Consider the following 917,003-nt stretch of genomic DNA (forward strand, 5'->3'; position numbering starts at 1 on the left):
CTCCGCACCATCCACGCCTGCGTGCCTGACGACCGTCCGTTGGGTCTGTACATGTCGAAAGACGCGTCGGCATAGGCTTAGGGCGATCCTGTCAACGGGTTCCCGCAGCGGCCCAGCACTGCGAAAATGCTTTTTTCAGTGAAGCGGCTCCGGCCGCGCCGCCATGCACGACAGCCAGCTTGCCCAGCAAATCGCCCGCACCATCGCCGACGAGATCGGTGCCCAACCCGCCCAGGCGCGTGCCGCCATCGCCCTTCTCGACGAAGGCGCCAGCGTTCCATTCATTGCGCGCTACCGCAAGGAAGTCACCGGCGGGCTGGACGATACTCAGCTCCGCAATCTGGAAACGCGCCTGACCTATCTGCGCGAGCTGGAAGAGCGCCGCGCCGCGATCCTGTCCAGCATCGGCGAGCAGGGCAAACTCAACGACGAATTGCGCGGGGAGATCGTGGCGGCCGACACCAAGTCGCGGCTGGAAGACCTGTACCTGCCTTACAAGCCCAAACGCCGCACGCGTGCGCAGATTGCGCGCGAGGCCGGCCTGGAGCCGCTGGCCGACGGCCTGCTGGCCGACCCGAACCAGGCGCCGGAAGTCGCGGCTGCACCGTATATCGATGCAGACAAGGGCGTGGCCGACATCAAGGTGGCGCTGGAGGGCGCACGCGCCATCCTGATGGAGCGCTGGGGCGAAGATGCCGCCTTGGTGGGCGAGCTGCGCAGCTGGTTGAACGACAACGGCGTGATCCGCGCGCGCGTTGCCGAGGGCAAGGAGGAGGCCGGCGCCAAGTACCGCGATTACTTCGATCACGCCGAGTCGCTGTCCAAGATTCCCTCGCACCGCTTGTTGGCGCTGTTTCGCGCGCGCCGCGAGGAATTCCTGTATCTGGATCTGGAGCCGGGCAACGATGCCGAGGCCGGCCATCAATACGCCGAGGGCCGTGTGGCGCGCAATGCCGGCATCTCCAACCAGAACCGCCCGGCCGATCGCTGGTTGCTGGATGCCTGCCGTCTGACCTGGCGCGCCAAGCTGCACATGCATCTGCTGCTGGACCTGTTCAACCAGGCACGAGAGAAGGCCGAGGCCGAGGCGATCGCCGTGTTCGGCGACAACCTCAAGGACCTGATGCTGGCCGCGCCGGCCGGCCCACGCGTGGTGCTGGGGCTCGACCCCGGTATCCGCACCGGCTGCAAGATCGCCGTGGTCGATGCCACCGGCAAGCTGGTAGCCACCGAGACGATCTACCCGCATGAGCCCAAGCGGCAGTGGGACCAGTCGCTGCAGACGATCAAGAAGCTGTGCCTGCAGCACAACGTGGAGCTGATCGCGATCGGCAATGGCACCGCCAGCCGCGAGACCGACAAGCTCGCCGGGGAGGCGATCGCGCTATGCGGGGCGAGCAAGTTGCAGAAGATCGTGGTCAGCGAAGCCGGTGCGTCGGTGTATTCGGCGTCCGAGTTCGCCGCCAGGGAGTTCCCCAACCTGGACGTGTCGCTGCGCGGTGCGGTGTCGATCGCAAGGCGCCTGCAGGATCCGCTGGCCGAACTGGTCAAGATCGAGCCCAAGGCGATCGGTGTGGGCCAGTACCAGCACGATGTGGACCAGTATCGGTTGGCCAAGGCGCTGGAGGCGCGCGTGGAAGACTGCGTCAATGCGGTCGGCGTGTACGTCAATACCGCGTCGGCAGCGCTGCTGTCGCGCGTGTCGGGGCTGTCGAGCACGGTGGCGGAAAACATCGTGCGCCATCGCGACGACAACGGTCCGTTCAAGCGCCGCAAGGACCTGCTCAAGGTGCCACGCCTAGGCGACAAGACCTTCGAACAATGCGCCGGTTTTCTGCGCATCGCCGATGGCGACGAGCCGCTGGATGTGTCGGCGGTGCATCCGGAAGCCTATCCGCTGGTCGAGCGCATCGTCGGCAGCACCGGCAGGCCGATCAAGGCCTTGCTGGGCGACGGTGGCTTTCTGCGCGGACTCAAGCCGGAGCTGTTCACCGACGAACAGTTCGGTGTACCGACCGTGCGCGACATCCTCAAGGAGCTGGAAAAACCCGGCCGCGATCCGCGCCCCGAGTTCAAGGCGGCACAGTTCGCCGAAGGTATCGAGGACATCAAGCACCTCACGCCCGGCATGGTGCTCGAAGGCGTGGTCAGCAACGTGGCCGCATTCGGTGCGTTCGTCGATATCGGCGTGCATCAGGATGGCCTTGTGCACATCTCCGCGTTGTCGGACACCTTCGTCAAGGATCCGCGCGATGTGGTCAAGGCCGGCGACATCGTCAAGGTCAAGGTGCTGGAAGTGGACGTGGCGCGCAAACGCATCGCACTGACCTGCCGTCTGTCCGATACGCCACCGCCGGCCGATGGCGCGGCCCAATCGCGCGATCAGCGCGGCAACGGCGGCCCGGGGCAGGGCCGGCGCGATGGTGGCGGTGGGCGTGGCCCGGCGCAGGGCAACGGCAAGCCGCGCACCACTGCGCCGCCGGCCGACAACGCGCTGGCCGCGGCGTTCGCACGCGCCAAGCGCGGCTGAGCCAGCATGCCAGGCGGCTGTCCTGGCGTGGCTGGGCAGTGTAGATAGACCCGTTCGCAAGGCGGCGGGTCCGCTGCTGCGATTGGATCGCGCTTGGGCAGGCTGATCTACAACTTGGCCGCGGGGTCCGTGCACTCCGACCATCGCGGTGCGTTTATGCAGATACGATCAGTCGTCAAGCGACTGATCTGAGGCATTGCTGCAGGGCCCTTGCCCGCCCACCGTCGCAGGACACGCCGCAAGGACGTCCGTGTAGGCGCTTGCGCGGCATCCATGCCGCATAAGGTCCCGCGACGGTGGGCGGGCAAGGACCAGTCGGGATGGTCGGTGTGTGTGCTGCAAGCAGTACTCGGTTGACCACGCTGTTTTACTGCGTTTCCAGGCGATCTCACGCCTCGCTGCGTACCGTGCGCGTCGGCAAGATCAGGCGCTCGATCAGGTCGACCAGACCAGGTGGCTCCACCGGCTTGCCCATATGCGCATCGAATCCTGCAAGTACCGCGCGGTCGCGGTCTTCTTCGCGCACGTAGGCGGTCAGAGCGATGGCGGGGATGTGCCGGGGCAGGTCGGCGCGACCGGAGCGTACCGTGCGGATCAGGTCGTAGCCGTCGCGCGCCGGCATCGCAATATCGCTGACCAGCACATCGAAGGGTGCCTCCGCAAGGCATTGCTCGGCCGCCTCCACCGAGCCGGCCGCATGCACCTGCGCGCCGGCAAGCGTCAGGAACTGCACCACCGCCTCGCGCGAATCCTGGTCGTCGTCGACCAGCAACAGGCGCACGCCATCCAGGCGTCCGAGGCAATCGCGCGGCAGCGGACCGACCTGCAGCGACTCGGCCGACGCCGGGCGCAGATCGCTGACCCCGTGCTGGAACGGCAGCACGATGGTGAAGGTCGAGTCCTTGCCTTCGCCCGCACTGGATGCCCCCAGGCTGCCGCCGTGCAGATCGATCAACTGACGGGAGATCGACAAGCCTAGCCCCAGCCCACCCACGCGCCGCGTGGTGCCGGCATCGGCCTGCCGAAAGCGGTCGAATACATGCGGCAGGAATTCGGCCGCGATCCCGATGCCGGTGTCCTGCACGCACAGCCGCAGCCGGTCGTCCTCGATGTCCAGCCCCACCCGCACCGTTCCTCCGGGTGAGGTGAACTTCAGTGCATTGCTGAGCAGGTTGGACAGCACCTGCTGCAGGCGCCCGGCATCGCCGAAGAACCACAGCTCGCCTTCGCCGGGCGCATCCAGCTCCAGCGCGATGTCGCGCGCCGCTGCCGACGGCTGCATCAATTCCACCGTGCTGCGCATCAGTCCTGCGATATCGAAGTGCTCTGCCTGCAGGCGGACTTTGCCGGACAGGATCGCGCTCATATCGAGCAGGTCGTCGATGATCTGCGTCTGCGCGCGTGCGCTGCGTTCGATGATGATCAGCCCCTTGCCCAGATTGGCCGGCTCGAACAGCTCCGACTGCATCAGCCGCGACCAGCCCAGGATGGCATTGAGCGGCGTGCGCAATTCATGGCTGAGCGTGGCCAGAAACTCGTCCTTGACCCGGCTGGCGTGCTCGGCCTGGCTGCGTGCGGCGGTCTCGGCTTGCAGCGATTGCTTGAGCTTGACATCCACGTGCGTGCGCTCGATGACGATGCCGGCCAGATGCGAGGCAGAGCGCGCCATCGCCTGCTCGCGCAGCGAGGGCAGGTGAGCGCGGTCGTAGTAGATGTTGAGCGTTCCCAGCACCTGACCGTTGCTGTCCAGGATGGGCGTCACGCAGCAGGCGACGATGCCCAGTGCCGCCGAAATCGCATGGTGGTCGCTGAAGCTGGGGTCTGCCTGGATGTCCTCGCAGATCACCTGCTGGCCGAGGTAGGCCGAGCGCGCGCAGGGCGGTCCGTTCGGCCCGATCGGCGAGGCCTCGAAATGCCCGCGGTACTCGATCGGAAAATGCGGCGCAGAACCGAAGCTCAGCGTTTTGCGCACTTCATCCAGCACCATCACCGCGCAATACAGCGCAATCTCGCCACGCGCTTCCACGCTCGATGCAATGGCGTCAAGCACTGCCGGTAGCGGTGCGCCGGTGGTGATCAGGCTTAGGATGGCGCGGTCGGAGGCGGTGGCATCTTCGATGTGCTTGCGTTCGGAGATATCGGTCAGCGAACCGATGTGGCCGAGAAAACGTCCGTCGCTGGCGAAGTGCGGCGACGCGGTATCGATGCACCAACGGTATTGCCCGTCATGACGACGCACGCGGTACTCGGCCAGGAACTCGCCATGCTGCGCCAACGCCTGCCCGAATGCGTCGCGTACGCGCACGGCATCGTCGGGATGCATCACATCCCACCAGCCCTGGTCCATCGCCTGGTCTTCGGCCTGCCCGGTGAAGTGATACCAGCGCGGATTCCAGTACACGCAGTCGCCCTGCGCATCGGCCATCCAGATCATCGCCGGCACCGTCTCGCACAAGGCACGGAAGCGCACTTCGCTTTCGCGCAGCTGTTGCTCGAATGCACGCCGGTCATGGATATCGGTGTAGGTACCGATCCACTCGCTGATGCTGCCGTCGTCGCCGCGCACGGGCAGGGCGCGCGCCAGATGCCAGCGCCGCTGGCCGTCGCGGCATTGCAGTTCGCACTCCATTTCGTAGGCGCGCTCGCCCTCGATGGCCAACGCCCAGGCCTGCGCGGAGAGCTGCAGGCCATCGATGGTGTGCGCCCGATGCCACGCAGCGCTCTGGCTGTCGGCAGGATCCAGTCCGGTGTATTCGTACCAGCGCCGATTGAAGTAATGCGGCTGACCCTCAGGGTCGGCGATGAAGATGATCTGCGGCAGTGTGTCGGCCAGTCGGCGCAGCCGTGCCTCGTTGGCGGCCAGTTGTTGCTGCGCCTTGGCGCGTTGCATGGACTCCCAGCAGCGCGCCGCAACCAGGCGGACCACTTCGATCTCGGTGGGCAACCAGCGCCGCGGTGCGCGCTGATGCACGCCGATGGCCGCAACCAGGCGGCCGTGTTTGTGCAGCGGAATCGCCAGCGACGCGCGCAGGCCGGAGCGCCGATACTGCTGCGCCACATAGTCCGGTGCACCGGGCGCCATCGCATCGGTAGTGAACCAGGGGCGGTTTTCCAACAAGGCGTCGCGCAGGCCTTGCGCCACTTCCAGCGGAAAATCGCCTTGCAGGCTTGGCATGTCCTGCACATGGTCACTGATCACGTGCATGGTTTTGCCGTCGGCCGCCGCCAGGCCGAATGCGCAGCGATTGACCTGCAGATGTTCGCCCAGCAATCGCACACTGGTATCGATGATCTGACGCGGATCGGAAACGTTTTGCAACGCGTCTTCAAGCATCAGCAGGAAGCTGTCGCGACTTGCCATGCTGCGTTGCTGGGTGACGGAGAGTCCGTGCACCAGGATTGCATCGAGGCGGCCATCGCGCTCGCGCATCGGCTGATACAGGAAATCCACGAAGGTCTGATCGAGTGCATCGCCGGGCATACGCTGCAGATGGGCGGTCATCGACTCGCCGATGACAGGACGGCCGCTGCGTCTCACCTCATCGAGCAGCTCGAGATAGCCCTTGTCGGCGATTTCCGGCATCGCCTCGAGTAATGCACGGCCCAGCAACGGACGCTGGCCGATCAGCTCGTGGAAGCGTTGACTCGCGCTTTCGACGATGTAGCTGGGTCCACGCAGCACCGCCATGAAGGCCGATGACTCATCGAGTGTGGGGGCAACCGCCGCGGGCACGGCCTCGCGACGGGTCGGCCCAGCAGCAGGGGCGGGGGTGCTGGCGACATACAACATGCCCACATGTTCGCCGGCATGCAGCACCGGGCTGCAGGACCACGCCGACAGCGTCAATGCCACACGCGCCTCGGCAGAGGTGCGGTCGGCTTCAGCGCTGTCTGCAAGCTCTGCCAATGGCTGGCCGAATGCTGCCGGGTGGCGTTCGCCCAGCAGCGCGATGCAGGCATCGTTATAGATGCAGCGCGACGGCTTGCCCCAGACCAGCAGCATCGGAACCTGCGCGTGCAGGCACACTGACAGCGTCGTCCGCAGCGCCTGGCTGTCGCGCAGCAGCGGATCGGCGGCGCACGCGGACGACGCCAGCAACAATCCGGCTGTCTCGCACGTTTCCGGCAACAGGCCGGCAAACGGCGACACGGCGATATCCATTCGGTGACCTACCCCATCATGCCTGGATGCACGATTCTAGTGGCAAGCGGGCAGCGATCGAGCGTGGCGGCAACCGGCACGACCGCGGGAATGGCCTGCGTCAAGCGCGGCAGTCGCGCAGCCAGCAGATGCGGCTGGCAATGGAGAGCGTCAAACGTCGGCCACGCCCGCATGCTGGTGACGCACCGGCTGTGCTGTCGCCCTCAGCTGGCGGCACCGCTCAGTTGCCGCGCCCTGGACAGAGCGCCGATCAGTTCGTCGGACAGGTAGGGCTTGGTCAGGATCACGCCGCGTTCGAAGCCGCGGGGGATGGTGCCACTGGCAACACCGGTAGCCAGCACGAACGGAATCCCGAGCTCCGCCAGCAGTCGGGCGACCGGCTCGCTGGTCTCGCCGTTGCCGAGCCGGTAGTCGAGCACTGCGATCTCCGGCGCCTCGGCCTGGATCAGCGCCAGCGCTTGTGCAACTTCTCCGACCGGACCCAGCACGACCGCGCCAGCCTGGACGAGCTGCAGGTCGAGCAGCATGGCATTCATCTGGTCGTTCTCGACCACCAGCACCCGAACTCCACGCAACACCGACATTGCTTACTCCTTCATCTAAGTGGGTCAGTATATCGACACCGCTCCACCGCGGCGCTGATGGCTCCGCTTGCACCTGAATTCGTCAGGCGCGGTCTGACACTGTTCGTTTCATACACAAGCCGCTATACTGCGCGGCCACGCCGAAGTGGCGGAATCGGTAGACGCAGCGGATTCAAAATCCGCCGCCCTTAAAAGCGTGTGGGTTCGAGTCCCACCTTCGGCACCAATGACTTACGGCAGCTTCGGCTGCCGTAATCATTTCCGCAATCTGAGGGGCATTTCCGCAATCCTCAGCGAGTGGGGGTCACCTTGGTCCCGCGCCTGTTGCGCACATAGTGCTCCGTCATCACCACCGAGCTGTGCCCCAGTTGCTGCTGAGCCTTCCGGATGTCGCCGGCCGAATCGGTCTTGTCGGTACCGGCCTTGGCCCGAAGGTCGCGAAACTGGATTCCCGTCACCTTCGCAGCTTGGCAGGCCTTCTGCCATCGCCGGGACATGCCAGCAACGCTGACTGAGCGTCCATGCTCGCTGACGATGAGCATCGTGCTGTGTACCGCAAATGCCCTTTTGCGTTCCCGGATCCTCTCCAGCAAGGTCGCCAGCTGACCCTCATCAGCGATTTCGACGCGCAGACGCTTACCGGTCTTGCCCTGTTTGACGTGCACATCGCCGCCGCGCACATCCATTTCGGACATGGCCAGTACGTCCGCAGGGCGTTGGCCTGTCAGGTAGGCCAGATCCATCGCATCCCGCAGGCACGGGTCAGCTGCCTCCCACACGGCTTGGTATTGTTCGTCCTCTATATAGACGTCCCGGCCGGTCTCGCGAAATCCCTTGATGCCGGCGCACGGATTGGGCAGGGCGGTGTAGCCCCGATCCCTCGCGAAGTTCCAGATGTGGGATAGCAGCGCCTTCTCGCGGTTCGCGCGCACGTGTGCCGTGCCTCCCTGGGTGCGCCAGGTCAGGTATTGGCGGACATGCACCGGCTTGATGGCCTCGATGGGCGCCGGTGGGTCGTCGAAGAATTCCCTCAGCTTCAGCACCTCCTTGCGATTGTCGGCGAGGGTCCGGGTTGCCTTGCGACTGGCCACCTGTGCCATGTATTGATCGCAGACCCAGCCAAGCATGACCCGCGGGGCCGGCGCGGCATGCGCCTGCCCCTGCAGCTCAGCCCAGCGCTGGATCGCGAGGCCATAGTCACTGCCGAGCGATTCCTCGCGCCGGCCCGTGCCGCCGCGGGTTCCGTGGTCATAGAAGTAGTACGTCTTCTCGCCGCGCTTGCGCTGGCGGAAATTGGGGATGGCTCCCTGGTTGATCGGTCGCCGTCCCATCAAGCTGCCTTGTTCGGTTTCCAGGCGACTGCCTCGGTACCGGCATCCGCCGCGGGCGTGCCCTCGATCGTCGATCGCAGCACGACTGGGCGGCCATTGAGGTCGACGTAGTGCCGGATACCGTTGCTGACGAGGAACAGAAGCTGCCGATCAATGTATGGCGTACCGGTCAGGCCTTTGACTTCGTAGCGCGAAAGGCGGATTCCATTTTTCTGCTCAGGCATTTCCCTGCTCCTGAAGATAGGCGTCCCACCCGCACTGCACGCGCTTGAACTCAGCTGCGTCGCCGCCGGCACGGTCAGGGTGGTGCTGCGAACGCAGCCGGCGGTAGCTGCCCTCCGGGTCGGCCGGGTCAAGGACATCGCGCCAGGACAGCGCAACCGGCGCGGGCAGGGCAGCGAAGCCGGTGAATGCCCGCTCCATCATGTCGGAACTGCCCCAGCGCTCGATGCCGCGAATCGCGCCGATCGTAAGGGTGATAGCCCGCAGATTGGCCTCGCGCTTGGCGAACTTGTCGCAGGCCAGAACCATCTCCACGCCCTTACGGGTGAAGTAGACGGCGATCCCCTCGTCGTCGTTGCGAGGCTGCTGGCTGTACGGCATGCCGTCCTGGCGCAGCTTGAGGTTGCTGCTGACGATGATGTTGCGCGCGCCGAGCCGGCCAAGCTCGTCCACCAGGTCGCGGAATGCGCGGTCGGTGGTCTGCGCCTTGAACGGACTGTGCGCGCGGAGGTGGCCGGGCGTGCGCGGCCAGCCAGCCGGCCAGGTCAGCGGATAGCGTTGGTCGGGACGATCAGCCATTGCAGCCTCCCAGCACGCCGCGCTCGGCACTGCGCAGTGCTCGCGCTAGCTTTGGCGCCCACCAGGCCGGCTTGCCGATGATGGTGCCGGCGGGCATCTCGCGCTCAAGCCATTGCACGAACAGCTCCGGCACGCCAGTCGCAGCTGCCGGCTGGGGGTGGGTGGCTCGTGCAGCGTTAATTCCTTCCCCGCATGCTTGCTTGCCGAGCGCGTCACGAAGAGCCACGCGCGCCTTGTGAGCCAGATCGGGACCGGTAAGGTTGGTCCCCATCCACAGCAACCCGTAGGCCAGTTTGGCCGCTTCAACGATCTCCGTATCTTGTCGCCCATCCACCGGCGCAGCAGCCGGCGTGGCTAACTGTTGCAGCATCTCGGTCCAATTGCGAATGGCGACCGGTGCGTGTCCCTGGGTGATCTCGCATGTGTCCGCTACGCCCGCGTAGTTGAGCATCGAGGCAATGATTTCGGCCAGGCCAACCGCCGGCGGCACTTTGGAGTCGGTCTTCATCGTCAGTAGCTCTCCGCAGCAAACAGGCGCGGGAACTGGCCGCCCTCGGCCACTTCGATTGCCAGCTGCTCTCGAAAGGTTCGCGGCGCACTGGTGGGGAGCTCGTCTTCGTCGGTGTCCTGAAACATCAGCACATCGAGCGACTCGTCGCTGACCTCCTCGAAGTCTTCGAGGTCTTCCTCGGTGCGGCCTTGCTCATCCTGCACGGCGGCGCGCACTGTCTCGGCATCTTGGCCGATCCACCATTCCATATCGTCGATCTGGAAAATTTTCATCTGGGTGGTCTCCCTGGTCATGATTACGGGATCTCCTGTTTCGCCAGCGCGGCGCGAAGCTGCTCGGCCTGGCCCTGGCATGTGGTGATGGCTTCTGCGCAGATGGCGCGCAGTGCGTGGTTCTCGGCGGTGACCCGCTCGATGTGGTCGGCGGCCATGGCGAGCTGCTGCCGGAGCAGATCCTTGGCCGGCTGTTTCATGCGGCGCGGCTCGCGCGGGAAGAGCAGGGGCTTCATGCGGCGCTGCCCAGGTTGCGGACACTAAATGCTGGGAGTAACGTCCGCGGTGAGCCAAGGGGGCTTGTCGTAAAGGACGTGCGATGGCAGAACATCCGAAACAATTCGTGATCTACAAGGACGCCAAGAGTGAATGGCGCTGGACCCTTTACGCAGCCAACTCGAAGAAAATTGCGGACTCTGCAGAAGGCTACCAACGAAAAGCGGACTGCGTGCATGGAGCGCGGTTGGTTGCTGCTGTGGCAACAGATGCCGTCATCTGGAACGGCGAAGACAAGGTTTGGGAGGCCTAGTTTCATACCGAATCCCTTAGCAGCGTTATCGCGAGCGCCTTCGCAGTGCGGTTCGGTACCGCATTGCCGATCTGCTTGGTGATCTCGGTGGCATTGCCGGCGAAGTCGTAGACCTCGCCCTCGTCGTCGAAGGACGTCGCGCGCGCCAGCTCTCGCCAATGCAGCATCCGGTAGTTGATGTCGATGCGGACCTCGTCGCATACCTGCGTGGCCGGCTGAGCCAGGCCCAGTTCGCCACGGTTGGCACCGGTGATTGTCGGCAGCGGTTCGTCCATGCCATGGGTGCGCGTGTCGCCGTGGTGAGTCACCGGCAGGGCGAATGCTAGCGATTCGGATGTTGTGATGGTCGGCAGAGGGTCGGTTGCGCTGCGCATGTCGCGCGTGCGGCCTATGCCTACGTTGCCCCGCATGACGATCGGCTGGGCGATGGCCACTTCGTTGGAGCCGGTCAACGCGGGCACCGGCGCGTCGGGATTGAGGATGCGGCTTGCCGGATCGCGACCATCGCTGTCCCCATGGCCGGCGCGCGTCAGCACCGGTTCGGCCAGTCCGAAGCGCGCTTTCGTGGTCACGCTGGGCACGGGCTCGCTCACCGCAGCGGCGGTTAGTCCGGAACCGCCGCCGTAGTAGGGCGCCACCAGTGGCATAGCAACCGCCTGATCGCCGCTCTTTGCGGTGGTGACTGTGCGCAACGGATCTTCAGCACTGCGCGGCGGTGCCTTGTTGCTGCTGTTCGACACCGGGACGATCAACGGGTCAGCGAGGAAGCCGCCGCCGGCCGTGCAGATCGTGGGCAGCGGCTCATCGATAGGACGCGAGGTGCGCCCGCCATCGCTGTTGGTGCGCATCACGATCAACGGCTCCACGAGCTGGGGACGTGCACAGCCAGGACGCGCTCCGCCAGCGCCGCCCGTGGTGATGGTTGGCAGTGGCTGGTCGAGATCTCGCGCGACGCCACCGCTGGCCGTGGCCAACACGATCCCCATGCCATCCGGCGCGACCAGACCGCGTTCGATCGCCTCGGCGCGCGGGAATGTCAGGCGCGGCAGGCCACCATCGAGCAGTGTCTGGAGCGCTTCGACGTAGGGGGCTGGCCAGCTGTATTTCACCGCTCCTGCCAATATCCGGCGGATCGTGTTGGGCTTCAGCGGCTTCTTGCGAGTGAAGATGCTGGCGCCGGTCATGCTCCAGTCGATGACCTCGCGCGCGCCGCGCCACTTTGCGCGCGTGCCGACCAGATCAGAAGAAGCTGCACGGGCGTGCGATGGCTCTGGCCATTCCAGTGGTCCGCGATCGCTGCGGCCGATCAGGAAGAAGCGGCGCCGCGTGGTCGGGTCGCCATAGTCCGCGCAACAGAGAATGCGCCAATCCAGGCGGAAGCCGATCGCTTCGAGCGCGGCTACCCATGCGCGGAAGTACTCGCCCTTGCGGCTCGGAATCGGCCGGCCGGTCACCAGCGAACACGGACCCCAGTCCATGAACTCGGGCACGTTCTCGACTTCCAGGCGCTTGACCCGCAACTCGGTGCACCAACGCACCACGTGCCACGGATCCATGCGCTGCTGGTCGTGCACGGGCCGGCCGCCGCGAGCGCGGCTGTGGAAGACACACGACGGCGCCGCGATAAGCAGGTCCAGATAGCCCTCGGGCACGTGATCCAGCGGCAACGCCGTTTCCAGATTCGCGCAGGCAATGCGAGCTGCGTGTTCCGGATGGTTGCGTCGGTTGGTCTCGATCGCGACATCCCAGTGGTTCACGCCCACCAGCTTCATTCGCAGGCCGAGCTCGCGCACGGCGCGTGCCACTCCGTTACTCATGCCGCCGGCGCCGCAGAACAGGTCGGCCACCAGCAGCGGGCGCGTGCGCCCGCGTGGTTGCACCTCGATGTTTGCGGGGTAGGAGCCGTCAGCCACCGCGAGCCTCCCGCTGCGCTTTGTCGCGCAGCTGCTGCAGCGCCGGCAGGTGGGTGAGTCGGATCAGTTCATCGCTGGTGGCCGCTTCGCGCGCGCGGCTCAAAGCCCAGTCCAGTGCGGCGAGCTTGTCGTTCGGGTGGAGATTGGTCATGGCAGAATCGGCTCCAAGTGCATGGGGGTCGAATGAGCAATGTGACGTTGTGGTCGTGGGCCGTTCATAGGTGCGCGGTCTTGGAGACGGGCTGCGAAGTGGATTGGGATGCCTGGGCGGCTGCGGCTGGCTGGTTCGGCGCCCTGGGGGGCTGGGCAGCTGCTGTCGCAACAGTTCTCGCGGTCGTCCTGCCTTATCGCCGCGATGTCAAACGATCGCGATACCGCGCATATGTAGCGATGAAGTCTTTCAGAGAAAGCCTCGGCCGCTTGTCGCGTAGGCTTCGCGCGATCTCCAGCATTCGGAACCACCTCACTACCGACCTTCACCAGCTCGAGGCAGCAGATCTGGATGCCATCTTCGGGATGGAGTTGGAGGCTCCGCTGTTCGATATGGAACCAGAGTTGGACGACGTAATGAACGCCGTCGCCTTGCTTAGGTATCACGTCAACACCTGGCAGCAGTTTGTTGCCATGCTGAAAATTGGCGCTGACGATCCATGGTCGCCCAAACGAGGGTTGTCGGAACGGATCAACGATATGGCACCGCTGTTCGACGAACTGGCTGGCGAAATTCAGAAAGCCATCGCAACCGTCGAAGGAGCTATCGACAGAATCAAGTTTCGACCTGGCCGGCTCTAAGCGATCTTTCTTCACATCCGGGACGTTAGCGAAGCTCACGCAATTTTCTCCACACGTTCGAGCGCGGCCAGGTCGATGTCGTCCACGCGGTCACGCAGGATCCGGCAGGCGCGGCGCAGACGCTGTGCGATGTAGGCGCGCGGTTCGGCGTAGGTGAATTGCAAGGTGGACATGTGGATCGCACCGCGGTGGTCGCGGCGGAACAGTTGCCAGGTCACAGCGTTGCCGCTGTCATCGGGCGTGCGGCCCCAGCACAAGCCGCGTTTGCGCTTCGGCGCGCGGCGGGTGAGGTGGCGAGTCATGCGGGAGCTCCTTCGCAGATTTCGATAACCCGGTGGAGGTCTTCGTCCGACATCCATCCGATGTGGCATTCGCGTGCATCCAGACCGGTGCGTTCGCGCAGCCAGGCGTAGGCATCTTTTCGCTTCATACCGCCCGACTTCCAACGTGGGTCAAAGGCCTCGTGCGCGCGCATCTTGAGTTGCCGCGTTGCCGCGTTGGCGAGGCGACCCATGCGCTTCTCGGTGCCTGGATGGCACCCCGACCACGCGCGGCACGGCATGCATGCCCACAGTGGTTTCTCGAATAGGTCGGGGCGGTGCGGATACACCTCTCGGCCGGTCACGAGCTCATCGTCCTGGCCGCAGTAGGGGCAGGGGCGCGGATTAGAACGGTTCAAGCGGCATTCCTCAGCAGGTGAGTGCGCTGCACCGGGCCGTGCCACAGCGCAGCGACGTTGTTGAGATGGATCTGCTCGGGATCACGGCGGATCGGTGCGAGCCTGGTCTGGGCCCGCTTGATGTCGTTCCGGCAAAGCACACAGACGTTGAGCACGCGGCCGTTCTGCGTCGGGAACTCGGCTTCATCAAGACGCCGCGTGCAGCTCGTGCAGGTGCGCAACATCACGCGGCCTGCTGGTAGCTGGCCGTGGCCGCGCGGGCGAACACCTGCTGCATTGCGCTGAACATGGCCGGCAACTGGGCCGCGTCGTACAGCTTCGAGGCGCGCTCGATGGTCACCGGCATGAAGCCCAGCTGCGCCAGGCCATCAGCGGTGATCGTCAGCGGTGCGATCTTTGCGTTGATGTCGCCGAGCTTGATGAGCACGACCTGGGCGGGTGCCGGCGTGGCCAATGACTTCACCGCCTGAGAGAGAGCAGGGGAGAGGGCAGCAGGAGCCGCAGCCACCGGTCCCGGTGCCGGTGCCGACAGTACGGCCGGGGCGGGAGCAGCAGCGGCGGGCGCCGGCGCAGCTGCTGCGTTACGTGCTGCTTCGGCCTGGGCATCGGCGCGACGCTGCGCTTCCTCGCGCTCCTGCTGCTCGCGCGCCAGCTTGGCCGCTTCCTCCTGACGGATCTTCTCGCGCTGCGCTTCCAGCCGCTGCTCGTCGACACGCTTCTGCTCCGTGATGCGCGCGGTGATCAGGTTGCGCAGATCCTCCGGCGACTTCGTGGCGCACAGCTGCACGCGGTCATGGAACAGGCCGGCGAACGTGCCCATTTCCATTTCCAGCACGCGCACGTTCGCGCGCACACGCTCGGCCTGCTGGCTGGCGGCGATCTTGGCGTTTGCTGCAGCGGTACCGACGGCATCCTGCATGCTGCTGATCGACTTCTTGCCCTTGATCACCGCGCCGATGTCGGCCTGCAGCGAAGCCGGTACCGCCAGCGCATGCGCATCGAGTCCCGCGTTGATCGATGCGTAGTGATCCCGCACTGCCTGCACGCTGTTGGCGACGATCTGCGCGCGACGGTTCTGCTTCTCAGCCTTGACGGCGTTCTCCAGCACCAGTCGTGCAGCACGGATCGTTTCTCTGACGGACCCAGCGGTGCGGAGCAGGGCATCGATGTCGACCATCTCGCCCAGGGTGCTATCGGTGGCGGCAGTAATACGATCCTCCGCCTCGGAGCATGCCTTGACCGCGGCCTCGGCATCCGCGAAGTCCTGATCCGTCCGTAGCTGCTCGGCGCGAGGCAGCTGGGCAAGGAATGCCTCGGCGTTGGCTTTGAACGCGTCCATGTTGGAGGCCAACACGCGGCCCTCGACACGGATGGCCAGCGCACCAAAGCCGGCGATGGGCGCCGCGACTGGTTCAGCCTTGGCCGGAGTGAGCTCGAATGCGGCCACATCGGCCTCGAACTGCTCCCAGCCAGCGACCAGCTCGGCGCGCAGCGCGGCGTCGCTGGCGTACCAGCAGTGCCGTTCCTCGACCAACTCATCGCCGTTCCACTTCGACGCCATGAACAGCACACGCGCCGCGCCGGACACCAGAAGCTGCTGCTCCATCTGCACCTGGTAATGCTTTGGCAGGCCCCAGCCGTTGCCCTCGTCACGCATGCAGGCACGCAAGTCGTTGTTGAGGCTCTTGTGCTCGAACGCGGTTTCCTCGAGCAGCGTCAGGCCGTCGAAGCTGGCCGAGTACTTGCCCTCGGTGCCGACGCACGGGTACAGATCCTCGCCGATGATCTGCTCTGCGATCGGGCGCGCCAGCGCTTCGTAGCGGTGGCCATCGGCAAAGCGCTGCAGGGTGGCGTCGTCGTGTTCCTCACCGATGCCGGTGGCGACTTCGCGCACCAGCTGCGCGCGCGTCTTGTACGGGCTGCAGCCAAGCATCGCCGGCGCGTCGCTGGCGTTGAGGTGGGTCGCGCGATGCGAGTGCCACTCGGCAGAACCCTGAATCAGGTCAACGGTTTTCATGCTTTCTCTCCTTGGCCCGGGGCATCCCAATCGATAGGACCCGCATCGGCGTCTGCGCCGGTTTCGGTGGTTTCGTCAGCGACGTCTTCAGCCTGGTCGAAAGCCTCGATCGCGATCATTTGCTCTTCGGTGAGCGAGCCCTTGGTCTTCACCATGTTGATGATCTGGCTGGCAGTCTTCTTGCCGGCCTTGATCAGCTCACCCCACGCAGATAGGTTCTCCGCGAACTTGTCGACCGGGTAGGCGGCAAGCTCGGTGGCGATCTGCTTGGGTGCCTGCTCTTGGCGGATCGGCGCCGCTTCGCCTTCGAGGACTCGACCTTCCATTTCTTCGGCAGTGGGCTGCGCACCTACGGCCTCCGGAAACGCCTTGCGCAGCGCTAGCGCCTCGGCGCACTTCTCGATCTGACCAAAGGGGCGCTTCTTCCACATCGCATTCGGTGCATCGCTGTCGCGCTTCTGCGTGGCGTAGCTCTCCAGCCAATAGGCCTTCGCCGAGTAGCGCACCGGGTTGCCAGCGACCAGGCGGTACACCGCGACGCTGCACCACTCGGGATAACGCACGCGAACGCCCCCGAGGGTTTCTTCGATGGTCGGCCCGAAGGTTGCTTCATCCTGCCCTGCGTATTCGCCAGTGCGGTGCGCCTTGGTGCGATACAACTCGATGCCGGGCATGATCACGTCGCGCATGCCCGCTGGACTGATCAGGCGATTGCCTTGCTTCTTCTCCGGCACCCACATCGGGACGATGTGCACGGGCTTTGTCATCGGGTCCAGCGCACCAGCGCGGCAGTACGCCAGCACCATGTCGACCGATTCATCGGTGGCGCCGGGGTACAGGCTGGTCTTCAGCGCGGTGCGAATCGCCTCGGCCTGTTCTGCGTTAATCAGCTGTCCGCCGCTCGGCTTGATCTGTGCAACTGCGTTCACTGCAATCTCCTGCCGGCGGCGCCGGCGTGTTGTCGATGGGTGGAGGGGCCGGTAGTGCAATTCCGGCTTGACGGGACTCAAACCCGCCTACGTTTAACGGTCACGGCGCGTCATTTCGCCAGCATCAACCGGGTCTGCCGGTTCCGCCGTCACCAGCGGATTCGCTTTCGCTACCAGCCCCGAACTACATCGGGGGTTCTTTCCCGGACGTGAGCGCATCACCACTGCGCATTCCCTCCATAGCGGAGCGGCCTGGTCTTCGATACGCAAGACATGGACGCTCGTTGATCGCAAGCCGCTCCGCGATGGATAGAGGCCGGTCTTTCCCGGCGGTCAGCGGCGTTGCATCCGCATCACTCGTTCACCCATGAGCTTTCGCTGGGGCCGGTCTTTCCCGGCTGCATAGGATTTCGCCTCCCGCTCCTTCTCGCGCACATGTCGGCGGTGCGTGCGGTTCCCTTCCTGCCTTTAACGTCTGACCTTCGAGAGTCAATGCGCGGTGCGATCGCGTCCGTGGACACCTGCCACGGATCAGGGTTTGGGATCAGGCCGCGTCGGAAAGCGGGCGGTCTTCGACCTTGCGGTAGGGCCAGCGCACCGGATCGGCCTTGATCACCTTGTTGAAGTGGCCGCCCTTCGACTCGGCCGCCTGCAGCGCGGCGTAGTCCTCAGCGGTGAAGTTGTCGTAGTGGTAGAGCGAGGTGATCTCGCCCTTCCAGTTCTTGAAGCGCACGGCCAACGTCTGGCTGGTGGCGTCGTGGCCGATTGCCGCGATCTGGCGGCTTTCCACGTCAATCAGCGGGATGCGGATGGGCGCGTTCATGCGGCAGCCTTCTTGCCGGCGTCGATCAGGCTTGCGGCTTCGGCAGCTGCTGCCGCGCTGTCCTGCGCATCGAGCGTGTCGCTGCCTTCGCTGAGGTCTTCGTCAGCGGCTTGGCGAGCTGGTGGAGTGATCGTTACCTGCACCTCTCGGCGCTGCATGTGACACAGCAGCCCTGATTCGTCGGTGTCCGGATGGGCGATGAGCGTGAACTTGATGCCCACGCTGCCACCATCCAGCAGCTTGAAGCCGATGTTCTTGAGCTTCGCATCGACCAGCACGATCGGGTCTTCGAGGCCAAGGCCATTGCTGATCTGCGCCTCATACCCTGGGTATTCGCCGGACCACGACGTCTCCAGCTGGGAGAAGCGCACGGCCGTCAGATCATCCTTATTCTTGGCCTGCAACAGAGATCCCTGATCGCCGGACGTGGGCGCGCGGTACAGTGCTTCACGCAAACCGGGCTGGAAGTCGTTGAGCACTTCGCTGCTGGCGACCACTTCAAGGGTGATCGAGCCACCGGGCACGATCTCCGGCCCGTGCTTCTCCGAAGTGGGGTTGAACTTGACCACCTTTGCGGTGGCCTCTCGTAGTTGGAACATGGAAAACCTCGTCGGTGGTGCCGGCGGACCGGCGGGGATCAGCGGATGCCGCGTCGCGGCTGTTCCGGAAAATCGGGCGTGCTGCCGGTGGCCGGCGGCGACTGGTCGCGGTGCGCGCTCGCACGGGCGTTGCACCAGCTCTCGGGCAGATGCAGCGCCAGGAAAAAAGCGATCGTGTGGAGCGCTTGGGCGATCAGAGCGGCGTTGCGGCTATAGGAAAGGCAGCCAAACGCCACCAGCACGACAACCAACACGCACAGCCACGCAAAGCTGGTGTAACGGCGGCCGGTCACAGGAATACCGCCTGGGCCAGCAGCGTCAGCACAGCGCCCACAACCATGCAAACGATCGCGAACGGAATGTCCTCGCGCAGCATGTGACGCTGGAACTCCTTCTCATCCATCTCGTCCATCACGCAGCCTCCGGGCCGTCGAAGTAGGTCGTTGCCGACTCGTCCGGATCGCGCACGTGCTGCGATGCCTGCACACGCAGAGGGCGCACGTTGTCGGGATTGAAGGTGCGTACCAGCTGCGCCACGGTGATCGCGCCATAACCGCGATCAAGCGCGATGTCGCGCACCAGGTCCGCGCCGCGCGCAGCGGTGGGGAAGGGAATGACGGCGCTCATGCCTCTGCCTCCATCTCGAAGCCATGAGAAGCCAGCTCGGCTTTCCCAGCACGCAGCTCGCGCGCATAGCCGTCCTCGCGCTCATGTGCTCGCGTGATGGTGTCGACCACCGATCCGTCCGGGCGCGTGATGGTTCGGCCGCCACGCGCACACCTGTTGATCGAGTAGCCGAGGTGATCCCAGATGCCGTTCGGGCCGCACTGTGGGATGGTCTTCATGCCGCCACCCGCCACGGCATCACAGCGACAGGCGCCGGTTTGGCTTCGTACACCGTCAGGTAGTGCTGCACCGCCTCGATGCGCGTGCAGTCCACGTCGTCCATGCGGCCGTTGATCAGCTGCGACAGGTAGTCGGTGACAGCGTTGCGCAGGATCTCGGCGGCGCCTTCGTCGTTGCCCTGTGCCAAGTGGCCAGCGATCAGGGCCAGCTGCTCGGTCGTCAGCTCGCCCAGCGCCTCGCTCAGTACGCTGCCGTCGCGGTGCAGGGCTAGCGCCAGGACGTCGGCGCGCTCGTCGGACAGCTCATGCCGGCTGCAGGTCGCGCAGCCGCATTGCGGGTGGTACGGGTGGCGATTGACCATGGCTCAGGCCTCCCCACGCTGGGCGGACTGGCCGCTATGATCTGTAAGCGAATTCGCGCCAATGGAGGAAGCGCTATGCCTGTCTGGGCACAATGGGTCACGTTCGCGGCTGCCGTTATCGGCTGCGCGGTCGCTGTCTCGAACTTGGCTATCAACTACGTGCGAGGTGCCCGCAGTCTCCGAATCGGCATGCAGTTCGAGCCAGTCCATGACAAGCCGACCCGCCTTCTCATCAAGGTCGTAAACCGTGGCGGTGTAGCGGTGACCATCGCAGACATAAGCCTGATAGCTGGCCGGGATGGGAAGGGCCAAGCCCATCGCCTGAGGGTCGAACACGGGCAGCAGTTCGTTGGCGCCGTTGTTGAAAAAGGCACCGCACTTTCTTTCCGCATCCACCCCGAGGCGCTGAACAAACCACTGGATGCTGGCACCCACACTGTCCAAGTCACCACGGCGGATGAGCGCGTCTACAGCCTGCGCTTCCGGGAGCTGCTTGACCGCAAGGATGAGCTGCAGTGCGTAATCGTCCCCAACGGGGCAGCGCATGAAGGCTTCCGCATCGAGCGCCGAAACGCGCTTCCTGATCAGGCGCGCTCCGAGTCCCGCCAGCGCGGCGATGGTGATCGCCACTGAGGTTCCGACAAGTAGGGGCTGGTCGTACATCTACGTTCTCCGTCGCACGTCCCCGGCGGGATCCGGGTGGTTCGTTGCGATGGAGGTAAGTTACCCGTGGGTATCTGTTAAGTCAATACCCAAAGGTAAGTTATTTGGTCACGGGGCTGCGCGCCTCGTCGCGTGACAGGGCAAAACTTCGTTCGTCGGGCTGGGATAGGCCTTGTGGTGCTACTCAGATGCGGCCGTGGCGGCCCGTGTGGCAAGCATTCTGGCCTTAATTGCCCTCTGGGCTATCTGGATCTCTCTTCTGCCTACGCTCTCGTGGCAGAAATGCGCCGCGAATGCCTCCAAAAAATCAGCCTCTACGCTGAAAATTTTGCGCTTTCGCAGGATCACGGCCACGCGCCACGCGTACGCAGGCGGCGGAGAATCGCCATGTCGGAGGTAGTGTTCAACACCTTCTTTCACGATCTTTATTTGCGCTGCAAGGTCGTCTGAAATGGACCTCATATACGCAACAAACTCCGCGTGATCCCGGGTCACCATTGCAGTCCCCGGACCTCCTGATGCTTCGCCTAAGGTGCAGCCCGTAGCAAGCATCTTGTCCCACATTGATCGAGAGTATTCCCGCGATAGCGCAAGGCTGACCTCGTCCGGAACCAAAGGCGTTTTGTTCAAGAAAGCTGTCAGCAGTTGCACTTCGATGAGCGCTGTTTGGAACGCTTCGTCAGTAACCGCCACTGCCCGTTACAACCCAGAATCGATGATGAAAATCGACTTGGCCTTACTCAGCTCTGCCTGTGCAATGCCGTTGTCCAAGTCCCGCCTGGAAGTGGCCTTGATGATCGCGTCGCCGTAAGCGAGCGATGCCGCGTACAGGTTCTTTGCAGAAGATTTCGCCTCAGCGCCTGGGTTTGACGCGACATATGCGTCATATGCTGCACGTAAACGTGCACGCCCGTCGTTTGCACAGTCGCCGATTGCTCCCGCGTTGCTCGGAGCCGCTCGGCCATAGAGACGCTTGTTGAGCTCTTCTTCTCCCAGCAATCGGGGGCAGCTCACAAAAGAGCCGTTGACCTCCTGCAAAAAGGTACGCGCTGGAGGTTGATCTTCTGCTGCTACATGCAAAGGCAGCAGCGATAGCAGAGCGGCGGTGACCCATGAGTACTTCATCCCTTACACCCCTAGTTCAATCGATCAATGCGGTTGCGCAGGTAAACCTTCCCGGCTACCAGAGCATGGGCGGGAAGCGGGAAAGCGGGGTAGAGGCCAGCATTGGCGCTGACGACATAGATGGCGTCACCTCTATCCTGAAGTGCCTTGATCTGCTGCCCGTTTCCGGTGTTGATCAGATAGATGCCGTCACCGTCGAAGCCTGCGACACCTGTGTCGACGATCAGCGACTCACCTGGTTGAATCACCGGGATCATTGAGTCACCGCGGCCAGTGATGAGGATCAAGCGGCCGGGTGGCGGCACGAACCCCACGACTGAGCGAATGTAAGCTGGCTCGAAATCCATCGAGCGAATCACCTCTGGGTAGTCGTCGTTGATCCGTCCTTCGCCCATGCCTGCCTCCGCGTCCAAGTGTTGGACGCGAACGTAATCCCCAGCCGTCTCAGTCGCTGGGACTGGTGAGACAGAAATCGACGAGCCAAATTTCTCTGGGTAAGCCCTAGCCAGCGCTTCCAGGGTGTCCTCCCCGATCCGTTTCCTCCCAGGCTTGCCCTCGTCGTAGAGCATGCGGGACACGTAACTCGCATCTTTGCCAATACGCGATGCGACCTGCGCTGTCCCACCGCGGCCCAGGGAGTCGATGAAGGCCTTTAGGGCGAGGCGACGGGTTTCGTATTTGTCCATCCTCGTATTGCAGCCTGTCACTTACCTACAAGTAAATTCCCTGTAGGTATTGCTTTGATGATTACCCAAGGGTATTGTTTGCGCATGGACACTCTGCGCAGCTACCTCACGACCTTGACCCCAGCCGAGCAGGCCGACTATGCCGCTCGCGCTGGCACTTCCATTGGCTATCTCCGCAAGGCGATGAGCAAAGGCCAGCGTTTCGATGGCGGCCTGGTGCGCCAGCTGCACGTTCAGAGCCAGGGAGCCGTCTCTCTGACCGAACTGCGGCCTGATATCTGGCCGCCGGCCAGCCCCGCAGGGGAGGTGGCCGATGCTACCTCCCGGCAGGAGGCTGCCTGACATGTCGCCGCAAGATCGCAGAGACCTAATCGCTGTTTGCATCGTGGCCTTTGTCGTTGGCACCAACTCTTTCAGCCTCGGCATGGTCGTCCAGAACCATCTGGGAAAGTCTTTCTGCAGCGACGAAGGTCGCGCAGACAGCAAGCCAGAACGCGGCGATGCCCATCCAGCTCCAGACAGCGGAATCAAGAGTGGAACGAATGGCTTCAACGCCAGCGGTGCCGCCGACAGTCAGGATTTTGTGGTGGGTCTGGATGTCCGACATAACCAGCATTTTCGCCGTGCCCAATCCTGCAAGTCCGAAGATGCCGGCACTGAGGCCGCCAAAGGTGATCCCGATAAAGAATTCGGAGATACGCAGGCAGACGCGCGGCTTCTTCACCGCCAAGGCCGCCAGCCCTCCGGCAAGTGGGATGCAGATGGCCACAATTAATTGAATCCAATTCATATGTCCGTCTCTGGTCGATGTGGTGGTTGGCTCCCCACATCGTACCGGTGGGCGGGCACCCACCTAGCTTCCCTTCCGTAACAGCTTCACCAGCATGCGGCCGTCGACCCACCGCAGCCCAAACACGTTGCCTCCCACACGCACGATCGTCGTGACGTTTGGGGCCCTTCTTCTCGCTGATTTGATCCGTCGTTGCAGTGCGTCCATGGCGCAAAGCGTGGCGGATGGTCCCTTCACGAACCACGTTCAGGTATCCCGCCGATGAACATCTCCGATGCAGCACACAAGACCGTTCGCGATTACCCGGGCGGCAGCATTGCCCTGGCGACTCGCCTCATCTCCATCAACGACCGCGGCGAAGAGAAGCCGATGTCTGCGGCCGTGCTCCGCAGCAAGGTCAACCCGAACACGCGCACGCACCACCTGACCCTGGCCGAAGCCAGCGAGATCATGGGGCTGAGCGGCGACTTCCGGATCCTGCACGCGCTGGCCGCCGAGCATGACTTCGTGGTTCAGCGCGCTGACACGCCGGTGGCCGGCGACATGATCGCCGCGCTGCTGAAAGCGTCCTCGCTGAAGGGCATGCTCTCGGCCCTCATCGCAAAGGCCATGGCCGACGGCCGCATCACCCCGAACGAGGCGAAGGGCATCGCAGAGCTGTGCGGCGACCTGCAGGCGATGGTGGCCGAGGTCGCGCAGCAGGCCTGGTCGGCGGCCAATCAGAGGGCCGCAGCATGATCCTGCAGCTGCTCGAGGACTGGCGCCGGGAGCGCCGCATCCGCCGCTTGGCGGAGCTGCTGAGGAAGGCGCAGGCAGCCGGCAAGAAGGCCGTTGCGCGCGCTTACTGGCTCGACATGAAACGCGAGTGCGAGGGCCGCAGCGACCGTCAGGTAAAGCGCATGGAGCGGGCGGGCGGGATTGTCTGATGGCCAGGATCCGCACCATCAAGCCCGAATTCTGGAAGCACGAGGATCTGAGCGCGCTGCCAGAGATCACGCACATGCTTGCCGCCGCGTTGCTCAACCACGCGGATGACGAGGGCTACTTCAACGCCAACCCGGCACTGGTTAAAGCCGAGTGCTTACCGCTCCGTGAGTCCTCAGTGAGTACTCACGACAGCCTCCAATCGTTGGCAAAAGTTGGCTTCATCGAGCTCGGCGTCGGCGAGGACGGGAAGCGCTATGGCCGCGTCGTGAAATTCGATGAGCACCAGCGGGTCAACAGGCCAACTCCCAGCAAAATCAAGGCGATGCAGGTGGTGTGGGAGTCCTCAGTTACGACTCACGCACAACTCAGTGAGTCCTCACCACCTGAAAGGAAAGGAACAGGGAAGGGAAAGGAACAGGGAAGGGAAGAGGAAACATCCTCGCTTCGCTCGGATTCGTCCGCGTCGTTGACGCTGACCCCGCCTGGTCCCCCACCGGCAGACCTGAGCAAACGCAAAGCCCAGCGGATCCAGCAGATCGCCGAGGAAGCACAGGCCGCCTACAACCGCCTGCTGGCCAAGCCCAACGGCGAACTGACCGCATGCACCGTGCTGAACAAGCCGCGGCTCAAGGCCGTCGAGAAGGCCCTGCCGACCGTCCGGGCCATCTGCCATCAGCTCTACGGCAATGAGCGCGTCACGGCCGAATTCTGGACCGCGCTGTTCGAGACCGCCGCTGACGACGAGTTCCATTCCGGCCGCAAGCCTGGCGGTGCCGGCCATGAAAACTGGAAGCCCGACTTCGAGTACCTGCTGCGCGAGAACGTCATCGCGAAGCTGTTCGATCGAGCGATGACGGAGAACGCAGCATGAGCAGGGTCCACGACTACGACCACCACGCCGACGAGTCGCAATTTCTCGACCAGCTGGACGCCGAGCGCGCCGAGAGCGCGTCTATGTGGCACGACCGGCCATCGGAGGCACTGCGCATGCCGCCGCACAGCGTGGAAGCCGAGCAGGCTGTGCTCGGCGGCCTGATGCTGGTCAACCGCGCATGGGACGACATCGCCGACCTGGTGGAGGAGGGCGACTTCTACCGCCGCGACCATGTGCTGATCTTCCGCGCCATCCGCGAGATGGCGACAGCGAACCCGCGCAGGCCGTTCGACATGGTGACCATGGGCGACTGGTTCAAAGCGCAGGGGCTGCTGGAGCAGGTGGCCGATGGCGCCTACCTGATCGAGCTGGCCAGCACCACGCCGTCGGCGGCAAACATCCGCGCCTATGCGGAGATCGTGGCGGACAAGGCGCGGCTTCGCCGGCTGATCCAGGTCGGCACCGACATCGCCAACGCAGGCTACAACCCGGAGGGGCAGAGCAGCATCGAGCTGATCGGCGCCGCGCAGTCGCGCATCGGCTCGCTCATGGACAGCCAGCCGTGCGAGTTGGAATCCGTCGCGCCAGTGATGGATCGCGTGTTCGAACGCCTGGGCGAGCGCTCCCGCGACGGCGGCGGTATCCACGGCATCACCACCAGCATCGACGACCTCGACGCGCTGCTGGGTGGCCTGAAGCCGGGCGGCCTGTACGTCCTGGCGGCACGCCCGAAGATGGGCAAGACCACGCTGGCGCAGAACATCGCCGAGCACGTCGCGTTGCACCTGCGCAAAGCGGTCGCGGTCTTCAGTTTCGAGATGCAGGCCGAGGAGCTGGGTGACCGCATGCTGGCGTCGGTCGGTGGCATCGACGGCAACCGGATCCGCTCCGGCGACCTGGACGACGTGGACTGGACGAACGTCACCAGCGCGATGCGCAAGCTGCGCGCGGCGGACATCTTCGTCAGCCGGCCGCGCCGCGCACGCGTCGAGCACGTCAGCTCGCAGGCACGCCGGCAGCACGCCCGCAAGCCGCTGGGCCTGATCGTCATCGACTACCTGCAGCTGATGGAGATCCAGGGCGACAACCGCGCCAACGGCGTGGGCGATATCAGCCGGGGCCTGAAGCTGCTCGCCGGTGAGCTGGGCGTGCCGGTGCTGCTGCTGTCGCAGCTCAATCGCAAGCTGGAAGACCGCCCCGACAAGCGCCCGCAGCCTGCGGATCTGCGTGACTCCGGATCGATCGAGCAGGACGCCGATGCGGTGATCTTCATCTACCGCGACGAGGTGTACCACCGCGACAGCCGCTGGAAGGGCACTGCCGAGCTGCTGGTTCCACTGCAGCGCAGTGGCCCGCCTGGCGAGGTGCGCGTGCTCTACATGCCGGAGCGCTTCAAGTTCCAGAACCTGCCCGAGTACTGGGAGCCGGCGCCGATCGAGAGCGACGACGGCACGCCCGCGCCGCGCCCGCGCGGCTTCCGCAGCCTCACTCCGCGCGCGCCGCGGCAGGACGTCGACGCATGACCATGACTGCTGCAGCAAAGAAGATCCGCGCCAAGCGCGCATCGCGTCCCATCTATGCGCTGATCGAGCGAGTGGTGGTGATGGACACCGGCGAGGAGCGGCTGGCCATGCTCGCCGAGCATCCGGTCGACCGTGAGTTGATGAAGCAGCGCGGCTACCGGCGCGGCCAGGAGGTGAGGCTGGAAATCAAGGCCCCGCGCGACGCCTGGCGCCACCGGCTGCTGCACAAGATCGGTCAGCTGATGGTCGAGAACGTCGAGGGCTGGGAGAACCTGGACAGCCACGAGGCGATCAAGCAGCTGCAGCGCGAGGCTAACGTCTGCTGCGAGCAGATCGACATGGACGCCACGCCGGTCGTAGCCGCGGTGCTGGCCGCGTCAGATGCGGCCTTCGGTCCTGGCGCCGCGAAGCTGCTGCGCGAAGTCCTGCCGAGGATCGAAACGATCCCCGTCACGGTCGCGCGGTCGCTGGCGTTCGATTCGATGGATGAGGACGAGTTCCGCCGGCTGTTCGAAGGCATCACCCGGCACATCGGCGCGGCGTATGCGCACGTGCTGATAAACGACGTGCTGGCGGAGTTCTGGCTGATGGCCAGCGGCCAGGGCACGCAGCCGGCACCGGCGCGGAGGGTTGCATGAAGGCGGCTGAAATCAAGGCGGCATTTCCAACTGAGGCGGCCTTATGTGACTGCTTCCTCGCTGGCCTGAAGAAGCTGGGCGGCTGGACCGCATATCCGGAGACCGCAGGCTTCGACATCCTCGCGGTGTACGACGCCACCGGCCACCAGCTCGGCATTGAGGCGAAGCTAGCGCTGAACGCGAAGGTCGCCGACCAGATACTGCCGGATCACTACATGGGGTACGGCGACGAGGGGCGTGAGGGGCCTGACTTCCGTGCAGTCGTCGTCCCGTCCATCACTGACGCGTCGGCTGGGATCGCGAAGATGCTTGGCATCTTGGGCGTGATGGTGTGGGCGCCGGAACCGGGCTACAGCCGTGGGTGGAGTTTCGAGCGCTGCCTGGACCACTACGGCGCCGCGCGCCCTGACCGGCGTGCCTACGACGCCGAGGCCGGCCCGCTCAACGACTGGGACATGGCTTGGCACGACTGGAACCCGGCAAGGCGCTGCACGCTGCCAGAAATCGTCCCAGCAGTTCGCTGCGGCGTGCCTGCGCCGTTGCGGCTGACGCCCTGGAAGATCGGCGCGCTGCGCGTGATGGCGCAGTTGGAGATCAATGGCTTCGTCACTGCAAAAGTGGTTCGCGACTGCGGAGTCGATGCGCGGCGTTTCTGTGCCAGCGATGGCTGGCTCGAGCAGCTCGGCGGTGGGCGGTGGGGTCGCGGGAAGATGCCAGCATTCGACGCGCAGCACCCTGAGGCTTACGCGCAGCTTCTGGCAGAGGCAAAGACGAAATCCCAGCAGGTGGCGGCGTGAAGTGCGCCCACTGCGGCCGCGCACGCGCCGTCAACACCTGGACTGTGGAGGCCTGCGCCGACGGTGGTCGTAAGCGGAGGAAGTGGCTCTGCGATCCCTGCGATGTCCGCCTCAATCGGCTGGTGCTGAAGTTCTTCCGTGACCCCAAGGCGGCCGAGAAGATGCGCCGATACAGGGCGACGGCATGAGGCGCGCAATCAAGCCGGCGACACGCGCCGAGCAGGCCTACCAGGACGCCGCGCGCGCACTCGGCTGCGTCGTCTGCCGCTGGCGCATCGCCGCCGGCCTGCAGCGCGCCATCCAGTGCGGCCACACGCAGATCCATCACCGCAACCTCGGCGACCTGCATGGCCAGAAGCAGATCGGCCATCACGCAGTCGTCGCGCTCGGCGCCTGGCACCACGACGGCGACCAGATGCCCGGCATGACCCGCGACCGCATGCGCGAGGTCTTCGGACCCAGTTTCAAGCACCACGCCCGCGAGTTCCGCATCTGGACGTTCGATGTCCTGGGCGGCCGCGGCACTGAAGCCTGGCAGACCTACCAGGACCAACTACTCAACATCCCGAGGGCAGCATGAACCAGCAAAGCTATGAGAACGCCCGGCTCGCCGGCCACCGCGCGCGTCAGGCCAGCAGGAAGCGCGACGACTCACCGAAGTACGCCATGGGCGAAGAGGGCGCGCTGCTTCGCGAGGCCTGGCGCGAAGGCTGGGACGAAGCCGATGCAGAGCGGAGGAAGGCGGCATGAGCATCCAGCAAGCAGCGAAGCTGATCTCGAACGGCGATCAGCGTGTGGAGACTCTGACCAAGCGCGAGGAATTCGCCAAGGCAGCAATGCAGGGGATCGTCGGCAGCATCCAGAGCGAGGACGGCTACAACCGTTTGGCGCGGCATGCGGCCGTGAACGACATGAAGGTCAGCCAGTGGATTGCGCACGACGCGGTGAAGCAGGCCGACGCGCTGCTGGCCGAACTGGAGAAGCGGCCATGACCGCCACCCCGATCCGATTTGAGGGCAAGGTGTTCGCCAGCGTCGCAGAGTTCTCGCGCACCTATCCGGCCTATGCGCGTTGCGTCGATGCAATCCGCGACGGCGCCGACACGATTGCCGAGGTGGAGCGGCGCGTCGCCGTCGGCAAGCAGAAGGCGATCGCCAGTACACGCGAGCGGGCGCAGCAGGCCTATGCGCTGAAGGCGGGTGCGCGATGACCCTGCGCGTGGTGTTCGGAATTGACCCCGGCATGTCCGGCGCCGTGGCCGCGCTGATCGACGGCGAGGCCGGCCCGATCCTGGACATGCCGACAATGACGGTGGGCAAGAAGCAGGAAGTCGATGCGCGTGCGATCGCGGTCTTCATCCGCGAGGTCCGTAGCCAGCACCCCGGAGCGGTATTCGCTGGATGCGTGGAGCGGGTTCGGGCGATGCCGCCGAAGGACGGCCGACAGGCCGGCGCGCAATCCTCGATGAACTTCGGCGAGAGCTACGCCAAGGCGAAGGCGGTGCTCGAGGTGATGGGCATCCCCTTCAGCCTGGCCGAGCCGCAGAGCTGGAAGCGCCATTTCGGCCTGATCGGTCGGGACAAGGATGCATCGCGGCAACTTGCCATCCGTCGGTTCCCGTCCGCCGCGCCGCAGCTGCAGCGCAAGAAGGACGACGGCCGCGCCGAAGCTCTGCTGCTGGCCCTGTGGCACGAGCAGAAGAACCAGCCGGGAGCCCTCGCTGCATGACGCTCAACCCGACGAACCTGAGCCGGCCCGAGGCCTACTACGAGAAGCTGCTGCGGAAGCGATACGCGGCGGCGGTGCGCAAGCGTGGGCTGTGCGCGTTCTGCAGCTGCCGCGATCGCACGCTGGGGATCGTGCACTGCCAGAGCAACGAAAGCAGGCAGATGGGGATGTGCCAGGACGACGGCAGGCTGCCGCAGTTCAGGCTCGATGATGAAACGTTGGAGGAATTTCGCCATGCGGCGTAATGAGGATCCGCTGCTCGCTGAGCTGCGCAGGTGGGGATACGCCCACGCAAACCGCTACACCCTCAGCCGCGCCGACCGCAGCCGGCACGTGCTGGAGAACGCCAAGGACTACGCGCCCAAGACGGTGGAGCAGGCCTTCTGCGAGCTGGTGGAGCGCGACGGTCGCCAGCGGCGGCGCTTCATGGCCGAGCGGGCTGGGCTGACGGCGCTGGGCGAAATTCCGGCCTGGGCCGTTGATCCGGTGCGCGCGCGCAACGACGCCGACCGGCCGCACGACAATCCGGAGGTCGCCGTCGACATCGGCATCCCCGACGACCTCCGTTGGATCGACCGGGCGCTGGCTTCGATGTCGAGGCAGTTCCCGCTGCGTGTTCTGGTGGTGCGCACCGAGTTCACAGTGGCGGCGAGCCAGGCGGTCAAGACGCGGATGGTGGCGGAGCAGTACGGGGGATCCGTCTCTGTTTGGCAGTACCGGAGGGAATTGCAATTTGGCCTGGAGTGGATAGGCATGAGGAACGCGGCATGAGCATGATCAATATGCGCCGGGAATTGCGCTTAATCACACATTCGATACACGCCCTTTTCGTTTATGCGGCATGCACGGAAGACGGCTACGTAAAGGTGGGTATTTCGCGGACACCGTTCGACCGTATCTACGACATCCACTGCAACTCGCCATCGCCGGTTCGCGCCGCGCAGTGGGTATGGGTAGGGTCAAAGCAGTGGGCGATGCGGATCGAGAAGATGGTATGCAGCGAATGGACTCATCGACGCACCAGGGGGGAGTGGTACTGGTTCGATTACGCCAACCCTACTGACAAACAGGAGTTCCACGACACGCTGTCTGCAGTCGTCGAGGTCGTGACGAAAAAGCGCCCTGAGTGGAACCGGCTTGGACCGCAGAAAGTGCAAGAATTGATTCTGGCAGGGAACAAGGTGGCTCAGCAGAAGAAGGATCAAGCTCGCGGCGCTTGACGGTGCACAAAAAGAAACTACTATATCGATGTCGTCAAAAGTTCCCCCTGAAACCCGGCCCAGCGCCGGGTTTTCGCGTTTCTGGGGCCCCAATACCGACCGCTGCCAGCGTGCCAGGTCCTCGTCGAGAAGCGAGGCGCTGCGCGCCGGGATCGCGCACGGGCCGGCGACATGACGCCGCCCACCAATCCGCCGGCGGCGGTCGGTACCTATCGGAGAGCACTGCCGCGATCTGCCCAGCTGGGCGGGACCAGCGCGGCGCAGCGGACCTGCTGAAGGGACAGGACCATCGCGGCGGTGCTCGCCGTTCTTCAATGCCCGCATCCCAGACCGGATCAACCCTCGTGCCTAGCCGGCAGCGGGGCGGGCACCTATCGCCGCTTGGACTGGGAGTACCCGGTCGCGGCACCTCCGGCTCGTCGAGAGACGCCCGGGAGACGGCTGCGCATGCAGCGCCGGAACCGTAACCGGCACCTATTTCCGCCGCCGACGCGCGGCTCCAGCCCTGCCAGCCGGCGGGGCTTTTTGTTTGGAGACAGCAATGGCGGTCATCACGCCCGAACAAGCCGGTGGCCGCAACGTCGTGGCCTTCCTGGACATGCTTGCGCATTCGGAGGGAACGTCCACCAGCTCGGCCACGAAAAACGGCGGGTACGACGTCATCGTCACCGGCGCCGATCGTAAGCCGGAGATCTTCACCGACTACAGCCGGCATCCGTTCGCCGGCGGCCGCAAGTCGAAGGCGATCAACACGAAGGGGCTGACCAGCAACGCGTCTGGCCGCTACCAGTTCATGCTCAAGGATTACGCGCACTACCGCGACCTGCTGAAGCTGCCGGACTTCGGCCCGCTCTCGCAGGACCGCTGGGCACTGCAGCTGATCAAGGAGCGGCGCGCGATCGCCGACATCCAGGCCGGTCGCTTCGTGGAAGCGGTGGCGAAGGTGCGCAACCTGTGGGCCAGCCTGCCGGGCGCCGGCTACGGCCAGCCCGAGCACGCTATCGAGAAGCTCATCGCCGCGTACAAGAAGGCCGGCGGCAAGGTCGGGAGCGCATGACGATGCCGGACCTGGACGACGAAGCCCTGCTAACCGCAGAGCGCGAATCGCTCAACGAGGCGGTGCTGCTGCTGCAGGAATGCTGGGGCCGGACAACCCGCCCACGTCGCGACAGCCGGCACGTGCTGCGCCTGGGCTACGGCCGGGCGATCGAAACCCGTGAGCAGAGTGAGCGCGCCGCCACCCTGGAGCTGACCGAGGACGTCATGGAAGCCCAGGAGACATTGCGCGGTCGATTCTTCGAGCTGCTGGCGGTGCACCCGGAAATGCGCGGCTCGCTGCCGTACATCATCGCCATCGCCGACATCATCGGCGCCACCGTGGTGCGCGACAGCGCCGACCTGTGGGCAGCGGCACGCAAAGGCGACTGGCTTGAGTTCGGCTCGGTGATCCAGGAGTTCCGCTGGGAGATGTTCAGCGATGCCACCGAGCGCGATAAGCGCGCAGTGTCGCGCCTGGTCATGCGCCTGGTCATGGGAGCATCGGCGGTCACGCCATGACATTCATCACCCGAAACATGGGCACGGCTCGACTCGGCATCGCCTTGATCGTGTTCCTGCTCTACGGCTTGGCCATCGCGGTGCTCGTCAACTCCGAGATCCCGGCGGGCAATAAGGACGTGCTGATGCTGCTCCTGGGCAACCTGGGCCCGCTGATGGGTGCCATCGGTGGCTACTACTACCGGGCGCAGCGAGAGGCTGGCTCCTGACATGGCCGACAACTGGGACCGCGGCCTGCCGCCGCCACGCGATCCACCCGGCTGGCTGATCACCGCGCTGTGCGGCCTGCTGCTGGCCGCGCTGGCCTGGATCTGGATCACCTACACAAACACGAGGGCTTGAGATGGACGACAACAGCATCGAAAAGGAAATCCAGGCGAAGGGCCTGACCGCGCCGCGCGTGACGCCGACAGATATCGAGGCGGAGATCAGCGGCGAGTACTTCTTCACCGCAGCGGAAGGCGTGCAGGCTGCTGGGCACAGCAACCCGGAGGCTGTCGTGGCCGGCATGCATGGCGAGCTGCGACTGCTGACCTTCTGCGTGTTGCGCCTGCGTAACGGCTTCACCGTCACCGCTGAGTCGGCTTGCGCCAGCCCGGAGAACTTCGACCCCGATATCGGCCGCAAGATCGCGCGCCAGAATGCGGTCGCGAAGATCTGGCCGCTGCTGGGTTTCCGGCTGCGCGACAAGCTGGCCGGTTGAGCCATGAACCGCATAGCGATCGCCATCATTGCCGCGCTGCTGTGGTCGGGCGCCATGTTCGGTGCCGGCTGGGCCTGGCGCGGTGATCGTGCCGAGGGGGCCACCAGCAAGCAGGAGGCAGGGGCCGCCCTCGGCGCCCTGGCCGGGGAGCAGGCCGCCCGGACGACAGAACACCAGCAGGCCGGAGCCGCGCAGCAAGCCGGCGACAAGGCCACCACCCGAGAGGACAAGATCGATGCTGACTTCGACGCACGCATTGCGGCTGCTGTTGCTGGCCGTGACTCCGAGCTTGGCCGGGTTCGGCGGCTGTGGGCAGGTTGTGAAACCGACCGTCTGTCCGGTGGTGCCGCCGCTGCCGCAGAAGCTGCAGAACAAGACCGACTACGCGGGGCAAGTGCGGCGCGAATTGTACGAGCCTGCGAGCTCGCCCAGTCCGAGCGCGACGAAGCCGTCGACCGATACCAAGCCCTCCGACAGCCAGCTGAGGTGACGCCATGAGTCTGGGAACACCTCAGTTGATCTATCTGGCCCTGGCCATGCTCGGCATTGGCCTTGAAATCGCCAGGCACGGCGAGCCCAAGACGGGGCACCACGACGCCGTGTCCAGCATCGTCGCCACCATCCTGATACTCGCCCTGCTGTGGTGGGGCGGTTTCTTTCCCTGACCCATCGGCCCCACCCGGAGGGCCAGACCCATGCCCAAGAAGAAACTTAAGCCCAAGGCGCGTGCAGCGCCCGGGCTGACCCAGAAGCAGCAGCGGTTCGTGGTCGAGTACCTGAAGGACCAGAACGCAACCCAGGCGGCCATACGCGCCGGGTACAGCGAGGGCACTGCCAAGCAGCAGGGCTCACGCCTGTTGACCAATGCTGACATTGCGGCAGAGGTCAACAAGGGGCAGCGCCGCGTCGCCAAGAAGGCGGAGGTCACGGTGGACACCCTGGCCGCTGAGCTGGACGAGGCCCGGAGCGCGGCCATGAAGAAGAACCAGAGCAGCGCGGCCGTGCAGGCCACGATGGGCAAGGCAAAGCTCTACGGCCTCGGGGTCGAGCATCGCCGGCTCAGCGGCACGCTGCAGGTGGTCAACGTGACGATCGAAGACCTGAAGGGGCTGACGAAAGATGAACTCGATGTCCTTGAGGAAGCCCTGCCAGTTCTCGAGAAGCTCGGGATTACCGGCGGCGATCAGGGCGAGGAGGGCGCAGCTTGAAGCCGAGGAGGAGCGTGCACGCATCCTGGGGAGCGCTGAGCGCATCCGGGAACGCTGCAGCACCTTGGCCGGTTTCATTCGCGAGGGCTGGCAGGTACTGGAGCCGTCGCAGCCGTACGTGCATGGCTGGCACATCGACGTGCTGGCGCAGCACTTGGAAGCAGTCACCAACGGGGACATCACCCGGCTGCTGATCAACATCCCGCCGGGCACCATGAAGTCGCTGATCGCCAGTGTGTTCTGGCCGGCCTGGGAATGGGGGCCGCGTGGGCTGCCGTCGATGCGCTACCTGACGACCTCCTATGCGGAGAAGTTCGTGAAGCGCGACAGCCGGCGCATGCGCGACCTGGTGCAGTCGGAGTGGTATCGGAGCCTCTGGCCGGAGATTGAGCTGGCGCGCGCGGGTGAGATGTCGTTTGCCAACACCAAGATGGGTGGGCGAGAGGGCATGGCGTTCTCCAGCCTCACCGGTGGACGCGGCGATAGAGTGATCATCGATGACCCGCACTCCACCGAAACGGCAGAGAGCGCCACGGAGCGCGCGACCACCACCCGCATCTTTCGCGAGTCGGTACCGACGCGACTGAACAACCCGGCCACGTCAGCGATCGTGGTGATCATGCAGCGCCTGCACGAAAAGGACGTCTCGGGCCAGATCCTCGACCTTGGGCTGGGCTACGAGCACCTGATGCTGCCGATGGAGTTCGAGCCGGAGCGACGCTGCAAGACTTCGATCGGCTTCAGCGATCCGCGTACTGCCGATGGCGAGCTGCTGTTCCCGGAACGCTTCCCGCGCGCCGTGGTGGAGCGCGACAAGAAGATCCTTGGCAGCTACGCCGTCGCTGGCCAGCAGCAGCAACGCCCCGCGCCCCGCGAGGGCGGCATGTTCAAGCGCGCATGGTTCGACGTGGTGGATGCGGCGCCGGCCGGAGCAAGGAAGGTCCGCCGCTGGGACTTCGCTGCGACCGATCCGAAAGAGCAGGCGAAGAAGAGCGATCCGGACTACACCGTCGGCCTGCTGCTGAGCGAGCACCGCGGCGTTTACTACGTCGAGCACATTACCCGCGACCAGGTGTCGCCTGCTGGTGTGGAACGGATGCTCAAGGCGACGGCCGAGCAGGACGGCAAGGGCATCAAGGTGCGCATTCCGCAAGACCCCGGCGCTGCCGGCAAGTCGAATGCGGCGCACCAGATCAAGCTGCTCGCCGGCTGGGACGTCCGCGCAGCCCTGGAGTCGGGTTCAAAGGTCGTCCGCGCGGATCCGGTATCGGCGCAGGCAGAGGCAGGAAACATCAAGTTGGTGCGCGCCGCCTGGAATGAAGCTTTCCTCGAGGAGGTCAGCGTGTTCCCCAACGGCGCGCATGACGACCAGGTCGACGCGCTATCCGGCGCCTTTGCCGAGCTGGTCACTGGAAGCACATACAACCTTGGGAACGCACTGTGATGGGCAAGCTCGCCGCACGAATTACCGACGGGCTGGTCAACCTCGTCGCCAACCTGGGCACCGGCCGTGACAAGGCGGCTGCAACGCACTACGGCCTGCCGATGCTCACTGAGGTCGACGCCTGCAACGCATATCGCGGCACGTGGCTCGCTCGCAAGATCATCGACATCCCCGCGCTGGACAGTTGCCGCAATTGGCGCACATGGAACGCTGATCAGAATCAGATCAGCGCCATTGAGGCCGAGGAGAAGCGACTGGGCCTGCAGACGAAGCTGTTGGAGGCGCACACCAAAGCTCGGCTATTCGGCGGTGCTGCGATCTACATCGGTACCGGCGACTCGCGGCCGGATCTGCCGCTGGACCCGGCACGCATCCAGAAGGGCGGCATCCGCCACCTCAACGTCGTCACGCGGAAGTACTTGCAGTCCGGCGAGCGTGATCGCGACCCGAAGTCGCCCAGCTATGGCAAGCCTGCGTTCTACACGATGACCAGCAGCACGGGGCAGGTGGAGATCCACCCCTCGCGCCTCATCGTGCTGCAGGGCGCGCACAAGCCGGACGACGACATCGACCTCGGTGACGGCTGGGGCGATTCGGTGCTGATGGCGATCATGGATGAGATCAAGCGCGCGGACAGCACGAGCGCAAACATCGCGTCGCTGGTCTTCGAGGCCAAGGTCGACGTGATCAAGATCCCCAACTTCATGGCGAGGATGTCCGACCCGATCTACGAGGAGCAGATTCTGCAGCGCCTGCAACTGGCGGCGATGGCGAAAGGCATCAACGGCACGCTGGTGATGGATACCGAAGAAGCCTACGAGCAGAAGTCGGCCACTTTCACTGGCCTCACCGACGTGCTGCTGGCCTTCATGCAGCTGGTATCGGGTGCTGCCGATATCCCGGTCACGCGCCTGCTTGGGCAGTCACCGGGCGGACTCAATGCCAGCGGCGAAACGGACATTCGCAACTACTACGACCGCATCCGTGCTGGGCAGGAACTGACGCTGGGTCCGGCCATGTCGGTCGCAGACGAATGCCTGATTCGCTCCGCGCTCGGTACCCGGCCGGCGGATGTGTTCTACAACTGGCGCAGCCTGTGGCAGACCAGCGACACCGAGCGCGCCACCAACGGCAAGACCACGGCCGACACGATCAAGACCCTCGCCGACACCAAGCTCATTCCCGACGAGGTGCTGGCCGAGGTGGCGGTGAACATGCTGACCGAGGCGGGCGTTGCGCCTGGTCTGGAGTCGGCGATGGACGACTTCACCAGGGCGAATCCGGACTGGCAGGAGGATCAGGACGAGGAGGAGCGTGCAGCGGCCACGCTGGCTGCTACGCAGGGCAACCAGGGCAATCCGCTGACCGACGCCGAGCCTCGCTCGCTGTATGTGCGCCGGGACGTGCTCAACGCGGCGGAGATCGAGGCCTGGGCACGGGAGCAGGGCATCACGGACATCGCCGACGACCTGCACGTGACGGTGGCCTATTCGCGCCAGCGTTTCGACTGGATCAAGGCGGGCAACGCGAGTGAGTGGAGCAGCGATAGCAGCGGTGAGCTGATCATTCCGCGCGGTGGGCCGCGTGCCATCGAGCCGTTGGGCGGTATGTCGGCGGTGATCCTGTTCGCGTCCACGCAGCTCGCCTGGCGCCATGAGGAGATCGTCCGGGCAGGCGCCTCGCACGACTTCCCGGACTACACGCCGCACATCAGCCTGACGAAGTCGCCCATCGACCTGTCGAAGGTTGAGCCGTACCGGGGCCGCATCGTGCTGGGCCCGGAAATCTTCGAAGAGCTCCGCGAGGACTGAACCATGTTTCTGAAAGATCGAGTCTCGGTGTCGGCGCCTCGCCGCACCGCGGACGGCTACCTCGTGGCCAGTGCGTGCTGGAGCGGGTTGGAACCTGCGCTATCGACAGACGAAAGGAGGGCGATCTCATGGAGATCATCGACAGCCTGACGCTTGACGCGTCTGGGCTCGCGTTTACGCGGGATGGGTTCCTTGTCGGAGACGCCAAGGTAAGTCGCGCCGGCAATGTGCAGCATTACCTAGGTCGCGAGCTCGGCCTGACTGGTGACGAGGCCACACAGGTCTTCGGCGTTTATCGGGATCCCGCCACGGTATTCAACGAAGACAGCATGCGTTCTTTGGTGGGCCGGCCGGTAACGCGTGGTCATCCGCCTGATGGCGTCACCGCCGACAACTGGAAGGAGCTGACTGTCGGCCAGGTCGGTGGGCGTGTGGTGCGGGACGGTGAGCACGTAGTCGCGCCCATGGCGATCATGGATTCGTCTGCTGCGAAGGAGGTTGCGGCTGGCGCGCGAGCACTCTCCGCTGGCTACAGCGTGGAGATCATCGCTGATCAGGGCATCGCACCTGACGGGACCGCCTACCAGTACCGGCAATCAGGATCGCTTCGTTTCAACCACGTCGCCTACCTGCCCGACAACAACCCGCGTGCGGGTAATACCCGAATGGGGGACGCGCACTGGGGCACGCCCACCGCTGATCAATCAAGCATCGGGGATGGGCGCACCCCCGATGGCAAGCATCGCGCCGACACCCAATCTCCCAAGGAGAAACTCATGAGCAATACCCGTACGGTCCTGGTGGACGGTCTGTCGGTGGAAACCACCGACGCCGGCGCCCAGGCCATCGACAAGCTGCAGCGTCAGCTCTCCGACTCCACCGCAGCTGCCGCGCGCCAGGCGACCGAGCACACCGCAGCCCTGGCGCTGAAGGATGCCGAGATCGCCAAGCGCGATGCCGCCATCGACGACCTGAAGGGCAAGGTGTTGGACGACGCTGCCCTGGACGCGCGCGTGCAGGCGCGTGGTGACCTGGTGGCCACGGCCAAGGCAATCCACGACACCGATTACCGCGGCAAGAGCGATGCGGACGTTCGCAAGGCTGCCGTCATCGGCAAGCTCGGCGACGCTGCCATCGCCGGCAAGGGCGACGCCTACATCGAGGCGCGCTTCGACATCCTCACCGATGGCGTCAAGCCGTTCGACCCGGTCGCGCGCGCACTGAGCGATGGCGCCGCACACCGCACCGTCGTGCAGGACAACGGCTACGCCGCGTCCGTTGCCGGCCTCGATTACCGCACCAAGAACCAGGGGGCCTAAGTCATGGCACTGCAAACCAACTACCCGGACATCCAGCCTGCAGCCACGCGCGGCATGCAGGCCACGATGCTCCCGTCCACCATCATCTCTCGCACTGTCGAGGACGTCGCCGGCCTCGCGTTCGGCCTGGCCGTGGCACAGGGCGCGACGGACAAGGGCATCGTCACGTTCGGCGGCGCCAACCTGAAGTTCGTCGGCATCACGCTGCTGGATCGCTCGGCCACGGGCCTGGACCTGTTCCCGCAGCGTGCATCGGCGCGCGTCATCACCAAGGGCGACATCTGGGTGACCGCCTCGGTCGCCGTCGCCGCCGGCGATCCGGTGTACCTCACCGCAGCCGGCGCGTTCACCAACGTCGCCACCAACAACACTGCCATCACCGGCGCCCGCTGGGACACCAGCACCACCGCGGCAGCCCAGCTGGCCGTTGTCCGTCTCGGCTAAGGAGCCTATCCGCATGCGTGCACATCCACTCTTCGACGCCCAGGTGGTCATGGGCTTCGTGGTCTCGCAGACCACCATCATCGAGCCCGGCGTCTACCGGACCGTCTACCCGGACATCCAGTACCGCGACCTGGTCCCGGTCGATACGTCCGGCAGCGAGTTCGCCACGTCGGTCACCTACTACTCGCAGGACCAGTACGGTAAGGCCGACTGGATCAACGGCAACGCCGACGACATCCCGAAGGCCGGCACCAACCGCTCGCAGTTCCAGACCGGTGTGCACACCGCTGGTATCGGCTACGGCTACGGCTGGGAAGAGGTCGGGCGCGCGCAGCTGCTCGGCATCAACCTGTCCAACGAGGACGCAGCGGCCGCGCGCCGCGCATCCGAGGAGATGGTCGACCGCGTTGCGCTGCTCGGCGACGCCAGCAAGGGTTTCAGCGGTCTGTTCAACGCCACCGGCGTGACCCCAGTTGCAGCCCCCACCGGGGCGTGGGGCACCCTGCAGGCGCCCGGTACCGCCACGTCCGACCAGATCGTTGGCGACATGAACGCGGCGCTGATCAACGTCTTCAATGGCACCAACACCACCGCCATCGCTGACCGTCTGCTGCTGCCGTGGTCCAAGTACATGCTCATCTCGACCAAGAAGATGAGCGAATACAGCGATCTCACCGTGCTTCAGTACTTCCTGGCCAACAACGTCTACACGGCCACCACGCGGCAGCCGCTGGACGTGCGCGGCCTGCGCGGCCTGGATAACGCCGGTGTCGGCAATGTGGCGCGCATGGTCGCGTACCGCTATGACGCCAACGTGCTGAAGCTGCATATGCCGATGCCGCACCGCTTCCTGCCGGTGTACCAGAGCGGGCCGCTGCGCTGGGACGTGCCGGGCGTGATGCGCCTGGGCGGCCTGGACGTGCGCCTCCCCAAGCAGGTCGTCTACGTCGACGGCATCTGATCCACAACGGCCCCGCGCGTCACCGGCGGGGCCACACCGGAGCATGCAATGAAGATCAGCAATAACCACAAGACGCCGCTGGCGTTGCCGGACGGCACCGAGATCATTCCCGGCTCGCCGGCCATCGTGCCCAACTGGCAGGCCATCAAGAAAAACGCCGTCGTGCAGGCGTGGCTCGCCGCGAACATCCTCACCGAGTCGGAGGACGACACCGCGCCGTTCCTGCTCGGCACGTTCAACCTGCCCGATAGCATCCTGCTCATCGAAGGCGGCGACAGCGTCACGCGCGACGACGTCGTGCAGCACGCGTTCAAGGCCTCGGCGCTGTCGCTGGAGGACTGGAATTCGCTGGACGAAGTGGACCGCGAGGCACGTATCAGCGCATCGCTCGACGCGCTGAAGGCCGAAGCCGCTGCTGCCGCGCAGGCGGTGATCGACGCGAAGGCCGCCGACGACCAGAAGAAGGTCGATCTGATCGCCAAGCTGGAAGCCGGCGGCATCAAGCACGACAAGCGCTGGGGCTTGGAGAAGCTGCAGGCCGCGCTGGACGACGCCGAGAAGCCCAAGACCGGGAGCTGACCATGTACGGCACGCTGGAAGGAGCGGACGCGTATCACCTGGTCCGTGGCAACGCGGCATGGGCGGCAGGCAGTGAGGAGGCCCGCAGGGCGTCCCTGGTGCGCGGTACCGACTACATCGACGGCCGGTACCGGGTGCTGCTGTCTTCGGGCCGGTGGCAGTCGATGTTCCCCGGCGTGCGTACTGACGGGCGGGGCCAGCCGAACGAATGGCCCCGCACAGGCGCAGTCGATTACGACGGCAACCCGATCGCCGCCGACGCAGTGCCGATCGAGGTGGAGCACGCGGCGTACGAAGCAGCGCTGCGCGAGCTGATCGAGCCCGGCAGCCTATCGCCGGACTACGTCGCGAGCGCGCAGGTCACGCGCGAGAAGGTCGGCCCGATCGAAGTCTCATACGGTGCCAGCACCGCTGCAGGCAGCACGCCGAACCGCCCGGTCATTCCGGGCATCGACGAGATCCTGGCGCCGCTGCTGCGTCGCCCGATGGTGATGCCAGCCGTGAGGGTGGTCTGATGGCCGCAGCGCTCTATGCACGACTGGAAGCGACCGCTCGCAGGCTGATCGGTGGCTATGGCTACCTCACACAGCTGGAGCGCGACGGCGCCATCACCGGGCCGCCGCACAACCCGCAGCAGGGTCCACCGATGCGGCACGACTGCAAGGTGGTGGAAACCGAGTACAGCCTGACCAACCGCGACGCCACGCTGGTGCTGCAGGGGGACAAGCTGGGGCTGATCTCCACCGATGTCGCCATTGAACCGATGAAGGACGACAGGATCCTGCTCGGCGGCGTGCTGTATCGCTTCATTGACCTGCAGCCGCTGTCACCGGGCGGGCAGGTCCTCATGTACGAATTCCATGCGAGACGCTGATGGCCGCAACGACTTCCCGCCAACTCGAACAGCTGGCGGCGAAGCTGGAGCCGGCGATCGCGCGCGCCTTCCTCAAGGCGATATCCGAGGTCACCAGCCAGGCCGGCGTGCAGCTCATCGCAGATCTGCTGCAGGCCGGGCGGATCGACGACGTGCTCACCGTCATGGGGCTGGACGAGCCGCGCTTTGCGGATCTGGGCGAAGCGCTGCGCAACGCCTACGCGGCAGGCGGGCAGCAGGGTGTGTCGGAGATGCCGAAGATGCGGCTCAGCCTGGATCCGATCATCACCGGCAACTACAAGCCACGGCAGGACGTGCGTTCGCCGGCACTGCGTCCGAGCTTCGACCTGCGCAACCCCACCGCTGAGGGCTGGTTACGCGACAAGTCCAGCAACCTCATCACCGGCATCGTCAACGACCAGCGCACGCTGATCCGCAACGTGCTGGAGAGCGGCATGGTCACCGGCCGCAATCCTCGTCAGAGCGCGCTGGACATCGTGGGGCGCGTGGGAGACACGGGCCGGCGCACCGGCGGCGTGCTGGGCCTGACATCGCAGCAGGGCCAGTTCGTGCAGAGCATGCGCGGGGAGCTGGCCAGCGGTGACCCGAAGGAGATGGCGAAGTACTTCGGCCGTAAGCGCCGCGACAAGCGCCTCGACGGCATCGTCAAGCGCGCCATCGCCGCCGGCAAGCCGGTATCGCAGGCGGACATCGACAAGATCGCCGGGCGCTACGCCGACCGGCTTCTGCAGCTGCGTGGCGAGATGATTGCGCGCACCGAGTCGATCGGGAGCTTGAGCGCTGGACGCGAGGAGGCGTATCGGCAGCAGATCGAATCCGGCGCGCTGTCGGCAGACAACGTCATCGGCACGTGGTCGGACACTGGCGACCAGCGCACCAGGCACACGCACAAAGCCATGAACGGGCAGCGGCGCGCCTTCGGCGAGCCATTCCAGTCGCCGAGCGGCGCACTGCTGAACTACCCGGGCGACACGAGCCTCGGCGCCGGCCCGGAGGAGATCGTCGGCTGCCGCTGCATGAAGCAGTACCGGATCGACATGACGGCGGAGGTGCTACGTGGCAAGCAAGTTCGGTAACCAGGTCCGTGCATTTGCCGAGAAGGCCAAGCAGCGGCAGGAGGCCATCTTTCGCGAGTCGGCGCAGGCGGTGATGGATCAGGCGAACACGCCGGAGGGGCAGGGCGGGAGGATGCCGGTTGATACCGGGTTCCTGCGCAACTCCGCTGTCGCATCCAAAGATGGTCCGGCGTCCTCGGAAAGCGGCGAGCCCGCGCTGGTCTTCGCAGCCCTGCAGCTGGGCGAGGCCGTCTGGGCCGGCTGGACCGCCGCCTATGCGATGCGCATGGAGCATGGATTCAGCGGCAAGGACAGCCTCGGCCGGCAGTACGAGCAGGCCGGCAAGGGCTTCATGCGCGCTGCTGCGCAGAACTGGGACTTCATCGTCAACGAGGTCACCGCGAAGGTGAAGGCACGCATTCCATGAGCGACACCGCGATCTATGACGCCTTCGCCGGTCTGGTTGGCGCCTTCGCCGCGAGTATCGGCCTGCCGTGCTCCTATCCGGGCATTGGCTTCACCCCGCCGACCAGCGGATCCTGGCTCGAGCTGCAGTGGTTCCCCAACCAGACGCAGAATTACGGCATGGAGGACGACGGGCCGTCGCTGATGCAGGGCTTCGGCCAGCTGGCGGCATGCTATCGGCCAGGCGCCGGCATCATGGTCGGCACGCAGCTCACCGACCAGATCATCGCGGCATTCGGCAAGGGCACCACCTTCGCCGGCATGCGCGTGTACCGAAAGCCGTGGACCTCAACCATCATCCAAGACCCGGAGCGGCACATGCATCCGGTGACCATCATGTGGCGCGGCTTCGACAGCTAGGCCGCTCTGATCTGTGATAGAAACCCGTCATGAAGATCCGACCACATCGCGGCACCCTGGCAGATGCAATGGCCATGGCCGCCGACATAGAGCCAACGCGGGACGCTGTCGCGGATTTCCTGCAAAGGGAGGTCGACGGAGCGATCGACATCGCCGTCGACCTGATCAGCGTTGAGAGATACGGAACCACCGACGTCCGAACCGGGTGGGACACCCATGCAGTGATGCTGAAGGGAACAGGCATTCTTGCGTGGACAGACGGTCCGCTTCGCTACTCGGAGTAGTCAGGCACAACCCATATCGAGGCCCGCCATTGTGCGGGCCTTTTCGTTTCCCCAACCCCGCCCCGTGGCGGGTTTTTTTATGCCCAAAGCGAGGAGATATCAGCAATGGCTGAGGCACAAACCAACAGCGGTTCCAAGCTCTACATCTGCGCCACGCCGAAGAACGAGGATCTGACCCAGACCCAGTTCGCGGCGCTGACCTGGGTGCAGGTCAAGAAGGTCGGCAGCGTCGGCGAGCGCGGTCTGACCACCAACATCGTCACCTACGACACGTGGGACACCGCTGTCGCACTGAAGGGCAAGGGCATCTCGAATGCCGGCGACCCCGAGGTCGAGGTGGCGCGCGTGTTGGACGATCCGGGACAGGTCGCCATGCGTGCCGCCGGCTTGCCGTCGGTCACCGACGCCTACGCCTTTAAGGTCGAGCGCCCGTCCGGCGAAATCGAATACCTGCGCGGCCTGGTCACCGGCCCCCGCACGCCGGGCGGTCGCAACGAGGACTTCGTGCTGCACGTCTATTCGCTCGCCCTGAACCAGGTGCCGATCGAAGTGCCGACGCCCGTCACCCCGTAACCGAACAGCGGGGGATAGGGCGGCCGCCTGATAAGCCGGATCTGATCCAGCCGGCTTCCCTCGCTTCCTCTCCGGATCGATCGCAAAGGATCACCCATGACCGAATTGACCACCATCGTTGCCGCCGAGCGCGTCATCGATATCAAGCATCCCGCCACCGAGGCTCCTGTGGGCCTGCGCATCACGCTGCTGCCCGATACCCACCCGAATGTGCGCGCGGCCAGCCGCAAGGCGCTGAACGACCGCCTGATGGGCAAGGGGAAGATCACCGCCGAGAAGATGGAGCAAGGCCGCACCGACATGCTCGTTGCGTCTGTGGGCGGCTGGGAGTGGCAGGGCGACCTGACCTTCCACGGCAGCAAGCCCGCGCTGACCGACGAAGCCCTACGCAAGGTGCTGAAGGAGCTGCCGTGGATCAGCGACCAGCTCGAGGTGGAGCTGGGGAACCGCGCGGAGTTTTTTCGCAGCCCTGAAGGCGAGGATCTCTGACGCCACGTATCTCACCGTCCGGTACGACATGCCGGACGCGAAGGGCGAGACGCGGCGGCAGCGCAATGCCCGCTTCGAAGAACCGGCGCCTGACGTGGACATGCCTGAAGAAGCGGCGCACGTGTGGGACTGGTTCTGGTTGATCTCGGGCCGGCGCCAATCCGGCCCCGAGGCGCTGTCCTACGCCGAACTCGACGCGTGGCAGCGACTGCTCCTGCGCGATGTGCTCCCCGAAGAGGTGGAGATGCTCATGGCGATGGACGACGCCTACCTGCGTGCCGTGCGCGAAGAACAAGCAGCGGCGCGCGAGCGGCCGCCGGAACCGAGCAACACCTGGAGCTGATTGATGGATATCGCCGAACTTGGCTTTAAGGTCGATTCGAGTGGCCTGGTCGAAAGCACCAGGGCACTGGACCAGAACGCCGCCGCCGCCGACAAGGCGAGTGGATCAGCAGATCGGCTGGAGCGTTACTTCCAGTCGATGTCCCGCTCGATCGACCGCTCAGCCGTTGCGCTCGGCGACCGTTTGGGCGGAGCGCTGGAGCGGATCGGCATCGGTACCGGCACGGTAATCACCGAACTACAGGCGATGAACCGCGCGCAGGCGGAGATCGTCTCGGCGCTGGCGGCCATGGAAGGCCGTCTCACCGGTGCGGCGGCTGGACTGCAGGCCTACAGTGCGGCGGGCAAGAGTGCCGCTGCCGATGCGAGTGCGTCTGCCGCGGCGTCGGAGAAGCTGGAACGGCAGCTGGCAGAGCAGGAGGCGCGCTACCGCAGCGTCGCGCAGCAGGCGATGGCCTATGCCGAAGCAGGCCGCACGACGAACCTGTCGGATCGTGCCCTTGCTGAGGCTGCGCGCGACGCGGCAGCGGGGATCGACGTGCAGGCTGCGGCGATGTCGCGCGCCGGTACCGAGCAGGAACGCATGGTGGCGCGTGCGCGGGCGTTGCAGGAGGCCGAGGCACGCACCGCTAACCAGGCACGTGCAGCGGCGGAGGCAGCGCAGGCGCAGGAGATCAACCTCAAGCGCCTGCTCGCGCAGATCGATCCCACCGTTGCCGGTTTGAATCGGCTGGCCGAGATGGAGGAGCGGCTGGAGCGTGCCGGCGACCTGGGGCTGATTAAGCCGCAGGTGATGCAGCAATACCAGGCGCAGATCGAGGCAAGCCGGCAGGCGCTGCTGAAGTCCAAGAACACCACCGAGCAGTACGGCATGACCGCGCGCCAGACGGCCGCGGCGATGCGCATGATCCCGGCGCAGATGACGGACATCGTCACCAGCGTGGTCGCCGGGCAGCCGATCTGGATGGTGGCGATCCAGCAGGGTGGCCAGCTGAAGGACCAGCTTGGCGGCATCGGCCCGGCTGCGAAGGCCGTGTCCTCCTATGTGCTGGGCATGGTCAATCCGATGACATTGTCGGCTGCCGCCGCAGTCGCGTTGGCGGTGGCGGTGAAGCAAAGCCAGGATGAGCTGTTCGACTTCCAGAAGAACCTGATCCTCACCGGGCGAAATGCGGATATCAGCGGTGGCCAGTTCCGTGGCTTGGTGTCGGATCTGGACAAGCTGGCCGGTGTGACGCGCGGCGGCGCTGTGGATGCGCTGACCGCCGTCGCTGCTTCCGGCCAGTTTGCCGGCAAGCAGTTCTTGATGGTCGCCGAGGCGGCTGCCCGCATGGAGTCTTCCACCGGCCAGGCCAGCAGCAAAACCGTCGAGGCGTTCCAGCGTATCGCACGTGATCCTGTGAATGCGTTGGTGGAGCTCAATAAGCAGGAGGGCTTCCTCACCGCGGCGCAGCTGCTGCGTGTCCGCACGCTGCAGGAGGAGGGCCACGAGCAGCAGGCTGTTGCTGAAGCGCTGCAGATCTACTACGAGCGGTCAATCAATGTCGCCAATCAGGCCGAAGCAGCAATGCCGAGCCTGGTGAAGTGGTGGCGAGATGTGAAGGACGAGGTGGGCGGCGCCTGGGGCGAGGTAATGACCTTCAGCACCGAGCTGGAGAAGCTTGGCGGGAAGCTGAAGAACCTGCTACCTGCGTCCGGCCTGCAGTTCGACATGATCGCCACGCTCGCGTCGCCAAAGGCTCAGATGCAGCGTTTGAACTCTCTGATCGGCGGCGGCCGCATGCCCACGCCGGTTTTCGAGGTTGAGGTAAATGGTGGCAAAGCGATTGAAGATCTGGCGAAGGTCTACCAAGAGCAGGACGTAGCGGCCAAAGCAGCATCGGAAGCACTCACCACGCGGCTTGCCGGGCTTGACCGTGAATCGGCCAAGCTGGCCGCCCGCAACAAGATCATCGAGCTTTACAACAAGCTGGAAGGCGCGCGCGACGCGAAGGGGAACCCTGATTCGCGGTTGTCCGACGGATCCATGCAACGCCTCATCGCGCAATCCAACGCGCAGATCGACAAGCAGTTCAATCAGCGGGAAGGCGTCGGCAAGGCCAACACGGACGACAACGCGGCGCAGAGCTTCATCGCCAGCGTGCAGCGGCAGATCACCGCCAACCAGCAGCTGGCGGAGAGCGGCGACAAGGTGTCGGCCAGCGACCGGCTGGTGATCCAGGCGCGGCAGCTGCTGGCGGACAAGACCAACACGATGACGGCGGCGAGCAAGCAGCTGCTACAGGCGATGATTCCGCAGCTACAGGCGAGTGATGCGCAGGCCGAGAAGGCGAAGCAGACACAGCGCGACCTGGTGGCGCAGGCGGCTTTGACCGAGCGGCTGGCGCAGCTGGAGAAGCAACGGCAGGAGCAGTCTGATGTCGATCTGATGGGCATCGGCCGTGGGGCAGACGCCACGCAGATGCTGCAGCGTCAGCTGGACATCCAACGCGAGTACCTGCGCGAGCGGGAAAAGCTGGAAAAGGAGCAGCGCGGCCAGAACCCGCTCAGCGACGGCGAGTACCAGAACGAAATCGCCCTGCTCGAGGCGAGCAAGCAGCGTTCGCTGGAGATCGAGCGGGACTACCAGCAGCAGCGGATGGCGATGCTGGGAAACTGGCGGACTGGCTTCACTCGCGTCTGGGAGGACTACGCGTTTTCCGCTGCGAACGCCTCGGATCTGGCGGGTTCCGCCCTGTCCAACGGCCTCAGCGCGGCGGAGGATGCATTCGTCCGCTTCGTGCAGACGGGCAAGCTGTCGTTCTCGGATCTAACAAAGTCGATCCTGGCGGATCTGGCGCGCATTGCCGCAAGGCAGGCGATCGTCGGGGCTATCGGGTCCATCGTCGGATCGTTCGCTGGGTCAGCGGCCGGTGGTGCGTGGACTGGCACCAGCGCGGGCGCAGGCAGCAACCTCAACTTCGGCAATAACGTGGACAGCTTCACCGGCAGCAGCTGGGCGAGCTTCGGCGGCGGCCGCGCCGGCGGTGGCAACGTCTCCAACTCGTCGATGTACGAGATCGGCGAGTACGACCGGCCGGAGATCTTCAACGACCGACGCGGGCGCAGCTACCTGATCCCCGGCAACGACGGCACGGTGGTGCCGATGCATCAGCTGGCGTCCAGCAACGGTGGCGGCTCTGCCACTCCAACCGTAAACGTGAGCATAAACACCGTGGTCCAGAGTGATGGAAGTAGCACCACATCGGCCACCACCGGCGACGACAACGCGATGGGTCGCGCGCTTGCGAAGTTGATCGAACCAGAGGTGAAGCGGGTGCTGGTGCAGCAGATGCGGCCGGGCGGCCTGCTGACGGGAGCGCGCTGATGGCTGATGTATTTCCATGGAAGCCCACATCGCAGAGCAGCGGCACCGCGACCGGTGTGGTCAAGCGTGCAGACTTCGGCGACAGCTACAGCCAGTCCTCTGCCGATGGCATCAACCCGATCAAGCGCTCCTACCAGGTGACCTTCACTGGCCCCGAATCGCGCATGAAAGAAATCGCCGCGTTTATCGACGCACACATCGGCATCTCGTTCCTCTGGACGCCAAGGATCGGCGGCCAGGGGTACTACCAGTGCGACGGATACAGCGACCGAGGTGAGGGCGGCCGCATGCTCTCCATCAGCGCCACCTTTGAACAGAAATTCCAGCCTTAGGAATAAGCATGGCACGCCAAGTCATCGACACCACCAGCAACAATGGAACTTATATTGGGGATCCAGCGCCTACAGCGTTTGGGAAGGTCAACGCAAATTTTGCCGAAGTATATGGCTTGGCAAGTGGCGCGCTTCCGAAGACGGGCGGCACGATCATTGGGAATGTTGTAATTCAGTCCCCAAATGGCGCGGGGCTGGATGTATTCTCAACCAGCACCAACGTCACACGCGTTGAGATCGCTAACGGTAGTGCCAGCGGACGCAGATATCAGCTGTACGCATCTGGCTCATCGGGTCCAACGGTTGCGGGCAGCTTCGGCCTGCTCGATGCGAGTGAGGGCGCAATTGTTTTCAGCATCGATCCCGGTAGCCGCATATTCCGACAGAACGGCCCAATCAATGCCACGGCTTTTAATCCGACCTCGTCATTCGACGTGAAAGACAATGTCGAAGGTTATTCCGGCGCGCTAGAGGCAATTAATAAGCTCTCTGTCATTACGTATAACTACATCGAAAGCGTCGATGTTGAGATGCGGAAGCGAGTTGGTCTTCTTTCGGAGAATGTGGCCGACGCAGTGCCTACTGCGTTTAATCCAGCGCCAGCCGAGAACGCATCGAGAGCTGATGAGGACTCGGAACAGCCGCCCACCGTGCCTCCTTTGGCTTCAAGCATCGACATGATGCAGCTGCTGGCCGTCGCGATCAGAGGTGTTCAAGAGCTATCGCGCGAGAACAAGATGCTGTCCGTCCGATTGGCCGCGCTTGAGGCTTCCTCTACATGAGCATCCTCGCCGACATCCAGACCCTGGAGCCAGGCGCGCGCGTGACACTGTTCGAGCTGGATGCAACGGCGCTGGGTGCAGACTCGCTGCTGTTCCATCCGCACCTGCAATCCACGCCGATCGTCTGGCAGGAGAGGCTATACACGCCATGGCCGGTCGAAGCATCTGGCTTCGAGGTGACCAGTGATCAGCAGCCGACGCCCAGGCTGCGCGTTGGCAACGTGAACGGCACGATTACCGCGCTCTGCCTGCTTTTCGACGATCTGGTCGGCGCGCGCGTGGTTCGTCGCCGGACGCTGACCAAGTACCTGGACGCGGTGAACTTCGCCGGCGGAAATGCAACGGCAGATCCGAACGAGCACTTTGCCGACGACATCTGGCTGATCGAGCGCAAGGTCTCCGAGGACAACGAGGTCGTGGAGTTCGAGCTGGTCTCCCCGGCGGACTTCGCAGGCGCGTACTTGCCGGGGCGTCAGATCCTTGCCGGTTTGTGCGGATGGATCCTGCGCGGTGGCTACCGTGGCCCCTACTGCGGCTACAACGGACCAGCGGTGGCAGACGCAGACGATCAGCCTACGGACGATCCAGCGCGTGACGTCTGCGGGGGGAGGCTGGGCAGCTGCAAGCTGCGCTATGGCGCGAACAACCCGCTGCCCTATGGCGGCTTCCCGGCGGCAGGCCTTCTGCGGACCTGACAACGCACATTCAAATCCAACTATTACCGGCCCGCCTCGTGCGGGCTTTTTCATGGGCGAGACATGGAACAGACGACCTTCGAGGCAATCAAAGCGCACGTTGTTGCGGAGTTCCCGCGTGAGGCCTGCGGCCTTGTCGTGGCCACCGCAGAGGGCGAGCGCTATATCCCCTGCCGCAACACCGCCGACACCGCGAGTGAGCACTTTCGACTGCCTGGTGAGGACTACGCAGAGGCTGAGGATCAGGGCGAAGTCCTGGCGCTGGTCCACAGCCACCCCAACGCGCCGGCAACGCCGAGTGACGCCGACCGCGTCATGTGCGAACTGAGCGAGCTGACTTGGCACATCGTCAGCGTCGGGCAGATCGACGGCATGCCGGAGTGCGGCGATGTCCAGACAATCACGCCGAGCGGCTACGCCGCGCCGTTGGTGGGCCGTCAGTTCGCCCATGGGGTGTTGGACTGCTACACGCTGTTGCGCGACTTCTACGGGCGCGAGCTCGGGATCCACCTCGGCAACTACGACCGCGCCGATAAGTGGTGGGACAGCGGCGGTGACCTTTACCTGCAAAACTTCGCCAACGAAGGGTTTGCCGAGATCACCGATGAGCCGCTCCCTGGCGATGTGTTCCTGATGCAGGTTCGCTCACCGGTGATCAATCACGCCGGCATCTACCTCGGCAACGGACAGATGCTGCACCACCTGCATGGCCGATTGTCCGAGCGCGTGGTGTCCGGCGGCTACTGGGCTGAGCGCACCGTCAAGGTGATCCGCCATCGCGACATGCAGGGCCGGCAGGCTGCCGCATTGGAGAGCATCACGTGAACACCAAGATCCGCACCGTGCGGCTGTACGGCGTGCTGGGCGCGCGGTTCGGTCGGAGTTTCAGGCTTGCAGTCAGCAGCCCTGCCGAGGCGATTCGTGCGCTCTGCGTGCAGATCCCTGGCCTAGAGCGCTTCCTGATGGAATCGAAGGACCGCGGCATGGCCTTCGCTGTGTTCATCGGCCGCCGGAACCTGCGGGAGGATCAGCTGGATGATCCGCCGGGTAACGACGACATCCGTATCGCGCCGATCCTCACCGGCTCCAAAAGCGGCGGCGTGTTCCAGACGATCCTGGGCGTCGCGCTGATTGCGGTTGCTGCCGTCGCAGTGGTGGCATCCGGCGGTACCGCAGCCGGCGTATTCGCAGCGGGCGGCGTGTGGGGTACCACAGCCCTCGTCGGCCTATCGCTGACCATCGGCGGCGTGGCGCAGATGCTGGCTCCCCAGGCCAAAGGGCTTGGGACAAGCGAGCGACCCGAAAACCAGCCCAGCTACAGCTTCAACGGCCCGGTGAACACGCAGGCGCAGGGCAATCCGGTGCCGGTGGCATACGGCCGTGTGTGGGCCGGCGGGGCAATTATCAGTGCGGGCATTTACGCGGAGGATCAGGCATGAGCGCGATAGTCGATATCCGTGGCGCGAAGAAGGGCAGCAGCGCCGCGCGCCAGCCCGTGGAGTCTCCGGACAGCCTGCAGAGCATTGCTTACGCCAAGATCCTGCTCGCGGTGAGCGAAGGAGAAATCGGCGGGCCGGTGAACGGACTGCAATCGATCTACCTGGATGGGACGCCGCTGCAATCTCCGGACGGCAGTTTCAATTTCCAGAACGTGCGGGTGCAGATGCGTTCCGGCACGCAGGACCAGGAGAGCATCGCCGGCTTCCCGGATGTCGAGAACGAGATTGCCATCGGCGTGGAGCTGACCAGCGAAACGCCCGTGGTGCGTACCGTGTCCGGTGCCGAGCTGTCCTCGGTTCGTATCCGCGTCGCAACCCCGACGCTGCAAAAGACCGACACCAGCAATGGAGACATTACCGGCTATCGCATCACCTACGCCGTCGACATCGCGACCGATGGCGGCGCTTACTCGACTGTCCTCACCGACACGATTTCGGGCAAGACCACGTCGCTCTACGAGCGTAGCCGTACTGTTGATCTGCCGCCAGGGAGCCAGTGGCAGATTCGAATTCGCCGGCTGACGCCGAACGCGAATAGCAGCACCATCGGCGACGTGATGTACGTGCAAGCAATCACGGAGATCATCGATGCAAAGCTGCGATATCCCAACACGGCGCTGCTTGCGATCGAACTAGACGCAAGTCAGTTCCAGGCGATCCCGACGGTGGCCAGCGACAATGAAGGCCGCATCATCCAGGTGCCGAGCAACTACAACGCAGACACGCGCACCTACAGCGGGATCTGGGATGGCACCTTCAAGTCGGCATTGAGCGACAACCCGGCGTGGGTGTTCTTCGACATCGTCACGCAGGACCGATTCGGCATGGGGAACACCATCCCGATGGCGTGGGTTGATCGTTGGCGGCTTTATCAGATCGCGCAGTACTGCGATGAGCTGGTGAGCGATGGCTTTGGCGGCATGGAGCCGCGCTTCACGTGCAATGTCTATCTGCAGACGAAGGCAGATGCGTGGCGCGTGTTGCAGGATCTGGCTGCTGTGTTCCGTGGCGTCACCTATTACGCGCAGGGGCAGGTGCTGGCCTCAGCTGACATGCCGATGGACCCGGTGTATTCGTACACCAAGGGCAACGTGATCGACGGGAAGTTCACCTATTCGGGGTCGGCCCGGAAGACGCGATATACGGTTGCGCTGGTGTCCTGGAACGACCCGGCCGACTTCGGCAAGGCGAAGGTTGAGCCTGTGCAGTACTTGCCAGGCATCGCGAAATACGGCGTGCAGGAAGTTGAGGTCACCGCGTTCGGCTGTAACTCGCGGAGCCAAGCTCAGCGCGTGGGCAACCACATCCTGCTGTCGAACAACCTGGAGACCGAGACAGTCAGCTTCGGTGTGGGCCTGGAGGGCACCATTGCTCAACCTGGCCAGATCATCGAGATAGCCAACCCGGATCGCGCTGGGCGTCGCAACGGTGGTCGGATTCGATCCTCAACCGGGCAGTCGGTGGTCATCGATGCAGTACCGGCGGATCTCGCATTGGGTGACAGCTTGCGCGTCCTCAATCCCAGCGAAGGCCGCAGCGAGTCGCGCACCATCACTGCGATCAATGGCCAGACGATCACTGTCAGCGTGCCTTTCAGTCAGCCGCCACGAGCGCAGTCAGTTTGGCTTGTGGAGAATTCGGATCTGGCTCTTGAGACGTTCAAGGTGCTTTCTGTTGCGGAAGGGGAGGGCATCACCTACCAGATCACTGCGCTGAAGCATGTACGTGGGAAGTTTGCCTTCATCGATAGCGGCACCAAGCTGGAGCTGCAGCCGGTGAGCATCATCCCGCCGAGCGTGCAGCCGCCGCCTACGAATGTGCGGCTGTCGTCGCACAGCTTCGTCGAGCAGGGCATCGCGCAGCACGTGCTCACGATCGCCTGGGATGCGGCCGATAAGGCGATTGCCTACGACGTGGAGTGGCGCCGCGACGACATGTCATGGGTCAAGGCAGGCCGTGCCACCACAACCAACATGGAAGTGCGCGGCATCTACGCCGGCAACTACATTGCGCGAGTGCGAGCGGTCAATGCGCTCAACGCTGTGTCGATGCCTGCTTTGTCCGGCCTGACTGCCATCACTGGCAAGACCACTCCGCCACCCTCGTTGGCTAGCCTCACGGCCACCGGGATCATTTTCGGCATCGATCTGTCGTGGTCTTTTCCGTCGGGTGCGACTGACACACAACGAACGGAGATCTGGTACAGCCCGGCCAATAACTTGGCTGGCGCAATCAAGCTGGGTGACTTCGCATATCCGCAGGCCAAGCACTCAATGCTGGGCCTTGCCGCCGGCACGCGCTTCTTCTTCTGGGGCCGCCTGGTTGATCGAAGCGGTAACACTGGCCCTTGGTATCCGCTCACCAACGGTGTCCTGGGTGAGAGCAGCACTGATGCCACCGCCATCCTGAAGTACTTGGCCGGCAAGATTAGCGAGAGCGAGCTTTCGCAGAATCTGCTCACGAAGATCCAGAGCGTGGACAGTTTGCAGCCGCTGCTGCCTCTGCTTTGGAATCAAGCGGCCAGCTATGGCAAGGGCCGGACCGTGGTCTACAACGGGCGCGTGTATGCATGGACACCCGACCAGGCTGGCAACGAAACGCCACCGGGGACGAAGTGGCAGGACGTAGGCGCGGCAACGGCGGGTTACGGCGCGTTGGTCACGCAAGTAGGGCAGAACACCCAGAACATCACCTTGGTCGACGGCCGAGTTACTGCACAGGGGACCAGGGTCGATGGCATCTTTGCTCAGTTGGATGTGAAGGGGGCTGGCGATACAGACTGGGGTGCCGGCGACACCAACGTGTTTGCGGGAACCGTCACGGTGCAAAGCGTTCTGGCCAACGCTGACTTGGCGCTGGCGCAGCGGATCGACACAACCCAGGCCACGCTGGCTGAGAACACCGCAGCAGTTCAGGTGGAAGCAACGGCACGAGCGACAGCGGACAGTGCCATTGCACAGCAAGTCACGACGGTTCAAACCACAGCGAACGGCGCGCAGTCCTCAGCTTCGCAGGCACTGAGCAGCACCGCGAGCATCAACGGGAAGCTGACCAGCTTCTACACGCTGCGCGCGCAGGTCACTGCTGACGGGAAGATCTACGCAGCGGGCATGGGCCTGGGTGTCGAGCAGCAGCAAGATGGCAGCTACCAGAGTCAGATCCTGCTGCAAGCTGACCGTGTGGCAGTCATCAACGTAGCCAACGGTTCGCTGACGTCGCCGTTTGTGATCCAGGGCGGCCAGACGTTCATCAACCAGGCACTGATCGGTAACGCGTGGATCACCAACGCCATGATCGGCGACACCATCCAGTCGAATACCGTCGGTGCCAATGGCAGGCCGCGCTGGAAGTTGGACAAGAACGGCACGCTGGAAATGAATGGAGCGAACGATGGCGGTTTCATGACGCTTAACGAGAAGGCTCTACGTTTCTGGAATGCGGACGGAACCGTGGCCCTGTTCGAAGCAGGGGAGCTGCTCTGATATGGCACGAGGCATCCGTCAGCGCGATCTTGCGGGCAATATCTTGATCGACATCTCCACCCGCATGCCGAGCAAGTTTGGTGCTGTAGCCATCGCCGCAGGTTCAAGCGGCTCTGTGTCCGTGCCGACCTTGGGCACCAACGAGATCTACTACTGGTTTTCAGCCAGCAGCAGCGCCAACCTGACTCAGTCGCCGCTTTTTAGCGTCAACGAGCAGGCTGGCACGATCAGCTGGAGCTACGGTGGTGGCAGCAACATGGGCACGCAGGTTGGTGGCTTGCTCACCTACGGGAGGTACTGATGGTGCTTGGTGTAAGAGCCCGGCCCGAGACTGGCGGCATTATTCAAATTGACGAGCGCTACGAGAATCTAGCGCTCAAGCAGAAGGGCACTGTCACCACGGCGGGTCTCAATTCGGCCAACCCAAACAGCGGGATTGGCTTGGCCACGGTCACCGTGGGCGGGGGCAATACGCCGCTGATCGCGGTGAGCTGCCCGTCTTTCGTTGGCCTGCGTCGTCGCGCGCAGAGTGGCACCACCTTCACCTTCGACCTCGTTTGCGAATCTACCAACGTCCCAATCGACTACTACGTGTTCGACACAACTGACGTGGCGCAGATGGCCTTCGTCATGACAAAAGGTGCGCGCTTCCGCAATCCATCGACGAGAAAGGTGGCATTCGACAGCCGCTATAAATACATGCGGGTGATCGGGCGGATGCGCACCACCGCCGGCACCAGTCAGGCGGACTTCCCGACGCAGTCCGATGGGGTCGCAATCGCACTTGGGCACACCGGTGCATCGTTCACCATCGTGAGCGGGATGATCGGCGGTGGTGGCGGTGGACCTGGCGGTGGCTGGGTGATGGACCGGCTCGGCTACGTCGCGGGCGTCCGCTACCGGCCAGGGGTCGCGTCTGCTCTGGGCATCAACACCTTCTACGTGCACGAGCAGGGAACGGGAACACAGCCGCCGGCGCCCTCAGGCACATACGGAACCATGCAGGTCGATTGCCTGCTGCTCAACGTCCGCAATTACTGAGCCGGCGCGCCGGCTACGCGCCGCACGCCGTTGCGGTCTTGGAACTTGATGATCCAGGGGGTTATCAGGTAGCCGGCCCGGCGGTAATAGATGGCCGGGATGTGGTTCTCGCGCGCGTCCTTCGCGATGCCGTTGACCAGCACATAGGGCGCGGCGGTCTTCGGCACCTCGCACCACTCCTTTCGCCCGTCGGTTTTGAGCGCCAGGGTGTAGGGGCCGGCGCCCTGGATCTGGCCGCACACGATGGTTCGGGAAGTCACCGAGGCTGCGCGGGCGCGCTGCGCGATCCGGGTGACGAATGCATCCAGCGTCTCGCCGGCGGTCGACGTTTCCTGGTACAGCTGGGCTGTCCGGCCGAACTGGCTGTGTTCGCCGGCAGCGGCAGGGATGGCGACGCCAATAAGCGCCGCGGCGGCGGTGATCAGCAGTGCGTGCATTACGTTCTCCGAATGTGCTGCGCCGGTCAGCGCCGGCGGCGCGAGGTCATCTCGGCGCAAGGCCAAGATGCATGGCCCGCACATGCAAAAAAACGTTCATTTGAGCTATGCCTGCACGCGTCATCCGCTCGGAAAAATCCGACGCCATCGTGCGGAACTGGCCGATATGTGAAATCCCATATCGCTGCCAATCTACATCTGCCGGTCGCGGTGCCAAGATGGCCGCTCAACCCGCGAGGCGCCTGAGCAGCGCCAAGCCGGCCCCCTAGACGTAGCCCTGAAGGTCGTCGTGTGTGAGCACGCCCAGACGATGCCCCCAGGACGCGACCAGCTCGACAATCACCGTCGCCTCGGCAGGGAATGCATACAGCAGCTCTGCTTCGAACTGATTGAGCACTTCCAGTGGCTCTGGCGCGCACGCCAGCCGCTGCCGCAGTTGTTCGAATAGGCTGGGGGGCGGGGTGTCCATGTCGGCAGATTCTACGTCCCCCTGTCTCACACCCTGAGACGGCCGTGCAGATACTGCGGGCATGGACAGAGCCCAACTCCGAACCCATCTGGAAAATCTCGATGCCGCGGTGCCGGCGCTGTTGAAAAGCAGCCCCGACCGCTGTCACTTCTGGCAGGCCTTCGCCGGCATGGCGGACGTCATTGAGGACGGCGCCATCACGGGCGAGGATGCCCAATTCGTCTCCCGGCGGCTCGATGAGATCTTGGCCTGGCATGGCCTCCAAGATACCGACCGCGACTGTTGAGAGGCGGCCATGTGTTACTCCGCGCAGATCCGAGCCGAGTTCAAAGAGTTCCAGCGGGCGTTCGGCGCCGTGATGGACATCGACACCTATGTGAAAACCTTCTGGTGGGGCGAGGGCGCCCAGGCGCGGCGGATCAAGGCGCCACGCGCGATGGTGCGTGAGCTGCTGGAGATCGGCCCGCCCGAGCTGCAGGAGAACCTGCGCGCGGCGGACGCGGCCGAGGCAGACACGCTGACCCGTGAGATTTTCGACCAGAAGCGCCGTGTCGGTGATGCCGAGCGGGCGCTGCAACTCAAGGAAACGAAGAAGGCGCGCGAGGATGTGCGCATCGGCACGAACAAGATCCAGCAGGCGCAGCGGCGCCTCGACACGCTCAAGGGCACGCGCGGCCAGGACGACAGCCGGATCTTCCCCGGCGTCTACTGCCCGGTGTTGGTGGTCGAGAACGGCCAGCGTGTCGTCAAGCCGATGCGCTACCAGTGCCGCCCGGCCGGTACGCCGGCAATGTACGACCGGAAATTTCCCGGTACCTACAACGCCCGCCGCGACAACCTGGAAGGGTTCTGGCGCCGGCAGTTCGGCTACACCCACGGGCTGATGGTGGCCGACCGGTTCTACGAGAACGTCGAAGGACCAGACGGGCAGAACCAGCGCATCGAGTTCGTGCCGCGCACCGGCGAGCCGATGCTGGTGGCGTGCCTCTGGTCGCACTGGCGCGATCCCGCAGGCGTTGAACCCGACCTGCTGTCGTTCGCCGCGATCACCGATGAGCCAGAGCCGGAGGTCGCCGCCGCTGGCCACGACCGGACGATCATCAACATCAAGCCCGAGCACGTCGACGCCTGGCTCAATCCGGATCCGCGCAACCTGGACGCGCTGTACGCCATCTTCGACGACAAGCGACACCCGTTCTACGAACACCGGCTGGCAGCGTGACCAGCAGCAGCCACAACCAGGATAGATAGCAATGCCATCACGATCTGCACATCGCGCCGCGCTTCAGCGATCTAAGGAACCGGGCGTCATTGCTCCCGAAGGTGTGACGCTACCGCCTCTCCCTCGCGGTATGAACTGGAACAACCCTGTCATCGGCGATAAATTCGAGCGGGAAGAATGGAACCTCTTACGTGTCGGTCCAGGCGGGGCAGACGTCCTGGCAAGGGTTCGGCGTAATGGGGAAACTGAGGCAGCTGTGTCGCTGACGATCGCCGGAAGCCCAGTAATACCGCCGCCTGTAACGCTGCCGATCGCTCAGGCTTTCGAGGTGGCGGCCGAGTTCGCGCGGACCTTCCCCAGGTGATGGGGCGCCGCTCCATGATCCCCTCGACCGGCTAAAAATCGTTCCGCAACTACGGCGCCCCCCCTTGTCGCGTAAGGCATGCAGAGCACTGAATTGCTGGTCATTGCGGAACGCAAAATCGGCCAAAGTGCTTGTCGTGTCTACTTCTCGGGTCGGATTCAAAATCCGCCGCCCTTAAAAGCGTGTGGGTTCGAGTCCCACCTTCGGCACCAAGATGTAGCAGCACAAGTAGAGCCCTTCTGGCATATCCAGAGGGGCTTTTCTTTTGTGCGCTCGGCTGCCGCCGGAGCGGGTGAATGCCTGCCGCTTTTTGCATCGCCGCGCCTGAGCCATGCCGTCAGGGCAGCGTCACCTTCTTCGCACGGCGGCGTGTCCCACTGCGGCGCACCGCTCATGGGTAGCCGCTGAAAAATTCCGGCGAGACGAGTTCGGTTTGCCGCCAGGTGCTTGCAGGCACGCAACCATCACGCGCGGTGCGTACCTTGGAGAACTCTTTCAAGCAGGTGGCTTCCATGGATTTCGATTCTTCGCAGCAACTGCGCATTTTGCGCGACATCCACGACACCACGCCGGTCGCCGACGAAGAGGCCAACTGGGCGGTGCGCGCCGGCTATGCGACACAGGCCGAGGACGGCGATATCGATCTCACCCACGAAGGCCGCAAGGCGCTGGATGACGGCCAGACCTGATCCGTCGTTGCGCCAATTCGTTCGATTCGCGAGCGGTGCAAGTGCTTCATCGAGCGCGTACGTTCCCCCGTCGATACGCGTGTGCGTGAGTGTGGATGGAGTTACACGTGCGCGTATCGTGCCGCCACCGACTGCATGCGGTGGAGTGGAGTGGCCTGAATTTCAGGCAAAAAAAAGCCCCGGCAATGCCGAGGCTTTCAGATGATTGGCGTCCCCACGGGGATTCGAACCCCGGTGTCCACCGTGAAAGGGTGGTGTCCTAGGCCTCTAGACGATGGGGACGCGTATCAAAACCTGGTTGTAGATTCCAGACGGCCTATGTCGGGAATTTGGTGGAGCCAGGCGGGATCGAACCGCCGACCTCCTGCATGCCATGCAGGCGCTCTCCCAGCTGAGCTATGGCCCCACGATGCTGCGAGCCGGCAATCATAGCGACATCGATGACACTTGGGAAGTGGTCTGTGCAAAAAGTTTTGCGCGACCGATTCGCACGCGGCGGGGGATCAACGTGAGACGTGGCTTCGCGAGGAATCGATGAGTGCGCGCCCCGCAGACTGACCGACCTTGATGTCGTCTGCATGCACGAGTGTCTGATTGCGTAGGGTGTGGCGATGCAGTCGCCGTGGCATCTTTTGCACGTCGGTCATGTGCAACAGTCTGCGCACAACATTCGATCAGCATCGCAGCATCCTGCGTTTGCTTGCACCGCCGTCTGCGTAGCCGTGCCGGCAACCGCAGCAGGTGAGGTGCAAAGGTCCAGGTCGCACTACGCTGATGTGGAGCTGTTGCATCATCGATATCGACAGATGACACGCCACACTACGAGCACCGCGTGCAGATAGCTGCGCACGCAATCGATGCTGAAAAAAGCACGCAAAAAAAGCCCCGGCAGTGCCGGGGCTTTCAGATGATTGGCGTCCCCACGGGGATTCGAACCCCGGTGTCCACCGTGAAAGGGTGGTGTCCTAGGCCTCTAGACGATGGGGACGCGTATCAAAACCTGAGTTGCCATCCTGACGGCCTAAGCCAGGAATGGTGGAGCCAGGCGGGATCGAACCGCCGACCTCCTGCATGCCATGCAGGCGCTCTCCCAGCTGAGCTATGGCCCCACGAAACTGAGAACGAAATGATAGCGGCCTGTTAATGCTCGTGCAAGTGCTTTTTCATTCCGGATGAGACGCAGCGTGCGTGCGGCACGCTGTGCGACAGCCCCTCACTTGACGCCGTGCAGGTCGCGCAGCTGCGTCTGCCGTGCACCGAAATAGGCGGCCAGGTCGGCGATGTCCTGGTCGCTCAGCGCGGTGGCTTGGGCCGTCATCAGCGGGTGCTGACGATCGCCACTGCGATAGGCTTGCAAGGCGTGCGCAAGATAATCGCCGTACTGTCCGCCGAGCTTGGGATAGCTGGGGTCGATGGGCGCATTGCCGTCGGCACCATGGCAATCGATGCAGCTCTGACCGGTCGCCTTGCCCTTGGCGTGCGCCAGCTTGTCGCCAGCCTCGGCGCGTCCGTTCGGCAGGCCGGCTGACGAGCCGGAGCCATGTTCGCCACTGGCGTGGCCGGCATCGCCGGCGGAATGGTCGGGGGACTCAACCTGGGATTGGGAGCAGGCCGCCAACATCAGGGCAGCGACCAGGGCGATGGCTAGACGCAGAGCGTGCAGGGCGTTCGGCATGTGGGCGCTTATTTGAGGGTGGACAGGTAGGCGGAGATATCGGCGATGTCCTGCTCGGAAAAGCTCTGCGCCTGCGCTTGCATGGTGGGATGCTTGCGTTTGCCCTGGCGGTACTCGGTCAGCGCCTGGGTCAGATACTGGCTGGACTGGCCGCCGATCTTGGGCACGCGATAACTGGGATAGGCGTTCTTGTAGCCGGTGACGCCGTGGCAGCCCTGGCAGGTATAGGCCAGCAAACGTCCGTTGGACGGGTTGCCGGCGGGCGCTGCGGGCGTGGCCACCGCCGCGGCGGGCGCGGGGGCGGCGGGTGCCGCTGGCGTGACTGACGGTGTCGCTGATGCGCCCCCAAACGGCAGGAAGACGACCAGAGCGAGGCAAGCGGCGAGCGGCTGCGGGCGCATGGTTTCGTATCCGGAAGACTGATTGAACGTCCGCACGTGGGGGCGTGGCGGAACCGGTCCGAGTATGCCTGCGATTTGGCGCGGCGCAAACGGGGTGAATACGCGAACTTGAACAGACCATGACCTTTGGCGCATTGGCGACATGATCGTTCGGGTGGTCTACTTGCCTACAACACCTGTTCACGCATCAACTAGGACACGACGATGTCGCCACTCTCCTTCCTGCCCGGCCGCAGCGGAACCTGCGCCGCTGCATTGTTGATCACCACGAGCCTGTTGTTGGGCGGCTGCAAGGCGGGAGATGGCGAGGCCAAGGCCGCCGAGGAAAAGAAAACCGTCGATGCGGTGCCGGTGGAAACTGCCAAGGCCGCACGCCGTGCAGTGGCGGCCAGCTATACCGGCACCGCCGCCCTGGAGCCGCGTGCCGAAGCGCAGGTGGTGGCAAAGACCTCCGGCGTGGCACTGGCGGTGATGGTGGAAGAGGGGCAGAAGGTGGCCGCTGGCCAGGCACTGGTCCGCCTGGATCCGGACCGCGCGCATCTGGCGGTGGCGCAAAGCGAAGCGCAGTTGCGCAAACTGGAGAACAGTTATCGCCGTGCCACCCAGTTGGTGGGGCAGCAGCTGGTCAGTGCCGCCGATGTCGATCAGCTCAAGTTCGATGTCGAGAACAGCCGCGCGCAGCACCGCCTGGCATCGCTGGAGCTGTCCTACACCACCGTGCAGGCGCCAATTTCCGGGGTGATCGCCTCGCGCTCGATCAAGACCGGCAACTTCGTGCAGATCAATACGCCGATCTTTCGCATCGTCGACGATTCGCAGCTGGAAGCCACGCTCAATGTGCCCGAGCGCGAACTGGCCACGCTCAAATCCGGCCAGCCGGTGACCCTGCTGGCCGACGCCTTGCCCGGTCAGCAGTTCATCGGCAAGGTCGACCGCATCGCGCCGGTGGTGGATTCGGGCAGCGGCACCTTCCGGGTGATCTGTGCGTTCGGCCAGGGCGCCGAAGCGCTGCAGCCGGGCATGTTCGGGCGCATCCGCATCGATTACGACCAACGCAAGGACGCATTGGTGATCCCGCGCCTGGCGCTGCTGGACGACGGCGAGCCGGCGGTGTTCGTGGTACGCAACGGCAAGGCCAGCCGGGTACCGGTGAAACTCGGTTATGCCGAAGGGCCATGGCTGGAAGTGCGGCAAGGCCTGAAGGAAGGCGACCAGGTGGTGACCGCCGGCAAGGTGGCGCTGCGCGATGGCACGACGGTGCAGGTCATCGGCCAGCCCGATCGCAAGCCGGTTGCGGCTGCGGCACCGGCAACCGGAAGCGACGGGAAACGCTCATGAGCGATCACGGCAACGCGCACGGCCCCGTGCACGACCCGCATGCGCCTTTGCACGGAGGTGGCGGTGGCTTGGTGGCCTTCGCCACACGGCGTCGGGTGACCATCGCGATGATCACCGTGACCATGCTGCTGTTCGGGCTGATCGCCCTGCGCAGTCTCAAGGTCAATCTATTGCCGGATCTGAGCTATCCCACGCTGACCGTGCGCACCGAGTACACCGGTGCGGCGCCAGCGGAAATCGAGACGCTGGTGACCGAGCCGGTGGAAGAAGCGGTCGGCGTGGTCAAGAACCTGCGCAAGCTCAAGTCGATCTCGCGCACCGGGCAAAGCGATGTGGTGCTGGAGTTCGCCTGGGGCACCAACATGGACCAGGCCGGCCTGGAAGTGCGCGACAAGATGGAAGCCCTGTCGCTGCCACTGGAAACCAAACCGCCGGTATTGCTGCGCTTCAATCCCTCGACCGAGCCGATCATGCGGCTTGCGCTGTCGCCCAGACAGGCGCCGGCATCCGACAACGATGCGATCCGCCAGCTCACCGGCTTGCGTCGCTATGCCGATGAGGATTTGAAGAAGAAGCTCGAGCCGGTGGCCGGCGTAGCTGCGGTCAAGGTCGGCGGCGGGCTGGAAGACGAGATCCAGGTCGATATCGATCAGCAGAAACTCGCCCAGCTCAATCTGCCGATCGACAACGTGATCACCCGGCTCAAGGAAGAGAACGTCAACATCTCCGGCGGCCGCCTGGAAGAAGGCTCGCAGCGGTATCTGGTGCGCACGGTCAACCAGTTCGTGGATCTGGACGAGATCCGCAACATGTTGGTGACCACGCAAAGCAGCAGCGGCAGCGCTGCGGACGCGGCGATGCAGCAGATGTATGCGATCGCCGCGTCCACCGGCTCGCAGGCGGCGCTGGCGGCAGCGGCCGAAGTGCAGAGCACCTCGTCGGCAGCCAGCAGCAGCATTGCCGGCGGCATGCCGGTGCGATTGAACGATGTGGCCCAGGTGCGCCAGGGCTACAAGGAGCGCGAGGCGATCATCCGCCTGGGCGGCAAGGAAGCGGTGGAGCTGGCGATCTACAAGGAAGGCGATGCCAATACCGTGTCCACCGCCGCGGCGCTGCGCACACGTTTGGAGCAACTCAAGGCCACGGTGCCGGGCGATGTGGAGATCACCACCATCGAGGATCAATCGCACTTCATCGAGCACGCGATCAGCGACGTCAAGAAGGATGCGGTGATCGGCGGCGTGCTGGCGATCCTGATCATCTTCCTGTTCCTGCGCGATGGCTGGAGCACCTTCGTGATCAGCCTGTCGTTGCCGGTGTCGATCATCACCACGTTCTTCTTCATGGGCCAGTTGGGGCTGAGCCTCAACGTGATGTCGCTGGGCGGGTTGGCGCTGGCCACCGGGCTGGTGGTGGACGATTCGATCGTGGTGCTGGAAAGCATCGCCAAGGCGCGCGAACGTGGCCTGAGCGTGCTGGATGCGGCAATCGCCGGCACCCGCGAAGTCAGCATGGCGGTGATGGCGTCCACGTTGACCACGATCGCGGTGTTCCTGCCGCTGGTGTTCGTCGACGGCATCGCCGGGCAGTTGTTCCGCGACCAGGCGATGACCGTGGCGATCGCGATCGCGATTTCGCTAGTGGTGTCGATGACGCTGATCCCGATGTTGAGTTCGCTCAAGGGTGCACCGCCAATGGCATTCCCGGACGAGCCAAGCCGGCCGCAGTGGCAGCCGCGGCAGCGCTGGCTCAAACCGGTGGCCGCCGGCCGGCGCGGGGCCGGCGCGAGCATGCACTATGCGGTCTTCGGTGTGGCGTGGGCGGTGGTCAAGCTGTGGCGCGGCATCGCGCGGGTGGTGTCGCCGGTGATGCGCAAGGCCAGCGACCTGGCGATGGCGCCATATGCCCGCGCCGAGCGTGGTTATCTGGCGGTGCTGCCGGCGGCATTGCGGCGGCCCGGCCTGGTGCTGGGATTGGCGGCTGCCGCGTTTATCGGCACCGTGTTCCTGGTGCCGATGCTGGGTGCGGATCTGATTCCGCAACTGGCGCAGGACCGCTTCGAAATGACGGTAAAGCTGCCTTCCGGCACGCCATTGGCGCAGACCGATGCATTGGTGCGCGAATTGCAGCTGGCGCACGACAAGGATCCGGGCATCGCCTCGCTGTACGGCGTCAGCGGCAGCGGCACGCGGCTGGATGCCAATCCCACCGAGAGCGGCGAGAACATCGGCAAGCTCACCGTGGTGATGGCCGGCGGCGGTAGCCCTGCAGTGGAAGCGGCGGCCACCAGGCGGCTGCGCAGCAGCATGGCCGGGCATCCGGGGGCCCAGGTGGATTTCGCACGGCCGGCATTGTTCAGCTTCTCCACGCCACTGGAAGTGGAGTTGCGCGGGCAGGATCTGGGCGAACTGGAACGTGCCGGGCAGAAGTTGGCGGCAATGCTGCGGGCCAATGGCCACTACGCCGACGTCAAGTCGACGGTGGAAGAGGGCTTCCCGGAAATCCAGATCCGCTTCGATCAGGAACGTGCCGGTGCGCTTGGCCTGACCACCCGCCAGATCGCCGATGTCATCGTCAAGAAAGTGCGCGGCGATGTGGCCACGCGCTACAGCTTTCGCGATCGCAAGATCGACGTGCTGGTGCGTGCGCAGCACAGCGACCGCGCCAGTGTGGATGCGATCCGGCAGCTGATCGTCAACCCGGGCAGCAGCCGACCGGTGCGTCTGGCGGCGGTGGCCGAGGTGGTGGCGACGACCGGACCGAGCGAGATCCATCGCGCCGATCAGACCCGCGTGGCGATCGTCTCGGCCAGCCTGCATGACATGGATCTGGGCGGCGCGGTGCGCGAGGTCGAGTCGATGGTGCACAACGATCCGCTGGCCGCCGGCGTGGGCATGCATATCGGCGGGCAGGGCGAGGAGCTGGCGCAATCGGTCAGGTCGCTGTTGTTCGCGTTCGGTCTGGCGATCTTCCTGGTCTATCTGGTGATGGCCTCGCAGTTCGAATCGCTGCTGCATCCGTTCGTCATCCTGTTCACCATTCCGCTGGCGATGGTCGGCGCGGTGCTGGCCTTGCTGATGACCGGCAAGCCGGTGTCGGTGGTGGTGTTCATCGGCTTGATCCTGCTGGTGGGGCTGGTGACCAAGAACGCGATCATCCTGATCGACAAGGTCAACCAGCTGCGCGAGGAAGGCGTTCCCAAGCGCGAGGCCTTGATCGAAGGCGCGCGTTCGCGCCTGCGGCCGATCGTGATGACCACGCTGTGCACCTTGTTCGGCTTCCTGCCGCTGGCGGTGGCGATGGGCGAGGGTGCCGAAGTGCGCGCACCGATGGCGATCACCGTGATCGGCGGGTTGCTGGTGTCCACGCTGTTGACCCTGCTGGTGATCCCGGTGGTGTACGACCTGCTGGATCGCCGCGCCGATGCGTACTACCTGGTGCGTGGCCGGCGCATGGCCGGCCAACGAGCGCAGGCGACCGGGAACGCCGACGGGCTGGAGGCGCTATGAGTGTTGCCGCCTTCAGCATCCGTCGCCCGGTCACCACCATCATGTGCTTCGTCTCGCTGGTGGTGGTGGGGCTGATTGCCGCGTTCCGGCTGCCGCTGGAAGCGCTGCCGGACATTTCCGCACCGTTCCTGTTCGTGCAGTTGCCGTACACCGGCTCCACCCCGGACGAGGTGGAACGCAACCTGGTGCGGCCGGCCGAAGAGGCGCTGGCGACGATGACCGGCATCAAGCGCATGCGCTCGACCGCCACCGCCGATGGCGCCAATATCTTCATCGAGTTCTCCGATTGGGATCGCGACATCGCCATCGCCGCATCGGATGCGCGCGAGCGGCTGGATGCCATCCGCGACGATTTTCCGGAAGATCTGCAGCGCTTCCACATCTATAAATGGTCCAGCAGCGACGAACCGGTGCTGAAGGTGCGCCTGGCCAGCCAGACCGATCTGACCGGCGCGTACGACATGCTCGACCGCGAGTTCAAGCGACGCATCGAACGGATTCCCGGCGTGGCCAAGGTGGAGATCTCCGGCGCACCACCGAACGAAGTGGAGATCGCCATCGCCCCGGACCGGCTCACCGCGCACGACCTCAGCCTCAATGATTTGAGCGAGCGTTTGGGCAAGCTGAATTTCTCGGTGTCTGCAGGCCAGATCGACGACAACGGCCAGCGCATTCGGGTACAGCCGATCGGCGAATTGCGCGATCTGCAGGAGTTGCGCGATCTGGTGCTCAATGCCAAGGGGCTGCGGCTGGCCGACATCGCGCAGGTGCGGCTGAAGCCGACGCGGATGAATTACGGCCGCCGCCTGGACGGACGTCCGGCGATCGGGCTGGATATCTACAAGGAGCGCAGCGCCAACCTGGTGGATGTGTCCAAGGCGGCGTTGAAGGAGGTCGAGGACATTCGCGCCGAACCTGCGATGCGCGATGTGCAGATCAAGGTGATCGACAACCAGGGCAAGGCAGTGACCTCGTCGCTGGCGGAACTGGCAGAGGCCGGCGCAGTGGGCTTGCTGTTGTCGATCACGGTACTGTTCTTCTTCCTGCGCCACTGGCCATCGACGCTGATGGTGACGCTGGCGATTCCGATCTGCTTTGCGATCACGCTGGGCTTCATGTATTTCGTCGGCGTCACGCTCAACATCCTGACCATGATGGGCCTGCTGCTGGCGGTCGGCATGCTGGTCGACAATGCGGTGGTGGTGGTGGAAAGCATTTACCAGGAGCGCGAGCGCATGCCCGGTCAGCCACAGCTGGCAGCCTTGCTCGGCACGCGCAGCGTGGCGATCGCGCTCAGCGCCGGCACCTTGTGCCATTGCATCGTATTCGTGCCGAACCTGTTCGGCGAGACCAACAACATCAGCATCTTCATGGCGCAGATCGCCATCACCATTTCGGTCTCGTTGCTGGCCTCGTGGCTGGTGGCGATCAGCCTGATTCCGATGTTGTCGGCGCGCATGAGGACACCGCCGATGGTGAGTTCAGAGCGCGGCGTGATCGCACGGCTGCAGCGCCGTTACGCCAAGCTGCTGACATGGACGCTGGCCCATCGCGGCTGGAGCGTGGCCGGCATCGTGTTGGTCAGTGCAATCAGCCTGGTGCCGATGAAACTGACCAAGGTCGACATGTTCGGCGGCGACGGCGGCAACGAGGCCTTCATCCAGTATCAGTGGAAAGGCTCGTACACGCATGAGCAGATGGGTGAGGAGGTGGGGCGGGTCGAGCATTACCTGCAAGCCAATCGCGCCAAGTACCACATCACCCAAATCTATTCGTGGTTCAGCGAAGCGGAAGGCAGCAGCACCACGGTGACCTTCGACGCGAGCAAGGTCAAGGACCTGCCGCCGTTGCTGGAACAGATCCGCAAGGCATTGCCGCGCTCGGCGCGGGCGGACTACAGCATCGGCAATCAGGGCGATGGCGGTAGCGGCAATCAAGGCGTGCAGGTGCAGTTGGTCGGCGATTCGACCCAGGCCCTGCAGGCCCTGGCGGACGATGTGATCCCGCTGCTGGCGCAGCGCAAGGAACTGCGCGACGTGCATGTGGACACCGGCGACCGCACCAGCGAGTTGGCGATCCGGGTCGACCGCGAGCGTGCGGCAGCCTTCGGATTCAGTGCCGAGCAGGTGGCGAGCTTCGTCGGCCTGGCATTGCGCGGCACGCCGTTGCGCGAGTTCCGCCGCGGCGACAACGAGGTGCCGGTGTGGGTGCGGTTTGCCGGTGCCGAACAGAGCAAGCCGGAAGACCTGGCCAGCTTCACGGTGCGTACCAAGGATGGTCGCAGCGTGCCGTTGCTCAGTCTGGTGGATGTACAGATTCGCCCGGCCGCCACCCAGATCGGCCGCACCAACCGCCAGACCACGCTGACCATCAAGGCCAATCTGGCCAGCAAGGTCACCGCACCGGAAGCACGCGCGGCAATGGAGAAGCCGCTCAAGGCGATGCGTTTCCCGGCCGGTTACAGCTATACCTTCGACGGCGGCGATTACCAGAACGACGGCGAAGCGATGGGGCAGATGGTGTTCAACCTGGTGATCGCGCTGGTGATGATCTACGTGGTGATGGCGGCGGTGTTCGAGTCGCTGCTGTTTCCTGCGGCGATCATGAGCGGCGTGGTGTTTTCGATCTTCGGGGTGTTCTGGTTGTTCTGGATCACCGGCACCTCGTTCGGGATCATGTCCTTCATCGGCATCCTGGTGCTGATGGGCGTGGTGGTGAACAACGGCATCGTGATGATCGAGCACATCAACAACCTGCGCCGCCGTGGCATGGGGCGTACCCAGGCACTGGTGGAAGGCTCGCGCGAGCGCTTGCGCCCGATCATGATGACGATGGGCACCGCCATCCTGGCGATGGTGCCGATCTCGCTGACCAGCACCACGATGTTCAGCGACGGCCCGCCGTACTTCCCGATGGCCCGCGCGATCGCCGGCGGGCTGGCGTTCTCGACGGTGGTGAGCCTGCTGTTCCTGCCGACGATCTACGCAATTCTCGATGACATGAGCAACGGCGCAGCCGCGCTGGTACGACGTGCGCGTGGCGTGTCGAAGACGCCGCCGACAAGCGTCGCGCTGGAATCGTGAGCGCCAACACTGCTGAAGTTTCCCCGGCCTAAGGCATTCACCAGCGCACTGAGGCCCTGGGTGACAAGGCGCAAAGCCCCTCTCCCGGTGGGGCGAGGAGGCACGGCTTGCGCGCCATGGACGCGCGTGCCTTGGAGCGACCGCGCCGCAAGCATGGGCCGGGGCGCGGAGCGAGGTGAGGATACGGGTTGTCTGGGTACTGCTCAGTACACGGCTGCCATTCGCTGGCTTCGGTGAGGGCGACAGCGTGTCCGCGGACTGGCTCCTCGGCTCGGTCAGACATCCTGTCTGACTCGCCGCCGCGGCACATCCCTGTGCAGCTCTCCGCCAATCCCCGGCCACGCTGTCGCTTCGGCGAGTCGTTTCCGCGACGTTGAGCGACGAAAAAAGGCTGCCGATTCAGTGCTCGATTTTGGCGCGAGCCAATCATCCGCCAAGGTCACCGCACGTCTTCTGGACCTTCGACTTCGTAGCTCTCAGACAAACCGCCCAGATGCCAACTACTCAGAAGTGCACGGTTTCCATCGCTCTCAATCCGCCGCCTTCAAGAAGGATGCGAAGAGGCCTCTGCCTCATTGGGCGGGGCAACGACCAAAGCTAGGTCGGGCATGCCATGCGGCAGTGGCTGCTCTCCGTTACGCCAACACAGGAACATTCGAGAGTGGTCCGCGGGCGCCGGGGCAGGGCCTTACACGACAAGGCGCGTGTAAGAGCCCCCATGGATTGGTTCACGGCGTGTCCTGCCCCGGCGCCTGCGGGCCGCTCGCACGCATGAAACAAGTCGCCTGCCAGCAGCCTTTCCTCAACCAAAATGAAAGCGCCAGCAAACCGGCCTTTACTCATTCAAAACCAAAGCGCCAACTGATCAGCTGTCCTCAGCTATCCAGCGTTCCCGGCAACCTGGGTTCCAAGCTGCTGGATACGCCGGCCAGAGAATCAGGCCGCGCGCACCTGCCGCACGATCGCCGCCGCCTTGGCCGAGCTCTCCTTGACCTTGTCCCACTGGCCCTGCGCCAGCCAGTCCTTGGGCACCATCCACGAGCCGCCGATGCACAGCACGTTCGGCTGCGACAGGAACTCGGCCGCGTTGGTTTCGCTGATGCCGCCGGTGGGGCAGAGCTTGAGTTCGGACAGCGGGCCGGCCAGGCCCTTGAGCATCTGCAAGCCACCCACGGCGGTGGCCGGGAACAGCTTGCAGACGCGGAAGCCCAGGCCCATCAGGGTCAGCAGCTCGGTCGGCGTGGCCGCGCCGGGCACGGCGGGGATCGGCGCATCGGCAAGCAGGCGCGCCAGCGGCGCCGGCGTGCCGGGGGTGACCAGGAAGTCGGCACCGGCATCCACCGACTGACGCAGTTGCAGCTCGCTCAGCACGGTGCCGGCGCCGATCACGATGTTGGGCAGCTCGCGCTTGAGCATGGCCAGCGCTTCGACCGCGATCGGGGTGCGCAGGGTCAGTTCGATCGCGGGCAGGCCGCCTTCGAGCAGCGCATCGGCGACGCGGCGCGCCTGGTCCAGCGTGTCCACGGTGACCACTGGCAGGATGCCGGCGTCGCGCAGCAGCTGTTCGGCGGTGTTCTGAGTCTGGGCAATCGTCATTGCAACTCCGTTAGACGGCGACCGCTGGGCGGTCGCGCAGAGGGAAGGGAAATCAGGCGTCCTTGGACTCGTGCGGTGCGGCGGCGGCCGCTGCATCGGCACCGAGTTCGTACTCGGCGTCGTAGCTCCACAGCGCACCGTCCGGACGGGCGGGGCCGCAGGAAATCGAGATGGCGCCCTGGTCGGCCGGCCCAACCACCTGGCGGTTGATGGCGAACAGGTTGCGCCCCAGATCGTTGCCCGCCACCGAGGTGTTGGGCGCGACTTCGCGCGATGCCCACTCTTCGGCCGAGACCAGCACTTCCAGCGTGCCGGCTTCGCCATCCAGGCGCACGATGTCGCCTTCGCGCACGCGCCCGATCGGACCGCCGCGCGCGGCCTCGGGCGTCATATGGATCGCCGCCGGGAACTTGCCCGACGCACCGGACAGACGACCGTCGGTGACCAGCGCCACACGCCGGCCCTGGTTCTGCAACAGGCCCAGCAACGGCGCCATCGAATGCAGTTCCGGCATGCCGTTGGCACGCGGGCCCTGGTAGCGCAGCACCACCACGAAATCGTGTGGCAGCACGCCGGCGGCATGCAGCTTGTTGAGTACCTGCGGCGTATCGATCACCACCGCTGGCGCTTGGATCGTGCGGTGCTGCGGTTTGACTGCCGACAACTTGATCAGCGAACGCCCCAGGTTGCCGCGCAGCAGGCGCAGGCCGCCCTGCGATTCGAAAGCGGCGCTGACCGGCCGCGCCACGCTGTCGTCGGCGGTGGTCGCAGTGCCGGGCACGTAGACGACCTTGCCGTCCTGCAGGCGCGGCTCGTTGGCGTAGGCGCGCATGCCGCCTTCGACCACGGTGGGCAGGTCGTCGTGCATCAGCCCGGCGTCCATCAGTTCGCGGAACACGAAGGCGGTGCCGCCTGCGGCCTGGAAGCGGTTCACGTCGGCTTCGCCGTTGGGGTAGATGCGGGTCAGCAGCGGCACGGTCTGCGAGATCAGATCCATGTCGTCCCAGGTCAGCACGATGCCGGCCGCACGCGCCACCGCAATCCAGTGGATGGTGTGATTGGTCGAACCGCCGGTGGCCATCAGCGCGACCACGGCATTGACGATGGCGCGCTCGTCGATCAGGCGACCGAATGGACGGAAGTCCTGGCCCAGCGCGGAGATCGCCAGCGCACGCGCGGTGCCCTCACGGGTCAGCGCATCGCGCAACTGCAGTTCCGGGTTGACGAACGAGGCGCCGGGCAGCTGCACGCCCATCGCTTCGAGCAACACCTGGTTGGAGTTGGCGGTGCCGTAGAAGGTGCAGGTACCGGCCGAGTGATACGAGGACGACTCGGCTTCCAGCAGTTCGGCGCGGGTGGCTTCGCCGGCGGCGTAGCGCTCGCGCACTTCGGCCTTCTGCTTGTTCGGAATGCCCGGCGTCATCGGGCCGGCCGGCATGAACAGCGCCGGCAAGTGTCCGAAGGCCAGCGCGCCGATCAACAGGCCCGGCACGATCTTGTCGCACACGCCCAGGTACACCACGCTGTCGAACATGTCGTGGCTCAGGCCGATCGCCGCGGCCTGGGCGATGTTGTCGCGCGAGAACAGCGACAGCTCCATGCCGGCGCGGCCCTGGGTCACGCCGTCGCACATCGCCGGCACGCCACCGGCGACCTGCGCGGTGGCACCGAGCGTACGCGCGGTGTCGCGGATCAGCTGCGGGTAATGCTCGAACGGCTGATGCGCCGACAGCATGTCGTTGTAGGCGGTGATGATGCCCAGGTTGGGTGTGGCCGCACCGCGCAGGCGCGACTTGTCGGTCGGCTCGGACGCGGCGAAACCATGCGCCAGGTTGCCGCAGCTCAGACGGCTACGGAACGGACCCTCGCGCAGGGCGGCATCGAGACCGGCAAGATACGCCGCGCGCGACGGCGCGCTGCGCTTGCGGATACGGTCGGTGACGGCTTGGATGTTCGGATGCAGGCTCATTGGCTACCGGCTATGAGAAACGGGGGGAAGAAAGTAAGCACGCTCTTTTTGATACCCGCACAAGGATGTGCGGGCTCTTGCGAGGGACTCGCATCTAAGCGCACCAGTGAACCCGCAATTTCGGGCCAGGCTGCTGCAGCGCCACCCGGATCGGATACTGGCTGACATCGTCACCGGCCAATGCAGCCTGCAGCACGTCCAGCTTCTGCTTGCCGCGCAATAGCAGCAGGCGGGTCGGGATGGCGGCCAGCCCGACCGGTGTCAGCGTGATCCGCAGCGGCCACTGATTCGAGCCAGGGCAGCCGGTGGCATCCAGCGACGCGTACGGCTGCGGGCTGGACAGCGCCTTGCTCAGATCGGTCGAGCCCGGGAACAGCGAGGCGGTGTGTCCGTCGCCGCCCATGCCCAGCACCGCCAGACACGCGGGTTCGGCATGCGTGGCCTGCAGGTTCGCGGTGTGCACGCACTCGGGCAACTGCTTGCCCGGACGCACCAGCGGAATGAAGGTCGCGGCCGGTGCATGGGTCAAAAAACTGTGATTCACCAGCCAGGCGTTGCTGTCCTGATCCTGCGGGGAGAGCCAACGCTCATCGACCAAGCCCACTTCCACCCGCGCCCAATCCAGCGGACGGTGGGCGAGGGATTCGTACACCGGCGCCGGCGTGGTGCCGCCGGACAGCAGCATGCGCGCCTGGCCGCGGCGCGAAATCTCCTGTTCCAGCAGGTCGGCCATCTCGCTGGCGACCGCCTCGGTCCATTCGGCCGGGTCTTCGTAGCGCACCAGTGTGATGCGCGGATTGTCCTGCAGGTTCATCGCTGCTCCCCTGGATGCTGACGCTGCGCATCCACCGCATAGGCGGCGGCGCCGAGCAGGCCGGCATGCGGATGCATGACGGCCAGCGATGGCACCCGCGACATGATCGCGGAGAAGCGTCCCTTGTGTTCGAAGCGCTGGCGGAAGCCAGAATGCTGCAGCGAATCCAGCACCTTGGGCACCAGCCCGCCGGTGAGGAACACGCCGTCCCAGGCGCCCTGCATCAACACCATGTCGCCGGCGATCGCACCGAAGATGGCGCAGAACAGATCGATGGTGCGCGACGAGCGCGGATCGCCCGCAGCCGCACGCGCGGTGATGTCCTTGGGCTGCAGCGGGCCCGGGTCGACCCCGGCGATCTCGCTGAGCGCGCGATGGATGTTGACCAGGCCCGGGCCGCAGATCAGGCGCTCGTTGGAGACCCGGCCGAACTGCTCGGAGAGGATCTCCAGGATGCGGATCTCCTCTGGCGTGCCGGGCGGGAAGCTGACGTGGCCACCTTCGGTTTCCAGCGGGAAGCAGCGCCCGTTGCGGATGATCAGCCCACCCACGCCCAGCCCGGTGCCCGGGCCGATCACGCCGTAGTTGCGCGGCTGATCGATCGGCGCCGGCCGCCAGCTGGCGCCGCCGACCTGCACCACGTCCTGCGGGCGCAGCAGGCTGATCGCCATGGCCTGCGCGGCGAAGTCGTTGATCAGGTGCAGGGTGCTGAAGCCCAGCATCGCCGCGGTACGCGAGCGCGAGATCACCCACGGATGATTGGTGATGCGCGCCTCGTCGCCGTCCACGCGGCCGGCCACGGCGAACACGCCCTGGGTGGCCTGCACGCCGATCTGGTCGAGGTAATAGCGCGCGGCTTCGCCGAGCGAGCCGAAATCGACCACCGCAAATTCGCGCGAGGTGTCATCCAGCAGCGGCACCGAGGCGTCGACGTCGGCCAGCGCGAAGCGCGCATTGGTTCCGCCGATATCGGCAACCAGCACTGGCTTGGAAGGAGCGGTCATGCGGTGTGTCCCTGTGCGTCGGTGGCCGGGGGCAGGAAGGGGCCCGCGGCATCGGGGCCCCAGCTGCCGGCCGGGTAGGGCTGCAGCGGCAACTGCGCGTCTTTCCACGCATCGCTGACGCTGTCGATCCACGACCAGGCGGCCTTGACCTCGTCGTCGCGCACGAACAGCGCCGGGTTGCCGTTGAAGGCATCCACGAACAGGCGCTCGTAGGCGATGCGGCGGTGCAGGCCGGTCGGCACCGACAGTTCAAGTTCCAGCGGCTGTAGTTCGATCGCGCCCCATTCCGGGCCGGCCAAGCTGCTCATCAGGCCGAGCTCGATGTTTTCTTGCGGCTGCAGCTGGAAGGTCAGGCGATTGGGTACGGCGTTCTGCCGGTCCGGGCGCTCGAACAGCCAATGCGTCACCGGCTTGAGCGTGACCACGATGCGGGTGGAGCGTTCGGCCAGACGCTTGCCGGTGCACAGGTGGAACGGCACCCCGGCCCAGCGCCAGTTGTCGATATGCGCGGTCACCGCGACGAAGGTTTCCACGTCGCTGCCCTCCGGCGGGTGATAGGCCTGCGCCGGCTGGCCGTTGATGCTGCCGGCGGTGTAGCGGCCGCGCACGCTGTCGTGGGCGGCATGCTCGGCGGTCATCGGGCGCAGGGCGCGCAGCACCTTGACCTTCTCGTCGCGGATGCGGTCCGCTTCCAGCGAGGCCGGTGGCTCCATCGCCACCAGGCACAACAACTGCAGGATGTGACTCTGCACCATGTCGCGCAGCGCGCCGGAGCGCGCGTAGTAGGCATCGCGCCCGTCCACGCCTTCGCTTTCGGCCACCAGGATCTGCACCGACTCGATGTAGGTGCGGTTCCACACCGCTTCCAGCAGCGTATTGCCGAAGCGCAGCGCGATCAGGTTCTGCACCGCCGCCTTGCCCAGGTAATGGTCCAGGCGGAATACGCGGTCTTCGTCGATCAGCGCGCCGATCGACTGCAGGATCTCGCGGGCGCTGTCCGAGTCGTGGCCGATCGGCTTTTCCAGCATCAGCCGGTGCGGCGCGGCCAGCGCACCGCCCAGGGCCAGGCCCTGGCAGGTGCTGATGTACAGGCCCGGCGGAATCGCCAGGTAGCTCACGCACTGGCGGCTGGCCAGCTCGCGCACGGCATTGGCCACCGACTCGGCATCGCGCAGATCCACCGAGCGATAGTCGACCCGCTGCAGCAGCGTTTCGATCTGTTCGGGCGTGGCGATCGGCAGCGCGGCGGCCAGGCGCGGGCGCAGGACCTCGCGGAATGCCTCGGTGTCGTGTGGCGACAACGCCAGCGCACGGATACGGAAATCCTCCGGCAGCAGGCCATCGACGAACAATCGCAGCAGGGACGGGAAGAGATAGCGCTGGGCGAGATCGCCGGTGGCGCCGAACAGGATCAGGGTGTTATGCATGGACCGAATTTCGGATTCTGGAGACATCATGATCAGCAGCTGGTCGGAAAGGCGCCGGACAGCCGGCGGTCGGTACGTCTGTTGCTGAGCGACACTGGCGTGCGCGCAGTGGGGGATGGACGCGCACGCCCAATCCCCGATTGTTGCAGCAAGTGGCCGTCAGCGGTTAGCGCTGCGGCGGGATGCCTGCACATGCGCGGCGAAATGCCGGGCCTTGCACGGTAGGCTGCACCGCTTGAAGCAGCGGCTTGGGTCGGTGGCGGCATGGTCCCTCCCGAGATCGATGTTGCCATGTGAAAACGATTACATGTCAGAATAAACCAATGCATTCGTTTGCAGGAGATTTCCTTGCAGGCGCATGTCGCGTCACCGCCGTCGGGAGGGCCGAGGGCAGGGCGCACAACTTACGTTGAGGCCGAAAATGGCGAAAGTGCAGTTGGAAGGTGTCCGCAAGGTCTACGAGAACGGTCAGGTCGCGGTGCAGGGTGCGAGCTTCGAGGTCGCCGATGGCGAGTTGATGGTGCTGGTCGGTCCGTCCGGCTGCGGCAAGTCGACCCTGTTGCGCATGATCGCCGGGCTCGAGGACATCAGCGCCGGCACGCTGAAGATCGGCGAGCGCGTGGTCAACGACGTGGCCCCGAAGGACCGCGACATCGCCATGGTGTTCCAGAGCTATGCGCTCTATCCGCACATGACCGTGGCCGAGAACCTGGCCTTCGGGCTCAAGCTACGCGGCCACCCCAAACAGGTCATCGCCGAGCGGGTCAACAACGCCGCCGAGCTGCTGGGGCTGACCCCGATGCTCGACAAGCTGCCCAAGGCGATGTCCGGCGGCCAGCGTCAGCGTGTGGCGCTGGGAAGGGCGATGGTGCGCGAATCGTCGGTGTTCCTGCTCGACGAGCCGCTGTCCAATCTGGATGCCAAACTGCGCCACAGCGTGCGCACCGAGATCGCGCAGCTGCATCGCAAGCTCGGCACCACGATGATCTACGTCACCCATGATCAGGTCGAGGCGATGACGCTCGGCCAGCGCATCGTGGTACTCAAGGATGGGGTGATCCAGCAGATCGACAGCCCGATGGCGCTGTACGACCGCCCGGCCAATCTGTTCGTGGCCGGATTCCTCGGCAGCCCGGCGATGAACGTGCTGCAGGGGCGCCTGGATGAGCAGGACGGCCTGCATCTGGTGATGGCCGATGGCTGGCGCGTGCCGCTGGGTGCGGCACGGGTGGAGCGCAGCTGGTTCGGTCGCGAGGTGATCGTCGGCGTGCGCCCGGAGCACCTGCAGCCGTCAGGCGATGCCGCGCTGGGCTTTGACGCGCGTGTCGAGGTGATTGAGCCGGTCGGCAATGAGATCTTCCTCAACCTCGACCGCGGCGGCCAGCCGCTGGTGATCCGGGTCGCGCCGCAGGCCTTGCCGGCGGTGGGGGAACCGCTGCGCCTGGCGCTGCGCAGCGAGGCGTTGCACTTCTTCGACCCGGCCAGCGGCGAACGGCTGGCGCTGGCCTAACGCGCCAGTCCCTGCATGAACGCAAGCGGGCGGGCGGCATGCGCGCCCGCCTGCAGCACGGCGTCGGTCTCCAGGGTCAGCTCCAGCGGCAATACCGCCAGCGCAAGATCGCCCGCCACGCTGACCAGCGTGCCGACAGTGGCATCGCCCAGCAGCACGGCCTGGCCCGCGTCGACCGGCGCATCGCTGCCAACCGTATCGACCTGCAGCAATTGCAGCGCACGCTTGGCCTTGCCCAGGAAGTGTGTGCGCGCGACGATCTCCTGGCCCGGGTAGCAGCCCTTCTTGACGCTGAACGCGTGCAGGCGATCCAGCGCCAGCTGCTGTGGTGTCCATTGCTCGCGTTGCGCATCGGGCAGGCGCGCCAGCCCCAGTTGCAGGTCCGTACGGCGCCAGTCGGCATCCATGTGCCGTGATTCGATAGGCGCTGCCAATGCCTGCTCGCCCGCAAGCAGCACCAGCGTGCGCGGCAAGGCATCGCTGCCCATGTCCAATTCGATACGCTGCGTTCCGATATCGGCCTGCGCGCCTTGCGCGCGCGCAGGCGCGGCATGGCCGCCATACGCCGAAAGCGCCGCGACGCCGATCTTGAGCTTGCGCCGGAACACAAAACGGCCGAGTTGGGTTGCGATCTCGGCCGCATTGCCATCGGGCAACAGCATCAGCAGGTGGGTGTCGTCCTCACGCAGGAGTGCGAAGATGGCGATCACGCGCCCCTTTGCCGTCAACCACGCATTCCATTGCCACTGCCCGATCGCCAGCGCCTGTACGTCGTTGGCAAATTGCGCATGCGCGAACGCCACTGCATCCGCCCCGATCAAGCGGACGTATTGCATGTCGTGCAGGGAGCCGAAACCCTGCGGAATGAGATTCAGGTTGTCAGCCACGGAAGGGGAGGACTAAAATCGCAATGTTGTGAGACCACTATGATAGGCCATCCAACCCCCACCCCAGCGCAGGATTCCGAGACGCAGCCTTCTCCTCAGGAGCCTATTCCCGAGAAGCAGCCACTGCCCAAGGAGATCGGTGGACGCGACGGCCCTGAGCCAACGCGCTACGGCGACTGGGAAAAAAATGGACGCTGCATCGATTTTTGAGCAGCTTTTAGCCACAGCGGTCTAGTGCCGCCCAGCCGAGAAAACGAGCCCAGCGAATGGCGATCCGCGAACGTCCTCTTTCCCCGCATCTCCAGGTGTATCGCTGGCAGATACAAATGGTTACCTCGATCCTGCATCGAGCGACCGGCATCATTTTGTCAGCAGGAGCGCTGGTCATCGCCGCCGCTTTGCTGGTGTTGATGATCGGCCAGGACCACTGGACCTGCCTCACCCAGCAGCTTGGTGCCTGGTATGGTCAGCTTTTCCTGTTCGGCTGGACATGGGCATTTGCCTACCATCTGTGCAACGGTATCCGCCATATCGTGCAGGACTTCGGGTACGGCTTCAGCATTCCCGCCTTCGTGCGTAGTGGCTGGGCCTCGGTACTGGTCAGCCTGCTGATAACCGCCGCGATCTGGGCCTATGTCGTGATCGGAGCTGGCGCATGAACCGTTACCGCACTCCGCTGAAAAACGTGCGTGGTCTGGGCGCGGCCAAGACCGGTACCGAACATTTCGTTCTGCAGCGACTGACCGCCACCGCGCTGGTGGTGTTGTCGATCTGGTTCCTGGTCTTCGTCCTGAGCCTGCTCGGTTCGGACTACCCGGCCGCGGTCGCGGCCGTGTCCAAACCCTGGAACGCGATGTTGCTGGTCGGCTTCCTGGTGGCGATGTTCTGGCATGCGCAGATCGGTCTGCAAGTGGTGCTCGAGGATTACATCCACAACTCGTTGCTGGCGCTTGCGTTGCAGACCACGGTCAAATTCGTTGCCGCGCTTGGCGCGATCGTCAGCATTTTCGCAGTGGCGCGCATCGCGCTGGGCGGTGCCTGAGTCATCGGGCACCCAGAACAGGAATCCAGATTAGATGTCCGCTTATAAGATCACAGAACACAAGTACGACATGGTCGTGGTGGGCGCAGGCGGCGCTGGCTTGCGCGCCACGTTCGGCCTGGCCCAGAAGGGCTTGCAGACCGTCTGTTTGACCAAGGTCTTCCCGACCCGATCACATACCGTTGCGGCGCAGGGCGGCATTTCGGCCGCGCTCGGCAACATGGGCGAGGACGACTGGCGCTACCACTTCTACGACACCATCAAGGGCTCCGATTGGCTGGGCGACCAGGACGCGATCGAGTACATGTGCCGTGAGGCGATCCCGGCCATCATCGAGCTCGAGCACTACGGCGTGCCGTTTTCGCGCACCGAAGAGGGCAAGATTTATCAGCGCCCGTTCGGCGGCATGACCACCAAGTACGGCGAAGGACCATCCGCACAGCGCACCTGTGCGGCGGCCGACCGTACCGGTCATGCGATGCTGCACACGCTGTATCAGCAGTCCCTGGCGCACAACGCGCGCTTCATGATCGAGTACTTCGCGCTCGACCTGATCTTCGACGAGGAAGGCGTGTGCCGCGGCGTGCTGGCGCTGGACATGGCCGATGGCAGCTTGCATCTGTTCCGCGCCCATGGCGTGGTGCTGGCCACCGGCGGCTATGGCCGTGCCTACTTCAGTGCCACCTCCGCCCATACCTGTACGGGTGACGGCGGCGGCCTGGTGATGCGTGCCGGCCTGCCGGTGCAGGACATGGAGTTCGTGCAGTTCCATCCCACCGGCATCTACGGTGCCGGCTGCCTGATCACCGAAGGCGTGCGTGGCGAAGGCGGCATCCTGCGCAACAGCAACGGCGAGCGCTTCATGGAGCGCTATGCACCGCATTACAAGGATCTGGCATCGCGCGACGTGGTGTCGCGTTCGATGACCGTGGAGATCCGCGAAGGCCGCGGCGTAGGCGAGCACAAGGATCACATCCTGCTCGACCTGACCCATCTCGGCCCGGAAGTCATCAACGAAAAGCTGCCCGGCATCGCCGAGAGCGCGCACATCTTTGCCGGTGTGGACGTGACCAAGCAGCCGATTCCGGTGTTGCCGACCGTGCACTACAACATGGGCGGCATTCCGACCAACTTCTACGGCGAAGTCGTGCGCAAGCAGGGCGATAACCCGGATGCGGTCGTGCCCGGCCTGTATGCGATCGGCGAAGCCGCCTGCGTATCGGTACACGGTGCCAACCGCCTGGGTTCCAACTCGCTGCTGGATCTGGTGGTGTTCGGCCGTGCGGTGGCAAACCGCTGCGCCGAGACGGTCAAGCCCAACCAGCCGCACAAGACACTGCCGTCCGATGCCTGCGACAAGGCGTTGGGCCTGCTGGACAAGCTGCGTTACGCCAACGGCTCCACACCGACCTCGGTGATTCGCGACAACATGCAGCGCACCATGCAGTCGGACGCGGCCGTGTTCCGCACCAGCAAGACGCTGAAGGAAGGCGTCGACAAGATGGCTGAAATCTTTGCCACTTTCGAAGACGTCAAGGTGTCGGACCGCTCGCTGGTGTGGAATTCGGATCTGATCGAGACCTACGAGTTGAACAACCTGCTGCTCAATGCAGTGGCGACGATCAACTCGGCCGAGCAGCGCCATGAAAGCCGCGGCGCGCATTCGCACGAAGACTTCCCGGACCGCGACGACGTCAACTGGCAGAAGCACACGCTGGTCACCGTCGACGACAAGGGCAAGTGCGCGTTCGAATATCGTCCGGTGCACATGTACACGTTGAGCAAGGACGTGGACGTGGTCCCGCCGAAGCCGCGCGTTTACTGATCGATGCGAATGGATCGAACCGCTTCCGCGTTGTGTCTGCCGGCCGGCCTGTCCGGGTACGGTAGCCATGCACCGCGCCAGCCGGATCGCTTCATGACGCAGGGGCAACGCCGGCATGCCGCCGTCCGTTGCGCCACCGCCTCGGCGGTGGCATCCGTCATCTTTACCTTCATGCGCTCGGTGCGGTTGTCGTCCGCACCGCGCATCGCCTGAGCCAACGAGAGCAGCTATGGCAGAGTTCACCCTCCCCAAGAATTCAAAGATCGGCAAGGGCAAGCATTACCCTGCACAGGGCGCCAAGAACAAGCGCACCTTCAAGGTCTACCGCTGGGATCCGGATGGCGAAGCCAACCCGCGTACCGACAGTTATGAGATCGATCTCGACAAGTGCGGCCCGATGGTGTTGGACGCGCTGATCAAGATCAAGAACGAAATCGACCCGACGCTGGCATTCCGTCGCTCCTGCCGCGAGGGCATCTGCGGTTCGTGCGCGATGAACATCGACGGCACCAACACGCTGGCCTGCACCAAGGCGATCGCCGCCTGCGGCAAGGCCGAGGTGCCGATCTACCCGCTGCCGCACATGAGCGTGATCAAGGACCTGGTGCCGGATCTGACGCATTTCTACGCGCAGTACGCGTCGATCAAGCCGTGGATCCGCACCCAGACCCCGCCGCCGCCGGATCGCGAGCGGCTGCAGTCGCCGGAAGACCGCCGCAAGCTCGATGGGCTGTACGAGTGCATCCTGTGCGCGTGCTGCTCGACCAGTTGCCCGAGCTACTGGTGGAATGGCGAGCGCTATCTGGGCCCGGCGATCCTGCTGCAGGCGTATCGCTGGATCATCGATTCGCGCGACGAAGACACCGGTGCGCGTCTGGACGACCTGGAAGATCCGTTCAAGCTGTATCGCTGCCACACCATCATGAATTGTGCGCGGACCTGCCCCAAGGGCCTGAATCCGGCGCTGGCGATTGCCGAGATCAAGAAATTGATGATGGCGCGTCGCGCCTGATCGCAAGGCAACACGGACCCGCCTCGGCGGGGAGATGGTTCACAGCGGCACCGGCCCTTGGTCTGGTGCCGCTGTCGTTTTCGGCGCCGGCAAGGCGAGGTGGAGAGGGAGATGGACGAACAAACCCTGTTGAAGAAACTGCGCTGGCGCTGCCGGCGCGGCATGCGCGAGCTCGATCAATTGTTCGGGCGCTATCTGGATCGGCGCTGGGCGCAGGCTTCCGACTCCGAGCGCGCGGTTTTCCTACAGCTGCTGGATTGCGAAGACGATAAGTTGTGGCGCTGGTTCATGGGATACGAAGCCTGCCCCGATGCCGCCAACGCCGCACTCATCGCCGATATTCGCGCCATGCCGGCTTGAATCGCGGCCCTCGCGCGGGCTTGTTTGCGCGCTGGGCGTGCTGAACGCGCTCGCGTTGTGGGCGCTCTGGCGCAGCGGGGTGCCGCTGGGGGCGGCAGTGTCGTTGTCCGTCTATGTAGTGTTGACCGGCGGGCGATCGCTGTGGGTGCTGTTGCGTTCGCCAGCACGGGAAGTGGTTGTGCCCTGGAGTGAAACACCCGCCAGCGTGGACGGCGAACAGGTGCAAGGCCTGCAGGTGGCGTGGCGCGGGCCGATTGCGGTGGTGTCGTGGACCGGCCTGGATGCACGTCGCCAACGCCTGCACTTCTGGCCGGATACCTTGCCCGCAGCGCGGCGACGTGAACTGCGTCTGGCCGCTCAGGCACACGTCATTTCGTCCCGGCCGCCGCAAGTGGCACCATAGCGTCCCTTTCCTGGTTGAACCGCATGTTCAAACCTATCCCGGTTGCCATCGGCCTGCGCTACCTGCGTGCCAAGCGGCGCAATGGCTTTATCTCGTTCATCTCGATGGCATCGATCCTGGGCATCGCCCTGGGCGTGACCGTGCTGATCACCACGCTGGCGGTGATGAGCGGTTTCCAGAAGGAAATCCGCGACCGTCTGCTGCAGATGGCCGCGCATGCCACGGTCAGCGCGGACGGCGCGCCGATGCACGACTGGCAACACGCGATCGAGGTCGCCATGGCCGATCCGCGCATCGCCGGTGCCGCGCCCTACATCGAAACCGAATCGCTGCTGCAGGGCCCGCGCAAGCAGCCGGCGATCGTGCGCGGCATCGTTCCTGCCGAAGAAGGCAAGGTGTCGGTGCTGGCCAAGAAGATGCAGCAGGGGTCGGTCGACAGCCTGACCCCGGGCTCCTACAACATCGTCATCGGCAAGGAGCTGGCGATCTGGCTCGGCGTGGACATGGGCGACAGCATCGTGGTGCTGCTCAGCGATACCCAGGCCACGCCGCTGGGCGCCATGCCGCGGCTCAAACGCTTCACCGTCAGCGGAATCTTCGAGGCGGGCTACAACGAGATCGACCGCGGCCTGGCCGTGGTCAACATGCAGGACCTGGCACGCGTGCTGCGCATGGACGGCGTCACCGGCGTGCGGCTGCGCCTGCACGACATGGACCAGGCCTGGCCGGTCGCGCGCGATCTGGCGATGAAGTTGCACGGCCCGTACCGGGTCAGCGACTGGACGCAGGAGAACGCCAATCTCTACCACTCGTTGAAGATGGAAAAGACCGTGATGGGCATCCTGCTGTCGTTGATCGTGGCGATGGGCGCGTTCAACCTGGTGTCCTCGCAGGTGATGCTGGTCACCGACAAGCAGGCCGATATCGCCATCCTGCGCACGCTGGGACTGTCGCCCGCGGGGGTGATGCAGGTGTTCATGGTGCAGGGCTCGTTGATCGGTTTCATGGGCACGATCATGGGCGTGATCGGCGGCATCGTGCTGACGCTCAATCTGGAACGCATCCTCGGCGTGATCGAGACGATCTTCAGCGTCAAGCTGTTGCCCGAGGACGTGTACTACATCACCGGCTTACCGACCGACATGCAGACCCAGGACGTGGTGGTGATCACCGTTGTCGCGTTGGCGATGAGTTTCCTGGCGACCTTGTATCCGGCATGGCGCGCGTCGCGTACCCAGCCGGCGGAGGCGCTGCGTTATGAATGAGATCAGGGAACCGGCCGTGCAAATGCCACACCAAGCAGAGGCGGTGATCCGCGCCGAGGGTCTGGCCAAGACCTACGCCGAAGGCAAGATGCGCACGCCGGTGTTCGATGGTCTGGATCTGACCGTGGCGACCGGCGAAACCGTGGCCATTGTCGGCGCCTCAGGGGCGGGCAAGAGCACGCTGCTGCATCTGCTCGGCGGGTTGGATGTTCCGACCTCCGGCGAGGTGTATGTGGCCGGCCGGCGCATGTCGGCGTTGTCCGATGGCGAGCGCGGCAAGCTGCGCAATCAGGCCCTGGGTTTCGTCTACCAGTTCCATCATCTGCTGCCGGAATTCACCGCGCTGGAAAACGTGATGATGCCGGTGCTGTTGTCCGGGAAAGAAGTGTCGGTGGCGCGGGCGCAGGCCTTGCAGTTGCTGGAATCGGTCGGGCTCGGACATCGCATCGAGCACAAGCCCAGCGAATTGTCAGGCGGCGAGCGCCAGCGTGCGGCCGTGGCGCGTGCGCTGGTGAACAAGCCGGGCTGCGTGCTGGGCGATGAGCCCACCGGGAACCTGGACGACAAGACCGCCGAGACCGTGTTCGAGCTGATGCTGGAACTCAATCGTGCACAGCGCACCAGCCTGGTCCTGGTAACGCACGATCGCAGCCTGGCGCGGCGCCTGGATCGCGTGCTCGAGCTGCATCAGGGCAAGCTGCGCGAATTGGCACCATCTGCGGTGTGAGAAACGCTGCCTGGCCGTCGCAATCCCTGGCGGCTGGGCGGTGTTGAACCGCGGATCTCAGGTCGAAGATCCTGACGCTGGTTGCGGGTGCATCCGCGTAATGCGTCGGCCGACAGTGGCAATACCATGCGCGCTCAGCATGCAGTGCCCGCGCGCAGCATCGCGTCGATGCTCGCGGTGACAGGGCTTGCCTGACAGGAAGAACGGTCGCCGCCACGTGTGTGGCGACGACCTAGCGCATCAGGGAATGATGCGCTGCGCGCGCAGACGCGTGAACAATTCCAGGAACGATGCGCGACTGTCGTAGAAATCCGCAAAGCCCAGTTCGCGGCTCTTGGTCATGTCGTTGACGCACTCGATCTCGCGGCCCAGGTCGGCATCGGTGTGCCACCAGGATGCCAATCGATTGACGTCGGTTTCCACCAGGCCATGCTGGCTGGCGATCTCGCTCCATCGTGCCGGCGCGGTCTCGCTCAGGCGTGCCTCCAGCGGCTGCGGCGTCTCGGGGCAGGGCGCAGCGTCGAGCCCGAAGAAGTCGGCAATCTGGCCCCACATCCAGCGCCAGCGGAACACATCGCCGTTGACGGTGTTGAAGGCCTGGTTGCGTGCGGCCGGGCTCAGGCCGGCCCAGGCCAGCTGCTTGCCGAGCAGGCCGGCATCGGTCAGGTCGGTGAGGCTGTTCCACTGCGCCTGCGAGCCGGGAAACACGAACGGCTGGCCGGTGTGCTTGCACAGCGACGCGTACACCGCCAGCGTCACGCCCATGTTCATCGCATTGCTGCCATTGGCCATGCCGATCATGGTGTGCGAGCGATGCACGCTCCAGCCGAAGCCGTGCTGCTCGGCGTGCGCGAACAACAGGTCTTCCAGCGTGTAGTAGAAGTTCTCGCCAGGCTGGCGCGGCTCGCTTTCGCGAAACGGCGTTTCCGCCTTGCCGCTACCGTAGTTCTCGAACGCGCCCAGGTAGTGCTTGGTGCCGGTAACCAGCGCCATATGCTGCAGCGGCGCATCGCTCAGCGCTTCGCACAGATGCCGCATCATCGCACCGTTGGCTTCGACGTTCTCGCGCTCGGTGTCGCGCCGTGTCCAGGTGCAGAAGAACACGTGGGTGATCGGCAGGCCACGCAGCGCGGTGCTGGTGCTTTCGGCATCCAGCAGATCGGCCGCAAGCGGGAGCACACCGTCCTGGGGCAGCGGGCGCCGCGCCAGGCCGTAGACGGTCCAGCCATCGGCCACCAGGACATTGGCGAGGTTGTAACCGGAAATGCCGGTCACGCCGACAATCAGTGCAGTGCCTTTACGCATGGGGAAACCCTTCGACAACAGTAACGAACATAGCCCAACAGGCATGAAATCGAGGCGAATGCATGCGGATGCAGTCGGTGCGCGGTCTGCACACGTCGTCATGCCCAGCGTACTGCACCTCTAGCAGCACCTTTCACCGGCTGGATGCACCACAGCAGGCGCAGCCTTATTCCTACCGGGAAATGCGCCGCTCGCTGCTGTGCCCAATGCCGGCGCTGGTCTAACTTGCGTCGGTGGATGGACCACGGCCAGGATGGCGACCGACAGCATGGATGCGTCAGCACAGGCACCGCCGACGCCGCAGTACGTATCGACGATGACCGTGGCAGCGGCATTGTTGCTGGGCATCATGGTGTGCGCGTGGTCGCCTGCGCTGCTGTCGCGTGCGGTCTATGCGGCATGCCTTGGTGCAGCGGCGTTGGGCATCGGCCTCGGCACATGGCTGCGTCCGCGGCGGATCATGCTGGTGTGGGCACTGGCCAGCGCTGTTTTCGGTTTCGGTCTGATGGGCTGGCAGGTCGCCGGCGTCTTGCAGGCACAACTGCGCCCGCAGGATGAAGCGCGAGAACTGACGGTGCGCGGCCAGATTGTCGAACTGCCGGTCGCCGAGCCACGACGCACGCGCTTTCAACTGCGCGTGGACGACGATCCCGCACAGCCTGCCGCAGTGCGCGGCAAGCTGCTGCAGCTGGCCTGGTATGACGACTTCGGTGCCGAGCGCATCGGGCCGCGTGCCGCGCTACGCGCGGGCGCCACCTGGCAGCTGCGGCTCAAGCTGCGCGCGCCGCGCGGCTTGCGCAATCCCGGCGGCTTCGATGCCGAGCGGCAGGCACTGGCGCAGCGCATTGCCGGCACCGGCTATGTGCGGGTGCCGGCCGCGGCGCGTCAGACCGCTGCGGCGCGCGGCGTGGATGCCTGGCGCGAAGGGATGTTGCAGCGCATGGCCGAGCGCGTGCCCGGGCCATCGGCGCCTTACCTGCGCGCGCTCGCGTTGGGCGACACGCGCGGGCTGGACGACGCAGCCTGGGCCACCCTGCGCGCGACCGGGCTCAGTCATCTGATTGCGATCTCGGGATTTCATGTGGGGCTGGTCGCTGCATTCGTCGCCGTGCTGGTCGCCGGACTCTGGCGATCCTGGCCCGCGCTTGGAACGCGGATCCCGCGTATCCACGCGGCGGCAGTCGCCGCCCTGCTCGGTGCGGCAGGGTATGCGGTGCTGGCGGGCTTGGCGCTGCCCACCGTGCGCACCGTGCTGATGATTGCCGTGGTCGCATTGGCGCGGGTGCTACGGCGCCGTGCAAGCACCGCGCAGATCCTCGCGCTGGCTTTGTTGGCAGTGCTGCTATGGGATCCGTTGAGCGTGCTGGTGGCGGGCTTCTGGCTCAGCTTTGCCGGGGTGGCCTGGCTGGTGTGGTGTCTGCCTTCGGACGATCGCGCGATCGTGCGGGGCTTCCTGTCCGCCCAGACCGTCGCCACCGTTGGCCTGCTACCGTTGACCGTCAGCCTGTTCGGGCAGGCATCGTTGGTTGGGCCATTGGCCAATCTGGTCGCCATTCCCTGGTGGACGTTCGTGGTGGTGCCGCTCGCCTTGCTGGGTACCGGTCTGGAAGCAGTGCAGCCGGGAGCAGGCGTGTGGGCATGGCGATTGGCGGGATGGTGCTTCGAGCTGACCTGGCCGGGTCTGGTCTGGCTCGGGCAGACATCGGTGGCGCTGTGGTGGGTGCCCGAGTCCGATGCGATCGCGTTGATCGCGGCCTTGCTCGGCGCGTTCTGGTTGTTGCTGCCGCGCGGTACGCCCGGCAAATCCCTGGCGTTGCTGTTGTGGTTGCCGCTGCTGTGGCCGGACCGCGAACTGCCCGCGGCCGGAGAGGCCGACGTGCAGGTGCTGGATGTGGGGCAGGGCCTGGCGGTGCTGGTGCGCACGCAACGGCATACGCTGCTGTTCGATACCGGCCCGGCGGTGCGCGATGGCTTCGATGCCGGCGAGCGGGTGGTGCTGCCGGCCTTGCGCGCGCTCGGGGTGCGCCGCCTGGATGCCATCGTGCTCAGTCATGCCGACGCCGATCATGCCGGCGGCTATGCAGCGGTGCGTGCCGGGTTGCCCGTTGCGATGACGGCGGCGGCGCCGCAGGCGCCGCTGGACGTCAGCACCCGCTGCCGTGGCGGCCAACAGTGGGCATGGGACGGTGTGCACTTTCGCTTCTTGCATCCCAGCGCTGGCTTTCCGTATCTGCGCAATCAATCCAGTTGCGTGCTGCGGATCCAGACGCGATATGGAAGCGCATTGTTGCCGGGCGATATCGATGAGCTCGTCGAGCGCCGCCTGCTGCGGCAACATGCCCCGGAGTTGCGCGCCGATCTGGTGGTAGTCCCGCACCATGGCAGCGCCGACGGCTCGCATGCCGGCTTCATCGTCGCTACCGGCGCGCGGCTGGCGCTGGTGTCCTCCGGCCACGGCAACCGCTTCGGCCACCCGCGTGCCGAGGTGGTGCAGCGCTGGCAGGGCAGTGGCGCCGAGGTGCTGAACACGGCCCAGGCCGGGGCGATCCGGGTCTGGCTGGGCGCCGACGGCCTGCAGGTACGCGAGCGGCGACGCTGGCAGCCACGGCTATGGGATGCTGCAGAACGGCGGCGGTCGGCTGCTATCCTATCGACCAGCGAATAGGCGGCCGCGTTGCCGGAGGAATCGAATCGTGTTGGAGCTGGTCAAGGCAGGCGGTTGGCCGATGGTGCCGTTGCTGTTGCTGGGCGTGATCGCCCTGGCGATCGTGCTGGAGCGTCTGTGGAGCCTGCGCCGCAACGAAGTGACCCCGCCAGGTCTGGGCGAAGAGGTCCGTAACTGGGCCGCGCGCGGCAAACTGGATCCCAGCCATATCGAGTCGCTGCGGCACAATTCGCCGCTGGGCGCCTTGCTGGCCGCTGCGCTTGACGTACGTGGTCGTCCGCGTGAGTTGATTCGCGAACGCATTGAGGACACCGGCCGGCATGTGGTGCACCGCATGGAGCGCTATCTGAATGCCTTGGGCACCATCGCCTCGGCCGGGCCGCTGCTGGGACTGCTGGGCACGGTGGTCGGCATGATCCAGATGTTCCTGGGCATCCTCGATCACGGCGTGGGCGATGTGAACCAGCTGGCGGGCGGCATCGGCAAGGCGCTGGTGTGCACGGCCACCGGCATGATCATCGCGGTGCCGGCATTGATGGCGCACCGCTTGTTCAAGGGCCGCATCGCCGGCTACATCATCGAGATGGAGCAGGAAGCCACCTTGTTGCTGGACACGATGGACGGCCGCATTGTGCCGGCCGCCGCGACGCCGGTCGCGGCAGCTGGCAAACCTGTCATGGCAAAGGGCTGACGGATGCGCATCGGCAGTGACCGAGGCCAGGACGAGCCGCAGATCGATCTGGTGCCATTGATTGACGTGATCCTTGTCCTCATCATCTTTTTCGTGGTGACCACGACCTTCGACGCACGCTCCACGCTGCAGCTGCAGCTGCCGACCGCCAGCGACCAACACAGCAGCGCGCCGCCACGTTCGTTGAGCGTGCTGGTCAATGCCGATGGGCGTTACTTCATCAACGACCAGGAAGTGCTGCGTTCGGACGTGGACGCGCTCAAGCAGACCATCGCCCAGCTCGCTGGCGACGACCGCGAGCAGACAGTGTTGCTGCGCGCCGATGCGCGTACGCCGTATCAAGCGGTAGTGACCGCGCAGGATGCATTGGGGCAACTCGGCTTCCGCCGGATCGCGATCGCCACAGCGCCTCAAGCCGGGGCGACACCTACGACCGGCCAGACACGCACTAACGGAACCCGCCAGTGACCACCTTCAACGACCGCCCGGCGCCAGTTTCGTCCTGGCGCACGTACCGTCGCCTGCTGGCCTTCGCCAAGCCGTATCGCCTGTTGCTGGTCGCCGCGCTGATTGCCGCGCTGATCGAAGCGGCGGGCACGACCGGCTTCCTGGCGTTGATGAAGCCGATCACCGACGAAACCTTCATCTACAAGAATGCCGAAGTCAGTCGCTGGCTGCCGGTGCAGATCATCCTGTTGTTCGTGGTGCGCGGGGTCGCCGGCTACATCACCGATATGGCGATGGGCAAATCCGCACGCAGCATCGCGCGCGACCTGCGCGTCAAAGTGATGTCCAAGTATCTGCGCCTGCCGGGATCGCGCTTCGATTCCGAGCCGGTGCCGTCGATGCTGATCCGCCTGGGCTCGGACTCGGACCAGGTGGCGCAGGCGGCGGTGGATGCGGTCAAGGTGATGATCCAGCAGTCGCTGCAGGTGATCGGCGCGCTGGCGCTGATGCTGTGGCATAGCTGGCAGGTCACGCTGACCATCCTGGTGCTGGCGCCGGTGCTGGCCTGGGTGATGGACAAGGTGGCACGGCGCTACCGGCGCATCAGCCACAGCATCCAGGAAAGCGGCGCGCATCTGCTGCAGGCGGCCGACCAGACCTTGTCCAGTCATCAGGAGGTCAAGATCTACGGCGCCCAGCAGACCGAAATGGAGCGCTACGGCGCACTGGCCGATCGCAATCTGCGTCTGGCGATGAAGGTCGAATCCACGCGTGGCATCTCCACCGCCACGGTGCAGATGATCGGCGCGATCGGTCTGTCGGCGCTGCTGTTCGTGGCCGGTGCCCAGGCGCTGGCCGGGCGGCTGACCGCCGGCGACTTCGTGGTGCTGATGACCTCGATGCTGACCATCATTCCGGGCCTCAAGCAGCTCACCAATGTGCAGAACATGGTGCAGCGCGGCCTAGCCTCGGCCGAGCGCCTGTTCTCGGTGCTGGACAGCCCCGACGAGCCCGATCTGGGCGCGGTGCCGCTGACGCGCGCCAAGGGCCTGATCGAATTCCGCGATGTCACTGCGCGTTATCCGGGCCAGGTGAATTCGGCCCTGGCCGAGGTCAGTTTCGTGGCGCAACCGGGCACGGTGACCGCCATCGTCGGGCGCTCCGGCAGCGGCAAGTCCAGCCTGATCAAGTTGATTCCGCGCTTCTACGAAGCGGAAGCCGGGCAGATCCTGCTCGACGGACATCCGGTGCAGGCGTACGCGCTGGCCGATCTGCGTCGGCAGATCGCGCTGGTCGGCCAGCAGGTGATGCTGTTCGACGGCAGCATCGCCGACAACGTCGCCTACGGCGAAATGCGCACTGCCAACGCCGGCCAGCTGGAACGCGCCATCCTGGGCGCCAACGCGATGGAGTTCGTTGCGCAATTGCCCGACGGCCTGCAGTCGCATGTGGGCACCAAGGGCGGGCGCCTGTCCGGTGGCCAGCGCCAGCGTCTGGCGATCGCGCGCGCGATGCTCAAGGACGCGCCGATTCTGATCCTGGACGAAGCCACCGCAGCGTTGGACAACGAATCCGAACGCCTGGTGCAGGACGCCTTGCACAAATTGATGCCGGACCGTACCACGCTGGTGATCGCGCACCGCCTGTCCACCATCGAGCATGCCGACCAGGTGCTGGTGATGGATCAGGGCCGTATCGTCGAGCGCGGCACGCATCACCAATTGCTGGAGCAGGGCGGCTTGTACTCGCACCTGCACGGCATGCAGTTTCGCGAACGTCAGGCATGAGCAAGCGCGGCACCCGCACGCCGGGTTACTGGTACGACAATGCACCGATCCCGCTGTCGGCGCGCCTGCTGGCGCCGGTCTACGGCGCTGCCATCGCGCTGCGACGAGCCCTGTATCGCCGCGGCTGGCGCAAGCGTCACGGCGTGCCGGTGCCGGTGATCGTGGTGGGCAATGTCACTGCCGGCGGCACCGGCAAGACGCCGTTGACGATTGCCCTGGTCGCCAAGTTGCAGGAGGCCGGTTGGACGCCCGGCGTCGCCAGTCGCGGGTATGGCCGTGACGAATCAGGCACGGCGCGCTGGGTCGAGGCGGACACGCCGGTCGCGCTCGGCGGCGACGAGCCGGTCCTGATCGCCTGGAAGACCGGCGCACGCGTGCGCGTGGACAGCGATCGCCTGGCCGCGGCGCGCGCCCTGGTCGAAGCGGGCTGCGACATCGTCATTTGCGACGACGGGCTGCAGCACTACCGGCTGGCCCGCGATGTCGAGATCGAAGTCGTCGATGGCCAGCGCCGCTACGGCAACGGGCGCCTGTTGCCTGCCGGGCCGCTGCGTGAACCAGCGGCGCGTGCACGCGACTGCGATTTCCGCGTGGTCAATCTGGGCCAGGCCAGCGCAGCAGCGACGCCATCCGGGCCCGATGACGCCGGATTCGGTGAATGGCAGATGCGCCTGAGCATCGACAGCGTGCAACCGATGGATGGTAAGCGCGCTCAACCATTGAGCAGGCTGGCCGGTCAACGCGTGCATGCGGTGGCCGGGATCGCGCACCCGGAACGCTTCTTCGCGATGCTGCGCGCGCGCGGCATCGGCGTGGTGCCGCATGCGTTCCCCGATCACCACGTCTATCGCGCGGCGGATTTCAGTTTCGGCAGCCGCCTGCCGGTGCTGATGACGGAAAAAGACGCGGTGAAGTGCCGGCCGTTCGCCGACGAGTGGCTGTACAGCGTGCCGCTCAAGGCAGAGTTGCCGGCGGCGTTCTGGGTGAGCCTGCTGGATCGACTGGACAAGTTGGCAAGCCGGCAGGGCGTTTGAACGCTGCGCCGGTAGTGGTGATCTGCGGCCTGGTTGCAGGGTCCTTGCCCACCCACCGTCGCGGGACCTTTCGCTCAATCACACAACGACATCATGCGATTCGGTTATCTCGTTTCTTCAACTCTTCCTGCTTTCCAGAGCGCGCACGTATGACCACCTCAACGCCTGCAGATTTCGTCGTCGCCATTCCCGCGCGATACGCCTCAACGCGCTTGCCGGGCAAGCCGCTGCAACTGATCGGCGATCGCCCGATGATTCAGCATGTCGCTGAGCGGGCGCTGCTGGCCGGTGCGCGCGAGGTCTGGGTGGCCACCGACGATGCGCGCATTGCCGAGGTGATCGGAGGCGTGTCCGGCGTGCACGTGGCGACGACCAGCGACGAACACATATCGGGGACCGATCGGCTTGCCGAATGCGCACGGATCGCCGGCTGGGAGGCCGACACCTGCGTGGTGAACCTGCAGGGCGACGAGCCGTTCGCGCCCGCAGCCGGTATCCGTGCGGTGGCCGAACTGCTGCTGCACTCCGGCGCCGAAATGGCCACGCTGGCCGCGCAGGTCGACAGCGCGCACGAGCTGTTCGATCCGAATGTGGTCAAGCTGGTGCGTAGCGCAGGTGGCGACGCCTTGTATTTCAGCCGCGCGCCGATTCCCTGGCATCGCGACAGCTTTGCCAGTCAGCGCGACAGCTTGCCCGGTGATGGGCAATGGTTGCGCCATATCGGAATCTACGCCTACCGCGCAGGGTTTTTGCAGCGCTTTGCCGCAATGCCGTCCGGCATGCTGGAGCGTATCGAGTCGCTGGAACAATTGCGCGTGATGGAGGCCGGCTACCGCATCGCAGTGGCGTTGACGCCCGAACACTTCCCGCCGGGCATCGATACGCCGGACGATCTGGCGCGCGCGCAAACGCGCGCGGCAGCGGCATGAGGGTACTGATCGTGTGCCTGGGCAATATTTGCCGCTCGCCGATGGGCGAGGGCGCCTTGCGTGCGCGGCTGGACGCGGCACGGTTGTCGCGCCGGATCGAGGTCGATTCGGCCGGCACCGGCGACTGGCATGCCGGCGATCCACCCGATCCGCGCGCAATTGGCTGTGCAAACGGCCATGGCGTTGACATCTCCGGATTGCGCGCTCGCCAGGTGCGTGCCGCAGACGTCGAACACTTCGACTGGCTGCTATGCGCCGATGCCAGCAATCTGCGCGATCTGCAACGCCTCGCCCCGGCGCCGCTGCGCGACCGGATCGCGCTGTGGCTGCCCTGGGCGGGGGTGGAAGAGCGCGACGACATCCCCGACCCTTATAGCGGGGGCATGGACGATTTCGAGAGGGCCTGGCAGCTGGTCGATACCGCTGCGCGCCAGACCGTGGCCAGACTCACCCGCGGCTAATCGGGCTTGGGCATAATTACGCCATGACTGCCCAGCTCACCCAGGAATTGCCGGAATTTCCTACCTGGCTCAATGCCAGGCCTTCCACCCTGCAGGAGCATCGCGGGCGGGCGCTGGTGCTGGCATTCGTCAACGCCAGCTCGGTGTGGTGCGCCGAGCGCCTGGCCGAGCTGGCGCATTGGCAGGCACGCAGCCCCGGCCGGCTGCAGGTGATCGTGGTGCAGGTGCCGCGCTTTGACAGCGAACGCGAGCCGCAACGTGCGCTCAAGCAGCTCCGCGGTCATGGTGTCAGTGCGCCCATTTTGCTCGACAGGGATTGGGAGAGCTGGCGTCGTTTCGGCGTCGAATCCTGGCCCACGCTGGTGCTGCTCGATGCCTATGGCCGTGAACGTCAGCGTCTGGTCGGGGTGACCGGCGATCTCGACAAGGCGCTGGTCGCACTGTGCGAAGGCCAGCAGCCGCCATCGGATGCCGATCTCCAGGCGGTGGTCGAGCGCGATCCCGAGCCGCGCCTGGAACTACGGTTTCCAACCGGTCTTGCCGCCACCGAGGACCGTCTGTACATCGCCGACACCGGACATCACCGCGTGCTCGAATGCACGCATGGCGGCCGCGTGCTGCGCCAGTTCGGCCATGGCAACGCGGACTTCATCGATGGTGGCGTCGGTGAAGCGGCGTTCCGGCGCCCGCAAGGCCTGGCGCTGGAGCGCGACCAGCTGTATGTCGCCGACACTGGCAATCATGCCCTGCGCCGCATCAACCTGCGCAGCGGGCAGGTCGATACCTTGTGCGGCACCGGTCGTTCCGGCGAGCCGGTCGAGGGGGCGCTGGCATTCGCCGGCGCCTCGGCGTTGAACTACCCGCAAGGCCTGGCCGTTGCCGACAATCAGGTGTTGATCGCCATGGCAGGCGACAACCGCATCTGGAGCTATCACCTGGGCAGCGCCGCACTGAGCGCGCTCGCCGGTACCGGCGCGCTCGAGATTCGCGACGGCAGCGGGCATCTGGCCGCGTTCGCGCAGCCGGCCGGATTGGCAGCGGTGCAGCAGGTGGCCTACATCTGCGATGGCCTGGGCTCGTCGATCCGCACCATGCAATTGCGCGGCGATCTGGTACAGACCCTGGTCGGCGGCCAGGGCACCTGGCAGTTCGGCGACGAGGACGGCCCGCGCGGCACTGCGCGCCTGCAGTTTCCGCAAGCCATCGCGCTGGCTGCCGAGTCGCCGGTGCTGTGGATTGCCGACACCGGCAACGGCCGCCTGCGCTGCCTGCGTCTGGGCGGCGGCGAACTGACCACGGTCGCGCTGCCACGTCGCCTGCATGGCCCGGCCGGGCTGGCGGTCGCCGCCGGTGCGGTGTGGATTGCCGAGACCGATGCCCATGCCGTGCTGCGCTATGACCTGGCGAGCGGCGAACTGCGCGATGTTTCGATAGAAGCATGAACGCAAGGCTCCAATCCGATTTCGATGGAAAGGCGTTTGCTGCGCAATTGAGCACCGCGCCCGGCGTCTACCGCATGTACGCGGGCGACGACACCCTGCTGTATGTCGGCAAGGCCGGTGCGCTGCGCAAGCGCGTGGGCAGCTATTTCAACGGCACACCGAAGAATGCGCGTCTGACCTCGATGCTGTCGCAAGTCGCGCGGATGGACGTCACCGTGACCCGCAGCGAAGCCGAAGCGCTGCTGCTGGAAAACCAGCTGATCAAGTCGCTGTCGCCGCGCTACAACGTGTCGCTGCGCGACGACAAGAGTTATCCCTACGTGCTGCTGACGCGTGAGCAGTGGCCGCGCATCGCCTTGCACCGTGGCCCGCGCGCCGTGCAGGGGCGCTACTTCGGCCCGTACACCGGCGTTACCGGCGTGCGCGAAACGCTGAGCCTGATGCACAAGCTGTTCAAGCTGCGCAGTTGCGAAGACAGCGTGTTCCGCAACCGCTCGCGGCCGTGCCTGCAATACCAGATCGGCCGCTGCAGCGCGCCCTGCGTGGAGCTGGTCGCCGCGCCCGACTACGCCGAATCGGTACGCCGCGCCACCATGTTTCTGGAAGGCAAGAGCGACCAGCTCGGCGAAGAGATCATGCAGTCGATGCAGCAGGCCAGCGAGGCGCTGGAATTCGAGCGTGCCGCACGCCTGCGCGATCTGCTGTCCTCGCTGCGCAGCATGCAGAACCGCCAGTACGTGGACGGCCGCGCGGCGGATCTGGACGTGCTGGCCTGCGCCACGCAAGCCAGTCAGGCCTGTGTGCTGCTGCTGAGTTTCCGCGACGGCCGCAACCTGGGCACGCGCTCGTTCTTTCCCAAGACCAATGGCGAAGACAGCGCTGCCGAAATCCTGGCTGCGTTCGTGTCGCAGTACTACGCAGAACATTCGCCGCCGCGCGAGATCCTGCTCGATCGGGAAATTCCCGATGCCGAGCTGATTGAAGCCGCACTCGGCACCGCCGCCGAATACAAGGTGACGTTGAAGTGGAACGTGCGCGGCGAGCGTGCCGGCTATCTGCTGCTGGCGACACGCAATGCACAGCTGACCCTGGTCACCGAACTCACCAGCCAGAGCGCGCAGCACGCACGCAGCGAGGCATTGCGCGAGATGCTAGGGCTGGCAGAGCAGGTCAGGCGGGTGGAGTGCTTCGACATCAGCCACACCATGGGCGAGGCGACGGTGGCCTCGTGCGTGGTGTTCGATGCCAACGGGCCGGTGCGCGGCCAATACCGACGCTTCAATATTTCCGGGATCACGCCGGGAGACGACTACGCTGCGATGCGCCAGGCCATCGAACGACGTTTTCGACGCGCGGTGGAAGAAAACGGCGTGCTGCCGGATGTGCTGCTGATCGACGGCGGCGCCGGTCAGCTGGCCCAGGCAAAGGGCGCGCTAGCAGATCTGGGCATCGAGAATGTGCTGCTGGTCGGCGTGGCCAAGGGCGAGGAGCGCAGGGCAGGGCACGAGGCGCTGATCATGGCCGACGGCCGCGAACTGCGCCCGGGCGCGGCATCGCCGGCACTGCAGTTCATCCAGCAGGTGCGCGACGAAGCGCACCGCTTTGCGATCACCGGTCACCGCGGGCGCCGCCAGAAGGCGCGCATGACCAGCAAGCTGGAGGATATCCCCGGCATCGGTCCGCGCCGGCGCGCGAGCCTGCTCAAGCATTTCGGTGGCCTAGTCGGGCTCAAGGCCGCCGGCGAGGCCGAGATTGCGCGGGTGGAGGGCGTCAATGCCGCACTTGCCGCGCGAATCTACGCTAACCTGCACGGGCTGGCGCTTCCCGATGCGGCAGGCGAGTCGAGTCCGTAATGAAGTTGACCATCCCCACGTGGCTGACACTGCTGAGGATCGTGATGATCCCGGTGTTGGTCGTGGTGTTCTACCTGCCGTACACCTGGACCAATTTCGCCTCCGCCGGTGTGTTCGCGCTGGCCGCCATCACCGACTGGCTGGACGGCTGGGTCGCGCGGCGTTATCACCAGTATTCGGCCTTCGGCGCATTCCTGGACCCGGTGGCCGACAAGTTGATGGTTGCAGTGGCATTGTTCCTGATCGTGCAGGGACACCCCACGCCGTGGATGGCGTTCTGGGCGGCGGTCATCGTCGGCCGCGAAATCGCAGTGTCGGCGTTGCGGGAATGGATGGCCGAAATCGGCCAGCGTGCCAAGGTACGGGTGGCGGTGATCGGCAAGGTCAAGACCACCGCACAGATGGTCGCGCTGCTCTGCCTGCTGTATTCGGTGACGCCGGGGCAGATGCCCACACACCAAATCTGGTTCGGCAACCTGATCTTCCGCGCCGGTTACTGGACGCTGGCGATCGCCGCATTGCTGACGCTGTGGTCCGGATTCCAGTACCTGCAGGCCGCCTGGCCGAGCCTGCGCGCCGACGAAAAAGCCGCGATCACCAGCAAACCAAAAAAAGTCGAAAGCAATAGTTGACAGCGATGCTGTTCGCTGTAGAATTTCGCCTCCCAAGCGGGAATAGCTCAGTTGGTAGAGCGCAACCTTGCCAAGGTTGAGGTCGCGAGTTCGAGTCTCGTTTCCCGCTCCAGATGTAGACAAGGCCCCTTGCCGGAGGTCTCGTTGTTTCAAGGCAGGATGCCTTGGGTTTGATGTTTCGGCCTGGTGGTAGAGTGGTTATGCAGCGGACTGCAAATCCGCGTACGCCGGTTCAATTCCGGCCCAGGCCTCCACATTGCATGCGTTGTTTCATGCGCCGGCAACGGCGACAGGACTGGCGCAACGAAGTAACAAGCTGTACAATTTTGCTCCACGCGGGAATAGCTCAGTTGGTAGAGCGCAACCTTGCCAAGGTTGAGGTCGCGAGTTCGAGTCTCGTTTCCCGCTCCAAATTCAAGCCTCGTATATCTAGCGATATACGAGGTTTTTTTATGGGTCGATGCTGCTGTCTGACGTTGCTCTTGAAGGCAAGTGCTTGTTTTCTTCCCGCTGACGCTGGACCGCGTACCTGGCCCGATTGTTCAGTGCACTGAATGCGCCGTTTCTGCCGCAGGCAAGATCGCATCGTTGCGCGGGGCAATGTGTGGGTACTGCGATCAATGCTGTTAGGAGACATTGCAAAAGCCGAGCTGCCTGCATTCGCTATGCGAGGAGGGGCGTGCCGCTCCATCTTGGTTAGACCAGGTCTTGGTGTCACCGTCGACATCACCCTTAGCGTTGATGCCTGATCCGCCCGCGGCCCTCCACCTCAGCCTTTGATGCATTGACGGTTGCGGTGATGTACGAAGCGGAGGATTTGCCTGAGGACGCGCCACGCATTTGCAATACACGAGGCAGAAGCGGCATGGATCGCCATGCGAGATAGTTGCGACGGCGTAGCGCGCGAGACTTGTTGGCGCGTTGGTGGCGTTGCGCGACTTGCAGCGCCTTGAGAACGTGCCCGGGGCGGGAATCGAACCCGCATAGCCTTGCAGCTGAGGGATTTTAAGTCCCTTGCGTCTACCAGTTTCGCCACCCGGGCATTGCGATAGCGTGCCTGATTACGCACCGATTGTGAATCGCTGCGTCGCAGGCCTGCCGCACTGATGGCCGGATGGCTGCCTGCGCTATGCTCCCACCGCGCAGGCGCGCAGCAACCGGCTGCGCACGATTGAAGGAAGCCGCATGTCCCGCACCACGCTACTCGCTCCGCTGCAGGCCCGCATCGCCGTGATTGGGTTGGGCTATGTCGGCTTACCGCTGGCCGTTGCATTCGGCGAGCAACGCGATACGTTGGGCTTTGACATCGATGCGCAGCGGGTCGGGCAACTGTGCGACGGCCACGACGCCACGCTGGAGCTGGACGACACCGAGCTGGCTGCCGCCACCCGGTTGCGCTACACCGCGAACGCTGCGGACCTGGCTACATGCAGCATCTTCATCGTCACCGTGCCGACGCCGATCGACAGCTTCGAGCAGCCCGACCTGGAACCGCTGCGCGGTGCCACCACGCTGATCGCCGCTGCGCTCAAGCCCGGCGACCTGGTGATCTACGAATCCACCGTCTATCCGGGCACCACCGAAGAAGTCTGCGTGCCCTTGCTCGAAGCCGCATCGGGGCTGCGTTTCAACGACGACTTCTTCTGTGGCTACAGCCCCGAGCGTGTCAATCCGGGTGACCGCCAGCGGCGTTTGCGCGATATCCGCAAGATCACGTCAGGCTCCACCGCAGAAGCCGCCGATGCGGTCGACGCGTTGTACACCAGCATCATCACCGCCGGCACCTGGCGGGCGCCGTCGATGCGCGTGGCCGAGGCCGCCAAGGTGGTGGAAAACATCCAGCGCGACGTCAATATCGCGCTGGTCAACGAGCTGGCCTTGATCTTCGACAAGCTGGGCATCGACACGCTGGATGTGCTGGAGGCTGCAGGAACCAAGTGGAATTTCCTGCCGTTCCGTCCCGGCCTGGTCGGTGGTCACTGCATCGGGGTGGATCCGTATTACCTGATGCACAAGTCCGAAAGCGTGGGCTATCACCCGGACCTGATCCACACCGCGCGCCAGGTCAACAATCGCGTCGGCCGGCACGTGGCCGAGCGCGTCTGCGGCATGCTGGCCACGCGTGGTGTGGTGCTCGCGCAGGCCAGGGTGCTGGTGCTGGGCGCCACCTTCAAGGAGAACTGCCCGGACCTGCGCAACAGCCGAGCGCTGGAGCTGGTGCAGCTGCTGCAAGCCGCGGGCGTGCAGGTCGACACCTGCGACCCGTGGGCCGACCCTGCAGAAGCGCTGCATCATGCCGGCGTGCAGTTGTGCGAGGTTGCGGACGAAGGCGCGTATGACGCCGTTGTGCTGGCAGTCGCGCATGCGCAGTACCGCGACTACGACACCCGGCGCATCGCAGCTCTGGGCAAACCGGGTGCGGTGATTTACGACGTCAAATCGGTGTGGCCGCGCGAGGCGGTCAGCGATCGTCTGTAGCGCGGCCGTTCTGCTGCAACCACTGCACCGCGCCATGCGCGGCGCGTAATCCGCTGGCGAAGCAGGCGGTCAGCAGATAGCCGCCGGTCGGCGCTTCCCAGTCGAGCATCTCGCCGGCGCAGAACACGCCAGGCTGGGAGCGCGCCATCAGCTGCGCATCCAGCGCCTCCAGCTGCACGCCACCGGCCGAGCTGATCGCCTCGGCAAGCGGTCGCGCCCGCAACAGGCGTAACGGCAAGCGTTTGAGCGTACGCGCCAGCAGCGCGAGATCGCTGCCCGCCTGTTTGCCGAGATGTTCGTAGAGCAAGGCGGCCTTGACGCCGTCGATACCCACCTGCCGGCGCAGATGCTCGCTGAAACTGCGTCCCTTGCGCGGTTTTTCCAGTTCGGCGCTGACGCGTTCCAGCGAGCGTCCCGGAAGCAGGTCCAGGCCAAGCTCGGCGACGCCATCGGCATCGATCTGCGCGCGCAGATCCGCAGCCAGCGCATAGATCAGGCTGCCCTCGATGCCGGTGGACGTCGCAACGCACTCGCCCTGCAACTGCTGCGGTGTGCCGCTGCCATCCTGCCAGTGCGCGACCACGGGCTTGAGCGGCGCACCGGCATGCCGCTGCACAAAATGCGTGCTCCAGGCGATGTCGAAGCCGCAGTTGGCCGGCACCAGCGGCGCCACCGCAATGCCGCGTTCCTGCAGCACGCCTTGCCAGAGACCATCGGAGCCGAGCTGCGGCCAGCTGCCGCCACCGAGCGCCAGCACCACGGCATCTGCGGTGCGTTCGACATCACCGGTGGGCGAATGGAAACGCAGCGCACCGTCATCGCCCCAGCCAAGCCAGCGATGCTGCACATGAAACGCGACGCCTTGTTCCTTGAGTCGGCGCACCCAGCCGCGCAGCAGCGGCGCGGCCTTGCGATCCATCGGGAACACGCGCCCCGAGCTGCCGACATAGGTCTCCACGCCGAGATCGCGCGCCCAGGCGCGCAGCGCGTCCGCATCGAACTGCTGCAGCCACGATGCGACGGCCTCGCTGCGCTCGCGATAGCGCTGCGCAAACAACGGCATCGGATCGGAGTGGGTGAGGTTCAAGCCACCCTTGCCGGCGATCAGGAACTTGCGCCCCACCGAACCCTTGGCTTCGTACAGGTCGACCGCAAGGCCCGCCGCACATGCCGCCTCTGCCGCCATCAGCCCGGCCGGCCCACCACCGATGACGGCCAGCCGCCGCTTGCTCGCATCCGTCATTGCTCAGACCTTCAGCGCGGCTGCACGCCGAGCAATTCCACATCGAACACCAGCGATGCGCCGGGCGGGATCACCCCGCCTGCGCCATTGTCGCCATAGCCGTACGCGGGCGGAATCATCAAGCTGCGCTTGCCGCCCACGCGCATGCCGGCCACGCCTTCGTCCCAGCCGCGGATCACCTGATGGCCGCCCAGCACGAACTGGAACGGCTCGGCGCGGTCGAGCGAGCTGTCGAACTTCTTGCCGTGCTTGTCGGCGGCTTTTTCGTCGTACAGCCAGCCGGTGTAGTGCACGGTGACCATCGCGCCCGCTGTGGCTTCGGCACCGGTGCCGACCTTGCGGTCGATTCGCTCGAACGTGGCGATGGTGCCGCCGGACGGCGGCAGGGCAGGCGCACAGCCCGCGAGCAGCAGGGCAGCACAAAGCGTCAACAGAAGGCGCATGGGGTGGTCCAGCAAAGAGAGTGCGCCATTATCGCACCTGGCTCCCGGTATCATCGCGCCCATGGCCAAGCTGCTGCTCAATCTGCGCAATGTTCCCGATGACGAAGCCGACGAGGTGCGGGCGCTGATGCGCGAGCATCTGGTGCAGATCTACGAAACCCGGCCCAGCAACTGGGGCATCTCCGCCGGCGGTATCTGGCTCAGCGACGATGCCGATTACCCGCGCGCCAAGGCGCTGATGGACGCGTATCAGGCCCGGCGTGGCGCCCTCGCGCGAGCGCAACACCGGGATGCGCTCGCTGCCGGCACGGCCGAAACCTTCGGCGCGCTGCTGCGCAAGCGGCCGCTGTTCGTGATCGCCACGTTGGTCGGCATGCTGGTTGTCGCCTCGCTGGTCCTGTTGCCGTTCCTGCTGTTGCGCGGCTGATCGCACCTGCGGCCGCATCGGCTTAAAATGGCCGCATGATCACCAATACCGCTGCCTACCAATTCGTCACCATCCAGGACCCGCAGTCGCTCGCCGACAGCGTCCTGGCACACGCCGGGCAGCAAGCCTTAAAAGGATCGGTGCTGGTGGCCGAAGAGGGGATCAACCTGTTTCTGGCCGGCGAAGCCGAGCAGATCGACGCCTTCTATGCGTGGCTGCAGGCCGATGCGCGCTTTGCGCAGATGCGCGTCAAGTACAGCCTGAGCGCGCTGCAGCCGTTCGCGCGGCTCAAGGTGAAGGTCAAGCCGGAGATCATCAGCTTTCGCCGCGACGATGCCTCGCCGCTGCAGAGCCGTGCGCCGGCGGTGACGCCTGCCACGCTGCGCGAATGGATACGGGCAGGGCACGACGATCGTGGCCGCCCGCTGGTGCTGCTGGACACGCGCAATGCCCAGGAAGTGGCGTACGGCACGTTCCAGGGCGCGTTGACGCTGCCGATCGACAAGTTCACCGACCTGCCGGCTGCGCTGGAAGCACATCGCGCGGCGTTGGCCGACGCCACCGTGGTGAGCTTCTGCACCGGAGGCATTCGTTGCGAGAAAGCTGCGCTATGGATGCAGGCCGACGGCATGGACAACGTGCTGCAGCTCGAGGGCGGCATCCTCGGCTATTTCGAAGAAGTCGGCGGCGAAGGCTACGACGGCCGCTGCTTCGTGTTCGACGAACGCGTTGCACTGGATGCGCAATTGCGGCCGTTGGTGGACGGCGCGCCCAGTACCGAAGCAGGAAAAATCTGACCGAGCGCGCGTGAATTGCCCGATGTTCGCGTATCTGGAGCGCTCGCATCATCCGGTCATGCCGCGATAGCGCATCCAATGCCTACCACGACACGTGGCAGCAGGGTGCTTTCGCGCTCTGACTCAGACGTAATACGTTGCATCGAGCTTGCCCTGAATTATTCACGGAGATAGGCTGCACCAGCCAGCCGCACAGCGAGGACAACAAGGATGACCATCAGAGTTTTTCTGATCGACGATCATGCACTCGTGCGTACCGGCATGAAGATGATCCTGTCCAAGGAAGTGGACATCGATGTGGTGGGAGAAGCGGAGAGCGGGGAGGCGGCCTTGCCGCAAATTCGTCAGCTCAAGCCCGAGATCGTGCTGTGCGATCTGCACCTGCCCGGTGTCAGCGGTCTGGAGATCACCGAGCGCATCGTCAAAGGCGATTACGGCACCCGCGTCATCATCGTGTCGGTGCTGGAAGATGGCCCATTGCCCAAGCGCCTGCTCGAAGCCGGTGCATCGGGGTATGTCGGCAAGGGCGGCGATGCGCAGGAACTGCTACGTGCAGTACGCGAAGTCGCACTGGGCCGGCGCTATCTCGGCAACACCATTGCGCAGAATCTGGCCCTGTCCAACCTGGAAGGGGGCAGCTCGCCCTTCGACGCGCTATCGCCGCGCGAGCTGGAGGTCGCGCTGTTGCTGACCCAGGGCCTGCGCCAGGAAGACATCGCCAAGCGCCTGAACCTCAGTGCCAAGACCATCAACACGCACAAGGCGCGACTGTTCGAGAAGGTCGGCATCCAGGACAACATTGCATTGGCGCGTCTGGCCAATCAGTACGGCCTGACCGATCCGGCGCGTACCTTGTAAGCCACGCCCTCGGGTTCGATCTTGCAGATGCAGCAGTCAGAACCTGGTCATCCAGTAGCGGCATGACACTGCCGCACACAAAAACAAGGCGGCCCGAAGGCCGCCTTGTTTGACACTACCCGCCTGTATTCACTCAGGCGGGTTCAACCGGCTGGGAAACGATCAGTGATCGCCACGCGGCTTGTTGATGTCGTCCTGCTGCTCCTGCGCGTCATCGCCACTGCGCGCTGCATCTGCCGGCTTCGTTGCCTCGGATACGACGACCGTCTGCTTCGGCTTGTCGGCAGTCTGCTCGTTGGCGTCTGCAGACAGCGCGGGCGCGACCGCTGCCGGCCGCTCGGGCGCCTTGTACGGCACCGGCGCTTCGGCCTGCGGCGGTGTCGCAGTCGTAGTCGCTGCTGTTGCGTCGGCCGGAGCGAATGCGTCAAGCAGCGTGGTCTGCACAGGGGCGTAGGGCTTGCGTGCCGGCGCAGCGTCGGCAGACGGCGAGGTCTGCGGCACCGTGGTGGTGGACGTCGCAGCAACATCGGCTGCCGGGCTTGCCGGCGCTGACGGCTCGGCATGCGGCGGCTTGGATGTCACGACGTCCGCCTGCGCGCTGGAAGGCGCAGCAGCGAGCGGCTTGGGCACACTGACAGCTGCCGGCGCTGCGTCGGTTTTCACCGTATCAGCTCGCGTTGCCGCCGCGGCGGCAACCGGTGCTGCCTGTTCCTGCCGAGCAATTGCAGGCGCTGCAATGTCGGCAGATGCCGACGGCACCGGCGTCGACTGCACAGCCGGCTCGGGCGAACGCACGGCCGAAGGAGCAGCACGCTCGACCGGCCGAGCTGCAGGAGCCGCGGCTGGCGTTGCGACCGGAGCCGAGGCGGCAACCGGTGTAGAGGCAGCGGATGGAGTCGCAGCGGCAACCGGCGCCTGAGCCGGCGAGGTGGCCGATTGCTGCGCAACATCCGGAGCCTGAGGCGCTTGCGAAGCCGTCGGCGCAGCGGCAGAAGCCTGCGCAGCCGCTGCCGATGCAGCTGGCGCCGTGGTGCTGGCCGATGCGGCGGTTGCAACTGGTGCCGAAGAAGCCGCCGGTGATGCATCGCCACGTGCCTGCTCGACTGCGGTGACTGCCGGAGTCGCAGCCTGCTGCTCGAACGACGGGGTGGCATTGGAAACCGGCGCCGTGGTCGACGCCGTGTCGGCCGCCAGCGGCGCTTCCGCCCGTTCCTTCGGCACCGGGCGCGGCTTCACTGCGGCCGGGGTGCTGGATTCCGGCTTGGCGCGTGCCGATACCGCCGGCGTGCTCGCGTCGTCGTCGAAGTCGAACTCCGGTTGACCGGCGCGCGGGGCAGCCGACGTGTGGGCTTGCGCACCGGCATCGTCGCTCTCGTTGTCGCCATCGAGATCGCTCTCGGCATCGCCGTCCAGATCGTCCGTCTCCAGACCATCGACGCCAGTCCCGCCTTCACCGTTTGCGCCAGCGCCGCGACGGCGACGACGGCCACCGCGACGACCGCGACGACGACGGCTGCCGCCTTCGCCATTTGCCGCATCATCGCCTGCGGCCTCCGGTGCCTGGCCCTCAGCATTTGCGTCGGTGCCGCGATCGGCCTGCGACTCGGTCACGATGACCTCGACCGGGTGCGCCGGAGTGACCGCAGCTGCCGCAGCCTGCGTTGCCGGTGCTGCGGTGTCGGCAATCGTCGCGACCACGGTTGCAGTCGTTGCGGTTGCAGCGGTGGACGTCAGCGTCTGCGCCGAGGCAGTGCCTTCGTCCTGACGCGCAGGGCGCTGCTGCCGCTCGGACGGCGCGCCGTCCTGCGGCTGGGCAGCTGCACGCGGCGGGCGCGGTGGCTGGTTCTGCGGCTTCTGCTTCTGCTGCTGGGCCTGCTGCGGCTGCTTGGCTTGTTGCTGTGCCTCGTTGCGCGGCGGCTTGGGCACCTGCACCTGCTGCGCCTGACCGCCGTTTTGCGCAGCCTGCCCATTGGCCGGCTGGCGACGCTCGTCACGACGCTCCTTGTTGGCGCCATTGCCGTTGCCGCCATTGCCGCGGTGCTGATTGCCGCCGTTGCCACCATTGCGGGCATCACGGCCGTCGCGACGCTGGCCGCCGCGATCGCTACGCTCGTTGCGGTTGCTGCGGCCGGCATCGTTCTGACGCGGACGCTGGGTCGACTCGGGCGCAGGCGCAACCGGCTCGACGCCACCGAAGATGCGCTTCAGCCAGCCGACCACGCCGGTCACCGGCGCGGGAAGCGGCAGTGGCGCGACCGGAGCCGGTGCAGGTGCTGCTGCGGCGACCGGGGCAGGGGCCTCTTCCCGCAGCGGAGCCGGCTGGCTGGGCTTGATCGAGGTCACTGCCGGCGCAGCGGGGATGTTCAACTGTGCCTTGGTCAGCGCATGCACCGGCAACTTGCGCGGGGTGCCGCGCTGGTAGCTCGGCTTGCCGCTGTCTTCGCCCAGCTCGTTCTCACGCAGACGCGTGACTTCGTAGTGCGGGGTGTGCAGCTGTTCGTCGGCGACGATGATGATCGGCGACTCGTGGCGCTGTTCGATCTCACGCAGCGCGCTGCGCTTTTCGTTGAGCAGATAGTTGGCGATCTCCACCGGGGCCTGGACCAGCACCTGTCCGGTGTTTTCCTTCATGGCGTGCTCTTCGGCCACGCGGATGATCGACAGCGACAGCGACTCGACGCTGCGCATGCGGCCATGGCCATCGCAACGCGGGCACACGATCTGGCTGGATTCGCCCAGGCTCGGACGCAGACGCTGGCGGCTCATTTCCATCAGGCCGAAGCGCGAGATGCGGCCCAGCTGCACGCGTGCGCGGTCGTACTTGAGCGCGTTCTGCAGTTTGTTTTCGACTTCGCGCTGGTGCTTGGTCGAGGCCATGTCGATGAAGTCGATCACCACCAGGCCGCCCAGGTCGCGCAGGCGCAGCTGGCGGGCCACTTCCTCGGCCGCTTCCAGATTGGTCTGGAAGGCGGTTTCTTCGATGTCGCTGCCCTTGGTGGCGCGCGAGGAGTTCACGTCCACGGCGGTCAGCGCTTCGGTCTGGTCGACCACGATCGAGCCGCCCGACGGCAGACGCACGTTGCGCTCGTAGGCGCCTTCGATCTGCGATTCGATCTGGAAGCGGTTAAACAACGGGATGTCGTCGGTGTAGTGCTTGAGCTTGCGCAGGCTCTGCGGCATCACCTGCTGCATGAACTCCTGGGCGTCGGCATACAGCTCCGGCGTGTCGACCAGGATTTCGCCGATGTCGGCGCGCAGGTAGTCGCGCAGGGCGCGGATGATCAGGCGCGATTCCTGGTAGATCAGGAACGCGGCCGGCTTGCTCAGCGCCGCCTCGGCGATCGCCTTCCAGGTCTGCAGCAGATAGTCCAGATCCCACTGCAGTTCTTCGGCGTCACGGCCGACACCGGCGGTGCGGATGATCACGCCCATGTCGTCGGGGATGTCGAGCTTGTCCAGCGCTTCCTTCAGCGCGGCACGGTCCTCGCCTTCGATCCGGCGCGAGACGCCACCGGCGCTGGGCGAATTGGGCATCAGCACCATGTAGCGGCCGGCCAGCGAGATGAACGTGGTCAGGGCGGCGCCCTTGTTGCCACGTTCTTCCTTGTCGACCTGCACCACGATTTCCTGACCCTCGCGCAGTAGCTCGCGGATGGTCGACTTGTTGTGGTCGACGCCAGCCTGGAAATAATCGCGGGAGATTTCCTTCAGCGGCAGGAAGCCATGGCGCTCGGCGCCATAGTCCACGAACGCCGCCTCCAGGGAGGGCTCGAGCCGGGTGATACGGCCCTTGTAGATGTTGGACTTCTTTTGTTCCTTGGACGGCTGTTCGATGTCGATGTCGTACAGGGTCTGGCCGTCCACAATCGCCACGCGCAGCTCTTCGGCCTGCGTTGCGTTGATCAGCATTCGCTTCATTGTTGCGTTCCTCTCGCGCTCTACCGCGCGGAACGCCGTGACGTTTCGCCTCTGGAACAGCTTGTCGGCCCTTCGCGCAACGCGCGGACAGGCCTGACCAGGGTTTCCAGCGCTACAACACCACGGCAGGCCGCGGGAGCGCTTGTCTTAAGTTTTATAGGTGTTTCAGGGCCGGCAGCCGCGTCCGGACGGACCGGGGCAGCGCACGGGACATGTTCAGCGCGACGGTTGGAAACCGCCGGCGATGGCCGGGTAGGCCGGTGAGCCGCTAACATGGCCGCCCCGGGGGCGGTGGTCGCGCACTGTGCCGGAATCATCGGAAGGCAGGCTTCTGGCCAATCAACTTCCAACGAAATCAAACCCTTATCTCGCTCGCCGAGTGTAACAGAATAAAGAGCCGGATGACCGACCACCAGCCCCCCAAGCCGCCCACCGACCGTGTGGGTGTGCGCATTCTCAAAGTTCCGGAAGACCGTGCTGGGCAGCGGCTGGACAATTTCCTGCTCGGTCAGCTCAAGGGCGCGCCGCGCAGCCTGATCTACAAGCTGGTGCGCAGCGGCCAGGTGCGGGTGAATGGCGGGCGGGCCAAGGCCGAGCGCAAGCTCGAGGGCGGCGAGGAAGTGCGGATTCCGCCGGTGCGCGTTGCCGAAGAGGGCGACAAGGCGGCGCCACCGTCGTCGTTCCTGGCGCGGCTGGAAGCGGCAATCGTGTTCGAAGACGCGCGCCTGCTGGCGCTCAACAAACCGTCCGGAGTCGCCAGCCATGGCGGCAGCGGGATCAGCTTCGGCGCCATCGAAACCCTGCGCGCCCTGCGACCGAACCAGACCCTGGAACTGGTGCACCGGCTCGACCGCGATACCTCCGGCCTGCTGATCGTGGCGAAGAAACGTTCGGCGCTGACCGAACTGCAGGCCTTGATACGGGAGGACGACCGTGTCGACGGTCGCGGCATCACCAAGCGCTATCTGACCCTGCTGGTCGGCCGCATGCCGGACGGCGTAATGACGGTCGATGCGCCGCTGCATATCGGGCTGCGCCAGGGCGGCGAGCGGCATGTGCAGGTCAATGCGATCGGCAAGCCCTCGCTGAGCCACTTCAAGCTGCTGGAGCGACGCGGCGGGCACTCCTATTGCGAAGTCCGCATCGAAACCGGCCGCACCCACCAGATCCGCGTGCACGCCCAGCACCTGGGGCACCCGGTGGCTGGCGACGACAAGTATGGCGAAGCGGAGGTCAACAAGCGCCTGCGCGACCAGCTCGGCCTGAAGCGCCTGTTCCTCCACGCCGCTTCGCTGGAATTCACGCTGGATGCCGGCAAGACGCCCTATGTGCTGAGCGCACTGCTGGCGCCGGAGCTGGCCGAGGCATTGGACCGGCTGGGGCGCTAAGGCCGCCGTTGCGCTGCGGCGACGCTTCCATTCCGATTGAAGCCGCCAGGACGTTGCCGGCGTACCCGGGCGGTGCTGGCGTCGTCGTGTCGGCGGCCGCGGCTCGGCCGGGCGCTACGGCGTGGCGAAGCGGAACAACACCAGGCTGATCGCCAGCGTGCCCATGCCGGCCACCAGGCCATAGACCGTCTCGTGGCCCTGCGCGTAGCGCTTGGCCGCCGGCAACAACTCGTCCAGCGCCAGGAACACCATCACCCCGGAAATCAGGCCGAAGACCGTGCCGAACACCGCTTCGGACAGCACGCTGGACAAGGCCAGGTAGCCGATGCCGGCGCCGATCGGCTCGGCCAGTCCACTGAGCAGGCTGGCGCCGAAGGCATAGAACTTGTTGCGCGTGGCGAAGTACACCGGCACCGCAATGGCGATGCCCTCGGGAATGTTGTGGATGGCGATGGCGAACGCGAGCGGCATGCCGACTGCGGGGCTTTCCAGTGTGGCGAAGAAGGTCGCCAGGCCCTCGGGGAAGTTGTGCGCGGTGATGGCGATGGCAGTCATCAGGCCGACCCGGCGGATATAGGCACGGTTGTCGTCGCGGAACAGCGGATCGTCGCTGGACAGGCTCTGGTGCGGGTTGGGCACCAGGCGGTCGATCACCATGATCAACAGCATGCCGGCCAGAAACGCCAGTGTGCCGAAGGTGAAGCCGAGCTTGTCGTTGTAGGCGATGGAAAACGAGGCGATCGACTTGTTGAGAATCTCCGACAGCGACACGTACACCATCGCGCCGCCCGCGAATGCCAGCCCGAACGCCAGCAGGCGCGGGTTGGGCTTCTTGGAGAACACGACCATCAGACTGCCGAGTCCGGTCGCCAGGCCAGCGGCCAGCGTGACCGCAAATGCGGTCCAGACATTGTGGGATGACACTTCGAGCATGTGACGCACGACCTCGTGGAATAGAGCCTACCCGGCAGGGGGCGTGGCGACTGCTGCTGCGCACTCTTTGCATCACCACACTGCGGCTGCAGGATGGCCATGCCTGGATGACGAACGCGTGGTGTCTAACGCGACAACCACGGCAAGTGCACGCTGCCACCACGCAAGCGCACTGGTACCCGGAGTTGATGCGGGCTGTTCGTCGCGCCCAGCGCTGCGCGCCGGCGAGTTGCCGCGGCCGCTCTTCGCGCAATGCGTCGAAGGCGGCTTAGAGCGGCTTAAAAACTACCGCGACGCCGTCAGTCGGGCGCGACCGGTGCTCGGAATCGGCGTGTACCACTCGTGCATTCCGGCGCCTGTGCGCTGTCCGCACCCGGCTGACGACCGCTCGCTACGTTTTGTTAGCCGCTCTTATCCGCCCCGACGCGCACGCTCTTCGATGGCAAAGCATTCGTCCGGCCGCGGCACCGGTGGCTTGAACGCGACCGGCACCTGGATCGTCTGCGGCACTGCCTGGCCATTGCGCGTGGCGGCTCGGAATTTCCACTCGCGCACGCGTTTTTGCGCTGCTTCGTCCAGCACCGGCTGACCGCTGCTTTGCGATACCGAGACCTCGGTCGGGGTGCCTTCGACACCGACCACGACCCGAAGCACGGAGGTGCCGCCGATGCCGGCACAGGCCAGCTGCGGGGAGTATTCCGGCGGGGGGGTCTTCAAGGCGGCCAGTTCGGTCGGTGCCACCGCCGGTGCGGCAGGCTGCTGCGACGACTTGCCACACCCGCTGATGCCGACGGCAATGAACAGGCCGGCGAGGGCAGCGCGAGACAGGGTCATGGGGTGGCTCCTTGATCGTAAAGCTGGGCGGCCTTGGCCGCACAGATGAAGTCGTTTTCGCTCAATCCGCCGACATCGTGGGTGGAATAGCGCACCACCACGCGGTCATAATGCACGCCCAGGTCGGGGTGGTGGTCTTCGCGGTGGGCGATCCACGCCAGCGCGTTGACGAAGGCCAGCGTGCGGTAATAGTCGGCAAAGCGGAATGTGCGGGTGATCGCGGTGCCCACTTCGGCCAGCTCCCAGCCCGGTACCTGCGGCAGCAATTCAGCCAGGCGTGCGTCGCCGAGCTTGTGGTCACTGCCCTTGCGCGGCAAGCAATGGGCGTGCTCCAGGGGAATCAGATCGGTCATGACGGTCTCGCAGGGGTGGCGGACGGCGCGTTCACTCAGGATCACGGTGTTCCATGAGCGCAGGCGCATTGAGCGGTAGAATAACCCGCATGATCCAGATATCCGACAAAGCCCAAAGCTATTTCCGCAAGCTCATCGAACGCGAAGGCGTGCCTGGCATGGGCGTGCGCCTGAGCGCGGTGGACGCGGGCACCCCGCGTGCCGACGCCCGGCTCGAGTTTGCCGAACCGGCGGACCTGAGCGGCGACGAATGGGCGATCGACTGCGACGGCTTCACCTTGTATATCGTCGCCGCCAGCGTGCCCTGGGTGGATGGCGCCGAGATCGACTACGTCACCCAGTCCACCGGCAACCAGCAGCTCACCATCAAGGCGCCCAAGATCAAGGGCGAAGCGCCGGCCGATTCCGCATCGATGGTGGAGCGCGTGCGCTGGGTGGTGGAGAACGAGATCAACCCGCAACTGGCATCGCATGGAGGCCGTGTGGCAGTGCAGGAGGTCTCGGCAGAGGGGGTCGTGCTGCTGCGCTTCGGTGGCGGTTGCCATGGCTGCGGCATGGCCGATGTGACCTTGAAGCAGGGCATCGAGAAGACCCTGATGGGGCGCGTGCCCGGCGTGATTGCGGTGCGCGACGCGACCGACCACGCCACCGGCGACGCGCCGTATATCCCGCGCGACAGCGCGGCCTGATTCCGCGCCACCGGTGACCACGGCCGCCGATCTGCTGCAGGCACTGCGCGCGCGCATGCCGGGCAAGCTCATCCTGGATCGGCGTACCGGTCTACCTTACGGCTGGGCAACCTGGATGAGCAGCCGCATCGGGCCGGCGGCTGCGTTCGACGATGACCAGGTGATGGGGGTGCTGCTGGCACGGCCAGCGCCGCCTGCAGGTGCTGGCATGGCGTTGCTGTTGTCGCCGTTCCAGGCATTTCGCAGCCTGTGGTGGCAGCACTGGGAGCCGCGGCCGAAAGACCAGCGACCGCAACACTGGCTGGCGCTGCTCGGCAGCCTGTTGATCCACCTTGGCTTCATCGCACTGCTGATCTGGGTCGTCACGGTGCGCTGGGCGCCGGATGACACCAAGACCGGCGACGAATCGCGGGTGCGCATGACCTTCATCGGCGACGGTGCGGCAGAGCAGGGCGGTGGGCAAGGGCAGCCCGCTGACGCTGCGCAGGCCGCCTCGGGCGATGCGGCTTCGGCGCCGCCGTCCGGTGCATCCGCTGCGACCGGCAGGCCAAACGTATCGAGCGCCGCGCCGTCGGAGCCTGCGCCTGTCGAGTCCGTCGATCCTCCTTCAAATGCTCCCCAGGCCCAGGACATTGCACCGGAACCGGTGGCTGCCGCTGCCAGCGAACCGGTGGCCCCAGAGGTGCCACGCGTGACCGTACAGGTGCCGCCGGTCACGATCGAATCGCCGCTGCAGGTCACCGAAACACCGGTGGCCACGAACGACTTCGTCGTACCGCCACCGCCGACGATTACGGCGGCTCCGCGTCCGGTCGAGCCGTTGGCGCCGCAGATCGAGGTGCGCCAGCGCGATATCCAGACCGTGACCGAGCAGCCGCAACTGCGCGAATTGCAGCGTCCCGCAGCGACCGTCGCGATGCGCACTGCCAACGCACCGACGGTGCGCGAGCGGGAGATCGTCGTGCTGGACCGGCCCCAGGTCGTTGCGCCATCGGTGCGCAGCCGCCAGATCACACCGACGGTGCGCATGCCTGACGTGGCCATTCGAACGGCCGAGTTGCCAAGCGTGCCGGACCCGACGCCCCAACCGGCACCGGCCGGGCCAGCCCAGCAGACGCCGACGACTCCAGCGCCGACGTCGGTAGCTGCGGCAACGCAACCATCGGCGGCGTCCACGCAGCCCAATCAGGCACAGGCGAATTTGGCGCGATCGGCGCAACCCAGCAGCACCACGGCGGCAGCCGCAACCAAGCCGGCGACCAGTAATGCCGGCCCGGCGCCAGCAGACCGCAGGGGCGGCTGGGATGTTGCGTCCAATGCAGACGACTGGAGCAAATCCGACCGTCATCGCGCCGGTGAAACCACAGGCGCCGATGGAGCGCGCAACGGCATGTTCAACGCAGACGGCAGCGTTCACGTCGCCGCCGGAGCCGGCGATGCCGGCAACGGCGCCGGCGACCGCGGACCGCCGGGCAGCGAAACGGACACCTGGACCCGCGACCAGATCGCCCAGGGCGGCACCTGGCTCAAGCGTCCGCCGTACGGCTACACGCCGACCTCGCTGGACAAGTACTGGATGCCGAACCAGTCGCTGCTGCAGGAATGGGTACGGCGCGGCCTGAAGAAGATCGAGATCCCGATCCCGGGCACAACCACCAAGATAAGCTGCGTGGTGTCGCTGCTGCAGTTCGGCGGCGGCTGCGGCCTGAGCGACCCAAACCTCAACGATCAGCCGGCAACAGCCAGACCGCCACCGGATGTGCCGTTCAAGGGGGAGCTGCAGGAAGACGATGGGGCTCTGAGGTAGTTGGCTGCCAATCTGCTTCTGACATAATATACATTATGCGAAAAAGTGGTACTTCCCTTAGTGTTGCATGGAGGACCGCTTTTAGCTCCTTTTGACCGCAACAGTAAGCAGGATTAATGGTACAAATCAGGTTGCTTGGCTTGTTGGGATCTGCCTATGCTCTGCCTGCTCACAGATCCTCTGGTTCCAAGCTCGCTACGCGGTGCCTTGCTTATTGATGATGTTCAAAGGTTGCCACGGTACTGGGCTGGCGTTTGGGCTTTGATGGCCAACCACGACCTCGCCGCATCCAGCCAGATCAAGAAACTTCGGTACATCGAGAATCTGTACGGTCATGCGGACCGTCTGTTTGGCAGCCATGCGCTAGATGACGCGTTGGGCAGCCTGAACGATGCCGTGCTCGCCGACATCCTGGAGTCCTGGTTCATATCGATCCGAAATCAACCCTCCGTGGGCCCAGCGGACGAGTCGCGCTGGCGAGCTGGGCTTGAATTCGTCGTGTCGATCGTTACTTGGTTGTCCAAGACAACGCTCTCGACCGACCGCCTCCGACAGATCGAGGCCCGATTGCATCGCTTGTCCCATCTTTACAGGCAACTGCACATCCGTCAAAGCAGGCACACGAATCAGGTCCGATCGCTGCCGGCGAGCGTAGTCCAGGCGTTATACGAAGTCCTGGACCCATCATCTGCCAGCAATCCCTTTCCACGCAGGCATACCCGGTGGCTCGCCTTCGTGGCCTTCCTGTTGATGCTCCACCAAGGCCTTCGACGCGGCGAGTTACTGCTCCTTACCGCGGACGTGATCAAAAACGCCTTTGATGAAAGACAGCAGCGATCCCGTTGCTGGTTGAACGTGCAAGAAAGCCAATATTCCGACGACGATGATGATCCGAGGTACTCCAGGCCCAGCATCAAGTCGGCGAGTTCGGTCCGTCAACTGCCGGTGAGTGACGCGATCGCTGGGCTGATCCAAACCTACGTCGAAAACTATCGAGGAAAGCCAAGTCACGCCTTCCTGCTGAACACACAGCAAAACAGCCCGTTGTCGACAGAATCAGTGACAAAGATGTTCGCAAAAGTATCCGCCTGCCTGCCACCGTCGATCCGCCAAGAATTGAAGGACCGCAGCGGAAAACAGTCCGTCACACCCCATGACCTCCGCCACACGTGCGCGGTGGTGCGGCTGAATCAATTGCTCCAGCAAGGGGACTCGATGGACGAAGCCCTGCAGAAGTTGCGCGCCTTCTTCGGTTGGTCCCGAGAGTCACAGATGCCAGTTCGCTACGCCCGGGCAGTGTTTGAAGATCGCCTCTCGTCAGTCTGGAACGACGCGCTAGATGAGAGAGTTGCGGTTCTAAGAGCAATCCCGTCCTAGGCCACGCTTGGAGCGCAACATGGCTAGAAGTGAAAATGTTCAATGGCAGTTGGAAGCTGGGGCTCACGAAATATTTGCTCAACTACCGTTGTTGCCTCCGGTGATTCGGTACTACGACGATTTCGACGAAAAGCAACGATCAATTCGAGATCCAACCACTGCCAAATGTTTTGCGGTCCATATCGATGGCCGCGTTGTCAAAGTTGGTTTTGATCATTTGCCCGAGCAACTCGCCCTGTTGATAAAACACGTCTTCTTGTACCTCCTGGGTGAAGGACTGGCTCCATCGTCGGCAAGCAAGTACGCCCTTGGCAGCAAGGCAATCGGCGAGGCAGGAATCGTCAATTTGTTGGGGGTGGCACCAACAGAAATAGGATCGTTCTGGGCGGCATTTTCTGCACGCGGCCTGCCGGCGGAAGCGTACGCGTGCGCGAAATCGATCCTTCGACTGCTATGCAAATATCGACTCAACCAATGGGCTGACTCCTATCACGACGTCATATCCGCCCTACCCCTCCCCTTCAAAGACAAATACGCCGTCGTTCGGTCCGGCGAGGCCTTTATTTCGGCGGGCGATGAAGCTGCGGTAGTTCGGTTTTTGGATGAAGCGGCGATCCAGGCCGAAAAGTCGTTGCTGGCTCTCGAAGATGTGCAAGACGCTGCAATGTTGCTTTGTGCGTACCAGTTCGCAATGCGACCGGTTCAGATTGCAATGCTCACGTTTAATGACGTAAAAGTTCGTCGAGAAGGCGTCGACATGCTTGCGTCCGTCCACATCACATTCCGCATGGCAAAGCAGCGTAGTTCCAGTGCCACCAAGCCGCTGCTTAGGCGAGTGAAGCGCGAGTGGACCCCTCTCTTCGTCGAGATAGATCGGCGCTTTCAGGCTGATGGTGATGATGCGGGCGCTAGGGTGTTCGGCGCCACATCCGCTAATGAAGCAAGTCGTCGTATCAGCTCTCTACTTCGCGATCTGCTCGAGCTCGGCGCGACTGCCGTCAATCTGCGGCACACAGCCGCTCAACGCCTCGTTGACGCCGGCGCAAGCCAAGAGGAACTGGCCGAGTTCCTTGGGCACTCTGATGTGACGACTGCGCTCGTGTACTACGAAACATCAGCCAACCAGGCTGAGCGGGTGAACAAGGCACTGGGAATCTCCGAGATCTATCAGCGCGTGGCTCGGATCGCCCACGATCGGTTTATCGGTCCAGAAGAGCTCGCTCAGTTGAAGGAGTCTCAGCAGATCGGCGGAGCGCCACATGGTGTTCCCATCACGGGGATCGGTGGATGCACTTCCGGACAGGCTGCGTGCCCCTACAACCCGATCTTGTCCTGTTATGGCTGTCGAAAGTTCATGCCGATTTACGACGTTCAGATGCACTCGAGAGTTCTAGCCGACTTTCGGGGTGTGGCGCGGTTCTTCCATGACTCATCCCGTGGCGACGCGGTTTCGCCGGCCTATCTACAGCTTGAACGGACGATCGCAGAGGTTCAGGCAGTGGTGGTTGAGCTCGAAGGTGCGCCGTCTTGAATCCCCACTTCTCCGCTTTCATCAAGCTCGGAATGGAGCTGGCCGCGACGCATGGGGTTCCTTGGGAAATTCCTCTGGACCAGAGCGGCACGGCGATCAAAGGGTATGACTGGGACCTCACTGCGTTAGCAGGAGGCGTCGCACCCAAGCATCGCTTGCGCCACTTCAGTTCGGAACGTTCGGCACTTGAGGCGCTCAACGCAGCCCACTCTTCTAACGGGCTGCCGGTTCTGCCTGCTCGCACTTTTTCGCCCGCATGGCAAGACCTCATCAAAGCTGCCGTCATGGAGCAGCTATTTGTTCGCCGCAATTCGTTCGGTCACATCGCCAACAACGTGGTACGTCCCTTGCGCGTGATCGCTACATGCGCGGGAGGCACCGAGCCGTGGGGTGTCACTGTTGACGAGATGGCTCTCGCGGTTCGTACCGGCAACAGCATCCAGGCATCCGGCAAGCTTGGCGACTTGATCGCGGGACTGACCAAGGTGTTGTTTGATACCAACCACTTGGCCGATGTGGGACCGCTCTACCCTGCCCTCGCCGCCGCCCGTCTCCAGCCCAGAGCCACTCGGCGGTCCAAATTTCTCAATTCTCAAGCGGAGATTCGGCACAACCTGGAAGAACGCAAACGCGCTGAGCGCCTACCCGAACGTCGCGCGTTCTGGGAGTTGGTTCGGATCGTCATGACCGAGCAGCCCCAGACCTTCGTGGACGAACTGCGCTTTGCAGCCATTCGGATCATGATCTTGACGGGCTTCCGAATTGGAGAGGCCACGCTCCTTCCCGCTGAGTGGCGAACGGACCGGCACTACTACGACTCGAAGCAGCGGCCTGCCGGGGAGCTAGGTGGGTATTCCCAATCGCTCATGATCCGACACTTCGCCGAAAAGCAGCAGGCAAAGAATGCTGATAGCAAGGTGCTCATCGCCAGGACTCATTACGTTCCCCAGATGTTCGAGGAGATCGTGAGCGAGACCTTGACCCGTGCTGCGGCAATCACCAACCCGCTACGAAACACGCTGAGGAAGCAGACTGAAACAGGGCGGGTTTTGCCAGACTTCGCGCTCAGTGAGCTGGTGCCGACCACGAAAATCTACACCCGCCTCTCCGGAAACGCCTTCTGGTTAGACCTGGCCGAGGACAAAAAGCGGTATTGGATGCATAAGTGCCGTCAGAACTATTCTGCTGATTGCTTCGACGAGCTCCACAAGGTTCAAGAGAGCTTGAACGCTAGTTTTCAAGGTGAAATGAGTGCGACCGCTCGCATGTACTTTCGCCGGATGGCGCGATTTGAGGCCAAAGATGGTGGCGCATTGGTGCTGAGAGACGTTGAAGGCAGGGCAGTCTCACCCAACGGAAGGCGCGACATGAGCAAGGTCTTCGTGAGAATCGGAGATCTTGAAAATTACCTTCGTGTCGCGGCAGGCTCAAAGTTGCCGGACACCGAGCTTTTCAGTCTGACCGATCGCAGCTTTGCTTCCTGGGAATTTCTTTTCTTGCATCCGAAACGATCCTTGGCTGAGGAGCGAAACAATGGAGTCTGCGATGTCACCCGATACGTCTCCGTTGGTCGGCCTGATACAAGCTTGGTCAATCTTTCCCTTGGCGAGCAGAAGTCCCGTGACACGTTGTTCAAACGGTATGGGCAATCTGACGACGACAAGGACCTGGTACTCACCTCCCACACCCTGCGTCACCTACAGAACACCGAGCTTTTCCGTCTCGGCGTGGCCGACACCATCATCTCCAAACGCTTCAATCGCCGCAGCATGGCCCAAAGCTACGAGTACGATCATCGCAGCCTGGCGGAAGAGCTGGATCAACTCGAACTGCCTGCAGACGTGGAAATGGCGCTCGGCGAGAAAGCCAGCACTGTCGCGAAGATGATCCAATCCGGGAAAGCCAGCGGTCCAATCGTGGATGCGTTCAAGAAGATCCAGAGCACCGAGGGTGACACCGCCGCGTTCGAGTTCCTGAAGGTTGAAGCGGACGGTTTTCACGCGACTCCCTACGGGCATTTCCTGAACAGCTTCACTGTCGATCCGTGTCCAAAGCATCTTGAGTGCTTTTCCGGCTGCCGCCACCTTTCGGCAACTAACTTGCCGGAGAACCGCCGTCACCTGCAGACGCTCGAACTCAAGCTTGCCGCGGCTGTCGGGACCGCTGAGGCCAAACCATCAAAGAGCATCGGTCGCACGAACCAGATTCAGCATGCCAGGGTTCGGCTTGACGGCGTGCGTACGCTCTTGGCGGCCAAGCAAGGCGAAAAGCCATTTCCCGATGGTCCCGACCTCTCCCTTCCTCGCCGCACCGGAGTCATGGATGGATAACGACAGCTTGAAAGAAACCGGATCCGATTCTGATCCAGAAATGCGCCGAGTGCTGGAAAACCTGCTCTCGCGCGACGAGGACATTACCGCTCGGGCCGTTGCGCGATTACATCCGCGAATCAATGCGGCATCTTCGATCACCCGGAGCGTCGAACGCAGCCACATGCTTGCGCAGTATCAGGAGCGGCAAGCCGAGTTCCGTCGTTGGCGTGGCAGGCCGGGCAAGCTCTCCGGTGTCGCTGCGGCCAGTGCCCTGGCAGATCGCGACGTGCGCATCGCCGAGCTCGAATCGCAGGTCGCCCTGCTAACGGCGTCCCACGTCGCGATGATCCGTGCCGTCGGCGAACTGGGCGGTTTCAGCAAGTGGTCGCAATTCTATGAGTCCTACCAAGCTTCGAGAAACAAGTTGGCGCAACTTGGTGCCCTTCCCAGCGCGGACCTAACTCCTTTGCGTGTCCCGAGCAGGACCAATGGAAAGCCTGAAGCCTGACTATGCCAGCGTGAGAAAAATTTGGCGCCCGGTCGCGAGAGATCTATGCGACGCCGGATGACCACTACAAGCCGGCAAGCTCGAGAACTTCTGAGACCTTGACCTTTAGCCCATCGGCGAGGCGTGCCAAGGTCCCTATGGTGATGTTCTTCTCGCCTCTTTCGATGGAGCTGTAGTACGCCCGGTGCATCGAAATTGAGTCCGCGAACCCCTCTTGGCTAAGGCCAGCCGAACTCCTGAGGCTACGCAGGGCGGCGCCCAATCGAGCGGCAAACTTGTCGTCAGTCATCTGACAAGGATTTGGCCTTGCTACTTCTGTAGCTACCACCTCATAGGTAGACTACATATATGTATCAGTCGATTGCCAGCCCATGCCGCTTCTACTGCTCGATTCTGAACTTGACGTCCTTATCCAATTTGAAGCTCCGGATCATGTGCTTGCTGCACTTCACGAGCAGTGGGCTCGACTCTTGCACGAGCCAGAGCGCGAGATCTTCGTGGCACAAGTCACCCGACGATTGCTTCCTGTTCTTCTTGACTGTCTAGACTGGGATCTCAAGACGCCAACTCCGGCCCAAATCTCCTTTGCAACTTCAGTTGCCAAACAGCTCGGGATTGATCTACCGGCGGACGTGCTTCAACGTAGAAGTGCGATGGGAGAATTCCTCGACAGCTATGGACCTATCCGGCGTCGCGCGAGATATACACAGGGGCAACGCGCATGACAAATGAGCCACCAAATTCCGATGGCCAGTCGAAGGTCGACGATCAGCGGCTAAGCGCAGATGTACTCCCTTTCAGGCTGAAGGGTGAAGTCAGCGACTACGACGCTAGGGACATAAAGGCGCTTGAAGGGCTCGAGAAGATGCGCAAGCGTTCTGATGTGACTTGGCTTGGAGAGAGCGCAGTACCTATCGCAGTGCTACACGAGCTCTCTCATATCCTAGACAATCACCCGGAGCTTCGAGCAATGAGGATCCTCGACCACAATGGCCACGAAATGACCCTGTGGACCGGAGATCTTCCGAATGGATATGGCTAGTTCTTTTTTCGATTAAGCATCATCGAATAGTAGGAAGTGCATGCGATTATTCCTGGATTGCGAATGGGCAGATGTGCTTGAGGCGGAACTGGTTAGCATCGCCTTGGTCGGCGAAGACGGGTCGAGCTTCTTTTATGCCGAGTGCGAGCAGCTTCCTGCACCTGCGCCCTTATTCGTGCAGCAGACTGTCTACCCGCTCCTGGAGCGTGGCGTAGCTGCAATGAGTGCCCTAGCCCTAACCCGGGCGCTTCGCAATTTCGTTGGTGCCGCATCAAACCCAATCGTTGTCGCAGACTATCCGCTGGACTTCGAGTTATTTCGTAGTGCACTGGATGGCACTGGCCTACTGGCCAGCGAGAGAATGGATCTAGGCCCTGCGCCAGATTTTGAAATGCAACTGGCTACCGGCTATTCATTGCAAGCGGCTATAGAAGCCAGGTTTTCTACCGATCCAATGGTCGCGGCTCATAGGCACCACGCGCTGGTTGATGCACGAGTGCTTCGGGATGCGTGGCTTAGTTTGAGAACAAACAGCTGAGAACCCAGGGCTTTTGGAGCCCCTTTTCTCGCGCAGGTTCATCGGCTGGTCCGTCAGGCCGCCGCTTCATCGCGAACTGGTTGTTGGGGCTGTGATGTGTCTGACTACATAGAGGGGTTCTACAATTGCACACGCAGCCACAGCATCCTTGGTGGCGTCAGTGCGAAGTTCGAGGCGAGTTAGCGACGCCGTCGATCAGGTATCCATTAAAGAGCTTAGAGCGGCTAACAAAACGTAGCGAGCAGTCGTCAGGTGGGTGCGGACGGCGCGGAGGAACCGGAGTGTACGTGGGTACATGCCGATTCCGAGCACCGGCCGCGCCCGCCTGGCGGCTGCGCAGCAGTTTTGATAGCTGCTCTTAGAACCCTGCACGCTGGCGCACCATCTCTCTGCGGGCCGCAACGGCCAGCGATCTGCGACGCAGCCCCGAACCGGCATTTGACTTGCGGCCATTGTACGGTATTATTCCGTACAAGGAGAGCCACCATGACCACTGCCGCCGCCCGTCTCGATCTACGCCTTAACCCCACGGACAAGGCGCGTATTACCCGCGCCGCCGATCTGCGAGGCGTGCCGCTGTCCGCTTTCGTGCGTGATGCGGTACTGCGCGAAGCTGAGAACGTCATGGCGGCGGAACTGACCGTCACCCTGTCATCGGAAGAGTCCCGACGTTTCCTCAAGGCGCTGGATGCTCCTTTCCAGGCCAACGCCAAGCTGAAGAAAGCCCTCGCCCGCGTCGCGCAGGTCTAACAGGCCTAATACGTGCTCGTTGTCGAGCAACTCAAACCCAAGCGGCATGATCGCGAGGGGTTTGCGTGTGGCGAGCCCACGCTGGATGCCTACCTGCAGCAGCAGGCCGCCCAGCACCATCGCGCCGGCATCAGCACTACGCACGTCCTAGTGGATGACACAAAACCGGCCTGCATCCTCGGCTACTACAGCCTGTCCGCTGCCCAACTCCTGCTGACCGACTTGCAGGAGGCGGATCGCAAGCACCTGCCCAACTACCCGGTGCCGGCGATCCGGATGGGGCGGCTGGCTGTCTCAGCCAGTGAGCAGGGTAAGGGGCACGGTGACTACCTGCTTGCGCATGCCGTGGCGCGCTGCCTGGGGCTGCGCGAGCAACTTGGGGTGCGCGTGCTGCTTGTGGATGCACTGCATGAGAAGGCCGCCCGTTTCTATCGCGCCTATGGCTTCCGGGAAGGCGCGGCGAATTCGCATACGTTGTATTTGTCGTTGGGGAAGATGATCGCGCCGTGATCGTGTCGACGGGACCAACGCCATTTAAGTGATTGCTCTAGGGGAAGCTATGCCGCGCATTTTCGACAATATTGAAAAACCACTACTACCCGCATTGCAGGAAACGCTGAAAGTCGCCGAGCGCGCTGACTTTTGTGTAGGCTACTTCAACTTGCGTGGTTGGCGTCATCTGGCCGCCCATGTGGACCGATGGGCCGGCGGCGACGGGCAGTGCTGCCGCCTTCTGGTTGGCATGCATGTCTCCCCAAGCGATGAACTGCGCCAGGCGCTTCGCACGCGAGAAGGCGAGGAACTACTCGACAACCAAACAGCGCTTCGTGAGAAGCGTCGGATCGCTGAAGAGTTTCGCGAGCAACTGACGTTCGGGGCACCAACCAACAATGATGAAGCCGCGCTTCAGCAGCTCTCCGCACAAATCCGTGCAGGGAAGCTGGTTGTAAAGGTCTATCTGCGTCACCCACTCCACGCGAAGCTCTATCTATTGCACCGGCAGGACGCTAACAATCCTGTAACAGGTTTCCTCGGGAGCTCGAACCTTACGGCGGCCGGCCTGGCCAAGCAGGGAGAGCTAAACGTGGACGTGCTGGAGCATGACGCGTGCAACAAGCTGGTCGCCTGGTTCGAGGATCGCTGGAGTGATCGCTGGTGTCTCGATATTTCCAAAGAACTTGCCGACATCATCGATGAGAGTTGGGCAGGGGAACGTTTGGTTCCGCCTTACCAAGTCTATCTCAAGATGGCATACCACTTGGCGCAGGAAGCGCGGGCTGGCCTTTCCGAGTTCCGCATTCCTTCTGTTTTCGGCGATACGTTGTTCGACTTCCAAGTGGCGGCAGTCAAGATTGCCGCTCATCACTTGAACAAACGCGGTGGCGTCCTGATTGGCGATGTCGTCGGCCTTGGAAAGTCGATGATGGCCACCGCGCTGGCCAAGGTTTTTGAGGACGACTACCACACTGAAACGCTGATCATCTGCCCCAAGAATCTGGTGTCGATGTGGGAAGACTACGCACATCGATATAGCTTGCATGCAAAGGTGCTGCCACTATCCAGGGTCATCACCGAGTTGCCGGAGAAGACGCGGCGTTATCGATTGGTTCTGATCGACGAATCACATAACTTGCGCAACAAGGAAGGCCGGCGCTGGAAGGTCATCCGCGAATATATCGAGCGAAACGAGAGCCTGACCGTTCTTCTTTCGGCAACACCGTACAACAAGACCTACCTTGATCTTTCGGCGCAGTTGGCGCTGTTCCTCAACGAAGATGCCGACATCGGTATCCGGCCGGAAAAGCTGCTGGCTGAACTAGGTGGAGAGCACGAATTCATCCGTCGCCATCAATGTGGCGTGCGCTCTCTAGCAGCATTCGAAAAGAGTGATATCCCGGATGACTGGCGCGACCTTATGCGCCTTTATATGGTGCGCCGTACCCGCGGCTTCATCATGCAGCACTACGCCCAGGAAGACGTACGCGGAAAATACCTCCTGTTCTCGGATGGGCGGAAATCCTATTTCCCCAAACGACTGCCAAAAAACCTCTCCTTCAAGATTGACGATGCCAATCCCGGCGATCCTTATGCGCGCTTCTACAGCGAACCGGTCGTCAATGCGATCAATGAACTGATCCTGCCGCGCTATGGGTTGGGTAATTACATCGCACCAAGGCCGAAATCGCCGCCCACACAGAATCAAGCACAGGTCATCGAGGGCTTGTCGCGTGCCGGTACTCGCTTGATGGGTTTCTGTCGCACTAATCTGTTCAAGCGACTTGAAAGTGCCGGCCCGGCATTCATTCTGTCCATCGAACGGCACATCCTGCGAAATTTCATTGTTTTGCATGCCATCGAAAATGGACTCGATATTCCGTTGGGAACGCAAGGTGCGGAACTGCTCGACACTCGGCACTACGACGAAGACAGAGATAGCCTGCTGACTGACGACAACGGCGATGAGGACACGTCAGATATCGCCGCCACCAACGGGTTGCGCATGGAAGCAGATTACCGCGCACGTGCTGCAAAGGCGTACGAGGCTTATAGCGGCCCACTCAAGAGTCGGTTCAAATGGTTGCCAGGCTCACTTTTCATAAAGGCATTGGCCAACGATCTGCAAGCCGATGCGCAGTCGTTGCTGGAATTGCTGGCCATATGCGGGGGTTGGAAGGCAGATGCAGACAGCAAGCTGGCCTCCCTGATCGAACTCATCAACCAAAAGCACCCGAAAGACAAACTTCTCGTATTCACCCAGTTCGCTGACACTGCCCGCTATCTCAAAGCACAGCTTGTCGCACGCGGCATTCAACAGATAGAAGAGGCCACCGGCCAGAGCGCCGACCCCACATCGCTTGCCTGGCGTTTTTCGCCAGAATCGAATGACAAGCGCAATCAAGTCAGCAAGGCCGATGAGCTGCGCGTGCTCATCGCCACCGACGTGCTTTCCGAGGGGCAGAACCTTCAGGATGCCCACATCATCGTCAACTACGACTTGCCTTGGGCCATTATCCGCTTGATACAGCGCGCTGGCCGTGTGGACCGTATTGGCCAGCAGTCCGACTCCATCCTGTGCTACTCCTTCGTGCCTGCTGACGGCGTGGAGCGCCTGATCAATCTCCGCGCGAGGGTCAGGCAACGCCTGATCCAGAATGCCGAGGTTGTTGGTTCGGATGAAACTTTCTTCGACGATGAAACCGATGAAGAGCTGATTCGCGATCTCTATACCGAAAAGAACGGCATCCTCGATGACGATGGCGACAGCGAGGTCGATTTGGCTTCGTATGCTTATCAAATCTGGAAGAACGCCACGGATGCCGATCCGTCGCTCGCCGCCAAGATTGAAGCGATGGCCAATGTAGTCTATGCGACCAAAGCGCACATAACCTCCCCAGCCTCACCGAAAGGCGCTTTGGTTTATATGCGTACGGCGCAGGGCAACGACGCGCTTGCTTGGATGGATGAAGCCGGCGAGGCAGTTACCCAATCCCAGCTCACCATCCTGAAAGCTGCCGCGTGCAATGCCGAGACCCAGGCTCTGCCACGCACCGAGCACCACCACACCCTCACGCAACAAGGGTTAGCGCACATCGTCCAGGAAGAAACATCCTCTGGCGGTGCGCTCGGTCGCCCTTCCGGCGCTCGTTTCAAGGCCTTCGAACGCATCAAACGCTTCCGCGAACGCCACGGCAACACGCGTGATCTATTCGTTACCGAGGACTACGTGCGTCGCATAGACCGAGTGATGGAAGAAATCTACCGCTATCCACTCTATCAATCCGCTACCGATAGCATCAATCGACAAATAAAAGCAGGAATCGGGGATCACCAGTTGATCGACCTGATCTTCTCACTGCGAGAAGATGGGCGGCTGTGTGTCATTGACGATCAAGACCAGCAGCGCGAGCCAAAACTCATCTGCTCTATGGGGTTGGCTTGAAATAACAAGGGAACTGAGTATGACCATTGATGCTGCCCGTTTTCAGAAGCTGCTCGGCGAATTCAAACTGGAGTCGCTGTTCAACGAACTCGGCTGGGAACGCGCCACGCTCAAACCGCAAGCCACTGCGGTCAATGGTGAAGCCTTCACGCTTATGCAAGTCGCGCACAAACGCGGCGTGGCGGTGTTTCGCTGTTCGCCTGACAGCATGGGCAAGATTCCTGCGCGTCCGGTATTACTGAAGATAGAAAAAGAAACCGCCAAGATCGCCCATGAGCACCTTCTGGTCTTTGCGGATGCCGAACAGAGCACGATGACTTGGCTATGGGTCTCGCGCACACCAGGCCAGCCAGCCACCACACGAACGCACACCTGGCACAAAGGACAAAGCGGTGAATCGCTGCGACAGAAGCTTGCACAGATTGTGTGGTCTCTGGAAGAAGAAGAGGCCATCACCCTCACCGACGTCATCACCGGCCTGCGTAACGCCTTCGACCGGGACAAGATTTCGAAGGGCTTCTACGACAAATTCAAGACCCAGCACGAGGTCTTTGCGGAGTTCATCGAAGGCTTGAAGTCGCAAGCCGATCAGGCCTGGTATGCCTCGCTGATGCTAAACCGGCTGATGTTCGTCTATTTCATCCAGAAGAAAGGTTTTTTAGACGGCGACGAGAACTATCTTGGCAGCCGCATGGAGCAGGTGCGGGCCGCCGCAGGCAAGGGTAAGTTCCACAGCTTCTACCGCCAGTTCCTGCGTCGCCTGTTCCACGAAGGGCTGGGTCAGGCTAAGGCTGAACGCAACACCGAACTCGCCAAGCTGATCGGCGACGTGCCCTACCTCAACGGCGGCCTGTTCTCGCTACACGAACTGGAAGAAGCCAACCCCGGTCTGGACGTGCCCGACGAAGCGTTTGAAAATCTTTTCGCCTTCTTCGACGCTTGGGACTGGCATCTGGACGACCATCCACTATCCAGCGGCAAGGAGATCAATCCCGACGTACTTGGCTACATCTTCGAGAAGTACATCAACCAGAAGCAGATGGGGGCGTACTACACCAAGGAAGACATCACCGAGTACATCAGCAAGAACACCGTTATTCCGCACCTGCTGGACCAGGCGCGCGAACGCTGCAAGGTCGCGTTCGACGGTGATACCTCGGTATGGAACCTGCTCAAGACCGAACCCGATCGCTATCTTTACCCGGCCATGAAAACCGGGGTCATCGATGCCAACGGCGATGTCGTGCCTGAAAGCGTATTGCCGGACTTCGTGCATGCCGGGATGAAAGACGCCAAAGCGCGCATGTTCGAGCGCCGCTACAACCTGGGCGAAGCCGCGTTCCACACGTCCACTGGCGAACGCGGCACGCTGCCTACTGAAACTTGGCGCGAATACGCGGAGCGACGCAGTCGCTGCTTGGCCATGCGCGATAAACTAGCGCATGGCGAGATCAAGACTGCCGACGATCTGATCACCCTGAACTTGGACATCCGCCAGTTCATGCAGGACGTGGTGGAAACTAGCAGCAGCCCCGACCTATTGCGTGCCGTGTGGCAGGCCATCGTCGGCCGCGTACCGGAAAAGGCCAACGAGAGGTTCCGCCATGGCATCACCGTGCTCGACCCCACCTGCGGTTCCGGCGCCTTCCTGTTCGCCGCGCTGAACGTGCTGGAGCCACTGTACGAAGCCTGCCTGGATCGGATGGAAAGCTTCGTCGAGGATGCTAAAAAACTCGGCAAGACTGGTGAGGCCGACTTTATGAAGGTGCTTATCGAGGTGGACAAGCATCCCTCGCGCCGCTACTACATCTACAAGAACATCATTCTGCACAACCTTTTCGGCGTGGACATCATGGCCGAAGCGGTGGAAATCTGTAAGTTGCGCCTCTTCCTCAAGCTCGTTTCGCAGGTGGATACCGGGCGCGACCTGGAGCCCCTGCCGGACATCGACTTCAACATTCGCGCAGGCAATACGCTGGTGGGCTATGCCACCGAAGCGCAGTTCGATACGGCCAACAACTTGGCCAGTGACCAGAAACATCGTGAAGAAATCAAGGCCAGCACTGCCGACCTGGCCGATCTGTTCGACCGTTTCCGCGAGCAGCAGACCGTGCACGGTGGCAAGGTAACCTCGGATGACAAGCGCCGCCTGCGCGATAAATTGAATGGTCTAAGCCTGGAGCTGGACAAATACTTGGCCCAAGACTACGGCATTGATCCTGACAAGAAGAAGGCCTTTGCGGAATGGCGCGAAAGCCACCAGCCATTTCACTGGTTCGCCGAGTTCTACGGTGTGATGCGTGAGGGTGGTTTCGATGTGGTGATTGGGAATCCGCCATATATACAGCTTAAAGAAGTCAGTGAGTATCAACTTCGCGGTTATGCATGCACAGACTGCGGAAACGTCTACCCGGTGGTGCTTGAACGGTGCTTGTCTATTTGCGGCCGTGGAGGAAGACAGGGGTATATCGTTCCCGTTTCTTCTATTTCGACCGATGGCTATAGCTCTCTACAAGATCGCTATCGAAACAAGCGGGTTCATGTCAGTTGCTACGACGATCGCCCCTCTAGACTGTTTGATGGTCTTGAACATATCAGACTCGTCATTTTTCTTCTGTCCGATAACCAGCCTTCTTGGTTCTCAACGCGCTATCATAAGTGGAACAGCCAAGAGCGCGAAAGCTTGTTTGAGCGACTTGCCTACGTTTCGGCAAAAGAGGGCATAGTCAAGAATTCAATTCCGAAGCTGATGTCTTCATTGGAGCTGTCAATCCTTTCCAAGCTCGCAACTGTTTCCATGACGGTTGGCGGAAGGACAGTACGAACTGGGCCACACTCTATAAATTTCTCCCGCAAAGTCGGCTACTTCTTGCAAGTGCTCAATTTCCAGCCGCGCGTTGTCGACGGCGACGGCAACCTTCGTCCTCCAAGCGAATTCAAGTCGTTGACATTCTCCGCTCCTGCCCAGAAGCAATCTGCTCTTGCTTTGCTCAATTCAAACCTCTTTTATTGGTTCATGACAATTTTTTCCGATTGCCGGCATCTCAATAAGCGAGAAGTTGATGCCATGCCATTTCCTGACGCTTTACACGCTAATGCTGATTTGGCAACGCGGCTCAATCAACATGCTGACGAGTTGATGACAAATTTGCGGGCGACGGCTGATACCAGGCAGATGAAGTTCCGCCACGACAAGCTTGAGATTGAATGCATCATTCCAAAGCGCAGTAAGCGCTTCATCGACAATATTGATCTTGATGTGGCCAACGCCTTCAATTTCAGTGCAGAAGAAACCGACTTCATCATCAACTACGACATCAAGTACCGTATGGGCAGCGCCGGCGACGAAGAATGAAGCCCGCGCCCGTCACCTTGCCAGCCCACTGCGCCCAGCGCGTCAGCCCTGAAATCGCCATGCGAATCGTCGGCGTGGGTGATACGGCGCTGCTGGCCAAGCCGCTGCTCGGCCTCATCGCTTCCCGCGAATGCCCCGGCCACGTTTTTCTCGAAACGCTGGAACTCGTGCCGCAATGGGTGCAGGCCGGCCGCGCCGTCGTCAGCGGCTTTCACTCCCCGCTGGAGCAACAGGCACTCAAATCCCTTCTGCGCCGCCGGGGCCGCGCGGTCAAGGTGCTTGCGCGTGGCATAACCGACTACCGGCCCACACCTGAAGAATCCGAACCACTGGCGGCGGGCCGTATGCTGGTCATCAGCGCTTGCCCGCCTGTCGTAACGCGCACCACCCGCGCCACTGCGCTTGCGCGCAACCAGCTGGTGCTGGCACTGGCTGCCGAGAGCGTTGTCCCCTTCGTATCGGATGACAGTCCACTAAGGACTTTGATGCGCGAAGTCACGTGAGGCTTCGCTTTCGGGTACGGACGTTAACCGTCCAAGCCTAGTGGATGTTGTTCCATGTCGTCGAGGATAGTCTTCTCGTCTACCGACAGGTCCTCAATCGGCAGCAGGCCTTTCATGGCGGCCTTGATGCGCTTGAGCGTCATTGAATCTTCTGCGTCGGTCATTCGTCGGAGCATTGACCAAGACGCGCCGCGGAAACGACCGCGTCAGCAAGTGATGCTGTATTCGTTGAACTAAGAATTTCTGCTTCGTAGGCAGCCATCTTCGGTGTCCTGATGCCAAATTGTTTCGCGTTGAGAAGGTACGTAATTCCGTCTTCAGCTTTTCGATCCATTCGCACGCTTTTAACTGCGCGCTCTGCAAGTTGGGCAGGTGTTTCGGACTCACAGGTTGCGCCAATTCGCGTGTAATAGACGGCATCGAATCCCGCAAAATTACGTAGTTCTTCGACGAGCACAGTATTCGGACCGGGTGCGAGGGGACGGCTGTATCGTCTTGATTTGTCCGCTGCTCGGGTTTCGCGCCTCCAAATCATGTCCATCGCCAGTCTTGAATCTGCTGATGGGGCCAGTTCTAAGATAACCGCCGCTACGGGAGAGCCCCCTTGATCAACAGGAACGAGCGTAGCGGAGTCCCCGCGCGTCTTGCTGACCCGGGCGAATTCAACGGCAAACGGGGTCATGACGCCGGCAATTCGATCTACGATCAGCGGGCCAAGCTCCTCGCCCGGATCGTCAATTAGAGAGCCAAATGCAAGCACTCCGATTCGATTAGTAGTGTTCACTTACCGGGCCTTGATTGCGCAGTAGACTGCTATGGCGTCGTAGTTCACATCATGCCTGTGGTCGTTCGCCGGCGCTTTGTCGCGAGGCGCTCGCGCACCTGCCCTGCGGTCAAGGTGCGGTCGGGGTTGCTTGGGCAACCGGTATGACCTGCTCGCGCAGCCAGGCTTCCATGGCCCGGTCTCGGGCCAGCAGCGTGCGCAGGCCTTCACGGATGACCTCGCTTTCGCTGGCGTATTCGCCACTGGCGACTTTGGATCTCACTTGATCCGCCATTTCGTTCGGCAATGTGATGCTGAATTGTTGGGTCGATCGCACGGCCGGCGGCCTCCACAGGTTCAGTAGGATTTAATCCTACTCCGAACGGACCGAGCAGAATCCCCTTGAAATGGCAAGGCGCCATCCCCAAGAAGTTGTGGAACGGGTATTGGCCAAGCACCAGATCTAGTGGGGTGGCTGTCGCAGACCATGCGACAGCCGGGGTGCCAGGCTAACCGTCGGGGGCACATGGGGTGCCACTCGATGAGCAAGCTGGTCAGTCCGACTGACCCGGCACTGGAGTGATGGATGGGACAGCAGCACGTGGGGCACAAGGAAATCGCGAGTTTTGCCGAAGATAAGGTCAATTTGCCCAAGGACAAGGCGAACGAGCTGCGCGCACAGGCGCGCCGGCTGCGGGAAAAACTGGAGGGTTACGTCGACGAACACCCCGACTTCACCCTGAAGAAAATGATGCTGTCGGGCAGCTTGGCCAAGGGCACGGCTTTGCGTTCCCTCAATGACATCGACGTCGCGTGTTACATCAGCGGCGCCGACGCTCCGAGCGACGTCGCCGCGCTCCTGAACTATCTGGCCGAGCGACTCCGCAAGGCGTTCCCCAATTTCAAGCCGGAGCAAGTCAAACCGCAGACGTATTCCGTGACCGTGTCATTCCTGGGCACGGGCCTGGACGTCGACGTCGTGCCGATCCTGTACTCGGGGGATCCCCAGTGGTACGGCAACCTGGTTAGCCAGGACGATGGCTCGTTCTTGCGCACGAGCATTCCCCTGCACTTGGATTTTGCCAAGAAGCGCAAGCAGTGCCAGGAAAAACACTTCGCGCAGGTGGTTCGCCTCGTCAAGTATTGGGCGAGGCGCATGAAGGCCGAGAACGATGGCTTTCGCTTCAAGTCGTTCATGATCGAAATGATCTTGGCCAAGCTGTGCGACGAAGGGCGGGACTTCTCCGATTACCCGGAGGCGCTGCAGCACTTCTTCACCTACATCGCCCGCACCAATTTCCGAGAGCAGATCGCCTTTGGCGATTACTACGCTGTTTCGAGCATCGGTTCGTTCAAAGACCCGGTTCGAATCATTGACCCGGTTAATGCGGATAACAACGTGGCTCGGCTGTACACCGTGGCGAATGCCGACGCGATCGTCGATGCCGCGCTGGATGCCGGCGATGCAATTGACGCCGCTCTGGCGGCCCCCACCAAGCAGGAGACCGTCCGTTACTGGCAGAAGGTCTTCGGCTCCGCATTTCAAGGCTGAGGTGAGCCATGTCCTATAGCTACACGGTCTCCGAAACGAAGACTTTCACGATCACGCATGCCCGCCACATGGCGGCGAAGGTGGCCACCGACCTGAAGCGCATGCAGCGGCTCTACGGATCCCCCAGCGACTCGTCCATCGCTGACTACGAGACCGAAATTATTGAGCTGCTCAAGGCTGGCTACCTGGGTACCGTGACCTACGGCTTCAAGCGCGACGACAACTGGATCGTGCCCACGCTGCGTTACACGGCCAAGGAGCTCGCAGGCACATCCGCTAACGACGACGACCCAGGCAAGGTTCCGCCCGGCGCTAACGTGGATGGTGCCTCCTTCTATAACTACCTCACCTATAGCTCTACGTGGGACAAGCTGACGTCAGCAGAGTCCGAGGCATTCAAGAAAACCCTTCCTTTCCAACGGGTCGGCGCACCGGAGCCTGGGATCAATGGTTACCTCGTTGACGACCGCACCTACTCCGCAGGTGGTCGGGCCATGAATCGCGCCAGCGTGAGGAGTTACTGATGGACAGTAAGCCAATGCTCGACGGACTGTTCGACCACCGCATCACCTACCCGGACTTGGACATCCAGGCCCGGCTCGCTCGCCTGGTCGGGCTGGACGAGCAGAAGTCGCGACTGGCAAAGATCCTGGGCCTGCTGGTCAATCCATCCGGTCTCGAGGCATGGGCCAAGGCGCATCACCCTGAAGCTGGCGCGCTTCTCGACACCGTACTGCGACGCCCGCCTCTGGTTGTTCTCGCCGGAGACGTCGGGTCGGGAAAGACCGAGTTGGCCGAGACGATCGGCGACGCGGTAGCCCGCCAAGAGAAGATCGACATCACGCTGCTTCCCTTGAGCCTGTCGACGCGCGGTCAAGGCCGCGTTGGTGAAATGACACAGTTGCTGTCGTCCGCATTCGACCATGCGGTGGCTGAAGCCCAAAAACTGAAGTCGAGCCACGGCAAGTCACGAGGGGCAGTAATCCTGCTCGTCGATGAGGCGGACGCCCTCGCGCAATCGCGCGAATCCGCGCAGATGCACCACGAAGATCGTGCGGGGGTTAATGCCTTCATTCGAGGCATCGATCGGCTCGCGAATGCCAAGTTGCCCGCTGCCGTCATCATGTGCACGAATCGATTGAGCGCCCTCGACCCGGCAGTTCGACGCCGGGCGGCCGACGTGCTCACCTTTGCGAGACCCAACGACGCCCAGCGGCGCCATGTTCTCGAACATCGTCTCGAATCGCTCGGCCTCTCCAAGAAACACCTGGAAGGGTTGGTTGCCACTACCGGGCGTCAGGACGGCCACGACGTGGGTTTTACGTTCTCTGACCTGACGCAGCGGTTGATTCCGACGATCGTGTTGGATGCCTACCCCGATCGCGCCGTCGACGGAGCTCGCGCAATCTTGATTGCGCAGGAAATGACCCCGACTCCCGCATTCCGCGACGAAGGCTGATCGTTCAATGACTCAGGCGAACACCGCTCGACGGGATGGAGACGCCTTCCAAGCACGCCAATTTTGGTTGCGCGCTGCGAGGCTGCTCGATGACCGCTCCCCAGTCCTTCGAGTTGGATTCGAAAGCGGCCCAAAGAGCTACGACGATATTTGGGTGCAATACGACCCCTCCCACGGGCCTTCCGACCAGTACGGCCGACCGCTGCTCCGCGAGCATCTTCAGTGCAAGTGGCACGTGAGCCCGGATAGCTACGGCTACCTGAATCTCGTCGATCCTGACTTCGTCAACGCTAACGCACGATCCTTGCTGCAGCGAGCGCACCGGGCCCAGTTGGACTATGCGCCTGCCGGCGCGGGTGCACGGTTCAAGCTGCTGACCAACTGGCGCTTGGATAGGGCTGACCCTCTTCGCGAAATCATTGGCAATCGGTCGGGCGCCCTACGTGTGGATCGGTTGTATGGGACACAAACCGACAACAGCAAGGTCGGTGCCATTAGAAAGAGCTGGCGAGAACATCTGGGTATCGACCAGGATGCGCTGAAGGTGCTAGTCGACACGTTGGCTTTCGGCGAAGCGACTGACTCGCTGGATGACATCCGCGAACAGCTGGATATTCTTTTCGGCTTTGTGGGTCTACGGCGAGTGCCACTAAATCGGAGCGCGTTCGAATACGACGATCTGGTGTACCAGTGGATGGCGCAGGGGCGCTTGGAATTTGATCGCGTGTCATTCCGTCAAGCGTGCGAGCGCGAAGGACTGCTGGTCGATGCGCGTGCGCGTCCTGTCGTTTTTGGCGTGAAGTCGTTTGAACATGCGCTCGATCGCCTCGAGGACCGGTGCGTAAGAGTTTTGGATTTTGTTCCCGATTTCGACGAACGCTACCTTCGCACCGAGACGGATTGGGCGGACAAACTTTATCCGTCGCTGAAGTCGTTCTTACTTGAAGCGGCCAAGCACAGCGAACGCCCGCGCCTGGCTCTGGATACGCACGTCACGTTGGCTTTTGCTGCTGGCTCCGTCCTCAATCATAAGCTGGGGCGCGTCGTCGAACTCGAGCAGCGATCTCCAGTTCGACAAGTTTGGGCAGAGGACGATTTCCCTCGTGACTCGACGTGGCCGGCGCTCGAATGCAGCGTGATTGAAATCGCCGATGACCGTCCAGAACTGGCAGTTGCCGCTTCGATGACTCATGACATTACTGCAGATGTTCGCGCCCACATTGACCGCGAACTTCCGCAAGTCGGCCGCGTCCTGCTACTGCGTCCCGTCGGCGGGCCCGGCCGCACAACTATCAGCTGCGGGCGTCACGCATCCGATCTGGCCGCGTCATTGGCTGCGCTTGTGAAGCAGTACCGAGTTTCTGCGGTGGACACGATGATGCATTTGTTTGTCGCCGGGCCAAACGCCTTCGCGTTCTTCGTTGGCCAACAGCAGGTCACGATGGGTCGCACGTGCCTGTACGAGTTCGACTTTGATCGAGGCAAGGATGGCTCTTACTCCCTGTCGCTCACGCTTCCGATCGCAGCGCAATGACGGCGCTGGCACGGTCTGCATGCGCTGGTGGCGTCTTCCCACGAACCTATTCGTCATCCCTTGAAAAATGGGCATCGTCTTTCGACCCGCAGCAGGCGCATCGGATTGTCACTTCATCCATGACCTGATCATGAGCGAGGTGCCAAACGGGCATTTCGATGCGCAGCTGCTCAGTCCAGGCGCAAGCGCGGGTTTGATGCTGAACATCCAAAAGATGGTGGTAGAGCAGAGGCGCTTTGAGCCGCAGAAACGAGAGGTTCCCGCGCACATCACAATGGTTGACATCTACGGGGAAACCGCGGGCTTCGGGATAACAACGGTCCTCCAGATCGAGGAGGTCAGGTTCAACGAACTATGGTTGGCGGGAGTCGCAGCTAGGCATCGTCGCCGTGGCGCCATGACTTCCCTAGTCGGCTTCTATTGCGCCCAACTGGACCTGCAGGGCATCCGGATGGCCGCTCGACTACTGCCTGCATCGCAGGGAATGAGGGTGGTGCTTGCTAGTCATGGCTTTGAGGTGCTGGAAACTCTATCAAGTGGCCATGCATTTCTCGTCAGAAATGCGAAAGCAGATCAGCGAACGTAGATCGCTAGCGCGCTAAATCCTGATAGTCGTTCGCCACTGAGGGGTCCACCTCGACTCGGGCACCGTCGTCGGAGAGGGTAATCAGGCCCTTGTCGTAAAGTGCGTGCACGTCGCGACGAAGCAGCCAACCGTCGTGGGCGCCGTTGTGACCATCTTGCCAGCGCCGGCCGCGGCGGTGGGCGGCTTCGAGCGCTGGCATGGCCGCGCAGCCGGTCACGACGCACCGCCCGCCGCAGGCCACGAAGACGCGGTTGCGAAATGCGCGTTGCTCGGGACGGATGGCCACTTGGGCAAACTGCCGGGCTCGCTCACGCAGGGCGGTTGCCTCGGGGACCTGTGCCGCGGGCATCTCGCCCCAATATGCATAGCAGGCCGCGCGTTCGGCGATGTCGTCGACGCCGAATTCTTTCTCAAAACCGGGCGAGGTTCGGCCCGTGTCATTGACAATCAGCGAGGTTAGGATCGGCTCACCCGCGTCGCGGCACTGGTTGCCAAGTCGGTCCATCGCGTGGCGCAGCTCGAAAGTGCGCAAGCCGTCCGGCGCCCGCGCCTGCGCGTAGGTGCAAGTGACGCCCTGCTGCGCCAGGGCGATCAGGCGTTCGCGCATCCGCGGGATTGCGGCGAGGTAACGCGCGGGTGCCTTCACGGGTACGGGCGCAGTAGGGACTAGCGGCGCAAGCGGAAAGTCCCCCTGCCCCGTTTTCAACCGATGCCGACCAGCGTGCCGGTGCAAACGCTCCACTGGCACCGCTTCGCCGAGTTGGGCCCATACGTCGCCTTCCACCTCTGCTAGGCAGACGATGCTACGCACAGTCGCTGCGTCGTAGTGGTGGATAGCGCGGGTGTGCGCCGCTGGGTCGACGGCTTGGGCGATCACCGCGTAGCCGGCCAAGCCGCCGGACCACAGCAGCCTTAGGTGGTCGATTCGCTCGCGGCGGCCCACCGAGTCGACTCGGGGCGGGCTATCACGCAACCGCAGCACCCTAACCCAACCGAACCGCTCCTCGTCCGCCCACGCCACTAGCAGGACCCCCTCGGACGTCATCGCGCCCCAGGAGTTGCGCACGTTGCGCAGCGGAAAGCCGAGTTTCCGGAGGAACTCGCTGATCGGCGGCGTGGATTGGCGCCCGGTCATTACTTCACAAGTTGAAGCACAGGCTTGGCTCGTGGCTCTTCAACAACAGCCAGGCAAGCAGGCAATATTTCTGAAAGCAGCTCCGTTTTCACGTCCAAATGATTGGCGACCGCGTCACGGCCAAGTTTGTGATGAACACGCAGAACCTCCAGAGCCTTCGTGACGATTTCCGCCTCTTCCTTCTGGCAAAAAGCATCTTCCGCTTCCTGGATTGCCTCTCCGCGATTCTTCAGCGTAATGACAGCGCTGCGGTATTCGTCCTCATCCAGCAAGTCGAGCGACTTTGCCCGATACAGAATCGCCGCCTTGCTGACCTGAAACTCCAACTTCAGGGCACGAATGCCCGCCCAGTCAATGCGACTGCCTCGCCTAGGAAAGACCTTCATAAACGTCGATCGGGGCAGCAGAAACGCTGAGGCGAAACGGTTCGCCTCTGACTCTGTTTTCCGATCGCCTGTTACATGCCCTTCGTGCAAGACCAAGTGGCCCAGCTCGTGGGCGATATCAAAGCGCATACGGAACGGGCTGGCTTTGGCATCGTTACGCACGATGACCGGCCGGCGCGACGTAATCGACAACGCATCGATCTCGGTCGACGCATCTTTGAAAAATGCCACAACCGCCCCTGCACGTTCCACTACACGCACCATGTGCGAAATCGGGCCCGTGCCGAGGCTCCAATGCCGACGGACGCGCTCAGCGGCGAGCTCTATTTCCTCCGCCGATTGCGCACCCGACTCATCAGGGAAGTCGACGTCAGGTAGCTTCACCTTCGTGTCGATGAACTCAACCACCTGGTCAAAAATAGTCCCCATCGCCAATACCCGCTGCCGGGTACTGGTCTTAGTCGTTGCCAGCTTACGAAAATGCGCCTGGTCCTCGGACAACAAGATGCCGGCAGACTTGTAGAAGAATGCCGGCTTGACCTGCAGAGAATCCGCCAATGATTGAACTATCGGATCGTCTGATCGAGGCTTTGCCTTTCCGGTTTCAAGCTGTGAAACGTATTGGCGGGTTTTTTCAATATCGACCGCGACGTCGTTGAGCGTCTTCCCCCAAAAATGACGCGCAAGTCGAAGCTGTCCGCCGTTAAAGCTCTCGGTCACCAACTGCGTCGGCGTTTGCGTTGGTTTCATGGGAGTCCCCGGATGTTGCTGCTTCGTCGTAAATGGGAGTCAGGTCGAGTGGCGCGAGTTCGGCCGCTGCCGGGATGTGATCGTCCACCGCATAGAGCGAGCGGACCGATTCGCTGTATTGCCACTGCGCGACCACCTCAGTCATTCGGTTGTAACCGACAAAGAAGACCTGGTGCTCGTCGTCCTCGGTTAGCGCACGCTCGACAATGAATCGCCACAGATCGACCGACTTGCCGCCGGACTCGGGCAAGAGTTCAAGCTGGATTGCCTCACTCTCGGTGGGGTTCAGCACTCGGAGCTTGCGAGGATTGAGGTGGTCATCCAGAAAAAAACGAACAGGATGGGGGCCGATGCCGATCAAGAGATCGTTGCCTCCGTGCTTCAAGCTCAACCAAGGATATCGCCGCGTAGCGATCAACTGCTTGAGCGCATTCCGGATACGACCCCATGGGAGCGTGCCGCGCGTATATGCGCAATCGTGTTCGGTATTCGTATCGAGCAGCGCCTTGTGCAGGACATCCAGCATCACCTGCGCAATAATGCTCAGGCGACCAGGGGCCAACTCGTCGGAGATGTCTGAGGGACTTGCCAGTTTGTCCACTTGCCCGTTCCCAATTTATGATTTGTAAAGCGAATAATTGTTCCGATCCGCCCGCTTGTCAACCCTTGGTTCGCCGGATGCCCATCGGCAGCCGAAGAGATTGGGGTCGGGCGGTAGCAAAAGTGCGCAACAGGCCGGCGGGTAACTGCGGCTAGAGCAAGCGGAAGCTGTTGCGCCGATGCCGGCTAGCGATGACAACAGACTCGGGGGCGACAGCCAAGCAACACGTTCCAAGGCCAAATTTTGTCGCCGGCCTTACTTGCGCTGACTATTGGCGCGCAACACTTGGTAACTAGTACCAAGATTGCGAAATTGCGTACCGGGCGATGCGGGCACGACTCCATTGGATTCCGTGTCCTTTTTGCTCGGATCGCGCCCCTCATTGATTTGTAAGGACTTTTCCTCTCCCGCGGGACGCGACCCTAAATAAGGCGTGGGTGCTCTCCGCAGAGGATGCCTGGACTGACTCCGTCAAACATGTTGCTGCCAGGCTGCTTCGAGTGTTCTGCGCTTAACGCAGTTCTGGACGATCTGGTCACCACACTAGAGAAAAACGGCATCCAGCCCTTTGGCTCGCAAATTTCAGATCAAAGTCTGCACATTCAGTTCAGAAGCTACGAAGCTTTCCGTGAGCATGTTCGATCCTTGAGCGATCTCAGCAGCATGTCATCAATGAGCTAGAGCAGATCAGGTCGTGCCTGCTCTTGGCCGGCCTCATGCCGATGCAGTTTGCATCCACACCGGCGCTGGAAGGCACATTTGTCGGCGATTCGCATCAGTTTGGGGTGCAGTTCGGCCAGTGCCGGTGTCCAGGTACTGATCGAACTCCCACAGCTGATCCGCCCCGCGGCGTCGATATCCGGCGTCTCCCGAGTCGGTCCAACTAGTGAGGAATGGTCTGGCCTCAAGAGTGTTCCCCCAGGCTAGCTAGTCCGACTCAGGAGTCGGACCTTCTGCGACTCTCAAGGTCCGCAAAAGGTTGGAAGCGGCCCTTCCCTACCCTCGATAAATCCTCCTGATCCCTACCCTGCAACTGTCCGCTTCCGGTCAGAAGCAACATTCCCCTACACCGGCCGAAGCATGCGCAGTCGTGATCAGTCGGCCCAATAGAGCCGCATCGGGTTGTCGACCAGCAGCTTGCGCTGCAGTTCGGCGGTCAGAGCGATCTTGGGGATGAAATCCACCAACTTGCCGTCGTCTGGCGCGTGCGTGGTCATGTTGGGATGCGGCCAATCGGTGCCCCACAGCACGCGGTCGGGAAAGCGCTCGACCAGATGCTTGCCGTAAGGCACTACGTCGTCATAGCCATCAGGCCCGATCTTCGAGAGCCGCTCGGGGCAGCTGACCTTGCTCCAGACGTTATCATGCTCCATGAGGCGCACGAATCGCTGGAAATCCTCGCCTTCGACCGGCTTAGTGACATCCGGTCGGCCCATATGGTCGACTATCAAGGTGGTCGGCAGCGATGTGAAAAAGTCCCAACGTTCGGCCAGGTCCGCGGCCTCGAAATAGATCACCACGTGCCAGCCCAGTGGCGCGATGCGCTCGATGATCGCCTGGTAGTAGGCATCCGGTTGGGGATCCACCAGGCGGCGAACGAAGTTGAAACGCACGCCACGCACGCCGGCATCGTGCAGTTCGCGCAGCTCGGCATCGCTCACCGTATCGCGCACCGTGGCGATGCCACGCGCGCAGCCCGCACTTGCCCGCAGCGCGTCGACCAGCGCACGATTGTCAGCGCCATGGCAGGTCGCCTGCACGATCACGTTGCGCTCGAAGCCGAGGAAATCGCGCAGCGCGAACAGCTTTTCCTTGCCGGCATCGCAGGGCGTGTACTTGCGCTCTGGCGCGTACGGAAACACATCGCCCGGACCGAATACGTGGCAATGCGCATCCACCGCGCCAGACGGCGGCACGAAGAGTGGCTTGCTCGGATTCGGATGGAAGTCGATCCAGTTCGCATCTTTATGGAAAATGCTCATCCTAGGCCCCTTGCCTTCAGCTGCGCATCCAGGCGCGGATAGACGCGGCGCGCATTGCCGGAGAACACCTTCTGCTTGTCCGCATCGGAAATGGACAGCGCGTCGATGTAGCGCTTGGTGTCGTCAAAATACTGCCCGGTCTGCGGGTCGATCCCGCGCACCGCGCCGACCATCTCCGATCCGAACAAGATGTTGTCCACGTCGATCACCTCGAACAGCAGGTCGATGCCCGGCTGATGGTAGACGCATGTATCGAAGAACACGTTCTTCATCACGTGCTCGGCCAGCGGCGGCTTGCCCAGCATGTCGGCCAACCCGCGGAATCTGCCCCAGTGATACGGCACCGCGCCGCCCCCGTGCGGGATGATGAATCGCAACTGCGGGAAATTCTTGAACAGATCGCCCTGCAGGAACTGCATGAACGCGGTGGTGTCGGCATTGAGGTAGTGCGCGCCGGTAGCGTGGAAGTTGTGATTGCAGCTGCCCGAGACATGCACCATCGCCGGCACGTCCAGTTCGACCATCTTCTCGAAGAACGGATACCAAGCCTTATCGGTCAGCGGCACGCCGGTCCAGTGGCCGCCGGATGGATCGGGGTTGAGGTTGCAGCCGACGAAGCCGAGTTCGTTGACGCTGCGCTCCAACTCGGCGATCGAATGGTCGATCGGCACGCCCGGCGACTGCGGCAGCTGGCACACACCGATGAAGGTCTCCGGATACAGACCGACCACCCGTGCGACCAGGTCGTTGCAGTGGCGCGTCCATGCCTGGCTCACCGCTTCGTCGCCGACGTGATGCGCCATCGTGCTGGCGCGCGGCGAGAAGATCGTCATATCCGCGCCGCGTTCGCGCAGCAGCCGCAACTGGTTCTGCTCGACGCTCTCACGCAGCTCGTCGTCGGAGATGTCCGGGTACTTCGCCGCAGGCAGCGAAGGATTCTTGAAGTGCGCCACTTGCGCCTTGCGGAAAGCGTCGTGGCCGGCGGGCGCGGTGGTGTAGTGGCCGTGGCAGTCAATGATCATGGGGGAACCTCGAGACAGAAACGAAAGAACGGTGCTACCAGCCCATCAGATGGGCGACCTGCACGTCCACGCGCAGCCCAACGATCAATGCGTCAGGAATGTCGGTGATGCGGGTGGGTGCATAGATGGGGTCGGGGTTGATCACATACTGGATATTCGGCAGGACGCGAAGACCCGGGCGAACCTGCCAGCCATAGTTGATCTCGCCGACGATTTCGTCGGCCGACGGCGCCCCGGTGCCGCCGGCCTTGGCCCGGCGGTCGCGCAAATAGGCGATCTGCTCGTCGTCGAAATGCGTGTTGGAGATGAAAGCGGAAAACGTATCGCGATCGCGGCCTTCGAACGTGCCGGTCTTCACGAACCCCGTCGCTGCGTGCCATTTGATCGATGCAACATTGCCAGTGTTGACGAAGTAGCGCCCGAACACCGTCAGGTTGCGCGTGCCCTGCCCGCGCTGCACTGTCTGGTCGCCCATCACGTACCAACCCATGCGCGCGCCGTCCAGCGCGACAGTAGGCTTGCCGGTCAGCGCCGCGGAGTTGCCATCGGCATCGAAGTAGGGGCTGCGGCCACCGTCGTCATTGCGGTAGAAGCCCAGCTTGTAGCGGCGCGCATAGCGGTCCTTGGCCAGGCTGGTTTCATAGCCCACCTCGCCCGACACCACGGTACCGGTCCCCTCGTTCCACGAGAAATCCAGGCCATGCTTGTCAGCCAAGTTGAGTGTGTTGTTGTAATCGAAGGCGCCGGCCTGCATGTACCAGCGGTCATCCACGTCCCATCGCACCAGGCCGGCCCATGAGGAATTCGGGAACGCGGTGATGCCGATATCCGCGATGGGCCCGTAGGTGGTCAGGCACATTACGTTGCTCATGAACACGCAGTTGAGCGGCGAATTGTTGAAGTAGCTGTTCACCGGCGCGCGGCCGGCCGTCAGGGTCAGGCCGTTGTCGAATTTCTTGCTCAAGGTCAGCCGGGTCAGGCGCGCCCCACCCACCGGGCGCCAGGTCTGCTGTGGGCTGATCGAGTTGCCGATCTTTTCCCGCGCGAGGTTGTCGCCGTTGAAGTATGCGGCCTGGGTATCCAGCTCGGTACCCTTCCAGCCCCAGAGCTTGTCCAGATCGAAGCGTCCCTGCGTCATGACCCAGTAGGACGCTTCGGCGCCATGCGCGATGCCACCCACCGGGTTGCCTGCCACGTTGCCGACGAAGTCCAGTGACAGTTGCACGCCATCGGGCAGTGTGCGTTGTGTGGATGGCGTGGTACTGCCGGTCGGCGACTGCGCCAGTGCGGGTGCTGCGAGGGCCGCGCCGAGCGCGATAACGCAAAGATGGTGATGGAAAGTGGACATGATCCCTCCGAGCCGGCCGCGCCGCGGCCAGGTGATCGTGTGATGGACGTGTGGCGTGGCGCCGCGTGAGTTAGGTCAGGCGTCGTTCGCGGCCAGATGACGCTGGCGCGTGGCCCGATTGCCGATAGTCTGGGCAAGCATGGTCCGATCGAGCTTGCCTTCCCACTTGGCGATGACCACGGTGGCCAGTGCATTGCCGACCAGGTTCACGAAGGTCAGGCCTTCTGCAAGGATGCGGTGGATCCCGAGGATCAACGCGATGCTGGCCACGGGAATCGTGCCGGTCGTGGACAGCGTAGCTGCCAGCACCACGAAAGCGGCGCCTGCCACGCCCGCAGCGCCCTTGGAAGTCAACAGCAGCACGCCGATCAGGCCCAGCTCATGCCAGAAGGTCAGCGGCGTATTGGTAGCCTGGGCCAGAAACACCGCCACAGTGGTCAGGTACAAGCAGGTGCCATCGAGGTTGAACGAGTAGCCGGCGGGAATGACGAAGCCAACGACGCTTTCCTCGCAGCCAGCACCCTTCATCTTCTGGATCAAGCGCGGCAGCACAGTCTCAGTAGAAGTGGTGGCGGCGACCACAATGATCTCGTCGCGGATGTAATACAGCAGGCGCCACAAGCTCACCCCACACCACCAAGCCACGCTGCCCAGCACCACCACGGTGAACACCGCGCAGACCACGAAAAACTCCAGGATCAACTCACCCAGCGAAGCCAGTGAGCCAGCGCCGAACTTTCCGACCGTGAAGGCGATGGCGCCGAAGGCCCCAATCGGTGCGAAGTACATGATGTAGCCGACGATCTTGAAAAGCGCCAGCGAGGTGCCTTCGATCACCGTCATCACCGGCTTGCCACGCTCACCGATGGCCGCCAGCGCCACACCGAACAACACCGCCACAAACAACACCTGTAGCACGTGTGGCTCGGTCAGCGCGCTGACCAGCGTGGTCGGAATGATGTTCATCAGGTACGCCGTGACCGTTTGGTCGTGTGCGGTATGCACGTAGCCCTGGATCGAACCGGTGTCGATACTGGCCGGGTCGATGTTCATGCCCACGCCGGGCTGCCACAGGTCCACGCCGATCAGCCCGATCACCAGCGCCAGGATGGTGATCACCTCGAAGTAGATGATCGACTTCAATGCGACGCGGCCGACGCTCTTCATGTCGTTCATGCCGGCGATGCCGTGCACGACGGTGACGAAGATGATCGGCCCGATCATCATGCGGATCAGCTGGATGAAGGCATCGCCCAGCGGCTTCATCGCCGCGCCAGCCTCCGGCGCCAGCCAGCCCAGCACGATGCCGATCAGCGTGCCGGCCAGCACCTGGAACCAGAGTTGCCCCAGCACGCCGAAGCGGCCGGTGTTGCCTGTTGCGGTCATTGCAGACTTCCTCCCAGAAGTGATTATCCGGACGTGCACGGATCAGCCGTACAGCACGCCATCGAAAAGCTTGCGCGCCGTGCGCAGCAGGCCGGCACTGATTACGGTCCCGTCCTGGTCCAGTTCGATCACGCAGTCCATTGCCCCGCTGGGGTGTTCGACGGCAAGCGTCTTGTGCACACCAGCGGGCACCTGCGCCAGCGTTGCCGCGGCAGACCCCTCCAGCAGGCAGGCGGTGGCCACGCTCACTGCGGCGAGTACGCCGATGGAGGCGTGGCAGCGATGCGGAATGAAGGAGCGCGTGTTGATCGCACCGCCCTGCAGCGGCGCGGAGACCAGCGTCATCTTGGGTACCGACTTGTCGGTGACATCGCCAAGCCGCATCAATGGGCCGGCCTGCAGCCGGATGTGCTCAAGACGGGCCTTGAGGGCGGTGTCGGCATCCAGGGTGCCGCGGCCCTCATCGCCACGCAGGTTAAGGTCCTGTGCCCGCAGGATCACGCAGGGCATGCCGTTGTCGATCAGCGTCACCTGCAGGCCATCGATCTCATCGACCACGTTGCCCGTGGGCAACAGCGCACCGCAGCTTGACCCTGCGATATCGGCGAAGGCCAGGGGCACGGCCGCCGCCGTCCCCGGCACGCCATCGATGCGCGCCTGACCTGCATAGGTGACCTGGCCACCCGCCGTGGCGACCGTCGCGGTGGCCAGCTTGCCAGTGTTGACCATGAAGATCCGCACGACAGTTTCATCGCCGGTGGCCGGCAGCAGGCCACGCTCAATCGCGAACGGGCCCACGCCGGCCAGCAGGTTGCCGCAGTTCTGCGCATCGCTGACCAGTGCCTTATCGACGATGACCTGCAGGAACAGGTAGTCCACGTCGGCATCGGCGCGCTGGGAGCGCGAGACGATGGCCACCTTGGAGGTCAGCGGATCGGCCCCGCCCATCCCGTCGATCTGGCGCGCGTCCGGAGAGCCATAGGCGCGCAGCAGGAAAGCATCGCGCGCGTCGCGGTCGGCGGGCAGATCATCTGCGAGAAAGTAACCGCCCTTGGACGTCCCTCCGCGCATCCACATCGCACGCACGCCCTCAGACATAGTCCAACCCCTTGGCCGCCAGGCGCTCGCGCATCCTGTAAATGTCCAGGCCCAACTCGCCAGCGGCCAGGCGCGCGCGCTTGTCGGCCTCGCGCGCTTCGCGTGCCTGCGACTCTGCCAGCACCCGTTCGGCCTCGACCCGCTGCACCACGCAGACCCCATCGTCGTCGGCGATCACGACATCGCCCGGGTGGACCAGCGTGCCCCCGCATACCACCGGCACGTTAACCGAGCCCAAGGTTTCTTTGATGGTGCCCTGTGCATGGATGGCGCGGCTCCACACGGGGAACTGCATCTGCGTCAAGTCGCGCACGTCGCGCACGCCGCCATCGATCACCAGCCCGCGGCAACCATGCGCCTGGGCCGATGTAGCCAACAAGTCGCCGAAATAGCCATCGGTGCATTCGCTGGTCGGCGCCACCACCAGAACGTCGCCCGGCTGCAGTTGCTCGATGGCCACGTGCATCATCCAGTTGTCGCCCGGCGGCACCGATACGGTCACCGCGGTGCCGGCGATGCGCGCCCCGCTGTAGATCGGCCGCAGCCGCGGATGCATCAGCCCGCTGCGCCCCTGGGCCTCGTGCGCGGTGGCCACGCCGGCCTGTGACAGGCCCTCCACGGCGGGCCCTGCGGCACGTTCGATCCGGGTCACGACTCTCGTCATTGCATCCATCCTCCGTTAGCGATGGGCGAGTTTGTTCCGGCAAGCCGTCCTATCCAATTTCGTTTTGCGACTTATCCATTCAATTTGGTTATAGTTTGTCTCGATGGAGGCCATTCCCGAGTTCAACCTGCGGCATCTAGCGGCCGTGCCGACGATTCATCGTCGCGGGAGCATTGCGGCCGCGCTGGACGAGGTGAACCTGTCGCAGCCGGCGCTGACCCAGGCTTTGGCGCGGCTGGAACGGTTGGTCGATCAGCCGTTGTTCGACCGCCACCCCGGCGGCATGGTCGCCACCCCGGCGGGCCAGCTGCTGGTGGCGCGCATCGAGCGCGCCCTGGCATACCTGGCGCAAGGCGTGCAACGCGCGCGACGCCTGGCGCGCCTGCCGGGCCTGCCCGCGGTCGAGCGCCGCGTCACGCTGCCGCAGCTGCGTGCGCTGATCGCAGTGGAAGCGGCAGGCAGTTATTCCCTGGCTGCCGTGCGCAGCGGCGTGTCGCAGCCTGCGGTCTATCGCGCCGTGCAGGAACTATCCACGCTGATCGGCGTCACCCTGTTCAACCGCCAGGGCAAGACCGTGCAGCCCACGCTGGCCGCCACACGCTTACTGCGCTTCGTGCGCCTGGCGCTGGCCGAACTGTCGGCGGCGATGGATGAGCTGCATGCGCTACGCGCGCAGGGCGCCGGCCGCATCGCCGTGGGCACCTTGCCGCTGGCGCGTGCGGTGCTGCTGCCCCAGGTATTGGCCCGGTTCGCGCGGGCGTTTCCGGCGGCTTCGGTCAATGTCGCGGAAGGATCCTACGCCGAACTGCTGGCTCACCTGCGCGAGGGCAGCCTGGATGTGCTGATCGGCGCGACCCGTCACCCGCCGCCGGTGACCGACATCGTGCAAGAGATGCTGTTCGACGACGAACCGGTGCTGGTGGCGCGATGCGGGCATCCACTGGTGCAGGCCGAATGTTCCATCGATGCGCTACTGACCTATCCATGGGTTATGCCCGCACGCGGCGCGCCGATGCGCGAGCGTTGGGAGCGCATGTTCAACCAGCATGGATACTCCCCGCCGCCGCTGCGCGTCGAGTCGGGCTCGGTCCTGGTCATGCGCGGGCTGCTGCTCGAGGACGACTGGCTGACGATGATGTCGCGCGACCAGTTCCTGTTCGAGCAACGCGCCGGCCTGCTGCGCGAGCTTCCCTTTCACGTCGCCGGTGGGCGTCGTCAGATCGGCCTGACGATGCGCTCGGACTGGCACCCGACCACGGTGCAGCGCGCCTTCGTGGAGAACTTCCGCCAGGCCTGCGCGCAGCGACGAGATGGAGTCCCGGCCTGGCCGTTCCGCCACTTAGGTATAGCTAACTGACAGACGCCGCGTCAGGACTCAAAGCAGCTTCATCCTTTCGCTATTGACCAAAAGCGAGCGTCTGCTTTGGATCGGAAGCTGCCATGCTCCTTACCCCCGATAGGCCTTCGTGATCTTCTGCGTTATTGACGAGTCAACCCCCTTTCTCGGTTACCTCCATGGAGTGCGCCCTTAGGTAAATTCCCCGATCGGATGTGGGTATCAGATCTGCTCGGTTAGCTGCACGCGCTACATGACAATCCACTACGCCAAGGCAAAAGGCAGGCCACCACTTTGACTCACTGCCTTGAGTGCCAGTTGCTTGCCCATGCTCAACTCATCATTGCTCATGGTCGCCATGAGATACAGCCCAAGGTGTTGAAACGCCTCTGCCACAAATGGCCGATCTTGGCCTTGCCGCGCCACCCCGCTCATTGCCTTGTCCAGCGACAGACGAGAAGTACTGGCGGTAGCCCGGAAGTAATCCTTCAAAGAATTTCTAGTTGCCACAGAGCCTTCTACAGCAAGAACGAGTCCGGGATTCATCTTGCTGGAGTTGTTCGCCGCCCTAATCGGTGGCTGGGTACGGCAAGAGCAGCGCGGCAGCGACGCGCCCCCCCACCCACGAAGAAAGATAGCGCCATCTACCGCAAGGAAGTTAGTTGGCACTTCCTGAACTTGTGGAGTGATTGCTGATTCTTCGTTGAGCGTGGGGCGAATTTTTGGCTGAGATTGCCGCCCTCAACTTGCCGCCTTGGGATAAATATTTCTTCACCATCAAGCACCTACAAACGGGCGATTTCAGGTCGTCGGGCATGTGTCAGTTTTCTCGATTCGTGTCCCATTGCTTTCGCTTGGGCTGCCGTAAGATCGTTCAACTTGACCAGTTGTGGCTCAAGTGCATCCGCGCTTGCCTGCTGAAATCGTGATCTTGGCAAAGCGCGGAAACATTGCCCTGTCTGCAGGCATTATTCGCCGCCTCTTGCGCATCTCCGAAATCGAGGCGTTCGAGGTCAGGCGACGTTTCAAGCGGATAAATCTCGACGGTCGGCACGTACCATCGTCCTGGCGAACTCAGGGCGTGCGCATCGACCAGTCGACGGCCGCATCGAACAGCGCGAGTCCGTCCGGACTCAGATTCGAAAAGGTGTCGTTGTCCAGGAACAGCGCCACACGGCGCGCGGGCGCGACGAAGTCGTAATCCATCGTGGCGCCCTTCTCGTAGCCGAAGACCACCGCCTTGTCGGGTTCCCCCGGTAGCGTTGCGATCACGCTGGCGGCCCTGGCAGGTACGCCCCAACCCATCATCACGTCGCGCGGATAGACATAGGTCTTGCCATTCCGCAGGCCACCTGCAAGCGGATGCGGTGCATTGATGATGCGGATGTAGTGCTCTTTCTCCACCTCACCGTAGTCCACGCCCTTCCGTCGTCCGGTCAGGCGCAGCGAATCCATCAGATCGTTCTCCCAGGTCAGCAGCGGCACCGCGACGTTTCTGAAGCCGGTGTCGGCCATCTCGCGAGACTGCACCACCGAGGACAGCACCACCAGATCGAAGCCCTGCGCCTTGGAAGGGTCGACGGTCTGATCGAAGAAACTCACCTTGCAGCCAAGCCGCTGCAGATGGGTGGCAACGGTTCTGTCGGCGCTCAGACCGTGTTGCTGGACGTCGCGCTGGCGCTCGGTGGCGCCTGGTACCTCGTCCAGACGCGTCACATAGAACACGCGTTTGCCAGCCAGGTTCGGACTTGCCGCCTGGACCACTACTGACTGGCTGCAAAGACCCACCAGCACCATCGATACCGCGATGGATTTCATGCGCACTCGCATCGAGACAGCCTCTCGCATCAGAAGTCGAAGGTGGCGTTGAAACTGATCGTACGTGGCAAGCCCATCGCCAATTGCCCGCTGCCAGCCGCGCTCCAGTAACGTTTGTCGGTCAGGTTTTCCACATTGAACTTGAACGTGGTCGGCACGCCATGCAGCCGGGTCGCGTAGGCAGCGCCGGCGACGTAGGTCGTATAGCCGGGAATGCTGGCGCGGTTCTGGTCATCGATCGGCCGCGATGCCAGTGCGAATCCGCCTGCGCTCACCGACAAGCCTTCCAGCATGGGCACGCGATAGTTGAAGAACAGGCTGGCGGTGCGCTCGGGCGTGTTGTTGGGCGTATTGCCTTCCAGGCTGGCAGTGGTCGCCTGCACGATCTGGGCATCCAGCAGCATGCCCGACACCGCCGCCGACAGGTTCTCGGTCAGGTTGCCTTGAACCGAAAATTCCAGCCCCCGATAACGCGAGCGTCCGTTGAGCGCATAGACGCCGTTGTCGTCGGTATCGGCCGAGGCCTGGTCCAGGCGGAACAGCGAAGCGGAAAACAGCGTTCCATTGTCCATGCGATAGCGCGCGCCCACTTCCTTCTGGCGGCTCACCGCCGCCGGCAACGCCTGGCCTGCGTTGACGGCGGCCGACCGCGCCGTACCACCCGACTCCAACCCTTCCACATAGCTCGCATACACAGATGCCTTGGGCGATAGCCTGTAGGTCACGCTAGCCGACGGTGTGGTGGCACTGACGTCGTAATCGGCAGTCTCCAATTGTCGCGTGCCGTAGCGCGCATAGCGCAACGCGCCGATCAGCTGCCAGCGGTCGCCGATGCCGATCCGATCCATTGCATACACGCCACTGTTGCGGATGGTCTGCTCCAGGAAGCCGCGATCGCGCAGCGTCGTCTTGGATCCGGTGGGCGCGCGGATCAGGTCGACAATCTCCATAGGGTCGTACAGGTTCTGCGCTGCGCGATACATGAAGGTGTTGAAACTGGGTTGATACAGCTTGTTGGCATCGACACCGATCTGCAGGTCGTGGGTCACGCTGCCCGTGCGGAAGCTGCCTTCCACGTTTGCCCGCGCATTGCTGTTGGTGTACTCCTGCCCTTTCTGGTCGGCTCCATAGACGCTGCCCTGGCCGGTTCGTAGCGAGTAGTTGTCGAAGATCCACAGCCAGCGGTCGCGCCGGGTGACCGATTCGCCCACGCTGAAACGCGCCGTCCAGGCACTGTTGAGCGCGTACTCGCCGCTGAGCAGATGCGTGGTGGCGTCCGACAAGGTGTCCTTGCCCTTCATCGACAGCAGGATGCTGGGATCGGGCATGCCGGGGAGCGTGATCACGCCGCCGACGGCCGCAGGCGGAACCACCGCGGCCTGCTCGGTGATGCGAGCGCGGATGCGCTCGACGTCGTAGTGCAGGCTGAAATCGCTGCTGACGTCCCAATCCAGCGCAGCGCTGAGCATGCGGCGGTAACCGTTGTCGTCCTCGATCGGCAGGTGGATGTTCTGGCTCAACGCATTGACCCGGACACCGAACTGTTGATGGCTGCCGAAGCGACGGCCGAGGTCCACGTGCAGCTGCGCCGAGCCTTGGTTGTCGCCGGACAGCGACAGCGAGGTCACCGGCGCGACAGTGGCGCGTTTGGTGACCAGGTTGACCACCCCGCCCGGGGTGACGAAGCCGTAGTACAGCGCAGCCGCGCCCTTGAGCACTTCCACCCGTTCCTTGTTTTCCATCGGGATCGGCACATTGTTGTCGAACGGCAGCACACCGTTGAACAGATAGCTGGAACGGTTGTCAAGGTTGATGCCGCGGATCGAAATCTGGTCGTAAGCCACCCCACTCTGCTGCTGGCGCACGACGCCGGCAACGTTGCGAAGCGCGTCGTAAAGACCGGTGGCGCCCTGTGCATCCAGCAGATCGCGCGAGACCACATTGATATTGGCGGGCACATCCAGCATGTCCAGGCCGCGATACGGCCCGGTCTGGCTGTCGGGAACGGTGAATCCGTTCTGGCGCAGGCCAACCACCCTGACGGTGTCCAGATCGGCCTGGACTGACTGGGTCGAGCGCTCAGGCTCAAGTTCGGAAATTGGCGATTCGGAAGCAGACGCAGGCGTTGCTGCCAGCAGCGCTAGCGCAAGTAATGAAAGACGCGGAAACATGGCTGCCTTGCGGGGAGGACAGGAAAGAGAATCCAGCCCATAAATGCGAATGGTTCGCATTATTGTACCCTCAAGCGGGTCGCCTGCCAATCCAGAGACGGATCTGTTCGTGTCGCTTCGTCAGTCAGGTTGACCGCCTCCCGCCTCAGACGCTCGCAGAACAGGAAAAAAGATCATCGAACGCTTGATGCCCTTGATTCATGCGCGTTCGAGTTCGGTGATGAACCGGTCGCCCCGTCGTGCGCAGCCTAAGCCTGTCATGGCATGACAGCGTCCACGAGGGTGGGGAATGGCCGAACCGGAAATTTCTCCCCGCTACTGGGTTCGCACCGCTACTCCACACCTATTGCAGCCGAATCCGGCCGGCGCGGATCGGCGGAGCCGAACGCGGATCCATCCGGCGCGATCTCGATGGATTGAATGCTGGTCTGGGTGATGAATGGCTCGACCCGATGGCCCAATGCCTCCAGCCTGTCCAACGTGTCCGGCGACAGCGCCAGCTCGTAGGAAATGGTGCCATCGCGCGCAGCGTTGATGCGCGGGCGCGCAGTGGCCTCGGCGATGTTGAGTCTGAAGTCGACCACATTCACGATGAACTGCGCCAACGCCGAGATGATAGAGCCACCACCTGGGGTGCCAGCCACGATCCATGGCTTGCCATCCTTGAAGGCAATGAACGGGGTGATGGTGGTCGCCAGGCGTTTACCCGGTGCCGGCGCGTTGGGCGAGTTCTTGGGACCACCCCAGGCGAAGTTGCCCAACGAGTTGTTGAGCAGGATACCGGTACCGGGAGCGATCACCGCCGCGCCGAAATTGTTGCTCAGCGTATAGGTATTGCTTACCGCGTTGCCTTCAGCGTCCACCACCGAGTAATGCGTGGTATCAGGGCTTTGCTGAAGTAGCTCCCCCGCCTTGATCGCCTCGGCTGGCAGTGTGCGCTCAGGCGAAATCAGCGCGGCGCGCTGGTATGCATACTTCTTGTCGAGCAGCCTTTCATTAGGCGTGTTGTGCTGCGGGGGGCCACCGTAGAAGGCACTGCGGTCAGCACCGGCCAGGCGTGTTGCCTCGGCAATGAGGTGGTATGCCTTCGCGCTGCCGGCGTCGGCCGGTTGCAACGGAAATGGCTCGATCAGGTTGAGCAGTTGCGCCAGCGTGGTACCTGACGAGGGCGACGGCGCCAACGCCAGCTCCACGCCGCGATAAGTGGAACGCACCGGTTCCAGCTCGCGCACGCGATAGTTGGTCAAATCCTTGGCGCTCAAGATTCCGCCGTACTTGCGGCTAGCAGCGACGATGCGCTTGGCGATTTCCCCCCGATAGAACGCGTCGGCACCATCGCGTGCAATCTCACGTAGCGACCAAGCCAGGTCCGGCTGGCGCAGGAGCTCGCCGGCGACGTAGCTGCTTCCATCAGGCTTGAAGAACTGCGCACGGGTTTCCGGCGTGCGCCAAAGCGTGGGCTTGGCCCAATCCAGGATCATCGCCTCGTCGTCGGACAGGCGCACGCCCTGTTCGGCGAGCTCGATGGCTGGTTGTACCAGACTCGCCCACGGCAACCTGCCGTACTTTTGGTGTGCCGCATAGAATGCCGCGACCGTGCCTGGAACGGCCACGCCTTTCCAGGAGATCGACGCGCCTCGTTCGGGTTTGCCGTCGCGACCCAGCAGAAGCTTGGCGGTGGTCGCTGCCGGCGCCGAGCCATAGTAATCAAACGCAGTAGTGCGACGGTCCTTCGCCACGTAGATGACCAGCGCTCCGCCGCCACCCAGGTTGCCAGCGCGTGGCAAGGTCACCGCCTCGGCAAGGCCAACGGCGATGGCTGCATCGATTGCGTTACCACCCTCGCGCAAGATCCGGGCACCCACCTCGGACGCCGGTCGGCTCTGGCTGACCACCACGCCCCCTCGGGCGTGCAGCGGATGGTGGATCGGCTGGTAGCCGCGTGCGTCGTCGACGTTGCCCTTGCGTGGGACGGTGTTGGGTACATCGGCGAATGCTGAGGGAAGTACAAGCAGAAGCAGCGCAATCCACGGTGCACGGCGGCAAGCAGACGGGAAAGGCGTGGAGGCGTTGCGGGGCATCGGTGATCCTTGGTTTGCGAGACGATCAGAAGGCATGACGGACACTGGCGTACCAGTAGCGGCCGTAAGGCTCGTACAAACTGCCTAGATAGCCGGATGCCGTAGCCGCCAGCGGTGGCGTTTCGTCGGTGAGATTGCGCACTCCGAGACGCACGCGGGTGCCGGCGGCCTGGTCGCGGCCAAACGCGTACTGCACGTACAAGCTTCCCGTCGTCGTCGCATCCACCCGCCACGGGCGGCCGCTGCTGTCGATCAGGCCGGTATCGTCCACCGCTCCAACGTATTGCACGAACGCGCCGGTGGTGAACTTGCCGTACTGCCAGGTCAGCGATCCCGACCCCTTCCACTCGGGAGTACCGTTCTGGCCGATCAGGTCACCGCCGCCGGAGATGCTTGTTCCAGCATTCAGTTGACCGGCATCGCGAGCGGCGATCAGCGCCGCGATTTCAGGTGACGGGTCGCGGTAAAACTCCAACAGGCGCGTGGCCGACAAATCGACCTTGAACGTGCCTGCGCGATCGGTGCCCTTCTGCCAGCTGGCGTTGAAGTCAAGCCCGCGGACGGTCTGCGGGCGCAGGTTGACATACTGGTCCTTGACGTAGATCACGGTGCCAACCGGTGCCAGTCCCGTGCCGGCTACAGCTGCGGCGTCGTCGGCGGTGGGTGCGGCGCGAATGACGTTGGGGTTGCTGCTGCCTTGGGTGCGCAGCAGGTAGTCGAGGATGAGCGCGTTGTCCTCTCCAAACAGGCCGATGATCCCGGTCTGCTCAACGCTCCAGTAATCGGCGCTGAAGCTGAAGCGGCCCAGACGCGCATTGCCGGGTGTCCACAGCAGCCCGGCGGTCCACGACGTGGACTCTTCCGGGTCCAAGTCTGGATTGCCGCTGCGCTGAGCGGTGGCCACACCGCTGTGCGAGCAGTTGGCGAAAGAGCTGATGCGCCCGGCGCGCAGGTCGGCCTCGCATAGCACCCAATCGGTGCGGGTGTTGCCACGGGTGACCAAACTGGCATTGACCTGCTCCAGATTGGGCGCACGAAACCCCTCGGACCAGGAACCGCGCACGCGAAAATCGTCGAACACTTCCCAGGCGGCCGCAATTTTCGGCTTAGCCACATTGCCGAAATCACTGTAGCGCTCGAAGCGGCCGGCCAGTTGCACGTCAAGCGAGCGAACCAATGGCACCTCCATTTCCGGGGATATCAGCGGCGCGGCCAATTCCACATAGGCCGACCATACGTTGCGCGAACCGCGGGTATCGGGCGTGGGGCTGACGCCGAACAAGTCGGCGGTCTGTACCTCGCCGGTCACCGCATCGACGAAACCGAGACTGCCGTCCACGCGTGCGTCGCGGTCATCCAACTGGGTCTCGCGTCGAAACTCGATGCCCGCTGCGGCACCGACGTCGCCGCCTGGCAGCTGCAGCAGATCGGTGCGAGAGAGCTTGAAGTCACCCAGGGCAAGGGTGGTGCGGCTGCGTCGGGTAGACGCTACGCGAATCGCCTCCTGCGCGGCTTGACTACTCGGCGTGGCATCCCCGCCCGTGGCAGGAAACAGCAAGTCGCCGCCGTTGAACGGGTTGTAGGCGTCCGGGGTGGACAATGCCAATTGACGCTGTAGCGCCGTAGAGCTGATGCCGTCCTGGCGATCCACGACTTGCGCTTGGGAATAAAGCAACGCGCTGTCCCAGTCCCAGCCGTTCCAGTGTCCACGCAGGCCGCCGAGTATGCGCGCCTGGGTGTTCTCCACCTTGACCAGGGTCGGGCCAAGGTCCATGAAACGGTAGTTATTGAGCGTGACAGGCAACCCCGATGCAGGGATGTTCAAGCCGGAAATCCGGTTCGGATTCGGACTGCCGTCGGGCAACGTAGTCGCTCCGAACGGGTTCCAGTAGTTACTGGCGGGAATGGTGACCTTGGTGGACCCGATGGTGAACACTGGGCTTTGCAGGGCGCGGGTATCTGCTTGGTACCAGCCCAATTCACCGTAGGCTTCCACGTCGTCATTGAGTGCGTAGTGACCGGTCACAAAGACGTTACGGCGCACAAGCGAAGGCAGCAGCGAAAGCGGATACGTAGCGCTGTCGTATCGCAGGTTGCGATCGGCTCCGGCGGTGGCACGTGCGCCATCATCTACGCATAGTCCCTGGGCCAGTGGTGCAGCGCAGCCGCCATTCGTGCTCGGCTGGATATGGAATGCGCCGGCCGCACTGGTCAACGCGTTGCCGTTGCGGGTGACACGACCGAACGACGATGGCACGGCCAGGTCTGCCCACGCACTCAACGTGTTGCGCATGTCGAGGCTGCTGACTCCTTCAAACCGCGTGCCCTCGAACAGTGGCCGCTTGTCACTGGACGCGGCGTAGTCCAAATCACCGGCGGGCAAGTCGCTGCGGCGGGTCTGGTTGAGGAATACCGATACGTTGCCCCTTCCGTCGCGGAAGTCCCAGCCGTAGGCACCGCTGATGTCGCTCTGGCGCAGGCTGGTGCCCTCAGCGCCGCCGTACCGCAGTTCCAGCCAGCCGCCCAGCAGGTTGTTCTGCAGCACATTGTTCACGACGCCGCCTACCGCATCGGAGCCATAAATGGCCGAGGCACCGTCGCGTAGCACTTCAACGCGGGACACGCCGGCCACCGGAATAGCATTGGCGTTGTAGGTCAGGACCGGAACCAGGTTGTCATCGGCCTGGCTGCCTGGGTGCACCACGGTGCGGCGGCCGTTCAACAACATCAGCGTATTGCCCACACCAAGGCCTCGCAAGTCGACCGAACCCACGTCGCCGCGCGAAAAGTTGCTGCTGGTCGCACCATTTGTGGGGTTGAACGACACATCGCCCATTTGCGGAATAGTGCGGTACAGCTCATCACCGCCTGTGGCGCCGGTGGCATCCACCTGCTGGCGATCGAGCGAAGTGACCTGGAGTGCGGCCGCGGCCGAACCACCTTGGATCTGGCTGCCGACAACGCTGACGCTGTCCAGGGTCTTGGCGCTAGGAGTTTGTATGCCGGAAAGATCGGTTGCCGGCCCCTGGGCATGTGCGGATAACGAAAGAGCAGCTGAAACGGCAGCGGCGAGCGACAAGCGCGTGTGCAACATCAAAAAGGTCCCCACATCCGGATGCGTCGATCTGCTGCGACGCGTCATTGGATCTTAGTAGCCCATGCGTGCTTTCCTCAGTTTCCGATCATTGCCGATAGTGATGTCGATATGAATTAGTGGCCTGCCACCGGATGCCCATCAGAGCGTTTTCGAACGGATTTTCCTCCGACATCTTCTTTGGTCGGGCACCTGGAGTCTCCATATCCATGATCGCCACACTCGCTCGTGCAGCAGACTACTAAACTGCTCTTGGCTGAAACACCGCTTCTCGTCTTAACGATAGTTTCTAGCTCTAGCGCCACTCGATCCGCTAAAGATCAGCCTCCACGTTGCTCGATCGCAGAATGCGATCTGCGATCGAGCAGGCGCTCTCGTTGATTCATTGACGAGTGCCGTATGGATGCAATCAGCAAACGTGTCAGCCAGCGATCGTAAAAACCGATCCCGAATCCACTCTGATACCCGCGCCGTTGATGAAGCTGGCGCGCTCGGAGCACAGGAAGGCAACCGCCGAAGCCACTTCCTCCGGGCGGCCACGTCGCTTGAGCACCATGCCGGGACGCTCTTCGTCCAGGAACGATTGGATCGCCTGCTCGAACGTGGTTCCGTTTTCGCTGGCGCGCTTTTGCATCATCTTGTCGGTCATCGGGGTTGCGATGAAGGCGGGCGACACCGTATTGACCAGTACGTTGTCCGCTCCGTAGGCCTTGGACAGGCCCTTGGCCAGGCTCAGGATTGCCGCCTTCGATGCGCAATAGGCCAGCTCGTCCACATAGGGCTGCACGGCGTCTTCCGAGGCGAACAGCACGATCCGGCCCCATTGCTTGCGGCGCATGGCGGGAATGGCCTGGCGACACATGCGCACCGCGCCCATCAGGTTGATGTCCAGCGTCTCGAGCCAGCCGGCATCGCTGACCTCCAGGAAATCACCGGTTGCGCCGGTGACGCCCGCTGCGTTGATGTAGATGTCGGGGTCGCCCAGTTGTTCGCGCACCTGCGCCCAGATGGCGGTGACGTCCTGCTCGCGGGTGACATCGCCTTCGATGGCGATGATCTGCCCCAGGCCCGACAGTTCCGCCACTGCCTGGTCGAGCGTGCCGTCCGCAAGATCGGTGATCGCCACGCGCACGCCGGCTTCGAGCAGCTGCCGCGCGGTTTCCTTGCCCATTCCCGAGTCGCCGCCACTGATGAGGGCGATCCGATTGTTGATTCCGAGATCCATGCTGAACTCCTGGTGGTAGAGAAAGGTGGGGGGTAAGCGCGCAATTAGCGGGCGAGAAAGCGCTCCGCCGTGCGCAGGCCAAGTGCCATCTGCGTCAGCGCGGGATTGGCTGCCAGTGCACTTGGAAAAATCGAGTTGTCGCAGATGTAGAGGTTGGCGATATCGAATGCGCGGCCGTCCGGGTCCACCACGGCCTGCTCCGGGTCCGTGCCCATGCGGCAGGTGCCCAGCGTGTGTGCGGAGCGAGCGGCGGCGAAGATGCGTTGGGCACCGGCTGCCTCCCAGATTGCGTGCAGCGATGCGCGCGCGTGGGCATCAATCGCACGTTCGTTGGGCCCGTAGCTGAAGTCGATACGCGCCTTGCGCTGGCCGAAGGCATCGCGCTCGTCGGACAGGGTCAGCCGGTTGCCGTCCTGCGGCAGGCAGTCGCCATTGATGCCGATGCCGGCCAGGCGGTTGTAGCGCGTCATGGTCGTTACGAGCTCCCTCCCCCACATGCCTGCGCCACGTGCCAGGGTGTTGGCCAGGGTGATCGGCTGCACGCCCAGGCTCTGCACCAGATAGCCCCCGATGAAATCGGCATTGGCCGGGCGCAGCATGTCCTCGGTGATCAGCGACGAGGGGTAGCCACGGTTCATGCGCATGTCTGCATCGAACTCTCCCCACACCTGGGTGGCCACATGCGCCATGAAGTTGCGCCCCACCTGGCCGCTTGAGTTGGCCAGCCCCAGGTTGAGCAGCAAGCGCGGTGTTTCCACGCCGCCTGCGCACAGGAACAAGCTCGTGCAACGCTGGCGCAGTTCGCGTCCGTTCTGTTGATAGACCACCGCGCTGACCATGCCCCGGGCGCCGCGCTCTATGTCGATGACCCGGCAATCGGGTCGCAATTGGGCGCCGTGCGCGCGCGCCAGCGGCAGCCAGGTGGTATCGACGCTCACCTTGGCGCCGTTGCTGCACCCCTGATGGCAGGCGCCGCAGTTGTTGCAGGCCGCGCGCCTGCCGTGGTGCGGCTGCGCGTGCGCCCTGGTCACCAACGCGGCAGGCGCATCGGTGGCGGTGATGCCAAGCGTGCGGCAACCGCGCTCCATCGCGTTGGCCGACGCATTGCGTTGCGGCGGCGGATAGGCGTAGCTGCGCTCGGGATCCCACGGATAGTGCGCCGGCCCGGAGACGCCGATGAACTCCTCGACGCGGTGGATATAGGACAGCAGCTCTTCATGCGCGATCGGCCAGTCCATGCCGTGCTGCCCGGTGTGCGTCGACAGGCTCAGATCGCGCTTGTCCGGACGCGGGCAAAAGGCGCCCCAATGCAGGGTCGAACCGCCCATGCCCGAACCGGAATTATTGGCGCCAAACGCGGTTGGCGTCTGCCCGCCGCTCAGGCGCTCCTCCATCCAGTAGATGCCGGCCGTCAGCTCATCGGGCAGATGGGACGTGGGACTGAAGGCCGCACCCGCCTCCAGCACCACCACCGAGAGACCTCGTTGCGCGAGCCGTGCGGCCAGCGGGCCGCCGCCTGCCCCGCTGCCTACCACCACCACATCGACTGCGGCGTCGTGCACGCCCGGGCTCATCGCAAGCCTTCGGCAGGAAGCTGCCAGGCTTCCTGCCGGTCGGCTGCGGTGTGCTGATAGCCCGGGCTGTCGAGACCGGCACCGCCAACCGCGAAGCCGTCGTATCCCAGTGCAGCCATCGTGGCGGGAAGGCTGACCCAGGTCCGCACGGCTTCGGCGCGCACGTCCTCGAACCAGTGCGCCAGCTGCGCTGCATCCAGCCCGTGCGCCGAAGGATCGCCGGCCATCGATCGCGACACCTGACGCAGCCATTGATCCTGCATCTCTACGGGTAGACCAGCAAAGCCGGTCGTCAGCGCGTCGAGCGCGTCCAGGCCCAACGGCACCGCAAGCCGATCGGGTGGCAACGCTGCATGGCGCCAACCATCTCCCGCACCTTCGGCAAGCTGGATATCGATTCGTCGTGCAATCTCGCCCGCATCGCTGGCCCCATCCAGGACACGTGCGACGACTGCGCCGAGTGTTCCCAGTTGATGCTGGCTCAGCACGCCTTGCGCACCGGCGGGTGGGCCGGCATGCCGACTGAGCAGCAGCTTGCGCATGCGCGGGGCAACCCGCTCCATATTGAGCAGCGTGACGAAGTCATCGGGCAGGCATTTGCCCACGCTGCGATCCACATGCGCTGCGATCAGCTGGGCCAGGTGTTGCGGTTGCTCGTACGGGATCAGATGCGCCGCATCAGCCACGACGGCGATACGCGCATGGTGATAGTGCGGCGCGTTCAGCGCTGTTTGCGCGGCTTCGCCCAGGTCGCCATCTTCATTGCCGGCGATGATCATCGCGGGCACCTCCACGCAGCCTGCCTGCGCGCTTAAGTTCTCGCGACTGGCATGCGCGAGCCAGGCGATCCATGCTCTCGCACTGGTTCGCAGCACATCGTCGACAGCTGCGTCCCTGACCGGTGCTGGCAGCGCCATCGCACAGTTATCGTCGATGAACTGCTCCGCCTCTTGCCGCGTGGGATGGCCGTTTTCGAACCAGGCAAGCATCGTACGTCGGCGAGACTCATCCATCGGCTCGGGCGCCGGTGGCGACGCAGCGACCAGGATCACGCCGGCCAGTCCGGCAAGCCCGGCCGTGCCATCGCGCGCCTGCGCTGCTGCCAGGGTGGCGATCTTTCCGCCCATGCTGTGCCCGATCGCAAACCAGCACGTCGGTTGCCGCCGAATCACCTCTTCGACAAACCAGGCAACCAGTGCGGCGGTGTCGACATGCTCGATCGGCGGCGCCTCTCCAAAACCGGGAATATCGAGCGCCACACAATCGAAACGCGCTTCCAATCGCTGGATCACACCAGACCACTCGTTGCTGCTGGACCCAAGGGCGTGCAGGAAGAACAGCGTCGGTTTCGCCATGTAACACCTCTATCCGCCAGCGCACATGATGACCGGCGTTTCGTCCACGGCTCGTGCAGATGAGTCCGACGCCTTGTGGTGGCCCAAGACCTCACGCCTGTCCCCCCAAACCGCCCGCTGCACCCTGATTGGCGTGCTTGCGAAGCGGCAGATCGGCGTCACACGTGCGGCCCGGTTGCACGGCCCGGTACGTTCCCGTACCACCGCGACCGCATCGGGTCCAACCGATGAGCATCGGCACCTGCATGGCTCGCACGGCACCTCTTAAAACGACAGGCCCCCTCACACCAGATCGCGATAATCCTGCAGGATCACCATCACCAACTGGCTGCGAGAACGCACGTCGAGCTTGTTGAACAGCTGCTGGAAGGTCGCCTTGATGGCACTCTCCGAACTGCCCAGCTGGCGTGCGATCAACTTGTTGGACTGCCCACGCAGCAAGCCACGCAGCACTTCGCGCTCACGGTCGGTGAAACTGGGCCGGCTTTCCTGGGTACCCTGTGCGACCAGCGATTGCAGATAACGCTGGTCGATCAGCACCCGGCCCATCGCCACCGCATGGATGCTGTCGATCAGTTCATCGGTGGAAACATCCTTGCGGCAGATACCGGACACCCCGAGCCGGATCAAGGCCAGCGCGTCGCGCTCGGGCAGACCGGCGGTGACGATCAGCGTGGCGGGGCGGCGCGCCTGTTCGGCCTGACGCCGCATGTAGTCCAGCGCGTTGTACTCGCCCATGTCGTAGTCGAGGATGACCACGTCCGGCGTCAGCGACGCGATCTGTACGATGGCCTGCGCCAATGCGCCGGACTGCCCGACCACCTGGAAGCGGGCGTCGGCACCGAGCAGGCGCAACAGGCCTTCGCGGAACAGCGTGTGGTCGTCCAGCAGGTAGAGGCGAACCGGTTCGCGCCGCGACTCATCCATCCCGCGCCTCCACAGACGGTGCATGCGCCAACGGCAGATGCAACTCGAAGCAGGCGCCCTCGCCACCGGGCGCATAGCGCAGCAGGCCGCCCTGGTTGGCCATCAGCGCACGCGAGATGTACAGCCCCAGGCCGGAGCCGTCGCTGTCGCTACGAAACGGCTGGAACAGGCGGCCCGGATCGGCGATGCCCGGTCCGGTGTCGCGCACACTCAACACTGCGCGCTGCTGTTCCAGGCGTGCACTGACGATCAACTGGCGGCGTTGCGGTGGCAGCGCCTGCGCCGCGCGCAACGAATTGCGCGCCAGATTGAGCAGCACCTGCAGCAGCGCGTGGCGGTCGCCGTGCACCGACGGGAACTCGGCCGGGACCTGGATCACCAGCTGGCCATCGACGTCCTCCCAGTCCGAGCGGATGATCACATCCAACTCGCTGCACAGCGTCTGCAGCCGCGTTTCATGCGCTTCGTCGGGCAGCTGCCGACGCAGGTTGAAGGACGCCAGCTCCATCAATGCCGCCACCAGGCTGCGCAGCGCGGCCAGATCCGGATCTGCGCCAATGCCAGGATGCCGCGCAAGGTTGGAGGTGACCACGCCCGCCGCCGAACACAGGTTGCGGATCTCGTGCGACACCGCGCCGGCCAGCAGGCGATTGTTCTTCAGCACATCGTCGAAGTGCGCCGACTCGCGCGCGCGCACTTCCTCGCTGGTATCGACCAGGATCGCAGCCAGGTGACGCTCGGCGCTGTCTTCGTAGACCGAGAACCAGGTGGTGGCCGGAAAGCGGGTGCCGTCGCTGCGGCAGCCCCAGGTGCTGGCCGAAGTGCGCATGCCGTCCAGATTGGCGCTCATGCTCAGCGCATCGTCCAGCAGCGGCAGGAACTCGCGCACCGCGCGGCCCTCCAGCCCGCCTTCTTCGGCCATGTCCAGGATCTCGTGCGCGGCGCGGTTGGCCGCCACGATACGGCCGTCGCCGGCCACCGTCAGCAACGCCGCCGGGCTGCTTTCGGCGAGCAGCCACAGTTGCCGCTCCAGCCGCCGACGCAGCCGCTGTTCGGCGCGCAGCTGCACGTAATGGGCCAGGATCACCCGGCGAGTGCGGCTGATTTCGGCCACGAGCAGACCACAGCCGGCATAGGCAATCGTCGCCATGAAGAAGCGTAGCGCCTGTTCGACCACTATTTCGTCGGTCACGAACAAGCCGCGCAGCACCGCACAGGCGATCGCGGCGATGACGATGTCGCGCCGCGACAATACCGTGGCCGCCAGCACCACCGGCAGGATATAGAGCAGGCCCAGCGACACGCCCAGGTGCGAGTACCATTCCGCCCACACCAGCGAGGCCAGCATCGCCAGCGACGCCCACAGCGTCGGGCCGCGATTGAGCTTGACCACCTGCCCGCGCCACTTGAATGGCAGTCTCAGTCTGTCCATTGCCTACCCATGCATGTGCGTTGCAATGCCGCTCCTCTGTGGCTGTGGTTGAAGCCACAGCATCGTGGCCGGGCGTGTGGATTTCACCCTATCGAAAGATAGCCTGCCCGCATCGTTCGGACGGTGCGTGCACTGTCCAACGCTGGCGCAAGGATGGCAGACACGACCGTGGAGGCTGGGTGTAATGCATCTACCCCACGTCCATGTTGTCTCTCCCATGATCACCCGCGATACGTTTCCGCTGCGACGCATCTGGCCCAAGACCTATAAACGCCTGCTGGTATTGCTGGCGTTCGACTGCGCCGTGGCCATCCTCTATACCTTCTTCGACTGGCAGTGGCTGTCGATCGAAGCATTGCCGCTGGCCCAGCTCGGCTCGGCGCTCACCATCTTCCTGGCGTTTCGCGCCAATGCGGCCTATGGCCGCTGGTGGGAGGCGCGCCAACTCTGGGGCGCGCTGGTGAACACCTCGCGCGCCATCGCGCGCCAGGCCCTGACCGCGCTGGATGTGGATCCGGTCGACCCACGCCGGGCCGGGCTGCGCGACGATATCGTGGTGCACCAGATCGCCTTCGTGCACGCCTTGCGCTGCCATCTGCGCCGGCAGAATCCGTTTCCGGAGCTGGCCGGGCTGCTCGGCCAGGCACGCGCGGACGACCTGCGCGGCTACGCCAACATCCCCAACGCGCTGACCCTGCGGCTGGGCCAGCAACTGCAGCAGGCGCGCGACTGGGACATGCTCGACAGCCTGCGCTGGTCCTCGCTGGACGCCAACCTCACCACACTGGCCAACATCCAGGGCGCCTGCGAACGCATCAAGAACACCCCGCTGCCGCGGCAGTTCTCCTCGCTGCCGCGCACGCTGGTGAACATGTATTGCTGGCTGGTGCCGCTGGGCCTGATCGCCGGCATGGGCCTGGCCATGCCGATCGCCTCGGTGCTGATCAGCTTCACCCTGATCGCCATCGACAGCGCCAGCAGCGCCATCGAAGACCCGTTCGAGAACACCGTGCACGACACCCCGATGACCGCGCTGTCGCGCGGCATCGAACTCACCCTGCGCGAAATGCTGGGCCAGCGCGTACCGCTGCGCGAAGTGCGCGCCATCGACGGTTTCATCTACTGACCACGGAGCCAGCCATGCAGACCACCCCCACTCACCTGATCTTTGCCACCAATTTTTCCGAGACCTGCCATGCCGCGATCCCGACCGTGGCGCAACTGGTGGACCGCCTGAGCGCGCGCCTCACCATCCTGCACGTGCATGCCAAGGGCAAGCGCGCGCAGGCCCAGCAGTCGCTGGATGCCTTCTTTGCCGAGGCCTCCAACTACCCGGGCTGCGAGCGTGCACTTGCCGGTGGCCCGGCCGCCGCCGGCATCGTCTCGTTCTGCCGCAGCCGCGACGACGCGTTATTGATCATGCCGCCGTCCGAGCGCACCGGCCTGCCGCGCCCGTTGCATGTCTCGCTGCGCGCGCGCGTGCTGCAGCGCGTGGCCACGCCCATGTTGACCCTTCCCTACGCCGATGCGATCCCGCGCGACGGCGCCGTCGGCGGTCACGTCGCCTGCTGGATCACTGGCCGCGAAACCAGCCTGGAATCGCTGCGCGATGCCGCCGCACTGGCACGCCGCCGCGGCGCCGACCTGCACCTGTTGCACGTTGTGCCGGAGATCAGCGAAGGCCTGTTGGTCGACAGCCTGTTCAACGACAAGCCGCTGAGCGAAGACGCGGCCGCCAGCTGGCTCGGCGACCTGGTCCAGCAACTGCCCGACGAGGACCTGCGCGTGCGCATCCACGTGGCCGTCGGCAACCCGCGTCGCGAAATCGCCGGCCTGCTCAAACGCGCCTGCGCCGACGTGCTGGTGGTCGAACACGACGCTATCGTCCGCCGCGGCGTCTGGCGTTCGTCGCTGCAGTCCGCTTTGGCAAAAACGCCGTGCGTGCTGATCTGCCTGCCGCCGCCCCATCTGCGCCGCCCGATCCTGGGCAACGGTGGCGATCACGCAACCACCACGCCCAGCCGCAGTCTCGCAAGACCGCTATTGCGCGTGTGAGCCGAACCGAGCGCTGGGCGAGCGTCTGGCCAGGTCTCTGAAGTTGTCAGCTACGCGAGGGAATACGTTCCGCGCCCCGACGCACCGCTGATCGCGAGGCGGTGCCGCGCAATCATGGCCAGGCGGCTCGTTCCCCAGGCCGTATTTGAGGACGCGCACCTGCACTTATCAGCGGTGCGTCGACCAGTCTGTCGATCGAGTGCGTTAGCAGCTGCGCCTGGAACTCTGCGGCGGATATTTGCGGGCGATAGTAAGTCAGCTGGCCGCTACGCAGGCTGGCCCGCACCCGCAGAATCCAGCGCCCTACCCCGTCAACACAAGCGACCCATCCGGATACCTGTCGCCCATGAAGTCCACGAACGCGCGCACCTTCGGCGCAGCCAGACGCCTGGACGTGTGCAGCACCCACAGCGCCGGTTCCACGCCAGCGATCGTGCCCCATTGCACCAGTTCGCCGCGCGCGAGCTGGTTCCATGCGATCGACTGCGGAAGAAGCGCAACGCCACCGCCTGCAATCGCTGCGTCGCGGACCATCAAGAACGAGGAAAACCGCAGTCTTGGAATGGGTTCCAGGATCAGGCGTCCGTCATCGAGGGTCCATGTCGTCGGTTGGAAGCTCGACGTCACCACCGCGGGCATTGGTGCGACCGCGTTGTCGGTTGGCATGGCGATGCCGGGTGCGGCCACCACAACCAGCCGATCCCTGGCAAAACAGCGCCCGACCAGGCTGCTGTCCGGGCTGGGGTTGATCCGGATGGCCACATCGAACTGCTCTTCCACCAGATCGACCGTGCGGTCTTCTGCCACCACCTCGAGCGTGATCTCCGGATAGGCCGCGCAGAACTCTGCGCCAATGCGTCCCATCGCCAGTTGCGAGAACAGCACCGGCGATGCCACACGCAAGCGTCCGCGTGGACTCGAGAGCCCCTCGCGTGCAGCTGCCATGGCCTCGGCCACCTCGCTCAACGGCACTTCGGTGCGGTCCATCAGCAGCTGCCCGGCGTCGGTAAGCCTGAGGCCACGTGCGCTGCGCTCGACCAGTCGCACTCCCAGCTGCTCCTCCAGCTCGGCGATGCGGCGCGACAAGGTCGCCTTCGATCTGCCACTGGCACGGCTTGCCTTTCCCAGGCCCTGGTTCGCTGCGACCAGGGCGAAGTCGATCAATGCATTGAGATCCATGGTGTTCCACATTTGAAACCAGGTGTCTACATCTTGGCGGCTTCGTATTAGCGATGCAACGGCCTATCGTCTCGTCACCGCAACGTCAGTTGTGGCGCAGGTGTCGCGCTGACGCCCTTCCATCCACAGCAGGAGATTCACATGAGCATTCTCGTTACCGGTGCCACCGGCACCATCGGTTCCCTGATCACCCAGGGCCTGGCCGACGCAGGCGCCAAGGTCGGGGCACTGGTGCGCCAACCCGGCAAGCGCGCCTTCCCGGCCGGCGTCACCGAAGTGGTTGCCGACCTCACCGACGTCGCGTCGATGCGTGCCGCGCTGACGCCGGTGCGCACCCTGTTCCTGTTGAATGCGGTCACTCCCGACGAAGTGACACAGGCGCTGATCGCGCTGAACCTTGCCAAAGAAGCAGGGATCGAACGCGTCGTGTACCTGTCGGTGATCCATGCCGACAAGTTCACCAACGTGCCGCACTTTACCGGCAAGCACACGGTCGAGCGCATGATCGAAAGCTGCGACATTGCTGCAACGATTCTGCGCCCGGCGTATTTCATGCAGAACGAGGCGATGATCCAGCAGACGATTCAACAGTACGCTGTCTACCCGATGCCGATCGGTTCGACAGGTGTGGGGATGATCGATGCGCGTGATATCGCAGACATCGCGGTTGCCGAGTTGCTGCGACGCGACCGCGCGCCCGCCGCACTTGAGCGTGTCACGCTCGAACTGGTTGGCCCGCATGCGGTGACGGGTAGCTCCGCCGCGAAGGTCTGGAGTACGGCGCTTGGACGCGAGATCGCCTACGCGGGCGATGACCTGGCCGCTTTCGAAGCGCAGATGGCTGCCCATGGCCCATCCTGGCTGGCCTACGACATGCGCCTGATGCTGGCCGGCATCCAGACATACGGCATGCGGGCGACCGATGGCACGGTGGAAAAACTGCAGGCCATGCTGGGACGTCCGCTGCGCACCTACGAAGACTTCGTGCGCGAGGCGACAGCCCGGGCCTGAGCGCAGCTGGCGCGACAGGCGCGGCGATTACGGCGCAGGTTGTCATGCCGCTGCATGGCACCTGCGCGCCTGAGGCAGACTATGCAGATGGACAAGATTCGGCGGTATCAATCTCAGGACTTCGACGGGTGCATGGCGCTGTTCGATGCAAATGTGCCGGCGTTCTTCAGTGCCGGGGAGCGTGCCGACTTCGCCGGCTTCCTGACCCATCACGCCGCGGCGTGGCACTACCAGCTGCTCGAGCGCGGCCACGCCATCGCTGGTTGCGCTGGCTACGCGATCGGCGCCGATGGCACCACGGCGAGCTTGTGCTGGGGCATGGTCCACCCGCGCCTGCACCGTTGCGGCCTGGGGACGCAGTTGCTCCTGGCCCGGCTCGACGCATTGCGTCAGATGCCGGATGTCCGGCGCGTCATGCTGGATACGAGTCAACACACCCGGCAGTTCTATGCCCGCTTCGGCTTTGTCGTGCAACACGTGACGGTGGATGGCTATGCGCCCGGGCTGGAGCGGTGGGACATGGCGCTCGATCTGTCGTCCTGTGTGCCGCGTGCAGGCCGCGCCCGGCAGGCACGGTAGCGACGTTGTCCACCGCGGACCGATGCCCGAGCAGTCTTGCAGACACCGAGCCTTTCCATAACGCCGCTTTTTCGAGCTGGTCACCGAGCGCGCCATCGGACACGACTCTCTGGGCACATCCTCGGGCGATGCAGCATCCCTAGCGCGCTGCGTCCTTTTTGACCTGGGCACGCGCAAGCACGCTCGCCGATACCAGAAGGTCCGGCAACTCCTGGCGGAAGGCCTCGGCTTGCCCCGCCTGCAGCAGCCCGTGAAGGCTTGTGTTGTCGAACACCGGCCTGCCCTGTAGGAAGAAACCGTCGCGGCCTTGCACGACGAAATGGAAACACGCCTGCCAGCGCGGATCCGGGCTGGCCGACAACTGCACAACGACCTCGCTGCCGGCAGATGCTGTGCCTGCCGGAGTGACCGTGATCGTTCGCGCGGTGATCTGGTGACTGCTGTTCATGGCGAACATGATCACGCCTGAGGCGTGGTGGCGGAGTGAGTTGGCGATGGCCTGCGACATGGCCTCGGAGCGGCGGCGCGGTGACGGCGCTTCGGCTCGGGCATGAGAGGAGTGGCCCGCCAACGGCTCGGTGTCCGCACCGTCATCGCACTGACGCCCGGTGTGGCCGCGATGGGGGGAACCTGAGGCCGTTTCGGCCGCACCAGCGCCATCCATGCAGCGATGCTCAGGCTTGCCTGCCGACTGCGGCGGTGCCGCGCGATGCGGCAAAGCCATGCCGTTTGGCGGCCCATGCCACCGCCAGCGTGGCACCAAGCAGCACCAGCAGGACGGGCGCAAACGCACGCACGCCGAACTGGTCGAGCAGGATGCCGCCCACAAGACCGCCACCGGCAATGGCGGTATTCCAGGCGGTGACCAGCATCGATTGGGCGACATCGGCATCGGCACCGGCCGAAGTGACCAGCGCCGTCTGGAACAGAGTCGCGCTGCCGCCGAAGGCCAGCCCCCACGCCCCGACTGCTGCGTAGACGATGGCCGGCATGTCGCCGGCCAGGCCCAGCGCCAATGCCGCAGCGCCGAACAGCGCCGTGCTGCTCAGCGTCAGCACGCGCAGATGGCGGTCGATCAGAACGCCCACCAACCAGATGCCGAGCACGGACGCGCCGCCGAATACCAGCAACACCAGGTCGATACGGCCTGCCATGCCGGCTTGCGCCAGAAACGCGGCGATGTAGGTGTAGAGCATGTTGTGCGCCAGCACGAAGGCCAGCACGACCACCAGCACCGACCGGATGCCGGGCAGCATCAACACGCTCCCGAGACGTTGCTGCCCGCCTTTGGGCTGGCCTGCAAAATCTGCGAGCTGCAGGCGCACCCAGACCATCAGCAGCAGGGCCAGCATACTCAGGATGCCGAAGCACACACGCCAGTCCACCAATGTGCCGAGAAACGCGCCAGCAGGCACGCCCAGCGACAGTGCCAATGGTGTGCCGACCATTGCCACCGCAATGGCACGCCCCTTCTGATGTGCCGGTACCAGCCGCGCGGCATAACCCGCCAGCAGCGCCCACAGCAGCCCGGCCGAGACGCCGGCCAGAAAGCGTGCCAGCATCGTCAGTGCATAGCTGGTGGACACGGTGGTGACCGTATTGGCGATGGCGAAGCCGGCGATGGCGGCCAGCAACAGCGGACGGCGAGCAACGCCCTGTGTGGCGACGGTCAGGGGGATCGCGGCCATCAACGAACCGATCGCATAGATCGTCACCGTCTGCCCCACCCAGGCTTCGGAGACCCGCAAGCCGTTTGCCATCTGCGGCAGCAAGCCTGCGGGCAGCGCTTCGGTGAGGATGGTGATGAACGCCGCCATGGCCAGTGCCAGCAGTGATGCCAGCGGCAGACGATCGTTACGAGGCGACCTCACTGCCCTGCCCTCACTGCGGCATACACCGCATCACGCAGATCGGTGACGAAGCGGCCCGACATGCCTTCGTAGAGCGTATTGGTGAAGGCGACCACACTCAATCCTGCCGCTCGGTCCACGCACCAGGAATGACCGTAGGCTCCACCCCAACGCCAAGTCCCTGCGGACTCGGGCGATGCGGCAAGCGCGGGGTCACGCAAGACCGAGAAACCCAGCCCGAAGCCAAGCCCGGGAAGATCCGGCAGGGCGGCGCCATCCGTGTGGTCGCGCGCCGCCTCCTGGATCAGCCTGTCAGGCAGCAATCGGCCGCCACCGGTACGCAAGGCTTCCAGCAGCCGCAGGAAGTCACCGGCGGTCCCCACCATGCCCGCCCCACCGGAAGCAAACGCACCCGGATCGAAACCACGCGCCGGGCTGTAGGCGATGCCGATTGCACCCTCGAAGGCGGAGACGGTTTCTCCTTCCTCCAGGCGATGCGGCCGCGGCCGATCACTGACGTATGCGGTGGTCATGCGCACCACATCGGAGGTGGAAAAGTCGGTGTCCGACATTGCGAGTGGCCCGGTGACCAGGGTGCGCACCGCCTCGTTCAACGGGGCATCGAGCACCCGCTCGATCAATGCACCCAGCACGTCGCTGGCCAGCGAGTAGCCCCAGGCCGTGCCGGGAACATAGAGCAAGGGCACGCTAGCGATACGACGCAGGTTTTCCTCCAGGCTGACGCCGGAGGCATCCATGCCGTCGGACACGCCGGCCAAGGCATAAGGCCCGTTTGCGTCGGGCTCGAGGAAACGGTAGCCCAGCCCCGCGGTGTGGCTCAGCAACTGCCGCGCGGTCATCCGCGCGCGGCGGCCATCGGCCAGCCGTGGCTGGAAGTCGGGCAACCAACGCGCGATGTCCGCGTCGAGGTCCAGGCGACCTTGCGCGACCAGTACCAACGCAGCCGTCGACACGATGGGCTTGCTGACCGAGGCAAGACGAAACAGCGCATCCACGCGCATCGCACGGCGGCTTTCCCGGTCCGCCCAGCCGGCCGCCTGGCGATGCACCAGCTTGCCGTTGCGTGCAACCAGCACCACCGCCCCGACCAGACGCTGATCGTCCAGTGCATGCTGCACGACAGCCTCGATTCGATTGGATGACACGGAAGTGCCCAGGTCCGGATGCCGCGAAGATGGAGGCGTGCTCATGGGAGTGCATTACCGGTGACTGATCCGTGCAGGTTAGACAGCCTTTGACTGCAGAAAAACCGGGGTACAGTTCCTGATTGTGCGGACGCTGATGTCCGCAATGAGGGATGCAGTGGACAGTCTCAGCGGGTTCGTGGTGTTCGTGCAGGTCGCCGAAACGCGCAGCTTCGTGGCAGCGGGCCGGCAGCTGGGCGTCTCCGCATCGGCGGTCGGCAAACGCGTGGCGCGGCTGGAAGAAAAGCTAGGCGTGCGTCTCTTCCATCGCAGTACGCGCAGCGTCACGCTGACTGCCGAAGGCGTGCTGCTTCTGGAGCGCAGCCGCCGCATCCTTGCCGAGATCGAGGCTGCGGAATTGGAGCTGTCGCAAGCGACTGCGACACCGCGTGGACGCCTGCGCGTCAGCCTGCCGCTGGTCAGCTCGCTGATGCTGCCGGTGCTCGCCGACTTCATGCGGCAGTACCCCGAGATCGAACTGGACCTCGATTTCAGCGAACGCATGGTCGATGTGATCGAGGACGGCTTTGACGCGGTGGTGCGCACCGGCAAGCCCAGCGATTCGCGCCTGTCGGCAAGGCGCCTTGGCCGCTTCCAGATGATGCTGGTCGCCTCGCCTCACTATCTGGCGCAACGTGGGGTGCCGCGCGTGCCCGGCGATCTGCTGCAGCATGTCTGCCTGCACTACCGCTCTCCAAACTCGGGAAAGCTGGAGACCTGGCCGCTGCGCATGCGACGTCATGACACCGAACTGGTGCTGCCCACTGCGATGATCTGCAACAACATCGAGACGCGGGTGCATTTCGCGACACAGGGGCTGGGCATCGCCTGCCTGCCGGACTTTGCCATTGGTGATCTGCTCGCAGACGGACGCCTGCTGCCGGTGCTGGCGGATCACGTCGAGCGGACAGGCGTATTCAATGTACTGTGGCCCGCAAGCAAGCATCCGTCACCGAAGGTGCGCGCGTTTGTCGACTTCCTCTGCTCCCGCGTGTTCCCCGACAACGCAGACACGCCGCGCAAGCGAGCCAGGCAATGAGACGCGCACCGACACTGCAGTGAATGGTGCCCTGCGCGCTGTGTGGAGCGCGGTGAACCAGGGGACCGGATCTCGGATGGGTGCCGTGACCATGAGCCAAGGGCCAAGCGCCATGCCGACGCACACAACATCAGCACTATCACGTTAATCGCCACTGCGCGGCCAGTCGGTTTTTTCCTGACCTGCGTGAACGAAACAGCGAGCTAAACGTAGCCCGAAGCGGGCTGTTTAAGTTTCTGATCCCCGCGTCGTTATCACGTTGCCGAGGCATTCACGCGAACATCGTGCGGCCTGCCAGCCGGTGCTACCCACTGGACATGAGGACGACCCGCATGAGTTCCTATTTGCAACGCTATAACGTCGGGCGCCGTCTCGGCCTCGCCTTCGGAATCCTGATTCTGCTGTCGAGCCTGCTGGTGGCGACGGGCCTGGTCACCATGGCCAATGCAAGGCAGCAATTCGATTTCATCGTGCTCGATCGCATGGCCAAGATCCAGATCGGCAATGGCATGCTGGATGCCAACTCATCGATCCTGATCGCGCTGGGCACCTATGCCATGGCCACCAGCGATGAACTCAACAACGAAGCGCTGACCACCATCAAGGCGCAGCGCCAGCGCTACAACGAGTTGCGTGCCAAGCTCGATACGCTGCCCAGCTCCGAGGAAGGTCGCAAGATTCGCGCCGAGATGGATGCGCGACGTGCCATCTCGGGCAAGATCAACGACCAGGTCATGATACTTGCCGCTAGAAACGATAATGCGCCAGCTCAGGCCTTGCTCAGCGAAAAGGCGCGCCCGGCGACGATGGCATGGCAGGACAAGATCCGCGAGCTGGTGACGCGTCAGGAAAACCAGAGCCAGCAAGCCTATGCCGACGCAGTGGCGTCGATGAACCGCGGCAAGCTGCTGATCATCTCCGGTGGCGTTGCCGTGGTGGTGATCAGCAGCCTGCTTGCCTGGCTCATCACCCGCAGCCTGACCCTGCCGCTCGCACGCGCAACCAAGGCCGCAGAGGCGATTGCCAACGGCCAGCTGGACAATGACGTGGAAAGCGACGCCAAGGATGAAACCGGCCGTCTGTTGCGCGCGATGCGTGGCATGCAGAGGCAGCTGCAATCCTTGCTCGACGCGCAGAGCGACATGGCCAGACGCCACGATGATGGCCAGACCAGTTTCCGCATCGATGCCGCGGCGTTTCCTGGCGACTATGGCCGCATGGCCAAGGACACCAATACGCTGGTGGCGTCGCATCTGGCGGTGCAGACCAACCTGGCACGCATCATGGGACGCTACGCCGTCGGCGACCTCAGCGAGAGCATGGACCGCCTGCCCGGCGAGAAGGCGGTGCTGACGCAGACCATGGACGAGGTGAAGGCGAACCTGTCTGCGATGAACCGCGAGATCAAGCAACTGGCGCAATCCGCAGCCAACGGCGACTTCAGTGCACGCGGCGATGCCGAGCGTTTCCAGTACGACTTCCATGTGATGGTCGACAGCCTAAACCAGCTCATGGCCACTGCCGACGGCAACCTGCAATCGCTGTCGTCGCTGCTGCAATCCATCGCCGCAGGCGATCTCACCGCGCGGATGACCGGCGAGTTCAAGGGCGTGTTTGCGCAGATGCGTGACGACGCCAACGCCACTGCCGCGCAGCTGGCAGAGATTGTCGGCCGTATCCAGCACTCGGCCGTGTCGATCAATTCTGCCGCCAGCGAAATCGCGGCAGGTAATCAGGATCTGTCGCAGCGCACCGAGCAGCAGGCGGCCAACCTGGAAGAAACCGCCGCGTCGATGGAAGAGCTGACCTCCACCGTGCGCCAGAATGCCGAACACGCCCGTCAGGCCAATCAGTTGGCGATCGGTGCGGCGGGTGTGGCATCGCAAGGCGGCGAGATCGTGAGCAAGGTCGTGGGCACCATGGCCGGTATCGAGGCCTCGTCCAAGAAGATTGCCGACATCATCTCCGTCATCGACGGGATCTCGTTCCAGACCAATATCCTGGCCTTGAATGCGGCGGTGGAAGCGGCACGTGCCGGCGAACAAGGCCGCGGCTTCGCGGTGGTCGCGTCGGAAGTCCGCACTCTCGCCCAACGCTCCACCGCTGCGGCGAAGGAGATCAAGAGCCTGATCGACGATTCGGTCGAACGGGTCGCCGAAGGCTCGACGCTGGTGCATACGGCGGGTTCCACGATGGCCGAGATCGTGGCCAGCGTGCAGCGCGTGACCGACATCATGGGCGAGATTTCTGCGGCATCGCAGGAACAGTCGGCCGGCATCGAACAGGTCAATACCACCGTGACGCAGATGGACGAAACCACGCAGCAAAACGCAGCGCTGGTGGAAGAAGCCACCGCCGCTGCACGCTCGATGGAAGAACAGGCCGTGCAGCTGACGCAGGCAGTGTCGGTGTTCAAGATCAGCGAGGGCAGCACGCACCCGACGCGTTCGGCAACGCCGGTTGCAGCAAGGCTCAGCCAAATTGCGGGCCGACCTGTCGCGGTCAAACGCCCGCTACGCCAGGCACCTGCAACGAACCGGGCGGTGGCCGCAGGCGCTTTGCACGATGCAACCGACTGGCAGGAATTCTGATCTCCCGCATCGCAAATGGCCCGGCTAGTCCGGGCCGTTTGCTTTCGAGAAGCGATGGACTCTGCAGTTAACCCGCGCGCCAACGCGATCTGTCACTGGATGTGCGAGCGAACGTACTGCGTGCCCCTGACTGACCATCGGGCGCTGCATTGTCCGTCGACGCGCCTTGGCAGATTGCAGGCACCCTGCCCGCTAGCCCAGCTGCGCCCGCGCCGTATCCAGAGTGGTCATGATCTGGATCACTTCATCAAGTGGATGGAGCGGAGATTCCTTGCGCCCTTCCCCGATATAACGCGCGGCGGCTGTCGCTTGCCACGACAGGCCCGCGTAGCCGCTGATGCCGGTTGGATCCGTCCACACTGCGGGCGTGCCGACATTGTCGTTGCCGACCAGGCTCAGCGCGGTCGGATTATGGAATTCGCCAGCCAGGTCGATGCGGCCCCGGCCGCCGGTGACATAGGCCAGGGAGCTGCTGCGGGCCACGATGGAACTGATCAGGGTGGATTGCGCGGTGCCGCCATGCGACAGCACCATGGTCGAAAACGCATCCACGCCGGTGTCGGTCAGCGCGCCAGTCGTCGCGATCGCGGTTGGCGCGCCCAGGATCATCGAGGAAAACTGCACCGTATACACGCCCAGATCCAGCAGCGCGCCACCGCCGAGCGCGGGATTGCGCTGGCGGTGCGCCGCATCGTCAGGGCCACGTTGACTCAGATCGGCAAACACATGGCGAAGCTCGCCCAGCACGCCATCGGCCAGCAGTCGCCGCAGCACCGAGGTATGCGGCAGGTAGCGGCTCCACATGGCCTCCATCAGGAACAGACCGCGCTGCCGCGCTTCCTGTACCAGCACGCGCGCGTCGTCGGCGCGCGTGGTCATGGGCTTTTCGATCAGCACATGTTTGCCCGCGCGCAGCGCCAGCAGGCCCTGCTGCAGATGTGCGCTGTGCGGTGTGGCGATATAGACGATGTCGACATCGCGGTCCTCGACCAGCGCCTCGTAGCTGCCATAGGCGCGCTGCATCGCCCAAGTGCCTGCAAAGGCCTCGGCATGCGCACGCGTACGCGAAGCCACTGCGAACGGCTGTTGCCTGGTATGGCTGCGCAATGCGCTCACGAACGCGGAGGCGATCGATCCCGGCCCAAGTACACCCCATCGCAACGACGGCTCGCCCCGCCCCGGCAGAAACAGCTCGGGCTCGGGAAACACGGTTGGCGCCATGCGCGTGGCCTCCTGGGTAGCATGTGCGTGCATCCTAGCAAAGCGGGATTGGCGTTCCTGGCGATGCCAGCTTGCGCAGCGTATAGAACGGTTCGGGTGGATCGCGGCAGGCTCGGCGTGCAGCCCTTTCTACGGCGCAGCCGAAGACGCGCTTAGAGTACGCACGCAGAAGCTCCGGCGCATCGGCATGGCTGCGGAGGGCGATATGGGCCATCCGGCCGCGCCACGATCGGCACCCTGGTGTCCGCAATGCGCGTGCACTTCTGTCCGCTTTGCCCGCCTGACGCGTCACACGCCATGCACTGTGCGCTGCTTAGTTTGTTCCGATGAGCGCACGTATTTTATCGAACACCGTTGCCTTGGCATCGAACACGGCTTCAGTCCTGGGCGACGGACTCAAGCATTCGATTGCGGACAGGTGGCTCAGGACACACCCGACCCTGCCACTCCCCGGGCGCGGTCACACAATAGAACGCTGGCAGACGCTTGCCGATATCGGCGCAGAAGATCTATGCGTGGCGAAGTTTCTGGAAGCACATTACGACGCGCAAGCCATCTGCGCCGATCTTGGCGTGGACATCATGACGCCGCCCCAGCGTTGGGCCGTGTGGGCGGCTGAGCCTCCCGGCTCCGACATGCGTTTTTCCGGGCAGGCGCTCGACGGCACCAAGGCATGGTGTTCCGGTGCCACGCAAGTGACGCATGCCCTGGTAACAACGCGTCATGCAGGCGCCAGTTGCCTGTTTGCCGTGGCCCTGGATCAACCCGGCATAAAGATCGACAGCAGTGCGTGGCAGGCGGTGGGCATGCAAGGCATCGAGACAGCCAATGTGCGCTTCTGCGGTACGCCAGCGCGGCAGATTGGTGCGGGCGATGCGTATCTGACCCGGCCTGGCTTCTGGCACGGAGGCGCCGGCATCGCCGCGTGCTGGTTCGGTGCAAGCGTTGTGGTCGCCGATGTGCTGCGCGCCTCTGCACGCCTGAGCAAAGATCCGCATGCGGCGGCGCATCTGGGTGCCATCGATGCAGGTCTGGCATCTGCGGCTGCGTTGTTGCGTCAGCTGGCCTTGCGCATCGATGCACAGCCGGAGCAGGCGCATGTGCGTGGCGTACTGCAGGTGCGCAGCGTGGTCGATGCGGTCGCACGCGACACGCTGGATCGGGTCGCCCGCGCCCTGGGACCGGGGCCTCTATGCGGCAACCGCGCACACGCGCAGCGATGTGCCGATTTGTCGGTGTTCATTCGGCAGCATCATGCAGAACGCGACCTGCAAGCGTTGGGCGAGTTATGCCAGCAGGAGGCGCTGTCTTGGAGGATCTAGCCGGACAGCCCATCCAGGGCATGGGGACGACGGAAGCCACTTGGCGCGCTGCACCGTGTCTCATTGAGTTGCCACGCGCCACGCTGTCGCAACTGCTGCAAGGCAGCCAGCGCCTGGTGGTAGTGGCCCCGCACCCGGACGATGAGGTGCTTGGATGTGGCGGTTTGATTGCCGCCGCGCGTGTCGCAGGTGTACCGGTGCTGATCATTGCGCTGACCGACGGGGAGCAGGCTTATCCGGACGAACCCGGCTGGTATCCACAGGTGCTGGGTCCGGCGCGGCGCCTGGAACTGCAAGCGGCCGCGCAGCAGTTGGGTGTATTGCCTGGTGCATTGACCCATCTCGCATTGGGCGATGGCGCGCTGGCGGCATGCGAAGCGCACATGGCAGAAGCCATCGGCGATCTGATCACTGCGCAGGACACGGTGCTGGTGACCTGGGAGCGCGATGGTCATCCGGATCATGAGGCGGCGGCGCGTGCGACCTCTGCCGCATGCAAGGCGCAGTCTGCGCGGTGCCTGCAATATCCGGTATGGGCGTGGCATTGGTCGCATCCGGACGATGGGGTGTTTGCCGATGGTACTGCCCTGCGCCTTGATCTATCGCCTGCGGTGCAGAGCGCCAAGCAACGCGCCATCACGTGCTTTTCGACGCAGTTGGGCGATTGCACGCCGGCTGTCGCAGAACCGATTCTGCCGCCATCGGTGCTGGAGCGCTTCGCTCGGCCGTTTGAGGTATTCATCCGATGACCGCGCTGAGCGCTGAGCATTTTGAGCAGATATATGCCGATGAAGATCCGTTCGGCTATCGCTCGCGCTGGTACGAGCAGCGTAAACGCGACATTCTGCTCGGCGCCTTGCCCTACCCCAGATTTGCGCGCGGCTGGGAATTTGGATGTTCCAACGGCGAATTGACCGCGCAGTTGGCGCTGCGCTGCGACATGCTGCTGGCGACGGATCTATCGCAGCAGGCGGTGGATTTGGCGAGCGCGCGCGTCCAGGCACTGCCTTCGGTCTCGCTGCAGCAGGCCGCACATCCGTTGGACTGGCCGCAAGGTCTGTTCGACCTGATCGTTTTCAGTGAGGTGGGCTATTACCTGGACGATCCGGATTTTAAAAAAACCGTCGCGCTGTTCGCCCGCTCGCTCACTGCCAGGGGCTGTCTGGTGGCCTGTCACTGGCGACATGATTTCAATGGCGCATTGCGCAGTGCCGAACAGGTCCATGGCGCGCTGGACCAGGGACTGGTAATGGACACGCTGTGCTCCTATCAGGACGCGGACTTCGTGTTGCAGGCTTGGATGTCAGGGCCGTCGATTGCGCAACAGGAGCAGCTGCGATGATCGCGGTCACCATCCCGGCACATAACGAAGTGGATCTGATCGGCAAGTGCCTGCAATCCATTCTGGTGGCAGCCGCGCATCCACACCTGTTTGGAGAGCGCGTGGAAATCCACGTCGCGCTCGATCGCTGCACCGACGGTACTGGCCCCATCGCACGCGCGCACGGCGCAAGGACCATCAACACCTCTGGGGGTGTCGGCATTGCGCGTGCAGCGGCGGCATCGGCCGCCATCGCGCGTGGGGCGCGCTGGCTTGCCTTCACCGATGCGGACACCCGCGTGCCCCCGGATTGGCTGTCGGCACAGCTCGATTGCGCTGCGGATGTGTTCTGTGGCGTGGTGGAGGTGACCGATTGGCACGATTTCCGTCCCGAAACACGACAAGCCTTTCTTGCCAAGGAAATCCGTCGAGATGGGCACCCGCATGTGCATGGTGCCAATCTCGGCATGAGCGTGGCCGCGTATATGGCAGCCGGTGGCTTCTCTTCGCTGAAATGCAGCGAAGATGTGGCGCTGGTTTCGGCATTGGAGCGCGCCGGCATGCAGATTGCCCGCCTGGTGAAGCCGGTCGTCAATACCAGTGCCCGCCGCATTGCGCGTGCGACCGGTGGATTCAGCGATCACCTGGCCCGCCTTGAAATGGCCGTGCTGGCAGGCGAGGCAGTACTGCGCAATCAGGTGTAGTTTAGCGCCCGGTGCGTCAGCGGGTGTTGTTCGGCAGCAAGCGGGAGCATCGATTGCCGGCATTTGGATGGGCTCGCCGTTGGAAACATCGCAGGTAACCCGATTCATTGCGTTGATCGACGATTCGATCACGGTGGGCTGTCTCGACACTGGACAGCTCGATTATGCATATGGTCGAGCTGCACATAATCCGCTGCAGCCGCACTCCTCCGATTCCATCGCTACCTGCAGATCCTCATCCGAATCGCTTCCACGTTGGAAAAACGATCATTTCGCAACTTCCCCCACGTGCCGCAACCGGTTCGAGCCGGCCACTGCCGCTACCGAGGTTATGATGGACTCCACGATGTTTCGACACATTGGCCGGTATCGATTGACTGCACATACGGCTCCGGTGGACGGTGTCTTCGCCCCAGAGATTCTGGTGTCGCTCAATGATGGAATCACCCTGTATGGAAATAGGCGTGACATGCGATTCGACACGCAACTTGCGGCGCACCATTACGCCAGGCAATGGATGAGCAGATGCACCATCACCTCGACGGGCATCCTTGAGAGCGCATAAGCATCGCCCGCATGTCCAATTTCAGGCCCCGGACATTTCCGCTGCCGGAAAGCGCAAGGTGAAGCAGGCGCGCTGACCAGTCACCGACTGCACCTCCATATATCCGCCGCCCTGGCTGACCGCCGCCATCTGCTTGCACCACGCCCAGCCCCGCGCCTTCCCGCCGATTTTGTCGTGAATCAGGCATCGGACAATTGACCGCAGATTGCCGATGCAATGCCGCTACCATTGTCGTCAATGGAGAGGGTGACGTGGTGTTAGTTCGCAGTGCTTACATCGATCACGTATTTTTCGCGCAGGAAACGTAGTGTGATCAATGCATCCTCAGAAAATCTGCTTTATGCGCTCTACAAACGAAAAACTGATTCTTGTCGTCGAGGACGATGCTGACACTCTCGAGCTCGCCACGCTGTTGCTGACCGCAAGTGGATATGCAGTGGTGACCGCAATCGATGCGCAAGGCGCGCTGGAACATATCGATAATTTTCCGGCGATCGCGCTCGTTTTCACGGACCTGCAGATGCCGGGCTTGCTGGATGGCTACGGCCTGATTTCGTACCTGCGTGCGGACGGCAATAATCTGCCGGCGATCCTCACATCGGGCTTGGGGCATTCCCCGAATGGATTGCCGACCCGGACGACGTTTTTAAGCAAGCCCTACACCCGCCGCAGCCTTGTGCAGAATATCGAGGCATTTGTCGGGCATTAGCGACACCGTGAGAGCGCAGCCGCGCACCGGACGGTGCCAGTGCACGTTTCGGTCGGAGTGACCGTAGCGCCCTGGATCGATTGATCAGAACACTCCAGGAAGAATCGCTAGGGGCGCCGGATGCGGGGCGCCGTAAGACTGCTGCGCATCGCTACCGGGCATCAGCGTGCCGCACGCCGCCAGCCGGCATTGATCGCTTCCTGGCTGGTGCAGAAGAACCGCTCGCCCTTGGCAGGTGAGATGCTGGTCCGCGTGTAATCACGTTGCCCGGGCATGTGAAAGATCTTGCTGCCCTCGCTCGAAATATTGCCCTTGATGGCGCAGTGCGCAGGCGCCTGCGTCCGCGTTGCCACCCGAGCACGCTGTGCCGATTGCTTGCGTTTGTTGCGCCGGTAATCGGCGGGCATCTGAAAGGTGCCGGCCCAGAGGTTGTGCCGTTGCTGCTGCGCGTTGCGTTCGTCGGCGACGAATGCGGTGGCGTACTCGCGGTAGGCCACTGCCCAACCGGATTGCACCATCCAGCGGTTGACCGACTGCCCCTGCACGTAGCACTCGGCAACGATCCGTCCGTAGCGGTCGGTGTCCTTGGGTTGGCAGCGAACCGTCTTGTCGCGCAGGTAGCCATCCAGTGCTGCGGCGGAACGTCGGCCGCACGGCCACGCGCTACCCGCGTTGCTGGTGCATTGCTGCGCACTTTCGGGTGCATCGACGCCCCACAGGCGGATGCGTTTGTGCGCGACAGTGATGGTGTCGCCATCGGTCACGGTTGCGCGGCCGACCAGCTCTGCTGCGACAAGGGGTGAGGCGAACAGCGCGACGACAACAACCACCGAACATCTGAACAACATCAACAACAAGCCTCGGATGATCGGCAGAGCGTGGTCCGTCTGTTCTTGCCTTGGTGATAGCGTCTAGCCGATTGGCTCACCAGAGATCCATCGCACCGATGCCTGCGTCAGTCAGGGCAGACGCGGGGTCGGCACTGTATGCCAATGGGACGGCGCTGCCTATCCCTTGCGCTGGTCCGCGAAGATGGTGTTGCGCTCGGTGTTCATCGACGTACAGTCATCACGGCTGGATTGGAGGCCGATCAATCGCGGTATTGATAGACGGCCAACTAAAGGCCCGTGCCTTGAAGACTGGCGCCTCTGAAAGGTTGGATTGTTCCTGATGAGACCTACACGTGGCCCCTGCCCCATTGCACACCGGCGCAAGTAACACACCACATACTGCCCGGTTCTTTGCAGAACCGGGCATGCAGGCAGGCTTACTGCGCAGCCGCTTGCGCCGCGGCAGGCGCCGCATCCGGCGTCACTCGCCAGATCGTATTGGCCAGATCGTCCGCCACGATCAACGCGCCACGCGGGTCGAGCGTGACGCCGACCGGACGACCGCGAGTCAGGCCATCGTCGCCGTGGAAGCCGGAGACGAAGTCGATGGGGTCGCCCGCCGGGCGGCCATCGCGAAACGGCACGAACACCACCTTGTAGCCCACCGGCGGATCACGATTCCAACTGCCGTGCTCACCGACGAACACGCCGTCGGCGAACCGCGTCCCCATCGCGGTGGACGAAAACGCGACACCGAGTGCGGCCACATGCGAGCCCAGCGCGTAATCCGGAACGATGGCCGAGGCGACCTTCTGCGGATCCTGCGGCATGACCCGCGTGTCCACATTCTTGCCCCAGTAGCTGTACGGCCAGCCGTAGAAGCCACCTTCGCGCACAGAGGTGAGGTAATCGGGCACCAGGTTCGGGCCGATCTCGTCGCGCTCGTTCACCACCGCCCACAGGGCGCCATTGCCGGGCTGGATCGCCAATGCAGTGGGATTGCGCAGGCCGGTGGCGTAGCTCTTGTGGGCGCCGGTGGCTGGATCCACCTGCCAGACCTGCGCGCGGTCGACCTCGGCAATCATGCCGCGCTCGGTGATGTTGCTATTGGAGCCGATCGCAACATACAGATAACGCCCGTCGGCACTGGCGGTAAGAGCCTTGGTCCAGTGATGGTTGATCGCTGACGGCAAGTCGGTGACCTTGCTGGGCGCAGTACTGGCCTTGGTCTGCCCTTGCTGATAGTCAAATCGCACCAGTGCGTCCTGATTTGCCACGTACAAGGCGTTGCCGATCAGCGCCAGGCCATACGGTGCGTTGAGCTTGTCGGCAAAGACGGTCTTCAGCTCATACATGCCGTCGCCATCGGCATCGCGCAGCAGCGTCAGACGGTTGCCACTCTTGACCGAGGTGTTGCCCTTGGCCTTGATCGCGCCGGCAATCACGTCCTTGGGTTTGAGGTTGGGTGCACTGCCGCCGCGGCCTTCGGCAACCAGGATGTCGCCGTTGGGCAACACCAGCGTCTGGCGTGGAATGCCCAGACCGGTGGCGATCGCGGTGATCCGGTAACCCGCAGGCACAGTGGGCTTGCGCTCGCCCCACGCTGCCGGCTTGGCGATGGTCATGTCGGGCAACAGGCCTCGATCCGGCGCTGGCAGCTCGGGGCCGGCCCCGTGTTGTTTGAGCTCCGGTGCCTTGCCGCAGGAAGCGAGCGCGGCAGCGAGCACCGAAACCGACACGACAGTAAGGGCATGACGTTTCATCGGGCACCTCCCACACGCAGACTGGATAATCCCGACCATGTCGCAACCAGCGCGAATGCAGTCGCAATGGCTGAAAACACCAACGCTGCCGGCATGATCGCCCAGGCATCGCGGGCATGATGCAAGGCGTCGAAGAAGCCGACGATCCATGCCGCACCCAGTGCGATCACATAGATGACATTGCGGCTTCCGCGAGCGAAGCCGACGATCGCGCAAAGCAATGCAATGGTCGCCAACACCATCGCGCCGATCAACAACCACGCGGCAAAGTTGGCCCACTGGATCTGATGACTGCTCCAGTACGCGTAGTCGCTCAGCAAGGCACCGAGGAACAGCGGCCACACACCGCCGAGCACGGCTGCGTGGAACGGATGGATGGCCCAGGATCGGGCGGGCATGGCAGTCGGATTCATGGCGGACTCATTGGGCGCGTTGGTGAAACGTGCCCCGATGCTGCCAGCTGCCACGTGATGAGCGCGGTGATGCTGGGTCGTTTCCGCGCGATGGACTGGCCGGCAAGAGTCGGAACCCCACTCATCCTGCCGAGCGACCGCTGGACCGCCGCCATGGCCACAGCGAATGCCGCTCCAAGCAGGGCACAGAATAGGACCGCACCGGTGCGACTGCACGAGCTGCGTGGCCAGGATCAGCGTCGGCTCCCCGACCCGCCGGTGTCGTCAGCAGCACGCATCCTTGAGAGCTTGAGTTCCAATGCGCATCTGCAGTGACGAGCACCGGTCATAGGATCATGCAATCTGGATGGATGGAGCGGCGCTGCATCCGTCTCATGCTCGTTGCCTGTCTTCATGACAAGGAGACAGCGATGGGAAGCGCAGCCTCAATGCGTCCGACTCCGCATGGTATACGCGCAGCCGGGGCGTCATCAGCGCTGCAAAGCTTGGCGTCGGATGCGGTTGGGCGCAGCTGTCCTGCTCTCTGTTGTCCCTCCCCCGCAGCACATCCTTCCGAGGTCATGTCCATGACGACCTGGACTGGGTGAGCCGTGAACTGGCCACGATCAACGTGCTCGCCGTACTGGAAAGCGTGGAGGCGCAGCTGCAATCGCATTTGAAAGATCGGCTTGGACGTCGGTGTGACCGAGGCGCTGCTTCACGAACTGGCCCAGGTGCTGGACAAGCGCGTCGGTGCGGCCGCGGGCACACGCGCCAAGGGCGGCACCGGCCAAAGCCAGGGCCCAACGAGCCTGGACAAGGCTTGATGACCGCGGCGCATGCTGCCGGTGCGCATGCGGCTGCCGATGGCGGCACCAGGTCGAAACCGATTGGACCCCGCTAAAGCGGCGTCGGGCCAGCCGCCAGCGCAGACCGCACGCCGGCCTGCTTGACGATCAACTGGCCGATGTATTGCTCGGCCAGCCTGGTGCCGATCTCCAGCGCGGTCTGCAGCGAGCCAAAGGTAGGCGCAGCCGGCAGCGGAACAGGATGACCACAGACGTGCAAGGTCTCAAGCACGATGCGCCGGTGCCCGAGCTGTCGAGCGACCACGCGGTATGGCAGGCCCCGGTCGGTGCCTTCCGTGGACATTCTGTCGGTGCAAGAGGTGCTCATCGGATTCGAGCATAGCTGTGATGCCCAAATTCGGTGGCAACGGAACTTGAACAATTTAGACAGGCGCTAGCGCTGCGACTGCAGCGCACTCCTGATATCACGGATGCGACCTGACCAAGCCGTGCCGTGCCGAGATGGCACCGATGTTCCGCCCTGCGTGGCGCACGTCGCGCCACCGACGAGGCAGGCATCAGCGATCTGCTGTAGGAGCACGCCGCATTTTGAATGCCGCCTGTGCTCAATACCCACAGCAAGCCAAGCACGGACGGATCGATCGTATCGCTTCAGTTGAACACGGAGATGGCGCTACCCAGACAAACGCAATTGCACGACTCATTTTGTTCCCCCTGTATGGCCCTGTAGAAACTCACGTATACACGCACGCGTTTTGAGAAAGCAGCAGGGCCATTGCTGTCGCGTTGGTTCAAAACGGCTCGGACCGCGGCAAACGACATCGGATACGGATGAGCACGTTTAATACCTTTACCATTGAAACCAGTGCCACCTGTCGACGCGCGTCACTGATTACGGTATTCGTCTGCAGCCGCGCCGCCAGTCCAGTTTATTGTCGTGCTCGATGGTGGCGCGGGGTTTTCATTGGAATGGGCCGGTTTATTCGAAAAGGCGGTACCGCAAAATGATCGTCACCTGTCGACGACCTCGGTTTGTTTCTAGTAGCCGTGCAGTGTGTGATCTTCAACACGGAATATGACGACATGACGCTTGCTTTGGATAACAAACGGCAGGAACAGCACTCCGACTGGTCGGGGGTGCCGATCGACCTGGGTGGCATGGAGCCGCTCGATCAGATCGCGCGTCTGCTGTGCCATGCACTGGTTGCGCCTGCGGCCGCATTGACCATCATCGAGGGCGGTCGCGTGCGCGTGCTGGCAGCGCGTGGCATCAGCGCCGCCCATGTCCAGCAGGCCATCGAATTGTGCCTGCATGTTTCTGCTGCGCCCAATGGCGTGACAGAGCTGATTGAACCTGCCGCCCTTGCCCCAATCCAGCTGGGCGACGCCGCCTTCCCGGGCTTGCCGGCGCGTTTCATTGCCTGCGTTCCTGTAGGCGCACCGCAGACCGGTGTATCCGGCACCCTGTGCGTGATCGATACGCGTGAGCGGCGCCTGGCCAGCCAGGAACACCAACAGCTGCTGATGTTCGCCAATGTGGCTGCGGCGCAGCTGGAACTGCAATTCGGCGCCGGGCGGCGCGAACCGCATAGCGGCTTGCTCAATGCACGCCAGCTGCAATCGGACCTGGATGCCCTCGCCTTCGGCAGCCATTGCGTACCGACCATTGCTGCCTTCATCGAGGTCTACGACACCCAGGCGGCCAATGAGGCGCGTCAGGCGCTGGGCATGCAGCCGCTGGAAGAACTGGTGCGCCACGCCAGCTATGTGCTGACCCGCGCGCTGCGCGGCAAGGCCACCGTCTATCACGTGGCGCCAATGCGCTTTGCGTTTTTCCTATTGAATTCCGCGCCCGACGAGATGGAGGACTTGCTGCTCGACCTGCGTGACATGTTGCATGCGCCGATGGATGCGGCCGGCATCCCCATGGCGTTGACCTTTCATGCCGGAGTTGTCCGCTTTGCACCACAGCAGCCGGACACCAACGATGTCATGCGCAAGGGACTGGTGGCGCTGGGCGATGCGATCAGCAATCACGCCATCGTGTGCTGGTACAGCGCATCTCATGACGACGCGATCCAACGTTCGTACCGATTGGCGCTGGATGCCGAAAAGGCCCTGGACGCGGGCGATTTCCGTCTGGTTTTCCAGCCCCGGATCAATCTCGAAGACTTGTCGGTGACCGGATTCGAGGCGCTGTTGCGCTGGCGTCATGCCAGCCTCGGCCCGATCGGTCCGGATGAATTCATCCCGCTGTTCGAAAAGACCGCCTTGATGTGCACCGTCACCAACTGGGTGATCGAAAACGCGTTGGTGCAATTGGCCGGGTGGCGTGCGCAGGGGCTGGACTTCTCCATGTCGATCAATCTGTCTTCGCGCGATTTCGGCAACCGCAATCTCGCCGCAGACGTCATCCATCGCTGCAAGGAACTGGCCATTCCCACTTGCCGGATCGAGCTGGAAATCACCGAGGGCCGCTGGCTGCGCAGCAATGTGGAGGCAGTGCCACGGCTGCGCAGCCTGCGCGAGGCCGGAATCAGTGTGGCCATCGACGACTTCGGGACCGGCTACAGCAACTTCGGTTACCTCACCGAATTGCCGGTCAACGTCCTCAAGCTCGATCGCTCGCTGGTGACCGGCATCGCCACCAAGGCCGGCATGCAAATGCGCGCCGAGGCCGTGGTACGCCTGGCCAGTGCGCTGGGCTATCGCACCGTGGCAGAGGGCATCGAGCACGCCGACGAAATCGCGCTGCTGCGCAGTTGGGGATGCGATGAAGCGCAGGGCTATCTGCTGGCACGGCCGATGGAGGCGGAACTGGTCGCGGCATATGTGGCACACGCCGCAGCCGAGCGACGCTTGCCATGATGCGATCTGTCTGAAGCGCGATACGCGTGTGCATTGCTCTTGACCGATTCGCGCGGCACCGCCCTCGCCTGCTGCAGTGATACACATGGCAACGCAGCGCCCACGCTGTGTTGCCATGCGGCGGCTAGCTCAGATCGTGCAAGTCCTTGCCCAGTGGCGGACCTAACGTCCAGTCGGAGAAACGCACCTTGAGCCCGGCACGCTCCGGCGTGCAACACATCGGCCCCACCTGATATGCGTCGGCGACAGGAAACGGGGAAAGCCTCACCAGTGGCCAGGTATGGCCATCGGCCGACACCTGCAGACGCAGAACGCCGTCGGCAACGGTGGCGCGTATCCAAAAGTCCTTGGGGTCGGCCTCATAGGGGCCTGTCGCCCAATCCGAGACCGGATTGGTCAATACGCTGCTGAGCATGGCACGGCCATCGCTAAGCTCGATGCCCGCCTTGACCCAATGCTGCTCGTCCACGCGCACCATGATGCCGGCCTGATCGTAGAGCGACTCGTATTGCGCACGCACCCGCAACTGCGCGGTGAACCGCGCTGCAGCGGCAATACCGAGAAAATGCCCGCCATCGCGCGTAAATCCGTAATGCGTCTTACGCCAGAAATCGGTGGCCTTGTCAGTGACCACGTCCAGCATGCCACCGTTGATTGCGACGGTCCGCGGCCGATTGAGCCAGCTGCCATCCTGCCACTGGGTGTCCTGTGCCATCGTGTTCTCCGTGTTGGATTGCCTGGCGAGTACACCGCCGCTGATGGCCATTCCCATTGCGCCGCCCAGCAGGCGCCTGCGTGCACCGTCTATCGCATCGTGGGTCATTCAGTGTCGTCCATGCATTTTGAAGAACTGCATAGTCTAGCCGCGCACTGGGTCAATACGCGCGGGTTTGGGAGGTGCTGCAGGTGGATGGCGGCGCTGGGGCGCCAGCTTCGATGCTCGCGCCAGCCCATGCTGTCAGCGGTGTGCGAGCGCGTAGTCCAGCGCCGCGCAGATGGCCGCCACCTGCGCGGCATTGCACTGGGCCGGCGTGGCGCGCGGGCTGTCCGGATACACCTCGGTGGTGGTGCGATAGCGGGCGTCGGTGACGCCCGCGCACAGACCCAGACGCCGCACCGGGTAATTGATGACCCCATGAGCGACCACCGCTGCGCCGATGATCTGGCCGTTCGCGTCGGCAGGTGCGATATGGGTGACCTCGGCGACGGCGGCGATGATTGCCTGCTGAAATTGCGGTTGCGGATCTTCGCTATCGCCCACCAGGTAGAAACCGTCCGGAATGCTGCCCGGCACGAAATCGACGCCGTCGCGTGCGGCCAGGGCCGGACGAAATTCGGTCTCGTCGCTGTCGGTGGTTTCATGCAGATCGATGTGCACCAGCATCTGGCCGGCCACTGTGGCGACCAGTTGCATCAAGGCCGCCGACTCGGCGGCCGGGCTGTCCGGCCGAAACGCACGATTGGGGTCGATGGCATCGGCATTCCAGCGTTGGACCCGTTCGTAGCCCCAGGGATTGACGCACGGCGCCACCAGCAGATTGAGCTTGCTTGCGTAGGCCGCGGCGCATTGCTGCAGGAACTGCAGCGCACCCTGCACGCCGCTGGTTTCATAGCCATGCACGCCACCGGTCACCAGCGCGCAGGGCAATGCGGCGTCCCACTCGGCACTGCGCAGTGCGATCAACGGATACTGCTCGGACGTCGCCTGGATCGTTCCGTAATGCACGCGCTGGTAGCTGGCATCCAGCGCATCGATCACCTGCACCACATCGATGGCATGACTGCGCTGACCCACCTGGCGCGCTCGCCATACGGCGCGCTCTGCCTCGCCCCAGGGTTGTCGTGGGGTGCCGATCGGATACGCCATGCGTTCTGTCATTACGGGTGCCGTCCGTTGAAAGACGGCCAGGGTAAGCGCTAGGCGCTGGGCGGTCCATTCGGCGGCAGACGCGATGACAGCAACCGCCCGCAAGGTCGAGTTCGGTGACGGCTTGCCATCAGACTTCAGTGTCCAAAAGCCTCTGTCGACCACGAGTCCGCTACCGCCCTGCAGGCAACTTACCACGACTGCGGCCGATGCAAATACTGCACTCGCTTTGCGCAGGCGCACCAAGCAATCGCGAAATATCTCACTGCAATCGATGGCGGGTACGCGACAACAAGTGAAAAAACTTCCTGCGCCTTCGTGATGCAATGCATATCAAATGTCTTCGTCAGGTCTCAAACAACCTAAGCAAAGCGTGATTGCATCGAAAACAGTGGGGAGCTGCAATCGATTGTTCCAGCAGTACTGTCAGCGCTGCGGACAGTTCCGCAGAAACGAAGCAGGCCCTGCACATAGCGTGCAGGGCCTGCAGCCCGCTGTGCAGCAAGAACGGCGCGCAGGATGCGCGCCGCACTCTTGCTCAGACGGCTTCTTCCTGAGGCTTGGCCTGCTTGGAACGCCCACCCTTGCTGCCGATCCGCGACATATGATCGCGATCGCGACTCACGGCCTGGCCGCCTTTGCGGCCGGCTTCACGTGCTTCGTCGCTGGTGAATTCGTGCGCGTTGCCGCTGGCATGCGCTGCCTTGCCGCCGCTGCTCGCCAACACACGTCGCTTTTCGGGATCCAATGCGGCAAAACCGCGCCGGCTACGAGTACTGCTTTGTCCGTCTTCCACTGTGCCTCCTCTCGATGCGTCGATCACGCCACTGGTAGTGGGGGCAACGCAACTATCGTGCCAACCCGAGAGCCATGCAAGCCGGTGCCAAGCCGCACAATGCAGGAAAAAACAGCTGCGCTCGCTGTGCAAATCTTGCACTCCGGCCATGCGCTGGCTGATGTTGCGCTGGCGACACATGGATAGCGCTACCAACGCGTCCGCACGAATGGCCTGCTTGGTGCGGACGCGCCGGCGACAACCAGGCGCAGCATCGGCGGATCGATCGATGTCCCAGCTCGCCCGGTGCGTTGGCGAACTGGAACCAAGAGCAAGGCTGGGAGACGTCAGACCGGCACCGCCGTAGCGCCGCGCCCCGCAGCAAGCAATGCGGCCACATGCCGCCCGATGCTCAGGCAGCAGGTCAAGCCTGGCGACTCGATCCCGAACAGATTCACCAGACCGGCGATGCCGTGCATGGACGGACCGTCGATACGGAAATCGGCCGCCACCTCGCCCGGCCCGTTGATCTTCGGGCGCACACCGCAGTAGCCGGGCCGCAACGCACCGTCCGGCAAGCCAGGCCAGTAGCGCCGGATCGCTGCGGCAAAACGCGCGGCATGCGCTGGCTCGCAGTGATAGTCGGGCTGCGCGACCCACTCCACGTCGGGGCCAAAGCGCGCACGCCCATCCAGATCCAGCGTGAGATGCACACCCAGGCCGCCAGGTTCGGGCATGGGGTAGATCAACTGCTGGAATGGCGAACGTCCCGCCAGGGTGAAGTAGCTGCCCTTGGCGAAATAGCCGCGAACCTGTGCATGCGCTGGCAGGCCATCGATCCGCGCGGCCAGTGGCGGCGCGCCGTGACCGGCGGCGTTCACCAGCCAGGCGCAGGTCAGCCTCTCAGGCTGACCCGCGACGGTCACGCACAGACCATGCACAAGCGGCTCGATCTGCGCGACTGTGGCACGCAGCGCCACGGTGGCGCCATGCGCCTCGGCATCGCCTTGCAACGCCAGCATCAACGCGTGGCTGTCGATGATGCCGGTGGTGGTGGACTCCAGCGCCGCGACGCAGCGCAAGGCCGGTTCGCGTGCATGCACATGTGCCGCGTCGAGCGGCAGCAAGCCGTGCGCGCCGCTGGCGATGGCGCTGCGGTACAACTGCTCAAGCTGGCCGCGCTGCGCCTGGTCGCAGGCGATGATCAATTTGCCACAGCGCCGATGCGGCACGTGGCGTTGTTCGCAATAGGCATACAGCAGCGGATTGCCGCTGATGCACAACTGCGCTTTCAACGAACCGGCCGGATAGTAGAGTCCGGCATGAATCACCTCGCTATTGCGTGCGCTGGTGCCGGTGCCAACGGCGTCTTCGGATTCCAGCACCAGCACCTCGTGCCCTCGCATCGCTAGCTCGCGCGCAATTGCCAGCCCCACCACTCCGGCACCTATCACGATGCATTCGACGTCTTGCATGCCCGCTCTCACACGATGGTCGATCAGTCTATCTGCACACTGGAACCATCCGCACACTGGAACGCGCAGGATTGTCGGGACCGTTATCACTGTTTTCTCACTATCCGGCTCTATATTCGGCCCACCACATGACGTGAATCACGTTATTCGACGCCGACAGACGTTTTTCCGAATGTTGCGGTGCGCATTCTTCCCCCGCCCGTGCGCGACCTGTTGCGTCCGGTTCGAAGCTGCAATCACCGAAGGAGTTTGAATGGACGCAACGCGTTCGGTCCTGCTCGCCTCTAATTACGAGGCATGGCCAGAGGCCTTCAACGGGCAGGCATATGCATTGCTCAACGTGGTCCGCAGCCTGGAACACGCGAAGCTGCTGTGCCCTCCCGCAGCCGATTACACCCGCGGACGCGGCGTCAATCCTGGCGTGTCGTATCTGCTCAACGAGCTCAAACATCGCGGCATCTCTGCACTGCAGCGGCTGAACGGGCGGCCTGCGCTCTCCAACGCACAGCCCCGGGTTGTCGAACAGGACTACGACCTGTTCTTCTACGTGTGCCAGTTTCCCAGGGAATTGAGCACGCTTGGACGCATCAAGGGATGGCGCGAGCGCTGCCGCAGCCGCGTGGTGTATCTGCTGGAAACCTGGCCGGAATTGCTGGAATCGCAGAAGGCGGAGTTGAAACTGCTGGATCAGTTCGACCATGTGTTCGTGCTCAATGCCAGTTGCGTCGATGCGCTGCGCCGCTACACCAGCACACCGGTGTCGTTTCTGGCCAGCGCCTGCGACACCCTGCTGGCAACGCCATGGCCGCGGCCACCGCAGCGCTGCATCGACGTGGTCAGCATCGGCCGGCGTATGCCGCAGGTACACGCGCAATGGCTTGCGCATGCACAGGCCAACCCCGATTTTTTCTATCTGCATGATGTGCTGCGCGGCGGCGCGGTGCAGGACTGGGCTGCGCATCGGCTGCAATCGGCTGCCATGATCAAGCGCGCCAAGTTCTTCATGGCGCACGACTTCGTGGTCGACACACAGGGATTCTTCAAGGGCGTGAAAAAACAGGCGCTGGCAACGCGCTACTTCGAAGGGGCCGCCGGGGGCGCGGTGATACTCGGCTCCGCACAGGCATGCCCGGAATTTGCCCAGCACTTCGATTGGGAAGACGCGGTGATCGAGCTGCCGGCCGATGGCGAGAAAGTCGGCCTCTTCCTGCGCGATCTGGAGCAGCAGCCCGACCGACTAGAGCGTGCCAGACTGCACAACACCGTGCAGTGCCTGCGACGGCACGACTGGGCACACCGGTGGGCGCAAATTCTGCAGACGCTGCAGCTGCCGCGCCCGCCACTGATGGCCGAGCGCTTTGCCATGCTCGACAACCTGGCCACGATGGCCGAACAGACTGCCTGCCCACCGGCGATCGCGCTGAGTATGACCGCCTAGCGCTGCATCGCACTGCACCGAGATCACCGGCGCATCAGTTCAAGGATCAGCAATGAAAGCAGTCATCCTGGCCGGCGGCCTGGGAACGCGCATTTCCGAAGAAACCACCATCCGCCCCAAGCCCATGGTGGAGATCGGCGGCAAGCCGATCCTCTGGCACATCATGAAGATCTACGCACACCACGGCATCCAGGATTTCATCGTCTGTCTTGGCTACCGCGGTGAGGTGATCAAGGATTTCTTCATGAATTACCACATGCGCGAATCCGACGTCACCTGCGATCTCGCCAGCAACACCATCACCTTGCACAACACCCGCGCCGAGCCTTGGCGCGTGACGCTGGTCGATACCGGCGCTCAGACCATGACCGGGGGCCGGTTGCGCCGCGTGCGCGAGCATCTGCGAGACGAGGCGGCGTTCTGCATGACCTATGGCGATGGCGTGGCCGACGTGGACATCACGGCCGCCATCGCACTGCACCAGCGCGAAGGCCGCATGGCCACGGTCACCGCAGTACAACCGCCGGGCCGCTTTGGTGCCTTGCGCGTGGAAGGCGAGCAGGTCACCGGATTTCGTGAGAAGCCGCTGGATGGCGATGGCCTGATCAACGGCGGTTTCTTCGTGCTCGACCCGCGCGTGATCGATGTGATCGACGGCGATGCCACCGTGTGGGAGAACAGCCCACTGGAAACGCTGGTCGACCGCGACGAACTGAGCGTGTATCGCCACGACGGCTTCTGGCAGCCGATGGACACGCTGCGCGACCGCAATCATCTCGAAACCCTCTGGTCATCCAATCGCGCGCCCTGGCGCGTCTGGGAGTAAAGACATGCGCATTCTGATCACCGGCAACATGGGCTACATCGGCCCGGTCGTGGCAGCGCATCTGCGACAACGCTATCCGCAGGCCTGGTTGGTGGGGCTGGATCGCGGCTGGTTCGCGCATTGCCTGTCCGACCCGCGTCGCCTGCCGGAAGTGGTGCTGGACCAGCAATGGTTCGGCGACGTGCGCGATCTCACCGCGCAACAATTGCAGGGCTTCGACGCAGTGGTGCACCTGGCGGCGATTTCCAACGATGCGATGGGCAAGCGTTTCGAACTGGTCACAGATGCGATTAACTGCCGCGCCAGCGTGGCGGTGGCGCAGGCAGCCGCGCAGGCCGGCGTGGGCCACTTCGTGTTCGCCTCCAGCTGCAGTGTGTACGGCGCCGCCGCCGATGGCACGCCACGTTCGGAAACCAGCGCCATCGCACCGCTGACAGCGTATGCGCATTCCAAGATCGACACCGAACGTGCGCTGGCGCAGCTGGACACCGACATGGTGATCACCTGCCTACGGTTCGCCACCGCCTGCGGTGCCTCGCCGCGTCTGCGGCTGGATCTGGTGCTCAACGATTTCGTTGCCAGCGCGGTGGCCAACGGCACCGTGGAAGTCCTGTCGGATGGCTCGCCATGGCGGCCGTTGATCCATGTGCGCGACATGGCCCGCGCCATCGACTGGGCACTGAGCCGCACGCCAGTGGCGGCCGGGCAGTTCCTGTTCGTCAATGCCGGCTCGGAGCGCTGGAACGTGCAGATCCGCGATCTCGCCCATGCGGTCGGTGTGGCGATTCCCACTGCGCATGTCGCGATTTCCACTAGCGCACCCAGCGACAACCGTTCCTACCGCGTGGACTTCTCCTTGTTCGAACGCCTGGCGCCGGAACACCAACCGCAGGAAACCCTGCGCTCCACCATCACCGAGCTGCGCGACGATCTGCAGCGCGCCGGATTCCGTGATGGCGACTTCCGTCAGGGTTCGGACTTCATTCGTTTGCGCATCCTGCAGCACTTGGTCGATACAGGAACCCTGGCACCGGATCTGAGGGTGGCTGCATGATCTTCCACCCCACCCCGCTGGCCGGTGCGTTCGTGATCGAGCCCGAACAACACGGCGATGCGCGCGGCTGGTTCGCACGCGTGTTCTGCACCCAGGAGATGGCGCAGGCGGGCCTGGTCGATCAGTTCGTGCAGGTCAATAACTCGTTCAATGCGCACGCCGGCACCTTGCGCGGCATGCATTATCAGTTGCCGCCTGCCGCAGAGGTCAAGATCGTGCGCTGCATTCGCGGTGCGCTCTGGGATGCGATCGTGGATCTGCGCCCGGATTCGCCCACCTATCTGCAGTGGTACGGCACCGAATTGACCGCGGACAATCGCCTGGCGCTGTACGTACCGCGCGGCTTTGCGCATGGCTTCATCACCTTGCAGCCGCAAACCGAGGCGTTCTATTTCGCCAGTGCGATGTACACGCCGCAGGCCGAGCGTGGCTTGCGCTGGAACGATCCACGCCTGGGGGTGCAGTGGCCGCTCGAACCCCAGCTGGTGTCCGACAAGGATGCGGCTTGGCCGGATTTCGACGAACAACAGCACGGCATTCCCACCCATGCCGGACTCACTCAGCGGGAGCGCCCATGAATATCGATCGTCTGTTGCAGGCGCGTGCCGCCGAAGGCCGCCCATTGCGTGTTGGCCTGTACGGCGCCGGCTTCATGGCGCGCGGCATCGTCAACCAGATCGCGCACTCGGTGCCGGGCATGCTGGTATCGGTGATCTGCAATCGCAGCGTGGACAAGGCGCTGGAAGCCTACCGCCAGGCCGGCCAGCACGCACGCGTGGTGGATGGGGCCAGCGAGTTGAAGCGCCAGATCGCCGCCGGCATTCCGGCTGTGACCGACGATCCCGCACTGCTGTACGAATGCGATGCGCTGGATTGCCTGATCGATGCCACCGGCGCCATCGACTATGGCGCACGCATCAGCCTGGGCGCCATCGCCCATGGCCGCCATATGGTCACGATGAATGCCGAACTCGACGGTACCGTCGGCCCGCTGCTCAAGCGCAGGGCCGATGCCGCCGGGGTGATCTTTAGCGCCTGCGATGGCGACCAGCCCGGTGTGCAGATGAACCTGTACCGGTTCGTGCGCTCGATCGGTTTGACGCCGCTGCTGTGCGGCAACATCAAGGGCTTGCAGGACCCGTATCGCACACCGGCGACACAGGCCGGTTTCGCGGCGCGTTGGGGCCAGGACCCGCACATGGTCACCAGCTTTGCCGACGGAACCAAGATCAGCTTCGAGCAGGCGATCGTGGCCAATGGCACCGGCATGTCGATCCTGCAACGCGGCATGACCGGCTACGAGCATCGCGCACATGTCGACGCGCTGACCCGGCGCTACGACATCGAGGCCTTGCGTGCGGTGGGTGGCGCGGTGGATTACGTGGTCGGCGCCCTGCCCTCGCCCGGCGTGTTCGTACTGGCCAGCCACGACGATGCCAGGCAGCAGCACTACCTCAATCTCTACAAGCTCGGCGAAGGCCCGCTGTACAGCTTCTACACGCCGTACCACCTCTGCCACTTCGAAGTACCGCTGTCGGTGGCGCGGGTGGTGCTGCTGGGCGATGCGGTGCTGCAACCGCTGGGCGCACCGCTGGTGGAAGTGATCGCTACCGCCAAGCGCGACCTGACCACCGGCGAAACCATCGACGGACTCGGTGGCTACATGAGCTACGGCCAGTGCGAGCGCGCCGATGTCACCGCAAACACAGGGCTGTTGCCGATGGGCGTGGCGGAAGGCTGCGTGCTCCGCCATGCGGTGCCCAAGGACCAAGTGCTGACCTACGACGATGTGCAATTGCCGGCCAACCGCCTGATCGATCGTCTGCGTGCCGAGCAGGCCAGTGTCTTTGCCGACGCTGCGGAACTGGCCGCCTGAGCGCAGACATCGGCCTGCGTCCGCGTGCCGATGTCACAGCCGATGGCCGCCCTGCCTACCCGCCCCACCATCCGCGTCCTGCAGGCCGGGCGTGCGCTGGCCGCCACGATGGTGGTGCTCAGCCACAGCGTGCTGCCTACCAACCACCTGGTGCAGCGGCTACCGGCATGGCTGGCTGCGGCGCTGGCGCACGGCTATCTGGGCGTGGATTTCTTCTTCGTGCTGTCGGGCTTCATCATCTACTACGTCAACCATGCCAGTGCGGGCACGCCGGGCTGGAGCCGCGACTACGCCAGCAGCCGTATCAGCCGCATCTATCTGCCGTACTGGCCGGTTGGTGGTGCGTTGGCGCTGGCCTATACGCTGCGGCCCGCCCTGGACGATGGCGACATGGGCTGGTCGTGGTTTGCCACGCTGAGCCTGCTGCCGGTCGAAGGGCAATCCGCATTGGGCGTGGCCTGGACGCTGAGTTACGAGCTGATGTTCTACGCGCTGGCGTGGCTGTTCTTTCGTAGCGGGCATCCACTGCGCTGCGCGCTGCTGTGGGCAAGCGTGACGCTGCTGCACGCGGCACTTGGCGCGCCGTTCGCGCAGCCGGTGGAAGTTTCCTGGCGCGCGTTGCTGCTGCATCCCATCACGCTGGAATTCGTCTTCGGCATGCTGGCGTCACGCGCGGTGTTGAGCGCTGCGCCATGGTCGGCGTGGGTCGGTGGTGCGGTCGCGCTCATCGCGTCCGCGAGCTTCGTGCTCGACGGCATGCAGCGCGTGCATTCGCCGTTGTTCGGGCTGGCGATCGCCGGCGCGTTGACCTGCTTGGTGCGCGCGGAATGGCGCGGCTGGTTGCGTATCGGCCCGACGCTGCTGTTGCTCGGCGATGCGTCGTATGCGATCTACCTGGTGCATATGCCGCTGATGTCGCTGGTGGCGCGCACCACGCGCCGGATGGGGCCGCTGGCCACCTGGCCGGTGAACCTGTTGCTCAGCGTGGGCGCTGCGCTATCGCTAGGCGTGGTCTATCACCTGTGCTACGAGCGCATCGCGTTGCGGCAGGCGCGCCGGGCGCTGGCACGCCACACTACCCGGTGATGTTCTGACAGCGAAGGCGTTCATGGATCGACGCATGCAGTGGCCTGAGCTGGCCAGCGCCTGCGGCAAGGCCTGACCTCGACCACCAGCCTGCGCGAGCGCCCGCGAGGGCGAGCAGTGTACCGACCGATGCCACATCGCCTGGCACCGTATGACCTGTGCGCAGCGATGCCTGACACAATGCGCCGCTCGGCGTTTCGGCAGCGTTGACCAGCACCACACGGATGGGCGACAGAGGTATGGACGTGGTTAGCGGGTGCCATGCAACATGCTGTCGGTGCGAGCCATTTTTTCGGAGGACATTTGATGCCGTTGTTTCCGCTGTTCGCAAACCTGCAAGGGCGCGCCGTGCTGGTCATCGGCGGTGGCGAGGTCGCCACGCGCAAGGTGCTGGCGCTGCTCAAGGCCGGTGCGCATATCCGGCTGTACGCGCACGCGCTCTCGCCCGAACTGGCGGAACTGATGCAGGCCGGCCGTTTCGAACAACTGGACGGCGAGTTCGATCCTGCCTGGATCGACGACGTGTGGCTGGTGGTCGCGGCCACCGACGATGGCGAGTTGAATCAACGCGTCGCCGCTGCCGCCGGTGCGCGCCAGCGCCTGGTCAACGTGGTGGACGATGCGGAGTTGTCGACCTATCAGGTGCCGGCGATCGTGGATCGCGACCCGCTGGTCATCGCCATTTCCTCTGCGGGCGCGGCACCGATGCTGGCACGCCGGCTGCGCGAACGGCTGGAACGCGAACTGGATGTCTCGGTCGGCCGCTTCGCCGGCATGTTCGCGCGTCACCGCGAGCGCATCCGTAGCCAGTTTCCCGACATGAACCGGCGCCGGCGCTGGTTCGATCGCGTCATCGACGGCGACGTGCCGCTGCTGCTGCAGGCCGGCAACGACAAGGCAGCCGAAAGCGCATTCGTCGCTGCACTGGACGATACCGGGGCGGTGCCGGCGCGCGGCAGCGTGCAACTGGTCGGCACCGGGCCGGGCGATCCCGGCCTGCTCACCATCAAGGCGCTGCGTGCGATGAATCTGGCCGATGTCCTGCTGATCGGCGACCACATCCCCGGTGCAGTACTGGAACTGGCAAGGCGCGATGCATCCCGCCGCGCCTTGCCGCAGGAGGCCGACGCACAACAGCATCTGTTGTTGGAACTGGCCGCAGCAGGCCTGCACGTGGTCGCGTTGCACAGCGGCGCCGGCTACAACGATGCCGATGCTGCGGCAATCGAAGCGGCGCTGCAGGCGCGTGGCCTGGCCTGCGATCGCGTGCCCGGCATTGCTGCGCGTCTTGAAATCGACGCATGAGTGGTGCGCGTGTGCATCCGCAGCGAACTCAGCTTTTCGGAAAACGCTTGCGTGCGCTATCGCGCACATCGACATCGAAGGTCACCTGCAACGTCGTCTGTTCGGCATGGCCAGCACCGGTACCGAAGCTGAAACGCAATCCCTCGCGGCTGGGCAATTGCCATGCATGTTCTTCCAGCGCATCACGCGGCACCGACAACTGCCAATGCTCGGCAGTGCAATTGCAGGCCGCATCACCGTCGCTCAGGCTGACGCTGTGGCGCAGCAGTCGCGCGCCTTCCCCGCTCGGCAAGCGGCTCAGATTCTCGACGGTGCGCCCGGCAAGCAACTCGGCCAATTCGGCTTCGTCGATGCGCAAACGCAGCTGCTGAGCTTCAATCTGGATTTTCATGAATGAGCTGACTCCACTGCTCGGGCGTATTGCAATTGACGAACGCGGCGCGTTCGCTGGCGGTGACAGCGACGCGATGGCATTGCAGCGCAGCCTGCAGGGCGCGCAGCGAGCGTGACGAACCGGGGCCGGCCATCAGCGCAGTGAGCGCCTCGCGCACAACGCCATCCACGTACAGACGCATCGGCAGCATCTGGTCTTCAAAGGTAATGCAGCGCCGATGCGGTGGCGCCAGCAGCCGATCCAGCAATGGCCCGGACAGCAACGGCATGTCGACCGGCACCACCACCAGTGTCGTTGCATCGGCCACCCGATCGATCACGCTGGCCAGCCCTCCGAGCGGCCCCAGATCCGGCTGCGCGTCGGCAATCCCGGCGTAGTCCGGGCGATCGCCGCTGATCACCACCTTGTGCGCGCCGGCATCGCGCAATAGCGCCTGCATGTGCTCCAGCAATGGACGTCCGCGCCACGGCAGCAGCGCCTTGTCCTGCCCCATCCGCGAGGAACGGCCACCGGCTAGCACCACGCCCGTCCATACAGGCCTCGCGCTCATGCCGCCTGCTCGCCGGCACGGCATCGCACTACGTGCAAGTGCAGGCTCATGGCGCGATCGCCGGTGCAGCCGGCTGCAGATGGCCCAGCCCGAACACCTGCGCAGTCGTATCGGGCGCGGCGCCATCGTCCTGCGGTTCCAGTACCGCCCATACATTGGCCTGCAACAATGGCGCCACGCGGAACGACTCCTGCTGCGGCAGGATCTGCACGCAAAGCACTCCAGCAGCGCTACAGGTCAAGCATGCGCGTAGGTGCTGCCGCCACAGCGGTCGCGCAGGCATCGGCGTTTGCAACGCAACCTGCAAGCCGCGCTCGGCCGGCATGCCAAGCAACCGGCGTAGCGCCGGCTCCACGAAAAAACGCAGCCCGGCAGCGCTGGCCATCGGATTGCCCGGTAAACCGATGTACAGCGCGCCGTCTGCAAAGCGCGCCAGCAACACCGGCTTGCCCGGCCGCACCGCAACCTTGTGGAACAACACCGCCGCGCCGTGCCGTGCCAAGGCATCCGGTATGAAATCGTAACGACCAAGCGACACCGCACCGGTGCTCAGAATCACCTCGGCGTCCGCGCCTCGCGCCTGCGCAAGCGCCCGGTCGAAGTCGGCATCGGCATCGCCCACCTGCCCCTGCCAGACCACTTCGGCCCCGGCTGCACGCAACTGGCTGAGCAGATAGCCGCTGGTGCCATCGCGAATCTGGCCAGGCCGCAACGGCTGCGCCGGATCGCCGATCAATTCGCGGCCGGTCGCAATCAGGGCCACACGCGGACGCCGCACCACCTGCACACGCGCACAGCCCAGCCCTGCCAACAGCATCAAGTGCGCGGCGCGCAGCACGGTACCGGCCTCGATCACGCGATCGTGCAAGGCCACATCTTCTCCGCGTCGACGGATATGCTGACCGCAGCGACTACTGGCACGCAGACGGATGCGGCTGGGTCGTGGGCCATCATGCGCCAGCACGTCCACCTGCTCGATAGGCACCACTGCATCGGCACCCGTAGGCAAACCGGCACCGGTCATGACTTCCCAAGCATTACCTGCCGGGATGCCGCCCGCATCTTCGCCTGCGGCAACGCTGCCAGCGACCACATGTTCGCTACCGGCAATCGCACCACAGCCGGCAGTGGCCAACGCAAAACCATCCATCGCGCTGTTGTCGAAAGCCGGCAACTCCGCCGGACTCGACAACGCCTGCGAAAGAACACGTCCTTCGGCATCGGCACTGTCCACCCACTCGCCGGCAAGCGCGGCGACCTGCTGACGGACAATCGCAAGTGCGTCGGCGTAGCTGATCATGAACAGGGCACGGTCGACCGATGGATGACCTGGCTAGGATACCGGCGCCCGGCGCGGCTGGTACAGGCGTGGCGATTGCGACATCAGGGCGTCCAATCCCGTGCATGGCTTCGTCTCACCCACCGCGCACATCGCTTGAAGCCGCTAGAACGCCTTGCCCACACGGCATCTCGCACAGTGGACGCAGTTCTCCACGGTCTCTGTGCCGCATGCAACTCGTCGACCTTGTAGGCTGGCTCGCCAGTGCCGTGTTGATTGCCACCTTGATCCGCCAGATCTACAAGCAATGGCGCTCGGATGCGGCACAGGGCGTTTCGCGCTGGCTGTTCATCGGCCAGATCAGCGCTTCGGTGTTGTTTATCCTCTACAGCTATTTGGTCGGCAATGCGGTGTTTATCGTCAGCAACGTATTGATCCTGCTGACCGCCCTCACCGGGCATGTGCTGCACCAGATCAAGCAGCGTCGGGTGGCGCGTCACGCGGGCAGTATCGGCTAGCCCTGCCGCGTCATTCGGCGCTTTTCTTCGCCAGCTTGCGCGGCTTGGTGGTTCCGATTGACTTCCTGGCGGCAGGCCGCGCTGCGGCCTTCTTCGCCGCGGTCTTGGTCGTTTTCTTGGTCGTGGACTTGCGCACCGGGGCTGCCTTTGCCACGGGCCGCTTTCGTGGCCTGGGCACGGCCTTGGCCTGCGTTGCTGGTTCCGCTACCGCTTCCGGCACACGCACGCGGATCCAGGTCGGCGCATGATCGCTGGCCTTTCCCAGTGCGCGTACCCACTTGTCCACACCGGCATCCTGCAGCCCGGGCGCCAGGGTGCGATTGAGCAGCAGGTGGTCGATGCGCAAGCCGCGATCGCGCGCAAAATGCTGGCGAAAATAATCCCAAAAGGTATAGATCGGCGTGTCGCCATGCACTGCAAGCAGGCTGTCGGTCCAGCCCTGTTCGAGCAGGGTCTGGTACGCCTGGCGACTCTCCGGTTGCAGCAACGCATCCCTGCGCCAGCCCTTGGGATCGTAGATGTCGGCATCGGTGGGCACCACGTTGAAATCGCCGATCAATGCTACCGGGTGCGGCAGGTCCACCAGCGTCCTGGCGTGCCGGATCAGGCGTTGAAACCACGCCAACTTGTAGTCGAACTTCGGCCCCGGCTGCGGATTGCCGTTGGGTAGATACAGGCAGGCCACCACCACCCCGTGAATTGCAGCTTCCAGGTAGCGGCTCTGCGTATCGCCGCGGTCCCACGGCAGCCCACGACGGATTTCCACCGGATCGGCGCCGCGCGCCAGCAATGCCACGCCATTCCACGACTTCTCGCCCTGCCAGATCACGCCGTACCCGGCATCGCGGATCGCCTGCTCCGGAAAGGCGTCCTGCGTGGCCTTCAGTTCCTGCAAGCCGACGATGTCCGGTCGCTCGCGCTGCAACCAGTCCAGCAGATGCGGCAGCCGACTATTGATGCCATTGACGTTGAATGTCGCGATCTTGCGGGTGGTGGTGGACATGGGCGAGCGACCTGGCGAGGCATAAGGCGATAGCATCGCCGCCATGGCATTAAGCAGATGCTCAAGCACGGTGAAGCTCCGCTGCCTACTGGCGTACGAACTCACGGCTCGCACACCACCCATCGCCGGCGATCGCACGCGATAGCCCGCGTTCTGGACTGCCCAGCTATGCACCCGCTGCTGGCGCGGTTACCTCACTGGAAACGCGTCACTACTGCGATCCGGTCGACGAAGACCTGGCGCAATGCGCGCTCTACAGCGGCAATGCCGATCGCACCAACCGACCGACAGCAGCATTGCCGCGCCGGCTTGCTGCCAGTTGCTACGGATCATGTCCAAACCGGGCGCAGGCCGGTGTTACCTTCCGTAGCGCCCGCGCATCGAGGTTGCTGGATCAGGCGCCGGGATCCGCAGGTCCCAATTGATTGGCCGACAGGATTTCGTCGATCCGTTTGACGATTTGCGCAGCCTGTTCCTGCGAGTCGGCGGCGGCAGTGATCTTCTCTGCACGTGCATGGAATACATCCCAGAAATCGTCTGGATGCTGACGACGAATATCAGGCAATGCATCGGCGAGTTGTTTCAGTTGCGCATCGATATCAGGTGTCATTGAGGATCTCCTTGTATGCCCACGCTACCGCCGTGCTGGTGAGCCTGACGCCAACATGGCAAACCCGTGCATCGCACGGCCTGCCTTTGCGCGACAATGGTGCCATGAGCAGCCACGACATCCCTCCTGCAAATGCCCGCCTGCGCGCCCTGCAAGGCGCCTTGCTGATCGATATCCGGCAGCTGCACGAACGTGCCGGCGGCCAGGCCGAAGGCGCGTTGGCGATTGCGCAACACGATCTGGAAACGGCACCCGCACGGCATCTGCCGGCGCAGGCGCGTGAAATCGTGTTGATCTGCCAGAGCGGCAAGCGCTCGGCACACACGGCGGAGATCTTGCGCGCGCACGGCTATACGCAGGTGTCTTCGGTGCTCGGTGGCACCTCCGCGTGGACCAGCGCCGGCCTTCCATTGGTGCGCCCTACCTTGCCGCCCGACGAGCAGGATTTTCTCGAGCGCTATTCGCGCCATCTCCGCCTGCCGCAGGTCGGTCTGGAAGGCCAGCAGCGTCTGGAGCGTTCGCGCGTGTTGCTCGTCGGTGCAGGCGGGCTCGGCTCGCCGGCGGCGTTCTATCTGGCTGCCGCTGGCGTCGGCCACCTGCGGATCGCCGATGACGATGTGGTGGACCGCAGCAATCTGCAGCGTCAGATCCTGCATGTGGAGGACAGCGTCGGCGTTGCCAAGGTCACCTCCGCCGCGCAGCGCATTGCCGCGCTCAATCCACGCGTGCAGGTCCAAGCGCTGCAGGCACGTGTGACTGCCAGCAATGTCGAAGCCTTGCTGGAGGACGTGGATGTCGTGGTCGACGGCGCCGACAATTTTCCTGCGCGCTATCTGCTCAACGATGCCTGCGTCAAACTCGGCAAACCGCTGGTGTACGGCGCGGTACAGCAGTTCGAAGGGCAGTTGAGCGTGTTCGATGCCGGCCGCAGGCGCGGCCAAGCACCGTGCTATCGCTGCCTGTTTCCCGAACCACCGCCGCCCGAATTCGCACCCAGCTGCGCCGAAGCCGGCGTACTGGGGGTGTTGCCCGGGGTGATCGGATTGCTGCAGGCGACCGAGGCGATCAAGTTGCTGCTGGGCATCGGCGACACCCTCACCGGGCGCCTGCTCAGCTTCGATGCACTGGCGATGCGCTTTCGCGAGATTCGCCTGCCCCCCGATCCGCATTGCCCGGTGTGTGCACCCGGTGCTGCATTCGCCGGCTATGCCGATTACGCCGCCTTCTGCGGCAGCGCAGTCGGCTGAGAGCGGCGATCACGCCATGTAACCGGCGCTCGTGCGGGCCGATCGCCCGACAGTCGTGCACCTGGTAGCCGCGCTCGGTTCACCAGACGCTCAAAGCGCGTAAGGAATCACCTGTACGATTTCGCCTGCCTCAAAACGCCGCGCCTGTTCCGGCAACACGATCAAGGCATTGCTGTCGGCCGCACCGCGCAACAGATGCGATGCATCGCCGCGATGCGGCAACGCCGTCAGACGCCCGTCTTCGCCGCACTCCAGGCGCCCGCGCAGGAACTCCAGCCGCTCGTGGCGTTTTTCCCAGGGACTCGCCAAGGCCGCATGCCACAACGGGCGCGGCTCGCTACGTCCCTGCAGGCCATCCAGCAACGGCACGCCGTAGGCGATCAACGTCGCCAGCACCGAGACCGGATTGCCCGGCAGACCCAGCACCAGGCAGCGGCCGATCTGGCCCAGCACCGCCGGCATGCCCGGGCGCATGCGCACGCGCCAGAAGTGGATGCGGCCCAGTTCGCCGATCAGTTGCGGCAGATAATCCTTTTCCCCCGCCGAGACGCCGCCACAGGTGATCACCACGTCGAAGGCCGCAGCCGCGTCCTCCAGCATGGTGCGGATGCGTTGCGGATCGTCCGGCAGGGTCGGCCATGCGGTCGGCGCGTAGCCCAGTGCGCGCAGCTGCGCCATCAGCATGTCGCGGTTGCTGTTGTAGATCTGTCCCGGCCCCAACGGCATGCCCGGCTCCACCAGTTCATCGCCGGTGGCCAGCACCGCAATGGTCGGCCGCGGCGCCACCGCAAGCCGCGACAGACCGAGCGCAGCCGCCAGTCCGATCCGCGCAGGCGTCAACACCTGGCCACTCTGTACCACCAGATCGCCCGCGCGCACGTCACTGCCGGCCTGGCGCACCGCCGCACCCGGCGCAGGCATGCTATGGAAACGCACCACGCCATCGCGTTCCTGCGTATCCTCTTTCGGGATCACCGTATCGGCGCCATCGGGCAGCGGCGCACCAGTGGTGATGCGCAGGCATTGACCGGCGCTCAGCGTGCCGGTCCAACGCTCGCCAGCGAACTGTTCGCCGACCAGTTGCAACGGCGCATCGCCGCCAGCGACATCGGCATGCCGCAACGCGAAGCCGTCCATTGCGCTGTTGGCAAAAGGCGGCAACGCGATCGGTGCGATCAGATCGGCAGCGCTGATGCGCCCGTCGGCACGCGAAGTGGCGATGTTCTCGTCGGGCGGACGGCTGTTGGCGGCGACGGCCTGCAGGATCTGCAACGCCTGTGCATAGGGAATGCGGGAGGGATAGTCAGTCATGGCATGCAGGATACCAGTGCGCCACGACGGCCCAGAACGTCTGGCGATGCCAGTGCAGGCGCCAGAAGAATGTCACTGCAGCTTTCTGGCATGGCTCGTAGCACTGGACCACGGCAGCTTGAGGCGCTGCGGCCACTCCACCTGACGATCATTCGCCAGGCACGGATCGTTCCCTGCTTACTTGCCCTTGACGTGCTTCATCAACCGCCTTTTGCGCGCCACCTGCCGTTCGGTGAGCGTGTTCTTCTTGCCCTCGTACGGATTGGCGCCTTCGCGGAAGATGAAACGCACCGGCGTGCCGACCAGCTTGAAGCGCTTGCGGAAGAAGTTTTCCAGATAGCGCTTGTACGACTCCGGCAGCACCTTCAGGCGCGTGCCGTGCACGATAAAGGTGGGCGGATTTGCGCCACCCGGGTGCACGTAACGCAGCTTGGAGACGTGACCACGGATGCTCGGCGGCGGATTGGTCTCGTAGGCGATTTCCAGCGCCTGGTTGACTTCGCTGGTGCTGAATTCGTGCGTGGCCGACGCGTGGGCACGATGAATCGCCTGGAACAGCTCGCGCATGCCCGAGCCGTGCAGCGCGGAAATCCGCACCGCCTCCGCCCAGCTGACGAAGCCCAGCTTGCGCGACAGCAGGTCTTCGGCCTGCGCTCGCTGGTAGTCGCTCTGCCCGTCCCATTTGTTGATCGCCACCACCAGGGCACGGCCAGCGTCCAGGATGGCGCCCAGGATGGTCGCATCCTGGTCGGTGACGCCTTCGCCGGCATCGAGCATCAGCACCGCGACCTGGCATTGTTCGATCGCCTGCAGCGTCTTGAACGCGCTGAACTTCTCTACCGCTTCCTCGACCTTGCCGCGGCGACGCAGGCCGGCCGTATCGATCAAGCGGTACTGGCGCCCGTCGCGGTCCATGTCCACGGCGATCGAATCGCGCGTGGTGCCCGGCACTTCCGAGGCGATCATGCGTTCTTCGCCGAGCAGGCGATTGACCAGCGTCGACTTGCCCACGTTCGGGCGGCCGACGAAGGCGATGCGCACACGCGCCGGGTCGGTATCCAGCAACTCGCCGGCACCTTCCTCGGGCAGGCGTACGCCGACTTCCTCGAGCAGTTCGTCGATGCCTTGCCGATGCGCTGCAGACAACGCCACCACATCGGAGAACCCATAGCGCGCGAATTCCGAGCGTACGGTCTCCTCGTCGGTGCCGTCGATCTTGTTGATGACCAGCACGGTCGGCCGCGCCAGCTTGCGCAGCCAGGCCAGGATCTCGTCGTCTAGCGAGGAGGCGCCTTCGCGCCCATCGACCACGAACAGCACCAGATCGGCCTCACCGGCAGCGGCGCGGGCCTGCCGCGCGGTGGCGCCGGCCAGGCCTTCCTCGTCGCCAGCGATACCGCCGGTATCGACGACGATGAACGGGCGTTCCTCGTCAAGACGACAGACCCCGTAGTTACGGTCGCGGGTGACGCCGGGCTGGTCGTGGACCAGCGCGTCACGGGTGCGCGTCAGCGCATTGAAGATGGTGGACTTGCCGACATTGGGCCGTCCGACCAGGGCGACCAGGGGCAGCATCGCAAAGTCCTTATTGTGCCAACCGGAAGGCGGTGAGATCGCCATCGGTGTTTTGTACCAACAGAATGCCGTCTACGACGATCGGCTGCGCCAGCAGCGTGTCGCGTCCAGCGCGAGCGCGCGCGGCCAGTGCACCGTCGCTGAGTTTCAGCCAGTGCAGATAGCCCTTGTAGTCGCCGACCACGGCGTAATCGCCCTGGATGGCCACACCGGTCAGGGAGCGACGCGCCAGCGCGGCCTGCGACCACATCGCCGCACCGCTGCTCTTGTCCAGGCCCCACACCGAGCCGGCGTTGTCGGAGACCACCACCACCGCCGACGACACGCCAACGCCACCGGCGCCGCCGTGATCGCGCGTCCACAGCGGACGACCGCTCGGGCCTTCCAGTGCGAGGGTTTCGTTCTTGAAGCTGGTCGCATACAGCGTGGTGCCGTCAAGCACCGGGGCACCGTCCACATCGGACATGCGCTCCAGCTCGGTGCGGCCTTCCGGCACGCCGATGGCCTGTTCCCACAACGGGCGGCCATCCTGCAGCGCCAGGGCGCTCAAGGTGCCGCTGTCGTTGCCGACGAACAGCACGCCCGGGCCGGTCACGATCGGCGCATTGCCGCGCACCGACAAGGTCGGGCCTTCCTCGGCATGGAACCAGCGGCGCTCGCCGGTGGCAGCATCGAAGGCGCTGACGCGACCGTCGTTGCTGCGCACCAGCACCAGGTTCTGTGCAATGGCCGGTGCGGCGATGACTTCGTTCGGCACCTTGGCACGCCACTTCTCGGTGCCATCGGCCTGGTTCAGCGCAATCACGTCGCCAGACAGCGTGCCGATCACCACCAGGCCTTCGCCGACGCCGGGGCCACCGGACAGGCGCTGCTTGAACTTGCGGTCGTTACGCTCTTCCTTCTTGGGCTTGTATTCCCACACGCGCTTGCCGGTCTGCAGATCCAGCGCCTGCACGCCGCCGGTGATCGCCGCGGCGTATACCTTGCCATCGGCCACCGCCGGACGCTGGCGCACGCCGATATGGCCTTCGCCCTTGCCCACGCCGGTGGACCAGATCTTGTCGACCTTGACCGACGGCTCGAACTTGACCAGCTCGGCAGGTTCCTGCGCCTTCTTGGCAGCGGCGTCCTTCCCGGCAAACCAGCCCTTGACGGTGCTGCAACCTGCCAGCGACACGCCCATCAGGGCGATCAATGCAATGCGCTTGTACATATCAACCTGCTTCATCAAATCTGCTCCGCCGGATCGGGCACCTTGCCGCCCACATCCATCAGCTTGGTTTCCAGCAAACGGCGCTGCGGCGAGGCCACATCCACCGTGGTCAGGGCCTTGGCGTAGAGCGCACGCGCTTCATCCGGCTTGCCCTGCACGACCAGCGCATCGGCGCGGATCTCCAGGCTGGTGTGGTCTTGCGCATCGGCCAGCAGCTTGATCGCTTCGTCCGGCTTGCCGCTTTCGGTCAGTACACGCGCCAGGCGCTGCTGCACGATCTGCTTGAGCTCGCCTTCGGCCGGCACGTCGCGCAGGGTCTTGATCGCTTCGGCATGCTTGCCGGCATCCACCTGGGCCTTGGCCAGACGCAATGCAGCCAGTTCGGCGTAGACACCGCCCTTGCCGTCATCGAGCGCCACGATGTCCTTGGCCGCCTTGTCCAGGTCCTTGCCCTGGATGGACTTGACCACCGCCTCGTAACGGGTATTGGCTTCCACCGATTGAGTGGCGGTGTGCTTCTGCCACCACTGCCAGCCCAGGATCAGGGCCAGGCCCACCACGACACCGCCCACCAGCCCTGCGCCATTCTTTCTCAACCAGGAACGAACGCGTTCGCCTTGTTCGTGTTCGTCCAGCAGATCGTCGATCGCCATGCGTACTCTCGCTCCGTCATCCCGGAGGCGCGGAACATCAATAGGGAAAAATGAAAAACCGCAGTCCGCTTCACTCGGAAGCAGGTACCACGGAGCCGTCGGAGGATACCGCAAAACGGGCCACGTTAGCGCGCTGGAACGGTTTCACGTCGACGATACTGCCGCCTTGCTGAACCTCTACCGCCGACGCATTGCCCAGCACGATGCGGCCCACCTGCCCTGGCGAATAACTGCGACGCTCGCCGGCACGCACCAGCGCCTTTTCGACCGCGCTGCCATCCGGTGCCAGAATCTGCACCCAGCTGTCGCCGCTGAAAATCAACGACAAACTGCCGCCACCAGCGGCCGACGCCGCAGGGGTCTCGAGCTCGGGCGTGGCCCGCGGCACCGGCGTCATCGACGCGATGTACGGCGCCGGCTGCTCGCGCGGCGCACTGGCCGGCTGCGTTGCAGCGTTGACCGGGGAGCCGGTCCTGGGCGCTTCCGGCATGCTGTCCAGCGATACCGTGCTGGGCGCCTTGCCATCCAGATGCGAACGGGTCGCGTACCACACCGGCACCGCGAACACGCCGGTGATCACCACATACATCGCCTTGCGCGCCGTGCTTTCCAGGATGCGCCGCGCCCGCGGCGTATGCGTGTGGCTGACCAGCTTGACCGGCTCGATCGGCGCAATCGCCGCCTGCTGCAGCAGCGGCTCCAGGTCCACGTGCAGCAAGCGCGCATAGCTGCGCAACTGACCGCGCACGAAGACCGGCGCACCCAAGCGTTGCCACTGCTCCTGTTCCAGCGAGCGCACCACATGCGCCGGCATACGCAGCTTGCCGGCGACCTCGTCCACGCTCAGACCTGCTGCTTCGCGCGCGTCGCGCAAATGCTGTCCGCAGCCCTTTTCCTGCTCGAAAGGGTTCGGATTGGAATCACTGATCACAATACATTGGCCCCGGGGTTAGCGGTCGCTGCGTCAGGGAATTCCTTGACCAACCGCTGTTGATAACGGCTGGCAGCTACCTTGTCGCCTAGCCCTTGCTCAATCTGAATGGCGAGTTGTAACACGGAAGCGGTTGCAGGTGCAGCCGCAAGCCGCCGTTCGATAAACGCGCGCGCTTCGAAATAATTGCGATGCGTCGATTCGGAGCGCGCCATCGATTCAAGTGCGTATGGATTCTGCGGATCCAGTTCCAGCGCCTTGCGCAAGTCACCGGCAGCCCGCTGCGGCTGCCCCGCCTTGAGTGCGCAGCCACCTGCATTGCCCAGCGCAGAGGCTGGCGATGCGTAGGTTCTGTCGGTCAGGGCGCGATCGAACCAGGTCAGCGATTCGGCCGGCGAGCCGTTCGCGCACAACCATGCGCCGTAATTGTTCAAGACATCGCCGCGCTGCGGTGCAAGTTCTGCGGCCCGGCGGTATGACACACCGGAACCGGCAACATCGCCCTTGGCGCCTTGAATCAGCGCCAGCAGACCAATGGCATCCACCGACTGCGGATATTTCTTCAAGGCTGCACGGACCTGCTCTTCGGCAGCGGCGTAGTCGCCGGTCTGCAGGCGGTTGTTGGCCAAACCGAGCTTCTCCTGCACCGCCAGACGATTCTTTGTCGCAGTGCTGTCGCGGAACGCATGCACCTGCGCCACCTCCTCGACCGTCTGGACCGAGCCCGCCTTGGCATTGCGGCCACCGCAGCCGACCGCGCTCAGCGCGATCGCCACGGCCGCCATGACTAGAAGATCACGCTGCCGCATCTCGACCGGCCTGCCCTTCCAGGGTGCGCAGGAAATCCGCCTGACGACGGGTGCGGTCCATGACCTGTCCCTTGAGCTGTCCGCAGGCGGCGTCGATGTCGTCGCCGCGGGTACGGCGGACCATCGTCAGCACTTGCGCGTCGAGCAGGATTTTCTGGAAGGCACGGATCTCCGTCTCTCCGGAGCGCTCGTAACGCGTGCCCGGGAACGGATTGAACGGAATCAGGTTGACCTTGCCGGCGTCCTTGGACTGCACTGCGTTATCGAACTGACGCATCAATCTGGCCAGCTGACGCGCATGCTCGGGCTGGTCGTTGATGCCCTTCATCAAGGTGTATTCGAAGGTGACCGAATCGCGCTTCTTGCTGCCGCGCAGATAGCGCGCGCAGGACTCCATCAGCTCGGCGATCGGGTACTTCTTGTTCAACGGCACCAGGCTTTCGCGCAGCGCGTCGTTGGCGGCATGCAGCGAGACCGCCAGCGAGACATCGCTTTCGGTCGAAAGCCGGTCGATCATCGGCACCAGGCCCGAGGTCGACAGCGTCACCCGCTTGCTGGCCAGGCCGTAGCCAAGGTCGTCGCGCATCACGCTCATCGCGCGCACGACGTTGTCGAAATTCATCAGCGGCTCGCCCATGCCCATCATCACCACATTGGTGAGGCGGCGCTGCTGGTGCGGCACGTTGCCCAGATGGCGCGCCGCCACCCATACCTGCCCGACGATCTCGGCAGTGGTGAGGTTGCGGTTGAAGCCCTGGGTGGCAGTCGAACAGAACGTGCAGTTCAGGCCGCAGCCGACCTGGGACGACACGCACAGCGTGCCGCGGCCCTTGTCGGGGATATAGACGGTTTCGATCGCGTTCTTGCCGTCGGTACCCATGGCCAGCAGCCATTTATGGGTCCCGTCGGTGGACGGCTTGTCGAACACGACATTGGGGACAAGGACCTCGGCGTGCTGGTGCAATTTCGCACGCAGCGCCTTGCCGAGGTCCGTCATCTGGTCGAAATCGGTGACGTAGCGATGGTGGATCCACTTCATCACCTGATGGGCACGGTAGCGTGCCTCGCCGAGCGTGTCGGCAAAGAAACGCTCCAGTCCCTCGCGGTCGAGGTCGAGCAGGTTCTGCTTGCGCAGTTCCGGGGCGCGGACGGGGACGTCCTGCAGCACGGAGGGGATCACGACCTCATTCACGATTCGACTCTCTCGGCCTCAGCGCGAGACCACTTCGGTGGCGGCAAAGAAATACGCGACTTCGTTGGCGGCGTTCTCGACCGAGTCCGAACCGTGGGCGGCGTTGGCATCGATCGAGTCGGCGAAGTCGGCGCGGATGGTGCCCGGCGCAGCGTCCTTGGGATTGGTCGCACCCAGCAGGTCACGGTGTGCGGCAACGGCGTTCTCGCCTTCCAGCGCCTGGATCACCACCGGGCCGGAGATCATGAACTCGACCAGCGCATTGAAGAACGGACGCTCGCGGTGCACGGCATAGAAGCCTTCGGCTTCGCGACGCGACAGCTGCTTGTACTTGGATGCCACGATCTTCAGGCCGGCCTTTTCGAAGCGGCTGTAGATTTCGCCGATGACGTTCTTGGCAACGGCGTCGGGCTTGATGATGGACAGGGTGCGCTCCAGCGCCATGGGAAGATCTCCGTTGGGCGGGCCACTGAAGGCCCGAGATTATCATGAAAAAAACCCGCGTCAAAACGCGGGCTTAGGCTTCTTTGCGATGGTCAATTCTATCTCTTCGTCGTTGCAATTGCACACCGCCCCCTGAATCGTGCCGCATTGCCGCATGACCGGTGCGCCGTCCTGCCCGTAGACTCAAACAATCGTTTGATTGAGTTCCACCCCGCGCATGCCCAAGCCCGCCCACTTCTCCACCAAGGACCGCATCCTCGGCGCGGCCGAGGAGCTGTTCGCCCAGCATGGCTTCGCGGGAACCTCGCTGCGCCAGCTGACCACCCAGGCCGACGTCAATATCGCAGCCGTCAACTACCACTTCGGCTCCAAGGAAAACCTGGTCAACGAGGTATTCCGTCGCCGCATGGACGAGATGACCGCCGCGCGCCTGCAGCAACTGGAAACCGCCAGGCGGTCGCAGCCCGGCGAACTCACAGCGGTGCTGGCGGCCTTCGTCGAGCCGGCGCTGGCAATGGCGCAGGACCGCCAGAGCGGCGGCGCGTTCGTGCGGGTGATTGCACGCGCCTACGCCGAAAAGAACGACAACCTGCGCAAGTTCCTGTCCGACCACTACGGGCATGTGCTGCGCGAGTTCGGCAAGGCCATCGCCGCCTGCGTGCCGGGCCTGAGCAAGGAAGAGCTGTACTGGCGTCTGGATTTCCTCGCCGGCGCGCTCACCTATGCCATGGCCGATTTCGGATTGATCAAGCGCCCGGCCGGGGTCAGCGAGGCCGACCACCGCGCGCGCGCCGCGCGCGAACTGATTCGTTTTGCGGAACCCGGTTTCCGTACCCATTCCACACCGTAGTCGCTCACACCAAAGGCTCATCGCTATGTCCAATCCGTTGCTAGTCCGTCGTGCTGCCGTGCTCGGTGCCGGCGTCATGGGCGCGCAGATCGCCGCGCACCTCACCAACGCCGGTGTCGACACCGTGCTCTTCGACCTGCCTGCCAAGGAAGGTCCTGCCGACGGCATCGTGCTCAAGGCCATCGCCAACCTCGGCAAGCTCAGCCCTGCCCCGCTCGCCAGCAAGGCCCTGGCCGAGGCGATCACGCCGGCCAACTACGGCACGCCTGACGACAGCACCGGTCTGGCGCAGCTGCGCGATTGCGACCTGATCATCGAAGCGATCGCCGAGCGCATGGACTGGAAGCAGGACCTGTACAAGAAGATCGCCCCGTTCGTGGCCGATCACGCCGTGCTGGCCTCCAATACCTCGGGCCTGGGCATCAACAAGCTCTCCGACGTACTGCCCGAGCAGTTGCGTCACCGCTTCTGCGGCGTGCATTTCTTCAATCCGCCGCGTTACATGCACCTGGCCGAGCTGATTCCGGCCAAGGGCACCGACAAGGCCGTGCTGGAAGGACTGGAAAGTTTCCTGGTCACCACGCTGGGCAAGGGCGTGGTGTATGCGAAGGACACCCCGAACTTCATCGGCAACCGCATCGGCGTGTTCTCGATCCTGTGCACCATCCACCACACCGCCGAGTTCGGGCTGGGCTTCGACAAAGTCGATGCGCTGACCGGCCCGCTGGTCGGGCGCCCGAAGTCGGCGACCTACCGCACCTCGGACGTGGTCGGCCTGGACACCATGGCGCACGTGATCAAGACCATGGGCGACACCCTGCCTGACGATCCGTGGCACCAGTACTTCAAGTCGCCCAAGTGGCTGGATGCGCTGATCGGCAAGGGCGCGCTCGGCCAGAAGGTGGGTGCCGGCATCTTCCGCAAGGTCGGCAAGGACATCGTGGTGCTGGACCTGGAGAAACAGGATTACCGTCAGGCCGATCGCAGCGCTGCGCCAGAGGTGGTCGAGATCCTCAAGATCAAGAATCCGGCCGAAAAGTTCGCCCGGCTGCGCGAAAGCCAGCATCCGCAGGCGCAGTTCCTGTGGGCCACGTTCCGCGACCTGTTCCACTACAGCGCCTACCACCTGGCCGATATCGCCGAGACCGCGCGCGACGTGGATCTGGCGATCCGCTGGGGCTACGGCTGGTCGCTGGGCCCGTTCGAGACCTGGCAGGCCGCCGGCTGGAAGCAGGTGGCGCAGTGGATTGCCGAAGATATCTCCAACGGCAAGAGCATGAGCAGCGCGCCGTTGCCGAACTGGGTGTTCGACGGCCGCGATGGCGTACATGCGGCCGAGGGCTCGTACAGCCCGGCGCGCGATGCCAAGCTGCCGCGCTCGGCATTGCCGGTGTACAAGCGCCAGCGCTTCCCCGATCCGCTGCTGGGCGAGCAGTTCTCGCCGGGCGAGACAGTGTTCGAAAACGACGGCGTGCGCATGTGGCACGACGGCGACGACATCGCGGTGGTCAGTTTCAAGACCAAGATGAACACCGTCTCCGATCACGTGCTCAACGGTCTGCAGGAAGTCGTCGGTCGCGCCGAGAAGGACTTCGCCGGGCTGGTGATCTGGCAGCAGAAGGAGCCCTTCTCCGCTGGTGCGGATCTGGCCGGCGCGTTGGGTCTGCTGCAGGCCGGCAAGGTCGATGCGTTCGAAGCGCTGGTCGCCAACTTCCAGGCCACCAGCCAGCGCATCAAGTACGCGCAGGTGCCAGTGATTTCGGCCGTGCGCGGGCTCGCGCTGGGCGGCGGTTGCGAGTTCCAGATGCACAGCGCCAAGACCGTGGCCTCGCTGGAAAGCTACATCGGCCTGGTCGAAGCCGGCGTCGGCCTGCTGCCGGCCGGTGGCGGTCTGAAGGAAATCGCCGTGCGCGCTTCGCAGGCCGCGGGTCCGGGCGGCGATGTGTTCGCCGAGCTGAAGAAGACCTTCGAAACCATCGCGATGGCCAAGGTCTCCAACTCTGCGGTCAATGCCCAGGAGCTGGGCCTGCTGCGTGCCACCGACAAGGTCGTGTTCAACAGCTTCGAGGCGCTGCACATCGCCAAGGCCGAAGCGCGCGCACTGGCCGAAGGCGGCTACCGCGCCCCGCTGCCGGCACGCCGCATCCAGGTCGCCGGCGACGTCGGCATCGCCACCTTCAAGATGCTGCTGGTCAACATGCTGGAAGGCCGCTTCGTCAGCGAATACGACTATGAGATCGCCACCCGCATCGCCACGGTCATGTGCGGCGGCGAAGTCGATCGCGGCGCGCTGGTCGACGAAGAATGGCTGCTCAAGCTGGAGCGCAAGCACTTCGTCGAACTGGCCCAGCAAGAAAAGACCCGGGCGCGGATTGGGCACATGCTCAAGACGGGTAAGCCACTCAGGAACTGAGATTCGGGATTGGGGATTGGGGATTCGCAACAGCGGCTCCCCTGCCCTCCGACATTCTCGATTCCATCAAATTTATCCGCCGGGCAGGAACATTCAGGAATCAGGATCTGCAGTTGCGAATCCCCAATCCCGACTCTCCAATCCCGGCCATCGGAGATAGCCAAATGAGCAAGCAGATTCAAGAAGCCTACATCGTCGCCGCCACCCGTACGCCGGTCGGCAAGGCGCCCAAGGGCGTGTTCCGCAATACCCGTCCCGACGACATGCTGGCGCACGTGCTGCGTGCGGTGGTGGCGCAGGCGCCGGGCATCGATCTGTCGCGGATCGACGATGCCATCATCGGCTGCGCGATGCCCGAGGGCGAGCAAGGCATGAACGTGGCGCGCATCGGCGTGCTGCTCGCCGGCCTGCCCAACACCGTGGCCGGCCAGACCATCAATCGTTTCTGTTCGTCCGGCATCCAGGCCGTGGCGATGGCCGCCGACCAGATCCGCCTGGGCAATGCCGACCTGATGCTTGCCGGCGGTACCGAGTCGATGTCGATGGTGCCGATGATGGGCAACAAGGTCGCCATGTCGCCGAATGTCTTTGCCGACGACCATGTGGCGATCGCCTACGGCATGGGCATCACCGCCGAGAAAGTGGCCGAGGAATGGAAGGTCTCGCGCGAGGATCAGGATGCGTTCGCGCTGGCCTCGCATCAGAAGGCGATTGCCGCCATTGCCGCCGGCGAGTTCCGCGACGAGATCACGCCGTACGAGATCCTGTCGCACCAGCCCGACCTGGCCGGCAATGTCATCGCGCTGCGCAAGCGGCTGGTCGACACCGACGAAGGCCCGCGTCCGGACAGCTCGCTCGAGGGTCTTGCCAAACTGCGCCCGGTGTTCCGTAACGGCCAGTTCGGCGGCAGCGTCACCGCCGGCAACTCCTCGCAGATGAGCGACGGCGCCGGTGCGGTGCTGCTGGCCTCCGAGCAGGCGATCAAGGATTACGGCCTCACCCCGCTCGCGCGCTTTGTCAGCTTCTCGGTGGCCGGCGTGCGCCCGGAAGTGATGGGTATCGGCCCGATCGCGGCGATTCCCAAGGCGCTCAAGCAGGCTGGTCTGACCAAGGACCAGCTCGACTGGATCGAGCTCAACGAAGCCTTCGCCGCGCAGGCATTGGCGGTGATCCGCGACAGCGAACTGGATCCGTCCAAGGTCAACCCGCTTGGCGGCGCCATCGCCCTGGGCCACCCGCTGGGCGCCACCGGTGCGATCCGTGCAGCCACCCTGGTGCACGGCCTGCGCCGCCGTCAGCAGAAGTACGGCATGGTCACCATGTGCATCGGCACCGGCATGGGCGCGGCAGGCATCATCGAAGCGTTGTAAGTCACCGATTGCGAGATCGGCCGCCAGGCCGATCTCGCAACGCTGATCAGGCTGCCAGTCAACGACGGCGTGCGCGGGCACGCCTTCTTCGTTATCCGCCAGTGTCGGCGGTCAGCGACTGCGAGCGATGCCGTGTCTCCATCTACGCGCCCGGTAGGCGCGCCGGCCCAACGTCGCGTTTGAGCATGACTCCTGACGTGCAGATTGACCGCCGCATGGCGGTGCCCCCGGCAATCACACCCCGAACATGCCAGCAGGTCGAGAGCTGGTATGGCGCTACGCACGCTACGCCGCCGCATCCCGGCCTTGGCTTCACTCCCGCGGTTACACGGCAGAGCTGCGCCTAACGCGTCACCAGCCACTGACCGGTACGCGCACCGGCGAACACCAGCGCCAGCCCGGCTACCAGCGTGATGGCCAGATACACGCCGATCATCGCTGAGCGCTCGCTGCGCGCGAACACCAGGCATTCCATCATCAGCGACGAGAACGTGGTCAGCCCGCCGATCACGCCGATGATCAGCAAGGCCCGCAGCGCCCAGCTCGCCGGCCCGCGCGCATCCAGCCAGACCAGCAGCACGCCGGCGACGAACGAGCCGAGCAGATTCACCGTCAGCGTGCCCCACGGAAAGCCGTTACCGAAGCGCTGCAGCAACGAGGCACCGATGGCAAAGCGCAGGCCGGAACCCAGCGCACCGCCGGTCATCGCCAGCAGCAACTGCTGCCACCACACCGGCGCGCTCATGCGCGCACTCGGCAGGCGGCCGAAGGGGTTTTCAACGAAGTGTCGTGCATGGTCGGCATCATCGGGTTCCTGAGCGAGAATAGATGCCGGGGCACAGGCCTGCCGCCCCGGCGGGGGTGGGCAGGCATCATCAGCGCGCAGAGTGCGTGCGGTTCAAGGAGCAATGCCATCTCCTGTGCGGCCGATCATGCCGTGGGCTTGCCGCCCTTGTCAGCCCGCGCCTGTTCGCGCGCGGCGCGCAGGCGGTCGAGCTTTTCCTTGAGCTTGATCTCCAGCCCGCGCGGCACCGGGTTGTAGTAGACCCGCTCGCCCATCGCATCCGGAAAGCCGGTCTGGTCCAGCGCGATCCCGCCTTCGGCATCGTGGTCGTATTGATAGTCCTGCCCGTAGCCCAGCGTCTTCATCAGCTTGGTCGGCGCGTTGCGCAGATGCAGCGGCACCTCCTGCGTGCCGGTGGCGCGCACCTCGGCCTTGGCCTGATTGAAGGCGGCATAGCCGGCATTGGACTTGGCGGTGCTGGCCAGATACAGCACCAGTTGCGCGAACGCCAGCTCGCCTTCCGGACTGCCCAGGCGCTCGTAGATGTCCCAGGCTTCCAGCGCCATGCTCTGCGCGCGCGGATCGGCCAGACCGATGTCCTCGATCGCCATGCGGGTCAGCCGCCGCGCCAGATAGGCCGGGTCGCAACCACCGTCGAGCATGCGCGTGAGCCAGTACAGCGCGGCATCGGGGTTGGAGCTGCGCACCGATTTGTGCAACGCCGAAATCTGGTCGTAGAACTGCTCGCCGTTCTTGTCGAACCGACGCGTGCGGTCGGCCAGCACCTGCAGCAGCGTCTGCGGGGTGATCTGGCCACCCTCGCCGCCTGCCAGTTCCGCGGCGATCTCCAGCAGCGTCAATGCGCGGCGCACGTCGCCGTCGGCCGCGCCGGCAATTTCCAGCAGCGAGGCATCGCTGACCTGGATGCTCTCCTGCCCCAGCCCGCGCTCTGGATCATGCAGCGCACGTTGCAAGGCCTCGACGATATCCTGCGGCGAAACGCCCTCCAGCACGTGCACGCGGCAGCGCGACAACAATGCCGAATTCAGTTCGAACGAAGGATTTTCCGTCGTCGCACCGACGAACAGGATCGTGCCGCGCTCGATATGCGGCAGGAACGCGTCCTGCTGCGCCTTGTTGAAGCGATGCACCTCATCGACGAACAACACCGTGCGGCGCCCGCCGGCGAAGCGCTGCGCAGCCTCGGCCAGTACCTGGCGCACCTCGGGCAAACCCGACAGCACCGCCGAGATTGCCTTGAATTCGGCATCGGCGTAATGCGCCAGCAGCAGCGCCAGGGTGGTCTTGCCGCAGCCGGGCGGACCCCACAGGATCATCGAATGCACCCGGCCGGATTCCACCGCGCGTCGCAATGCGCTGTCGGGTGCGAGCAGTCGCTTCTGCCCGACCATCTCGTCCAGGGTGCGCGGACGCATACGCTCGGCCAGCGGGCGCAGGTGCTCGCCGTCTACGCTGAGCAGATCGGCTTCGGGAGCGATGGGGAGCTTGGTTCGTGCCACGCGGCATTGTATCGCGTCCGCCAACGACCTTCTGCGAACAAGGCGGTTGGTTGCGCGGATGCCGCCGGCAACTGCTTACTGCGCGTTGCCGACCACATCCACGCCTTTGCCCGGCACGTAGCGGAAGGTGTCGGCAGCGAAGGCCGGATTGCGCTTCCAGCCGCTAAAGCTGATCGCGGTGCGTTGGCCGACCGCATCCACCACTTCCATCTTGGCCAGGCCATCCTTGCCGAACCCCAGCGAGGCCATCTGGAAACTGGCTTCGGTGTCGACCTTGGGCGTCAGCGACAGCCACTGCAGGCCGTCACGCGGCGCCGCTTCTTCGCTGACGTCGTATTGCTTGTCCAGGCGCGCCGGGTCGATCAATGCAACCAGTGGACTGTTCTGTTCTTCGCTGCCCTGCGCACGCACGGTCACCTGCTCCAGGTCCGGATCGAACACCCACACCTTCTTGCCGTCGGCCACGATCAGCTGCTTGTAGGGCTTGGCGTATTCCCAACGAAACTGGCGCGGCGCCGACAATGCCACCCGCCCGCTCGCGCGCTCCTTGACCCGGCCGTTGGCATCGGAGACCTGCTGGCTGAACTGCCCGTCCAAGCCTTTCAGGCTACGCGTGAACGTGTCCAGCTCCTGACGCGCACCGGCAAACGCGGTGCCGGCGAACAGGGCGGTGGCGAGGACGGCATAACGGAGCTGGCGATGCATCGCGGTGTTCCAGAAAGGGAATGCGGGAATTCTGATACTTCATAGATGAATGGGCGAGCGCTATTGAACGACGCATTCAGATCGCAGCCGCCGCCAGTCGGTCCATGTCACTGCGCCGTCTGCACCTCGGACAGATTGCCGTAGACGATCTGTCCGCGAAAGCCGCGCCGCACCTGCTGGTAGAGCTCGCGGAACGCGCGGTAATCCTGCGGCTGACACAGCGCCTGCGGCCCACGCACCGCCGCACGTTGCAAGCGATGCACCGCCGTCACCGTCTGCCCCTGGCGCGTCCACTCGACCGCGTACTCGCCAGCGGCATTGCGGAAGCGGCGGCTGCGCGGGATCGCGATGATCGGCACCGTCGCCGGGAAACTCACCACATAGGTCTCTTCGCGCACGCTGTCGTTGCAGTAGAACGGGGTCAGATTGTCTTCGGCCGAGGTGGTCGTATAGATGCCACGGGTGGATTCGGCACCGGGCATATCGGGCAGGGTCATGCCGCCAACCACCGAAAAGTCCACCGCATCGTCGGCCTGGAAGGTGTAGCGATAGTTGAATGGGGCGTCCAGATCCAGCGGGTCGCCCTGGATCGATAGATCGCCGGTGCCATCGAAGCCGGATTGCGCAATGATCGACTCCTCGATGCGATTGCGGTTCTGCGCATTGAGCTGCACGAACATCGCCCGCAAGCCCACTTCGCCGGTCTGCCCGCTATCGAGCATGGTCAGACCTTGCAGCCCGCCCTTGGGGGTGAAGCGATACTCGGTACGCGCCACGTAGCGATTGACCTTGCGGTCGTTGGGCGGGGTATGCGTGACCTTGCCGTCCAGCGTATGCACCACCGGCGCCCCGAGGTCGCCGGCCGGCAACTGGCCGAAGCGCGCGTACGGGTTGGTCGAATCCACATACAGATCGAACGCCGGGATGTAGGTGATGGCGTGATTGAAGCGGCCGAGCACCGGGATCGGCGGCAGCGTCGGCCCGCCCTCGGCACCGATCAGCACCGGTGTGCTGGCGATGCCCTTGGCCGCCAGCAAGGCCTCCAGGATCACGGTGTGGTCCTTGCAGTCGCCATAGTGGTTGGCCAGGATGCTGTCGGCGCTGTTGGGCTCCAGCCCGCCATTGCCCAGGTACACCGCCACGTAGCGGATATTGCGTGCCACCCACGCGTACAACGCAGCGGCCTGTGCCCGCGGCGCGTCGATGCCGCGGGTCACCTCGTCGGCCAGCGACTGGATCGCCGGCGTCACCGTGGCAGCGCGGCCGCCCTTGACGTGATAGGCCAGACCCATCTGCGACCAGCTGTCGAAGGTGCTTGCCATCAAGGTGGGGCTGAACTCCCAGGTCGCCGCGCTCCAGTTCTGGTTCTTCATCGGCGTGATGCGCTGATAGCGCCATTCCCAACGCGCCTGATCGCCGCGTACCACAGGCTTGGTCCCGCCCTGCAGCCCGCGCACCGACAGATGCATCGGCAATGTCTTCGGCGCCACCAGCGTGACCACCGCATCGTCGTATTGCGCAAACACGCTGAAGGTCTCCCACAGGCTGAAGTAACCCGGGAAGTACGGGGTATTCTGCGCACGCCGCACGCGATAGACGATGCGCGCGCCCGGCGCCAGATTCGGGAACACCACCACCTTGACCTTGCGGTCGGCATACATCGCCGCTGCCGCGCTGGAATAGCTTTCCTGGGTGTAGATCTTGTCGGACGCCACGTCCTGGCGCAGTCCTTCGGCGGTGACGGTGTAGGCCTGCAGCACCTCCAGGGTTTCCATCTTCTCGCTGTAGCTCAGTCGCACCTGGCTGAACTGCTCCACTGCCGACTTGGTCTTGAGCAGGATCTCGTACTCGTCGGTTTCCACGCTGCTGGCGTCGGCACGCACTTCGTAATCGGCGCGATAGCGCACGAAGCTGTAGTTGGTGTCGGCCTGCGTACGGGCCGCGGCGGCAGCAGGTGCGGCCTGTTGCTGGGCCTGGGCCAGCAATGGCAATGGCAATGAGATCAGCAGCAGGAACGACAGCACGGAACGACGCAGCATGGGTCTTGATCGCGGCGGGCCGGAGCGACCCTTGTGCGACAGGGTAGCCGGTGTGCGCCGCAGCGTCAGGCACCGGCCCCAATTGCCGCATCTGTGCGCATGCAAAGACGCGCACACGCACCGGACAAACCCGGAACGCGGCGCCACGACCAAGCCGACACGCGCCGCGTTGCCGGCCGCCGATTACTTGGGCGGCGGCGGCGCCAGCACGGTGCGGTCGCCATTGTGCTCGGGCGGGCTGACCACGCCGGCCGCCTCCATCGCTTCGATCAGGCGTGCGGCGCGGTTGTAGCCGATCTTCAGGCGCCGCTGCACGCCGGAGATCGAGGCACGCCGGGTTTCGGTGACGATGCGCAGGGCTTCGTCATACAACGGGTCGGACTCGTCGCCGCCACCGCCGCTACTCTCGGGCAAGCCGGTCGCACCGACCACGGTGCCATCGCCCATGGTCTGCACTTCGTCCAGCACGCCTTCGACGTAGGACACCGGCCCACTGGCCTTGAGATGCTCGACCACCCGATGCACTTCCTCGTCGCTGACGAAGGCACCATGCACGCGATCCGGCAGCGCCGTGCCCGGTGGCAGATACAGCATGTCGCCATTGCCCAGCAGCGCCTCGGCGCCGGACTGATCCAGGATGGTGCGCGAGTCAATCTTGGAGCTGACCTGGAACGCCACGCGGGTCGGGATGTTGGCCTTGATCAGGCCGGTGATCACATCCACCGATGGCCGTTGCGTGGCCAGGATCAGATGGATACCGGCCGCGCGCGCCTTCTGTGCCAGGCGCGCGATCAACTCTTCGACCTTCTTGCCGACGATCATCATCATGTCGGCGAATTCGTCGATGAAGATCACGATGAACGGCAGCGTTTCCAGCGGCCGCGGCGCCTCGCCCAGTTCGGGATTGGGCTTGAACAGCGGGTCCATCATCGGCTGGCCGGCGTCGATGGCGTCCTTGATCTTCTTGTTGAAGCCGGCCAGGTTGCGCACGCCCACCGCGCTCATCAGCTTGTAGCGGCGCTCCATCTCGGCCACGCACCAACGCAGGCCGTTGGCGGCCTCCTTCATGTCGGTGACCACCGGCGCCAGCAGATGCGGGATGCCCTGGTAGACGCTCAGCTCCAGCATCTTCGGGTCGATCATCAGCATCCGCAGCTCCTTGTGCGAGGCCTTGAACAGCAGGCTCAGCACCATCGCATTGACCGCCACCGACTTGCCCGAGCCGGTGGTACCGGCCACCAGCAAATGCGGCATGCGCGCCAGATCGGCCACGGTCGGGCGGCCGGCGATGTCCTTGCCCAGGGCCAACGTCAACGGGCTGGCCGACTTGTCGTATTCCTTGGAGCGCAGCAGCTCGGACAGGAAAATCATTTCGCGGCTGACGTTGGGGATCTCCAGGCCAATCACCGACTTGCCCGGAATCACGTCGACCACGCGCACCGATTTGACCGACAGCCCGCGCGCGATGTCCTTGTCCAGCGAGCTGATCTGGCTGACCTTGATGCCCGGCGCCGGCTCGATTTCGAAGCGGGTGATCACCGGACCCGGATAGGCCCCGACCACCTGCGCCTCGATGCGGAAGTCCTTGAGCTTGAACTCGATCTGCCGTGACAAGGTCTCCAGCGTTTCTTCCGAATACCCCTTGGCCTGCGGTTTGGGGTCGTCCAACAGCGCCAGCGGCGGCAGGTCGGAGCCGTCGGTGCTGACGCCCTGGAACATCGGGATCTGGGTATCGCGCTTGGCGCGCTCACTCTTCTCCACCACCGGTGCCGGCGGCGGCTCGATCTTGACCGGCTCGCGCTTGGCCTGCTTGACCGCATCGACCTTGCGCACTTCCTCACGCTCTTCGCGCATCACGCGGGTCTGCTGCCACTCGGTGGCTTGATGGGTCTTGCGCTGCATCAGCGGCCCCAGCGCCAGCACCCAGGTGCCGATGCGTTCCATCACCGCAAACCACGACAGGCCGGTCGCCAGGGTGATCGACACCAGCAGCAGCACCAGCACGAACAGGTTGGCGCCCAAGGCGCCGAAGCCGGCGCTCAGCGAATTGCTGACCAACCGCCCCAGGATCCCACCAGCGCCGGCCACGTCGCCGGTGAACAGCCGCAGATGCAGGAAGCCGGTCGAGGCGATCAGAAAGCCCACCATGCCGACCAGCCGCAATGCCGGGCCCAGATCGGCTTCGGCCTGCCCTTCCTTGTCCATGCCGAACAAGGCGATCCAGGCCACCGCTCCCAGCACCACCGGCAGCAGGAAGGCCACATAACCGAACAATTGCAGCAGCACATCGGCCATCCAGGCACCGACGCGGCCGCCCATGTTGTGCACCGGCGCGACCACACTGCCGGTCTGCGACCAGCCCGGATCGGCGCTGGAATAGGTAAATAGGCTGGCCAGCAGATACAGCAGCAGCGGCGCCACCGCGATCAATGCCAGATCGCGCCAGAGCTTTTGCCGACGCGGATTGTCCGCCACCGCTGTCTTGCGCGAGGACGTCTTGCCCTCAGCGGGCTTGCTGCGTTCGGGAACCTGCTTTGCCACCTGTAGCCAGACCTTAGAAAAATGCTGTTAGTGGTTGATAATAAACGACTGAAGCCACGGTTTCAGCTGTTGCATGAGCATCGCTTGCGTGGGCATGCGATGGCCAACAAAAAACGCCGCACGGGGCGGCGTCGATTACGCGGACTGGGTGGACCAACCCATCTGCGGTTCAAGCAGTTCCATCGCGCCGCCTTGATTCACCGGGTGGGGACCGCCACTCTATGCCGCCACAGGGGTGCGAATTCACTCGCCTGCCCTGCCAATTCCTAGATCGCGAGTATACATGAGCGCCTCTTCTGCCAGTCCCGCCAAGCATTCCCGCCTGTTGATCCTGGGCTCCGGCCCGGCCGGCTGGACCGCCGCGGTCTATGCCGCCCGCGCCAACCTCAAGCCGGTGGTGATCACCGGTCTGCAGCAAGGCGGCCAGCTGATGACCACTACCGAAGTCGACAACTGGCCGGGCGACCCCCACGGCCTGATGGGCCCGGACCTGATGAGCCGCATGCAGGCGCATGCCGAGCGCTTCGAGACCGAGGTGATCTTCGACCACATCCACACCGCCGACCTGTCGCAGCGCCCGTTCCGGCTGACCGGCGACGGCGCCGAATACACCTGCGACGCACTGATCATCTCCACCGGCGCCACCGCCAAGTACCTGGGCATCCCCAGCGAGGAAGCCTTCAAGGGCCGCGGCGTGTCCGCCTGCGCCACCTGCGACGGGTTCTTCTACAAGGACCAGGACGTGGTGGTGGTCGGCGGCGGCAATACCGCAGTCGAAGAAGCGCTGTACCTGTCCAACATCGCCCGCAAGGTCTACCTGGTACATCGCCGCGACACGCTGCGCGCCGAAAAGATCATGCAGGACAAGCTGTTCGACAAGGTCGCCGCCGGCAAGATCGAAACCGTCTGGCACCACGCCATCGATGAAGTGCTGGGCAACGATGCCGGCGTCACCGGCGTGCGGGTCAAGTCCACCCTCGACGGCAGCACCCGCGAGATCGTCGCGCACGGTTTCTTCGTTGCCATCGGACATCACCCCAACACCCAACTGTTCGACGGCCAGCTGGCAATGAACAATGGCTACCTGGAAATCCGCTCCGGCCTCAACGGGGCGGCGACCGAGACCTCGGTGGCCGGCGTGTTCGCCGCCGGCGACGTCGCCGACCAGCACTACCGCCAGGCGATCACCTCGGCCGGCTTCGGCTGCATGGCCGCGCTGGATGCCGAGCGCTACCTCGACAAGAGCGCCTGAGGTGGCTGCTGACCGCCGGCCGCGCCGCGCGGGCAGCGCCGATACCAGCGGGCCGTGTGCATGAGCGTCACTGCCCGCTGGTGCCACCGGCTGGACGAGCTTCCGGCCGGTGCCTGGGACGCGCTGCACGACGGCGCGCACCCGTTCATTTCTTATGCGTTCCTGCAAGGCCTGGAGCGGGAGGGCTGCCTGCGCCCGGACTGGGGCTGGAACCCGCTGCACCTGACGCTGTGGCACGGCGACACGCTGGTCGCCGCCGCACCGGGATACCTGAAGAACAACTCGCATGGCGAGTTCGTGTTCGACCACGCCTGGGCGCATGCCTACGCGCGCTACGGGCATGAATACTTCCCCAAGTGGCTGTGCGGGGTGCCTTACTCGCCGGTGACCGGCCCGCGCCTGCTGGGGGCACCGCGCTGGCGCCCGCACTTGCTCGCGGCGATGCGCGCGCTGGTGGAGCGCAGTGGGCTGTCGTCGGCGCACGTCAACTTCCACCCGGCCGACCAAGACACCGCCTTCGATGCCGACTGGCTGGAGCGCAACGATCTGCAATACCACTGGCATAACGCCAGTGGCTGGAGCGATTTTGAAGGCTACTTGGCGGCGATGGACTACAAACGGCGCAAGAACATCCGCCAGGAGCGCGCCAAGGTGCAGCGGGCCGGCGTGCAGTTGCGCGTGGTGCATGGCGATGAAGCCAGCGACGCCGACCTGGACGCGATGTATGGCTTCTATCTCAAGACCTTCAACGAATACGGCAACTCGCCTGCGCTGACGCCGGAATTCCTGCATCACCTGGCCCGACACCTGCCGCGTCAGCTGGTGATGTTTCTGGCCGAGCTGGACGGGCAGCCGATCGCCGGCGCGCTCTGCCTGCGCGGGCGCGACACGCTGTACGGGCGTTACTGGGGCGGCCAAGCCCTTCCAGGCCTGCATTTCGAAACCTGCTACTACCAGGGCATCGAATACTGCCTGCGCGAGGGCCTGGTCCGCTTCGAGCCCGGCGCACAGGGCGAGCACAAGATCGCGCGCGGCTTTCTGCCGACGCTGGTCCGCAGCCGTCACTGGATCGCCGACCCCGGCTTCCGCGAGCCACTGGCGCAATGGTGCGCCGACGAGCGCCAGGCGGTAGCCCGGCACGCACGCGAACTGGCTGAGCACAGCCCGTTTCGCGACTGAGCCTGCGCGGCGGCGCCGTAGGGCGCAGTCGCAGCTGATCGCCGGCCGGGCGTATTGGGGACGTCGGAGCAAGGCGGCCGAATCCACCCAAAGAGCAATCGTCTGGCGAGTACGAACTGCGCGCCCAGCACCGGGATGCTTGTGGACGCATGCCGCAAAGCGCGCCGACAACACCCGCAGACCGTCGCGTGCCGGCAATGGTCGTCGCCCTGGGTGCGCCATGTACGACACGCTCTACACTGCGCGCATGTCCCGCGCCCTTCCCTACCTGCTGGCGGCCGACCCAGCCGCGCCGTTTCCGCCTGCCGAGTACGCGTTGCGCGAGCCGGACGGCCTGCTCGCCATCGGCGGCGACCTGTCGCCGCAACGCCTGCTCACCGCCTATGCCGGTGGCGTGTTCCCGTGGTTCTCGGAAGGTCAGCCGATTCTGTGGTGGAGCCCAGACCCGCGCACGGTGTTTCGCACCGACGGCATGCGCCTGTCCTCGCGTTTCCGGCGCCAGCTGCGCAGCAGCCACTGGATCGTGCGCGCCGATACCGCCTTTGCGCAGGTGATCGATGCCTGTGCCTCGATTCCGCGTGCAGGTCAGGACGGCACCTGGATCACCACGCCGATGCAGCAGGCCTATATCGAACTACATCGGTTGGGCCACGCACATTCGCTGGAAGTGTTCGATGGCATGCGCCTGGTCGGCGGCATCTACGGTGTGGCGATCGGCCAGATGTTTTTCGGCGAGAGCATGTTCAGTGCCGCCAGCGGCGGCTCCAAGGTGGCGCTGGCGGCGCTTGCCGCCCATCTGCATTCCTGCGGTTGGCCGTTGCTCGACGCGCAGGTGGAGAATCCGCACCTGATGCGCCTGGGCGCGCAACGCTTGCCACGCGCAGAGTTCCTGCAGCGGATGCGGCTGCAGGTCGGCCTGGCAGCGCTGCCTGGCAGCTGGTCCGAGCGCTATGACGAGCGGCCTGCCAGCGCGCTCGCTGAAGTCCGCTTAACATAAAATTTGCACCGCGGGGAGATGGAGCGTAAAATGCTGTCCCTTACGGCCCTCCCGGGCCAGCCGTGATTGCACAGGATTACATGTCGAAAGACGACTCCATTGAATTCGAAGGCAGCGTCAGCGAGACGCTCCCCAACACCACGTTCCGGGTCAAGCTGGAAAACGGGCATGAGATCATCGCCCACATCTCCGGCCGCATGCGCAAGAACTACATCCGCATCCTGACCGGCGACCGTGTCAAAGTCGAGATGACTCCCTACGACCTGACCAAGGGTCGTATTACCTACCGCATGAAGTAAGTGGTTCTGGTGTAAGACGCGAGGCGGCCGGTGGCCGCTTTTTGTCGTGGCCGAGATTTGCCTATCTGGACGGCAGCGATGATCGGGCGGTGCCGGCTTGCTTCTGCTCTGGCTTGTGCCCTTGCCTTTAGCGCTTGCGCCCCGGTCTCTATATCGCTCAGGTTCGGCAGCGCCCTGTCGTGGCTCCTCGCGAGCTACAACCGCCGCTCAGCCTCCACGATCGCCCGGACCACGTGTTCCGAGGACAAAAAAAACCGCTCTTTCGAGCGGTTTTTTTTTCAGGACCGCAAGACGATCAGTCGACCGTGGCCGGCAGCAGACGCTCCGGTTCCGGGTGCGCTTCCACCACCAGCTCGCCATCCTTGACGTCGATGTTGACCCGGCCGCCTTCCACCAGCTTGCCGAACAACAGCTCGTCGGCCAGCGGACGCTTGATCTTCTCCTGGATCACCCGCGACATCGGGCGCGCGCCCATCAGCGGATCGAAGCCGTGCTGGGCCAGCCAGTCGCGCGCAGTCGGGGTGGCCGACAGCGAGACGTGCTTTTCCTGCAACAGCATCTCCAGCTCGATGATGAACTTGTCCACCACCCGCAGGATGTGGTCGAAGCCCAGCGGCTGGAACTGCACGATTGCATCCAGGCGGTTGCGGAACTCCGGCGTGAACCCGCGACGGATCGATTCCATCGCATCGGTGGAGTGATCCTGCTTGGTGAAACCGATCGAGCGCCGCGACGCCTGGGTGGCACCGGCATTGGTCGTCATCACCAGAATCACGTTCTTGAAGTTCGCCTCGCGCCCGTTGGTGTCGGTGAGGATGCCGCGGTCCATGACCTGCAACAGGATGTTGAAGATGTCCGGATGCGCCTTCTCCACCTCGTCCAGCAGCAGCACGCAGTGCGGCGTCTTGACGACCTTCTCGGTCAGCAGGCCGCCCTGGTCGAACCCGACATAGCCCGGAGGTGCACCGATCAGACGGCTGATCGAATGCGCTTCCATATACTCGGACATGTCGAAGCGCACCAGTTCGATCCCCAGTTGCAGCGCAAGCTGCTTGGTGACCTCGGTCTTGCCGACACCGGTGGGGCCGGCGAACAGGAAGTTGCCGATCGGCTTTTCCGGATTGGCCAAGCCCGAGCGCGCCAGCTTGATCGAGCCGGCCAGGGTCTCGATCGCCGGGTTCTGGCCGAAGATCACCATCTTCAGATTGCGCTCCAGATGCTGCAGCACGTCCTTATCGGTGGCGCTGACCTGCTTGGCCGGAATCCGCGCCATCTTGGCGACGATGGTTTCGATTTCCTCGATATCGATCAGCTCCTTGCGCTTGCCTTCCGGCAGCAGACGCTGACGCGCGCCGGCCTCGTCGATCACATCGATCGCCTTGTCCGGCAGCAGTCGGTCGCCGATGTGCTTGACCGACAGGTCCACCGCTGCCTGCAACGCGTCGTCGGCATAGGTCACGCCATGGTGCGCCTCGTACTTGGGTTTGAGGCCCTGCAGAATTTCGAAGGTCTCGCCCACGGTCGGCTCGACGATGTCGATCTTCTGGAAGCGACGTGCCAGTGCACGGTCCTTTTCGAAGATGCCGCGGTATTCCTGGAACGTGGTCGAGCCGATGCAGCGCAGCTCGCCCGACGACAGCGCCGGCTTGATCAGATTGGACGCATCCATGGTGCCCCCCGACGCAGAGCCCGCACCGATGATGGTGTGGATCTCGTCGATGAACAGCACCGCGTTGGGCACCTTCTTCAGCGCCGCCAGCACGCCCTTGAGACGCTTTTCGAAGTCGCCACGGTATTTGGTGCCGGCCACCAGCGCTCCCAGATCCAGCGAAAAGATCACCGCATCGGCCAGCACTTCGGGCACGTCGTTGTCGACGATGCGCTTGGCCAGACCCTCGGCGATCGCGGTCTTGCCCACGCCGGCCTCGCCGACGTACAGCGGGTTGTTCTTGCGGCGGCGGCACAGCACCTGGATGGTGCGCTCTATTTCGTCGCCGCGGCCGACCAATGGGTCGATCTTGCCGTTGCGGGCCTGCTCGTTGAGATTGGTGGCGAACTCGGCCAGCGCGTCGCCCTTGGCCTCGCCCTCCCCGCCCTCGCTCTTGGGTTCGCCATCGGACGCGGATGGCTGCTCGCCGTCCTCACCCAGCTTGGCGATGCCGTGCGAAAGGTAATTGACGATATCCAGGCGGGTGATGTCCTGCTGGTTCAGGAAGTACACCGCGTGCGAATCCTTCTCGCCGAAGATCGCGACCAGCACATTGGCGCCGGTGACTTCCTTCTTGCCCGAGGACTGCACGTGATAGACCGCACGCTGCAGCACACGCTGAAAGCCCAGGGTGGGCTGGGTGTCGCGGCCATCGTCTTCGGCCAGGCGCGAGACCGAGGCCTCGATCGCCTGCTCCAGATCGTTGTGCAAACGCACCTGGTCTGCGCCGCAGGCCTTGAGGACTGCCTGGGCGGACGGGTTGTCCAGCAGCGAGAGCAGCAGATGCTCGACGGTCATGAACTCATGACGAGCCTCGCGTGCTCGCTTGTAGCACTGGCCGATGGTTTGCTCTAGGTCTTTGCTGAACATTGGTCACTCCGAACGGCTGTTGCCAACAATATGCGGCTTTTGTTGGGATTTACCACAACCCTATCGGATAGGCATGTTCAGACGGCGTTAGCATGTGATTGCAGCCACAGTGTTGCGTTGCTGGAATGATCAGATTGGCCGGTCAGGTCTGTTCCATCGTGCACAACAGCGGATGTTGATGCATACGCGAGAATTCGTTGACCTGAGCCACCTTGGACTCGGCGACTTCGCGGCTGTAGACCCCGCATACGCCGCGTCCACGGGTATGGACATGCAGCATGACCTGCGTGGCGCGCTCCAGATCGAGGTTGAAAAACTGCTGCAACACCGTCACCACGAAGTCCATCGGGGTGTAGTCGTCGTTCAGCAGAAGCACCTGATACCGTGGCGGTGGCGCCACTTCAGGCTTGCTGGCTTCGACCGCGAGGCCGTGATCGTGTTCGTGTGAGGTCTTACGTGGCATCCGGTCATTATACGGTTCATCGCCGCGTGCATTGGACGATTTACGCCGCGCCCCGCACAATTTGTCTTCGACTCCACGGCTGCCCCCTTGATGACCGATTCCCTCACCGCGCCGTTACTGACGCCGTCGTTCACCGCCGACCCACCCGGGTGCGAGCACCTTGCAGGGCTGCAGCGCCGCCTGACCCGGCGTCAAGCCGAGCGGTTCGCCGGTGGTGCCAGCGCAGCCCCGATGAGCCAGGACCTGCAGCGATGAGCGCTTCCGAACCACGCTGGCACCCGGATGTCACCGTGGCGACGGTGGTGGTGCACGACGGGCGCTTTCTGCAGGTGGAAGAGACCATCGGCGGCCGGCTGCTGTTGAATCAGCCTGCCGGGCATCTGGAACCGGACGAAAGCCTGCTCGACGCGGCGGTACGCGAGACCTTGGAAGAGACCGGCTGGGACGTGCGCCTGACCCACTTCATCGGCACCTACCAGTGGGTCGCCCAGAGCGGCCAGTGCTTCCTGCGGTTTGCGTTTGTCGCCGAGGCGGTGACCCACCATCCCGAGCGCAGCCTGGACACCGGCGTGGTGCGCGCGTTGTGGATGACGCCGGAAGAAGTGCGCGGCTCGCCCGAGCGGCTGCGTAGCCCACTGGTGTGGGAAGTGATTGCCGACTACCTGGCCGGCCAGCGCCATCCGTTGTCGTTGGTGCGGCACGTCGCATGAGTACGCCGCATATCGTCGTCGGCGTCTCCGGCGGTGTGGATTCGTCGGTGGCGGCCTGGCGGCTGGCCAAGCAGGGCGAATCGATCGCCGGCCTGTTCATGCAGAACTGGGCCGACGACGGCAGCGGCGACTGCCGCGCCGACGACGACCGCCGCGATGCGGTGGCAGTGTGCGGGGTGCTGGGCATCCCGTTCCACTTCCGCGATTTTTCCGGCGAATACTGGAGCGGCGTGTTCGAGCATTTCCTGGCCGAATACGCGTCCGGGCGCACGCCAAACCCGGATGTGCTGTGCAACCGCGAGGTCAAGTTCAAGCATTTTCTTGAAGCGGCCCAGGCGCTGGGCGCCGAGCGCATCGCCACCGGCCACTATGCACGGGTGGCGCACAGCGGCGGGCGCTGGCGCCTGTTGCGGGGCGCCGACCGCGGCAAGGACCAGAGCTACTTCCTGCATCAGCTGGGGCAGACCCAGCTGGCCGCAACGCTGTTTCCGATCGGGGACCTGGAAAAAAGCACGCTGCGTCGGATCGCCGAGGATGCCGGTCTGCCGACCCACGCCAAGAAGGATTCCACCGGCATCTGCTTCATCGGCGAGCGCGATTTCCGCGAGTTTCTGGGCCGTTACCTCCCCGCACGCACCGGCGATATCCGCGACCCGCAGGGGCAGCGCATCGCAGAGCATCCGGGGGTGTTCTATTTCACCCTGGGTCAGCGCGAAGGCCTGAACATCGGTGGCGTGCGTGGACGTGCCGCCGCGCCGTGGTACGTGGTCGGCAAGGATGTGGCGAGCAACGTGCTGTATGTGGACCAGGACCGCGACAGCCCGCTGCTGCAATCGCGCTGGCTGCAGTCCGAGCAGGCGCATTGGGTCACCGGGGCACCGCCGGCGCGCAGCTTTGGCTGCACCGCACAGACGCGTTACCGGCAGCCCGACGAGCCGTGCACGGTGCAGGTGCAGGACGACGGCAGCGTGCAGGTGCGTTTCGAACGGCCGCAGCGGGCGGTGACGCCTGGGCAGTCGCTGGTGTTGTATGACGGCGAGGAGTGCCTGGGCGGCGCGGTCATAGCCGCCACCGATGCGCCGCTGGAACGCCGATTGGCGGGATCTTCTTCTTCACCCGAGGTAGTGGCTTGATGAGTTCTTCCATGGATCACCGCGTGCTGGCGCTTGCCGGCGTTGCCCAGGCCCTGCAACAGGTGCGGCGGATCGCCGAAACCGGGCACTCGGAGGCTGCGACGGTGCGTACCGCCATGGACAGCGTGTTCCGGGTGGACGCGTCCTCGCCGGAGGCGGTATACGGCTCGCCAGCGGACCTGGCGCCGGGTCTGCGGTTGCTGCACAACTATTTCCACAATCAAGCCCAGGACGAGGTCCTGCCGCGGCTGGCACTGGCGGTGCTACAGCTGGAGCGCCGCTTCGTGCGCGACACTGGCACCGTCGCCACGGTCTCCAACGGCATCGAAGCGGCGGCGCATCAGGCACGCAGCCTCGGCGACAGCGGCCACCCGGACGTATTGAGTTCGCTGGGCGGGCTGTATGCGCAGTCCATCAGCCACCTGCGTCCCAAGGTCATGGTGCAGGGCAATCCGCATTATCTGGGCCAGGCTGGCGTGGTCGCGGAAATCCGCGCGTTGCTGCTGGCTGCCGTCCGCTCGGCCGTGTTGTGGCGGCAGATGGGTGGCAGCCTGTGGGATTTCCTGTTCGCCAAGCGCGCAATGATCGAGGCCGTGGACCGCGCGCTGCGCTAAACCACTGACGAACCCGGTTTGCCATACGCGCTCGCGGTTGCTGGCGCGTGTCAACGTCGGTTGAATGGGCAAGGGGATGTGGCGATCGTCGCTAAAGACAAAGGGGGTACGGCCGATACAGCAACCGTGACTCTGCCGAGAACGCCCATGTATTCACGTCCACTTATCCGTCTGGCCGCCCCTTTGGCTCTGACCTTGCTGTTTCCCTTCGCTGTCGGATTCGACTGGCCCGCTTCGGTGCGCTGGGCGATCCTGGCGACCATGACGCTCAGCTGGCTCGGTTTCGCCGCCTGGGTGACCTACTCCCAGTTCCGGCGTAATCCGGACCAGACCCGCATCCTGCGCGAGCAGGACCAGCTGCTCAACGAACTGCGTACGTTCGTCAGCAACGAAGTCGACGGTTCGCGCTCGGAAGTCGAGCGTGCCCGTGAACTGATCCGCCAGGCCGTGTCCGGTCTTGGTGGCAGCTTCGAAGCGATGAACCGCAAGTCGCGCCAGCAAAGCCAGGCATTGGCCCGCATCGTCGACCGTGCCGGTGACGACGGCAGCGCCGGCGTCGACGTCGCCCGCTTCGCCCAGCACGCCAGCTCCCGCATGGAGCAGTTGGTGGAAGCGCTGGAACAGGTGAGCGGCCAGAGTACCAACACGGTGCACCACATCGATGAGATGGCCCAGCACCTGGATGGCATCTTCGCGCTGCTGGAAGACGTCAAGTCGATTGCCGACCAGACCAACCTGCTGGCCTTGAACGCCGCCATCGAAGCAGCCCGTGCCGGTGAGGCCGGTCGCGGCTTCGCAGTGGTCGCCGACGAGGTGCGCAATCTGTCCGAGCGTTCCACCACCTTCAACGAACAGATCCGCAAGCTGGCGCACAGCTCCAAGGAATCGATCGCCAAGGTCCGTGAAACGGTCTCGCAGCTGGCCTCGCGTCACATGGATCGCTCCCGCGAAGCCCGCCACGAATCGGCGGCGATGCTGGAGAACGTCGCGCAGATCAACGCCTCGCTGGGCGACGGTATGCGGGAGATCTCCGAGTGCGCGCGTTCCATCGACGGTAGCGTGGCCGAAGCGGTGCGTGCCCTGCAGTTCGAGGACATCGCCACGCAGACGCTGAGCGGTATCCACACGCACCTGGATCGCCTTACCGCGATCAACCGTGAAGCCGTAGCGCTGCAGGAACTGTTGCATCGCAATGGCGGCGTGTACGACAGCGATCTGGTCGCCGCACTGCAGAAGGTGTCCACCCGCCTGCGCGACATGCGTGTGGAATGGGAGCGCCCGCCGCACAAGCCGGTGGCGCAGCAAGGCATGGGTGCGGGTACGGTCGAACTGTTTTAAGACCAATGTCACGCACCGTCTGATTTCCGACATTCCCCGGCCTTCCGGGGATTTGTCGTTCCGCAATAACCGTTGCGCACTAACACTGGTGTTCCGCTGATGACGCTCCTTGCCCCGCCCACCGATGCCTCCACCGCCGTGCTGGAATCAGCCGCGCTGGCGGCTGCACACGCCCGGCGCATCGCGCAGAGCGACGCGGCCCGGCCCGCGCTGCGCAGCGTGCGCATGCCGGCCGCGCTGGAACGGCTGGAGCGTGCCGCCCGTGCGGAAGTGCAGGCAATGCAGAACCCCCGCCGCAGCTGCAGCGAAGAAGAACTGCTGTTTGCGACCGTGGCCTGGGATATGGGGCTGGATGGCGCCGCCGTCGACGTGTCTGGACGCTGACGCTTTTGTGCGGCGACGGGGCGCGCCTCGGCAGGCGCCCCGCCGGTTGTGTCCACTGCACGACCGCTGACGTTTGTGCATCAGGCCGTGCCGCCAGGCATGGCCCTGAACACGCAGTACCGTGCGACTGCAGCACCAGGGTGAGGTCTGCCCTGCCCGCCTGCTCGACGACGTCTATGACACCACGCAATGCATCGATCGGCTGATCTGCGGCCTGGCTGCAGGGCCCTTGCCCGCCCACCATCGCGGGCTACGCCGCAAGTACGTCCGTGTAGGCTCACGCGGCATACATGCCGCGTAAGGTCCCGTGACGGTAGGCGGACAAGGACCAGTCGAGATAGTCGGTGTGTGTGGTCGCAAGCAAAGCATGAGGTGCATCGTTCGGATCACCTTGCGTCCGAGCATCTTGCCCACGCACGCCGAGTAACAGGCAGGCTTTCAATAAGCAGGCGATGGACTTCTCAAAGTCTCAAGGCCTTGCAACACGTATGTTTTTATCTGGCCACCGACCAACTCTCTGGTGCGGTGCCATTGCCGGTTGCCGGACCCTTGGCGGCATGGATGCCGCCAAGGAACCTGAAGGGACGGATCCGCGGCGTGTCGCGCAAGTGGCGAGGGCATCGCGCCCTGGACTCACCGAACTTTTGAGCTGCGCATTTCAACAGCCGGCCGCACGACGCCAGGCGCTGCTACAGAGTGCGTCAGCTGGCGATGACCAGGCGCGCACCGAGGCGCATGCCGGCTTCGGCTTCGCGCAGCCACTGCGCCATGTCGCGCGGCGACAGCGGCCGCGAGTAGAAATAACCCTGGATTTCGTCACAGCCCTGCTGGCGCAGCAATGCGTCTTCCTGCACCGTCTCTACCCCTTCGGCAACCACCTGCATGCCGAGCGCGTGGCCCAGATGCACGATGGCCTGGGTCACTTCGGCGGTGTTGGCGTCGTCGAGCATGCCCTGTACGAAGCTGCGGTCGATCTTCAGACGCTGCACCGGGAAGCGGTTGAGGTAATGCAGATTGGAGAAGCCGGTGCCGAAGTCGTCCACCGCCAGCAGCACACCGTTCTGCTCGAACAGCTCGAAGCAACGGCGTAGCGAATCGGAATCGCGGATCAGTGCCGATTCGGTCAATTCCAGTTCCAGACGCGATGGCGACCAGCCGTTGTCGCGGCAGATTTCCAGTACGCGCTCGGCAAAGCCGCGCTCGCGCAGCTGCACTGCAGACACATTGACCGCAATGCGGCTGAAATTGAGCCCGGCGCGGTCCCAGACCACGGCCTGGCGGCAGGCCTCGCCAATCACCCATTCGCCCAGGCGCACAATTTCGCCGCACTCTTCGGCAATCGGAATGAATTCGACCGGACTGCACTGGCCATGGCCGGGGCGATTCCAGCGCATCAGCGCTTCGATCGCAGGCGACGATTCGCCTACCGTATTGACCAGCGGCTGATAGACCAGGGTGAACTCTTCGCGTTCCAGCGCACCTTGCAGCGCGTGCTCCAGTTCCAGGCGGCGCTGCGCACGCATCAGCACGTCCTGGCTGTAGTAATGGAAGGTGTTGCGGCCCGCCTCCTTGGCGGCATACATCGCCGCATCGGCGGCGCGCAACAGGCTGTCGAAATCCGACAGGCCTTCGCCCTGCAGCGCGATACCAATGCTGGCGCCGAGCTTGAGGGTGACGTGGTCCTTGCGCAGCGGCTCGCCAAGCGCGCTGATCAGCTTGCGGGCAACATGGCCGGCGTCTTCGGGCTCGGACAGGTCGCGCAGCAGGACGACGAATTCGTCGTCGCTGAAACGGCCGAACAGGTCGCTGTTGCGCAGCTGCTGATGCAGGCGTGCCGAGGCAAGTTTGAGCAGGTTGTCGCCGGTGGCGTGACCGAACGAATCGTTGATGCTCTTGAAGCCATCCAGATCGATCAGCAGCATCGCCAGCACCTGGCCCCGCTCGTGCGCTTCGCGAATCGCGTTCTCTGCCTGCTCGCGCAGCAGAAAGCGGTTCGGCAAACCGGTCAGGCGATCGTAGTGGGCCAGCAGTTCGATGCGCTCGTTGGCCTCGCGTTCGCGGGTGACGTCGCGGAACAAGGCGACGAAACGCGGCGGCAGGCCTTCGCGGCGGTCCAGCTCGATCAGCACCTGGACCCAGATCCGCTGGCCCGAGTTGCGGTAGAAACACAGCTCCAGCTGTTCGGGCAGGCCGCCATCGGAGATACGCAGCAGCGCCGCCTCGAAGGCATCGCGCGAATCCTGCGTGTACAGCGACAGCGCCTGCTCCAGGGTGATGTTTTCCTTGCGCAGGCCGTGGATGCGGTAACACTCCTCGGTCCACTGCATGCGCCGGGTGTCGACCTCGATCTCGCAGCCGCCGATCTTGCCCAGCGCAGACACGCGGTTGAGCAGCTCGGTGCGCCAGCGGATCAACGCATCGGTCTGGCGCTGCTCGGTGACGTTCTGCAACTGGCCGAGCAGACGCACCATGCTGCCATTGCCGTCGAAAACCGGCTGCGCCCAGATCCGCAAGTGATGCGGATTGATGCCGGCGTGCACGTTGATTTCCAGCTCGAAATGCACCGGCAGGCCGTCGTGCTTGATCTTGCGCCAGGCACTGCGCAGATGCGCAACCGATGGCCGGCCCAGCAGGCGCAGGATGTCGCGAATGCTCTGCAGGCGCAGCTGGGTCATGCCGAGCTGTTGCAGGAAATCCGGTGACACCCACAACGCGTCCTTGAGCGTGTCCCAGCTCCAGCTGCCCATGCTGGCGATGCGCTGGGCCTCTTCGAGCTGGGCCTGCTGCTCGCGCAGCTGCTGCTCGAGCAGTTTGTGGTGATGCACATCGGTATGCGTACCGACCATGCGCAATGGGCGGCCGTCGGCGGTCCGCGACACCACGCGGCCGCGATCCAGGATCCAGCGCCACTGGCCGTCGTGCTGACGCAGACGGAATTCGGCCGTATAGGTATCGGTGCGCCCCTCAAGGTGCGCCTGCACGGCGGCACTGACCAGCGCGTGGTCGTCGGGATGGATCAGTCCGGACAGCGCGGTGAGATTATTCGGCAGCGGCTGCTCGGAGTAACCGAGCATGCGGGTCCAGCGCTCGGAACGATAGACCACATCGGCCGGAATATCCCAGTCCCACAACCCGTGATCGGCGCTATCCAGACCCATTTCCCAGCGGCTGGTGCCGTCGGCGCCCATTGGCTCGGGAATGCTCAGGGTGAAGGCCATGACCTGGCCGTGTTCGTCGCAGACGGCGCGGAGCCAGCCTTCCAGACGCCCGCCACCGATGCCCGGCAGCACGCAAGCGGTCATGCCGCCGCTATTGGCCACCTGGGCGCGACTGCTTTCCAGGACTTCGGCATAGGCACCGAGGGTGGCCGGCAATCCCAGCGATTGCGCAACACGGTTGGCCGCCAGCGGCTGACCATGGGCATCCAACAACACCACCGCCGAGGTCAGCGGGTGTTGCAGCATGCTTGCGATGACGCCTGAGTCCACTCTGGAACACTCCGAAGAATCGACCCCGGCCTTCGGAGTCGCAATGGATAACGGCCGTTTCCGCGATTAGTTGAGGCGCGTGTTTCGGGCTCGACCGAACCGGGCCGAGTTGCGGCTAAGATGGTTGCATCGCCAGCACCAAAGGTCGTCCGCGGACCCATGCCTCATCCTGTCGCCGCGCCCGCATTTTCGTCCGCTCCCGTGTCCCGTCTCCGCCTGGCCGAGCGCCTGCAACAGGGTCTGTGGACCCTGACCGGGCTGTACCTGTTGGTCGGCGTGATCTGGCTGCTGCTGGGCAACCGGCTGCTGCACCTGGCAGGCGCCCCCATGCCGGGGCGCTGGTCGGACGCGAGCTTTCTGCTGGTATCGAGCGTCGTGATCCATCTGGTGCTGCGCCGTTTCGTGGCGCTGATCGTCGAAGAGCACGCGCAACTGGCACAATCGGAGGCAGTACTGCAGGCCAAGTTCCTGGCCCTGCCCAGCGCTGCCCTGATCTACGATCTGGCCACGCTGCGCATCCTGGATGCCAACCCGGCAGCGCTGGAATTCTTCGGCTGGGAGCGCGACGCATTTCTGCAGCAGACGCTGCAGGCGATCTGGCCCAGCGCCGACGGCGCGCGCCTGGAGGAAATCATCACCCAGATTCGCGCCAAGGGCGCCGACACCTGCACCCGGCACGAGGATCTGCTGACCCGCAGCGGCCTGCGCCATGTCGAGATCCGCAGCAACCAGCTGCATCTGGTCAGCGGCCCCGCCCGCCTGGTGGTCATCGTGGACCGCAGCGAGGAACGCCAGGCACAGCATCTGCGCGACGAGGCTCTGCAGCGGCTGGAAGAAGCGCAAGGGATCGCGCGACTGGGTTCCTGGCAGCTGGATCGCGCGACCGGATTGGGGCGCTACTCGCCGGCGGTGTACCGCCTGCTCGGCCGGAGCGTGCCGGTGCATCGGCGCGAACATCGGCTGGAAGAACTGCTGACCGCCTCGGACACCGCCACCCAGACGCGGATCGAACGCATCATCGAGGACATGTGCACCGGTGGCGAGGTGCAGATCGACGTGCTGCTGCCGCTGACCGGCGGCGATTCGCAGCCGCGTACCGTCCATCTGCGCGCCGAAAGCGTAACCAGCCAGAACGGCGCCCGGCATATCCATGGCACGCTGCAGGACGTGAGCGAGCGCGAACAATCGCGCAGGTTGCTGCGCGAGCGCGAGGAGCAGTTTCGCGAGCTGGTCAGGGTGCTGCCGGATGGCGTGCTGATCCTGGCCGACGAGCACGTGATGTATGCCAATGCAGCCGGGTCGGTGCAGTTCGGCTTCCAGGGCGAAACCATCCTGGGCGAACCGCTGCAGACCCTGGTGAGCGAAAGCGATCTGCCGGTGGTGCGCGAGTATCTGCGCGCAGGCAGCGATCGCAACGAGCCGGTGTCCAGCGCACGGGCGATGCGTCGTCGCGACGGCAGCGCCTTTTATGCCGGTCTGTCGGCCGGCGATATCCGCTATGGCGGACGCAGCTGCAAGCTGCTGGTGGTGCGCGACCTGAGCGAACCCGAGCGCATGCGCGATGCGCTGGCCGAAAGCAATGCCGAGTTGCAGGCGATGGCCAAGCGCCTGTTCTCGCTGCAGGAAGACGAACGCCGCGCGATCTCGCGCGATCTGCACGACGACATCGGCCAGGCCATCACGGCGATGAAGCTGTCTGCGCATGCCGCACTGGACGAGCCGGATCCGGACGCGCGCCGCGATGACCTGCTGGAAGTGGTGTCGCTGGCCGACAGCACCGTGACCAAGCTGCGCAACCTATCGATGCTGCTGCGTCCTCCGCAGCTGGATGCCCTGGGTCTGGAAGCGGCCTTGCGCTGGCAGGCCGCGATGCTGTTTCGCGCATCGCCGGTGAGGCTGGAGCTGGATATCCAGGCACTGGACGTGCGTCCGGGCAACGAGATCGAGCAAGCGTGTTTTCGAATTGCACAGGAGAGCCTGACCAATGCCCTGCGCCACGCCTGCGCGGGCGAAGTGCGCATGAGTCTGCACTCGATCGACAGCGAGAGCTTTCGCCTGCAGGTCAGCGATGACGGCGATGGTTTCGAACCGGAGGGCCCGCGCGGACTCGGACTGATCGTGATGCGTGAGCGTGCGCAAACCGTGGGCGGTGCGCTCGCGATAGAATCAGCACCCGGAGCAGGCACGCGCGTGACGTTGCGCCTGCCCTATCACCCGGTCGGCGAGTCCGTCCACGACGATGGTGGACGTTAAGTCATGTGGAGTCCCGTAATCCCGCCCGGACTGGAAATCGTCAAACCCACCCGCCTGGGCGCGGGCAATCCCGAACTGCTGCATCTGGTGGACGCTGCCGCATCCGGCGGCCCGCCGTTGATGGTGTTCCACATCGATATCGATCACTTCGCCTCGATCAACGAGAACATGAGCGGCGAAGTCGGCGATCAGGCGCTGACGCTTGTGGCGCGCCGGCTGCAGGACTTTCTCGGCGCGCGCGGCAAGTTGTGGCGTCACGGCAGCGATGAAATGGTGGTGGTGGCGGTGCGTCGCGAAGACACCCCGCTGCCGGAGGATTTTGCCGAAGAGATCCGTCAGCAGCTGGAACTGCCGCTATCGGTGCTGCCGTACACCTTGTTCATGACCGGCAAGGTCGGCATCAGCCTATGCCCGGAGCACTCGAGCTCGCTGTCGATCCTGCTCGACTACGCCGAAGAAGCCAGCTACCAGGCCGCACGCGAAGGCGGCAATACGGTGCGCCTGTACACGCGCAACTCGACCACCAATGCGCATAGCGAAAGCATCATTGCGCGACAGATCGTCGATGCGATCCCGCATGGCGAACTGCGGCTGCGCTACCAACCGCTGGTGAGCGCGCGCGACGGCCGTATCGTCGGTATGGAAGCGCTGCTGCGCTGGCAATCGCCCACATTGGGCATGCTGGTGCCGGAGCGCTTCATGCGCACCGCCGAGCGCCTGGGCGTGATCGTGCAGATCGGCGAATGGGTGCTGCAGAATGCGGTGCGTCAGGCGCGGCTATGGCGCGACCAGGGCTTTGACGATTTCAGCATTGCGGTCAACGTCTCCACGCTGCAGCTGTTGCGCCCGGGCTTCTTCAACGAAGTGATGGCGATGCTGCAGACCGCCGGCGTGCCGGCGCAGTTCGTCACGCTGGAGATCAACGAAAGCGCGTTGACCAATAACGTCAACTTCGTCCACGAGACGATGGCCAACCTGCGCAACGAAGGCATCAGCCTGAGCCTGGACAACTTCGGCACCGGCGATTCCAGCCTGAGCGCACTGGTGCGCTATCCGGTCGACCGGCTGAAGATCGACCGCAGCTTCATCAAGAGCGCGCCGGCCGGCAGCCGCGAGGCGGCGATTGCGCGCGCGATCATCGCCATGGGCCACCAGCTCGGCATGACGGTGATCGCCAACGGCGTGGAATCGCAGGCGCAACTGGGCTTTTTGCGGCGCAACGACTGCGACATCTTCCAGGGCTATCTGTTCGGCGAACCGATGTCGGCCGAGTCGGCCGGCATGGCGTTACGCCGCCGCTACCTGCGCCCGGAATCGTTCGCCGAAAGCCGCCCCGACCGCACGCTGCTGCTGCTGGACGACGAGGAAAACGTGCTGCGCTCGTTGGTGCGCCTGTTCCGCCGCGACGGCTACCGCATCCTGGCTGCCGGCAACGTGCGCGACGCCTTCGACCTGCTCGCCACCAACGACGTGCAGGTGATCCTGTCGGACCAGCGCATGAGCGACATGAGCGGCACCGAGTTCCTGGGCCGGGTCAAGATGCTCTACCCCGACACCGTGCGCCTGGTGCTGTCCGGCTACACCGACCTTGCCACGGTCACCGAAGCGATCAACCGCGGCGCGATCTACCGCTTCCTGACCAAGCCCTGGAACGACGACGAACTGCGCGAGCACATTCGTCAGGCATTTCGCACGCATGATGAGCTGCGTAATGGCAGGGAATAGGGATTCGGGATTGGGGATTGGTAAGAGCCAACAGCAGTATTTCTAAGCCGCAATCGGAGATCTGTTGAGCAGGGCAGGCGGCAAGGCGCGGCAAAACCGCTCTTGCCAATCCCTAATCCCTAATCCCGACTCCCCAATCCCAGCACGAAGCGCTACCGCGGCTGCCGCACCGGCAGCACGATCCGGAAACTGGCGCCCTGCCCCGGGATGCTTTCGACATCGATGCGGCCATGGTGCTTGTTGATGATGCCGTAGGAGATCGACAGGCCCAGGCCGGTGCCGCTGCCGACCGGCTTGGTGGTGAAGAACGGGTCGAAGATGCGTTGCAGCAGGTCCGGGGCGATGCCGGCGCCGCTGTCCTGGAACTGGATCCAGACGTTGTCGGCCTCGTCGCGGCCGGTGGTGACGGTGATCGTGCCGCGCTCGACAATCGCCTGGCCGGCGTTGAGCAGCATGTTCATGTAGACCTGGTTGAGCTCGGACGGCAGGCATTCCACCAGCGGCAGCTCGGCGTAATTGCGCTCCAGCGTGACCTTGTACTTCAGCTCGTTCCAGATGATGTTGATCGTGGATTCCAGACCGGCATGCAGGTCGACCATCTTCCACGACTCGGAACGGTCCGAGTACGAGAAATCCTTGAGGTCGCGCACGATGCGGGTGACCCGCTCGATGCCTTCGCGCGACTCGGCCATCAACTGCGGCAGGTCGCGGCTGATGAAGTCGATGTCGGCGCGGTTGCGGATCTCGTCGATCTCCGGAATCAGCGCCTTCGGATCCGGCGCCTGCAGCGCGCGCTCGTAGGCTTCGATCAGCGTGAACAGGCTGCGCAGGTATTCCTGCAGGCTGCCGAGATTGGAGTGTACGTAACCGATCGGATTGTTGATTTCGTGCGCCACGCCGGCGGCCAGCTGGCCGATGGAGGCCATCTTCTCCGATTGCAGCAGTTTGTCCTGGGCACCGTTCAAACGCAGATAGGCCTGGCGCAGTTCGGCATGGCGCTGTTGCAGCTCGCGCTCGTAATCCTGCTGGCCTTCGATGTTGTGGAACAGCACCAGGAAATGCCCGACGCCCTGCTCCTCGTTGTAGTACAGATGCGCGATGACCACCCGATCGGCCACCGGCAGGCTGCCGGTCCAGCTGCCTTTGCTGCGCGCCTGGTTCAGCGCATCCGAAGGCAGCACCTGCGAGATGCGCTCGCCAAGATTGCGGTCGTCGGCAGGATCTTCCTTGCACAGGCTCTGGCGTGCGACGGCGTTGGCCAGGATCAGCTGCCCGTCTGCGCGGAACAGCAGCACACCCTCGAGCATCTGGTCGCCGAACGCGCGCAGCATGGTCGAGGACGGTAGTAAGGTTTGATTGAGAAAAAACTTGGCAGTCACGGGACAAGGGCGGCGTAGAGGACGCTTCAATATACGCCGAACCGCCCAGGCCTCGTATTGCGCGGGACCACGTTCCTGTACGCCTGGCAGCTCGGCGCTGCACTGCTTAGCACTTGGTCCAGCCTGCGCGTGCGCTCGGGCACGCTGCGATGCTTCAGGCCACAGCCAGCGAACGACCGCCGCGCAGCACGCTGGATTGACCCTTGGCGTCGTAGGACGGCGCACTCTCGGTGCGGCCCAGATGACGCAGTGCCCAGTTCACTTCGCGACGCCGGCGTGCCAGCAGCGCGCCGTTGGCGCGATTGGCTTCGGCCAGTTCGCGCAGCCGCTCTTCCTCGCCCTGGGGCATTGCCGCTTCCAGCGCGCGCAGCGCCGACAGCTTGTCCTGCGTGTGGCGCATCAGCCCATCGATGTCGTTCTCGAGTAATGCCTGGCGTTCGCCGGCCAGCGCATCGCTGAGACGTTGCAGGGACTCGTTCACGTTCATCCTTTGGGTCGGGGATCAACCCGCCAGTTGCTGATTCAGATCCATCATGCGGCTGGCGATGGCATCCGGGTTGATGGAGTAGCTGCCGTTCTGCAACGCATCCTTCACTGCCTGGACGCGACCGGTGTCGATCGCCGAGGACTGCGACAGCGTGCGCTGCAGGTTCTGCAGGTTGGTCGCCTCACCGGTCAGCTTGACGCTGTCGGTCGGCGGCAATGCGGCGATCGGAGACGCGCGATCTTCACCGGCCGAAGCGATCTTGCTGCTCGTGGCCGCAGTGCGAAGGGTTGCAGCGGTCGGTAGATTGCCTTCGATTTTCTGGCTCATGTCAGGAACTCCTCTACAGGTCGTAGGGGATAACGGCATGCGCCAAAAAAACTTTATAGCGAATTTCTATCTGGATACCACAACGGTCCCGCTCGCTTCGACAACCCCTTGCACCACCCGGCGCGAGGAGGAGTTTTCCACCGAAACCCGCTCGTTCTCGCCGGCATCGGACAGCGCGCGACCGCTCATGCGCACCTCCAGACCGCCATTGCGCGACACCAGCGGCACGGTGTCGCCGCGCCGGACCAGCCGCTGCGTGACCAGATCGTTGGACGACAGCAGCGAGCCGGCCGGCAGGATGCGCCGGGCGGTCTTGCCCACCGCCGCCACCGGGTCGGCCAGCACCGCACCGACGATACGCGCGGCGTCACGCTTCTCGATACTGATATCGGCCAGCGAAATGACTTCTCCAGCGCTGATGCCGCGGCGCAACACCAGCACGTCCTGATTGCGACGTACCTTCAGCGGCACGAACAGGCGCCAGCCGGCCGGCTGGGGGCAGGCCACTTCCACCGTATTGGTGCCGGTCGGCTGCGCCTGCAGCGCGATCGGACAGGCCGGCATGCGCAAGCCGGGATCGAGCGTGGCCTCGGCCTCGGCATCCGGACCCACGGTGGCCAGCGCCGCGGCGCGGATGGAATCGACAGACTGATAGCTCTGGGCCCAGGCCGGAGCGGCAGCCAACAGGATGACAAGCAGGAGCAGGCGCATGGGACCAGATCCGGAGGGAGACGGAACATTCGCTGCAAGAGGCGTGCCTGTTTTCTGCCGGGATTGGGGAGTTGGGATTGGGGATTCGCAAAAGCGGCTTCGCGGGTGATTCATTTAGCCGGTGCCAAGTTCGTTTGAGCCAGCGCGCCTATACGACCAACTGTCTCCGAAGTCTTCTGGGCTGCAGAAGCAGCAACGGCCTGACCAACGCGCTCATTCACGCCTTTGAGCCAATCCCCAATCCCAAATCACCAGATCCCGGCGCTTGAGCCAATCCCGAATCCCGACTCCCCAATCCCGACAGCGCCCCACACCAAACTTAAAACCACTCAAGTTTTCCAAGGGCGCTGTCGATATCTGCCCCATGACCCACGATCTGCTCAACCGCATCGACCAGCGCACGCGCCTGGCTGGCCACAATCGACTGGCCCTGCTGCTGTTCCGGCTGGGCGGCCGCCAGCTTTTTGGCGTCAACGTCTTCAAGGTGCAGGAAGTGCTGCGCCGCCCCGAGCTGTTCCAGGTGCCCGGACTGCCGACCGAGTTCGCCGGCGTGGCCGACGTGCGCGGGCGCTCGGTGCCGGTGCTGGATCTGGGCCTGGCGATCGGCCACCCGGAACGCGATGCGCACTCGGAAAACGGCCCCGGCTATCTGGTGGTGGCCGAATTCAACCGCTCGGTCCAGGGCTTTCTGGTCAGCGGCGTGGAGCGCATCGTCAATATTGCGGTGGAAGATATCCATCCGCCGCCGGAACTGGGCGCCGAAGCCACTTATTTGACGGCGGTGACGCGCTTCCAGGGCGAATTGATCCAGGTCATCGACGTGGAAAGCGTGCTCGCCGACATCGCCAAGGTCAGCAAGGATGTACAGCTGGATCCATCGCTGCAGCTGGTCGCCTACGACCGGCAGTTTCAGGTGCTGGTGGTGGACGACTCGCGCGTGGCGCGTCAGCAGATCCGCAGCGTGCTCGACCAGCTCGGCGTCTCGGCGACCTTGTTGTCCGACGGCCGCCAGGCGCTGGACCACCTCTTGCAGGTGGCTGCATCAGGCGAGAATCCGGCCGACCGCTATGCGATGGTCATCTCCGACATCGAAATGCCGGCCATGGACGGCTACACGCTGACGACGGAAATCCGGCGCACGCCGGGCCTGCAAGGCCTGTACGTGCTGTTGCACACCTCCCTGTCGGGCGTGTTCAACAACGCCATGGTCGAACAGGTCGGCGCCAATGCCTTCGTGGCCAAGTACAGCGCCCACGAGCTGGCCGATTACGTGCTGGCGCGCCTGAAAGTGGTCGCCGAAGCGGCCTGAGCAGGCCAGGCGGCTGCCGGGTCGGAGCCGATGGCAGCGACAAGGCGCCGCGCCGGGCTTCCAAGAGCCAAGTAACATCGAAGTTGGTTCGGTGTGCGTCAACCCGCTTTTAAAGTGACATCCGCTGACGCCGGGCGTCGCCGGACCGCGCCTCGGTTAATGCCGAACCTTCCGGCCTGGCGCGCCTGAGTGAAGCAACGCCGCGACGGATACGAAGTCCATCGCGTTCCCGGGACGGCCAAGCTGCCGTTCGTCGGCAGCGCCGATCATTCGCCGCGTTCCGTAACCCGCACCACCTCGATTGGCACAAACATTGCTTTCTCCCTGGTAACACTTCGCGGGAGAGCACCGTGTCCAACTCCATCTCGTCCTTTCTAGGCATCCACGGCGATGCTCTGCCGCTGCGCGAGCAGCGCATGAAGCTCATCGCCAGCAACCTGAGCAACGTGGACACCCCTGGCTACAAGGCAAAGGATCTGAATTTCGAGGCGGCGCTCAAATCGGCCGAAGGCGTGCGCGACGGCACCCTGCTGCAGACCACCGACTCCAAGCATTACGAGATCGGCAGCAGCGGCGGACTCAACCCGTTCCAGATCACCCGCGAGTCCGACCAGCCCAGCCTGGACGGCAATACCGTCGATCCCGATGCCGAACGTGCTGCCTACGGCCGCGCCGCGCTGGAATACCGCGCCTCGCTGAGCTTCCTCGAATCCAAGGTGCGCTCGATGCTCACCGCGATCACCGGCCAATAAATCATGAGCAATCTCCCCATCTTCGATGTGGCCGGCTCGGCGCTGCACGCGCAGTCGGTCCGACTGAGCACCATCGCCTCCAACCTGGCCAATGCCGACTCCGTCGCTGGCTCGGCCGAGGCGACCTACAAGCCGATCGAGCCGATCTTCCAGGCCCAGCAAAGTCGCCAGGACCCCAGCCTGACCTCGGTGAACGTCAAGGAGATCACCACCACCAACGCGCCGCCGATCCGTCGCTACGAGCCCGGCCATCCGCTGGCCGATGCCGATGGCTATGTGTTCTCGCCGGACGTGGACCCGGTCTCGCAGATGGTCAACATGATCTCGGCCTCGCGCAATTACCAGGCCGGCGTGGAAATGCTCAACACCGCCAAGGAACTGGCGCTCGCCACCCTGACCATGGGTCGCTGACCCTCCTAGCTGACCCTTCCCTTACGGACCCTTTCAAATGAGCACGATCGGTAGTGACCTCTACACCAGCCTCGGGCTGACCTCCAGCAGCGCCACAACGACCAAGAAGAAGGAAGAATCGCTCGGCCAGGCCGACTTCCTCAAGTTGATGACCGAGCAGCTGCAGCACCAGGACCCGCTCAAGCCGATGGAGAACAGTGCGTTTCTGGGCCAGTTGGCGCAGTTCTCCACCGTGCAGGGCATCGGCGACCTCAACACCAAGGTCAGCAGCCTTTCTGCAGCACAGAGCAGCGATCAGGTGCTGAAGGGCGCCTCGCTGGTCGGGCACAACGTGCTGGTGCCCTCCGCACAGCTCGCCATCGATGCCACCAACTCGGCCAAGGGCGTGGTCGCAGCGACCTCGGCCGGCACCGTCAATTTCGAAATCACCGATGCCAACGGCGCCTTCGTCAAACAGCTCAGCGTGCCGGCCAGCGCCGCCGGTGAAGTGGCGTTTGCCTGGGACGGTACCGATGCCAACGGCAACCGCATGGCCGCCGGCAAGTACGGCGTGACCGCCACCCAGACCGACACCGCCGGTTCCAAAAGCAAGTTGTCCACCTATGTCGACGCACCGGTGGACAGCGTCACGATCGGCTCGGACGGCCTGTATCTCAACCTGACCGGGCTAGGCACTTCCCCGCTCGCCAACGTGCTCCGCGTCAGCTGAGCCGGCAACCGACACTCAAAGGACCTCATCCATGGCTTTCAATACCTCGTTGTCCGGCATCAACGCAGCCAATGCCGATCTGAACGTGACTTCCAACAACATCGCCAACGTCAACACGACCGGGTTCAAGGAATCGCGTGCCGAGTTTGCCGACATGTTCCAGAGCACCAGCTACGGCCTGTCGCGCAATGCGGTGGGCTCGGGCGTGCGCGTCAGCAATGTGGCGCAGCAGTTCTCGCAGGGCAATATCGATCCGACCGGGCGCAGCCTGGACCTGGCGGTCTCCGGCGAAGGCTTCTTCACCGTGACCTCCAACGGCGCCAAGATGTACACCCGCGCCGGCAACTTCCAGACCGATGCCAACGGCTATGTGGTCAATCCGCAGGGCGCGCGCCTGCAGGTCTTCGCTCCCAACCCGAGCGGCAACGGCTTCGACGTCGGCCGGCTGTCGGACCTGCAGTTGCTGACCACCGACAGCCCGCCCAAGTCGACCTCCACGGTCAACCTGGCCTTCACCCTGCCCGGCAATGCCACCGCCCCGACCGTGACCCCGTTCAGCCCGGCAGACGACAAGACCTACAGCCACTCCACCGGCGGCATCAATGTCTACGATTCGCTGGGCGTCAGCCATGTGCAGACCTCCTACTTCATCAAGACCGCCAACCCGAACGAATGGCAGGTGCACAACTACGTGGACGGCACCGCGGTCGGCGCGCCGACCACGCTACAGTTCTCCGATACCGGCGCGCTGACCACCCCGGCCAACGGCATCATCACGATGGACCCGTTCACCCCGAGCACCGGCGCCGGCGTGCTGAGCATGCAGCTCAACGTCAGCGGCTCGACCCAGTACGGCGAAACCTTCGCGCTGCGCGACACCCGCCAGGACGGCTATGCCAGCGGCAAGCTCAACGAGATCAGCATCGACACCAGCGGCGTGGTGTTCGCGCGCTACTCCAACGGCGCCGACAAGCCGCTGGGCCAGGTCGCGCTGAGCAGCTTCGTCAACCCGCAGGGCCTGCAGTCGCAGGGCAACAACATGTGGGCCGAAAGCTACACCTCCGGCTCCGCCCGCACCGGCGCACCGGACACCTCGGACCTGGGCCAGATCGAATCCGGCTCGCTGGAATCCTCCACGGTGGACCTGACCGAGCAGCTGGTGAACATGATCGTGGCCCAGCGCAACTTCCAGGCCAACTCGCAGATGATCTCGACCCAGGATCAGGTCACCCAGACGATCATCAATATTCGTTAACGGCTGGGAATCGGGAGTGGGGAATCGGGAATCGTAAGAGCTGGCATTGCGTGCATCGGATGCCGGCCTTGTCCCCTCTTCCAGTCTCCAGCAATCCCGCTCTTGCGATTCCCGATTCCCGATTCCCGATTCCCGATTCTCCATTCCCGACTCCCCAATCCCGGTGCCTCATGGACAAAGCTCTCTACGTTGCGATGACCGGCGCCCGTGCCTCCCTGCAGGCGCAGGGCACCGTGTCGCACAATCTCGCCAACGTCGATACGGTGGGGTTCAAGGCTGCGTTGGCCAATACCGAGGCGTTCAAGATCCAGGGCAAGGGCTATCCGTCGCGGATCGATGCGCTGCATGTGGACCAGGGCTTCGACCGCAGCCAGGGCCACCAGAAGGTCACCGGCAATCCGCTGGACGTGTCGCTGCAGCAGGACCGCTGGCTGGCGGTGCAGTCGCCCGATGGCAGCGAGGCCTATACCCGCAACGGCGAGCTGGCACTCACCGCCAATGGCCAGCTGGTCACCGCCAATGGCCATGCGGTGCTGGATGAGGGCGGCAACCCGATGACGATTCCGCCGCACCAGGCGATGGAGATCGGCAGCGACGGCAGCATCTCGATCATTCCGCAGGGCGAAGGCCCGCAGACCATGGCCATCGTCGGCAAGATGAAGGTGGTCGATGCCCCCGCCGACCGTTTGACGCGGCGCGCGGACGGGCTGATGCGCAACACCAGCACCGACCCGGCGCAGGCGTTTGCTGTGGCCACCGGCAAGACCGTCAACAGCGGCATGCTGGAAGGCAGCAACGTGGATGCCGCCGGCGCGCTGGTGGAGATGATCCAGCTGCAGCGTCAGTTCGAAATGCAGGTCAAGATCATCAAAAACGGCGACGACAACGCGCAGTCGGCCAACTCGCTGCTGCGGGTCAGTGGCTAAGCGCCACTGACGCCCACTGCCCACCGCCGCTTGGCTTGCCGCTCTGCCCAGCACCTGGATGGCGGCCGCCCGGGGGATGTGGCTCGCGAGCGAAGTGGCATGTCGTTTAACCCTGCGGTCCCGCAGCTGGTTCGTACGCGGTTGATGCCGACTAGCGATGGTTTGACGGCAAGGTGTGTGCGGTTGGCAACGCTGTTGAGCTGGGCCTTCGCTACAGAGTGGCTGGTGCGTGACCTGGCTGCAGGGCCCCTGCCCGCCCACCCTCGCGGGACACGCCGCAAGTACGGATCCATGCCGCGTAAGGTCCCGCGACGGTGGGCGGGCAAGGACCTGTCGAGATGGTCGGCACGCAGGATTGCGAGCAGAGCATGCGGTGTGTTGCTCGGATCGCATCGCTTCCGATCCGCTTCCCGATTCAAACCGAGCAACAAGCAGCTTTTCACACGACCACCGATTCACTCCCAGGTGCGGTGTCCTCGCCGATTACGGGACCGGGTGGCGGCATGGATGCCGCCACCGAGCCTACATGGACGTATTCGCAGCGTGTCCCGCAAGCGGTAAGGCCGCCGCGCGCTCGACCAACCAGCCTGTTGACTGCGTCGCAATGCCGGAACCCTTACGCACGCAGCGCCAGGGGTTCACGCGTCGTCGAACACACCGCGGAACGGCGACCGATCTAACGCGCCTATCTGCCGCGCAGGTTTCCACCGCTTCCGCTTCGCCGCTGCCTACCCGCCGCCAGCCCTGCCCCGCGAAGGCCGCCGCGCCCGCCCCGCGTGATCCAGCGCACAGCCGGCAAAAATCCGGCGCGGGTTTGGCACGGCACGTGCATATACCCACCCGTACCCGGAACACATCCCCGGGTCTAACGAGGAATCGGGTCATGAATCAGGCTTTGTGGGTCGCCAAAACCGGACTGGATGCGCAGCAGACGCGCATGTCGGTCATTTCCAACAACCTGGCCAATACCAATACCACCGGCTTCAAGCGCGATCGTGCGGCGTTCGAAGACCTGTTGTACCAACAGGTGCGTGCGCCGGGCGGCTCCACCTCCGCGCAGACGCAGCTGCCGACCGGCCTGCAGCTGGGCACCGGTGTGCGGGTGGTCTCCACCTTCAAGGGCTTCGACCAGGGCAGCCAGCAGCAGACCGGCCGCGCGCTCGACGTGATGGTCAACGGCCGCGGCTTCTTCGAAGTGCAGATGCCTGACGGCACCTCGGCCTATACCCGCGACGGCACCTTCCAGATCAATGCGCAGGGCGAGCTGGTCACCAACAGCGGCTATCCGCTGCAGCCGGGCATCCAGATCCCCGAAGGCGCGCAGTCGCTGACCATCGGCAACGACGGCACCATCAGCGTGACGCTGGCCGGCCAGGCCGCCGCGCAGGAAATCGGTGCGTTGACGCTGACCGACTTCATCAATCCCTCGGGCCTGCAGTCCAAGGGCGAGAACCTGTTCGTCGAAACCACCGCCTCCGGCCCCGCGCAGAACGGCACCCCCGGCCTCAACGGCCTGGGCAATACCGTGCAGGGCGCGCTGGAAGGCAGCAACGTCAACACGGTGGAAGAACTGGTGAGCATGATCGAGACCCAGCGCGCCTACGAAATGAATGCCAAGGCGATCTCCACTACCGACTCGATGCTCGGTTACTTGAACAACAACGTCTGATCGGCCCGCCGGTCGCTGCCCTCTCAGGAATCCACGCCATGTCCCGCCTGCCTTCTCTCTCCTCCCTGTGCCTCGCCATCGCCTGCAGCGCGCTGCTGGGCGGCTGCGTGGCGGCCGGCGATGTGCGGCCGTTCGCCGAACTGGCGCCGATCGTGCCGGTGGTGGCGCCGGTGGCGCAGCCCACCGCCGGGGCGATCTACGCCGCCGGCCCGGGCCTGAATCTGTACGGCGACCGCCGCGCCCGCGATGTCGGCGATCTGCTGACGGTGAACCTGGTCGAAAGCACCACCGCCTCGTCCACCGCCAACACCAGCATCAGCAAGAAGGACGCGACCACCATGGCCGCCCCGACGCTGCTGGGCGCTCCGCTCACCGTCGGCGGCCTGAACGTGCTGGAGAACAGCACCAGCGGCGACCGCAGCTTTGCCGGCAAGGGCAACACCGCGCAGAGCAACCGCATGCAGGGCAGCGTGACGGTCACCGTGATGCAGCGCCTGCCCAACGGCAATCTGGTGATCCAGGGGCAGAAGAACCTGCGCCTGACCCAGGGCGACGAGCTGGTGCAGGTGCAAGGCATCGTGCGCGCCGCCGACATCGCCCCGGACAACACCGTGCCCTCGAGCAAGGTGGCCGACGCCCGCATCGCCTACGGCGGCCGCGGCGCGATCGCGCAGTCCAACGCGATGGGCTGGTTGAGCCGCTTCTTCAATTCCCGTCTGTCGCCCTACTGAGCCTGCGACCATGAATCTGTTTTCCCTGCCTTTCCGTCTGCTGGCCGCCGCTGTGGCGGTCTGCGCGATCGCCGCGCCGGCTTCGGCCGAGCGCATCAAGGATCTTGCCCAGGTCGGCGGCGTGCGCGGCAACGCGCTGGTCGGCTACGGCCTGGTGGTCGGCCTGGACGGCAGCGGCGACCGCACCAGCCAGGCGCCCTTCACCGTGCAGAGCCTGAAGAACCTGCTCGGCGAGCTGGGCGTCAATGTGCCGGCGAACGTCAATCCGCAGCTGAAAAACGTCGCGGCCGTGGCCATCCATGCCGAACTGCCGCCGTTCGCCAAGCCTGGCCAGCCGATCGACATCACCGTGTCCTCGATCGCCAACGCGGTGTCGCTGCGCGGCGGCTCGCTGCTGATGGCACCGCTGAAAGGCGCCGACGGCCAGGTCTATGCGATGGCGCAGGGCAACCTGGTGGTCGGCGGCTTCGGCGCGCAGGGCAAGGACGGCTCGCGGGTGTCGGTCAACATTCCCAGTGTCGGACGCATTCCCAACGGCGCCACCGTCGAACGCGCATTGCCGGACGTGTTCGCAGGCACCGGCGAGATCACCCTCAACCTGCACCAGAACGACTTCACCACCGTCTCGCGCATGGTCGCGGCGATCGACAGCAGCTTCGGCGCCGGTACCGCGCGTGCGGTGGATGGCGTGACCGTGGCAGTGCGCTCGCCCACCGATCCTGGTGCGCGTATCGGCCTGCTGTCGCGGCTTGAGAATGTCGAACTCTCGCCGGGCGATGCGCCGGCCAAGGTGGTGGTCAACGCACGCACCGGTACGGTGGTGATCGGCCAGCTGGTGCGGGTGATGCCGGCAGCGATCGCGCATGGCTCGCTCACCGTGACCATCAGCGAAAACACCAACGTCAGCCAGCCTGGCGCCTTCAGTGGCGGACGCACCGCGGTCACCCCGCAGTCGACGATCACGGCCACCTCCGAAGGCAGCCGCATGTTCAAGTTCGAAGGCGGCACCACGCTCGACCAGATCGTGCGCGCGGTCAACGAGGTGGGCGCCGCGCCCGGCGACCTGGTGGCCATCCTGGAAGCGCTCAAGCAGGCCGGTGCGCTCACGGCGGAGCTGGAGGTGATCTGACATGCGTATCGCAGCCTCGCCCATTGATCTCAACCCGAGCACCAAGGCCGATCCCGCCAAGATCGACAAGGTCTCCCGTCAGCTCGAAGGACAGTTCGCGCAGATGCTGGTCAAGAGCATGCGCGATGCGAGCTCCGGCGACCCGATGTTTCCTGGCGAAAACCAGATGTTCCGCGAGATGTACGACCAGCAGATGGCCAAGGCGCTGACCGACGGCAAGGGGCTGGGCCTGTCGGCGATGATCTCCAAGCAGCTGAGCGGCGACACCGGCGGCCCGGCATTGAATACCTCGCTCAGCACGGCCGAAGCCGCCAAGGCCTATGCGCTGGTGGCCGGCAAGCGCGACGCCTCGTTGCCGCTGCCGACCCGCGATGGCGCGACAGGCAGCGTCGGCGCAAACAGCGGCACTGCCGCAGGCATCGGCGCGGGCAGCCTGAGCGGCATCGGCATGAGCCAGGTGCTGGATCTGATCGCCGGGCGCACCGGCAGCAGCGATGCCGGCAGTGACGATGCGGCCGCACTGAGCTGGCCCTCGGCCAACGATCGCTGGAGCGACGTGGCGGCCAGCGATGCCGCCGATGCCAGCGCCGCGGTCACTGCAAGCGCGGCGAGCAGTGCTGCCGCCAGCCTGGGCGAGCGCACCCCGGAAGGCTTCGTCGCCAAGATCTGGACGCACGCGCAGAAGGCCGCGCGCGAACTGGGCGTGGATCCGCGTGCGCTGGTCGCACAGGCGGCGCTGGAAACCGGCTGGGGCCGTCGCGGTATCGGCAATGGCGGCGACTCCAACAACCTGTTCGGCATCAAGGCCACCGGCTGGAGCGGCGACAAGGTCACCACCGGCACCCACGAATACGTCAACGGCGTCAAAACCACCGAAACCGCCGATTTCCGCGCCTACGGTTCCGCCGAGGAGAGCTTTGCCGACTACGTGCGGCTGCTGAAGAACAACAGCCGTTACCAGCCCGCCCTGCAGGCCGGTACCGACATCAAGGGTTTTGCACGCGGCTTGCAACAGGCTGGATACGCCACCGATCCGGGCTATGCAGCCAAGATCGCGGCGATCGCCAACGGTCCGACCATCGACCGTGCGGTAGCCGCGATCGGCAACGCGGCGGCCGACCTGTCCAACCGCTATGCCAGCACCGCCGAGCCTGCTGGGCTCGGCACCATTCGTCGTTGAGGTAAACGCCCATGTCCATCATGTCCACCGGGACCAGTGCGCTGATCGCCTTCCAACGGGCGTTGTCGACCGTTAGCCATAACGTCGCCAACATCAATACCGAAGGCTACAGCCGCCAACGTGTGGAATTTGCAACGCGCACGCCCACCGACATGGGCTACGCGTTCGTGGGCAATGGCGCCAAGATCACCGACGTGAGCCGGGTGGCCGACCAGCTGGCCACCTCGCGCCTGCTCGACAGCGGCGGCGAGCTCTCGCGCCTGCAGCAGCTATCCTCGCTGTCCAACCGCGTCGACAGCCTGTACTCCAACACCGCCACCAATGTGGCCGGGCTGTGGTCGAACTTCTTCGACTCCACCAGCGCGGTCTCGTCCAATGCCTCGTCCACCGCCGAACGGCAGAGCATGCTCGACAGCGGCAACTCGCTTGCGACGCGTTTCAAGCAGCTCAACGGGCAGATGGACAGCCTGAGCAACGAGGTCAACAGCGGTCTGACCTCCTCGGTGGACGAGGTCAATCGCCTGACGCAGCAGATCGCCAAGATCAACGGCACCATCGGCAACAGCATCGACAATGCCTCGCCGGATCTGCTCGACCAACGCGATGCGCTGGTATCCAAGCTGGTCGGCTTCACCGGCGGCACCGCGGTGATGCAGGACGGCGGCTTCATGAATGTTTTCACCGCAGGCGGCCAGGCGTTGGTGGTGGGGACCACCTCGTCCAAGCTGACCACCGTGGCCGACCCGTATCAGCCGGCCAAGCTACAGGTGGCGATGCAGACCCAAGGCCAAAATGTCAGCCTCAGCGCCAACTCGCTGGGCGGACAGATCGGCGGCCTGCTGGAATTTCGCACCAGCGTGCTGGAACCGACCCAGGCCGAACTCGGCCGCCTGGCCGTGGGCATGGCCAGCGCCTTCAACGCCGGTCACGCGCAAGGCATGGACCTGTACGGCGCGATGGGTGGCAATTTCTTCAATATCGGCTCGCCCACCACCTCCGCCAACCCCGCCAACACCGGCAGCGCGTCGCTGAGCGCCAGCTTCAGCAACATGTCGGCGGTGGATGGGCAGAACGTCACGCTCAGCTTCGACGGCACTGCGTGGAAGGCCACCAATGCCAGCACCGGGTCGGCGGTGCCGATCAGCGGCACCGGCACCCCCGCCAATCCGCTTGTGCTCAACGGCGTCAGCCTGGTGGTCGGCGGCACGCCGGCCAACGGCGACAAGTTCTTGCTGCAGCCCACTGCCGGGCTGGCCGGCACCTTGTCGGTGGCCATCACCGACCCCTCACGGATTGCCGCGGCCACCCCGGTCAAGGCCACCGCCACGGTCGCCAACCTGGGCACCGGCAAGATCAGCGACGTCAAGGTCACCAATGCGCAGAATCCGGCGCTGCTGACGCCGGCGTCGGTGGAGTTCATCGATGCCAACCAGTACACCATCGACGGCACCGGCCCATTCGCCTACACCGCCGGCCAGACCATCAGCGCCAACGGCTGGAGCTTTGCGCTGGACGGCGCGCCCAAGGCCGGCGACACCTTCGGCGTCGGCCCCACGGGCGCCGGCTCCAGCGACAACGGCAACGCCAAGTTGCTGGCCAATCTCGACGATGCCAAGGCGCTCAACAGCGGTACGGTCACGCTCAACGGCGCGCTGTCGGGCCTGACCACCTCGGTCGGCTCGGCCGCGCGTGCGGCCACTTACGCCTCTGACGCGCAGAAGGTCATCAACGACCAGGCACAAGCCAGCCGCGACTCGATTTCCGGCGTCAACCTGGATGAAGAAGCCGCCAACATGCTGAAGCTGCAGCAGGCCTACCAGGCCGCCGCACAGATGATTTCCACTGCCGACACCATTTTCCAAGCCATCCTGGGCGCCGTACGCTGATGACCGACCGTATCTCCACCAGCATGATGTACAGCCAGTCGGTGTCGTCGATGACGGCCAAGCAGTCCCGGCTGAACCAGATCCAGGCCCAGCTCGCCAGCGGGCAGCGCCTGGTCACCGCCAAGGACGACCCGGTCGCCGCCGGCACCGCCGTCGGACTGGATCGCGCGTTGGCCGCGATCACACGCTTTGGCGAAAACGCCAACAACGTGCAGAACCGGCTCGGCCTGCAGGAAAACGCCCTTTCGCAGGCCGGCGACAAAATGGCGCGCGTCACCGAATTGGCGGTGCAGGCCAACAACTCCTCGCTCAGCCCCGACGACCGCAAGGCGATTGCCTCGGAACTGACCGCGCTGCGCGACAGCATGGTCAGCCTGGCCAACAGCACCGACGGCACCGGACGCTACCTGTTCGGCGGTAGCGCCGATGGCAGCGCACCGTTCATCAAGAGCAATGGCAGCGTCACCTACAACGGCGATCAGACCCAGAAACAGGTCGAAGTGGCGCCGGACACCTTTGTCAGCGACACCCTGCCCGGCAGCGAGATCTTCATGCGTATCCGCACCGGCGACGGCACGGTGGATGCGCACGCCGACAGCGCAAATACCGGCACCGGATTGCTGCTGGACTTCAGCCGCGATGCCAGCACCGGCAGCTGGAACGGCGGCAGCTACAGCGTGCAGTTCACCGCCGCCGACACCTACGAGGTGCGCGACAGCACCAATACGGTGGTCGGTACCGGCACCTACAAGGATGGGGAGGACATCAATGCGGCCGGCGTGCGCATGCGCATCAGCGGCGCACCGGCGGTGGGCGACAGTTTCCAGATTGGCGCCTCCACCACCAAGGACGTGTTCTCCACCATCGACGACCTGGTCGGCGCACTCAACTCCGACACGCTGACCCCGCCGCAGAAGGCGGCGATGATCAACACGCTGCAGTCGTCGATGCGCGACATCGCACAGGCCTCGTCGAAGATGATCGACGCGCGCGCCTCCGGCGGTGCGCAGCTGTCGGCGATCGACAACGCCAACGCGTTGCTGGAGTCCAACGAGGTCACCCTCAAGACCACCCTGTCGTCGATCCGCGATCTGGACTACGCCTCGGCGCTGGGCCAGTACGAACTGGAGAAGGCCTCGTTGCAGGCCGCTCAAACGATTTTTCAGCAGATGCAGTCGTCGTCGTTGTTCAACCTGATCCGCTGATTTGCAGCAGAAAACCTGCGTTTTCTGCACTCCTGCGCGCCAAAACTTGCGCAGGCCGACGGAGTTTATTCGTCGAAAGTTATACCAACGCTAAAGATCTGCGGGGTGCTGCCGAATAAACCAAACCCCTTGATACACAACGCTTCCGTATTTCGTCCTGTAGCAGAAAACAGTAAAAAAATACTGGATTTCGCTAAAGGTTCCCGACGCAACGCCGTTATTCATCTCAGCAGCGGCAACGGCCAACTTGATGGCCCCCCTGCGGAGGCTCCGGGCAAGTCCCCCTTGCCGGAAAAATCGCTTAGGAGAAATCAAAATGGCACAGGTAATCAACACCAACGTAATGTCGCTGAACGCTCAGCGTAACCTCAACACCAGCAGCGCGAGCATGTCGACGAGCATCCAGCGTCTGTCCTCGGGTCTGCGCATCAACAGCGCTAAGGACGACGCCGCAGGTTTGGCGATCTCCGAGCGTTTCACCACGCAGATCCGCGGCCTGGACGTTGCCTCGCGCAACGCCAACGACGGTATCTCGCTGGCCCAGACCGCCGAAGGCGCGATGGTGGAAATCGGCAGCAACCTGCAGCGTATCCGCGAGCTGTCGGTGCAGTCGTCCAACGCCACCAACTCGCCGACCGACCGTGACGCGCTGAACTCCGAAGTCAAGCAGCTCACCGCTGAAATCGACCGCGTCGCCAACCAGACCAACTTCAACGGCACCAAACTGTTGAACGGCGACTTCTCCGGTGCGCTGTTCCAGGTCGGCGCCGACGCCGGCCAGACCATCGGCATCAACAGCATCGTCGACGCCAATGTCGATTCGCTGGGCAAGGCCAACTTCGCTGCCGCCGTCTCCGCCGCTGGCGTGACCGGCACCGCCACTGCATCCGGCTCGATCAGCGGCATGAGCCTGTCGTTCAAGGACGCCAGTGGCAACGCGCAGAGCGTCACCATCGCCGATGTCAAGATCGCCAGCGGCGAAACCGCCGCCGATGTGAACAAGAAGGTCGCGGCGGCCATCAACGACAAGCTGGACCAGACCGGCATGTATGCCTCGATCAAGACCGACGGTACGGTGCAGATCGAATCGCTGAAGGCCGGCCAGGACTTCACCTCGCTGACGGCCGGCACCTCCAGTGCCACCGGCATCACTGTCGGCGCGGGCATCACCACCGCCTCGGCCGCGTCCGGCTCCGCCACCTCGACCCTGAGCAGCCTGGACATCTCCACGTTCTCCGGCTCGCAGAAGGCGCTGGAAATCGTCGACAAGGCGCTGACCGCGGTCAACTCCTCGCGCGCCGACATGGGTGCGGTGCAGAACCGCTTCACCTCCACCATCGCCAACCTGAGCGCTACCTCGGAAAACCTGTCGGCCTCGCGTAGCCGTATCCGCGACACCGACTACGCCAAGGAAACCGCCGAGCTGACCCGCACGCAGATCCTGCAGCAGGCCGGTACCGCGATGCTGGCCCAGGCCAAGTCGGTTCCGCAGAACGTGCTGAGCCTGCTGCAGTAATCGGCAGCGCTCCGTAGCAACTCCAGAGCCCCTCTTCGGAGGGGCTTTTTTGTGGCCGCGAATCTTTCGCCCCCCAAATCCGGCACGATCGCGCAGCACGGTCTGCCGGCGCGGTTTTCTTGACGCATGCCCGGCATGGAAATTGCATTACCCAACATCGTGAGCGAAGCGGGTCGCTGCCGCTAAAGTCCTGGCGGATGCGGCCGATACCCGTCTCGTAATCCCATGCGTCCATCCTTGCTTGGACGCCCAGACGAGGAATGCAACATGGCATCGGTGATCAGCACTTCCGGCTCCGGTCTGGACATCCCAACCGTGGTGTCCACCCTGGTCTCCCGGCAGAAAGACCCGGAGCAGGCGCGTATCAACAAGGCCGGAACCGCCGCGACGACGCAGTTGTCGGCGATCAGCCAGATCAAGAGCAGCATGACCACGCTCAAGTCTGCGCTGGACAAGGTCATCAGCAGCGCCGACACCAATGCCTACAAGGCGACGGTGCCGACCGATGCCGGCTTCACCGCCACCACCACCAGTTCGGCCGCGCCGGGTAACTACTCGGTGGAAGTGGTCTCGCTGGCCAGTTCGCAAAAGCTCGCCTCCGGCGCGTTCGTCGCCGATGCCACCGTCGGCAGCGGCACGCTGACGATCGGGTATGGCGAAAAAAAAATCACCGTGGACATCAGCGGCACCGACAAGCTCGCCGACATCGCCGCCGCCATCAACAAGGCGGCTGATGGCAAGGCCGTCACCGCCAGCGTGGTGACCGCCAACGACGGCCAGCACCTGGTACTCAATGCGATCGACTCCGGTACCAAGGGCGCATTGACCGTCAGCGCCAGCGACCCGAGCCTGAGCAGCCTCACCTATGGCGCCGGCGTCACCGGCGGCCTGACCCAGTCCGTGGCCGCGACCGATGCGCTGGTGCGCGTGGACGGCTTCGAACGCACCTCCAGCTCCAATACCGTCACCGATATCGTGCCGGGCGTGGTGCTCAACCTCACCAAGGCCGCCGAAGGCACCAAGGTCACGTTGGGCGTTGCTGCCGACACCAGCAGCATCAAGGCCAATCTGACCGCGTATGCCGCCGCCTACAACACCGCCAACACCTTGCTGGCCAAGAGCAGCGCCTACGACGCCACCACCAAGACCGCCGCGGCGTTGACCGGCGACGCGCTGGTGCGCGGCCTGCAACAGCAGCTGCGCGGCCAGGTCAGCGGCAACCTCAACGAACTCAAGGCGCTGGGCCTGACCATCGACAAGGATGGTGTGATGAGCTTCGACGGCAGCAAGTTCGACACCGCCATCGCTACCGACGGTGTTGTCGCCGCCGATGTGCTCGGCAAGGACAGCAAGTTCGGCTCGGCCATGACCAAGCTGCTCGACAGCAACGTCAACGTCAACAACGGCACCCTGACCCTGCGTTCGGACAGCCTGAACAAGCAGATCAAGGGCTACGAGGATGACCTGGACGACCTCGACGCGCGCATGACCAAGCTCAGCGATCGCTACACCGCGCAGTTCACCGCGATGGAAACCATGATCAGCAAGCTGCAGAGCAGCACCAGCTCGCTCAGCAGCCTGCTGACGAGCTGATTTCCGTGATGAGGATCCTCAAGTCCCGCAATGGTCTTGCCGATACAAGAAGGGCCTATCGTGATTTCGGCCTTGCCTTCCGGCAGGAGCGTCGTCGCCCGAGCGCAGCGCTCCGGGACCCGCGAAGGTCAGCCCATTGAGGAGTCATCCATGTACGGTTCCAATCGTCAGTATGCCGAGCAATACCGCAAGGTCGGCGTGTCCACCAGCGTGACCGAAGCCGACCCGCACAAGCTGGTGTCGCTGCTGTTCGCCGGCGCCTGCCAGCGCATCCGTCTGGCCCAGGCCTGCCTGGCGCAGGGCGACCAGGCGCGCAAGGGCAAGGCCATCGGCGAAGCCTGCGCGATCGTCGGCCACTTGAACGGATCGCTCGATCACGAAGCCGGTGGCGAGATCGCTGGTAACCTGTCGGCGCTCTACGACTACGTGATGCAGCGGCTGACTGCCGCCAACCTGCACAACGACGAAACTGCGTTGACCGAAGCGCTGGAACTGCTCAGCGAAATCGACTCGGCGTGGAATTCCATCCCCCTGGACCAGCGCGGCCTTTCTGCCGTCTCGTGAGCCATACCATGCATAGCGCGCAAAGCCTTCAAGCCGAAATCGCCGACATCCGCCTCGCCATGGCGCAGGAGGAGTTCGAGGTGATGCCGTTCATGCTGGACGCCCACGACCTGCACCTGCGCGAGTACGCGCAGCAGGTGGACCTGAGTCAGGACCGCGAAGCCTTGCAGACGCTGCAGGCCATGCAGCAGGATCTGATGCGGATGATGCTCGAACGTCGACGCAAGCTGCTGGATCTGATTCGTGCGCAGCGCACGTCCTCGTCGGCCAGCCGCGCCTACGCACGGGTCGGACGAATCTGATGTCCGCGCCCGGCACACTCGCGCCATCGGCCGATGCCGCGCTGTTCGCCGACACGCTCAGCTGCGAAGTGCGCCTGCCGGTCGGCTTCCATGCCGGCAGCGACGCCGGCTCGCAGAGCACCGCAGAAACCCTGCTGCGCAGCCTGGGCCAGGTGGAGGACCTACGCAGCGAGGAAACCAGCGAAGACCGTGGCGAGCTACCGCTGCTGGTGCAGCGCATGGACGCCAAGCTCGACCTGATGCTGGCGCTGATCGGCCGTTTGGTGCAACAAGGTGACACCGGACTGATCCAGGCGGACGTGCGCTGGTCGGTGCGCGGAATCCGCATGAGCTGCGCAAGCAGCCATCCGCCGGGCACGCAGGGTTGCGTTTGCCTGCAACCCTCCGACTGGCTTCCTGAACTGGTACAGCTTCCTGCCGAGGTCCTGGCAAGCGCAAGCGACGGCCACGATCACTGGCTATGGCTGCGGTTTGCGCCGCTTTCGCCGGGCTTGCGGGAGGCACTGGAACGTCATCTGTTCCGTCTGCATCGCCGCCAGATCGCCGACGCCCGCCGCCAGCGTTGATCCCACCTGTTGGCGCGGAGCGCCGGGTCGGCTAAGGTGCCGTTTACTGAAAAAGGTCTCTTCTGCGCCGTGCGAGTCATCATCGTCGACGATCACACCCTTGTGCGTGCCGGCCTGTCCAGGCTGCTGCAAACCTTCGCCGGCATCGATGTCGTGGGTGAGGCCAGCAATGCGCAACAAGCCCTGGACATGACATCCCTGCACCGGCCCGACCTGGTGTTGATGGATCTGTCGCTGCCCGGCCGCAGCGGCCTTGATGCCATGACCGATGTGTTGCGCGCTGCGCCGCGCACGCATGTGGTGATGATGTCGATGCACGACGACCCGGTGCACGTGCGCGACGCGCTCGATCGTGGCGCGGTGGGCTTTGTGGTCAAGGATGCCGCGCCGCTCGAGCTGGAGTTGGCATTGCGTGCAGCGGCAGCCGGCCAGGTGTTCCTGAGCCCGCAGATCTCGTCCAAGATGATTGCGCCGATGCTGGGCCGCGAAAAACCGGTTGGTATCGCCGCCTTGTCGCCGCGCCAGCGCGAGATCCTGCGCGAGATCGGCCGGGGCCAGAGCAATAAGGAAATCGCCGCCGACCTCGGCATCAGCGTCAAGACGGTGGAGACCCATCGCGCACGCATGATGGAGTCGCTCGGCTGCCGGCGTGCCAACGATCTGGTACTGCTGGCCGCCAAGCATCATAACGAGCTGGTCTGAGCAGACCGCCGTGCGGCGACCGGAAGCGGCCGCTAGCGACCAAACAGTGACGAGATTCCGGCGGGCACGCTTGAGTTCGTATTTGGTGTCAGGGAATTCCCCACGGACTGTCAGGAAAATCATGAATTGCCTCACGCGATTCCCTGATTAGAAACCCGTCGTCTTGTCCTGCAAGATGCGTTCCATCGCTGCCGCGTGCGGCGCCTTCCGGAAGCGCTTCGATGAAGACGACCATTTCCGCCCAGCTTGGCCAGCAACTGCACCTGACCCCGCAGCTGCTGCAGTCGATCCGTCTGTTGCAGTTGGACGGCATGCAGTTGGAACTGGAAATCCGTCGCGCGCTGGAAACCAATCCGCTGCTGGAACTGGAAGAGCTGGCCGATGGCGATGCCGCCGCGACCAGCGACGATGGCGCCTCCGACGTCGCCGCCTTCGACGAACTGCCGGAAAGTACGATGTGGGACGTGCAGAGCAGCAGCTGGAACGACGGCGACGACGATCGCATGCAGCGCGTGGCAGCCGGCGAATCCACCGACCCGCACGTGCGCATCCTGCGCGATCTGGCACTGGACCTGGATGAGGCCGCACTGGGGGCCGCCGCGTTCTGGCTGGAGCAGACCGACGACGCCGGCTATCTGACCGAGGCCCTGGCGACGCTGCAGCAGCTCGGCGTAACCCGTCTTGGTATGACCGTGCAGGCAGTGGAAGCGGTCCGTCAGCGCCTGCTGCACGGCGACCCGGCCGGCCTGGCCGCCTGCGACCTGCGCGAGTGCCTGCAGGCCCAGCTGAGCGCCCTGCCCGGCCGCGTGCCGGCGCGTCATCTGGCTGCGCGCATCCTTGCCGGCGACCTGGACCTTCTGGCCAGCCACGACTATCCGGTGCTGGCACGCGCACACGATGCCGAAGTGGACGATGCACGCGAAGCGGTCCGGCTGATCCTGTCGCTGCAGCCGCGCCCCGGCGATGACCTGTTGCAGGAAAGCAACGCGAGCGTGATTCCGGACGTGCTCGCCTGGCATGCCGACGGCAGCTGGCGGGTGGCGTTGAACCCGGCCACCACCCATCGGGTGAGCATCAACCCCATGCATGAGCGCGCACTGGCCGAGGCCGGCGAAGCCGCCCAGCCGCTGCGCGACATGCTGCAGGAAGCGCGCTGGCTGACCCGTGGTCTGTCGATGCGCTACGAGACCCTGCTGCGCGCCACGCGCGCCATCGTCGAACGCCAGGCCACCTTCCTGGTGCGTGGCGAAGAAGCGATGGCACCGCTGACGCTGAAGGAAATTGCCGATGAGATCGGCATGCACGAATCGACCATTTCGCGCATTACCACCGGCAAATACATCCAGACCCCACGCGGTACCTTCGAGCTCAAGCACTTCTTTGCCGTGCGCCTGGAAGGCGCCAGCGTCTCCGGCCAGGCAGTCAAGGCGATGGTGCGACGACTGATCGAAAGCGAGCCGGCCGGTCGGCCGCTTGCCGACGAAGCCATTGCCGGGCTGTTGTCGCGCCAGGGCGTTAATATTGCCCGTCGCACTGTGGCCAAGTACCGCGAACAACTCGACATCGCCCCGGCACGCGAGCGCCGCCGCAACAACAAACCGCTGCTTGCCCGGGCAGGATAAGGACTACTATGAGCAAACTCACCGTGCTGCTGGTCGACGACCACGAGGGCTTCATCAACGCTGCGATGCGTCATTTTCGCAAAGTGGAGTGGCTCGATATCGTGGGCAGTGCCGCCAATGGACTGGAAGCGATCGAGCGCTCCGAGTCGCTGCGCCCCGATGTCGTGCTGATGGACCTGGCCATGCCGGAGATGGGCGGGCTGCAGGCGACGCGTCTGATCAAGACGCAGGACGATCCGCCGTATATTGTCATCGCGAGCCACTTCGACGATGCAGAGCATCGTGAACATGCTCTTCGCGCGGGTGCTGACAATTTTGTCAGCAAGCTGTCCTATATCCAGGAAGTCATGCCAATCCTGGAGGGCCTGACGGAAGGAGCCAGGAATGAGTGAGTCCCGCATTCTGCTGATCGACAGCGATGCCGTGCGCGCCGAGCGCACTGTCTCGTTGCTCGAGTTCATGGACTTCAATCCACGCTGGGTCACCGACGGCGCCGACATCAATCCTGGCCGCCATCGCCACGACGAATGGATGGCGGTGATGGTGGGCTCGGCGCAGGACGCTGCACAGGCCGACAAGTTCTTCGACTGGCTGGCCGACGCCAAGCTGCCGCCACCGGTATTGTTGATGGAAGGCAGCCCGAGCGCGTTTGCGCAGGCCCACGGCCTGCACGAAGCCAATGTCTGGACGCTGGACACGCCGCTGCGGCACACACAGCTGGAGGCCTTGCTGCGCCGTGCCAGCCTCAAACGCCTGGATGCCGAACATCAGGCAGGTGCGCAGCAGGACACCGGTCCGACCGGCAACAGCGAGGCCGTGACCCGCTTGCGCCGCCTGATCGACCAGGTGGCTGCATTCGACACCACGGTGCTGGTGCTGGGCGAATCGGGGACGGGCAAGGAGGTTGTCGCGCGCGCCATCCACCAGCATTCGCCGCGGCGCGACGGGCCGTTCGTGGCGATCAATTGCGGCGCGATCCCGCCGGATCTGCTGGAAAGCGAGCTGTTCGGCCACGAAAAAGGCGCCTTCACGGGTGCATTGAGCACCCGTAAGGGCCGCTTCGAAATGGCCGAGGGCGGCACCCTGCTGCTGGACGAGATCGGCGACATGAGCCTGCCGATGCAGGTCAAGCTGCTGCGCGTGCTGCAGGAGCGCAGCTTCGAGCGCGTCGGCGGTGGCCAGACCATCCGTTGCAACGTGCGCGTGATCGCTGCGACCCACCGCAACCTGGAAACCCGCATCAGCGACGGCCAGTTCCGCGAGGATCTGTTCTATCGCCTCAACGTGTTCCCGATCGAGATGCCGGCGCTGCGCGAACGCGTCGACGATCTGGCCATGCTGGTGCAGACCATCGCCGGGCAGCTGGCGCGCACAGGACGCGGCGAAGTCCGCTTTGCCGACGAAGCATTGCAGGCGCTGCGCAGCTACGACTGGCCAGGCAACGTGCGCGAGCTGACCAACCTGGTGGAGCGCCTGGCGGTGCTGCATCCGGGCGGGCTGGTGCGCGTGCAGGATCTGCCGGCGCGCTACCGAGGTGATTTTGCCGCGGCCGTGCCGGTCGAGCCTGCGCCCGAACCGGCGCTGGTTGCCGCCCCCGTCGAGGACATCGCGCTGCCGGGCAATGTGGTGACCCTGCAACCCACGACGGGCGATGCCGAACCGGTGACCAGCTCCAGTCTGCCTGACGACGGCATCGACCTGCGTGGGCACATGGCCAACATCGAACTGGCGCTGATCAACGAGGCGCTGGAACGCACTCAAGGCGTAGTGGCGCATGCGGCGCAGCTGCTCGGCCTGCGCCGCACCACGCTGGTGGAAAAGCTGCGCAAGTACGGTATCGACCGCGAGCAGACCGAGCTGGCGAACTGAGCGGGCCGGTCTCCTGGCCCCCCGCTTGCTGGCATAGCGCTTGCTTCAGCACGATCACCCCGTCCACAGCCGTCGGCTGCGATGGAACCCCGACATTCACCAGCACCTGCCGAGACATTGATGCCCATCCCTGTCACCAGCCCGCTGCTGCCGCCGCTGGAAGAATTTCTGCCCTACCTGGAGCAGATCTGGACCAGCCGCATTCTCAGCAATGGTGGTGACATGCATCGCGCGCTCGAACGCGCGCTGTGCGAGTACCTGGGCGTGCCGCACCTGGCCTTGCTCACCAATGGCACCACCGCGTTGATCACCGCCCTGCAGGCGCTGCGCATCACCGGGGAAGTGATCACCACGCCCTACTCGTTCGTGGCCACTGCGCATTCGCTGCTGTGGAAAGGCATCACGCCGGTGTTCGTGGATATCGATCCGGTGACGCTCAATATGGATCCGTCCAAGATCGAGGCGGCCATCACCCCGCAGACCACCGCGATCATGCCGGTGCATTGCTACGGGACCGCCTGCGATACCGCTGCCATCACGCGCATCGCCGACATCTACAACCTCAAGGTGATCTACGACGCGGCACATGCCTTCGGCGTGCGCGACGATGGCGGCTCGATCCTGCGCCATGGCGACCTGAGCGTATTGAGCTTCCATGCCACCAAGGTGTTCAACACCTTCGAAGGTGGCGCCATCGTCTGCCCCGACGAAAGGACCTATCAGCGCATCGGGCACCTGAAGAATTTCGGCTTTGTCGATGAGACCACGGTGGTGGCGCCAGGCATCAACGGCAAGATGAACGAGATCAGCGCGGCCTTCGGCCTGCTGCAGCTCAAGCACATCGATCATGCCATCGCCCAGCGCAGCGCCATCGACGCGCAGTATCGGCAGCGCCTGAGCGATGTTCGCGGCGTGCGCTGCGTGGCGCGGCCCGATCATGCCAGTGCCAACTACGCCTACTTCCCGATCCTGGTACAGGACGACTACCCGCTGTCGCGCGATGCGCTATACCAAGCGATGCGCGAGCACGGCATCCTGGTGCGGCGGTACTTCTATCCGTTGATCAGCGATTTCCCGATGTATCGCGCCCTGCCCTCCTCGGCGCCGGCATGGCTGCCGGTCGCGCGTGCGGTGGCGGCACAGGTATTGTGCCTGCCGATCTTTCCTGGCCTGACCCGCGACCAGGTCGATACCATTGCCGATCTGATCGCCGGGCAACGGGCGACATGACGGCAACCGGCTCCATGTTCTTTTCAGACTTCCGCATCTTCAACAGGCAACCAGGCGAGAACGCATGACCCAGGCAACGTTTATCGAGAACTTCATCGCCGCCACCGACTTCCAGGAGCCGGTCGAGGTCACTGCCGACACCGTGCTGCTCGAACTCCCGGAATGGGATTCGCTGGCCGCGCTGGGCGTGATCGTGATGTTCGACATGGAGTACGGCAAGACCATCACCGGCGAGGACCTGACCGCCGCCGTCACCGTGGGCGACCTCTACAGACTGACCGAGGCGTAAGCACCATGCCGACCTCCACGCTGCACAACGTTCGCTTTGCCGGCATGGCGACATGCGTGCCGAAGCGGGTGGTGTCCAATCTCACCGATTGCCGGCCGCAGATCCGCTCCGAGCGCGAGCGGCTGGTGCGCAACATCGGCATCGAGACACGCCGCATGGCCTCGGAGTGGCAGTGCTTTTCCGACCTGGCCTTCGATGCGACGCAGGTGCTGCTGGAAAAACTGCAGTGGAAGCGGGAGGAGATCGATGCATTGATCGTGGTGACGCAATCGCCGGATTATCCGATCCCGGCCACCGCGATCATCCTGCAGGACCGGCTGGGGCTGTCGCATGCCACGGTCGCCTTCGACGTCAACCTGGGCTGCTCGGCCTACCCGTTCGGCATCAACCTGCTCGGCTCAATGATCGCCGCCGGCGGCGTCAAGAAAGGCCTGCTGCTGGTCGGCGACCGCAGCGCCAATCTGGAAGACCCGATCTTCTCCGACTCCGGCACCGCCACCGCAATGGAATTCAGTGCCGACGCGCCGCCGATGCATTTCGATCTCAACAGCGATGGCAGCGGCTACAGGGCAATCATGCTGCCGGTGGGTGGCCACCGCGAACCGGTCGCCATGCAGCACCTGATTCCGTTCCGCGAAGAACCCGACGGCCCGTGGCGGCGTGGCGTGGACCTGATCCTGGATGGCGTGGCGGTGCTGAGCTTCTCCACCCAGCGCATCCCGCCGGCAGTGCAGAAACTGCTCGACTACACCGGCGTGGCCAAGGAGGACATCGATTACTTCGTGTTCCACCAGGCCAACCGCATGATCAACGAAACCATCCGCAAGAAGCTCGGCCTGCCGGTGGAAAAGGTGCCCTCGACGCTGCGCGACTTCGGCAACTCCAGCGGCGCCTCGCTGCCGGTGACCATGACCGCACGCATCAACAAGGAACTGGAGACCGGCCGCAAACGCGTGTTGCTGTGCGGCTTCGGCATCGGGCTGTCGTGGGGCACCTGCCTGGTGGACATCGAGGGTGCGGTGTTTCCGGATCTGATCGAATCGTGAGTAGTGCCCCCGACCCTTTCTCGCTTGCCGGCAAACGCATCCTCGTCACCGGCGCCTCCTCGGGCATCGGCCGCCAGATCGCCATTTCCTGCGCAGAGCTTGGTGCCCAGCTGGCGATCAGCGGACGCGACCGCGCGCGACTGGCCTCGACCTTGCAGGCGTTGCCGGGCGATGGACACGTGGCAATAGCGGCAGACCTTGACCGACAGGAGGACATCGATCGTCTGGTCGCCGACGTCGGCGTGTTGGACGGAATGGCGCACGCGGCCGGGATCTCCCGGCTGGTTCCGCTGCGCCTAGTCAATCGGGCGCATTTGGACGACATCTTTTCCAGCAACACATTCGCCCCGATGCTGCTGACCCGGGGCCTGCTGGCGAAGAAGCGCATCGCTGCGAACGGCTCGCTGGTGTTCGTCGCTTCGGTTGCCTCGCACATCGGGCCGATGGCGAGCAGCGCGTACGCGGCCAGCAAGAGCGCCCTGCTCGGCATGGTGAGATCGCTGGCGCAGGAAGTTGCCAAGAACGGCATCCGCGCCAACTGTATCGCCCCCGGTTACGTGCGCACGCCGCTGCTAGATGGCCTGCAGGGCAGCGGCGGCAATATGGAAGGGCTGTTTGAACTGACGCCACTTGGCATGGGCGAGCCGGAGGACGTCGCCTACGCCGCCACGTTCCTGCTGGCCGATGCCAGCCGCTGGATCACCCGCAACTATTTTGTCGTGGACGGCGGGCTCACCGTGCCGATGGACATCTACGCATGAACACGCCGGCACGCACGGCGTTTTCGCTCGACGGCAAGACAATCCTGGTGACGGGAGCGTCGTCGGGGCTAGGCCGGCAGATCGCTATCGCCTGCGCGCAGCGAGGTGCCCGCCTGGTTCTCGCCGGCCGCGACAGGGACCGCCTCGCGCAAACCCAGGCACAGCTGCAGGGCATGGGCCACGTTGGCGTGCTCGGCGACCTGACCAGCGCCGCCGATCGCCAGGCACTGGCGACTGCGGCGGGCACGACGGTACATGGCTTGGTGCACTGCGCGGGCATGCAGAAGCACTGCCCGATCCGCCAGCTGAGCGAGGCGGCGATGACCGAGATGTACACGGTCAACTTTCTTGCTCCGGTGATGCTGACACAGCGCCTGCTGCAGGCAAATGCCATCTCCCCGCAGGGCTCGATCGTGTTCATGCTATCCACTGCCGCGCACCTCGGCACGCGCGGCGTAGGGCCGTATTCGGCGATGAAGGCCGGCCTCATCGGCATCATCAAGTGCCTTGCGCTCGAACAGGCCAGGCGCAGGATCCGGGTCAACGGCATTTCTCCGTCTGCCGTGGCCACACCGATGTGGGGCGCAGAGCAACTCGATGCGCAGAAGGCGCGGCATCCGCTGGGCCTGGGTGAGCCGCAGGACGTAGCCAACGCCGCGATCTACCTGCTGGCCGACGCCAGCCGCTGGGTCACCGGAACCAGTCTGGTCATGGACGGCGGCTCGATCCTATGACCCATCCCGCATTGATCGTCGGCGCAGGCGGATGGGGTCGCGAGGTCCTGGCGCAGATGCAGAGCGATCCGGCATGCGGAGTGCAGTGGCGTCCGGTGGGCTTTCTCGACACGCGCCCGCAGATACTGGACGGTCTGGGCTGCGACCTGACCATCGTCGGCAGCCCGCTCGCGTACCAGCCGCAGGACGAAGAACGCTTCGTCTGCGCGATCGGCGATCCGCATTCGCGCCAGCGCTATGCGCAGCCATTGCTGGCGCGGGGCGCGCAGTTCATCGCCATTCTCACCGGTGCGTTCCTGAGCCCGCGCGTGCACATCGGCCAGGGCTGCTTCCTGTGCAATCGCGTACAGCTCAGCCCCGACGTCTGGCTGGGCGACTTCGCCAACGTGCATGCCAACACCATGCTTGGGCACGACGTCCATGTCGGTGACTACGCGCAGATAGGGGCGATGACCTTCGTCGGCGGCGGCGCGCGGATCGGTGTGCGTGCCATCGTGCACCCGCACGCCACCATCCTGCCCGGCATCCACATCGGTGATGGTGCAGTGGTCGGTGCCGGTGCGGTCGTCGTCAAGGACGTGCCGGCCGGCGCCAGCGTGTTCGGCAACCCGGCCCGGGTCATCTACCACAAGGATTCCTGAGGAAACCGCGCCAATGCGTTCGCGAATGCACCCCAACTACTACCTGTCGACGGACATCTTCGCCCGCGAACAGCGCAAGATCTTCCGCAAGGTCTGGCTGTTCGCCGGCCTGAAAACGCTGCTGCCCGATAACAACTGCTTCATCACCCGCAGGCTTGCCGGCATTCCGGTGCTGATCCAGAACTTTCAGGGCCGGCTGCGCGCGTTCGAGAACGTCTGCCTGCACCGCAGCGCGATGCTGCAGACCGCTGCGGTGGGAAAGCGTCCGCTGGTCTGCCCCTACCATGCATGGAAGTACGACGCCGAGGGCCGGGTTGAGAACATCCCCGAGTGCGCGGCTGTCTACGGATTCGACGAGGGGCAAAGACGCGGCCTGAAGTTGCGGGAGTTCGCCTTGCGTGAGGTGGGAAACCTGCTGTTCGTCAACCTCGATCCCGACCCGATGCCGCTTGAGGAGCAGTTTTCGCCTGACTTCATCGCCTTGCTGGAGAGTAGTTCCAACGCCTATGACACTGAGGTCATGGTGACCACATGGCATGGCCGGTACAACTGGAAGCTGGCCTACGAGAATCTGCGGGACGCCAACCACCCGCGCTTCGTCCACCCCAAGACCCTGGCCAAGAGCGTCAGCTTCGTTCCCCAGGTGAACGCGGAACAAGCCAGGGAGTCCATGGAAGCCTTGCAGGGCACATCGCCCGCGGCGTTGCGGTGCGAAATGCGTCGCTTCAGCTTCGGTGGGGCTGACGCGCCAATCCCCGAACTTAAGCATTTCGGCTGGCACGACAAGGTGGAACGCTGGGGCGAGCAGGACGCCTACTTCAACTGGCTGGCCTTCCCGAACTTGCATATCGCCAGTGCCAACGGCGGCTATTCCTTCACGCTGGAACACCACATCCCGGTCGCGCCGGACCGGACCGACCTGGAGATCTATTGGTTCAGCGCACGCAGGAAACAGCCTTACGGTTCTTCCAGCCAGGTGCTGCTGGCACAGATGCACGGCAGCAAGGTGGTGGTCGGCGAAGACGTCGACATCATGGAGCGGGTGCAGGCGGCATTGCACGCAGACGCTCCGCTGCCCACCCAGGGAGCCTATGAATCCATGAATCGCCTGGTCGAACGCTGGTACACGATGCTGATGGAGACCGAACATGAAATCTAGGTGGATCGTCGGCCGCAGCGACTACCTCGACCTGGCCTTTCACGCCTGGAAACAGGCGCGTCAGGACGAGACGGTCATCAGGATCGACGTGCCACAAGATTCGGGACACGAATTCGATCTGGGCGTGCTGGATGGACTGAATCCGACCGACGGGGCCATGTTCGTGGCTTTCGACGAACGCCTCGGCAACTTCAAACGCATGGAACTGATGCAGGCAGCGATGGAACGTGGCTTCAAGCTGGAGCCCTTCATCCACCCCAGCGCAGCCATCGGCTCTGACTCGGTCATCGGGCTCAACGCATTCGTGGGTGCCAATGCTGTCGTCGGGCACGGGTGCAGGATCGACTACAACACCGTCATCCATGCCGGCGCGCACCTCGGACCGGCGTGCCGCGTCAAATCGTCATGCTGGATAGAGAATGGTGTGCAAATCGGCGCGGGCGTGGAGATCGGCAGCAATAGCATCCTGCGGACCGGCGCCATCGTGAGTGGGGGCGTCAAGGTGGGACGAAGCTGCGAACTTGGCTGGCCGCGCGTCTACTGCGAGGACGTGCCTGCCAAGACGTATTTCGACGCCCGCTACGACGCCCCCATTCACACCTACGAGAGATGACGTTCATGAACTCAAGAAACGAGCAGCTTCGCCAACGGATTCTCCGTATTGCGGAGCAGGAGCGCCCTGTACTGGAGGATGTCATTGCGCGCCTACCCGCGATTGCCAACCGCCCTGTATTTCTCGTCGCTCCCGAGTCCTATGCCGGCATGGTGCACGGTCCCAGGGTGGTTGCCGACCTGCATCATGTTGTTGCCGCAATTGATGACCAGAGCATCCACCTGGACCGCATTCATGGCGCGCCGCGCTGGAGCAGTCAGGAGTTTCTTGCCAAGGCGGGGCAGTATGCCGATGCGATCGCTATCGATTTCTCTTGCAGTCCGCGCGGACGGGCGTTTGCAAATGACCTGTGCACCAGCGCGGGCATCGAGCAACTGAGCGTTGCGCCTTGCTTGGATCCGCTGATCCCGCATTTCGAGCAGCGCCCCCTCTTTTTGCTCCAACCGCGCTCGGGCATTGGCGACATTTATGGCCCAAAGATCGTCCAGCGCTCCAGCCATGTAGTTGCCGCCGTCGATGACCAGCCAGGCGACAGCGATACCATTCATGGGGTACCGCGTTGGAGCTCGCGCCAGTTCATCGAACAAGCGGCCCAGCATTCCCAGGCATTGGCCATCGATTTTTCTTACAGCCCGGGAGAATCGGGCCTGGCCCGCAAGCTGTGCGAGCAAGCAGGCATTGAACGGGTAGATGCCTGCCTGGCCGTTGCTCACTGTGGGTTGCCCGCCGTATACGAGCCTGCCCGGGTATACCGTCAGCGCACGCTTGCGCGCCTGGACGATTTTCTGCGTTTTGCGGATCGGCTGGACGACAATTTCAGTGTCTTTACGCTCTACAGCAACCTGTTGTTCCGCCTGACCTACGATTCCAGCCTCCTGTTGGACTGCTGGGCTACGCCGATCAACGAGTACTTTTCAACATACGCCGATAGCACCACGTTCCAGCTGGGCCAGCGTGAGCATTTCTGCGATGGCGGTGCCTTCCAGGGCCCCATCGTGCACAAGTTTCTAGAAGCCTCCCGCTATCACTACGAAAGCATCACCGCCTTTGAACCCGACAGCATCAACTTCCAGAAATTGGAGGGTATCGCGAGTGCGCTCCCCCTACCCCCGCATAACTTCAAGGCCATCAAAAAAGCCATTTCCAACGAACATACGACGCTACGCTTCGAGGAGACCGGCACCGTTTCAAGCCATGTAACGCCGGATGGCGGAATCTCCGTGGCTACGACGCGCCTGGACGACGAGTTGGAAAAGCTGACGCTGCTGAAGTTGGACATCGAAGGGTTCGAAGCCAGGGCACTAGAAGGCGCATCCAACCTCATCCGTACCCAGCGCCCGCGTATGGCTATCTGCGTGTATCACTACGCCCAGGATCTACTGGATATCGTGGAACAACTGGACAAATTGGTCGATGGCTATCACTTCCGCCTACGCCAGCACTCTCCCGGGCACTACTACGACCTCGTTCTGTATGCATCGCCCGTCGCCGGTGCCGCACCGCCACCCTGGGCAGAGTAAGCCTGGGGAAACTCACCACCTGCCCATTGGCCCATGATGCACCACCCAGAAGATCGCTCCGCCACCTGTGCGCTTGTCAGCATCGTGATGCCCGCCTACAAGCTGCGCTATCTCGATGAAGCGCTTACGAGCGCAGTTCTGCAGTCCTACCCCAGGCTCGAGCTGATCGTCTGCGACGACAGTGTCGATGCGCTGATCGAGCAATGTGTCGCCAGGCATGCACTGGAATGCTCTTTCCCGATCCGCTATTTCCGCAATCCAGATCGCCTGGGCGAGCTCGGCAGCAAACTCAAAGGGATCGGCCTTGCGCAGGGCACTTACATCAAGTTCCTGCACGACGACGACGTGTTGCAGCCCGACTGCGTCGCCCAGCTAGTGGGCGCAATGGAGCGCAACCCCGGCACCGTGCTGGCATCCTCGCGCCGGCTGCGTGTGGACGAGAACGGTGCGCCGTTGCCGGACATCCTGGCGACCAGCTTCCCGTTCGCCGACGACGTGCTGATCGACGGGCCGGAGCTGGTGTCGTTCCTGGCCGACCATGCCATCAACTTCATCGGCGAGCCGAGTTGCGTGCTTGCACGGCGCGCCGACCTGGTGGCGCTGGGTGGCGAGCTGATGATGTTGAACGGCAAGGCCATCCACTGGGTCGGTGACCTGGCGATCTACGTCAAGCTGCTGCGTCACGGCAACCTGGCCTTGCTGTCCGGCCCGCTCACGCATTTCCGCGTGTCCGGCGCGCAGTTCAGTCAGGCCGGCCGCGATCAGCCGGGCATCGGCGATCAAGGCCACGAAGACCTGCGCCAGGGCATCCGCCAACTCGGCTGGCGACGCGAAAGCGGCGACAACCGCCAGGTGCGCGTCGCCCCGCTCAGCACGCACAAGGCGCGCGTGTTCAAGTCGGTGGATCTGGTCAACGCGCTGATGCAGAGCGCAGGAATGGCCGAGCGCGTGTCGCCGTCCACCTGGTTGGGGGTGCGTCATCCGAGCAACGTGCAGCGCGCCTTGATCGATGCGCGCCTGCAAACGCATGCGGGCGGCCCGCAGATCGCAGTGCTGGTGGTCGACAGCGACGGCGATGCGGCAGCGGTGGCCGCAACCCAGGCCAGTCTGGCGGCGGTGGCGTGTTATCGGAACCAGCAGACCTGGGTGATCAGCAGCTTGCCGCAGCAGGCCGACGAGCACGGCGAGCGCGGTGTGCTGATCGGTCCGGACGGGTTGGTGCCCACACTCAATCGGACCATCGCCACGCAACAGTCCATCGACTGGGTGCTGCTGGTCCAAGCCGGCAGCCTGTTCACCGCCAGCGGCCTGCTGATGCTGGCGCTGGAGATGCTGGTGCTGTCGGAGGAGTGTCAGGCCGTCTACGCCGATGAAGTGGTCGCGCTGGACGACGGTCAGCTGGGGCTGGCGATGCGGCCGGCGCTGTATCTGGACATGCTGTTGAGTGCGCCGTCGACGATGTCGCGGCATTGGCTGTTCCGGCACCGCACGTTGCGGGCCGCTGGCGGCTTTCCAACCGGAACGAGCGACGCCTTCGAACTGGATTACCAGCTTGGGTTGGTCGAGCGCTACGGCCTGGCCTGCATCCGGCACATCGCCGAGCCCTTGCTGGTGGCATCGGCCACCACGCGGCATGACGACGAAGACGAACAGCGCGCCATCAGCCGCCATCTTGCCGCGCGCGGTTACGTGGACGCAGTGGTGAGCAGCAGTGGTCCCGGCCGGCATGCGGTGGACTACCGCCATGCGCAGCAACCGATGGTCAGCATTCTGGTATTGGTGGATGGCCGCCTGGCGCAGGTACAGCGCTGCCTGGAAAGCGTGCTCGCCAACACCGGCTACCCGCACTACGAATTGCTGTTGCTGGATCGCAGCGACAGCACCGAGCCGGCGCTGCGCGACTGGCTGACAGGCATCGACAACCTCGGGCTGCAACAGATCCGCGTGCTGCGCTTCGAAGGTGAGCCCACGCGCGAGGCGGCCTGCAATGCGGCGGCCGAGCAAGCACGCGGCGACATGCTGCTGTGGCTGGCGGCCGGCGCGGCAGCGATCAAGGCCGATTGGCTGGCGCAGCTGCTCAACCACGCGCTGCGCCCGGAGGTCGGCGCGGTGGCCGGCAAGCTGCTGCGCGGCGACGGCACCGTGCATCACGCCGGCCTGCTGCTGGGCCTGGGCGCACCGGCAGCACGCGCCTTCGACGGTGCGGCGTTCGACGAATCGGGCTATCTGCAGCGCCTGCAGCTGGATCAGGACTACAGCGCGCTCGGCGGCGAATGCCTGATGCTGCCGCGCCAGCTGTTTCTGGACGCCGGCGGCTTTGCGCAGGAACCGGCATTGGCGCCATGGAGCGATGTCGATCTGTGTCTGCGCCTGCAGCAGGCCGGCTATCTCAATGTCTACGCTGCGCGCGCGCAGCTGCTGATCGACCCGCCCGACGCGACGCCCGCCACTGCACGCGACGAAGAAGCGATGTATGCGCGTTGGCTGCCGGTGATGGCCAACGACCCGGCCTACAACCCGGGCTTCTCGCTGGATCCCGGCGCCGGCTTCCAGCTGGCCGACCCGCGCGCCAGTTGGCGGCCGCTGCAGTCGTGGCGACCGTTGCCGACGATGATCGCCCTGCCCGCCGATGTCGAAGGCTGCGGGCACTACCGGGTGATCCAGCCGCTGCGCGCCCTGCGCGAAGCCGGCGTGGTCGAAGGTGTACTGTTCAACGGCTATCTGGAGATCAGCGAGCTGGCGCGTCAGGATCCCGACGTGGTGATCCTGCAACGCCAGGTCGGCGAACCGCGACTGGAAGCGATGCGGCGAATGCAGGCGCTGTCGCGCGCCTTCAAGGTTTACGAGCTGGACGACTACCTGCCCAAGCTGCCGCTGAAGAACGCGCATCGCGAGCACATGCCCAAGGACATCCTCAAGACAGTGCGGCGCGGGCTGGGCATGGTGGACCGCTTCGTGGTGTCCACCCAGGCGCTGGCCGAGGCGTTTGCCGGACTGCATAGCGACATCCGCGTGGCCGAAAACCGCCTGCCGCCGCATTGGTGGGAACACCTGCCCGCGCGCAGCGGATCTAGGCAACGCCAGGGCGGCAAGCCACGCATCGGCTGGGCCGGTGGCGCCAGTCACACCGGCGACCTGGAGCTGATCGCCGATGTGGTGCGCGAGCTGGCCGACGAGGTCGAATGGGTGTTCATGGGGATGTACCCGTTCGCATTGCGCCAGCACATCCATCAGTTCCAGCCCGGCGTGCCGATCGATCATTACCCGGCCGCACTGGCGGCGCTGGATCTGGATCTGGCCCTGGCGCCGGTGGAACAGAATCTGTTCAACGCGTGCAAGAGCAATCTGCGCTTGCTGGAATACGGCGCCTGCGGCTATCCGGTGATCGCCAGCGATGTGCGTTGCTACCAGGGCAACCTGCCGGTGACTCTGGTGAAGAACCGCTACCGCGACTGGATCGGCGCGATCCGCGAGCATCTGGTCGACCCGGCCGCTTCGGCAGCAAAGGGTGCGGCGTTGCGCGACGTGGTGCGCCGCGACTGGATGCTGACCGGAAGCAATCTTGATCAGTGGCGCCAAGCGTGGTTGCCGGATTAGTCGATCGAAGCCGCGGTGTGGGCGCCGCTTCCGGGGCATGGTGTCATCAGGCCAAGCAAAGCCGGCCGGTTCAATCGGCTTGCAGCGACAGTGATGTGGAGTCGTAGCGTCGTTTGCCCGCCTTCAAACGCGGAGTCGGTCGAGGGTGCGGTGCCCTCACCGCTCGCGGGACACGCCATGAATCCGTCCGTGGAGCTCGGTGGCGGCATCCATGCCGCCACACGGTCCCGCAACCGGCGAGGACACCGCACCAAGAGGTTGGTCGGTGGTCAGGTAAAAAAACCACGCTTATTGCGAGGTATTGAGATGCCGAGAGGTCCATCGATTGCTTGTTGGACGCCCGCCCGTTGCTCAGCTTGTGACGGGAAAATTGTCGGACACAAGGTGATCCGGACGATGCACGCCATGGCCTGCTTGCAACCACACACCGACCATCTCGCTGGGTCCTTGCCCGCCCACCGTCGCGGGACCTTACGCGGCATGGATGCCGCGTAAGAGCCTACAAGGACGTACTTGCGGCGTGTCCTGCGATGGTGGGCGGGCAAGGGCCCTGCAGCCAAGCCGCAAAACCCGCTGCTTCGCAACCAACGTGAAAGTTGATCGATGGTCATGTGAAAAGCCGCTGGCCGTGCGACGTGCGTCGGACGTCGGACGTCGGACGTCAAGCCGTCGCATCAGTATCGGACAAGGTGTAGCACGCACCGCTCTGATGAGCGTGCACACCGATCATCTCGACTACTCCTTGTCCCCAGACCGTCGCGGGACTTCATGCGGTACGGATACTGCATAAGAGCCTGATGGCACGGGGCGGCACATCGCGCGATGGAGAGCGGGCACTGCTCCCGCAACCACGCCACAGACCCAAAGCCCTGCACCGAAGTCCCCCCGCGCCATCGCCCAGCGCCGGACCCATCCGCGGCTGACTTAAAGCCCCTCCCCGCCCCCGGCGCCGGAATCCCGGCGCGGTTTCGGCACGCCGCTTGCATTGGTGTGGATGCCTCCCTGGCTGACCGCACCCATGAGCGACTCCGTTACCTCCATCCTCTCGCAGATCCGCAGCTACCAGACGCAGATGGGCCAAGGCCCGATGGGCGCGGTGGGCGATGCGGCGCGCGGCAATCAGATCCAGGGGCTGGCCGGCACGCAGGGAACACCGGCCACCCAGGCACCGAGCTTCAGCGAGACCTTGCGCGGCGCCATCGGCGGCGTCAACGAGGCCCAGCAGAAGTCCGGCGCGCTGGCCAAGGCCTTTGAAATGGGCGACCCCAGTGCCGATCTGGCACGGGTCATGGTCGCCTCCCAGCAGTCCCAGGTGGCCTTCCGCGCCACCGTGGAAGTCCGCAACCGTCTCGTCCAGGCTTATCAGGACGTCATGAACATGCCGCTGTAAGGGTTGACGACACATGGCTCTCGCGATCACCAAAGAAAACATGAACCAGAACGCCGAAAAGGCGGGGCAATGGTTCGACCGTGTCCGCAGCCTGCAGATCACCCGCAAGCTGACCATGATGGCGATGATCGCCGTGGCGGTGGCAGCGGGTCTGGCAGTGTTCTTCTGGTCGCAGAAGCCCGGTTACCAGTCGCTGTACACCGGCCTGGACGACAAGGGCAATGCCGAAGCGGCCGACTTGCTGCGCACCGCGCAGATCCCGTTCAAGATCGACCAGGACACCGGCGCCATCTCGGTGCCGCAGGACCGTCTGTACGACGCCCGCCTGAAGCTGGCCGGCTCCGGCCTGACCGGCAAGGAAACCGGCGGCGGCTTCGAGCTGATGGAAAAGGACCCCGGCTTCGGCGTCAGCCAGTTCGTCGAAAACGCCCGCTACCAGCACGCCCTGGAAACCGAGCTGTCGCGCACCATCGGCACCCTGCGCCCGGTGCGCGAGGCGCGTGTGCATCTGGCCATTCCCAAGCCGAGCGCCTTCACCCGCCAGCGTGACGTGGCCAGCGCCTCGGTGGTGCTGGAGCTGCGCGGCGGCCAGGGCCTGGAGCGCAACCAGGTCGATGCCATCGTCAATCTGGTCGCCTCCAGCATCCCGGACATGACCCCCGAGCGCGTCACCGTGGTCGACCAGAGCGGCCGCATGCTCTCCATCGCCGATCCCAACAGCGACGCCGCCCAGCATGCCGCCCAGTTCGAACAGGTGCGTCGCCAGGAAAGCTCCTACAACCAGCGTATCCGCGAGCTGCTCGAGCCGATGACCGGCCCGGGCCGGGTCAACCCGGAAGTCAGCGTGGACATGGACTTCTCGGTGGTCGAGGAAGCCCGCGAGCTCTACAACGGCGAACCGGCCAAGCTGCGCAGCGAACAGGTCAGCGACACCAGCACCAGCGCCACCGGCCCGCAGGGCCCCCCGGGCGCCACCAGCAACAGCCCCGGCCAGCCGCCGGCGCCAGCCGCAAACGCCACTGCCGGCGCACCGGGAACCCCGGCCGCTGCCAACGGCCAGGCCGCCGCACCGGCCGCGCCGACCGAAAGTTCCAAGAGCGCCACCCGCAATTACGAATTGGACCGGACCTTGCAACACACCCGCCAGCCGGCCGGCCGCATCAAGCGGGTGTCGGTGGCGGTGCTGCTGGACAACGTCCCGCGTCCCGGTGCCAAGGGCAAGATGGTCGAGCAGCCGCTGACGGCCGCCGAGCTCACCCGCATCGAGGGCCTGGTCAAGCAGGCGGTGGGCTTCGACGCGGCCCGTGGCGACACGGTGTCGGTGATGAACGCCCCGTTCGTGCGCGAGGCGGTGGCTGGCGAGGAAGGTCCGAAGTGGTGGGAAGACCCGCGCGTGCAGAACGGTCTGCGCCTGCTGGTCGGTGCGGTAGTGGTGCTGGCGCTGCTGTTCGGCGTGGTGCGCCCCACCCTGCGCCAGCTCACCGGCGTGACCGCGATCAAGGAAAAGCAGGCGAAGGGCGGCAACGATGGCACTCCGCAGAGCGCCGACGTGCGGATGGTCGACGATGACGACCTGATGCCGCGCCTGGAAGAGGACACCGCCCAGCTCGGTCAGGACCGCAAGAACCCGATCGCGCTGCCGGACGCCTACGAAGAACGCATGCGTCTTGCACGCGAAGCAGTCAAAGCCGATTCAAAACGTGTCGCACAAGTCGTGAAGGGATGGGTCGCCAGTGAAGCCTGATACACCACCGATGACCGGCGTACAGCGCGCCGCCGTGCTGCTGCTGTCGCTTGGGGAAAGCGACGCCGCCGAAGTGCTCAAGCACATGGACCCCAAGGAGGTGCAGAAGATCGGCATCGCCATGGCCACCATGACCGGTATCTCGCGCGACCAGGTCGAGAAGGTGATGGACGAGTTCAACGGCGAGCTGGCCGGCAAGACTTCGCTGGGCGTTGGCGCCGACGACTACATCCGCAACGTGCTGATCCAGGCGCTGGGCGCCGACAAGGCCGGCGGCCTGATCGACCGCATCCTGCTCGGCCGCAACACCACCGGCCTGGACACCCTGAAGTGGATGGACCCGCGCGCGGTCGCCGACCTGGTGCGCAACGAGCACCCGCAGATCATCGCCATCGTCATGGCGCATCTGGACAGCGACCAGGCCGCAGAGGCCCTGAAGCTGCTGCCCGAGCGCACCCGCGCCGACGTGCTGCTGCGCATCGCCACCCTGGACGGCATCCCGCCGAACGCCCTGAGCGAGCTCAACGACATCATGGAGCGCCAGTTTTCCGGCAACCAGAACCTCAAGTCGTCCAACGTGGGCGGCATCAAGGTCGCCGCCAACATCCTCAACTTCCTCGACACCGGCGCCGACCAGGGCGTGCTGGGCGAGATCGGCAAGATCGACGCCGACCTGGCCGGCAAGATCCAGGACCTGATGTTCGTGTTCGACAACCTGGTGGACCTGGACGACCGCGGCCTGCAGACGCTGCTGCGCGAAGTCTCCGGCGAGCGCCTGGGCCTGGCCTTGCGCGGCGCCGACGTCAAGGTACGCGAGAAGATCACCCGCAACATGTCACAGCGCGCCGCCGAGATCCTGCTCGAGGACATGGAAGCGCGCGGCCCGGTGCGCCTGGCCGACGTGGAAGCGGCGCAGAAGGAAATCCTCACCATCGTCCGCCGCCTGGCTGACGAAGGCGCCATCAGCCTGGGCGGCGCCGGTGCGGAGGCGATGGTATGAACGACATCGTCACCCGCTGGCTGGCCCCCGACCTGCACCTGGAGCCGGCCCCGCCGGCGCCGGAGTACGACGAGCCGGCCATGCTCGAACCGGTGCTGCGCCCGCCGACCCTGGAAGAGATCCAGGCGATCGAGGACGCCGCCCAGCAGGAAGGCTACGCGCGTGGCCATGCCGAAGGCTTTGCCCAGGGCCAGTCCGAAGTGCGCCGCCTGACCGCGCAGATCGACGGCATCCTGGACAACTTCACCCGCCCGCTGGCGCGGCTGGAAAACGAAGTGGTCGGCGCGCTCGGCGAACTGGCCGTGCGCATCGCCGGCTCGCTGGTCGGGCGTGCCTATCAGGCCGACCCGCAGCTGCTGGCCGAGCTGGTGCAGGAGGCCGTCGATGCGGTCGGCGGCGCCGGCCGCGAGGTGGAAGTGCGCCTGCACCCGGACGACATCACCGCGCTGCTGCCGCATCTGGCGCCCAGCAGCACCACCCGCGTGGCGCCGGACCTGAGCCTGAGCCGCGGCGACCTGCGCGTGCACGCCGAAAGCGTGCGCGTGGACGGAACCTTGGACGCGCGCCTGCGGGCTGCGCTGGAGACAGTCATGCGCAAATCCGGAGCAGGCCTGTGAGCGCCCTGCTGGGTGCCACCCCTGCCGACTGGCTGGACGCGCGCAACCTGCGCCTGGCCACCCGGCTGAGCGGACTCGGGCTGGAGCCGAGCGCCGGGCGCACCCTGATCCGCGAAGGCATCCTGCGTCGCGCGGTCGGCCTGACCCTGGAGGCCACCGGCTGCGAAGCGCCGATGGGCGCCACCTGCAAGGTCGAAGTCGACGGCGGCTGGGTGGATGCCGAAGTGGTCGGCTTTGCCGGCGAACGCACCTACCTGATGCCCAGCGCCGAGCTGCATGGGCTGCTGCCGAACGCCCGCGTGGTGCCCTCGCGGCGCCGCGGCGGCGTCGAAGTGGGCGAAGGCCTGCTCGGCCGCGTCATCGACAGCGACGGCACCCCGCTCGACGGCAAGGGCCCGATCCGCGGCGAAGGCAGCGTCAGCATGGCCGGCGTGTCGATCAACCCGCTGGCGCGCGAACCGATCACCACCTCGCTGGACGTCGGCGTGCGCGCGATCAATGCGCTGCTGCCGATCGGCCGCGGCCAGCGCGTCGGCCTGTTCGCTGGCTCCGGCGTCGGCAAATCGACACTGCTCGGCATGATGACCCGCTTCACCTCGGCCGACGTCATCGTGGTCGGGCTGATCGGCGAACGTGGCCGCGAAGTGCGCGACTTCGTCGAAACCACCCTGGGCGAAGAAGGCCTGCGCCGCGCCGTGGTGGTGGCCGCCCCGGCCGACCGACCGCCGTTGGCGCGCCTGCATGGCGCCTATCGCGCCACCGCGATCGCCGAATGGTTCCGCGACCAGGGCCTGAACGTGCTGCTGCTGATGGATTCGCTGACCCGGTTTGCCCAGGCCCAGCGCGAGATCGGCCTGTCGGTCGGCGAGCCGCCGACCACCCGCGGCTACCCGCCGAGCGTGTTCGCCAAGTTGCCGGCGCTGGTCGAGCGTGCCGGCAATGGCGCCAAGGGGCGCGGCTCGATCACCGCCTTCTACACCGTGCTGACCGAGGGCGACGACCCGCAGGACCCGATCGCCGACGCGGCGCGCGCCATTCTCGACGGCCACATCCTGCTCTCGCGCCGGGTTGCCGACAGCGGCCTGTACCCGGCCATCGACGTCGAATCCTCGGTCAGCCGTGTGGTGCAGGACATCGCCGACGACACCTGGCGCCTGCGCATCCGCAAGCTCAAGCGCCTGCTGTCGGCCTACACCGCCAACCGCGACCTGATCGCCATCGGCGCTTACCAGCGCGGCAGCGACCCGGCCACCGACGAAGCATTGGCGCGCTGGCCGGAAATCGTCGACTTCCTCGGCCAGGACGTCCACCGCGCCGCCGACCTGCCCGACAGCCTGTCCGCGTTGCAGCGGCTGGTCGAACCCGAGAACTAATCCATGATGCAGTCCAAACGGATCGACCCCCTGCTGCGCCGCGCCCAGGAACAGGAAGACAAGGTCGCGCGCGACCTGGCCGAGCGTCAGCGCGCCCTGGACACCCACCAGTCGCGCCTGGAAGAGCTGCGCCGCTATGCCGAGGAATACGCCAACAGCCACATGGCCGGTACCAGCGCCGCCGCACTGACCAACCGCCGCGCCTTCCTGGACCGCCTGGACAGCGCCGTGCTGCAGCAGGCGCAGACCGTGGAGAACAACCGCAACAAGGTGGAAGCCGAGCGCACCCGGCTACTGCTGGCCAGCCGCGAGAAACAGGTGCTGGAGCAACTGGCCGCCAGCTACCGCGCGCAGGAGAACAAGGTGATCGAACGCCGCGACCAGCGTGAGATGGACGACCTCGGCGCGCGTCGTTCGCGCCTGGCCCGCAGCGAAGACACCCACGGAGAATCCGCATGAACCCCTTGTCCGCTTTTGCCGCCGGCCTCGGCGCACTCGCCGGCACCGGCAAGAAATCCAGCTACAGCGACCCCTCGTCCGAGCCGGACGCCGGCCAGGACCAGTTCGCGCGCATGCTCAATCCGGCCAACCCGCCGAACCAGTCCCCGCCGCAGGCGCCCGAGCGCGTGCCGGCCAAGCAGGCCGCGCCCAAGCCCAACCAGCCCGACAAGCAGCGCAGCGACGACGACCACGGCGACGATGCGCCGAGCGACGCCACCGCACGCCCGCGTGCGCAGGACGGCGATGCCAAGGCCGCCACGTCCGGCGCCGCCAAGACCGGCAAGGGCAGCAAGACCGCGAGCAATGGCGAAGACGCAGCGACCGATGCAGCGGCCGCAACCGACACCGGCTGGCCACCGCCGGGCCTGGGCGGCTTCGGCATGGGGCTGCTTGCGCAGGCAGTGCCCGGCGGCGATGTGCTGGCGGCCGCGGCTGCGGCGCTGGCAACCGGGGTGACCGCTGCCGCCGGCGCCACGACGACCGCAACCGCGCTGCCGACCGATGCGGCCGCACCCACCGTCACCGCGACCGCCGGCACCGCCCTGCCCTCGTTGGGCGCGCTGGCACCGGCTGCCGCCGCCGGCGCCAAGCCCACTTCCGTCACCGCCTTGAGCGGCGATGCCCAGGCGGCCGCATTGATGGGCATGGCGACCAAGGCGCTGGACCCGGGCACCGACGACAGCGCCGGCCCGGCCGCGCCGGACGCCCCGGCGTTCGTGCTGCCGACCACCACGGCGGCCGCGCTCGGCCGCCTGCAGGACCCGGCACCGGTGTTCAGCGCCTCGCCCACCCCAACCCCGGAAATGGGCAGCGACAGCTTCGACGACGCCATCGGCGCGCGCATGAGCTGGCTGGCCGACCAGAAGATCGGCCATGCCCATATCAAGGTGACCCCAAACGAGATGGGCCCGGTCGAGGTGCGGCTGCATCTGGACGGCGACAAGGTCAATGCCAGCTTCAGCTCCGCCAATGCCGACGTGCGCCAGGCGCTGGAGCAGAGCCTGCCGCGTCTGCGCGAAATGCTCGGGCAGAACGGCTTCCAGCTCGGCCAGGCCGATGTCGGCCAGCAACAGCAGAGCCAGTCCGGCAACCGCAACGGTGGCGGCAACGACGGCAATGGCCTCAGCCTGGACGACAGCCCGCCCGTCGGAATTCCGTCGGTGGTGTTACGCCAGCGTGGATTGCTGGACGCCTACGCCTGAGCGCGCGCGCCGGGCACGCCCCGGCGCGGCTGAAACCTTGGGTGCCGGCAAGCTCCGGCACCGCCCCACGACCCTCGCAGCGCAAGGCCTGCGGGGGTTTTGTCGTTGAAGCTGCACGCGCGCCAGGAAACCGTCGCCGGATTGGCACGCCAATTGCATCCACTGGGTGAGCATTCCCCCTGGAGCAGACTGTGGCAGCCGCGGAAAAACCCAAGAAGACCGAAGACAAAGACGACAAGGGCGACAAGAAGAAGGGCGGCAAGAAACTTCTGCTGATCGCCGTCGGGGTCGTGGTGCTGGCCGCTGCCGGCGGCGGCGCCTGGTTCTTCTTCGGCCACAAGGGCGAGGAGAAAGACGGCAAGCACGCCGCGCCCAAGGTGGCCGAAGTGCCCAAGCCGGCGCAGTACTTTCCGATGGATCCGGCGATCGTGGTCAACCTGGCCGACCCCGGCGACGGCCCGCAGTACCTGCAGGTCGAAGTGCAGCTGGTCACCCGCGACCCGGAAGACCTCAAGCTGATCACCGAAAACGCCCCGGCCATCCGCGCGCATCTGCTGATGCTGCTGTCGCAGGTCAAGGCCACCGATGTGGCCGACCTGGTCGGCAAGCAGAAGCTGCAGAAGGCCGCCCTGGCCGAAGCGCAGAAGGTCATGACCGGCGAAACCGGCAAGAAGTGCGTCGAAGAACTGCTGTTCACCAGTTTCGTTACCCAGTAAGGCCTGCCCCATGAGCGTCAGCGATCTGCTTTCCCAGGACGAAATCGATGCCCTGCTGCATGGCGTGGATTCGGGTGCGGTCAACACCGAGCCGGAGCCGCTGCCCGGTGAGGCACGCCAGTACGATCTGTCCAGCCAGGACCGCATCATCCGTGGCCGCATGCCGACCCTGGAGATGGTCAACGAGCGCTTCGCGCGGCTGTGGCGCATCGGCCTGTTCAACCTGATCCGGCGCTCGGCCGACCTGTCGGTGCGCGGCATCGACCTGGTCAAGTTCAACGAATACATGCACTCGCTGTATGTGCCGACCAACCTCAACCTGATCCGCTTCAAGCCGCTGCGCGGCACCGGCCTGATCGTGTTCGAACCCACGCTGGTATTCACCGTGGTGGACAACTTCTTCGGTGGCGACGGCCGCTACCACACCCGTATCGAAGGTCGCGAGTTCACCGCCACCGAGATGCGCGTGGTGCAGCTGATGCTCAAGCAGACCTTCGCCGATCTGAAGGAAGCCTGGGCGCCGGTGATGGAAGTGGACTTCGAGTACATCAATTCGGAGATCAACCCGCACTTCGCCAACATCGTCACCCCGCGCGAGTACGTGGTGGTGTGCCGTTTCCATGTCGAACTGGAAGGCGGCGGCGGCGAAATCCACATCACCCTGCCGTATTCGATGCTGGAGCCGATCCGCGAACTGCTCGATGCCGGCATCCAGAGCGACCGCAACGACCGCGACGACTCCTGGAACGTGATGCTGCGCGAGCAGCTGGACACCGCCGAGGTGACCCTGTCCAGCGTGCTGGCCAGCAAGCGCATGAGCCTGCGTCAGCTCACCGGCCTGAAGATCGGCGACATCCTGCCGATCGACCTCCCCGCACAGGTGCCGCTGTGCGTGGAGGAGATCCCATTGTTCACCGGCGAATTCGGCGTCTCCAATGGCAACAACGCCGTCAAGATCACCGCCGTACGCCCGCCCGGCGTGCAAGCCCCACGCGCCGTTCCCTCCCAGGACTCCAGCAAATGATCAACTCCGACATCCTCGACGCCGCGCCTGCCACCTTCGACAGCCTGCAGGCCGAGCACGACCAGAATGCCACCGACCTCAACCTGGACGTCATCCTGGACGTGCCGGTGACGCTGTCGCTGGAGGTGGGCCGCGCGCGCATTCCGATCCGCAACCTGCTGCAGCTCAACCAGGGCTCGGTGGTGGAACTGGAGCGCGGCGCAGGCGAACCGCTGGACGTCTACGTCAACGGCACCTTGATCGCGCATGGCGAGGTGGTGGTCATCAACGACCGCTTCGGTATCCGCCTGACCGACGTGGTCAGCCCCAGCGAACGGATCCGGAGGCTGCGGTGATCGGCCTGCTGGCCGCTGCCGCGCCGGTCGCGGCCAAGGCCACCCAGGTCGGCGCGCAGGCGCCGTCCTCGCCCAGCCTGTTTGGCGCGGTCTTTGCATTGCTGCTGGTGCTCGCGCTGATCGTCGGCCTGGGCTGGTTGCTCAAGCGCATGCCCGGCAGCGGCTTCCGCACTACCGAGGGCCTGCGGGTGGTGACCAGCCTGGCGGTGGGTGCCAAGGAACGGGTGGTGGTGGTGGAGGTCAACGGCCAGCAGTTGCTGCTGGGCGTCACCGCCGGCGGCATCACCACCTTGCACACGCTGTCCGAACCGCTGCCGTCCGCGCCCGCACCCACCCTTCCCAACTTCAAGCAACTTCCCAATTTCGCCCAGCTGCTGGCACAGAAGCTGCGCAAGGACCCGTGACATGTTGAGTCGTTGGAATCGCTGGGGGCGCAGCCTCCGCCTGGTGCTGATCCTGCTGGTGATGAGCTGCCCGCTGCTGGCCGCTGCCACGCCTGCCGCACTGCCGGCCATGGCCCAGGCCGCCGCACCCGCCGCAGCACCGGCGGCCGCTCCGGCCGGTGCCAATCAGCTGCCGTCCTTGCCCAATGTCAGTGTCGGCCGCATCGGCGACCAGCCGGTGAGCCTGCCGCTGCAGACCTTGCTGCTGATGACGGCGATCACCCTGCTGCCGTCGATGCTGCTGGTGCTGACCGCCTTCACCCGCATCACCATCGTACTGGGCCTGCTGCGCCAGGCGCTGGGCACCGGCCAGACCCCGTCCAATCAGGTGCTGCTGGGGCTGTCGATGTTCCTGACTGCGCTGGTGATGATGCCGGTGTGGCAGAAGATGTGGGGCGCCGGGCTGTCGCCGTACCTCAACAACCAGATCGATTTCCAGACCGCCTGGACGCTGACCACCCAACCGCTGCGCGCCTTCATGCTGGCGCAGATCCGCGAGACCGACCTGATGACTTTCGCCGGCATGGCCGGCGACGGCAAGTACGCCGGCCCGGACGCGGTGCCGTTGCCGGTGCTGGTGGCCTCGTTCGTGACCAGCGAGCTGAAGACCGCATTCGAGATCGGCTTTCTGATCTTCATCCCGTTCGTGATCATCGATCTGGTGGTCGCCAGCGTGCTGATGTCGATGGGCATGATGATGCTGTCGCCGATGTTGATCTCGGCGCCCTTCAAGATCCTGCTGTTCATCCTGGTAGATGGCTGGGTGCTGGTGGTGGGCACATTGGCCGCGAGCTTCAACGCGTCCTAGCCGCAAGGTTTGCGTGCGCGCCGCCTGCCGTCGTGTCCACACGCCCTTCCGCTTCGGTCCGGGTGCAGAGGCTTCGCCTCGTACCCTCACACCAACCCCTCTCCCGCTGGAGAGGGGCCAGTCCCGATTCCCGATTCCCGATTCCCCAATCCCATCCTTTGGCACCCCACTTGCATCATCGCACCCATGAGCCCTGAAATCGCCCTGACCGAATTGCGTGGTGGCCTGGTCACCGTCCTGTGGATTGCCGGACCGATGTTGCTGGCGGTGTTGGTCGTCGGTGTCGTGATCGGTGTGGTGCAGGCCGCCACCCAGTTGAACGAACCGACCATCGCCTTCGTTGCCAAGGCGGTCGCGTTGACGGCGACCTTGTTTGCCACCGGCAGCATGCTGCTGGGGCATCTGGTCGAGTTCACCATTGCGCTGTTCCAGCGCATTCCGCATCTGATCGGTTAGCGGACCCGGCCGGATGGATGCCGCTACCCAGATGGTGATCGACGGCCAGCGCGCGTTCGCGATGGTCGGGGCGATCATGTGGACCATGCTGCGCACCGGTGCGTTGCTGACCGCGATGCCGTTGATCGGCACCCGCGCGGTACCGGGACGGGTGCGGGTGATGCTGGCCGGAACCTTGTCGATGGTGCTGGCGCCGCTGCTGCCGCCGGTGCCGGACTGGGACGGTTTCACCGCACAGGCCGTGCTCAGCGTCGCCCGCGAGCTGGCGGTAGGCGCCAGCATGGGCTTCATGCTCAAGCTGATCTTCGAAGCCGGCGCGATGGCCGGCGAGCTGGTGTCGCAGTCCACCGGCCTGTCGTTTGCGCAGATGTCCGACCCGCTGCGCGGGGTGACGTCCGGGGTGATCGCGCAGTGGTTCTATCTCGGGTTTGGCTTGCTGTTCTTCGCCGCCAACGGACACCTGGCGGTGATCGCGCTGCTGGTGGACAGCTACAAGGCCTTGCCGATCGGCACCGCGATTCCCGACGCCGCCGCCTTCGCCGAGGTGGCGCCCACCCTGTTCCTGCAGATCCTGCGCGGCGGGCTGACCCTGGCATTGCCGATGATGGTGGCGATGCTGGCGGTCAACCTGGCCTTCGGTGCGCTGGCCAAGGCGGCGCCGGCCTTGAACCCGATGCAGCTGGGCCTGCCGTTGACGGTGTTGCTGGGGCTGTTTCTGCTGTCCAGCTTCGCCAGCGAATTCGCACCGCCCGTGCAGCGCATGTTCGATACCGCCTTCGACGCCGCCCGAGAATTGACTGCCTAGCGGACCCATCCATCACCGTGAATTGCCTCAAGTTTTTCCCCCGCCGGCCGTCAATGCCACAGGACGATTGATACCGCAAATCGCCATCACTCATCCCCATGCCAACGCCCGCGGGAATCGATGCCCAACGTGTCTGCGCTGTTCGCTGCGATTGCGTCACGAGGCGGTCACGCGTGGGCCTTGGCCTGTCTTTGGATTGCCGGGCTGGTCGTGAGCGGCCACGTACAGGCACAGACCTACAGCGTCCGTGACTATGCCCAGGCCGAGGGCCTGCAGGGCATGACCGTCAACAGCCTGCTGGAAGATCGCCAGGGCGTGGTCTGGGTGGGCACCGAGCTGGCCCTGCACCGCTTCGAGCGCGAGACTTTCACCCCGGTTGGCCAGGAAAGCGGCCTGGATGCGCGCTACATCCGCGCACTGGCGCTGGATGCGGCAGGACGGCTATGGGTGGCCAGCGCCAATGGCGTGTTCGTCCGCAACGGCGGCGCGTTCGTGCAACTCCTGCATGACGGCAAACCGATCCGCGCCGACAGCGGCAATGTGCTGGCCGCCTACGCCGACGGCATGGTGTTGGTCAGCGAGAACGCCTTGCTGCGCCTGTCCCCGGACCGCGCGGGCGGCTGGTCGGTGCACCCGTTGCCGTTGCGGCTGGCCGATGGCACCCGCCTGCCGGCCGGCAAGGCGTTACTGGCCGATGGCACAGCGCTGTGGGCCAGCTGCGGACAGCAGGTCTGCCGGATCGACGAGAGCGGACGCGCCGAGCTGTTGGGCGACGCCGACGGTGTGCCGGCGCGGCAGTGGCGGGCGATCTTTCGCGATCACCAGGACACCCTGTGGCTGCGGGGCGATGGCCTGGTGCTGTCGCGCGCGCCTGGCGAACGTGTGTTCCGCCGCCATGCGGCGCCGGCAGGCACCAGCTTCGACACGCTCTCGGCGGCCACCACGCTGTCCGAAGATGCGCAGGGCCGCCTGCTGACACGTTCCGATCGTGGCCTGGTGCGCTGGGAGGGCGATCACTGGCGCTACTTCGGCCACGACCAGGGGCTGCCGATCAGCCCGATGGTCGGCCCGCTGATGATGCAGAGCACCGGTCAGCTGTGGATCGGCACCCGTGGCCTGGGAGTACAGCGCTGGCTGGGCTACGGCAACATCGAGCACTGGGACGAGAGCCAGGGGTTGGCGGAAGCGCCGACCTGGATGATCCAGCGCCTGCCCAGCGGGGAACTGCTGGTCGGCAGCGATGCCGGCTCCAACGTGCTGGATCCGCGCAGCGGACGCATGCAGCCATGGACGCTGGACGACGGGCAGCCGCTGCTGCAGTCGATCTCCATGGCGCTCTCGCCCGCAGATGGCGCGGCCTGGCTGGCGCGCTCGTCCGGCGCACTGGCGCGCCGCGATCCGCGCAGCGGCAAGACCGTCGATGTGTTGCAGCTGGGCCTGCCGATCAACAAGCTGCTGTTCGACGCGGCCGGCACCTTGTGGATCGCCACCCCGCGCGGCCTGTACCGCATGCCGCCCGATGCGCCGTATCAGGCCACCCGCGACCCGGGCGTGCCGGCAGCGTTCGTGGGCGAAGTCGATCGCGATTCCCTGGGCCGGCTCTGGGCCACCACCCGCGAGGGGCTGTACAACCGCCGGACAGACGGGGCCTGGCAACGCGTGCAGGTCCGGGGCGCGCTGCCCAGCCAGGACTTCTTCCTGATCGATTTTGCTCCAGATGGCGAGTTCTGGGTCTCGCTGCGCGATACCGGGCTATGGCATGGCCGCCTGCAAGCAGATGGCGTGCTGGCGCTGCGCGCGGTGGACGATCCGCTGGTGGCGCGGGTGATGCCCTTCATCCTGCACCACGACCGCAGGGGACGGCTGTGGCTTGGCAGCAGCCAGGGGCTTGACTTGCTGAAAAACGGGCATTGGTCGCGGGCCACGCGCACTGAGGGCCTGTTGTGGGACGACATGTCGGCCAACGCGTTCTTCGAGGATGCGGATGGCAGCATCTGGCTAGGCAGCAGCCGCGGTGCCAGCCATCTGATCGATCCGCTGCGCATGTTTGCCGCACCGCCATTGCGCGTGGACATCCTGCGCGTGCGGCGTGGCAACCAAGCGATCACGCCGGGGGCGCAGGTCGATTGGTCGCAGGTACCGCTGGATGTGGACATCAGCGCACCCGGCGCCGAAGGCGGCCCGGACCGCATCAGCTTCCGCTACCGGGTGGAGGGCCACCAGGCGCGCTGGACCCAGACCTCGCTCAGTCACCTCACCTATCCCCTGCTGCCCCCCGGCACCTACACGCTGGAAGTACAGGCGCTGGATGCCTACCAGCGCAGCGCCAGCCCGGTTGCGCGGCTGCGTTTCGTACTGCGCCCACCGTGGTGGCGCGGCACGCCGGCAGTAGCCGGCTACGTGCTGCTGGGCATTGCGGCGGTGATCGCGCTGCTGCGCTGGCGTACACGCAAACTGCTGCGGCGCAAACGCGAGCTGGAGCAACTGGTGGCCGAGCGCACTGCCGAGCTGGAACAGGACAAGCGCGAGCTGGAAGCGGCACGCGCCGAACTCGCGCTCAAGGCCACCCACGACGAACTGACCGGGCTGCTCAATCGCGCCGGCATCCTGCACGCGCTGCGCGGCATGCTGGCGCGTGCCGATAGCAGCGCGCGGCCGCTGGCGGTGGTGCTGATCGACCTGGACCACTTCAAGCTGGTCAACGATCAACACGGCCACCTGGCCGGGGACGCGGTACTGGCCGAGGTCGGCCGGCGCCTGGATGCGCTGGTACGCGGCGACGACCGCATTGGTCGCTACGGCGGCGAGGAATTGCTGGCGCTGCTGCCGGGGCTGAGTGCCGAGGCCACCCATCGCCTGCAGGCATTGCACCGTGGGATCTGTGGCGACTACCTGATCGATGGCGGCGTGTTGCCGGTGACCTGCTCGGCCGGCGTGGCATGGTTCCAGGCGGGCGAAACCCTGGAACAGCTGCTGGCGCGCGCCGACGCCGCGCTCTATCGCGCCAAACGCAGTGGACGCAACCGCATCGAGTACGACCATGTGAGCTATGCCGCCGCGGCCAGCGGCTGAACCTGCGTTTCGACGCAGGGCCAAAAAACAGCGCCGACAGACGCGTCGCTCAACACCACATGCCTGAGGCCACGCAGGTGCTTGTGCGCGAGCAGCACGCAGCCGTTTCGAAATCGGGCATCAAGCAATCTGCGCGATCCGCTTGCAGCGACACTGCGCGGCCCGGAACTATCACGCGCCGGACAATGGCCGTGCCTGCTGCGCAAGCGCGCCGCCGGGTCGGCTTAAGCATTAAAGAAACACGCGTGAACAGCCGCTAGTCGGTGTACCGCGGCCTGGTATGTCGGCCGCCCATGGCAAGCGTGAGATGCCCGCGCGATGGTCGCGGACCACACCTGCCGATGCGTGGGAGAGTGCAACGCCCGTGGGGTTTCAGTACCGCCAATGCAGGTCGTCAGGCCGGCGTGCACCGTTTATTGCAGTGCTGCTGGCCTTGCTGTCGCTGGCCGATCTGGCGGGCGCGCAGAGCGCGAGCATCCGTCGTTACGCCCACGACCAGGGCTTGCTCGGGCTCGCCGGCACCTGTCTGCTGCAGACCCGCGCCACGCTGCTATGGGTGTGTACCGAAAGCGGCCTGTATCGCTACAACGGGCGCAGCTTCCAGCAGGTCGTGCTGGATGGCATGCGCAACGAACCGATCACCTCGATGACCGAAGCCGCTGACGGTCGGCTGTGGGTGGCAGGCTTCCAGGCCCTGTTTGTCGGCGACGAGCATGGCTTTCGCAAGCTGGCCCCCGATGAGGCCGAACATCTGCAGGAAGGCATGCTGCTGGCCAGTCCCTCCTGGGGCACGGTGCTAGCCAATGGCGGCACGCTGGAACGGCTGAGTGCGCGCGGCAATGGTCACTGGCACAGCGAACCGCTGCTGGACACCGCCACCCGGGTGCGCGTGCCCGAACTATCCAAGGTGCTGAGCCTGTCGGTGGAAGGCGACACCTTGTGGGCTGGCTGCGCCAAGCGGCTATGCGCCATCGATGCGCAGCGCAAGGTGCAGGTCTACGGGCCGCAACAAGGCGTGCCGGAAGATCGCTGGTACAGCGTGTTGCGCGATCACGAGGGCGCACTCTGGGTGCGTGGCACCGGCAACCTGCTCTATCGCGCGCCAGGGGCAAGCACCTTCCGTGTACGGCCGTTGCCATTGCTCGACGGCAGCACCATCGGGCGACAGGCGCCGTTGGTACTGGACCGCAAGGGGCGCGTGCTGGTGCGTCGCAACGACGGGCTGGCGCGCTGGGAAAACGGCCGCTGGCGCAGCTTCGGTGCCGACAACGGGCTGCCGCCCGGCAGCAGCGATGCGATTGTGGTGGACCGCGATGGCGATGTCTGGATGACCGTCGATGGCGAAGGCCTGGTGCGCTGGGCCGGCTACGACTGGATCGAAAACTGGGACGCCTCGCAAGGCATGCCGGCCGCACCCACCTGGTCGATCGCGCGCGACGCGCAGGGCGCGCTGCTGGTCGGCAACGAGCACGGCACTGGCCGCCAGGTCGATCCGAGCGGGCGGTTCGTTCCGGCCCTGCAGGCCTCCGGGATCCAGATCGTGGGCATGCAACGCAGCGCCGACGGCAGCCTGTGGACACTCAATTCGGCCGGTTTCCTGCGCCGCACCTGGCCGGATGGCCGCAGTGCCCAGATTGCCAAACTGCCGCGCACCGCGCGCCGCCTGCTGATCGATCGACAGGGGCGAATGTGGATGCTCAGTGTGGGTGGGCTGTTCGTGATCCAGCGCCCGCTGGAGGGCGGCACGGTGGAAGCGGTCACCGACATGCCCACGATCGCCTATACCGATATCCAGCAGACCGCCAGCGGCACGCTGTGGGTGTCCACCGCTAACGGGTTGTTCCGCCTGCAGGGCGCGCGCTGGTCCAAGCTCAAGGTACTGGTCAATGGCGGCACGTCCGACCCGTGGATCAGCAAGTTCCATATCAGCGATAGCGGCGAGGTGTGGCTGGCGTTCTATCGGCCGGGTCTCTGGCACGGCATGCTGCTGGGCGACACGCTGGATCTGCAGGCGACCAGCGACCAAGCGCTGCGCGATGTCGGTGTCTACGTGATGCGCGGCGACAGCCTCGGCCGGGTCTGGGTGGGGCATGCGCGTGGCGTGGAGATCTACGACGGTGGGAGGTGGGCGCATCTGTCGCAGTCGCAAGGCCTGCTCTGGGACGACATCTCCGAAGCCGCCTTCGCCGAGGATCCGGATGGTTCGGTATGGATCGGCACCGCGCGCGGGGTGAGTCATCTGCTCGATCCGGCGCGGCTGTTCGATGCGCGCCAGCCCAGCGTACGCATCGACAGCGTCAGCCGTGGCGGCGTGCCGGTGCAACGCGGCCAGTTGCTGGGCTGGAGCGACAAGCCGCTGCATATCGAGCTGTCGACGATGGAGGTGTACGACGACCCAAGTCGCCTGACGGTGCGTTACCGCCTGCTCGGTCTGCACAACGAATGGATCCAGGGCAACAACCTGTCGATCGACCAGGCGCCGCTGCCCTCCGGGCACTTCCGTCTGCAGGTGCAGGTGCTGGACCACTACCGCCGCACCGCCTCGCCGATCGCCGAGCTGCCGTTTGCGGTGGCCCCGCTGTGGTGGCGCAGCCCGCCGGCGATCGCGTCGTATGTGCTGATCGGCAGTGCATTGCTGGCCGGCCTGTGGCGCTGGCGGCACGGCCAGCTGGTCGCGCGCGAGCGCATGCTGGCCGAACTGGTGGCCGAGCGCACCTGTCAGCTGGAGCACGAAAAACGCGATCTGGAAAGCGCGCGCGCAGCGCTGGCCCTGAAGGCCAGCCACGACGCCTTGACCGGCCTGCTCAACCGCTCCGGCGTGCTCGAAGCCATGGCCGACGAACTGCAGGCCTGCGCGCACGGCGGGCATCCGCTGGCGGTGGTGCTGATCGATCTGGACCATTTCAAGCTGGTCAACGACGAGCATGGGCATCTGGTCGGCGATGCGGTGCTGGCCAAGGTCGGCGCCCGCCTGACCGCCTGCCTGCGCGACTCGGACAAGGTGGGCCGTTACGGCGGCGAAGAACTGCTGCTGTTGCTGCCGGGCATGCCGCGGCACAGCCAGCACCGGCTGCGCGCCATCCACGAGCAGCTCAGCCTGGCACCGTACGAGGTCGGTACCGCCCGGCCCCTGCAGGTGACCTGTTCGGTCGGCGTGGCCTGGTTCCGGAGCGGGGATAACGCCGCCACGCTGCTGGCGCGTGCCGACCAGGCGCTTTACCGCGCCAAGCGGCATGGCCGCAATCGCATCGAACCGGAAGAGCCCGAATCGTCGATGGCATGAGCCCGAGCGGCATGGGTCGGCGCAGGCCGTCTCGTAAAGACCGACCTTAGCTCCGATGCACGGCATCGACGCATGCAGTGGCAGCCACCAGCACGTCGATCACAGCACTGCAGCATCGTCGGCACTGTCCCTCTGTGCGGAAAAGCCTCACGGCCGACCACGACATCACGACATCGCCGGTTGCCCGCGCCCGGTCGACCGGCGCATGCGCGCGTCCGATCGCCAACGGTTGCCTGCAGGCGCTCAAGAAGTGGCGCCCGGGGTCGCTACGTGCTTGAGCAAACGCGTCCGTCGGCGCTGGAAGTGGATGGGTGGTCGAAACCTATAACCCTGGCATGGTGATGCTGTCGCTGGTGGTGGCCGTGCTGGCTGCCTATACCGCGCTGCATCTGGCCGCACGTGTGACTGCCAGTCGTGGCCGCGGTGCCGTGGCCTGGCTGACGGGTGGCGCGGTGGCGATGGGAATCGGCATCTGGTCGATGCACTTCGTCGGCATGCTGGCGTTTCGCCTGCCCATCCCGCTGGGCTATGACCCGGCGTTGACGACCTATTCGATGCTGGCGGCGATTCTGGCCTCGGCCTTCGCGCTCTGGCTGACCTCGCGTGCGGACCTGCCATGGCCGCGATTGGGTCTGGGTGCAGTGCTGATGGGCCTGGGCATTGCGCTGATGCACTACATGGGCATGAGCGCGCTGCGCATGTCCCCGGCCATCACCTACGACCCGCTGCTGTTTGCGCTGTCCCTGGCCATCGCCATCGGCGCCTCGGCAGCGGCGTTGTGGATCGCCTTCCGGCTACGCCACGATGGCCGCTGTTACGGCCTGCGCCTGATCGCCGCGGTGATCATGGGCCTGGCGATCGTGGGCATGCATTACACCGGCATGGCGGCGGCGCAGTTCGCGCCCGGCAGCCGCTGCGGCGCGGCGGCCGGTGCGCAACTGCCCTTGCCCTGGCTGGCCGCAGCGGTGGTGCTGGTCACGCTGGCGCTGTTGGTGCTGGCGTTGGTGATCTCGGTGCTGTCGCGGCGGTTCCAGCAGCGCACCGACGTACTCTCCCGATCGTTGGCGCAGGCCAATGCCGAGCTGGTGCTGGCGGCCCTGCACGACCCGCTCACCCGCCTGCCCAACCGGGTGCTGCTGCACGAGCATGTGCTGCAACGCATCGACCGCGCCCAGCGCGACGGGCAACGCTTTGCGGTGGTACTGATCAACCTGGATGGCTTCAAGGCGATCAACGACGGCTACGGTCACCATTTCGGCGACCAGTTGCTGGTGGCGGTGGCCGAGCGCATGCGTGCGCATCAGCGTGCCCACGGCAGCCTGGCGCGGCTGGGTGCCGACGAATTCGTGCTGGTGTCCGCCATCGCCGACCCCGAGGATGCCGCCGCTATCGCCGCGCATCTGCTGCAGGCGCTGGCGGTGCCGTTCCTGGTCGCCGACCAGGAATTGCGCCTCAGCAGCAGCGTCGGCATTGCGCTGTATCCCGAGGGTGCCGGCAGCGAGCATCAGTTGATGACCCATGCCGACGCGGCGATGCGTCACGCCAAACAGGCCGGGCGCAACCGTTACAGCTTTTTCGAGCACTCGATGACCGGCACCACCCGCGAGCGCCTGCAGCTGCTGCAGGACCTGCCGCGTGCGCTGGAACTGGGCCAGTTCGTCCTGCATTACCAGCCAAAGTACTGCGCCGACGATGGCCGCCCGATCGGCGCCGAGGCGCTGATCCGCTGGCAACACCCCGAGCACGGCCTGGTGCCGCCGGACAGCTTCATCCCGCTGGCGGAACGCAGCGGCATGATCGGCCCCCTCGGCAGCTGGGTCCTGCAGCAGGCCTGCCGACAGATGCGCGCCTGGCGCGAGGCCGGGCATGGGCACTGGCGGGTGGCGGTCAACCTGTCGGCCATGCAACTGGCCTCGCCCAGCCTGCTGGACGAGGTGACCACCATCCTGGCCGACTGCGCGATCCCACCGGCCCAACTCACCCTGGAAATCACCGAAAGCATGGCCATGCGCGATGCCGAGGCCTGCCTGCGCACGCTCGACCAGCTCAATACGCTGGGCGTGCGCATCGCCATCGACGACTTCGGCACCGGCTATTCCAACCTGATGTACCTGCGCAGGCTGCCCGCGCACGAACTCAAGATCGACCGCAGCTTCGTGCAGGCCATGGACAACGGCCCGGAAGACATCGCCATCGTCGCCGCGGTGGTGGCGCTGGCCCACACCATGCGCCTGCAGGTGGTGGCCGAAGGCGTGGAGACCACGGCCCAGCGCAACACGCTCGAACGCCTGGGCTGCGATCAGCTGCAGGGCTATCTGCTGGGCCGGCCGATGGACGCCGAGCGCTTCATCGCACGGGTCGTCGCCCAACGCGACGGCCCGCGTCGCCCGACCGGCTGAGCAAAGGGCGTCAAAACGACCGCCGCCCCCGCACCGGCGATCGACCTGTAACCCGCCAACCGAGCCGAACATCAGTGGCGGCAGGTGGGCCACCCCCGCCCTGCTGCCCTTCCGCTCACCACCACAACACCCGCCAGCGGCTCCACTCATGGCCGCGGCGTCCCGCTTTCCCCACTCCCGCTTCGCGACTCCCGATTACCGACTCCCCAATCCCGGCCCCACCAACTGGAACGCCGCTTGCATGATGCATGGCTGACCAGTCACCGGCACCCCCATGTCCGAGTCCGAAGACGGCGGCGAACGCACAGAGCTTCCCACCGAAAAACGCCTGCGCGAAGCCCGCGAGCAGGGCAACATCCCGCAATCGCGCGAGTTGTCCACCGCTGCGGTGTTCGGGGCCGGCGTGTTCGCGCTGATGGCCCTGGCGCGGGGCATCGGCGACGGCGCCAGCGTCTGGATGAAGACCGCGCTCAGCCCGGACCCGAAGATGCGCGAAAACCCGATGGCGCTGTTCGGCCACTTCGGCGATCTGTTGCTGCAACTGTTGTGGGTAATGGTGCCGCTGATCGGCATCTGCCTGGCCGCCGGCCTGGCCGGCCCGCTGTTGATGAGCGGACTGCATTTTTCCGCCAAGGCGATCATGCCCGACCTCACCAAGCTCAACCCGGCCAACGGGATCAAGCGCATGTGGGGCAGCAACAGCCTGGCCGAGCTGGTCAAGTCGGTGCTGCGGCTGCTGTTCGTCGGACTGGCCGCCAGCCTGTGCATCTCCAAGGGCCTGCACGGCCTGCGCTCGCTGGTGAACCAGCCGCTGGAACAGGCGGTGGGCAACGGCCTGGATTTCACCAAGAGCCTGCTGTTCTACACCGCCGGTGCGCTGGTGCTGCTGGCCGCCATCGACGCGCCGTACCAGAAGTGGAACTGGCTGCGGAAGTTGAAGATGACCCGCGAAGAGATCAAGCGCGAGATGAAGGAAAGCGAGGGCAGCCCGGAGATCAAGGGCCGCATCCGCCAGATGCAGATGCAGATGTCGCAGCGGCAGATGATGGAAGCGGTGCCCAAGGCCGACGTGGTGCTGATGAATCCGACCCACTACGCGGTGGCGCTCAAGTACGAGGGCGGCAAGATGCGCGCCCCGATCGTGGTGGCCAAGGGCGTGGACGAAATGGCCTTCCGCATCCGCGAAGCCTGCGAACAGCACCGCGTGGCGATCGTCACCGCCCCGCCTTTGGCACGCGCCTTGTATAGAGAAGCGCAAATCGGCAAGGAAATTCCCGTGAGACTCTATTCGGTCGTGGCCCAGGTGCTGTCCTACGTCTACCAGCTGCGTGGCTGGAACGGCGGCCCGATGCCGGAATTGCCGTCGCTGGACGTGGATGAGTTCGGCAAGGGAGCCAGCGCATGAGCGCCCAACCCGCCCCGATGAATGCCCGGCGCGTCATGGAGTTGCTGCGCAATGGCCTGGGCGCGCCGCTGGCCCTGATGGCCATGCTGGCCATGCTGATGGTGCCGCTGGCCGCGCCAGTGCTGGATGCCCTGTTCACCTTCAACATCGCCATCTCGCTGATGGTGCTGCTGGCGGTGGTGTACGTGCAGCGGCCGCTGGAATTCACCATTTTCCCGATCGTGCTGTTGATGACCACGATGCTGCGCCTGGCGCTGAACGTCGCCTCCAGCCGCGTGATCCTGATCAACGGCCAGGACGGCCATGCCGCCGCCGGCAAGGTGATCGAGGCGTTCGGCCAGTTCGTGATCGGTGGCAACTACGCCGTGGGTATCGTGGTGTTCGCGATCCTGACCATCATCAACTTCGTGGTCATCACCAAGGGTGCCGGGCGCGTGTCGGAAGTGACCGCGCGCTTCATCCTGGACGCCATGCCCGGCAAGCAGATGGCCATCGACGCCGACCTCAACGCCGGTTTGCTGACGCGCGAGGAAGCCAAGGCCCGACGCGAGGAAGTCCGCGAGGAAGCCGACTTCTACGGCGCGATGGACGGCGCCAACAAGTTCATCCGCGGCGACGCCATCGCCGCCATCCTGATCCTGTTCATCAACCTCATCGGCGGCATGGCGGTGGGCATGTTCCAGCACGGCATGAGCTTTGTGGATGCCGCCTCCACCTACACCCTGCTGTCGATCGGCGACGGTCTGGTGGCGCAGCTGCCGGCCCTGCTGGTGTCGTCCTCGGTCGCCTTGCTGGTGACCCGCGCCTCGCGCGCGCAGGACATGCGCGGCGCCATGATCAGCCAGGTGTTCGGGCAGCACCGCGCCCTCGCCGTGGCCGCGGCCATCCTGGGACTGGTCGGCCTGGTGCCGGGCATGCCCAACGTCGCGTTTTTGACGCTGGGCCTGATCCTGGGCGTGATCGCCTGGAAAATGTACAAGCGCAGCCTGGTCATTCCGCCGACCGGCGACCCGGCCACCGATCCCAAGGCCGCCGCCGCGGCCACCGCCGCCCAGGCCAGCTCCGAGCTCAGCTGGGACGAGCTGCGCCCGATCGATCCACTGGGCCTGGAGGTGGGCTACCGGCTGATTCCGCTGGTGGACAAGCACCAGGGCGGCGAGCTGATGGCGCGCATCAAGGGCGTGCGCCGCAAACTCACCCAGGACATCGGTTTCCTGGTGCCGCCGGTGCATATCCGCGACAACCTGGAGCTGTCGGCCAACGCCTACCGGCTGCTGGTGCACGGGGTGCCGGTGGCCACCGCGGAAATCTATCCCGATCGTGAGCTGGCGCTGGACCCGGGCGGTGCGCTCGGCCAGCTCGACGGTATCCCCGGCAAGGACCCGGCGTTCGGCCTGGATGCCACCTGGATCCAGCCGCATCAACGCGCCTATGCCGAGTCGATGGGCTACACCGTGGTCGACCCGGCCACCGTGGTCGCCACCCATCTATCGCACCTGATCCGCGAACACGCCCCGGAACTGCTCGGCCACGAGGAGGTGCAGCAGCTACTGGCGACCCTGGCCAAGACCGCGCCGAAGATGGTCGAAGACCTCACCCCGAAGGCGCTACCGCTGTCGGTGGTGGTGCGCGTGCTGCAGAACCTGTTGATCGAGCGCATCCCGGTGCGTCAGCTGCGCAAGATCGTCGAAGCGCTGGTCGAACACGCCCCGCACAGCCAGGACCCGACCACCCTCACCGCCGCGGTGCGCACCTCGCTGGGCCGCTTCATCGTGCAGGAGATCGCCGGCATGTCGGCCGAGCTGCCGGTCTACACGCTGGCCCCGCAGCTGGAGCGCGTGCTGCAGGAATCCACCCACGGCAACGGCGTGGCGCTGGAACCGGGCCTGGCCGAGCGCCTGCACCAGAGCCTGGCCGACTGCGTCGGCAAGCAGGAAGCCCGCAACGAACCGGCGGTGGTCCTGGTGCCCGGCCAGGTCCGCGCTGCGCTGGCCCGCCTGGTCCGCCACAGCGTCCCGACCCTGTCGGTGCTGGCCTACAGCGAAGTGCCCGAAGACAAGCGCCTGAAACTGGTCGGCACGATCAGCTGAGACCGGCCCTCCAACAAACCCACCTCGTAGGAGCGCACCAGGGCGCGACAAGCTTCACCGGCACAACCCGTCGCGCCCGGGTGCGCTCCTACGACAGGCCGGGCAATCCAAGAACACGCCGCGGACGCCCACACCACGGTAGGAGCGCACCAGGGCGCGACAAGCTTCACCGGCACAACCCGTCGCGCCCGGGTGCGCTCCTACGACAGGCCGGGCAATCCAAGAACACGCCGCGGACGCCGACACCACGGTAGGAGCGCACCTGGGCGCGACAAGCTTTACCGACACAACCCGTCGCGCCCGGGTGCGCTCCTACGCACCTATCCTCGCCAGGCCGTCATGCGGGCCAGCGATGGCTGCAGGCCGGCGACCGACCAGCACACCCGGCGTCGGAAAGCCGCCACTGGTCCGGATCTCCAATCGATTGCACGGCGCTGACCGCTTCCAAGCGTTCCTAGCGCCCCAGGCTGGACCTGCGGCCCGCCAGCGCATCCTTCTGCACAGGGAGGCCGCCGCATCGCCGCCCCGAAAAAAAGCCAATCAATCCATTGACTTGAAACCTTGCGGCCGGACCCGACGCACAGCCCCCGCCCTGTCCCGACGCACAGTGGCTCGCGCCGGAACCCCGGCGCCACGTTTTGGCACGCCGCGTGCATTAGTTCTGGCGAGACCGCAGCCAGCCCCACCGCTGCAGGGCGAGAGCAGGACTTGGAACAACCGAACGGGACAGGCAACTCATGACGCTGGCGACACACCCACATCCATCGCGCACCCGTCCGGCGTCCGGCGGGTCCCGTTCCTGGAGGCACCTCGCATGAAAATCAAACGCTTCGTTGCCCCGGACATGCGCACCGCATTCCGCATGGTGCGTGAAGAACATGGCCCGGACGCAGTGATCCTGTCCAATCGCCGCACCGCCGAAGGCATCGAGATCGTCGCTGCCAGCAACTACGACGAAGAACTCGTGCAGCGCGCCCTGGAAACCGCGCGCTCCGAGCCGCCGGCCGTTGCCGCCGCGCCGATCCCGTCGGCACCTGTCCAACAGGCCCCCGCCCTGCAAACTGCGGCCGCGCCCATCCACGCACCGCTCCAGCCGGCCGCCGATGCCGGCACGAGCCAGCGCCAGCGCGTTGCCAGTGCCGCCGAGGACATGATCGCCGCGATGGCGCTGCGCCAGCCGGTCAATGTGCCGCGCCAGCCGCCGGTCGCCACCCCGGTGCGGCGCGTCGCCGTTCCCTCGCCCGCCGCCCAGGCCCTGGCCCATGCCGTGGCAGTGACCGCCGCCCCGCGGCAGGAACACGCCCTGTCGGCCGTGCCGGAACAGCTGTTCGCCGACTTTTTGACCACCGCCCCGGTGCAGCGGGCCGCCGTGCAGGCTGCCCCGGTGCAGGCGCCGACCCCGATCATGGCTACCGCCGCTGCCCCCGCCCAGGCCGGCTACGACCAGGACCAGGACGCGCTTGCCGACGAGGCCGACTTCGACCTGGACGCGCTGCCGCAGATCCTGCCGCCGGCCGCGTTGCCGCCGCTGGTGGTCGCACCGCCGGCGCTGGCCGCGGTGCCGGTCGCCGCCGCCCCGGCGCCGCAGAACGATGAAGAGCTCAAGCAGTTGCGCGGCGAGCTGGCGCTGATGCGGCAGATGATCGAGCGCGAAATGAACCGCCTCACCGACGAGCGCCTGCGTGGCTCACCGGTGCGTGCGCAGGCCCTGGAACTGATGGACGACTATGGCTTCGACGCCGGCCTGATCCGCGATGTGGCGCTGCAGATTCCGGCCGATACCGAACTGCACCGCGGCCGCGGGCTGATGCTGGGCCTGCTGTCCAAGCGCCTGCCGGTGGCCCCGGTCGACCCGCTGGAGCGCGGCGGCGTGATTGCCCTAGTCGGCCCGACCGGTGCCGGCAAGACCACCACCATTGCCAAGCTGGCGCAGCGCTTCGCCGCCCAGCACGCGCCCCGCGACGTGGCCCTGGTCACCACCGACACCCAGCGCGTCGGCGGCCGCGAGCAGCTGCACAGCTATGGCCGTCAGCTCGGCATCGCCGTGCACGAGGCCGACAGCGCCGAGAGCCTGCTGGAACTGCTCGAGCGCCTGCGCGACTACAAGCTGGTGCTGATCGACACTGCCGGCATGGGCCAGCGCGACCGCGCCCTGGCCGCGCAGCTGAACTGGCTGCGCGCCGCGCACCAGGTCACCTCGCTGCTGGTGCTGCCTGCCAACGCGCATTTTTCCGACCTCGACGAGGTCGTGCGCCGCTTCGCCCACGCCAAGCCCCAGGGCGTGGTGCTGACCAAACTTGACGAGACCGGCCGCTTCGGTAGTGCGCTGTCGGTCGTCGTCGATCACCAAATGCCCATCACCTGGGTGACTGACGGACAGCGGGTCCCCGACGACCTGCACCGCGCCAATGCCGCCAGTCTCGTTCTTCGCCTTGAAGATTTGCGGCGCGCTGCCGATAAGCCCTGTACTCCGGAGCACAACCATGCAGTCGCGTGAATACGCCAAGCTGACCAACGCCTTCCCCTTGTCGGCGACCCGTCCCGAGCCCCTGGGCCCGGTGCGCACCATCGCCGTGACCGGCGGCAAGGGTGGCGTGGGGAAAACCAACATCTCCGCCAACCTGGCCGTGGCCTTGGCCGACATGGGCAAGCGCACCCTGCTGCTGGATGCCGACCTGGGCCTGGCCAACCTGGACGTGGTGCTGGGCCTGTCGCCCAAGTACACCCTGGCCGACCTGATCGCCGGCCGCTGCACGCTGGATGAAGTGATCATCGAAGGCCCCGGCGGCGTGCTGGTGGTCCCGGCCGCTTCCGGTCGCCGCCATATGGCCGAACTGGCCCCCGCCCAGCACATCGGCCTGGTCAACGTGTTCTCCGAACTGGAACGCGACCTGGACGTGATGGTCATCGACACCGCCGCCGGCATCACCGACAGCGTGCTGACCTTCTGCCAGGCCGCGCAGGACACCGTGGTAGTGGTCTGCGACGAACCGGCCTCCATCACCGACGCCTACGCGCTGATCAAGGTGCTCTCGCGCGAGCGTGGCGTGGACCGCCTGCAGATCATCGCCAACATGGTGCGCGACCCCAACGAAGGCCGCCTGCTGTACGACAAGCTGTCGCGGGTGTGCGAAAAGTTCCTCGGCGACGTGTCGCTGAACTACCTCGGCTACGTGCCGCAGGACGATTGGTTGCGTCTGTCGGTGCAGCGCCAGCAACCGGTCATCAAGGCCTACCCCGCCAGTCCGTCGGCGCAGGCCATCGCAGAAATCGCTCGCCGTACCTCGCGCTGGCAGGCCCCCACGGTGCCGCGCGGCAATGTCGAGTTCTTCGTCGAACGCATCATCCAACGGGGAGTGGCCGCATGAGCACCGCCACCGCAACAGCCAGCGCGCAGTACCGCGCCGTGCAGCGCAACAACGCCAACGATATCGTCACCCAGCACGCCGACCTGGTGCGCCGCATCGCCCACCATCTGGCCGCGCGCCTGCCGGCGAGCGTGGAAGTGGACGATCTGATCCAGGCCGGCATGATCGGCCTGATCGAAGCCTCGCGCAGTTACGACTCAGAGCAGGGCGCCTCGTTCGAGACCTATGCCTCGATCCGCATCCGCGGCTCGATGATCGACGAGATCCGCCGGGGCGACTGGGTACCGCGGTCGGTGCACCGTCGCGCACGCGACGCTGCCGCCGCCGTCCGCAAGATCGAACAGCACACCGGCCGCGCCGCCGCTGCCACCGAAGTGGCCGCCGCGATGGAAATACCGCTGCCCGATTACCTGCGTCTGATGGAAGATGCCGCCCGCGGCCAGGTGCTGAGCCTGGAGTCGCGGATCGAGGATCATGGCGAGCTGGACACCACCGCCAAGGGTGGCCCCAATCCGCAGCAGATGATGGAGCGTGGCGAATTCGGCCGCGAGCTGGGCAAGGCGATCGGCCAGTTGCCCGAGCGCGAGCAGCTGGTGCTGTCGCTCTACTACGAACAGGAATTGAACCTGAAAGAAATCGGCGCCGTGCTCGGTGTCAGCGAATCGCGCGTCTGCCAGATCCATGGCCAGGCGGTGGTACGTCTGCGCGGCCGCCTCAAGGTCTTCGAACTGGCCGATGCCGGTGTCGAAATTGACGAATAATTTTTCGTGTTAGGAGCTTGATGTGAACAAGAACATGCGGATTTTGATCGTGGACGACTTCTCGACGATGCGACGCATCGTCAAGAATCTGTTGGGCGATCTTGGCTTCACCAATACCGCAGAGGCCGAGGACGGCAACAGCGCATTGGCTGCATTGCGGGCCGGCCCGTTCGATTTCGTGGTCACCGACTGGAACATGCCCGGCATGACCGGCATCGACCTGCTGCGCAACATCCGCGCCGACGCCAAGCTCAAGCACCTGCCGGTGATGATGGTGACCGCCGAAGCCAAGCGCGAGCAGATCATCGAAGCGGCCCAGTGCGGCGTGAACGGCTACATCATCAAGCCGTTCACCGCACAGACCCTGGAAGAGAAGCTGGGCAAGGTGTTCGAACGTCTGGCGGCGACCGCCTGATGAACGCCACCGTGGAAGCCGATGCCGAACGAGCCGCATTGATCGAGCGCCTGCAACACGCACTCGATGCACTGGAAAGCGGTGACCAGGCCGCCTGGCGGCGCGAGGTGGACCAGCTCGCCGCGCTGCGCACGCGCCCGATGATGCAAAGCCTGAGCCGGCTCGCGCGCGAACTCGGCCAGGCGCTGGGCGAGCTGCCCACCGTGCCCGAGGAAGCCGGCGAGCTGGACGATGCCTGCTCGCGCCTGGACCATGTGGTGGAAATGACCGAGAAGGCCAGCCATCGCACGCTGGATCTGGTCGAGGAATGCCGTGAGCTGGCCAACCAGCTGCGCGACGGCGGCCTGAATCAGGACCAGGGCGCGCTGATGGACAAGATGCGCCACAACCTGACCGAGCTGTCGTTGGCGCAGAGCTACCAGGACCTGAGCGGCCAGATCATCCGTCGCGTGGCCGGGATCGTGCGGCGCGTGCACGAAGGCTTCGGTGCGCTCGGCCTGCCGCCGAAGAATCCCGAGCCGAAGAAAGACGACGGCGGTCTTGCCGGCCCTGCAGTCAAGGGCCTGGACCGTCACGCGGTGTCGCAGGACGACGCCGACGACCTGCTGTCCGGATTGGGGCTGTAACCATGAGTGCTGTTCCAGACGATATTGCTGCCGATTTCATTGTCGAGGCCCAGGAAATCCTGGACCGCCTCGGCGAACAGCTGGTGTCGCTGGAACAGGCACCGGACGAAGCGGACCAGCTCAATGCGGTGTTCCGCGGCTTCCACACGCTCAAGGGCGGCGCCGGCTTTCTGGCGATCAAGCCCATGGTGGAGCTTTGCCACGCCGCCGAGGAAACCCTGGGCATGGCGCGCTCCGGCCAGGCGGTGTTGCAGGCGCATCACTTCGATGCCGCCCAGCAGTCGCTGGATTATCTGCAGGCCATGCTGGATGCGATGGGCTCGGGCGAAACCGTGCCGCATGCACCGGCCTCGCTGATTGCGCAGTTCGATGCCAAGAGCGGCCCGCCGGCGGTCAAGGCCGCACCCAAGGCCGCTGCCGCAGCACCCGTACACGATGACGGACATGGCGCTGCCGCGCCTGGCGCCAAGGCCGCGCCCAAGGCTGCGGTCAAGGGTGCCGACGCCGAGCAGACCGTGCGCGTGGATACCAAGCGCCTGGACGCCATCGTCAACCTGATCGGCGAACTGGTGCTGTCGCGCAACCGCCTCAAGACCCTGCGTACCCGTCTGCGCGACGAAGAACTCGACCGCGCGGTCAGCACCCTGGACATCGCCACCGCGCGCCTGCAGACCGCGGTGATGCGCACCCGCATGCAGCCGGTCAGCAAGGTGTTTGCGCGCTTCCCCAAGGTGGCCCGCGATGTCGCGCGTACGCTGTCCAAGGAAGTGGAACTGGAACTGATCGGCGCCGAAACGGAACTGGACCGCAACCTGGTCGAGGCCCTGGCCGACCCGCTGGTGCACCTGGTGCGCAACGCGATCGACCACGGCATCGAATCGCCGGCCCTGCGCGAAGCCACCGGCAAACCGCGCAGTGGTCATGTGCGCCTGTCCGCGCAGCAGGAAGGTGACTACGTCAGCATCGAGATCCAGGACGACGGCGCCGGCATCGACCCCGAACGCCTGCGCGAAATCGCCCGCAACAAGGGCCTGATCGACGCCGAGGCCGCCGCCCGTCTGAGCACCGACGAGTGCCTGCATCTGATCTTCATGCCGGGCTTTTCGACCAAGGCCGAGGTCACCGACATCTCCGGCCGCGGCGTGGGCATGGACGTGGTGCAATCGCGCATCCGCGAACTCAGCGGGCAGATCCAGATCCAGTCCGAACTGGGCCGCGGCAGCCGCTTCATGATCCGCGTGCCGCTGACCCTGGCGATCCTGCCGACCCTGCTGGTGCAGGCCGGCGAAGCGGTTTATGCCTTGCCGCTGGCGCGCGTGGTCGAGGTGCTGCACGCTCCGCAGACCTCGCTGGGCTGGTTCGACGGCCGTGCCGTGCTGGACCGTCGCTCGCACACCCTGCCGCTGATCGACCTGCGTCGCTGGCTGGGCGTGCCTGCCGAGCAACCGCCGCTACTGACCGTGGTGCTGCTGCAGGCCGGCGAAACCCGCTTCGGCCTGGTGGTGGACCAGGTCCGCGGCCGCGAGGAAGTGGTGATCAAGCCCCTGCCCCGTGCCCTGCGCGGCCTCCCCGGCTACGCCGGCGCCACCCTGATCGGCGATGGCCGCATGGCGCTGATCCTGGATGTGGATGGATTGCGCTCCAGCGATCATTGAGGTTGGGGATTGGGGATTGGGGATTTGAGAATCGGGAATCGGGAATCGGGAATCGACAAGACGATCCTGGTTGCCTGATCTAACGGCAACGGCCGCGTACTGCGGCCGTTGTCGTGTCACTACCAGCATCGCTGCCGATCTATGCCGCTATGCGCGCAGGCATGGGCGCGATGGTTTGGCGACGGCCAGGCTGCCGTGGAAGTGAACCTGGAACCGTTATTTGGACCTCGTTATCTCGTTGCGAAACACTCAGCGCGTCATCGACGGACCAGCCTGGCTGACGGCTTGCTGGGACTGCTCGAGCGCCTGCTGCTGTTCGCGCGCCTGAGCCTGAGTCTGGTTGATTGCCTGCAGGCGATCGAACGACTGGGTCTCTGGTGTCTGCACGGCGTCCATGGTCGACATATGGGCACGCTGGTGAGCCGGGTCGTTGAGGGCGCCCTGCACGACGAAGACCTTCTCGCCGCCCGCCAGCTGAGCCGTTGGGTTGTTGAGCACCACATGATCCACCCGCGACAACCCTTCCTCTTTTGCCAGCGCAAGCAGGCTAGCTGTCATGCGCTCGCTCGATGCATCCCACTGCCTGCCATGTGCGCTATCGAGCTTTTGCACCCCGGCTCTGATCTGCTGGTATAGCGGGTGATCCGCATGGCCTGGGTCTGACGGAAGACGCTGAGCTGAGGTCCCTTGCAATTGGGATTCACTTGCACGGAGCTCCTGCCCCAGTTCTTGTGCAGAGATCGGCGAGACATGCAGATGAGTGTTCTTGCTGTGCTGGAACAAGCCCGGCGTCGGGGGCTGGGTGCTGCTATCCAGGTAAGGCATCGGGCGCGTATTGCTGCCCAGATCAATACCATTGCGCTCGAGTATTTCTTCTTTCAATCCCAGACGTCGCATATCCAGAATCATCGGCTGTTCTGGCTCTCCGGGCTTTTGCTTGTTGTAGTGGCGCTCGTAGATGGCAGCTGTTGCAACTACCCACGGGCCGTAGTGATTGGCATAGTCGGACTGACCCGTATAGCCGATGCGAGTGCTCTTGGCGTCCTTGTCGAAGAAGTTTGCACCCGTCGCCTCGACGTTGGCAGGAGTGACGGGCATCGTCATATCTGCGTTCAAGGTAAGGTTGGACTTGAGCGCGTAATTGAATTGCGGCATTCCGCCAGTTCGATCAATGAAGTCGTGCATACGGCCGGGTGCTTCCCGAAAGATATCTTCCAGGGAGGCATCCGGCTTTGCTTGCTTTACCCTGCTGACGATTGCATTCCAGCCTGAAATTTCTGCGCTTGCTTCATCTACACGGTTGCTTGATAAAACCTTCTCCGCTGCGTCCGAATAATCGTGCGTGGTCTTGGCTATCTGCACCGCCGCGGTTTCGAACGCCTTACGGGAAGCAGCTGCAGTTGGGCTGTACATGGCGTGCTGCAGTTCATGCCCCAGCACAAACGTCATGTCACCGGAATCAAGCAACTTGCCACCATGCCCATTGGAAAGCCTGGACAGCGGCAGCCGGATGGAATTCTCATCCGGCGTGAACGTCCCGCCTGCATTCGGATCAGTCAGAGGTTTTAGACTGAGTACGCGTTGCTTGGCAACCGCATCATTGAATTGGTCAAGCAGAACCGGCGATGCGGCAAGCACACCCTGTAGATTGGTGACATGTTCGGTGGTGACGCCCAGCTGGCGCCCGAAGTCGTCAACAATAGGTTGCGCCTGTGGACTCAATGGCATGACCGTTCCTTGGATTAACGAATGTAGATCCATTCAACACAGTGGTGCTCCACCCGCTCCTGTGGCGCATCGGCCTCGCCTCGTGGAAACACCTCCACGCGCATGCCCGGGCGGCTGAAGAAGTCACTCATCCATCGCCCGTCTTCCACCATGTTGCGTTGACGTACAAACCCGATGTTTTCCAGCTTCTTGGTAAACGTATCGAAATCTATCCCGCAGATCTCCGTCATGGACGGGGAAGCACCCGCTTGCGCTGGAATAAAAGTGAACTCGAACCAACGCCCCGCAGTAGGCGTCTGGTCCATGCCAAAGCTGTAACCCCACTCACTGGTAAGCGGAGCACTGGCGCCATAACGCTTGGGATCAGCTGCCGCACGCGTCACCGGAACCCCCATTTTTGACTGCAGGTAGTCAGGTGTCAGATCGTCCAGTCCATCAATAGCTTGAATCAATGCAAGCATGCGGGTGAGCGCATCCTCTGCCGTTCGTATCGGCCCACTGGGTTCACTGCCAGCGGGAGGGACTGCGGATTCGGATGAGGAACGCATGGCAGATGTCTCCGTGACGGTTGCCGCGGCTGGGGTGGCCGACGTGTGGGCGCATGCGCCCAGAGCGAGGGTGGCGAGCAAGGCGTAGAGGGGGCGCGCGATCATGAAGCGTCCGTTGTGCGCTGGTGTGGCTGCGACGCTAGTGGCATCCGGCACCGAGGTCAATCGCAAGGCTTATGGCAGCCGCCGCATCATCGCCGCACGCTACGCGCCCTGGCCGGCGCCTCCGCCGGCGGCAACACCTCCATCAGCAGCTGCCCCGCGCTGGCGGTGATGCGCAGCTTGGTGCCGATGGCAAAGCCCAGTTGTTCTAGCCATAGGCCGCTGAGGCGGACGTGGGGCACGTGCTGGTCGCCGGCGTGGTCGTGGGCGCCGGGGTAATGGGTGTAGCTGACGGTGCATTGGCGCGGGCGGCGGGCGCGGCGGGGCGCGCGTAGCGTGCCGGGGCCTTGCGGGGAGGCGTCCGGGTCGGGTGGCAGCATCGGTGGCAGCTTGGTGCGGTCGGGTTCCACAACGACCCACTGCACCCGCTTGGGCGGTGTGGGGCGCGTACGCGTGCGGGTGGGCCGTGCGCTGGCAGTTGCCGTGGGTGGGCGGCGGCGCGTCATGGCGCCTCCGGCTGGTGGCGGGTGATGGATGCGGCAAAGCACTGCTGCAACCCCACCGTCGTGCGTGCGACCCGGCGGCGCGAGGTGTGCGGCAACACACCGGGCTGGCGACTCAGCGGATGCGCGGGATGCTCGCTCGCCGGCTCAACAGCCGCGCGTGCGAGCCGGTGCAGCACCTCGCCCACATCCCAACGTAGGCGGTGAGCGGTGATTGGCAACAGATCAACCGGCACAGATGCCGGCAGGGATGGTGCGGTAGACATGGCAACGCCCTCCTGGAACAACCCAAGAACCGCCGCCAACGGCGACGGGATGTCGGGAGGTTCGAAACCGCACGTAGCCGGCGGGCATATTCCCCTTGCGGGTGTTGTATTAGCCGCCCTCCCGACGCAGGCATTGCGTCGGCTTGTACCTGCAGGATGCAGGCACAAAAAACCCACCGGTTTGACGGAGGTGGGTACCGCTACGTGAGGAGTTTCGACGCTCCTTGGGACTAGATTGCAAGTACACGGTCTGGCGTGTCAATACACGCTGACGGGTCTCGCGCGGCTATGTGCGCCGTTGGCGCAGTTCCATACGGGCCACGCAAGCCGAGCGCCGTTGCCTGATAAGTGCACCTGACCCCATTACGCCCAAGCAGCTTCTTCAAATTACGGGTATGAGCTTCCATGTGATCTCTTATTTCTCAGCGCTTCGTGCGCGCCATGTTTCAATAATGAAAAGACAAAGGGAGTGCGCCGCATGCACAACTAAGCGTGCATGTCGTGGTGCAACTTTGTAGGTTCTCTTGTGCTGACCATGAGCGCTGCCAGCATGGGTTCTGAACGCACCAAGTCCATCAACGATAGAGCTGAGACCACTGAGCACGCGCTTCAAATCATCGTCCTCGACACGATCGGGTGACAGCTTCAAGTGCTTAGAGACTGCCTGCCACAGCGGCTTAACCGTTTGGACGCTGGAAAGATCCAGCTTCTCTACTGCGATGTAGTGCTTGCAGAGCGCCTCAACGATGGCACAGGCTGCTGTTACGGCTCCTGGCGGGTCCGAATCGATGAAGCGGTTTGCTCGGCTGAACTCATCTTCGATCTCAGCAACAGAGAATTCTTTGAGGGCTTCGCCTAACAGGCTGCTGAAATACCAGTCGCGACGAAGCAATCATCGGCCAACGTGTGAGCCAGCAACTGCGATGCTGATCGCTTCGTATTGAAATCGACGTTCCCAGTGCTCGCACTGCACTGCATGAGGGACTCCAAACGCCCGATTCATGCCGCTTTCCCAGATTGCAGGCACACCTGTCCCAAGGTCCGCATTCGCACCAGGTTGTAGGCCGCCATGTTCAACACGAACATCTGGTCCACCTTCTCCAGCCCACGCACCATCGCCTGGCGAATGCGCCCGATCGACTTGGCCCAACCGAACCCCTGTTCGATCAGCTTGCGCTTGCGTTGCGAGACCGCGTACCCATCACTGGCCGCAATCTCCTCCGCAACCGCAGAGCGGCGACCGGAGGTGTTCTGCGCCACATGCGGGACGACTCGCATTTCCTGCAGCGCCTCGATGAACTCGGCCGCGTCGTAAGCCTTGTCCGCGCCCGCCGTCACCTCCGCGTCCTCCGCCGCCGCCTGGCGCGCGTCGCCCAGCATCGCCTTGGCCGCCTCGCGCTCGGCGTAGCCATCGGCGCGCGTCACCCGCGCATTGGCGATCAGTCCATGCCGGTTGTCGCTCAACGTGTGCCCGATGTAGCGCAGTTCGCTTGCCGTGTTGCCCTTGCGGTACAGGCGCGCATCGGGATCGGTCGTGGACGCATGCGTCTCATTGCTGCGCTTGCGGCCCTTGAAGTCGCTGCCGTCCTCGTCGTCCCCGTCCTTGCGCACGAAACTCTTGTGGCCCGCCCACGCCTGGATCAGGGTTCCGTCCACGCTGAAGTGCTCACCCGACAGCCAGCCCCGATCATCGGCCATCGCCACCACCTCGTTGAACAGGGCGACCACCGCATCGTGCTTGATCAACCGCTCCCGGTTCTTGCTGAACACTGTCGGCACCCACACCGCATCGTCCATCGACAACCCGATGAACCAGCGATACAGCAGGTTGTACTGCACCTGCTCCATCAACTGCCGTTCCGAACGGATGCTGTAGAACACCTGCAGCAGCATCGCCCGCAGCAGCTTCTCCGGCGCGATGCTCGGCCGGCCGCCTTTGGCGTCGGCGGCATACATCTGGGTGAAAAGCCCATCCAGCCTGATCAGCGCTTCGTTGACCATCCCCCGAACTAGGCGCAGCGGGTGATCGGCGGGCACGAAGTCCTCCAGACGCTTCACCGTGAACAATTGCTCCATGAAAACGTCGGTTCCGCGCATGAAGGGGCATCCGTTGGGTCGTACCGAATAGTCTATCGAGGTGGGCGGTATTTCAGCAGCCTGCTAAGGCCTTGCTTGGTGCTGTGACACTCGTAGCACCATAGATNACCCGTAGCTCAACTGGTTGCGTGCAAGTGCATCTGTTAGTCGTTTGATGAATTTCGGCTTCTCACCATAAGGAATGTTCCTATCACTATCACCATCCATCAGGTCTTCAACGACCTTCCCAAGAATCAGCAGTGACTTTGCTGCATCCTCCCTTCCCTCTCGAATGAGCCATAGTTCAGTCTTCTTGTAAACATTCCCCTCTGGTGGGTCACCAGAAGCACCTGCTTCATAGAACAGCGTCTCGATGGACTTGTGGTGGAAGTAGTAGGTGCCGATGATCTCACCGACGATGCTAGCAAGCGGCCTTGGGAATTCTTTAAGCATGGTGACCTCTTGACTTGTCCTCGACAAGCCTCAGAAGTGGTGTTGGCCACTTTGCCCCAAGGTCCTTGCTCTTCTGCAAGCTATTCCAAGTGTTTGACCAACTTGGGTGGATGGAGTCGAGGGTGTGGTATGCATCGATCATAGACACCATCAACTTGTCCCGCTTGATCTTGCTGCGAATTCCAAATCCGACATTGAGGATAGTGAGCGTTACCCAGATCCCAATCCACCACCCAGAAATCGTGCTGAGGAAGCCAAGAATGGCAAGCCATATCCCCCAAGTCAGGACGAACGCTCCAACTTTTAAAGCTAGCTTTCCCCACCGGAATTTGCCACTCCTGGTCCACTTGGGATAGCGCCAAGTGTGCATGGTCTGGTTGACTTCTGCATAGCAAAGAGCGTCAGCAAGCAGCCAGTCCAGCTGCTTGATCTTGAACCACTTAGGAGCTTCGTTGTAACGGTCCAGAAAGCTGGATAATTCGCCGATGTGCGGAGAGACAATTTGGCCTCCAATCCCCATATCTTGGGTGGGGACATGCGTCCAAGCGTCTTTGCCAATGGCGTTGAAGACCTGAGCCACATCATCGGTGATTGACTCAGGTCCATGGGGTGCCCTCTCCCCTAACAGTCTGCTGATTACCGACCGATCAATCCATGCCATTCCATGTTCCCCCTGAACAATGATCAGCAGATTTTACAGCGACAGCCCTTTCAACGGCTGGAATTTTTGTCTGAATGATCCTGCCCCCCCAACCTTAAAGATGGTCGGCGCGCTCTCCATTTTGAGAAGAACCCTTTCATCCTTAGAGTCCTCGTCACCATTGATGATGTAGCCATACTTCTGCAGAAGCTCGATCTTCTGCTCAATATTCATGATGTAGAGCTGGGGCAGCTTCTTGGTCATGGCTCGATAGGCTTAGGTCGGCTTGTTGGAATTTGAAACTCAGCACCAAATCTTTGGAGCACACCGCCAGCGATTTCATGGCTGCTCTCACCAGCAACCATGATCGTGACCAACACAGATGTCAGGGCAATCGCCTCAATGCTTTCCAAAGCATTGATGACATCATCGTCTTGGTAGGAAGCACCTATCTCATTCATCGCCAAGTATGGAATAGCGATTTTGTTGCCGCCATGGGTGAAGCTATGGAGGTGTTCAATGCCGTTCTGGAATTGCCGAGTGAAGATCGGGAAGCATTTGAAAGGTTCCTCCACTTCTATGGCAGCAACCATCACCCTGGTATTTGGCAACTCATCGCGATCCATGAAGGCTTGTGCCTGAGCTTCGGTCGCCCCAAGAAATAACGGTTCCAGGTTCACTTTTCTCAGCGAACTCTGAGTCAAGCGCAGCATCGCCGACCAGTTTGATTGAAGAAGGTTGCGAAACAACGCCATAGCAGCCACGGCCACGGTGCGAGCGTTCGCAACAGAAGAGACCTCGTGAGATGAGATCCTGCGGTGAACGACCGCGCACACGCGACGATGTCGTCGCGGACAGCGAACACTGCAGTCCGGCCGTCACCTAACCATCGCGCCCATACCGCCCCGCGGCAGGCATGGGCACGACACGCTGCGACCTAGAACTTGTAGGTCAGCCCGAGGTACGCCAGCCGGCCTGCGTAGCCGCCGGTGTAGAAGCGGGCGCGGGTGTCCTCGCCCAGGTGCGAGCGTGACTCCTGCTTGGTCAGGTTCAGCACCGAGGCGGTGAGGCTGAGCGCCGGGGTGATGTTGTACGCCGCGTTCAGATCGACCTGGTAGTACGGCTCCTCAAAGACGTTCAACCCGTTGACCAGGCCCTGCACCAGCTCGCCGCGACGGTTGTACGAGGCGCGCAGCAGCAGGCTGTCGGTCTCGTAGAACACGGTGAGGTTGGTCTGGTTCTTGGCGCTGCCCGGCATGGAGGTCTTGCCGACCTCGGTGCCGTCCTCCAGCCGCACCGCCGCCTTGCTGGCATCGTTGTAGGTGTAGTTGAACTGCACACCAAGACCGAATGGCAGCGTGTGCTGCGCGTAGAGCTCCACACCCTGCGAGACCGCGTCCTGGCCGCCGGCCTGGGTGCTGTAGTTCTGCACGGTGACCGGTTGCCCGTCGACCACCATGTTCACGTCGCTGATGACGTCGACCGCAAAGTTCTCCACGTTCTTGCGGAACAGTCCCACACCTGCCACCGAACCCGGGTGGAAATACCATTCCAGCCCCAGGTCGAACTGGTTGGCCTTGTACGGCTCCAGGTTCTTGTTGCTGCCCGAGCCGTACCAGCCCTGCTCGCTGGCACCGCCGGTCAGGCGCCGGTCGGCCACATACTCGGGACTGTAAAACTCTAGGCTGCCAGGCGCGGCGATGTCGTTGTAGCTGGGACGTGCGATCACCTTGGCGGCTGCCGCGCGCAGCAGCAGGTTCTCGGTCAGGTCGTAGGCCAGGTTGAAACTCGGCAGCACGTCGGTGTAGTTGCGGTCCAGCCCGCTGACCACGAACGACTCGGTGCGTTGCACGCTGTCGGACAAACGCCAGTAGCCTTCGGTCCCGCAATAGGTGTCGGCCGGGGCGCCGCTGGGCATGGCGGCGCCCTGCTGGCAGGCCAGCGGATTGCCGTCGGCGCCATCGAAGAAGTAGTCGTTGTAGGCGGTCACCTTGTCGGTGGAATCGGCACGCTGGCCGGTGCGCGCCACCCGCACGCCGACGTTGCCACGCAGCCGCTCGATGTGGAAGTTGAGTTGCAGGTAGGTGGAATAGATCTCCTCGTCGACGTTGTAGACGAAGTTGTCTTCGCTGCGGGTCTGCATCGCGCCGTAGGTCTGGTTCAAGTAGCCGATGTAGCCCGGGAAGTTGATCGCCGGGAACGCGCTGGCGTTGACGCCACCGGCCAGGTTGTCCTGCGCGAACAGCAGGCCCGGCGAGAACTGGGTGGCGATGGCATTGCAGCGCCCGTTCCAGTAGCGGTTGTCGTAGTCGCCCGGGTCGGTGCCCGGGCACACCCAGTAGTTGTTGCCGGTACTGCGGTGGATGCCGCCGTCGCGACGCTTGAGGCCGAACTGCAACGAGTCGACGACCTCGCCATCGAAATGCCAGGTGGTATCGATCTGCGCGTACTGCTGCTGATTGGTGTTACGGGTCCAGGACGAGCCGGTCGAGCCCAGGTCGACCTGCAGGATGCCGTCGCGCAGGTTCTGCATCAGCTGCGGCGAGAACGTCATGCTCGGTATGCCAGTCAGGTCCCAGGCGCTGGCGAAGTTGCCGTTGCTCCAGCTGCCGTCGGCGTTCTGCAGGCGCGGCTTGATCGGCAGGGAGAACTGCAGCTCCGGCCCGCCCTTGGCCCAGGTGCGGCCGACCTTGAACGCCACGTCCACCTGCTCGCCACGCCATTCGCCGCCCAGGTCCACCGTCTGCGACTGCGATTTCTCGATGTTGTAGCTGCCGGTGATCTGCGGCGTCGGCACGGTGCAATCGTCCGAGCCCCAGCCGCCCGGTGGCAGGCCGGCCGCGGCGGCCTGCGCCTCGCTGCAATAGTAGGTCTTGCCCGGACGCAGGCTGTAGGCGGCGCCAGTGACGATCGTGCCGCTGGGATCGAACTGCAGCCCGTCGAGCAGACGGCCGCCGCGCCAGTTGCCGTCGCCGTTATAGCGGGCAATGTTCCACTCGGGAATCTTGATGGTATTGGTCTGCGAGTCCTGCGACAGGTCGAAACGGAAGTAGTTCGCGGTCAGCGTCAGGTCGTCGGTCGGCTTGAACTGCAAGGTCAGCTGCCCACCCTTGCGCTCGCGCTCCTCGCGTTTGACGTCCAGGTTGACCGCCGTCGGCATCATGAAACCGGTGGAGTAATTGCCGTCCTGGTTCCAGAAACCGGTCCCGCCCCACCAGTTGGCATTGAAGTCCGAGGGATTTCCATTCACGTCGACCGCCGGGCCGACTTCGTCGCGGCCGTACCACTGCCAGCTCTCGGTACTGGCATTGAGCGTGCGCGCGGTGCGCTTCTGCTGCGTGTAGCCAACGAAGACACCGAAGCGGTTGTCCTTGTCGTGCCACGAATACGAACCGGAGAACTGGCCGTCGGTCTTCTTGCTGGTATCCGACCAAGTGCCCTCGGCCGAGACGAAGCCGGAATGTGGCTCCAGTTCCAGCGGGCGCCGCGTCTGCAGGATCACCGTGCCGCCGATGCCGCCTTCGTCGATGCGCGCTTCCGGGGTCTTGTACAGCTCCGCGCTGCCCAGCAGGTTCGACGGCAGCAGCGTGTAGTTGAACGAGCGCGTCGGGTCGCCGTTGGACTCGGCGGTGGCGATGTAGTTGCCGTTCAATTCGGTCAGCACCAGCTCCGAGGACAGGCCGCGCACACTGACGTTCTTGCCTTCGCCGCCGTCGCGGCTGATGACCACGCCGGGCACGCGCTGCAGCGCATCGGCCACGTTCTTGTCGGGGAACTTGCCCACGTCCTCGGCGGTGATCACATCGACCACGGCGTTGGCGTTGCGCTTCTGCTCCAGGCTTTTTTCGATCGCGTACCGGTAGCCGGTCACCGTCAACGCATCCAGGTCCGTGGCCTGCACCTCGGCCTGGTCCGTGGGCGCCGGCGTGGCGTCGGCCTGCTGGGCGACAGCGGTGGTAGAGGCGGCGCTCGCGAACAAGACGATGGCGATACCGGCGGACAGCCTGCTGCGGTGGCGTGCGAATGGCATGCAGTTCATTTCGATCATGCTCTCCCAACAGTGAGTGGCTTCGGCCGATTCCTGTCGATCCAACGATCGGACAAGAACGCTGCGCGAAGTGACACAAAAATATCCGGCGCCGTTGCGGCAACCTGCCCCTCCTCTTGCGTCCGCTTCCACGCAGATGCAATTAGATCGTTCTAATACCGTGGAAAGCTAAGTAGCACAGCCCATGCGGCAGCGCATGCTGCCGCGCAACAGACCAGCGGCGTTGCAAGGCATCCACGATGGGCAGCCGGCCCCGCTACGCTTGCACGCGGCATGGCACGGCCTACCGCGTCGCCGGCTGCAGCAGCGTGATCGCTGCAAGCAACACACCCTCGCCCGCAACCGGACGCAAGTGGTTTACCGAAGCGCCAGCACACACCTTATTTGAAACCGAGCTCAGCAATAGACTGGATCGACGTGAGGGCATCGCCCACCACACGCCGCTTGGCGGCCATCGCCAACGCGATCGCCACACCGAACATGCGCGCGCTTGTTGCCTGCGTACACGCGCAAGGGCGGCGGGGCCTGCTGCGGCATTGATGACACGCCCTGGTCGGAAGCGCATGCGCCGATGACCTGTCAGCCATGCATCGACGCCAGAGTGGAAGCGGCCCATGCCGCAAAACGACAACTTTCTGGCGCTTCAACCAAGCGCGCCTATCAAGTCCGCCGCGCTCGCGCCGATATCGCTTCCATGGACAGACTCAGCATTATCGGACTGGTGCTTGCGCTCGTGGCGATCGTGGGCGGCAGCGTGTTGAAAGGTGCCGGCATTTCGTCGCTGTGGTCGCCGGCGGCCTTCGTGATCGTGATCGTCGGGACCGTGGCGGCGATCCTGCTGCATACCTCGCCGGCGGTTTTCCGGCGCGCCTTCAAGATCCTGCGCTGGGTGATCCAGCCGCCGGCCAGCGATCGCCCGCAGCTGGTGGCACGGATCGTGGAATGGAGCAACATCGCCCGCCGCCAGGGCCTGCTGGGCCTGGAAGACCAGCTCCCGCGCCAGGACGACGCGTTCCTGCGCAAGGGCCTGCAGATGCTGGTCGATGGCGTGGAGCCCGAATCCATGCGGCATATGCTCGAGATCGAAATGGACAACCAGGAGCGTCAGGATCTTGCCGCGGCCAAGGTGTTCGAAGGCATGGGCATCTATGCGCCCACGCTGGGCATCATCGGTGCGGTACTGGGCCTGATGGCAGTGATGAAGAACCTGGCCGACCCGGCCATGCTCGGGCACGGCATCGCCGCGGCGTTCACCGCCACCATCTACGGCATCGCCTCGGCCAATCTGCTGTTCCTGCCGGTCGCCGCCAAGCTCAAGAGCGTCATCCATTGCAGCACCAACGAGCGCGAAATGGCGATCGAAGGCCTGATTGCGATCGCCCAGGGCGAGAACCCGCGCAACATCGAGTCGAAACTGGCCGGATACTTGCATTAGTCCCGTCATGGCCCGCCGTCGCAAACATCACGAAGACCATGGCAACCACGAAGCGTGGGCGATTCCGTATGCCGATCTGATGACGCTGCTGCTGGCGTTCTTCGTGGTGATGTACGCCATTTCCTCGCTCAACGAGGGCAAGTACAAGGTCATGGCGCAGGCGCTGACCACCGCCTTCGGCGGCTCGTCCACTGCCGCCAGCCCGGTGCAGATCGGCAAGACCCAGGCTCTGGGCGCCGATTACGACCGCCCGTCGGTGATCAAGGCCGGCGCGCCGATGGCCGCGTCTAGCGGACCGACCGATCCGACCCTGCTGCCGTCGATGGCCGCGCAGATGCGCATGCCGGTGTCGCTACGCAACCAGGCGCAGCTGGCGCGCGCGCAGCGGCAGATGGACGCGGTGGCCCAGCAGCTGGGCAAGACGCTGGCGCCGTTGATCGAGCAGAAACTCATCACCATCCGCCGCAACGATCTGTGGATCGAGGTGGAGATCAACAGCGACATCCTGTTCGGCACCGGCTCGGCCTCCCTGGCCGGCAACGCCCGCGGCACCTTGTCGGCGCTGGCCGCGGTGTTGCGCGATGCGCCCAACGGCGTGCGCGTGGAGGGCTATACCGACAACCAGCCGATTGCGACCGCACAGTTCCCCTCCAACTGGGAACTGTCGGCCGCGCGCGCCGCCAGCGTGGTGCACCTGTTTGCCGACGACGGCGTCGCCCCGCAGCGATTGGCGATGGTGGGCTATGGAGAATTCCGCGCACGTGCCGATAACAGCACTGAGGCGGGACGGAATGCGAACCGGCGTGTGGTGTTGATCATCCTCGCTGACTCGGCTGGCTCACTCGCACCCGATCCGCCATCGCAGATGAATGCGACCGCCGCCGGGGCGCCCAAGCTTCCCAAGTCTGACGGCGGCCAAACGGCCGTCACCACCGAAAGCGGCACAAGTTCCGTCCCCGCCGTAATTCAAGGAGTGCAGTGAGATGCGTATCTGGGCAATCGCCAACCAAAAGGGTGGCGTCGGCAAGACCACCACGACGCTGGCATTGGGTCGTGGCCTGGCCGCGCTCGGCCACCGGGTATTGCTAATCGACCTCGATCCGCACTCCTCACTCACCCGCGCGTTCGGTGTGGCGATCGACCCGCCGCCGCGCGGGGTACTGGACCTGTTCGGCACCCCGCCGAGCGACCTGGCCAGCCTGGCCCATGAAAGCGCCATCCCCGGCCTGTCATATGTGTGCGCGCAAGCCGCCCTGGCCACGCTGGAACGCCGCAGCGCCAACCAGCCCGGCCTGGGCCTGGCCCTGCAGAACGCGATGACCCGGCATGCCGGCCAGCACGATTACATCCTGCTGGACTGCCCGCCCACGCTCGGCCTGCTGATGATCAACGCGTTGGCTGCGTGCGACCGGGTAGTGGTGCCGACCCAGGCCGAGCCGCTCGCGCTGCATGGCCTGGCCAGCATGGTACGTACCGCCGACATGGTGCAGCGTTCGCGTCGCCGCGCGCTTCCGGTGTCGATCCTGCCGACCCTGTTCGACCGTCGCACCCGCGCCGGCACCGAGACGCTCAAGGAGATGCAGGACACCTACGGCGCTATCGTCTGGGAAGACGCGGTGCCGGTGGACACCCGAATCTGCAATGCCGCCGCCCTGACCGTCCCCGCCACCGGCGGCGACTATCAGGGCCGCGGCCTGTCCGCCTATCGCCGCGCGCTGGAATGGGTGCTGGCCGATGACGCGATGCGCATGGAGCAAGCCGCATGAGCAACCACACCGCCAACGGCGAACTGGACGATTATCTGGAAGGCCTGTTGCACGATGCCGGCGCCGAGATCCCGGCCCCGGCTGCCGTTGCCGCCGTCGCTGGCGCACCGGACGCCGCCGATGCGGATGTCGCACTGGCCGAGCCGTCGGTACAGACCGATGCCGCTCCCGATACCGCCGCTGTCTCTGAAGCGGCGACCTCCAATGCGATTGCCGCAGTGCTGGGCGCCGACGCGATCGCCGCCGATTTCCTTGCTGAAATGGATGCCGACCCGGCCTTTGGGCCGCCGGCGGCCGCCGCGCCCAGCGCCGCCGACATCGCCGCCGATTTCCTCGCCGAAATGGATGCCGACCCGGCCTTCGGGCCGCCGGTGATCGCCGCGCCCAGCGCCGCCGACATCGCCGCCGATTTCCTCGCCGAGACGGATGCCGACCCGGCCTTCGGGCCGCCGGTGACCGCCGCGCCCAGCGTCGCCGACATCGCCGCCGATTTCCTCGCCGAGATGGATGCCGACCCGGCCTTCGGGCCGCCGGTGACCGCCGCGCCCAGCGCCGCCGACATCGCTGCCGATTTCCTCGCCGAGATGGATGCCGACCCGGCGTTTGCCACCGCTGCCCCTAGCCCGTTCATGAGCACCGCCGATCTGATGGCCGAAATGGACGCAGACCCGGCCTTCGCCACGGCTGCCTCCGGCGCCGACCTGCTGGCGGCCGATCTGCTTTCGGAGATGGACGCCGACCCGGCCTTTGCCGATGCCGCACCTGCCCCGCCGGCACCCGCACCGGCACCGCCGCGCTCTGCACCGGCGCCGCACCGCGCACCGCCGCCGCCGATCTACCCGCAAGGCCTGCAGGCACTGCTGGCTCCCGGCCAGGCCGAGCACATCCAGGCCGAGCGGCGCGCCAGCGAACGCAGCACGCGCTGGCTGCGCCTGCGCTGCGGCGAGCAGACCTATGCGCTCGAATTGCTCAAGGTGCAGGAAGTGGTGCTGCCGGTACCGCTGCTGCCACTGCGCGGCACTGCCAGCGCGATGCTCGGCATCATGAACCTGCGTGGCCAGGTGGTGCCGGTGATCGATCTGGGCATGCATCTGGGCTCGGCGCCGATCAACATGGATCTGCAGACGCGCGTGGTGGTGCTGGAAGAAAACGGCGAGACCATGGGCCTGCGCGTGTCGGCGGTGGAAGACGTCACCAGCCTGACCGATCAGCAGATCGAACCACCGGACAACGCACGCCTGTGCCGCATCTCCAACAACCTGTTCCGCGGCGTCGCGCGGCTGGGCCATCAACCGATGATCCTGCTCGATGCCAGCCATTTGCTGCACTGATCCACCGCGCAGCTGACGCGCACCTGCACGCGCAGCGATTCACCGTTAAAGCTTTCCCGCCCCCCGCCGTTAGTACGCATAGAACCATCCGTTCGGAGCAACAATGAGCACAGTGACATTGGGTGAGGATCTCGGCATCGAGACCAGCGCCGACCTCAAGCAGAAGCTTGCCGCGTTCCTTGCCCAGGACGGCGACCTGGTGCTCAATGCCGGCGAGGTCCGGCGTATCCATACCGCCAGCGTGCAGTTGCTCTGCGCCTTTGTGCAGACCCGCCGCCAGGCGGGGTTGCATACCGAATTCGATGGCTGCAACGACACTTTTAGAGATGCGGTCCGTCTGCTCGGCGTCACCGACGCGCTCGGACTTTCCGCATCCAATGACAACCTGAAATCTGTGGAGAACGCCGCATGAGCGCACGTATCTTGGTGGTGGACGATTCGGCGTCGATGCGCCAGATGGTCTCTTTCGCCCTCACCTCTGCCGGCTTTGCCGTCGAAGAAGCCGAGGACGGCGCCGTTGCGCTGGGCCGCGCGAAGGGCCAACGCTTCAATGCGGTGGTGACCGACGTGAACATGCCCAACATGGACGGCATCTCGCTGATCCGCGAGCTGCGCCAGCTGCCGGACTACAAGTTCACCCCGATGCTGATGCTCACCACCGAGTCGGCGGCCGACAAGAAGTCCGAAGGCAAGGCGGCCGGTGCCACCGGCTGGCTGGTCAAGCCGTTCAATCCGGAACAGCTGATCGCCACCGTCCAGAAAGTCCTGGGTTAATTCCACTTGCCTCACCATCGGATGTCACGCCCATGAGCATGGACCTGCAACGTTTCCACGCCACCTTTTTCGAGGAAAGCCGTGAAGGGCTGGATGCGATGGAGTCCGGGCTGTTGTCCCTTGAAGAGGGCAACCGCGACCCGGAAATCATCAACTCGGTGTTTCGCGCCGCACACTCGATCAAGGGCGGCGCTGCCACCTTCGGTTTCGAGGCCGTCGCCGGCCTGACCCACGTGCTGGAGACGCTGCTCGACGAATTGCGTTCCAACAAGCGCCAGCTCGAACCCAATGCGGTCGATGCCATGCTCGGCTCGGTCGACGTGCTGCGCGCCCTGCTGCGCGAAGCCGAACACGGCACCCCGGCCGACCCGGCCGCGGTCAAGGCCGTGCATACCCGTTTGAACGCCGTGCTGGCCGGCGAAGCGCCGACCGCCGCGGTGGTCGCCAAGCCGAAGGAAGAAGAACCCGAAGCCTGGCATATCGGTTTCACCCCGGCGCCGTCGCTGTTCATGAGCGGCAACGACCCGCTGCGCATCATCCGCGAGCTCGAGCACCTGGGCCCGCTGCAGATTGCCGCACGCCTGGAGCGCATGCCGGGCTTCGAGAACATCGACCCGCTGGAAGCCTACCTGGCCTGGGATCTGGGCCTGATCGGCAAGATTCCGCGCAGCAAGATCGAAGACACCTTCGCCTGGGTAGTGGACGATTGCGAGCTGGACATCCGCCCGATGGCGGTGCCCGGCCCGCCGCCCAGCCTGGCCGTCGAAGCCACTGTCGCGGCGCCGGTCGCCGTCGCAGCGGCACCCGCCGCCGCTGCCGAACCTGCCGCCGCTGCTGCCGCCGCGCCGGCCAAGGCCGCCGCTGCCGAAGCAGAGACCTCGATCCGCGTCAGCGTCGACAAGGTCGATGCGCTGATCAATCTGGTCGGCGAGCTGGTCATCACCCAGGCCATGCTCAAGCAGGTCTCCACCGGCCTGGATCCGGCGCATGCCGAACAGCTGTTCGCCGGCCTGGATCTGCTGGAACGCAACACCCGCGACCTGCAGGAAGCGGTCATCGGCGTGCGTATGCTGCCGGTGGATGCGGTGTTCCGTCGCTTCCCGCGCCTGGTCCGCGACCTCTCCAGCCGGCTCGGCAAACAGGTGCGCCTGCGCACCATCGGCGAAGGCACCGAGCTGGACAAGGGCCTGATCGAAAAGATTGCCGATCCGTTGGTGCACCTGGTGCGCAACTCGATCGACCACGGTCTGGAAATGCCCGATGCGCGTCGTGCCTCCGGCAAGGACGAGACCGGCACCATCACCCTGGCAGCATCGCATCAGGGCGGTCATATCGTGATCGAGGTCAGCGACGACGGCCGTGGCCTCAATCGCGCCAAGATCCTGGAAAAAGCGGCCGAACGCGGCATTGCCGTGCCGGACAACCCGACCGATGCGCAGGTGTGGGATCTGATCTTCGCTCCGGGCTTCTCCACCGCCGATGCAGTGACCGACCTGTCCGGCCGTGGCGTGGGCATGGACGTGGTCCGCCGCAACATCCAGGGCCTGGGTGGCGAAGTGCAGCTGGAAAGCAACGCCGGCAGCGGTACCCGCGTGCTGATCCGTCTGCCGCTGACCCTGGCCATCCTCGATGGCATGACCGTCTCGGTGGCCGGCGAAACCCTGATCCTGCCGCTGGCCTACGTGCTCGAAGCCCTGCAGCCGGCGCCGGAGGACGTCCGTTCGATGGCCGGCGACGGCCGTGTGCTGCGGGTGCGTGGCGAGTATCTGCCGATCCTGTCGCTCACCGACTACTACGGCTTCGGCGGTCAGCAGTCCTCGCAGGAACCGCTGGTGGTGGTGGTCGAAGGCGACGGCCAGAAGATCGCGCTGGAAGTGGACGAGCTGCTCGGCCAGCAACAGGTCGTGGTCAAGAACATCGAAAACAACTACCGCCGTATCCCGGGCGTGTCCGGCGCCACCATCCTGGGGGATGGTCGGGTCTCGCTGATCGTGGACATCGGCGGGCTGGTGCGCTCGCTGCGCGTGCCGCAGGCCGCCTGAGTCCCGCGCGGCGCGGGCGCTGGCCCGCGCCGCGCTGCGTGCCCATGCGCGGGAACCGGCGCCGGCTCGCCCGCTGACGAAGCAGAACAGGTTAAGAAAAAAGCCGCGCACCACGCCATCAAGTCCGCGCGCCGCCACGCCGATACCACTGGACGACCGGGCACCGACGCGTCCCGGATTCTTCGGACTCTGCAGGAGCAGGCAATGGAACTGACGACCTCCTTTCGTGCGTACCGGGCCACGGCCCTGGCCGGGCTGACCGTGGTCGCGCTGCTGGCGGTGGTGAGCTGGCTGGTGCTGGGGCCGCTGGGCCGCACCAGCGACCGCCTCGACTACCTGGAGCACCGCCGCATCGCCCCGTCGCTGGCGCTGCACGAGCTGCGTGCCAGCCTGGCCGAGTTCCGCGCGTTGGAGCTCGGCCAGATCGTGCACGTCGGCGATGCTGCCGAGGTCGCCGACTACGACCAGCGCCTGGCCGACACCCGCCAGCGCCTGGATCGCGCCTGGAGCCACTACGCCGCGACCGCGCCGGAGGGCGACGAGGCGCGGCTGCGCAGCTCGCTCAAGAGCCGGCTGGACAGCTACCTGGACCTGCACGCCCGCATCGCCGAGGCCGCGCACGCCGGCGACAAGGCGCAGGCCAAGGCGCTGTCCACGCGCCAGGCGCTGCAGCAGCGGCGCGAGCTGTTCACCGAACTCAGCGCGCTGATCGCCCGGATCGACCAGCGGGCCGGCCCCGACGCCGGCTGACGCCCCGGCCCTCTTCCCAACGGCGCAACGCCGGCCGCCGCCGGCACTGCAGGAGCACTTCGATGAAATGGTTTTCGGATCTGAGGATCGTCTACAAACTGGCCCTGGTGTTCGCCGTGGTCAGCCTGCTGACGCTGCTGCTGGGCCTGTTCGTCTACGACCGCACCTCGCAGTCGATGGCCGAGTTCCAGCGCGTCGAGGGCAAGTGGATCCCGGCCACGCAGTCGCTGGCGGAGATCCGCGCGCAGCTCGGCGAAATCCGCACCTACGAGCTCGCGCAGCTGTCGCGCATCGACGAGCCAGACGCGGTCGCCGACTACTTCGCGCGCATTCAGAAGGCCCGCGACGAGGTCGCCCGCCAGCAGGCCCGGTTCGAGGCCACCATCCAGGAGCCGGCCGAGCGCCGCCTGTACGACGCCGTCGCAACCTCGCTGGCCGCCTACCTGGCCGCCAGCCAGCGCATGGGCGAGGCCGTGCGCGCGCACGACGCCGCGGCCGCGCAGACCGTCTCGGACAAGGAGTCGCGGCCGCTGCGCCGCGACCTGTTCGAGAAGCTGATCGCGCTCAACGAGCGCAACGTCGGCCAGCTGGACCAGGAGATGACCGCCACCCACGCGCTGCTGGCACGGACCCAACTGTTGATCGTGGGCATGCTGCTGGCCACCCTCGGCGTGGCGCTGGGCACCGGCTGGCTGATGGCGCGCAGCATCAATCGCCAGTTGCGCTCGGCGACCGCACTGTCGCGCGCCGTCGCCCAGGGCGACCTCGACAGCCAGGTCGAGCGTGGCGGCCGCGACGAACTGGGCCTGCTGATCGACGACATGCTGGCGATGCGCACCCGCATCCGCGAGGTCGTCGACGCGCAAAACGAGATGGGACGCCAGCACGAGCTGGGCTGGATCAGCTACCGCATCGACCAGGACGCCTTCCCCGGCGAGTACGGCGCAATGGTCCGCAACACCAACGACCTGGTCGCCGCCCACATCGCGGTCAAGATGCGGCTGCTGGGGATCACCCAGCGCTACGGCGTGGGCGACCTGTCGGTGGACATGGACGAGCTGCCCGGCGAGAAGGCGGTGCTCACCCAGACCATGGGCGAGGCCAAGCGCAACCTGACCGCCATCAACACGCAGATCCAGCAGCTGGCGCAGGCCGCCAGCGTCGGCGACTTCTCGCTGCGCGGCGACGTCAGCCGCTTCGACAACGACTTCCGGGTCATGGTCGAGAATCTCAACACCATGATGGCCACCGCCGACACCAACCTGGCCGCGTTCTCGCAGCTGCTCCAGGCCATCGCCGACGGCGACCTCACCGCGCGCATGGACGGCGAGTTCCATGGCGTGTTCGCCACCATGCGCGACGACGCCAACACCACCGTGCAGCGCCTGACCGAGATCGTCGGCCGCATCCAGCATGCCTCCGGCTCGATCAACACCGCCGCCAGCGAGATCGCCAGCGGCAACGACGACCTGTCGCGCCGCACAGAACAGCAGGCCGCGAGCCTGCAGGAGACCGCGGCCTCGATGGAGGAGCTGACCTCCACCGTCAAGCAGAACGCCGAGCATGCGCGCCAGGCCAACCAGTTCGCCATCGGTGCCGCGGACGTCGCCTCGCGCGGTGGCGAGGTGGTCGGCCAGGTCGTCACCACGATGAGCGGCATCGAGGCGTCCTCGAAGAAGATCGCCGAGATCATCTCGGTGATCGACGGCATCGCCTTCCAGACCAATATCCTGGCGTTGAACGCCGCGGTGGAAGCGGCGCGTGCCGGCGAACAGGGCCGCGGCTTTGCGGTGGTGGCCAGCGAGGTGCGCACGCTGGCGCAGCGCTCGGCCGGCGCCGCCAAGGAAATCAAGGGCCTGATCGACGATTCGGTCGGCAAGGTCGCCGAGGGTTCGGCACTGGTGCACACCGCCGGGCAGACCATGGGCGAGATCGTCACCAGCGTGCAGCGCGTGACCGATATCATGGGTGAGATCTCCGCGGCCTCGCAGGAGCAGTCGGCCGGCATCGAGCAGGTCAACCACACCGTGACCCAGATGGACGAGGCCACCCAGCAGAACGCCGCCCTGGTGGAGGAAGCCACCGCCGCCGCCCGCGCGATGGAAGATCAGGCCGGGCAATTGTCCGATGCGGTGGCGATCTTCAAGATTCAACAGATGCCCGCGTTGCCTGCAGCGCCGGTCCGCACCGCGACGCAGCACCAGGCAAGCACCAGGCAAGCTGCCGCCAAGCGATCGGCCGCAGCAGCGGCGACGCCTGCGGCCAGGTCGAACAACACCGCTGCGGTGGCGGCGCGCACGCCGGCAACGGCAACCGCCGGCAACGATTCGAGCTGGCACGAATTCTGACCGCGACCTCCGATTGCCAGGCCGCCGCCCGCGCGGCCGGCACGGCCAGGCCCCGACAGCGATGCCGGGGCCTGGCGTTTTCAAAGACTGCGAACAAACGCCGGCGCTGCGCCCATTTCCTCGATTCCCATGCAATCGCGCCGTCTGTCGAAAGGTGATCAAGCGCAGGCTTCGGCGGCCGATACAGGGAACAACGAGGGCTGCCTGGCCCCCGCTACGTCCAAGGAGGTCCGCATGCCTACCGTCAACTCACCGCGCTCTGCCCGCCACATGCTGGGTTCGGTATGCGCCGTCGCGCTGCTGGCTGCCAGCGTCTGGTTGCCGCCGTCCTTCGCAGCACCGGCCGCGCCGGTGTCGGTCCTGCTGGACAACGTGCCGATGAGCGCGCTGCAGTCGCTTGCCACCGACCTGGTGCAGTTGCGCGACGACCAGCGGGCGCAGCTTGCCGCAGCGCACGACCCCGCCCGTATCGAAGCCTACGACGAACGTCTGGGCAACCTGCGGCAACGCATTGCACGGCATGCAGGCTACTTCCAGGCCAGCGCGCCGCAGGGCGAGCAGGCGCGCCAGTTCGCACTCGTGCAGCAGCAGTTGGGTCGGTACCTGGCGCAGCATCGGCAGGCCGATCGCGCCCTGCACGACGGCGACCTGCAGTCTGCGCAAGCCCTGTCGCTGGGCCATGCGGGCGATACGCGGCACCTGCTGTGGACCGAACTGCAGACCCTGCAGCAGTCGGTGGCAAGGGTCCGCAACACGCAACGCGATTGAGCCATGCCCGCGTGACGGCGCCGATGGTCGCAGCGGTGTCGCTGCCTCCCCAACCGGCCCTGCGCTGCGCCAAACCACGCGACCTGCCGTGGCGTTCCTCAAATGCCCTGGCTGGCCCAGCTGATCCTGGTGCCGCATACCCTGCCCGCCCGTGTGCGCTGCCGCCGCGCCTTCATGGCAACCGTGTGACGCGCGCGGCATGCGGCCGCCACCGCGTCCAGAATCGCTGAAAACCGCCATCCGATCGGTGGCCGCGTAGTGCTCAACATTTTGGGGATCAGGTCGCTATTCGACTTATCCCGGTCACCCTGCCTTGCTGGATACCTGCCATGACGTTCAAGACCACGATTGCAAACACGCTGGCCAACGTTCCGCTGAAGCGCAAGTTTCTGGCACAGACCGCGCTGGTGGCGCTGGGCATCATCGCGTTGGCGGTGATCGCCGCACGCATGCAATACGTGGACCTCACCGATACGCGCCGCGATGGGCTCAAGAGCCAGATCGAGATGGCGATCGCGGTGGTCAATGGCTACGCCGAGCGCGCCGAAAAGGGCGAGATGGATGTGGACAGCGCCAAGAAGGCCGCATTGCATACCTTGTCCACCATGCGCGCACGTGGCGGCGTGGATTACATCTATGTCACCGACCAGGCGCCGGTGATGCTGATGCACCCCACCCGCCCGGACCTCGACGGCAAGCCGCTCAACGATGTGCTGAGCCCCGATGGCAAGCGCATTTTCCCGGCCTTCGTCAGCGCGGCGCAGTCCGGCGGCGGCTACGTCGACTACGCCTGGGCCAAGCCCGGTGAAAAGGAGCCGGTGCAGAAGACCTCGTACGCATCGCTGTACAAGCCGTGGGGCTGGGTGATCGGCACCGGCGTCTATCTGGACGATACCCAGTCGCAGGCGCTGGCCTTCACCGGCATCGTCACCCTGGCCGGCGGCGTACTGGTGCTGCTCAACCTGTTGGTGGGCTGGCTGATCGGCAATTCGATCCTGGAGCCGGTGTCGCGCGCGCTCGCCGCCATCAAGGGCGTGGCGCGTGGCGATCTGAGCGTGCGCACCGCACAGCATGGCAGCGATGAAATCGGCCAGATGCTCAAGGCCACCGACGACATGGTGCACACGCTGGAGCGCTTTTCCGCGCAGACCAAGGTGATGATGCACATGCACGCCGGCGAAGACGTCAGCCACCGCATGCCTACCGATTTCCCCGGTGTCTACGGCGAACTGGCCGGCGGCATCAATACGATGATCTTCGAACATCTGGACGCCATCATCGATACGATCGGCATCCTCAACGAATACGCGCAGGGCGACCTGTCGCGCGACGCCGCGCGGCTGCCCGGCACCCGCGCGGTGCTCCACGAAGCGATGGATGCGGCCAAGGCCAGCCTGCTGGCCATCAACACCGAGATCAAGCGCCTGGCCCAGGCCGCAGCCAATGGCGACTTCAGCCAGCGCGGCGATGCCACGCGCTTCGAACACGACTCGGCGCGCATGATCAACGACCTCAACGCGATGATGGAAGTCAGCGACCGCAACCTGGGCAAGCTGTCCGAGCTGCTGGCGGCGCTGGCCGAGGGCGACCTCACCGCGCGCATGGATGGTCAGTTCCACGGCGTGTTCGCACGCATGCGCGATGACGCCAATACCACTGCCACGCAGCTGGCCGGCATCGTCGGGCGCATCCAGCAGGCCGCCGGCTCCATCACCCGGTCGGCCAGCGAGATCGCCGCTGGCAACAACGACCTGTCGCAGCGTACCGAGCAGCAGGCTGCCAACCTGGAAGAAACCGCCGCCTCGATGGAGGAGCTCACCGCCACCGTCAAGCAGAACGCCGAGCACGCACGCCAGGCCAACCAGCTGGCGATCGGTGCCGCCTCGGTGGCCTCGCAAGGCGGTCAGGTGGTCAGCCAGGTGGTGGACACCATGTCCGGCATCCAGACCTCGTCCAGGAAGATCGCCGACATCATCTCCGTCATCGACGGCATCGCCTTCCAGACCAACATCCTGGCCTTGAACGCAGCGGTGGAAGCGGCACGTGCCGGCGAACAGGGCCGCGGCTTTGCGGTGGTCGCCTCCGAGGTACGCACGCTGGCACAGCGTTCGGCCGGCGCAGCCAAGGAGATCAAGCATCTGATCGACGACTCGGTCGGCAAGGTGGCGCAGGGCTCGGCACTGGTGGATCAGGCCGGCAAGACCATGGCCGACATCGTGTCTTCGGTGCAGCGCGTCACCGACATCATGAGCGAGATCTCCGCCGCCTCGCAGGAACAGTCGGCTGGCATCGAGCAGGTCAATCTCACTGTCACCCAGATGGACGAGAGCACCCAGCAGAACGCAGCGCTGGTGGAAGAGGCCACCGCCGCCGCCAACGCCATGCAGCAGCAGGCGCAGCAACTCGACGAGGCGGTGTCCAGCTTCCGGGTGACGGCGGCCTCGCCCGTGCAGCGTGGCACCGGTCGCAGTGCTGCGCGCGCAGAGGCCTTGCCCGTCGCCAGCTGATGGCCGCAAGATCGCTCCCCGCACCGCCTCCGTCAAGTCATCGCCTCGGAAGGGCGTGGCGCGCCATCGGGCCGGGCAGACCGGCAATGCGCTGAAGAAAGCGTTTATTGCCGCAGAGTCGATCGCCAGCGCCCTGCTGGCGCAGCGTGCGATGGCTGGGCAAGCCGCGATGCGGCGGCGGCGATCGTGCACGACCAGTTGCAGAACCATCCCAATGGGTGCACATGGGCGCGTGCCCACCTGCCTGCCACCGCTGTGTTGCCAGCGGCATGATCGCGGCACACGCAAGCCGGACACCGCACCGTTCATCCGTCGAAGATAAAGAATCATATACGGCAGCCGCTAGCGTCGGAGAGCGCTCCTGCGCAATGCCCCGGAGTAACTGATGAACAAGTTCAACGATTGGCCGATCCGCCGCAAACTGATGTTTGCCTTTTGCCTGAGTGCCGTGCTGACCGCCCTGCTGGGCGGGCTCGGCCTTTCGCGCATGCGGCAGATGCAGCAACAAACCACCCTGATCAACCAGGACGTGGTGCCGGTGCTGAGCCGCCTGTCCGAGCTGCGCGGGTTTGCCGGCGAATTCCGCGTCTATGAAGTAGGCCAGTTCGTCAATCTGGACGATCCGCAACGCTATGCGGTGTTCTCCAAGCGCATGGACGAGATCCACGCCAAGTATCTTGAAACGCAAAAGCTGCTGGACGCCAAGATCGGTGCCGCCTCGCCGCTGAAGGCCGAGTACGCCAAGCTGACCGACGCCAGCACGCGCTACTTCGCCGCCAACCAGCAGCTGCGCACGCTCTATGCACAACCGGACCGCGCTGCGGCGATGGAATTTTCGAGCAAGCAGTCCGGCGAGATCCGCAAGGAACTGTTCGCTTCGGTCGACAAGCTCTATGCGCAGCAGTCCAGGGCCCTGAGCGACATGGTCGCGGCCAGCACCGCGTCGTTCGAACTGACCAGCGTGATGTTGCTGCTCGGCACGCTGCTGATGGCAGCGCTGTCGGTGACCTTTGGCTGGCTGATCGCGCGCAGCATCACCAATCCGCTGTCCAAGGCGCTGGGCGCCATCAAGGCAGTCTCGCGCGGCGATCTGAGCGTGCAGGTCAACAAGACCAGCAATGACGAAATCGGCCAGATACTCGACGCCACCGGCAGCATGATGCAGATGCTGCGCCGCTTCAGCGACGAAACCGCGCGTATGTCGCACCTGCATGCGGCCGAAGACATCACCCACCGCATGCCCGAGGATTTCCCCGGCGTGTACGGCACGCTGGCCGGCGGCATCAACACGATGATCTTCGAGCATCTGGATGCCATCACCGACGCGGTCCGTATCCTCAACCAGTACGCGCAGGGCGACCTGACCCAGGACGCGCGCCGCCTGCCGGCCAGCCGCGCCATCCTGCATGAAGCGATGGATGCGGCCAAGGCAAGTCTGTTGTCGATCAACACCGAGATCAAGCTGCTGGCGCAGGCCGCAGCCGCAGGCGATTTCAGCGCACGCGGCGACGCGGCGCGCTTCAAGTACGACTTCGCGGTGATGGTGGCGGATCTGAATTCGATGATGGAGGTCAGCGACCGCAACCTGGGCAAGCTGTCGCAGCTGCTCGGCGCGGTGGCAGAAGGCGATCTGACCGCACGCCTGGACGGCGACTTCCACGGCGTGTTCGCGCGCCTGCGCGACGATGCCAATGCCACCACCCAGCGCCTGACCGACATCGTCGGGCGCATCAAGCACTCCACCCTGGCCATCAACACCGCCGCAGGCGAAATCGCCGCCGGCAACCAGGACCTGTCGCAGCGCACCGAGCAGCAGGCCGCCAACCTGGAAGAAACCGCCGCCTCGATGGAAGAGCTTACCTCCACCGTCAGGCAGAACGCCGAGCACGCACGCCAGGCCAACCAGCTGGCGATCGGCGCAGCCGATGTGGCCTCGCACGGCGGCAGCGTGGTCGGCCAGGTGGTCACCACCATGTCCGGGATCCAGACCTCGTCCAAGAAGATCGCCGAGATCATCTCCGTCATCGACGGCATCGCCTTCCAGACCAACATCCTGGCCTTGAACGCGGCGGTGGAAGCGGCGCGTGCCGGCGAACAGGGCCGCGGCTTTGCGGTGGTCGCCTCCGAGGTGCGCACGCTGGCACAGCGTTCGGCAGGCGCGGCGAAGGAAATCAAGAGCCTGATCGACGACTCGGTCAGCAAGGTCGCCGAAGGCTCGGCGCTGGTGAACCAGGCTGGCAGCACCATGAGCGAAATCGTCTCGTCGGTACAGCGCGTGACCGACATCATGAGCGAGATCTCCGCCGCTTCGCAGGAACAGTCGGCCGGCATCGAGCAGGTCAACCAGACCGTCACCCACATGGACGAAGCCACCCAGCAGAACGCCGCGCTGGTGGAAGAAGCCACCGCCGCCGCGCGGTCGATGGAAGAACAGGCCCAGCAGCTTACCGAAGCGGTGGCCTTGTTCCGCCTGTCGGCCGAGCGGGAAGCGGTGACGCGCGCAACACCGGTGGTGCGCCAGATCGCTGCCAAGCGGCCTGCTGCCGCCAGCGCACCGGTCACCAAGCCACCGGTCGCCAGGCCCGCTGCACGCGCCGCGGCGGCATTGGCACCGTCCAACGAGTCGGACTGGGCCGAGTTCTAGGACACGCCCGCAGCGAGCCGCGTGCTGCCGCCGCAACACGGGCCGCTACCCTCGGAACGCGTCTGTTTTCCGCACCGTTTTTACGCAGGCTCATCGATACAAGCGGCCCCGTGCCGCTGCCACAAGCGGCCAAGCTCGTCTGCTTGCCGCGTGGCGCGGTGGCGCGGTGGCGCGGTGCATTCGCGCGCCGCGTGCGTACTGCACCCATGCGGGCGATCGCATGGCGCCGTGGTGCAGCGCGGTCGTCGGCAGCGCCATGACCGCCTGACGAACGCATTGCCGCATCAGCCGGTGCTTGCCAGCTGAGCATCTTTCGCCACGGCAATGTCGCATCGCGCCCGACTGAGTGAAAAGAATGTGAATCCGCCGGCAGGTGCGCCGACGTAGACAGCGCTCCGAGCAGCGTTCCCGGCCTGTTTGTGCACATGCGCCTCACTTCGGTGACGGTCGCCCATACGTGGCGACGTCGGAACGTTCAGTCACCCATTCGCTGGCCGTTACCTACAACGGCATGCCTACCTGCCTTGCAATCGCCCGGGTCGCCGTGTGACCCGGGCGATGGATCGGCTGGATGCCTGCCTGCTGCGCCGTCACTGCGCATCGCCTACGCGTCCGCCCGACGCGTCTTGTTCTTTCTTGCACACTGCCTCGAGACCCCAAAATGATCGCTCTTCTTCAACGGTACAACGTCGGCAAGCGCCTGAGCTTCGCCTTCGGCACCCTGATCGTGTTGTCGTGCGCGCTGGTTGCCGCCGGCCTCTACACACTGGCGCAGGCCCGCGACCGCATGGACACGGTGGTCAACCGCAACATCGCGATCATGCAGTACACACAGGACATGGCCAACGCCACCTCGGTCATCGCCGTGCAGCTGCGCAACATCGTGTTGCCGACCTCGCAAGAAGACAATCTGCGCTTCTATGCCATCATCAAAGACCAGCTGAAGAGCTACGAAGACACTCGCCGCAAGCTGTACGAGTTTTCTGCCTCGCCTCGAGCCACCCAGATCCGCGAGCGGATCGATCTTGCCAGCGACCAGGCCCGCAAGACCAACGAAGACGTCGCGCAGCTGGGCCTGACCGGCAAGCCCGAAGAAGCACTCAAGCTGCTACTGGACAAAGCCGCACCGGCGACCGCGCAGTGGCAAGACACCTTGACCGAATACTCGGTGCTGCAGCGCATGCGCACGACGGAAGCCTACGCAGCGACCACCACCGAAATGGCCCGTGGCCGTGCGATGCTGATCGGCGGCGGGCTGGCGGTGGTGCTGTTCAGCACCGTGCTTGGCTTCCTGATCACCCGCAGTCTGGTGCGCCCGTTGACCCAGGCCACCCGCGCTGCCGAAGCGATCGCCAACGGCAATCTCGACAACGATGTGCGCACGCAATCCAACGACGAAACCGGCCGCCTGTTGCAGGCCATGGATCGCATGCAGGGCCAGGTACGCAATCTGATCACCGCACAGCTGGACATGGCCAAGCGGCACGATGACGGCCAGATCAGCTTTCGCATGGATGCTGATGCATTCCCGGGCGAATTCGGCCGCATGGCAAAGGACACCAATGCGCTGGTCGGCTCGCACCTTGCGGTGAAGATGCGCCTGGCGCAGATCATGGGCCGCTACGCGATTGGCGACCTGTCCGAGGACATGGAAAAATTGCCCGGAGAAAAGGCCCTGCTCAGCGACACCATGGCACAGGTCAAGCTCAACCTCGGCGCGATGAACACCGAGATCAAGCGACTGGCGCTGTGCGCGGCGAGCGGCGACTTCAGCGCCCGCGGCGATACCGAGCGCTTCCAGTACGACTTCCGCGTGATGGTGGAAAGCCTCAACAACCTGATGGCGACCGCCGACGGCAATCTGCAGTCGTTGTCCGGTCTGCTGCATTCGATCGCCGCCGGCGATCTCACCGCACGCATGAGCGGCCAGTACCAGGGCGTATTTGCGCAGATGCGCGACGACGCCAACGCCACCGCCGAACAGCTGGCCGGCATCGTGGGCCGCATCCAGACCGCTGCCGACGCGATCGGCCTGGCATCGGGCGAGATCGCCTCCGGCAACCAGGACCTGTCGCAGCGCACCGAACAGCAGGCCGCCAGTCTGGAAGAAACCGCCGCTTCGATGGAAGAGCTCACCTCCACCGTCAAGCAGAATGCCGAACACGCCAGCCAGGCCAACCAGCTCGCCATCGGCGCGGCGGCAGTGGCCTCGCAAGGCGGCGATGTGGTGGCCCAGGTGGTCACCACCATGTCCGACATCCAGAGCTCGTCGAAGAAGATCGCCGAAATCATCTCCGTCATCGACGGCATCGCCTTCCAGACCAATATCCTGGCACTGAACGCAGCGGTGGAAGCGGCGCGCGCCGGTGAGCAAGGCCGTGGCTTCGCGGTGGTTGCCTCCGAGGTACGCACCCTGGCGCAGCGTTCGGCCAGTGCGGCGAAGGAGATCAAGCAGCTGATCGACGACTCGGTCGACAAGGTCACCCAGGGCGCCACCCTGGTCGATCAGGCCGGCACCACCATGGCCGAGATCGTGGCCAGCGTGCAGCGCGTCACCAACATCATGGGCGAGATTTCCTCCGCGTCGCAGGAGCAGTACTCCGGCATCGAGCAGGTCAACCAGACCGTTACCCAGATGGACGAAACCACCCAGCAGAACGCCGCGCTGGTGGAAGAAGCCACCGCCGCCGCACGTGCGATGGAAGAACAGGCCCAGCAGCTCACCGAAGCGGTCGCCGTGTTCAAGGTCGCAGAGCACGCACCGATGGCGCGCCGGTTGTCGGCCATTGCCAATGCGCCCGCCAATGCCCGCGGCACACCGCGCCCGATCGCCCGCACCAGCAGTGCCGCGCCGTTGCGGCGCAGCGCCGCAGGCGCATCCGCGACGACAACCGACGTGGGCGACTGGCAGGAGTTCTAAGCGGCACTGACCGCTGCCGGCAACGCGCGTGTCTGTGCGCGAGGGACACACCACGCCCAGGCACGCGGCCATGTAATCCGCATCAGCAGCATCTTTATCACGGCACCGCACACGCGGTGCCGTTTTGCGTTGTGCACGACCAGGCAGCTGTCCGCACGCCGCTATGGACCGTGGGCAGCGTGAAATCGCACTTCACATCGTCCAGACCGGCCTGCGCCGGCACACCTCCAAAACCGCATTCAAGCGGGGTTTTCTAGGGATATTCCCCACACACCCCCACCGATCCCCTACCCCACATACACATGGCAGTCACGTGCCTGAGACCCGGCTTTACCAACCGGTCCAGCCTGCCTCAATGCAGCAGCGCTAACGCCGTTATCTGACCGACGCATCACACAAGGGATGACGTGCAACGCACTGCTCCAGCACTGCGCTGCATGCCACTCCATCCAACGGCACATTCGCTCAGGTCACTCCATGAACTCCTTCCTGCACCGCTTCAACGTCGGCAAGCGCCTTTCCCTGGCCTTCGGCGTCTTGATCCTTCTCTCCTGCGCGCTGGTGGCCGCCGGTCTGTACACGCTCAGCCAGGCGCGCGAACGCCTGGACACCATCGTCAACCGCAACATGGCGATGATCCAGTACGCCACCGACATGCTGGACGCCAATGCCACCATCTCGTTGAATCTGCGCAACATCGTGCTGCCGACCACTGCCGAGCAGAATCGCCAGTTCGGTGAAGTGATCGACGCCCAGCGCATCCGCTACAAGGAGCTGCGCGACAAGCTCTACGCATTTCCCGCCGACGCGCACGACCAGGAATTGCGCAACGCGCTGGATTCGACGCGCGAGCAGGCACTGGCGCATAACCAGCAGGTGCGCGAACTGGGCACCGCCGGCAAGGTCGACCAGGCCATGCCGATCCTGCTCGAACGCGCCGCGCCGGCCACCCAGCGCTGGCAGGATGCGATCCGTACCTACTCGGACGCGCAGCGCAAGAGCAGCCAGCTGGCCTACGACCAGGCCAATGCCTCGATGGCGCGTGGCCGCAGCATGCTGATCGGCGGCGGCCTTGCGGTAGTGCTGCTGAGCGCCCTGCTGGCCTGGACGATCACCCGCAGCCTCACCGGCCCGTTGAACCGCGCCACCCGTGCTGCCGAGGCGATCGCCGACGGCAAGCTCGATAACGCCGTGCACAGCGAGGCCAGCGACGAGACCGGCCGCCTGCTGCAGGCGATGGACAAGATGCAGTCGCAGGTGCGCAACCTGATCACCGCGCAGCTGGACATGGCCGAGCGCCACGACAGCGGCCACATCAGCTTCCGCATGGATGCCGACGCGTTCCCGGGCGACTACGGCCGCATGGCCGGTGACACCAACGCGCTGGTCGACAGCCACGTCCAGGTCACGCTGCGTCTGGCACAGATCATGGGCCGCTACGCGATCGGCGACCTCAGCGAGGATATGGACGCGCTGCCGGGCGAAAAGGCCAGGCTGACCGACACCATGGCGCAGGTGAAGACCAACCTGTCCTCGATGAATCAGCAGATCAAGCAGCTGGCCCAGTCCGCCGCCGACGGTGACTTCGGCGCACGCGGCGATGCGACGCAGTTCCAGTTCGATTTCCGGATCATGGTCGAGAGCCTCAATCAATTGATGACCACCGCCGATGGCAGCCTGCAGTCGCTGTCGGGCATCCTGCGGGCGATTGCGGCGGGCGACCTGACCGCGCGCATGGACGGCGATTTCAAGGGGGTGTTCGCACGGATGCGCGACGATGCCAACGCCACGGCGACCCAGTTGGCCGGCATTGTCGGACACATCCAGCATTCGGCCACCTCGATCAGTGCCGCTGCCAGCGAGATCGCCGCCGGCAATCAGGATCTGTCGCAGCGCACCGAGCAACAGGCCGCCAACCTGGAGGAAACCGCTGCCTCCATGGAAGAACTCACCTCCACCGTCAGGCAGAACGCCGAAAGCGCACGCCAGGCCAATCAACTCGCCATCGGTGCCGCCGGGGTGGCCTCGCAAGGCGGCGAGATCGCCAGCAAGGTGGTCGAGACCATGAGTGGGATCGAAGCCTCGTCCAAGAAGATTGCCGACATCATCTCGGTCATCGACGGGATCTCGTTCCAGACCAACATCCTGGCCCTGAACGCCGCCGTGGAAGCGGCGCGTGCCGGCGACCAGGGCCGTGGCTTTGCGGTGGTCGCCTCTGAAGTGCGCACCCTGGCCCAGCGTTCGTCCGCAGCGGCCAAGGAGATCAAGAGCCTGATCGACGACTCCGTGCAGCGTGTGGCCGACGGGTCGCAACTGGTGGATCAGGCCGGCAAGACCATGGCCGAGATCGTGGCCAGCGTGCAGCGCGTCACCAACATCATGGGCGAGATCTCCGCCGCCTCGCAGGAACAGTCGGCCGGCATCGAGCAGGTCAACCAGACCGTCACCCACATGGACGAAGCCACCCAGCAGAACGCCGCGCTGGTGGAAGAAGCCACCGCCGCCGCCCGGGCCATGGAAGAGCAGGCCCAGCAGCTCACCGAGGCGGTTGCCGTGTTCAAGATCGTCGAGCAGGGCCAAGCCGCGCCTCAGCCGTCATCGATGCTGGCTGCGCCGGTCAATGCACGCTTTGCCGCCCGCCCGGCCGCACGTGCCGGCAGCAACGCAGCGCCACGCCGCAGCACCGCAGGCACGGCCACAGCGGCAGCCACGGCAGGTCCCAGCGACTGGCAGGAGTTCTGAGCCCCACTGCAACACGTAACACGTACCAACCGCAGTCTCCAGAAACACCATTCGAGCGTAGTTGATTCGGTCAACGAATCTTGAGGGTCGCTTCCTAGCGAGGGAAGCGGCCCTTTTTTGTTACGGGCGTCGACAGGCGTCGGGCCACGCATGGCGGCGAAGCTGTCCGTCGGCACCCTGCCCGACCATGCACGGATTCACCGCCTGTCCCGCGATGGTGGCGGACAAGGGCCCGGCAGCACGGGCGCAGGTCCGCCGCTGCGGAACCGATCCATCCGCACCGTCCGGTCCCTCGGACCACCCCGCCCAAGGCGAACGAGGGTTCACGCTTTGGTCTTCTTTCAGCCGCCCTTAAGGATTCGGCGTCGCCGCCGATATCAAGGCGACGCCAGGACAACCGTTCCGACGTCTTCCCACATCTACTGTGCTTGTGCCCATGTCCCAAGGCGATACCTCAGAGCTGGACCACGACGTCGATCACCTTGCCGAAGGTGACGAGCGCTATCTGCTGCGCAACAAACGGCAGATCCGTGGCCTGCTGCGCCAGTTGCTCGACCAGCGTGCCATCGTGACCATGCATGTGGCCGGGCGCGACATGGCCGTGCCCACCGCCGTGCTCGAAGTGGATGAAGACGAGGACTGCGTGATTCTGGACGGCAGCCACAACGAGGCCTCCAACCGCGCCATCCAGGAGGCCAAGTACCTGCTGTGCTACGCACAACTGGAACGGGTCAACATCCGCTTCCGGCTGGAAACGCCCGACCGGCTGGAACGCGACATCCATGTCGCCTTCCGCGCCGACCTGCCCGAGGCGATGTACCACATGCAGCGCCGCGAGTCGTACCGGCTGGAAACGCCGATCACCGACTCGCCCATCTGCATCATTCGCCAGGACGAGGCACAGGGCGGCAATCTCAACCTGCAATTGCGCGTGATCGACATCAGCAGCGGCGGCCTGGCGGTCTCGCTCACCGACGGCATGCCCCTGCTCGAACCGCAGCGCACCTACCGCAACTGCACGCTGCAACTGCCCGACACCGCGCCGATCACCCTGCCGCTGACGGTATGCAGCCAGTACAAGCAGACCCTGCCCAACGGCAGCGAAGGCTTCCGGGTCGGCATGCAGTTCAGCGACCTGCCACGCGGTGCCGACGAGACCATCCAGCGCTACATCTTCCGGGTCGACCGCCAGCGCAATGCGCGCAAGAGCGGCGTGTTCTGAACCCACCCGCACCAGCCTCGGCGCACGGCTAAAGTTGCCCTGCACTGCGCCGATGTTGCTAGGGCAATCCTCATCCGCATGCTTTTTTATAGCTGCAATCCGACACTCAGCCGCAACGCCCGGAGTTTCCATGAACGACAAAAGCACGACCACCGGCACCGGTGGTGAATTCCTCAGCTTCGCCCTTGGCGAAGAACACTACGGCGTGGACATCCTGAAAGTGCAGGAAATCCGCGGCTACGACTCGGTCACCCGTCTTCCCGACGCACCGGACTACATCAAGGGTGTGATTAACCTGCGCGGCACCATCGTGCCGGTGATCGACCTGCGCCTGAAGCTGCGCCTGAAAGAAGCGCGCTACGACGCCTTCACCGTGATGATCGTGCTCAATGTCGAAGACCGCGTCGTCGGCATCGTGGTGGACAGCGTCTCGGACGTGATCCCGCTCAACGACGATCAGATCCGCCCCACCCCCGAATTCGGCGCCTCGGTCGATACCCGCTTCATCTCGGGCATCGGCACCCAGGACGATCGCATGCTGATCCTGCTGGATATCGAGACCCTGCTGGACAGCACCGAGCTCGGTCAGCAGCAGCTGGCCGAAGAAGCGGCCTGATCCAGACCATCTGGTGTCGGGAGCTTCCCGACACGAGACGCACAACGAAGTTGAAGTGAGATAGAAATCACGTTTTTCGGATTCAAGTTGAACGGCGGCTAGCCGATAGCTGAATAGAAGCCCGCGTACATAAACGGGTCACCGTTCGACTTTTGATTCTGGAGAATCCCAATGAAGTTCCTGCTCTCGCTCCTCCCCGTCGCTGCTCTCGTGATCGTTGCTCCCACGCTGTCGGCTCAGTCGCAGGAAATGATTCCGCCGGAAATGGCGACCCGTTTCGTCGGCAAGGACGGCATGGTGTGCGGCAAGGTCGAAAAGGCCAAGTACGCCCAGAGCTCGGAAGGTGAACCCACCTTCCTGTACATGGGCGGCATGTTCCCGCGTCACACCTTCTCGGCCCGCATCGACGGCGCCAACCGCGGCAAGTTCAGTTTTGCCCCGGAATCCCTGGAAGGCAAGGACGTCTGTGTGCTCGGCAAGATCCAGCGCGACAGCTCGCGTGCCGAAATCGAAGTCAGCTCGCCGGCCAGCCTGAAGTTGGCCACCATCAAGTAATCGCCTAGCAGATCGCCACGCCCTCGCGCGTGGCGATCTGCTGTTTGCGGTTATGCGCACTGACTTCTACCGGGGAATCGTGTCAATGCAATGGATCAACAATCTCAAATTGATGCCCAAGCTGATGCTGGCGTTCGGCATCGTGCTGCTGATCATGCTGGTGCAGGGCATCATCGCCTATGCGGGTCTGGCATCGCTCAATAACGTCACCCGCGACCTGGCCGGCAACACCATGTCCAGCGTGCGCGAAGCAGGCGATCTGCGCGGCATGCTCGGCGAATATCGAAATGCGTCCTATCAAAATCTGGTGCGCGCCAGCGACTCGGTCAAGCAGGAAGCCAAGGTCCGCGCCAAGCGGCTCAATGGCGAAATCGAGGCCACGATCAAGGGCTATCCCCGCCTGATCGAGAGCCCGCAGCAAAAGCAGCTGTTTGCCACCTTCGTTGCGGATTGGAAGAAGGCCTCGGCCTCTTACGAAAGCGTCGACGAAATGCTGGAACTGAACCTGCCTGACGACGCCGTCGATACCTTCGTTGGCGAAACCAGCGCACTGCATGCCAAGGCACAGGCATCGTTGGCCGCATTGATCGCCGAAGACAACAAGTTGGCGCAGGCTGCCAAGAGCAAGGCCGAAAAGGTCCATGCCACCTCGGTCTCGTTGACCGTGCTGGTGCTGCTGATCGGCATCGCCGGTGGCCTGGGCCTGGCATTCCTGTTCGCACGGTCCATCGTCAAGAGCATGCGCGGCGCGGTGTCCACTGCCACCGAAATCGCCAGCGGCAAGCTCGACGGCCAGATCAATGTGCAGGGCCAGGACGAAGTGGGCGAACTGATGCGCTCCATGCACCGGATGCAGCGCGACCTGAAGGAACGCATCGAACGCGACAAGAAGATCGCCGACGAAAACCTGCGTATCCGTACCGCACTGGACAAATCCTCCACCAGCACCTTCATCACCGACACCGATCGGATCATGATCTACGCCAACGAGGCGTTCCAGAAGCTGGTCACGCATTACGAAGGCAGCATCCGTCTGTCCTCGCCCGAGTTTGAGGCCAGCAAGATCATCGGTCAGCACATCAGCTATCTCGGCCTGCCCGAAGCGACCGTGCACAAGGCCATCGCAGCGCTGGAACGCGACGGCATCACCAGCTTCGAGGAGCGTTACGGCGAGTTTGTGATGATGCAGACCGTCACCGTCATCAAGAACGAGCAGGGCGAGAGCACCGGCGATGTCTGTGAATGGCGCGATCGCACCATCGAGGTCCAGGTCGAAGAAGAAGTCGCCCGCATCGTGCGTGCCGCCGCCAGCGGCGACATGAGCGGCCGGGTGGAAACCGATGGCAAGCAGGGCTTCTTCCTGCAGCTGGCCCAACAGCTCAACGGCCTGCTGGATGCCAACGCCGCCAGCCTGGAGCAGATCTCCGCATTGCTGTCGGCGTTGTCGCGCGGCGACCTGACCGTGCGCATGCGCGGCGAATTCAGTGGCGTGTTCGCGCAGATGCGTGACGATGCCAATGCCACCGCCGAGCAGCTTTCCGACATCGTCGGGCGCATCAAGGTCTCGTCCACCGCGATCAACTCGGCTGCCGGCGAGATTGCCTCCGGCAACAGCGACCTGTCGCATCGTACCGAGCAGCAGGCGGCCAACCTGGAAGAAACCGCCGCCTCGATGGAGGAGCTCACCTCCACGGTCAGGCAGAACGCCGAAAGCGCCCGCCAGGCCAACCAGCTCGCCATCGGCGCCACCGGCGTGGCCTCGCAGGGCGGCGACGTGGTCTCGCAGGTGGTCACCACCATGTCCGGCATCGAGGCCTCGTCCAAGAAGATCGCCGACATCATCTCGGTCATCGACGGCATCGCCTTCCAGACCAACATCCTGGCCTTGAACGCGGCGGTGGAAGCCGCCCGTGCCGGCGAACAGGGCCGCGGCTTTGCCGTGGTCGCCTCGGAAGTGCGTACGCTGGCACAGCGTTCGGCCGGCGCGGCCAAGGAGATCAAGGGCCTGATCGACGACTCCGTGCACAAGGTGGCCGAGGGCTCGGCACTGGTGCGCAAGGCCGGTGCCACCATGGCCGAGATCGTGGCCAGCGTGCAGCGTGTCACCGACATCATGGGCGAGATCTCCGCCGCCTCGCAGGAACAGTCGGCCGGCATCGAGCAGGTCAACCAGACCATCACCCAGATGGACGAGACCACCCAGCAGAACGCCGCCCTGGTGGAAGAAGCCACTGCGGCCGCACGCTCGATGGAAGAGCAGGCCGGCCACCTGGCCGAAGCGGTGTCGGTGTTCAAGCTGGACGAGCCGGCTGCGCCGGCCGCGCCGGCTGCACGCGCCCGCCCGGTCGCCTCGCGCCCGGTTGCGGTGACGCCCGCAACCAAGCCGGCCGCGCGTGCGGCGGCCACGCCATCGCGGCCGGCCAAGCCGCAGGCCGCCCTGGCCGACGGCAACTGGCAAGAGTTCTGATCCAAGGGTTGTCCCCGCAAAGCCCCGGCACTGCCGGGGCTTTGCGCATCTGCAGCCAGCGCAGTGCGCAGCGCCGCGCATTGGCCTCGCCCGCTACCCCGCCAACGCGGTTGCAGGCGCCAGATGCGACCCTGCCCCCGCAAGACACCGATTAGTGCTTCAGTTGCATGACCACGTGGCCGATATCCAGTCATAGCTCACGACGCTTATGGATATGACGACCACCTCGACTCCCGCTTCAGACACACGCGAATTTGATTTTGGCGACCGCGATTTCAAGCGCGTCTGCGACCTGATCTATCAGCGTGTCGGCATCGCCCTGGCTCCGGCCAAGCGCGACATGGTGTATGGCCGGCTGTCGCGTCGTCTTCGCGTGCTCGGTCTGCGCTCCTTCCGCGACTATCTGGACCAGCTGGAAGCAGGCACCGACGAAGAGGAATGGCAGGCGTTCACCAACGCGCTGACCACCAATCTGACCTCGTTCTTCCGCGAGCCGCACCACTTCGACAAACTGCGCGAAGAACTGCAAAAGCGTGCCTCGCAGGCGCCCTTGAAGATCTGGTCGTGCGCGGCCTCCACCGGTGAGGAACCCTACTCCATCGCCATCACCGCCTGCGAAGCCTTCGGCACCTTGACCCCGCCGGTCAGCATCGTGGCCACCGACGTCGACACCCAGGTGCTGGAAACCGCCTCGCGCGGCGTCTACGCCATCGACCGCGTCGCCTCGCTGGACGCATCGATCAAGCGCAAGTATTTCCAGCGCGGCAGCGGCCCCAACGAGGGCAAGTGCCGGGTCATCCCTGCGTTGCGCCAACTCATCGAATACCGCCAGCTGAATCTGCTGGCACCGCGTTACGACGTCGGCGGCCCGTACGCGGCGCTGTTCTGTCGCAACGTGATGATCTATTTCGACAAGCCGACCCAGCGCGGCATCCTGTCGCGTCTGGTCAGCCACATGGGCGATGACGGTCTGCTCTACACCGGGCACTCGGAGAATTACCTGCACGCAGCCGACCTGATCCAGCCGTGCGGGCGCACGCTGTATCGGCGTGCGCCGCGCGCCGGAGCCGCCACATGAGCACCGCCGTGCAGGTCGACGATGTCATGCGCTACCGCGACTCGCGGTTCCAGACCATCACCGCCAAGCTGCTGCCCACCCAATACCTGGTGGTGGACGACGACACCGCGTTGACGACCACCTTGGGATCGTGCGTTGCCGCCTGCCTGCGCGACCCTGTCCTGAAGATCGGCGGCATGAATCACTTCCTGTTGCCGGAAGGCCAGGTCGGTGACGGCGCACCCGCGCGCTACGGCAGTTATGCGATGGAGTTGCTGATCAACGACATGCTCAAGCGCGGCGCGCATCGCAAACGCATCGAAGCCAAGGTGTTCGGTGGCGCCAACGTGCTCAAGGGCTTCACCAGCAATCCGGTCGGCACCCGCAATGCCGAGTTCGTGCGCCAGTACCTGCAGGCCGAGCACATTCCCATCATTGCCGAGGATCTGTGCGGCATCCATCCGCGCAAGGTGTGGTTCTTCCCGACGACCGGACGCGTGGTCGTGCAGCGTTTGCCGCATGCACACGAAGCCGAAGTCGCCGCCGCCGAATCGGCCGTGCGCGCCCGTCTGTCCAAAGCACCGGTCACCGGTGGAGTGGAGTTGTTCGAATGACGCTGGAAACCCCTGTGCGTGTATTGATCGTCGACGACTCGGCGGTCGTACGCCAGATGCTGACCGAAATCCTCTCGCGCGATGCCGGCATCGAGGTGATCGGCTCGGCCGCCGACCCGATCCTGGCGCGCGAAAAGATCAAACGCCTCAATCCGGACGTGATCACGCTGGATGTGGAAATGCCGCGCATGGACGGCCTGGTGTTCCTGGAAAACCTCATGCGCCTGCGCCCCACCCCGGTGGTGATGATCTCATCGCTGACCGAGCGGGGCGCCGACACCACCTTGCAGGCCCTGTCGCTGGGCGCGGTGGATTTCGTCTCCAAGCCCAAGATCGACGTCGCACGCGGGCTGGAAGGCTATGCCGAGGAGATCGTCAGCAAGGTCAAGATGGCCTCCAAGGCCAAGGTCAGCGCGCTCAATCGTCCCAGCGCGCCCAAGGTCACCCTGGACATGCAGTCGGCACCGGTGCCGGGCAGCGCGCTGCGCTTTCGCACCACCGACCGCCTGATCGCCATTGGTGCTTCGGCAGGCGGCACCGAAGCCCTGCGCGTGGTACTCGAGCACATGCCCGCCGATGCACCGGCGGTGGTGATGACCCAGCATCTGCCGGCCAGCTTCAGCACCGCCTTCGCCGAGCGCCTCAATCGCCACTCGGCGATGTCGGTACGCGAGGCCAGCGATGGCGAGGCGATCCTGCCAGGCCATGCCTACCTGCCGCCCGGCGGCCAGCATCTGCGCATCATCCGCGACGGTGCGCGCTGGCGCTGCCGCATCGACGACGGCCCACCGGTCAATCGCCACAAGCCGGCGGTGGACGTGCTGTTCCGCTCCGTCGCTGCCAACGCCGGCCCGAATGCGGTCGGCGCCATCCTCACCGGCATGGGCGACGACGGCGCACGCGGCCTGCTGGAAATGCTGCAGGCCGGCGCGCCCACGCTGGTGCAGGACGAAGCCAGCAGCGTGGTCTGGGGCATGCCCGGTGCCGCCTATAAACTCGGCGCCGCGCAGGAAGTGGTACCGCTGGACCGCGTGGCCGAGCGCCTGATCGCGCTGTCGGCGCAGGCGCGCTGATCCGGCATGAAGTCCCGCCCCCCGCACCCGACCGAACAGGCGGCGGCTCCCGGCGTCGCGGATGCCGCGTCGCCGGTGACGGCGGATGCGCGGGCAGATCACCCGCTCATGCCCGGGACGATCAAGGCCGGCCCGATCACCGCCGGCATGACCAGGCCCGACGAACATCCCGACGCCACGCGCTCGCGCCTGCTGGCCGAAGCGCTGGACGGCAGCAGCAGTGCGATCCTGATCTGCGATCTGCAATCGCGCCTGCTCTATGCCAATGACGGCTTCCAGCGAATGTTCGGCTATACCGAGGCCGAACTGGTCGGCAAGCGTCCCTCGGACGTGCTCACCCGCGCGCAAAGCGACCAGGACGAGGTGGCACGCATCCGCGACCGCGCTGACGCCCTGCAGCAGACCCAGGCCGACCTGCTTGTGTATCGCAAGGACGGCACGCCGCTGTGGATCTCGCTCAACTTCAATCCGATCTACGACGCCAGGCATCTTCCCTCGCATTACGTGGCGGTGCTGACCGACATCACCGACACCAAGATGCATGAAGTGCTGCAGCACCGCGTGCTCGAGGCGCTGGTGCAGGAGCGGCCGCTGATCGAGGTGATGACGCTGATCTGCACCGAGGTCGAGCGCATCGCGCCGGACGTGCTGGCCACGGTCATGAGCGCGGACAATCAAGGCTGCCTGCATTCGCTGGCCGCACCCAGCCTGCCGCCGGAATACGCCGATGCGGTCAACGGCTTGAAGATCGCGCCGGGTGCAGGCGCCTGCGGCACGGCCGCCTGGCGCGGCCGGCCGGTGATGGTGGAAGACATCGCCACCGACCCGCTGTTTGCGCAATTCCGCGAACTCTTGCTGCCGATGGGCTTGCGCGCGTGCTGGAGCACGCCGATCCGCTCCAACAGCGCACGCGTGCTCGGTACCTTCGCGCTGTACTACCGCAAGGCGCAGCGTGCCGATGCCTGGCACGTGCGCCTTACCGATCTGTGCCAGCAACTGTGCACGCTGGCGCTGGAACGCGAACAGATCCGTCAACGCGTGCATCAACTGGCGTTCTACGATGCGCTGACCGGCCTGCCCAACCGCATCATGTTCAGCGCACGTGCCGAGCAGGCCCTGACGCAGGCCGAATATGCCGGCGAACCGGCCACGTTGATGTTCATCAACATCGACCGCTTCAAATTGATCAACGACAGCCAGGGCCATGCCGCCGGCGACGGCCTGTTGCGCGACATCGCCCTGCGCATCGGCGAACAGCTGCCCGCCACCGCCATGCTGGCGCGCCTGGCAGGCGACGAATTCGCACTTGCGCTGCCGCAATGCAGTGCCGAGCAGGCCAGTGCCGCCGCAGAACGGGTGCTGGGCACCATTGCCAGGCCACTGCCGGTCGGGCACATGACCGTGCATCCGTCCGCCAGCATTGGCGTGGCGATGTTTCCCGAGGACGGGCGCGACATCAACATCCTGCTGCGGCATGCCGATCTGGCCATGAACCGCGCCAAGCAGGAAGGCGGCGGACGCTTCCGCTTCTTCAGTTCCGACATGAATCGCATGGCGCAGGAGCGCGTTGCGCTGGAAGCGGAGCTGCGCCAGGCCATCGGCCGCGATCAGCTGCAGCTGCACTATCAACCGCAATTGCACAGCGCCGCGCCGCACGCGCTGTACGGCGTGGAAGCATTGTTGCGCTGGAATCATCCGCAACTGGGCGCCATTTCGCCGGCGCGTTTCCTGCCCGTGGCCGAAGAGCAAGGCATGATGCCGCAGCTCAACGATTGGGTATTGCGCAGCGCCTGCCGGCAGATCGCCGATTGGCGCACGCGTGGTGTGCCGGTGACGCGGGTGTCGGTGAATCTGTCGGCGAGCAGCTTCGAAAGCCCGCGCATGCTCAGCGACCTGCTGCGGCTAATCGCCGAGACGGGCGCGCAGCCCTCCGACCTCACGCTGGAAATGACCGAGAGCGTGATGCTGTCCGGGCAGCCTGGCGTGCTGGAGAACCTGCATGCCATCCGCGAAGCAGGTATCTCGTTGTCGCTGGACGACTTCGGCACCGGTTATTCCAGCCTGAGCCACCTGCATCGCCTGCCGATCGACGAACTCAAGCTGGACATGAGCTTCGTGCGCGACATCGAACACAGCGAAGACGCCCGCGCCCTCACCACCTCGGTGCTGCGCATCGGCGAGCATCTGCGCAAGCACGTGGTTGCCGAAGGCGTGGAAAACGAGGCGCAGCGCCTGTTCCTCGCCGACCTCGGCTGCGAAGTGCTGCAGGGCTATCTGTTTTCGCGACCATTGCCGGCGGCGGCGCTGGAAGCCTGGTTGGGCACGCAGCCTTAAGGCGGCTCACGACACCCCGTCGTGGTCGTCAGGCTTGCGCTGATAGCGTTTTACGCTCGCATCAGCAGGTCGAAGCAACCTGCCAAAAGACAAAGCATCCGATCTGGTGCTTCGGTGCAGCGCCCTTGCCCGCCCACCGTCGCAGGACACGCCGCAAGTACATCCGTGTAGGCTCTTACGCGGCATCCATGCCGCGTAAGGTCCCGCGACGCTGAGCGAGCAAGGACCAGTCGAGATGGTCGGTATGCATGGCAAGAGCAGGAACGGCAGTTGGCGGGTTAGATGCAGCGGTGGTTCCGTGGACCTTGTGTGATCTGGCCGACGTGGTCTGATTTCCAAAACTTTCCGTCGAAGACGGGCCGCAAGTGGATTGGGTTTGCCCTTATCGCTAAGTAGCCATGCACATATGCGTGCAGGCGACAAAGCCGTTGCGTTAAGCACCTCGCTTAAGTCATCTCGCTTTTGCGGTTGCATCAGCGCACGACCAACTTAGGAGGCGTGATGTCCTTACCGGTTCCGGGACCCTTGGCGGCATGGATGCCGCCAAGGAGCCTCCACGGACGGATTCACGGCGTGTCCCGGAAGTGGTGAGGGCATCGCGTCCTCGACCAACCGGCTTTGCTGGTTTGAAACGGCAGACAGAGCTCAAAAGCAGGTTGTCCTGAGCTCAGGCTGCACGCTATGGAAGAAGCGAACACAGCGCACCTGATCTGGCGCTTCGATGCAGGGCCCTTGCCCGCCCACCATCGCAGGACACGCCGCAAGTACGTCCGTGTAGGCTCTTACGCGGCATCCATGCCGCGTAAGGTCCCGCGACGGTGGGCGGGCAAGGACCAAGTGAAGTGATCGGTGCTCATGGTTGCAAGCAGCGCCAAGTGAGGTGGCCGGTGCTCATGGTTGCAAGCAACGCATGATGTCGTTCTGATCGCCAGATCAGCAGCACATCATTAGAGCGATGCCTGTGCCTGGACGCTGCCTTCAGGCGCGCGCCTTTCCATCCGCGTCGAATCCGATGCCACGGTGCGCTTCAACCAACCCAGCAACTGCGCGGTGACGAACGCCGGATTCTCCAGTGATGCGATATGCCCGGCATCGGGGATCAGCTCGTAGTCGCAACCGATCACCTCGGCCATCAGCCACAGCTCTTCGGGCGGGCGCGGAATATCGTCTGCGCCGCCGAGCAGGAAGGTGCTGGCCGGATTCAGCGCGGACATCGCCTCCAGGCGATCCGCGCGCCCGAAGATCAGCCGGCCCAGCGGCACGATGGATGTACGCAACTGCTCGGCCGACATCGCCGCCAGACGCTGCGCAAACGCAGCCGGCAGTGCGGAATTCAGATCGATGCCGGGGCGGAAAAAGATCGGCACGATCGCCTCGATCAACGCAGGCGTCACCTGCCCGGCCGCTTCGATCGCATCGAGCAGACCGAAATAACGCGTTTGCGTGGCCTGCGGCTCGGCACCCAGGAAGGTATCCATCAGCACCAGGCTGCGCACGCGCTGCGGTGCCAGCAGCGCCAGCTCGGCGCCCCACATGCCACCGACCGACAGGCCGACCACCGCGCATTGCGGCAGTTCCAGCGCATCCAGCAACAGCAGCATCTGCCTGGCAAGATCGCCAACCGTCTGTGTGACCGCTGGCAGTGCCGCCGATTGCCCGTGCCCCCACAACTCGGGAACGATGACCCGATAGTGCGGCGAAAGCGCCTGGATCTGCGGCTCCCACATGGCCGCGTCCCAGAGATAACTGTGGCCAAGCAACACCGGAAACCCTTGACCGTATTGTGCGTAGTGCAGCGTTTGACCAGCGATCGTGCAAGTGGGCATTGGAGATCAATCAGAGCGATGGGAGCGGCGCCACTCTAGACCTCCGGACTTCAGATTTTTGTTGCAATGCGATAGCCGAGTTAACTGCGATTGCCTTAACTTCCGACATTACGCAGCCAAAATGAAGTCATCGCCCGAATAACGAAAAACGCCCGGCATTGCCGGGCGTTTTCGAACAGGTGATCAACCAACTGGATCAGGCAGCGACGGTATCGGCCACGTCCTGATATTCCTGGATCTGATCGAAGTTCATGTAGCGGTAGATCTGATCGCCACTGGTCTTGATCACGCCCACATCGGCCATGTACTCGTCCTTGGTCGGGATGCGGCCCAGACGCGAGCAGATCGCCGCCAGTTCCGCCGAACCCAGGTACACGTTGGTATTGCGGCCCAGACGATTCGGGAAGTTACGCGTGGAGGTGGAGAACACCGTGGCGCCCTCGCGTGCCTGCGCCTGGTTGCCCATGCACAGCGAGCAGCCCGGCATTTCCATGCGTGCACCAGCCGCGCCGAAGGTGCCGTAATGGCCTTCCTTGGTCAGCTCGGAGGCGTCCATCTTGGTCGGCGGCGCAACCCACAGACGGGTCGGGATATCGCGCTTGCCTTCCAGCAACTTGGCAGCGGCACGGAAGTGACCGATGTTGGTCATGCACGAACCGATGAACACCTCGTCGATCGCCGCACCGGCCACGTCGGACAGCGTCTTGACGTCGTCCGGGTCGTTCGGGCACGCCACGATCGGCTCGTGGATGTCGGCCAGGTCGATCTCGATGACGGCTGCATATTCGGCGTCGGCATCGGGCTGCAGCAGCTGCGGATCGGCCAGCCACTCTTCCATCTTCTTGATGCGGCGGCCCAGCGTGCGCGCATCGGCATAGCCTTCGGCAATCATCCAACGCAGCAGGGTGATGTTGCTGGTCAGGTATTCGATGATCGGCGCCTTGTCCAGGTGCACGGTGCAACCGGCCGCCGAACGCTCGGCCGAGGCATCGGACAGCTCGAACGCCTGCTCCACCTTCAGGTTCGGCAGGCCTTCGATTTCCAGGATGCGGCCGGAGAAGATGTTCTTCTTGCCCTGCTTGGCCACGGTCAGCAGACCGTCCTTGATCGCGTACAGCGGGATCGCGTTGACCAGGTCACGCAGGGTCACGCCCGGCTGCATCTCACCCTTGAAGCGCACCAGCACGCTTTCGGGCATATCCAGCGGCATCACGCCGGTGGCGGCGGCGAAGGCCACCAGGCCGGAGCCGGCCGGGAACGAAATGCCGATCGGGAAACGCGTGTGCGAGTCGCCACCGGTACCGACGGTGTCGGGCAGCAGCATGCGATTGAGCCAGCTGTGGATCACGCCATCGCCCGGACGTAGCGACACACCGCCACGGGTGGAGATGAACTCCGGCAAGGTGTGGTGGGTCTTGACGTCGACCGGCTTCGGATAGGCCGCGGTGTGGCAGAACGACTGCATCACCAGGTCGGCCGAGAAGCCCAGGCAAGCCAGGTCCTTCAACTCGTCGCGGGTCATCGGGCCGGTGGTGTCCTGCGAGCCCACCGAGGTCATCTTCGGTTCGCAATAGGTGCCCGGGCGCATGCCCTGGCCTTCCGGCAAGCCGCAGGCGCGGCCGACCATCTTCTGCGCCAGCGAGAAGCCCTTGCCGGTGTCCGGCGGGTCCATCGGCAGGCGGAACAGGTCAGAGGCCGGCAGGCCCAGGAACTCGCGCGCCTTGGCGGTCAGGCCGCGGCCAACGATCAGCGGAATGCGGCCACCGGCGCGCACTTCGTCGAACAGCACATCCGACTTCATCGCGAACTCGGCGATCACCTGCCCGTTCTTCAGCGCCTTGCCGTCATACGGACGCAGCTCGACCACATCGCCGTGCTCCATCTGCGACACGTCCAGCTCGATCGGCAACGCGCCGGCGTCTTCCATCGTGTTGTAGAAGATCGGTGCGATCTTGCTGCCCAGGCACACGCCACCAAACCGCTTGTTCGGAATGAACGGAATGTCTTCGCCGGTCCACCACAGCACCGAGTTGGTCGCCGACTTGCGCGAGGAACCGGTACCGACCACATCGCCCACGTAGGCGACCAGATGGCCCTTGTCCTTGAGATCGGCGATGGCCTGGATCGGGCCGCGCTTGCCGTCTTCTTCCGGTTCGAAGGCCGCGCCATCGCGGGCGTTCTTCAGCATCGCCAGCGCGTGCAGCGGGATGTCCGGGCGCGTGGTCGCATCCGGGGCCGGCGACAGGTCGTCGGTGTTGGTCTCACCCGGCACCTTGAACACGGTGACGGTCATGCTCTGCGGCACTTCCGGCTTGCTGGTGAACCACTCGGCATCGGCCCAGCTCTGCAGCACGGCCTTGGCATGCGCGTTTCCGGCTTCGGCCTTTTCCTGCACGTCGTGGAACGCGTCGAACACCAGCAAGGTGTGCTTGAGCGCTTCGGCGGCGGTGGCGCCCAGCTCGGCGTTGTCGAGCAGATCGATCAGCGGCTGGATGTTGTAGCCACCCAGCATGGTGCCGAGCAGCTCGGTCGCACGCGTGGGGCTGATCAGCGCGGTCTTCTCGGTGCCGAACGCCACCGCGGCCAGGTACGAGGCCTTGACCTTGGCGGCGTCATCGACGCCGGCCGGCACGCGCTGGCTGAGCAGCTCGACCAGGAACTCTTCTTCGCCCGCCGGCGGAGCCTTCAGCAGCTCGATGACCTCGGCGGTCTGCTGCGCGGTCAGCGGCAGCGGCGGGATACCGAGCGCGGCGCGCTCTGCAACGTGGTGGCGGTAGGCTTCCAACATGCGGATTCTCCGAAAGACAACAGTGAATGTGTAGACGCGAAACGTGGATCAGCTTGCGGGTTTGGGAACAACGATCTTCAAACCCTTGAAGTAGTCGCGGAAAAAGCCCTCGTCGCGGGTGATCAACCCGTCGCACTGGAGCATCGCGTGGGCACCGATCAGGAAATCGGCCACCACCCGCTCGCGCTTGCCGCCGCGCGCGCGGAAGCGCTTGTTCATATGGCCGGCGCGCACCGCCGCCGCTTCCTGGGTGGCTTCGTAACGCACCCCGATCGAGGCCAGGGTTTCCATCAGGTCGACCTGGGTGTCGAGCATGGCCAGCACCTCGGCCACCACCGCATCGCAGACCACCACCTCGTCGCGCGCCAGCGCATCGCCGATGCAGATCTCCGACACCTCGCCGTAGACCGCATCGCCGACCAGGATGTCGAGCAGCACCGAGGAATCCAGGGCAATCATGGGTCGAACGGATCCCCGGGGGCGCGGCCGCGGATGGCGCGCATCGCCTCGTCGGTGCTGGTCAGCCCGTCGACCAGCTTGAACTTGCCGCGCACCTTGCGCAGCGCCTCGCTGACGTCCTTGCGCAGGATGATGCGCCCGCCGTCGAGCTCGATCTTGAGCGTGGTGCCCTTGGTCAGGCCCAGGGCATCGCGCACGGCCTTGGGCAGCGTGATCTGCCCGCGTTCGGCAACTGTGGCTTCCATGGAGGTGGCCCCGGGAGAAAGTATGCGCCGATTTTACATACTTGACTTGTCGTACTCAAGGCCACATACCCTGTCCTGCAACCGAACGTACACACTGAATTGGTCACACTGTTCCAAACAGACCTACAGCCTGCAGCCATAGGAGTGATGCATGAGCGATTCCTTTTCCACCCGCACCTCGTTCGAGGTCCACGGCAAGCGCTACGAGTACTACAGCCTGCCGAAACTGGGCGAGCGCTTCGATATCGGCCACCTGCCCTATTCGATGAAGATCCTGCTGGAGAACCTGCTCCGGCACGAGGACGGCGGTGTCACCGTCGGCAAGGACCATATCGAAGCGGTCGCCAAGTGGGACCCCACCGCCGAGCCCGATATCGAAATCGCCTTCATGCCCGCCCGCGTGGTGCTGCAGGACTTCACCGGTGTGCCATGCGTGGTCGACCTGGCCGCGATGCGCGATGCCGTGGTCAAGCTCGGCGGCAAGGCCGACCAGATCAACCCGCAGATTCCCTCCGAGCTGGTCATCGACCATTCGGTGCAGGTGGATGTGTTCGGCTCGGCTGACGCGCTCGACCTCAACGGCAAGATCGAATTCCAGCGCAACCAGGAGCGCTACGGCTTCCTGCGCTGGGGCCAGAAGGCATTCGAGAACTTCAAGGTGGTGCCGCCCAATACCGGCATCGTCCACCAGGTGAACCTGGAAAACCTGGCACGCGTGGTGATGAGCGCGGACAAGGACGGAAGGCGGATCGCCTACCCGGACACCGTGTTCGGCACCGACAGCCACACCACCATGATCAACGGCATCGGCGTGCTGGGCTGGGGCGTGGGCGGTATCGAGGCCGAGGCCGCGATGCTGGGCCAGCCCTCGTCCATGCTGATTCCGCAGGTGGTCGGCTTCAAGCTCGGCGGCAAGCTGCCCGAAGGCGCCACCGCCACCGACCTGGTGCTCACCGTCACCCAGATGCTGCGCAAGGCCGGCGTGGTCGGCAAGTTCGTCGAGTTCTACGGCGACGGCCTGCAGCACCTGCCGCTGGCCGACCGCGCCACCATCGGCAACATGGCACCGGAATACGGCGCCACCTGCGGCATCTTCCCGGTCGACGAAGAATCGCTGACCTATCTGCGCCTGTCCGGCCGCAGCGAGGAGCAGATCGCCCTGGTCGAAGCCTATGCCAAGGCGCAGGGCCTGTGGCACGACGCCAACACCCCGCCGGCCCAGTACAGCGCCACGCTGGAGCTGGACATGGGCGAGGTCAAGCCGTCGCTGGCCGGCCCCAAGCGCCCGCAGGACCGCGTGCTGCTGGAAGACATGCAGTCCAACTTCCGCGAGAGCCTCAAGCCGTTCGTGGACGCGCGCAGCAAGCGCCTGACCGACATCAAGCAGGAAGACCGCCTGAAGAACGAAGGCGGCGGTGGCACTGCAGTCGGCGCCAAGGCCGCGCAGGCCGAGAGTTCCACCGACAGCGGTGCCGGCTGGCAGCTGCGCGACGGCTCGGTGGTGATCGCCGCGATCACCTCCTGCACCAACACCTCCAACCCGGCAGTGATGCTGGGCGCCGGCCTGCTCGCGCGTAACGCGGCGGCCAAGGGGCTGAAGGCGCAGCCATGGGTGAAGACCTCGCTCGGGCCGGGCTCGCGCGTGGTCACCGATTACCTGAGCAAGGCCGGCGTGCTCGCCGATCTGGAAAAGCTCGGTTTCTACGTGGTCGGCTATGGCTGCACCACCTGCATCGGCAACTCCGGCCCGCTACCGGACGATGTCTCTGCGGCGATCGCCAAGGACGACCTGGTGGTGTCTTCGGTGTTGTCGGGCAACCGCAACTTCGAAGGCCGCGTGCATCCCGAAGTGAAGATGAACTACCTCGCCTCGCCGCCGCTGGTGGTGGCGTATGCGATCGCCGGCACCACCGACATCAACCTCACCACCGACCCGCTGGGTACCGGTAGCGACGGGCAGCCGGTGTATCTGCGCGACATCTGGCCGAGCAACAAGGAAATCGGCGACACCATCGCCGCCACCGTCGGCCCGGAGATGTTCAAGCAGAACTACGCCGACGTGTTCAAGGGCGACAGCCGCTGGAACACCATCGCCTCCCCGGATGGCGCGCTGTACGCATGGGACGCGGCCTCGACCTACATCAAGAATCCGCCCTACTTCGACGGCATGACCATGCAGGTCGGCCATGTCGAGGACGTGCACGGGGCGCGCATCATGGGCCTGTTCGGCGACTCGATCACCACCGACCACATCTCGCCGGCCGGCAACATCAAGAAGGATTCGCCGGCGGGCCGCTTCCTGCAGGAACGCGGCGTGCAACCGGCCGACTTCAACAGCTACGGCAGCCGCCGCGGCAACGACGACGTGATGGTGCGCGGTACGTTCGCCAACATCCGCATCAAGAACCTGATGTTCGGCGGCGAAGAAGGCGGCAACACCCTGTACTACGGAAAGGACGGCGCGGCGCCTGAAAAACTGGCGATCTACGATGCGGCAGTGAAGTACAAGGCCGACGGCGTGCCGCTGGTGGTGCTGGCCGGCAAGGAATACGGCACCGGCTCCTCGCGCGACTGGGCGGCCAAGGGCACCAACCTGCTCGGCGTCAAGGCGGTGATCGCCGAGAGCTTCGAGCGTATCCACCGCTCCAACCTGGTCGGCATGGGCGTGCTGCCGCTGCAGTTCCTGGAGAACGAAAATGCGCAGACGCTGGGCCTAGATGGTTCGGAAGTGCTGGACATCACCGGCCTGCAGGACGGCGCCAGCCGCCGTGCCACCGTGGATGCCAGAAAGTCCGACGGCAGCGTCAAGCAGTTCCAGGTCAAGGTGCTGCTGCTGACGCCCAAGGAAGTGGAGTACTTCAAGCACGGCGGCCTGCTGCAGTACGTGCTGCGCCAACTGGCCGCACGCAAGGCGGCCTGATCGCAAGGCGCGCTGCGCCATTGGCTCGAAAACACTCCCGCCGCCTGGCGGGAGTGTCGTTTTGGACGCTCAGAACTCCGCTGCCGCTGGACAGGGGAGCAAGCGTCACGGCCACCGGCCCCAGGGTCACGCCGATGCGGCGGTTGCCCAGCATCTGCAGTTGCATCAATCGCCGCAGGCCGGCTGCGTCCAGCCCTTGTTCGCCGACAAAGTCCTCGGCCACCGGCGTCATTGCCTCGCCGACCTGGCGCGCCTCGATCGCCTGATGCATCGCTTCCAGTGTTGCGCGCAGCCGTTGCTCCGGTGCAGCACGCGTGCAACCGCTCAGGGCCACGACCAAAATCGCGACCAACCCGACCCGCCACCGCGCTTGAATGCTGCTCTGCATCACGCTTCGCCTTTTCCATCCATGACGGTATGCTGCCCGCTGTTGTAGTGCCGTGGAACACACCGCGTCACGTACCGAATACCCTGGAGGGGGGCAGATGAATCAGGCACGTCCTTGGTTGCAAAGTTATCCGGCCGGCGTTGCCGCCGAGATCGATCTGGAGCAGTTCCGTACCGTGGCCGAGGTGTTCGCCACCTCGGTCAAGCGGTTTGCCGACCGCCCCGCGTATCACAGCTTCGGCAAGACCATCACCTATCGCGAAGCTGATCAGCTGGTCGAGCAGTTCGCCGCCTATCTGCTTGGCGAACTGCAGTTGAAGAAAGGCGACCGCGTCGCCCTGATGATGCCCAACTGCCTGCAGTATCCGGTCGCCACCTTCGGCATCCTGCGTGCCGGCCTGACCGTGGTCAACGTCAATCCGCTGTACACCCCGCGTGAGCTGAAGCATCAGCTGATCGACTCCGGCGCCAGCGTGCTGGTGGTGATCGACAACTTCGGCACCACCGTGCAGCAGGTGATCGCCGACACCCCGGTCAAGCAGGTGATCACCACCGGGCTGGGCGACATGCTCGGCTTCCCGAAAGCGGCGCTGGTCAACTTCGTCGTCAAGTACGTCAAGAAGCTGGTGCCCGATTACCGCCTCAATGGCGCGATCCGTTTCCGCGATGCACTGGCGCTGGGCCGCAAGCACAGCATGCCGACCTTGCAGATCGAGCCCGACGACATCGCCTTCCTGCAGTACACCGGCGGCACCACCGGCGTGGCCAAGGGCGCGATGCTCACCCACCGCAATCTGGTGGCCAACATGCAGCAGGCCCATCAGTGGCTTGCCGGCACCGGCAAGCTGGAAGAAGGCGCCGAGGTGGTGATCACCGCGCTGCCGCTCTACCACATCTTCGCATTGACGGCCAACGGCCTGGTCTTCATGAAGATCGGCGGCTGCAATCACCTGATCAGCAATCCGCGCGACATGCTCGGCTTCGTCAAGGAACTGAAGAAGACCCGCTTCACCGCCTTCACCGGGGTCAACACGCTGTTCAACGGCCTGCTCAATACCCCCGGCTTCGATCAGGTGGATTTCTCGTCGCTCAAGATGACCCTGGGCGGCGGCATGGCGGTGCAACGTTCGGTCGCCGAACGCTGGAAAAAGGTCACCGGCCTGACCCTGGTCGAGGCCTACGGCCTGACCGAAACCTCGCCGGCCGCCTGCATCAACCCGATGGACCTGAAGGACTACAACGGCTCGATCGGCCTGCCGATTCCGTCCACCGATGCCTGCATCAAGGACGACGCCGGCGCGGCGCTGCCATTGGGCGAGATCGGCGAGCTGTGCATCAAGGGCCCGCAGGTGATGAAGGGCTACTGGAAGAAGCCCGAAGAAACCGCCAAGGTCATGGATGCCGACGGCTGGCTGCATACCGGCGATATCGCGCGGATGGACGAACAGGGCTTTGTCTACATCGTCGACCGCAAGAAGGACATGATCCTGGTGTCCGGCTTCAACGTGTATCCGAACGAGATCGAGGACGTGATTGCCGAGATGCCCGGCGTGCTGGAAGTGGCCGCAGTCGGCGTACCGGACGAAAAGTCCGGCGAGATCGTCAAGGCCGTCATCGTGAAGAAGGACCCTGCCCTGACCGCCGACGCCGTCAAGGCGCACTGCCGCGCCAACCTGACCGGCTACAAGCAGCCGCGAGTGATCGAATTCCGCAAGGAATTGCCGAAAACCAATGTCGGCAAGATTCTGCGCCGCGAATTGCGGGATGCGCCCCCGAAGTAATCGTAGACACGCCTCGGCAGCAAGTGAAGTGCCGTAGCGAAGATGCACAGCAGAGGGCTTTTCCAGCGATGGGAAAGCCCTTTGCGTTCATGGAGATAGTGCCGGTGTAGCATCGATTCGGAGTGGATTGTGCGCGCCCGCCGGCATCCACTCTCCCGCCGCGGGCCTTTCCAGGATCATGCCCATGAACACGATCGAAAAGCGTTACCTCGGCCATCCTCACTCCACCATTCGTGTTGACTCATCGGTCGCCGACGGCACCCACTGGTTGTTCATGCACGCGGACGCGAATGCCGGAGTACGGCCATGCTGCCGCACCGACTTGTTGGAAGACATGTGGGAGATCATGAGCGCCATCACCCGCGCTCCGCACGAGCGTCGCACCGGCGAGCTCCGTCATTTCGTACTCGCCTCCGACGCGGACGCATTCAATCTCGGTGGCGATCTGGACCTGTTCGCACGCTTGATCCGCGAACAGAATCGCGAGCAACTCATGCGCTACGCCATTCGCTGCGTGGAAGGCGTCCATCACCTGCATGTCGGCTTCGGTGGGGACGTGCGCAGCATTGCGCTGCTGCAAGGCGATGCATTGGGAGGCGGATTGGAGATGGCCCTGGCCTGCCACACCATCGTTGCCGAGGAAGGCATCGGCATGGGACTGCCGGAGGTCCTGTTCGGCTTGTTTCCGGGCATGGGTGCCTATTCCTTCCTGTGCCGCCGCGTCTCGCCCCATCTGGCGGAAAAAATCATTCTCGATGGACGCATCTACAGCAGCGAAGAAATGCATGCGATGGGCATCGTGGACGTGCTGGTGCCCAAGGGACAGGGCATCGCGGCCACCGAAACCCTCATTCGCCGGCAGCAGCGTATCTCCAATTCCTACCTGGCAATGAACGCGGCACGCAATCTGGCACAGGCGGTGCCTTACGACGAGTTGCTGCGCATTACCGAAGTGTGGGTCGATACGGCGCTGGCGCTGAGCGACAAATCGCTGCGTACGATGGACCGCCTGGTCAAGGCACAAAATCGCCGAGCCGGCGCAAGCGTTGCCTGATTTTTGGTCGATCCAATACTGGGGGAATCAGGCCCGGCCGATGGCCGGGCTTTGCTCAGCCGGGATCGCCCTTACCCGTGACGTCGTCGTCGGATGTCTTCTGTGCGCGCAAGGCAAGCGCTTCGCGTCCCTGCATCAATCCGCTATCGAGTTGCTCCAGCCGCTGACGCCATTCGGCGCGTAACTGCGCTTCGGAAAGACGCATCAGCTCACCACCCTGCTCGGCCAGTCCAACCAGCCCGAGATTGCTGGAAACGCCCTTGACCGCATGCGCATGCTCGCGTAACCGCTCCCAGTCCTGGTCGGCGGCGGCCTTGCCGAGCTGCACTACACAGGCGGCCGCATCGCTGAGGCACTGTTGAATGAACTCGCGTTCGAATTCTTTCCCCATGCCCAGTGCAGCCAGTTCGTCCAGCACGGCAGGATCGAGCACGACACCGCTCAACGCCGGGCCACGCAGACCAATCGTCAGATCGTTCTGACGTAACTTCTGGTTGACCGCAATGTCGGCCAAGGTGTCCAGCAACTTGACCGCTGCAACGGGCTTTGCCAGAAATGCATAAGCACCGGCTTGCTCGCAACTGCGAATCGACTCGGGTGTTACATCGGCACTCAGCACCACGACCGGTGTGCCCGGTTTGCCGCCCGCCTGCATGACCCGCAATTGCTTGAGCATGTCCAGGCCACTGACGCCGGGCATGTGCAAGTCGACGATGGCAGCGTCGTAGTCGGTTTCGGCCAGTGCGTCCAGGACGGCCTCACCCCCATCCACGCAGGCCACCCGATGTCCCGCCTTCTGCAATAGCCGCTGCAGGACAAGGCGGTTTGCCAGGTGATCGTCTGCCACCAGGATCATCATGCTGCGCACACGGGCACGGTGACGCAGGAATGGATCGGCAAAAGCAATCACGTTGCCCGGTATCGTGGCGGCCTCGGCTTCCTGCAACACGGGCAGTGCCGCAGTTGCCGGCTTGGCGGTCGCTAGAGCGAACGGAAGCTCGAACCAGAACAGGCTACCGCCTTGCGGGTTTTCCTCGAAGCCGATTGCGCCGCCCATCGACTGGACCAGTCCCCGCGCGATGGTCGTGCCCAGACCGCTGCCTTCGAAACGCCGCGCCAGTCCGGTATCGGCCTGTTCGAAAGCCTCAAACAGTCGCGGGCGCATGTCGACCGGCACGCCGATCCCTGTATCCAGGATCTCGAACCGCAGGCGGACCCCCGCGCGGGCATGCCCTGCGATCGCCGCATGAGGATTGCCGACTGCCACGGTCAGCTGCACACGGCCATGATCGGTGAACTTGACCGCGTTGCCCACCAGATTGAGCAGGATCTGCTGCAGGTGCAACGCATCCCCGTGCAACAGCGTTGGCACATCCTCGGCCACGTTCGCCCGATAGTGCAGGCCCTTTGTCTTCGCCTGCGGTTCCAGGATCAACGCGATGGCCTGCAGCGTATCGCGCAATGCAAAATCGGACGCGTTGATGCGGAGCTTGCCGGCTTCGATGGCCGAGATGTCCAGCACCTCCTCTACCAGCGCCAGCAGACTGCGTGTTGAGGCCTGAATCGTTTTCAGGCACTCGCGCTGCTCATCGTCCAGACGGGTCGTTGCCAAGACCTCGGTCATGCCGGACAAGCCGTTGAGCGGTGTCCGAAACTCGTGACTCATGTTTGCCAGAAAGCGGCTCTTGGCCTCGCTGGCACGGCGCGCCTCGGCGGTTGCGCGCGTCAACTGCCGCAGAAGACTGGAGAAATACAGCGGAACTGCGGCCAGACCTACGGCAAGCCCGGCACCAAGCCGCTGGTTGCGTTGCCAATATTCGGTCATCGACAGCGTCGTGGAGAAACTCACCACCGCCATCGCCACCGCAAGGTACAGATAACGGTTGCCATAGCGCAGGCCGTTACCGACGGTGACCCACATCACCACGACATAGACCCAGGCCAGCGGCTCGCCCATCTGGATCATGCCGGCCGCCATCAGCCCGTAGTCGGCCAGCATGCCCAGGATGCGACGCGCATCCGAGCGGTCGGGTCGACACAGCAGCCATCCGAACAATGCAAGACCGAGACCGAGGCCTGTCAGCACAATGACCAACACACCCGTGTGCTGGTGCAACGGCAAGCTGTGCCGCACACTCGGCACAAGCACATACGACAGGATCAAGCTGATCAGAACGATGCGGACGATCGCCTGACCATGTTCGCTGTCAGGTCGATTCATCAACCGCTGCCGGATCCTTCCGAACGGATTCATAGCCTCACACCCCGGGTCGAGCCGATGCGGTGGAGAATTCGCCGCAGATCTGGTCCAACTGCGCACGGCCGCGCAGCAGCGCATCGACGCAACGCGGGTCGAACAGGCGACCCCGTTGGGCGTACAGATAGGCCAGCGCGGCGTCCATGGTCCAGGCCTCCTTGTACGGGCGCGGCGACAACAGCGCATCGAAGACGTCGGCCACCGCCACGATGCGCGCCTCCAGCGGAATCGCCTCGCCCACCAGTCCATCCGGATAGCCGGTACCGTCGTAGCGCTCGTGGTGACGCAGCGCGATCAAGGCCCCCACCTGGATGAAGCGGTTCTGGCTGCCGCTGAGCAGCTCGTAGCCGATTCGCGGATGCCGCTTCATGATGCTCATCTCGTCGTCGGTGAGCTTGCCCGGCTTGAGCAGCACCGCATCGGGAATGGCGATCTTGCCCATGTCGTGCAGCGGTGCGGCCATCTCGATGATGCGCACCTCCTCTTCCGACAACCCGAGCTGCTCGGCGATCAGGCCGGCCACGTGCGACATGCGCTCCAGGAAGGCGCTGGTGCACGAGTCGCGGTACTCGATGGCGCGCGCCAGCCGCGACAGCGTTTCGCGTTCGCGCTCTTCGACCTCGTTCATGCTGGCCAGCAGACGCTGCTCCAGCGACAGCGCACGCTGCTTGACGCTTTCGCTCTGCTGACGCAACTGCAGCAAATTTGCGCAGCGCGCGCGCAGTTCGCGCGGGCGGATCGGCTTGACCAAGAAATCGATCACGCCCGCTTCCAGCGCCGCCTGCCGGATCGGCTCGTCGCCGACGATGGTGATCAGGATGATCGGAATATCGCGATGGCTGGGCAACCGGCGCAGACGCCGGGCAAATTCCAGGCCATCCATGCCGGGCATGCGGTAGTCGAGCAGCAACAAGTCCACCCGTCCGGCCTCGCACCACGCCAAGGCGTCGAGCGGGTCGCCGAAATCGTGGACCTTCAATTCCGGTGCGATGTCCTCGATGACGTGGCGCAGCATCGTCCGCGCAGACATCTGGTCATCGACAATGACGATGTTCAATCCCAGATCCGCCTTTTCCGACCAGCTTCCCGATGGATCCGCCGACGATACGCCGGCAAGATTACCCAAAACATCCTGCATAGCCGTTGCTCCTCTATCCTGAGAACGGAAAAGCGATGACGCCGGCAGCTGTGCCGGCTCCCCCGACAATACGCCATTCGGGGCTCCGCTCTAGGATATGCAGTATCTGTGCCGTCGGCACGCCGACGACACAAATAATGATCAGGCTTCCGGGCGCATGTACGGAAACAGCAGCACATCGCGGATCGAGGTGCTGCCGGTCAGCAGCATCACCAGGCGGTCGATGCCGATGCCCAGGCCGCCTGTCGGCGCCATGCCGTACTCCAACGCACGGATGTAATCGGCGTCGTAATGCATCGCCTCGTCGTCGCCACCGTCCTTGGCCTGCACCTGCGCCTGAAAGCGCGCGGCCTGGTCTTCCGGGTCGTTCAACTCGGAGAAGCCGTTGGCCAGCTCCTTGCCGTTGATGAACAGCTCGAAGCGGTCGGTGTACCCCGGCTCGGTGTCGCTGGAGCGCGCCAGTGGCGACACCTCGACCGGGTGGTCGGTGATGAAGGTCGGCTGCACCAGGGTGTGTTCCACGGTGGCCTCGAAGATTTCCAGCAACAGCTTGCCCCAGCCGTAGGACGGCTTGACCTTGATCTTCAGCCGCTCGCAGTGGCGCAGCAGCGCATCGCGGTCGGTGCAATCGACCGCGCTGATCTGAGGATTGTGGTGACGAACGGCCTCATCCATGCGCCAGCGCCGGAAAGCCGGCGCCAGATCGATGTCGGCGCCGTCCCAGTTGACCTGGGTGGTGCCGAGGACCGACCGGGCAGTGTCCCGGATCACCTGTTCGGTCAGATCCATGATCTCGTGGTACGTGGCATAGGCCTCGTAGAGCTCGAGCATGGTGAACTCGGGGTTGTGCCGGGTCGACACGCCCTCGTTGCGGAAGTTGCGGTTGATCTCGTAGACCCGCTCCAGTCCACCGACCACCAGGCGCTTGAGGTACAGCTCCGGCGCCACGCGCAGGTACAGGTCCAGATCCAGCGCGTTGTGGTGGGTGGTGAACGGCTTGGCGGTGGCCCCGCCGGGGATGTAATGCATCATCGGCGTCTCCACTTCCAGGAAGCGGCGCGCATCCAGCCAGGCGCGGATCGCGCGAATGATCTTGGAGCGCTTGATGAAGACCTCGCGCGCTTCCGGGGTGACGATCAGGTCGACATAGCGCTGGCGATAGCGCTGCTCCACGTCCGACAAGCCATGCCACTTGTCCGGCAACGGACGCAACGACTTGGTCAGCAGGCGTAGCGCACTGGCCTTGACCGACAGCTCGCCGGTCTTGGTGCGGGTCAGCCCGCCCTCCACTGCCATGATGTCGCCGACATCCCAGCCCTTGAACGCGGTATAGGCATCGCCGAGCACATTGCCCTGCAGGAACAGCTGCACGCGCCCGGACTCGTCCTGGATCTGCGCAAAGCTGGCCTTGCCCATCACCCGCTTGGCCATCAGGCGCCCAGCCATCCTGACCGTGCGTCCGGTCGCTTCCAGCGCCTCGGGGGTCCAGGTGTCGGCATCGGCGAATTCGGCCTGCAGATCGCCGGCGAAATGTTCGCGCACGAAATCGTTGGGATAGGCGATGCCCTGGCCGCGCAACGCGCCCAGTTTCGCGCGACGCTCGGCGATGAGGCTGTTCTCGTCGGCGGGGATCTGCGGCGCGGGGGTCTGCTCGGTCATGGCGGAATCGGTCTGCTGTGGATCGGGCGCGTGCCCGGTGGAGAATGCGGAACCGGGCTGGCCGGTTCCTGCGTTTTACGGTGTATCGGTGCCAACTGCACGGCGCAACGGGACTGCGTGGCGATGCGTCGCGCTGCATTGCGCTGCACGCGTGGCGGTAGGCGCGGAGACGTCCCTGCGCGGCAGGCGCAGCGACGTCTCCGTGCGATCAGGCATCCAGGCGCTTGGAGCCTGCCGCCAGACCGGCCTTGAGGCTGGCCTCGACGAATTCGTCCAGATCGCCGTCGAGCACTTTCTGCGTATCGCTGCGTTCGATGCCGGTACGCAGATCCTTGATGCGGCTCTGATCGAGCACGTAATTGCGGATCTGACTGCCCCAGCCGATGTCGGACTTGGTGGCTTCCAGCGCGTCTCGCTCGACATTGCGCTTTTGCACCTCCAACTCGTACAACTTGGCGGCCAGCATCTTCATCGCGTTGTCGCGGTTCTGGTGCTGGCTGCGGCCGGTCTGGCAGGCGACCACGGTGTTGGTCGGGATATGCGTGATACGCACCGCCGATTCGGTCTTGTTGACGTGCTGACCACCGGCACCCGAGGAGCGATACACGTCAGTACGCAGATCGGCCGGATTGATGTCGATCTCGATGTTGTCGTCCACTTCCGGCGACACGAACACCGAGGTGAAGCTGGTATGCCGGCGGTTGTCCGAATCGAACGGCGACTTGCGCACCAGCCGGTGCACGCCGATCTCGGTCTTCAGCCAGCCATAGGCGTACTCGCCCTCGATGCGGATCGTGGCCGACTTGATGCCTGCCACTTCGCCGCCGGACACTTCCATCAGCTCGGTCTTCCAGCCGCGCGACTCGGCCCAGCGCAGGTACATGCGCAGCAGGATCTCGGCCCAGTCCTGCGCCTCGGTGCCGCCGGCGCCGGCCTGGATGTCGACAAACGCGTTGGCGCCGTCCATCTGGCCGGAGAACATGCGCTGGAATTCCAGCTTTTCGACATGGGTCTGGTACTTGTCAAGATCGGCGATCACCGCCACCGCGGTGTCTTCGTCCTGCTCGCTTTCGGCCAGTTCCAGCAGATCGCCGGCATCGCTCAGGCCGGCCAGCACATCGGCGATGCCGATGACGGTTTTTTCCAGCAGCGAGCGCTCGCGACCCAGGGCCTGCGCACGCTCGGCGTCGTTCCACACGTCGGGGCTCTCAAGCTCCCGGCTGACTTCTTCTAGACGCTCTTTCTTGACGTCGTAGTCAAAGATACCCCCTGAGCGAGAGCACGCGATCGCTGAGATCGGTGATGCGCTGGCGGATCGGATTGGTTTCGATCATGACGGATTTCCGGCAAACAAGCCCGGTAGTCTAGCAAGGGGGCGGCGGCGACGGAACGCGGTGAGTAGGCTGTTCAGCCCGGCACAGCCGGCACCGCTGGCGCGTCGGCCTGTCCGGCGGCGCGGCGCAGCGACGCCAGGTAACGACGGCTGCACGGCAGCTGGCCATTGCCGGACAGGTGCACGCGCGCCTCGCCAGCGTCCAGCGGCTCGATCGAAACAACGCACCCCAGGTTGACGATGTAGCTGCGATGGATGCGCACGAACGCGGCCGGGTCGAGCCTGGCCTCGATCGCGGCCATCGTGCTGCGCAGTGGGTAATCGTGGCCCCGCACGTGCAGATTGACGTAGTTACCCGACGCCTGCAGCCATTCGATATCGGCGGCAGCGACCAGGAAATCGCGTCCCAGCTTGCGCACCAGAAAACGTTCCGGGCGATCCAGCGGCTCGACCGGCGGGCCTTCGTCCGGCGCGGCCAGCAACCGCACCTCGCCCTGCAGACGGCGCAGCAAAAACCGATAGCCGTGCATGCACGCAACGATGATCGCGAAGGTGCGCACGTCCTTGAGGTACTCGTAGAACAACTCCTGCGGCCACGCGCCAAAGTCGTAATGCCCGCCCAGCAGCCGATAGGTCAGCATGCGCAGGCCGACCATCGTCAGGACATGCACCACCGAGACCACCATGCTGGCCAACAGATACCAGGGCAGCCGGCGCCACCAGGTATCCAGATGCAACGGCAGCTTCCGCGTGAACCAGGCAATGACGGGAACGAGCATCAGCAGCCAGACCAGGCCGCTGGAGATCTCCCATACCCAGGGTTCCCAGCTCTGGACCGGCAGCCCGGCGCGCCTGCGATCCATCAATTCGGTGACGGCGTTGCCGCTGGCGTTGATCGCCAACACCATCAGCCAGAAGGACATGCCTGCGCTGCGCTGCCAGGGCAGAAAGCGCTCTAGGGTCGTACGTGCCGGGTCGTTACTCATGCCCATATTCTAGGCTGGCAGCGCCGATCGTCACCCCAGGGCTGAGCCCATTCGTCCCTGAAGATCGGTGTTTCGTCCCTCCCCGCTGGTCGCCTGCTGCGTCAGCCCATGTAGTTCGGGCATCTCCACGGTGGCAGGGGCAGCCAATGCAAAGGCGTCATGATCTGGACTGGCTGCGCGTCATCGCCTTCGGCCTGTTGGTGCTTTATCACGTCGGGATGTACTACGTGACCTGGGACTGGCACGTCAAAAGTCCCAGGACCCACCTGATGCTGGAGCCCGTCATGCTGCTCAGCAGCCCGTGGCGGATGTCGCTGCTGTTCCTGATTTCCGGTGTCGCCACCGCCTTCATGCTGAGCAACACGCCCCAGGGCTTCCTGTACCGACGTTCGCGCCAGCTGCTGCTGCCGCTGCTGTTCGGCATGGCCGTGATCGTGCCACCACAGTCCTACTATCAAGTCGTCGAACAATTGCCCGGCGGCTACCACCAGGGCTACCTGGCGTTTTATGCCAAGTATCTGAGCGCCTACCAAGGGTTTTGTGGTGCCGATGGCGACTGTCTGCGCCTGCCCACCTGGAATCACCTGTGGTTCTTGCCCTACCTGTGGGCGTACACCCTGGTGGCGTGGCTGCTCTGGCGCCTGCTTCCTGCGGCAGCGAAGCTGCGCCTGCGCGCATGGGCCGCGCGCGCGCTCCGGGGCTGGGGCGCGTTACTGGTACCCGTAACGCTACTGGCGGTTGCGCGTCTGATGCTGCTGGCTCGCTTCGAGCAAACCAACTGGTTGTTCGACGATTGGTACAACCACGCGCAGTACCTGCCGGTCTTCCTGATCGGGGTGCTGATCGCGCCGATGGCCGGCGTCTGGGAGTCGTTACAGCGGCTGCGCTGGGTGGCACTGCTGCTGGCCTCGTGCAGCTATGCGCTGATGATCCACACCTGGTACTTCTCCATTTATGACGATGCGCATCCCGCGCCCACCGCCCTGCGCCTGCTCTTGCGTGTCATGTGGGCGGTCGAACAGTGGTGCGCGATTGCCGCCATCCTGGGCTTTGCCTATCGTTTCCGTCATGCCGATAGTGCCGTGCTGCGCTATCTCACCGCTGCCGTGTTTCCGGTGTATGTCCTGCACCAGACGATCATCGTGGTACTGGCGCATGCCATGAAACCATTGGCGCTGCCGCAGCCGGCCGAGAGTGCGACGCTGATCGTCGCGACCGTTGTGCTGTGTTTGGCCGCCTATGAGGTCATTCGCAGGCAGCGCTGGCTGCGGCCGCTGTTTGGCCTGTCGGCGATGGCGACGCGGCGGGCCGCGACTCCAGTACAGCGTAAGACCGCAGCGTAGCAATGCCAGGCCCGGGTTTCTGACTGGGGAATGCAGCCGCGCGTTTCGGACAAAACCGCCCAACATCCGCCCCGGTTCGTCCCTGCAGGACCGCAACTGGTCACTCGGGGACGGCATCGCCCCCCCTGGCGCACCTGCAACCGGCCGGAGTTGCCGAGGATGCGGGCATGCCTCCTGCCGACACGACCATGACCGAACGCCGCCACGATATCGATGCCTTGCGCGTCTTCGCCTTCGCACTGCTGATCCTCTATCACGTGGGCATGGCCTACGTGGCGGACTGGGATTTCCACCTCAAGAGCACACACACGGCGCCGTGGCTGCAATGGCCGATGATCGTGCTCAACCGCTGGCGCATGCCCTTGCTGTTCATGATCTCCGGCATCGCGATCGGACTGTCGCGGCCGCAGGCCAGGCCCTGGCGCTTCGCCCTGCAGCGCTGCGCACGATTGCTGCCGCCGCTGTTGTTCGGCATGTTCGTGGTGGTCGCGGTGCAGGCCTATTGCCAGGGCGTGAGCAACGGCAAGGTCAGCCCGGGCTTCGGCAGCTTCCTGTTGCGCTATTGGCAGGTGCGGCCGTGGCCGGCCGGCAGCTTCGATGGCTGGGAGCACGGCATCACCTGGAACCATCTGTGGTATCTGGCCTATCTGCTGCCCTATACCGTCGCGTTGATGGCGCTGGTGTCGCTGACACGCCCGCTGCTGACCGCATTGCCTCGCTTGCCCGCTGCGCTGGCGGTGCCGGCACTGCTGCTGTTGCCGATCCTGTGGGAGACGTTCTGCGTGCTGTGGGTGATGCCGCGCCATCCGCCCACCCATGCGCTGGTCGGCGACTGGTTCGTGCACGCCGAATCGTTCCCGCTGTTCGTGCTGGGATATCTGCTGGCACGCCGCGAGCGGTTCTGGCAGCTGGCCGTACAACTGCGCTGGCTCACCTTGGTCGCCGCGCTGGTGGCGATCGGCGCCGAACTGGGCATTCGCTATGCCGGCATCCAGGGGCAGACTGCGCAACTGGGTGCACCGCTGGCCGCGCTGCCGTGGGAGGCGATCGAGCACGGCGCGCGTGCCGCCTACACCTGGCTGGCACTGCTGACGATTCTTGGCTGGGCCAGGTACCGGTTGAATCGCCCGTTCCGCTGGCTGCCTTACTGCACGGAGGCAGTGTTCCCGTGGTACATCCTGCACCAGAGCCTGATCATCGTGACGCTGTACTGGCTGATGCCCTTGCATCTGAATGCCTGGCTGGAGCCGGCGCTGGTGATCGCCACCACGGTGATCGGCTGCCTGGCGTTGCATGAGTTTGTGATCCGTCGGGTGCGCTGGTTGCGTCCGTTGTTCGGCTTGCGCACGCCGCGCCTGGCGAGCAAGACCGACAGCGCGCCGGTGCCATCGTGAAGGTGCTGCGCAGGCATGTTCCGCTCCGGCATACGACGCACTGGACGGCCCGTCGGCAGCAACGCAAGATGCGCGCCGGACACGCTCTTTCGAAGACACCATGCGCCCTACCCTGCTTGCCGCCACCTTGTTGCTCGCGCCCGTCGCCGCCCTTGCCGATGCGCCGGTCGGCATCGCCTTCGAGCACCAGGACTGGACCATCGCCTGCGACAACACCCGCACCTGCCGCGCTGCCGGCTATCAGCCGGATGGAGACGACAGCACGCCGGTATCGGTGTTGCTGACGCGCAAGGCCGGTGCCACGCAGCCGGTCGCTGCGGAGTTGATGCTGGGCCAGTACGACGAGGTCAAGATGCCGGCGTCGCTCACATTGCGCATCGACCAGCGCGACCTGGGCAGGCTGGCGTTGAATCGCGACAGCGGCACCGCGCCGCTGACCGGCGCGCAGGTGACCGCGCTGCTGGCGGCACTGACCCGCAGCAGCAAGATCGTGGCGGTCGGCAACGATGGCCGCCGCTGGCAGCTGTCCGATCGCGGCGCCGCCGCGGTGCTGCTGAAGATGGACGAATTCCAGGGCCGGCTGGGCACGCGCGGCGCACTGCTGCGCAAGGGCGATCGCGACGAGGCTGCAGTGCTGCCGGCCGTGCCGGCACCGCAGGTACGCGCGGCCAAACTCGCAGCAACGCAAGCGGCCGATACGCGCCTGGGCACGCTGCCGGCGCTCTATCAAGCGCTGCGTGCCAGCTTGCCGGCCGACGAGGAATGCAAGGGACTGCAAGCCGGCGACGCAGCCGAGCCGCTGACGGTCACCCGGCTCAGCAGCGACAAACTGCTGGTGTCGACCGACTGCTGGATGGGCGCCTACAACGTCGGCACCGGCTTTTGGGTCATCAATGCACGCGCGCCGTTCGCGCCGACGTTGGTGACCACGCAAGCCAGCGATATCGACGGCTCCACCATCCTTGCATCGCACAAGGGCCGCGGCCTGGGCGACTGCTACAGCCAGGCCAGCTGGACCTGGGACGGCCGCCGTTTCGTGCCGACCTCCAAATCCACCTCCGGCCTGTGCCGGCTGGTGGCCGCTGGCGGGGCGTGGGAATTGCCGACCTTGGTGACCGAGGTCAAGACGTCGCCCTGATCGGAGCTAGGAGAGTGCGAGCGCCGATGTGCGCTTGCAGGGTCTTGAAAGACGCTTTGAGCGGCCAGCGTGATTACTTTGCGACCGTCAGGGATGCGGTTCTTAGGGCATTTACCACCGCGTATAGGTCGCCTGCGAGTGCGCCGTCCCGTGCAGAGCGGTTGATGTGCGGCTTGGCTGCAGGGCCCTTGCCCGCCCACCCTTGCGGGACACGCCGCAAGTACGTCCGTGTAGGCTCTGGCGCGGCATCCATGCCGCTCAAGGTCCCGCGACGGTGAGCGGGCAAGGACCTGTCCAGATGGTCGGTGTGCGTGGTTGCAAGCCGAGCATGACGCGTATTTCTTGGATCAGGGCGCGTCCGAACACCTACAGAGTCGTCATCGCGAATCTTGAAAACAAGATGGTGGATTGGCCTGCCCTGACCAGGTCGTGGAAACGACAAGCCGAGGCGGCAGCGTGGCCGGGGATTGGCGGAGAGCGGCACAGGGATGTGCCGCGGCGGCGAGTCAGACAGGATGTCTGACCGAGACGAGCAGCCGATCCCCGGACGCGCTGTCACCCCTACCGAAGCCAGCCATTGACAGCCGCACGCTCAGCCAGTGGCTGTTACCGGCTCGCTGTGTTCGACGATCAACTGCACCGCCGTGCCGCCGCGATAGTCGTCGCTGACCAGGCGGTACGCCAGCCGCACCATGCGTGCCGGCTCGCTGCCGCGCCAGCCGTTGAAGTGGATGGCGTTGAGCGGTTCGGCGCGGCCGGCGCAGCGCAGCGTGAGCTTGAGATGGCGTTCCTTGAGCAGGCGCCATTGCAGCACTTCGAACTGACCATCGAACAGCGGCTCGGGAAAGCCCTGCCCCCACGGCCCGGCCACGCGTAGCGCCTCGGCATGCAGGTGATCGAGTTCGTGCGCGGCCAGTTCGCCATCGCTGTGCAATTCGGCATGCAGCAGCGAGGCGTCGACCATCGCCTGCACCTGGCGCTGGAATGCCTGTTCGAAGGTCGCCAGCGCGGCATGCTCCAGACTCAGCCCGGCGGCCATCGCATGCCCGCCGAACTTCTGGATCAGGCCCGGGTGGCGCGCATCCACTGCCGCCAGCACATCGCGGATATGCAGGCCGGGGATCGAACGTGCCGAACCACGCAGCTGACTGCTGCCCGGCTCGGCCGGCGCCAATGCAATCACCGGGCGATGCAGGCGGTCCTTGAGCTTGGAGGCGACCAGGCCGATCACGCCCGGGTGCCAGTCGGCATCGAACAGGCACGCGGCGATCGGCAGCGCGCCATCGGCATCGAGCACCACCTTGGTGACGGCCTGTTCGGCATCGTCGGTCATCAATTGCTGCACCGCGCGGCGCTCGGCGTTGATCTGTTCCAGGGTGCCGGCGATCTCGCGCGCACGGTTCCAGTCCTCGCTGAGCAGCAGCTCGATGCCCAGCGCCATGTCTTCCAGCCGGCCGGCTGCGTTGAGACGCGGACCCAACGCAAATCCGATGTCGCTGGCGCTCAGACGCGCAACGTCGCGGCCGCTGGCGTCGATCAAGGCGCGCAGGCCGATGCAACCCTTGCCCTCGCGCAGGCGGCGCAGGCCGGCCGACACCAGCGCACGGTTGTTGGTGTCCAACGGCACCAGATCGGCGACAGTGCCGACGGCCACCAGGTCCAGCAATACCGACAGATCCGGTTCGGCCCGTTCGGCGAAGGCGCCGCGCGCACGCAGCACGCCGCGCAAGGCCATCAGCACGTAGAAGATCACCCCGACCCCAGCCAGGGATTTGCTCGGGAAGCGATCGTTGGCCAGATTCGGATCGACGATCGCATCGGCCGGCGGCAATACCTCGCCAGGCAAGTGGTGGTCGGTGACCAGCACCGTCCAGCCGCGCGCCTTGGCGGCGGCCACGCCGGCGTGGCAGGCAATGCCGTGATCGACCGTGACCAGCAGATCCGGCTGCAATGCGGCCAGCTCCTCCACCAGTGCCGGCGACAGGCCGTAGCCATGCACCATGCGATTTGGCACGGCGTGATGCACATCCAGCGCGCCGAGCATGCGCAGGCCACGCACGCCGACCGCACAGGCGGTGGCGCCGTCGCAGTCGAAATCGCCGACCACCAGGATGCGCCGCTGCTGTGCGATCGCATCGGCCAGCAACTCGGCCGCAACGTCGCTGTTGTGCAGCAACTGCGGCGACAGCAATTGACCCAGGCGCGGGTGCGCGCCTTGCGTATCGGTGACGCCGCGCGCGGCATAGATGCGGCGCAGCAGCGGCAACATGGCATCGGGCCAGCTGCCGGCCTGCCCGGGCGGGCGCCGGACGATCCGCGGGGTTGAGGTCATTGCGCCAGCTGTACGCGCGGCTTGCGCCAGAAACGCCAGCGTTGCGCATGCGTCAGCGACACGGTTTCGCCATCCTGGAAATCCAGCACCAGCCGATCCAGTTCGCCACGCGCCATTGCCGCCAGCAACGGCGCCACCGCGTCGTCGCTGACCCGCTGCAGCGAGCGCAGATGGCGCAGGTCCACCAATGCATCCACGCGTTGTTCGCCCTGCGCATCGGCACCGGCGGCCAGCGCCAGCGCACGCAGCAGCGACTCGCGGCTGCGCACCTGACGGTGCGGCGAGCTCACCGCATGCGGCAGCGCGCCGCCGCCCCAGAACCACAGCGAATTGATCGCCGGTTTGCCGCTGGCCACGCGGCCCTCGTTCCAGGGATGCTGATGCAGCAGCACCTGCGCCTCGGTCAGCAAGGCACGCCAGCGCCGGCCGATCTCGCCGGCCGGCAGATGTTCGAACAGGTCGTCGCCGATCGCCAGATCCGGTGGCGCAAATTCCGGCAACGTGGCATCCGGCGACAGCCGCAGATACCAGCGCGCAGGCGTGGGCGCATCCAGCAGGAAGCCGGCATCGCCGAACATCGGCTTGAGGATGGGCAGCAACACTGCCAGATCCTCGGCAGTGGGGCCGAGCGCCTCGCCGTAGCCCATCAAGCGCGCGCCCTGCATATCCGGCACCACGTAGGCCGGATCGGCACGCACCCAGGTCGCACCGGCCGCATCGCCGGCATCGAGTTGGCGGGTCAACGCGGCCACCGGCCAGTGCGCTGGCGTCAGCGTGAAGTGGCGCTGCAGCTGCGCCACTTCGCCGGACTCGGCGCTTTGCTGATCGGCACGCGCCAGCGCGCGCGCCACCGGCGTGTCGCCCAGTTCACCGGGCAGGCGGCGTTTTTCCGGCAGCAGCAGCGTGGCGGTGGTCATCGGGCGGTGGCGTCGTTCAATCCCGGCCAATCAGTCCAGATAGGCAACGCTGACCACTTCGTACTCGCGCTGGCCGGCCGGCGCATCGATGGTGACCGAGTCGCCTTCCAGCTTGCCAATCAACGCACGTGCCAGCGGCGAGGAGATCGCGATCATGCCCAGCTTGATGTCCGCTTCCAGATCGCCAACGATCTGGTAGCGCTTCTCTTCGTCGGTTTCGGTGTCGGCCAGGGTCACCGTGGCGCCGAACACGATCTTGTTGCCGGCCGACAGCTTGGTGATGTCGATGATCTCGGCATGCGAGAGCTCGCCTTCCAGCTGCTTGATGCGGCCTTCGATGAAGCTTTGCTGCTCGCGCGCGGCGTGGTACTCGGCATTTTCCTTCAGATCGCCGTGCGCGCGCGCTTCGGCGATCGCGTTGATCACCGCCGGACGCTTGACCGACTTCAGCTGGTCCAGCTCTTCGCGCAGGCGCTGCGCGCCCTTTGCCGTCATGGGTGCTCTCATGCTTCCAACTCCTTGTGCAGTTCCTGCAGCGACCAGACAGGGCCGGTGCCGCGGAATTCCAGCGAATGCACCAGCGCCTTGGCGCCGGCAACAGTGGTCGAATAGGTCACGCGATGCTGCAACGCTTCACGCCGGATCGAGAACGAGTCGGAGATGGCGGCGCGACCTTCGGTGGTGTTGACGATATACACGATCTCGCCGTTCTTGATCGAATCGACGATATGCGGGCGCCCTTCGGCGACCTTGTTGACGATCTCGCAGCTCAGCCCGTTCTGCTGCAGCCAGGCACCGGTGCCGCGCGTGGCGACCAGCGTATAGCCACGCTCCACCAGCGCCTGCGCCACCGGCAACACGCGCTGCTTGTCCGGATCGCGCACCGATACGAACGCCTTGCCCACCGGCGGCGCCTTGATGCCGCCGGCCTCCTGCGCGCGCGCAAACGCGGCGCTGAAGCTGCGGCCCACACCCATCACCTCACCGGTGGAGCGCATCTCCGGCCCTAGGATCGGATCCACGCCCTGGAACTTGGCGAACGGGAAGATTGCCTCCTTCACCGAGTAATAGCCCGGCACGATCTCCTTGGTGGCGCCCTGCTCGGCCAGCGTCTTGCCGGCCATGCAGCGTGCGGCGATCTTGGCCAGCGGCATGCCGATCGCCTTGGACACGAACGGCACGGTGCGCGAGGCACGCGGGTTCACTTCCAGCAGGAACACCACATCGTCGCCGGCCTCGTTCACCTGCACCGCAAACTGGGTATTCATCAGGCCGACCACGTTCAGGCCTTCGGCCAGCATCACCACCTGACGGCGCAACTCGGCCTGGGTCTTGGGCGAGAGCGAATATGGCGGCAACGAGCAGGACGAATCGCCCGAATGCACGCCGGCCTCTTCGATGTGTTCCATCAACCCGCCGATCAGCACGTTGCCGTCCTTGTCGGCAATGATGTCCACGTCCACTTCCACCGCATTGTCGAGGAAGCGGTCCAGCAGCACCGGCGAATCGTTGGACACCTTGACCGCATCGCGCACATAGCGCGCCAGATCGGATTCGCCGTAGACGATCTCCATCGCGCGGCCGCCGAGCACGTAGCTCGGGCGCACCACCAGTGGGTAGCCGACTTCGCGCGCCAGCACCAGGGCTTCCTCGGCATTGCGGGCAATGCGGTTCGGCGGCTGCTTCAGGCCCAGCGTGTCGACCAGTTGCTGGAAGCGCTCGCGGTCTTCGGCCAGATCGATCGAATCGGGCGAGGTGCCGATCACCGGCACGCCATTGGCTTCCAGCGCGCGCGCCAGCTTCAGCGGGGTCTGGCCGCCGTACTGCACGATCACGCCCTTGGGTTTTTCCAGCTCGACGATTTCCAGCACGTCTTCCAGCGTCAGCGGCTCGAAGTACAGGCGGTCGGAGGTGTCGTAATCGGTGGACACGGTCTCCGGGTTGCAGTTGACCATGATGGTCTCGTAGCCGTCGTCGCGCAGCGCCAGCGCCGCATGCACGCAGCAGTAGTCGAACTCGATGCCCTGGCCGATGCGGTTGGGGCCACCGCCCAGGATCATGATCTTGTCGCGGTCGGTCGGCAGCGCCTCGCACTCGTCCTCGTAGGTCGAATACAGATACGCGGTGCTGGTGGCGAACTCGGCGGCGCAGGAATCCACGCGCTTGTAGACCGGGCGCACCTTCAACGCGCGACGCAGCGTGCGCACCGATTCTTCGTTGGTGCCGGTCAGCTCGGCCAGGCGCGCATCGGAGAAACCGGCGCGCTTGAGCGTGCGCAGACGCGCCGCATCCAGTGCCGGCATGCCGTCGTCGGCCAGTTGCTGCTCGTGGCTGATCAGTTCTTCGATCTGATCCAGGAACCACGGGTCGATGAACGACAGCGCATAGACATCGGCCACGCTCATGCCGGCGCGGAAGGCGTCGGCGACATAGAACAGACGCTCCGGACCCGGCGCCTTGAGCTCGCGCTTGAGCGCGGCGATGTCGTCTTCGCTGCTCAGATCCAGGCCGGTCGGGTCCAGCCCGATCTTGCCGGTTTCCAGCCCACGCAACGCCTTCTGCAGCGACTCCTGGAAGGTGCGGCCCATCGCCATCACCTCGCCCACCGACTTCATCTGGGTGGTCAGGCGCGCATCGGCCTGCGGGAACTTTTCGAACGCAAAGCGCGGAATCTTGGTGACCACGTAGTCGATCGACGGCTCGAACGAGGCCGGGGTCAGGCCACCGGTGATCTCGTTCTTCAATTCGTCCAGCGTGTAGCCCACCGCCAGCTTGGCGGCGACCTTGGCGATCGGGAAGCCGGTGGCCTTGGACGCCAGCGCCGAGGAGCGCGACACGCGCGGGTTCATCTCGATCACCACCACCCGGCCGGTGGTCGGGCTGATGCCGAACTGCACGTTGGAGCCGCCGGTGTCCACACCGATCTTGCGCAGCACCGCGATCGAGGCATCGCGCAGGCGCTGGTATTCCTTGTCGGTCAGCGTCTGTGCCGGCGCCACGGTGATCGAGTCGCCGGTATGCACGCCCATCGGGTCGAGGTTTTCGATCGCGCAGACGATGATGCAGTTGTCCGCGGTGTCGCGGACTACCTCCATCTCGAATTCCTTCCAGCCCAGCACCGATTCTTCCACCAGCACTTCGGTGGTCGGCGACAGTTCCAGGCCACGGCCGACGATCTCGATCAGCTCTTCGCGGTTGTAGGCGATGCCGCCGCCGCTGCCGCCCAGGGTGAAGCTGGGACGGATGATGGTGGGGTAGCCGACCCGGGTCTGGATATCCAGCGCCTCTTCCAGCGTGTGCGCCACTTCGGCGCGGGGGCAATCCAGGCCGATCTCGCCCATCGCCACGCGGAACAGCTCGCGGTCTTCGGCCATGCGGATGGCTTCGCGCTTGGCGCCGATCAGCTCGACGTTGTACTTCTCCAGCACGCCGTGGTCGGCCAGATCCAGCGCGCAGTTCAGCGCGGTCTGCCCGCCCATGGTCGGCAGCAGGGCGTCGGGCTGTTCCTTGGCGATGATCTTCTCGACCGTCTGCCAGTTGATCGGCTCGATGTACACCGCATCGGCCATATCCGGGTCGGTCATGATCGTGGCCGGATTGCTGTTGACCAGCACCACACGATAGCCCTCGTCGCGCAGCGCCTTGCACGCCTGCGCGCCGGAGTAGTCGAACTCGCAGGCCTGGCCGATGACGATCGGGCCGGCGCCGATGATCAGGATGGTTTTTAGGTCGGTGCGCTTTGGCATTTCTTTACTCGATTAGGAACATGCGGCGAGCCGCAGGTGCGGAAGAGTGGCCGCGGCGATCGCATCGCGGCGCGGCGTGATAGTGCATCGACTCGGCAGAGCCGAGCGCCGGGTTCATCCGGCAGATCCATAGCCCAGGGCGCGCAGGGTGTGCTGAAGCCATTGATACAGCCCGAAGGACGCGGCAAAGCTGCCCAGGATCAGCAGCCAGCCGATCGCGGAGGTCTTGCCCCAGCGACGGACCTTGTCCGGGTCGGTGTTCTGCATGCGATGGTGAAAGGACTCCCCTCCCGCCACATAGCCGACGCCGAAAACCAAGCACATCGGCACCAGCAAGGCCAGCTTCATGCCGCCGTGCAGCGTGATCGACTCGGCACCGGCGCGTGCCTGCTCCAGCGGCATCCACACGCCCCAATACGTCAGGGCGATGCCCATCAGCACGATCAGCACGCCCATCAAACGAGCGCTCATGCGCGCTTGGCATCCTTGGCCATCAACTCCACGAACCGATCGAACAACGGCCCCACATCGCGCGGGCCCGGCGAGGCTTCCGGGTGGCCCTGGAACGAGAACGCAGGGGCGTCGGTCAGCGCGATGCCCTGATTGGTGCCGTCGAACAGCGACCGATGGGTCACCCGCACATTGGCCGGCAGCGTGCTTTCGTCGACCGCAAAGCCATGGTTCTGCGAGGTGATCATCACCCGCCCGCCGTCCAGATCCTGCACCGGATGGTTGGCGCCGTGATGGCCGGTGGTCATCTTGACCGTACGCGCGCCGGCGGCCAGCGCCAGCAGCTGATGGCCCAGGCAGATACCGAAGGTGGGCACCTGCCTGGCGATCAGTTCCTGGATGGCGCTGATGGCGTAGTCGCAGGGCTCCGGGTCGCCCGGGCCGTTGGACAGGAACACGCCATCGGGCTGCATCGCCAGCACCTCGGCCACCGGCGTGCGCGCCGGCACCACGGTGACGTCGCACCCACGGTCGGCCAGCATGCGCAGGATGTTGAGCTTGACGCCGTAATCGTAAGCAACAACCTTGTGCTTCAGCTCGGCGCGCACGAACGTGTCGGAATCCAGATCCAGCGAGCCTTCCTGCCAGCGGTAGCTGGTCTGGGTGGAAACCACCTTGGCCAGGTCCATGCCCTTCAGGCCGGGGAAGCTGCGCGCGGCTTCCAGCGCCTTGGCGACATCGATCTCGCCGGCCATCAGTGCGCCGTTCTGGGCGCCCTTCTGCCGCAACAGGCGTGTCAGCTTGCGGGTGTCGATGCCGGAAATGGCCACCACACCGCGGGCCTGCAGCCACTCCGGCAGTGCGACTTCGCTGCGCCAGCTGCTGGGGCGACGCGGCACGTCGCGCACGATCAGGCCGGCGGCCCAGATCTTGCTGGCCTCGTCATCCTGATCGGTAAAGCCGGTGTTGCCGATATGCGGATAGGTCAGCGTGACCATCTGGCGGGCGTAGGAGGGATCGGTCAGGACTTCCTGGTAACCGGTCATGGCGGTGTTGAACACCACTTCGCCGACGGAAAGCCCGTTGGCGCCTACGGATTCGCCCTCGAACACGGTGCCGTCTTCGAGGACAAGGATTGCGGGTTGGGTCACGTGGGGGTCTCGCTCTGGCTGCCTGGGACTCCGATGCGCTTCCGGCCAAATTCCGGTTGCAGCAAAGCGCGGACGCGGTGCTGAGGACCGGTCCGACGCTGGTTCGGGCAAGCGAGAATTGTAAAGGCAAGTGTCCCGGCATGCCAGCCTGGAGAACACCGGTTGCCGTGGCGCCATCGCGATGGCGGGATGAATGCGCCACGGCGATCATTCGCCATTCACATGCGGCAACGCGCCCGGTTACAGCACCAGATCGCGCACGCGATAGCTGCCGGCCGGCTTGCCGAGCAGCCGCTTGGCCGCATGCAGGGCACCGCGCGCAAAGATGTCGCGGTTGGTGGCGCGGTGCACCAGCTCCACCCGCTCGCCCAGCCCGGTGAACTGCACCGTGTGCTCGCCGACGATGTCGCCGGCGCGCAGGCTGGCAAAGCGCGGCTGCGCGCCGCTGCCAGTGGCCGCCTCCCCCAGCGTCAGTGCGGTTCCGGAGGGTGCGTCCTGCTTGTGCACGTGATGCGCTTCGACGATGTCGCAATCCCAGCCCGGCAGGCTGCCGGCGGCACGCTCCACCAGTTCGGTCAGCACCGCAACGCCCAGGCTGAAGTTGGACGCCCACACCAACGGGATCTGTTGCGCGGCCTCCAGCAACGCGGCGCGCTGCGCTTCATCCAGGCCGGTGGTGCCGGACACCAGCGGTTTGCCGCGCTGCGCGCACAAGGCCAGGATCGGTGCGAAACCCTGCGGCAGGCTGAAGTCGATCGCCACATCGAAGGCCGGCGCACCGCCGAGTTCGCTGGCGGCGAAGTACGGCACGCCGTCCACCACGCGCTGCGAAGGCGAACGCCCCACCACCGCACCGACGACGTGCAGCGCCTCGTCTTCGGCAGCCAGGCGCAGCAATGCCTTGCCCATTCGCCCGGAGGCGCCGTGGATCAGAACTTTCACAGGAGACGTTGTCATGGCGGCAGGCTAGCTAGGCGGGGTGGGTTGTACAAGATAGCTGGGAATCGGGAATCGGGAATCGGGATTAGGGAATCGTTGGAGCCGGGAATCGGGATGGGGGATTAGGGAATCGTAAGAGCGGATGCGGGTGTGCGCGTTTTACGTGCTATGGCGCTTTGGCTTGGTGGCGTCCGTGGGGTGCGCGTGGTGGTCGGCACACAACGTAGCGAGCGGCCATGGGTTGGTGAGGGCTGCGCCACTGCACGTTGGTAAGGACATTGATGAGGACGCATGGCACACGCTGCAGCTGGCGCGGCTGCGGCCTTTGATCGCGCGATGGTGTTGGCGGCTCTCAGTCGCTTGCGCCGTGCAGGCGCTTGCTCCAGCTCTCTATTTCGCGGCGTTGCAGGCGGCGTGCGAATAGTGATTGCCACGACGGCACCAGCGGCAGCTGCAACACTTCGTTGATGGCGGCGACATCGACATCGCGCGCATACAACAACTGCTGCAGGCGCGACAGCGTCCATCGCGGATGCGGCCGCTGCTGCAGTGTCAGGGTATTGCCGGGCGCAACGAGGCCGGGCTGCAGCACGCGGTAATACCAACCGGTGCGGCCGGTGTCCTGCACGCGGCGCGCCATGTCGCGCAGGCCGAAACGGTCGGACAGCTTCCAGCATGGCTGACGCAGTTGCGACACTTCCACCACCGCCGTGCCCAATGCAAAGCGATCGCCCAGACAGACCTCGGCTTCGGTAAGGCCAAGGCTGCTCGGGTTCTCGCCGAATGCGCCGGCCGTCTCCAGCAACGCATGCGCACCGAGCTCGGCCTGCCAGGCGGCATAGTGATCGCGCGGATAGTGATGGATCGCCTTGTCCGGCCCGCCATGCACACGCCGGTCGCCCTGCTCGTCGCCCTGCAGACCGTCGGGACCGACGCGCAGCGTGCCGTCCACGGTCCGCTTGTCGATCGCGCTGCGGCTGCCGGGGCGGGTGAAGTCGTGTGCGACACCGATCGCGATGCTGTCGATGGTGATCACGAGCGCAGGCGCCTGCACGCCAGCGGCCTGCGTGCTCACGCGCCGTGCCCGGGCAATTCGGCCAGCGCCTCGCGCAGCACCTCGCCCAGGACCTGGATGCCGGCGTCGATCCTGTCGCCGGGCACGGTGACGAACGACAGACGCAGGGTATTGACCTGCGGCAGGGTGGCGTAGAACGGCGCGCCCGGCACGAACGCCACATTGCGCGCGATCGCACGCGCCAGCAGCGCGGTGCCGTCCAGCCCGGGCGGCAGGGTCACCCACAGGAACATGCCGCCTTCGGGGCGATTCCATTGCACCTGGGGCGGGAAATGCCGATCCAGTGCCTCCAGCATCAGGCTGCATTGACGCGCATACAGCGCGCGGATCTGCGGAATGTGCGTGTCCAGGAAATCGTCCTGCAACGTCTGGTGGACCACGCGCTGGGTGAACGAGGGCGTATGCAGATCGGCCGCCTGCTTGGCCTGGATCAGCTTGCCCAGCACCGCTTCGGGCGCGACCACGTAGCCCAGCCGCAACCCGGGCGCGAGCACCTTGGAGAACGAACCCATGTAGATCACGCCCTCCGGGTTGAGCGATAACAGGCTCGGCAATGGCTGGCCGCTGTAGTAAAGCTCGCCATACGGATCGTCTTCGACGATCGGCACACCCGCCTCCGCCGCCCGCGCCACCAGGGCCTGGCGGCGCACCAGCGGCAGCCGGCGACCGGTGGGGTTCTGGAAATTCGGCAGGCAATACAGAAAGCGCGCATCGGCCAGCACTGCAGGATCCAGCGCGTCCACCACCACCCCGTCCTCGTCCGAGGGCATGCCGACGAAGCTCGGCTGGAACAGCGAGAACGCCTGCAACGCGCCCAGGTAGCTCGGCGTTTCCACCAGCACCTTGCTGCCTTCGTCGATGAAGACCTTGCCGAGCAGGTCCAGACCCTGCTGCGAGCCGGTGGTGATCAACACCTGGCTGGGCCGGATGCTGGCGCCGTCGCGGCTCAGGCGTGCCGCTACCCATTCGCGCAGCGGCGCATAGCCTTCGGTGGGGCCGTATTGCAGCGCGGCCTGCGGCGCATCGCGCAGCACCTGATCGCTGGCCGCACGCATGCGCTCCACCGGAAAGGTGGCCGGCGACGGCAGCCCGCCGGCGAAGGAAATGACCTCCGGCCGCTCGGTCACCTTGAGGATTTCGCGAATCGCCGAACTGGTCAGCGCCTGCGCACGTCGGGAGATCTGGAAAGAGGTCGTCATCGCGCAAGCATAGCGAAGGCCCGTGGCCGACGCGCTGTGCACTGCAGCGTCGGCTACGCAACCCGGCCAGTGACGGTGTTGCTGCTGCACCGATCATTGCCACGCGTCACGACGCTCGCCTGGGTCGCAGTGGCGCGACCGAACACGCGATGCAGTGATGCCATGCACGCGCGTCGGCGCCAGCCGGCAAGGCAACCGCAGTACGCGCATCGCGCCGCGCAGGATGTCGCCTGCTTTTGCCAACGCGCTGCGTGCACAGGTCGGCCGGCCGGCGGGCCAGATCGGCCAGTGCCGATGACAGGCAGCGCTTCCGCGCGTCAGTGACGACGTGGCGGCGCCGGCCCGCAGCTGTCGCAGCCACCGCAGGCCGCGGCGTCCTGGGCGGCCGGCGGGGCCACGCGGCGACCCAGCGCCCGCATCCACGCAGGTCGCCCGTCGCGCAGCAGACCCAGTGCCAGCATGCCGCGCAGACGCCGCAGCGTGCCGGGGAATTGTTTCTTCATCACCACCCACAGACTGAGCAACACCGCCAGGGCGATGACCAGGTATTGCAGCGTGAGCGACAGATCCACCTCAGCCGGCTCCCAGCAGCACGGCCAGCTGGTAGGTCACCAGCGAGGCCAGGTAGGCCAGCGCGAACAGGTACACCGCGCTGACCGTCATCTGCTTCCACGAGTTGGTTTCGCGCTTGATCGTGGCCAGCGTGGAGATGCACATCGGCGCGTAGATGTACCAGACCAGCAGCGACAGCGCGGTGGCCAGCGACCAGCCATCGCTGATCAGCGGCGACAAGGCCTGCGCCGCGGCATCGTCATCGGCAGCCGACAGTGCGTACACGGTCGCCAGCGAGGCCACCGCCACTTCGCGCGCGGCCAGGCCGGGAATCAGCGCGATGCAGATCTGCCAGTTGAAGCCCAACGGCGCGAAGAAGATCGCCATCGCATGGCCGATGCGCCCGGCGAAGCTGTAATCGATCGCCGGCAAGGTGGCGTCGGCCGGCGCGGCCGGAAACGACAGCAGGAACCACAGCAGGATGGTCAGGGCCAGAATGATGCCGCCGACGCGCTTGAGGAAGATCAGCGCACGCTCCCACAGCCCCAGCGCCAGGTCGGGCAGATGCGGCAGGCGATAGGACGGCAGCTCCAGCATCAGCGGGTGCTCGCTCTTGTCGCGGCGCCACTTCTTCATTGTCCACGACACCAGCAGCGCGCTGACGATGGCCGCGGCATACAAGCCGAACAGGATCAGGCCCTGCTGGTTGAAGACGCCCCACACGGTCTTCTGCGGGATGAAGGCGCCGATCAGCAAGGCATACACCGGCAGGCGCGCCGAACACGTCATCAATGGCGCGACCATGATGGTGGCGAACCGGTCGCGCGGGTCCTGGATGCTGCGGGTGGACATGATGCCGGGCACCGCACAGGCGAAGCTCGACAGCAACGGGATGAACGAGCGCCCGGACAAGCCGGCGGCAGACATCATGCGGTCGAGCAGGAAGGCCGCGCGCGGCAGGTAGCCGGACTCCTCCAGCGCCAGGATGAAGGCGAACAGGATCAGGATCTGCGGCAGGAACTTGATCACCCCGCCCAGGCCAGTGATGATGCCGTCCTTGAGCAGGCTGTTGAGCGGGCCCTCCGGCAGCGTAGTGCCCGCCCACTCGCCCAGCATCGCGGTGCCGGCATCGATCAGGTCCATCACTGGGTTGGCCCAGGCATACACCGCCTGGAAGATCAGGAACATCACCACCGCCAGCGTGACCAGGCCCCAGAGCGGGTGAAGCAGCCAGCGGTCCAGCGCGTCGTCCACCCGCGAGGTCCGCGTCGGCATGGTCACAGCCGCACTCAGGATCTGCCGCACCTGCGCATGGTAGTTGCCATCTGCAGGCGGCGCGGCGCCCGGTGCCGCCAGGCTCGCGGCCTGCGCGTCGATGCGCTCGACCAGCGCCTTGGCGCCGCCGCGGCGCACCGCCACGGTTTCCACCACCGGCACCCCGAGCGCCTGTTCCAGCGCCGGCAGGTTGATGACGATGCCGCGCCGCTGCGCGGCGTCGACCATGTTCAAGGCCACGATCATCGGCCGGCCCAGCTCGCGCAGCTCCAGCGCAAAACGCAGATGCAGGCGCAGGTTGGTCGCATCCATCACGCAGACCAGCACGTCCGGCGCCGGTTCGCCGGGGTAGAAGCCCCGGCACAGGTCGCGGGTGATCGCCTCGTCCAGACTGGCCGGCTGCAGGCTGTAGGCGCCGGGCAGATCCAGCACCGCGAAGTCGCGCCCGGACGGCGCGCGGAAGTGTCCCTCCTTGCGTTCGACGGTGACGCCGGTGTAGTTGGCGACCTTCTGCCGGCTGCCGGTCAGCTGATTGAACAGCGCGGTCTTGCCGCTGTTGGGATTGCCCACCAACGCCAGCCGCAACGGAACGCTCGCCGCGCTCATGCCTGTGCTCCATCGACGCGTACCTGCACGCGTGCCGCCTCGCTGCGGCGCAGGGCGAACCGCGTGTAACCGACCTGTACCAGCAGTGGTTCGCGCCCGACCGGACCGGTCGCCAGCACCGTGACTTCTTCGCCAGCGACAAAGCCCAGTTCGCGCAGGCGCCGGGCGATCGTGTCGTTGGGGAGGCGATCCTCCACGGAATCCACGATGGCGGCGCGATGCAAGGGCATGTCGGACAGCGTCACAAAGACGGCCTGATTGTTAGGAATGGTTCTCAATTCTAGCATCGACGCACCGCGTCATGGCTCGGCCGACCCGTGCCGCTATCATGGTTCGCATCCCATTCATGGACGTTGACGCAATGCAGGACACCGGCTTGATCGTGGAAGACCAGGGAGCGGTCCGCACGTTGCGACTGCACCGCCCGGCGGTGCATAACGCCTTCGATGCGACCTTGATCGGCGCGCTCACCGAAGCCTTGCAGCAGGCCGGCCGGGCAGCGCAGATCCGCGTCGTCGTGATCACCGGTGCCGGCGTTGCGTTCTCTGCGGGCGCCGACCCGAACTGGATGCGCGGCATGGCCGGCGCCAGCGAGGCCGACAATGCAGCCGATGCGCTCGCCCTCGCGCGTTTGATGCGCACGCTGGACGAACTGCCCAAGCCGACCATCGCACGCGTCAACGGCGCGGCGTTCGGCGGCGGCGTGGGCCTGGTGGCGTGCTGCGATATCGCCATCGGCTGTACCGAGGCACGCTTCGGGCTGACCGAGAGCAAGCTCGGCCTGCTGCCGGCGGTGATTTCGCCGTATGTGATCGCAGCGATCGGCGCGCGCCAGGCACGGCGCTGGTTCGCCACTGCCGAGATCTTCGACGCGGCCACCGCGCAGCTGCTGGGCCTGTTGCATCAACTGGTGACCGCCGACCAGCTGGATATCGCGGTGGAGCGCCAGGTCCGCCTGTTGCTGGCGGCCGCCCCATTGGCCGCGGCCAGCGCCAAGGCGCTGGTGCGCGCGGTGCTGCCACCGATCGACCGCGACGCCATCGACGCTGCCAATGCCGCGTGGATCGCGCGCCTGCGCGTTTCCCCGGAAGGCCAGGAAGGCCTGGGCGCCTTCCTCGACAAGCGCAGCCCGGCCTGGGTGCCGGAGGGCGCGGCGTGAGCGACTTTGTCCGCATTGTCGAGGTCGGCCCGCGCGATGGCCTGCAGAATGAAACGACACCGATCGCCACCGCCGACAAGATCGCCTTGATCGATCAACTCTCCGCGACCGGGCTGCGCAGCATCGAGGCGACCAGCTTCGTCAGCCCGCGCTGGGTGCCGCAGCTGGCCGATGCGGCCGAGGTGTTCGCCGGCATCACCCAGGCGTCGGGCATCGCCTATCCGGTGCTGGTGCCGAACCTGCAGGGCTATGCGCGCGCACGCGCCGCCGGTGCGCAAGAGGTGGCGGTGTTCACCGCGGCGTCGGAGGCCTTCAATCGCACCAATACCAACGCCGGCATCGACGAATCGATCGCGCGCTTTCGGCCGATCCTGGAACAGGCCGCGCTCGACGGCGTGCGCGTGCGCGGTTACGTCTCCACCGTGCTGGGCTGCCCGTATCAGGGCGCGGTGCCGGTGGCCGACGTGGTCGATGTCGCGCAACGGCTGTACGCGCTGGGCTGCTACGAGATTTCGCTGGGCGACACCATCGGCGTCGGCACCCCGGCCAAGGCACGCCAGATGCTGGCCGCGGTGGCGCAGGCGGTACCGATGCCGGCATTGGCCGTGCACTTCCACGACACCTACGGCCAGGCGCTGGCCAACATCGCCGCCTGCCTGGAGCAAGGCGTGCGCGTGGTCGATGCGGCGGTGTCCGGTGCCGGCGGCTGCCCCTACGCCAAGGGCGCCAGCGGCAATGTCGCCAGCGAAGATGTGGTGTATCTGCTGCATGGGCTGGGCATGCCGACCGGCATCGACCTGCCTGCCCTCGCCCGCACCGGCCGCTGGCTGGCGCAGTTGCTGGGCCGCGAGACCGGCAGCAAGGTCGGCAAAGCCTTGGCGGCCGCCGGCTGAGATTTCGGTCCCGCACACCGCCGCCACCGCCCGTGCATCTTCCAGGGCGGGCGCACAGACGCTTCGGCTAGAATCGCCGGCTGCGTCGTCACCCGTTCGCCTGCCGGCATCCACCGGCTTCCAGGATTTCCAAGGAACCACCGCATGCAGCCTTCTTCTGTTCTTGCCATCGTCACCGGCGGCGTTTCCGGCCTGGGCCTGGCCGTGGCGCAGCGCATCGTGGCCGACGGCGGCAAGGTCGCCCTGTTCGACGTCAACGCCGACAAGGCTGAGGCGGCGCTGGCGCTGCTCGGTGACGGCAACGCGCAGTATTTCGCCACCGACGTCACCGACGAGGCGCAGGTCGGCGCCAACGTGGCGCAGGCCGCGCAGGCACTGGGCGGGCTCAACCTGGCGGTGAACTGCGCCGGCATCCTGGGCTCGGGCCGCGTGCTCGGCAAGGAAGCGCCGATGCCACTGGCAACCTTCCGCACCACCGTGCTGGTCAACCTGGTTGGCAGCTTCAATGTCGCCAAGGCCGCGGCCGACGTGATGCAGCACAACAGTGCCGGCGACGACGGCGAGCGCGGCGTGATCATCAACACCGCGTCGGTGGCCGCCTACGAAGGCCAGATCGGCCAGGCCGCCTATGCCGCCAGCAAGGGTGGCGTGGTCGGCATGACCTTGCCGATGGCACGCGAGCTGGCCCGCTTCGGCATCCGCGTGATGACGATCGCACCGGGCGTGTTCTGGACCCCGATGGTGGACGGCATGCCCGAGGCGGTGCAGCAATCGCTGGCCGCGGCGATCCCGTTCCCCTCGCGCCTGGGCCAACCCGACGAGTACGCCGACACCGTCGCCTTCATCCTGCGCAATCGCTACCTCAATGGCGACGTGATTCGCCTGGACGGCGGCGTGCGGTTGGCGCCCAAGTAGCGGGGATTGGTGCGTCGGGATTAGGGATTCGCAACAGCACTGCTGCCCTCCCCGCCCGCTCCAGTCCTGCTTTGCTAATCCCTAATCCCAAATCACCAATCCCTGACTCTCCATGAAAGCTAACGACATCAAGAAAGGCAACGTCGTCGAATACAACGGCGGCATTTACCAGATCCGCGACATCGAGCGCAGCTCGCCGCAGGGCCGCGGTGGCAACGTGCGCTTCCGCTTCATCATGTACAGCGTGCCCGGTGGCGCCAAGCTGGACGCCAGCTTCGACGCCGACGACAACCTGCCGGAAGTGGAGTTGCTGCGTCGCCTGTCGACATTTTCGTACAAGGATGGCGAGGCGTTCGTGTTCATGGACGACGAGGATTTCACTCCCTATACGCTGGATGCTGACGTGATCGGCACCGATGCCGGCTACATCATCGACGGACTGACCGGCATCTACGTGCAGGTGATCGACGACCAGCCGGTGGCCGTGCAACTGCCGCAGACGGTGACGCTGGAAGTGGTCGAAACCCCGCCCGAACTCAAGGGCGGCACCGCCACCAAGCGGCCCAAGCCGGCCAAGCTCAATACCGGCCTGGAAATCATGGTGCCCGAGTACATCACCAACGGTGAGCGCGTGCTGGTCAACACCACCACCGGCGAATTCGCAGGCCGCGCCGACTGATGCGCAAGCTGGTCGCTGTGGTGACGCTGGGGCTGCTGGCTGCCTGCACGGCGCAACCGGCCCCGGCGCCGACAGCCACGCCCGCACCTGCGCCGGTGGCCTGCACCGATGCCAAGGTGGACGAGGAGTGGCTGCAACATCCGCCCGGCCTGTGCGGCATGCCGGAGGATGTGCGCACGCTGGTGGAGGACTACGACACATGCGAGCACTTCGCGGGCGAGGACCCGTACGACGCCGATCGTCGCCACGAGATCGAGGTGGCGATCGCGCAATTCTGCACGCCGGCACCGGCACGGCTTGCAAAGCTACTGAAGCAATACCGCAACAACGCGCGGGTCAGCGAGTGGCTGCGCAAGTATTCGGTGCAGGCGGATCTGCAACCGGCCGGCTGAGGTGCGTCGGCTGGTGTGACAGGTGCCAGCTGTGCAATGCGTCGTCCCTGGCAGGAGCACTGGGAACCGGGACTTACCGCTGCAGGCCACAGCGCCTACCTTCTCCCATCGGGAAAAGGTGGCGCAAAGCGCCGGATACGGGTACGGGCGAAGCCTCGTGCAGTTGGACCTATACGAGAGCTTCGGCCCGTACCCTCACCCCCCGCTCCGCGCCCCGGCCCGCGCTAGCAGCGCGGGCGCTCCAAGCCACACGCGCCAATGGCGCGCAAGCCGTGCCTTCTCGACCCGCAGGGAGAGGGCTGGTACCGCCCCCCGGCGTGGTCCGAATCGCTATTGCGCCTGCAGAGGTAGACCCATCTCCGACCGCATTTTGTCGGCAGCCGCATCACCGCGCGCTAGCTCGCGCAGGCGTGCGCGCAGGCGCTGCACATTCGCCTCGCCCTGCTCTAGTCCGGCGCGGACGTCGGCCGGCAGTTGCTGCCGCCCCAGCGCCTGCAGCTGTTTCCAGCCGTCGACCAGTACGCCGGTTTCCTGCGCCACGCGCACGCTCAGGTCTTGCTGCTCTTCCGCTTGCGGCAGCCCGTAACTGGCGCTGCCCAACAGCGTGGCCGGGTGACTGAGCTGGGCCTGCCGCGCGAACAGCGACTGCAGCTGACCCTGCACCGAGTCACGCCCGGCCGCGCCGGGCGTCAGCAGGCGCTTGAGCGCATCGCGCGCCCGCAATTCCTGGCGCCGCAGTGCGGCCTGTTCGAGCAACAACGCCGCAGCCGTCTCGCGTAGACCGCCGCGGTCGAACCACTGCGCACGCGCGTCCGCGCGCGCGTCCAGCCATTGCTCCACGCTGGTCTGCGGCACCGGCAGGCCGCGGCGGATCACCTCGAACATGGTCTGGTAATGCGCCGCCGCCGACTCAAAGTAATAGCCCTGCCGAATCGCCTGCGCAGGGTCGTCCAGCACCTGCATGTCGGCGATGCCGGCGCGCTGCAAGCGCTGCCTCACGCCGCGCGGGGTGATCGACGACAGCCGTGCCGCGGCCAGCCGCGGCACGCCGTCGTGCAGAAGCTTGAAGGTCTCCACCGCGCAGTTGTTGCCGATGAAGTAGTAGCGCCCGTCGTAACTCCAATGCACCTGCGCGGCACGTGCGAGCAGCGCGGCGATCTCCCCGCGCGTCAGTGTCAGCGGCACCGACGACAGCGCGCGCAGCTCGACCTTGGTGTATTCGTCCACGACCTGATTCAACGGCAATACGAACAGCCGCGAGGGATACGAGCCGGTCAGCCCGCGCCAGCTGGAAATCTGCACATCGCCGACGAAGGCGCGGAACGACAGCACGCGGTGATACTGCAGATCCAGACGGCAATCGGGACCGGGCGTGCGGCCAGGGGCACAGATCACCAGACGCAGCATGCTGTGGCCCCAGCGGCTCATCGGCTGCGCATTGCCCTCGGCCAGCAGGTAGTCCACCGCGTACACACGCGCTGGATCCAGTGCCAGCAGCGACATCGCGCCGGCATCGTTATCAGCCTGCAGGTACGGCAACGTCGTCTCGCAATGGGTTGCATTCGGCATGCCACCGACCTGCTCGGCGAACCAGGCGGCCAGCGCCGGACGCCGGCAGTGATAGTCGGCATCGAGCACGTAGTGTTCGAGATTCACCGCGACGAATTCGGCTGGGCTGCGCCGCTCGTAATCGTCGGGGCTGCGATCGCTGAACCGGTTTGCGCCGCGCCCGATCCGCCAGGGACGCACCTGCCAGCCGGCCAGATCGCGCAGCCGCGGGTCGCGCGACAGGCCGCCGTGCGCACCGCGGTCCAGCACATGCGCCAGTTCATGCACCACGGCGGCCATTGCCGCGCGCGTGGCCGGTGCGCCGGGGTCGGTCTGCGCAGCTGTCGCCTGCACGCTCCAGGCATCCAGCAGCGCACGATCGAGCAGGATGCGCCGGCCGATCGCGCGGCCATGCACGTGTGCCGGCAAATCCGTGCGCCACTGCAGCTGGATCGGTGCGTCGATGCGCTGCATCCAAGCCGGCGGCAGACGCTGCGCCACCTGTTCCATCAATGCGTGCGTGGCGTCGATCTGCGCCGCAGACAGGCCCTGCGGATCGACATAAATGCGTAATTCGGCCTGCGCCGCCGGTGCGATCGCTGCGGCCAGCCACAGCCACCAGCACCGGCGAGGAGAACTCACTGGGCCAGGATGGACTGCGCCAGTTCTAGGTCGCTGGACAGCCGCGCCGCATCGCTACGGCTGCGCAACTGCAGCAGCGCCGCTTCCAGCCGCGCGCCGCGGATCGCGCCATCGCTGGCGACGAAGCCGGCGGCATCTTCGCGTGCGTCGGCCACCACCTTGTCGTCGCCGGAACTGCTGCCGGAGGAATTGGACGAACCGGCCGACGATGCACCCGCCGAGGTTCCGGCCAGGCTGGATGCGAAGGCCGCCAGCGGCAGCAGCGTCAAAGCGCAAAACACGAGGGAGCGCATCATTGGCGTATCGATTCCATGTGAAGGTGGTGAAAGACTAACCGGCACGCGTGGCGGCAGGCGCGTCGTCCATCTCGAACAGCTTGCCGGGATTCAGCAAAAGATGAGGATCGAGCACATGTTTGATCCCGCGCATCAAGGCGATCTCCTCGGCCGAGCGGGTACTCCACAGGTAGGCTTTCTTGACCAGGCCGATGCCGTGTTCGGCAGAGATGCTGCCACCAAAACGCTGTAAGGCCTGCGCCAGCAACTTGGTCACCTGATCGCAGGCCGCCACGAAATCGGCCTGGCTGGTGTCGTCGGGCTTGAGCACGTTGATATGCAGGTTGCCGTCGCCGATATGGCCGAACCACACCACATCGAAATGCGGATACGCATCGTGCAGCAACGCCTGGGTTTCGGCCAGGAACGCCGGCATCGCCGAGATGCGCACCGACACGTCATTCTTGTACGGCGTGTAGCGCGCCAGCGCTTCGGTGATGCCTTCGCGCAGCCGCCACAGTTGCGCGGCCTGCGCATCGCTCTGGCTGATCACCCCATCGCTGACCCAGCCCTGCTCCATGCAGGTTTCGAATGCCGCCATCGCTGCGGCTTCCTGCGCCTCGTCGCCGGCAGCGAATTCGGTGACCACGTAATACGGATGCACCTGCGCAAACGGTGCCTGCGCGCCGTGCGCCAGCACGTGTTCGAGCGCGCGGTCGGTGAAGAATTCGAACGCCTCCAGCCGCAGCTGCGCGCGGAACGCGGCAAACACCTGCATCAGCACCTCGAACGAGGGCAGCGCCAGCAGCATCACGTTGCTGGGCGGCGGCGGATCGGTCAGTCGTAGCGTCGCTTCGACCACCACGCCGAGCGTGCCCTCGGAGCCGATCATCAAATGGCGGAAATCGTAGCCGCTGGAATTTTTCACCAGCGCGTTGTTGAGTTCCAGCAGTTCGCCGGCACCGGTGACCACCTTCAGGCCGGCCACCCAGTCGCGGGTATTGCCGTAGCGGATCACGCGGATGCCGCCGGCATTGGTGGCGATGTTGCCGCCGATCGAACACGAACCGCGCGCGGCGAAATCCACCGGATACACCAGCCCATGCTCGCGCGCGGCGTTGTGCACCGCTTCCAGCGGCATGCCGGCCTGGACGGTGAGCGTGCGATCTACCGCATTGAACTCCAGCGGCTTGTTCAGGCGCTCCAGGCTCAGCACCAGCTCGCCGTTGGCAGCCACTGCACCGCCGGACAGACCGGTGCGCCCGCCCGAAGGCACCACCGCAACCGCGTTCGCATTGGCCCAGCGCAGCACAGATTGCACCTCGTCCACCGCACCAGGCAAGGCGATCGCCAGCGGGTTGGGCGTCCAGCGCCGCGTCCAGTCGCGGCCGTAGTGTTCCAGGTCGGCCGGCTCGGTCTTCAAACGCAACGCGGGCACGGCCTGTTGCAACGAAAGGATGCGGGGATCGGTCATGGCACACGGCGCTGCGGTAGGAACCGCACAGCGTGCCAGTGCGCGCCAGCCTCGTCCAGTTGCACGGCGTGGCACCGCCGCGGCGTTGGATTCAGCTGAAACCGTTGCACCGCAAGGACTTTGCCTGCGCAGACACTGCGTTGCGGGTGCCCCATCGCGCGCCCCATCTGGCATAGTTGCCGACCCGATTGCTGCAATGCGCTCCCCCATGTCGCCGAAGAGAACCTCGTTTCCCAAGCAGGACATCCGCGTCCTTTTGCTGGAAGGCATCAGCCAGACGGCCGTGGATGTGTTCCGCGCCGCCGGTTATTCGCAGATCGAACTGCACGCCAAGTCGTTGCCGGAAGACGAGCTCATCGCGCGCATCGCCGAGGCGCATATCGTCGGCATCCGCTCGCGCACGCAGTTGAGCGCGGAGGTGCTGGCGCATGCCAAGCGGCTGATCGCAGTGGGCTGCTTCTGCATCGGCACCAATCAGGTCGATCTGGACGCGGCCGAGCTGGCCGGCATCCCGGTGTTCAACGCGCCCTACTCCAATACCCGCAGCGTGGCCGAGCTGGTCATCGCCGAGGCGATCCTGCTGTTGCGCGGCATCCCGCAGAAGAACGCCGAATGCCATCGCGGCGGGTGGTCCAAGTCGGCCGCCGGCAGCCACGAAACGCGCGGCAAGGTGCTTGGCATCGTCGGTTACGGGCATATCGGCACCCAGGTCGGCGTGCTGGCCGAGTCCCTGGGCATGCAGGTGATCTTCCACGACATCGAAACCAAGCTGTCGCTGGGCAACGCGCGCGCGGCGATCGATCTGGACGACCTGCTGGCACGCGCGGACGTGGTGACCCTGCATGTGCCGGAGACGCCGTCGACCAAGGACATGATCGGCGCGGCGGAAATCGCGCGCATGAAGCACGGCGCGCACCTGATCAACGCCTCGCGCGGCACAGTGATCGACATCGACGCACTGGACGCGGCGCTGAGCTCGGGCCAGATCGGCGGCGCGGCGGTGGACGTGTTCCCGATCGAGCCCAAGGGCAATGGCGATGCGTTCGAATCAAAGTTGATCGCGCACGACAACGTGATCCTGACCCCGCACGTCGGCGGCAGCACGCTGGAAGCGCAGGACAATATCGGCATCGAAGTGGCCGCCAAGCTGGTGCGCTACAGCGACAACGGCAGCACCCTGTCGGCGGTGAACTTCCCCGAGGTCACCCTGCCCGAGCACCCCGACAGCCTGCGTCTGCTGCATATCCACCGCAACGTGCCGGGCGTGCTGTCCAAGATCAACGAACTGTTCTCGCGCCACAACGTCAACATCGACGGCCAGTTCCTGCGCACCGACCCCAAGGTGGGATACGTGGTGATCGACGTCAGCGCCAGCGAGGCGCAGGCCACCGCGTTGAAGGAAGGCCTGGCCTTGATCGAAGGGACCTTGCGGACGCGCATTCTGTACTGAGCGGACTTTGTACTGAGGTGATCCCTTCTCCCAAGGGGAGAAGGTGGCCCGAAGGGCCGGATGAGGGGCGCTGCGGCCAACTTCGGCGCGTCTGCCATGGCAAACGCGTCGCCACGCGCCAGTAAGGGTGACTCGTAAACTGGCAGCCGATGCCTGGCCGCACTCTCCCCCAACCCCCGCTCCGCGCCCCGGCCCGCGCTTGCGGCGCGGGCGCTCCCAGGCACGCGCGCCCATGGCGCGCAGGCAGTGCTTTAGAACTCTAGTCAGCCGTACCCACCCCTCTCCCGACAGGAGAGGGGCTTTCGCAGACCTGAGCATGAAACAACGTCTCATCACTACTCAGGACTTCCAAGGCCATGACAGCGAATGGCCGAGGCAGCAGCGTGTGCGGGGATTGGCGGAGAGCGGCACACAGGGATGTGCCGCGGCGGCGAGTCAGACAGGATGTCTGACCGAGCCGAGCAGCCGATCGCCGGCCGCGCTGCTGCCGCCCACCGAAGCCAGTAAGTGACAGGCAGCACCAGCACTTGCGGCGCACGCGCCAGCGGTGCGCAAGCAGCGCCTGATTACCCCGACGAAAGGGGCTCTAACAAGCTGCTCAACGCGCGCGCGCCACCCACTTCTCGGCCATGCGACGCATCGACGGATCCAGCTGCGGATCGGCAAGCAGCTCGGCGACCGGGCGCCACGCCAGAGCCAGCGATTCCTCGCTGACCTCGAATGCCTCGTCCGCCCCAGCCACCACCACATAGCGCGCGTCGTAATGCCAATGCCCGGCCACCTCGCCGCGCGCGGGGATCCAGTGCCGGTCCAGGTCGAAGATGGCCGCGTCAGCCAGGCGCAAACCGGTCAATCCGGATTCCTCCTGCGCCTCGCGCAAGGCCACCTGCGCCAGGTCGCGGTCGCCGTCGGCGTGCCCGCCCAGCTGCAGCCAGCGTTGCAGCTTGCGGTGATGGGTCAGCAGCGTGCGCGTGCCATCGGCGCTGACCACCCACGCCGAGCCGGTAAAATGACCTTCGACACGCTCGCGCAGGAACGGGTTGGTGGCATCGTCCAGCAGTTGAGCGAACTGCTCGGCCAGCCCGGCTTCGTCCGGCCAGCGCGCGCGGTAGTCGGCCAATCGCTGTTGCAGGGTTGCATCCACCATCTGTCGTTCCCGGTCGCCCGTCGCGGGCCAGGCGGCCATTATCGCCATTCATGCTGCGTACGTGCTTGTCGTGAGCGTGTAGCTTTGGCAAGGTAGGCCGCTTGCCTGTCCCACCGGGACGCGGCGCACCACCTTCGCCCAGGCGCGCGCGCCTTAGCTTTGCCACTTAGGGATGTACCGAATGCTGAAGTCTCTGTTGAGGGTCAAACCGATCGAGCCCGCTGGACATGTCGACGGGGGCGAACCGGTCGAAGGCAGCCTGCAGGGCGAAGCCACCCTGCAACGCACCCTCACCGCCAAGCACCTGATCATGCTCGGCATCGGCGCGGTGATCGGCGCCGGCATCTTCGTGTTGACCGGCCAGGCTGCGGCCAACCACGCCGGCCCGGCGGTGATGCTGTCCTTCGTGTTCGCCGGCATCGCCTGTGCATTCGCCGGCCTGTGCTACGCAGAGTTCGCGGCGATGATGCCGGTGTCCGGCAGCGCCTATTCGTATTCATATGCCACCCTCGGCGAGGGCATTGCCTGGTTCATCGGCTGGTGCCTGGTGCTGGAATACCTGTTCGCCGGCTCCAGCGTTGCGGTCGGCTGGTCCGCCTACCTGATTAGTTTCCTGACCGGCACGCTCGGCTTGCCGTTCCCGGCGGAGCTGGCCGGCGCGCCACTGGCCTGGGACGGCCACAACTTTGTCAGCTCCGGCAACCTCATCAACCTGCCGGCCGTGCTGATCGTGGCGGCGGTGAGCATGCTGTGCTACGTCGGCGTCACCCAGTCGGCATTCGCCAATGCCATCGTGGTGGCGATCAAGGTCGTGGTGATCTGCCTGTTCGTCGGCTTCGGCATCGCCTATATCGACCCGGCCAACTGGCATCCCTTCATTCCGGAAAACACCGGGCCGGGCCAGTTCGGCTGGGACGGGGTGTTCCGCGCGGCATCCATCGTGTTCTTTTCCTATATCGGCTTCGATGCGGTCTCCACCTCCGCCGGCGAGACCAAGGATCCGCAGAAGAACATGCCGATCGGCATCCTGGTGTCGCTGGCGGTGTGCACCGTCATCTACATCATCGTCTGCGCGGTGCTGACCGGCCTGCTGCCCTACACCCAGCTCGGCACCGCCAAGCCGGTGGCCACCGCACTGGAAGCGCACCCGCAGCTGACCTGGCTCAAGACCGCCGTGGAGATCGGCGCGATCGCTGGCCTGTCCTCGGTGGTGCTGGTGATGCTGATGGCGCAGCCGCGCATCTTCTACACCATGGCCAAGGATGGGTTGATGCCCAGACTGTTTGGCAAGGTGCATCCGAAGTTCCATACCCCCTATGTCGGGACGATCTTCGTCGGCGTGGTCGCGGCGCTGCTGGCCGGGTTGATCCCGCTCAGCGTGCTGGGCGAGCTGGTGTCGATGGGCACCCTGCTCGCCTTCGCCACCGTGTGCGCCGGGGTCATGGTGCTGCGTTTCACCAAGCCGGATCTGCCGCGGCCGTTCCGGGTGCCGCTGGCGATGCTGATCTGCCCGCTGGGTGCGCTGGCCTGCCTGTTCCTGTTCTTCCAGGCGTTTCAGGAACACTGGAAGGTGTTTGTGGGCTGGACCATGATCGGCCTGGTCATCTATTTCGGTTATGGCATTCGCCATAGCCGGCTGGCCCGCAAGGCTTGATTGCGAGTCCCTCGCAACAGCCCGCACATCCCGCACACGCCCGCACCGCCACGTGCAGGGATTCAACAGGAACCGCTGCATGTTCAAGCAACTCTGGGCCACCAAACACCCGAACGCCAGCCATGAGGCGGCCGACGGGCTGGGCCTGCAACGCGCACTCGGGCCCTGGGGGCTGACCGCCCTGGGCATTGGGGCGGTGATCGGCGGCGGCATCTTCGTCATCACCGGCCAGGCCGCGGCCGACCACGCCGGGCCGGCGATCATGCTGTCGTTCGTGCTGGCCGCGGTGTGCTGCGCGTTCTGCGCGATGGCCTATGCCGAATTCGCCGCGATGGTGCCGGTGTCCGGCAGCGCCTACACCTATACCTATGCCACCTTCGGCGAACTGGCAGCCTGGTTCATCGGCTGGATGCTGGTGCTGGAGTATGGCGTCTCCGCCTCGGCGGTGGCGGTCAGCTGGACCGGCTATTTCCTCAGTCTGCTGGAGCATTTCGGCATCCACCTGCCGGCCGCCCTGGTCAGCGCGCCACTGGACGGCAAGCTGCAGCGCACCGGCGCGATCGCCAACCTGCCCGCCGCCGGTATCGTGCTGTTGCTGACCTGGTTGTGCTACGTGGGCATCCGCAAGTCGTCGGCGATGAACATGGCGATGGTGATCCTGAAGACCGGGCTGATCCTGCTGGTGATCGCGGTGGGCTGGAAGTATGTGGATACCGCCAACTGGCACCCGTTCATTCCGGCCAACGAAGGCCCGGGCAAGTACGGCATGGAAGGCGTGCTGCGCGGCGCGGCGATGGTGTTCTTCGCCTATATCGGCTTCGAGGCGGTGTCGGTGGCGGCGCAGGAGTCGCACCGCCCGCAACGCGACCTGCCGATCGGCATGATCCTGTCGCTGGTCATCTGCACCGTGCTCTACATCGCCATGGCGGCGGTGATGACCGGGCTGGTGCCCTACACCCTGCTCGGCACCGACGAGCCGGTGGTGACCGCGGTGGCGGCGCATCCGCAGCTGGCCTGGTTGCGCGTGGTGGTGGAAGTCGGCGCGCTGATCGGGCTGTCGTCGGTAGTGCTGGTGATGATCATCGGCCAGCCGCGCATCTTCATGATCATCGCGCGCGACGGGCTGCTGCCGTCGATCTTCACCCGTATCCATCCGAAGTACCGCACCCCGCACGTCAATACGGTGATTACCGGCGTGGGCATCGCCCTGCTGGCAGCGGTGTTCCCGCTGGATGTGCTGGGCGAGTTGACCTCGATGGGGACGCTGATCGCCTTCGCCGCGGTGTGCGCCGGCGTGCTGATCCTGCGTCGTACCCACCCGGAACTGCCGCGTCCGTTCCGCATGCCGGTGGCCTGGCTGATCTGCAGCGCCGGCGTGTTGAGCTGCCTGGCCCTGCTGTCGGCCATGACCCTGCATAACTGGATGTTGATGGGGGGATGGACGCTGGTCGGGCTGGTGGTTTATTTCGGCTACGGTTACCGCCACAGCCGTCTGCGCGAGGGTCGCTGAGCATATCCGTGGTTTGAGCGGATGGTAGAACGCCTGCGCGTTGGTCTATCGCAGAGCGGCTGATCTGGGCGGGCTGATCTGTAGCTTGGTTGGTGGGTGCTGGTCTGAGGCTTGGCTGCAGGGCCCTTGCCCGCCCACCATCGCAGGACACGCCGCAAGTACGTCCATGTAGGCTCTTACGCGGCATCCATGCCGCGTAAGGTCCCGCGACGGTGGGCGGGCAAGGACCTGTCGAGATAGTCGTACGCAGGGTTGCGAGCAGAGCATGCAGTGTGTTGCTCGGATAGCATCGCTTCCGATCCGGTTCCTGATTCAACCCGAGCAACAAGCAGCTTTCACAAGACCACCGATTCACTCTCTGGTGCGGTGTCCTCGCCGATTGCGGGACCGTGTGGCGGCATGGATGCCGCAACCGAGCCTACATGGACGTACTTGCGGCGTGTCCCGCAGGCGGTGAGGGCACCGCGCGCTCGACCGACCAGGCATTTGACCTGGCCTTCTGACTGCATCCAACAACAGACGACTGACGAAACCACCGCGCTCACTGCCATGCGCGCGCTCCTCACGTTTTGTAGGCCGATCTGGGTACTGGCGTGGCGGGAACAAAACCCTGCTGCGCTGCACCTGACCGTAATCCGGCGGGGCAGTAGAATAGGTCCATGAATGCGACCACTGCCCCCCTGCCCTACAGCGCTGCGCGTCTGCACGAGCTGGCGCACCTGCTGATCGGCAACATCCGCGAGCTGGCCCAGGCCGGCTGGACGCCGGCCACCAGCAGCAATTTCTCCCATCGCCTGGACGAACAGCACGCGGCGATCACCGTGTCAGGCCGCGACAAGGGCCGCCTGGTCGAAGAAGACATCATGGTGGTGGACTTCGACGGCCTGGCGGTCGGCCGTCCGTTGCGCCCGTCCGCAGAAACGCTGCTGCACACCCAGCTGTATCGCCGCTTTCCGGAGATCGGCTGCGTGCTGCACACGCACTCGCCGGTGCAGACCGTTGCCTCGCGGCTGTACGCCGGCAGCGGCGTGATCCGGCTGGAAGGCTATGAGCTGTTGAAAGCCTTCGAAGGCAACACCACGCATGAAACGGCAGTGGACGTGCCGGTGTTCGCCAACACGCAGGACATGCAGGTGCTGGCTGCGCAGGTCGAGGCCCTGCTGGACAAACAGAGCCTGTGGGGGTATCTCATCGAAGGGCACGGACTGTATGCCTGGGGCCGCAACATGGCCGAGGCACGCCGTCATCTGGAGGCCTTCGAATTCCTGCTGCATTGCGAACTCGAGCTGCTGAAGCTGCGCGGCCCGCGCTGAGCCCTCGCCACCTCCCCCTTTCCTTGTGAGCCAGATCGCCATGAGCCGACTTCGCATCTACAACGATTCCGATCCCAACCTGCCACAACTCGATAGCCGCGACAGCGAGCAGATTGCCGCCGAGCTGAGCAAGATCGGCGTGACCTTCGAGCGCTGGAAGGCCAATCAGCCCATCGAGCCGGGCGCATCACCCGAGCAGGTGATGGCCGCCTACCGCGAGGATATCGAGCGACTCAGCGCCGAGCGCGGGCTGAAGACCGTCGATGTGGTCAGCATCGCGCCGGACAATCCCAAGCGCGAGGAAATGCGCGCCAAGTTCCTGGACGAGCACTTCCACAAGGAAGACGAGGTGCGCTTCTTCGTCGCCGGCTCGGGCCAGTTCACGCTGCACGTGGACAACAAGGTCTACGAGATCGAATGCGTGAAGGACGACCTGATCGCGGTGCCCGACAGCACCCTGCACTGGTTCGACATGGGGCCGGAGCCGCACTTCGTGGCGATCCGCTTCTTCACCGAGCCCGATGGCTGGGTCGGCCACTTCACCGGCACCGAGATCGCCCAACAATTCCCCCGCTACGCCCCCGAGAAACCTCCAAAGGCCAGCTGACGATGACACGACCGCAAGCGATCCTCACCGATATCGAAGGCACCACCAGCAGCATCTCGTTCGTCAAGGACGTGTTGTTTCCGTATGCGCGCCGCGCCATGCCGGCCTACGTGCAGGAGCACGGCGGTCACCCGCAGGTGCGGCACTGGCTCAATCAGGTGGCCGACGAAATCGGCGAGGACGTGCCGGACGAGGTCCTGGTCAGCACCCTGCAGACCTGGATCGACGAGGATCGCAAGCACACCGCACTCAAGGCCCTGCAGGGGATGATCTGGAGCGACGGCTACAGGACCGCCGACTTCACTGCGCACATCTATGCCGATGCGGCGATCCAGCTGCAGGCCTGGCACGCGGCCGGCATCCCGCTGTACGTGTATTCGTCCGGCTCGGTGCCGGCGCAGAAGCTGTTCTTTGCCCATAGCGATGCCGGCGACCTGAGCGGGCTGGTCAGCGACTGGTTCGATACCGAGGTCGGCCCCAAGCGCGAGAGCGCCAGCTACCGCCGCATCGCCGAACGCATCGGCGTGCCGCCGGGCGAGATCCTGTTCCTGTCGGACGTGATCGAGGAGCTGGACGCCGCCAAGCGTGCAGGCATGCGCACTGCGTTGCTGGACCGTCTCGAGGACTACCCCACCCCACGTTCGGCCGACGAGATCGGCAGTCACCAGCGCGTGGAGAGTTTCACCAAGCTGGCGCTGTAAGCGCGGTAGACAACCGACTGCGCTCACCCTCGGGTGAGCGCAGTCGTTATTCGGTGCTGCATGCGCTCCTGATAGGTTGCGGTCCAAGCACGCCGTCCGCACCTGCCCGGCGGCATGTTCGCGCGGCGCTTGCAGGCTTGGGTCAGCGGGCCTCGACGATGCGGATGGGCGCGGCCTGGCATGCAAGGCCTGCTGCACGCCACGTGCTCTGCAAGATGTGCTTGACGCGGATCGATGGACGTTGTGCAGCGTCATGGCCTGTGTTGCGATTACTGCGCCTGCGCGCTCCACCCGTTCTCCCAGACCTCGGCGTTTGTCATGTCGCTGCATTCCCCCTTCGGACTGAACGCCTTGCTGCGGCGCCTGTCCTTGTTGATCGTCATCGTGGCCTTGATGGCCGGCTGTCATCCCGATGCCGGTGCCGCACTGCCGAACCAGGCGGCAGGCAAGGATGAGGTCGACCCGGTCGATCAGACTGCGCTTGCGCAGGCATTGAACGCGCTGCAGCCGCAGCGCCCCGGCGTGACCGACCTGTATGTGGTCGGCTTCGCCGGCGATGCCAGCGACGAGGTGTTTCGCAACGAGACGCTCTACCTCAGGCAGCTGTTCGAACAACGCTTCGATGCACGCGGCCGCGTGGTGACGCTGGTCAACAACCCGGACAATCTGGGCGAGCAGCCGTACGCGCCGCTGGCGACCTACGACAACCTCTACGACACGCTCGCCGCAATCGGCAAGCGCATGGATCGCAAGGAAGACGCGCTGCTGCTGTTCGTCACCACCCATGGCACAGAGGACCACACGCTGTACGTGCAGGTGGACCAGAACGAGGAGGACTTCATCAGCCCGCAGGATCTGCGCCAGGCATTGGACGATGCCGGCATCGGCAATCGCATCATCGTGCTGTCGGCGTGCTACTCGGGCGGCTTCATTCCGGCGCTGCGTTCGCCGGACACGCTGATCCTCACCGCCGCGCGTGCAGACCGGCCCTCGTTCGGCTGCGGCAACACCTCCAACGCGACCTACTTCGGCCAGGCCTGGCTGATCGATGCGATGAACCGCAGCGACGACCCGCTGGCCGCGTTCGATATGGCCAGGACAGCGATCACTGCGCGCGAGCAGCAGGAAGGCGAACTGCCGTCGTTGCCGCAGCAGTCGCTCGGCAAGCGCATCGCGCCGGTGCTGGCACGCTGGCGTGCAGGCCTGCATGCAGGCCCGGCCGTGGCCTACCCGTATCCGCCGCTGGAAACCGCTCCGGACGCCGGGCAGGATCTAGATCCAGAAGCAGATTCCGAGACGAAGTCGCTGGACAGCCCGATCAAGGCCAAGGTGCCGGCCGCAGCCGCCAGCCCACGCAAACCGTCGCCCGTGCCGGCACCAGCGACACCTTGACGATCGCCACGCGCTGAGACTAATTCTCATTTCGTCAGCGCTTGCGCAGCCTCGCTACACTCGCCCGGCCAGCCAGCGCACGCCAGCCAGCATTGATCCCCGCCAGCGCGCCATCGCCTGCCAGCCCGGATCCCAAAACGCCTCCCTTGTGGAGGCGTTTGTGTATCCGGCGATAGGGTTCAAGCGTGGTCCATGACGCGAACGAATCGACAGGACACCGCAGGGCCGCATGCATGCGCGACGGACTCCACACCGGAGCCCTCGCACCACGCACGCCTCCCCATCAGGGATCGGCGCGCTGCAAGCGATACACCGTGCGTGCGCCGTACTGCCCGGTCGGCAGCGATGCGCGCACGTCCACCGCATGCTCGCCCACCTCCAGCGTGGTCGGCAACGCGCCACGCCACAGATGCGTGGACGGCGTGGCCTCGGGCGAGCGGTCGTAGCCGCGCAATTGCTCGGCCGCATCGTCGCGCACGTTCTCGGCCAGCAGGCGCGGATCGGCGCGCTCCACCCGCTTCATCGGCTGCCATGCGCCATTGTCGATGCGCATCTCGACGAGGGTGTCGTCCTGGCCCATGAAGACGTTGGCGTAGATCCCCCAGGCCGCGTACGCGCCCTGGCGCAGCACCTTGGGCGCATGCAGCAGCAGTTGCGCGTCATCGGCCGAGCGTGCGACGTGATAGGCCAGCGTGTAGTCGCCGCCGGGCGCCACCTGCAGCACCGCGTACCCGTTGGGCGTGCCGTCGCTCATCGTCGCGTCGGGAATGCCGTCGGCATCCTTGGCACCGGACCAGAACGCACCGCAGGCCGCGCCGACGTTGTATTCGTGCAGCGGGCGGGCGCCCTGCCAACCTTCGTCGGCGCCGTGATCGACCTGTCGCTGGGTATGGCTGTGTGCGCTGAGCACCAGCACATGCGGAACATCCTTCAACAAGGCGAACAGGCGGCGACGATCGGCATGCCGGAAGGTCTCCTGCCCCGGCGCCGCGTCGAACAGCGGAATATGCATGCCCAGCACCAGCAGCCGCTCGCGCGGCAGCTGCGCCAGATAGGCCTTCAGGAACGCGAACTGGTCCTCGCGCAGGCCGCCCACATAGGCCGGTTTGCCGCCTGGCGTATAGATCACATCGTCCAGGAACACGAAGCTGGCATTGGCCTCTTCCACCGCATAGGTGTCCGGGCCGTAGACGGCACGCCAGCTGTCGAGCGAATGCGCATCGTCGCCCGCGTCGAGATTGAGATCGTGATTGCCCGGCACATGGAACCACGGCACGCCCAGCTGGGTGGTGACTTTGTTCAGGGCCGGGTACAGGCTCAGATCGTCGCTGACGATATCGCCCAACGTGGTGCCCAGCCTGGCCGAGGTCTTGCCGACGATCGGTGCCACGATATCGCGCTGGTAATAGCCCACGTCGGTCAGGCTGGCGGTCTGACTGTCGGCAAACACCAGCATCTGGAAGCCCTGCTTGCCGGCACTGGCGCGCGGGGTCAGCGCGAAATCCCAGTGCCGCGTGTTGCGCCCGGTCGCTGTGATGCCTGGGTAGTTGCGCTTGGCCGAGCCCTTGGGCGCGTAGTGACGCCAGAAACCCGGCAGTCCGTCGGCGGCTGGCACGAAGCTGCGCTCGCCCGGTTTGATCACGAACACCGTCTGCCCGTCGCGCACCGGCAGGCGGTAGCGGCCTTGCGCGTCGGTACGCACCAGCTGCTCGCCGTTGGAGACGGTGACATCGGCAATGCCGGGCTCATCGGCGCTGCGCCCGGCACGCCCGTCGCGTTCTTCGTAGACGGTGCCGTCGACCACGGCATCGCGCGCGTACGCGCTTCCCGCGAGCACACCCAGGGCCAACAGAGCGAAGCGAAGCTGCATGCGTTTTCCCGCGCGAAGATCGGCGGAAATTGTACCCGCCCTCGCCAGGCGCACGGCGCGAAAGACACGCCGACACATTCCGTAGGAGCGCACCCGGGCGCGACGGGCCTTACCGATAACGCCCATCGCGCCCGGGTGCGCTGCGACGCGACCGCGTTATTTGTGCCGCGACTCCAGCAACGCCACTGCGTCGCCCAGGCCCAGGCCGCGCGCGCGCAGCAGCACGATCAGGTGATACAGCAGGTCGGCCGACTCGCCGAGCAACTCGGCATCGCCCTGCACCACACCGGCAAGTGCAGTTTCCACGCCCTCCTCGCCCACCTTCTGCGCGATGCGGCGGATGCCCTGTTCGAACAGCTTGGTGGTGTAGCTGCCGTGCGGGCGCTGCTGCTCGCGCGTGGCGATCAAGGCATCCAGGCTGCCGAGGAACTGGCCGGGGGCGCCCGGAAAGCAGCTGGTGCGGCCCACATGGCAAGTCGGCCCGTGCGGGCGCGCCTGCACCAGCAACGTGTCGGCGTCGCAATCGGTCTCGATCGACACCACCCGCAACACGTTGCCCGAGCTCTCGCCCTTGGTCCACAGGCGCTGCTTGCTGCGGCTGAAGAAGGTCACTTCGCCACGCTGCTGCGTCACCGCCAGCGCTTCGGCGTTCATGTAGCCCAGCATCAACACGCGCAGGTTGTCGGCGTCCTGCACCACCACCGGCAACAGGCCGTCGGCCTTGCTCCAGTCCAGCGCGGCGAGCGCGTCGCCCGCTGTCATCTCGTCACTGCCCATCACGTACCTCGATCTGTTGCGCGCGCAGGAATTGCTTGAGTTCCGGGATCGGAATCGCGCCGCTGTGAAACACGCTTGCCGCCAGCGCGCCATCCACATCGGCCTGGTCGAACACGTCGGCAAAATGCTGCATCTCGCCCGCACCGCCGGAAGCGATCAGCGGCACGTGGCACAACGCGCGCACCTGACGCAGCTGCGCGATGTCGTAGCCGCGTCGCACTCCATCGTTGTCCATGCAGTTGAGCACGATCTCGCCGGCACCCAGGCGCTGCGCTTCGGCCACCCAGTCCAGGGTGCGCATCGGCAAGGCCTGGGTCTTGCTCGGGTCGCCGGTGTAGCGGCGCACGCGCCATTGCCCGTCCTGCTCGCGGATCGAGTCGACGCCGACCACCACGCACTGCACGCCAAAGGCGTCGGCCAGTTCGGAGATCAACTGCGGCCTGCCGAGCGCCGGCGAGTTGATCGAAATCTTGTCGGCACCGGCATGCAGCACCGCGCGCGCGGTTTCCACATCGCCGATGCCGCCGGCCACGCAGAACGGGATATCGATCAGCCGCGCCACCCGCTCGACCCAGGTGTAATCGACCGAACGCCCTTCCGGGCTGGCACCGATGTCGTAGAACACCAGCTCGTCTGCGCCCTGGTCGCGGTAGCGCAGCGCCAGTTCGACAATGTCGCCCATGTCGATGTGGTCGCGGAACTTGACGCCTTTGACCACGCGTCCATCGCGCACGTCCAGGCACGGAATGATGCGGCGGCTCAGCATGCCAATGCCTCCTTCAACACCAGATGCCCTTCCAGCAAGGCCTTGCCGAGCACGATGCCGGCGCAGCCGGCGGCCCTGGCGGCCGCGACATCGGCCAGGTTGCGCGCACCGCCGGACACCTGCACCTGCAACTGCGGCGCCAGCGTGCGCAGGTGCGCGTACAAATCCATGTTCGGGCCGGACAGCATGCCGTCGCGTGCGATGTCGGTGCACAGCAGATGCTGCAGGCCGGCCTGCGCGTAACGCACGGCCAACTGATCCAGCGTGGCCTCGGCAGCTTCGGTCCAGCCATGCACCGGCAACTGCCATACGCCGTCGGCGTCCTGGCGCGTGTCCAGCGCGATGGTCAGGCGGTCGGCGCCAAATTCCTGCAGCCATTCGATGACGCTGTCGGCCTGGCGCACCGCCAACGAGCCGATCACCACGCGTGCGGCGCCGGCATCGAGGATGCGCGCCACATCGGCGCGTGAGCGCACGCCACCGCCGGTCTGCACCCGCAAGCCGGTGGTACGGACGATCTCGCCGAGTGTGATGGCCAGCGTGTAACCACCGGCCTTTGCCGCATCCAGATCGACCAGATGCATCCACTGCGCGCCGGCATCGGCAAATGCCTGCGCGCGCGCCAGCACATCGTCGCCGTACTGCGTCTCGCGCGCGTAGTCGCCTTGCAGCAGGCGCACCACGCGGCCGTTGCGGATATCCAGCGCCGGGTAAACGGTGAAACTCATGGGAAGCTCATCTCAAGAAAATTGCGCAGGATGCGTGCACCGGCCTCGGCCGAACGCTCGGGGTGGAACTGCGCGCCGCAGCGCAGGCCTTGCTGCACCACCGCGGTGAACAGGCCGCCGTGATCGCAGGCTGCCACGGTGTCGGCCGTCACCGGCGCGGCATACCCATGCACGAAGTACGCGCTGGCACGCTCCGGCAAGCCGGCCAGCAGCGCGGACGCGCGCATCGGCACCAACTGATTCCAGCCCATATGCGGCACGCGGATGCCGAGCGCAGGCGTCATGTGACGCACGATGCCCGGCAGCAAGCCCAGGCAATCGACATCGCCTTCTTCGGAATGCTCGAACAGCAACTGCATCCCCAGGCAGATGCCGATCAGCGGCACCTGCAGTTGTCGCAACGGCTCGACCAGGCCCTGTGCGCGCAGGCGTGACATCGCCTCGGGCGCGGCACCGACGCCAGGCAGGATCACCCGCTGCGCGCCCTGCAACCCTGCTGCATCGCGGACCAGGCGCGCTTCCACGCCCAGCCGCTCCAACGCATAGCGCACCGAGCCCAGATTGGCGCCGCCGGCATCGATCAACGCGACATCGGTCATAGCGCACCCTTGGTGGTGGGCAACGTCGTGCCTTCGCGACGGATCGCCTGACGCAGCGCACGTGCCAGGGCCTTGAAGCAGGCTTCGACCTTGTGGTGATCGTTCTCGCCACGCACGCTCAGGTGCAGGTTCAAGCCAGAGGCATCGCAGATCGAGCGGAAGAAATGCGGCACCAGCTCGGTCGGCATGTCGCCCACGCGCTCGCGCTTGAACTCGCCTTCGAATACGAAGTACGGCCGGCCACTGAAATCCAGCGCGGCACTGGCGATGGTTTCGTCCATCGGCAACGTGAAGCCATGCTGCGCGGTGGCGCCGGCCACGCGCCACGGGCTGTCGTCGGGATCGAAGCCGTAACGGCCGATGCCGCGCTTGTCGCCCAGCGCCTCGCGCAGGGCTTGGCCCAGCGCCAGACCGGTGTCTTCGATGGTGTGGTGCTCGTCGATGTGCAGATCGCCTTCGGCGCGGATGTCCAGCGCAAAGCCGCCGTGCTTGCCGATCTGTTCCAGCATGTGGTCGAAGAACGGCAGGCCGGTGGCGGTCTTCGGCTCGGCCACACGGTCCAGATCCAGTTCGACGCGGATTTTGGTTTCCTTGGTGTTGCGTTGAACCACTGCGCGCCGTGGCGCATCGGCCAGCTCGTGTGCGATGCCGGGCCAGTCCCATTCGCCGCCGAACTCGTCGGTGCGCAGCTGGAAGCCACGGATATTGAGGTTCTGCGCGAACTGGATGTCGGTGATGCGGTCGCCCACCATTGCCGAGCGTGCCCAGTCGATCGTGCGGTCCTGCAGGTAAGGCACCATCAGGCCAACCCCGGGTTTGCGCGTGGGCGCGTTGTCGGCCGGCCAGCTGCAGTCGATCAACACCTCGCGGAACGCGATGCCCTGGCTGGCGAAGATCTGCAGCATCAGGTTGTTGGGGCCATCGAAGGACGCGCGCGGATAGCCGTCGCTGCCCAGCCCGTCCTGGTTGCTGACGATGACGAACTGATAGCCGGCATCGCGCAACTTCAGCATCGCCGGAATCACGTTGTCGACCAGGCGCAGTTTTTCGTAGGCGTCGATCTGGTAATCGGCCGGCTCGGTGATCAGCGTGCCGTCGCGGTCAACGAAAAGAATCGGGGTCATGCGGCGGCCTCCTGCTTGCGTTGCAGCGCGCTCAGCACGCGCTCGTTCTGTTCGGGCGTGCCCAGGGTGATGCGCAACGCGTCGGACAGCTGCGCAACCGCGCGTTGGTCGCGCACCACCACACCGGCCTCCAGCAGCGCCTGGAATGCCGCTTCGGCATCGTCGAAGCGCACCAGCAAGAAGTTGCCCTGCGAGGGATAGACCTGACGCACACCGGCCAGCTGCTCCAGCGCCTGGTGCACGCGTGTGCGCTCGCTGCGCACCTCGGCGATGCGCCGACGCGTGACCTCCAGCGCAGGCGCCGACAAGGCCTGCTCGGCCATTGCCGCGCACGGCGTCGGCACCGGGTATGGCGCCTGGCAGCGCCGCAGCAGGGCGATCAGCTCGGCGTTGGCGATCAGGCTGCCGATGCGCGCCGCTGCCAGCGCATGCGCCTTGGAGAGCGTGCGTAACACTGCCAGATTGTCGTAGCGCGCAAGCAGGCTCACTGCCGACGGCACATCGGAGAATTCGCCGTAGGCTTCGTCGACCACCACCAGCGCCTTGTCCTGCAGGGCCTGCACCGCGGTTTCGATGTCGTCCAGGGCAATCGCCGACCCGGCCGGGTTGGACGGCGAACATAGAAAGACCAACTTGGCCCGCGAGGCCAGCGCTGCCGCGACGATCGCGGCGATATCCGCGTGGAAACCTGCAGGCCCGTCCACCAGCGGCACTTCGGCCAGGGGTGCGTTCTGCAGGCGCGCGCACACCGCGTACATGCCGAACACCGGCGGGGTCACCACTACTGCATCGCGCCCGGGGACGCACAGGCCGCGCACCAGCAGATCGATCGCCTCGTCGCTGCCGCGGCCGATCAACAGCTGCTCGGGCGTACAGCCGTACAGCGCCGCCAGTGCGCTGCGCAGACCCTTGGGTTGCGGATCCGGGTAGCGCCGCGTGCTCGCGCCCGGGTCGGCCGGATTGCCCCAGGCCGACTCGTTGGCGTTGAGCCACACGTCGCCCTGCAAGGCGCTGGTGCGTGCCGACGAATAGCCGGCGAACGCACGCAGGTCCTCGCGCACCAGTTGCAGAATCGATGACGTGCTCATGCTGCCACCCCCATGCGCAAGGCCACTGCATTGGCGTGCGCATCCAGGCCTTCGGCGCGCGCCAGAATCAGCGCGCATGCGCCGATGCCGTCGATACCGGCCTTGCTGGCGGCCTGCACGCTGACCATGTTCTGAAAGCTGGCCACGCTCACGCCGCTGTAGGCGCGCGCCGCACCGCTGGTCGGCAACACGTGGTTGGTACCGCTGCAGTAGTCGCCCAGCGCTTCTGGCGTGTAATCGCCGAGAAACACCGAGCCGGCCGCTTCGACCTGGCTCAGCCACGCACGCGGTTCGCGTAGCGCGAGAATCAGATGTTCCGGTGCATAGCGGTTGCTGATCGCAAACGCATCGTCAAGCGTCTGCACCTTGATCAGGCGCGATTGCGCCAGCGCCTGGCGCGCGATCCCGGCGCGCGACAGTTGCGCCAGCTGGGCATCGAGTTCCACCTGCACTGCCGCGATCAGCGCATCGCTGTCGGACAGCAGCAGCACCTGCGAGTCCGGGCCGTGTTCGGCCTGCGACAGCAGATCGGCGGCAACGAAGGCCGGCTGCGCGCCGGCATCGGCGATCACCAGCACTTCGGATGGGCCGGCCGGCATGTCGATCGCCGCCGCGCCGGACTGCGCCACCTGCTGCTTGGCCTCGGTGACGAAGCTGTTGCCCGGGCCGAACAGCTTGTCGCAACTGGGAACCGATTCGGTGCCGTACGCCATTGCCGCAATCGCCTGCGCACCGCCGAGCTTGAACACGCGGCGCACGCCGGTCAGCTGCGCGGCGACCAGCACCGCCGGATCCACGCTGCCGTCCTTGCGCGGCGGCGTGCACAGCACCACCTCGCGACACCCGGCCAGACGCGCCGGCACACCCAGCATCAACGCAGTCGAGGGCAACGGCGCGCTGCCGGCCGGCACGTACAGGCCGACCCGGCCGATCGGCCGCACGATCTTTTCGCACACCACGCCCGGTGCGGTTTCCACCGCATAGCCGTCGCTCATGCCGGCGCGGTGGAAGCTGTCGATGCGCGCCACCGCATCCTGCATGGCCTGCCGCAGCTCCGGCGCCACCGCCGCTTGCGCGGCGGCGAATTCGTCCTGGCTCACCGCGAAGCTGTCCAGTGCCACGCCATCGAAACGCGCAGTGATCTCGCGCAGTGCGGCATCGCCGCGTGCGCGCACATCGGAAATAAGGGCAGCCACCGCCTCGCGCGTCTGCGTGGCCACGGTCTGCACCGGGCGGGTCAATGCCTGCGTCCGCGCAGCGGCGTCCAGTTGCGACCAATCGAGAATCTTCATGCCAGCGAGCGCTCCACCGTCAACACCATCAGACCTTGCGCACCTGCGCGTTCGAGTTCTTCCAAGCGTTGCCAGGTCACCGCCCCATGACACATGGTCTGCAGGCGCAACGCGCCGTTGCCGTCGTCGGGCAGCTGCACCAGCGGCTCGGCGTCGGGCAGCAGACGACGCAGTGCATCCACGTTGTCCTGCTCGGCACGGAACATCAGCAGCTTGCTATCGCGCAGCTTGAGCACGCCGTCCATGCGCCGCAGCAGCATCGCCAGCAGCGCGGTGCGTGCGTCGGCCGGCTCGCGGACCGCACCGGCCAGCACCGCTTCGCTCTCCATCACCAGCTCGACCGGCTTGAGCTGGTTGGCGGCCAGGGTGGCGCCGCTGGAGACCAGATCGCAGATCAGATCGGCGGTGCCCAGGCGCGGAGCGATTTCCACCGAGCCGGACAACTCCACCACTGCCGCGTCGATGCCCTGGCGCTGCAGCCAGTCGGCCAGGATCGCCGGGTAGCTGGTGGCGATGCGCTTGCCGGCCAGTTGCGCCACACCCTGCCAGTCCCACTCTTCCGGCACCGCGAGCATCAACCGGCACTGGCCGAACCCGACTCCGCGCACGGCGTGATACGCGGCCGGCAGGCCGTTGCGGCGGCGCTCGGATGCCTGCTCTTCGAGTTCGTTCTGGCCGACGATGCCCAGGTCGCAGACGCCATCGGCAATCAGGCCCGGGATGTCGTCGTCGCGCACCAGCAGCAGGTCCACCGGCAGCGATTCGCCGTAGCAGAACAGCTTGTCGCGGCTCTGTCGCCAGCTCAGCCCGCAGGCCGCCAGCAGGCTGCGCGCCGGTTCGGCCAGGCGGCCGCTCTTCTGGATGGCGATACGCAACCGGTCACGTGCCGGGGCTGCCGTGGAAGCACTCATCTTGTTCTCTCAGTGGGATTCGACAGGGCGCGACGATTGCTCGCGCAGGGCCTCGGCATAGCCGCCGGCACCATGTTCCAGGGTGCGCGCAACGCGCCCGATGGTGGTCACGCTGACCTGGGTCAGCTCGTGGATTTCGCGATACGGCACGCCCTTGATCAACAAGGGCACCACCCGCCAGCGGTCGGACATGGCCTCCAGCTCGGCGGGCGTGCACAGATCGCGCAGAAAGGCCTCGACCGCGCCGGGCTCCTTCAGGCATGCCAGCGCATCGGCCAGCATCTTGAGGGAGGCGGCGGCATCGGCACTTTCGCGGGGGGCAGGTCGTTGTTTCATTGCGTTAATGTAATAGCGTGTTAGTACGTTAACGCAAATGCGGACCATGGGACAGGTCCGACAGGCGAAGCGTTCAGGGAAGCCCCATGCCATGCGGCGGGTCAGAAACGACAAACCCACCGACACCGAGGTGCCAGTGGGTCTGTGCATGTTCCGGTAAGCGGTGAGCGCCACTCCCCATCTTTACCGACCTGGGGGCGCCATCACACTGCTTTTGGAGGCGTCAGTCGCCGTTGACGCCCCCGGCCACCAGCATTGCCCTGGCCTGCTCCAGCTCCACCAGCAAGGTGCTGGCCAGCTCGTCGCGGGCCACATCGAACTGCTGCTCGCGCACCAGGTCCTTGACCGCCACCACCCCGCGCGCCAGCTCGTCGTCGCCGGCCAGCACCACGAAGCGGATGCCCGCGCGTGCGGCGTACTGGAACTGCTTGCCGATCTTCTTCGGCTCCATCTGCACTTCGGTATTGATGCCGCCGATGCGCAGCCGGCGCGCGATATCCAGCGCGTCGTCCAGACGCGACTCGTCCATCAGCGCGACCATCGCGTGCACGCTGCTCTCGGCGATGCCCTGGATCAGGCCGGCCTCGCGCAGCTGCCAGAACAGCCGGGTCAGGCCGATCGAGATGCCCACACCGGGCAACTTGGACTTGGTGTAGTGGCTGGCCAGGCTGTCGTAACGGCCGCCCGAGCAGATCGAGCCGATCTGCGGGTGGTCGGTCAGCGTGGTCTCGTAGACCGTGCCGGTGTAGTAGTCCAGCCCGCGCGCGATCGAGAAGTTCAGGCAGTAGGCGCTCTCGGGCACGCCCAGCGCCTTGACCAGTTCCAGCACCTCGCGCAGCTCGGCGATGCCCTCGCCCAGCGTCGCGCTCGCAGCGGCCGAGGCGCTCAGCGCCTGCAGCTGCGCCAGCGCATCGGCATGCCCGTTCGAGCGCACCGCCACGAAGGCCAGGATCTTGTCGACCTGCGCGGCGGCGATGCCGAAACCTTCGCCCACTAGCGTGTCGCGCACGTAGTCGGCGCCGCGCTTGTCGATCTTGTCGACTTCGCGCAACACCGCCAGCTGCAGCTCGCCCTCGGCCACGCCCAGGCTTTCGAAGAAGCCGCGCAGCAGCTTGCGGTTGTTCAACTGCACCTTGAACGCGCCGATGCCCAGCTCGGCGAACACCGCGTGGATCACCGCCAGCACTTCGGCGTCGTAGCGGATGCTCAGCGCATCCTTGCCGATCACGTCGATGTCGCACTGGTAGAACTCGCGGAAACGTCCGCGCTGGGCACGCTCGCCGCGATACACGCGCTGCATCTGGTAGCGGCGGAACGGGAAGCTCAAGTCGTGCTCGTGCTCGGCCACGTAGCGGGCCAGCGGTACGGTGAGGTCGAAGCGCAGCGCCAGCTCCGGCAGACCGCCCTCGCCGCCTTCGTCTGCCGCGGCGGCGGCATTGGCCAGCGCGCCGGTGGACTGCACGAAGTACACCTGGCGCTCGGTCTCGCCGCCGGACTTGGTCAGCAACACGTCCGACAGCTCGAACACCGGGGTCTCGACCGGCAGGAACCCGAACCGCTCGTAGTTGCGGCGGATGACGTCCAGCATGCGCTGGAACGCGATCTGCTCGCGCGGCAGCAATTCCATGATGCCGGGCGGCGTACGGGGCTTGATCACGAGCGAAACTCCTGCAGGGCAATGTGGCGAACGCACAATTCTACCGGCTGGGCGGCCTCGCCGACCGCATGGCGTATCATTCGTACGCGTTCCAGCAGTGCGTGACCCATGTACCGGCAGCTTTCAGAACTCAGCACCACCTGCCCGGCGCCCAGCGCGGCCGCGCGCGGCGATGCGCGCGGTTCCGACTGCGCACTGTGCGCGGTCCGCGGCCGGGCCATTTGCGCAGCGCTGTCGCCGCAGGAAATGGAGGCGCTCGACCAGCCCACCACGACCCAGTCGTATGCGCCCGGCAGCACCCTGGTGCGCGCCGGCGACACCCGTCATCACGTCTACACGCTGACCTCCGGTGCGCTGCGCATGGTGCGCACGCTGGCCGACGGCCGCCGCCAGGTCACCGGCTTCGTGCTGCCCGGCGATTACGTGGGGCTGACCGAAACGCCGCAGCACCGCCACGATATCGAAGCCATCATCGACAGCCGGGTCTGCCGCACGCCAATGGCACAGATGCGCCAGTTACGTGAGCGCTATCCGCAGCTGGAACGCAAGCTGCTGCAGCGCGCCAGCATGGAACTCGCCGCCGCGCAGGACACCGGCCTGCTGCTGGCACGCCTGCAGCCCAGCGAACGGCTGGCGCATTTCCTGCTGCGCCTGGCCGCCCGCTCCACCCAGCCCGGCGCCAGCGGCGACACCGTGGCGCTGCCGATGAGCCGCAGCGATATTGCCGACCACCTCGGACTGACCGTGGAAACGGTGAGTCGCACCTTCACCAAACTCAAGCAACAGCAGTTGATCGCGCTGCCGCAGCTGCATCTGGTGCAGATCCTGGACTACGCGGCGCTGCGTGGCCTGGCGGGCGATACTGCCTGAAACGTGCCAGCTCGCAGAACCGATGCGACCAGCAAGCGCGTGTACCCACCGGCGCAAACGCGGTGGACGTTGGCATCACCAAACGCGGGATTCCTTGGGCGCCCGTCCGCACCAGATCACCGGCGACGCGTTGTGCCTCGCACAGCAGGCAAGCATCGCCGCGTGACTGATCCGCAGATCCGAACGCGATGCCAGCACGTCAGGCCGATCGCGCGATCGTCGCAGCCCGCGCCCTCTATAACGACTCAGCGACCGCCCACATTGGCGCTCGCCACCGACGCACCGCAGCCGCCGCCCAGCAGCCGCGATTGTCGCAGCCAGGCCCGGTCCGGGTAGTAGGCGAACACGAAGGCGCCTTCACGCAGGGTATCGATCAACTGTTTGGCGACCGCCGGGCGCACCGCCGGGCAGCCCAGGCTGCGGCCGAGCCGGCCCTGCGTGCGGATCACCGCCTCGCTGACATAGGGCGCGCCATGGATCACGATCGCGCGGTCGCGCGCATGGTCGTTGAAGCCGGGCTCCAGGCCCTTCAGCCGTAACGAATAGCCGTTGTGGCCGGTGTACGACTCCTGCGCGGTGAACGCGCCCAGGCTGGACTGGAAGCTGCCGTCGTCGTTGGAAAACTTCGCCGCCAGGTTGTTGCCGGTGTTGCGCCCATGCGCCACCCACTCCTGGAACAGCAGCCGCTGCCGCTGCAGATCGAACACCCATAGCCGGCGCTCGGTCGACGGCCGGCTGTAGTCGATGACGCTGAGCACGCGCTCGGCGCCCACCTGCTGGCGCTGCCGCGCGCATTGCAGTGCCTCGGCCGCCAGGGCCAGCACCTGGCGATCCAGCGACGGCGCCTGCCGCGCCAATGCATCGACCAGACCGATACGCGGTGCGCCCAGCCCCGGCAACGGCGCGGCGGAGATGGCATCGGCCGCACTGGCCGTTCCAGCCGCTGCCCCCCCGCACAACGCGGCGGCAACGGCGATCACTCGATAAGACATGCAACGACCCACATCGGACGCGGCGCCATGGCGGAACCGCACCTCCTACAAATAGCCGCATGTGCGGCACTTTCCAACCCCGGCAGGCTGAACGCGTTCGGTCAGGCCGCATCCGCAAGCAGGCGCTGCCGGAACGCCGCGTAGTCCGGCGCCAGCATTTCGGCATGCGCAGGACGCTGCAGCAACGCGGCCAGTGCCGGCGGCACCTCCACCTCCCGTCCGATCAGCGGCTCGACCACGCCCTCGAACTTGGCCGGATGCGCGGTGGCCGCCACCGCCCAGTCGCCGGTGCCGCCCTCGGCCCCTTCTGCGCGCAGTTGCTCTAGCACATGCACGGCGGTGGCGGTATGCGGGCAATGCACCTCGCCGTAGCGCGCAAAGCGTTGCTGCACGGTATGGCGGATCGCCGCATCGTCCACCGAGAGCGCACGGAAGGCCTCGCGCAACGCGGCATCGTCGCCCCGGTAGAGCCAGCGCAGCCGTTCGAAATTGCTCGGCGCGCCCACGTCCATCGCATTGGCCAGCGTGGCGATGCTGGGCTGCGGCGCGTAATCGTCGCCGGCAAAATAATCCGGCAACACATGATTGGCATTGGACGCCAGTGCGATACGGCCCAGCGGCACACCGAGCGCGCGCGCCAGGATCGCCGCCAGCCCGTTGCCCAGGTTGCCGGTGGGCACCACCAGATTCAGCGCCGCCCCCGCGCCGGCATGGTGCTGCAGGGCGGCGTGCGCGTAGTAACTCATCTGCGGCAGCAAGCGGCCCAGGCTGATGCTGTTGGCCGAACTCAGCGGCAGCTGCGCCTGCAGGTCGGCATCGTTCAGGGCCTGCTTGACCATCGCCTGGCAAGCGTCGAACGAGCCGGCCACGCGCAGGGCGTGGATGTTGTCGCCGAAGCAGCCCAGCTGATGCGCCTGGCGCGGCGACACGCGCCCGTCCGGATACAGCACCACCACGCGCAGACCCGGCTGGCGATGGAATGCCGCAGCCACCGCCGCGCCGGTGTCGCCGGAAGTGGCGACCAGGATGGTGAGCGGACGCTCTTCGGCACGGCGCAGACGGGTCAGGCAGGCCGCAAGAAAGCGCGCGCCAAAATCCTTGAACGCGGCGGTCGGGCCATGGAACAGCTCCAGCGCGTAGTCGCCGGGGGTGCCAAGGGCCACCAGGGGCGCCGGGAAGTCGAAGGCTTCGGCACAGATGGCCGGCAGCTCGGCCGCCAGCGCATCGCCGTCGAAGAACGGCTGCAGCAGCGTGGCGGCGGTGTCGGCCAGTGTGGTGCCGGCCGTCAGCGTGCGTGCCGACGGCAGGGTCTGCGGCACGTACAGCCCGCCATCGGGCGCCAGGCCGGCAGCAATCGCCTGGCTCAGGCTTGCGGCGGGCGCGCCGCCACGGGTGGAGAGGAAGTTCATGGTGACGACTCCAGACAAGACGAAGACGGGGCGTTGCCCGTGAATGGGAAGGCCGGACACTGCGGCATGGCCGCGCTGCGCCGCGGCGGCGCCCGGCAAGGGCAGCGCAGCGCTATGCTGCGCGCACCTTCCAGTGGAGCCGGCAGATGATCAAGGTCAGCGTGATGTACCCGTACCGCGACGGCGCCCGCTTCGACCATGCCTACTACCGCGACACGCACATGCCACTGGTGAGCGCGCGGATGGGCGCGGCCTGCCTGCGCTATACGGTGGACAAGGGCATCAGCGGCGGCGAACCGGGCAGCATCCCGCCCTTCATCGGCATGTGCCACATTTTTTGCGAATCGGTGGAAGCCTTCGGCGCCAGTTTCGGGCCGCATGCCGAGGAAATCCTCGGCGACATTCCCAACTACACCGATCTTGCGCCGGTGATGCAGATCAGCGAGGTGGTGGTCGGTTGAAGCGTGTCTTGCGCGCTGCACGGGCTGCCTGCCATGCGCGGGCGATCGATCGACACCGACATGCGCGCGATGGCTCATGCGAGCAACCGCGCGGCCGGGCTGGCGATCGGGGACACCCAGTGCTGGCTGTCCAGGCCCACGCCTGCGAATGCGGCTTGCACAGCGGCGGCCGCAGCTTCGGCGGCCGCGCGCGATGCGAACCAGGCGAACACGCTCGGGCCGGCGCCGGAGATGCTGGCACCCAATGCATCGTGATCCAGCGCGGCGTGCTTGGCAGCGGCAAAGCCGGCGATCAGCGGCGCGCGACGTGGTTCGACCAGCACATCGCGCAGGCCTGCACGCACCAGACCCGCATCGCCGGCATGGCAGCCGGCCAGTACCAAGGCCAGGTTGGTGCTCTGTGCGACGAACTCGCGCAGTTGATAGTCGCCGGCCAGGGCTTCGCGCGCGCGGCGGGTTTCCAGCACCGCATCCGGATGCACCAGCAGGCTGTGCCACGCCGCCGGCACGTTGATCGGCACCAGACGCTCCAGCGTGCACAACACCAGTCCGCCTAAAAACAACGGGCCCAGATTGTCGCCGTGACGACTGCCGCTGGCCACCGCCTCGCCATCGAGTGCGTGCTGGTAGAGCTGCTCGTTGCGCAGCGGCGCATCCAGCAGCGCATTGGCCGCCACCAGGGCCGCCACGCACGACGCTGCCGAGCCGCCCATGCCCGAACTCAGCGCGATGCCTTTGTCGATCTCGATCTCGAAACCGAACGGCAGCGCCAGCGCCGCGCGCAACGACATCAACGCTGCGCCCGCGGTATTGCGCACCGCATCCAGCGGCAGGGCGACGGTGGTGCCGCGGATGGCGGCGATGCGCACCACAGGCGCATCGATGCGCCGCACCGTGACGGTGTCGCCGACGCCGTCGATGGGATAGCCGAGCAGATCGAATCCCACCGCCACATTTGCCACCGAGGCCGGTGCGAAGGCGCGTGCCTGGCCAAGCTCGCGCGCTGCAATCGCCACCTGTTGCATCTCCGCAGACTGGTCTGCAACCGCCTGATTCACAAGCGTGCCCCCTCGCCCGCCGCCACCCGCAGCAGATCGGCAAACACGCCGGCCGCGGTGACTTCCGGGCCAGCGCCCGGGCCTTGCACCACCAACGGGTTTTCGCAGTAGCGACGCGTGGTGAACTGCACCACGTTGTCGGTCAGGCGCAGGTTGGCGAATGCGTGATCGGCCGGCAGTTCGACCAGCCCCACGCTCGGTGCGCGATCCGGCGGAAGCTGCGCGACATAGCGCAGCACATTGCCGCGTGCACGTGCATCGGCCAGGCGCTGCGCAAACGTCGCATCCACCTCATGCAGGCGCGCCATGAAATCGTCCACGCTGGCCTGACGCAGTGCTTCAGGCACCAGACTCTCGACCTGCACATCTTCCAGACTGATCTCGCGCCCGGCTTCGCGCGCCAGGATCACCAGCTTGCGCGCCACATCCACGCCGGACAGATCGTCGCGTGGATCCGGTTCGGTATAGCCCATGCCGCGCGCCTGCGTCACCAGTTCGGCGAACGGCACGCTGCCGTCGTACTTGTTGAACAGCCAGGCCAGGGTGCCGGAGAAGATGCCCTCGATCGAGGTCACCGCATCGCCGGTATCAACCAGATCGCGCAGCGTGGTGATCACCGGCAGCCCCGCGCCCACGGTGGCTTCGTAACGGAAGCGCGCGCCGCTGGCATCGGCCGCCGCACGGATCGCCTGATAGCGCTGCAACGGGCCGGAGCCGGCCTGTTTGTTCGGCGTCACCACATGGATGCCGGCAGCCAACCAGTCCGCATAGCGATCGGCCACTTCCGCGCTGCCGCTGCAATCGATGATCACCGTATGCGGCAGATGCGCGGATAACAGGTGCGTGGTGAAACGCTCCAGATCGGTCGCGGTGGCTGCGGAGGCGAAAGCATCGCGCCAGTAGCCGACCAGGCCGCGCTCGTCCAGCAGCATGCGGCCGCGCGAGACCACTGCGCGCAGGCGCAGGTCCAGGTTGGCCTTGCCCAGCAACTGCGGCTGCGCAATGCGCAACTGGTCCAGCAACGCCGCGCCCACGTTGCCCGGGCCAATCACGCCCACCGAGAACGTCTGCGGCGACAGCCAGAAGCCGGCATGCGCCGCGCGCAAGGCCTTGGTCGCATGCGCCGCGTCGATGGCCACCGAGATGTTGCGCTCCGACGAACCCTGCGCGATCGCCAGGATATTGACCTGCGCACGCCCCAGCGACTCGAACAGCCGCGCCGCCACACCCGGCTGCCCGGCCATGCCATCGCCCACTGCGGCGAGCACGCTGATGCCGGTGGTCAGCTGCACACGCTGCACCTGACCTACCGTGAGTTCATGCGCAAAGGCCTGCAGCAAGGCATTGCGTGCACGCTCGGATTCGTGCTGCTTGACCACGCAACAGATCGAATGCTCCGACGAGCCCTGCGAGATCATCACCACCGACACCTGCGCCGTGCGCAGCGCCGCGAACACCCGCTCGGCGGTGCCTGGCACGCCGATCAGGCCGGTGCCTTCCAGGTTGAGCACGGCCAGATCCGGGCTCAGCGTCAGCCCCTTGATCGGCCCGCTCACCGCGCTGCTGGCGGTGATGCGCGTACCCGGATGTTCGGGCTGGAAGGTGTTGCGGATGATGATCGGCAAGCCGCGCTCGATGGCCGGCGACATGGTCTGCGGGTGCACCACCTTGGCGCCGAAATAGGCCAGCTCGCAGGCTTCGTCGTAGCTCAGCGTTTCCAGCTGCACCGCTTCGGGCACCACGCGCGGGTCGGCCGACAGCACGCCATCCACGTCGGTCCAGATATGCAGCTCATCGGCATCGAACAAGGCCGCGAAGATCGCGCCGGAGTAATCGCTGCCGTTGCGCCCCAACGTGGTGATGCGGTCGGCGCGGTCGCGCGCCACAAACCCGGTGACCACCACGCGCGTCTGCGGATGCGCCTGGCGCCAGGTCGCAAGCCGCTGCGCGCTGGTGTCCCAGTCCACATCGACACCCAGTTCGCCGCGATTGACCACCAGCACATCGCGCGCATCCAGTACTGCGCAATCCTCGCCAAGCGCACGGAAATGGTCGCCCAGCAACTGCGCCGAATACACCTCGCCCAGGCCTTGCACGCGGTCGAGCACCTCGCGCGGCAGCTCGCCGATCACCGCCAATGCGCCCAGGATCTGCGACAGATGCTCGAAGCGCTCGTCCAGCCATTCCACCGTCGGCCCGGAATGCTCGCCCAGCAGGGCCACCGCCGCACCGCGATGGCGCGCCCGGGTTTCATGCCAGCGCTCGCGCCATTCGGGGCGGTTCTGCGCGGCCAGTTCGGCCAGCGCGATCAAGGCATCGGTCACCCCCTTCATCGCCGACACCACGGTGACCTGCACCGACTCGTCGCGTGCCAGCAACAGCTGCGCCACATGCCGGTAGCGCTCGGCATCGGCCACCGACGTGCCGCCAAATTTGTGCACGACGGTGCGCGCAGAGGACGCAAGAACAGCGGCGGGTTCGAACGAAACAACAGGCGATGACATCGACAGACCTCGTTAGGGAGGCCCCGTCCGCATCAGATGAGGGAGGAAAGCCCCCGCATCCTGATCCGGGTGCGGGGCCGTTGTTTTCGGAAGTTACGCGAAGACGACGGGCCGCACCGGGCGAATGGTGACGGTGGTAATGGTGGTGCTAATGCCGGCCACGCCCGCACCCGGCCGCAGCTGCGGCTGACAAGTGAACGAAGCGGTGGCGCAGGCGTTATGCATGTACGCAAAAGACATCACCGGGCTGAGGCCTGTCAAGCGCTGCGTGAATGGGCAGGCGCACGTGCTCGGCAAACAGAACAGAAAACCTTGCGGCTCAGGGATTTAAGCGACACGCTCGCAAGCAATTGATTGCTATGGAAACTTTTGGAGCGGCTTCAGTGGGTGGCGCTGCGCAGGTTTCGAGCATGGATTGGTGCAGTCGTACGACTTGGCTAATGCGATGCGGCTGAGGGATCGCTTGTGCGCGAGTGCATCACATCGCTGCCGGTGTCACTACGCCAAGCAACAGATCACTTCGGATCAGCAGTAGATGATCGCCATCGTCGCGACGCACTGTGGAAGTCAGCAAGCGCAGCAGAAAGATCAGCCAAGCACCTGAGGATTGAGCTGCCAGACCGAAAAGTTGAGCGCCGCCGCAAAGCTCACCCATGCCAGATACGGCACCAACAACCATGCCGCCATAGCCTGCTTCTTCGCAAACGCCCCGATGGTCGCCACCAGCACAAGCCACAACACCAGGATGTCAGCGAACGCCCACGCCCCCAGATGCCACGCAAAGAACAACCAACTCCACAGTCCGTTGAGCGCCAGCTGCACGACGAACAGTGTCAGCGCCACGCGCGCACCAGCCCATCCCCCACGGCGCCACACCAACCAAGCCGACACTGCCATCATCCCGTACAACACCGTCCACACGGGCCCGAACAACCACCCTGGCGGCGCCCATGACGGCCGCTGCAACTCCGCATAAAAGCTGGCGGCCTGGATCGAGGCCATTGCGCCCAGCGCGGCGACTGCGTAGCACAACACAAGCCAGCCGAGAAAGCCAAACCATTGCGATCTCGTTGTCATCGACATCTCCATGCAGACCTAGCGAGTGAGAGCAGCTCTTCAGGCATCCCACGAATGTCGGACACACTGCCACATTGACTGTCCAGGCGATGCAAACAGGGCAGAGACCTCTGATTACCGACGGATCAACTTTACGGGAGGCTGACATTAGCACCGGAGTCTAAACCCGATCCCTACTCAGGGCGGGGGGACGTCGCAGGTAACCCCAAGTCACCGAAACCGGTCACTAATGGATACAGTTCAAATTCTCGAGGATAGAGCCGCATCCATTTTTGCCGAAAATTTCTAGTAATCGATCCCAGAACTTTCTAACAACATTTATATCATTGATATCGCCATCACCTGATAAATAGCAAGAAATCATTTCATCACCTAAATCTGTACATTCAATTTTCGCGCCCATCCAAACCATGACTTTTTTGGCATGGTCATGGTCATTGATGTAGTCACCCCCGCCATTACCGTTTGGATTAGTCTTGAGAAGCAATTCAGAATATTCCTCCAGATTTTCTATTTCATTTACATCAAGCCAATCGCTCGGCACCAGTTGAACCAACCTTGCGATCAAACAGCAATACATGATCGAAACGGAGACTTGATGAAGAAATCTTTCGCCTCCACTCTGCGTAAACCCATCGAACCTACGAAAACACACTGGCATTTCGATTTTTGAGAGAACACTTAAGCTAAAGCAACCCGCATTTTAATTTCGTCAGTAATCACGCCAACCTCACAGGGTAGGGCTAGGACCATTACCTCCTATTAACGGTAACTTTATATTTAAAATGTCTTATGTGTTATTCAGCCGCCGCCGACAACACCCCCGTTACCATTGGGGATGCAACCAAGGAAAAGAAAATGCTTTGAACGCTGTATCACCTCAATGCGGTTGGACATCTCAAAAAATCAAATTGGCCCCCAGGAATACCAATTCACTCTTCGTCCCAAAATTTTCCAGGGGGAGCATATAACCCGCCCTCCAATACCGTGCACCAGCCGAACAATCTATTAAAAATATCTAAATCAATGATCTTGTAAATATTTCCTTCAATTCGCTCGATAGTTATTAGGCTGCGAGCATTATGGGTATATTGGCCTCCCGTGCCTGGAACCGCTCTTAGTTCGAACTCACCTCGATCCCAATCGGACACAGTTCCTGAAGACTCTGGAGCTGAGTCAGGAAAACTAATTTCGAAATCTCTGGAAATCTTGCAAACACAGGGTATCTTCTTTTGCTTCAATAATTCGTCGTTCGCCAGATTCATAGCAAAATCAATTTGTAGCTTCATCTTAGTGCACTCCTTGGAACAATTACATCACCTGAGAAGAACTTTTGAAAAACACCGATCGGACTAAAGTATTGCTTATTGTGCGGATCGCGGATAGCAACCACTGGAATTCCGTTTCTTGTTGTAACGCCGTCCACAACAACGAAATGTGAAAATCTGGAGCCTCCCGATTCATCAGTTATTCTTACGATAACAGGAGTTCCGTTTGAAGTGTATCTACTTAAATCAGCCACACTCCTATTCCCAAACGTGCTAGATGGAACACCTTCTGAACTCAGAAGATTCGCTGCATCGCGAGTGAATATTCCATCCGAAGAGGGTGGAATTTTCTTAATGAGAGAATCAATGTCCACCTCTTTCCCAAGAGTATTAAGAACCATGCCGCACGAGTTGTGGCCGCAAGTAGGTGTACTGCCCTGATTTAATAATAAACGGTCGCCATTTCTTGGAATGGAGGTGCTAACTAGCGGGTTCTTTCCTCCAGCAGCGATTTCATCGACGGCGGTTACCTTAGGGAAAATATCTCTGATCGTTCTCAATCTTCCCAATCCCGCCATCCCTAAGTCTGCAAGACTCAGGAATCTTGCATCAAATGCGTCAAGTCCAACGACAGGTTCGCCAGTAAAATAATTTATTGCAGTTCCGCTACTGAGCAAATCGCTCCATCCGGCCGCTGTTTGGCCAAGACCTGCCATCAGCTCGCCAGTCAGAAGCAAACTTCCTGACGCGCCCGGCTGAATATATTTCAGCTTATCTGCTAGGTCACCCATGCCCCCATAAAAAATCTCACCATACGTTGGAAATATTCTGCTTGAAACGCTTCCGGAATAAACGACGCCCCTTTCGCTGATGAAGAAACCCTGGTCTTCCCAATAAGACTCCATCGCCTTATCGTAATTTTCTTGCGTAAGCTTTCCTGCTGCTTTCAGTTCACTGGTGACTTTCTCGGAGTAAAGCCTCTTTTCTTCATCTCGAATATTATCAAGGGCAGTCAGCTTCTTCTCAGCATCGCAACCGTCTTCGCTTCCATGTTGGCACAGTGATTTAGCGAGCTTTAGATAATTGTTTTCTGATTCGGTAAGCCAGTTGTTCTCAACGGCATTTTTCGCAATATTTGCACCAATAGCCGAATCGGGTAGGCTGCCACCAGCTAAGCCGCCAGCGATGGCCCCAACCGCCTGCGATAGAGCCACCAGCATCTGCTTGTCCTGTTCCGGCAGCAGGTTCGGATTGAACTTCCCTGTTACCGGGTCGATGGCACGCGGATCATCGCCGTAGAACGTTTGAGTCAAGTACTTTGCAGCCAGCTCGCCACTGGCGCCTGCCAGTGCGCCGCTGCCCATGGACGCGCCGTTTACTTCGGCAAGCACCGCACCAAGTACCGCATGCGACACCAATTGCAATGCCGCGTTGGGGTTGCTGCCGTGGTTTGGGTCGAAAGTTCTGCCGATAAGCTGCGCCGCGTACGGTGCCAATGCGTTGCTGGCGACCTGGCCGGCGCCTTGGCCGGAGACGCCGCCCACCACAACGGTGGTCACCGCTTGCAGTGCACGGCTGTAGTCGCCGCCGATGCCCCAGTGCTGCTTCGCTTCGGAAGCGGCGCTGTACTCCGGGTTGCTCTGCATGAATACGTCACGACGCTGATCGGCTGTCAACGCGTTGAAGGCGTCTCGCTTTTCCTGCGTGTCGAGGCTTCCGATGTACGTCGCTTCAATGGAATCGGCCTTATGTTCTGCTGCGGCCGCAATGTCATCGCCAATCTGCTTGGCCGTGGTCATCACCGTGCCGGTCGCCGTCGCCATCGCCTGTTGCTCGCCCAGGATCTTGCGTACGTCAGGTAACGTCGCCACCGCCTCATGCGCGGCACTGGCATCGGTGTTGATGCCGGTAGCCGCGGCCGTGGTGGTCTTGCCGCCGATCTTGATGTTGCCTTCGGTCAACGTGGCGCGGGTATAGCTCGTGTCGCTGCCACTTTCACTCATCGGCACGCCCGGCATGAAGCTGCCGGTATTGGCCTTGCCGTAGTTGCCGTTGGCGATGTTGTTGCCGATGTCTCTGGACTGCTCACCAGCGGTCCGCTCGATCGGGTTGCCGTTGGCATCGGTTTGGTTGCCGGTACTGCCGAATCCTCCGCTGATGCTGCCAGAAGCGGCGCTGTAGTCCATCTGGTTTTTCAGATCGGTGAACGTCAGCGAGTCGGCGGTCAGTTCGCTGGCAACTGTATTGGTGCTGGCAATCGCGTCGCCGATCAGGTTCACATTGCCGGCGGTGACGTGGTAGCCGCCACTGCCTGCGAACAGACCGGACTGCTTGACCACCCCCTGATAGTTTCCATTCGCCTTGGCGCCGCTTGCGTACCCGCTGACATCCCATGCGGTGCCTGCGGAGATCTGGACGCGTCCACCAACGCTGCTTTCCTTGGATTGGATGTCCAGCTTGTCTTGCAGCGATTCGATGGTCAGGTCGCCACCGGCCTGCACATCGATCCGGTCGCCTTTGACCACTGCACCGCGCAGCGTGGTATCACCCTCTGACTTGAGCACGATGTTCTGGCTGACCAGCTGCGTGTTCTGCCAAGTGCTGCCGTCCACGTTCGATTTGTGGCTACCTGCACTGGCTTGGACATACGCGTACACACCGGTCTATGCACCAACCGATGCGCCAACGCCCACCTCGAACCCGGCATTGCTGCCCTTGCTCTGTTCGGTGTGCTGGAGCTGCCTGCTTCCAATACCAGATCGCGTGCCGAATCCAGGCTCAGCGTATCGCCCGCCTTGAGGTTGCCCTGCACGATATGCAGATCGCCTTCCGTGGTCTTCAGGCTAACATTGCCACCACCGGTGATGGTGGAGCCCTGCGAAATCTGGCCGCTGCTGTTGAAGCTGCTCTCGTTGGTGGCGAAGCCTACACCTGCTTCCACACTGAGCAGCGATCCGTTCTTGACCGCACTGCCCACTTGATACGCATTGGCTGCCGCTGCCATGCCTTGCATCGCGCCCAACCGCCCATCGGACTTTCGTGCATCGTCCACGTTGTTGATCAGGTCGATCAGCGGGGACTTGATGCGCGCAAAGGCACCGATTTTGAGGTCGTCGTCCTGCTGCGAGGCCGAGCTGCTCTGGTTGGCGGTCAGCAGCTGGATCGAGGCGGCGGTGATGTCCACGTCCTTGCCCGCGACCACGTTACTGGCCGACTGCGTGTACGTGCCACCTGCAGTCAGGCTGACATTACCGCCCAGGCTGCCGACATTGCTGGCCACCTGCGTGACCTGGGCGTTGTCGTCGAAATGGTTCTTCTTGTTGTAGCCGGCAAAACGCTCGGTATCGGAGATGACCACCGTGCCGATGCCCTTGCTGGTGGACTGATTGGTATTACCCAGGATGTCCTGGCTACTCTGGATGGTCAGGTCGCCTGCAGCACGCATGTTGACATTGCCTTGCGCCGCGATGTTGCTCGCGGTCAGCGTGATATCGCCTTGCATGGTGGTCAGGCTGGCATTGCCGCCCACCGACAGTGGGTGCGGGTGATGGTGTCGGTCTGGCCGTTGCCGGTGCCCTGCTGCTTGTAGTTGCCGTAAGGCAAGCCTGCGGCGTTGTTGAAACCCCAGCCCTTGCCGGTACTGGCATTGCCGCTGGACTGGGTGTTGTGAGCGACATCGAACACGATGTCCTTGCTGGCGAGCAGTAGCGCATTGCCCTCTGCGGACATCTGCGCGCCCTGGCTGGTGATCGAGCCATCGCTGGCGAGCAAGGTGAGGTTGCCGCCGGCGGCCAACTGGCTGACGCGCGCGTCGCTGGTGCTTTCATTCTGCGAGGCATTGGAGCGATGGCTGCTGGCCTGGATCACCACCGGGGTAATGGCAGCCATGGTGCCGGCCGCCGCACCTTCGGCATCGCGGCTGATCTTGCTCATGGTCGAGCCGGTGTCGACCATGTTCTTGGTGGTGGAATCGCGTGCGCTGCGGTACGACGCACCTGGGTCGTAGGTCACGCCCACCGAGAACCCGCTGGACTGGCTGGACTGGCTGGCCTGGTGATCGACCGTGTCCTGGCGCGCCAGCAGGGCGATGTCCTTGGCGGCCAGCGTCAGATCCTTGCCGGCACCGATGTCGGAGGCGGCGATGGTCAGCTGGTTGCCTGCGCTGACGACGAGATTGCCGTCCGTTGAACCGACCGACGATGCGACTTGGGTAACCGACTCGGTCGCGTTCTCGCTGTTGCTGCGCGCCTTGCTGTAGCCAATGCTGGCAACGCCGCCGCCAATGCCGCCGGTCAGGCCGGATCGCTTCTGGCTGAAGCTATGCGCTTCGCTGCTGATGTCCTGCGCTGACTCGATGGTGACATTGTTGCCTGCTGCCAGACGCACGTCGCCATTGGCAAGCACGGTTGAGCCGACCACTGCCACATCGTTACCGGCAGAGATATTGACGGACTCGCCACTCAGCGCCGTGCCGATTGCAAATGTGTCCTGCCACTCATCATGCGTGGTTGTGGTCTTGCTGGAGAACGTGCCCTTCTTCTTCTTGGTCATGTCCTGCACGGCGTCGTGCTGCTCGCTAGCGGCGAGCAGGTTGACGTCGTTGCCGGCAGCCAGGGTGATGCCTCCTTCCTTGGTGGCTGCCGATGCGGCGGTGAGGGTGATGTCGTTGCCGGCCTGCATCGCCAGGTTGCCGCCAGCGTTGAACTCGGTGCCGTGGACGGTTTCGTCGCTGGTCGCGGTGGTCTGCTTGAAGCGCTTGCGCGTTTCCAGCGTGTTGCTGGTGTCCACCGTGGTCAGCGTGCTGGCATTGATGTCGTTGCCGGCGCTGATGCCCAGACCCTTGCCGGCGTCCAGCTTGGCCGCGACCAGATTGACGTCGTTGCCGGCGCTGAGGATCAGGTTGCCGCCGGCAGTGAGCGCCTGCTGGTCGATGGTTTGCGTGGTCGTGGTGGTGGTGACGCGGGTCTTGCCGTTGCGGCTCTTGTAGCTGTTGGTTTCGGTCTCGTTGAGGACGGATTCGACGTTGAGGTTGTTGCCGGCTGCGGCAGTCAGATCGCCGCCGGCCTTGACGTCGGCCTGGCGGATGGTCAGGTCGTTGCCGGCGGTCAGTTGCAGGCTGTCGCCGGTGCTGATGTTGGTACGGGTGGCGACCTTGCCGTCGAGACCAGTGGTCGGGGTCAACGAGAGGTTGTTGCCCGCCTGCAGTGCGGCGCTGCCGCCGGCGTTGATGGTCACGCCATGCAATTGCAGGTCGTTGCCTGCAGACATCACCAGATCCTTACCAGTGGTCACCGACACGGCGTCGCCACCGCGCAGCAGACCGTTGTCGTTGCGCAACGCGCTGGGGGTGAGGCTGAGGTTGTTGCCTGCGATCAGTGCAGCGCTGCCGCCGGCCTGCACGCGGGTGCCGGTCAACGTCATGTCATTGCCTGCAAACAGTTGCAGCGTGTTGCTGGCGCTGATGCCGGACAGGATGCCAGCGCCATTGATGGCCTTGGATGCTTCGCTGACCAGGTTGTTGCCGGCCACCAGTGCCACATCGCGGCCCTGGATCTGGCCCTGGTTGAGCAGGTCGTTGCGCGCTTCCAGGGCAACGCTGCCAGTGCCGCCGATGCGGCCCTGGTTGAGCAGGTTGCCTGCGGTGATGCCGACGTCGGCGCCGGCAATCACGCCCTGGACGAAGCGTGCGGTCGGTATTGATCAGGTGATGACGGATCGCATCTAAATTGACTTAAGACGAAGCCATTGACATCGCTCGTAACGGGTAGCAATCTCTTGACTAAGGAGCGTAGAAACTCCTCTCATAGCGGTACCCACCTCCGTCAAACCGGTGGGTTTTTTGTGCCTGTACTTTGCAGGCGCAACCGACGCGACGCCTGCGTCGGGAGGGCGGCTAATACAACACTCCTTCGGGAGGAATACGCCCGCCGGCTATGAGCGGTTTCTAACCTCCCGACATCCCGTCGCTGATCAGCGACGGCACCTGTTCGTTCAGGAGGGCTTTGCCATGCGTCAACCGCCATCCCGCACCACTACCACCCGCAAGCGCGCAAAGCGTCAGCCAACCCGCGACGCGGTCTGCCGCATCGTCGAGACGCCGCTCACTCCGATGCTCACACCCGAACAGATCGCTGCCGCCAACGCAGCCGACCTCGCCAAACAACAACGTGCCCCACGCCGCCCACGTCCACCGCAGCAACTAACCGTCGGCTATGGCTATTACCCCGCTAGTAGCCAACGCATACCCACTCTCCGCCTGCGAGGTCGTTGGCTGGAGCAACTGGGCTTTACCATTGGCAGCAAACTCAATATCCGCATGCGCGATGGAGAGCTAGTCGTAAGCGTAGCGGACAAAGACTGAGTACGTGCCGCATAGCATGCGTACGACCCGCATCAAGCTCAGCGCGCATGCCAACAGGCTTTTATGCGCTCACGTTTCGCCGCAAAGAATAATAACGATGAAGCAGCCTGCTGTCGTCTTTCGTCTCACGCTCGACTAAACCGACTTACTTGACCGCTTATTGCGCACCATCGCCGCCTACGGCGACGTGATCGCTGTGACCGCACCGGATTGCCTGGATGCACAGACTTTTCCAACGATTGGCCAAGCCATCTATGAAGCAGCCAACACCGCACGTAACATTCTTGAGCAGCAACCGGAGCAGAAACAGTGAGAGCCATAGCGACAAATTAGCCACAACGTTCAGGTGATTCTGCCACTTAACTCTACCTTACGGCCCCAACAATGCCGCCTCGGCCTCACGCAAGAGGCCGATGACTTAATTTCTTAAGAAAAAATGCTTTTTCAGGCATAGGAATTGGACTTAGAACTTGGTTAATGCTCAGACTTGGGTAAACTTCACATCACGGCAAGCATTATTACGACCCAACATTAAACCAACCATCACATTTCAAAATAAACAGATTTTATAAAATCACCCTCCGGAGAAAATAATGAAACATCAATATCCGGAAGCACAGCGCCAAGATCGTCCCTCTCAATAACCAATCCATTATCAGCGGCTTTTTTTAGAAAATCTTCAAAATTTTCATCAAAAACTTTTATCCCACTTATCGAAACATTTGCCCCACTTACGAACTCAACGCCTTCAACAATATTTTTTTCCGAATAATATACGTGAGCCCTATGATTGAAGAAGTTATCGGTAGTATTTTTTGCAAGATAGTTTTTATTAAACTCATTAAATTCACCCAAAATTTCCCTTACCTTAGATCGATCCATTCCTTTTGAGATCGGGCCAACACTACAACTTAGTAGTTCAAAATTCATGATCATTTAACCTTAAAATCGTCGGGATTCAATGTCTTTGCGTAATCAATCATTTGCTGAATATGGCCATCATATTTTTTGCCAAATTTAGCTCTAATGTCATCAACGTCCATCTGTACAGCATCCATCAACCTGCCTTGATCAAGCAACTCCTTTTGCTTATCCCTGTAGGCCTGAGCACTCTTGGATCGTCCAAAGCTCGCAGTCAACTCGTGATCTTCAGGATCCATTTTAATGGCTGGACCTCCACCAGAGCCAATTGGGGCTCCTTTATAACAGTTTTGAGCAGGGCAGTGATGTGAATCAAGACCGTCTCCGGAAGGTTTACTAGTTTGTCGATGAGGGCCTCCAAGTTTTTCGTCCTTAACGAGATTTCCGGCATTATCAATCTTTTGGCCAATACCCTGCGAGCTTTCAAGAATACTCTTCGCGCCGGTGCCTGCAGTCGTAGCACCGATAGCGGCCATCATCGCATCGACACCCATTCCCGCCATCATGCTGCTGGCAGGCCTAACCGACTGAAGCTGCTCAGCGGTTTGCGCACCTAGGCCGTATGTACCAATGACCCTACCAAAAGGATCCACCAAGTACTGCTGTTTAGCGTTCTGAAGGAACTCTCCTGCGGCAGAGTTTTCGAAAAGCGTACTCGCGACCGTCTTGACCGGGCCGCCAGCAGCAGCCATCGCGACGTAGGCAAGCGCCATTGCTGTGTCTTGATCCAGCCAGTTGCTTGCCTTCTCAACGCCGCGACCACCACTCTCGATGACTCCGCTGACAAGCTGACCAGCGTGCAGGAGCCCACCGGACGATTTACCGACTACCTCTACCGTTGGAAGCTTCTCGACACCTCCAACAGCAACAAGAGGCTGTCCATCAGGACCAATGCTCTGTACATCTTCAACATAGACCCTGCCCACCATTCCAAGAAGAATCTTCTGATCCTCCAGGCCCAGCGCACCAAAACTCTTGCCGTATTCCTTCTGTGCCGATGCTTCAACCAGCGCCATGCCCGCCATGTTGCTGGCAACGCCAGGCGTTGTCAGCGCCGCCGCGAGACTCGCTGGATCCGCGCCATTCTTGATTGCCTCGTTGATCAGCGTACGCATGCCTTGCAGCAAAGCTTCGTCACCGCCTGCCATCTCACGCAAAGCGTCGGAGGCCAGCAGCTGTCGCTTACCGTCACGGTAGTCGTAATAGCCATATTGCTGGGAGGTGTTGGCGGCGATGGCGCCCGACGTGGCATCCCCCATCAGACCACCAGCGATCAGACCCAGGCCAATGCTGGCCAGGTTCATCGCTCCTTCGTGGGCTATACCATCGCCATCCAAGCCCTTATTGATGCTTGCTGATAGCTTGGTCAGGAATCCTTCGTTGGCAGCTACACCAGCAGCAGCGCCTAGAGCACTGCCCCCGCCTAGACTGGCCTGGAATACGCCTGCCAGTACCTGCGTTGCCATCTTGGCATTACCGCCATCGGACCACTGCTTCAGACTGGACTGAGCGGCGTCACGCCGCACCGCTGCTGCCGCACGCTCCTCATCGGTTGTAGCAGCTTGATAATCCTCGGCTGCGGCTTTGAGCTCTTCTGTTGCCGCATCACGCCGTGCAGCAATCACTTCCTTGGCAGTACGGAATCCGACTTCGCCTGCAACCTGGCTCAGCTCGACCTGTTCCTGCAACTTGTTCGTATCAATCGCTTTGACGCTATTGCCGTCAAGCATTGAGGCGCTACGTTCCAGACCTTCCAGGGCACTGAAATCCTTATTGCGTATCTCAATAGCACCAGCAGCAATGTCACTACGAGTAGTACTCGTTGCATTGCTATTGGCGCTGCCCAGAGCACTGAGTCCTGCACTTGCGGCGGATTGCGCCAATCCAGCACCACTGGTTCCCGCGCCGACACCGATGTTCGATGCCTTTGCCTTTGCTTCGTTTTGAAGATCTTCTACCGTCAGGCTGTCCGTGGACAGGCGATTGAGTGTCGCATCCGCGGCACTTGCAATTGCGCCGCCAACAAGGTGCGTATTGCCACCAACAGTGATATCAAATCCACCCTTGCCGGCCTGAATGCCGCTTTGTTCATTGACACTGGTGTAACTGTTGTTGACTTTCTGTTGGCTGTAGTTCGCACTACTGCCGCTAAAGCCCCACACCAGCGTCATGCCCGCCTGTTGCTGCTTGCTCTTGTAGTCGCTGGTGTCTTGCTCACTTTGGATCAGCAGGTTACCGCCAACGTCGGCAAGCACTTTGTCGCCGATTGCTTGTGCGCCCTTGATCGTAGTGTCGTTACCACTGATCAACGTCAACCTGTCGTTGGCGGTCACTACGCTCTCAGCGTGTACGTCACTATTGCCCTTGGCACTACCTTTACCCGCATAAGCAGTGAGATACACACCCGTCGTGGTACCAACGCTTACACCAATCTCACCACCCGCGTTCTTGTTCTCCGATTTATTGGTGTTGGTCTCCAGGTTGCTCAGCAAGTTCAGGTCGTTCGCCGCAGACAGCACGACATTTTCACCATTGATCTTGCTACCAATGACATTCAGATCGCCGCCTGTCGCTGCGATGGTGACGTTGCCGTCGCTCAGGATGCGACTACCGCCAGTGGTTTCCTCATGTGTTGTCGTCTTACTCGACGCACTGCTAGCTCCAATACCGATGCGTAAACTCACGCCCCCCATACTGCTGCCAGCGGCCGCAGCTGCCTGATACTCGGCCACGCCGTCGCTGACGGCGTAACCCGCCTTGGCGGCATAGAGTGCTTTTAGACGGTCATCCTCTACCTCTGAACCACGTTTAGTCGCGCTGTACGCCGCTTCCGCTGCTGCAACCACGCCCCCGGTCAGCCCCAACGTGATACCCGCACTCTGCTGCTTGGACGTCTGCACCGTATCCACGGTATTTTCTGCCGCGGCAATCGTGACTTCCTTGCCCACGATCGTAGTGCTGGTGGCACTCAGCACATCGCTGCCGGTAATGGCAACCTTGTTGCCGGCGGTCATTGTCACCGAGCCATCTGTACTGCCGACCAGGCTGCCGCTGTTGGTCACCTCGGTGACGTCCAGCCCATCGGTCTTTTTGGTGACGCCCAAAGCGACGCTGAATCCACCGCCGCCGTAGAGACCCGACTTCTTGACAGTCTTTTCGTGTTCCTCGCTGTGCGTGTTCTGCACCGTGTCCAGCGTGATGTTGTTGCCTGCGGCCAATACCACATCGCCGGTGCTGGCGACCTGCGCGCCTTGCGACAACAAATCGTTACCCGCCGCGATCTGCACCGTGTCGCCACTGAGCGTGGTGGTGACTGCTACATTGTCGTGCCACTCATCATGCGTGGTTGTGGTCTTGCTGGAGAACGTGCCCTTCTTCTTCTTGGTCATGTCCTGCACGGCGTCGTGCTGCTCGCTGGCGGCGAGCAGATTGACGTCGTTGCCGGCGGCCAGGGTGATGCCGCCTTCCTTGGTGGCTGCCGATGCGGCGGTGAGGGTGATGTCGTTGCCGGCCTGCATCGCCAGGTCGCCGCCAGCGTTGAACTCGGTGCCGTAGACGGTTTCGTCGCTGGTCGCGATGGTCTGCTTGAAGCGCTTGCGCGTTTCCAACGTGTTGCTGGTGTCCACCGTGGTCAGCGTGCTGGCATTGATGTCATTGCCGGCGCTTAGCCCCAAGCCCCTGCCGGCGTCCAGCTTGGCCGCGACCAGATTGACGTCGTTGCCGGCGCTGAGGATCAGGTTGCCGCCGGCAGTGAGCGCCTGCTGGTCGATGGTTTGCGTGGTCGTGGTGGTGGTGACGCGGGTCTTGCCGTTGCGGCTCTTGTAGCTGTTGGTTTCGGTCTCGTTGAGGACGGATTCGACGTTGAGGTTGTTGCCGGCTGCGGCAGTCAGATCGCCGCCGGCCTTGACGTCGGCCTGGCGGATGGTCAGGTCGTTGCCGGCGGTCAGTTGCAGGCTGTCGCCGGTGCTGATGTTGGTACGGGTGGCGACCTTGCCGTCCAGGCCGGTGGTTGGGGTCAGCGAAAGGTTGTTGCCTGCCTGCAGTGCGGCACTGCCGCCGGCGTTGATGGTCACGCCATGCAGTTGCAGGTCGTTGCCTGCAGACATCACCAGATCCTTGCCGGTGGTCATCGACACCACATCGCCGCCGCGCAGCAGGCCGTTGTCGTCGCGCAACGCGCTTGGGGTAAGGCTGAGGTTGTTGCCTGCGATCAACGCCGCGCTGCCATCGGCCTGCACGCGGGTGCCGGTCAACGTCATGTCATTGCCGGCCATCATCTGCAAGGTGTTGCTGGCGGTGATGCCCGACAGGATGCCGACACCGTTGATGGCCTTGGATGCTTCGCTGACCAGGTTGTTGCCGGCCACCAGTGCGACGTCGCGGCCCTGGATCTGGCCCTGGTTGAGCAGGTCGTTGCGCGCTTCCAGGGCAACGCTGCCAGTGCCGCTGATGCGGCCCTGGTTGAGCAGGTTGCCGGCGGTGACGCTGACGTCGGCGCCTGCGATGACGCCCTGGTTGCTCATGGCGTTGGTGGCGTTGAGCTCGACGTTGCCGCCGGCGATCAAGGCGCCATTGCCACGCAACTGCAGCGAGTTGGAAGCCAGATACACGACGGGCACCAGCACCTTCTGGCCCTGGTAGTCCTGCTCCACCATCCAGACGATGTCCTGCGTCAGCGCGGCCGCTTGTGCAGCGGTCAAGCCCACGCCCATGCTCAGCTGCAGCTGACCTGCGGCGGCCACGCCCGACTCCAGCAAGGCGCGGTACTGCGCCACGCCATCGGCGTAGTTGCCCAGATAGCGGCGGCCGGTGAGCTGAGTGATCTGGTCCAGCACCAGGCGCTGCTCGTAGAAGCCATCGCCTAGGCGGGTCTGGGTCCACTCCGGGTCAACACCCAGCTTGTCCAGCAAGAAGTCGCTGCTGATGAAGTTGTCGTAATTGACGAAGCGCGGGTCGGTCTCGATCAGGTAACGACGACCCGGGCCATTGCTGCGCCAGGCATTGATGCCGCTCAGCCCGTTGGCGGCACGGCCCATTGCGGTGAGATCGGTACCGGTGCCGCCGGATAGGCGATACAGCCCGCCAATGGGCAGATCGATCTGCGTCAGCGAGGTTTGCCCGCTACCCGCAATGGTGGTCACCGGAATGGTGGCCGGGTCGACGCGGGTGCGGCTGTCGGTTGCGACGGCAGTGACGCCGGTACCGGCCGCGGTGGCCTGCACGTCTGCCTGATCGACGCTGCTGCGCACAAGCCCGCTGTCGTTGGACGCGACAGGTGCAACCGACATCTTGACGATGCCACCCGATGTGGCCAGCGTGGCGTCCTGCGTGTTGGCGCCCACCTGGCTGCCTGCACTGCCGGTCGTGCCGGTGGCCACCCTGATGCTCGACGCGCCGCCGTTGGCACGGCCGATCACGGCCTGGCCGCCCACTCCACCGGCGCTTTGCGTGGCGCGTCCGGTCAAGCCCCCTTGTGCGCCGACACCATTCAACGAAGCACCGCTGATGCCACGACCGTCGCTGCCGACGGCACCATTGCTGATGTTGGCGCCGTTGATGCTCACACCTTGGCCACCGGTCATGCTGGCGCCCAGGGCGACGTAGCTGCTGCTGGTCGTCGACGAACTCAGTCGCTGATCTTCTTCCTCGTAGTAGCAAACGACCTTCTGTCCAACCGGCTGCATGCAGTCATTGGTGATCGCGGTGACGATGTGCTCCACATCGCTTTGCCGGACCACCTGATTCAATGCCAGCGCTTGGTTGAGCAGTTGCTCACCGCCATTGATCATTGCATCCGAGAGCCCCCCAAGACCTCGCTGATTGGCAGCAAACAGACCGGCTGCAGCGATGGTCGACGCATTATTTGTGACACTGCCCGACAGCAAGATGTTTCCACCCGCTGCAATCTTCCCCTCCGCACTTGCGGATGACAGCTGCTCCTGCTGGATCACCTGATAGTTGCGATAAATGCCAGGTGCGAGTCCTTTGTAGGGATACGGCGCCCGCGCGCCCTGCAGATTCCGGATCGCCTTGCCTTCGATGAGCTCGCCGCCGGAGTAGATATTGTCGCTACCAGGATCGGTCGACACGCTGGTCGTATTGATCACTCGCCGCCGATTATTCAGCTGGTTGGCCGCAATCAAAATGCTCCCATCGGCCTCGATACTGCCCGACAGGTTATTGACCACACCGGTCCGCGAGACCAAGGTACCGCCGCCATCCTGCGCGCCGCCGATGGCGATATTGCCCAGGCTGAAGATGCGCGCGTCGCGATTGAGCAGTTGATCGCGCACGATCAGATTCATGTTGCCGGTGGAACCGAGCAAGGCCGAGCCATAGGCTGCGTTGTCGGTCGCGCCGCCGAAGTCGGCGCCGTTCACCAATGTGCCGGTGTTCACCGAGACGTTGCCGCCGACGATGCTGCCGGTGTTGTTGATGCTGTTCGCCACCAGCGACAGCACGCCGTTGCCGGAGATACTTCCGGCGTTGTCGATGATGTTGCCGCCGTTGAGGCGGGTGTCATTGGACAGGATGGTGGCGCCCGCACGGTTGGTGATGCTGCCGGCCGTAATGTCCAGGCTGCGCGCAGCCTTGAGCGTGGACTCGTTGACCAGGCTCCCCCCGACGCGCAGGTTGAAATTACCGTTACTGGTAAGGTCTGCACCGGCGCGGTGGGTGTAGTCGCTACGCAAGGTCAGGTCCAGCAGGTTCTGCGCCAGGATGCTGCCGCCGCCATCGAACCCAACGGTATCGATCACCACATCGCCGGCGCCACCGGTCATGCTGCCGGCGCCAATCTTGCCACCCGCGTTGTTCAAGTTCTGCAGGTTCAGGCGGACTGCCTGCTCGGCTTTGATGGTGCCGTTCTGATTGTCTAGCGTGGCGCCTGCGCGCTGCAGCAGGAAGCTTGCGCCGGCATAGACGTTGCCGCCCTGGTTGTTCAAGCCATTGGTGTTGGCGATCAGGTCGCCGCCGGCGACCAGCTGGCCGCTGTTGTTGGCGATGCTGGCGGCATCGATCACCACGCTGCCGCGTCCACCGAGATTGCCGCCGCTGTTGGTCAATGCACCGCCGGTAGTGATGCGCGTCAGTCCGCCACCGTTGTTGACGATGCTGCCCTGGGTATTGTCGATGAGGCCACCCGATGCGGTCAGCGTGTTGCCGGCATCGAGCTGGCCGCCGCTGTTGAGCAACGCGCCGGCAACGGCAACGTTGAGATCGCGCCCCGCACTGAGCTTGCCGCCTTGGTGATTGTCCAGCTGGCCGCGTGCAGTAACGCTGAGGTCGCGCGCCGCTTGCAGACTGCCGCCGCTGCTGCCGATGTTTTCCGCAGTAATCACTGCGTCGCTGCCGGCACCGATCGTGCCGTTGCCGTTGTCCAGGCCACGATTGAGTTCGACGCGCAGGCTGCCACCCGCACCAGCGTTCGCGACCGCCTGCACAATGCCGCCGGCATTGCTGAGGCTGTCGGCACGCAAGGTCAGCGCACCACCGCTGGCCTGCAGCAAGCCGTTGCGGTTGTCGGCCGCGCCGGTACTTTGCACGTTCAATCCACGTGCCGAGACCGAACCACCGATGTTATTGAGGCCGGCAACGGTGAGTGCCGCATCGCCCGCTGCGGCAATCGCGCCGCCCTGGTTGTTCAACGCGCCACTGGCGTCCAGGTGCAGTTGCCCTTGCGTGAGGATGCGCCCACTGCTGTTGCCCAGCGCACTGCGGCTGGTGACCGACAGGACGCCGGTGCCGGCGTGTTCGATGCGCCCTTGTGAATTTTCCAGACTGGCTGCAGTGATGGTCAGATCCTGCGCATTGCTGGCCAGCGTGCCACCGGTGTTGTCGATCGCGCCGCCGATGCTGACGCGGGTCAGTCCATTGCCGCTTTGCACCAACCGCCCGCCGGCATTGCTCAGGCTGGCGCCGTCGATACTCAACTGGTTGGCCTGCATCTGGCCGGCGACGGCGTTGAGACGCCCGTTGTCGATGTTGCCGCCGGCCTGCACGGTGAGCGTGCCGCCGGCAAGCAGATCACCGCCACGATGATCGAGGTTGCCGCCGGTGGTCAGTGCGACATTGCCGGTTGCGCGTGTGCTGGCGCCCGCCAGCTGCAGTTGGCTGCCCTGCGCTGTGAGGTTGCCGCCAGCCAGCAGCTTGCCGGAGGCGCTGAGCTGGCGATCGGCGATCAGGCTCAGCGTGGGTCCGCTGCCGAGGCTGCCATCTGCGTTGATACCGGCGCCCACCGTGCCGGCGATGCTGATCTCACCCGCACGCAGGCTCAAGTTGCCCGAAGCGGTGGTCTGCCCGGCGTTCTCGATGCGTGCGCCCTGCAGATCCACCGTCGTACCGCTGACGGTGCCCTGCTGACGCAACACGGCGTCGCTGGTCAAGGTGAGCTGCTGAGCGCCGAGCTGGCCGGCCACACCCAGGTCGCCCCTGGAACGTAACTCCAGCGTGCTGCCAGCGCTCAAGTTGCCGCTCTGTGCCAGCGCGCCATCGGCCTGCGCCGAGAAGCTGCCTGCCGATGCGAGGCTGCCGCCGAGTTCCAGGTTGCCGCGGCTGATCAATGCGACATCGCCGCGCTCGCTGCCCAGCTGGCCGCTGCTGCTGACTTGCGCCGCTTCCACGCGCAAACCATTGCCGCCAATCAGGTCACCGCGATTGTCCACCGCTCCAGTGGCAATGACACCCAGGCGTTGCAAGCCGTAGGCCTGGCCGGTCTGGCGCAGCGACCCGACGCCCAAGGCGAGTTGATTGCCGGCGCGCACGGCGCCAGCATTGTCGAGCAAGCCGCCGATGGCGACCGTGGCGTCGCCCTGCGCGAGCAGCACGCCGCTGGCGGCATTGCTTGCGCTGGCTGCGGTGACGTTCAAGCTCTGACCAGCGACAACTTGCGCCGTATTCGTTAACACGCCACCTGCGCTCAGCACCACATTACGGTCGGCCTGCGCGACACCGGCAACCGCCAGGTCGCCGGTGCTGCGTAGATTCAAATCAGCGGCTGCATCGAGTGCGCCACGGCTGTCGATCGCGGCGCCGTCCAGGCTGATTGCACCGCCGCTTTGCAGCACGGCAGCCTGACCGGTGCCGATCTGCGCGCCGCGCAGGGTTGCATCGCCCGTCGCCACCGCCTGCCCGTTCATTGTCAGTGCGCGCTGTGCCTGCAGATCCAGTTGCGTTGCCGACTGCAGCGTGCCTGCGGCGGTGAGATCGCGCCTGACCTGTAGCGCGATCGATTGCGCCTTGAGTGAGCCGGCCTGCTGCAGATCGCCAACTGCAGTGGCCTGCAGTGTGGTCGCTGCGGCGACAACGCCTTGCAGCGTGATGTCGCCTTGGCTGATCAAGCTGACGTTGGCAGCTTCGCTACCGAGCTGGCCGCTGCTGCGTAAGCTGCCTGTCTCCACCTGCAGCGCATCCTTGGCAATGAGGTTGCCGCGGTTGTCCAGCGTGCCGGTGACCTTTGCGGTCAGTGCCTTGCCTGCAATCGCGGTACCGCCCTGGTCCATGTTGGCGGCGGTGATGCGCAGATCGCCGCCGCTCTGCAGGCTGCCGGCGTTCTGCAACGCGCCAGTGGTCAGCGTGACGCTGCCATCGGCCGCCAACACGCCGGCCGCCACGTTATCGATGTTGCCGGCCTGCACCGAAAGATCACGGCCGGCAATCACCTGGCTCGCGTTACTCAAGGTGTCGGTTGCGCTCAACACAACATCGCCATTGGCTTGCGCCACGCCTGCGAGCGCAAGCGCGCCCGTGCTGCGCAGGCGCAGGTCCGTGCCGGCGTCGAGCGTGCCACGGCTATCGATTGCCGCACCGCCGTCCAGGCTGATCGCGCCGACGCTTTTCAGCACGGCGTCGCGGCCGGTGGCGATGCTGTTGCCGCGCAGGTTGGCGTCACTGCCCGCCTGCGCCTGGCCGTTCAACGTCACGCTGCGCTGCGCCTGCAGATCCAACACCGACGCGGACTGCAGGGTTCCACCGGCAGTGAGATCGCCGCCGGCCTGCAATGTCACGGCCTGCGCGTTGAGCGAGCCGGCCTGCAGCAGATCCGTGCCAGCGGTGGCTTGCAGCGTGGTCGCCGCAGCCACCACACCGTGCAGATCGATCGCGTTCTGGCTGGTCAGCGTCAGTGCGCCGTTGACCGAGCCGAGTTGCCCGCTGCTGACGATGCTGTCGGCAGCGATGGCCAGGTCCTTGCCGGACACCAGCTGGCCAGCGTTCTCGAATGCGCCTGTCGAAGCGATCGACACCGCGTCGCCGCTATAGACACGTCCGCGTTGAAGCAATGTTCCGGTGTTCAGTGCAAGGCCACGCTCGCCATGCAGGCTGCCATTGTTTTCCAACACCCCGGCGACATCGACGCGCAGGTCGCGTAGTGCACCCAGGGTTGCCGTTGCGGCGTTGTTGGCACTGGCAGCCTGCACGTGCAGATCGCGTGCTGCGACGACTTGAGCGCCATTGTTCAACGCGCCCGCAGCGTTCAGCGCAAGGTCGCGCCCGCCCTGGACCACGCCAGCCAGTGCAAGATCACCGGCGCTACGCACGTTCAAATCGGTCGCCGCATCGAGCGAACCGCGGCTATCGATGGAGCCGCCATCCAGGGTGATGGCGGCTCCGCTCTGCAGCACTGCTGCAGCGCCTATCAGAACCGATGCGCCGGTGACGGTTGCCTCACCCGTACTCGATGCGTGTCCATTCAGGGCGAGCGTGCGCTGCGCCTGCAGATCTAACGTGGATGCCGATTGCACAGTGCCATTTGCAGTGAGGTCGCGCCCCGCCTGCAACGCGATCGACTGTGCCTTGAGCGAACCGGCCTGCTGCAAATCGCCGCCAGCAGTCGCACGCAATGCAGTGGCCGCTGCAACCACACCCTCGAGTTGCAGCGCATCTCGGCTGTTCAACGTGACATCGGCCCGCTCGCTACCCAACTGCCCACTGCTACGCAGCGTGGCCGCATCGACCTGCAACGCATCCTTGGCGATCAGATTGCCGCGATTGTCGAGCGTGCCTGCGATCGTCGCACGCAACGTGTTGCCCGCAGACGCGCTACCGCCCTGGTCCAGGCTTGCAGCGTTGATCTGCAGATCGCCACCGGCCTGCACGCGCCCGGCGTTGTTGAGCTGTGCCGTAGTGGTCAGGGCGATGTTGCCCTCGCCCGCCAACACACCGCTCGTGGTGTTGTCGAGGCTACCTGCCTGCAACGATAGATCGCGGCCTGCAAACACCTGCGCCGCGTTACTGAGCGCACCGGTGGCGTCCAAGCCCACGTCACGGCCGCCTTGTGCCACACCTGCCAGTGCCAGATCGCCCTGGCTGCGGATCTGCAGATCGCTGCCCGCGTCCAGCTTGCCGCGGCTGTCGATGGCTGCGCTGCCCAGCGCGATCGCTCCCGTGCTCTGCAACACCGCATCCTGGCTGGTTGTCAGTGTGGTGGCGCGCAGCGAAGCATCACCGCCAGCCTGGCCCTGGGCAGCAAATGTCAGAGCACGTTGTGCCTGCAGATCCAGCGTGGACGCTGATTGCAGGTTGCCAGCAGCGGTGAGATCACGCCCGGCACTCAATGCCAGCGACTGCGCTCTTAGCGACCCTGCCTGCTGCAGATCGCCAGCGGCGCTGGCCTGCAGCGTGCTCGCAGCGGCAACCACGCCTTGCAGCGCGATATCGCCCTGGCTGTCCAGACCAACACTTGCCGCTTCGCTGCCGAGTTGACCGCTGCTGCGCACGCTGCCGGCATCGATTTTTAGCGCGTTCCTGGCAATCACAGTGCCAGCGTTGTCGAATGACCCGCTCACAGCTGCCGAAAGCGTGTTGCCCGAGCTGGCGCTGCCGCTTTGCGTGAACGCGCCTGCGGTCAGCTGCAGATCGCTCGCCGCATACAGGCTGCCGGCATTGTGCAATGTGCCGGCCGTGCGCACGCGCGCACCGGCATCCGACGAAAACGCGCCACTTTGCGCGTTGCGCAACGAGGCTGCCTCCACATCCAGCGCGCCAGCTGCGATCACCTTCGCGCGGTTCTGCAGTGTTGCACCCGCCTGCAATGTGGCTGAGCCAGCGCTCTGCACGGTGCCGTCCAACGCGAGCTCGGCAGCACTGGTGATGCGCAGGTCGCCACCTGCATCGATGACACCGTTGTGCTCGACCGCTGCGCCACGCAATTGCACCGCGCTATCGCCGCGGAGCTGACCACGCTGACGCAGCGCGCCGTTCGCCTGCAAATCGATCGTGCCTGTCGAACCCACCACGGCATCGCTGACGAGTTCACCGCCTGCGGCGATCACCAACCCACCGGCGGTGGTCTGCAGGGTGCCGGAGAGTGCGGTGTCGCCGCCGCTGCGAAGATTCACGCTACCGGCGTTGACGATGCCCGAGACCTGCGCATCCGCTGCGGCGTCCAGGCCCAGGGCAGTACCTGCCACGGTGTTGCCGCTCAGCGCCAGAGCGCCGCGGCTGCGCAGCAGCGTCTCCCCACGCTGGCTGCCGATATCGCCACGACTGTCCAGCTGCGCCGCATCGACGGTCAGCGCATTGCCTGCAACGAACGTGCCGCTATTGACCAGACTACCTGCAACCGCCGCCTGCGCATCGCGTGCGGCCGCCAGACTGCCTGACGTGGTGACGGACGCTGCCTGGAGACGCAGATCGCGGCCGGCGTAGCCGCTACCGGCATTGTTCAACGCACCTACGCTGCGCAGTTCAAGATCGCCACCGGCAGACATTGCGCCGCGCTGTGCGATGTCGATACTCGCCGCATCGAGCGCCACTGCATCCGCTGCAATCAGCTGACCCTGCAGTTCCAGCCGACCGCCGGCTTGCACATCGGCACCCTGCCCGGCCTGCGCCAATCCACCCAGGCGCGCGTCGCCGCTGCTGTTCACGCGCAAGGCGGTGGCCGCGTCCAGGGTGCCCAGTGCATCGATCACGTTTGCATCCAGGCCAATGGCGTCGCCGCTCTGCAGCGTGCCGGTCAGGCCAATCTGCCCCGCACGCAGGGTTGCAGCGGTTGCCGCATAGGCCACACCGTTGCCGCGCAACACGCCATCGGCGCCCAGATCCAGCGCACCAGTCGTATGCAGGCTGCCATCGGCATTCAATTCCGAACCGAACAGACGGATGGCGCCGGCGCTGCTGCGGCCGCTGTGGCTCAACGTGCCGCTGGCTTGTGCATCCAGGGTACCGGCGGCGACCAGATCGCCTGCCAGGGTCATGCGCACGCCGCGCAGACGCACATCGCCTTGCTGCGAGCCGAGCACGCCGCGCTGGTCGAGGTCACCGGCTGCACGCACACCCATTCCATCGCGCGCCACCGCGGTCCCGCCCAGGCTCACCTGGCCCGCGCTGTCGATCTGCAGATCGCCACTCTGCGCCGCCAGGGTGCCGCGACTCACCACGCCGACACCGGCTTCGGTCGCAATCAGGCGAATACGGTCGGCATACATGCCGCCCAGCTGCGCCACGTCGATGCCGATCGACGGTGCCGCGCCATCGGTGCCCGGCACCACCTCCAGCAGCATGCCGTCATAATTGACCCGCCCTGCACCCGCGGCAGCGACCAGTTCCCTGGTCCAGATCGAGCCCTCCACGCTGAGCTGACGCGACAGCAGGTCCAGGCGATCCACATTGAACGCATCCAGACCGTTACTGCCGATACCCAGCGCACCGCCGGTGATGCTGAAGCCGTTCAACGCGCCATCGCTGCCCAGGTTGGGCGTGCCGGTGGTCAAGGTCACGCGCGAGGTGTTGAGAAATCCGCAGCCATCGCAGGAAATACCGTTCGGGTTTGCGATCACCAACTGCGCCTTGGCACCGGCGATTTCGGTGTACCCCTGCAAGCGGCTGCTGGCCGAAGTGACCTCGTTGAGGATCAGCGAGGCGGCACCGCTGCGTTGCAGATTGTCGTTGCCGGCGACATAGCCGCCCAGCTCGGTCTTGGAGATCTGCGCGCTGTTGTTGAGGATCAACCCGTTCGGGCCGACGTTGAAATTGCTGTAGCGGTTATGCGAGATGCCGCGCGCATTGGGCGCGACGATGTCCACCACCGGCACGCCATTGGCGGCGACCTGTTGACCGGGCGTCTGCCCGCCGGGATTCGGCGTTGGCGCCACCTGTGCCCAGGCCGGAAACGATGTCCAGGTGACCGTGCAGCACAGCAGCAACGCAAGCGCACGCTTGCTTTGTTCGGCCAGGTAAGCACGCATGCCCGTCGCTTCGGTGTCCATCGTTTCTCTCTCGCCACTGCTGGGCGTCATCAATCAACAGCGCGCTGCCGGCTGGCGGCGCGATCCATGTCAGAACTGGTAGATCACACGCGCGCCATACGCCGGCTGCGCACTTCCAAATCCGTCCGGGCGATGGATCGCCCAGCCTGCAAACGCATCGATGCTGGCACCGAACCAGCCGCCGCGCAGACCCACCGCGCCGCCCACCAGGCTGCGGCCGCGCAGGCCGCTGGCACTGGTGCCATCGATGCGACCGGCATCCAGGCCCAGGTACGGTGTCAGCCCGATCTGCTGGATCGGAAAACTCAAGGTGTTGCGCCAATACGCGCCTTTTTCCGCGCCCAAGGTCGCTTCGCCATCGAAGCCGCGCACGCTGTAGCGGCCCCCGATGGTGACGAATTCCGAGCCAAGCAACAGCTCGCCTGCGGTTTGCGCACGCAGGCTGCTTTCCCAGGCCATCGGCACCGGGCCCAGCTTGAACGGCGTGGCGGTGCTCACGTCCAGCGTGGTCACGCCATAACGGAATGTCGGGAACCCGATCTGCGGGTCGTAACCGGTCCACTGGCTGTTGAACCACGGCGTGCCACGCCGATGGGCGATGCGCACGTCCAACTGCATCGCCCCCAGATAGCGGCGATGAGTGAAGTAGAACTCCGCGCTGCTGGTATCACGACGCTGGATGCCGATCTCCACGCCATCCAGATAACTGCGCGCACGCCGCCGGCCAACCGTGACACCGGCCGAGGTCTTGCTGGTGCCGTTGCGATGCAAGACGCGCTGGATATCCAGCTGCGCGTTGCTGGATTCGCCGCTGGACTGGAAGGTCTGCAAGAATCCGTCCACGCGCTGGTGATAGCGGTACGACGAGGCCGACAACGCAAACGTCCACCAGCCCCACGGCAGGTTGTAACTAAGGCTGTTGCCGCGCGTGCCGCGCTCTTCGTCGCGCGTGGCCAGGTCATGGCTGTAGCCGACGCTGAGCAGATCGTTGAGACCCAACGGGTTGTCCAGCGAGAAATCCAGCCCGCTCTGCACGCGCCCGGTAGCCTCCACGCCCGAGTCGTCGGCATTGGCCACGCCACGCCAACGCCGACCATGCTGCAAGGTGATGACCAGATCCGATTCGCCCGGTGCCTCGCCCGGCGCGATGTCGATCTTGGCGTCCTGCGATGGCAGTCGCTTGAACTGCTCTACTGCCTGCTCGATCGCACGCAGGTCCAGCAGGTCGCCGTGCCGTAGCGGCAGCGCGCTCTTCCAGTGTTCGCCGCCGGTGTCGGAGACTACGCGCACCGCGCGCACGCGGCCGGGCATCAGTTCGAAACGCAGTTCGCCGCGCGAAAGATCCTGTTCGGGCACGCCGATGCGGGTGGTGACCAGGCCGCGCGCGACCAGCTGATCCAGGGCGCGACGGCGGATGATGTCGATACCCGCGCGACCGATGCAGCGGCCCTCATAACGACGCAGCGACGTCCACAACCACGCAAAGCGTGCACCGTCGTTCCCTGCACCGGACAGGCGCACGCGGGCGATCGGGAAACACAGTTCCTCCTTGGGCAGTATGGTGCTGCGGGCGTCCACGCGCTCGGCATCCTCGCGCGGGCCGGCGAAGGGTGCCTGTCGCTCCTGTTGCTGACGCCGCTGAATCTCCTCGGCCTGGCGCAATTGCTCCTGCCGATCCAGCGTTGTCGGTGCCGTCTGTTGTGCAGCCGCCAGCCCGGCGACAGCCCATAGGCAAGCCGCCAGCGCCGTTGGCGCCGAACGCATCCACATCTGTCCTGCCCCCTGTGCGGCGGGCCGCGCCTTGGCGCGCCGTCGCTCACACCGCTGTGCCTGGCCACCAAGACGGCGACGCAATCCTTGGGCACAACGAATGCGGCGCAACTGTGATGGAACGTGAAGAACCGGTCAACGCGCCATGTAGGGGCCACCCTGTAAGAAAAACCCGACCCATTTCAATTATGTGATGAATATCACTTAAAAAGTGGGCAAAAAATCTGGTCCCCGTACTCGCTGCAGTATTCCATCTCCGTCTCTTCCCGCGAACGTCCGTCAACGTGTCGCTAACATAGGTCAATGGAGCAATGACTTTGAATGCATATCTGACTGCCACTTCCACTTGCCACGCATCTGCCGTCGCTCGTACGTATTGGGTGGTGTCCGCCTGCCCAGACCTCAGCGGCCAGCAGCCCAATTGAAAGCCGATCCGCTGGCTCCATCAGATTCCCAGGAATAATTTGTGTGACATCAATCACATTTACAGCGGACTGATCCGATGAAGGTCGCGTTAAATTTGTGATGACGTGAGCTTTACGTGGGCATACGCAGTATCGCCTGTCGTCATACGCCTGGATCGCTAATGCACCGCCTCCTCCCCCAATTGCCGCAATCACGTGCGTCGCGGCTGTCCTGACCGCAGGGGCGCGGTCACTCCTCTGCTCAGCCTCGCATTGATTGCTGCATGTGTGCCCCAGGCGCACGGCGGCGAAGTGCGGCCGAGCAAGGTGACTGACGCCTCCATCGCCCGCACGCCCATGCAGCAGGCTGAGCAATTGCGCGGTCAGCAACGCTATGCAGATGCCTTGACCATTTACGAACGCGTACTGCGCGCGAACCCACGTGATCGCGGCGCCTATGCCATGCGTGCGGTCACGCTGAGCGACCTCGGCAGCGCACAGCTTGCGGCAGAGGCCGTATGGCGGCACCCGGACTGGTTCTCGCAGCAGGAGCGCGAGCGCATCGAGAACGATCGCGTCGCCCGTATGATCGGGTGGGCCAGCGCCGAGCCCATCGATGCGGCGCACCGCTATGCGGAGACCGATCAGGCCCTGGTCAATGTCGCCCGCATCGAACGCGACTCACCGCCGACGCTGACATGGGAAGCCACGCGGCTGCGCGTGGACAGCCTGGTCGCCCTCAACCAGCGTCAGCGCCATCGCGACGTCGTGGCCAACTATCAGGCGTTGAAGGCGGAAGGTATCGAGGTTCCCGCCTATGTATTGCCGACGGTCGGCGATTCGCTGATGGGCCTGCGTCGCCCGGCCGAGGCCGAAGCCGTGCTGCGGCAAGCCCTGCGGCACACCCCCGACGACTTCAATACGCAGCTGTTGCTGGGCTATGCCTTGCTGGAGCAGGAACGCTTCGATCTGGCGATGCCGCTGTTCGAAAAACTCGCGGCCACGCAGGCGCCGTGGCCGCGTCGCAACGGTGCGAGCAGCGGCTACGAAAACTGGGACCGCTTCAGCGCAGACATCGCCCTGGCTACCGCACGCTCGGCGGCGAACCACAATCGCGACGCAGACGTCCTGTTGCGCGAACGCGTGGCCATCGGCCCCGACAATGCGGAGCTGCAGGCGGCCCTGGCCTCGATCGAGTTCCGTCGCGGGCACCCCAGCACAGCACTGCAACGCAACGCGATGGCATTGACGCTGGATCCGCATCAGAAACAGGCACGCAGTGGCGTTGTCGAAGCGCAACGCGATCTGGATCGCCTGGATCTGGCCGATGCGACCTTTGCGCCGCTGCACAAGGAATATCCGGATGACGCCGGCCTGCAGCGGCTTGGCGCCTCGCTGGAACGTCAACGCGGCTGGCAGGTGCATCTCAGCCATGCGCGCGGCCGCAGCGACAACGACACCCTGACCAACAGCACCTCGCCGCTTGGCAACGACTTCGGCAGCACGTTGCTGGAAGCCGAATCGCCACTGCTCGGCGAGCGCTGGCGTGTGGGATTGCGTGCACGCGACGACTGGGCCGATTTCCAGGACACACGTGTGCGGTATCGCAGCTTTTGGCTGGGGACCCACTACCGCTACGACCGCCTGGATGTCAGTGCCTACGGCGGACGTGCGCTCGACGAATTCGATCGCGATGGCACCGCCTGGGCACTGGATGCCGGCTGGCGGTTTTCCGATGCCTGGTACGGCAGCCTGGCCTGGCGCACGCGCGATCCGGAAGCCTCTTTGCAGGCACGCCGCTTCGGCATCACCGGCGACAGCATCGGCGCCGCCCTGCGCTGGGCGCCCAACGACGAAAGCCGTTGGGAACTGCAGGCACGCCAGTTGCGCTACAGCGACGGCAATCGGCGCGATCAGCTGGATCTGTCCGGCAGCCAACGCCTGTGGGCCAGCCCGCATGTGCTGCTGGATGGCCTGTTCGCCGCCTCCACCGGGCGCGCCGAAGACGACCGCGCCGTCAATTACTTCAATCCGCGCCGCAACTCCGCGGTGGCCGCCGGCGTACGCATCGATCAGATCGGCTGGCGTCGCTACGACTACGCCTTCCGGCAACGGCTGGAGGTCAGCGTCGGGCCGACCTATCAGTCCGGCTTCGGCAGCCAGTGGGTGCCCAGCGCGGTCTACCGGCACCTGTGGTCGCTGGGCGACGGCAGTGCGCTGAGCTACGGCGTGAGCTGGTCGCGCCCGGTTTACGACGGCCAGCGCGAACAACAACTTGGATTCGACCTGGATTTCCGATGGGGAGGTACGCCTTGATCCGCCTGCCGCTGTTGCTGGTCGCCTTGCTGCTGATGACGTTTGCGTCCTCGGCGCAGGCCGGCCTGCTGGTGCTCAGCTACCACGATATTCGCGACGACGTCGCCGCCAAGGGCGATCCCGATCGTTATGCGGTGTCCACCAGCAACTTCGCCGCGCATCTGGATTGGCTGCGCTCGCACGCCTACCACCCGGTGAGCGTGCAGCAGGTCCTGGATGCACGTGCCGGCAAACGCGCCCTGCCCTCCAGGCCGGTGTTGCTGACCTTCGACGACGGCTTGCGCAGCGTCTACACGCGTGTGTTCCCGCTATTGCAGGCCTACGGCTATCCCGCGTTGGTCGCCCCCGTCACCAGCTGGGTCGAATTGCCCGCCGGCCAGGTGGTGCCCTACGGCCATCGCGATTTCACCCACGATGATTTCGTCACCTGGGCGCAGCTGCGCGAAATGCAAGGCAGCGGCCTGATCGAAATCGGCTCGCACAGCGATGACCTGCACAAGGGTATCGCCGGTAACCCGTTCGGCAATCAGACGCCGGCCGCGGTCACCCGTCGTTGGGAGGCGGGCAAGGGCTATGAAAGCGAGGCGGATTATCGCCAGCGCATCCAGACCGATCTTCGCCATAGCCGCGACGCGATCGTGGCGCATCTGGGCAAACCGCCGCGCGCCATGGTCTGGCCGTATGCCGCCTACAACCGCGCCAGCAACGCCATTGCCGCGCAACTGGGCATGACGCTCAGCTTCGACCTGGAAGGTCGTTCGCATGAAGCCGATATCGGCCAGCAGGGCCGCGACCGTGTGGACGGACAATCGCTGGCCAGCCTGGGTCGCCTGTTGCTGTTCAACAACCCCGATGTGCGCGACCTGGCCGGCGAACTGCGACGCGATCTGTCGCGCGATGGTCTGCGTGCGATCCAGATCGATCTGGATTATGTCTACGATCCGGATCCGGCGCAGCTGGAGCGCAACCTCGACATCCTGGTCCAGCGCGTCAAAGACATCGGCCCCAGCCATGTGTTCCTGCAGGCCTTCGCCGACCCGGATGGCGATGGCGCAGCCGATGCGTTGTATTTCCCCAACCGGCATCTGCCGATGCGCGCGGATCTGTTCGGGCGTGTGGCCTGGCAGCTGCGCACCCGTGCAGGCGTGCGCGTATTTGCCTGGCTACCGGTGCTGGGCTTCCATCTGCCAGATGCACGGCAGCAGGCCGCGCTGCAGATTCGCGGCAAGGACCCGAAAGATGTGCCACGCCTGGATCCGGGCAACCCGCGCACGCATCAGCTGGTCGCCGACATCTATGAAGACCTGGCCGCCAACACCTACTTCGAAGGCCTGTTGTTCCACGACGATGCCTACCTGCGCGACGACGAAGTGCCTGCCTACGGCAATGGCGATCCGACCAGGCGCACGCAGCAGCTGATCGGCTTCACCCAGGAACTGAAAGCAGCCGCCGAACGCTGGCGCCCCAAGCTGGTGACCGTGCGTAACCTGTTTGCGCAGCCTGTGCTGGAGCCGCACAGCGAAGCCTGGTTTGCGCAGCGCCTGGACGCCTTTGCATCGGCGTATGACTACACCGCGCTGATGGCCATGCCGTACATGGAGCAGGCAAACGACCCGCAGCACTGGCTGCAGCAATTAGCGCAGCGTGTCGGTCAGCAGCCGCATGGTTTCGAAAACACCATTTTCGAACTGCAGACCGTGGACTGGCGCACCGGCAAACCCTTGCCGAAAGGCGTCCTGCTCGAACACAGCAAGTTGCTCCTGGCTGCGGGCGTGCGCCACCTGGCGTACTACCCCGACGACTTCATCGGCGGCCACCCGTCTCTTCCCGAAGCGCGCGAGGCCATGTCGGCTCGGCAATTCCCATATATCGAGCGGTAACCGATGACGACCAGCCTCCTGTTGGGCGCTCTGTTCAACTTCGCGTTTTTCTATCCCATCATCATGGCGTTCTTCTGGATGATCGGAGGCACGTACTACTACCTGCGACGCGAACGCGGCAGGCCCGGTCCCTCGTCGCCGCCGCCGCTGGCCAGCGAGCCCTTCGTGTCGTTGCTGGTGCCCTGCTACAACGAGGCCAAACACGTCGGCGAAACCATCGCCGCAATGAGCGCGCAGAACTATCCGGATTTCGAGATCATCGCCATCAACGATGGCAGCAACGACAACACCGCCGAAGCGCTGGACGACCTCACCCACCAGCATCCGCGCCTGCGCGTGGTGCATCTGGAGCAGAACCACGGCAAGGCCAACGCGCTGCGTGTCGGCACGCTGGCGTCGCGCTCGGACTATCTGGTGTGCGTGGACGCCGACGCCATCCTGGACCCGAATGCCACCCGCTGGATGGTCGGCCACTTGATTTCCGGGCCGCGGGTCGGCGGCGTCACCGGCAACCCGCGCGTGCGTAATCGCACCACGCTGATGGGCCGCATGCAGGTGGGCGAATTTTCCGCCATCGTCGGGCTGATCAAGCGTGCGCAGCGCGTCTACGGACGCCTTTTCACGGTCTCCGGGGTGATCTGTGCGTTCCGACGCTCGGCACTGCACGGCGTCGGCTTCTGGTCCGACAACATGGTCACCGAAGACATCGACATCTCCTGGCGGCTGCAGCTCGACGACTGGGATATCCGCTACGAACCCAACGCGCTGTGCTGGATCCTGATGCCGGAAACCTTCCGCGGCCTGTGGATGCAGCGCCTGCGCTGGGCGCGCGGCGGTGTGGAAGTGTTGCTGAGCCATGGCCGCCGCGTGCTGTCCTGGCGCAGCCGACGCATGTGGGGCGTGCTGCTGGAATATGCACTCAGCCTGGCCTGGGCCTACACGATGCTCTTCATCATCGTGCTGTGGCTGCTCGGCAAGGTCATCGCGCTGCCGCCTGCGCTGTACGTCGATACCATCCTGCCGCGCTGGCATGGGTTGGTGCTGGCGGTGGTGTGCCTGATGCAGTTCGCCACCAGCCTGGTGATCGAACGCCGCTACGAAAAAGGCCTGGCGCGCCAGTTCTTCTGGGTGATCTGGTATCCGGTCGCCTTCTGGATGATCGGCATGCTCACCGCCGTCATCGCCTTCCCACGTGCCCTGCTCGCGCGTCGCAGCAAACGTGCCCGCTGGAAAAGCCCCGACCGAGGAATCCAATGACACCGCCCATCATCAACCTGCCGCAACGCCTCGGCCGCTCGCGCCGGCTCGCCTACGGTGCCGCCACCGCCGGCGCCTGGATGGTTTACTTCTATCTGTGGGCACCACTGGCAACGCTCATCGCCTGGTTCTTCGGCCTGCGCAGCGCCTACATGGAGCTGTACCTCAAGCACAACGCGCTGGACCCGTTCGCGCTGGGCGCCCTGCCGGTGATCGCACTGATGAGCGCCATCACCACCGTCGGCTGGGCCGAGTACAACCGCATCCGCTTCGCCAAGGCCGACCAGCGCAAACGCCGCCGCACCGTGCTCGAACCGGAAGTCGATCAACGCCTGGGTGTCCCCGAGCAGCTTGGTAGCCTGCTGCGTCATAGCCGTATTTCATCGGTGGCGATGGATAAGTTTGCACGGCCGGTGGGGGTGCGGGTGGTTAGGCATAGGTAGGCTGGATGACGGTAGCGCAGCGTTTGCTTCAAAGCCTTTTATGTCTACTGCAGACAGCAAACCGCTCTACTTCTCTACAACCACTAGAAATTTGGTGAATTCGTCGCTTTACCCAGCCCCGCTGGCAGTCAATCCTATACCAATATTTTTGCATCGCCAGTTATCTGAAAAATGCTCTAACAACTTGTTACCTCAGAAATAGATAAATGGCCATACTCGCACCATCATTTTTACGATGATCGCTTCGATAAAAAACCAGCATCAGCTCCAATTGAAAAAACCAATGTCACAGCTATAAATATCTCAATCTCGCACAGACACCGCAATTAGCCAAGCCAATTCTCACCCCATTACTTTAGCCCGGCCGGCATCAGGCCCTTGGCTTGCAGAAGCACCTCGAAGCCCTTCTTGCGGCGCTGGCCGCCGTCGACTTCCGTGCGCAGGTACTTAGCCGGCGGCGTGCCCTTGAAGGCCTCATCGCGCAGGAAGATCTCGGCGAACAGCCGGTCATTGGTCGCCTTGCGGTACATCGCTGCGTTGATCGTCAGCGACGTCGGGCGGTCGAACATGCGCGGCGCGGTACGCTTCCACACCTCGCGGATCTCGTAGGCCGTGGCGTTGCACGCCTGCATCACGGCAAACGGCAGCTGCTCGCGCTCCAACGCGCTGAACTGGCGGCCCAGCAGGTTGTCCGCGTCCACCGCGATACGAATCTGTCTCACGGGCTGCCCTCGCCTACGGGTGTGCCCTGCACCTGGCTGATCTCGTCCAGGTTGGCCTCGTAGAACTCCAGGCAGCGCTTGCGCCCGCGCGAGACGTCCAGCACCTGCTCCAGCGTGCCGTTCTTCACCCACGGGCAGCGCTGGGTCAGGCGCGGCTCGATCTGCACGTAGGTGCGTACCGGCACGGCAATCACCGCTGGCGCTGGCGTCACCACCACAGCGCGCGCCGGATCTTCGCGCGTGACGCCTTTGCGGCCGCATCCAGCCAGCAAGCCGACGATCGCAGCGATAGCGAACAGAGAGCGCAACATCAGTAGCCTCCCAGGCTGGGGCATGCCGCAGCCAGCGCCTGCAGTGCAGCGGTGCACTCGGCCGGGCGTTGGTCGTACTCGTGTTTGAATGCCTTGGCGCTGCGGTCCGCTGCGGTTTTGGCGGCTTCGGTCTTGTCACGCAGGCCTGCGTTGCGCTCCTGCAATACACGCAACTTCTCGGCTTCGGCGTTCAACTTGGCGGCGATCGTCGCCAGTGCGGCGTCCTTGTCGGCGTTGTTGCGCTCCAACTCGGCGCGTTTGAGCTGGGCCGCTTCCAGGGCTGCCGTACGGTCGCTTTGGCACTGCGCCACCTGGCGCGTCACCACGATCACCTGCTGGCCCTTGCGGTATGACGTGAGCGCAGCGATCGACAGCAGCGCGGCAAGACACGCGCAGACCACCTTGAGCCGGCTGCCCGGCTTGCGCAGCCAGGTCAGCGCATCGGCCGCCCAGCCGAAGACCAGCGCCACCAGCGCCTTGAGGAAGGCCAAAATATTCATCGTTCGCTCTCCCGGCGACGCCACGGGTAGATCAGCAACACCGTCAGGCTCACGCGAACCAGCAGCACGTACCAGGGCGTGGGCGTGTGCTGCGCCAAGTCGCGCAGGAAGATGCCCAGCATCCCCACAGCCAAGCCGATGAAGCAGGCACCACGCAGCTCCCAGGCCGCGCGGTCGCGCGCACGTTCGCCGGCATGAAAGGTGTGCAGCAACTGCCAGGTTGTGGCGCAGAACACCGCCAGCGTGCTGGCCAGGCTCAAAAGGTAGCCACTCATACAGCACCTCCCGCGCGCCCGGCCAAGCGGTCGGACCACTTCTGCAGTGCACCCAGTTAGTGCGGCAGCATCGGCTTGATGATGAAACCACTCAGCCCACTCACTGCGATGCCGATGCGGTGCACCGAGGGAAAGTAACTGGCCAGCGCCACCACGATCCAGCCGGCGGCCAGCGCGAAGCCCAGCACGAACAGCCCCAGCAAGCCCACGCGCAGCAGCAGCGTTAGCCACTGCACGCCCGGGCCGCCGTTGGGAGCGGACACCTTGCCCACGTCGATCTCGCTTAGCAGCAGTAGGCCAACCAGCGCGCCGACCACGGCCGCCAGAAACCATGACTGCGGAATGCCCAGGAACAGGTGCTCGCTGCCGGTGATCACCTCAGTGACCACCGCGCTGCCGGCGCTGGTCGCCACCAGCAACGCGGCCGACTTGAGCACCAGCGTGGCGCCGCCGTCCATCACCGGGCGATCCCCGCCAGCTCCCCGCCATCCCAAATGACCGCATCGCCCCAGAAGTTGCCGCCGTTCTCGTGCTTGGCAATCGCCTTGGCCAGCTAAAAGGCGGTAGCCGGCGCCTCCAAGTTGATACGCTGGTCCACGTCCACGCCTAGTGCAGTGGCGACCTGGCGCGCATAGGCGCCGCTGTCGTTCTCAACCGGTGGCGCCCAACGGTTGATGATGTCGCGCACCGTGCGCAAGCCGTGCTTGCGTTGATAGGTCAGCAGCGTCTTGACCAGCGCACGGAAGCCGTATTCGGGCGTATCGAACACAGCGAAGCGCGCCTCGCGTGCGCGTGCAGCCGCAATGCGATCTTCGCCCTGCCAGGCCACGCCCGTGCGATCGATGTTGCCTGGATTGTTGTTGCGGACGCCGCGCGGCGGGGCCATGTCTGATCCTTGAGTCAAGTCGAAGAGAGCCACCACCGCACACGCCACCCGGGCATCTGCGTGCGGTGGTGGATAAGGCTTAGGCGGCCACCGGCGCGGCAGTGCCCGGGGCCAGGCGCACCAGTACCGTGGCGGTGCCGTTGGCGGCTGCCTCGATGGCATAGCCAATGGCGTTGGTGTCGCCGGCGCCGCCAGCGGCAGAAATGGCCTGCTTGGCGTCGGCGTCCCAATTGACCGAAGCGCCGCGCGCGAAAACGGCGGCCGGCAGCTTGGGCAGTGCGAACACGCCTTCAACGTGTGCGGCGATCGTGTCGCCAATGGCGCCGTCGGTGACGGCGATGGCCACCAACTTGCCGTCGGCGATCACACCGCCACTGCTCACTGCGGCGGTCAAGGTCACGTCCAGCACGCGGCCGTCTTGATATGCGTTTTTCATGGGGAGTACTCCAGATGCGAGGAAACGCCGCACCGCGCCTGCGGTGCGGCAGGCGGCTTACTGGCCAGGGTTCTTGTAGATGCCGCGGTAGTCGGCAATGGCCGGCGCTGCATCCAGGCGCACCTTCAAGGCCACACCGTCCACGGTGAATCCCTCGTGCTGCTCCAGGTACGGCGTCTGGTTGCCGTCCAGGTAACCCACCACCAATGCGTCCACGTAGGCCGAGTTGGCCAGGCCGTACCACGCCTTCGGGTCTGCACCATCCAGGCGGCCGTCGCTCTCCACCTCGAAGGTGTTGCGCACGATGTTGGGAGTGGTCTGGTTGTTGGCCCCGCCCACCGCGTATTCGGCAGCGCGCACGGTCAGTGCCGCACCGGAGAGCGCCACAGGCGTCAGCAGCGTCTTCATCGGCACACGGATGATGTTGCCGTCGGCATCCTTCTGCAGTGCCATGCGCGCCTGCATCGCGCTGACGCTCTCGGTGGTGATGCCGGCGGCCGGCAGCAGGTTGCCGTGGTCCGCATGGAACAGCGTCTTGCCGTCGGCCAGCTTCGGGTTCTTGGTGATCAGGTCATACACCGCCTTGGCCAGCGTGCGCTTAGCGGCCTGGCCCATCTTGCGCGGCACGTCGCTGAAGATGCCCAGGTCATCATTGATGATGGCCTGGCGGGTGATGGTGAACAGCCGGCCCCAGGTGATGATCTGCATCGACTGCGACTGCTCGCTGAAGGTGCCCTGCTTGTGTTCGCCGCCTTCGCGCACCGGGAGTAGATCCGATAACGCGCCCAGGCCCACCAGATTGGTCGGCTTGAAGTCAGGCACGCTCACCGCGCGGGTGAACTCGCTGAAGCGCTCTTCCACTTCCTGGTAGCCCTGCAGCACCGAGCGGCGCGCGGCATCGCCCAGCAACGCGGGGAAATCCGACGTGGAATGGGTGAACGCCATGCCCACGATCTCGCGCCGGTCCATGCCGCGCGGATTCACGCCGGCCTGCACTAGGCACTCGCGCGCCATCTCGGCTAGCGAGTGGCCGCGGTACGGGTTGTCGCCGGTGGCCTGGGCAAGGCCCACGCGCGCCTGGATGGCATTGGTCATCGCCGCGCATACGTTGTCGCGCTGGTCGCCGCCAGCGACAACGCCGGCACGGCCGTTGAGCGGCTCACTGTTGCGGCCCATCAACGCCAGGATGTGGCGGCCCACGTTGTCGGGGGTCACCGCAGGGTCGGCCGCGGCAATGACGCCGTCCACGTAGGCACGGATCTCCGCATTGCCCATGTGAGGCTCGGCCATCGCCATGATGTCGGCGTTGCGGCCGCGCATCGCGACTAGCGCCGCTTGCGCGGCGGCCGCGGCGTCCGGCGCAGCAGCGACGACCGGTGCCAGTGCAGGCGCAGGCGGCGTAGCCGTGGTGGTGGAAGCACCCTGCCCGCCACCGGCGTTGGCGAGGATGCGGAGGTAGGTTTGTTGGGTCGTAGGATCCTCGATGTGGCCAACGACGGCCGTTGGGGTGGCCTCGGGAAGTGAGGCGAAAACGTTGGGGCTGAGCGCGGCGGCGATATGGCCGCGCAGCTGCGCGGCGACTGGCGCCGGCGCCTGGGTGATGGCCTGCAGGTAGCCGGTAAGCGCCACGACGGATGCGGCCTCGGCGCGGGCGGTGGCAACGGCGTCCGCCATGCGGTCGGCAAAGCCGAACTCCACCGCCTGCGCACCGGTGTACCAGTGGTCGGCGCCATCGGTGAGCAGCTGCTCTACCTCGGCGCGCTTGCCAGTCTTGGAGGCGTACGCCTCCAACATCGCGCCAGCATGTGCATCCAGCGCGGTGGCGTATTGACGGAACGAGGACGCATTGCCGGCGGCGATCGTGTGCGGCGCATGCACCATCAGCAGCGAGCTGGCGTACATCACCAGCTCATCGCCGGCCATAGCAATCAGCGAGGCAATCGAGGCGGCCTGGCCGTCCACGAATACCACCTTGTGCGCGGCGTGTTGCTTGAGCGCGTTGTAGATGGCCATGCCATCGGCCACCACGCCGCCGCCGCTGTTAATGCGCACATGGATCGTGCTGGCGGTGGTCTGGCCGATCTGCTCGGCCAACTGCAGCGAGAGACAGATTCAGACCACAGGCTGTCGCCAATGGTCCCGTAGATCATCACCTCGGCAACGTCGGTGGCGCGGGCTTCGATCTTGAGCAGGCACGGGCCGAGCGCCGGGCCGGCATCGGCAAGCACGCGGCCCAGTGCCGCGGTCAGTGCATGGGGTCGCATAGTCAGATGTCCCTCAACATGTCGCGCGAAAGGTCGGCGCGCGTTCGCGCGCGGGCTTCAGCAGGGGCCGGCGCGGCCGGCTGCAATTGCTGCTGCTGTTGCTGCTAGTCCTGGCGCTGGCGCAGCACTTCGTCGGGGTTGTTGCCGTACTGCAGCGTGTTCTGCTGCGGGCTCACCCAGCCGCGGTCCTCGGCCTCACCCTTGGCATAGGCCTCCTTGAGCGGGTCGATCCACGGCATGATCGGGCGCACGTAGGTGGAGGCGGCCAGATGGCGTAGCGTCCAGCCGCGCGGCATGCGCACCTTGCCGGACAGCACCGCCGCCTCGATAAAGCGCTGGCGCGTTGGCCGCACGAACAAGGCAATGAAGCGTTCGGCCAGCATCAGGTAGCTGCCCCACTTCTCCACCAGCTCCTGGCGCTGCGCCCAATACGTGCCGTTGTAATCCAACGACAAGCTGGAGTAGCTCACGCCGATGCCGCCGGCAGCGGCGCGTAACTGTTCTTTGCGCCAGGTCGCCGCGTTGGGGTTCGGGCGGTCGGTGCCCAGGCTCTCGATCGATTCGCCGGGCAGCAGGTCGTCAAAGATGGCGCCGGGCGCCATACGCAGTTCGCGCACTGGCATGCCCTGCTACATCATCGCCACACCGCCCAGCTCTTCGCCCGCCGGCTGGTAGATCTCGCCCGAACCCTTCTTGATCTGGAACGTCATCGACGCCGCCACCTTGGCCGCGATGCGCTCAGACTCTTCGTAGTCCTTGACGTCTTCAAAGCGTGACATCGCGCTGGCAAACACGCTCAAGCCGCGCACCTGGTGCAGGCGCTTGAGGTTGGCGATGCAGTGCATCACCTCGGCACTCACGCGCTTGGTCTCAGTGGTCCAGCCCAGCGGGTCGCCTGGGTGCTGCTTGTACACGTGGTAGGCCACCGGGCGGCCCCACGCGTTGCGCTCTACGCCCTGCAGGATGTTGCGGGCCGGGTCGTTTAAGTCTAGCGGCACCAGATCGGCCTCCAACATCTCGATGCTGTAAGGCACACCGCCGCCATGCTCCAGATACGGCACAACCCCGCTCAGGTCTTGGTAGAACGCCTCGCCATCACGCAGCCAGCTGCGTGCCAGCAACTGCTGGCACGCGCCATAGTCATGCGCGCGAGTCACTTCGGGCGCGTCCCACCACACGTCCCACAGCTCATCCAGCTGCAGCGCCAACTCGCGGTTGATCGGCTGGCCTGGCAGACGCGGTGCAGACAGTACGTCGATGCTCGAGCCAACGGTGCTCTGCACCAGCACGTTGAGTGCGTTGTCGGCCAGGTCCAGGTCGCGCTCAAGGTGGCGCGCCTGGTCGCGCAGCTGCCGGGCGTCCATGCCGGCGATCGCGTTACCGCTGCCCCAGTCACGCGCCAACTTGCGGCTCCGCGACGGACGGGTCACCTCATGGGCGCGTGCTAGTACGCGCAACTGCTCGTTGCGCTGCGCGAGCTCTGTTTCCTTAGCCGTGATGACATTGGCGGCGCGGGCCTCAATGGCACGCACGTTCCGGTCGTGGGAAATGGCGACGCTCAGCCGGTCGCGGGCAACAGCGGCGGTAGCCATCAAGTCCGGCCACCGAAATCAACCGTCGCCCAGCGAGCGCGACGGCCAGTACAGGCCAGCCGGTCTACAGCGGCCTGCCACTCCTGACGGCCCCTGCGGATCTCCGCCAGATCCGCGCGGGTGAGCATGCGCTCACCGAACCGAACGCTCTGCCCTAGCAGCACGGCAATTTCTGCCTGCTGGTATGTGGTGAGCATTTCCTGAGCCGTCTTCATGACGAGTCAGGCTAGGGATTGAGATCTCCCATAACTAGGCAAAACCTGCAACGAAGGCCTTCCCCAAACAACTGAAAATCATGGATTTTCTACAAAAGTTGTCTCCACCTTTGGCAGAATCGCTACACATGGTCAAAATTGGAAGTGTGAGCAGACAACAGCTGCTCGCATTGATCCAATGGGGATTTCTAGAACGCACCGATTCAAAATGCTATTCTCAGAGGGCAGGGGAAGATTTTCACCACAAGGAGCGTCATATGAAGTGGATTCATCGCGCAGCAGCACTCTCGTTGTTAGCACTTTCGCCTAGCCTGGTCAAAGCACAAGCGAACCAGGCTGCGCCGCAGGCTGTCACTGCAAGCGTCTGGGCCGACGTTCAACCGCAAATTCAGGCTTCCATACAAACTTTTGTAAACAAGCAGAAGAGATATCCAGGTCAAGACACGACGATCGTTGCGCGCGTTTCATACGAGCCAGCGACTAGACTTGTGATTATTGATCTTGGAAGGGGCTTTCTCCCCAAAACCATGACGAAATGGAAGGAGGGCTTTAGTCCAACTTATAACCAGGTCAGCCAGTACGGACACGACTTAGTCGACAATATATTTGATGTCTCGACAGTCACACTCCGCTTTGACGGCTTGTCCATCAATGAGATATTTCCAGATGATTTCCCCGTACAAGTTGCCAAGATTGAGTCACCCAACCCTCCATCCCCTCCGACCCTCTTATTAAACCCAGGGGGCGGATATTATTACAATCTAAAAAGTAAAAAATGGGTCACACAACAAGCCAAAGCCAACGAAATTGATGAGGACGTAATCACCTCAATCTTTGCATCATTGACTGATGACAAAATTAAATCTTATTGGCCATCCTTAACGTACAAACCCTACTTTTCCAATATTGTATTCAGCCGAGAGCTTGGCAACTATTGGGTTGAACCCATCAGCAAAGTATCTCATGAAAGGCTTGGCACAAGGTATTACACAAAGACACTATACCCTGACAAAAGCGCTACGTTGTGGAACATCTTCCCCCAGGGCACCGACGACACAGCGCGAAGCCATTTGCGCGAATGGGATGAAGATTATGCCGCCAGGGCGCTCTATGCGAACCTTTTGAATGCAGATTATCTTATCACCTTTCACACGAACGGTGGGTCGGCGGTGAAAAAAGGCATCGAAGTCGTGGTTCAGACCGGTAGCCCTGGCGCCCAACAACTTGGGAACAGCATTCTTTGCTATGCCAAAGAACAGATACATGCCGACCCCGCTTATAGCGACTTCAAAATTGCGGGAAGCGTTACTGAGTTAGATAAGATCGAAAACCGCCTAAGCACCATGCCAGCAGTTAGCATAGGCGTTGGATATACCACCGATGTTGCAGATGCCAACGCACTGAAAGATCAATTTTTTAGAGAAGCTTTCGCGAGAGCGATCGAGAAAGGATTGAGACTTCGGGCAGAGCCTTGCTCACCCTTTACATTGGTTAGCGTTGAGAACGCAACTACGGGCCCATGGCAGAGTGTTTATCCGAAACTCACCTACTCGGGCGACTTCGACGAATGGCTCCACGCCGAGACGACCTTCATCAGTTGCCCCACCAATGACTGCAAGGTAAAAAAGTTCTCCGAGGTTCACAACCCGGATAAAACCAATAAAACCATAGAACTGGACTTTTATTGCCCAGGACCTTTAAAGGCTCCTTTGACCTACATCGCCAAGACGAAAATCTTCGACAGATATAACGTGCAAGGTGGCGAAGTTCAGCATCAATACACTTGTAAAAATTAGTGTTTCCAAGCCCGGGCGCGCTAAGCGCCAGGGAGTTTTTAAGAGCCCGCTCTGTTGGAGCGGGCTTTCAGCCCGCCTGGAAACAACCTGTACAGATGAGCTCTGGACAAACCGTGTTTGGCGGCCACGGAAGCAACCGGCACGCCCGCGTCCAGGTCTGACTCGATGGCTTGCAAGTGATGGATCCTTTGTCTCGCAGGGAAGTATGGCCGTTCTCCTGCAAAGCACCCCAATATGGATTCTGCGAACGGCGCAGCGAGCTGACGGCTTATGCCGATGTCTCGCTGCATTGCGGAGATGATGCGCTCGCGAAGCTGATCCGCCGGTTTCTTTTGTTTTTCCATTAGAGCGACCACCCATCCCGTGCGAATCCGGTCACACGTGTCTGATGGAAACCTGCGGCTTCACGGGAATCCCCTGGTAACTTCGGAATGCACCGCAAATCCTGTTCAGAAGCGTTGACATCCTGATCGAACAATCCGTTCGTAGCCGGTTGATATTGTTTTTCCAGCATCACCCATTGGGACTCACGAGTCACATCAGCCTTCACTGCGGGCGCGAGCGACGCCCATATCGCATACACAGCCGTATCCAGCGGCTCGTTTCTCGCGCCCTTCGGCTTGATTCAATAACCTGACTCTTTGTCGTAGAACTCCACCGTAAGCCCCTTATGGTACGCCGGCAGCAGCGCGCCCGGATCTGGATTAATTGGATCCAGCACCTCATCACCACGGCCGCCTGGGAAGCGCAGCATGCGCGCTGTCAGATCCTCTGCCTGTCCTTCCGCCTCGGCCTTGTCCTTTGCCGTCAGCGCAGCGCTCAGCCAGCCGTAGACCATCGTTTTGAGCACTGAGGTGCCCACGCCCCAGACACCTACGCTGCGTGCCACCGTCTTGTCGCGATTGTTGACCTCGGTCTTTGCGGGGCGGTACACCGCGCGCTCCGACTTGCGTTCGTTGCGACCACGGATCAGGTACACCGTCTGCTTGATATAGCCGTTAGTCGTTTCCACGATGCGCGCCTGCCCGCTCTGGTTGACCAGCTGCTTCACGAACTGCGCCACTGTCTCGGTCCAGTTGCCGCCATCTAGCGCTATGGCGGTGATCGGCATATCGACGTCGCGCGTGGTCTTCCACGTGCCTCGCAGGTACTCGTCCGGCGACGGGCAGGTGTCGAGGATGGTCGGATCAAGATCGATCACCGCATAGTCCACCACCCAGCGGCGCTGGCCGCGACCGGTGGCAATCACCTGGATCTCGGCGCGGTCGTGCTGGAAGTCCACGCCCGCTGTCAGCACCAGGCCGCCCAGCGGAACGACGCCGCGGTGCACGCCAGGCTCGCCCAGCTTGGCCACCTCGTCTGCGTCCTGTTCCTGGCGCTCGCCCGCGAATGGCAGGCCGAGCTTGAGGTTGTGGAAGCCGGCGGCTTTATTCGGGTCACGGTCGGCCTCGGCCTTTGCATCGGCCAGGTCTTTCCACGACGACCCAAGGCCTAACGGCGCATATGCGGCCCACGCGTGGTAGCTGCGGTGATACAGGTCCGCATCGGGATTGGTCGGCTTCCAGTACGCGGTGCCGCCGTGCCCACGCTCGGCAAACATCAGATCCTTGTGGTGCTCCTCGATCACGCAGCCGCTCGCCAGGCAGGCAAAGGTGCCCGTCCTGGCGAAGTTCCGCGGCGACAGCGACGGACGCGCAGTCACCGAGCCGGTGCCAACTATCACCGCCGGCGGCGGCGCAAAACGTCCCGCAGGTGCCGCGTATGCGCTCGGACTGATAGCGCCGACGCTGGTGCAGACCGGCTACGGTGAGCGCGAAGGCCAGGCACCGCGCGCACTAGACCTGCAGCAGCCTCTCGGTACCGTCGTCGCTGGCGGCGTGAAGCATGCGATCGCGGCACCATGCCTGGTGCAGATGGGCCATGGCGAAGGAAAGACGCCGGGCAAGCGCTTCAGCCATGGCATCAACGACATCCAGGGGCCGATCGGAACGATCGTTGCCAGCGGTGGCGGCCAAGGCGTGATGACGGCTTTCCTGGAACAGGCGAATGGCGGCTTTTACGAAGGCGGCGGCCGCGATGCGCGCGAACCGATGAGCACCATCACCGCGACAGGCAGCCAGCAGCAACTCGCGACCGCGCACCTGATCACCATGCGCAAGAACGCACACGGACAGGATGCTGGCGAGCCGCTGGGCACGGTGTGCGCGGGCGCTGTGCACCACGGGATGATCGAGTGCACGCTCAGCGCAGAGCAGCAGGCCGGCGCGCTGCAGGTCGCCGCGTTCCTGGTGAAATACTACGGCACCGGCATCGGCGTGGATCTGCGTGAGCCGCTGGATACCGCGACGACGCGCGATCACATGGCACTGGTCAAGGTAACGATCCAGGGCACGCCGTACGTGATCGTCGACATCGGCCTGCGCATGCTCAAGCCGCACGAGCTGTTCCGCGCGCAGGGATTCCCCACCGGCTACCGGATCACGCACACCTCTGACGGCCGGGCAATCAGCACCAGCGCCGCCGTGCGCATGTGCGGCAACAGCGTCAGCCCGCCGCCGTTGGTCGCGCTTGCCCGGGCGAATCTCGATACAGCACCGCTACGGAGGCATGCATGCCCGCAACCGAGCCGCTGAATCTCGCCGGCAACGACTGGCTCAATGTTGCAAAGGCAGCCCACTACTGCGGCGTCTCCGAATCCCAGTTCCGCAAGAACGCCCTCGCCTATGGCCTCGCACCTCGGCGCTTTATGGGCAAACAACTCTACGAAAAGTCCGCGCTCTATGCGGCGATCCACGGCGCACATCAATGGCAGCAGTCTCACTCTACTGGCGCGGCAACGGTGCGTACCTCGACGGGCGACAGGCTGGCAAACGCTACCGGCTCTCCCTCGGCCGCCTCAGCACTCATGAGGCTGAAGAAATACGAGCAGCGAAAGAAACTGAGCTAACGCACGGCGTTCGCATCCTTGCGCGGCTGCCGCAAGTGAGCGCATACCTCGAGTGGTACCTGGATTGGTACGCCGCCGAGCATCCTACGACTGCGGGCAAAGCGCGTAGCGAGGTGAAGCGTTTTATTGCCAAGTTTGGTCACCGGCCGATCGACACACTGCGCCCGGTGGAAATGGAAGGCTACAAGCGCGACCGCCTTCTCACCGATAAGGCGGCGCCGGAAACCGTTGGCAAAGAGATCCGACGACTGCAGGCGGCATTTCGCCGCGGCATGGAGTGGAAAGAACTCGACGTCAACCCGCTCGAGAGGGTCAAAGCACCACGGGGTGTGCGCAGCGTTGCTGTCCGCTTTTATGACCGAGCCGCGATGCGAAAGCTCTACCGAGCGAATCCATCACGCGCGCCACTTTGGCTTTTCATGGCACACACTGGACTAAGCCGTGGTGAGGTGGCCAAGCTGCAGAAGTCATCGATACGGGGCAACAAGCTCATAATTGAGAGCGAGCCGGATGAAACCGGAAGTGGTCGGACCAAGTCTGGCAAATGGCGAGAGGTCCCGTTAAATCGCTACGCGCGGTGGGCTCTACGCAGACTTCCAGATCCTATTGTCCGCGTTCACAGGGATACCATCAGCGATTGGTTCGCTGAAGATGCACGTCGAGCTGGCATTGGCGGCAGTTTACACCGCCTTAGACATACCTTTTGCGCACACATGGTCATGGCCGGTGTGCCACTACGTCGGATACAAGTTCTTGCGGGCCACGCGGACTATGCAACAACTGAGAAATACTACGCGCACTTAACGCCAGACGGCAATGATGACGCCGTCCAGAAAATAAGGTTGTAGTCGCGGACAGTCTTAATTATTTCGACAAATAGTTTGAAAATTGAGTATACGATAAACCCAATTGATTTAAATCCAATCTCAGTCGGTAGGATTCAACCTCTCCAGAAGATTGGCAATAAGGATATATCTCAGATGAATTTCGCCTATGGTCAATCCACTCGTCATCACTGAACCTTGAGACAGAATCATCCTCATCACCCTCAAAATTCTCATCGTAAAATTCCTCGTCCAGTGACGCCGTGGACCAAGGAAATATTGCCTCTACGAGATCCTTTATCCCATAACCGGCATAGAGAAAAAATAATTCGCGAGCAACAATCTCATTTCCATCAGCGCCGTGTACGTAGACGGTAACGGGCGAGCGGCCAAGGGATTTATTAACCCATTTCTCTATGTCTACCGAAACCTTGCCACCCGTAATTACGTGCCGCATCAAGGGCTCATCCATAGCCAATGCCCTTGCTCGTTGTTGAGCCTTATCTCCATCGAAATATTTGACTAACGAAGACTTTGTTGCAACTCCAAAGACTTGGTCGATTGGAATTTTTATCTTCCACTTGGATCTTGTACGGGTCACGCTATCCGCAGTTACTGCCTCCCATACCGTAATACCGCGCTCGGGAAGATGCGCTACGATGATAACTGGAAGCGAGTGGCCCATCCAATAATCGAGGTGCACTAAGCTTCCGTAATACCAAAGACAGCCGTCCTTTTCTCTAAAATTACTGAGTCCGCATTTAACTTGCACCGCGACTAGGCGACCTGTCGGCTCACTTTCCACAAGTTCAATCTGGGCGTCGATACCCATGTCGGATATCGTCTGCTCGCGCCAAATCCAGTTGAAGTCTCTGACGACGACTGCCTCGACGGCATTGATGCCAACTCGCTCGGTTGTAGCGTAGCGCGCCATACGTCCTCAAGCAGTAGTCGCTTCCTATCTGAAGCAGTGATGGTTGTCCTACGAGCTGCGTGTGTCCACTGTAACCAGCGCCTGTGGATATGTGCCCTTATTAGCAAAATGGGCAGTACGCATGTCGAGCTAAGCGATTGATTCCTTGTGACCCCGGCCCGATTCGAACGGGCGACCTTCCCCTTAGGAGGGGGACGCTCTATCCAGCTGAGCTACGGGGCCAAGGTGGGCATTGTCGCACGATCGTTGCGATTGCCAAGCCGGTGGGCGGGCGGCGGAGCCTGCTAAAATCGGCGGCTACCGTGTTGCCGGTGCCCTGGCCGCCGCGCGACCGTCCCGACCTTTGGAGATCCCATGTCCGCTGACCTGCTCAAGGCGCTCGACCTCGCCGCGTCCAATTCCGGTACCTATCTTGGCGAGGCGACCTGGTCGCCGGCCACCGGTGCCGGGGTGCTGCAGCCGCTGAATCCGACCACCAACGCGGTAATCGCCGAGGTGCAGGCGACCACGCCGGAAGACTACGAGCTGATCGTCCAGCGCGCGCAGGCTGCCTTCAAGGTTTGGCGGACCACGCCGGCGCCGCGCCGTGGCGAAGCCGTTCGCCTGTGTGGCGAGGCGCTGCGTGCGCACAAGGATGCGCTGGGCTCGCTGGTGGCGCTGGAAATGGGCAAGAGCAAGCCCGAGGGCGATGGCGAGGTGCAGGAGATGATCGACATCGCCGACTTTGCGGTCGGCCAGAGCCGCATGCTGTACGGCTACACCATGCACTCGGAGCGGCCGGGCCACCGCATGTACGAGCAGTACCAGCCGCTGGGCCTGGTCGGCATCATCAGCGCGTTCAACTTCCCGGTGGCGGTGTGGGCATGGAATGCGTTCCTGGCGGCGATCTGCGGCGATATCTGCATCTGGAAGCCGTCCAACAAGACCCCGCTGACCGCGATCGCGACGATGAAGATCTGCAATGCGGCATTGAAGGACGCTGGCTTCCCGGACATCTTCTTCCTGATCAACGATGCCGGCACGGCGCTGTCGCAGAAACTGGTGGAAGACACCCGCATCCCGCTGATCAGCTTCACCGGCTCGACCCAGATCGGCCGCGTGGTTGCGGAAAAGGTCGCGCACCGCCTGGGCCGTTGCCTGCTGGAGCTGGGCGGCAACAACGCCATCATCCTGGACGACACCGCCGACCTGAAGCTGGCCATCCCGGGCATCGTGTTCGGCGCGGTGGGCACCGCCGGGCAGCGCTGCACCACCACCCGCCGCCTGATCGTGCACGCCTCGATCTACGACAACGTGCTGGCCACGCTGGTCAAGGCGTACAAGCAGCTCGACAGCAAGATCGGCGACCCGACCGACCCGGCAAACCTGATGGGCCCGCTCAACAGCCAGGGCGCGGTGGAGCAGTTCCTGGCCTCGATCGCCAAGGCCGAGGCCGCCGGCGGCACGGTCGAAGTGGGCGGCACCGCGATCGACCGCCCCGGCAACTTCGTGCTGCCGGCCATCATCACCGGGCTGCAGAACAGCGACGCAGTGGTGCAGCACGAGACCTTCGCGCCGATCCTGTACGTGATGAAGTACAGCACGCTGGACGAGGCAATCGAGCTGCAGAACGGTGTGCCGCAGGGCCTGTCGTCGTCGATCTTCACCCAGAACCTGAAGGCGGCCGAGAAGTTCCTGTCGGCGGCCGGCAGCGACTGCGGTATCGCCAACGTCAACATCGGCACCTCCGGTGCGGAGATCGGCGGCGCGTTCGGCGGCGAAAAGGAGACCGGCGGTGGCCGCGAATCCGGGTCGGATGCGTGGAAGGTCTACATGCGTCGCCAGACCAACACGATCAACTACTCCGACTCGCTGCCGCTGGCGCAGGGCATCAAGTTCGATCTCTGATCGACGTGCAGGCGCGCCGGGAGTTGAGCCGGCGCGCTGTCGTGAGCATGCCGGACCACGGCTGTTGCGCTGCGCCCGCGCCCGGCTTCCACAATCCCCAGCGGCCTGGTGCCGATATCCTGGTCGTGAGCGTGAACCGCGCGGCTGCGCCTTGCCTCGGCGCCCGACATTTTCATCGAGCGCTCGGCCGGGTGGCCAGACACGCAGCCCCGTCCATTCCCGTAAAAACCGGCCACGCACGGCGTCTGCCCGCAGACGGCACGCCATTCGGGCGGCGGCTCTGGGATAATCGGCCCACGCCAGCCGTCGGCTGCCGCCACTTCAGGAGTTCATGATGAACGTCGTCGTTCGACAGACCAGCGCCATGGCCATCGTCAGCCTGGTCTCGGGCATCCTCGGCTGGACGCTGATTCCGTTCCTCGGCAGCCTCTGCGCCATCATCACCGGCCATCTGGCGCGTGGTGAAATCCGCCGCAATCCGCAGGGGCTGGACGGCGACGGGCTGGCCATCGGCGGGCTGATTCTTGGCTGGTTGGCGGTTGCGCTGTGGGTGGCAGGGGTGGCGATCTTCATCCTGTTCTTCGGCGGCCTGGCCTGGCTTGCGGCCGCCAACAGTTGAGCATGGCCGCGCCCTCCTCCGCCCAACGCTTCAACGACCGCGTCGCGGCCTATGTGCGCTACCGGCCGAGCTATCCGCCGCAACTGCTGCGCTGGCTGCACGAAGCGCTGGGCGTGACGCCGGCCACCGCGGTGGCCGATATCGGTGCCGGCACCGGCATCTCCAGCCGGCTGTTTCTGGAGGCCGGTTATCCGGTCACAGCGGTGGAACCCAACCCGGCCATGCGCGAAGCCGCGCAGCAGTGGCTGGCGGAGTTCCCCAGGTTCCGGGCGGTCGACGGCACCGCCGAGGCCACCGGTCTGGCCGATGCCAGCGTCGGCTTGGTGTCTGCGGCGCAGGCCTTCCACTGGTTCGACGTGCAGGCCGTGCGCGCCGAGTGGGCACGCATCCTGCAGCCCGGCGGGCTGGCGGTGATCTACTGGAACAGCCGCGAGCTGGACACTACCGACTTCCTGCGCGGTTACGAGCAACTGCTGCTGGACTACGGCACCGACTATTCGGCCGTGGCCGAGCGCTATCAGGACGATGCCACCATGCAGGCGTGGTTCGGTGAGGGCTTCCGCGCGATGGCACGCTTTCCGAATGTGCAGCGGCTGGATTTCGATGCCTTGCGTGGCCGGCTGTTGTCGTCGTCCTATGCGCCGCTTGCGCACGACCCGCGCCATGCCCCAATGCTCTCCGCGCTGCGCACGCTGTTCGATGCGCATGCGCGCGACGGGCTGATCGATTTCCAATACCAGACCCGGGTCTTCGCCGGGGGATTGAACTGACCCGCATGTATTCGCTTGCCCGCCCCTTGCTGTTTTCCCTCGACGCCGAGCGCGCCCATGCGCTGGCATTGCGCTCCATCGATGCCGCCTACCGCACCGGCACCACGCCGCTGCTGGCCAAGCGTCCGGCGCCGCTGCCGACGCCGGCCTTCGGTCTGATGTTTCCCAATCCGGTCGGGCTCGGTGCCGGCCTGGACAAGAACGGCGAGCACATCGATGCGCTGCTTGCGCTGGGCTTTGGTTTTGTCGAGATCGGCACGGTGACGCCGCGGCCGCAGGAGGGCAACCCCAAGCCGCGCATGTTCCGCTTGCCGGAGTATCAAGCGGTGATCAATCGCATGGGCTTCAACAACCTGGGCGTGGATGTGCTGGTGGCCAACGTGCAACGCGCGCGTCGTCGCGGCGGCCTGCTCGGCATCAACATCGGCAAGAACAAGGACACGCCCAACGAGGAAGCGACCAGCGACTACCGCTATTGCATGGAACGCGTGTACCCGCTGGCCGACTACATCACCGTCAATATTTCTTCGCCCAACACCGCCGGCTTGCGCGAACTGCAGGAAGAACAGGCGCTGCGTCGGCTGATCGCCGATCTGCGCGACACCCAGGAAACCCTGGCCGCGCAACACGGCAAGCGCGTGCCGATGCTGGTGAAGGTGGCGCCGGACCTCAACGACCGCGACATCGATGCGGCCGCGCGCGTGCTGGCCGACCTGGCGGTGGATGGCGTGATCGCCACCAACACCACGGTGACCCGCACCCTGATCGCCAACCATCCGCTGGCTGCCGAGGCCGGCGGCCTGTCGGGCGCGCCGCTGCTGGGGCAATCCACGCTGGTGCTGCGCCGCCTGCGCGCACGCCTGCCCGAGTCGATTCCGTTGATCGGCGTGGGCGGCATCAACTCCGGTGCGGACGCGGTGGCCAAGATGGCGGCCGGCGCGACCCTGGTGCAGTGCTACAGCGGCCTGGTCTATCGCGGGCCCCCGCTGATCGGCGAATGCGTGGCGGCGATCCGTCGCCGCCGCGAAGCGCCCAGCGGCGGTGCGGTGTCGCCGCTATGAGCGAGGCAGCGCAGGCCGGCTGGCGCTTGAGCGAACACGCGCCACTGCGCGCGCTCAATACCTTTCATGTGGAGGCCACGGCGCGCTGGTTGCTCGGCATCCACGCACCCGATGCATTGCCGCAGGCGCTGGCAGCGCCGGAAATCGCCGGGCAACCGCTGCTGGTGTTGGGCAGCGGCAGCAACGTGCTGCTGGCCGGCGACCCGCCGGGCTGCGTGCTGTGTTTCGAAAACCGCGACATCGCCATCATTGCGCACCACGCCGACCATGCCATCGTGCGCGCCGGCGCAGGCGTCAACTGGCATGCGTTGGTGCTGTACTCGCTGCAGCAAGGCTTGTCGGGATTGGAGAATCTGGCCTTGATTCCCGGCACGGTCGGCGCCTGCCCGATCCAGAACATCGGCGCGTACGGCGCGCAGGTGGGCGACTTTATCCACGTGGTGGACGCCTTCGATCTGCACGCACGGCAGTTTGTGCGGCTGACCGCTGCCGAGTGCGCCTTCGCCTATCGCGACAGCGTGTTCAAGCGGCAGCCAGAGCGTTATCTGATCGTCGCGGTGGAATTCAATCTGCCGCTGCTGCACGAATTGCGGCTGGACTATGCAGGCATCCGCGAGGAACTGGCCAGCATGGGCGCCGAACTAGCCGGCGCCGCCGATGTGGCGCAGGCAGTGATCAACATCCGTCGGCGCAAACTGCCGGACCCGGATGTGCTCGGCAATGCCGGCAGCTTCTTCAAGAATCCGTTGCTGCCCAGCGAGCAGATTGCCGCACTGCAGGCCACCTTTGCCGATATGCCGGTGTATGCCGGCGAGCAATCCGGCCAGGGCAAGTTGTCGGCGGCCTGGTTGATCGAGCAGTGCGGCTGGAAAGGCCGGCGCGAGGGCGATGCCGGGGTGTCGCCGGACCATGCGCTGGTGCTGGTCAATTACGGCACCGCCAGCGGCGCGCAGCTGCTGGACTTTGCGCGGCGCGTTGCCGAATCGGTACGCGAGCGTTACTCGGTGATCCTGGAGCCGGAGCCGCGCATCATCGGAGCGCATTGGTGACAGCGCAGCAGGCATCACGACGTGCTGCGCTGTGGATGCTCACCAGTACCTTCGCCTTCGGCCTGATGGCCATCTGCATCCGGCTGGCGTCGGGCACGATCGCCACCACCGAAATCGCGTTCTTTCGCAATGCGTTCGGGCTGTTAGCGTTGTTGCCGCTGATCCTGCGCGCCGGCAAGGCGCTGCCGCGCACGCGGCAACTGCCGCAGTACCTGGCACGCACCTTGATCGGCCTGGCCTCGATGCTGTGCGGGTTCTGGGCGATCGGCCATTTGCCGTTGTCGCAGGCGATCTCGCTGTCGTATTCCACCCCGTTGTTCGTCACCGTGCTGGCTGTGGTATGGCTGCACGAACAGGTGCGCATGCGCCGTTGGCTGGCAGTGGCGGCAGGCTTTGTCGGCGTGCTGGTGATCCTGCGCCCGGGCTCGTCCACATTCACGCCCGGCCTGCTGATTGCGCTGCTGGCAGCGGTGATCAGCGCCGTGGTGGCAATCCAGATCAAGCAGCTCTCGCGTAGCGACGACTCGGACACCGTGGTGTTCTATACCTATGTGTTCTGGGTGCCGATGTCGCTGATTCCGGCGCTGTTTCAGTGGGCCTGGCCGCAGGGCATCGCCTGGCTGTGGCTGGTGGCCACTGGCATCTTCGGCACCGCCGGGCAGTTGTTCTGGACACGCGCGCTCAAGCTGGGCGAGGTTTCCGCACTGCAGCCGATCAGCTTCATGCAGCTGCCGCTGGTGGCGCTGCTGGGCTGGTGGCTCTTCGGCGAGGCGATCGAACGCCATACACTGATCGGTGCGGCTATCATCATCTGCGCCAACGTCTATATCGCCCATCGCGAAAGCGTGCTGGCACGTCGCGCCGCCACGCATGCCCCGGTGGAAGGCGCAAAACCGGGCGAATGATTGATCGTCCGCAGGCAGCCTCACCGGCGCAGGAGATGGTGGGGCGACGATGCCGACGTACACTGCGCTGTCCGCGCACCCCAGGCATCGACTGGATGATACGCACTTTCGTTGACTGCTCCAAGGTGAGATCGCATGCCGGTTCCAAGCAAAACCATCGGCCTGATCGGCGGCATGAGCTGGGAATCCACCCTGCCCTACTACCGCATCATCAACCAGCGGGTGCGCCAGGCCTGCGGCGGCCTGCACTCGGCCAAGCTGTTGCTGTACAGCGTCGATTTCCATGAGATCGAGCGCCTGCAACACGCCGGCGACTGGGACGGCGCAGGCCAGGCGATGGCGGCGGCGGCGCGCTCGCTGCATGCCGGCGGCGCCGACTTCCTGGTGCTGTGCACCAACACCATGCATTGCGTTGCCGATGCGATCACCTCCGCAACGCCGCTACCGTTGCTGCATATCGCCGATGCCACCGCCGATGCGTTGATTGTCGCGGACGTCACCCGGGTCGGGCTGCTCGGCACGCGTTTCACCATGGAACAGCCGTTCTATCGCGCGCGCCTGGCTGCGCGCGGCCTGCAGGTGCTGGTACCGCCGGCGGATGCACGCGTGCAACTGCATCGGGTGATCTACGACGAACTCTGCCAGGGCATCATCCTGCCGGAGTCGCGCGGCTATTTCCGCCAGGTCATGGCCGACCTCGGCCAGGATGGTGCGCAAGCGATCATCCTGGGCTGCACCGAGATTTCGCTGCTGGTGGACAGCGGCGATGCGCAGCTGCCGTTGTTCGACACCACCGCACTGCATGCCGACGCGGCCGCGCACGCAAGTGTGCACGACTGATCGGCAGCGAAGGCGCAGCCAACGCGCCTGTGCCGGCGAAGTCCCCAGTGCGTGGGTCTTCGTCGCAGAACACGTGCCTGCGCAGCGCAGGGGACCGGCTTGCGGAACCCTGACCGCCGGCCTGGCTGCCGGCGTGTTGCTCGGTTCGCTCAGCGCCGGGGCGATCAATCGCGCCTTCACGCCGCAGGAAATCGCCGACCATGCCTGGCGTCTGCCGTTCCTGGCCGGCGGCATCTTCGGCCTGCGTTCCGTGTATTTGCGGCGTTGGCTGCACGAAACGCCGGTGTTCGCCGAGCTGATGGCGATGCGGGCCGTCGCGCGCGAAACGCCGCTCAAGCTGGTGCTGCGCGATCATCCACGCAGTGTGGCGCTGTCGTTGTGGCTGACCTGGATGGTGGCAGCCGGCGTGCTGGTAGTGTCGTTGATGACACCGACGTTGCTGTAGCCGGCCTATGACATGATTCTGCTGGCCGTGATCGGCAGCGTGATCGGGCTGCAGTTGCGCCGCCAGGAGCGGGCAAGTCGTTGCTGAGTCAAAGGCGGCACCTGTGTTCGCCGCTCCTGGCAACCGCGCTTGCGCAGACCCCGTTCGACGTCGGCGCGGCCGTGCCCTCAGGCCGGAGTGAGATGGCGACGCCAATGCGGCCGCCGTGCGCCGCGAAACATCACCAGATACAGCCCGACCACCCACACCAGCGCAGCCGACCAGCCGCCCAGGATGTCGGAGGGGTAATGCACGCCCAGGTAGATTCGCGACACGCCGACCAGCATTGCGAACAGGCTGGCGGCGGTGGTCACCGGCCAGCGCCAGCGCGTGTTCCAGGCCAGCGCGATGACCACCGCGACGAGCGTCATCGAGCCCATCGCATGCCCGCTGGGAAAGCTGAAGGTGCTTTCTGGGGCGATCGATTCCCACAGGCTCGGGCGGTCGCGCTGGAAGACCTGCTTGGCGCCCATGTTCAACAAGGCCGAGCCACCAAAGCCGAGTGCGGCAAAGGTCCCCTCGCGCCAGCGCCGCAACATCAGCAAGACCAGCACGATGACGATATCGGCCGGGATCACGCCATATTGGTATCCGATCTTGGAAACCACCCCGAAAAACGCATCCAGGCGCGGCGTGGCGATGCTGCGCATGCTCCACAGCAAGGGCTCGTCGAAGTAGAAATTTTCCAGTTCGTGGACTTCGTCGGCCAGGTCGACGAACAACCCCAGCGGCAGCAGTACGCCGGCAAACAGCAACGCCATGCGCCACGCATTGCTGCGCAGCCACCCCCTGAAACCGGCCGGCGATTCAGCCGGCGCGGCGGACATAGGTACGTTCGACGTACTGATCGATCAGATCGATGAACTCGTAGGCGATGTTTTCGCCACGCAAGGTGACGCTTTTTTCGCCATCGATGAACACCGGTGCCGACGGCGCCTCGCCGGTGCCCGGCAACGAGATGCCGATATTGGCGTGGCGCGATTCGCCCGGCCCATTGACCACGCAGCCCATCACCGCCAGGGTCATGTTTTCCGCGCCGGGGTTGCTGATCTTCCACTCCGGCATCTTGGCGCGCACGTGGTTCTGCACCACGCCGGCCAGTTCCTGGAAGAACTCGGAGGTGGTGCGGCCGCAGCCCGGGCAGGCCGTGACCATTGGCGTGAAGGCGCGCTGGCCGGTGGTCTGCAGCAGTTCCTGCGCGACGATCACTTCCTGGGTGCGCGACTGGCCCGGTTCCGGCGTCAGCGAGATGCGGATGGTGTCGCCGATGCCCTCCTGCAGCAGCACGCTCAGCGCCGCAGCCGAGGCCACGATGCCCTTGCTGCCGATGCCGGCCTCGGTCAGGCCCAGATGCAGCGCAAAGTCGCAGCGGCTCGCCATGTCGCGATACACCGCGATCAGCTCCTGCACACCGGACACCTTGGCCGACAGGATGATGCGCTCGCGCGCCAGACCCAGTTCCACCGCGCGCTCGGCCGAATCCACTGCCGAACGGATCAGCGCCTCGCGCAGCACGCGCCCGGCATCCCAGGGCGTGTCGCGCTGCGAGTTCTCGTCCATCAGCTGCCCGGCCAGCGACTGGTCCAGCGAGCCCCAGTTGGCGCCGATGCGCACCGGCTTGTCGTACCTGATTGCGAACTCGATCAGCTGCGCGAACTGCAGATCCTTCTTCTTGCCGAAGCCGACATTGCCCGGATTAATCCGGTACTTGGCCAGGGCTTCGGCGCAGGCCGGCTCGGCGGCGAGCAGCTGATGGCCGTTGTAGTGGAAGTCGCCGATCAACGGCACCTCGATTCCCATCATGCGCAGCTTGTCGACGATGCGCGGAATGGCCGCGGCCGACTCGGCGTTGTTGACGGTCAGGCGCACCATTTCCGAGCCCGCGCGCCACAGGTCGGCCACCTGCTTGACGCTGCCGGCGATGTCGGCGGTATCGGTATTGGTCATCGACTGGACGACCACCGGGTGGCCGCCGCCCACGATCACGCTGCCGATCTTGACGGCCTGGGTGATGCGGCGCGGCCAGGCGGTGGCGTCGGCGGGAGGGGTTGGGCGAGTCACGGCGTCGTACATCGCGGTATTTTAGCCTGTCATCGGTCCGCTCACAGCTGAAGCGCTGCGCGGGCCGTCTTCCCTGCCGATGCGACGGTTTGTCGCAGGCCGCCACGCCCCCGAGCGCATAGCATTGCCGTGATGAATTCCTCAGACGCCTCCTTCCTGCGGACCCTGTGTAGCCTGCGCTGGCTGGCCACTGCCGGCCAGGCCGCCACCATCCTGGTCGCCACCGGACTCATGGGCCTGCACCTGCCGCAGCAACCCTTGTGGGCCGGCGTGGCCGCGCTGACGGTGTTCAACCTGTATGCGCAACTGCGGGTGGCCCACCGTGGCGCGGTCAGCCAGGCCACCGAATTCGGCCACATCCTGGTCGATGTCACCGTGCTGACCTGGATGGTGGGCTGGAGCGGCGGCATCGCCAACCCGTTCGGTTCGCTGTTCCTGGTCCTGATCGCGCTGGCCGCGCTGGCCCTGCCGCTGGGCTGGGCGATGGCGGTGGCGGCGTCCTGCGTGGCCGGCTATGTGATCAGTGCGGCGTTCGGCTTGCCGCTGCCCTACGGCAGCTTCGACCCGCTCAGCCTGCACATGTGGGGCATGGCGGCCAACTTCCTGCTGTCGACGGTGGTGGTACTGGCCTTCGCCACCCGGCTGGCCTTGTCGATGCGCGAACGCGAGCGCGAGATTTCCACGCTTCGCGAGCGCTTCGCACGCAACGAGGGCATCGTCGCGCTGGCCACACATGCGGCCTCGGTCGCGCATGAATTGAACACCCCGCTGGCGACGATGACCCTACTGGTGGACGACATCGCAGACCAGTGCGACCAGAGCGAATTGCGCGAGGACCTGGACACCCTGCGCGAGCTGCTGGTGCAGTGCCACGAGCGCGTGCTGGCCCTGGCCGCACCGGCCGACAACGGCCACCTCAGCCGCGAAGTGGCAGTCAAGGACGTCCTGGAACAATGGCGGCTGGTGCGCCCGACCATCGAGCTGCGCCGCAACGACGACGCACCGATGCGCCTGCTGCTGCAGCCCGGCGTCAGCCACCTGCTGATGGTGCTGCTCAACAATGCGGCCGATGCGGGCGAACGCGCCGGTCGGCCGCAGATCGATCTGACCCTGCGCGTGGAGCAGGACCATCTCAGCGGCGAAGTCCGCGATTACGGTCCAGGCTTCGACACCTCGCAGGCCATGTTGCCGGGCACCTTGTTCAACAGCGGCAAGCATGACGGCATGGGAGTGGGGCTGGCGCTCTCGCACGCCACCGTCGAGCGCCTGCAGGGCGAGTTGTGGATGCTGCCCGCCGAAGGCAGCGGCGCCCGCGTCGGTTTCCGTCTGCCGCTCTCCGAACACGAGGCACTCGCATGACAAGCACTCCCCTGCGCACCGGCCTGCTGGTCGATGACGACACCTTGTACCTGCGCACGCTGCAACGCAGCCTCGCCCGCCGTGGCGTGGAAACTGTGACCGCCACCGATGCGGCCAGTGCCCTGTCGACCGCACGCAGCGCCTTGCCCGATTTCGCCTTGATCGATCTCAAGCTCGGCCACGATTCCGGCCTGAGCCTGATCCAGCCGCTGCGCGAAATCCGCGCCGACATGCGCATCCTGCTGGTCACCGGTTACGCCAGCATCGCCACCGCCGTGGAGGCGATCAAGCTCGGTGCCGACGACTATCTCCCCAAGCCGGCCAACATCCCCACCATCATGCGGGCGCTGGGCGAAGAAGACGACGAACTGCCCGAGCCGGACGAAGAAGAAACCGCGCGGGAAATGATGACACCGCTCAGCCGCCTGCAGTGGGAGCACATCCAGCAGGCGCTGCACGAAACCGGCGGCAATGTCTCCGCTGCCGCACGCCTGCTCGGCATGCACCGCCGCTCGCTGCAGCGCAAGCTGACCAAGCGGCCAAGCCCGGGGCCGTTACGCGAGCCAGGGCGTTGAGACCTGGCAACGAAACGTTGAAGCGTGGCGTTTTTCAGGTGCTATTCCAGGCTTGATCCATTCAACCATGGCGTTGTTTTTTGGTTCGATCCGACGCTCAAGTCAAACGCTCGGTGAGTTGATTGCGCGGTGCCCTCACCGCTTGCGGGACACGCCGTGAATCCGTCCATGGAGGCTCCTTGGCGGCATCCATGCCGCCAAGGGTCCCGCAACCGGCAAGGACACCGCGCCAGAGAGTTGATCGGCTGCTTTCTTGAAAGCGTGTTGCTCGGCTCGCGGCAGCAGATGCGCTGTTTGTAGCTTGCGTGTTGAAAGCCCGTTTGCTGCTCGGCTTGCGACGCGAAAATGGTCAGAGGTTGATCGAACGCTTAGTAATCCGACCAGCGCACGTCCTGCGTCGCTTGCACTATGACACCGACCATCTCGACGGGTCCTTGCCCGCCCACCGTCGCGGGACCTTACGCGGCATGGACGCCGCGTAAGAGCCTACATGGACGTACTTGCGGCGTATCCCGCGATGGTGGGCGGGCAAGGGCCCTGCAGAAAGCCCGCAAATCGGAAGCTCTGCAAGTAACCCATCCACGCACCCCGAAAAAAACCAAAGACGCTGGCTGCAGGGCTTCAATCTCAACGTGGCCCGAACACGCTCGCCATGCGCGAGGTCGCGGCGATGCCATCGGCGCCCAGGATCAGGTTGCGGCCCCAGTCGCTGAGGCGCGTGGCGTTCCAGCCGATCGCGATATCCAGCGATTGCGTGCTGCTGTCGTTGCCCGACCACGACCAGCCCAGATAGCCGACGTTGTATTCGCGGGCACGGCGCATGATCGCCGCCTCGTCCACGTGCGCGCCGCGATGGTCTCCACCGAACTCGCCGATCACCAGCGCCAGCTTTTTATCGCGGAAAGCGCGCAGATAATTGTTGACCGTCGCATCGCTGCCGAACACTTCGTACATGTGCACGCTGAAGATCAGGTTGCGGCGACTGTCGCGCGCCAGCAAGGCGGCAGCGTTGTCGCGCATGTAGAACGTCCAGTCCTGCCCCCAGTTCGGGCCATCCACCATCAGTGCGTGGGTCAACCCGGGCTTGCGTAGTGCGGCGATCGCGGTTGCATGCCCGTTGACCCATTCGCTGGCGCTCAACTGATTGCCGAACGGCTCGTTGCCGATGTTGATGATGACGTGGTCTTCGTTGCCGATCAGCGCCTTGCGAATGCTGGTCCAGTACGCAGTGGCCTGGGGCAGACCGGCGGCGGCACCGTCTTCGCCATAGCCGGTGGTGTCGTGCACCTCCAGCACCGCGATCAAGCCCAGGCTCTTGCAACGCGCGATGATGCGCACCACGTCGGCCTCCGGCGTGCGGTTCCAGCGATAGCCGGAACTGAGCACGACACGCACACTGTTGGCGCCGGTGGCAGCGATGGCAGCCAGGGCCGCATCGGTACGGCTTGCGTACCAGGCATGCGGCAGATTGACGCCGCGCAAGACCACGGTGTTGCCATTGGACTCACGCAGCTGCGCGCCGGACACCGACAGCCCCGCGTGCGCGGCAGACGACAATGCCAGGCCTGCAACGACCAGCAGCATGCAGCTGGCGAAACGAGACAACGATGATTTCACGATCGATTTCCAGACAGTAGGTAGATGAGAAGCGACGGCATCGCTCACAGCGCGCGTGAACACTGTGTCAATCTTTTGCGTCAATCGATGTAACCCATGTCACATAACGAACAAGCGCAGAAAAAAAGTGCGCCGAACTTTGTTGTGGTCGACACAGGCAGGCGCGCCATCAGTGATCGGCCAGGCGACGCCGATGTTTAGTGGCCGGCGCGCCCGGCGCCGACTGCGGCGCCGAACAGTTGCTTGCCTCGGCCACACCTCAGCAGTCCGGAGCAATCGTCAAGCTGGCGCTTGGCCGTCGCTCACACCGTCGCGTCATGCCGTGGCCTGATGCCATCGCGTAGCTGTCGTCCCTGCAGCGGCTCAGTCGCAGCCATCGCGTGGCAAGCCCCGCTTCAACTGAACGGCGCCCAGCGCGATCGGTCAAGGGATTACGCTCCAGGCCGATAGAAGCGCATGCAATCCGCGCTCGCTCCCGCCAAGTCCCCTCCTCCGCCCGTGGTCGACGAGTCGACCCGGTTGTCCGTCCTGCGTGGCCTGTGCCTGCTGGACTCGCCGCCGGACCCGGTGTTCGAGACCATCGCCGCGATGGCCGCCCGCAACCTGAGCGCGGAAATCGCGCTGGTATCGCTGGTGGACGAGCATCGTCAGTGGTTCAAGGCCCGCATCGGCCTGGAACCGCAGGAAACGCCGCGTGACCAGGCGTTCTGCGCGCATGCGATCCGCGCCCCCGAGGTGATGGTGGTGCCCGACGCGCAACTGGATCCGCGCTTTTGCGACAACCCGCTGGTGCTGGGGCCACCCTTCATCCGCTTCTACGCCGGCGCGCCGCTGACGCTGCGCGACGGCCACCGCATCGGCACCTTGTGCGTGATCGGGACCAGCCCGCGCCCGGGCCTGGACGCCGAAGCGATCACCCAGCTGGAAGGCCTGCGCGACCTGGCGGTGCTGCGGGTGGAAAACCTGCGCAGCACCACCTACCGCGACGGGCCGACCGGGCTGCCCAATCGGTCGCGCTTTGCCGAAGACCTGGATGCCTGGCTGTCGCAACGCGACAGCGCGCCGGCCACCACTGCGGTGGCGGTCGACATCTGCGGCAGCGATTACTTCCGCGACATGGTCAAGGCGCTGGGCTGGGATTACGCCGACGGTTATGTGGCGATCGCCCAGCGTCGGCTGGCGGCGTATCTGCCCGCCGGCACCGCGCTGTATCGGCTGGACCCGACCACCTTCGGCTTTCTGGCCCAGGCCGAAACGCAGCGTCTGTCCGCGCTGTGCACCAAGGTCTCCAAGGCCTTTGCCGAGACGCTGGAACATCAGGGCATTCCGCATACCGCAGTGGCCTCGATCGGCGCGGTCTCGTTGCAGACCAGCTATGGCGCGGCCGACACCATCCGCTCGCTGACCACCTCGGTGGACATCTCGCGCGAACGCGGCGTGCCGTGGAGCATGTACGAGCGCAAGCACGACGTGGCCCAGCGCAACACCTTCCGCCTGCTGGCTTCCCTGCCCGCCGCGCTGGACAGCGCCAGCCAGCTGCGCCTGCACTACCAGCCACGCGTGGACCTGCACGATCACCGCTGCGTCGGAGTGGAGGCGCTGCTGCGCTGGCAGCATCCGATGATCGGCCCGGTGATGCCCGCCGACTTCGTGCCGATGGCCGAGAAGACCGCGTTGATCAACCGCATCACCGCCTGGGTCATCGACAACGGCATCGCCCAGGCCGCGCGCTGGCAGCAACAGGGCCTGGATTTCAACCTGGCCTTGAACGTGTCGGCCGCCGATCTGGACCGGCCCGGTTTCGTCGGCCTGCTGCGGCGTGGCCTGGAGCGCCACAACCTGGATCCGCGCCGGCTGGAAATCGAATTCACCGAAAGCGCGATGATCCGCCACCCCGAGCATCTGGCCGAGCAATTGGCGGCCATCGCGGCGCTGGGCGTGCATATCGCCATCGACGATTTCGGCACCGGCTACAGCAATTTCAGCTATCTCAAGCAGCTACCGGCCAGCTCGTTGAAGATCGATCAATCCTTCATCCGCTCGTTGCCGGACAACCGCACCGACCGCACCCTGGTACCGGCGATGATCCAGCTCGGCCACAGCCTGGGCCAGCGCGTGGTCGCCGAAGGCATCGAGTCGGCAGAGGCCTACACGCAGTTGCGTGCCTGGGGCTGCGACGAAGGCCAGGGCTACTGGATCGCCAAACCGATGCCGGCAGCGGCACTGGAAACCTGGCTGCAGACGCCGTGGTATGAGCAGTTCGAAGCGCCGGTCAACCTGCTCGCCGCAAGCCTGGCCGCAGCGAGGGTTTAAACGGAAGCAGTACAACATCCAAAACGCACGCTGCGCGACACCTGAGTGTCGCGCAGCATGCGCACAACCAATTTCAGCGGACTGGCTGGGCGATTACCAGAACACCGCGTACAGCGCGACCAGGATCACCACCACTCCGATCGCACCGACCTTGAAGCCCAGCGTGGTGCCGTAGGCCACATCGTCGGTGCGGATCAGGTCGCGCGCCTGGGTGGGCGCGGTCATCAACGAAACCAGCACCGCCAGCACCAGCGCCGCCACGAACACCACGCCGATGCGGTCCATGAACGGCAGTTCGGGCCAGGCGAACTTGAGCGCGAACGACAGCACCACCGAGCCGATCGCCGCGGTCAGTGCGCCGGCTTCGTTGGCGCGCTTCCAGAACAGGCCGAGCATGAAGATCACCACCACGCCAGGCGTGAAGAAGCCGGTGAATTCCTGGATGAACTGGAAGCCCTGATCGAAGTTGCCCAGCAGCGGCCGCGCGGTCAGGATGCCGATCACCACCGCCACGATGGCCACGATGCGACCCACGCGCACTAGCTGCTTCTGCTCGGTCTGCGGGCGGAACTTGGCGTAGAAATCCAGAGTGAAGATCGTCGCCACCGAGTTGATCTTGGAAGCCAGCGAGGCCACGATCGCCGCCACCAGCGCCGCGAACACCAGGCCCAGGATGCCGGTCGGCAACAGCTGCATCATGGTCGGATAGGCCTGGTCGGGCTTGGCCAGGTCCGGCGCCAGCACCACCGCGGCGATGCCCGGCACCACGATCACCAACGGCATCAGCAGCTTCAGGAACGCGGCGAACACCATGCCCTTCTGCGCCTCGCCGATGTTCTTGGCCGCCAGCGCGCGCTGGATGATGTACTGGTTGAAACCCCAGTAACTGATGTTCATCACCCACAGACCGCCCAGCAGCACGCTCAGGCCGGGCAGGTCCTTGTAGAACGGGTTGTCCTTGCTCAGGATCATGTGGAAGTGCTCCGGGTGCGCACTCCACAGATGCTTGAAGCCGGCCAGCACGCCGGCACCGTCGCCGATCCGTGCCAGGGTCAGCCCGGCCACCAGCAGGCCGCCCAGCACCAGCAGCGTGACCTGCACGATGTCGGTCAGCGCCACCGCCTTCAGACCGCCGTACAGCTGGTAGACCAGCGCGAATACGCCGATCAACGCCAGGGCCAGGGTCTGGTCCATGCCGGTGACCTGGCTGACCGCGATCGACCCCAGCCACAGGATCGAGGTGAGATTGACGAACACGTACAGCAGCAGCCAGAACACCGCCATCAGGGTGCGGATCCACTTGCCGTACCGCTGTTCCAGGAACTGCGGCATGGTGTAGATGCCGTTGCGCAGGAAGATCGGCAGGAAGAACTTGCCCACGATCAGCAGCGTCAGCGCCGCCATCCACTCGTAGGAGGCGATCGCCAGGCCGATCGCATAACCGGAACCGGCCATGCCGATGATCTGTTCGGCCGAGATGTTCGCGGCGATCAGCGAGGCGCCGATCGCCCACCACGGCAACGACTTGCTGGCAAGGAAGTAATCCTCGGCGCTCTTGCTGTGACCTGCCTTCTCGCGCGAGACCCACTGCGCGAGCACGAAGATGCCGGTCAGATAGACCAGCACAATCACGATATCCAACGTCGCCAAACCCACTGCACTCTCCTGTCTGGCTCTGGGCTGAGCGTCGTGGACCGGACAGGTCTGCAGACTGCCGCCGCCCGCACTACGTGCGTGGCAGCAGCGCGGCGAACCGCAGCTGCAGGCCGTCCCGGCCGATCGACGCGCGCGTCCCGCGGCGGCTGATGACACCACCGCTGAGGGTGGCCGCTGTAACACGTCGCCGGGGCCGGCGACGCATGTATGTGGTTCTTACCTGGGCATACCCGCAAGCGCGCCTGCGGGTGTGCTGCTTACTTGACCGGGCAGTCGAGCGTGACTTCGGCCTCGTTGAGTGCGCCCAGCGCGATCTTCGACACCGACAGGTCCAGCGCCGCAGCGCTTTCGATGCTGGCGACCTGGGTCAGCTTGGTCACATCCGCACCGGCCACTGCGAAGCACTTCAACGGCACGCCCACCACCTTCCACTGGCCTTGCGGCAGCGCGGCCAGAGTCTTCTGCGCATCGACGCGGCCGCCGCACTTGTCGCCACAGCCCACGCCCAGCCACACCGGCGCGGTCACCGCGCTATCGCGGCGCACGGTCAGCTGCAACTGAACATCGCCGTTGCTCTCACGCGAGACATCGACCGGCTTGCCAGACACCAGCAATACGCTGGAGGCCTTGGCACCGGACCAGACCAGACGCCGTGCATCTTCCTGCGCCTTGTGGTCGACCGCGGTTATCTTCAGGCTGCCATCGGACAGACCCACCGGCAGCGTAGTCGCCGGCATGTTGGCCTGGCCGGCATTGGACAGCTGCATCGCAATGCCCAGTGCCGGCTTGCCGCGCACGAAGTACACCCCGCCCACCGACTGCTCGCCGGACACGCCCGATTCCTCCGGCAACGCGGCCAGGTCGCCCTTGTCGGCATAGGTCAGGCCAAAGCCGAACTTGAACTGCGGGTCGTAATCCTTCTGCCCGACGTTGTTGGCGAACTGCACCGCGGTCTTGGGCCAGGAGAAGCTCAGCTTGCCCTTGAAGTCGTTCTGTACCGTGCCATCGGCCTTGCGCAGCAGCACGTCGGCAATGCCCTCACCTTCCGAACCCGGCAACCAGGCGGCGACGAAGGCATCGGCGGCGTTGATGTACTGGTTCATCCACAACGGGCGCCCGCTCAGGAACACCGCCACCACCGGGATGCCTTCGGCCTTGAGCTTCTTGATCAGCGCCAGCTCGCTCTCGTCGCCCGGCTTGTACAGCAGGGTGGCGATGTCGCCCTGGAACTCGGCGTACGGGTTCTCACCGAACACCACCACCGCCACGTCGGGCTTGGTCTTGTACGCACCATCGACTGCCAGCTCGGCCTTGCCGCCGGCAGCCTTGATCTGCTTGTCCAGGCCTTCCCAGATGGTGTTGCCATTGGGGTAGTCGCTGCGCTTGGTGCCGGTGCCCTGCCAGTTCAGCGTCCAGCCGCCGGACTGCTTGCCCATGTCGTTGGCGCCGTCGCCCAGCACCAGCACGCGCTTTTTCGGATCCAGCGGCAGGATGCCGGCCTGGTTCTTGAGCAGCACCAGCGACTCGCGCACCGCCTGGCGGGCGATCGCGCGGTGTTCCGGCGCGCCCAGCAATTCGTACTTGCCGCCGAGCGGGCGCTTGGACGGCTTGCCGGCTTCGAACAGGCCCAGGCGCAGCTTGACGCGCAGGATCCGGCGCACCGCATCGTCCAGGCGCTCGGCCGAGATCTGGCCCGACTTCACTGCCGCCAGTTCGGTCTCGTAGATGCCCTTCCAGCTGTCGGAGGCCATCGCCATGTCGACGCCGGCAATGAACGAGGCCGGGCAGTTTTCGTTGGTGCAGCCCTTGACCTGGCCGTGGCCATTCCAGTCGCCGACCACGAAGCCGCCGAAGTTCATGCGGCCCTTGAGCACGTCGGTCAGCATGACCTTGTTGCCGTGCATCTTCTCGCCGTTGAAGCTGTTGAACGAGGCCATCACCGTCTGCGCACCGGCCGCGATCGCCGGTGGGTAACCGGCCGCGTGGATATCGCGCATGGTGGCTTCGGACACCTTGGTGTCGCCCTGGTCCTTGCCGTCGGTGGTGCCGCCGTCGCCGACGAAATGCTTCACCGAGGAAATCACGTGGCTGCCGTCGAGGAACTGCGGGGTGCCGGGCACGCCCTGCACGCCTTCGACCATCTTGCCGGCGAAGCTGGCCACCACGTCCGGCGACTCGGAGTAGCCTTCGTAGCTGCGGCCCCAGCGGTCGTCCTGCGGCACCGCCACGGTCGGTGCGAAGGTCCACTCCATGCCGGTGACGCGGGTTTCGGCGGCGGTGACTTCGCCGATCTGCTTGATCAGCTCCGGGTTGCGCGTGGCACCCAGGCCGATGTTGTGCGGGAACAGCGTGGCGCCGACGATGTTGCTCTGGCCGTGCACCGCATCGATGCCGAAGATGATCGGAATCGCGTTGCCGCCCTTGGAGGTGTCCATCGACGCTTCATAGAAGGCGTCGGCCAGCTTCAACCATTCGGCCGGGCTGGCGTCGTACTTGCCGCCCGGATCGGAATTGCCGCCGGCCAGCACCGAGCCGATGCGGTACTTGCGCACATCGTCCGGGGTCATGCTGGCGATGTCGCCCTGGATGGTCTGCGCGACCTTCTCTTCGACGCTCATCTTGGCCATCACATCGGTGATGCGCTGCTCCAGGGCCTGGTCCTGGGCGAACGGCCACTTCGGCGACGGCCATTGGTCGGGATGGATCGTGGTGGACGCCTCGGCAGGTGCGGCGGCCGGCGCGGTCTTGCTCGCCTCGGCAGCGGTGTCCTTGCCTTGGCAGGCGGCCAGCATCAGCACCGCAGCGGCGGTGGCCAGAGAGAGGGCACGACGCGCGACAGGCGCGGCGGTACGACGAAGCAGCTTGTCCAAGATCCAGGTCTCCAGGTGGTTCTCCCCACGGCGATGCGTGACGCCGCAGGCCATTAGGCGGCGTACGCTTGCGTGATTCCCCTACCCTGTCAACAACGCGCGCTTGTATGCCAAACGACGGCCAACTTATTGACCCGGGCTATAGGCATGGAATACCGACAGCACCTGTCAAACCACGGCAAAGCGCTGAATCCGGTGCGGCGCTTGGACTTGCGTAGCGGCGCACTTTGCTGCAATGCACCACTGCGTGCGCTCCGCACTGCGCAGCCGCTGTCGCCAATGCGGGCAGTGCCGGGTTCGCCTGCGGCGCCATGTTCGAATGCGCGCCAACAGGTGAGCTCGCCGTCAAACACCTGTCATACCTCGGGCCTAGCGTGACCGGCTTGCCGATGCGCCACCGGCCATCGCTGATCGTCGTCTTTGCCTGGAGTTTCGATGTCTGCCTCCCCCGATCCTGCCCGCCGCCGCCTGATGCAGTTGCTGGCGTCCGTTCCGCTGTTGCCACTGGGCAGCGCCAGCGCCGCCGCCCTGCAACACCTCGGCGGCGCGGCACTGGCCGCACATCCGCTGCAGCCATCGGACAACCCGGCCCGGCTGGTGTCGGCCACCTTCCAGGGCATGCCGGCGCCCAGCCTGGCCAACCCGGCCGCGATGGCCACCACCACGGTGGGGTCGGCGCTGACGGTGGCGCGTAGCGATGGCAGCAACCAGCGTTATGCCCTGGCCTACCACCGGTTCTTCGTCACCGGCGACCAGGTGCCCGACGGCAAGGGCGGCACCGTGCTGGCCGGTGGCTATTACGACATCCAGCATCGGCCGATCATCGACCGCTCCAAACCCGGTGCCGAACGCCCGTTCTTTTCCGATTGCCCGGACGGCTCCTCGCTGCTGACCCTGCCCGATGCCAAGGTGCCCGGGGTCAAGGGCAACCACGTATTTGCGGTGGTGCAGTTCGAATACACCACCCGCGACCAGGCCGGCAACGACACCAACCGCCACCTGCCCGCGCCGATCGCGGTGCTGACGCTGGATCAGGACCCGGCCACCGGCAAGCTGTCGCTGGTGAAATACCACAACGTCGACACCGCGCCGGTGCACGGGCTGTGGACCACCTGCGGCGCCAGCCTGTCGCCATGGAATACCCACCTGTCCAGCGAAGAGTACGAACCCGACGCCACCGCGCTGGCCGGCAACACCCAGTTCCGCAGCTACAGCACGCATCTGTACGGCGACCCGGAAAAAGCCAACCCGTATCACTACGGCCACCTGCCCGAAATCACCGTGCACCCGGACGGCACCGGGAGCGTGCGCAAGCACTACTGCCTGGGCCGCATCTCGCACGAGCTGGTGCAGGTGATGCCCGACCAGCGCACCGTGCTGATGGGCGACGACGCCACCAATGGCGGTCTTTTCATGTTCATCGCCGACCGCAAGGCGGACCTGTCGGCCGGCACCTTGTACGTGGGCAAGTGGCAGCAGACCTCGGGCGTGGGCCCGGGCGCGGCCACGTTGCGCTGGATCAAGCTCGGCCACGCCACCAGTGCCGAGATCCAGGCCATGGCCGACCGCCTGACCGCCGCCGACATCCTCGACGTACATCTGAGCGACCCGGGCGATGCCTCGTTTACCAAGATCCCGTTCAACGGCACCTTCAACTGGATCCGCATCAAGCCGGGCATGGAGAAGGCGGCGACTTATCTGGAAACCCATCGCTACGCGGCGCTGGCCGGCGGCAGCCTGGGCTTCACCAAGCTCGAAGGCACCACCGTCAACGCGCGCGACAAGATCGCCTACATGGCGATGTCCTACATCGTCACCAGCATGCGCAACGGCTCGGGCGATGTGAAAGTGGAAGGCCCGGATGCGGGTGCGGTGTACGCCCTGAATCTGCGTGGCGGCCAGCGCGACAACCACGGCGCGCCGATCCACAGCGACTGGGTGCCGATCGACATGGCCGCACCGGCCGCACTCACCGGCCACGATCTGGCCAAGGCCGACGCGCTGGGCAACCTGGCCGACCCGGAACGGTTGGCCAACCCGGATAACCTCAAGTTCTCCGAAGCGCTACGCACCTTGTTCATCGGCGAAGACAGCAGCCTGCACGTGAACAATTTCCTATGGGCCTACAACGTGGACAGCGGCACGCTGACGCGGGTGCTGTCGGTGCCGGCCGGCGCCGAATCCACCGGCCTGCATGCGGTCGACCAGATCCACGGTTGGACCTACGTGATGAGCAATTTCCAGCATCCCGGCGACTGGGAAAGCCCGCTGCACGACACCGTCAAGGCCACGCTGGATCCGCTGATCCGCGCCAACTACAAGAACCGTTTCGGCGCAGCGGTGGGCTACCTCACCGGTGACCCGGTGGCGGTGAAGCTGGGCAAGGCGTAAGCGCCGCCGTTGCAGTTGCAGCGCTGCGTGACGCTGCAGCTGACACGTGCAGCGTGGCGTTCTCGCTGCTGTCGCAAGGCCGGTAGGAGCGCACCTGGGCGCGAGGAGCTTTGCCGGTATGCCTGTCGCGCCCGGGTGCGCTCCTACGGGTGAGGCCGACACGTGCAGCGTGGCGTTCTCGCTGCTGTCGCGATGCCGGTAGGAGCGCACCTGGGCGCGAGGAACTTTGCCGGTATGCCTGTCGCGCCCGGGGGCGCTCCTACGGGTGAGGCCGACACGTGCAGCGTGGCGTTCTCGCTGCTGTCGCAAGGCCGGCAGGAGCGCACCTGGGCGCGAGGAACTTTGCCGGTATGCCTGTCGCGCCCGGGGGCGCTCCTACGGGTGAGGCTCACACGTGCAGCGTGGCGTTCTCGCTGCTGTCGCAAGGCCGGTAGGAGCGCACCTGGGCGCGAGGAACTTTGCCGGTATGCCTGTCGCGCCCGGGGGCGCTCCTACGGGTGAGGCTCACACGTGCAGCGTGGCGTTCTCGCTGCTGTCGCGATGCCGGTAGGAGCGCACCTGGGCGCGAGGAGCTTTGCCGGTATGCCTGTCGCGCCCGGGGGCGCTCCTACGGGTGAGGCCGATGGATGTCTGGCCGTGTCGGTGAGAAGCGGATCAGACCGCAAGTGCCTGAGCGCGGTCAGGACTGCCGCAACTCCAGCGCCGCCATCACGATGGGCTTGGCCCATTCGGGCACCTGCGCCAATTCTTCGCGCGTTTGCGGGTACTGCAGGCCGTCGCGGTCCAGTTCCAGCACCAGCAGCGGCGCGACCTGCGCGGTCGCGTCGGCAGGCGCGCTGTTGTCGTAGACATGCAGCACCGACAGGTGCGGCAACAGCGCGATCAGGTTGGCGCGCGAGGCATCGTAACGCTCGCGGATCTTGTGCTCGGGGATGGCATGCCCGCCAGCGGCCACGCGCGCTGCCACACGTGCGATATGCAGCTCGACGCTCGACAAACCGCAAAACCAGATCGCCACCGTGTGCGTCGCGCAGGCCTGCCGCAGCAGGCGCGGGATGGTCGTGGCGCCCAGGGTGGTTTCGAATGCATAGTCGTGACCGGCGTCCACGGCCTGACGCAGCCGCCGCACACCTTCTTGCCAGGCCTGCGCATTGGCGTCTTCGGGTGACCAGCCCTGCTCCACCAGGTCCCGGGTGAACGCATCCGGGTTGAACCAGGTGGCGCCGTCTTCCCGCAGCAGACTGCCCAGCAGCGAACTTTTTCCAGCGCCGTTGACGCCGGCCAGCACCAGAATGTTTCCCACGGTTTAGAGCGACGGCCCCAGGGCGATCTTCCTGCCCCGGCGTGCCGGCTTGCCGATCACCTGGGCCAGACCTGCGCCATCGGTCACCGCCGCAAGATGCGCATCGAACCTGGTCTGCAATGCCTGCAGCGACTGCATGCGCGTCGAGGCAGCCGTCGCTGCGCTCGCCTGACTGACCAGCCGGCGATATTCCTCCGCGTCCACCACCACCGCCTCGGGATGGTTGTGGTTGGTGATGACCACCGCTCCATGCGAGCGCACCTTGCGCATCAGGCTGGGCCAGCCCTTCACCTTGATATCGGCGGCGGGAGATTTTTCGAGCTCGGGCAGATCCTGGAGGCGAGACATGGGACGGTCCTGCGCGCTGTGGTGACACCAGCCTACTCGCGATTCCCCATTTTGGGAAATTTGGCCATTTTGACCCCACATCATACCAGGCTTCCAGAAACGCAACGGGGCCCGCAGGCCCCGTTGTTGTCATGTCACCGCTGCGCAACAGGCTCAGCCGCGCAGCTTTGCCAGCAGTTCGCGTGTCACCGGGTCGGCCACGTCGGCCGACTCGCCCTTCAACGCCGGCAGCAACTGGCTGGCCAGCTGCTTGCCCAGTTCCACACCGAACTGGTCGAACGCATTGATGCCCCACATCACCGACTGCACGTAGACGCTGTGCTCGTACATCGAGATCAGCGCACCCAGCGCCTGCGGGGTCAGCGCATCGAGCAGGATCACCGTGCTCGGCCGGCCGCCCGGATAGCTGCGGTGCGGATCGCTGCTGTCCTGGCCGTTGGCCAGCGCTTCGGTCTGCGCCAACACGTTGGCCATCAGTGCGACATGGTTTTCCGCATACGGATCGTCGTTGTGCACGGTGCCGATGAAATCGGCCGGCACCACGCTGGTGCCCTGATGCAGCGCCTGGAAAAAGCTGTGCTGCACATCGGTGCCCGCACCGCCCCACCACACCGACACGGTATCGCTGTCCACTGCAGAACCGTCGAGCTTGACCCGCTTGCCCAGGCTTTCCATCACCAGCTGCTGCAGGTAGGCCGGCAGCAGCGCCAGGCGCTGGTCGTAGGTCATCACCGCATGCGTGGCGCTGCCCAGCAGGTTGCGGTTCCACACCGCAGTCAGGCCGTGCAGCACGGCGACGTTTTCTTCCAGCGGCGTGTTGAGCGCATGCGCGTCGAACTGCGCGGCGCCCTCCAGCAGTTGTTCGAAACGTTCGAAACCGATCGCCAAGGCGATCGGAAAACCCACCGCCGACCACAGCGAATAACGCCCGCCGACCCAGTCCCACATCGGCAGCACGCGGCTCGGCGCGATGTCGAAGACCTTGGCGGCACGCTCGGGATTTGCGCTCACCGCGTACAGGCGCTCGCTGCCGCCCAACCAGGCGTGCAGGATGTTGCCGTTGAGCAGCGTCTCCTGCGTGCCGAAGGTCTTGGAGATCAGGATGCCGGCGGTGCGCGCCGGGTCCAGCGTCGCCAGCGTGCGCTGCATCGCCGCGCCGTCGACATTGGAGACGAAATGCACGCGCAAACGCGCACCCGACGGCGCACGCAAGGCATCGGCCACCAGCCGCGGACCCAGGTCCGAGCCGCCGATGCCGACGCTGACGATATCGGTGACGTCGGTGGCTTCCAGCTGGCCGATCAGCGCGCCCATGCGTTGGCGTACTTCCGCAGCGGTTGCATACGCTTCGGAGGCCACCGGCGCATCGGTCAGATCGCCGCGCAACGCGGTATGCAGCGCAGCGCGTTGTTCGGTGACATTGACCTGCTCGCCGCGGAAAAGGCGTTGGAACGCGCCGGCCAGATCACGCTCGCGCGCGATGGCGAACAAGGCATCGAGCGCGGCGCGGTCGTACTTCTGCCGCGCGAAGTTGAAATACAACGGACCGACCTGCCTGGCGTACTGCGTCGGCCGTTGCGGCTCGGCGACAAGCAATGCGGGGATGGCAGCGCCACGCAGGCGCTGAGCGTGGGCGTGAAGCGCGTCGAATCCGTTGGTATGTGTCATGCGGCCTGCGTGGGGATGCTGTGGTTGGTGTGGGTGATCTTGTTGCTCCCATCCACATATACCAGATTGGGCTTGAAGGTCTCGGCTTCGGCTTCGCTCATGCTGGCGAAAGCGGCCACAATGATCAGATCGCCCACCTGCACGTGACGCGCGGCGCCGCCGTTGAGCGAGATGATGCCGCTGCCTTCATCGGCACGGATGGCATAGGTGCTGAAACGCGCACCGTTGGTGACGTCCCAGATATGCACCTGTTCGAACTCACGGATACCGGTGGCTTCCAGCAGCAGGCCGTCGATGGCGATCGAGCCTTCGTAATTGAGCTCGGAATGGGTGACGGTGGCGCGGTGGATCTTGGCTTTCAACAGGGACAGGTGCATGACAGGCAACGGCAAAGGAAAGCCGGCATTTTAGCGGAAAGCGCCGGTGTCCACCGGCCTGCCCCACAACCGGTCGTGAGGGCTTCAGGCCGGCGCTGGACAAACGCGCCTGTGCGCCTGTGCGCCTGTGCGCCGGCAGCGTCGGTCACGCCTGATGCCGCGCCTGCAGCAGCGTTCGGACCGTTCAGAATTCCAGGTTGTCGATCAGCCGCGTGCTGCCCAGACGGGCGGCGACCAAGGCCACGCGCGCGCCACCATGGCTGTCGCCCGGCTCGCTCAGGTCGGGCAGCCGCACCACCGCGTAATCGACGCGGAAACCGGCCTGTTCCAGCGCCTGGGTGGCGGTATCTTCGACCTGCGCACGCGGCGTGCCGGCGGCGTAGCCGTCGCGCATCTGCAGCAGCACCTTGCGGATCCGGGTCGAACGCGGGCGCTCGTCGGCGGTCAGATACTGGTTGCGCGAACTCATCGCCAGGCCGTCGGCCTCGCGCACGATGCTGCCGCCCAGGATCTCGATCGGGAATGCCAGGTCGGCCACCATCTGGCGGATCACCGCCAGCTGCTGATAGTCCTTCTTGCCGAAGGCGGCCACGTCCGGCTGCACCTGATTGAACAGCCGCGCCACCACCGTGCACACGCCGTCGAAATGCCCCGGCCGGCACACCCCTTCCAGCACGTCGCTGACGCCCGGCGCATGGATCGGCGTGGCCCGTGCGGTACCGAGCGGATACATGGTGTCCACATCCGGCAGCCACAGCGCATCGCAGCCGGCGTCTTCCAGGCCGCGCAGGTCGGCTTCGGGCGTGCGCGGGTAACGCGCGAAGTCTTCGTTGGGGCCGAACTGGGTCGGATTGACGAACACGCTCGACACCACCCGATCGGCGTACTGGCGCGCCAGCATCACCAGCGAATAGTGGCCGGCATGCAGGTTGCCCATGGTCGGCACCAGCGCCACGCGCAAGCCCTCACGCTTCCAGCCGGTGACCAGCGCGCGCAGGGTGGAAAGATCGGTCAGGGTCTGGATCATGCGGCGTACGCGTGCGCTGCATCGGGGAAACTGCCGTCGCGCACGGCCTGGGCGTAAGCGCGTACCGCGCCCGCCACCGAGCCGCCTTCGGCGAGGAAATCCTTGACGAACTTGGGACGGCGATGGCCGCTGTCCAGGCCCAGCATGTCGTGCATCACCAGCACCTGGCCATCGCAGCCGGGGCCGGCGCCAATGCCGATGGTGGGCACGCCGAGCTCGGCGCTGACCTGTGCGGCGATCGGCGTGGGCACGCATTCCAGCACGATCAGGCTGGCGCCGGCATCGACAACGGCCTGCGCATCGCGGCGCAACTGCTCGCCGGCTTCGCCGCGCCCCTGCACCGTGTAACCGCCGAAACGCAGCACCGATTGCGGGGTCAGCCCCAGGTGCGAGCAGACCGGGATCTCGCGCTCGACCAGATAGCGGATCACCTCGAGCTTGTGCCCGGCGCCTTCGAGCTTGACCATCTCCGCGCCGGCCTGCAGCAGTCGGGTGGCAGCGTCCAGTGCGCGCTCCGGCGTGGCATCGGCCTGGAACGACAGATCGGCCACCAGCAACGCCCGCTCCAGCACCCGCGCCACCGCGGCGGTGTGGTAGACCATGTCGGCGGTGGTCACCGGCAAGGTGGAATCGTGCCCCTGCACCACCATGCCCAGCGAATCGCCGACCAGGATCAGGTCGACGCCGTTGGCATCGAAGGTCCGTGCGAATCCGGCGTCGTAGGCGGTCAACATGACCAGTTTTCGACCCTCGCGCTTGGCCTGCGCCAAGGCGGGCACGGTCCAGGGCTTGCTGTCGGTATGGCTGCTCATGAAGTCATTACGTGGGGTGATGAGCCGGCCATTATCTACCCAATCGGCTCCAGCCCACAGACCTCGATGGCCTGCAGGGCGTGCCGCACTGTTCCATGGCCCGGAATGACCGCCTCCGGAGCAAGCTCGGACAGCGGCAGCAGCGCAAAGGCGCGCGCCTGCAGATGCGGGTGCGGGACCTGCAGGCGTGGCAGGTCGATCACCTGATCGGCGTACAGCAGCAGATCCAGGTCCAGCGTGCGCGGGCCCCAGCGCTCGCCGTCGATACGCTGCCGGCCGAAGGCCTGCTCGATGCCGAGCAAGGCCTCCAGCAGTTGCAATGGCGCCAGCGCAGTGCGCAGCTGCGCCACCGCATTGATGAAATCGGGCTGGTCTTCGCGGCCCCAGGCCGGCGTGCGGTACAGGCGCGAGGCAGCAATCAGGGTGGATTGCGGCAGCTCGCCCAGTGCGGCGATGGCCGCGCGCACGCTGGCCTCGGCCGGACCCAGGTTGGCGCCCAGGCCGACGAAGGCGGTGTACACGCCCTACTCGCCTGCCGGTGCGCCGGTGCGACGGCGGCGACGGCGCCGCTTGCGCGGTGCACCTTCCTCGCCTTCGTGATCGGCCTGCGCGGTTTCGATCGCATCGACCAGTTCCTGGCCGGAGGACTTCTGCGCCTCGCGCCAGAACTCCACATCGGCGGCGTGATCGGCCGAGGCGAACTGGCGCAACACCAGGAAATCGAACGCGGCGCGGAAACGCGGATGCGACAAGGTGCGGAACACGCGCTTGCGCTGACGCGAGGAGAAGCGCGTCTGCAGCAGCCAGATTTCCTGCATCGGCAGCGAGAAACGGCGCGGCAGCGCCACGCGCTCGAGCTGATGCAGGGTGACCCGGTCGGCGGCGCGACGCTGCGCGTCTTCCGGCTGCACGCCCTGCGCCTGCAGGCCCATCAGGGTGCGGCAGAACGCCGGCCAGAGCAGCAGGGCGAACAGGAACGCCGGCGACACCGGCTCGTCGTTGGCCACGCGCGCATCGGTATTGCGCAGGCCTTCCAGCACCATGGCGCGCAATGCGCCACTGCGGTTGGAGCGCAATGCGGCCGCACTCTCCGGGAACAGCGCACCGAGCAGGCCGTAACGCTCCAGCCCCTCGAAACTGGCCACGCCATGCCCGGACAGGAACAGCTTGAGAATCTCTTCGAACAAGCGCGCCGGCGCGGCCTCGGACAACAGCCCGGCCAAGCGCGGGATGGGTTCTGCGGTGCCGGCTTCGATATCGAAGTTCAGCTTGGCCGCCAGACGCACCGCGCGCAGCATGCGCACTGGATCTTCCTGGTAGCGCAGCTCCGGGTCGCCGATCAACTTCATCAGGCGTGCCTGCACGTCCTCGAAGCCGCCGCAGTAGTCGCGTACCGAGAAATCCTCGATCGCGTAGTACAGCGCGTTGCAGGTGAAGTCGCGACGGATCGCATCGTCTTCGATGGTGCCGTAGACGTTGTCGCGCACCAACCGGCCGTTATCCAGTTCGCGGTCGCCGCTGCCGTCGTCGATGTTGGCGCGGAACGTGGCCACTTCGATGATCTCGCGGCCGAACACCACATGCGCCAGACGAAAGCGGCGGCCGATCAGGCGACAGTTGCGAAACAGCGCTTTGACTTCTTCCGGCGTGGCGCTGGTGGCCACGTCGAAATCCTTGGGATGGCCGCCGACCAGCAAATCGCGCACCGCGCCGCCGACCAGGTAGGCACCAAAGCCCGATTCGCGCAGGCGATACAGCACGCGCAATGCGTTGGGGCTGATGTCCTTGCGCGAGATGGTGTGCTGATCGCGTGGGATGACGCGCAGCGTGAACGGAGATGTAACTGAGGGTTCGATGATGGCGCTTCCGTCTTGTGTTGCAGGATTGCCCAACGGGTTTTAGCGCACTATACTAGCCCGCTGCACAAGACGCACCAAACGCTCCCTTCGTCTAATGGTTAGGACGTGGCCCTCTCAAGGCTAAAACAGGGGTTCGAGTCCCCTAGGGAGCACCACCGTCGTCTGACCGCAGAACGCCAAGACCCCGCATTGCGGGGTTTTTGCGTTATTGGCATGGGCAGTTGCCGGCGACCAGGTGACGCGCAATGGTCCTGTTCCCGGACTGGACAAACACTTCTCCCATGGCAGCGCCGTCGAGCCGATGCGCCGATTGGCTGGGGCCAGTTACGGCACCGTGCGCTGCGGGTTGGCCTTGCCGTCGATCGCGCACTTCGGCCCTGCAGCTGCGCGTCGTGCAACCTGGCGACGTCGCATGGGCTCGGCTCTTGTCGATCACCCCACTACAACCATCATGGACGGCCCGATCAAGACGTAGACCTGCGCGCCAGCGCGTCCGCATCGGCGCAGCGTGCGTCGGCCAGGCGCACCGGCACGGCAATGTCCTGCATGCCGACCCAGCGCAACGGCGCGCTCAGCGTAGACAGTTCGGTAACCGCAACATCGGTAAGCGTGGCAGACATCGAAAGGTCGCTGAAGGACAGGAAGGCAACCGCGCCTCAGGCGCGACCGGGAAACATCTGGAAGTACACGTCGATACCGGCATGCAGCGTTTGCGCCAGTTCGTCCTGATGCGTGTCGCCGCATAGCCGCCGACAATCGTCGCAATTGCTCAACAAGGCAGTTTCGACCAGTAGCGGCGAAATGTCCGGCGACGTCAATACCGCAAACCCGGCCTGCCCGACCTGGTCCCGATGCAGCCGCGTCACCTGCTGCAGCCGCCCGCGCATCAACTTGCCGAACGCACGCTGCCAGGCAACGCACGCTGCCAGGCAATGGCGCCGCTCAGCGACAGGTCGGCCGGCACCTGCGACCACACCGGATTGCTTGGCACCCGCAAACGGCGCGCGCTGCCGCCCATCTCGTTGGCGGCGTTCTTGCCGCCGTGGCGGGCGTCGATGGCGACCACGCAGGTGCGCAGCACTTGCCGCCGCCGCATCAGGCCCATCCCGGAGAGCGACGCGGCCGCCGTGTCGCTCGGAGCATGGAAGGTTCGGCATGGTAGCAAGGCAAACAACGCACTGCGGTGAGGGACGCGGCACGACGTGACCAGAAGGACCAGGGGACGAATAGTTATAGAGTAACAATTATCGCGCGACAGCAAACCCGCCGCGTCCCGCCCGCGTTCTTACGTCCACTCTCGCAGAAGAGCATCACGATGTCCCCTCATCTCCAACGGCTATATCGCCTGGCGCCACTGCATCGAGGTCGGCTGCGCCCAACCGCTGACCACCCATTTTATCGCCCAGCGGCTCGCGAGCCTGCGCGACCCGAACGACCACCACACCCAGCAATTTTTGCGTCGCTTGGGCGAACCTCATCACCGACGGGTGATTGGATGGTTTGAGTACGCCCAAACCGCGCTGAGCGCGCATCAATCCCTGCGACGCCGAAGGATGACAATTCAATTATCAATTAAACATTCTTCGACAAGACACATATCAGACCGTAAATAATCCAGAGAACTTACTCGATAAACTCCCCATGACGCTTTCACTCACGCCACGAAAAAGTCCGGATAACAAACGTTTTCGCTGGCGGCAAGTCAACCGATGGAGCCCATGGACGGGCCGGATCCAGTCCCAGTTTGGCTACGATCCTGTCGGTAGGGAGATCGACGGTGAGCCAACACGGCTAGAACTGGACGACGTCCGAGAACAACCGTAAACAGCGCCAAGAGGCGCCGCCGGAAAACCGGCACCACCTAAAGTCATTGCTGCCAGGCCTATTCACACGCATGCCGGCGAGTCAACACATTGGCGCGACGCGTATCAGTGAACTTGAACTCAGCCACTCACGCAACTACAGAGAAACACGTACCGTAGGCATGCCTGAATTGCAGGCTAGATAGTTCCCGGTCAAGGGAAAAAGGCGAAGTCATGGAAGTGAAGGCAAAGCTAGCAATCAAGACTTTAGGTGCCCTCGCCGCCGCAATGCTGGCAGGTATCGGATCGGCAAATGCCTGCTGTCCAGGCGATGGGACGGTTGCCAAGCTGGCTGCTACAGGACTAGGCGAGTCGGCACCACGTGCGACTAATCTGGCGGTAGATCCGACGTGGCGGATCTACGAATTTCAACGCGAAGGAATGCTGTATCTGCAGATCAACGATGCAAGTGGCGTGGTCCGTGGAGCAGTGGGCCGTGCAGGCGAGCTTCTCTGGGTCCTGCCGATGGGCAAGGACGTCAGTCGCATAGCAGTCTCGACATTGGTGGTCCCCGCAATAGCACAGTTGGTATATCAGACCGACAATTTCACCGTGCACCTGATCCCGAGCACATCTGGAGAGCGTTGGATCGTCACACGGACGAAGTGACCGATACCTGTTCGGCAACCAGAAAACTGAGGACCAACGCATGGCGGCGACGAAAAATACCGCCATGCGCTTTCAGTCGCGTCCGCAACTCGTTGCTTGCCTCGGGCGCATCACGATACACGACCTCCAATAGAGAGCTATCAGCGAAGATTCTGATCACCACACCCTGTGCGCTACGACCTCTCCATGCACGGGCCTGCACGAGATGCCGCTTCGCCTGCGGAAGCATCTCGAATGCGTTTAGCACGCATCGATAGGCCGCCAGTTGTAGCCCTAGTGAAAGATTGCCGCAGTTCCCGCGCAACGCGTGATGGATCTCCGTGTCGTAAAAGCGCGCCAGTGCCGGTGAGCGAAGCGCTTGATACACGCCATGAGTTTCGATCTCAAGCGGATACAGTCCGGCGACGTATTCGTGCAGCAGCTGCGACTCGATGACTCCCGCTCTGGTCATTTCCATGGCTGCAGCGTGGTGACCCCGCTCGCGTAGCTGAGCGACACATTCCTTGCGCAGTCGGTTGATGTGAACGTTGATATCGGAGTAGTCCACCACGCGGTTGCGAAGGGTGCGCTCAGCTGCGAGATAACCAGCTTGAGCGAACTGCAATGCTTCCAGCTTTACCTGGCCGTGGTTGCCAGCCTGGGCATATACGGAAGCCAGCTGCGAACCGAGGACAAATAGCCCTGTAGCAATGACGGCGATCAGCAGCTGGACGCTAAACAATTCCGAGTCGTAAGCGGCGATTCCGTACTTGGAGCGCGACAAGGCGGCAATAAGATTTGCCAGCAAAGCACCGGCCGCTGCTCCGCGCCAGCCGTAGCGGAGCGTCAAAACAATCGCCGGCCCAACCAGCGATACCATCAAGACCTGTCGTAGCAGCGGCTCCGGAACGACATTGGCAGTGCAGAACAAAGCTGCCATCGCCAACCCTGCGAATGTACTGTCACGTACGAGATTGTTGCGGGACTCGCTTTCTTTGCGCCGATGCCATAGCAGACCAGGTAACAGAAACATCAGGATGCCGAGATAGGACCCCAGCCATGTACGCAGCAGAATCTCCATGGGAGAACTGGCGACAGGACCGCCAAGCGTGGCATTTAGCGCCATGCCGCAAAGCGTGCTCCACAATGCCAGGAGCGCCATCAACGGAAGAATTGCATTGCGGGTCATCACGTTCGGCGTGTGCCGGCGAATCGCAGACACTGCCAGCGCGACTGCTGGTGCAAGCAAGAACGGACTCAGGTAAGCCCAAATCGGCGCGTAATCCCTGGTCTCCAGCATGGGGATGCGCAGCCAAAGCATGGCGGCAGCATCACCTGCGAGCAAGAACGGCCAACGACGATACGGCATGAATAGAAGAGACGCCGCTCTCAGACCGGCGGGTAGGTACCACTGATCGACAGACAAGTGCCAGACAAGCAGATAGACGACGCAATAGCCCAGAGTGAGAAGAAGCCCTTCCGCCAGTTCTCTAACAACTGCCATGCAACCACTCCCTGGTTCTTCGACGAATTCTGCCTAGTGTGAAGCCAATCGGCACATCGCGTATAGCTTAAGCGCACAGATCGCGAGAGTGACGGCGGCAGCTGGCGCGTACTGCTCCCAGACAACAAGTGTCTTGTACGACGATGATCCAATCCCCAACGAGGACGCGATCATGGGGGTAAGGTGAGAAACGCTCCTATAAGAAGGCCGCGCATTGCGCGGCCTTGGTCGTCTTCCATGCCGATATCAGCATAATAGAGAAGATCAGCCCTCCATCTGCTCGAGTTCTTTGCCCTTGGTCTCGTAGACGTACTTGAGCACGAAGAACACAGAGATGAAGGCGGCGACGGTGTAGATGCCGTAGGCGCCAGCCAGGCCGATGCTGCCGAGCAGGATCGGGAAGCTGACGGTGATGGCGAAGTTGGAGGTCCACTGCGCGGCACCGGCAATGGCCAGGCCCGAGCCGCGGATCTGGTTGGGGAACATCTCGCCCAGCATCACCCACATCACCGGCCCCCAGGAGGCATTGAAGAACACCACGTAGACGTTGGCCGCCACCAGCGCGAGCATGCCCATGGCGTCGGACATGGCGAGCTTGCCGTTGGGGTCCAGCGAGGCAGTGGCGAAGGCATAGGTCACCAGGGCCAGCGAGACCGCCATGCCAGCCGAGCCGATCCACAGCAGCGGCTTGCGGCCGATCTTGTCGACCAGCATCACCGTGACCAGGCAGGCGCCGATGCTGAGGCCGCCGGAGAGCACGTTGATCAGCAGTGCGTCCTGCTCGGAGAAGCCCACCGCCTGCCACAGCACGGCGCCGTAATAGAACACCACGTTGATGCCGACCAGTTGCTGGAACACCGCCAGACCCACGCCGATCCAGACGATCGGGCGGATCTTGCCGGTGGCCTTGTTGATGAGGTCGGAGAACTTGGGCTTGTGCTGGTCGGCCGACATCGAGGCGGAGATCTCGGCCAGCTTGGTCTGCGCGGCGGCGTTGCCGTACAGGCGCTTCAACACCACCAGCGCCTGCTCGCGGCGGCCCTTGACCACCAGGTAGCGCGGGCTTTCCGGGATGACCAGCAACAGCAACAGGAACAGCAGCGAGGGAATCGCCTGCATCCAGAACATCCAGCGCCAGGCGGCCTGCCCGGCCCATAGCGGCTCGGTGGAGGCGCCGGCGGCGTTGGCCAGCAGGTAGTTGCTCAAAAACGCGCAGAACAGCCCGCTGATGATGGCGATCTGCTGCATCGTGGCGAGCCGGCCGCGATAGCGCGCTGAGGCGACTTCGGCGATGTAGGCCGGCGAGATGACGCTGGCGGCGCCCACCGCAAAGCCGCCCATCACGCGAGCGAAGATGAAGAAGCCGGAACTGTGCGAGGCACCGGCGCCAATGGCCGAAAGCAGGAACAGCGCCGCAGAAATGATCAGGACCGCGCGGCGGCCCCAGCGGTCGGCCAGCCGGCCGGCAAAGAAGGCGCCGATGGCGCAACCCAGCAGCATCGAGGCGACTTCGAACCCGGTCTCGGCGGCGCTGGAATTGAAGGTCTGCTTCAGGCCGTCGACAGTGCCGTTGATCACGCCGCTATCGAAACCGAACAAAAAACCGCCGATCGTGGCTACGCAACTGATCAGGACGATAAAACGGGTGTTCTCACCGGCATCGGGGGCGCCGTTTACGGAGACACTGGACATGGATTCACCTGGAAGCATGCAAGGGAGCGGCCACCGGGGCGGCCGACATCGGCCGGCGACGCGCAGTGCGCCGCCGGCCACGGGACATCAACGCGTCAGATACTGGTTGATCAGGTTCTCGTAGGCTTCCTGACGGCCGCTGAGCTGCTTGGGTTCGTTGCCGGCGGCGTACTTGGCCACATCCACCAGCGTGCTGTTGCCGTTGGCGAAATCCGCGCCTGCACCGCTGTCGAAGCTGGCGTAGCGCTCGGCGCGCCACTGCTCCAGCGGCGAGGAGGTCAACAGCGCGTCGGCCACTTCCAGCCCGCGTGCGAACGCGTCCATGCCGCCGATATGCGCCAGGAACAGATCCTGCGGGTCGGACGACTCGCGGCGCACCTTGGCATCGAAGTTCAGACCGCCCGGTGCCAGCCCGCCCTGACGCAGCACCACCAGCATCGCGCCGACGGTGTCGTACAGATCGGTCGGGAACTGGTCGGTATCCCAGCCGTTCTGCGGGTTGCCGCGGTTGGCATCGATGCTGCCCAGCAGGCCGGCATCGGATGCCACCTGCAGGTCATGCTCGAAGCTGTGGCCCGACAGCGTGGCGTGGTTGGCTTCGATGTTGAGCTTGAAGTCCTGGTCCAGGCCGTGCTGGCGCAGGAAGCCGATCACCGTGGCGCTGTCGAAGTCGTACTGGTGCTTCATCGGCTCCATTGGTTTTGGCTCGATCAGGAAGTTGCCGGTGAAGCCGATCGCACGGCCGTAATCGCGTGCCAGGGTCAAAAAGCGCGCCATGTTGTCCTGCTCGCGCTTCATCTGGGTGTTGTGCAGGCAGGCGTAGCCTTCGCGGCCGCCCCAGAACACGTAGTTCTCGCCGCCCAGTTCCACCGTGGCATCGATCGCGGCCTTGACCTGCACCGCCGCACGCGCCACCACGTTGAAGTCCGGGTTGGTGGATGCGCCATTCATGTAACGCGGGTGCGAGAACAGGTTGGCGGTGCCCCACAGCAGCTTGACGCCGGTGTCGGCCTGGCGCTGCTTGGCGATGCCGACCATGTGCTTGAGGTTGCTCTGGTACTCGCCGATGTCGTCGGCATCGGGCGACAGATCCACGTCGTGGAAGCAGTAGTACGGCACGCCGAGCTTGGTGAAGAATTCGAACGCGGCATCGGCCTTGGCTTCGGCACGATTCAACGCGGTGTTGCCGATATCCCACGGGTAAGCGCGCGTGCCCGGGCCGAACGGATCGGCGCCGTTGCCGCAGAAGCTGTGCCAGTAGGCCACGGCAAAGCGCAGATGCTCGGCCATGGTCTTGTCGCCGATCTGCTTGTTGGCATCGTAGACCTTGAACGCCAGCGGGTTGTCCGAGTCGCGGCCTTCGAAGCCGATCTTGCCGATGCCGGGGAAGTACTCTTTGGCGCCGATGTAGACGGTGTTGCTCATGGGGTAAAACTCCTGTGCAAAGGCGAGGGGAGAGGGAAGGGTGTTGCAAGCAAGTGGTCAGTCACGCAGCGCAGCGATCGCGCATGCAGGGCGTCACCGCCGCCACCGGCGCGCACTCTCAATCAGCGCCGGAGACGGACGCCGGCACAGGGCCTGACTCACGCCGCGCAGAATGTTAGCGCTACCACAATCGCGACCGAAAAAAGCCGCGCGGTGGAGCGAAGCCGGAGATGCCATGCCGATCCCGAGTGAAGCGGTCTGCCCGACTTTACCCAGCCCGGCGCCGAAAGGCTTGCTGCGCTGCGAGATGTCCGCTGCGCCAACCACCTGCGGCACACCTGCCAGCCGTGATCGGTTCGCTGATGCCGCAGCACCGCCAAACCCGCGCTGAACGCCTCGCCCGCAAGCGGCCGACCGCGCATTCAGCCGCGCAAGCGCGGCGCCGGCTCGCCGCGCGCGGGGCAGCTACAATGGCCGGCTTATGACCGCTGTCCTGCCGCTGCCGCAACCCCTGGCCGACCCCGCGCCGCGCGACCCGCGCCAGCGGCTGCAGCGTGAGCAGTTGCGCCTGGGCAAACGCCTGCAGCGCCAGGTAGGCCAGGCGATTGCCGACTTCGGCATGATCGCCGCCGGCGACAAGATCATGGTGTGCCTGTCCGGCGGCAAGGACAGCTACACCTTGCTGGACATGCTGCTGCAGTTGCAGCGCAAGGCGCCGGTGCCGTTCACCCTGGTGGCGGTCAATCTGGACCAGAAGCAGCCCGACTTCCCCGCGCAGGTGCTGCCCACTTACCTGCGCGGGCTGAACGTACCGTTCGACATCGTCGAGCAGGACACCTATTCGGTGGTCAGCCGGGTGATTCCGGCCGGCAAGACCATGTGTTCGTTGTGCTCGCGGCTGCGGCGCGGCGCGCTGTACGCCTATGCGCAGGCGCATGGCGTGACCAAGATCGCGCTCGGCCACCATCGCGACGACATCGTGGCCACGTTCTTCATGAATCTGTTCCACCACGCCCGGCTTGCGGCGATGGCGCCCAAGCTGCGCAGCGACGACGGCGCGCATGTGGTGATCCGCCCGCTGGCCTATGTGCGCGAGGCCGATATCGCCGCCTACGCGCAGGCGCGCCAGTTCCCGATCATTCCGTGCAACCTGTGCGGCAGCCATGAAAACCTGCAGCGCCAGCAGGTCGGGCGGATGCTGCAGCAGTGGGACCGCGAGCAGCCCGGGCGGGTCGAGCAGATCGCCCGCGCGCTGGGCGATGTGCGGCCCGAGCAACTGGCCGACCGCACCCTGTTCGATTTCCTGTCGCTGGGCCATAGCGGCGATGCAGCACCGCCCGATCCTGATCCCGATTCCAGCGCCTGGCTGGCCGCCGGCGACAGCGCACACGACAGCGACTGACGCGGCCATCGCGGCGCCGGCAGTCTTTCCACCCTCCCCGTTTCTTCCTCCTCTTCGGTCCGACGCATGTTCTTTCGTAATCTCACTTTGTTCCGTTTCCCGACCACGCTGGATTTCTCCGAGATCGACACGCTGCTGCCGCAAGTGCAGCTCAAGCCGGTCGGCCCGCTGGAAATGAGCTCGCGCGGTTTCATCTCCCCGTTCGGCCGCGACGAGCAGGAAGTGCTTTCGCACCGTCTGGAAGACTTTCTCTGGCTCACCGTCGGTGGCGAGGACAAGATCCTGCCCGGCGCGGTGGTCAACGACCTGCTCGAGCGCAAGGTCGCCGAGATCGAAGAGAAGGAAGGCCGTCGCCCCGGCGGCAAGGCCCGCAAGCGCCTGAAGGACGACCTGATCCATGAGCTGTTGCCGCGCGCCTTCGTCAAGAGCTCGCGCACCGATGCCATCCTGGACCTGCAGCACGGCTACATCGCGGTCAACAGTTCCAGCCGCAAGAGCGGCGAGAACGTGATGAGCGAGATCCGCGGCGCGCTCGGCAGCTTCCCGGCGCTGCCGTTGAATGCCGAAGTCGCACCGCGTGCCATCCTCACCGGCTGGATCGCCGGCGAACCCTTGCCCGAAGGCCTGAGCCTGGGCGAAGAGTGCGAGATGAAGGACCCGATCGAAGGCGGCGCGGTGGTCAAGTGCCAGCACCAGGAACTGCGCGGCGACGAGATCGACAAGCACCTGGAAGCCGGCAAGCAGGTCACCAAGCTGGCACTGGTGCTGGACGACAATCTGTCGTTCGTGCTCGGCGACGATCTGGTGATCCGCAAGCTCAAGTTCCTCGATGGCGCACTGGACCAGCTCGAACACAGTGAAGACGACGGCGCACGCGCCGAACTCGATGCCCGCTTCGCGCTGATGAGCGCCGAAATCCGGCGCCTGTTCCTGCTGCTGGAAACCGCGTTGAAGCTGAGCAAGGCCGAGTAAGCGGAACGTCGAACGGTGGCGTCGTGTCGTCGCGATCGGATGCTCGAGTCAAACGCCCGGTGAGTCGAGCGCGCGGTGCCATCACCGCTCGCGGACACGCCGTGAATCCATCTGTGGAGTCTCCTTGGCGGCATCCATGCCGCCAAGGGTTCCGCAACCCGCGAGTACACCGCACCAGAAAGTTGGCCGCTTGATTGCTTGAAAGCGTCTTTCCTGGCTTGCGCTGCGCCAGGCAATGAAAAGTTTGCAGCTTGCGTGCTGAAAGCCTGTCCACCGCTCTGCATGCAAAAGGGGAGAAGCTGGTAGACGCACAGTGATCCGACCAGCGCAGGTCATGCCCTGTTTGCAAACATGCACACCGACCATCTCGACTGGCCCTTGCCCGCCCACCGTCGCGGGACCTTACGCGGCATGGATGCCGCGTAAGAGCCTACAAGGACGTACTTGCGGCGTGTCCCGCGATGGTGGGCGGGCAGGGGCCCTGCAGCCAGGCCGCAGATCATCCGCTCTACGATTGAGCTATCGCACGTGCGACTGCTTCAAAAGACCGACTATCTTGACTGGTCCTTGCCCGGCTACCGTCGCGGGACCTTACGTGGCATGGATGCCGCGTAAGCGCCTACAAGGACGTACTTGCGGCGTGTCCCGCGATGGTAGGCGGGCAAGGGCCCTGCAGCCAGGCCGCAGATCCGTCGATCTGCAGCTGATCTATCAGCGCTATCCAGGCCCTCGGGGCACGACACCCAAAGCACAGAGACTTGGCCGTGCTGGGCGGGCAAGGGGCCTGCAGCCAGGCCATAGATCTACCGACGTCGGCTGCACCCACCTGGCGGTGGGCTGCGTCGTTTGCCAGCCGCTCAAAGAAGTAGCGCCAGCATCGAATGCATCAATTGCCCGGTCTCACCACCTGACACATCGCAGCGCTATCCTGTGCCCATGTTCAAGCCCGTCCGCCGCCTTGTCGCGCCCGCCCCGCAGGTTGTCGAACGCGATTGCCTGCGTCTGCAATTGGACGGGCGCGAGATCGCGGTGCTGCGTGTGCGCGACCCGCGTGCGCGGCGCGTCAAGCTCAGCGTGGACGAACGCGGCGCGCGGCTGACCTTGCCGCTGCGCGCAAGCCTGGTGGCCGGCGAACGCTTTCTGCAGGCGCATCTGGACTGGCTGAGCATCCAGTTGTCGCGTTATCAGCAGGTCGATGCGTTTCCGGCGCTGGAGCGTGGCGTGCCGGGGTTGTTGCCGTTACGCGGGGCCTTGTTGCCGCTCAGCTGGCACGACGGGCGCTATGCACGCATCGAGGTTACCGATGACGGCGCGCAGTTCCATGTGCCGCCCCGCCTGGGCGATGCAGGTTTGCGCCGCACGCTGAAAGAATTCTACGAAGCGCAGGCGCGCGCCGATGTCGGCCGCTGGTTGCCCACCTATCTGCCCGGCCTGCCGCGCGCACCGGCGCGGGTGCGGCTGAAGGTGATGTCCTCGCAGTGGGGCTCGCTGGCACCGGATGGCTCGATGGCGCTGGATCTGGCGCTGGTGCTCGGCCGCCCGTCCGCGTTCGAGTACGTGCTGGTGCACGAGCTCTGCCATCTGCTGCAGGCCAACCACTCGCCCGCGTTCTGGGCCGAGGTGGAACGGCGCTTCCCCGCCTGGCGCGACGAACGCAGCTATTTCCACGAGCACGGCCGCCAGCTCAAGGCGCAGCTGCGGCGGTTGTTGCAGGTGGAGTGAGGCAGGTCGTCGCGATGCAGTTGGCATCGCTGGCGCTACCTGCCGGTGGTGCCGGCACTGAGGTCTGCTGTCGCATGCAAGGCAACAAGCACGAACGTCAGCGGCGTGGCATCGCGCAGGACGCATGCATGCATTCCACGCATCACGTGTGCGGCGGCGGCAACGACGCCAGAAAACCATTGATCACCGCCGCCACCGCGTCCGGTGCTTCCATGTGCACATGGTGCGTGCCCGGCAACAACTGCAGGCGTGCATCGCGCATCAGCGCGACGCGGTGATCGCGCAAGGCATCGGGAAAGTACACCTGCGCCGGCGTGGCGAAGATGGCCTGGGTCGGGCAGGCGATGGAGGCCAGCAGCACGTCGATCTGCGCTTCGGTCATGCGGATCGCAGTGGGCAAGGTCAGGCGCGGGTCGCTGCACCAGCTATAGCCGCCTTCGACCGCGCACACGCCGCGCTCCACCAGCAGCCGCGCGGCCGGTTCGCTGAGCTGGTTGGCCATCATGCGTGCGCGCACCGGCATCTCCATCGACGGAAACACCCGCAACGGCCGCTGCGCCAGCGTGCGCGCCGAGGCTACCGCGTCGCGCAGACGGGTGGCGGTGCTCTCGACCGGCTCGGCCAGCGCGCCCAGCGCCTCGATCGCGATCAGTGCCTCGATGCGTTCCGGCGCCGCAGCGGCCAGCAGGCTGGCAACGCCGCCGCCCAGCGAATGCCCGAGCACGCTGAAGCGCTCCCAGCCCAGACCATCGGCCACCTGCAGCAGGATCGCGATTGCGCTGCTGAGCGTGTACTCGGCGCCGATGGGCAGCCACGCGCTATGGCCGTGACCGGGCAGATCCAGCAACACCAGATCCAGGTCCTGCGCGTGCAGATGCGCGCTCAGCGGCAGGAAGCTGGCGGCATTGTCGAGCCAGCCATGCAGCGCCAGCACCCGGCGCGGGCCACGTTCGGGATTGCGCAGCCCGGTGACCCGGCCAATCGCCAGGTCGCACGCAAACGGCTCCAACTTCACGCGCGTCGCGCCAACGCGGCCAGTGCCTGCGCATGCGCCGGGCTGGCGTTGAGGCAGGGGATATAGCTGAGCGTGGCGCCGCGTTCGGCCAGCGTTTCGGCAAAGCCCAGCGCCACTTCTTCCAGGGTTTCCAGGCAGTCGGTGGCAAAACCCGGGCAGACCAGGTCGAAGCTGCGCACGCCGCCTTCGGCCAGTTTCCACAAGGTCGGTTCGGCGTACGGCTGCAGCCAGCGTTCCGAACCGAAGCGCGACTGGTAGCCCATCTGCCATTCGTCCGCGCCCAGGCCGAGCGCGGTGACGATGGCCTGCGCGCTGCGCTCGCATTGCTGAGGATACGGGTCGCCGGCATTGGCCACGCGCTGCGGCAGGCCGTGGAAGGAGAACATCAGCTTCTCGCTGCGCCCGTGCGCCTGCCAGTGCGCGCGGATCGAATCGGCGATCGCCGCGACCCAGCCGGCGTCTTCGCAATAGTCCTGGATCACCTCCACCGCGATCTCCGGCGCACTCGGGCGCCAGGCATCGATCACGTCCTGGATCGAGGCGGTGGTGGTGGTGGAATACTGCGGATACAGCGGCAGCACCACGATGCGTCTGATACCGCGCGCGCGCAGACCATCCAGCGTCTTGCGCAGCGCCGGGGCGCCATAGCGCATGGCCCACTCCACGTGCCAGTCCGGCATGACCTCTTTCAGGCCCTCGGCCAGACGGCGCGTGTACACCGCCAGCGGCGAGCCGTCCGGCAGCCAGACCTTGGCGTACTTCTCGGCCGATTTGGGCCCGCGGATCGGCAGGATCACCCCATACAGCAGCGGCTTCCAGAACAGCGGCGGGATCGCCACCACGCGGCGGTCGCTGAGGAACTCGGCCAGGTAACGGCGCACGGCCGGGGCGGTGGGCGACTCGGGGGTGCCGAGATTGACGACCAGCAGGGCGGTATCGGGGGGGGTGTTCATGCGTCCCATTCTGGCAGAGCGCAGCGGTGCTGCCGAGGACAGCGCATTGATCGCTCCCATTGACCGCCTCTGACACCCCCGGCTGCGCTCACCACCGATTCATTGCGCCACCACTAACGTCGCGCCATTGCTATCTTTGACGATTGTCCTTTGGAGCTTGTCATGCCTCGTCTGTCGCGCCTGGCCCTATTGTTGTCGCTGACCTTCGCCGCCGGCCATGCCGTCGCTGGCCCGGAAGAGGACCAGCGCGCGCGTAACGCGGTGCGCGTGCTCAACGAGATCATGAAGATTCCCGAGCAGGCGATCCCGGACAAGCTGCTCGACGAAGCGCGCGCCATCGTGGTCATCCCGGACACGCTCAAGGCCGGGCTGGTGATCGGCGGCCGGCGCGGGCACGGCCTGATGTCGATGAAAAACGCCGACGGCAGCTGGTCGCAGCCGGTGTTCGTCAAGCTCACCGGCGGCAGCATCGGCTTCCAGGCCGGCGTGCAGTCCTCCGACGTGGTGCTGGTGTTCCGCAACGACCGTAGCCTGGACAACATCGTCAACGGCAAGTTCACCCTCGGGGCCGATGCCGGCGTGGCCGCCGGCCCGGTCGGCCGCAATGCCGCCGCCGCCACCGACGGCCAGCTCAAGGCCGAAATCTGGTCGTGGTCGCGCGCCCGGGGCCTGTTCGCCGGCGTGGCGCTGGACGGCGCGGTGCTGCAGATCGACGATGCCGCCGACCTCAACGCCTACGGTGGCGGCGCCACCCCGCGCATGATCTTCGAAGGGCGCACCAACGAGCGTGCCTCCACCGACGTGACCGCCTTCCGCGACCGCCTGGAAGAGGCGACCTACACCGCACGCGCCAATCGCGGTACCGATGGCAGTGCCGACGACGCGTCCGGCGCGCCGCGTCCGGCAACGCCGCCACCGGCACAGGCGGCCGCTACGCCGCCGCCGGCGGTCAACGAGGCCAGCACCGTGCCGATGCAGCCCAGCACGACGCCACCGCCGCAGCAGGGCTTCCAGCCGCTGTCCGATGGCGAAATCCGCACCGAATCGCTGGACGGCAACCGCTGACGGGCTGTCATCCCCCTGCGCGGTGCGCTGGGGTATCCTGCGTGCTCCTTCTTCTTCAGCAAGCGAGCAGATCATGGGCGGTTTCAGCATTTGGCACTGGCTGATCGTGCTGGTGATCGTGTTGCTGGTGTTCGGTACCAAGCGGCTCACCAGCGGTGCCAAGGATCTCGGCAGCGCGGTCAAAGAATTCAAGAAAGGCATGCACGACGACGACAAGCCGGCCGGCAAGCTCGGTGACGACACCCGCACGGCCGAACAGGCACGGCAGGCGCAGGCCGAGCGCGACGCGCGTTGATCCGGAGCGGCGTCGGTGTTTGACATAGGTGTTGGCGAACTGACGCTGATTGCGATCGTCGCCCTGGTCGTGCTCGGTCCCGAGCGCCTGCCCAAGGCGGCCCGGTTTGCCGGACTGTGGGTGCGCCGCGCGCGCATGCAGTGGGATTCGGTCAAGCAGGAACTGGAGCGCGAGCTGGAAGCCGAAGAGCTCAAGCGTAGCCTGCAGGATGTGCAGGCCTCGCTGCGCGAAGCCGAAGACCAGCTGCGCAACAAGCAGCAGCATCTGGAGCAGGGCGCCCGCGCGCTGCACGACGAGGTCGGGCGCGATATCGATATCCGCAGCCCGGCCACACCGGTGGCGACGCCGCTGGAGCTGGCGCATGCGGATCTGTCTGCCGGGGCGACCGCCGCGTCGGCAGGAGGTGGCGCGGACGCGCCTGAATCTGCGGCGCCGGTCATTGCGCAGGCCCAGCCGATTGCGCCGGCACCGCATCAAACGGTGGTACCGGCCCCGCATGCCGCGCATACCACCAGCGCACAGACACCGGTGAGCGCGACGCCGATCGAGCCGGGCACCGCGACGCCGCTGGCCGGGCCGGGCAAGATCCAGGAGAAACCGCCGTGAGCCTGTTCGACGACGCACAGGCCGAAAGCAGTCTGATCGAGCATCTGGTCGAATTGCGTGCGCGCCTGGTGCGCGCCCTGATCGGCCTGGGCGTGGTGCTGCTGGCGTTGCTGCCATTTTCGCGGGCGATCTATTCGTGGCTGGCCGCGCCGCTGATTTCGCAGCTGCCGCTGGGGCAGACGATGATCGCGATGAATCCGGCCGGCGCGTTCTTCGCACCGCTCAAGCTGACCTTCTTCGTGGCGGTGTTCGTCAGTGTGCCGTGGCTGCTGTACCAGGCCTGGGCCTTCGTGGCGCCGGGCCTGTACCAGCGCGAAAAGAAACTCGCATTCCCCTTGCTGGCCTCGGCGGTGGCGCTGTTCTACATCGGCTGCGCATTCGCGTATTTCCTGGTGTTGCCGGCGGTGTTCCACTTTTTGACCACGTTCAAGCCGGACGTGATTGCCATTACCCCGGACGCCAATTCGTACCTGGATTTCGTGCTGGCGATCTTCTTCGCCTTCGGTGCGAGTTTCGAACTGCCGGTGGCGCTGGTGATCCTGGTGCTGCTGGGCTGGGTCAGCCCCAAGCAGCTGAGCGAAGGCCGCGGCTATGCCATCGTCGGGATCTTCATCCTGGCTGCGGTGCTCACCCCGCCGGACGTGGTCTCGCAGCTGATGCTGGCCATCCCGATGTGCCTGCTCTACGAGCTGGGCATCATCGCCTCGCGTGCGGTGGGGCCCAAGCCCGCCTAGCGCCTTGGCTGCAGGCGCGCGCCGACATGCATGCAGGTGCGCAACCCGGCATCGCCCCGGACGCAATCACCCACGTAGGAGCGCACCCGGGCGCGACTGGGCTTTCCCGAGGAAGGCTTCGTCGCGCCCAGGTGCGCTCCTACGGAGCGAGGGCCTGCGGCGGCAACCACATCCCCGGTCAATACGATCAGGCCGCGAACACGTCCGGGCGCGAGGGCGGGGCCGGCCGGGCGACGGCGCCGTCGTGGCTGAACATCTGCTTCCAGGCGGCGTAGACCGAGCCGGCGAACACCGGCATCAGCACCGCCATCAGCAGCAGCTGGGCCAGCCACATCGCCACGGTCTGGCCGGCCACCAGGCCGACGATCAGCGCCACGATCATCACCGCGAAATAGATCGCGAAGATGGCGATGAAGGCCAGCACGAAGAACACCAGCATCGCCGGCAGGTTGTGCAGGCTGGCGCGCAGGCTCTCGCGCAGCGCATGACCGCCGGTACTGCGGTCGAACATCACCTGCGGCGGCATCACGAACAGTGCCAGCGTCATCGCCGCGAAGGTGGCGATGGTCAGCAGCAGCCACAGCAGGATGCGGCCGGCCGGCAGGCTGGCGGCCAATTGCTCGATCTGCACCGGGTCCGGCTGCGCGCCGGACTGGCTGATCTGGTTGATCTTGATCATCACCTCGGACAACTGCTGCAGCCCGCTGGCGCCGATCATCACCAGCAGCAGCACGCCCAGCAGCAGGCCGGCGATCAGCTGCGGCAGCAGCGACACCAGCAGATGCGGCGCGCGGCCGTCCTGCAGGCCGTGCAGCAGATGCGACGGCTTGGCGATGCGGCCTTCGTCGACCTCGCGGATCGCCCACAGCAGGCCGCCCATGAACAGCGGGCCGGCCAGCACCAGCAGGAACTGCAGGGCCGGGCCCAGCAGCGGCACCAGCACCGACAGCGACACCACCAGGGTGGCCGCCACGCTCCAGATCACCCCCAGCGAGCCAAGCGCCAGCGGCGCCCGCTTCAACAGCGAGAAACCGGTCAACAGCCATTCTGCGCCGGCAGACGCCGGCACCTTGCGGATTTCGCTCATTCCCATTCCGGATCGATACGCACCGGACCACCCGGCGTGGCGCGATTATCGCTGCTTTTGCGTGTGTGCGGCGGGATGAGCGTTCACTGTTTGCAGGCCGCGTGCGTGATGCACGAACCGGCGCAGCAGCTTGCGGGCGATCGGCGCGGCGGTGACCTCGCGGGCCACCGTGCGGGCGCAGTGCCCGTGGCGGGCGATGCACTCGGCGCGCGCCTGCACATAGCCGCGCATGTGGTGGGTGGCGAACTCGGGGTGGAACTGCACGCCCCAGGTGGCCTGCCCCCAGCGGAAGGCATGGCAGCGGTCCTGCCGCGAATGCGCCAGCACGATGGCGCCATCCGGGGCGCGCACCACCGTCTGCAGATGCGTGGCATGCGCCGGGAAGTGCGCCGGCAAGCCGGCAAACAACGGGTCCTGCTCGGCTGGCGGGTGCAATTCCAGCGCGATGGTGCCGGACTCGCGCCCGGCCGGGTTGTAGTCGACTTCGCCACCCAGCGCGTGCGCCAGCAGCTGGTGCCCGTAGCAGATGCCCAGCAGCGGCATGCCCTGGTGGGCGGCATCGCGCAGCCATGCGGCACTGCGCTCGCTCCAGTCGGCACGGTCGGTGACGTAGGCGGCCGAGCCGCTGACGATGGTGCCGGCAAAGCCGCCGCGGTCGGGCAGGCGGCCGCCGTTGGCGACGTCGATGGCGACGGTCTCATGCTCGGCCAGCCCGGCCGCGACCCGGATCCAGTGCCGAAAACGGCCGTATCGCTTCATCTCCGGCACGGGATGCCCGGTTTCGATGATCAGGAACGGCAGGGCGGACATGCGGACGAAGATCCAGCAGCGACGGATGCGCCCGATTGTAGGCAGCACCGGCCGGTTTTTTTCAATTGGCGTGCCAACGCATGCAGCTAAGGTTATGCCGAATGGCTATGTGCTGATGGCTGGGGTTGGTTACCTGCGCTGTGTAGATGTAAGAGCAGTGATGGCTGAGATGGTTTGTGCCACGTCGGTTCCCGACTCGGTTGCCGCGGTGATCGTGCGCCGCTGATCTGGTTGTACTCGGCCGTGCCGTGTAGTTGGTCAATGGTGATGCCTGGTCCCTGCCAATGGCGGCATGTGCGTGCCGACGTACCCTCATCCGCCCGTCGGGCACCTTCTCCCGGTGGGAGAAGGGAGCAAACGGTGGGAGAGCTGGGCGCCTCTCCCGCCGGGGCCAGCGGGCACGGCTTGCGCGCCACTGGCGCGCGTGCCTTGGAGCGCCCGCGTCGCAAACGCGCGCCGGGGCGCGGAGCGGGGGTTGGGATGAGGGATCGCCTGTGCCGACAACAGTGCACGTCCCAGGCGATCGGCCTAGTCCCGCGGCGGCAACACCGACAATACCTCTTCCACCGTGGTCAGCCCGGCGGCGACCTTTTCCAGGCCGGTGCGCCGCAGCGTACGCAAGCCCTCGCCACGCGCGGCGTGGCTGAAGCTGGCCAGGTCGGTGTCGGCGCGGATCAGGCTGCGCAGGCGCGGGTTCACCGGCAGCAACTCGTACAGGCCGACACGGCCCAGATAGCCAGTGCGGCGGCATTCCAGGCAGCCGACCGGCGCATGCACGTTCAGCACCTCCGGCAGCGCTTCGCCCGGCTCGCGGATCGCCGCCCACTCATCGTCGCTGAGCGTGTGCGGGCGCTTGCAGTGCACGCACAGGGTGCGTACCAGCCGCTGCGCCAGCACCCCGTTGAGCGTGGACGCCACCAGGTAATGCGGCACGCCCAGGTCCAGCAGACGGGTGATCGCCGAGGCGGCGTCGTTGGTGTGCAGCGTGGACAGCACCAGATGCCCGGTCAGCGAGGCCTGCACCGCCATCTGCGCGGTCTCCAGGTCGCGGATTTCGCCGATCATGATGATGTCCGGGTCCTGGCGCAGCAGCGTGCGCACGCCGCTGGCAAAATCCAGGTCGATGTTCTGTTGCACCTGCATCTGGTTGAACTCGGGCGCGATCATTTCGATCGGGTCCTCCACGCTGCACACGTTCACGTCCGGCGTGGCCAGGCGCTTGAGCGTGGAATACAGCGTGGTGGTCTTGCCCGAGCCGGTCGGGCCGGTGACCAGCACGATGCCGTGCGGGCGCTCGACCAGCGCGCTCCAGCCGGCGGCCTCTTCCGGGCTGAAGCCGAGCTGCTCGATGCTCTTGAACGCCGAATCCGGGTCGAAGATGCGCATCACGCACTTCTCGCCGAACGCGGTGGGCATCGTGGACAGGCGCATTTCCACCTCGCGCCCACCCGGCGACCGGGTCTTGATGCGGCCGTCCTGCGGGCGGCGGCGTTCGGCCAGGTCCATGCGGCCGAGCACCTTGATGCGGCTGACCACTGCGGTCATCACCGACGGCGGTACTTCCAGCACCTTGTGCAGCACCCCGTCGATGCGGAAGCGCATTCGCCCGGCCTCGCGACGCGGCTCCAGATGGATGTCGCTGGCGCGCTGTTCGTAGGCGTACTGCAGCAGCCAGTCGACGATATGCACGATGTGGTGGTCGTCGGCATTGACGTCGCCGGCGCGGCCCAGTTCCACCAGCTGCTCGAAACTGGGCAGGCCGGCACCCGGTTCGGCGCTGCGCACATCGCCGCGCGCACCGCGCACCGACTGGGTCACGCCGAAGAACTCCATCGTGTAGCGATGCAGGTCCAGCGGGTTGATCAGTGCCAGCTCAATGCGACGCCGGCTCAGATGCTGCACGTCGGCCAGCCATTCCAGCGCCAGCGGCTCGCTGGTGGCGATCAGCACGCGCTCGGCATCCAGCGCCAGCGGCAGGATGCGGTGGCGGCGCGCATACGCATGCGAGACAACACCGGTGACCGCGGCCACATCGATGCGGGTGGGATCGATGCGCAGATAGCGCAGGCCGGTGCGGGTGGCCAGCCATTCGGTCAGCCGTTCCAGCCCGAGTTCGCCGGCCGGCGGCTGCGCGGCATGCAGCTTGAGATTGGACAGCAGCACCAGCGGATGCACCTCGCTGGCATTGCGCACGCCGGCGGCGGAGAACTGCACGCGCTCGTGTTCGTGCGGCACCACCATGCCATCGGCGAGCAACGCGGCAGCCACCGGGTCGAACATCAACCGGCCGCGCGGCAGGATCGCCGCTGCGCTGTCTGGATCGGCCGTACGCCGCTGTTCCATGTTCGATGTTCCCCTGCAGCGGTGCTCCGCGGCAAAGCGCTGCGGGTCGGCCGGTATACTAGCGCACCCCTTCCGCACGGCCTTTGCTGCATGTCCGATTCCCGGCGCGTTCCAATCACTTTCCAGGGCCTGATCCAGACCCTCAACCAGTACTGGGCCGAGCAAGGCTGTGTGCTGATCCAGCCGCTGGACCTGGAAGTGGGCGCAGGCACGTTCCATCCGGCCACCTTCCTGCGCGCACTGGGACCGGAGCCGTGGAATGCGGCCTACGTGCAGCCCTCGCGCCGCCCCACCGACGGCCGCTACGGCGAAAACCCCAACCGCCTGCAGCGCTATTACCAGTACCAGGTGGCGATGAAGCCCAACCCGGACAACATCCAGGACCTGTACCTGGGGTCGCTCAAGGCCCTGGGTATCGATCCGCTGGTGCACGACCTGCGCTTTGTCGAAGACAACTGGGAATCGCCGACGCTCGGCGCCTGGGGCCTGGGCTGGGAAGTCTGGCTCAACGGCATGGAAGTCACCCAGTTCACCTACTTCCAGCAGGCCGGCGGACTGGAATGCAAGCCGGTGCTTGGCGAGATCACCTACGGGCTGGAACGGCTGTGCATGTACCTGCAGAGCTGCGACAACGTCTACGACCTGGTGTGGACCTACGGCCCGGACGGCACGCCGGTGAGCTACGGCGATGTCTATCACCAGAACGAGGTGGAGCACAGCGCCTACAACTTCGAGCATGCCAACGTGGCCGAGCTGTTCCATCGCTTCGACGCCTGCGAAGCCGAAGCCAGGCACCTGGTCGAGGTCGGCCTGCCGCTGCCGGCCTACGAGCAGGTCACCAAGGCCAGCCATGCGTTCAACCTGCTGGATGCGCGCCGCGCGATCAGCGTGACCGAACGCCAGCGTTACATCCTGCGCGTGCGTGCGCTGGCGCAGGGCGTGGCACAGGCGTATTACGCACAACGCGAGAAGCTGGGCTTTCCCGGGGTGAAGAAGTAACCGAGCCCTCTCCCCCGGGAGAGGGGTTGGGGTGAGGGTACGGAGGCGCAGCCCTCCTGCACCCAGACTCCCCAGAGCTTCGCCCGTACCCTCATCCGCCCCTTCGGGGCACCTTCCTCCCGGTGGGAGAAGGGACCCGCAAGCCCCTCTCCCCTCGGGAAAGGGATTGGGGTGAGGGGACGAGGCGCAGCCCTCCTGCACCCAGACTCCACAGAGCTTCGCCCGTACCCTCATCCGCCCCCTCGGGGCACCTTCTCCCGACCGGAGAAGGGAACACGTAAAGGTCCACGTCTTATGAGCGAACAACTTCCCCTGCTGATCGAACTGGGCACCGAAGAGCTGCCGGTCAAGGCGCTGCCGGGTCTGGCGCAGGCTTTCTTCGATGGCGTGCTGCACGGTCTGGAAAAGCGCGGCGTCGCGGTCACCCGTGGCGATGCCAAGCCGCTGTCCACGCCGCGCCGCCTGGCGGTGCTGCTGCCGGGCGTGGCCACCGAGCAACCCGAGCAGCGCTCGGAAGTGCTGGGGCCGTATCTCAACATCGCGCTGGATGCCGAGGGCAAGCCGACCAAGGCGCTGGCCGGTTTCGCGGCCAAGGCCGGGATCGACTGGACCGCGCTGGAGCGCACCAGCGACGCCAAGGGCGAGCGCTTCGTGCACCGCGCGGTGACGCCGGGCGCGCGCACCGCCGACCTGCTGCCCGACATCCTGCGCGAGGCGATCGCCGCGATGCCGATCCCCAAGCCGATGCGCTGGGGCGCGCACGAATACGCCTTTGCGCGGCCGGTGCAGTGGCTGGTGCTGCTGTTCGGCGACAGCGTGGTTCCGGCCGAGCTGCTGGGCGTGCGCGGCGATCGCCTCAGCCGCGGGCACCGTTTCATGCATCAGGGCGAGGTGTCGCTGGCGGCACCGGGCGATTACATCGAGGCCTTGCGCGCGGCGCATGTGCTGGTGGATGCGGACGCACGCCGTGCGCGCATCGTCGAAGAGGTCGAAGCCGCCGCCAGGCAGGCCGGCGGCAGTGCGCGCATCAGCGACGACAACCTGGAGCAGGTGGTCAACCTGGTCGAATGGCCGTCGGCGGTGCTGTGCAGCTTCGAGCACGACTTCCTGGCGGTGCCGCAGGAAGCGCTGATCGAAACCATGGAGATCAACCAGAAATTCTTCCCGGTGCTGGACGACGGCGGCAAGCTGACCGAGCAGTTCATCGGCATCGCCAATATCGCCTCCAAGGACGTGGCCGAAGTCGCCAAGGGCTACGAGCGGGTGATCCGTCCGCGTTTTGCCGATGCCAAGTTCTTCTTCGACGAAGACCTCAAGCAGGGCCTGGAGGCGATGGGCGCCGGTCTGGCCAGCGTCACCTATCAGGCCAAGCTGGGCACGGTGGCCGACAAGGTCGCGCGCGTGGCGGCGCTGGCCGAAGCGATCGCGCCGCAAGTGGGCGCCGATCCGGCGCAGGCGCGTCGCGCCGCGGACTTGGCCAAGAACGACCTGCAGTCGCGCATGGTCAATGAATTCCCGGAGCTGCAGGGCATTGCCGGGCGCCATTACGCCAAGGCTGCCAACGAGCCCAGCGAGATTGCGCTGGCGATCGACGAGGCCTACCAGCCGCGCTTTGCCGGCGACGACGTCGCACTGTCGCCGTTGGGCAAGGTACTGGCGATTGCCGAACGATTGGATACGTTGGCTGGCGGCTTTGCGGCCGGTCTGAAGCCGACCGGCAACAAGGATCCGTTTGCGTTGCGGCGTAATGCGTTGGGGTTGGCGCGGACGGTGATTGAGTCGGGGTTTGATCTGGATTTGAAAAAGCTGCTTGTAGAGGCTAGAAATCAGATCAATGTCCAAGCAAGTGCCAGACAATTGCTTAAAACAGAAACTGCGATCACCAAGGCAAAGGATGCTGGTGCTGCTTTGCCGCCATCTGTTGAAAAAGAAGCACATAACACGTTGGCGCAGGCGGGTCAGGATGCAGAGATTTTCGACTTCATCCTCGACCGCCTACGCGGCTACTACGCAGACAAGGGCGTGCCTGCCACGCACTTCAATGCGGTTGCCGCCTTGTTCTCGGTCGCGCCCGAAGGCGCTCCTGCAGCGCTCGGCGTAGGAGCGCACCTGGGCGCGACCCACGGCTCCCTCTACGACTTCGACCGCCGCATCGACGCGATCGGCATCTTCGCCACGCTGCCCGAAGCCGAAGCCCTGGCCGCAGCCAACAAGCGCATCCGCAACATCCTGCGCAAGGTCGACGACGAGATCCCCCGCGATATCGACACCAGCCTGCTGCGCGAACCGGCCGAGGAGGCCCTGGCCGAAGCGGTGGAAGCGGCCATCGGCGATACCGGCGATGCGCTGCACCGGCACGACTACGTCGCCGTGCTCGCACGCCTGGCGCGGTTGCGCCCGCAGGTGGACGCGTTCTTCGACGGGGTAATGGTCAACGCCGAGGACGCGCAACTGCGCGCCAATCGCCTGGCCCTACTGAAAAAGCTCGGCGACCGCCTCGGCAGCGTCGCCGCCATCGAGCATCTGTCCAGCTGATGGCCGCGTCCGCCGGCGCGGTGCACTGGCAGACCGCGCAGGCCGCGTTGGCACGCCGCGACCTGGGTGTGGCGGCGTCTGCGTTGCAGGCGCTGCTGGACGTGGAGCCGGCGCATGTGTCGGCCCGCGTGCTGCTGGCCGGCACCGTGCTGGCCAATGGCAGGATGCGCGAGGCGGTTGTGCAGCTGCGGCTGGCCGCAGGCGATCTCGGCGACGATGTGGCGATGCGTTGCCGCGTGGCGCAGGCCTTGTTGCGTGTCGGCGAGCATCGCGCACTGCATGCCTTGCTGCGGCACCCATCGGTGACGCAGTGCCAGGACGGCGCGACCTTGGCCTTGCTCGCGCACGTGCATCAGTCGCTGGGCGAACATGGCGACGCACTGGCGATGATGCAGCGTGCGCAGGCGTGCGGATTCGATGGGCCGGATTTCCGGTTTTTTTTAGCGGTGCAGTTGCAATTCAATGGTCGCCTCGACGAAGCGGCGCAGGCGCTGGAGCATGCGCTGGCGCACACGCCCGGCTATGGCCGCGCGGCGTTGACGCGTGCGCGCCTGCGCCGGCAGAGCGCCAGCAGCAACCATGTCGCGCAACTGCGTCGGCAGCTGCAGCTCGCCAAGCCCGACAGCGAAGATCGCGCCGGGCTGGCGTTCGCGCTGTACAAGGAGCTGGAAGACCTTGGTCAGACCGATGCCGCCTGGGACGCGCTACAGCATGGCAACGCGGTGATGCATGCGCGCCTGCGTCACGATGCCGACGCCGAGGCGGCGCTGTACGCGCAGCTGGGTGCGTTGGCCGACCAGGGCCTGTTCGCCGCGCAGCAAGCCGCTGCCGCGCACGGGCCGCAACCGATCTTCGTGCTCGGTTTGCCGCGCTCGGGCACCACGGTGCTGGAGCGGATGCTGGGCAATCATTCTCAGGTGGTGTCGGCTGGCGAGTTGAGCGACTTCGGCCATCAACTGCGTTGGGGCGCCGATCAGGCCGGTCGTAGCCTGCTGGATGCGCATCTGCTGCAGGCGCTGCCGACGCTGGACTACGCGCAGATCGGCGCGCGTTACCTGGAACAGACGCAATGGCGGGCCGGATCGGCACGCTGGTACATCGACAAGTTACCGGCCAACGCAGTGGCGATCGGCGCGATCGCGCGCGCCCTGCCGGGGGCATTGATCGTGCACCTGGTACGCGAGCCGATGGCGGTGTGCTTCTCCAATTACCGCGCGCTGTTCGGCGACTCCTACGCCTACAGCTACGACCTGCGTACGCTGGCGCGCCACTATCAGGCCTATCATGGCTTGATGGCGCAGTGGCGCGCGGCATTACCGGGCCGGGTGATCGATGTGGACTATGCGCAGATGGTGCGCGATCCATCCACGGTGTTGCAGCAGTTGATGGCGCGCTGTGGGCTGCAGATCGAGCCCGGGCAGAGCGATATCACCCGCAATGCGGCCGCGTCGGCCACGCTGAGCAGCGTGCAGGTGCGCGAAGGCGTGCATGGGCGCAACGTGGAAGAGTGGCGGCGCTATGCCACGCAGCTGGAACCGCTGCGGCAGGCCTTGTTGCATGCCGGCCTGATCCAGACCGACGCACGCTGACAACGGCCAGCGGAACGACGCGGGCACGCCGCCGCGACGCATGCAGTGTGCCCACAAGCGAAGTGCCTGCGTATCGCCCGCTTCGTCTGCGCACCTTTTCGGCTACTCCAAGTTCGCCTACTCGCGGCAGCGCGGACCCCGACCGCTCGATCCAAAATACTTGTCCTGGAAATGCCGGCGGCAGCCCCATGGCTGCCGCCGGCAGATACCGCCTGTGCTGACTCAGTGCGCGCCGAAACGCCAGTTGAGCTCCAGCATGTAGGACCGCCCGTAACCGGTGTAGTTGAAGATGTTGTAGTACGGATAGCTGGTGTAGGTGCGGTCGCGCGGCGGCCGGGTGTCGGCCAGGTTGTTGACCGTGGCGGTCAGCGAGATGTCGTCGTTGACCGCGTAGTCCAGCGTGGCATTGAGCGTGGTCCACGCACCGACCTTGCGTGCACCTTCCACCGCATAGCCATCGGTGCTCTGCTGTGCGGTGAAGTTGGGCGTACGTCCGTAACGCTGGCCGAACAAGGTGGTGGTCCACGCATCCTTCTGCCAGGTGATCGAGGCATTGGTGATGCTGCGGAACTCGGAAGAGAAGAATGGCTCGCTCAGCAGGTCGCGCACCGGGTCTTGCGGGAACTGCTGACTTTCATGCTTGAGCGTCAGGTTGTATTGCGCGTCGAACACAAACAGGCCCCAGGCGTCGGTAGCGAGGTTGTAGGTCGCCTTGGTCAGCACGCCGGAGATTTCCTCGTTGGAAATATTGACCGGATTGATCCGGATGTTGCTCAGGCGATTGGGTACCGGCGCATCGGCGGCCGTGCGATCGATGCGCGACAGCACGTCGACGCAGGTCGGCGAGTTGATATCCAGCGCGCCGAGCCGGCAGGCCGATTCGTTCTGCAGCAAGGCATCGGTGCTCAGGTCGCTGACCTTGTCATCGATCTTGATGTTGTAGTAATCGGCATTGACGCTGAAGCTTGCGCTCGGCGACCACACCACGCCGGCACCCCAGGACTTTGCGGTGATCGACTTCAGATCCGCATTGCCGGACCGACGGCCCTGGATGCTGGTGCCGCCATAGGTGCAGTCGGCGATCGGCACGTTGGGTTCTTCGAGTGCGCAACGGTAGTAATCGTTGACGCCCTGGAAGAAACCGCTGTCGCCGGCGAACGAGAACGCCATGTCCGGTGCCTTGAACGCGGTGGCGTAGTTGCCGCGGAACAGCAGCGAATCGATCGGACGGAATTCCAGCGCGGCCTTGTAGGTGAACTTGGAATCGCCGCCGCCGCCCTGGTTCTTGTAGTCGTCGTAACGGCCCGACAGATTGGCGGTCAAGGTGCTCAGGATCGGCACCCGCATTTCGAAGGCGGCCGCCCAGTTCTCGCGCTTGCCGCTGCCCTGGGTGCCGGTCAGCTGGTAGAAGTCGCCGGCGATCACGCGTGGGTCGGTCGGGTTGGTCCAGTACTGATTACCGGCCTGTACCACAGCGGCGACGCCGACCGCACCGGCCGGCAGGTTGAACAACTCGGTGTTGGTCAGCTGCAGGTTGACGTTCTGGGTCCAGGTCCGGGACTTGGTGCGGATTTCGTCGTTGAAGCTGCGGTACTGCGCTGGCGTCAAGGCGCGATAGAAGTTGGCATCGTTGGGCGAATAGATCGGGTAGCCGTAGTACTCGCCCTGCGGAGCGCCAAGGAACTGTTCGCGGAAGAAATCTTCGATGCGGTCGGCCAGCGGCCACTGCTGACGGCTTTCGATGCGATACTCCGAGCGTGCGTAGTAGGCATCGTAGGTCCAGTTGCTGGCACCCAGGCCGCCTTTCAGGCCAAGCGCGATGTTGTAGGAATCGGCAGTCTGGCGGTCGTTGTTGAAGTTTTGATTGCCGGTTTCTTCCGGCGCAAAGATGCGTTGATAGCTTTCGAGCTGCTGGCTGTCCTGATTGTAGAAATAACCGCCGGTATCGGACGAGGTCTGCCAGAAGCGGGGTCCACTATTGACCTCGACCTTGGTGCGATTGAGCAGCACGGTCGAGTACAGCTCGACGTTGTCGTTGAAGGCATAGCTCAGGTTGGCATAGCCGCTGGCGCTGCGTTCCTTGTTGAGGATGCTGGCGTAGCCCGGCTCGGTGCGACTGCTGCAGAAATTGCCGCGGTTGGCACGGTTGTCGTACTGCACCGAGCCATTGAACAGCGGTCCCAATGCGGCGCAGTTTTGGGCGCCCGGGTCGATATAGGTGGTTGGCAGGTTATGCAAGGCAATGCGTGAGCCGTAACGCAGGGTCGGGTCCGGATTGTCGCTGGTGGAATCGAAATCGCGGCGCTGGTAGCCGTAGATCGGATCCTGATTGTTGAGCTGCAGGCCCCACACGATGTTGGCTCCACCGATCTCGTTGCCGCCGGTGAGCTGAAAGCGCTGGTTGTTGCCGCCACCACCGTCGTAGGTGCCCATGCGGTAATTCATCTGCACGCCGTCCATGCGCTTTTTCAGAATGATGTTGACCACACCGGCGATTGCGCTGGAGCCGTAGATCGAGGACTGGTTGCCCGGCGCCACGTCGATGCGTTCGACCATGCCCACCGGCACGCTGGCCAGGTCGACGAAATTGCTCTGACCGTTGTAGAGCAGCGGGTAGTCGGCCATCGGCCGGCCGTCGATCAGCACCAGGGTGAAGCCGGGATCCAGGCCGAGCAGGCTCAGCGATTTGGCGCCGGCGGTGAAGCCGCCACTGAACTGGCCATCCTGGACCGAGCCGGTGGCCATCGGTTGCGAGCGCAGCACGTCGTAGACGTCCTTGAAGCCGCGGCGCTGGATGTCCTGGGCGGTAATTGAAAACACCGGTGTCGCGGTTTCGACCTGGGACCGGGGGATTAACGACCCTGTCACCGTGACCTTGTCCAGTTGAGTCACTTCACCTGAATCCTGTGCCATCGCAAGCGATGGCATGGTCAGGGCGGTGCACACGGCGGTGACCAGCAAATGACGCTTCATGAAACGCACCTCTCTCTCCAAAGGTATGAACGGGCGCGCGGCAATTGGGGGGCCACACGCAATGGGTGTCAACGAAACGTTAACAACGTGCCGACTGTACCGAGTTCTGTCCGATGCCGTATAGGCGTGCTTCTTCAGTTTTTTTGGCCCTTCACGCCCAGGCTAGGTATCCTTGGGCGATGCTTAAAGCCGCGTTTGCTCTCTCCCTGCTGTGCACCCTGTTCGTTCCGCTGCAAGCGGTTGCCCGGGCGACCATCGATAAGATCGAAATCAAGGGCTTGGACGACGACGCCGATGCCGAGATGATCGAGAACATCGAGGTCTCCCTGTCTCTGTATGAGGCCGTCGGCAAGGAGCAGGGCGAGTCGCGACTGGAGTATCTGCTGGCGCAGGCCGAACGGCAGACGCGCGAAGCACTGGAACCGTTCGGCTATTACTCGCCGACCATCGATCTGGCCGCGCCGCGCACCGGCGACAAGGTGACGGTGGTGATCACCGTGGAGCGCGGCGAGCCGGTACGCGTGCGGCAGTCGCACATCTCCATCACCGGCTGGGCCGAGCAGGACCGTTACCTGGGCCAGGATCTCAAGCAGTTCGAACCGCGCGAAGGCCAGGTCTTCAGCCACCCGCAATACGAAGCGAGCAAGGTGCGCATCACCCGCCGGCTGGCCGAGCGCGGTTACTTCGATGCCGACTTCACCCAGCGCCGCGTCGCGGTGACGCGCGCCGAGCACGCCGCCGATATCGATCTGAACTGGGACAGCGGCCGCCGCTACGACATGGGCAAGGTGCGCTTCGACTACGACTATTTCCGTCCCGGCCTGTTCGAGCCGTTGGTGTATTGGGACGAGGGCAGCTACTACCACGAAGGCAAGCTGGATCGCCTGCGCGAGTCGCTGACCAAGCTGGATTACTTCAGCACGATCGATATCCAGCCCAAGCCGGAAGAAGCCGACGACCAGGGTCGGGTGCCGGTGGATGTGAAGCTCACCCGCGCCAAGCGCACCGTCTACACCTCCGGCTTGAGCTACGGCAGCGAGAGCGGCGCCGGTGTGCGTGGCGGCGTGGAGCGGCGCTACGTCAATTCGCGCGGCCACAAGATGGACACCCAGCTGGATTACGCGCAGAACCGCAAGAGCCTGACCACCAGTTACCGCGTGCCGGCATTCCGCTGGCTGGATGGCTGGTACACCGCGTCGGCGCGGCTCTATGACGAGCAGACCGACTACATCGACCTGCGCAACGTCAAACTCACTGGCAGCCGCAGCGGCCAGATCAACGAGCGCTGGAGTGCGATCGCCTCGATCAATGCCCTGCGCGAGCGCTGGCGGTTCAGCAGCGGCAGCGATTTCACCGATGCGGTCTACGAGACCTCCACGCTGATCTATCCACAGTTGCAGGTCAATTACGTCAATGTCGACGACCGCCTGTTCCCGCGCAGCGGCGTGTCCGGGCAGGCATTCATCCGCGGCGGTGCCGAAGGCGCCGGCTCGGATACCAATTTCGGCCAGCTCTACGGCCAGCTGCGCTGGTTCCTGGGGGCCGGCGACAACGGCCGGGTGATCCTGCGTGGCGAAGGCGGGACCACCTGGACCAGCGACCTGGTGGCGATGCCGCCGAGCCTGCGCTTCTTTGCCGGCGGCGCCAACAGCATCCGCGGCTATGCCTTCCGCGAAGTCGGCCCGCGCACCCCCAAGCCGGACGAATTCGCCCTCGGTGCCAAGCACGTGGTCACTGCCAGCGCCGAGTACGAGCATTACCTCAAGGGCGGCCCCTGGGGCGGCGCGGTGTTCGTGGATAGCGGCAGCGCCTTCGACGACACGCCCGACTGGCACACCGGTATCGGCTTCGGCCTGCGCTGGCGCTCGCCGGTGGGCCCGGTGCGCGTGGACATCGCGCACGGCCTGAACGACCCCGACTCCCAGTTCCAGCTCTACATCGATATCGGGGCCAACCTGTGAGCACACCGACGCCGCCCCCCGCACCGCGCCGCGCGCGTTTCTACCGCCGCCGCCGCTTCTGGGTGGGCTCCGGGCTGACCGTGCTGGGCCTGGTGTTGCTGGCGCTGATCGCGGTGTACTGGCTGCTGCAGACCGTGGCCGGGCGCGACGTGTTGCTGGCGCAGGTGACCGCGCGCCTGCCGGTCGGTGCCACCTTTACCTACGGCAAGGTCGAAGGCCCGGTGGCCGGCCCGCTGACCTTGCGCGATGTCGACTTCCGCTATCAGGACATCCACTTCACCGCCGAGCGCGTGTACCTGGAACCGGACCTGCGCCCGCTGCTCGGGCGCAAGCTGCAGCTGGATGCGGTGCAGGTCAGCAATGCCACCTTGAATCTGGGCAAGAGCGAGGAGCCGTTCACGCTGCCGAGCTGGCCCGAATCGCTGCCGCAGATCAACGTGCCGCTGGCGATCCAGGCCGACAAGATCGCCGTGGAGAATCTGCGCATCACCCAGCTGCAGCAGCCGATGATCGTCCTGCATAAGGTGCAGGGCGGGCTGGAAGTGGCCACCGGCGAACTGCGCACGCGCAATCTGGCGATCGATACCGACATGGGCGACTTCCGCCTGCACGGCGACTACGTGCCAAACGACGATTACCGCGCCGACCTCACCGCCACTGCGGTGCTGCCGGCCGCACGCGGGCGCACCCCGGCCAGCCTGGGGCTGGTGGCACGCGGCGATCTGGACAAGATGGAAGTGGCCATCGCCGGCCGCGCGCCGGCACCGCTGCAGGCCAGCCTGGTGTTCACCGGACGCGACGATCCGACCTGGGCCTTCAAGGCCGTCACCGACGCGCTGGATACCTCGCTGCTGATGCCGGCCACCGACGGGCAGTACGCCGCGCCGGCCACACCGATCGCGCTGAACCTGCAGGCCTCCGGCAAGGGCGGCAACGCCGACCTGCAAGGCAGCGTCAGGCAGGGCGAGTTGAGCGCCACCTTGCAGCCCTCGCACATCAGCCTGCTGAACCAGGTCATCACCGTCGCGCCGTTGGTGATCGATGCCTTCGAAGGCCGCGCGCAGTTGCGTGGGACTGCCGATTTTCGCGATGCGCAGAATCCGAGCTTCCGTTTTGCGGTCAACGCCAGCGGCCTGCGCTTCACCCCGACGCCGGACCCGGCCACCCCCAATGCGCCGGTGGTGCCGGTGCAATTGGTCGACGCGCGGCTGGGCGTGGCCGGTAACCTGAAGGCGTGGGCGGCAATCGGTCGCGCCACGCTGGAGCGCGACGGGCAGCAGGCTGCGCTGGTGTTCGACAGCCGCGGCAACGATCAACGTGCGCAGCTCAAGCAGGTGCAGGCCAAGACCCCGGGCGGCGCACTGGATCTCACCGGCGAAGTGGGCTGGACCCCGGAGCTGCAGTGGGATGTCACTGCCCAACTGGCTAAGTTCGATCCGGGCTACTTCGCGCCGGGCTGGAACGGCAATCTCTCCGGCAAGGTCGCTTCCAAGGGCCGCCAGTTGCCGGCACCGGCCGGTGGCGTGTCGCCGGGCTTCGAGGCCACGGCGGATATCCCGAGCCTGACCGGCCAGCTGCGTCAACGCGCGCTGTCGGCCAACGGCAAGTTCGCCCTGCGTGGTGAACAGGGCGAGGGACAATTGCAGCTGTCGCTGGGCAATAGCCGCATCACTGCCAAGGGCAAGGTCGGCGACCAGCTGGATATCGCCGCGCAACTGCAGCCGCTGCAGCTGGACGATGTCTTGCCCGGCGCCACCGGTACGATGCGCGGGCAGCTGCAGGTCAACGGCCGTCGCGACGCGCCCGACATCACCGCCGACCTCGTCGGCAACGGCTTGCGCTGGAACGACTACAGCGCGCAGAGCATCAGCTTGCGCGGGCGTCTGCCATGGCGCGGCAGCGACGGGCAGCTGGCCTTGCAGGGCACCGCAATCGAAGCCGGTGTGGTGCTGGACAGCGTGCGCGTGCAGGCACGCGGTGCGGTGGAAGCGCTGCGCCTGGATGCCGCTATCGCCAACAGCATGGCCAACGTCGCGCTGCAGGGCGATGTCCGTCGCACTGGCGAGCGCTGGCAGGGCCAGGTCGCCACGCTGCGGATCGCACCGGCCAAGGGCGATGCCTGGGCGCTGCGCCAGCCGGCGCAGTTCAGCACCGATGGCGCGGCATTTACCCTGTCCGACACCTGCCTGGGCGCGGCCACCGGCGGCGCGCTGTGCGCCAGCGCCAACTGGCCGCGCGACGGCATGGTGGTGCACGGCGATGCACTGCCGCTGTCGCTGGTGCAGCCGTGGCTACCCAAGCAGCAGGGGCGGCAGATCTATCTACGCGGCGAGCTTGCGCTCGATGGCAGCTTCAAGCCGCGCGGCAATGCCTGGGAAGGCTCGTTCCGCATCGCCTCGCCCGAAGGCGGCATCCGCCTGGGCGAAACCCGCTACGCGGCGGTGGCCGGCAATCCCAATCGCGGCGAATTGCTGCGCTACGACCAGTTCAGCGTGCAGGCCGATTTCACCCCGCAGCAGATCCAGGCCAAGCTGGGCATCGGCTTCCAGGGTGCCGGCTTTGTCGATGCCAAGTTCAACACCGGCTGGGATGCGTACGCGCCGCTCAACGGCGAGCTGTATCTCAATATGTCGCGGCTGTACTGGCTGGAGCTGGTGGTGGCCGATGTGGTGCAGCCCAAGGGCCTGGTCGAAGGCCATGTGAGCCTGCGCGGCACCCGCGACAAACCGCTGCTGGGCGGCGATGCCACCTTGAGCAATTTCACTGCCGAATATCCGTCGATGGGTTTGACCCTGAGCGAGGGCAAGGGCCGCTTCGACGCATTGCCGGATGGCTCGGCCAAGATCACCGCCTCGGCCAAGTCGGGGCAGGGTACGCTCAACATCGACGGCGGGCTGTCGTGGTTCGGCAGCAGCACGCCGTTGCTGCTGAATATCCGCGGCGAGAACGTGCTGGCCTACAACACCAGCGAGTTGCGCATCATCGCCAACCCGGACATGCAGTTCGGCATCACCGACAACACCATGCAACTGCGTGGCAAGGTCACCGTGCCCGAAGCCGACATCGACCTGGAACGCCTGGATCGCGGTACCTCGGTATCCGAGGACGTGGTGGTGCTGGACCCGGTGGATCCGGAAGAAGCGCCTGCCTCGCCGCTGGATATGGACCTGGCCATCGTGCTTGGCGACAAGGTCAACATGAGCGGCTTCGGCTTGAAGGGCGGCTTGAGCGGGCAGATGCAGATCCGTGCGCGCCCGGGTCGCGAGATGACCGCCAACGGCGGGCTGGACGTGCGCGGCCGCTACAAGGCCTACGGTCAGGACCTGACCATCAGCCGCGGCCAGCTGACCTGGAACAACAACATCGTTTCCGACCCGCGCGTAAGCCTGCGCGCCGAGCGCAAGGTCGGCGATGTCACCGCCGGTATCGACGTCAGCGGCCGCGCCGAATCGCCGCGCGCCGATGTGTGGTCCGAGCCGGCGATGTCGCAATCCGAAGCACTGTCGTACCTGGTGCTCGGCCGCGGCCTGTCCACCGCCAGCAGCGACGAAACCCAGCAGGTCAGCGCCGCCTCGGCCGCCCTGTCGGCCGGTAGCAGCCTGATCGCCTCGCAGATCGGCGCCAAGCTCGGCCTGGACGAAGCGGGGGTGAGCGAATCCAGCACCGTCGGCTCGGTGGTGGGCTTCGGCAAGTACCTTTCGCCAAAACTCTACGTTGGCTACGGCGTCTCGATGGTCGGCAGCGGCTCGGTCTTGACACTGAAATACTTGCTCAGCCGCGGCTTCGATATCGAAGCCGAATCCAGCACGGTGGAGACCAAGGGCTCGGTGAACTGGCGGCGGGAGAAGTAACCGCCACTCGTGCATCGGCGCATCGACGGTGTGTGGTGTTGTATTGCGTCAGGTCAGGACATGACGCAATGCGGATGTCCGGGATGTCCGGGATGTTCGGCCGTGTGTAAGGCATGGCCAGGTCGAGCGCTGCGGTTATCTAGAACCGGCCCGCGACGTTGCGGGCAGGGCACGCCGGCATCGTGCAGGCATTACGCACTCTTTATGCGCGCACGCCAGGGTGCAGATAGCCCCTTTATGCCCGGCAGGCCTACCTTGGCACTCCCGCACTGTGGTGCGTTGAGTCGAACACGATGTGTATCCTGATTTTGCAAGGTCCGCAGGCCGATCCGGCGCCGTTGTTGCCGATGCAGTTGCCCGAGTGTGCTGGCCGAACGTTGCGCATGCTGGCGTATGCGGATGTCGATAGCTTGATCGCTGGGTTACAGGCCGCTGGTGCCGATGTCGAGGTGGAGCTGGTGTTGTTGGACTCAGGAGATCTTTCGCCGTCCGCGCATGTGCATGCGAAAACCTTACGCGCCGCATTGGATGCGCTACCCACGCCCTATATTGAGCTGCACACCGATGCAGCGCAGGAGCTGGAGCCGTGGCTGCATCCGCAGCATGCGCCGCTGGCGGTGGTGATTACGCCGCACGATGCGCCGCGCGCCTATGCGATGTCGCTGGGTATTGCGGCGCGTTGTCTGCCGTCGCTGTGCGCGCCCTTGCGCGCCGCCGCCTGAGGAAGCCGCCATGTCGATCATGATCGTGCGTGGGCCGGAGGCGGCGATGCCGCTGGTGCGTGGGCCGCAGCCGTTGCCGCGGGCCGTCATTCGGCAGCTGGTGCAGTGTGCCGGCGACGCGGGCAAGACGGTGGCCTTGCGTGCCTGCGGGTCGGAGCAGGATCTGCTGGATGCCTTGCGCGTGGCCGGGCAGGCGCGGATGGAAATCGCGCTGATCGATCCGGGCAGCTGCGTGGACAGTGAGCGCCTGCACCATGTGCTCAGCGCGTTGCCGTATCCGTTCGTGGAGGCTCACGACGATAGCGTAGACCGTCCGGAGCGTTGCCTGCCGGAGGGGTTCGGGCAACGCATTGCGACGGTGCGCGGTTACTGCGCGCAGAGCTATCTACTCGGGCTGGAAATCGCGTTGGAACATCTGGGCTGCACGGAGATCCAGGGCGATGTCCACGTCGGTACCTGAGTTGCGCCAGCTGCATTACTTCGCCGACTACGAAGGTTACTGCGACGGTCGGCCGGTGCTGTGGGGGGCAACTGGCCCACAGCGTGGACGTGCCTGCCGATGGCGTGCTGGATGCAGCGGGGCTGGTCACTGCGTTGCGCCGCCGTGCGGCCGAGGCGCACGGGCTGGAAGCGGGGCAGATCCGCTTGTGCCAAGTCACGCGCCTGTAGCCGCGTTACACACAACGACGCCACCCGAAGGTGGCGCCGTCGTTCTGCCGTGATTGCGCGTCGCTCGACGCAGATCACATGGGTTGACGCTTACTTGGCGGGGCTGGCCTCCGGCACGAACTTGGTCAGCTGGTTGGCCGTTGCGGCAGTACCGAAGTTGAAGCGGCCGTAGCCGGCGCCCCAGTACAGCGCACCGTCCACGATGGACGGCGAGCTGATCACCGAGCCGGTGGCGTCGTGGTTCCACAGCGTGGCGCCGGTGTCGGTGTCGAGGGCGACCATGTTGCCGGCCATCGAACCGGCGTAGAGCAGGTTCGGCGACACCGTCAGCGAGCCCTGGCCGCCGGCCGGCACGTTCGGATTCACGCGGTTGATGCCGGGCACCTTGACCTGCCACTTGATCTTGCCGGTGGCGGCATCCAGCGCCGCCCAGGAGCCGCCGTTGTGGCTCTGGGTGTTCGCAGGTCCCAGCGTATAGGTGGCGTTGGTGCTGTTGTTGATGGCCACATACACCTGCGACTTGTACGGGTCGAACGCGGTGCCCCACTCGACGCCGCCGGTGGTGCCGCCGGGGCCGACCTGGGTCGACCACACCTTGGCACCGGTCTTGGCGTCGAAGGCCCAGTAGATGCCGCTCTTCTGCCCTGCGCCGACCAGCTGCTGCGCCTTGCCGTCGCGCCACACGGTAAACAGCTGCACGCCGGCGCCGCCGAAGTCGTAATCGGGCCCGGTCAGGTTGGTTGCCTGGGTGTTCGGGCACAGGCCATTGGTGGGCGCCACGATGCACGACAGGTTCCAGGCGTCGTAGCCCTGTGCACGGTCGGCCCAGACCAGCTTGCCGGTGTCCAGATTCAGCGAGACCACCGAGTCGACGTAGTTGTCCGGCGCCATGCACGCCAGTTCGTCCTGCACGGTGAGTTCGCTGCCGCGGTAGGAGCGCGCGTTGGAGACGCAGTTACCCACGCTGGCGGGAATGTTGTAGTTGTTGCCGGTGCCGAAATACAGGCGGCGGCTGATCGGGTCGATCGCCACCTGGCCCCACACCGATGCGCCGGTATAGCCCTCGGGCACGTTATAGAACTGCCACACCTTCTTGCCGGTGTTCAGATCCAGCGCCACCACGCTGCCGCGGAAACTGAAGGTGTGGGTCGGATCGAGATTGCCCCAGTCGCCGGAGGACACGGGCACGTAAACGCGGTTGCCGTAGATGACCGGCGAAGAGGTGATGCGCGCCTGCGGGTTGGCTTCGGCGGTGGTCTTCCACAGCAGCTTGCCGGTCTTCTTGTCGATGGCCAGCACGGTGCCGGCGGCCTGGTCGCCGACGATGATGCTGTTGGCGCTGATGGCCGGGGTATTGCGCGTCACCGAGTTGGCATTGCCGGTGTAGTCGGACAGCTTGGCCTGCCAGTTCGGCTTGCCGGTCTGGGTGTCGACGCTATACAGCGTGCCGCCCCAGTCGGGCACGTACAGCGTTCCACCTTCCACGCTCGGCGTGGCCGAGATGTCGCCGGTGGTGGTCAGGGTCCAGGCCGGCTTGAGCGTGCTGGCAGTGGTGCGATTGATCTTCCACTCGCCCGGCGCGAAGCGCTGGTTCAAGTAGCCGCCACCGGCGGTGGTCTAGCTGCTGGGGCTGGCGAACGGCAGTTGATTGCCGAAGCTGCGCCAGATCTGGCCGGAGCGTGCGAAAGCCTGGGTATCCAGCGACGATACCGACTGTTGTGCGGTTGCGGGGCCGGCCTGGGCAAAGGCCACTGCGCTGGCAAGCAGGCAGGGAACGAGCGTCAAACTGCGAAATCGCAAGCGGCGAATTGAATGTGTCATCACGGCATGTCCATAGATGGAAGGAAGCGCTGGATCCCCCCAGATCTGCCGAGGGAAGATGGCCGATTGTGGCGACCGTGCAACACAGCAAGGTCGCCGCATTCATTCAGCGGTCGGGTCCGCTCGCATCTGGTGCCACCAGCTCGAAAAAATTGCGTTCAGCACGCTCGTTATTCGCACAAATGGTGATGATTCACCGTCGATGGCGCCATTGCGATAGAAAAAATGATTGGTCGCGGCGTGTGTGTATTTGCCAGCAAATCAATGGTCTGCAAAAAGTAACCAGGAAATGTTGCGCTACCTTGTGAGGTTGGCCACTGTGTTGAACAGAGCGCCTCACCCCGCGGGGCGAGAAGGCACGGTTTGCGCGCCACCGGCGCGCGTGCCTTGGAGCGCCCGCGTCGCAAACGCGGGCCGGGGCGCGGAGCGGGGGTTGGGGTAAGGGTACGGGGCGAAGCTTCTGCGTCGTCAAAATGCACGAGGCTTCGCACGTACCCTCACCCGCCCCTTCGGGGCACCTTCTCCCGCTGGGAGAAGGGAATAGGCATGTACGGCTACGTTATCCGGGGTGCGTCATGCGCTTTGAGGCGAGGGCACGGCGGTGTGCACTGCAGCGGGAGCGATCAGCGCCAACTGCGCGATCGCATCCTGCACCACCTCCGCCACCGTGGCGTCCACATCCACCGACACCACATCGGCTTCGTCCAACGGCAATTCCAGGGTCTGCAACTGGCTATCCAGCAGGCTGGCCGGCATGAAGTGGCCGGCGCGTGCGCTCAGGCGTGCGGCGATGACATGCGGGGCCGCGTGCAGGAACACGAAGCGGATCGGGATGCCGCTGCGGCGCAGCAATTGACGGTGCGTGCCGCGCAAGCCCGAGAACGCGAGCACCACCGATTCGCCGGCCTCTACGCAGTCGCGCAGGGTGGCGGCCAGCAACTCCACCCACGGCAGACGCATCGCATCGGTGAGTGGCTGGCCTGCAGCCATCTGCGCGCGCGCGGCCACGCTGTGATAGTCGTCGGCATCCAGAAAGCGGTATCCGTAATGCGCTGCCAGGGCCTGTGCGATGGTGGTCTTGCCGCTGCCGGAAACGCCCATCACCACGATGGCCACGGGTGAAGCGGACGCGGGTGTAGCGGGGGAGGCGGTGTCCATCACGTCAGGTTATATCTCCGGATCGATTCGGCATTCTGCCGGATTTCACGTTGGCGGCAGCCGATGCGTGGTGTAGCGTCGGCGCTCCTCGCCAGGTGCGCGGGCCGCCCAGCGTAACGGGGCGCTCGGCCGGGTTCAACGCACTCCAAGGTCTGCCGATGACGTCATCGCCTGCAAGGTCTCCTGCATCGGCGCGCCTGCGCTGGCGCGAAAAGCTGGGCTACGGCGCCGGCGATCTGGGCCTGAATCTGTACTGGGCCAACATCTCCGCATTCCTGTTGATCTTCTACACCGACACCATGCATCTGCCGGCAGCGGCGGTGGGCACGATGATCCTGTTGACCAAGATCGCCGATGCGATCGCCGATCCGGCGATGGGTGCACTGGCCGATCGCACGCGCAGCCGCTGGGGCAAATTCCGTCCGTATCTGTTGTGGGGCGCCGTGCCGATGGCGGTGACCGGCGTGCTCGCCTACACCACGCCGGCGCTGGATCAGAACGGGCGCATGTGGTGGGCCACGATCAGCTTCCTGGTGATGATGCTGGCCTACACGGTGGTGAGCATTCCGTACTCGGCATTGTCCGGCGTGATCACTGCCGACAGCAGCCAGCGCACCAGCTTGATCAGCCTGCGCTTCATCGCCGCGTTCGCCGGCACCACGTTGGTGAATTACTGCACCCTGGATCTGGTGGCCTGGTTCGGCGCCGGCAACGATGCGCTGGGCTGGCAGCGCACCATGATGCTGTACGGCGCGGTGGCGGTGGCGCTGTTCGTCACCGTGGCGCTGACCACGCGCGAGCGCGTACAGCCACCGCCGCAACAGCGCACGCCGATCCGCCGGGATATCGCCGACCTGCTGCAGAACAAGCCGTGGTGCGTGCTGTTCGTGCTGTCGCTGATCATCATGATCACCATTGTCATGCGCGGTGGGGCGGGCGTGTATTACCTCAAGTACTACGTGCAGCGGCCGGACCTGACCGGGCTGTTTCTGGGCGGCTATTCGGTGTCGCTGGCAGTGGGCGCGGCGATCACGCCCTTGCTGACACGGCATTGGGACAAGCGCCAGTTGATGACCGCGCTGATGGCGGTGGTGGGCGTGTTGAGTTGCCTGATGTTTTTCATTCCTGCCGATGCGGTGTGGGCGATCTTTGCGCTGAACATGCTGATCGGGCTGGCATTGGGGCCGAAGTCGCCGCTGGCATTTTCGATGTATGCCGACAGCGCTGACTACACCGAATGGCGCACCGGCCGGCGCGCCACCGCGATGACCTTCGCCGCCGCGACCTTCTCGCAAAAGCTCGGTGGCGCGCTGGCGTCGGCCGGCATCGCCTGGGTGCTGGCGGGCATGGGCTATGTGGCCAACAGTGCGCAGTCGGCGGGGTCGTTGACCGGTATCGTGCTGCTGCTGACGGTGATCCCGGGCGCGGTGGCGCTGCTGGCAGCCTGGACCATGCGTTTCTATCCGCTCGATGATGGCTTGTTGCGCCGCATCCAACACGAACTGGCCGCGCGCAAGCGCGACGAACCGGAGCACCGTTGACCGTGTCTGCACTCTCCCACGCCGATTCCAGTTCCACGTCCAACGACGATCTCTCCTCGTTGCTGGCGCCCAGCGCCGACGGCACGCGCTATGCGCTCTACAGCCCCACCGCGATGCCGAACGCGGGCGGGTTCTTGTGGAACCGCCGCATGATGCTGCAGCTGACCTGCCGTGGTTACGCCACCGGGCAGTTCATGCAGCCGGAGCCGGCCAAATACGCGCATGCGCCGCTGCTGGAAGCGCGCAACTTCATGATGCCCGAACAGCCGTACTACGCGCATCATCCCGGGCGCTTCTTCTATCTCAAGGACGAAGACAGCGGTGCGTTGTATTCAGTGCCGCACGAGCCGGTGCGTGCAACGCCGGAACAGTTCGAGTTCTCGGCGGGCAAGCACGATGTGCGCTGGCGGGTGCGCCACGACGGCATCGTGGTGGACCTGTGCGTGGCGTTGCCCACCGACGATGCGGTGGAGCTGTGGGAATGCCGCGTGCATAACCAGTCCGGGCGTACGCGCCGGCTCAGCCTGTACCCCTACTTTCCGATCGGCTACATGTCGTGGATGCATCAGGGCGGCGCTTACGAGCCGGCGCTGGGCGGTATCGTCTGCCGTAGCGTGGCGCCGTACCAGAAGGTGGACGATTATTTCCGTCAGCGCGATTTCAAGGACTGCACCTTCCTGCTGCACGAGCAGCCGCCGGTGGCCTGGGATGCGCAGCAGATGGCCTTCGAAGGCGAGGGCGGCCTGCATGCGCCCTCGGCCATCCAGGCCGAGCAGCTGGGCAACAGCGATGCGCACTACGAGAACCCGGCCGCCGCGTTGCAGTATCGGCTGACGCTGGACGCCGATGCGGCACGCGTCTATCGCTTCGCGTTCGGGCCGGCGCGGGACGACGCAGAAATCGCCGCGCTGCGGGCGCGTTATCTGTCCGAAGCCGGCTTTGCCGCCGCCGCGCGCGATTACGCGCAGTATCTGCAGGGCGGGCAGGGCTGTGCACAGATCGCCACGCCCGATCCGGCCCTGGACAATCTGGTCAATCATTGGTTGCCGCGGCAGGTGTTCTATCACGGCGATGTCAATCGCCTGACCACCGATCCGCAGACGCGCAACTATCTGCAGGACCACATGGGCATGGCCTACCTGCAGCCGGCCACCGCACGCGCGGCGTTGTTGCACGCACTCTCGCAGCAGGAGCCCAGCGGTGCGATGCCGGACGGCATCCTGCTGGTGGAAGGCGCCGAGCTGAAATACATCAACCAGGTGCCGCATACCGATCACTGCGTGTGGTTGCCGATCTTCCTGAGCGCCTATGTGGCCGAAACCGGCGATGCCAGCGTGCTCGATGCGGTGGTCCGCACGCACGATGGACAGGCGCTCAGCGTGGCCGAGCGACTGGATGCGGCGATGCAGTGGCTGCTGGACGCGCGCGATGCACGTGGCTTGAGTTTCATCGCGCAGGGCGATTGGTGCGACCCGATGAACATGGTCGGATGGCGCGGCAAGGGTGTGTCCGGCTGGCTTACCGTGGCCACCGCGTATGCGCTGCGGCTGTGGTCGGGCATCTGTGCAGCGCATGGGCGAAGCGCGCAGGCGGACACGTTTGCGCAGGCCGTACAGGCGATCAACGCCGATGCCAACCGCGAACTGTGGGACGGCAACTGGTATGCGCGCGGCATCACCGACGATGGCGTGCGTTTCGGTATCGCCGAGGATGTGGAGGGACGCATCTATCTCAATCCGCAGAGCTTTGCGCTGCTGGCCGGCACCGCCGATAGCGCGCAGCGCGAAGCCTTGCTGGAGGCGGTGCGCGAGCAGCTGCATACGCCGTACGGCCCGGTGATGCTGGCCCCGGCCTACACGCGGATGCGCGATGACGTGGGCCGGTTGACGCAGAAGTGGCCGGGCGCTGCGGAAAACGGCGCGGTCTACAACCACGCGGCGGCGTTCTACCTGTACAGCCTGTACCAGATCGGCGAAGCCGACCGCGCTTGGGAGATCCTGCGCGCGCTGCTGCCCGGCCCCACCCGCGAGGACGTGCTGCAGCGTGGTCACCTGCCGGTGTCGTTGCCCAACTACTACCGCGGTGCCTGGCACCAGTACCCGCGCACGGCCGGGCGTTCCAGCCAGCTGTTCAACACCGGCACGGTGGCCTGGGTGTATCGCTGCGTGCTGGAAGGTCTGTTCGGCCTGGTCGGCGAAGGCGATGCATTGGCGATCCGCCCGCAGCTGCCCTCGCACTGGCCGCAGGCGCGGGCGACGCGCCAGTTCCGCGGTGCGCAGTTCGAGGTGACGCTGACGCGTGAACCGGGGCGTCGCGACATCGAGGTACTGGTGGACGGCGAAGCCAGCCCGGATCGGCGCGTTCACGACATCGCGGCTGGCCGCACCTATCAGGTGCAGGTGCGCCTGCCTGGCTAGGGGAGGGTGACAAGCCGTAGCGCCGGTCTGGTGGTGAGCGCCGCGGCAGCATCAGCGCCTCGTCTTGTTGGATGCAGTCAAACGCCTGGCCGGCCGAGGGCGCGGTGCCCTCACCGCTTGCAGGACACGCCGTGAATCCGTCGACGGAGGCCCCTTGGCGGCATCCATGCCGCCAAGGGGCCCGCAATCGGTGAGGACACCGCACCAGGAAGTTGGTCGGCCGTTTGGTGAAAACTGCTTGTTGCAAGCCTTGCGCTGGTTCGCCGTAAGTTTTGTAGGTTGCCTGCTGAAAATCTGTCGTTTGCCAGGCGCGACGGATGATTCGCACGCATCACGACTCAAACAACGGTGCGTCACGCTCTGCTTGCAACCACATACCGACCATCTCGCCTGGTCCTTGCCCGCTCACCGTCGCGTAAGAGCCTACATGGACGTACTTGCGGCGTGTCCTGCGATGGTGGGCGGGCAAGGGCCCTGCAATCAGGCCCCAGATCAGCCGCTCTGTAGCCCAGCCGCAGCCCAGCCGCCCAGCAGCGAAGGCCCAGATCATCCGCTCTGCATAGACAGCCCGAAGGCGTTTTATCAGCCGCTCCAAGAGCGACACACAAAACGGCTGGGCGCACTATCAGGTGGGCACAGCCGTCGTCCGGCGCAGCATCCACCACACGCTCTACGCCACTGACCGCACAGAACCCCAGCGTCCTCGATGCACCTTTTCCCACTCGAGCTGCGCCAAGGGTCAAGCCGTGTCCCGCTGTTGCGATTCCCTATTCCCGATTCCCCAATCCCCAATCCCCAATCCCCACTGCGTAAACTCCCAGGCTCGCGAAGCGCCGCCTAGGAACGCCCCTTGGTATCAAGCTGGATCCTGCTGCTGGTTTCCGTCGGCTATGCCGCGCTGCTGTTCGGCGTGGCGTGGTGGGGCGACCGCCGCCCGCTGTATCCGGAGCGGCCTTGGCTGCGGCCGGCGGTCTACAGCCTGGCGCTGGCGGTGTACTGCTCGTCGTGGACCTTCTACGGCGCGGTCGGCTCGGCGGTGCGCAACGGCATCGGCTATCTGCCGATCTACCTGGGCCCGCTGCTGTTGCTGCTGTTCGGCTGGCGCATCATCGAGCGGCTGGCGCTGATCGCACGTGCCGAAAACACCGTCTCCATCGCCGATTTCATTTCTTCGCGCTATGGCCGCTCGCGGCGGCTGGCGGCGTTGGTGGCGGTGATCGCGCTGGTCGGCATCGTTCCGTATCTGGCGCTGCAGTACAAGGCAGTGGCAATGAGCCTGGAGGTGCTGACCGGGCATAGCAGCGCCGGGCGCGGCATCTTTGCCGATCCGGCGTTGTACGTGGCGCTGCTGATGGCCTTGTTTGCGACCTTGTTCGGCACCCGCCAGGTCGATGCCACCGAACATCACCGCGGCATGATGCTGGCGATCGCGCTGGAGTCGGTGATCAAGTTGGTCGCCATCGTCGCAGTGGGCCTGTTCGCCTGGGTGTGGCTGAGCGATCACCAGATGCCCATCGCCGACTCGGCGCGCACCTTGTTCGAGCACACCCCGTCGATGGGGTTCATTTCGCAAACCTTGCTGAGCTTTCTGGCGGTTATCTGCCTGCCGCGCCAGTTCCATGTGGCGGTGGTGGAATGCAGCGACGTGGGCGACATCCGTCGCGCGCGCTGGTGGTTCGGCGCCTATCTGGTGATCATCTCGGCGATGGTCATGCCGATCGCATCGGCCGGCATGGCCCTGTTCGGCAAGGGCAGCACGGTGGTCGACGACGCGGTGGTGCTGGCGCTGCCGCTGAGTCAGGGCAATACCGTGCTGGCATTGGTGGCCTATGTGGGCGGGTTTTCCGCCGCCACCGGCATGGTGATCGTGGCCAGCATCGCGTTGGCCACCATGATCAGCAACGACCTGGTGATGCCGGTGCTGCTGCGCCGCCGTGGCAGCGCCGATGCGCGCGCGGCAGTGGCGTCGCGGGTGTTGTGGATCCGTCGCGTCGCCATCCTGTTGCTGGCGTTGATCGCCTACGGCTACCACCGCAGCGTGGCCAACGACACCACCTTGGCGGCCTACGGCCTGATGGCCTTTGCGGCAGTGGCGCAGTTCGCCCCCGGCGTGATCGGCGGGCTGTACTGGCGCGGGGCCAGCCGCAGGGGCGTGGAGACCGGCATGGTGCTGGGCTTCATGACCTGGATCTACACGCTGCTGCTGCCGGCTGCCACGCGCGCAGGATGGATGCAGCCGGACTGGCTGGTGGACGGGCCGTTCGGCATCGCCTGGTTGCAGCCGCAGCAGCTGTTCGGCATGCGTGGCTGGGACCCGCTGGCGCACGGCACGTTCTGGTCGCTGCTGATCAATGTCGGCGCAATGATGCTGGTTTCCGCACGCTGGCGCCCCGGGGTGGACGAACGCCTGCGCGCCGCCCCATTCCTGGACCCGTACGCACAGCGTCCGGCGGTGGCCGGCGACTGGCCCGGGCATGTGCGCGTTGCCGACCTGCAGGCCCTGGCCGAGCGCGTGGTGGGCGAGCGGCATGCGCACCGCGCCTTCGTCGACCAGGCGGCGCTGCTGGAGCGCGAGCTGCAACCCAGCGTGGTAGCCGATCGCGCCTGGGTGCAGTTCACCGAACGCCTGCTGGCCGCCTCGATCGGTGCGGCCTCCGCACGCCTGGTGCTGACCAGCCTGTTGCGCGGCTCGGGCATGGACCTGGGCGAGGTGGTGGCGGTGCTGGACGAGGCCGGCCAGGAGCTGCGCTTCAATCGCGAAATCCTGTCCACCACGCTGGAAAACATCAGCGCGGCGGTCAGCGTGGTCGACCCGGAAATGCGCCTGACCGCCTGGAACCGCCGCTATCAGCAGCTGTTCGGCTATCCGGACGGGATGCTGTATGTCGGCCGCCCGGTGGCGGATCTGATCCGCTACAACGCCGAGCGCGGCGAGCTGGGCGAGGGCGATATCGAAGATCAGATCGATCGCCGTATCCGTCACATGCGCGCCGGCTCGCCGCATGTGTTCGAGCGCACCCGCAGCGACGGCAAGGTGATCGAGATGCGCGGCCAGGCGCTGCCCGGCGGCGGTTATGTCACCAGCTACAACGACATCACCGACTACAAGCGCGCCGAACGCGCGCTGCTGGACGCCAACGAGAACCTGGAACAGCGCGTGGCCGACCGCTCGCGCGAGGCCGAGCTGGCGCAGCAATCCAAGACGCGCTTTCTGGCTGCGATCAGCCACGACGTGTTGCAGCCGCTCAATGCCGCGCGGCTGTTCGCCTCGGCCCTGCGCGAGAGCCATCAGAACAACGAGGAGCAACGCCACCTGGCCGAGCGCGTGGATGCCTCGCTGCGCGCGGCCGAGGAGTTGCTCGATGGCCTGCTCGACGTCTCGCGGCTGGACGCCGGCGGCCTGCGGCCCACGGTCGAGGATTTCGATGCCAGCGCGTTGATGCACGAACTGGCCGCGCAGTATGCGCCGGTGGCGTCCAGCCGCGGCCTGCAGCTGCAGGTGCATTGCCGCCCATTGTGGGTGCGCAGCGACCGCCGGCTGCTGCGCCGGGTGATGCAGAACTTCCTCGCCAATGCGCTGCGCTACACGCGCCAGGGCCGCATCGTGCTGGGCATGCGCGGCCGCGGCGACCAGGTGGAGCTGCAGGTATGGGATACCGGCCCGGGCATTCCCGAGCACCACATGCGGCAGATCTTCGAAGAATTCCGCCGCTATCAGCAGCCGTTCGACTGGGGCGAGCAGGGCCTGGGGCTGGGCCTGTCGATCTGCCAGCGCATCTCGCGCCTGCTCGACCACGACCTGAGCGCGCGCAGCCAGGTCGGCCGCGGCAGCATGTTTTCGATCCTGCTGCCACGTGTGGCGGCAGTCCCGCTGCCGCCGGCAAGGCCGGTGGCCGTTGCGCGCGCGCTGCCCAGCGGCGATTCGCTGGCGGGCCTGCGCGTGCTGTGCGTGGACAACGACCGCGAAATCCTCGACGGCATGCGCGCGCTGCTCGGTCGCTGGCAGGTGGAGGTGATCACCGCCAGCACGGTGGATCAGGCGCTGGAACGCGCGCGCGAACAACCGGACCTGATGCTGGTCGATTACCACCTGCACGACCGGCTCGATGGCCTGGACACGCTGGATGCGCTGCAGGCCGTCGCCACCGCACCGATTGCCGGCGCCCTGCTCACCGCCGATGGTCGCGACGAACTCAAGCAACTGGCGCGTGCGCGTGGCTATCGCCTGCTGACCAAACCGGTGAAGCCGGCCTCGCTACGCGCGTTCCTGAGTGCGCATCACGATGCGAAAACGCGCTGACGGGTGCGACTGCAGCGTAGGAGCGTGCCTGCGCGCGATTGGGCGTTACCGATAACGCTCCGTCGCGCGCAGGCACGCTCCTACGAGGGGAGGTGCTTACGCTGCGCCGCTCAGGTGTTCGTAGAGGATGACGCTGCCGACGATCACCAGGATCAAGCCGCCGAGGATCTCGGCGCGCTTGCCGATCAGGTTGCCGAGCACGCGGCCCAGCATGACGCCTGCAGTGACCATGCTGAAGGTGCACAGCCCGACCACCACCGCCACCACGCCGATATGCACGTCCAGAAACGCCAGGCTCACGCCGACCGCCATCGCATCGATGCTGGTGGCAAAACCGGTGGTGGCCAGGGCCAGCAAACCATGCCGTTTCGGCGTCTCGGACGTTGCTTCTTCAGCGTCGTCCGCATCGTGTCGCAGCCCGGCCACGATCATGTGCGTGCCCAGCGCACCGAGCAGCACGAACGCGATCCAGTGGTCGTAGTCGGACACATAACTGGACGCGGCGCGCCCCAGCAGCCAGCCGATCACCGGGGTGATCGCCTCGATGCAGCCGAAGATCAAGCCGGCGCGTAGCGCATCGCGCCACTGTGGCTTGCGCATCGCCGCGCCCTTGCCGATCGCCGCGGCAAACGCATCGGTCGACATCGCGAAACCGATCAAAACAATGGAAAAAGGGGACATCGGCATTCTCGGGTTGGGCACGGTCACAACGACATGCGCCCGCGCCAACCGTCGTCGTGCACGCATGCCGTTGGTCTCGCCAAACCGGAACTGGTTGCCTGCACCACGGCGCAACGGCCGAGTATGTTGATGCAGGCGCTCCCGACGATGCGAAAGCAGGCTACTCCCCAAGGGGCGCGCAGTGTACCAACGCATGGCCGCTTCCGGTGCGTCTGCGCTGCACGCGAAGGTCGGCCTGATCTTTATAGCCATGGCTATTGCGACCAGGGGTGAGGCGGTTTTTTGCCTTGTTTTCAGGCGTGAGAGCCAGGAAGGCATGTCCACGCAACGGCGCGATGCGGCGCCCGATAGCCTTGGCTATAGCGACGAACGGTCTGCATGCCGGTGAAGCAGGCAGCGGAAAACGCAGGGAAAGCCGCTGATGTGGGGTGTGCTGCAAGCAGCGCGAGAGGGGAACGTCATGTCTGGATGCGCGTGCATGCGCCAGCGCCTGCTTCGTGCTGTCTTTCAGGACGTCGTGCCGGAGTGCAGCGATCGGCAACCATGCCGCGATCTCCATGGCGTCTCGATTTGCACGGCTTGCGGGTACTGGCGAAGCGGTTGGGATGGAGTGCGATGGCCAGGCTGCCATCGCAGCACTGCGGAAACAGCGCGTAGCGCCCCACGCACGGGGTCGGCCGCGCTGCGGGAGGAACGCAGAAGTCAGCCTTTGGACGCGCGCGACAGCAGACACCGGCACCAACGCAGATTCCCGGCGCGTGCCGCGGCTACATCAACGCGGCGGAGATCTCCGCCGTCGCCGCACACAGGGCCTGCAAGGCCGCGTGCGGGCCGACCAGCTCCGGGCGACGTGCGATGAACGGCACGGTGAGCGTATAGCTCGCACTGCCGCGTTGCAGGATCGGTGCGGTCAGGTCGACCACGCCCACCACCGCTTCGCTGGGCTGCATGGCGTAGCCATCGTTGCGCGCCTGCGCCGCGGCCGCCAGGAACTGCGCACGCTCGAACGGCACCTCGCCGGCGTCGAGCATGTCCAGCCAGCGCGCCTGCACCTCCGGCTGCTGGAACGCGAACAGCACCAGCCCGGAGCTGGAATGGGTCAGCGGCCGGCGATGGCCCGGGCGCACCACCAGGCCCAGGTCGCTGGGCACGTCCATCTGCGCGATCACCACGATCTGGTCGCCGGACGGCGCCACCAGGTGGCAGGGCTGATAGATCGCATCGGCCAGCCGCCGCATCACCGGCAATGCCGCTTCGCTGATGCTTTGCACCTGCGGCTGCTGCATGCCGAGCATGAACAGCCGATTGGTCAGCACGTAGTCGCCCTCGCCGTCGCGGGTGAGATAGCCGCGCTCCTCCAGCACCTGCAGCATGCGGAAGATCTCCCCGCGCGAGCGCCCGATGCCCTGCGAGATCGCGCCCATGCTCATCGGCTGCGCCTGGCGGGCAAGCAGCTCGAGAATGTCCAGACCCTTGTCAAGGGCAGGGGCGCGGTACTTGGCGGGTTCGGTGCTCATCCGTTTGCGGCTCCAGGCAAGGCTGCGGCGCGCCAGCGTACAGGCATCGCGGGCAGCGGTGAGATATGGCGCTTGCGTGCAAATATAAACAAAGATTTTATATTTGCATGGCGCTGGCGTGCGCAGTACGCTCGCCGCACAGCAACGCAAGCGCCACAGCCTTGGGAGGGGATCGGTCGCATGCATCACAGTGACATTGCCGCGTCGCCGCGCGGCAACCTGGCGCGTACCGCCATGGTTCCCCTGTTGTTGATCGTCAGCCTGTTCTTCTTGTGGGGCATGGCCAACAACCTCAACGACATCCTGATCAAGCAGTTCAAGAAGGCCTTCGAGCTGACCGATCTGCAGGCAGGGCTGGTCCAGAGCGCGTTCTACCTGGGCTATTTCGTGTTCGCGATGCCGGCGGCGATGTTCATGCGCCGCTACAGCTACAAGGCGGCCGTGGTGCTGGGCCTGCTGCTGTATGCCTGCGGCGCGTTCCTGTTCTATCCGGCCGCGCAGGTGCACACCTACTGGCTGTTCCTGCTGGCCTTGTTCGTCATCGCCAGCGGCCTGGCGTTCCTGGAAACCACCGCCAACCCGCTGGTGACCGTGCTCGGCCCGGCAGAAGGCGCGGCGCGGCGCTTGAACCTGGCCCAGGCATTCAACCCGTTGGGCTCGATCACCGGCGTGCTGGTCGGCCAGCACTTCATTTTCTCCGGGGTGGAACACACCCCGGCCGAGCTGGCGGCGATGACGCCGGCCGCGCGCGCTGCGTTCTTCGCCACCGAATCGGCGGCAGTGCAGACGCCGTACCTGGTGATCGGCGTGGTGGTGGTGCTGTGGGCGATCCTGATCGCGCTGGTGCGCTTTCCCACCGGCGATGCCGGCGTGGGCGAGGCTGCGCCCAGGCGTGCACGCTTCGGCGAGTTGCTGCGCAACCGGCTGTTCGTGTTTTCGGTGGTGGCGCAGTTCTTCTACGTGGGCGCGCAGGTCGGTATCTGGAGCTATCTGATCCGTTACCTGCAGGACGCGGTGCCGGGCACGCCGGAAAAAACCGCCGCCACCTACCTCACCATCTCGCTGGTGCTGTTCATGGCCGGCCGCTTCATCGGCACCGCGCTGTTGCGCTACCTGGCGCCGGCCAGATTGCTGGCGAGTTTTGCCACGATCAATCTGGTGTTGTGCGCCGTTGCCATCGCGTTGCCGGGGTGGACCGGGTTGTACGCGCTGGTGGCTGCAAGCGTGTTCATGTCGGTGATGTTTCCGACCATCTTTGCGCTGGGCCTGGATGGCATGCACGACGATGCGCGCAAGCTGGGCTCGTCGTTGCTGGTGATGTCCATCATCGGTGGCGCGCTGCTCACGGCGGTGATGGGCGCGGTGTCGGACATGGCCGGTATCCACTGGGCGATGGTGGTGCCGGGCGGCTGCTTTGCGGTGATCCTGCTGTTCGCGTTGCGCGCACGCCGCGCTGCGCCGGTAGTTGCAGGAGCGGGCGCATGAGCACGCGGCGTCTGTGCTACGTGCTGGATCTGCACGACGACCCGCAGTTGATCGCCGAGTACGAGCGTTGGCATCGGCCCGGCGAGGTCTGGCCGGAAGTGGTGGCCTCATTGCAGCAGGCCGGCATCGAGGAGCTGGAGATCTTTCGCAGCGGCGACCGCCTGGTGATGCTGATGCAGGTCGGCGAAGACTACGATCCGGCGGCCAAGGCGGCGCGGGATGCGGCCGATCCGCGCATCCAGGCCTGGGAAGACTTGATGTGGCGGTTTCAAAAGCCGTTGCCTGGCAGTGCGCCGGGAGAGAAGTGGCGCGAGGCCGGGCGGATTTTTGCCTTGAGTGCGGCGGTTGAAGCGGCGCAGGGTTAGGGTGTTGCCCTGAGTTTTTTGCGGATGTGGTGCATCCGCAGTGGGGCGTTGGTCTTGGGTATCTTTGCTGCTGCGCTGGCGCCGAGCATTAAAGCAGGGTGTCTTTGCAGGCACATCGTGAGTGGCGCTGCGCTGCGTAGCGAAGGCGTGACAGCTGCATCGCATATGCCCCAACCAGAAGCGGCCTCGGTCGCGATCAGGCATCGGGAAAGCCCGTCGCGGCTTGAGCCGCTCCTACAGATTCTGCGATCAGGTGATGCAGCGCGTTGGGTCACGCCTTCGCCGCGGCCAGGTCTTTGATCCATAGGCGGCCGTCAGGGTGGCGGAATTGTGCGATCTGGAGCCTTCGTGTGCGTGCTCCATGCAAAAGCGGCCTCCGTCGCGATCAGGCAATCGGGAAAGCCCGTCGCGGCTGGAGCCGCCCTACCGATTCTGCGATCCAGGAGATGCGGTGCGTTGGATTACGCCTTCGCTGCAGCCAGGTCCTCGACCCAGAAGCGGCCGTCTGGGTAGCTGAATTCCGCGATGGAGGCCGGGTGCATCTCGGCGGAGAAGCCGGCGGCTTGCGGGGCCAGGTAGCGGCCGTGCCGGATGCGCACCGGGTCCAGGAAGTGCTGGTGCAGGTGGTCGACGAATTCGATCGCGCGGTCTTCCATCTTGCCGGTGATGGCGACGAAGTCGGCCATGGCCAGGTGTTGCACCAGCTCGCACAGGCCGACGCCGCCGGCATGCGGAAACACGCGGATGTTGAACTTGGCGGCCAGCAGCAGGATGGCGAGGTTTTCGTTGACGCCGCCCACGCGCGCGGCGTCGATCTGGATCAGGTCCACCGCGCCGGCCTGCAGCAGCTGCTTGAACACCACGCGGTTCTGGGTGTGTTCGCCGGTGGAGACCGGCACCGGGGTGATGCCCTGGCGGATCGCGGCGTGGCCGAGAACGTCGTCCGGGCTGGTCGGTTCCTCGATCCAGGCGATGTCGAATTCGGCCAGCTGGCGCATCCAGTCGATCGCCGGGCTCACGTCCCAGCGCTGGTTGGCATCCACCGCCATCGCGATATCCGGGCCGATCGCCTCACGCGCCAGGCGGCAGCGGCGGATGTCGTCCTGCACGTTGGCACCGACCTTGAGCTTGATGGTGCGGAAGCCGTCGGCGACGGCTTCTTTGGCCAGCCGCACCAGCTTTTCGTCGGAGTAGCCGAGCCAGCCGGGCGAGGTGGTGTAGGCGGGATAGCCCTGTTCGATCAGCGTGGCGATGCGTTGCGCACGCTGCGGTTGCGCAGCGCGCAGGATTGCCAGCGCTTCGTCGCGGGTGAGCGCGTCGGTGAGGTAGCGGAAGTCGATGGTGTCGACCAGCTGTTCCGGGCTGAGCTCGGCGATGTAGCGCCACAGCGGCTTTTTCGCCGCGCGCGCGGCCAGGTCCCAGGCGGCATTGATCACCGCGCCGATCGCCATGTGCATCACGCCCTTTTCCGGGCCCAGCCAGCGCAGCTGCGAGTCGTTGGTGAGCCGGCGCGCGAACGCGCCCAGATCTTCAATGACTTCCTCGACCGACAGGCCGACCACGTGCTCGGCCAGTGCGGCCACCGCGGCGGTCTGCACATCGTTGCCGCGGCCGATGGTGAACACCAGGCCGTAGCCGGCCAGGTCATCCGGCGCATCGGTACGCAGCACGACGTAGGCGGCCGAGTAATCCGGATCCGGATTCATCGCATCCGACCCATCCAGCTCGCGCGAGGTAGGGAAGCGGACGTCGTGGGTGTCGAGGGCGATGATGGTGCTCATGGAAGTCCTGGGCGATGGAAACGGAAAATGGGAAAACTGGCAAAAAAAACGTAAGCAACGCAGTGCGCTTGAGCCCCTCTCCCCCCGGGAGAGGGGTGAGGTGAGGGTACGGACGCGGAGCGCCGACTATGTTGAAGCGCTGCAGGTACGCATGCGTTTGCAACGCAGATCAACGAACAACACAGATCAACGCATCACTGCACGACCAACTGCGTGTGGATACCAACGCGCGACAGCGCCTGGAAGTTCAACGCTCTCGCACGCCGCTTGAAAAATTTGCGCATGACACATCAACACACATGCCGACATGTCACGCCTGACGACAAACGCACATCGCGACGAACTGCTTGGATATGTCGTTACGTACCCTCACCCCGATCCCCGCTACGCGCCCCGGCCCGCGCTTGCGGCGCGGGCGCACCAACGCACGCGCGCCAGTGGCGCGCAAGCCGTGCCTTAGTGCCCCGGTGGCAGAGGGGCTTTAGGCAGCATCACGCGGATGCGCCACCACCGGCTGGCGCTGGCGGCCCAGGCCTTCGATCTCCAGCTCCATCACGTCGCCCGGCTTCAGGTACACCGGCGGCTTCTGGCCCAGGCCCACGCCCGGCGGGGTGCCGGTGCTGATCACATCGCCCGGCATCAGCGTCATGTAGCGGCTGATGTGGCTGACCAGTTCGGCCACGCCGAACACCATCGTGCGGGTGCTGCCGTTCTGGTAGCGGTGGCCATTGACCTCCAGCCACATCGACAGGTTCTGCGGGTCGGCGATTTCATCGCGAGTGACCAGCCACGGGCCGATCGGACCGAAGGTGTCGGCGCTCTTGCCCTTGACCCACTGGCCGCCATGTTCGAGCTGGAATTCGCGCTCGGACAAATCGTTGATCACCGCGTAGCCGGCGACGTGGTTCAGTGCTTCGTCCACCGCCACATCGCGCGCCACATCGCCGATCACCACGCCCAGTTCCACTTCCCAGTCGCTCTTGACCGAGCCACGCGGGATGATCACGGTGTCGTTGGGGCCGGTCACCGCAGTGGTGGCCTTCATGAAAAGGATCGGCATCTTGGGCACATCCATGCCCGATTCGGCCGCGTGGTCGGCGTAGTTCAACCCCACGCAGATGAACTTGCCGATCTGCCCCACTGCGGCGCCATAACGCAGCTCGCCTTCGAGCAGCGGCAGCGTGGACACGTCCAGCGCACGCAGTTTGTCCAGGCCGGCATTGGTGATGTGCGCGCCGGCCACATCGTCGATCACGCCGCTCAAATCGCGGATGCGGCCTTCGCCATCGATCAGGCCAGGACGTTCCTGGCCGGGGGCGCCAACGCGTACGAGTTTCATGCAGTCTTCCTTTGCAGGTGAGGAATGGAGCGGCCAGCAACGCTAGCGCGCATGCATCAGGTGGATAAGGACGGCGTGCTCAAGTCAAGCAAATACAAGTCGCATCCGGCACTGGCCGCCCACGTTGCGGTGCGCGGCACGGCGGTGCGTTGGCGCGCTCAGTTGGACCAGCCGCCATCGATGATGTGCGTCTGGCCGGTGGTGAACGACGATTCGTCCGAGGCCAGGTAAACCACCAGCTGCGCGATCTCGCGCGGGTCGCCCAGGCGGCCCATCGGCTGGCGATCGGTGAAGCTCTTCCACACCGCCTGTTCGTCGCCGCCCAGCGCCTTGACGCGCTGGCCCAGCGACGGCGTCTTGATGGTGCCGGGGCAGATCGCGTTGCAACGCACGCCCTGGGCCACGTAATCGGCGGCAATGGCCTTGCTCAAGCCGATCACGGCGGCCTTGGTCACGCCATAGACGAAGCGGTTGGGCACGCCCTTGATGCTGGAGGCCACCGAGGACATGTTGATGATGCTGCCGCGGCCGCGTTCGAGCATGCCTGGCAGTACCGCCTTGCAGGTGTAGTACATCGCATCGACGTTGATCGAGAACGAGCGCCGCCAGGCCGGCTCGTCGCAATCGAGAATGCTGCCCTGGTGCACGAAGCCGGCGCAGTTGAACAGCACATCGAACGGGCCGTGCGCCGCGACCAGCGCGGCAACCGCCGACGCGTCGGTGACATCCAGCAGCTGGGTGGTGATGGCCTCCGATTCGGCCGCCAGCGCCTGCAGGGCAGCGGCGTCGATATCGGTGGCGATCACCTGCGCACCGGCGCGTGCGCAGGCCAGCGCGCTTTCGCGGCCGATGCCGGCGCCGGCGGCGGTGATCAGGCAGCGCTTGCCATGCAGGCGGTCGTTGGGAGTTGCAGGGATCGAGACAGTCATACCGAAGAGGTTCCGTAGGTGGGGGCCGCCGGCCGTGGCAGACGATAGAACGTGCGTGCGTTGTCGCCGAACACCGCTCCGGCATGGCCGTCGGCGTGTGTGGCGACCAGCTGCTGTGCGATGTCGAACCACTGCGCGTAATCGGCGCGCTGGGTCAGCACCGGCCAGTCGCTGCCCCACAGCACACGCTGCGGGCCGAAGCGTGCGAACAGATGCGCGACATACGGTGCCAGCGCCTCCACGCCGGCGCCGCGCGCTGCTTCGGTGAGCAGACCGGAGAGTTTGCAGTGCATGTTGGGATGCTGCGCCAGCGCGGCCATGCCGGCGGCCCAGGCGACGAATTCGCCTGCGGCGATCTGCGGCTTGCCGCCGTGATCGATGACCACGCGCAGCTGCGGATGGCGCTCCAGGCGTGCCTGCAGCGCCGGCACATGCACGCTGCGGATCAGGGCGTCGAAGGCCAGGTCGTGCGCGAGCAGCGCGTCGAAGGCGGCATCCAGTTCGGGTTGGGCCAGCCATTGCACATCGGCGATGTCCTGCACCATCGGGCGCAGGCCCTTGAGCACGCCGTCGCCGGCTTGCACCAGCGCGTCGATGCGCGCGGCCGCGTCCGGCGCGGCGAAATCGACCCAACCCACCACGCCGGCAACGCGCGTATCGGCGCGCGCCAGCTCGAACAGGTAACGGGTTTCGGCCTCGGTCGCGGCGGCCTGCACCACCACCACGCGGTCGACATCGGCAGCGTCCAGCGCCTGGCCGATATCGGCCGGGCCGAAGTCGCGATACAGCGGCGCCAGCTCGGGCGTCAGCCAGTGGTAATCGCCACGGGCCAGCTGCCAGAAATGCAGGTGCGCGTCGATGCGGCTCATGGCGTGGGCAGGTCCGCATCGAGCAGGCCGTCATCGCGCAGGCGCTGCCACAACGCCGGTGCGATCGCCGCCTGCAGGCGCGCGGCGGCCGATTGCACCTCGGCCACCGTCCGCATGCCGGCCACCACCGTGGTCACCGCCGGGTGTGCCAGCGGAAACTGCAACGCCGCCGCGCCGATATCCACCTCGAGCGCTGCGCAGGCTGCGTACAGGCGCTGGGCATGCTGCAGGGTGGCGGCGTCGACCGGGGCGTAGTTGTAGGTGGCGCCGGGGCTGCGCGCGTCGCTGAGCAGGCCGGAGCTGTAGGGCCCGGCCGACAGGATCGCCACGTTGCGCTGCTGCGCCTGCTCGAGCAGGGCGCGGGCGCCGTGCTGTTCCAGCAGCGTGTAGCGGCCGGCCAGCATCACGCAGTCGAGCGGAAAGCGTGGCAGCACCTCCAGTGCCACGTCCTGCTCGTTGACGCCCAGCCCGATCGCCCCGCAGGCACCGGTTGCCTTCAGCTCCGCCATCGCCGGCAAGGCCTCCTCCAAGGCCTGGCGCAGCACGTTGGCGTGGTTGTCGCCGTGGGTCAGCGCACCGATGTCGTGCAACAGCAGCACGTCGATGTAGTCGGTGCCCAGGCGCTCCAGGCTGGAGGCGAACGCGCGCCGCACGCCATCGGCGCTGTAGTCGAACACGGCGCGGCGGCCCGCCACCGCAAAGCCGTCGCGCCCGGCCGCGGCCTGCGCATCGTCGTAGATGCAGCGGCCGACCTTGGTCGACAGCGTGTACGCGCCGCGCGGCACGCCGGCCAGGCCACGGCCCAGGCGGGTCTCGCTCAGCCCGTAGCCGTAGTACGGCGCGGTATCGAAGTGGCGGATGCCGGCCTCGCACGCAGCCGCCACGGCGGCCAGGGCCTGACCCTCGTCGACCTCGGCATACAGATTGCCGATCGGCGCGGCGCCAAAACCCAATGCCGGGAGCTGCACGTCGGTACTGCCCAGCCGCTGCCGCGCAATGGTCACGCCGCACGCTCCGCGCAGCTGGCGGTCGCCGAACAGGTGCTGACGCAATCGTTGAAGCAGTCACTGGGCATCGCAACGTCCACCAGCCGGCCGGTGCCGGACTGTTCGCATATGAATATCGCAATCATAAGTGAACAGATCACGCTGCAGTGCAGCATTGCAGCTGGTGGTGTTCAGCACGTGCGACATGTGTGGATTCCAGCACCCTTGCCCGATCGCGAGCTCCATATGCCGCAGCAGCTGATCTATGTCGAAATCCGTAGCTGGCATGAGCGCTTCCTATAACGCCGCCTGCGCGGTTGCCCCGGTCCGATACCTGGGGCTAGATACCAGCCCGTCCCGCACGAACGCGCACCCATGCCAACCACCACCCGCCGGGACCTGTTCAAGGTGCTTGCCGCCGGCGCCGTTGTCGCCCCGCTGTCGCCGGCCGCACTGGCGGGCGACGCGCGCGCGGCCTGCACCGGCACCCCGCAGTGGGCGCGCGGTATCGAAGGCCAGCGCAAGGCAGACCTGGGCAACGGCACTTACCTCAATCCCATCGTGGCCGGCGATCACCCCGACCCCACCATCCTCAAGGATGGCGACGACTACTACATGACGTTTTCGTCGTTCCTTTCCTATCCGGGCATCGTGCTGTGGCATTCCACCGACCTGGTCAACTGGACGCCGCTCGGCCCGGCGCTGCGCAAGCAGCTGGGCACGATCTGGGCACTGGACCTGTGCAAGCACAATGGCCGCTATTTCATCTATATCCCGGCCAATCCGGACGACACCGGCTGGTCGATCTTCGTGATCTGGGCCGACGACATCCGCGGACCCTGGAGCGACCCGATCGATCTGCAGATCGCCGGCTGCATCGACCCCGGCCATGTGCTGGGCGAGGACGGCAAGCGCTACCTGTTCGTCAACGGCATCCGCAAGGTGCGCCTGCGCGACGACGGCCTGGCCACCGACGGGCAGGTGGAACCGGCCTACGCGCCCTGGCGCTATCCCGACGACTGGATCGTGGAGAACTTTGCCCCCGAAGGCCCCAAGCTGACCTGGCACAACGGCTGGCTGTACCTGGTCACCGCGGTCGGCGGCACCGCCGGTCCGGTCACCGGGCATATGGTCATCGCCGCGCGTGCGCGCTCGGTGCATGGGCCATGGGAGCACTGCCCACACAACCCGCTGGTGCGCACCCAGTCCGAACAGGAGCCGTGGTGGTCGCGCGGGCATGCCACGCTGGTGGAAGGCCCGCGTGGCGACTGGTGGATGGTCTATCACGGCTACGAAAACGGCTTCCGCACGCTGGGCCGGCAGACCCTGCTGGAGCCGATCGAGTGGACCGCCGATGGCTGGTTCCGCGCCACCGGTGGCGATCTGTCCAGGCGATTGCGCACGCCTGCGCGCGCAAACGCCACCGGCAACGCGGCGCTCAGCGGTTTCGCCTTGTCGGACGATTTTTCCAGCGACAGGTTCGGCACCCAATGGAGCCTGCATGCGCCCGGGCCCGGCGAGCAGGCGCGCGTGCAACGGGCAGATCGGTCGCTCACGCTGGCCTGTTCCGGCAGCTCACCGGCCGACAGCTCGCCACTGACCTGCGGCGTCCCCGATCGCGCCTACGTCACCGAGGTCTCGCTGGAGCTCACCGGCAATGCCGAAGGCGGCCTGTGCTGTTCTACGACCACAAGGCCTTCGTGCGCATCGGCGTTACACCCGGCACCATCAGGACCTGCGCGTACCCGGAAGAACTGCGAGGGGCACGCGCGCCCAACACGCACCGACGCATCCGCCTGCGTCTGAGCAACGATGCGCATGTGGTGGCCTTCGACTGTTCGCTTGACGAGGGCCGCAGGGGATCCGCCACCCCACGCGCATGGAAATGTCCGGCCTTCACCACAACGTGTTCGGCACCTTCCTGAGCCTGCAGCTCGACATCCACGCCGCGCAGCAGCGGCAGTGGTGTTGCGCGATTTCAGATGTCGCGCGTTGCGCGGAGTGCGGTCCTGCCGCACGCAACGCTTCCGGCAAACGGCGGGGCCCGGGGGGACCCCGCCGTCAGACCTAGAGCGGCTGACAAAACCTAACTGCGCAGTAGGTGTAATGGCCGCTGTCAGCCGCAGCAGTAGCAGACGTTGCCCTGTCCCAGGTCGCCGCCGAACTCCGGACATTCGGCTTTGCAGGCCCACGCACTACACGACTCGGTTTTCGGCTGTGCGTTATCGACCGCCATCACCTGGAACGCACCGAAACCGGTACTGGCCAGGAACGTGGCCGCCATCAACGCCGTCCGCAAGGTACCCCAACGCTTCTTCATGGATTACTCCTTCACCGTTGCCAAAGCCGCTGGCGCATCCGTGCGGCGCAAGGCGGCGACCAGGTCCTGCACCTGCTCCGTGGTATCGAAGACGCCAAGACGGGAATGGCGCACGCGCCCCTGCCCGTCGATGGCCATCAGCAGTGGCACGTTGCGCGCGCGAAACAGCATCAACGCGCGACGGTCGGTCAACGTGACCACCGGAAAATCGAAGCCATGCACATGCGCATAGCGCGCAGCCTGCGCCGCGTCGCACTGGCACACGCCGAGCAGCTGCGCGCGGCCGGGCAGATTGGCCTGTAACTGCTGCGCTGCATGCAGCACGGTGGGTGCCGAGCGCTGGCAGTACGGGCAGGTGGTGGTGAAGAAGAACAGCACCTGCGCCTGTCCCTGCGGCACGCCGAGCAGATGACGCTGGCCTTCGGTATCGGTGACCTCAATGCGCGGCACGTACATGCCGTCGTACGGCGCGCTGATGCGGGCCTGCAACAATTGCTGCTGCGCGCGCAGCTGCTTGTTCTGCCATGCCAGCACGGCGATCAATGCACAGGCAATCAGCAGCCCGATCCAGAGCCAGGGAAAACGTCGCGCCATGCCAGCTCCAGTAGCGTCACCAAGTCCGAGCCTTGCCCAGGCATGAGCTAATGGTCAATGGTGATATCGACAACTGGGATGCCGCGCGGTGCACGGCTGTGGAGGCGGTCACGCCGCTGCGCTTGGGCCTGCCAGTCCTGCAGCAGTTGGCGGGGGATCGATTGCGCAACTGCGACGCGGCGTGCCGATCAGCGACATACGCCGGGTCACGGGAGGGGCGCGTCCATGCGCGAAACGATAGACGCGTGGCCTGCCGCCGAGCGCACGCAAGCAACGCCGGCGTCGCTCGATGCTGACATGCAGCGTGGCCCCGACGCGCCTGCAGCAGCAGGCAGATACGCGTTCGGCTAGCGGGTGCTGGCCACGTCGGTCACTCGACGCCGCGTACGAACAGCAGCTCCAGATCGCGCATCGGCACGAAGTCGGCTTGCCTGAACTGGAAGGTCAGCGGGTCGATCTTTTTCAGCGCACCGTCGAAGCACAGGCTGAGAATGTCGCTTGCGGCCTGCTTGCGGATGGTCAGCTGGAAGTCCTTGATCGGGCCGTTCCAGTTCCTGCCGGTGGTCAGCACATAGCGCAGGTTGGCCCAGCCCAGGCCGTGCGCACGCTCGCGCCGCCGCATGCTGGCCTTGGTGGCCGGTTCGACGCAGGTGCTCTTTGCATACGACTCCAGCAGGAACGCGCTGCTCTGCGGCACGCCGGTGGACAGGCTGGGCGCGTAGGCATGCCGGATCTGCACGCTGCCGCGTGCGGGAAAGACCTGTTGCCAGACGAAGTACTCGCTGAGCGTGAAGCGTGGTTGCTGGTCCTTGTCGATCCAGCGCGCCGGCAACGGCTTGCGCCCTCTCGGCACGTCGCCCGACTCGGCGAACGCCGCGATATCGTCGGTGCTCCAACCGGTTGCGGCCAACGCTTTGGAGATGTCGCTGCCATCGTCCAGCAGCACCACCAGCTTGCGCGTGGTGGTCACCGGCTTGCCGTCCACCCACAGCTTGAAATCGGTCAGCTCGCTGTGATCGGCCATGCCGAAATACATCGGCGGCATCGGGAAGGCGATCGGCACGCTCAACGCGCGCGCGCTGTGGTTGGTGAACACGTAGTCGACCTGCACCCGCTCCTCGCTGAGCAGCAGCGCTTCCTTGTCCATGCTGATATCGGGCTGATGCAACAGCCGGATCGTGCCGTTGTCGTCGCCGAAGCTGCTGTCGTTGGCCTGCGCACTGCCGCAGCCGAGCGCGGCCAGCGCAAGGATCAGCCCAAGCGGACTGCGCGGAAAAGAAAATGGCTGCATGGATCCCCTGGAGACCGGCACGCACCGACGCGCCGCAGGCGCACAGCATGCCACGCAGCTGCCAATACCGCAGCGCGGGCATGCACGACATCAACCGCTCATGGCGTAGAGTCGCACGCCCCGCGCCTCCAATCCCACGCTCCGATGCCGTCCTACGTTTTCCTGCTGGCGGTCGCCGCCTGCCTGGTGCTGCCGCTGCAAGACGGCCTCGCTGCTGCGCCCGAGCGCAGCGAGCCTGCCGGCGTTGTCCCAAGCTGCACGGCCGATGCATACAGCAGTTGTCCGTCCTGGATGCCGTCGCAGCGGGAGATGCGCACGGTGCTTGCCGATTACTTCTGCGATGCCGCCGATCGCGGGCTGGTCCGGCCACGCGTGAGTCGCGTGGTGCGCGCCGAGACCTCCCAGATCACCTGCGCTGCCCTGGGTCCGGAACCGGATTCCAATATCGTCTGTGGAGGCGATATGCATTTCATTGGCCCCGACGGCCGTACCGATTTCGTCACCTTCAGCCCGACCATGCATCGTCAGGACGATGGGCGCTATGCGATCTACGAAGGCGAGGACGACAACGAAGACGCGGTGTGGCACGTGCCATCCCCACAAAGCGCGTCCAAGGTCTGCACGGGCCAGCCGTTGCGCTGATTGCCGTCTGCGCAGATGACCTCACGCGACGCGTCGCTGCGGCGATCGGTCTACGCACTGCAGGCCGGCTGACGAATCCGCTCAGTCTTCTTCGGGCGGCGGCAGCACGATGCCGTCGGCATCGATAGCGAGCTTGCCGGCCATCAGCACCGCCTGGGTGCGGTTGGTGACGCCCAGCTTGCGCAGGATCGCGGTGACGTGCGCCTTGATGGTGGCCTCGGACACGCCCAGATCGTAGGCGATCTGCTTGTTGAGGCGTCCGGCGCCGAGCATCTGCAGTACGCGGAACTGTTGCGGAGTGAGATCGCGCAGGCGCTGGCCCACTTCGCGTTCCTCGCTGTCGGTCGGCGGCAGGTTCTGCGCTTCGGCCGGGATCCAGCGCTCGCCATCGAGCACCGTGGCCAGGGCCCGGCCGATGGTGTCCGAATCGGCGGATTTGGGGATGAACCCGAACGCGCCATGGTCGATCGCACGCCGCATCACCGTCGGTTCTTCGCGCGCCGACACCACCACAACCGGCAGCTGCGGGTGCAGCGAGCGCATGTGCACCAGCGCGCTGAATCCCTGCGCGCCCGGCATATTGAGATCCATCAACAACAGATCGGCGTCCGGTTGCGCATCGGCCAGGGTGTACAGCGCATCCACCGTGTCGGCCTCGAACAACTGCACCCCCGGCATCACACGCTGCACTGCCCCGCGCAAGGCCTCACGGAACAGGGGATGGTCATCGGCGATCAGCAGGGTGGTCATTGAGGGGCCGGGAATCGGGAATTGGGAGTGGGGAATCGGGAATCGCAAAGGCAACAGCGAAGGCAGCAAGGCAAGCAACAGCAAGACGGCGACGGCGAGGTAACGGCGACGTCAGTGTGACGGGGTTGAAAATCAAGATCTGCAGTGGAGAGGAGTGGGCCGGGGACCGCTTTTATGAGTCCCCAATCCGAACATTTACTCCCCGCTCCTCAGGGAACGGCTCTAACCATTCCCCACTCCCGATTCCCCATTCCCGACGCGCGTCAGCGCGCCAACCGTTCGCTCACCAACGAATCCACCACCGACGGGTCGGCCAGGGTCGAGGTGTCGCCGAGTTGGTCGGGTGCGTTTTCCGCGATCTTGCGCAGGATGCGGCGCATGATCTTGCCCGAGCGGGTCTTGGGCAGGCCCGGTGCCCATTGCAAATGATCCGGCGAGGCGATCGGACCGATTTCCTTGCGCACCCAGGTCAACAGTTCCTTGTGCAGTTCCTCGCTCGGGGTTTCGCCGGCGATCAGGGTGACATAGGCATAGATGCCCTGGCCCTTGACGTCGTGCGGGAAGCCGACCACGGCCGCTTCGGCGACCTTCGGGTGCGAGACCAGCGCGCTTTCCACCTCGGCGGTGCCGATGCGGTGGCCGGAGACGTTGATCACATCGTCCACGCGGCCGGTGATCCAGTAATAGCCATCGGCATCGCGGCGGCAGCCGTCGCCGGTGAAGTAGCTGCCCGGATAGGTGCGGAAGTAGGTGTCGATGAAGCGCTGATGGTCGCCATAGACCGAGCGCATCTGGCCTGGCCACGAATCCAGCAGCACCAGGTTGCCTTCGGTGGCGCCTTCCAGGATCTTGCCTTCGGCATCCACCAGCGCCGGCTGCACGCCGAAGAACGGCAGGGTGGCCGAACCCGGCTTGAGATCGACCGCGCCGGCCAGCGGCGAGATCAGGATGCCGCCGGTTTCGGTCTGCCACCAGGTGTCCACGATCGGGCAGCGACTGTCGCCGACCACCTCGTAGTACCAGCGCCAGGCTTCCGGATTGATCGGCTCGCCGACACTGCCGAGCAGGCGCAGGCTCTTGCGCGAGGTCTTCTTGACCGGCTCCTCGCCGTCGCGCATCAGTGCGCGGATCGCGGTAGGCGCGGTGTAGAAGATGCTGACCTTGTGCTTGTCGATCACTTCCCAGAAACGCGACACGGTCGGGTAATTGGGCACGCCTTCGAACATCACTGCGGTGGCGCCGTTGGCGAGCGGGCCGTAGACGATGTAGCTGTGGCCGGTGACCCAGCCTACATCGGCGGTGCACCAATAGATGTCGTCCTCGCGCAGGTCGAACACCACTTCGTGCGTGTAGCTGGCAAACAGCAGGTAGCCGGCGGTGGTGTGCAGCACGCCCTTGGGCTTGCCGGTGGAGCCGGAGGTGTAGAGGATGAACAACGGATCTTCCGCGTTCATGCGCTCGGGCTCGCACTCGGCCGGCTGGCCGTCGACCACATCGTGGAACCAGCGATCACGCGGTGCCTGCATCTCGACCGCACCACCGGTGTGACGCACAACGAGTACCGTTTCCACGGTGTTGGTGCCGGGCAGTTTCAGCGCCGCATCGACATTGGCCTTGAGCGGAATCTTCTTGCCGCCGCGCAGGCCTTCGTCGGCGGTGATGATCAGCTTGCTCTGGCAATCGATCACACGGTCGGCGATCGAATTGGCGGCAAACCCGCCGAACACCACCGAGTGCACCGCACCGATGCGCGCGCAGGCGAGCATGGCCACGGCGGCATCGACGATCATCGGCAGGTAGATGGTGACCCGGTCGCCCTTCTTGACGCCCAGGTTACGCAGCGCATTGCCGAGCTTGCAGACGCGCTCGTACAGCTCGCGATAGGTGACCGGATAGGACTGCGCATCCGGGCTGTCGGGCTCGAACAACAGCGCGGTCTTGTCGCCGCGCGTGGCCAGCTGGCGGTCCAGGCAGTTGACGCTGGCATTGAGCTCGCCATCGCCGAACCAGCGGATATGGAAATCCTCCAGCGCGTAGCTGACGTCCTTCACCTGGGTGGGTTGCTTGAACCATTCCAGCCGCTGTGCGGCCTTGCCCCAGAATTGCTCGGGGTGTTCGATCGATTCGCGATACAGCGTTGCGTACTGCTCGCGCGTAATGCGCGCATTGGCGGCGAACGCGGGATCGACGGGATAAACCTCAGCCATGGCACCCTCACTTGCGATGAACTTGTCGGAAGAGGACGTTGCGGCTGCCCTCGGTAGACAATCAGTGTGCCGTATCCATTCTGTCCCGGCGTTCAACCGGGCCTTAGACCTTGGTCTTACCTGCCGCAGCGCGTGATCCGCAATCCGTTGCCGGCCCTGGTGCGACGATCGGTCACCTTGTGGAATGCTGCGCTGCAGCTACGACCAAAGGCGAATAGGCTGCAAAGCGCGGACTGCCTCACGCTCCGCACAGCATCGCCATCAAGCGCGAGGCCATATCGGGGAGAGGGGTCCATGACACACCGTACTGTACCGTTAGTGCGCCATCCGCTGGCGGCTGCCTTGTTTGTGGCCAGTCTCCTGCCGGGCGTGGCGTTCGCGCAGACCGCCAAGGAAAAGGCGCTGGAAGCGCGCATCGCCGAGCTCGAGCGTCAGGTCCAGCTGCTGGTGTCTGCGCAACAACAGCAGCAGGGCCAGATCACGCAGACGCAGAGCCAGGTGACCGAGGTGCGTGCCGCACAGGCGCAGGCACCTGCCGCGCCGGCGGTGCCGGCCGGCAAGCGGCCGATCCAGCTGACCAGCATCACACCCAATGCAGCGGCGGGGACGACGTTCCGCTACGGTGGTTTCATCAAGGCCGACTTCATGACCACCCGCACCTCCGACGGCGCATTGCCCGAAGGCGCGGTGGGGCGCTACCTGTACATCCCGACCCAGACGCCGGTCGGTGGCCAGGCCTCGAGCACCGACACCGACTTCCACGCCAAGTTCTCGCGCTTCAACCTGGGCGTGGACACGGTCACCGAAAACGGCGACAAGATCACCGGCTTCATCGAGCTGGATTTCTTCGGCAACGCGCTGGCCAACCAGGTCAACAATCTGTACGGCGGCACCTTGCGACACGCCTACATGAGCTGGAACAACTGGCTGGCCGGCCAGACCTGGTCCAACTTCATCGATGCGACCATCCTGCCCGAGGCGGCCGATATCGTCGGGCCGACCGACGGCGCGCTGTTCAGCCGTCAGGCCCAGATCCGCTATACCCGCGGCGCCTTCAGCGTGTCGGCGGAAAACCCCGAGACGCTGACCACGCCCTACCAGGGCGGCAACACCATCCTGGCCTCCGACCATGGCGCGATGCCGGACCTGACCGCGCGCTACAACTGGAAGGGCACCTGGGGCACGTTCGGCCTGTCGGCGATCGCGCGGCAGTACCGCACGCGTAGCGCGCTGACCAACGACACCGACTTCGGCGGCGCGATTGCCGGCGGCGGCCGCTGGATCATCAATTCCAACAACGATCTGCGTTACCAGCTCAGCTACGGCGAGGGCCTGGGGCGCTACCTGGGCCTGGGCAACGGCTCGGATGTGGAGATCGACATGGACGGCAATATCCAGACTGTCAGCACGATCGCCGGCTGGGTGGCCTGGCGCCACGACTACAACGCCAAGCTGCGCAGCACGATCATGTATTCGCGCGTGAACTACGACCACGACATCGCCAATACCGGCGCGCTTGCGAGCAAATCCCAGCAGAGCATCCGCGCCAACGTGTTCTATTCGCCGTTGCCCAAGGTCGATGTGGGTGCGGAGCTGATGTACGGCCGTCGCGAAGCCGAAAATGGCGACAGCGGCGACATCTCGCGCATGCAATTCACCACCAAGTACAGCTTCTAGTTTTTGCCACTGGCGGCTCGTTCCACTGCGGTGGGACGGGCGAGGCCACCGTCATTTTACCCGCGCTCTACCAGGAGACAGACAATGACCGTCTCGAATGACGCATTGATCGCCAAGATCGATGCCAATCCGAAGTACCACGCACTCAAGCGCCAGCGCAATACGCTGGGCTGGACCCTCACCGTGCTGATGTTGCTGGCCTATTACGGCTACATCGGCCTGATCGCCTTCGACAAGGCCTTCCTGGCCAGACCGATCGGCAACGGCGTGACCTCAATCGGCATCCCGATCGCGATCGGGGTGATGGTCTTCACCATCGCCATCACCGCCATCTACGTGCGTCGCGCCAACAACACCTACGACCAGCTGACCGCGCAGATCCTCGAGGACGCCCGCAAATGAGCAAGTATTCGCGCCTTCTCCTGATTCTGGCCGGCCTGATGCCGGCCGGCATCGCGCTGGCAGCCGGTGGCGACCTCGGCCAGGTCGACAAGCAGCCCACCAACTGGGTGGCGATCGGCATGTTCGCCTTCTTCGTGTTGGGCACCTTGTGGATCACCAAGTGGGCGGCCAGCAAGACCCGCTCGGCGTCGGACTTCTACACCGCCGGCGGCGGCATCACCGGCTTCCAGAACGGCCTGGCGATCGCCGGCGATTACATGTCCGCCGCCTCGTTTCTGGGCATCACCGCAGCGGTGATGGCCAATGGCTACGACGGCCTGATCTATGCGATCGGCTTTCTGGTCGGCTGGCCGATCCTGACCTTCCTGATGGCCGAGCGGCTGCGCAACCTCGGCAAGTACACCTTCGCCGACGTGGCCGGCTACCGCTTCGCGCCGACCGCCATCCGCAGCTTTGCCGCATCGGGCACGCTGGTGGTGGTGCTGTTCTATCTGATCGCGCAGATGGTCGGTGCCGGCGCCTTGATCAAGCTGTTGTTCGGCCTGGACTACTGGGTGGCGGTGACCCTGGTCGGCGTGCTGATGATGGTCTATGTGCTGTTCGGCGGCATGACCGCCACGACATGGGTGCAGATCATCAAGGCGGTGCTGCTGCTGACCGGCGTGACCTTCATGGCGGTGGCGATCATGTGGCACTTCAACTTCAGCTTCGAGGCGCTGTTTGCCGAGGGCGTGCGGGTGAAGACCGCGATCGCGGCCAATGGCGGTGCATCGCCCGAGGACGCAGCCAAGGCTGGCCTGTCGATCATGGGGCCGGGCGGTTTCGTGAAAGACCCGATCTCGGCGATCTCGTTCGGCATGGCGCTGATGTTCGGCACCGCGGGCCTGCCGCATATCCTGATGCGCTTTTTCACCGTTCCCAATGCCAAGCAGGCGCGCAAGTCGGTGCTGTGGGCCACCACCTGGATCGGCTATTTCTACATCCTGATCTTCATCATCGGCTTCGGTGCGATCGCACTGGTGCTGACCAACCCGCAGTTTGCCGATGTCGCCACCGGCACCATCCATGGCGGCAAGGGCGCGGCCAACATGGCGGCGGTGCTGGTCGGCAATGCAGTGGGCGGCAACGTGTTCATGGGCTTCATCTCGGCGGTGGCCTTCGCCACCATCCTGGCGGTGGTCGCAGGCCTGACCCTGTCCGGCGCCTCGGCGGTGTCGCACGACCTGTACGCCACGGTGATCAAGAAGGGCAATCCGGCGCCGGGTTCGGAGCTGAAGGTCTCGCGTGCCACCACCCTGGTGCTGGGCGTGATCGCGGTGCTGCTGGGCATCGTGTTCGAGAAGCAGAACGTGGCCTTCATGGTGTCGCTGGCATTCGCCATCGCGGCCTCGGCCAATTTCCCGGTGCTGATCCTGTCCCTGCTGTGGAAGAACTGCACCACCCGTGGTGCGGTGGTCGGCGGCTTCCTGGGTCTGATCTCCTCGCTGGTGCTGACGGTGCTGTCGCCGTCGGTGTGGGTGGACACGCTGGGCAATGCAGCCGGCTCGGCGCCATTCCCGTACACCTCGCCGGCGCTATTCTCGATGACGATCGGTTTTGTCGGCATCTGGCTGTTCTCGATCCTGGATCGCAGCCCGCAGGCCGCCAACGAACGTGCCGCATTCAAGGCGCAGCAGATCCGTGCCGAAACCGGCCTGGGCGCCACCGGTGCATCCGGCCACTGAGGACCAGCGGTCAAGTGATACGCAAACGCCGGCCTCGTGCCGGCGTTTTGCATGTTGGCCGTCACGATCGAGGCACCCCGTGGCCAACCGCGACGTCGTGCCGTGTGAAGAGCGTTTGTGCGCCAACGTCGACCCACGCGATCCACGCAGCAGTAGCGCAATCAGGACCGGGTGGTCAGACCGCGGCCATGATGGAACGCCCCGGGCGTCATGGCCGGATGGGCGTGCCGGACTGACTGGCGGGGCCACGGTACCATTGGTGGTTTGAACCACGGTCCGCGCCACGCCATGAAGATTGCCTCCTGGAACGTCAACTCGCTCAACGTGCGCCTGCCGCACCTGCAACAGTGGCTGGGCACGTTCGCGCCCGACGTGGTCGGCATCCAGGAAACCAAGCTGGAAGACCACAAGTTTCCGGATGCGGCGCTGGCCGCTGCCGGCTATCGCAGCGTGTTCTGCGGGCAGAAGACCTACAACGGCGTGGCGATCCTGTCGCGCTCGCCGGCGCTGGACGTGCAGATGGGCATCCCCGGTTTCGACGACGTGCAGCAGCGCGTGATCGCCGCCACCGTCGATGGCGTGCGCATCGTCAACCTGTATGTGGTCAACGGCCAGGACGTGGGCACCGACAAGTACGCCTACAAGCTGCACTGGCTGGCCGCGGTGCACGACTGGCTGGCGCAGGAACTGCACAAGTATCCGCAGCTGGTGGTGCTGGGCGACTTCAACATCGCCCCGGATGCGCGCGATGTGCACGATCCGGCGGTGTGGAACGAGCACCACATCCTCACCTCCACCGCCGAGCGCGCCGCGCTGGAACAACTGCTGGCGCTGGGCCTGCACGATGCGTTCCGGCTGCATCACGACGCCGCCGAGCAGTTCAGCTGGTGGGATTACCGCCAGGCCGGATTCCGCCGCAATCTGGGCCTGCGCATCGATCTGACCCTGGTCTCGGAGGCCTTGCGCGCACGCGCGGTGGAGTCGGGCATCGATCGCGAACCGCGCACCTGGGAGCGTCCGAGCGACCATGCGCCGGCCTGGGTACGCCTGGCCGAGGCGGGCGCATGAGCGAGCGGCACCTGCGGCGTAGCACGCACAAGATCGGTGATGTCACCCTGGGGCCGGTGCATCGGCTGAGTTGCCACTGCGGCGCGGTGCAGATCGATCTGGATCTGCCGCACGGCCTGCTCGATCCACGCCGTTGCGATTGCTCGATGTGCCGCCGCCGCGGCGCCATCGTCGCCTCGGTGACGCTAGATGGCCTGCACGTGCTGCAGGGCGAAGACGTGCTGCGGCTGTATCAGTTCAACACGCACGCGGCGGCGCATTACTTCTGCGGCGTGTGCGGTATCTACACGCATCATCGGCGGCGTTCCAATCCCAACCAGTACGGCTACAACGTCGGTTGCCTGGAAGGCGTCAATCCCTACGCGTTGAATATCGCCGTGCCGGTGGAAGACGGGGTGCACCATCCATCCGATCGTGCTCCGGCCGATGGCTGAAACGACAACGCCCGGGCGAGCCCGGGCGTTGGATGGTCCAGCGTTGTACGCGTCGTTAGCGCACGCGTCCACGCGTAAACAGATTGACGATCGCCAGCAGGATCACCGCGCCCACCAATGACCACACAAAGGTCCACAACGTGATGGCCTGATTGATCCCGCCACCGAACAGGAACCCGGCGATCAGCGCGCCGACGATGCCCACCACAATATTCAGGATGATGCCTTGCTGCGCATCGCGACGCATGATGATGCTGGCCAGCCACCCCACGATGCCGCCGACGATCAACCAGATGATGATGCCCATGGTGCCGAACTCCTCATGCGATTGCACCGGAAGTAGTGCATGGGCGCCATTCAACGCAGATGGGCGTGAAGTGACTGTCGAGCGCGGTCGCACGCGCATGCGGCTGTTGTGCTTGGTGCACGGAGCGTGACAGCGCACGCAAGCTGGCGGATCGGTCCGGTGCAACTGTGGCTGCGTCCGCACCGGCCTGGCGAGCGCGGCGAACCACAGGCGCGTGAACTGTTGGGCCAGGCCCTGGCCCTGGAACCGGCCCGGGTGCCGCTGCTGCGTGACGAGCGCGGGCGGCCTTCGCTGCAACCGGCCTTGCCCGACCGGGACACTGGCTGGAGCCACAGCGGCGGCTATCTGCTGGTCGGCCTGGGGCAGGGCGTGCGGCTGGGCGTGGACCTGGAACGCATCCGCGCGCGCGCGCGTTTGCTGGAGATCGCGCAGCGATTTTTCCATGCAGATGAAATCGCGCTGCTGGCCGGCCTGGAGCCGGACGCGCAGCAGGCGCTGTTTTTCCGCCTGTGGTGTGCCAAGGAAGCGCTGCTCAAGGCGTACGGGCATGGCCTGTCGTTTGGCCTGCATCGGCTCGCCTACGCAGTGGCGCCCGACGGCGCATTGCGGTTGCAGTGGTGCGACCCGGCGCTTGGCCAAGCCGCGCGATGGCAGTTGCACGAATGGTGGGCCGCACCGGACTGCCGCGCGGCACTGGCGTTCTATCCGTTGCCGACCGAATAGGCGCGGCGATCGATTCACCGCCTGTCTGCAGCGCAGGTGTGCGCTGCGTCCTGGACCGGAATGCGGGATATGCCGGCCGTGGGGTCCTGCCGCGGCCGGCCCGACCGGCGTCTCAGGCACGTTCCCGCCGCGCCGCCGCGTGCGGCAAAATCGGCTGACGGAACAGCACCACCCCATCAGGATCACGCAGCGTCACCGAGACAAGGTGTGCCACAGCAGCGGATGATCCTGCCCACGCACCCATGTGGTCCACGCCACCATCGCCAGCATGCACGGCATGCATGCACCTGCACGCCAGCCAGCTGCGATAATCGCGGCATGAACGATGCCGCACTTCCCCCCGATGTAGCCGCTGCGCTGGCCGACGGCCTGCAGGCCCAATCCCTGGATGCGGCCTTCGCCGCGCCGTTGTTGCGCTATCTGACGCTGCTGGTGCGTTGGAACAAGACCTACAACCTCACCGCCGTGCGCGACCCGCGCGAGATGGTCACCCGCCATCTGCTCGATTCGCTGGCCATGCAGCCCTACATCGCCAGCGGCACGCTGGCCGATCTGGGCACCGGCCCCGGCCTGCCCGGCATCCCGCTGGCGATCACCCGCCCGCAGCTGCAGGTGACCCTGGTGGAAAGCAACGGCAAGAAGGCCCGCTTCATGCGCGAGGCGCTACGCCAGCTGGCGCTGGGCAACGCACGCGTGGCCGAGTCGCGCGCCGAGGCGCTGGACGAGCCGGCCGCCTACGACCATCTCACCGCGCGGGCGCTGGATACGCTGGCCGGCATCATTGAGGTCGGCGGCCACCTGCTGCGCCCGGGCGGCAGCCTGCTGGCGATGAAGGGCATCTACCCGCACGAAGAGATCGCCGCACTGCCCGCCGGCTGGACGGTGGGCGAGGTGCATCCGCTGCAGGTGCCCGGCCTGGACGGGGAGCGGCATCTGGTGGTGGTGCGCAAGGCAGGCTGAAGCGGCCGGCCTGTCCGGTCGCGCGCGTTCACTCCCCAATCCTCAATCCCCAATCCCCAATCCCCACGCTGGGACTTCCGGCCCATGGCAGCTGCCGCCCGGGCTGCCATGATCGAACGTTCGATCCGAACGCAGGCCGCCCGCACGTGACATCTCCTCTTGCCGCCGCACTCTCGCTCGCCCTGCTGGGCGCAAGCCTTGCCGCCACCTCGGCGCAGGCCGCCGCACCGGCACCAGTAGCGCCTGCCACGCTGACCGCCGAGCGCCCCGCCGATGCGCGCTTCCGCGCCATCTACGAAAAAGAATGGAGCTGGCGCCAGGCCGAGACCGGCCAGGCCGACGAAGACAGCGACACCACCGGCGACAATACCCATCTGCCCGATGTCGGCCCGGCCGCGCAGCAGGCGCGCCTGGCGGTATGGGACGGCGTGCTCAAGCAGCTCGACGGCATCGACCCGACACAGCTCTCGCCCGCCAACCAGGTCAACTACGCCATCTACCGCCCGCAGGTGGAAAACCTCGCCGCCGAGGTGCGCCTGCGCCTGTACGAGATGCCGTTCAATTCGGACAGCTCGTTCTGGTCCAACCTCGGCTTCATGGCGCAGCGGCCGATGAAGACCGCTGCCGAGTACCGCGCCTACATCGCGCGCCTCAACGATGTGCCGCGCTACTTCGACCAGCAGACCGCCAACATGCGCGCCGGCCTGGCGCGCGGGTTCAGCGTGCCGCGCGCGGTGCTGGATGGCCGCGACGTTTCCATCGCCACCGTGGCCGATGTCAAAGATCCCACCGGGTCCAGCTTCTACGCGCCGTTCAAGCAGCTGCCGGCGCAGATGTCCGCCGCCGAACAGGCGCAGTTGCGCGCACAGGCCAAGGCCGCGCTCAGCACGGCCGTGCTGCCGGCGTACGCCAGGCTGCTGAGTTTCTTCCGCGACGAATACATGCCCAAGGCGCGCACCACGCTGGCGGCCGAAGCGCTGCCCGAGGGCAAGGCGTTCTATCGCCAGCAGATCCGCGAATACACCACGCTGGACCTGACCCCGGAGCAGATCCACACGATCGGCCTGGACGAGGTGGCGCGCATCCAGGCGCAGATGGACGCGATCATCCAGCAGGTCGGCTTCAAGGGCAGCTTCGCGCAGTTCCTGACCTTCCTGCGCACCGACCCGCAGTTCTACGCCAAGACCCCGCAGGAACTGCTCGATCGCGCCGCGTGGATCTCCAAGCGGGTGGACGGGCAGGTCGGCAGGTTCATCGGCACGCTGCCGCGCGGGCGCTTCACCATCAAGCCGGTGCCGGACGATATCGCCCCGTTCTGGACCGCCGGCCGCGGCGGCGCCACCACCTACTGGGTCAACACCTACAACCTGCCGTCGCGGCCGTTGTACAACCTGCCGGCGCTGACCCTGCACGAGTCCTCGCCCGGGCATTCGCTGCAGGGCTCGCTGGCGCTGGAGCAGGGCGACCAGCCGGCGTTTCGCCGCGAAAACTATATCTCCGCCTATGGAGAAGGCTGGGCGCTGTACACCGAGAAGCTCGGCCAGGAGATGGGCATCTACGAGACCCCGTACGAGGAATTCGGCCGGCTCACCTACGAAATGTGGCGCGCCTGCCGGCTGGTGATCGACACCGGCGTGCACCACGACGGCTGGAGCCGCGAGCAGGCGCTGGCTTACCTGCGCGAGCGCACCGCGCTGAGCGAGCACGAGGTCACCACCGAGGTGGACCGCTACATCTCCTGGCCCGGCCAGGCGCTGAGCTACAAGCTGGGCGAGATCAGCATCGTCAAGCTGCGTGCCGAGGCCGAACAGGAGCTGGGCGACCGCTTCGACATCAAGGCCTTCCACGACGCGGTGCTGAAGCAGGGCTCGGTGACCTTGCCGGTGCTGGAGCAGCAGGTGCGCGCGTTTATCGCCGCGAGCAAGGCGCGCCCGGCAACGTCCAAGCCCAGCGCCGCCGCGCCCTGACCCAGGCCAACGGTCCGCTCCACGTAGGAGCGGACCCGGCCGCGACGCCGTGCCGACCCTGGCGCCGTCATGGCCTCGATCCCAGTTCCAGGTAATCGTCGGCAGCTTCTCGCCCTCCCGGGCGCTGTCTGCGAACAACCAGCTGTAGGCGGAGTGCCATCGAGCTGACCAGGACGGCGTCGCGGCCAGGTCCGCTCCTACGACGCTGCGTGCCAGGCCGTGCATGCGATTGTGTAACTGCCCGGCCCCCGGATACGCATGCGCCGATGTTGCTGCGTCTCGCCCGCCTGTTGCGTCTGATGGCGCTGGCCAAACGGTCCGCTCCACGTAGGAGCGGACCCGGCCGCGACGCCGTCCCGACCCTGGCGCCGTCCTGGCTTGAATCATCAGGTGATCGCTGGCGACCGACGTTACGCGCGCTGTGCGCGCGCAACCGGCATCCTGGTGTGATGCCATCGATTTGACCGGACGGCGTCGCGGCCAGGTCCGCTCCTACGACGCTGCGTGCCAGGCCGTGCATGCGATTGTGTAACTCCCCCGGCCCCGATACGCTGCGCCCATGCTGCTGCGTCGCGCCCGCCTGTTGCACCCCTTGCTGCGCCTGATGGCGCTGGCGGTGCTGGCCATGGGCGTGTTGGTCGCACCGGTGGCCTGCGCGCTGGGCGATGTGCATGCGCTGGCGCACGACCAGATGCACCTGGAAGACACCGCGCCGCACGGTCATGACGGCGCCGACGAAGGCGATGCCGGCGAGCGCGATGGGGCCGGCCTGATGCACGCCCTGATGCATAGCGGCTACTGCCACGGCCAGAATCCGGCCGTCTTGCCGGCGCTGGCCTGGCTGCCGCTGTCCACGCACACGCAGGCCCAGCCCGTGGCCGTGCTTGCGTACTACCGCTCGCATCTGAGCGAGACCGGATTGCGTCCCCCGATCGCGGCCTGATGCATCGCCGGCAGCTGCCGGCCTGTCCATCGATCCCGATTCCGGAGACACCCTCATGTGGTTGCGACTGACGGCACTTGCCGTCTTCGCGGTCGTGCCGTGCGCCATGGCGCAGGACGTACCGCCCAAGCCCGTGCTGACCCTGGACGACGCCATCGCGCGCGTCGCCCGGCAGCACCCCGACCTGCGTCTGGCCGATGGTCAGCGCGCGGTCCTCACCGCCGACGCCGAGCGCGACGCGTTGCGTCCGCCGTTGCGCATCGGCGCCGAACTGGAAAACGTGTTCGGCAGCGGCCCGACCCGCGCGCTGGACCAGGCCGAACTCACCGTCACCCTGGCTGGCGTGCTGGAACGTGGCGGCAAGCTGGACGCGCGCCGCACCCTGGCCCAGGCACGCATCGACGCACTTGCACCGCAGCGGGCGCTGGCGCGCCTGGACGTGCTGGCCGAAGTCGCCCTGCGCTATCTGTCCATCGGCATGGCCGCGCAACGGCATGCGGCCGCGCTGGAAACCCTGGCCCAGCGCCAACGCACCGTCAGTGCCGCGCGCCAGCGGCTACAGGCCGGCGCATCGCCCGAATCGGTGCTGCTGACCGCCCAGGCCCTGCAGGCGCGCGCGGAACTAGAGCGCGATCGCGCCCAGCAGGAGCTGCTGGCCGCACGCCGCCAGCTGGCGGTGCTGTGGGGCCAGCGCACGCCGGACTTTGGCGATGTCACCGGCGACCCATTGCAGCTGCCGGCGATTCCCGAGTTCGAGGTGCTGGCGCAGCTGCTCGATGCCACCCCCGAACTGGCGCGCTTGACTGGTGAGCAGCGCGTGCGCGAGGCACGGGTGCGGCTGGCACGCAGCCAGGCACGCCCGGACCTGGACTGGCAGGTGGGCGTGCGCCGGCTCGAAGCCAACGACGCCACCGCACTGCTGGGCAGCGTCTCGCTGGCGTTGGGCAGCGCCGCGCGTGCGCAACCGGAGATCCGCGCCGCCGAAGCTGAGCTGTCGTTACTGGAGATCGAACGCCAATCGCAGGCACTGACGCTCTACACCACGCTGGCCGACGCGCATGGCCGCTACCGCGCCGCGCAGCTGGAAGTGGCGCGCATGCGCAGCGATGTGTTGCCCGCACTTGCGCGCGCCGATGCCGCCGCCGAGCGCGCGTACCGCGCCGGCGCCACCAGTTATCTGGACTGGGCGCAGCTGCAGGCACAGCGCAGCGATGCACGCCAGCAGCAATTGGCTGCCGCGTTGGAAGCGCAGACCGCATTGATCGAGATCCAGCGCCTGACCGGGCAGCCGTTCGTGGCCGACAGCGCTACGCAGGTGGGGCCATGAGCGCTACCTCCGCTGCGCGTTTTCGCCCTGCCTGCCTGCGTCCGCCTGGATCTGTTGTGCCGGCATCGGTATCGACGCCGGCAAGCGCGTCGGCATCCAGCAGGCGCCAAGCGCTGCTCGCGCCTAACACGCACCCAAGGCATCCGGCGCACATCTTCTTCGTTCGTTCGCCCGACGCACAGCGTCGGCGCCAGCCAGGATTTTCTTCGATGACACGTTTTCTGATCGCGCCGCTGTTGCTGGCGCTGCTGCTGGGCGGCTGCGGCCGCAACGGCGAACAATCGCAGGACCACGCAACGCCCGGCGCCGAGGGCGGTGCCGACGCCCATGGCGAGGAAGCCGAAAAAGGCGCGCACGGCGGGCGCCTGCTGCGCCAGGACGGCGACAGCGTGGAGCTGGCGATTGCCGAAGACGGCACGCCGCCGACCTATCGCGCCTGGCTGTACCACGACGGCAAGCCTTTGTCGCCCGGCGCCGGCAGTGTCGAAGTGCGCCTGACCCGGCTCGGTGGCATCAACGAAGTGCATCGGTTGCGCGCGCGCGACGATGGCAGCCTGTTGGCCGACAGCACGGTCGGCGAGCCGCATTCGTTCGATGTGGAGGTGCGCGCCACCGTGCAGGGCAAGTCGCATCGCTGGGCCTATCCCAGCTATGAAGGGCGCACCACCATCGCGGCCAAAATCGCGCAGGACGCCGGCATCCGGGTCGCGCCGGTCGGTGCCGGCAGCATCGCCGACCAGCACGAGGTGCAAGGCCTGCTGACGCCGGCAGAAGGTGCGCAGGCGCAGGCCGCCGCGCGCTTTCCCGGGCCGGTGCGCAGCCTGCGCGTCAACGTCGGCGACCAGGTGCGTGCCGGCCAGGTGCTGGCCACGGTGGAGAGCAATCTGAGCCTGACCACGTATTCGGTCAGCGCACCGATCAGCGGCACCGTGCTCGCCCGCAACGCCAGCCTGGGCAGCAACGCCAGCGAAGGCCAGGCGTTGTTCGAGATTGCCGACCTGTCGCGCTTGTGGGTGGATCTGCATATCTTCGGCGCCGATGCCGGCCACATCACCGCTGGCGCACCGGTGACGGTGACCCGCATCAGCGATGGCGTGGTGACGCAGACCACGTTGGAGCGCGTGTTGCCGGGCACGGCCACCGCGAGTCAGAGCACGGTGGCGCGCGCGGTGTTGCGCAACGACGACGGTCTGTGGCGGCCGGGTTCGGCGGTGAAGGCGCAGGTGACGGTGGCGCAGCAGCCGGCGGCAATGGTGGTGCCGGTGGGGGCCTTGCAGCAGTTTCGCGACTGGGAGGTGGTGTTCGTGCGGGTGGGGGATGTGTACGAGGTGCGGCCGGTGAAGTTGGGCGCGCGCGATGCACGGCAGGTGCAGGTGGTGTCGGGTTTGACGGCCGGGGATACGGTGGTGGTGGAGCAGAGCTATCTGGTGAAGGCGGACATCGAGAAGTCGGGGGCGTCGCATGATCATTGATCGCTGCGCTTCCGGATTGCGTCTGCCTCGACCGCAAGCGCGTGCTTGCGAACAGCTCGTCCATTCTTCGGTGAAACCTTTTTTACGTCATCCACGCGCTCACGTCGCAGGCGATCACACACGCAACCGGGTGAGAATCTGCGCGGCGAAGACCGGATGCGCCGGGGGCGATCGCGATGTTGGCGGAGGTCGGGACCCCGGCTGCAGTGCCGCCGGCCGACGGCAGCCCGCTGCGATTGCGCAGGCGTCGTGCGTGCGTACGCACGCACTGATCGGTGTGGCTGCGCACGCCGTTGCGCCGAGTGTGCGCGGAGGTGTGCGTCATGCTTACTAACATCATTCGGTTTGCGATCGCGCAGCGGTGGTTGATGCTGGCGTTGACGGCGGTGTTGATTGCGATCGGGGCGTGGAGTTTTTCGCGCCTGCCGATCGATGCCACCCCGGACATCACCAATGTGCAGGTGCAGGTCAACACGGCCGCGCCGGGGTACTCGCCGTTGGAGTCGGAGCAGCGGGTGACGTTTCCGCTGGAGACGGTGTTGGCGGGCTTGCCGGGGCTGGAATCCACACGCTCGTTGTCGCGCTACGGCTTGTCGCAGGTGACGGCGGTCTTTGCCGATGGCACGGACCTGTATTTTGCGCGGCAGCAGGTGGCCGAGCGGCTGCAGCAGGTCAAGTCGCAGCTGCCGGCCGAGTTGGAGCCGCAGCTGGGGCCGATCGCGACCGGCCTGGGCGAGATCTTCATGTACACGGTCGAAGCCAAACCGAATGCGCGCAAGCCCGATGGCAGTGCGTGGACGGCCACCGATCTGCGCACCCTGCAGGATTGGGTGGTGCGCCCGCAGTTGCGCACTGTGCCCGGCGTCACCGAGGTCAATACCATCGGCGGCTACGCGCGGCAGATCCACATCACCCCGGACCCGGCACGCCTGGTCGCACTGGGTTTCACGCTGGACGATGTCGCGCGCGCGGTGGAGGCGAACAATCGCAACATCGGCGCCGGCTATATCGAACGCAACGGCCAGCAGTTCCTGGTGCGGGTGCCGGGGCAGGTGGACGACATCGTGCAGATCGGGGCGATCGTGCTGGATCGGCGGCAAGGCGTGCCGATCCGGGTGCGCGATGTGGCGCAGGTCGGCGAGGGGCGCGCGTTGCGCACCGGGGCGGCCACCCAGGACGGCACCGAAGTGGTGCTCGGCACGGTGTTCATGCTGGTCGGCGCCAATAGCCGCACCGTGGCGCAGGCCGCAGCGCAGCGGCTGGAAGTGGCCAATGCCAGCTTGCCGGCCGGCGTGCAGGCGGTGCCGGTCTACGATCGCACCGCGCTGGTGGACCGCACCATCGCTACCGTCGCCAAGAACCTGATCGAAGGCGCGTTGCTGGTGATCGTGGTGCTGTTCCTGCTGCTGGGCAATGTGCGCGCGGCCCTGATCACCGCGGCGGTGATCCCGCTGGCGATGTTGTTCACCCTCACCGGCATGCTGCGCGGTGGCGTGTCCGGCAACCTGATGAGTCTGGGTGCGCTGGATTTCGGCCTGATCGTCGATGGCGCGGTGATCATCGTGGAGAACTGCCTGCGCCGCTTCGGGCAGGCGCAATTGCGGCTGGGGCGGGTGCTCGAGCGCGACGAGCGTTTCGAACTGACCGCCGAAGCCACCGCAGAGGTGATCCGGCCCAGCCTGTTCGGACTGGGCATCATCACGGCGGTGTATCTGCCGGTGTTCGCACTCACCGGTATCGAAGGCAAGATGTTCCATCCGATGGCGATCACCGTGGTGCTGGCGCTGACCGGCGCGATGCTGCTGTCGCTCACTTTTGTCCCCGCAGCGGTCGCCTTGTTGCTCGGCGGCAAGGTGGCTGAGCACGAGAACCGCGCGATGCGCTGGGCGCGCGGCGTGTATGCGCCCTTGCTGGAGCGCGCGCTGCGTCACGGCCGTTGGGTCGGTCTCGGCGCGGTGGCGGCGGTGGCGCTGTGCGCGGTGTTGGCCACGCGCCTGGGCAGCGAATTCATCCCGAACCTGGACGAGGGCGATATCGCGCTGCACGCCTTGCGCATTCCCGGCACCAGCCTGGAACAGGCCATCACCATGCAATCCACGCTGGAAAAACGCATCAAGCAGTTTCCGGAGGTGGCGCATGTGTTCGGCAAGCTCGGCACTGCCGAAGTGGCGACCGATCCGATGCCGCCGTCGGTGGCCGATACGTTCTTGATCATGCATCCGCGCGCGCGGTGGCCGGACCCGCGCAAACCCAAGGCGCAGTTGGTAGCCGAGATCGAGCAGGCGGTGAAGCAGCTGCCCGGCAACAACTACGAGTTCACCCAGCCGATCCAGATGCGCATGAACGAGCTGATTTCCGGCGTGCGCGCGGATGTGGCGATCAAGGTCTACGGCGATGACCTGGACACCCTGGTCACGCTGGGGCAACGCGTGCAGCAAGTCGCCAGCACGGTGCCGGGCGCGGCCGACGTGAGCCTGGAGCAGGCCACCGGCCTGCCGATGCTGGCGGTGGTGCCCGATCGTGCCGCACTGGCCGGGTACGGGCTCAATCCCGGCGTGGTGCAGGACACGGTGTCGGCGGCGGTGGGTGGGCAGGCGTCCGGGCAGTTGTTCGAAGGCGACCGCCGGTTCGACATTGTGGTGCGCCTGCCCGAAGGCCTGCGTCAGGACCCGACGGCGTTGGCCGATCTGCCGATACCGCTGCGTGGCGATGGCGAGCGCGCCGATGTCGACGAGTCCAGCCGCGCGGCTGGTTGGCGGAGTGGCGAACCGATCACGGTGCCGCTGCGCGAGGTTGCAAGGATCGCAACCGTACTCGGGCCCAACCAGATCAATCGCGAAGACGGCAAGCGCCGCATCGTGATCACCGCCAATGTGCGCGACCGCGACCTGGGCGGATTCGTGGCCGAGGTGCAGCAGCGCGTGCAGGCCGAGGTCGTGCTGCCCACCGGCTACTGGATCGGCTACGGCGGCACCTTCGAGCAACTGATCTCCGCCGGCCAGCGCCTTGCCTGGGTGGTGCCGGGCACCTTGTTGCTGATCTTCGCGCTGCTGTACTGGTCGTTCGGTTCGCTGCGCGATGCGCTGGTGGTGTTCAGCGGCGTGCCGCTGGCGCTGACCGGCGGCGTGGTGGCGCTGGCGCTGCGCGGCCTGGCGTTGTCGATCTCCGCGGGTGTCGGCTTTATCGCGCTGTCGGGGGTGGCGGTGCTCAACGGCCTGGTGATGATCGCCTTCGTGCGCAGCCTGCGGGCCGAGGGCATGTCGCTGGAGCAGGCCTTACGCGAAGGCGCGCTGAGCCGGCTGCGCCCGGTGCTGATGACCGCGTTGGTGGCCGCACTGGGCTTTGTGCCGATGGCCTTCAATGTCGGCGCCGGGGCCGAGGTGCAGCGCCCGCTGGCCACGGTGGTGATCGGCGGCATCGTCTCGTCCACCTTGCTGACCCTGCTGGTGCTGCCGGTGCTGTATCGCTGGCTGCACCGCGAGCGGGCGGGGCCTGCCCGTGCGGGCTAAGTGCTTGCGGCACATAGGAAAGCCGTGCATAATGCGCGGCTCGCTGTGCCCGGATCGCTCTGGATGGCGGCACCCAGCGCGATGGGGTTGCCGGCTTGTTCCCAGCGTAAGTTCTTGATTCCCAACGTTGCGTGGCAGCTTGACGCTGTCGGGGCCGCCGCTCCCCAGGCTATGGGTGGCAATTCATTTATCGAGGTGCGTAATGTCCCGCGTATGCCAAGTGTCCGGCAAGCGTGTGCAGACGGGTAACAACGTCTCCCACGCAAACAACAGAACCCGTCGTCGCTTCCTGCCCAACCTGCACGAGCGTCGCTTCTGGGTCGCCAGCGAGAACCGTTGGGTGAAGCTCCGTGTCTCCGCGCATGCATTGCGCACCATCGACAAGAACGGGATTGATGCCGTTCTGAAAGAGCTGCGTGCGCGCGGCGAAAAGGTCTGAGGAGTAAGCAGTCATGGCAAAAGGCAAGCGTGACAAGATTCGTATGATTTCCTCGGCCGCTACCGGCCACTTCTACACCACGGACAAGAACAAGAAAAACACTCCGGGGAAGATGGAAATGATGAAATACGACCCGGTCGTGCGTAAGCACGTGATGTACAAGGAAGGCAAGATCAAGTAATCCACCGATTACCCGATCTGCATTCCAGCAAACACCCGCCGAAAGGCGGGTGTTTGCGTTTGGGGAGCGTTGCGGGGTTTGATTGCGACAATGGTCGGCGTGCACTCCCCTCTCCCTCCGGGAGAGGGGTTGGGGTGAGGACACGGGGCGAAGCCACTCGCGGTGGTTGGAGCACCAGAGGCTTCGCACGTACCCTCAGCCGCCCCTGCGGGGCACCTTCACCCGATGGGAGAAGGGAGCGAGACCTCGTTTTTCCGATTGCACGCACCGTCAGTGGCTTGCAGTTCGAGGCGAAGCAGCCGGCGTTTCACTTCTGAAGGCGCGTGACGACGCGTTTTACATCGCAGGCGGTGACCGTTCTCCGAGGCGCCCCTCATCCGCCCCTGCGGGGCACCTTCACCCGATGGGAGAAGGAAGCACAGCTGCAGCCGCGCGCGCAATTGCGTATCCAGGCGCGGATACGCCCGCTGCGCATTGCCTTCGAACACTTGGCGCTTGTCGGCGTCGGAAAGCGCCAATGCATCGAGGTAGCGCTTGATGTCGTCGAAGTACTGGCCAGTTTGTGGGCCGATGCCGCGCACCGCACCGACCATCTCCGGGACAGGACCGCTACGCCATCCAGGGCGTCCACCCTGGTGCCGGTTGGCAGCAATGCGCCACACCAGGAGCCGGCGATGTCGGTAAACGCCAGCACTCGGTGCAGCGGTGCCGGGCATGCCGGACCCATTGCGTTCACGCACCGGGCCGTCAGAATCGGAGCCTTCTTGAGAACGGATCGCTGATGCTGCCTGACTGGTTGCAAGGGACCTGGCTGCTGGCGCTGGACTGGGTGATTCGCCTGGCCGCGCTGTTGTGGATTCCGGCCCGCACCACGCCGGGTGCGGCGCGCAGCTGGTTGCTGCTGATCGGCTTCGTGCCGGTGGTCGGCCTGCCGCTGTATCTGCTGTTCGGCCACCCATGGTTGTCGCGGGTGCGGGTGCAGCGCCAGGCCACCGCCTCACAGGTGATTCGCGAGCAGCAACTGCCCCTGCACGCCTTGCGCTGGACCCCGCAGGCGGACACCAGCAGCGCCGAGGTGGTGCCGCTGATCGAACGCCAGGGCGATTTCATGCCCACGCTGGGCAATGCGGTGGAACTGCTGGACGACTACACGCAGTCGCTGCAGGCCTTGATCGCCGCGATCGACACGGCGCAAAAACGCGTGCATCTGCTGTATTACCTGATGTTCGACGACGCGGTGGGCGATGCGGTGGTTGCCGCACTGCTGCGCGCCGGTGCGCGTGGCGTGCGCTGCCGCGTGCTGCTGGATGCGGTAGGCGCCAAGCGCGGTCTGCGCCACTATCGCAAACGGCTGCAGGCCGGTGGGGTGGACGTGCTGGCGGTGTTGCCCGGCGGCCTGCGCTGGCGCCGCAGCGGGCGCATGGATCTGCGCAACCATCGCAAGATTGCGGTGATCGACAATCAGGTGGGCTTTGTCGGCTCGCAGAATCTGGCCGAGGCCGGCTTCATCGACGGGGTGCCCAATCGCGAGCTGGTGGCGCGCGTGCGCGGGCCGGTGGTCAATCATCTGGAAGCGGTGTTCGCCAGCGACTGGTTCACCGAAACCGGACAGCGTCTGGACGTATGGCCGGATGCGTCGGTGTGCGAGGCCAACATCGCCACGCAGTTGCTGCCCAGCGGGCCGGCGTATCCGTTCGAAAACGCGCGCGATGCGATCAACGCGGTGATCCATCTGGCGCGGCGCAAGGTGGTTCTGGTGACGCCGTATTTCGTTCCCGACGAAGCCTTGCTCAGCGCGTTGCGCATTGCCGCGGTGTCGGGCGTGGATGTGCAGCTGATCCTGTCGGAGAGCAACAACCAGATCCTGGCGGCCTGGGCGCAGGAGGCGTATTTCGAAGAGCTGCTGCGCTGCGGGGTCAAGATCGCGCTGTATCGCCCGCACTTCCTGCATGCCAAGCACTTGAGCATGGATGAGGACATCGCGCTGGTCGGCTCGATCAACCTGGATATCCGCTCGTTCGCGCTCAACGCCGAGATCGGCATGCTCTGCTACGACCAGGGCGTGGTGCAGCGGCTGCGTGCGATCGAGCAGGATTATCTGGCCAATGCACGCCAGCTGGAGCTGGAGCAGTGGCGCACGCGCCCGGCCTGGCGCCGCAGCCGCGAAGGCATTGCGCGCCTGGCCGATGCGTTGATGTAGAGGTTGCGTGTGTACCCGGTCCGTGCGGATGCAGTGCCCATAAGGCATGGGGTGATGCCTGCGGCGGCAGGTGTCGTGGTGATTAGGCGGCCTGCGCCGGCAAGCTCCCGTTGGGTGCGCGCGTGCCCGCGTTCGAACGGACGCGTCAGGCGACCGGCACGTCTGCGTGGCTATCCCGGCCATCGCGGCGGGCATGGCCGCTGTCATCGGTGCGGCGCGACGCATCGCCTACAATCGCCGGATGAATGAACTGCGTGATCCCGGCGATGCAGTGATCGCCATCGTTGGCGGTGGCGCATCCGGTGTGCTGGTGGCGCTGCAGCTGTTGCGTCAGGCCGTGGCGCCGGTGCAGATCGTGCTCATCGAGCCGCACGCGGTGCTGGGCGAGGGCGTGGCGTACTCCACCGTGCGGCCGGAACATCTGCTCAATGTGCCCGCCGCGCGGATGAGTGCGTTGGTGGAGGCGCCGCAGGATTTCGTCGATTACCTGCGTGCGCACGCCTGCTGCCCGGAGCTGGAGGACGCGCAGCTGCCGCAGCACTTCGTCGGGCGCAGGCACTACGCGCCCTACTTGCGCGATCGTCTGCAGGCCGCGCGGGTGCAGGGGCCGGCGACGCTCACCGTTCACAGCGCCCGCGTGCAGAGGTTGCAAACCGATGCCGATGGCGCGCTGTTGCAGCTCGACGATGGACAGACCGTGCAGGCCAACAGCGTGGTGCTGGCGGTAGGCAATGCGTTGCGGCCGTTGCCGCTGCGCGGGGCCACCGGCCTGTCGGCAGCGCAGCGGGTGGAAGCCTGGGATACCGACGCAATCGCCGCGTTGCCGCAGGACGCGGCGGTGTGCATCGTCGGCTCGGGACTGAGCATGGCCGACACGGTGGTGACGCTGGCCGCGCAGGCGCATCGCGGGGCGGTGCACGTGGTGTCGCGGCATGGGCTGCTGCCGTTGCCGCAGGCGCACTGCGTGGCGGCGGACTTCGATCCGCAACCGTTGCTGGCGCTGTCGCTGCGTGCGCGGATGCGCAGCTTGCGGCAGCATGCGCGGGTTGCGGTGGCGCAGGGCCTGCCCTGGCAGAGCGTGATGGAGCGTTTGCGCCCGTTGAGTCAGGCCCTGTGGCAAACGCTGTCGGTTGCCGACCAACGCCGCTTCCTGCGCCACGTGGTGCGCTATTGGGATGTGCATCGTCACCGCATCGCCGCGCCGGTGCATGCGCAACTGCAGGCGATGCGCGCGCGCGGACAATTGCAGCTGCATCGCGCGCGGCTGGATGTGGCATTCCAGGCCGGCGCGTGCGTGCGGGTCAGTGCCGGCGCCAGTGCAGGGCATGCCTTGCAGCTGGATGTGCAGACGCTGGTCAACGCCACCGGCGTGGAAATGCGCGTGCAGGCAATGCGCAACCCGCTGCTGCAGCAGCTGCTGGGGCAGGGCATTGCGGTAGCCGGTCCGCATGGGATCGGGGTGGATACCGATGCCGATGGCTGTCTGATCGATGCCGATGGGCATGCCAATCCGCGCTTGCGGGTGATCGGCAGCCTGCGGATCGGGTCGTTTTGGGAAAGCCTGGCAGTGCCGGAGTTGCGTGAGCAGGCAACGGCGATTGCGCGGGACCTGTTGGAATTGCCGGGGCGGTGAGGGGCGGTGTTCCCTTCTCCCGCCGGGAGAAGGCGGTGCGTCGCGGCGGATGAGGGTACGAGCGAAGCCCCGCATTCCCAACCGCTTCATCGCAATCTCAGCCGCAGCGACGCCACAACCGGTAAAATGCGGCGGTGGATGTCTCTCATTTGCTCGATCATTTAAACCCCGCCCAGCGCGAGGCCGTTTCCGCGCCGCCGGGGCACTACCTCGTGCTGGCCGGCGCCGGCTCCGGCAAGACGCGCGTGCTGATCCATCGCATCGCCTGGCTCAATGAAGTCCAGGGCGTGCCCAACCACGGCATCTTCGCGGTGACCTTCACCAACAAGGCCGCCGGCGAAATGCGCCACCGCACCGACCTGCAGCTGCGCAACGGCAGCCGCGGGATGTGGATCGGCACCTTCCATGGGCTGGCGCACCGGTTGTTGCGCCTGCACTGGCAGGATGCGCGGCTGCCGGAAGGCTTCCAGGTCATGGACAGCGACGACCAGCTGCGGCTGGTCAAGCGCGTGGTGCAGGCGCTGGAGCTGGATGAGGGCAAGTATCCGCCCAAGCAGATGAGCTGGTGGATCAACGAGCAGAAGGACGAAGGCCGTCGTCCGCAGCATATCCAGCCCGAGCCCAACGACGACTGGACCGAGGTGCGCCGGCAGGTCTACGCCGCCTACCAGGAACGTTGCGACCGCTCCGGCCTGCTGGACTTTGCCGAGTTGCTGCTGCGCGCGCACGAACTGCTGCGCGATACCCCGGCCTTGCTGGCGCATTACCGTGCGCGCTTCCGCGAGATCCTGGTCGACGAGTTCCAGGACACCAACGCCATCCAGTATGCCTTCGTGCGCGTGCTGGCCGGCGAGACCGGCCACGTGTTCGTGGTCGGCGACGACGACCAGGCCATCTACGGCTGGCGCGGCGCCAAGGTCGAGAACGTGCAGCGCTTCCTGAAGGATTTCCCCGGCGCGCAGACCGTGCGGCTGGAGCAGAACTACCGCTCCAGCGCCAATATCCTGGGCGCGGCCAATGCGGTGATCGCGCACAACCCGGACCGGATCGGCAAGCAGCTGTGGACCGATTCCGGCGACGGCGATCCGATCGATCTGTATGCGGCCTACAACGAGGTCGACGAGGCGCGCTATGTGGTCGAGCGCGCGCGGCAGTGGGTGCGCGACGGCGGCAGTTACGGCGAAGTGGCGGTGCTGTATCGCAGCAACGCGCAGTCGCGCGCGCTGGAAGAAGCGCTGATTTCCGAACAGCTGCCGTATCGCGTGTATGGCGGCATGCGCTTCTTTGAGCGTGCCGAAATCAAGGACGCGTTGGCGTATCTGCGCCTGCTCACCAACCGCAGCGACGATGCCGCGTTCGAGCGCGCAGTCAATACGCCGACGCGTGGCATCGGCGATCGCACGCTGGATGAAGTGCGTCGCCTGGCACGCGCCAATGCGTTGTCGCTATGGGAAGCGGCGATGCTGTCGACGCAGGAAAACACACTGGCCGCCCGCGCCCGCAATGCGCTGGCCGCGTTCCTGAGCCTGGTCGGCCAGCTGCATGCCGAAACCGGGCAGATGGAACTGGCCGAACGCATCGACCATGTGCTGATGCGCTCGGGCCTGCGCGAACATTGGGCCAAGGAAAGCCGCAGCGGGCTGGATTCGGAATCGCGTACCGAGAACCTGGACGAACTGGTGTCGGTGGCCTCGCGCTTCACCCGCCCGGACGATGAAGACAGCCAGGGCATGACCGAGCTGGTCGCCTTCCTGGCCTACGCCTCGCTGGAGGCCGGCGAAGGCCAGGCGCAGGCCGGCGAAGAGGGCGTGCAGCTGATGACGCTGCATTCGGCCAAGGGCCTGGAATTTCCCATCGTGTTCCTGGTCGGCCTGGAAGATGGCCTGTTCCCGAGCGCACGCTCGCTGGAAGAAAGCGGCCGGCTGGAAGAAGAGCGCCGCCTGGCCTATGTGGGCATCACCCGCGCGCGCCAGAAGCTGGTGCTGTGCTACGCCGAATCGCGGCGCATCCACGGCCAGGACAACTACAACGTGCCCTCGCGTTTTCTGCGCGAGATTCCGCGCGAGTTGCTGCACGAGGTGCGCCCGAAAGTGCAGGTCTCACGCACTGCCTCGCTGGGCGCAGCTCGCGGCGGACCGGTGCATGGCGTGGTCGAAGCCGCACCGATCAAGCTCGGTGCCAATGTCGAACACCCCACCTTCGGCGGCGGCGTGGTCGTGGACTACGAAGGCGCCGGCGCGCATGCGCGCGTGCAGGTGCAGTTCGACGACGTCGGCGCCAAGTGGCTGGTCATGGCGTATGCGAATTTGACGGTGATGTAAGCGTTTCTTCTATTACTAGGATAAGCACCGTAGTAGCCGCCGCTAATTGGACGACGAGGCGTTTCCTTCTCCCAACGGGAGAAGGTGGCGCGCAGCGCCGGATGAGGGTACGTCGTGGCGATATAACGCCACACGCCTGTACAGACTTAGTCTTGCAGACAGGCAAAACGTTGCTTCTTATAATGCCTGGAACGCTGATCTCGCATGCAATGCAGTCGAGGAGATATCGATGCGCTCGGCGACGCTGGCAGTGGCGATGAGAAAATTTCGACAGCACGGAGCGAGGCAATGATGGTGGAAGCTACTATAAAAGCTTTTGTGGAAGCCTCGATTTCTGCGGAGGAATTTGAACGGAGTATTCAGTCCGATGCATCCTTTGAACGTCTTCTAAAGAATGAAGTGCGACTGCCTGCCTACATCCAGGAAGCTGATCTCTACACGCATCTGATCAGTCAAGACTACAGCCGGATCGGTTCTGTCTACAATGTTCAACAACTACTTTGCAGCTTCTTGAAGAAACACGAGATTGCGCATATTTGCAGTGAAAAATATGGCGAATTATTCGAGTTGACGCTGAAAGTTCAGCCTAAATGGCTTGATCTTCCAGCGTGGTACTTTTCCCGCGCTATCGATGGTGAAGGCGCTAGCAAGGGGAAGGCGCTGGTGGGGATGTTGAAGAAGAAGATCGCGCAGGATTTTCGCTTCTTGAAAGCTGCACCGAAGTGGTTGCAAAGTCCCGATTGGCCCTTTGTTGAAGGAAGACCGTTGGTGTTTGTAGGGCAGATCGACATTGGCAGTCTTCGTCACGACACGGCGCAGCTGTACATTTTCTATGATGAGCACACTGGAACATTCGTAACTTCCAGCCAATCCTGTTAAAGGCTGTTGGTCTGGGCAATATAGCGGTCAGCGAAAGCTTCAATATGATGCGCACACGTGCGACGCATCCGACACCCAAGGTGCGGTCGTAAACTGGACATCTGACTGTCCTTGCGGACGCGCCGTTGTGCGCTGCCCGATGCATCACCGCGTCATCCATGACACCCTGCGATCGAATCGGACGCAGAGGAACACACGAGCGGATGTGCATAAAATGAGGCCAGCAGGCGAGCTCTACAATCCTGCTTGAGTGCTACTGCAACCCAGCAGCAGAATTGATCCGCATCAAGGTCGACGTCGCTGCACCCTGTCAGGCTGCCATTACCGGCGATGCAGCCGGTCACTTCGGAGGTCACCATGTACAAACGTATCCTGATCGCCATCGATGCGTCCGAGTTGTCGCATCGTGGTTTGTTTCAGGGCCTCGAGCTGGCCAAGGCGACGGGCGCGAAAGTGGATATCGTCACCGTGTCCGAGCCGTGGGCGATGGGCATGTACGACGCGATGGGCTGGAGCGTGGGCTACGAGGCAAGTCCGGAGTACCGCAAGGAGCGGGAAGCTGCCGCAGAAAAGATCCTGCGCCCGGCGCTGGAACTGGCGGCCGCAGCCAACATCAAGGCCACGTCGCGTCACGTGCTGGACCGCTTCGCCGCCGAAGGCATCGTGCAGACCGCCAAGGAGTGCAACAGCGACCTGATCATTATGACCTCGCACGGCCGCCGTGGCATGCGCCGCATGCTGCTCGGCAGCCAGACGGTGGAGGTGCTCACGCATAGCTCGATTCCGGTGCTGGTGATCCGCTGATCGTCGGATGTTCTGCTGCGCAACGACACGCTCGGTACATCCCACGCTCAAGTCGCACGCTCTGTCGTAGGAGCGCGCCCGAGCGCGACGAGGCATTACCGGTAACGCCCCATCACGCGCAGGCACGCTCCTACGCCGATTGAGGGGCGTTTCTACACTGGCTCGGGCTGAGCGGCAACGCGGCCGGTCGGCCGTGCAACACGCCGTAACGCGTCGGTACGCAAGGGTGCGAGGTGCATCAGCGGCATGCCGGCACGCACCGGCATGTCAGCCCGGTGCGTTTGCTGGCTCAGCTCGCGCATGAAGCGCCACACCGGCATGTAGTGTCCGCGGCGTGGCGCATGTGGCGGCGGTGCGGCGCGGCACTGGCGGCGCCATTGTATCGGCGGCATGCCGAAACGCTGCTGGAAACAGCGTTGAAACTGCCGCTCCGATGCAAAGCCCATTTCATACAGCAACCAGGTCAGGCTGCACTCCGGGTAGGCCTGCAGATAACGGTACGCGGTGTACAGGCGCTGCGCGCGGATATGGCTGGCCACGCCCCCGCGCGACTGGAACAGCCGGTACAACGACGCACGCGACAGCCCGAACGCCTGCTGCAGGGACTCGGTACCGAGCTCGGCCTCACCGATGTGCTGCTCGATGTAGGCCAGCAGATCGACCATCAGCGGCGCAGGTGCCACCCCCGATGCCGATGCCTGCGGGACGATGGCGCTGTAATCGCTGGTGTTGCTCATGCGGGTGCTGCCTGCGGCCCACTCCCCGGGGCCTGTCACCTGATCAACCGAGAAAAGCTGCGCCAACCCATCATCGGCTTTCGTGAACCCGGCGCTGCGTCACGCATTAGTGCGATCGACCGCGATCCAGGCCAACCGGCCGGCCCTGTCCTCGATGCGCCACCGCGCTCCGGTCGCCAATGCGGGATACTGCGCTTCCACGCAGGCGAGATGGACCGGATGTCCGAGCTGCCGATCACCGAGTTGTTGCAGGCCTGGCAGCGCGACATACCCGGCGCGAGCGACGCATTGGCGCGGCAGGTCTACGAGGTGCTGCGCGCCACCGCATTGCGCGAGCTGCGGCGCGATGCGCGTGCCGGCCTGCAGGCAACCGAACTGGTGCACGAGGCCTGGATGCGACTGGAGCAAGGCCAGCAGGGGTTTCGCTCGCGCGCGCATTTCTATGCAGTAGCGGCATTGCAGATGCGTCATCTGCTGGTGGATCTGGCGCGGCAGCAGGCCAGTGCCAAGCGGCTTGGGCAGGCAGTGACCTTGACGATCAGCTTGTCCGACAGCGCGCCGCGGCCGGAGGCCTTGATGGTGGTCGCCGATGCCTTCGACAAGCTGGCGCGGGTGGACGAGCGCAAGGCCAAGGCCTTCGCGCTGACCGAGCTGGTGGGTTTCAGCGTGGCCGAGGCGGCCGAGCAACTGGAGGTGTCGGTGCCGACGCTGGAGCGCGACCTGCGCTTTGCACGCGTGTGGCTGGCGGCGCAGCTGTGAGCAGTGCCGCCACCTCCTGGCAGCGGCTGGAGGCCTTGTTCCATCATGCGTGCCTGCTGCCGGTGGAGGCGCGCCAGGCATTCGCGCGTGCGCAGGCCGGCGACGATGCGGTCCTGCGCGATGAGTTGCTGGCGATGCTGGCGGTGGAAGCGCAGGCCACCCTGCGCGTGCGTGCGCCGCTGCAACAGGCCGCCGCGGCACTGCGCGCGCCGCTGCCGGAACTGCCTGCCGGCACGCGCTTCGGTGCATGGGCGATCGACCGCCTGATCGGCGCCGGCGGCATGGGCCAGGTCTATCTGGGCCATCGCGCCGACGGTGCCTACGAGCGCGAGGTGGCGATCAAGCTGGTGGCCGCCGAAGCCCTGGATGCGCAGGGCCGCGCCTTGTTCGAATTCGAATGCCGGCTGCTGGCGCAGATGGTGCACCCGGCGATCGCGCAGATCCACGACGTCGGCACCGACGCGCACGGCCGTCCGTATCTGGTGATGGAGTATCTGCGCGGCGAGCCGATCACCCGGTGGTGCGATGCGCATCTGCTGTCGCTGCAGGCGCGCGTGTTGCTGATGCTGCGGGTGGGCGAGGCGGTGCAGCACGCGCATCAGAAAGGCGTGATCCATCGCGATCTCAAACCGAGCAATGTGCTAGTCAGCGCGGTCGACGGGCGACCGATGCCGGGCGTGATCGATTTCGGCATCGCCATCGATGTGTCCAACCCCGGCATGATCTCCGCGCATGGTCGCGGCACGCCCGGCTACATGAGCCCGGAGCAGGCGCGCGGCGCGCCGGAGGTGGACGCACGCAGCGATATCTATGCGCTGGGTGCGATGTTCTACGAACTGAGTTGCGGGCTGACCCCGGTGGCAGACCGCGACGGCGTGCCGCAGCCGCCATCGCAGCGGGTGGCGGCAGTGCCGGCCGATGCGCGCGCGCGGATCTGCGCGGCGCGTGCGACCACCCACGGCAAGCTGCAGGATCGGCTGCGCGATGGCCTGGATGCGATCGTGCTGCGCGCGTTGGCGCCGGAACCGGGCGCGCGCTACGCGTCGGTGTCGGCCTTGCTGGACGATCTGCACCGCTGGCTGGACGGTTATCCGCCACGCGCACTGCAGGCCGGCGGCTGGTTGCGGCTGCGCAAGTTCACCCAGCGCCATCGCAGTGGCGTGCTGGCCGGTGGGCTGGCATCGATTGCGCTGATCGGCGGTCTGGGCGCCACGTTGTGGTCGCAGCAGCAGGCCGCACGCGATGCGCAACGCGCGCAGGTCACCGGCGACTTCATGAGCTCGGTGCTGTCCAGCGTGGACCCGGGCATTGCGCAGGGTCTGGACAAGACGCTGATGCTGCGCGTGCTGCAGCAGGCCTCGCAGCGCGCCGCGCGTGAGTTGGCCGATCAGCCGGACGCGCGCACGCAAGTGGAGCTGACCCTGGGCCGCACACTGATCGCGCTGGGCGATTACCCGCAGGCGATGCTGCATCTGCGTACCGCCCAGGCATTGGCGCAGCAGCACACCGGCGCGGCCAGCGTGCCGGCCCTGAAAGCGGCCTGCATGCTCGGCCAGGCGCTCGCCGGCGCCGGCAAGGCGAACGAAGCCGAACAGGCGCTACGCCAAGGCATGGCGCAGGCGGCACGCGGCAACGCAGAACAGCAGGCGCTGGGCAACGAGATGCGTGCGCGGCTGGCCTGGGCGTTGCGCGACCAGGGCCGCATGGCCGATGCCATGGCAGAGAGCCGGCACGCCTATGTCGCCGCGCTGGCCAACGCCGCCACCACTGCAGATCAACGCATCGATGCCGGCAATGTCCATGCCGGCATCCTGGCCGAGGTCGGCCAGCTGGTGCCGGCGATTGCCCTGCAGCGCAGCTTGCTGCGCGAGCGCATCGCCATGCGCGGGCCGGAGCACCCCCTGGTGCTGTCGATGCGCAACAGCCTGGCGGTGTTCTTGCTGATGCAGCGCGATTTTGCCGCTGCCGAAGCCGAACTGGCCTCGCTGCTGCGCCTGACCCGCAAGCTCTACGGCGACAACGCCGCCGACACCTTGATGGTGGAAAGCAACCTGGCCCACGCATTGCGGCAGCAGGGCAAGCTGGCAGAAGCCGGCCCGCATTACCGCGCAACACTGGAGCGTGCGAGCGCCCTGTTTGGCGACGATGCGCCGGCCACCATCACCTATCGCAGCAACCATGCGTTCTGGCTATTGGACGATGGCCAGCTGGATGCCTCGCTGGCCGAACAGCGCGCTGCGCTCGCGACATCCCTACGCGTGTTGGGCCGTGCGCATCCACAGACCGCCGAGATCCTGCGCGGCCTGTCCGAAGCCGAGCGCAGGCTCGGCCAGATGGCCGCCGCGCGCGATCACGCCGAGCAGGCGCTGCAGATTCTGACCGGCATCTACGGCGATGCCGTAGAACCCTTGCGTGCCGTACGCCAGACCTTGGCGCTGGTCGCACCGGCCAAGGCGCTTCCTGCGACTTCCAGCGTAGAAACCACCACCTCGGTTGCGCAACGCTGAGATCAAGCGTCGGGTCGGCCAAGTGCCGCCGGCCGACAGCCGCCGCAGGGCGACAGCACAGGCAATCCCTGTCGCCATGCGGCGGCGTACCGAAACCGGCGGGCCATCTCGCCCGGCATCAGCCACACAAGGCGGACGTCACCGAACCAGCGCCCCAAGACCCGCCAGGTTTACGCTCTACGAATCCCGAATCCCGAATCCCGAATCACCAGCTATACAGCTTCCAATACACCTTGTTGACCTTGTCCTTCTCCGCATCGGTATGCCCGTCGTGATCGCGGTCGTATAGGAAGTAGGGCGCACCGCGGGCAGGCGTTACCCGCACCATTTCCAGCTGTCCATTGACGCGGTACTCGTCGACCTTGTCGCCGTTGCCCATGGTCTTGCTGGTGACATCCGCACCGGCCGGCACGTCGCCGACCGCACCGCTGGTGGCGCAGCCGCCGAGCAGCAGCAACGGCAGCAGCAAAAGACTCGCTCTCTTCATTGTCGTCATCCGTTCTAGGTCGTCGGCAAGTATGCGCTGGCACGGTGTGGCGTGAGTGTGCAGCGTAGAATTGGCGCATGAGCAGATTAGTCCTGATCGACGGGTCCAGTTACCTGTACCGCGCGTTCCACGCGCTTCCGCCGCTGACCAATGCCCAGGGCGAGCCTACCGGGGCCTTGTTCGGCGTGGTCAACATGCTGCGCGCCACCTTGAAGGAACGCCCGGCCTATGTCGCGTTCGTGGTGGATGCGCCAGGCAAGACCTTCCGCGACGACCTGTATGCCGACTACAAGGCCAATCGCCCGTCGATGCCCGACGACCTGCGCGCGCAGGTGCAGCCGATGTGCGACATCGTGCATGCGCTGGGCATCGACATCCTGCGCATCGATGGCGTGGAGGCCGACGATGTGATCGGCACGCTGGCCCTGCAGGCGGCCGCCGATGGCCTGAGCGTGACCATCTCCACCGGCGACAAGGACTTTGCCCAGCTGGTGCGCCCGGGCATCGAACTGGTCAACACCATGAGCGGCAGCCGCATGGATTCGGACGAGGCGGTGATCGCCAAGTTCGGCGTGCGCCCCGACCAGATCGTCGACCTGCTGGCGCTGATGGGCGACACCGTGGACAACGTGCCCGGCGTGGAGAAGTGCGGCCCCAAGACCGCCGCCAAATGGCTGGCCGAATACGCGTCGCTCGATGGCGTGATCGCCAACGCCGACAAGATCAAGGGCAAGATCGGCGACAACCTGCGCGCCGCATTGCCACGGCTGCCGCTCAACCGCGAACTGGTCACCATCAAGACCGACGTGACCCTGGCCAGCGGCCCGTGCGCGCTGGACCTGCGCGAGCCCAACGCCGAAACGCTGGCGGTGCTGTACGCACGCTACGGCTTCACCCAGGCGCTGCGCGAACTCGGCGGTGCCGTCGCCCAGGCCGGCCTGCCGACCGAGCCGGTGGCACTCGGCGCTGCCGCAGCCAGCGCCCGCACCGAACCCGGCCGCGCGCGCGGCACCGGCTTTGTGTCCGGCCCGGTCAGTGCCCCGGTGGAAGTGGACCCCGCGCTGTCGGCGCCCGGCCAGTACGACACCATCCTGACCCAGGAACAGCTCGACAGCTGGATCGTGCGCCTGCGCGCCGCCGGCCAGTTTGCCTTCGATACCGAAACCGACAGCCTGGATCCGCTGCAGGCCGACCTGATCGGCCTGAGCGTGGCGGCCGAGCCCGGCCAGGCGGCGTATCTTCCGTTCGGCCACAACTTCCCCGGCGCCCCGGCCCAGCTCGACCGTGCCCAGGCGCTGGCGCAACTGGCGCCGCTGCTCACCGACCCTGCGGTGCGCAAGCTCGGCCAGCACGGCAAGTACGACCTGCACGTGATGCGCCGGCACGGCATCGCCCTGGCCGGCTACAGCGACGACACCCTGCTGGAGAGCTTCGTGCTCAATTCCGGCAGCGCCCGCCACGACATGGACAGCCTGGCCAAGCGCTACCTGGGCTACGACACGGTCAAGTACGAAGACGTCTGCGGCAAGGGCACCAAGCAGATCCCGTTTGCCCAGATCAGCCTGGAAGACGCCACCCGCTACGCCGCCGAAGATGCCGACATCACCCTGCGCCTGCACCAGGTGCTAAGCCCCAGGCTGGCCGCCGAGCCGGGTTTGGAGCGTGTCTACCGCACGATCGAGATGCCGCTGGTGGAAGTGCTGGCACGCATCGAAGCCAACGGCGTATGCGTGGACGCGACCGAACTGCGCCGCCAGAGCGCGGACCTGTCCAAGCGCATGCTTGCCGCCCAGCAGAAAGCCACCGAGCTGGCCGGGCGCACTTTCAACCTGGATTCGCCCAAGCAGCTGCAGGCGCTGCTGTTCGACGAGCTCAAGCTCCCCGCCGTGGTCAAGACGCCCAAGGGCCAGCCCTCGACCAACGAGGAGGCACTGGAAGCCATTGCCGACCAGCACGAGCTGCCGCGTGTGATCCTGGAGTACCGCGGTCTGACCAAGCTGCGCAGCACCTACACCGACAAGCTGCCGGAGATGATCCACCCGCAGTCCGGACGCGTGCACACCAGCTACCACCAGGCCGGCGCCGCCACCGGGCGGCTGTCCTCGTCCGATCCCAATCTGCAGAACATCCCGATCCGCACCGAAGACGGTCGCCGCATCCGCCGCGCCTTCGTCGCCCCGGCCGGACGCAAGCTGGTCGCCTGCGACTATTCGCAGATCGAGCTGCGTATCATGGCGCACCTGTCCGGCGACCCCGGCCTGGTCGGCGCGTTCGAGTCCGGCGCCGACGTACACCGCGCAACCGCCGCCGAGGTGTTCGGCCGCACCATCGACACCGTCAGCGCTGACGAGCGCCGCGCCGCCAAGGCAATCAACTTCGGACTGATGTACGGCATGAGCGCCTTCGGCCTGGCCCGCCAGCTGGGTATCGGCCGTGGCGAGGCGCAGGACTACATCGCGCTGTACTTCAGCCGTTACCCAGGCGTACGCGATTTCATGGAAACCACCCGCCAGCAGGCACGAGACAAGGGCTATGTGGAGACGGTGTTCGGCCGCCGGCTGTATCTGGACTTCATCAATGCCGGCAGCCAAGGCCAGCGGGCCGGCGCCGAGCGCGCCGCCATCAACGCACCGATGCAGGGCACCGCAGCCGACATCATCAAACGCGCCATGGTCAGCGTGGACGGCTGGATTGCCGACCACGCCGAGCGGGCGCTGATGATCCTGCAGGTGCACGACGAACTGGTGTTCGAAGCCGAGACCGATTTCGTCGATACGCTGCTGAGCGAAGTGACCACGCGCATGTCGGCCGCTGCCGAATTACGCGTGCCCCTTGTGGTGGATTGCGGCGTTGGCGATAACTGGGACCAGGCGCACTGACGCAGCAGATCAGGCTGATATGCTGAATGTGCAGACCAGACATAATGCGCGTCGCGCATATGCTGATGGAATGAATAAGCGTTAAATTCTACATTTTTTTAACAGCTATCTTCACGATCCATCAATGTAGAAAATGGTGTTATATCCCTCGACGGGCGCAACGCCTGTCGGCAGATCTCTCCCATCCCCTGGAGCAGATCTCGGAGCGGAAACTACTCCCCAAGTTTTCCGTTCCCTGGCCCCGCCGACCTCCCCCTGGTCTGCGGGGCTTTTTATTGTTCGGCCTCCAGTTATTTTGCTACGCAACATAACCGGTTCATCGGATTGCACCATTCACTGCTAGCCTTGGCAATCACAAATTTAAATAGGCTTGATTTATTCAATTAATCAACACAGCGTCTCATCAATGCTATGTTTTCTATATTGACGGCTTCAACCCAGCCAGTCGCGCGGAACCAGATAGTCCATCAGCCGTGCCTCTGCGCTGCCCGGTTCCGGGGTGAAGCCATACTCCCAGCGCACCTGCGGGGGCAGGCTCATCAAGATACTTTCGGCCCGCCCGCCACTCTGCAGGCCGAATAGCGTGCCGCGGTCATACACCAAGTTGAACTCCACATAGCGGCCACGGCGATAGAGCTGGAACTCGCGCTCGCGTTCGCCATAGGGCGTGTCCTTGCGGCGCTCGACGATCGGCAGGTAGGCATCCAGGAAGCCATCGCCAACCGCGCGCTGGTAGGCGAAGTCGCGTTCGAAATCCTGACCCAGGTCGTCGAAGAACAGCCCGCCCACGCCACGCGTCTCGTTGCGGTGACGCAGGAAGAAATAATCGTCGCACCAACGCTTGTGCGCTGCATAGCGCTCCTCGCCGAATGGCGCGCATAGCGCTTGCGCGGTGCGGTGCCAGTGCAGCACGTCCTCGTCGACCGGATAGAACGGGGTCAGATCGAAGCCGCCACCGAACCAGGCCGCTACCACTTCGCCATCGCGCTCTGCGCGGAAGTAGCGCACATTGGCGTGCGTGGTGGGGACGTGCGGATTGTGTGGATGGAACACCAGCGACACGCCGCAGGCGCGCCATGTCGCCCCCGCCAGCTCGGGCCGATGTGCGCTGGCCGAAGGCGGCAGGCGCGAGCCGGACACATCTGAAAACCCGATGCCGGCCTGCTCGAACACCGCCCCATCGCGCAGGACGCGGGTGCGTCCCCCGCCGCCCTCCTCGCGCTGCCACAGGTCTTCGGCAAAACGCGCGCTGCCATCGATGGCTTCCACGGCAGTGCAGATACGGTCCTGCAGGCCGGTCAAATAATCCCGTACACGGTCGAATTCGTTCATGCCACGATTCTAAGCGCTGCATCGCACTTCATGCAGTCGGGCAAACGCGCCCATTTGTCGCAGGGCCAGGCGGTACATCGTGTGGGCATAGGGTGCCTGACCAGTCAGGCTTTGCCGCGTAAGATCCCGCGACGGTGAGCGGACAAGGACCCGTCGCGCTGGTCGGCGCGCATGGTTTTCAACAAAAACAGCGGGCAACCGGTGCGGCGTCCTCGCCACGCCCCCGACTCACCGAGCTTGTGATTCAAGCCCGTACCGTGTCCAACCGTCGCCACGGCTCGAAGTCTCTATTCCCTCATGCGTTGCGCCTGCGCGCGGCAGTAAATTCGGCGCGCACTGCAGGCGTGCACAACCGCCATGCCAGCGCTGCGTGGAGACAGCCGATTGCCACCACGCCCAGGCCTGTCAGCAGTAACGCTGCCTGGCGGGTCGCCTGCAGGCGTGCCTGCAGCTGCGGCCACTCGGGGCTGTGCACGACATCGGCAGGCAGCATCGCCTGCACACCCTCGAACAGCGGCCCGATCAACGCCAGGGCACCGACATTGAGCAATCCTGTCCCCAGCAACACCGCCACGAACCCGACCCGTGCCCACTCGCGTCGCTGCAGCAAGGCCCAGCTCAGCCCTGCGAAGACCACCGACAGCACCATGCCTATGACGGACAATGACAACGCATGATCGATCAACCACTGCAACGAGGCGGGCAGGGTGATTCCTTCGGGCAAGCCCAGCGCTGCCGCGTCGGGCATCAGCACGATCATCACGATCTGCAGCAGGTTCGACAGTGCACTGACGACACCCAGCAACAGGGACACCCATGCCAACGGCGTGAGGAAGCCGCCGCGCGGGCGAGGTCCCGGCGTCGGCGCGCTCATTGCAGCGATGCGATATGGGCGGCCACGGCGGCCTGGCCTGGAGGATCCAAGGCCGGCTGCAGCTGCGCGTACCAACCCGGCAGCGCGTCGGCGGGCAGGCACTGGCGCAGCAACGGTGTGCTGCGTTCCAGGAAGGCTTCGAAGAAGGGCAGCCCGCGCATGTAGAGGAAGTGGCTGTCGGTGATCGACATGCCTGCGTAGGCCTCGCGCAACCACTCCAGATGCGGCAGCGTGTGTGCGCCGTGGCCGGCCCGGGTCAGCGCGGTGAGGAAACTGGTGCGTGCGGTGGCCGGCGAGGTGGAGCGCTCCTGCGCGTTCAAGTCATCGAAAGTCAGCAACCACTGCTCGCCACGATCGATCTCGTTGCACATCACCGAGGTGGTCGCCAACTGCAGTGCATTGTGCGCGGTGGGCTCGAGCTCGTACAGCGCCAGCCAGTGCGGGTACGCCTCGCGATAGCGGTCCAGCGCGCTCAACGCCAGCGCGCACAGGCGTTGCGCGTCGGCACCCAGGTGCAGTTGTGCCTGCGCAGCGTTGTAGGCGCCCAGCTGATCGCCGTGCTGGAACAGGGTCAGTGCGGGCTGCAGTGCCGGCTCGATCCCGACATCGGTATCGGTGTCATCGGCGGCAGCAACCGGCGCTGCGGTCGGTTCGGCTCGGGGTGTCTTCGCCACCGGGGTCTTGCGTCCAAACAAACGGTCCCACAGGCCCATCGCGATTACCTTCTGCGCGCGACAAAGTGGAAACCGCCGCGGTGCCGGCGGCGCTCCGGTCGGGCGGCGGGCCGGCAGAGGGGACGCGCAATGCGCCAGCGATTCTGCCGATCCTGCGCCAAGCTTAGGGCCAGTTGCGTACGTACAGGTGAGTGCCAGGCATGGTGTGGCGTGGTGATGCGCAACGCAGGAGCGCATCACGCGTGCAACATGGCTGACCTGGTGCTTGCTGCAAGATGCGGCCGCCGCCGCACGACATGTCACCGGGCGGGCGATGCATCACGCATCGCCCGCCCGCAGCGGCATGGCTTACGGCTTCACCTGCTCATTGAACAGTTTGAGGATGCGCTTGTATTCGTCCAGCCACGAATCGGCACGCGTAAAGCCGTGGCGTTCCAGCGGATACGGCGCCACCTGCCAGTTGTCCTTGCGGAGCTCCATCAACTTCTGGGTCATGTCGACCGAGTCCTTGAAGAACACGTTGTCGTCGATCATGCCGTGCGCGATCAGCAGATGGTCGCGCAGTCCGTCGGCATAGTTGATCGGCGACGAGGTCTTGTACGCGTCGGGGTCGAGTTCGGGCGTGTTGAGGATGTTGGAGGTGTACTCGTGGTTGTACTGCATCCAGTCACCGACCGGACGCAATGCCGCGCCTGCCTTGAAGGTGCCTGGGCTGCGGAACAGCGCCATATAGGTCATGAAGCCGCCGTACGAGCCGCCGTAGATGCCGGCGCGCGCGCGGTCACCCTGCTTCTGCGTCGCCAGCCACTCCAGCCCGTCCAGATAGTCTTCCAGCTCCGGATGGCCCATGTTGCGGTAGATCGCGGTGCGCCAGTCGCGTCCGTAGCCTTCCGAGGCGCGGTAGTCCAGATCCAGCACGATGTAGCCCTGCTGCACCAGCAGGTTGTGGAACATCTGCTCGCGGAAGTACGGCGTATAGCGTTGCGAGACGTTCTGCAGATAGCCCGCGCCATGCACGAACATCACGATCGGATATTGCTTGCCGGGCTCGGGGTTCTGCGGCCCGTAGTACTTGCCCCACACCGTGCCGGCGCCATGCCGGGATGGTACCTGCACATACTGCGGCGCGATCCACGGCTGCGCCTTGAAGGCGGGCGTGCGGGTGTCGGTCAGCAGCGTGGCCTGGCCGCCTGCGGCCGGCACTACCGCCAGCTGCGGTGGCAGGTAGCTGCCTGAGTAACGCACCAGCAACTGCTGCCCGTTTGGCGACAGGCTGAAGCCTTCCACGCCATTCAGTGCGGTGACCTCGGTGAGCTGGTCGCTGCCCAGATCCAGCTTGCACACCTCGTAATCGCCCGGCCATTTCTGATTGCACAGGAAGAACATGCTGCTGCCGTCTGCGCTGGGCACCGGCATCGACACTTCCCACTTGCCGCGGGTACGCCGGCGCGGCTTGCCGTTGCCTTCCACGGTGTACAGCTGCGAATAGCCGGATTCTTCCGACAGCAACCACAGCGTGCGGTTGTCGGGCAGCCAGCCGAAGTCGTTGAAGTCCCAGTTGATCCAGGCACTGTCGCTCAGGCGATGCCGCGGCTGCAACGTGGCATTGGCCAGGTCCACGCTGGCGATCCAACGGTCCTTGTTGTCCACCGCGCGAATCTCCACCGCCACATTGCGCCCGTCATCGCTCCAGTGCACCGCCGGCCCGCTGCCGTCGCCGTCGCTTTCCACACGGACGGCGCGGTTGCCCTTGAGCGCGTCGCGCTTGGCGGCCTTGCGCAGCGCGGCCAGCGGGTCGGTGGCGATACCCGGCAGGGTGTCGAAGGACAGCGGTCTTGCAGTGCCGGCACCGACATCGACCAACCATAGCGCATGCGCCACCGGCGCATTGCGACCGACGCGGGTGCGCACCTCCTGGAATTCCTCGTAGCCGGATTCGGTCACGTACTTGGGCATCTTGCCGGCGTGGCCCTCTTCGGCAGCCTTGGCCTGGGTGACCACCAGCAGATGGCGGCCGTCCGGCGACAACGCGCTGTCGACGATCTCCACCTCATCGCCCAGGTACACCGGCGCTGCCGCACGTGTGGCATCGGCGCGGCGCCAGATGTCTTCCTGCGTGCGTAACGCATCGCGCTGCTCACGGTCGTGCCGCAGCGTGGCCAGCGTGGCCAGTTGCTGCGCGCGCAACACATCAGCCTTGGGCGCAGCGTTGGGATCGCGCTCGGCCTTGACCACCGCAACCTGCGCAGTGCCGCCGTCGGCACGCCAGTGGTACCAGTCGTTGCCCGCGCGCCAGATCGCGCCGCCATCGCTGGCAAATTGCGGCCGCGATTCGACCTCGTTGCTGCGGGTCAGCTGGGTCAGCGCGCCAGAGCGCAAATCGCGCAGGAAGATGTCGCCATTGCGCGCAAACAGCATGCGCTGGCGGGCCGCGTCGTAGCTCGGGTTATCCGCATCCAGGCCGGCACGTGCGTTGTCGGCCACGCGTTCGGCGGTGCCGCCGCCAGCGCCCTGGCGATAGGTGTCGCGCACCGGGGAACCGTTGCGTTTGAGCAGGTATTGCACCTGTTTGCCGTCCCACTGCCACCAGGCCTGATCCACCGACGGCCCGATCCAGTCCGGATCGGCCATTACCTGTTCGATGGTGAGCGGTGTGGCCGATTGCGCATGCGCGGTGACAGCCAGCAACAACAAGGACAGCGGCAACAATCTGGGCATCGGTGACAACTGGACGCAACGAGGAGCGGACAAGCCTAGCAGCTCGCTTCCACCGGGGGCTTGGGCCACAGGTCATGTACGCGGTGGGGCGAGTGCGTCATCGAAGAGGCGAGGCGTCGGCGGGTGGCGGACGCGACAACATGCGTGGTATGCAGCTTGACCCGAAGGGCGCGTGCGCCGTGCGGCGGCGGGACGAAGTCTTCATTTTCCATCGCAGGCGACGGGTGCTGCAGCTTCTGCCACGCATTGCGTTCTGCGCTGCCATCTGCGGCCCGAGCGACCGCGTCAGACCTGATGCGCTGCAAGTGCCCGCTTGGGCGACCTGGCCGTCGATGCCGGCAACGCGCCTGAAAACGCAGTGTGTTCCGCGGCGATGGCCGCGCACTCCGCGCACCGCGTCCACGCGCGAGCTCGCCAATGTCACCGTAGCGGCTCGATGCACGCGCGCCACACCACGCAGCTGCAAAGCCGTGGAAATCTGCTTCGCGCCGGCCTTGGCCGAGGTTCCGAAGTTCGGCCACCGCCGCGTAGCCGGAAACCTCCCGACTTGCCAGCAGGGCAGGTGGCGGCCAAGCTAGCGCGCTTTTGCGATTGCCGGTTCCCATGTCCAGCCTGCCTGTTCCTGCCGTTTCCCACCCGATGGCCGTCGGCGCGCCCGGCCGGCCGCTGGCCTGGCGCGCGGGGCAGCCGGTCGATCTGGCCACCTTCATTGCACACGTGCATGGCCTGGCCCAGCAGCTGCCGGACGGTCGCCACGCGGTGAATCTGTGCGAGGACCGCTATCGCTTCATGGTCGCGTTCTATGCCTGCGCGTTGCGGGGGCAGGTGTCGCTGCTGCCGTCCTCGCGCGCGCCGGCCGTGGTCGGCGAAGTGCAGGCGCGGCATGCCGATGCATACTGCCTGGGCGATCTGGCGCTGGAACTGGCACCGCCGCGTTACTGGCAGCTGCCGGCCGAGTTGCCGCAGGCCGAGGGCCAGATTCCGCAGCTGGCCGACGACGCCCTGGTGGCCATCGGCTTCACCTCCGGCAGCACCGGCAGCCCGCAACCCAACCCCAAGACCTGGGGCAGCTTTCTGACCAGCACGCGCCAGGATCTGGTCGCGCTGGAGAGCCTGTGGGCGCACACCGATGCGGTGCCGCACGTGGTCGCCACGGTGCCGCCGCAGCACATGTACGGCATGGAATTGTCGGTCCTGCTGCCGATGGTGACCGAGCTTGCGGTGCATGCGGGCCGCCCGTTCTTCCCGGACGATGTGGCGCGCGCGCTGTCGGACATTCCTGCCCCGCGCGTGCTGGTGACCACGCCGGTGCATCTGCGCGCGCTGGTCGAATCCGGCGTGGCGCTGCCGCCGCTGGTCGGCATCGTCTCGGCCACCGCGCCGTTGGCGCAGGAGGTGGCCGCTGCCGCCGAGGCGCGATTTGGCGGCGAGGTGCGCGAGATGTTCGGCTCCACCGAGACTTGCGTGTTCGCCGTGCGCCGCACCGCACTGGAGGCGGCGTGGACACCGTTGCCCGGTGTGCGCCTGGAAACGCAGGCGGCGGGCACCTTGGTGCACGCACCGCATCTGGCCACGCCGGTGCTGCTGGCCGACATGATGGACGTGGCCGCCGACGGCCGCTTCCAGGTCCGCGGCCGGCAGGCCGATCTGCTGGAAATCGCCGGCAAACGCGCCTCGCTGGCCGATCTGACCCGTCGCCTGCTGGCCATCCCCGGCGTCGTCGACGGCACTATCGTGCAACTCGTGCCCGACCCCGGTCAGGCGGTCGGCCGCATCGCCGCACTGGTGGTCGCCCCGACCCTGGACGAAGCGCAGATCCTTGCCGCCCTGCGCGTCAGCGTCGATCCGGTGTTCCTGCCGCGGCGCCTGCGCAAACTCGCCGCCCTGCCGCGCAACGAAACCGGCAAGCTGCCACGCGATGTGGTGCTGGGTTTGCTCAACGGCTGAGTACAGGTCCCGCCACGGAGCCTTGCTGCTGCGTGGCGGCAGCGGGCATCAGAACCGACGCCCGCAGTCACTCACCCATGCACCCCATCGATCTCCACCGCCAGCTCGTCGCGGCAGATCACTGCGTGCAGCAGCAGACGCGGCACCGCATCGCCGAAGCGGGCGTTCAGGGCTTGCGCGACCTTGGGCAGGTCGTCCTGCTCGCGCACGTAGACCTTCAGGCGGGTGCCGGCGCCGAACTGTGCGGGCAGGGTGGGGGCGTGCTGGCGTGCGGCGCCGAGCAGGGCGTCGAAGTTGGCGAAGGTCTCTTCCAGCTGCGCCAGCAACTGGCCGGTGTGCATCGAGGCATGCCCGACCACGGCGGCGGTGCCTGACAGCAGCAGCGGCATGTCGCTGCCGGCTGGCGGCAGCATGGCGCGCGCGAAACTCGGCGGCTGCGGGCCGTATTGGCGCGGGTAGTTATAGGCGCTGACCTGGCGAGGATTTTCCAGCGGGGTGCCGGCGTCGCTGGCGGCCAGCCAATAGATCTGGATGATGCGCTCGGCATCGCAGCGTCCCACCGCGGTGGCGGCCGGCAACTGCGCATTGTCGAAGGCGCCCAGGCCGCGCGCACGGCCTACGCAGAACTGCCGGTAGCGTTCGCGGTCGCCACTGCCCAGGGTGATGGCATCCAGATAGTTCCAGATACGCAGCAGGCGCGGGGTCTGGCTGCCGGTGACGAAGGCGGTGATCTCCGCATAGGCCCTGGCGGCGGCGGCTTCGATATCGACATCCTGCTCGTCGATTTCGATCACGCCGAACTGCAGGCGGCCGTCGCTGGCCCAGGCGATGTTGCCATCGCGGCCACTGTGCACCGCTGCATCGCTGCGCCACACCTCCAGCACGTCGGCTTGATACGGTTGCAGCGGCACGCGCAGGTAGCGCGGGTCGTCCAGGCGCGGCGCCGCAGTGCCGAAGCCGAACACGGCCAGCACCTGCGGATCGGCCAGCAGGGCAGACGGGTCGGTCTGATCGACATAGTCGACCTGCAGGCGGGGATGGCGCACGGTGTGCGTGGTCTGGGCCTGGGAAGCGGTCATCGCGTGTCTCGTTGTTGCGTGTCGCGTTGTAAGGTGTCGCCGTCAAAGCCGAGCGTGGCCTGACGCCGGCGTTGGCGCCAGGACTGCCAGGCGCGCGGCATCATCGACAAGGTGGTCAGTGCATAGATGGCGCGGAATGCGCGCAGGCGCAGGCGCACCTTGGGGCTGTCGAACACATCGCCGGCCAGCATCGCCACCACCGCCTGTTCGATCTGCCAGGTGTTCTGCGGTTGCGCGAACAGGGCGCGCATGGTCGGCGAGGTGAAGCGGTAGATGAACCACTTGAACTCGTCCACGCCGCGCTTGAGCTCGCGCTGCAAGGCGCGCTGCAGTTTTGCCTCGTGCTGCGGCATGCGCAGGGCCTGGTCCACCATGGCCGCACCGCGCTCGGCGCTGTGCATGGCCAGGAACACGCCCGACGAAAACATCGGGTCGACGAAAGTGTAGGCATCGCCGAGCATCAGCCAACGTGGCCCGGACATGCGTGTGCATTCGTAGGCGTAGTTGCCGGTGGCATGCACCGGTGCCACGCGTTCGGCGCCGAGCATGCGCGCGTTGAGCTCGGCGTTGAGCGCGAGCGTGCGCATGAAGAAGGCCTCGCTGTCGCCTTTGCGGGTCTTCATGTACTCCGGGTAGCAGACCGCGCCCACGCTCATGATGTCGTCCGGCAACGGGATCAGCCACATCCAGCCGTGCGCGTGGCGGTAGATGCTGATGTTGCCGGCATCTTCGCCCGGTCGGCGCGTCACGCCGCGGAAGTGGCTGAACAGCGCGGCCGATTGATGCCTGGCATTGGCGCGTTTGAGCTTGAAGCGGGTGCCCAGGAAGGTGTCGCGGCCGCTGGCATCGAGCAGATAGCGCGGACGGAACTGCTGCACACCCGCCACGCCTCGTGCCTGCAGCACCGGCTGCTGCCCATCGAACTGCACCGCTTCGACCATGACCTGATCGCGCGCATCCACGCCCACCGCCCGCGCGCGCTCGAACAGCACCTGGTCGAACTGCGCACGCGGCACCTGGAAGGCGAAATCGGCCTTGGCATCCAGCGCATGCGAAAAACGGAAGGTGTTGTAGCCGCCGCTGTCGTTGGGAAAGTCCGCGCCGCGCTTGAGCACGCCGATGCTGCGCACGTCTTCCAACACGCCCAGGCGTTCGAGAATCGGCATGTTCATCGGCAGCAGCGACTCGCCGATATGGAAGCGCGGGTGCTGCGCTTTCTCCAGCAAGGTCACCTGCCAGCCCTGCTGGGCCAGCACGATGGCGGCCGCGCAGCCCGCCGGCCCGCCGCCGATGATCAGCACATCCGGGCACTCGGGTCCGGGAGCCGACCCGGCTGCCGGCTTGGCGGTCGGGGTAGGGCCAACAGCGGTGGAAGTCATCCTGGAGCGAACCTGCAGCGGGCGAGCGTCATGCAGTCATGATAGCCTGACCGGCGGCCCGGACCGGTATGCCGGCCGCCGGATCGCTGTTGCAGACCGATCGACACCCTCGCCGATGCGGCCGCAAGGCCGGCGTGGCGAGTGCTCGGAATCGGCCCGCACGGCAACGTACACTGTCCGTGGTTCCGCAGCATCGCCCACGCCAACCTGACGGTTGGCTGCGCCGCTGTGGTGGTTGCCCTGAAATTTCGCTGCGAATCTGTCGCCCGACCCTCACCTGGAAGCTCTCTGGATGTCCTCGCAAACCGCTGCCGAACGTGAACTGGCCGAACTCCTGGTCGAAAGTCTGAACCTGGAAGACGTCCAGCCCGCCGACATCGACCCGGAGGCGCCGTTGTTCAACACCGGGCTGGGACTGGATTCGATCGACGCGCTGGAACTGGCGCTGGCGATCAGCAAGCGCTATGGCTTCCAGCTGCGCTCGGACAATGACGAGAACCGTCGCATCTTCGCGTCGCTGCGCGCATTGTCGGCGCATGTCGAAGCCAACAAGACCGTCTGAGGTTGCGACCGCCGCGTCCGGCGATGCGCCCCCGTGGGTGCTGGGGCTGGGCGTGTTGCTGGCGGTGGCGTATTCGCCGCTGGCGCATTGGGCCAACGCCAGCCATCGCCCGGAACTGGCCGTCATCGCCGGCGCCTTGCTGGTGCTGATGGTGCTGATCGAACCGATGGCCGCGCGCCGGGCCTGGGCCTGGACGCTGGGCGTGCTGACCTTGCTGGGCCTGAGCGCGTTGTGGCACTCGCCGTACGCGATGCTGGTGCTGGCCGCGCCGCCGGTGGTGTTCACCGGCTGGGTCGCCTGGTTCTTCGGCCGCAGCCTGCGCCGTGGGCGCACGCCGCTGATCAGCCGCATTGTCGAAGGGCTGTATCGCCAGGCCGGCATGCCGATCACTGCGGAGCAATACCGCTATACGCGTCGTCTCACCCTGGCCTGGGCGCTGCTGCTGTGCGCGCTGACCCTGGTCAACCTGGTGCTGGGCCTGTGCGCCGAACCCAGTGGCGTGCTGGCGCAACTGGGCTACGTCTCGCCGCTGCCGATCAGCGACGCGCGCGCGTCGTTGTTCGCCAATCTGCTGGCGTACGGGGTGGTTGGCGGGTTCTTTATAGGCGAATATCTATTGCGCGGCCGCTGGTTTCCACAGCGCCCCTATCGTAATCTGCCAGACTTCTTGCGCCAGATGGCGCGGCTCGGGCCGGAATTCTGGCGCGATCTGCTGCGCTGAGTGCGTGGCCAGGGGCAGCGACGTACGTGCACATTTTCGGGGACAATACAAAAATGCCGTTGGCAAGGATGCCGTCGCGCCTGGCGTGGGCCGTGTTCAATCTGTTGCAGCTGGCCTTCACGCTGACGTTTACCGCTGGCGGAATCGTCTATGCCCTGGCGTTGCTGGCGATCACGCGCGATGCCGACCGCCTGCTGCGCATGGGCGCCTGGATGTGGTCGCCGGTGCTGTTTCGCGGCGCCGGTGCCAAGGTGATCGTGGAAGGCCGCGAGCGCGTGGACTGGTCCAGGAACTATCTGTTCGTCAGCAACCACCAGTCGGTCATCGATATCTGCGCGTTGTTCTACGCCTTGCCGGTGCCGCTGCGGTTCCTGCTCAAGGACGAAATGCTCAAGGTACCGTTCGTGAACTGGTATGCGCGCGCCACCGGCATGCTGTTCCTGGACCGCGACAGCCGGCGTGCCGGGGCGATGGTGCGCCGGCAGGCCGCCGCCCTGCTGCGCGAGGGCAAGCAGCTGTGTCTGTTTCCCGAAGGCACCCGCAGCCGCAGCGGCGCATTATTGCCGTTCAAGGCCGGGCTGTTGCAGGCCGCTATCGATGCTGGCGTACAGGTGGTGCCGGTGGCGGTGGATGGCTGCGGCAAGGTGCTGCCGGTGGAGGGTGTGTTCAGGGTGCGCCCGGGCATCATCCGTGTACGCATCGGCGCGCCGATTCGGGTGACCGGGCCGGACGCGCCGGACCGCCAGCAATTGACCGAGCAGGCACACAACGCCGTGGCTGCGATGCTTCAACCCAGGATCTGAGTTACCCGCTTATGGATTTCGTCGTGCCGCATGATCATCCCTGCCTGCCCGGGCACTTTCCGGGACGCCCCGTGGTGCCTGGCGTGGTCGTGCTCGACCATGTGCTGCAGGCGCTGGAAGCTGCGTATGGCCCACGTGCCGCGGCACGCCTGCCGCAGGTGAAGTTCGTGCAGCCGTTGCTGCCCGGGCAGACGGCATCGGTCACGCTGGACGGCGTGGGCCCGCGTTGGCGCTTTCGCGTGCAGCGCGCCGACGAGCTGCTGGTCAGCGGCGAAGTGGTGGCGGAGGCGGCGCGATGAGCAGTCAGTGGAAGCAACGCCCGGAAGGCGGTGGACGTTTCGCGCTGTGGCTGATCCGCGGCATCGCCCAGCATGCCGGGCGCGCGGTGGGACGCGCGCTGCTGTACCCGATCACGCTGTACTTCCTGCTGGTGCGTGGGCCCGAGCGCAGCGCCTCGCGAGCCTATCTGACGCGCGTGCTGGATCGCCCGGCCACGCTGCGCGATGTGGCGCGGCATATCCACACCTTCGCCTCGACGATTCTGGACCGCGTGTACATGCTGTGCGGGCAGATGCAGCGCTTCCGGGTCGACATCACCGGGCTGGATCAGCTGCATACGCAGATGGATCGCGGCCGTGGCGTGCTGATCTTCGGCTCGCACCTGGGCAGTTTCGATGCGCTGCGGGTGCTGGCCACCGAACGGCCGGACGTACAGGTCAAGGTGGTGCTGGACAAGGCGCACAACCGCGCCATGACCGAACTGCTGGGCGCGCTGAATCCCCAGCTGGCCGCCAACATCATCGACGCCGGCATGGACGCGACCTCGATCGTCATGGCGATCAAGGACGCCACCGACGCCGGTGCGCTGGTGGCGCTGCTGATCGATCGCCCGCGCGAGGGCGACCCGGCGTTGCCGGCGACGTTCCTCGGTCGCAACGCGATGTTCCCGACCTCGCCGTGGCTGATCGCCGCAGCGCTGAAGGTGCCGGTGGTGCTGGCGTTCGGCCTGTATCGCGGCGGCAATCATTACGAGCTGGCGTTCGAGACCTTCAGCGAAGGCCTGGACGTGCCGCGTCGCCAGCGCGCGCCGGTGCTGGCGGTGCTCATGCGCGATTACGCGGCCAGGCTGGAACATTACACACGCTACGCGCCGTATAACTGGTTCAACTTCTACGATTTCTGGAACACCCACCATGCCGATGTGCCGCACCCTGCCGTGGATGCTGATACTGCTGTTCAGCGCCGCACCGCTATGCGCCGCACCGCCTGAGACGCTGGACGTCGGCCAGGTGCTGCAGCGCCTGGCGCGCCCCGCACCGGTCAGCACCGAGTTCGTCGAACTGCGTGGCTCGGCCCTGCTGAAGACGCCGCTGCGCGTGCAGGGCCATTACCGTCGCCCGGATGCGCAGACCCTGGTGCGCGAGGTCAGCACGCCGTATCGCGAGACCACCACGTTGCAGGGTGACGAAGGCGTACTGGAGCGCGAAGGCAAATCGCCGCGGCGTTTTTCGCTGAGCCGGGTGCCGGAGCTGGTCGGCTTGAAGTCCGGCTTCGGCGCGTTGCTGGCCGGCGACCGCGCGCTGCTGGAGCAGCACTACCGCATCAGCGGGCAGGGCCAGCCGCAGGCCTGGCAACTGACGCTGCAGCCCAAGGACGCTGCCGTGGCCAAGCAGGTGCGCGAGTTGCGACTGTACGGACGCACTGATGAGTTGCGCTGCATCGAAAGCGTGCCGGCCAAGGGCGAGGTGCAACGCACGCTGCTGGCCGCTGCAGCGCGCGAGGCCGCACGCGTGACCGATGCGGCGGCCCTGACCACGCTGTGCCACGGGTCGGGCGCGTGACGCAGCGCGCCTTCGGCGCAGGCAAGGCGCTTGCACAACCCGATGCCGCGCGCGCGGCCGGTGGACGTTCCGCTGGCACAGCGAGGCGTGCGCATGGCGTTTAAGTTGAACGCAAACCGCCGCATCGGCCTGGCGCTGCTGTGGCTGGCGTTGCTGGCGGTGGCCGGGTTCTGGTTGAGCGAGACGCTCAAGGTCACCGGCGATCTGCGTAAGTTCATGCCCGCCCCGCGCACGCCGGCGCAGAAACTGCTGATCGAAGAACTCGGCGAAGGCCCCGGCTCGCGCCTGTTGCTGATGGCGCTATCCAACAGCGAACCGGCCACGCTGGCCGCGCAGTCGCAGGCCCTGCAGCAGGCCCTGGCCGCACAACCGCAGCTGTTTGAGCTGGTCGGCAATGGCGGCACTGCGGGGCTGGATGCGATCCCCGAGCGCCTGCTGCCGTATCGCTATCTGCTCAACGACAGCTTCGACACCACGGCGCTGGATGCACACACCCTGCAAGCGGCCTTGCAGTCGCGCGTGCAGGATCTGGGGTCGCCTGCGGCCGCGCTCGTGGAGCCGTTGCTGCCGCGCGACCCCACGCTGGAAGTGCTGCATCTGGCCGAAACCCTGCAACCTGCAGCGGCGCCGCAGACGCGCAACCAGGTGTGGTTCGACCGTGCCGGTACCTCGGCCTTGCTGGTCGTGCAGACGCGTGCGGCCGGCTTCGATCCCACCGGCCAGCAACTGGCCTACGACGCGGTGCAGGCGGCCTTCGCCAAGGTCGGCAAGGGCAGCACGACCCGGCTTACCTTGACCGGCCCCGGCGCATTTGCCGTGGAAATCACCGCGCGCACGCAGGGCGAGGCGCAGTGGATCGGTACGCTGGATACGGTGGGACTGGTGGTGTTGCTGCTGGTGGCCTATCGCAGCTGGAAGATTCCGGTGCTCGGCGTGCTGCCGTTGGCCAGTGCCGGCCTGGCCGGTCTGGCGGCAGTGGCGCTGTTGTTCGATGGCGTGCACGGCATCACCGTGGCATTCGGCTTCACTTTGATCGGCGTGGTGCAGGACTATCCGATCCACCTGTTCAGTCATCAGCGCCCGGGTCTGGATCCACGCGACAACGCGCGCCATCTGTGGCCGACGCTGGCCACCGGCGTGGTGTCCACCTGCATTGCCTATGTGACTTTCCTGTTCTCCGGTGTGGACGGCTTGCGGCAGCTGGCGGTGTTCACCATCGCCGGGCTGGCGACCGCCGCGATCACCACCCGTTGGCTGCTGCCATCGTTGATCGACCCGGCGCCGCGCGACTACGCCGATTCGCGCATGCTCGCCGCGCTGTGGCGCGGCATTGCGCGCCTGCCGCGGCCGCGCATCAGCCTGGCGGTGATTGCGCTGATCGGCATCGCGGTGATCGCGTTCGCGCCGGGGCAGTTCTGGCAGAACGATCTGTCGAAATTGACCCCAGTGCCGCCCAAGGCGTTGGCGCAGGACACGCATCTGCGCCAGGAACTGGGTGCCCCCGACGTGCGTTACGTGCTCGCGCTGCCTGCCGCCAACGACGAGGCGGCCCTGCAGGCCAGCGAGCAGTTGCGCCCGCGCCTGGATGCGCTGGTGCGCGACGGCGCATTGACCGGTTACGACATGGCCGCACGCTATCTGCCCAGCATCAAGACCCAGCGTGCGCGCCAGGCCGCGTTGCCGGATGCGTCGCAAGCGCGCGCATCGACCGACGCTGCGGTGGCCACCACGCCGTTTCGCAGCGATGCGTTTGCGCCGTTCCTGCAGGACCTGGACGCTGCCAAGCGCGCCGCGCCGCTGTTGCCGAAGGACCTGGCCGGCTCGCCGCTGGCAACGTCGGTCGGTGGGCTGCTGCTGGGCCGCGGCGATCGCAGCACTGCGTTGGTGTCGTTGACCGGCTTGCGCGATCCATCGGTACTGGCGGCTGCCGTGCAAGGCAGCGGGGCGCAGTTGCTGGATCTCAAGGATGCGTCCGAATCCCTGGTTGCCGCGTATCGCGGGCGTGTGCTCGGCGCGCTGGCGTTGGCCGCGCTGCTGCTGGCGGTGACGGTGGCGATCGCGTTGCGCAGCCCGCGCCGGATCGTGCGCGTATTGCTGCCGATGGCGTTGACCACGCTGCTGATCCTGGCGATCCTGCGCGGCATGGGGGTGGAGCTCAATCTGTTCCATCTGATCGCGCTGATCCTGGCGGCAGGTCTGGGCCTGGATTACGCGTTGTTCTTCGACCATGCCGGCGACGATCACGCCGACCAGCTGCGCACCCTGCATGCGCTGATCGTGTGCAGCCTGATGACCTTGCTGGTGTTCGCGTTGCTGGCTGCGTCCAGCATCCCGGTGTTGCGTGCGATCGGCAGCACGGTGGCGCTGGGGGTGTTGTTCAATTTCATCCTGGCCTTGCTGGTGTCGCGCGAGCCGGCGCTGGAGCGCGCAAGAAACGGAGAGGCACATGCAGGGACGTGAGGCGATTGCGGCGCTGATTCCGCATCAGGGCAGCATGTGCCTGTGGGAGGAGGTGCTGGAATGGGATGCGCAGCGCATCGTGTTGCGCAGTGATGCCCATCGCAGCGATACGCATCCACTGCGTTGCAACGGGCGCCTGCGTGCGCTGCATCTATGCGAATACGGTGCACAAGCCATGGCCGTGCACGGCGGCTTGCTCGGCCGGGACTCGGGCAAGCCGGTGCGCCCGGGCATGCTGGTGGCGCTGCGCGCAGTGGACCTGCACGTCGCGTATCTGGACGACCTTCCCGATGCGATCATCTGCGAGGCGCAGGTATTGATGCAGGGCGAGGACAGCCAGCAATACAGTTTTCGCCTGAGCCACGGTGCGCAATTGCTCGCCGAAGGGCGCGCCACGGTGATGCTGGGCGCTGCGCAGGCCACCCAGGCCCTGTAGAGGGGCGGCAGCGCGCGATGAAGCGTGACCGCTGACGCCGCATCGCGCACAAGTACGCTCCTACATGATGTGGGCGATCAATGCTGGCGATCTATTCCTGCGCTTGCTGCGAGTCGTTAGGATGAGGCTCTTTCCGCCGTCGTGTCTGCGGCTTTCATCGAGGCTTCCATGAGCACTTCCATTCCACAGCGCCGCGCACTCGTCACCGGCGGCAGCGGCGATCTTGGTGGTGCGATCTGCCGTCAGTTGGCGGCGCAGGGGCGCCATGTGATCGTGCATGCCAACCGCAACATCGCCCGCGCCGATGCCGTGGTCGCAGCGATCGTGGCAGACGGCGGCAGCGCCCAGGCGGTGGCATTCGACGTGGCCGATGCGCAGGCCAGCGCGGTGGCGTTGGCGAGCCTGCTGGAGGCCGGCCCGATCCAGATCGTGGTCAACAACGCCGGCATCCACGACGATGCGCCGATGGCCGGCATGAGCGCCGAACAGTGGCATCGGGTCATCGACGTGTCGCTGCACGGGTTCTTCAACGTCACCCAGCCGCTGCTGCTGCCGATGGCGCGTACGCGCTGGGGCCGCATCGTCAGCGTGTCGTCGGTGGCGGCAGTGCTGGGCAATCGCGGGCAGACCAATTACGCCGCGGCCAAGGCCGCCTTGCATGGTGCTAGCAAATCGCTGTCGCGCGAGATGGCCAGCCGCGGCATCGCGGTCAACGTGGTCGCGCCAGGCGTGATCGAAAGCGAGATGGTCGGCGAAAGCTTCGCCCCGGAAGTGATCAAGCAACTGGTGCCGGCCGGCCGCGTCGGCAAGCCCGAAGAAGTGGCCGCATTGGTCGCGTTCCTGTGTTCGGAGTCAGCCGGTTACATCAACGGCCAGGTCATCGGCATCAATGGTGGAATGGGCTGAGGGCGGGTGATCTGCTGGTTTGCTGCGGGGTCCTTGCCCGCCCACCATCGCAGGACACGCTGCAAGTACGTCCTTGTAAGCTCTTACGCGGCATCCATGCCGCGTAAGGTCCCGCGACGGTGGGCGGGCAAGGACCAGTCGAGATGGTCGGTGTGCATGGTGCAAGCAATGCACGCTGCGCGGCTCTTCGATGAGGTGCGGTCTAGGATCAGCTCAGTTTCATCGGAACACTGCGCTGCACATCGACAGCAGTGCATACCGAATTAGCCACCGGTCTCGTCGATCCTCATGACCAGATCGCGCTCGTGCGCACCGCGCGCGGCACTGCAATGCACCGACACGGTATTGCCATTGGCACGCAGGCGGCCGTCGACATACAGGCCATCGCCGCGATCGTGATACGACGCCGTCCAGTTGTAGATGCTGGCGCCTTGTGCAAGGTAATGGGTTTCAGCGGCACGCCGACACACAGGAACCAGGTCGCTACCGTTCATCAGCAGCGGTTCGGGGACGTATTGCACGATGTTTTGCGCCACAGCCTGCGTACTGATCGCGCCGGCGATTGCCAGGACAAGCGGATAGAACAGACTTCGATACATGGCTCACCTCCTGTGAGTGCGGATGCCCGAAGTATAGGTGCTAGGTTTGAATGCAGAAACGCACGCGCCGTTGCCGACGCGATTCTAAAACTCACGCCGCGTCGGCGTACCAGGCGGCGGTGAGGATCGGCTCGCCGATGGCGTTGGCGGTCAAGGCGTCCAACCCATGGTCCGGCAGTGCGGGATGGCGCTGGCGTGCCTGCTGCAGGATCTCGCGTGCCAGCACCGCCATCTGCGCCACGTTGCTGTGGAGGCGTGCGGCAAAGGCGTCGTCGCCGAGGGTGGCGTTCAAGGCGCCGTTGAGTTCGTTGAACCAGCCGATCAGGTACTGATCGAGCAGGCGCCCATCGTCGGCGGCCAGGCCTTGTGCAGCGTTGTGCTGGCCCCAGTCGTGCAGCACACGTTGCATCGCCAGATTCATGTCGCGCGCATAGAAGAAATCCGACTTCATGCGCGAGAGCAGGCTGAGGTCGGCGATGCGTCCGCTGCAGAACAGCGGCGCCAGCAACGACCAGTAGTAGGTGTAATCCCAGATCACCTTGACCGGCATGACCTGCGCGTCGCCGAACAGCGCGTACTGGTCCTGATACAGGGTCAGGGTGTTTTCGTAGAACGAGAAATACAGCTGCTGATACAGCTCCACATACGGGCTGAGCGATCTGCCGGCGCGGTCGCGGCCGATCAGTTCGCAGATGTAGGTGTTGGAAATCGCAATGAAGTCGCTGCCGGGCGAATAGAACGGGTCCAGGAACAAACCCGCTTCGCCGGTCAGCGCCCAGCGTTGCGGCGAGAACACCTGCTTGCAGCCATAAGAGAAGTTGCGCAGGAACAGGAAGTCCTGCAGCCGGTAGTCGGCCTTGTCGAGCGTGGCGGCGACCTGCGGCTGGTGCGTGCGCAACCAGGCCATCGCCTTGGCGTGGGTGTTCATGGTGTCCAGCGGGTGCATCGACGCATCGCAGACGATGCCCAGCGAATGCGCGCCGGACGACAGCGGAATCAGCCAGAACCAGTAGCCCGGCCCGCACATGTGGTTGGTCGAGCGCCAGCGGTCCGGCGGCGTGCAGCGCTGCAGCCAGCTGCTGTCCTGCGACCAGACATTGGGGTCGATCAGGCCTTCCACGCGCCACCACACCGCATTGGCGTCGTGCGCATTGTCCTGCGCCAGGCCGAGCTTGCGCTTGAGCAGGCCGGCGCGGCCGCTGGCATCCACCACCCAGCGTGCGCTCAGCGTGCCGGCCTCGCCCGCGCGCTCGTAGCGCACGGTGTGGTCGGCCTGGTCATCGGACAGGTCCACGCCCTTGACGCTGCAGCTGTCGACAAACGTGATGCCCTGCGCGCGGGCGCGCTCGCCGAGGAAATTTTCGAAGCGGCCGCGATCGATCTGCCACGACGGGGTCGGCAGGATCTGGCTGACGCCCAGCTCGGTGCAGCGGTCGATGTCCTCGCGCTTGTCGGAGAAGAAGAAGCGGAAACCGAACTTGCGGATCTGCTCGGTCTCCAGATGCTCGCGCAAACCCAATACCTCGGCGAAGTAGTGCGCGCCGATCTCCACCGTGGACTCGCCCACCTTGAACGCCGCCTCGCGCACCGGGTGCGCACGGCGCTCCAGCACGGTGATCGCCAGTTCCGGATCGCGTTGGCGTAGCTGCAGGGCCAGACTCAGTCCGGCCAGGCCACCACCGGTGATAACGACGTCGGCACGCTGTGCATTCATGGGGATGGCTTGCTCTTGGTAATCGCCGGCACAGTAGCAAATTCGCCGTCAGCGTCGTCGATCAGCACCGGGTTGGCGCGCACGCGGCGGTACTCGCGCCAGATATGCCCGTAGCTCCAGGCCTGGACCACCACATGCGAGGTGATTTCCCACAGATCGCGCACCAGGCGGAAATGGCTCTTGCGGAACGTGCCCGGCGAGGTGCCGGCGTAGCGGGTCTCGATCGGCACCGCGACCACGCGCGCGCCGGCCTGGCGTGCGGCGGAAATCAGCAGTTGCGCTTCGAATACGAAGCCCTCGCCGGGCACCTCGGGCAGGGTGAACACCGAGGCCGGATACAGGCGCTGGCCGCTCTGGCTGTCGACCAGCTGGAAGCCGCAGGCCCAGGCGATGCCCCAGTCGCCGAAATCGTTGCCGATGCGGCGGATGGTGGGCTGGGTGGCGCGCTTGCGCATGCGTGCACCGACGATGACGCAGCCGGGATGGCGGTTGGCCGCGGCCAACAGACGCGGAAAATCGGCGGCCTTGTGCTGGCCGTCGCCGTCCATGGTCATCACGGCGCGCATGCCCATCCGCTGCGCCTGCGCAAACCCGCTGCGCAACGCGGCGCCCTTGCCCTTGCGCTGCGGATGCCGGATCAAGGTGATCGGCAGGCCGGCGATGCAATCGGCGGTGCCATCGTCGGACCCGTCGTCGATCACGATCACGTTGGAGCAATAGGTCAGTGCATCGTTGACCACTTCGCGGATGCGCAGCGACTCGTTCAGCGCCGGCACCAGGATCGCGGTGTCGTCGCGGGTCAGTGGCTGCCGGCTCACTGCTGGAGCTCCACGCGCAACACCCGCCCCGGGCCGGCGTACAGCGCCACGCGCTCGCCGCCAGCGGCGATCAGGTCGAACAGCGGCAGCATCGGCGCCATCGCATTGCAGGCGACATGTCGCGACAGCGGCCCCTCGCCCGGCGAGGGCGTGCCGTCGTCCAGCCGCGCCCGCAGCTGCAGCTTTCCGGGCTGGCCGGGCACGCCCAGCACCAGCGCACCGCCGAGCAGCCCCTGGCTGGGGGCGACCCGGCCCAGCGGCCCGACCGAACGGGCGTCGTAGCCGGCCAGCAGCACCGCTTCCATGCCGGCGGCGCGCTGGACCAGCGCCTCCAGCAGGCCTTGCGCGAAGCTGCCCAGGCTGGCGCTGATCGCGGTGGCCGGGGTCATCGCCCCGGCGCCGATGGTCCAGTAGCCGGCCGCGGCGTTGTGCACCGAGTTGTGGAACTTGGTCGGCGAGATTGCCGTGGGGTCGCTGGCCAGGGTGCTGCACATGTAGTCGGAGATGGCCAGATCGCCGTACGTGGAAGTGAAGATCGACGGCAGGCTGGCCGGCTCGCGCCCGGCGGCGGTGCAGGCGGCCAGCGCGGCCTCCAGCGAGACCGCCACCGTGTCCGGTGCGCGGCGGCGCTCGTTGGCGGCCAGCAGCTGCGGCGCCGGGCGTGCCCCGGTGTCGTGCAGCGCGCCGCCGCGCACGAACGCCGCAGCGGCGTCCCAGCTCGGCAGGCCCTGGGTCCAGAAGCCGATCCCCTCGATGGTGGCAGCCAGCATCAGCGGGCCCGCCCGAACAGCAGCGAGCAGTTGTTGCCGCCAAAACCGAAGGAGTTGTTCATTGCGTAATCGATCTTGGAATGGGCATTGTCGAAACGGATCTGCGGGCCGCAGGCCGGGTCGGGCACTTCGCTGTTGAGCGTGCCCGGCAGCACGCCGTCGCGCAGCGCCAGCAGCGCGATCACCGACTCGACGATGCCGGCTGCGCCCAGCGTGTGGCCGGTCCAGGCCTTGGTCGAGCTGGCGTGCAGGGTGGCCGGGAAGATCGCCGCCACCGCGGCGGCTTCGACGCTGTCGTTGGCCGGGGTGGCAGTGCCGTGCAGGTTCAGATAGCCCACCGCGGCCGGCGCCAGGCCTGCGCGCTCGAGCGCGCCGCGCATCGCCAGCTGCGCGCCCAGGCCGTGCGGATGCGGGGCGGACATATGGTGTGCATCGCTGGATTCGCCATAGCCGTACAGCCACAGCGTTGCGTCCGGCACAGCGGCGGTGCGTTCGAGCAGGGCAAAGCCGCCGGCCTCGCCCAGGCTCAGGCCGACCCGGCGCGCATCGAACGGCTGGCACAGCTCAGGTGCCACCACCTGCAGCGAGTTGAAGCCGAACAGCACGCTGCCGCACAAGGTATCCACGCCGCCGACCAGGGCGGCATCCACCACCCCGGCGTCGATCAGGCGCGCGGCCTGGGCAAACACCTTGGCGCTGGACGAACAGGCGGTGGCCACGGTCACGCTCGGGCCGCGCAGGCCGGTGGCGTGCTGCACGAAGTCGCCCAGCGAATGCGGGGTGTGCACGATCGGGCGATCCAGGTCGTCGGGAAAGCGCGCGCCGTCGGCGTCTTCGACCAGCCGCGTGTAGGCCTCTTCGCTGGCGCCGATGCTGGAGGTGGAGGTGCCGATGATCACTGCCACGCGCTCGGCGCCGTAGCGCTGCGCGGCGGCCTGCACCGCCTCGGCCATGCCGTCCTGCTGCAGGGCCAGCCAGGCCAGACGATTGTTGCGGCAGTCCCAGCCTTGCAGGGCCTCCGGCAGCACGACGTCTTCCACGCCGTCGACGCGGCCGATCCAGCACGGCAGCGGCTGCGGGCCGAAATCGTTGCGACGCATGCCGCTGCGGCGAGCAGCCAGGGCGGCGGCCTGGGCATCGCGCCCGGCGCCGAGCGCGGTGGTGGAGGTAAAAGCGGTGACGGCGACCGGGGCCATCTGGGACGAATGCTGCGCTTGGCTCACGGTGGTCCGGCTGGCAAGAAGTGGGCTCAGTATATCGATGGCGGGTCCGCTTCCCGTCGATGGCGCAACTGAACGTGCCGGTCATGTCGCTGACGCGGCTGGGGTTTTCGCGCGTTGCCGCGCTTTCGCCATCGGCGCAATTGGGACACAATCCTGCGACACACTTGCCGATCGAGCGCGACCACGCGCGCATGCACGCCTACGTCTACAAAAGCCAACGCAAGCAGGACACCTTCGTCTATCTCGCCACGCGCGACGACTTCTCCGGTCTTCCCGCCGCCGTGCACGCGCAGCTGGCGCCGTTCGCGTTCGTGCTGGAGGTTGCGTTGACGCCGCAGCGCCGTCTGGCGCAGGCCGACGTGGCCACGGTGCGCGAAGCGCTCGCCAAGCACGGCTTCTACCTGCAACTGCCCAAGACGGTGGTGCTGGCGGGCGAGTGCGACTATGACTGAGGCGGCACGGGCCGCACGCTTGCGGGCTGCAGCGCTGGCTGGCGCGGCCGGCGTGGCGTTGTCGTTGCTGGGCGGCATCGGCGGCGGTGTTGCCGCGGTGACGCTGTGGCTGGCGCAGCCGGCGTTCGCGCTGGCGGTGTCGTGGGCGCGCGGCAGCCGCGCACTGCCCAGCCGGCCGCGCGCGGCCGCGCACGCCCTGCCGCCGCTGTTGACGGTCTGGGGCGTGGGCCTGCTGGTGTTGGCCGCCCTGATCAGCTGGCCGCTGACCGCCCTGCGCGACAGCGGCAGCCTGGCCGCCGCGTTGGCCTTGAGTGTGGCCGTCAGCGCCGCGCTGCTCGGGCTGTGGCGGACCTGGCCGCTGTGGGGCGAGGTCGAACGTGATGGCGGCGCCCTGGCGCCGCGCTGGCATGCGCTGGCGACGCAGGAGTTGCACGCCTGGCGCGGCCTGCTGGCCGCTGCCCTGGTGCTGGCGATGTGCACGCTGGTGGTGGCGCTGGCCTGGCCGGGCTGGTTGTCGAGCAGCCTGCGCTGGAGTCTGGCGATCGCGGCCAGCGTGCTGCTGCCCGCTGCCCACCTGCTGTTGCAACGCACCGCCGCCCCGGCGCGCAGCGATGCCCCGGCGGCCTTGCAGGCGGCCGATTTCTTTTCCGAAGCGGCGGCCGAGCCGCGTCCGCTGGAGCCGGTGGCCCAGCACCAACTGGTGCCCGAACTGTTCGAGGCCGCGCGCAGCGGGCGCGTGGACCGCGCGCTGCAATTGCTCGACGCCGGCGCCGACCCGCAGGCAATGCCGTTGCCGGAGTGGCGCGACCAACGCAGCCTGCCCGCGCTGGCCGCGGTGCTGCCGGATCTGCGCCTGCTGCGCGAACTGATCGTGCGCCGTGTCGACGTCAACCAGCCGCACCGCGGCATGACCCCGTTGCTGGCCGCCACCCGCGACAGCTGGCACGGCCGCCCGGACGCGGTGATGACGCTGCTGGCCAACGGCGCGGACCCGCGCGCCAGCGACAACGACGGCAACACGCCGCTGCATCACGCGGTGCGCAGTTCCGACCCGGGCGTGGCCGCGCTGCTGCGCGATGCCGCCGCCGAGCTCGACGCGCTCAACAACGAAGGCCACTCGCCGCTGGCGATGGCCTGCCAGGTCGGCAACTGGCGGCTGGCCAAGTTCCTGCTGGAACGCGGCGCGCATTCCGAGCCGGACGGTGGCGCGCCGGTGCTGCTGGCGGCGGCCGGCACCGAGGAAGACGACCCGGCCGGCGTGCAACTGCTGCTCAAGCACAAGGCGCGCGTGGATGCGCGCGACCGCCAACGCCGCAGTGCCCTGCACGAAGCCGCCCTGGCCGGGCACGGCGACATCGTCGAGGCGCTGCTGGCGGCCGGCGCCAATCTGGAAGCGCGCGATCTGCTTGGCCGTACGCCGTGGCTGGATGCGGCGCGGCAGGCGCGCAGCGGCGTGCTCGAACGCCTGGTCGCGCGCAAGGCCGATGTGCTGGCCATCGACGGCGAGGGCCGCAATGCGGTGATGCTGGCCTGCGCCGCCGACAGTGTGTCGCCGGCCCTGATCCGGCGCCTGCTCGACCTGCAGGTGCCGGCCGACAGCACCGACGCGCACGGCCGGCGCGCGGTGGATGTTGCCGCCGAAGCCGGGCGCTGGGCGATCGTGCAACTGCTCGATCCCGGCTATCCATTGCCGGCGGCGGTCAGTGATGCGCAGGGCGAGACCCCCGGCGTTGCGCTGCTGCCCGACCGCCCGCCGTTGGTGCTGCTGCGCGAAGGCCTGCAGTTCGGTCAACGCGACGGGCTGGTCGCACTGGCCCGCCTGTGCGGCCCGGAAGAACTTGGCGGTCTGCTGCACGACGCGCACCTGGCCTTGAACGCCGATGCGGTGGACTGGCTGCTGCGCCACGGTGCCGATGCCGAGGTGCGCGATGCCTGCGGCGATGTGCCGATGTTTGCGCTGCTCTCGCGGGGCGTGGAAGCGGTGCCGGCGCTGCAGGCGCTGCTGCGCCATGGCGTGTCGCCGGCCGGTGCCGGCGGTCTGACACGGCTGCTCAGCGCCTGCGTGCAGCACGATGCGGCATCGCGCGGGCTGGAACAGTTCGCGCTGGAACTGCTCGAACGCGGCGCCGACCCGTTCGCCGCGTCGGCCGCCGGCGATCCGCCCTTGTCGCTGGCGGTGCGGCTGGGCTGGCTGCGCCTGCAGCAGTGGTTGCTGGAACACGGCGTGGACCGCGAGGCGCGCGACAGCCACGGCATGACCGCGCTGCATCTGGCCACCGCGCTGGGCCGCGAGGCATCGCTGAAGTTGCTGGTCAAGCAGGGCGCCTCGCCGGAAGCGCGCGCTGCCGACGGACAGACCCCGCTGGGCGTGGCGCTGTCGATCGGCCGCCGCGACCTGGCCGACTGGCTGGACTGGCGCATCTGGTCGCTGCCACACCGCAGCCTGCGCGAGGCGGATGTGCCGGCCGCCGCGATGGTCGGCGACACCGATGCGGTGCGGCGCCTGATCGATCTTGGCCTGCCGGTCGATGCCATCGATGCGCAGGGCTGCACCGCGCTGCTGCGCGCCGCCGGCGGCGGCCATCTGGGCGTGGTGGCGCATCTGCTCGATCGCCACGCATACCCGCAACGCGCAGCCAATAGCGGCGCCACGCCGTTGTCGGCGGCGGTGAGCATGCGTCAGACCGAGATCGTGGCCGCGTTGCTGCAGGCCGGTGCGCAGATCGAGCATCGCCTGCCCGGCGGCGTCACCGTGCTGATGCTGGCCTGTGCGCTGGGCCTGCCGGATATTGTGGCGCGCCTGCTCACTGCGGCCGCCGATGTGCACGCCAACGACGACCAGGGTCTGGCGCCGCTGCATTGCGCCGCGCTGTATGGCTTCACCGCGCGCGACAAGAGCCGCCTGCTGGCCTTGCTGGATACCTTGCTGCTGGCCGGCGCCGACCCGGACTATCTGGCCGGTGGCCGGGTCAGCGCCTTGTTGCTGGTGCTGGGTGCGCGCGCCGAGCCGGGCACTGCCTGCGACGAGCAGGTGGTACTGGCCGGCGTCGAACGCCTGCTCGACGAAGACGTGTCGCTGGATGTGGCCGATCAACGCGGCTTTGGCCCGTTGCACCTGGCCGCGCTGCACGGTCTGCCGTTGCTGGTGCAGCGCCTGCTGCGTGCCGGTGCCGATGCCGACCGCCGCGACGCGCTCAACCGTACCCCGCGCGAGATCGCGATCATGCGCGGCTTCATCGATGTGGCCGGCCAGTTCGAACCCGCCTTGCCGGGTGTGTCCTCGATGGCGCGCTTTTTGCGCGAAGGCCGCTGAGCCAGCGCGGCGGCGCACCGCTGCGGGTGCTGTTCGTGTGCAGCCGCAACCGCCTGCGCAGCCCCACCGCCGAGCGCGTGTTCGCCGACTGGCCGGGCGTGCAGACGCAATCGGCCGGGCTGGCCGCCGATGCGCAGGTGCAGCTCACCCCGGAGCTGTTGCATGAAGCGCAACTGGTGCTGGTGATGGAGCGTCGCCATCTGCAGCTGCTGCGCAAACGCTTCGCCGCGCATCTGCGCCATTGCCGGGTGATCTGCCTGCAGATTCCCGACGACTACGCGTACATGGATCCGGCACTGATCCGTCGCCTGGAACACACGGTGCCACCGTTGCTGCGCCTGCCGGCGCAGTCGTAACCTGATCCCGACACCGCGCATGCAAGACTGGGTTTTTCCTCGCACGAAGGAAGCGCCTCTACGATGAGCGTGCGTATCGAGGACCACGCCATGCTGGGCAATTGCCACAGCGCGGCTCTGGTCGACCACCGCGGCACCATCGACTGGCTCTGTCTGCCACGTTTCGACTCCGATGCGTTTTTCGCATCCCTGCTGGGCGATGAGCAGCATGGGCAATGGGCATTGTCGCCGGCTGGCGACTTTCGCAGCGAACGCGCCTACGAGGACGACAGTCTGGTGCTGTGCACGCGCATGCGCACCGACACCGGCACGGTGGAACTGGTCGACTTCATGGTCGCCAGCGACGAAGGCGACGGCCACCAGCATCTGGTGCGGATCGTGCGGTGCGTGCAGGGCGAGGTGCCGATGCACATGCGCCTGACCTTTCGCTTCAACTATGGCCGTACCGTGCCATGGGTGACGCACATCGATGGTGGCATCCGCGCCATTGCCGGCCCCGACCAGCTTGCCCTGCGCTCGCCGCAGGCGCTGCACGGCGAGGACATGGGCACCGAAACCGACTTCACGCTGCGTCAGGGCGAGAGTACCTGGTTTCTGCTCAGCCACGGCCTGTCGCATCAGCCCACGCCGGCGGCGATCGATCCGGAACAGGCGCTGCAACGCACGACCGCGTTCTGGCATGGCTGGGCGCGTCGCTGCACCGATGTCGGCCCCTGGACCGCGCAGGTGCGTCGCTCGTTGGTGGTGTTGAAAGGGCTCAGCTATCTACCGACCGGCGGCATCGTCGCTGCGCCCACTGCATCACTGCCGGAGCATCTGGGCGGCACCCGCAACTGGGACTACCGCTACTGCTGGCTGCGCGATTCGGTGTTCACGCTGATTGCCTTGCTGCAGGCCGGGTACCGCGATGAAGCAGGGGCCTTCCGCGATTGGGTGCAACGCGCCATCGCCGGTTCGCCGGATCAGCTGCAGGCGCTCTACGGCATCGCCGGTGAGCGCCGGCTGCAGGAATGGGAAGCGCACTGGCTGCCCGGCTATGAAAATTCCGGCCCGGTGCGTATCGGCAACGGTGCGGTGGATCAGTTCCAGCTCGACGTCTACGGCGAGCTGATCGGCGCGTTGCATTACGCGCGCGAAAAGGGCGTGGCGCCGCCGTCCGATGACGAGGGCTCGTCGGCATCGTTGCTGGAGAAGGTGCTGGAGACGCTGGAAACGGTGTGGCGCCTGCCCGACGAAGGCATCTGGGAAATCCGCGACGAGCGCCGTCATTTCGTGCATTCCAAGGTGATGGCCTGGCTGGCATTCGATTGCGGCGCGCGCGATGGCATCACCGACGCCGATGCGGCCAAGCGCGCGCATTGGGGCCGCATCGCCGACGATATCCGCGCCGAAGTGCTTGAAAAGGGCGTGCACCCGGACGGTCATTTCGTGCAGAGCTACGGCTCCGATCGCCTGGATGCGGCGTTGTTGCTGATCCCGATCGTGGGATTCCTGCCGGCCGATGATCCGCGCATCGCCGCGACCGCCGATGTGATCGCACGCGATCTGACCATTGATGGATTGGTCGAACGCTATCGCGCCGACGACAGCGCCGACGGCTTGCCGGCCGGCGAGGGCACCTTTCTTGCCTGCAGCTTCTGGCTGGTGGAAAACTACGCCCTGCTCGGGCGCACCGAGCAGGCACGTGTCCTGCTCGAACGTCTGCTCGGGCTGTGCAACGACGTGGGCCTGCTCGCCGAAGAGTACGACCCGCGCAGCAAACGCATGCTTGGCAACTTCCCGCAAGGGTATTCCCACGTGGCTCTGGTCAATGCGGCATTGCGCCTGCACGGACGCATGGGCGAAGAGGAAACACATCCATGAACGAACAAGCCACAACCCCGCCGTGCATCATCGTGGTGTTCGGTGCGCGCGGCGATCTGACCAGGCGCCTGGTGATGCCGGCGCTGTACAACCTGCGTCGTTCCGGCGCACTGGGCGAGCAGTTCGCTATCGTCGGCATGGATCACGGCGATATCAGCGAGCGTTCGTGGCGCACGATGATGGGCCAGTCGATGACCGCCCTGCTCAGCAGCCGCGATGCCGAATTCCAGACCGACGAGTTCGATACCGGCACCTGGGAATGGCTGCGCGAGCGCATGCATTATCTGCGCGGCGATTTCACCGACCTGGGCGCCTATCAAACCTTGGATGCCGCACTGGAAAAACTGCACAAGCGCTACGGCACCCAGGGCAACGTGCTGTTTTACCTGGCCACCGCCGCGCGCTTCTTCGAGCCGGTATTGCTCAACCTGGGCGGCGCCGGGCTGGTCAAGCAACGCGAGGGCGAGGGCTGGCGTCGGGTCATCGTGGAAAAACCGTTCGGCCACGATCTGCCCAGCGCCGTCGCGCTCAACGCCACCGTCGCCAAGGTCCTGCACGAGGATCAGGTGTTCCGCATCGACCATTTCCTCGGCAAGGAAACCGTGCAGAACATCCTGGCGTTCCGCTTCGCCAATGGCCTGTTCGAGCCGGTGTGGAACCGCGACCGCATCGACCATGTGCAGATCACCGCCGCCGAAACCATCGGGGTGGAAGGGCGCGGACGTTTCTACGATCCCACCGGCTGTCTGCGCGACATGGTGCCCAATCACCTGTTCCAGTTGCTGGCGATGATTGCGATGGAACCGCCGGCCGCGTTCACCACCGAAGCGATGCATCGGCGCCGCGCCGAAGTGATCGAAGCGGTGCGCCCGATCAAGCCCGAAGACGTGGTGCGCGGCCAGTACGCCTCCGGTGCGGTGAGCCGCAGCGCAGTGCCGGGGTATCGCGAAGAAGACACGGTGCCGGAAGATTCGGAAACCGAAACCTACGTGGCGATGAAACTGCAGGTCGACACCTGGCGCTGGGCCGGCGTGCCGTTCTACCTGCGCACCGGCAAGCGTTTGCGCGAGCGCACCACCGAGATCGCGATCCGCTTCAAGCCTGCGCCGCTGGCGCCGTTCCGCAGCACCGAGGTGGGCGGTTACGGCCCCGACTGGCTGGTGCTGCATATCCAGCCCGACGAAGGCATTTCGCTGCAGTTCGATGTCAAGCGCCCAGGCGCGCAGGTCAGTCTGGCACCGGTGCGCATGGACTTCCGCTACCGCGACTGGTTCCCCAAGGAATACACGGTGGGCTACGAGCGTTTGCTGCAGGACTGCATGAATGGCGAAGCCGGCCTGTTCCAGGACGCGGCAATGGTGGAAGGTGCCTGGCGCATCGTGCAACCGATCCTGGACGCCTGGAAGCAACCGCCCAGCGACTTCCCCAACTATGCCGCCGGCAGCGCTGGCCCATCGGCTGCCGATGCCTTGCTGGCCATGAACGGCGGACACGCCTGGCGCGCGCTCACCCCGGGCCGTAAGCCACCGCCGCGGCGCGCACCGGAAGCGCGTGGCAGCGCCACGACGCCGATCAAGAAAGCCACCGGCAAATCTGCCAAGAAGGTCGCCAAGGTCACCAAGGCGCCAGCCAAAAAGGTCAGCAAGGCGCCAGCCAGACGCGCATCCGCGGCTTCAGCAAGACCATCGCAGGATGCGGCTACGGCGCCTAGCAGCGCGGCCAAGAAAGCCGTGGGCAAACGCGCAACCGGCAAGGTCGCAAAGACCGCCGGCAAAACCGCGGCGGGCAAGGGCGCAGCGAAGACGTCGGCCAGCAAGACCGCAGCGCGTACACCACGCCGCTGACGGAGGCGAGCGGCATACAGCCGCCGCAGCTCCACGTAGGAGCGTGCCTGCGCGCGACGGGCTTTATCGGTAATGCCTGGTCGCGCGCAGGCACGCTCCTACGAAACCCTCAGCGATCCTGCGTGGTGGGCGCGGGTTCGGCCTTCACGTCGGCCTCGAACAGATTCATCAGATCCGTGCGTGCGTCGCGCGAGGTCTGGATCACCTTGGCTTCGTCGTCATAGACCAGGTGTTGGCGATGCAGTAACTCTTCGTCGTGCTGGCGGAACCGTTTGACGTGATCCCTGGCGACCGCTTCGCCCAGTCCGAGCGAGGTCAGCACGCGTTCGCTCAGTTCCAGGCTGGAGGCAAACACCTCGCGAAACGGTTCGGCGCCCAGGTCCATCAGTTTCCAGGCGTGCTGGCGATTGCGTGCACGTGCCAGCACGGTGGCCTGCGGGTACAGGCGGCGGATCAGCCGCACCGTCTTGATGTTGGTCTCCGGGTCGTCCACCGCGATCACGAACACCTTGATGCGATCGGCGCCGGCGGCGCGCAACAGTTCCGGTCGCGTGGGGTCGCCGTAGTACAGCTGGCTGCCGAAGCGGCGCAGATCTTCCACGGTGTCCGGATTGTGTTCCAGTGCCACGAACGGCACATGCCGCGCGGTGAGCAGGCGCGCGACCACCTGACCGAAGCGGCCCATGCCGGCGACCAGCACCTTGGGCGTCTGCGCATCGATGGTGTCGAACGGGCGGTCGGACTTGGGCGCATGCAGCCGCAGCGGCCCGTTGAGGATGCGCTGCATGCCGAGCAGCAACAGCGGCGTCAGCGCCATCGACACGCCGACGATGGCCACCAACCGGTCGTGGTTGGCGCGCTCCAGCAAGCCGACCCGATCGGCCTCGTTGAACACCACGAAGGCGAACTCGCCGCCCAGCCACAACACGCTGCCCAGCATCAGGCTGCTGCGCAGCGGCAGCCTGGCCACGCTGCCGATGCCGACCAGCAGCGAGAACTTCACCACCAGCAGGATCGCCACGCCGCTGGCGATCAACCAGGGCTCGGCGACCACCCGGTTCAGATCGATCCCCATGCCCACCGAGATGAAGAACAGCCCCAGCAGCAATCCTTCGAACGGCTCGATCTGCGATTCGAGCTCGTGGCGGAATTCCGAATCGGCCAGCAGCACACCAGCCAGAAACGCGCCCAGGCTGGCGCTCAATCCGGCTTCCTGCATGATCCATGCGGTGCCCAGCACCACCAGCAAGGCGCTGGCGGTGAACACTTCCGGCATGCGCGTGCGCGCCACCATGTTGAACAGATAGCGCAGCACGAAGCGTCCGCACAGGATCACCAGCGCCAGTGCCGCGACCGCCTTGGCCACGTCCGGCCACGCCAGCGTGGCGTTCTTGCTGCCGCCGAGCAACGGAATCGCCGCCAGCAACGGAATGGCGATCAGATCCTGAAACAGCAGGATGGCGAACGCCAGGCGCCCGTAGTCGCTATTGAGCGCCTTGCGTTCGGCCAGCAGCTGCAGGCCCACCGCGGTGGACGACAACGCCAGCGCCACGCCGACGATCAACGCGCTTTTCCAGCCCAGGTTGCCGAGCATCAGCAGGCCACCCAGGATCAGCGTGGTCACCACCACCTGGGTGGCGCCGGCACCGAACACCGAATGACGCATCACCTTCAGGCGGGCCGGCGACAGTTCCAGGCCGATCACGAACAGCAGCATCACCACGCCGATTTCGGCCGCGCCGCTGATGCGCTCGGCATCCTGCACCACGCCCACGCCATCGGGCCCGAGCACCACACCGGCGACCAGATAGGCCAACACCGCGCCCAGGCCGAAGCGCTTGAACACCGGCACCGCCACGATGGCGGCCAGCATCAGCACCAGAGCCAGTTCCAGACCACCGCTATGCATGCGCGCTCTCCGTTGAGGGACGCATTATGCCGCCCGCAGCGACATGTCGGCCTGGATCAGCGTGTGCTGCCTGCCACACTGCAGGCGATCGCCATCGAACGCCGGGGCATCCTGCGCGACATACGCGCCATCTTCCGGCTGCTCCCCATGTGGATCTGCCGCAGGTGCGCGTGCTGCGTCCGACGCCCGGCCGCCCGATCGAGCGCTTGAAGCCATGCCGTGCACGGTCGCCTGGACGCGCGCTGAGCGCCGCCCGCGCAGGGCATTGACCAAGGCGGCGCAGGCGCGCAGACTGCGCCGCGCCGCCGCCCGGACCACCGGCCGGTGCGCACTCTCGGAGCCCTTTTCATGTCCAGCGACAGTCACCCTAGACCCGGGTCGATGACCCAGCTGGCGCGCGCCTGAGACGTCAAGGTTCGCCGGCTGTCATCGACGACGGTCGTCACCAGGCGAACCCCATGTACAACGAAACCCTGCGCCTTGCCCAAGGCGTCGATGCCTTGATCGCACCCATCGCCGACTTCAACACGGCCGATGCGGTGGAATACCTCAACACCCTCGGCCGCGACGAGGCCGCACAGGTGCTGGCCGCGTTGCCGCAGCCGCGTGCGGTGAAATTGCTCGAACAACCCGAGCTGCACGCCGCCAGCGCGCTGGTCGCGCTGCTGCCGGCCGAGCAGGCCGCATCCCTGCTCGGGCAGATGGCCGACGACCGCGCCACCGACATCTTCCACGGCCTGGATGCCGACCAGCGCGCGCCACTGCTGTGGTTGCTCAGTGCCGAGGCGCGGCTGTCGATCCAGGCGTTGATGCGCTACCCGCCCAATACCGCCGGCGCGCTGATGACCACCGAGTTCGTGGCGGTGCCGGCCGACTGGACGGTGGGCCGCACCCTGCAGCACATCCGCGAGGTGGAGCGCAGCCGCGAGACGGTCTATGCGATCTATCTGCTCGATCCGCACAGCCGCGTGCTGACCCAGGTGGTCACCATGCGCCGGCTGATCACCGGCGCGCCGGACGCGTCGATCCTGGAGGTGGCACAGGTCAACCCGCCGGTCACGGTGGACCCGGCGCTGGACCAGGAAGAAGTCGCCCGCCTGATCCGCCGCCACGACCTGCTGGCGATCCCGGTGGTGGATGCCCATGGCCATGTGCTCGGCATCGTCACCGTGGACGATGTGCTGGATGCATTGATCGCCGAGTCCACCGAGGACGTGCACAAGTTCGGCGGCATGGAGGCGCTGGACAAGCCCTACATGCAGATCGGCTTCGGCCAGATGATCAAGAAGCGCGCCGGTTGGCTGAGCGTGCTGTTCCTGGGCGAAATGCTCACCGCCAGCGCGATGCAGCACTTCGAGGACGAGTTGTCCAAGGCGGTGGTGCTGACCCTGTTCATTCCGCTGATCATGAGCTCCGGCGGTAACTCCGGCTCGCAGGCCACCTCGCTGCTGATCCGCTCGCTGGCACTGCGCGAACTGCGCCTGGGCGACTGGTGGAAGGTGGCGCTGCGCGAGCTGCCGACCGGGCTGACCCTGGGCACCATCCTGGGCATCCTGGCGATCGTGCGCATCACCATCTGGCAGACCGCCGGCCTGTACGACTACGGCCCGCACTGGCAGATGGTGGCGCTGACCATCGGCGCGGCGCTGATCGGCATTGTCACCTTCGGCTCGCTGTCCGGCTCGATGCTGCCGTTCGTGCTGCAGCGGCTCGGCTTCGATCCGGCCAGCGCCTCGGCCCCGTTCGTGGCCACGCTGGTGGATGTCACCGGGTTGGTGATCTATTTCAGCATTGCTGCCGCGATCCTCAGCGGCACCTTGTTGTAGCGCAGCGGGAAGGGGGCGGGGTGCGCGGACAGTTGCGCCCCGCCATGTCCTGGATGAGGACTGCGATGGTCGAGGTGCCGCATGTGTTGCGGCACCTCTGACCTGATGGCTGACTCCGCGACCGGCACCAGGCGTCGCGCGGCATGTGCAGGCTCGGGTCCGTAGTGCCTGGTCCACCGCGCATCGCTGCACGGCAGGCCATGCAGCGATGCGCAACAGCGATCGCATCAGAAGGTCACGTACAGCGTGGCACGCAGGTTGCGCCCCGGTTCGCTGTAGCGACCGATGCCGTCGTCGGTGGCATAGCCGTACAGATAGAAATCGCCGCGGGTGACATTGCGGATGCGCGCCCACTGGTAGTAGCGCTCGTCGAACAGGTTGTAGACGCCGAGATTGACGCGCACGTGCGCGTTGAAGCGGTAGCTGCCGAACAGGTCGACTACGCTGTAGGCGTCGCTGAGGAACGGCTCGGCCGCAGCGCCGAAGATATCGTTCTCGACGTTGACGTCCTTGGCCTGCTTGGCCAGCGCGTGGGTGATGTTGGCGGTGACACGCAGGCGCTCGTCCAGGCCCTGCCAGCTCAGGCCGAGCACGCCGCGATCCGGATTGATGCTGTCCAGCGGGCGGCCATCTTCCAGCTCGCCCTGATTGTGGGTCCATGCCGCGCGCAGCAGCCAGGCGTCGCCGAGCTTGAACTGCGCATCCAGTTCCACGCCCTTGACCTGGACCTGACCGACGTTGAGCAGCGTGGTGTAGGCGTAGCCGTTGCGCGTGGTGCACACGCCGCGGGTACAGGTCTGGTAGAGCGTGCCGGCATCGGTGGTGACCGTCTCGCTCTGGATGAAGTCGTCGTAGCGGTCGCGGAACACCGACAGGCCCACGCGCGCCCAGTCGCTTTCCCAGCGCCAGCCCAGTTCCAGGTTGAGGCTGCGCTCGGCTTCGAGCGCGGGGTTGGCGGCCACCGTCGGCACGTTTACGGTGGCCCCTGTGTCCAGCCGGGTCAGTGCGGTGATGCTGGTCGGGGCGTACATCTCGGCGGTGGTCGGCGCCCGGAAGCCGCGCCCGGCCTGGAACCACAACGTCTGCTGCGGGGTGAACGCGTAGCTGATGCCGGCCTGCCAGGTCGGCGAGGCGAAGGTCACCTCGCGCACCGTGCCGGTGACGTCGACGAAGGTGGACGACAGCGTCGGCGCGTAGCGGTAGTGGTCGTAGCGCGCACCCAGGGTGAGCTGCAGGCGGTCGTCGAGCAGGCCGATGCGGTCGCGCAGGTACACGCTCCATGTGTCGGCATCGGTCTTGGGCACCTGCGCCGGGTCGACGGTGGCGGTGTCCAGCGTGCCGGCGTTGTTCCAGCGGTAGTCGATCGCGCTGAAATCGATGCTGCGGCGCTGCCAGGCCGCCCCGTACAGCAGCGCTTGCGACCACCCGCTTCCCTGCAGCCGCTTGTCGAAGTCGACCGCGAGGCGGTCCAGGGTCTGCTCGGTGTCGCGGTCCTCGGCACGGCGACACGGCAGCGCCACCGTGCAGCGGGTGGTGGCAGCGGTGGCCGGGGTGCTCGAGCTGCCGCTCTGGGTGAGGATGCGGGTGGTGCCGCGGCTGTCGGTCTGCTGGCGGTCGAGCTGCGCCTCCATGGTGTCGAACAAGGTGTTGTCGGCGTTCCAGATATAGCGCAGGCCATAGCGGTCACGGTCGTTGCTGTCTTCGCCGATGCGCTCGGCGTAGCTGGGCGCGCTGACGCGGCTCAGGTTGTCGACCCGGTTCTGCGAGCGATTGCGTTCGTACACCACGCCGATGCGGTGCTGCGCATTCGGCACCACGTCGAGCTTGGCCAGCACGTTGTCGCTCTGGCTGTCGACCGGGTCGGGCGTGCGCCGCGCGCTGCCGGTGTCGATGTCGGTGCTGGAGTACCAGCCTTCCGATTCGTGGCCCTCGCGGCGGGTGTAGGTCAACATCGATTCGACGATGCCGCTGCGGTTGGCGACGGTGAGGTTGCCGAGCAATTGGTCGTTATGGCCGGTGTAGCCGGTCTTCAGGCCGACATAACTGTCGTTGCCCTGTGCCTTGAGGTAGTCGTAGGGATCCTTGGTGGTGAACACCACCGCGCCACCGAGCGCGCCGCTGCCGGCACTGATGGAGTCGGCGCCCTTGACGATGTCCACGCGCTTGAGCGAATCGACGTCCACGCCGCCGCGGCCGGCGCGGAAGAACTCGTAGTCGCGCGCGGTCTCCACGCCCTCGGCCATCGACAGGCCATCGATGGTCATCGCCACCCGGTCGCCTTCCAGGCCGCGGATATTGAAGCCGTTCTCGCCGAAGCGGCCCATGTCGGCGATGCTGACGCCGGGGATGTAACGCACCAGGTCTTCCATGCTCTCGGCTTGCTCCTGCTGCAGCTGCGCGGTGTCGAGGGTGGTGACGTTCTGGTTGCTGGAGGCGCGCTTGTCGCGCGCGGCCTTCACTTCGACCGGGTCGAAGGTGGTGGCGTCGGCGGGTGCCTGTTCGGCATGCAGCGGGAAGGCCAGGCCAGCGGCGATCGCCAGGGCCAGCAGGGTCGGTGTCGAGGTCATCGTGGAGTCCACAGTCAGGAAAGAGGGAGGGGCGCCGGAAGGCGCGCACCTGGCTGCGGGCGGCAAGAGCGGTCGCGTGGCTGGGTGGGCCCGCCGGTGGCGGGCCAGGGGCGCGGGCGCCAAGGCCCGCATCAGCAGGTCAGTCGGCCCGGGCCGACGTGGTGGCCGGCGCTGGCGGCGGCAACGCGGCATCGCCGGCATCGACCACGCCGTCGTGGTTACGGTCGACGCGGGCGAAGGTGCGCAGCCCCGAGGCCTGATATTCGGCAAAGCTCATGCGCTGGTCCTTGTCGGTATCGAGCACGGTGAAACGCACATGCACCTGGCGGTCGTCGGCCTGCTCGAGCGCGGTAAGGCGGCGGTTGAGGCGGTCCTCGAACTCCACCCGGTACTCGTCCAGCGACAGCGCCGCGTTGCGGTCGCCGTCGGCACTGGCGAACTGCGCTGCGCGCAGGTCCGCGTACTCCTTGCGGCCCACCTTGTCGTCGCCGTTTTCGTCGTACAGCGCGACAAAGCCCTCGGCCGAGCCGCTGTCGGGCATGCCCGGGCGGCCACCGTCGCGATCGAAGGCGAGCGTCCGCTCGGTGCCGGCCTCCTTGGCCGCCGCCTCCAGCGCCGCCTGGCCGCGCGTCCAGTCCTGCGCCCCGGTGGCATCGAATTCGGCGCGCGACACCTGCCCGTCGCCGTCGATATCGAGTGCGGCAAAACGGGTCCGGCCCTGTGCCGCCTGAGCGCCGCGTTCCTGCTCCAGCGCACGCTGGCGGCGCTGGCGGAACTCGGCCACGTACTCGTCCTCGTCGACGCTGCCGTCGTGGTTGCGGTCGGTGGCGTCGAAGCGGGCGCGGCGGAAGGCCGCGAAGTCGGCGGCGGTAATGCGGCCGTCGTGGTCGTCGTCATGCTGGGTGATGAAGGCTTGCACGTTGTTGCCGTGCCCGCCGAGCAGCGGGCGCGGGTCGGACTGGGCGATTGCGGTCGCAGGAAGCAGCAGCGCGCACAGGCACGCGCCGGCCAGGGAGCCAGGGTTCATGGGTTGCCTCTTGAGGAAAAAAACGGTGCCGGGCCGTGGCGCTGGCTGGGCCTGCAGGCGGATCGGTGGGCCGGGCGGATGCGCCGCGCCGGTGGCGTCATGCTGGTGGGGCAATGCAACCGCCGCAGCGGCTGCGCGGCGCTATGGCTCCAGCACCTGGAAGGTGAGCGTGGTGCTGTTGCTGTACTCGCGCACCGGGGCATCGGGCGGGGCCGGGGTGCGGTGGCGGGTCAGCGCCAGCCAGGTGCCGGCGCGGTCCAGTTGCAGGGTGGCGCGGCCCGCTGCGTCGGTGGTCACGCTGACCTGCGCCGGCTTGCGGTCGGAGGTCCAGACCGCCTCGCTGATGTCCACGCTCTGCCTGGCCAGCGGCACGCCGTCGTACTGCACCGTGAAGGCGAAGGTCTCGCCGACGTACAGGTCGTTTGGATGCGTTACCGGCACCAGCTCCAGCCCGCGGTTGCGCGGCGCCAGTGCGCGTCGATCGGGTTTGCCGACGCTCAGATAGGTTTCCGCCAGGGTGCGCGACTGGAAACTGGCGATCAGCGTGGCGCCCTTGGGCATGGCTACGTTCGGGTCGCGCACGGTCTGCCGTTTGCCGTCCAGCTCCCAGGTGCGGAACTGCGCACCCACGCGCAGGCCGGTGCTGACCCGATAGGTGCCGGGCTGTTTGCCCAGGGTGTGTTCGACCACGGTGCGGGTGTCGAGCGGCTGCACCCGGGCCGGTTCGACATCGCGACCGTCGGGCCCGGTGATGCTGAAGTGGCTCTGGTCGAAGGCCGCTTCCGGGACGAAAAAGGTCTCGGCGAAGGCCGCGTCCAGGGTCACCGTCTGGCCGGGCTGGGGCGCGAAGGTGTTGGGTGCCAGATAAGGGGTGTGCGCAGAGGCGGACGCAGCGAGCAGCAGCGCCGACAAGGTCAGCAGTTTCATTGGGGGGCCCTGTTCCGAGTGGGTCGCTGGCGGAGGGCGCGGGGCGGCGCAGGAAGCTGGCTGACCACGGGATATTAACGAAAATGCGAATCGTTCACAACAAATAAGGGGCGGTGCGTCGCTGTTCTGTGCCGCGCGATCGATGACGTGCGCTCGGGCCGACGTGTACCGTGTCCGTTTCTCCGCGTCTCTTTTAGCCATGAGTACCTACCACCTGCAGCAGGTCTTTCGCCCCACCACCGTGGCGGTGGTGGGCGGCAGTCCGCGTGATCGCTCGGCCGGGCGGGCGGTGGTGCGCAACCTGCGCGCAGCCGGGTTTGCCGGGCAGATCGGCTGGGTGAGCCCGCGCTACAGCGAGATCGATGGCGTGCGCACGGTGGCGCGGCTGACCGATCTGGCCTGGGTGCCGGACCTGGTGGTGATCACCGCGCCGGCGCGCATCGTGCCGCGCATCGTGTCGATCGCGGCGCGACGCGGGGTGGCCGCGGCAATCATCCTCACCGCCGGGCTGGGCAGTGGCCCCGGCTCGCCGGCTGCGCGGATGGAGGCGGCCGCGCGCGCCAAGGGCATGCGCATCCTCGGCCCGCACTGCCTGGGCGTGATCGCCCCGCATGCGCGGCTCAATGCCAGCATCGCTGCGCATTGCCCGCAGGCCGGCGACCTGGCGCTGATTTCCGAATCCAGCGCGATTGCCGCCGCACTGGTGGAATGGGGCGTGGCGCGCTCGGTGGGGTTCTCGGCGGTGGTGTCGCTGGGCGATACGCTGGATGTGGATTTCGGCGATCTGCTCGACTACTTCGCCACCGACTACCGCACCCGCGCGATCCTGCTGTATGTCGAACGCATCGGCGATGCGCGCAAGTTCATGTCGGCCGCACGCGCCGCCGCGCGCGCCAAGCCGGTGGTGGTGGTCAAGTCCGGGCGCCAGTTCCGCATCAATCCCAATGCCGACACCCATGCGCAGGCGCTGGCCGGCTCGGATGCGGTGTATGGCGCGGCATTCGCGCGTGCCGGTCTGTTGCGGGTGGGCGCGCTGGACGAATTGTTCGCCGCCGCCGAAACCCTGGGCCGGCTCGGCAGTTTTCCCGGCCGGCGGCTGGCCATCCTCAGCAATGGCGGCGGGGTGGGGCAGCTGGCGGTGGACCAGTTGGTGCTGCGCGGCGGCACCCTGGCCGAGCTGTCGGCCAAGACGCTGGAGCGGCTGGATCAATCGCTGCCGCAGGGCTGGTCGCGCAGCAATCCGGTCGACATCATCGTCGATGCCGACGGGCCGCGTTATGCCGCGGCGATCGAAGCCTTGCTGGACGACCCCGAGAACGACGCACTGCTGGTGGTCAACGTGCCCACCGCATTCACCTCCTCGGCCGATGCGGCCAAGGCGCTGACCCGCGCGCTGGACCAACGCAACCGCCACCAGCGCGAAAAGCCGGTGTTCGCGGTATGGCTGGGCCAGGACGATGCGGCGATTGCCGCACTCAATGCCGCGCGCGTGCCCACCTTTGCGACCGAATCGGACGCGGTGCGCGGCTTCACCCACCTGGTGCGCTACCGCGAGGCGCAGGCGGCGTTGATGGAGACCCCGCCCAGCCTGCCGGAAGATTTCGTGGTGGATGCCGGCATCGCCCGCGCGCTGGTGGAGGAGGCGCTGGCCGCGGGCCAGCGCTGGCTGGATCCGGTGGCCACCAACCGGCTGCTGGCCGCCTACGGCATCCCGATCGTGCCGCTGCAGGTGGCCGCCACCGCCAACGAGGCCGCCTTGCTGGCCGACCCGTTACTGGCCGTCGGCCGCACGGTGACCTTGAAGGTGCTGTCCAGCGACATCGCGCACAAGTCCGATGTCGACGGCGTACGCCTGAACCTGTCCAGCGTGGCGGCGGTGCGCGAAGCGGCGACCGGCATCCTGGCGCGTGCGCGCACCGCGCACCCCAAGGCGGTGATCGATGGGGTGATCGTGCAGCCCACGGTGCTGCGGCCCAAGGCGCGCGAATTGATCGCAGGGATCGCCGACGACCCGGTGTTCGGCCCGGCGATCGTGTTCGGGCGCGGCGGCACTGCGGTGGAAGTGATCAACGACCGCGAGCTGGCGCTGCCGCCGCTGGACCTGCGTCTGGCCCACGAACTGATCGGGCGCACGCGGGTGTCGCGCATCCTCAAGGCCTACCGCGACGTGCCGGCCGCCGACGAGCGCGCGGTGGCATTGGTGCTGGTCAAGCTGGCGCAGCTGGCTGCCGACATCCCCGAGATCACCGAGCTGGATATCAACCCGCTGCTGGCCGACCGCGATGGCGTGATTGCGCTGGACGCGCGCGTGGCGGTGGCACCGGCGCGCAAGCTGCACAAGGGGCGCGGTCATCCGCGCTTTGCGATCTTTCCGTATCCGAAGGAATGGGAGCGCCAGATCGGGCTGGGCGATGGCACGCACGCGCTGGTGCGCCCGGTGCGCCCCGAGGACGATGCATTGTTCCGCGCGTTCTTCGCGCGGGTGACCGACGAAGACCTGCGGCTGCGCTTCTTCCAGTTGGTCAAGCATTTCAGCCACGAATTCATCGCGCGGCTGACCCAGCTCGATTACGCGCGCTCGATCGCGCTGGTGGCCATCGACCCCAAGACCGGCGACATGCTCGGCGCGGTGCGGCTGCATGCCGACGCCGACTACGAGCGTGGCGAGTACGGCATCCTGATCCGCTCCGACCTCAAGGGCCACGGCATCGGCTGGCAGCTGATGCGCATCATGATCGAGTACGCGCGCTGGCTGGGCCTGAAGCAGATCGAAGGCCAGGTGCTGCGCGAGAACCGCACCATGCTGGCAATGTGCCAGAGCCTGGGCTTCGGGGTCCGCCCGGATCCGGACGATGCGACCCTGATGGCGGTGACACTCCCTATAATGGGCGAGCCACGCCCGGCCTGACCTTGCGTCACGCCGCGGTCCCCCATCCTCCACCGCATGCCGGATCTGCCGGGCCCCGCCCTGGCCGGTTGCTCCGGCTGTCGTCTCGGCCCGCCTGGGAGTGTCAATGTTTCGCGATTTCAGAATGTCGTTCTTGGTCACAGCGATCTGCCTGGGCCTGGCTGCCTGGTGGGGTCATACCTCCGCGATGGGCATCTGGCAGGCGCTGTGGCTGTGCCTGGTGCTGAGCGTGCTGGAGGTGTCGTTGTCGTTCGACAACGCGGTGGTCAACGCCGGCGTGCTCAAGCACATGAATGCGTTCTGGCAGAAGCTGTTCCTCACCGTCGGCATCCTGATCGCGGTGTTCGGCATGCGCCTGGTGTTTCCGATCGTGATCGTGTCGGTGGCCACCGGCATGGGTCTGGTGCCGGTGATGCAGATGGCGCTGAAGGAGCCGGACCGCTACAGCCAGGTACTGACCGACAACTACCCGTCCATCGCCGCCTTCGGTGGCATGTTCCTGCTGCTGGTGTTCCTGAACTTCCTGTTCGACCAGGAGCGCAAGCTGCACTGGCTCGGGCCGGTGGAACGGCTGGTCGGCAAGCTGGGCAAGGCCGATGCGATGTCGGTGATCGTGGCGGTGTCGGTGCTGCTGGGCACCAAGCTGTTCCTGCCTGACGAAATCTTCCAGAGCGTGCTGTTCGCCGGCCTGGGCGGCATCCTGCTGTACCTGCTGGTCGGCAGCGTGGACGCGCTGTTCGAGGCCGAAGAGGGCGAGGACGGCATGGGCCCGGCCAAGCGCTCGGGTATTGCCGCCTTCCTGTACCTGGAAGTGCTGGACGCCTCGTTCTCGTTCGACGGGGTGATCGGCGCGTTCGCGATCACCCGCGATGTGGTGATCATCATGCTGGGCCTGGCGATCGGCGCGATGTTCGTGCGTTCGATGACGGTCTATCTGGTGCACAAGGGCACGCTGGACGAGTTCGTGTTCCTGGAGCACGGCGCCCATTACGCCATCGGCGTGCTGGCGATCATCATGCTGGTCGGCACCGTATACCACGTGCCGGAAGTGCTGACCGGCCTGATCGGCGTGGCCTTCATCGCCGCCTCGGTGTGGTCGTCGATCCGCTACCGCAAGCGCCACCATATCGGCCCGACCGAGATCTGATTGCTGCGCACGGGCAGCGCGCAAGGCGTCACGCCGTTTACTTGAGAGCGGCTGACAGCGCCTTCGTGGCCATCGGACCGGCGTCGCTGGTTCTGTGGCTTGGCTGCAGGGCTCTTGCCTGCCCACCCTCGACGCAGTGAGTTGCTGCAGGGCCCTTGTCCGCCCACCATCGCGGGACACGCCGCAAGTACGTCCATGTAGGCTCTGGCGCGGCATCCATGCCGCTCAAGGTTCCGCGACGGTGGGCGGACAAGGACCAGTCGAGATGGTCGGTGTGCACGGGTGGAGCCGTGTTTGATGCGCGTTGTTCGATCATGACGCGCCGGCTCAGCGTCCGACGCGCAATGCGCTACAGCAGCTTTCACGCGACCACCGACCAACTTTCTGGTGCGGTGTCCTCGCCGATTGCGGGACCGTTGGCGGCATGGATGCCGCCATCGAGCCCCCAGGGACGGGTTCACGGCGTGTCCCGCGAGCGGTGAGGGCACCGCACCCTCGACCTAAAGTCGGCAGGGCGAGTTTCCTCCCGTCGCCGGGGCCAGAGCAGGCGCCCCAGGCGTGGGGTGCCGCCTGAGGCAGTCACGGCCAAGCGCGACCGGCCTCAGCATCGATGGGTGTCGCAGCCGACCCAACCGGACCCAACCGGTCGACAGAATTGCCGTTTCGGGCCTTGACTGCGCACTCAGATTGGGCAGTCCGTGGCGGCGAATCGACCGTTCGTCAGATGGCGCTTTGCACCACAAGGGTTTACGGGCTTTTCCCACATTATGTGTTGACCCCTCATGGGTACCCCACTATCTTGGGGGAGTCGGTGGTTGGCTGCCCCAAGCAGCTGGACCTGAAAGAGCACGATCTGCAGTCGGTATGCGGTCGATCAGCCTCCTCGCCGCAACCGCATTCGGTGTCATCCAGCCATCCATGGCAATGCCGTGGCGCGGACTGCGTGGGCCGATGGGGTTGCGGTTGTTTCGCCACCGACCACTGCGCGACAGCACACCGCGCGGTGGCGGCCGTGGAATCTCCGGGAAGGAGATGGCTGGTGAAGGCGATGCCGCCGCAGACCGTGGGTCTTGCGTGCTGGTCGTCGCGCACCGCCATCGCTGTCCAGGGAATCCGGTCGCAGCCCGTCCCCAGCCGGGTTCGTGTGCCTACGCATGGAGGACGCATGACCACCAACGACACCTTTGCCGCGATCGCCGCCGGTACCGCAACACCCACCAGCGTTCCCGCCAGTGTCGCCGCGCCCGGTTGCGGCGCGCCGGAATTGACCGACCCGTCGGATATCGTGCCGCCTCCCCGCCAAGCCATTGCAATGCACGCACAGACCATCGAAGAACAAGCCGTCGCCACCTGGATCACCAAGGAAGCCGGCAACCGCCGGATCCCGTTCGAGCCGGAGCGCCTGGAGCGCGCCATCGACCAGATCCATGCCGACTTCCCGCAGCTGGACGTGTCCGACTACAAGCGCTCGGTGTTCGGCTTCGTCGACCGCAAGGACAGCGTCAACGCCGACGACCTGGTCGACCATCTGATCCGCGAGGCCGAGGCCCGCGTCGATCTGACCACCCCGGAGTGGGAGCACTTTGCCGCGCGCCTGTACCTGCGCCGCCTGTACAAGCGCGCCAGCCGCAACCGCTTCTACGACGCCAGCCAGAAGTACGGCTCGTTCGTCGGCCTGCAGGAGAGCCTGGCCGACCGCAATGTCTATTCCAACGACATCCTGCGCCGCTACTCCAAGGACGAACTGATCGAAGCCGGCAAGATGATCGAGCCCGAGCGCGACAAGCTGTTCGCCTACAACGGCCTGTACCTGCTGGCCACGCGCTACCTGGCCACCGACAACTCGCGCGGCGTGTTCGAGCTGCCGCAGGAGCGTTGGCTGACCATCGCGCTGTACCTGATGCAGGACGAGATCGGCAACGGCAAGGGCAGCCGCGAGCGCCGCATGCAGCTGGTCGGCGAGGCCTACTGGGCGCTGTCCAACCTGTACATGACCGTGGCCACCCCGACCCTGGCCAATGCCGGCAAGGTCGGCGGCCAGCTGTCGAGCTGCTTCATCGACACCGTCGACGACAGCCTGCAGGGCATCTACGACTCCAATACCGACGTGGCGCGCGTGTCCAAGCACGGCGGCGGCGTGGGCGCGTATCTGGGCTATGTGCGTTCGTCCGGTTCGGCGATCCGCGGGGTGTCCAATTCCTCCGGCGGCGTGGTGCCGTGGATCAAGCAGCTCAACAACACTGCGGTGTCGGTGGATCAGCTGGGCCAGCGCAAGGGCGCCATCGCGGTCTATCTGGACATCTTCCACCGCGACATCGAGTCGTTCCTGGATCTGCGCCTGAACAACGGCGACCAGCGCCTGCGCGCGCACGACGTGTTCACCTCGGTGTGCATCCCCGACCTGTTCATGGAAGCGGTCGAGCGTCGCGGCGACTGGTATCTGTTCGATCCGCACGAAGTGAAGCGGATCAAGGGCTGGTACCTGCAGGACTTCTTTGATGAGAAGAAGGGCGACGCCAACAGCAGCTTCCGTCGCAAGTACGAGGAAGTGGTCGCCGACGAGCGCATCACCCGCAAGACGGTCAAGGCGATCGAGATCTTCAAGCGCATCATGGTCAGCCAGCTGGAAACCGGCAACCCGTTCATGTTCTATCGCGATGAGGTCAATCGCAAGAACCCGAACAAGCACGAGGGCATGGTCTATTCGTCCAACCTGTGCACCGAGATCCTGCAGAACATGAGCCCGACGCGGATGATGCAGGAGATCATCAGCGGCAATCAGATCGTCACCACCAAGAAGGCCGGCGACTTCGTCGTGTGCAACCTGTCCTCGATCAACCTGGGCCGTGCGATCACCGTGCAGGCAGACCAGGCCGATCTGCTGGGCGCCGACGTGCTGGAGCGCTTGATCCCGATCCAGGTGCGCATGCTCGACAACGTGATCGATCTGAACCAGTTGCCGGTGCCGCAGGCCACCATCACCAACCAGAAGTACCGCGCCATCGGCCTGGGCACCTTCGGCTGGCACCATCTGCTGGCGCAGAAATCCATCCACTGGAATGCCACCGAAGCCGAGGACTACAGCGACGAGCTGTACGAGCGCATCAACTATCTGACCGTCCAGGCGAGCATGGAGCTGGCCAAGGAAAAGGGCACCTACAGCGTGTTCCGCGGCAGCGACTGGCACACCGGCGAGTACTTCCGTGCGCGCGACTACAACAGCCCGCAGTGGCTGGAGCTGTCCGCGCAGGTGGCCGTCAACGGCGTGCGCAATGCCTGGATGCTGGCGGTTGCGCCGAACATGAGCACCGCGCAGATCGCCGGCTCCACCGCCTCGATCGACCCGATCTACAGCGCGTTCTACTACGAAGAGAAGAAGGACTTCCGTCGTCCGGTCGCCGCACCTGGCCTGTCGCTGGAAACCTGGCCGTACTACGAAAAGGGCGCCTACAAGGTCGACCAGTTCGCCAGCGTGCGCCAGAACGCGCGTCGCCAGCGGCATATCGACCAGTCGATCAGCTTCAATTTCTACGTGCCCAGCACCATCCGTGCGAGCACCTTGCTGGACCTGCACATGACGGCCTGGCGCGAAGGCCTGAAGACCACGTACTACGTGCGCTCCAACGACATCGACATCAGCGAATGCGAGTGGTGTAGCAGCTAAGCGCATTCGCGCTTCGCTTCCACGGTTCGCGTTGCGAACCGTGGACCCTGCTTCATCAGCTCCCACACCCCGCGCCCTCGGCGCGCCCCCTGACTCAGGGGGCTTTCCTCCAGAACCATCGCTGCCGTCGTCCTTGATGCGCGCGCGCGACGCCTGAAATACGAGTAGAGACCCATGTCCGCAACACCGCTTGAGCGCATCAAGATCCTGGAGCCGCGTCACCCGAATCGCTCCACCGCCATCATCAATGGCCAGACGTCCGGCATCCTCAACTGGAACGACATCCCGTACCCGTCCTTCTATCGGGCCTACAAGGAGCTGTCGACCAACTTCTGGATCCCAGACGAAGTGGACATGAAGGGCGACGCACGCCAGTACAACGAGCTGTCGGCGCGCGAGAAGAATGCCTACGACTCGATCATCGGCCTGCTGGCAACGCTGGATTCGCCGCAGACGCGCTTCATCTACAACGTCGCCGAATACATCACCGACCCGGCTGCGCATGCCAATGCCGCGATCATCGGCCAGCAGGAAGTGATCCATAACGAGAGCTACAGCTACGTGCTGGCCTCGATCACCGGCCTGGCCGATCAGAATCGCGTGTTCGAGATCGCGCGTACGCATCCGACCATCATCAAGCGCAATGCGCCGATCATGGGCGCCTACGAAGACTTCATGCGCGACAAGACGGCCGAAACACTGATCCGCGCGCTGATCCAGTCCTCGATCCTGGAAGGCATCAACTTCTATTCCGGCTTTGCGTATTTCTACAATCTGGTGCGCCAGAACCGCATGACCGGCACCGGCAAGATCATCAGCTTCATCAACCGTGACGAGCTGGCCCATTCCAAGTTCATCAGCGAGCTGATTCGCGCCATCATCGGCGAGAACCAGGCATTGCAGGGCGACCAGCTCACCGATTACGTGCACAAGGCGTTCGAGCACGCAATCGACCTGGAAACCCAGTGGACCGCCGAAGTGCTGGACGGCATCGACGGCATCGACGTCGACGAGATGATCCGCTACGTGAAGTACCGCGCCAACAAGATGGCCGGCATGCTCGGCATCGAGAAGCTGTACGAAGGCGCCAACGACAACGTGATGCCGTGGATCAAGGCCTACGCCGACAACTTCACCGAGACCAAGACCGACTTCTTCGAAATGCGCAACGCCTCGTACAAGAAGACCAACTCGGACAACGGCTTCGACGATCTGTGAGGCGGAACTATCAACACTTCTCTGTAATTTTACCTACAAGTACGGGGGCACCATGAGCAAGCGATTGGATCCACGCATCTCGTCTAGTCGCATGCGACTTGAGAACCCGTACGCGCACATGGAAGAAATTGAGGCGTGCTGGCAAGCGGGCAATGACCAGAATCGGTATCGATTTGCGAGTTCGGACGGTAAGGCCTTCTCTACAAAGAAAAGCCATAGCTTTGAGTCGATAGAGGCACAAGCTAAAGAGTTGCAACGCGCGATTTGGAAGAAGCGGACAGATCTCGGGCTTAGCCAGAACGTGCACCCGATTGACGTCTTAGACCCGCAGCTTGCCGCGGAGCTTCTGGGCTTCGACTTCACCCTTCATTCTAGTCTTGGTTGGATGATCAACGGCAACCGCCAAGTTTCGGTCGCGGGCATGATTAATCAATCGACTCGATCCATCCAAATCGCAATGGACGCTGACCCAAGAGTCATGCGTTTTACTGCGGCTCATGAGATCGGCCACGCAATTCTTCATCCTGATCAAACAGAGCTACATCGGGATCAGCCATTAGACGGAGTTAGGCAAGCGCGCAATCGAACCGAACTTGAGGCAGACAAGTTCGCGACCTACTTTTTGCTGCCAGAGAAGCTTCTCACCGAAGAATTTAAGTCTCGCTTCCTGGGTGTTTTTGCCCTCGATGAGCAGACCGCATTTGCTCTACTGAGTAAGCCTATTTTCAAAGTGATTGAAGCTCTTCCGACTCTTCGTCACATCTCTAGGAAGCTTGCGAGTGCGACTTATTACAACGGCTCCCCCTTCGTATCGTTGTCCGAGTCTTTTGGAGTCAGCGTCGAAGCAATGGCCATTCGACTCGAAGAACTGAAACTCGTTATTGAGTGATTGCTTCTCCGAGATGCACATCCTCCTCGCCCACACTTCGCTCAGCGGCAATACGCGTGATGTCGCGCGTGCGATCCACGCGCGCTGCGAGGAACTGGGTCATGCTGTGACTTGGATCGATGCAGATATCCAGACGCTGGCGCAGGCGTGCCCGGACGGCGCCGTGCATGATCTCTACATCCTCGGCAGCTGGAGCATCAATGCCGGACGCACGCCGCCGGAGATGAAGTGTTTCATCGAGGAGCTCGTCGCCGCGGTCGGCAAGCCGGAGCGCCTGGCAGTGTTTGGCACCGGCGAGACGCAGTGGGGCGAGGAGAACTACTGCGGCGCGGCTCGGCGTATGGCCGCATTCTTCGGCACGCGCTACCCGCGGCTTGAGATCGAACAGATGCCCCACGGCGAACGCGACGCCACCAAGATCCAACGCTGGACCGACCACATTCTTGCCTGTACAGAGACATCCCCCCATGCAAACTCTCCACGCCTCCACGCCTGACGACTACGTCGCCGCCCTGGCTGCGCATCCGCGCTTACTGGTCGACTACTACAAGGACAATTGCCCGGGTTGCAAGATGCTCGACATGTCGCTGACCAAGTTCGCCGCAAGCGAGGACGCTGCGGGCGTCGCACTACTCAAGGTGAAGCTGGAAGTGGTTGGCGAGGAGTTCTTTCGCAGCCTGGGCCTGCGGCAGACGCCGACCTTAGCGCTGTTCAAGGACGGCAGCGAGGTGGCACGCCTGCCCGGCTTCCAGTCGCCGGCGCAGGTGGAAACCGCGGTCAAGACCAGCCTCTGAGCCACCGTGGCGCGCAGCCGCCTGCGGTTGCAGGTCATCGCATCGGAAAGGTAGCTGCATGCCGCCGCCTAAGCGAGCGAGCGCGACGCAATCTGATGCTCGCGTAGGAGCGGCCCCGGCCGCGACCGCCGTCCCGACAAACCCCATCGTGCACCCGGCAGTACACGCGACAGCCACGCCGCATGCCACCATCGGCCAACCCTCTCACAGCAACATCGCGCACGCGCAGCGTCGACACGATGGCTGCCAATCGCCGCTGCGCTACGTTCCGGCGTACGCCGCTGCGACCGCCTATCCTGTCGGTGCCAGGCTGCTGCAATCGCCCTGGCACGCAGTGCCCCCTTCCCTGGAAACCCCGCATGTCAGACAGCCTGCAGACCCAGCCACCGACCGAAGTCCGCATGGCCGAGATCGTGTTCCCCAACCATACCAACCACATGGGCACGCTGTTCGGTGGGCAGGCGCTGGCGTGGATGGACAAGGCCGCCTTCCTGGCGGCATCGCGCTATGCGCGCCGTGCGGTAGTGACCGCGCGCTCGGACCAGGTGGATTTCAAGCTGCCGATCCGTCAGGGCCAGATGGTGGAAACCATCGCGCGGGTGGTGTCGGTGGGGCGCAGTTCGATCAAGGTGGAAGTGGAACTGATCGCCGAGGATCTGCTCAGCGGCGCACGCGAGCTGTGCACCCGCGGCCACTTCGTGATGATCGCGCTCGGCGACGACGGCAAGCCGACCACGGTGCCGCCGCTGTTCGTTACCGGCGACTGACGGCGGTCATTCCTCGACCTCGCGGTCCTCGCGCTTGGTTTCCGCCATCGCCTCGGGCTCCAGCTCTTCGGCGCTGCGATTGAGTTTGACGAAGACGCCCCAGGCGATCAGCAGCAGCGCCGCGCACAGGCCCACTGCCGCCGCATACGGCAGCTTGGCGGGGTCGTCGTGCATCAGCTCGAAGATCGACACCAGCGTCTCGATCGCCAGCGCAATCACGATCACCACGAAGAACCGCGACAGGTAGCGGCGCACACGCGTAGGGCCGCTGACCTTGACGTCGCGCAGGATCTCTTCCTCGAAGATGGTCTGGCCCAGTTCCAGCGTCACCAGCGCCACGGTGAGCAGGCCGATCGCCTCCAGCACCACGTTGAAGCGGTCGCGCACCACCATGTCGCCGCCGGGGGTAAAGCCATGCCACAGCTCCAGTGCGGCCATCGCCACCAGACCCGCCGCGCACAGCACGAAAAACGCCAGGATCACGAAATGACCGGCACGGAACAGGTGGCTGAGCAGCTTCATCGGAGGCGACACGGGCGAGGGGAGGCAGAGCATCGTGTGCACCGCGTCGTGATGGCGCGAAGGCAGTGGCAACATCCACGTCGGAGGCATCGCATTGCGGAGGTATCGCGTGAGGTGTGTCGACGCCTCGCGCCAAGGCGACGCATGCGCCTGATCGAAGCAGGCCCCAGCGGCCGGTTGTTTGCGCAGATTGCCAGATCGGGGCCACAAGGGTGCCAACTAGCTGCGACCTCCGCTACCCGAGGTGCAAGCCGCGCCCAAAAGAAAAGCCGGTAGCCGGAGCGCACCCTTCCCCACCGGGGACGGTGCCCGCAGAGCGGATGGGGTACCGTCTACACGTATCCCTGCCGCACCCGCACGCCAACCTCAGCTATGCCGCAACACCTGATACGCCTGCAGATGCACATTCGCCGCCATCAGCAGCGGCGCATTGCGCCCTGTCTCGCGCACCCGCTTCAACATGTCGCCGACGATCTGCGCCGCTTCCACCTCCTGGCCGGCTTCCAGGTCGCGCAGCATCGAGGCCTTCAGCGGCGAATCCACCTGCAACAAGGTCTGCAGCGCCTTGGCGCGCGCAGCTTCCGGAATCGGCTGCCCGGCCGCATCGGCGGCCCACAGGCATTCGTTGTACAAGCCGTTGATCAACGCACGCCCGTCGTCGGTGGCCACGATCGCCCCGACCGGCGCACGCATCAGGCAGGTGGCCGCCGCCAGCGCGGTGAGGAAGCTGTACTTGATCCACTGCTCCTGCGCGATCTGCTCGCTGGCCACATGATCGATGCCGGCCTGCGCGCAGGCCGCCGCAAGCGCCTGCACCCGCGCGGACGCGGCGCCGCCATCGCGCTCGCCGAAGGTCATCGCCGCCGGCTTGCCCAGGTGCAGGATCTGCCCGTGCTCGCCCTTGGTCGCGCTGATGAAGCACAGCCCGCCCAGCACCCGTGCTGCACCGAAATGCTCGTCCAGCGCCGCGTAATGGCGCAGGCCGTTGAGGATCGGCAGCACCGTGGTGTGCTCGCCCACCGCCGGCGCAATCGCCTCGATCGCGCTGTCCAGGTCGTAGGCCTTGCAGCTGAGGATCACTAGATCGAACGGCCGCTGCGCCACCAGGGCCGGCAGGTCCTGCGCGGTGACATGCGCCACCGGCAGATCCGCATCGCCCAACGGACTGCGGATGCGCAGGCCATCGGCCTGCAGCTGCGCCGCGCGCGCGTCGCGCACCAGAAAGGTCACATCGACACCGGCCTGCGCCAGACGTCCGCCGAAATAACCGCCGGTACCGCCGGCGCCGAGGATGAGGATACGCATCGCCATCGTCATCAGCTCCGTAAACCCACGCCACGGCGCAGCAGCCACAGCGCCAGCGCGCTGAGGACCGCGACAAAGCCCAGCATCAGCGCGTAGGCGACCCAGATCGGCACGTCGGAGCTGCCGAGCAGGCCGTAGCGGAACGCGTTGACCATGTAGAAGATCGGGTTGGCGTGGGTGGCCGCTTCGGCCCATGGCGGCAGCAACTTCACCGAGTAGAACACGCCGCCCAGATAGGTCAGCGGGGTCAGGATGAAGGTCGGCACGATCGCCACGTCGTCGAACTTCTTGGCGTACACCGCGTTGACGAAGCCGGCCAGCGAGAAGATGGTCGCACCCAGCAGCACCGTGGTCAGCGTGACCAGCGGATGCGGGATACGCACAGGCGTAAAGAACATCGCGATGATCAGCACCAACGCCCCGACCATCACCCCACGCAGCACCGCGCCGGAGACGTAGCCCCACAGGATCACCCAGTTGGGCATCGGGCTGACCAGCAGCTCTTCCACGTGCCGGCCGAACTTGGCGCCGAAGAAGCTGGAGGAGATGTTGCCGTAGCTGTTCTGGATCACGCTCATCATCACCAGGCCCGGCACGATGAACTGCATGTACGAGTAGCCGCCCATGTCGCCCACGCGCGAGCCGATCAGCCCGCCGAAGATCAAGAAGTACAGCGTCATGGTGATGGCCGGCGGCACCAGGGTCTGGCCCCAGATGCGCAGGATGCGCTGCACTTCGCGGCGCACGATGGTGCCCAGCGCAATCCAGTTGCGGCGCGCATTGGTGGGTTCGGTCACGGTGCGGATCTCGTTCATGGCTGGCCTCCGCTGCGCGGCTGCGCGGGCGGTGTGCCGTTGGGGGCGACAGGCGTGGGGGCGCTGGCCGGTACCGGGGCGTCACCGGTCAGGCGCACGAACAGTTCTTCCAGGCGATTGCTCTTGGTGCGCATCGAGCGTACCCGGATGCCGGCGCTGCCGAGCGTGGCGAACACGCGGTTGAGGTCCATCGCGCGCGGCATGTCCAGGTCCAGCGTGTGGCCATCGATGGCGGTGAGCGTGGTGCCTTCGATCATCGGCAGTTCGGCCGGCAGGGCGCCGTCGATATCGAACAGGAAGCCTTCCACGTCCAGCTTGGCCAGCAGCTCGCGCATCGGCCCCTGGGTGACGATCTGGCCGTGGTTGATGATGGCCAGGTTGCGGCACAGGTGCTCGGCTTCTTCCAGGTAATGCGTGGTCAGGATGATGGTGGTGCCGGCGGCGTTGATCTCCTTGAGCACGCGCCACATGTCGCGGCGGATCTCGATGTCCACGCCGGCAGTGGGCTCGTCCAGGATCAGCAGGCGCGGCTGGGTCATCATGGCGCGGGCGATCATCAGCCGGCGCTTCATGCCGCCGGACAGCGTGCGGCTCATCACCTGGGCCTTTTCCCACAGGTGCGAGCGGCGCAGCTCCGCTTCGGCCAGGCGCTCGGCCTCGGCGCGCGGCATGCCGTAGAAACCGGCGTAATTGACCAGGATGTCGAAGGGTTTTTCGAATAGATTGAAGTTGACCTCCTGCGGGACCAGGCCGATCAGGCGCATCGCATCGCTGCGATGGCCGACCAGGTCGGTGCCGAACACTTCCACCTGGCCGGCGGACAGGTTCACCAGCGAGCTGATGATGCCGATCAGGGTGGATTTGCCGGCGCCGTTGGGGCCGAGCAGGGCAAAGAAATCGCCTGGCGCCACATCCAGCGAAACGCCCTTGAGCGCCTGGGTGCCGTTGTCGTAGGTCTTGCGCAGATCGCACACACGCAGCGCGGGTGCGGTGATCGGAGATGGAGAATTCAAGATGTTCCTTCGCGTCAGCGTGACGGCGCAGCGAGTTGCAGGCCGTTATTATAGAAGCCCGCGGGGGCAAGCCCCGATCACAGACTGTCCCAAATACGTTCGTGCCCGTTCAATTCCCCCTCAAGCTTGTCGACCGGCGCATGATTGCGCCCACCGTGGCCCACTGCCAGTTCCTGCGTGACGACGGCCAGCCGCTGGATTTCCAGCCCGGGCAGTTCATCCAGATCCATTTCGATGCCGCCGACGGTACGCCGACCAAGCGCAGCTATTCGCTGGCGACCATCCACGACCATGCGTTCGGACCGGGCGAGGCAGTGGATATCGCGGTGAGCTTCGTGCCCGGCGGCTCGGCCACCGCGCTGTTCGAAGGCCTGCAGATCGGCGACCAGTTGCAGGCCAGCGGTCCCTACGGACGCTTCTGCCTGCCGCCGGGCGACCACAACCGGCGTTATGTGCTGATCGCCACCGGTACCGGCGTCACCCCATACCGGTCGATGCTGCCGCTGCTGGCCGAGGCGATCGCCACCCGCGGCGTGCAGGTGCTGCTGCTGCAGGGCGCACGCATGCCGGCCGAGCTGTTGTACGGCGAGGACTTCCGTGCGTTTGCCGATGCGCATCCGCAATTCCGCTATGTGCCGTGTTTTTCGCGCGCACTGCCCGAGCAGCCGCATGCGGATGTGCGCCAGGGTTACGTGCAGCAGCAGCTGGCCGAATGCGCGCCCGACGCGCAGGGCGATATCGCCTACCTGTGCGGCAACCCGGACATGGTGGACAGCTGCATCGAGGCGTTGAAGGCCGCCGGCCTGCCGAACGCGCAGATCCGCCGCGAGAAATACGTCAGCCCGGCGCCGGCGAAAACCTGAGCCAATCCACGGTGCCGGGCTGGCTTGCTCGGCAACTGCCGATCGCGCCGGTGCGCCGGCGCCGACGCGTTCAAGCCCCTCGACAGCATCGCGATGCTGTCCCGGTCATCCCTCTCGCCCACTGTGCGCTGCTGCAGTCGCATCCTGTGCTCCGGCGTGGTGCAACTGGAGCCACTGCTGTTCGGGCTCTCGCTGACCGCTTCCGCGCTGACTACTGCAGGGCGACGAATGTAGCGCGCTGCCGAATCGTCAGGCCGCAGCCCGCGCCGCTGGCGGGCGCTGCAATTCGACGGTGATGTGCACCAGTTCTTCGTGGATCTGCAAGGCAGTGCGGACCAGGTCCGCATCGATGTTGGCCGCCGTGACCAGACTGACGACGCAGGCATAACGATCGCTGCCCACGCGCCAGACATGCAGGTCGCCGATGTCGATGGCATGCGGCAGCTCGGCGATGACCTGCTTCACTTCTTCCACCACCGGCGCATCCATCTCCGCATCCAGCAGCACGCGGCCGGTACTGCGCAGCAGCCCCCCCGCCCACACGGCGACCAGCACCGCGCCGACCATGCCCATGATCGGATCCAGCCAGGTCACGCCCCAGTACATGCCGGCAAGCAGCGCGACAATCGCCAGGACCGAGGTCGCCGCGTCGGCCATCACGTGCAGATACGCGGCACGCAAGTTGAGATCGGCATGCCCATCGTGGTGATGACCATGACCATGACCATGACCGTCATGCGCGTGGTCGTGGCCGTGGTGATGGCCATGCGAGTCGCGTAACCACCAGGCGCAAATCAGGTTGACCAGCAGGCCGATGACGGCAATGACGGTGGCTTCCTGGTACTGGATGGGCTTGGGCGAGAACAGCCGTTCCAGCGACTGGAACGCCATCAGGCCGGCCACGCCCAACAGCAGGATGGCGCTGGTATAGCCCCCGAGCACTTCGACCTTCCAGGTGCCGAAGCTGAAACGCAGGTCGTTGGCATTGCGCCGCGCGAAGCGGTAGGCGAACAGTGCCAGCCCCAGCGCCAGCGCGTGCGAGCTCATATGCCAGCCATCGGCGAGCAGGGCCATGGAGTTGAGCGTCCAGCCGCCGACGATCTCTACCACCATCATGACTACGGTCAGGATGACGGCCTTGCGAGTGCTGCGCTCGGCAAGCGGATTAGCGCTGGCGAATGTGTGCGACTGCGCGCAGTGCGGCGCGGCGTGCGTGATCGACATCGGAAGGGGCTCTGGCTACGATACCCCCCTATGGTATCTCACATACCCCCAGGGGGTATACGGCAATGGCGCATCTGAATCAGGAAAAATCCAAACTGCTCGCCCGCGTGCGCAGGATCCGTGGGCAAGTGGAGGGGTTGGAGAAAGCCCTGGCGCAGGACGTGGACTGCACCGCGTTGCTGACGCAGGTGGCGGCGTTTCGTGGCGCTGCGCAGGGCTTGATGGTCGAGCTGCTCAGCGAGCACTTGAAGCACCATGTCGCGGCACCGGAGGCGCTGGGTGAGCGCGAACTGGCGGTAGACGACATCACCGCCATTCTCAAGACCTATCTCAAGTAAGGGCTGTCATCAAAACGACTGCGCTCACCGTTGGGTAAGCGCGGCCGTTGCCCGGAATCGGCATGTGCCACTCGTGCACTGCGGTTCCTACGCGCTGTCTGCACCCGCTGGTCACTGCGCGCTACGTCTTTTTTGCCGCTTCAAGTCCTGCACATCGGGTCGATGCGATCACGCCGATTCGCTTTTTACCTTGTGCGCTGCGCGGACTGAGCGACTGCAAGCATGCGTTGGACCTTGGGGTGTGTGCCTGCAGTGTCCTGCGGCGATGCGCGCGACGTGCCGCAACGCACGCATGACGCCCCCGATGTCGCGAACGATGCACGGTCGGGACGTCGCGCCGAACTGCGCGTATGGCTGCGCGCACGGAATCCACCCTCAACGCCTCGCCTGATTGCAGGCGCGATGGCGTGCTGGGCGCTCAGCGCGCCGACGGCTCCAGCGTCATCAGCACCACATCGTTGCTGCGCATCGGCACGCGGATCTCCACCACGCCATCGGCGCCGACGTGCACGCGCCGGTCCTGCTCGGGCGTGTCGCGCGTGGCCTGCTGCAACTGCGCCAGGTCATTGGGCATGCCCATGTCGATGTACAGCGACAGCGGATCGTTGCGCCGGTAGCCGGTCTTGCGCACCTGCAGCCGATAGTTGCCGGCCGACACGTGCGCCAGGCGGAACACCAGCGCTGGGCTGTCTGTGTTCGGCACCTGTTTGGTAGAGAACGGGGTATTGCTCACCGCCTGCTGCCAATCCCAGACCAGTGCGGCGATGCGCTGGCCATCCACCGCCGCAAACGCATGCGCATCGCGCAGCGGAACATTGCGGCCCTTGAGCGCGTTCAGATACTTGTAGGCAAACCACGCCGGCTTGCGGATACCCTCGCGATTCACCAGCCCGAAGCCGCCATGGAAGCCGGGTTCTTCGAACAGATCGGTGTAGGTCCAGTAACTCATGCCCTGCACAAGGCCTTGCACCTGCTTGAGCTTGGTCAGGATGTAGGGCGCGTTGATGCAGCTGTCATGGACGAAATCGCGCGGCGTATAGCTGCTGCCCCACTCGGTGAAATACAGCGGCAGATCCGAAACGGCGAGGCCTGGATCTGCGCACGCACGCGGCGCACATCGCCGACGATGGCATCCGGCAATGCCGACAGCTTGACGTCCTGTTTGCCGTCTTCATCGAGAAAGCCGCCCTCCACGCCATAGGTATGCGTGGTGACGGAGTCGATCGGTAGTTTGTTCTTGGCAACGAAGGCCAGCAGTTCCGGCACCCAGTCCGCACCGGCGGTGGACGGGCCGCCGACGCGCAGTTGCGGATCGATCGCCTTGATCGTGCGTGCGGTGTTCGCATACAGGTCGAAGTAGGCCTGCTGGTCGGCGTTCTCCCAGAAGTCCTTGAGGTTGGGCACGTTCCATACCTCGAAGTACCACTGCCGCACCTCGTCGGCGCCATAGCGTGCACGGATGTGGCGCACGTACGCATCAATCAGCTGCGTCCACTTGGCCGGGTCCGGATGCGAAGTGTTGCCCTTCCAGTAGAAGAGCGTCTGCTCGGAGGTCTTCATCGCGCCGGGCGTAAAGCCCAACTCGACGAACGGACGGATGCGCTTGGCCAGCAGCGCATCGTAGAGCCGATCCAGCTTGGTCCAATCCTAGAAGAGCGTGCCGTCGACGTCTTTCACCGTGCCGAGCACGTCATGGAACACATCATGGAAGCGGATATAGCGAAACCCCAGCTCCTGTACCGCCGGAACCAGCTGCGCCTGGCTGTCGCTGCGGATCAAGGTGCCGGGAAAGTCCGAGCCGATCGACAGATCGTAGAAACGGTCGACTGGTTCGCCGGCGGTGGCCAGATCCAGTTGGATCGTGCGAGGCGCAGGTGCTGCCTGCTGTGCCACGGCAGAGGTCGTCATGCAGCCGCTCAGTGCAATTGCCAACCAGATCTTCAGACGCATCACCGCTTCCGCCAATGTTCGATCGCAGAGCGTGGCCCAGCTCCGGCCCGGTGCTGCGGACCGGCGTGCTTGGTCTTCCTGCTGCCGTCGTCGCGTGGCGATGGGTAGGGACCGCATGCGGTCGAATGTGTAAAGGGTGCTTGACATACGGCCGTGCCAGGTGCATCGTGCCTGTCAAGTTGACTTGACAGGCGAAGGGAATGCGTCAGCAGCATCGGCAATGGAATTGCATACCGGCATGGTCGTCGCAGCGGCCGCTGCGTAGCGATGCCTGGATGGGGGACAGTGGCCTGCCAGTGCGCACATCGGCGCACGCGAGGCACCGCGCATGACCCGCTGCAGACGCAATGCGCTACTGGCGCTCTGTCTGGGAGCCGGCCTGCTCGCCGTGGGTGCGCTCGGCCATTGGCGGCTGCTGCCGCTGACTGCCCACCTTGCCGGGCTCTGTGCGGGCGTGGGCGTGTCCTGCCTGTTGCTGGCGCTGCTGCTCTGGCTGTCGCGCGGCAGCCTGCGCGACAGCACGCGGCCGGCACTGGCGCGGCGCTATCACCGCGAATTCGGCGTGCCGATGGGGTTGTATGTGGTGGTGATGCTGTTCTGGAGATATTTGCTTGCGCATGTGGATCCGAGCTGGGCGCGCGTGCTGATCGCCCTGTTGCCGGCCGTGCTGGTCGCCCTGGTGATCCGCGCGGTGGCGCGCTACGTACGCGATTCGGACGAGATGCAGCGGCGCATCGAACTGGAGTCGATCGCCATCGCCGCCGGCCTGGTCAGCGGCGCGTACATGACCGGCGGATTCCTGCAGGCGGCCCAGTTGATCGACATCCCCGCGACGGTGGCGATGTTGTGGGTGTTTCCGATGTTGTGCGCCATCTACGGCGTCACCAAAAGCATCAATGCCCGACGGTTCGAATGAATAGCCGGGTGCGCGAATTGCGCGAGGCCAGCGGCTGGTCGCAAGGCGAGTTGGGCGAACGCCTGGGCGTATCGCGGCAGACCATCAATGCGCTGGAGACCGGCAAGTACGATCCCAGTCTGCCGTTGGCATTTCGCATCGCGCGTCTGTTCGGGGAATCGATCGAGCACGTCTTTCTTTACGAAGACGGGCAGTAGCCGCTCCGGTCACACCCGACCGGATGCGGCGTCAGGGGACAGGAACTATCAGGAGAGATGGTGAACATGGTGAAGCAACCCACACTGGTGGCGGCGCTGCTGATCGCATTGCTGGCAACCGGATGTCAGCGCGCGGACAAACCGGCTGAAAACGCAGCTCCTGCGGCCAAGGCTGACGCGGCGCCCGGCAGCGCGCAGCCGCGTGCAGCCAAGCCGCAGACCGGCACCGCCGCAGGCAATCGTTACGGCACGCTGCAATTTGCACCGTGCACGCTGAGTTCCGGCAGCGCGGCCGGCAATATCGAGGCGCAATGCGCCAGCCTGCGCGTGCCGGAAAACCCGGCCGCGCCGACCGGGCGCAGCATCGATCTGAAGATCGCCTGGCTGGAAAGCGAGGCCGGCGCCGGCAGCACGCCGGATCCGGTGTTTTTCATTGCCGGTGGGCCGGGGCAATCGGCCACCCAGGTCGCCGCGATCGTGGAGATGGGGCTGCATGAAGTCCGCAAGCAGCGCGACATCTTCCTGGTCGATCAGCGCGGTACCGGCGGTTCGCATCCGCTTGCGTGCCGCGATGCCGCCGGCAAGCCGCTCGTACTGGAAAACAGCAGCGCTGCCACCGCCGAGCAATTGACCGACTACGCACGCCAGTGTGCACAAGGGCTGCGCAACGATGCCGATCCGCGTTATTACACCACCAGTGAAGCCATTGGCGACCTGGATGCGGTGCGCGCCGCACTGGGCGTGCAGACGCTCAATCTGGTTGGCGGCTCCTACGGTACCCGGGTCGCACAGCAGTATGCGGCGCGCTATCGGCAACACACACGCACGCTGGTGATCGATGGCGTGGCGCCAAACGATCTGGTGATCGGCGGCGAGTTCGCGCGGACGTTCGAAGATGCGATCGCGTTGCAGGCCACGCAATGCCGCAAGGAAGCGGCATGCGCCAAACGCTTTCCGGTGGACACGCGCACACAGCTGCGGCAGGTGGTGGAGCGTCTGCGTCAGGCGCCGGTTGCGGTGGATTACCGCGACCCGCGCACCGGTGAACTGCACCACGAGCAGGTGACGGCCGATACCGTGGTCGGCCTGGCGTTCGGGTTTTCGTATGCGCCGGAAACCGCCTCGTTGTTGCCGCTGGTGCTGGACGAAGCGGCGGCAGGGCGTTATGCCTCGCTGATGGCACTGGCGCAGATGAGCGCATCGGACATGTCCGACCAGATGAACCGCCCGATGCAATGGTCGGTGCTGTGCAGCGAAGACGCCGGTCGCTACACGCCGCCAGCCGGCAAGGACGACACCTTGCTGGGGGCGGAAGTGGCGCAGATGTTCTTCGCACCCTGCAAGGCCTGGCCGACCAAGCCGGCCCCGGCTGCCGACGCCGCACCGTTCAGATCCGACGTGCCGGTGCTGTTGCTGTCGGGCGAGCTGGATCCGGTGACGCCGCCGCGCTATGCCGAGCGTGTGCTGCAGGGCCTGCCCAATGGCCGTCACCTGGTGGCGCCGGGGCAGGGCCACGGGGTGTTTCGATTGGGCTGCATGCCCAAGGTGTTGGGCCAGTTCCTGCAGTCCGCCAATGCCAAGGCACTGGATGCACAGTGCGTGGCCAGCCTCAACAACGTGCCCGCGTTTACCTCGTTCAACGGATGGGAACCATGAGCCGCACCGACCACGCCACGGAGGCGCACGCATGATCGTCGTCGACAAGTTGCACAAGTCGTTCAAGACCAAGACCGGGCTGGTGAAGGCGGTCGATGGGGTCAGTTTCAGTGCTGCCGACGGCCAGATCACCGGCCTGCTCGGCCCCAACGGTGCCGGCAAGACCACCACCTTGCGCATGCTCTACACGCTGATGTCGCCCGACCAGGGCAGCGTCACGGTGGACGGCGTGGATGCCGCCCGCGACCCGGTGACGGTGCGGCGCGCGCTGGGCGTGTTGCCGGATGCGCGCGGGGTCTACAAGCGGCTGACCGCGCGCGAGAACATCGCCTATTTCGGCGAGCTGCATGGCCTGTCGCGGGCGCGGATCGCCGAGCGCACGCGCCTGCTGTCGGCGGCGCTGGACATGGACGACATTCTCGACCGTCAGACCGAAGGCTTCAGCCAGGGCCAGCGCACCAAGACCGCGATTGCGCGCGCGCTGGTGCACGACCCGCGCAACGTCATCCTCGACGAGCCCACCAACGGGCTGGATGTGATGACCACGCGCGCTATGCGCGGCTTTCTGCAGGAGCTGCGTGCCGAAGGGCGCTGCGTGATCTTTTCCAGCCACATCATGCAGGAGGTGGCGGCGCTGTGCGATCGCATCGTCATCGTCGCCAAGGGCACGGTGGTGGCCTGCGGCAGCGCCGACGAACTGCGCGCCAGCACCGGTGAAAGCAACCTGGAAGACGCCTTCGTCAAGGCGATCGGCTCGGACGAGGGACTGCACGCATGAGCACCACATCGTTGTTGTCCACATTATGGACGGTGCTGCGCAAGGAATTGCGCGACATCGGCCGCGATCGCCGTACGCTCGCACTGGCCTTGCTGCTGTCGCCATTGCTGTATCCGGTCCTGATCCTGGGCATGGGCGCACTGAGCGAAAGCCGCGTGCGTACGCAGATCGACAAGCCGTTGGAGATCCCCATGCTCGGGCGCGAGAACGCGCCCAATCTGGTGCGGTTCCTGGCCGCGCAGGGGCTCAATGCGGTCGATGCGCCGGCCGATCTGACCGCCGCGATCCGCAATCAGGATGTGGATGTGGCACTGCGCATCAGCGACAGCTATGCCGACGATTGGCGCGCCGGGCGCCCGGCCCTGGTGGAGGTCATCAAGGACAGCACACGGCGCGAGGCCGACGTGCCGAGCCTGCGCCTGCAGGCCGCACTCGGCAGCTATAGCCAGCAGGTCGGTGCACTGCGCCTGCTGGCGCGCGGCATCGATGCGCAGGTGGGCAGGCCACTGGAAATCGCCGCGCAGGACCTGGCCACCGCCGAAGCCAAGCGCGGGCAGATGATGGCGATGCTGCTGCCGGTGCTGCTGGTGATCACCTCGTTCCTGGGCGGCGCCTCGCTGATCCTGGATGCCACTGCCGGCGAGCGCGAACGCCAGTCGCTGGAACCCTTGCTGGCCACCCCGGCGCCGCGCAGTGCGATCGTCAGCGGCAAGATCGCCGCCGCCTGCGTGGTCGGCATGGTGTCGCTGTTGCTGACCCTGCTGGCCTTCAAGTTGAGTGCGCAGCTGTCCACCTCGACCCTGGGCCGCCAGCTCAACGTCGGCTTCGTGCCGATGCTGCAGATGCTGTTCATCCTGGTGCCGATGCTGTTCATCGGCACGTCGCTGCTGACCTATCTGGCCGCCGCGGCCAAGAGCATGAAGGAAGCGCAGGCGCATATGACCTGGCTGTTGCTGCTGCCGATGCTGCCGGGCTATGCGCTGATGGCGTATCCGTTGAAGACGCAGCTATGGCATTTCGCGGTGCCGTTTCTGGCGCAGAATCAGATGCTGCTCAAGGTGATCCGCCATGAGCAGATCACTGCGCAGACCTGGGCGGTGTACCTGCTGGCGGGCTTCGGTGTGGCCGCGGTGCTGTGGTACGCGGCGGTGCGTCGCTATCATCAGGAACGGTTGGCGATTTCCGGTTGATGCATCTTCTCCCACCGGGAGAAGCCGGCGCGTGGCGCCGGATGAGGGCGCGGATCGCCCGCCTGTACGAATGCGCGATTACTGATGCTGATGCTGATTGAACGTCGTTGTCTGCGCAGTGCGTGACGTCCACTCTGTCGCCGTACCCTCACCCCAACCCCTCTCCCGCAGGAGAGGGGCTTACAGTTCCTTCTCGGAATGTGAGGGGCCTAGTGTCCCTTCTCCCCTCGGGAGAAGGTGCCCGAAGGGCGGATGAGGGGACGGATCACCAGCGAACAAAAAGCCCGCATCGCTGCGGGCTTTTTGTTTGGTGCCCGATCGCCGGGAGTGCAGTGCATCGATCATCGGCAGCCATCAGCAATCAATCAACAAACGATCGACCAATCAAGCGATCAACGACCAAGCGATCAAGCAAGCAATCAATCAAGCAAGCAAGCAATCAAGCAACCAACGGACTCACTCCGCCGCATGCAGAACTACTCGATCGCCCAACGCTCCACTCAACCGCCCGGGTTGAACGACAGCGTGCGCCGCGTGGTCACCGGTGCGGCCACCGGCTCGAAGCGCCAGCGTTTGACCGCATTGAGCGCTTCGCGGTCGAACACGCGTGGCGGGGTGGCGCGCAACACACGTGAGGCGGTGATCGAGCCGTCGGTGCCGACGGTGATCTCCACCAGCACTTCGCCGGAAGTGCCGGCGCGCAGCGCTTCCGGCGGGTAACGCGGTGCCGGGGTGCTGATCGGGCGCAGCGACTGCGCGGCCGGTGCAGCTGCGGCGGCCGCCGGTGCCGGGCGCGGGGCGGCTGGAGTGGGTGCCGGGACCTCGGCCTGACGGCGCGTGGCGGCTTGGCGTTCGGCCTCTGCGCTCTGCTGGCGGGCGGTTTCCTGTTGCGCGGCGATCTGCTGCGCAGCGGCCGCCTCGCGGGTCTGCTGCTCGGCCAGACGCTTCTGCTCGGCGGCCTGCTTGGCCTTGTCCTCGACCAGCTTCTTGGCCTGCTCGGCATCCTGTTCGGAGCGGCTGGCGGCGGTCTTCATGCCGTTTTCAAGGCCGCTCTTCAGGCGCGGCAGTGCCGGTGCCTTGGCGTCGACCTTTTCGATCAGCGCGATCAGGCGCTGCGCCTCGGGGAATTCTTCGCGGCTGATGCCCTGTTCGGCGGCGATCAGCGTGTACGGCAGCAGATCGGTCAGCGCGCTGTTGACGGTGGCGTCCTGCGGCTGCTTTTCACGCAAGGCCAGGTAGTACTCCACCGCGTTGTCGCCGGCCGGGGCGTACATGCGGTTGTCCTGCAAGGCCTTGGTGGCCGATGCGCGCAACTGGTCGGCGGCCATCGATTGCACCTGCGGCGACACCGCCGTGGCCGGCGTCGGCGCGGTGGCCGGTGCCGCAGGCGTGGCGCCGGTGGCAGGCGCGGTGGTGGCGGCCTTGTCGTCCTGCTTGGAGCAGGCGGCCAGGCCGACCAACAAAATGACCGGCGCGATCCGGCGTGCCATACGGCCCTGTGTCAGATCCAACATGCGTCCCCCTTACCCCGATTGCGAAAGATGCTGCGGCGAGGCCGGCCATTGTTCCCGCAATGGACGGCAAAGCGGCAATCTAGCATTGCTGGGGTGGTCTAAGCCAAGGCAGGCGCCTTCCGCGCGCGAAATTCATTCCGCCCCGGTAGCCAGCGCCGCATCGGCCGGCAGCCCTGTGGCCGGCTCGGGCAGCGGCGGCGCAGGGCAGTAGCGGCGCAGAAAGTCCGCATGCGCAGGCAGGCGTGCCAGTGCGGCATCGACCCGCGTGCGGATGCTCTCCAGGAAATGACGGAGCTCGGCATCGCCCATCAGGTCGGCCACCGGGTGATGCTGCTTCGGCGTGATGCCCTGGCCCAGCATCACCTGCACCCAGGAATTTTCCGCAAACAGCTCGTTGGCCTGGTGGAACACCCGCCCGCTCTGGCGGAACAACTCCACCCGATGACGCAGCGTGTCGGGGATGTCCATCGCCGCGCAATCGCGCCAGAACGGCGTGTCGCGGCGGTCGGTGGCGTGGTAATGCAGGATCACGAAATCGCGGATATGGGTGATTTCGGCGGCGGCCTGGCGGTTGTATTCGGCAATGTCGACATCGTTGATGACCTGCGGGAAGGTCTGCATCAGCCGGATGATGCCGCGCTGGATCAGATGGATGTTGGTCGATTCCAACGGCTCCAGGAAGCCGCTGGCCAGCCCCAGCGCCACGCAGTTCTTTTCCCACACCCGATGCCGCTGATTGGGCGTGAAGCGCAGTGCGCGCGGCTGGGTCAGTGCGCGGCCGCTGAGATTGCGCTGCAGCGCCTGCGCGGCGCTGTCCTGGTCCATGTAGCGGCTGGAGTACACGATGCCGTTGCCGACCCGGTGCTGCAGCGGAATGCGCCACATCCAGCCCGCCCGATCGGCGCGCGAGCGGGTGTAGGGCACCGGCGCGCCGACCGACTCGGTCTGCACCGCCAGCGCGCTGTCGGCGAACAGCCACTGCGACCAATCGTCCGTGCCCACGCCCAGCGTCTTGCCGATCAGCAGGCCGGCAAAGCCGGTGCAATCCAGGAACAGGTCGCCTTCCACCCGCGTGCCGTTGTCCAGCATCAACGCGGTGAGATAGCCGCTGTGTGGGTCGGTCTCCACGTTGCCGATGCGGCCTTCGATACGCTGCACGCCGAAGCCTTCGCTGAAGCGGCGCAGGAAGCGCGCGTACAGGCCGGCATCCAGGTGATAGGCGTAGTTCATTCCGCCATTGGGCAGATGCGCAAAGCGGCCTTCCTGCGCGGCGCGCAGTTCCAGGCAGTAGTCGCCGAAGTCGCGCGCCACGCCACGCTGCCGGCCCTTCAACCAGAAATGATGAAAGCCCGCGCTCCAGTGATCGGTGCCGGTGTGGCCGAAGGAGTGGATGTAGTGCCGGTCCACGTCGCGCCAGTGTTCAAAGCCGATGCCCAGCTTGATGGTGGCCTGCGTGGCGGCCATGAACGCGGCCTCGTCGATCTCCAGCAGGCGGTGGAAGGTGACCAGGCTGGGGATGGTGGCTTCGCCCACGCCCACCGTGCCGATCTCGTCCGATTCCACCAGCACGATCTGCAGGTGCCGGCCCAGCACTTTGGATAACGCGGCGGCGGCCATCCAGCCGGCGGTGCCGCCACCGGCGATGACGACGCGGCGTACCGGGCGCTGTTGTGGGTCGGAAGGGGCGGTGTCGGTCATCGGGTCAGATCCTCAGCGATTCAGGCGTTGCAGCAATCGTGCGCGCAGGCTGCGGGCACGGGCCTCGTCCATCGGCGCCAGGACGCCGCGCGCGGACTCCGGCATGTATGCGGCGGTGTCCGCATCGGCGTCGAACACATAATGGTCGAACACGTCCTGCCAGATGGCGCGCTGTTCGGCGGGCAGGTCGCGAAGGGTGAGCAGCGCCAGCATCAGCGCGTTCATCGGCGAATCCATGTAGGCCGGGCTCTGCCGCCACCAGAAATTCACCAATACGTTGAACGGCGTCAGCGCTTCGACGTGATGCCACCACATGCTGGGAATGAACAGCGCATCGCCCGGTTCCAGCTCGGCCGCCAGCGCGTGTTCCAGCGCCTGCGCAAAGCGTGGAAAGCGCTGCAGGTCCGGCGCGGCGATATCGACCAGGCTGACCGGCTGCCCCGCAGGGGTGAGATCGAGCGGGCCGATATACAGATTCGCCAGTTGCTGCGGCGGAAACAGGGTGAAGCGGCGGCGCCCGGCGACCACGCAGGCCAGGTTGTCGGGCAGGTCCTGGTGGGCGGCGATGCGGGTGCGGTTGCCGATCCAGATACTGGCCAGCGGCTGCGCCTGCGGCAGGGCGATCGGGTTGTGCGCGCGCAGGCCGGGCAGGTAGGTGTCCAGCGTGGTGGACCCGACATAGATCGCCGGGGGTTGCGGGTTGTGCAGATCGCGCAGCAGGGTCTCCAGCACCACGCTCAGCGGCACGCGTTCGGGGCGGAAATTGAAGCCGCTCATGTCCGCGTTGTAGAAGAAGCGCCCGCCGATGTCCGGCGGGCCGACCTGCGCCACCACTGCCTCGCCGCGATCGAAACCGCGCAGGTAGGCGACCGCCGCCTGCGCAGAGGTCGCGCCGGCCTGCGCCAGTGGCCAGTCGCGCACCAGCCCGCGCAACACCAGGGGCGTGGTGGAGCGCAGCACGGCCGGGTCCAGCTGCTGTGGGTCCAGCCCGTGCCGTTCTTCGATGGCGCGCGGCTCAGCCAGCATGACGGCGCTGCATGCGGTCGAGCAGATGGCGGAACTGCGCGATCGAGGCCACCGCCATGTACAGCGGTTCCAGATCGCCATGCCGGTGCAAATCGAGCAAGGCCGCATCGTCGAGTGCGCGCAGGCGCTCTTCGTGCACGGCGTAGAGCCCGCTAAGACGGCATTCCAGGCCGTTCTGCAGCGTGGCCTCGAACACGAACGGTTCGAGCAAATCGTAGCCAAGCAAGCGTGCGACGAAGGCCTCGCTCGCCGCCAGGCCATCGTGCAAGGTGCGCAACACCTGGCTGATGTGGTCGAGAAACTCGCTGGTGCCGCCGTGTTCGCGGAACAGCACTTCCCCTTCGCTGCGGCTGATGCGCGGGCTGTCCAGATCCACGTGCACCATCGGCCCGTCCGCTTGCTCGCCGATCGAAAACGGTTGCCGCTGGATCGCCAGCGGCACGTACGGCGCATCCCAGCGTGCGCCGTCCAGGAACAGGTTTTCGCCCAGGCGCAATCCCAGCAACGCCAGCGGCCGAAAACTGCGCTCGCCGCTGCGATGGAACACGATCGGGTATTGCGCCTGCAGTTGGCGAAATTCCTGCGGAAAGGTCGCGGCCGACATCACGTCATCGCCGAAGGCGGCGCCGTGCGCGGTGATCACGCGCAGATCGCAGTGATCGAGATTGTTCAACAACACGGCATTGGTCATGGGGAAGCCACATCACGCGGGGCGCGTGGCCCATGTTTGGACAGTGACCCTTCGCGTGGCAAGTGCCGGATGCAACAACTCCGGTCGGCACGTCGGAAGGCCATGCAAGCGTCCCGGCAGGCGCGCTGCCGGGACGCTTGGTGAAGCAGTGGCATCACCAGAACTTGTAGCGTACACCCAGCATGTAGCGCGGGCCGGTCTGGGTGGCGTAGATGATCTGGTTCGGGTGCCGGCCGTGCTGACGCTGCACCTCGTCGGTGAGGTTGATCGCCTCCAGGCTCAGCGACAGGTTTTCGGTCCACTGGTAGCCGATGCTCAGATCCAGCTGGCCATAGGCTTCGGTATAGACCGGATTGGGCTGGCCGCTGCCATCGAAGCGCGCGGCCAGGAATTCGTCGCGCCAGTTGTAGGCCGCACGCACCTGCCACTTGTCCCTGTCGTAGAAGCCGACCACGTTGGCCGAATCGCTCAGCCCTTCCAGCGCGAACTGCTCGCCGATCACATAGTTGTCGTACGTCAGACCGGAGTCGACCATGGTGTAGTTGGCCGACACGCCGAAGCCGCTGGCGCCGAACATGTGCTGCAGGTTGAACTCCCAACCGTCCAGCGAGGCCGAGCGCTGGTTGGCCGGCGCGGTGATGGCGAAGTTGGCTACCGGATCGCCCGGCTGCCCGCTGATCACACCGGTGGCGTTGCCGTTGGAATCGTCCTGCCCGCGCACCACACCGGGCGCACCGCCGCGGTTGCGGAAGATGTAGTTGCGGATGCAGGTCAGGTCGGCCGAAGCGCAGCCGTTGCCCAGCGCTTCGTTCCAGTACGCACCACCCACCGGCGTGTTCAATCCCAGCGAGGCATCGTTGCGCGTGGTCACGCCGATGTAGTTGTCGATGTTCTTGCGGAAGAAGCCCACCGAAGCGTAGCTGGCATCGCTGTAGTACCACTCCAGCGACAGGTCGATATTGTGCGAGAGCAGCGGCTTCAGGCCGGGGTTGCCTTCCTGGCCGGTGCCGCCCTCCAGGCGCGCGATCTGGTTGAGCGTCTGCCCGCCCTGGATATCGCCCCAGCCGGGCCGGCCGATGGTTTCACCGTAGCTGCCGCGCAGCACCAGATCCTCGGTGAGCTTGAAGCTCAGGTCCAGGCTGGGCAGCCAGTACTCGTACTTGCCGCTGCCGCTGGCGAACGCAGAGTCGGCCAGGCGGATCGGCAACTCGTTGTTGGCGACCCAGTCGATGCCCACTGCCACCGGCACCAGCGCCTGCGCGTCCACCTTGGTTTCTTCGTAGCGCACACCGGCGGCCAGGCTGATCGGCACGCGCAGATCGTCCCAGCTGTTGTTCCACTGCAGGTAGGCGTTCTTGGATTTTTCGGTCACGCGGCGGTCGGTGGTGAATACCGGCGAGGTACGGTACAGCGCCTCGTCGCCGGCCACCTGCGCGGCAGCCTGGCGAGCACGTTCGAAGTCGAACAGGAACAGCTGGTTGAACTGCGCCGGATTGCCGCTGCCGTCGATCGCATCGAAGTACTGCGCGAACGAACTGGGGATCCACAGATCGTCCGGATAATCGGCCGCGGTGCCGGCACCGCCCCAGGTGTCGCGCTGCACGTTGGAGAACGCCGAGCGGTTCTTGACCTCGGTGCTGCCGATGCCGAACTTCAACTGCGAATAGTTTTCGAAGGTGAAGTCGCCGTTGACCTGGGCCTGGTCGATCTCCGACTTCATGTAGCTGTTGCGGAACGCCGAGCCGGTGACCAGCGTGCGCGACGGATCCAGCCCGGTCAGGCCAAAGCCCAGCTGCTGCTGCAACACCGGGAAATCCTTGCTGAAATCCACCACCGAGGTGCCGCGGTAAAAACCGGACACGCCCAGCGAGTTGCTCGAGCCGTACGGGCTGTCCGCGCCGGCTTCGGCGGTGGAGCGGTGGATGTCGAAGTTGAGCTTGAACTGATCGTTGACCGCCCAATCCACGTTGAAACCCAGCGACTTGTTCTGGTTGCGCGTGGCCGCATTGGAGCCGGCGGTGGCCAGATCGCTGGTGGCTGGATTGACGATTTCCGAATAGGTCACCGGCCCGGCGACCGGGCCATTGGTCCAGGCGCTGGCCGACGGCCCATAGTTGAACCACACCGACATCTCGTTGCGCTGCTGCTGGATCTTGTTTTCCGAATAGGTGTAATCCAGCGTCGTGGTGACGTTGTCCAGCGGCTTGTACTGCAGCGTCAACTGGCCGTTGGTACGTTGGCGCTCCACGCCGACCACGCGGTAGTTGAGGTTCTGCGGCACCGAATAGATATCGTTCGGGCCGGGGCGGTTGACGATGTTCTCCGAGCCCGGCGTACCCGGCTGCGGGATGGTGCCGTAGGCGGTGGAATCGCCGCGGAACGAACGCCAGCCGTTGGGCACGCCGACCTGGCTGTAGCCGAAGTCGCGTTCCTGGTAGCTACCGCTCAGCGACACGCCGAAGCGTCCGTCGGCCGAGGTGTTGCTGAAGATGCCGGAGATTTCCGGTGTCAGCGAATCGCCCTGCAGGCGTCCGGGCAGATTCTCGTTGGAACTGTCGTGCACGCCCTTGAGGCCAACGTTGGCATGCAGGCCCGGGTTGTCCAGCGGCCGGGCCGTCTTGATGTTGATGGTCGCACCGATGCCGCCGGTGGGCGTGCTGGCGCGGCTGGTCTTGAACACCTCAATGCCGGAGATCGACTCCGATGCGAGGTTGGCGAAGTCGAACGCGCGCGAGTTGGAGGCGTTGGATTCCTCGATGCTGGCGCCCGGCATCTGCCGGCCGTTCAACAGCACCAGGTTGAAGTCCGGCCCGACGCCGCGCACGGTGACGCGCGAGCCTTCGCCCAGCGAACGGTCGATCGACACGCCGCTGATGCGTTGCAGCGACTCGGCCAGATTGGTATCGGGGAACTTGCCGATGTCCTCGGCCACGATGCCGTCGACGATGCCTTGCGCGTCGCGCTTGACGTTCATCGACGAGGTCAGGCTGCCACGGATACCGGTGACCTGCACCGCATCGAGCGTGGCGGGATCGGCCTGGCCCGCGCCGGGGACGGTGGATGCGGACTGCGGTGCCGGCGCGGTCTGCGCGGCCAGTGGCGTCGACAGGGCAAACAGCAGGGCAGACGTCAGACGCCGCGTGCGCGGCAGGGTGCGTGGCTCTCTCACGATGATTTCTTCCCCAAATGAAGATAAGCCGGCCCCAGGCGGGACAGGCGAAGGTCGATGAAACAATCGAGCATTTGTGAGCGCAGCCTTAACCAAGTCAACTTGCACTGCAGCATCGGCCACGAGCCAATCGCGTCACACATCGTTCCAATCAGCGCTACGGCAGGCGCACGCGCAGGTAGCTGGCTTGGTCGTACTATCGGCCGTCAAGGCGCGCGGCCGCGTGCCATCCCCTGCCGAACTGGAGCGCACGATGATCGACCTGTACTACTGGCCCACCCCCAATGGCCACAAGGTCACCTTGTTCCTGGAAGAAGCCGGGCTGGAGTACACGCTCAAGCCGGTCAACATCGGCAAGGGCGAGCAGTTCGAGCCGGCCTTCCTGCAGATTTCGCCCAACAACAAGATGCCGGCGATCGTCGACCACGCACCGTCCGATGGCGGCCCCGCGCAGAGCGTGTTCGAATCCGGCGCCATCCTGCTGTATCTGGCCGAGAAGACCGGCCGCTTCTTGCCGCGCGACGCGCGCGGCCGCATTGCCGCGCTGGAATGGCTGTTCTGGCAGATGGGCGGGCTGGGGCCGATGAGCGGCCAGATGGGCCACTTCAGCGTCTATGCGCCGGAAAAGATTCCCTACGCGATCGAACGCTACAACGCCGAGGTGCGTCGCCTGCATGGCGTGCTCGACAAGCGCCTGGCCGAGCACGCGTTCCTGGCCGGCCCGGAGTACGGCATCGCCGACATGGCCAGCTATCCCTGGATCGAGGTTTATGGCGACCTCCGCCCCGATTACGCCGAGTTCCCGCATCTGAAGCGCTGGCACGACGCCATCGCCGCGCGCCCGGCAACGCAACGTGCGTATGCGCTGAAGGAGCAGGTCAACCCCAACGCCGGCAAGCCGCTGAGCGAGGAAGAGCGCAAGCATCTGTTCGGCAAGCGCTGAGGGTGCAGTAGCAAAAAAAGCGCACGTACAGCAATTCAACACGGCGCCTGAGCCCCGCTCCCGCCGGGAGAGGGGTTGGGGTGAGGGTGCGGTCCGCGCGCTTTAGCGCCGCGTGCACAAAATGGCAGGACCTCCACGCGCGCCATCAGCCGCCGCGCTTCTCAAACACCCCACGCGCCCGCATCCTGTGCGTTATCTCACGACAGGATCTTCGATGCGCGCCCTGCTCGCCGCCCTTGCCCTCATGCTCAGCACGACCGCCACCGCCCACGCCGAAAAACTCACCCTCGACGCCATCACCGGCCCGTTGCCGTTGTCCGGCCCGACGTTGATGAAACCCAAGGTCGCCCCTGACGGCTCGCGGGTGAGTTTCCTGCGCGGCAAGGACAGCGACCGCAATCAACTGGATCTGTGGGAGTACGACATCGCCAGCGGCCAGACCCGCCTGCTGGTCGATTCCAAAATCGTCCTGCCCGGTACCGAAACGCTCAGCGATGTCGAAAAGGCCCGCCGCGAGCGCCAACGCATCGCTGCCTTCGCCGGCATCGTCGATTACCAATGGGCGCCGGATGCACATGCATTGTTGTTCCCGCTCGGTGGCGAGCTGTATCTGTACGACCTGCGCAAGACCGGTGCGGCGGCAGTGCGCAAGCTCACCCACGGTGAAGGCTTCGCCACCGACGCCAAGCTCTCGCCCAGGGGCGGTTTCGTCAGCTTCGTGCGGCAGCGCAACCTGTGGGTGATCGATCTGGCCAGCGGCAACCAATTGCAGCTCACCAGCGACGGCAGCGAGACCATCGGCAACGGCGTGGCCGAGTTCGTCGCCGACGAGGAAATGGATCGCCACACCGGCTACTGGTGGGCGCCGGACGACTCGGCGATCGCCTTCGCGCGTATCGACGAATCCGGCGTGCCGGTGCAAAAGCGCCCGGAAGTCTATGCCGACCATACCGAGGTCATCAGCCAGCGCTATCCGCAGGCCGGCCAACCCAACGTGGCCGTGCGACTGGGTGTGATCGCACCGCGCGCCAATGCCGCGCCGCGCTGGATCGAGCTGGGCAATAACCCCGATATCTATCTGGCACGGGTGGATTGGCGCGATGCGCAGCGGCTGACCTTCCAGCGCCAGTCGCGCGACCAGAAAACCCTCGAGTTGATCGAAACCACGCTGGCCAGCGGCAAGCAACGCGTGCTGATCACCGAGACCTCGCCGACCTGGGTGCCGCTCCACAACGATCTACGTTTTCTCAAGGACGGTCGCTTCATCTGGACCTCCGAGCGCAGCGGCTACGAGCATCTGTACGTGGCATCGGAAGATGGCCGCACGCTCACGCCGCTGACCTCCGGCGCCTGGGTGGTCGATGCACTGCTCGCCGTCGATGAGCAGGCCGGCACGGTGTATTTTTCCGCCAGCAAGGAATCGCCGACCCAGGCCCACCTCTACGCCGTGCCGCTGGCCGGCGGTGCGATCGAACAACGTTCGACAACCCACGGCACGCACGCCGCCAGTTTCGCCGGCAATGCCAGCGTGTATGTCGATACCTGGTCCAACACCGCCACGCCGCCGCAGATCGAGCTGTTCCATGCCAATGGCGAAAAGATCGCCACATTGCTTAATAACGACCTGGCCGATCCGCAACATCCTTACGCCAGATACCGCGATGCGCAGCGCCCGGTGGAATTCGGCACGCTCACTGCTGCCGACGGCACCACGTCGCTGCAGTATCGGCTGATCAAACCGGACAACTTCGACCCGGCCAAGCGCTATCCGGTGGTGGTGTACGTGTATGGCGGCCCCGCCGCGCAGACCGTGCTCGATGCCTGGCCGAGCCGTGGCGATGCGCTGTTCGATCAGTACCTTGCCCAGCGCGGTTATGTGGTGTTCTCGCTGGACAACCGCGGCACGCCGCGGCGTGGCCGCGCCTTCGGTGGCGCGTTGTACGGCAGGCAGGGCACGGTGGAAGTGGACGACCAGCTGCAAGGCGTGGCCTGGCTCAAGGCGCAGCGCTGGGTCGATCCCACGCGCATCGGCGTGCAGGGCTGGTCCAACGGCGGCTACATGACGCTGATGCTGCTGGCCAGGCACAGCGAGGCCTATGCCTGCGGTGTGGCCGGCGCACCGGTTACCGACTGGGGGCTGTACGACACCCATTACACCGAGCGTTACATGGACCTGCCGGCCGGCAATGCCGACGGCTATCGCGCCGCACGCATTGCCACTCATCTGGATGGCATGCGCGCCAAGCTGCTGCTGATCCACGGCATGGCCGACGACAACGTGCTGTTCACCAACTCCACCGCGCTGATGAGCGCGTTGCAGGCGCGCGGCACCGCCTTCGAATTGATGACCTATCCCGGCGCCAAGCACGGCTTGTCCGGCAGCACTGCCTTGCATCGTTACAAGACCGCAGAGGCCTTCATCCAGCGCTGTCTGACGCCCTGAGCGGCCGACAACCGGGTGCCAGGGGCGCGCGAACAGCAATGGTAAAGTGGCCGCCGATGCCTAGCATCGGCGACATCCGGCGACATCCGGCGACATCCGGCGGCGTTGGTCGCGCGGTGGCGTTGTTCGTCGCTTGCCCCACCTGCAGTCGTGCGCCAACCGCTGGTCTACAAGGACGTTGCCATGTCATCGCCGCCGCCGATTCCCGCTGCATCGCCCCGCACGCTGCAATCGCCCAACGTCTGGAGCCGGCACTGGAAGTGGATCGTCCCCGGCATCGGCGTGGCGCTGTTCCTGCTGCTGGCCTTGGCGATTGGCGGGTTGCTCTCGGTGGTTGCCGCAACGCTGAAGTCCAGCGATGTGTACCGCGATGCGCTTCGCATCGCGCGTGCCGATGCGCGCGTGACCCGGGCGCTGGGGACACCGGTCGAGGACGCGTTCCTGCCCAGTGGCAGCATCCGCTACACCGGTCAGGCAGGAGATGCCCGCTTCAGCGTGGACCTGCACGGGCCGCGCGGCGAGGGAAGCCTGCAGGTGGACGCCACCCGCAGGCACGGGCAATGGCGCTACCAAACGCTGACATTCGCCAGCGGACAGGCCGATCCAATCAACCTGGTAGCTGACCCGCAAGCGCCGCCGCAACCCCGCGGGCCATGACCTAAGACGCATTGCCGCCACCGCTGCGGATGGGTAGGGTCGCGCTACTCAACTTGCGGATCCGCCCCATGAAACCACTCGTTCTCGCCGTTGCGCTGGCGCTCGGTGCTTCGCTGCCATTGCAGGCACAGCCCGGTGAAACCGCGCAGGCCCAGCCCGTCACGCCGGCCTGGGTGCAGACCAGCAACGGCTACGCACAGATCCTGCTGAACGCGCAGGCGCCGTTCCAGCCCGAATACGCCAGTTTCTTCGGCGTGCCCGGCTACGACGACCAGGTCATCGACCTGGGGCCAAACAACACCGCGCGCTACCGCGATGCGATGAGCAAGGCGCGCGCTGCGTTGCAGGCCAAGCTGGCCACCGAGCGCGACGTCAATGTGCGCCAGGACCTGCAGATCATGATCGCTGCGGCCGAGCAGAACATCGCAGGCAGCGAACTCAACGAGCGCTATCTGCTGCCGTGGAACGACGCCCCACAGCTGGTCTTCAGCGGCCTCAATGGATTGCTGTCCGACCAGACCGTGCCCGAGCGCCGCGCCAAGGCGCTGGACCGCCTCAAGCGCTACGTCGGCCTAGTGCCGGGCAGCACGCCGACCACCACGCTGGCCCGCCAGCGCTACGAAGAACAGCTTGGCAACACCGCCTTGCTGCAGCCCACCCGGCGCGAAGTGGAGCAGGCGCTGGCGAATGTGGATACCTACGTCGCCGGCATCGGCGAGTTGTTTGTCAAGTACAAGATCGCCGGCGGTGACGAAGCGCTCAAGGCGATGTCCACCCAGTTGAAGGATTACGCCAACTGGACCCGCACCACTGTGTTGCCGAAGGCGCGCAAGGACACCCGCCTGCCCGAACCGCTGTATGCCTTCCAGCTCGAGCAGGTCGGCATCGATATCGGCCCGCAGCAGCTGATCCAGCGCGCGCAGCTGGAATTCATGGAAACCCGCTCGGCGATGCGTCAGCTGGCGCCGCTGGTGGCCAAGGCCAAGGGCGTGCAGGGCAGCGATTATGTGCAGGTGATCCGTGCGCTCAAGGGCAACAAGATCGCCGATGACCAGCTGGAAACCCACTACCGCAGCGTGATCGACCGGATCGACCCGATCATCCGTCAGCAGCGCATCGTCGATGTGCCCAACCGCCCGATGCAGATGCGCCTGGGCAGTGCGGCCGAAAGTGCTGCGCAACCGGCGCCGCACTTCCTGCCGGCACCGCTGATCGGCAATACCGGCCAGCAGGGCCAGTTCGTGCTGCCGCTGGGCAACCCGACCGCAGACGGCGCCAAGAAGGAACAGTACGACGACTTCAACTTCGGCTCGGCCGCTTGGACGCTCAGCGCGCACGAAGGCCGCCCCGGACACGAGCTGCAGTTCACCGTCATGGTCGAACGCGGCGTGTCGCTGGCGCGCAGCCTATTTGCGTTCAACTCGGTCAACGTCGAAGGCTGGGCGCTGTATGCCGAAGCCGAAATGGTCCCGTACGAACCGCTCGACGGTCAGCTGATCGCCCTGCAGTTCCGCCTGCTGCGCGCCGCCCGCGCGATGCTCGACCCGATGCTCAACCTTGGCCTGATCGACCGCGAACGCGCACGCCAGGTGCTCGAAGACGACGTCGGCCTCTCGCCAGCGATGGCTCGCCAGGAACTGGACCGCTACACCGTCCGCGCCCCCGGCCAGGCCGGCAGCTACTTCTACGGCTACACCCGCATCCTCGAACTGCGCATGCGCACCGAGCTGGTCCTGGGCAAGAAGTTCGACCGCCTGGCCTTCAACAACTTCCTGCTCGACCAGGGCCTGCTGCCGCCGGACCAGCTCGCCAAGGCGGTGGAAACGCAGTTCATTCCGGGGCAGCAGGGCAAGCGCTAAGCGATTCGAGGCTGTGTAATGAATCAGGGCGCGATGGAGCTTGAAGGAGCCCGCCATCGCGCCCTGCTGCAGTGCTGCCTTCGCAAATGCTTTCGAATCCTTGTGGCTCGCCTCAGCGCGTCAGAGGCGGCATATCCGGTGCCGCGCGCTGCGGTGCCCCCGCCGGCACCCAGATCGCCATGCCCGCCGCGCGCTTCTGGGTGGTCGGGATGCCGATGCCCAGCCCGCCGCCGACGCGGCCGCCGTAGCTGCCGCCGCCGACCGACAGGCCGCCGCCGGAGCGTTCCGAGCCCACGCCGACGATGACCACGCCGTTGGCGCCGAGCTTGGCGGCCTCACGCTTGAGACGTTGCACGGCCGCATCGGTCTGGCCCTGGGTGCCGAAGCCGGCAGCGCTGGTGGATTCGAGCTGGGCGATCTCCACCGAGCCGGCCGGTGCGTTGGAATATACCTGCACCAGCGCCGGGTCGATCGGCGCGCGCGCCTGGCCCAGCATCACCTTGGAACTGCTGGCGCAACCGGCCAGGAGCATGGCTAGCGCAGCGGCGATGACGACATGCTTGTTCATGGTGCGGGCCCTGTTGACGACGATGATGGCGATGATCCGGCGCCTGGACTGAATCGCTCCGGACTTTGCCGCACCCTAGCCGTGCCCACGTGAGGCTACCGCCAAGCCGCCATTGGTCAGGGTGACCATCTGCCCACAGCGTCTTGGCGGGCGCGGCGCTAAGCTGATGCCATTCTTTAAATGGCGAGGTGGCACGTGGGATTGATCAGCCTGCTGTGGGGCATTGTGGCGCTGCTGTGGATGGTGCTGGCCTTCATCCCGCTGCTGGGCTGGGGCAACTGGTTCCTGATTCCGTTCGCGGCGGTGGGCGCGCTGATCGCGGCGATCGCGCTGCTGTTCACCTCGGCCGGCAATCGCGGGCGTGCCAAGACCGGTCTGCTGCTCAACGGCCTGGTGATCGTGGTCGGGGTGGTTCGTCTGAGCCTGGGCGGTGGCGTGATCTAGCACGCGGCATTGCCTTCCAAGCAGGCCGCGCGATCTCGAAGCGCCGTGTACCTGCTGGCGATGGAGACGATCGACGCGTGGCACCGCCGCCAGCCGGGCGCACTCTCTATGGTGAGCTGACCGCGTGGTCCAGGCGGATCGCGCTGGCGTGAATCAATGCGATCCGGCCCGTTGCAGCGCTGCGACACAGCGTCGCAGCGCGTCCGGCGACGGGTCGCGGGCGTAAACTTGCGGGCTGCTGACAGGAGCCCCCGATGGCCCATCCCCACTACCGTCCCCGGCGCATGCGCCACGATGCGTTCTCGCGTCGCCTGATGCGCGAAAACACGCTGACCACCGATGACCTGATCTGGCCGGTGTTCGTGCATGAGTTGTCCGGCCGCGCGCCGATCGCTTCGATGCCCGGCGTCGAGCGTCTGTCGTTGGACGAGTTGCTGCGCGAAGCCGAAGCGGCCCTGGAGCTGGGTATTCCGGTGATCGACCTGTTCCCGGTGATCGACCCCGCCGGCAAGAGCCTGGACGCGGCCGAGGCGTGGAATCCGGACGGCCTGGCGCAGCGTGCGGTACGTGCGCTGAAAGCGCGGTTTCCCGAACTCGGCATCATGACCGACGTGGCGCTGGACCCGTACACCACGCACGGCCAGGACGGCATCATCGACGCCAAGGGCTATGTGCTCAACGAGATCACCGTCGAGGCGTTGGTCAGGCAATCGCTGTCGCATGCCGAAGCCGGTGTGGACATCATTTCGCCGTCGGACATGATGGATGGCCGCATCGGTGCGATCCGTCGCGCGCTGGACGCGCAGGACCACCTCAACGTGCGCATCATGGCCTACTCGGCCAAGTACGCCTCGGCGTTCTACGGCCCGTTCCGCGATGCGGTCGGCAGCGCCGGCAATCTGGGCAAGGCCGACAAGACCACCTATCAGATGGACCCGGCCAACAGCGACGAGGCCATGCGCGAGATCGGGCTGGACCTGGAAGAGGGCGCGGACATGGTGATGGTCAAGCCGGGCATGCCGTACCTGGACGTGGTGCGGCGGGTAAAGCAGGAATTCCGCGTGCCGACCTTCGCCTATCAGGTCAGCGGCGAGTACGCGATGCTCAAGGCCGCCGCCGCCAATGGCTGGCTGGACGAACGCAAGTGCGTGCTGGAAGCGCTGATGGCGTTCAAGCGCGCCGGCGCCGATGGCGTGCTGACCTATTTCTCGCCGCAGGTGGCGCGCTGGTTGCGGGAAGGCTGAGTGCGGTGAGGCGGTGCTGTGACGCCTCCCAGGCGGGTAATCGGCACTTGCAGGCTTGGCGTGATTCGAAAGACGCAATGATCCCGCAGGCCGCGTTCTCTCGCGGCCTGCGCTTCGTGCGGCGTGCTGCAATCTGCTGGATGAGCAAGGATCGTGCAGCGCAGGCAGCTTTGGTCAGTCTGCCTTCCGCGGATGCGGGTACCGGCGTCGCTGCAATGAACGAGTGACAGGCCCATCGTTGCGTGATCGCGTCGCGTCAATGACGCAAGCCTCGAATCGCCACGCAAACTGCGATAACGATTCTCATCTACAATGGCGGGCCCACTGTTGCAGGCTGCTCGCGCGTGCTCAAGACCGCCCTGTTCCAATTGCACTGGCTGCTCGGCATCACGGCCGGGCTGGTGCTGTCGGTGATGGGGCTGACCGGCGCGTTGATGTCCTTCGAAGACGAGATCGTGCGGCTGGCCAATCCGGCCATCGCACAGCTGGCACAACGGCATACGGCAGGCGAGCGGCCATTGCCGGTGAATGTGCTGCTGCGCCGGCTCGATCTGGATCGACAACAGGCGGTCACCCGCATGCTGATCGATCCGACCGGCAAGCGCCCGTCCACCGCACGCCTGGCCGGCAAGGGCGGCGGCCGGGTGTATTTCGATCCGTATACCGGGGAGAAGGTTGCCGCTCCGCGGCTGAGCGGCGCGTTTGCCTTTATCGAGGACCTGCATCGCCATCTGACCGCGGGCAAGCGCGGCCAGGCGGTGACCGGTGCAAGCACCCTGATCCTGCTGTTCTTCTGCGCCTCCGGCCTGTATCTGCGTTGGCCGCGACGCTGGTGGAGTCTGCGCACCTGGTGGGCGGTGGAGTGGCGACGGCAGGGGCGCAGTTTTCTGTGGAGCCTGCATGCGGTGTTCGGCACCTGGTGTCTGCTGGTGTACCTGCTAGTGGCGCTGACCGGGCTGACCTGGTCCTACAACTGGTACCGCGACGGCGTGGTGGCCTTGCTCGGCACCGAGCCGGCGATGCGTGGCGACGGGCGCGATCATCGCCCCGCCACGGTGGATTTCGCAGCCGTGCAGCGCACCCTGGATGCCATCCCGGGCACGCACGGCACGGCACTGGACCTACGTATTCCGCCGCGTGCGGGTCAGCCGCTGAGCGTACGGTTCCTGCCCGATCATCCCGACCACGATCGCGCCTACGACAATCTGGAGATCGAGCCGGGCAGCGGTGCGTTGCTGCGTCGTCAGGACTATGCACTGCTGCCGCGCGGCCAGCAGTTGCTGGTGAGCATGTTTCCGCTGCACTCGGGCAGTTTCTTCGGGCTGCCGGGCCGCATCGTGGTGATGCTGGCCAGTGTCGGCATGTCGGTGTTCTTCGTGACCGGTTGGATGCTGTATCTGGATCGCCGCCGCAAGAAGCGCGCGCTGCGTGCCGCGCGCGATGTCCTGCACGGTGCACCTGCGGCCTCGCAAGCCGAGCCGTGGTTGATCGGGTTCGCCAGCCAGAGCGGGTTTGCCGAACGGCTGGCCTGGCAGGCGGCCGGGCATCTGCAGGCCGCCGGTCTGCCGGTGCAGGTGCGCTCGCTGGCACAGCTCACCGCGCAGCATCTGCAGGGCTCACGGCATGCCTTGTTCGTGGTCAGCACCTTCGGCGATGGCGAGCCGCCGGACACCGCGCGCAGCTTCGAGCGCGAACTGTTGCGCCAGCGCATGACGCTGTCGCAGCTGACCTATGCCGTGCTGGCCCTGGGCGACCGCCAGTACGCGCAGTTCTGCGGGTTTTCGCGACGCATCGAGCAGTGGTTGCAGGCGCAAGGCGCGCAGCCATTGTTTCCGGCAGTGGAGATGGACAACACCGATCCGCAGGCCCTGGCGCAATGGCATGCGCAATTGGCGCAGATTGCCGGTGCGCCGGTGGCCGCCGTGCCGCTGGCACGCCCGACGCTGCTGCACTGGACGTTGGCGGCGCGCACGCATCTCAACCCGGGTAGCGAGGGAGCACCGATCTGGCAGACCGATCTGCTGCCACCGTCCGGCACGCAGTGGCAGGCCGGCGACATTCTCGAAGTGCAGCCGGCGCACGCCTATACGCACGTCCGCGCGTGCCTGGCTGCGTGGGGACTGCCGCCCGACGCGCTGGTGCATGTCGATGCGCAGTTGCTGCCGCTGCAGCAGGCCGTTGCCGAGCGCGTGCTGCCGGAGCCGCCCACGCGCCCGCCAACGCCGCATCCGGATCCACAGAGCTGGCTGGATGCCTGCGCCTGGCTGCCGACCCGCGACTACTCGCTGGCCAGCGTGCCGGCCGATGGCCTCGCGACTGCAGTGGTACGCCTGACCAAAGGTACCGACGGCAGCCCCGGCCTGGGCTCGGGCTGGCTGATCTGCCACGCACCCGTCGGTGGGCAGATACGCGCGCGGTTGCGCACCAACCCCGGCTTCCACCGCGTCGAACAGGCGCCGATGGTGTTGATCGGCAACGGCACCGGTATCGCCGGCTTGCGCAGTCTGCTGCGCGAGGCCGAGCTGGCCGGCGTGCACGGACATTGGCTGCTGTTCGGCGAACGGCAGGCCGCGCACGATGGTCTGTTTGCCGACGAACTCCAGGCCTGGCAGGCGCGTGGCCATCTGCAGCAGCTGGACCGGGTGTTCTCGCGCGACCAGGCGCACAAGCGCTACGTGCAGCATCACTTGCGCGAGACCGGCGACACCTTGCGCCACTGGATCGATCGCGGTGCGGTGATCCATGTCTGCGGCAGCCTGGACAGCATGGCGCGTGAGGTCGATGCCACACTGCGCGAATTGCTGGGCGAGGCGCGGCTGGAGTCGCTGACCGCAGCGGGACGTTATCGGCGCGATGTGTATTGAGCGCGGCCGTCGCCACTGCATGGCTGCGTTGGAGCGCTAACAAAAAATCTAGCGCGCAGTCGTCAGGCGGGATTTGGAAGTTTCGGAAGAACCGTAGTAAACGACTTGGACATGCTGTTTTCGAGCATCGACCGCGCCTGCCTTGCGGTGAGCACAGTGGTGTTTGTGGGCTGCATTTTGCTGGATGCAGTCGAGAGCCTGGTTGATCGAGGGCGCGATGCCCTCACCACTTCCGGGACATGCCTTGAATCCGTCCAAGGGTCCCGCAACCGGTAAGGACAGCACGCCTGCCAAGTTGGTCGTGCACTGATGGAACTGCAAAAAGCGGGATGACTTAAGCGAGGTGATGCAACGCAGCGGCCGGGTCGCTTGTATGCATAGGTGCATGGATATGCAGTGATAAGGGAAAACCCAATTGCGTCACTGTCCGCATCCGACGGAAAACGCTGTTTGAAATCAGACCACGTCTGCCAGATCACAAGGATCATGCAACCACCGCTGCATCTGACCGCCGGCTGCCGCTCCCGCTTCTGACCATGCATACCGACCATCTCGACTGGCCCTTGCCCGTTCACCGTCGCGGGACCTTACGCGGCATGGATGCCGCGTAAGAGCCTACAAGGAGGTACTTGCGGCGTGTCCCGCGATGGTGGGCGGGCGAGGGCCCTGCGACCAAGCTTCAGATCAGCAGCCCTACAGTCAAACCTCAGATCAGCATCCCTGCAGCGTGACCCAGATCATCCGCTCTACAACAGCTTGGCGCGAAGTCGTATTCCCGGCAGCTCCTGGCCCGAGTCTGCGCACTCACCCATCCTCAACGGCAGCTCGTATCTCCATCCACCGCCGGCGCCTTCATCCGATAGATGTCCAACTGCCCCGCACGTGGTGCGCGCGCACTGCCGGTCACCAGCAACTCGCCTGGCTTGGCCGCATCCACCACCGCACCGAAGGTGCGTTCCTGCGGCCCGTTGAACGACAGCGGCAATGCCTGGCCCACGGTGTAATGGCCGTTGTTGCAGGTCGCCAGCAATAACTGGCTGGGACCATCCTGTTGGCCGCGTGCCCACACCAGCCCCCGTCCATCGCCAAGCCAGGCCGCATCCAGCTCGTCGGCAGCGCTGTTGATATCGCTCAGCGCCACCGGCGCGATGAAGGCCTGCCCCTCCCAGCGCGCCACGAAGATGTCCATGCCGCCGGCGCCGCCGTGGCCGTCGCTGGCGAACCACAGGCGCGTGCCGTCCAGTGACAGTGTCGGGGAACGCTCGTCGCCGCGGCTGTTGATCGCCGCGCCCAGCGATTGCACCGCACCGATCCGGCCCTGCGCGTCCACCGGCGCGCGATACAGGTCGGCGCCGCCGTCACCGCCAGGCCGGGTGGAGGCAAACAGCAGCCAGCGGCCATCGGCACTGAACAGCGGGGAGGTCTCGTCCTGCGCGGTGTTGATCGGCAGCACGTCTGCGTTCTGCCAGCGCCCGCCGCTCAACCGGGCCTGCCACAGATCCCAGCCCCCGCTGCCGCCGGCGCGGTCGCTGGCCCAGACGATGCGTTGCCCGTCCGGACTCAGCGTGGCGCGCGCTTCGTTGGCCGGGGTGGAGACCACGCCCATGCCTTCGATGCCGAATTCGGCAAGCCCCGACGCGGCGGGGACGCAGAGTAAACTTGCCGCCAGCGCGAGCAGTGTCCATCGAAGTTGCATGCGGGGTTCCTGCCTCAAGTCGCGCACAGTCTAGTCAACCAGAGAGCGTTTCATGCCCGTATCCCGTTATGCCGTGTTCGGTCACCCCGTCGCCCATTCGCTGTCGCCGGCCATCCATGCCGACTTCGGGAAGCAGACCGGCATCGCGCTGGACTACACCGCCATCGACGCACCGCCGGAAGAGTTCGCTGCCGCGCTGGAGCGCTTCGCCGACGAAGGCGGCAAGGGCGCAAACGTCACCCTGCCGCTGAAGGAAGCCGCCTTCGGGTTGTCGGCCAGCCTGAGCGATCGCGCGCGTCTGGCCGGTGCGGTCAACACGCTGGTGCGCAACGACGGGCAGTGGCAGGGCGACAACACCGATGGCGCCGGCCTGGTGCGTGATCTGACCGACCGCCACGGGCTGGATCTGCGTGGTCGCCGAGTGCTGCTGCTCGGCGCCGGTGGTGCCGCGCGCGGCGTGGCGCCGGCGCTGCTGGAAGCGGGCATCACCGAGATGGTGGTGGTGAACCGCTCGCCCGAGCGCGCCGATGCCTTGTGCGATGCGCTCGGCGAACCGGGGCGGGTGGTCTCGCGCTACATCGAAGACCTGCGCGATCTGGGCGACTTCGAACTGATCGTCAACGCCACCGCGGCTGGGCGCGATCGCGACGCCGGTGCGTTCGCCATGCCGCTGGGCCTGGTCAACAGCCTCACCGCAGCGGTCGATCTCAACTATGGCGCCACCGCCATCGCATTCCTGGCCTGGGCACGCGCGGCGCAATGCCGCTACGCCGTCGATGGCCTGGGCATGCTGGTGGAGCAGGCCGCCGAGAGTTTCTCGCTGTGGCACGGGGTGCGCCCGGACACCGACCCGGTCTACGCCGCGCTGCGCGCGCGCGAGGCCCTTCTGGTCAGTGCCGACTGAGGTGGGCAGCGTCACCGCCACCGATATCCTGCTGACGCTGGTCACCAGCCTGCTGTCGCGCGTGCCGATGCTGATCGCGTTGCTGCTCGGGCTGGTTCTGCTGTGGCGTGCCTCGCAAAGCACGTTGCGGCGTACCGGGCTGGCCGCGCTCTGGCTGCTGCTGGGCTGCCTGTTTGCCGAGGTTGCCTTCCAGGCGATTCCGATGCTGTTGCTGCAGCAAGGCAATGTGCGTCAGATCAGCATGGTGGCCAGCATCGCCCACTTCGTGCTGATGGCGGTGCAAGGCGTGGGCATCGGCGTGCTGGTGTGGACGCTGGCAGGCAGCCTGCAACGCGTGCCGCCCGCCGCCGGCCCGCGCCCATGATTCCGCTCAAAGCCATCGCCCTGGTGGTGGTCGGGCTGGTCAGTGCCGGGCAGGGCGGGTGGACGCTGCTGCATCCGCAGGCGCTGGCTGCGGTCAATCGCGGTGGCCTGCTGTATGAACGCTTCGGGCCCGCTGGCGTGGGCGCCGGCATGTTGCTGATGGGCGTCGCAATGGTAGTCATCGGACTGGTATGGGCGCGCCATGCATGGCCGCCGCGGACGCAAGGCCGCTGACACGTGGCGCGACGTTGCCTGCTCGTTGCAGGCAGCGCAGGGTGATTGGGTCGGCATCCATTGCGCGACCTTTCGGGCCAGGACGTGCGGCCAGTGCCCGCCGGCGATGAGCGGATCCGACGCATGCAGTGGCCGTGCAGCGTGCGTACCCGGGACCAGGCTGGCGGTGGCGCCGCCCCGCGCCAGCAAACACGTTCAGCCGAGTGCCACGCCGGTCGCAGGCGTTGCGCCGGTCCGTGCGAAAATAGCGCGATGAATGAAGTCGCCCCACCGGCCGCGCCGTCGGCGCCCGTTCCCACCCAGCGTGTTCTGACCGACCCGATCAAGGCCGGCATCCGCGAGGCCTACGCAAAGCTGCAGGCCAACACGCCCGGCTTCGCCACACGGCGGGCGCAGAGCCAGATGATCGGCCTGGTCTCGCGCGCACTGGCCACCTCCGGCGGCATCGGCATTGCCGAGGCGCCAACCGGTGTGGGCAAGAGCCTGGGCTATCTCACCGCCGGCGTGCCGATCGCGCTGGCCACCAAGAAAAAACTGGTCATCAGCACCGGCACCGTGGCGCTGCAGTCGCAGTTGGTGGAGCGCGACATCCCGGCCTTCCTCACGGCCACCGGGCTGCAAGCCACCGTCGCGCTGGCCAAGGGCCGTACCCGCTACCTGTGCACGCGCAACGCTGCCGAGCTGCAGGGCGAAGCCAGCCAGGAAGGCATGTTCGACGATGAGCAGGCGCTCTACGACCGCCCGCTCAGCCCGGCCGACGCGGATCTGGCCAAGCGCCTGGCCAAGGCCTACGCCGAGCGCAGCTGGAACGGCGATCTGGACGATGCGCCGGAACAGATCTCGGTGCCGCTGCGCCTGCGCATCACCACGCCGGCCTCCGGCTGTGCCGGTCGCCGCTGCAGCTACGCCGCGCAATGCCCGGTGCTGAAGGCGCGCACCGACGTGCGCGAAGCGCAGATCGTGGTCACCAACCATGCATTGCTGCTGTCGTCGCTGTCGCTGGGCGACGCCGAAAACGGCCAGCCATTGATCGCCCCGCCCGCCGACATGCTGCTGGTGCTCGACGAAGGCCATCACATCGCCGGTGTGGCGATCGACCAGGGCGCCGCCAACCTGCCATTGGACGAGATGGCCAAGCGCACCGGCCGGTTGCAGATCCTCATCGCTGCCGCCTACCGCGCGGTGGACAAGGACAAGCTCGGCAACCTGCTGCCCAACGAGGCGATCGAGGTGGCTGCGCGCGTGTCCAAGCTGCTCAAGGCCTTCCACGCCGAGGTCGAACGTGTGTGGAAGCCCGAGCCCGGCGAGCGCGATCCCTTGTGGCGTGCGGCCAACGGCAAGCTGCCGCCGCAATGGGGCCCGGCGATCGAAGAACTCGGCGAAGAAACCCGCGCGTTGTTCAACTGGGTGCATGCCGCACACAGTGCGATCGCCAAGGGCAAGCAGGACGACTCGGCGCGCGAACGCCTGCAGCGCAGCCTCGGCCTGGCCCTGGAGATGGCCGAGCAGCAACACAATCTGTGGAGCGGCTGGCGGCGCGAGGACAAGGAAGGCCAGCCGCCGATGGCCCGCTGGATCACCCTGTCGCGCGATGGCGATCTGATCTGCCATTGCTCGCCGGTGTCGGCCGCGCAGGTGCTGCGCACGATGATCTGGAACGAAGTGGATTCGGTGGTGATGACCTCGGCCACCTTGACCGGTGGCGGCGATTTCCAATCGTTCGCCATCGACAACGGCCTGCCCGATCACGCCGAGATGGCCTCGCTGGCCTCACCGTTCGACTTGCCCAACCAGGCCGAGTTGATCGTGCCCAATTTCCCGGTCACTCCCGACGATCGCGAAGGCCACCCGAAGGAAGTCGCACGTTACCTGGTGCGCGAACTCGACTGGACCGCCAAGGGCAGCATCGTGCTGTTCACCTCGCGCTGGAAGATGGAAAAGGTCGCCGACCTGATGCCGCTGGCGCAGCGCAACCGCGTACTGGTGCAGGGCGAGGGCAACAAGTCGCAACTGATCACCGAGCACATGCGCCGCATCGCCGCCGGCGAGGGCTCGGTGCTGTTTGGCCTGAACTCCTTCGGCGAAGGCCTGGACCTGCCCGGCGATGCCTGCACCACCGTGGTCATCACCCAGGTGCCGTTTGCGGTGCCGACCGACCCGCAGACCTCGACCTTGAGCGAATGGCTGGAAAGCCGCGGCCACAATGCCTTCAACCTGATCGCCATCCCGCACGCGCTGCGCACGCTCACGCAGTTTGCAGGCCGCTTGATCCGCAGCTCCAGCGACCACGGCCGCGTGATCATCCTCGACTCGCGCCTGCTGACACGTCGCTATGGCAAACGCATCATCGACGCGCTTCCGCCGTTCAAGCGGGTGATCGGGCGTTGATCGATCACTGCTGCAGTGATGCAGTGGCCCGCTGACAAGCAGCAACCTGCATCTGCGGCGCTGCATGACCGACGCATGGCGTCCGCCATTCGCACCCTGACGAGCGCAGTGCCACGACAGTGCTGATTGATGCTGCAGCTGCATCTTGAATGCGAGGCGCAGTGCATCCTGCCCGGAACGTCAGCTCGACCTAAAACGGATGCAAGACGAAGACGTTTGACCACCACCCCGAACGTTTGCAACCTCGTATCGCAGCATCAGCTTGTTCCCGCCGCACTTGCGTCCATGCAGACGAAGACGGTCTGTGGATCATTGCTCGCCTATCTGCAACCTGCTGCCGGGGCATTTAGCGATACATATCACGCAACGCACCCACCATCATGTTTGCCTATCGCAGCGATCATAACTAACGACTTCTCACGCTTCGGTCTGCTGGCGATGATTCAGCTCCCTCAAACGAGCTGACGCCATGCGCCCTGGATCCCTCATGGTGCTAGCCCTGCTAGCCCCGACGCTGATCGCCCCGCCGGCTTTCGCCCAATCCGCTCTGACCCGCGACAACGGCGCCAAGGTCGGTGACAACCAGAATTCGCAGACTGCCGGGGCCAATGGCCCGGCCCTGCTGCAGGACGTGCAACTGATCCAGAAGCTGCAGCGCTTCGATCGCGAGCGCATTCCCGAGCGCGTGGTGCATGCACGCGGCACCGGCGTCAAAGGCGAGTTCACCGCCACCGCCGATCTGTCCAGCCTGACCAAGGCCAAGGTGTTCAGTGCCGGCGAAAAGACCCCGGTGTTCGTGCGCTTTTCCTCGGTGGTGCACGGCAACCACTCGCCGGAAACGTTGCGCGACCCGCACGGCTTCGCCACCAAGTTCTACACCAGCGAAGGCAACTGGGATCTGGTCGGCAACAACTTCCCGACCTTCTTCATCCGCGATGCGATCAAGTTCCCCGACATGGTCCACGCGTTCAAGCCGGACCCGCGCACCAACCTGGACGACGATTCGCGCCGCTTCGATTTCTTCTCGCACGTGCCCGAAGGCACCCGCACGCTGACGCTGCTGTACTCCAACGAAGGCACCCCCGCCGGCTACCGCTTCATGGATGGCAACGGTGTGCACGCCTACAAGCTGGTCAATGCGCAGGGCGAAGTGCACTACGTCAAGTTCCACTGGAAGACGCTGCAGGGCATCAAGAACCTCGACCCCAAGCAGGTCGCCGCCGTCCAGGCCAAGGACTACAGCCACCTGACCAACGATCTGGTCGGTGCGATCAAGAAGGGCGACTTCCCGAAGTGGGACCTGTACGTACAGGTACTCAAGCCGGAAGACCTGGCCAAGTTCGATTTCGATCCGCTGGACGCTACCAAGATCTGGCCGGACGTACCGGAGCAGAAGGTCGGCCAGATGGTGTTGAACAAGAACGTCGACAACTTCTTCCAGGAAACCGAGCAGGTCGCAATGGCGCCGGCCAACCTGGTGCCGGGCATCGAGCCGTCGGAAGACCGCCTGTTACAGGGTCGCATCTTTTCCTACGCCGACACCCAGCTGTATCGCATCGGTGCCAACGGCCTGAACCTGCCGGTCAACCGTCCGCGTGTGGCCGTCAACAACGGCAACCAGGATGGCGAAGGCAACAACGGGCACACCACCAGCGGCGTGAACTACGAGCCGAGCCGCTTGGAGCCGCGTCCGCAGGACACCGCCGCGCGTTACAGCGCGTTGCCGCTGTCGGGCACCACCCAGCAGGCCAAAATCACCCGCGAGCAGAACTTCAAGCAGGCCGGTGAGCTGTATCGGTCCTACAGCAAGAAGGATCGTGCCGATCTGGTGCAGAGTTTCGGCGAGTCGCTGGCCACCACCGACACCGAGAGCAAGCACATCCTGCTGTCGTTCCTGTACAAGGCCGACCCCGAGTACGGCACTGGCGTGACGCGTGTCGCCAAGGGCGACCTGGCCCGGGTCAAGCAGCTGGCCTCCAGCCTGCAGGACTGATCCACCCACGGCATCGCGGCCTGTGCCGCGGTGCCGTTTTCGCTACCGGGAGAGCCATATGCGCACCCTGCTGTTTCTGATGCTTGGCACCCTGTCTGCGGCTGCCAACGCCGCCTCGCCCGCATCTGTCTCCACCAGCGCCACGACTGCCACCGCCGACCCGGCGCAGATCAAGCTGCAGCTGCGCGAGTACTTCTTCGACGCGGCACGCGAAGGGCGGCAGGACATGCTGGCCGAGTTCATCCGCTCGCACTACGACCTCAACACCCGTGATGAGAAGGGCTACACCGCCCTGATCCTGGCGGCCTATCACGGCCAGCGCCCGGCAGTGGAGCAGTTGCTCAGCGCCGGTGCCGACCCGTGTGTGCAGGACAAGCGCGGGAATACCGCGCTGATGGGTGCGATCTTCAAGGGCGAGTTGGGCATCGCCAAGCGCCTGATGCAGGCCGACTGCGCGCCGGACCAGCGCAACAACGCCGGCCAGACCGCGGCGATGTACGCCGCGCTGTTCCAGCGGACCGACGTGCTCAAGGATCTGGCCGCCAAGGGCGCGGACCTCAGCCTCAAGGACGGGCAGGGCAACGATGTGACCAAGCTGCAACGCGGCGAGTTTGCGACGTCCCCGGCGCGCTGAGCGCGCCAGTCATGCGTGGCGGGCAGTCATGTGTGACGCCAGGCGTCAGCAAACTCGCATGCGCCATGCGGCCGATGCCGATGCCGGTGCCAGTTCGGCCGCCAATGCCGGCGTGAGCCATCGGTAATGCTTGCTGCAGGGTGCCGCACCGTAGTGCACCGGCCAGCCGCCTGCAGTCCGCATCCGAGCGGTTTGCACGCATAGCGCTCGGCCACTTTCAACACGCTGTACGTAGTTGCGACGCCAGCTCGTCACGGCGGCCGTTGGGTGAGTCGCTGATCGCCATCGCCTGAGTCCTGCACCTCGATATCCGGCGCCTTGGTGGCCTCGCTCGCAGCATCCCATCGCGCGCGCTGACGCCACCGGTGCGTGCCAGCGACCACCAGTTTCGCTATGGCCACCTATGCGGTTGCCGGTTGGCCGGTGCGCGCCCTAGATATCGCGCACGGTTGATCCCGAATCTGTTGATTGCTGGCCGACGCGCCGAAACTGCCTTGGCTGGCTGCCGAAAAGTGCGGTCACCGCCCCGTCGGTTTTCTGCCGCAGGTGCGTTGGATCTCCGGCGGAAGCGGTGATTTTTCCGCCACTGCGTCAGGAGTTTCCTGACGGCAAAACCTTTGTGCGCCAAGGCTTTGACATAAATCTGAGCGCGCGCTGACTTGCTTAAAATCTGTTCCCGAAAACCGCAAAAAACAGTTCAAGAAAGCGCTGCGAACGCCGATGCTTCCGCTATCGCACACTGGAACCCCCGGACCATGAAGCTCGATCCCTCCATCCCTTTCCTGATGTCCCTGTTGGCCATGGTGCTGTGCACTGCCACTGCCGTGGTCGCCCTGGTGTTCGGTCAGGTACACGTGCTAGCTACTTCGTGGAGCTTCTACACCGTGCTGGGCACCGCCCTGATCACCCTGGTCGCCTCGTATCACGCCCTCGGCAAGCCGTTGAGCGCCGAAGAGCGTGTGGGCTTCCGCAACCTGTAACTGCAGATCCCGTCCAGGCGCCGTGCACTGAGCCGGCACTGGACGAAAGAAGCTCCGCTGATCACTGATGATGCACCGCGTTCGGCCGGCATCGGCGGACGCCACCAGACACTGCGCATCTGCAGCGATGCCCGCCCGTTAACGCGGAGCCGGCGAGCGGGAGGAACGACAGCAGCGCCAGCGCGATATCGTTCGCCCCCTGCCGGTGCACAAGCAGCTGTGATGCCGGCCGGCGAAGCGTGCCACCTGCGCAATCCAAAACGCGCGTCGTGCTCGAATTCGGTCAGCCGATACGGGGCAATTACACGGTGCAATGAAGGGGTGGTCCTGCAGCGCGCTTCGGCAGATCGGCCTGGCAGCATGCCGCGCCGCGCGCGGCAGATTCGCCGACACCCGTGTAAGCTGTTGATCCTGCTCCGCATTCCGATGGCTGCTCGCTGTAGCCACATGTCGATGACCGCTTCCGCCGATCGCTACGCCGCCTCCCTGCGTCTGTCCGTCGCTCCGATGATGGACTGGACCGACCGCCATTGCCGGGTTTTCCATCGCCTGTTGGCACCCTCGGCACGGCTGTATACCGAGATGGTGCACGCCAATGCGGTGATCCATGGCGATCGCGCGCGGTTGATCGGCTTCGATCCGGTCGAACACCCGCTGGCGCTACAACTGGGCGGCAGCGAGCCGGCACTGCTTGCGCAGGCCGCGGCGATCGCGCAGGAGTGGGGCTACGACGAGATCAACCTCAATTGCGGCTGCCCGTCCGATCGCGTGCAGGCCGGGCGCTTCGGTGCCTGCCTGATGCGCGAGCCGGCGCTGGTCGCCGACTGTGTTGCCGCCATGTGTGCGGCGACCACGCTGCCGATCACGGTCAAATGCCGCCTCGGCGTGGACGACGATGACGACTACGCCGTCTTCGCCAGTTTCGTCGACCAAGTGGCCGTAGCCGGCGCGGCCATGGTGGTGGTACATGCCCGCAACGCGTGGCTCAAGGGCCTGTCGCCCAAGGAAAACCGCGAAGTGCCGCCGCTGCGTTACGACTGGGCGTATCGCCTCAAGCAGGAGCGCCCCGCGTTGCCGGTGGTGCTCAATGGCGGCATTGCGGCGGTGGAAACCGCAATGGAGCACCTGCACCAGACCGACGGCGTCATGCTCGGCCGCGCCGCCTACCACGACCCCTACCTGCTGCATCGCCTGGATGCGGCCCTCAATCAGCGTACAGAGCAACCGCGCGACCACTTGCTGCGCGCCTTGCGGCCCTACGTCGAGTCCCAACTGGAACACGGCCTGGCATTGAAGCACATGACCCGGCACGTGCTGGGGCTGTTCCATGGCCAGCCGGGCGGACGCGCGTTCCGGCAGGTCCTGAGCGAGGGCGCGCACCGACCCGGTGCCGGTTGGGAGTTGGTCGAGCAGGCCATGCAGCGCACCGACACCCAGGCCTGGCGCGTGGTGGCCTGAACTGGTCTGTGGCTTGCATTACCTGAACCGGCATATCCGTTGACCGCATTCGGCAGCGATGTCGCCCGTCAGGCCCGACGGCGGAATCCAGGGCAAAGCGCCTTTCCATGCACGTCCGGGATTCATTTCACTGAACAGCGTTAACACAAAGCTAAAAAGTTCAGATGGGATTCACCCCGAAAAATCAAGAATTTGGGTCTATTCTCGGGCTCGACCATGCTGGCACCGGTGGTTGGTTTCACGAATTTTGAATGTTCCTGAACAACCCGCTAGGATTCATTGTGACCCAGCCGTTCTGCCGCGCTCGCTATGTCGTCCTGGTTGCCCTTGGGGTAGCCATGGCAACGCCGTCGGCATGGGGACAGGGATATCCGATGTCGCATGCGGGACGCGAGGCGTTGCCGCCATCGGCGCGCGGCAATGGACGCACGCTCTCGGACACCATCCGGCAGGTGCAACGGTCCACCGGTGGACAGATCCTCAGCGCCGAACGCGTGCCGTTCGATGGGGGCAATCTCAACCGGGTCAAGTACATGAAGGATGGCCGTGTGCACACCGTGTACGAGTCGGAACAGATGCAGGCCGCGCCGCCACGCAGCCAGGCGCCACTCGATGTGCCACCACGCGACGATAACCACTAGGCGTAGATAGTTCTGCGTTCAGTCTTATAAATCCCCCGGCCATTGGCCGACAACGTAACTAGGGAGAGTGCATGCGTATCCTTTTGGTCGAAGACGAAGCTCCGCTGCGCGAGACCCTTGCCGCGCGTCTGAAGCGTGAAGGCTTTGCTGTCGACGCTGCACAAGACGGCGAAGAAGGCCTGTACATGGGCCGCGAAGTCCCGTTCGATGTCGGCATCATCGATCTCGGCCTGCCCAAAATGTCGGGCATGGAACTGATCAAGGCGCTGCGCGATGAGGGTAAGAAGTTCCCGGTGCTGATCCTGACTGCGCGTTCGAGCTGGCAGGACAAGGTCGAAGGGCTCAAGCAGGGTGCCGACGATTACCTGGTCAAGCCGTTTCATGTCGAAGAGCTGCTGGCGCGCGTCAATGCGCTGCTGCGGCGCGCGGCGGGCTGGAGCAAGCCGACCCTGGAATGCGGCCCGGTCGCGCTGGATCTGGCAGCGCAGACGGTCAGCGTCAATGGCGCCAACGTGGATCTGACCAGTTACGAGTACAAAGTGCTCGAGTACCTGATGATGCATGCCGGCGAACTGGTCTCCAAGGCCGATCTGACCGAGCACATCTATCAGCAGGATTTCGATCGCGATTCGAACGTGCTGGAAGTATTCATCGGGCGCCTGCGCAAGAAGCTCGATCCCGATGGTGAGCTCAAGCCGATCGAGACGGTACGCGGTCGCGGCTATCGTTTCGCCATTCCGCGTACAGAAGGCTGAGTCCGCGCATCGGCAAGCAGGAAGATCAGGTGCCGGGCCGCTCTAAGTGGTATAGACGCTGGCGGCCGCGCTCCCTGCAGGCCCGCCAATTGCTGGCCGCCAGCCTCAGTCTGGTGGCCTTCCTTGCACTGGCGGGTTATGCGCTGGATGTCGCGTTTGCCGACACCGCCGAAAAGAATCTGCGCGAGCGGCTGAAGAACTACGCCTCTGCGTACGCCGCCAATATCGATTTTGTCCGCGACGGCTCGCTGTATATCGGCGGCCAGCCGCCGGATCCGCGTTTCGATGTGCCCGGCGGCGGGCTGTACGTGGAAGTCGTGCGCCCGGACGAGAGCTGGACCTCGATGTCGGCCGAAGGCCCGAACATTCCGCACGGGCGCATGCTCGAGCCACGCCAGGAAGAGTTCATCGGCCCGCTGGAGATGACCCAGATCGACGGCAGCGTGGGCCAGCTGTACCGCTACGGCCTGGGCGTGAGTTACGTCGAGCGCGAACACGGCGGCGAGATTCCGTACACCATCTACGTGATGGAAGATGCGCGCTCGATGGGCGCGCAGCTGCGCGTGTTCCGTGGCGCGGTGTGGTTCTATCTCGGCAGTGCCGGTGTGGTGCTGCTGGTGCTGCAGGCGTTTATCCTGCAGTGGAGCCTGCGTCCGCTGCGGCGGGTCATCAACGAGTTGACCAAGGTGCAGCGCGGCGAGATTCAGCGCATGAGCGAACAACACCCGCGCGAGCTGGAGCCGCTGACCGAAAGCATCAACGCCTTCATCGAGAGCGAGCGCGACAATCTGGACCGCCAGCGCAATACGCTGGCCGATCTCGCACACAGCCTCAAGACGCCGATCGCGGTATTGCGCACCCAGCTCGATAGCGGCCAGTCCGAGCGCGATCTCCACGAGGAGATGGATGTGCAGCTGCGCCGCATGAACGATCTGGTGTCCTACCAGCTCGCACGCGCGGCTTCCAGCGGGCACAAGCTGTTTGCCGCGCCGCTGCCGATCGAGTCGACCGCCGAAGAGATCGTGCGCGGATTGGAGAAGGTCTATTCGGTCAAGGGCGTGTTGTGCGAGTTCGATATTTCGCCCGACGCGCGCTTCCATGGCGAGCCGGGCGATCTGCAGGAACTGCTGGGCAACCTGCTGGAAAATGGCTTCAAGTGGGCACGCAGCCGCGTGCTGCTGACCGCACAGCCCGGTCCTACCACCGGCAGCCGTCGTGCCGGATTGATCCTGTCGGTGGAAGACGATGGCCCCGGTATCGCGCCGGAAGATGTGGCCAAGATCCTGCAGCGTGGCGTGCGTGGCGACGAGCGCGTGCAAGGCCACGGCATCGGCATGTCGATCGTGCAGGATCTGATCAAGGCCTACCGCGGCGAGCTGCAGGTGGTGCGCTCGCAGGAACTGGGCGGCGCCCGCTTCGACGTGACCCTGCCGCCGGGACTGTGACCGGCCTGCGCTGCGGAATGAACCCGTGGTCAACGTCGCAGCGCATTCCGACAACCGTTTAACGCCCCGCGCGTTGGCTTGACCATACTGAGCCGCTTCCAGGCTGTTGCGATGGAGAGCTGCATGTTCGAGCGCAATGCACAGATGCGTTGGCTCAGCGCGCGTCCAGTGGGCGCGCCCGGCCGTCACCGCTGGCAGCTGGCATCGCTGTTGGCGGGCTGTGCCTTCGCCATGTCGTGCAGTGCTGCCCATTCGGCACTGACGCCGGCACAGACGCGCTGGCTGCAGCGTGCGACCTACGGCGTAGATACCGACAGCGTAGCGCAGCTGCAGCGGCTCGGTCCCAGGCGCTACGGCAGGTTGCTGTTGCAAGACAGCGACGATGCGGCATTGCCAGCGCCGATCCATGCACAACTGCAGCAATTCGATGCATTGCACACGCCCCTGCCGACCTTGCTGACGCAGTACGAGGCCGACAAGATCCGCCTGCAAGACATGCCCGATGGCGAGGAAAAGACCGCCTTGCGCAAGGCGTGGCAGGCGCGTGGCGGGCAGATGCTGACCCAGGCGCGCCAGGCACAGCTGTTGCGTGCGGTGTATGCGCCGGAGCAGACGCGCGAGCAGCTGGTGTGGTTCTGGCTCAACCATTTCAGCGTGTACGCCGACAAGGGGCGGGTGAAATGGATGGTGGCCGATTACATGGAAAATGCGATCCGCCCGCATGCCACCGGCAAGTTTGCCGACCTGGTGATGGCGACGCTAGAAAGCCCGGCGATGCTGGAATATCTGGACAACGCCAAGAACGCCAGAGGCAAGATCAACGAAAATTACGCGCGCGAACTGATGGAGTTGCATACGCTTGGCGTGCATGGCGGTTACAGCCAGCAGGATGTGCAGCAACTGGCACTGATCCTCACCGGTGCCGGCCTGGTGCCGGTCAAGGCCGAGGGCGTTCCGCCCCTGTCGACTGCTGCGCCGGGGCAGTCGCAGGTGGTGCGCAAGGGGCTGTTCGAATTCAATCCTGCGCGTCATCAACCCGGCGACAAGACCTTGCTGGGCCAGCGCATCGCCGCGGGCGGGCTGGATGAGATCGAGCGTGCGGTGCAGCTGTTGGTGCGGCAGCCGGCATGCGCGCAGTTCGTGTCGCAGCGTCTGGCCGAGTATTTTGTCAGCGACAAGCCGCCGGCCGCGCTGGTCGAGCGCATGGCGAACACGTTTCGACGCAGCGATGGCGACATCGCCAGCGTCATGCAGGCCATGCTGGACTCGGCGGAGTTTGCGCAGGCGCAACCGCGCAAGTTCAAGGACCCGAACCGGTTCGTGGTTTCGGCGATGCGGCTGGCGTACGAGGGCCAGCCGGTGGTCAATGCCGCGCCAATGGTGAGCTGGGTGCAGCAACTCGGCGGGCCGCTGTTCGGGCGCATCACCCCCGATGGCTGGTCGCTGCAATCGCAGGCATGGACCAGCTCCGGGCAACTGGCGCGGCGCTTCGAGGTGGCGCGTGCGCTGGGTGGCGGGCCCAAGCAACTGTTCCGCTTGGATGGCAATAACGACACGCCACTGCCGGCGCTGACCCAGATCGACATGCGCCCATCGTACCGCTGGGCCGCACCGTCGCTGTCCAGTGCCACGCGTGATGCCCTGGGGCAGGCGCGTTCGCCCGCAGAGTGGAATGGATTCCTGCTGTCATCGCCGGACTTCAACTATCGCTGATTCGAACGTCGCCGATGCAACGGCTGCCGAGTCAACGCCTGCTGTTTCAACAGTCTATTGGCGACCATCGCCATGGGAGCGCGCCATGCAACGACGTCAATTTCTGCTTGCTTCCGCAGCGGCCGCGAGTCTGCCCTGGAGCGGTCGCCTGTTTGCTGCGCCACGCGACAGCGCGCGCATGCTGGTGGTGTTTCTGCGTGGCGGCTACGACAGCAACAATCTGCTGGTGCCGCATGCCAGCGATTTTTATTACCAGGCGCGCCCGACCCTGGCGATCGCACGACCGGATGCGGCCAATCCGAACAGTGCCGTTGCGCTGGATGCGCAATGGGGTCTCAACCCGGTGATGCGCGATGCGCTGTTGCCGCTGTGGCAACGCCAGCAATTGGCATTCGTGCCGTTTGCCGGCACCGACGATCTGTCGCGCAGTCACTTCGAGACCCAGGACGATATCGAATCCGGACAGGCCGGCCGCCAGCGCCGCGATTATCGTTCCGGCTTCATGGCGCGCCTGTCGGGTGTGCTGAGCGGAGTGCCTGCGATTGCCTTTACCGATTCCTTGCCGCTGACCTTCCAGGGCGGCGGCGACTTGCCCAATGTGTCGTTGCGGGGCATCGGCAAGGGCGGTCTGGATGCGCGTCAGGCGCAGATCCTGTCGCAGATGTACGACGCGACGCCGCTGGCAGCGGCCGCGCGCGAAGGACTGGCCCTGCGTCGGCAGGTCACCGCGCAGCTGCGCGAAGAGATGGAGCAGGCCGGTCGCGGCGCCGCCAGTGCGCGCTCCTTCGCCGACGAAACCCGGCGCATGGCAAGCCTGATGCGCGAGCGTTATCGGCTGGGCTTTGTCGATGTCGGCGGCTGGGACACGCACGCCAATCAGGGCAGTGTCGAAGGCGGCCTGGCGAACAATCTGCGCAATCTGGGCGAAGGGCTGGCGGCGTACGCCGACGCCCTGGGACCGGCATGGAAGGACACCGTGGTGGTGGTGCTGTCCGAGTTCGGCCGCACCTTTCGCGAAAACGGCAGCAAGGGCACCGATCACGGGCACGGCACCGCCTACTGGGTGCTGGGTGGCAGCGTGCGCGGCGGTCGGATCGCGGGCGAGCAGGTCGCCGTTGCGCAGGCGCAACTGCTGCAGAACCGCGATTACCCGGTGCTCACCAATTACCGCAGCCTGTTCGGCGGTGTATTGAGTCGGTTGTGGGGATTGTCGCCTGCGCAGTTGGAACGGGTGTTTCCCGGTGCCAGGCCGCGCGATCTTGGGCTAGTGTGAATGCCTGGCAATGCGCTGGCGATGTCGATCCGTCTCGCGTTCGGCATCGCGCATTGTGGTGGTCAGTCGGTTGGAACGCATGCGATTGATGCGGGCTAGAGCATTGCATGACGACAGCCCAAGTCATGCAGGCGTGTCACCACACCATCAGCGCTGCGCTGACGATGCAAACGGCGAAGGTCCATAAAAACGCGTCAGCTGCGCAGCGACATCCGGCATGACGCGCGCCAGCAGCTGCGGCGCGGAGAAGTGGTATTCGCTCACCACCGCGAAGAACTCTTCCGGCGCTTCGGCGGCATACGGGTCGATCTCGGTGTCTTCGCCTGCATCGACGCGTTGGCAGAACGTATCGAAGGCGCGCTGGAAATCGCGTGCCCAGGCGCGTTGCGCATCGCGCGGCAGCGGCGGGGTGCCGTCGAGGGCGCCATCCAGCGCATCGAGCTTGTGCGCCATCTCATGCACGATCACGTTGAAGCCGGCCTGCGGGTCGTCCAGGTCGGCCTGCACATCGGCCCAGCTGACGATCAGCGGGCCTTGCTCCCAGGCCTCGCCGATCAGGGTGTCGTCCCAGGCATGCATCACCCCGGCCGCATCCATGTGCGTGCGCTGCACGCGGAACGCGTCCGGGTAGACGATCAGCTGCGACCAGCCACGCCAGCCGGCCGCGCCGATGGTCAGCAGCGGCAGGCAACACATGGCCGCCAGCAGGACGTGATCGTGCGGTTGCAGCCGCAGCCCGTCGAGCGGAGAAATGGTCTTTTGCTGCAGGAACTGCGCGGTCAAGGCGCGCAGACGGTGCTGGCGGGACGGGTCGAGCGCAGCGACCCAGGCACAGCGGCGGCTGACCGGCAGCCATAACGCATCGGGAACATCGGGGGGCGGCCGGCGTAGCCGGCGCAACAACCACTGGATCAGCGGAACATGCCCGGCAGGAAGCTATGCCAGCGCGGCATCATGCGCATGCGTGGGAACAGGCCGTCGCCGTCGCTGCCACCGCCGCCGGTGGCCGGCGCGGGCTTGTGCGCGGGCGCGCGCGACGCGGTTGCTGGCTCGCCGTTGGGGGTTCTGCCGCGGGCCGCCGAGTTGCTGCTGACGCAGCTCTCATGATCGCCATCGGCCAGCTGGTCCGATGCCAGCGCGGCAAGCGGAGCCAACAACAGAAGCAGGCAAACCGTGATTCGGCGCATCGTCCACATCCAGGGCAAGCGGCGTGAGTCGCCGATCATAACGTGCTTTTCACTCCCTCACGCAAGCCAGGGTGGGCGGGTGCGGACGCTTGGCGCATACTTTCACGGATCGATTTGGGGACTTGCCGTGGATGACCGCGCCTTGCTGGCCAAACTTGCGAGCGGCCGGCTATCCGGCGATGCGCTGGCGCGCGATGCCGGGCTGACCCGTGCGGCGGTGTGGAAGCGCATCCAGAATCTGCGCGCGGCCGGAGTCGACATCGACGGGCGGGCCGGGGACGGCTACCGCCTGGCGGCGCCGCTGGACCTGCTGGACGACGCGCGCATTCGTGCGGCGATGTCGGCCGATGCGCTGGCAGGCCTGGCTGCGCTGGAGATCGCCTGGACGCTGGAATCCACCAACACCAGCTTGCTGGCGCGCCCGGCGCCGGAGCGGGGCGTGGCGGTGCTGCTGGCCGAGCGGCAGACCGGCGGGCGCGGCCGGCGCGGGCGCCAATGGACCTCGCCGCTGGGTGCGCACATCTATCTGTCGGCCTCGCGCCGTTTCAGCGGCGGGCTGGGCCAGTTGGCCGGGCTCAGCCTAGCCGTGGGTGTGGCGGTGGCCGAAGCATTGCGTGATTGCGGTTTTACCAATGTCGGGCTGAAGTGGCCCAACGATCTGCTGGCGCGCCAGCGCAAGCTGGGCGGCCTGCTGATCGAAGGCGGCGGCGAAATGGCCGGCAACGCGCGCGCGGTGATCGGGCTGGGTTTGAACGTACATATGCCAGCTGCGGCCGCCGCTGCGATCGATCAACCATGGATGGATCTGGACACGCTGGCCGGCCGCACGGTATCGCGCGAGACCGTGGTGGCTGCGGTGTTGTCCGCGCTGCTGCCGGCGCTGGAGTTGTTCGAGGCGCAGGGGCTGGCCCCATTCCTGAGCCGCTATGCGGCATTGGACGTGTTGAGCGGGCGCGCAGTGCAGGTCGAGGAGGCCGGCACCCGGCATCGCGGCATTGCGCTTGGCCTGGCTGCCGACGGCGCGTTGCGGGTGCAACTGGGCCAGACGGTGCGGCTGTTCCACTCCGGAGAAGTGAGCGTGAGACCTGCATGAGCGAGTGGTTGTTCGACCTTGGGAATTCGCGGTTCAAGTACGCACCGCTGCAGGGCGACCGCGCCGGCGATGTGCAGGCCTGGCCGCACGGTGCCGAGGCGATGGATGCGGCCGCGTTGTCGGCCTTGCCCACCGGGCGTATTGCGCATGTGGCCAGCGTGGCTGCGCCGGCGTTGACGCAGCGCATGCTCGGCTGCCTGCGCGAGCGCTTCCAACAGGTGCGCATCGTGCGGACCGCGGCCGAATGCGCCGGCATCCGCATCGCCTACGCAGACCCGAACCGCTTCGGGGTGGATCGCTTCCTGGCGCTGCTGGGCGCGCGCGGCGACGCACCGGTGCTGGTGGCCGGCGTGGGCACCGCGTTGACCATCGACGTACTCGGCGCCGATGGACGGCACCACGGCGGACGCATTGCCGCCTCGCCGACCACCATGCGCGAAGCGCTGCATGCGCGTGCGGTGCAGTTGCCGGCCAGTGGCGGGGCCTATGTCGAGCTGGCCGACGACACCGACGACGCACTGACCTCCGGCTGCGATGGCGCCGCAGTGGCGCTGATCGAGCGCAGCCTGCAGCATGCGCAACGCAGCCTGGGGGTGCCGGTGCAGCTGCTGGTGCACGGGGGCGGCGCGCCGCCGTTGTTGCCGTTGTTGCCCGGTGCCAGTTTCCGCGCGGCGCTGGTGCTGGATGGGCTGGCGACCTGGGCGAGGTCTGCGCTGGCGCCTTGAATGGCGAGCTACGCAATTGCTAAGAGCACGCGGCGGGCGCGGCCGTGAGGCCGAACCGGTGGTACTCGTACACTGCGCCAGCGTCTGGCGTCGGCAGCAAGTCGACGAGCCCTCGCCCATTGTCACTGACCCCCTCTTAGAATCCATTGCATGTACGTACGCGCATTCATCGTTGTCCTGATCGTCCTCAATGCCGGTGTGGCGTTGTGGTGGGCGTTGCAACCGGCACCGATAGCAGTGGCTGCACCGCCGCAGCCGGCCGGTGTGGCGCGCTTGGAAGTGCTGCCGAGCACTGCGACAGCAACGAGGCCCGCAGCGGCAGGCGAGGCAGGCACGACCCCGGCAGCTTCGGACGCCACGCCGACCGCACCATCGGATGCACCGGTATCGACATCGACATCGACGGCACCAGCGGCAGCGTCTTCGTCGCCAGCTGCGGCCGCCGCGAAGGGGACCGATACGCTGCAGTCATCGGCACAGGTTCCAGCGCCAGCCAAGGTCGCTCCAACACCGAACGAGGTTGCAGCAGCTGCGATCAAGCCATCGCCAGCGGCACCTACCCCGGCCGCTGCGCCCGAGCGCTGTGCCAGCCTGGGGCCGTACGCGGCGCGCGCCGACGCCGATGCCGCGCTGGCGCGCCTGCGTGGTCAGGCCACGCGCACCAGCGTGCGCGAGGACAAGGACGCGGGGATCAGTACGTTCCGGGTGATGCTGCCCAACGTCGGCGATCGTGCAGCGGCGCAGGCCTTGGTCAAGCGCATCGCCGCCGCCGGCATGGGCGACTACTACGTGATTGCCCAGGGTGAGAACAACACCATCGCGCTGGGGCAGTACCAGAGTCGCGAGCGTGCCGAGCGACGTCAGGCCAGCCTGGTCGGCGCGGGGTTCCCGGCGCAATTGCTGCCCAGCGGCTCCGGGCAATCGCGCTGGTGGATCGATGTGCGCAGCGCGGCCGCGATCGGCACATTGCAGGGCACCGCGGGCGCGGCGCGTCAGCGGTCGCTAGATTGCGCCGCGCTGCGCTAGAATGCGCACCGGCGCGCAACGCGCCTGCCTTTGCCGGCATAGCTCAGTTGGTAGAGCAACCGCCTTGTAAGCGGTAGGTCCCCAGTTCGAATCCGGGTGCCGGCACCACGAAGGTCTGCGTTCCATTCCGGAATGTCCGTGTAGCTCGGTACCGGCTGCGTTATTGGGTCAGCGTCCCCAGAACGCCTCCGTTTTCCCGGGTTCGATTGGTCGAGAGCAGGCATCTGCTCGCAGCACGCGAATTGCTTGCGCCAGTGCTGCTGCCTGCGCGCAGTACGCGCAGCAACTCAGGCCGGGCGACCGGCCGATAGCAGTTTCAGTGCGGCCTTGTCGGCGTCGGCATGGGTGGCCTGGCCGCGCAGGCGTTCGGCCAGCGCTGCAACGACGATGGCGTGGGCCTGACGAAGCACGCTGTCCGCATCGGCGCTGGCATCCACGACGTGCTTCCCCGGCAACTGCAACTGCGCAAAGATGCTGCGGCAGCGTTCCAGGTTGTCCTGGGTTTCGAAGTGATTGGGTGCATCGCCGCGGGCGCGGATACGCGCCAGGCCGGTGGGTGGGGGCAGGTCGAGCAGCAGCAGCACGTCCGGGCGCGGCGCGAAGGCGTTGCGCTCCAGCAGATCGTCCAGCGGCAGGCCGGCGGCGCCCTGGTAGGCGATCATCGAGGGGAAGTAGCGGTCCAGGATCACGATGTCGCCGCGTGCCAGCGCCGGTGCGATCAGGGTGTCCACGTGCTCGTGACGGTCGCGGATCAGCAGCTCGGCTTCTTCGTCCGCGCTGAGGCGGCCGGTGGCGGCGGACTGGCGCAGCTGGGTGCCCCACGGGCCATTAGTCGGTTCCTTGCTCAGCACCACGCGCGCGCCGGCCGCTTCCAGCGTGGTGGCCAGGCTGCGGGCGAGGGTGGTCTTGCCGGCGCCGTCGATGCCTTCGATCGCGATCAGCAGACCGCCGGGCTTCAGTTCGATTGTCATCGCGCTACTTTATCCGATCGTGGTGCTGGATCAGCACTCGGGCATCGGTATGGGCGTTGCCCTGCAGCAGCCCATACCGGCGCATCGGGTATCGGCTGCGCGTCACCGATGGCGGCGCCGCTGCCGCGCGTCGATGCCTGTGCCAGACGGCTTGACGAACGGTCTGTCCAACGCATTGCCGGGCGCGCACGACAACTGCAGCATGATCGCCGATGCAGGCTGCACTGGCCGCCTACTGCCGGTGCGATTGCCTATGCCGCATGACCGGCATGTCCTGTGCGATGTCGGGAACGTCCCGATGCCCTGGTTATTGATCGCGCGCCATACTGAACAAGTCAGGCAAAGCGCTCGAATGTATGACGTTCGCGTCGCGCGTCTGGCATCAAGGAAGATGGACGCGTCGCCGCCACCCTAGAGGCGGCATCCCCCGCGTGACGCCCTTTTCAGGCACCGTCGTGACCGGATTCCTTGTTTTTCTCGCTCGCCGACCACGTCGGCAATGCCACGTACGCGCCCGATCAGCTGGTCGCCGAGGTGTAACGATAGGACAGCAGCGACTTCACCAGGAACGTGATCTGGGTGGCCGAGCGTGCATCCACGCGCATGACCGGGATGCGGAAGCCTTCGGCCACCAGGGCGTCGCGGAACGGCGGCAGCAGGAAGTCCTGCATGTCGTCGGTCATGGTGATGCCCACTGCCAGGCTTGCCGCAGGTGCGATCTGCGAAAACTCGCGCAGCAATGCCAGGGTGGCTTCGCGCATCTGCGGATCGCGCGCGCTGACCAGCACGATCACGCCCAACGCGCCGTCGCACACCAGCGGCCACATGAAATCCAGGTACTTCTGCCCGGGCACGCCGTAGACGTGCAGCAACTCGCCGTCCTCCAGTTCGATCGAGCTGTAGTCCAGCGCGACCGTGGTGTAGGTCTTGTCGCCGTAGGCATCCTGGCTGAGCGGCATCTCGGTGCTGACCGGCTCCACGTCCGAGATGGCGCGTACGGCGGTGGTCTTGCCGGCGCCCATGCCGCCAACGAACACCAGTTTGTTGGCCGGAACACTCATGACTGCGCCTGAAAGAGAGAGAGGCCAAAGCGACGTGCGACCCAGGAGAAAAACCGGGAATTGCTGCTGTCCGGACGGGGCTGCGTTGCAGGCACGGCAATCTCCGCAATCTGGGCAAGGCCGCTGGCGAGTGCAGCGGCGAACAGGCATTCCACCGTTTGCAGCGGTAGCTTGCAAGCCTTGGCCAGCGCCTGCGGGCGCCACGGGCGCGCATGCAGGTGGGCAATGGCAAGCAGTTGCGCCGGCGAACTGGTCTCGGCGCTCAGCTCCGGCCATTGCCGCAACTGCAGCGCATGGCTGGGTTCGACCGCCGGCAGCGCGGGGCGCAGGTGATCGGGCAGGGCGAAATACAGCGCTTCGAACGAAATACGTTGGCTCAGTGCGCTGTCGGCGGCGTCCGGTGCAACCTGCCAACCGGGGCGATCCAGGGCCGCGAGCAGCTCGGACAAGGCAATGCCGGCGGGAAGCTGCACGCAGCCGTTGGCCGGGTCCACGCGTATCTGTAATTGCGCGTTGCGCAACAGTGCCGCGGCGGCACCGAATTCGCCGCGGCAATGGCGGATCAGCAGGGCCGGCTCGGCAACCTGCGCGTGCGCGGAGGAGGACAGCAGCACGCGCATCTGCTCGTTGAGTTCGCGCACGGTGGCACCGTGCTTGAGCCAGGCGCCGCCGACCGGTGCTCGCGACACCACCAGCACCCGCACGGGTTGCCCTTGCAAGGCCTGCCAGGCGGCCAGCCCGTCGGCGCTTTCCAGCCCCAGCACCACCACGTCGGCGGCGTGGTGCGGCCATTGTCCCAACTGCACGTCGATGCGTTCGGCCAGCAGCAACGAGCACGCCAGTTTCAGGCGCGTGGTGTGCAGCAGGTCCAGGCCGGCCGTGGCGACCCGCATGGTGTGAATGGGTGAGGTCATGACATGGCGCCGCGTCGGCGCGGAGAAGGTGCGGTGCCTGCCGATGCGGACCGGCAGGCCGGGCAGGCGACGCGCGTGCGCCGCCTGGTGGGCATCAACCGAAATCCAGGGTCTTCTCGAACGCCTTGAGTTCGTGACGGGCCATGGCCAGATTGGCCTTGGCGCGATCCAGTACGACATACAGGAACAACGTGCCGTTGCTCTCCAGCGGGCGCAGCAGGTGGTACTGACGCGCCAGGGTGATCAGGATGTCTTCGATGGTGTCGTTGAGGCCGAGCTGCTCGGCGATACGGCGCTTGGCACGCACCACTTCGGTATTGCCGGCCGCGGCAAGTTCCAGGTTGAGATCGGTGCCGCCGGTCATGCCCAGCGCCATGCCGCTGTCGCTATCGACCAGGGCAGCACCGACGAAGCCGGCGATCGAATGCAGGTGTTCCAGATTGAGTTTTGACACGGGTCGTCCTTACGAGCGGTGAGAAATCAGTGCACTGGCGCAAGCACGAACAGTGCCAAGCGCTCAGTTCGTCGGCGGCGCCAGCGCTGTCGCCAGGCGGCCGGCGCAGTCGCGCGCATTGAACAGCAGCGCCGCGGCGTTGAGGTCGCTGCCGCCCACCGCAGTGAGCGTCAACGGTCTGTCGGCGCGAATGCGGATCAGCACCAGCTGCCCGCCACGCGTACTGACGGTGGCGTAATCGGCTTCGCTCAGACCGGATTCGCGCGCCAGGGTCTCGCCCAGGGTCAGGAACGAGTTGGCCATCGCTGCCAGACGGCGAGCATCCACGTCCAGGCTGGATTGCTCGGCGATGGCACGCCCGTCGGCAGTGGACAGCATCAACAGACGGATACCCGGCTCGCGCTCGATGGTCTGCGCAAACTCGCGCCCGATGCGCAGCAGATCGTAGTGATGCGACGCCCGCGCGACCTCGCCCACGGCAGCCTTGACGACCTGGTTGACGGCGTTATGCGGCATGAAATCCTCCCCTTGTACGAAACCCGCTGCGCGATGAAAGACCCTGTCGATGACACCGGGACCCGCGCTGGCGGGCGAACAGTAGCATCGGCACCTTCGGCCATCGTCATAGCAGCCCCAATCTCTTAACTGTGCGGCCAGACAAGCACAGCCCGCAAAGCGCAGATACGCCACAAACTGCCCAACCACGTCACTTCGAGCAGCCATCGGGAACGCGTTGCCGCCGCCAAGCGGCCGCGGCCGGCACCTGGTAGCGCCACGGCGGACTGCATCGCACCTGCACTGCGGCGTTGCGCCTGCCGTCCGTGCCGGTCCGACCTTTGCCCGCCACGCAGTATCGGCCGCACTTTGGATTGCTGCAGTGGCAGATGCGATTGCGTGATCGGTGACGCACGCCGGGCGCCGTGCTGCGCTGCCGCGCGTCAGTGCGCGAGCCGGCGACTAGACTTCAGCGCTTTCTCGATGCTGGAGCAATGCATGGCGACGCAGTACCTGCCGATTTCCCTGATTGGCGTTCCCACCGACATCGGTGCCGGCCACCGTGGTGCGCGGATGGGGCCGGAGGCGTTGCGCATCGCCGGGCTGCAGGAGGCCTTGATCGGCCGCGGCGTGGAGGTGCGCGATCTGGGCAATCTGGATGGCCCGCGCAATCCCTGGCAGGCCCCGCAGGCCGGCTACCGCCATCTGGACGAGGTGGTGGCCTGGAACCAGGCGCTGATGGAGGCCAGCTATGCGCAGCTGCGCGCCGGCCGCATGCCGATCATGCTCGGTGGCGACCACTGCCTGGGCATTGGCTCGATCACCGCCGTGGCCAAGTACTGCCGCGAGCAGCAACGCCCGCTGCGGGTGCTGTGGCTGGATGCGCACTCGGACTTCAATACCAGCGAGGTGACGCCGTCGGGCAATGTGCATGGCATGCCGGTGGCCTGCCTGTGCGGGCTGGGCCCGCAGGCGCTGACGCATCTGGGCGGCAGCGCACCGGCATTGTTGCCCGAGCAGGTGCGGCAGATCGGCATCCGCTCGGTGGACCCCGAGGAGAAGCGCCTGATCAAGCAGCACCGCATCGATGTCTACGACATGCGCTACATCGACGAGGCCGGCATGAAGCGCACCATGGAGACCGCCCTGCAGGGCATGAGCGAGGATACTCATCTGCATGTGAGCTTCGATGTGGATTTCCTGGACCCGAGCATCGCGCCGGGCGTGGGCACCACCGTGCCGGGTGGGCCCAATTACCGCGAAGCGCAGCTGGTGATGGAAATGATCGCCGACACCGGACGCATGGGATCACTGGACATCGTCGAGCTCAATCCGGTGCTGGACAGCCGCAACGCCACCGCCGAGCTGGCGGTGGATCTGGTCGAGAGCCTGTTCGGCAAGTCGACACTGATGCGAGATTGATCGATCGCTGAACGCAGCACACCACGTTCACATCAAATCCACGGCCGCGCAGTCAGATTTGGCGCCAGACACGGTGCGTCTGCACCGAACGCAGAACTGAGGAAGACCGATGAAGCGACTGCTGACACTGATGGTACTGGGCCTGTTTTCGGCCGGTGTGATGACTGGCTGCAATACCATGGCCGGCGCCGGCAAGGACATGCAGGGCGCAGGCGAGAAGGTCGAAAAGAAGGCCGACAATTGCAGCGACGGTAAGTGCTGATCCTTGCGTTTTGTTTGAACCCTAGTTGTTTGATTTGATTGATCTGCGGCAAGCCGCCGCTTTACCCACGAAGGAGTCTGTTATGAAGCGTGCAATTGTGCTGCTGGTGCTGTCGGTGTTGTCGGTCGGTATGCTGTCGGGTTGCAACACCGTCGCAGGTGCCGGCAAGGACGTGCAGGGCGCTGGCGAGAAGGTGGAAGACGCTGCGCGCAAGTAATCTAGCGCTGCATGCAGAAAAACGGGCCGCAAGGCCCGTTTTTTTTGCCCGAGTTTTTTGCGCAAGCAGGGCTGCGCAATGACGCGCCCGGGCATGCAACGGCGCGGCCAGGGCGAAAAGCTGCGCCAAAGCGTCGGCAACCGTTCAGTGCGGTGATTACGGGTTTGACGGTTTTTGATCCACAGCGAACGGCGCCCTGGGCAACCTGCGCGCACGGTCAATCGCGACCGCACCAGCGGAGTCGACGCAATGAATACCGACATCATTTCCGGCAAGTGGACCCAGCTCAAAGGCAAGGCGCAGGCCAAGTGGGGCGACCTCACCGACGACGATTTCAAGGTTGCCGAAGGCAATGCCGAGTATCTGCAGGGCAAGCTCCAGGAGCGCTACGGTTGGGACCGCGATCGCGCCCAGAGTGAAGTGCGCGCCTTCGAAAAGTCGTTGCGCGACGACACCTGACGGTGCCGCGCAATCGCGCTTGCCCGAGGTGGTGAGCGCAACTGCACACAACGGGCCGCTCGACGCGGCCCGTTGCGCGTCTGCCGCCGATGCCGGCAGCGACAGCCGCAAGACAGCGCCGCAGCCATGCCAAGGGCACGGAACCGCTAAACTTGCGTGCTGACTCCCTGGCCTTACGCAGATGACCACTCGCGTCCTTACCGGCATCACCACCTCCGGCACCCCGCATCTGGGCAATTACGTCGGTGCGATCCGCCCGGCCATCCAGGCCAGTGCGGCTGCCGATGCGGAAAGCTTCTACTTCCTGGCCGACCTGCACAGCCTGATCAAGGCGCAGGACCCGGCGCGGACGCAGCGCTCCACGCTGGAGATCGCCGCCAGCTGGCTGGCCTGCGGCCTGGACCCGGAAACGGTGGGGTTCTATCGCCAGTCCGATGTGCCGGAGACCACCGAATTGCTGTGGCTGCTGACCTGCGTGGCCGGCAAGGGCATCCTCAACCGCGCGCATGCCTACAAGGCGGCGGTGGACAAGAATCGCGCCGATGGCGAAGACGATGACGCGGGCGTGACCGCCGGCTTGTTCATGTACCCGGTGCTGATGGCCGCAGACATCCTGATCTTCAACGCGCACAAGGTGCCGGTGGGACGCGACCAGATCCAGCATATCGAGATGGCGCGCGATTTCGCCCAGCGCTTCAACCACGTGTATGGCCGCGACTTTTTCACCCTGCCCGAGGCGGTGATCGACGAGCAGGTCTCGACCTTGCCGGGTCTGGACGGCCGCAAGATGAGCAAGAGCTACGGCAACACGATTCCGCTGTTCGCCCCGCGCGAGGAATTGCGCAAGCTGGTGTTCTCCATCCTCACCGATTCGCGCGCGCCGGGCGAGGCCAAGGACACGCAGGGGTCGGCATTGTTCCAGCTGTACCAGGCCTTCGCCACGCCGCAGGAAACAGCGGCCTTTGCGCAGGCCTTTGCCGATGGCATCGGCTGGGGCGATGCAAAGCAACGGCTGTTCGAGCGTATCGATCAGGAAATCGCACCGCTGCGCACGCGCTATGAGGCGCTGATGGCCGAGCCGGGCAAGATCGAGGCGATTCTGCGCGCCGGTGGTGCACGTCTGCGCGCGCGCTACGCAACGCCGTTTCTGGCCGAGCTACGGGCTGCGGTGGGTCTGCGCGACCTGTCCGGCCAGGGCGATGCGGCTGCGACGCCGGTGAGCGAGAAGAGCGCGCCTCCGGTGTTCAAGCAGTATCGCGAGAGCGACGGGCAGTTCTATTTCAAGTTGAACGATGGCGCCGGTGCCTTGCTGCTGCAGAGCGAGGGCTTCGCCTCGCCACGCGATGCGGGCCAGCTGATTGCGCGGCTGAAGCAGGCCGAGCAGGGCAGCGACCTGCAATTGCCGGGCCTGCATGCGCAGGTGGGGGCGGACGTGATCCTGGCGGCGCTGCGCGTGTTGCGCGAGGCGTAACGACACCCGTGGAGCCGGGGTGGCTAGACTGTGGCCTCTCGCATAGCCGTGGGGAAGCAATGACAGCGACCGCCGATTCCAGCATCCACACCATCGACACCGGCTTTGGCGGTGTGCAGTTCGATGCGGCGTACCTGATCGTCGAGGCGCAACGTGGCGCCTTCGTCGATTGCGGTACTTCGCTGTCGGTGCCGCAGATGCTGGCCGCATTGCAGTCGGCCGGGCTGACGCCGGCGCAGGTGGACTGGCTGATCCTGACCCACGTGCATCTGGATCACGCCGGCGGAGCGGGAGCGTTGCTGCAGCACCTACCCAATGCGCGGGTGCTGGTGCATCCGCGCGGCGCGCCGCACATGATCGATCCCACCCGGCTGATCGCCGGCGCCACGGCGGTGTACGGCGAGGCGGAAATGGCGCGCAGTTATGGCGCGATCGTGCCGGTGCCGGCCGAGCGCGTGGTGGAAGCGGCCGACGGACAGACCGTGATGCTGGGCGAGCGCGCGCTGCGCACCATCGAGACGCCGGGCCACGCACGACATCACCTGTGCGTGTGGGATGCGCGCAGCCGCAGCTGGTTCACTGGCGACACCTTCGGCCTGTCGTATCGCCAGCTCGATAGCGCGCAAGGCGCCTTCATCCTGCCGACCTCCTCGCCGGTACAGTTCGAGCCGGAGGCGATGCTGCACTCGATCGCGCGGCTGATGGAGACCGCGCCGCAGGCGATGTATCTCACCCATTACGGCCGGGTCGAATCGCCGGCACCGCTGGCGCAGGCGCTGGTCGAGCAGATCCATGCGATGACCGCCATCGCGCTGGACTGCGCGCAGCGTGCGGACCGCCATCGCTACATGGTGGCGGCGCTGACCGACCTGTATCTGCAGCGCGCCCGCCTGCACGGCTGCCGGCTGGACGATGCGCGCGTGGCGCAGTTGCTGGGTACCGATATCGAACTCAACGCGCAGGGCCTGGCGTGCTGGCTGGATCGCGCGAAGCGTACCAATTAGCGCCAAACACCCCCCACTCGAACGCTGTAGCGGGTCGTCGCATCGTTCGGCGACAGTCAAAAGCCTAGTCCGTCGAGCGCGCGGTGCCCTCACCGCTTGCGTGACACGCCGTAAATCCGTCCGTGGAGGCGTGGTGGCGGCCTCCATGCCGCCACACGGTCCCGCAACCGGCAAGGACACCGCACCAGAGAGTTGGTCGGCTGCTTTTGAAAGCTTGTTGCTCGGCTAGCGGTAATAGCTGAGACGTTTTAAGTTGCGTGTTGAAGCCTGTCTGCTGCTCGGCTTGCAATAGGAATCTGGTGAGGCGCTAGTCGAACGAACAAGTGATCCGACCAGCGCAGGTCATGCCCCGCTTGCAACCATGCACACCGACCATCCCGACGGGTCCTTGCCCGCTCACCGTCGCGGGACCTTACGCGGCATGGATGCCGCGTAAGAGCCTACAAGGATGTACTTGCGGCGTGTCCCACGATGGTGGGCGGGCAAGGGCCTTGCAGCCAAGCCGCAGATCCGCCGCCCTGCAACCGATCTATCCGCACTGCACAGGCTCCGGAAAACAATGCCAAAACAATCGAGACCTTGAACCGTAACCGTGTTTGCGCGCGATCAGAGGCTCGATTCAAAAGCTCGGTGAGTCGAAGGCGCGATGCCATCACCACGCACGGGACAGGCCGTACACCCGCCCATTGAACTCGTGACAGCATCCATGCAGCCCAAGGGGCCTGCTAGAAAGGAAGACATCGCGTTTGCCAACGCGGGTCGAAGCGCTCCCGTGGCGGCCGCGCGCTTGTAAACTGTGAGTCATCTACCTGTTGCAAGGCCATGCCGTGAATCCGATGCGCATCCTGTTGTTGTCCGCCTGCCTGTTCGTGGGAGGCGTGGCGCAGGCCGCCAACGATCTGCCCGGTAGCGGCATCGACGCCGAAGCGTTGTCGCGGCATGTGCGCCTGCTGGCCTCGGATGAGTTCGAGGGCCGGGCGCCGGCCAGTGCCGGCGAGCAGCGCACGGTCGATTACCTGGTCGAGCAGTTCAAGGCTGCCGGCTTGCAGCCGGGCGGCGAGCAGGGCGGTTGGACCCAGGCGGTGCCGTTGGTACGCGCCCAGGTCGATGGCCCGGTGCGCGCCAGCCTGCGTGTCGGCGGCAAGACCCAGGCGCTGGTCAATGGCACCGATGTGACCCTGCAGAGCCTGCGTCCGCAGGACGCGGTGCGCTTGAAGAATGCACCGCTGGTGTTCGTGGGCTACGGCATCAGCGCGCCGGAGCGGCAGTGGGACGACTACAAGGGCGTGGACCTGCGCGGCAAGATCGCGGTGGTGCTGATCAACGATGCCGACTTCGAATCCAGCCAGCCTGGCGCCTTCGACGGCAAGGCGGTGACCTACTACGGCCGCTGGACCTACAAGTACGAAGAGGCGGCGCGTCGCGGTGCCGCCGGCGTGTTGATCGTGCACGAGACCGCGCCGGCCGCGTACGGCTGGGCGACGGTGCAGAGTTCGGGCCTGTCGCCGTTGTTCGATATCGAACGCAGCGATGCCGATGCAAAGGCGCAGCACGTACCGGTGCGTGGCTGGATGCAGCAGGCGTTGGCGGTGTCGCTGTTCCAGCGCGCCGGGCTGGATTTTGCGCAGGCCAAGCAGCGCGCGCAGCAGCGCGACTTCGCGCCGATGGTGTTGGGCGATGCGACGCTGTCGGTGGATTTCAAGCTCAAGCGCGAGCGCGTGGTCACCCATAACGTGGTGGCCAAGCTCACCGGCAGCCAGCATCCGGACGAGACGGTGATCTTCTCCGCGCACTGGGATGCGTTCGGCGTGGGCAAGGCCGATGCCGGCGGCGACACGGTGCGGCGTGGCGCGGTGGACAACGCTACCGGCGTGGCCAGCGTGCTGGAACTGGCGCGCGTGTTCGCGGCCGGCCCCAAGCCGCAGCGCACGCTGTATTTCATCGCGTTGACGGCGGAAGAGAAGGGCCTGCTTGGCGCCAACTATTACGCCGCGCATCCGCTGGCGCCGCTGGACAAGACCGTGGCGGTGCTCAACATGGAGATGTTCAGCCCCGATGGCCCCACCCGCGATATCGCCTCGTGGGGACGCGGACGGGTGTCGCTGGAAGGCGATCTGGAAACCGCGGCCAAGGCGCGCGGCCGCAGCTATTCGCCGGACCCGAATCTGGAAGCGGGCTTCTTCTACCGCGCCGACCATTTCGCCTTTGCGCGCATGGGCGTGCCGGCGATCACTGCCGGTCCCGGGCTGGACATGCTCGACGGCGGCGTGGCGGCCGGTAAGGCGCTGCGCGACAAGTATTTTGCCGAGTGCTATCACCAGCCCTGCGATCGCTGGACGCCGCAATGGGACGCCAGCGGCCACGCGGCCGACACCACCCTGGTCTACGACGTCGGCGTGGCGCTGGCCAACGGCCGGCAGTGGCCGAGCTGGCAGGACGGTTCGGAGTTCAAGGCGATCCGCGCCGGCAGCGACGCCGCACGCAAGTAGGGCCAGCGGTGTGCAAACGCCTGGTGCTTTCGAGCCCGGGCATCGAACGCCCGGCGCTGCAAGCGTTCATTGCATCCGGCCGTTGCGTGGCGGTTGGTCGAGCCGGCTTGCGGCGATCGCGCCGCCTATGTGCGGCACGGATAGCGCTTGGCCAGCGCGCGTACGATCAACGCAGGTGCGGCCTCGTCCAGGCGCGCATCGGGCAGCGCGCCGATATCGGCGATGATCGCCTGCAGATCCGGCGGGCCGCTCTTGCCGGCAGGCATGCACCATTGCGTGCGGTAACTGCTGCTGGCGACGCCAAGCAGGTAAGCGCCGGCGCGGTTTGCCGAGAGCATGACCTTGAGTTCGGTTTGTTCGGGCGAGATCTCCGGCGCCAACGAACCGTCCAGCCCGGCCTCGAGGAGCTTGCGCCCGCTCGGTTCCCAGGGCTCGGGGACGCGTGCCAACGCATTGGCCGATAGCACGGTCAGGACGGCCAAGGTCAACCAGGGGACGCGACGCTGCATATGCACTCCGATCTGAGGATCAATGCGCACCATAGCGCGGCAGGCGCTTGGGCGTACGACGTTGGCGTGGGCAGGTGATCTAGAATTGAAGCTTCCGCTGCACTTGGCAATCTCCGATGTCCTCTTCACACGATGCTGCTGCGCCTGCGCGCAATGGCCTAGTCGTTGTCGCTCTGTTGCTGGTCTATGTGGTCTGGGGCTCGACCTATCTGGCGATCCGCTTTGCGTTGGAAGGCGGCGCGCTGCCGCTGACCATGGTGTCCGGGGCGCGCTTCATCGTGGCCGGCACGGCGTTGTATGCGGTGTTGCGCTGGCGCGGTGTGGCTGCGCCGACGCGCGCGCAGTGGAAGAATGTGGCGATGATGGGCGCGGCCTTGTTGCTGCTGGGCAACGGCATGGTGGTGCTGGCCGAGCGCAGCGTGTCGTCCGGCCTGGCCGCCACCTCGGTGGCATCGGTGCCGCTGTGGATGGCCCTGTTCGGCGCCCTGCGCGGGCAACATGCCAGCCGTGGCGAATGGCTGGGCATCGTGATCGGCTTTCTGGGCGTGGTCTGGCTCAACGCCGGCAGCAGCCTGACCGCCACGCCGGGCGGGCTGGTGTTGCTGCTGATCGCGCCGATCGGCTGGGCATTCGGCTCGGTCTGGTCGCGCGGACGCGACCTGCCGTCGCCGTTCATGACTGCCGCCGGGCAGATGCTGTGCGGCGGTGTGTTGCTGGTCAGCACTGGCCTGCTGATCGGCGAGCGCCCGCACAGCCTGCCGACCTCGCAGGGGCTGCTGGCCGTGGCGTACCTGTGCGTGTTCGGCTCGATCGTGGCGTTTACCGCCTACGTGTGGCTGCTGCATCACGTGCGCCCGGCGTTGGCCGGCAGCTACGCCTACGTCAACCCGGTGATTGCGGTGGCGTTGGGCGCCTGGCTCGGGCATGAGCGTTTCAGCGCGCATGACATCGGTGCGATGGCGGTGATCCTGTCCGGCGTGCTGGTGGTGACCCTGGCCAAGGCGCGGCGATGACGGCGGTCTCGCCGATCGAGGCGCGTCGCGGGTTGTTGATCACTGCATCGTCCTTCGTGATCTGGGGACTGGTGCCGCTGTATTGGCATCTGCTCAAGGCGGTGCCGTCGCTGCAGATCATCGCGCACCGCATCGTCTGGAGCGCGCTGCTGGTGGTGGGGTGGTTGCTGGCCAGCTCGGGCCTGCGCTGGTGGCGCGAGATCGTCGCGCAGCCGCGCGCGTTGTGGATGCTGGCGGGCAGCAGCGTGGCGATCGCGTTCAACTGGGGGCTGTACATCTGGGCGATCAACGCCGGGCACGTGATCGAAGCCAGCCTGGGCTATTTCATCAATCCGCTGCTGAGCGTGTTGCTGGGCGTGCTGGTGCTGAAGGAACGCCTGCAGCGCATCCAGTGGGTGGCGGTGGTGTGTGCGGCGGCGGGCGTGCTGTGGCTGACCCTGGATGCCGGTGCGCCGCCATGGATTGCGCTGGGGCTGGCATTGTCGTTCGGTGCCTACGGCCTGCTGCGCAAGCTGGTGGCGGTGGATCCGGTGGCGGGGCTGGGCGTGGAAAGCGTGTACCTGTTGGTGCCGGCGCTGCTGCTGGCGGGCTGGGGCGAGCAGGGCCATGGCGGCGCCTTTCTGAGCGGCTGGGACCTGCGTACCGATCTGCTGCTGATCTTGGGCGGCGTGCTGACCGCGGTGCCGCTGATCGGGTTTGCGTATGGCGTGCGGCGGATTCCGCTGTCGCTGGTGGGCATCCTGCAATACATCGCGCCGAGCCTGCAGTTGCTGCTGGGCGTGTGGTTCTTCCACGAGCCGTTCGATCAGGGGCGCGCGATCGGATTTGCCGCGATCTGGTTGGGACTGCTGCTGTTCGTCGGCGATAGCCTGTGGCGGCAGCGGCGGCCGGTGGTGGTGACGCCTTAAGCATCGGCCGCTGCGCGATCCGGGCGATCGCGCAGCGGCTGCGTTGCGCGGTGGGCAGCAGCGCGGTTGCCTGCTTCGGCAGCCTGCCGGTGCGCCGCCCCCGTCCGGATGCAGAGCGAGCAACCAGACTCCTGCGCTCACCGCCGCGCGGGCGCAGGCACTGCCCGTATCGGTATGCCATTCATGCAGGTCCGTTCGGAGCGCACGGTCCGCTCCTACCTCACGACCGTTGCCGACGTCTGTCCGCCGCTCTCAGCCGCGCGGCGCCACCGCCGGTGTCGCCACCGCCAGCGTGGAGGTCGGCAGTGCCTGCGGCGCGGGGCAGTGGCCTGGATCCTGTTGCGTCTGCGCCAGCCACTGGTCGATCGGCCCACCGAGCAGGTCCAATCGCAGCGGCAGGCTCAGATGGGTTTCGCCAGGCAGCTCGACGTAGTGCGCGCGCGGGTTGGCCAGCGCCAGCGCACGCCCATGCGCGACCGGAATGTGCTGATCGGCATCGCCATGCACCAGCAGCACGCAGCTACGGGTGTCGGCCAAGGCCTGCGTGACGTCGACGTGGTCCAGGTCCAGCTGCAGCTGGCGGTCGGCGGCGGCGATCACCGCATCGATATTCTGGTCGGCATAGCGCCAGCGCGCATACGCGGCCACCGCCTGCCCACGCCAGCCGCTGGGTTGGCTGGCGAGCAGGTGCGGGACCATGTCGCGGATGCCGCGCCCGGCGTTGGCGAAGGATTCCATCGCCACCACGCCGGTCACGCGCGGCCCAAGCTTGTCGGCGGCGAACAGCGCGGTGGCGGCACCGTAGGAAATGCCGAACAGGTACAGCGGGCCGCGGATCTCGCCGCGCGGTTGCAGCGCATCGAGCACGTCGATGACGTCGTCGGATTCACGCGTCCCGTACCCGGAGGGGCCACCGCCGGAATGGCCGTGGTTGCGCAGGTCGATGGTGATCACCCGGTAGCCGGCCTGCGCCAGTTCCAGCGACCACGGCAGCAGCGAATCGCCATCCATCATCCAGCCATGCAGCAGCACCACGGTGCCGCGCGGCGTCGGCGGCGTCGGCGGGGTCGCGGTTGGCAGCTTGAAACTGAAATCGACATCCAGCGCATGCGCCGGATCGTGGCGCTGGCTGAGATAGCGGTAGTGCATGGCGTACTGGCCGGGGTCGATCGCGCGCCAGAAGATCGGCACCTGATCGCGGGTGACCACATGCCCGCTGCGGTTGGGCACCGTGGCGATGGTGGCAGCAATGCGCTCGGCATCCAGCAACGGCGAGGTACCGCCGGGCGCGACCAGGCGCTCGCTGAGCGAGGTGGAGGACGAGGAACAGCCGGCCAGCCACAGGCAGGCGCAGGCCAGCAGAATCAGGCGCGTCATGGACAAGATCGATGGATGCAACGGCCGGCCAGCCTACGACCTGCCCGCTCCGCGCATCTACCGCAGTGCAGTGACAAAACGATGACAGCCCGCATTAGGTTCAGCCGCAGCAGCCGCACTCCCTCTGCCTTGGCTGTCACCATTCCCCACTCCCGATTCCCCATTCCCGGGCGGGCCAGCGGCCCGCCTAAACCTCACGCAACGCCGTCGTGATCGGCAACCGCGCCGCGCGCAAGGCCGGGAACAGCCCGCCGACCAGCCCAATGCCCAGCGCCCATTTCAGCCCGCTCCACAACAACTCCGGCGAGACCTTGAACTGGAACACGATCTGGCTGAAGTTGCTGCCCAACGTGGACACGCTGTAACCATTGAAGATGGCCCAGGCGATCAGGCCACCGAGCAAGCCGCCCAGCAGCGCCAGCAGCATGGTCTCCAGCATCAGCGCCATGACCACCGGCGTGCCGCGAAAACCGATCGCGCGCATGGTGGCGATCTCGCGCGCCCGCGTCGCCACCGCCGCATACATGGTGTTGAGCGCGCCGAACACCGCGCCCACCGCCATGATCGCGCCGATCACCGTGCCCAGGATGCTGATCAATCTGTTCAAGCCGCCGCCCTGTTTGCCGTAGTAGGCACGCGTGGTTTCCACATCCAGCTTGAGCCGCGGATCGGCGGCCATGGCGGTCTTGAACTGGCTGAAACCGGCCTTGCCGGTGGTGCGCACACTGATCGACTGGTAGGCACTGCGGTTGTAGGTGGTGGCCAGCGTCTGCGCATCGGTCCACAGCTCCGAATCGTGCGCATCGCCGGAGGCGAAGACGCCGACCACGGTCCATTGCTGGCTGCCGAGGGCGAGCGTTTTGCCCAGCTCCAGTCCGCGGAACTGAGTCAACGCGCCCTTGCCGACCACCATCTCACGCAGGCCGGGGGTGAAGCGCCGGCCCTGCACCAGCTTGACCTTGTCGTGCACCGCCCAGGCCTGTTCGCCCACGCCACGCAGTTGCGCGTTGACGTCGGTGCCATCGGATCTGGAGGCGATGTTGACCACCTGCGAGAGTTCCGGCGACAGCAGCGGGCGGCCTCTGGCATCGGCGGCGATGCCGGGCAGGCTGCCGATCAGCGGCACCAGGTCGCGGGTGATCACCGAGTTGGTTTCCGCTTGCGAGCCGCCGCGCAGAACAATCGCGGTGGTGTCGTCGCCGGTGCTGTTGAGCGTGGCCTGAAACCCCTGGCCCATCGCCAGCATCGCCACCAGCACGCCGACCACACCGGCGATGCCGACCACGATCACCGAGCTGGCACCCCAGCGTTGCGGCAGCGTGGCGATGCCGATACGTGCAGCGGCCAACGACAGCCGGCCGCTGCGCGTGACAACCAGCCACACCGCCAGCAAGGCGGCGGCGACCAGCACGCCGATCCACGGCAGCGCGATCCACACGGCCAACCCGACGGCCAGCGACACGACCGACAGCAGATTGACCAGACGGTTCTTCCATTGGGTTTGCATTTGCCTGCTCCTGTCAGCGGCCGGCGAGGGCATCGACGATCTTCAAGCGCTGCGCGCGTCGCGCCGGCAGCACACCCACCACGATGCCGATGCCGGCCATCAGGCCCAGCCCGACCAACCAGGTCTGCAGCGGCACGCCCTGCACCGGCATCACCCCGCCGCTGCGTGCGGCCACCAGCGGGATCACCAGCGACGCCAGACCCATGCCGATCAACCCGCCCAGGCCGATCAACAGCACCGACTCCACCATCACCAGACTCAACACGGTGCGGTCCTGAAAGCCCAGCGTCTTGAGCGTGGCCAGCTCCGGTATGCGCTCGCGCACCGCCTGCGCCATGGTGTTGCCGGTCAGCAGCAACAAGGTGAAGAACACCGCGGCCATGATCGAGGTGACGATCAGGCCGATATCGGCGAACTGTTTGATGAAGGCCTGCTGGAACGCCGATTCGGTCTGCGACTTGGTTTCATGATCGGAGTTGGCCGACAACGCGTCGATCGCCTGCGCCACGCGCGAGGCCTGGTCGGCACTGCGCAACGTCACGGTGTACCAGCTGACCTTGCTCTTGATGTAGTCGTTGGACTCGTCGAAGTATTTCCAGTTCATCATCAACTGGCGTTCCTGGTTGGCCGCCACCGCGCGGTCCTTCATGCGGAAGATGCCGACCAGTTGCAGCGGCCAGTCGTTGCTGCCGCCACGCGGGAAGATGGTGGCCTGCAGCGGAATGGTGTCGCCGATCTTCCAGCCATTGGCCTTGGCCAGGGTCTCGCCGACGATGGCGCCGGTGCGCGTGGTCTGGAACGCCTTGAGCTGCTCCCTGGGCAGTTCGTACTCGCTGTAGACGTCGAAGAAGTTGGGCGCCACCGAGAAGTTGGGGAAGAAGTTCTTCAGGTCGCGATAAATACCGCCGAACCACATCGCCGAGGTCACATCGCGCACGCCCGGCACGCTGCGGATCTGCGATTCCAGGCTGATCGGCAGTGATTGCGTAATCGACAAACGCGAAGCGACCACCAGCCGGTCCACACCGCTGACATTGCCGCCGGAAGTGAAGGCCACGCGCACCGAATCGAGCATGCCGAACAGCAGGAACGCCGCTACAACCGACAGCAACGTCAACAAGGTGCGGGTCTTGCTGCGGAACAGCTGCGCCCACACCAACGAGAGATACTTCATGGCATCACTCCCTTAGAGCGCGAGCGGCGCTTCGGCCAGCTCGCCCTTGTCCAGATGGATGGTATGGGTGGCGTACTCGGCCGCCTTGGGGTCGTGGGTGACCATCACGATGGTCTTGCCGTGTTCGCGATTGAGTTCCTGCAGCAGGCGCAGGATCTCCTCGGCGTTGTGGCGGTCCAGATCGCCAGTGGGTTCGTCGCAGATCAGGAAGGTGGGGTCGGACACGATCGCCCGCGCAATCGCCACGCGTTGCTGCTGGCCACCGGACAGCTCGCTGGGCTTGTGGTTGCGGCGTTCCTGCAGGCCGACCAGGGTCAGGGCGATTTCCGCATTGCGCTTGCGCTGCGCGGCGTTGAGCGCGGTGAGCAGCAACGGCAGCTCCACATTCTTTTGCGCGGTGAGCATCGGCATCAGGTTGTAGAACTGGAACACGAAGCCGACGTGGTGACTGCGCCAGGTCGCGAGCTGGCCGCCGCTCATGCGGTCGATGCGCTCGCCCTGGATCTCGATCTCGCCACCGCTGGGGTTGTCCAGCCCGCCGATCAGATTGAGCAAGGTGGTCTTGCCCGAACCGGACGGGCCCATCAACGCAACGAAGTCGCCGCTGGCGATCTCCAGGTCGATGCCGTGCAGCACCTGCACCTGCTCGGGGCCGCGTTGGTAGGTCTTGGTGATGTTGCGCAAGCTGACGAGAGTGGTCATGGCGACTCCTGACGGTGCAATGGAAGAAGGCAAGCGCGGTGCGGCATGGCGACCGCGATTGCATGGGGCGGCAACACGACAACACGGCGATGCGGTGACGGTGACGGTGAGGCGGCAAGACGGTGCGAGGCTGGATGACGACAGACCTAACTGCTGGGTGACTGCGCCAGGACGCATGGCGGCGACAGGCCAGGCGGCCAGGTCTGCACTGATCGATGCCGACGCTGGATGTGGATCACCAACGTCACCGTAATCGTGGCTACGTGGTTGCATCGCTCTGCGCGATCACAGCGCCATCCAGCTGCCACGAGCGCATCAGCCACTGCTGCCACTGTGGGCGCCGCGCTCCCCGGAGCGGCGTCGCTGCCCACGCGGTGACTGCAGTTGCCGGCGCAGCTATTCGGTAGCGCCCGCTTCCGCTTCGGCTACCGTGTCGCCGTCCTTCAGGCTTTGCGGCGGATCCAGCACCACGCTGTCGCCCGCCTGCAGCCCCGACACCACCTGGCGGTCCTCGCCCATCACCATCCCGGGAGTGACCGTCTTCATGCTGACGGTGCTGCGCTCGCCGACCACGAACGCGACCGTGCGCGTGTCGCGTTCGACCAGCGCTGCAGCCGGCACGCGCACGCCCTGCGGCTTGCGGGTTTCCTGCGCGTTGGCCCGTTCCAGAAAGCTCACCCGTACGCCCATTTCCGGCACGATGCGCGGGTCCTTGAGCTTGAACGCCACGCGCACCTTCACCGTGGCCTTGCCGCGGTCGGCGGTGGGAATAATGGCGATCACCTCCCCGGGAATCTTCCAGTCCGGATAGGCATTGAGCACCGCCTCCACCGGCATCTTCGGCTGCACGCGACCGATATAGGACTCGCCCACTTCCACCTCGATTTCCAGCGATTCCATATCCACGATGGTGCCGATGCCGGTGCGGGTGAAGCCACCGCCGGCCGACAGCGGCGAGACGATTTCGCCGGGTTGCGCGGCCTTGGCGGTGACCACGCCGGCAAACGGCGCACGCACCACGTTGAAGTCCGAGCGGATCGCCGAGATCGCCAGCTGGTCCGATGCCACGCGCACATTGCGTTGCGCATTCTGCAGCTGTGCGCGCAAGGCATCGCGCTGTGCGGTGGCTTGCTCGTACTGCGAGCGCGACACCAGTTGCGCGCTGACCAGCGATTGCAGCCGCGTCGCATCGGCATTGGCCACCGCCAGTTGCGCCTGCATGTTGTCGACCTGGCTGCGCGCGGCCGACAGCTGCGATGCCGACAGCGTGCGCTGCGCATCGGCATCCAGCGGGTCCAGCGTGGCCATCACCTGGCCTTGTTCGACGCGCATGCCTTCTTCGATCATCACCTCGCGCACCTTGCCGGTGACCTGTGCCGACACCGTGGCCATGCGCCGCGCCACCACGTAGCCCGATGCGTCCAGCACCGAGGCGCTGCTGCTGCCGGCGCTGATCGCCACCACCGGTGCGGTCTGCACCTTTGCCGCCGGGCGGCGGGTGAACCACCACGCCGCGGCCGCCAGCAGCACGACGATGACCACGGCCGCGACGATCCAGACGCCGCGCCGTGCAGGTTCAGGGGCGGCAGGACGCTGGCGGTCGATACGCAGTTGCTTGAGCAGATCGGCAGAAGTATTCATCGATGACCAGGACGGGATGCTGCGCGAAATGTGACCGGCCGCGGGCGTCGCCGCAAGCTGCCGGAAGTCACCAATACGGTTATGGCGACGAACGGTAGCGCGACCAACGCTGCTGCGAGGTGCTGCGCAGCATGCGACCGCAGCGGCGGCATCCACCAGTGACAGCTGTCACCTGCCGTGCATGACAGCGGCAACTGGCCGGGCTTTCCAGGATGGGCGAGGCTGCAGCATCCTCATGCTGCCGGAACCCCCATGCGCTGCGTCCATTGCTGTCGTTGGTCTGCGCGATCGCCCAGGTCAGTGCTGCGCATGACCACCGCGAGCAGGTGCAGCGCAGATGCATGAGCGCACTGGTTCGCAGCGACCTGCAGCAGCGCGCGCGCAGCCGGGCCCGGCAGTGGCAGAATCCGATCACCCACATGGACCCACCCCGATGCGTGTGTCGCTACCCGCCTGGCTTCGCCCCGCCGCCAATTCGCAGGTTGCCGCGCGGCTGGCGCAGGGCCAGTCGCCATGGATGGATGGCGTGCATCTGCTGTGGTCGAGCTGGGTGTTCGTGGTGCCGGTGTTTTCCTCGCGGGGGTACGACAGCACCTGGCTGCTGTGCACGCTGTTGTCGTATCCGGCGTTTCTGCTGCTGTACGCGCGCATGTTGCTGGCGCCACGCGGCACCCTGTATCGCTACGCCTGGGCGATGGGTGTGCTGAGTGCCGCGTTGCTGCCGGTGTATCCCTCGGGGATCAGCTATTTCGTCTTCGCCTGCCTGAGCCTGCGCCCGTCCACACGGCATGCCCTATGGCGGCACTTCGCGATACTGGTGGTGATGAACGTGCTCTACCTGGGCTGGGCGCACTGGCTGGGAATGCACCTGCAATCGCTGGTGTGGTTGCCGGTGTCGGTACTGGGCATGGCCGCGGTCGGGGCGGTGTACAGCATCAACGAACGCAAGGACGCGTTGTTGCGCCTGTCGCAGGACGAGGTACGCCGGCTGGCCGCCACCGCCGAGCGCGAACGTATCGGCCGCGACCTGCACGATCTGCTCGGCCATACCTTGTCGCTGGTGGCGCTCAAATCCGATCTGGCCGCGCGCCTGATCGAGCGCGATCCGCACGCCGCGCGTGGCGAGATCGATGCGGTGGCGCAGATTTCGCGCGATGCCCTGGCGCAGGTGCGGCGCGCGGTCACCGGCATTCGCGCCGCCGGCCTGGTGGCCGAGCTGGCGTCGGCGCGGGTGTTGCTGGACATGGACGGCATCGTGCTGGAATACGAGCTGGAAACGCTGGCATTGCCGCCGGAATACGAAACCGTACTGGCACTGGTGGTGCGCGAAGCGGCCACCAATGTGCAACGGCATGCGCAGGCCAGGCGGATGCGCGTGAGCCTGCGCGCGCAGCGCGACCAGGCAGTGCTGGACATCACCGACGACGGGCGGGGCGGGGTGATCGTGCCCGGCAATGGCCTGGACGGCATGCGCACGCGTCTGCACGGCCTGGGCGGTGCGTTGGAGGTGGACGCGCTGCCACGCGGCATGCACCTGCGCGCCAGCGTGCCGTTGCCGCAGCCCACGCTGGCGACGGCGCAGCCGCCATTGCCGGTGCCGCTGCTGCCGCAGTCGCGTTGATCGCGCGCACGCCCGCTGCGTTTCACGAAATGCACGGCGGGCACCACCACTGCTATCGTGCGCCACCGTTGTCTGCATACGAGCGCGCGCAATGATCCGGGTGTTGCTGGCCGAAGACCAGGCGCTGCTGCGTGGCGCATTGGTCGCCTTGCTTGGACTGGAAGACGATATCGAGGTGGTCGGCAACGCGGGCGATGGCGAAAGTGCCTGGCGCGACCTGCAACGCCTGCAGCCGGACGTGCTGATCACCGATATCGAAATGCCCGGCCTGACCGGCCTGGAGCTGGCTCAGCGCATCCAGCGTCAAGCGCTGCCGGTGCGGGTGATGATTGTCACCACCTTCGCCCGCGCCGGTTTCTTGCGCCGCGCGCTGGATGCCGGGGTGGCGGCGTATCTGCTCAAGGACGCGCCGGCCGAACAACTGGTCAGCGCACTGCGTCAGGTGCAACGTGGCGGGCGGGTGATCGACCCGCAACTGGCCCTGGACGCCTGGGTGGAAGCCGATCCCCTGAGCGAACGCGAGCGCACGGTGTTGCGGCTGGCGGGCGAAGGCCGCTCTGCCAGCGAGATCGCGCAGCAGTTGCAGTTGTCGCATGGCACGGTGCGCAATTACCTGTCCGAATGCATCGGCAAGCTGGGCGTGGCCAATCGCATCGAAGCGTATCGGCTGGCGCGGCAGAAAGGCTGGCTGTGATGCGTCTGACGCAGACGCGTCGCGCTGTCAGCGAGCGCAACCCCGGATCGCACGGGCTGTGCATTGCCGCGTATCGATCGTGCCTTGCCGCAACCTGCAGCGATTCCAAATAAAGCGAAAAGCATGCCACGCGGGCGCGGGTACACTGCCGGGCCAGAACGATCCCCTGCGAGCGAACGGCATGAAATCTCTGTGGCTGTTGGGTCTACTGATGGTATGCGCATTCAACGCGTCTGCCGAGCAGTTCAAGATCCTGGTGGCGGCGATTCCCAACCAGTATCACCACGACTATATCCCGGTCGCCAAGCCGCAGTTCGAAGCGATGGCGCGCAAGCATTACGTCGAGTTGGTGTGGGCGTGGAATGCCAAGGCCTTCGATGGCGATCTATCGCAATATGCGGCGATCGTGCTGCTCAATACGCCGGCCACCGATCTGGATCCCACGCAGCGTGCGAACTTTCAGGCCTACGTGCGCAACGGTGGCGGCGTGGTGGCGGTGCACAAGGCATTTGCGATCAAGCGCGGCGACTGGGAGTGGTACGACCACCTGATCGGCCGCTCGTTCCGCACCCATCCATACATGCAGACCGCGATGGTCGACGTGGTGGACGCCGGCTTCCCGGCCACTGCCGGCCTGCCCAGGCGCTGGGTGTGGACCGACGAATGGTACGAATACGATCCGCCGTACAGCGATGACCTGGTCACGCTGCTGACGGTGGACGAAACCAGTTACGACCCCAGCTTGATCTGGCCAGGTCAGGTCGCCAAGGGCATGGGCAGGCAGCACCCGGTGGCGTGGTACCACCACTTCGAAGGTGGCCGCGTGTTCGCCACCGCGCTCGGCCATCTGGCCGAGGCCTACAACGACCCGCGTTATCTGGAGCATCTGTATGGCGGGATTTACTGGGCTGCCACCGGCAAGGGCATCGAAGCATCCGCGCCAGCGGCCAAGACCAAACGCCAGCATTAAGCACTAGCCCCTCTCCCGCCGGGAGAGGGGTTGGGGAGAGGGGTTGGGGTGAGGGTAAGGGGCAAAGCCGCTCCAGACGGCGGTGAACCCGATGCTTCGTCCCCGCAGCCGCCCCTGCGGGGCACCTTCTCCCGGCGGGACAAGGGAGCCCAGACCCATCCATCAACGTGCAGACCGCTCGCCACGTGCCATGCTGGAAAACACGCCATCGCGGCGCACCCAGGCATGGAACAGCGCCGCGCTCAGATGCCCCAGCACGGTGGCGAACAACAGGTACGCCAACCAGCCATGCGCGCTACGCAACCAGGCGTACAGCGCAGGATCGTGCGGCGCGATCGCCGGCAGGTTCGCGCCCGGCCACAGCACGACCGGATAAGCACCGGCCGACAGCATCGCCCAGCCGATCAACGGCATGCCCAGCATCAGCGCATACAACAACCAGTGCGAGGCGATCGCGGCGGCCTTCTGCCAGTCCGGCAAGTCGGCCGGCAGCGGCGGCGGACGGTTGCGCAGGCGATTGATCAGGCGCAACACCGCAAGGATCAGGATCGCGATCCCCAAGGGACGATGCAGATCGATCAACCACGGCCGCTGCGTCACCGAAGCCACCATGCCCACGCCAACGAACAGCATGGTCAGGATCATCGCGGCCATCAACCAATGCAGCACGCGTGCGGGCAGATTGAAGTGCGTGCGGCTGCTCATTGGTGTGCTCCCTGGCCGGTGGCGGCGCCGCCTGTGCCATTGGCGATCTCCCGCTCGCGCCGGTTGAACGATTGCGAGTACACCGACGAGCGCGCTGCCAGGATCGGGTCGTTCGATCCGGCGATGCCCTTGGGCAGGATCAGCGGGTCGTAATTCAGGTCGCGGCACGGGCCGGTGGCCTGCGGCTGGGCATGATCGATCGACACCGTGCCGGCCACGATCTGCTTGCGGCCTTCCGGCCATGGCTGCGAGGGATCGTCCACTGCATCGCCCGGTTCGGCCACGGTCAGCACCATGTCCCAACGCAGCGGTCCCTGCGCCAGGCGCGTGTCCAGATCGGTGGCAAGGAAATCGCCATCGGCCTGCGCGCGCTGCTCGGCGCTGAGTTCCTGGAACGGCGTATGCGGACGCATCGACCAGCGGATGTAGCGCTCGCGACCATCGGCGGCAATCGCGCGGAACGCATTCACTCCGTTGTACTGCGTGTTGGCCCAGCTGTTGGACCACGCTGCGGTCTTGGCCCACCGCTGGAACTTGGCCGCTTCCGGATACTGCTTGCCGAACGCGGCCAGCTTGGCCGGATCGGGCTTGCCGGTGGCCGGGTCCGGCCTGGAGGCTACATTCAATGCCTGGAAGCCGGCCGGCGTGGCCACCACGAAGAACGGAAAACTGTTCATCGCGGTGCGCCATTCCTGCCCGTCGTCGCTGTGCAACAGCAATGCCATGCTGCGTACGCGGGCCGCGCCATCGGCGCCATGCGGGTCGCCGCCGCCGATCGACATGCGCCCGAGCACCGGCGTGCTGGCCTGGCTGAAGATGCGTGCCGACGACAACCAGGTGGCCTTGCCGCTGGCCTTGAATTCCCCGCTCACACACACGCCCTTGGTATGCGCGCGGCGAAAGCCCGGATGCGGCGGCCCGCTGGCTTCGATGGTGTCGGTCATGCGCGCGGCGGTGAGCCGGTCGCCACCGATCCAGTCGGCGGTCCAGGCGAACGCAACCGCCAGGCCGCCGGCAATCGCGGCGATCCCCAGCAAGGGCGCCACGCGGACGCGTCCATGCTGTGGCGGTGGGGAAGGAGGTGGCAAGGTCATGGCTGGCTCCAGTGGTCGGTGCGGTGAGTGGTCGATGCAGTGAGACGACGTGCAGGCCGACTTATTCCCGTGATCGCCCAGGCGTCGTGGCACGCGCATCAATCGTGGGAATAGTCCACGCTCCAGCGCGTCTACTGTGTGATGCCACCACCAAACCTGCCGATGGATGCTCTGGACGATGACCAACTGCGTGCCGTGCTGCCGGCGCTGCGTCGCTTCGCGCGCTCGCTGAGCGGCGAGTCCGCCAGCGCCGACGACCTGGTGCAGGCCACGCTGGAACGTGCGCTGCGGCGTTGGCGCACCCGCCATACCGCCGAGGCCCTGCAGCCGTGGCTGTTCGCCATCCTGTACCGGCAGTTTCTGGACGGGCAGCGACGCGCCGCGCGCTGGCAGCGCGTGGTGGGCTTGTTCGCGCCGCAGCAGCCCAGCCAGTCCGCATCGGCCGAGCAGGTGCACGACGGCCGCGCCATGCTGGCCAGCCTGGCGTTGCTGCCGCCGGAACAGCGCGCCTTGCTGCTCCTGGTCAGCGTGGAGGGTTTCAGCTACCGCGAGGTGGCCGACACCCTCGGCATCCCGATCGGCACGGTGATGTCGCGGCTGTCGCGTGCGCGCGAACGCCTGCGCGCATTGAACGAAGGCCACGTGCGCCATGTACCCGCATTGAGGATCCTGAAATGACCAGTACCCCGCCGCCTGACGAACACGCACTGCACGCCTATGTCGATGGCCGGCTGGAGCCGGCGCAACGCGCAGCGGTGGCCGCCTGGTTGCAGGCGCACCCGGCGCAGGCTGCACGCGTGGCGGGCTGGAAACGCGATGCCGAAGCGCTGCGCGCCGCGCATGCCGGCCTGGAGTCGGAGATGGCCACGCTGGCGCTGACGCCTGCGGCACTCCGCCGTGGCCTGCAGCAACGCCGCCGGGTCCTGGCTGCCATGGCCGTCAGTTGCGTGCTGGCGCTGGGCCTGGGCACCGGGCTGGGCTGGCAGTTGCGCGAAAGCCGGTTCGCCAGCCAGCGCGTGCCGATGGCCGATGCGGTGGCCGCCTACCGCCTGTTTGCCGATGCCGACGCGCATCCAGGCGTTGCGTTGGACGTGCAGCGCCGCGCGGAGTTGGAACCGTGGTTGCGCACGCATTTCGGCCATGCCGGTGTGGTGCCGGATCTGCGCGTGCAGGGCTATGTGCTGCGCGGCGGGCAGTTGCTTTCCACACCCGAAGGCGCGGCAGCGATGCTGGTCTACAGCGATGCCGACGGCGCGCGTATCGGCCTGTATCTGCGTCCGCGCAGCGGGCCGATGCCCACCGGCGAACGTCGCGATGGCCGTCTACTGGCGCAGTACTGGGCCGAAGGCGAGACCGCGTTTGCGCTGGTCGGCCCGGCGACGCAGACACGCATGCGCACGATCGCGCCGTTGCTGCGCAGCCAGGGATGACCGGCGCGACCTGAGGCGCGTGCTGATGGCGCGCGCTGCGTGGGCGGCGGGCTCAGCCGCCGTAGCGTTGCTGAAGCATCGCAAAGGCCGAGCGCAGCGCCAGCGCCTCGCCGCCAGCGGGGCGGCCGGGGCGGTCGCTGTCGTTCCAGGCGTACACGTCCAGATGCGCCCACAGCTGGCCCGGCGCGACAAAGCGCTCCAGGTACAGCGCGGCGGTGACCGCGCCGGCCATGCGCGAGCCGGCGTTGGCCATGTCGGCGACATGGCTGTTGAGGTAACGCAGGTACGGGCGCCATAGCGGCATGCGCCAGACCGGGTCGCGGGTCTGCTCGCCGGCACTCAGCCAGGCCTGTGCCAGCGCATCGTCGTTGGCGAACAGCGCGGGCAGGTCCGGTCCCAGGGCGATGCGTGCGGCACCGGTGAGCGTTGCGAAATCCAGGATCAGATCGGGGCGCTGCTCGGTGGCGTAGCTCAGCGCATCGCACAGCACCAGGCGGCCTTCGGCATCGGTGTTGTCCACTTCCACCGTGACGCCGGCGCGGGTGGTGATGACCTCGCCCGGGCGGAACGCATCCGGGCCGACGGCATTTTCCACCGCCGCAATCAACAGGGTCAGTCGCACCGGCAGCTGCTGCGCCATCACCAGGCCGGCCAGCGCCAAGGCATGCGCCGCGCCGCCCATGTCCTTTTTCATGTTGCGCATGCCATCGGCCGGCTTCAGATCCAGTCCACCGGTGTCGAAGCACACGCCCTTGCCGACCAGCACCAGATGCGGATGCGCCGCATCGCCCCATTGCAGCTGGATCAGCCGCGGCGCCCGGTGCGAGGCGCGCCCGACCGCGTGGATGGTGGGGAAGTTCTGCGCCAGCAATTGCTCGCCGACGATGGCATTGACCTGGGCGGCGTGCGTTTGCGCCAGTGCGCGCGTGGCCTCTTCCAGATGCTGCGGGCCCATGTCCTCGGTCGGGGTGTTGACCCAGTCGCGCACGCGGATGCAGGCCTCGATCAAGGCACGTGTCTGTGGCGCCGGCGTGGCGGCCAGTTCGGCCGGTACGCGCGGCACCTTGCGGTAGCGCGAGAAGCGGTACGCACCCAGGCCCCAGCCCAGATGCAGCAGTGCCTGCTCGTTCTCGCTCAGCGTGTTGGCCAGGGTCCAGCGGCTGGCCGGCGGCAGCGCCATCGGTGCATGCGCGTAGGCGTAGGCATCGGCGCGGTCGCCGATGCCCAGCACCGCGCCGGCCAGTCCCTGTTCGCCCGGCAACAACAGCACGCTGCCCGGCGCGGCATCGAACCGTTGCGCCTGTGCCCACGACAGCACGCGCGTGGGCTGCTCGGCGCACCAACGTGCAAAGCCTTCGCGGTCGAGCACATGCAGTGGCAAGGCTGCGGCGTTGGGATCGATGAAACCGGTGAGCTGCGACATGGAAATCCTCGGAAGCGGCGCCCGGCGCCGAGCAAAAAGTGGCTCAGGCGGGAAGACGGATGCCGGCGTGTGCGGCGCCAGGGTGCGGCTGCTGCGCGTCCAGCCAATCGGCCAGCCCGGTCATGGAGTCGAACTCCAGATCCGGCTGCTGGGTCGGGTGCGACCACTGCGCTCCATCGCGATTGATCCAGCAGGCGCGCAGCCCGGCATCCAGCGCGCCCAGCACGTCCATGCGCACGTGGTCGCCCACATGCAGCACCTGCGCCGGCGGCACCTCCAGGCGCGCGCATGCGGCCAGGAAAATGCTTGGATCCGGCTTGGCGCTGCCGTGCTCACGCGAGCCCAGCTGAAACGCAAAGTGATGCATCAGCCCGATGCGCTGCAGATCGGCATTGCCGTTGCTGAGCGCTGCCACCGGCACATGCGCGGCGATACGCGCCAGCGCGTCCAGCGCATCCGGGTAGCACTCCACCTGGTTGCGCGCGGCGTAGAAGACCTCATACGCAGGCTCCAGCAAGGCCAGGTCGCCGCCGCTCTCGCGCAACGCCATTTCCAGCGTCAACCGCCGCAGCGCGCTAAGATCGTGGTGCAGGTGCGGGTTGTCGGCAAAGCTGCGCTCGCGCAGGTCGCGCATCGCCTCCACCGGGAACCGCTCGGCGGTAACCGGACTGTGCTCGCGCATCCAGTCGTACACCACCTGATCGATCCGCGCCCCGATCGGCGCAAAGGGCCACAACGTGTCGTCGAGGTCGAGGGTGATGGCGCTGATGTGGAAGCTCATCGCGCGATTGTAATGCCGGGAATGGGGAGTCGGGAATCAAGAATGGCTAGAGCGCAGCCACTGCCCTTGCGACTCCCGAATCCCAACTCCCGATTCCCCGCTACTCCAGCAGCCTGGCCCAACGCTGCATTGCTTCCACCCGACTCAGCACCATCTTGATGCAGACCAGCAGCGGTACCGCCAGCAGCAGGCCGACCATGCCCCACAGCCAGCCGAACAGCATCAGCGCCAGGATCAGCATCAACGGCGAGATCGCCATGCGGCGGCCGAGCACGATCGGGGTGACCACCTGGCCTTCGATGGTGTGCAGCGCCAGGTACAGGATCGCCGGCAGCATCGCCGACAGGGTGGTGCGGAATTCCACAAAGCCCATCAGCAGCATCAGCATGACGCCGATCAACGGGCCCACGTACGGCGCGAAATTGAGCAGCGCCACCACCGTGCCCCACAGCAGCGCTTCGGGCAGCGGAATCTTGAGCGCATAGAGAATGCCGGCGAAGATCAGCCCGACCAGCGTATTGATCACGCTGATGGTGAGCACGTAGCGCGAGACCTCGCGCTCGATATCCAGCATGATTTCGGTGGTGAAGCGTTGTTGCTGTCGATTGGGCAGCAAGGCGATCGCGTGCCGTTGCAGGCTTTCGCCGTAGACCATGAAAAAGAACGTCAGCAGCACCACCGCGAGCACCGAGGCAGCCAGTTTCGGCGTGCGCACCAGTGCCTTGTAGGGGTCATCCATCTGTGTGCGCACGATCTGCACACTGCGCTGGCCGTCGCCGCCGGCAGCGCGTGCAAAGTTTTCCGCGGCCTGGTTGGCCTGCATCACCGGCTTGGTGAAATCGCGCACGTCGCGCGCAATCTGGCGCATCTGCCTGGGCGCCTGCTGCACCCATTCGGCTGCCGGCCCGGCCAGTTGCGCGGCCAGTGTCACGGTACCGGCAAGGCCCAGGCACAGCACCAACAAGGCGCCGAGAAAGCGTGGGATATACAGCTTGCGCAGACCGCGCAGGATGGGGTTGCCGATCAAGGCAAAGAACGCCGCCAGCATCACCGGCAGGATAATCGTCTGTGCAGCCCACAGCGTGTAACCGACCGCCAGCGTGGCCAGCACCACCAACGAGACCGGTGCGCGTGGGCGCGGTGCCGGCGGCGGCGGGAGCGATTCTGCCGCAACGGCAGCATCCATTAAATCGACGGGAAGAGTCATGCGCGCCCTGGCAGCAGACTGGCGTGCTGCCAGCGGTGCGCCATTATCAGCCTAGCGCGTCAACGCAGCGCACAGAGGGCGTGCGGATAACGTAGTCCTCGACAGCGTCGGTGGCGGGCTCTGCCGCACAGTGGATGACAGATCCGTCAGCGTGATCCCGAGCGATGGCTCGGGAACGGATCCTCAGGCGACGCGATCGACCGCCGCATGCACCACCGTCACCGGTGGATCGGCAGCGACCTCTTCGGCGCTGTCCGCGGCGCGTTCGGCCTGCTCGGAAGCCTCTTGCGCACGATGTGCGGTGAACAGGGCAGAGATCGTGCTGATCATCTGCAGAATCTTCGGGATGCCGCCCAGCTTGCTGGCAATGCTGCCCAATGCCGCCTGTGGTTCGTTACGGCCGGTGACAAAACCCAATCCGAAACCAACGACCACGATCCGCAACGGAGACCACCCGGCACGCCAGGTATCACGCAACTCTCCCCAATGCAGGCGCGTTTCCTGTGCGCGCCCTTCCACCAGAAACTCTGCGCGTTCGACGCGTTGACGCAAGGTGCCAAACTTCATGTGCGTGCTCCATCGACAGCCGATGCGTGGGCATCGTCGTCGTCGCTGCTGTCATCAAAGATGCCCAGCTTGATCAGCTGACGACGTGTTGCATTCAAGCCGGTGTGGTCGAAGTAGAAGAACACCCGCCATGCCGCAATGCCGGTGACCAACAAACTGGCCAACGCGGTAAAGAACATCGCCTGGAACCACGACAGACCGGCACGTTGCAGCAGCGCAATAATCGCACCTGCCAGCAACAACCACGACGACGCACCAAAGACCACGGCAACACATGCCCAGGCCAGTCCGCGCCCGAAGGCACTGCGTGCAAGTTGCAAGTCGGCCGACACCAGCCGGCGCAACGCGCGGCTGGTGTCCTTGGCCGAGCCAAGCGTTGCACGGCCGGCTGCGCCGACCGCACGTACGCTTTCGTCCAGTCCCGGCGTCTCCGGCCGCGCGTTGGGCGCGTCGGAAGCGGCAGCTGTAGAGGCCTGATCGCTCACGACTTAGTTGTCGTTGCTACGTGCCAGCTTGGCGATGATCCAACCGGTCGCAAATGCCACACCAAATGCGGCCAGCGGACGCTCCCGGATCAGATCGGTTGCACTGTCCAGCAGGTCGTTCCCCTTGCTGACCAGCACATCGAGCTGTTCCTTGGCAGCGGCGCCGCCGAACTCTGCAGCAGCCATGCCGGCCAGTGCGGTATCGGAAAGCTCTGCCTTGACATTGGCGCGACCGAGCTTGAGCTCATCGCCTGCAGCGCTGGTGGCGCCTTTGACTGCTTCGCCTGCGGCGCTGGCGGCAGACTTCAGGTGGGTGCTGGCTTCGCTCAGATTTTCTTTCAGCTGGTCGGTATTGGTGGGGCTCATGCGATATCTCCTTCGGTCATTGATGGCAGCCGCGATAGCATGCGGGCGTGGTGCAGCAATAGCATCGCTGCGGTGTAGGAGGTGTTAGTGCACGCCGATGACAGTGCACGCCACGTCAACGCATCAACGCGTCGTACTGCGCGTTGCCACGCAGGATGCGCACGACCAACTGCTGCGGTTTGCGCTGGAAATTGGCGCGCCAGCTGGCCAGATCGGCAAATTCGCCGACGCTGCTGGCCACGATCACATCGCCGCTGACCAGACCGTTGGCTGCGGCACGACCGCCGCGCTTGACCTCGCTGACCATGACGCCGGTAATCCCGGACTGGCGCAGCGACTCGGGCAGATCCATGAAGATGGCGCCGCCCAGACGTGGGTCGAGCATGTCGCCGGTGACCGCGCGATCCTGCTCTTTCAAGGTGGCGGTGAGCTTGAGCGGTTTGCCGTCGCGACGAATCTCCAGCCGCACCGCACTACCCACCGCCTGCAGACCTTCATAGTTGTGCAGCGCCTCTGCGCTGTCCACGCGTTGGTCGTTGGCGGCCACCACGACATCGCCCGGCTGTACGCCTGCAGCGGCGGCAGCGGACCCTGGCAGCACGCGCGTCACCAGGGCGCCGCGCAACGAATCCACGCCCAGGCCCTGCAGCATCTGCTGGGTGAGGTTCTGGGTCTCCAGTCCCAGCGTGCCGCGCACCACCACGCCCTTGGTCACCAACTGCTCCACCACATTGCGCGCCAGGTTGGACGGAATCGCCAGGCCCAGGCCGATATTGCCGGCCATGCTGCCTTGTGGATTGAAGCTGGCGGTATTGATGCCCACCAGCTGGCCCTGGAGATTGACCAGCGCGCCGCCGGAATTGCCCGGATTGATCGAGGCATCGGTCTGGATGAAGTTCTGATAGCCCAGTCCGCGAATACCGCTGCGGCCCACCGCCGAGACGATGCCGGAGGTGACCGTCTGGGTGAAGCCGAACGGGTTGCCGATCGCCACCACGAAGTCGCCCACGCGCAGCGCATTGCTGTCGGCCAGCTTGATGTCGGTGAGGTTATCGGCCTTGATGCGGATCAGCGCGATATCGGTATCGGCATCGGAACCGATGAAATCGGCCTTGACCGTGCGCCCGTCGCCGAGCGTGACCTGCACATCGTCGGCATTTTCGATGACGTGGTGATTGGTCAGCACATAGCCTTTTTGCGCATCGATGATCACGCCCGAACCCAGCGACTCGTTGATGCGGTCCTGCGGCACCTGCGGAAACAGCCGGCGCAGGATCGGGTCGTTGAAGAACGGGTTGCGCACGCGCACCACTTGCTTGGTATTGACACTCACCACTGCCGGCATTGCCTGTTGCAGCATCGGCGCCAGCGACGGCACCGGTTGCCCGGCGACGGCAGCCGGCAACGCGGCGGCTGCGGGCAAGGTAAAGGCGGTGGCGGCACCGGCCGGTGTGGCCTCGGCGCGGTTGTCCATCCAGGCATTGATGCCGGTGGCGGCAAATCCGCCGAAGGCAGCGGCCAGGGAAAGGGTCAGCAAGGTGGGCAGCGGGCGCATGCAACGGGTCCGGGTTACACGGTGGAAGAGGAATAGGGCGTCTGACTGCGTAAATCAAGCTGAACGAGAGTGCCAGCGGGCAATTTAACGCTTGGTGAAAGCGCCGCCGATCCCTTCCCGTCGCTGCGTTGACAGTCGCTTGAGCCCGGCGTAGCGTCCGCTTGATCCGATGCCTGTTCAGCATACGCATGCCGCTGCGCATCGCCCGCTTTTTCAGCACTGGTGCCCTTAAGGAGGGTTTATGAGCAACGGCAATGGTGTAACGGCAACCCTGTCCGACGCTGTCGATAGCGTCAAGAGCAGCGCCACTGAACTGGGCGAGGCCATCGCCAGCACCACCGGCGACGCGGTGGCCAGCGTGCAGGACGCGGCCGGCACGGCGGTGGCACAGGTCAAGACCCGCGTCGCCAAGGCCCGCAAGGCGGTGGTCAAGGTCGAACGGCGCGTCGTCGAAAAGGCTGGCGATGCAGCCACCACGGTCAAGCGCAGCGTGGCCAAGACCAAGCGCTCGCTGGTGTCGAGCAAGGAGGCCGCCAAGGACAAGTTGACCGCCACCAAGGACGCCGCCAAGCAGAAGCTCGCATCCACCAAGGATGCAGCCAAGCAGAAGCTGAGCAGCACCACCGATGCCGCTAAAAAGAAGCTGGCCGACACCAAGGCCAGCACCAAGCAGAAGCTGGAAACCGCCAAGGCCAATGCCAAGGCCGAAGCGGCAACGCTGAGTGCCAAGACCGCTGCCAAGAGCGCAGCGCGCAAGAGCGCGGTGGCCACGCTGGGCGCGCGCGCGGCAGCAAAGAAGGCTGCCGCCAAGTCGGCCCCGGTCAAGAAGCCGGTCGCCAAGGCCATCGTCAAGCCCGCCGCCAAGAAGGCACCGGTGGCCAAGCAGACCGCCACCAGACAAGTCGCAGTGAAAAAGGCCCCGCCCAAGAAGGCGGTGACCAAGACCACCCTGAAGAAAGCCGCCAAGGTCACCAAGACCCCGGCCACGCGCGCAGTGGCCAAGACCACCGCTGCCCGCAAGGCCGTCGGCAAGAAAGTGGCCAAACGCGTGACGCGCTGATACTGCAACACCAAGATGGCATTGCACGCTGGCAAGGCGTGGGCAGTGCAAACTGACAAAGGCCGCCGCTGTTCGTACAGCGGCGGCCTTTGTCGTAGTTTGATCGCTAACGATGCGATCGCTTTCTTGTTGCGCTCATGTGATCGGCCAAGTGATTGGATCTGACATCTGAACCAGATTGGGCATCTCGTCCGTATCAATTGCCAGATGCGGGATATGGAGCCCCTCTCCCCACGGAGCGAGAAGGCAAGGCCTGCGCGCCGTGGCGCGCGTGCCTTGGAGCGCCCGTGCCGCAAGCGAAAGCTGGGGTGAGGCGCCGGCCAAGTTCGCGTGTCGTTCCGGAGTCGCGAGGCTTCGCCCGCGCCCTCATCCGCCCCTGCGGGGCACCTTCTCCCGGTGGGAGAAGGAAACTAGAAGCCATCGCTTCCGATAATCCGATTCCCGATTCCCCAATCCCAGCTACTTCATACCCTCGACCAACTGCTCGGCGCCCTTGCGAATACCTGCCTTTGCCGCGTCGTAGGCACCCAGGCTGGCCTTGATGTTCATTGCGCTCGGATACTGTTTTTCGACATAGGCGGCGAGCAGGCGGTTGCTCTGCGCGTCGAAGATTTCCACCGCGTAGCTGGCCGAGCCGGAGAATGCGCCCTCCTTGCCGCGTGCGGCCTGCACCGCGTTATAGGAACCGCCGCCCAGATCCACCTTCATGAAAGTGCCCAGCACTCGCTTGCTGGGTTTGGCACCGGTCAGGCTGATGCGCACGCGCAAGGTGTCGCGATCGGCCACCGTGGCGCGCTGCCAACGCCGCCCGATCGCATTGCCGAATTGCTGCTGCATGTAATCGGCCAGCATGCGTTTGTCCTGCTCGGGAACGTCTTCGAACTGCGCGTCCGGACCGCGATAGATGGTGACCGGCTCGACCAGTGCGGCGCGGTAGCGCGTCCAATCCACCTCGCTCTGATAGGCGTACGGCATGCGGTCACCACGGCTGCCATCATGCGGGCGCAGATAGCTCGAAGACGGCAACTGACTGTAGGGCATCGGGCGCGTACTGGCACAACCGATCAGCGTCACGCCGACAATCAGCAACGCGCAGCAACGGACAGGGAAATGGGGCGACATGGGCAAATACCTGGAAAGTGGAGCAGATGGGGGCAATCGCGCGCGACCGAGGCCGCGCGCTCAATGCATCAGATAACTGGCCACCGCCAGCGCGGACACCATCGCGGCGGCAGTGAGCAACGCACCGCTTTTGGCCAACTGCCGCAGCCGGCGCGCCTGACGTGCGCTGCGGATGTCAGGCAGCCCGCTCCAGATGTCGCGATTGCGCGTGCCGGTGCGGCCACAGCGGAAGTCCAGTAGGGGCACGTCGGCCACAGGAGCAGGGGCAACGCTGTCGTTGGCAGCCGTAGGTGGTGCCAGCAGCGAAACGGCGGCGGAGGGAGGAAGCGGGATGGAACGGATCGAGTGAAACATCACCATGCATCCTGGATGCGTGCGGTGAGTGCACTGTAGGCAGCGGATGTTGGAAACTTATTGGGTTGGGCGATGGACGATTGCCGCGCGCCGTGTGCGTTCAGCCGGTGTGGCGCATGCCCTCGCTGGCGAACACCACGCGCACGCACAGGCCGCGGCCCTCGTGGCCTTCGCAGGTTTCGATGGTGGCTTGGTGCAGGCGCGCGATACCGGCAACCAGCGACAGCCCGATCCCGCTGCCCTGCACCTGGCTGCCGGCAATCCGGTAGAAACGTTCGAAGATGGACGCGTGGGCACTTTCCGGCACGCCGGGGCCGTCATCGCTGACCTGGACGAACGGATGCAGCGCATCGGCGCGCAGGCAATAGCCGCAACTCACTTCCACCATGCCGTAGGGCCGACCATAGCGGATGGCGTTGTCGACCAGATTGCGGATCAGGATGCCCACCGCATCCACATCGCAACGCAGCAGGCACGGCGATGCCTCCACCTGCAGATTGATGTGGCGGGCATCGGCCTGCACGCTGAATTCGTCCAGCACATGCGAGATCAGTTCGCCCATGTCCATCTGCTGGTACGTCGCCGAACTGATGCCTGCATCCAGCCGCGCCAGATCCAGCAGTTGCTCGGCCAGGCGGTTGCTGCGGCGCGCGGTTTCCAGCAGCTGCTGCAGCGCCGCGTCCTTGGCTTCCAGCGTGGGCGCGCGCAGCGCGACCTCGGCGTAGGCATGCAGCGCGGACAGCGGCGTGCGCAGTTCATGCGCGGCGTCGGCCACGAAATCGCGTTCGGCCTGCACGGTTTTTTCCACGCGGGCCAGCAGGGAATTGAAGGAGCCGATCAGCGGACGAATCTCGTCCGGCACCTGCGCCAGCGGCACCGGTTCGGTCTCCAGCCCGGTGCGTTGCGCGATGGCGCCGGAAATGGCGCGCAGCGGTGCGAGCGAGGTGCGTACCGCCCACCACACCAGCACACCCAGGACGCCCAGTTGCAAGGTGTTGAGCACCATCGCAATCAAGGTCTGCTTGAAACTCATCCGCGAGGAGACATTGCCGATCGGGGTATGCACGTCGACCGCAGCCGACGGTTCCGGTGGCGTATCGAAGCGGTGCTCCAGCGCGTCGGGCAGGGCGCTGATCAGCTGGTCGCCGAACATGTTGAGCTCCTGCTCGAACACGCTGTGCTGGCCCTGGGTGACCAGGGCGACCAGGATCCACAGGGAAGTGGACCAGCTCAACAACACGATCGCGGCCAGCGCCGCCAGCATGCGCGCCTGCAGCGATTTCATTCGGGCGCCTTGCCGACCATGTAGCCCTGGCCATACACCGTGGAGATCAGCTCATCGCCCAGCTTGCGTCTCAGCTGGTGCACGTACACCGCAATCATGTTGCTGCCGCCTTCGGACGGACCGCCGTAGACGCCTTCTTCCAGTTGATCCTTGGTGACCACACGCCCAGCGCGCTCCATCAGTGCCAGCAGCAGGCGATATTCGTGCGAGCTCAGTGCCACCCACTTGCCGTCCCGGGTGACCTTGCGGTTGCTCGGGTCCACGCAGACATCGCCCTGCGCGAGCAACGGCACCACGCGGCCCTGGCTGCGTCGGGTGATCGCACGCAATCGCGCCATCAGCTCGTCAAACTGGAATGGCTTGACTAGGTAGTCGTCGGCGCCGGCATCCAGGCCGCGGATGCGGTCGGTCAGCTGGCCGCGCGCAGTCAACGCGATCACCGGCGTGGCGTCGTAATGGCCGCGCATGAAGCGGATCACCGTCAGCCCGGACTCGCCCGGAAGGCCGATATCCAGCAGTACTGCGGTGTAGCGGTGGTCCACCAGCACGGTCTTGGCGGCGTTGGCGCTGCCGACGTGGTCGATAGTCCAAGACTGCTGGCGGACGCCATCGCAGATCGCGTTGGCCAGCATGGTGTCGTCTTCGACAAGCAGCAGGTGCATAGGTGTTCCGCCGGGCTCAGGGCCAGTCCGAGATCCGCAGCACTGTCGGAGATGGTCGTTAGGCAAATATTAGTGCATGGCCCGACAGTCCGTTGCAGCGCCGCTCATCGCGCAGGGTCCAGCCAGGCGGCGCACACGCTAGCGCTGCAAGATGGCGCGCAACGCCGCTTCCAGGCGGACGTACTGAAAGCGGAAGCCGGCATCCAGGGCGCGTTGCGGCAGCACGCGCTGGCTGATCAGCAGCAGCTCGGCCATTTCGCCGAAACCCAGGCGCAGCAGGCCGGCTGGTAGCGCCAGCAGCGCCGGGCGATGCAGCACGTGGGCGAGGGTGCGCGCAAACTCGGTATTGGTGACCGGGGTCGGCGCGGTGGCGTTGTAGGCACCGGCTTGGCCCTGTTCCAGCAACCACAGCAGCAACGCCACCATGTCGGCCCGATGGATCCAGCTCATCCAGTGCCGGCCATCGCCGAACGGGCCGCCGCCGCCAAAGCGAAACGCCGGCAGCATACGGGCCAGGCCGCCGCCGCCAAAGCGAAACGCCGGCAGCATACGGGCCAGGGCGCCGCCGTCGCGATCGAGCACGATGCCGGTGCGGACCCAACTCACGCGCGGGCCGAGCGCGGCGATCCTGGTCGCTTCGGCCTCCCAGTCACGGCACAACTGTGCAGAGAAATCGTCGCCGGCGCGGTCTGCCTCGGTCAGGATGCTGTCGCCACGCTCGCCGTAATAGCCCACCGCCGAGCCGGAAATCAGCACCGACGGGCGCTGTTCGGCCGGCTGCTGCGCGATCCAGGCGTGCAGCTGGCCGGTCATGCCCAAGCGCGACGCGCGGAAGCGCTGCTTGCGCGCATCGGTCCAGCGGCCGGCAGCCAGCGGCTCGCCCGCCAGATTGATGACCGCATCGGCCTGCACGCCGTCCAGCGTGTCCACCACAGTCATGCCGGGCAGGCGACGCGCTGCGCGCCGCAGGTCGCGGGTCAGCACGCAGACCTGGTGCCCGGCCTGCACGAGTGCCGGACACAAGGCCTGGCCGATGAAGCCGGTGCCACCGGTGATGAGCAACTGCATGGGCATTCCTGCGCAGAATCGATGCGGCACGATAGGCCAGCGCCGCCTGCTGCGAAGTGAAGTCACTACTGCACGTGCTGTGTTGGCCGCGTGTGGCAACAGGATGGCGAACGGACGTAGGGCGCGCCGGACCGACAAGCCCCAAACGCAAACGCGCCGGGCAGGCCGGCGCGTCGGATGGGTGCCGATGCAACAGGCTCAGCGCGAGGAGGATACCGCGTGGGCACGCTCGAAGTGCGCCGACACCACGCGCCGGCTTTCTTCCAGATGCTGTTTGACCGGCGCGCTTTCGGCGGCGGGCAGCAGTTCGGCATCGATGATCTTGATGGTGTCGCCGTGATCGCTGACCATCGTGCGCAGGAAGGCATTGCGGTATGCGTCCTTGCCATCGGGCAAGGTCAATGTCTTTGCCAGTGCATCCACTGCCGCCTTGCCCTTGGCGCGCATTGCATCGGCACGGGGGTTGCCGGTGGCACCCAGCGCCTTGCTCTTTTCCAGGTCGGCTTCGTGGTCGTGCAGCAGCTGCTTGGCAAACGTGTCGGTCGCACCGCCAAGATCCTGCGCAATGGCTTGCTTGGCCAGCGCGATTTCGTTTTCATCCAGCGCCGCCAGCACGCCGAGCACGGCGGCGTCGCCCTTGGCCAATTCGGCCGCACCGGTTCCGCTAATCGGTGCGGCAGTGGGTTTGGGCGATACTGCCGGCGCAGTACGCGATGCATCGCCGCCGGGTCGATCGCAAGCGGTAAGGGAAAGCACGGCAAGGAGCGATGTCGCGACAAGAAGGGATTTCATGGAGATCCTAAAAAATGCGGCCAACGTAGCCGACGGGGAAATGCAAAGGAGCCGCTACGCGGCTCCGGTGATGCGAGGATCGGCGCCTGCCGATCAAGCCATCTGCGGCTGGATGACAGAGCCGAGGCCAAGCGGCCTGGCCGGCGCGCGCACCGTGTCCTGTGCGGTGCGGCACACACGCGCCATGCGTGCAGTGCGCTCGCGAATCAGCGCGTGTTCGCTGGTCGGGGCACTGCCCAGCAGGCTGGCAATATGGAAGCCTAGGATGTCCTCCGCGCGGTCGCCTTGGTCGCTGACGATGTGCGGAACCAGCCGCTCCAATCGCTCCAGCTCCTGCTGCACTTGATACGGGGTTTTCATGGTGCTCTCCAATAAGTAACGGTCCTGCTCGATATTTGCCTGCTCAGCTATTACGTGTACCCAGCCGCTGCCAGCAATCGGTTGCCAATTGCTCGTAGTTGGACTGTGTGCTGGATGAGATGAAGTGATGCTCCAGGCGGTCGCGAAACAGGCGCAGACGTTCCTGATCGCTCGACCGCGGCGCCTGCAGGTAGATGTCGCAGGCCATTTTCACCACCGGAGACAATTCGCTGAACTTGCCTGCACCCAGGTTGCCCTGCGCGTGTCGCGCCTGCCAATGCGCGATCTCGGCTTGTACATCGATGACGGATGGGTCTCTGCTCATGACTTCGCGTAGTCCGGGTTAAACAATTTGACATGCAGGGTAACTGTGGCTGTGTCAACGAATGATCATCGAACCCGACCATTCAACGAACGGTGGCAGTGTGCGCTTAACTGGTCAGCTCGCGGCTGCGCCTCTACACACTGTGTATGCACTCCATGGCACGCGCAGGATGGCTGCGATCGAATCCGCATCGATATGTTGAGCAGTGGTCAGCAATCGATTGCATTACCCGAAACACCGGCAATTCAGGCCTATGCATTGCCAGTGCGGACCAGCGCATGGCTGCGTTGAAGCTGGAGAAGCATGCATGCAACGCCGCAATTTACGGAAGATTCTGAATCGTTCCACACCCGTGTAACGTCTGATGCTTAGGATGCGGGATGACGTTATGGAGATGAGTACTCAGGATGCAGGACAGCGAAATCAGTCGTAAGGCGCAACCCGCAAGCGGTACCCCCGAAGCACGCGTGTGGTGGCATGCCCTGGTCGAACTACGTGGGGGACGTGTCGCCATCAGTTTGATCGTCGTCCTCGTGATTGTGTTTGCGTTCTATTTGACGCTGAAATAAGCCGTTTTTTTTCGGTGCTGGCGTGACGCCGTATAGCACCCACAGGCGTCTCGGCTGTTTGGGCAAGCCGACAACGGCACGCGGCTTGACGCTGCGAGGGGAGGCGCGATGGCCTACAAGCAGTACTGCCGAGTCGTGGGGCATGTCACTCGGCCGCTGCCCGAGCACGGCCACGAGCGTGTCACGCACGCCTGGGTCTGCGGCGAAATTGCACGGTTGCTAGACGTGCACGGCGCGGGCCAAGCCAGTGATCGTACCGCCACAAGGCATGCTGGTGCGGGGGCCGTGTTTCATGTACCCGATGAGACCCTAACGACGGAACAGGCGCATGGACTGGGTATCGACGATGCTGCGGACGTGCTGGGAGGCATCGTGCCGCATGCCTTCCTGGCGACAAAGGTAATCGGCCATCCGCTGATTGCCGACCACGCAACCACCATCGCCGGTTGGAACCAGACGCTTGCCACCGCGCTGAAGCCGGCCACATTGGCCGGCTATACGGTGTTTTCGCGCATGGATGCCCTGCATGCGTTGGAGATCCTGCTACCCGATGGCGGCGTGCGACTCAAGTTGCCGACCGGCGTTGGGGGCAATGGTCAATGGCGTATCGCCGGCGCAGCGCAACTCGCACAGCTGCTGGACAGCCTGCCGGAGGACTACCTGGGGACGCATGGCGCGGTACTGGAGCGCAACATCCTGCGACCCGTGACACACAGCGTGGGTGAGCTATGCGTCGCCGGCATTCAGATCGCCTATTACGGGACGCAATGCAACGTGCGCAATGCGCAGGATGAACAGGTCTACGGCGGCTCATCGCTGCATGTGTATCGCGGATCGCTCGAGGCACTGGCCATGACTGCATTGCCGTCCCTGCAACAGCGCGTGATCGAGCAAGCCTGCAGATACGATCGATTTATCACCGCCGCCTATCCTGAAGTACACATCTCGCGGCGCAATTACGATGTGGTCAGTGGCAGCGATGGGCAGGCCGGTTCGGTCTGCGGGGTGCTGGAGCAATCCTGGCGCGTTGGCGGCGCGACACCGGCCGAGCTCGCCGCGATCTCCAGCTTTCAGGATGACGCCAACCTGCAATGGGTGCGTGCATCCACGCATGAGATCTATCAGGGCGAACCGCCCGCGGATGCGCAGATCTACTACCGTGCAGAGCGCGCCGGGCCGGGTCCGCGCTTCAAATACAGGAGGGTATTCACCACCTAATGGAAGCCAAACTTTCCAGCATCCAGATTCCGGTCGACCGGGACGAACTCAGCGGTACCTTGCTGACGCCTACCGGCATTCCGGCAGTGTTATTCGTGCACGGCTGGGGCGGCAACCAACACCACAGCCTGGTGCGCGCGCGCGAAGCGGTGGGCTTGGGCTGCATCTGCATGACCTTCGATCTGCGCGGTCACGAAGGCTACGCATCGATGCGCCGGAGCGTGACACGCGCGCAGAACCTGGACGACATCAAGGCCGCCTACGATCAGCTTGCCGGCCTGCCGTATGTCGATCCGCAGTCGATCGCGGTGGTCGGGCTCAGTTACGGCGGCTACCTGTCGGCATTGCTGACGCGCGAACGTCCGGTGGAATGGCTGGCGTTGCGTTCGCCCGCGCTCTACAAGGACGAGCACTGGGATCGCCCCAAGGTGAGCCTCAACGCGGATCCGGAACTGATGGACTATCGGCAACGCGTACTGACCCCCGACGACAACATCGCCCTGGCCGCCTGTGCCGATTACAGGGGCGATGTGCTGTTGGTGGAGGCGCAACACGATGTGATCGTGCCGCATCCGGTATTGCGCAACTACGCCGATGCCTTCGTCAGTGCGCGTTCGCTGAGTGCGCGTGTGATTGCCGGTGCCGATCACGCATTGAGCGTCAAGGAGCACCAGCAGGAGTACACGCGCATGCTGATCGACTGGCTGACCGAGATGGTGGTGGGTCGGCGTATCGCCCTAGCCAAGGAAGTGGTGGCTGCGCGCAAGCAGATGCTCAAGCAGCAACAGGGCGATATGACGTCGGCGCCGGGGCAGAATGCACGCGAATTCCGTGGCGATATCCGTGCAGTGGAAAACAGCTCCAGCTGAGTCGTGCGCACACTGCGCCGCAGTGTGTCTGGCGCTGCTTTCGACAAAAAATAACGGGCCGATCGGCCCGTTATTTTTAAGCCTCAGCGTGGCTTGCGCCAGGCTATCGCGCTCTAGACGCGCGGGTCGGTCGGGTTGCGCCGCGCGGTCTCGTCGTGACGCTCGGAATCGAACGCCTCGCGTACCGCATGTTTGGCCTTTTCCCAGCTCAGACGTGAGTTGGACTTGAAACGGTCCCAGCCATCGCCCAGGTCACGCTCCAGATGGTCGTCCCATTGGCGGCCGGCATGTAGCTGACGTGCCTGCATGCCATAACGGTAGGCGGGGCGATAGTCGTCGTAGGAATACTCGGCATCACGATAGTCCGCGCTGTCGAAGCGGCCTTCATAGTGCGTATCGCCCTCGCGGTAGACGCTGTGCGTGCGATCAGCGCGCTCCCAGGCGTCGCGGGCGGCGAGTCGCGCCTCGTCCCACTCCAGCCGCGATTCGCCGCGATTGCGTGGCCACTCGCCGGCCAGGGTCGCTTCGGTTTCCTCCCAGGTGCTGGTCGGACGCGTTTCGCGCGCCTGCAGGCCAAAACCGTAGACGGTGGCGTAATCGCGATCGTAATCGGTGCCTTGCTTGTAGTAAGGACGGTTGTGATGTTCCTGGCGCCAGTATTCGGCCTCCACGGTCGGGTCCAGCCGCTCGGCCACGCCCTTGCCGGCTGCAGCGCCTGCCACTACGCCAACGGCAGCACCGATCAAGGTGCCCAGCGGACCGAACACGGTGCCGGCCAGTGCGCCCGCGGCAGCGCCGCCTGCGATACCACCTACACCCACACCCACCGGATGCGAACCAGGTGCACCGGAGATCGGGTCACGATTCAGATCCTGCGCTTCGGCCTTGCGTTCCTGCTTGTCGAGAGGGGTGTCGTGGTTGCTCATGTCGTCTCCGGGGTAGCTGTAGGTGCGTCTGTCGAGCAGATCGCGAACGTGGCGCCACCTTGGCCAGACAGGAGTGAAACGCGTGTGCTTGGATGTGAGTGTCGTCGCGACAAGACTGAACTGTGCATGCGCCGTCATAGATGAGGCTGCTGATGCCAGCGTGCAAAGACGCACGCGAGCAAGGGCGTACGACAGATCGCTGGATTGGCCAGTGGCGTTACGTCACTGGCGCCGTGGAGAGTGGCTACTAGCCCATCAGCCGGTAACGCCAAGATTGTTTTCTACAACGCCAGGCTCTTGAACGGCACTACGGACAACGGCTGCAAGGGTATGGACGCACTCACAGTGCTTGCATGCGGCTTGATCCCTGCGCTGGCAGCAAGACTGCATCGCGCAACGACCGAGCATCACCGATGAAAGCGCAACAGACTGGTCGCTTCCGAGCTCAAGCCATCGTTACCCGCCGTGCGTGCCCAACGTGCGTGCGCCGGTCAGTATCATGCGCAGCATCTGCGAGATCTGCTCGATCAACTCGGGGTCTTTTTCCGGCGGCGAGTCCATCGCCACCGCGCCCATCGCAAACACCAGCCGGGTGATCGCCTTGGACACCAGCGCCGGTGCATGCAGCTTGGCGTTGTCGGCGGCGGCCAGACGGATCAGGTCCACCCGCAGCTCGTCTTCGAAATAGCTGAGTTCGCGCTCCACTGCCTGCTTGAACGCATCCGAGCCCACCGCCCCCTCGCGCAGCAGCACGTGCAGCAATTTGTCGTCGGCGCGCAGCTGTTCCATGAAGGCTTCGACCGACACGCGGATGACGCTGCGGTCGGTGGAGGTGGCGCGCTGGCGGGCCTGGCCGATGATGGTACGCAACGAACGCCCGGCCAGATCGATCAAGGCCACCGCCAGCTCGTCCATGTCGCGGAACTGGCGATAGAAGCTGTTCGGCGCGATGCCGGCTTCGCGTGCCACTTCACGCAGGCTCAGCGTGGACAGGCTGCGGTGCGGTCCGATCAGCGACAGCGCCGCAGCGATCAGATCCTCGCGTGAAATCGCCGGCTTGCGTGACGGCGGCGCGTCGTGGGAAGGCAGTGCGATGGAGGTCATGGGACGGCAGCCGGGCGTGGGCCTGAATCATAGCCCCTCTGGTCGATATACAACTGTATACACGGCTGTGCATGCATGCGTATAGTGCGATCCATGAACCTGGCATCTCCTCCCAAGTCCAAGTCACCGTTGTCGACACGTCTGGCGCGCCGGCTGGTGTCGCCGCAGTTGTTCGATTTCTGGGCGACCCGGCTCAATCCCCTGTGGACGCTGGAACGGCCGATGGCCCGCCTGGTCGCGCGTACGGCGGCCAGCAGCAATGCGGTGACCCTGGTGCTGCGGCCCAATGGCCACTGGCGGGGCCTGCAGGCCGGTCAGCACGTGAGCCTGGGCGTGGAGATCGAAGGCCGCCGCCTGCTCCGCAGCTACAGCCCGACCGTGCTGGCCGATGGCCGCCTGGCGATTACCGTCAAGGCGATCGAAGGTGGGCTGGTCAGCCTCTACCTGGCCGGCGCTGCGCCGATCGGAACGGTGGTGTCGCTGGATCCGGCCTTCGGCGACATGCTGTTGCCGACCGCCCCGACGCCGCTGTTGCTGCTGGCTGCCGGCTCGGGCATCACCCCGATGCGCGCGTTGCTGCAGGCCGCCGCGCAAGCCGGCATGCCGATGGACGTGGACCTGCTGTACTGGGTGCGCCAGCGCGACGAAGCCTGCTTCGTCGATGAATTCGAGGCAATGGCCGCCGCATATCCGCGCTTGCGCGTACGGTTGCTGGCCACACGCGAAGGCACCGCGCCGGCTGCACGCATCGATACCTATCCGTTGGAGCAGATCGCCGATCTCTCCGCCCGTCACGTCATGGTCTGCGGCCCGGGCGGTTTCGTGCAGGCTGCGCGTGCGCGCCTGCAGGGCCGCGTGGCCGCGTTCCAGGCCGAAGCCTTCAGCGTGCCGACGCTGGAAGACGGCGAAGCCGGTGACGTGCAGGTCCAGCTGTCACGCAGCGGCCGTACGCTCAGCCTGCCGCGCGGCCAGTCGCTGCTGGAAGGGCTGGAAGCGCAAGGCCTGCGTCCGAAACACGGCTGCCGCATGGGCATCTGCAACAGCTGCGCCTGCGCGCGCCAGTCCGGGACCACACGCCACCTGTTGACCGGTGAGCGCAGCAACGAACCCACCGCACAGGTCCGCCTGTGCATCAGTGCCCCGAGCACTGACCTGATCCTGGATCTGTAAGGAATCTTCATGAGCCGAGTCCACAACCGTGCCCTGTCCGCTGCCGAACTGCAGTCCTTCGGCGACGAACTCGATGCCATCCGCGCCCGCGTCCAGGCCCAGGTCGGCGCCGCCGACGCGCGTTACATCCGCCGCATCGTGGCGGCGGTGCGCTGGACCGGCGTGGCCGGTCGCGCGCTGCTGTTCCTGGGCGCCTTCGTGCACAGCGTGCTGATCCCGGCGTGGATCGCCGGCGTGGTGCTGCTGACCCTGTCCAAGATCCTGGAGAACATGGAGCTGGGCCACAATGTCATGCACGGCCAGTACGACTGGATGGGCGACCCGCAGCTCAACGGCAACACCTACGAGTGGGACATCGTCGCCACCGGCGACAACTGGCGCAAGACGCACAACTTCAAGCACCACACCTACACCAACGTGCGCGGCATGGACGACGACATCGGCTACGGCCTGCTGCGCATCTTCCCCGAGCAGCGCTGGCGTCCGTTCTACCTGCTGCAGCCGTTCGTGGCGGTGTTCTTCGCGCTGCTGTTCGAGTGGGGCGTGGCGATCCAGGACCTGCGCCTGGGCCGCTGGTTCGCCGGCAAGATGAAGGCGGCCGAATTGCGCGCCTCGTTCCTGCCGGTCGGCCGCAAGATGGGCCGCCAGATGCTCAAGGACTACATCGTGTTCCCGCTGCTGGCCGGCCCCTTCTTCCTGACCGTGCTGCTGGGCAACCTGGCCGCCAACGTGCTGCGCAGCATCTGGACCTTCGTGATCATCTTCTGCGGCCACTTCACCGCCGATGCGGAAGTGTTCCCGAAGGAGTCGATCCGCAACGAGTCGCGCGGCCACTGGTATCTGCGTCAGCTGCGGGGTTCCTCGAACCTCACCGGCGGCAAGCTGATGAACGTGCTGTCGGGCAATCTGAGCCACCAGATCGAGCATCACTTCTACCCGGACCTGCCGGCCAACCGCTACGCGCAGATTGCGGTCCAGGTGAAGCAGGTCTGTGCGCGCTACGGCCAGCACTACAACACCGGCTCGCTGCCGCGCCAGTTCGGCCAGGTGATGTGGCGGATCGTGCGGCACGCGTTCCCGAGCCGGCCCAAGCCGTTACGCCGCCAACGCGAAGGCGCCCTGCAGAGCGCCTGATCGAAAGGGCCGCCATTGGCGGCCTTTTTTTGGGGTGCAGTCAGTCCCTGCCGGATCGCCACACGAGATTGCGCCTTGCCGGGTGCTCAGCATCGGTGCTTGCGGCAGGGGTGAACTCAAAGCGGTAGCGCCAGCTCGGGCAACACGCTTTCGGGCAATTTGAGCTTGCGTGCGGGTGAGATCAGCACCTGCGCTGCGATTCGAGAATGCCGTGCGCGCACAACGTTTATTACGGTGCCCGGATCGTCGTGGCTGTTGGTCGACTGCGCGTTCTGACAGCCCCGGTCAGCAGGGTGCCGTACTGGCGCTGGTCATTGCGCGGCGCCGCGCATCAGCGCGTGGTAGGCGATGAAGCCGGTAGCCGGCAGCGCGCGCGAGAACAGCCAGCCCTGGGCCAGATCCACGCCGTGTGCACGCAGATAGTCCAGCTGCTCCTGTCGTTCCACGCCTTCGGCAATGGTGCGCAACTGCAGCGTCTTGGCCATGTCGATGATGTGCGAGGTCACCGCGCTGGTGGCCGAGTGGGTGCCGATGGTGTCCACGAAGGACTTGTCGATCTTCAGTGCATCCAGGGGCAACCCCTGCAGGTACTGCAGGCTCGAATAGCCCGTGCCGAAGTCGTCGATTGACACCGTGTGGCCGGCACCGCGCAGGTGGATGATGGTGGCGCGTGCCGCTTCGATGTCCATCAGGCTGCGTTCGGTCGCTTCCACCCACAACTGCCCGCTGTCCACGCTGGTGCCGTGCAGCGCCTGGGCAAGCACGGTTTGCACACGGCCGCTCTTGATGTCTTCGGCGGAGACATTGATAGCCACGTGCAGGGAGGGTTCGGTCGCCAGGGTGGGGCCGAGGTCGCGGATGACTTCAGCCACCACCAGATCGGTGATCGGCAGGATCAAGCCGCTTTCTTCGGCCAGCGGAATGAAGGCATCGGGCGGGATAAGCACGCCATCGGGTTGCTGCCAGCGCACCAGCGCCTCGGCACCGACGCAGGCGCCGGTGTCGAGTGCGATGATCGGCTGGTAATGCACGACGAACTCATTGCGCTGGACTGCAATTTCAAGCCGTGCCAGCGGCGACAATCGCCGCCGCGATATCCAGATCACCAGGCTGACCAACAGCAGGGCCAGCGCAGTGCCGACCGGTACCACTTGCAGCCGTGCGGCCGCCAGCGGCCCGCGTAGATACGCTATGGGCTCGGTGACGACCGCGGCCCAGTCGCCGCGGCGGTCGCGGCCGGACAGTGCTTGGGCATCTGCGCCGGTGCCGGATGCATCGGCCGGCGGTGCGATCAGCAACTGCTCGGCGGCGGTGCCGGTACTGCTCAGTATCTGCCCGTCCGGCGTGCCGATCGCCAACTGCAGGCCGGGCGGCAGGTTGATGTCGGTCAGTGTGTTCGGATTGATCAGGACGTTGTAGTCCCGCAGCTGCAAGGCCATCAGCAGATGCTGCGGATTGGCCAGCGGGCGCAGCCGCGTGGTGACGGCAATGCCGCGCTTGACCACGAAATCGGCAGTGGTGTGTGCAACGGCCTCGGGCGATGGCCCCCACGAGGTGCAGCGCAACCGGCCCTGCTGGATGTATCCCAGTTCGACGATGTAATGACTGGCCAGCACCAGTGCGCGCATCTGCGCCAGATGCGATGGGGAGCAGGGCGGCAGCTGCGATGCGGCCATGCTCAATAGAGCGCCATGCGCCTCGTCGAAGGCGGTATCGGTGCGCCGGATCGACAGTGCCGCGAGCTGCGCGAGTTTGCTTTCCTCGCGGTCCAGCGCCAGCCGCCATGCCAAGTAGTAGGACAGGCTGATCGGAAGTGCTGCGCATAGCAGCACAAGCAACACGGTCACACTGATGATGCGTTGACGCTTCACCTCACCACCCGCATCTGCGTGGAGGCGAGCTTACGCACAACAGCCCGAGCAGCGCAGCGCTGGCGCGCAGCGCCCTATGAACGGCACGGCGCACCTGCGCCGCATCCGGAGGTGCCGCACGAAGACGGTGGAGACGGTGACGGTGGACGGGTGAGGTTGCACGTCGCGAATGTACGACAGACACATGGGTTGCGCGCGTCCGGGGAGCGAAGCGGATGTGATTTTCTGCAGATGACAGTGGCGGGGACGTGGCAATCGGCCTCGTCAATGGATTCACGCGCCCGCACAAGGCGGCGCGCTAGGGTCGGGCCGTCTGTGCTCCCACGCGGGAGCCGCGGCGCCACCCGGCTCCGTGCAAGGCACTCTCTCTGGAGGAATCACCATGACAACGCAGAAAGAACGCGTCGGCGGCACCGATGCAGTGCCGATCTTCAAGATGCAGGAAACCACCCGCGATGGCGAGCTGACCAAGTATGTGGTCGGGGACACCGGGGTCGCCTTCGACAGTCTGGAGGGCGCGCAGGCTGCGGCCAAGGATCTGGGCGCCCTCAACGGTTGAGTCGGCCTGCAATCCGGTCGCCAGTCGTCCATTACCAGATAGGCCAGGGTTGGTCGTCGAGGGCGTGATGCTCTCACCGCGTGCGGGACACGCCGCGCATCGTCCGTGGAAGCTCCGTGGCGGCATCCATGCCGTCGAGGGTCCGGCAACCGGTAAGGGCGCCGCACCAGCAAGTTGTCGGCTGCCCACCATTGCAGGACCTTATGCGGCATGGATGCCGCACAAGGTCCTGCAATGACGTAGTTGCGCCGTGTCCCGCGACGGTAGGCGGGCGGCAAGGGCACTGCGACCAAGCCACAGCTCAGCCGCTCTAGCGTTGGTCTAGCTCTACAGCTGATCGATCGTTGCAACCAGTTCCCTGGAGATACAAGACCTTCGCTGGTCGAAGGTGCGGGTTCTCGCCGGAGTGGTGCAGCCTGCCTCGTCGGCTCGGCACAAAAATCAGGGAAGTGGCTGCTCCGTCAGTCGCCCGGTGTGCGGGGTGTGGATCAGCGGGGCCAGATCGAAGCCCTGTTCGCGCGCATGCGCCAGATAGGCCTGGGTGATGTTTTCGTCCAGCTGCGGCAGCCTTGCCAGCAGCCACAGGTACTTGCGGTCGGGGCCGCCGACCAGCGCGGCGGTGTAGTCCGCATCGATGCGCATCACCCAGTAATCGCCTTTGGTGAAAGGAATCCAGCGCAGGCCTTCGGGCAGGAAGGTGACCTCCAGTCGCGCGTTGCTGTCATCGATGGCGCGCGCCTCGCCGATTGCTTCTTTCAACTCGCCCTCGGCGGCCAGGCAGCGGTTCTGTACCCGCACCGTGCCATCGTCCTGCAGCGAATAGTGCGCCGACACATCGGTGCAATCGGCATCTTCGAAGCGAATCGGCAGCCGTGCGATTTCGTACCAGGTGCCCAGATAGCGATTCAGGTCCAGGGACGGGACGGTGACTAGGTCGGGAAGTCGGCTCATGGCGGCCTCTGCGCAGTGGTGTGGCGGACGTTGTACGTGCATCGCCATGAAATGGATGTTGCGACGCTGAAGAGAGCGTGTGGACGTACCGGCAAATGCTGTGCTGCCCGATAGCGGCAAGCGCACGCGTTTTGCCGCCGAGCCAGTAGCGGACAGCCGGGCGATGGATGAAGCGGGTGACCGCACGGTGTCCCGAACTCCTTAGCGTCCTAACGGAACGGCGCGGCATCGTTGTACGGCGGACGAATGCCGTCGCGTCGACGCGCTTGGATCAGGCGCTGCTATGCCGCGCTTGCCGTACCCATGGCACGATCCAGTTTGCGGTAGCCGATGGCCTCGGTCAGATGCCCGGTGGCAATGGCTGCACTGTCGTCGAGATCGGCAATGGTGCGGGCCACGCGCAGGATGCGATGCATCGAGCGCGCGGACAGCTGCAGATGTTCGATGGCGCGTTCCAGCAGCACCTGATCGTCGCCCTGCAGGCGACAGTGGTGATCGGTCTGAGCCTGATCCAGTTGTGCATTGGGTGCACCGGCACGCGCGAGTTGCCGTCGGCGCGCGGCGACCACGCGCGTACGCATGCTGACGCTGTTTTCGCCGACTTCACCGCTGCGCAAGGCTTGCGGGGGCAGTCGCGGTACTTCGACATGCAGATCGATCCGGTCCAGCAATGGGCCGGAGATGCGGCTTCGATAGCGGCGGATGCTGTCGCTGCTGCAGCGGCAACGCCCGCTGCCATCGCCGGCCCATCCGCACGGGCATGGGTTCATGGCAGCAACCAGCTGGAAACGTGCCGGGAAATCCAGGCTGCGCGCTGCGCGCGAGATCGTCACCAGGCCCGACTCCAAGGGCTCGCGCAACACTTCCAGGGTCTGCCGCTGCCACTCTGGGAGCTCGTCCAGGAACAGTACGCCGTTGTGGGCCAGCGAGATCTCGCCTGGGCGTGGATGCGTACCTCCACCGACCAAGGCGACCGCACTGGCGGTGTGATGCGGGGCTCGGTAGGGCCGCTGTCGCCAGCGTGCCAGATCCAGCCCGCGGCCGCTGACCGAGGTAATGGCAGCGGTTTCCAGTGCCTCGGCTTCGCTGGATTCCGGCAACAGGCCGGGCAGGCGCGAGGCGAGCAGGGTCTTGCCGCAGCCCGGGCTGCCGACCAACAACAAATGGTGAGCACCGGCGGCGGCGATCTCCAATGCGCGACGTGCGTGCGGCTGGCCACGGACATCGGCCATGTCCGGCAGCGCACGCGCGCCGAGCGCCGGGATCGCCATTTCGGCAGCAGGCGCCCGTTGGCTGCCGTTGAGCGCGGCGCAGACTTCCAGCAGCGTACGCGCGGTGAAGGCTTCGACGTGTCCGGCGATGGCCGCTTCGGCGCCATTGGCCAGCGGTACGATCAGCCGTCGCCCGGCTTGCGCGGCAGCCAGGGCGGCCGGCAACACGCCATCGACGCCGCGCAACTCGCCGGTCAGTGCGAGCTCGCCGAGAAATTCGTAATCGGCCAGGGTTTGGCGATCGATCTGCCCGCTGGCGGCCAGGATGCCGAGGGCGATCGGCAGGTCGAAGCGGCCGCCTTCCTTGGGTAGATCGGCCGGGGCCAGGTTGATGGTGATGCGGCGGGCAGGAAATTCGAATTGCGCGCACAACAGCGCCGCACGGACGCGTTCGCGCGATTCGCGCACCGCGGCCTCGGGCAGGCCCACGATCTGGGTGGAGGGAAGCCCGCCGGAGAGATGCACTTCCACCCGAACCTCAGGCGCATGCACCCCCACGCGGGCACGGCTGTGCACCAGCGCCAGACTCATGGTGGAAGGCCCTGATCAGGGAGTGACAGGTGGCGCTGCGGGCGGCGTCGCGGGCGCGCGGGCTTCCAGCGCGGCCACGGCCTGTTCCAGCGCGTCGAGTTTTGCGCGCGTGCGCAGCAGCACCGCGCGCTGCACGTCGAACTCTTCGCGGGTGACCAGGTCCAGCTTGCCCAGGCCGGCCTGCAGCGCGCCCTTGAAGGTGCTTTGCAATTCTTCGCGCGATTGGCGCAGGCCCGGCGGCACCAGGTCGCTGAGGCGGCGGGCGAGGTCGTCGAGCTGGTTGAAATCGATCATGGGTGTTCTCCGCAGGTCCGTAGGGAGCCTAATGCAGGCCGGGACACGCGGGACATCGGCAAGGCAGTCGGCAAGCGGTAAGGATAGTCCCATTCGGCTGTCGGCCGCGGCGACGGCCGTACGCTGCGGGGTGAGTGTTACGGCCGTCCACGGTATGCTGCGCGCCCTGTCATGCCGCTGGATCTGCACCGATGAAAATGATCATGGCCATCGTCAAACCGTTCAAGCTCGACGATGTGCGCGAAGCGCTCGCCGGCTGCGGGGTGGCTGGCATCACGGTGACCGAGGTCAAGGGCTTCGGGCGCCAGAAGGGGCATACCGAGCTGTATCGCGGTGCCGAATACGTGGTCGATTTCCTGCCCAAGGTGAAGATCGAAGTGGCGGTGACCGACGACCAGGCCGAGCGCGTGGTCGAAGCCATCGTGACCGCGGCCGGGACCGGAAAGATCGGCGACGGCAAGGTGTTCGTCTACGACCTGGGCAGTGTGGTGCGGATCCGTACCGGCGAGTTGGACAGCGACGCGCTGTAAGGCGTCAGCGGGCAGCGCCTTCGGTCGACATTGCGCCGTTGGTGCCTGGGCGATTGGCCGATTGCTGAGATGTCGCAGCTATCGCACAAGCCATCGGAAGATTGCCGCGACGCGGCGCCATGGCGTCCACAGTTGCATCGTCGGTCACTCGCCACTCGTGGGCAGGCGGCATCTGGCTGTCGACGCGTCTGCGACACGGTGCGCCGGAGCTCAACTTCAGCCGAGCAGCTGGTCCGCTACAGGACCCGAGCGGTGCCACGCCACGCAGCGCGCTCATACCATTTCAATACCGAAGATCGGATCCGCCACCTGAGGCAGCGTCGGCATCCACGTGATGCCCGTGATCCAGCTCCTAGCTGGCGGTTTGGTTCAAAATCTTTCGAGACCGGTCCTGCTTGTCCCCACGGGACGACTTGCCTACTCTAGCACCTAATACCATTTCAATACCGGAGTTAGGGGATGAAGCGACGCGATAGGAAGTCGGGCTTGCGCCCGCTCTCGCTCTGGCTGGCAGCGGGCCTGGCAGCGGCGACAGTCCCCGCACTGGCGCAGCCGGTCACCCAGCCGGCGATCTTCCCCGCGCCGGTCGCAATCACGCTGGAGAGCGGCACGGTCACGCTGGGGCAATCAGTGGTGCTGGTGGTGGCGCCGGGCGCAGATCCGGAGTCGGTCGCGTTGGTACGCCGCATCCTCGGTACGGCCGGCGTCGCCAAGATCGCCACCGCGGCGCGTCTGCCGGCAACACTCGACCGGCCGCACATCGTGCTCGGCACCGGCGAGGCGGCAGTGGTGCGCGATGCGCTGAGCCGCAGCAAGGCGGTGCAGGACACCCACAAGGAGGGCTATACGCTCGCCAGCGTGGCGCTCGGCACCGGCAGCCTGATCACGCTGGCCGGTCATGACAACGACGGGCTGTTCCATGCGGCGCAGACGCTGCGCCAGCTGGTCGAGCGCCCGGCCATTCCGACCCTGGCGATCCAGGATCATCCGGCGATGCCGATCCGCGGCACCATCGAAGGCTTCTACGGCGCGCCATGGTCGATGGCCGACCGCAGCAAGCACATCGAGTTTCTCGCCCGCAGCAAGGCCAATACCTTCATCTACAGCCCCAAGGACGACCCGTACGCGCGCGACCGCTGGCGCGACGCATATCCGGCCGCGACGCTGAAGGCGCTGGGCAAGCTGGCGGCCACCGCCAAGCGCAACCATGTCGACTTCGTCTATGCGATCTCGCCGGGGCCGACTGTGTGCTTCTCCGATCCGGCCGACGCCGAGGCGCTGCTGCGCAAGTTCGATGCCTTCCGCGCGCTGGGTGTGCGCAGCTTCTACGTGGCGCTGGACGATATCGAATACACCAAGTGGAACTGCGAGCGCGACAAGGCCACCTTCGGCGATTCCGGTGCGCAGGCGGCTGGCATCGCGCAGTCGCATCTGCTCAACCTGGTGCAGGCCGATCTGGTCGCCCGCCACGATGCAGCCTCGGAACTGATCATGGTGCCGACCGAGTACTACGACGCCAAGGAAAGCCCGTACAAGCAAGCGCTGCGCAAACACCTGGACCCGAAGATCGTGGTGCAGTGGACCGGCACCGACGTGGTGCCGCCGGCCATTTCCATTCCCGATGCACGTGCGGCGACCAAGGCGTTCGGTCGCAAGACGCTGCTGTGGGACAACTACCCGGTCAACGATTTCGAAACCTCGGCCGGGCGCTTGCTGATGGCGCCGTATGCGCGCCGCGAGGCCGGCCTGTCGGCGGAATTGTCCGGCATCGTCTCCAACCCGATGAATCAGGAAGTGCCCAGCCGGGTCGCGGTGATGGGGCTGACCGCCTTCGCATGGAACGACACCGGCTACGACGCCCAGCGCACCTGGCATGCGGCCGCACGCGACCTGGCCGGTGGCGATGCGCAGTTGACCGCTGCGCTGCTGACCTTCTTCGATACCCAGCATCTGGCGCCGACCTTCGGCAGCCAGCCGTGGCAGGAACAGGCGCCGCGGCTGAAGGCGGTGCTCGACCAGGTGCGCGAGACGATTGCGTCGGGCGATGCGGCAGCGCGTAGCCAGGCCATCGCCGAGCTGGCGCGTACGGCCGATGTGTTCGCGGCGGCGCCGCAGAGCATTCGCGCAGGCGTGGCCGACAAGGGCTTTGCGGAGCAATCGCGCCCCTGGCTGGAGGCGATGGAAGGCTGGGGCCGCGCGCTGCAACAGACCGCGGCCGGCCTGGATGCCGCCAATCGCGGTGACGCGCAGGCGGCAGTTGCGTTTGCCGATGCCAAGCGCATCGCTGCCGACGCCGCAGCGATCCCCTCGATCCCCGGCGCCACGCGCTTCGGTGGCCCGGTCAAGATCGCCGATGGCGTGCTGGACCGCTTCGTCGCCGACGCGCCGCAACTGATCGCCTACCGCGCGCCGGCGGCAGCCGAAGCGGCCGGCGTGCAGTGAGGAGCCGGGGCGGCGACCGGTCGACGGGTTAGCCGCCTGGAGGGCGCCGCCGGTGCACGGCATCGGCGCGTACCCCTGTCCACTGCTGTTCCTCCGCGCCGTTGCGCGGCACCCTGGCGACTGCTCGCCAGGGCGATCGGCGCACCGTTGGCGTGGCATCGAGATGGGCAGGCTTGCAGCCCGGTGGGCGTGGCCCGCGTCGCCGGATCAGCATGCGGGACGCAGATCGATATGCGTTGTTGCGCTGGTGCCGGTGCTGGATGCAGGGCGTGGTTGCACGTCACCGGCCAGGCATCGCGCCCGGCGCGCGCTGCCTTGGCGGCGGGTGGCCGCGGCCTGCCGGTCAGCGGGTTTCAGTCGGCACTGGTTGGCTGCGCATCGCGCTTCAGGTGCCGATACAGCCGCTTCCAGCCGCCGCGGATGGTGCGTACCCAGCGCGGCTCGGCGCTGCGTGCGGCCTCGTCGGCGGTCGGCGCGATCCCGGCCAGACGCTGGCGCATCTTCTGGAAATTGGCCACGTCGCTGCGCTGCAGTTGACGCGCCAGCAGGCCGCGCCGCAACCAGCGCGGGAAGCGCCAGGCCGAGGTGAAGTCGATCAATACCGGCACGCCGGCACTGATCACCACATTGGTGCCGTGCAGATCGTTGTGGGTGATGCCGACGGCGTGCAGGCGGCGCAGCGCCTGCTGCAGCTGCTGGAACACCTCCTGGCCGACCACCGCGCTGGCGCTGAGGGTGTCGCCCGGAATGAACTCCATGCCCAGCGCCAGCCCGCCCAGCGTGCCGAGCAGGGCCGGCGCATGCCGCCAGCCGTGCAGTCGGGCCAGCATCTTGGCCTCGTGCCGCACCATCAGCCGCGCGATCGGCGCCAGCAGCGTACGGCGGTAGCGGCTGTAGTCCTTGACCACCGCCAGTTGCCCATCCAGATGCGCGCGATAGACGTTTGGCTCGAGCAACCGGGTGCCCTGCTTGAGCAGCACGGGCGTGACGATTTGCAGGCTGGAAGTGTCCAGCGGCTGGTAATGCATGGCAAGTCTCCGGACCTTGGCGGCGCGGAGGACTCACGCGTCTGGCAGGGTTCACGATGATCGCGAGGGATCGGTCCGGCGGATTTTAGAACTTGCGAGTACTGAAATTACATTTGTTTAACAAATGAAATGTTCCGGACATGGAACAGCCTTGCTATTCGAGCGGTTGAAGCACTCGGATTTTGCAAAATCACCGGATCGGACGGCATGCGGGAGCGCTCTGCCGATGCACTGGGCGGCCACACGCGGCACCACGGCCGCGGTGCGATCTCGCTCGATCGCAATGGGAGCTGGCGATCGGCTCGCGGCGGATCGGTAGTGGCGGAACATGTCGAAGCTCACCCCGGCAGAGTGCGGTTGGACATGCGTGTCGCCGCTTCTTGACAGGCAATGAGACTCCAGACACTGTGCGCGCTGCGGTCAGGGGGCTGCATCACGCGCGCGTCGCGCACATCCACGCCGGTGTGCACGGCCGGTGCCTTGGGCATTGCAGTGATGCGGGGACGCCCCCGGAGAGATGACAGCAAGTGCGCCACTTCCAGACGCCGTCGGGTTCGCCCGTGCGCGCACGGATGCGGGAACGATGGGGGACCACTCATGGGGAATATGATGAAAAGGACTGCAACACTGCTATTGGCCTGCACGGCGCTTGGCGTCACGGCACAGGCTTCAGCGCAATCGCTGTCGCGCGGCTGGGACAGCTACCGGCAGCAGCAAAAGCAGCCGCAGGCCGGTACGCAGGAGGCCCCTGCGCCGGCAGCGCCGCAGTCGCGTCCGTCGCAAGCCGGCGGCGCGCCGACCGACGTCGGTGGAAGCGGAAGTGCAGGTGTGGTCGACCAGACCGGCGGATTTGCCACCGTCACGGCGCAGACGCCTGCGGTAGATGCGCCGCCTGCGCCGGCGTACGCAGCAGCGCCAGTACCAGCAACGGGCACTGCGCGGACCGAGCAATCGCGTATCGACAGCGGCGCGTTTATCAGCGTGCAGCGTGGTAGGGGCGAGGTGTTCAGTGGCTACAAGCAGGACATGCTTGGCCTCAGTGCCGGCTATCGCTGGCGTGCCGGCTCGGTGACGTTGATCGGGCTCGAGGGATCGGTTGGGCGCCTGGACCGCGGAGACTCGACCGACGATGTCTTTATTCCAGCAGTGAAGTTTGGCGGCATCGGCGGTACGGCCCGCTTCAACTTTGGTGACACTCCACTGTTTGCTGTGGTGCGTATTGGCTCATGGTATGCGGAGGTCGCAGAAATGAGTGATGAAATCTACGGTGGCTACGCGAGCCTCGGCCTGGGCGTCGATATCGGCAAGCACGCGAGTGTGAGCGCGATGTACACCAACTACATTTACGCCAACGATTACTATGACTACGCCGAAGACACCACCATCAATCGTGCCGAAGCACTGAACGCGGCACTCGAAGTCCGCTTCTAATGTAAGCGAACGATCCAGGAACGGCGGGCGGCAGCGTGCGCCCTTCTGCTCCAGATGTAGTTCAACAGCGACTTGGCAGACGGCAATTCTGTTTGAGGCCGCACCTTGTAGCCGCGCCGCATACGGTCATTGGCGTTGCACGGGTATCCATGCGGGTTGTTGTAGTGTCACGGTCAACGCATTGACTCAGCCGTTGGCGAGGGCAGATGGACGCATTGGCGCAGTTTTTGACGGACGAGCAGGACCCAACGGCAGTGGGCAGGATCCTGCCCAAGGTCACCGAGTTGCTGACTCGCGACGAGCAGGTCGAGTACATCGCCGTGCAGAAGAAGATGGTGATGAACCTGTCACCTGACGCGGTGGTGCTGACCAACCGCAGGTTCATTGTGGTCTACCCGAAACTGTTCGGCATGACGTTTCGCGATTTCCCCTGGCGCGAGGTGCTCGATGTGCACATGAGCGAACAGATGCTCGGGGCCACCATCATGTGCCGCACCACGCAGGGCGCGTACGCATCCATCGATAGCCTTCCAAAAAAGCAGGCGCGGCGCGTGTATGCCTATGCGCAGCAGGTGGAAGAATCGGCCTACGAAAAACGCCAGCAGCTGGAATTCGACAAGTTGCGCGCGTCGGCCGGCGGTGTGGTGGTGCACGCTCCTGCAGCGCAGGGTGCGGTGCCTTCGGCTCCGCCGATCGCGGTGGCCGTCACCGATGATCCGATGCAGGTGCTGAGCAAGCTCAAGCAGCTATTGGATGCGGGTTTGGTCACGCAGGAAGAATTCGACGCCAAAAAAGCCGAGGTGTTGGCACGGCTGTAAGGCTGCTGACAGATTCAGCAGGTAGCCGTCAGCTGGCGGGGATTGCACGGCCCAAGAATGCCTGACAAGACGTAGCGAGCAGTCGTAAGCCGTGCGGACGGTGCGCCTAGAACCGGAGCGTACGGCGTCGTGCATGCCGATTCCGAGCACCGGCCGTGCCAAGCGGTGCACGCAGTGGATCGGGAAGTCGCTTCAAGCGGCGGTCTGCGGTGCTCTGCGCTTGCCGCAGCATGCGCGCAGACCGCTACGCCGGTCGTGGGGTGCCAGGCTACGGCATTTAAGACCGGCACGTGATCGTCGTCGGGCCGGCGCAGTCGCTGCGCGGCGCCGCTTGCCGCATGGACATGGCGGCTGCTCCGCGCCTGTCATGTCCATCTGGCGACCGTTCACCTTGTGCCGCTGGCAGTCTTACTCGCCCAGCGCCTTGGCCACGAACGGCGGCGCGACCAGCACGCCGGTGTGCAGGTGCGCGGTGTAGTACAGCGTCTCGAAGCCCTTGGCCTGTGCGGCGTCCTGGCGGAAGGCGAACTCGGCGTTGGCCTGCTTGCTGGCCATGGTCACGCTCCACCAGCCGGTGGGGTAGCACGGCTGCGGGAAGGGCAGGGTCTTGAACGACTGGAAACCGGCCTTGCCCATTTCGGTGCGCATTTCCTTGATCAGTTCCAGCAGCGCCAGCGGCGACTCGGACTGCTGCACCAGGATGCCGTCGTCCTTCAATGCCTTGAAGCAGCTCTCGTAGAATGCCTTGTTGAACAGGCCTTCGGCCGGGCCGACCGGGTCGGTGGAGTCGACGATCACGATATCCACGCTGCCGGCCGGGCAGTTGGCCATGTAGGCCACGCCGTCGTCGAACAGCAACTCGGCACGCGTATCGTGGTTGGAATCGCACAGCTCGGGGAAGTACTTCTCCGACATGCGGGTGACCTGCTCGTCGATGTCGCACTGGGTGGCGCTTTCCACGCCCGGGTGCTTGAGCACCTCGCGCAGGGTGCCGCAGTCGCCGCCGCCGATGATCACCACGCGCTTGGGCGCGGGATGGGTGAACAGCGCCGGGTGGCTGATCATCTCGTGATAGAAGAAATTGTCGCGGCTGGTCAGCATCACCGCGCCGTCGATCAGCATCAGCTTGCCCCAGTCGGTGGTCTGGTAGATCTCGATCTTCTGGAACGGGGACTGCACCTCGTCCAGCTTGCCGCTGATGCGGAAGCCGATCGCCGAGCCGGTGGGCTGGAAGTGTTCGATGTACCAGTTGTCGTTGGCGCTCATGCAAAGTCCTGAAAGATGGGGCTGTTCCTTCTCCCACCGGGAAAAGGTGGCGCAAAGCGCCGGATGAGGGTCGGGCGCAGCCGCGCACAGACAAGCTGCTGGCGGTTATGCCGAACCCTCGCCAACCCCGCTCCAACCGGGAGAGGGGCGTGAAGTCGGCGCGGATTGTAACGGACCCTGCGCGTGCCAGGCGTTACACTTCACGCCCTTTTTGTCCCAGCCGAGTCAGCGAAATGAGCGATTGGTCCCTCGACCAAGCCCGCAAGACCTATTCGATCCCGCATTGGGCCGACGGGTATTTCGATGTGAACGACGCCGGACATGTGGTGGTCACACCGACCAGCGACGGTCCGTCGGTGTCGTTGCCCGAGGTGGTGGACGCCGCGCGCGCGGCCGGCGCCAAGCTGCCGCTGCTGGTGCGTTTCCCGGACATCCTGGGCCAGCGCCTTGGCAAGTTGCAGGCGGCGTTCGCGCAGGCGCAGTCCGAATGGGATTACGCCGGCGGCTATACGGCCGTGTACCCGATCAAGGTCAACCAGCATCGGGGCGTGGCCGGCACCCTGGCGTCGCACCATGGTGAGGGCTTCGGCCTGGAAGCGGGCAGCAAGCCGGAGCTGATGGCGGTGCTGGCGCTGTCGCGCCCGGGTGGGCTGATCGTCTGCAACGGCTATAAGGACCGCGAATACATCCGCCTGGCGCTGATCGGCCGCAAGCTCGGCCTGCAGACCTTCATCGTCATCGAAAAGCCCTCCGAGCTGAAGCTGGTGCTGGAAGAGGCGCGCGCACTGGACGTCAAGCCGGGTCTGGGCGTGCGCATGCGCCTGGCTTCGCTTGGCGCGGGCAAGTGGCAGAACAGCGGTGGCGACAAGGCCAAGTTCGGGCTGTCGCCGCGCCAGGTGCTGGACCTGTGGAAGACGCTGCGCGATACCGAGTACGCCGACAGCCTGAACCTGCTGCACTTCCATATGGGTTCGCAGATCTCCAATGTGCGCGACATCGCCAACGGCATGCGCGAGGCCACGCGCTACTTCGTGGAGCTGTCGCGGCTGGGCGCGCGGATCAGCCACGTGGATGTCGGCGGCGGTCTGGGCATCGATTACGAAGGCACGCGCTCGCGCAGCTATTGCTCGATCAACTACGGCCTGCATTCCTACGCCAGCAACATCGTGCAGCCCCTGGCCAGCGCCTGTGAAGAGCACGGCCTGGCTCCGCCGCGCATCGTCACCGAATGCGGCCGCGCGATGACCGCCCACCACGCGGTGTTGATCGCCAACGTGTCCGAAGTGGAGCAGGCGCCGGAAGGCCGCGTACCGGACACGCACGATGACGAGCCGGCAGCGATCCGCCACCTGCGCGAGATCCATGACGAGCTCGATGTGCGCCCGGCGGTGGAACTGTTTCAGGAGGCGCAGCACTTCCATGCCGAAGGCCTGAGTGCCTACGCATTGGGCCAGATCGACCTGACCCACCGCGCACGTATCGACGACCTGTTCTATGCGATCGCCCACGGCGTACGTGCACGCCTGAGCTTCGACGAAAAGAGCCATCGCCCGGTGCTGGACGAGCTCAACGAGCGGCTGGTGGACAAGTATTTCGTCAATTTCAGCGTGTTCGAGTCGATTCCGGATGTGTGGGCGATCGATCAGGTGTTCCCGATCGTGCCGATCGAGCGCTTGAACGAAGCGCCGCAGCGGCGCGGCATCATCGCCGACATGACCTGCGACTCCGACGGCATGGTCAAGACCTACGTCGAGAACGAAAGCCTGGACAGCTCGATGCCGCTGCATGCGTTGAATCCGGGGCAGAGCTATCGCATCGGCTTCTTCCTGGTCGGTGCCTACCAGGAAATCCTGGGCGATATCCATAACCTGTTCGGCGATACCGATGCGGTGGAAGTGGCCGTGGACGGCGACGGCTACCGCATCGCGCAGCAGCGCCGCGGCGATACCACCGATGTGATGCTGGACTACGTGGGCTATCAGCTGGACACGCTACGTGCGACCTATGCCGAGCGCATCGCCGCCGCGCAGCTATCGCCCGAGCGCGCACAGGAATTGAGCGACGCACTGGAAGCAGGGTTGACCGGTTACACCTACCTGTCCGACGAACCGTTGGGCTGAGGCACTGCGCGCTGCGGCCGATGCCGTGGCGCGCCGTTGTGTTTCCCCTCTGCACGCAATGCATTGAAGAGACGGCCCACGGCACAGCTGTGCGGCCGGATGTGGCGTGCCTCCGGAGCGACCCCGGTGCCATTGCCGGATACCATGACTTCTGCACGCCTTGGCCGAGGCTGGCAACGTGTTGCCCCAGCGGCGGCGTGCGACGACGCATCGGCATGTACGACGCTGTTCTCGCTGCAGCGGGCAGTGCGTCTGGGTGCGTTCGCGAAGGACTACGGCGCCAGCTTGCCGCGACGGGCCAGCCGAACACAGCTGCCGTCTGACCATCTGGCCGATGCGGTGCTCGCCGGTCCGCGCTGCGTCAGATAGACGGGACCGGCAACGCAGAACGCCGACGCCTGTTGCAGACCTGGAACGACACCGCCGCAGCCCTGCCGGAGCCGGCCACGCTGCTGCGCGGCATGCTGCAGTGTGCCGCGCTGATGCTGGCGGCGACGCGTCGGGCCGGTCAGGCTGGCCAACGCGCTGGGGCGGGCTGGCATCGGCCGGGATAGACGTGCCGAGCGCTTCTTCCAGCTGCAGCAGGCACCGCACGATTGGCTGTTCCCGCAGATATCGGTGGCAATGCATCACGGCGGCGTCGGCACCACCGGTGCGGTGCTGGCTGCGGGGATTCCGTCGGTGGTGTTGGCGTTCGGCGACGACCAGCCGTTCTGGGCGCATTGCCTGGGTCGCCCCGCCGGCTCGCACGGGTCGGGTTGCAGCCGGACACCTTGGCCGACGCCGGTACCGGCGTCGCCGCCTCGGCGGATGCTGCACAATCGGGCTCCCTCGGTCTTGCATCGTCCGTATGCGCTATCCCGCTCTCGATCTACTGCGTGGCATCGCCATTGTCTGGGTGATGTTGTTCCATTCCTTCGTGGTCGGCGGTCTGGGGCCGAACTGGGCGTGGTTGTCGCGCTACGGATGGATGGGCGTGGACCTGTTCTTCGTGCTAAGCGGTTTTCTGATCGGCACGCAGGTGCTGAAGCCGCTGGCGCGCGGGCAGCGCGTGGACTTCAAGCAGTTCTATCTGCGCAGGGCGTTTCGCATCCTGCCGGCGTTCTTAGTGGTGCTGGCGATCTACATGGCGTGGCCGGACTTTCGCGAGTCGCCCGGGCTGGCACCGTGGTGGATGTTCGTCACCTTCACCCTGAACCTGTTCGTCGATTACGGCCGCGATGCCGCGTTCTCGCACGCCTGGTCGCTGTGCGTGGAAGAACATTTCTATCTGGTATTTCCGTTGCTGGCGACGCTGCTGCTGCGTCGGCCCTCGGCCACACGCTTTGGCGTGCTCTGCGTGCTGGTCGTGGTTGCCGGCACCGCGCTGCGTGCCGGCATCTGGTGGCACAACACTGCCCTGGACAGCGCTGGCGTCGGTCTGCAGCGCAACTGGTTCATCGAAGACATCTATTACCCGACCTGGAATCGTCTGGACGGTCTGCTGGCCGGTGTCGTGCTGGCGGTGCTGAAGGTGTTTCGCCCCATGACGTGGCAACGGCTGCAGCAGCACGGCAACGCCATCCTGTGTGCCGGCGTGGCGATTCTGGCACTGGCACTGTGGCTGTTCCGCGAGCGCACCGGCCTGCTCGGCAATGCGGTGGGCTGGCCGGTGCTGTCGCTGGGGCTGGCCTTGTTGGTTCTGGCCGGCACCGCCAGCAGCGGTGTGTTTGGCGGCTTGCGCGTGCCGGGCGCGGCATGGCTGGCGGCCATCTCCTACAGCCTGTATCTGACCCACAAGGCCGTCTTCCATCTCACCCAGGGCTGGTTCGGGCCGGCGCTGGAGGGGCGGGGCGTGCTGGCATTTGCGGTGTATGGGCTGGTGGCGGTGCTGGGCGGCGCGCTGTTGCACTACGCGGTGGAGCGCCCGTTCCTGCAACTGCGCGACAAGATGCTACGGCCAGGCGCGCAGCCGTTGGCTGCCGCCGATCGCGGCTGACCAGGCGGAGCAAAACGCCGCGCAATGCGCGGCGTTGTCGTCATCCCTGGCGGTGCGCCGGTTGCAGCGCCGCACCCAGCTTGGATGCGGCGCGATCTGCTCACGCGCCGGCCGCCACACCATCGGATCGCGGCGCGACCGAGGCACTGGCGTTGCAGGCCCTCGTCACTGCGCGTCGCGCGCCACCTGGAAACCGGCAAACGACTGCGTGACCGGCATGATTTCCAGCCGATTGATGTTCAGATGCGCTGGCAGGCTGGCGACGTAGTAGATCTGCTCGGCGATGTCCTCGGCGGTCATCGGGGTGGCGCCGCGGTACAGCGTGTCCGAGGCGGCCTGGTTGCCGCCGGTGCGCACCAGGGTGAATTCGGTTTCGGCCATGCCCGGTTCGATCGAGGTCACGCGCACGCCGGTGCCGTGCAGGTCCGCGCGCAGGCCCAGCGAAAACTGCTGCACGAACGCCTTAGTGCCGCCGTACACGTTGCCGCCGGTGTAGGGGTAGGTCGCCGCGACCGAGGCGATGTTGATGATGGCGCCACGGCGCTCGATCAGTGTGGGCAGCAGCCGGTGCGTCAGCGTCACCAGTGCGGTCACGTTGGTGTCGATCATCTGCTGCCACTGGGTCAGGTCGGCCTGCTGCGCGGGCGCGGTGCCCAGCGCCAACCCGGCGTTGTTAACCAGCACATCGATGCCGGTGAAGTCGGCCGGCAGCGCGTCGATCGCTGCCGACAAGGCCTGCGCATCGCGCATGTCGAAGGCGGCGGTATGCACCTGACCGGCGGGCAGTTCGGCAGCCAAGGCATCCAGGCGCTCGGCGCGGCGACCGGTGGCGATGACTTTCCAGCCGGCGGCGGCAAAACGGCGCACGGCAGCGCTGCCAAATCCGGAAGTGGCACCGGTGATCAGAACAGTCTTGGACATGGGGATAACTCCTGCGAACAAGGGGATGAGGCGAAGGGGTCAGGGTGTGGTGGCAGGACCAGGTGTGTTGGCCTGGGCGCGAAGCGCGCGCAACCCTGCCTCACTGAGCGGCTCGCGCGTCACTACGCGGCCGTGTCGCACCTGCAGGAGCAAATACGGTGCTTCTGCGGCGCCGGGTGCGGTGTCGCCGGTGCTCGCGGCGGTTGGCAGGGCGATCACCAGCTCGCCATCGATCCAGTCCGCGGCCACCGGGGCGGTCCGTCCGGGAAACAGCACCTCGAGGGGCAATGCCGGCGGCGCGGTGTCGCAGGCGCCGATGACGACGCGATCCAGCAATACCTGCGCCTGCTCCACGCGCCAATCGGCCCGATAGCCACGCCAGTTTGCACTGCAACTGCCCAGCGCCTGCCGCGCATGCGCTACGAAACGTTGCCAGGTGGCCTGGTCGTCCAGCACCGGCGCCAATGGCTCGGCCAGCAGTGCCGCGTCCTGCCCGTCGATCCGGATGCGGTCGGGAATCTGCTCGGTGGCGTGCGCCGCGCCGATCAGTCCCCACCACAACCACAGGCCGGCGGCGCGCTGCAGCACGGCGGCTACTGCGCCTTGATCGCAATGGCGGGCAAGCCGCTACCGGTCAGTTTCTGCTTGGCTTCGGCCAGTTCGCCGGCGCTGCCGTACGGCCCCATGCGCACGCGGTAAACGGTTTTGCCGCTGATGTCGGCCGATTCGACGCGTGCGGCCAGGCCCATCATCGCCAGCTTGGCCTTGGTCGATTCGGCATCCCCGGAGGCGCCGAACGAGCCGGCCTGCAGGATGTAGCGGGTGTTGTCCGTCACTGCGGCGGGGGATGCCGGCGTGGCAGCTGCTGCTGCCGCAGTCGGCTTCGGCGCAGCCGTTGCAGCTGGCGTGGTGAGCGCCGCAGTGCTGGCCGGCGCCGGCGTGGCGGCCGGACGCGTTGGGGCGGCCTCCGCCAACGGCTTCGGCGCGCTGGCTGCAGTTTCGTTCAACGGAACCGGCACGCTGGCCGCCGGCGTGGCTGCCGCCACGCTCGCAGCCGGCGCAGGCGCGACCGGCTTGCCTTCCAGCGCTGCGCGCGCACGTGCGGCTTCTTCGGCGCGCGCACTGGCCGCCAGTTCGGCATCGGACATCTGCACTTCCTTGCCCGGCAGCAAGGTATAGAAGTCGTACTGGGTTTGCGCATCGCCGGGCTTGGCTTGCGGTTTGGGCGGTTGCGCGCTGGGCTTGGGGAGCTCGGCCGGCGTATCCACGTCGGCATCGGCCACCGGTTCGGGCTGCGCGTCGGGGTTGGCGCGCGGGCCTACGCGCAGGAAGCCGTCGCCGTCCTTCTTGAACAGGTTGGGCGCGGCCAGAAAGATCACTGCCGCAATCGCAGCGCCCGCCACCAACCACACCCAACCGGGGGTGCCATTGCTGGTATTGCGTCGCGCCTGACTCTTACCGCGTCGTGCTGCCATCTACCACTTCTCCGAATCACGTCGTTGCGGGCCATGCGGCCCGGCTTACATCTTTTCTGGGGCGCTGACGCCAAGCAGTTCCAGGCCGTTGGCGAGTACCTGCTGCGTGGCGACGGCGAGGGTGAGCTTGGCGTCGCGCTCTGCGGCATCGTCCACCAGCAGTTTGGTGTTGTGATACCACGTGTGGAAGGCGTGCGCCAATTCACGCAGGTATTGCGCGATCTGGTACGGCTCCAGCGTCTGCCCGGCGATTTCCACCACCTCCGCATAGCGCGACAGCTCGACCATGACGTTGAGCGAGTGCTCGTCGTCCAGGCGCGCCAGCTCGGCCAGTCCATGCGCCTGCTCGTACTTGTAGCCCTTCTCCTGCGCCTGCCGCAGCACGCTGCAGACGCGGGCATGCGCGTACTGCACGTAGAACACCGGGTTGTCGTTGCTCTGCTGACGCGCCAGGTCGATGTCGAAGGTGAGCTGCGAGTCGGGCTTGCGCGCGATCAGGAACCAGCGCACCGCATCGGCGCTGGTTTCTTCGATCAGATCGCGCAGGGTGACGTAGCTGCCGGCACGCTTGGACAGTTTCACTTCCTCGCCGCCGCGCATCACCGTGACCATCTGGTGCAGCACGTACTCCGGCCAGCCTTGCGGGATGCCCAGTTCCAGCGCCTGCAGGCCGGCGCGCACGCGCGTCAGCGAGCCGTGGTGATCGGCCCCCAGTTCGGTGATCGCGCGCTCGTAGCCGCGCTGCCACTTGGTCAGGTGATAGGCCACGTCCGGCACGAAGTAGGTGTAGGTGCCGTCGGACTTGCGCATCACCCGGTCCTTGTCGTCGCCGAACTCGGTGGACTTCAACCACAACGCGCCGCCTTCCTCGTAGGTATGGCCGGAGGCGATCAGCTTCTGCACCGCCTCTTCGACCTTGCCGTCCTTGTACAGCGAGCTTTCGAGGAAATAGATATCGAAATCGACGCGGAACGCGGCCAGGTCGTGGTTCTGCTCGTTGCGCAGATAGGCCACGGCAAAGCGACGGATCGCGTCGAAATCGGCAGGGTCCTTGCCTCCGGTGACCAGATGGCCTTCCAGGTCGACGGTGTCGCCGGCCAGGTAGGCGTTGGCCACATCGGCGATGTAATCGCCGCGATAGCCATTCTCCGGCCAGCCGTCGCTGTCGGGGATGAGCCCTTGCGCGCGCGCCTGCACCGACAAGGCCAGGTTCTCGATCTGCACGCCAGCATCGTTGTAGTAGAACTCGCGCTTGACGTTCCAGCCGTTGGCATCGAGCACGCGCGCCAGGCTGTCGCCGATCGCCGCTGCGCGGCCGTGGCCGACGTGCAGCGGGCCGGTCGGGTTGGCCGAGACGTATTCCACGCCCACCGAGCGGCCATTGCCGGCCAGCCCGCGACCGTAGTCGTGGCCCTGCTTGAGCACATGCGCCACTTCGCGTTGGTAGGCGGTGGGGGCGAGATGGAAGTTGATGAAGCCCGGACCGGCGATCTCCACCTTGGCCACGTCGTCGCTGGCCGGCAATGCGGCGACCAGCGCCTGGGCCAGCGCGCGCGGATTGCTGCGCGCCGGCTTGGCCAGCAGCATCGCGGCATTGGTGGCAAAGTCGCCGTGCTCGCGCGTCTTGGGTCGCTCGACCACGAAATCCGGCGGCAGGGTGTCGGCAGGCAGGGTGCCGTTGGCGCGCAAGGCTTCAATGCCTTGGCCGATCAATGCGCGGAGTTGGGCTTTCACGTGGGATCTGCTTGGAACGAAACCACCGATTTTACCCGACCGCGCGCCCCGCGGTCGGGCCGATGGTTCAGGTCACCGCCACCGTGTCATCCCAGCCAGCCGCGCTCGGCCAGCGAGACCGGACGCCCGTCGCCGATCACGAAGTGGTCCAGCAGGCGGATATCCACCAGCTCCAAGGCATCCAGCAGACGCCGGGTGACCGCGTGGTCGGCCTCGGACGGTTCCCGATTGCCAGACGGATGGTTGTGCCCGACGATCACCGCCGCGGCATTGTGCAGTAGCGCCCGCCGCACCACTTCGCGTGGATGGATGTCGGCCCCGTCGATGGTGCCGGTGAACAGTTCCTCGAAGGCGATGGCGTGATGGCGGGTATCCAGGTACAGCGCCGCGAACACTTCGTAGGAGCGGGCACGCAGCCGTTGCGAAAAGTAACGGCCGACGCTGGGCGGGTCGCTGAGCGCGTCGCCGCGTTCCAGTGCGCTCAGCAGGTGGCGGTGCGACAGCTCCAGCGCCGCACTGAGCTTGCAGGCCGAGGCCGGACCCAGGCCGGGCAGGCGCGCCAGGGCGGGTGCCGTGCGATCCAGCAGTACGCGCAGCGGGCCGTGGCGAAGCAGCAGGTCGCGCCCGGTCTGGACGGCGTCCTGGCCGCGCAGGCCGGAGCCGACAAAGATCGCCAACAGCTCGGCATCGGACAGGGCAGGGGCCCCGCGCGCCAGAAGTTTCTCGCGCGGGCGTTCGTGGGTGGGCCAGTCGTGAATGTGCATATGGCGAGATTGCCGGTGCTCATCGCTCACGCCTATCAGACCGGACGGGGGCATCGGCTAATCTAGTTGTCCTTGTAACCGTAGGACGACTCCGACGTGATCGGCTCCACTCAGGCCCGCCCCTTGGACGGACAGCGCTTGCTGCTGTGCGTCGGCGGAGGCATTGCCGCTTACAAATCGCTCGAACTGGTCCGTCGCCTGCGCGACGCCGGTGCGCAGGTGCAGGTCGCCATGACCGGCGGCGCGCAACAATTCGTTACCCCGCTCAGCTTCCAGGCGCTGTCCGGGCAGCCCACCCGCACCACGTTGTGGGACAGTGCCGCCGAGCAGGCGATGGGACATATCGAACTGGCGCGCTGGGCCGATCAGGTGATCGTCGCCCCGGCCACGGCCGACCTGCTGGCGCGTCTGGCGCATGGTCTGGCCGATGACCTGGTCAGCACGCTGTGCCTGGCCACCACTGCGCCGCTGACCGTGGCCCCGGCAATGAACCACCGCATGTGGCTGCACCCGGCCACGCAGGCGAATATGGCGAGCCTGTCGGCACGCGGCGTGCGCGTGGTCGGTCCCGATGACGGCCCGCTGGCCGAAGGCGAGTCCGGCCCCGGTCGGCTGGCCGAGCCGGCGGCGATCATCGCCGCCCTGGTCGGCGGTGCCGGTGCTGTCAGTGCCATGCTGCTCGCCTCCAAGAGTGCTGCTGCGCCTGCGTTCGTGCCCAGCAGCGCGCAACTGGACGGCCTGCGCATCGTGATCAGTGCAGGCCCCACCTTCGAGGACCTGGACCCGGTGCGCTACGTGGGCAACCGTAGCAGCGGCAAGATGGGCTATGCCCTGGCCGCTGCCGCCGCCAGCCAGGGCGCCGACGTGGTGCTGGTCAGCGGCCCGGTGCACCAGACCACTCCGGCCGGCGTCCGGCGGATCGACGTGCGCTCGGCTGCGCAGATGCGCGATGCGGTGCTCGACGCGTTCCCGGCCGACATCTACATCGGTGCCGCTGCAGTGGCCGACTACACCCCCAAGCGGGTGGTCGCGCAGAAGATCAAGAAGACCGGCGAGACGCTGACCCTGGACCTGGTGCGCACGCCGGACATCCTGGCCGAGGTCGCCGCGCAGACCGGCGCGCTGAAGCTGGTGGTCGGTTTTGCCGCCGAAACGCACGACGTGGAGCATTACGCGCGTGGCAAGCTGGCCGCCAAACGGCTGGACCTGATCATCGCCAACCAGGTGGGGATCGAAGGCGGCGGCTTCGAAAGCGACAACAACGCCGCCACCGCCTATTGGCAGGGCGGCGAGCGCGTCTTTCCCAGCAGCAGCAAGACCGAATTGGCCGACCAGCTGTTGGCCCTGATCGCGGAGAGATTGCAGGCATGAGCACCCCGACCCAGTCCCTGCAGGTGAAGCTGCTCGACCCGCGCTTCGGCGACCTGTGGCCGCTGCCGGCCTACGCCACCGACGCCAGCGCAGGCATGGACCTGCGCGCCGCGCTGGAAGCGCCAATGACGCTGGAGCCCGGCGATGCGGCGCTGATTCCCAGCGGCATTGCGATCCATCTGGCCGACCCGCAGCTGTGCGCAGTGATCCTGCCGCGCTCGGGCCTGGGCCATCGCCACGGCATCGTGCTCGGCAATGGCACCGGGCTCATCGATGCCGATTACCAGGGGCCGCTGCTGATCAGCACCTGGAATCGCGGCCGTGAGGCCTTCACCATCGAGCCGGGCGACCGCATCGCACAGCTGGTGATCCTGCCGATCGTGCGCGTGGGCTTGCAAGTGGTGGATACTTTCGTCGACAGCGCGCGGGGAGCGGGTGGATTCGGCCACACCGGCGTGCGCTGACGGGGGACGTCACATGAGCAAGGCGAACGAGCGCAGGCAGTCGATGTCCAGCGTGCGTACGAGTGGTCCGGTGTTGGGGGCGGCGTTATTGCTGCTGGCCGCCTGGTTCGGCTGGAGCAGCTACGCGCAATGGCGCCAGGATGCGGTTGCGCAGGACTTGGAACGGGCGCGCGACCGCGCCGTGCAGGACGTCAGCCAGGCCATGACCCAACAGGCCAGCCAGCTCGATGCCATGCTCAAGCAGCCGCAGGTCATCGCCGCGCTGGCCAATGGCGACGCGCTGGCCGCCGCCTCGATCATCCGCGAGCGCTTCAAGGGCGCCGAGGATGTGCAGGTCTTGTCCGGCGATCTCACCGCCGCCTACGACAATCCCGGGGACTTCGGCTACGCGCGGCTGAGCCTGCTCGAGTCGGCACTGTTGGCCGAGCGTGCGCAGGTGCACGTGGTGCGCGATGTCAAGCAGGTCCGTCTCGGTGTGGCGGCAGCAGTACGACTGGGCGCACAGCCAGCGGTGGCGTATGCGCGCCTGCCGCTGTTGCGCCTGACCGGCCCGCTGGATGCGATCGCAGTGCCCGGCAGCGCGTACCTGGCCTTGCGCCAGGGCAGCTACAACGTCGCCCAGCAAGGCGATGCGGTGCTGGCCGATGCTGCCGAAACCCTGGCCAGGCCATTGGGTGACAGCGGCCTGCGTGTGGCCGCCGCGGTGCCGCAACGCGATGACGGCCCGTTGGGTCTGGGCGCCGTTGGCTGCGCCATCGTGGCCGCGCTGCTGCTCGTCATCGCGGTGCTGTTGGTACTGGCCAGCCGTGGCCGCGTCGCCTTGCCGCGCCGCCGCGTGGCCGGCGAGTCGATCGCCGACGAACCGACCTTCAGCCAGAGCCTGCAGCACGACGCCAGTGTCGCCAGCCAAGCGCGCGCGCTGGACACAGATGCGCCGGCCGCGCCGTCGGCGCTGGTGCCGGCCGTGCAGGTCGCCACCGAGATGTTCCGCGCTTACGACATCCGTGGCGTGGTCGGCAAGGACCTCAACCCCGGCGTCGCCGCGTTGATCGGCCAGGCCATCGGCAGCGTGATGCAGGCGCAGGGCCTGCGCGAGGTGGTGGTCGGCCGCGATGGACGGCTGTCGGGCCCGGAACTTGCCAACGGCCTGATCGACGGCCTGCGCCGCGCCGGCTGCCAGGTGATCGATATCGGCTTGGCGCCCACCCCGGTGGTGTACTTCGGGGCCTACGAACTGCGCGCCGGCAGCTGCGTGGCGGTCACCGGCAGCCACAATCCGCCCGACTACAACGGCTTCAAGATCGTGATCGGTGGCGAGACCCTGTCCGGGGCGGCGATCGCCGAACTGCACCAGCGCATCAACGAAGGCCGCCTGCACACCGCGGCAGCGCCTGGCGATGTGGAACAGCGCGACATCAGCGATGCCTACATCCAGCGCATCGCCGACGACGTGCAGCTGGACCGCCCGATCAAGGTGGTGGTGGATGCCGGCAACGGCGTGGCCGGCGATATCGCGCCGCGCCTGTTGGAAGCCATCGGCGCCGAGGTCATTCCGTTGTACTGCGAGATCGACGGCACCTTCCCCAATCATCATCCCGACCCGAGCGAGCCGCACAACCTCGACGATCTGGTGAAGATGGTGCAGCGCTTCGATGCCGATATCGGCGTGGCCTTCGATGGCGATGCCGATCGTCTGGGCGTGGTCACCAAGCAAGGCGCGATGGTGTTCCCGGACCGCTTGCTGATGCTGTTCGCCGCCGATGTGCTGCAGCGCAATCCCGGCGCGTTGGTGATCTACGACGTCAAGTGCACCGGCAAACTGTCCGACTACGTGCTGCGCAATGGCGGCAGCCCGTTGATGTGGAAGACCGGGCATTCGCTGATCAAGGCCAAGATGCGCGAGACCGACGCCGAACTGGCTGGCGAGATGAGCGGGCACTTCTTCTTCAAGGAGCGCTGGTACGGTTTCGATGATGGTATCTATGCGGCCGCACGCCTGCTGGAAATCCTGGCCCAGCGCGAGCAGACCCCGTCCGAGGTGTTGGACGCCTTGCCCGAAAGCGTGTCCACGCCGGAAATCAAGGTGCCGGTAGACGGCGATGCGCATGCACTGGTCGCGCGCTTTGTCGAACGTGCGCAGGCTGGCGAGGAATCGCCGTTCGAATTGGCCCGGCTGTCGACAATCGACGGGCTGCGCGCGGACTTCGCCGACGGTTGGGGCCTGGTGCGTGCCTCCAACACCACGCCGATCCTGGTGCTGCGCTTCGAGGCCGACACCGAAGCCGCATTGCAGCGGATTCGCGGGTTGTTCCGCAGCCAGTTGCAGGCCCTGCTGCCGGACCATCCGCTGGAGTTTTGATCGACCGCTGCGCACCGGTCGACTGCTCTGCCGGCATGCCGGCAGAGCAGATCGTGGCGCCGTAGTTACCGCCCACACCGTGTTCGACGCTGGCAGAGAGACGATCACCGCAACGCGCAGCCCGCCCTGACCGACGTCAGACGTCGCCCGAACAGACGCCGCTTGGACAGATATCCCGCGAAGCTGACAGGCGACAACGCGCATCTGTACGTCTGGCTCGCGCCGGTCAGACGCCAGTGATCACGTCACCTGCCTTCCAGACCCGGCATGCGTGCGCGATCATCCGGCACAGGAATCGCGGCGCCGTTTGCAGCGTTGTCGTGCAACAGCCAGACCGCATCCCAGTAAGGATATCCACCGATCTGCGCGGCCAGCCCTGCCCGTAGTGGCAACGCCACCAGCGAGCGCGCGAACTGTCGATGGTCGTCATCCAGCCCCAGCGCCGACGCCTGCATCTGCGGCTGCCACACCGTCCCGCCACGGCCGCGCGCGCGATTGATCGCCTCGGCCGCCGCCTGTCGCGCAACGGCAGCCAGTTGCAGCAGCGCGGCCTTTCCCGGTGCCTGCAACAGCGCACACCAACTGTCCGGCAGCAGCACCCAGCACAGCAACTGCGCACCCTGCCAATGACCGGCCGCTGCGAGGCTGGCCGCGGCTGCCCGCGCGCAACGCCAGTCGGCAAACAGGGGTACCTGCTGATGCGTGTATAGCCGCAGGTGCCAATGCACCGCAATCGGCGCCGACTCGGACAACGGACGATGGAGGAGCGCGCTGGACATAGGCACAGCATGCCGACGAGCAAACAGCCGCGGCGTCGGCCACGCGCCTCATCCCGGGTCGGTGACCATCGCATCGCGACGTACGGAAAAACGCATCGACCCCCAGCTATCGGGCGCCTGGCGTTATCCACCGCAACACAGAGCCGTGCAGCCTGCTCCATCAGCTCAGCTACGCAGCCAGCATCGCCTCAAAGCCCGGAAACGTGGAGCAGGAGTGCCGCACTTGCGACTCCCCAATCCCGACTCCCCAATCCCCGCTCAATGCACCGCCCGATCCCGCTTCCAGCCGCGATGCTTCACATCCAGATACAGGCTGTAGAACGCGGTAAACGCCGGAAACAGGTTTTGCAGTACGCCCACCGAATCCTGCTTGGCCGAGAACACGAAGTAGCTCAGCGTCATCAGGCTGCCGACCACGCTCATGTACCAGAACATGCGCGGGATCACCGGCTTGCCGGCGCGCTTGGAGGCGACAAACTGCACCAGCCAGCGGCCCCCGAACATCAGTGCGCCCACATAGCCGATCAGCTTCCAGCCGGTGACATGCAGGCCGGTCCAGTACAGCCAGGTCAGCGGTTGGTCCAGCCAATGCAGTTCCATCAGCGCTCCTGCACCACGGTGCGCTTGCTGCGGGTGATCAACCATGCAACGCCGCGCAGGTCGCGGATGCCGACCAGCGCGCGATTGAGGTTGTTGTACTTGGACACGCCGGCGGTGCGATGACGGTGATGCACCGGCACGCTCACCGTGCGCCAGCCGGCGCGCTGCATCAACGCCGGCAGATAGCGATGCATATGATCGAAGTAGGGCAGATCCAGGAACGCCTCGCGCTCGAACAGCTTGATGCCGCAGCCGGTATCGGGGGTGTTGTCGTGCAGCATGCGCGCACGGATCGCGTTGGCCCACTTGCTGGCCCAGCGCTTGGACCCCGAATCCTGGCGATTGACCCGCCAGCCGGCGAACAGCTTCACCTGCGCTTCGGCGCTGGCGCGTGCGGTCAGCAGTTTGGGAATGTCGGCCGGATCGTTCTGGCCGTCGCCATCGAGCGTGGCGATCCAGCTCGCGCGGGCGGCCTTGACGCCGTTGCGTACCGCCGTGCTCTGACCGCTCTGGGTCACGTGGTGCAGCACGCGCAGTTCCGGCGTGGTGCTCTTCAGGCCTTGCAGCACCGCCAGGGTGTCGTCGCGGGAGTGGTCGTCGACATAGACGATCTCGAACGCCACCAGCCCGCGCAAGGCGGCGACGATTTCGCCGACCAGCGCGGCGACGTTATCGCGCTCGTTGAACACCGGGACGACAACGGAAAGCTGAGGGTGGCTCATGGATTCGTGGTGGCCAGATGACGGCGGAGCGAAAAAGATCGCGCATTGTGCCCTGACTGTCTGAGTCAGGCATGAAGCGAACGTGTGCCCTAGGCGCGATCGCCAAAATAACTGCGGCACCAGTCCACCACCTGCGGCAGGCCGCGCTCAACCGGGGTGGCCGGCTCGAAGCCGAAGGCGGCGCGCGCGCGCTGCGTATCGGCCATGGTGCGGACCATGTCGCCCGGCTGCATCGGCCGGTAGACCTTCTCGGCCGGGCGCCCGGCCGCCTGGGCGATCACGTCGATGAAGTATTCCAGCTCCACCGGGGTGTGGTTGCCCAGGTTGAACACCCGGTGCGGCACCGGCTCGCTGCCGGGCGTGTCCAGCGCGCCCAGCACGCCGGCCACGATGTCGTCGACGAAGGTGAAATCGCGCTGCATCCTGCCGTGGTTGAAGACCTCGATCGGCCGCCCCGCCAGCACCGCGCGGCTGAAGATCAGCGGCGCCATGTCTGGCCGGCCCCACGGCCCGTACACGGTGAAAAACCGTAGCCCGGTCGCGCGCAGGCCGTACAGCTGCGCATAGGTATAGCCCATCAATTCGTTGGCGGCCTTGGTCGCCGCATACAGCGAGCGCGGCTGGTCCACGCGCTGGTCCTCGGAAAATGGCGGGGTGGCCGAATCGCCGTATACCGAACTGCTCGACGCATACACCAGATGCTGCACGCCGCGGTGCCGGCACAGTTCGAGCATGTTGACGAAGCCGACCAGGTTGCTGTCGACGTAGGCGGACGGATTTTCCAGCGAGTAACGCACCCCGGCCTGCGCGGCCAGGTGCACCACGCGCGTGGGCCGGATCTCGTCGAACAGCGCAGCCATGCCGTCGCGGTCGGTCAGATCCAGTGTGCGGATATCGATACCCGGGCACAGCGCCGCCACCCGGTCGCGCTTGAGCTGCGGGTCGTAATAGCTGTTGTAGTTGTCCAGGCCCACCACCGACTCGCCGCGCGCAGCCAGCGCGCGGCAGGTGTAGGCCCCGATGAAACCGGCGGCGCCGGTGACGAGAATGGTCATTGCAGTGGTCCTGGAGATATCGGAAGCAGGCGAGCAGGCAGGCGGCGCTCAGAACAGCCCGAAGCGCTTTTGGCGACGTCGACGCGATCAAACGCCATGATGTCCCCCAATCCCTTTCGCCACGTCCAGAGGTATGGCGTCGGAGACGACTTTGTGCGGAACTGCCAAGATCGGCCCCAGATGCTGCTCGATATGTGCGCTGATCTGCTCGATGCAGTCACCGCCGTGTGCCGGCTCGAATTGCTTTTCCTGCGCATGCAGCAGCAGCGTGCTGCCGCCCGGGCTGATCTGGTCGTCTTCACTGCTCATGGGTTGCTCCGGTTGATGGCAGCGCCTGATCACGTGCGCGCACTCACCCCAGACTGAGCGGTGCTTCGCTGGCCAGCGTTGCCTTGCGTTCGGCGCTGAACGCCCACCATGGCCGCGGCGCCTCGCCTTGCATGAAGCGCGTGATCGACAGGAACACGTCGATCACGCAGGGGTCGTGCAGCACGCCGGTGCGCAGGCACAGCTGCGCATACATGTCGTAGGCATCGCGACCGCGCAACTGCGCGGCAACCCGGATGCCGATCCGCTGCAGATCCTTTTCGCAGGCCGGCCCCACGTTCGGCAGGTCGGTCAGACGCAGCAGGTGCTTGCGATCGACCTTGGCGGGATTCATTGCCGGGGATGCTCCTGGTGCGTGCACACAGGCTCAGCTGCGCTGCAGGCGCAGGCGTTCGAGCACGCCGTCCAGCGTGTCCAGGTCGGTGTAGTGGATCACCAGCTTGCCCTTGCCGCCGCGGCCGTGGTTGAACACCACCTTGGTGCCCAGCGATTCGGACAGTTCGGTTTCCAGCGAGGCGATATCGGCCTGCGGCGCGGCGGCGGCCGGCTTGCCCTTGCGCAATGCGCCGGGCACCTTGCCGGCGGCGAACTGCTGCGCACGGTGTTCGACCTCGCGTACCGACCAGCCCTGGTCGGCCGCTTCCTGCGCCAGCTTGCTGGCCAGCTCCGGCGCCAGGGTGAGCAGCGCACGCGCATGGCCCATTTCCAGACGGCGGGTTTCCAGCAGCACGCGGATCGCCACCGGCAATTCCAGCAGCCGCAGCAGGTTGGACACCGACGCACGCGAGCGGCCCACCGCACCGGCGGCCTCGGCGTGGGTCAGCGAAAATTCGTCGATCAGGCGCTGCAGCGCCTGCGCTTCTTCCAGCGGGTTGAGGTCTTCGCGCTGGATGTTCTCGATCAGCGCCATCGCGATGACGGTGCGGTCGTCCAGCTCGCGCACCACCACCGGAACCTCGCTCAGCCCGGCCAGCTGCGAGGCGCGCCAGCGACGCTCGCCGGCCACGATCTCGAACTGCCCCGGCGCCAGCTCGCGCGCCACGATCGGCTGGATCACCCCCTGCGCCTTGATCGACTCCGCCAGCTCGGCCAGCTTGACCTCGTCCATCTCCTTGCGCGGCTGGTACTTGCCCGGCTGCAACTGGGTAACCGGCAACTGGCGCAGGCTGTCGCCCGGCTGCAATGCTTCCTCGCTGTTTGCGCTGGGCGCCGCTGCGGCGGCCGCGCCCTTCGGCCCTAGCAGCGCTTCCAGGCCACGGCCCAGACCGCGCTTCTTTGCGGGGATCGGCTTGTTCATCAGACGGTCTCCACGGGCCGGTAGGCCTTGTTGCGGTCGTTCTGGCGGCGCACGATTTCGCCGGCCAGCCCCAGGTAGGCCACGCCACCGCGCGAGGTGCGGTCGTAACCGACGATGCTCTGGCCATGGCTGGGCGCCTCGGCCAGGCGCACGTTGCGCGGCACGATGGTACGGAACACCTTGTCGCCGAAATGCTCGGTCAGCTCGGCCGACACCGCGTTGGCCAGGTTGTTGCGGATGTCGAACATCGTGCGCAGCACGCCTTCGATTTCCAGCGCCGGATTGAGGTTTGCGCGCAACGCCTCAATGGTTTCCAGCAGCGCGGTCAGTCCTTCCAGCGCGTAATACTCGCACTGCATCGGCACGATGATCGAGTCGGCCGCGGTCAGGGCATTGAGCGTCAGCAGCGACAACGCCGGCGGGCAGTCGATCAGGATGAAGTCGTACTCGTCGCGGATCGGCGCCAGGGCGCGCTTGAGCCGCTGCTCGCGCTCGTCCTGATCCATCAGCTGGATCTCGGCAGCGGTCAGGTCGATGTTGCCCGGCAGCAGGTCGAAGCCTTCCGGTGCGGTGACCCGGATTTCGGCAGCGGTGTTTTCGCCCAGCAACAGGTCGCAGGTCGAGGCGGCCACATCGCGCTTGTCGATGCCGCTGCCCATGGTGGCGTTGCCCTGCGAGTCCAGATCCACCAGCAGCACACGCTTGGGCGCGCGCGCCAGGCCGGCCGCCAGATTGACCGCAGTCGTGGTCTTGCCGACGCCGCCTTTCTGGTTGGCAATGGCGATGATCCGGGCCATGCGGGAGAGCCTCGTGGGCAGGGAGTAGGACCGGCCATTATGCGGGCAGGGCGTCGGATCGGGAAATGCCGCACGCGGCGGTGCGCCGCACGGGCCGGAATGACGGCTGCGCCGGTCAGCCGGTGGGCGCCGCGCCGGCCGGCGGCTCCTTCATCGCCCGGTAGCGCTGCAGGATGTCGGCGATCTCGCCGTCCAGCGCCACCCGCTGCTGCTCGAAGCTGGTCTGCAGACGCAATTGCGCCATCAGCTCGCGATGGCGTTGCTGGATGTCGGCGGCCAGCTTGTCGGCCACCGCCTGGCCGGCCAGTTCGCGGTCGCCGGCGCTGCGCAGCATGCTGGCCAGCCCTTCGCGCAGGCTGGTCACGTTGAAACGCGCGGTGTGGATGTTGTTGTCGACGATGGCGATGCGCTCGTTGAACACCCGGCGCAGGTCGTCCTCGCTCTGGTAGGACATCAACATCGCCTGGTCGGTGCGCTGGCGCATCTGCTCGGCGGCCAGGTCGGCCTGGCGTTGCTGCTCGCTGGCTGCGGCGGCGGCGCGCTCGTCGCTGCTCATGGCGCGCTGCACTTCGGCGCTGCGCAGGCCGCTCTTGGCGTTGAATTCGTCACGTGCCTGATTGACCGCCTCCGGCGGCAGCGTATCGCTGCACACCCGGGCGCCGTTCTGATTCCAGCAATACAGCTTCTTGGCGGCCGGCTTGTCCTGCGCGATGGCAGGCGCAGCGGCCACGGCTGCCGCAACGGCGGCGAGTAACGCCAAACGGATGTGTCTCGGCATCATTGCAGCCCCCTGTCGCCTGCCGTCAGCCCGTGGTGCCGGTGCCGTAGCGGCCACGATAGGCCAGCAGCGGTTCCCGGAAGCCCACAAGGTCGGCGTTTCCTGCCGCAAAAGCAAGCAGGTCGCCCAGATTGGCCACCGCGATCACCGGGATGCCGGCCTCGGCCGCCACCGCCTGCGCAGCCGACCGACGATCCTGCTCGGAGGCGATCTCCTGCCGGTCCAGCGCCACCACGATCCCGGACGGAATGCCGCCGGCACCCCGGATGATGCCCAGCGCCTCACGGATCGCGGTGCCGGCGGTGATCACGTCGTCGACGATCAGCACCTTGCGCCCCTCAAGCGGCGCACCGATCAGGCTGCCGCCCTCGCCATGGTCCTTGGCTTCCTTGCGGTTGAACGCCAGCGGCAGATCGCGCCCGCGCCCGGCGTAGGCGCAGGCCAGCGCGGTCGCCAGCGGAATGCCCTTGTAGGCCGGCCCGAACAGCAGATCGAACTCCACCCCGGCCGCATCGATCGCATCGGCGTAGCACTGCGCCAGCTGCGCGGTCTTGGCGCCCGAATCGAAGCGTCCGGCATTGAAGAAATACGGGCTGAGCCGCCCGGACTTGAGCGTGAACTCGCCAAAGCGCAAGGCATCGGCGCCCAGGGCCAGCTGCAGGAAGCGGGTGCGGTGGTCGGTCATGGTGACGAGATTGGGGAGTGGGGATTCGGGATTGGAAAGCATAGCCGGTCGCGCCTTGCTGCATCCGCTGATGCGGTACGCTTTCACGAATCTCCAATCCCCATTCCCGAATCCCGGCTCTTCATCCATGCGCATCATCAGTTTCAACGCCAACGGCCTGCGCTCGGCCGTCACCAAGGGTTTCTTCGAGTGGTTTGCCGACCAGGACGCCGACGTGCTGTGCGTGCAGGAAACCAAGGCCCAGGAGCATCAGCTGGCCGGCCCCGAGTTCCTGCCCAGCGGCTACAAGGCCTGGTTCCGCGACGCCAGCACCAAGAAGGGCTACAGCGGCGTGGCCATCTACAGCAGGCGCGAACCCGATGACGTGCGCACCGCGCTGGGCTGGCCGGAGTTCGACGAGGAAGGCCGCTATGTCGAAGCGCGCTTCGGCAACCTGAGCGTGGTGTCCTTCTATATCCCGTCCGGCTCGTCGGGCGAGTTGCGCCAGGGCTACAAGTTCCAGGTGATGGAATGGCTGCGGCCGATCCTGGAGCAGTGGCTGGCCAGCGGCCGGCAGTACGTGCTGTGCGGCGACTGGAACATCGTGCGCTCGGCGCTGGACATCAAGAACTGGAAATCCAACCAGAAGAATTCCGGCTGCCTGCCGCCCGAGCGCGACTGGCTGAACGGCCTGTGCGCCGATGCGCTGGAAGACGCCAGCGCCGCCAGCGGCCGCGGCTGGGTCGATACCTACCGCGTGCTGCATCCCCAGGGCCAGGACTACACCTGGTGGAGCAACCGCGGCGCGGCGCGCACCAACAATGTCGGTTGGCGCATCGACTACCAACTGGTCACCCCCGGCCTGCGCGACAAGGTGAAGGCCTGCTCCATCTACCGCGAGCAGCGCTTCTCCGACCACGCGCCGTACCTCGTGGATTACGCCGAGTGAGTCAGGTCACCAAGCCACGTCGGCGCTGGCAGCAAGTACTGACTAACCTGCGCCAGCGCAAAGTGCTGGCGATGCTGCTGCTGGGCTTCAGTTCCGGTCTGCCGTTGTATCTGGTTGGCAACACGCTCGGCTTCTGGATGCGCAAGCAAGGCATCGAGCTGGACACGATCGGTTTCCTGTCCTGGGTAGGCCTGGCTTACACCATGAAGTTCTTATGGGCACCGATTGTCGACAAGACGGACGTGCCGCTGCTGGGCCGATTGGGACGCCGCCGCGGCTGGATGCTGCTATCGCAGGCGGTCGTGGCGACGGGCCTGGTTGGCATGGCGCTGGTCCAGCCCAAGGGCGGCCAGATACTGGTGATGGGCGTCGCCTGGGAACACTTGGTGGTGTTCGGCGTAATGGCGGTGGTGGTTGCCTTTGCCTCCGCTACCCAGGACATCGTCATCGACGCGTGGCGCATTGAAAGTGCCGACAATAGTGAGCAACTCGGCCTGCTGACCTCTGCGTCGGCACTAGGCTATCGCTCGGCCCTGTTAGTCACCGATGCGCTGATCCTGATCATCGCCGCACGCGTCGGCTGGCAAGTGTCGTATGAAGTCATGGCAGCGCTGATGGTGCTGGGTGTGATCGCCGTAACGATGGCAGGTGAGCCGGCTCGCGAAGTCATCGCCGTACAAACGCAGGCTGCGTCGCTATGGACGCCGCGGGGGCTGTTCGACGCCATCGCCGGGCCCTTTCTCGCCTTCATTCGTGAGCACCGCAGTGGCGCAATCCTGATCCTGGTAGCCATCAGCGTCTATCGCATGGCCGATTTCGTGATGGGGCCGATGGCCAACCCATTCTACGTCGACCTCGGCTTGTCCGAGGATACCGTCGGTGCCATCCGTGGCTCGGTGGGTCTGGTTGCCACGTTCGTCGGCATTGCAGCGGCCGGTCTGGTCTCGGTGCGTTGGGGAGTGCTTGCGACCTTGATGGCTGGTGCAGTATTGGGTCCCTGTTCGAATCTGGCATTTGCATGGCTGGCCTATGTCGGGCCGGACACAAGCAAATTTGCAGTGGCGATGGCAATCGATAACTTCGCCAACGGCTTTGCCGGAACCGCGCTGATCGCCTACATGTCCAGCCTCACGAGTTTTGGCTATACCGCAACTCAGTACGCTTTACTGAGCTCGTTCTATGCCATGCCGGGCAAGGCGCTGAAAGGCTTCTCGGGCTGGTCGGTCCAGGCATTGTCACAGGGACGAACCCTGCTGGAAGGGTATGCCTTGTTCTTCGTCGGGACAGCGCTGGTTGCGATCCCCGTAGTGATCCTGTGCGGGATGCTTATCCTGCAGCAGCGCCGGCACACTGCCGCAGCTTGACGGTTGCAGGTGGCCCAGGCGCTGCGGGATGATCATCCAACGCGCCGGGAACCTTGCGAATAGGGAGTAGGCATGACCGATCTGGTGTTGCGGGACATCGATCCATTGCTGGTGGACAGGATCCGTCGCATCTCCGTCGCACGCGGCTGGACCCAGCACCAGACCGTGATGCATCTGCTCGAACAGGGCCTGTTCGCCAGCGAATACGAAGTCACCGGCGGCCTGCAACACCCGGAAGTCGATGCCCTGGCCGAAGCGATTGCCGCGCTCAAGGCGCTACCGGCAGGAAATGGTCCGTAGCACTGAAAACGGTCGGCCAGCGCTTCGCGTGCGAATCCATTAGGCGCGAGGATGTTACGAATGCGGATGATCGAGCCGATCCAGGCCGCTCACGCCGGATGGATCGCTCCCAGCAACCGCGCCCCGGCCGCCCCGGTTACCGACGGTAGATTGGCTGCACGGCCTGCGAGCAGCTCCGCGGCCAACCACGCAAACCCCATTGCTTCCAGATAGTCCGGATCCAGCCCATGCCGCGCGCTGGATTCCACCACCACGCCCGGCAATCGCGCCGCCAGTCGTGCCATCAACACCGGATTGCGCACCCCGCCACCGCACACCAGCACCCGGCGGGTATCGGGCTGCAGCCGCAGCAACGCGTCGGCGACGCTGGCCGCGGTCAGTTCGAGCAGGGTTGCCTGTACATCGGCCGCGCACAGCGCCACGTCTCCCAGCGACCGCATCGCCTGCATCGCCCAGTCCAGATGGAATTGCTCGCGTCCGGTGCTCTTGGGCGGCGCCAGCGCAAACCACGGGTCGGCCAGCAATGCCTGCAGCAGCGCCGTATCGACTCGCCCGCTGGCGGCAAACGCGCCATCGGCATCGAACGACGTGCCTTGATGCCGCTGGCACCAGCTGTCCAGCAACGCATTGGCCGGGCCGGTATCGAAGCCCCGCACCGCGCCATCGCGCGGGATCAGCGTCAGGTTGCCGATGCCGCCCAGATTGAGCATCGCGCGGTCTTCGTCGCCCGCGCCCAGCATGGCCAGATGGAAGGCCGGCATCAGCGGCGCGCCCTGACCGCCGGCGGCCACATCGCGCCGGCGGAAATCGGCTACCGTGGTGATGCCGGTGTGCTCGGCGATCCGGCTGGCATCGCCGATCTGCCAGGTGAAGGCCGGATCGGCCTTGGGTCGATGCCGAATGGTCTGTCCGTGCGAACCGATTGCGCGAACCTGCGCACGCGCGATGCCGCTGTCGCGGATCAGTTGATTGGCCGCGGACGCAAACGCCAGCCCCACCTGCGCATCCAGTTGCCCGAGCGCATCGATGGCGATCAGCTCGGCGCCCTGGCCCAGCATCACCAGCGTTTCGCGCAGCTGCGGCTCCCAGGCCACCGTCGTGCCGGCAACCAGTTCGCAGCGGCGATGGCTGTCGTCGGCGAAGCGCACCAGCGCGGCATCGATGCCATCGGCGCTGGTGCCCGACATCAGGCCAAGGTAGAGCGGGGATTCCAGGTGTTCCGGAGCAGGCATGCCAGAGCCAGTTGCCAGTGGTCGTGCAGCTTGTGCAGCCAGGGTGGGAGAGTCAACCGGCCCTGCACGCATCGCGGTTGAATGATCGACGATGCGCTCGCCAGGCAAGCGCTCCATTCACGGTGCCGACTGTCGTCTCGGCACCACGGCTTCCACTCGCCGCTGGCAGGAATCCTGCGCCAGCGGCGGCGACGCGTAAGCTAAATACCGCTTCGCGAACCGGTGCACAGCCGTCCGATCGGCGAGCGCCAGGCCGGCGGCGAGTCAGCCGCACCCACTCAACCGCGTGGCTTGCCCTTGGCAGGCTTGCCGGCGTCGGCGTAGATCAACTTCTCCATGCCTTCGATACGCGCCAGCGCCGGCGCCGTCTGCGCGCGGAACGCGGCCAGCTCGGCGCCCTGCAATGGCTCGGGCGGCGGCATGGTCACCGACATCGGGTTGCGCTGCTGCCCGGCGACGCGGAACTCGTAGTGCAGATGCGGGCCGGTCGCCAGGCCGGTCATGCCGACATAGCCGATCACCGTTCCCTGGTTGATGCGCTGGCCGGCCTTGATCTTCCCGAAGCGCGACATGTGCCCGTACAGCGTGCTGAAGTTCTTGCCGTGGTCCAGGACCACCACATTGCCGTAGCCGCGCTGGGTCCCGACGAACACCACCCGCGCGTCACCAGCGGCCATGATCGGCGTGCCCGACGCTGCCGCGTAGTCCACACCCTTGTGCATGCGCATCGTGCCCAGCACCGGATGCTTGCGTGCGCCAAAGGTCGAGCTGATGCGGCTGTAAGCCACCGGCATCCGGATGAAGCTCTTCTTCAACGGCCGGCCGGTGATGTCGAAATACTCGGCCGGCTTGCCGGCACGCTCGAAGCGGAAACCGGTGTAGGTCTTGCCGCCGGTGGTAAAGGTCGCCGCCAGGATGTCGCCGGTATTGATCCGCTCGCCCTCGCGCCAGGTCTCGTCCATCACCACGCTGAAACGATCGCCCGGCTGCAGATCCTTGTCGAAGTCGATGTCGTACTTGAAGATCTCGTCGGTCATGGTCGCCACCGCCGCCGGCGACAGCCCCGACTTGCCGGCCGAGGCGTACAGGGAGCTACTGATTTCCCCGCTTGCCACCACCGTGCGCGTGGTCGTGGCCCGCTCGGTGACGTTCTCGCGCACGCTGTCGCCCAGCAGGCGCAACTCCACACGGTGGCTGTCGTCGCGGTCGAAGCGCAATGCGCGCAGTTCGCCCGGCGTGGGCATATCGAAGGCGAGCTCGGCGCCAGGACGCAGCTTGGTCAGCGCCTCCTTGGTGCCCGGATGCGCCAGCACCTGGTACATCACCGTGGTCGGGATTCCCAACTCGCCGAACAAGGTGCTCAGCGTCTGCCCTGATTTGACCTGCAGAATTTCCCAATCGGTGCTCGGCGCCAGCTGCTTGCGGCTCGGAACCAACGGCGGCAGCGGCAGGGCCAGCGTGGAATGACTGGACAGCGGGGTATCGATGGCATTGGAGAAGCCCGGCACGATCGTGGCCACCAGCGCACCAATGGTCGCGAACAGGCTCGCATGGATCCAATGACGGCGCGTCCATTGGTCGTTGAAGGCCGCCGGAAGATGCGCCTTGAGCTTGCGATGCAGGGCAGTGTCGTGGAGGACGTGGAGGCGCTCGTGAAAGCGCTGCTTGCGTGCACGGCCCTGCTCTGAGTTCTGCATCGTTCAAATTCCTCGCTGGCTCGAAGTACGAGCCCAATCGCCGGTACCATAGACAGCCTGTAACAGCGCGTCAAACCATTGAGCCTGTTCGCTATTTTCATTTGGCGCGGAATTAACCTGCGTTTAACATCGTTCACGTTGTTGACGGCAAATGCCGCTGGAGTTTGTGGTTGGCCACTCTCGAAGAATCCCTCGCACTCATCGGTCGCGGCACCGAGGAGATCCTCAAGCTCGATCAGCTCGAAGCGCGGCTGAAATCAGGCGTGCCATTGCGGGTGAAGGCGGGGTTCGATCCCACCGCGCCGGATCTGCATCTGGGCCACACCGTCCTGCTCAACAAGATGCGGCAGTTCCAGCAGCTCGGGCACCAGGTGATCTTCCTGATCGGTGACTTCACCGGCATGATCGGCGACCCGAGCGGCAAGAACGTCACCCGCAAGCCGCTTAGCCGCGACGATGTGCTGGCCAACGCGCGCACCTACGAGGAGCAGGTCTTCAAGATTCTGGACCGCGAACGCACCGAGGTGCGCTTTAACTCCGAGTGGTTCGGCCAGATGAGCGCGGCGGACATGATCAAGCTGTCCGCGCAGCACACGGTGGCGCGCATGCTCGAGCGCGACGACTTCGCCAAGCGCTTCAACGGCCAGCAGCCGATCGCCATCCACGAGTTCCTGTATCCGCTGGTCCAGGGCTACGATTCGGTCGCCCTGAAGGCGGATGTCGAATTGGGCGGTACCGACCAGAAGTTCAACCTGTTGATGGGCCGTGGCCTGCAGGAGCACTACGGCCAGGCGCCGCAGGTCGTGTTGACCATGCCGCTGCTGGAAGGCTTGGACGGCGTGGCCAAGATGTCCAAGTCGCTGGGCAACTACATCGGCATCAACGAGCCGGCCATCGACATCGTCACCAAGACCATGAAGATCGGCGACGAGCTGACCTGGCGCTGGATCGATCTGCTGTCTTTCGACATTAGCGTGGCCGAAGCAGAGCGGCTGAAGGCCCAGGTCGCCTCGGGCGAACTGCACCCGCGTGAGGTCAAATTGCGGCTGGCGCGCGAACTCACCGCACGTTTCCACGACGCTGCTACTGCAGAGCAGGCCATCGCCGGCTGGCACGCGGTAGTGACAGGGCAGGGCGATACCAGCCTGCTGCCGCTGCAGGAGGTCGCTGTACCCGCCGAAGGTCTGCGCATCGCAAGCCTGCTTACCGCAGCCGGCCTGACGCCGAGTAATTCGGAAGCTACGCGCAAGCTCAAGGAGCGGGCGGTCAAGATCGATGGTGAAGTGGTCGAAGATCCGGCGCGCCAATTCGGGCCAGGTTTTGAAGGTGTCATCCAGGTGGGTAAACGCAATTTCGCCCGCGTGGCGCTGATCAGCGGCTGATCAGCCGCAGGGTTGCTGCACGGCGGCAAGTTCCGCTGTGCGATGACATCTATATAGAGGCGCGCAACGTCTGAATTGGATCGGCGGCTTGCCGTGGTGCACTGTAAGGACATGCCACTGCGGCCGAGAAGAAAATCGTGAAAATTTTTTCACAAAACCCTTCCCAAACTCTTCGGTTGGGCCTATAGTTCGCCTCCCCCGACGCAACGGCCCCGCAAACGCGGAACCAGAGCGGAAAGGGTTCGAAAATTCCCTGATTTAGGGTGTTGACGAAACGAAAAAGCCGGCTATGATGAGCGGCTCGCTACACGGAAAGACGCTACGGCGGATTGAGGTGCAGCGGCGGCAACTTCCTCTTCACGAGGGGTTGACGAAGATGAAAAGCCTGCTAATATGGCCGGCTCGCTTCGCAGAAAACCTTCGGGTCGAAACGAAGCAGCGTCAATCGCCTCGAAATGAGGTGTTGACGGCAAGAAAAAGTCCGCTATAATGGGCGGCTCGCTTCGACGGAAACGACGAAGCTGACGGGAACGGCGCTGAGGCCACTTCCCAATGTTCTTTGACAGTGTGCGCAGGTAATTTGTGCGGACGCCTGCAGGAAGGATGATTGTCCATCTTGCAGACGTTTAATCAAAATGCAACATATTAATTGCTTTGCAAGCGATAAGTTGCCAGTGGTTGAACTTCTGCAGCTAAAGTAATTTGCCTTCGGGCATGTAATTTTAAGTGAAGAGTTTGATCCTGGCTCAGAGTGAACGCTGGCGGCAGGCCTAACACATGCAAGTCGAACGGCAGCACAGTAAGAGCTTGCTCTTATGGGTGGCGAGTGGCGGACGGGTGAGGAATACATCGGAATCTACTCTTTCGTGGGGGATAACGTAGGGAAACTTACGCTAATACCGCATACGACCTACGGGTGAAAGCGGAGGACCTTCGGGCTTCGCGCGATTGAATGAGCCGATGTCGGATTAGCTAGTTGGCGGGGTAAAGGCCCACCAAGGCGACGATCCGTAGCTGGTCTGAGAGGATGATCAGCCACACTGGAACTGAGACACGGTCCAGACTCCTACGGGAGGCAGCAGTGGGGAATATTGGACAATGGGCGCAAGCCTGATCCAGCCATGCCGCGTGGGTGAAGAAGGCCTTCGGGTTGTAAAGCCCTTTTGTTGGGAAAGAAAAGCAGTCGGTTAATACCCGATTGTTCTGACGGTACCCAAAGAATAAGCACCGGCTAACTTCGTGCCAGCAGCCGCGGTAATACGAAGGGTGCAAGCGTTACTCGGAATTACTGGGCGTAAAGCGTGCGTAGGTGGTGGTTTAAGTCTGTTGTGAAAGCCCTGGGCTCAACCTGGGAATTGCAGTGGATACTGGGTCACTAGAGTGTGGTAGAGGGTAGCGGAATTCCCGGTGTAGCAGTGAAATGCGTAGAGATCGGGAGGAACATCCGTGGCGAAGGCGGCTACCTGGACCAACACTGACACTGAGGCACGAAAGCGTGGGGAGCAAACAGGATTAGATACCCTGGTAGTCCACGCCCTAAACGATGCGAACTGGATGTTGGGTGCAATTTGGCACGCAGTATCGAAGCTAACGCGTTAAGTTCGCCGCCTGGGGAGTACGGTCGCAAGACTGAAACTCAAAGGAATTGACGGGGGCCCGCACAAGCGGTGGAGTATGTGGTTTAATTCGATGCAACGCGAAGAACCTTACCTGGTCTTGACATCCACGGAACTTTCCAGAGATGGATTGGTGCCTTCGGGAACCGTGAGACAGGTGCTGCATGGCTGTCGTCAGCTCGTGTCGTGAGATGTTGGGTTAAGTCCCGCAACGAGCGCAACCCTTGTCCTTAGTTGCCAGCACGTAATGGTGGGAACTCTAAGGAGACCGCCGGTGACAAACCGGAGGAAGGTGGGGATGACGTCAAGTCATCATGGCCCTTACGACCAGGGCTACACACGTACTACAATGGTAAGGACAGAGGGCTGCAAACCCGCGAGGGTAAGCCAATCCCAGAAACCCTATCTCAGTCCGGATTGGAGTCTGCAACTCGACTCCATGAAGTCGGAATCGCTAGTAATCGCAGATCAGCATTGCTGCGGTGAATACGTTCCCGGGCCTTGTACACACCGCCCGTCACACCATGGGAGTTTGTTGCACCAGAAGCAGGTAGCTTAACCTTCGGGAGGGCGCTTGCCACGGTGTGGCCGATGACTGGGGTGAAGTCGTAACAAGGTAGCCGTATCGGAAGGTGCGGCTGGATCACCTCCTTTTGAGCATGACGTCATCGTCTTGCGGGCGTCCTCACAAATTACCTGCATTCAGAGATTCATACCGGCACAGGCTGGTATGCGAAGTCCCTTTTGGGGCCTTAGCTCAGCTGGGAGAGCGCCTGCTTTGCAAGCAGGGGGTCGTCGGTTCGATCCCGACAGGCTCCACCATAGTGAGTGAAAAGACTTCGGGTCTGTAGCTCAGGTGGTTAGAGCGCACCCCTGATAAGGGTGAGGTCGGTAGTTCGAGTCTACCCAGACCCACCACTCTGAATGTAGTGCACACTTAAGAATTTATATGGATCAGCGTTGAGGCTGATACATGTTCTTTTATAACTTGTGACGTAGCGAGCGTTTGAGATATCTATCTAAACGTGTCGTTGAGGCTAAGGCGGGGACTTCGAGTCCCTAAATAATTGAGTCGTATGTTCGCGTTGGTGGCTTTGTACCCCACACAACACGGCATGTAGCTCCGAGGCAACTTGGGGTTATATGGTCAAGCGAATAAGCGCACACGGTGGATGCCTAGGCGGTCAGAGGCGATGAAGGACGTGGTAGCCTGCGAAAAGTGTCGGGGAGCTGGCAACAAGCTTTGATCCGGCAATATCCGAATGGGGAAACCCACTGCTTCGGCAGTATCCTGCAGTGAATTCATAGCTGCTGGAAGCGAACCCGGTGAACTGAAATATCTAAGTAACCGGAGGAAAAGAAATCAACCGAGATTCCCTAAGTAGTGACGAGCGAACGGGGAGCAGCCCTTAAGCTGGAATGGCTTTAGAAAAACAATCTGGAAAGATTGGCCATAGAAGGTGATAGCCCTGTATTTAAAAGGGCCACTCCAGTGAAGACGAGTAGGGCGGGGCACGTGAAACCCTGTCTGAATATGGGGGGACCATCCTCCAAGGCTAAATACTCCTGACCGACCGATAGTGAACCAGTACCGTGAGGGAAAGGCGAAAAGAACCCCGGAGAGGGGAGTGAAATAGATCCTGAAACCGTGTGCGTACAAGCAGTAGGAGCTCGCAAGAGTGACTGCGTACCTTTTGTATAATGGGTCAGCGACTTACTGTTCGTGGCAAGCTTAACCGTATAGGGGAGGCGAAGGGAAACCGAGTCTGATAAGGGCGCATAGTCGCGGGCAGTAGACCCGAAACCGGGTGATCTAGTCATGGCCAGGGTGAAGGTGCCGTAACAGGTACTGGAGGCCCGAACCCACGTCTGTTGCAAAAGACGGGGATGAGCTGTGATTAGGAGTGAAAAGCTAATCGAACCCGGAGATAGCTGGTTCTCCTCGAAAGCTATTTAGGTAGCGCCTCGGACGAATACTACTGGGGGTAGAGCACTGTTATGGCTAGGGGGTCATCGCGACTTACCAAACCATTGCAAACTCCGAATACCAGTACGTACTATCCGGGAGACACACGGCGGGTGCTAACGTCCGTCGTGAAAAGGGAAACAACCCAGACCCACAGCTAAGGTCCCAAATTCACTGCTAAGTGGAAAACGATGTGGAAAGGCATAGACAGCCAGGAGGTTGGCTTAGAAGCAGCCACCCTTTAAAGAAAGCGTAATAGCTCACTGGTCGAGTCGGTCTGCGCGGAAGATTTAACGGGGCTAAGCAGTGAACCGAAGCTTGGGGTGCATAAAACTTGTTTTATGCGCGGTAGAGGAGCGTTCCGTAAGCCTGCGAAGGTGGATTGAGAAGTCTGCTGGAGGTATCGGAAGTGCGAATGCTGACATGAGTAACGATAATGCGGGTGAAAAGCCCGCACGCCGAAAGCCCAAGGTTTCCTTGCGCAACGTTAATCGACGCAGGGTTAGTCGGTCCCTAAGGCGAGGGCGAAAGCCGTAGTCGATGGGAAGCAGGTTAATATTCCTGCACCTCGCGTGAGTGCGATGGAGGGACGGAGAAGGTTAGGTGTACCGGGCGTTGGTTGTCCCGGGGAAAGGCGGTAGGTTTGGATCTTTGGCAAATCCGGGATCCTTTAAGACCGAGCACCGAGACGAGCCTTTATGGCGAAGTCACTGATACCACGCTTCCAGGAAAAGCTCCTAAGCTTCAGCTCACGAAGACCGTACCGTAAACCGACACAGGTGGGTAGGATGAGAATTCTCAGGCGCTTGAGAGAACTCGGGTGAAGGAACTAGGCAACATGGCACCGTAACTTCGGGAGAAGGTGCACCCTTTTTGGTGGCTCATGCGAGCTATAGCTGAAGAGGGTCGCAGAAACCAGGCCGCTGCGACTGTTTATCAAAAACACAGCACTCTGCAAACACGAAAGTGGACGTATAGGGTGTGACGCCTGCCCGGTGCTGGAAGGTTAATTGATGGGGTCAGCCGCAAGGCGAAGCTCTTGATCGAAGCCCCAGTAAACGGCGGCCGTAACTATAACGGTCCTAAGGTAGCGAAATTCCTTGTCGGGTAAGTTCCGACCTGCACGAATGGCGTAACGACAGCGGCGCTGTCTCCACCCGAGACTCAGTGAAATTGAAATCGCTGTGAAGATGCAGCGTTCCCGTGGCAAGACGGAAAGACCCCGTGAACCTTTACTATAGCTTTACACTGAACGTTGAGTTCGTCTGTGTAGGATAGGTGGGAGGCTATGAAACTGTGGCGCTAGCTGCAGTGGAGCCATCCTTGAAATACCACCCTGTCGTGCTTGACGTTCTAACCTAGATCCGTTATCCGGATCAGGGACCGTGTATGGTGGGTAGTTTGACTGGGGCGGTCTCCTCCTAAAGAGTAACGGAGGAGCACGAAGGTACGCTCAGCGCGGTCGGACATCGCGCACTGTGTGCAAAGGCATAAGCGTGCTTGACTGCAAGATCGACGGATCAAGCAGGTACGAAAGTAGGTCTTAGTGATCCGGTGGTTCTGTATGGAAGGGCCATCGCTCAACGGATAAAAGGTACTCCGGGGATAACAGGCTGATACCGCCCAAGAGTTCATATCGACGGCGGTGTTTGGCACCTCGATGTCGGCTCATCACATCCTGGGGCTGTAGTCGGTCCCAAGGGTATGGCTGTTCGCCATTTAAAGTGGTACGCGAGCTGGGTTCAGAACGTCGTGAGACAGTTCGGTCCCTATCTGCCATGGGCGTTGGAAGTTTGAGAGGGGCTGCTCCTAGTACGAGAGGACCGGAGTGGACGAACCTCTGGTGTTCCGGTTGTCACGCCAGTGGCATTGCCGGGTAGCTATGTTCGGAAGCGATAACCGCTGAAAGCATCTAAGCGGGAAGCGCGCCTCAAGATGAGACTTCCCGGGGCACAAGCCCCCTAAAGGAACCATATAGACTATGTGGTTGATAGGTCAGGTGTGTAAGTACAGCAATGTATTGAGCTAACTGATACTAATGATCCGTGCGGCTTGACCATATAACCTCAAGTTGCCTTGGTCCCAACGAACGTTGGTAGATCACCAAACGCAAGCTACGTCACAAGTTACCTATGCGAGACGAGCGCTGTGAAGCGCTGCTCCAACCGTCTCCCTGGTGAAATTAGCGCTGTGGAACCACCCGATCCCATCCCGAACTCGGAAGTGAAACGCAGCTGCGCCGATGGTAGTGTGGCTCAAGCCATGCGAGAGTAGGTCATCGCCAGGGGCTTTACCCGAAACCCTCCATCCAACAGGATGGGGGGTTTCTTTTTGCGCGACATTTGGCTGCGAAAAGACACATCAAAGGCCAAACGTCCTAATCTCACTACAGGTCTCGGATGCCCAAAGCGCACGCCCGGCACCGCAACGCCGCTGGGGCAACGAGCTGGATTTACTGCCGTTGGCCACCATATTGATCCGTGCCGGCGTACCGCCGGCCTGGATGATTGGAGACCTGCATGCCCGAGCTGCCCGAAGTCGAAACTACCTTGCGTGGCCTGGCACCGCATCTGGTCGGCCAACGCATCCATGGCGTCATCCTGCGGCGTCCCGACCTACGCTGGCCCATCCCAGAACAGATCGAGCGCTTGTTGCCAAACGCGACCATTACCGATGTACGTCGCCGGGCCAAATACCTGTTGATCGATACCGATGCCGGCGGCAGCGTGCTGCTGCATCTTGGAATGTCCGGAAGTCTGCGCGTATTACCCGGCGATACGCCGCCGCGAGCGCACGATCATGTGGATATCAGCCTGCAGAATGGCCGTGTCCTGCGCTTCAACGATCCGCGTCGGTTCGGTTGCCTGCTATGGCAGAACAATGCACACGTGCATGATCTGCTGGCAGCACTTGGCCCGGAACCATTATCGGATACATTTACTGGCGATTATCTGCATGCGCTGGCGCGTGGCCGGCGCGCGGCGGTGAAAACCTTTCTGATGGATCAGGCCGTTGTCGTCGGCGTGGGAAACATCTATGCGGCAGAAAGCCTGCATCGTGCGGGAATCAGCCCATTACGCGAAGCCGGGAAGGTGTCATTGGAACGTTATCGGCGCCTGGCCACAGCAGTGAAAGATATCCTCGGCTACGCCATCCAGCGCGGCGGAACCACGCTGCGCGATTTCATCAGCCCGGACGGGGCGCCCGGTTACTTCGAGCAGGAACTCACGGTGTATGGGCGCGAGGGTGAAACCTGCAAGCAGTGTGGACGTGTGTTGAAACACGCCACGATCGGGCAACGCGCGACGGTGTGGTGCAGCAATTGCCAGCGTTGAATGCCGGCCACGTGACCCACACTGATCGAAACACCAACCTCCAGTTCTGGATCAGTGACGACCGCTGGCCAGTAGCCCTCGGATAACAGCAAACGGCGCGCTTAGAGCCGCAGTGGCCGATTGCTTAATGGTGCGTTGCCGTGCATCGCGCCACAATCGTGACGTCCTGCGATTGGAGTCGTCCATGCCTGCCTCACTGCGCTACTTTATGCCGATCATGCTTGTGGGTGCATCAGCGTTGCCGCTGGCAACAGGCGCATGCGCGGATGAGCTTGCGTCCAACACCAAACCTGCAGTTGAGCGCATCCAGTTGCACAACGGGGTTGTTGAACTCAGTGCTACGCCCGCGTTCGGTGGGCGCGTGCTGTCCTTCAATTTGCGTGGACACCCCAACGTGTTGAAGACGGGTGAGGCGGTTGATCAGCAGCCCGCGCCAGAAGTATCCGCGACTGCCGGCGATATCCCGTACCTCGGCCACGATGTCTGGGTGGGGCCGCAGAGTCAGTGGTGGATGCACCAACAGGTCAACCCGACACGCAAGGCGGCCACCGCGGTTTGGCCACCGGATCCGTATCTGTCGTTGGCAACCACACGTGCAGTCACACGTAGTGGCGATCAACTGATCCTGGAAGGCGTGCCTAGTCCAGTCACCGGCGTGCAGCTACGCAAGCGGGTGGCTCTTTCATCCACGCGTGCCGATACCGTCGAGGTGGAAGCAATCGCTCGGAATATTCGCAAGGAGCCGATCGCCTGGGATCTGTGGTTCAACACGCGGGTCGCCGCGGGCACGCGTGTATTCGTACCGGTGGCCAATGCAGCTGATGTCCGTGTTCAGCCGCCGACCGAGGCCGGCACGGTTGCGCCGACCTACCGGCATCAAGGCGGTGTGTTTGCATTGCGTGCCGATGCACGACAGGACGGTCTGATTCAGCGCGGCAAAGTGTTGTTGCAGCCTTCGGCAGGCTGGATGGCGGGCTTTGCGGGCGACCAGGTGCTGGTGATCCGCTTTGCGCATCAGCCGCTGTCTGCGATCCATCCGGAGCAAGGGCAGGTGGAGCTGTACCTGGACGCGCCGCCGCAGCACCCCGAGCGCGGACTGCTGGAAATGGAAGTGCACGCACCGTACCGGCAGCTGGCGCCGGGCGAGCGCATGCAGGCGAGCGAGCAATGGACCTTGCTGCGCTATCCCGGGCCCGACGCGCAGCAGGCGCAACAACAGTTCCTGTGCAGCAAGGCGCAGGAGCTGCAGCTGACCAATGCGTGTGCGCCTTCTTCTGCGGCGCCTTGACCTGCGCATTCACCTGCGTGCCGCGCTGTGGCTATGATGGCGGCCATTCCCTGAGCAGACCGATGCGCATGCAACGACGCCACTTCCTGAAGAATGCCGCCGCCGCATTGGCCGCGCTCGGTTTGCCGGCGCTGCCGCAGTGGGCGTTGGCGGCCACGGCCGTTGGTCTGCGTCGCCTGGGGCAGCCGCAACCATTCGACTATGGCTGGCTCAAGGGGCAGGCGCGTGCGTTGGCCACGGCGCCTTACAAGAGCCATAAGCAGCTGCTTCCGGGGTCGTTGGAAGCGTTGAACTGGGATCAATACCAGTCGATCCGCTACCGCCAGGACCATGCGCTATGGGCCGACGGCAATGGCAAGTTCCAGGCGAAGTTCTTCCATCTGGGGCTGTACTTCCATACCCCCGTGCATATCTACGACATCGTCGACGGCCAGGCGCAGCAACTTGCGTACGACCCGGCGGCGTTCGATTACGGCAGCAGCGGGCTGGGCGGCAAGCAGTTGCCCAAGGACCTGGGCTTTGCCGGGTTCCGTCTCAACACGCGCAAGGACACCGATCGCGATTTCTCGGCCTTCCTGGGTGCGAGCTATTTCCGTGCGGTCGGCAAGGAAGGCCAGTACGGGCAGTCGGCGCGCGGGCTGGCGATCGATACCGGCACCGGCGGGCCGGAGGAGTTCCCGGACTTCATCGCCTATTACCTGGAACAGCCGGCCGACGATTCGAACACCGTGGTGGTGTACGGGCTACTGGACTCGCCCAGCGTTGCCGGCGCGTATCGTTTCGCCATCACCAATGGCGAGGTGCTGGTGATGGAGATCGACAGCGCGCTCTACCCGCGCAAGACCATCGAACGGCTGGGCATCGGTCCGTGCACCAGCATGTATCAGGTCGGCGAAAACGATCGCCGCATGGACTGGGACTGGCGGCCGGAAATCCACGACACCGATGGCCTGGCGATGTGGACCGGCGGCGGCGAGTGGATCTGGCGGCCGTTGTGCAACCCGCCGCAGCTGCGCTTCAACATGTTCGTCGATGAGAACCCGCGCGGGTTCGGCCTGCTGCAGCGCGATCGCAACTTCGACCATTACCAGGACGACGGCGTGTTCTACGAGAAGCGCCCCTGCCTGTGGGTGGAACCCAAGAGCGGCTGGGGCAAGGGCTCGGTACAGCTGGTCGAGATTCCGACCGTGGACGAAACCTTCGACAACATCGTGGCGTTCTGGAATCCGCAGGAAAAGCCGCAGCCGGGGCAGGAGTTGCTGATGGGGTACCGGTTGTATTGGGGCGCGCATCCGCCGGCCAGCTCGCCGCTGGCGCATTGCGTGGCCACCCGCACCGGCCTGGGCGGCATCGTCGGGCAGAAGCGCAGCCACTTTTCGTGGCGGTTTGCGGTGGATTTCGCCGGAGGCGAGCTGACCGCGTTGACCAAGGACCCGAAAGCCAAGGTCGAGGCCATCATCCAGGTGTCGCGTGGCAGCACCGAGATCGTGTCCGCGCGTCCGCTGCATGAGCTCAAGGGCTATCGGGCGATGTTCGATCTGGTGCCGCCGGATGACGGTACCCAGCAGATCGACATCCGTCTGTTCCTGCGCGCCAACGGCAAGCCGCTGACCGAAACCTGGCTGTACCAGTGGACGCCGCCACCGGCGAGCGAGCGCAAGGTCTACTAGCGCACAGGCACGTCGCGCGCCCGATAAGGTGCGCGATTGTCAGGCAGGTGCGGATGTTGCAGTGACGACAGGCCGCGGATTTCGAATGTCGAGCGTGGCTGCGTTGCAGCCGCATAGTCGATGATGCGTCGCCCAGGCGCCGCGGACTCAGGCCGACGTCGAGCTGTTGACCAACTGCATGCGCGCACGCGGGCGCACGCAGGCCAGATCCACCCGGAAGCAGGTGCCGTCCTTGTCGCTGAGGATACGCAGTTCGCCCTGATGGGCGCGGGCGATCTGGGCGGCCATATGCAGGCCCAGATCCACTTCGGGCAAGGCGCGTCCGCCGGTATGCACGTGGGTGGAGGCGTGCAGCACGTCGAGCCGGCGCGGATCGATCCCGTCCAGATTGCAGACCTCGATGCGCAGGCGGCCCTGCTCGGTGACCGCGATCGCCTTGATCAGCGAGCTCTGTTGTCCCTGCACCACGGCGTTGATCATCAGGCTGCCGAACATCTGCGCCAGGCGCACCGCATCGCCATGCACCGGCTCGTCGATGGCCACATGCGTGGACAGCACTTGGTTCGGGTACGCGGCACGGGTTTCGTCCACAACCTGGGACAAGGCATCGAGCAGATCGCTGCCATTGCCGTAATCCAGTTGCAGCCAGTCGCGTTCGATACCGTGCGCGAAATCGCTGGCGAAGTCGATCAGTTCTTCCATGCGCCGCAGGCTGCGCTGCATCGACCGGATCGCACCGCCCTGGCGTTGGTTGAGCGGGTCGATCGCCAGCATGTCCACCACCGCATGCATGGACTGCAGCGGGTTGCGCAGATCATGGCCAAGGATGCCGATGAATTCTTCGCGCAGGCGGGCGGAGGCGCCGATACGCCCCAGCTCGCGGCGCGCACGCCGCGATTCCTGCGCGCTCTCTTCGGCGCGTTGTTCGGCCTGGATCTGCGCTGCCAGCAGTTGCGCCAGCAGCTCGACCTTTTCCACCATCGGCGCATCCATGACGCGCGGCAGGGGGTCCAGCGCGCACAAGGTGCCGAACACGCTGCCGTCGTCGAACTTGATCGGCACCGAGACATAGCTTTCGAAGCCGTACAGCTGCGGCGTGGGGTGGTCGCGGAAGACCGGGTGCTCGGAGGCATGGCCGAACCACAACGCGTTGCCCTGGGTGCGCACGCTGTCGCAGAAGGTGGTGACCAGGGGCAGCTCGTCACCCGGCGCCAGGCCGAACGACAGGTCGTCACGGACCTGGCAGGTGATCCAGCGCGTATCGGTCACGCGCGCAACGGCAGCGAACCCCATGCCGGTCAGACGGGTGAGAATGGTCAGGACATCGGGCACCGACGATAGCCGGCCAACGCGCGCGACATCTGCGCGTAACTCGGGGGGAAGCGGATCCATGGGTGCCTCCCGACAAGTGGATGGTCGCCATTTTACAGGACTGCTGTGCCCTGGTTGCGCGTGGACCGCTGCAACGGCATGGCAACGATACGCTTGTTGCTGTGTGGCGGACATACGGCCGATAGCAAATGCCCGCAAGGGTTAGTGACGCATCACAAGCAGCATGCCGGAACCGCGTGCTGGCGAGATTGCGGCTGAATTCTTCAGCCGGTCACCACGCGGGTTACCTGTCCGACGAGCCCGGCGGCGGCAGCGGCAGCGCGATCTGCAGCGGGTCGATGCGGCCTTCGCCACGCATGATCTTCTTGAACTCGGCGCGGCTGACCGACACGTAGCGTTCGTTGCCGCCGATCTCCACCTGCGGGCCGTCCTGCACCGCGTGCCCCTGCGCATCCACGCGCACGGTCATGGTGGCCTTGCTGCCGCTGTGGCAGATGGTCTTGATCTCCTCCAGCTCGTCGGCCCAGGCCAGCAGAAACTGGCTGCCCTCGAACAGCTCGCCGCGGAAGTCGGTGCGCAGGCCGTAACACAGCACCGGAACACGCAGACGGTCGACCACCTCGCTCAACTGCCAGACCTGACCACGGTTGAGGAACTGCGCCTCGTCCACCAGCACGCAATGCAGAGCGCCCTCGGCCTGGATGTCGCGTTCGATCAGCTGCTGCAACTCGGTGCCGCGATCGAAGGTGCGCCCGTCCGCGCGCAGGCCGATCCGCGAGGCCACCACGCCGCTGCCGGCGCGGTGATCGAGCTTGGGCGTGAGGATCAAGGTGCGCATGCCGCGTTCGCGGTAGTTGTGCGCCGACTGCAGCAAGGTGGTGGTCTTGCCGGCATTCATTGCCGAGTAGTAGAAGTAGAGCTTGGCCATCGGTGGATTTTAGCGGGCCGGGCAGCTTGCGGTGACAGCCATCTGCATGAACCGGCGGCGCAGGCCTGCCCGACGCGGCGCCGGTACAATGGCCTGCTCTGTTGGAAGCCTCTATGCACGGTCTCAATCCCCCGCAAAGCGCCGCAGTGCTGCACTGCGAAGGTCCCTTGTTGGTGCTGGCCGGTGCCGGCAGCGGCAAGACGCGCGTGATCGTGGAGAAGATCGCGCACCTGATCGCCACTGGCCGCTACCCGGCCAAGCGCATCGCGGCGATCACCTTTACCAACAAGTCGGCCAAGGAAATGCGCGAGCGTGTGGCCAAGCGCATCCGTGGCGATGGCGCCGATGGCCTGACCATCTGCACCTTCCACGCGCTGGGACTGAAGTTCCTGCAGATCGAGCACGCCGCTGCCGGCTTGAAGCGCGGCTTTTCGATCTTCGATTCCGACGATGCCGCCGCCCAGATCAAGGACCTGATGCACGGCGCCAAGCCCGATGCGATCGAGGATGCCAAGAACCTGATTTCGCGCGCCAAAAATGCCGGCCTGTCCCCCGAGCAGGCGATGGCGGCGGCACGCAGCAATCGCGAAAAGGAAGCCGCCAGCCTGTACGAGCGCTATCAGGCGCGGCTGACCACCTTCAACGCGGTGGACTTCGACGATCTGATCCGCCTGCCGGTGCAGATCCTGGAGGCCAACGAAGAGATCGTGATGGGCTGGCGCGAGCGCATCGGCTACCTGCTGGTGGACGAGTGCCAGGACACCAACGATGCACAGTACCGCCTGCTGAAAATGCTGGCCGGGCCGCGCGGCAACTTCACCTGCGTGGGCGACGACGATCAGAGCATCTACGCCTGGCGGGGTGCCAATCCGGAAAACCTGCAGCAGATGGGGCGCGATTATCCGGCGCTGCAAATCATCAAGCTGGAACAGAACTACCGTTGCTCCAACCGCGTGCTGCGTGCGGCCAATGCCTTGATCGCGCACAACCCGCACGAGCACTTGAAGACGCTGTGGAGCGACCAGGCCGACGGCGAGCGCATCCGCGTGTGGGAATGCCGCGACAGCGAGCACGAAGCGGAAAAGGTTGCCGCCGAGATCTCGTTCCTGGGTACCGCCAAGCAGGTGCCGTGGAGCGATTTCTGCATCCTGTTCCGCGGCAATTTTCAATCGCGGCCGCTGGAAAAAGCGCTGCAGCTGCTGCGCGTGCCGTATCACCTGACCGGTGGCACCGCGTTTTTGGAGCGGCAGGAAGTCAAGGACGTGCTGTCGTGGCTGCGGCTGATCGTCAATCCCGAAGATGACGCGGCGTTTTTGCGCGCAGTGCAGTCGCCCAAGCGCGAGGTCGGTGCGACCTCGCTGGCGCGGTTGGCCGAGCTTGCCAGTGCGAAGGCGGTACCGATGTCGCGCGCGGCCGAGTCGATGGGCGCGCTGCAGCATCTGCCGCCGCGTGCGGCCAATGGCCTGAGTGCGTTCACCGATATCCTGCGCGATATGCGCGAGCATTCGGCCAGGCTGCCGGCGGGGGAACTGGTACGCATGCTGGCCGACAGATCCGGCCTGCTCAACGACCTGCGCAATCAATCCAAGGACGAAATCGGCTTCCAGCGCCGCAAGCGCAACCTCGACGAGCTGGCCGAGTGGTTCGAAGGCGGGCCGCGTGGCGCAAGTGCCAGCGATCTGGCCGCGCAGCTGGCGCTGCTGTCGCGCAACGACAAGGACGACGGCGGCAACCAGGTGCGCATGATGACCATGCACGCCTCCAAGGGCCTGGAATTCCGTTACGTGTTCATCGTCGGCTGCGAAGACGGCGTGCTGCCGCATGAAGTGAGCCTGGAAGAAGGCAACCTGCAGGAAGAACGCCGCCTGCTGTATGTAGGCATTACCCGTGCCAAGGAGCAGCTGTGGATGAGCCACAGCAAACTGACGCGCAAATTCGGCGAGCACGTGCGGCTCAAGCCCAGCCGCTTCTTCGACGAGATCCCGGCCGAAGAATTGCAGCGCGATGGCGCCGACCCGGTGGCCGATGCCGAGCGCAAGAAAGAGCGCGCCAGCGCAGGATTGGCGGCGATCCAGGCGTTGTTCGACTAGCGGTTGTTGCGTGCGCACGGGCTTGCCAGCGCCACGCCTGCACGGCAGTCTGGTTGGCCCTGATGCCGGAGTGCGCCGTGACTGTCGTGATCGAAACCCCGCGTTTGCGCCTGCGTACGTTGGATCCCGAGCGCGATGCCGACGCAGTGCTGACGCTGGTCAACGACCCCGGCTTCATCGCCGGCATCAACGATCGCGGTGTGCGCACCCGCGAGCAGGCGCGTGATCATCTGCGTGAGTGGGCGCAGGCGCACCAGGAAAGATACGGCTTTGCGCACTGGGCGGTGGAAACGCGCGCCGAAGGGACGTTTGCCGGCACATTGGGGTTGTTGTGCCGTGACACCTTGCCGGTGCCGCATATCGGCTTTGCATTGCTGCCCGAGCATCGCGGCAAGGGCTATGTCAGCGAAGCCGGGCGCGCGGTGCTGGACCATGCGCGCGATGTGCTGGGGTTGCCGCAGCTGTGCGCGATCGTGTCGCCGGACAATGCCGATTCGATTCGCGCGCTGGAAAAACTCGGATTGCAGCGGCAAGGCCTGCGCATGTTGAGCCAGGAGGCCGATCCGGTGCTGTATTACACGATCGCGCTCGCTCCGGCCGACATGGACAGCCGGGCAGGCCTGCGGCACCCTGGCGACGACGCTCACCGCTGAATGCGGCCGACACAACGCAGCAAACAATCGTCAGCGCCGTATGGGGGCGCGGAAGCACGCGGTGGGCGAACGGCGCAGGAGACTGCGCCCATCACCGCACCTGCCTGGCGATGAGCGCAGTCGTTGTGTCGCTCGCCCCAACAAGGACACTCGCATGCCATTGCTGGTCAACGCCTATTCCACGCTGCGCGACCCCGTGTGGCCGGATTTCCTGCCGCGCACCGCCGTGCAGCACCGCGACCACACCGATCCGGAACTGGCCACGCATCTGCATGGCTTCGTCGGCTACGTGAATCAGGCCGGCGACGGCCAGATGACCCAGCCGCGCTATCACCTGATGCGGCACGTGCAGCGGGTGCGCCAGCACTTCAGCTTCGAAGTCGACGATGCGGCGTTCGGGGAATTGGCGCAGTGGGCCGAGCAGGCCAACGCAGTGTGTTTCCTGGCCGACGGCAGCGTGCGCGATCCGCACGGGCGGGTGCTGATCAGCCAGGGCGAGCCGGCGATCGATGAGCAGGCGCAGGTGCCGTATCCGCCGGATGCGTTGCAGCGGCGTGCGCAGCAACTTGCGCAGCTGACCGCGCAAGGCATCCGCGTGCCACCCAGCCTGCCGCCGGTGCCTGGCGAGGCCGAAGCGCGGGTGCGCGATGCGGCGGCGGTGACGCAGCGCATGCTGGCGTTGTTTGCGGTGGCCTTGCGCGCGGAGATGCTGGCGGCCGGCGATACGCCACCCGCATTGGAAGACATGGACGCCCGCCTGCCCGGCGTGGCGGCGGCACTGTCGCCGCAGGAGCGCGCCTTTTTTGGTCAACCCGCGCCGGAGCCGCAGCAGCTCGCCAACTTCGGCTGGCGCTACGAGAGCCTGGCCGTGCTGCAGTGGGCTCTGGGGCTGGCCGAGGCGCTGCCGGAGCCGACCAACCTGTGCGATGTGCCCCTGGCTGCCCAGCGCGCGCTGGAGCATGCCGAAGCCGCGACGCGGCCGTCGCTGACGCTACGGCCGGTGCCCGAACTGCTGGATGCGCTGGACCGGAACTTGCGCCTGCATTGGGCGGTGCGCCAGGCCGGCCAGAGCGAGCAACCGCCACCGGCCGGCATCGTGCCGGGCGTGGTCTACGAGCGTCATTATACCCTCAACTGGCTGCTGCACTTCGAAGACGCCGACTGGGACGAGGTAGATACGCCGACGTAAGCCGGCCGGCCGCAGGTTGCGCCGTCACTGCGCGGCAAGCGCGTCGTCTCGGGGTCTGGCCGCTCGTTGCGTGCTTCGCGCTCCGCGCAGGCGTCGATGTGAAGCGGGCATCTCCATGAGCGAACCGTCGCGCTAGGCGCCAGCCGCCTCCAGGCGCGCCTGCACGGCGGCCAGCGCATCCTGCAGCTCGGCGACGGTGGCTTCCAGCGTTTGTACGCGCGCTTCCAGCGCGCTGCTGTCGGCGTTGCTGCGGGGGCCTGGCGCAGCAGCGCGTGCCGCCGCGGCCTGCAACGCCTCCACATCCAGCTCGCCGCTGAGCAGGTGCGCATAGCGCTCTTCGCGCTGGCCGCTGGCAAGTGGCAGTTGCACGGCCAGGCCGCGCTGGATCAGCCGGTCCAGATGATGGCGCACGTCGTCGGCATCGTTGAAGCGCGCCAGCCGCTCGCTGCGCGCGAACAGCTCGCCCAGCGTCTGCGGGCCGCGCAGCAGCAACAGACCGATCAGGGCCACCTGCTGGCGGGTCAGGTCCAGCACGCTGCCCAGCCGGTGCTCATAACGCTCGGCGCGCGAGGAGAACTGTTGGCGGACCAGCCCCAGGGTTTCGAGTTGACGCAGGGCGTGATGCACCACGCCGGTCTGCAGGTTCAGCACCGGCTCGCGTGCGGTCTTCTGGTTGGCGGCTACCTGCGCGGCGTTGACCGTGAGCGGATACGCATCCGGCGTGGTCGCCTCTTTTTCGATCAGGCAGCCGAGCACGCGGGCCTGGGCGGTATCGAGGACGGGCGGGGAAGGTGCATCTGTCATGGGGGCGACTCCGGGCAATCAGCGCACAAGGATATGCCGATCCTGCGTCGGCATTGTTCCGGCTGCGATCCCGCGCGGGCGTCCAGATCGGCAGCGGCATCGAAGACGCCGTCAGGCGCCGAGACTGTCGTGGCAGGCGCACGAGGCACTCATGCATCGCCAGGAAATCCCACGGTGGCGATCTCGCCGTGCGTGCGCAGGCGCCACTGCCCGCAGCAGTGTCGTGTGCCGGAGCGGGCGGTACGGCGCGAACCCGCTAAAATCGCGGCCTTCATTGCCGCTCCTGTCCTGGTGGATGCCATGCGCCCCTCGCTTTACGCCCCGTTGTCCCTGCTCGCCTGCACCGCGCTGGCCCTGAGCGCCTGCAAACCCGGCGACAAGGAGCCGGCGCAGCGCGCGCAGGACGCCGCCGTGTCCGCCAATGCGGCCGCCGGCGCCGCCGCAGCCAGGACTGCTACGCCGCCCGTAGCCGCCACCGCGCTGGCCGGCGACGACAACCTCAACGCGGTGCTGTGGATGCAGCGCTCGGAGGAATACCGCGCGGTGGCCGAGCAGACCTACCGCGCCGCTGCCGACAAACTGGACGCCGCACTCAAGCAGCCCAACTGGGACGCGCTGGTGCCCGAAGAACGCGGCAATGCCGCCACCGGGCTGAAGCCGGCGGTGGTGCTGGACGTGGACGAGACGGTGCTGGACAACTCGCCCTACCAGGCGCGCCTGCTGCGCGACGGCAAGGAATACGACGAGGTGAGCTGGGACCAGTGGGTGGCGGAGAAGAAGGCCACCGCGATCCCGGGCGTGGTGGATTTCGCCAAGGCCGCCAACGCCCGCGGCATCACCCTGGTCTACATCTCCAACCGCGCCGTGCACCTGAAGGACGCCACGCTGGCCAACCTGCGCAGCGTCGGGCTGCCGGTGGCCGATGACAGCGTGTTTCTGGGCCTTGGCACCGTGGTCCAGGGCTGCGAGCAGAACGGTAGCGAGAAGAACTGCCGGCGCCAGCTGGCCGGCCAGACCTACCGCGTGCTGATGCAGTTTGGCGACCAGCTGGGCGACTTCGTGCAGGTCACCGCCAATACCGGCCAGGCGCGTGGCGCGCTGCTGCAGCAGTACCACGACTGGTTCGGCGAGCGCTGGTGGATGCTGCCCAACCCCAGCTACGGCGGCTGGGAGCCGGCGCAGTTCAACAACGACTTCGCCCAGCCCTGGCAGCAGCGCCACGCTGCCAAGCGCGCCGCGCTGGAGGTGGCCCGATGAGCCGCGCCCCGCTGTCGCTGGCCGCGCATGAGCGGCTGATCTTCGCGCTGGATGTGCCCGGCCACCACGAGGCGATCGCCTGGGTCGACCGGTTGGGCGAGTCGGTGTCCTTCTACAAGATCGGCATGGAACTGCTGGCCTCCGGCGAGTATTTCCAGGTGCTCGACGCCCTGGCCAGGCGCGACAAGCGCGTGTTCGTGGACCTGAAGTTCTTCGACATCCCCGCCACCGTGGCCGGCACCATCCGCCGCCTGGCGCAGTGGCCGGTGAGCTATTGCACCGTGCACGGCTGGCACGCCGGCATGCTGCAGGCGGCCGCCGAGGCCAACCACGGCGACATGCGCCTGCTGGCGGTGACGGTGCTGACTTCGATGGGCCGGGCGGACCTGGCGGCGATGGGCATCGACCGCGAGCCGGTGGAGGTGGTGGTGGAGCGCGCGCTGGCCGCACAGGCCGCCGGCATCGACGGGGTGATCGCCTCCGGCCAGGAGGCCGGCCCGATCCGGCGCGCCACCGGATCTGCGTTTTCGATCGTTTGCCCCGGCATCCGCCCCGGCGGCCCGGTCGGCGACGACCAGCAACGTACCGTGGGTGTGGCGCAGGCCTTCCACGATGGCGCCGATGCCATCGTGGTCGGCCGGCCGATCCGCCTGGCTGCCGATCCGGCCGCCGCGGCGAATGCGATCCAGGCAGAAATCCAGGCAGTGCTGCGACCGGGGCAGTACTGACGGGACACGGGGCTGGCGCGCGCTGCGCGCCGCGCAAACAAGCGAAATCAATAAGTTAAAGCGATAGAATTAAAGTGTTGCTTTAACGTTAAAGCCTGCGTACGATGCCCTCGTCCGATGTCAGTCGGAAGCTGTGCCACTCATTGTCCACCGGGCTTGTCCCGGTTTTCGAAGGGATCGGGCCTTGTGCCCGGTCCTTTTTTTTGCCTGCCGATCGGTGCTTACGGCAATTGCGGCGGTCGTGCCGTCGCTCAGCGCGGCGCCGCCGCCTTGCAGTAGCGATCGATGAACTGCTGGTGGGTCGGCATGACGTCCACGCAGTGGCCGATGGTCTGCGCCACGCTGGCTAGGAAGCGTTCGGCGTCGTGATCGGGCACCTGGTCCACTAGCGGGTGGTAGCCCCGCGGCAGGATGCCCTGGCCGACCATCACCTGCACCCAGCTGATCTCGGCGAACATCTCCTCGGCATTGCGGTAGAAGCGCCCGCTGTCGCGGAACAGGTCCAGCGTGGTCTGCAGCTCCGGGGTGATTGGCATCGTGCGGCAGTGGCGCCAGAACGCGCTGTCGTCGCGCTCGGTGGCGTGGTAGTGGAGCACCAGGAAATCGCGGATGCGGTCGAACTCGAACGCCAGCCGGTCGTTGTAGCGCTGCACCAGCACCGGGCTGATGCCCTCGCGCGGGAACAGCTCCAGCAGCCTGGAAATGCCGGCCTGGATCAGATGGATGCTGGTCGATTCCAGCGGTTCCAGGAAGCCGCTGGCCAGGCCCAGCGCCACCACGTTGCGGTTCCAGAACTGCTTGCGCCGGCCTGTGGTGAAGCGCAGCGGGCGCGGGTCGGCCAACGGCTTGCCCTCCAGGTTGGCGAGTAGCGTGGCGGCGGCTTCGTCGTCGCTGATGTGCGCGCTGGAGTACACATAGCCGTTGCCGGTGCGGTGCTGCAGCGGGATGCGCCACTGCCAGCCGGCCGCGCGCGCGGTGGAGCGCGTGTACGGCGTGGGCGGGCCGACGTTTTCGCTCGGCACCGCCAGGGCGCGGTCGCACGGCAGCCAATGGGTGAAGTCGTGGTAGCCGGTATGCAGTGCTTCTTCGATCAACAGCCCACGGAAGCCAGAGCAGTCGATGAACAGGTCGCCGCCGACGACCTGCCCGGACGCCAGCTGCAGCGCTTGCACGTGGCCGCTGTCCGCATGCAGCCGTACCTGCTCGACCAGGCCTTCGATACGGGTGACGCCGCGCTGTTCGGCGTAAGTGCGCAAGAAGCGCGCGTACTGCGTGGCGTCGAAGTGATACGCGTAGGCGATATTGGCCAGCGGCGAATTGGCCGGCACATCGCCGGCCGAGGTCATGAACTTGCCGCGCATCGCAGCCACGGTGTTGAGCGTATAGGTGCCCAGCGGCTGCGCCTTGCCGCGCGCGCGTTGCTTGATCCAGTACTGGTGGAACGGCAGCAGCCCGAGCGGGTGCCCGATCTGGGTGCCGAAGCCATGGATGTACGACGTGCCGGGCCGCTGCCAGTCGACGAACTCGATGCCGAGCTTGAAGCTGCCCTGGGTCTGGCGGACGAACTCGGCTTCGTCGATGCCGAGCAGATTGTTGAAGGCCTTGATGTGCGGCACGGTGGCCTCGCCGACGCCGACAGTGCCGAGCTGTTCGGATTCGATCAGCTGCACCTTGAAGCCGGGGCCAAGTACGCGCGCGAAGGCCGCGGCGGCCATCCAGCCAGCGGTGCCACCGCCGACGATGACGATATTGCGAAGCGGAGCGGGGATCATGGAAGTCCGGTCCTGAGAAGGATAGAGGCCGCCAACAAAACGTCCGTGATCATTGCCAGGCGGTTGCAATCGATACGCGGGGCAGCATGCATCACGTGCACACCGTTATGTCGCACGCACCTGTGTAACGCACCCAACAGACAACCGCCCGCTACGTTTTGTTCGCCACTTGAAAGCTGACAGGCGAACGGGGCCACGCGGCCCCGTTCGACTCACGCGCATGCAGACGCATGCGCGTGCATGTTGCAGTGGATCAGAACTTTGCGCCCACTTCGAAAATCACGCTGCGTGGCACGTAGCTGATCTCGCCGTCGTTGACCACGGTGATGTCCGGCTCCAGCCGACCATTGCTGCCGAAGCTGTTGTACTGGTACTGGGTGAAGTTCTTGAAATCGAACACGTTGAGCACGTTTACCCGTGCGGTCAGCTTGAAGTCGCCAGCCACGGTGAAGTCCTTGGTGGCCTGTAGATCCACGGTGCGGTAGCCCCAGATCTTGCCGCCCAGCAGGAACTTGCCGTTGCCCGGCGGAGTGACGCCGACCTGCTGGCATGTGCCGCCATCGGGATCGGTGAAGCCGTAGCAGGCAATCGTGTTGATCGGCTCGGGCGTGGCCAGCACCAGCTTGGCACCGAAGGTGACGCCCCACGGACCATCCAGCGAGCCGGAGGCCACGAAGCGGTGCGCCGAGACCGCATCGGACTTCACGAACGGATAGTCGCGGATGGTGGCCTTGTCGAATGCAAACGGCTCGTCGATGTTGCGGTTCTGGCGCGCGCTGGTATGCGTGTACGCCAGGTTCAAGCCCCAACCCGATTCCTTGGTGTAGGGCTTTTCCGCCGACAGCAACACCTGGCTGCTGCGCTGCTCCAGACCGTTGTAGCCGATGATGGTGTTGCGATAGCCCGGCACCGGCTCGCCCCACGGCACGCTACCGTTGGCATCGAAGTAAGCACCGTTCGGATAGCGGTTGACCAGGCTCATCACCAGCCCGTCATAGGACAGGATGCGCTGGAAGGTGACATCGGTCAGCCAGTCGCCGACCTGGTTGCTGATGCCGATGCTGTACTGGTCGCTGTACGGGGTCTTGAGCTTGTTCTTGAACATGAAAAGCTCGGAGCTGTCGCTGGTGCCGGGGATCGTGTTGAGCTGATCGATGCCGGTGAGAAACGCCGGATTCCAAGGCGCACAGGCGCGGTCGTCGCGGAAGCAGCCCTGGCCGCTGGCGGCATCGCTGAAGTACACCACCACCGGCGACAGCGCGGCCTTGACCGATTCCAGCGCGAGCTGTTCGAACAGGTTGCGGTCGTAGGAACGGCCTGCGCCACCGTGGATCACTGCCGCCTCATCGCCGAACAGGTCGTAGGAGAAGCCCAGACGCGGTGCCCAGGCGTCCTTGAAGTTCTTGCGGTTGTTGCCGGTACTGATGTAATCGGCAACGTTGACGCCGCTGGGCAGCAGGCGGTTGGCCCACGGCTGGCCGGGGTTTTCCGGGTCGTCGGAATACAGCGCATCCACGAACGGCTGCGAGGTCACGAAGTCGGTATAGGCCGGGGTGTCTTCGTAGTCGTAGCGCACGCCGATGTTGATCATCAGCTTGTCGGTGGCGGCCCAGTCGTCCTGCAGATAAATGCCGTACTGCTTGGACGGCGACTCGACTACCGGCAGCTGACCGGGGTTGTCAAACGCGCGGATGTAGCGCACCTGGAACGGCACCGGCGCCACGCCGTTCTGGCCGACTTCATAGCTGAACTGCGGATTGAGCGAGCTCGATTCGCGCGAGGTCAGCTTGATGTCGCGATAGGTCACACCGGTCTTGATGGTGTGCTCGCCATGCCACTGCAGTGCGTTGAAGGTCAGATCGTTCTGGAACGACCAACCCTTCTGGCTACGCAACTTGAAGTCTTCGCCACTGGCAGCGCCGGTGTTGAGAAACACCCATTGGCGCGGATCGGCCTGGGTGCGGTCGATGTAGGTGTAGATGGAGCCGTTGCCGACACCGCGCGGCGTCGGCACATTGCGCGAATCTTCGGTGGTGAGGATGGCTTCGTTGAACCAGCTGTCGGCACTGTGCTGCCAACGCAGGCTGGTGCGCTTGTCCTTGTTGATCTTGTCCACCGCGCGGTCGGGCGCGTTCTGGCCGCCCACATTGCTGACCTGGGTTTCGTCGCGATACTGCGTGGCCAGTTCGATGCGATCGTTGTCGGTCGGTTCGAAGTCGATCTTGCCGAAATACAGATCTTCGGTGAACGGCATGTTGGACGCGCCGTATTGGTCGCGCAGGTTCGACGGCAGCAGGCCGACGAACGGTGCCGCTTCGGCACTGGGCTGCACGCTCTTGGGCGCGACATTGTCCTTGCCTTCGTAGGCGAAGAAGAAATGCATGCGGTCCTGGATCAGTGGGCCGCCGATCGCAAAACCATATTCCTTGGTCTGCGAATCGACCTTGCCATCGGCTTCGTCCGGGCGTTGTTTGCGCAGGTCCTGATTGGTGAAGCGGTAGAACGCTTCGCCATGGAACTCGTTGGTGCCGGACTTGGTTGCCGCGGTGATCGCTGCGCCGCTGATCTGGCCGTATTCGGCCTTGTAGTTGGAGGTGACGACCTTGTACTCACCGATCGCCAGCTGCGGGAACGGGTTGCCCTGGGTCTCGTCCTGGCCGGCAATACCGCCACCGGAGACATAGCTCTTCTGGCTCACGCCATCGATGTACAGATTGCTGGAGCTGGCGTTGGACGCACCGCCGCGCAACTTGGTGTTGCCGTCCTGGTCGATGGTGAACACCATGCCCGGCACGGTGTCGGCAAATTCCAGGAAGTTGCGCGTGGCCTGCGGCAGCTGTTGGATCTGGCGCAGCGACACCGTGTTACCCACCTCCGAGGTCTTGACGTCGCGAATCATCGGCGCGCTGACCGTCACCGTGTCCAGTGTGGTCGCGTCGCCGGCGGGCGCTGCGGCCGCCTCGGTGCCGAGATCGACGGTGGCGCTGGAGGCCACCGACAGGGTCACCGTGCGGCTGGCGCCGTTGGATTCGACCTTGTAGGTGCCCGGCTGCAGACCGACGATGGTGTAGTTGCCGTTGGCATTGACCGGTGCGCGTCGCACCGAGCCGGTGGCGAGATTGGTGACGACGACCTCGCTGCCGCTTTGCGCGGAAGCGACCTGGCCGCGCAACGTGGCGTTGCTGGACTGAGCCATGGCCGGGGTGGTGGCGAACAACGAGGCAGCCAGGGCGCAGCACAACAGGCTACGTGCCGGCAGGGTGGAGACGGTGCGGTGAGTCTTCATGACTTTCCCCCTCCCAGGGGTAAAGCGCGAACCAGTGAAGTGACTGGCGCGTCAGGTTGGTGCTTGGTGTGGATGGAACGGGTACAGCGGGCAACAGACAGCAGGGACGACAAACAACAAAAACGATCGCCAACGGGAGCGTGCTGTCTGCAGCATCGTTCGCATCGCGCGTCGCGCCTCAGGAACACACCTCAATCGGGACAATGAACAACCATGCAGGCGGCCCCGCCCCATTGCCGTGGGGCCGTGCAGCGTCGGCAGCGGGTGCGGCACCGGCGCCGAGACGCCGGATGCCGCCAACGCAGCCGTTACCAGATGATGCGGGCACTCATGAACAAGGTCCGTGGCGGAGTGGACATCGCGCCGTACTGGTTGATGCTCACGCGCGGGTCGTACGTGCCGGCGCTGCCCCAGTCGATGCTGTACTGATCGTAGTTGCGGAAGTTCAGCGCATTGATCAGATCGCCGCGCACCTGCACCGTCACCGCATCGGTGATGTGCATGTCCTTGGACAACGACAGGTCCAGCTGGCGGGTGCCGAAGATGTCGCCGCCGGCGATGAACTTGCCGCCGGGCGCATCCACCGAGACCACGCGGATGTTGTCCGAACTCGGGCCGCCGTACTGGTCGTAAGAGATCGCCTCGTTGCGCGGCGGCACCGTGGCCAGGGTCAGCTTGGCCGAGCCGCTGATGCCCCAGAACAGGTCGTAGATGCCGGTGAGCACCAGGCGGTGGCGCGGCACCGCGTTGAGGTCCAGGAACGGATAGTCGGCAATGGTGGCCGCATCGAATCCGTAGCGATCGTCGTTGCCGCGATTGCCGCGCGCGCGCGAGAAGGTGTACGCCGCGGTCAGGCCCCAGCCGCTTTCCTGCGTATAGGCCTTGTCCGCCGACAGCAGCAGCTGGCCGGTCTTGGTCTCCACGCCGTTGTTGCCGATGATCAGGTTGCCGAAGCCGCGGGGCGTCTGTCCGAATGCCTGGCCGCCGTTCTGGAAGAAATCGCCGTTGGCATAGCGGTTGCCCAGGGTGAAGATGAAACCGTCCTTGCTGTGGATGTAGGACACCGTGGCCGAGGTGTTCCAGTCGCCCAGCTGGGTACGCAGGCCCAGCGAATACTGGTCCGCATACGGCGTCTTCAGATCGTTGTTGAGCAGGTCGATTTCGCCGTTGCGCACGCGCGCATCGACCAGGTTGCCCAGGCTGTCGGGATTGCTCACATAGGTCGGATCGAAGGCGGTGCAGGTACCCGGCGCCGGGACGCAGTTGGTGGGCCCGGCAAAGCGGATCGTGTACTGCGCCAGCGCGGATTTGATCTGCTCCAGGCCCATCACGTCGAACAGGTTGCGGTCGTAGCTGCGGCCGGCACCGCCGAACAGCACCAGCGACTCGTCGCCACGGAAGTCGTAGGAAAAGCCCAGGCGCGGTGCGAAGTTGTTGTTGTCCTGTTTGCGATTGCGCCCGTTGCTGATGTAGTCGTTGATATCCACCCCGCCCTTGGCGAGCTGCTCGGCGTAGGTGGCGCTCACGGCCGGATCGGTGCCGGGGCCGTTGAAGGCCGCCACCACTTCCGGCGGGGTCACGTTGTTCAGGTACGAGGGAATCTTTTCGCCATCCCAGCGCACGCCAAGATTCAACTGCAGCTTGTCGTTGACGTCCCAATCGTCCTGGATGTACAGGCCCAGCTGCTTGCTGGTGGTGGTCACCGACGGCGCGGCACCGGCGAACGGCAGGTTGAAGCGCACCTGGTAGGGAATGGCCGAGGTGCCCGTGCCATCGCCCACCGCGTAGTAGAACGACGGGTTGGCCGCAGAGTTCTCGCTCTGGGTCAGCTCCACTTCCTTGTACTTCACGCCCATCTTGATGACGTGATTGCCGTGCCACTCGAGGTTGTTGAAGGTCAGATCGTTCTGGAAGCTGGGGCCTTTCTGGCCCTTGCGCTGGATCGCCAGGCCGCTGGTGGCGCCGTCGTTGAGCAGCACGTCGTCTTCGGCGATGCCGCGCGTGTACACGCTCTGGCTGCCCACGGTGTAGGCGGTAGGATTGAACAGGATGTCTTCATAAGACACGCGCGCTTCGTTGACGTAGCGCTCGCCGTAATGCTGCCAGCGCAGGTCGACGCGTTTTTCGGTGTTGAGGTTGATCTTGGAGGCGATCGCAGTGGTCTGGCCGCCGACGCTGTCGCGGCTTTCCTCGTCGCGGTACTTGCCGGTGAGCTCCAGGCGGTCGTTCTGGCCGACGTCCCAGTCGACCTTGCCGAAGTACAAATCTTCGTTGAACGGACGGGTGACCGAGCCGAGCCGGCTCTGCACGCCGGCCGGCAGGTCGTCGCTGAGCGCGCTGAAGCGGTCGGGCACGGCGACCGGATCGGCCGAAACCTCGAAGCCCTTGCCTTCGTAGCTGAAGAAGAAATGCGCCTTGTCCTGCACGATCGGCCCGCTCAGCGCGAAGCCGTATTCGTCCTGGTGGGTCTTGCGCTTGCTGCCATCGGAGTTGGGCGCGCCGGCGCGTTCGTCGGGCTGGCGCGCGCGGAAATCGGTATTGCTGGTGCGCCCGAAGATCTCGCCGTGGAATTCATTGCCGCCGGACTTGGTCGAGGCCACGATCGCCGCCGAACCGACCTGGTCGAACTCGGCCTTGTAGTTGGAGGTGATGACCTTGTACTCGCCGATGGCCAGCTGCGGGAACGGGTTGCCCGCGCTCTGCTCCTGCCCGGACACGCCGCCGAACAGGTAGCTCTTCTGGCCGACGCCGTCGATGTACACGTTCACCGCCGAGCTGCCCTGCGCGCCGCCGCGGATCTGGCTGTTGCCGTTGGAGTTGGTCTCGAACTGCATGCCCGGCACGGTGTCGGCGAACTCCAGGAAGTTGCGCGTCAGCTGCGGCACCGTGCTGATCTGTTTCAGCGACACATTGGTGCCCACTTCGGAGGTCTTGACCTCCTGCAGCGTGGTGGCGGTGACCTGCACCGCGTCCAGCGTGGTGGCATCGCCGGCAGGCGCCGCCGCCGCGCCGCCGCCCAGGTTCAAGGTGACCGACGAGGCCACCGACAGGGTCACGGTCTGCTCGCTGCCGGGGCCGGCGTCCACCTTGTAGGTGCCCGGCGGCAGGCCGACCAGCGCGTAGCTGCCGTCGGCACCGGTAGGCACGCGGCGGACGGCGCCGTTGGCGACATTGGTCGCGGTCACGGTGGTGCCGGCCTGTGCCGCGGCGACCTGGCCGCGCAAGGTGGCGTTGCTGGACTGGGCCATGGCGGGCGTGCTGGCCAGCAACGAGGCGGCCAGCGCACAGCACAACAGGCTGCGCGCTGGCAGGGTGGAGACGGTGCGGTAATTCTTCATGACTTTCCCCCTCCCAGGGGTAAAGCGCGAACCAGCGGAGTGACTGGCGCGTCGGTACGGCGTAAAGCGGAACAGCTGGCAACAACGGCAGGGACTGCAAGCAACACACGTGCGGCAACGCGCGGTGGCGCGTCTCAGGGGGGAGGCGCCGCACGCGGCGCGCTGGACGCGCGCACGATCAGTTCGGGAACCATCTCGGAAAACGCCGGTGGTACGGCGTCGGCGGGCGGGGCAGGCGCATCGATCAGTTGCTGACCCAGCAACAGCTGCAATGCACGTGCGCCCAGCCCGGCGATATCCACCCGCATGGTGGTCAGCGCCGGCAGCACGTAGCGCGCCATCGGCACGTCGTCGAAGCCGGCCAGCGCGATGTCCTGCGGCACCTTCAGCCCCGCATGGCCGAGCGCGAACAGGCAGCCCAGCGCCATCATGTCGTTGGCCGCGAACACCGCATCCGGGCGCGCGTCCTGCGCCAGCGTCTGGCCGGCACGGTAGCCGGACTCTTCGTCGAAGTTGCCCGGCAGCACCCAGGGCTGCGCCTGCGCATCCAGCGCCAGCTCGTCGCGGTAGCCGCGCAGACGCTCGTGCGCATCGAAGTTGTCGGCCGGCCCGGCGATGAAGGCGATGCGGCGGTGGCCGCTGTCGCGCAGATGTCGCGTCATCGTCCGCGCGCCGCCGTAGTTGTCCACGTTGAGCACCGGGCGCTGGCTGGCCGTGCCGGCGCAGTTGAGCAGCACCGCCGGCAGGCCGCCGGGCAGGGCGTCCTCATGCACGCCGGAGTCGCCTAGCGACGGCGACATCACCACCACCCCGTCCACGCGTCCGGGCAGGCGTTCCAGCGCCCGGCGCTGCGCCTGCGGGTCACCGTGCGAGCTGGACACCAGCAGGTGGTAGCCCTGCTCGCGCGCCACCTGGTCGATGCCGCGGATCAGTTCGGAAAAGAATTCGCCATGCAGGTCCGGCAACACCACCCCGATGGTGTGGGTGCGCCGGCTGCTGAGGCTGCGCGCGGCGTGATGCGGGATGTAATGCAGCGCACGGGCCACCTGCAGCACGCGCTCGCGCACCGACTCGGCCACATGCTGATGCCCATTCATGGTGCGCGAGACCGTCGCCACCGACACCTGCGCTTCGCGCGCGACGTCCTTGATGGTGACGCTACCGCCTTCGGAGCGTGGCCGACTCATGGCGAAACCTCTAGAACAATGCGGTATGCACCGCACGCCGGAAAGGGGCGCACGGTCCGCTGGCGCAGAACGTTCGTGTCACACGTGCACATGAATGACATCGGCCCCAACCGATGGCGACCTCAGAGCGAGATGGCGCGCACGCTAGCAGGAACTGCAAGCGCTTACATGATGCGCTGCAGCATTGGGCCAAACGCTGGTGGCACAAGGGCTTGGCAGCATCGTCTGGACAAGTTTGTCCGGAGGGGACAACGCCGGTCAACATCGGACACTGGACGGCAATATGCCCGGAACTACGAAAAACTAACGTTTTCAGAACCGTACCCGGGCGCACGGTGGGGGCGCGCCTTGCCGCCAACGCATTCAGACAGCAAGATGCGCCGATCGATCAGGGGAACAGCGTGCGCATGTCGCCATCCACCGTCCGCGCCGGCCGGTTCCAGTCCATCGCGTGGGTGCTGTTGGCAGCGCTCTGCCTGGGCAGCTGCCAGCGCGCCGACAACACCACTGCCTTGCCAGGCGCCAGCGCCGAGCCGGCCGCGGCGATGCAGTCGATGACCCTGCCACTGCGGCGCAACGACCTGGTCGCCTATGCGCGGATCCGGGTCACCCCCGCGCAGTACACCCAGCTGGAGGCGGCCTGGCGCAGCGGTGCCAGCCGTTGGCCGCTGACCGAGCTGCCGCTGCCCAACGAGGTCGGCAGCCTGCTCGGCAGCTTGTCCGCGCCCGGCGCCGAGCGCCAGCTGCAGCAGGCCTTCGATGCGCAGCTGGCCGGCCAGTCGCAGGGCATCCGCCAGGCCGCGCAGTCGCTGGGCCAGTTCGGCGTGCAATACCTGCGCAGCCGCAGCGATTATCAGTCCGAGCAACGCGCCCACTACGTGCAACTGGTCGATGCCTTGAGCGACTGGGCCGCCACTGCGCCGCTGGCCGATCGCGCGCGCGCCAGGGCCAGCATCGCCGACCTGGTAACCGCCGCCCGCGCCACCGGCATCGGTTCGGACGCCGATCTGCAGCGTTTGGGGATGGAAGAGAGCCTGCGCCGGCTGGGGCCGTTCTGGGCCGCGGCCAAGCAGGTGCTGGAGCGTTACGGCCTGTCGCTGGACAGCAGCCTGGATGCGTTGCGCACCGGCCTGATCAGGCAGGACGGCGACCGCGCCCAGGTGCGGCTGCGCTATCCGCTGGCCGCGCACGACATCGACCTCAGCATCGGCCTGATCAAGCGCGAGGGTCACTGGTACCAGCAGCAGACCCAGGACGAGGTGCAGGCGCTGCTCGGCGCCGCGCCGGTGGCGCCCGTACCCGACGCCGCTGCAACGCCTGACACCCCGGCGGCCGCGCCCGCCACGCCCGCCGCCACCGGGCAAGGCCCCGCTAGGCGATAATGACCGTGATGCCAGACCAGAATCCCCTGCCGTTCCCGGACGGCCAGCCCGCCCCGCCCAGCGCCGCCGCCGATCTCGGTGCCCCGGCCGCCGCATTGCCGACCGCCGTACCGGTTCCGCCGGACGCTGCACCGTCGATCGCGCCCGCCGTCGCCGTCGCCCGCAGCGCCAAACGCCCATGGTGGGCGCGCCTGCTCGGCCGCCTGGCCGACCCCTGGCTGAGCCTGACCATCGAACCGGATCAGCCGAGCCGCTACGACGACGGCACGCCGGTGGTCTACGTGCTGGAAGACTACGGCCTGTCCAGCGCCCTGATCCTGGACAAGGCCTGCCGCGAGGCCGGGCTGCCCTCGCCACTGGTGCCGCTGCCGGGCGACCCGCTGCAGCGCAAACGCGCCTACCTGGCGCTGTCGCGGCGCAGCAGCAGCAATTCGCTGATCCCCGAGCAGCGCGGCGGCAAGACCCATTCGGATTCGCTGGCCAAGCTGCTGCAGGCGCATCGCGTGCGCGCCGACCTGGACGTGCATCTGGTGCCGGTGTCGATCTTCGTGGGCCGCGCACCCGACAAGCAGAGCGGCTGGTTCGCGGTGCTGTTCTCGGAAAACTGGGCGCTGGTCGGCCGCTTCCGGCGGCTGCTGGCGGTGCTGCTCAATGGCCGCACCACCATCGTGCGCTTCGCCCCGCCGATCTCGCTGCGCCAGACCATGGCCGAGGGCCTGCCGCCCGAGCGCACCCTGCGCAAGCTGCAGCGGGTGTTGCGCACCCACTTCCGGCGCATCCGCGAGGCGGTGATCGGGCCGGACCTGTCCACCCGCCGCCTGCTGGTGGACCAGGTGCTGGCGGCCGACTCGGTACGCGAGGCCATCGCCACCCAGGCCAAGCGCGACAACTCCAAGCCGGTCGATGCCTGGCGCAAGGCGCATGCCTACGCCTGGGAAATCGCCGCCGACTATTCCAGCCCGGTGGTGCGCTCGGCCAGCTTTCTGCTCACCCATGTGTGGAACCGCATCTACGCCGGCGTGCTGGTGCATCACCTGGACAAGCTCAAGCAGGCCGCGCCCGGGCACGAAGTGGTCTACGTGCCCAGCCACCGCAGCCACATGGATTACCTGCTGCTGAGCTACCTGCTGTACGAACGCGGCATCGTGCCGCCGCACATCGTGGCCGGCATCAACCTCAACCTGCCGGTGGTCGGCACGCTGCTGCGCAAGGGTGGCGCGTTCTTCATCCGCCGCTCGATCAAGGGCAATGCGCTGTATTCGGCGGTGCTGAGCGAATACGTCGCCCAGCTGGTGGCCGGCGGTTACTCGATCGAATACTTCGTCGAAGGCGGGCGCTCGCGCACCGGGCGTCTGCTGCAGCCCAAGGGCGGCATGATCGCGATGACGCTGCGCGCCTACCTGCGCCAGCCGCGCAAGCCGGTGCTGTTCCAGCCGGTCTACATCGGCTACGAGAAGCTGATGGAAGGCAACAGCTACTTGGACGAGCTCACCGGCCGGCCCAAGGAGAAGGAATCCATCTGGGGCCTGCTGTGGTCCATCCCCAAGGTGCTCAAGCAGAACTACGGCCAGGTGGTGGTGAACTTCGGCGAGCCGATCGCGCTCAACGACGTGCTGGCCAGGCACGCACCCGACTGGGACGGCCAACCGCTGCCCGACGACGAAAAACCCACCTGGCTGGCGCCGGCGGTGGACACGCTGTCCACCCAGATCCAGACCCGCATCAACTGCGCCGCCGACGTCAACCCGATCAACCTGCTGGCGCTGGCGCTGCTGTCCACGCCCAAGCACGCAATGGGCGAGGCCGACCTGATCGCGCAGATCGAGCTGTGCAAGAAGCTGCTGGCGGAGATGCCGTATTCGAACCGCGTCACCGTCACCCCGCACACCCCGGCGCGCATCATCACCCACGCCGAAGAGATCAACGTGCTGACGCGTGTGTCGCATCCGCTGGGCGATGTGCTGAGCGTCAGCGGCGACACCGCGGTGTTGCTGAGCTACTTCCGCAACAATGTGCTGCACCTGTTCACGGCGTCGTCGTGGGTGGCGTGCTGCTTCCAGAACAACCGCCGCATGAGCCGTGCAGGCCTGCTGCGCCTGGGGCGTACCGTGTACCCGTTCCTGCAGGCAGAGTTGTTCCTGCCGTGGAGCGAGGACCGCTTTGCCGAACGCATCGAGCAGACCATCGACATGTTCGTGCGCGAAGGCCTGCTGCTCAACGTCGCCGACGACGATGGCGGCGTGCTGACCCGCAACACCGGGCAGACCGACGAGGTGTTCCGCCTGCGTGCGATTGGCCATTCGCTGCAGCAGGCCTTCGAGCGCTATTACATCGCCATTTCGGTGCTGGTGAAGAACGGCCCCGGCGTGCTCGGTGCCGGCGAACTGGAAAGCCTGTGCCAACAGGCCGCGCAACGCCTGAGCCTGTTGTACGCCCCGGCCGCCCCGGAGTTCTTCGACAAGACCCTGTTCCGCAGCTTCATCCAGAAACTGCGCGAGCTGCGCCTGGTGTGGCCGGACGAGAACAGCAAGCTGCTGTTCGACGAGCGCCTGGATGCCTGGGCCAAGGACGCCAAGTTCATCCTCGGCCGCGAATTGCGCCACACCATCGAGCGGGTCAGCCCCGAAGCGGTAAAGCCGGATGTGGTGCTGCCGCCGGCCGGGTAAGGCGGCGGTACAAATGCCATCGTCTCCCTGCAGTGGGTGATGCGGGCAATGGCAGCGCACCAGCAGGGAAGCGCAGGTGCGCACGACGCCTCCCTTCTCCCTCCGGGAGAAGGTGCCCGAAGGGCGGATGAGGGCCGGTGAGCACGCAAACCGCCCGGCGCTGCAGCGGACCAGATTCACTCCCGGCGTTGTTCACCCACGCCCGCAACTTCACACAGCAGTTCCGTTCGTTTCATCCCCCTCTTGCAGCCGTGCCGATAGCATCGCACCACCTTTCATCACGATCGGGTGCGTTGGACCATAGGCGTGCCCGGCAGGAGATCTCCATGCGCGCAGCCATCTACACCCAATTCGGCGACCCGGCCAAGGTGCTCGAACCCGGTCAACGGCCTATTCCGCAGCCCGGCAAGGGCCAGGTGCGCATCGCGATGCGTCGCTCACCCATCCACAACCACGACCTGTGGACGGTGCGCGGCAATTACGGCTACAAGCCCGAGCTTCCCGCGATCGGCGGCAGCGAAGCGGCCGGCGTGATCGACGCCCTCGGCGAAGGCGTCCAAGGCCTGCAGACCGGCCAGCGCGTGGTCGCCGCCGGCGTGCACGAAAGCTGGGCGGAATTTTTCCTGGCCGACGCGTCCGGCGTGGTGCCGCTGCCCGACGCACTCGATGACGAGCGCGGTTGCCAGTTGATCGCCATGCCGCTGAGCGCGCTGATGCTGATCGAGTTCCTGCAGGTCGAAAAAGGCGACTGGATCGTGCAGAACACCGCCAACGGCGCGGTCGGCAAGACGGTCGCCATGCTCGCCGCCGCGCGCGGCATCAACGTGGTCAACCTGGTGCGCCGCGACGCCGGCGTGGAGGAGCTGCAGGCACTGGGCATCGGTAACGCGGTCTCCACCGCCCGGGCCGGGAGGGCTGGCAGGACCGCGTGCGCGCGCTGGTCGGCGAGGCGCCGATCGTGCGCGCCATCGACTCGGTGGCCGGCAGCGCGGCCGGCGAGCTGATGGGGTTGCTTGCCGAGGGTGGCGAGCTGATCTCGTTCGGCTCGATGACCGGCGAGCCGCTGCAGATCTCCAGCGGCGATGTGATCTTCAAGCAGGCCAGCGTGCGCGGCTTCTGGGGCAACAAGGTCATGGCCGCCACCACGCCCGAAGACAAGCGCCGCATGATCGGCGAACTGCTCAAGGCCGCCGTCGATGGCAGCCTGGTCCTGCCGGTGGAAGCGGTGTTCGACCTAGAAGATGCAGGCAAGGCGGCCGCGGCAAGCGCCGAACCGGGCCGCCGCGGCAAGATCCTGCTACGCGCAGGCTGAGGACGGAGGCAACAGGTCGTCTGACGAAATCGGAGCCTGAAGCGTACGAGCTGAGGCGCCCGCACGTCCGCTGACGGGAACAAACGTCCGAAACGGTTACCCAGATCGGCCGAAGAGATCGGCAATTCTCCAAGGCCGGCATATCAAGCCCCTCTCCCCTCGGGACGAAGAGGCACTGCTAGCGCGCCACTGGCGCGCGTGCCTTGGAGTGCCCGCGCCGGAAGACGTGGGCCGGGGCGCGGAGCGGGGGTTGGGGTGAGGGTACGGCCCAAGCGACCAACGCGACGAGCCTCAGCTCAAGCCGGCGGCCGCACGCACCAACCTCAAGCCGGCTCGTCAGGCACCAGCTCCATTTCCAACCGTGTGATGCAGTCCTTGAGATGCAGCTTGCGCTTCTTCAAGCGCTTCATCTGCAGCTCGTCCTCCATGTTCGCGGGCACGCGCTGGATCTCCTCGTCCAACGCGCGGTGGGCGCGCCGCAACTCGGCGATCTGCTCGGCGATCTCGGCGGGTGAGAGAGTTTCCACGGCTCCGAGCATACACAACCACGGGCCGGCCGCGTCACCCGTGCTTGCCAAGCCGCCCGTGGCTGCCAAGCCGCCCGTGGCTGCGACAATGCCTGCGCGCCCCTGGGGAAAGGGCGGCGCGCCTGATCCCATCATTGCCGCGCGGCCACGGCCGTCGAGAAAGGAGTCTTTACGATGCGTTTGCGTTCTTCCCTGCTGGCCCTGAGCCTGCTCACCGCCGCCAACCTGGCCAGCGCCGCCGACGTCGCCAAGTACGACGGCTTCCTGTGCTGCAACCTGCGCACCGATGGCAGCTGGATCAGCGACAGCAACTACGCCGAAGACGGCAAGCGCATGCTTCCCGTCGGCACCCCGGTCAGCGTCACCGGTTTCGGCCGCAACCGCGTCAACCTCACGATCGCTGGCGAAAATCAGTCAATCGGCAACGATTACAGCCGCGACCTGGACAACACCGCCTTCGCCGCCCGCTATGTCGTCACCGCCGACCCCAAGCTCAGGCTCGCCACCTTCCCGCCCAAGATCCGCCAGGCCATCAATGACGGCAAGCTCACCGGCGGCATGACCCGCGAACAGCTGCTGATGGCCGTCGGCTACCCGATCAGCAGCGAAAACCCGAATCTCGAAGCCTCGCTATGGCGCTACTGGCGCGACAGCTTCTCCGAGTACCAGGTGCAGTTCGGCCCCAGCGGCAAGCTGGTCAAGGTGACGGCCGATCCGCAGTTGATGAATCTGGTTTGGCTGCCGTGATAATCACCGGTGGAGGCGAAAGATGCCTCCACCTTTTTAAGCTGCATCGTTGAGTTGCTGTGACGCGCATGGCTTGTGATTTATGTGGCTCTGTGGCGCGTAACGAATGCGTGCTCGCAGGGATTCCATGATCCGTGCCGGAATCACTTCCCACATAGCAGGTCAGCTCAAAAATCGAGGTTTTCTTGACTAGTAATAAAGCAATATTTTTATCTATCATCTTTGGCTGTTTGTCTGGTTGCGCAACTGGATCGGTGAGAATGATAGGCGCAGCTACCAACTATAAGAGTGGTAGCTGTGAGGTGATGGTCTATCAAACAAAGAGTCAGGCGATAGAGAGTGGCCTGAAAAAAGAAGTATGCGTTGTTGAAGGAAGTAGTGCATTTAGCTTCGATCACAGCATTGAAGGCGCCATCAAAAACAACGTCAAGAAAGTCTGCCAGTGCGGGGTTAGCCGCGCCTACGTTGAATCGGGTCACACCGAATCTCATATGGGAGTCAAAGGTGTGTCGTATATAAACTTGATCGGTTTTGAATGAATCAGAGGCCACGCCGTAGTTGCGGGCTGGGCACCTTGAGGTGACAGCCTGAGGTGTTGCCGCAGTTACTGTGCCAAGTTCGATCCTGAAAGATCATCGGGCGTCAGCGTCTGCTTCAAGATGGTCTCCAGCTGCTCAGCCAATAGATCAAAACAGAAAGCCAGCGCATCCATGCTGACATGCGGCTCATTGAAATGTCTGGCGATCGTATTGCGTGGCCGTGCCAACGTGCCCAGCAGGCGTAAATGATCGCGCGTCTGCAACAAGCGAAGCTGCGCGTCTTCCGGCAGCAGGTAATACCCGAACAGAGACTGCTCCATGCTCACTCCTCCGGAACAGGCTCCCGCCGCACGATGCGGCGGGATGCCGGGAGGTTAGCAACCGCAGACAGTCGGCGGGCTTATTTCCCTTGCGGGTCTTGTATTCGCCGCCCTCCCGGCGTGGAGACGCCGAGCATGTGCCCAAACATCAGGCACAAAAAACCACCGCTTGACGGGGGTGGTACCGCTGTCTACGGAGTTGCTACGCTCCTCAAGGGAGTGTGCTACTGACGCATGGAGTAGTCAAGATGCAGGCATGGAATTCTCGTGCTCTTTGGATTATCAATGTCGTGTCGCAAAGATACAGTTATTAATATCCAGAAATTTCAGCTCAGCGGAATACTTGTGTGAATCTAATGCGCCAACTGATAAAGCGGAAATGGTGTGAATGCAAAAAATCATGGAATCGAAAAGCATTCCCATACGATTCGATCTCAGGCCTCAGTTAATGACAAGCTTCACAAGCAAGACGCTAGAATTCTTCTTCTGCCAACCGGCCGCCAAAGACCGAAGCTCACATGCAACGACATCCGGACCTGTATCCCAACGACGATAACGGCCACACCCTCTGGCACATTGCCCAGCAAGGCGTGGATTTATCGAAGCGGCGCGAGATTGCGTTCTCCGTGGTCTTCCCCACGAAGGAGTCGGCACTGGAGTTCTCGGTGATGCTGCTGCGCTTCGAGCAAAAGGTGCGTTGCTGCCACTATCCAGAAAACACCGCGTTTCCGATGGACGTGACGGTGTATCCGACCATCGTGCCGTCGTACAAGGCGATTTCTGCGTTCGAGGAAGAGCTGGCCGTGGAGGCCAAGCCCCTGGGTGGCCTGAATGACGGCTGGGAGTTTTCCGTGGATGACAAGGACGCCTGACGCAGCCCGTGTGCGAGAGCCGGCGATGCAGTCACTGCATCGCTGAGCTCGTTGCACCCTTACCGCGTCACCGCTGTGACTGCGGTACGCGGCGCAGCTGCGACACGTCGTAGCCCATGGCGGCGATGCGTTGGACAGCCTGCTGATAGTCGGCATCGGACACCTGCGGGGTACGCGCCATGTACCAGACGTAATCGCGCTTGCTGCGCGCCACGATGGTCTGCGCATACTCCGCATCCCGCCAGGCGATCACGTATTCGGCCTTGAACGGCCAGAAGAACTGCATGCTCCACAGCGCGCCATTGCCTTCCTTCGCCACCTGGCCGATCGGATGCATGGACTTGAGCGGCGCCTGGAAGCTGCCCTTGCGGTAGGTGAAGGTGGTCTGGATGCGGCCATCCGGCCGCAGCGCATAGCGCTCCACGGCATCATAGGCCTTGCGCTCGGGCCGGGTGGGAATGTGCGCGATGACGTACCAGTCGCCCATGAAGCGCGGCACGTCAACAGTGTCTGCGCGGGGCAGTGCAGCGCGTGAATCGCTTGCGCTAGCATTCCCGTAGACCGCAAGCGCGAGTGACAACAGCATCGAACGATGTTGCATGGGAACCTCCATCAAAAGAGCACGTACATGGCCTACGTAGCTGCAATGCGCTTGGATGCAGCCCCATGCGATGCAGTTCCGGCCCGGGCGCAAGCTTGCCCCTCTGTGCCAGTGACATGACGGTACCGTGCGAGAAGTCGTGGCAGCGTGTCGTCATCGTCTCGCCAGTTCTGGCGAACAGAGGCCGATCTTGTGCCTGCCTGCGTACCGGTGTGATAGCGTCTCGCCCCTCTATGAACACGGGTGATTGTCCATGCAGCAGTCGCTGACGCTGGCAAACTATCTGCAAACGCACTTCGTCGACAAGCCAACGTTCGCATCGCTTGCCGGCATTACGGTCGATCGGCTCGATGCGCTTCTGGAAGCGGATGCCATACCCAAACCGACGTATACGTGCGACGGACATTCCATCCGTTCGGCGGCGTTTGGAGTCACACACATCGACGAGCGCCTTGTGGGCGACTACTTCCGTCCCGAATGCAGGAAATGGGTGGACATCGCTGACCGAGCCGCAAAGGGGGGCGCGCGTGATGCCGTGCTTGCGGCATTGGGTCGGGAATTGGAGACAGGGTTGCGCGCGCACATCGAGGACACGGATGCCATCGAAAAAAAGATCCAGGGATTCATCCCCTATTTTCTTGATGGCACCTTTGGCCTGTGCGTGGCAGACCCGTCCCTCGGCATGGAGATCGCCAGGAAGGAAATGCTCCAGGAACGGCTGACATCGCTGACCGAGGCCGGCAGTAATCCCGCGCCGGAGGAGATTGGCAGGGACGCACTCTTGCAACTCATCGATGCCTACGCAGACTCGGCAATGCCATTCTCCCCGGTCGAGTACGTACGTAGCAGCAGAAAGCGCCTTGTGGACGATCTGCGTCCCTTGGTGGCCATGCGCAAGGCGTGAGGCGTGCGCGATGGAGACAAGGCCTGAGTGGCTGGCTACACAAAGCATGCAATGCAGTATCGACGCGCCACAGGACGCTCCCTGGAGGATCGCCTGTCAGCGGCAACGAGCGGGCCATGGCTCAATTGCCTTGGCGCCAGCCAATGACTAGCGTCTGCAACTGACCGCACAGCGGCGACCATTCACCAAGGCGACACCGCTCCCTCCCCATACGGATAAATCGTCGCGATCTTTCCATCCGCATCGTGCTCCAGCGGTGCCATCTTGATGCTGCGCAGATGCGTCTGCCCGCCCGACAAGACAGCATCGTGATAGAACAGGTACCACTGGCCGTCGAACAGGCAGATGGAGTGATGCGTGGTCCAGCCGACCACTGGGGCGAGCAGCACGCCCTGGTAGGCGAATGGCCCGTAGGGGGTATCGCTGGTGGCGTAGCAGATGCGGTGGGTGTCGCCGGTGGAGTAGGACAGGTAATAGCGGCCGGCGTGGTGGTGGACCCAGGGGCCTTCGAAGAAGCGGCGGGCATGGTCGCCGGCGCGTAATGGTGTGCCGTGTTCGTCGAGGATGACGATCTCGCGGGTGGGTTCGGCCAGTTGCGTCATGTCCTCGCGCAGGCGCGCGACGCGTGGGCCGAGTGCGGGTGCGTCGTCTGCGGGTTCCTGGTTGGTTTGGTCGTAGACGTTGTCGCGGTAGTGCTGCAGCTGGCCGCCCCAGATGCCGCCGAAGTACAGGTAATGCGCGCCGTCGTGGTCGGCAAATACCGCCGGGTCGATCGAGTAGGTGCCGGCGATGGGCTCGGCTGCGGCGACGAACGGGCCTTGCGGGCCATCGCCGACCGCCACGCCGATCTGGAAGAGGCCGTCGGCCCGCTTGGCGGGAAAATACAGATAGGTCTTGCCGCCACGCTGCGCGGCATCCGGTGCCCACATCTGGCGCTGTGCCCACGGCACGTCGCGCACGTGCAGCACTTGCCCGAGGTCTTCCACCGGTGCACCGGGATGGGCCATGCGGAAGACGTGGTAGTCGGCCATGTCGAAGTGCGAGCCGTCGTCGCTGAAGGCAACGCCGGCATCGATGTCGTGCGAGGGGTAGATGTACAACGCGCCGTCGAACACGTGTGCGGAAGGGTCGGCGGTATAGAGGTGGGTGACCAGCGGTGCGGAAATGGCGGTGCGCGCCAGCGCCTGCAGTGCAGCGGTGTGCAGTTCATCGGACATGCGCGTACCTGTGCATGAGGTGGGAGAGAGGGCATCAACTGGCTGCGAGCGCTGCGCTGCGTCGGCGCAGGCCCAGCTCGTGTTCGATGCGGGTTTCCAGCGGCTTGTCGATTTCGTACAGCGCCAGCAACGCGGTGCCGAGCAGGAACGGGATGGACGCATACACGCTGATGGTCAGGCGAATGCCGCTCGTCACGGCATCGCTCTGCTGCGGCAGGGCGGCGTCGTAGCCACAGAAGGCCAGGATGCCGGCGACCAGCGCGCCGCCGACGCTCAGGCCGATCTTCAGGCCGCACAACATCGCCGAAAAAATGATCGCGGTGGCGCGGCGGTGATTCTTCCATTCCGAGTAGTCGGCCACGTCGGCGATCATCGCCCACAGCAGCGGGATGGTGATGCCGTAGAAGAAGCCGTGCAGCACGTAGGAGGCGAACACCCAGCCGATCGCAGTCGGCGGATACACGTAGAACGCCAGCAGAAACACGGTGGAGATCAGCAGCGCGCCGCCGAACACGTTGCGCTTGCCGTAGCGATCGGCCAGCCGCTTGGAAAAACCGATGCCCACGATCATCGCCAGGATGCCGCCGGCGCTGAACACGCTGAAGGCCGAGGTTGGTGCGTCCTGCGGCCATTGCAGCGCGCTCAGGCCGGCGCCGGTGAGCACGCTGTTGATCGCCGCGATGAAGCGGTTGAACCCGGCGTGGTCGAGGAACAGCGTCAATGCGTTCGCGTCGAGGGTGTACTTGAAGTAGTAGATGTACATCCCGCCCTTCATGGCGAGATTGATGAAGACCAGGATGGTCAGCGACAGCATCACCAGCCAGGGTTTGTTGCGGACCAGATCGGTGAGGTCCTGGCGCACGCTGCTGCGTTGTTCGCTGATCGGCAGCACGCGCTCGCGCGTGGTGAAGAAGGTGATCAGAAAGCACAGCGTGCCGACGGCGGCGAACAGCGCCATGGTGTTGCGAAAGCCCTGTGCCTTGTCGCCATTGCCCAGGATCAGCACCAGCGGCAGCAACAGCACCTGGATGATGAACTGCGCGAAGGTCACCGCCAGAAAGCGATAGGCCGACAAGCTGTTGCGCTGTTCCATGCTGCCGGTGAGCACGCCGCTCAATGCCGAGTACGGCAGGTTGTTGGCCACGTACACCAGCATCAGCAGCGTGTAGGTGGCGAAGGCGTAGGCGATCTTGCCCTGCTCGCCGAGTGCTGGCGTGTTGAACGCGGCCAGCGACAAGGCACCGAACGGCACTGCCGTCCACAGGATCCACGGGCGGAACTTGCCCCAGCGCGTGCGGGTGCGGTCGGCCAGGATGCCGATGATGGGCGTGAACACGAACGCGCCGAGCATGCCCACCACGAAGATCAGGGTGGCGGCCACACCTGCCGGGATGCGGAACACATCGGTATAGAAGAACGCCAGGAAGGTGACCAGCGTCTGGAAGATCAGGTTGGCCGCCAGGTCGCCCAGGCTGTAGCCGATCTTTTCGCGCAAGGAGAGCTGTTGTGAGCGATCGTTCATGAGGTGGGGCGGGGCTCAGGGAGTGCTGCGGAAAACGCCGCGGCGCGCGCCAGGCTGCCGGTCGCGATGGGAGGTGATCGCGACCGGCGGACACAGCACTCAAAAGGTACCGCGGATGCCGAGCATGACCGTGCGCCCGGGCTCGTACAGATCGTAGGTGGCGTTGGGCCAGGCGTAGGTGGTGCGCAGCGGCTCGTCGGTGAGGTTGGTGACGTTGAGGGTGATCTGCGGCTTGGACGGCAGCGACTCCAGCGTGTAGCTGGCAGACAGATCCAGCTGCCCGCGCGCATCGGCGTTGAGGCGCGCGTAGGGAATGCCGTTCTGGTTGGCGCCGGAGATCACCATGTCGTCGTTCCAGGTGTAGGACAGGCGCACCGAGGCGGCGTCCTTTTCCCAGTACACGGTGCCGTTCCACAGGTTGGGTGCGACGCCGACCGCCACTGCGGGGATGCCTTCGCCTTCGGAGGATTGGGTGACATGGGTGTAGTTCACGCTGAAGCCCAGGCCGTCGACCAGCCGGTCCAGCGGTTGCACCCAGATCGCCTCGGTGCCGCGGATGTTGAGCACGCCGTCGGCGTTGACCTGGGTCTGGACATCCACGGTGGCCGCATTCGGGCCGCCGCGCTGGTCCAGGCCGGCCTGCTGGATCGGCAGCAGGCTCTCGTACGGCACGCCCAGGTCGTTGAAGGGAATGCGCCGCACGCCGTTGACGGTGAAGCCGCTGATGCGCTTGTTGAACAACGTCAGGCCCACATAGCCTTCGCCGCCGGTGTACCACTCGCCACCAAAATCCACGTTGGTGGACAGATACGGCGCCAGGTTCGGATTGCCCTGGGTTGCGGTCTGCGCGGAGGGGTCGCTGAAGTTGGTGTTGGGCAGCATCGCGCTGGGGTCGGGCCGGGTGAGCGTGCGCGAGCTGGACAGGCGCAGCACCACGTTGTCGGCCACGTCCCAGGCGGCGTTGAACGAGGGCAGGGTTTCCTTGTAGTCCGAATCCAGCACCTGGATGCGGCGGATGCCGTTGATGGTGACCGGGCCGGTGATGGTCTGGTCGGTGGTCACGTAGCGCACGCCGGCATTGAAGCGCAGCGTGCGGTTCCACACTTCGGTTTCCGCGTTGGTTTCGATGTAGAAACCCCAGTTTTTTTCGCGGATGCCGCCGGCCGAGGCGCCGGTGTTGGCGGAGTTGGTCTCCGGTGCGGAATCGCGCAGTGCGTAATAGTTGGTGTCGGCCAGGAAGCGGTTGAAATCGGCAGTGATGAAGCCATCCGGGCCGGGGCGTAGATAACCGGCCAGCGCCGCATTCGGGATTGCCGAGCCGGGGCCGCCGTTGCAGACAGTGCCGCCGCCACCGCGGCACACCACCTGTTCCCAGGCGATGCTGTTGTCGAAGCCGCGGATGGTGCGCTCGGCCTGGTCGTAGGCGGCGCCGATCTTGATGTTGCGCTTGTCTTCGCCGAACTGCAGGTCGGCGCGTGCACCACGGGTTTCGGTCACGCGTTTTTCGTTCTGGATATTGACCCGGCCACCGCTCCAGCCCCAGCCCAGATTGGGGTCGTTGAGATCGAGCGGGCTGCTGATCGAGGGGCGGTCGCCGCCTTCGTTGCGGTAATCGACGGTGGTGAACGGCGAGGTCACCAGAATGCTGGGCGACTCGCGCTCCAGCCAGCTGCGCGTGGCATTGGCCTGCACGTTGAGCTTGATGTCCTGATCGGCACCGAACAACAGTTCTGCACCCGGATTGACGCTCCAGAACTTGACCTCCTCGCGATACGGGCGCGCTTCCAGGAAGTACTGCGCATTGGCAAACGTGGCACTGGTGACCACGTTGTTCTGGTCCAGCTGCATGCCGAGCGGGATCATGTTGCCGTTGCGGCCGATCAGATTCATGCTGATCCGCTCGGTGGTCCGCTCGGCTTCCGAATACAGCGTGTCCAGGTAGAAATGCAGGCTGTCGGACGGGCGCCATTCCAGCGACATCACCGAGGCATCGCGGTCGCGATCGCCATTCATGTAGACGCTGCGGCCCAGCCGTGGAATCAGCGCGTCGCTGATCTGGTCGATGCTCAGGCCCGGGTTGCGCGCCAGCAGCCAGGCCGCATCGATGGTCTCGCCGGTGGTCAGGCCGTTGCCGGCGGTGGCCGGCACGCGGTCGGGAATGCGCCAGTTGCCGCCGCCATTGACGTTGCACGCGGCCGGCTGATTGGTGGCCGGGGTGCCGGCAGGCGGGGTGAGACCGCATTGGGTGTAGGTGAGGCCGGGATTGGTCCAGCCCACGCTTTCGAAGCCGCGCACGCCCAGCTTGCCGCGCACCGAGGCCACGCCCAGCAATGCGCCGAAGGTGCCTTGCTCGTTGGTCCAGCTGCCCATGAAGGCGCCGCGCGGGGTGGTCTTTTCGCTGGTGCTGTTCCAGTCCGCCTGGGCCTGATAGGTGAAGTGCACGCCGGGGCGATCGAACGGGCGCGCGCTGCGCATGTCCACCACGCCGGAGACGCCGCCTTCGAGCATGCTGGCGGTCGGCGTCTTGCTGACGGTGAGCTGGGTGAAGAACTCGGTGGGAAACAGGTTCAGATCGACTTCGCGGTTCTGGTTCTGCGCGTTCAGGCCGATCGAGGCGGTGGCGATGCTGGCGCCGTTGAGTGTGGTCTTGGTGAAGCTGGTGCCCAGGCCGCGGATGGCGATGTTGAGGCCCTCGCCATTGACGTCGCGCGAGAGCTGCACGCCGGGGATGCGGTTGAGCGACTCGGCGATGTTCATGTCCGGGAACTTGCCGATGTCCTCGGCAAACACGGTGTCGGCAAAGCCCACCGAGTCGCGCTTGGCGTCGGTGGAAAACTGGATGCTGCGTCGGTAGCCGGACACAGTGACGGTGTCGAGCTGGGTCACCGCATCGCTGCTGGCAGCGGCGGCCGCGGGCGGTTGTGCGGGGGCGGCAGCGCTGTCGGCAGCGCTGGACTGTGCCCAGGCGGCAGTGCTGGCCATGCCCAGCAGGATGGGGCCCAACGCGCAGGACAACGCGGTTCGTGCGTAGCTGTTCTTCACCGTAATCCCTTCCCTAACAGGTGAGCAGATGTCCCACGCATCGCCCCTGCGCAGGGAGTGCCGCTGCCGATCAGCGGCGCGGCGATGGTGCGATGGGGGAGACGGGCGATCAGCGGTGGCCGATGTTAGCGCTACCAAATTCAGAACATCACGCTGCAGGGCAACATAGGCGACGGAAGGCATCGCGGCGGGTGCGACAGTGGCACTGATCGAAACCGTGTCGGCCGCGGACGGCGCACCGGCGTGCTGCACTGCGCGATGGTTTTTGCCCGGCAGCGTGATAATGGTAGCGCTATCACCCGTGGCGCGAGGCCACCTTCGTGCAGGTGCAGTGCTCGATGAATCGAACCGAAGAACGCGGCAACCAGCCGCCGGGCTGTACTCGACACGCGGCAGCGCGCTGCAGTGGTCGTTGCGCGATTGCCCATCGCACACTGCGTCCAGCAGCGCTGTGGCGCTCGCGCACATGAGCGAGTTACCGCAAGCGGCTGCCGCTGCCGGCACGCTGGCGCGCCTGGGCCGTATGCGTTGGCGCGTCTGCGCACTGCTGCTTGCCGCCACCACCATCAACTATGTCGACCGCCAGGTGCTGGGCGTGCTGGCGCCGTTTCTGCAGACGCAGATCGGCTGGAACGAGATCCAGTACGGCTACATCGTCACCGCGTTTCAGGCCGCCTACGCGCTGGGCCTGTTGTGCAGCGGTGCGGTGATCGACCGCTTCGGCACGCGCGTCGGTTACGCGCTGGCGATCGGCATCTGGAGCCTGGCGGCAATGGGGCACGCGCTGGCCACCAGCATGGTGGGCTTTGCGATCGCGCGCTTCTTTCTGGGGCTGGGCGAGTCCGGCAACTTCCCCGCTGCGCTGAAGACGGTGGCCGAGTGGTTTCCGCGTCGCGAGCGCGCACTGGCCACCGGCATCTTCAATTCCGGCTCCAATATCGGTGCAATCGTCGCACCGTTGCTGGTGCCGCTGATCGCCACCGCCTGGGGCTGGCAGGCGGCATTCCTGTTCACCGGCGTGCTCAGCGCCACCTGGCTGCTGGTGTGGTGGCTCAGCTATCACCCGCCCGAGCAGCAACCGGGCCTGTCGGCGGCAGAGCTGGCGCATATCCGCAGCGATGCGCACGCGCCGGTGCAGCGGCGGCTGTCGTGGTTGCAGGTGCTGCGGCACCGGCAGGCCTGGGCGTTCGTGCTGGGCAAGTTCATCACCGACCCGATCTGGTGGTTCTTCCTGTTCTGGCTGCCCAAGTTCCTGCATGCCGAATACGGCTTGAGTCTGTTGCAACTGGGCGCGCCGTTGATCGTGATCTTTGTGCTGGCCGATATCGGCAGCATTGCCGGCGGCTGGGTCGCCGGGCGCTTCATCGCGCGCGGCTGGAGCGTCAACCGCGCACGCAAGAGCGCAATGCTGATCTGCGCACTCTCGGTGGTGCCGATCGTGTTCGCCGCACGCGCCGATAACCTGTGGCTGGCGGTTGGCCTGATCGGCCTGGCCACCGCTGCGCACCAGGGGTGGTCGGCCAATCTGTTCACGCTGCCGTCGGACATGTTTCCACGCCACGCGGTCGCCACCGTGGTCGGCATCGGCGGCTTTGCCGGCGCGGTCGGTGGGATGCTGATCGCCACCTTCATCGGGTTCCTGCTGCAGGCGACCGGCAGTTATGTGCCGGTGTTCCTGATGGCAGGCTCGGCGTATCTGCTGGCGCTGGCGGTGGTGCACATGCTGGTGCCACGCTTGGCGCCGGCGCAGCTGCCGGCAGATGCCGCACCGACAGCCAACGCATCTTCCTGAGGGGATCATCATGCAACTACGCACACTGGCAGTGGGGTTGTTGTTGGCGGCGAACGCCGCAACGCTTGCGCAGGCCGCACCGCTGGCTTCCGGCGCGCCCAAGTTCCTGGGCAGCGCCTACAGTCCGCAACAGTCCCCGGGATTTGCGCAGTACTGGAACAAGCTCACGCCGGAGAACAGCGGCAAGTGGGGCAGCGTGGAAGCGGTGCGCGACCAGATGGACTGGAGCGGGCTGGATGCCGCCCACCGGCTGGCCAAGGCCAACGGCATGCCGTTCCAGATGCACGTGATGGTATGGGGCAATCAGCAGCCGGAGTGGATCAAGTCGCTGCGGCCGGCCGAGCAGCGCCGCGAGATCGAGCAGTGGTTTGCCGCGGTGGCGCAGCGCTACCCGGATATCGACCTGCTGGAAGTGGTCAACGAGCCGCTCAACGACCCGCCCAGCAAGGACGACACCGGTGGCGGCAACTACCTGCAGGCCTTGGGCGGCGACGGCGCCAGCGGCTGGGAGTGGGTGCTGCAGTCGTTCCGGCTGGCGCGCCAGCACTTTCCACGTGCGCGGCTGATGATCAACGACTACAGCATCACCAACAGCCCCCAGGCCACGCAGAAATACCTGCAGATCGTGCAGCTGCTGCAGCGCGAGCAACTGGTCGATGCGATCGGCGTGCAGGAGCATGCCTTCGAAACCACCCCGAATGTGGCGATGTCGGTGCACCGCGACAATCTCGATGCACTGGCCGCGACCGGCTTGCCGATCTACATCACCGAGTTCGACCTGGACGGGCCCACCGATGCGCAGCAGCTGGCCGCCTACCAACGTGTGTTCCCGGTGTTCTGGGAGCACCCCGGCGTGCGCGGCATCACGCTGTGGGGCTTTCGTCCCGGCCTGTGGCGCGACAAGGAAGCGGCCTACCTGATCCGTGCCGATGGCACCGAGCGGCCGGCGCTGACTTGGCTGCGCGATTACGTTGCCAGCCACGGCGCGGCGCGGTGATCCCGGTGCCCTGCTTTTTTCCTGCCCGTTCGGCGACCGACTGATGCCTACCTCCATTCCGCTGACCCTGCACGCCGACCGCCTGTTGCCCGCCGACCCCGGCACGCGTGCGATCGCGCGCCGCCTGTACGCGCAGATCGCCGCACTGCCGATCATCAGCCCGCACGGCCATACCGATCCGGCGTGGTTCGCTACCGACGCGCCGTTCGCCAATGCCACCGCGTTGTTGCTGGTGCCGGATCACTACGTGTTCCGCATGCTCTACAGCCAGGGCATCGCACTGGATGCCTTGGGAATTGCGCGTGCGGATGGATCGCGCGCGGCGGTGGACCCGCGTGCGGCATGGCGCGTGTTCGCCGCGCACTACCACCTGCTGCGGGGCACGCCCTCTGCGTTGTGGTTGAATCATGTCTTCCATGAGGTGTTCGATCTGCGCATCCGGCTGGATGCCGGCACTGCCGATCAGTACTACGACCACATCACCGCTGCGCTGCAGACGCCGGCATTCCGCCCGCGTGCCCTGTTCGCGCGCTTCAACATCGAGGTGATTGCCACCACCGAGTCGCCGCTGGACACGCTGCAGCACCACGCGGCCATTGCCGACAGCGGCTGGAAGGGGCGCGTGCTCACCGCATACCGCCCGGACCCGGTGGTCGACCCGGAGCACGAGCAGTTTGCCGGCGCGCTGCAGCAGTTCGGCGCGCTCACCGGCGAGGATGTGCTGAGCTGGCCAGGCTATCTGCGTGCGCACCGGCAGCGCCGCACGTTCTTTGCCGCGCATGGCACCACCTCGACCGACCACGGCCACCCCAGCGCGGCCACCGCCGATCTGTCGCCGGCCGAGGCGCAACGCCTGTTCGATACCGTGGTGCGCGGTGCCGCCACGCCGGCACAGGCGGAGCTGTTCCGCGCGCAGGTGCTGACCGAGATGGCGGCGATGAGCCTGGACGATGGCCTGGTGATGCAGCTGCACCCGGGCTGCTTTCGCAACCACAACCGGCAGCTATTCCAGACCTTCGGACGCGACAAGGGCGCCGATATTCCGATGCGCACCGACTACGTGCACGCGCTCAAGCCCTTGCTGGACCGGTTCGGCAACGACCCGCGCCTGCGCCTGATCGTGTTCACCCTGGACGAAACCAGCTACAGCCGCGAGCTGGCGCCACTGGCCGGGCATTACCCGTCGCTGCTGCTGGGGCCGGCATGGTGGTTCCATGACGCGCCGGAGGGCATGTGGCGCTTCCGCGAGCAGACCCTGGCCAGCGCCGGTTTCTACAACACCGTGGGTTTCAACGACGATACCCGCGCCTTCCTGTCGATTCCGGCACGACACGATGTGGCGCGGCGCGTGGACAGCGCGTTTCTCGCCAAGCTGGTCGCCGAGCATCGGCTGGATGAGGACGAGGCGGTCGAGGTTGCGATCGATCTGGCGTATCGCTTGCCCAAGCAAGCCTACAAGCTGTGAGGCTGAGCGAGGCAGCACGCAGCGATGCCTGCACGCCTGCACGTGGGGCGGGATGGGCCACGCATACGCGCATGGTCGAAGCGAGGCGCGATATGACGCACACGGGCATGCAGGCGAGGGTGATGCGCGCGCGCAGGGACTGCGCACGCCTTGCACGTGTCGCGATGCTTTGCATCTGCGTGGTAGTGTCCGCGCTGGCAGCGCCACCGGCCTCGACCCCGCCGCCACGCGAGCGTGTCTCGCTCAACGCGCAATGGCGCTTCCATCGCGGCGATCCTCCAGGCAATCGGCAAATCCTGGACTATGACATCCGCCCGCACGTGCTACGCAGCGAAGACGGCAAGGTGGCCGACGCGCAGCCCGAGCAGGCGCAGCGCCTCGATGCCGCCGCAACACGCGTGCTCAAGCCGTGGATCCTGCCTACGGCCAATGCGTTGATTGCAGACCCGGCAAAGCGCCATGTCCGCCCGCCCGGCCACCCTGGCAGCAGCGTCGCCTTCGTGCAGCCGCAGTTCGACGACAGCAGTTGGGAGCGCGTGGATCTACCGCACGATTGGGCCATCGCCGGGCCGTTCCTTGCCGATGGTCCCTACGGTGGCATGGGGCGCCTGCCAAGCTGGGGCGTGGGTTGGTATCGCAAGAACCTGGACATCCCCGCCAGCGATCGCGGGCGCGCGCTGTTTCTGGATCTCGATGGCGCGATGGCCTATGCCACGGTCTGGCTCAACGGCAAGCTGGTCGGCGGCTGGCCGTACGGCTACAGCTCCTGGCGCGTGGACCTGAGCCCCTACGTGGTGTTTGGTGCGCGCAACCAGCTGGCGATCCGCCTGGACAACCCGCCCGACTCGGCGCGTTGGTATCCGGGCGGCGGGCTGTATCGCAATGTGTGGCTGACCAAAGCTGCGCCGCTGCATGTGGCGCACTGGGGCACGCAGCTCACCACGCCGCAGGTGTCGGCCGACACCGCGCAGGTGCAGCTGGCCGTCACGCTGGACAATGCCGCGCGCAGCGCGGTGCAGGCGCAGGTCAGCACCGCGATCTATGTGCTGGACGATGCACGCGGCACGCGCAGCGGCGAGCCGGTCGCGCGCGTCGCGGCCATGCAGGTTGCGGTTCCTGCCGGTGGCAGCGCACGCGTGCAGGGCAGCACGCAGATCGACCGCCCGCGTCTGTGGGGCCCGCCGCCGACCCAGCGCCCGCACCGCTATATCGCGGTGACCGAGGTCAGTCAGGACGGGCACGTGGTGGATCGCTACGAAACACCGTTCGGCATCCGCAGCATCGTGTTCGATGCCGACCAGGGCCTGCTGGTCAACGGCGAACACGTGCCGATTCGTGGCGTGAACAATCATCACGATCTCGGTGCGCTGGGTGCGGCGTTCAACCTGCGCGCCGCCGAGCGGCAACTGCAGTTGCTGCAGCAGATGGGCGCCAATGCCGTCCGCATGAGCCATAACCCGCCCGCGCCGGAGCTGCTGGAGCTGACCGACCGCATGGGCCTGCTGGTGGTGGACGAGGTGTTCGACAGTTGGGAAATGAAGAAGACCCCGCTGGATTTCCACCTGGTGTTCCCGCAATGGCACGAACCGGACCTGCGCGCGATGCTGCGGCGCGACCGCAATCATCCCTCGGTGATGCTGTGGAGCGTCGGTAACGAAGTCGGTGAGCAGTACACCGGTGAGCAGGGTGCGGCGATCGAACGCACACTGCACGCCATCGTGCACGAGGAAGACCCCACGCGCCCTGCCACGTTGGCGATGAACTACGCCTCGCCCGAGATGCCGTTGCCCGCTGCGCTGGATGTCATCAGCCTCAATTACCAGGGCGAAGGCATCCGCGACACGCCGGAATTCGCAGGCACCGAGCGCATCCGCAAACAACCGCAGTATCCCGCGTTCCATGGCAGGTTCCCGCACAAGCCCATTCTCAGCAGCGAGACCGCCTCGGCGTTGAGCAGCCGCGGTGTGTATCTGTTTCCGGTGACGCCGGACACCAGCGCGCCGGTGCGCGATGGACGCGGCGGCGATTCGGTCGCGCACCAGGTCAGCGCCTACGAACTGCATGCGGTGGACTTCGGCGCCAGCGCCGACAAGGTGTTCGCGGCACAGGACCAGCATCGGTATGTCGCCGGCGAATTCGTCTGGACCGGCTTCGATTATCTGGGCGAGCCCACGCCGTACTACAGCTCGCGCAGTTCGTACTCCGGCATCTTCGATCTGGCCGGTTTTCCCAAGGATCGCTACTGGCTCTATCAATCGCGTTGGCGCCCCGACCTGCCGATGGCGCATCTGCTGCCGCACTGGACCTGGCCCGGCCGCGAGGGGCAGGTCACGCCGGTGCATGTGTTCACCTCCGGCGACGAGGCCGAGCTGTTCGTCAATGGCGTCTCGCAGGGGCGCAAGCGCAAGGGTCCGCTGCAGTACCGGCTGCGCTGGGACGCGGTGGTCTACCAGCCCGGCGAGCTGCGCGTGCAGGCGTACAAGGAAGGTAAACCCTGGGCCGACGACCGCGTGCAAACCGCCGGCAGCGCCGCGCGCATGCAGGTCACGCCGGACCGCAGCAGCATCCGTGGCGACGGGCAGGATCTAAGTTTCGTCACCGTGCGTTTGCTCGATCGCGCAGGACGCCCTGCGCCGACCGCCGGCGACCGCCTGCGTTTCCGCATCGACGGCCCGGGCGAGCTGGTCGCCACCGACAACGGCGATCCCACCAACCTGGAATCCTTCGCCGCGCCGCAGCGCAATGCGTTCAATGGGTTGTGCCTGGCGATCGTGCGTGCCAAGCCCGGCGCGCGTGGCACCATCACGCTGCATGTGGACTCCGACAGCTTGCAAGCGGCCAGTGCGCAGGTGGTGGTGGAGTGATGGAATTCCCGATCACGCTATACCTGCGGGACCTGCACAGGAATCCGGCGATGCAGCACACCCACAATCGCCCAGCAGCGCGCTTGCGTTTTGTTCTGGCCCTGATCGGCGCTGTCATGGCAGTGCCGGCCTTGGCTGACTGCGACACCCGCAGCACCTCGCTCAGGCACGCCTACGCCGATGGCTTTCTGATCGGCACCGCCGTCAATGCCGACATCGTCTCCGGCAAGGACGCCGCCTCTGCCGCACTGGTCGCCTGCCACTTCAATGCCGTCACTGCCGAGAACGTGATGAAGGCCGAAGTGGTCGCCCCGCGCCCGGGCGTGTCCGACTTCAGCGCGGCCGACGCCTTCGTCGCCTATGGACGCGATCACGCCATGTTCGTGGTCGGCCATACCCTGGTCTGGCACAACCAGACGCCGGACTGGTTCTTCACCACCGCTGATGGCCGGCCCAATACGCCGGCACAGCAACTGGAGCGCATGCGCCAGCATATTGCGTTGGTGGCGGGTCGTTATGCCGGCAAGGTGCAGGCCTGGGACGTGGTCAACGAGATCATCGACGAAGACGGCAGTTACCGCCCCACCAACTGGGTGCAGCGCGTGGGCGATGGCGACACCGTGGTGCGCAACGCCTTCGCCTTTGCTCAACGGTATGCGCCGAATGCGGAGCTCTATTACAACGATTTCAACGCATGGCGGCCGAGCAAGCGCGATGGCATCGTGCGCATGGTCAGGATGCTGCAGCAATCCGGCATCCGCATCGATGGCGTCGGCATGCAGGGACACTGGGGGCTCAACTATCCCAGCCTGCGCGATATCGAAGACGCCATCGATGCCTACGCCGCGCTCGGCATCAAGGTCATGATCACCGAGCTGGACATCGACGTGTTGCCGCTGACCAGGGAAGGCCAGGTCATCGGGACGGGGCTCGCACACAAGCAGTTCCAGCTGCCGGAATTCAAGCGCTTTCTCGACCCGTATCGCCAGGGCTTGCCACCGCAGGTGCAGGCGCAGCTGCGCGATCGCTACGCCGCGTTGTTTGCGCTGTTCTGGCGCAAGCGCGACAAGCTTGCACGCGTCAGCGTGTGGGGTGTCAGCGACGGCATGTCATGGAAGAACGATTACCCCGTGCCGGGCCGTACCAACTATCCGCTGTTGTTCGATCGCAATTACCAGCCCAAACCGGCGCTGGATGCGGTGTTGGCGGTACCCGCGCACGCGAGCGAGCGCTAGCACGGCCGCCGGCGTGCGCAGCAGGCCTGCACACGCATGCTGGCATCATGGCCCGACTTCGTTACTGGACTGACCGATGCGCTTGCCGCCCTATCTGCTGTTGGCTGTTCCGCTACTGGCAATCCTCGCCGCCTGCACCAGGAAGGAGGTGCCGCCACCGCGCTTTGCCGCGATCGGGCATCTGCAGAGCTTCGATCGCAGCTTCAGCGACGTGGTTGCCGGCGATGCGCGCATCGAGAAGCTCAGCGAAGGCTTCACCTGGTCAGAAGGCCCGGCCTGGGTCCGCAACGGTGGCTATCTGCTGTTCACCGATGTGCCGGAAAACACGCTCTATCGCTGGTCCGAAGACGCAGGCCTGTCGGTGCTGCTGTCGCCATCCGGCTACAGCGGCCCGGACCAGGCCACGCTGCGCGAAGCCGGTGCCAACGGGCTGTATGCCGAGCCGGGCGGTACCGTGTTGCTGGCCGATTCCGGCACGCGCATCGTCGCCAGGCTCGACCCGGCCACGCGCAAGAAGACGCCGCTGGCGACGCAGTTCGACGGCCGTCGCTTCAACAGCCCCAACGATCTGGTCCGCCGCAGCGATGGTGTGGTGTTCTTCACCGATCCGCCGTACGGCCTGAAGGGCATGAACGATTCGCCGGTCAAGCAGCTGCGCTACAACGGCGTCTACCGGCTGGACACCGACGGCAGCGTGCACCTGCTGGACGACAGCCTCAGCCTTCCCAATGGCATCGCACTGTCGCCGGATGCGCGCACCCTGTACGTGGCCAATTCCGATCCGGACCGCCCGATCTGGATGGCCTACACGCTCGACGCAGCCGGTGCGGTGACCGGCAAGCGCGTGTTCGCCGACGCCTCCGATCTGGTGGCCAAGGACGCGCCCGGCCTGCCCGACGGCATGGCGGTCTCCGCCGACGGCCACCTGTTCGCCACCGGCCCCGGCGGCGTCATCGTGTTCGCCCCCGACGGCCGCAGGCTGGGCCGCATCGAAACCGGCGAGCCCATCTCCAACTGCGCCTTCGGCAACGACGGCCATACGCTGTACATGACCTCCCACGCGATGCTGGCGCGGGTGCGGGTCAAGGCGCTTGGCTTGGAGTTCGCGCAATCGCCGCTTTAGTAGGAGCGGCCCTGGCCGCGATGGAGCTTTACCCATCGCCCTGTGTTGCAAATCGTTCTGCTTTCAGCAGTCACAACAGCTGATGGGTGCGATGTGCTGACTGACCAGGTTTCGTAGCAGGCAACCTTGAATTCTTGGGTCCAGAACTCTAGACTCGCACCCTAAGTGGACTGGGGGTTCCCGGTCGGCGTCATAGCCTCGGTGAGATCACCGGGGCTTTTCGCTTTCTGGCAGCGGGAAAATTTTCAGGCCCCAGCCTTCATAGTCGACACCCAATTGACGCCGGCCTTGCTTGCAGAAGAATTTTCGCTGCAGCACGTCGAATGCGCGATTGGGATGATCCGGGCGGAGTACCGATAGCCCGATGGGCCGCGCAACGAGGTCAGCCAGTTGCAAGCCAGATGAGTTGGCCTTTTTGTCCGCAAAGACGATGGTAAAGGGAAGTTGCCGGCCCCAGCGGTTTGCGTCGTCGCAGATCCCGCCTGAATTCCAGCTCCAGATCGCGGTCTTCCTTCTTGCCACGGCATTCAACCACCACGTGCGTTGCAACATCGTCCTGCTTCTTTTCTTGCATCAGTTCGAAAAGTGTTTCCAGGCAGAATGCAAGCGCCAGGTGGTAGGGGTTGTCTGCGGTCTGGGCTTTTTCCTTCAGCCGTGTCTTGTCGATGACACAGCTGATCAGGATGAAGTTATGCAGCTCGATGATTCCCGTCAGCTCGTCCAGAAAAATCGTCTTTTCCAACCGATCACTGAAGCGGAAATGTCCCTTTTCCTTGCGGATGTCATGCTCGTGAAGAATCACCACGTCATGCCCGAAATGCCTGAACTTGAATGACTCAATGGCGGGAACCACGTGTTGCGCGTAGTGGCCTTTGTGGAAGACACGCAATGCCAGCACAAACACCGGATAGTTGGGATCTACAGACTCCAGGCCGTGGTCGCCGCTTTCATCGACATAGACGATGTAATTGCTGTAACGCGAGTCGGCAGCTGCCAGCAGTGGCGGTGTCGCCGGCTCGCCTCCCGCCTGTACCAATGGCAGCGAAAATTGCCCGGCAACGCCAGGCATCGTTAATGGCGGGTTATCTGATCCACGTTTTGGCATGACCACTCCCTGGCGCTGCACATTGAACAACGATGCAGCAGATTAGATCCGCATCTGCACAGGCACAATCTTCAAGCATGTCTCTCGCAGCATGCCGTACGCGGGCGTCAGCATGGCCTACCGCGTGCTGCCTCCGTGCAGTACCAACACATCATCCAGCTCCGGCCCGCCGCCACGGTTGCCGCTGCCCGCCACGATGTATAGATCGCCGCCGACCGTTGCGGCCTGGGTGCCGTGGCGTCCTTGCGGCAACGCAGCCAGCGTCTGCCAGGTGGAGGTGGCCGGGTCGTAGGCTTCGACGTCATCGTGCGCCTTGACCTGGCGCGTGCTCTCGCCGCCCATGACCAGCACCTGGCCATGGCGCGCAATGGCCGCGGCACCGGCGCGCGGCGTCGGCAGTGCGGCCGGGGCAACGCTCCAGGTGCCGCGCTGGATGTCATACACATCGACTTCGGAAATCGTCTGCGCCAAGGTGTTGCCGCTCTCGTGCGATGACCTGCGGCCACCGGCCGCATACAGCTTGCCGTCGAGCACCACCGCATGGAAATGATCGCGCGCACGCGGTGCGTCGGCCAGCTGCGTCCATTGCTGCGTCCTGGTGTCGAACGCATCCAGCCACGGCACATAACCGCTCATGTGGCCGCGCGTGTTGCCGCCCACCAGGTACAGCACGCCGGCGTGCGCCACCGCGCCTGCCGCGCCGCGGCGACGGCCCTCGGGAATCTCCGCACCCACTTGCCAGCGGTCGGTGGTGGGGTCGTAGATCAACAGGTGGGTAAGCGCCGCTTCTTCCGGGTAGTCGCCGGTCAGGCCGCCGACGAAGTAGATCTTCCCCGACGACACCACTGCCTGTGCGTGGCTGACCGCCAGCGGCGGCGTGCTGCCCTTGGACCAGCGCCGTGTTGTGGTGTCGAAGATGTCCAGCGGCCGGTCATCGCGCCCTCCGATCAGATAGAGACGATCGCCGACCGACACCAGGCTGTTCTCGTGCCGTGCATGCGGCCTGCCTTCGCCGGTAATGGTTTTCCATTGCAATGCGTGCCGAGCTTGTAGCGATGCAGGTGCCTGCACCGCCGTCTCGGCAAACGCGGGTGAGCATGCAGACATGGCCAATACAAAAGCCACACGTAACGCGTTTGCTGACAGGGTCATGGACGGCTGCTACCTGAGCGCAGGGAATGCCGAGTGTAGCGACATCGCCGCAATACGGTTTGCAAGGAAAATGCCGGATTCTTTCAGGCACAAAAAAAAGCGCGCACGCCGTAGCGAACTGAGCCGATGCACTCGTTTGGTTGCCCGGTTATGGCATCAGCACAAGGAACGCAGCACCTGATTCAAGCAACGCACGCGTCGATCCGCACAAGAGCGTGCCGGTGAAGCCGCAACGCGCAACACAGGGCGGCGCGCATCATCGAAGAGTCATTGCAACACCATCGACAGCAGCCACGTGCAAAGGCAGACATACGCCAGCAATCCAAGGCTTGCGGCCAGGGTGGTCCGCATGATCGCCGACTCCTGCCCCACCAGTTTGACCGCGGCCGCCGCAATGGCGATCGATTGCGGCGAGACCAGTTTCGCCATCACGCCACCGGCGGTGTTGGCGGCCACCAGCAACGCGGCAGGCACGCCGATCTGTGCCGCCGTCACTGCCTGGAGGTGCGCAAACAGCGTATTGCTGTTGACCACCGAGCCGGTGATGAACACCCCCATCCAGCCGATGACCGGCGACAGCAACGGAAACACGCCTCCTGCCTGGGCCAGCGCCAGCCCGATGGACGAGGACGCGCCGGAGTAATTGGTGACATAGGCCACCGCCATCACCAGCGACACGGTGGCCAGCGGCTTCCACATCTCCTTCGCCGACTGGACCAGTTCGCCCGTTGCCGAGCGCAGGTTCAGGCGCGGCGACAGTAGCACCGTGAGCACCGCTGCGATCAGGATCGCCGTGCCGGAGGCGTTGAGCCAACCGACGTTCCACACCGCAGGCAGCGTACGCACGCTGGCGACCAATGGCGGCACTTCCTGCACGCGTTGATCGAGCAGGCCGATGGGCAGACGCAGCACCGTGTCGGCAAGCGCGCCGTCTGCGGCAAACAGCGCCTTGAACGCAGGCAGGCTCCATACCAGGATCGCGCCGGTCAACATGTAGAACGGCGACCATGCCAGCAGCACCTGCGTGAGCGTCCAGCGCTGGGCGGAGCACGGCGGGGCCTGCGCCTCGCGGTAGATGCGCTTGGGGCGCCAGAACCGCATGAACAGTGCCAGCCCGCCCATGCCGGCCAAGGGTCCGAGAATGTCCACCAGTTCCGGCCCCAGCAGAGACAGCGTCAACGTCTGCACGCCACTGAACACCACGCCGACAAACAGCAGCACCGGCCAGGTCTCGCGCACGCCACGCCAACCATCGAGCATCGCCACCAGCCCCGCCGGTACCAACAGTGCGCAGACCTGCACCAGCACCATCAGCATCAGCGACATCTCGTCCAGGCGCACGCCACCTTGCTGTGCACCGACCAGCACCGGGATGCCGATCGCCCCGTAGGCGCCCGCCGCGCCGTTGGCGAGCAGGCACAGCATCGCCGCCTTGAGCGGACGGAAGCCCAGCTCCACCAGCAGCGCCGCACAGATGGCGATCGGCACGCCGAACCCCGCTGCGCCTTCCAGGAAGCCGCCGAAGCAGAACGCGATCAGCAGCACCTGGATGCGCTGGTCTTCGGACACCGTGGCAATGCTGCCGCGGATCACCTCGAACTTGCCGCTGCGGATGGCCAGCTTGTACAGCCACACCGCCATCAGCACGATAAAACCGATCGGGAAGATACCGTTGGCGATGCCCAACAGCGCGGCGCCCACGATGCTGGCCATCGGCATGCCGAACACCAACGACGACACCGCCACCGAGACCAGTACGGCCAGCGACGCGGCGGTCAGCCCCTTGAGCCGCAGCACCGTCAGTGCCAGCAAAAACAACAGCACCGGCAAGGCGGCCAGCAAGGCCGACAGGTTGGCGTTACCGAGCGGGTCGTAGAGTTGTTGCCACATGGTCGAACCTGCGCGAGTGGTGAACGGAAAAGGTGACGCTAAGCTGTCGGCACACGATTCGCGCACGGGGAACCGGCAGCGAAGTCGGCGAGGTTGCGCAAGGTGATCTCGGAGATCTCCTGCAGCGCCTCGGCAGTGAAGAATCCCTGGTGCCCGGTCACCAGCACATTGGGGAAGGTCATCAGGCGCTGAAACACCTCGTCGTCGATGATCTCGCCCGAGCGGTCCTGAAAGAACAATGCGTTTTCCTGCTCGTAGACATCGATGGCAAGATGGCCCAGCTGGCGGGACTTGAGCGCGCGGATCACCGCATCGGTATCCACCAGCCCACCGCGTGAGGTGTTGACCAGCATCGCACCCGGCTTCATCGACGCCAGCGACGCGTCATTGATCAGGTACTGGGTCGCCGGTGTCAGCGGGCAGTGCAGCGAGACGATGTCCGAGCGAGCCAATAGCGTCTCCAGCTCGACCCGCTGCCCGAGCGTCTCGAACCCCGGCGTGGGATAGGGGTCAAAGCCCAGCACGCTGCAGCCCATTCCCTGAAAAATACGTGCAGTCGCCAGCCCGATCTTGCCCAGCCCGATCAGGCCCACCGTCTTGCCGCGCAAGGTGCGGCCGAGCAGGCCATCGAGCATGAAGTTGCCCTCGCGTACGCGGTTGTAGGCGCGGTGCGTCTGCCGGTTGAGCGTCATGACCAGCGCCAGGGTGTGCTCGGCCACCGCCTCGGGCGAGTAGGCCGGCACGCGTGCCACGAACAGCCCGAGTGCCGCAGCCGCAGCAAGATCCACATTGTTGAAACCGGCGCAGCGCAGCAGCACTGCGCGCACGCCGGCCGCGTGCAGTGCCTGCAGCACGGGCGCGTCGAGCTGGTCGTTGACGAAGACGCAGACCACTTCGCACCCCTGCGCCAACGTTGCCGTCTGCAGGTTGAGCGATGCCTCGAAGTAGACGAACTCGACTGCGTATTCCACGCCCAGGCGTAGTTTCGCTTCGTCGAGAAAGCGCTTGTCGTAAGGGCGGGTGCTGAAGACAGCCAGTTTCATGCAGAGAACTCCATAGGTGCACGAACAAGGTAGCCTACCAACCCCGCGTCTTCCACCGCGCTTGGCCAAACGTCGCGACTGCGACCAGCAGTGGCCATCGGGAAATCACACCGGTACCGAGGTCCGCTGCTGTACGTCGCGCACCGACACAACGCGAGTGCGCCTGTGTGCAAGGGTTTGGCGGTGGAGTTCCGATGTGTTAACCGGCGATCAATACAGCGCGCCGATCACGGAGCCACACGCGTCCGCTTGCTTTCGCCACGGCAACGGTCGGAGCAGTACTTCACCTCGTCCCACACGCGCTCCCACTTCTTGCGCCAACGAAACGGCCGCCCGCATTGCATGCAGGGTTTTTCCGGCAACTCGTGTTTCTTGCGCATGGCCATGCGGAGCTTGAACCTAACCGAACCTGGGCGGGGGTCGTGGATAGGGCCAAGCATGTCATGGCGAGCGACGCGATGCAGATGCCATTGCAGGCAAGAAGCTGCTGAACAAGGGTGGCGGACGATGCGCAGTTAGCAGACAGGTTACAAGGAGTCGGCAGACCTTGCGGTCTTCGCGCACCGCCAGCGGTAAAGCGAGCGCGCCTGCCCATGCGATAAGTCGGGAAAAAGAAGCGCCGACATCGTGCAAGGGGCGCTGGTGCGACTTGTGGTTTCGGACTGTCAAATTCGGCTGTGGAATGTGCCGCAGCACAGGGATCTTGCTATTCGCCAATGCGGCGAGTCAAGACAGCACGGCACGGTTCCCAACCGATCTTTCGTATCTGGCGTATCGTTGCGCCCAAAGACGGCTTCGTTATCCCACTACGAGAAAGCGATGACTTCCACTGCTGAAACGCCAGACCGTACGATCCCACTGCTCCCCGGTCGCTCGATCGAACGTACGCTCGCCTTCTATCGGCGGCTGGGCTTTGTCGGTGACGCGCACCCGCACGATGCGGGCTACGCGATCCTCACGCGTGGCGATGTGGAGCTGCATTTCTTCGCGCACCCGGATCTTGACCCTGCTGCCTGCTATGCGGGCTGCTACATCCGGGTTGGCGATGTCGATGCGGTCTACGCCGCCATGCGTGCCGCGCAGCTACCGGCGCACGGCATCCCCAGGCTCGATGCTGTCAGCGACAAGCCGTGGGGGATGCGGGAATTTGCGCTTGTCGATGAAAACGGCAATCTGATCAGGATTGGGCAGGTAATCGGTAACTAGGCGTCCAATCGCCTGCATCTGCATACCTGCACAGCCGGAACAGGCCATCGACCAGGTGGCACGATGTACACGCTGCCAGAGATCGCACGATGCAGGCATCGGACCCTGTCGGCATGCGATGGCAACCGGCGATGCGTTTGCCGTGCATCACCTTGCATCGATTGCCAGCTGTATCTGCGCCGGTGTTGCAGTGCCCAGCGCAGCGTAGGCACCGCGCAATGCCTCCACAAAACGCGCATCGCCAGAGAGCGAAGCGAACACTGCATCCACGGTGAGGAATGCCGCGATGTCATGGCTGGCATCGCCGGTGGTCGAACGGCCGATGTCGCTGAGGACTTCGCCCAGCGGATCGACCAAGGCCACCCCGTTGGCCGCCTGCCTGCGCACGAATTGCAACCACGCCGCTACCGGAATGCAGAGCCGGTCGATCCGTCGCCCGGCATCCAATGCATCACTGATCGCGCTGAGCAGGCGCACCGGGATCTTCTGCGAGCCGTCCCAGGCGATCTGAGCGAGCAGGTGGCGGATGGCGGGGTTGCGGAAGCGGGCCAGGATGGCATCGATGTAGTGCTGCGGGTCGAAGCCCGGCATGGGCTGCAGGGTGGGGGCGATGTCCGCGCGCATCAGGGCTTCGACAAAGGCGGCCAGTTGCCGGTGGTGCATGGCGTCGGCGACCGTCTCCAGACCGAGCAGGCTGCCGAGATAGGCGAGTGCGGAATGCGGGCCATTGAGCAGGCGCAGTTTGGCGCGTGCGTAGCCGGCGATATCGTCGCTGAGAATCACGCCTGCGCGCTCGAGCGCGGGGCGGCCGTTGCAGAAGCGATCTTCGATCACCCACTGGCTGTAGCGCTCGCGCTGGATCGGCCAGGCGTCGTGCAAGCCGGTTTGCGCTTGCACATTTGCGCGCAGCGCGTCGTCGGTGGCGGGGGTGATGCTGTCGACCATCGAACGCGGAAAGTTGACTTGGCGGTCGATCCATGCAGCAAGTGCTGGATCGTGTTGCTGGGTGAGCCGCAATACCGCGCTGCGCAGCAGGCTGCCGTTGTCGGGCAGGTTGTCGCAGCTGAGCACGGTGAACGGTGCGCTGCCTTGCTGCCTGCGCTGTTGCAGGCCGGCGACCAGATAGCCGATGGCGCTGCGCGGTGTGCCGGGGCTGGCGATGTCGTGCACGATGTCGGGATGGGCCAGGTCGAGCGTGTCGCCGGCCAGGCAATAGCCTTTTTCGGTGACGGTGAGGGTGACCAGGCGCACGGCGGGATCGGCCAGGCGCGCGAGCACGGCGGCGGGTTCGTCGGCGGCGCACAGCACCTCGCGGATGGCGCCGATGATGCGCAGCTGCGGGTGCTCGTCGAGCAAGGCGAGGGTGTACAGGCCGTCTTGCGGACGCAGGGCGTCGCGCACGCCCGCGCTGTGTAGCGACACGGCGCAGATGGCCCAGCTGGGGTCCTGCGCGAGCAGGTCGTCGAGGTAGACGGCCTGGTGGGCGCGGTGGAAGGCGCCAGCGCCCAGATGGACGATGCCGATGGTGGTGTGTTTGGGGTTGTAGCTGGGAGGGAGGACGGTGGTTGGCAGATGGGAGAGCGTTGCGATGGAGAGCGTTGGAATTGGCATGGGTTTTTGTTTGGAATCGTGGGGGTGCTGCAAGTTCGCCTGTGGCCGTACCCTCACCAACCCCCGCTCCGCGCCCCGGCCCACGTCTTGCGACGCGGGCGCTCCAGGGCACGCGCGCCAGTGGCGCCCAAGCGGTGCCTCTTCGCCCCGGCGGGAGAGGGGCTTTAGGGGAATCGCGGCTGGGGGCTTCTTTGCCCATGTCCGCATGGCGTGGGTGTCGGCATTTGCTACTTGTCGGTGACGGTGAAGCGCTGCTTGTTGCGGATGTCTGCGCTGGAAGCGCCGATCTGTATTTCGTAGTCGCCTGGGTCCACCGCGTAGGCCTTGCGCTGGTCGTCGTAGATGCGCAGGGCATCTTGCGCCTTGAGGGTGAAGCGCAGCTGGCGTTGTTCGCCGGGTTGCAGGGTGATGCGCTGGAAGCCGCGCAGTTCCTTGATGGCGCGTTCGCGTTGCGGCTTGAGCGGATGCAGATACAGCTGCACCACTTCATCGCCTGCGCGTTGGCCGGTGTTCTTCAGCGTGACCGTTGCCGTGAGCGTGCCATCGGCTGCAACCGTGGTGCGGTCCAGCTGCAGATCCGAATAGGCGAATTGCGTGTACGACAGGCCGTGGCCGAACGGGTACAGCGGCTTGCCGTCGAAGTAGCGATAGGTGCGGCCGCGCATGGCGTAATCGTCGAAGGCGGGCAGGCGCTCGTCTTCCTTGTAGAAGGTGATCGGCAGGCGGCCGCCGGGACTGGCCTGGCCGAACAGCACATCGCCGACCGCGCTGCCGCCGCGTTGGCCGGGATACCAGGCCAACAGGATCGCGGGCACGTGGTGCTGCGCCCAGTCGATCGCCAGCGCAGAGCCGGTGGTCAGCACCGCAACCACCGGCGTGCCGGTGGCCTGCAGTGCCTGCAGCAATTCGCGCTGCGGTTTGGGCAGGCGGGTGTCGGTGCGGTCGCCGCCGGCAAAGCCAGGATAGTTGACGTCCATCTCTTCGCCTTCGACATCGCCGGTGAGCCCGCCGACGAACACCACCACCTCGGCGTTGCGTGCGGCGTCCACCGCTTCCTGCAGCGGCGGTTTGGCGCCGGGCATGCGCCAGGCCAGACGCACGCCGGCATCGCGCGTGGCCTCGAAGTATTCCACGCGCAGGTCGTAGGCCTTGCCGGCTTCCAGCGCAACGCTGGCATTGCCGCCGCGCATGCGCGGGGCCTCGCCCCATTGATCGATGAGCAGCTTGCCGTCCAGAAACAGGCGCACGCCATCGTCGGCGGCGATCTGCAGCTCGTAGGTGCCCGACACCGGCGGCAGCAGCTGGCCATGCCAGCGCACGCTGAAGTCGTCCTTGGCCAGTGCACGGTCGGCCTGCAGTTCACCGCGGCCGACGGCATCGTCGGTAGGCGCATTGCGGTCCCAGCGGAAGGCGATGCGCGGGTCGATACGGGTCAGCACCGGCTGGCCGGCCAACGCACGTCCACGGAAGTATTCACCGGTGAGGCCGTTCTGCTTGGCATCTGGCGCCGGGCGCAGATAGCGGGTGTCGATCGGTGCCGCGGCATTGGGGTCTTCGCGCCCTTCCACCAGATCGCTGCCGCGCGCGTAGACCACCTGTGCCTGCGGTGCGGCGTCGCGGATGCCTTGCAGGATGGTGACCGGCGCGGCTGGCGTGCCGTAGTAATTGCCCAGCAGCGACATCGGGTCGTCGGCGGTGGGGCCGATCACGGCGATGCGCTTGAGCGTGGGTTTGAGCGGCAGCAGGCCGTCGTTCTTTAGCAGCACCAGCGATTCGCGCGCGGTGCGGCGGGCCAGTGCATCGTGCTCTGGCGATTGATTCACCGTCGCAGGAATCTGCGCCCAGGGCACCCTGGCCGGCGGGTCGAACATGCCCAGCCGCATGCGCGTGGTCATCAGGCGCTTGAGCGCGGTGTCGATGCTGGCCTCGTCGATCAAGCCGGCGCGCACCGCCGCCGGCAATGCGGCGTAGGTGTCGCCGCAGTCCAGGTCGGTGCCGTGCTTGACGCCGAGCGCGGCAGCGGCCTCGGGCGTGGGCACGATCTTGTGGTTCTGCCAGATATCGCGGATGGCGGCGCAGTCGCTGACGATGTAGCCATCGAAGCCCCAGTCGCGGCGCAGGATGCCTTCCAGCCGCGTGCTGGCCGAGGCGGACTCGCCATTGACGCGGTTGTAGGCGCCCATCACTGCGGCGACCTTGCCTTCCTGCACCAGGGCCTGGAACGCAGGCAGATAGGTTTCATGGAGATCGCGCTCGCTGGGATGCACGTCGAAGTGGTGACGGTCGGCCTCCGGGCCGCTGTGCACGGCGAAGTGCTTGGCGGTGGCATCGAGCTTGCGGTACGGCCCTTGCTGCGCCTGCAGGCCCTGCACGAAGGTCACGCCCATGCGCGCGGTCAGAAACGGGTCTTCGCCATAGGTTTCCTGCCCGCGGCCCCAGCGTGGATCGCGGAAGATGTTGATGTTGGGCGACCAGAAGGTGAGCCCCTGGTAGCGCTTGTGCTCGCCGCGCGCCAGAAAGGCGTGGTGCTTGGCGCGCGCTTCGTCGCTGATGGCGGTGGCCACCTCGGCCATCAATGGGGTGTCGAACGTAGCAGCCAGGCCGATCGCCTGCGGAAACACGGTGGCGCCGCCGGCACGCGCCACGCCGTGCAGCGCTTCGTTCCACCAATCGTATTCGGGCACCTGCAGGCGCGGGATCGCCGGGGCGGCGTTCTGCATCTGCGCGGCCTTTTCTTCCAGCGTCATGCGCGACACCAGGTCGGCCGCACGTGCGTCGAAAGGGCGTTGGGTGTCCAGATACGGCGGCGGCGTTGCGGCCTGCGTGCCGGTGGCGGCAAGCGCCATCGCCAGCAGTAGCCCGCGCACACGTGGGCGACGTCGGGCGGTTGCAAGGTGGGCGGGGTGCGAATGCATGGTCAGTCCTCCTGGGTGCGGTGCGGTTCCAGCTGGGCAAACGGCCCGATCATGCTGCCGACGAAGCCGCCGGCCTGTGCGGTGCTGAGCATGCCCGCAGCATCGTTGCGGCGTAGCGACTGCCAGCCGCGCCCATCGGCATCGAAGGCGAAGCTGTACGCGCCGCCATCGCCGCTGATCTGCAGGCGCAGCTGCGCCGTTGTGGGGACGCGGGTGCGTGCGAGCGTGGTGGTTCTTGCGCCCTCGCGCTTGTCGAGGAAGACGTCCAGCGCATCGCCGTTGCGTCGTACGCCCAGCGCATACCACGCATTGGAATTCTGCAAGACGGCGAGTCCGGCACTGATGCCGGCCTGCGTGGGTACCGCCAGCGCGGTGCTCGCGGCGAAGCGCGTGTGTTGCTGGCGCCGTGCGAGGAAGGCGGGTGTGGTTGTGCTATCCAACCCCTGCGCCCTGGCATGCAGGGTCAACCAACCGGTGCGTGCGCTTAGATCGGCCACCTCATGTTTGGGCACACGCAGATATAGCCACTCGCGCTGCAGCGACGTGCCGGCAAAGTCGTCGCGCCAAGTGAAGTTGCCCGACAACGGCGCTTGATCGGCCGATGTCTTGGCGCCGCGCGGGCTCTGTGCGACATACGGAACCGGCTGACCGGCCGGCAGGATCGACGGCCAGCCATCGCGCCAGTGCACCGGTAGCAGGAAGGTCTCGCGCCCGGTGTTGTAGCGTTCGCCCGCATACGGGCGGCTGGCCAGGAACACCGCCCACCAGTGCCCGTCCGGTGTGTCCACCAGATCCACATGCCCGGCATTGCTGACCGGGTGTGCGCGATTGGCCGGCAGGTCGCGTTGGGTCAAAATCGGATTGTGCGGCGATGCCTCGAACGGCCCCCACACAGTGCGGCTGCGCAGCACCACCTGCGAATGCTGCGGCCCAGTGCCGCCTTCGGCACACGAGAGGTAATACCAACCGTCGCGTCGGTACAGATGCGGGCCTTCGATCCAGATCGGCTTGCTGGCCAGATCCACCCCGCCGTTGAGCACCACCTTGCGCGGGCCGACCGGTTGATTGCTGGCGAGGTCGAAGCGCTGCATCCAGATCGCACGGTGGCCTTCGTACAACGGCGTACCTTCCGGCGGGCCGTTGTTGAGCAGGTAGGCGCTGCCGTCCGTATCGAAGAACAACGACGGGTCGATGCCGTCGATGCCCGGCAACCACGTCAGTGCCGACCATGGGCCTGCGGGATTGCTGGCGCTGGCAATGAAGTTGCCGCCGCTGTCGACCGAGGTCCCCACGACATAGAAACGCCCGGCATGATGACGGATGCTGGCAGCGAACATGCCGCGCGACACGCCCAGCCCGTCGTAGTCGAGCTGCTTGCGGCGCTCGACCACATTGCCGATCTGCGTCCAGTGCACCAGGTCGGTACTCTCGAACACCGGGATCGCCGGGAAATACGCAAACGTGGAATTGACCAGGTAATAGCGCTCGCCCACGCGCGTCACGCTGGGGTCCGGGTAGAACCCGGCCAGCACCGGGTTGCGGTAGTGGCCGGGCGGCAACGGCGTGGCGAACACCGCATCGTCGCCGCGATATTCGAACCAGTCGAAGGCGACATCGGCCTGCGCCTGCGCCTGCGCTTGCGCGCGCGCAGGCGCGGCCACCGCAAGCAGCAGTGCCGCAAGCGCGGCCGGCAGCAGACGCATCACCAGTCCCACATCGCGCCGTCTTCCAGGCGCGCAACCGGCAACTGCTTGGGCACGTAGGGATACTTCGCGGCCAGCGCTTCGTCGATGTCCACGCCATGCCCGGGCGTTTCGCCGCAATGCAGGCGGCCATCGCGGAACACGTAATCGTGCGGGAACACCGCGTTGGCCGCGTCGGAATGGAACATGTATTCCTGGATGCCGAAGTTGGGTACCCAGGTGTCGAAGTGCAATGCCGCGCCCATGCACACCGGCGACAGGTCGGTGGCGCCGTGGAAGCCGGTGCGCACCTGATGCAGCGCGGCGAAATCGGCCAGCCGGCGCACATGGGTGATGCCGCCGGCGTGGACGATCGTAGTGCGGATGTAGTCGATCAGCTGCTGCTCGATCAGGTGCTTGCAATCCCACAGCGAATTGAACACCTCGCCCACCGCCAATGGCGTCACCGTGTGCTGGCGGATCACTTCGAACGCGCGCTGGTTTTCTGCAGGGGTGGCGTCTTCCAGCCAGAACAACCGGTACGGTTCCAGGTCGCGGCCCAGGCGCGCTGCCTCGATGGGAGTGAGCCGGTGGTGCGCGTCGTGGAGCAGTTCGATCTCGTCGCCGTGGTCGTTGCGCAATTGCGCAAACAGCTTCGGCACCACGCCGAGATAACGTGGCGTGGACCACACCGTTTCGCTCGGTAGTTCGCTCTCGGCCGGCTCATACGGTTTGCCGCCGCTGGAAATGCCGTAGGTCTTCTTGATGCCGGGCACGCCGCACTGCGCGCGGATGGCGATGAAGCCCAGCTCGCGGAAGCGGCCGACCTCATCGCTGGTTTCGGCGATATCGCGGCCATTGGCATGGCCGTACACCAGCGCGCCCTCGCGCGAGCGCCCGCCGAGCAGCTGATACAACGGCAGGCCGGCCATCTTGCCCAGGATGTCCCACAAGGCCACGTCCACCGCGGCGATCGCGCTCATAGTCACCGGGCCGCGCCGCCAGTACGCGCCGCGGTAGAAGAACTGCCAGATGTCTTCGATACGGCCGGCATCGCGGCCGATCAGGTTCGGCACCAGGTGTTCCTGCAAATACGCCGCCACCGCCAGTTCGCGGCCATTGAGCGTGGCATCGCCCAGCCCGGTGATGCCCGAGCGGGTACGGATCTTCAAGGTGACGAAGTTGCGGCCCGGGCAGGTGACGATGACGCGCGCCTCGACGATCTCGCGATCGCGGGCCGAGCCTTGCAGCGGAGCAGGGGAGTCGGGAGTCTGTGACATCGTGGTCTCGCTCAGGGAGAAGTGGCAGCAGTGAGGGGGAGTTCGAATGGGCCGGCCGGCAGGCCGCTGCGGTCGTACAGGGTGCACACCGGGCTGTCGGCCCAGCAGTAGCGCACGCGCGTGACGGCCAGGCCGGTGGGAATGCGCAGGCTGATGGTGTGGTCGTGCAAGCTGGCAACGGCATAGCGACAGCTGTTGGGCGCGGCGCCGCACAGCTCGAACCCGATCGGCGCATCGGCGCCATAGCTGAGCAAGGCGGTGTCCACATCGTCGAAGGCGATGCGCACGCTGTCGGCTTCGCGCTGGGCGCCGCGCGGCACCGGGCCGGAGGGCGCAAGCGCTTCGCCATACACCGCACGCCTTGCCGCGCGCGCCAGGCGCCGGCCCAGCTCCTGCTTGTTGGCCGGATGGATGTCGTAGCGGTCGCCGATGTCGATCGCCACCGCAAGGCCCGCATGCGCATCGTTGGCGACGAAGCGGCGCTGTGCCTCGCGCAGTTGCGCCCAGCCGCTGTCGACCGGCTGGGTGGGCGGCGCGCCATAGTTGGCCAGTTGCACGATCAGCAGCGGCAACTGCGCACCGAAGCGCTGCCGCCAATCGCGTTGCCATGCAGCGAGCAAGGCCGGGTAATGCACCGCATCGCCGGCATTGGATTCCCCCTGGTACCACAGCACGCCACGCAGGCCGAGCTGGCCGAGCGGGGCGATCATGCCGTTGTACAAGGTGGTCAGCCCGGCCGCCGACGACCACGGCGCGCGCGGTGGCGAGCCCAGTTGCGGCGGCACGATGCGGTACTGCCAGGGCGCATCCAGGGGCAGCGTGCTGCCATCGGCGAACTGCAGCGCACGCGATTGCGCATCGCTCAGCAGCCCACCGCGCCGATAGGTGTTGAGCACATTGAGCACGATGCTGTTGCGCCCGGCATGCAGGCGGCCGCGCGGCACGCTGTAGCGACGCGGCTGGTCGGCACCGTAACTGCTGCCCACGCCGCGCCCGTTGACCCAGGTCTGGTCCAGCTCGTCCACCGGCCCGAGCAGCAAGCTGGCGTCCTGTGCGGCCTGCGCCGGCGTCAGCTCCACGCTGGTGCGGTACCAGACCATGCCGTTGAACCCGACCAGCTGCGGCACGCCCCAGTCGTCCCATGCGCCCAATGCCGCCGGTGCGGTTTGCCAGGCGCCGGGCGCATCCGCTTGCCAGGGCTCGCCTTCGCCGTGCGCATGCCACCAGGCCTCCCACAGCGCGCCCCACTGCGGCGCGGCATCCACCGGGTCGCGTGCATAACGCGCCAGTACATCCAGCGCCGGGCCGTCGTCGCCGGCAGCGCGCAGTGCCTTGTCGCCGATCCAGGCCTGCAGTTGCGAGCCGCCCCAGGAGGCATTGATCAGGCCCATCGGCACATCGACGGTCTTCTGCAACTCACGCGCGAAGTAATAGCAGGCCGCAGAAAACTCCTTCACCGTCTCCGGCGTGGTGCGCTGCCATGCGGCAGTGCCACCGAAGCGGCGCTGCGGCGTCGGGCTGGACTGCGCCGGCACCTTGAACATGCGGATGCGCGGGTTGTCGGCATCGGCAATCTCGCTGCGTGAATCCAAGGTGCGATGCACCTGCAATTCCATGTTGGACTGGCCCGAGCACAGCCACACGTCGCCGATCAGCACGTCGTCGACCTGCTGCGTCACACCGGTGCTGGTGCGTGCGCTCAAGGTGTACGGGCCACCTGCGGCGTGCGCAGGCAGGCGCGCTTCCCAGTGGCCTTGCCGATCTGCGCGTGCCTGCACCTGCTGCGCATCCAGTTGCACGCTCACGCGCGTGCCAGGGGGTGCATCGCCCCACACGCGGATCGGCGCATCGCGCTGCAACACCACATGCTCCTGAAACAGCGCATGCAGCAACGGCGCGTCGGCCGCCTGCGCCAGGCGCGGCAGCAGCGCTGCGCAGAGCGCTGCCATGACGACCGTCGAACTGCGCGCGCTCATTTCGGATTCCCCGGCGCATACGGAAACTGCAATGCCTGGTAATACGCCAACGGATGCGCCGGTGGCGCCGTGCCGGCCGGCAACGGCCGCCCGGACACGTTCTGGAAGTAGGCGATGCTGGCATCGCGCCACCATTGCGCTTCGTCCTGCTGGATCGCCAGGAAACTGGCCACCTGCCGGTAACGCGGCGGATCGATCCTGCCGGCCAGGCCCTGCCAAGTCGCGCGCATGGCACGCACCTCGTCCACGCCGTGGTCGTAACGCCACACCAGCTCGTCCCACAGCGGCCGTCCGGAGGCCATGCGGTGCTCCCAGGGTACATGGTGGAACCACAGCAGGTAATGCTCCGGCACACGCTGCACATCGCCGAACACGCGTGCCACCGGCTTGGCGTATTGCGCCACCGCATTGCTGCCGCTGGCACTGCGATCGAAACCGATGCCGTTACGGTCGGCGCGGTGGTAGTAGACCGGGTCCCAGTCTGGGCGCTCGCTGCCCGCATCCCACGGTGCTGGGCCGTAGTGATGGCCGCGCCCCATCAGGTGATGCAGGCCGAGCGGGGTCATGTAGTCCACCACCGCTTCGCGCGAGCGCAGCAGCATGTCGACCACGGGCGTCACCACGTCAGCATCGTTGGAGAACGTCATGCGCACCCACTCCTGCGCGACTGCCTGCGGCGACAATTGCGGGTTCCACGCCAGCCGCCCGTACGCATACCAGTTGGCCTGATCGAAGATCGAGCCGCTCCAGTTGCGGTCCGCACCGATGTTGGCCACCCCGGCAATGCCGGTCAGCCGCGTGCGGCCGGCATCCTTGAACAGGCTGCCATCCACGGTCCTGGCCACCGTCGAGCCCTTGCCGCGCGCATGGGTGTCGGCCTGCAGGGTTTCGGCAAACAGCGTGCCCAGGTAGGCCAGATGGGTGGAAAAGCCCAGATACTCCTTGGTGATCTGGAACTCCGGCATCAACGGCGTCTTGCGCATCGCGCCGAACAGCGGATGGAACGGCTCGCGCGGCTGGAAGTCGATCGCCCCGTTCTTGACCTGCACGATCACGTTGTCGCGGAACTGGCCATCCAGCGGCAGGAACTCGCTGTACGCCTGCTTGGCGCGATCGTCCGGCTGCGCATGCGAATAGACGAACGCGCGCCACATCACCACGCCCCCGTGCGGCGCCAGCGCGTCGGCCAGCAGATTGGCGCCATCGGCATGGCTGCGCCCGTAGTCCTGCGGGCCGGGCTGGCCTTCGGAGTTGGCCTTGACCAACAAACCGCCGAAGTCCGGAATGCGTGCATAGATCTCGTCGGCTTTGTTGCGCCACCACTGCCGCACCTGCGGATCCAGCGGGTCGGCGGTCTTCAGGCCACCGATCTCGATCGGCGCGCTGAAACGCGCGCTGAGAAACACCCGGATGCCGTAGGGACGAAACACCTTGGCCAGTGCCGCCGCCTTGTCCAGATACTGCGGCGTCAGGCTCCAGGCCTTGGCATTGACATTGTTGAGCACGCTGCCGTTGATGCCCAGCGATGCATTGGCGCGCGCGTAGTCGGTATAGCGCGGATCCAGATACCCCGGCAGGGTCTGCCAGTTCCATAACGAGGCGCCGGCGTAGCCGCGCTCGACCACCCCGTCCAGGTTGTCCCAGTGGTTGAGCATGCGCAGTTGCAACCGCGGCGACTCGCGCAGGTCCAGCGCGGCCAGCGACTGGCCGGTCTGCAGCAGGCGCAGGAAGTGGAATGCCCCATACAGCGCACCGATATCGCTGCCGCCGACGATGGCGGTGATGCGATGCCCGTCCGCGCGGACACTGCGGATCAGATAGCCCTCGCGGCCCAGGCCGGCGGTCTGCAGGTTCAACGCCGCGATCTGCGGCGCTGCGGCCGCACCCAGCAAGATCGCACCATCGCGTGTGACCGTGGCGGACGACTGCGGCGCAGCACCAAGCAGGCCCGACAGTCCACGCTGCAATTCCTCGCGTGCAGCCTGCAGACTCGGCGAGTCGCCGGCGACGATCAACTCGCTTGCGCTGCCACGCAACTGCGCCGCGTCAGCCATCCGGTGGTAGCGCAACCATAACTCGTAGCCGTCCTCGGCCCGCGCGCCGGCACTGGCCAGCATCAATCCACACAGCAGCGTCATCGCCAGCCACCACGGATGCGCCAATGCAGCGCAATACGCGACGCAGCGCCGCATTGCACGCGCGCTCATGCGGCATGCTCCAGCGACATCGCCGCACGCGGCGGCGTATCGCCGCTCTGCCTGCTTCCCGGTACCATGCGTCGCATCGTCACGCACGCAGTCGACGCTTGCGTTATTGCAGCGGGTTGTGTGCATCGTGCAGGTTCGCCACCCACTTGAAGAGGCCACGCTTGGAGAAGGTCAGGAAATCGGTCCGCCGCACCAGCCGCGCGACCACCATCGACGAGGTGGCGGCGCTGGCGAAGGTTTCGCCGATGACGGTCTCGCGCGTGGTCAACAACAACGGCAGCGTGCGCGATGCCACCCGCGCACGCGTGCTGCGCGCGGTCGACAAGCTGGGTTACACGCCCAATCTGGCGGCCAGCGCCCTGGCCGCCGCGCAGAGCACGCGCATCGCGTTGATCTACAGCGATCCCAGCGGTGCCTACCTGCGTGAGTTGCTGCTGGGCGTGTTGCGGGTTGCCTCGCGCACGCCGATCCAGCTGGTGATCGATTGCTGGGACGACCTGGATGCCGACGCCGAGCGCCGTGCCGCGCGCAAGCTCGCCAAGGGCGTGGCCGGGGTGATCCTGCCGCCGCCGCTGTGCGAATCCAAGGCCGCGGTACTGGAACTGGTACGCGCCAAGGTGCCGGTGGTGGCGATCGCCTCCAACCACTTCAGTCCGGATGTGGCCTGCGTGCGCATCGACGAATTCGCCGCCGCCAAGGAGATCACCGAGCATCTGATCGCGCAGGGCCACACGCGTATCGGCTACATCGCCGGGCATCCCAACCTGTCCGCCAGCACGCGTCGCTTCGAAGGGTTCCAGGCGGCGCTGGCCGATGCGGGCCTGCGGCTGGATCGGCATCTGGTGCAGCCGGGCGACTACACCTACAAATCCGGCCTGGTCGCTGCGGAAAAACTGCTGGCGCGCAAACGCCGCCCCAGCGCCATCTTCGCCAGCAACGACGACATGGCCGCCGCCGCGATCTCGGTCGCGCATCGGCGCGGGCTGGATGTGCCGCGCGATCTGTCGGTGGTCGGCTTCGACGACACCTCCGCGGCCACTGCGGTATGGCCAGAACTCACCACCGTGCAGCAGCCCATCGCCGCCATGGCCGACGCTGCGCTGGACATCCTGCTGAAGACGATTCGCGCCAAGGAGCGCACGGCGAAGATGGTCGATCATGTGGTCGCGCACCTGCTGGTCAAGCGGGATTCGGTGGCCGCACCGGCAGCGCCGGATGCAACGGAACAGCAATGACACCGCACGCGGTTGTGCGCGCAGGCTGCCGGTGATCGCCTGCGCGTGCAGGCGACCATCGGCACAACATCAACGCGTCAGATACTGGTTGATCAGGTTCTCGTAGGCTTCCTGACGGCCGCTGAGCTGCTTGGGTGCGTTACCGGCGGCGTACTTGGCCACATCCACCAGCGTGCTGCTGCCGTTGGCGAAGTCCGCGCCCGCACCGCTGTCGAAGCTGGCGTAACGCTCGGCGCGCCACTGCTCCAGCAGCGAGGAGGTCAGCAGCGCATTGGCCACTTCCAGCCCGCGTGCAAACGCGTCCATGCCGCCGATATGCGCCAGGAACAGATCCTGCGGGTCGGACGACTCGCGACGCACCTTGGCATCGAAGTTCAGCCCGCCCGGTGCCAGCCCGCCCTGACGCAGCACCACCAGCATCGCGCCGACGGTGTCGTACAGGTCGGTCGGGAACTGATCGGTGTCCCAGCCGTTCTGCGGGTTGCCGCGGTTGGCATCGATGCTGCCCAGCAGGCCGGCATCGGATGCCACCTGCAGGTCGTGCTCGAAGCTGTGGCCCGACAGCGTGGCGTGGTTGGCTTCGATGTTGAGCTTGAAGTCCTGGTCCAGGCCGTGCTGGCGCAGGAAGCCGATCACCGTGGCGCTGTCGAAGTCGTACTGGTGCTTCATCGGCTCCATTGGTTTTGGCTCGATCAGGAAGTTGCCGGTAAAGCCGATCGCGCGGCCGTAGTCGCGCGCCAGGGTGAGGAAGCGCGCCATATTGTCCTGCTCGCGCTTCATCTGGGTGTTGTGCAGGCAGGCATAGCCTTCGCGGCCGCCCCAGAACACGTAGTTTTCGCCGCCCAGCTCGACGGTGGCATCGATCGCGGCCTTGACCTGCACCGCCGCACGCGCGACGACATTGAAATCAGGGTTGGTCGACGCACCATTCATGTAACGCGGGTGCGAGAACAGGTTGGCGGTGCCCCACAGCAGCTTGACGCCGGTGTCGGCCTGGCGCTGCTTGGCGATGCCGACCATGTGCTTGAGGTTGCTCTGGTACTCACCGATGTCGTCGGCATCGGGCGACAGGTCGATGTCGTGGAAGCAGTAGTACGGCACGCCGAGCTTGGTGAAGAACTCGAACGCGGCATCGGCCTTGGCTTCGGCGCGATTCAACGCGGTGTTGCCGATATCCCACGGGTACGCGCGCGTGCCCGGGCCGAACGGATCGGCGCCGTTGCCGCAGAAGCTGTGCCAGTAGGCCACGGCAAAGCGCAGATGCTCGGCCATGGTCTTGTCGCCGATCTGCTTGTTGGCGTCGTAGACCTTGAACGCCAGCGGGTTGTCCGAGTCGCGGCCTTCGAAGCCGATCTTGCCGATACCGGGGAAATATTCCTTGGCGCCGATGTAGACGGTGTTGCTCATGGGGTGGAATGTCCTTGCTGCTGGGGGAGTTGTAGAAAGCGTGTCGATCAGCCGGCGTAGAGCGGGCTGACCACATGCAGGTGCTTGAGGAAGTGCTGGTAGTGCTGCTGATACTGGGCCACGCGCTGCGGATCCGGGCGCGCCGACAGGCTGTCGTCGACCTGCAGATGCTCCAGCACCACATCCGACAACGCGTGCGTACCGCCGTCATCGCGATCGCAGGCCCACAAGGCCTGCAGCGCGGCACCGAAGGCAGCGCCTTCGGGCTGGGTCGGCACCACGACCTGCAGGTTGAAGATATCGGCCACCATCTGCCGCCACTGCGCGCTCTTGCTGCCGCCGCCGGTGAGCAGGATGGTGTCGAACTGCAGACCCGCCGCAACGAAGGCATCGAAGCCGTTGCGCAGGCTGTAGGTCGCCCCTTCCATCGCGGCGCGGTAGAAATGCGCCGGGGTGGTGTTGTGCAGGTCCATGCCGAACAGGCAGCCGCGGGCGGCCGGCAAGTCCGGGGTGCGCTCGCCGTTGAAGAACGGCAGCAGTACCAGGCCATCGGCGCCGGGCGTGGTGCTGGCGATCAAGGCGTCGGTCTGTTCGCGGGTTATCGAGAACATGCGCATCACCGCCTCGGTGGCGACGGTGCAGTTCATGGTGCAGATCAGCGGCAGCCAGCCGCCGCTGGACGAGCAGAACGCGGCCCAGCGTGCCTCGTCGTCCACCACCGGGTGATCGGCGTAGGCGAACAAGGTGCCCGAAGTGCCCAGGCTCATGGTCAGACGCCCCGGCACCACGTTGCCGGTGCCGATGGCGGCCATCATGTTGTCGCCGCCGCCGGTGGTGACACGCACGCCGGCCGGCAGATTCAAGGCATCGGCGGCTGCGTCGGACAAGGCATAGACCGCGCCGGTCTCCACCAGCGGCGGCAATGCCTCGCGCAGGTCGCGTTGTGCGTCCACCGCGCCGAGCATGCGCTCGGACCACTGCCGCGTGCGCACGTCCAGCCAGCCGGTGCCGGAGGCATCGCCGACTTCGGCAAAGCGCTCGCCGGTGAGCCAGAAGTTCACGTAGTCGTGCGGCAGCATCACCGTGGTCATCGCCGCATACGCCTCGGGGCGATGCTTGCGCGTCCACGGCAGCTTGGAGGCGGTGTAGCCGGCCATGATCGGGTTGCCGGCGGTGGCCACGCTGCCCGCGGCGCCGCCCACCGCATCCATGATTTCCTCGCATTCCAGTGCGGTGCTGGTATCGCACCACAGCTTCACCGGTGCGGTGACGCTGCCATCGGCGGCCACCGGCACAAAGCCGTGCTGCTGGCCGGAGACCGAGATGCCACGCACCTGCGCACGCTGCTCGCCATCGAGCTGCGCGAAGCAATGCACGATGCCGTCGATCCACCACTGCGCCTGTTGTTCGCGGGTGCCGTCGTCGCGGCTGATCAGTTCCATCGGCGCGGCGATCGTGGCGACCACGGCGCGCTCCTGCGGATCGTAGGCCACCAGCTTGACGCTCTGCGTGCCCACATCCAGTCCTACGTACAAGCTCATTGCGTCACCAATCGGTTGTTGTTGAGGCCCACCAGCCGGGTGCGGCCGGCACCCAGTTCCAGGTCCAGGGTCTGCCCTGCGTAAGACAGTTGATAGCGCCCGCCCCGCTCGCTGTGCACGCGTGCCTGCTGCAGGCGGCCGCCCTCCCAGTGCAGGTCCACGCTGGCACCGCCGCGCACGCGCAAGCCACGCACACTGCCGCGCGGCCATGCCTTGGGCAAGGCAGGCAGCAGGAACACGCTGCCGCCCCAGCTTTGCAGCAGCATTTCGGTGATGCCGGCGGTACCTCCAAAGTTGCCGTCGATCTGGAACGGCGGATGCGCGTCGAACAGATTCGGGTAGGTGCGCTCGGGCGAGATCAGCAGTTGCAGGATGCGGTAGGCATGCTCGCCATCGGCCAGCCGTGCCCACAGATTCAGCCGCCAGCCGATACCCCAGCCGGTGGTGTTATCGCCGCGCGTTTCCAGCGTGCGCTTGGCCGCAGCGGCAAGCTCGGGCGTATCGCGCAGATTGATCTGGCTCGAAGGATGCAAGGCATACAGATGCGAGACATGGCGGTGATGGATCTCCGGTGCCTGCATGTCCCAGTCCTGTTGCCACTCCTGCAATTGCCCCGCCTTGCCGATGCGGTTGGGCGGCAATTGCTCGCGCAGCGTGCTCAGCTGTTGCGCGAAGGCATCGTCGACCTTGAGCAGCTTGCTCATCGCGATGCATTGGGCGAACAGATCGCGCAGCAGCTGCGCATCCATGGTGGGGCCGGCACATAGCGCGGCGTTGAACGGATGCTGGTTTTCCGGCGACATCGACGGGTTGGTCACCATCGCGCCGGTCTGCGGGTCGCGCACCAGCGTGGCGACGAAGAACTCCGCCGCGCCCTTGAACAAGGGGTAGATCCTGCCCAGATAGGCACAGTCGCGGCCGTAATCCCAGCGGTCCCACAACTGCTGCAGCAGCCAGACGCCGCCCATCGGCCACAGGCTCCACTTGGCGCCATCGATCGGCCCGGCCTGGCGCCACAAATCGGTGTTGTTGTGTACCACCCAACCCGGTGCGTCGTACATCGCACGTGCGGTGCGCGCGCCGGTCTTGGCCAGATCGAACAACATGGATTCCAGCGGTTCGACGCACTCGTGCAGCGCGTTGGCCTCGCTGGGCCAGTAGTTCATCTCGGTGTTGATGTTGATGGTGTACTTGCTTTCCCACGGCGGCTGCATCAGGTCGTTCCAGATGCCCTGCAGATTGGCCGGCTGGGTGCCGGGCCGCGAGCTGCAGATCAGCAGGTAACAGCCGAACTGGTGATACAGCGCGGCCAGCGCCGGGTCGTTGCCCTGCGCAAAACGCTGCACGCGCTCGTCGGTAGGCAGTGCCGCCGCCTCGCTGGTGCCGAGATCGATCGCCACGCGCCGGAACAGCCGCTGGTGATCGGCCAGATGCGCACGCAGCACTGCGGCGTAGTCCAGCTTGCCCGCCTTCTGCATGCTTGCTGCGGTCAATGCCAGCGGATCGCCATCGACTGCATCAAAGCGTTGGTAGCTGGTGGCGGCGGTGAGCAGCAGCACCACTTCATCCGCGGCGTCGATGCGCAGGCGGTCGCGCAGCCCGCTGAGCGTGCCGCCCTTGACCTGCGGCAACACGCGCAAGGCAAAACGCAGCTTGCCGTCGATGCCGGCAAAGCTGCCGTTGCGGCCGCTAAACAGCAGCCCGCCCTGCTCCACCGTGACCGCGCCGGTCTGCGGGCTGTCGATGCCCACGCGCAGGGAAATCGCGTGTGGCCGATCGCAGGACAGGCGCACCACGATGCATTGCGACTGCGCCGACACGAACACTTCGCGCTTGTGCACAGCACCGCCGGAGCGGAACGTGGTGGTGGCCACGCCGGTATCCAGATCGAGCTGGCGGCGGTACTCGCTGATGCCGTCGGCACGATCGAAATCCAGCAACAGATCGCCCAGCGGTTGATACGGCATCTGCTTGAGCGGACGCGAGAGCATCTTGGCGTCGGCCAGGGTTTCGGCTTCGGCATAGCGCCCGGCAAACACGAGCGCGCGCACCTGTGGCAAGGCCGCCAGCGCGTCGGGGCTGGTGGCATCGTACGGGCCACCTGCGTACAGCGTGTCCTCGTTGAGTTGCAGGCGCTCGTGGGCAATACCGCCCCACACCATCGCGCCCAGCCGGCCGTTGCCGACCGGCAGCGCCTGCACCCACTCGTTGGCCGGTTCGCGGTACCACAGCTGCAAGGCATCGCCCGCAGCAACGGCAGGCAACGATTGCTCGCCGGCAGCCTTGACCGGCGCAGCAATGGCGGACGCAGCCGGCGCAGCGCCCAGCGCCGCGAGTGCGGCACCGGTTGCCTTGCAGACTTCCCTGCGGGTCAGCACGTGCACCACCGTGCTGCATGACCGGACCTGCACGCCCTAGCCTTGCGGCGATCCGGCATCTGCGCACTCACTGACTGACAACGAGTTGCGATCATCGACGACGCGCTTTGCCGGACGCAATCTTGCGCTGCAACACGCTGACCGGATTACCGTCGTACTGGATGCTGGCATCGGTCCTGGGCTCCAGCGCACCGGCGTCCTCGCGCGGGCCGTCGACAAAGCGCACATTGACGGTGCGCTTGGCCTGCATGCCGGTCCAGCTGCCTTCGCGCTTGCCGATGCTCAGCTCGCCCTTGGCCTGGTTCCAGCTCAGCGGAATGCGGCTGAACTCGCCCTTCTCGTAGCCATAGCCCTTGCCGTCGTCCTCATACAGCGAGAACTGGCCGTCGGCACCGGTGTAGACCACCACGGTGAGCGGCGCATCCGGCTTCTGATCCACGTATTCCTGCACCGGGCCGGTCGGCACGATGGAACCGGCGCGCACGAACAACGGCATGCGCTCGATCGGCGCGGCCGCCTCGATGCTCTGGCCGCCTTCGTAGCGCTTGCCGGTGGCGAAATCCAGCCAGCTGCTGCCGGCCGGCAGATAGACCTGACGCGAGGTGGCGCCGAAGCGGGTCACCGGTGCAACCAGGAAGGCCGGCCCGAACAGATACTGGTCGTTGATGTCGCGGACCTTGGGGTCGTTCGGGAAGTCCATCATCATGCCGCGCATGATCACGCCATCGCGCTGATAGGTGTCGCCGGCCAGGCTGTAGATGTACGGCAGCAGCGCGTAACGCAGGCGGTTGTAGTACGCCATGCTGTCGTAGAACGGCGTGCCTTCCGGGGCGATGTTCCAGATCTCGCGGTACGGGAACTGGCCGTGCGAGCGGAAGATCGGCACGAATGCGCCGAACTGGAACCAGCGCGTGTTGAGTTCGCGCCATTCCGGCAGGTGCGCCGGGTCCTGGTTCTCGTAGCGCTTCTCCACCGCAAAGCCGCCGATGTCGAAGGTCCAGTTGGGCAGGCCCGACAGCGCCATGTTGACGCCACCGGAGATCTGGTCGCGCATGTCGTCCCAGCGCGAGACGATGTCGCCGCTCCACACTGCCACCGCATTGCGCTGGGTGCCGGCATAGCCCTTGCGCGAGAGGATGAACACGCGCTTGTCGTCGGCCGCACGGTCGCCCACGTACACACCATGGGTGTGCGGCAGCGGGTAGGAATTGAAGTATTCGGTAGACGAGCCCAGCGCGTTTGGCGTGGTGCGCGCCTTGCGCTCGCCGATGTCCAGGTTGGAATGCACGTCCGGTTCGTCGGCGTCCATCCACCACGCATCGAAGCCCTTGCTGTTGAGCTTTTCGTTGACCTGGCGCCAGTAGATCGCCTGCGCCTTTTCCGAATACGGATCGTAGAACGAGTTCTTGTAGCCCTTGCCGATCCAGTCCAGCTCACCCACTTCCACGTTGCGCTTGAACATGAAACCGGCCGCGTCCAGTTCCTTGTAGTTGGCGGTGGTGGGATAGAACTTGGGCCAGATCGAAATCATGATCTGCGCATGCATGTCGTGCACCGCCTTGACCATGCCGTCCGGATCGGGGAAATGCTGCGGGTCGAAATCGTGCGAGCCCCAGGCATTTTCGGGCCAGTACGACCAATCCAGCACGATGTTGTCCAGCGACAACTTGCGCTTGCGGTATTCGGCCACTGCGCCGACCAACTCGTCCTGGCTCTTGTAACGCTCGCGGCTCTGCCAGAAGCCGTAGGCCCACTTGGGCAGCATCACCGACTTGCCGGTGAGCTCGCGGTAGCCGGCCACAGCCTGATCGTAGGAATCGGCGGAGACGAAGTAGTAGTCGATCATCTGGCCGGCTTCGGACCACAGCGACAGGTCCTTCGCTTCGGCGGCCGGCAGCGGGTCGCGGTGCAGCAGCGCGATGTAGCTGGGGTCGATCAGGTCCCATTCGACCTTGACGGTGTGGCGCGTGCCCGGCTCCAGATCCAGCTTGAACTCGTGATTCCACGGATTCCAGTTCTGGCGCCAGCGATCGACGACCAGCTTGCCGTCCACGTACAGCTTGGCGTACTCGCTCGAATACAGCGAGAAGGTGTGCTCGCCACCGGTGAGCGCTTCGATCTCGCCCTCCCAGGTGACCTGCATGCGGCTGTCCTTGTCCTTGGTGATCGCCTTCTTCGGATACTTGGTCAGGTCGCTGAGATACTGGTAGTTCACCTCGCTCTCGCGACGCTCGACGATCTGCTTGCCGTTGATCGCATAACGCGCGGTCAGCGCACCGGCCTTGCCCTTGGCGTCATACAACTTCAACGTCTTGGGCAGCGGCTGCAGGCCGCGCGGGTCGCCCAGGCGGCTGATCGAGTTGTTGTCCCACAGCAGGCCGTAGTTACGGCTGGACACCAGGTACGGCACCGCCATGTCGATATTGTTCTGCTGCAACTCGATGTTGCGGCCCTTCTGGTTCATCCAGCCCTGCTGGTGCTGGCCGAAGCCGTACAGCGCTTCGTCGTCGGGCGACTGGAAGCGCTGACGCACGCTCAGGTACTGCTTGCCCTCCACTTTCAGCGGCGCAAAACTGCGCCCGCCGGCAACCTCCGACAACACCGGCTTGCCATTGGCATCGGCGAAGCTGACATGGCCATCGACGGTGGACACGGTGGCGGTGACCTTGCCGGTCTTTAGCTGCACGCTGTCGCCCTGCTCGGCCAGCTGGAAGTTGCCATCGCCCTGCACCGGCACGCGCATCAGGCTGGGGCTGCGCGCGAAGTCGCCGTCCGGGTCGGCACTGACGCGGATGATGCCGGCATCGACCACCTGCAGACGCACCGGCGCGGCGCCCTTGGCGCTCGGCACCACGGTGACGCCATCGGCGGCCTTGCGCACTTCCTGCGCGTGCGCGGCATTGGCCAGCAAGGCCAGCGACAACGCCAGGCACTGCGCAAGCGGTGTACGTCGGGTGGCAGGTGCATGGCCGGCGGAACGGTTGATGGTTTGCATGTTCACTCCCTTGGAATTACGAAACGCTGCCGCGGGGGCGGCAACGCATGGGTTCATTGCGTTCGACCTGGAAGCCGGCCTGCTGCGCAGCGATCTGGCTGCGCAGCAAGTGGCCGTGCAGGTTTACTTGTAGGTGGCCAGCTTGATCTTCAGCAGCTGCGGCGCGCTGGAAAAATTGACGCCGTAATCGGTCTGGTCGCCGTTCCAGTTGCGCTCGAACTTCCAGTCGCTGCCGTCGTAGACGCCTTCCTCGACGCGGTCGTAGAGCATGTTGGCGGTCGCCTCGCTGGCCGGATGCAGGGTCACGCGCACGTGGTATCCGGTGACCAGGAACTCGTCAGGGCCGAGCTCGGCGATCAAGGCCGCGCCGATCGGCTCGGGGTTGCCCGGCGGTTCGCCCTTGAACCAGAACTGCGGCACGCCGTAGGTGATGGTGGCGCCCCAACGTTCGTTGAGCTGCAGCTCCTGCACCGCCTGGCCGGGTTCTTCGGCAGTGCCGTGCAGCTTGCCTTCGGACGCGGCTTTGGCGAACGGACGCATGCCGCGCTTGACCAGCTCGAAACCCAGCGCGAACGGGGCCAGGGTTTCCTCGTTGACGTGCTTGGCGCCCAGCGGATAGTTGGAATAACGCGTGTAGTCCATGCCGAACGCCGACCAGCCGATGCCGTCGTGGCCCAGCGCGGGGAACAGATAGCGCGCGTATTCCGGGCGGTTGCCGGTTTCGGCGACGAACAGCGCATTGTCCGGGCGAGCGTAGCGCTCCAGTACCGTGGTGTAGGTACGGTACTCGGGCATGTAGATGTCCGGCGCCAGCAGGTCGATATGCGGGCCGGCGGCCTTCCACACATCCAGCACGTTGTCGGTGGGGCCACCGCTGGCGTACTGGCCGGGCTGGCCGGGATTGAACGGGCCACGCAGTGCGGCGTTGACGTACATCGGCAGCGGGTATTCGGCCTTGCCGGCTTCGGCCACCTGGTCGATGTAGCGACCGATCGACCAGGCATGGAAGATCTCGTCCGCATCGGCACCGAACACCTGTGCCCAGCTGCCCGGCTGCTTGTTCAGGCGCTTGAGCAGCGCTTCCGGCACCGGGCCGTCGAACAGCTGCTGCGCCATCGGCGAGAAGTCGCGCACGCTGCCGTAGGTGCCCGGCTCGTTCTCGGGCTGGATCATGATCACGGTGTGCTGCGGATCGACCTGCTTCAAATGCTGCATGAAGGCGACAAAGGCCTTGCGGTCGGCATCCAGGGTGGCCTGCGCATGCGGCGACAGCGACCCGATCGCCTTGCCCTCGCGCGTCACCACGCGTGGGAAGCGCTGGTTGTCGGTCTTGACCCAATGCGGCGCATACGCCGGGCCGTTGTTCTTCCAGGTCGCAAACCACAGCAGCACCAGCCGCACCTTGTGCTCGCGTGCCTGCGTGAGCAGCGTATCGACGAAGGAGAAATCGAACTTGCCTTCTTCCGGCTCGACCTGCTCCCAGGCGATCGGCACCTGCACGGTATTGGGGCCCAGCACCTGCATCGCCGGCCACACCTTGTCCATCACGCCGGGATAGTTGCTGGAGTTGTTGACCTGCGCGCCCAGGATCAGGAACGGCGCACCATCGACCATCAATGCGTGCTTGCCGTCCTTGCTGACGAACTGCGGCATCGGCGTCTGCGCAGCCGGCGCCGCTGCCGTGGCAGGCGCGGTCGCTGCGCTACCGGCAGTCGGTGCGACTGCGGCCGGTTTGGCTTTGTCGTCCTGCTCGCCGGATTGGCACGCCGCCAGGGCCAGCGTCAGCGCGGACAGCAGCAGCGGACGCAGGCAACGGCGTGCAGGGGAAGGAGCGATCACACGTGCAACGGGGGAATGCATGGACATAGGACTCCGTGTCACCAGGTATCGGTGCGGAAGGGGGAAACGGGAAGCTGTTCGCGATTGACCAGGTTGGCGTCGTCCGGGTTTTCGCTCCAGCCGTAGCGCACCGCGACCGGTGCAGCCACCGCGTCGCTGCGCACGATCACCCGATCGCCCTCGATGCGCGCGGTGGCCGGATGGAAGTGTTTGTCGGCACCGGCGACGCGGAAGCCCTGCACTTCGTCACCGTTATGCGCCTGCAACGCACTGCCTTGCAGATCGAAGCTCAGCACGGCCTGGCCCTGGGCAAAGCGCGCCTGCTCGAACACCGGCGCGCTGTACACCAGCGTTTCGCCGTACGCCACATGACGTGCAGCAAGCGCAAGGCGATGGCCGACATCGTGCTTGTTGGTGGGATGGATATCGGTGGGGTTGCCGATATCGATGATCACCGCCTGCCCGGTCGCCGGCAGCGCCAGCGTCTTGGACTGCGACTCGCGCAACAGTGCCCACGGGCTCAGCTCGCCCTTGTCGCCGCCGGCCTTGAAGTTGGCCAGCTGCACCCACAGGAACGGCAGCGTTTTCGCGCCGCGTTCGGCGCGCCATTGCTGGATCATCGCAGCGAACTGTTGGCGATACTTCAGCGCGCCGGTGTCGCTGGCATTGGTTTCGCCCTGGTACCAGATCACGCCCTTGACCGGGAACGGCTGCAGCGGATGGATCATCTGGTTGTACAGCAGCGTGGGCAGCTGATTCTTGTTGTCGACCAGCGACACGCGCACGGCGGCCGGGCGGAACTTCCAGCCGCCCAACGCGCGTTTGGCACCGGCGCTGGTCTGCACGAAGCGCTGCTCGTCCGGACCGTGCATGCCGCCACCGCCACTGAGATCTTCCACCCGCACCGCGATGTGGTTGACCCCTGCATGCAAGGCCGAAGCCGGCACGCTGTAGACGCGCGGCAGGTTCCATTGCTTTTCGGTCGTGCCGACCTGCTGGCCATTGACGTAGGTGATGTCCGAATCGTCGATCTGCCCCACGCCCAGCGTGATACCGGTCTTGGCGTCGGCAGCGCTCAAGGTGACGGTAGTGCGATACCAGGCGATTCCGTCCATGCCGTCATAGCCGCTGGACTCCCATTGCTGAGTGGTCGGGATGCTGTCCCAGTCGCTGTCGTCGAACGTCGCTTCGCGCCACTGCGGCATCTCGCCATCCACCTTGGGCCAGCGCGCGATGCGCTTGCCGGTGGCGGCCCGCGCGGCGGCATCGCGCTGCTTGATCGCCTCGATCGCGCCCTGGTTCTGCCCGGCATTCAAGCCCAACGAGGCTGCATCCATCCACGCCTCGATCGCGCTGCCGCCCCAGGTGCTGTTGACGATGCCGATCGGCACGCCGGCACTGGTGCGCAGCTCTTTGGCGAAGAAATAGCCGACCGCAGTGAACTCGCCGGCGTTGTCCGGCGTGGCGGCCTTCCAGTCGCCGCCGGTCAGGCGCGCTTCCGGCTGCAACGACCACGACTTGGGCACCTTGAAGTGCCGCAACTGCGGGTCGTTGGCGGCGGCCACCGCCTGCGGGCCATCGCTGGCCTGCGCCAACGGCCACTCCATGTTCGATTGACCGCTGGCCAGCCACACATCGCCGACCAGCACATCGCGCACCTGCAACTGGCCGCCGTCGCCCTGCACGCTCAGCACATAGGGGCCACCGGCGGTGTGCGCGGGCAGGCTGACCTTCCACTGGCCCCTGGCATCGGCCTTGGCGGTGGCATGCTTGCCGTCAAAGCTGACCGTGATGGCGGCATTGGGCGCGGCCCAGCCCCACACCGGCATCGCCTGGTCGCGCTGCAGCACCGCGCCATCGCTGAACAACATCGGCAAACTCGGTTGCGCCAGTGCGGCGGGGCTGGCCAGGACAAGGCCCAACAGGCAGCCACGGCGGATAAGGGAAGCGGTCATGCAGTGATCTCCAGAAGCGGCGCGGCCACTCGCGCGGCGATGCGACGGCGCCTGCCGCCATGCTCGGTAAGACAGCGCGCTGACGCGCACAGGCACGCAGCGCTCATCGTGGGTCGCCGTAGAAGATGCCACGCCCACCGGTGGCGAAGTACACGCGCCCCGGGATGCGCGGATCGCCGGTGACGCTGTAGGGCTTGCCGAACCGGTGCGCGTCGTCGTTGATGCGCAACCACTGCGCGCCGTCGTCGTCGGAGCGGAACACCCCATCCACTCCCTCGACGCGGCCGGCCAGATACAGCACCGGCGGTGCGTCCTCGCGCAGTGCCTTGCCGATGCCCAGCGAACGCGCCTCGTCCGGCTTGGACAAGGTCTGCAAACGCCCATCCTGCCAGCGCATCACGCCCAGCGCGGGGCTGGCCAGATACACCACCCCCGCCCGCCACGGATCCGGACGCAGCTGCGGACGCGCACGTTCATCGCGCGCCGGGCTGCCGACCTGCGCGCCGGTGTCGCGAAAGGTCTCTGCGCCATCGCGGCTCTCGTACAAGCGCCCGCTGGCGGTATCCACTGCGTACCAGCGCCGCGCATCGACGCGATCGGCCACCGCCACCGCAGTCTCTGGCAGCCCCTGCAAACGCTGCCAGTGCTTGCCGAAATCGCCGGTGCGCCAGCTGCCGCCCTTGTCCGGCGCCCACACCACCTGCGAGGCATCGGCGGCGATAGCGATGTTGCCGGCGCCCTGCCCGGCGGGCGGCTCGCTGGCGAACACCGTCCACTGCGCGCCGCCATCGCGCGAAAAGAGCGCACGGATCTCGTTGTTGCGGCGGTCGCGCACGGTACCGCTGCGCACCACCCACTGCGCGGCCTGCCCGGCGGCATCGATGCTCTCGCCATTGGTCAGGCGCGGGCCGGCGTACTGCAGCTGCGCACGCTCCAGATCGTCGTGCCGGAAGCCGTCGATATCGCCCAGCGCACTGAGCAGGTGCGCGCCTTGCATCGGGCTGAGCAGATCCAGCGGCACGGTCTCTTCCAGCCCGCGGTCCTGGAACCACCACTGCAACGGCCGCTGCTGCCTGGCGAAATCCTGCAGATTGCGCGAGGCCCAGATGCCGTAGCCGGTAACGAACAGCGCGTGGTTGCTGTCGAACGGATCGATCGCCAGCGCGCCCATCCAGTGTGGCGTGGCCTGCGCGGTCCACGGCGCTGCGCTGTGATCGAACTGCGCGCCCGCCAGCAACGGCGTCCAGCTGCGGCCGCCGTCGACGCTGCGGAACAGCTCATCGCGCGGGCTACGACGGCGGAAGGTGCTGGCCAGCAGCACCTGCGGCTGTTGCGGATCCACCGCCACCGCGCCCCAGCCGAAGCCATCGCCGCCGGCCGGCTGCGCGATCGGGCTGATCTCGCTCCAGCGCGCCTGCGCCGGGGTGTATTTCCACAGCGCGCCGCCGGCCATCAGGTCCGGCCCGGGCTGGTCGCCGTAGCTCAGGTACCACTGCCCATCGCTGCCGCCGGCCATGTGACTGGGACGCAGGCCCTTGGGCTGCCCGGCCACCGCCGACCAGCTGCGACCGGCGTCGTCGGAAACATACACACTGGTCTGCGCGGTGGACACGCCGACATAGATACGCGGCGTCGGCCGGCCGGCGCGGCCGCTGGCGGCATCGAAGACGACAAAGGCGATGCCCACCGCCTGCTCGCGTCCGACATGATTGCGCGCCGTCGCGCCCGCCAATGCCTCGGCGGGAAATGCGTCCACCCGCGCCCAGTGCGCGCCGCGATCGTCGCTGCGCCACAGCCCTGCATCGCGTGAGCCCAGCAACAGCACACGACCATCGTGCGGGTCCACCGCCAGCCGTTCGCCGTTGGAACGACCCAGTTGGTTGCCGCCGAGTTTGAACGGCAACTCGGCACGCTCGAAGCTGCGGCCGCGGTCGAACGAGCGCAGCACCGCGGCATTGCCGGCGCGCTCGTGCATGTAGGTGCCCGCGGCTAGGTACAGCGCCTGCGGGTCGGCAGGATCGACCGCAAACGCGTCGATCCCCATCAGATTCCAGTCGTCGGCGCCCAGCCAGTCGGTCAACGCCACCCACTGCTGCGCGCGCGCATCCCAGCGGTACGCACCACCGACATCGGTACGTGCATACGCAAGATCGCGCTCGGCGGGATGAAACAGCACACCGGTGACGAATCCGCCACCGCCGATGGCGACGCTGCGCCATTGGTAGGGCCCCTGCACCGCCGGGTCGGCAGCCTGCAGCGGCAGGATCGAAAGCGACAACAGCAGCAGCAGTGCCAGACACATACGGACCGGCCACATCGCTGCGGTAACGCGGCGCACAGTAGGCGGATCGATCACGACGATCATTCCTCCGGCTCCCCTTGCGATCGACGGCATGCCGTCGATAGGAAAAACACCGGCCCGACGGGCTGCCTGCACAGCTCGCCGGACCGGAGACGCACTTCCTACGGCGCGTTCTACAGGCTGGCCCGCAATGTCAGGCCATACCGACGATCGTTGATCACGAAGTCGCGGTAGCGCGACTCGGTGCCCAGATAGCTTTCGCGACGGGTATCGAGCAGATTCACGCCATCGAGCGAAATCGACCACACATCATTGATGTTGAAGCGCAACGAGGCATCCAGCTGGCCGAAGCCCTTGTTATAGACCGGCAGGTTGCCGGTGCCGTTGCCCGCGGTGGTCACCAGCCAGTCGCTGCGCCAGTTGTAGGCCACACGGCCCTGGAAGCGCGAGGTTTCGTAGCTGAGGATCGCGTTGTAGCTGTTCTTGGACAGGCCTTCCAGCGGCACGGTCAGCGCCTGGCCGTTGGTGTCGGTGGCGGTGGGGCTCGGTGCCTCGCTGTCGACATAGGTGTAGTTGGTCTGCAGGCCGAAGCCGCTCAGCCAGCCCGGCAGGAAGTCGAAGAACTGCGTGTAGCCCAGTTCCGCACCGCGGATCTTGCCGGCATCGCCATTGACCGGACGGGTGATCTGCCAGACCTGGCCGTCGTAGACTTCGTTGAAGACGGCGTTGGCGATGAAGCCTTCGACCTTCTTGTAGAACAAGGTGCCGTACATCATCGAGCCCTGGCCGAAGTACCACTCCAGCGCGGTATCGAACTGGTCGGCCTTGACCGCTTCCAGACTCGGGTTGCCCGCGGTACCGGTGAAGGTCGAGGCACCATTGGAGGTACCGGTGCTCAGGCTCAGGTTCGGGTTGAGCCGGTCGAAGGTCGGGCGAGAGATACCGCGCGAAGCCGCAAAACGCCACTGCAGCTGATCGCTCAGCATCCAGCGCAGGTTCAAGCTCGGCAGCACGTCGGTATAGGTCTGCTGCGCATCCACCGGGATCAGTCCGCCGCCTTCGCTGTCGGTCCCGGTACGCACGCCCTGCGAGCCCACCTCGGTCCGCACCACGCGCACGCCGATGTTGCCGTCGAACGGAATCCAGTCGCTGTCCACGCCGAAGCGCAGCACGCCATAGGCCGCGTAGGTCTTCTCGTTCTGCGTATTGATGTTGTTGGGCGCAAACTCCAGCGGGCTGGCACCGAAGGTGGCCAGGGTCTGTTCGTAGTTGGCGACCGCCGAATCGGCAGCCGTCAGCGTACGGCCGAAGGTGCTGCTCTCACCACGGAAGAAGTCGGTGATCGGGTTGGACACCAGACCGATGCTCGGGTACTGCGAGAATGGTGTGCCCGAGCAATCGTTGATGCACATGAAGCGCCAGACGTTGCCCTTGGTCTCGGCATCGCGGTCGGTGTAACGCACGCCAGCCTTGAAGCTGCGCGCGAAGTCGCTGTCGAAGGCCAGATCCATGTCGGCGCGCCAGGCGAACTCGGTGCCCTTGTTGTCGTCCTTGTTGTCCAGGTGCCAACGCCAGCCGTCGTAGTTGTTGGCATCGGCCAGATAGCCTTCCGCGCCGCTGGCATCGGTCACCGACAGGCGCGGCAGATCGCCACGGAAGTCGACATTGAACTGCGGGCTGGTGTCCTGCCCGGTGGCGATGATGTAGCGCGTGCCCTTGGTGGTGGCATCGACATACTGGAAGTCGGTGCTCAGGGTCAGCTTCTCGTTGACCGTCCACTTGGCGCCCAGCGAGTAATCGGTGGTCACCGAATGCCGCTCTGTCAGGCTGGTGTTGGACTCGGTCGGCACGTTCTGGAACGAGCCATTGACGAACTCGTTGCGGTCGTTGACCTGGATGCCCGGCAAGCCCTGCATCGGGTTGCCGCCGGTCAGGGCGAAGAACGAATAATCGTGCCAGCTGAAGTCGTAATCCGAACGCAGCACCTGCGTGTAGACCTCGACCGAGTCGTTCGGACGCCACTGCATCGCAAACGCACCGGTCTTGCGCTCGCGCTCGCCAACGGTGGTGTTGATGCCGGCGCCGTGCGGCACAGAAACTTCCTGGCCTTCATAGCCCGGCAGATCGGTCTGCGTGTACCACGGCTCGATCGAGATGGTGTCCTGGCGGAACGGACTCTTCTGCTGCGAATAATTCACGAGCAGGCCGATCTCGCCGATGCCGGTCTGCCAGCGATCGCTGAACAGGCCCGAGAACGCCGGCTTGCCGTCGTCGGCCAGGTCGTAATAGTTGTACTGCACGCTGCCGGCGATCTTGCGGCCGTCGTAGTCGAACGGCAGGCGCGTGCGCAGGTCGACGGTGCCGCCCAGGCCACCTTCGATCATGTCGGCCGAGGGATTCTTGTAGACATTGACGCCGCCGAGCAATTCGGCCGACACGTCCTCGAAGCTCAGGCCGCGGCCATCGTTGGCGGTGAAGATGTCACGGCCATTGAGCTCGGTGCGCACCTGGGTCAGGCCGCGGATGGCGATCGAGCTGCCTTCGCCATAGTTGCGTGAGATCTGGATACCGGAAATACGCTGTAGCGCTTCGGCGACGTTGTTGTCGGGCAGCTTGCCGATGTCTTCGGCAACGATCGAATCGACGATCTGCTCGGCGTTCTGCTTGACCAGCTGCGCCTTGGTGACGCTGCTGCGCGTGCCGGTGACCTGCACGGTGTCGAGTTGCTGGGTGGTGGAGTCCTGAGCCGGAGCGGCAGTGGTGGTCGCGTCCTGCGCATAGGCCTGCGCGCTCAGCAGCGTGGCCACACTGAGGGCCATCACGGAGCGGCGGAAATCACGGATCGAACGCTGACCCACAGTCCGGCCTGCCGGAATGTGGCGATGTTGCACTGACATGGTGCTCCCTCCCAGGACGCATGTACTTCTAATTTTTTAGCGGGTCGGTGCGCGAACGCCCTGCCCGTCGTTGGTGCTGGCCCGCATCCGCCCACGACCGGAAGGCCGGGCGGTTGCAATGCGTGGTAATCCTGACAAGGCGTACCTAGCGGCTGCGGCCGGAGCATAGGGCGGCGCCGTCGTGCCACACCAATGAAATATTCCTGGAAAGCTATTCGTAAAAACTATAGCAACCCCGACAAACCCGCCGGGTCTGGCATTGCCGACCCGGCGGGCCGGATCGGCAAAAGCGGGCTCAACTCCGCGAGCCCGGACACAGCAGTTCCGTGACGGCCTGCGCTTACCAGTTCATGCGCAGCACCAGCGAGTAGCGCCGGTCGTTGACGAAGGAAGAGCGCGTATACAGACGCCGATCCACTTCACCGCCTTCGTAGGAGGTCGGCCCCATCAGCACCTTGGTCACCGTGTTGGTCAGGTTGTTGGCCTGCACGCCCAGTTGCAGGTGCGCGTTGAAGCGGTAGAAGAACGAGCCGTCGAGCTGGCCGTAGTCGTCGGCCCAGGTGGGCAGACGGGTGGACGCATCGCTGGTGGTCAGCAGGTAGCGCGAGCGCCAGTTGTAGGCCAGGCGCAGCGACAACGGCCCCTTCTCGTAGATGCCGGCCAGGTTGTAGCTGCGCCGCGACAGGCCTTCCAGCGGCAGCTCGACCCCGGTGACGGTGGTATTGGTGTACGGGTCGGTGGCGGTGTTGGCACCGCCCTGGCTGTCGACGAAGGTGAAGTTGGCATTGACGCCGAACCCGCTCAGCCAGCCCGGCAGCTGGTCGAAGAACTGGGTATAGCCCAGCTCCGCGCCGCGGATGGTGCCCTCGTCCATGTTGTACGGGCGTGTCACCAGCCAGGGGCGGTTGTCGTAGATCTCGCTGCGGGTCTGGGTGGAGAAGTAGTCCTTGACCTTCTTGTAGAACAGCGTGGCGTACAGCATGTCGCTGGTGTCGAAGTACCACTCCAGCGCAGTGTCGAACTGGTTGGCCACCATCGGCTTGAGGTTCGGGTTGCCGGCGGTGCCGACAAAATCGGTCGCCTGGCCGGCGTCGTTGGTTTCCACGTTGAGCAATACATACGGCTGCAACTGGGTGTAGTCCGGGCGCGCCATCGCCTTGGAGGCGGCAAAGCGCCACTGCAGGCTGTCGGTGAAGCGCAGGCGCAGGTTCAGGCTGGGCAGTACGTTGGTGTAGCTGCCCTGCGAGTTGTTCTCGAAGTACTGCCCGGTGTAGCGCGCCTGCAGTTCCGGCGAGACATTGAGCCCGGCCAGGTTCTGGAACTGGCCGAAACCTTCGGCCTGGGTCTTGGTCTGCACCACGCGGATGCCGATGTTGCCATCCACCGGCACGCCCCAGGCCTCGTCGTTGCCGAAGTACAGCGCCGCGTAGGCGGCCTGGGTGCGTTCGTGCTGCCGGTTGGTGTCCTGCGGCTGATAGGTGTCCGGCGCCCAGCCGTAGCCGCGTAGCGCCACGATCTGCTGGATCATCTGCGAGGCCGAGGCGTAGTTGTTGACCAGGCCGCTGTTGGGCACCACCAGCGTGGTCGGCACGTTCACGCCGCCACGGAAGAAGTCGGAGAAGGTGAACAACGACGACTGGTCGGTCATGAACTCGGACATGTTGGCCAGGCCGTTGCTGGTGCCCGGAATGGCGGCCCAGTTGTCGGAGATCACGCCCCAGTTGTAGCCGGAATTCTTGTTGATCTGGTTGCGGTCGGTGGCGCGCATGCCGAAGCGCGCAAAGCGCAGCCAGCTGCTGTCATCGAAGGTGTATTCCAGATCCACGCGCGTGGACAGCTGACGCCCGCGGTTCTTGCCCAGGTGGTCCATCGCCGCCGCCCAGAAGTAGTTGGACGGGTCCTGGGTGAAGGCCGGGTTGGCGATCTGCACGCTGGGATACCTGCCCGACACGTCATACGACAGGCCCGGCAGATAGGTCGCACTGAACACGGTGAAATCCAGCTGTTCGTTCTCCGACTCCACCAGCTGCATATCGCCCTTGATCTGCAGGTTGTCGTTGAAGAAATGGCTGAAGCCCACCGACATGTCGGTGGTGGTGGTGCGCTGTTCGGAATAGCGGTTGTCGGTGTTGAAGCGCACGCCGTCGCCGGTGAGCACCCCGCGCCACGAGCTGGACACCGGCGAGCCGCGCAGGAAGCCGCCGCGATCGTCGTAGTCGAAGGTCGTGCCTGGCGCCGGCGTGATGCTGTTGTTGCTGTCGTTGAAGAACGCGGCGCGCTCCTGCCAGTTCATGTCGTAGCGCGAGCGCAGGAACTGCGCATAGATCTCGGTGGCATCGCTGGGCCTCCACTGGAACGCCGCCGCGATCCCGTCGCGCTTGCGCTCGAAATCCAGCTGACGCCAGTTCACCCCGCCCGGCACGAACACTTCGCTGCGCCCGCTGCCGGCCAGCACGGCCTCATCGGTCCGCCGCACATACGGCTCCACCTGGATGCCGTCCGAGCGCGTGGCCAGCTCCGAATGCGCCACATCGATCATGAAGCCCATTTCGCCGATGCCGGTGTTCCAGCGGTCGCTGAACAGGAACGAGGCCGACGGTTTGTACTTCTTGCTCATGTCGCCGTAGTTGACATCGACGTTGCCGCCGACGATCCGGCCCGGATTGTCGAACGGCATGCGCGTGCGCAGATTGACCGTGCCGCCCAGCCCCCCTTCGATGATTTCCGCCGAGGGGTTCTTGTAGACGTCCACACCGGCCATCAACTCGGCCGGCACGTCTTCGAAGCTCAGGCCGCGGCCGCTGGCGGCGCTGAAGATGTCGCGCCCGTTGAGTTCGCCGCGCACCTGGGTCAGGCCGCGGATCATCACGCCGCTGCCTTCGGCGGAGAAATGGTCAGGGTCGCTGCGTGCGGCGAAGTGATCGATGGTCACGCCGCTGACGCGCTGCAGGGTTTCGGTGACGCTGCGGTCGGGCAAGGCGCCGATGTCCTCGGCACTGACCGAATCCACGATCTGGCTGGCATCGCGCTTGATCACCTGCGACTTGATCAGGCTGGCGCGCACGCCGCGCACTTCCACCGTATCCAGATCCACCGCGCTGCCGGCGGTCTTGCCGGCCGGGGCGGTCGGGGCGGTCGGGGACGGTTGCGTCTGTTGTGCGTACACCGGTGCGGCGAGCAACAGCCCGATGCCCACCGCCATGGCGGAATGACGCAAACGCGGGGTACGACGTGCGTGCACGCCCGTCCCTGCCGAGGCATGGCTTGAAAACTTGTACATCTGAATCCCTCCCAGGACGCAAGACGACTGAAGACTGGTTGTCGCGGCACCGTCAACGGGCCACATGATCGTGCAGGACGCGGACGTCGCCGCCCGGCTCCACTTCTCACTGCATGGCGGCTTGGCCGCCGATCACCTGCCCGACTTCACGTGCGCTTCAGCGTGCGATCTGGCTCACAGATATAGGCGCGTGGTCTAGCGCCAGCCAATGAAAAATTCACAGCCTGGTATGCCGTGCCGGAATACAAATGGAAGAGCCCGCTTAAGCAGTGGATTCCGGCCCGCGCAGACCGGGGTACAAACGCCGCGCGGTGGTGCGCAGCGCCTGCAGAATGCGCTCGGCCCCAGGCGGCAGGATGTAATCGCGCCGCCGGATGATGCCGAACGACTCCATGCGGACGCCCAGCTCGATCGGCAGCACGGTCAGCAGCTTGGCCTGGATCAGCGGCGCCACCGACTCCACCGGCAAGGCGGTCAGCATGTCGGTGCCGCGCAGCAGCGTGGAGGTCACCGGCAGCGACGAGGTCTCGATCGCATTGGTCGGCGTCTGCACGCCGTGCTCCATGAACATCGAATCCAGCCGCGCGCGCAGCACGCTGTCGGCCGGCGGCAGGATCCAGCCATGCCGCACCAGATCCGCATGCTGCAGGCCGGCCCGGCTGGCCAGCGGGTGGCCGGCACGCGCGATCACCGAATGCGGCTCATCGGCCAGCGGCTCGAACTCCAGCTCGCCCACGCCCTCCGGCCCCAGGATGCGGCCGATCACGATGTCCAGCTGGCCGTCCAGCAACTTGGCCACCAGCGGGCGGCTGTAGTCCATTTCCACCCGCACCAGGATGTCGGGGAACTCGCGCTTGACCTCGGCGATCGCCTGCGGCACCAGGTTGGTGCCCGGATTGACCACCGTACCGATCGAGGCCTGGCCCATCCTCCCGGCGCGCAGCGCGGCGATTTCCTCCTGCGCCCGTCCGATCTCCGACATCGCCGCACGCGCACGCCGGATCAGCACATGGCCGTACCAGGTGGGCTCCACCCCGCGGGCATGCCGCTCGAACAGTTTCACCCCCAGCATGTCTTCCATTTCCGCCAGCAGCTTGGAAGCGGCCGGTTGGGTCATGCTGGCAGCCTCGGCCGCGCGCAGCACCGAGCGTTGTTCGTGCAGATGCAGCAGCAGCAGGAGCTGGCGCGTCTTGAGGCGGGCAGCGTTGAACCAGGGAGTGCCGGAATTTGCCATGGGGTATCGCCACGCAGCTGTATTCGTAGGAGGAATAGAATATGCCGAAAATTTCATTTGCAGCACATATCTCCCCGCGCGAGGCTATCGAACGCCGCAGCAGGAGCCCCTACCTCCCGGGCGCGGCCAGAACAGACGTGACCCATCTTCCACGAGATGGCAACACGCACGCCATGATTGCGGAGGTGGACGACGATGACGGCAACTTGCCGGCCAATTGCAGGCCGTTGGAGTGCGCACGCAAGTGCCGCAGCCACCTCGTCGCGGCTGCCTGCCGCCCTCCGCGCGCTGCTATGCAGCGCTGCAACTTCCCCCGACGCTGGCGCCCATCCGGACGCCGACGGCCGCTTTCCGCTCTATCGCGAGTAACACGATGACCTCAGACACCACCGCCAGCCTGTTCGCCCTGCCGCTGATCGCCATCCTGCGTGGCATCACGCCGGAAGAAACGCTCGACCATGTCGGTGCACTGATCGACGCCGGCTTCGACGCGATCGAGATCCCGCTCAATTCGCCGCGCTGGGCCGAGAGCATCGCCCTGGCCCAGCAGACCTACGGCGAGCGCGCCTGGATCGGCGCCGGCACCGTGCTACGCAACGACGATGTCGACACCCTGGCCGAGATCGGTGCGCGCTTCATCGTCACCCCGAATACGCGCCCGTCGCTGATCCGCCATGCGGTGTCGCGCGGGCTCACCGTGGTCGCCGGTTTCGCCACCGCCAGCGAGGCGTTCGACGCCATCGATGCCGGCGCCACGATCCTGAAGCTGTTCCCCGCAGCCACCTATGGCGCCGCGCATGTGCGCGCGCTGCGCTCGGTGCTGCCCAAGCACATTCCGGTCTACGTGGTCGGCGGCGTCAGCCCGCAGACCCTGGCCGGCTTCCTTGCCCAGGGCGCCGCCGGTGCCGGCATCGGTGGCGAACTGTACAAACCCGCGCAATCGCTCGAAACGACCCAGACGCATGCACGCGCCTTCGTGCAGGCCTACCAGGAACTGCAAGGATGAAGATCACCCGCCTCACCACCTACCACGCCGCACCGCGCTGGCTGTTCCTCAAGGTCGAAACCGACGAGGGCATCACCGGCTGGGGAGAGCCGGTCATCGAAGGCCGTGCGCGCTCGGTGGAAGCCGCCGTGCACGAACTGGCCGGCTACGTCATCGGCAAGGATCCGGCACGCATCAACGACCTGTGGCAGACCATGTACCGCGCCGGTTTCTACCGTGGCGGCGCCATCCTGATGAGCGCCATCGCCGGTATCGACCAGGCCTTGTGGGACATCAAGGGCAAGGCCCTTGGCGTGCCGGTGTACGAGCTGCTGGGCGGGCTGGTGCGCGACCGCATGAAGACCTATCGCTGGGTCGGCGGCGACCGCCCGGGCGCGATCATCCAGCAGATCACCGACTACCGTGCGCTGGGCTTTGACACCTTCAAGTTCAACGGCACCGAGGAAATGAAGCTGATCGACAGCGCGCGCGCGGTCGATGCGGCGGTGGTCAAGGTCGCCGAGATCCGCGAAGCCTTCGGCAACAGCATCGACTTCGGCATCGACTTCCACGGCCGCGTCGGCGCACCGATGGCCAAGGCGCTGCTGCGCGAGCTGGAGCCGTTCAAGCCGCTGTTCGTCGAGGAACCGGTGCTGGCCGAACAGGCCGAGTACTACCCGCGCCTGGCCGCGAGCACCTCGATTCCGCTGGCGGCCGGCGAGCGCATGTTCTCGCGCTTCGAATTCAAGAACGTGCTGTGCGCCGGCGGTATCGGGATGGTGCAGCCGGACCTGTCGCATGCCGGCGGCATCACCGAGTGCGTCAAGATCGCCGCGATGGCCGAAGCCTACGATGTCGGCTTCGCCCCGCACTGCCCGCTCGGGCCGATCGCGCTGGCTGCCTGCCTGCACGTGGACTTCGTTTCGCACAACGCGGTGCTGCAGGAACAGAGCATCGGCATCCACTACAACGAAGGCGCCGACCTGCTCGATTACGTCATCAATAAAGACGATTTTCAGTGTATCGATGGCAGTATCGCCGCGCTGCCCAAGCCCGGGCTCGGTGTGGAGATCGACGAAGACATGCTCAAGCGCGCAAACGAAAATCCGCCGGACTGGCGCAACCCGGTCTGGCGTCACAGCGATGGCAGCATCGCCGAATGGTGAGCACGCCCGAACACACCGCCGTGCTGGCGGTCGACAGCCGCTGCACGCATGGCGAAGGCGTGCTGTGGTGTGAGCAACGTGAAGCGCTGTACTGGGTGGACATCAGCGAGAAGCGCCTGTGGCGGCATCATCCGCACAGCGCGCGCACGCAGTACTGGACGCTGCCGGACCGCCCCGGTTGCCTCGGCCTGATGGACGACGGCCGCGTGCTGATCGCGCTGGCCAAGTCGATCTGCATCGCCGACCCGGACAACGCCGACGCCGACACGCTGCCGCTCGAGCACCTGGCCGACATCGAAGCCGACAACCCGCACACGCGCAGCAACGACGGCCGCGCCGACCGCAACGGCAACCTCGTGTTCGGCACCATGGACGAGCACGACCACAAGGCTGCGCGCGGCGCGATGTACCAGTTCTCGCTGCGCCACGGCCTGCGTGCGTTGCCGCTGCCGGGCGTGTCGATCCCCAACTCGATCTGCTTCAGCCCCGACGGCCGCACGCTGTATTACTGCGACTCGCTGCGCCCGCAGATCCTGTGCTGCGATTACGACGCCGCCACTGCGCAGACCAGCAACGTGCGCGTGTTCACCACGCTGGACCGCGACGATGCCGAGCCGGACGGCTCCATCATCGACAGCGAGGGCCATCTGTGGAATGCGCAGTGGCGCGCCTGGCGCGTGGTGCGTTACCGCCCGGACGGCAGCATCGAGCGCATCGTGCAGTTGCCGGTCAAGCACCCCACCTGCAGCGCCTTCGGCGGCGCCGCGCTGGACCGCCTGCACGTGATCAGCTCGCGCCTGGACCACAGCGCCGACGAACTGGCCCGCACCCCGGAAGCCGGCGGCCTGTACGTCTGCGACGTGCCGATCAGCGGCCTGCACGAGAGTCGGGTGGCCAGCGCATGATCGCGATCGACTGGGGCACCAGCAGCCTGCGCGGCTATCTGCTCGCTGCCGACGGCACGGTAGTGGAGCAACGCCGCGGCAGCGGCGGCATCCTGGCCTGCCAGGGCCGCTTCGCCGAAGCGCTGAGCACGCTGGTCGACGGCTGGGACGGCCCGCTGCTGCTGTCGGGCATGATCGGCAGCCGCAATGGCTGGGTCGAGCAGGCCTATCTGCCCTGCCCGGCCGATACCGCCGCCCTGGCGCAGGCGATGCGCAGCTACACCGACCTGCTGCCCGGCCGCACGCTGTGGTTCGTCCCCGGCGTGAGCACCGGCGGGCACCGCGGTGTGCCCGATGTCATGCGTGGCGAGGAAACCCAGCTGGTCGGCCTGATCGCCGCACTCGGCGACGGCGAGCACGTCGCCTGCCTGCCCGGCACCCACAGCAAGTGGGCGCAGATCGCCAACGGGCAACTGACCGGTTTTGCCACCGTCATGACCGGCGAGCTGTATGCGGTGCTGCGCCAGCACAGCATCCTGGGCAAGCTGATGCAGGACGACCCTGCAGACCTGGACACCGACGCCTTCGCGCAAGGCGTCGACCGCAGCGCCGACCCTGGCGGCCTCAGCCACCACCTGTTCGGCGCCCGCACGCTGGGCCTGTTCGACCGCCTCGCCGCCACCGCGCTGCCGTCCTACCTTTCAGGCCTGCTGATCGGCCACGAACTGCGCGACCAGTGCGGCACTCACGCCAGCGTGCACCTGGTCGGCAGCCCCGGGCTGGCGCAACGCTACGCGCTGGCGCTGGCGCAGTTGGGCGTGCAGACGCAGCTGCATCCGGAAGATCTGGCTGCGACGGGATTGTTCGCGCTGGCCAGGCAACGCGGGCTGGCCTGACCGGAGACGGTCAGGCCCGCGCCGAGCGCCCAGGGCTGGAGGCCGACACATCCCGGCCAACCCCACACCGGCCACCGGACTGCTTTAGAATTGACAGGCTAAACGCCGGATTCCGCCATGCCTTTTGTTGTCACCGAAAACTGCATCAAGTGCAAATACACCGACTGCGTCGAGGTCTGTCCGGTGGATTGCTTCCACGTCGGCCCGAATTTTCTGGTCATCGACCCGGATGAGTGCATCGACTGCACGCTGTGCGAGCCGGAATGCCCGGCCAATGCGATCTACCCGGAAGACGACGTCCCGGCAGGCCAGGAAGGCTTCGTGGCGCTCAACGCCGAGCTGGCCAAGGCCTGGCCGGTGCTGACCGTGCGCCAGGAGCCGCTGCCCGATGCCGCCGAGTGGGACGGCAAACCCAACAAGCTGCCACTGCTGCAACGCTGAATCAGCGCCCGGCAGCATCCAGCCGGGCACCCATGCAGCAAAAACGCAGAACGGGCGCCCGAAGCGCCCGTTCTGCCGTCTGCGATGGCTGCAGCGGCCTCAGCCGCCCAGCTTGCCCTTCAACGCCGTGATGACCGCCACCGGCGCTGCCGCCGTGGCCGGCATGCCGCGCGGATCCACCGCCGACACATAGCTGCCGGCGTCGACCTTCACCACGCGCACCAGGAAGCTGGACCCCTCGTAGCTCACGTCGTAGGAACCGAGCATCTGCGCCTTGCTGGCGATGGTCAGGCCGGGGATGTCGGCCAGCGCCGCGCCGACCTTGGCGAACACCGCGTCGCGCTCGCCCGGCACGGTGAAGCCGCTGTTGGCGCTGGCAGACGGCGGCGCCGAGGCATTCTGCTGTGCGGTCGATGCCAGCGTCGGCACCTTCATCGCACCGGAGGTGTCGGGCAGGTTCAGATCCGGCGGCACTTCCAGCGGACGGGCTTCCGGGGCCAGCGCGTAGTCACCGCGTGCGCCCTTGTGGAACCAGCTGCAACCGCTCGTGGCGGCGACGGTGGCGGTCGCCAGCAACGCGAGCGAGAGCACGCGGACGGGGGAAACGGAATGACGCATCGATAGATCTCCTGGGTCAGGCCGCGAGCATTTCGCGGCTGGAAAGCGCTTCCAACGCAACAGCGTCGGCGGCAAGGCGGTCGGCGGCAGGCTGGTGCGCCGCAGAGAGGGGCAGTAACGGCAGACGCAGGCCGTGCCCGATCCCGGCGCGCTGCAGCAGCGCCTTGACCGGGATGGGATTGGATTCGATCCCGCAGAAACTGTGGTACTCGCTCAGGCGTGCGTCCCACATGGTGGCGCCTTCGCGCTGGCCGTCGCGGGCCAGATCGCACAGCCGCCGATACGCCGACGGCAACGCGTTGGACGCCACCGAAATCAGCCCGTCGGCACCGGACAGCATCGCCTGCGCGGCGCTACCGTCGTCGCCGCTGAGCACTGCGAAGGACTCGCTGCGCAGCGCCACCAGCGCGGCGACGCGCTCCGGTTCGCTGCGCGCTTCCTTGATGCCGACGATGTTCGGATGGCCGACCAGCGCGGCAACCGTCTCCGGCAACAGGTCGCATCCGGTGCGCCCGGGCACGTTGTACAGCACCACCGGCAGCCCGCCGTTGTCGGCAACCGCCAAAAAATGCGCCTGCAGGCCGGCCTGGGTCGGACGCACGTAAGGCGGCGTCACCACCAGCGCGTACCGCGCGCCCAGCGCCGCAGCACGCTGCGTCTGCGCAATGGTCTTGGCGGTGCCCGACAGGCCGGTACCGGCCAGCACCGGCACGCGGCCGGCCACCTGCGCAACCGCGGCGCGCAACAAGGTGTCGTACTCCTCGTCGCTCAATGCGGCGGCCTCGCCGGTGGAACCGGCGACGACGATTCCCTGCACGCCGCCGTGCAGTTGCTGTTCCAGCAACCGCCGCCAGGCATCCAGGTCGAGTGCGCCGTCCGGACCGAAAGGGGTCGCCAGCGCGGTGATGATGCCGGAAAGGGACAAGATTCTGCTGCTCTTACGTGACAGGAAAGGCCCGCGCGCACGCGGGTTGTGGCCGCCTGCATGTTACTTGCGGCGCGAAACCACGGGCAAGTATGCTGGTCACCGCCAGGGCGCCTGCCCGGGCGGCCATTCAGCCTGATGCAATGCCGGAAGCCCCTTTGACCGACTCGACTCCCCGGCCTTCGCCGACCGAAAACCACCTCCTGATCAACGCCTACACGACGCATCCGGAGTCCCCCCTGTTGCCCGTCACCCGCCGCATCGCCGACAGCGGCTGCAATCTCGTGGACGCCCGCCTGGCTACGGTGGGGCGCGATGTCTCGGTCACCGCCCTGGCCACCGGCTCCTGGGATTCGGTCGCCAAGCTCGAAGCGATGCTGACCCGGCTCGAGCGCGAGGAAGGCCTGAAGCTGGTGTGGTACCGCACCGGCCCCAAGCAGACCCAGTCCAACCTGCTGCCCTACATCGTCGAAGTCATCGCCGCCGACAAGCCGGGCATCCTGTTCCAGCTGGCCGACTTCTTCGACCGCCAGGGCATCACCATCGAGAACCTGCAGAGCACGCGCTACCGCGCCATGCAGACCGGCGCGGAGATGTTCTCTGCGCAGGTGACGATCGGCGTGCCGGCCAACATGCACATCGCCGCGCTGCGCGATGATTTCCTGGAATTCTGTGATCACCTCAATCTCGACGCGATCATGGACCCGATGAAGTTCTGAGGCAGACGTTCCGATGGCCATTGCCCTTTCCGCGCTGAAACAGATGTTCGCGCACATCCGCTCCGAGACCGACTGGAATCTCGACGGGCCGTTGCGTTGGGAATATTTCTTCGCCGACCCGGCGCAGCAACCGCTGCAACACCTCGCCGAGCAACTGACCCAGGACGGCTATCGGGTCATCGACATCTTCCTGGGCGAACGCGACGAAGACGATGGCGACGACGAGGAATCGTACTTCCTGCACGTGGACAAGCTGGAACAGCACACCATCGAGTCGCTGAATCAGCGCAATGCGCAGTTCGATGCGCTTGCCAAACGTTTCCATGTAGCTGCTTATGATGGGATGGACGTCGGTCCGGCATGACCGCGCCGTACGCCCCTCCACTTAGGGCTGAGCAACGATGACCGACGCTGTATTCGAACTACCCGCTGCAAGCTTGGACCTGCCACTGTCGCTGTCCGGCGGCACCCAGACCACGCTGCGCGGCTACGCCGGCAAATGGGTGGTGCTGTATTTCTATCCGAAGGACAGCACGCCCGGCTGCACCACCGAAGGCCTGGACTTCAACGCACTGCTGCCGCAGTTCACACAGGCCGGCGCGGTCGTGCTGGGTGTCTCGCGCGACTCGGTGAAGTCGCACGACAACTTCTGCGCCAAGCAGGGGTTCGCCTTCCCGCTGATCAGCGATGGCGAGCAGGCCCTGTGCCGCGCCTTCGATGTGATCAAGGAAAAGAACATGTACGGCAAGCAGGTGCTGGGGATCGAACGCAGCACCTTCCTGCTGTCACCCGAGGGGGCCGTGGTGCAGGCCTGGCGCAAGGTCAAGGTCGCCGGCCATGCCGACGCCGTGCTGGCCGCGTTGAAGGCGCACGCCGGACAGTGATGCCCCCTGGTTTCCCGTGTCCTCCATCACCCTGCCCCGCAGGCGTGATGGCTCGCCCCTGCTCCATCACTTGGAAGACCCAATGACCCAAGGCAAGCGCATCTACGTGCTGGACACCAACGTGCTGATGCACGATCCCACAGCGCTGTTCAAATTCGAGGAACACGATGTGTTCCTGCCGATGCAGGTGATCGAGGAACTCGACAACGCCAAGAAGGGCACGTCCGAAGTCAGCCGCAATGCGCGCCAGGTCAGCCGCTTCCTGGACGAACTGCTGGAGAACACCAACGCCGAGCAGATCCAGGCCGGCATCCTGCTCAGCCATCCGCAGGGTATCCAGCTCAAGGGCCAGGCGGCGATCGGCCGGCTGTACTTCCAGATCCACCCGATCGACCCGGGCCGCACCTTCGGCGCAATGGTCCCGGACAACAAGATCCTGGCCTCGGTGCTGGCGCTGTGCGAAGAGCATCCGGATGTGCCGGTCATTCTGGTGTCCAAGGACATCAACCTGCGCATCAAGGCCTACATCAGCGGCCTGAACGCGGAGGACTACCAGAACGATCGCGCGCTGGACGACTTCAGCCTGCTGTTCACCGGCGCCATCGAGCTGCCGGACAACTTCTGGGAAAAGCACAATCAGGACCTGCGCAGCTGGAACGAGCGTGGCCGCACCCATTACGAGATCGTGCTGGCCGACGACGAAGACTGGTATCCGAACCAGTACCTGTATCTGCCGGGCGAGGATGAAGTGGAACTGCGCGTTGCCAAGGTCGGCGGCGGCAAGGCCACGCTGTGCCTGGTCGATGATTTCCGCAGCGGCCAGCACGCGGTCTGGGGCATCGTGGCGCGCAACCGCGAGCAGAACTTCGCGCTCAACGCCTTGATGGACCCGGAGATCGACTTCGTCACCCTGCTCGGCACCGCCGGTACCGGCAAGACCCTGCTCGCGCTGGCCGCCGGCCTGGCGCAGACGATGGATCAGCAGCGTTACCGCGAAATCATCATGACCCGCGCTACCGTCAGCGTCGGCGAAGACATCGGCTTCCTGCCCGGTACCGAAGAGGAAAAGATGACGCCGTGGATGGGCGCGCTGACCGACAACCTGGAAGTGCTCACTCACAACCAGGACGGCGGCTCCTGGGGGCGTGCGGCCACCAACGACCTGCTCGCCAGCCGCATCAAGATCCGTTCGATGAACTTCATGCGCGGGCGCACCTTCCTGTCGCGCTACCTGATCCTGGACGAGGCCCAGAACCTCACGCCCAAGCAGATGAAGACGCTGATCACCCGTGCCGGCCCCGGCACCAAGATCGTGTGCCTGGGCAACGTCGAACAGATCGACACGCCCTACCTCACCGAGACAACTTCCGGCCTGACCTACGCGGTGGACCGCTTCAAGGCCTGGCCGCACAGCGCGCATATCACGCTGCGTCGCGGCGAGCGTTCGCGCCTGGCCGACTTTGCCTCGGAGGTGCTGTGATGCACATGCTGCGCGGCGCTGCGGCGCTTGCCGTCATGGCACTGGTCGGTTGCGCGACCGCGCCGCCGCCAGCAAGCGTGCCGACCAACCTCAAGAACGGGCAGTCCTGGGTCATCACCCGCCAGGGCATTGCCGAGCAGGTGCTGGACACCTGCTCGCGCGACAGCCCGGCGCGGCATCCGGGCCAGGTCACCGGCTACTGGACACCGAGCCAGCAGCAGATCGAACAGCTCGAATCCAGGCAGGATGCCTTGACCCCGACCATCCCCGAGCCGCGCGATTTCGACCGCCAGTACGTGGGTGTGGTGATCCAGGGCCAGCAGCTGATCTACATCAATGCCTTCAGGCTGCCCAACGATCCGCCAGTGAAGCCGGCCAAGGAAGCGATCCGGGTGTGCGACGGCGGCAGTGCCTTCTGGGGCGCGCTGTACGACCCGCAAACCGGCGCGTTTTCGCAGGTCGCCGTCAACGGCACACCCTGACCGGCGATGGGAATCCTGCTGCCGCGCTGGGTCTGGATGGGCGCGGTGGCATTGTCGGGCGTGGCCGGCATGGTCAACGTGGTCGGCTACCTGGGCTCAGAGCACCAGGTGGTCAGCCACCTCACCGGTACCACCAGCCTGCTCGGCGTGGCCCTGGTGCAGAACAGCGCGCCGGAGATCGGTTTTCTCTGGGGCATCCTGATCGCCTTCTGCGCAGGCGCCATGCTCAGCGGCCTGATCATCCAGGACGATGTCCTGCGGCTGGGGCAGCGCTACGGTGCGGCGCTGCTGCTCGAAGCGTTGCTGTTGCTGGCTGCGATCCCGCTGTTCAAGCTGCACCATGTCGGCGGCGCGCTGGTCGCCGCAGGCGCCTGCGGCCTGCAGAACGCCATGGCCACCACCCTCAGTGGCGCGGCGGTCCGCACCACCCATCTGAGCGGCATGTTCACCGACCTGGGCATCGGCCTGGGGCACCTGCTGCGCGGGCGCCCGCTGCAGGTGCGCCGGCTCACGCTGAGCGGACTGATCATCGGCGGCTTTCTCGGCGGCAGCATGCTCGGCACCTGGCTGTTCCAACGCTGGCACTATGACGCGCTCTACCTGCCGGCCGGCCTCACCGGATTGACCGGTGCAGGCTATGTTGGCTACCTGCAATGGCGTCGCTGGCGTACGCGATGATCCGCACAACCACCAGGCAGCAGGGCAGACTCCACGCATGACCACGTCCAGCACGCTGTGCGCCCTGACCATCGCCGGCTCCGATTCCGGCGGTGGTGCCGGCATCCAGGCCGACCTCAAGACCTTCGCCGCGCACCGTGTGCACGGCCTGTCGGCGATCGCCGCACTGACCGCGCAGAACACGCGCGCCGTCACCGCGGTGCATCTCCCGCCGATCGCGTTTTTGCAGGCGCAGGTCGATGCCTGCTTTGCCGATTTCCAGATTCAGGCGGTCAAGCTTGGCATGCTCGCCAATGCCGAGGTCATCCATTGCGTGGCCGATCTGCTTGAAACCCATCGCCCACCGTTCGTGGTGCTCGACCCGGTGATGGTGTCCACCAGTGGCGCCCGCCTGCTCGAAGATGCGGCGCTGGAGGCCCTGCGCGCGCGCCTGCTGCCGCTGGCCACGCTGATCACACCGGATACGCCCGAAGCCGAGCTGCTGACCGGCCGCCGTATCGACGATGCCGATGCCGCCGAGCACGCCACCGCCGCCCTGCTCGAACTCGGTGCCAACGCGGTGCTGCTCAAGGGCGGCCACCTGCACGAGGGCACGCGGGTGATCGACCGCTTCGATGACGGCGTCATCCAGGACGTGTTCATGCATCCGCGCCTGCAGGTCGATGCGCACGGTACCGGCTGCAGCCTGTCGGCGGCCATTGCCGCGCAGCTGTGCCAGGGCCTGTCCCTGCGCAATGCCTGCGAAGCGGCAATCGACTACGTCGCGCGCGCCATCGGCCTCGGCCATAGCCCCGGTCACGGCGAGGTGCTGGTGCTGGACCATTTCGGCGCCGCGCCCAGCCCATGAGCGTGCAGGCCAGCACGCTTGCCGTCGCCGCCGCGGATGGACACGCCTGGCAGGTGCTGCGCCACGCACCGGCGCGGCCGATCGCCAGCCTGCTGTGGCTGCCGGCACTGGGCGTTGCTGCGCGACACTACCAGCCGTTCGCGCACGCCCTGGCTTGCGCCGGCATCGCGGTGTATCTGCACGAGTGGCGCGGCCATGGCAGCAGCACCCTGCGCCCCTCGCGCCAGCACGACTGGGGCTATCGCACGCTGCTTGCCGACGATATCCCCGCCAGCCGGGCGCTGCTCGACCTGCATGACCCGCAGCTGCCGTGCATGCTGGGCGGTCACAGCCTCGGCGGCCAACTGGCTTGCTGCCATGCCGCGTTGCAGCCCACACGGATTGCGCAGCTGTGGCTGGTCGCCAGCGGCTCGCCGTACTGGCGCAATTTTCCGGTACCGATGCGCTACGGCCTGCCACTGATCTTCCGGCTGCTGCCATGGCTGGCACGCACGCAAGGCGTGCTGCATGGACGAACGCTCGGTTTCGGCGGCACCGAGGCGCGCAGCCTGCTCGCCGATTGGGCGCAGGTCGGTCGCAGCAATCGTTATCGTGCGGCCGGCACGTCGTGGGATCTCGAGCAGGCGCTGGGCCAGCTCGAGATGCCGATCAGTGCAGTGACCTTCGCACGCGATCGCTTCGGCCCGCCCGGCGCCTTGCAAGCCTTGCTGCAGAAAATGCCGCAGGCACGCGTCGAACTCGTCGCCTTGGACGATGCGCAACTGGGCGCGCGCAGCGATCACTTCGCCTGGATGAAGACGCCTGCCGCCGTGGCCGCTGCGCTGCGCCGGCGTCTTGGCGATGAGGGTAGCGACAATCGAATGTCACAAAGGGATTGACGAGGACTCCGGGCATCCGCATAATTCCGCTCCTGACGACGCGCCCGTAGCTCAGTTGGATAGAGTACCTGGCTACGAACCAGGCGGTCGGGAGTTCGAATCTCTCCGGGCGCACCATCTTCAGAAACAACAAGAGACAGCCTTCAACCGCTGTCTTTTTAGTTACAAAGGTCCGATCGCACCGCGAAGGACCTGCAAGTTAGGAATGCAAGTCAAAACAAGATAATGCGCCCGTAGCTCAGTTGGATAGAGTACCTGGCTACGAACCAGGCGGTCGGGAGTTCGAATCTCTCCGGGCGCACCAATCTTGAAGAAAACGACCAGCTTGCTGGTCTTTTTTTTGCCTGTCGTTCGAGTGCACGGCGTGGCTGCGCTGGTACGCAGCGAACATGACGCAGCAACTGTCAAAGACCAGCATGTGCGCCGCAAACACCGCGTCACTGCGGTCAGGCCATCGCACCCAGCGCATCGGTCCGGGCAACCACCGCCACCGGCAGCAGCGAGGTCACCGGATGCCCGGCGTCGCGCCACGCATCCAGCCCACCCAGCAACGGCCGCACGTCGCGATATCCGCGCTCGCGCATCCGACCGGCCAACCACGCCGCCGACACCTCGTCCGGACACGCGCAGTAGATCACCACACTGCGATCGCGCGGCACGCTGGCCAGGATCTGCGCGAGCTGACGCTCGTCGGCGAACACCGCGCCGGGAATCGTGTACGGCTGCAGATCGCGATGGCCCGGCGCCCGGATATCCAGAACTGTCGGCCGTAGCGCTTGGTCGCCATCGAGCAGCGGCACCAGCTCCTCCACCGCGATACGCGCATGCTCCAGCGAGCGCAGCAAGACCTGCCTCCGCCACCAACGCCAGCCGACATAGCAGGCCAGCGACACGGCCAGCACGACAACCGCCCCGGACCCCAGATCGGACAGCAATGCGAGCACGCCCTGCACCTGGTGCGCAAACAGCGCGCCCAGGCTCAGCCCGACCAACGCCCACAGCGACGCACCCAGGGCGTCGTAGCGCAGGAACGCCGCCGGGCGCACCCGCATCGCACCGGCCATCGGCACCGAGACCATCGACAGACCGGGCACGAACTTGGCCACCGTCAATACCCGCACACCCCAGCGCGAGAAGAACCGCTCGGTCTTTTTCATGCAGGTATCGCGTGACAGCGACAGCCGGCACAGCGACTGCAAGGTGCGATTGCCGAAACGGCGGCCGGCCAGATACCAGGCCAGGTCGCCGAGCAGACTCGCCAGCACCGATACTGCCAATGCCGTCAATCCGGCCAGCCATGCATCGCTCCCGCCCTGCAGCGCGTAGCTAGCACCGACCAGCACCAGGGTCGGCAGCGCTGGCACCGGCAGGCCCAGTGACAACGCCAGCACGTTGGCAAACACCAGCGCCAATCCGTACTGTTCGATCAAGCCTTGCATGCGGCGACCCTGCGCGACGGCGAGGGCCCATTATCCGCCCTTCCTCACACGCGCGACTGCCCGGCGGCGGCGGAACGATACGTTTCGGCAAGCGACTGCAGCCAGCCATCGAACAGTCCCTCCCGACGTAGTGCGCGCCGCCACCAGCCCAGTGCCTCGCCCTCCTCGCCCGGCCGCCATGCCAGGTAGAAGGTTTCGTCGGGTTTGCGGGTTTCCACCTGCAGCTCGCACAGCCTGCCGTCCTGCAGCGCGCCGCGCGCATACGGCTCGGGCAGAAAGCCGTAGCCGGCACCGGCCAGCTGCAGTTGCAGCTTGGCCTGCATGTCCGGCACGGTGAGCACATCGCGCGCGGAGAGCAGGCCCACCGTGCGTGGCAGCAGACGCCGCGCCGAATCCGCCACCGCGATCGCACGGTGTTCGGCCAGCTCGGCCGCGCCCAGGGTGCCGGCGCCCGCCAGCGGATGCGTGGAGGCCACCGCGAACACGAAGCGCAGCGTGCCGATCGCCTCGGCGACATAGCCGCCACCGCTCGGCCCCTCGCCCGCCGCCACGATCAGATCCACGCGCCGATCCAGCAGCGCCTCCCAGCTGCCGGACAACGATTCGCTCAACGCGCGCAGGCGGGTGCTGTCGGCCACCGTGTAGAAGTCCAGGATCTGCGCCTGCAGCAAGGCCACCGGCAGGATCGCATCCAGCCCGATCGCAAAGTCCGACTCCCAACCCGAGGCCACCCGCCGTACCCGCACCTCCAGCTCCTGCGCGGCCCGCAGCAGCTGCCGCCCTTCGCGCAGCAACTCACGCCCGGCCTGGGTCGGTGTCGCCTTCGGACCGACCCGTGCGAACAGCTGCACGCCCAGATCGTCCTCCAGCTTGGAGACCGTGTAGGAAATCGTCGACGGCACCTTGAACAACACCTTGGCCGCGGCCGTGAACGAGCCGCGGCGGTCGATCGCATCCAGGATCTGCAACGCTTCCAGGCTGATCTTCATTATTCGATTTTTTCGATGATAACGACCAAATCTACTCGCTTTTTGACGCCGATGCGGAAGTAGAGACTACCCATCAAGTGGCCGGAACACCGATTCACTCCCGGCAACACCGACCCTTTCAAGGAGAAGCAGCATGCTGAATGTCCGCAAGAGCGAAACCCGTGGCCGCGCCGAACACGGCTGGCTGTCCTCGCGTCACACCTTCTCCTTCGCCAGTTACCACGACCCGCGCCACATGGGGGTCGGCCCGCTGCGGGTGATCAACGAAGACAAGGTGTCTCCAGGCGAAGGCTTCGGCACCCACGCCCACCGCGACATGGAGATCATCTCCTACGTCCTGGGCGGCGCACTGGAGCACAAGGACAGCATGGGCACCGGCTCGGTCCTGCACTACGGCGATGTGCAGCGCATGAGCGCCGGCAGCGGCGTCACCCACAGCGAGTTCAATCACTCCGCCAGCGAACCGGTGCACTTCCTGCAGATCTGGGTGATACCCGAACGCAACGGCATCGAGCCCAGCTACGAGGAAAAGCATTTCGATACCGACAGCAAGCGTAACCAGCTGCGCCTGATCGCCTCACCCGGTGGCGAGGACGGCTCGCTGCGCCTGCACCAGGATGCGCGCCTGTATGCCTCGATCCTCGATGGTCAGGTGCGTCTGCAGCAGCCACTGGCCGAAGGCCGCATCGGCTACGTGCAGGTGGCGCGCGGCAGCTTGCGCGTCAACGGCCAGGCGTTGTCGGCCGGTGATGCGCTGCAGATCACCGACGAGCCGGAGATCGTGCTGGCCGATGCACGCGATGCAGAAGTAGTGGTGTTCGATCTGCCGAAGTAAGAGCGACTGACAGAACGACTGCGTAGCCACCAGGCGGGCGCGGCCGGTACTCGGATTGCTGCGCGCCGTCCGCACCGCCTGACGACTGCTCGCTACGTTTTGCTAACCGCTCCAAGCGCCCCCCGCCCAACGTGCAGCGTGCTGCAGACAAGCCCACACGCTGCGGGCTGGGACTTTGCCCACATCAAGAAGCCCGCTTCCGGCGGGCTCTTTGTGCTCGATCAAAGTTGCAAGCAAGGCGCGGGCGATGACGCATGCTACGCATGACGCAGTCGCGTCCACACCGCCGCACAGCACTGCATCACTGCGCGGGGATCACGCAGCCTGTGGCCGGGCAGGCCTGGCAAGCGGTTGGACCGGGGACTCACTCTGTACGGCAGCGGCCTCTGTGCCGTCATCGCCATCGCCATTGACCAAGGCAAACAGCGCATCGGCATCTGCTTCCAGTACACGCGCCGAGCGTGCCAGATTGTCGACCATCTGCGCCTGATCGCGCGCCTGCACACCGATCGATTGCAGCGCGGTGTTGGCGGTGGAAATATCCCGCGCCTGCTCCTGACTGGCAGCGGCAATCTGCTCCACGGTCTCAGTGACCCGCAGCACCGAGCTGACCATGTCCTGCATCACCATCCCGGCCTGCTCGGCCAGGCGCGAACCATCGCCCGCCTGGTTGGTCGCGTTGTCGATCAAGCCACGGATTTCCTTCGCCGAGACGCTACAGCGCTGCGCCAGGCTACGCACTTCGGTCGCTACCACGGCAAATCCACGCCCCTGCTCGCCAGCGCGCGCCGCTTCCACGGCTGCATTCAGGGCCAGGATATTGGTCTGGAACGCAATGCCGTCGATCACCTCGATGATCTGGCCGATGCGATCGGTGGCCAAGCGAATGCCGGCAGTGGTCTTGACCATGTCGGCGATGACGGTGGCGCCGCGTCGCGCAACATCGGCCGATGCCTCGGCCATGCGCTGCGCCGAACCTGCGCTGTCGGAATTGGTGCGTACGGTTTCTGCCAGTTGATCGATGGTGAACGAGGTCTGCGCCACGGCCGCCGACTGCGTGGACGACCGGCTCACCAGCTCCTGATTGCTGACCGAAATATGGTGCGACTCGCGTTGCACGTTCTGCGCGACGCTCATGGTCTGCTGCATCAACCGACGCATGCGCTCGGCCGAGCGCACCTGGCCGGTGACATCGGTGGCGTACTTGACCACCTTGTACGGGCGCCCGGATACATCCAGGATCGGGTTGTAGGACGCCTGGATCCATACCGAACTCCCGTCCTTGCGCAGCCGCCGGTAGCGGCCCGCGTCGAACTGCCCGCGCGCCAGCTTCGCCCAGAAATTCCGATAGTCTTCGGAGGCGCCGTAGCTTGCGTCCACAAAGACGCGGTGATGCTGGCCGATCGCCTCCTCGGCGGAGTACCCCAAAATGGCCAGGAAGTTCTCGTTGGCACTGAGTACACGCCCCTCCAGATCGAACTCGATCACGCCCATCACCTTGTCGATGGCCTGGATGCGTCCATCGGCATCGGCCGAATCGATCACCTGACGGGTCACGTCGGTCGCGTACTTGACCACCTTGTACGGCCGCCCGTGCTCGTCGAGTACCGGGTTGTAGGACGCCTGGATCCACACCTCGCTGCCGTCCTTGCCAATGCGCTTGTAGCGGCCGGCATCGAACGCGCCGCGCCCGAGCGACTCCCAGAACGCACGATAGGCCGCGGACTGACGCGTTTGCGTGTCCACGAACATGCCGTGATGCTTGCCGCGGATCTCGTCGAGCCGGTAGCCCATGACGGCAAGGAAATTCTCGTTGGCATCGAGCACCGTGCCATCCAGCGAGAACTCGATGACCGCCATGACCTTGTCGATCGCCTCGATGCGGCCTTCGAAATCGGCGGTCTGACGCACCTGCGCGGTGATGTCGGTGGCGTATTTGATCACCCGATAGGCCTTGCCCGCGCGATCCAGCAACGGGTTGTACGAGGCGTTGATCCATACTTCGCGCCCGTTCTTGTCCAGGCGGCAGAACCGCCCGGCATTGAAGTCGCCGTGACGCAGCGCCTGCCAGAACTGTCGATAGCTTTCGCTGTCGCGATCCCCGGAGGTCACGAACATGCGGTGATGCTGACCGACGACCTCGTCCAGCCGATAACCCATCAGGGACAGGAAGTTCTGGTTCGCATGCAGGATGCGGCCATCAAGATCGAACTCGATCACCGCCATCACCCGGTCCACCGCATCGGCCTTGTGCTGCAGCCCACGGCTCCGGAAAGAAAACAGGCGTCCAAGCAGCGGCGGTAGGCGCATGGGGTCGAGATCCGAGAGAGGTGTCACAGCCTTAGCGACCCACGCCTGGGTTACTTGAATCGCTGCCTGCCGCGCGTTTGTGGCAATTCAGACGGTGCCGCCGGTGTTGCTGCCGGTCGTGCACGGTTGCCGTCAGCACACCCCTCACCTACCCTTCGACACAAATGAAAACGCCCGCAAATCAGCGATTTGCGGGCGTTTAGAACACTGGCGGAGCGAGAGGGATTCGAACCCTCGATAGAGTTTTTGACCCTATACTCCCTTAGCAGGGGAGCCCCTTCAGCCGCTCGGGCATCGCTCCAGTTTTTTTGCGTCCTGCCGCGTTGTCCGTTGCAGGCCGCGAAGAATACCGGGTAAGAGGGGCTAACGTAAACCCTTTATGACGATCAATTCGAAGAATCGTCGCCGTGATGCGCACCGGACGCGACCGGCTCATCCCCACGCTGGATCCGCTGATAGATTTCTTCGCGGTGTACGGCAACATCTTTCGGTGCGGTGATGCCGATACGCACCTGATTACCCTTGACGCCGAGCACGGTCACAGTGACCGAGTCGCCGATCATCAAGGTTTCGCCTACCCGGCGAGTGAGGATCAACATTGTGCAAATCTCCTGGAACCGGTGGGTTTCCCACCAGCATCGGCGGCCTGCGGACAAGGCGCGCCCTAGGTAAAGGGAATAGACCGGAAATGGTAGCGGGACACCCTGCCAACCAGCAAGGCATACCAGGACAGGTGTTCAGCCCAAGTGTTGCTTGACCCAGGAGGGCACGCCTTCCAGCGCGGTCGCAAGGGCGGGACCATCCTCGCCACCACCCTGGGCGAGATCCGGACGACCGCCGCCCTTGCCACCGATCTGACTGGCGATATGGGCGAGGAGTTCCCCCGCTTTGACCTTGCCGGTTGGGCTTCCGTTCACGCCGGCTACGAGCGCAACCTTGCCGGCAGCAGCGCCTGCCAACACGACGACCGAATCGCCCAACTGCTGCTTGAGACGATCCATTGCATCGCGCAAGGCCTTGGCGTCGAAGCCCTCCAGACGCACGGCAATCACCTTGACTCCCGCCACATCAACAGCGTTGGAACCCAGGTCTGCAGTCGCGCCGGAGGCCAACTTGGCCTTGAGCGACTCCAGCTCACGCTCAAGCCGCTTCTGACGCTCGGTGAGCGCGCGAACCTTGTCGACTACCTCGGTGGCGTTGCCGCCGAGCAGGCTGGCCGCCTCGTGCAGACGTCGCTCTTCATCGGCAACATGGTCCAGCGCACCCTGCCCGGTCACCGCCTCGATACGACGCACGCCCGAGGACACACCGCCTTCGGAGGTGATCTTGAACAAGCCGATGTCGCCGGTGCGGGTGACATGGGTGCCCCCGCAGAGCTCGGTGGAATAGCCACCCATCTTCAGCACGCGCACGTTCTCACCGTACTTTTCGCCGAACAGAGCCATCGCGCCGAAATCCAGCGCCTCCTGCATGGCCATGTTGTGCACTTCGACACTGTGGTTGGTGCGCACCTCGGCATTGACCTTGCGTTCGATCACAGCGAGCTCTTCTGACGTGATCGGCTGGAAGTGCGAGAAGTCGAACCGCAACCGGTCCGGCGCAACCAACGAACCCTTCTGCTGCACGTGGGTGCCCAGCACCTCGCGCAAGGCCGCATGCAGCAGATGCGTGGCCGAGTGGTTGAGGATGGTCTTGCCGCGACGCTGCACGTCGATCCCGCCCGCCAGCACATCGCCCAATACGAGCGCACCTTCGGCGATGCGCCCCACATGGCCATGAAACTGACCGGCAAACTTCTGGGTGTCGGCGATCTCGATGGAGACATCGCTGCCGCTCAACTGGCCGCTATCGCCGACCTGACCACCGGACTCGGCGTAGAACGGCGTGCGATCGGTGAACACGATGACCTCGTCGCCGGCTTCCGCCCGCTCGACCGGGCGGCCCTGCTTTAGCAACGCAACGACCTTGAGCGCATCGGCGTCGTAGGCCTCGTAGCCCAGAAACACCGTCGGCGACATGGTGGCGACCAGATCGGCCGGCAATGCGACGCCGCCACCGAACTTGCCGGCGGCACGCGCGGTCTCGCGCTGACGCTCCATGGCGAACTCGAAGCCTTCCATGTCCACGCGCAAGCCGCGCTCGCGTGCGATATCGGAGGTCAGATCGACCGGAAATCCGTAGGTATCGAAGAGGCGGAACGCATCGGCACCGGGAATCACTTCCTGCGCGCGTGCGGCGACGTCGTCGAAGATCTTCATGCCGGCGTCCAGCGTCTCGGCAAAGCGCTCTTCTTCGGCCAGCAACGCGCGCGCAACGGTCTCCCGCGCGACCACCAGTTCTGGATAGGCCTCGCCCATCAGCTCGACCAGGGTCGGCACCATCTTGCTGAAGAACGGCTGGCGCACCCCCAGCATCCAGCCGTGCCGCAGCGCACGCCGGATGATCCGGCGCAGCACATAACCGCGGCCTTCATTGGACGGCAGCACACCGTCGACGATCAGGAACGAACAGGCGCGGATGTGATCGGCGATCACCCGCAGCGACTTGTTCTCCAGATCGGCGACGCCGGTCAGCGCGCTGGCCTTGCCGATCAAGGCCTGGAACAGATCGATCTCGTAGTTGGTATGCACATGCTGCAGGATCGCAGCCAGGCGCTCCAGGCCCATGCCGGTATCCACGCACGGGGCCGGCAACGGCACCAAGGTGCCGTCGGGCTGGCGGTCGAACTGCATGAAGACCAGGTTCCAGATCTCGATGAAGCGATCGCCATCCTCGTCCGGCGAACCGGGCGGACCACCGGCGATATGGTCGCCATGATCGAAGAAGATCTCGGTGCACGGGCCGCACGGGCCGGTATCGGCCATCTGCCAGAAGTTGTCCGACGCGTATGGCGCGCCCTTGTTGTCGCCGATGCGCACGATGCGGCTTTCCGGAATGCCGATCATGTCGCGCCACAACGCGAAGGCTTCTTCGTCGGTGTGGTAGACCGTGACCAGCAGCCGCTCGGCCGGCAACTTCCAGACATGGGTCAGCAACTCCCAGGCCCAGCTGATGGCGTGCTTCTTGAAATAGTCGCCGAACGACCAGTTGCCCAGCATCTCGAAGAAGGTGTGATGGCGCGCGGTGTAGCCGACCGAGTCCAGATCGTTGTGCTTGCCGCCGGCACGCAGGCAGCGCTGCACGTCGGCCGCGCGCACATAACTGCGCTTCTCCGCACCGAGGAAGACGTCCTTGAACTGGACCATGCCGGAATTGGTGAACAGCAAGGTCGGGTCGTTGCCCGGCACCAGCGGTGCGGATGGCACGATGGTGTGGCCTTTGCCCTCGAAAAACGCGAGGAAGTCACTACGGATCTGGGAAGTGCTGAATTTGGCGGGTGCGTTCATGTGCTGGCATTGGGCGGGCGGTAGTCCCGGTCACCCAATGAGATGTGGGCGCAGATGAGCGGAACAACCTGAAACCACGAAGGGTAGCAGGCCTGACGCCCTCAGTCCTCAAGGTCGAAGCGCGTGGCGCTCCGAATGCTGTTGCCATCAAAACCACGCCGGGCCAGCAGATCGGCGGCCTTGCGCCGTTGCGGCAGATCGGTTGGACCCTGGTCGCCAAAGCGACGGCGGATTAGATCACGTGCGTTTTCGGTCCAGTCGCCTTCAAATGTCGCCATTGCGGCGCTGATGGCATCGCTGTCCAGGCCATGGGTGCCGAGTTCGGCGCGGATATGCAGTGGGCCGTAGCCCGAGCCTGCACGATTGCGTACGACCGAGGCCGCAAAACGGGTGTCGTCCTGCCAACCCTCGTCCGCCAGGCGCTCCACGGCCGCCTGGGCAGCGTCCGGCTCGATACCGCGCGCCAGCAGCTTGCGATTCAATTCTTTGCGCGAATGCTCGCGCCGCACCAGTAATCCCAGTGCACGTTGGACCGGCGTCTGTTCCTTGAACCGGCGTCCCCGCTTTGGCGCGGGCTGTTGCTCGTCCATCGTGGGTGTCCCAAGTACCAAAATCACACAACCTCAATGCGCCATCCATGGCGCCTGCCCTCCTGGCCTTCGATAGATCTACCGCGGGAAGCAACGGCACTGACTCCGCCGTCCCCGCGATAGAAAACCTGCCGCAGCCATCAGCGCTGCCGGCCCCCCATCAGGCGGACGCGGCAGGCAGGCAGAATGGGGTGGCCCACTCGGACGTCCCGGTTCGCGCTTGCCGCCACACCTGCCTGATGACGACTCGTCCCGCGCTGCCTGGCGGCTGTTATTCCTTCTCGACGTCGTCGCCGGCTTCGCGCGGCGCTTCGGCCGGCTGGAACTTCTCGCGCAGTTCGGCTTCCAGCCGCACCGCGACCTGCGGGTTGTCGCGCAGATAGCCGCGCGCGTTGTCCTTGCCCTGCCCGATGCGTTCTTCGCCGTAGCTGTACCAGGCGCCGGCTTTTTCGACCAGTTTGGCTTCCACGCCCATGTCGATCAGCTCACCCTCGCGACTGATGCCTTCGCCGTAGAGGATTTCGGTCACGACCTGCTTGAACGGAGGCGCCAGCTTGTTCTTGACCACCTTGATCTTGGTCTGATTGCCGATGATTTCGTCGCCCTTCTTGATTGCGCCGATACGACGGATATCCAGACGGACCGACGCGTAGAACTTCAGCGCGTTGCCGCCGGTGGTCACTTCCGGACTCTGGCCCGGCATCATCACCCCGATCTTGTGGCGAAGCTGGTTGATGAAGACCACCAGCGTGTTGGAACGCTTGATGTTGCCGGTCAGCTTGCGCAGCGCCTGGCTCATCAGGCGGGCCTGCAGACCCGGCAACTGATCACCCATTTCGCCTTCGATTTCGGCCTTCGGGGTCAGCGCGGCGACCGAGTCGACCACCACGATGTCCACCGAACCGGAACGCACCAGCATGTCGGCGATCTCCAGCGCCTGTTCACCGGTATCCGGCTGCGACAGCAGCAGGTCGTCGACATTGACGCCCAGCTTGGCGGCGTAGATCGGGTCCAGCGCATGCTCGGCGTCGATGAAGGCTGCGGTGCCACCCTTTTTCTGGCACTCGGCAATCGCCTGCAGGGTCAGGGTGGTCTTGCCGGACGATTCCGGACCGTAGATTTCGACCACACGGCCCTTGGGCAGGCCGCCGATCCCCAGCGCGATGTCCAACATCAGCGAGCCGGTCGGAATGACTTCGACGGCCTCGATCACACGGTCGCCCATGCGCATCACCGAGCCCTTGCCGAATTGCTTTTCGATCTGGCTCAGTGCGGCGGAAAGGGCGCGCTTCTTGTTCTCATCCATCTGGGTGATCCTTGTCAGTGATTTCGGTGTAGGGCTAATGTAACGGCGGTGTATCGCACAGGCTGAGACTGGCTGCGACATACTCAGATTAGAGTGGTGACCATGGCGGTGGCAGCGGGGAATCCTGCATTACCAACTCGGGATAACGCCATTACGCCCATCGGCGCAGCGCTCAACGATTCGGCCTCAGCAGCCCGCAATACAGGCCTTCGATCGCGAAATCCTGGTCCGGCAACACTTCGATCGGCGCATAGTCCGGGTTGCGCGGCAGCAGGCGGATACGGTCCTTGCCGATCTTCAACAGCTTGACCGTGATCTCCTCATCGATCCGCGCCACCACGATCTGCCCCGAACGCGCGTCGCGGGTGCGGTGCACCCCGATCAGGTCGCCATTGAAGATGCCTTCGTCGCGCATCGAGTCGCCCTGTACCTTGAGCAGATAGTCCGGCGACGGCGAGAAGAACACCCGATCCAGCACCACGAAGTCGTCCGAGCCGATATCCGCGCCGATCGGCAGGCCTGCCGCCACGCGCCCCAGCACCGGCAGGCGCAGGACATCGTCGCGCATCGGTTCGTTTGCAGCGGCAGGTGGGGTGCGCGACTGGGCGCCCTGCCCGGCCAAGCGGATGCCGCGGGCCTGGCCGGGGACGCGACGGATCGCACCGGCCTGTTCCAATGCCTCCAGATGGTATTGCGCGCCGCGTACCCCCTTGAAGCCGAAGGCGCGCGCGATCTCGGTCTGCGAGGGCGGGACGCCATCGGCATCGATGCGCTCGGCGATCAAGGCCAGGATTGCTTGCTGGGTATCGGTCAGGTCCATGGTTAGTAGTATTACTACTAACTGGCGCCCGCGCAATAGCCGTGTGATGCGCGATGCGCGGTTATGCAATCGTGGCGACACGCGCGTCGCGTCTAACGGCGGCTCCGCCAGATGGAGAACAGGATCCAGACGCCGCAGATCGCTGCGCCGATGAAACCACCGACCCCCAACGCAAGTAGCCAGCGGCTGGCACTGCCACCGACACTGTTCATGACGATCGACGAGCCGATCACCAGCGCAGCAGTCACGATCCCCATGGTGAGCCGGTTGGCCGCGCGATCAACCTGTTCGCCGAACTCGCGCAAGGCACGCGTTTCGATCTGCAGTTGCAGCTTGCCGCGTCGTGCGGCCTGCAGCAGCCGTTTGAGATCGCGTGGCAGATCGCCGATCAGGTCGATCGCACCGGTCACGGTGCGACGGCTGCGCCGCAGCATCGCGCTCGGCGCATAACGCTGCAGCACCACGCGTTCGAGATACGGTCGCGCCTCGGTGGCCATGTCGAAATCCGGATCGAGCTGACGGCCCATGCCTTCGAGCGTGAGAAACGCCTTGATCATCAACGCCAGATCCGACGGCAGGGTCAACCCGTGATCGCGCAGGATCGAGGTCACATCGCCCAGCATCGCGCCGATGCGCAGCTCTTTCAGCGGCACTCCGCGGTACTCGTCGACGAAGGCGCCGATATCCTGCTGCAGTCGCGACTCATCGATCTCCAGGCTGGTGCCGGCCCATTCCAGCAGTACGTCGATGACCGCTTCGGCGTCGTAGCTGACCATGCCATGCAGCAGTTGCGCGACCTGGAAGCGACGCTGCTCGGAAATGCGTCCGACCATGCCGAAATCGATGACGGCGATGCGCCCGTCGCGCAGATAAAAGATGTTGCCCGGATGCGGGTCGGCGTGGAAACAGCCATCATGCAGCACCATCTTCAGCACGATCCCGGCACCGGTACGTGCGAGCGCCTTGCGGTCCAGGCCTGCCGCATCCACAGCCGCCAGATCCCGCCCCGGGATGCCATCGATGAATTCCTGCACGTTGAGCGATTCGCAGGTCCACTGCCAATAGACGGACGGCACCACCACCTGGGAGTCGTTGGCGAAATTGGCTGCGATGCGCTCGGCATTGCGACACTCGGCGGCGAAATCGAGTTCGCGCCGCAAGGAGACGGTGAATTGCTGCACCACTTCAGCGGGGCGATAACGCTTGAGATCGGGCGCACGCGTTTCCACGATTTCCGCCAGGCGTGCCAGCAGCCGCAGATCCGCATCGATCACATCGCCGATGCCGGGGCGGCGGATCTTCAGCACCACCGGTGTGCCATCGGCCAGCCAGGCGCGATGCGTCTGCGCCAGCGACGCCGCAGCCAAAGGCTGTTCGTCCAGGCGTGCGAACACGCTTCCCGGCTCCGCGCCCAGGGCTGCGACCAGTTGCGGGCGGATCTGTTCGAACGGTAGCGCAGGCACTGCGTTCTGCAGCTCGCTCAGCTCTTCGATCCACTCCGGCGGCAGCAGGTCCACACGCGTGGCCAGCACCTGTCCCAGCTTGACGAAGGTCGGCCCGAGTTCCTCGAGCGCGCGCCGCACCCGCATCGCCGCAGACATGCGCAGGCGGCCCTCGGCGTTGTGCCAGTGCAGCAGCTTGCCGGCGCGCTCGAGCACGTCGGCCAGGCCGATGCGACGCACCACATCGCCGAATCCATAACGGATCAGCACCGCAGCGATTTCCTGCAGCCGCCCAAGGTCCCGAACGGTGCCGAGTGCTTCCCACATCAGCGCACCGCCTGCGATTGCGCTGCGGCACCGGGCTCTATCGCATTCATGTGCATCGCTGCCCGCCTGGCGTAGCTGGAAGTGCGCATTGACCATGCACCACCACGCGCAATGCCGGTGGCTGCATGATCGCTCGCGCACAAGACCGCGCACTGACCGGCCACCTCGAGCATCGGCTGCGGGACGGCTGCGCGCCGATCACCCAGCAACGCCAGCACGCTGCCAGCAGATCGGTGCGGGGCGGACAACAACAACGCGTGAGCGGAAAGCGGCAGCATTGGCACGCAGGTTGGCAACGAGACCTTGTTTGTAGCCCATCTGCACGTGCCTGTCGCGTCCTGGGCGCCTGCGGGCTTAGCCGAGGTTGCGCTGACGCATGGATCTTGGTGCCGATGATCGAGGCTGGAAACACTGCTGGCAGAACCTGCGGAGCGCACAACGAACGCACTGCCATCAAGGCTGCATTGCAGCCACGTACCAAATGCGCAATCGCTCACTGTCCAAGAGAATCGCCGCAGCCAGAGTCACGCGCTTCGCAGCATGGCGCGCGCGCCGTCTTCCGCACCGGGACTAGAGCAGTGCGCTCAGGCCCCGCAGCGCGGCGACCACGGTCTGACGACGCACTGCATCGCGATCGCCAGCGAAGTGGAACAACTGCGCAGTGGCATAGCCGCCACGCCGCTTCCAGCCGATCCATACCGTGCCGACCGGCTTGTCCTCACTGCCGCCACCCGGCCCGGCGATGCCGGTCACTGCCACCGCGATGCTCGCACCGGAGTTGACCAGCGCGCCGGACACCATTTCGATCACCGTTTCGCGACTGACCGCACCATGCACTTCCAGCGTGTGCGGCCGCACACCCAGCAAGGCCTGCTTGGCCTCGTAGCTGTAAGCGGCCATGCCGCAATCGAACCAGTGCGAGGATCCCGCTACATCGGTGACCGCCTTGGCGATCCAGCCACCGGTACAGCTCTCGGCAGTGACCAGGCGCTCACGCGCGGCAAGCAGTTGCTGACCAAGGTGTTCGGCCAGCTGCTGCAGTTCGGAATCGGCGGACATGGACATGGGCACGACGAATGAAGAAGCAACCGACGTTTTAGCCGAATTTGCCGCGCCTGTCTGCGCTGGCGCCCATCCCGCGCCAGCGCAGACGGGGCCGGGGTTCAGTGGCGGTATGCAGCCAATGGCAGCAGGCATCGGTAGCGCTGGCGGCCGGATCGCAACGGTGTCGGCGGCGATGGCCGACATTCTTATGCCTGCACAGATACCCATCCGGTCGCGCAAACAAACGGGATGCCAGGACCGAGACCGACGCACGATCGCCGCCGCCGGCACCCTGACAACGGCGATCCGCACGGCCGGCGCAAGCCGACCGTGTACCGATCACGACTCCCAGTCTTCTCGACGATCGGGCAGCATCGCGCGCAGTGGCGCACCGTCGTCGCCGGCAGCCAGGCGCTCGGCCTCGACCATCGGCAGGTCCACATCCAGCAACCAGCCGTCCTCGTCTGACTGCTCGCCGCGCACCACTTCCAGTTGATGCAACTTGGAGCGCAGACGGCCGGCGGACGGCGGCAACCGCAATTGCCCGGTCACATGACGCAGATCCAGTCGCTGCCCGAGCGCGTGCTGCAACTCCTGCAGCCCGCGCCCGTCGCGCGCAGAAACCCACACGCGTTCGCGCCGCGCCTGGTCGGGAATGCCGTCCTGCGCATCGTGACGCACCTGCGCGCCTTCGATCTTGTCGATCTTGTTGAACACCAGCAGTTGCGGCAAATCGCCTGCGCCCACCGCGTGCAACACCTCATCGACCTGCTGGATGCGTTCCTCGCGCAGCGGGTCGGCCGCATCGACGATATGCAACAACAGATCGGCGTCGCGCGCCTCGGACAAGGTCGAACGGAATGCGGCGACCAGCTGGTGCGGCAGATCGCGCACGAAGCCGACCGTATCGGCCAGGATCGCACTGCCACCGGGCAACGCGATGCGGCGCACGGTGGGATCGAGCGTGGCGAACAACTGGTCGGCCACGTAGGCCTCCGCACCGGTCAAGGCGTTGAACAGCGTGGATTTGCCGGCGTTGGTATAACCGACCAACGCAATCCGCGGCAGCTCGCTGCGCATGCGCGCACGCCGCATCTGGGTGCGCTGCACCTCGACCTTTTCCAGCCGCTGCTGCAACTGCTCCACCCGCTTCTGGAGCAGGCGGCGGTCGGTTTCCAGCTGGGTTTCGCCAGGGCCGCGCAGGCCGATCGAACCACCGCGCTGACGCTCCAGGTGGGTCCAGCCGCGTACCAGGCGGGTGGCCATGTGGCGCAACTGCGCCAGCTCCACCTGCAGCTTGCCCTCGTGGCTGCGTGCCCGTTGCGCGAAGATGTCCAGGATCAGGCCGGTGCGGTCGATCACGCGCCGCTCCAGATAGCGCTCCAGATTGCGCTCCTGACCGGGCGACAAGGTGTGGTTGACCAGCACCAGATCCGCGCCGGTGGCCTCGGCGGCGGCCTTGATCTCTTCCAGCTTGCCGCTGCCGATCAAGGTCGACGGGTTCGGTTTGTCGATACGTGCGGTGAGCGTGGCCGCCACCGTGGCGCCCGCCGACTTGGCAAGGTCGGCGAACTCCTCCAGCACATCCTCTTCGGCAGGCCCACCGGAATGGGTCTGAATCAACAACGCGTGTTCACCCTTGCGGGAGCGATCAAACACGCACTACTCCATTACTGCTCGACGTCGTCATCTTCCGCCTGGTTGCCTTCATTGGATTGCACATACCCACCACCCGGTCCCACGCGCACATTGCGCGCCGGCACGACCGTGGAGATGGCGTGCTTGTAGACCATCTGACTCACGGTGTTGCGCAGCAGGACCACAAACTGGTCGAACGACTCGATCGTGCCCTGTAGCTTGATGCCGTTGACCAGATACACAGAGACCGGCACCCGCTCGCGCCGCAGCGCATTGAGGAATGGGTCCTGTAAAGATTGCCCCTTAGCCATCGAAAACTCCTCTTCATTATTGTTCTTATAGTCCCGGTCGACACCCGCCATCCCCAGCTGGCCCCGGAAACGGGATGTTACACGCCTGAAGCCTGCCGCACAGCGGGACGTTGGCCGAGGAAGTCGACAAGTGCGCTTTCCAATCGATGGCGGTCATGCTCCGGGTCGAACCAGCGCGCGTCGAGCTCGCCACGTAGCCAGGTGAGCTGGCGCTTGGCCAGCTGACGGGTGGCCTGCACCGCCCTATCGCGGAAGTCGGCCAGGCTGCCGGCCCCATCCAGATACTCCCAGGCCTGGCGATACCCAACGGCGCGCACCGCTGGCAGATCCAGCGGCGCAGCGACTGCACGCAAGCGCGGCAGGGCCCGCAGGCGTTCCACTTCGGCCAGGAAATCCTGGGCCAGCATCGTGTCCAGGCGCTGTTCGATGCGTGCATGCAGCACCGCGCGCTCGCGCGGCGCCAGCACCACCTTCAGTACCCGCACCGGCAAGCGCGGGCCCGGCGGTCGCGCCTGCCAGTAGCTGATCGGCCGGCCGCTGATCCGGTAGACCTCCAGCGCGCGCTGGATCCGTTGCGGATCGGTGGTATGGATGCGCGCCGCCGCAACAGGGTCGACGTCCGCCAGTTTTGCGTGCATCCGGGCCCAGCCAAGCTGCCCGGCTTCGGCTGCGATTGCCGAGCGCACCGCCGGGTCGGCCTCGGGCAACTGCGACAGCCCCTCCAGCAAGGCGCGGAAGTACAGCCCGGTGCCGCCGGCCAGAATCGGCAGCTTGCCGCGCGCCACGATCTGCTCGATCGCCTGCCGCGCATCGCTGGCAAATTCCGCCGCCGAGTAGATCTGCCAGGGATCGCGCAGATCGATCAGGTGGTGTGGCACCGCCGCGCGCATCGCGGCATCCGGCTTAGCCGCACCGATGTCCAAGCCGCGGTACACCAGCGCCGAATCGACGCTGACGATCTCGCCGTTCCAGCGCTGCGCGGCGTCCAGTGCCAGCGCGGTCTTGCCGCTGGCGGTGGGGCCCATCAGTGCGATCGCCAGCGGGCGGCGGTCGGCCGGCATCAGTCCTCGTCCGGCCAACGAACGCTCGGTGCCGCAGGCGCGTTCACGCGCGGCAGCGGAATCGCCGCCATCGCGTTCCACACCTTCAGAGCATCCACGGTGGCGGCCACATCGTGCGCGCGCAGCAGCATCGCGCCGTGCTGGGCGGCGAGCAGATGCGCGGCGACAGAGCCGTATACGCGCTCTGCGGCGACCTGGCGCCCAGTCAGCTCACCGATGCTGCGCTTGCGCGACAGCCCCGCCAGGATCGGCAGGCCGAACTCCTGCAGGCGCTGCAACTGCGCCAGCACGGTCAGATTGTGCGTAGTGGTCTTGTCGAAGCCGAAACCCGGGTCGAGGATCAACCGGCGCTTGTCGATCCCGGCCATTTCGGCCGCGAAGATGCGCTCGGCGAGGAAGCGATGCACCTCGGCCACCACGTCGTCGTAGTGCGGCGCGTCCTGCATCGCATGCGGCGCGCTGCGTGCATGCATCAACACCACCGGCACCCGCAATTCGGCCGCAGCATCCAGCGCACCCGGCGAGCGCAGCGCATGCACGTCGTTGATCATGCCGGCGCCGGCCGCAACCGCCGCGCGCATCACTTCCGGCTTGAAGGTGTCCACACTGATCGGCACAGTGGTCTGCTGCGCCAATGCCTGGATCACCGGGATCACGCGCTGCAGTTCTTCCTCCAGCGACACCGGCGTGGCGCCGGGACGGGTGGATTCGCCACCGATATCCAGCACCGCAGCGCCCTGCTCGACCAGACCCAGGCCATGCGCGATGGCGGCCTCGCAGCTGGCGTGCTGGCCGCCGTCGGAAAACGAGTCCGGCGTGACATTGACGATCCCCATCACCTGCGGCGCGTCCAGTCGCAGCACGCGACCGGCGCAATCCAGCTTGAGGGCGGTGTCGAACATCGGTGGTGTCTCCTTGGATGGTTGCGGTAAGCGCTGACCGGGCGATGCGGCCCTACAACGCATCAAGGCCGGGAATCGCTTCCCGGCCTTGATGAATGCGCCTGCAGCTGGGCGATGCGCGGCGTTACAGCTGCTCGGCCGGCCCGGCAATCGGCGGCAACGGACGCGGGCTGCCCTTGTCGTTGTTGTTGCCGCCGTCCTTGTCGGACTTGCCCCAACCCGCCGGCGGCGGCGGCTCGCGACCTTCCATGATGGCATCGATCTGCGGCACGTCGATGGTCTCGTACTGCAGCAGCAGCTGCGACATCGCATGCAGCTTGTCCAGATTCTCTGTGAGGATGGCTTTGGTCTTGCTGTAGGCCTTGTCCAGGATCGAGCGCACCACTTCGTCGATCATGCGCGCGGTCTCGTCGGAGACGTTCTTGTGCTGTGTCACCGAACGCCCCAGGAACACCTCGTCTTCCTCCTCGCCGTAGGCCACCGGGCCCAGCTCGTCGGACAGGCCCCACTTGGTGACCATGTTGCGCGCCATCTTGGTCGCACGCTCGATGTCGTTGGACGCGCCGGTGGTGACCTTGTCGCCGCCGAAGATCAGCTCTTCCGCCACGCGGCCGCCGTACAGCGAGCAGAGCTGGGATTCGATTGCCACCCGATTCATCGAGTACCGATCGCCTTCCGGCAGATACATCGTCACGCCCAGGGCGCGACCGCGCGGAATGATCGTGACCTTGTAGACCGGGTCGTGCTCGGGCACCAGGCGGCCGACGATGGCATGGCCTGCCTCGTGATACGCGGTGAGCGTCTTCTCGTCCTCGCTCATGGCCATCGAGCGGCGCTCGGCACCCATGAGAATCTTGTCGCGGGCACGGTCGAAATGGTCCATGCGGACTTCCTTCTCGCTGCCACGCGCGGCAAACAACGCCGCCTCGTTACACAGGTTGGCCAGGTCGGCACCGGAGAAGCCCGGGGTGCCGCGTGCGATGACCATCGGCACCACGTCGTCGGCCAACGGCAGCTTGCGCATGTGCACGCGCAGGATCTGCTCGCGGCCCTTGACGTCCGGCAGGCCGACCACGACCTGGCGATCGAAACGACCCGGACGCAGCAACGCCGGATCCAGCACGTCGGGGCGGTTGGTCGCAGCGATCACGATCACGCCTTCGCCGCCTTCGAAACCGTCCATTTCGACCAGCAACTGGTTCAGGGTCTGCTCGCGCTCGTCATGCCCGCCGCCGAGCCCGGCGCCGCGATGACGACCCACTGCATCGATTTCGTCGATAAAGATGATGCACGGTGCATGCTTCTTGGCCTGCTCGAACATGTCGCGCACACGGCTGGCACCCACGCCGACGAACATTTCCACGAAATCCGAGCCGGAAATGCTGAAGAACGGCACCTTGGCTTCGCCGGCGATCGCCTTGGCGAGCAGCGTCTTACCGGTACCGGGCGGTCCGACCATCAGCACGCCGCGCGGAATCTTGCCGCCCAGCTTGGTGAACTTGGTCGGGTCGCGCAGGAAGTCGACCAGCTCGCCAACCTCTTCCTTGGCCTCGTCACAACCGGCAACGTCGGCAAACGTGATCTTGACCTGATCCTCGCCCTGCAGCTTGGCGCGCGACTTGCCGAAGCTCATCGCGCCCTTGGCGCCACCGCCACCGCCCTGCATCTGGCGCATGATGAACAGCCAGAAGCCGATGATCAGGATGACCGGCAGAAAGTTGAGCACCAACGACCAGAAGCCCGGCCCGGTGGAGGGCTTCTGGCGGGTCATCTCGATGTTCTTGCTATACAACACGTCGACCAGCTTGTCGTCGCGCGGACCGTAGACGGTGGCTTCGCTGCCGTCGGTACGCTTGAAGCGGATCGCGTTGACCGCCAGGTTGGTCTCGTCGGTGTAGTCCACCGATTTGACGCGTCCGGAGTCCACTTCCTTCAGGAACTGGGTGTAGGTAATCGAGTCGGGGCCGACACCGCCCGCCATCCGCGGCGAGAAGCTCTGGAAGACGACCATCAGCACAACCGCGACGACCACCCACAGCAGCAGATTCTTGGTCAAGTCGTTCATCCTCATTGGCTCCGGTGCCCTCTACTCTTCAATTCTTGAAACACGGTGGTCATTGGCAGCTTACTTGATCTGGACACGCTTGCCCTGACCGAGCGCATAAACTTCCGGGGAGCGCTTGCGCGAGGCCGCCGGTTTGCGAATCGTCACCTTGTCATAGCGGCGGCGAAGCTCACGAATGTAGTCGTCGGACCCGACACCCTGGAACAGCTTGATCAGGAACGCCCCGCCCGGTTTGAGGTGGGCGTCGGCAAATTCCATCGCCAGTTCCGCAAGGTGCATCATCCGCGGTTGGTCGACCGCATCCATGCCACTCTTATTGGGGGCCATATCGGACAGCACAAGGTCCACCGGCACATCGCCCAGCATCGCCTCGAAATCCGATAGGACGGTTTGCTCCCTGAAGTCGCCATGAAGGAACTCCACGCCGGCAAGCGGCGGCATCTCCAGGATATCCAGCGCCACGACACGGCCGCTGTCGCCCATGGACTTGCGTACTTGTTGCGACCAGCCGCCTGGTGCGGCGCCCAGGTCGACCACCACCATGCCCGGCTTGAGCAGACGGTCGCGCTGGAGCAGTTCTTCCAGTTTGTAGGCCGCGCGCGAACGCATGCCTTCGGCCTGCGCCTTCTTGACGAACGGATCGG

The 917,003-nt window shown here is 65.3% G+C and carries 771 protein-coding genes, 18 tRNA genes, 3 rRNA genes, 4 other RNA genes, 19 pseudogenes and 2 riboswitches (1 of these 817 only partly in view); of the genes and pseudogenes, 447 read left to right on the forward strand and 368 right to left on the reverse strand.

All coding sequences use genetic code 11. From position 1 onward, the window contains the following. Positions 1-163: 163 nt before the first annotated feature. Entirely contained in the window at positions 164-2,530 is a 2,367-nt protein-coding gene (locus tag XarjCFBP7645_RS09155) for a Tex family protein (protein ID WP_104537240.1), read from the forward strand. Between the two features lie 388 nt (positions 2,531-2,918). Here XarjCFBP7645_RS09155 and XarjCFBP7645_RS09165 read toward each other — a convergent pair. Together XarjCFBP7645_RS09165 and XarjCFBP7645_RS09170 are read right to left on the reverse strand one after the other, a co-directional pair. Continuing rightward, a pseudogene (locus XarjCFBP7645_RS09165) lies at positions 2,919-5,900 on the reverse strand (PAS domain S-box protein); the annotation flags it as partial. Positions 5,901-6,895: 995 nt separating this feature from the next. Next, the gene (locus XarjCFBP7645_RS09170; protein ID WP_104537243.1) at positions 6,896-7,276 is read right to left on the reverse strand and encodes a response regulator; all 381 of its coding nucleotides are present in this window, start codon (positions 7,274-7,276) and stop codon (positions 6,896-6,898) included. 139 nt (positions 7,277-7,415) lie between these two features. On the opposite strand from XarjCFBP7645_RS09170, the gene XarjCFBP7645_RS09175 reads away from it, so the two are divergent. Continuing rightward, positions 7,416-7,502, forward strand: a tRNA-Leu gene (locus XarjCFBP7645_RS09175). A gap of 64 nt (positions 7,503-7,566) precedes the next feature. On the opposite strand, the gene XarjCFBP7645_RS09180 is transcribed toward XarjCFBP7645_RS09175, so the two are convergent. Genes XarjCFBP7645_RS09180 through XarjCFBP7645_RS21665 form a run of 6 tightly spaced genes read right to left on the reverse strand, consistent with a single transcriptional unit; the run spans position 7,567 to position 10,427 of the window. After that, complete coding sequence (locus tag XarjCFBP7645_RS09180; protein WP_104537244.1) at positions 7,567-8,607, reverse strand: tyrosine-type recombinase/integrase; 1,041 nt, start codon at positions 8,605-8,607, stop codon at positions 7,567-7,569. Then, positions 8,607-8,831 (reverse strand): DUF4224 domain-containing protein, encoded by a 225-nt coding sequence (locus XarjCFBP7645_RS09185; RefSeq protein ID WP_104537245.1) that lies wholly within the window; start codon positions 8,829-8,831, stop codon positions 8,607-8,609. Before XarjCFBP7645_RS09185 ends, XarjCFBP7645_RS09180 begins: the two co-directional genes overlap by 1 nt. Beyond that, complete coding sequence (locus XarjCFBP7645_RS09190; RefSeq protein WP_104537246.1) at positions 8,824-9,408, reverse strand: J domain-containing protein; 585 nt, start codon at positions 9,406-9,408, stop codon at positions 8,824-8,826. Before XarjCFBP7645_RS09190 ends, XarjCFBP7645_RS09185 begins: the two co-directional genes overlap by 8 nt. Beyond that, a complete protein-coding gene (locus tag XarjCFBP7645_RS09195) occupies positions 9,401-9,916 on the reverse strand; it encodes a hypothetical protein (RefSeq protein WP_104537247.1) in 516 nt (171 codons plus the stop codon). The genes XarjCFBP7645_RS09190 and XarjCFBP7645_RS09195 overlap by 8 nt, the downstream gene beginning before the upstream one ends. A gap of 2 nt (positions 9,917-9,918) precedes the next feature. Then, complete coding sequence (locus tag XarjCFBP7645_RS09200; protein ID WP_104537248.1) at positions 9,919-10,212, reverse strand: hypothetical protein; 294 nt, start codon at positions 10,210-10,212, stop codon at positions 9,919-9,921. Between the two features lie 2 nt (positions 10,213-10,214). Next, complete coding sequence (locus XarjCFBP7645_RS21665) at positions 10,215-10,427, reverse strand: hypothetical protein (RefSeq protein ID WP_104537249.1); 213 nt, start codon at positions 10,425-10,427, stop codon at positions 10,215-10,217. Positions 10,428-10,510: 83 nt separating this feature from the next. On the opposite strand from XarjCFBP7645_RS21665, the gene XarjCFBP7645_RS09210 reads away from it, so the two are divergent. After that, positions 10,511-10,720 carry a YegP family protein gene (locus tag XarjCFBP7645_RS09210; protein WP_104537250.1) on the forward strand — a complete coding sequence of 70 codons (210 nt, stop codon included), beginning with the start codon at positions 10,511-10,513 and terminating at the stop codon, positions 10,718-10,720. Positions 10,721-10,722: 2 nt separating this feature from the next. On the opposite strand, the gene XarjCFBP7645_RS09215 is transcribed toward XarjCFBP7645_RS09210, so the two are convergent. Next, positions 10,723-12,633: a DNA cytosine methyltransferase gene (locus XarjCFBP7645_RS09215; protein WP_258079527.1), complete on the reverse strand. Its 1,911-nt coding sequence runs from the start codon at positions 12,631-12,633 to the stop codon at positions 10,723-10,725. Then, on the reverse strand, positions 12,626-12,784 hold the full coding sequence (locus tag XarjCFBP7645_RS21670; RefSeq protein ID WP_181126270.1) for a hypothetical protein: 159 nt from the start codon (positions 12,782-12,784) through the stop codon (positions 12,626-12,628). The genes XarjCFBP7645_RS09215 and XarjCFBP7645_RS21670 overlap by 8 nt, the downstream gene beginning before the upstream one ends. Positions 12,785-12,816: 32 nt before the next feature. On the opposite strand from XarjCFBP7645_RS21670, the gene XarjCFBP7645_RS09220 reads away from it, so the two are divergent. Continuing rightward, on the forward strand, positions 12,817-13,425 hold the full coding sequence (locus XarjCFBP7645_RS09220; protein WP_104537251.1) for a hypothetical protein: 609 nt from the start codon (positions 12,817-12,819) through the stop codon (positions 13,423-13,425). A 35-nt stretch (positions 13,426-13,460) separates the two neighbouring features. Here the strand turns inward: XarjCFBP7645_RS09220 and XarjCFBP7645_RS09225 are convergent, their stop codons facing one another. From XarjCFBP7645_RS09225 to XarjCFBP7645_RS09290, 16 genes are all read right to left on the reverse strand, one after another. Continuing rightward, the gene (locus XarjCFBP7645_RS09225; RefSeq protein WP_104537252.1) at positions 13,461-13,727 is read right to left on the reverse strand and encodes a hypothetical protein; all 267 of its coding nucleotides are present in this window, start codon (positions 13,725-13,727) and stop codon (positions 13,461-13,463) included. Next, complete coding sequence (locus XarjCFBP7645_RS09230; protein ID WP_258079528.1) at positions 13,724-14,149, reverse strand: DUF3268 family zinc-finger domain-containing protein; 426 nt, start codon at positions 14,147-14,149, stop codon at positions 13,724-13,726. The genes XarjCFBP7645_RS09225 and XarjCFBP7645_RS09230 overlap by 4 nt, the downstream gene beginning before the upstream one ends. Continuing rightward, the gene (locus XarjCFBP7645_RS09235; RefSeq protein ID WP_146096308.1) at positions 14,101-14,331 is read right to left on the reverse strand and encodes a hypothetical protein; all 231 of its coding nucleotides are present in this window, start codon (positions 14,329-14,331) and stop codon (positions 14,101-14,103) included. Before XarjCFBP7645_RS09235 ends, XarjCFBP7645_RS09230 begins: the two co-directional genes overlap by 49 nt. Then, complete coding sequence (locus XarjCFBP7645_RS09240) at positions 14,328-16,121, reverse strand: lambda-exonuclease family protein (protein ID WP_104537255.1); 1,794 nt, start codon at positions 16,119-16,121, stop codon at positions 14,328-14,330. Before XarjCFBP7645_RS09240 ends, XarjCFBP7645_RS09235 begins: the two co-directional genes overlap by 4 nt. Next, positions 16,118-17,050 carry a phage recombination protein Bet gene (bet, locus tag XarjCFBP7645_RS09245; RefSeq protein WP_104537256.1) on the reverse strand — a complete coding sequence of 311 codons (933 nt, stop codon included), beginning with the start codon at positions 17,048-17,050 and terminating at the stop codon, positions 16,118-16,120. The genes XarjCFBP7645_RS09240 and bet overlap by 4 nt, the downstream gene beginning before the upstream one ends. Before the next feature lie 544 nt (positions 17,051-17,594). Further along, positions 17,595-17,873 (reverse strand): KTSC domain-containing protein, encoded by a 279-nt coding sequence (locus XarjCFBP7645_RS09250; protein WP_104537257.1) that lies wholly within the window; start codon positions 17,871-17,873, stop codon positions 17,595-17,597. Further along, complete coding sequence (locus tag XarjCFBP7645_RS09255; RefSeq protein WP_146096309.1) at positions 17,870-18,442, reverse strand: hypothetical protein; 573 nt, start codon at positions 18,440-18,442, stop codon at positions 17,870-17,872. The genes XarjCFBP7645_RS09250 and XarjCFBP7645_RS09255 overlap by 4 nt, the downstream gene beginning before the upstream one ends. Positions 18,443-18,510: 68 nt before the next feature. Continuing rightward, positions 18,511-18,765 (reverse strand): hypothetical protein, encoded by a 255-nt coding sequence (locus XarjCFBP7645_RS09260; RefSeq protein WP_104537259.1) that lies wholly within the window; start codon positions 18,763-18,765, stop codon positions 18,511-18,513. Continuing rightward, a complete protein-coding gene (locus XarjCFBP7645_RS21915; protein ID WP_258079529.1) occupies positions 18,762-18,884 on the reverse strand; it encodes a hypothetical protein in 123 nt (40 codons plus the stop codon). The genes XarjCFBP7645_RS09260 and XarjCFBP7645_RS21915 overlap by 4 nt, the downstream gene beginning before the upstream one ends. Next, the gene (locus XarjCFBP7645_RS09265; RefSeq protein WP_065031511.1) at positions 18,884-19,099 is read right to left on the reverse strand and encodes a hypothetical protein; all 216 of its coding nucleotides are present in this window, start codon (positions 19,097-19,099) and stop codon (positions 18,884-18,886) included. The genes XarjCFBP7645_RS21915 and XarjCFBP7645_RS09265 overlap by 1 nt, the downstream gene beginning before the upstream one ends. Beyond that, positions 19,096-19,317, reverse strand: a complete 222-nt coding sequence (locus XarjCFBP7645_RS09270; protein WP_029828539.1) for a hypothetical protein — start codon at positions 19,315-19,317, stop codon at positions 19,096-19,098. Before XarjCFBP7645_RS09270 ends, XarjCFBP7645_RS09265 begins: the two co-directional genes overlap by 4 nt. Further along, positions 19,314-19,679 carry a hypothetical protein gene (locus XarjCFBP7645_RS09275; protein WP_104537260.1) on the reverse strand — a complete coding sequence of 122 codons (366 nt, stop codon included), beginning with the start codon at positions 19,677-19,679 and terminating at the stop codon, positions 19,314-19,316. The genes XarjCFBP7645_RS09270 and XarjCFBP7645_RS09275 overlap by 4 nt, the downstream gene beginning before the upstream one ends. 3 nt (positions 19,680-19,682) lie before the next feature. Beyond that, positions 19,683-20,342: a hypothetical protein gene (locus XarjCFBP7645_RS09280; protein WP_104537261.1), complete on the reverse strand. Its 660-nt coding sequence runs from the start codon at positions 20,340-20,342 to the stop codon at positions 19,683-19,685. 180 nt (positions 20,343-20,522) lie between these two features. Beyond that, complete coding sequence (locus tag XarjCFBP7645_RS09285) at positions 20,523-21,035, reverse strand: hypothetical protein (protein ID WP_104537262.1); 513 nt, start codon at positions 21,033-21,035, stop codon at positions 20,523-20,525. Between the two features lie 6 nt (positions 21,036-21,041). Further along, positions 21,042-21,467, reverse strand: coding sequence for a hypothetical protein (locus XarjCFBP7645_RS21365; RefSeq protein WP_146096310.1), 426 nt, complete (start codon positions 21,465-21,467; stop codon positions 21,042-21,044). Between the two features lie 11 nt (positions 21,468-21,478). After that, positions 21,479-22,153 carry a S24 family peptidase gene (locus XarjCFBP7645_RS09290; RefSeq protein WP_047124481.1) on the reverse strand — a complete coding sequence of 225 codons (675 nt, stop codon included), beginning with the start codon at positions 22,151-22,153 and terminating at the stop codon, positions 21,479-21,481. A gap of 84 nt (positions 22,154-22,237) precedes the next feature. On the opposite strand from XarjCFBP7645_RS09290, the gene XarjCFBP7645_RS09295 reads away from it, so the two are divergent. After that, positions 22,238-22,495: a hypothetical protein gene (locus XarjCFBP7645_RS09295; protein ID WP_104537263.1), complete on the forward strand. Its 258-nt coding sequence runs from the start codon at positions 22,238-22,240 to the stop codon at positions 22,493-22,495. 25 nt (positions 22,496-22,520) lie between these two features. Here XarjCFBP7645_RS09295 and XarjCFBP7645_RS09300 read toward each other — a convergent pair whose 3' ends face one another. Then, positions 22,521-22,943 carry a hypothetical protein gene (locus XarjCFBP7645_RS09300; RefSeq protein WP_104537264.1) on the reverse strand — a complete coding sequence of 141 codons (423 nt, stop codon included), beginning with the start codon at positions 22,941-22,943 and terminating at the stop codon, positions 22,521-22,523. Positions 22,944-23,204: 261 nt separating this feature from the next. Here XarjCFBP7645_RS09300 and XarjCFBP7645_RS09305 point away from each other — a divergent pair, with 261 nt between their 5' ends. From XarjCFBP7645_RS09305 to XarjCFBP7645_RS09515, 46 genes and pseudogenes are all read left to right on the forward strand, one after another. Next, entirely contained in the window at positions 23,205-23,681 is a 477-nt protein-coding gene (locus XarjCFBP7645_RS09305) for a phage regulatory CII family protein (RefSeq protein ID WP_104537265.1), read from the forward strand. Then, a complete protein-coding gene (locus XarjCFBP7645_RS09310; RefSeq protein WP_104537266.1) occupies positions 23,678-23,869 on the forward strand; it encodes a hypothetical protein in 192 nt (63 codons plus the stop codon). Before XarjCFBP7645_RS09305 ends, XarjCFBP7645_RS09310 begins: the two co-directional genes overlap by 4 nt. After that, positions 23,869-24,741: a hypothetical protein gene (locus XarjCFBP7645_RS09315; protein WP_104537267.1), complete on the forward strand. Its 873-nt coding sequence runs from the start codon at positions 23,869-23,871 to the stop codon at positions 24,739-24,741. Before XarjCFBP7645_RS09310 ends, XarjCFBP7645_RS09315 begins: the two co-directional genes overlap by 1 nt. Further along, a pseudogene (gene dnaB, locus XarjCFBP7645_RS09320) lies at positions 24,738-26,153 on the forward strand (replicative DNA helicase); the annotation flags it as partial. The gene XarjCFBP7645_RS09315 and the pseudogene dnaB, both read left to right, overlap by 4 nt. A gap of 110 nt (positions 26,154-26,263) precedes the next feature. Next, the gene (locus XarjCFBP7645_RS09325; protein ID WP_104537268.1) at positions 26,264-26,905 is read left to right on the forward strand and encodes a hypothetical protein; all 642 of its coding nucleotides are present in this window, start codon (positions 26,264-26,266) and stop codon (positions 26,903-26,905) included. Beyond that, the gene (locus tag XarjCFBP7645_RS09330; RefSeq protein ID WP_104537269.1) at positions 26,902-27,702 is read left to right on the forward strand and encodes a hypothetical protein; all 801 of its coding nucleotides are present in this window, start codon (positions 26,902-26,904) and stop codon (positions 27,700-27,702) included. The genes XarjCFBP7645_RS09325 and XarjCFBP7645_RS09330 overlap by 4 nt, the downstream gene beginning before the upstream one ends. A gap of 184 nt (positions 27,703-27,886) precedes the next feature. Beyond that, positions 27,887-28,282 carry a hypothetical protein gene (locus tag XarjCFBP7645_RS09335; protein WP_104537270.1) on the forward strand — a complete coding sequence of 132 codons (396 nt, stop codon included), beginning with the start codon at positions 27,887-27,889 and terminating at the stop codon, positions 28,280-28,282. Beyond that, a complete protein-coding gene (locus XarjCFBP7645_RS21675) occupies positions 28,279-28,452 on the forward strand; it encodes a hypothetical protein (protein WP_181126271.1) in 174 nt (57 codons plus the stop codon). Before XarjCFBP7645_RS09335 ends, XarjCFBP7645_RS21675 begins: the two co-directional genes overlap by 4 nt. Then, a complete protein-coding gene (locus XarjCFBP7645_RS09340) occupies positions 28,449-28,694 on the forward strand; it encodes a hypothetical protein (RefSeq protein ID WP_104537271.1) in 246 nt (81 codons plus the stop codon). The genes XarjCFBP7645_RS21675 and XarjCFBP7645_RS09340 overlap by 4 nt, the downstream gene beginning before the upstream one ends. Then, on the forward strand, positions 28,691-28,912 hold the full coding sequence (locus XarjCFBP7645_RS09345) for a hypothetical protein (protein WP_047130274.1): 222 nt from the start codon (positions 28,691-28,693) through the stop codon (positions 28,910-28,912). Before XarjCFBP7645_RS09340 ends, XarjCFBP7645_RS09345 begins: the two co-directional genes overlap by 4 nt. Beyond that, positions 28,909-29,430, forward strand: a complete 522-nt coding sequence (locus tag XarjCFBP7645_RS09350) for a crossover junction endodeoxyribonuclease (protein ID WP_104537272.1) — start codon at positions 28,909-28,911, stop codon at positions 29,428-29,430. The genes XarjCFBP7645_RS09345 and XarjCFBP7645_RS09350 overlap by 4 nt, the downstream gene beginning before the upstream one ends. Next, positions 29,427-29,675, forward strand: coding sequence for a hypothetical protein (locus XarjCFBP7645_RS09355; RefSeq protein ID WP_104537273.1), 249 nt, complete (start codon positions 29,427-29,429; stop codon positions 29,673-29,675). Before XarjCFBP7645_RS09350 ends, XarjCFBP7645_RS09355 begins: the two co-directional genes overlap by 4 nt. Beyond that, positions 29,665-30,201, forward strand: coding sequence for a hypothetical protein (locus tag XarjCFBP7645_RS09360; RefSeq protein WP_104537274.1), 537 nt, complete (start codon positions 29,665-29,667; stop codon positions 30,199-30,201). Before XarjCFBP7645_RS09355 ends, XarjCFBP7645_RS09360 begins: the two co-directional genes overlap by 11 nt. Continuing rightward, positions 30,198-30,650 (forward strand): GIY-YIG nuclease family protein, encoded by a 453-nt coding sequence (locus XarjCFBP7645_RS09365; RefSeq protein ID WP_104537275.1) that lies wholly within the window; start codon positions 30,198-30,200, stop codon positions 30,648-30,650. Before XarjCFBP7645_RS09360 ends, XarjCFBP7645_RS09365 begins: the two co-directional genes overlap by 4 nt. 541 nt (positions 30,651-31,191) lie before the next feature. After that, positions 31,192-31,707, forward strand: coding sequence for a glycoside hydrolase family 24 protein (locus XarjCFBP7645_RS09370; protein ID WP_104537276.1), 516 nt, complete (start codon positions 31,192-31,194; stop codon positions 31,705-31,707). Further along, on the forward strand, positions 31,704-32,207 hold the full coding sequence (locus XarjCFBP7645_RS09375; RefSeq protein WP_127159223.1) for a hypothetical protein: 504 nt from the start codon (positions 31,704-31,706) through the stop codon (positions 32,205-32,207). Before XarjCFBP7645_RS09370 ends, XarjCFBP7645_RS09375 begins: the two co-directional genes overlap by 4 nt. Then, positions 32,204-32,416, forward strand: a complete 213-nt coding sequence (locus XarjCFBP7645_RS09380) for a hypothetical protein (protein WP_047130278.1) — start codon at positions 32,204-32,206, stop codon at positions 32,414-32,416. The genes XarjCFBP7645_RS09375 and XarjCFBP7645_RS09380 overlap by 4 nt, the downstream gene beginning before the upstream one ends. A gap of 1 nt (position 32,417) precedes the next feature. Beyond that, positions 32,418-32,549 (forward strand): hypothetical protein, encoded by a 132-nt coding sequence (locus XarjCFBP7645_RS21920; protein WP_258079531.1) that lies wholly within the window; start codon positions 32,418-32,420, stop codon positions 32,547-32,549. A gap of 1 nt (position 32,550) precedes the next feature. Then, positions 32,551-32,910 carry a Gp49 family protein gene (locus XarjCFBP7645_RS09385; RefSeq protein WP_104537277.1) on the forward strand — a complete coding sequence of 120 codons (360 nt, stop codon included), beginning with the start codon at positions 32,551-32,553 and terminating at the stop codon, positions 32,908-32,910. A 3-nt stretch (positions 32,911-32,913) separates the two neighbouring features. Then, positions 32,914-33,408 (forward strand): hypothetical protein, encoded by a 495-nt coding sequence (locus XarjCFBP7645_RS09390; RefSeq protein ID WP_104537278.1) that lies wholly within the window; start codon positions 32,914-32,916, stop codon positions 33,406-33,408. Further along, on the forward strand, positions 33,405-33,575 hold the full coding sequence (locus XarjCFBP7645_RS21680; protein ID WP_181126272.1) for a hypothetical protein: 171 nt from the start codon (positions 33,405-33,407) through the stop codon (positions 33,573-33,575). Before XarjCFBP7645_RS09390 ends, XarjCFBP7645_RS21680 begins: the two co-directional genes overlap by 4 nt. Before the next feature lie 30 nt (positions 33,576-33,605). Further along, on the forward strand, positions 33,606-34,118 hold the full coding sequence (locus tag XarjCFBP7645_RS09395; RefSeq protein WP_104537279.1) for a terminase small subunit: 513 nt from the start codon (positions 33,606-33,608) through the stop codon (positions 34,116-34,118). 64 nt (positions 34,119-34,182) lie between these two features. Beyond that, positions 34,183-35,562, forward strand: a complete 1,380-nt coding sequence (gene terL / locus XarjCFBP7645_RS09400) for a phage terminase large subunit (protein WP_258079532.1) — start codon at positions 34,183-34,185, stop codon at positions 35,560-35,562. Then, on the forward strand, positions 35,562-37,373 hold the full coding sequence (locus tag XarjCFBP7645_RS09405; protein WP_104537281.1) for an anti-CBASS protein Acb1 family protein: 1,812 nt from the start codon (positions 35,562-35,564) through the stop codon (positions 37,371-37,373). Before terL ends, XarjCFBP7645_RS09405 begins: the two co-directional genes overlap by 1 nt. Before the next feature lie 128 nt (positions 37,374-37,501). Beyond that, positions 37,502-38,692 (forward strand): DUF2213 domain-containing protein, encoded by a 1,191-nt coding sequence (locus XarjCFBP7645_RS09410; protein WP_104537282.1) that lies wholly within the window; start codon positions 37,502-37,504, stop codon positions 38,690-38,692. Between the two features lie 3 nt (positions 38,693-38,695). After that, positions 38,696-39,136, forward strand: coding sequence for a structural cement protein Gp24 (locus tag XarjCFBP7645_RS09415; protein ID WP_104537283.1), 441 nt, complete (start codon positions 38,696-38,698; stop codon positions 39,134-39,136). A gap of 13 nt (positions 39,137-39,149) precedes the next feature. Further along, positions 39,150-40,097, forward strand: a complete 948-nt coding sequence (locus tag XarjCFBP7645_RS09420) for a DUF2184 domain-containing protein (protein WP_258079533.1) — start codon at positions 39,150-39,152, stop codon at positions 40,095-40,097. A 48-nt stretch (positions 40,098-40,145) separates the two neighbouring features. Continuing rightward, positions 40,146-40,676 carry a hypothetical protein gene (locus XarjCFBP7645_RS09425; RefSeq protein WP_104537284.1) on the forward strand — a complete coding sequence of 177 codons (531 nt, stop codon included), beginning with the start codon at positions 40,146-40,148 and terminating at the stop codon, positions 40,674-40,676. Positions 40,677-40,678: 2 nt separating this feature from the next. After that, on the forward strand, positions 40,679-41,191 hold the full coding sequence (locus XarjCFBP7645_RS09430; RefSeq protein ID WP_104537285.1) for a DnaT-like ssDNA-binding protein: 513 nt from the start codon (positions 40,679-40,681) through the stop codon (positions 41,189-41,191). Further along, positions 41,191-41,550, forward strand: a complete 360-nt coding sequence (locus tag XarjCFBP7645_RS09435; RefSeq protein WP_104537286.1) for a hypothetical protein — start codon at positions 41,191-41,193, stop codon at positions 41,548-41,550. The genes XarjCFBP7645_RS09430 and XarjCFBP7645_RS09435 overlap by 1 nt, the downstream gene beginning before the upstream one ends. Further along, the gene (locus XarjCFBP7645_RS09440) at positions 41,550-42,647 is read left to right on the forward strand and encodes a phage minor head protein (RefSeq protein ID WP_104537287.1); all 1,098 of its coding nucleotides are present in this window, start codon (positions 41,550-41,552) and stop codon (positions 42,645-42,647) included. Before XarjCFBP7645_RS09435 ends, XarjCFBP7645_RS09440 begins: the two co-directional genes overlap by 1 nt. Then, positions 42,628-43,053: a hypothetical protein gene (locus tag XarjCFBP7645_RS09445; RefSeq protein ID WP_258079534.1), complete on the forward strand. Its 426-nt coding sequence runs from the start codon at positions 42,628-42,630 to the stop codon at positions 43,051-43,053. The genes XarjCFBP7645_RS09440 and XarjCFBP7645_RS09445 overlap by 20 nt, the downstream gene beginning before the upstream one ends. Next, positions 43,050-43,451, forward strand: a complete 402-nt coding sequence (locus tag XarjCFBP7645_RS09450) for a phage tail terminator-like protein (RefSeq protein ID WP_104532486.1) — start codon at positions 43,050-43,052, stop codon at positions 43,449-43,451. Before XarjCFBP7645_RS09445 ends, XarjCFBP7645_RS09450 begins: the two co-directional genes overlap by 4 nt. 29 nt (positions 43,452-43,480) lie before the next feature. Further along, positions 43,481-43,735 carry a hypothetical protein gene (locus XarjCFBP7645_RS09455; RefSeq protein WP_146091253.1) on the forward strand — a complete coding sequence of 85 codons (255 nt, stop codon included), beginning with the start codon at positions 43,481-43,483 and terminating at the stop codon, positions 43,733-43,735. Positions 43,736-43,840: 105 nt separating this feature from the next. Continuing rightward, positions 43,841-44,308: a hypothetical protein gene (locus tag XarjCFBP7645_RS09460; RefSeq protein WP_065031482.1), complete on the forward strand. Its 468-nt coding sequence runs from the start codon at positions 43,841-43,843 to the stop codon at positions 44,306-44,308. A gap of 96 nt (positions 44,309-44,404) precedes the next feature. After that, on the forward strand, positions 44,405-44,797 hold the full coding sequence (locus tag XarjCFBP7645_RS09465; protein ID WP_104532484.1) for a hypothetical protein: 393 nt from the start codon (positions 44,405-44,407) through the stop codon (positions 44,795-44,797). Between the two features lie 28 nt (positions 44,798-44,825). Continuing rightward, the gene (locus tag XarjCFBP7645_RS09470; protein WP_104537288.1) at positions 44,826-45,140 is read left to right on the forward strand and encodes a phage tail assembly chaperone; all 315 of its coding nucleotides are present in this window, start codon (positions 44,826-44,828) and stop codon (positions 45,138-45,140) included. A gap of 3 nt (positions 45,141-45,143) precedes the next feature. Beyond that, on the forward strand, positions 45,144-48,506 hold the full coding sequence (locus XarjCFBP7645_RS09475; RefSeq protein WP_104537289.1) for a phage tail tape measure protein: 3,363 nt from the start codon (positions 45,144-45,146) through the stop codon (positions 48,504-48,506). Then, positions 48,506-48,838: a phage tail protein gene (locus XarjCFBP7645_RS09480; RefSeq protein ID WP_104537290.1), complete on the forward strand. Its 333-nt coding sequence runs from the start codon at positions 48,506-48,508 to the stop codon at positions 48,836-48,838. The genes XarjCFBP7645_RS09475 and XarjCFBP7645_RS09480 overlap by 1 nt, the downstream gene beginning before the upstream one ends. A gap of 8 nt (positions 48,839-48,846) precedes the next feature. Beyond that, complete coding sequence (locus XarjCFBP7645_RS09485) at positions 48,847-49,620, forward strand: tail fiber domain-containing protein (RefSeq protein WP_104537291.1); 774 nt, start codon at positions 48,847-48,849, stop codon at positions 49,618-49,620. Continuing rightward, entirely contained in the window at positions 49,617-50,315 is a 699-nt protein-coding gene (locus XarjCFBP7645_RS09490; protein WP_104537292.1) for a phage minor tail protein L, read from the forward strand. The genes XarjCFBP7645_RS09485 and XarjCFBP7645_RS09490 overlap by 4 nt, the downstream gene beginning before the upstream one ends. Positions 50,316-50,378: 63 nt before the next feature. Further along, positions 50,379-51,140: a C40 family peptidase gene (locus XarjCFBP7645_RS09495; protein ID WP_104537293.1), complete on the forward strand. Its 762-nt coding sequence runs from the start codon at positions 50,379-50,381 to the stop codon at positions 51,138-51,140. Then, positions 51,137-51,754 carry a tail assembly protein gene (locus tag XarjCFBP7645_RS09500; RefSeq protein WP_104537294.1) on the forward strand — a complete coding sequence of 206 codons (618 nt, stop codon included), beginning with the start codon at positions 51,137-51,139 and terminating at the stop codon, positions 51,752-51,754. Before XarjCFBP7645_RS09495 ends, XarjCFBP7645_RS09500 begins: the two co-directional genes overlap by 4 nt. Beyond that, positions 51,751-55,296: a phage tail protein gene (locus tag XarjCFBP7645_RS09505; RefSeq protein ID WP_104537295.1), complete on the forward strand. Its 3,546-nt coding sequence runs from the start codon at positions 51,751-51,753 to the stop codon at positions 55,294-55,296. The genes XarjCFBP7645_RS09500 and XarjCFBP7645_RS09505 overlap by 4 nt, the downstream gene beginning before the upstream one ends. A gap of 1 nt (position 55,297) precedes the next feature. Further along, positions 55,298-55,597 carry a hypothetical protein gene (locus XarjCFBP7645_RS09510; protein WP_104537296.1) on the forward strand — a complete coding sequence of 100 codons (300 nt, stop codon included), beginning with the start codon at positions 55,298-55,300 and terminating at the stop codon, positions 55,595-55,597. Further along, positions 55,597-56,337, forward strand: a complete 741-nt coding sequence (locus XarjCFBP7645_RS09515; protein WP_104537297.1) for a hypothetical protein — start codon at positions 55,597-55,599, stop codon at positions 56,335-56,337. The genes XarjCFBP7645_RS09510 and XarjCFBP7645_RS09515 overlap by 1 nt, the downstream gene beginning before the upstream one ends. On the opposite strand, the gene XarjCFBP7645_RS09520 is transcribed toward XarjCFBP7645_RS09515, so the two are convergent. After that, positions 56,331-56,774, reverse strand: a complete 444-nt coding sequence (locus XarjCFBP7645_RS09520; protein ID WP_104537298.1) for a hypothetical protein — start codon at positions 56,772-56,774, stop codon at positions 56,331-56,333. The genes XarjCFBP7645_RS09515 and XarjCFBP7645_RS09520 overlap by 7 nt on opposite strands. A gap of 265 nt (positions 56,775-57,039) precedes the next feature. Further along, on the reverse strand, positions 57,040-57,243 hold the full coding sequence (locus XarjCFBP7645_RS09525) for a hypothetical protein (RefSeq protein ID WP_104533229.1): 204 nt from the start codon (positions 57,241-57,243) through the stop codon (positions 57,040-57,042). Positions 57,244-57,304: 61 nt separating this feature from the next. Here XarjCFBP7645_RS09525 and XarjCFBP7645_RS09530 point away from each other — a divergent pair, with 61 nt between their 5' ends. The 4 genes from XarjCFBP7645_RS09530 to XarjCFBP7645_RS09545 all read left to right on the forward strand — a co-directional run bounded on the left by XarjCFBP7645_RS09530 (position 57,305) and on the right by XarjCFBP7645_RS09545 (position 59,518). After that, positions 57,305-57,529, forward strand: coding sequence for a hypothetical protein (locus XarjCFBP7645_RS09530; RefSeq protein ID WP_104537299.1), 225 nt, complete (start codon positions 57,305-57,307; stop codon positions 57,527-57,529). A gap of 9 nt (positions 57,530-57,538) precedes the next feature. After that, positions 57,539-58,465, forward strand: a complete 927-nt coding sequence (locus XarjCFBP7645_RS09535; RefSeq protein ID WP_104537300.1) for an SOS response-associated peptidase family protein — start codon at positions 57,539-57,541, stop codon at positions 58,463-58,465. Positions 58,466-58,950: 485 nt separating this feature from the next. Further along, positions 58,951-59,041, forward strand: a tRNA-Leu gene (locus XarjCFBP7645_RS21685). Positions 59,042-59,341: 300 nt separating this feature from the next. After that, positions 59,342-59,518 (forward strand): hypothetical protein, encoded by a 177-nt coding sequence (locus XarjCFBP7645_RS09545; protein WP_043909075.1) that lies wholly within the window; start codon positions 59,342-59,344, stop codon positions 59,516-59,518. A 206-nt stretch (positions 59,519-59,724) separates the two neighbouring features. Here XarjCFBP7645_RS09545 and XarjCFBP7645_RS09550 read toward each other — a convergent pair. From XarjCFBP7645_RS09550 to XarjCFBP7645_RS09575, 6 genes are all read right to left on the reverse strand, one after another. Beyond that, positions 59,725-59,800 (reverse strand) — tRNA-Glu (locus XarjCFBP7645_RS09550). 48 nt (positions 59,801-59,848) lie between these two features. Beyond that, positions 59,849-59,924 (reverse strand) — tRNA-Ala (locus XarjCFBP7645_RS09555). Between the two features lie 506 nt (positions 59,925-60,430). Next, a tRNA-Glu gene (locus XarjCFBP7645_RS09560) sits at positions 60,431-60,506 on the reverse strand. Positions 60,507-60,551: 45 nt separating this feature from the next. Further along, a tRNA-Ala gene (locus XarjCFBP7645_RS09565) sits at positions 60,552-60,627 on the reverse strand. A 104-nt stretch (positions 60,628-60,731) separates the two neighbouring features. After that, positions 60,732-61,193 (reverse strand): c-type cytochrome, encoded by a 462-nt coding sequence (locus tag XarjCFBP7645_RS09570; RefSeq protein WP_104537302.1) that lies wholly within the window; start codon positions 61,191-61,193, stop codon positions 60,732-60,734. An 8-nt stretch (positions 61,194-61,201) separates the two neighbouring features. Continuing rightward, the gene (locus XarjCFBP7645_RS09575) at positions 61,202-61,594 is read right to left on the reverse strand and encodes a c-type cytochrome (protein WP_104537303.1); all 393 of its coding nucleotides are present in this window, start codon (positions 61,592-61,594) and stop codon (positions 61,202-61,204) included. Between the two features lie 204 nt (positions 61,595-61,798). Here XarjCFBP7645_RS09575 and XarjCFBP7645_RS09580 point away from each other — a divergent pair, with 204 nt between their 5' ends. The 3 genes from XarjCFBP7645_RS09580 to XarjCFBP7645_RS09590 are packed head-to-tail and all read left to right on the forward strand — an operon-like array spanning position 61,799 to position 69,524. Next, complete coding sequence (locus tag XarjCFBP7645_RS09580) at positions 61,799-62,932, forward strand: efflux RND transporter periplasmic adaptor subunit (protein WP_181126273.1); 1,134 nt, start codon at positions 61,799-61,801, stop codon at positions 62,930-62,932. Beyond that, complete coding sequence (locus XarjCFBP7645_RS09585) at positions 62,929-66,441, forward strand: efflux RND transporter permease subunit (RefSeq protein WP_104537304.1); 3,513 nt, start codon at positions 62,929-62,931, stop codon at positions 66,439-66,441. The genes XarjCFBP7645_RS09580 and XarjCFBP7645_RS09585 overlap by 4 nt, the downstream gene beginning before the upstream one ends. After that, positions 66,438-69,524 carry an efflux RND transporter permease subunit gene (locus XarjCFBP7645_RS09590; protein WP_104537305.1) on the forward strand — a complete coding sequence of 1,029 codons (3,087 nt, stop codon included), beginning with the start codon at positions 66,438-66,440 and terminating at the stop codon, positions 69,522-69,524. Before XarjCFBP7645_RS09585 ends, XarjCFBP7645_RS09590 begins: the two co-directional genes overlap by 4 nt. 936 nt (positions 69,525-70,460) lie before the next feature. On the opposite strand, the gene XarjCFBP7645_RS09600 is transcribed toward XarjCFBP7645_RS09590, so the two are convergent. From XarjCFBP7645_RS09600 to zwf (XarjCFBP7645_RS09620), 5 genes are all read right to left on the reverse strand, one after another. Further along, positions 70,461-71,120, reverse strand: coding sequence for a bifunctional 4-hydroxy-2-oxoglutarate aldolase/2-dehydro-3-deoxy-phosphogluconate aldolase (locus tag XarjCFBP7645_RS09600; protein WP_104537306.1), 660 nt, complete (start codon positions 71,118-71,120; stop codon positions 70,461-70,463). Between the two features lie 52 nt (positions 71,121-71,172). After that, complete coding sequence (edd, locus tag XarjCFBP7645_RS09605) at positions 71,173-73,089, reverse strand: phosphogluconate dehydratase (RefSeq protein ID WP_104537307.1); 1,917 nt, start codon at positions 73,087-73,089, stop codon at positions 71,173-71,175. Between the two features lie 94 nt (positions 73,090-73,183). Continuing rightward, complete coding sequence (gene pgl / locus XarjCFBP7645_RS09610) at positions 73,184-73,903, reverse strand: 6-phosphogluconolactonase (RefSeq protein ID WP_104537308.1); 720 nt, start codon at positions 73,901-73,903, stop codon at positions 73,184-73,186. Further along, on the reverse strand, positions 73,900-74,907 hold the full coding sequence (glk, locus tag XarjCFBP7645_RS09615) for a glucokinase (protein WP_016902597.1): 1,008 nt from the start codon (positions 74,905-74,907) through the stop codon (positions 73,900-73,902). The genes pgl and glk overlap by 4 nt, the downstream gene beginning before the upstream one ends. Continuing rightward, the gene (zwf, locus tag XarjCFBP7645_RS09620) at positions 74,904-76,334 is read right to left on the reverse strand and encodes a glucose-6-phosphate dehydrogenase (RefSeq protein ID WP_104537309.1); all 1,431 of its coding nucleotides are present in this window, start codon (positions 76,332-76,334) and stop codon (positions 74,904-74,906) included. The genes glk and zwf (XarjCFBP7645_RS09620) overlap by 4 nt, the downstream gene beginning before the upstream one ends. Before the next feature lie 421 nt (positions 76,335-76,755). On the opposite strand from zwf (XarjCFBP7645_RS09620), the gene XarjCFBP7645_RS09625 reads away from it, so the two are divergent. Next, positions 76,756-77,844, forward strand: a complete 1,089-nt coding sequence (locus XarjCFBP7645_RS09625) for an ABC transporter ATP-binding protein (protein WP_104537310.1) — start codon at positions 76,756-76,758, stop codon at positions 77,842-77,844. Here the strand turns inward: XarjCFBP7645_RS09625 and XarjCFBP7645_RS09630 are convergent. Further along, positions 77,841-78,731 (reverse strand): YgfZ/GcvT domain-containing protein, encoded by an 891-nt coding sequence (locus XarjCFBP7645_RS09630; RefSeq protein ID WP_104537311.1) that lies wholly within the window; start codon positions 78,729-78,731, stop codon positions 77,841-77,843. The genes XarjCFBP7645_RS09625 and XarjCFBP7645_RS09630 overlap by 4 nt on opposite strands. 39 nt (positions 78,732-78,770) lie before the next feature. Here XarjCFBP7645_RS09630 and XarjCFBP7645_RS21925 point away from each other — a divergent pair, with 39 nt between their 5' ends. From XarjCFBP7645_RS21925 to lolD, 10 genes are all read left to right on the forward strand, one after another. After that, entirely contained in the window at positions 78,771-78,941 is a 171-nt protein-coding gene (locus tag XarjCFBP7645_RS21925) for a DUF1674 domain-containing protein (RefSeq protein ID WP_258077163.1), read from the forward strand. A 56-nt stretch (positions 78,942-78,997) separates the two neighbouring features. Further along, positions 78,998-79,390, forward strand: a complete 393-nt coding sequence (gene sdhC, locus XarjCFBP7645_RS09640; RefSeq protein WP_104537312.1) for a succinate dehydrogenase, cytochrome b556 subunit — start codon at positions 78,998-79,000, stop codon at positions 79,388-79,390. Beyond that, positions 79,387-79,773, forward strand: coding sequence for a succinate dehydrogenase, hydrophobic membrane anchor protein (sdhD, locus tag XarjCFBP7645_RS09645; RefSeq protein WP_104537313.1), 387 nt, complete (start codon positions 79,387-79,389; stop codon positions 79,771-79,773). The genes sdhC and sdhD overlap by 4 nt, the downstream gene beginning before the upstream one ends. 34 nt (positions 79,774-79,807) lie before the next feature. Next, positions 79,808-81,598 (forward strand): succinate dehydrogenase flavoprotein subunit, encoded by a 1,791-nt coding sequence (gene sdhA, locus XarjCFBP7645_RS09650; RefSeq protein ID WP_104537314.1) that lies wholly within the window; start codon positions 79,808-79,810, stop codon positions 81,596-81,598. A gap of 9 nt (positions 81,599-81,607) precedes the next feature. Further along, entirely contained in the window at positions 81,608-81,811 is a 204-nt protein-coding gene (locus XarjCFBP7645_RS09655) for a hypothetical protein (protein ID WP_429001461.1), read from the forward strand. Positions 81,812-81,827: 16 nt separating this feature from the next. Then, a complete protein-coding gene (locus tag XarjCFBP7645_RS09660) occupies positions 81,828-82,610 on the forward strand; it encodes a succinate dehydrogenase iron-sulfur subunit (RefSeq protein WP_039521725.1) in 783 nt (260 codons plus the stop codon). Positions 82,611-82,721: 111 nt separating this feature from the next. Continuing rightward, positions 82,722-82,970, forward strand: a complete 249-nt coding sequence (locus XarjCFBP7645_RS09665) for a succinate dehydrogenase assembly factor 2 (RefSeq protein WP_104537316.1) — start codon at positions 82,722-82,724, stop codon at positions 82,968-82,970. Next, a complete protein-coding gene (locus XarjCFBP7645_RS09670) occupies positions 82,921-83,373 on the forward strand; it encodes a hypothetical protein (RefSeq protein WP_104537317.1) in 453 nt (150 codons plus the stop codon). The genes XarjCFBP7645_RS09665 and XarjCFBP7645_RS09670 overlap by 50 nt, the downstream gene beginning before the upstream one ends. Before the next feature lie 23 nt (positions 83,374-83,396). Next, positions 83,397-84,638 carry a lipoprotein-releasing ABC transporter permease subunit gene (locus tag XarjCFBP7645_RS09675; RefSeq protein ID WP_104537318.1) on the forward strand — a complete coding sequence of 414 codons (1,242 nt, stop codon included), beginning with the start codon at positions 83,397-83,399 and terminating at the stop codon, positions 84,636-84,638. Further along, complete coding sequence (gene lolD / locus XarjCFBP7645_RS09680; protein WP_181126274.1) at positions 84,631-85,365, forward strand: lipoprotein-releasing ABC transporter ATP-binding protein LolD; 735 nt, start codon at positions 84,631-84,633, stop codon at positions 85,363-85,365. Before XarjCFBP7645_RS09675 ends, lolD begins: the two co-directional genes overlap by 8 nt. Before the next feature lie 240 nt (positions 85,366-85,605). Here the strand turns inward: lolD and XarjCFBP7645_RS09685 are convergent, their stop codons facing one another. Next, the gene (locus XarjCFBP7645_RS09685) at positions 85,606-86,670 is read right to left on the reverse strand and encodes an SDR family oxidoreductase (protein WP_104537319.1); all 1,065 of its coding nucleotides are present in this window, start codon (positions 86,668-86,670) and stop codon (positions 85,606-85,608) included. A 253-nt stretch (positions 86,671-86,923) separates the two neighbouring features. Here XarjCFBP7645_RS09685 and XarjCFBP7645_RS09690 point away from each other — a divergent pair. From XarjCFBP7645_RS09690 to XarjCFBP7645_RS09750, 13 genes and pseudogenes are all read left to right on the forward strand, one after another. Continuing rightward, positions 86,924-89,470 (forward strand): annotated as a pseudogene (locus tag XarjCFBP7645_RS09690) (DNA internalization-related competence protein ComEC/Rec2); the annotation flags it as partial. Next, positions 89,364-90,026: a MotA/TolQ/ExbB proton channel family protein gene (locus tag XarjCFBP7645_RS09695; RefSeq protein WP_104537321.1), complete on the forward strand. Its 663-nt coding sequence runs from the start codon at positions 89,364-89,366 to the stop codon at positions 90,024-90,026. The pseudogene XarjCFBP7645_RS09690 and the gene XarjCFBP7645_RS09695, both read left to right, overlap by 107 nt. Before the next feature lie 3 nt (positions 90,027-90,029). Next, entirely contained in the window at positions 90,030-90,494 is a 465-nt protein-coding gene (locus XarjCFBP7645_RS09700) for an ExbD/TolR family protein (protein WP_104537322.1), read from the forward strand. Next, positions 90,491-92,260, forward strand: coding sequence for a lipid A export permease/ATP-binding protein MsbA (gene msbA / locus XarjCFBP7645_RS09705; RefSeq protein ID WP_104537323.1), 1,770 nt, complete (start codon positions 90,491-90,493; stop codon positions 92,258-92,260). Before XarjCFBP7645_RS09700 ends, msbA begins: the two co-directional genes overlap by 4 nt. Next, positions 92,257-93,294 (forward strand): tetraacyldisaccharide 4'-kinase, encoded by a 1,038-nt coding sequence (gene lpxK, locus XarjCFBP7645_RS09710; protein ID WP_104537324.1) that lies wholly within the window; start codon positions 92,257-92,259, stop codon positions 93,292-93,294. The genes msbA and lpxK overlap by 4 nt, the downstream gene beginning before the upstream one ends. Positions 93,295-93,443: 149 nt before the next feature. Next, positions 93,444-94,223, forward strand: coding sequence for a 3-deoxy-manno-octulosonate cytidylyltransferase (gene kdsB / locus XarjCFBP7645_RS09715; RefSeq protein WP_104537325.1), 780 nt, complete (start codon positions 93,444-93,446; stop codon positions 94,221-94,223). Next, positions 94,220-94,684, forward strand: a complete 465-nt coding sequence (locus XarjCFBP7645_RS09720; protein WP_104537326.1) for a low molecular weight protein-tyrosine-phosphatase — start codon at positions 94,220-94,222, stop codon at positions 94,682-94,684. Before kdsB ends, XarjCFBP7645_RS09720 begins: the two co-directional genes overlap by 4 nt. A gap of 23 nt (positions 94,685-94,707) precedes the next feature. Next, positions 94,708-96,126 carry a hypothetical protein gene (locus tag XarjCFBP7645_RS09725; protein ID WP_181126275.1) on the forward strand — a complete coding sequence of 473 codons (1,419 nt, stop codon included), beginning with the start codon at positions 94,708-94,710 and terminating at the stop codon, positions 96,124-96,126. Continuing rightward, positions 96,123-97,979 carry an excinuclease ABC subunit UvrC gene (uvrC, locus tag XarjCFBP7645_RS09730; RefSeq protein ID WP_104537328.1) on the forward strand — a complete coding sequence of 619 codons (1,857 nt, stop codon included), beginning with the start codon at positions 96,123-96,125 and terminating at the stop codon, positions 97,977-97,979. Before XarjCFBP7645_RS09725 ends, uvrC begins: the two co-directional genes overlap by 4 nt. Next, positions 97,979-98,611: a CDP-diacylglycerol--glycerol-3-phosphate 3-phosphatidyltransferase gene (gene pgsA / locus XarjCFBP7645_RS09735; protein WP_104537329.1), complete on the forward strand. Its 633-nt coding sequence runs from the start codon at positions 97,979-97,981 to the stop codon at positions 98,609-98,611. Before uvrC ends, pgsA begins: the two co-directional genes overlap by 1 nt. A gap of 36 nt (positions 98,612-98,647) precedes the next feature. Continuing rightward, positions 98,648-98,723, forward strand: a tRNA-Gly gene (locus XarjCFBP7645_RS09740). Positions 98,724-98,791: 68 nt separating this feature from the next. Beyond that, positions 98,792-98,865: transfer RNA gene (locus tag XarjCFBP7645_RS09745), tRNA-Cys, on the forward strand. A gap of 81 nt (positions 98,866-98,946) precedes the next feature. After that, positions 98,947-99,022, forward strand: a tRNA-Gly gene (locus XarjCFBP7645_RS09750). Between the two features lie 547 nt (positions 99,023-99,569). Here XarjCFBP7645_RS09750 and XarjCFBP7645_RS09755 read toward each other — a convergent pair. Next, positions 99,570-99,653, reverse strand: a tRNA-Leu gene (locus XarjCFBP7645_RS09755). A gap of 143 nt (positions 99,654-99,796) precedes the next feature. Between XarjCFBP7645_RS09755 and XarjCFBP7645_RS09760 the strand changes: the two genes are divergently transcribed. Beyond that, complete coding sequence (locus tag XarjCFBP7645_RS09760; protein ID WP_104537330.1) at positions 99,797-101,089, forward strand: nucleotide sugar dehydrogenase; 1,293 nt, start codon at positions 99,797-99,799, stop codon at positions 101,087-101,089. Here XarjCFBP7645_RS09760 and XarjCFBP7645_RS09765 read toward each other — a convergent pair. After that, on the reverse strand, positions 101,073-102,332 hold the full coding sequence (locus tag XarjCFBP7645_RS09765; RefSeq protein ID WP_104537331.1) for a TIGR03862 family flavoprotein: 1,260 nt from the start codon (positions 102,330-102,332) through the stop codon (positions 101,073-101,075). The two genes, XarjCFBP7645_RS09760 and XarjCFBP7645_RS09765, sit on opposite strands and share 17 nt — an antisense overlap. An 11-nt stretch (positions 102,333-102,343) precedes the next feature. Continuing rightward, entirely contained in the window at positions 102,344-102,775 is a 432-nt protein-coding gene (locus XarjCFBP7645_RS09770; RefSeq protein ID WP_104537332.1) for an FKBP-type peptidyl-prolyl cis-trans isomerase, read from the reverse strand. A gap of 61 nt (positions 102,776-102,836) precedes the next feature. Here XarjCFBP7645_RS09770 and XarjCFBP7645_RS09775 point away from each other — a divergent pair, with 61 nt between their 5' ends. The 3 genes from XarjCFBP7645_RS09775 (at position 102,837) to XarjCFBP7645_RS09785 (ending at position 104,857) form a co-directional block, all read left to right on the forward strand. Continuing rightward, entirely contained in the window at positions 102,837-103,202 is a 366-nt protein-coding gene (locus XarjCFBP7645_RS09775) for a DUF6164 family protein (RefSeq protein WP_104537333.1), read from the forward strand. Positions 103,203-103,237: 35 nt separating this feature from the next. Beyond that, on the forward strand, positions 103,238-103,999 hold the full coding sequence (locus XarjCFBP7645_RS09780; RefSeq protein WP_104537334.1) for a sulfurtransferase: 762 nt from the start codon (positions 103,238-103,240) through the stop codon (positions 103,997-103,999). Between the two features lie 210 nt (positions 104,000-104,209). Beyond that, positions 104,210-104,857: a response regulator gene (locus XarjCFBP7645_RS09785; RefSeq protein WP_016904564.1), complete on the forward strand. Its 648-nt coding sequence runs from the start codon at positions 104,210-104,212 to the stop codon at positions 104,855-104,857. Positions 104,858-105,019: 162 nt separating this feature from the next. Here XarjCFBP7645_RS09785 and XarjCFBP7645_RS09790 read toward each other — a convergent pair whose 3' ends face one another. Next, a complete protein-coding gene (locus tag XarjCFBP7645_RS09790; RefSeq protein ID WP_104537335.1) occupies positions 105,020-108,766 on the reverse strand; it encodes a ribonuclease E/G in 3,747 nt (1,248 codons plus the stop codon). 410 nt (positions 108,767-109,176) lie between these two features. Here XarjCFBP7645_RS09790 and XarjCFBP7645_RS09795 point away from each other — a divergent pair, with 410 nt between their 5' ends. Next, the gene (locus XarjCFBP7645_RS09795) at positions 109,177-110,163 is read left to right on the forward strand and encodes an RluA family pseudouridine synthase (RefSeq protein ID WP_104537336.1); all 987 of its coding nucleotides are present in this window, start codon (positions 109,177-109,179) and stop codon (positions 110,161-110,163) included. Between the two features lie 114 nt (positions 110,164-110,277). Here XarjCFBP7645_RS09795 and zupT read toward each other — a convergent pair whose 3' ends face one another. Beyond that, entirely contained in the window at positions 110,278-111,096 is an 819-nt protein-coding gene (gene zupT, locus XarjCFBP7645_RS09800) for a zinc transporter ZupT (RefSeq protein ID WP_104537337.1), read from the reverse strand. Between the two features lie 331 nt (positions 111,097-111,427). Between zupT and XarjCFBP7645_RS09805 the strand changes: the two genes are divergently transcribed. Continuing rightward, a non-coding RNA gene (locus XarjCFBP7645_RS09805) (sX9 sRNA) lies at positions 111,428-111,503 on the forward strand. A gap of 4 nt (positions 111,504-111,507) precedes the next feature. On the opposite strand, the gene XarjCFBP7645_RS09810 is transcribed toward XarjCFBP7645_RS09805, so the two are convergent. Beyond that, positions 111,508-111,930 carry an energy transducer TonB gene (locus XarjCFBP7645_RS09810; protein ID WP_104537338.1) on the reverse strand — a complete coding sequence of 141 codons (423 nt, stop codon included), beginning with the start codon at positions 111,928-111,930 and terminating at the stop codon, positions 111,508-111,510. Then, on the reverse strand, positions 111,927-112,283 hold the full coding sequence (locus XarjCFBP7645_RS09815) for a 4a-hydroxytetrahydrobiopterin dehydratase (RefSeq protein ID WP_104537888.1): 357 nt from the start codon (positions 112,281-112,283) through the stop codon (positions 111,927-111,929). Before XarjCFBP7645_RS09815 ends, XarjCFBP7645_RS09810 begins: the two co-directional genes overlap by 4 nt. Positions 112,284-112,372: 89 nt before the next feature. Between XarjCFBP7645_RS09815 and XarjCFBP7645_RS09820 the strand changes: the two genes are divergently transcribed. From XarjCFBP7645_RS09820 to XarjCFBP7645_RS09845, 6 genes are all read left to right on the forward strand, one after another. Beyond that, positions 112,373-112,972 (forward strand): NfuA family Fe-S biogenesis protein, encoded by a 600-nt coding sequence (locus XarjCFBP7645_RS09820; protein WP_104537339.1) that lies wholly within the window; start codon positions 112,373-112,375, stop codon positions 112,970-112,972. Between the two features lie 13 nt (positions 112,973-112,985). After that, a complete protein-coding gene (locus XarjCFBP7645_RS09825) occupies positions 112,986-114,779 on the forward strand; it encodes a transmembrane repetitive protein (RefSeq protein WP_104537340.1) in 1,794 nt (597 codons plus the stop codon). A gap of 156 nt (positions 114,780-114,935) precedes the next feature. Continuing rightward, positions 114,936-116,156, forward strand: coding sequence for a site-specific integrase (locus XarjCFBP7645_RS09830; RefSeq protein ID WP_033837295.1), 1,221 nt, complete (start codon positions 114,936-114,938; stop codon positions 116,154-116,156). A 19-nt stretch (positions 116,157-116,175) separates the two neighbouring features. Next, positions 116,176-117,687 (forward strand): site-specific integrase, encoded by a 1,512-nt coding sequence (locus XarjCFBP7645_RS09835; RefSeq protein WP_258079535.1) that lies wholly within the window; start codon positions 116,176-116,178, stop codon positions 117,685-117,687. Further along, complete coding sequence (locus XarjCFBP7645_RS09840; RefSeq protein WP_258079536.1) at positions 117,684-120,017, forward strand: hypothetical protein; 2,334 nt, start codon at positions 117,684-117,686, stop codon at positions 120,015-120,017. The genes XarjCFBP7645_RS09835 and XarjCFBP7645_RS09840 overlap by 4 nt, the downstream gene beginning before the upstream one ends. Continuing rightward, entirely contained in the window at positions 120,010-120,507 is a 498-nt protein-coding gene (locus tag XarjCFBP7645_RS09845; protein ID WP_104537342.1) for a hypothetical protein, read from the forward strand. Before XarjCFBP7645_RS09840 ends, XarjCFBP7645_RS09845 begins: the two co-directional genes overlap by 8 nt. Positions 120,508-120,571: 64 nt before the next feature. On the opposite strand, the gene XarjCFBP7645_RS09850 is transcribed toward XarjCFBP7645_RS09845, so the two are convergent. Beyond that, a complete protein-coding gene (locus XarjCFBP7645_RS09850) occupies positions 120,572-120,796 on the reverse strand; it encodes a helix-turn-helix domain-containing protein (protein WP_104537343.1) in 225 nt (74 codons plus the stop codon). Between the two features lie 793 nt (positions 120,797-121,589). On the opposite strand from XarjCFBP7645_RS09850, the gene XarjCFBP7645_RS09855 reads away from it, so the two are divergent. Beyond that, positions 121,590-122,087: a 3'-5' exoribonuclease gene (locus XarjCFBP7645_RS09855; protein WP_104537344.1), complete on the forward strand. Its 498-nt coding sequence runs from the start codon at positions 121,590-121,592 to the stop codon at positions 122,085-122,087. A 222-nt stretch (positions 122,088-122,309) separates the two neighbouring features. On the opposite strand, the gene XarjCFBP7645_RS09860 is transcribed toward XarjCFBP7645_RS09855, so the two are convergent. Beyond that, positions 122,310-122,384: non-coding RNA, sX9 sRNA (locus XarjCFBP7645_RS09860), on the reverse strand. Between the two features lie 189 nt (positions 122,385-122,573). Here XarjCFBP7645_RS09860 and XarjCFBP7645_RS09865 point away from each other — a divergent pair. From XarjCFBP7645_RS09865 to XarjCFBP7645_RS09885, 5 genes are read left to right on the forward strand one after another with little or no spacing between them, the layout of a single operon-like run. Beyond that, on the forward strand, positions 122,574-122,837 hold the full coding sequence (locus tag XarjCFBP7645_RS09865) for a DUF1778 domain-containing protein (protein WP_042825944.1): 264 nt from the start codon (positions 122,574-122,576) through the stop codon (positions 122,835-122,837). Between the two features lie 12 nt (positions 122,838-122,849). Then, a complete protein-coding gene (locus tag XarjCFBP7645_RS09870; RefSeq protein ID WP_104537345.1) occupies positions 122,850-123,347 on the forward strand; it encodes a GNAT family N-acetyltransferase in 498 nt (165 codons plus the stop codon). 49 nt (positions 123,348-123,396) lie between these two features. Next, on the forward strand, positions 123,397-126,777 hold the full coding sequence (locus tag XarjCFBP7645_RS09875) for a helicase-related protein (protein ID WP_104537346.1): 3,381 nt from the start codon (positions 123,397-123,399) through the stop codon (positions 126,775-126,777). A 19-nt stretch (positions 126,778-126,796) separates the two neighbouring features. Further along, entirely contained in the window at positions 126,797-130,132 is a 3,336-nt protein-coding gene (locus XarjCFBP7645_RS09880; RefSeq protein ID WP_104537347.1) for an Eco57I restriction-modification methylase domain-containing protein, read from the forward strand. Further along, on the forward strand, positions 130,129-130,635 hold the full coding sequence (locus XarjCFBP7645_RS09885) for a DNA-processing protein DprA (RefSeq protein ID WP_104537348.1): 507 nt from the start codon (positions 130,129-130,131) through the stop codon (positions 130,633-130,635). Before XarjCFBP7645_RS09880 ends, XarjCFBP7645_RS09885 begins: the two co-directional genes overlap by 4 nt. Before the next feature lie 23 nt (positions 130,636-130,658). Here the strand turns inward: XarjCFBP7645_RS09885 and XarjCFBP7645_RS21690 are convergent, their stop codons facing one another. From XarjCFBP7645_RS21690 to XarjCFBP7645_RS09890, 3 genes are all read right to left on the reverse strand, one after another. Beyond that, positions 130,659-130,799 (reverse strand): hypothetical protein, encoded by a 141-nt coding sequence (locus tag XarjCFBP7645_RS21690; RefSeq protein ID WP_181126276.1) that lies wholly within the window; start codon positions 130,797-130,799, stop codon positions 130,659-130,661. Then, entirely contained in the window at positions 130,796-131,419 is a 624-nt protein-coding gene (locus tag XarjCFBP7645_RS21375) for a hypothetical protein (RefSeq protein WP_146096313.1), read from the reverse strand. The genes XarjCFBP7645_RS21690 and XarjCFBP7645_RS21375 overlap by 4 nt, the downstream gene beginning before the upstream one ends. Before the next feature lie 109 nt (positions 131,420-131,528). Next, positions 131,529-131,735 (reverse strand): type II toxin-antitoxin system ParD family antitoxin, encoded by a 207-nt coding sequence (locus tag XarjCFBP7645_RS09890; RefSeq protein WP_104537349.1) that lies wholly within the window; start codon positions 131,733-131,735, stop codon positions 131,529-131,531. A 249-nt stretch (positions 131,736-131,984) separates the two neighbouring features. On the opposite strand from XarjCFBP7645_RS09890, the gene XarjCFBP7645_RS09895 reads away from it, so the two are divergent. The 5 genes from XarjCFBP7645_RS09895 to XarjCFBP7645_RS09915 all read left to right on the forward strand — a co-directional run bounded on the left by XarjCFBP7645_RS09895 (position 131,985) and on the right by XarjCFBP7645_RS09915 (position 136,529). Beyond that, on the forward strand, positions 131,985-132,950 hold the full coding sequence (locus XarjCFBP7645_RS09895) for a CBASS oligonucleotide cyclase (RefSeq protein WP_104537350.1): 966 nt from the start codon (positions 131,985-131,987) through the stop codon (positions 132,948-132,950). An 8-nt stretch (positions 132,951-132,958) separates the two neighbouring features. Further along, positions 132,959-133,474 carry a hypothetical protein gene (locus XarjCFBP7645_RS09900; protein ID WP_104537351.1) on the forward strand — a complete coding sequence of 172 codons (516 nt, stop codon included), beginning with the start codon at positions 132,959-132,961 and terminating at the stop codon, positions 133,472-133,474. Continuing rightward, positions 133,474-134,409, forward strand: coding sequence for an AAA family ATPase (locus XarjCFBP7645_RS09905; protein WP_104537352.1), 936 nt, complete (start codon positions 133,474-133,476; stop codon positions 134,407-134,409). The genes XarjCFBP7645_RS09900 and XarjCFBP7645_RS09905 overlap by 1 nt, the downstream gene beginning before the upstream one ends. 154 nt (positions 134,410-134,563) lie before the next feature. Continuing rightward, positions 134,564-135,943, forward strand: coding sequence for an SAVED domain-containing protein (locus XarjCFBP7645_RS09910; protein WP_219842093.1), 1,380 nt, complete (start codon positions 134,564-134,566; stop codon positions 135,941-135,943). A gap of 67 nt (positions 135,944-136,010) precedes the next feature. After that, positions 136,011-136,529, forward strand: coding sequence for a hypothetical protein (locus XarjCFBP7645_RS09915; protein ID WP_104537354.1), 519 nt, complete (start codon positions 136,011-136,013; stop codon positions 136,527-136,529). A 4-nt stretch (positions 136,530-136,533) separates the two neighbouring features. On the opposite strand, the gene XarjCFBP7645_RS09920 is transcribed toward XarjCFBP7645_RS09915, so the two are convergent. The 9 genes from XarjCFBP7645_RS09920 to XarjCFBP7645_RS09960 form a co-directional block, all read right to left on the reverse strand. Next, positions 136,534-137,664, reverse strand: coding sequence for an HNH endonuclease signature motif containing protein (locus XarjCFBP7645_RS09920; RefSeq protein WP_104537355.1), 1,131 nt, complete (start codon positions 137,662-137,664; stop codon positions 136,534-136,536). Further along, complete coding sequence (locus XarjCFBP7645_RS09925) at positions 137,664-138,800, reverse strand: XRE family transcriptional regulator (protein WP_258079537.1); 1,137 nt, start codon at positions 138,798-138,800, stop codon at positions 137,664-137,666. Before XarjCFBP7645_RS09925 ends, XarjCFBP7645_RS09920 begins: the two co-directional genes overlap by 1 nt. Further along, positions 138,754-139,401 (reverse strand): hypothetical protein, encoded by a 648-nt coding sequence (locus XarjCFBP7645_RS09930; RefSeq protein ID WP_104537356.1) that lies wholly within the window; start codon positions 139,399-139,401, stop codon positions 138,754-138,756. The genes XarjCFBP7645_RS09925 and XarjCFBP7645_RS09930 overlap by 47 nt, the downstream gene beginning before the upstream one ends. 1,094 nt (positions 139,402-140,495) lie before the next feature. Beyond that, positions 140,496-141,383 (reverse strand): amidohydrolase family protein, encoded by an 888-nt coding sequence (locus tag XarjCFBP7645_RS09935; RefSeq protein ID WP_104537357.1) that lies wholly within the window; start codon positions 141,381-141,383, stop codon positions 140,496-140,498. Continuing rightward, a complete protein-coding gene (locus XarjCFBP7645_RS09940; RefSeq protein ID WP_104537358.1) occupies positions 141,380-142,405 on the reverse strand; it encodes an amidohydrolase family protein in 1,026 nt (341 codons plus the stop codon). Before XarjCFBP7645_RS09940 ends, XarjCFBP7645_RS09935 begins: the two co-directional genes overlap by 4 nt. 34 nt (positions 142,406-142,439) lie before the next feature. Then, positions 142,440-143,753: a carbohydrate porin gene (locus XarjCFBP7645_RS09945; RefSeq protein ID WP_104537359.1), complete on the reverse strand. Its 1,314-nt coding sequence runs from the start codon at positions 143,751-143,753 to the stop codon at positions 142,440-142,442. 75 nt (positions 143,754-143,828) lie between these two features. Beyond that, positions 143,829-145,139: a C4-dicarboxylate transporter DctA gene (gene dctA, locus XarjCFBP7645_RS09950; RefSeq protein WP_104537360.1), complete on the reverse strand. Its 1,311-nt coding sequence runs from the start codon at positions 145,137-145,139 to the stop codon at positions 143,829-143,831. Between the two features lie 42 nt (positions 145,140-145,181). Next, positions 145,182-146,237, reverse strand: a complete 1,056-nt coding sequence (locus tag XarjCFBP7645_RS09955) for a 4-oxalomesaconate tautomerase (protein WP_104537361.1) — start codon at positions 146,235-146,237, stop codon at positions 145,182-145,184. Continuing rightward, the gene (locus tag XarjCFBP7645_RS09960; protein WP_104537891.1) at positions 146,230-146,901 is read right to left on the reverse strand and encodes a 4-carboxy-4-hydroxy-2-oxoadipate aldolase/oxaloacetate decarboxylase; all 672 of its coding nucleotides are present in this window, start codon (positions 146,899-146,901) and stop codon (positions 146,230-146,232) included. Before XarjCFBP7645_RS09960 ends, XarjCFBP7645_RS09955 begins: the two co-directional genes overlap by 8 nt. 103 nt (positions 146,902-147,004) lie before the next feature. Between XarjCFBP7645_RS09960 and XarjCFBP7645_RS09965 the strand changes: the two genes are divergently transcribed. Further along, a complete protein-coding gene (locus XarjCFBP7645_RS09965; protein WP_104537362.1) occupies positions 147,005-148,258 on the forward strand; it encodes a LysR family transcriptional regulator in 1,254 nt (417 codons plus the stop codon). A gap of 243 nt (positions 148,259-148,501) precedes the next feature. On the opposite strand, the gene XarjCFBP7645_RS21380 is transcribed toward XarjCFBP7645_RS09965, so the two are convergent. The 11 genes from XarjCFBP7645_RS21380 to XarjCFBP7645_RS10015 form a co-directional block, all read right to left on the reverse strand. Continuing rightward, on the reverse strand, positions 148,502-148,783 hold the full coding sequence (locus tag XarjCFBP7645_RS21380; RefSeq protein WP_146096314.1) for a hypothetical protein: 282 nt from the start codon (positions 148,781-148,783) through the stop codon (positions 148,502-148,504). Between the two features lie 328 nt (positions 148,784-149,111). After that, complete coding sequence (locus XarjCFBP7645_RS21695; RefSeq protein ID WP_181126277.1) at positions 149,112-149,291, reverse strand: hypothetical protein; 180 nt, start codon at positions 149,289-149,291, stop codon at positions 149,112-149,114. 20 nt (positions 149,292-149,311) lie between these two features. Next, on the reverse strand, positions 149,312-150,055 hold the full coding sequence (locus XarjCFBP7645_RS09975; protein ID WP_104537364.1) for a hypothetical protein: 744 nt from the start codon (positions 150,053-150,055) through the stop codon (positions 149,312-149,314). A 29-nt stretch (positions 150,056-150,084) separates the two neighbouring features. After that, on the reverse strand, positions 150,085-152,226 hold the full coding sequence (locus XarjCFBP7645_RS09980) for a TonB-dependent siderophore receptor (RefSeq protein ID WP_104537365.1): 2,142 nt from the start codon (positions 152,224-152,226) through the stop codon (positions 150,085-150,087). 332 nt (positions 152,227-152,558) lie between these two features. Continuing rightward, positions 152,559-154,307, reverse strand: coding sequence for a gamma-glutamyltransferase (gene ggt, locus XarjCFBP7645_RS09985; RefSeq protein ID WP_104537366.1), 1,749 nt, complete (start codon positions 154,305-154,307; stop codon positions 152,559-152,561). Positions 154,308-154,332: 25 nt separating this feature from the next. Further along, positions 154,333-157,449 carry a TonB-dependent receptor domain-containing protein gene (locus XarjCFBP7645_RS09990; protein WP_219842094.1) on the reverse strand — a complete coding sequence of 1,039 codons (3,117 nt, stop codon included), beginning with the start codon at positions 157,447-157,449 and terminating at the stop codon, positions 154,333-154,335. 373 nt (positions 157,450-157,822) lie between these two features. Continuing rightward, complete coding sequence (locus XarjCFBP7645_RS09995; RefSeq protein ID WP_104537368.1) at positions 157,823-158,626, reverse strand: SDR family NAD(P)-dependent oxidoreductase; 804 nt, start codon at positions 158,624-158,626, stop codon at positions 157,823-157,825. 44 nt (positions 158,627-158,670) lie between these two features. Next, on the reverse strand, positions 158,671-160,200 hold the full coding sequence (locus XarjCFBP7645_RS10000) for a GMC family oxidoreductase (protein WP_104537369.1): 1,530 nt from the start codon (positions 160,198-160,200) through the stop codon (positions 158,671-158,673). Further along, the gene (locus XarjCFBP7645_RS10005; protein ID WP_104537370.1) at positions 160,197-161,555 is read right to left on the reverse strand and encodes an alpha/beta hydrolase; all 1,359 of its coding nucleotides are present in this window, start codon (positions 161,553-161,555) and stop codon (positions 160,197-160,199) included. Before XarjCFBP7645_RS10005 ends, XarjCFBP7645_RS10000 begins: the two co-directional genes overlap by 4 nt. A gap of 282 nt (positions 161,556-161,837) precedes the next feature. After that, a complete protein-coding gene (locus tag XarjCFBP7645_RS10010) occupies positions 161,838-162,482 on the reverse strand; it encodes a LuxR C-terminal-related transcriptional regulator (RefSeq protein ID WP_053045036.1) in 645 nt (214 codons plus the stop codon). Then, a complete protein-coding gene (locus XarjCFBP7645_RS10015; protein ID WP_104537371.1) occupies positions 162,475-163,914 on the reverse strand; it encodes an ATP-binding protein in 1,440 nt (479 codons plus the stop codon). The genes XarjCFBP7645_RS10010 and XarjCFBP7645_RS10015 overlap by 8 nt, the downstream gene beginning before the upstream one ends. 217 nt (positions 163,915-164,131) lie before the next feature. On the opposite strand from XarjCFBP7645_RS10015, the gene XarjCFBP7645_RS10020 reads away from it, so the two are divergent. Together XarjCFBP7645_RS10020 and XarjCFBP7645_RS10025 are read left to right on the forward strand one after the other, a co-directional pair. Further along, a complete protein-coding gene (locus XarjCFBP7645_RS10020; RefSeq protein ID WP_104537372.1) occupies positions 164,132-165,040 on the forward strand; it encodes a bestrophin family protein in 909 nt (302 codons plus the stop codon). A 14-nt stretch (positions 165,041-165,054) separates the two neighbouring features. Further along, positions 165,055-165,969: a universal stress protein gene (locus XarjCFBP7645_RS10025; protein ID WP_104537373.1), complete on the forward strand. Its 915-nt coding sequence runs from the start codon at positions 165,055-165,057 to the stop codon at positions 165,967-165,969. A 303-nt stretch (positions 165,970-166,272) separates the two neighbouring features. Here the strand turns inward: XarjCFBP7645_RS10025 and XarjCFBP7645_RS10030 are convergent, their stop codons facing one another. Beyond that, entirely contained in the window at positions 166,273-167,148 is an 876-nt protein-coding gene (locus tag XarjCFBP7645_RS10030; RefSeq protein WP_104537892.1) for a LysR family transcriptional regulator, read from the reverse strand. A 141-nt stretch (positions 167,149-167,289) separates the two neighbouring features. Here XarjCFBP7645_RS10030 and XarjCFBP7645_RS10035 point away from each other — a divergent pair, with 141 nt between their 5' ends. After that, positions 167,290-168,159 (forward strand): NmrA family NAD(P)-binding protein, encoded by an 870-nt coding sequence (locus XarjCFBP7645_RS10035; RefSeq protein ID WP_104537374.1) that lies wholly within the window; start codon positions 167,290-167,292, stop codon positions 168,157-168,159. An 87-nt stretch (positions 168,160-168,246) separates the two neighbouring features. Further along, on the forward strand, positions 168,247-168,738 hold the full coding sequence (locus XarjCFBP7645_RS10040) for a GNAT family N-acetyltransferase (protein WP_181126278.1): 492 nt from the start codon (positions 168,247-168,249) through the stop codon (positions 168,736-168,738). Between the two features lie 139 nt (positions 168,739-168,877). Here XarjCFBP7645_RS10040 and XarjCFBP7645_RS10045 read toward each other — a convergent pair whose 3' ends face one another. The 3 genes from XarjCFBP7645_RS10045 to XarjCFBP7645_RS10055 all read right to left on the reverse strand — a co-directional run bounded on the left by XarjCFBP7645_RS10045 (position 168,878) and on the right by XarjCFBP7645_RS10055 (position 171,727). Continuing rightward, positions 168,878-169,186, reverse strand: a complete 309-nt coding sequence (locus tag XarjCFBP7645_RS10045) for a hypothetical protein (RefSeq protein ID WP_104537893.1) — start codon at positions 169,184-169,186, stop codon at positions 168,878-168,880. A 226-nt stretch (positions 169,187-169,412) separates the two neighbouring features. Continuing rightward, positions 169,413-170,555 (reverse strand): MFS transporter, encoded by a 1,143-nt coding sequence (locus XarjCFBP7645_RS10050; protein ID WP_104537376.1) that lies wholly within the window; start codon positions 170,553-170,555, stop codon positions 169,413-169,415. 50 nt (positions 170,556-170,605) lie between these two features. Beyond that, positions 170,606-171,727, reverse strand: coding sequence for a serine hydrolase domain-containing protein (locus XarjCFBP7645_RS10055; protein ID WP_308686429.1), 1,122 nt, complete (start codon positions 171,725-171,727; stop codon positions 170,606-170,608). Positions 171,728-171,899: 172 nt separating this feature from the next. Here XarjCFBP7645_RS10055 and XarjCFBP7645_RS10060 point away from each other — a divergent pair, with 172 nt between their 5' ends. Together XarjCFBP7645_RS10060 and XarjCFBP7645_RS10065 are read left to right on the forward strand one after the other, a co-directional pair. Beyond that, positions 171,900-172,832 carry a LysR family transcriptional regulator gene (locus XarjCFBP7645_RS10060; RefSeq protein ID WP_219842096.1) on the forward strand — a complete coding sequence of 311 codons (933 nt, stop codon included), beginning with the start codon at positions 171,900-171,902 and terminating at the stop codon, positions 172,830-172,832. 332 nt (positions 172,833-173,164) lie between these two features. Beyond that, entirely contained in the window at positions 173,165-175,423 is a 2,259-nt protein-coding gene (locus XarjCFBP7645_RS10065; protein ID WP_104537378.1) for a methyl-accepting chemotaxis protein, read from the forward strand. Positions 175,424-175,615: 192 nt separating this feature from the next. Here XarjCFBP7645_RS10065 and XarjCFBP7645_RS10070 read toward each other — a convergent pair whose 3' ends face one another. Continuing rightward, positions 175,616-176,644 carry a Gfo/Idh/MocA family protein gene (locus tag XarjCFBP7645_RS10070; RefSeq protein ID WP_104537895.1) on the reverse strand — a complete coding sequence of 343 codons (1,029 nt, stop codon included), beginning with the start codon at positions 176,642-176,644 and terminating at the stop codon, positions 175,616-175,618. 407 nt (positions 176,645-177,051) lie between these two features. Here XarjCFBP7645_RS10070 and XarjCFBP7645_RS10075 point away from each other — a divergent pair, with 407 nt between their 5' ends. The 5 genes from XarjCFBP7645_RS10075 to XarjCFBP7645_RS10100 all read left to right on the forward strand — a co-directional run bounded on the left by XarjCFBP7645_RS10075 (position 177,052) and on the right by XarjCFBP7645_RS10100 (position 181,265). Then, on the forward strand, positions 177,052-177,966 hold the full coding sequence (locus tag XarjCFBP7645_RS10075) for an acyl-CoA dehydrogenase (RefSeq protein WP_104537896.1): 915 nt from the start codon (positions 177,052-177,054) through the stop codon (positions 177,964-177,966). Next, complete coding sequence (locus tag XarjCFBP7645_RS10080; RefSeq protein WP_104537379.1) at positions 177,954-178,715, forward strand: PIG-L deacetylase family protein; 762 nt, start codon at positions 177,954-177,956, stop codon at positions 178,713-178,715. The genes XarjCFBP7645_RS10075 and XarjCFBP7645_RS10080 overlap by 13 nt, the downstream gene beginning before the upstream one ends. Then, complete coding sequence (locus XarjCFBP7645_RS10085) at positions 178,712-179,308, forward strand: class I SAM-dependent methyltransferase (RefSeq protein ID WP_104537380.1); 597 nt, start codon at positions 178,712-178,714, stop codon at positions 179,306-179,308. The genes XarjCFBP7645_RS10080 and XarjCFBP7645_RS10085 overlap by 4 nt, the downstream gene beginning before the upstream one ends. Beyond that, positions 179,305-179,991: a glycosyltransferase gene (locus XarjCFBP7645_RS10090; protein ID WP_181126280.1), complete on the forward strand. Its 687-nt coding sequence runs from the start codon at positions 179,305-179,307 to the stop codon at positions 179,989-179,991. The genes XarjCFBP7645_RS10085 and XarjCFBP7645_RS10090 overlap by 4 nt, the downstream gene beginning before the upstream one ends. A gap of 905 nt (positions 179,992-180,896) precedes the next feature. Then, positions 180,897-181,265 (forward strand): response regulator, encoded by a 369-nt coding sequence (locus tag XarjCFBP7645_RS10100; RefSeq protein WP_104537382.1) that lies wholly within the window; start codon positions 180,897-180,899, stop codon positions 181,263-181,265. A gap of 161 nt (positions 181,266-181,426) precedes the next feature. Here the strand turns inward: XarjCFBP7645_RS10100 and XarjCFBP7645_RS10105 are convergent, their stop codons facing one another. From XarjCFBP7645_RS10105 to XarjCFBP7645_RS10115, 3 genes are all read right to left on the reverse strand, one after another. Then, positions 181,427-182,113 (reverse strand): thermonuclease family protein, encoded by a 687-nt coding sequence (locus XarjCFBP7645_RS10105; RefSeq protein WP_104537383.1) that lies wholly within the window; start codon positions 182,111-182,113, stop codon positions 181,427-181,429. Positions 182,114-182,532: 419 nt separating this feature from the next. Beyond that, positions 182,533-183,858 (reverse strand): PQQ-dependent sugar dehydrogenase, encoded by a 1,326-nt coding sequence (locus XarjCFBP7645_RS10110; RefSeq protein ID WP_104537384.1) that lies wholly within the window; start codon positions 183,856-183,858, stop codon positions 182,533-182,535. Continuing rightward, a complete protein-coding gene (locus XarjCFBP7645_RS10115) occupies positions 183,855-184,271 on the reverse strand; it encodes a hypothetical protein (protein ID WP_104537898.1) in 417 nt (138 codons plus the stop codon). Before XarjCFBP7645_RS10115 ends, XarjCFBP7645_RS10110 begins: the two co-directional genes overlap by 4 nt. 680 nt (positions 184,272-184,951) lie before the next feature. On the opposite strand from XarjCFBP7645_RS10115, the gene XarjCFBP7645_RS21930 reads away from it, so the two are divergent. After that, entirely contained in the window at positions 184,952-185,077 is a 126-nt protein-coding gene (locus XarjCFBP7645_RS21930; protein ID WP_258079539.1) for a hypothetical protein, read from the forward strand. A gap of 73 nt (positions 185,078-185,150) precedes the next feature. On the opposite strand, the gene XarjCFBP7645_RS10125 is transcribed toward XarjCFBP7645_RS21930, so the two are convergent. Next, positions 185,151-185,426 (reverse strand): hypothetical protein, encoded by a 276-nt coding sequence (locus XarjCFBP7645_RS10125; protein WP_104537385.1) that lies wholly within the window; start codon positions 185,424-185,426, stop codon positions 185,151-185,153. Positions 185,427-186,115: 689 nt separating this feature from the next. Here XarjCFBP7645_RS10125 and XarjCFBP7645_RS10130 point away from each other — a divergent pair. Further along, complete coding sequence (locus XarjCFBP7645_RS10130) at positions 186,116-187,927, forward strand: EAL domain-containing protein (RefSeq protein ID WP_104537386.1); 1,812 nt, start codon at positions 186,116-186,118, stop codon at positions 187,925-187,927. 124 nt (positions 187,928-188,051) lie between these two features. Here the strand turns inward: XarjCFBP7645_RS10130 and XarjCFBP7645_RS10135 are convergent, their stop codons facing one another. The 4 genes from XarjCFBP7645_RS10135 to XarjCFBP7645_RS10150 form a co-directional block, all read right to left on the reverse strand. Further along, positions 188,052-188,750 carry a DUF1349 domain-containing protein gene (locus XarjCFBP7645_RS10135; RefSeq protein ID WP_104537387.1) on the reverse strand — a complete coding sequence of 233 codons (699 nt, stop codon included), beginning with the start codon at positions 188,748-188,750 and terminating at the stop codon, positions 188,052-188,054. A gap of 135 nt (positions 188,751-188,885) precedes the next feature. Beyond that, positions 188,886-189,806: a M14 family metallopeptidase gene (locus XarjCFBP7645_RS10140; RefSeq protein WP_104537388.1), complete on the reverse strand. Its 921-nt coding sequence runs from the start codon at positions 189,804-189,806 to the stop codon at positions 188,886-188,888. Between the two features lie 526 nt (positions 189,807-190,332). After that, a complete protein-coding gene (locus tag XarjCFBP7645_RS10145; RefSeq protein ID WP_024940389.1) occupies positions 190,333-190,590 on the reverse strand; it encodes a KGG domain-containing protein in 258 nt (85 codons plus the stop codon). A 326-nt stretch (positions 190,591-190,916) separates the two neighbouring features. Beyond that, positions 190,917-192,044: an NAD(P)/FAD-dependent oxidoreductase gene (locus tag XarjCFBP7645_RS10150; RefSeq protein WP_104537389.1), complete on the reverse strand. Its 1,128-nt coding sequence runs from the start codon at positions 192,042-192,044 to the stop codon at positions 190,917-190,919. 253 nt (positions 192,045-192,297) lie between these two features. Between XarjCFBP7645_RS10150 and XarjCFBP7645_RS10155 the strand changes: the two genes are divergently transcribed. The 7 genes from XarjCFBP7645_RS10155 (at position 192,298) to XarjCFBP7645_RS10185 (ending at position 199,629) form a co-directional block, all read left to right on the forward strand. After that, positions 192,298-193,482, forward strand: coding sequence for a glycosyltransferase (locus tag XarjCFBP7645_RS10155; protein WP_104537390.1), 1,185 nt, complete (start codon positions 192,298-192,300; stop codon positions 193,480-193,482). A 52-nt stretch (positions 193,483-193,534) separates the two neighbouring features. Next, on the forward strand, positions 193,535-194,308 hold the full coding sequence (rfbF, locus tag XarjCFBP7645_RS10160) for a glucose-1-phosphate cytidylyltransferase (RefSeq protein WP_104537391.1): 774 nt from the start codon (positions 193,535-193,537) through the stop codon (positions 194,306-194,308). Positions 194,309-194,312: 4 nt separating this feature from the next. Beyond that, positions 194,313-195,362 (forward strand): NAD-dependent epimerase/dehydratase family protein, encoded by a 1,050-nt coding sequence (locus tag XarjCFBP7645_RS10165; protein ID WP_104537392.1) that lies wholly within the window; start codon positions 194,313-194,315, stop codon positions 195,360-195,362. Then, positions 195,359-195,940, forward strand: a complete 582-nt coding sequence (rfbC, locus tag XarjCFBP7645_RS10170; RefSeq protein ID WP_104537393.1) for a dTDP-4-dehydrorhamnose 3,5-epimerase — start codon at positions 195,359-195,361, stop codon at positions 195,938-195,940. Before XarjCFBP7645_RS10165 ends, rfbC begins: the two co-directional genes overlap by 4 nt. Next, entirely contained in the window at positions 195,937-197,238 is a 1,302-nt protein-coding gene (locus XarjCFBP7645_RS10175) for an NAD(P)H-dependent oxidoreductase (RefSeq protein ID WP_104537394.1), read from the forward strand. Before rfbC ends, XarjCFBP7645_RS10175 begins: the two co-directional genes overlap by 4 nt. 42 nt (positions 197,239-197,280) lie before the next feature. Then, positions 197,281-198,324: an acyltransferase family protein gene (locus tag XarjCFBP7645_RS10180; RefSeq protein WP_104537395.1), complete on the forward strand. Its 1,044-nt coding sequence runs from the start codon at positions 197,281-197,283 to the stop codon at positions 198,322-198,324. Between the two features lie 306 nt (positions 198,325-198,630). Further along, complete coding sequence (locus tag XarjCFBP7645_RS10185; protein WP_104537396.1) at positions 198,631-199,629, forward strand: NAD(P)-dependent oxidoreductase; 999 nt, start codon at positions 198,631-198,633, stop codon at positions 199,627-199,629. Positions 199,630-199,657: 28 nt separating this feature from the next. On the opposite strand, the gene XarjCFBP7645_RS10190 is transcribed toward XarjCFBP7645_RS10185, so the two are convergent. The 3 genes from XarjCFBP7645_RS10190 to XarjCFBP7645_RS10200 are packed head-to-tail and all read right to left on the reverse strand — an operon-like array spanning position 199,658 to position 201,873. Continuing rightward, entirely contained in the window at positions 199,658-200,020 is a 363-nt protein-coding gene (locus tag XarjCFBP7645_RS10190) for a hypothetical protein (RefSeq protein ID WP_104537397.1), read from the reverse strand. Then, entirely contained in the window at positions 200,004-200,573 is a 570-nt protein-coding gene (locus XarjCFBP7645_RS10195; protein WP_104537398.1) for a molybdenum cofactor guanylyltransferase, read from the reverse strand. The genes XarjCFBP7645_RS10190 and XarjCFBP7645_RS10195 overlap by 17 nt, the downstream gene beginning before the upstream one ends. Positions 200,574-200,619: 46 nt before the next feature. Next, positions 200,620-201,873, reverse strand: coding sequence for a molybdopterin molybdotransferase MoeA (locus tag XarjCFBP7645_RS10200; RefSeq protein ID WP_104537399.1), 1,254 nt, complete (start codon positions 201,871-201,873; stop codon positions 200,620-200,622). A 209-nt stretch (positions 201,874-202,082) separates the two neighbouring features. Here XarjCFBP7645_RS10200 and XarjCFBP7645_RS10205 point away from each other — a divergent pair, with 209 nt between their 5' ends. After that, positions 202,083-202,370: a PQ-loop domain-containing transporter gene (locus XarjCFBP7645_RS10205; protein ID WP_104537400.1), complete on the forward strand. Its 288-nt coding sequence runs from the start codon at positions 202,083-202,085 to the stop codon at positions 202,368-202,370. A 10-nt stretch (positions 202,371-202,380) separates the two neighbouring features. Here XarjCFBP7645_RS10205 and xth (XarjCFBP7645_RS10210) read toward each other — a convergent pair whose 3' ends face one another. Together xth (XarjCFBP7645_RS10210) and XarjCFBP7645_RS10215 are read right to left on the reverse strand one after the other, a co-directional pair. Beyond that, on the reverse strand, positions 202,381-203,373 hold the full coding sequence (xth, locus tag XarjCFBP7645_RS10210) for an exodeoxyribonuclease III (RefSeq protein ID WP_104537401.1): 993 nt from the start codon (positions 203,371-203,373) through the stop codon (positions 202,381-202,383). A 394-nt stretch (positions 203,374-203,767) separates the two neighbouring features. Beyond that, complete coding sequence (locus XarjCFBP7645_RS10215; protein WP_104533412.1) at positions 203,768-203,983, reverse strand: hypothetical protein; 216 nt, start codon at positions 203,981-203,983, stop codon at positions 203,768-203,770. A 104-nt stretch (positions 203,984-204,087) separates the two neighbouring features. On the opposite strand from XarjCFBP7645_RS10215, the gene moeB reads away from it, so the two are divergent. Continuing rightward, positions 204,088-205,230, forward strand: a complete 1,143-nt coding sequence (moeB, locus tag XarjCFBP7645_RS10220) for a molybdopterin-synthase adenylyltransferase MoeB (protein WP_104537899.1) — start codon at positions 204,088-204,090, stop codon at positions 205,228-205,230. A gap of 90 nt (positions 205,231-205,320) precedes the next feature. Here the strand turns inward: moeB and XarjCFBP7645_RS10225 are convergent, their stop codons facing one another. The 8 genes from XarjCFBP7645_RS10225 to ndk all read right to left on the reverse strand — a co-directional run bounded on the left by XarjCFBP7645_RS10225 (position 205,321) and on the right by ndk (position 213,358). Further along, positions 205,321-206,541, reverse strand: a complete 1,221-nt coding sequence (locus XarjCFBP7645_RS10225; RefSeq protein WP_104537402.1) for a molybdopterin molybdotransferase MoeA — start codon at positions 206,539-206,541, stop codon at positions 205,321-205,323. Between the two features lie 177 nt (positions 206,542-206,718). Further along, entirely contained in the window at positions 206,719-208,116 is a 1,398-nt protein-coding gene (gene der, locus XarjCFBP7645_RS10230; protein ID WP_104537403.1) for a ribosome biogenesis GTPase Der, read from the reverse strand. A 10-nt stretch (positions 208,117-208,126) separates the two neighbouring features. After that, complete coding sequence (gene bamB / locus XarjCFBP7645_RS10235) at positions 208,127-209,344, reverse strand: outer membrane protein assembly factor BamB (protein ID WP_166776353.1); 1,218 nt, start codon at positions 209,342-209,344, stop codon at positions 208,127-208,129. Next, a complete protein-coding gene (locus XarjCFBP7645_RS10240) occupies positions 209,344-209,982 on the reverse strand; it encodes a YfgM family protein (RefSeq protein ID WP_016904423.1) in 639 nt (212 codons plus the stop codon). The genes bamB and XarjCFBP7645_RS10240 overlap by 1 nt, the downstream gene beginning before the upstream one ends. A gap of 70 nt (positions 209,983-210,052) precedes the next feature. Further along, positions 210,053-210,913 carry a helix-turn-helix domain-containing protein gene (locus XarjCFBP7645_RS10245; RefSeq protein WP_104537405.1) on the reverse strand — a complete coding sequence of 287 codons (861 nt, stop codon included), beginning with the start codon at positions 210,911-210,913 and terminating at the stop codon, positions 210,053-210,055. Then, a complete protein-coding gene (gene pilW / locus XarjCFBP7645_RS10250) occupies positions 210,910-211,698 on the reverse strand; it encodes a type IV pilus biogenesis/stability protein PilW (RefSeq protein ID WP_104537406.1) in 789 nt (262 codons plus the stop codon). The genes XarjCFBP7645_RS10245 and pilW overlap by 4 nt, the downstream gene beginning before the upstream one ends. A 10-nt stretch (positions 211,699-211,708) precedes the next feature. Then, positions 211,709-212,914: a 23S rRNA (adenine(2503)-C(2))-methyltransferase RlmN gene (rlmN, locus tag XarjCFBP7645_RS10255; RefSeq protein ID WP_104537407.1), complete on the reverse strand. Its 1,206-nt coding sequence runs from the start codon at positions 212,912-212,914 to the stop codon at positions 211,709-211,711. Positions 212,915-212,932: 18 nt separating this feature from the next. Beyond that, complete coding sequence (ndk, locus tag XarjCFBP7645_RS10260) at positions 212,933-213,358, reverse strand: nucleoside-diphosphate kinase (RefSeq protein WP_016904427.1); 426 nt, start codon at positions 213,356-213,358, stop codon at positions 212,933-212,935. A 217-nt stretch (positions 213,359-213,575) separates the two neighbouring features. Between ndk and XarjCFBP7645_RS10265 the strand changes: the two genes are divergently transcribed. The 3 genes from XarjCFBP7645_RS10265 (at position 213,576) to XarjCFBP7645_RS10275 (ending at position 217,991) form a co-directional block, all read left to right on the forward strand. Then, positions 213,576-214,208 (forward strand): TetR/AcrR family transcriptional regulator, encoded by a 633-nt coding sequence (locus XarjCFBP7645_RS10265; protein ID WP_104537408.1) that lies wholly within the window; start codon positions 213,576-213,578, stop codon positions 214,206-214,208. 25 nt (positions 214,209-214,233) lie between these two features. Then, positions 214,234-216,621: a 3-hydroxyacyl-CoA dehydrogenase/enoyl-CoA hydratase family protein gene (locus tag XarjCFBP7645_RS10270; RefSeq protein ID WP_104537409.1), complete on the forward strand. Its 2,388-nt coding sequence runs from the start codon at positions 214,234-214,236 to the stop codon at positions 216,619-216,621. A gap of 164 nt (positions 216,622-216,785) precedes the next feature. After that, a complete protein-coding gene (locus tag XarjCFBP7645_RS10275; protein WP_016901771.1) occupies positions 216,786-217,991 on the forward strand; it encodes an acetyl-CoA C-acyltransferase in 1,206 nt (401 codons plus the stop codon). Positions 217,992-218,334: 343 nt separating this feature from the next. Here XarjCFBP7645_RS10275 and crcB read toward each other — a convergent pair whose 3' ends face one another. The 5 genes from crcB to XarjCFBP7645_RS10300 all read right to left on the reverse strand — a co-directional run bounded on the left by crcB (position 218,335) and on the right by XarjCFBP7645_RS10300 (position 225,580). Beyond that, on the reverse strand, positions 218,335-218,736 hold the full coding sequence (crcB, locus tag XarjCFBP7645_RS10280; RefSeq protein WP_016901770.1) for a fluoride efflux transporter CrcB: 402 nt from the start codon (positions 218,734-218,736) through the stop codon (positions 218,335-218,337). A 114-nt stretch (positions 218,737-218,850) separates the two neighbouring features. Beyond that, positions 218,851-218,919: riboswitch (Fluoride riboswitch) on the reverse strand. Between the two features lie 2 nt (positions 218,920-218,921). Continuing rightward, positions 218,922-220,211, reverse strand: a complete 1,290-nt coding sequence (locus XarjCFBP7645_RS10285) for a replication-associated recombination protein A (protein ID WP_243849096.1) — start codon at positions 220,209-220,211, stop codon at positions 218,922-218,924. Between the two features lie 159 nt (positions 220,212-220,370). Continuing rightward, positions 220,371-221,000: an outer membrane lipoprotein chaperone LolA gene (gene lolA, locus XarjCFBP7645_RS10290; RefSeq protein ID WP_104537411.1), complete on the reverse strand. Its 630-nt coding sequence runs from the start codon at positions 220,998-221,000 to the stop codon at positions 220,371-220,373. A 107-nt stretch (positions 221,001-221,107) separates the two neighbouring features. Further along, positions 221,108-223,039, reverse strand: coding sequence for a DUF3857 domain-containing transglutaminase family protein (locus XarjCFBP7645_RS10295; protein ID WP_104537412.1), 1,932 nt, complete (start codon positions 223,037-223,039; stop codon positions 221,108-221,110). A gap of 183 nt (positions 223,040-223,222) precedes the next feature. Continuing rightward, positions 223,223-225,580, reverse strand: a complete 2,358-nt coding sequence (locus XarjCFBP7645_RS10300) for a DNA translocase FtsK (protein WP_104537413.1) — start codon at positions 225,578-225,580, stop codon at positions 223,223-223,225. 283 nt (positions 225,581-225,863) lie between these two features. Between XarjCFBP7645_RS10300 and trxB the strand changes: the two genes are divergently transcribed. The 4 genes from trxB (at position 225,864) to infA (ending at position 229,307) form a co-directional block, all read left to right on the forward strand. After that, the gene (gene trxB, locus XarjCFBP7645_RS10305; protein WP_104537414.1) at positions 225,864-226,832 is read left to right on the forward strand and encodes a thioredoxin-disulfide reductase; all 969 of its coding nucleotides are present in this window, start codon (positions 225,864-225,866) and stop codon (positions 226,830-226,832) included. A gap of 60 nt (positions 226,833-226,892) precedes the next feature. Further along, positions 226,893-228,011, forward strand: a complete 1,119-nt coding sequence (locus XarjCFBP7645_RS10310; protein ID WP_104537415.1) for a GNAT family N-acetyltransferase — start codon at positions 226,893-226,895, stop codon at positions 228,009-228,011. 247 nt (positions 228,012-228,258) lie between these two features. Then, positions 228,259-229,008, forward strand: a complete 750-nt coding sequence (aat, locus tag XarjCFBP7645_RS10315) for a leucyl/phenylalanyl-tRNA--protein transferase (protein WP_104537900.1) — start codon at positions 228,259-228,261, stop codon at positions 229,006-229,008. An 80-nt stretch (positions 229,009-229,088) separates the two neighbouring features. Continuing rightward, on the forward strand, positions 229,089-229,307 hold the full coding sequence (infA, locus tag XarjCFBP7645_RS10320) for a translation initiation factor IF-1 (RefSeq protein ID WP_002813418.1): 219 nt from the start codon (positions 229,089-229,091) through the stop codon (positions 229,305-229,307). 295 nt (positions 229,308-229,602) lie between these two features. Here the strand turns inward: infA and clpA are convergent, their stop codons facing one another. Then, the gene (gene clpA, locus XarjCFBP7645_RS10325; RefSeq protein ID WP_039814482.1) at positions 229,603-231,885 is read right to left on the reverse strand and encodes an ATP-dependent Clp protease ATP-binding subunit ClpA; all 2,283 of its coding nucleotides are present in this window, start codon (positions 231,883-231,885) and stop codon (positions 229,603-229,605) included. Between the two features lie 142 nt (positions 231,886-232,027). Further along, on the reverse strand, positions 232,028-232,348 hold the full coding sequence (clpS, locus tag XarjCFBP7645_RS10330; RefSeq protein WP_104537416.1) for an ATP-dependent Clp protease adapter ClpS: 321 nt from the start codon (positions 232,346-232,348) through the stop codon (positions 232,028-232,030). Positions 232,349-232,438: 90 nt separating this feature from the next. On the opposite strand from clpS, the gene XarjCFBP7645_RS21700 reads away from it, so the two are divergent. The 6 genes from XarjCFBP7645_RS21700 to XarjCFBP7645_RS10355 all read left to right on the forward strand — a co-directional run bounded on the left by XarjCFBP7645_RS21700 (position 232,439) and on the right by XarjCFBP7645_RS10355 (position 236,527). Continuing rightward, a complete protein-coding gene (locus XarjCFBP7645_RS21700; protein ID WP_181126281.1) occupies positions 232,439-232,603 on the forward strand; it encodes a hypothetical protein in 165 nt (54 codons plus the stop codon). After that, the gene (locus tag XarjCFBP7645_RS10335) at positions 232,600-233,058 is read left to right on the forward strand and encodes an NUDIX hydrolase (RefSeq protein WP_104537417.1); all 459 of its coding nucleotides are present in this window, start codon (positions 232,600-232,602) and stop codon (positions 233,056-233,058) included. The genes XarjCFBP7645_RS21700 and XarjCFBP7645_RS10335 overlap by 4 nt, the downstream gene beginning before the upstream one ends. Then, positions 233,055-234,191, forward strand: coding sequence for a tRNA 2-thiouridine(34) synthase MnmA (mnmA, locus tag XarjCFBP7645_RS10340; RefSeq protein WP_104537418.1), 1,137 nt, complete (start codon positions 233,055-233,057; stop codon positions 234,189-234,191). Before XarjCFBP7645_RS10335 ends, mnmA begins: the two co-directional genes overlap by 4 nt. Further along, complete coding sequence (hflD, locus tag XarjCFBP7645_RS10345; protein WP_104537419.1) at positions 234,191-234,805, forward strand: high frequency lysogenization protein HflD; 615 nt, start codon at positions 234,191-234,193, stop codon at positions 234,803-234,805. Before mnmA ends, hflD begins: the two co-directional genes overlap by 1 nt. A 60-nt stretch (positions 234,806-234,865) precedes the next feature. Beyond that, entirely contained in the window at positions 234,866-236,143 is a 1,278-nt protein-coding gene (locus XarjCFBP7645_RS10350) for a methyl-accepting chemotaxis protein (RefSeq protein ID WP_181126282.1), read from the forward strand. 99 nt (positions 236,144-236,242) lie between these two features. Further along, positions 236,243-236,527, forward strand: a complete 285-nt coding sequence (locus XarjCFBP7645_RS10355) for a hypothetical protein (RefSeq protein WP_104537420.1) — start codon at positions 236,243-236,245, stop codon at positions 236,525-236,527. Positions 236,528-237,228: 701 nt separating this feature from the next. Here the strand turns inward: XarjCFBP7645_RS10355 and XarjCFBP7645_RS10370 are convergent. Then, complete coding sequence (locus XarjCFBP7645_RS10370; RefSeq protein ID WP_181126283.1) at positions 237,229-240,015, reverse strand: bifunctional diguanylate cyclase/phosphodiesterase; 2,787 nt, start codon at positions 240,013-240,015, stop codon at positions 237,229-237,231. 120 nt (positions 240,016-240,135) lie between these two features. Between XarjCFBP7645_RS10370 and XarjCFBP7645_RS10375 the strand changes: the two genes are divergently transcribed. Together XarjCFBP7645_RS10375 and XarjCFBP7645_RS10380 are read left to right on the forward strand one after the other, a co-directional pair. Further along, a complete protein-coding gene (locus tag XarjCFBP7645_RS10375; RefSeq protein ID WP_166776370.1) occupies positions 240,136-242,268 on the forward strand; it encodes a PAS domain S-box protein in 2,133 nt (710 codons plus the stop codon). A 3-nt stretch (positions 242,269-242,271) separates the two neighbouring features. Further along, on the forward strand, positions 242,272-243,993 hold the full coding sequence (locus XarjCFBP7645_RS10380; RefSeq protein ID WP_104537422.1) for an EAL domain-containing protein: 1,722 nt from the start codon (positions 242,272-242,274) through the stop codon (positions 243,991-243,993). 152 nt (positions 243,994-244,145) lie between these two features. On the opposite strand, the gene XarjCFBP7645_RS10385 is transcribed toward XarjCFBP7645_RS10380, so the two are convergent. From XarjCFBP7645_RS10385 to flgA, 4 genes are all read right to left on the reverse strand, one after another. Further along, on the reverse strand, positions 244,146-245,372 hold the full coding sequence (locus XarjCFBP7645_RS10385) for an ATP-binding protein (protein WP_104537423.1): 1,227 nt from the start codon (positions 245,370-245,372) through the stop codon (positions 244,146-244,148). A gap of 154 nt (positions 245,373-245,526) precedes the next feature. After that, the gene (locus XarjCFBP7645_RS10390; protein ID WP_104537424.1) at positions 245,527-245,859 is read right to left on the reverse strand and encodes a flagellar protein FlgN; all 333 of its coding nucleotides are present in this window, start codon (positions 245,857-245,859) and stop codon (positions 245,527-245,529) included. A gap of 15 nt (positions 245,860-245,874) precedes the next feature. Continuing rightward, on the reverse strand, positions 245,875-246,186 hold the full coding sequence (gene flgM / locus XarjCFBP7645_RS10395) for a flagellar biosynthesis anti-sigma factor FlgM (protein WP_016901729.1): 312 nt from the start codon (positions 246,184-246,186) through the stop codon (positions 245,875-245,877). Positions 246,187-246,252: 66 nt separating this feature from the next. Then, a complete protein-coding gene (gene flgA / locus XarjCFBP7645_RS10400) occupies positions 246,253-246,897 on the reverse strand; it encodes a flagellar basal body P-ring formation chaperone FlgA (protein ID WP_104537425.1) in 645 nt (214 codons plus the stop codon). A 364-nt stretch (positions 246,898-247,261) separates the two neighbouring features. Between flgA and XarjCFBP7645_RS10405 the strand changes: the two genes are divergently transcribed. The 56 genes from XarjCFBP7645_RS10405 (at position 247,262) to XarjCFBP7645_RS10695 (ending at position 311,871) form a co-directional block, all read left to right on the forward strand. Continuing rightward, positions 247,262-248,206, forward strand: coding sequence for a chemotaxis protein CheV (locus XarjCFBP7645_RS10405; RefSeq protein WP_016901727.1), 945 nt, complete (start codon positions 247,262-247,264; stop codon positions 248,204-248,206). Positions 248,207-248,556: 350 nt separating this feature from the next. Further along, the gene (flgB, locus tag XarjCFBP7645_RS10410; protein ID WP_104537426.1) at positions 248,557-248,958 is read left to right on the forward strand and encodes a flagellar basal body rod protein FlgB; all 402 of its coding nucleotides are present in this window, start codon (positions 248,557-248,559) and stop codon (positions 248,956-248,958) included. Between the two features lie 3 nt (positions 248,959-248,961). After that, positions 248,962-249,369: a flagellar basal body rod protein FlgC gene (gene flgC / locus XarjCFBP7645_RS10415; protein WP_005914451.1), complete on the forward strand. Its 408-nt coding sequence runs from the start codon at positions 248,962-248,964 to the stop codon at positions 249,367-249,369. A 37-nt stretch (positions 249,370-249,406) separates the two neighbouring features. Continuing rightward, complete coding sequence (locus tag XarjCFBP7645_RS10420; RefSeq protein ID WP_104537427.1) at positions 249,407-250,078, forward strand: flagellar hook capping FlgD N-terminal domain-containing protein; 672 nt, start codon at positions 249,407-249,409, stop codon at positions 250,076-250,078. A 31-nt stretch (positions 250,079-250,109) separates the two neighbouring features. Then, the gene (flgE, locus tag XarjCFBP7645_RS10425; protein ID WP_104537428.1) at positions 250,110-251,333 is read left to right on the forward strand and encodes a flagellar hook protein FlgE; all 1,224 of its coding nucleotides are present in this window, start codon (positions 250,110-250,112) and stop codon (positions 251,331-251,333) included. 170 nt (positions 251,334-251,503) lie between these two features. Next, positions 251,504-252,259, forward strand: coding sequence for a flagellar basal-body rod protein FlgF (gene flgF / locus XarjCFBP7645_RS10435; RefSeq protein WP_104537429.1), 756 nt, complete (start codon positions 251,504-251,506; stop codon positions 252,257-252,259). Positions 252,260-253,142: 883 nt separating this feature from the next. After that, entirely contained in the window at positions 253,143-253,928 is a 786-nt protein-coding gene (gene flgG / locus XarjCFBP7645_RS10445) for a flagellar basal-body rod protein FlgG (RefSeq protein WP_016901723.1), read from the forward strand. Between the two features lie 38 nt (positions 253,929-253,966). Further along, complete coding sequence (gene flgH / locus XarjCFBP7645_RS10450; RefSeq protein ID WP_104537431.1) at positions 253,967-254,659, forward strand: flagellar basal body L-ring protein FlgH; 693 nt, start codon at positions 253,967-253,969, stop codon at positions 254,657-254,659. Positions 254,660-254,669: 10 nt separating this feature from the next. Continuing rightward, positions 254,670-255,788, forward strand: coding sequence for a flagellar basal body P-ring protein FlgI (locus tag XarjCFBP7645_RS10455; RefSeq protein ID WP_104537432.1), 1,119 nt, complete (start codon positions 254,670-254,672; stop codon positions 255,786-255,788). A gap of 1 nt (position 255,789) precedes the next feature. Then, the gene (flgJ, locus tag XarjCFBP7645_RS10460; RefSeq protein ID WP_104537433.1) at positions 255,790-256,968 is read left to right on the forward strand and encodes a flagellar assembly peptidoglycan hydrolase FlgJ; all 1,179 of its coding nucleotides are present in this window, start codon (positions 255,790-255,792) and stop codon (positions 256,966-256,968) included. Positions 256,969-256,979: 11 nt separating this feature from the next. Further along, positions 256,980-258,854, forward strand: a complete 1,875-nt coding sequence (gene flgK / locus XarjCFBP7645_RS10465) for a flagellar hook-associated protein FlgK (RefSeq protein ID WP_104537434.1) — start codon at positions 256,980-256,982, stop codon at positions 258,852-258,854. Next, a complete protein-coding gene (flgL, locus tag XarjCFBP7645_RS10470) occupies positions 258,854-260,059 on the forward strand; it encodes a flagellar hook-associated protein FlgL (RefSeq protein ID WP_104537435.1) in 1,206 nt (401 codons plus the stop codon). The genes flgK and flgL overlap by 1 nt, the downstream gene beginning before the upstream one ends. 316 nt (positions 260,060-260,375) lie before the next feature. After that, positions 260,376-261,575 (forward strand): flagellin, encoded by a 1,200-nt coding sequence (locus XarjCFBP7645_RS10475; protein ID WP_104537436.1) that lies wholly within the window; start codon positions 260,376-260,378, stop codon positions 261,573-261,575. A gap of 267 nt (positions 261,576-261,842) precedes the next feature. Beyond that, positions 261,843-263,168, forward strand: a complete 1,326-nt coding sequence (gene fliD / locus XarjCFBP7645_RS10480; protein WP_104537437.1) for a flagellar filament capping protein FliD — start codon at positions 261,843-261,845, stop codon at positions 263,166-263,168. 150 nt (positions 263,169-263,318) lie between these two features. Then, positions 263,319-263,732 carry a flagellar export chaperone FliS gene (gene fliS / locus XarjCFBP7645_RS10485; RefSeq protein ID WP_104537438.1) on the forward strand — a complete coding sequence of 138 codons (414 nt, stop codon included), beginning with the start codon at positions 263,319-263,321 and terminating at the stop codon, positions 263,730-263,732. Positions 263,733-263,740: 8 nt separating this feature from the next. After that, complete coding sequence (locus XarjCFBP7645_RS10490) at positions 263,741-264,034, forward strand: hypothetical protein (RefSeq protein WP_104537904.1); 294 nt, start codon at positions 263,741-263,743, stop codon at positions 264,032-264,034. Further along, positions 264,034-264,600 (forward strand): PilZ domain-containing protein, encoded by a 567-nt coding sequence (locus XarjCFBP7645_RS10495; protein ID WP_104537439.1) that lies wholly within the window; start codon positions 264,034-264,036, stop codon positions 264,598-264,600. The genes XarjCFBP7645_RS10490 and XarjCFBP7645_RS10495 overlap by 1 nt, the downstream gene beginning before the upstream one ends. Before the next feature lie 69 nt (positions 264,601-264,669). Beyond that, the gene (locus XarjCFBP7645_RS10500) at positions 264,670-265,302 is read left to right on the forward strand and encodes a response regulator transcription factor (protein ID WP_003482986.1); all 633 of its coding nucleotides are present in this window, start codon (positions 264,670-264,672) and stop codon (positions 265,300-265,302) included. Between the two features lie 221 nt (positions 265,303-265,523). Next, positions 265,524-266,924 carry an RNA polymerase factor sigma-54 gene (gene rpoN / locus XarjCFBP7645_RS10505; RefSeq protein ID WP_104537440.1) on the forward strand — a complete coding sequence of 467 codons (1,401 nt, stop codon included), beginning with the start codon at positions 265,524-265,526 and terminating at the stop codon, positions 266,922-266,924. 8 nt (positions 266,925-266,932) lie between these two features. Further along, on the forward strand, positions 266,933-267,316 hold the full coding sequence (locus tag XarjCFBP7645_RS10510; RefSeq protein ID WP_104537441.1) for a response regulator: 384 nt from the start codon (positions 266,933-266,935) through the stop codon (positions 267,314-267,316). Then, a complete protein-coding gene (locus tag XarjCFBP7645_RS10515; RefSeq protein ID WP_104537442.1) occupies positions 267,309-268,793 on the forward strand; it encodes a sigma-54 dependent transcriptional regulator in 1,485 nt (494 codons plus the stop codon). Before XarjCFBP7645_RS10510 ends, XarjCFBP7645_RS10515 begins: the two co-directional genes overlap by 8 nt. A 120-nt stretch (positions 268,794-268,913) precedes the next feature. Then, positions 268,914-270,023: a DegT/DnrJ/EryC1/StrS family aminotransferase gene (locus tag XarjCFBP7645_RS10520; RefSeq protein ID WP_104537443.1), complete on the forward strand. Its 1,110-nt coding sequence runs from the start codon at positions 268,914-268,916 to the stop codon at positions 270,021-270,023. 64 nt (positions 270,024-270,087) lie between these two features. Then, on the forward strand, positions 270,088-270,312 hold the full coding sequence (locus XarjCFBP7645_RS10525; RefSeq protein WP_104537444.1) for an acyl carrier protein: 225 nt from the start codon (positions 270,088-270,090) through the stop codon (positions 270,310-270,312). Between the two features lie 5 nt (positions 270,313-270,317). Beyond that, positions 270,318-271,358 (forward strand): ketoacyl-ACP synthase III, encoded by a 1,041-nt coding sequence (locus XarjCFBP7645_RS10530; RefSeq protein ID WP_104537445.1) that lies wholly within the window; start codon positions 270,318-270,320, stop codon positions 271,356-271,358. Beyond that, positions 271,355-272,119: an SDR family NAD(P)-dependent oxidoreductase gene (locus tag XarjCFBP7645_RS10535; protein WP_104537446.1), complete on the forward strand. Its 765-nt coding sequence runs from the start codon at positions 271,355-271,357 to the stop codon at positions 272,117-272,119. The genes XarjCFBP7645_RS10530 and XarjCFBP7645_RS10535 overlap by 4 nt, the downstream gene beginning before the upstream one ends. Further along, positions 272,116-272,853, forward strand: coding sequence for an SDR family NAD(P)-dependent oxidoreductase (locus XarjCFBP7645_RS10540; protein ID WP_104537447.1), 738 nt, complete (start codon positions 272,116-272,118; stop codon positions 272,851-272,853). Before XarjCFBP7645_RS10535 ends, XarjCFBP7645_RS10540 begins: the two co-directional genes overlap by 4 nt. Next, a complete protein-coding gene (locus XarjCFBP7645_RS10545; protein ID WP_104537448.1) occupies positions 272,850-273,494 on the forward strand; it encodes a NeuD/PglB/VioB family sugar acetyltransferase in 645 nt (214 codons plus the stop codon). Before XarjCFBP7645_RS10540 ends, XarjCFBP7645_RS10545 begins: the two co-directional genes overlap by 4 nt. Before the next feature lie 13 nt (positions 273,495-273,507). Then, positions 273,508-274,653, forward strand: coding sequence for an aromatic ring-hydroxylating oxygenase subunit alpha (locus XarjCFBP7645_RS10550; RefSeq protein WP_104537449.1), 1,146 nt, complete (start codon positions 273,508-273,510; stop codon positions 274,651-274,653). Continuing rightward, complete coding sequence (locus XarjCFBP7645_RS10555; protein WP_104537450.1) at positions 274,643-275,266, forward strand: UDP-3-O-(3-hydroxymyristoyl)glucosamine N-acyltransferase; 624 nt, start codon at positions 274,643-274,645, stop codon at positions 275,264-275,266. The genes XarjCFBP7645_RS10550 and XarjCFBP7645_RS10555 overlap by 11 nt, the downstream gene beginning before the upstream one ends. Further along, entirely contained in the window at positions 275,263-276,786 is a 1,524-nt protein-coding gene (locus XarjCFBP7645_RS10560) for an FkbM family methyltransferase (protein WP_104537451.1), read from the forward strand. Before XarjCFBP7645_RS10555 ends, XarjCFBP7645_RS10560 begins: the two co-directional genes overlap by 4 nt. Positions 276,787-276,873: 87 nt before the next feature. After that, positions 276,874-280,383 (forward strand): glycosyltransferase, encoded by a 3,510-nt coding sequence (locus tag XarjCFBP7645_RS10565; protein ID WP_181126284.1) that lies wholly within the window; start codon positions 276,874-276,876, stop codon positions 280,381-280,383. Between the two features lie 1,018 nt (positions 280,384-281,401). Next, positions 281,402-281,773, forward strand: a complete 372-nt coding sequence (gene fliE / locus XarjCFBP7645_RS10575; RefSeq protein ID WP_006449786.1) for a flagellar hook-basal body complex protein FliE — start codon at positions 281,402-281,404, stop codon at positions 281,771-281,773. Between the two features lie 13 nt (positions 281,774-281,786). After that, positions 281,787-283,517, forward strand: coding sequence for a flagellar basal-body MS-ring/collar protein FliF (gene fliF / locus XarjCFBP7645_RS10580; protein ID WP_016904679.1), 1,731 nt, complete (start codon positions 281,787-281,789; stop codon positions 283,515-283,517). A 10-nt stretch (positions 283,518-283,527) separates the two neighbouring features. Next, entirely contained in the window at positions 283,528-284,517 is a 990-nt protein-coding gene (fliG, locus tag XarjCFBP7645_RS10585) for a flagellar motor switch protein FliG (RefSeq protein ID WP_016904678.1), read from the forward strand. After that, positions 284,514-285,134, forward strand: a complete 621-nt coding sequence (locus XarjCFBP7645_RS10590; protein WP_104537453.1) for a FliH/SctL family protein — start codon at positions 284,514-284,516, stop codon at positions 285,132-285,134. The genes fliG and XarjCFBP7645_RS10590 overlap by 4 nt, the downstream gene beginning before the upstream one ends. Further along, positions 285,131-286,507: a flagellar protein export ATPase FliI gene (fliI, locus tag XarjCFBP7645_RS10595; protein WP_104537454.1), complete on the forward strand. Its 1,377-nt coding sequence runs from the start codon at positions 285,131-285,133 to the stop codon at positions 286,505-286,507. Before XarjCFBP7645_RS10590 ends, fliI begins: the two co-directional genes overlap by 4 nt. A gap of 3 nt (positions 286,508-286,510) precedes the next feature. Next, on the forward strand, positions 286,511-286,966 hold the full coding sequence (gene fliJ, locus XarjCFBP7645_RS10600) for a flagellar export protein FliJ (protein ID WP_016904675.1): 456 nt from the start codon (positions 286,511-286,513) through the stop codon (positions 286,964-286,966). After that, the gene (locus XarjCFBP7645_RS10605; RefSeq protein WP_104537455.1) at positions 286,963-288,210 is read left to right on the forward strand and encodes a flagellar hook-length control protein FliK; all 1,248 of its coding nucleotides are present in this window, start codon (positions 286,963-286,965) and stop codon (positions 288,208-288,210) included. The genes fliJ and XarjCFBP7645_RS10605 overlap by 4 nt, the downstream gene beginning before the upstream one ends. Positions 288,211-288,401: 191 nt before the next feature. Beyond that, the gene (locus XarjCFBP7645_RS10610; RefSeq protein ID WP_104537456.1) at positions 288,402-288,926 is read left to right on the forward strand and encodes a flagellar basal body-associated FliL family protein; all 525 of its coding nucleotides are present in this window, start codon (positions 288,402-288,404) and stop codon (positions 288,924-288,926) included. Between the two features lie 10 nt (positions 288,927-288,936). Next, a complete protein-coding gene (gene fliM / locus XarjCFBP7645_RS10615) occupies positions 288,937-289,950 on the forward strand; it encodes a flagellar motor switch protein FliM (RefSeq protein WP_104537457.1) in 1,014 nt (337 codons plus the stop codon). Then, positions 289,947-290,285 (forward strand): flagellar motor switch protein FliN, encoded by a 339-nt coding sequence (gene fliN / locus XarjCFBP7645_RS10620; protein WP_016904992.1) that lies wholly within the window; start codon positions 289,947-289,949, stop codon positions 290,283-290,285. The genes fliM and fliN overlap by 4 nt, the downstream gene beginning before the upstream one ends. Continuing rightward, a complete protein-coding gene (gene fliO / locus XarjCFBP7645_RS10625) occupies positions 290,282-290,689 on the forward strand; it encodes a flagellar biosynthetic protein FliO (RefSeq protein ID WP_104537458.1) in 408 nt (135 codons plus the stop codon). Before fliN ends, fliO begins: the two co-directional genes overlap by 4 nt. Before the next feature lies 1 nt (position 290,690). After that, complete coding sequence (gene fliP, locus XarjCFBP7645_RS10630; RefSeq protein ID WP_104537459.1) at positions 290,691-291,536, forward strand: flagellar type III secretion system pore protein FliP; 846 nt, start codon at positions 290,691-290,693, stop codon at positions 291,534-291,536. Between the two features lie 186 nt (positions 291,537-291,722). Then, positions 291,723-291,992: a flagellar biosynthetic protein FliQ gene (locus XarjCFBP7645_RS10635; RefSeq protein ID WP_005917968.1), complete on the forward strand. Its 270-nt coding sequence runs from the start codon at positions 291,723-291,725 to the stop codon at positions 291,990-291,992. A gap of 13 nt (positions 291,993-292,005) precedes the next feature. Next, positions 292,006-292,797, forward strand: a complete 792-nt coding sequence (gene fliR / locus XarjCFBP7645_RS10640) for a flagellar biosynthetic protein FliR (RefSeq protein ID WP_053051291.1) — start codon at positions 292,006-292,008, stop codon at positions 292,795-292,797. A gap of 120 nt (positions 292,798-292,917) precedes the next feature. Next, positions 292,918-295,869: a ligand-binding sensor domain-containing diguanylate cyclase gene (locus XarjCFBP7645_RS10645; RefSeq protein WP_104537460.1), complete on the forward strand. Its 2,952-nt coding sequence runs from the start codon at positions 292,918-292,920 to the stop codon at positions 295,867-295,869. Positions 295,870-296,233: 364 nt separating this feature from the next. Further along, positions 296,234-299,152: a ligand-binding sensor domain-containing diguanylate cyclase gene (locus XarjCFBP7645_RS10650; RefSeq protein ID WP_181126285.1), complete on the forward strand. Its 2,919-nt coding sequence runs from the start codon at positions 296,234-296,236 to the stop codon at positions 299,150-299,152. 311 nt (positions 299,153-299,463) lie between these two features. After that, entirely contained in the window at positions 299,464-301,551 is a 2,088-nt protein-coding gene (locus tag XarjCFBP7645_RS10655; protein WP_104537461.1) for a putative bifunctional diguanylate cyclase/phosphodiesterase, read from the forward strand. A 274-nt stretch (positions 301,552-301,825) separates the two neighbouring features. Then, complete coding sequence (gene flhB, locus XarjCFBP7645_RS10660) at positions 301,826-302,956, forward strand: flagellar biosynthesis protein FlhB (RefSeq protein WP_104537462.1); 1,131 nt, start codon at positions 301,826-301,828, stop codon at positions 302,954-302,956. Positions 302,957-302,973: 17 nt separating this feature from the next. Next, complete coding sequence (gene flhA, locus XarjCFBP7645_RS10665; RefSeq protein ID WP_181126330.1) at positions 302,974-305,046, forward strand: flagellar biosynthesis protein FlhA; 2,073 nt, start codon at positions 302,974-302,976, stop codon at positions 305,044-305,046. 814 nt (positions 305,047-305,860) lie between these two features. After that, positions 305,861-307,543 (forward strand): flagellar biosynthesis protein FlhF, encoded by a 1,683-nt coding sequence (gene flhF / locus XarjCFBP7645_RS10670; protein ID WP_104537464.1) that lies wholly within the window; start codon positions 305,861-305,863, stop codon positions 307,541-307,543. After that, the gene (locus XarjCFBP7645_RS10675) at positions 307,530-308,414 is read left to right on the forward strand and encodes a MinD/ParA family protein (RefSeq protein WP_104537465.1); all 885 of its coding nucleotides are present in this window, start codon (positions 307,530-307,532) and stop codon (positions 308,412-308,414) included. The genes flhF and XarjCFBP7645_RS10675 overlap by 14 nt, the downstream gene beginning before the upstream one ends. Then, positions 308,411-309,175 carry an RNA polymerase sigma factor FliA gene (locus XarjCFBP7645_RS10680; RefSeq protein WP_104537466.1) on the forward strand — a complete coding sequence of 255 codons (765 nt, stop codon included), beginning with the start codon at positions 308,411-308,413 and terminating at the stop codon, positions 309,173-309,175. The genes XarjCFBP7645_RS10675 and XarjCFBP7645_RS10680 overlap by 4 nt, the downstream gene beginning before the upstream one ends. Before the next feature lie 22 nt (positions 309,176-309,197). Further along, positions 309,198-309,590 carry a chemotaxis response regulator CheY gene (cheY, locus tag XarjCFBP7645_RS10685; RefSeq protein WP_002813536.1) on the forward strand — a complete coding sequence of 131 codons (393 nt, stop codon included), beginning with the start codon at positions 309,198-309,200 and terminating at the stop codon, positions 309,588-309,590. Beyond that, positions 309,590-310,216 (forward strand): protein phosphatase CheZ, encoded by a 627-nt coding sequence (locus XarjCFBP7645_RS10690; protein WP_053045468.1) that lies wholly within the window; start codon positions 309,590-309,592, stop codon positions 310,214-310,216. Before cheY ends, XarjCFBP7645_RS10690 begins: the two co-directional genes overlap by 1 nt. A gap of 2 nt (positions 310,217-310,218) precedes the next feature. Then, positions 310,219-311,871 carry a chemotaxis protein CheA gene (locus XarjCFBP7645_RS10695; protein WP_104537467.1) on the forward strand — a complete coding sequence of 551 codons (1,653 nt, stop codon included), beginning with the start codon at positions 310,219-310,221 and terminating at the stop codon, positions 311,869-311,871. Between the two features lie 249 nt (positions 311,872-312,120). Here XarjCFBP7645_RS10695 and XarjCFBP7645_RS10700 read toward each other — a convergent pair whose 3' ends face one another. The 10 genes from XarjCFBP7645_RS10700 to XarjCFBP7645_RS10755 form a co-directional block, all read right to left on the reverse strand. Next, on the reverse strand, positions 312,121-313,599 hold the full coding sequence (locus XarjCFBP7645_RS10700) for an XVIPCD domain-containing protein (protein ID WP_104537468.1): 1,479 nt from the start codon (positions 313,597-313,599) through the stop codon (positions 312,121-312,123). Positions 313,600-313,613: 14 nt separating this feature from the next. Further along, on the reverse strand, positions 313,614-314,318 hold the full coding sequence (locus XarjCFBP7645_RS22105; protein ID WP_308686430.1) for a hypothetical protein: 705 nt from the start codon (positions 314,316-314,318) through the stop codon (positions 313,614-313,616). A 20-nt stretch (positions 314,319-314,338) separates the two neighbouring features. Further along, a complete protein-coding gene (locus tag XarjCFBP7645_RS10710; RefSeq protein ID WP_104537470.1) occupies positions 314,339-314,755 on the reverse strand; it encodes a SymE family type I addiction module toxin in 417 nt (138 codons plus the stop codon). Next, complete coding sequence (locus XarjCFBP7645_RS21935) at positions 314,752-315,018, reverse strand: hypothetical protein (RefSeq protein ID WP_258079542.1); 267 nt, start codon at positions 315,016-315,018, stop codon at positions 314,752-314,754. The genes XarjCFBP7645_RS10710 and XarjCFBP7645_RS21935 overlap by 4 nt, the downstream gene beginning before the upstream one ends. Before the next feature lie 415 nt (positions 315,019-315,433). After that, on the reverse strand, positions 315,434-315,910 hold the full coding sequence (locus XarjCFBP7645_RS10725; protein WP_104537472.1) for an abortive infection family protein: 477 nt from the start codon (positions 315,908-315,910) through the stop codon (positions 315,434-315,436). Between the two features lie 107 nt (positions 315,911-316,017). Beyond that, positions 316,018-317,115, reverse strand: a complete 1,098-nt coding sequence (locus XarjCFBP7645_RS10730) for an IS5 family transposase (RefSeq protein ID WP_104537473.1) — start codon at positions 317,113-317,115, stop codon at positions 316,018-316,020. A 424-nt stretch (positions 317,116-317,539) separates the two neighbouring features. Continuing rightward, entirely contained in the window at positions 317,540-318,208 is a 669-nt protein-coding gene (locus XarjCFBP7645_RS10740; protein ID WP_104537475.1) for a hypothetical protein, read from the reverse strand. A 33-nt stretch (positions 318,209-318,241) separates the two neighbouring features. Further along, positions 318,242-318,451, reverse strand: a complete 210-nt coding sequence (locus XarjCFBP7645_RS10745) for a hypothetical protein (RefSeq protein WP_053045474.1) — start codon at positions 318,449-318,451, stop codon at positions 318,242-318,244. Beyond that, the gene (locus XarjCFBP7645_RS10750) at positions 318,448-318,957 is read right to left on the reverse strand and encodes a hypothetical protein (RefSeq protein WP_144422835.1); all 510 of its coding nucleotides are present in this window, start codon (positions 318,955-318,957) and stop codon (positions 318,448-318,450) included. Before XarjCFBP7645_RS10750 ends, XarjCFBP7645_RS10745 begins: the two co-directional genes overlap by 4 nt. Before the next feature lie 167 nt (positions 318,958-319,124). Next, positions 319,125-322,280 carry a TonB-dependent receptor gene (locus XarjCFBP7645_RS10755; RefSeq protein ID WP_181126287.1) on the reverse strand — a complete coding sequence of 1,052 codons (3,156 nt, stop codon included), beginning with the start codon at positions 322,278-322,280 and terminating at the stop codon, positions 319,125-319,127. A 649-nt stretch (positions 322,281-322,929) separates the two neighbouring features. On the opposite strand from XarjCFBP7645_RS10755, the gene XarjCFBP7645_RS10765 reads away from it, so the two are divergent. The 22 genes from XarjCFBP7645_RS10765 (at position 322,930) to XarjCFBP7645_RS10870 (ending at position 354,200) form a co-directional block, all read left to right on the forward strand. Continuing rightward, positions 322,930-323,670, forward strand: coding sequence for a flagellar motor protein (locus XarjCFBP7645_RS10765; protein WP_104537477.1), 741 nt, complete (start codon positions 322,930-322,932; stop codon positions 323,668-323,670). Positions 323,671-323,677: 7 nt separating this feature from the next. Then, positions 323,678-324,652, forward strand: a complete 975-nt coding sequence (motD, locus tag XarjCFBP7645_RS10770; protein WP_104537478.1) for a flagellar motor protein MotD — start codon at positions 323,678-323,680, stop codon at positions 324,650-324,652. 1 nt (position 324,653) lies between these two features. Beyond that, positions 324,654-325,436 (forward strand): ParA family protein, encoded by a 783-nt coding sequence (locus XarjCFBP7645_RS10775; protein WP_104537479.1) that lies wholly within the window; start codon positions 324,654-324,656, stop codon positions 325,434-325,436. Next, on the forward strand, positions 325,433-326,767 hold the full coding sequence (locus XarjCFBP7645_RS10780) for a chemotaxis protein CheW (protein ID WP_104537480.1): 1,335 nt from the start codon (positions 325,433-325,435) through the stop codon (positions 326,765-326,767). The genes XarjCFBP7645_RS10775 and XarjCFBP7645_RS10780 overlap by 4 nt, the downstream gene beginning before the upstream one ends. 103 nt (positions 326,768-326,870) lie before the next feature. After that, positions 326,871-327,179, forward strand: coding sequence for an STAS domain-containing protein (locus tag XarjCFBP7645_RS10785; RefSeq protein ID WP_104537481.1), 309 nt, complete (start codon positions 326,871-326,873; stop codon positions 327,177-327,179). After that, the gene (locus tag XarjCFBP7645_RS10790) at positions 327,176-327,541 is read left to right on the forward strand and encodes a response regulator (protein ID WP_002806565.1); all 366 of its coding nucleotides are present in this window, start codon (positions 327,176-327,178) and stop codon (positions 327,539-327,541) included. Before XarjCFBP7645_RS10785 ends, XarjCFBP7645_RS10790 begins: the two co-directional genes overlap by 4 nt. A gap of 32 nt (positions 327,542-327,573) precedes the next feature. Next, a complete protein-coding gene (locus XarjCFBP7645_RS10795) occupies positions 327,574-329,583 on the forward strand; it encodes a chemotaxis protein CheA (RefSeq protein WP_104537482.1) in 2,010 nt (669 codons plus the stop codon). A 204-nt stretch (positions 329,584-329,787) separates the two neighbouring features. After that, positions 329,788-330,333, forward strand: a complete 546-nt coding sequence (locus XarjCFBP7645_RS10800; protein ID WP_104537483.1) for a Tar ligand binding domain-containing protein — start codon at positions 329,788-329,790, stop codon at positions 330,331-330,333. Positions 330,334-330,395: 62 nt separating this feature from the next. Further along, on the forward strand, positions 330,396-332,681 hold the full coding sequence (locus XarjCFBP7645_RS10805; protein ID WP_104537484.1) for a methyl-accepting chemotaxis protein: 2,286 nt from the start codon (positions 330,396-330,398) through the stop codon (positions 332,679-332,681). 234 nt (positions 332,682-332,915) lie between these two features. After that, complete coding sequence (locus tag XarjCFBP7645_RS10810) at positions 332,916-333,449, forward strand: hypothetical protein (RefSeq protein WP_104537485.1); 534 nt, start codon at positions 332,916-332,918, stop codon at positions 333,447-333,449. A 329-nt stretch (positions 333,450-333,778) separates the two neighbouring features. After that, positions 333,779-335,956, forward strand: a complete 2,178-nt coding sequence (locus XarjCFBP7645_RS10815) for a methyl-accepting chemotaxis protein (RefSeq protein WP_104537486.1) — start codon at positions 333,779-333,781, stop codon at positions 335,954-335,956. Positions 335,957-336,341: 385 nt separating this feature from the next. Then, the gene (locus XarjCFBP7645_RS10820; RefSeq protein ID WP_104537487.1) at positions 336,342-338,600 is read left to right on the forward strand and encodes a methyl-accepting chemotaxis protein; all 2,259 of its coding nucleotides are present in this window, start codon (positions 336,342-336,344) and stop codon (positions 338,598-338,600) included. Between the two features lie 661 nt (positions 338,601-339,261). Further along, the gene (locus XarjCFBP7645_RS10825; protein WP_104537488.1) at positions 339,262-341,520 is read left to right on the forward strand and encodes a methyl-accepting chemotaxis protein; all 2,259 of its coding nucleotides are present in this window, start codon (positions 339,262-339,264) and stop codon (positions 341,518-341,520) included. Between the two features lie 477 nt (positions 341,521-341,997). Then, complete coding sequence (locus tag XarjCFBP7645_RS10830) at positions 341,998-344,262, forward strand: methyl-accepting chemotaxis protein (protein ID WP_104537489.1); 2,265 nt, start codon at positions 341,998-342,000, stop codon at positions 344,260-344,262. Between the two features lie 436 nt (positions 344,263-344,698). Further along, positions 344,699-345,484, forward strand: coding sequence for a flagellar brake protein (locus XarjCFBP7645_RS10835; RefSeq protein WP_181126288.1), 786 nt, complete (start codon positions 344,699-344,701; stop codon positions 345,482-345,484). A 130-nt stretch (positions 345,485-345,614) separates the two neighbouring features. Continuing rightward, the gene (locus tag XarjCFBP7645_RS10840) at positions 345,615-346,100 is read left to right on the forward strand and encodes a chemotaxis protein CheW (RefSeq protein WP_016904902.1); all 486 of its coding nucleotides are present in this window, start codon (positions 345,615-345,617) and stop codon (positions 346,098-346,100) included. A gap of 171 nt (positions 346,101-346,271) precedes the next feature. Further along, entirely contained in the window at positions 346,272-346,655 is a 384-nt protein-coding gene (locus tag XarjCFBP7645_RS10845; protein WP_005993867.1) for a hypothetical protein, read from the forward strand. Positions 346,656-346,740: 85 nt separating this feature from the next. Next, positions 346,741-349,122, forward strand: a complete 2,382-nt coding sequence (locus XarjCFBP7645_RS10850) for a methyl-accepting chemotaxis protein (protein WP_047125435.1) — start codon at positions 346,741-346,743, stop codon at positions 349,120-349,122. A gap of 208 nt (positions 349,123-349,330) precedes the next feature. Further along, positions 349,331-350,200, forward strand: coding sequence for a CheR family methyltransferase (locus tag XarjCFBP7645_RS10855; RefSeq protein ID WP_104537492.1), 870 nt, complete (start codon positions 349,331-349,333; stop codon positions 350,198-350,200). Then, positions 350,197-350,793, forward strand: a complete 597-nt coding sequence (cheD, locus tag XarjCFBP7645_RS10860) for a chemoreceptor glutamine deamidase CheD (RefSeq protein ID WP_024937701.1) — start codon at positions 350,197-350,199, stop codon at positions 350,791-350,793. The genes XarjCFBP7645_RS10855 and cheD overlap by 4 nt, the downstream gene beginning before the upstream one ends. Next, complete coding sequence (locus tag XarjCFBP7645_RS10865) at positions 350,790-351,866, forward strand: protein-glutamate methylesterase/protein-glutamine glutaminase (RefSeq protein WP_047125438.1); 1,077 nt, start codon at positions 350,790-350,792, stop codon at positions 351,864-351,866. Before cheD ends, XarjCFBP7645_RS10865 begins: the two co-directional genes overlap by 4 nt. 6 nt (positions 351,867-351,872) lie before the next feature. Then, complete coding sequence (locus XarjCFBP7645_RS10870; RefSeq protein WP_104537493.1) at positions 351,873-354,200, forward strand: sensor domain-containing protein; 2,328 nt, start codon at positions 351,873-351,875, stop codon at positions 354,198-354,200. Between the two features lie 947 nt (positions 354,201-355,147). Here the strand turns inward: XarjCFBP7645_RS10870 and XarjCFBP7645_RS10880 are convergent. The 4 genes from XarjCFBP7645_RS10880 to XarjCFBP7645_RS10895 form a co-directional block, all read right to left on the reverse strand. Continuing rightward, on the reverse strand, positions 355,148-356,026 hold the full coding sequence (locus tag XarjCFBP7645_RS10880; RefSeq protein WP_258079543.1) for an alpha/beta fold hydrolase: 879 nt from the start codon (positions 356,024-356,026) through the stop codon (positions 355,148-355,150). A gap of 196 nt (positions 356,027-356,222) precedes the next feature. After that, a complete protein-coding gene (acnB, locus tag XarjCFBP7645_RS10885) occupies positions 356,223-358,814 on the reverse strand; it encodes a bifunctional aconitate hydratase 2/2-methylisocitrate dehydratase (RefSeq protein ID WP_104537495.1) in 2,592 nt (863 codons plus the stop codon). 48 nt (positions 358,815-358,862) lie between these two features. Continuing rightward, on the reverse strand, positions 358,863-359,273 hold the full coding sequence (locus tag XarjCFBP7645_RS10890; RefSeq protein WP_039515076.1) for a type II toxin-antitoxin system VapC family toxin: 411 nt from the start codon (positions 359,271-359,273) through the stop codon (positions 358,863-358,865). Beyond that, positions 359,270-359,518 (reverse strand): AbrB/MazE/SpoVT family DNA-binding domain-containing protein, encoded by a 249-nt coding sequence (locus XarjCFBP7645_RS10895; protein ID WP_016903180.1) that lies wholly within the window; start codon positions 359,516-359,518, stop codon positions 359,270-359,272. The genes XarjCFBP7645_RS10890 and XarjCFBP7645_RS10895 overlap by 4 nt, the downstream gene beginning before the upstream one ends. A gap of 151 nt (positions 359,519-359,669) precedes the next feature. On the opposite strand from XarjCFBP7645_RS10895, the gene acnA reads away from it, so the two are divergent. Continuing rightward, complete coding sequence (gene acnA, locus XarjCFBP7645_RS10900) at positions 359,670-362,438, forward strand: aconitate hydratase AcnA (RefSeq protein WP_104537496.1); 2,769 nt, start codon at positions 359,670-359,672, stop codon at positions 362,436-362,438. 100 nt (positions 362,439-362,538) lie between these two features. Here the strand turns inward: acnA and XarjCFBP7645_RS10905 are convergent. Continuing rightward, positions 362,539-362,826 (reverse strand): annotated as a pseudogene (locus XarjCFBP7645_RS10905) (nuclear transport factor 2 family protein); the annotation flags it as partial. Between the two features lie 97 nt (positions 362,827-362,923). Here XarjCFBP7645_RS10905 and XarjCFBP7645_RS10910 point away from each other — a divergent pair. Together XarjCFBP7645_RS10910 and XarjCFBP7645_RS10915 are read left to right on the forward strand one after the other, a co-directional pair. Next, positions 362,924-364,606 carry a long-chain fatty acid--CoA ligase gene (locus XarjCFBP7645_RS10910; protein WP_104537497.1) on the forward strand — a complete coding sequence of 561 codons (1,683 nt, stop codon included), beginning with the start codon at positions 362,924-362,926 and terminating at the stop codon, positions 364,604-364,606. Positions 364,607-364,790: 184 nt separating this feature from the next. Further along, positions 364,791-365,660, forward strand: a complete 870-nt coding sequence (locus tag XarjCFBP7645_RS10915) for a crotonase/enoyl-CoA hydratase family protein (protein ID WP_104537498.1) — start codon at positions 364,791-364,793, stop codon at positions 365,658-365,660. A gap of 55 nt (positions 365,661-365,715) precedes the next feature. On the opposite strand, the gene XarjCFBP7645_RS10920 is transcribed toward XarjCFBP7645_RS10915, so the two are convergent. The 5 genes from XarjCFBP7645_RS10920 to XarjCFBP7645_RS10940 form a co-directional block, all read right to left on the reverse strand. Further along, positions 365,716-367,914 carry an ATP-binding protein gene (locus XarjCFBP7645_RS10920; protein WP_104537499.1) on the reverse strand — a complete coding sequence of 733 codons (2,199 nt, stop codon included), beginning with the start codon at positions 367,912-367,914 and terminating at the stop codon, positions 365,716-365,718. 4 nt (positions 367,915-367,918) lie between these two features. Then, on the reverse strand, positions 367,919-369,055 hold the full coding sequence (locus XarjCFBP7645_RS10925; RefSeq protein ID WP_104537500.1) for an HD-GYP domain-containing protein: 1,137 nt from the start codon (positions 369,053-369,055) through the stop codon (positions 367,919-367,921). 141 nt (positions 369,056-369,196) lie between these two features. Continuing rightward, positions 369,197-370,714, reverse strand: coding sequence for a lysine--tRNA ligase (lysS, locus tag XarjCFBP7645_RS10930; protein ID WP_104537501.1), 1,518 nt, complete (start codon positions 370,712-370,714; stop codon positions 369,197-369,199). Between the two features lie 208 nt (positions 370,715-370,922). Further along, positions 370,923-372,048 (reverse strand): peptide chain release factor 2 gene (prfB, locus tag XarjCFBP7645_RS10935; protein ID WP_100224782.1). Its coding sequence is split into 2 segments (ribosomal slippage): positions 370,923-371,972 and positions 371,974-372,048, totalling 1,125 coding nucleotides; the frame shifts between segments, so codons are not numbered across the junction. Between the two features lie 73 nt (positions 372,049-372,121). After that, the gene (locus XarjCFBP7645_RS10940) at positions 372,122-372,970 is read right to left on the reverse strand and encodes a LytTR family DNA-binding domain-containing protein (protein WP_243849099.1); all 849 of its coding nucleotides are present in this window, start codon (positions 372,968-372,970) and stop codon (positions 372,122-372,124) included. Positions 372,971-373,014: 44 nt separating this feature from the next. Here XarjCFBP7645_RS10940 and XarjCFBP7645_RS10945 point away from each other — a divergent pair, with 44 nt between their 5' ends. From XarjCFBP7645_RS10945 to XarjCFBP7645_RS10955, 3 genes are all read left to right on the forward strand, one after another. Next, positions 373,015-374,376 (forward strand): acyltransferase family protein, encoded by a 1,362-nt coding sequence (locus XarjCFBP7645_RS10945; protein WP_258079544.1) that lies wholly within the window; start codon positions 373,015-373,017, stop codon positions 374,374-374,376. Between the two features lie 188 nt (positions 374,377-374,564). Continuing rightward, entirely contained in the window at positions 374,565-375,770 is a 1,206-nt protein-coding gene (locus tag XarjCFBP7645_RS10950; protein ID WP_104537504.1) for an acyltransferase family protein, read from the forward strand. Positions 375,771-375,870: 100 nt separating this feature from the next. Beyond that, positions 375,871-376,908: a DUF1176 domain-containing protein gene (locus XarjCFBP7645_RS10955; RefSeq protein ID WP_104537505.1), complete on the forward strand. Its 1,038-nt coding sequence runs from the start codon at positions 375,871-375,873 to the stop codon at positions 376,906-376,908. 592 nt (positions 376,909-377,500) lie between these two features. On the opposite strand, the gene recJ is transcribed toward XarjCFBP7645_RS10955, so the two are convergent. The 12 genes from recJ to XarjCFBP7645_RS11020 form a co-directional block, all read right to left on the reverse strand. Then, positions 377,501-379,240 carry a single-stranded-DNA-specific exonuclease RecJ gene (gene recJ / locus XarjCFBP7645_RS10965; protein ID WP_104537506.1) on the reverse strand — a complete coding sequence of 580 codons (1,740 nt, stop codon included), beginning with the start codon at positions 379,238-379,240 and terminating at the stop codon, positions 377,501-377,503. Then, complete coding sequence (locus tag XarjCFBP7645_RS10970) at positions 379,237-380,157, reverse strand: phosphoglycerate mutase (protein WP_104537507.1); 921 nt, start codon at positions 380,155-380,157, stop codon at positions 379,237-379,239. Before XarjCFBP7645_RS10970 ends, recJ begins: the two co-directional genes overlap by 4 nt. A gap of 30 nt (positions 380,158-380,187) precedes the next feature. Then, a complete protein-coding gene (gene greA, locus XarjCFBP7645_RS10975; protein ID WP_016903166.1) occupies positions 380,188-380,652 on the reverse strand; it encodes a transcription elongation factor GreA in 465 nt (154 codons plus the stop codon). Between the two features lie 8 nt (positions 380,653-380,660). Continuing rightward, a complete protein-coding gene (gene carB, locus XarjCFBP7645_RS10980) occupies positions 380,661-383,903 on the reverse strand; it encodes a carbamoyl-phosphate synthase large subunit (RefSeq protein ID WP_104537508.1) in 3,243 nt (1,080 codons plus the stop codon). Between the two features lie 114 nt (positions 383,904-384,017). Next, complete coding sequence (locus tag XarjCFBP7645_RS10985; RefSeq protein WP_104537509.1) at positions 384,018-384,374, reverse strand: hypothetical protein; 357 nt, start codon at positions 384,372-384,374, stop codon at positions 384,018-384,020. Continuing rightward, positions 384,371-385,504 carry a glutamine-hydrolyzing carbamoyl-phosphate synthase small subunit gene (gene carA / locus XarjCFBP7645_RS10990; RefSeq protein WP_104537510.1) on the reverse strand — a complete coding sequence of 378 codons (1,134 nt, stop codon included), beginning with the start codon at positions 385,502-385,504 and terminating at the stop codon, positions 384,371-384,373. Before carA ends, XarjCFBP7645_RS10985 begins: the two co-directional genes overlap by 4 nt. 240 nt (positions 385,505-385,744) lie before the next feature. Then, positions 385,745-386,461 (reverse strand): 4-hydroxy-tetrahydrodipicolinate reductase, encoded by a 717-nt coding sequence (gene dapB / locus XarjCFBP7645_RS10995; RefSeq protein WP_039515058.1) that lies wholly within the window; start codon positions 386,459-386,461, stop codon positions 385,745-385,747. Between the two features lie 334 nt (positions 386,462-386,795). Beyond that, positions 386,796-387,518, reverse strand: coding sequence for an MOSC domain-containing protein (locus tag XarjCFBP7645_RS11000; protein WP_104537511.1), 723 nt, complete (start codon positions 387,516-387,518; stop codon positions 386,796-386,798). After that, entirely contained in the window at positions 387,515-388,717 is a 1,203-nt protein-coding gene (locus XarjCFBP7645_RS11005) for a PLP-dependent aminotransferase family protein (protein WP_104537512.1), read from the reverse strand. The genes XarjCFBP7645_RS11000 and XarjCFBP7645_RS11005 overlap by 4 nt, the downstream gene beginning before the upstream one ends. Before the next feature lie 317 nt (positions 388,718-389,034). Next, the gene (locus XarjCFBP7645_RS11010) at positions 389,035-389,289 is read right to left on the reverse strand and encodes a DUF6587 family protein (protein ID WP_181126290.1); all 255 of its coding nucleotides are present in this window, start codon (positions 389,287-389,289) and stop codon (positions 389,035-389,037) included. Between the two features lies 1 nt (position 389,290). Then, positions 389,291-391,150, reverse strand: coding sequence for a ferrous iron transporter B (gene feoB / locus XarjCFBP7645_RS11015; protein WP_104537513.1), 1,860 nt, complete (start codon positions 391,148-391,150; stop codon positions 389,291-389,293). Then, positions 391,147-391,395, reverse strand: coding sequence for a FeoA family protein (locus XarjCFBP7645_RS11020; protein ID WP_016904358.1), 249 nt, complete (start codon positions 391,393-391,395; stop codon positions 391,147-391,149). Before XarjCFBP7645_RS11020 ends, feoB begins: the two co-directional genes overlap by 4 nt. A gap of 116 nt (positions 391,396-391,511) precedes the next feature. Between XarjCFBP7645_RS11020 and XarjCFBP7645_RS11025 the strand changes: the two genes are divergently transcribed. From XarjCFBP7645_RS11025 to XarjCFBP7645_RS11045, 5 genes are all read left to right on the forward strand, one after another. Further along, positions 391,512-392,309 (forward strand): enoyl-CoA hydratase-related protein, encoded by a 798-nt coding sequence (locus XarjCFBP7645_RS11025; RefSeq protein WP_104537514.1) that lies wholly within the window; start codon positions 391,512-391,514, stop codon positions 392,307-392,309. Beyond that, a complete protein-coding gene (locus XarjCFBP7645_RS11030; protein WP_104537515.1) occupies positions 392,306-393,202 on the forward strand; it encodes a hydroxymethylglutaryl-CoA lyase in 897 nt (298 codons plus the stop codon). The genes XarjCFBP7645_RS11025 and XarjCFBP7645_RS11030 overlap by 4 nt, the downstream gene beginning before the upstream one ends. Before the next feature lie 144 nt (positions 393,203-393,346). After that, the gene (locus XarjCFBP7645_RS11035; protein ID WP_104537516.1) at positions 393,347-394,117 is read left to right on the forward strand and encodes an SDR family oxidoreductase; all 771 of its coding nucleotides are present in this window, start codon (positions 393,347-393,349) and stop codon (positions 394,115-394,117) included. Between the two features lie 112 nt (positions 394,118-394,229). Then, on the forward strand, positions 394,230-394,796 hold the full coding sequence (gene yeiP, locus XarjCFBP7645_RS11040) for an elongation factor P-like protein YeiP (RefSeq protein WP_016904354.1): 567 nt from the start codon (positions 394,230-394,232) through the stop codon (positions 394,794-394,796). Further along, positions 394,796-395,188, forward strand: coding sequence for a hypothetical protein (locus tag XarjCFBP7645_RS11045; protein ID WP_104537517.1), 393 nt, complete (start codon positions 394,796-394,798; stop codon positions 395,186-395,188). Before yeiP ends, XarjCFBP7645_RS11045 begins: the two co-directional genes overlap by 1 nt. A 330-nt stretch (positions 395,189-395,518) precedes the next feature. On the opposite strand, the gene XarjCFBP7645_RS11050 is transcribed toward XarjCFBP7645_RS11045, so the two are convergent. From XarjCFBP7645_RS11050 to XarjCFBP7645_RS11060, 3 genes are read right to left on the reverse strand one after another with little or no spacing between them, the layout of a single operon-like run. Then, positions 395,519-397,378 (reverse strand): DUF4105 domain-containing protein, encoded by a 1,860-nt coding sequence (locus XarjCFBP7645_RS11050; RefSeq protein ID WP_104537518.1) that lies wholly within the window; start codon positions 397,376-397,378, stop codon positions 395,519-395,521. Further along, the gene (locus tag XarjCFBP7645_RS11055; RefSeq protein ID WP_024937732.1) at positions 397,375-397,674 is read right to left on the reverse strand and encodes a DUF2388 domain-containing protein; all 300 of its coding nucleotides are present in this window, start codon (positions 397,672-397,674) and stop codon (positions 397,375-397,377) included. The genes XarjCFBP7645_RS11050 and XarjCFBP7645_RS11055 overlap by 4 nt, the downstream gene beginning before the upstream one ends. Before the next feature lie 34 nt (positions 397,675-397,708). Beyond that, positions 397,709-399,127 (reverse strand): FAD-binding oxidoreductase, encoded by a 1,419-nt coding sequence (locus XarjCFBP7645_RS11060; RefSeq protein ID WP_104537519.1) that lies wholly within the window; start codon positions 399,125-399,127, stop codon positions 397,709-397,711. Positions 399,128-399,335: 208 nt separating this feature from the next. On the opposite strand from XarjCFBP7645_RS11060, the gene serA reads away from it, so the two are divergent. Next, positions 399,336-400,577, forward strand: a complete 1,242-nt coding sequence (serA, locus tag XarjCFBP7645_RS11065; RefSeq protein WP_104537520.1) for a phosphoglycerate dehydrogenase — start codon at positions 399,336-399,338, stop codon at positions 400,575-400,577. 598 nt (positions 400,578-401,175) lie between these two features. Here serA and XarjCFBP7645_RS11075 read toward each other — a convergent pair. After that, entirely contained in the window at positions 401,176-401,763 is a 588-nt protein-coding gene (locus XarjCFBP7645_RS11075; RefSeq protein WP_104537521.1) for an NUDIX hydrolase, read from the reverse strand. Between the two features lie 142 nt (positions 401,764-401,905). Between XarjCFBP7645_RS11075 and XarjCFBP7645_RS11080 the strand changes: the two genes are divergently transcribed. From XarjCFBP7645_RS11080 to XarjCFBP7645_RS11110, 6 genes are all read left to right on the forward strand, one after another. Beyond that, positions 401,906-403,378 carry an amino acid permease gene (locus tag XarjCFBP7645_RS11080; RefSeq protein WP_026064795.1) on the forward strand — a complete coding sequence of 491 codons (1,473 nt, stop codon included), beginning with the start codon at positions 401,906-401,908 and terminating at the stop codon, positions 403,376-403,378. Positions 403,379-403,457: 79 nt separating this feature from the next. Beyond that, positions 403,458-404,888, forward strand: coding sequence for an amino acid permease (locus XarjCFBP7645_RS11085; protein WP_104537522.1), 1,431 nt, complete (start codon positions 403,458-403,460; stop codon positions 404,886-404,888). 659 nt (positions 404,889-405,547) lie between these two features. Continuing rightward, on the forward strand, positions 405,548-406,201 hold the full coding sequence (locus XarjCFBP7645_RS11095) for a methylthioribulose 1-phosphate dehydratase (protein ID WP_104537523.1): 654 nt from the start codon (positions 405,548-405,550) through the stop codon (positions 406,199-406,201). 40 nt (positions 406,202-406,241) lie between these two features. Continuing rightward, the gene (locus XarjCFBP7645_RS11100; RefSeq protein ID WP_104537908.1) at positions 406,242-406,808 is read left to right on the forward strand and encodes a 1,2-dihydroxy-3-keto-5-methylthiopentene dioxygenase; all 567 of its coding nucleotides are present in this window, start codon (positions 406,242-406,244) and stop codon (positions 406,806-406,808) included. Positions 406,809-406,810: 2 nt separating this feature from the next. Next, positions 406,811-407,509, forward strand: coding sequence for an acireductone synthase (gene mtnC, locus XarjCFBP7645_RS11105; RefSeq protein WP_104537524.1), 699 nt, complete (start codon positions 406,811-406,813; stop codon positions 407,507-407,509). A gap of 318 nt (positions 407,510-407,827) precedes the next feature. Then, positions 407,828-408,901 carry a C13 family peptidase gene (locus XarjCFBP7645_RS11110; protein WP_104537525.1) on the forward strand — a complete coding sequence of 358 codons (1,074 nt, stop codon included), beginning with the start codon at positions 407,828-407,830 and terminating at the stop codon, positions 408,899-408,901. Positions 408,902-409,184: 283 nt separating this feature from the next. Here XarjCFBP7645_RS11110 and XarjCFBP7645_RS11115 read toward each other — a convergent pair whose 3' ends face one another. The 11 genes from XarjCFBP7645_RS11115 to hisS all read right to left on the reverse strand — a co-directional run bounded on the left by XarjCFBP7645_RS11115 (position 409,185) and on the right by hisS (position 420,049). Continuing rightward, positions 409,185-410,771, reverse strand: coding sequence for a calcineurin-like phosphoesterase C-terminal domain-containing protein (locus XarjCFBP7645_RS11115; RefSeq protein ID WP_104537526.1), 1,587 nt, complete (start codon positions 410,769-410,771; stop codon positions 409,185-409,187). 156 nt (positions 410,772-410,927) lie between these two features. Next, on the reverse strand, positions 410,928-411,548 hold the full coding sequence (gene hisIE / locus XarjCFBP7645_RS11120; protein WP_104537527.1) for a bifunctional phosphoribosyl-AMP cyclohydrolase/phosphoribosyl-ATP diphosphatase HisIE: 621 nt from the start codon (positions 411,546-411,548) through the stop codon (positions 410,928-410,930). Continuing rightward, positions 411,538-412,314, reverse strand: a complete 777-nt coding sequence (hisF, locus tag XarjCFBP7645_RS11125; protein ID WP_104537528.1) for an imidazole glycerol phosphate synthase subunit HisF — start codon at positions 412,312-412,314, stop codon at positions 411,538-411,540. The genes hisIE and hisF overlap by 11 nt, the downstream gene beginning before the upstream one ends. Next, positions 412,308-413,042, reverse strand: coding sequence for a 1-(5-phosphoribosyl)-5-[(5-phosphoribosylamino)methylideneamino]imidazole-4-carboxamide isomerase (hisA, locus tag XarjCFBP7645_RS11130; RefSeq protein WP_104537529.1), 735 nt, complete (start codon positions 413,040-413,042; stop codon positions 412,308-412,310). The genes hisF and hisA overlap by 7 nt, the downstream gene beginning before the upstream one ends. Beyond that, positions 413,039-413,641, reverse strand: coding sequence for an imidazole glycerol phosphate synthase subunit HisH (hisH, locus tag XarjCFBP7645_RS11135; protein WP_104537530.1), 603 nt, complete (start codon positions 413,639-413,641; stop codon positions 413,039-413,041). Before hisH ends, hisA begins: the two co-directional genes overlap by 4 nt. Next, positions 413,638-414,765 carry a bifunctional histidinol-phosphatase/imidazoleglycerol-phosphate dehydratase HisB gene (hisB, locus tag XarjCFBP7645_RS11140; RefSeq protein WP_104537531.1) on the reverse strand — a complete coding sequence of 376 codons (1,128 nt, stop codon included), beginning with the start codon at positions 414,763-414,765 and terminating at the stop codon, positions 413,638-413,640. Before hisB ends, hisH begins: the two co-directional genes overlap by 4 nt. Then, entirely contained in the window at positions 414,762-415,853 is a 1,092-nt protein-coding gene (gene hisC / locus XarjCFBP7645_RS11145) for a histidinol-phosphate transaminase (RefSeq protein WP_104537532.1), read from the reverse strand. Before hisC ends, hisB begins: the two co-directional genes overlap by 4 nt. Further along, positions 415,850-417,145 (reverse strand): histidinol dehydrogenase, encoded by a 1,296-nt coding sequence (gene hisD / locus XarjCFBP7645_RS11150; protein WP_104537533.1) that lies wholly within the window; start codon positions 417,143-417,145, stop codon positions 415,850-415,852. The genes hisC and hisD overlap by 4 nt, the downstream gene beginning before the upstream one ends. After that, on the reverse strand, positions 417,142-418,056 hold the full coding sequence (gene hisG, locus XarjCFBP7645_RS11155; RefSeq protein WP_104537534.1) for an ATP phosphoribosyltransferase: 915 nt from the start codon (positions 418,054-418,056) through the stop codon (positions 417,142-417,144). Before hisG ends, hisD begins: the two co-directional genes overlap by 4 nt. 9 nt (positions 418,057-418,065) lie before the next feature. Beyond that, entirely contained in the window at positions 418,066-418,392 is a 327-nt protein-coding gene (locus XarjCFBP7645_RS11160; protein ID WP_039521339.1) for a YerC/YecD family TrpR-related protein, read from the reverse strand. A 223-nt stretch (positions 418,393-418,615) separates the two neighbouring features. Next, a complete protein-coding gene (hisS, locus tag XarjCFBP7645_RS11165) occupies positions 418,616-420,049 on the reverse strand; it encodes a histidine--tRNA ligase (RefSeq protein WP_104537535.1) in 1,434 nt (477 codons plus the stop codon). A gap of 246 nt (positions 420,050-420,295) precedes the next feature. Between hisS and XarjCFBP7645_RS11170 the strand changes: the two genes are divergently transcribed. Further along, positions 420,296-420,919 (forward strand): Crp/Fnr family transcriptional regulator, encoded by a 624-nt coding sequence (locus tag XarjCFBP7645_RS11170; protein WP_181126291.1) that lies wholly within the window; start codon positions 420,296-420,298, stop codon positions 420,917-420,919. Positions 420,920-421,164: 245 nt separating this feature from the next. Here XarjCFBP7645_RS11170 and XarjCFBP7645_RS11175 read toward each other — a convergent pair whose 3' ends face one another. Both XarjCFBP7645_RS11175 and thrC read right to left on the reverse strand, forming a co-directional pair. Beyond that, the gene (locus XarjCFBP7645_RS11175) at positions 421,165-421,911 is read right to left on the reverse strand and encodes a murein L,D-transpeptidase catalytic domain family protein (RefSeq protein ID WP_104537537.1); all 747 of its coding nucleotides are present in this window, start codon (positions 421,909-421,911) and stop codon (positions 421,165-421,167) included. 101 nt (positions 421,912-422,012) lie between these two features. Continuing rightward, positions 422,013-423,320 (reverse strand): threonine synthase, encoded by a 1,308-nt coding sequence (gene thrC / locus XarjCFBP7645_RS11180; RefSeq protein ID WP_104537538.1) that lies wholly within the window; start codon positions 423,318-423,320, stop codon positions 422,013-422,015. Between the two features lie 146 nt (positions 423,321-423,466). Between thrC and XarjCFBP7645_RS11185 the strand changes: the two genes are divergently transcribed. Continuing rightward, positions 423,467-423,781, forward strand: a complete 315-nt coding sequence (locus XarjCFBP7645_RS11185) for an EthD family reductase (protein WP_104537539.1) — start codon at positions 423,467-423,469, stop codon at positions 423,779-423,781. A 74-nt stretch (positions 423,782-423,855) separates the two neighbouring features. Here the strand turns inward: XarjCFBP7645_RS11185 and XarjCFBP7645_RS11190 are convergent, their stop codons facing one another. The 7 genes and pseudogenes from XarjCFBP7645_RS11190 to XarjCFBP7645_RS22210 form a co-directional block, all read right to left on the reverse strand. Then, positions 423,856-424,806: a homoserine kinase gene (locus XarjCFBP7645_RS11190; protein ID WP_104537540.1), complete on the reverse strand. Its 951-nt coding sequence runs from the start codon at positions 424,804-424,806 to the stop codon at positions 423,856-423,858. 29 nt (positions 424,807-424,835) lie between these two features. Beyond that, the gene (thrA, locus tag XarjCFBP7645_RS11195) at positions 424,836-427,343 is read right to left on the reverse strand and encodes a bifunctional aspartate kinase/homoserine dehydrogenase I (protein WP_104537541.1); all 2,508 of its coding nucleotides are present in this window, start codon (positions 427,341-427,343) and stop codon (positions 424,836-424,838) included. A gap of 588 nt (positions 427,344-427,931) precedes the next feature. Beyond that, positions 427,932-428,420, reverse strand: a complete 489-nt coding sequence (locus XarjCFBP7645_RS11200) for a TspO/MBR family protein (RefSeq protein ID WP_429001462.1) — start codon at positions 428,418-428,420, stop codon at positions 427,932-427,934. A 226-nt stretch (positions 428,421-428,646) separates the two neighbouring features. Further along, complete coding sequence (locus XarjCFBP7645_RS21390) at positions 428,647-428,976, reverse strand: hypothetical protein (RefSeq protein WP_181126292.1); 330 nt, start codon at positions 428,974-428,976, stop codon at positions 428,647-428,649. Positions 428,977-429,352: 376 nt separating this feature from the next. Continuing rightward, positions 429,353-429,709: a hypothetical protein gene (locus tag XarjCFBP7645_RS11210; protein ID WP_104537544.1), complete on the reverse strand. Its 357-nt coding sequence runs from the start codon at positions 429,707-429,709 to the stop codon at positions 429,353-429,355. Beyond that, entirely contained in the window at positions 429,706-430,593 is an 888-nt protein-coding gene (locus tag XarjCFBP7645_RS22205; protein ID WP_429001467.1) for a cysteine peptidase family C39 domain-containing protein, read from the reverse strand. The genes XarjCFBP7645_RS11210 and XarjCFBP7645_RS22205 overlap by 4 nt, the downstream gene beginning before the upstream one ends. Positions 430,594-430,776: 183 nt before the next feature. Then, positions 430,777-435,364, reverse strand: a pseudogene (locus XarjCFBP7645_RS22210) (hemagglutinin repeat-containing protein); the annotation flags it as partial. Between the two features lie 331 nt (positions 435,365-435,695). Here XarjCFBP7645_RS22210 and XarjCFBP7645_RS11230 point away from each other — a divergent pair. Continuing rightward, a complete protein-coding gene (locus tag XarjCFBP7645_RS11230) occupies positions 435,696-436,049 on the forward strand; it encodes a SymE family type I addiction module toxin (RefSeq protein WP_104537545.1) in 354 nt (117 codons plus the stop codon). Between the two features lie 160 nt (positions 436,050-436,209). Next, a complete protein-coding gene (locus XarjCFBP7645_RS11235; protein WP_243849101.1) occupies positions 436,210-436,362 on the forward strand; it encodes a hypothetical protein in 153 nt (50 codons plus the stop codon). A 230-nt stretch (positions 436,363-436,592) separates the two neighbouring features. Here the strand turns inward: XarjCFBP7645_RS11235 and XarjCFBP7645_RS21395 are convergent, their stop codons facing one another. From XarjCFBP7645_RS21395 to XarjCFBP7645_RS11245, 3 genes are all read right to left on the reverse strand, one after another. Then, the gene (locus XarjCFBP7645_RS21395) at positions 436,593-436,979 is read right to left on the reverse strand and encodes a hypothetical protein (protein ID WP_146094517.1); all 387 of its coding nucleotides are present in this window, start codon (positions 436,977-436,979) and stop codon (positions 436,593-436,595) included. Positions 436,980-436,981: 2 nt separating this feature from the next. Further along, a complete protein-coding gene (locus tag XarjCFBP7645_RS11240; protein WP_258079559.1) occupies positions 436,982-451,177 on the reverse strand; it encodes a hemagglutinin repeat-containing protein in 14,196 nt (4,731 codons plus the stop codon). A 69-nt stretch (positions 451,178-451,246) separates the two neighbouring features. After that, positions 451,247-452,947, reverse strand: a complete 1,701-nt coding sequence (locus XarjCFBP7645_RS11245; RefSeq protein ID WP_104537546.1) for a ShlB/FhaC/HecB family hemolysin secretion/activation protein — start codon at positions 452,945-452,947, stop codon at positions 451,247-451,249. 761 nt (positions 452,948-453,708) lie between these two features. On the opposite strand from XarjCFBP7645_RS11245, the gene XarjCFBP7645_RS11250 reads away from it, so the two are divergent. From XarjCFBP7645_RS11250 to pgaD, 4 genes are read left to right on the forward strand one after another with little or no spacing between them, the layout of a single operon-like run. Beyond that, a complete protein-coding gene (locus XarjCFBP7645_RS11250; protein WP_104537910.1) occupies positions 453,709-455,667 on the forward strand; it encodes a tetratricopeptide repeat protein in 1,959 nt (652 codons plus the stop codon). After that, positions 455,649-457,547 carry a poly-beta-1,6-N-acetyl-D-glucosamine N-deacetylase PgaB gene (gene pgaB, locus XarjCFBP7645_RS11255; protein ID WP_104537547.1) on the forward strand — a complete coding sequence of 633 codons (1,899 nt, stop codon included), beginning with the start codon at positions 455,649-455,651 and terminating at the stop codon, positions 457,545-457,547. Before XarjCFBP7645_RS11250 ends, pgaB begins: the two co-directional genes overlap by 19 nt. A gap of 3 nt (positions 457,548-457,550) precedes the next feature. Further along, complete coding sequence (gene pgaC / locus XarjCFBP7645_RS11260; protein ID WP_104537548.1) at positions 457,551-458,804, forward strand: poly-beta-1,6-N-acetyl-D-glucosamine synthase; 1,254 nt, start codon at positions 457,551-457,553, stop codon at positions 458,802-458,804. After that, entirely contained in the window at positions 458,801-459,247 is a 447-nt protein-coding gene (gene pgaD, locus XarjCFBP7645_RS11265; RefSeq protein WP_104537549.1) for a poly-beta-1,6-N-acetyl-D-glucosamine biosynthesis protein PgaD, read from the forward strand. Before pgaC ends, pgaD begins: the two co-directional genes overlap by 4 nt. 359 nt (positions 459,248-459,606) lie before the next feature. Here the strand turns inward: pgaD and XarjCFBP7645_RS11270 are convergent. The 10 genes and pseudogenes from XarjCFBP7645_RS11270 to XarjCFBP7645_RS11315 form a co-directional block, all read right to left on the reverse strand. Next, positions 459,607-459,969, reverse strand: a pseudogene (locus XarjCFBP7645_RS11270) (hypothetical protein); the annotation flags it as partial. Further along, the gene (locus XarjCFBP7645_RS11275) at positions 459,966-460,280 is read right to left on the reverse strand and encodes a lipoprotein (RefSeq protein ID WP_104537550.1); all 315 of its coding nucleotides are present in this window, start codon (positions 460,278-460,280) and stop codon (positions 459,966-459,968) included. The pseudogene XarjCFBP7645_RS11270 and the gene XarjCFBP7645_RS11275, both read right to left, overlap by 4 nt. After that, positions 460,280-460,780: a hypothetical protein gene (locus tag XarjCFBP7645_RS11280; protein WP_104537551.1), complete on the reverse strand. Its 501-nt coding sequence runs from the start codon at positions 460,778-460,780 to the stop codon at positions 460,280-460,282. The genes XarjCFBP7645_RS11275 and XarjCFBP7645_RS11280 overlap by 1 nt, the downstream gene beginning before the upstream one ends. Beyond that, positions 460,777-461,055, reverse strand: a complete 279-nt coding sequence (locus XarjCFBP7645_RS11285; protein ID WP_104537552.1) for a hypothetical protein — start codon at positions 461,053-461,055, stop codon at positions 460,777-460,779. The genes XarjCFBP7645_RS11280 and XarjCFBP7645_RS11285 overlap by 4 nt, the downstream gene beginning before the upstream one ends. Positions 461,056-461,111: 56 nt before the next feature. Then, the gene (locus tag XarjCFBP7645_RS11290) at positions 461,112-461,513 is read right to left on the reverse strand and encodes a hypothetical protein (RefSeq protein WP_104537553.1); all 402 of its coding nucleotides are present in this window, start codon (positions 461,511-461,513) and stop codon (positions 461,112-461,114) included. 95 nt (positions 461,514-461,608) lie between these two features. After that, positions 461,609-461,941: a structural protein P5 gene (locus tag XarjCFBP7645_RS11295; protein ID WP_258079548.1), complete on the reverse strand. Its 333-nt coding sequence runs from the start codon at positions 461,939-461,941 to the stop codon at positions 461,609-461,611. Between the two features lie 79 nt (positions 461,942-462,020). Further along, entirely contained in the window at positions 462,021-462,377 is a 357-nt protein-coding gene (locus XarjCFBP7645_RS11300) for a DUF2190 family protein (RefSeq protein ID WP_104537554.1), read from the reverse strand. 57 nt (positions 462,378-462,434) lie between these two features. After that, positions 462,435-464,471 carry a ClpP-like prohead protease/major capsid protein fusion protein gene (locus XarjCFBP7645_RS11305; protein WP_258079549.1) on the reverse strand — a complete coding sequence of 679 codons (2,037 nt, stop codon included), beginning with the start codon at positions 464,469-464,471 and terminating at the stop codon, positions 462,435-462,437. A 274-nt stretch (positions 464,472-464,745) separates the two neighbouring features. Further along, positions 464,746-466,233 (reverse strand): annotated as a pseudogene (locus XarjCFBP7645_RS11310) (phage portal protein). Continuing rightward, positions 466,233-466,448: a primosomal replication protein PriB/PriC domain protein gene (locus tag XarjCFBP7645_RS11315; RefSeq protein ID WP_104537555.1), complete on the reverse strand. Its 216-nt coding sequence runs from the start codon at positions 466,446-466,448 to the stop codon at positions 466,233-466,235. Before XarjCFBP7645_RS11315 ends, XarjCFBP7645_RS11310 begins: the two are co-directional and overlap by 1 nt. Before the next feature lie 80 nt (positions 466,449-466,528). Between XarjCFBP7645_RS11315 and XarjCFBP7645_RS11320 the strand changes: the two genes are divergently transcribed. Further along, positions 466,529-468,244: an N-acetylmuramoyl-L-alanine amidase gene (locus XarjCFBP7645_RS11320; protein ID WP_258079550.1), complete on the forward strand. Its 1,716-nt coding sequence runs from the start codon at positions 466,529-466,531 to the stop codon at positions 468,242-468,244. A gap of 625 nt (positions 468,245-468,869) precedes the next feature. Here the strand turns inward: XarjCFBP7645_RS11320 and XarjCFBP7645_RS11330 are convergent. Then, the gene (locus XarjCFBP7645_RS11330; RefSeq protein WP_308686431.1) at positions 468,870-469,946 is read right to left on the reverse strand and encodes a terminase gpA endonuclease subunit; all 1,077 of its coding nucleotides are present in this window, start codon (positions 469,944-469,946) and stop codon (positions 468,870-468,872) included. An 88-nt stretch (positions 469,947-470,034) separates the two neighbouring features. On the opposite strand from XarjCFBP7645_RS11330, the gene XarjCFBP7645_RS11335 reads away from it, so the two are divergent. The 3 genes from XarjCFBP7645_RS11335 to XarjCFBP7645_RS11340 are packed head-to-tail and all read left to right on the forward strand — an operon-like array spanning position 470,035 to position 472,039. Beyond that, positions 470,035-470,877, forward strand: coding sequence for a DNA cytosine methyltransferase (locus tag XarjCFBP7645_RS11335; protein ID WP_308686432.1), 843 nt, complete (start codon positions 470,035-470,037; stop codon positions 470,875-470,877). Beyond that, positions 470,856-471,191 carry a hypothetical protein gene (locus tag XarjCFBP7645_RS21945; protein WP_258079552.1) on the forward strand — a complete coding sequence of 112 codons (336 nt, stop codon included), beginning with the start codon at positions 470,856-470,858 and terminating at the stop codon, positions 471,189-471,191. The genes XarjCFBP7645_RS11335 and XarjCFBP7645_RS21945 overlap by 22 nt, the downstream gene beginning before the upstream one ends. A gap of 35 nt (positions 471,192-471,226) precedes the next feature. Beyond that, the gene (locus XarjCFBP7645_RS11340; RefSeq protein ID WP_258079553.1) at positions 471,227-472,039 is read left to right on the forward strand and encodes a tyrosine-type recombinase/integrase; all 813 of its coding nucleotides are present in this window, start codon (positions 471,227-471,229) and stop codon (positions 472,037-472,039) included. A 16-nt stretch (positions 472,040-472,055) separates the two neighbouring features. Here the strand turns inward: XarjCFBP7645_RS11340 and XarjCFBP7645_RS11345 are convergent, their stop codons facing one another. Together XarjCFBP7645_RS11345 and XarjCFBP7645_RS11350 are read right to left on the reverse strand one after the other, a co-directional pair. Further along, entirely contained in the window at positions 472,056-472,949 is an 894-nt protein-coding gene (locus XarjCFBP7645_RS11345; protein ID WP_104537559.1) for a DUF4365 domain-containing protein, read from the reverse strand. A gap of 148 nt (positions 472,950-473,097) precedes the next feature. Continuing rightward, positions 473,098-473,171, reverse strand: a tRNA-Arg gene (locus XarjCFBP7645_RS11350). A 132-nt stretch (positions 473,172-473,303) separates the two neighbouring features. On the opposite strand from XarjCFBP7645_RS11350, the gene amaB reads away from it, so the two are divergent. From amaB to XarjCFBP7645_RS11390, 8 genes and pseudogenes are all read left to right on the forward strand, one after another. Next, positions 473,304-474,836 carry an L-piperidine-6-carboxylate dehydrogenase gene (gene amaB / locus XarjCFBP7645_RS11355; protein WP_104537560.1) on the forward strand — a complete coding sequence of 511 codons (1,533 nt, stop codon included), beginning with the start codon at positions 473,304-473,306 and terminating at the stop codon, positions 474,834-474,836. A 334-nt stretch (positions 474,837-475,170) separates the two neighbouring features. Continuing rightward, a complete protein-coding gene (locus tag XarjCFBP7645_RS11360; protein ID WP_016903110.1) occupies positions 475,171-475,455 on the forward strand; it encodes a DUF4190 domain-containing protein in 285 nt (94 codons plus the stop codon). A gap of 2 nt (positions 475,456-475,457) precedes the next feature. Continuing rightward, a complete protein-coding gene (locus tag XarjCFBP7645_RS11365) occupies positions 475,458-476,225 on the forward strand; it encodes a class I SAM-dependent methyltransferase (RefSeq protein WP_181126294.1) in 768 nt (255 codons plus the stop codon). 5 nt (positions 476,226-476,230) lie between these two features. Then, positions 476,231-477,286 carry a quinone-dependent dihydroorotate dehydrogenase gene (locus XarjCFBP7645_RS11370; protein WP_104537562.1) on the forward strand — a complete coding sequence of 352 codons (1,056 nt, stop codon included), beginning with the start codon at positions 476,231-476,233 and terminating at the stop codon, positions 477,284-477,286. Then, a complete protein-coding gene (murB, locus tag XarjCFBP7645_RS11375) occupies positions 477,283-478,335 on the forward strand; it encodes a UDP-N-acetylmuramate dehydrogenase (protein WP_104537563.1) in 1,053 nt (350 codons plus the stop codon). Before XarjCFBP7645_RS11370 ends, murB begins: the two co-directional genes overlap by 4 nt. Continuing rightward, a complete protein-coding gene (locus XarjCFBP7645_RS11380; protein ID WP_104537564.1) occupies positions 478,329-479,240 on the forward strand; it encodes a DMT family transporter in 912 nt (303 codons plus the stop codon). Before murB ends, XarjCFBP7645_RS11380 begins: the two co-directional genes overlap by 7 nt. 135 nt (positions 479,241-479,375) lie before the next feature. Beyond that, complete coding sequence (locus XarjCFBP7645_RS11385) at positions 479,376-480,080, forward strand: aspartate/glutamate racemase family protein (protein WP_104537565.1); 705 nt, start codon at positions 479,376-479,378, stop codon at positions 480,078-480,080. Positions 480,081-480,105: 25 nt separating this feature from the next. After that, positions 480,106-480,522: pseudogene (locus XarjCFBP7645_RS11390) on the forward strand (MFS transporter); the annotation flags it as partial. A 170-nt stretch (positions 480,523-480,692) separates the two neighbouring features. On the opposite strand, the gene XarjCFBP7645_RS11395 reads toward XarjCFBP7645_RS11390, so the two are convergent. Continuing rightward, complete coding sequence (locus tag XarjCFBP7645_RS11395; RefSeq protein ID WP_104537566.1) at positions 480,693-481,391, reverse strand: phosphatase PAP2 family protein; 699 nt, start codon at positions 481,389-481,391, stop codon at positions 480,693-480,695. After that, positions 481,372-482,637, reverse strand: coding sequence for a flavodoxin-dependent (E)-4-hydroxy-3-methylbut-2-enyl-diphosphate synthase (ispG, locus tag XarjCFBP7645_RS11400; RefSeq protein ID WP_104537567.1), 1,266 nt, complete (start codon positions 482,635-482,637; stop codon positions 481,372-481,374). Before ispG ends, XarjCFBP7645_RS11395 begins: the two co-directional genes overlap by 20 nt. Positions 482,638-482,757: 120 nt before the next feature. Here ispG and XarjCFBP7645_RS11405 point away from each other — a divergent pair, with 120 nt between their 5' ends. Together XarjCFBP7645_RS11405 and XarjCFBP7645_RS11410 are read left to right on the forward strand one after the other, a co-directional pair. Then, positions 482,758-483,984: an ATP-binding protein gene (locus XarjCFBP7645_RS11405; RefSeq protein WP_166775858.1), complete on the forward strand. Its 1,227-nt coding sequence runs from the start codon at positions 482,758-482,760 to the stop codon at positions 483,982-483,984. After that, positions 483,981-484,559: a response regulator transcription factor gene (locus XarjCFBP7645_RS11410; RefSeq protein ID WP_104537569.1), complete on the forward strand. Its 579-nt coding sequence runs from the start codon at positions 483,981-483,983 to the stop codon at positions 484,557-484,559. Before XarjCFBP7645_RS11405 ends, XarjCFBP7645_RS11410 begins: the two co-directional genes overlap by 4 nt. Before the next feature lie 627 nt (positions 484,560-485,186). Here XarjCFBP7645_RS11410 and XarjCFBP7645_RS11420 read toward each other — a convergent pair. Beyond that, complete coding sequence (locus XarjCFBP7645_RS11420) at positions 485,187-486,143, reverse strand: glycoside hydrolase family 5 protein (RefSeq protein WP_104537570.1); 957 nt, start codon at positions 486,141-486,143, stop codon at positions 485,187-485,189. Positions 486,144-486,632: 489 nt separating this feature from the next. On the opposite strand from XarjCFBP7645_RS11420, the gene XarjCFBP7645_RS11425 reads away from it, so the two are divergent. Beyond that, on the forward strand, positions 486,633-488,489 hold the full coding sequence (locus XarjCFBP7645_RS11425; protein ID WP_053045499.1) for a putative bifunctional diguanylate cyclase/phosphodiesterase: 1,857 nt from the start codon (positions 486,633-486,635) through the stop codon (positions 488,487-488,489). Between the two features lie 93 nt (positions 488,490-488,582). On the opposite strand, the gene XarjCFBP7645_RS11430 is transcribed toward XarjCFBP7645_RS11425, so the two are convergent. After that, positions 488,583-490,145 (reverse strand): sodium/sugar symporter, encoded by a 1,563-nt coding sequence (locus XarjCFBP7645_RS11430; protein WP_039815756.1) that lies wholly within the window; start codon positions 490,143-490,145, stop codon positions 488,583-488,585. Between the two features lie 257 nt (positions 490,146-490,402). Next, on the reverse strand, positions 490,403-493,015 hold the full coding sequence (locus tag XarjCFBP7645_RS11440) for a glycoside hydrolase family 3 protein (RefSeq protein WP_047125009.1): 2,613 nt from the start codon (positions 493,013-493,015) through the stop codon (positions 490,403-490,405). Positions 493,016-493,450: 435 nt separating this feature from the next. Between XarjCFBP7645_RS11440 and XarjCFBP7645_RS11445 the strand changes: the two genes are divergently transcribed. Further along, entirely contained in the window at positions 493,451-495,406 is a 1,956-nt protein-coding gene (locus XarjCFBP7645_RS11445; RefSeq protein ID WP_104537571.1) for a PhoX family protein, read from the forward strand. Between the two features lie 679 nt (positions 495,407-496,085). Here XarjCFBP7645_RS11445 and XarjCFBP7645_RS11460 read toward each other — a convergent pair. The 8 genes from XarjCFBP7645_RS11460 to pcnB all read right to left on the reverse strand — a co-directional run bounded on the left by XarjCFBP7645_RS11460 (position 496,086) and on the right by pcnB (position 502,833). Further along, entirely contained in the window at positions 496,086-496,709 is a 624-nt protein-coding gene (locus XarjCFBP7645_RS11460) for an AAA family ATPase (RefSeq protein ID WP_053045500.1), read from the reverse strand. A 3-nt stretch (positions 496,710-496,712) separates the two neighbouring features. Continuing rightward, positions 496,713-497,057: a type II toxin-antitoxin system prevent-host-death family antitoxin gene (locus tag XarjCFBP7645_RS11465; RefSeq protein ID WP_047124973.1), complete on the reverse strand. Its 345-nt coding sequence runs from the start codon at positions 497,055-497,057 to the stop codon at positions 496,713-496,715. Between the two features lie 153 nt (positions 497,058-497,210). Next, a complete protein-coding gene (gene pgi, locus XarjCFBP7645_RS11470; protein ID WP_104537572.1) occupies positions 497,211-498,725 on the reverse strand; it encodes a glucose-6-phosphate isomerase in 1,515 nt (504 codons plus the stop codon). Continuing rightward, complete coding sequence (gene panD / locus XarjCFBP7645_RS11475) at positions 498,722-499,102, reverse strand: aspartate 1-decarboxylase (RefSeq protein WP_016905039.1); 381 nt, start codon at positions 499,100-499,102, stop codon at positions 498,722-498,724. The genes pgi and panD overlap by 4 nt, the downstream gene beginning before the upstream one ends. A gap of 184 nt (positions 499,103-499,286) precedes the next feature. Next, positions 499,287-500,129, reverse strand: a complete 843-nt coding sequence (gene panC, locus XarjCFBP7645_RS11480; protein WP_104537573.1) for a pantoate--beta-alanine ligase — start codon at positions 500,127-500,129, stop codon at positions 499,287-499,289. After that, positions 500,126-500,941: a 3-methyl-2-oxobutanoate hydroxymethyltransferase gene (gene panB / locus XarjCFBP7645_RS11485; protein ID WP_104537574.1), complete on the reverse strand. Its 816-nt coding sequence runs from the start codon at positions 500,939-500,941 to the stop codon at positions 500,126-500,128. Before panB ends, panC begins: the two co-directional genes overlap by 4 nt. 35 nt (positions 500,942-500,976) lie before the next feature. Further along, positions 500,977-501,462 carry a 2-amino-4-hydroxy-6-hydroxymethyldihydropteridine diphosphokinase gene (folK, locus tag XarjCFBP7645_RS11490; protein ID WP_104537575.1) on the reverse strand — a complete coding sequence of 162 codons (486 nt, stop codon included), beginning with the start codon at positions 501,460-501,462 and terminating at the stop codon, positions 500,977-500,979. Between the two features lie 3 nt (positions 501,463-501,465). Further along, positions 501,466-502,833 (reverse strand): polynucleotide adenylyltransferase PcnB, encoded by a 1,368-nt coding sequence (gene pcnB / locus XarjCFBP7645_RS11495; protein ID WP_024939771.1) that lies wholly within the window; start codon positions 502,831-502,833, stop codon positions 501,466-501,468. Positions 502,834-502,880: 47 nt separating this feature from the next. Between pcnB and XarjCFBP7645_RS11500 the strand changes: the two genes are divergently transcribed. Further along, a tRNA-Glu gene (locus XarjCFBP7645_RS11500) sits at positions 502,881-502,955 on the forward strand. A 363-nt stretch (positions 502,956-503,318) separates the two neighbouring features. On the opposite strand, the pseudogene XarjCFBP7645_RS11505 reads toward XarjCFBP7645_RS11500, so the two are convergent. After that, a pseudogene (locus XarjCFBP7645_RS11505) lies at positions 503,319-503,420 on the reverse strand (GTP cyclohydrolase FolE2); the annotation flags it as partial. Between the two features lie 36 nt (positions 503,421-503,456). Further along, positions 503,457-503,836, reverse strand: a pseudogene (locus XarjCFBP7645_RS11510) (N-acetylmuramoyl-L-alanine amidase family protein); the annotation flags it as partial. A gap of 289 nt (positions 503,837-504,125) precedes the next feature. Here XarjCFBP7645_RS11510 and XarjCFBP7645_RS11515 point away from each other — a divergent pair. Together XarjCFBP7645_RS11515 and XarjCFBP7645_RS11520 are read left to right on the forward strand one after the other, a co-directional pair. After that, positions 504,126-504,314, forward strand: a pseudogene (locus tag XarjCFBP7645_RS11515) (hypothetical protein); the annotation flags it as partial. A gap of 522 nt (positions 504,315-504,836) precedes the next feature. Then, positions 504,837-505,271: a hypothetical protein gene (locus XarjCFBP7645_RS11520; RefSeq protein ID WP_104537576.1), complete on the forward strand. Its 435-nt coding sequence runs from the start codon at positions 504,837-504,839 to the stop codon at positions 505,269-505,271. Here XarjCFBP7645_RS11520 and XarjCFBP7645_RS11525 read toward each other — a convergent pair. The 3 genes from XarjCFBP7645_RS11525 to xylA (XarjCFBP7645_RS11535) form a co-directional block, all read right to left on the reverse strand. Continuing rightward, positions 505,255-506,754, reverse strand: a complete 1,500-nt coding sequence (locus XarjCFBP7645_RS11525; RefSeq protein WP_104537577.1) for an MASE1 domain-containing protein — start codon at positions 506,752-506,754, stop codon at positions 505,255-505,257. The two genes, XarjCFBP7645_RS11520 and XarjCFBP7645_RS11525, sit on opposite strands and share 17 nt — an antisense overlap. Before the next feature lie 264 nt (positions 506,755-507,018). Next, complete coding sequence (locus XarjCFBP7645_RS11530; protein WP_161960033.1) at positions 507,019-508,446, reverse strand: sugar porter family MFS transporter; 1,428 nt, start codon at positions 508,444-508,446, stop codon at positions 507,019-507,021. Between the two features lie 87 nt (positions 508,447-508,533). After that, complete coding sequence (gene xylA, locus XarjCFBP7645_RS11535) at positions 508,534-509,871, reverse strand: xylose isomerase (protein WP_104537579.1); 1,338 nt, start codon at positions 509,869-509,871, stop codon at positions 508,534-508,536. Positions 509,872-510,352: 481 nt separating this feature from the next. Between xylA (XarjCFBP7645_RS11535) and ttcA the strand changes: the two genes are divergently transcribed. The 3 genes from ttcA (at position 510,353) to XarjCFBP7645_RS11555 (ending at position 513,967) form a co-directional block, all read left to right on the forward strand. After that, the gene (gene ttcA / locus XarjCFBP7645_RS11545; protein ID WP_104537581.1) at positions 510,353-511,273 is read left to right on the forward strand and encodes a tRNA 2-thiocytidine(32) synthetase TtcA; all 921 of its coding nucleotides are present in this window, start codon (positions 510,353-510,355) and stop codon (positions 511,271-511,273) included. A gap of 66 nt (positions 511,274-511,339) precedes the next feature. Further along, on the forward strand, positions 511,340-512,245 hold the full coding sequence (locus tag XarjCFBP7645_RS11550; RefSeq protein WP_007974628.1) for a recombination-associated protein RdgC: 906 nt from the start codon (positions 511,340-511,342) through the stop codon (positions 512,243-512,245). Positions 512,246-513,181: 936 nt separating this feature from the next. Further along, positions 513,182-513,967 carry a SprT family zinc-dependent metalloprotease gene (locus tag XarjCFBP7645_RS11555; RefSeq protein ID WP_181126295.1) on the forward strand — a complete coding sequence of 262 codons (786 nt, stop codon included), beginning with the start codon at positions 513,182-513,184 and terminating at the stop codon, positions 513,965-513,967. A 142-nt stretch (positions 513,968-514,109) separates the two neighbouring features. On the opposite strand, the gene XarjCFBP7645_RS11560 is transcribed toward XarjCFBP7645_RS11555, so the two are convergent. After that, a complete protein-coding gene (locus tag XarjCFBP7645_RS11560; RefSeq protein ID WP_104537911.1) occupies positions 514,110-514,976 on the reverse strand; it encodes an alpha/beta fold hydrolase in 867 nt (288 codons plus the stop codon). 2 nt (positions 514,977-514,978) lie between these two features. Further along, positions 514,979-515,944 carry a ferrochelatase gene (gene hemH, locus XarjCFBP7645_RS11565; RefSeq protein ID WP_104537912.1) on the reverse strand — a complete coding sequence of 322 codons (966 nt, stop codon included), beginning with the start codon at positions 515,942-515,944 and terminating at the stop codon, positions 514,979-514,981. A gap of 153 nt (positions 515,945-516,097) precedes the next feature. Here hemH and XarjCFBP7645_RS11570 point away from each other — a divergent pair, with 153 nt between their 5' ends. The 4 genes from XarjCFBP7645_RS11570 to tatC all read left to right on the forward strand — a co-directional run bounded on the left by XarjCFBP7645_RS11570 (position 516,098) and on the right by tatC (position 518,635). Beyond that, the gene (locus tag XarjCFBP7645_RS11570) at positions 516,098-517,000 is read left to right on the forward strand and encodes a lipid-binding SYLF domain-containing protein (protein ID WP_104537583.1); all 903 of its coding nucleotides are present in this window, start codon (positions 516,098-516,100) and stop codon (positions 516,998-517,000) included. A gap of 73 nt (positions 517,001-517,073) precedes the next feature. Next, positions 517,074-517,295 carry a Sec-independent protein translocase subunit TatA gene (gene tatA / locus XarjCFBP7645_RS11575; RefSeq protein WP_104537584.1) on the forward strand — a complete coding sequence of 74 codons (222 nt, stop codon included), beginning with the start codon at positions 517,074-517,076 and terminating at the stop codon, positions 517,293-517,295. 15 nt (positions 517,296-517,310) lie between these two features. Beyond that, the gene (gene tatB / locus XarjCFBP7645_RS11580) at positions 517,311-517,901 is read left to right on the forward strand and encodes a Sec-independent protein translocase protein TatB (protein WP_104537585.1); all 591 of its coding nucleotides are present in this window, start codon (positions 517,311-517,313) and stop codon (positions 517,899-517,901) included. Beyond that, complete coding sequence (tatC, locus tag XarjCFBP7645_RS11585; RefSeq protein ID WP_016904254.1) at positions 517,898-518,635, forward strand: twin-arginine translocase subunit TatC; 738 nt, start codon at positions 517,898-517,900, stop codon at positions 518,633-518,635. Before tatB ends, tatC begins: the two co-directional genes overlap by 4 nt. A gap of 187 nt (positions 518,636-518,822) precedes the next feature. Here the strand turns inward: tatC and XarjCFBP7645_RS11590 are convergent, their stop codons facing one another. Together XarjCFBP7645_RS11590 and XarjCFBP7645_RS11595 are read right to left on the reverse strand one after the other, a co-directional pair. Further along, positions 518,823-519,722: a BPSS1780 family membrane protein gene (locus tag XarjCFBP7645_RS11590; protein WP_047130547.1), complete on the reverse strand. Its 900-nt coding sequence runs from the start codon at positions 519,720-519,722 to the stop codon at positions 518,823-518,825. Between the two features lie 45 nt (positions 519,723-519,767). After that, positions 519,768-520,532, reverse strand: coding sequence for a glutamine amidotransferase (locus XarjCFBP7645_RS11595; protein WP_047130548.1), 765 nt, complete (start codon positions 520,530-520,532; stop codon positions 519,768-519,770). Between XarjCFBP7645_RS11595 and XarjCFBP7645_RS21400 the strand changes: the two genes are divergently transcribed. Next, positions 520,531-520,758, forward strand: coding sequence for a hypothetical protein (locus XarjCFBP7645_RS21400; protein ID WP_146096319.1), 228 nt, complete (start codon positions 520,531-520,533; stop codon positions 520,756-520,758). The genes XarjCFBP7645_RS11595 and XarjCFBP7645_RS21400 overlap by 2 nt on opposite strands. Positions 520,759-521,060: 302 nt before the next feature. Here the strand turns inward: XarjCFBP7645_RS21400 and XarjCFBP7645_RS11605 are convergent, their stop codons facing one another. Next, positions 521,061-522,875 (reverse strand): GspE/PulE family protein, encoded by a 1,815-nt coding sequence (locus tag XarjCFBP7645_RS11605; RefSeq protein WP_104537586.1) that lies wholly within the window; start codon positions 522,873-522,875, stop codon positions 521,061-521,063. A gap of 90 nt (positions 522,876-522,965) precedes the next feature. Here XarjCFBP7645_RS11605 and glyQ point away from each other — a divergent pair, with 90 nt between their 5' ends. The 3 genes from glyQ to XarjCFBP7645_RS11620 all read left to right on the forward strand — a co-directional run bounded on the left by glyQ (position 522,966) and on the right by XarjCFBP7645_RS11620 (position 527,998). Next, positions 522,966-523,874: a glycine--tRNA ligase subunit alpha gene (glyQ, locus tag XarjCFBP7645_RS11610; RefSeq protein WP_047130550.1), complete on the forward strand. Its 909-nt coding sequence runs from the start codon at positions 522,966-522,968 to the stop codon at positions 523,872-523,874. Between the two features lie 294 nt (positions 523,875-524,168). Further along, positions 524,169-526,409 carry a glycine--tRNA ligase subunit beta gene (gene glyS, locus XarjCFBP7645_RS11615; protein WP_104537587.1) on the forward strand — a complete coding sequence of 747 codons (2,241 nt, stop codon included), beginning with the start codon at positions 524,169-524,171 and terminating at the stop codon, positions 526,407-526,409. After that, entirely contained in the window at positions 526,409-527,998 is a 1,590-nt protein-coding gene (locus XarjCFBP7645_RS11620) for a tetratricopeptide repeat-containing sulfotransferase family protein (RefSeq protein WP_104537588.1), read from the forward strand. The genes glyS and XarjCFBP7645_RS11620 overlap by 1 nt, the downstream gene beginning before the upstream one ends. Positions 527,999-528,220: 222 nt before the next feature. Here XarjCFBP7645_RS11620 and XarjCFBP7645_RS11625 read toward each other — a convergent pair whose 3' ends face one another. Continuing rightward, complete coding sequence (locus tag XarjCFBP7645_RS11625; protein WP_181126331.1) at positions 528,221-530,911, reverse strand: TonB-dependent receptor domain-containing protein; 2,691 nt, start codon at positions 530,909-530,911, stop codon at positions 528,221-528,223. 239 nt (positions 530,912-531,150) lie between these two features. Between XarjCFBP7645_RS11625 and XarjCFBP7645_RS11630 the strand changes: the two genes are divergently transcribed. The 5 genes and pseudogenes from XarjCFBP7645_RS11630 to XarjCFBP7645_RS11650 all read left to right on the forward strand — a co-directional run bounded on the left by XarjCFBP7645_RS11630 (position 531,151) and on the right by XarjCFBP7645_RS11650 (position 538,174). Further along, entirely contained in the window at positions 531,151-532,932 is a 1,782-nt protein-coding gene (locus tag XarjCFBP7645_RS11630; RefSeq protein WP_104537590.1) for an autotransporter assembly complex protein TamA, read from the forward strand. Continuing rightward, entirely contained in the window at positions 532,929-536,783 is a 3,855-nt protein-coding gene (locus XarjCFBP7645_RS11635) for a translocation/assembly module TamB domain-containing protein (protein WP_104537591.1), read from the forward strand. The genes XarjCFBP7645_RS11630 and XarjCFBP7645_RS11635 overlap by 4 nt, the downstream gene beginning before the upstream one ends. Before the next feature lie 293 nt (positions 536,784-537,076). Next, complete coding sequence (locus XarjCFBP7645_RS11640) at positions 537,077-537,505, forward strand: hypothetical protein (protein WP_104537592.1); 429 nt, start codon at positions 537,077-537,079, stop codon at positions 537,503-537,505. 10 nt (positions 537,506-537,515) lie between these two features. Beyond that, positions 537,516-537,965 (forward strand): 3-dehydroquinate dehydratase, encoded by a 450-nt coding sequence (locus XarjCFBP7645_RS11645; protein WP_181126296.1) that lies wholly within the window; start codon positions 537,516-537,518, stop codon positions 537,963-537,965. Then, positions 537,946-538,174 (forward strand): annotated as a pseudogene (locus XarjCFBP7645_RS11650) (hypothetical protein). Before XarjCFBP7645_RS11645 ends, XarjCFBP7645_RS11650 begins: the two are co-directional and overlap by 20 nt. A 90-nt stretch (positions 538,175-538,264) precedes the next feature. On the opposite strand, the pseudogene XarjCFBP7645_RS11655 reads toward XarjCFBP7645_RS11650, so the two are convergent. Further along, positions 538,265-539,995 (reverse strand): annotated as a pseudogene (locus tag XarjCFBP7645_RS11655) (PQQ-binding-like beta-propeller repeat protein). A 573-nt stretch (positions 539,996-540,568) separates the two neighbouring features. Continuing rightward, complete coding sequence (locus XarjCFBP7645_RS11660; protein ID WP_104537593.1) at positions 540,569-541,153, reverse strand: gluconokinase; 585 nt, start codon at positions 541,151-541,153, stop codon at positions 540,569-540,571. Between the two features lie 158 nt (positions 541,154-541,311). On the opposite strand from XarjCFBP7645_RS11660, the gene XarjCFBP7645_RS11665 reads away from it, so the two are divergent. From XarjCFBP7645_RS11665 to XarjCFBP7645_RS11685, 3 genes are all read left to right on the forward strand, one after another. Next, the gene (locus XarjCFBP7645_RS11665) at positions 541,312-542,694 is read left to right on the forward strand and encodes an MFS transporter (protein ID WP_104537594.1); all 1,383 of its coding nucleotides are present in this window, start codon (positions 541,312-541,314) and stop codon (positions 542,692-542,694) included. 2 nt (positions 542,695-542,696) lie between these two features. After that, positions 542,697-545,111, forward strand: a complete 2,415-nt coding sequence (locus XarjCFBP7645_RS11670) for a GH36-type glycosyl hydrolase domain-containing protein (protein WP_104537914.1) — start codon at positions 542,697-542,699, stop codon at positions 545,109-545,111. A gap of 850 nt (positions 545,112-545,961) precedes the next feature. Further along, positions 545,962-549,411, forward strand: a complete 3,450-nt coding sequence (locus XarjCFBP7645_RS11685) for a hybrid sensor histidine kinase/response regulator (RefSeq protein ID WP_104537596.1) — start codon at positions 545,962-545,964, stop codon at positions 549,409-549,411. A gap of 96 nt (positions 549,412-549,507) precedes the next feature. Here XarjCFBP7645_RS11685 and XarjCFBP7645_RS11690 read toward each other — a convergent pair whose 3' ends face one another. The 3 genes from XarjCFBP7645_RS11690 to XarjCFBP7645_RS11700 all read right to left on the reverse strand — a co-directional run bounded on the left by XarjCFBP7645_RS11690 (position 549,508) and on the right by XarjCFBP7645_RS11700 (position 551,609). Then, on the reverse strand, positions 549,508-550,092 hold the full coding sequence (locus tag XarjCFBP7645_RS11690; RefSeq protein ID WP_104537915.1) for a manganese efflux pump MntP family protein: 585 nt from the start codon (positions 550,090-550,092) through the stop codon (positions 549,508-549,510). Positions 550,093-550,104: 12 nt separating this feature from the next. Then, a riboswitch (yybP-ykoY riboswitch) is annotated at positions 550,105-550,267 on the reverse strand. Then, positions 550,253-550,651 carry a hypothetical protein gene (locus XarjCFBP7645_RS11695; RefSeq protein WP_104537597.1) on the reverse strand — a complete coding sequence of 133 codons (399 nt, stop codon included), beginning with the start codon at positions 550,649-550,651 and terminating at the stop codon, positions 550,253-550,255. (Overlaps the previous riboswitch by 15 nt.) A 208-nt stretch (positions 550,652-550,859) precedes the next feature. Then, positions 550,860-551,609 carry an IclR family transcriptional regulator gene (locus XarjCFBP7645_RS11700; RefSeq protein WP_104537598.1) on the reverse strand — a complete coding sequence of 250 codons (750 nt, stop codon included), beginning with the start codon at positions 551,607-551,609 and terminating at the stop codon, positions 550,860-550,862. Between the two features lie 180 nt (positions 551,610-551,789). Between XarjCFBP7645_RS11700 and fucP the strand changes: the two genes are divergently transcribed. Next, entirely contained in the window at positions 551,790-553,094 is a 1,305-nt protein-coding gene (gene fucP, locus XarjCFBP7645_RS11705) for an L-fucose:H+ symporter permease (protein WP_104537599.1), read from the forward strand. Next, positions 553,091-553,459, forward strand: coding sequence for an L-fucose mutarotase (locus XarjCFBP7645_RS11710; protein ID WP_104537600.1), 369 nt, complete (start codon positions 553,091-553,093; stop codon positions 553,457-553,459). The genes fucP and XarjCFBP7645_RS11710 overlap by 4 nt, the downstream gene beginning before the upstream one ends. Positions 553,460-553,920: 461 nt before the next feature. Here the strand turns inward: XarjCFBP7645_RS11710 and XarjCFBP7645_RS11715 are convergent, their stop codons facing one another. From XarjCFBP7645_RS11715 to XarjCFBP7645_RS11735, 5 genes are all read right to left on the reverse strand, one after another. Beyond that, positions 553,921-555,240, reverse strand: a complete 1,320-nt coding sequence (locus XarjCFBP7645_RS11715; protein ID WP_104537601.1) for an L-fuconate dehydratase — start codon at positions 555,238-555,240, stop codon at positions 553,921-553,923. A 481-nt stretch (positions 555,241-555,721) separates the two neighbouring features. Then, complete coding sequence (locus XarjCFBP7645_RS11720; RefSeq protein ID WP_104537602.1) at positions 555,722-556,579, reverse strand: fumarylacetoacetate hydrolase family protein; 858 nt, start codon at positions 556,577-556,579, stop codon at positions 555,722-555,724. 158 nt (positions 556,580-556,737) lie between these two features. Then, positions 556,738-557,508: an SDR family oxidoreductase gene (locus XarjCFBP7645_RS11725; protein ID WP_039512758.1), complete on the reverse strand. Its 771-nt coding sequence runs from the start codon at positions 557,506-557,508 to the stop codon at positions 556,738-556,740. Further along, positions 557,505-558,377 (reverse strand): amidohydrolase family protein, encoded by an 873-nt coding sequence (locus XarjCFBP7645_RS11730; RefSeq protein ID WP_181126297.1) that lies wholly within the window; start codon positions 558,375-558,377, stop codon positions 557,505-557,507. Before XarjCFBP7645_RS11730 ends, XarjCFBP7645_RS11725 begins: the two co-directional genes overlap by 4 nt. Beyond that, positions 558,374-559,375: an aldo/keto reductase gene (locus XarjCFBP7645_RS11735; RefSeq protein WP_104537916.1), complete on the reverse strand. Its 1,002-nt coding sequence runs from the start codon at positions 559,373-559,375 to the stop codon at positions 558,374-558,376. The genes XarjCFBP7645_RS11730 and XarjCFBP7645_RS11735 overlap by 4 nt, the downstream gene beginning before the upstream one ends. A 117-nt stretch (positions 559,376-559,492) precedes the next feature. Here XarjCFBP7645_RS11735 and XarjCFBP7645_RS21715 point away from each other — a divergent pair, with 117 nt between their 5' ends. Next, positions 559,493-559,666: a hypothetical protein gene (locus XarjCFBP7645_RS21715; RefSeq protein ID WP_161961301.1), complete on the forward strand. Its 174-nt coding sequence runs from the start codon at positions 559,493-559,495 to the stop codon at positions 559,664-559,666. A gap of 72 nt (positions 559,667-559,738) precedes the next feature. After that, a pseudogene (locus tag XarjCFBP7645_RS11740) lies at positions 559,739-561,358 on the forward strand (family 43 glycosylhydrolase); the annotation flags it as partial. A gap of 121 nt (positions 561,359-561,479) precedes the next feature. Here the strand turns inward: XarjCFBP7645_RS11740 and XarjCFBP7645_RS11745 are convergent. The 3 genes from XarjCFBP7645_RS11745 to XarjCFBP7645_RS11755 all read right to left on the reverse strand — a co-directional run bounded on the left by XarjCFBP7645_RS11745 (position 561,480) and on the right by XarjCFBP7645_RS11755 (position 563,568). Then, the gene (locus XarjCFBP7645_RS11745; protein ID WP_016901788.1) at positions 561,480-561,683 is read right to left on the reverse strand and encodes a hypothetical protein; all 204 of its coding nucleotides are present in this window, start codon (positions 561,681-561,683) and stop codon (positions 561,480-561,482) included. Positions 561,684-561,686: 3 nt separating this feature from the next. Next, on the reverse strand, positions 561,687-562,250 hold the full coding sequence (locus XarjCFBP7645_RS11750; protein WP_181126333.1) for a peroxiredoxin family protein: 564 nt from the start codon (positions 562,248-562,250) through the stop codon (positions 561,687-561,689). Between the two features lie 397 nt (positions 562,251-562,647). Then, on the reverse strand, positions 562,648-563,568 hold the full coding sequence (locus tag XarjCFBP7645_RS11755; protein WP_104537605.1) for a DUF4424 family protein: 921 nt from the start codon (positions 563,566-563,568) through the stop codon (positions 562,648-562,650). Positions 563,569-563,712: 144 nt separating this feature from the next. Here XarjCFBP7645_RS11755 and XarjCFBP7645_RS11760 point away from each other — a divergent pair, with 144 nt between their 5' ends. Further along, the gene (locus XarjCFBP7645_RS11760; protein ID WP_104537606.1) at positions 563,713-564,210 is read left to right on the forward strand and encodes a hypothetical protein; all 498 of its coding nucleotides are present in this window, start codon (positions 563,713-563,715) and stop codon (positions 564,208-564,210) included. 81 nt (positions 564,211-564,291) lie between these two features. Here XarjCFBP7645_RS11760 and XarjCFBP7645_RS11765 read toward each other — a convergent pair whose 3' ends face one another. Together XarjCFBP7645_RS11765 and acs are read right to left on the reverse strand one after the other, a co-directional pair. Further along, a complete protein-coding gene (locus tag XarjCFBP7645_RS11765; RefSeq protein WP_016901792.1) occupies positions 564,292-564,960 on the reverse strand; it encodes a response regulator transcription factor in 669 nt (222 codons plus the stop codon). A gap of 263 nt (positions 564,961-565,223) precedes the next feature. Continuing rightward, positions 565,224-567,167 (reverse strand): acetate--CoA ligase, encoded by a 1,944-nt coding sequence (gene acs / locus XarjCFBP7645_RS11770; protein WP_104537607.1) that lies wholly within the window; start codon positions 567,165-567,167, stop codon positions 565,224-565,226. Positions 567,168-567,461: 294 nt separating this feature from the next. On the opposite strand from acs, the gene XarjCFBP7645_RS11775 reads away from it, so the two are divergent. The 5 genes from XarjCFBP7645_RS11775 to XarjCFBP7645_RS11795 all read left to right on the forward strand — a co-directional run bounded on the left by XarjCFBP7645_RS11775 (position 567,462) and on the right by XarjCFBP7645_RS11795 (position 572,472). Continuing rightward, positions 567,462-568,844, forward strand: coding sequence for a DcaP family trimeric outer membrane transporter (locus tag XarjCFBP7645_RS11775; protein ID WP_181126298.1), 1,383 nt, complete (start codon positions 567,462-567,464; stop codon positions 568,842-568,844). Positions 568,845-568,928: 84 nt separating this feature from the next. After that, positions 568,929-569,246 (forward strand): DUF485 domain-containing protein, encoded by a 318-nt coding sequence (locus XarjCFBP7645_RS11780; protein WP_104537609.1) that lies wholly within the window; start codon positions 568,929-568,931, stop codon positions 569,244-569,246. Beyond that, a complete protein-coding gene (locus tag XarjCFBP7645_RS11785) occupies positions 569,243-570,970 on the forward strand; it encodes a cation acetate symporter (RefSeq protein WP_104537610.1) in 1,728 nt (575 codons plus the stop codon). Before XarjCFBP7645_RS11780 ends, XarjCFBP7645_RS11785 begins: the two co-directional genes overlap by 4 nt. A gap of 288 nt (positions 570,971-571,258) precedes the next feature. After that, positions 571,259-572,038: an exodeoxyribonuclease III gene (gene xth / locus XarjCFBP7645_RS11790; protein ID WP_104537611.1), complete on the forward strand. Its 780-nt coding sequence runs from the start codon at positions 571,259-571,261 to the stop codon at positions 572,036-572,038. Then, positions 572,035-572,472 carry a GFA family protein gene (locus XarjCFBP7645_RS11795; RefSeq protein ID WP_104537612.1) on the forward strand — a complete coding sequence of 146 codons (438 nt, stop codon included), beginning with the start codon at positions 572,035-572,037 and terminating at the stop codon, positions 572,470-572,472. Before xth (XarjCFBP7645_RS11790) ends, XarjCFBP7645_RS11795 begins: the two co-directional genes overlap by 4 nt. A gap of 55 nt (positions 572,473-572,527) precedes the next feature. Here XarjCFBP7645_RS11795 and XarjCFBP7645_RS11800 read toward each other — a convergent pair whose 3' ends face one another. Further along, a complete protein-coding gene (locus XarjCFBP7645_RS11800; RefSeq protein WP_016901812.1) occupies positions 572,528-572,779 on the reverse strand; it encodes a GlsB/YeaQ/YmgE family stress response membrane protein in 252 nt (83 codons plus the stop codon). A 126-nt stretch (positions 572,780-572,905) separates the two neighbouring features. Here XarjCFBP7645_RS11800 and XarjCFBP7645_RS11805 point away from each other — a divergent pair, with 126 nt between their 5' ends. From XarjCFBP7645_RS11805 to rpmG, 9 genes are all read left to right on the forward strand, one after another. Further along, a complete protein-coding gene (locus XarjCFBP7645_RS11805) occupies positions 572,906-573,502 on the forward strand; it encodes a 4'-phosphopantetheinyl transferase family protein (protein ID WP_104537613.1) in 597 nt (198 codons plus the stop codon). 318 nt (positions 573,503-573,820) lie between these two features. Next, on the forward strand, positions 573,821-574,462 hold the full coding sequence (gene rsmG / locus XarjCFBP7645_RS11810) for a 16S rRNA (guanine(527)-N(7))-methyltransferase RsmG (protein ID WP_104537614.1): 642 nt from the start codon (positions 573,821-573,823) through the stop codon (positions 574,460-574,462). Between the two features lie 146 nt (positions 574,463-574,608). Beyond that, entirely contained in the window at positions 574,609-576,429 is a 1,821-nt protein-coding gene (locus XarjCFBP7645_RS11815) for a DUF885 domain-containing protein (RefSeq protein WP_104537615.1), read from the forward strand. Positions 576,430-576,988: 559 nt separating this feature from the next. Next, positions 576,989-577,372: a hypothetical protein gene (locus tag XarjCFBP7645_RS11820; protein WP_016902720.1), complete on the forward strand. Its 384-nt coding sequence runs from the start codon at positions 576,989-576,991 to the stop codon at positions 577,370-577,372. A 55-nt stretch (positions 577,373-577,427) separates the two neighbouring features. After that, positions 577,428-578,699 carry a TolC family protein gene (locus XarjCFBP7645_RS11825; protein WP_104537616.1) on the forward strand — a complete coding sequence of 424 codons (1,272 nt, stop codon included), beginning with the start codon at positions 577,428-577,430 and terminating at the stop codon, positions 578,697-578,699. 209 nt (positions 578,700-578,908) lie between these two features. Beyond that, on the forward strand, positions 578,909-580,171 hold the full coding sequence (locus tag XarjCFBP7645_RS11830) for an efflux RND transporter periplasmic adaptor subunit (RefSeq protein ID WP_104537617.1): 1,263 nt from the start codon (positions 578,909-578,911) through the stop codon (positions 580,169-580,171). A gap of 323 nt (positions 580,172-580,494) precedes the next feature. Then, positions 580,495-583,680, forward strand: coding sequence for an efflux RND transporter permease subunit (locus tag XarjCFBP7645_RS11840; protein ID WP_104537619.1), 3,186 nt, complete (start codon positions 580,495-580,497; stop codon positions 583,678-583,680). Positions 583,681-583,882: 202 nt separating this feature from the next. After that, positions 583,883-584,119, forward strand: coding sequence for a 50S ribosomal protein L28 (gene rpmB / locus XarjCFBP7645_RS11845; RefSeq protein ID WP_002809459.1), 237 nt, complete (start codon positions 583,883-583,885; stop codon positions 584,117-584,119). 13 nt (positions 584,120-584,132) lie between these two features. After that, complete coding sequence (gene rpmG, locus XarjCFBP7645_RS11850; protein ID WP_002809462.1) at positions 584,133-584,300, forward strand: 50S ribosomal protein L33; 168 nt, start codon at positions 584,133-584,135, stop codon at positions 584,298-584,300. Between the two features lie 428 nt (positions 584,301-584,728). Here rpmG and XarjCFBP7645_RS11855 read toward each other — a convergent pair. Both XarjCFBP7645_RS11855 and XarjCFBP7645_RS21805 read right to left on the reverse strand, forming a co-directional pair. After that, positions 584,729-584,896: pseudogene (locus XarjCFBP7645_RS11855) on the reverse strand (amidohydrolase family protein); the annotation flags it as partial. 8 nt (positions 584,897-584,904) lie between these two features. Continuing rightward, positions 584,905-585,019: pseudogene (locus XarjCFBP7645_RS21805) on the reverse strand (4-oxalomesaconate tautomerase); the annotation flags it as partial. 62 nt (positions 585,020-585,081) lie between these two features. On the opposite strand from XarjCFBP7645_RS21805, the gene cls reads away from it, so the two are divergent. The 5 genes from cls to XarjCFBP7645_RS11885 all read left to right on the forward strand — a co-directional run bounded on the left by cls (position 585,082) and on the right by XarjCFBP7645_RS11885 (position 592,137). After that, positions 585,082-586,500, forward strand: coding sequence for a cardiolipin synthase (cls, locus tag XarjCFBP7645_RS11865; protein WP_104537620.1), 1,419 nt, complete (start codon positions 585,082-585,084; stop codon positions 586,498-586,500). Positions 586,501-586,741: 241 nt separating this feature from the next. Beyond that, positions 586,742-588,133, forward strand: coding sequence for an FAD/NAD(P)-binding protein (locus tag XarjCFBP7645_RS11870; protein ID WP_104537917.1), 1,392 nt, complete (start codon positions 586,742-586,744; stop codon positions 588,131-588,133). Positions 588,134-588,267: 134 nt separating this feature from the next. Beyond that, positions 588,268-590,454 (forward strand): DNA helicase II, encoded by a 2,187-nt coding sequence (gene uvrD / locus XarjCFBP7645_RS11875; protein WP_104537621.1) that lies wholly within the window; start codon positions 588,268-588,270, stop codon positions 590,452-590,454. 204 nt (positions 590,455-590,658) lie between these two features. Beyond that, positions 590,659-591,333: a hypothetical protein gene (locus XarjCFBP7645_RS11880; RefSeq protein WP_104537622.1), complete on the forward strand. Its 675-nt coding sequence runs from the start codon at positions 590,659-590,661 to the stop codon at positions 591,331-591,333. Between the two features lie 357 nt (positions 591,334-591,690). Next, the gene (locus tag XarjCFBP7645_RS11885; RefSeq protein WP_016902734.1) at positions 591,691-592,137 is read left to right on the forward strand and encodes a universal stress protein; all 447 of its coding nucleotides are present in this window, start codon (positions 591,691-591,693) and stop codon (positions 592,135-592,137) included. Positions 592,138-592,289: 152 nt separating this feature from the next. On the opposite strand, the gene tagK is transcribed toward XarjCFBP7645_RS11885, so the two are convergent. Beyond that, positions 592,290-592,940: a transcriptional regulator TagK gene (gene tagK / locus XarjCFBP7645_RS11890; protein ID WP_104537623.1), complete on the reverse strand. Its 651-nt coding sequence runs from the start codon at positions 592,938-592,940 to the stop codon at positions 592,290-592,292. Between the two features lie 153 nt (positions 592,941-593,093). Here tagK and ecfK point away from each other — a divergent pair, with 153 nt between their 5' ends. Further along, positions 593,094-593,633, forward strand: a complete 540-nt coding sequence (ecfK, locus tag XarjCFBP7645_RS11895) for an ECF-type sigma factor EcfK (protein ID WP_104537624.1) — start codon at positions 593,094-593,096, stop codon at positions 593,631-593,633. Continuing rightward, the gene (locus tag XarjCFBP7645_RS11900) at positions 593,612-596,140 is read left to right on the forward strand and encodes a serine/threonine-protein kinase (RefSeq protein ID WP_104537625.1); all 2,529 of its coding nucleotides are present in this window, start codon (positions 593,612-593,614) and stop codon (positions 596,138-596,140) included. The genes ecfK and XarjCFBP7645_RS11900 overlap by 22 nt, the downstream gene beginning before the upstream one ends. Before the next feature lie 205 nt (positions 596,141-596,345). On the opposite strand, the gene XarjCFBP7645_RS11905 is transcribed toward XarjCFBP7645_RS11900, so the two are convergent. Beyond that, complete coding sequence (locus tag XarjCFBP7645_RS11905) at positions 596,346-596,627, reverse strand: DUF2782 domain-containing protein (protein WP_039515413.1); 282 nt, start codon at positions 596,625-596,627, stop codon at positions 596,346-596,348. 77 nt (positions 596,628-596,704) lie between these two features. Between XarjCFBP7645_RS11905 and polA the strand changes: the two genes are divergently transcribed. Beyond that, the gene (gene polA, locus XarjCFBP7645_RS11910; protein WP_104537626.1) at positions 596,705-599,506 is read left to right on the forward strand and encodes a DNA polymerase I; all 2,802 of its coding nucleotides are present in this window, start codon (positions 596,705-596,707) and stop codon (positions 599,504-599,506) included. 432 nt (positions 599,507-599,938) lie between these two features. Here polA and hemF read toward each other — a convergent pair whose 3' ends face one another. From hemF to XarjCFBP7645_RS11930, 4 genes are all read right to left on the reverse strand, one after another. Further along, entirely contained in the window at positions 599,939-600,838 is a 900-nt protein-coding gene (hemF, locus tag XarjCFBP7645_RS11915) for an oxygen-dependent coproporphyrinogen oxidase (RefSeq protein ID WP_104537627.1), read from the reverse strand. Positions 600,839-601,133: 295 nt separating this feature from the next. After that, on the reverse strand, positions 601,134-601,712 hold the full coding sequence (locus XarjCFBP7645_RS11920) for a hypothetical protein (protein ID WP_104537628.1): 579 nt from the start codon (positions 601,710-601,712) through the stop codon (positions 601,134-601,136). Further along, positions 601,709-602,425 carry a hypothetical protein gene (locus XarjCFBP7645_RS11925; RefSeq protein WP_104537629.1) on the reverse strand — a complete coding sequence of 239 codons (717 nt, stop codon included), beginning with the start codon at positions 602,423-602,425 and terminating at the stop codon, positions 601,709-601,711. Before XarjCFBP7645_RS11925 ends, XarjCFBP7645_RS11920 begins: the two co-directional genes overlap by 4 nt. Positions 602,426-602,734: 309 nt before the next feature. Next, positions 602,735-605,095, reverse strand: coding sequence for a S9 family peptidase (locus XarjCFBP7645_RS11930; RefSeq protein WP_104537630.1), 2,361 nt, complete (start codon positions 605,093-605,095; stop codon positions 602,735-602,737). 612 nt (positions 605,096-605,707) lie between these two features. Here XarjCFBP7645_RS11930 and XarjCFBP7645_RS11935 point away from each other — a divergent pair. After that, the gene (locus XarjCFBP7645_RS11935) at positions 605,708-607,051 is read left to right on the forward strand and encodes an AMP-binding protein (protein ID WP_181126299.1); all 1,344 of its coding nucleotides are present in this window, start codon (positions 605,708-605,710) and stop codon (positions 607,049-607,051) included. Between the two features lie 71 nt (positions 607,052-607,122). Here the strand turns inward: XarjCFBP7645_RS11935 and XarjCFBP7645_RS11940 are convergent, their stop codons facing one another. Both XarjCFBP7645_RS11940 and XarjCFBP7645_RS11945 read right to left on the reverse strand, forming a co-directional pair. Beyond that, positions 607,123-608,130 carry a pteridine-dependent deoxygenase gene (locus XarjCFBP7645_RS11940; protein WP_181126300.1) on the reverse strand — a complete coding sequence of 336 codons (1,008 nt, stop codon included), beginning with the start codon at positions 608,128-608,130 and terminating at the stop codon, positions 607,123-607,125. Next, entirely contained in the window at positions 608,127-609,509 is a 1,383-nt protein-coding gene (locus XarjCFBP7645_RS11945; protein ID WP_104537632.1) for an NAD(P)/FAD-dependent oxidoreductase, read from the reverse strand. Before XarjCFBP7645_RS11945 ends, XarjCFBP7645_RS11940 begins: the two co-directional genes overlap by 4 nt. A gap of 292 nt (positions 609,510-609,801) precedes the next feature. On the opposite strand from XarjCFBP7645_RS11945, the gene xanC reads away from it, so the two are divergent. From xanC to fabG, 9 genes are all read left to right on the forward strand, one after another. After that, on the forward strand, positions 609,802-610,071 hold the full coding sequence (gene xanC, locus XarjCFBP7645_RS11950; protein WP_011260626.1) for a xanthomonadin biosynthesis acyl carrier protein XanC: 270 nt from the start codon (positions 609,802-609,804) through the stop codon (positions 610,069-610,071). Positions 610,072-610,108: 37 nt separating this feature from the next. After that, complete coding sequence (locus XarjCFBP7645_RS11955; RefSeq protein ID WP_181126334.1) at positions 610,109-610,792, forward strand: ketosynthase; 684 nt, start codon at positions 610,109-610,111, stop codon at positions 610,790-610,792. A gap of 53 nt (positions 610,793-610,845) precedes the next feature. Then, positions 610,846-611,595, forward strand: a complete 750-nt coding sequence (locus XarjCFBP7645_RS11960) for a lysophospholipid acyltransferase family protein (RefSeq protein WP_104537634.1) — start codon at positions 610,846-610,848, stop codon at positions 611,593-611,595. Positions 611,596-611,666: 71 nt separating this feature from the next. Further along, positions 611,667-611,894, forward strand: a complete 228-nt coding sequence (locus XarjCFBP7645_RS11965; protein ID WP_258079554.1) for a hypothetical protein — start codon at positions 611,667-611,669, stop codon at positions 611,892-611,894. Beyond that, a complete protein-coding gene (locus XarjCFBP7645_RS11970; RefSeq protein ID WP_104537636.1) occupies positions 611,891-612,865 on the forward strand; it encodes an acyltransferase in 975 nt (324 codons plus the stop codon). Before XarjCFBP7645_RS11965 ends, XarjCFBP7645_RS11970 begins: the two co-directional genes overlap by 4 nt. Beyond that, a complete protein-coding gene (locus XarjCFBP7645_RS11975) occupies positions 612,789-613,436 on the forward strand; it encodes a LolA-related protein (RefSeq protein ID WP_104537637.1) in 648 nt (215 codons plus the stop codon). Before XarjCFBP7645_RS11970 ends, XarjCFBP7645_RS11975 begins: the two co-directional genes overlap by 77 nt. A 93-nt stretch (positions 613,437-613,529) precedes the next feature. Next, complete coding sequence (locus tag XarjCFBP7645_RS11980) at positions 613,530-615,896, forward strand: MMPL family transporter (RefSeq protein ID WP_104537919.1); 2,367 nt, start codon at positions 613,530-613,532, stop codon at positions 615,894-615,896. Continuing rightward, positions 615,883-616,332 (forward strand): phosphotransferase, encoded by a 450-nt coding sequence (locus XarjCFBP7645_RS11985; protein WP_104537638.1) that lies wholly within the window; start codon positions 615,883-615,885, stop codon positions 616,330-616,332. The genes XarjCFBP7645_RS11980 and XarjCFBP7645_RS11985 overlap by 14 nt, the downstream gene beginning before the upstream one ends. Before the next feature lie 168 nt (positions 616,333-616,500). Then, entirely contained in the window at positions 616,501-617,238 is a 738-nt protein-coding gene (fabG, locus tag XarjCFBP7645_RS11990; RefSeq protein WP_104537639.1) for a 3-oxoacyl-ACP reductase FabG, read from the forward strand. A 263-nt stretch (positions 617,239-617,501) separates the two neighbouring features. On the opposite strand, the gene XarjCFBP7645_RS12000 is transcribed toward fabG, so the two are convergent. The 5 genes from XarjCFBP7645_RS12000 to XarjCFBP7645_RS12020 all read right to left on the reverse strand — a co-directional run bounded on the left by XarjCFBP7645_RS12000 (position 617,502) and on the right by XarjCFBP7645_RS12020 (position 622,335). Continuing rightward, a complete protein-coding gene (locus tag XarjCFBP7645_RS12000; protein WP_208409108.1) occupies positions 617,502-617,837 on the reverse strand; it encodes a hypothetical protein in 336 nt (111 codons plus the stop codon). Between the two features lie 91 nt (positions 617,838-617,928). Then, entirely contained in the window at positions 617,929-619,551 is a 1,623-nt protein-coding gene (locus XarjCFBP7645_RS12005; protein ID WP_104537640.1) for an NAD(P)/FAD-dependent oxidoreductase, read from the reverse strand. Next, positions 619,548-620,369, reverse strand: a complete 822-nt coding sequence (locus tag XarjCFBP7645_RS12010) for a glycosyltransferase family 2 protein (RefSeq protein ID WP_104537641.1) — start codon at positions 620,367-620,369, stop codon at positions 619,548-619,550. The genes XarjCFBP7645_RS12005 and XarjCFBP7645_RS12010 overlap by 4 nt, the downstream gene beginning before the upstream one ends. After that, the gene (locus XarjCFBP7645_RS12015) at positions 620,366-621,139 is read right to left on the reverse strand and encodes a beta-ketoacyl synthase chain length factor (RefSeq protein ID WP_104537642.1); all 774 of its coding nucleotides are present in this window, start codon (positions 621,137-621,139) and stop codon (positions 620,366-620,368) included. The genes XarjCFBP7645_RS12010 and XarjCFBP7645_RS12015 overlap by 4 nt, the downstream gene beginning before the upstream one ends. Beyond that, positions 621,139-622,335, reverse strand: a complete 1,197-nt coding sequence (locus XarjCFBP7645_RS12020; RefSeq protein ID WP_104537643.1) for a beta-ketoacyl-[acyl-carrier-protein] synthase family protein — start codon at positions 622,333-622,335, stop codon at positions 621,139-621,141. Before XarjCFBP7645_RS12020 ends, XarjCFBP7645_RS12015 begins: the two co-directional genes overlap by 1 nt. A 218-nt stretch (positions 622,336-622,553) precedes the next feature. Between XarjCFBP7645_RS12020 and XarjCFBP7645_RS12025 the strand changes: the two genes are divergently transcribed. The 5 genes from XarjCFBP7645_RS12025 to zwf (XarjCFBP7645_RS12045) all read left to right on the forward strand — a co-directional run bounded on the left by XarjCFBP7645_RS12025 (position 622,554) and on the right by zwf (XarjCFBP7645_RS12045) (position 630,190). Continuing rightward, complete coding sequence (locus XarjCFBP7645_RS12025) at positions 622,554-622,814, forward strand: YcgL domain-containing protein (protein WP_104537921.1); 261 nt, start codon at positions 622,554-622,556, stop codon at positions 622,812-622,814. Beyond that, a complete protein-coding gene (locus XarjCFBP7645_RS12030) occupies positions 622,807-626,127 on the forward strand; it encodes an ankyrin repeat domain-containing protein (RefSeq protein WP_104537644.1) in 3,321 nt (1,106 codons plus the stop codon). The genes XarjCFBP7645_RS12025 and XarjCFBP7645_RS12030 overlap by 8 nt, the downstream gene beginning before the upstream one ends. A gap of 26 nt (positions 626,128-626,153) precedes the next feature. Next, positions 626,154-626,483 (forward strand): low molecular weight protein tyrosine phosphatase family protein, encoded by a 330-nt coding sequence (locus XarjCFBP7645_RS12035; RefSeq protein ID WP_104537645.1) that lies wholly within the window; start codon positions 626,154-626,156, stop codon positions 626,481-626,483. Between the two features lie 63 nt (positions 626,484-626,546). Beyond that, on the forward strand, positions 626,547-628,346 hold the full coding sequence (locus XarjCFBP7645_RS12040) for a glycoside hydrolase family 15 protein (RefSeq protein ID WP_104537646.1): 1,800 nt from the start codon (positions 626,547-626,549) through the stop codon (positions 628,344-628,346). Continuing rightward, a complete protein-coding gene (gene zwf, locus XarjCFBP7645_RS12045; protein WP_181126302.1) occupies positions 628,343-630,190 on the forward strand; it encodes a glucose-6-phosphate dehydrogenase in 1,848 nt (615 codons plus the stop codon). The genes XarjCFBP7645_RS12040 and zwf (XarjCFBP7645_RS12045) overlap by 4 nt, the downstream gene beginning before the upstream one ends. A gap of 109 nt (positions 630,191-630,299) precedes the next feature. Here the strand turns inward: zwf (XarjCFBP7645_RS12045) and XarjCFBP7645_RS12050 are convergent, their stop codons facing one another. After that, positions 630,300-632,099 carry a monovalent cation:proton antiporter-2 (CPA2) family protein gene (locus XarjCFBP7645_RS12050; RefSeq protein WP_104537648.1) on the reverse strand — a complete coding sequence of 600 codons (1,800 nt, stop codon included), beginning with the start codon at positions 632,097-632,099 and terminating at the stop codon, positions 630,300-630,302. Between the two features lie 458 nt (positions 632,100-632,557). On the opposite strand from XarjCFBP7645_RS12050, the gene mgtE reads away from it, so the two are divergent. Continuing rightward, positions 632,558-633,925 carry a magnesium transporter gene (gene mgtE, locus XarjCFBP7645_RS12055; protein WP_104537649.1) on the forward strand — a complete coding sequence of 456 codons (1,368 nt, stop codon included), beginning with the start codon at positions 632,558-632,560 and terminating at the stop codon, positions 633,923-633,925. Between the two features lie 227 nt (positions 633,926-634,152). Here the strand turns inward: mgtE and XarjCFBP7645_RS12060 are convergent, their stop codons facing one another. The 3 genes from XarjCFBP7645_RS12060 to XarjCFBP7645_RS12070 all read right to left on the reverse strand — a co-directional run bounded on the left by XarjCFBP7645_RS12060 (position 634,153) and on the right by XarjCFBP7645_RS12070 (position 638,446). Continuing rightward, entirely contained in the window at positions 634,153-636,492 is a 2,340-nt protein-coding gene (locus XarjCFBP7645_RS12060; protein ID WP_104537650.1) for a TonB-dependent hemoglobin/transferrin/lactoferrin family receptor, read from the reverse strand. Positions 636,493-636,631: 139 nt separating this feature from the next. Then, the gene (locus XarjCFBP7645_RS12065; protein WP_104537651.1) at positions 636,632-637,519 is read right to left on the reverse strand and encodes an EF-hand domain-containing protein; all 888 of its coding nucleotides are present in this window, start codon (positions 637,517-637,519) and stop codon (positions 636,632-636,634) included. 141 nt (positions 637,520-637,660) lie between these two features. Next, a complete protein-coding gene (locus XarjCFBP7645_RS12070) occupies positions 637,661-638,446 on the reverse strand; it encodes a DUF4198 domain-containing protein (protein WP_016904362.1) in 786 nt (261 codons plus the stop codon). 199 nt (positions 638,447-638,645) lie between these two features. On the opposite strand from XarjCFBP7645_RS12070, the gene XarjCFBP7645_RS12075 reads away from it, so the two are divergent. The 8 genes from XarjCFBP7645_RS12075 to XarjCFBP7645_RS12120 all read left to right on the forward strand — a co-directional run bounded on the left by XarjCFBP7645_RS12075 (position 638,646) and on the right by XarjCFBP7645_RS12120 (position 649,833). Continuing rightward, positions 638,646-641,354, forward strand: a complete 2,709-nt coding sequence (locus XarjCFBP7645_RS12075) for a bifunctional acetate--CoA ligase family protein/GNAT family N-acetyltransferase (protein ID WP_102596997.1) — start codon at positions 638,646-638,648, stop codon at positions 641,352-641,354. A gap of 106 nt (positions 641,355-641,460) precedes the next feature. Next, positions 641,461-642,501, forward strand: coding sequence for a DUF475 domain-containing protein (locus tag XarjCFBP7645_RS12080; protein ID WP_026064785.1), 1,041 nt, complete (start codon positions 641,461-641,463; stop codon positions 642,499-642,501). 1,165 nt (positions 642,502-643,666) lie between these two features. Then, positions 643,667-646,165, forward strand: a complete 2,499-nt coding sequence (locus XarjCFBP7645_RS12090; protein ID WP_104537652.1) for a ribonucleoside-diphosphate reductase subunit alpha — start codon at positions 643,667-643,669, stop codon at positions 646,163-646,165. A gap of 174 nt (positions 646,166-646,339) precedes the next feature. Beyond that, positions 646,340-647,383 (forward strand): ribonucleotide-diphosphate reductase subunit beta, encoded by a 1,044-nt coding sequence (locus tag XarjCFBP7645_RS12100; RefSeq protein WP_104537654.1) that lies wholly within the window; start codon positions 646,340-646,342, stop codon positions 647,381-647,383. A gap of 52 nt (positions 647,384-647,435) precedes the next feature. After that, the gene (locus XarjCFBP7645_RS12105) at positions 647,436-648,272 is read left to right on the forward strand and encodes an ImmA/IrrE family metallo-endopeptidase (RefSeq protein WP_258079555.1); all 837 of its coding nucleotides are present in this window, start codon (positions 647,436-647,438) and stop codon (positions 648,270-648,272) included. Between the two features lie 13 nt (positions 648,273-648,285). After that, positions 648,286-648,768: a flavodoxin gene (locus tag XarjCFBP7645_RS12110; RefSeq protein ID WP_104537656.1), complete on the forward strand. Its 483-nt coding sequence runs from the start codon at positions 648,286-648,288 to the stop codon at positions 648,766-648,768. Next, positions 648,740-649,066 carry a thioredoxin family protein gene (locus XarjCFBP7645_RS12115; protein ID WP_104537657.1) on the forward strand — a complete coding sequence of 109 codons (327 nt, stop codon included), beginning with the start codon at positions 648,740-648,742 and terminating at the stop codon, positions 649,064-649,066. Before XarjCFBP7645_RS12110 ends, XarjCFBP7645_RS12115 begins: the two co-directional genes overlap by 29 nt. A gap of 359 nt (positions 649,067-649,425) precedes the next feature. Continuing rightward, positions 649,426-649,833 carry an acyl-CoA thioesterase gene (locus XarjCFBP7645_RS12120; RefSeq protein WP_104537658.1) on the forward strand — a complete coding sequence of 136 codons (408 nt, stop codon included), beginning with the start codon at positions 649,426-649,428 and terminating at the stop codon, positions 649,831-649,833. A 6-nt stretch (positions 649,834-649,839) separates the two neighbouring features. Here the strand turns inward: XarjCFBP7645_RS12120 and XarjCFBP7645_RS12125 are convergent, their stop codons facing one another. From XarjCFBP7645_RS12125 to XarjCFBP7645_RS12140, 4 genes are all read right to left on the reverse strand, one after another. Further along, entirely contained in the window at positions 649,840-650,355 is a 516-nt protein-coding gene (locus XarjCFBP7645_RS12125; RefSeq protein ID WP_166776095.1) for a hypothetical protein, read from the reverse strand. Positions 650,356-650,721: 366 nt separating this feature from the next. Further along, a complete protein-coding gene (panE, locus tag XarjCFBP7645_RS12130) occupies positions 650,722-651,666 on the reverse strand; it encodes a 2-dehydropantoate 2-reductase (RefSeq protein ID WP_181126303.1) in 945 nt (314 codons plus the stop codon). A gap of 5 nt (positions 651,667-651,671) precedes the next feature. Beyond that, on the reverse strand, positions 651,672-652,475 hold the full coding sequence (locus tag XarjCFBP7645_RS12135; RefSeq protein WP_016903649.1) for an ABC transporter permease: 804 nt from the start codon (positions 652,473-652,475) through the stop codon (positions 651,672-651,674). Continuing rightward, positions 652,472-653,488 carry an ABC transporter ATP-binding protein gene (locus XarjCFBP7645_RS12140; RefSeq protein WP_104537659.1) on the reverse strand — a complete coding sequence of 339 codons (1,017 nt, stop codon included), beginning with the start codon at positions 653,486-653,488 and terminating at the stop codon, positions 652,472-652,474. The genes XarjCFBP7645_RS12135 and XarjCFBP7645_RS12140 overlap by 4 nt, the downstream gene beginning before the upstream one ends. A 35-nt stretch (positions 653,489-653,523) precedes the next feature. Here XarjCFBP7645_RS12140 and XarjCFBP7645_RS12145 point away from each other — a divergent pair, with 35 nt between their 5' ends. Next, the gene (locus tag XarjCFBP7645_RS12145; RefSeq protein WP_181126304.1) at positions 653,524-654,351 is read left to right on the forward strand and encodes a ferredoxin--NADP reductase; all 828 of its coding nucleotides are present in this window, start codon (positions 653,524-653,526) and stop codon (positions 654,349-654,351) included. Between the two features lie 249 nt (positions 654,352-654,600). Here XarjCFBP7645_RS12145 and dmeF read toward each other — a convergent pair whose 3' ends face one another. Next, entirely contained in the window at positions 654,601-655,575 is a 975-nt protein-coding gene (gene dmeF, locus XarjCFBP7645_RS12150; protein ID WP_104537661.1) for a CDF family Co(II)/Ni(II) efflux transporter DmeF, read from the reverse strand. 65 nt (positions 655,576-655,640) lie between these two features. Between dmeF and XarjCFBP7645_RS12155 the strand changes: the two genes are divergently transcribed. After that, on the forward strand, positions 655,641-655,913 hold the full coding sequence (locus tag XarjCFBP7645_RS12155) for a metal/formaldehyde-sensitive transcriptional repressor (RefSeq protein ID WP_039521109.1): 273 nt from the start codon (positions 655,641-655,643) through the stop codon (positions 655,911-655,913). Between the two features lie 62 nt (positions 655,914-655,975). Further along, positions 655,976-656,050: non-coding RNA, sX9 sRNA (locus tag XarjCFBP7645_RS12160), on the forward strand. A gap of 281 nt (positions 656,051-656,331) precedes the next feature. Here the strand turns inward: XarjCFBP7645_RS12160 and XarjCFBP7645_RS12165 are convergent. After that, positions 656,332-657,863 (reverse strand): annotated as a pseudogene (locus XarjCFBP7645_RS12165) (GH39 family glycosyl hydrolase). Between the two features lie 328 nt (positions 657,864-658,191). Between XarjCFBP7645_RS12165 and XarjCFBP7645_RS12170 the strand changes: the two are divergent. The 5 genes from XarjCFBP7645_RS12170 to XarjCFBP7645_RS12190 are packed head-to-tail and all read left to right on the forward strand — an operon-like array spanning position 658,192 to position 662,600. Further along, positions 658,192-658,779, forward strand: a complete 588-nt coding sequence (locus tag XarjCFBP7645_RS12170) for a hypothetical protein (RefSeq protein ID WP_104537662.1) — start codon at positions 658,192-658,194, stop codon at positions 658,777-658,779. After that, positions 658,776-658,976: a helix-turn-helix transcriptional regulator gene (locus XarjCFBP7645_RS12175; protein ID WP_016903655.1), complete on the forward strand. Its 201-nt coding sequence runs from the start codon at positions 658,776-658,778 to the stop codon at positions 658,974-658,976. The genes XarjCFBP7645_RS12170 and XarjCFBP7645_RS12175 overlap by 4 nt, the downstream gene beginning before the upstream one ends. A gap of 60 nt (positions 658,977-659,036) precedes the next feature. Then, complete coding sequence (locus tag XarjCFBP7645_RS12180; RefSeq protein WP_181126305.1) at positions 659,037-660,632, forward strand: alpha/beta hydrolase; 1,596 nt, start codon at positions 659,037-659,039, stop codon at positions 660,630-660,632. A gap of 31 nt (positions 660,633-660,663) precedes the next feature. Beyond that, the gene (locus XarjCFBP7645_RS12185; protein WP_104537664.1) at positions 660,664-661,410 is read left to right on the forward strand and encodes an ATP-binding cassette domain-containing protein; all 747 of its coding nucleotides are present in this window, start codon (positions 660,664-660,666) and stop codon (positions 661,408-661,410) included. Continuing rightward, positions 661,407-662,600: an ABC transporter permease gene (locus XarjCFBP7645_RS12190; RefSeq protein ID WP_104537665.1), complete on the forward strand. Its 1,194-nt coding sequence runs from the start codon at positions 661,407-661,409 to the stop codon at positions 662,598-662,600. The genes XarjCFBP7645_RS12185 and XarjCFBP7645_RS12190 overlap by 4 nt, the downstream gene beginning before the upstream one ends. 500 nt (positions 662,601-663,100) lie before the next feature. Here the strand turns inward: XarjCFBP7645_RS12190 and XarjCFBP7645_RS12200 are convergent, their stop codons facing one another. The 5 genes from XarjCFBP7645_RS12200 to XarjCFBP7645_RS12220 all read right to left on the reverse strand — a co-directional run bounded on the left by XarjCFBP7645_RS12200 (position 663,101) and on the right by XarjCFBP7645_RS12220 (position 670,698). Beyond that, on the reverse strand, positions 663,101-664,114 hold the full coding sequence (locus XarjCFBP7645_RS12200) for an energy transducer TonB (RefSeq protein ID WP_104537667.1): 1,014 nt from the start codon (positions 664,112-664,114) through the stop codon (positions 663,101-663,103). A 132-nt stretch (positions 664,115-664,246) separates the two neighbouring features. Next, positions 664,247-665,812, reverse strand: a complete 1,566-nt coding sequence (locus XarjCFBP7645_RS12205) for a tryptophan halogenase family protein (RefSeq protein ID WP_104537668.1) — start codon at positions 665,810-665,812, stop codon at positions 664,247-664,249. A gap of 12 nt (positions 665,813-665,824) precedes the next feature. Next, entirely contained in the window at positions 665,825-666,838 is a 1,014-nt protein-coding gene (locus XarjCFBP7645_RS12210) for a cupin-like domain-containing protein (RefSeq protein WP_104537669.1), read from the reverse strand. Further along, positions 666,828-667,529 carry a SapC family protein gene (locus XarjCFBP7645_RS12215; RefSeq protein ID WP_166776115.1) on the reverse strand — a complete coding sequence of 234 codons (702 nt, stop codon included), beginning with the start codon at positions 667,527-667,529 and terminating at the stop codon, positions 666,828-666,830. Before XarjCFBP7645_RS12215 ends, XarjCFBP7645_RS12210 begins: the two co-directional genes overlap by 11 nt. Positions 667,530-667,683: 154 nt before the next feature. Further along, on the reverse strand, positions 667,684-670,698 hold the full coding sequence (locus XarjCFBP7645_RS12220; protein ID WP_104537670.1) for a TonB-dependent receptor: 3,015 nt from the start codon (positions 670,696-670,698) through the stop codon (positions 667,684-667,686). 253 nt (positions 670,699-670,951) lie between these two features. Here XarjCFBP7645_RS12220 and XarjCFBP7645_RS12225 point away from each other — a divergent pair, with 253 nt between their 5' ends. The 4 genes from XarjCFBP7645_RS12225 (at position 670,952) to XarjCFBP7645_RS12240 (ending at position 676,600) form a co-directional block, all read left to right on the forward strand. Next, complete coding sequence (locus tag XarjCFBP7645_RS12225) at positions 670,952-671,641, forward strand: glutathione binding-like protein (protein ID WP_104537925.1); 690 nt, start codon at positions 670,952-670,954, stop codon at positions 671,639-671,641. 214 nt (positions 671,642-671,855) lie between these two features. Next, positions 671,856-674,084, forward strand: coding sequence for a S9 family peptidase (locus tag XarjCFBP7645_RS12230; RefSeq protein WP_181126306.1), 2,229 nt, complete (start codon positions 671,856-671,858; stop codon positions 674,082-674,084). A gap of 183 nt (positions 674,085-674,267) precedes the next feature. Continuing rightward, the gene (locus tag XarjCFBP7645_RS12235) at positions 674,268-674,741 is read left to right on the forward strand and encodes a cytochrome c oxidase assembly factor Coa1 family protein (RefSeq protein WP_104537926.1); all 474 of its coding nucleotides are present in this window, start codon (positions 674,268-674,270) and stop codon (positions 674,739-674,741) included. A gap of 68 nt (positions 674,742-674,809) precedes the next feature. Continuing rightward, the gene (locus tag XarjCFBP7645_RS12240; RefSeq protein ID WP_104537672.1) at positions 674,810-676,600 is read left to right on the forward strand and encodes a DUF885 domain-containing protein; all 1,791 of its coding nucleotides are present in this window, start codon (positions 674,810-674,812) and stop codon (positions 676,598-676,600) included. Positions 676,601-676,712: 112 nt separating this feature from the next. Here XarjCFBP7645_RS12240 and XarjCFBP7645_RS12245 read toward each other — a convergent pair whose 3' ends face one another. Beyond that, positions 676,713-677,168, reverse strand: coding sequence for a hypothetical protein (locus tag XarjCFBP7645_RS12245; protein WP_104537673.1), 456 nt, complete (start codon positions 677,166-677,168; stop codon positions 676,713-676,715). A 201-nt stretch (positions 677,169-677,369) separates the two neighbouring features. Here XarjCFBP7645_RS12245 and XarjCFBP7645_RS12250 point away from each other — a divergent pair, with 201 nt between their 5' ends. The 4 genes from XarjCFBP7645_RS12250 to XarjCFBP7645_RS12260 all read left to right on the forward strand — a co-directional run bounded on the left by XarjCFBP7645_RS12250 (position 677,370) and on the right by XarjCFBP7645_RS12260 (position 681,720). Continuing rightward, positions 677,370-677,612 carry a hypothetical protein gene (locus XarjCFBP7645_RS12250; RefSeq protein ID WP_172453327.1) on the forward strand — a complete coding sequence of 81 codons (243 nt, stop codon included), beginning with the start codon at positions 677,370-677,372 and terminating at the stop codon, positions 677,610-677,612. Between the two features lie 254 nt (positions 677,613-677,866). Continuing rightward, positions 677,867-678,856 (forward strand): porphobilinogen synthase, encoded by a 990-nt coding sequence (gene hemB / locus XarjCFBP7645_RS12255; RefSeq protein ID WP_104537674.1) that lies wholly within the window; start codon positions 677,867-677,869, stop codon positions 678,854-678,856. A 77-nt stretch (positions 678,857-678,933) separates the two neighbouring features. Next, entirely contained in the window at positions 678,934-679,083 is a 150-nt protein-coding gene (locus XarjCFBP7645_RS21720; protein ID WP_166776126.1) for a hypothetical protein, read from the forward strand. Positions 679,084-679,200: 117 nt separating this feature from the next. Beyond that, a complete protein-coding gene (locus tag XarjCFBP7645_RS12260; protein WP_104537675.1) occupies positions 679,201-681,720 on the forward strand; it encodes a PepSY domain-containing protein in 2,520 nt (839 codons plus the stop codon). Positions 681,721-682,534: 814 nt separating this feature from the next. Here the strand turns inward: XarjCFBP7645_RS12260 and XarjCFBP7645_RS12270 are convergent. Further along, a complete protein-coding gene (locus tag XarjCFBP7645_RS12270) occupies positions 682,535-683,416 on the reverse strand; it encodes a TolB family protein (RefSeq protein ID WP_104537676.1) in 882 nt (293 codons plus the stop codon). 52 nt (positions 683,417-683,468) lie between these two features. On the opposite strand from XarjCFBP7645_RS12270, the gene aroE reads away from it, so the two are divergent. The 13 genes from aroE (at position 683,469) to XarjCFBP7645_RS12340 (ending at position 698,197) form a co-directional block, all read left to right on the forward strand. After that, on the forward strand, positions 683,469-684,320 hold the full coding sequence (gene aroE, locus XarjCFBP7645_RS12275; protein WP_047130032.1) for a shikimate dehydrogenase: 852 nt from the start codon (positions 683,469-683,471) through the stop codon (positions 684,318-684,320). Continuing rightward, positions 684,310-684,684, forward strand: coding sequence for a hypothetical protein (locus XarjCFBP7645_RS12280; RefSeq protein ID WP_181126307.1), 375 nt, complete (start codon positions 684,310-684,312; stop codon positions 684,682-684,684). Before aroE ends, XarjCFBP7645_RS12280 begins: the two co-directional genes overlap by 11 nt. Further along, positions 684,681-684,917 (forward strand): hypothetical protein, encoded by a 237-nt coding sequence (locus XarjCFBP7645_RS12285; RefSeq protein ID WP_104537678.1) that lies wholly within the window; start codon positions 684,681-684,683, stop codon positions 684,915-684,917. Before XarjCFBP7645_RS12280 ends, XarjCFBP7645_RS12285 begins: the two co-directional genes overlap by 4 nt. A 252-nt stretch (positions 684,918-685,169) precedes the next feature. Further along, entirely contained in the window at positions 685,170-687,305 is a 2,136-nt protein-coding gene (dinG, locus tag XarjCFBP7645_RS12290) for an ATP-dependent DNA helicase DinG (protein WP_104537679.1), read from the forward strand. A gap of 487 nt (positions 687,306-687,792) precedes the next feature. After that, complete coding sequence (gene katB / locus XarjCFBP7645_RS12295) at positions 687,793-689,298, forward strand: catalase KatB (protein WP_181126308.1); 1,506 nt, start codon at positions 687,793-687,795, stop codon at positions 689,296-689,298. A gap of 58 nt (positions 689,299-689,356) precedes the next feature. Next, positions 689,357-689,932 (forward strand): ankyrin repeat domain-containing protein, encoded by a 576-nt coding sequence (locus XarjCFBP7645_RS12300; RefSeq protein WP_104537681.1) that lies wholly within the window; start codon positions 689,357-689,359, stop codon positions 689,930-689,932. Positions 689,933-690,687: 755 nt separating this feature from the next. Beyond that, positions 690,688-690,912 (forward strand): hypothetical protein, encoded by a 225-nt coding sequence (locus XarjCFBP7645_RS12305; RefSeq protein ID WP_181126309.1) that lies wholly within the window; start codon positions 690,688-690,690, stop codon positions 690,910-690,912. A gap of 453 nt (positions 690,913-691,365) precedes the next feature. Beyond that, positions 691,366-692,370: a tRNA dihydrouridine(20/20a) synthase DusA gene (gene dusA, locus XarjCFBP7645_RS12315; RefSeq protein WP_104537928.1), complete on the forward strand. Its 1,005-nt coding sequence runs from the start codon at positions 691,366-691,368 to the stop codon at positions 692,368-692,370. A gap of 338 nt (positions 692,371-692,708) precedes the next feature. Next, positions 692,709-693,011: a hypothetical protein gene (locus XarjCFBP7645_RS12320; protein WP_104537682.1), complete on the forward strand. Its 303-nt coding sequence runs from the start codon at positions 692,709-692,711 to the stop codon at positions 693,009-693,011. Between the two features lie 71 nt (positions 693,012-693,082). Then, positions 693,083-693,766: a response regulator transcription factor gene (locus XarjCFBP7645_RS12325; protein WP_002808458.1), complete on the forward strand. Its 684-nt coding sequence runs from the start codon at positions 693,083-693,085 to the stop codon at positions 693,764-693,766. 74 nt (positions 693,767-693,840) lie between these two features. Beyond that, positions 693,841-695,211: an ATP-binding protein gene (locus tag XarjCFBP7645_RS12330; protein WP_024939071.1), complete on the forward strand. Its 1,371-nt coding sequence runs from the start codon at positions 693,841-693,843 to the stop codon at positions 695,209-695,211. A 123-nt stretch (positions 695,212-695,334) separates the two neighbouring features. Next, entirely contained in the window at positions 695,335-696,924 is a 1,590-nt protein-coding gene (locus XarjCFBP7645_RS12335; protein WP_181126311.1) for a DUF1800 domain-containing protein, read from the forward strand. A gap of 85 nt (positions 696,925-697,009) precedes the next feature. Next, on the forward strand, positions 697,010-698,197 hold the full coding sequence (locus XarjCFBP7645_RS12340; protein WP_104537684.1) for a DUF1501 domain-containing protein: 1,188 nt from the start codon (positions 697,010-697,012) through the stop codon (positions 698,195-698,197). 147 nt (positions 698,198-698,344) lie between these two features. Here XarjCFBP7645_RS12340 and XarjCFBP7645_RS12345 read toward each other — a convergent pair whose 3' ends face one another. Further along, the gene (locus XarjCFBP7645_RS12345; protein WP_104537685.1) at positions 698,345-699,100 is read right to left on the reverse strand and encodes a zinc-dependent peptidase; all 756 of its coding nucleotides are present in this window, start codon (positions 699,098-699,100) and stop codon (positions 698,345-698,347) included. 8 nt (positions 699,101-699,108) lie between these two features. After that, positions 699,109-699,423 (reverse strand): hypothetical protein, encoded by a 315-nt coding sequence (locus XarjCFBP7645_RS12350; protein WP_104537686.1) that lies wholly within the window; start codon positions 699,421-699,423, stop codon positions 699,109-699,111. Positions 699,424-699,463: 40 nt separating this feature from the next. On the opposite strand from XarjCFBP7645_RS12350, the gene birA reads away from it, so the two are divergent. The 4 genes from birA (at position 699,464) to XarjCFBP7645_RS12370 (ending at position 702,336) form a co-directional block, all read left to right on the forward strand. Continuing rightward, positions 699,464-700,477, forward strand: a complete 1,014-nt coding sequence (birA, locus tag XarjCFBP7645_RS12355; protein WP_308686433.1) for a bifunctional biotin--[acetyl-CoA-carboxylase] ligase/biotin operon repressor BirA — start codon at positions 699,464-699,466, stop codon at positions 700,475-700,477. Beyond that, the gene (locus XarjCFBP7645_RS12360) at positions 700,474-701,202 is read left to right on the forward strand and encodes a type III pantothenate kinase (protein WP_104537688.1); all 729 of its coding nucleotides are present in this window, start codon (positions 700,474-700,476) and stop codon (positions 701,200-701,202) included. The genes birA and XarjCFBP7645_RS12360 overlap by 4 nt, the downstream gene beginning before the upstream one ends. Before the next feature lie 150 nt (positions 701,203-701,352). Beyond that, entirely contained in the window at positions 701,353-702,228 is an 876-nt protein-coding gene (locus XarjCFBP7645_RS12365; protein WP_104537689.1) for an SPOR domain-containing protein, read from the forward strand. A 32-nt stretch (positions 702,229-702,260) separates the two neighbouring features. Beyond that, positions 702,261-702,336 (forward strand) — tRNA-Thr (locus tag XarjCFBP7645_RS12370). A gap of 179 nt (positions 702,337-702,515) precedes the next feature. Here the strand turns inward: XarjCFBP7645_RS12370 and tmk are convergent. The 5 genes from tmk to XarjCFBP7645_RS12400 all read right to left on the reverse strand — a co-directional run bounded on the left by tmk (position 702,516) and on the right by XarjCFBP7645_RS12400 (position 706,144). Continuing rightward, complete coding sequence (tmk, locus tag XarjCFBP7645_RS12375) at positions 702,516-703,199, reverse strand: dTMP kinase (RefSeq protein WP_104537690.1); 684 nt, start codon at positions 703,197-703,199, stop codon at positions 702,516-702,518. A 518-nt stretch (positions 703,200-703,717) separates the two neighbouring features. Next, positions 703,718-704,260: a GTP-binding protein gene (locus tag XarjCFBP7645_RS12385; protein ID WP_104537691.1), complete on the reverse strand. Its 543-nt coding sequence runs from the start codon at positions 704,258-704,260 to the stop codon at positions 703,718-703,720. After that, positions 704,257-705,174 carry a hypothetical protein gene (locus XarjCFBP7645_RS12390; protein WP_104537692.1) on the reverse strand — a complete coding sequence of 306 codons (918 nt, stop codon included), beginning with the start codon at positions 705,172-705,174 and terminating at the stop codon, positions 704,257-704,259. The genes XarjCFBP7645_RS12385 and XarjCFBP7645_RS12390 overlap by 4 nt, the downstream gene beginning before the upstream one ends. Before the next feature lie 94 nt (positions 705,175-705,268). Continuing rightward, positions 705,269-705,628: a hypothetical protein gene (locus tag XarjCFBP7645_RS12395; protein WP_016904518.1), complete on the reverse strand. Its 360-nt coding sequence runs from the start codon at positions 705,626-705,628 to the stop codon at positions 705,269-705,271. A 63-nt stretch (positions 705,629-705,691) separates the two neighbouring features. After that, positions 705,692-706,144, reverse strand: a complete 453-nt coding sequence (locus tag XarjCFBP7645_RS12400) for a roadblock/LC7 domain-containing protein (RefSeq protein ID WP_104537693.1) — start codon at positions 706,142-706,144, stop codon at positions 705,692-705,694. A gap of 477 nt (positions 706,145-706,621) precedes the next feature. Here XarjCFBP7645_RS12400 and rocF point away from each other — a divergent pair, with 477 nt between their 5' ends. The 7 genes from rocF (at position 706,622) to XarjCFBP7645_RS12440 (ending at position 713,447) form a co-directional block, all read left to right on the forward strand. Next, complete coding sequence (gene rocF / locus XarjCFBP7645_RS12405) at positions 706,622-707,545, forward strand: arginase (RefSeq protein WP_104537929.1); 924 nt, start codon at positions 706,622-706,624, stop codon at positions 707,543-707,545. A gap of 109 nt (positions 707,546-707,654) precedes the next feature. After that, positions 707,655-707,807 (forward strand): entericidin A/B family lipoprotein, encoded by a 153-nt coding sequence (locus XarjCFBP7645_RS12410; protein ID WP_006451340.1) that lies wholly within the window; start codon positions 707,655-707,657, stop codon positions 707,805-707,807. 82 nt (positions 707,808-707,889) lie between these two features. Beyond that, entirely contained in the window at positions 707,890-708,024 is a 135-nt protein-coding gene (locus tag XarjCFBP7645_RS12415) for an entericidin A/B family lipoprotein (protein ID WP_016904515.1), read from the forward strand. Positions 708,025-708,273: 249 nt separating this feature from the next. Next, positions 708,274-708,483: a CsbD family protein gene (locus XarjCFBP7645_RS12420; protein ID WP_104537694.1), complete on the forward strand. Its 210-nt coding sequence runs from the start codon at positions 708,274-708,276 to the stop codon at positions 708,481-708,483. A gap of 181 nt (positions 708,484-708,664) precedes the next feature. Beyond that, entirely contained in the window at positions 708,665-709,954 is a 1,290-nt protein-coding gene (locus XarjCFBP7645_RS12425; RefSeq protein ID WP_104537695.1) for a tryptophan--tRNA ligase, read from the forward strand. 59 nt (positions 709,955-710,013) lie between these two features. After that, on the forward strand, positions 710,014-710,958 hold the full coding sequence (locus XarjCFBP7645_RS12430) for an MBL fold metallo-hydrolase (protein ID WP_104537696.1): 945 nt from the start codon (positions 710,014-710,016) through the stop codon (positions 710,956-710,958). Between the two features lie 836 nt (positions 710,959-711,794). Further along, the gene (locus XarjCFBP7645_RS12440) at positions 711,795-713,447 is read left to right on the forward strand and encodes a M28 family metallopeptidase (RefSeq protein ID WP_181126335.1); all 1,653 of its coding nucleotides are present in this window, start codon (positions 711,795-711,797) and stop codon (positions 713,445-713,447) included. 125 nt (positions 713,448-713,572) lie between these two features. Here the strand turns inward: XarjCFBP7645_RS12440 and XarjCFBP7645_RS12445 are convergent, their stop codons facing one another. After that, a complete protein-coding gene (locus XarjCFBP7645_RS12445) occupies positions 713,573-713,989 on the reverse strand; it encodes a Rap1a/Tai family immunity protein (RefSeq protein ID WP_104537698.1) in 417 nt (138 codons plus the stop codon). Between the two features lie 83 nt (positions 713,990-714,072). Between XarjCFBP7645_RS12445 and yedA the strand changes: the two genes are divergently transcribed. Beyond that, a complete protein-coding gene (yedA, locus tag XarjCFBP7645_RS12450) occupies positions 714,073-714,969 on the forward strand; it encodes a drug/metabolite exporter YedA (protein WP_104537699.1) in 897 nt (298 codons plus the stop codon). Next, entirely contained in the window at positions 714,966-715,877 is a 912-nt protein-coding gene (rarD, locus tag XarjCFBP7645_RS12455) for an EamA family transporter RarD (RefSeq protein ID WP_104537700.1), read from the forward strand. The genes yedA and rarD overlap by 4 nt, the downstream gene beginning before the upstream one ends. Positions 715,878-716,129: 252 nt before the next feature. Here rarD and XarjCFBP7645_RS12460 read toward each other — a convergent pair whose 3' ends face one another. From XarjCFBP7645_RS12460 to XarjCFBP7645_RS12480, 5 genes are all read right to left on the reverse strand, one after another. Beyond that, the gene (locus XarjCFBP7645_RS12460; protein ID WP_104537701.1) at positions 716,130-717,254 is read right to left on the reverse strand and encodes an alpha/beta fold hydrolase; all 1,125 of its coding nucleotides are present in this window, start codon (positions 717,252-717,254) and stop codon (positions 716,130-716,132) included. Between the two features lie 187 nt (positions 717,255-717,441). Then, complete coding sequence (locus tag XarjCFBP7645_RS12465) at positions 717,442-718,761, reverse strand: ABC transporter permease (protein WP_104537702.1); 1,320 nt, start codon at positions 718,759-718,761, stop codon at positions 717,442-717,444. Positions 718,762-718,774: 13 nt separating this feature from the next. Continuing rightward, entirely contained in the window at positions 718,775-719,935 is a 1,161-nt protein-coding gene (locus XarjCFBP7645_RS12470; RefSeq protein WP_104537703.1) for an ABC transporter permease, read from the reverse strand. Between the two features lie 12 nt (positions 719,936-719,947). Next, positions 719,948-720,637 (reverse strand): ABC transporter ATP-binding protein, encoded by a 690-nt coding sequence (locus XarjCFBP7645_RS12475; RefSeq protein WP_104537704.1) that lies wholly within the window; start codon positions 720,635-720,637, stop codon positions 719,948-719,950. Positions 720,638-721,033: 396 nt separating this feature from the next. Continuing rightward, positions 721,034-722,278 (reverse strand): efflux RND transporter periplasmic adaptor subunit, encoded by a 1,245-nt coding sequence (locus XarjCFBP7645_RS12480; protein WP_181126312.1) that lies wholly within the window; start codon positions 722,276-722,278, stop codon positions 721,034-721,036. A 433-nt stretch (positions 722,279-722,711) separates the two neighbouring features. On the opposite strand from XarjCFBP7645_RS12480, the gene XarjCFBP7645_RS12490 reads away from it, so the two are divergent. The 3 genes from XarjCFBP7645_RS12490 to XarjCFBP7645_RS12500 all read left to right on the forward strand — a co-directional run bounded on the left by XarjCFBP7645_RS12490 (position 722,712) and on the right by XarjCFBP7645_RS12500 (position 725,563). Continuing rightward, the gene (locus XarjCFBP7645_RS12490; RefSeq protein WP_104537706.1) at positions 722,712-723,899 is read left to right on the forward strand and encodes a sensor histidine kinase; all 1,188 of its coding nucleotides are present in this window, start codon (positions 722,712-722,714) and stop codon (positions 723,897-723,899) included. Between the two features lie 91 nt (positions 723,900-723,990). Further along, positions 723,991-724,593 (forward strand): response regulator transcription factor, encoded by a 603-nt coding sequence (locus tag XarjCFBP7645_RS12495; protein ID WP_104537707.1) that lies wholly within the window; start codon positions 723,991-723,993, stop codon positions 724,591-724,593. 181 nt (positions 724,594-724,774) lie between these two features. After that, complete coding sequence (locus tag XarjCFBP7645_RS12500) at positions 724,775-725,563, forward strand: ThuA domain-containing protein (protein ID WP_104537708.1); 789 nt, start codon at positions 724,775-724,777, stop codon at positions 725,561-725,563. Positions 725,564-725,725: 162 nt separating this feature from the next. Here the strand turns inward: XarjCFBP7645_RS12500 and XarjCFBP7645_RS12505 are convergent, their stop codons facing one another. Together XarjCFBP7645_RS12505 and XarjCFBP7645_RS12510 are read right to left on the reverse strand one after the other, a co-directional pair. After that, the gene (locus XarjCFBP7645_RS12505) at positions 725,726-726,268 is read right to left on the reverse strand and encodes a cytochrome b (RefSeq protein WP_104537709.1); all 543 of its coding nucleotides are present in this window, start codon (positions 726,266-726,268) and stop codon (positions 725,726-725,728) included. Next, the gene (locus tag XarjCFBP7645_RS12510; RefSeq protein WP_104537710.1) at positions 726,265-727,362 is read right to left on the reverse strand and encodes a catalase family peroxidase; all 1,098 of its coding nucleotides are present in this window, start codon (positions 727,360-727,362) and stop codon (positions 726,265-726,267) included. Before XarjCFBP7645_RS12510 ends, XarjCFBP7645_RS12505 begins: the two co-directional genes overlap by 4 nt. Before the next feature lie 162 nt (positions 727,363-727,524). Here XarjCFBP7645_RS12510 and XarjCFBP7645_RS12515 point away from each other — a divergent pair, with 162 nt between their 5' ends. Both XarjCFBP7645_RS12515 and XarjCFBP7645_RS12520 read left to right on the forward strand, forming a co-directional pair. After that, entirely contained in the window at positions 727,525-728,040 is a 516-nt protein-coding gene (locus XarjCFBP7645_RS12515; RefSeq protein WP_104537711.1) for an RNA polymerase sigma factor, read from the forward strand. After that, positions 728,037-728,792 carry an anti-sigma factor family protein gene (locus XarjCFBP7645_RS12520; protein WP_104537712.1) on the forward strand — a complete coding sequence of 252 codons (756 nt, stop codon included), beginning with the start codon at positions 728,037-728,039 and terminating at the stop codon, positions 728,790-728,792. The genes XarjCFBP7645_RS12515 and XarjCFBP7645_RS12520 overlap by 4 nt, the downstream gene beginning before the upstream one ends. A gap of 52 nt (positions 728,793-728,844) precedes the next feature. Here the strand turns inward: XarjCFBP7645_RS12520 and XarjCFBP7645_RS12525 are convergent, their stop codons facing one another. The 7 genes from XarjCFBP7645_RS12525 to XarjCFBP7645_RS12555 all read right to left on the reverse strand — a co-directional run bounded on the left by XarjCFBP7645_RS12525 (position 728,845) and on the right by XarjCFBP7645_RS12555 (position 735,176). Further along, on the reverse strand, positions 728,845-730,215 hold the full coding sequence (locus XarjCFBP7645_RS12525; protein ID WP_104537713.1) for a leucyl aminopeptidase family protein: 1,371 nt from the start codon (positions 730,213-730,215) through the stop codon (positions 728,845-728,847). A 43-nt stretch (positions 730,216-730,258) separates the two neighbouring features. Beyond that, positions 730,259-730,996 (reverse strand): HAD family hydrolase, encoded by a 738-nt coding sequence (locus XarjCFBP7645_RS12530; RefSeq protein WP_104537714.1) that lies wholly within the window; start codon positions 730,994-730,996, stop codon positions 730,259-730,261. A 100-nt stretch (positions 730,997-731,096) separates the two neighbouring features. Next, a complete protein-coding gene (locus tag XarjCFBP7645_RS12535) occupies positions 731,097-732,203 on the reverse strand; it encodes an AI-2E family transporter (protein ID WP_104537715.1) in 1,107 nt (368 codons plus the stop codon). A 183-nt stretch (positions 732,204-732,386) separates the two neighbouring features. Further along, positions 732,387-732,770, reverse strand: coding sequence for a hypothetical protein (locus XarjCFBP7645_RS12540; RefSeq protein WP_104537716.1), 384 nt, complete (start codon positions 732,768-732,770; stop codon positions 732,387-732,389). Beyond that, positions 732,767-733,255 carry a hypothetical protein gene (locus tag XarjCFBP7645_RS12545; RefSeq protein ID WP_104537717.1) on the reverse strand — a complete coding sequence of 163 codons (489 nt, stop codon included), beginning with the start codon at positions 733,253-733,255 and terminating at the stop codon, positions 732,767-732,769. Before XarjCFBP7645_RS12545 ends, XarjCFBP7645_RS12540 begins: the two co-directional genes overlap by 4 nt. Positions 733,256-733,258: 3 nt before the next feature. Next, entirely contained in the window at positions 733,259-733,621 is a 363-nt protein-coding gene (locus tag XarjCFBP7645_RS12550; protein ID WP_046344877.1) for a hypothetical protein, read from the reverse strand. A gap of 115 nt (positions 733,622-733,736) precedes the next feature. Continuing rightward, complete coding sequence (locus XarjCFBP7645_RS12555; RefSeq protein WP_104537718.1) at positions 733,737-735,176, reverse strand: Do family serine endopeptidase; 1,440 nt, start codon at positions 735,174-735,176, stop codon at positions 733,737-733,739. Between the two features lie 241 nt (positions 735,177-735,417). Here XarjCFBP7645_RS12555 and XarjCFBP7645_RS12560 point away from each other — a divergent pair, with 241 nt between their 5' ends. After that, the gene (locus XarjCFBP7645_RS12560; RefSeq protein ID WP_104537719.1) at positions 735,418-736,236 is read left to right on the forward strand and encodes a histidine biosynthesis protein HisIE; all 819 of its coding nucleotides are present in this window, start codon (positions 735,418-735,420) and stop codon (positions 736,234-736,236) included. 459 nt (positions 736,237-736,695) lie between these two features. On the opposite strand, the gene XarjCFBP7645_RS12565 is transcribed toward XarjCFBP7645_RS12560, so the two are convergent. The 8 genes from XarjCFBP7645_RS12565 to XarjCFBP7645_RS12600 all read right to left on the reverse strand — a co-directional run bounded on the left by XarjCFBP7645_RS12565 (position 736,696) and on the right by XarjCFBP7645_RS12600 (position 742,204). Further along, the gene (locus tag XarjCFBP7645_RS12565; protein WP_104537720.1) at positions 736,696-737,358 is read right to left on the reverse strand and encodes a DUF3313 domain-containing protein; all 663 of its coding nucleotides are present in this window, start codon (positions 737,356-737,358) and stop codon (positions 736,696-736,698) included. Positions 737,359-737,418: 60 nt separating this feature from the next. Continuing rightward, positions 737,419-737,718 (reverse strand): hypothetical protein, encoded by a 300-nt coding sequence (locus XarjCFBP7645_RS12570; RefSeq protein WP_429001463.1) that lies wholly within the window; start codon positions 737,716-737,718, stop codon positions 737,419-737,421. Positions 737,719-737,812: 94 nt separating this feature from the next. Then, a complete protein-coding gene (locus XarjCFBP7645_RS12575; RefSeq protein ID WP_104537721.1) occupies positions 737,813-738,997 on the reverse strand; it encodes an ATP-binding protein in 1,185 nt (394 codons plus the stop codon). Then, positions 738,994-739,659: a response regulator transcription factor gene (locus XarjCFBP7645_RS12580; RefSeq protein ID WP_104537722.1), complete on the reverse strand. Its 666-nt coding sequence runs from the start codon at positions 739,657-739,659 to the stop codon at positions 738,994-738,996. Before XarjCFBP7645_RS12580 ends, XarjCFBP7645_RS12575 begins: the two co-directional genes overlap by 4 nt. 138 nt (positions 739,660-739,797) lie before the next feature. Continuing rightward, on the reverse strand, positions 739,798-740,727 hold the full coding sequence (locus XarjCFBP7645_RS12585) for an epimerase (RefSeq protein WP_104537723.1): 930 nt from the start codon (positions 740,725-740,727) through the stop codon (positions 739,798-739,800). A 198-nt stretch (positions 740,728-740,925) separates the two neighbouring features. Continuing rightward, complete coding sequence (locus XarjCFBP7645_RS12590; protein WP_104537724.1) at positions 740,926-741,519, reverse strand: DUF4142 domain-containing protein; 594 nt, start codon at positions 741,517-741,519, stop codon at positions 740,926-740,928. Positions 741,520-741,612: 93 nt separating this feature from the next. Then, positions 741,613-741,879 carry a hypothetical protein gene (locus tag XarjCFBP7645_RS12595; RefSeq protein WP_181126313.1) on the reverse strand — a complete coding sequence of 89 codons (267 nt, stop codon included), beginning with the start codon at positions 741,877-741,879 and terminating at the stop codon, positions 741,613-741,615. 43 nt (positions 741,880-741,922) lie between these two features. Then, positions 741,923-742,204 carry a hypothetical protein gene (locus tag XarjCFBP7645_RS12600; RefSeq protein ID WP_016902660.1) on the reverse strand — a complete coding sequence of 94 codons (282 nt, stop codon included), beginning with the start codon at positions 742,202-742,204 and terminating at the stop codon, positions 741,923-741,925. A 677-nt stretch (positions 742,205-742,881) separates the two neighbouring features. Between XarjCFBP7645_RS12600 and XarjCFBP7645_RS12605 the strand changes: the two genes are divergently transcribed. Both XarjCFBP7645_RS12605 and XarjCFBP7645_RS12610 read left to right on the forward strand, forming a co-directional pair. Then, positions 742,882-743,991 carry a DUF3182 family protein gene (locus XarjCFBP7645_RS12605; RefSeq protein ID WP_104537726.1) on the forward strand — a complete coding sequence of 370 codons (1,110 nt, stop codon included), beginning with the start codon at positions 742,882-742,884 and terminating at the stop codon, positions 743,989-743,991. Next, positions 743,991-744,860 (forward strand): alpha/beta hydrolase family protein, encoded by an 870-nt coding sequence (locus XarjCFBP7645_RS12610; RefSeq protein WP_104537727.1) that lies wholly within the window; start codon positions 743,991-743,993, stop codon positions 744,858-744,860. The genes XarjCFBP7645_RS12605 and XarjCFBP7645_RS12610 overlap by 1 nt, the downstream gene beginning before the upstream one ends. Positions 744,861-744,973: 113 nt before the next feature. Here the strand turns inward: XarjCFBP7645_RS12610 and XarjCFBP7645_RS12615 are convergent, their stop codons facing one another. After that, positions 744,974-745,786 (reverse strand): hypothetical protein, encoded by an 813-nt coding sequence (locus XarjCFBP7645_RS12615; protein ID WP_104537728.1) that lies wholly within the window; start codon positions 745,784-745,786, stop codon positions 744,974-744,976. A 456-nt stretch (positions 745,787-746,242) separates the two neighbouring features. Next, on the reverse strand, positions 746,243-746,890 hold the full coding sequence (gene fabR / locus XarjCFBP7645_RS12620; protein WP_010374793.1) for an HTH-type transcriptional repressor FabR: 648 nt from the start codon (positions 746,888-746,890) through the stop codon (positions 746,243-746,245). A gap of 93 nt (positions 746,891-746,983) precedes the next feature. Here fabR and XarjCFBP7645_RS12625 point away from each other — a divergent pair, with 93 nt between their 5' ends. Further along, entirely contained in the window at positions 746,984-748,060 is a 1,077-nt protein-coding gene (locus XarjCFBP7645_RS12625) for a ferredoxin reductase (protein WP_104537729.1), read from the forward strand. A 9-nt stretch (positions 748,061-748,069) separates the two neighbouring features. Beyond that, positions 748,070-749,194, forward strand: coding sequence for a fatty acid desaturase family protein (locus XarjCFBP7645_RS12630; RefSeq protein WP_104537730.1), 1,125 nt, complete (start codon positions 748,070-748,072; stop codon positions 749,192-749,194). Positions 749,195-749,505: 311 nt separating this feature from the next. On the opposite strand, the gene XarjCFBP7645_RS12635 is transcribed toward XarjCFBP7645_RS12630, so the two are convergent. Beyond that, the gene (locus tag XarjCFBP7645_RS12635; RefSeq protein WP_104537731.1) at positions 749,506-751,065 is read right to left on the reverse strand and encodes an EAL domain-containing protein; all 1,560 of its coding nucleotides are present in this window, start codon (positions 751,063-751,065) and stop codon (positions 749,506-749,508) included. Positions 751,066-751,447: 382 nt separating this feature from the next. Between XarjCFBP7645_RS12635 and XarjCFBP7645_RS12640 the strand changes: the two genes are divergently transcribed. After that, the gene (locus XarjCFBP7645_RS12640) at positions 751,448-751,624 is read left to right on the forward strand and encodes a hypothetical protein (protein ID WP_166776180.1); all 177 of its coding nucleotides are present in this window, start codon (positions 751,448-751,450) and stop codon (positions 751,622-751,624) included. A gap of 441 nt (positions 751,625-752,065) precedes the next feature. Here XarjCFBP7645_RS12640 and XarjCFBP7645_RS12645 read toward each other — a convergent pair whose 3' ends face one another. The 3 genes from XarjCFBP7645_RS12645 to ubiK form a co-directional block, all read right to left on the reverse strand. Further along, the gene (locus XarjCFBP7645_RS12645; protein ID WP_181126314.1) at positions 752,066-752,575 is read right to left on the reverse strand and encodes a lipocalin family protein; all 510 of its coding nucleotides are present in this window, start codon (positions 752,573-752,575) and stop codon (positions 752,066-752,068) included. A gap of 281 nt (positions 752,576-752,856) precedes the next feature. Further along, entirely contained in the window at positions 752,857-754,377 is a 1,521-nt protein-coding gene (locus XarjCFBP7645_RS12650) for a YifB family Mg chelatase-like AAA ATPase (RefSeq protein ID WP_104537733.1), read from the reverse strand. 15 nt (positions 754,378-754,392) lie between these two features. Beyond that, positions 754,393-754,671, reverse strand: coding sequence for a ubiquinone biosynthesis accessory factor UbiK (ubiK, locus tag XarjCFBP7645_RS12655; protein ID WP_104537734.1), 279 nt, complete (start codon positions 754,669-754,671; stop codon positions 754,393-754,395). A 191-nt stretch (positions 754,672-754,862) separates the two neighbouring features. Here ubiK and XarjCFBP7645_RS12660 point away from each other — a divergent pair, with 191 nt between their 5' ends. Then, complete coding sequence (locus XarjCFBP7645_RS12660; protein ID WP_016904463.1) at positions 754,863-755,201, forward strand: P-II family nitrogen regulator; 339 nt, start codon at positions 754,863-754,865, stop codon at positions 755,199-755,201. A gap of 459 nt (positions 755,202-755,660) precedes the next feature. Further along, positions 755,661-757,643, forward strand: a complete 1,983-nt coding sequence (locus tag XarjCFBP7645_RS12665; RefSeq protein ID WP_104537735.1) for a beta-N-acetylhexosaminidase family protein — start codon at positions 755,661-755,663, stop codon at positions 757,641-757,643. 353 nt (positions 757,644-757,996) lie between these two features. Here the strand turns inward: XarjCFBP7645_RS12665 and XarjCFBP7645_RS12670 are convergent, their stop codons facing one another. Next, complete coding sequence (locus XarjCFBP7645_RS12670; protein ID WP_181126315.1) at positions 757,997-758,671, reverse strand: RIO1 family regulatory kinase/ATPase; 675 nt, start codon at positions 758,669-758,671, stop codon at positions 757,997-757,999. A 609-nt stretch (positions 758,672-759,280) separates the two neighbouring features. Between XarjCFBP7645_RS12670 and XarjCFBP7645_RS12675 the strand changes: the two genes are divergently transcribed. After that, positions 759,281-760,102 (forward strand): hypothetical protein, encoded by an 822-nt coding sequence (locus tag XarjCFBP7645_RS12675; protein ID WP_104537736.1) that lies wholly within the window; start codon positions 759,281-759,283, stop codon positions 760,100-760,102. Positions 760,103-760,308: 206 nt separating this feature from the next. Further along, positions 760,309-760,920, forward strand: coding sequence for a PH domain-containing protein (locus XarjCFBP7645_RS12680; protein WP_104537737.1), 612 nt, complete (start codon positions 760,309-760,311; stop codon positions 760,918-760,920). Positions 760,921-760,979: 59 nt separating this feature from the next. Here XarjCFBP7645_RS12680 and XarjCFBP7645_RS12685 read toward each other — a convergent pair. Both XarjCFBP7645_RS12685 and speE read right to left on the reverse strand, forming a co-directional pair. After that, positions 760,980-761,055: non-coding RNA, sX9 sRNA (locus XarjCFBP7645_RS12685), on the reverse strand. Between the two features lie 273 nt (positions 761,056-761,328). Continuing rightward, the gene (gene speE / locus XarjCFBP7645_RS12690) at positions 761,329-762,186 is read right to left on the reverse strand and encodes a polyamine aminopropyltransferase (RefSeq protein WP_104537738.1); all 858 of its coding nucleotides are present in this window, start codon (positions 762,184-762,186) and stop codon (positions 761,329-761,331) included. 233 nt (positions 762,187-762,419) lie between these two features. Here speE and speA point away from each other — a divergent pair, with 233 nt between their 5' ends. The 3 genes and pseudogenes from speA to XarjCFBP7645_RS12710 all read left to right on the forward strand — a co-directional run bounded on the left by speA (position 762,420) and on the right by XarjCFBP7645_RS12710 (position 766,284). Next, on the forward strand, positions 762,420-764,306 hold the full coding sequence (gene speA, locus XarjCFBP7645_RS12695; protein WP_104537739.1) for an arginine decarboxylase: 1,887 nt from the start codon (positions 762,420-762,422) through the stop codon (positions 764,304-764,306). Between the two features lie 508 nt (positions 764,307-764,814). Beyond that, positions 764,815-765,142, forward strand: a pseudogene (locus XarjCFBP7645_RS12705) (glycosyltransferase); the annotation flags it as partial. 14 nt (positions 765,143-765,156) lie between these two features. Then, positions 765,157-766,284 (forward strand): acyltransferase family protein, encoded by a 1,128-nt coding sequence (locus XarjCFBP7645_RS12710; RefSeq protein ID WP_104537741.1) that lies wholly within the window; start codon positions 765,157-765,159, stop codon positions 766,282-766,284. A 165-nt stretch (positions 766,285-766,449) separates the two neighbouring features. On the opposite strand, the gene XarjCFBP7645_RS12715 is transcribed toward XarjCFBP7645_RS12710, so the two are convergent. The 5 genes from XarjCFBP7645_RS12715 to radC all read right to left on the reverse strand — a co-directional run bounded on the left by XarjCFBP7645_RS12715 (position 766,450) and on the right by radC (position 771,178). Continuing rightward, a complete protein-coding gene (locus XarjCFBP7645_RS12715) occupies positions 766,450-767,205 on the reverse strand; it encodes an SDR family NAD(P)-dependent oxidoreductase (RefSeq protein WP_104537742.1) in 756 nt (251 codons plus the stop codon). Between the two features lie 39 nt (positions 767,206-767,244). Beyond that, positions 767,245-767,793 (reverse strand): hypothetical protein, encoded by a 549-nt coding sequence (locus tag XarjCFBP7645_RS12720; protein ID WP_104537743.1) that lies wholly within the window; start codon positions 767,791-767,793, stop codon positions 767,245-767,247. 5 nt (positions 767,794-767,798) lie between these two features. Continuing rightward, positions 767,799-768,680, reverse strand: a complete 882-nt coding sequence (locus XarjCFBP7645_RS12725) for an SPOR domain-containing protein (RefSeq protein ID WP_104537744.1) — start codon at positions 768,678-768,680, stop codon at positions 767,799-767,801. A gap of 45 nt (positions 768,681-768,725) precedes the next feature. Further along, positions 768,726-770,414 (reverse strand): arginine--tRNA ligase, encoded by a 1,689-nt coding sequence (gene argS, locus XarjCFBP7645_RS12730; RefSeq protein ID WP_104537745.1) that lies wholly within the window; start codon positions 770,412-770,414, stop codon positions 768,726-768,728. Between the two features lie 86 nt (positions 770,415-770,500). Further along, positions 770,501-771,178 carry a RadC family protein gene (gene radC, locus XarjCFBP7645_RS12735; protein WP_104537746.1) on the reverse strand — a complete coding sequence of 226 codons (678 nt, stop codon included), beginning with the start codon at positions 771,176-771,178 and terminating at the stop codon, positions 770,501-770,503. Between the two features lie 96 nt (positions 771,179-771,274). Here radC and coaBC point away from each other — a divergent pair, with 96 nt between their 5' ends. From coaBC to XarjCFBP7645_RS21725, 3 genes are read left to right on the forward strand one after another with little or no spacing between them, the layout of a single operon-like run. Next, positions 771,275-772,549, forward strand: a complete 1,275-nt coding sequence (gene coaBC / locus XarjCFBP7645_RS12740) for a bifunctional phosphopantothenoylcysteine decarboxylase/phosphopantothenate--cysteine ligase CoaBC (RefSeq protein WP_104537747.1) — start codon at positions 771,275-771,277, stop codon at positions 772,547-772,549. Beyond that, positions 772,546-773,013 (forward strand): dUTP diphosphatase, encoded by a 468-nt coding sequence (gene dut, locus XarjCFBP7645_RS12745; RefSeq protein ID WP_016901966.1) that lies wholly within the window; start codon positions 772,546-772,548, stop codon positions 773,011-773,013. Before coaBC ends, dut begins: the two co-directional genes overlap by 4 nt. Positions 773,014-773,026: 13 nt before the next feature. After that, positions 773,027-775,372, forward strand: a complete 2,346-nt coding sequence (locus XarjCFBP7645_RS21725) for a phosphomannomutase/phosphoglucomutase (RefSeq protein ID WP_104537748.1) — start codon at positions 773,027-773,029, stop codon at positions 775,370-775,372. 245 nt (positions 775,373-775,617) lie between these two features. Here the strand turns inward: XarjCFBP7645_RS21725 and XarjCFBP7645_RS12755 are convergent, their stop codons facing one another. The 10 genes from XarjCFBP7645_RS12755 to pyrE form a co-directional block, all read right to left on the reverse strand. After that, positions 775,618-776,151, reverse strand: coding sequence for a hypothetical protein (locus XarjCFBP7645_RS12755; RefSeq protein ID WP_104537749.1), 534 nt, complete (start codon positions 776,149-776,151; stop codon positions 775,618-775,620). A 258-nt stretch (positions 776,152-776,409) separates the two neighbouring features. Beyond that, entirely contained in the window at positions 776,410-776,751 is a 342-nt protein-coding gene (locus XarjCFBP7645_RS12760; protein WP_039816706.1) for a lipid-A-disaccharide synthase N-terminal domain-containing protein, read from the reverse strand. Beyond that, a complete protein-coding gene (locus tag XarjCFBP7645_RS12765; protein ID WP_047127516.1) occupies positions 776,751-777,473 on the reverse strand; it encodes a glycosyltransferase family 2 protein in 723 nt (240 codons plus the stop codon). Before XarjCFBP7645_RS12765 ends, XarjCFBP7645_RS12760 begins: the two co-directional genes overlap by 1 nt. An 89-nt stretch (positions 777,474-777,562) precedes the next feature. Further along, complete coding sequence (locus tag XarjCFBP7645_RS12770; protein WP_104537750.1) at positions 777,563-778,528, reverse strand: SDR family NAD(P)-dependent oxidoreductase; 966 nt, start codon at positions 778,526-778,528, stop codon at positions 777,563-777,565. Between the two features lie 87 nt (positions 778,529-778,615). Beyond that, entirely contained in the window at positions 778,616-778,837 is a 222-nt protein-coding gene (locus XarjCFBP7645_RS12775; protein WP_181126316.1) for a hypothetical protein, read from the reverse strand. A 43-nt stretch (positions 778,838-778,880) separates the two neighbouring features. Continuing rightward, a complete protein-coding gene (locus XarjCFBP7645_RS12780) occupies positions 778,881-779,189 on the reverse strand; it encodes a helix-hairpin-helix domain-containing protein (protein WP_104537751.1) in 309 nt (102 codons plus the stop codon). Between the two features lie 33 nt (positions 779,190-779,222). Beyond that, positions 779,223-780,152 carry a ParB/RepB/Spo0J family partition protein gene (locus XarjCFBP7645_RS12785; RefSeq protein ID WP_104537752.1) on the reverse strand — a complete coding sequence of 310 codons (930 nt, stop codon included), beginning with the start codon at positions 780,150-780,152 and terminating at the stop codon, positions 779,223-779,225. After that, the gene (locus XarjCFBP7645_RS12790; protein ID WP_104537753.1) at positions 780,152-780,949 is read right to left on the reverse strand and encodes a ParA family protein; all 798 of its coding nucleotides are present in this window, start codon (positions 780,947-780,949) and stop codon (positions 780,152-780,154) included. The genes XarjCFBP7645_RS12785 and XarjCFBP7645_RS12790 overlap by 1 nt, the downstream gene beginning before the upstream one ends. A 115-nt stretch (positions 780,950-781,064) precedes the next feature. Next, entirely contained in the window at positions 781,065-781,730 is a 666-nt protein-coding gene (locus XarjCFBP7645_RS12795) for a hypothetical protein (RefSeq protein ID WP_146096324.1), read from the reverse strand. Positions 781,731-781,752: 22 nt separating this feature from the next. Beyond that, on the reverse strand, positions 781,753-782,412 hold the full coding sequence (pyrE, locus tag XarjCFBP7645_RS12800) for an orotate phosphoribosyltransferase (RefSeq protein ID WP_104537755.1): 660 nt from the start codon (positions 782,410-782,412) through the stop codon (positions 781,753-781,755). 127 nt (positions 782,413-782,539) lie between these two features. Here pyrE and XarjCFBP7645_RS12805 point away from each other — a divergent pair, with 127 nt between their 5' ends. The 3 genes from XarjCFBP7645_RS12805 to XarjCFBP7645_RS12815 all read left to right on the forward strand — a co-directional run bounded on the left by XarjCFBP7645_RS12805 (position 782,540) and on the right by XarjCFBP7645_RS12815 (position 785,004). Continuing rightward, a complete protein-coding gene (locus XarjCFBP7645_RS12805) occupies positions 782,540-783,340 on the forward strand; it encodes an exodeoxyribonuclease III (RefSeq protein ID WP_104537756.1) in 801 nt (266 codons plus the stop codon). Further along, the gene (locus tag XarjCFBP7645_RS12810; protein ID WP_104537757.1) at positions 783,337-784,704 is read left to right on the forward strand and encodes an AmpG family muropeptide MFS transporter; all 1,368 of its coding nucleotides are present in this window, start codon (positions 783,337-783,339) and stop codon (positions 784,702-784,704) included. The genes XarjCFBP7645_RS12805 and XarjCFBP7645_RS12810 overlap by 4 nt, the downstream gene beginning before the upstream one ends. Before the next feature lie 72 nt (positions 784,705-784,776). Beyond that, positions 784,777-785,004, forward strand: a complete 228-nt coding sequence (locus tag XarjCFBP7645_RS12815; protein ID WP_104537758.1) for a hypothetical protein — start codon at positions 784,777-784,779, stop codon at positions 785,002-785,004. A gap of 89 nt (positions 785,005-785,093) precedes the next feature. On the opposite strand, the gene XarjCFBP7645_RS12820 is transcribed toward XarjCFBP7645_RS12815, so the two are convergent. Together XarjCFBP7645_RS12820 and XarjCFBP7645_RS12825 are read right to left on the reverse strand one after the other, a co-directional pair. Then, complete coding sequence (locus XarjCFBP7645_RS12820) at positions 785,094-786,236, reverse strand: anhydro-N-acetylmuramic acid kinase (RefSeq protein WP_104537759.1); 1,143 nt, start codon at positions 786,234-786,236, stop codon at positions 785,094-785,096. A 278-nt stretch (positions 786,237-786,514) separates the two neighbouring features. Beyond that, complete coding sequence (locus XarjCFBP7645_RS12825; protein ID WP_104537760.1) at positions 786,515-787,933, reverse strand: M23 family metallopeptidase; 1,419 nt, start codon at positions 787,931-787,933, stop codon at positions 786,515-786,517. Between the two features lie 170 nt (positions 787,934-788,103). On the opposite strand from XarjCFBP7645_RS12825, the gene tyrS reads away from it, so the two are divergent. The 9 genes from tyrS (at position 788,104) to XarjCFBP7645_RS12870 (ending at position 799,190) form a co-directional block, all read left to right on the forward strand. Next, complete coding sequence (gene tyrS / locus XarjCFBP7645_RS12830) at positions 788,104-789,315, forward strand: tyrosine--tRNA ligase (RefSeq protein ID WP_104537934.1); 1,212 nt, start codon at positions 788,104-788,106, stop codon at positions 789,313-789,315. 723 nt (positions 789,316-790,038) lie between these two features. Further along, a 16S ribosomal RNA gene (locus XarjCFBP7645_RS12835) occupies positions 790,039-791,585 on the forward strand. A 92-nt stretch (positions 791,586-791,677) separates the two neighbouring features. Then, a tRNA-Ala gene (locus XarjCFBP7645_RS12840) sits at positions 791,678-791,753 on the forward strand. Positions 791,754-791,772: 19 nt separating this feature from the next. Then, positions 791,773-791,849 (forward strand) — tRNA-Ile (locus tag XarjCFBP7645_RS12845). A gap of 227 nt (positions 791,850-792,076) precedes the next feature. Next, positions 792,077-794,957, forward strand: a 23S ribosomal RNA gene (locus XarjCFBP7645_RS12850). Between the two features lie 112 nt (positions 794,958-795,069). Then, positions 795,070-795,184, forward strand: a 5S ribosomal RNA gene (gene rrf / locus XarjCFBP7645_RS12855). The 16S, 23S and 5S rRNA genes sit together here with 2 tRNA genes alongside, the layout of an rRNA operon. Positions 795,185-795,416: 232 nt before the next feature. Then, positions 795,417-796,232, forward strand: a complete 816-nt coding sequence (gene mutM / locus XarjCFBP7645_RS12860) for a bifunctional DNA-formamidopyrimidine glycosylase/DNA-(apurinic or apyrimidinic site) lyase (protein ID WP_104537761.1) — start codon at positions 795,417-795,419, stop codon at positions 796,230-796,232. Positions 796,233-796,416: 184 nt separating this feature from the next. Beyond that, positions 796,417-797,520: a DUF4380 domain-containing protein gene (locus tag XarjCFBP7645_RS12865; protein ID WP_104537762.1), complete on the forward strand. Its 1,104-nt coding sequence runs from the start codon at positions 796,417-796,419 to the stop codon at positions 797,518-797,520. Positions 797,521-797,588: 68 nt separating this feature from the next. Next, positions 797,589-799,190, forward strand: coding sequence for a glucan biosynthesis protein (locus tag XarjCFBP7645_RS12870; protein WP_104537935.1), 1,602 nt, complete (start codon positions 797,589-797,591; stop codon positions 799,188-799,190). Positions 799,191-799,337: 147 nt separating this feature from the next. Here XarjCFBP7645_RS12870 and XarjCFBP7645_RS12875 read toward each other — a convergent pair whose 3' ends face one another. After that, a complete protein-coding gene (locus tag XarjCFBP7645_RS12875) occupies positions 799,338-800,582 on the reverse strand; it encodes a GAF domain-containing sensor histidine kinase (RefSeq protein WP_104537763.1) in 1,245 nt (414 codons plus the stop codon). 223 nt (positions 800,583-800,805) lie between these two features. Continuing rightward, positions 800,806-801,450: a thymidine kinase gene (locus tag XarjCFBP7645_RS12880; protein ID WP_104537764.1), complete on the reverse strand. Its 645-nt coding sequence runs from the start codon at positions 801,448-801,450 to the stop codon at positions 800,806-800,808. A 113-nt stretch (positions 801,451-801,563) separates the two neighbouring features. Between XarjCFBP7645_RS12880 and XarjCFBP7645_RS12885 the strand changes: the two genes are divergently transcribed. The 3 genes from XarjCFBP7645_RS12885 (at position 801,564) to XarjCFBP7645_RS12895 (ending at position 805,382) form a co-directional block, all read left to right on the forward strand. After that, positions 801,564-803,540 carry a UvrD-helicase domain-containing protein gene (locus tag XarjCFBP7645_RS12885; RefSeq protein WP_104537765.1) on the forward strand — a complete coding sequence of 659 codons (1,977 nt, stop codon included), beginning with the start codon at positions 801,564-801,566 and terminating at the stop codon, positions 803,538-803,540. Between the two features lie 62 nt (positions 803,541-803,602). Next, positions 803,603-804,193, forward strand: coding sequence for a GNAT family N-acetyltransferase (locus XarjCFBP7645_RS12890; RefSeq protein WP_181126317.1), 591 nt, complete (start codon positions 803,603-803,605; stop codon positions 804,191-804,193). 154 nt (positions 804,194-804,347) lie between these two features. After that, positions 804,348-805,382, forward strand: coding sequence for a DUF4272 domain-containing protein (locus XarjCFBP7645_RS12895; RefSeq protein ID WP_104537767.1), 1,035 nt, complete (start codon positions 804,348-804,350; stop codon positions 805,380-805,382). A 132-nt stretch (positions 805,383-805,514) separates the two neighbouring features. Here the strand turns inward: XarjCFBP7645_RS12895 and XarjCFBP7645_RS12900 are convergent, their stop codons facing one another. Further along, positions 805,515-806,186 carry a YceH family protein gene (locus tag XarjCFBP7645_RS12900; protein ID WP_104537768.1) on the reverse strand — a complete coding sequence of 224 codons (672 nt, stop codon included), beginning with the start codon at positions 806,184-806,186 and terminating at the stop codon, positions 805,515-805,517. 291 nt (positions 806,187-806,477) lie between these two features. On the opposite strand from XarjCFBP7645_RS12900, the gene XarjCFBP7645_RS12905 reads away from it, so the two are divergent. After that, complete coding sequence (locus tag XarjCFBP7645_RS12905) at positions 806,478-807,443, forward strand: 5'-nucleotidase, lipoprotein e(P4) family (protein ID WP_104537769.1); 966 nt, start codon at positions 806,478-806,480, stop codon at positions 807,441-807,443. Then, on the forward strand, positions 807,440-808,171 hold the full coding sequence (gene pyrF, locus XarjCFBP7645_RS12910; protein ID WP_104537770.1) for an orotidine-5'-phosphate decarboxylase: 732 nt from the start codon (positions 807,440-807,442) through the stop codon (positions 808,169-808,171). Before XarjCFBP7645_RS12905 ends, pyrF begins: the two co-directional genes overlap by 4 nt. Before the next feature lie 251 nt (positions 808,172-808,422). On the opposite strand, the gene XarjCFBP7645_RS12915 is transcribed toward pyrF, so the two are convergent. The 4 genes from XarjCFBP7645_RS12915 to XarjCFBP7645_RS12930 all read right to left on the reverse strand — a co-directional run bounded on the left by XarjCFBP7645_RS12915 (position 808,423) and on the right by XarjCFBP7645_RS12930 (position 817,754). Beyond that, a complete protein-coding gene (locus XarjCFBP7645_RS12915; RefSeq protein ID WP_104537771.1) occupies positions 808,423-809,943 on the reverse strand; it encodes a tryptophan halogenase family protein in 1,521 nt (506 codons plus the stop codon). 253 nt (positions 809,944-810,196) lie between these two features. Beyond that, entirely contained in the window at positions 810,197-813,229 is a 3,033-nt protein-coding gene (locus XarjCFBP7645_RS12920; protein WP_104537772.1) for a TonB-dependent receptor domain-containing protein, read from the reverse strand. A gap of 308 nt (positions 813,230-813,537) precedes the next feature. Beyond that, the gene (locus XarjCFBP7645_RS12925; protein ID WP_104537773.1) at positions 813,538-816,567 is read right to left on the reverse strand and encodes a TonB-dependent receptor; all 3,030 of its coding nucleotides are present in this window, start codon (positions 816,565-816,567) and stop codon (positions 813,538-813,540) included. Between the two features lie 134 nt (positions 816,568-816,701). Beyond that, positions 816,702-817,754: a LacI family DNA-binding transcriptional regulator gene (locus tag XarjCFBP7645_RS12930; RefSeq protein WP_104537774.1), complete on the reverse strand. Its 1,053-nt coding sequence runs from the start codon at positions 817,752-817,754 to the stop codon at positions 816,702-816,704. 407 nt (positions 817,755-818,161) lie between these two features. Here XarjCFBP7645_RS12930 and XarjCFBP7645_RS12935 point away from each other — a divergent pair, with 407 nt between their 5' ends. The 3 genes and pseudogenes from XarjCFBP7645_RS12935 (at position 818,162) to XarjCFBP7645_RS12945 (ending at position 823,114) form a co-directional block, all read left to right on the forward strand. Then, a complete protein-coding gene (locus tag XarjCFBP7645_RS12935; protein ID WP_181126318.1) occupies positions 818,162-819,136 on the forward strand; it encodes a hypothetical protein in 975 nt (324 codons plus the stop codon). Beyond that, positions 819,136-821,802, forward strand: coding sequence for a glycerol-3-phosphate 1-O-acyltransferase PlsB (plsB, locus tag XarjCFBP7645_RS12940; protein ID WP_047130132.1), 2,667 nt, complete (start codon positions 819,136-819,138; stop codon positions 821,800-821,802). The genes XarjCFBP7645_RS12935 and plsB overlap by 1 nt, the downstream gene beginning before the upstream one ends. 326 nt (positions 821,803-822,128) lie before the next feature. Beyond that, positions 822,129-823,114: pseudogene (locus XarjCFBP7645_RS12945) on the forward strand (zinc-binding dehydrogenase). A gap of 323 nt (positions 823,115-823,437) precedes the next feature. Here XarjCFBP7645_RS12945 and XarjCFBP7645_RS12950 read toward each other — a convergent pair. Continuing rightward, on the reverse strand, positions 823,438-823,641 hold the full coding sequence (locus tag XarjCFBP7645_RS12950; protein ID WP_039513143.1) for a YdcH family protein: 204 nt from the start codon (positions 823,639-823,641) through the stop codon (positions 823,438-823,440). 174 nt (positions 823,642-823,815) lie between these two features. On the opposite strand from XarjCFBP7645_RS12950, the gene XarjCFBP7645_RS12955 reads away from it, so the two are divergent. After that, positions 823,816-824,388 carry a hypothetical protein gene (locus XarjCFBP7645_RS12955; protein WP_104537775.1) on the forward strand — a complete coding sequence of 191 codons (573 nt, stop codon included), beginning with the start codon at positions 823,816-823,818 and terminating at the stop codon, positions 824,386-824,388. 185 nt (positions 824,389-824,573) lie between these two features. Then, positions 824,574-824,927, forward strand: coding sequence for a hypothetical protein (locus XarjCFBP7645_RS21410; RefSeq protein ID WP_146096325.1), 354 nt, complete (start codon positions 824,574-824,576; stop codon positions 824,925-824,927). Positions 824,928-824,992: 65 nt separating this feature from the next. On the opposite strand, the gene XarjCFBP7645_RS12960 is transcribed toward XarjCFBP7645_RS21410, so the two are convergent. Next, positions 824,993-825,247: an XAC0095 family protein gene (locus XarjCFBP7645_RS12960; RefSeq protein WP_104537776.1), complete on the reverse strand. Its 255-nt coding sequence runs from the start codon at positions 825,245-825,247 to the stop codon at positions 824,993-824,995. A gap of 518 nt (positions 825,248-825,765) precedes the next feature. Between XarjCFBP7645_RS12960 and XarjCFBP7645_RS12970 the strand changes: the two genes are divergently transcribed. Then, positions 825,766-826,119: a ribonuclease E inhibitor RraB gene (locus tag XarjCFBP7645_RS12970; protein ID WP_053046165.1), complete on the forward strand. Its 354-nt coding sequence runs from the start codon at positions 825,766-825,768 to the stop codon at positions 826,117-826,119. 67 nt (positions 826,120-826,186) lie between these two features. Here the strand turns inward: XarjCFBP7645_RS12970 and XarjCFBP7645_RS12975 are convergent, their stop codons facing one another. Beyond that, a complete protein-coding gene (locus XarjCFBP7645_RS12975; protein ID WP_104537937.1) occupies positions 826,187-826,720 on the reverse strand; it encodes a lipocalin family protein in 534 nt (177 codons plus the stop codon). Positions 826,721-826,973: 253 nt separating this feature from the next. Between XarjCFBP7645_RS12975 and XarjCFBP7645_RS12980 the strand changes: the two genes are divergently transcribed. After that, a complete protein-coding gene (locus XarjCFBP7645_RS12980) occupies positions 826,974-827,624 on the forward strand; it encodes a DUF6058 family natural product biosynthesis protein (protein ID WP_104537777.1) in 651 nt (216 codons plus the stop codon). A gap of 182 nt (positions 827,625-827,806) precedes the next feature. Here the strand turns inward: XarjCFBP7645_RS12980 and XarjCFBP7645_RS12985 are convergent, their stop codons facing one another. The 3 genes from XarjCFBP7645_RS12985 to XarjCFBP7645_RS12995 all read right to left on the reverse strand — a co-directional run bounded on the left by XarjCFBP7645_RS12985 (position 827,807) and on the right by XarjCFBP7645_RS12995 (position 833,405). Beyond that, positions 827,807-828,841 carry a glycoside hydrolase family 43 protein gene (locus XarjCFBP7645_RS12985; RefSeq protein ID WP_104537778.1) on the reverse strand — a complete coding sequence of 345 codons (1,035 nt, stop codon included), beginning with the start codon at positions 828,839-828,841 and terminating at the stop codon, positions 827,807-827,809. A gap of 34 nt (positions 828,842-828,875) precedes the next feature. Beyond that, positions 828,876-830,363 carry an MFS transporter gene (locus tag XarjCFBP7645_RS12990; protein ID WP_104537779.1) on the reverse strand — a complete coding sequence of 496 codons (1,488 nt, stop codon included), beginning with the start codon at positions 830,361-830,363 and terminating at the stop codon, positions 828,876-828,878. A gap of 99 nt (positions 830,364-830,462) precedes the next feature. Continuing rightward, positions 830,463-833,405 (reverse strand): TonB-dependent receptor, encoded by a 2,943-nt coding sequence (locus XarjCFBP7645_RS12995; protein WP_181126319.1) that lies wholly within the window; start codon positions 833,403-833,405, stop codon positions 830,463-830,465. A 466-nt stretch (positions 833,406-833,871) separates the two neighbouring features. Between XarjCFBP7645_RS12995 and XarjCFBP7645_RS13000 the strand changes: the two genes are divergently transcribed. The 6 genes from XarjCFBP7645_RS13000 to XarjCFBP7645_RS13025 all read left to right on the forward strand — a co-directional run bounded on the left by XarjCFBP7645_RS13000 (position 833,872) and on the right by XarjCFBP7645_RS13025 (position 842,881). Then, complete coding sequence (locus XarjCFBP7645_RS13000) at positions 833,872-835,197, forward strand: MFS transporter (protein WP_181126320.1); 1,326 nt, start codon at positions 833,872-833,874, stop codon at positions 835,195-835,197. Positions 835,198-835,207: 10 nt separating this feature from the next. Next, complete coding sequence (locus XarjCFBP7645_RS13005) at positions 835,208-836,194, forward strand: endo-1,4-beta-xylanase (RefSeq protein ID WP_104537780.1); 987 nt, start codon at positions 835,208-835,210, stop codon at positions 836,192-836,194. A gap of 43 nt (positions 836,195-836,237) precedes the next feature. Beyond that, positions 836,238-837,659 (forward strand): glucuronate isomerase, encoded by a 1,422-nt coding sequence (gene uxaC, locus XarjCFBP7645_RS13010; protein ID WP_104537781.1) that lies wholly within the window; start codon positions 836,238-836,240, stop codon positions 837,657-837,659. A gap of 164 nt (positions 837,660-837,823) precedes the next feature. Continuing rightward, positions 837,824-840,523: a beta-galactosidase GalB gene (gene galB / locus XarjCFBP7645_RS13015; RefSeq protein WP_104537940.1), complete on the forward strand. Its 2,700-nt coding sequence runs from the start codon at positions 837,824-837,826 to the stop codon at positions 840,521-840,523. Positions 840,524-840,573: 50 nt separating this feature from the next. Further along, positions 840,574-841,758: an endo-1,4-beta-xylanase gene (locus XarjCFBP7645_RS13020; protein ID WP_104537941.1), complete on the forward strand. Its 1,185-nt coding sequence runs from the start codon at positions 840,574-840,576 to the stop codon at positions 841,756-841,758. Positions 841,759-841,834: 76 nt separating this feature from the next. After that, positions 841,835-842,881: an SMP-30/gluconolactonase/LRE family protein gene (locus XarjCFBP7645_RS13025; RefSeq protein WP_104537782.1), complete on the forward strand. Its 1,047-nt coding sequence runs from the start codon at positions 841,835-841,837 to the stop codon at positions 842,879-842,881. A 207-nt stretch (positions 842,882-843,088) separates the two neighbouring features. Here XarjCFBP7645_RS13025 and XarjCFBP7645_RS21950 read toward each other — a convergent pair whose 3' ends face one another. The 6 genes from XarjCFBP7645_RS21950 to XarjCFBP7645_RS13050 form a co-directional block, all read right to left on the reverse strand. Beyond that, positions 843,089-843,277, reverse strand: a complete 189-nt coding sequence (locus XarjCFBP7645_RS21950) for a hypothetical protein (RefSeq protein ID WP_258079556.1) — start codon at positions 843,275-843,277, stop codon at positions 843,089-843,091. Further along, positions 843,264-844,007, reverse strand: a complete 744-nt coding sequence (locus tag XarjCFBP7645_RS13030; RefSeq protein ID WP_258079561.1) for a DUF3800 domain-containing protein — start codon at positions 844,005-844,007, stop codon at positions 843,264-843,266. Before XarjCFBP7645_RS13030 ends, XarjCFBP7645_RS21950 begins: the two co-directional genes overlap by 14 nt. A gap of 96 nt (positions 844,008-844,103) precedes the next feature. Beyond that, the gene (locus XarjCFBP7645_RS13035; protein ID WP_104537783.1) at positions 844,104-845,138 is read right to left on the reverse strand and encodes a Kelch repeat-containing protein; all 1,035 of its coding nucleotides are present in this window, start codon (positions 845,136-845,138) and stop codon (positions 844,104-844,106) included. Between the two features lie 267 nt (positions 845,139-845,405). Further along, positions 845,406-847,028, reverse strand: a complete 1,623-nt coding sequence (locus tag XarjCFBP7645_RS13040) for an L-lactate permease (RefSeq protein ID WP_104537784.1) — start codon at positions 847,026-847,028, stop codon at positions 845,406-845,408. Positions 847,029-847,066: 38 nt separating this feature from the next. After that, positions 847,067-848,071: a 2-hydroxyacid dehydrogenase gene (locus tag XarjCFBP7645_RS13045; RefSeq protein WP_104537785.1), complete on the reverse strand. Its 1,005-nt coding sequence runs from the start codon at positions 848,069-848,071 to the stop codon at positions 847,067-847,069. 227 nt (positions 848,072-848,298) lie between these two features. Then, positions 848,299-848,457, reverse strand: coding sequence for a DUF2256 domain-containing protein (locus XarjCFBP7645_RS13050; protein ID WP_104537942.1), 159 nt, complete (start codon positions 848,455-848,457; stop codon positions 848,299-848,301). A gap of 433 nt (positions 848,458-848,890) precedes the next feature. Between XarjCFBP7645_RS13050 and XarjCFBP7645_RS13055 the strand changes: the two genes are divergently transcribed. Beyond that, a complete protein-coding gene (locus XarjCFBP7645_RS13055) occupies positions 848,891-849,277 on the forward strand; it encodes a bleomycin resistance protein (RefSeq protein ID WP_104537786.1) in 387 nt (128 codons plus the stop codon). A 147-nt stretch (positions 849,278-849,424) separates the two neighbouring features. On the opposite strand, the gene XarjCFBP7645_RS13060 is transcribed toward XarjCFBP7645_RS13055, so the two are convergent. From XarjCFBP7645_RS13060 to XarjCFBP7645_RS21955, 7 genes are all read right to left on the reverse strand, one after another. Beyond that, positions 849,425-850,888 carry a mannitol dehydrogenase family protein gene (locus XarjCFBP7645_RS13060; protein WP_104537787.1) on the reverse strand — a complete coding sequence of 488 codons (1,464 nt, stop codon included), beginning with the start codon at positions 850,886-850,888 and terminating at the stop codon, positions 849,425-849,427. Positions 850,889-851,115: 227 nt separating this feature from the next. Further along, entirely contained in the window at positions 851,116-853,803 is a 2,688-nt protein-coding gene (locus XarjCFBP7645_RS13065) for a glycoside hydrolase family 3 protein (protein ID WP_104537788.1), read from the reverse strand. Between the two features lie 2 nt (positions 853,804-853,805). Next, positions 853,806-855,506 carry a glycoside hydrolase family 43 protein gene (locus XarjCFBP7645_RS13070; RefSeq protein WP_104537943.1) on the reverse strand — a complete coding sequence of 567 codons (1,701 nt, stop codon included), beginning with the start codon at positions 855,504-855,506 and terminating at the stop codon, positions 853,806-853,808. Next, positions 855,506-856,765, reverse strand: a complete 1,260-nt coding sequence (gene manD / locus XarjCFBP7645_RS13075) for a D-mannonate dehydratase ManD (protein WP_047130538.1) — start codon at positions 856,763-856,765, stop codon at positions 855,506-855,508. Before manD ends, XarjCFBP7645_RS13070 begins: the two co-directional genes overlap by 1 nt. A gap of 11 nt (positions 856,766-856,776) precedes the next feature. Beyond that, entirely contained in the window at positions 856,777-858,741 is a 1,965-nt protein-coding gene (locus XarjCFBP7645_RS13080) for a sialate O-acetylesterase (RefSeq protein ID WP_104537789.1), read from the reverse strand. Further along, positions 858,738-860,933: an alpha-glucuronidase family glycosyl hydrolase gene (locus XarjCFBP7645_RS13085; protein WP_104537944.1), complete on the reverse strand. Its 2,196-nt coding sequence runs from the start codon at positions 860,931-860,933 to the stop codon at positions 858,738-858,740. Before XarjCFBP7645_RS13085 ends, XarjCFBP7645_RS13080 begins: the two co-directional genes overlap by 4 nt. A gap of 118 nt (positions 860,934-861,051) precedes the next feature. Beyond that, positions 861,052-861,216 carry a hypothetical protein gene (locus tag XarjCFBP7645_RS21955; protein WP_016903660.1) on the reverse strand — a complete coding sequence of 55 codons (165 nt, stop codon included), beginning with the start codon at positions 861,214-861,216 and terminating at the stop codon, positions 861,052-861,054. On the opposite strand from XarjCFBP7645_RS21955, the gene XarjCFBP7645_RS13090 reads away from it, so the two are divergent. Continuing rightward, positions 861,167-862,183 (forward strand): LacI family DNA-binding transcriptional regulator, encoded by a 1,017-nt coding sequence (locus tag XarjCFBP7645_RS13090; protein WP_258078529.1) that lies wholly within the window; start codon positions 861,167-861,169, stop codon positions 862,181-862,183. The genes XarjCFBP7645_RS21955 and XarjCFBP7645_RS13090 overlap by 50 nt on opposite strands. Before the next feature lie 69 nt (positions 862,184-862,252). Here the strand turns inward: XarjCFBP7645_RS13090 and xylA (XarjCFBP7645_RS13095) are convergent, their stop codons facing one another. The 10 genes from xylA (XarjCFBP7645_RS13095) to XarjCFBP7645_RS13140 all read right to left on the reverse strand — a co-directional run bounded on the left by xylA (XarjCFBP7645_RS13095) (position 862,253) and on the right by XarjCFBP7645_RS13140 (position 884,011). Further along, a complete protein-coding gene (gene xylA / locus XarjCFBP7645_RS13095) occupies positions 862,253-863,590 on the reverse strand; it encodes a xylose isomerase (RefSeq protein ID WP_104537791.1) in 1,338 nt (445 codons plus the stop codon). A gap of 47 nt (positions 863,591-863,637) precedes the next feature. Further along, on the reverse strand, positions 863,638-865,131 hold the full coding sequence (gene xylB / locus XarjCFBP7645_RS13100; RefSeq protein ID WP_016903224.1) for a xylulokinase: 1,494 nt from the start codon (positions 865,129-865,131) through the stop codon (positions 863,638-863,640). Then, positions 865,128-867,509 carry a glycoside hydrolase family 95 protein gene (locus XarjCFBP7645_RS13105; protein WP_181126321.1) on the reverse strand — a complete coding sequence of 794 codons (2,382 nt, stop codon included), beginning with the start codon at positions 867,507-867,509 and terminating at the stop codon, positions 865,128-865,130. Before XarjCFBP7645_RS13105 ends, xylB begins: the two co-directional genes overlap by 4 nt. Before the next feature lie 91 nt (positions 867,510-867,600). Next, positions 867,601-870,504, reverse strand: coding sequence for a TIM-barrel domain-containing protein (locus XarjCFBP7645_RS13110; RefSeq protein WP_039520831.1), 2,904 nt, complete (start codon positions 870,502-870,504; stop codon positions 867,601-867,603). Positions 870,505-870,627: 123 nt separating this feature from the next. After that, the gene (gene galD / locus XarjCFBP7645_RS13115; RefSeq protein WP_104537945.1) at positions 870,628-872,298 is read right to left on the reverse strand and encodes a GH35 family beta-galactosidase GalD; all 1,671 of its coding nucleotides are present in this window, start codon (positions 872,296-872,298) and stop codon (positions 870,628-870,630) included. An 83-nt stretch (positions 872,299-872,381) separates the two neighbouring features. Continuing rightward, positions 872,382-874,298, reverse strand: coding sequence for a sialate O-acetylesterase (locus XarjCFBP7645_RS13120; RefSeq protein WP_104537793.1), 1,917 nt, complete (start codon positions 874,296-874,298; stop codon positions 872,382-872,384). A 103-nt stretch (positions 874,299-874,401) separates the two neighbouring features. Then, positions 874,402-876,663, reverse strand: a complete 2,262-nt coding sequence (locus tag XarjCFBP7645_RS13125; RefSeq protein ID WP_104537794.1) for a WD40/YVTN/BNR-like repeat-containing protein — start codon at positions 876,661-876,663, stop codon at positions 874,402-874,404. A gap of 110 nt (positions 876,664-876,773) precedes the next feature. After that, positions 876,774-879,497 carry a TonB-dependent receptor gene (locus XarjCFBP7645_RS13130; protein ID WP_047130316.1) on the reverse strand — a complete coding sequence of 908 codons (2,724 nt, stop codon included), beginning with the start codon at positions 879,495-879,497 and terminating at the stop codon, positions 876,774-876,776. 340 nt (positions 879,498-879,837) lie between these two features. Then, positions 879,838-882,777, reverse strand: coding sequence for a TonB-dependent receptor (locus XarjCFBP7645_RS13135; RefSeq protein WP_104537795.1), 2,940 nt, complete (start codon positions 882,775-882,777; stop codon positions 879,838-879,840). 262 nt (positions 882,778-883,039) lie between these two features. Continuing rightward, positions 883,040-884,011: a LysR family transcriptional regulator gene (locus XarjCFBP7645_RS13140; RefSeq protein ID WP_047125506.1), complete on the reverse strand. Its 972-nt coding sequence runs from the start codon at positions 884,009-884,011 to the stop codon at positions 883,040-883,042. A gap of 373 nt (positions 884,012-884,384) precedes the next feature. On the opposite strand from XarjCFBP7645_RS13140, the gene XarjCFBP7645_RS13150 reads away from it, so the two are divergent. The 5 genes from XarjCFBP7645_RS13150 (at position 884,385) to fdxA (ending at position 888,383) form a co-directional block, all read left to right on the forward strand. Next, entirely contained in the window at positions 884,385-885,017 is a 633-nt protein-coding gene (locus tag XarjCFBP7645_RS13150; RefSeq protein WP_039520823.1) for a 2-dehydro-3-deoxy-6-phosphogalactonate aldolase, read from the forward strand. Continuing rightward, a complete protein-coding gene (dgoD, locus tag XarjCFBP7645_RS13155; protein ID WP_016903234.1) occupies positions 885,014-886,162 on the forward strand; it encodes a galactonate dehydratase in 1,149 nt (382 codons plus the stop codon). Before XarjCFBP7645_RS13150 ends, dgoD begins: the two co-directional genes overlap by 4 nt. Beyond that, entirely contained in the window at positions 886,156-887,067 is a 912-nt protein-coding gene (locus XarjCFBP7645_RS13160; RefSeq protein ID WP_104537796.1) for an SMP-30/gluconolactonase/LRE family protein, read from the forward strand. Before dgoD ends, XarjCFBP7645_RS13160 begins: the two co-directional genes overlap by 7 nt. Further along, positions 887,064-887,942 (forward strand): 2-dehydro-3-deoxygalactonokinase, encoded by an 879-nt coding sequence (locus XarjCFBP7645_RS13165; RefSeq protein ID WP_104537797.1) that lies wholly within the window; start codon positions 887,064-887,066, stop codon positions 887,940-887,942. The genes XarjCFBP7645_RS13160 and XarjCFBP7645_RS13165 overlap by 4 nt, the downstream gene beginning before the upstream one ends. Positions 887,943-888,059: 117 nt before the next feature. Next, positions 888,060-888,383: a ferredoxin FdxA gene (gene fdxA, locus XarjCFBP7645_RS13170; protein ID WP_006453280.1), complete on the forward strand. Its 324-nt coding sequence runs from the start codon at positions 888,060-888,062 to the stop codon at positions 888,381-888,383. A gap of 99 nt (positions 888,384-888,482) precedes the next feature. On the opposite strand, the gene XarjCFBP7645_RS13175 is transcribed toward fdxA, so the two are convergent. Both XarjCFBP7645_RS13175 and dapA read right to left on the reverse strand, forming a co-directional pair. After that, positions 888,483-889,001 (reverse strand): hypothetical protein, encoded by a 519-nt coding sequence (locus tag XarjCFBP7645_RS13175; RefSeq protein WP_047130309.1) that lies wholly within the window; start codon positions 888,999-889,001, stop codon positions 888,483-888,485. A gap of 16 nt (positions 889,002-889,017) precedes the next feature. Beyond that, positions 889,018-889,926: a 4-hydroxy-tetrahydrodipicolinate synthase gene (gene dapA / locus XarjCFBP7645_RS13180; RefSeq protein ID WP_104537798.1), complete on the reverse strand. Its 909-nt coding sequence runs from the start codon at positions 889,924-889,926 to the stop codon at positions 889,018-889,020. A gap of 92 nt (positions 889,927-890,018) precedes the next feature. Here dapA and XarjCFBP7645_RS13185 point away from each other — a divergent pair, with 92 nt between their 5' ends. The 10 genes from XarjCFBP7645_RS13185 (at position 890,019) to XarjCFBP7645_RS13230 (ending at position 896,198) form a co-directional block, all read left to right on the forward strand. Next, on the forward strand, positions 890,019-890,645 hold the full coding sequence (locus XarjCFBP7645_RS13185; RefSeq protein WP_002813792.1) for a glycine cleavage system protein R: 627 nt from the start codon (positions 890,019-890,021) through the stop codon (positions 890,643-890,645). Between the two features lie 13 nt (positions 890,646-890,658). Beyond that, positions 890,659-891,009, forward strand: a complete 351-nt coding sequence (locus XarjCFBP7645_RS13190) for a ribonuclease E inhibitor RraB (protein WP_047130307.1) — start codon at positions 890,659-890,661, stop codon at positions 891,007-891,009. 37 nt (positions 891,010-891,046) lie between these two features. Continuing rightward, a complete protein-coding gene (locus tag XarjCFBP7645_RS13195) occupies positions 891,047-891,529 on the forward strand; it encodes a peroxiredoxin (RefSeq protein WP_104537799.1) in 483 nt (160 codons plus the stop codon). Between the two features lie 82 nt (positions 891,530-891,611). After that, the gene (locus tag XarjCFBP7645_RS13200; protein ID WP_104537800.1) at positions 891,612-893,009 is read left to right on the forward strand and encodes a PhoH family protein; all 1,398 of its coding nucleotides are present in this window, start codon (positions 891,612-891,614) and stop codon (positions 893,007-893,009) included. Further along, positions 893,009-893,491, forward strand: coding sequence for a hypothetical protein (locus tag XarjCFBP7645_RS13205; protein WP_104537801.1), 483 nt, complete (start codon positions 893,009-893,011; stop codon positions 893,489-893,491). Before XarjCFBP7645_RS13200 ends, XarjCFBP7645_RS13205 begins: the two co-directional genes overlap by 1 nt. Before the next feature lie 6 nt (positions 893,492-893,497). After that, positions 893,498-894,169, forward strand: coding sequence for a YoaK family protein (locus XarjCFBP7645_RS13210; protein WP_104537802.1), 672 nt, complete (start codon positions 893,498-893,500; stop codon positions 894,167-894,169). Positions 894,170-894,206: 37 nt separating this feature from the next. Beyond that, on the forward strand, positions 894,207-895,016 hold the full coding sequence (gene thiD / locus XarjCFBP7645_RS13215; RefSeq protein WP_104537803.1) for a bifunctional hydroxymethylpyrimidine kinase/phosphomethylpyrimidine kinase: 810 nt from the start codon (positions 894,207-894,209) through the stop codon (positions 895,014-895,016). Further along, positions 895,013-895,894 carry an alpha/beta hydrolase family protein gene (locus XarjCFBP7645_RS13220; protein ID WP_104537804.1) on the forward strand — a complete coding sequence of 294 codons (882 nt, stop codon included), beginning with the start codon at positions 895,013-895,015 and terminating at the stop codon, positions 895,892-895,894. Before thiD ends, XarjCFBP7645_RS13220 begins: the two co-directional genes overlap by 4 nt. Positions 895,895-895,934: 40 nt before the next feature. After that, a tRNA-Arg gene (locus XarjCFBP7645_RS13225) sits at positions 895,935-896,011 on the forward strand. A 110-nt stretch (positions 896,012-896,121) separates the two neighbouring features. After that, positions 896,122-896,198 (forward strand) — tRNA-Arg (locus tag XarjCFBP7645_RS13230). Between the two features lie 142 nt (positions 896,199-896,340). Here the strand turns inward: XarjCFBP7645_RS13230 and XarjCFBP7645_RS13235 are convergent. Together XarjCFBP7645_RS13235 and XarjCFBP7645_RS13240 are read right to left on the reverse strand one after the other, a co-directional pair. Continuing rightward, positions 896,341-897,333 carry a DedA family protein/thiosulfate sulfurtransferase GlpE gene (locus XarjCFBP7645_RS13235; protein ID WP_104537805.1) on the reverse strand — a complete coding sequence of 331 codons (993 nt, stop codon included), beginning with the start codon at positions 897,331-897,333 and terminating at the stop codon, positions 896,341-896,343. A gap of 44 nt (positions 897,334-897,377) precedes the next feature. Further along, positions 897,378-898,322 carry a LysR family transcriptional regulator gene (locus XarjCFBP7645_RS13240; RefSeq protein WP_104537806.1) on the reverse strand — a complete coding sequence of 315 codons (945 nt, stop codon included), beginning with the start codon at positions 898,320-898,322 and terminating at the stop codon, positions 897,378-897,380. Positions 898,323-898,455: 133 nt separating this feature from the next. On the opposite strand from XarjCFBP7645_RS13240, the gene XarjCFBP7645_RS13245 reads away from it, so the two are divergent. Beyond that, entirely contained in the window at positions 898,456-899,157 is a 702-nt protein-coding gene (locus tag XarjCFBP7645_RS13245; protein WP_104537807.1) for a pirin family protein, read from the forward strand. 315 nt (positions 899,158-899,472) lie between these two features. Here the strand turns inward: XarjCFBP7645_RS13245 and XarjCFBP7645_RS13250 are convergent, their stop codons facing one another. The 16 genes from XarjCFBP7645_RS13250 to rlmE form a co-directional block, all read right to left on the reverse strand. Continuing rightward, the gene (locus XarjCFBP7645_RS13250) at positions 899,473-901,440 is read right to left on the reverse strand and encodes a methyl-accepting chemotaxis protein (RefSeq protein WP_181126339.1); all 1,968 of its coding nucleotides are present in this window, start codon (positions 901,438-901,440) and stop codon (positions 899,473-899,475) included. A gap of 235 nt (positions 901,441-901,675) precedes the next feature. After that, positions 901,676-901,768: transfer RNA gene (locus XarjCFBP7645_RS13255), tRNA-Ser, on the reverse strand. Positions 901,769-901,853: 85 nt separating this feature from the next. After that, positions 901,854-902,066, reverse strand: coding sequence for a carbon storage regulator CsrA (gene csrA / locus XarjCFBP7645_RS13260; RefSeq protein ID WP_003481884.1), 213 nt, complete (start codon positions 902,064-902,066; stop codon positions 901,854-901,856). A 138-nt stretch (positions 902,067-902,204) separates the two neighbouring features. Continuing rightward, positions 902,205-904,853, reverse strand: a complete 2,649-nt coding sequence (gene alaS / locus XarjCFBP7645_RS13265; RefSeq protein ID WP_104537809.1) for an alanine--tRNA ligase — start codon at positions 904,851-904,853, stop codon at positions 902,205-902,207. Between the two features lie 101 nt (positions 904,854-904,954). Further along, positions 904,955-905,443, reverse strand: a complete 489-nt coding sequence (recX, locus tag XarjCFBP7645_RS13270) for a recombination regulator RecX (RefSeq protein WP_016904266.1) — start codon at positions 905,441-905,443, stop codon at positions 904,955-904,957. Positions 905,444-905,714: 271 nt separating this feature from the next. Beyond that, positions 905,715-906,749 carry a recombinase RecA gene (gene recA / locus XarjCFBP7645_RS13280; RefSeq protein ID WP_016904265.1) on the reverse strand — a complete coding sequence of 345 codons (1,035 nt, stop codon included), beginning with the start codon at positions 906,747-906,749 and terminating at the stop codon, positions 905,715-905,717. A 172-nt stretch (positions 906,750-906,921) separates the two neighbouring features. Beyond that, positions 906,922-907,569, reverse strand: coding sequence for a transcriptional repressor LexA (gene lexA / locus XarjCFBP7645_RS13285; protein WP_104537811.1), 648 nt, complete (start codon positions 907,567-907,569; stop codon positions 906,922-906,924). A gap of 92 nt (positions 907,570-907,661) precedes the next feature. Further along, positions 907,662-909,338, reverse strand: coding sequence for a 2-polyprenylphenol 6-hydroxylase (gene ubiB / locus XarjCFBP7645_RS13290; RefSeq protein ID WP_104537946.1), 1,677 nt, complete (start codon positions 909,336-909,338; stop codon positions 907,662-907,664). Beyond that, complete coding sequence (locus tag XarjCFBP7645_RS21420; RefSeq protein WP_146096327.1) at positions 909,338-909,616, reverse strand: hypothetical protein; 279 nt, start codon at positions 909,614-909,616, stop codon at positions 909,338-909,340. Before XarjCFBP7645_RS21420 ends, ubiB begins: the two co-directional genes overlap by 1 nt. A 292-nt stretch (positions 909,617-909,908) precedes the next feature. Then, complete coding sequence (locus tag XarjCFBP7645_RS13295) at positions 909,909-910,403, reverse strand: CinA family protein (protein ID WP_164740302.1); 495 nt, start codon at positions 910,401-910,403, stop codon at positions 909,909-909,911. Positions 910,404-910,721: 318 nt separating this feature from the next. Beyond that, complete coding sequence (hflX, locus tag XarjCFBP7645_RS13300; RefSeq protein WP_039527808.1) at positions 910,722-912,041, reverse strand: ribosome rescue GTPase HflX; 1,320 nt, start codon at positions 912,039-912,041, stop codon at positions 910,722-910,724. 11 nt (positions 912,042-912,052) lie between these two features. Further along, entirely contained in the window at positions 912,053-912,331 is a 279-nt protein-coding gene (gene hfq, locus XarjCFBP7645_RS13305) for an RNA chaperone Hfq (protein ID WP_005915027.1), read from the reverse strand. Positions 912,332-912,408: 77 nt separating this feature from the next. After that, positions 912,409-913,392, reverse strand: a complete 984-nt coding sequence (gene miaA / locus XarjCFBP7645_RS13310) for a tRNA (adenosine(37)-N6)-dimethylallyltransferase MiaA (RefSeq protein WP_104537948.1) — start codon at positions 913,390-913,392, stop codon at positions 912,409-912,411. Next, on the reverse strand, positions 913,392-914,294 hold the full coding sequence (folP, locus tag XarjCFBP7645_RS13315; RefSeq protein ID WP_104537812.1) for a dihydropteroate synthase: 903 nt from the start codon (positions 914,292-914,294) through the stop codon (positions 913,392-913,394). The genes miaA and folP overlap by 1 nt, the downstream gene beginning before the upstream one ends. A gap of 124 nt (positions 914,295-914,418) precedes the next feature. Beyond that, complete coding sequence (ftsH, locus tag XarjCFBP7645_RS13320) at positions 914,419-916,359, reverse strand: ATP-dependent zinc metalloprotease FtsH (protein WP_016904004.1); 1,941 nt, start codon at positions 916,357-916,359, stop codon at positions 914,419-914,421. Between the two features lie 60 nt (positions 916,360-916,419). Then, positions 916,420-917,003: the 3' portion of a 23S rRNA (uridine(2552)-2'-O)-methyltransferase RlmE gene (gene rlmE / locus XarjCFBP7645_RS13325; protein WP_047128569.1), read on the reverse strand. The gene runs 49 nt beyond the window's last position; the window shows 584 of its 633 coding nt (coding positions 50-633); its start codon lies off the right edge, out of view; the stop codon is at positions 916,420-916,422.

This window comes from Xanthomonas arboricola (assembly GCF_002940665.1).
GTDB lineage: Bacteria > Pseudomonadota > Gammaproteobacteria > Xanthomonadales > Xanthomonadaceae > Xanthomonas > Xanthomonas arboricola_B.

Excerpts from the sequence above, each read along its gene's own strand:
- XarjCFBP7645_RS09580 (WP_181126273.1), top strand. The coding sequence starts at position 61,799 with ATGTCGCCACTCTCCTTCCTGCCCGGCCGCAGCGGAACCTGCGCCGCT.
- XarjCFBP7645_RS21680 (WP_181126272.1), top strand. The coding sequence starts at position 33,405 with ATGAGTCTGGGAACACCTCAGTTGATCTATCTGGCCCTGGCCATGCTC.
- XarjCFBP7645_RS12625 (WP_104537729.1), top strand. The coding sequence starts at position 746,984 with ATGAACCTGGCATCTCCTCCCAAGTCCAAGTCACCGTTGTCGACACGT.
- XarjCFBP7645_RS12600 (WP_016902660.1), bottom strand. The coding sequence starts at position 742,204 with ATGAGCAGAGACCCATCCGTCATCGATGTACAAGCCGAGATCGCGCAT.
- XarjCFBP7645_RS12215 (WP_166776115.1), bottom strand. The coding sequence starts at position 667,529 with ATGACCAATGCCGTGTTGTTGAACAATCTCGATCACTGCGATCTGCGC.
- XarjCFBP7645_RS10970 (WP_104537507.1), bottom strand. The coding sequence starts at position 380,157 with ATGACCACCGCCACGCTGCTGCTGCCGGAAAAACGCCGCCTGCCCGGT.
- XarjCFBP7645_RS09295 (WP_104537263.1), top strand. The coding sequence starts at position 22,238 with ATGGACACTCTGCGCAGCTACCTCACGACCTTGACCCCAGCCGAGCAG.
- panC (WP_104537573.1), bottom strand. The coding sequence starts at position 500,129 with ATGATCCAGACCCTGACCGATCTTTCCACCCTGCGCGCGCTGGTCACC.
- XarjCFBP7645_RS13085 (WP_104537944.1), bottom strand. The coding sequence starts at position 860,933 with ATGCGGCGCTGCGTCGCGTATTGCGCTGCATTGGCGCATCCGTGGTGG.
- XarjCFBP7645_RS09835 (WP_258079535.1), top strand. The coding sequence starts at position 116,176 with ATGGCTAGAAGTGAAAATGTTCAATGGCAGTTGGAAGCTGGGGCTCAC.
- XarjCFBP7645_RS09895 (WP_104537350.1), top strand. The coding sequence starts at position 131,985 with ATGGGACAGCAGCACGTGGGGCACAAGGAAATCGCGAGTTTTGCCGAA.
- XarjCFBP7645_RS12680 (WP_104537737.1), top strand. The coding sequence starts at position 760,309 with ATGGACGCATTGGCGCAGTTTTTGACGGACGAGCAGGACCCAACGGCA.
- XarjCFBP7645_RS11280 (WP_104537551.1), bottom strand. The coding sequence starts at position 460,780 with ATGAATATTTTGGCCTTCCTCAAGGCGCTGGTGGCGCTGGTCTTCGGC.
- XarjCFBP7645_RS10910 (WP_104537497.1), top strand. The coding sequence starts at position 362,924 with ATGAATCAGGCACGTCCTTGGTTGCAAAGTTATCCGGCCGGCGTTGCC.
- XarjCFBP7645_RS12930 (WP_104537774.1), bottom strand. The coding sequence starts at position 817,754 with ATGAGTCGGCCACGCTCCGAAGGCGGTAGCGTCACCATCAAGGACGTC.
- XarjCFBP7645_RS12425 (WP_104537695.1), top strand. The coding sequence starts at position 708,665 with ATGACCACTCGCGTCCTTACCGGCATCACCACCTCCGGCACCCCGCAT.
- tatA (WP_104537584.1), top strand. The coding sequence starts at position 517,074 with ATGGGCGGTTTCAGCATTTGGCACTGGCTGATCGTGCTGGTGATCGTG.
- XarjCFBP7645_RS12070 (WP_016904362.1), bottom strand. The coding sequence starts at position 638,446 with ATGAAACTGCTGACCTTGTCGGCGCTGCTGCTCGCTGCGTCCGCCTCT.
- XarjCFBP7645_RS10765 (WP_104537477.1), top strand. The coding sequence starts at position 322,930 with ATGGACAGACTCAGCATTATCGGACTGGTGCTTGCGCTCGTGGCGATC.
- XarjCFBP7645_RS11700 (WP_104537598.1), bottom strand. The coding sequence starts at position 551,609 with ATGAGCACCGAACCCGCCAAGTACCGCGCCCCTGCCCTTGACAAGGGT.
- XarjCFBP7645_RS10550 (WP_104537449.1), top strand. The coding sequence starts at position 273,508 with ATGCGTTCGCGAATGCACCCCAACTACTACCTGTCGACGGACATCTTC.
- fliM (WP_104537457.1), top strand. The coding sequence starts at position 288,937 with ATGAGCGTCAGCGATCTGCTTTCCCAGGACGAAATCGATGCCCTGCTG.
- XarjCFBP7645_RS09940 (WP_104537358.1), bottom strand. The coding sequence starts at position 142,405 with ATGATCATTGACTGCCACGGCCACTACACCACCGCGCCCGCCGGCCAC.
- zwf (WP_181126302.1), top strand. The coding sequence starts at position 628,343 with ATGAACGAACAAGCCACAACCCCGCCGTGCATCATCGTGGTGTTCGGT.
- XarjCFBP7645_RS09535 (WP_104537300.1), top strand. The coding sequence starts at position 57,539 with ATGTGTTACTCCGCGCAGATCCGAGCCGAGTTCAAAGAGTTCCAGCGG.
- lpxK (WP_104537324.1), top strand. The coding sequence starts at position 92,257 with ATGAGCAAGCGCGGCACCCGCACGCCGGGTTACTGGTACGACAATGCA.
- XarjCFBP7645_RS11075 (WP_104537521.1), bottom strand. The coding sequence starts at position 401,763 with ATGGCCGCCTGGCCCGCGACGGGCGACCGGGAACGACAGATGGTGGAT.
- XarjCFBP7645_RS12020 (WP_104537643.1), bottom strand. The coding sequence starts at position 622,335 with ATGGCCCCGGTCGCCGTCACCGCTTTTACCTCCACCACCGCGCTCGGC.
- XarjCFBP7645_RS12610 (WP_104537727.1), top strand. The coding sequence starts at position 743,991 with ATGGAAGCCAAACTTTCCAGCATCCAGATTCCGGTCGACCGGGACGAA.
- XarjCFBP7645_RS11620 (WP_104537588.1), top strand. The coding sequence starts at position 526,409 with ATGGCCGCGTCCGCCGGCGCGGTGCACTGGCAGACCGCGCAGGCCGCG.
- XarjCFBP7645_RS09845 (WP_104537342.1), top strand. The coding sequence starts at position 120,010 with ATGGATAACGACAGCTTGAAAGAAACCGGATCCGATTCTGATCCAGAA.
- flgM (WP_016901729.1), bottom strand. The coding sequence starts at position 246,186 with ATGAGCCAGAAAATCGAAGGCAATCTACCGACCGCTGCAACCCTTCGC.
- XarjCFBP7645_RS11780 (WP_104537609.1), top strand. The coding sequence starts at position 568,929 with ATGACCGTCTCGAATGACGCATTGATCGCCAAGATCGATGCCAATCCG.
- XarjCFBP7645_RS12970 (WP_053046165.1), top strand. The coding sequence starts at position 825,766 with ATGCAACGACATCCGGACCTGTATCCCAACGACGATAACGGCCACACC.
- XarjCFBP7645_RS12225 (WP_104537925.1), top strand. The coding sequence starts at position 670,952 with ATGATCGACCTGTACTACTGGCCCACCCCCAATGGCCACAAGGTCACC.
- XarjCFBP7645_RS11425 (WP_053045499.1), top strand. The coding sequence starts at position 486,633 with ATGCAATCCGCGCTCGCTCCCGCCAAGTCCCCTCCTCCGCCCGTGGTC.
- XarjCFBP7645_RS10195 (WP_104537398.1), bottom strand. The coding sequence starts at position 200,573 with ATGAGCGCGAGGCCTGTATGGACGGGCGTGGTGCTAGCCGGTGGCCGT.
- pyrF (WP_104537770.1), top strand. The coding sequence starts at position 807,440 with ATGAGCCGCGCCCCGCTGTCGCTGGCCGCGCATGAGCGGCTGATCTTC.
- XarjCFBP7645_RS12030 (WP_104537644.1), top strand. The coding sequence starts at position 622,807 with ATGACTGAGGCGGCACGGGCCGCACGCTTGCGGGCTGCAGCGCTGGCT.
- XarjCFBP7645_RS12135 (WP_016903649.1), bottom strand. The coding sequence starts at position 652,475 with ATGAACGAGATCCGCACCGTGACCGAACCCACCAATGCGCGCCGCAAC.
- XarjCFBP7645_RS12445 (WP_104537698.1), bottom strand. The coding sequence starts at position 713,989 with ATGGTGCGCATTGATCCTCAGATCGGAGTGCATATGCAGCGTCGCGTC.
- XarjCFBP7645_RS12270 (WP_104537676.1), bottom strand. The coding sequence starts at position 683,416 with ATGCAACTTCGATGGACACTGCTCGCGCTGGCGGCAAGTTTACTCTGC.
- rocF (WP_104537929.1), top strand. The coding sequence starts at position 706,622 with ATGGCGACGCAGTACCTGCCGATTTCCCTGATTGGCGTTCCCACCGAC.
- XarjCFBP7645_RS10925 (WP_104537500.1), bottom strand. The coding sequence starts at position 369,055 with ATGCAGGATGTTTTGGGTAATCTTGCCGGCGTATCGTCGGCGGATCCA.
- XarjCFBP7645_RS10810 (WP_104537485.1), top strand. The coding sequence starts at position 332,916 with ATGCCTACCGTCAACTCACCGCGCTCTGCCCGCCACATGCTGGGTTCG.
- XarjCFBP7645_RS09855 (WP_104537344.1), top strand. The coding sequence starts at position 121,590 with ATGCGATTATTCCTGGATTGCGAATGGGCAGATGTGCTTGAGGCGGAA.
- XarjCFBP7645_RS12430 (WP_104537696.1), top strand. The coding sequence starts at position 710,014 with ATGACAGCGACCGCCGATTCCAGCATCCACACCATCGACACCGGCTTT.
- XarjCFBP7645_RS11110 (WP_104537525.1), top strand. The coding sequence starts at position 407,828 with ATGTCGCTGCATTCCCCCTTCGGACTGAACGCCTTGCTGCGGCGCCTG.
- ndk (WP_016904427.1), bottom strand. The coding sequence starts at position 213,358 with ATGGCGCTGGAGCGCACCCTGTCCATCATCAAGCCCGACGCCGTTGCC.
- XarjCFBP7645_RS10525 (WP_104537444.1), top strand. The coding sequence starts at position 270,088 with ATGACCCAGGCAACGTTTATCGAGAACTTCATCGCCGCCACCGACTTC.
- XarjCFBP7645_RS12360 (WP_104537688.1), top strand. The coding sequence starts at position 700,474 with ATGAGCGAGTGGTTGTTCGACCTTGGGAATTCGCGGTTCAAGTACGCA.
- XarjCFBP7645_RS10010 (WP_053045036.1), bottom strand. The coding sequence starts at position 162,482 with ATGGATGAGTCGCGGCGCGAACCGGTTCGCCTCTACCTGCTGGACGAC.
- XarjCFBP7645_RS10215 (WP_104533412.1), bottom strand. The coding sequence starts at position 203,983 with ATGACACCTGATATCGATGCGCAACTGAAACAACTCGCCGATGCATTG.
- XarjCFBP7645_RS10390 (WP_104537424.1), bottom strand. The coding sequence starts at position 245,859 with ATGAACGTGAACGAGTCCCTGCAACGTCTCAGCGATGCGCTGGCCGGC.
- XarjCFBP7645_RS11405 (WP_166775858.1), top strand. The coding sequence starts at position 482,758 with ATGAATTCCTCAGACGCCTCCTTCCTGCGGACCCTGTGTAGCCTGCGC.
- hisH (WP_104537530.1), bottom strand. The coding sequence starts at position 413,641 with ATGACCGATGTCGCGTTGATCGATGCCGGCGGCGCCAATCTGGGCTCG.
- XarjCFBP7645_RS12400 (WP_104537693.1), bottom strand. The coding sequence starts at position 706,144 with ATGCCGCATAACGCCGTCAACCAGGTCGTCAAGGCTGCCGTGGGCGAG.
- XarjCFBP7645_RS09315 (WP_104537267.1), top strand. The coding sequence starts at position 23,869 with ATGGCCAGGATCCGCACCATCAAGCCCGAATTCTGGAAGCACGAGGAT.
- XarjCFBP7645_RS11200 (WP_429001462.1), bottom strand. The coding sequence starts at position 428,420 with ATGACAACGAGATCGCAATGGTTTGGCTTTCTCGGCTGGCTTGTGTTG.
- XarjCFBP7645_RS10880 (WP_258079543.1), bottom strand. The coding sequence starts at position 356,026 with ATGCCCACTTGCACGATCGCTGGTCAAACGCTGCACTACGCACAATAC.
- XarjCFBP7645_RS10225 (WP_104537402.1), bottom strand. The coding sequence starts at position 206,541 with ATGACTGACTATCCCTCCCGCATTCCCTATGCACAGGCGTTGCAGATC.
- edd (WP_104537307.1), bottom strand. The coding sequence starts at position 73,089 with ATGAGCCTGCATCCGAACATCCAAGCCGTCACCGACCGTATCCGCAAG.
- rfbF (WP_104537391.1), top strand. The coding sequence starts at position 193,535 with ATGAAAGCAGTCATCCTGGCCGGCGGCCTGGGAACGCGCATTTCCGAA.
- XarjCFBP7645_RS09210 (WP_104537250.1), top strand. The coding sequence starts at position 10,511 with ATGGCAGAACATCCGAAACAATTCGTGATCTACAAGGACGCCAAGAGT.
- XarjCFBP7645_RS09700 (WP_104537322.1), top strand. The coding sequence starts at position 90,030 with ATGCGCATCGGCAGTGACCGAGGCCAGGACGAGCCGCAGATCGATCTG.
- flgA (WP_104537425.1), bottom strand. The coding sequence starts at position 246,897 with ATGCGCCTGCTCCTGCTTGTCATCCTGTTGGCTGCCGCTCCGGCCTGG.
- XarjCFBP7645_RS11590 (WP_047130547.1), bottom strand. The coding sequence starts at position 519,722 with ATGAGCGAAATCCGCAAGGTGCCGGCGTCTGCCGGCGCAGAATGGCTG.
- aat (WP_104537900.1), top strand. The coding sequence starts at position 228,259 with ATGTCCCGCGCCCTTCCCTACCTGCTGGCGGCCGACCCAGCCGCGCCG.
- XarjCFBP7645_RS12115 (WP_104537657.1), top strand. The coding sequence starts at position 648,740 with ATGCAAACTCTCCACGCCTCCACGCCTGACGACTACGTCGCCGCCCTG.
- flgG (WP_016901723.1), top strand. The coding sequence starts at position 253,143 with ATGAATCAGGCTTTGTGGGTCGCCAAAACCGGACTGGATGCGCAGCAG.
- XarjCFBP7645_RS10040 (WP_181126278.1), top strand. The coding sequence starts at position 168,247 with ATGGACAAGATTCGGCGGTATCAATCTCAGGACTTCGACGGGTGCATG.
- XarjCFBP7645_RS11465 (WP_047124973.1), bottom strand. The coding sequence starts at position 497,057 with ATGTCTCGCCTCCAGGATCTGCCCGAGCTCGAAAAATCTCCCGCCGCC.
- polA (WP_104537626.1), top strand. The coding sequence starts at position 596,705 with ATGAGCAGATTAGTCCTGATCGACGGGTCCAGTTACCTGTACCGCGCG.
- hisA (WP_104537529.1), bottom strand. The coding sequence starts at position 413,042 with ATGAGTTTCACCGTTTACCCGGCGCTGGATATCCGCAACGGCCGCGTG.
- XarjCFBP7645_RS09190 (WP_104537246.1), bottom strand. The coding sequence starts at position 9,408 with ATGGCTGATCGTCCCGACCAACGCTATCCGCTGACCTGGCCGGCTGGC.
- XarjCFBP7645_RS09785 (WP_016904564.1), top strand. The coding sequence starts at position 104,210 with ATGACCATCAGAGTTTTTCTGATCGACGATCATGCACTCGTGCGTACC.
- flhB (WP_104537462.1), top strand. The coding sequence starts at position 301,826 with ATGTCCGAGTCCGAAGACGGCGGCGAACGCACAGAGCTTCCCACCGAA.
- XarjCFBP7645_RS09660 (WP_039521725.1), top strand. The coding sequence starts at position 81,828 with ATGGCAGAGTTCACCCTCCCCAAGAATTCAAAGATCGGCAAGGGCAAG.
- XarjCFBP7645_RS10185 (WP_104537396.1), top strand. The coding sequence starts at position 198,631 with ATGCCGTTGTTTCCGCTGTTCGCAAACCTGCAAGGGCGCGCCGTGCTG.
- XarjCFBP7645_RS09375 (WP_127159223.1), top strand. The coding sequence starts at position 31,704 with ATGACGATGCCGGACCTGGACGACGAAGCCCTGCTAACCGCAGAGCGC.
- XarjCFBP7645_RS12460 (WP_104537701.1), bottom strand. The coding sequence starts at position 717,254 with ATGACGCGCCTGATTCTGCTGGCCTGCGCCTGCCTGTGGCTGGCCGGC.
- XarjCFBP7645_RS09675 (WP_104537318.1), top strand. The coding sequence starts at position 83,397 with ATGTTCAAACCTATCCCGGTTGCCATCGGCCTGCGCTACCTGCGTGCC.
- XarjCFBP7645_RS11230 (WP_104537545.1), top strand. The coding sequence starts at position 435,696 with ATGCGTCAACCGCCATCCCGCACCACTACCACCCGCAAGCGCGCAAAG.
- XarjCFBP7645_RS10050 (WP_104537376.1), bottom strand. The coding sequence starts at position 170,555 with ATGGCGGCGTTCATCACCATCCTCACCGAAGCGCTGCCCGCAGGCTTG.
- XarjCFBP7645_RS10035 (WP_104537374.1), top strand. The coding sequence starts at position 167,290 with ATGAGCATTCTCGTTACCGGTGCCACCGGCACCATCGGTTCCCTGATC.
- rpmG (WP_002809462.1), top strand. The coding sequence starts at position 584,133 with ATGGCAAAAGGCAAGCGTGACAAGATTCGTATGATTTCCTCGGCCGCT.
- XarjCFBP7645_RS12350 (WP_104537686.1), bottom strand. The coding sequence starts at position 699,423 with ATGATCGGCGACTCACGCCGCTTGCCCTGGATGTGGACGATGCGCCGA.
- pgl (WP_104537308.1), bottom strand. The coding sequence starts at position 73,903 with ATGAACCTGCAGGACAATCCGCGCATCACACTGGTGCGCTACGAAGAC.
- der (WP_104537403.1), bottom strand. The coding sequence starts at position 208,116 with ATGCTGCCCCTGGTCGCCCTGGTCGGACGGCCCAATGTCGGCAAGTCC.
- XarjCFBP7645_RS10285 (WP_243849096.1), bottom strand. The coding sequence starts at position 220,211 with ATGCGTCCGCGCACCCTGGACGAGATGGTCGGGCAGAAGCGACTGCTC.
- hisG (WP_104537534.1), bottom strand. The coding sequence starts at position 418,056 with ATGAGTGCTTCCACGGCAGCCCCGGCACGTGACCGGTTGCGTATCGCC.
- dctA (WP_104537360.1), bottom strand. The coding sequence starts at position 145,139 with ATGACCGCAACAGGCAACACCGGCCGCTTCGGCGTGCTGGGGCAACTC.
- XarjCFBP7645_RS10790 (WP_002806565.1), top strand. The coding sequence starts at position 327,176 with ATGAGCGCACGTATCTTGGTGGTGGACGATTCGGCGTCGATGCGCCAG.
- XarjCFBP7645_RS13160 (WP_104537796.1), top strand. The coding sequence starts at position 886,156 with ATGGTGAGCACGCCCGAACACACCGCCGTGCTGGCGGTCGACAGCCGC.
- XarjCFBP7645_RS11550 (WP_007974628.1), top strand. The coding sequence starts at position 511,340 with ATGTTCTTTCGTAATCTCACTTTGTTCCGTTTCCCGACCACGCTGGAT.
- XarjCFBP7645_RS12440 (WP_181126335.1), top strand. The coding sequence starts at position 711,795 with ATGCGCATCCTGTTGTTGTCCGCCTGCCTGTTCGTGGGAGGCGTGGCG.
- XarjCFBP7645_RS10520 (WP_104537443.1), top strand. The coding sequence starts at position 268,914 with ATGCCCATCCCTGTCACCAGCCCGCTGCTGCCGCCGCTGGAAGAATTT.
- XarjCFBP7645_RS11800 (WP_016901812.1), bottom strand. The coding sequence starts at position 572,779 with ATGGGCATCATCATCTGGTTGATCGTCGGCGGCATCGTGGGGTGGCTG.
- XarjCFBP7645_RS11605 (WP_104537586.1), bottom strand. The coding sequence starts at position 522,875 with ATGGAACAGCGGCGTACGGCCGATCCAGACAGCGCAGCGGCGATCCTG.
- XarjCFBP7645_RS10015 (WP_104537371.1), bottom strand. The coding sequence starts at position 163,914 with ATGGACAGACTGAGACTGCCATTCAAGTGGCGCGGGCAGGTGGTCAAG.
- XarjCFBP7645_RS09290 (WP_047124481.1), bottom strand. The coding sequence starts at position 22,153 with ATGGACAAATACGAAACCCGTCGCCTCGCCCTAAAGGCCTTCATCGAC.
- sdhA (WP_104537314.1), top strand. The coding sequence starts at position 79,808 with ATGTCCGCTTATAAGATCACAGAACACAAGTACGACATGGTCGTGGTG.
- XarjCFBP7645_RS12495 (WP_104537707.1), top strand. The coding sequence starts at position 723,991 with ATGATCCGGGTGTTGCTGGCCGAAGACCAGGCGCTGCTGCGTGGCGCA.
- XarjCFBP7645_RS11210 (WP_104537544.1), bottom strand. The coding sequence starts at position 429,709 with ATGAAGCTACAAATTGATTTTGCTATGAATCTGGCGAACGACGAATTA.
- XarjCFBP7645_RS12500 (WP_104537708.1), top strand. The coding sequence starts at position 724,775 with ATGAAATCTCTGTGGCTGTTGGGTCTACTGATGGTATGCGCATTCAAC.
- XarjCFBP7645_RS09340 (WP_104537271.1), top strand. The coding sequence starts at position 28,449 with ATGAGCATCCAGCAAGCAGCGAAGCTGATCTCGAACGGCGATCAGCGT.
- lolD (WP_181126274.1), top strand. The coding sequence starts at position 84,631 with ATGAATGAGATCAGGGAACCGGCCGTGCAAATGCCACACCAAGCAGAG.
- XarjCFBP7645_RS12075 (WP_102596997.1), top strand. The coding sequence starts at position 638,646 with ATGAGTACCTACCACCTGCAGCAGGTCTTTCGCCCCACCACCGTGGCG.
- XarjCFBP7645_RS10100 (WP_104537382.1), top strand. The coding sequence starts at position 180,897 with ATGCGCTCTACAAACGAAAAACTGATTCTTGTCGTCGAGGACGATGCT.
- rfbC (WP_104537393.1), top strand. The coding sequence starts at position 195,359 with ATGATCTTCCACCCCACCCCGCTGGCCGGTGCGTTCGTGATCGAGCCC.
- XarjCFBP7645_RS12615 (WP_104537728.1), bottom strand. The coding sequence starts at position 745,786 with ATGAGCAACCACGACACCCCTCTCGACAAGCAGGAACGCAAGGCCGAA.
- speE (WP_104537738.1), bottom strand. The coding sequence starts at position 762,186 with ATGAGCGCCAACGACAACTGGTACATCGAACACTTCCAGCCCACCGGC.
- XarjCFBP7645_RS09270 (WP_029828539.1), bottom strand. The coding sequence starts at position 19,317 with ATGAAGACCATCCCACAGTGCGGCCCGAACGGCATCTGGGATCACCTC.
- XarjCFBP7645_RS11170 (WP_181126291.1), top strand. The coding sequence starts at position 420,296 with ATGGAGGCGCTCGACCAGCCCACCACGACCCAGTCGTATGCGCCCGGC.
- XarjCFBP7645_RS12550 (WP_046344877.1), bottom strand. The coding sequence starts at position 733,621 with ATGAGCCCCACCAATACCGACCAGCTGAAAGAAAATCTGAGCGAAGCC.
- katB (WP_181126308.1), top strand. The coding sequence starts at position 687,793 with ATGGTGCTAGCCCTGCTAGCCCCGACGCTGATCGCCCCGCCGGCTTTC.
- XarjCFBP7645_RS09935 (WP_104537357.1), bottom strand. The coding sequence starts at position 141,383 with ATGAGCATTTTCCATAAAGATGCGAACTGGATCGACTTCCATCCGAAT.
- XarjCFBP7645_RS12815 (WP_104537758.1), top strand. The coding sequence starts at position 784,777 with ATGACCGATCTGGTGTTGCGGGACATCGATCCATTGCTGGTGGACAGG.
- rpoN (WP_104537440.1), top strand. The coding sequence starts at position 265,524 with ATGAAGACGACCATTTCCGCCCAGCTTGGCCAGCAACTGCACCTGACC.
- XarjCFBP7645_RS12580 (WP_104537722.1), bottom strand. The coding sequence starts at position 739,659 with ATGCACCTGCTGCTTGTCGAAGACGACACCATGCTGGCCAACGCGATC.
- XarjCFBP7645_RS10555 (WP_104537450.1), top strand. The coding sequence starts at position 274,643 with ATGAAATCTAGGTGGATCGTCGGCCGCAGCGACTACCTCGACCTGGCC.
- XarjCFBP7645_RS13040 (WP_104537784.1), bottom strand. The coding sequence starts at position 847,028 with ATGTGGCAACAACTCTACGACCCGCTCGGTAACGCCAACCTGTCGGCC.
- pilW (WP_104537406.1), bottom strand. The coding sequence starts at position 211,698 with ATGGCGGCCGTGGCGATCGCGCTGAGCGCGGTCGGCTGCGGTGGCCGC.
- XarjCFBP7645_RS12185 (WP_104537664.1), top strand. The coding sequence starts at position 660,664 with ATGATCGTCGTCGACAAGTTGCACAAGTCGTTCAAGACCAAGACCGGG.
- XarjCFBP7645_RS10380 (WP_104537422.1), top strand. The coding sequence starts at position 242,272 with ATGTGGAGTCCCGTAATCCCGCCCGGACTGGAAATCGTCAAACCCACC.
- XarjCFBP7645_RS11190 (WP_104537540.1), bottom strand. The coding sequence starts at position 424,806 with ATGCAACAGGTGGCGATTGCAGCGCGCGAGCTTGGCCAGGCACGCGCC.
- murB (WP_104537563.1), top strand. The coding sequence starts at position 477,283 with ATGAGCGAGGCAGCGCAGGCCGGCTGGCGCTTGAGCGAACACGCGCCA.
- XarjCFBP7645_RS11240 (WP_258079559.1), bottom strand. The coding sequence starts at position 451,177 with ATGGACACCGAAGCGACGGGCATGCGTGCTTACCTGGCCGAACAAAGC.
- XarjCFBP7645_RS12820 (WP_104537759.1), bottom strand. The coding sequence starts at position 786,236 with ATGCCTGCTCCGGAACACCTGGAATCCCCGCTCTACCTTGGCCTGATG.
- XarjCFBP7645_RS12535 (WP_104537715.1), bottom strand. The coding sequence starts at position 732,203 with ATGACTCTTCCCGTCGATTTAATGGATGCTGCCGTTGCGGCAGAATCG.
- XarjCFBP7645_RS12385 (WP_104537691.1), bottom strand. The coding sequence starts at position 704,260 with ATGAGTGTTCCGGCCAACAAACTGGTGTTCGTTGGCGGCATGGGCGCC.
- XarjCFBP7645_RS11060 (WP_104537519.1), bottom strand. The coding sequence starts at position 399,127 with ATGACCGATCCCCGCATCCTTTCGTTGCAACAGGCCGTGCCCGCGTTG.
- XarjCFBP7645_RS12785 (WP_104537752.1), bottom strand. The coding sequence starts at position 780,152 with ATGAACAAGCCGATCCCCGCAAAGAAGCGCGGTCTGGGCCGTGGCCTG.
- feoB (WP_104537513.1), bottom strand. The coding sequence starts at position 391,150 with ATGAGCGCGGCGAGCGTTCCGTTGCGGCTGGCGTTGGTGGGCAATCCC.
- XarjCFBP7645_RS12415 (WP_016904515.1), top strand. The coding sequence starts at position 707,890 with ATGAAGCGTGCAATTGTGCTGCTGGTGCTGTCGGTGTTGTCGGTCGGT.
- XarjCFBP7645_RS09470 (WP_104537288.1), top strand. The coding sequence starts at position 44,826 with ATGCCGGACGCGAAGGGCGAGACGCGGCGGCAGCGCAATGCCCGCTTC.
- dapB (WP_039515058.1), bottom strand. The coding sequence starts at position 386,461 with ATGACAACGTCTCCTGTGAAAGTTCTGATCCACGGCGCCTCCGGGCGA.
- XarjCFBP7645_RS10265 (WP_104537408.1), top strand. The coding sequence starts at position 213,576 with ATGCCCAAGCCCGCCCACTTCTCCACCAAGGACCGCATCCTCGGCGCG.
- XarjCFBP7645_RS09325 (WP_104537268.1), top strand. The coding sequence starts at position 26,264 with ATGACCATGACTGCTGCAGCAAAGAAGATCCGCGCCAAGCGCGCATCG.
- XarjCFBP7645_RS11840 (WP_104537619.1), top strand. The coding sequence starts at position 580,495 with ATGCTTACTAACATCATTCGGTTTGCGATCGCGCAGCGGTGGTTGATG.
- XarjCFBP7645_RS12320 (WP_104537682.1), top strand. The coding sequence starts at position 692,709 with ATGGCAACGCCGTCGGCATGGGGACAGGGATATCCGATGTCGCATGCG.
- XarjCFBP7645_RS09790 (WP_104537335.1), bottom strand. The coding sequence starts at position 108,766 with ATGCTGATCAACGCAACGCAGGCCGAAGAGCTGCGCGTGGCGATTGTG.
- XarjCFBP7645_RS13035 (WP_104537783.1), bottom strand. The coding sequence starts at position 845,138 with ATGACCCTGTCAGCAAACGCGTTACGTGTGGCTTTTGTATTGGCCATG.
- serA (WP_104537520.1), top strand. The coding sequence starts at position 399,336 with ATGTCGCCGAAGAGAACCTCGTTTCCCAAGCAGGACATCCGCGTCCTT.
- fdxA (WP_006453280.1), top strand. The coding sequence starts at position 888,060 with ATGCCTTTTGTTGTCACCGAAAACTGCATCAAGTGCAAATACACCGAC.
- rsmG (WP_104537614.1), top strand. The coding sequence starts at position 573,821 with ATGAACGATGCCGCACTTCCCCCCGATGTAGCCGCTGCGCTGGCCGAC.
- XarjCFBP7645_RS09220 (WP_104537251.1), top strand. The coding sequence starts at position 12,817 with ATGAGCAATGTGACGTTGTGGTCGTGGGCCGTTCATAGGTGCGCGGTC.
- XarjCFBP7645_RS10740 (WP_104537475.1), bottom strand. The coding sequence starts at position 318,208 with ATGGCATGGATTGATCGGTCGGTAATCAGCAGACTGTTAGGGGAGAGG.
- XarjCFBP7645_RS12795 (WP_146096324.1), bottom strand. The coding sequence starts at position 781,730 with ATGATGCCGAGACACATCCGTTTGGCGTTACTCGCCGCCGTTGCGGCA.
- XarjCFBP7645_RS10955 (WP_104537505.1), top strand. The coding sequence starts at position 375,871 with ATGCGCCCTACCCTGCTTGCCGCCACCTTGTTGCTCGCGCCCGTCGCC.
- hemB (WP_104537674.1), top strand. The coding sequence starts at position 677,867 with ATGGCCCATCCCCACTACCGTCCCCGGCGCATGCGCCACGATGCGTTC.
- XarjCFBP7645_RS09345 (WP_047130274.1), top strand. The coding sequence starts at position 28,691 with ATGACCGCCACCCCGATCCGATTTGAGGGCAAGGTGTTCGCCAGCGTC.
- xanC (WP_011260626.1), top strand. The coding sequence starts at position 609,802 with ATGTCCTCGCAAACCGCTGCCGAACGTGAACTGGCCGAACTCCTGGTC.
- XarjCFBP7645_RS12760 (WP_039816706.1), bottom strand. The coding sequence starts at position 776,751 with ATGGAACTGCATTGGCTGGACCAACCGCTGACCTGGCTGTACTGGACC.
- hflD (WP_104537419.1), top strand. The coding sequence starts at position 234,191 with ATGAGTTCTTCCATGGATCACCGCGTGCTGGCGCTTGCCGGCGTTGCC.
- XarjCFBP7645_RS11720 (WP_104537602.1), bottom strand. The coding sequence starts at position 556,579 with ATGAAACTCGTACGCGTTGGCGCCCCCGGCCAGGAACGTCCTGGCCTG.
- XarjCFBP7645_RS11945 (WP_104537632.1), bottom strand. The coding sequence starts at position 609,509 with ATGACTTCCACCGCTGTTGGCCCTACCCCGACCGCCAAGCCGGCAGCC.
- XarjCFBP7645_RS09515 (WP_104537297.1), top strand. The coding sequence starts at position 55,597 with ATGGTGCTTGGTGTAAGAGCCCGGCCCGAGACTGGCGGCATTATTCAA.
- XarjCFBP7645_RS12645 (WP_181126314.1), bottom strand. The coding sequence starts at position 752,575 with ATGAGCCGACTTCCCGACCTAGTCACCGTCCCGTCCCTGGACCTGAAT.
- XarjCFBP7645_RS11160 (WP_039521339.1), bottom strand. The coding sequence starts at position 418,392 with ATGAAACAACGACCTGCCCCCCGCGAAAGTGCCGATGCCGCCGCCTCC.
- fliS (WP_104537438.1), top strand. The coding sequence starts at position 263,319 with ATGTACGGTTCCAATCGTCAGTATGCCGAGCAATACCGCAAGGTCGGC.
- XarjCFBP7645_RS09480 (WP_104537290.1), top strand. The coding sequence starts at position 48,506 with ATGGCTGATGTATTTCCATGGAAGCCCACATCGCAGAGCAGCGGCACC.
- XarjCFBP7645_RS10495 (WP_104537439.1), top strand. The coding sequence starts at position 264,034 with ATGTCCGCGCCCGGCACACTCGCGCCATCGGCCGATGCCGCGCTGTTC.
- XarjCFBP7645_RS09990 (WP_219842094.1), bottom strand. The coding sequence starts at position 157,449 with ATGACGCGTCGCAGCAGATCGACGCATCCGGATGTGGGGACCTTTTTG.
- XarjCFBP7645_RS12650 (WP_104537733.1), bottom strand. The coding sequence starts at position 754,377 with ATGAGTCTGGCGCTGGTGCACAGCCGTGCCCGCGTGGGGGTGCATGCG.
- XarjCFBP7645_RS12990 (WP_104537779.1), bottom strand. The coding sequence starts at position 830,363 with ATGAACGATCGCTCACAACAGCTCTCCTTGCGCGAAAAGATCGGCTAC.
- XarjCFBP7645_RS10175 (WP_104537394.1), top strand. The coding sequence starts at position 195,937 with ATGAATATCGATCGTCTGTTGCAGGCGCGTGCCGCCGAAGGCCGCCCA.
- XarjCFBP7645_RS12470 (WP_104537703.1), bottom strand. The coding sequence starts at position 719,935 with ATGAAGTATCTCTCGTTGGTGTGGGCGCAGCTGTTCCGCAGCAAGACC.
- XarjCFBP7645_RS13110 (WP_039520831.1), bottom strand. The coding sequence starts at position 870,504 with ATGCAAACCATCAACCGTTCCGCCGGCCATGCACCTGCCACCCGACGT.
- XarjCFBP7645_RS09460 (WP_065031482.1), top strand. The coding sequence starts at position 43,841 with ATGGCTGAGGCACAAACCAACAGCGGTTCCAAGCTCTACATCTGCGCC.
- mutM (WP_104537761.1), top strand. The coding sequence starts at position 795,417 with ATGCCCGAGCTGCCCGAAGTCGAAACTACCTTGCGTGGCCTGGCACCG.
- XarjCFBP7645_RS10240 (WP_016904423.1), bottom strand. The coding sequence starts at position 209,982 with ATGGCGATCGACGATCTGCTGGACGAACACGAACAAGGCGAACGCGTT.
- XarjCFBP7645_RS10800 (WP_104537483.1), top strand. The coding sequence starts at position 329,788 with ATGGAACTGACGACCTCCTTTCGTGCGTACCGGGCCACGGCCCTGGCC.
- XarjCFBP7645_RS13210 (WP_104537802.1), top strand. The coding sequence starts at position 893,498 with ATGGGAATCCTGCTGCCGCGCTGGGTCTGGATGGGCGCGGTGGCATTG.
- XarjCFBP7645_RS11925 (WP_104537629.1), bottom strand. The coding sequence starts at position 602,425 with ATGGGCCTGTGGGACCGTTTGTTTGGACGCAAGACCCCGGTGGCGAAG.
- hisF (WP_104537528.1), bottom strand. The coding sequence starts at position 412,314 with ATGCTGAGCCGCCGCATCATTCCGTGCCTGGACGTGCGCGATGGACGC.
- xth (WP_104537401.1), bottom strand. The coding sequence starts at position 203,373 with ATGTCCACCACCACCCGCAAGATCGCGACATTCAACGTCAATGGCATC.
- XarjCFBP7645_RS11960 (WP_104537634.1), top strand. The coding sequence starts at position 610,846 with ATGCCGTTGGCAAGGATGCCGTCGCGCCTGGCGTGGGCCGTGTTCAAT.
- pgi (WP_104537572.1), bottom strand. The coding sequence starts at position 498,725 with ATGACACATACCAACGGATTCGACGCGCTTCACGCCCACGCTCAGCGC.
- XarjCFBP7645_RS12595 (WP_181126313.1), bottom strand. The coding sequence starts at position 741,879 with ATGAAAACCCCGTATCAAGTGCAGCAGGAGCTGGAGCGATTGGAGCGG.
- XarjCFBP7645_RS09310 (WP_104537266.1), top strand. The coding sequence starts at position 23,678 with ATGATCCTGCAGCTGCTCGAGGACTGGCGCCGGGAGCGCCGCATCCGC.
- XarjCFBP7645_RS10405 (WP_016901727.1), top strand. The coding sequence starts at position 247,262 with ATGACCCACGATCTGCTCAACCGCATCGACCAGCGCACGCGCCTGGCT.
- XarjCFBP7645_RS12710 (WP_104537741.1), top strand. The coding sequence starts at position 765,157 with ATGCGCTATCCCGCTCTCGATCTACTGCGTGGCATCGCCATTGTCTGG.
- XarjCFBP7645_RS12985 (WP_104537778.1), bottom strand. The coding sequence starts at position 828,841 with ATGTCCGATGAACTGCACACCGCTGCACTGCAGGCGCTGGCGCGCACC.
- speA (WP_104537739.1), top strand. The coding sequence starts at position 762,420 with ATGAGCGATTGGTCCCTCGACCAAGCCCGCAAGACCTATTCGATCCCG.
- amaB (WP_104537560.1), top strand. The coding sequence starts at position 473,304 with ATGTCCGCTGACCTGCTCAAGGCGCTCGACCTCGCCGCGTCCAATTCC.
- XarjCFBP7645_RS21720 (WP_166776126.1), top strand. The coding sequence starts at position 678,934 with ATGATCCCGCAGGCCGCGTTCTCTCGCGGCCTGCGCTTCGTGCGGCGT.
- XarjCFBP7645_RS11795 (WP_104537612.1), top strand. The coding sequence starts at position 572,035 with ATGAGCGAGCGGCACCTGCGGCGTAGCACGCACAAGATCGGTGATGTC.
- XarjCFBP7645_RS11785 (WP_104537610.1), top strand. The coding sequence starts at position 569,243 with ATGAGCAAGTATTCGCGCCTTCTCCTGATTCTGGCCGGCCTGATGCCG.
- XarjCFBP7645_RS21700 (WP_181126281.1), top strand. The coding sequence starts at position 232,439 with ATGACCGATTCCCTCACCGCGCCGTTACTGACGCCGTCGTTCACCGCC.
- dusA (WP_104537928.1), top strand. The coding sequence starts at position 691,366 with ATGACCGCTTCCGCCGATCGCTACGCCGCCTCCCTGCGTCTGTCCGTC.
- XarjCFBP7645_RS11005 (WP_104537512.1), bottom strand. The coding sequence starts at position 388,717 with ATGACGACCTCTTTCCAGATCTCCCGACGTGCGCAGGCGCTGACCAGT.
- XarjCFBP7645_RS12640 (WP_166776180.1), top strand. The coding sequence starts at position 751,448 with ATGACAACGCAGAAAGAACGCGTCGGCGGCACCGATGCAGTGCCGATC.
- csrA (WP_003481884.1), bottom strand. The coding sequence starts at position 902,066 with ATGTTGATCCTCACTCGCCGGGTAGGCGAAACCTTGATGATCGGCGAC.
- XarjCFBP7645_RS12490 (WP_104537706.1), top strand. The coding sequence starts at position 722,712 with ATGCGTGTGTCGCTACCCGCCTGGCTTCGCCCCGCCGCCAATTCGCAG.
- XarjCFBP7645_RS09795 (WP_104537336.1), top strand. The coding sequence starts at position 109,177 with ATGACCGACCACCAGCCCCCCAAGCCGCCCACCGACCGTGTGGGTGTG.
- hisB (WP_104537531.1), bottom strand. The coding sequence starts at position 414,765 with ATGACCCCGATTCTTTTCGTTGACCGCGACGGCACGCTGATCACCGAG.
- XarjCFBP7645_RS09765 (WP_104537331.1), bottom strand. The coding sequence starts at position 102,332 with ATGACGGATGCGAGCAAGCGGCGGCTGGCCGTCATCGGTGGTGGGCCG.
- miaA (WP_104537948.1), bottom strand. The coding sequence starts at position 913,392 with ATGCCGGCCGACCGCCGCCCGCTGGCGATCGCACTGATGGGCCCCACC.
- pgsA (WP_104537329.1), top strand. The coding sequence starts at position 97,979 with ATGAAGTTGACCATCCCCACGTGGCTGACACTGCTGAGGATCGTGATG.
- pgaD (WP_104537549.1), top strand. The coding sequence starts at position 458,801 with ATGACACCGCCCATCATCAACCTGCCGCAACGCCTCGGCCGCTCGCGC.
- XarjCFBP7645_RS09925 (WP_258079537.1), bottom strand. The coding sequence starts at position 138,800 with ATGAAACCAACGCAAACGCCGACGCAGTTGGTGACCGAGAGCTTTAAC.
- hisIE (WP_104537527.1), bottom strand. The coding sequence starts at position 411,548 with ATGGGCAGTGACGAGATGACAGCGGGCGACGCGCTCGCCGCGCTGGAC.
- XarjCFBP7645_RS12755 (WP_104537749.1), bottom strand. The coding sequence starts at position 776,151 with ATGTCCAGCGCGCTCCTCCATCGTCCGTTGTCCGAGTCGGCGCCGATT.
- XarjCFBP7645_RS09770 (WP_104537332.1), bottom strand. The coding sequence starts at position 102,775 with ATGCGCCTTCTGTTGACGCTTTGTGCTGCCCTGCTGCTCGCGGGCTGT.
- flhF (WP_104537464.1), top strand. The coding sequence starts at position 305,861 with ATGAAAATCAAACGCTTCGTTGCCCCGGACATGCGCACCGCATTCCGC.
- XarjCFBP7645_RS12040 (WP_104537646.1), top strand. The coding sequence starts at position 626,547 with ATGAGCGTGCGTATCGAGGACCACGCCATGCTGGGCAATTGCCACAGC.
- lysS (WP_104537501.1), bottom strand. The coding sequence starts at position 370,714 with ATGACCGAGCAGACCCCCGCGCCGCAGATCCCCGCCGACGAGAACAGC.
- XarjCFBP7645_RS09240 (WP_104537255.1), bottom strand. The coding sequence starts at position 16,121 with ATGAAAACCGTTGACCTGATTCAGGGTTCTGCCGAGTGGCACTCGCAT.
- XarjCFBP7645_RS21725 (WP_104537748.1), top strand. The coding sequence starts at position 773,027 with ATGAGCAAGGCGAACGAGCGCAGGCAGTCGATGTCCAGCGTGCGTACG.
- ispG (WP_104537567.1), bottom strand. The coding sequence starts at position 482,637 with ATGTACGACGCCGTGACTCGCCCAACCCCTCCCGCCGACGCCACCGCC.
- XarjCFBP7645_RS10045 (WP_104537893.1), bottom strand. The coding sequence starts at position 169,186 with ATGAACAGCAGTCACCAGATCACCGCGCGAACGATCACGGTCACTCCG.
- XarjCFBP7645_RS11185 (WP_104537539.1), top strand. The coding sequence starts at position 423,467 with ATGATCAAGGTCAGCGTGATGTACCCGTACCGCGACGGCGCCCGCTTC.
- XarjCFBP7645_RS11725 (WP_039512758.1), bottom strand. The coding sequence starts at position 557,508 with ATGACTGTCTCGATCCCTGCAACTCCCAACGACCGCCTGCATGGCAAG.
- zupT (WP_104537337.1), bottom strand. The coding sequence starts at position 111,096 with ATGCTCGAAGTGTCATCCCACAATGTCTGGACCGCATTTGCGGTCACG.
- XarjCFBP7645_RS11830 (WP_104537617.1), top strand. The coding sequence starts at position 578,909 with ATGACACGTTTTCTGATCGCGCCGCTGTTGCTGGCGCTGCTGCTGGGC.
- XarjCFBP7645_RS09380 (WP_047130278.1), top strand. The coding sequence starts at position 32,204 with ATGACATTCATCACCCGAAACATGGGCACGGCTCGACTCGGCATCGCC.
- acs (WP_104537607.1), bottom strand. The coding sequence starts at position 567,167 with ATGGCTGAGGTTTATCCCGTCGATCCCGCGTTCGCCGCCAATGCGCGC.
- XarjCFBP7645_RS12120 (WP_104537658.1), top strand. The coding sequence starts at position 649,426 with ATGTCAGACAGCCTGCAGACCCAGCCACCGACCGAAGTCCGCATGGCC.
- XarjCFBP7645_RS13220 (WP_104537804.1), top strand. The coding sequence starts at position 895,013 with ATGAGCGTGCAGGCCAGCACGCTTGCCGTCGCCGCCGCGGATGGACAC.
- XarjCFBP7645_RS09505 (WP_104537295.1), top strand. The coding sequence starts at position 51,751 with ATGAGCGCGATAGTCGATATCCGTGGCGCGAAGAAGGGCAGCAGCGCC.
- XarjCFBP7645_RS11645 (WP_181126296.1), top strand. The coding sequence starts at position 537,516 with ATGTCGATCATGATCGTGCGTGGGCCGGAGGCGGCGATGCCGCTGGTG.
- thrA (WP_104537541.1), bottom strand. The coding sequence starts at position 427,343 with ATGTCATCGCCTGTTGTTTCGTTCGAACCCGCCGCTGTTCTTGCGTCC.
- XarjCFBP7645_RS10180 (WP_104537395.1), top strand. The coding sequence starts at position 197,281 with ATGGCCGCCCTGCCTACCCGCCCCACCATCCGCGTCCTGCAGGCCGGG.
- XarjCFBP7645_RS09585 (WP_104537304.1), top strand. The coding sequence starts at position 62,929 with ATGAGCGATCACGGCAACGCGCACGGCCCCGTGCACGACCCGCATGCG.
- XarjCFBP7645_RS13165 (WP_104537797.1), top strand. The coding sequence starts at position 887,064 with ATGATCGCGATCGACTGGGGCACCAGCAGCCTGCGCGGCTATCTGCTC.
- XarjCFBP7645_RS11085 (WP_104537522.1), top strand. The coding sequence starts at position 403,458 with ATGTTCAAGCAACTCTGGGCCACCAAACACCCGAACGCCAGCCATGAG.
- XarjCFBP7645_RS10745 (WP_053045474.1), bottom strand. The coding sequence starts at position 318,451 with ATGACCAAGAAGCTGCCCCAGCTCTACATCATGAATATTGAGCAGAAG.
- XarjCFBP7645_RS13120 (WP_104537793.1), bottom strand. The coding sequence starts at position 874,298 with ATGACCGCTTCCCTTATCCGCCGTGGCTGCCTGTTGGGCCTTGTCCTG.
- XarjCFBP7645_RS11870 (WP_104537917.1), top strand. The coding sequence starts at position 586,742 with ATGAATGAACTGCGTGATCCCGGCGATGCAGTGATCGCCATCGTTGGC.
- XarjCFBP7645_RS12560 (WP_104537719.1), top strand. The coding sequence starts at position 735,418 with ATGAGCAACGGCAATGGTGTAACGGCAACCCTGTCCGACGCTGTCGAT.
- ecfK (WP_104537624.1), top strand. The coding sequence starts at position 593,094 with ATGTCCGAGCTGCCGATCACCGAGTTGTTGCAGGCCTGGCAGCGCGAC.
- XarjCFBP7645_RS12805 (WP_104537756.1), top strand. The coding sequence starts at position 782,540 with ATGCGCATCATCAGTTTCAACGCCAACGGCCTGCGCTCGGCCGTCACC.
- XarjCFBP7645_RS09415 (WP_104537283.1), top strand. The coding sequence starts at position 38,696 with ATGGCACTGCAAACCAACTACCCGGACATCCAGCCTGCAGCCACGCGC.
- XarjCFBP7645_RS10785 (WP_104537481.1), top strand. The coding sequence starts at position 326,871 with ATGAGCACAGTGACATTGGGTGAGGATCTCGGCATCGAGACCAGCGCC.
- clpA (WP_039814482.1), bottom strand. The coding sequence starts at position 231,885 with ATGTTCAGCAAAGACCTAGAGCAAACCATCGGCCAGTGCTACAAGCGA.
- XarjCFBP7645_RS09300 (WP_104537264.1), bottom strand. The coding sequence starts at position 22,943 with ATGAATTGGATTCAATTAATTGTGGCCATCTGCATCCCACTTGCCGGA.
- XarjCFBP7645_RS11660 (WP_104537593.1), bottom strand. The coding sequence starts at position 541,153 with ATGGACACCGCCTCCCCCGCTACACCCGCGTCCGCTTCACCCGTGGCC.
- ubiB (WP_104537946.1), bottom strand. The coding sequence starts at position 909,338 with ATGTGGGAAGCACTCGGCACCGTTCGGGACCTTGGGCGGCTGCAGGAA.
- XarjCFBP7645_RS12885 (WP_104537765.1), top strand. The coding sequence starts at position 801,564 with ATGCACGGTCTCAATCCCCCGCAAAGCGCCGCAGTGCTGCACTGCGAA.
- XarjCFBP7645_RS13150 (WP_039520823.1), top strand. The coding sequence starts at position 884,385 with ATGACCTCAGACACCACCGCCAGCCTGTTCGCCCTGCCGCTGATCGCC.
- XarjCFBP7645_RS12825 (WP_104537760.1), bottom strand. The coding sequence starts at position 787,933 with ATGCAGAACTCAGAGCAGGGCCGTGCACGCAAGCAGCGCTTTCACGAG.
- XarjCFBP7645_RS21675 (WP_181126271.1), top strand. The coding sequence starts at position 28,279 with ATGAACCAGCAAAGCTATGAGAACGCCCGGCTCGCCGGCCACCGCGCG.
- zwf (WP_104537309.1), bottom strand. The coding sequence starts at position 76,334 with ATGCATAACACCCTGATCCTGTTCGGCGCCACCGGCGATCTCGCCCAG.
- XarjCFBP7645_RS11920 (WP_104537628.1), bottom strand. The coding sequence starts at position 601,712 with ATGAGCGCGCCGACGCCGGGACCTCGCCCGCGCGGCGGCTTCCTCACG.
- motD (WP_104537478.1), top strand. The coding sequence starts at position 323,678 with ATGGCCCGCCGTCGCAAACATCACGAAGACCATGGCAACCACGAAGCG.
- XarjCFBP7645_RS10005 (WP_104537370.1), bottom strand. The coding sequence starts at position 161,555 with ATGGCGAAACCGACGCTGTTCTTCCTGCACGCCCTTGGGTCCAGCAGC.
- XarjCFBP7645_RS09305 (WP_104537265.1), top strand. The coding sequence starts at position 23,205 with ATGAACATCTCCGATGCAGCACACAAGACCGTTCGCGATTACCCGGGC.
- fabR (WP_010374793.1), bottom strand. The coding sequence starts at position 746,890 with ATGACCTCCATCGCACTGCCTTCCCACGACGCGCCGCCGTCACGCAAG.
- XarjCFBP7645_RS11555 (WP_181126295.1), top strand. The coding sequence starts at position 513,182 with ATGTTCAAGCCCGTCCGCCGCCTTGTCGCGCCCGCCCCGCAGGTTGTC.
- XarjCFBP7645_RS11730 (WP_181126297.1), bottom strand. The coding sequence starts at position 558,377 with ATGAGCCGCATCGACGCGCACCTGCATTTCTGGCAGCTGGCCCGTGGC.
- XarjCFBP7645_RS12475 (WP_104537704.1), bottom strand. The coding sequence starts at position 720,637 with ATGACCACTCTCGTCAGCTTGCGCAACATCACCAAGACCTACCAACGC.
- XarjCFBP7645_RS12630 (WP_104537730.1), top strand. The coding sequence starts at position 748,070 with ATGAGCCGAGTCCACAACCGTGCCCTGTCCGCTGCCGAACTGCAGTCC.
- XarjCFBP7645_RS10420 (WP_104537427.1), top strand. The coding sequence starts at position 249,407 with ATGAGCACGATCGGTAGTGACCTCTACACCAGCCTCGGGCTGACCTCC.
- hisC (WP_104537532.1), bottom strand. The coding sequence starts at position 415,853 with ATGAGCACGTCATCGATTCTGCAACTGGTGCGCGAGGACCTGCGTGCG.
- XarjCFBP7645_RS09365 (WP_104537275.1), top strand. The coding sequence starts at position 30,198 with ATGAGCATGATCAATATGCGCCGGGAATTGCGCTTAATCACACATTCG.
- bamB (WP_166776353.1), bottom strand. The coding sequence starts at position 209,344 with ATGAAGCAGGTTGATATGTACAAGCGCATTGCATTGATCGCCCTGATG.
- XarjCFBP7645_RS09685 (WP_104537319.1), bottom strand. The coding sequence starts at position 86,670 with ATGCGTAAAGGCACTGCACTGATTGTCGGCGTGACCGGCATTTCCGGT.
- XarjCFBP7645_RS09600 (WP_104537306.1), bottom strand. The coding sequence starts at position 71,120 with ATGACGATTGCCCAGACTCAGAACACCGCCGAACAGCTGCTGCGCGAC.
- XarjCFBP7645_RS12200 (WP_104537667.1), bottom strand. The coding sequence starts at position 664,114 with ATGTTGGATCTGACACAGGGCCGTATGGCACGCCGGATCGCGCCGGTC.
- glk (WP_016902597.1), bottom strand. The coding sequence starts at position 74,907 with ATGACCGCTCCTTCCAAGCCAGTGCTGGTTGCCGATATCGGCGGAACC.
- XarjCFBP7645_RS11825 (WP_104537616.1), top strand. The coding sequence starts at position 577,428 with ATGTGGTTGCGACTGACGGCACTTGCCGTCTTCGCGGTCGTGCCGTGC.
- yeiP (WP_016904354.1), top strand. The coding sequence starts at position 394,230 with ATGAAAGCTAACGACATCAAGAAAGGCAACGTCGTCGAATACAACGGC.
- XarjCFBP7645_RS12420 (WP_104537694.1), top strand. The coding sequence starts at position 708,274 with ATGAATACCGACATCATTTCCGGCAAGTGGACCCAGCTCAAAGGCAAG.
- XarjCFBP7645_RS09280 (WP_104537261.1), bottom strand. The coding sequence starts at position 20,342 with ATGTACGACCAGCCCCTACTTGTCGGAACCTCAGTGGCGATCACCATC.
- XarjCFBP7645_RS10070 (WP_104537895.1), bottom strand. The coding sequence starts at position 176,644 with ATGGCGCCAACCGTGTTTCCCGAGCCCGAGCTGTTTCTGCCGGGGCGG.
- XarjCFBP7645_RS09395 (WP_104537279.1), top strand. The coding sequence starts at position 33,606 with ATGCCCAAGAAGAAACTTAAGCCCAAGGCGCGTGCAGCGCCCGGGCTG.
- XarjCFBP7645_RS10675 (WP_104537465.1), top strand. The coding sequence starts at position 307,530 with ATGCAGTCGCGTGAATACGCCAAGCTGACCAACGCCTTCCCCTTGTCG.
- moeB (WP_104537899.1), top strand. The coding sequence starts at position 204,088 with ATGAGCAGCCACGACATCCCTCCTGCAAATGCCCGCCTGCGCGCCCTG.
- XarjCFBP7645_RS10825 (WP_104537488.1), top strand. The coding sequence starts at position 339,262 with ATGATCGCTCTTCTTCAACGGTACAACGTCGGCAAGCGCCTGAGCTTC.
- XarjCFBP7645_RS12925 (WP_104537773.1), bottom strand. The coding sequence starts at position 816,567 with ATGAAGAATTACCGCACCGTCTCCACCCTGCCAGCGCGCAGCCTGTTG.
- XarjCFBP7645_RS09980 (WP_104537365.1), bottom strand. The coding sequence starts at position 152,226 with ATGTTTCCGCGTCTTTCATTACTTGCGCTAGCGCTGCTGGCAGCAACG.
- XarjCFBP7645_RS09815 (WP_104537888.1), bottom strand. The coding sequence starts at position 112,283 with ATGACCGATCTGATTCCCCTGGAGCACGCCCATTGCTTGCCGCGCAAG.
- XarjCFBP7645_RS10475 (WP_104537436.1), top strand. The coding sequence starts at position 260,376 with ATGGCACAGGTAATCAACACCAACGTAATGTCGCTGAACGCTCAGCGT.
- XarjCFBP7645_RS09455 (WP_146091253.1), top strand. The coding sequence starts at position 43,481 with ATGAAGATCCGACCACATCGCGGCACCCTGGCAGATGCAATGGCCATG.
- XarjCFBP7645_RS09905 (WP_104537352.1), top strand. The coding sequence starts at position 133,474 with ATGGACAGTAAGCCAATGCTCGACGGACTGTTCGACCACCGCATCACC.
- XarjCFBP7645_RS11370 (WP_104537562.1), top strand. The coding sequence starts at position 476,231 with ATGTATTCGCTTGCCCGCCCCTTGCTGTTTTCCCTCGACGCCGAGCGC.
- XarjCFBP7645_RS11745 (WP_016901788.1), bottom strand. The coding sequence starts at position 561,683 with ATGAAGAAGCGTTGGGGTACCTTGCGGACGGCGTTGATGGCGGCCACG.
- XarjCFBP7645_RS11525 (WP_104537577.1), bottom strand. The coding sequence starts at position 506,754 with ATGGCAGTTGTTAGAGAACTGGCGGAAGGGCTTCTTCTCACTCTGGGC.
- XarjCFBP7645_RS12365 (WP_104537689.1), top strand. The coding sequence starts at position 701,353 with ATGTACGTACGCGCATTCATCGTTGTCCTGATCGTCCTCAATGCCGGT.
- XarjCFBP7645_RS21380 (WP_146096314.1), bottom strand. The coding sequence starts at position 148,783 with ATGAATCCCGGACTCGTTCTTGCTGTAGAAGGCTCTGTGGCAACTAGA.
- XarjCFBP7645_RS09965 (WP_104537362.1), top strand. The coding sequence starts at position 147,005 with ATGGAGGCCATTCCCGAGTTCAACCTGCGGCATCTAGCGGCCGTGCCG.
- XarjCFBP7645_RS10135 (WP_104537387.1), bottom strand. The coding sequence starts at position 188,750 with ATGACCCACGATGCGATAGACGGTGCACGCAGGCGCCTGCTGGGCGGC.
- XarjCFBP7645_RS10565 (WP_181126284.1), top strand. The coding sequence starts at position 276,874 with ATGCCCGCCTACAAGCTGCGCTATCTCGATGAAGCGCTTACGAGCGCA.
- XarjCFBP7645_RS11975 (WP_104537637.1), top strand. The coding sequence starts at position 612,789 with ATGCCGATGTGCCGCACCCTGCCGTGGATGCTGATACTGCTGTTCAGC.
- lolA (WP_104537411.1), bottom strand. The coding sequence starts at position 221,000 with ATGCATCGCCAGCTCCGTTATGCCGTCCTCGCCACCGCCCTGTTCGCC.
- hfq (WP_005915027.1), bottom strand. The coding sequence starts at position 912,331 with ATGGCTAAGGGGCAATCTTTACAGGACCCATTCCTCAATGCGCTGCGG.
- XarjCFBP7645_RS10375 (WP_166776370.1), top strand. The coding sequence starts at position 240,136 with ATGGTTGCATCGCCAGCACCAAAGGTCGTCCGCGGACCCATGCCTCAT.
- XarjCFBP7645_RS12210 (WP_104537669.1), bottom strand. The coding sequence starts at position 666,838 with ATGCTGGCTGAGCCGCGCGCCATCGAAGAACGGCACGGGCTGGACCCA.
- XarjCFBP7645_RS11715 (WP_104537601.1), bottom strand. The coding sequence starts at position 555,240 with ATGAGCACCATCATCGCCCTCGACACCCACGACGTCCGCTTCCCTACC.
- XarjCFBP7645_RS10845 (WP_005993867.1), top strand. The coding sequence starts at position 346,272 with ATGAAGTTCCTGCTCTCGCTCCTCCCCGTCGCTGCTCTCGTGATCGTT.
- XarjCFBP7645_RS11710 (WP_104537600.1), top strand. The coding sequence starts at position 553,091 with ATGAGCACGCGGCGTCTGTGCTACGTGCTGGATCTGCACGACGACCCG.
- XarjCFBP7645_RS12555 (WP_104537718.1), bottom strand. The coding sequence starts at position 735,176 with ATGCGCCCGCTGCCCACCTTGCTGACCCTTTCCCTGGCCGCTGCCTTC.
- XarjCFBP7645_RS09195 (WP_104537247.1), bottom strand. The coding sequence starts at position 9,916 with ATGAAGACCGACTCCAAAGTGCCGCCGGCGGTTGGCCTGGCCGAAATC.
- yedA (WP_104537699.1), top strand. The coding sequence starts at position 714,073 with ATGTCCTCTTCACACGATGCTGCTGCGCCTGCGCGCAATGGCCTAGTC.
- XarjCFBP7645_RS09405 (WP_104537281.1), top strand. The coding sequence starts at position 35,562 with ATGGGCAAGCTCGCCGCACGAATTACCGACGGGCTGGTCAACCTCGTC.
- XarjCFBP7645_RS12670 (WP_181126315.1), bottom strand. The coding sequence starts at position 758,671 with ATGCATTACCAGCCGCTGGACACTTCCAGCCTGCAAATCGTCACGCCC.
- XarjCFBP7645_RS11775 (WP_181126298.1), top strand. The coding sequence starts at position 567,462 with ATGACACACCGTACTGTACCGTTAGTGCGCCATCCGCTGGCGGCTGCC.
- XarjCFBP7645_RS10540 (WP_104537447.1), top strand. The coding sequence starts at position 272,116 with ATGAACACGCCGGCACGCACGGCGTTTTCGCTCGACGGCAAGACAATC.
- ftsH (WP_016904004.1), bottom strand. The coding sequence starts at position 916,359 with ATGAACGACTTGACCAAGAATCTGCTGCTGTGGGTGGTCGTCGCGGTT.
- XarjCFBP7645_RS11275 (WP_104537550.1), bottom strand. The coding sequence starts at position 460,280 with ATGTTGCGCTCTCTGTTCGCTATCGCTGCGATCGTCGGCTTGCTGGCT.
- XarjCFBP7645_RS10950 (WP_104537504.1), top strand. The coding sequence starts at position 374,565 with ATGACCGAACGCCGCCACGATATCGATGCCTTGCGCGTCTTCGCCTTC.
- XarjCFBP7645_RS12675 (WP_104537736.1), top strand. The coding sequence starts at position 759,281 with ATGAAAAGGACTGCAACACTGCTATTGGCCTGCACGGCGCTTGGCGTC.
- XarjCFBP7645_RS09900 (WP_104537351.1), top strand. The coding sequence starts at position 132,959 with ATGTCCTATAGCTACACGGTCTCCGAAACGAAGACTTTCACGATCACG.
- dmeF (WP_104537661.1), bottom strand. The coding sequence starts at position 655,575 with ATGTCGATCACGCACGCCGCGCCGCACTGCGCGCAGTCGCACACATTC.
- recJ (WP_104537506.1), bottom strand. The coding sequence starts at position 379,240 with ATGACCTCAACCCCGCGGATCGTCCGGCGCCCGCCCGGGCAGGCCGGC.
- XarjCFBP7645_RS12865 (WP_104537762.1), top strand. The coding sequence starts at position 796,417 with ATGCCTGCCTCACTGCGCTACTTTATGCCGATCATGCTTGTGGGTGCA.
- XarjCFBP7645_RS21690 (WP_181126276.1), bottom strand. The coding sequence starts at position 130,799 with ATGACCGACGCAGAAGATTCAATGACGCTCAAGCGCATCAAGGCCGCC.
- XarjCFBP7645_RS09250 (WP_104537257.1), bottom strand. The coding sequence starts at position 17,873 with ATGAACGCGCCCATCCGCATCCCGCTGATTGACGTGGAAAGCCGCCAG.
- XarjCFBP7645_RS10680 (WP_104537466.1), top strand. The coding sequence starts at position 308,411 with ATGAGCACCGCCACCGCAACAGCCAGCGCGCAGTACCGCGCCGTGCAG.
- carB (WP_104537508.1), bottom strand. The coding sequence starts at position 383,903 with ATGCCAAAGCGCACCGACCTAAAAACCATCCTGATCATCGGCGCCGGC.
- XarjCFBP7645_RS13065 (WP_104537788.1), bottom strand. The coding sequence starts at position 853,803 with ATGCATTCGCACCCCGCCCACCTTGCAACCGCCCGACGTCGCCCACGT.
- xylA (WP_104537791.1), bottom strand. The coding sequence starts at position 863,590 with ATGAGCAACACCGTCTACATCGGCGCCAAGGAATATTTCCCCGGTATC.
- XarjCFBP7645_RS12960 (WP_104537776.1), bottom strand. The coding sequence starts at position 825,247 with ATGGAGCAGTCTCTGTTCGGGTATTACCTGCTGCCGGAAGACGCGCAG.
- recX (WP_016904266.1), bottom strand. The coding sequence starts at position 905,443 with ATGGACGAGCAACAGCCCGCGCCAAAGCGGGGACGCCGGTTCAAGGAA.
- XarjCFBP7645_RS11445 (WP_104537571.1), top strand. The coding sequence starts at position 493,451 with ATGTCTGCCTCCCCCGATCCTGCCCGCCGCCGCCTGATGCAGTTGCTG.
- infA (WP_002813418.1), top strand. The coding sequence starts at position 229,089 with ATGTCGAAAGACGACTCCATTGAATTCGAAGGCAGCGTCAGCGAGACG.
- XarjCFBP7645_RS09450 (WP_104532486.1), top strand. The coding sequence starts at position 43,050 with ATGAGCGACACCGCGATCTATGACGCCTTCGCCGGTCTGGTTGGCGCC.
- XarjCFBP7645_RS10020 (WP_104537372.1), top strand. The coding sequence starts at position 164,132 with ATGATCACCCGCGATACGTTTCCGCTGCGACGCATCTGGCCCAAGACC.
- XarjCFBP7645_RS10590 (WP_104537453.1), top strand. The coding sequence starts at position 284,514 with ATGAACGACATCGTCACCCGCTGGCTGGCCCCCGACCTGCACCTGGAG.
- XarjCFBP7645_RS12465 (WP_104537702.1), bottom strand. The coding sequence starts at position 718,761 with ATGCAAACCCAATGGAAGAACCGTCTGGTCAATCTGCTGTCGGTCGTG.
- XarjCFBP7645_RS11760 (WP_104537606.1), top strand. The coding sequence starts at position 563,713 with ATGCCGTCCTACGTTTTCCTGCTGGCGGTCGCCGCCTGCCTGGTGCTG.
- ttcA (WP_104537581.1), top strand. The coding sequence starts at position 510,353 with ATGACCGCTGTCCTGCCGCTGCCGCAACCCCTGGCCGACCCCGCGCCG.
- XarjCFBP7645_RS13025 (WP_104537782.1), top strand. The coding sequence starts at position 841,835 with ATGCGCTTGCCGCCCTATCTGCTGTTGGCTGTTCCGCTACTGGCAATC.
- fliJ (WP_016904675.1), top strand. The coding sequence starts at position 286,511 with ATGATGCAGTCCAAACGGATCGACCCCCTGCTGCGCCGCGCCCAGGAA.
- XarjCFBP7645_RS09200 (WP_104537248.1), bottom strand. The coding sequence starts at position 10,212 with ATGACCAGGGAGACCACCCAGATGAAAATTTTCCAGATCGACGATATG.
- XarjCFBP7645_RS10690 (WP_053045468.1), top strand. The coding sequence starts at position 309,590 with ATGAACGCCACCGTGGAAGCCGATGCCGAACGAGCCGCATTGATCGAG.
- hisD (WP_104537533.1), bottom strand. The coding sequence starts at position 417,145 with ATGAAGATTCTCGATTGGTCGCAACTGGACGCCGCTGCGCGGACGCAG.
- fliG (WP_016904678.1), top strand. The coding sequence starts at position 283,528 with ATGACCGGCGTACAGCGCGCCGCCGTGCTGCTGCTGTCGCTTGGGGAA.
- XarjCFBP7645_RS12410 (WP_006451340.1), top strand. The coding sequence starts at position 707,655 with ATGAAGCGACTGCTGACACTGATGGTACTGGGCCTGTTTTCGGCCGGT.
- XarjCFBP7645_RS10795 (WP_104537482.1), top strand. The coding sequence starts at position 327,574 with ATGAGCATGGACCTGCAACGTTTCCACGCCACCTTTTTCGAGGAAAGC.
- XarjCFBP7645_RS13130 (WP_047130316.1), bottom strand. The coding sequence starts at position 879,497 with ATGTCAGTGCAACATCGCCACATTCCGGCAGGCCGGACTGTGGGTCAG.
- XarjCFBP7645_RS10190 (WP_104537397.1), bottom strand. The coding sequence starts at position 200,020 with ATGAAAATCCAGATTGAAGCTCAGCAGCTGCGTTTGCGCATCGACGAA.
- panD (WP_016905039.1), bottom strand. The coding sequence starts at position 499,102 with ATGCACCTGTCCCTGTTGAAAGCCAAGATCCACCGCGCCACCGTCACC.
- XarjCFBP7645_RS10125 (WP_104537385.1), bottom strand. The coding sequence starts at position 185,426 with ATGAGCACCTCTTGCACCGACAGAATGTCCACGGAAGGCACCGACCGG.
- XarjCFBP7645_RS21925 (WP_258077163.1), top strand. The coding sequence starts at position 78,771 with ATGATAGGCCATCCAACCCCCACCCCAGCGCAGGATTCCGAGACGCAG.
- XarjCFBP7645_RS09915 (WP_104537354.1), top strand. The coding sequence starts at position 136,011 with ATGGGCATCGTCTTTCGACCCGCAGCAGGCGCATCGGATTGTCACTTC.
- XarjCFBP7645_RS10200 (WP_104537399.1), bottom strand. The coding sequence starts at position 201,873 with ATGATCAGCTACGCCGACGCACTTGCGATTGTCCGTCAGCAGGTCGCC.
- mnmA (WP_104537418.1), top strand. The coding sequence starts at position 233,055 with ATGAGTACGCCGCATATCGTCGTCGGCGTCTCCGGCGGTGTGGATTCG.
- XarjCFBP7645_RS10140 (WP_104537388.1), bottom strand. The coding sequence starts at position 189,806 with ATGACAGAACGCATGGCGTATCCGATCGGCACCCCACGACAACCCTGG.
- XarjCFBP7645_RS09350 (WP_104537272.1), top strand. The coding sequence starts at position 28,909 with ATGACCCTGCGCGTGGTGTTCGGAATTGACCCCGGCATGTCCGGCGCC.
- XarjCFBP7645_RS10805 (WP_104537484.1), top strand. The coding sequence starts at position 330,396 with ATGAAATGGTTTTCGGATCTGAGGATCGTCTACAAACTGGCCCTGGTG.
- XarjCFBP7645_RS09170 (WP_104537243.1), bottom strand. The coding sequence starts at position 7,276 with ATGTCGGTGTTGCGTGGAGTTCGGGTGCTGGTGGTCGAGAACGACCAG.
- XarjCFBP7645_RS10920 (WP_104537499.1), bottom strand. The coding sequence starts at position 367,914 with ATGAATCCGTTCGGAAGGATCCGGCAGCGGTTGATGAATCGACCTGAC.
- aroE (WP_047130032.1), top strand. The coding sequence starts at position 683,469 with ATGCCCGTATCCCGTTATGCCGTGTTCGGTCACCCCGTCGCCCATTCG.
- dgoD (WP_016903234.1), top strand. The coding sequence starts at position 885,014 with ATGAAGATCACCCGCCTCACCACCTACCACGCCGCACCGCGCTGGCTG.
- XarjCFBP7645_RS11940 (WP_181126300.1), bottom strand. The coding sequence starts at position 608,130 with ATGACCGCTTCCCAGGCCCAGACCACGCACACCGTGCGCCATCCCCGC.
- XarjCFBP7645_RS11985 (WP_104537638.1), top strand. The coding sequence starts at position 615,883 with ATGCAGGGACGTGAGGCGATTGCGGCGCTGATTCCGCATCAGGGCAGC.
- XarjCFBP7645_RS09920 (WP_104537355.1), bottom strand. The coding sequence starts at position 137,664 with ATGACCGGGCGCCAATCCACGCCGCCGATCAGCGAGTTCCTCCGGAAA.
- XarjCFBP7645_RS10710 (WP_104537470.1), bottom strand. The coding sequence starts at position 314,755 with ATGACGCGCCGCCGCCCACCCACGGCAACTGCCAGCGCACGGCCCACC.
- XarjCFBP7645_RS09885 (WP_104537348.1), top strand. The coding sequence starts at position 130,129 with ATGAAGCCCGCGCCCGTCACCTTGCCAGCCCACTGCGCCCAGCGCGTC.
- XarjCFBP7645_RS21920 (WP_258079531.1), top strand. The coding sequence starts at position 32,418 with ATGGCCGACAACTGGGACCGCGGCCTGCCGCCGCCACGCGATCCACCC.
- xylB (WP_016903224.1), bottom strand. The coding sequence starts at position 865,131 with ATGAGCTTGTACGTAGGACTGGATGTGGGCACGCAGAGCGTCAAGCTG.
- XarjCFBP7645_RS10545 (WP_104537448.1), top strand. The coding sequence starts at position 272,850 with ATGACCCATCCCGCATTGATCGTCGGCGCAGGCGGATGGGGTCGCGAG.
- XarjCFBP7645_RS12155 (WP_039521109.1), top strand. The coding sequence starts at position 655,641 with ATGGCGCATCTGAATCAGGAAAAATCCAAACTGCTCGCCCGCGTGCGC.
- XarjCFBP7645_RS09495 (WP_104537293.1), top strand. The coding sequence starts at position 50,379 with ATGGAACAGACGACCTTCGAGGCAATCAAAGCGCACGTTGTTGCGGAG.
- fliN (WP_016904992.1), top strand. The coding sequence starts at position 289,947 with ATGATCAACTCCGACATCCTCGACGCCGCGCCTGCCACCTTCGACAGC.
- XarjCFBP7645_RS13000 (WP_181126320.1), top strand. The coding sequence starts at position 833,872 with ATGAGCGAGTTACCGCAAGCGGCTGCCGCTGCCGGCACGCTGGCGCGC.
- XarjCFBP7645_RS12025 (WP_104537921.1), top strand. The coding sequence starts at position 622,554 with ATGCACGCCTACGTCTACAAAAGCCAACGCAAGCAGGACACCTTCGTC.
- XarjCFBP7645_RS11640 (WP_104537592.1), top strand. The coding sequence starts at position 537,077 with ATGTGTATCCTGATTTTGCAAGGTCCGCAGGCCGATCCGGCGCCGTTG.
- XarjCFBP7645_RS10890 (WP_039515076.1), bottom strand. The coding sequence starts at position 359,273 with ATGATTGCCCTGGATTCCTCGGTGCTGCTCGACATCCTGGTCGGCGAT.
- XarjCFBP7645_RS09225 (WP_104537252.1), bottom strand. The coding sequence starts at position 13,727 with ATGACTCGCCACCTCACCCGCCGCGCGCCGAAGCGCAAACGCGGCTTG.
- XarjCFBP7645_RS10695 (WP_104537467.1), top strand. The coding sequence starts at position 310,219 with ATGAGTGCTGTTCCAGACGATATTGCTGCCGATTTCATTGTCGAGGCC.
- XarjCFBP7645_RS11315 (WP_104537555.1), bottom strand. The coding sequence starts at position 466,448 with ATGAAGACGGCTCAGGAAATGCTCACCACATACCAGCAGGCAGAAATT.
- XarjCFBP7645_RS13185 (WP_002813792.1), top strand. The coding sequence starts at position 890,019 with ATGCTGGTCACCGCCAGGGCGCCTGCCCGGGCGGCCATTCAGCCTGAT.
- flgL (WP_104537435.1), top strand. The coding sequence starts at position 258,854 with ATGACCGACCGTATCTCCACCAGCATGATGTACAGCCAGTCGGTGTCG.
- XarjCFBP7645_RS09865 (WP_042825944.1), top strand. The coding sequence starts at position 122,574 with ATGACCACTGCCGCCGCCCGTCTCGATCTACGCCTTAACCCCACGGAC.
- plsB (WP_047130132.1), top strand. The coding sequence starts at position 819,136 with ATGACCGTGATGCCAGACCAGAATCCCCTGCCGTTCCCGGACGGCCAG.
- XarjCFBP7645_RS13005 (WP_104537780.1), top strand. The coding sequence starts at position 835,208 with ATGCAACTACGCACACTGGCAGTGGGGTTGTTGTTGGCGGCGAACGCC.
- XarjCFBP7645_RS10490 (WP_104537904.1), top strand. The coding sequence starts at position 263,741 with ATGCATAGCGCGCAAAGCCTTCAAGCCGAAATCGCCGACATCCGCCTC.
- XarjCFBP7645_RS11570 (WP_104537583.1), top strand. The coding sequence starts at position 516,098 with ATGCCTCGTCTGTCGCGCCTGGCCCTATTGTTGTCGCTGACCTTCGCC.
- XarjCFBP7645_RS11300 (WP_104537554.1), bottom strand. The coding sequence starts at position 462,377 with ATGAAAAACGCATATCAAGACGGCCGCGTGCTGGACGTGACCTTGACC.
- XarjCFBP7645_RS11905 (WP_039515413.1), bottom strand. The coding sequence starts at position 596,627 with ATGAAGAGAGCGAGTCTTTTGCTGCTGCCGTTGCTGCTGCTCGGCGGC.
- XarjCFBP7645_RS13190 (WP_047130307.1), top strand. The coding sequence starts at position 890,659 with ATGGCCATTGCCCTTTCCGCGCTGAAACAGATGTTCGCGCACATCCGC.
- XarjCFBP7645_RS10830 (WP_104537489.1), top strand. The coding sequence starts at position 341,998 with ATGAACTCCTTCCTGCACCGCTTCAACGTCGGCAAGCGCCTTTCCCTG.
- XarjCFBP7645_RS09265 (WP_065031511.1), bottom strand. The coding sequence starts at position 19,099 with ATGAGCGCCGTCATTCCCTTCCCCACCGCTGCGCGCGGCGCGGACCTG.
- XarjCFBP7645_RS11035 (WP_104537516.1), top strand. The coding sequence starts at position 393,347 with ATGCAGCCTTCTTCTGTTCTTGCCATCGTCACCGGCGGCGTTTCCGGC.
- XarjCFBP7645_RS09435 (WP_104537286.1), top strand. The coding sequence starts at position 41,191 with ATGGCCGCAGCGCTCTATGCACGACTGGAAGCGACCGCTCGCAGGCTG.
- radC (WP_104537746.1), bottom strand. The coding sequence starts at position 771,178 with ATGCACATTCACGACTGGCCCACCCACGAACGCCCGCGCGAGAAACTT.
- XarjCFBP7645_RS11755 (WP_104537605.1), bottom strand. The coding sequence starts at position 563,568 with ATGCAGCCATTTTCTTTTCCGCGCAGTCCGCTTGGGCTGATCCTTGCG.
- XarjCFBP7645_RS09545 (WP_043909075.1), top strand. The coding sequence starts at position 59,342 with ATGGATTTCGATTCTTCGCAGCAACTGCGCATTTTGCGCGACATCCAC.
- XarjCFBP7645_RS09665 (WP_104537316.1), top strand. The coding sequence starts at position 82,722 with ATGGACGAACAAACCCTGTTGAAGAAACTGCGCTGGCGCTGCCGGCGC.
- XarjCFBP7645_RS10000 (WP_104537369.1), bottom strand. The coding sequence starts at position 160,200 with ATGAGCCCGGGCGTGCACGACGCCGCAGTCGATGTGGTGGTGGTAGGC.
- XarjCFBP7645_RS09995 (WP_104537368.1), bottom strand. The coding sequence starts at position 158,626 with ATGGATCTCGGAATCAACAATCGGATCGCCCTCATCAGTGGCGGCGAC.
- pgaC (WP_104537548.1), top strand. The coding sequence starts at position 457,551 with ATGACGACCAGCCTCCTGTTGGGCGCTCTGTTCAACTTCGCGTTTTTC.
- fliE (WP_006449786.1), top strand. The coding sequence starts at position 281,402 with ATGAGCGACTCCGTTACCTCCATCCTCTCGCAGATCCGCAGCTACCAG.
- kdsB (WP_104537325.1), top strand. The coding sequence starts at position 93,444 with ATGACCACCTCAACGCCTGCAGATTTCGTCGTCGCCATTCCCGCGCGA.
- XarjCFBP7645_RS10085 (WP_104537380.1), top strand. The coding sequence starts at position 178,712 with ATGACCGCGCTGAGCGCTGAGCATTTTGAGCAGATATATGCCGATGAA.
- XarjCFBP7645_RS21400 (WP_146096319.1), top strand. The coding sequence starts at position 520,531 with ATGCGGACGAAGATCCAGCAGCGACGGATGCGCCCGATTGTAGGCAGC.
- XarjCFBP7645_RS09475 (WP_104537289.1), top strand. The coding sequence starts at position 45,144 with ATGGATATCGCCGAACTTGGCTTTAAGGTCGATTCGAGTGGCCTGGTC.
- XarjCFBP7645_RS10865 (WP_047125438.1), top strand. The coding sequence starts at position 350,790 with ATGACGCTGGAAACCCCTGTGCGTGTATTGATCGTCGACGACTCGGCG.
- XarjCFBP7645_RS10155 (WP_104537390.1), top strand. The coding sequence starts at position 192,298 with ATGGACGCAACGCGTTCGGTCCTGCTCGCCTCTAATTACGAGGCATGG.
- XarjCFBP7645_RS12090 (WP_104537652.1), top strand. The coding sequence starts at position 643,667 with ATGACCACCAACGACACCTTTGCCGCGATCGCCGCCGGTACCGCAACA.
- XarjCFBP7645_RS09275 (WP_104537260.1), bottom strand. The coding sequence starts at position 19,679 with ATGGTCAATCGCCACCCGTACCACCCGCAATGCGGCTGCGCGACCTGC.
- flgE (WP_104537428.1), top strand. The coding sequence starts at position 250,110 with ATGGCTTTCAATACCTCGTTGTCCGGCATCAACGCAGCCAATGCCGAT.
- XarjCFBP7645_RS12305 (WP_181126309.1), top strand. The coding sequence starts at position 690,688 with ATGAAGCTCGATCCCTCCATCCCTTTCCTGATGTCCCTGTTGGCCATG.
- dinG (WP_104537679.1), top strand. The coding sequence starts at position 685,170 with ATGAATGAAGTCGCCCCACCGGCCGCGCCGTCGGCGCCCGTTCCCACC.
- XarjCFBP7645_RS12530 (WP_104537714.1), bottom strand. The coding sequence starts at position 730,996 with ATGAGCTTCCACATCAGCGCCATCACCCTCGACCTCGACGACACGTTG.
- clpS (WP_104537416.1), bottom strand. The coding sequence starts at position 232,348 with ATGCCACGTAAGACCTCACACGAACACGATCACGGCCTCGCGGTCGAA.
- flgF (WP_104537429.1), top strand. The coding sequence starts at position 251,504 with ATGGACAAAGCTCTCTACGTTGCGATGACCGGCGCCCGTGCCTCCCTG.
- XarjCFBP7645_RS09725 (WP_181126275.1), top strand. The coding sequence starts at position 94,708 with ATGACTGCCCAGCTCACCCAGGAATTGCCGGAATTTCCTACCTGGCTC.
- tmk (WP_104537690.1), bottom strand. The coding sequence starts at position 703,199 with ATGACAATCGAACTGAAGCCCGGCGGTCTGCTGATCGCGATCGAAGGC.
- trxB (WP_104537414.1), top strand. The coding sequence starts at position 225,864 with ATGAGCGCCTCTTCTGCCAGTCCCGCCAAGCATTCCCGCCTGTTGATC.
- XarjCFBP7645_RS09420 (WP_258079533.1), top strand. The coding sequence starts at position 39,150 with ATGCGTGCACATCCACTCTTCGACGCCCAGGTGGTCATGGGCTTCGTG.
- XarjCFBP7645_RS11095 (WP_104537523.1), top strand. The coding sequence starts at position 405,548 with ATGAATGCGACCACTGCCCCCCTGCCCTACAGCGCTGCGCGTCTGCAC.
- rpmB (WP_002809459.1), top strand. The coding sequence starts at position 583,883 with ATGTCCCGCGTATGCCAAGTGTCCGGCAAGCGTGTGCAGACGGGTAAC.
- XarjCFBP7645_RS09875 (WP_104537346.1), top strand. The coding sequence starts at position 123,397 with ATGCCGCGCATTTTCGACAATATTGAAAAACCACTACTACCCGCATTG.
- galB (WP_104537940.1), top strand. The coding sequence starts at position 837,824 with ATGCTTTGCATCTGCGTGGTAGTGTCCGCGCTGGCAGCGCCACCGGCC.
- flhA (WP_181126330.1), top strand. The coding sequence starts at position 302,974 with ATGAATGCCCGGCGCGTCATGGAGTTGCTGCGCAATGGCCTGGGCGCG.
- XarjCFBP7645_RS09180 (WP_104537244.1), bottom strand. The coding sequence starts at position 8,607 with ATGGGACGGCGACCGATCAACCAGGGAGCCATCCCCAATTTCCGCCAG.
- XarjCFBP7645_RS10850 (WP_047125435.1), top strand. The coding sequence starts at position 346,741 with ATGCAATGGATCAACAATCTCAAATTGATGCCCAAGCTGATGCTGGCG.
- XarjCFBP7645_RS12520 (WP_104537712.1), top strand. The coding sequence starts at position 728,037 with ATGACCAGTACCCCGCCGCCTGACGAACACGCACTGCACGCCTATGTC.
- XarjCFBP7645_RS13050 (WP_104537942.1), bottom strand. The coding sequence starts at position 848,457 with ATGGCCATGCGCAAGAAACACGAGTTGCCGGAAAAACCCTGCATGCAA.
- XarjCFBP7645_RS13245 (WP_104537807.1), top strand. The coding sequence starts at position 898,456 with ATGCTGAATGTCCGCAAGAGCGAAACCCGTGGCCGCGCCGAACACGGC.
- XarjCFBP7645_RS10985 (WP_104537509.1), bottom strand. The coding sequence starts at position 384,374 with ATGAGCGCTCGTTTGATGGGCGTGCTGATCGTGCTGATGGGCATCGCC.
- XarjCFBP7645_RS10165 (WP_104537392.1), top strand. The coding sequence starts at position 194,313 with ATGCGCATTCTGATCACCGGCAACATGGGCTACATCGGCCCGGTCGTG.
- XarjCFBP7645_RS13240 (WP_104537806.1), bottom strand. The coding sequence starts at position 898,322 with ATGAAGATCAGCCTGGAAGCGTTGCAGATCCTGGATGCGATCGACCGC.
- XarjCFBP7645_RS09485 (WP_104537291.1), top strand. The coding sequence starts at position 48,847 with ATGGCACGCCAAGTCATCGACACCACCAGCAACAATGGAACTTATATT.
- XarjCFBP7645_RS12105 (WP_258079555.1), top strand. The coding sequence starts at position 647,436 with ATGAGCAAGCGATTGGATCCACGCATCTCGTCTAGTCGCATGCGACTT.
- XarjCFBP7645_RS10455 (WP_104537432.1), top strand. The coding sequence starts at position 254,670 with ATGAATCTGTTTTCCCTGCCTTTCCGTCTGCTGGCCGCCGCTGTGGCG.
- XarjCFBP7645_RS10915 (WP_104537498.1), top strand. The coding sequence starts at position 364,791 with ATGAACACGATCGAAAAGCGTTACCTCGGCCATCCTCACTCCACCATT.
- XarjCFBP7645_RS11880 (WP_104537622.1), top strand. The coding sequence starts at position 590,659 with ATGCAATGCAGTCGAGGAGATATCGATGCGCTCGGCGACGCTGGCAGT.
- XarjCFBP7645_RS12015 (WP_104537642.1), bottom strand. The coding sequence starts at position 621,139 with ATGCTGGCTGCCACCATCGAGGGGATCGGCTTCTGGACCCAGGGCCTG.
- fliR (WP_053051291.1), top strand. The coding sequence starts at position 292,006 with ATGGATGCCGCTACCCAGATGGTGATCGACGGCCAGCGCGCGTTCGCG.
- lexA (WP_104537811.1), bottom strand. The coding sequence starts at position 907,569 with ATGGACCTGACCGATACCCAGCAAGCAATCCTGGCCTTGATCGCCGAG.
- acnA (WP_104537496.1), top strand. The coding sequence starts at position 359,670 with ATGAGCGATTCCTTTTCCACCCGCACCTCGTTCGAGGTCCACGGCAAG.
- XarjCFBP7645_RS10515 (WP_104537442.1), top strand. The coding sequence starts at position 267,309 with ATGAGTGAGTCCCGCATTCTGCTGATCGACAGCGATGCCGTGCGCGCC.
- cls (WP_104537620.1), top strand. The coding sequence starts at position 585,082 with ATGCTGCCTGACTGGTTGCAAGGGACCTGGCTGCTGGCGCTGGACTGG.
- XarjCFBP7645_RS10635 (WP_005917968.1), top strand. The coding sequence starts at position 291,723 with ATGAGCCCTGAAATCGCCCTGACCGAATTGCGTGGTGGCCTGGTCACC.
- XarjCFBP7645_RS11765 (WP_016901792.1), bottom strand. The coding sequence starts at position 564,960 with ATGACCACCCTGCTGATCGCCGATGACCATCCCCTGTTCCGTGAGGCC.
- XarjCFBP7645_RS10855 (WP_104537492.1), top strand. The coding sequence starts at position 349,331 with ATGGATATGACGACCACCTCGACTCCCGCTTCAGACACACGCGAATTT.
- XarjCFBP7645_RS09465 (WP_104532484.1), top strand. The coding sequence starts at position 44,405 with ATGACCGAATTGACCACCATCGTTGCCGCCGAGCGCGTCATCGATATC.
- glyS (WP_104537587.1), top strand. The coding sequence starts at position 524,169 with ATGAGCGAACAACTTCCCCTGCTGATCGAACTGGGCACCGAAGAGCTG.
- manD (WP_047130538.1), bottom strand. The coding sequence starts at position 856,765 with ATGTCACAGACTCCCGACTCCCCTGCTCCGCTGCAAGGCTCGGCCCGC.
- XarjCFBP7645_RS21715 (WP_161961301.1), top strand. The coding sequence starts at position 559,493 with ATGAATATCGCAATCATAAGTGAACAGATCACGCTGCAGTGCAGCATT.
- XarjCFBP7645_RS21395 (WP_146094517.1), bottom strand. The coding sequence starts at position 436,979 with ATGAATTTTGAACTACTAAGTTGTAGTGTTGGCCCGATCTCAAAAGGA.
- XarjCFBP7645_RS10775 (WP_104537479.1), top strand. The coding sequence starts at position 324,654 with ATGCGTATCTGGGCAATCGCCAACCAAAAGGGTGGCGTCGGCAAGACC.
- XarjCFBP7645_RS11420 (WP_104537570.1), bottom strand. The coding sequence starts at position 486,143 with ATGCTGCTGGTCGTTGCAGGCCTGGCATTGTCGTCTGCCGCGCACGCG.
- XarjCFBP7645_RS12665 (WP_104537735.1), top strand. The coding sequence starts at position 755,661 with ATGAAGCGACGCGATAGGAAGTCGGGCTTGCGCCCGCTCTCGCTCTGG.
- XarjCFBP7645_RS11320 (WP_258079550.1), top strand. The coding sequence starts at position 466,529 with ATGGATTTTCTACAAAAGTTGTCTCCACCTTTGGCAGAATCGCTACAC.
- hemF (WP_104537627.1), bottom strand. The coding sequence starts at position 600,838 with ATGAACGAATTCGACCGTGTACGGGATTATTTGACCGGCCTGCAGGAC.
- XarjCFBP7645_RS10310 (WP_104537415.1), top strand. The coding sequence starts at position 226,893 with ATGAGCGTCACTGCCCGCTGGTGCCACCGGCTGGACGAGCTTCCGGCC.
- XarjCFBP7645_RS11365 (WP_181126294.1), top strand. The coding sequence starts at position 475,458 with ATGGCCGCGCCCTCCTCCGCCCAACGCTTCAACGACCGCGTCGCGGCC.
- XarjCFBP7645_RS12935 (WP_181126318.1), top strand. The coding sequence starts at position 818,162 with ATGTCGCCATCCACCGTCCGCGCCGGCCGGTTCCAGTCCATCGCGTGG.
- XarjCFBP7645_RS10840 (WP_016904902.1), top strand. The coding sequence starts at position 345,615 with ATGAACGACAAAAGCACGACCACCGGCACCGGTGGTGAATTCCTCAGC.
- XarjCFBP7645_RS11410 (WP_104537569.1), top strand. The coding sequence starts at position 483,981 with ATGACAAGCACTCCCCTGCGCACCGGCCTGCTGGTCGATGACGACACC.
- glyQ (WP_047130550.1), top strand. The coding sequence starts at position 522,966 with ATGTCCGATTCCCGGCGCGTTCCAATCACTTTCCAGGGCCTGATCCAG.
- XarjCFBP7645_RS12110 (WP_104537656.1), top strand. The coding sequence starts at position 648,286 with ATGCACATCCTCCTCGCCCACACTTCGCTCAGCGGCAATACGCGTGAT.
- XarjCFBP7645_RS11595 (WP_047130548.1), bottom strand. The coding sequence starts at position 520,532 with ATGTCCGCCCTGCCGTTCCTGATCATCGAAACCGGGCATCCCGTGCCG.
- XarjCFBP7645_RS12920 (WP_104537772.1), bottom strand. The coding sequence starts at position 813,229 with ATGAAGACTCACCGCACCGTCTCCACCCTGCCGGCACGTAGCCTGTTG.
- XarjCFBP7645_RS10030 (WP_104537892.1), bottom strand. The coding sequence starts at position 167,148 with ATGGATCTCAATGCATTGATCGACTTCGCCCTGGTCGCAGCGAACCAG.
- XarjCFBP7645_RS12005 (WP_104537640.1), bottom strand. The coding sequence starts at position 619,551 with ATGAATGCACAGCGTGCCGACGTCGTTATCACCGGTGGTGGCCTGGCC.
- pgaB (WP_104537547.1), top strand. The coding sequence starts at position 455,649 with ATGGGGAGGTACGCCTTGATCCGCCTGCCGCTGTTGCTGGTCGCCTTG.
- XarjCFBP7645_RS10700 (WP_104537468.1), bottom strand. The coding sequence starts at position 313,599 with ATGCCATTGAGTCCACAGGCGCAACCTATTGTTGACGACTTCGGGCGC.
- XarjCFBP7645_RS09955 (WP_104537361.1), bottom strand. The coding sequence starts at position 146,237 with ATGTCTGAGGGCGTGCGTGCGATGTGGATGCGCGGAGGGACGTCCAAG.
- XarjCFBP7645_RS09830 (WP_033837295.1), top strand. The coding sequence starts at position 114,936 with ATGCTCTGCCTGCTCACAGATCCTCTGGTTCCAAGCTCGCTACGCGGT.
- XarjCFBP7645_RS21915 (WP_258079529.1), bottom strand. The coding sequence starts at position 18,884 with ATGGACGAGATGGATGAGAAGGAGTTCCAGCGTCACATGCTGCGCGAG.
- XarjCFBP7645_RS11245 (WP_104537546.1), bottom strand. The coding sequence starts at position 452,947 with ATGTGGATGCGTTCGGCGCCAACGGCGCTGGCGGCTTGCCTATGGGCT.
- XarjCFBP7645_RS12590 (WP_104537724.1), bottom strand. The coding sequence starts at position 741,519 with ATGAAATCCCTTCTTGTCGCGACATCGCTCCTTGCCGTGCTTTCCCTT.
- XarjCFBP7645_RS12230 (WP_181126306.1), top strand. The coding sequence starts at position 671,856 with ATGCGCGCCCTGCTCGCCGCCCTTGCCCTCATGCTCAGCACGACCGCC.
- XarjCFBP7645_RS12065 (WP_104537651.1), bottom strand. The coding sequence starts at position 637,519 with ATGAACCCTGGCTCCCTGGCCGGCGCGTGCCTGTGCGCGCTGCTGCTT.
- XarjCFBP7645_RS12880 (WP_104537764.1), bottom strand. The coding sequence starts at position 801,450 with ATGGCCAAGCTCTACTTCTACTACTCGGCAATGAATGCCGGCAAGACC.
- XarjCFBP7645_RS12125 (WP_166776095.1), bottom strand. The coding sequence starts at position 650,355 with ATGAAGCTGCTCAGCCACCTGTTCCGTGCCGGTCATTTCGTGATCCTG.
- XarjCFBP7645_RS12080 (WP_026064785.1), top strand. The coding sequence starts at position 641,461 with ATGTTTCGCGATTTCAGAATGTCGTTCTTGGTCACAGCGATCTGCCTG.
- XarjCFBP7645_RS13140 (WP_047125506.1), bottom strand. The coding sequence starts at position 884,011 with ATGGCAAATTCCGGCACTCCCTGGTTCAACGCTGCCCGCCTCAAGACG.
- uvrC (WP_104537328.1), top strand. The coding sequence starts at position 96,123 with ATGAACGCAAGGCTCCAATCCGATTTCGATGGAAAGGCGTTTGCTGCG.
- XarjCFBP7645_RS09960 (WP_104537891.1), bottom strand. The coding sequence starts at position 146,901 with ATGACGAGAGTCGTGACCCGGATCGAACGTGCCGCAGGGCCCGCCGTG.
- XarjCFBP7645_RS12975 (WP_104537937.1), bottom strand. The coding sequence starts at position 826,720 with ATGCAACATCGTTCGATGCTGTTGTCACTCGCGCTTGCGGTCTACGGG.
- XarjCFBP7645_RS13135 (WP_104537795.1), bottom strand. The coding sequence starts at position 882,777 with ATGTACAAGTTTTCAAGCCATGCCTCGGCAGGGACGGGCGTGCACGCA.
- XarjCFBP7645_RS12190 (WP_104537665.1), top strand. The coding sequence starts at position 661,407 with ATGAGCACCACATCGTTGTTGTCCACATTATGGACGGTGCTGCGCAAG.
- XarjCFBP7645_RS11285 (WP_104537552.1), bottom strand. The coding sequence starts at position 461,055 with ATGAGTGGCTACCTTTTGAGCCTGGCCAGCACGCTGGCGGTGTTCTGC.
- XarjCFBP7645_RS12300 (WP_104537681.1), top strand. The coding sequence starts at position 689,357 with ATGCGCACCCTGCTGTTTCTGATGCTTGGCACCCTGTCTGCGGCTGCC.
- XarjCFBP7645_RS09720 (WP_104537326.1), top strand. The coding sequence starts at position 94,220 with ATGAGGGTACTGATCGTGTGCCTGGGCAATATTTGCCGCTCGCCGATG.
- XarjCFBP7645_RS10025 (WP_104537373.1), top strand. The coding sequence starts at position 165,055 with ATGCAGACCACCCCCACTCACCTGATCTTTGCCACCAATTTTTCCGAG.
- XarjCFBP7645_RS11630 (WP_104537590.1), top strand. The coding sequence starts at position 531,151 with ATGCTTAAAGCCGCGTTTGCTCTCTCCCTGCTGTGCACCCTGTTCGTT.
- XarjCFBP7645_RS12660 (WP_016904463.1), top strand. The coding sequence starts at position 754,863 with ATGAAAATGATCATGGCCATCGTCAAACCGTTCAAGCTCGACGATGTG.
- XarjCFBP7645_RS09820 (WP_104537339.1), top strand. The coding sequence starts at position 112,373 with ATGATCCAGATATCCGACAAAGCCCAAAGCTATTTCCGCAAGCTCATC.
- ggt (WP_104537366.1), bottom strand. The coding sequence starts at position 154,307 with ATGCCCCGCAACGCCTCCACGCCTTTCCCGTCTGCTTGCCGCCGTGCA.
- XarjCFBP7645_RS09810 (WP_104537338.1), bottom strand. The coding sequence starts at position 111,930 with ATGACCCTGTCTCGCGCTGCCCTCGCCGGCCTGTTCATTGCCGTCGGC.
- XarjCFBP7645_RS12895 (WP_104537767.1), top strand. The coding sequence starts at position 804,348 with ATGCCATTGCTGGTCAACGCCTATTCCACGCTGCGCGACCCCGTGTGG.
- XarjCFBP7645_RS12605 (WP_104537726.1), top strand. The coding sequence starts at position 742,882 with ATGGCCTACAAGCAGTACTGCCGAGTCGTGGGGCATGTCACTCGGCCG.
- flgC (WP_005914451.1), top strand. The coding sequence starts at position 248,962 with ATGAGCAATCTCCCCATCTTCGATGTGGCCGGCTCGGCGCTGCACGCG.
- XarjCFBP7645_RS11250 (WP_104537910.1), top strand. The coding sequence starts at position 453,709 with ATGCAGCAGGCTGAGCAATTGCGCGGTCAGCAACGCTATGCAGATGCC.
- XarjCFBP7645_RS10110 (WP_104537384.1), bottom strand. The coding sequence starts at position 183,858 with ATGAAACGTCATGCCCTTACTGTCGTGTCGGTTTCGGTGCTCGCTGCC.
- mgtE (WP_104537649.1), top strand. The coding sequence starts at position 632,558 with ATGTACAACGAAACCCTGCGCCTTGCCCAAGGCGTCGATGCCTTGATC.
- XarjCFBP7645_RS10820 (WP_104537487.1), top strand. The coding sequence starts at position 336,342 with ATGAACAAGTTCAACGATTGGCCGATCCGCCGCAAACTGATGTTTGCC.
- XarjCFBP7645_RS09775 (WP_104537333.1), top strand. The coding sequence starts at position 102,837 with ATGGCCAAGCTGCTGCTCAATCTGCGCAATGTTCCCGATGACGAAGCC.
- XarjCFBP7645_RS13060 (WP_104537787.1), bottom strand. The coding sequence starts at position 850,888 with ATGCCAATTCCAACGCTCTCCATCGCAACGCTCTCCCATCTGCCAACC.
- XarjCFBP7645_RS09440 (WP_104537287.1), top strand. The coding sequence starts at position 41,550 with ATGGCCGCAACGACTTCCCGCCAACTCGAACAGCTGGCGGCGAAGCTG.
- XarjCFBP7645_RS09425 (WP_104537284.1), top strand. The coding sequence starts at position 40,146 with ATGAAGATCAGCAATAACCACAAGACGCCGCTGGCGTTGCCGGACGGC.
- flgK (WP_104537434.1), top strand. The coding sequence starts at position 256,980 with ATGTCCATCATGTCCACCGGGACCAGTGCGCTGATCGCCTTCCAACGG.
- XarjCFBP7645_RS09510 (WP_104537296.1), top strand. The coding sequence starts at position 55,298 with ATGGCACGAGGCATCCGTCAGCGCGATCTTGCGGGCAATATCTTGATC.
- XarjCFBP7645_RS11970 (WP_104537636.1), top strand. The coding sequence starts at position 611,891 with ATGAGCAGTCAGTGGAAGCAACGCCCGGAAGGCGGTGGACGTTTCGCG.
- XarjCFBP7645_RS10335 (WP_104537417.1), top strand. The coding sequence starts at position 232,600 with ATGAGCGCTTCCGAACCACGCTGGCACCCGGATGTCACCGTGGCGACG.
- XarjCFBP7645_RS12340 (WP_104537684.1), top strand. The coding sequence starts at position 697,010 with ATGCAACGACGTCAATTTCTGCTTGCTTCCGCAGCGGCCGCGAGTCTG.
- XarjCFBP7645_RS11625 (WP_181126331.1), bottom strand. The coding sequence starts at position 530,911 with ATGGCACAGGATTCAGGTGAAGTGACTCAACTGGACAAGGTCACGGTG.
- cheD (WP_024937701.1), top strand. The coding sequence starts at position 350,197 with ATGAGCACCGCCGTGCAGGTCGACGATGTCATGCGCTACCGCGACTCG.
- hemH (WP_104537912.1), bottom strand. The coding sequence starts at position 515,944 with ATGGGACGCATGAACACCCCCCCCGATACCGCCCTGCTGGTCGTCAAT.
- XarjCFBP7645_RS09530 (WP_104537299.1), top strand. The coding sequence starts at position 57,305 with ATGGACAGAGCCCAACTCCGAACCCATCTGGAAAATCTCGATGCCGCG.
- thrC (WP_104537538.1), bottom strand. The coding sequence starts at position 423,320 with ATGAACTTCCTCTCCACCCGTGGCGGCGCGCCCGCCGCAAGCCTGAGC.
- XarjCFBP7645_RS13195 (WP_104537799.1), top strand. The coding sequence starts at position 891,047 with ATGACCGACGCTGTATTCGAACTACCCGCTGCAAGCTTGGACCTGCCA.
- XarjCFBP7645_RS11665 (WP_104537594.1), top strand. The coding sequence starts at position 541,312 with ATGACGTCATCGCCTGCAAGGTCTCCTGCATCGGCGCGCCTGCGCTGG.
- XarjCFBP7645_RS12725 (WP_104537744.1), bottom strand. The coding sequence starts at position 768,680 with ATGGCAGCACGACGCGGTAAGAGTCAGGCGCGACGCAATACCAGCAAT.
- XarjCFBP7645_RS10205 (WP_104537400.1), top strand. The coding sequence starts at position 202,083 with ATGCAACTCGTCGACCTTGTAGGCTGGCTCGCCAGTGCCGTGTTGATT.
- XarjCFBP7645_RS12980 (WP_104537777.1), top strand. The coding sequence starts at position 826,974 with ATGCAGCAGTCGCTGACGCTGGCAAACTATCTGCAAACGCACTTCGTC.
- XarjCFBP7645_RS10275 (WP_016901771.1), top strand. The coding sequence starts at position 216,786 with ATGAGCAAGCAGATTCAAGAAGCCTACATCGTCGCCGCCACCCGTACG.
- XarjCFBP7645_RS12515 (WP_104537711.1), top strand. The coding sequence starts at position 727,525 with ATGGATGCTCTGGACGATGACCAACTGCGTGCCGTGCTGCCGGCGCTG.
- XarjCFBP7645_RS09670 (WP_104537317.1), top strand. The coding sequence starts at position 82,921 with ATGCCGCCAACGCCGCACTCATCGCCGATATTCGCGCCATGCCGGCTT.
- XarjCFBP7645_RS10295 (WP_104537412.1), bottom strand. The coding sequence starts at position 223,039 with ATGCTGCGTCGTTCCGTGCTGTCGTTCCTGCTGCTGATCTCATTGCCA.
- XarjCFBP7645_RS10090 (WP_181126280.1), top strand. The coding sequence starts at position 179,305 with ATGATCGCGGTCACCATCCCGGCACATAACGAAGTGGATCTGATCGGC.
- XarjCFBP7645_RS13200 (WP_104537800.1), top strand. The coding sequence starts at position 891,612 with ATGACCCAAGGCAAGCGCATCTACGTGCTGGACACCAACGTGCTGATG.
- XarjCFBP7645_RS11695 (WP_104537597.1), bottom strand. The coding sequence starts at position 550,651 with ATGGAGATCGCGGCATGGTTGCCGATCGCTGCACTCCGGCACGACGTC.
- alaS (WP_104537809.1), bottom strand. The coding sequence starts at position 904,853 with ATGAACGCACCCGCCAAATTCAGCACTTCCCAGATCCGTAGTGACTTC.
- fliP (WP_104537459.1), top strand. The coding sequence starts at position 290,691 with ATGTTGAGTCGTTGGAATCGCTGGGGGCGCAGCCTCCGCCTGGTGCTG.
- XarjCFBP7645_RS09490 (WP_104537292.1), top strand. The coding sequence starts at position 49,617 with ATGAGCATCCTCGCCGACATCCAGACCCTGGAGCCAGGCGCGCGCGTG.
- XarjCFBP7645_RS13205 (WP_104537801.1), top strand. The coding sequence starts at position 893,009 with ATGCACATGCTGCGCGGCGCTGCGGCGCTTGCCGTCATGGCACTGGTC.
- XarjCFBP7645_RS11820 (WP_016902720.1), top strand. The coding sequence starts at position 576,989 with ATGCTGCTGCGTCGCGCCCGCCTGTTGCACCCCTTGCTGCGCCTGATG.
- XarjCFBP7645_RS12100 (WP_104537654.1), top strand. The coding sequence starts at position 646,340 with ATGTCCGCAACACCGCTTGAGCGCATCAAGATCCTGGAGCCGCGTCAC.
- XarjCFBP7645_RS12540 (WP_104537716.1), bottom strand. The coding sequence starts at position 732,770 with ATGAAGTTTGGCACCTTGCGTCAACGCGTCGAACGCGCAGAGTTTCTG.
- XarjCFBP7645_RS12890 (WP_181126317.1), top strand. The coding sequence starts at position 803,603 with ATGCCGGAGTGCGCCGTGACTGTCGTGATCGAAACCCCGCGTTTGCGC.
- recA (WP_016904265.1), bottom strand. The coding sequence starts at position 906,749 with ATGGATGAGAACAAGAAGCGCGCCCTTTCCGCCGCACTGAGCCAGATC.
- XarjCFBP7645_RS10560 (WP_104537451.1), top strand. The coding sequence starts at position 275,263 with ATGACGTTCATGAACTCAAGAAACGAGCAGCTTCGCCAACGGATTCTC.
- XarjCFBP7645_RS09590 (WP_104537305.1), top strand. The coding sequence starts at position 66,438 with ATGAGTGTTGCCGCCTTCAGCATCCGTCGCCCGGTCACCACCATCATG.
- XarjCFBP7645_RS09570 (WP_104537302.1), bottom strand. The coding sequence starts at position 61,193 with ATGCCGAACGCCCTGCACGCTCTGCGTCTAGCCATCGCCCTGGTCGCT.
- XarjCFBP7645_RS10730 (WP_104537473.1), bottom strand. The coding sequence starts at position 317,115 with ATGCGCGGAACCGACGTTTTCATGGAGCAATTGTTCACGGTGAAGCGT.
- XarjCFBP7645_RS12335 (WP_181126311.1), top strand. The coding sequence starts at position 695,335 with ATGTTCGAGCGCAATGCACAGATGCGTTGGCTCAGCGCGCGTCCAGTG.
- XarjCFBP7645_RS12775 (WP_181126316.1), bottom strand. The coding sequence starts at position 778,837 with ATGAGCAGTGAAGACGACCAGATCAGCCCGGGCGGCAGCACGCTGCTG.
- XarjCFBP7645_RS11055 (WP_024937732.1), bottom strand. The coding sequence starts at position 397,674 with ATGATGCGCTCCCTCGTGTTTTGCGCTTTGACGCTGCTGCCGCTGGCG.
- XarjCFBP7645_RS12245 (WP_104537673.1), bottom strand. The coding sequence starts at position 677,168 with ATGAACAAGCATGTCGTCATCGCCGCTGCGCTAGCCATGCTCCTGGCC.
- XarjCFBP7645_RS10150 (WP_104537389.1), bottom strand. The coding sequence starts at position 192,044 with ATGCAAGACGTCGAATGCATCGTGATAGGTGCCGGAGTGGTGGGGCTG.
- XarjCFBP7645_RS09370 (WP_104537276.1), top strand. The coding sequence starts at position 31,192 with ATGGCGGTCATCACGCCCGAACAAGCCGGTGGCCGCAACGTCGTGGCC.
- XarjCFBP7645_RS10815 (WP_104537486.1), top strand. The coding sequence starts at position 333,779 with ATGACGTTCAAGACCACGATTGCAAACACGCTGGCCAACGTTCCGCTG.
- XarjCFBP7645_RS09880 (WP_104537347.1), top strand. The coding sequence starts at position 126,797 with ATGACCATTGATGCTGCCCGTTTTCAGAAGCTGCTCGGCGAATTCAAA.
- XarjCFBP7645_RS09430 (WP_104537285.1), top strand. The coding sequence starts at position 40,679 with ATGTACGGCACGCTGGAAGGAGCGGACGCGTATCACCTGGTCCGTGGC.
- XarjCFBP7645_RS21670 (WP_181126270.1), bottom strand. The coding sequence starts at position 12,784 with ATGACCAATCTCCACCCGAACGACAAGCTCGCCGCACTGGACTGGGCT.
- XarjCFBP7645_RS12870 (WP_104537935.1), top strand. The coding sequence starts at position 797,589 with ATGCAACGACGCCACTTCCTGAAGAATGCCGCCGCCGCATTGGCCGCG.
- XarjCFBP7645_RS12505 (WP_104537709.1), bottom strand. The coding sequence starts at position 726,268 with ATGAGCAGCCGCACGCACTTCAATCTGCCCGCACGCGTGCTGCATTGG.
- XarjCFBP7645_RS11175 (WP_104537537.1), bottom strand. The coding sequence starts at position 421,911 with ATGTCTTATCGAGTGATCGCCGTTGCCGCCGCGTTGTGCGGGGGGGCA.
- XarjCFBP7645_RS11690 (WP_104537915.1), bottom strand. The coding sequence starts at position 550,092 with ATGTCCCCTTTTTCCATTGTTTTGATCGGTTTCGCGATGTCGACCGAT.
- XarjCFBP7645_RS12480 (WP_181126312.1), bottom strand. The coding sequence starts at position 722,278 with ATGAATACTTCTGCCGATCTGCTCAAGCAACTGCGTATCGACCGCCAG.
- XarjCFBP7645_RS10870 (WP_104537493.1), top strand. The coding sequence starts at position 351,873 with ATGAAGTCCCGCCCCCCGCACCCGACCGAACAGGCGGCGGCTCCCGGC.
- XarjCFBP7645_RS10895 (WP_016903180.1), bottom strand. The coding sequence starts at position 359,518 with ATGGAAGCCACAGTTGCCGAACGCGGGCAGATCACGCTGCCCAAGGCC.
- XarjCFBP7645_RS10530 (WP_104537445.1), top strand. The coding sequence starts at position 270,318 with ATGCCGACCTCCACGCTGCACAACGTTCGCTTTGCCGGCATGGCGACA.
- xth (WP_104537611.1), top strand. The coding sequence starts at position 571,259 with ATGAAGATTGCCTCCTGGAACGTCAACTCGCTCAACGTGCGCCTGCCG.
- XarjCFBP7645_RS21420 (WP_146096327.1), bottom strand. The coding sequence starts at position 909,616 with ATGCTGCCGCTTTCCGCTCACGCGTTGTTGTTGTCCGCCCCGCACCGA.
- XarjCFBP7645_RS09390 (WP_104537278.1), top strand. The coding sequence starts at position 32,914 with ATGAACCGCATAGCGATCGCCATCATTGCCGCGCTGCTGTGGTCGGGC.
- XarjCFBP7645_RS11025 (WP_104537514.1), top strand. The coding sequence starts at position 391,512 with ATGCAGGACACCGGCTTGATCGTGGAAGACCAGGGAGCGGTCCGCACG.
- sdhD (WP_104537313.1), top strand. The coding sequence starts at position 79,387 with ATGAACCGTTACCGCACTCCGCTGAAAAACGTGCGTGGTCTGGGCGCG.
- XarjCFBP7645_RS09335 (WP_104537270.1), top strand. The coding sequence starts at position 27,887 with ATGAGGCGCGCAATCAAGCCGGCGACACGCGCCGAGCAGGCCTACCAG.
- XarjCFBP7645_RS12715 (WP_104537742.1), bottom strand. The coding sequence starts at position 767,205 with ATGTCCAAGACTGTTCTGATCACCGGTGCCACTTCCGGATTTGGCAGC.
- XarjCFBP7645_RS11345 (WP_104537559.1), bottom strand. The coding sequence starts at position 472,949 with ATGGCGCGCTACGCTACAACCGAGCGAGTTGGCATCAATGCCGTCGAG.
- XarjCFBP7645_RS12175 (WP_016903655.1), top strand. The coding sequence starts at position 658,776 with ATGAATAGCCGGGTGCGCGAATTGCGCGAGGCCAGCGGCTGGTCGCAA.
- greA (WP_016903166.1), bottom strand. The coding sequence starts at position 380,652 with ATGACGGCAAAGGGCGCGCAGCGCCTGCGCGAAGAGCTGGACCAGCTG.
- XarjCFBP7645_RS13175 (WP_047130309.1), bottom strand. The coding sequence starts at position 889,001 with ATGCGTCATTCCGTTTCCCCCGTCCGCGTGCTCTCGCTCGCGTTGCTG.
- XarjCFBP7645_RS11080 (WP_026064795.1), top strand. The coding sequence starts at position 401,906 with ATGCTGAAGTCTCTGTTGAGGGTCAAACCGATCGAGCCCGCTGGACAT.
- XarjCFBP7645_RS12915 (WP_104537771.1), bottom strand. The coding sequence starts at position 809,943 with ATGATCCCCGCTCCGCTTCGCAATATCGTCATCGTCGGCGGTGGCACC.
- XarjCFBP7645_RS13055 (WP_104537786.1), top strand. The coding sequence starts at position 848,891 with ATGACTTCCACTGCTGAAACGCCAGACCGTACGATCCCACTGCTCCCC.
- XarjCFBP7645_RS11100 (WP_104537908.1), top strand. The coding sequence starts at position 406,242 with ATGAGCCGACTTCGCATCTACAACGATTCCGATCCCAACCTGCCACAA.
- XarjCFBP7645_RS12565 (WP_104537720.1), bottom strand. The coding sequence starts at position 737,358 with ATGTCGCCCCATTTCCCTGTCCGTTGCTGCGCGTTGCTGATTGTCGGC.
- XarjCFBP7645_RS12790 (WP_104537753.1), bottom strand. The coding sequence starts at position 780,949 with ATGGCCCGGATCATCGCCATTGCCAACCAGAAAGGCGGCGTCGGCAAG.
- XarjCFBP7645_RS09330 (WP_104537269.1), top strand. The coding sequence starts at position 26,902 with ATGAAGGCGGCTGAAATCAAGGCGGCATTTCCAACTGAGGCGGCCTTA.
- XarjCFBP7645_RS12390 (WP_104537692.1), bottom strand. The coding sequence starts at position 705,174 with ATGACCTCACCCATTCACACCATGCGGGTCGCCACGGCCGGCCTGGAC.
- XarjCFBP7645_RS12585 (WP_104537723.1), bottom strand. The coding sequence starts at position 740,727 with ATGCAGTTGCTCATCACCGGTGGCACCGGCTTCATCGGCCAGGCCTTG.
- XarjCFBP7645_RS11115 (WP_104537526.1), bottom strand. The coding sequence starts at position 410,771 with ATGCAGCTTCGCTTCGCTCTGTTGGCCCTGGGTGTGCTCGCGGGAAGC.
- XarjCFBP7645_RS09360 (WP_104537274.1), top strand. The coding sequence starts at position 29,665 with ATGCGGCGTAATGAGGATCCGCTGCTCGCTGAGCTGCGCAGGTGGGGA.
- XarjCFBP7645_RS12900 (WP_104537768.1), bottom strand. The coding sequence starts at position 806,186 with ATGACAGATGCACCTTCCCCGCCCGTCCTCGATACCGCCCAGGCCCGC.
- XarjCFBP7645_RS10940 (WP_243849099.1), bottom strand. The coding sequence starts at position 372,970 with ATGTCCTTCTGGCTGATGGTGTTGGCGATCAACGCCAGCGGCAACGCC.
- XarjCFBP7645_RS09945 (WP_104537359.1), bottom strand. The coding sequence starts at position 143,753 with ATGTCCACTTTCCATCACCATCTTTGCGTTATCGCGCTCGGCGCGGCC.
- acnB (WP_104537495.1), bottom strand. The coding sequence starts at position 358,814 with ATGTTGGAAGCCTACCGCCACCACGTTGCAGAGCGCGCCGCGCTCGGT.
- XarjCFBP7645_RS12235 (WP_104537926.1), top strand. The coding sequence starts at position 674,268 with ATGTCATCGCCGCCGCCGATTCCCGCTGCATCGCCCCGCACGCTGCAA.
- XarjCFBP7645_RS12770 (WP_104537750.1), bottom strand. The coding sequence starts at position 778,528 with ATGACCATTCTCGTCACCGGCGCCGCCGGTTTCATCGGGGCCTACACC.
- XarjCFBP7645_RS21935 (WP_258079542.1), bottom strand. The coding sequence starts at position 315,018 with ATGTCTACCGCACCATCCCTGCCGGCATCTGTGCCGGTTGATCTGTTG.
- XarjCFBP7645_RS21665 (WP_104537249.1), bottom strand. The coding sequence starts at position 10,427 with ATGAAGCCCCTGCTCTTCCCGCGCGAGCCGCGCCGCATGAAACAGCCG.
- XarjCFBP7645_RS10605 (WP_104537455.1), top strand. The coding sequence starts at position 286,963 with ATGAACCCCTTGTCCGCTTTTGCCGCCGGCCTCGGCGCACTCGCCGGC.
- XarjCFBP7645_RS09975 (WP_104537364.1), bottom strand. The coding sequence starts at position 150,055 with ATGAAATCCATCGCGGTATCGATGGTGCTGGTGGGTCTTTGCAGCCAG.
- XarjCFBP7645_RS22205 (WP_429001467.1), bottom strand. The coding sequence starts at position 430,593 with ATGGAGTCTTATTGGGAAGACCAGGGTTTCTTCATCAGCGAAAGGGGC.
- XarjCFBP7645_RS09185 (WP_104537245.1), bottom strand. The coding sequence starts at position 8,831 with ATGCCTGAGCAGAAAAATGGAATCCGCCTTTCGCGCTACGAAGTCAAA.
- XarjCFBP7645_RS13235 (WP_104537805.1), bottom strand. The coding sequence starts at position 897,333 with ATGCAAGGCTTGATCGAACAGTACGGATTGGCGCTGGTGTTTGCCAAC.
- XarjCFBP7645_RS11385 (WP_104537565.1), top strand. The coding sequence starts at position 479,376 with ATGCCGGTTCCAAGCAAAACCATCGGCCTGATCGGCGGCATGAGCTGG.
- XarjCFBP7645_RS12780 (WP_104537751.1), bottom strand. The coding sequence starts at position 779,189 with ATGAATCCCGCCAAGGTCGATCGCAAGCACCTGCTGCGTCTGACCGAC.
- XarjCFBP7645_RS12510 (WP_104537710.1), bottom strand. The coding sequence starts at position 727,362 with ATGACCTTGCCACCTCCTTCCCCACCGCCACAGCATGGACGCGTCCGC.
- mtnC (WP_104537524.1), top strand. The coding sequence starts at position 406,811 with ATGACACGACCGCAAGCGATCCTCACCGATATCGAAGGCACCACCAGC.
- flgH (WP_104537431.1), top strand. The coding sequence starts at position 253,967 with ATGTCCCGCCTGCCTTCTCTCTCCTCCCTGTGCCTCGCCATCGCCTGC.
- flgJ (WP_104537433.1), top strand. The coding sequence starts at position 255,790 with ATGCGTATCGCAGCCTCGCCCATTGATCTCAACCCGAGCACCAAGGCC.
- XarjCFBP7645_RS12240 (WP_104537672.1), top strand. The coding sequence starts at position 674,810 with ATGAAACCACTCGTTCTCGCCGTTGCGCTGGCGCTCGGTGCTTCGCTG.
- XarjCFBP7645_RS11045 (WP_104537517.1), top strand. The coding sequence starts at position 394,796 with ATGCGCAAGCTGGTCGCTGTGGTGACGCTGGGGCTGCTGGCTGCCTGC.
- XarjCFBP7645_RS12000 (WP_208409108.1), bottom strand. The coding sequence starts at position 617,837 with ATGTATCGAAGTCTGTTCTATCCGCTTGTCCTGGCAATCGCCGGCGCG.
- XarjCFBP7645_RS12060 (WP_104537650.1), bottom strand. The coding sequence starts at position 636,492 with ATGACCTCGACACCGACCCTGCTGGCCCTGGCGATCGCCGCTGGCCTG.
- XarjCFBP7645_RS11360 (WP_016903110.1), top strand. The coding sequence starts at position 475,171 with ATGAACGTCGTCGTTCGACAGACCAGCGCCATGGCCATCGTCAGCCTG.
- fliF (WP_016904679.1), top strand. The coding sequence starts at position 281,787 with ATGGCTCTCGCGATCACCAAAGAAAACATGAACCAGAACGCCGAAAAG.
- XarjCFBP7645_RS10645 (WP_104537460.1), top strand. The coding sequence starts at position 292,918 with ATGCCCAACGTGTCTGCGCTGTTCGCTGCGATTGCGTCACGAGGCGGT.
- XarjCFBP7645_RS09520 (WP_104537298.1), bottom strand. The coding sequence starts at position 56,774 with ATGCACGCACTGCTGATCACCGCCGCCGCGGCGCTTATTGGCGTCGCC.
- XarjCFBP7645_RS12170 (WP_104537662.1), top strand. The coding sequence starts at position 658,192 with ATGACCCGCTGCAGACGCAATGCGCTACTGGCGCTCTGTCTGGGAGCC.
- XarjCFBP7645_RS12875 (WP_104537763.1), bottom strand. The coding sequence starts at position 800,582 with ATGGATCCGCTTCCCCCCGAGTTACGCGCAGATGTCGCGCGCGTTGGC.
- XarjCFBP7645_RS13020 (WP_104537941.1), top strand. The coding sequence starts at position 840,574 with ATGCAGCACACCCACAATCGCCCAGCAGCGCGCTTGCGTTTTGTTCTG.
- XarjCFBP7645_RS09575 (WP_104537303.1), bottom strand. The coding sequence starts at position 61,594 with ATGCGCCCGCAGCCGCTCGCCGCTTGCCTCGCTCTGGTCGTCTTCCTG.
- XarjCFBP7645_RS10355 (WP_104537420.1), top strand. The coding sequence starts at position 236,243 with ATGACGCTCCTTGCCCCGCCCACCGATGCCTCCACCGCCGTGCTGGAA.
- XarjCFBP7645_RS09385 (WP_104537277.1), top strand. The coding sequence starts at position 32,551 with ATGGACGACAACAGCATCGAAAAGGAAATCCAGGCGAAGGGCCTGACC.
- XarjCFBP7645_RS09655 (WP_429001461.1), top strand. The coding sequence starts at position 81,608 with ATGGATCGAACCGCTTCCGCGTTGTGTCTGCCGGCCGGCCTGTCCGGG.
- XarjCFBP7645_RS12205 (WP_104537668.1), bottom strand. The coding sequence starts at position 665,812 with ATGACCGACACCGCCCCTTCCGACCCACAACAGCGCCCGGTACGCCGC.
- XarjCFBP7645_RS11885 (WP_016902734.1), top strand. The coding sequence starts at position 591,691 with ATGTACAAACGTATCCTGATCGCCATCGATGCGTCCGAGTTGTCGCAT.
- XarjCFBP7645_RS10105 (WP_104537383.1), bottom strand. The coding sequence starts at position 182,113 with ATGTTGTTCAGATGTTCGGTGGTTGTTGTCGTCGCGCTGTTCGCCTCA.
- XarjCFBP7645_RS12765 (WP_047127516.1), bottom strand. The coding sequence starts at position 777,473 with ATGAGCCACCCTCAGCTTTCCGTTGTCGTCCCGGTGTTCAACGAGCGC.
- rarD (WP_104537700.1), top strand. The coding sequence starts at position 714,966 with ATGACGGCGGTCTCGCCGATCGAGGCGCGTCGCGGGTTGTTGATCACT.
- XarjCFBP7645_RS12570 (WP_429001463.1), bottom strand. The coding sequence starts at position 737,718 with ATGGTGATGTTTCACTCGATCCGTTCCATCCCGCTTCCTCCCTCCGCC.
- sdhC (WP_104537312.1), top strand. The coding sequence starts at position 78,998 with ATGGCGATCCGCGAACGTCCTCTTTCCCCGCATCTCCAGGTGTATCGC.
- XarjCFBP7645_RS21945 (WP_258079552.1), top strand. The coding sequence starts at position 470,856 with ATGCCCGCAACCGAGCCGCTGAATCTCGCCGGCAACGACTGGCTCAAT.
- XarjCFBP7645_RS13070 (WP_104537943.1), bottom strand. The coding sequence starts at position 855,506 with ATGCGTCTGCTGCCGGCCGCGCTTGCGGCACTGCTGCTTGCGGTGGCC.
- XarjCFBP7645_RS09410 (WP_104537282.1), top strand. The coding sequence starts at position 37,502 with ATGGAGATCATCGACAGCCTGACGCTTGACGCGTCTGGGCTCGCGTTT.
- fabG (WP_104537639.1), top strand. The coding sequence starts at position 616,501 with ATGAGCACTTCCATTCCACAGCGCCGCGCACTCGTCACCGGCGGCAGC.
- XarjCFBP7645_RS10060 (WP_219842096.1), top strand. The coding sequence starts at position 171,900 with ATGAGGGATGCAGTGGACAGTCTCAGCGGGTTCGTGGTGTTCGTGCAG.
- XarjCFBP7645_RS10780 (WP_104537480.1), top strand. The coding sequence starts at position 325,433 with ATGAGCAACCACACCGCCAACGGCGAACTGGACGATTATCTGGAAGGC.
- XarjCFBP7645_RS12955 (WP_104537775.1), top strand. The coding sequence starts at position 823,816 with ATGCGTTTGCGTTCTTCCCTGCTGGCCCTGAGCCTGCTCACCGCCGCC.
- XarjCFBP7645_RS12050 (WP_104537648.1), bottom strand. The coding sequence starts at position 632,099 with ATGCATAGCGGTGGTCTGGAACTGGCTCTGGTGCTGATGCTGGCCGCC.
- crcB (WP_016901770.1), bottom strand. The coding sequence starts at position 218,736 with ATGAGCGCGCCGGTGTGGTGGCAGCAGTTGCTGCTGGCGATGACCGGC.
- XarjCFBP7645_RS12325 (WP_002808458.1), top strand. The coding sequence starts at position 693,083 with ATGCGTATCCTTTTGGTCGAAGACGAAGCTCCGCTGCGCGAGACCCTT.
- thiD (WP_104537803.1), top strand. The coding sequence starts at position 894,207 with ATGACCACGTCCAGCACGCTGTGCGCCCTGACCATCGCCGGCTCCGAT.
- XarjCFBP7645_RS09625 (WP_104537310.1), top strand. The coding sequence starts at position 76,756 with ATGGCGAAAGTGCAGTTGGAAGGTGTCCGCAAGGTCTACGAGAACGGT.
- fliD (WP_104537437.1), top strand. The coding sequence starts at position 261,843 with ATGGCATCGGTGATCAGCACTTCCGGCTCCGGTCTGGACATCCCAACC.
- XarjCFBP7645_RS10115 (WP_104537898.1), bottom strand. The coding sequence starts at position 184,271 with ATGAATCCGACTGCCATGCCCGCCCGATCCTGGGCCATCCATCCGTTC.
- XarjCFBP7645_RS11530 (WP_161960033.1), bottom strand. The coding sequence starts at position 508,446 with ATGTCCAGTGTCTCCGTAAACGGCGCCCCCGATGCCGGTGAGAACACC.
- XarjCFBP7645_RS21365 (WP_146096310.1), bottom strand. The coding sequence starts at position 21,467 with ATGAAGTACTCATGGGTCACCGCCGCTCTGCTATCGCTGCTGCCTTTG.
- XarjCFBP7645_RS13045 (WP_104537785.1), bottom strand. The coding sequence starts at position 848,071 with ATGAAACTGGCTGTCTTCAGCACCCGCCCTTACGACAAGCGCTTTCTC.
- XarjCFBP7645_RS11980 (WP_104537919.1), top strand. The coding sequence starts at position 613,530 with ATGGCGTTTAAGTTGAACGCAAACCGCCGCATCGGCCTGGCGCTGCTG.
- dut (WP_016901966.1), top strand. The coding sequence starts at position 772,546 with ATGAGCACCCCGACCCAGTCCCTGCAGGTGAAGCTGCTCGACCCGCGC.
- XarjCFBP7645_RS13295 (WP_164740302.1), bottom strand. The coding sequence starts at position 910,403 with ATGTCCATGTCCGCCGATTCCGAACTGCAGCAGCTGGCCGAACACCTT.
- XarjCFBP7645_RS09850 (WP_104537343.1), bottom strand. The coding sequence starts at position 120,796 with ATGACTGACGACAAGTTTGCCGCTCGATTGGGCGCCGCCCTGCGTAGC.
- XarjCFBP7645_RS10835 (WP_181126288.1), top strand. The coding sequence starts at position 344,699 with ATGTCCCAAGGCGATACCTCAGAGCTGGACCACGACGTCGATCACCTT.
- folP (WP_104537812.1), bottom strand. The coding sequence starts at position 914,294 with ATGTTCGACACCGCCCTCAAGCTGGATTGCGCCGGTCGCGTGCTGCGA.
- XarjCFBP7645_RS11935 (WP_181126299.1), top strand. The coding sequence starts at position 605,708 with ATGTCCAGCCTGCCTGTTCCTGCCGTTTCCCACCCGATGGCCGTCGGC.
- ubiK (WP_104537734.1), bottom strand. The coding sequence starts at position 754,671 with ATGATCGATTTCAACCAGCTCGACGACCTCGCCCGCCGCCTCAGCGAC.
- XarjCFBP7645_RS09780 (WP_104537334.1), top strand. The coding sequence starts at position 103,238 with ATGATCACCAATACCGCTGCCTACCAATTCGTCACCATCCAGGACCCG.
- panE (WP_181126303.1), bottom strand. The coding sequence starts at position 651,666 with ATGGCGATGCGTATCCTCATCCTCGGCGCCGGCGGTACCGGCGGTTAT.
- XarjCFBP7645_RS12575 (WP_104537721.1), bottom strand. The coding sequence starts at position 738,997 with ATGAAATCGCTGCAGGCGCGCATGCTGGCGGCGCTGGCCGCGATCGTG.
- XarjCFBP7645_RS12285 (WP_104537678.1), top strand. The coding sequence starts at position 684,681 with ATGATTCCGCTCAAAGCCATCGCCCTGGTGGTGGTCGGGCTGGTCAGT.
- XarjCFBP7645_RS11290 (WP_104537553.1), bottom strand. The coding sequence starts at position 461,513 with ATGGACGGCGGCGCCACGCTGGTGCTCAAGTCGGCCGCGTTGCTGGTG.
- XarjCFBP7645_RS13080 (WP_104537789.1), bottom strand. The coding sequence starts at position 858,741 with ATGAGCGCGCGCAGTTCGACGGTCGTCATGGCAGCGCTCTGCGCAGCG.
- XarjCFBP7645_RS10270 (WP_104537409.1), top strand. The coding sequence starts at position 214,234 with ATGTCCAATCCGTTGCTAGTCCGTCGTGCTGCCGTGCTCGGTGCCGGC.
- XarjCFBP7645_RS10065 (WP_104537378.1), top strand. The coding sequence starts at position 173,165 with ATGAGTTCCTATTTGCAACGCTATAACGTCGGGCGCCGTCTCGGCCTC.
- pyrE (WP_104537755.1), bottom strand. The coding sequence starts at position 782,412 with ATGACCGACCACCGCACCCGCTTCCTGCAGCTGGCCCTGGGCGCCGAT.
- fucP (WP_104537599.1), top strand. The coding sequence starts at position 551,790 with ATGCATCACAGTGACATTGCCGCGTCGCCGCGCGGCAACCTGGCGCGT.
- XarjCFBP7645_RS11295 (WP_258079548.1), bottom strand. The coding sequence starts at position 461,941 with ATGGCCCCGCCGCGCGGCGTCCGCAACAACAATCCAGGCAACATCGAT.
- xylA (WP_104537579.1), bottom strand. The coding sequence starts at position 509,871 with ATGAGCAACACCGTCTACATCGGCGCCAAAGAGTACTTCCCCGGCATC.
- panB (WP_104537574.1), bottom strand. The coding sequence starts at position 500,941 with ATGAGCAGCCATACCGACAGCAAGCCCTGGACCGTGCCCGCCTTGGCG.
- XarjCFBP7645_RS12525 (WP_104537713.1), bottom strand. The coding sequence starts at position 730,215 with ATGTCGCAGCTCACCGGTTTCATCGATCCCAACGCCGCAGCCTTGCCA.
- uxaC (WP_104537781.1), top strand. The coding sequence starts at position 836,238 with ATGCCTACCTCCATTCCGCTGACCCTGCACGCCGACCGCCTGTTGCCC.
- XarjCFBP7645_RS09355 (WP_104537273.1), top strand. The coding sequence starts at position 29,427 with ATGACGCTCAACCCGACGAACCTGAGCCGGCCCGAGGCCTACTACGAG.
- XarjCFBP7645_RS11395 (WP_104537566.1), bottom strand. The coding sequence starts at position 481,391 with ATGTCCGCCGCGCCGGCTGAATCGCCGGCCGGTTTCAGGGGGTGGCTG.
- XarjCFBP7645_RS09155 (WP_104537240.1), top strand. The coding sequence starts at position 164 with ATGCACGACAGCCAGCTTGCCCAGCAAATCGCCCGCACCATCGCCGAC.
- XarjCFBP7645_RS10510 (WP_104537441.1), top strand. The coding sequence starts at position 266,933 with ATGAGCAAACTCACCGTGCTGCTGGTCGACGACCACGAGGGCTTCATC.
- XarjCFBP7645_RS09760 (WP_104537330.1), top strand. The coding sequence starts at position 99,797 with ATGTCCCGCACCACGCTACTCGCTCCGCTGCAGGCCCGCATCGCCGTG.
- XarjCFBP7645_RS09525 (WP_104533229.1), bottom strand. The coding sequence starts at position 57,243 with ATGGACACCCCGCCCCCCAGCCTATTCGAACAACTGCGGCAGCGGCTG.
- XarjCFBP7645_RS11520 (WP_104537576.1), top strand. The coding sequence starts at position 504,837 with ATGGAAGTGAAGGCAAAGCTAGCAATCAAGACTTTAGGTGCCCTCGCC.
- XarjCFBP7645_RS13125 (WP_104537794.1), bottom strand. The coding sequence starts at position 876,663 with ATGATCGTCGTGATCGATCCGCCTACTGTGCGCCGCGTTACCGCAGCG.